The organism is Burkholderia sp. KBS0801, from assembly GCF_005937855.2.
GTDB classification, from domain to species: Bacteria; Pseudomonadota; Gammaproteobacteria; order Burkholderiales; family Burkholderiaceae; genus Burkholderia; species Burkholderia ambifaria.
The window spans coordinates 342688-1262580 of record NZ_CP042178.1 but is presented as its reverse complement, the minus strand read 5'-3'; the positions used below and the strand labels follow the sequence as shown (position 1 = coordinate 1262580).

The window sequence follows — 919893 nt, the reverse complement described above, 5'->3', positions numbered from 1 at the left end:
GGCCTACAAGCGCATCGCGCTGGCGCTCTTCCTGGCCGGCTTTTCCACCTTCTCGCTGCTGTACTGCGTCCAGCCGTTGCTGCCCGCGTTCGCGCGCGAATTCCATATCGGCGCGGCGTCGAGCTCGCTGTCGTTGTCGCTGTCGACCGGGCTGCTGGCGGTCTCGATCCTGTGCGCCGGCGCGCTGTCCGAACGCGTCGGGCGGCGCGGGCTGATGTTCGCGTCGATGACGCTGGCCGCGCTGTTCAACGTACTGGCGGCGATTTCGCCGAACTGGAACCTCCTGCTGATCTGGCGCGCGCTCGAGGGTTTCGCGCTCGGCGGCGTCCCGGCCGTGGCGATGGCCTATCTTGCCGAGGAAATCGCGCCCGACGGGCTCGGGCTGTCGATGGGGCTCTATGTCGGCGGGACCGCGTTCGGCGGCATGGTCGGGCGGATCGGGATGAGCGCGCTCGAAGAGTATTTCTCGTGGCGCACCGCGATGCTGACGATCGGCGTCGTCGACCTCGTCGCGGCGATCGCGTTCGTGATGCTGCTGCCGCAATCGCGGCGCTTCGTGAAGCGAACCGACCTGACGCTGCGCCATCACCTGCGGCTATGGAACGTGCAACTGCATCACGCGCGGCTTCCGTTCGTGTTCGCGATCGGCTTCCTCGTGATGGGCTCGTTCGTGACGGTGTACAACTACGCCGCGTTCCGGCTGACGGCCGCGCCTTTCAACCTGAGCGCGACCGCGTGCGGGCTGATCTTCGGCGCCTACCTGTTCGGGATGGTGTCGTCGTCGAGCGCGGGCGCCCTCGCCGATCGCCTTGGGCGCGCGCCCGTCCTCGTCAGCGGCATTCTCGTGTTCGCGGCCGGCCTCGCGCTGACGCTGTCGCATTCGCTCGTCGCGATCATCGTCGGGATCGTGCTGATCACGATCGGCTTCTTCGTCGCCCATGCGGTTGCGAGCGGCTGGGTCGGGCAACTTGCCGGATCGGCGAAGGGGCACGCAGCGTCGCTGTATCTGCTGGCCTATTACCTCGGGTCGAGCGTGCTGGGCTCGGCCGGCGGCACGGTGTGGCAACACGGCGCGTGGGGTGCGGTGGTCGCGTATGTCGCGGTGTTGCTCGCGTTGAGCCTGGTGGCCGCGCGCCGGATCATTCGCGCGGAACGCGTGCGGTAAGCGACGTCACGTCACGCGCGGGCCGGCCGTCTGCCAGTTGCGGCTCGACGCCGCCATCTGCTGTTCGGCAATCCGCACCCTCTCGCGATCGCGACCGAGGCGATCGCCGACTACCAGGAACGCGTGTCGCTGCCCTGCTTCCAGTGGCGTCACGCGGTCGTTGTGCCGGCCGACCACCCGCTGCTCGCGCCGCAGTCATTCAATCCCCCGCGACCCGATGCGCGATCGCCGACAAGATCCGCAGCGTCGGCGCGAACGCATCGGCCGACGTATTGCCGAACCCGAGCACGAGCCCATTGGCCGCCGACGTCGCGTGGAGCGAAAACCCCGACAGCGGAAACGGCCCGATCCCATGCTCGCGCGCCGCCTCGACGATCGCGCGGTCGCGATAGCGCGCCGGCAGCCGCAGCGCCAGATGCAGCCCGCACGGCCCGCCCTCGACCTGATGCGGCGCGGTGAACGCGTCGTCCAGCGCGGCGAGCAGCGCGCGCCGCCGGTCGCGATACAGCCGGCGCATCCGCCCGAGATGCCGCCCGTACTCGCCCGACTCGATGAAATCGGCGAGCGCAAGCTGCACGTGACGCGTGCCGCCGCGCAGCATCTCCGGCAGCGCCGGCCGCACCGCGGCCAGCAACGCGTCGGGCAGCACGAGAAAACCGATCCGCAGCGCCGGAAACATCGTCTTGCTGAACGAGCCGAGATAGACGACCGGCGAATCGGCCGCGAGCCCCTGCAACGCGCCGATCGGCTCGCCGGTGTGACGAAACTCGCTGTCGTAGTCGTCCTCGATGATCCACGCGCGATGCCGGCGCGCGGCGTCGATCAGCGCGAGCCGGCGCGAGATCGACAGCACCGCGCCGGTCGGAAACTGGTTCGACGGCGTCGTATAGACGAGCCGCGGCGTCCGTTCGCGCCAGTCCGCGTCTTCCGCGCGCAGCCCCTCCGCGTCGACCGGCATCGGCACGACATCGAGATCGGCCGCCTGCATCGCGGTGCGCGCGCCGCGATAGCCGGGCTCCTCGACCCAGACCGTATCGCCGGGATTCGTCAGCAGTTGCGCGCACAGCGCGATCGCGCCCTGTGCGCCTTCGGTGATCACGATCTGCTCGGGATCGCAGCGCACGCCGCGCGTCACGGCCAGGTGGCGCGCGATCGATTCGCGCAGCGCGCGCTCGCCGAGCGGGTCGCCGTACGCGAGCAGGTCGCGGCCGGCGCGGCGCAGCGCGCGGTCGATCGCGTGCCGCCACGCATCGATCGGAAAATGCGACAGCGCGGGCACGCCCGGCCGAAAAGCGTCCGACTCGCCGGTGCCGATCAGGCTCGGACGCATCCGGCCGAGCCGCTGCGCGACGACCGGCGGCGCGGCCCGCCGACGCGGCGGCGCCGGCCGCGACAGGCCCACCACGCGCGTGCCGCGCCGATCGGATTGCAGGAAGCCTTCGGCGACGAGCTGCTCGTAGACGGCCGCCGTCGTGTTGCGCGACACGCCGAGCATTTCGGCCAGCGCGCGCGTGCCGGGCAGCCGCGTGCCGGCCGGCATCGCGCCGCCGAGAATCGCGTCGCGCACGCGGCGCAGCAATTGCCGTTGCAACGAAGGCGCACCGGCCGTGCGCGCGAGCGGCGCGTCGAGCGGCAATAGCGGCGCTGTACCGGATGGAAGGGTTGTCGTCATCAGCGTATAGCGGCGTGGAGGTCTCGGTGCATGGCGCGGCGATCGGTGGCGCGATCACGACACCGTCGCGGACACCGACATGGCGCCACTGCGGCACCTCCGTGGCACCATAAATTCGTCGTCACCTGGCACTTCTCATGGTACCTCGCCGAGACTACGATCGTCTGCATGCCGGCATGTCGCCGGCCGCCAACCGAAGCGAGATCGACCTTGTCCACGCTCACCAACGACTTCCAGCAGCCGATCGGCCGCCCCGTTCCCGACTGGTCCGTGTGCCCACGCCCGGAGCGCATCGTGCTCGAGGGCCGCTACTGCCGCCTCGAACCGCTCGACGCCGACCGCCACGCCGCCGACCTGTACGCCGCGTACGCGCAGGCGCTCGATGGCGCCGACTGGACCTATCTCGCGCACGGTCCGTACGCCGACGAGTCGAGCTACCGCGACTACGCGCGCGGCGCGGCGGCGAGCGCCGATCCGCTGCACTACACGGTGATCGACCGCGCGACGAACCGTGCGGTCGGCACGCTCGCGCTGATGCGCATCGATCCGGCCAACGGCGTGATCGAGGTGGGCTCCGTCACGTTCTCGCCGCTGCTCAAGCGCACGCCGATTTCGACCGAAGCGCAGTACCTGCTGATGAAGTACGCGTTCGACACGCTCGGCTACCGGCGCTATGAATGGAAGTGCGACGACCTGAACGAGCCGTCGCGCAAGGCCGCCGCCCGGCTCGGCTTCCGTTACGAAGGCACGTTCCGGCAGGCGATCATCTACAAGGGCCGCAATCGCGACACCGCCTGGTTCTCGATCGTCGACGGCGAATGGCCGGCCGTGCGCACCGCGTTCGAAGCCTGGCTCGCGCCGGAGAACTTCGACGCCGGCGGCGCGCAGCGCGAGTCGCTCGTCGCGATCCGCCACGCGCAGGCGCGCGCCCGCGACGCGGCCGGCCGTGCGAACGACGCGACGCGCGTCACGGTCCGGCCGCTCGTCGCCGCCGACGAAGCCGCGTGGCGCCCGCTGTGGCAGGGCTATCAGAAGTTCTACGAAACCGCGCTGAGCGAAGCCGTGTTCGCGACGACGTGGGCGCGCCTGATGGATCCCGCCGAACCGATGTTCGTGCTCGGCGCATTCGACGCGTCGGGTGCGTTGATCGGCATCGTGCACGCGATCTACCACCGCTCGTGCTGGACCGAAGGGCCGTACTGCTACCTGCAGGACCTGTTCACGGCGGCCGACGCACGCGGGCAAGGCGCCGGCGGCGCGCTGATCGAGGCCGTGTACGAGCGGGCCCGTGAAGCCGGTGCGAGCCGCGTGTACTGGCTCACGCACGAAACCAATACGGCCGCCCGCGCGCTGTACGACAAGCTCGCGAACAACGCGGGGTTCATCCAGTACCGGAAGGATCTCAAGTAACGCGTGGATGCAACCGGCCGCGTTCAGCCGAGGGCGTCGACCGGGTCCGCCGCCTCGCCGCAGGCCGGCGCAACGTGACGCACGATGCCGGCCGCGTCCAGCACTGACGCAGGGTGGATCATCTCGTCGCCGTTGACCGGCACCGGCCGCCGCACCGGACGGTACACCGGCTCGCCCGGCTCGATCGGCTGCCCCGAGATCGCGCAGCGGCCCGGCTGCGATGCGGCGCGCAAGCGCCAGCGCTGCTCGCCGTAATGACAGCGCCCGCTTTCGCTCCAGCGCACCAGCAAGCCGTTGTCGCCGGCCTCCAGGACCGTGACGAACAGTTGCGGCCGCAACGGTGAAACGCCGGCCGCGACAGGCTTCGGCACCGGTACGCGATCGTCGCTCGCCGACGGTATGACGTCCCTCTCGTCGGCTACCAGCATGTGATACGACACGTATTCGCAGATCAGGCTTTCGATGAAGTTCGGCATGCTTGACGACATTCCGTGAAGATTGAAACGGGCCGCGCACCGCGCGCGATCGGGCTGCCGCAGATCATACAAATTGAAGTTAACTTCAAGTAAAGGAAAACGTACGCAACGATGCGTTTCACTGATCGGCACAATGGGCTCTCATAACGACATGCGAGGGCGTCCGCCGCCGTGCTACCCGTCTCGCGTTTCGTCTCAAACGGCTGAGACGAATGTCCCGGCGTCTCATGCGGACCACGCCATCGCAAACGCAGCAAATTCCGCGAGCGATTCACGCGGCATCGCCGGGTGCCAATGGAAGGCACACCTGCTGCATCGCACACCATCGCCCGCCCCCGCTCGCCACCCGAGCGCCGATTCAAGCTGGCCCCGTTCCTGCATATCGATCGCTCGCGCAATCGCGCGACGGACGCACCGGCCACTTGCCGCGCGTCCCGACGACAACCTGACGGAGACAGCAACGTGAGCACACCGGCATCGAGCACCGTACCCAGCATGAAGGCCGCCGTCTGGCACGGCCGCAACGACATCCGCGTCGAAGAGGTTCCCGTTCCGGCGCACCCGCCGGCCGGCTGGGTCCAGATCCGCGTGCACTGGTGCGGAATCTGCGGCTCCGACCTGCACGAATACGTCGCCGGGCCGGTGTTCATCCCGGTCGACGCGCCGCACCCGCTGACGGGCCTGAAGGGCCAGTGCATCCTCGGCCACGAGTTCAGCGGCGAAATCGCGGCGCTCGGCGCGGGCGTGACGGGTTTCGCCGTCGGCGACCGCGTGACGGCCGACGCGTGCCAGCATTGCGGCACCTGCTGGTATTGCAAGCATGGGCTGTACAACATCTGCGAGAACCTCGCGTTCACCGGGCTGATGAACAACGGCGCGTTCGCCGAATACGTGAACGTGCCGGCCGAGCTGTTGTACAAGCTGCCCGAGAACTTCCCGACCGAGGCTGGCGCGCTGATCGAACCGCTCGCGGTCGGGCTGCACGCGGTGAAGAAGGCCGGCAACATCGTCGGCCAGACCGTCGTCGTGGTCGGCGCCGGCACGATCGGCCTGTGCACGATCATGTGCGCGAAGGCCGCGGGCGCCGGACGCGTGATCGCGCTGGAAATGTCGGCCGCGCGCAAGCAGAAGGCGCTGGAAGTCGGCGCGACGGTCGTGATCGATCCGAAGGCGTCGGACGCGATCGCGGAAATCAAGGCGCTGACGGGCGGCTACGGCGCCGACGTGTCGTTCGAGTGCATCGGGCACACGGCCACCGCGCAGCTCGCGATCGACGTGATCCGCAAGGCCGGCAAGTCGGTGATGGTCGGCATCTTCGAGGAGCCGACGTCGTTCAACTTCTTCGACATCGTGTCGACCGAGAAGGAAGTGATCGGCTCGCTCGCGTACAACGGCGAATTCGCGGACGTGATCCGCTTCATCGCCGACGGCCGCATCGACGTGCAGCCGTTGATCACCGGACGGATCACGCTCGGCGACATCGTCACGCACGGCTTCGAGGAGCTGGTCAACCACAAGGACCGGAACGTGAAGATCATCGTCCAGCCCGCGACGGCCTGACGAACCATGGCCGGGCGACCGGTCAACCGGGCGATGATCGCCGCGTGACGGCCCGAAGCCGCGCCGAGCGGCCCCAGCCAGCCTCGGCGCGGCTCGCCGTCGCCCGACCCGCACATCCGCCCGGATTCGGTGCATGCACAACGGCGCCGGGTGCGGCGCGCGGGGTCCGACTTCGATATACTCGAACCGACCTCACCGCCCCGCGCCACCCGCGCGCGCTTCCGTGAAACCACGAGCCGGCCTGATCCTCGAACTCTTCGTCAACCTGGTGCTGCCCTGGGTCGCCTACCGGGTCGCGCATCCGTATTTCGGCGAAACCGGCGCGCTGTACGCGTCCGCGATTCCGCCCATCGTCTGGTCCATCGTCGAATTCATCCGCTCGCGCCGCGTCGATGCGGTGGCCGCCGTCGTGCTGCTCGGCATCGCGCTGTCGATCGCCGGCATGGCGCTCGGCGGCAGCGCGCGCACGCTGCTGATGCGCGAATCGCTCGCGTCCGGCACGATCGGCGTCGTGTTCCTGCTGTCGCTGTTCCGCGATCGCCCGCTGATCTTCTACCTCACCCGCGCGACGGTCGCCCGCGAGATGGCCGGTGGCGCCGCGCGTTTCGAGACGGTGTGGGCCGAGCAGCCGGGGCTGCGCCAGATGCTTCGGCTGATGACCTTCGTGTGGGGCGCATGCATGACGCTGGAGATGCTGCTGCGCCTGTGGATGGTCGTCGCGTGGCCCGTCGAGCGCGTGCTCGTCGTGTCGCCGATCATGGGTTACACCGTGTTCGGCACGCTGCTGCTGTGGACCTTCTGGTACCGGCGGCGGATGCGTGAGCGCAACAGCGTCGACATCCCGACCCGCGACGGCATCACCGAGATAGCCGGTCGCTGAGCGCCGGCCCCGCCCGGCGGCATGTCACTGTCGCTAGGGGTATGATGCGCGGCGTCTCGTTCGACCCATGCATCGCCCCATGTCTCTTTCTCTTCTCCCGTGTGCCACGATCTGCCTCGCCCTGTTCGCCGCCGCCGCATTCGCGTGGCTGCGTCCGCTGCACGGGCCGAGCATCGCTGTCGCGGTGCTCGGCTATGCCGGCGCGCTGGCGGTCGGCAAGCTCGCTCCGATCGTGCTCGCACCGCTCGCGCTACTCGTGGCCGCCGCCTGGGGTGTCGCCCCAAGCCGCCCGCTCGCGGTGCGGATCGCCGCGCACGTCGTGTTTGCCGCGCTCGCGATCGCGCTGAGCCTGCACCTGATTCCCGGCTTCCATAATCCGCGCGTGATCGAGCCGACGCGCTTCACGCCGGACGCCGTGCCGTTCACGATGTACGTGAATTTCGACAAGCCGCTGGTCGGCCTCTGGCTGCTGTGGGTGCTGCCGTGGGTCATGCCCGACGTCCCGCCGGCGCGCGCGCTGCGCACTGGTGCCGTGGCGTGCATCGTAACGGCCGCGGTCTGCCTCGTCGGCGCGCTCGCGTTCGGGATGGTCGGCTGGGCGCCGAAATGGCCGGCGTCGGGCTGGATGTGGCTCGTCAACAATGTGCTGCTCGTCACGCTCGCCGAGGAAGCACTGTTCCGCGGCTACGTGCAAGGCGGGCTCACGCGCGTGCTCGGCCGCTTCGGCTGGGGGCCGTGGGTCGCGCTCGTGATCGGCGCGCTGCTGTTCGGCGCCGCGCACGCGGCCGCCGGCTGGCAGTGGATCGTGCTCGGCACGGTGGCCGGCATCGGTTACGGCCTGGCATGGCGGCGCGGCGGGCTGCTCGCGTCGGCGGTCGCGCACGCGGGGCTGAACGTGATCCACTTCGGGCTGTTCACGTACCCGATGCTCGCCGCCGCGCGCTGAGCGCCGCGTACGGCGGCGGCGCCCGCCGGTTTCACCCGGGTTGCACTCAGTTGAAACCGGCCACCGCGTGCGGCACGTACGGGCCCTCGAGCGCCGCGATTTCGTCGTCCGTCAGCTTCAGTTCCAATGCACCGAGCGCATCGTCCAGATGATGCGGCTTCGAGATGCCGACGATCGGCGCGGTGATGCCACGCTTGTGCGCGACCCACGCGAGCGCGACCTGCGCACGCGGCACGTTGCGCGCGGCGGCAATCACCGCGACGGCCTCGACGATCGCGCGGTCGGCATCGGCCGTCGCGTCATAGAGACGCTGGCCGACGTCGTCGCTCTGCTGCCGGCCGGACGACTCGTCCCAGTTGCGCGTCAGCCGGCCGCGCGCGAGCGGGCTCCACGGAATCACCGCGATGCCCTCGGCCTCGCACAGCGGCAGCATCTCCCGCTCCTCCTCGCGATACAGCAGGTTCACGTGGTTCTGCATGCTGACGAAGCGGGTCCAGCCGTTCTGTGTCGACGTGTGCAGCGCCTTCGCGAACTGCCACGCGAACATCGACGACGCGCCGATGTAGCGCGCCTTGCCGGCCTTCACGACGTCGTGCAGCGCCTCGAGCGTCTCCTCGATCGGCGTGCCGTAATCCCAGCGGTGGATCTGGTACAGGTCGACGTAGTCGGTGCCGAGCCGCTTCAGGCTCTGGTCGATGTCGGTCATGATCGCCTTGCGCGACAGCCCCGCGCCGTTTGGCCCCGGCCGCATCCGGTAGAACACCTTGGTCGCGATCACGACGTCGTCGCGCTTCGCGAAGTCGCGCAGTGCGCGGCCGACGATCTCTTCCGACGTGCCGTCCGAATACATGTTCGCGGTATCGAAGAAATTGATGCCGGCCTCGATCGCGCGCTGGAGGATCGGGCGGCTTTCCGCTTCCGGCAGTGTCCACGGATGCGTGCCGCGCGACGGCTCGCCGAACGTCATGCAGCCCAGCACCAGCTTCGACACGTCCATCCCGGTCGACCCGAATTTTACGTATTCCATCGCTCGCCTCGTCATTGAAGTAGGGTTGCGGCCGGATGCGCGCCGCGCGTCGGTGCACTGCCCACGGACGCCGGGGCGTGCATCCGCCGGACGTCGCATGGTATCCCGCGGCGCGCAAACGCGTCGCGCCGCGCTCGCGCGCCGCCGGGCGGAACCGGGTCGAACGGACGAAAGACGAACGCAACCCGCGACCCGCACGCATCGCGGGGGGCCGGGCCACCACATCGAAGAACGAACGGATTACTTGATCTGGTCGGCGAGCGGCCGCAGGAACTCGGAGAACCCGGTCAGCATGATCTGCACGCCGATGCACAGCAGCAGGAACGCGGACACGCGCTTCGCGACCTTGGTGCCTTCGATGCCGAGATAGCGCGACAGCAGCGCGGCGCGGCTGTAGGTCAGCCAGATCACGACCGCGACAAGCGCGGACACCGCGATCGACACGATGCTCGACAGCATGAATTCCGACAGCTTGTGCGTGCGGTTCGCGTTCAGCGCGATCGCGGTGGCGATCGAACCGGGGCCGACCGTCAGCGGCACGGTCAGCGGGAAGAACGCGCGGGTCATGATTGCGTTCGCGTCGATCGGCTTGACCGGCGTGTCGCCGCCGCCCGGGCCGTCCGGCTCGTTGAGCATCTGCCAGCCCGCGACGGCGACCGCGAAGCCGCCGCCAATCCGCAGCGCTTCCATCGAGATCCCGAAGAAATGCAGCACCGGCGTGCCGGCGAAGAATGCGACCAGCAACACGATGAATGCGTTGAACGCCACCTTCTTCGCGAGCAGGTTCCGTTCGGGCTCGGTCAGCGCCTCGGTGCGTTCGAGAAACAGGAATGCAATGCCGATCGGATTGATGATGCCGATCAGGCCGGTGAAGCCGAACAGGATCTCGGAGATAAGGCGGTCGACGATCATCGGGGCGAGGAAACGATCAGGGCTGGGGCCGGCGGCGCGCCGGAGGTCACGCATTGTAGAGCAAGCGCCCGCGCCCGAGATGCAATTCGCGACCCGCGCCCCGCGGGCCGCGCCACAGCCTTCGTCGGCCTCAGTCGGTGCCCGGCTCCCACGCGGGCGGCCGCTTCGCGAAGAACGCGGCGAAGCCCTCCTTCGCTTCCGGCGTGGCCCGCACGCGCGAGATCGTCTGCGCGGTGAACGCCGCGCGTTCGTCCGACGGCGGGTACTCGCCGATCTCGTCGAAAAAGCGCTTGATCTCCATCAGCGCATTGGGGCCGTTGCGGCTCAGTTCCGCGAGCGTCTTGTCGAGTGCTGCGTCGAGCGCGTCGAGCGGCACGGCCTGGTGGATCAGCCCGATCGCGACGGCTTCGCCGGCCGCGAGCTGCGTCGCGGTCAGCGCGAGCCGGCGCGCCTGGCGCTGGCCGACCGCTTCGACAAGATACGGCCCGATCACCGACGGCAGGATTCCGAACCGCGCCTCGCTGACCGAAAAGCGCGCATGATCGCTCGCGATCACGATGTCGCAGGCCGCGCACAGGCCGACACCGCCGCCGAACGCGTGGCCCTGCACGCGGGCGACCGTCGGCTTCGGGCACTGCCGGATCGCGCGCATCATCGCGGCGAACCGCTCGGCGTCGCGCAGGTTCGCGGCCGCGTCGTTCGCGCTCGCGCGCTGCATCCACTGCAGGTCGGCGCCCGCGCAGAACGCGCGGCCGTCCGAGCGCAGCACGATCGCGCGCACATCGTCGCGCCGGCCGAGCGTCGTGAACGCGTCGGTCAGCTCGGCGATCATCGTCTCGTCGAACGCGTTGAGCACGTCGCCACGCTGCAGCGCGACGGTCGCGATGCCGCGCGCATCGACGGCAACGGCCAGGGTCTTCAATTCATCCATCGAACAGGTTTCCTCGCGGTAGAACAGGGAACGGCCAGACTCAGGCGGCCTGCCGGCGGTCGATCACGCGCCGGGCCTTGCCGGTCGCGGTCGCGGGAATGCCGCCGGCGGCGAGCACCGTCACGCCGGCCGACACGCCGATCATCGTCTTGATCCGGTGCTGCAGCTCGCGCGCGATCGCCGCGCGCTCGCCGTCGGTCACGCATGCGGCCGCCTCGGAGCGCAGCTCGACCGCGAGGTCGAGCCGGTCCATGTGGCCGTCGCGCGAGATCGTGACCTGGAACTGACCCGACAGCTTCGGCTGCGCGACCACGATTTCCTCGATCTGGCTCGGGAACACGTTCACGCCGCGCACGATCAGCATGTCGTCGGAGCGGCCCGTGATCTTCGCGAGCCGGCGCATCGCGCGCGCGGTCGGCGGCAGCAGTGCGGTGAGGTCGCGCGTGCGATAGCGGATCACCGGCATCGCCTCCTTCGTCAGCGACGTGAACACGAGCTCGCCCTCGCTGCCGTCCGGCAGCACTTCACCGGTCACGGGATCGATGATCTCCGGATAGAAGTGGTCTTCCCAGATCACCGGGCCGTCCTTCGTCTCGACGCATTCGCACGCGACGCCGGGGCCCATCACTTCCGACAGCCCGTAGATGTCGAGCGCGTCGATGCCCACGCGCGTCTCCACTTCCTCGCGCAACGCCTGCGTCCACGGCTCCGCGCCGAAGATGCCGATCTTCAGCGACGACGCGGCCGGGTCCATCCCCTGCCGCACCATCTCGTCGATCAGGTTCAGCATGTACGACGGCGTGACGAGGATGATCTTCGGTTCGAAATCGCGGATCAGCTGCACCTGCTTCTCGGTCTGCCCGCCCGACATCGGCACGACCATGCAGCCGAGCCGCTCCGCGCCGTAGTGAATCCCGAGGCCGCCCGTGAAGAGCCCGTAGCCGAACGCGTTGTGCAGCGTGTCGCCCGGGCGGCCGCCGGCCGCGCGGATCGAGCGCGCGGTCACGTTCGCCCAGGTGTCGATGTCGCGCGCCGTATAGCCGACCACCGTCGGCTTGCCCGTCGTGCCGCTCGACGCATGCACGCGCACGACCTGCTCGCGCGGCACCGCGAACAGCCCGAACGGATAGTTGTCGCGCAGGTCGTTCTTGGTCGAGAACGGGAATTTCGCGAGATCGGCGAGCGTTTTCAGGTCGTCGGGGTGCACGCCCGCAGCGTCGAACGTCCGACGATAGTGCGGGACGTTGTCGTACGCGTGGCGCAGCGACCACTTGAGACGCTCGAGCTGCAGCGCCTGCAGTTCGTCGCGGCTGGCGGTCTCGATCGGATCGAGGGCGGCGGCGGGATGCGTCGGGTGAGTCATCGGGGTGCTCCTCCAGTGGAGTGATGTCGTTATCGTGATCGGGGTGATGGGGCCGCCGTCTAGCGGAACGTGCGACCGGCCGCGTGCAGGGCGGCGAGGCGCGGCGACACGCGATAGCGGTCCTCGCCGTAGCTCGCCGCGAGGTTCGACAGCACGCGATGCACGCGGCCGATGCCGATCGCATCTGCCCACGCGAGCGGGCCGCACGGGTAGTTCACGCCCTTCTCCATCGCGAGATCGAGATCGGCGGGCGAGCACACGCCCTGGTTGACCGTGTCGGCCGCCTCGTTCGCGAGCATCGCGACGGTGCGCATCGCAACCAGGCCCGGCACGTCGGCGACGCCGACGACGCGGAAACCGGCTTGCTGGAACAGGCCGACCGCATCTGCGTAGGCGGCGTCGCCGCACTGGAGCGCGCGCGTCAGCGCGACCAGCCCGGCCTGCGCGTAGTCGCGCGCGAGATCGACGAGTACGAGATCGGCCACGCCGGTTTGCGCGGCGCGCACCGTCGCGGTGCGACCGTCGGTCAGCGCGATCGACGCGCGCCCGGCCACGGCGAGCAGTTCGTCCGCGTGCGCGCCATCGCGCCGCGCGCCCGCGATGCGTTCGGCGAAGCGTGCATGCAGCGCGGCGGCCGGGCCGTCCTGCGCGAAGAGCACGACGTCGGCCGGCGCGTCGCGCGGCGCTTCGAGCTCCGGCGCGGGCGGCGTCGCGCCGTCCGCATACGAATAAAATCCGCGCCCCGACTTGCGCCCGAGGAAGCCCGCATTCACGAGTTCCTGCTGGATCAGCGACGGCGTGTAGCGCGGATCGTTGAAGTACGCGCGGAACACCGACTCGGTCACCGCGAAGTTCACGTCGTGGCCGATCAGGTCCATCAGCTCGAACGGCCCCATGCGGAAGCCGCCGGCTTCGCGCATCACCGCGTCGATCGAGGCCGGCGTGCCGCCCTGCTCGTTCAGCACGCGCAGTGCCTCCGCGTAATACGGCCGCGCGACGCGGTTCACGATGAAGCCCGGTGTCGATTTCGCCATCACGGGCTGCTTGCCCCACGCGGCGGCGGTCGCATAGAGCGCATGCGCGACTTCCGGCGCGGTCGCGAGCCCGCTGACCACCTCGACGAGCGCCATCAGCGGCGCCGGATTGAAGAAGTGCAGGCCGGCCACGCGCTGCGGCGCGCGCAGCCCGGCCGCGATCGACGTGATCGAGATCGACGACGTGTTGGTCGCCAGCACGCAGGTCTCGTCGACATGGCGTTCGAGCGTCGCGAAGATCTCGCGCTTCACGTCGAGACGCTCGGCCGCCGCCTCGACGATCAGCGCGGCGCCGGCGAACTCGGCCAGCGCGCGCACCGCGCGAATCCGGTTGCCGGCCGCGTCGGCCTGCGCCGGCTCCATCCGCCCCTTCTCCGCGAGCCGCGCGAACTGCGCGCGGATGCCGGCGAGCGCCTTGTCGCATGCCGCCTCGTTCAGGTCGTACAGCAGCACGGTATGACCGGCGGCCGCCGCGACCTGCGCGATGCCCGCGCCCATCGCGCCCGCGCCGATCACGCCGACGACCGCCGACGGCGCCAGCGCGCCCGAATTCACCGAATGTGCAGAAGAACCAGCCATCGCTTGCGATCCGTCAATGAAGTGGAAGTGCGAGCGATTATAAACCGACCGGTCGGTAGATTTATGTCGGGGCGAGCCCGAATTTGTCGGGCAATAGAGCGTTACGCAAACTGCAAAAACAAAAGAATCGAACGATCGGGGCACTTTTTGCAAACCGAAAGGTCAATGAAAGGGTTCGAATATGAGATAGCGACCCCCGAACGCCTGATAAAATTCGACAAATCGCCGGATTTCAGGGGAAACCGCGTGTCACGCCGCCGCCCGTCGCCCACCGCCCTTTCGGGGCCGGTTCCGAACCGCAAGGCCTCCAGCCGGCACGCCGACGCGCCCCGCCATCTGCACCCGGTCGCATTGAACCGTTTCATCCAGCGACGGGCTTCGGCCCGCCCGCGCCCTCGCCGCCTGCTGGCGGCGAACCGGAGGCAGCGCCGTTGCGCGCTGCCGCCCATCAGCATCATCGTCCTCGTTCGGCGGATCATCCGGCCGGGCTTCGTCAATCCGTGACGGCGCGTCGCGCGCCGCCACTCGCATAGGAAAACCGTCCATGCCGATCTCGTCCAACCAGCTCCCGCGCTGGACCCTCTGGGCCCCGCTTGCCGCGTGGCTGGTACTCGCGCTGTCGCGCGTCGTGCCGGCCGAAGGCCTCGTCATCGCAGTGTTGGCCGCCGCGCTCGCCGGCGCCGTGTTCGCCGCCGTCCACCACGCCGAAGTCGTCGCGCACCGCGTCGGCGAGCCGTTCGGCACGCTGGTGCTCGCGGTCGCCGTGACCGTCATCGAAGTCGCACTGATCGTGTCGGTGATGCTCGGCGCCGGTCCCGAGAAATCGGGCCTCGCGCGCGACACCGTGTTCGCCGCGGTGATGATCATCTGCAACGGCATCGTCGGCCTCTGCCTGCTGGTCGGTGCGTGGAAGCACGGCGAACAGGACTTCCAGGGGCGCGGGGCGAGCAAGGCGCTCGCGGTGCTCGCGTCGCTGTCGGTGCTGTCGCTCGTGATGCCGAACTACCTGAACGCCGCGCCCGGTCCGTTCTTTTCGAAATCGCAGCTGGCGTTCGCCGGCGTGTCGTCGCTCGTGCTGTACGGCGCATTCGTATTCGTGCAGACCGTGCGTCATCGCGACTACTTCCTCACCGCGCACGACAGTGCGAACGAATCGGTGCATGCCGCGCCGCCGACCGGCCGCACCGCGGTGATCAGTCTCGTGCTGCTGTTCGCGAGCCTCGTCGCGGTCGTGCTGCTCGCGAAGCTGCTGTCGCCGGCCGTCGAGCATGCGGTGATGAAGCTCGGCGCGCCCGACGCGGCGGTCGGCATCGTGATCGCCGCGCTCGTGCTGCTGCCCGAAGGGCTCGCGGCCGTCACCGCCGCGCGCGCGAACCGCCTGCAGACCAGCATGAATCTCGCGCTCGGTTCGGCGCTCGCGAGCATCGGACTCACGATCCCGACCGTCGCGGCCGTGTTCATCTGGGTCGGCCAGCCGCTCACGCTCGGCATCGGCGCGATGGAAACCGTGCTGCTGGCGCTCACGCTGCTCGTCAGCACGCTGACGCTCAGCCAGGGGCGCACGACGGTGCTGCACGGTGTCGTGCACCTGTCGCTGTTCGCCGCCTATCTGTTCCTGTCGATCACTCACTGATGTCCGACAGCGCGCGGCACGACGGATCGTTTCCACCGTGCCGCGCGTCGCTTCATTTTCTCTGCTTCATCTTCCCCGCTTCACACCGCAGTTGGCGGACCGGAATCGCGAGATGCCGGCTGGCCAGGATCAGATTCGGGTTCGCCAGTTCGTTGCGGCGTCAGACTACGGCCTTTGGCTATATGCCGCCACCATCCGCCCCTTCCGTCAGAAACCGCTCGACCATCGCGTTGAACACCGGCAGCGCCGGATTGTCGTTGTCCGCGCGCCAGGCGAGATACAGCTCGGCCGCCACGTCGACGCCCGCGAGCGGCCGGAACACCACGCCGTCGACATGCAGCTCGCGCGCCGACGCCGGCACCAGCGCGGCGCCCAGCCCCGCGCGCACCAGGCCGAGGATCGTATGCGTCTGCCCGACGTAATGCAGGTAGTTCGGCAAGCGGCCGGCGCCGGCGAACATCCCCGAGATCATGTCGTGGAAGTACTTCCCCTCGTTCGGCGAATACGCGATGAACGGCTGGCGGTCGAGCTCGTCCGGCCCGATCCGTTCGTACGCGGCGAGCGCTGAGCCCTGCGCGACCGCGACGAGCATCGGCTCACGCTGCACGAGCCGGTATTCGAGCGGATGGCGCGCGGCGCGCTGGCGCACGAAGCCCGCATCGAGCATGCGCGACGCCAGCGCGTCGATCTGCACGGTCGACACCATTTCGCGCAATTCGACATCGACGTCCGGCAGCGCGTGCGCCGCATGCGCGAGCAGCACCGGAATCATCCGGTACGCGCTGACCGCCGTGAAGCCGAGCGTGATGCGGCCGGCCCCGCCGTGCGCGACGCGCTGCGCGGCCTGTTCGGCCCGCGCGGAAAACTCGAGGATGTGGCGCGCATCGCGCAGAAAGCGCTCGCCGGCCGCGGTCAGCCTGACTTGCCGGCTGCTGCGCTCGAGCAGCGCGATGCCGAGCGCGTGCTCGAGCAACTGGATCTGCCGGCTGAGCGGCGGCTGCGTCATGAACAGCCGCTTGGCCGCGCGCCCGAAATGCAGTTCCTCGGCGACGGCGACGAAGCAGCGAAGCTGGTTCAGTTCAATCATTCAAATCTTGAATCAATCGGTCGTCTTTTGATGTTAGCCCGATATGGATACGATTCCCATACTCGGTTGCCCCGGCTCGAACGCCGTCGTGATCGCGCTGATGACGATCGCTTCTTCGGCAAGGGGCTCGCCGGCCGCTTCGAGCGGATTCGCATCACGCCCGGCCGCGTGACGCGCGGCGCCGCGACGCCCGGCGAACGAACCGACGTCCGGGGCGTCACGCGCGCTGGCGCTTGCCCGGCGTGTGCTCGACCGTGAGCCGGTCGAGTTCGCGCAGGTCGTTCTCCAGCGCGGGCGTGAGCGTCGTGCGCAGATGGTCGAGGAAGGTGCGGATCTTCGCGTCCAGATAGCGGCGCGTCGCATAGACGGCGTACACGCTGACCGTCTGCAGCCGGTACTCGGGCAGCACGCGGATCAGCCGCCCTTCGCGAAGGTCGTCGAGCACCGTGTACAGCGCGACGCACGCGATGCCGCGCCCCGCCCGCACCGCGACGCACAGCGCATCCGGCACGTTGACCTGGAACGGCGCCGGCTGCAGTTCGTAGACGGTCTCCTCGTCGTCGCCGCGCTCGAGCCGCCACTCGCTGGCCGGCGACGCGGGCGTATCGAGGCGCAGGCACACATGGTTCGGCAGGTCGTCCGGCGTCTTCGGCGTGCCGTGCCGCGCGAGGTAGTCGCGCGATGCGACCAGCACGCTGCAGCTCGTGCCGCAGGTCTGCGCGACGTAGCCGGAATCGGGCAACTGCGACGCGGTCACGATCGACACGTCGTAGCCCTCCTCGACGAGGTTCGGCATCCGCTGCGCGAGCGTCAGCTCGACCGACACGTCCGGGTTGTCTTCCTGATAGCGCACGATCGACGACACGACATGACTCTGCCCGAGCCCCGTCATCGCATGAATGCGCATCTTGCCGCTCGGCCGCAGCAGCGCGTTGCGCGCTTCGGCGTTCGCGTAGTCGATTTCGGCGAGGATCGATTTCGCCCGCTCGAAATAGCGCTCGCCGCTTTCGGTGAGACCGAGATGGCGCGTCGTGCGATGCAGCAGGCGTGTCTGCACGTGGGCTTCGAGATTCGAAACCGCGCGCGACACCTGCGCGGTGGTCGCGTCGATTTCTTTCGCGACCGCGGTGAAACTGCCGGCTTCGACAACGCGCACGAACAGGCGCATGTTTTCGAGCATGTCCATTGAATTGGCTTGGGGAGGGTCGGTGGGGAAACGTCGGCGACGCTCGCGTCAGACGGGAATCGACGCGTGCGCGCCAACGCGGCGCAAGCGATCGCCATGCCGGGGAATGGGCGGGAGAGCGGGTATCGCGTGCGTGGCTGTGGCATATCGGGGAATTCGGTGGCCGGAATTGTACGCCGCCGCACGCAAAATTGCGCAATCGCGCAGCCGCCACGCTTTCATCCGATGAAAGGTTCTTGCAAGCCCTGCGCGTCGTGCGCAGGCAACGTGTTGATGCGGCGCGACAATTTGTATCACAACACGATATAATTCCGCTTTTCTTGCGCCGGATCATCCGCGCCGTCCTTTTTACCGCTTACTGTCCATGTCGTCAGGCTCCTCCCCGTCGCGCCGCACGTTCCGCCAATGGCTGCACAGCTTCATTCCCCATCCGATGACGCTCGGCTGGCGCGAGCGCATGCGCTCGTGCGCGGGCGCGCTCGTCGGCATCGCGACGGTCGGCGTCACGATGCGGCTGCTGCCCGGCGTGCCAGGCCTCGTGCCGTTGCTCGTCGCGCCGATGGGCGCGTCGGCCGTGCTGCTGTTCGCGGTGCCCGCGAGCCCGCTCGCGCAGCCGTGGTCGATCATCGGCGGCAATCTGGTGGCGGCGACCGTCGGCGTCGCGTGCGCGCAATGGATCGCCGATCCGATCACGGCCGCCGCGGTCGCGGTTGCCCTCGCGATCGGCGGCATGTTCGCGCTGCGCTGCGTGCATCCGCCGTCGGGCGCGGTCGCGCTGACGGCCGTGCTCGGCGGCCCGGCTATCCACGCGCTCGGCTTCGGCTTCGTGGTCGAGCCGATCGCGTTGCAATCGGGCATCCTGCTGTCGGCCGCGCTCGTGTATCACGCGCTGACGGGCCATCGCTATCCGCACGGCGGCGTGCGTCCCGACGCGAAACCGCAAGCGGGCAGCGCCGCGACTGCGCGCGGCGGCTTCACGCGCGCCGATCTCGACGCGGTGCTCAAGCACCGCAGCGAATGGCTCGACGTCGATCCGGACGACCTAGAAATGCTGCTGCGCGAAACCGAGATGCAGGCGTATACGCGCACGTTCGGCCAGCTCACGTGCGCCGACCTGATGACGAAGAACGCAATCAAAGTCGCGCCGTCCACGTCGGTGGCGGCCGCGCTCACGCTGCTCGAGCGCCATCGCGTGAAGGCGCTGCCCGTCGTCGACGGCGACGCCCGCCTGATCGGCATCGTCACGCGCGCCGACCTCACGCGCCTGGCGCGCCGCCCGACGCCGCTGTGGCAACGGCTGTCCGCGCGGTTGCCGCAGTCGTTCGGCGGCCAGCCGCCGAGCGTCGCCACCGTGATGACCCGCGACGTCGCGTCCGTGCCGCAGACCATGCCGCTTACCGCGCTGGTGCCGCTGTTTACGCACTCGGGCCACCACCACATCCCGGTCGTCGACGCATCGCGCCGGCTCGTCGGGATCATTACGCAGACCGATCTCGTCACCGGCCTGTACCGGCAGACGCAGATGCTGGAAGCCGCGTAACCCGAGCGAACGACGCCGACGCACGGCACAATGCTGGTCATTCCGCCAAAAATCGGCCATTTATATCATGTTGTGATATATTAACCGCTACCCAAACCGCCTGTCCGACCGACTGCAATGACCGATAACCGACGCTCTCTGACCAAAAGCGATTTCCAGCAACTGTCCGAATTCCGCTATCAGATGCGCCGCTTCGAGCGCTTCTCCGAACGCGCCGCGCAAAGTGAAGGCGTGACGCCGCTGCAATACCTGCTGCTGCTGCACATCAAAGGCTACCCGCACCGTGAATGGGCAACCATCGGGGAAATCGCCGAACGCCTGCAGGCGCAGCATCACGGCGTCGTCGCGCTGGTGACGCGCTGCGAAGCGCTCGGGCTCGTGAAGCGCAAGACGAGCGAAGCAGACCGCCGGCAGGTCGAGGTGCACCTCGAAGAGGCCGGCGAAACGCTGCTCGCCCGCCTCGCGGCCATGCATCGCGCCGAGCTGAAATCGCTCAAGGGCGCGTTCCAGGTTCCGCAGATCGATTACTGACCCAGGCTTTACCGACCTTTCCTCACGCCGATGAACGCACCACACAAACGCGATTTCTCGACCAACGAACGCCTGCCCAGGATTGCGTTGCTTGCCGCCGGGATCGGCTTGCTCAGCACGCTGGCGGCGTTCGTGCTGTTGAGCCTGATTCACCTGTTCACGAACCTGTTTTTCTTCCAGCAGTTTTCGTTCACCGAACGTTCGCCCGCGAACCATACGCTCGGTGCATGGGTGATCGTCGTGCCGGTCATCGGCGGGCTGATCGTCGGGCTGATGGCGCGCTTCGGTTCGGAGAAGATCCGCGGCCATGGCATTCCCGAGGCGATCGAGGCGATCCTGTTCGGCAAGAGCCGCATGTCGCCGAAGGTCGCGATCCTCAAGCCGCTGTCGTCGGGCGTCGTGATCGGCAGCGGCGGCCCGTTCGGCGCCGAAGGCCCGATCATCATGACGGGCGGCGCGCTCGGCTCGCTGATCGCGCAATGCGTGCACGTGACTGCCGCCGAGCGCAAGACGCTGCTCGTCGCGGGCGCGGCCGCCGGCATGACCGCCGTGTTCGGCACGCCGGTCGCCGCCGTGCTGCTCGCGGTCGAACTGCTGCTGTTCGAATGGCGTCCGCGCAGTTTCCTGCCGGTCGCGCTCGCCTGTGCGGTCGCCGGTTTCGCACGCGCGGTGTTCTTCGGCGTCGAACCGCTGTTTCCGTTGACCACCGCATCGCCCACGCCCGTCGCGCTGCTGTCGTGCATCGTCGCGGGCCTGCTGTCGGGCATGCTCGCGTGCGGCCTGTCGGCCGCGCTGTACCGCGTCGAGGACACCTTCGCGAAGCTGCCGGTGCACTGGATGTGGTGGCCCGCGCTCGGCGCGGTCGTGATCGGCATCGGCGGCTGGCTCGAGCCGCGCGCGCTCGGCGTCGGCTATGACGTGATCGGCGACCTGCTGCATCAGCACATCGCGCTGAAGATCGCGCTGGCGCTGTTGATCGTGAAAGCCGTGATGTGGGTGATCGCGCTCGGCTCCGGCACGTCCGGCGGTGTGCTCGCCCCGCTGTTGATGCTCGGCGCGGGCTTGGGCACCGTGTTGTCGCCGGTGCTGCCCGGCGGTGACCCGGCGCTGTGGCCGCTCGTCTGCATGGCCGCGACGCTCGGCGCCACGCTCGGCGCACCGCTCACCGCGATCGTGTTCGCGTTCGGCCTCACGCACGACGCAAACGCGCTGCTGCCGCTGCTCGCGGCGACGCTCGTCGCGCACGGCTTCGCGACCATCGTGATGAAGCGCTCGATCATGACGGAAAAGATCGCGCGCCGCGGTTATCACATCTACCGCGAATACGGCGTCGATCCGCTCGAACGTCATGACGTGGCTGAAGTGATGACGTCCGCCGACGCGCTCGTCGCGATCGACGGCGCCACGCCGCTCGACGCCGTCGAGTCGCAATACTTCGGCGCGAAGCAAACGCACCGGGCGTACCCGGTCGTGCAGAACGGCCGCCTGCTCGGACTCGTCGATCGCGCGACGCTGGACGCGCACCGCGCGCAAGCCGGGCCCGACGCATCGATCGCGAGCGCGTTCGCCGGTCGCGCACCGGCCGTCGCGCAGGCACACGAGACCTGCCGCGTCGTCGCATCGCGACTCGCGATGCTCGGCCTCGAACGCCTGCCGGTCGTCGACGATCCGCAATCGCTGCGCGTCACCGGCATCGTGTCGCGCAGCGATCTGATCAAACCCGCGCTCCAGCACTTCGACGACGAACAGAAACGCGAGCGCTTCCGCCCTATCGTGCCCGTCAACCTGCGCGATATCGGCGCCCGCAAGGCCGGCTGATCTTTGCAGCGATGCGCGGCACGCCGGCCGCGCACCGCACTTTTCGCCGTCTCCCGAGGGCCGAAACGGCGCGTCCGACGTTTGAACTTCGTTGACAATTCACCGGACGAAAGTTTGTCATCATGGTGCTCATGCGACGGGGCCACCATTCAGCCATTCCACTTCGCCATCCAATACAGAAGCGTCGCGGCGCGACATGCAGACACATGCAGCACGCCGCGGCCGTCAATCCGCCACACCACAGGGCAGCGAGCCGACCTCACGAAGCATGACATCGTTGCCGCGTCCCCGCCTTCATGCGGGCCGCACGCGACGCATGCCGCGGCGCAGCAGAACACACAGCATCCGGATCGCCGTTTGGCAAGCGCGTTAACAACTTGTTGCGGAATCGCCGGAACCGCATGGGTCCGATGCAATCTCACAGAGACGCAGTTCTGCTGCGCATCCCACTCAATCAATCACGACTCGAGGGAGATAAAACGTGAACATGAAATACTTACCGCTCATCGCATTGACCGTGGCAATTTCTGCTCATGCAGCCGATCCGGCCATGCAGAATGTGGGACAAAGTCAGAAATCCGCTCAGGACGTCTCGGCATGCATCGCCAAGACCTGGGCCGACAAGTCGCAACAGCAGGTCGTCTCGCAGAACGTGCTCGCCAACGGTCTCGCGACCGATGTTTACGTACCGGGCCAGCAACCGCCAAACGGCGCGGCCGCGATGGTTCGCCCGTCGGGGCAGCCGGGCGCGAAGACGTGGGTTGGCATGCGTGGCGACGCCGCTTCCGCCGGCGACATCAACGCCTGCCTGTAAGGCCCGCACCGGACGGCATTGCGCCGTCCGCATGCGACGAGCCCCGCTTAGGCGGGGCTTTTGTTTTGGCGCGTGGACCGCGCGCTTACAGGTAGCTGCAGACGTAGTCGAGCGTCTCGAGCACTTCGATGTCGAAGCGGCTCTTGCCCGGCACCGAGAACGATTCGCCGGCGCCATAGGTTTGCCATTCGCTGCTGCCGTCGAGCTTCACGCGACACTTGCCGGCCTGCACTTCCATCAATTCGGGCGCGTCCGTGCCGAAGTTGAGCGCGCACGGCAGGATCACGCCGAGCGTCTTGCGCGTGCCGTCCGGGAAGAGCACGGTATGCGACACGCACTTGCCGTCGAAGTAGACGTTCGCGCGCTTGACGACCGATACGTTGTCGAATTGGGTTGCACTGGTCATGTGATGCCTCTGATTGCTGGATGCCGGATGGCGTGTTGTCGGAAGCCGGCCGTGGCGGCAGGCCGGCCGCTATGATACCGGCTCGCGGCGAGCGAGCCGCGAGCGGGCCCTGCCGGGAATGCCCGGCAGATAGTCAGGATCACTACTTGATGCGACGCATGCCATCGCCTGCACCGGTCATCCGAGCCCTTTGCGTCGCGCGGAATCGCGCAGGCAGTCGAGCAGCATCGCCGCGGCCGGCGTGAGCGGACTGTCGCGGCGCGTGACGACCTGCACGGATACACCCGGCAGCCGCTCGCGGATCGGCAGCACCGCGAGCTGGTCGCGCGCCCACTCGCCGTGCAGCAGTTGCTCGGGCATCGACGCGATCAGGTCGCAGCGCGTCATCAGGCTGTGCGCGAGCCCGAAGCTCGGGCATTCGACGACCCGCTGCGGCACCGGCAGCCCGTACGCGACGAACGAATTGAACAGCACCTGGGTCGAGCTTTCGGGCGACGGATTCATCAGCCAGTCGGCGTCGACGAGATCGGCGAGCGACGTGGCCGACGCGAGCGGATGCCCCTTGCGCGCAACGATCAGCGATCGGCTCGCATAGAGTTCCGCGTGATCGAACTCGGCCGCGAGCAGTTCGGGCACGACGACGGCGACCGCGAAATCGAGCGAGCCGTCGTGCAGCCGCGGCAGCGCGACGCCCGGAAACCCTTCGATCAGGTTGACGCGCGCGACCGGAAAGCGCCGCCGGAACGCGCGAAACGCATCGGGCAGGATCGTCACCGCCGCCGCCGGCGTGATCGCCGCCGCGACGGAGCCCGTCATCGCGCCTTGCGCCTGCTCGATGTCGTCGCGGGCGCGCTGCATTTCCGCGACGATCAACCGCGCGCGCACCTGCAACTGTTGGCCGAACGCGGTCAGCTGCACGCCCCGCGCGGTGCGCACCACGAGCGATACGCCGAGCGCGATCTCGAGCTCCTTGACCGCCTTCGTCAGCGCCGCCGGCGACACGTTCAGGCGCCGCGCGGCCGCGCGGATGCTCCCTTCTTCCGCGACGGTGACGAACGCTTTCAGCTGATGGTATTTCATGGGGGGCAATGCGTGATCCGTGGAAACCCTGTGCGCCGCGACGCTTGCCGGCCGAGGGTATTCCCGAGCGGCAACCAGTGGTGTGCACCAAAGCAATTTAGCAGCTTCTGGTGCGCAAAAGAAGTTTATATGCTTGCTCGTCATATGCGCGCCAAACGCCCACCGGCCCCACTGGAGACACCATGCTGCAAGCCGTGAACCCCGTCATCCCCGTCATCCCCGGCATCGCCGCGATCGCCCCCGATCTGATCGAAGTACGCCGCCGCATCCACGCACACCCGGAACTCGCGTTCGAGGAAACGCTGACGAGCGACCTCGTCGCCGAGCTGCTCACCGGCTGGGGCTACGAAGTGCATCGCGGCATCGGCAAGACCGGCGTCGTCGGCGTGCTGCGCGAAGGCCAAGGCACGCGCACCGTCGGGCTGCGCGCCGACATGGATGCGTTGCCGATCGCCGAAGCCACCGGCCTGCCGTACACGAGCCGCCATGCGAACAAGATGCACGCGTGCGGCCACGACGGCCACACCGCGATGCTGCTGTGCGCGGCGCGTCACCTGGCAGCCACGCGCCAGTTCTCCGGCACCCTGAACCTGATCTTCCAGCCGGCCGAGGAAAATTTCGGCGGCGCGAAATCGATGATGGACGACGGCCTGTTCGAGCGCTTCCCGTGCGACGCAATCTTCGCGATCCACAACATGCCGGGCCGCGCCGCCGGCGACATGGCGTTCCGCACCGGCGCCGCGATGGCATCGGCCGACCGCGTGACGATCACGCTGCGCGGCGTCGGCGGTCACGGCGCGATGCCGCATTTCGCGCGCGACCCGATGTCGGCCGCGGGCAGCATCATGGTCGCGCTGCAGACCATCGTCGCGCGCGAGGTCGATGCGCAGCATGCGGCCGTGATCACGGTCGGCAGCGTGCAGGCCGGCGAGACCTTCAACATCATTCCGGAAACCGTCATGATGAAGCTGTCGGTGCGGGCGCTGGACGCCGACGTGCGCGCGCTCCTCGCGCGCCGCATCGAAGCGCTCGTGAAGGGCCAGGCGGAAAGCTTCGGCGTCGCAGCCGAAGTGGATTACGACTACGGCTATCCGGTGCTCGTCAACCATCCGGAACCGACCGCGTTCGCCGCCGACATCGCGCGCCAGATGCTCGGCACCGAGCGCGTCGAAACCGACGCCGCGCCGCTGATGGGCAGCGAGGACTTCGCGTTCATGCTCGAGGCACGCCCCGGCTGCTATGCGTTCATCGGCAACGGGATCGGCAGCAAGGGTGGCTGCATGGTGCACAACCCCGGCTACGACTTCAACGACGACATTCTCGCGATCGGCGCGAGTTACTGGGTTCGCGTCGCCGAAGCCTGGCTCGCGGCCTGACGGCCCTTCATCACGCAGTCCCGCGCCTTAGCAGGGGAACCCCATGGAAACGTCCGCCCTTTCGTTCGCCGGCACGCCGGTCGATGCCCGCGCCGCCGCGAAGAAGCGCCGCCTGATCGCGGCCGCCGCGGTCGGCAACGCGCTCGAGTTCTACGACTTCACGGTCTACAGCTTCTTCGCGATCCTGATCGGCAAGCTGTTCTTTCCGGTGCACTCGTCGTTCGGGCAGTTGATGCTCGCGGTCGCGAGCTTCGGCGTCGGCTTCGTCACGCGTCCGCTCGGCGGGCTCGTGATCGGCATGTACGCCGACCGCGCCGGCCGCAAGAAGGCGATGATCCTCACGCTGCTGCTGATGGCGCTCGGCACCGCGACGATCGCGGTCGCGCCGACCTTCGCGCAGATCGGCCTCGCCGCGCCGCTGCTGCTCGTGCTCGCGCGGCTGCTGCAAGGGTTCGCGTCCGGCGGCGAAGTCGGCGCGTCGACCACGCTGCTGCTCGAACAGGCGCCGCAGCACCGCCGCGGCTTCTACGCGTCGTTCCAGTTCTCGAGCCAGGGGCTCGCCGCGCTCGCGGGCGCGCTGACCGGCGTCGCGCTGACGTCGACGCTCAATGCCGCGCAGCTCGAAAGCTGGGGCTGGCGCGTGCCGTTCATCATCGGCACGCTGTTCGTGCCGCTCGGCTACTGGCTGCGCCGCACCGTCGAGGAAGTGCCGCCTGCCGCGCCCGCTGCCGCCGCCACGCACGACGAGCCGGTCGCGTCGCTGCCGCTCGCCGCCGTGCTGCGCCATCACGGCAAGGCCGTGTTCGCGGGCCTCGGCGTGACGATCGGCGGCACGTCGATCCACTACATCATCGTGTTCTACATGGCCATCTACGGCGTGCAGGTGCTGCACCTGCCGACCTGGCTGTCGATGACGGCCGGCTGCGTCGCCGGCGCAATCCTGATGCTCGTGACGCCGATCGGCGGCCACCTGTCCGATGTCTACGGACGCAACCGGATCGTCTGGTGGACGCGCATCGCGTTGATGGCTGCCGTCTATCCGGCGTTCATCGCGCTGAACCGCTGGCCGGGCGCCGCGTCGCTGTTGTCGATCATTGCAGCGCTGTCGATCGTGCACGCGATCAACATCGGCGCGACGGGCGCGATGCTCGGCGAGTTGTTCCCGCGGGCCGTGCGTGCGACCGGCGGTGCGCTGGTGTATAGCGTGGGGGTCGCGATCTTCGGCGGCTTCGCGCAGTTCTTCGTCACGTGGCTGATCGCCGCGACCGGGAATCCGAATGCGCCCGCGTGGTATGCGATCGGCTGCGGCGCGTTCACGCTGCTTGCGATTCGGTGCATGGATGAGAAGGCGGGGAAGGCGCTTGATTGATTGGTGGTGCGTCATTGACGTCGCGCCCGCGCATCAGGCATGATCGTTCAATGCATAACGCCACGATCACCCTTTCGACGACCACGCGCACGACCGCCTTCGGCGGGCCCGTGCGGCGAGTGCGCGCAAGATCGTAGCGTCACCGAATCCCACAGGCCTCGCCGGTTCCGGACGGGGTCTAGTCGTTTCTCCGTCTGCATCGGCCATTCAGGAGAAACACAATGTCCGCAGTCCCTTCCCCCAAACGCGCACTGCTCGTCATCGATATGCAGGTCGGGCTGTTCCATGGCCCCGATCATCCGCATGACGGTGAACGCGTGCTGACCAACATCAACCGGCTGATTCGTCGCGCGCACGAAGCCGGTGCGCCCGTGTTCGCCGTGCGCCACACCGGCCCGGCCGGCTCGCCGATCGCGCCCGGTGCGCCGCTGGCCGCGCTGCTGCCGGAACTCGCGATCGATACGGCACGCGACATCGTGTTCGACAAGACCCGGCCGAGTTGCTTCGCGGGCACGCGGCTCGCCGAGTGGCTGCACGCGGCTGGTATCGGGGAGATCGTGATTGCCGGGATGAAGACGCAGTACTGCGTCGATACCGCGTGCCGCGCGGCCCCCGATCTCGGGTTTCGCGCGGTGCTCGTCGCCGATGCGCACACCTGCATGGACACGCCCGCGCTGCCGGCCGAGCGGATCATCGCGCATCACAATGCGACGCTTGGCGGGCCGTTCGCGGTGCTGACGACGACTGAGGCGTGTGGGTTCTGATGCAACGCGCGAGACGGACCGTAAAACGTGAGGGCACTCGCCTCAGCAAAGCCCGTTCGCGCGCATCGCCTCGATACACGACGATGCGTCGCGAACTGAAACAACCTTCCGCGAGAGCGCCATGTCCTCGGACAGAAATTTGCTGAGACTCTGGTCGAAGTGATATGAAAACTTGATCAGGTCGATGGTGTTCCGGAAGGTTTCCTTGGGCAGCTTGCCCGTCATCGTTGAATGAAGGAAGCGCTTGATCAGGCGGATCGTTCTGAGCCTATCCGAACCTTTGTGTGTGAGGCATAAACTGATGGCCAAGGAGCCACTTTATGCCACGCAAACGCAAGGAAGAAGTGACGATTGAGCCGGGCAAGGGCTTGAACCTGGACCCGGAACTGATCAAGCAACTGGTGCCCGGGACGTTGGACCGCGCAACGATCAACGAGCAGCTCGCTGCGCTCAAGAAGGCGATCTTCGAGCGCGCGCTGGGTGGCGAGTTGACGCACCACCTTGGCTACGAGAAGGGTGAAGCCAAACCGGGCGGCCGCACGAACCATCGCAACGGCACCAGCCGCAAGCGCATCGCGACCGATGACGACCTGCTCGACGTCGAGATTCCGCGCGACCGCGAAGGCACCTTCGACCCGGTGCTGATCGCCAAGGGCGAACGGCGTTTCACCGGCTTCGACGACAAGATCATCGCGATGTACGCACGCGGCATGAGCGTGCGGGAGATTCAGGGCTTCTTGCTGGAGATGTACGGCATTGAGGTGTCGCCGGACTTCATCAGCACCGTCACCGACGCGGTGATCGACGAAGTGCGTGAGTGGCAACAGCGGCCGCTCGAGCCGATGTACCCGGTGGTGTTCTTCGACGCCTTGCGCGTCAAGATCCGCGACGAAGGCGTGGTCCGCAACAAGGCGATCTACTTGGCGCTGGGCGTGCGCCGCGACGGCACACGTGACGTGCTGGGCCTCTGGATCGAGCAGACCGAGGGGGCCAAGTTCTGGCTGCGGGTGGTGAACGACCTGAAGCTGCGTGGCGTGCAGGACATCCTGATTGCCGTGGTCGACGGCCTGAAGGGCTTTCCGGAAGCAATCAACACGGTGTTCCCGGAAACGACGGTCCAGACCTGCATCGTGCATCTGATCCGGAACTCGCTGGACTTCGCCAGTTGGAAAGACCGGAAATCCGTCGCGGCGGCGCTCAAGGAAGTCTATCGGGCACCGTCGGCCGAAGCGGCCGCCGTGGCGCTGGATGCGTTCGATACGAGCCCGTGGGGTACGAAATACCCACCGATTGCCGCCCTCTGGCGACGAGCCTGGGATCAGGTGATTCCGTTCTATGCCTTCGCGCCCGATATCCGGAAAATTGTATATACGACCAACGCCATCGAGTCGCTGCACATGCAGCTTCGAAAGATCATCAAGGCGCGCGGCCACTTCCCGTCGGACGAGGCCGCGCTCAAACTGATCTGGCTAGCGCTGCGCAACGTCGTAGCCAAGTGGACCGGTTCCCGGCACGATTGGAAGAGCGCGATGACCCAGTTTGCGCTGCTTTACCCGGAACGATTCAACATTGGAGTCTGAAACTCAATCCGCCTCACACACGAAATTCCGGATACCTCCATCGTTCTCACGCTAAACGAAACCTCCAACCTCAAGATCAATGAACACTGCGACGAGCAGCGGATACATTCGCTTGTCGTATGCACCTTCGACAAACCAGCTTTCCTGCTCGATGATCTTCTCAATGGCCGCTGCCATCGACGCATCCGAGTTCTTCACGAACTCCGTACCGCTCATGTCCCAGTAGACATGGTCGAATTCGTGCGTGACGACATTGAACTTGCGTGCCAATTGCATGGCGATCGTCGATTTCCCCGCGCCCGACGGGCCTACGATGCACACCTTCATGTTTTAGTCTCGCTTCAATCACGCATCTGCATGCTCGCGCATGAAGTGTTTCAGCATGGGTACGAAGAAATCATGCCCGCCGATCAGCGCGCATTCTGCTTCAAAAATGGGATGCCACTCGAAGTTGAATTCGATGGGTTCACCGCCGGTGCTTGGAGTGGCCTCGAAATGCGTCCAACGCGCCTTCATTGCAATAGCGTCTCTCACCCGGACATGCACGACATGCCTGTGCTGGATCTCGCTTCTTCCGAATTTCGTCATCGAGTAGAAGTAGTTGCCGAGAACACGCACAACTTCGGCATTGTCGATGCCACTTTCCTCGCGTAACTCACGTAGCGCGGCGGCCACTGGCATTTCTCCCGGCTCCAGCGTGCCGGCGACCACCTGCCTTCCGGCTTCCGGAAACCTAGGTTGGGTGAAGGTCAGCAATCCATCTCGCCACGTAAGATAGACAAGTACCTTGTTCTTGGTTTTCAAGATAATTCTTTCGATCAGATCCACCCGCAATGGAACAGATGTTTAACCCTATATTATCCTTACATCCGAAATTTTTGATGCCAGTTTTCGCAACAGTATTGCAAAAAAAGACACGCTAGTAGCGCGACGGACGCGTTTCGACCCGGAGCGGCCGTTCGGACCGCAATGGGTTCTTTCCTTGTCTGCTTCCGGACCCACTACGGTGATGCGAGCCGCTGCGACCTCATTCTCCGTCTCTATTGGCCTTTCGCCGCGCAGCGTCAGCTGTAGCAACTCCCAAGACATCGGCAATTGCGCTAACGTGCCAAACACGCCCCAAGTCGGACTCCGGATTAACTCGTCCCGCGTAAATCCCAAGAAATTCCCAAATCGGATGAGGTGAGACCACGGAAGCCCATTTTTCCCCTTGACGTACGCGATGGTTTCCAACCCGGTAGGCGATTACAGGCGACCCTGATTGACCTTGTCGCGTTCGACAGTCAATCATGAAAGTTGGATGGGCTGGCGTAACCAACGACAATTCCTGTGCCAAAAATCCGGTCGCCCAAACAGGGAATTTTTCTACGGATGTCTGACCAAACGGAAAACCGATTACGCTAACAGGTTCTGCAGGACCGACAACCATATCACAACGATCAAGCGTCGTTTCGAGATAGTACGGCATCTTGCAGACATCACTTCCCCATCGCAAGTTAAGTGCGACGACGTCGGCTTCCTTGCCCAAGAGGCTATGTTCGAACCAGTATGGAGATCCGTCGTCACGGTAGAGTGGAAGGCGAATGGATAGCCATTCGCCGTTATGGTCAACATTCTTATGGAAGTAAATGACAATGTTGTCCGGCACACCACCCGTCTTACTCAAGCATTCGCCAGTTATTTGATGTCTGCCGGTCACGTTATGGCGATTCGTCACTAGCGCACAATGCGATTCTCGATTATTTGCCACAAGGAACGCTGTACCTTTGGCAAGGACGGTTTGTCCAAAACACATTTCGATAAAAAGCGACTTCATGGTCGGGATTTCGACGGCGTAGCCTTGTTGATCGCCACGGGGCGGTTCCGCGACGACTGGGATGTCATTTTCTGATGTGCTCATAGGTTCGCTTCGAAAAGAGATTCTCAAGATTTAGAACGCGGAAATCGTACTTTAACTAGCACTTCTCGATCTATGATTCGAGTGGCGGGGTTTCCGAATAGAGTCGGACGCCTGTGCACCCCACCATGCGGCGCTAATGAACGGCGCTTCCTGGCCGTTCTAAGACACCCCAGTAGCCGCGTGCACCTCAGCACCTTCTCAGCATCGCACACTGCTGAATCAACGGCGGCGTGCAGACACCTGAATTTCCAGCCGGTGAAAACGTCAACGAATGTGAATCTACCAAGCGCGCTTTATCGGTGTATCGGTAGTGGTGCGATACCACACAGCCGGTCATCCGGCCACCAGATCGGCTACAAAACGGCGGACGACCAACCTGCCGCTTCCATACAGTATCAATTTCCCAAGTCCACCCCCTCCCCGTAATCCCGCGTCGCCACCAACGCACACGCACCTCACCACCCCACCAAGCCCCGTAAACGCAAAAAAGCACGAGCCTTTCACCGCCCGTGCCTTCCCCAACGCAACCCTTCCCGCTCAGAACGTATGCATCATCCCCACATACGCCCCCGTCTGCGACTCGCCCGTCATCGGACTCGTCCCCGACGTCGCGTCCCGCGGCGACGCAATCAGCGAGAAGTTCGAATTCCCGCCATTCCGCACATAAGCAACCGTCCCATACAGGAACGTCCGCTTCGACAAGTTATACGTGGTGCCGAGCACATACATGATCGCGTGGCCTGACGGATCGTGCGACGCATCGCCGCCGCCATCGCCCACCTTCACGTAATACCCGCCGCCCGTCACGGCCCATTGCGGAGTGGCCGTATAAGTCGCGCCGAGCCAGTAATGATCGGCGCGATCGGCGACACCCGCCGGGCTGTCCGGCGCCTGGTAATGCGTATACGCGCCCTGGATCTTGAACTTCGACACCTTCACGTTCGCGCCGACGAAATACTCGCGCGACGCGGTGAAGATGTTGCTGAACTTGCCGTTGTTGTCGCGCAGCTCGTCGTAGATGCCGCGCACGTCGAGCACCGGCGAGTGGTACGAGATCATGATCCCGTCCGAGCGGCCGAAGTCGTCGGCCGCGCCGTAGTTGAAGCCGCGCGACTGGTTGCCGAACGCATACTGCGCCTGCACGTCGAAGCCGCCGATCACCGGGCTGTGATATTCGATGTTGTTGCTGCTCTGCTGCCAGTTGCGGCCGCGCACGAGCGACGCGGACGAAAACGCCTGCTGCACGAACGGGTCGAATTCCCACACGCCGTCGCTGTCGATGAACAGGTTGCGGCCGGCCTGCAGCTGGCCCCACGTGTCGCTCTTCAGCCCGACATACGCGCGGCGCGACCACAGGCGTCCACCGCCCGTCGTGCCGTTCATCACCTGGAACGCGGTTTCCAGGTTGAAGACCGTCGACATCCCGCCGCCGAGATCCTCGAAACCCTTCAGCCCGAACATGCTGGTGCCCCAGTCGCCGCCTTCCGCGCTCCAGCGCGTCGAGCTGCCGTTCGGCGTCGCGATGTGGTTCAGGTATTCGACGCCGCCGTCGATACGGCCATACAGCGTCACGCTGGTTTGTGCGAATGCGGCCACCGGTGCGGCGGCCGCGATCAGCCATCCTAGATGTTTGAGTCGCAAAGTCATGCCCCCTCGCAGTCTGGACCGTCCGACACGCGCCCCATGCGCGCGCCGGCGATCCGTTCACCCGCGATCGATCGAAAAACGTCCGGGGCCCGCCGCGCACAGCGCGAGCAAGCCGCCGGAGATCGCGATGTTCTTGTAGAAATGAATCATGTTGTTCATCTGCTCGCCGCCCGTCATCGTCCAGTAGTGGTGGCCGATGAGCGCGGTGCCGATGGTATACAGCGCAAGCAGCAGCGCAAGCGGCCGCGTCTGGAAGCCGATGAGGAGCGCGATGCCGACGAACAGCTCCATCACGACGGCGATCGCCGCCGAGATGATCGGCGCGGGCGCGCCCTCGCTTCCCATGAACGCGATCGTACCGGAGAAGTCGACAATCTTCTTCCAGCCGAACATCACGAACAGGATCACGAGCAGGATTCGGGACAGCAGCAGCAGCACATCGCGCTGGGACGCGAGAAACGGTTGATTCGGTGTCATGGTGTGATCAACGAAAGCGATGCGCAAACCGCACGCACCGGATTGCCAACGAACCAGGACAGGCGGCCGCCAGTGCCGCCCGCCCCGCTCTGCAACAACCGGCATCGGGGCCCGCCCGATGTGCTGTGCTCCTCCTCTTTCACTGTTGCGCTGCCTGGTACGACTTCCTGCCGCTTCGTGCCCGGCCTCAACGCGCCTTCGCGACGTCCTGCTCGGTCACCTTTGCGGCCGGATTGCCGAACTGCCCGGTCAGGTAGTTCGCCAGCGCGGCAATCTGCGCATCAGACAGCTCGTGGCGGAACGCGGGCATCCCGACGTCCTCGCTGCCGGCCTTGCGCTGCACGCCGTTCAGGATAACCTGCACGAGGTTCGTCGGATTCGACGCGCCCACCGTCGAGTTGTGGAACAGCGACGGGTAATAGCCGTCCGGCGTGCCCTTGCCCTGCATCTGGTGACAGCTCGCGCAGTTGCCGAGATACAGCCGCGCCGGATCGATGCCCGACGATGCGAGCGGCACGCCGCGCAGCTTCAGCCCGTCTTCCGCCGGCTTGCCCCACGACGAACGCGACTGCTTCGCGTCGCCGCTGGCCACTGCCGGCACCGTGCGGATGTAGGTTGCGATCGCACCGATGTCGGCGTCGGTCATCTTCGAGAAGCTGTGCTCGACCGCCTCGGCCATCGGACCGGCCGCCTGCGCGACGCCCGGCACGCTGCCGGTACGCAGATACTGGACGAGCTGCTGCTGGGTCCAGCCGCCGATCCCCGAGTGCGGATCCGACGTGATGTTGTAGCCGTCCCAGCCCGCCAGCACCGAGCCCGACAGGAAGCTACCGCCCGTCTCGTCGAGCGACTTCTCCTGCATCGCGATGCCGCGCGGCGTGTGGCACGTGCTGCAGTGCGCGAGGCCCTGCACCAGGTACGCACCGCGGTTCCATTCGGCGCTCTGCGACGGCTTCGGCTGGTACGCACCGTCCTTCAGGAACAGCCAGTTCCAGATCTTCAGCGGCCAGCGCATGCTCAGCAGCGGCGGAATCTCGTTCTTCGGCGGTACCTGCTTGACCGGCTCGACGCCGTGCATGAAGTACGCGTACAACGCCTGCACGTCGTCGTCGTTGATCTTCGCGTACGACACGTACGGCATCGCCGGGTACAGGTTCGCGCCGTTCTTCGACACGCCGTGACGCACCGCGCGCTCGAAGTCTTCGAACGTCCAGTTGCCGATGCCCGTGTCGGGGTCCGGCGTGATGTTGCTCGTATAGATCTTGCCGAGCATCGGCACCGGCATCGGGAGGCCGCCGGCGAACGGCTTGCCGCCCTTCGCGGTGTGACAGGCCATGCAGTCGCCCGCGACCGCGAGATATTCGCCGCGCTTGATCTGCGCGGGATCGGCCGAATCGGCCGCGCGCACGAGCCCCGGCAGCGCGAGGCTGCCGGCGAGGAGGAAGGTGAGAGTAGATTTCCGCACGGTCAGACTTCCTTCTTCAGCGTGTCCGACATCCGCAGCGCCAGCGCCGCGATCGTCAGCGTCACGTTCACCGTACCGACGGTCGGCATCGTCGAGCTGCTCGAGATGAACAGGTTCGGATGGTCGAACGTGCGGCAGTCCTTGTCGACGACCGAGTCGCGCGCATCCGCGCCCATGATCGTCGAGCCCGTGATGTGGTTGTTCGGCGCGAACTCGTCGTTGAACACGACATCGGTACCGCCCAGCACCTTCGCGGCGGTCGCGTAGACCTCGCGCGTATGCACGGCGCCGCGCTTCACGTAGTCGTCGATCGCATACGTGATTTCCGGGCGCGGAATGCCGATCGCGTCGGTGGCGGTCTTGCTCGGCACGATGCGGTTCTCGGGCTGCGGCAGGATTTCGTGGAAGCAGTCGAACTGCACGTAGCGCGCGGAACGATCGCGGATCTGCGCGTCGAGCTCGTCGGACTTCATCAGCTTGCCGGCCTTGAAGATCTTCTGCGTCTCCTGGTTGATGCGCGACATGTTCGACAGGTGGATCTTCTTCGCGGCTTCGGTCGCGCGGAACGGGCCGTCGCGGAAACCGATCAGCGACGTCATCTCCTGCGGGCCGCGGCCCGGCCACAGCTTGTCGCTCGCGTAGAACGACACGCCCGTGCCCGGGTGGTCCATCAGGTTGCGCCCGACCATGTCGGAGCTGTTCGCGACGCCGTTCGGGAAATCGCGGTTCGCCGACATCAGCAGGATCTTCGGCGTCTCGATGCCGTTGGCGGCCACCACGAAGTACTTGCCTTCGACGCGATGGTCGGCGCCCGTCTTGTCCTTGTAGATCGCCGCGACGATGCGCTTGTCCGGACCGGTCTCGAGCTTGTAGACGACGGCGCTGTCGATCAGCTTCGCGCCCGCCTGCTCGGCCTTCTCGACGTGCACGATGCCGTTGTACATCGCGCCGATCGGGCAGATCGGCATGCAATTGTTGTTCCCGCAACAAGTCGGCCGGCCGTCGTACGGGCGGCTGTTGCGCGCGACCGGCTCGGTCACGACGTGGAACTTCGGGTCATAGCCGTTGAGCGCGCTCTTGATCGTCTGCTCGTTGAACGACAACGGCAGCGGCGGCATCGGGTACGCCTGCTTGCGCGGCGAGTACAGGTCTTCCTCGGGACCGGGGCCCCACACGCCGAGCTCTTCCTCGGCGCGCTGGTAGTAATGCTCGAGATCGTCGTACTGGATCGGCCAGTCGCGGCCGACGCCGTACACCGTCTTCATCTTGAAGTCGTTCGGGATGAAGCGCCACGCCGACGCGGCCCAGTGCCACGTCGTGCCGCCCACCGCACGGATGTACTGCGAGTTGAACTTGTGCTCGCCCTTCAGGATCAGGTAGTCGTTCGGCGGGCCGTATTCGGGATGCGGCGCCCACGTGCTCGACGGGTACGGCGCCATGAAGTCCGTCTTGTCCGGCTGATTGCGGAAGCGCTCGACGATCTCGCCGCGCGGCATGCGCGGGCCTGCTTCGAGCAGGATCACCGACTTGCCCGCCATCGCGAGCTGGTGCGCGACGATCGCGCCCGCGACACCGGACCCGACGACCACGACGTCGGCCTTTTGCGTATCGGTATCCGCCATCAGGCTTGCCTCTCGATTGGTTTTTCGGCCCAGAAGCCGGGTTTGTTGGGGCAATACGAAGGAATCACGAGCGTATCGGACACGACGCTGAACATTAATGCTTCTTCGTAAGTAATCACGACGTTGTCGACGATGCCGAGATACCACGCACCGAGAATCGACAGCGCGGCATTTTCCTGATCGGCATCCAATGAGCCGGACGCGAGCGCGCCGGCGAGTTGCGACAGACCGTCGGCCGTCTTGAACGAACCCTTCTGCAGCGCGTGCAGGAAGCGTTCGCCGAGCACGCGGCTCAGCCCTTTCTTGCCTGTCAGTGCTTCGGAGAGCGTCATGAACGTATCGAGCGGCGCGGTGCCGGGATTATCGGCCAGGGCCCGCAACGCCAGCGAGCCGGTGAGGCCGGCCGCCGTCAGCGCCAGTGCGCCCTGCAGCCATTGACGCCGCGTGATGCCGGATACGGTTGCGTCGCTTGCGCGACGCGAGTGGGGGGTGTTGTCGTTGTGCATGTTTCCTTCTCTCGAACACCGGATTCGGGAAAACCACGCTTGATATTTCTCAAACTTTCGCGCGGCCCTGAAATGTACGCGCACAATTCGAATCGGACAATGCTTTTATAGTCGATTAAATGTTCCGCAAGCCGAGACAATCGACATTTCGCGGCATCTTTGTGTCGTCGACGCGACAATTCTGCATCGCGGCGAAGTGTGTCGCAAGCCGACGACACGCGCCGCCCCGTCCCGTCATCCGCTCGCATGCGCGTCGGTTAGAATCCCGTGCAATCAAACAGAAAGCTTCCCTCCGAGGGCATCGAGCGATGAAGCAGCACGATAAACACAACAACACGCATCAATCCAATCACACCACACGGCTGCTCTGGCGCATCGGCGCGATCGCGGCGCTCGGCGCCGCCGCGGCACTGTCGCTGCATGCGCTCGCGGCGCGCACGGTGAGCGTGTCGCCGCAAGGCACGGTCACCGAAGTCCGGCAAAGCGTCGTCAAGTTCGACGAACCGATGGTCGCGTTCGGCTCGGCATCCGCGCCGAACCCCGCCCGCATGACCTGCAACGATTCCACCGCCGCGCGCGGCCAGGGTCACTGGCTCGACGACAAGACGTGGGTCTACGATTTCGAGAACGACCTGCCGCCGGGCGTGCGCTGCTCGGTCGCGCTCAACGACACGCTGCGCTCGGTCGCCGGCAATGCGGTGAGCGGCCCGCGCCGCTTCACGTTCCAGACCGGCGGCCCGTTCCCGGTGACGGTACGCCCCGGCTCGCGCGAGATCGAGGAGCACCAGGTCTTCGTGCTGAAGCTGAACGGCCCGGCCGAGCCGCGTTCCGCGCTCGCGAACATCTGGTGCGAGGCGGCCGGCATCGGCAACCGCATTCCCGTCACGGCCACCGACGACGCTACCCGCAGCGCGCTGCTCGACCACTTCGGGCTGAAGAAGGACGCCGCGCGCGTGCTGACGCTGTCGTGTGCGCAGGCGCTGCCCGCGAGCGCGAAGATGCAGCTCGTCTACGGCAAGGGCGTCGCGAGCCCGAGCGGCATCGCGAACGACACCGAGCGCCGCTTCGACTTCACGGTGCGCGCCCCTTTCACCGCGAGCTTCTCGTGCGAACGCGAGAACGCGAAAGCGCCCTGCACGCCGCTGCGCCCGCTGACGCTGTCGTTCAATGCGCCGATCTCGCGCAAGAACGCCGAGGCGATCAAGCTGCGCGGTCCTGACGGTTCGCTTTCGCCGACCTTCGGAGCCGACGACCACAGCGACGAAGTGACCACCGTCACGTTCAACCCGCCGCTGCCCGCGCAGGCGAACCTGACGATCGAGCTGCCGTCCGGACTGCGCGACGTGACCGACCGCGCGCTCGCGAACGCCGACTTGTTCCCGCTCGCGACGCGCACCGCGCCAATGCCACCGCTCGCGAAATTCTCGTCGGGCACCTTCGGAATCGTCGAGCGTTTCGCCGAACCCGATACGCCCGCGCTCGTGCCCGTCACGCTGCGCAACGTGGAGGCCGACCTGCATATCGCGGGCCTCAACACCCGCGGCGCACAATTCGCGAACCTGAAGGTGGACGACGACACCGCGATCCGCCAATGGATGCGCACCGTCGAGCAGTTCGACAACTGGGCGATGACAGCCGGCACGATCGACGCGCGCATGCCGGGCCTGCTCCGGCGCACGGGCCAGCACCCCGTCTACGTGCCGCTCGAGGCCGGTGAAAAGATGCCCGCACCGCAGAATCGCCGCATCGACGTGCGCTCGCTGTCGCTGCTCACCGGCGAGCCGGGGGCACAGGCGCTCACGCTGCCGAAGGCCGATCCGAAGGCGCTGCGTCCGTTCGAGGTCGTCGGCGTGCCGATCGACAAGCCCGGTTTCTACGTGCTCGAACTCGCGTCGCCCGCGCTCGGCCGCTCGCTGCTCGCGAAGCCGTCGAGCATGTACGTGCGCACCACCGTGCTCGTCACGAACCTCGGCGTGCACCTGAAACAGGGCCGCGAGAACAACCTCGTGTGGGTCACGACGCTCGACAAGGGCAAGCCCGTGCCGAACGCGCAAATCCGCGTGTCGGACTGCAACGGCGACGAGATCGCGACCGGCAAGACCGACGCGCAAGGCCTGCTGAAGATCGACGGTCAATTCGAGCCGAAGCAGGAATGCAACTCGTCGGAAACCTTCGGCGACTACTTCGTGTCGGCGCGCGTCGACGATCCGAAGACGGGCCCCGACATGGCGTTCGTCAGCTCGAACTGGAACCGCGGGATCGAATCGTGGCGCTTCAACGTGCCGACCGACACCAGCAGCGAACCGACCATGCGTGCGCATACCGTGTTCGACCGCACGCTGCTGCGTGCCGGCGAAACCGTGTCGATGAAGCACTTCCTGCGCACCGAGACGCTGCAGACCCTCGCGTTCCCGGCGCAGTACCCGACGCGCGTGAAGATCCGCCATCTCGGCTCCGACCAGACCTACAAGCTGCCGCTCACGTGGTCGGCCGACCACAGCGCGGACACGCAGTTCCCGCTGCCGCCCGCGGCCAAGCTCGGCGAATACAGCGTCACGCTCGAAGGCGGCCCGGACGATGCGCCGACCACCAGCTACTACAGCGGCAGCTTCCGCGTCGAGGCGTTCCGCCTGCCGGTGCTCAAAGGGTCGATCGGCGCGCGCGACGCGCAGAAAAGCCCGCTCGTCGCGGTCAAGGAAGCGCCGCTCGCGGTGCAGATCGACTACGTGTCGGGCGGCGGCGCATCGAACCTGCCCGTGCAGGTGTCGGCGCTGATGAAGTGGGCGTCGCCGCCGTTCGCGGATCGCTTCGAGGACTTCAGCTTCACGCCGTATCGTCCGGAGCGCAGCGACGGCAACGCCGACGAGGATGCGCAGGACGGCGACAACGCATCGGCCGCGAACAACGACCCCGATGCGACCAAGCTGATCGCGGACAAGCTGCCGCTGACGCTCGACCGCAACGGTGCGGGCTCGGTCACGCTCAAGGGCCTGCCCGACGTCGACGCGCCGAAGCGCATCGCGCTCGAAGCGACGTTCGCGGACCCGAACGGCGAAGTGCAGACGATCCGCGGCGACACGATCCTGTGGCCGGCCGCGGTGGTGGCCGGCATCAAGGCCGGCCGCTGGGTGTCGGTCGGCCAGCGCGTGCCGGTGCAGGCGCTCGCGGTGGATCTGCAAGGCAAGCCGCGTGCGTCGGTGTCGATCGAGATCAAGGGCGTCGCGCACGTCACGACGTCGTCGCGCAAGCGGATGGTCGGCGGCTTCTACGCGTACGACAACAAGAGCGACACGCGCGACCTCGGCGTGCTGTGCTCGGGCAAGACCGACGACAAGGGCCGCATGGCCTGCGACGCGACGCTCGAACAGGCCGGCAACGTCCAGCTGATCGCGGTCGCGAAGGACGGCGACGGCCGCACGTCGAACGCGTCGACGTCCGTGTGGGTCACGCGCGAGGACGAACTGTGGTTCGGCGGCGACAACACCGACCGGATCGACGTGATTCCGGAGAAGACGTCCTACGAACCGGGCGAAACGGCCCGCTTCCAGGTGCGCATGCCGTTCCGCTATGCCACGGCGCTGGTCGCGGTCGAGCGCGGCGGCGTGATGGAAACGCACATCGTCGAACTGACCGGCAAGAATCCGACCGTCGACCTGAAGGTCGGCGAATCGTGGGGGCCGAACGTCTACGTGTCGGTGCTCGCACTGCGCGGCCGGATTCGCGAGGTGCCGTGGTACTCGTTCTTCACGTGGGGCTGGAAAGCGCCGGTCGAATGGGCGCGCGCGTTCTGGCGCGAAGGCCGTCACCATGAAGCGCCGACCGCGTTCGTCGACCTGTCGAAACCCGCGTTCCGTTACGGCCTCGGCGAGATCAAGGTCGGCGCCGGCGTGCATCGTCTCGGCGTGACCGTGACGACCGACGCGACGCGTTACACGGTGCGCGGCAAGGCGCAGGCGCACGTGAAGGTCACGCTGCCGAACGGCCAGCCCGCGCCTGCCGGCACGCAGATCGCGGTCGCGGCCGTCGACGAGGCGCTGCTCGAACTGATGCCGAACAACAGCTGGGACCTGCTCGACGCGATGCTGCAGCGACGCGCGTACGGCGTCGAGACGGCCACCGCGCAGATGGAAATCGTCGGCCGCCGCCACTTCGGCCGCAAGGCCGTGCCGGCGGGCGGCGGCGGCGGCAGCGCGCCGACGCGCGAGCTGTTCGACACGCTGCTGCTGTGGAATCCGCGCGTGACGCTCGACGCGAACGGCAGCGCAAACGTCGAGGTGCCGCTGAACGACGCGCTCACGCGCTTCCGGATCGTCGCCGTCGCGGCGGTCGGCCCGGACCGCTTCGGCACCGGCAGCACGTCGATCCGCAGCACGCAGGACCTGCAACTGATCTCCGGCCTGCCGCCGCTCGTACGCGAAGGCGATGCGTTCCGCGCGCAGGTCACGCTGCGCAACACGACCGACCGCGCGATGCAGGTGGTCGTGACGCCGCGCGTGACGGGGCTCGACGTCGCGCCGCAAACCGTGTCGCTCGCGGCCAACGCGGCGACCGAGGTCGCGTGGACGATCACCGTGCCCGAGCAGGCGCTCGACGCGGCCGGCGCGCTGAACTGGCGCATCGAGGCGGCCGAGCAAGGCGGCAAGCGCGCGTCCGATGCGCTGGCCGTCGCGCAGAAGGTCGTGCCCGCACTGCCGGTGACCGTGCAGCAGGCCACGCTCACGCAGGTCGACGGCACGCTGACGGTGCCCGTGTCGGCCCCGGCCGGCGCTGTCAACAACGCGCAAGGCGCGCCGCGCGGCGGCATTGCCGTGTCGCTGCAGTCGAAGCTCGCGGACGGCCTGCCCGGCGTGCGGCGCTGGTTCGAGCGCTATCCGTACCGCTGCCTCGAACAGCAGACGTCGCGCGCGATCGGCCTGCACGACGCCGCGCAATGGCAGGCGCTGGTCGCGCGGATGCCCGTCTACCTCGACAGCGACGGGCTCGCGAGCTATTTCCCGCCGTCGTCCGACGATGCGCACTACGGCAGCCCGACGCTGTCGTCGTACCTGCTCGTGGTCGCCGACGAAGCCGGCCGCCTCGACCCGCGCTTCGCGCTGCCGGAAGACCTGCGCACCCAGCTCGAAGCCGGGCTCGCGCGCTTCATCGATGGCCGCATCGAGCGCAACGCATGGGCGCCGCGCCAGGATCGCGACCTGCGCAAGCTGGCCGCGATCGAGGCGCTGTCGCGTCACGGTGCCGCGCAAGGCCGCATGCTCGGCTCGATCGAGATCGCGCCGAACCAGTGGCCGACGTCGGCGGTGATCGACTATCACGCGATCCTCACGCGCGTGAAGGACATCCCGCAGCGCGACGAGAAACGCGCGCAGGTCGAGCAGATCCTGCGCGCGCGCCTCACGTACCAGGGCACGCAGCTCGTGTTCTCGACCGCGCGCGACGACGACCTGTGGTGGCTGATGACGAGCAACGAGACCAATGCCGCGCGCCTCGCGCTGGAATTCGCGGGCGACCCGGCGTGGAAGGACGAGATGCCGCGCGTGACGGCCGGCCTGCTCGCGCTGCAACGCCAGGGCGCATGGCAGACGACGACGTCGAACGCACTCGGCCAGCTCGCGGTGGAGCGGTTCTCGCGCACGTACGAGAGCGTGCCGGTCGCCGGCACGACGAAGGTCGCCCTCGGCGGCAACGAGCGGGCGATCGCGTGGTCGCACGCAGGCTCGGCCGCGCCCGCCGATACGCCCGCGTCGGCCACGCCCGCGACCCGCGCCGCCGCCGCGCGCAGCGTGCTGATGCCGTGGCCGCGTGCGTCGCAGGCGCCGGCCACGTTGTCCGTCATGCAGGATGGCACCGGCCGCCCGTGGGCAACGGTCGAAAGCCTCGCGGCCGTGCCGCTGCGCGCGCCGTTCGCGGCAGGCTACCGGATCACGAAGACCGTCACGCCCGTGTCGCCCGCCGTCAAGGGCGTGCTGACGCGCGGCGACGTCGTGCGCGTGCATCTCGACATCGACGCGCAGAGCGACATGACGTGGGTCGTCGTCAACGATCCGATTCCGTCCGGCGCGACGATTCTCGGCTCGGGCCTCGGCCGCGACTCCGAAGCCGCGACGCAGGGCGAGAAATCCCCGGACGGCGCATGGCCGGCGTTCATCGAGCGCGACTTCGACGGCTACCGCGCGTATTACGACTATCTGCCGAAGGGCAAACTCTCGGTCGAATACACGGTGCGGCTGAACAACGTCGGCACCTTCGGGCTGCCGCCGACGCGCGTCGAGGCACTGTATGCACCGTCCGTGTACGGCCTCTGGCCGAACCCGCCGATGACGGTAAAGCCGGCCGACGCGGGCAAGTCGTGAGTACGCGATGATCGATCTGGTTTTGCCGCGGCCGGCGCGCTTCGCCGGCCGCGTATTCGTCGCCGTCGTGCTGGCCGCGCCGCTCGTCGCGCACGCGCTGCCCGGCTACGACGACGTGCGCCGCGGCTGGCGCAGTTCCGACTGGGTGCTGCTCGCGCGCGACGGCACACCGCTGCAGCGCACGCGCGTCGATCTCACCGAACGGCGCGGCGACTGGGTGTCGCTCGCCGACGTGTCGCCCGCGTTCCGCGAGGCGATCGTCGTGTCCGAGGACAAGCGTTTCTACGAACATAGCGGCGTCGACTGGCGCGGCATCGCCGGCGCGGCGTGGGGCAATCTGTGGAACGAGCGCACGCGCGGCGCGTCGACCGTGACGATGCAGCTCGCCGGGCTGCTCAGCGATTCGCCGCGCCGCTCGGGCCAGCGCTCGCTGCCGCAGAAGGCCACCCAGGCGATGAACGCGCTGCTGCTCGAGCGCGGCTGGCGCAAGGACCAGATCCTCGAGGCCTACCTGAATCTCGTGCCGTTTCGCGGCGAGACGGTCGGGCTCGCCGCGCTGTCGCAGGTGCTGTTCGGCAAGGCGCCGTCCGGCCTCGACGCACGCGAAGCCGCGATCGCCGCGGCGCTGGTGCGCGCGCCGAACGCGGCGCCCGCGAAGGTCGCCGAGCGGGCCTGCCGGATCCTGCGCGACATGCATGCGGAACAGGCCTGCGCGTCGCTCGACGGCTACGTGCAGCTCGTGATCGCGCGCCCGGCCAACGCCGTGCGGGACGACGGCGCCGCCCTCGCCCCGCACTTCGCGCGCCGCATCGCGGCCGAGGTCCGCCCCGCGGCCGGCACGCAGGTGCGCACGACGCTCGACGCGCCGCTGCAGCGCTTCGCACGCGACACGCTGACGCGCGCACTGACCGAGCTCAACGCGCCCGCGCACCGGCGCAACGTGCAGGACGGCGCGGTCGTAGTGATCGACAACGCGACCGGCGAGATTCGCGCGTGGGTCGGTTCGTCGGGGGCGTTGTCGAGCGCACGTGACGTCGACGCCGTGCTCGCGCCGCGCCAGGCCGGCTCGACGCTCAAGCCGTTCCTCTATGCGCAGGCGATCGACGAGAAGCGGCTGACGGCCGCATCGCTGCTCGATGACGCGCCGATCAACCTCGCCGCCGGCGGCGGCCTCTACATTCCGCAGAACTACGACAAGGATTTCAAGGGCTGGGTGAGCGTGCGCACCGCGCTCGGCGGCTCGCTGAACGTGCCGGCCGTGCGCACGCTCGTGCTCGTCACGCCGCACCGCTTCGCGCGCACGCTGACCGCGCTCGGCCTGCCGCTCGCGCAGGAAGGCGATTACTACGGCTTCAGCCTCGCGCTCGGCAGCGCGGACGTCACGCTGCTGTCGCTGACCAATGCGTATCGCGCGCTCGCGAACGGCGGCGTCGCGCGCAAGGTCGTCGACCTGCCGGCGCCGGCGCCCGCTTCCGGCGCGTCGGCACCCGGCCATGCGGACAACGGCACGCGCGTATTCAGCGAAGCGGCCAGCTTCGTCGTCACCGACATCCTCTCCGACAACAACGCGCGCGTGCGCACGTTCGGCTTCGACAACCCGCTCGCGACGCGCTTCTTCTCGGCGGTCAAGACCGGCACGAGCAAGGACATGCGCGACAACTGGACCGTCGGCTTCACGTCGCGCTATACGGTCGGCGTGTGGGTCGGCAATGCGGACGGCTCGCCGATGTGGGACGTGTCGGGGGTGACGGGCGCGTCGCCGGTGTGGTCGGCCGTCGTCGGCTATCTGCATCGCGACCTGCCGAGCCGTGCGCCGAAAGCGCCGGCCGGCGTCGAAACGCGCCGCATCGCGTTCGAGCGCGACGTCGAGCCGTCGCGCAACGAGTGGTTCGTCGCCGGCACGGCGCTCGACACGATCCGGCTCGCGGCGCCCGTCACGCCGGGCAAGGACGGCGCGCGCGCGCCGCTGGCGATCGGCGCGCCGACCGACGGCACGATCTTCGCGATCGATCCGGACATTCCGCCGAAGAACCAGCGGATCTGGTTCGAGCGGTCGTCCGGGCATGCCGCGCGCTTCGCATGGCGGCTGGACGACAAGGTGATCGGGCACGCCGATCGCATCGCATGGATGCCGTGGCCGGGGCGGCACCGGCTGGAACTCGTCGACGCGCGCGGCAACGTCGCGGATGCGATCGGCTTCGAGGTGCGCGGCGCGTTCGCGAAGCCGGCCGCGCGCAAGCCCTGAGCGGGTGCGCCGGCCGCGTTCGCGTTCGGCGGCCGGGCGGGAAACCGATTGCCGGTGCGCTCGGAAAATTCGCGCGCCTGCGTCAAACGGGCAAGCAACGCGCCAATTCGGCACCTAGAATGTGAGCAGGGCCGTATGCCCTGCGCTCACCGGTTGTCTTCTTCCCCGATCGCCCGCGACCATGAACATTTGCCCGCCGCACTTCACCCGCCCCGCGCTGGGCGCACTTTGCGCCGCCGCGCTCGCGACACTGGCGGGCTGCAACGGCGAGGCCTGCTTCGGCGTCGATGCGTGCTTCAACGACAACAACACGCAGACCGTCGCGCTATCCGGCACGGCCGCCACGGGCGGCGCGCTCGCGAGCGCATCGGTGACGGTGAGTTGCGCGCAGGGGTCGGCGACGACGCTGACCGACGGCGGCGGCAACTACCGCGTGACCGTCAACGCCGTGCTGCCGTGCGTGATCAGCGTCGCGTCGGGCGGCACGAGCCTGCATTCGCTCGCGTACGCGGCCGGCACCTTCAACACGACGCCCGAAACCGAGCTGATGCTCGTCTATCTCGCCGCGCAGCTCGGCACGAACACGGCCGGGCTGACCGGCAATTTCCAGGGAAGTCGGCGCTTCCAGCAGGCGATGGGCGATCCGGGCATCGTGCAGGCCGCGCAGTCGGCCGTCGTGACGAATCTCCAGCAGCGCTACGCGGTCACGCTCGCGACGCCGGCGTTTCTGACCACGCCGTTCGTGGTCGGGCAACCGGGCGTCGACGCCGATCTTGGGACGCTGGCCAAGGCCGGCGCGATCGATTCGAACGGGATGCCGGATCCGGTTGCCGTTTCGCTATTGACGCAGGCCGGCGCCGCGCATCCGCTATAAGCGCAAGGCTCCCGCGCGGTAGTGATTGATGCGGCTTACGCCGCCTCCCCGCTTCCGCAAGCGACGCTCGCGGCTTGCTGCTGGCTCAGGTAGCGCAGCAGCTTCGTCACCATCCACACGACGATGAACGACAGCGCGACGAAGAACACCGCGAGCGGCGTCAGCACCTGCACCGACACGAAGCCGGCCAGCCCCATCATCGCGGACGACACGAGCAGCAGCGCGCACCCGAGAATCGCGCTCGTCAGCCCCGCGATATGCGGAAACAGCGAATTGCCCTTCGCCATCAGCGTCGGATACATCGCACCCGCGCAGAGGCCCATCACGAGCACCGGCGTCGCGAGGGTCCACACGCGCAGGCCGACGGTCAGCGCCAGCGCGAGCATCACGACCGCCGCGACCGCCATCACGCGCGCGCCGATGCGCAGCCGCTGCTCCGCGCTCGGCAGCCCGCGTCCGTGGATCCGGTTCGACAGGCCGCCGAGGAAATACATCAGCCCGATCCCGAGCGCGAGATAGCCGAAGAAGGTCGGCGGCTTGTGCAGCGTGGTCTGCACCATGAACGGCCCGACGATGTTGAACACCAGCAGGATGCTGTAGCACAGCCCCTGGGCGAGGAAGCAGCTCTGGAACACCGGGCTCCCGAGCACCTTGCCCGCGTTCGCGATCAGCGTACGCGGCTCGAGATGCACCGGTTTCGGCAAGGTTTCCCGGTAATGCCACCACAGCGCCCACATCACCAGCGAATACACCAGCAGGAACACGAGGCACGCGCGCCAGCCGAACCATTCTTGCAGGTGCGCGCCGATCACCGGCGCGATGATCGGCGCGAGCCCCCACGCGATCGACATGTACGTGAACGCATGCATCAGCGCCTGACCCGAGAACGAATCGGTGATGATCGCCTTCGCGAGCAGGTTGGTGGTCGCGATCCCGAAGCCTTGCAGGCAGCGCGCCAGTATGAACGTCTCCAGGTTCGGCGCGCCGAGCGACAGCAGGCAGCCGATCGTGTAGATGACGAGCCCGAACGCGAGCACGCGCTTGCGTCCGTACGCATCGGCGACCGGGCCGAAGATCAGCTGGCCGAGCGCATAGGCGGCCATGTAGCCGGACACGCTCGACTGGATCGCCTGCGGCGTGGTCGCGAACGAGCGCGCCATGTCGGGCAGCGCGGGCACGTAGATGTCGATCGCGAGCTGGCCGGCGGACGAGAACAGGCAAATCAGAAACAACAGGAAGCGCGGCGAGTTCGATTCGCGCGCGGGAGTGAGCGAGACGTTCATGACAACCGGGAAGGATTCCGACAGCGGGGACACGCGCCCGCTTGTTCGAATCTCGAACAGCGGTGCGCGGCGAAGCGAAGCGCGTATTGTGCCTGTTGTGGCGCGGCGCAACGGCAATACCATGGCGCGGGCGAGGTTGAAATGCCGATTGCGGCATATCTCGAAACACACAAAATGGGCCATTCGCGGGCGTCGGCGACTCACCCCGGGCGCCCCACCCAGCCTCATTCCGCGGTCCCGCCCCGGTTTTAAGCCAGATTTAAGCCGGCGCTCGCATAGTCCTTCGTGGCTCAGTCCGTGAGCCGCACGATTCGTGCATTGTTGATTCGATCAGTCTCGTTTGATGGAGATCCGAACATGCGATTCCGTTCGTATATGGCGGCGGCCACGCTGGCATTGATGCCCGTGCTCGCCCTGGCCGGGCAGGCCGACGCCGCTCCGGCAGCACAACCGATGTTCGTCAATGTCAATGGGCAGGCCGTGCCCGTGAAAGCCGATACGCGCGTCGTCCAGACGGCGGTCGGCCCGATGCAGGTCCGCACGTGGAGCTGGCACAGCCCGCATGGCGGTGCGCGCTTCGAGATGCAGGCGTCGTCGTCGGGCACCATGCCGCCCGCGGCCGCGTTGCGGCAGATGCTGGTCGCGCAGTATCAGATGCAGGCGGCCCAGGCGCAAATGGTCGCCATGCAGCAGCAGATGATGGCGCTGCAGCACGTGGCGCTCGCCAACGCGTTCGCGATGCCGATGCCGCAACCGGTCGGGTTCGCGATGCCGATGTGGGCCATGCCGCAACCGGTCGTCGTGATCGTGCCGGCGCAACCGTCCACGCGGGCGCTGGCGCCGGCACCGTCGGCTCCGGCCCGGCCGGCCGCACGCGGGCCGGAAATCAAGGCCTGACGCCCGGTTCCGTCGCACGAGCGACCGGGCCGAAAACCGAAACCGCCGGCATGTGCCGGCGGTTTTTCATTGGCGGCGCCGGACGTTCGCCCGCGCCGCCGCGATCGCGCCGCCTCCCCCGACACTCGGTGCTTTCCACCGATTGACACACCTCCCCGCCTTCACCCTATACTCCGCGAAGCGCCAATATATTGTTGAACAATCCAGCATGAAAATTGACGCGTGAGCGGCCACCACAAAGGGCTACAGCTGGATCGCCGCACCTGACAACCTTCCCCGAGAGTACCGCGTCATGTCGAACTATCCTGCCGCCTACCAGGTCACCAAGGGTTCCGTCCTGAATGTCGATAAAGCCTTTTATTCCACGATCGCCCGGCGTCATGACGCGCGCGAACGGATCGCGTCGCACGTCGTGCCGATCCGCAGCGGCTTCGCGTGGACGGTGCCGGCCGGTCACGTGTTCCGGATTGTCACGCTCGAAGGGCCGCAAGTCGCCGACTTCAACATGTGGAACCTGCACAATCCGCGCGAACGCATGTGGGCATCGCGCACGCGCCAGTTGCAGGCCGCCCACGTGACGACGTTCGACCGGCTCTGGTCGACCTTGCCGTACCTCCGTCCGATGGTCACGATCACCGACGACACGCTCGCCGGCTACGGCGTCGACGGCGACGGCGGCCGCGTGCACGACCTGCTCGGCACGCGCTGCGACCCGTACGTGAACAAGCTGCTGACCGGCGAGGATTTTCATTTCCACTGTCATTCGAACCTCGTGCGCGCAGTCGCGCCGTACGGGCTGACCGAATTCGACGTGCACGACGTGCTCAACGTATTCCAGTGCACGGGCCTGAACGACGACGACAAGTACTTCATGAAGGCCTGCCCCGCGCAGCCGGGCGACTACCTCGAGTTCTTCGCGGAAATCGACGTGCTGTGCGCGATGTCGACGTGCCCGGGCGGCGACCTGTCCGTCCCGATGTGGGGGCCCGACGCACGCGACCCGATCGACGTGTGCCGGCCGCTCGGCGTCGAGGTGTACCGGCTCGATCCGAGCTTGCTCGAAGGCTGGGCGTCGCCGCCCGTCGCGCCGTACCGCGGCCTGCACGGGATGCAGCCGCCGCACGCGGATTGGCAGCACGACAAGACGGCGTAACGACGCCCATAGCCCGTAGAATGGCGAAACGCCGCCGGCCGGCCACGCCGGCGGCGCACGATCAGGAGAGGAGCGAACGAAAGGAATGGCAAGCGAAAAAGCGCGAGGACAGTCGGTCGCCGACCGGATCAGCCATCAACTGCGCGAACACATCATCAGCGGCAAGCTGCCGCCCGGCACCGCGCTGATCGAGATGGACCTCGCGGCCGAATACGACACGTCGCGCAACTCGCTTCGCGAAGTCCTGCATCAGCTCGGCCGCGAAGGGCTCGTCACGTTCGTGCGGCACAAGGGCGTGGTCGTGCGCACGCTGAATCGCCAGGACGTGCGCGATCTCTACGTCGCGCGCCGCACGCTCGAACTGCATGCGTTGAACACGGCGGAACTCGCGCAGCCGGCCCTGCTCGAGAAAATGCAGAGCGCGATTCGCGCGGCCGAACGCGAGCTCGCCAAGGAAAACTGGCAGGCCGTCGGCACGCACAGCCTGCGATTCCACCAGCACATCGTCGCGCTGCAGAAGTCGGCGCTGCTCGACGAATTCTTCCGGACCATCTCGGCACAGCTGCGCCTCGTCTTCGCCGCCGATCCCGACGAGAAGCGCGTGCAAACGCCCGACTGGATCCAGCGCGAATACCAGATCTACGACCTGCTCACGCAGAACCGTCGCAGCGAAGCCGTTACCGCGCTCACGCGCTATCTCGACGATTCCGAGCGGATGCTCGTCGACGCGATCAAGCGCAGCCACCGCGAGGCGGCCTGAACCCGAACACCGTGTGGCCATTGCGCCGCCCGAAGCGGCGCGCAACGGCCCGTCACGCTTGCTGTTCCGTCGGCAACGCGTAACTGCCGTCTTCCCGATGTGTCTCGAGCCCAGTCAACGGCGGATTGAACACGCACACCAGGTGCAGGTCGCCGCGCGTCGCGCGCAGGATATGCGGATCGTTCAGGTTCAGCGCATAGATCGTCCCGGGCGTGATCCGGTGCACGTCGCCGGTGGCCGTATCGACGACTTCCCCTTCCCCGGCCACGCAGTAGTTGGTCTCGAAGTGATTCTTGTAATGCAGATGCAGTTCCGCGCCTTCATGCACACGCGTCTCATGGACGGAATAGCCGACGCCGTCCTGCTTCACGATCATGCGCTTGCTGTCCCAGCCCGGGCCTCGCGCGTGGCGTTCGGTATTGGTGATATCGGCCGATTTCACGACGATCATAAGCACCTCTGATTAGTAACGAGTAATGGCGAAAATGGCAAGGCGAGCCCTGCCGCGGGAAACCTGTCATGTGGAATCGGTCAGCGCGCGCTCGACCATCGCCGCGACGTCGAGCAGCCGCGCGTCTTCGTGTCGACGCCCGGTGATCAGCAACCCGACGGGTTGCCGGTTGCGCAGGTCGCCCGGCACGCTGATGCTCGGCAGGTCGAGCCGGTTCGCGAACTCGGTCAGCCGGAACGCACGCGCGTTCTGCTCGAGGTACGCGGCTTCGTCGGCCAGATCGGCCACGCGCGGCGGCAGCATCGGCACCGTCGGCGTCAATACCGCGTCCGCGTCGCCAAGTTCGGCGTGGTACGTGTCGGCCAGTGCAGCCAGACGCAGCAGCGCCGCCGCGTAATCGTGCGCGCGCACCTGCTCGCCCGCGGCGATGCGCGCGCCGACCAGCGGATCGTAACGGTCAGCCGCCGTCGCCAGCCGCGCACGATGCAGCATGAACGCCTCGGCCGCGATGATGCCGCCCGCACGGGCGACCGCGCCGGCCTCGGCCACGCAATCGAGCCGCTTGCGCCGGATGCGCGCGCCGTGCGCGGACAGTCGGGACAGCCACGCGTCGAATGCGTGTGCCACGACCGGATCCACGTCGTCGGTGGCGAATGGTTCGGGCACGACGAACTGCAGATCGCGGATCGTCGCCGGTCGTCGTCGCCGCGCATCGCGGCCGTGCAACGCAACATCGGCCTGCCGGCAAAGCTCGACCGTCGCGGCCAGCAGGCCCGGCACGTCGAAGCTCGTCGACAGGAACTGCATGCCGTCGCTTGCATAGCGCCCACGCGACGGCTTGAATCCGGTCACCCCGCAGAATGCGGCCGGAATGCGCGCCGACCCGCTCGTATCGGAACCCAGCGACAGGTCGGCCGCACCGAGCGCCGCCGACACCGCCGCGCCCGAACTCGATCCGCCGGCCACCCGCTCGCGCCGCGCATCGAGCGGTGTCGTCGGCGTACCGTACGCACGATTCACGCCGAGCGCGCCATACGCGAACTCGGTCATCGCCGTCTGCGCGACCAGCACCGCGCCGGCCCGGCGCAGCATCGACACCATCGCGGCGTCGGTGCGTGCCGGCGGCTCGTCGGCCAGCACACGCGAGCCGGCATGCGTGACCCAGCCTTCGCAATCGAAACAGGCTTTCACCGTCAGCACGGCGCCGGCCAGCGGCGCATCGGCCGCACCGCCGCGCAGCGACGCATCCCATGCACGCGCGTCGGCAAGCGCGGCGGCGTCGCGCCGTGCGAGCCACGCGGTTCCGATGTCGCCGGGATACGCATCGGCACGTGCGAGACACGCGCTCAGCCGCTGCGCACACGAGCGTGCGTTCATGTCGCCCAGCCGAAAGCCCGTCGGGTCCATTCGTGCTCCCGTCCAGTCGTTCGTCATGCGATGTGAACGTGTTTCAGAAAATCCTTCACGCGCGCGTCGCCGCTGGCGCGAATCCGCTCCGGCGGCACGTCGTACAGGATGCGCCCGCTCTCCATGAACACGATCCGGTCGGATACCTTGAACGCGAAGTTCATTTCATGGGTCACGATGATCATCGTCATCCCTTCCTTCGCCAGCGTCTCGACAACCTTCAGCACTTCGCCGACGAGTTCGGGATCGAGCGCGGAGGTCGGCTCGTCGAACAGCATGATCGACGGCCGCGTCGCGAGTGCGCGCGCGATCGCGACACGCTGCTGCTGGCCGCCGGAAAGCTGGTGCGGATACTTGTTCGCATGCTCGAGCATGCCGACCTTCGAGAGCAGCGACAGCGCCTGCAGCCGGATCGCGACTGCATCGGCATGCCGGTGATAGCACGGCGCCATCATCACGTTCTGCAGCGCGGTGCGGTGGGGGAACAGGTTGAAGCTCTGGAACACCATGCCGATATCGAGGATGCGCTCGTGCGACACGCGCGGCGGATGCGAACCCGACGCGCGGATGAACGGCTCGCCGTACAGGTCGATCTCGCCCGCGTTCACCGGCGCGAGCCCGTTGATGGTGCGGATCAGCGACGTCTTGCCCGAGCCGGACGGGCCGATGATCGACACGACCTGCCCCGGCACGACGTCGAGATGAATGTCCTTCAACACTTCGTGGCGGCCGTAGCGCTGCTGCACGCCTTTCAGGCGAAGCGCGAATTCGGCATTCGCCCGCTGCCTCGGCGCGACGGCCGGCGCCGACGGCGGCAGCGCGAGATCGATCTCGTCGGCCTGGATCGGCGTGCGCCGACTGACGTCGAGGTGCCGCTCGAGATAGCCGAGCAGCCGGCTGAACACGGTCACGATCAACACGTAGTAAAACGCCACGGCCAGCATCGTTTCGAACACGAGGAAATTCTGCGTGTACAGCCGCTGTCCGACGAGCAGAATCTCGGCCAGCGAAATCACCGACACCAGCGACGTGAGCTTCACGATCGTGATGAACTCGTTCGCGAGCGCGGGCAGCGCGATGCGGATCGCCTGCGGCATCACGATCAACCGCTGGATGCCGGCGAAGCGGATACCCAGAGCGCGGCCGGCCTCGAGCTGCCCGCGCGGCACCGACAGGATCCCGCCGCGATGGATTTCCGCGAAATACGCGGTCTCGCTCAGCACCATCGCGATCAGGCCGGCCGTGAACGGATCGGACAGCACCGCGCTGGTTGCGGGAAAGACCTGCGGCAGGTTGTAGATGAAGACCAGCAGCACGAGCAGCGGCAGGCTGCGGAAGAACCAGATGTAGACGGCCGCCGCGCGCTTCAGCAGCGGCCGGTGCGACTGTCTCGCGAGCGCCACCGGAAACCCGAGCAACACGCCGAGCAGCCATGCGACGACGCTGAGTTCGACGACCACGACGCAGGCGCGCCAGAAATCCTTGTCCCACAAGAGCTGAAACGCATAGTGCCAATCGAACTGCATCGATGACTCCTCAACCGCGAATGGAGATGCGGCCGCGCTGCGCGCGGTGGTCGGGTCGTGCTTGCTACGTGCTTGCTGCGTGTCTACTTCGCGGTGCCGAGCGCATTGGCGACGTCGGCGGGCGTCGGCTCCTGCAATCCGTATTTCTTCACGAGGCTGCCGTACTCGCCGCTGCGCTTCGCATCGTTCAATGCGCCCTGTAGCGCACCCTGCAGGCCGCTATCGCCCTTCGTCATGCCGAGGCCGATGACGATCGGATACAACAGCGTCGTCGAACTGATGTCGACACGCCCGTTCGTCTGTTTCGGAATCCCCTGCGCGACAGCCGCGTCCTCGATCTGGACATCGACCGCCTTCGACATCAGCGCCGACGTCGCTTCCGGCGACGTCGGGAACTCGAGGATCGCGATCTCGCCGCGCCCGGCCGCCTTGCACGTGTCCTGCGACACCGCACGCAGCTTCGGCGTCCACGACGCACCCTTGATCGAGCCGACCCGCTTGCCGCACAGATCCTGCGGCGTCTTCGGCAGGAACGCGCTGCCCTTCGCGACGAGCAGCGATGCGCCCGTCTTCAGGTACGGCACGAAATCGACCTGCTTCACGCGATCGGGCGTCACGTACAGCGCGGACGCGACGACGTCGAAGCGGCGCGCCTTCATGCCGAGGATCAGGTCCGGAAACCGCGTATCGAGGAACACCGGCTCCAGCTTCAGGTGACGCGCGAGCAGCCGCGCGAACTCGGCGTCGAAGCCGGCGGGCTTGCCGGCTTCCAGGTACGCGTAAGGCGGATACGTGAGGTCGGAGCCCACCAGCAAGGTGCCGGGCCGCACCGTCTGCAGCGGAGCAGCGGCCGCGAGCGAGCACGCGAACGCGAGCGGCACGAGCGCGCCGCGGAGGAAATGTCGAAGCGGGAAACGAGCGGACATGGCGAAGCTCCTGGGTTGTTCGGCTCCGGCGCTGAAACGTCGCAACGCCTCCCGCGGGCCGCCGTATGCGGCTTTCCGGGATTTTCCGCCGAAAATTGTTGAACAATTTCGGCCGATTCTGACCAGTTCAAATTGAAATCTGAATTCGGGTTTACGCGGCAGACGACATCACCGGGCGCGAGCCGGCACGAACGCGCGCACCACGCGCCGGCACGAGCATGCGTTGCGGTAAGGAGGGAAAAGACCGGTGGAGACGGGCCCCGGATCGAGGCCCTTCGAAGTGCGGCACGGCACGCGCGACGCGTGCGGCGAGGGATCAGAGAACGGGTTTTCGGAATCCGGCGCGATGCGCACGGACCCCACTACGGCCGCAGGATGCGCGCCGCGACGCCGGCCCGCAGGCCGGACAGACTCGATCGTGCAGGGCCGATCACGCTACATGTCGGCCCGCACGCTGACTCGACGCCCTGCTCAGTACTGCGCCTGATCCGTCGGATTCCTGAACAGCTGCTTCATCTCCGGCGACAGCGGATAGTTGAGGCTCACGCCCTTCGGCGGAATCGGCTGCATGAACCACTGGTCGTAGAGCTTCTCGGCCGCGCCGGAAGTCTGCAGCTTCGCGATCACGCCGTCGACCACGTGCTTGAACGCAGGATCGTCCTTGCGCATCATGCATGCGTAGTTTTCATGGACGAGCGGCGTGCCTGCCACCGTGTACGCGCCCGGGTTGCGGTCCTTCGCGATCTCGCCGTACAGCAGCGGCTCATCCATCACGAACGCGACCGCGCGCCCCGTCGTGACGTTCATGAACGCTTCGGCGTGGTCCTTCGCGCTGATGATCGTCATGTTCATCCCCTTCTCCTCGTTGAGCTTGCGCAGCAGGCGCTCGTCCGACGTGCCGGCCGTCGTCGCGACCGTCTTGCCGGCCAGGTCCGCGAAGTCCTTCACGCCCGAATCCTTGCGCGTGCTGAAGCGGATCCCGTACAGGAAGATGCTGTTCGAGAATGCGGCCTGCTTCTGCCGCTCCAGCGTGTTGGTCGTCGACCCGCACTCGAAGTCGATCGTGCCGTTCTGCAGCAGCGGAATCCGGTTCTGCGACGTGATCGGGATTTCCTTCACAGTCAGGTTCGGCGCCTTCAGCTCCGCCTTGAGCGCGTCGATGATGCGCGCCGCGATGTCGCGCGAGTAGCCGATGTTCTTCTGCTGGTTGTCCGAATACGAGAACGGCACCGACGATTCGCGGATACCGAGCGATACGATGCCCGTGTCCTTGATCTTCTTCAGCGTGCCGGTGAGCGCCTGCGCATGCGCGGTGCCTGCCAGTGCGCAGGTCAGCGCGACGGCCAGCCAACGGAAGCGGCGATCCATGCTTTTCTCCTGACGAAACGTTGATCGAATCGCGATCGTACGCCCGACAAAATTCGCGTCGCATCAGGGAAAGCGTAAGGAGCTTGCCCGCGCGGCAGCCCCATTTTCCGTGGCGCGCAAACGGGCGCGAATCCTGCCTCGCGCCCGGCCGGCGGCATTCGGTCGCGTCCTGCCTGCCGGCTTCTGGCCATCCGACCCGCAATTGTGCTGCGCCGCAACATCGCAATCGTTTGCGGTAATCCGATTTTTTCTCCTACAACGACTCAAGAAGCGTCCGCAGTAGCCGTTACCCAATCCATGGCGCGTCGCAGCAACCTTGCGGCAGACGTCAGACAAAAACGACATTGTCCGGTGTTCCTCCGGACCAGGCACGACCGCCAGCACGACGGTTATCCACGAGGATCGCTTCACCATGAGAGCCACACGTTTCAATATCGCGCTGGCCCGCTCCGCTCACGCGCGCATGCTTGCCGGCATGTTCTCCGCCGCGGCCCTGCTTCCCCTCGCCGGCTGCGGCGGCGGTGGCGGCGACGGCAGCAATCCGTCTTCCTCCAATGCAGCCCCGGCCCCCGCGCCGTCGCCCGCCCCGACACCGACGCCCCCGACGACCCCGCCCACCACCAGCGGCGGCAACGCCTGCACGACGCAGCAAGCCGCCGCGCAGATGGCCGCCCAGACCACCGCACCGGCCGAGCCGCCGGTCGACCACCTGATCGTCAAGCTGAAGACACTGACGGCGACGCGCGCGATGGCGGCCCTCGACACCGGCACGCGGCTCGACGCGGTGATCCAGCGCTCGATCACGCGCTGGTCGGCACCGACGACGAGCGGCACCGCACGTGCGTATGCCGCCGTGACGGCGTCGCAGGCATCGCTGAACGTGCAGGTCGAGCGGACGCTGTCGGATGGCGCGGCCGTGCTGTCGATCGGCCAGCGTATCGCGTCCGGCGACGCGGCGGCGCTCGCGCAGGCATTCGCGGCCGACGGCGACGTCGACTACGCGGAACCGGATCACCCGATGCGGATCCGCGACACGCCGAGCGACCCCGCGTACAACCAGCAGTGGTATCTGTCCGATGCGAGCGTCGGCATCAACACCCCGCCCGCCTGGACGCGCACCAAGGGTTCGCCGACGGTCGTCACCGCCGTGCTCGACACCGGCTACCGGCCGCACCCCGACCTCGTCGGCAACCTGCTGCCCGGCTACAACTTCATCTCGAACATCAACACGAGCAACAACGGCCAGACGCGGGGCACCGATGCGACCGATCCGGGCGACTGGGTCACGCAACAGGAACTCGACGATGCCAACGGCCCGTACTATCACTGCGCAAGCGAACCGAGCACCAGCAGCTGGCACGGCACACGCGTGATGGGCGTGATCGGCGCGAACGCCAACAACGGTATCGGCGTCGCCGGCGTATCGTGGCTCGGCCGGATCCTGCCGGTGCGCGTGCTCGGCAAGTGCGGCGGCAAGACGAGCGACATCGCGGACGCGATGCGCTGGGCGGCCGGCATTCCGGTCGCCGGCGTGGCGACCAATCCGAATCCCGCGAAGGTCATCAACCTGAGCCTGGGCGGTGTCGGCGCATGTAGCGCGACGTTCCAGCAGGCAATCGACGACGTGAACGCGAAGGGCGTGACCGTCGTCGTCGCCGCCGGCAACGACGGCCTGTCGACCGCGTTCGACCAGCCAGCGAACTGCCGCGGCGTGATCAGCGTCGGCGCGACGGACGCGACCGGCCGCCGCGCCTCGTTCAGCAACTTCGGTTCCGACGTCGCGCTGAGCGCACCGGGCGTCAGCATCCTGTCGACGGCCAACGGCGGCACGACGACGCCGGGCGCGGACACGTACGGCACCGCGAGCGGCACGAGTCTCGCGACGCCGCAGGTATCGGGCATCGTCGGGCTGATGTTGTCGATGAACGGCAACCTCACGCCCGCGCAGATCCAGCAGAAGCTGCAAGGCGGCGCGCGTGCGGCGATGCTGCCGACCAGCACGTCGTGCACCGCGCTGCCGGCGGGCGCCGGCATCGCCGATGCAGGCGCCGCCGTCACGGCTGCTATCCAGTAAGCACCACACTGCGTCGACACGACCGCGCGCATGCATTGCCATGCGCGCGGTTTTTTCATGCGCGCAGCCGATCTCGTCGCGCCAAGTCGCGCTAACGTTCTGCAAGAATTGCCGGAAAATAAAGGGCGGAAAAAAGGTTGACGCTTCGCACGACGAGCCATTACCATCGCCCCGTCTGATTACATGGAGTGTTCTGTGAACACCGATGCGAGTTGTAGTTGGTCCTCGACCAACTTGACTGCTGCCTGAGGAAACCGCGCAGAGCCTCGTCTTCTGCCGCATCCCGGGAAGCAGGATGCGGCGTCCTTCCGGCCTGATTACCGGCCAGAATCCCCCGCCGAATTTTTTCGATATCGCCGAATGCCCGCGCCGCGTCACGGTACGCTGCCGCGCGTGTATTCGTGCTGCGCGCCGCGCGAGCTGCGCGCGTGTTCCGTTCGCGTGCCATCGCGCCGCGCGCCTTCGTGCGTGCGCGGCTGCCGATCGCCCGTGCCCGCTACCCGCAACCGACAGGAGTGCAGATGAACCCGGACGACAGTAGTCGATTATCGCTCGCCGGTGCGCCGCCGCGCATCGATCCTCCGACCGCAACACTCCGCGCGCCGGCGAGCGTTCCCCCCTTCACCGATCCACACCCGATCGCGCCTGACGCGACGCGGCGGGGAGCGCTCGTGCGTCGATAACGTCACGGTCGCTCCCCGCCCGCCGCCTCGTGCGCATGGAGCGACTCATGACACAACGTAAAACCACGCAAAAGAAACAGCGCGGCTTCATCCACGCCGGCCCCGGTCAGCAGAACGAACCACGCATCATGCGCGCCGCGCAGGAAGCGGCCCGCCCGCTCGAAGAAACCTTCAAGTCGCTGCGCACCAGCACGCGCGGCCTGACCTTCGACCAGGCCGCCGATCGTCTTCAGCACCACGGCCCGAACGAAATCGCGCACGACAAGCCGCCGCACTGGGCCCGCCAGCTGCTGCACGCGTTCCACAATCCGTTCGTCTATGTGCTGCTGGTGCTGGCCGCGATCAGCTTCTGCACCGACGTCTACTTCGCGGCGCCCGGCGAGCGCGACTACGTCGGCATGACGATCCTGCTGACGATGGTCACGATCAGCGCGCTGCTGCGCTTCGTGCAGGAATTCCGTTCGCTGCGTGCGGCCGAAAAGCTCAAGGCGATGGTCCGCACGACGGCGACCGTGCAGCGCGCGATGACCGACACGTCCGAGCCGGCGCGCCGCGAGGTGCCGATGCGCGAAGTGGTGGTCGGCGACATCGTGCACCTGTCGGCCGGCGACATGATTCCCGCCGACGTGCGCCTGCTCGCGTCGCGCGACCTGTTCATCAGCCAGGCCGTGCTGACCGGCGAAGCACTGCCGGTCGAGAAGTACGACACGCTCGGCGCGGTCGCCGGCAAGTCGGCGCACACGGGCATGGCGGGCATGGCCGGCACGCCGGGCGTGGCGAACGACGCGTCGACGTCGCTGCTCGATCTCGAAAATGTGTGCTTCATGGGCACCAACGTGGTAAGCGGCACCGCGACGGCCGTCGTCGTCGCGACCGGCGAGGACACCTACTTCGGTTCGCTCGCGCGCAACGTCGTGAGCCACAAGCGGATCGAGACGAGCTTCGATCGCGGCGTCGCGAGCGTGAGCTGGCTGCTGATCAAGTTCATGTTCGTGATGGTGCCGATCGTGTTCATGATCAACGGCCTGACCAAGGGCGACTGGCTGAGCGCGCTCACGTTCGCGCTCGCGGTGGCCGTCGGCCTCACGCCCGAGATGCTGCCGATGATCGTCAGCGCGAACCTCGCGCGCGGCGCGATCGCGATGGCGCGCCGCAAGGTCGTCGTGAAGCGGCTGAACTCCGTGCAGAACTTCGGCGCGATGGACGTGCTGTGCACCGACAAGACCGGCACGCTCACGCAGGACAAGATCATCCTCGAACACCATCTCGACCTGTCCGGCCACAAGAACGAGGACATCCTGCGGCTCGGCTGGCTGAACAGCTTCCATCAGAGCGGCCAGAAGAACCTGATCGACATCGCCGTGGTCGCGCGCGCCGACGAGATCGGCGAGCGCGTGAAGCCGCAGGGCTACAAGAAGATCGACGAGCTGCCGTTCGATTTCGTGCGCCGTCGCCTGTCGGTCGTCGTCGAGGACACGCACGGCACGCACCTGCTGATCTGCAAGGGCGCGGTCGAGGAAATGCTTGCGGTGTCGACCCATGTGCAGGACGAGGACGGCGTGCGCCCGCTCGACTTCGTCGCGCGCAAGCGGCTGCTCGAACAGGCGAACGCATACAACGAGGACGGCTTCCGCGTGCTGGTGCTCGCGACGCGCACGATCCAGCGCGGCGACGAACGCGAGCAGTACCGTACCGCCGACGAGCGCGACCTCGTCGTGCGCGGCTTCCTGACCTTCCTCGATCCGCCGAAGGAATCGGCCGCGCCGGCGCTCGCCGCGCTGCGCGAGAACGGTGTATCGGTGAAGGTGCTGACGGGCGACAACCCGACCGTCACGATGAAGGTCTGCCGCCAGGTCGGCCTCCAGCCGGGCAAGCCGGTGCTCGGCGCCGAAATCGAGGCGCTCGACGACGCGACGCTCGCGCAGGTCGTCGAACGCACGACGGTGTTCGCGAAGCTCACGCCGCTGCAGAAGGCGCGCATCGTGAAGGCACTGCAGGCGAACGGCCACACGGTCGGCTTCCTCGGCGACGGCATCAACGACGCGCCCGCACTGCGCGACGCCGACGTCGGCATCTCGGTTGACAGCGGCGCCGACATCGCGAAGGAAACCGCCGACATCATCCTGCTCGAAAAGAGCCTGATGGTGCTCGAGGAAGGCGTGATCAAGGGCCGCGAGACGTTCGGCAACATCCTGAAGTACCTGAACATGACCGCCAGCTCGAACTTCGGCAACGTGTTCTCGGTGCTCGTCGCCAGCGCGTTCCTGCCGTGGGAGCCGATGCTCGCGACCCAGCTGCTGGTGCTGAACCTGATCTACGACACGTCGCAGATGCTGCTGCCGTGGGACCGGATGGATCCGGAATTCCTGAAGAAGCCGCGCAAGTGGGAAGCCGGCAACATCGGCCGCTTCATGCTGTGGGTCGGGCCGACGTCGTCGGTGTTCGACATCACGACGTACATCCTGATGTGGACCGTGTTCGGCGCGGGCGCGATGTATCACCTGCACGGCGGCACGGGCGGCCAGGTCGTGATGAACTCGGGCTGGTTCATCGAGAGCCTCGTGTCGCAGACGCTCGTCGTGCATCTGCTGCGCACGCAGAAGATCCCGTTCCTGCAGAGCACGGCCGCACTGCCGGTGCTGCTGTCGACGTTCACCGCGATCGCCATCGGCTGCTGGCTGCCGTTCTCGCCGTTCGCGGATTCGCTCGGCTTCATGCACCTGCCGGGCACCTACTGGCTGTGGCTCGCCGCGACGATGGTCGGCTACATCCTGCTCGCGCAGATCGTCAAGACGATCTATGTGCGTCGCTACAAGCAGTGGTTCTGATTTCCTCCGGACGACGGCGTGCCGGCCCGCACGGGGCCGGCCGCCGCCGACGCACCAAGGATGACGTGATGAAAAGAATGCTCCCGCTCGCGGCCGCGAGCGCGCTGCTCGCGCCACTCGACGCCTTTGCCGCCCACCCGCTCGTCAGCGACGACCCGGGCACCCAGGGCAACGCGAACTGGCAGTTCGAGCTCAATGCCGAGGAAACCTCGAAACAGGACGAAAACGGCCGCCATCAGATGTGGAACGCGACGCTCACGCGCGGCTTCGGCGAACGCGTCGATCTCTACGTCAACGCGCCGTACACGCATCTGCAAACGCGCACCGACGAGAGCGGCGCCGGGTTCGGCGATGTCGAGATCGGCATGAAGTGGCGGTTTGTCGAACGCGGGCCGCTGTCGCTCGCGCTGAAGCCGATGGCGACGATGCCAACAGGCAACGACCGGCGCGGGCTCGGCACCGGCCGCGTCGGAACTGGCGCGACGCTGCTCGCGCAAATCGACGTGTCGCGGTTCTCGTTTCTCGCGAATGCGGGCATGACGTACCAACCGAATCGCCAGGGCGACCTGACGGCGATCTGGGCTTTCTCGGGCGCGGCGATCTACAAGGCGACCGACACGCTGCAGATCGTGGCGGACATCGGCACGTCGCGCAACGCGGAACGTGGCGCCGGCGCGAATCCGGCGTTCGTGATCGCCGGTGCGATCTATTCGCCCAAGCCCTGGCTCGATCTCGACATTGGCTACCGGCACGGACTGAACGACCAGACTTACCGTCACTCCGTGATGGGCGGGTTGACGGTGCGGTGGTGATACCACGGTGATGCGGCCGATGCCGCGTGTCGAACCGTCATGCGACGGACCGCTTTCGGGCGGTCCGTTTTTTCATTCGGCGTCGTTCGCGCCGAACAGTTGCGCGCACACGGCGCGCCCCTCTTCGGTCAACGCGGCGCTGCCGGTGCCATCGTCGCTCAGCGTCGTCGCGCTCAGGCCGGCGGCGTCGAGTTGCGTCAGCACGCGACGCAGCGTGCTCATCGGCAATTGCGTGCGCTTCGCGATCTTCGGTAGCGACCAGGTCTTGCCGGACGGATCGGTCGCGGCTTCGTGCAGCGTCGCGAGCGTCGCGACGAGTGCGGGATCGAGCGGGGCGTCGTCGGATTCTGAAGTCATCGGTTCGGATTCGTGAGCCGGCGCCGGGCCGGAATGCAGGAAGGATGCCGTCGCGAGCACTATACGCCGCCGTCACGCGCCCTTGATCGCCGCGCGCATGAACGACACGAAACGCGTGGTCACCGGATCGTCGCGCTCGGACAGCCATGCGAGCCCGACGCGCCATTTCGCATCCCTGCCGTCGAGCGGCAGGACGGTCGCGTCGCGCAGCAGGTACTGCGCGCCCGACGGAATGAACGCGACGCCCACCCCGGCCGCGACCGACGTGAGCACCGATTGCACGTCCTCCGCCTGCTGCGTGACCTGCGGCACGAAGCGCCGCTCGACGCACCACCGGTCGATCTGCGCGGCGAGCCCCGGGCCGCGCGCGCGCTGCAGCGCGATGAAGCCGATCTCGTTGAGCACGTCGAGATCGGCCGGCACGCGCTTGAAGCCGAGATGCGGCGGCACCGCGAGTGCGAGCGCCTCGTCGATCACCTTGAACGACGACAGCCCTTCATCGGACGGCAAACGCAGGAAGCCGGCGTCGAGCTTGCCGGCGCGCAGCCGGCGTGTTTGCTCGGACGACGACAGGTCGCTCAGCGTGACCGCGATACCCGGATTGCGGCGACGGAATTCCGCTACGAGTTTCGGCACGAGCGTCAGCACGGACAGGCAGATGCCAAGCCGCAGATGCCCGCGTTGTCCGCTGGTCGCCTCCCGCGCACGCGCGAGGATTTCGTCGGCATCGCGCACGAGCGCCTGCGCATCGGGCAGGAAGCGTTCGCCGAACGGCGTCAGTTCCGCGCCGTGCCGGCCGCGCTCGAACAGCTTGCCGCCGAGGCTCGCCTCGAGCGCGCCGATCTGCTTGCTCAGCGCCGGCTGGCTCATGTGCAGCGCGTCGGCCGCGCGGCTGAAATGGCTGAGCTCGGTGACCGTCAGGAAGGTGCGCAGCAGTTTCAATTCCATTCTTTAAAGGAATCGTATCGATCGAAACATTCATTTTACTGATCGAACGGGGTGACGTTCAATACGGGCATGCCCTCTTCTGGAGTTCACTTTATGTCCGTTGATCATGCGGCCGAATGCCTGACCGATATTTCGTGCGACACGGTGGTCGCCAACGAAAGCCGTGTCGGGCCCGATGCGCCGACGCCCGAGCGTCGTGCCGAACGTGTCGCACGCGTCGACGGACGCAGCCGCCGCGTCCGCTTCGGCGATGCGCTGGACGACGCACCGCCGCGCGCCATCACGGGTTCGATCGCGATCAGCTTCGCGGTCGTGTCGCGGCGGAACTGGCCGCGCTGAGCCTGCTCGTCGCGCGCCTTCCGTCGGACGGGTATCGTCGATCATCCGCAAAAAAACAGCAGGAATCCGCCCGCATCACGCATCATTGCGTGCACATCGATCGTCATCGCCACGCGATCGACCTTATAATTTCCCGCACCCGCTCACCGCCCACGCATTTCGCGCCGCCGCAACGCGCGTGAAAAGGAGACTTTCGCTTGACCGGCCTCATCGCGCGCCTGCCTCGCGCCCGGACCATCCTGATCCTCGCCATCTCGTTCCTGACACTCGCGTTCGCAACGAATGCGTCCGCGCAGCGCACGCAGCCGCATCGCACCGCGGCGCCCCATGCGCATACGAAAGTCGTCAAGAAAGCGCCCGCCCACCGCAAGCACAAGGCCGTCAAGCACCGCCGCCCGCGCGTCAAGCATTCCTCGGTCAAGCGTCACGCCGCGCCCGCGCCGCAGCACCGGCGCGCGAAACGCGCGAACGCGGTGCGCCCGCGCCCCGCCGCGAAGCCGCGCCTGCTCGCGAGCTGCGGCTACAGCCCGCGCGCGGTGCGCTCGCTCCACTCACGCGCGGCCTACCTGCTCGACGTCGATTCCGGCACGCCGCTGCTGGCCCGCAACGCACGCACCGTGCGGCCGATCGCGTCGATCTCTAAGCTGATGACCGCCGTGGTCGCGCGTGACGCGGACCGGCCGCTGAACGGCGTGCTGCGCGTCACCTCACGCGACCGCGACACGATCAAGTTCACCGGTTCGCGGCTGCCGATCGGCGCCGAACTGTCGCGCCGCCAGATGTTCCATATCGCGCTGATGTCGTCGGAAAATCGGGCGGCCGCCGCGCTGAGCCGCGACTATCCGGGCGGCCGTGCCGCGTTCGTGAAGGCGATGAACCGCGAGGCGCGCCGGCTCGGGATGCGTCATACGCACTTCCGCGAACCGACCGGATTGTCGCCGCACAACGTGTCCACCGCCGAGGATCTCGCGCGGCTCGTCGGCGCGGCCGCGCAGGATCCGCTGATACGCTACTTCTCGACGGACACGTCGACCACCGTGCAGGCCGGCGACGGCGAACTGCTGTACGTGAACTCCGATCCGCTCGTGCGCAACGGCAGCCTGCCGATCCGGCTGCAGAAAACCGGCTTCATCAACGAATCGGGGCACGGCGTGGTGATGCGCATGCGCGTGAAGGGCCGCCGCGAAACGATCGTGCTGCTCGGCGCACCGACGCGCGCCGGCGTGTCGAGCGATGCGGTGAAAATCCATCGCTGGCTGAACTGCTCGATCCAGTAAGCACGACGCGCGCGGCCGGCGCGTACCTTCAAAGGAGCGGCGCCATACAATTCGACAGTCAAACTTGCAAGTTTAACTGTCGTGTTCTATGCTCCACCGCATGACACCACCACGCACACCCGGCGTTTCCGCCGACACCGTCGCAACCGACCTGACCCTCGCAGTCGGCCAGCTGATCCGCCGGCTGCGCTCCGAGATCGACTCCGAAGGGCTCGGCATGTCGCAGACGAGCGCGCTCGCGCGGCTCGAACGACAGGGCCCGATGACGACCGCCGACCTCGCCCGCGCGGAGGCGATGAAGCCGCAGTCGATGAAGGCGATCCTCGCGAGCCTCGAGGAAGACGGGCTCGTCGAACGCCAGCCGCATCCGACCGACGGCCGCCAGATCCTGTTCCTGCTGACCGCGGCCGGCCGCGAAGCGCGGCGCAAGCGCGACACCGCGAAGCACAAGTGGCTCGGCGCCGCGATCGACAAGCTCGACCCTGAAGAGATCCGCACGCTCGCCGCCGCGATTCCGCTGATCCGGCGCATCGGCGAACAATGACCGCCACCTGCGTGCGGCGCGGCATCCGCGTGCACGCGTTCCTTTGCCCAATTCACGGAGCATCAGCACCATGAGCACAACCCGTCTCGACACGAACACGGCGCTCGTCGTCATCGACCTGCAAAAAGGCATCGTCGCGCTGCCCACGTCCCACCCGGTCGCCCCGGTGATCGAGCGCACGCGCGAACTGCTCGACGCATTCCGCGAGCGCGGGCTGCCGGTCGTACTCGTCAACGTCGCCGGCGGCGCGCCGGGCCGCACGCAGCAGCAGGCGCGTCGTGATGCCCTTCCTGCCGACTGGACCGACCTCGTACCCGAACTGAACCGCCAGCCGGGCGACCACGTCGTGACGAAGAAGACCTGGGGCGCGTTCACCGCCACCGACCTCGACGCGTACCTGAAAGCAGCCGGCGTCACGCAGATCGTGCTGACCGGTGTCGCGACCAGCATCGGCGTCGAATCGACGGCACGCCAGGCGCACGAGCTCGGCTACAACGTGACGCTGGCGGTCGACGCAATGACTGACCTCAGCGCGGACGCGCACACGAACAGCGTCGAACGGGTGTTCCCGCGTCTCGGCGAGACCGGTTCGACGCAAGAAATTCTCGCGCTGCTCGACCGGCGCGGCGCATGAACGACACGCGCACTCGGCCGGCGCCGGTTCATGCGTCCGGCCGGCTCGATCCGGCGATCTGGAAAGTCAGCGCGGTCGCGACGCTCGGCGGGCTGCTGTCGCAGCTCGACGCGACGATCGTCAACGTATCGCTGTCGAGCCTCGCGACCGACCTGCACGCGAGCCTGTCGACGATCCAGTGGGTGACGAGCGGCTACCTGCTCGCGCTCACGCTGGTGTTGCCGCTGAACGGTTGGCTCGTCGACCGCATCGGTGCGAAGGCGCTGTACCTGTGGTGTTTCTCCGCGTTCACGCTGACGTCGGCGCTGTGCGGGCTCGCGTGGTCCGCACCGTCGCTGATCGCGTTCCGTGTGCTGCAAGGCATCAGCGGCGGGCTGCTCGCGCCGATGGCGCAGATGATGATCGCGCGCGTGGCCGGCCAGCAGATGGCACGCGTGATCGGTTATGCGGCGGTGCCCGTGCTGATCGCACCGATCCTCGGCCCGGTCGTCGCCGGCGCGATCCTGCAGCACGCGTCGTGGCGCTGGCTCTTTCTCGTGAACCTGCCGGTCGGCGCGCTCGCGCTTGCGCTGGCCGTGTGGTTCCTGCCCGGCGATCGCGACGAAACGCAGCGGCGCGAACTCGACTGGGTCGGCCTCGCGTTGCTGTCGCCCGCGCTCGTGCTGTTCCTGTATGGCGCGGAGCGGATCGACACCGCGCCGGGTATCGCGGCAATCGCGGGTTCGGTGTTGCTGCTCGCGGCGTTCCTGCGCGTCGAGCGCCGCAAAGGCGAGCGTGCGCTGATCGACGTCGCGCTGTTTCGCGCGCGCGTGTTCGGCGCGGCCGCCGCCACGCAGTTTCTGTCGAACGGCGCGATCTACGCAGGCCAGATGCTGATTCCGGTATTCCTGATCCAGGCGTGCGGCCGCTCGCCCGGCGAGATGGGCTGGCTGCTGGCCCCGCTCGGGCTCGGCATGCTCGTCACGTATCCGTTGATGGGCGCGCTGACGAGCCGGTTCGGCGTGCGCCGACTGGCCGCCGCGGGCGCGATGCTCGCGCTCGTCGCGACGCTACCGATCGTGTATCTCGCGCTGACCGGCTACGATCCCTACGTGCTGGTGCCCGCGCTGTTCGTGCGCGGGATGGGCCAGAGCGCGATCGGCATCCCGTCGATGTCCGCCGCGTATGCGTCGGTCGAACGGCGCAATCTGCCGATGGCGACGACGTCGCTCAATATCGTCCAGCGCCTCGGCGGCCCGACGTTCACGACGCTCTGCACGCTGTTTCTCGCATGGCGGCTGCAGGCCGAATCGGTGTCGACGGGCGGCGCGCATGGGGTCGCCTACGCGTGGGCGTTCGGCCTGCTTTGCGCGCTGCATGCGGCGAGCTTCGTGACGACGCTGCGGCTGCCGCGATGGTCGAGCGGCGCGGGCGCACGGCCGACGGGGGTGCGCGGGTCGGTGCGCGCTGAGTGACGGGGCGTGCCGTTACACGGCACGCGGCACTTGCTGTGCCAGCGTCATGCCTGCCGCTTCCAGCGTCTGATCCAGTGTCGGGAAGATGGACGACGCGCCGAAGCACGCGCACGCGATCAGCGGCAGGAACACGGTATAGAGAGAGACCCGTCACGACAGGCATGCCGGCGATGCGCGCATAACCGAGCCTGCGGGATATCCATCGACGCGAGCCCGTCATGCATTCGCCCCATCCGTCCGGAACCCAATGGCACAATCACGGTCCCTTTCATATGCCCTTCATTGGGCGCGCGCCGCATCGCGGCGCAGATTCAACGCACGAGAAAGACCCTGCCTGCCCTTATGACCCTGAACGAATCCTGGTTTGCGCCGCTCGTCGGCCTCCTCATCCTGCTCGCCGCCGCCGGCGCGATCACCGCCGCCGTCCATTTCCTGCTGTTTCGCGTGGTCGCGCGCCTCGCGCGGCTGTCGGCCACGCGCATCGACGACGCGCTGTTCGAGTTCGGCGCATTCAAGTGGCTGAACCGCATCGTGCCGTTCGTCGTGATCAAGCTCGGGCTCGCGGCCGTGCCCGGGATCCCGGCCGCGGCCGCGCAGGCCGCCGACAAGGTGCTGTTCGCGCTGATCGTGTTGCTGGTGTCGATGACGATCAGCGCGACGCTGTCCGCGCTCGAACACACGCATCGCATGAGCCATCGCGACCAGCCGCGCCTGTCGCTGAAAGGCGCAATGCAACTCGTCAAGCTCGTGATGTTCATCACGGCCGCGCTCGTCGTGATCGGCGACGCGACCGGCAAGCAGATCGGCCTGCTGCTGTCGGGCATCGGCGCGATGTCGGCAGTGCTGATGCTGATCTTCAAGGACACGCTGCTCGGCCTCGTGGCCGGCGTGCAGCTGTCGTCGAACGACATGCTGCGGATCGGCGACTGGATCACGATGCCGTCGGCCGGCGCGGACGGCACCGTCATCGACATCACGCTGAACACGGTGAAAGTCGCGAACTTCGATCACACGATCATCACGGTGCCGACATGGAAGCTGATCACCGAGAGCTACCAGAACTGGCGCGGGATGACCGAAGCCGGCGGGCGCCGCATCAAGCGCGCGCTGTTCATCGACGCGACGAGCGTCCGCTTTCTCGACAACGACGAGATCGCACGGCTCGAACGCCTGACACTGCTGAAGGACTACCTGGAAGACAAGGTCGACGCGATCGCGCAATGGAACGGCACGCTCGGCACGGCGGGCGAATGCCCGGCGAACCGCCGCCAGCTGACGAATCTCGGCACGTTCCGCGCGTACGTCGCGAACTACCTGAAGGGTCATCCGCGAATCCGCCGCGACATGACGTGCATGGCGCGCCAGTTGCCGCTCACGGCCGAAGGCATTCCGCTCGAACTGTACTGCTTCACCGACACGACGAGCTGGGTCGACTACGAGACGATCCAGGCCGACCTGTTCGATCACATGATCGCGGTGCTGCCGGAGTTCGGGCTGCGCGTGTACCAGCACCCGTCAGGCTTCGACATGCGCCGGATGGCCGGCGCGGCGCAAGGCGAACTGCAGGCACCGCACGCGCTGTAATGCTTGCCGCGACGGCCCGCAACGGGCCGCCGCTCGCCACCCCGCAGCGCGGCGCGCGGCGCGCCCTGCGCCGCTCACCGCCCCGCGCACTCGGACGCGAGCCGCCCCACCACCTTCAGCGCGTCCTCGATCTGCCGCGACCACGGATAGCTGTAGTTGAGCCGGATGAAATGCCGGTAATCGGCGCTCGCCGAGAACATGTGGCCGGGCCCGATCGTGATGCCCTGCGCGAGCGCGAGCGCATACAGCTTCATCGCGTCGACCCGCGGCGGCAACTCGACCCACAGCACGTACCCACCCTGCGGCTGCGACAGCCGCGTGCCCGCCGGGAAGAAACGCCGCACCATCGCGCTCATCAGGCTCGCCTGCTGCGCATACTGCTTGCGCATCCGCCGCAGGTGGAAATCGTAGCCGTCGTGCTTCAGGTATTCGGCGATCGCGAGCTGCTCGATCGCGGGCGTCGCGAGCGTATTCAGGAATTTCAGCTTCTCGACCTGGTCGCGATAGCGGCCCGGCATCGCCCAACCAATCCGGTAGCGCGGCGACAGGCTCTTCGTGAACGACGCGCAATGCAGCACGAGCCCGTCGCGGTCGTACGACTTCAGCGCGCTCGGCGTCGTGTCGCCGAAATGCAGCTCGTGGTAGACGTCGTTCTCGATCGCGGGCACGCCGTGCTTCGCGAGCAGTTCGACGAGCGCGCGCTTGCGCGCATCGGGCATCTGAAAGCCGAGCGGATTCTGGAAATTCGGCATGACCATGCACGCGGCGATGCGCTCGCGCTCGAGGATCCGTTCGAGCGCGTCGAGATCGATGCCGTCGCCCGGATGCGTCGCAACCTCGAGCGCGCGCATGCCCATCCGCTCGATCGCGTGCAGCATCGCGTAGAACGTCGGCGACTCGACGGCGATCGTATCGCCCGGCCGCGCGACAGCCTGCAGGCACAGGTTGATCGCCTCGGTCGCGCCGATCGTCATCACGATCTCGGCGGGCTCGACCGCGATCCCGCGCTCCGCGTAGCGCCGCGCGATCTGGCGGATCAGTTCCTGGTTGCCGGGCGGCAGGTCGTCGATCACGCCCCAGCGCGTGCGGCGCCGTCCGATCGCCTGCGCGTAGCGCGCAAGACGCTGCACCGGGAACTGCGACGCGTCGGGATACGGCGAGCCGAGCGGCACCGCGTCGTCACGCGCGATCGAGCGCAGCGTCGACAGCACGAGCCGGCTCACGTCCACCGCCGACGGCTCGGCCGCCGGCGCCGACGTGTGCAGCTCGGCCTCGGCCGGCTCCGTGACCCGCGCCCGCACGAAATAACCCGACTGCGGCCGGCTCTCGATCAGGCCGCGGCTCTCCAGCACGAGATACGCGCGCAGCACGGTCGTGACGCTGAGCTGCTGCTGCCTGCTCGCCTGCCGCACCGACGGAATCCGCTCGCCCGGCCGGTATACGCCGCGCTCGATCTGCGTCTGCAGCTCGTCGGCCAGTTGTTCGTAACGCTTCACGCGCCTCCCTTTCAACTTCCCTTCAAAAACACAGTTGCGGCCCGCACCGCCTGGATGGCCGAAACTGTACTCTTTTTTGAAGTCGAAAGGTGTACACACAGCAGCCCCGGCGCCGCGCGTACTCTCGCTGCATCAACCCTGAACACCTGCATCATGAAAAAGAAATCCGCCGCCCCGCGCATCGAACCGTACCACCACCCGGCCGCCGGCTGGGGCGCGCTGAAAGCCGTCGCGATCAACCTGATCAAGGAAAAGGTCACCGGCGGCAACTACCGCACGCTGCTGCGCCAGAACCAGCCGGACGGCTTCGACTGCCCGGGCTGCGCGTGGCCCGACCGCCAGCATGCGTCGACGTTCGAATTCTGCGAAAACGGCGTGAAGGCCGTGGCCGCCGAAGCGACGAGCAAGCGCGTGACGCCCGAATTCTTCGCCGCGCACACGGTCACCGAGCTGCTCGAACAGACGGATTTCGAGCTCGAACAGCACGGCCGCCTGACCGACCCGATGGTGTACGACGCCCGCACCGATCGCTACGTGCCGATCGCGTGGGACGACGCGTTCGAGCTGATCGCGCGCCATCTGCGTGCGCTGCCGGATCCGAACCAGGCCGCGTTCTACACGTCGGGCCGCGCGAGCAACGAGGCGGCATTCCTGTATCAGCTGCTGGTGCGGCGGTACGGCACGAACAACTTCCCGGACTGCTCGAACATGTGCCACGAGGCGACGAGCCGCGGGCTGCCCGATTCGGTCGGCGTCGGCAAGGGCACGGTCACGCTCGACGATTTCGAGCACGCGGACATGCTGCTGATCTTCGGCCAGAACCCGGCGACCAACCATCCGCGGATGATGGGCGAGCTGCGCGAATGCACGAAGCGCGGCGCGACGATCGTGTCGATCAACCCGCTGAAGGAACGCGGGCTCGAGCGCTTCGCCGATCCGCAAAGCCCGCTCGAGATGCTGACGATGTCCGGCACCGCGATCGCGTCGACGTTCATCCAGCCGACGATCGGCGGCGATTTCGCGCTGATCAAGGGGATGGCGAAGCGCGTGCTCGAACTCGACGACGCCGCGCGCGCCGCCGGCGCGCCGCGCGTGCTCGACATCGCGTTCATCGACGAACACACGGCCGGCTTCGACGTGTTCGCCGACGATCTGCGCAACGAAAGCTGGCCGGCGCTGACGGCCGAAAGCGGTGTGTCGTACGAGCAGATCGACGCGCTCGCTCAGCGCTATGCACGCAGCGAGCGCGTAATCGCGACGTGGGGAATGGGCATCACGCAGCACAAGCATTCGGTCGCGACCGTGCAGATGCTGACGAACCTGATGCTGATGCGCGGCAACATCGGCCGCGCCGGCGCCGGCCTGTGTCCGGTCCGCGGTCACTCGAACGTGCAGGGCAACCGCACGGTCGGCATCGAGGAAAAGCCGTCGCAGGCGTTCCTCGACCGGCTCGGCCGCGTGTTCGACTTCGAGCCGCCGCGCCATCACGGCTACGACGTCGTCGAGACGATCGAAGGCATGCTCGAAGGCCGCGTGAAGGTGCTGATCGGCCTCGGCGGCAACTTCGCGATGGCGACGCCCGACACGCCGCGCACGTGGGAAGGCCTGCGCCGCTGCGCGCTCTCCGTGCACATCACGACGAAGCTGAACCGCAGCCACCTGATCCACGGCCGCGACGCGCTGATCCTGCCGACGCTCGGCCGCACCGAGATCGACCTGCAGGACAACGTGCCGCAAGGCGTGACGGTCGAGGACTCGATGAGCATGGTCCACGTGTCGTACGGGATGAACAAGCCGGCTTCCGCGAACCTGATGTCGGAGCCGGCGATCGTCGCGCACATGGGCCATGCGCTGTTCGGCAGCGGCAAGATCGACTGGCTCGCTTACAAGGACGACTACGCGAAGATCCGCGACGCGATCGAAGCGACCTTCGACGACTTCTACGACTACAACGCGCGCATCGCGCGGCCCGGCGGCTTCCACCTGCGCGTCGCGTCGCGCGATCGCGAATGGCTGACGCCGACGGGCAAGGCGAACTTCATCGCGCACGCGCTGCCGACCGACACGCCGATCCAGCGCGCCCGCGCGCTGCACGGCGAGCGCTTGATGACGCTGATGACGACGCGCTCGCACGACCAGTACAACACGACCGTCTACGGGCTCGACGACCGCTATCGCGGCGTGTTCGGCCAGCGCCGCGTGGTGTTCGTCAACCGCGACGACCTCGCGATGCTCGGCCTGAAGGCCGGCGACTGGGTCGACATGGAAACCGTGTGGCACGACGGCATCGAGCGGCGCGCGAACGGCTTCCTGCTCGTCGAATACGACATCCCGCGCGGCTGCATCGGCGCGTACTACCCGGAAACGAACCCGCTGGTGCCGCTCGACAGTGTCGGCGACGTGTGCAACACGCCGACGTCGAAGTCGGTGCCGGTCCTGCTGCATCGCGCGGCCGCGCCGGCGTCGGCTGCCGCCTGACGGAGCGCCGCGATGATCGTTCGGCCGCGCGAGCACTGGCTGCGGATGCTGCTCGTCTGGAACGGATCGGTGCTGCCGACCATCCTGCCGCAGCTCGTGCTGACGCTCGCGATCAGCCTCGTCGCGGTATGGGGCGGCGGCCGCGTGCTCGGCGAGAAGGTTCCGCTGAACCCGACGCCGTTCACGCTGATCGGCCTCACGCTCGCGATCTTCGCGGGGTTTCGCAACAACGCGAGCTACGAGCGCTACCGCGAGGGCCGGCAGCTGTGGGGCGGCGTGCTGACCGCCACGCGCACGCTGGTGTCGCAAGCACTCTGCTACGGCGCGATCGACGCCGACGACGCCGCGCGGCATGCGTTCGTGCGCAAGGTCATCGCGTTCGTCCATGCGCTGAAGCATCAGCTGCGCGGCACCGACCCGGCGTCGGACCTGCGCGCGCTGCTCGATGACGGAACCCATGCGCGCATCGTCGCCGCGCGGTATGCGCCGATCGCGATCGTTCATGAACTGCGCGAGGCATTCGCCGCGCGCGCCGACGCCGGGCATCTCGCCGATACGCGGCTCTGGATGCTCGACGCGCGCCTCGACGATCTCGTGTCGATGGTGAGCGGCTGCGAGCGCATCGCATCGACGCCGATCCCGTTCTCGTACGACGTGCTGCTGCACCGGACCATCTACGCATACTGCGTGCTGCTGCCGTTCGGCCTGGTCGACTCGATCGGCGCGGCGACGCCGTTCGTCACCGTGTTCGTTGCGTATACGCTGATCGCGCTCGACGCGATCGCCCATGCGATCGCCGAACCGTTCGGCGACGGGCCGAACCAGCTCGCGCTCGATGCGATGACGCGGATGATCGAGCGCACGCTGCTCGAACTGAACCGCGAGCCGCTGCCGGCGGAAGCGACGCCCGGCCCGGCGTATCGGCTCACCTGACGGGCCGGGCACCGTCGACGCCCCCGTCGGACGCTGCTCGTTCAGTCGCGGCGGCCGCGCAGGAAGTGGCCGTGCCCGGCAACCGCGTCCGCGATCCGCCTCAGCAACACGATGCCGCGCAGCAGCGCGCGTGCCCCGTCGCTGTCGACATCGGCCACGCGCCGCCGCAGCAACCGCGCGGCCATATCGCAACTGCGCTCGAGCCGGGCGAAATCCGCGAGCGCGGCGCGGCCGCGCACCACGGCAACCGCGCGACGCGCGGCCGGCTCCCGGGCCGCCAGTTCCGCGAGCGCCAGCAGGCTGTCGCCGATGCCCCAGATCGCCAGCAAATCGCGCATGTCGCGCTCGATCAGCGTTTGCGGCAGGCTGCCCGCGAACCCGAGCTCGCGCCCGAGCCGGTCGGCCGTACGACTGAGCCACGCGCTTGCCGACCAGCCGCGCGGGTTGCGCGCGATCGCCGCGAGATCGCGGCGCACCGCGCGATGCAGCCGCCGCCGGCTCGTGCCCGGATCACCCGGAAACACGAGCGCGAACACCAGCACGCCGAACGCGATGCCGAGCAGCGTCGACAGTGCGCTGTTCAGGAACGCCGCATCGCCGATGCGCGCGGTGTTGTCCGGCGACGTGAAATTCCAGAAGAAGATCGCAAACGCGCTGCCGAGCGCGGCGGTGCGCGGATGGCGCATCGCGAGCCCCGTGCCGATCATGAACACGCCGATGATGTACGCGAGCGTCTCGAAGCCCGACACCGCCGGCAGCAGGATGAAGTTGCAGACGATCCCCGCCACCGCCGCGCAGGCCGTGCCCGTGAGGAACCCGATCGCGGCCCGGGCCGAATTCGGCCGGGTGGAGAACAGCGCGCCGACCACGGCCGTGATCGCAACGAAACCGGCGCCCGACGGCCATGCGGTGACGATCCAGATCGCCGACGCGACCAGCACCGCGATGAACGCGCGGATGCCGTTGTGACACGCGAGCACCGCGTCGCGATGAAACGCATAGCGGACCCGCGACGGCGGCGGAACCGGCAGGTCGACCCGCGCCTTGTTGGCGAACGCGTCGTCGAATCCGGCGAGCAGTGTGCTCAGCCGGTCGAGCGTGAGCAGGCGCGAGTCATCCGAGCCGGTCGGCTCGGCGGCCTCGACGTGCAACGCCTGATCCACCCGCGCACGCAGCACCGCCATCTCCGGCCCTGCCTCGCCTGACGCAGCGACGCCGTCGAGCACCCGCGCGGCCTCGGCGACCAGCGGATCCGGCGCGTCGCCGCTGCGCGCCGCATGCGCTTCGATCGCCTGCGCGGCCGCATGCGCGGACAGCACGCCCAGCGCCGCCGCGCGCAAATGGCCGATCGCGTTGCGCACCGGCGGCGCGCCGGCGGCCGCATACTCGGCCGCGGTGTCGAGATCGAGCGCCTCAGCGAACAACCGGTGAACCGCCGCGGCGTTCGGCTCGCGACGCAGCGCGGCCGCGCCGACGGCCACCGCGCGTCCGAGATAGCGCGCAAGCCGCGTGCGGACGTCGCGCAGCGGCGAACCCGGCGCGAACACCGTTTCGAACGCGGCGGCGCACAGGATGCCCACCATCACGTAAAGGAACCGCGCGGCCGCGATATCGAACGCGTGCAGCGGCGCGGACGCCGCATCCATCGCGACGATCGCGGCCGTATAGCCGGCGAGCACCGCCGCGTACGCACGGAAATTCCGCAGGAACGTCGCGACGCCCGCGCACAGGCCGATCCAGGCGGCGAGCGCGGTCAGGAACAGCTCGGGCGTCTGCGCGAACGCGCCGGTCAGCGCGAGCGCGACGGCCGCGCCGATCGCGGTGCCGAGGATCCGGTACTGGCTCTTCGACAGCCCCATTCCGCGTGTGCCCTGTGCGACGATCCACACGGTCGACGCGGCCCATTTCGGGTCGTCGAGGTTCATCCGGAATGCGATGTAAAGCGCGAGCAGCGATGCGGCCGTGTTGCGCAACGCGAACCCGAGCGCGCCGGGCGGCAAGGTGGGCCATGCGTCGCGCAGCGCGGTGCGCACGACCGCGAACGGCGGCAGGCTGGGGAAAGCGAATTTCATGCGACGAGCATACGATCGCGCCACGGCCGCCACTACCGGCCCCACGGGATGCGTTATTGCAGCGGACGGGATAATCGGCATGACCGACATGAAGCCAATCCGCTGGCGACGGTAAGATGCGCGCAGGCCGAACACTGAAACAACCTGTATGGACTTCGACAGCATCCGGATATTCTTGCGCGTGGTGGAACGCGGCAGCTTCACGGCCGCGTCCGTGCAACTCGACATGCCGCTCAGCCGCGTGAGCCGCAAGGTCAAGCAGCTCGAGGACGATCTCGGCGTGCAACTGCTGTACCGGACCACGCGCCGCGTGTCCGTCACCGAAGGCGGGCGCGACTATTACGAGCGCTGCCTGCGCGCGGAGGAAATCCTGCTCGACGCGGACCGCCAGGCCCGCGCGCTGCGCACCGATCCCGAAGGCACGCTGCGCGTGCTGGTGCCCTACTCGATCGGACTGTTCGAACTGGAGCCCGCGCTCGCGGAGTTTCACCGGCGCTACCCGCGCGTGCAGCTCGTGCTGATCTACGACAACAGCCCGCTCGACCTCGTCGAGCATGGCTTCGACGTCGCGCTGCGCGCGGGCATGCTGACCGATTCCGGCTACGTCGCGCGCTCGCTCGGCTGGTCGCACGCGAAGCTCGCCGCGAGCCCCGCGTACCTCGAGCGCGTCGGGCGCCCGCAGACACCGCACGAACTTGCGCAGCACGACATCCTGTACGTGGGGCGCGATGCGCCCGGCCTGACGCTGCGGCTCACCAACGCGGCCGGCGACGTGGCCGACGTGCCGATCCGCCCCGTGCTGATCTCGAACGAATCGATCACCGTGCTGCGCCAGGCCGCGAGCGGCGGCGGCATCGCGCTGATTTCCACGCACTACATCGCGCGGCGGCTCGAGAAGAACGAACTCGAGATCGTGCTGCCCGACTGGCACCGCACCGACGACGTCGAACTGCACGCGCTCTATCCGCGCCGCGCGACGCTCGACAGCAAGGTGCGCATCTTCGTCGAGTTCCTGACGGAAGTGTTCACCGGTTGGCGGAACGCGGCGTAATCGGCATCGCACGACCGGCAATCGACGCGTACCGTCCAGATTATTGCGGCACACGAAAGGAATTAATGAGTAGGCGAGCGTTGATCGCCGCTCGTCGCATCGTTAGCCTGTTGCGATGCAAAACGACACTACACACACCGCACGCCACGGCAGCCATGGGCCGGCTGCGCGCCGACGCGTCACGCGCGTCGCGCCTTCCTGACCGGTACTAGCCCGCCTGCCGGAGCCCGTCACGGCTTCGCGCCTCCAATTCAACGCCTGAACCGCACGCTGCAACGCGTCGCCGCCGTCTGGCCGGCGGCGCGCGGGCAGCGTGTGTCCGTCCGCTTCGTGGTGCCCCCGCGCAGGCGTCGCGCGCGTACGCGTGTGCGACGCGCAGCGCGGACCCCCCTTCATCACGCAGGAACGCCATGTCCTCTTCCTCCCCACCCGGCCCGCTGACGGGCGCCCGGCTCGCGATCGGCACGATCGCGGTATCGCTCGCGATGTTCATGAACGTGCTCGACTCGTCGATCGCGAACGTCGCGATCCCGACGATCTCGGGGGAGCTCGGCGTGTCGGTCGACGAAGGCACGTGGGTGATCACGATCTTCGCGGCCGCAAACGCCGTGTCGATTCCATTGACGGGCTGGCTCACGCAGCGCTTCGGCCAGGTGCGCCTGTTCGTCACGTCGATCCTGCTGTTCGTGTTCGCGTCGTGGCTGTGCGGGATCGCGCCGAACCTGCCGACGCTGCTCGCCGCACGCATCCTGCAGGGTGCGGTCGCCGGGCCGCTCGCGCCGTTGTCGCAGGCGCTGCTGCTCGGCGCATGGCCGCGGCAGAAATCGGCGACGGCGCTCGCGCTGTGGTCGATGACCGCGCTCGTCGGCCCGATCGCGGGGCCGTCGCTCGGCGGCTGGATCACCTACGACTACAACTGGTCGTGGATCTTCTACATCAACATTCCGGTCGGTTTCTTCGCAGCGGCGGTCACGTGGTTCGTGTTCCGCGATCGCGAATCGCCGGTGCGTCGCCTGCCGATCGACACGGTCGGCCTCCTGCTGCTCGTGCTGTGGGTCGCGTCGCTGCAGATCATGCTCGACAAGGGCAAGGATCTCGACTGGTTCAATTCGCCCGTCATCGTCGCACTCGGTATCGTCGCGCTGGTCGGCTTCGCGTTCTTTCTCGTGTGGGAGCTGACCGAGGCCAATCCGATCGTCGACCTGCGACTCTTCACGCAACGCAATTTCGCGGGCGGCACGATCGCGATCTCGGTCGCGTACGGAATGTTCTTCGGCACGCTGGTGCTGCTGCCGCAGTGGATGCAGGGCTATCTCGGCTATCGCGCGATCGACTCCGGGCTCGCCACCGCGCCGCTCGGGATCTTCGCGATCCTGCTGACGCCGGTGATGGGACGCATCCTGCCGCGCACCGATCCGCGCTACCTCGCGACGCTCGCCTTCGTCGGCTTCGCGGTCGTGTTCATGATGCGCACGACGTTCTATTCCGACGTGTCGCACTGGGATCTCGTGCTCCCGACGCTGCTGCAGGGCATTCCGATGGCGATGTTCTTCGTGCCGCTCACGGCCATCATCCTGTCGGGGCTGCCGCCGGAGAAGATTCCCGCGGCCGCCGGCCTGTCGAATTTCGGCCGCACCTTCTGCGGCGCGGTCGGCACGTCGCTGATCAGCAATGCGTGGAACGACCGGACGATCCTGCATCACGTCCGGCTCACCGAACAGGCGAGCCCGGGCAACCCGATCTTCGCGCGGCAGCTCGACAGCGCGCGTTCGCTGCTGCACCTGAGTCCCGATTCCGCGCTCGCGTTCTTCAATACGTCGGTCGATTCGCAGGCGGCCGTGATGGGGCTGAACGACATCTTCTACGTGTCGGCGATCATGTTCATCGCGATCATTCCGCTGATCTGGATCACCCGGCCGTCGCGCTCGGGCGGCGACGATGCGGGCGCGGCGGCGGCGGGCGCTCATTGATCGCGCGCCGTTATCGTTGGCTTGCTCGCCGGCGTCATCGCCGTTCGAGGACGTAATAAAGACTTGCAATCGATACAGGCGGAAACGTCAACAGCCGGGGCCCGCACAGCGTTGTTTCGACAAGCGCCGACAATTCGCGCGCAACGACAGGAGAAAGTCGCACGCCCGGGCCGCGCGCCTGCACCGTGACGACCGCAGGATCCGCCAGGAAGAGCGGGACAGGGCCGCGCAGGTCGCGGCCACATTACGCAGAGCGAAAAGCACGTGCTGAACCGGCAGGACAACGCGGTCAGCCACAAGACCGGCCAGTAACGCCGGCAAGCGTCGATTCGCCATCCTTTGAAACGCCCGCTGCCGCCTCGCGACAGCGGGCGCTTATGTATCGAATCGTTTCAGCATGCCGTATGCGTCAAGTGCCGCGGGTATACTCCGACGTCAGCCGCCGCCCGTATCTCAAAAAAGGCACGATCCCGGCGGTTTCGTCGCGAAGCTCCGCGTTTCGCGTACCCCGCGCCCCAGCCTCGACACGACACACACGACGATTCCGATCATGAAACGATTCCTGCTGCTCCTTCCCGCCGCCCTGCTCGCCGCCTGCGGTTCCGCGCCCTCGTCCGACTCGGCCGCGTCCGGCTCGGCGCCGATGATCTACGTGTCGTCGGCGCGCCCCGCACACGCGATCGCCAACTGCCTCGACAGCCGCCTGTCCGGCACCGAGCAGTCGCAGCACAACGGCGTGACCGACATCACCGTCGGTTCGCGCTCGTACTTCGTCACGCTCACGCCGTCGGGCCGCGGCTCCGTCGTCAAGGTCGTGCGCGGCTCGGGCAACGAGCCGGCCGAGGAAGCGATGCGCTTCGCGATCGCGCGCTGCGTGATCTGAGCGCCGCCGGCGCCGGGCGCCCCGCCCGGCCCGCAAGCCGTACCGCGGGCGCCGTCATGCGTGCCCGTCGAATATTTTCATCCGGGCCGCCGTCGATGAGAGAATCGCACCACGATTCCCTTTCCACGGAGCCCGCATGAAGCATCTGCTGTCCCGGCTGTTCGTCAGCGCCGCGCTCGTCGCGCTTGTTCCGGCGTTGCCGGCGCAGGCCGCGACGCCGCCCGGCATCTTCGTCGTCGCCACCCAGCTCGGCGAATTCACGACCCTCGACCCGAGCGAAATCTACGAGCTCGTGCCGTCCGAGTACGTCGCGAACACCTATGAACGGCTCGTGCGGGTCGACCTGAAGGACCCGACGCGCTTCGACGGGCAGATCGCGCAATCCTGGACGGTCGGCGCCGACGGCGTCACCTACACGTTCAAGCTGCGCCCCGGCCTCACGTTCCATTCCGGCAACCCGGTCACCGCCGACGACGTCGCGTGGTCGCTGCAGCGCACCATCCAGCTCGACAAGGGCCCGGCCGGCGTGCTCGCCGATCTCGGTCTCACGAAGGCGAACGTGATGCAGAAGGTGCGCGCGATCGATCCGCAGACCTTCGTGCTCGAAACCGACCGCAAGTACGCGCCGAGCTTCGTGCTCAACGTGCTGAGCGCGTGCCCGGCGTCGGTGCTCGACAAGAAGCTGCTGATGTCGCACCAGCAGGGCAACGATTTCGGCAGCGGCTGGCTGAAGACCAACGACGCGGGCTCGGGCCCGTACCAGCTCGTCAAGTGGTCGCCGAACGAGAGCATCGTGCTGCAGCGTTTCGACAAGTACCGCGCGCCGTACCCGATGAAACGCGTCGTGCTGCGCCACGTTCCCGAGGCGTCCGCGCAGCGGCTGCTGCTCGAGAACGGCGACGTCGACGCCGCGCGCAACCTGAGCCCCGACAGCCTTGCCGCGCTGACCAAGGCCGGCAAGATCAAGGTCGCGTCGTGGCCCGTGTCCGCGCTGCTGTACCTGAGCCTGAACACGAAGAACGCGAATCTCGCGAAGCCGGACGTGCAGCAGGCGATGAAGTGGCTCGTCGACTACGACGGCATCCAGCGCAACATCGTCAGCACGACCTACAAGGTGCACGAGACCTTCCTGCCCGAAGGTTTCCTCGGCACGCTGAATTCGAACCCATACAAGCTCGACGTCGCGAAGGCGAAGGCGCTGCTCGCGAAGGCCGGCTTGCCGAACGGCTTCGACGTGACGATGGACATGCCGAACGATTACCCGTACATCGAGATCGCGCAGGCGCTGCAGGCGAACTTCGCTCAGGCCGGCATCCGCGTGAAGCTGATCCCGGGCGATGCGAAGCAGGCGATCGGCAAGTACCGCGCGCGCCAGCACGACATCTTCATCGGCGAATGGTCGCCCGACTACATGGACCCGAACAGCAACGCGCGCGGGTTCGCATGGAATCCTGACAATTCCGACCAGTCCAAGACGAAGATGCTCGCGTGGCGCAACAGCTGGGACATCCCGCAGCTGACGAAGGATACCGAGGCCGCGCTCGTCGAGCCGTCGTCCGCGAAGCGCGCGCAGCGCTACGAGGCGCTGCAGAAGTCCGTACTCGCGAACTCGCCATTCATCATCATGTTCGAGAAGGTCGTGCAGGTCGCCACGCGCCCCGGCACGACCGGGCCGGAGATCGGGCCGATCAACGATCTGGTGTCCTACCGGACGTTGAAAAAATAGCTTCACGGCGCTGCCCGCGCGGCCGCTCGGGGCCGCTGCGCGGGCGCGAGCGCCGTCGCCCCACCTGCGCCGCGCGCGGCGTTCAGTTGAACGCCGCCCACACCAGATACGCGTTCAGCCCGACGATCACGACCGTGGCCGTGCCCGCGACGATCCGCAACGGCATCCGCATCGCGTAGCGTCCCATCACGTCGTTGCGCGCCGACAGGATCAGCAGCGCGATCATCGGCATCGGCAGCACGAAGCTCAGCACCACCTGGCTCGCGACCATCGCCCGTGTGACGTCGCAGCCGCACGCGACCACCGCGAACGCGGGCGCGATCGTCACCGCGCGCCGCGTCCAGACCGACAGGCGGCGCCGCATGAAGCCCTGCATCACGACCTGCCCGGCCATCGTGCCGACCACCGAGCTCGACACCCCCGACGTCAGCAGCGCGACGAGAAACAGCACGCCGGCCGCCGGCCCGAGCACGGGGATCAGCGTGTGATAAGCGTCGCCGATATCGGTCATGCCCGGCGCGCTGGCGTGGAACGCTGACGACGCCATCATCACCATCGCGAGATTCACGAAGCCGGCGAGGCCGAGCGCGACGACCACCTCGCGGTTCGAGAACCGCATGAGCCGGCGCCGCTCCATATCGTCGCGCGGCGCGATGCGATCCTGCGTGAGGCCCGAATGCAGATACAGCGTATGCGGCATGATCGTCGCGCCGATGATCCCGACCGCGATCGTCAGCGCCGCACGATCGGGAATCTGCGGGACGACCAGATGGAACGCGGCCGCGTGCCAGTCCTGCGGCGCGATCATCAGCTCGCCGAGATAGCATGCGCCGATCACGCCGACCAGCGCCGCGATCGCGGCTTCCAGCGGCCGGAAGCCGCGCTTCTCGAGCGCGAGGATCGCGCAGGTCGCGAGCGCCGTCGCGATCATCCCCGCGAACAGCGGCAGATGGCACAGCAGCGCGAACGCGAGCGCGCCGCCGAGGAATTCGGCCAGATCGGTCGCCATCGCGGCGATCTCCGACGCGATCCACATGCCCCACACGATCGGCGCGGGAAAATGGTCGCGGCACAGCTCCGCGAGGTTGCGACCGGTCACGATGCCGAGCTTCGCCGACATCGCCTGGAACAGCATCGCGATCGCGTTCGCGGCGAGCACGACCCACAGCAGCCGGTAGCCGTATGCGGCGCCGGCCTGGATGTTGGTCGCGAAGTTGCCGGGATCCATATAGCCGATCGATGCGATCACGGCCGGGCCGACGAACGGCAACAGCGCGGCGATGCCGGTGCGACGCCCTTCCAGCGCGGCGCGCGCCGCGCCCTCGGCGCGATCGGCGCGATCGGTGGACAGATCGGGCAGCGCGAAACCGCTGCTGGATTTGCTCGTGACGGGAATCATGGTCGGGTTTCCGTTCGAATGAGGAAGGCTGGCCCTGGAGCGGGCCGGCGGCCGGCCTGCCGCTTGCCGGCCGCTGCGGCGTTACAGCGGCACGACGTCCGGACGATTGCGCGGAAACCGCGCGAGCACGTCAGGCGCGATATTCAGGTGTGCCTCGACGAGCTTCGGCGGGGTGTGCGCGAGCCAGTCGGACAGCGACACCTCCGCATAGCGGTCGGTCTTGAAGATTTCGAGGAACACGAGATCGGAGTTGCCGGTGTTCTGCACGTAGTGTCCGAGGCTCTTTTTTACGTAACCGACGTCGCCCGCGCGGAAGTCTGCCGTCTGCGCCTTCGGCCCGGTGTCGAACACGGTCATCCGCGCTTCGCCCTGCAGGTAGTACTGCCATTCGTCGGCGTTCGGATGCCAGTGCAGCTCGCGCATGCCGCCCGGATGCACGGTGACGAGCGCCGCCGCAATCGTTTGCGATACGTTGAAGTTCGTGCTGTCGGCGATCCGCACCTCGCCGCCGCGCGTCTTCTTGAACGGCTTCATCGCGCCGAGCGAGAAGATGAACGGATGCGGCGGCGCACCGGCCGAAGACGCGGCCGCACGCTGGGCGTCCGCGAGCGGCCCCGGCTCGTCGCCCTGAAAGATCCACAGGTTGTCGAGCGGAATGTTCTTGAACGCGTCGGCCGGTACGCCGAAGTTGAGCGCGAGCACGTCCGGCGGCGTATGCGCGACCCAGTCGGTCAGCAGCAGCGTGTTGAATTCGGACGCGCGGCCGTTGTCGAAGGCGAGCATGAATTCGGCGCCGTCGGTGCCGATTCCCTGCAGCGAGTGCGGCAGGCCGGGCGGGAAATACCAGAGGTCGCCGGTTTTCACGTCCTGCACCGACGGGCGTCCCAGTTCGTCGAGCACGGTAATCCGGCAGCGGCCGTCGAGCATGATTGCCCATTCGGCCTGCTGGTGCCAATGCATCTCGCGAATGCCGCCGCGCGTCAATCGCATGTTCACGCCGGAAATGGTTTCCGAAATCGCGAAATCGTCCTGCGTGACTTCGCGTGCCCATCCGCCGTTTTGAATACGTTTATGCGCGTTATTGAATGACGCCCAGAATAACGGCATGCCGTTGATATCGGTGGCCGGCGGATCCTGGAAAGACGGGAATTGATTCGCCAATGTGGGATTCTTCGGCCCCGGATCGGTCAATCCCTGCTTGTTGCGCGCGTTTATCGCCCCTTCCGGCGGGCTGTCCGGATTGCCGAACGAAGCCGCCTTGGCCGTTACCGCAATGCCCGCGGCGGCAATCGCGCCGGCTGTACTCGTCAACATCCTGCGTCGAGAAAGATTCGTCATGGTTCCCTCTTCACCATTTCAATTAATCGAATATTCACTACCGACGTTCACCGCTTTTTCGTTTTTCGAAAATCGGCATGCCGTGACGCAAGTTAAATACAAGTCGACTTAAAAATTAAATGAATTATTAACCTGAATTAATGAGTAAAGGTGATCGAGTCGGGGTTTTGTAATTATTGCGGCGCAAGGACGTGAGCTGCGATGTCGGTGCCGACAAGCCAGTTGGTTTGCTGCGCACACGACCGCCGGGGCGCGGCGCAGTCCGATCTCGGCGCAAGCGCACTCGCTAGTACTGCCATCTATTCGCATCGCTTATCAACTGAGCAGACGAGATACTCGCCAACCGACGCGCAAGCATTGCAAGCGCCCCAGCATGCTCGTCCTGCGGTTCAGCTACGGGGGCATGTCGATGAAGCGCAGTGCGGCGAATGTCGGGCCGCTCGGGAGGTTGCAAGCGCCCCATCAATCGGCAAATGGCTGGGCCGGCGCGGGGCGTACGTCCGTGGACAGGCTATTCGCAGCGCCGATCGCATAGCTTTTTTTATCTGGCGTCGCTTTTTTTGGCTCTGTCAGATAGATGACATTCGTTCCGCAAACGACAAAGATCTAACAGTCGATGACCTGCGCCTTCGCCCGTACCGTCGAATCCCGCTTTGCCGAGCTGACGCCGACGGCCAAGCGCATCGCGAGCTACATGCTCGCGAACCTCGACCGGCTGGGGCTCGAGACGGCCGACCAGATCGCGCAGCAGGCCGGCACCAGCGGGATTTCGGTCGGGCGCTTCCTGCGCAGCGTCGGCTACCGCAACCTCGACGACCTGAAACGCGAGTTGCGCGGCGGCGCCGACCGGCCGTGGATGATCACCGACCGCCTCGACGAATACCGCCGCACCAACGGCACCCCCGGCCCCCAGGCGGCCGCCACCAACAGCAGCGACCGCGCGCTCGCGTCGTCGCTCGATCGCGAACTCGACGCGATCCGCCACGTGTACCGGCTCGCCGAGGAACCGGTGTTCGCGCAGGTCGCGGACCGGATCGCGCATGCCGACGCGGTATTCATCCTCGGCATCCAGTCGACCCGCGGCATCAGCAATGCGTTCAGCAGCTATCTCGAGTACCTGCGCCCGCGTGTGTTCTATTCGGACGGTCAGTCGGGCTCGTACGTCGACTCGCTGAATTCCGAGTTCGAGCGGCCGTATTGCATCGTCACCGACGTGCGCGCCTATTCGCGCAGCGCGCGCCGCTATTGCCAGGCGGCCGCCGAGCGCGGCCAGCCGTTCGCGCTGGTCACCGATCTCTATTGCCCGTGGGCACGCGAATGGCCGGCCGACCTGCTGCAGGTAAAGACCGACGTCGGCCAGTTCTGGGATTCGCTCGCGCCGCTCACCTGCCTGTTCAACCTGCTGATCACCGCCGTGGTCGATCGCCTCGGTCCCGCGATCGACCGACGCGTCGCGCGCAACCGCGAACTGCAGCACACGTTCGACCAATTCGAATCCTGAGCACCCGACTGCCGATGAATCCGCCCCGCCTCGTCGAAATCACGCCCGCCACGCATCGCGTCGAGATCGATCTCGTCTACGCGACCGAGCGCAACCTGACCGGCAAGCCGATCTATCGCCGCGCGCACTGTCTCCTGCTCGAACCGGCCGAGGCCGCGCTGCGCCGTGCGGTCGACGTCGCCGCGCAGGCCGGCTTCACGCTGCGCATCTACGACGCGTACCGGCCGCCGCAGGCGCAGCAGGTGCTGTGGGATTTCCTGCCCGATCCGAACTTCATCGCCGATCTCGGCCGCGGCTCGAATCACAGCCGCGGCACCGCGCTCGACCTGACGCTCGTCGGCACGCACGGCGAGCCGCTCGACATGGGCACCGGCTTCGACGAGATGGTGGCCGCATCGGGCCACTTCCACGCGGGCTTGCCCGAGCAGGTGCAACGCAACCGGCTGCTGTTGCTCGGCGTGATGCATGCGGCCGGCTTCGCGCATATCGACAGCGAATGGTGGCACTACGAACTGCCCGGATCGCATGCGCTGCCGCCGATCGACAACGCGGCGAGCGGCCCGTGGCGTCTGATGTGACGACGATGCACGTTCCCCTCACCGTTCACCCTCGACAACTTCGACAACCTCAACGATGTCAACGACAGACGGAGAAGCGCCCATGAAACTCCCGACCTTCCGGCTCGTCGCGGCACTGGCCGCCGCGTCCGTTCTCGCCACCGTTCCGCTTCGCGCCGCGCACGCGGAAACGCCGAAGGACATGTTCGTGATGGCCACGCTGCTCGACGAATTCACGACGCTCGATCCCGGCGAGATCTACGAACTGGTGCCGGAGGAATACGTCGCGAACACCTACGACCGGCTCGTGCGCGTCGACCTGCGCGATCCGTCGAAATTCAACGGCGATGTCGCGCAGTCGTGGACGGTGAGCCCCGACGGGCTGACCTACACGTTCAAGCTGCGCTCGGGCCTCAAGTTCCATTCGGGCAACCCGCTGACGGCCGACGACGTCGCGTGGTCGATCCAGCGCGCGGTGCTGCTCGACAAGGGCCCGGCCGCCGTGCTGACGGGCATCGGCCTCACGAAGGCGAACGTCGCGGCGAACGTGAAGAAGCTCGACGACCAGACGGTATCGATCACGACCGACCACAAATACGCGCCGACCTTCGTGCTGAACGTGCTCGGCTCGTGGCCCGCGTCGGTGGTCGACAGGAAGCTGCTGCTGTCGCACCAGCAGGGCAACGACTTCGGCAACGCATGGCTGAAGACCAACGAGGCCGGCTCCGGCGCCTACAAGCTGGTCAAGTGGAGCGCCGGCGACAGCATCGTGCTGCAGCGCTTCGACGGCTACCGGCTGCCGCTCGCGATGAAGCGCATCGTGCTGCGCCATGTGCCCGAAGCGGCGAGCCAGCGCCTGCTGCTGGAAAACGGCGACGTCGACGCGGCGCGCGACCTGAGCCCCGACGATCTCGCGGCGGTCGTGAAATCCGGCAAGGCGAAGGTCGCGGCATCGCCACAAGCGACGCTGCTGTATCTCGGCCTGAACACGAAGAACCCGACGCTCGCGAAGCCCGACGTACAGGAAGCGCTGAAGTGGCTGGTCGACTATTCCGGCATCCAGGCCAACGTCGTGAAGACGACCTACAAGGTGCACCAGACCTTCCTGCCCGAAGGCTTCCTCGGCACGCTGAAGGCGAACCCGTACAAGCTCGACGTCGCGAAGGCGAAGGCGCTGCTCGCGAAGGCCGGCGTGCCGAACGGCTTCTCCGTGACGATGGACGTGCGCAACGACTATCCGTACACGGAGATCGCGCAGGCCGTGCAGGCGAACTTCGCGCAGGCGGGCGTCAAGGTGCAGCTGATTCCCGGCGACAACAAGCAGACGCTCGCGAAATACCGCGCGCGCCAGCACGACATCTACATCGGCGAATGGTCGGCCGACTACATCGATCCGCACAGCAACGCGCAGGGTTTTGCGTGGAACCCCGACAACTCCGACAAGTCGAGCTATAAAATGCTCGCCTGGCGCAACAGCTGGGACATTCCGCAATTCACGAAGGAGACCGACGCCGCCCTCGCCGAGCCGACCGCCGCGCAACGCGCGCAACGGTATCAGGCGATGCAGAAGGAGATGCTCGCGCGCTCGCCGTTCGTGATCATGTTCGAGAAAGTCGCGCAGGTCGCGACGCGGCCCGGCGTGAGCGGGCTCGAAGTCGGACCGATCAACGATCTCGTGTCGTACCGTAACCTGAAGAAGCCTTAAGATTCGCCGCATGTCGACTCCCGCCTCCTCCCTCGAAGCACTGCGCACGCTGCCCGCGCGGCGCCCGGCCGTGCGCTGGGCGCTGCGCGTGCTGCGCTGGGCGCTCACGCTCGCCGTCACGTTCGCGGGCCTGCTCGCGCTGACGTTCGTGATCGGCCGCAAGGTGCCGATCGATCCCGTGCTCGCGATCCTCGGCGATCGCGCGTCGGCCGAGGCGTACGCGGCCGAGCGCATCGCGCTCGGCCTCGACAAGCCGCTCGTCACGCAATTCCTGATCTACGCGCGCGACGTGCTGCACGGCAATCTCGGCATGTCGCTGCTGACGTCGAACCCGGTGCTCGACGACATCAGGCGCGTCTTCCCCGCCACGCTCGAACTCGCGACGATCGCGACCCTGATCGGCATCGCGCTCGGCGTGCCGCTCGGCGTCGCGGCCGCGGTGCGGCACAACCGGCCGATCGACCACATCGCGCGCTTCGTCGGCCTGATCGGCAATTCCGTGCCGGTGTTCTGGCTCGGGCTGATGGGGCTGCTGCTGTTCTATGCGCGGCTGCACTGGGTAGGCGGCCCCGGCCGGCTCGATCCCGTGTACGACGGCATGGTCGACCCGCGCACCGGCAGCCTGCTGCTCGACTCGGCGCTCGCGGGCGAGTGGGATGTGTTCCGCAATGCGGTGTCGCACATCGCGCTGCCGGCCGCGATCCTCGGCTACTACTCGGTTGCGTACCTGAGCCGGATGACGCGCTCGTTCATGCTCGACCAGCTGAGCCAGGAATACATCGTCACCGCGCGCGCGAAGGGCCTGTCCGAGCGCCGCGTGATCTGGCGGCATGCGTTCGGCAACATCGCGGTGCCGCTGCTCACCGTGATCGCGCTCACATACAGCAACCTGCTCGAAGGCTCGGTGCTGACCGAGATCGTGTTCGCGTGGCCGGGGCTCGGCTCGTACCTGACGGGCGCGCTGCTGAACGCCGACATGAACGCGGTGCTCGGCGCGACGCTCGTGATCGGCGTGATGTTCATCACCGTCAACCTGCTGACCGACGCGCTGTACCGCGTGTTCGATCCGCGTGCGCGCTGAGGGCCGTTTCGACATGACCGCATCCATCCTGCTTCTTTCCCCGTCCATGCCGAAGGTCGTTCGATCATGAATGCCGAGCGTCTCACGCTGCGCGCGTGGCTTCTCTCCGATGCGCCCGCGTCGCGCTCGCAGGCCGCGTTCGGCCTCGCGTACCGCCGCTGGCGCCGCTTCGCGGGCAATCCGCTCAACCTGTTCGGACTGGCGATCCTGGTCGCGCTGATCGTCGTCGCGATCGTCGGCCCGCTGATCATGCCGCACGATCCGCTGCGCCAGGTGCTGTCCGACCGCCTGCTGCCGCCCGGCTCGGCATCGCACTGGCTCGGCACCGACCAGCTCGGCCGCGACATCCTCTCGCGGCTGATCGGCGGCTCGCGCCTCACGCTCGGCATCGCGCTGCTCGTCGTCGTGATCGTCGTGCCGATCGGCCTGATGATCGGCACGACGGCCGGCTATTGCGGCGGCTTCACCGACAGCGTGCTGATGCGCATCACCGACATCGCGCTCGCGTTCCCGAAGATCGTGCTGGCACTCGCGTTCGCGGCCGCGCTCGGGCCGGGCGTGATCAACGCGGTCGTCGCGATCTCGATCACCGCGTGGCCCGCATATGCGCGGCTCGCGCGCGCGGAAACGATCCGCATCGCGCAGGCCGACTACATCCATGCGGCGCGACTGCAAGGCGCATCGGGCCCGCGGATTCTGCTGCGCTACATCGTGCCGTTGTGCATGTCGTCGGTGATCGTGCGCGCGACGCTCGACATGGCCGGCATCATCCTGACCGTCGCGGGCTTGGGCTTCCTCGGCCTCGGCGCGCAGCCACCAAGCCCCGAATGGGGGTTCATGGTCGCATCGGGCCGCAACGTGCTGCTCGACGCGTGGTGGGTCGCGACGCTGCCCGGCGCGGCGATCCTGCTCGTCAGCCTCGCGTTCAACCTGCTCGGCGACGGGCTGCGCGACGTCTTCGATCCGCGTCATGGAGCGTGACATGCCATTGAATTCCGCCAACACCGCCACGCCGCTCTGCGAGATCGACGGCCTGAAGATCGGGTTTCGCGGGCACGACGGCGTCGTGTCCGACGCGGTACGCGACCTGTCGCTGACACTCGCGCCGGGCGAACGGCTCGGCATCGTCGGCGAGTCGGGCTCCGGCAAGTCGCTGACGGGCCGCGCGCTGCTCGGCCTGCTGCCCGACGCCGCACGCTGGTCGGCCCGTACGATGCGCTTCGCGGGCCACGACCTGCTCGCGATGTCGGCCAATGAGCGCCGGCGCCTGTGCGGCAGCCAGATGGGGATGATCCTTCAGGATCCGAAGTATTCGCTGAACCCGGTGATGACCGTCGCGAAGCAGATGGGCGAGGCGTTCCGGCGGCACGAGCCGAAGTTGCGCGGCCGCGCGCTGCGCGAGCGGATCGTCGATGCGCTCGCGGCCGTGCAGATTCGCGATCCGGCGCGCGTGGCCGAAGCGTATCCGCACGAGCTGTCGGGCGGCATGGGCCAGCGCGTGATGATCGCGATGATGGTGTCGACCGGCCCGCGCCTGCTGATCGCCGACGAGCCGACGTCCGCGCTCGACGTCGCAGTGTCGATGCAGGTGCTCGCGGTGCTCGACGCGATGATCGCGCGGCATGGCACGGGCCTGATGTTCATCAGCCACGACCTGCCGCTCGTGATGTCGTTCTGCGATCGCGTCGCGGTGATGTATGCGGGCCGCGTGGTCGAAACCTGCGCCGCGCGCGACCTGCGCGATGCGACGCATCCGTACACGCGCGGGCTGCTCGCGGCGAATCCGCCGCTCGCGAACCCGCCCGACGAACTGCCGGTGCTGCGTCGCGATCCGGCGTGGCTCGACGCCGCTGCGCCCGCGCTGACCGCTCACATACCGCAGGATGCCTCACGATGATCGACGTCGATCACGCCTCGATCCGTTTTCCGACCCGCACGGGTCATGTCGACGCCGTGCGCGATGCGAGCTTCGCGGTGCGCGACGGCGAGGTGTTCGGGCTCGTCGGCGAATCGGGATCCGGCAAGTCGACGCTGCTGCGCGCGCTGACGGGCCTCGTGCCGCTCGCGAGCGGCAGCCTGTCGATCGACGGCCGGCCGGTCGGCGGCACGCCCGAACGCGCATTCCGCCGCCAGGTGCAGATGGTGTTCCAGGATCCGTACGCGTCGCTGCATCCGCGCTTCACGGTCGACCAGACGCTGCGCGAGCCGCTGTCGATCCATGGGATCGACGACGCCGATGCACGGATCGCCCGCGCGCTGTCCGAGGTCGGGCTCGGCCCGACGTTCCGCTTCCGCTATCCGCACCAGTTGTCGGGCGGGCAGCGCCAGCGCGTCGCGATCGCGCGCGCGCTGATCGTCGAGCCGCGCGTGCTGCTGCTCGACGAGCCGACGTCCGCGCTCGACGTATCGGTGCAGGCCGAGATCCTCAATCTGCTGCGCCGCCTGCATCGCGAACGCAACCTGACGATGATCCTCGTGAGCCACAACCTCGCGGTGATCGGCTTCCTGTGCCAGCGCGTCGCGGTGATGCAACACGGCGAGATCGTCGAACAGCTGCGGATCGAGGACGTGCGGACCGGACAGGTCGCACGCGACTACACGCGCACGCTGCTGCGCGCGACCGAAGGCTATCGCCGGCTCGACCCGGTCGCCTGACACGTACATGACGCGCGGGCGTGCGATACTCGGCACGCTCGCACGCTCGCATGCCGGCGTGGGGGTGCCGAGCAATGGAACCCTCGTGCGCCGCGCGGGTCCATGTCTTTTCGTCAACAACTCAACAGCATTAGGGAGGCGTTCATGCTGCAATTCATCGAAACCCTGGTGGTCGGGCTCATCGTCGGCCTCCTCGCCCGCGCGCTCAAGCCCGGCGACGACAAGATGGGCATCCTGATGACCGTCGTGCTCGGCGTCGTCGGCTCGCTCGCCGCAGGCTACATCGGCCGCGCCGCCGGCTGGTATGCGCCGGGCCAGGGCGCAGGCTGGATCGCGTCGATCATCGGCGCGATCGTGCTGCTCGTGGTCGTCGGCGCGGTGCGCAAGCGCGCAGGCTGATCGCCACATCTCGCTGCGATGCGATACGGCCGCTCGTCATGAGCGGCCGTTTTCGTTTGGGATCGCGAATCACCGGATCGGCGGCTCGTTGAGTCCTCAACGATCGAGCGGCGGCCTCCGCAGCCATCTCCGCCCTTCCCGCCAGCGTACGCCCCCGGCAATACCCTGCCTTGCGCCCCCACAAATTTGAGATAAATTGATTGGAGGAATACGGCGTCGTTTGCCTATGTCCGTTATTTCCGATTTTTCATTCAAGAGGACCGATGGATTTGCCGTTTACGCATACAGCATCGCAGCGTTGACGGACTGCCATTCGAGCGGCCCGGCTGCGACGCGCTTGCCCTCTGGAGCCCGTCATGAAGCATCGCCCGTTTGCCGCCTCGGTTGTCCTGGCTGTCTCGCTTCTTGCCTCGTCCTCGTCATTTTCCGCCGGCGCGACCGGCATCATCCACTTCACCGGCATGATCGTCGAACCACCGTGCTCGTTCGCACTCGACACGGCCGACGTCGTGCATGCGCATGTGCGCCCCGACTGCCCGCGCCCGGCCACGGGCCAAATCGCGTTCGTCGACGCGGCCAGCCTGCGCACGATCAAGACCACGAACTTTACGCAGGCCTCGCGCGCAATCGTTTTACCTGGCCGTCCGGGCAACGCGCCTGCGCGAATGATCGCGGTCGTCTCCTACCAGTGAGACGTGCTGCCGGAGCGTCGTATCAGTCGCGATGACGGGCGATCCAGTCGCTGAATGCGCGGATCTTCTGCTGGCTGGCGAGGTTCTCCGGATAGACGAAAAAGTAGCGGGCGCCGGTCTCGAGCACAATGTCGAACGGCCGTTCGAGCCGGCGCGCACTGACGTCGTCGTCGACGAGCGTCACGTCGCCGATCGCGACGCCGAAGCCCTGCGTCGCCGCGTTGGTCGCGAGGTCGAGCGTATCGAAGGTCGGCCCGCGCTCCGCATCGACCGCGCGCTCGCCCGCGTAATCGAGCCACGCGCGCCAGTCGCGATGGTCGCGCGTCGGATGCAGCAGCGTATGGCGCGCGAGATCGCCGACCGCATCGAGCGGTGCGGCCTGTCGCAACTCGGGTGCGCACACCGGCGTCAACCGCTCGTCGAACAGCGGCAGCGCGCACACGCCGGCGCCCGGCGACGTGCCGTAGACGACCGCCGCATCGAACGGCTCGGTCGAGAAATCGACGACGTGCTGCCACGCGGTCGTGATCTGCACATGGAGATCGGGATGCTCGCCCTGGAAGCGCATGATCCGCGGCAGCATCCAGCGCATCACGCAGGTCGGCACCTTCAGCGCGAGATCGGTGCGCTGCCGCGTGAGCTTCATCGAGATGTCCTCGATCCGCGAAAAGCTCTCGTCGACCACCGGCAGCAATTGCTCGCCCTCCGCCGTCAGCGTGAGGCCCTTCGCGTGCCGCTTGAACAACGGGAATCCGTAATGCGCTTCGAGCGTCTGGATCTGCCGGCTGACCGCGCCTTGCGTGAGACACAGCTGCTCGGCCGCGCGCGTGAAGCTGCGGTGGCGGGCCACGGTCGAGAAGATCTGCAGCGCGTGCAGGGGCGGAAGTCGGCGCATGACGAGGCGGGTAAACGAAACAACCGCGCCGAAGCACGGCGCGGCAAGGCCGCGCGCCGGCACCGGCGCGCGCTGATCGACACGATAAGCCAAACGCCGGCTTTACGCGAGGTGCGTCGGACGCTCAGGCCGTTGCGGTGAGCGCGCCCGTCGCGATGCGCGCCGCCGACGCGACGACATCCGCGCGTGCCGCCGCGTCGGCACGCGGCTGCGTGAACGACACGGCCAGCACGATAGGCGCGCGCGACGGCGGCCACAGCACGGCGACGTCGGTCGTCGTGCCGTAGCCGCCGGTGCCAGCCTTGTCCGCGACACGCCAGCCGGGCGGCACGCCGGCCGCGATCGCGGTCGCGCCGCGCGCGCCGCCGGTCATCCATTCGGTGAGTTGCGCACGCTGCGCCTCGCGCAGCGTATCGCCGAGCAGCAGCTGCTGCAGCAGGTCGACCATCGCGACCGGCGTCGACGTATCGCGCTCGTCACCGGGCGCGGCCAGGTTCAGTTCGGGTTCCCAGCGGTCGAGCCGGAACACGGTGTCGCCGCTTTCATGCGCGAACGACGTGACGGCCTGCGGGCCGCCGAGCACGCGCATCAGCAGGTTGCCGGCGCCCTTGTCGCCCGACTGCAGCATCGCCGCGCACAGCTGCGCGATCGTCATCCCCGTGTCGACATGACTTTCCGTCACCGGCGAGCCGGCCACGACTTCATAGCGGCGATACAGGATGCGGCGCGGCAGCAGCGATGCGTCGAGCGAACCGCGCGCGAGGATCGCGGCGGCCGCAACGACCGCATAGGTGCCGCACAGCGGGAAGCGCTCGCGCGCGTGATGCGCGATGCGCGTGCCGTTCGACGTATCGAGTACGGCGATACCGAGCCGGCCGTTCGATGCCTTTTCGAGCGCGGCGAGTTCGGCCTGGGCGGCATGGGCGTGCACCTGGTCGGCGACGGGCGCCGACGAGCACGCGGCGACGAATGGCGCGGCGACGGCGGCGAGCAACAGCGAGCGGCGTGTCGGAGAATATTCCATGGATGAGTGGTGTTCTGTCGGAAACGGTGGCACGGAGCAACGTACGCATCGTCGATACGCACGCGTTCACGCCGACGGCCAGCTCGCGACGGCATGGGCCGCGCATCCCCCAAAGACGACCGTCGGCCCCGCGGACGCGGGACTCGCATGAACAAACAGGCCCTAGCGTAGCAGCGAGCGCGGCCGCGTTCCAGCGACGCGGCCCGCTTCAGCCTTGCGACGAAGGCAGGTACGGCATCGGATTGACGGGCTTGCCGTCGCGCCGCACCTCGAACAGCAGCGCGACACGCGAGTTGTCGAGGTCGCCCATTTCGGCGATCTCGTCGCCCTGGCGCACGATGTCGCCGGTCTTCACGAGCAGCTTGCGGTTGTGCGCATAGGCGGTCAGGAAATCGGCGTTGTGCTGGACGATGATCAGGCTGCCGTAATCGTTCAGGCCGGTGCCCGCATACATCACGCGGCCGTCGGCCGCCGCGCGGACCGGGTCGCCCGGGCGGCCGGCGATCTGGATGCCGCGGTTCTGCCCCGGCCGGAACGCGTCGACGATCTTGCCCCGCGCGGGCCACGTGAGCGCCACCCCGCCCGCATGCCGCTTGGTTTCCTTCACGACCTGCCGGTCGCTCGCCGTCGACGCGCTCGCCTGGCCCGCGCCCGTCGAACTATTCGCGGCGACCTGCGTGCCGACGCTCGCCGCCGGCGCCTGCAACGGCTGCGGCCGGACGATGCGCAGCACCTGCCCCATGCGCAGCTTGCCGCGCCCGTCGAGCTTGTTCCAGGTGCGCAAGTCGGCGACGCTGCAATCGTTCGCGGACGCGATCCCCGACAGCGAGTCGCCGCGTTTCACCACGTACTTCTGTGCAACGAGAATCGGCGCAGGCGGCGGCGTCGCAGGCGTGGCCGCGCGCGCGGCGGCAGGCTGGCCCGACGGCGCGCCCGCCAGCGTGTCGCTCGGCGGGACGGGCGGCGCGCTGGCACAACCGGCCATCACGAGCACCGCGGCCAGGCCCGACAGCCACGCCGACGTGCGGCAAATCTCGTGCAGTTTCATGGACGATCGACTCCGGTTTGACAATCTTTCAAGCATCTCAAAAACGGAACGGCCGACGTGTAACCGGATGCAAACAATGATGACAAACGATCACGCGCCGGGCGTCGGCAGACGCTTGTTACCGGTAATACGGTCGAATTCGGAAAAACTTGACGGCTTTGGGCGACCGATGCGGCAAAAATTTCGCATCACGCCATTATTTCGAACGGCTTTCGATGCGCGCGTGGCCGCAGCGGACAGCCGAGCCGCCCCGCGCCGCCCGCCCGATCAGCGCAGCCAGTCGACCAACTCCGCGCACGCCCACGCGACACCGATGCACAGGAACAGCACGTGCAACGCGATCTTGAACGACACGCCCCACGACGAATCGATCCGCATGACAGTCTCCTCCGGTGATATGCGGCCATGATCCGGCTTCGATCCCGCCCCGAAAATGCGGAAGCGGCGAACGGCGCCTCAAGCCCAGCCTGAGACCGGCGCGACGGTTCCTGCTAACGTATCGGCCATTCCAATCGTTACGCGCCCCCTGCTCCCACCATGCGCTTCGACCTGACCGACCTGCGGCTCTTCCTGAACATCTGCGAGGCCGGCACGATCACGGGCGGCGCCGAGCGCACCCACATCACGCTGCAGGCCGCGAGCGAGCGGATCCGCGGGATGGAGGACGAACTCGGCGTGCCGCTGCTGCACCGGGCCAAGTCGGGCACCCAGGTGACCGACGCCGGCCGCGCGCTCGAGCACCACGCGCGCACGGTGCTGCAGCAGATCGACCACATGCGCGGCGAATTGCAGCAATACGGCCAGGGGCTGCGCGGGCATATCCGGCTGCTGTGCAACACGGCGTCGCTGAGCGAATACCTGCCCGACGCGCTCGCCGCGTATCTGCCGCATCATCCGAAACTGTCGATCAGCGTGGAGGAGCGCTCGAGCCAGGAGATCGTCCATGCGATCCGGAACAGGACGGCCGAGGTCGGCATCGTCGCCGATTCGGTCGGGCTCGGCGGGCTCGAACAGAAGCCGTTCCGCGAGGACTGGCTGATCGCGGTCGTGCCGGCCGGGCATCCGCTCGCCGCGCGCGACAAGGTCGCGTTCGACGAGATCGCCGATGCGGATTTCATCGGGCTGACCGACGGCAGCGCGCTGCAGGTCCATCTCGCGGACCAGGCGCGTGCGCTCGGCAAGCGGATTCGCTACCGTGTGCAGTTGAAGAGTTTCGATGCGATCTGCCGCGTAATCGAAAGCGGCGTGGGTATCGGCATCGTGTCGCGCCATGCGGCCGAGCGCGCGATGCAGACGATGGACGTGCGGCTCGTCGAGCTGTCCGACGCGTGGAGCCACCGCAAGCTGACGCTCTGCGCGCGATCGTTCGATGCGCTGCCGAAATACACGCAGGCGTTCGTGTCGTATCTGTCGGGCGAGACACCGCCGCGCTGAACGGCGCGCACCATCACCATCCGGAACCACCGCGCGAAACATGAGGAGGAAACCGCAGCCATGACCGCAACTGACCTCGCGATGCGCTACCGCGCATACATCGACTGCCTGAACCGGCAGGACTGGGCGGCACTCGGCCAGTACGTCGCCGACAACGTGATCCACAACGACCGGCCGCTCGGCCTGGCCGGTTACCGCGCGATGCTGGAGCAGGATTTCCGCGACATTCCGGATCTCCATTTCGAAATCCGGCTGCTCGTGTGCGAACCGCCGCGCGTCGCCTGCCGGCTTCGCTTCGCCTGTGCACCGAAAGGGACCTTCATGGGGCTCGCCGTGGACGGCACGCGCGTCACGTTCGCCGAGAACGTGTTCTACGAATTTCACGATGGCAGGATCCGGCAGGTCTGGTCCGTGATCGACAAGGCCGCGATCGAAGCGCAGCTGTGACGATGCGGGCCGTCCCGATACGGGCCGTCCCGATCCTCACCGCAATCCGGTCACGGCCATGTAAGCACCGAGCGCGATCATCCCGACGAAGAAGCAGCGCTTGAACGCCTGCTCGCTCATCACGCGCCGCGCGTATTGCCCGCCGACCATTCCCGCGAGCGCCGGCACGAGCGCCAGCGCCGATACGCCGAGGTCGACGGTCTGCAGCGCGCCCGTCACGCGCAACTGCAGGCCGAGCGCGATCGTCGACGCGGTAAACGACAGCCCGAGCGCCTGGATCAGCTCGTCCTTCGACAAGCGCAGCGCCTGCAGGTACGGCACGGCCGGCACGACGAACACGCCGGTCGCGGCCGTCACGACGCCCGTCAGGTAGCCGACTGCGGCCGACAGCCACTTCTCGTGACGCCCGGGCGCGGGTAGCCGCGCGGCGGCAAGCCCCCAGCAGCCGTATGCGACCAGTACGATGCCGAGCGCCGCGTGCGTCCACGTACTGCCGGCCGCGAGCGCTGGCAGCCCGCCCGTCAGCGTGCCGATCGTCAGGCCGGCGAGCAGCGGCCACAGACGTCGCAGCAACGGGCCGAACGCCGGGCCGAGCCACAACTGCCACACATTGGTGATGAACGACGGCACGAGCAGCAGGCTCGCGGCGGCCGATGGCGGCATCGCGAGCGTCAGCAGCCCCATCGCGATCGTCGGCAACCCGAGGCCGATCATGCCCTTGACTGCGCCGGCCAGCAGAAAGACCAGCACGATGATCGTCAGCGTATGAATTTGCATGGAAGGCATTCCGTCCGGTCGAATACGGCGCCGATGGTGAACCACCGTGCCACCGCCCGCCATCTGGTTTTGCCTGAGGCTGGCTCGGGCCCGTCCATCCGGGCCCGTTCGCCCTGACCCCGCCATGCGCGCCGCCCGGGCGCTCACGCGCCGTGGGCCGGCCCCCGTCCCTGCTCGCTGTCGAGGTGCGCCATCTGCGAGGCCGGATAACGCTCGCCGGCAGCCGCCCCGGCGGGAACCGCCGCTTCGATGCGAGCGAGATCATCGACCGTTAGTTGCAACTCAGGGGCGCGTACTGCGTCCTGAAGCTGGGTGCGCTTGCGCGCGCCGACCAGCGGCACGATGTCGTCGCCGCGCGACAGCACCCATGCGATCGCGACCTGCGCCGGATTGCTGCCCTTCTCGTTCGCGATCGCGCGCAGTGCGTCGACCAGCGCGAGGTTGTGCGCGAGATTCTCGCCCTGGAAACGCGGGCTGGCCGCGCGGAAATCGCGCTCGCCCTGCCGTGCCGCGCTCCAGCCGCCGCCGAGCAGCCCGCGCGACAACACGCCGTACGCCGTCACGCCGATCCCGAGTTCGCGGCACACAGGCAGGATGTCCGCCTCGATTCCGCGCGACAGCAGCGAGTACTCGATCTGCAGGTCGGCGATCGGCGCGACGGCCGCCGCGCGGCGGATCGTGTCGGCGCCGAGCTCCGACAGGCCGATATGGCGCACATAGCCAGCCTTCACGAGATCGGCGATCGCGCCGACCGTCTCCTCGATCGGCACCGCCGGATCGACGCGCGCCGGCCGGTAGATGTCGATATGGTCGGTGCCGAGCCGCTTCAGCGAATACGCGACGAAGTTCCGGATCGCCTCCGGCCGCGCGTCGTAGCCGGCGAACGCGCCGGCCGGATCGCGCAGCGCGCCGAACTTCACGCTGATCAGCACCTGGTCGCGCGTCCGGCCGCGCAGCGCGTCGCGGATCAGCATCTCGTTGTCGCCCATCCCGTAGAAGTCGCCGGTATCGAGCAACGTGATCCCGCTGTCGAGCGCCGCATGCAGCGTCGCGATGCTTTCGTCGCGATCGGCCGGCCCGTAGAAATCCGACATCCCCATGCAGCCGAGTGCGATCGCCGAAACCCGCGGGCCCGTGCGGCCCAGTTGACGCTTGTCCATGTCCGTTTCCTTGCGGTGGTGAGTGAATGAACCGGATTCTCGGCGCATTGCGGCGCGCGATAAACGCGAAACGCGCAACCAAATCATTCGACGCTGATTAACAATGGAGGCTATTCCCCCTCCGTACCCATCCCGCATGGACCATCTGCATGCAATGCGCATCTTTGCGCGCGTCGCCCACCTCGGCAGCTTCACGAAAGCGGCCGAACAGCTGCAATTGCCACGCCCCACCGTCAGCAATGCCGTCCAGTATCTGGAGAAGCACCTGCGCGTGCGGCTGCTGCAACGGACCACCCGGCGCGTCGCGCTGACCGCCGAGGGCGCCACCTACTACGAGCGCTGTACGCGGCTGCTGGCCGATCTCGACGATGCCGAGACGCTGTTCGACGACGCCGGTGCGGCGCCGCGCGGCGTGATCCGCGTCGACCTGCCCGAACGCTTCGCGCTGAACAAGGTGATTCCTGCGCTGCAGGATTTCCACGCACGCTATCCCGACCTGCGCGTGGTGCTCAGCACGACCGACCGCTTCGTCGACCTCGTCGCCGACGGCATCGACTGCGCGGTGCGGGTCGGCGTGCTGTCGGACACGTCGCTGGTCGCACGGCGCATCGGCGAGCTCTCGCAGATCAATTGCGCGTCGCCCGCGTATCTCGCGCGGTACGGCACGCCACGCTCGCCGGACGATCTGCCCGACCACGTCGCGGTCGGTTATTTCTCGAGCCGCACGGGCCGCGAGCTCGACTGGGAATATGCGGACATGGATACGGGCGCGCCGCAGACCGTGAAGATGCGCAGCGTCGTCGCGGTGAACAGCTCGCAGGCGTATCTCGCGTGCTGTCTCGCGGGACTGGGATTGATCCAGGCGCCGCGCGAGGGGCTCGCGCCGCTGCTCGAGGACGGCTCGCTGGTCGAGGTGCTGCCGGAATGGCATGCCGAGCCGCTGCCGGTGTCGGTCGTGTTCCCGAACAGCCGGCATCTGGCGCCGCGGGTGCGGATCTTCGTCGACTGGCTCGCGGACACGCTCGGCGACATGCACCCGGCCGAATGACCGCAGCCGGCGCCGGGGCGATCAGGCTCCGGCCCGATGTCGCGCGCTCAGAACTTGTGGCGGATCGCGGCGCGCACCGCGAACTGGTTCGACGACGACGACGGGCCGTCCGTCCCGACCACGTAGCCGCCGTCGGCCGCGGTGCCCGTCTTGTCGCCGGCGACTTTCTGCCATGCGCCCTGCAGATAGACGTCGGTACGCTTGGACAGGCTGTAGTCGGCCATCAGCCCGACGGTATGGTATTTCGGCTTGAACGAGCCGGTCGCGGCGTCGAACTTGCCGTCCGTGTACACGTACTGCGCGCCGAGATAGAAATCGGACGTGAGCTGGTACTTGCCGTTGATCTCGAAGTTCTGGAACTTCGTCGCGGTCAGCCCGAGGCCCGAGAACGTCGACGCCGGCAGGTAGACGGTCGACACCGGGTTCTTCACGTCGGTCTTCGTATAGACGAAGCCGACCGTCGCCGGGCCGAACGTATAGTTGATGCCGCCGCCGAAGATGCGCAGGCGGTCGGCGACGAAATTCGCGTCGTCGGCCGCGATCGCGCCCGCGTTGCCGACGCCCGGGCTGTTCGCCTGCAGATACGCGGCCGCGACCTGCAGCCCGGCGAGCGAATACTGCGCACCGAGGCTGTACTGGCGGTTGGTCGCGAAGCCCGTGCTGTTGCTGAAGCTGTAGGTGCCGCCGAACGACAGCCCGTTCCAGTCGGGGCTCGCGTACTTGACCGTGTTGTTGACGCGGAACGAGTTGTCCGTGTTGTCGTTGTCGAACGGGTGCGAGAACAGCGTGCCGCCCCAGTTGCCGTTCGCGGTCAGCGGCGCGAGATAGTCGACGACGGAATCGTACTGGCGGCCGAAGGTGAGCGTGCCGAAACGCGACGCGCTCAGCCCGACGAACGCCTGGCGGCCGAACATCCGGCCGCCCTGGTTGAACCGGCCGTTGTTCACGTCGAAGCCGTTTTCCAGCGTGAAGATCGCCTTCAGGCCCCCGCCCAGTTCCTCGCTGCCCTTCAGGCCCCAGCGGCTGCCCTGCGCATAGCCGCTCGCCAGCTGGTAATCCGTTTTTCCGACTCCATGCACATTCACGTTGTTCGTGTAGTTGAAGCCTTCGTCGATCAGGCCGTACAGCGTCACGCTGTCCTGCGCGAAGGCCGGCGCGGCGAACGCTGCCAGCGCGGCGGCAAAAATGACGTGCTTCTTCATGACGGATTCTCCGGAGCCGTTGCCGGGCAGGCGTTGCGCCCGGCGCTTGTTTCGTCTGTTTTATAGAGGTGGCCCGCAGGGCGGACTGCGCGGTGTGCGGCCGCGAGGACAAAATGGTGTCACGTCGCAAACCACCCGTCCATCGGGGCGTGGGCGCGGCGCACAAAGCGTTGCGCTGGTCCAACTGCCCTGCTCGGCGGACTTCCCGATCAGGCTTGTCGGCAACGGCAGATCGGCCCGCCATCGGCGTAAACCCGGACGGCGTCGCATCGGTGGCACAATGCGCATCCATTCGTCATTTCTTCACGAAGTCATGCTTCACCCCGATTCATGCGCGGCCGGTGCCGGGCGCGCACGCGGCACGCGCCGGCAGGCGGCCCGATGACCGCCGCAGCCCGGGCCGGCCGCTACGCCGAGCTCGATTTCTTCCGCGGCCTCGTGCTGCTCGTGATCGTCGTCGACCACATCGGCGGCAGCATCCTGTCGCGCGTGACCCTGCATGCATACGCGCTGTGCGATGCGGCCGAGGTGTTCGTGTTCCTCGGCGGCTTCGCCACCGCCATCGCGTACAACTCGCTCGCCGAGCGCCACGACGAGGCCGCCGCGCGTCAGCGTTTCATCCGCCGCGCGTTCGAGATCTACCGTGCCTTTCTCGTGACGGCCGGCCTGATGCTGCTGATCACCGCCGTGCTCAACGCGTTCTCGATCGACGGTCCGAACATGCCGACCAACGATCTCGACGGCCTCCTTCACAAGCCGCTCGCCGCGCTGCGCGACATCCTGCTGTTCCGCCGCCAGCCGTATCTCGCGTCGGTGCTGCCGATGTATGCGTTCTTCGCGCTGCTCGTCCCGCTCGCACTGCCGCTCGCGCGCACGCAGCCGTGGTTGATGCTCGCGTTCAGCGGCTCGCTCTGGTACGCGGCGCCGCACGTCGCGCGCTTCCTGCCGACCGTCGAGGGCGCACCGTGGGACTTCAACCCGTTCGCGTGGCAGTTCCTGTTCGTGCTCGGCGTGATCGCGCGCTGCCAGCCCGTCTACCAGACGCTCGCGCCGAAGCCGCAGGGCTGGCTGCTGACGGCCGCGTCGCTCGCGATCGTCGTGGCCGGCGCGTACTACCGGCTGCGCATCGAGCCGTTCCCGACCGATCCGTCGATCAAGCAGAACCTCGGCGCGCTGCGGCTCGCGAACTTTCTCGCGATCGCGTGGCTCGCGGCCAAGCTCGTGCACCTCGGGTGGATGAAGAAGGTCGCGCATGCGATGCCGTGGATCGGCACGATCGGCCGCCAGGGGCTGCTGTGCTTCGTCGCCGGCACCGGCATCTCGCTCGCCGTCGACTCGTTGCTTTACCAGGCGACCGAAGGCTATCTGAACGTGCCGCTCGGCCTGACCGCCGACGTCGTCGCGACAGGGTTGCTGTATCTCGTCGCAAAACTCTACGGGCCGCTGGTGTCGCGGCTGCCGTTCCCGTTCCGTTCGCGGCCATGACGCGCCGCGCCGTCATGCGCCGCTGCTACGATAGCGGGCGCCTTTCCTGAAACGTTTCGCCATGCGCCGACTCGCCCTTCCGTTCGCCGTCGCCCTGCTCGCCGGCTGCCTCGCCACCGCCCACGCCACGCCGGGCGCGCCCGTGGTTTCGCCGGGGTCGTCCGCGCCCCCGGGCGCGATCGTTCCGCCCGCAACCGTCGGGCCGGCCACCCAGGAGCCGCCGCTCAACCCCGGCAGCAGCGTCGTGCTGCGCGCGTTCCGCTCGGCGTCGCTCAAGCGCGACTGGTCGTACACGGTCTATCTGCCGCCCGGCTACAACCCGGAAGGCGCGCGCTATCCGGTCATGTATCTGCTGCACGGCAATGCCGGCAATGCGAACGACTGGATCACGCAGGGCCGGCTGCAGGCCACGGCCGACACGCTGATCGAGCGCCACGAGATCCCGCCCGTCGTGATCGTGATGCCGCAAGGCGGCACCGACTGGTACGTCGACCGCAAGGAGAAGATGCAGAGCGCGTTCCTGAACGACCTGTTGCCGGAAGTCGAAGCGCACTTCGCGGTGTCGAACCAGCGCGCGGGCCGCGCGATCGGCGGCGTGTCGATGGGCGGCTTCGGCGCGCTGCGTTTCTCGCTGCTCGAACCGGGCCTGTTCTGCGGCGCGATGCTGCTGAGCCCCGCGATCTACGCGAACGAGCCGCCGCTCAATTCCGCCGCGCGCTATGTCGGTGTGTTCGGCGACCGGCAGTTCGATCCGCGCGTGTGGCACGAGCTCAATTATCCGGCGCTGATGCGCGGCTATTTCGCGCGCAACTGGCGCGTGCCGATGTTCATCGCGGCCGGCGACGACGATCTGACGATCCAGGCCGAGTCGAGCGTGCTGTACACGCACCTGCGCCGCGCGCAGAATGCGGCCGAGCTGCGCATCGTCGACGGCGGGCATACGTGGGAGGTGTGGCGCGGGTTGCTCGGGCAGGGGTTGAAGTATGCGTTGGAGTGCGTGAAGTAACGGAGGCAGATACCTCTACCGCACCGGATCGTGCAGCGTATGCGTGCGCGCATCCGGCCGCGCGATGTCTCGACATCGAACCGGTCGAGCGCGATGCGGAACGGGCGGCCGACCACGCGTGAGCGCGATACGGGTGACCGGCCCGCACGGGACGCCGAAATTCCCGACGAACGACCGCACAATCGCCATACCAGTCGGTCACCCGACACGAGCGCCAATCGCACCGCGTCTTTCAGCTCAAAGCCACGTACCGCCCTGCCGCTCGTCCGGTTCATCGGCGAGCGCGTCGAAATCGTGAATCCAGTCCAGGTGATGCAGCACGCTGTCGCGCTCGCCGAGACGCGCATTGCGCGCCTGCGCGGCCGGCCCGTCGGGCAGATGCAGCACGTCGGCCGCTGAGATCGACGCGTACTGCACCTTGCGCGTGCGGCCGCGCCGCAGCCGCTCGTACGCTTCCTGCGCCTCGCGCCAGTTGCCGGGCCCGGCCTTCGCCAGTTGCGCGGCCAGCACCATCGCATCCTCGATCGACTGATTCGCGCCCTGACCGTGATGCGGCACGAGCGCGTGCGCGGCATCACCGATCAGCGTCACGCGCCCGCGGCTCCAGCGGCCGAGCGGCGGCCGGTGAAACAGCCCCCAGCGCTGGCTGATCGGCACCGCCGTGATCATCTGCACCACCGCCGGATGCCAGTCCCCGAACAGGCGCAGCTGCTCGCCCTCCTGCGCCGGCATGACCCAGTCGCGTGACGGCCACGGCGACGGATGACGCTCGACCAGCAGGAAGTTCTGGTCGCCGTTGTCGCCGATCGGATAGTGCAGCAGATGCCCGTGCGGCCCGACCCAGAACTGAATGGTCTCGGGATCGGGCAGCAGGTTCATCCGCTCGGCCGGCACCACGCCGCGAAAGCCCGAGCAACCCGAATACAGCACGTCGTCGTAGCCGAGCATCCAGCGCCGCGTGAGCGAACGCGCGCCGTCCGCGCCGATCACGAGATCGGCGTCGACGCGCTCGCCGTTCTCGAAGGTCAGCGTGACGCGATCCGGATGCTGCGCGAGGTCGACCAACCGATGGCCGAGATGAATCTGCTCGACCCCGACCGCCTTCGACAGGATCGCCTGCAGGTCCGCGCGGTGCACGCCCCAGTACGAGCCGCCGAACTGCCGGCGATAGTCGGGCTCGCCGCGATGATGGCCGATCACCGCGCCGCTGCGCCCGTCGCGATAGACGAGACCCGGAATCTCCGCGCACACCGCATCGAAAGCCGGACGCAATCCCATCCGTTCGTAGAAGCGCGTCGCGTTGGCCGACAGCGCGACGGCCGCCCCCACCTCGCGCAGCACGTCGGTCTGCTCGTACAGCTGCGCGTCGATGCCCTGCTCGCGCAACGCGAGCGCCAGTGTCAGGCCGCCGATGCCGGCACCGACGATCGCGATCCTCAAGTTCGCCTGCATGATGAACGTGTCTCCGATATTCAAATGATGAGTGGTCGAGGCCGCGGCGCGCGTGACCTGCCCGGCGCGCCGGTCGAACGCAGGCGCCGTGTCGGTATTTTCAGCAGAGCACCCTTATCCCACAATAAAATGCCGGGAATCTTCTTCATCACTGAACGCAATGATGGGAGGCAACGCCGAACCATGGAGCTGAGCGAGATCGACCTCAACCTGCTGTTGCTGTTTCAGCGGCTGATGCAGGAGCGGCGCGTGTCGACCGTCGCCGAGCAGATGAGCATGAGCCAGCCGGGCGTCAGCAACGCGCTCGCGAAGCTGCGCCGCCGGCTCGGCGATCCGCTGTTCGTGCGCGGGCCGGGCGGCGTGGTCCCGACACCCTTCGCGTTGCGGCTGGCCGAACCGGTTGCGCAGGCGCTGTCGACACTGCATGCCGCGCTCAATCCGGAGACCGGCTTCGATCCGCTGCGCGCGTCGCGCACGATGACGATCGGTATGACCGATATCGGCGAAGTCGTGTTCCTGCCTGCGTTGCTCGAACATCTGGCGCGCACGGCGCCGGGCATCGCGCTCAACACGGTGCGCAATACGAGTATCAACCTCAGCGACGAAATGGCCGACGGCCGCGTCGACCTCGCGATCGGGCTGCTGCCGCAACTGCAGGGCGGGTTCTATCAGCGCCGGCTGTTCGATCAGCGCTACGTGTGCCTGTTCCGGCGCGGGCATCCGCTCGAAGACGCGCCGCTGACGGTCGACGCATGGCGGGATGCCGAGCATCTGGTCGTGGTGTCGACCGGCACCGGTCACGGGCAGGTGGACGACTGGCTGAAGCGGCGCCGCGTGAAGCGCCGCGTGCGGCTGACGGTGCCGCATTTCATGAGTGTCGGCTATATCCTGCAGCGCACCGACCTGATCGCGACCGTGCCGGAACATCTTGCGCTGCAACTGGCCGCTCCGTTTTCGCTTGGCTGGCGGGCGTTGCCGGTCACGCTGCCGGGCGCGCCGATTCACATGCTGTGGCATGCGCGCGTGAACCAGGACGAAGGCAACCGGTGGCTACGGGAGGTCGTGGTCAGCCTGTTCGCGGACACCGGCACGCGCGCGCGAAAGGCCGCGCCGGCCCGCAAAAAATAGCGGCGCGAGCGGCGCAACCCGCAACGCGCGGTACGATGGCGCTTCACCCGGCGCACGATGTCGCCTCTTTTCCTCACCTCAACCCGCAGGAATCAAGCCATGTCTGCCTCGCAGAAGTTCGCCGCCATCACGGGCGCGGGATCCGGCATCGGTCGTGCCGCGGCCATCGCACTCGCGAACGCCGGCTTTACGGTCGCGCTGATCGGACGCAACGAAGCGTCGTTGCGTGAAACGAAGGAGACGATCGCCGCCGGGCATGGCGACGCACATGCGCTGCCGGCCGACGTCACCGACGAAGCGTCGGTCGAACAGGCGTTCTCGCGGATCGCGCACGAGTTCGGCCGGCTGGATGTCCTCTTCAACAACGCCGGCCGCAACGCGCCGGCCGTTCCGCTCGACGAATACGAACTCGACGTGTGGAACGACGTCGTCGCGACGAACCTGACGGGCGTCTTCCTGTGCGCGCGGGCAGCATGGCGCCTGATGAAGACGCAAACGCCGCAGGGTGGCCGGATCATCAACAACGGCTCGATCTCCGCCTATACGCCGCGCCCGAACACGATCGCGTATACGGCCACCAAGCATGCGGTGGCCGGCATCACCAAGTCGCTCGCGCTCGACGGCCGTGCGTACAACATCGCGTGCAGTCAGATCGACATCGGCAACGCGGCGACGTCGCTCACCGACCGGATGACGGACGGCGTGCTGCAGGCCGACGGACGCATGGCGCCCGAGGCGCGCATGGACGTCACGCACGTCGCGAACGCGGTCGTTCAGATGGCAAGCCTTCCGCTGGATACGAACATCCTGAACATGACGATCATGGCGACCACGATGCCGTTCGTCGGACGCGGATAAGTCGGGGCGCCGCGAGCTGTTTCGGCACGCCGGCCTCCGCAGCCCGCCCGCTTCCCGGCGCACCGGCGAAACGTAAAATCGTCCTTGACAAGTTGCGAGGCGCAACTAATATTGCTTGCGACTCGCAACTTTTCGCGGACTGCTCATGGACCTCATCGATATTCCGGCAAAGCCTCGCGACGCCACGATCCTCGAGCTGCGCGATTTTTCCCGCAAGCTGGTTCGCGAACTGGGTTTCATGCGCGCGACATTGGCCGATAGCGATCTGGCGCCCTCCGCGGTTCACGCCGTTCTTGAAATCGGAATGGCACCCGGCATCAGCGCGAAAGATCTGGGCAGCATTCTTCGTCTGGACAAGTCGAATACGAGCAGGCAGCTTTCCCGGCTCGAAACGGCCGGCTTCGTGACGCGCCGCATCTCGCCCGACGATGCGCGTGCGACCGAGTTGTGCCTGACTGCCGACGGGCAAAAGCTTCGCAAGAAGATCGACCAGTTTGCGACGCGTCAGGTGTCGAATGCGTTACGCCGGATGGTGCCGGCGGACCAGCAAACCCTCGTCCGCGCGCTCGCGCTGTATAGCGATGCGCTCGCGCAAGACAACGGTGCCGAGGCACCACCCGCACCGAATCCGGGCGCCGGGCATCCGGGCACCGGGCACATTGTCGACGGCTACCAACCCGGCTGTATCGGCGACATAGCAAGCCTTCACGCGCGGTTCTATTCGGAACACTGGGGATTTGGCGCTTTCTTCGAGAAAAAAGTCGCGACCGAACTCGCGCAATTTGCCGGCACGCTGCCCGCCGAAGGCAAGGCTCTGTGGCTCCATGTCGAAAACGGCCGCGCGCTCGCCTCTGTCGCAATAGACGGGAACAAGGCCACGGGAATCGCACACTTGCGATGGTTCATCGTCGACGACGCATTGCGCGGCGCCGGTATCGGGCGGCAACTGATGACGCGCGCGATGCATTTCGTCGACGAGCAGCAGTTCGGCGAGACTTACCTGTGGACGTTCAAGGGCCTGGATTCGGCACGTCATTTGTACGAATCGTTCGGCTTTACGCTGACCAGCGAATCGGAGGGTGCGCAATGGGGAACCCACGTCATCGAGCAGCGCTTCAGCCGGTGCGGGCCAAGCCGCTAAGGCCGCTAAGCCGATAAGCCGCCGCACGATTCATCGATCGTGATAGATCGCGAGCCAGACCGACGGTTCTTCCGGATGCGTCCACGCGACGCGATGCCGGCAATGCGGTTCGATCAGCACATGGTCGCCGGGGCGCATGTCATGCAGCGTCGCGTCCGCTTCGAATTCGAGCACGGCCGCGCCTGACAGCAGCACGACCCATTCGGCCCGGGGATCGTCATACCAGAATCCGTCGGGACTCGCGTGCCCCATCGACACGATGCGCTCGACGTTCAGGCGCGGCCCCGCGACGAGTATGTCGATCCGTTCGTCGTCGCCGCGCGCCGCTTCGGTGCTGAACAGGTTGCCGGTTTGAAGTTGCATGGTTGGACCCTCTCGTCGCGCGCCGTTCGACTGCGGTTGACGTCAACTGTAGCGCGGCGGCCGCCGTTGCGGCGAACTCGTTTGCCTCCCCAGACGAGACGGACATTCAGGCGGCAATGCTGCGATGCGTCACGCCGGCGGCTGAAACGCGGCGACCTTGTTGCGGCCCGTCGCCTTCGCGTAGTACAACGCCTCGTCGGCGGCCTTGATCACGCTGCCGGCCTCCACGTCGTCGTCGGGCGTCCAGCTCGCGAGACCGATACTGGCGGTCACATGCCCGTGTTCGCTGCCGGCGTGCTCGAGCGCCAGCTCGTCGATCGCCGCGCGAATTCGCTCGGCGATCTGGGCGGCGCCCGTCTCGGGCGTATCGGGGAGCAGCACGACGAATTCCTCCCCGCCGTAGCGGGCCGCGGTATCGGCGGGCCGGCGGATGTTCTCGCCGATGCAGCGCGCAACCGCGGCCAGTGCGTCGTCTCCCGCCTGATGGCCGTAGGTGTCGTTATAGGCCTTGAAGCGATCGACATCGACGAACAACAACGAAAATACCGATCGCGATCGCCGTGCGCGCCGCCATTCGCGATCCAGTACTTCGCCAAAGCTGCGGCGGTTGTTCAACCCGGTGAGACCGTCGGTGCGGGCGAGCAACACGAGTTCCGACTCGGCGCGCATCCGCCGCCGGAGTTGCGTGCCGAGCATGACGGACACCGCGATGAAGGCAGCGCCGAACGTCGCCACCAACCCACCGATCGTCGCGGCCCGGTGCCGCCACGCCGCATAAATGTCCTGCTCCGCTTCAGCGACCATGATCACCAGCGGCAGCTTCGGCAGGTGCCTGAAGTAGTAGAGCCGGCGCACTCCGTCGAGCGACGAGGTTTCCGAGAACACGCCTTCCCGCGCGGTCTGAAACCGCTTGAAGGTCGCGGCGTGGCTGATGTCTCGGCCGATCGTATGGACGTCGTACGGCTGACGCATCACCATGACGCCGTCGCTGCCGATCAGCGAGATCGAACCGTGCTGCCCCAGTGACAGGCCGGCAAACAGATTGTGGAAATACTCGAGGTTGACCGCAATGAGCACGATGCCGCCAAACGAGCCGTCCGGATTCGAGATTCGCCGCGTGAGCCCGATGCTGGGCGCCCCGCCACGCAGGCGCGACGTGAACGGGTCGCTGATAAAGAGTCCGGCATCCGGATTGTCACGATGGACGGTGAAGTATTTACGGTCGGCGAAATTGCCGCGGCGCGGCACGTCGTTGGCCGAATCCAGCACGATATTGCCGCCGGCATCGAGTACCAGCATCGAGCCGAGAAATTCCGCCGTCATCGCATTGTCGAACAGCACCGAGCGCCGCAGGCTCGGAGACGCATTCATCACGTCGGAACGTTTGAGGCCGTTGATGACCGCCTGCAGCGAAAGGTCGTAGAGTTCGAAGTTGCGTTCGATGTCGCGCTCGGCGATGAGGCCGAGATTGCGGGAGGTTTCGCTCGCCCGTTCCCGCGCGTCGTTGCGGCTCTGGAACAGCTGCAGCACGCACAGACCCATCAGCGCGCAGGCGATCACGATACCGACCACGACGATGGTATGGGGAGCCGCCGACCTGGATTGCATGTGTCTCCTCGATGATCAAGCGTGTGCGCGGGCGCACCACATGATTACTTCATACTAAAAAAGGCGCAACGGCATGGCAAGCGGGGGATGCACCGAGCACGGCGCGGCATCGGGGCGTCGGGACGTCGATAGCGGGTCGTTTCGCACCCGGGCGTCACACATCCGGATCCGGAATCCGGGCCGACTGAATCACGACCAGCGTATCGCCCGTCTCGATCCGGCACGGCGGATCCTCGTAGAACGAATGAATCTTCCCGCAGCGATCGAGCCCGACGACGATCGCGCCCGGCACGACGTTCGTCATGCAGCCGATCTCGTGCGGCAACGCCTCGCGCTCGACCAGCGTCGCCCGCCCGCGCGTCGACAACATGTCGTTCACGAACGGCACGATGTAGCGGCTATGCACCGCATCCGCGAGCAGCAGCGCGCCGATCTTCGTCGACGACACGATCACGTCCGCGCCCGCCTGCCGCAACTGCCGCTGATACAGGTTCTCCTGGATCCGCACGACGATCTTCGTCTCGGGCGCGATGCTGCGCACCGACAGCGTCAGCAGGATCGCGGTCGGATCGTCGGTCACCGAGATGATCACGGCCTTCGCCGCCCGCACCTGCGCCTGCTGGAGCAGGTCTTCATGCGCGGGATCGCCGAGCAGCCCCGTCACGCCGAGCGACGTCGCAGCCTCGAGCGCCTGCTGCTGCGCATCGATCACGATGATCGTCGACGGATCGACGCCGCTCTCGAGCAGCTCGCGCACGGCGATCGACCCCGACAGGCCGTAGCCGCACACGACGATGTGATCGGACAGCTGCTTCTGCAGGCGTTTCATGCGGAATTCCTCGATGACGCGCTGGATCACGAACTGATACGCCGTGCCCAGGAAGATGAACCAGATGCCGATACGGATCGGCACGATGAAGAACGCATCGATCAGACGCGCGCGCGCGGTGACCGGCACGATGTCGCCATAGCCGACCGTCGCGACCGTGACCATCGTGAAGTACACGAGATCGGCGACGTTCATCGGCGTGCTCTTGGTCGAATCGCGCAGGCCGTCGCGATCGAGATACAGCACGAGAAACGCGAGCATGCACAGCGCCACGACCGCGCCGAGACGGAACAGCAGCGTGTGGTGCGGTGACGTCGCGGGGCGCGTGAACAGCGTGCGTGCGCGCGGCGCCCGCCACGGATCACGGGTACGACGCAGGCGTGAGCGCAACGGGCGACGTTTGGCGGAAGGCGTTGCCAACGGGGGATTCTCCTGAAGGATGCGGGCTCGATTCTACGACGGGAACACGCGGGCGCGTCCGTAAGCGGCCCTCCGCTACCGGCCGTCCGCTACCGGCCCTCCGCAACGGCCGCTACAGCATGCTGCGCGGCCGGACCATCGTTCCGTCGACGAAACGCCGGGCACGGAACGCAGACAGATCGAGCGACGGCTCACCCGTATCGACCCATTCGGCCAGCAGCCGCCCGACGATCGGTCCCATCGCGAAGCCGTGCCCGCAGAAGCCGGTGGCGATCGCGAGCCCCGACGGCGTGCCCGGCGCGTCGATCACGGGAATCCCGTCGGGCAGCACGTCGATCAGGCCGCCCCATGCCTCGACGATCTGCGCGTCCTTCAGCGCGGGAAAGATCGCCTTGAGCTTCGCGAGCGCGCGCGGCGCATGCGTGCGATTCGGCTGCGGCTGCGGATCGCGCGGCTCGATCGGCCCGGCCGGGCCGCCGATGCGCGCGCGGGCATCGCGCCACGCCGCCGCATTCAGATGCAGCCGGAATTTCTCGCGCTGCGACCAGAACTGCGGCCAGAACAGGCTCAAGCCGCGCAGATGGCCGAGCGTCAGGTCGACGTCGACCTGCATGTCGTCGGCGAGATTGATCGTGCCATTCCTGCGTTGCCGAATGCCGAGGCCGTGGCCCCAGATCGTCGACGCGGACACGTCGGGCAACACGTTGGTACGCATGCAGGTACCGCGCACGGCCTGCTGCGGCAGCCGGATGCCGACGCCGTCGAGCAGTCGGAAGCTGGTCGCGCCGGCCGCGCAGATCACGCGCCGGGTGCGGATCGTGCCGCGCTCGGTCACGACGCCGACGACCGCGCCGCCGGCCGTCTCGATCGCCGTCACGCCGCAGCCTTCGAAGAAGCGCGCGCCGGCTTCGGCCGCGCGCGCCGCGAACGCGGCGGCCACGCGACGCGGCTCGGCCTGCCCGTCGGTCGCGGTATAGAGCCCGCCGAGCGTGCGCGCCTGCGTCGACAGGCCGCGCACGCGCTCGTCGATTTCCGTGCGCGTGAGCGTGCGCGTGTCGAGCCCGTGCTCGCGCGCGACGGCGAGCCACGCCTGGAACGACGCCCAGTCGTCGTCGTTGTCCGCCATGTAGAGGCAACCGCCCTGCCGCCACTCGAGGTCGAAGCCGAGCGCCTGCTCGAGCCCTTCCCAGATCCGCATGCCGGCCATCATCAGCGGCACTTCGGCCGACTCGCGGCCCTGCTGCCGCACGAAGCCCCACGCGCGAGTCGATTGCTGGCCGGCGATGCGCGACTTGTCGAGCACCACGGCCTTCAGGCCGCGCAGGCCGAGGTAGTACGCGGCCGCGCAGCCCATGATGCCGGCGCCGGCGATCACGATGTCGGCTTCGGCCGGAAACGCCGTGTCGGCGTGCGTCAATGCATCGTGCAGCGGATAAGTTGTCGTCATTGTTCTCTGTTGGCGTCGATCCATCCGGCGCATCCATCGACGTTCGCGATGGCGGGCACCGGATCAGGCTGTCGGGTTCCGGAAGGTGGTGGCTGGCGAACGCGCGGGAAGGCCGGTGAGCGGTTCAACCCGCCGGCCGCGGCCCGGCTGCCCGTCTTTGTCGCCGCTCGGCCGTCCCCATTTTTTCGCCTTGACGGCGCTATGTTACCGCGCGATAAACTGTATATCCATACAGTATCGCTGCAACCGAAATGATCCTCCCCCCATTCGATCCCCCGAAGCTGAACGATCTTACCGGGTGGTGGACGAAGTGCACCTATGCAGACGTGCAGCGCCTGATACTCGAAGTGCAGCATCTTCGCCTGACGCTGTGGGAACTGAAGGCTCATGTCGCGGACGCATCGCGCCGGATCCGCGTGCTCGACCCGGGCATGCTCGCGCATGGCTCCGCGCTGCGGCGGCTGACTTACCTGCTCGAAAACGAAATCGCGCGCGCGAATCCGATCGGTCGCTCGCGTGACATGTATGCGCCGTTTTCAGACGAGTGGCGCGCCCGCGAAGCACTGCGCTGCGTATTGCGCGCCGAGCCCGAGCCCGCGGCAGCGGGCACGCTCCCACGCCCGATTCCGGAATTTCAGCGCGTCACGTGGGCCGAGCTTCGCGATCGCTGGCGTCACCTGAGCGACAAGCAATCGAGCCGTCAGAACATCGAGCAACGCATGGTGCTCGAGATCGCGCGTCAGCGATCCGTGATTCTCGCGCGAGCGAGGAAACTGGTGGATGCCGCGATCGCCGAAGCGGCGGCGGAAGGAAAGCAGTTGTTCGCGCTCGATCAACTCCAGCGGCTGCTTTCCGTGGAGCGGGAGGACGGCGAGCCGTTCATGTATATGCCGGCGTAAGGCGATTGAATTCGGCCGCAATGGATCAATGATCGCGATGGAGCGCAATGCGCATCTCATTAGTACTTCACAACATAAAAGATCCGCTGCTCGCCATGTAATCAAGGCCCTTACGTCATTGCCGTCACGAGACGCCGGCCGCAACGTATCGACGATCGCCGACTGCGAATCCAAGCGCGGTCACCGCGTATCGGCTCGCGGACGAAATGCTGAAGGCGCGATAAGCGAGGCTACGTGCGCACGATCGCGCTCGCGCGCAGCAGCCCGTTGCAAATCGCAACCCGAGATCGATACGGAAGGTCGAAATGCGCGGCTCGCGTCGGGGCAGCCCCGCCCCACCGGCATCGGTGTAATCAGTGTGAATAGCGCATTCGTGCGCGCGCCGCGCGATCGAACGGCTGCAGCCGAGCAAGCTGCTCGAGCGACATCGCGACGACTTCCAGCATATGCCGGGCGATTTCGTCGTCCGCCATACCGGCTTTGAGGTACTGTTCGATGCTCATCGTGCGGGGCGGATGGCTGCCCGCTTCGCCATCGACGATGTCGATCCTGGCGGTACGACGCTCCAGCGACAACATGACCCGCACAGTTTTACCGTGAACGACGGTCTGCATGCACAACGTGCTCATTCGCAGTCTCCCATTGCGTTGCCGTCAATCGATCGTCAAACGATACCTCACATTGTGGGGAATGAATCTCCAAACTTCCCCGAATATTGACAACCGTCAGAGATGAATCGAAGACGGTCACGCGCCGCCATCCGCGAACGGCGCGCGTCGTCCACGCCGCGCAATCGGTGGCGTCCGTCGTGGTTTGGCTGTGAATGGGGCCGCCCGCGTGGGGGCCGCGGAACTCAACGCGCAGGCACGCGCCGGTCAGGTCGACGCCCGTCTTGCACGGGCAAATGTCGCGCTACGCGTAGCGGCTCAGCCATTCTTCGGAGAATTTTTTCGCATAGGCGACGGCTTCGGCTTCGGTATCGAATTCGCCCAGCTTGCGGAAGGCCGCCTCGCGGCTGAAACCCAGCTTCGTGACCTCGACCTGGGCGGCGTACTTGCCGTCCTCCGTCACGCGCGGGTCGCAGTTCATCTCGTACCCGCGCATCACAAACTTCTTCTGCATCGCATCAACGCTTTTTTTTGAGACGGCGAAATCGTAGCATGGCGCCCCGCCGCGTTCATGCACGCACGCTCCCGAAAAGGTATCCGCAGGGAGTTCATTAGACTAAACCATCAAACGATCCGCGTATAAGATGCGGTTCCGCCCGACCGCGTGACGCGCCAAGTGATGTAAATATTTGTCGACGGAAAGCGGCCCGATGCCGCGCTCCGGACCGCGAAACGCCCTGCGCTGGTGCATCCCGCCGGCCGCATCGTAAGATTAGGCGCCGCCCTGCGAGGAATCGTGTCCCGGCACCGCGCGATCCGCGCCCGACGGTTGCGAACGGGCCAGCGCCGCGCGATGGAAGCCGGCGGGCCGCCGTAACGTCGTGACACACCTTTCACACAAACGCACCTTTCGCGACATGGAATGGCCGTCGTTTTGCGGTAAAGTTATCTTTTCCGCGCGTGGCCGGTCGGCTCGCCACTGGACGTCGTCAAGACTGTCCGCCGAGACTGCCGCAAGGCGTCGTTCTGAACGTCACGATCCGTTCCCGTAGCATGACCACTGAAGCAATCACCACGGATTCCCTCGCGGTTGCCGAGCGCGTGCGCGAGCTAATGACCCGCAACGGCATCGGCAAGCGCCAGCAGACCACCGAGCTGTGCCGCATCCTCGACCTGAGCTTTTCGCAAGGTCACCGAAAGTTGCGCGGCAGCAGCCCCTGGACGCTCGCGCAAATCAAGAAAGTCGCCGAAGCCTACGGCGAGCCCGCCGCACAACTGTTCGGCGCGCAAACGCTCGACCCCGGCATGGTCGGCGCCTATTCGCAGGAGGCCGTGCTGTACGCCGGCGTCGCCGAAATTCCGTGCACCGCATGGATCGGTGCGCCGCTCGAAGCCGGCGCGCGCCCCGAGTTCGTCGCCTATGAACAGAATGGCCGCTGGCGCGTGCTGCGCCACACGGGCGTGCTGTACCAGAACGCCTACGACGTGCACAAGATCGAGATCTATCCGCGCCGCGCGGAGAGCGACAAGCTCGTCGTCGCGGTGATCGATCCCGATCGCGTCAGCGCGACCGAGCTGTGCCGCTATCTCGAACGGCAGGGTTTCGCGACGGCCGCGTTCGACGGCCTCGCGCCGTTCGTCGATGCGCTGCAGGGCCAGGCGTTCGACGCGGTCGTCACCGAATGGCTCTTCGACGGCAGCACGGCGGCCACCGCGATCAAGGCGGTGCGCACGTCCGACAATCCGGGCGCGCCGATCTTCGTGCTGACGGGCGATCTGCTCACGGGCCGCGCGAGCGAAGCGGACATCAGCGAAGTGATCCGCGCGTTCGACGTCGTCTGCTACGAAAAACCCGCGCGCATGGCGATCCTCAGCGCCGATCTCGCAAAACGGCTCGCACGCGGGTAACGCCCGCCGGCCGCGCCGCCCGCCTTCGCATGGCCGGCGCCCGCGCGGCGCAGCGGTCGCGAACAGGTTCCTCAGTACAATAGCCGGACCCTGTTCACGACCGGCATCCGCCGCCCCTCCATGGCCCGCCTCATTCCCGACGACTGGAAAAGCCTCGCCGCCACCGGCGCGGCCGAACGCGAGCGCGAGACGCTTGCCGCCCTCGAACATGCGCTGCCGGACACCTACACCGTCTATCACGGCGTGCACTGGACGCGTGCCGATCAAGGCTTTTCGGTGTTCGGCGAAGCGGCGTTCGTCGTCGTGAGCCCGGCCGGGCGCGTGCTGCTGATCGAACAGAAGGCCGGCTTCCTGCGCGAAACACCGAAGGGGCTCGTGAAGGTCTACCTGCAGAAGGAGCGCAACGTCCCGATCCAGCTCGCGCGCACGCAGGAGACGCTGCACCGGCGGCTGACCGCCGCGCTCGGTGCGGGCGTCTACGGCGTCGAGGCGCTGCTGTACTGCCCCGACTACTCGATCCGGGAGACGGCAATTGCCGGCGTCGCGGCCGACCGCATCGTCGACGCGTCGCGCAAGACGCAGCTCGCGCAGGTGATCCTGCAGATCCTGCCCGAGCACGACGAAGCGTTGCCGAACGCGGCGAAGCTGCATCATTTCCTCGCGGACGAGCTGGCGCTCACGCCTGACACGAGTGCGCTCGTCGGGCAGGCCGGCACGCTCGTCACGCGGCTGTCGGGCGGGCTCGCCGAATGGGCGCGGCAGCTCGAGTTCACGCCGTTCCGCTTGCGCGTGACGGGCACCGCGGGTTCGGGCAAGACGCAGCTCGCGGTGCAGGCGATGCGCGACGCGGTCGCGGCCGGCAAGCGCGTGCTCTACGTCTGTTTCAACCGGCCGCTCGCTGACTACATCGCACGCATCGCGCCGCCCGGCGCGAAGATCGCGAACTACCATCAGCTGTGCGACTGGGTGGCGCGCGACGGCGGCTATACGCCCGACTTCGACGTGCCGGGTGCATTCGAACGGCTCGAGGCGCGCTTTGCGGAAGCGCCGATTCCGGAACGCTGGCGCTGCGACGTGCTGATCGTCGATGAAGGCCAGGATTTCCACGCGCCGTGGGCGACGGCGCTCGAGCGCCTGCTCGCGCCGGACGGGGCCTGGTGGTGGCTGGAAGACCCGCTGCAGAACCTTTATTTGCGCGAGCCCGTCGCGCTGCCCGGCTGGGTCACGTTGAAGGCGCTGACCAACTACCGCAGCCCGCGCGACCTGCTCGAATTCGTGCGCGACATCGTCGGCCGCGTCGAGCCGCTCGCGGCGGAACTGCGCTCGGGCAGCCCGTTCGACGGTTCCGATCCGTCGGTGTCGTCATACGGTGAAGACGGCGCATCGGGCGACTCGCTCGCCGAAGCCTGCATCGACGCGACCAAGCGCGCGATCACGCACGCGCTGTCGCTCGGTTTTCGCAAGCAGGACATCGCGGTGTTGTCCTATCGCGGCCGCGAAAGCTCGGTGCTCGCGCAGCTCGACCAGCTCGGCCCACACCGCATCAAGCGCTTCACCGGCAAGTACGATCTGTTCGGCAACCCTGAATATCGCGAAGGCGACGTGCTGCTCGATTCGATCTACCGCTTCAAGGGGCAATCCGCACCGTGCGTGATCCTCACCGAGATCGACTTCGACACGCTGGATGCGCGCGCGGCCCGCAAGCTGTTCGTCGGCGCGACGCGCGCGACGATGAAGCTGCTGCTCGTCGCGTCGGCGCGCTCGGCCGCGCAGCTCACGAGCGGTTGATGCCGCGGCACGGCGCGCCCGGCATGACGGCGATCTCGGTCGCGATGCCTGTTGCAACAGTTGGGAACATTTCGTTCTGTCCGGGCCCCTTGTGCGCTCGCGTTTCGTCCTGTTCCGGCCATACCCGATGATTTATCCGCTTGCGGCCTGTCACTACGATGTCAGGTCATTCGTTGCAAGCGGAATATTCGATGGCCGACGTAAAAAAAGCGCCGTACTACAAGCCGCAAAAGGGATGGTGGGGACCAGAACTGAAGGAGTACAAGGGGCGCCACGGATGCGTTCCTCTCGAGACTCAAAAGAGCGTGTCGATCGACAGACATGCCCCGGGGGAAAAGCCACCACCACCCGCTCGTCTCGATGCGATTTCGCAAGCCTCGCAGACGCCGAAGCAACCGGCTGCGCGTCAATCACAGCCCAAGGCTGATCAGGCAACGCCTAAAGCGCCGCCGAAACAAGCGGAATCGGAAGTTTGCGAAAATCCACCGCCTTTCGACCTTCAGGACGTGCCAATTGCGATGGACAATTTGGGTTGGAAGGTTTCAGCCAGACTTGCGCGGATATGGTTTGCGGGTCATGCGCATACATACAATGACGCCCCGACCTCAAGCCAACCATCGAACGAAGTTGACGTCACCCTTGACTGGGTACTGAAATTCGGAAGCGTCAAGAAAAAATATAAAAGGCTTATCGATAGAGATATTTATAGCGAGCGGTCCATCCGCGCAGCCACAGATATCATCGAGCCCTTCGTCAAAAAGCTTTTTCTCGAACGACATTCAACGCTCAACATCAATACGTCGAGACTCACCGGCGATTTGCGAAAACTCCACAACGATTGGCAATTCCAGCTATTACCAATAAGAAATTGGGATACCCTCCATAATCTTACTCCCACGGATCTCACGGGGGCATTGGCCAACTTCAACATCTACGTCGCCATAGGCAACGTAGAAATCTCCTCAAGAGAGAAATATTTCAAATATGAAAAATCGGGAAATTCGTACTACCTCAACGTGACCGGAAAAATCACGCACATTTATCTTTACGTGAAAGATAGTTACTCATTCAACGGAAAGCAATATTTGGGGCACTGGAATAAACGAGGGGTCATTACCGCCCCGGGAGCGTTACTCACGGAATCAAGCTCACCAAAGCGGGATTCCGACATCGATATTTTGGCAAAGAGCATCAACAAGCCAGTGGATACGCGCAGAAGTCTGTTTGGAAAATTCAAAGAATCGGACGTCTACTTTCCAGTCTACAATGCAGACTACAATCGTTGGAGAGAAAGACACCGCCGCGGCATGGACTTCATGATATATTCCAAACCAGTCTATTTGAAGTTAAATAAACCCATTAACTTTGAGCTTGGCGAGATATGCAGACTAGAGCCATCAAATACATTGGCTTAGCCATTATCATTTTCATCAGCGCAGGTTTTATCGTCCATCTCAGCCGCCCTATCTATGGCCGATGCGATTTCTATGATAGGCCAGACACATTGGATGGCGGCACGAAAAATATGAATGGCGTTCAATATCGATTCAAAATGTGCGGTACCGGGGGGAACGATCAAGACGCGACCAATGACGAAATAGTATTGGAAGTTTTCAGTGATAAAGGAGAACTTCTTGCAAGACGATATTTCGCGGTCAACTGGTATCACGGTGCACTTTTTCATCGACCGTTGAATTACGAGGGCAATCGGGTCCGTTATATCGACTTGATCGATGAATCGAGCCCTGAAAAAAAATACCTGTCGATTCCGCCAACCAAGTGGGACTGGCTTCGTGCCCGACTGCCGCTGTTTTGAGCCCCACGAAATAAGACCTCTCGATCATGGCGACATTCTAAATACACGCCATGGATCGAGCCGGTGAACTATGTCGTTGGTGGCGCAAGGCGCAGCCGCGTTGCTGCCCCTTGCGCCCCCTTCGCTCAAGCCACCCGAAACACCCCCACCGCCCGCCGCAACCCGTCGGCCTGCTCCTCGAGCGACGCAGCCGCTGCCGCCGCCTGCTCGACCAGCGCCGCGTTCTGCTGCGACACCTGATCCATCTGCGACACCGCGCGGTTCACCTGCTCGATCCCGTCACGCTGCTCGTTCGACGCAGCCGCGATCTCGGTCATGATGCCCGTCACGCGGCCGATCGCCTGCTGGATGTCCTGCATCGTCGCGCCAGCCACGCCGACCAGCCGCGAACCCGTCGCGACACGCTCGACCGACTCGCCGATCAGCGTGCGGATTTCCTTCGCGGCCGAGGCCGAGCGCTGCGCGAGCGTGCGCACTTCGCCCGCGACCACCGCGAACCCACGGCCCTGCTCGCCCGCGCGCGCGGCTTCGACCGCCGCATTCAGCGCGAGGATGTTGGTCTGGAACGCGATGCCCTCGATCGTGCCGATGATGTCGGCCACCTTCTGCGAACTCTGGTCGATCTCGTTCATCGTGCCGATCACTTCGCCGACGACCGTCGCGCCGCGCGTCGCGATCTCGCTCGCGCTGTCCGCGCAGGCCTGCGCCTCGACCGCGTGATCGGCGTTCTGCTTCACGGTCGCCGTCAGCTGTTCCATGCTCGCGGCCGTCTCCTGCAGCGCGGATGCCTGCTCCTCGGTGCGCTGCGACAGGTCGGTGTTGCCGGCCGCGATCTGGTGCGTCGCGGTCGAGATCGCTTCGGAACCCTGGCTGACCTGGCGCACCGTATCGGCGAGGCTGCGTTGCATGCCCGTCACGCCCTTGACCAGTTCGGCCATCTCGTCGCGCGACGACCAGCGCACTTCCGACGTCAGGTCGCCTTCCGACAGGCGGCGGAAATGCGACAGCAGCCGGTTCACCGGTTGCGTGATCGCGAAATGCAGGCCGACCGCGCAGCCGAAACACGCGGCGAGACCGAACGCAATGCCGGCGAGCGCGCCCGCGCGCATCCAGCCGTAATAGGTCTGGGCCGTGTCGTAGACCTCCTTGCCGCGTGCGGCCTGGTACGCATCGAGCGCATCGGTCGCCTGCGTGAGCGCCACCGACAGCGGCGGCGCGACCGTCATCAGCAGCCGATCGGCGTCGTCGCGACGTCCCTCGCGGATCGCGTCCATCAGCGGCTTCAACGCCTGCCCGATCAGCGCCTGGCGCGCGGCGTCGAGGCGGGTCGCGAGCGGGCCTTCGTCGCCGTCGTGCGGCATGCCCGCGTAGGTGCGCCACGCGGCGTCGGCCTTCGCGAGATAGCTGTCGGCCTTCTTGACGAGATCCGGCACGTCCGGCGCCTCCGGATGCAGCAGCGCGCGGTCGAGCGTGGTACGCACGATCGTCAGGTTCAGGCTCGCGGCGGACAGCGCGGTCTTCGCGGCCAGTTGGCGCGTATAGGCCTCGTCGAGCGCACGGTTCGAGCTCTGCATGCCGGTGAGGCCGATCAGGCCCGACACGACGAGCAGCACGGCGACGAGACCGAGCGTGGAAAAAATCCGCGTACGGATCGAGAAACGGGAAAACAGGGCGTTCAGGTTCATGACGGCACGTGAGCGATGAAAGGTGCCGCGCCATTCGGCGCGCGGCACTCTGGATTACGGTTTGCCTGCAAAAAACTTGAGCCCGGCCCTCTTTCGGGCTGATCGCGATCAAATTTCCGCCCCGCAATCTTCTGTTACCGGTGCAACAAATCGAGCCGGGGCAGAAATTGACCAGTCAATCAATTGTCTCTATATTTCGGTCAATTCCCTGCCATGGCAGATAGCTCCATGAGAACCGATACTCTCCTTGCTCCGCCGGCCGCCGAAGCGGCCCGCCGCGACACGCCGACCGGGCTGGTGATCGCCGCGCTGCTGCTCGTCATGCTGCTGTCCGCGCTGGACCAGACGATCGTGTCGACCGCGCTGCCGACGATCGTCGGCGAGCTCGGCGGCCTCGATCAGCTGTCCTGGGTCGTCACCGCGTACCTGCTGTCGTCGACGGTCGTGCTGCCGCTGTACGGCAAGCTCGGCGACCTGTACGGCCGCAAGATCGTGCTGCAGGCCGCGATCGTGCTGTTTCTCGCCGGCTCCGCGCTGTGCGGCATCGCGCAGGACATGACGCAGCTGATCGTGCTGCGCGCGCTGCAAGGGCTCGGCGGCGGCGGGCTGATGGTCGTGACGATGGCCGCGATCGGCGACCTCGTGCCGCCCGACCGCCGCGCGCGCTACCAGGGGATGTTCGGCGGCGTGTATGGCCTCGCGACGATCGTCGGGCCGCTGCTCGGCGGCTTCCTGGTCGAACATCTGTCGTGGCGCTGGATCTTCACGATCAACCTGCCGCTCGGCGCGCTCGCGCTCGCGGTGATCGGCATCGTGTTCCGGCCACACACCGAGCACGTGAAGCACCGCATCGACTACATGGGCGCCGCGTTCCTCGCGACGGCCCTCACCTGCGTGATCCTGTTCACCAGCGAAGGCGGTTCGCTGCTGCCGTGGTCGTCGCCGCAGCTTTGGATGACGCTCGTGCTCGGGCTGGTCGCACTCGGCGGCTTCGTCTACGAGGAGCGGCTCGCGGCCGAGCCGATCATGCCGCTCGAACTGTTCCGCCAGCGCACCTTCGTGCTGATGAGCCTGATCGGCTTCGTCGTCGGCATCGCGCTGTTCGGTTCGGTCACGTTCATTCCGCTCTATCTGCAGGTCGTGAAGGGCTCGACGCCGTCGCAGGCCGGGATGCAGCTGCTGCCGATGATGGGCGGGATGCTCGCGATGTCGGTCACGAGCGGCCGGCTGATCTCGCGGTTCGGCACGTATCGCCCGTTTCCGATCGCGGGGACGCTGCTCGGCGGCATCGCGATGGCGCTGCTGTCGACGCTGTCGCTCGACACGCCGCTGCACACCATGTACGCATACATGGCGCTGCTCGGGATCGGGCTCGGCATGGTGATGCCGGTGCTGACGCTCGCCGTGCAGAACACGGTCGAATTCCGGCACATGGGTGTCGCGACGTCGGGTGCGACGCTGTTCCGCTCGATCGGCGGGTCGCTCGGCGTCGCCGCGTTCGGCGCGCTGTTCTCGCACGGGTTGCAGTCGCGCCTCGCGCAGGCGCTGCCGGCCGGCACAGAGTTGCCGCCCGCGCTCGGCCCGGCGGCCGTGCACCAGTTGCCGGAGGCGGTGCGCGCTGCGTACCTGCACGCGTTCGCCGGGTCGCTGCATGTGGTGTATCTGTCGGCGGCGGGCGTGATCGCGATCGCCTTCGTGCTCGCGTGGTTCGTCCAGAGTGCGCCGCTGCGCACGCATCACTGATCGGCGGGCGGCGGCGTGGCACCGCCGCCTGCCCGCCGGTCGACATCACGACGCGCCCCTCGTCCCGACTTTCGGCGCCCGCTCGCTCGGCCGTCACGGCACCAGCACCACCGCGCCCGTCGTCTGCCGCGACTCCAGCAACCGATGCGCGTCGGCCGCCCGTTCTAGCGGCAGCCGCGCGCCGATCTCCACGTGCATCCCGTCCGCGAGCCGCTCGAGCGTCGCGCGCGCCGCTTCCCGATACCCCGCGACGTCACGCGCAATGAAGCCGAGCACGCTCGGCCGCGCCAGCGCGATCGAGCGGGCCGGGCCGAGTTCGTCGAGATCGATCGTCTGCCGCGCGCCGATCGCGGCAACCTGCCCGATGCTCGCGACCATCCCGAACGGCCGGACCGCGCCGAGCGTACGCGTCAGCACGTCGCCGCCGATCCCGTCGATCGCATAGTCGACGCCCGCGCCGCCGCCGAACGCGCGGGCCGCCGCGACGAAGTCCTCCTCGCGATAGTCGACCACCGCTTCCGCCCCATGCGCATGCACCAGCGCGGCCTTCGCGGCCGAGCCGACCGTCCCGATCACACGCGCGCCGAGCGCGCGGGCCCACTGCGTCGCCAGCAGCCCGACGCCGCCGGCCGCCGCATGCACGAGCACGGTGTCGCCGACGCCGACCTGCCGGACGCGATGCAGCAGCATGTAGACGGTGATCCCTTTCAGCAGCCCGGCCGCGGCCGCGTCGTCGCTCACGCCGTCGGGCACGGGCACCACCCGCTCGGCGGGCAGCGTGCGCACGCTCGCATAGCTGCCGGTCGGCAGCCCCGCATACGCGACACGCTGGCCCGGAACGAGTGCCGTCACGCCGGGGCCGACCGCGTCGATTACGCCGGCCGCCTCGACACCGAGCGCGTCCGGCAGCGCCGGCAACGGATGCGCGCCGGTCCTGAAATAGATGTCGACGAAATTCACGCCGACGGCGGTCTGGCGAATCCGCACCTCGCCGGCGCCGGGCGGCCCGACGCGCGCATCGACGCGGCGCAGGACCCCGGCGTCGCCGTAGCGGTCGATTCCGATCCGAATGGCGTTGGCAATTTGGGTCATGACGTTTCTCGCTATCGAATGAAGTGACACGATCATCCCATCGTGCATAATCGAGCGGAATTCCCGCTACACGCTCATCTACTGTGCAAAATTCGACCGATCGACCTCCTGCGGGCGCGCCCGTATTGCCGACGAGTTGGGACGACATCCGCTATTTTCTTGCGGTGATGCGCGGCGGCAGCCTCTCGGCTGCCGCGCGGGCACTCCAGGTCCAGCATTCGACTGTCGCGCGGCGCATCGACGCGCTGGAATCCGCGCTCGGCATCCGGCTGTTCGACCGGCTACCGCGCGGCTGGCCGCCGACCGACGAAGGGCTGCACCTCGCCGATCACGCCGCGCGTCTCGAAGCCGACACGCATGCATTCGCGCGCGCCGCCCAGGGCGCCGCGGCGCTGGACGGCGTGGTGCGCGTATCGGCGTCGCCGGTGTTCGCCAGCCATTTCCTCGCGCCGCGCCTTGCACGTGCGCAGCGCGCGTGGCCGGCGTTGAGGATCGATCTGATGGGCGAGATGCATGCGGCGAACCTGTACGCGCGCGAAGCCGATCTTGCGGTACGGCTGTCGCGGCCGAGCGAACCGGGGCTCGCCGCGCGCCGGCTCGGCACGATGCGCTTCGCGCTGTGCGCGTCGCCGGAATGGGCGGACGCGCCGTCCGACACCTGGCCGTTCGTCGGCTACGACGACGCGCTCGCGCAGACGCCGCAGCAGCAATGGCTCGATCGCTTCGCGGCCGGGCGCCGCTTTGCGTTCGTCGCCAACGATCTCGCCGCGCAGCATCGGGCCTGCGCAGCCGGGGCCGGTGTCGCGCTGCTTCCGAGGTTTCTCGTCGACGATCCGGCCGCGCACGCCGGTGCGCCGCTCGTCGAACTTACGGCCGCGCCGCGCTGCGACATCGAACGCGAGATCTGGCTCGTCGTCCATCCGGACGTGCGCCGATCGCCGCGCGTGCAGCGCGTCGCGGACGCGATCGCCGACGCGGTGCGGGCGGCGGACGGGCGGCTCTGACGCCGCGCCCTGCCGCTCAGGACTGCCGGACGGGCGACGCCTGCCGTTCGCCGGCCGAAGCCGAAAGACCGTGATGCGAGGCCGAGCGGCGATGATCGATCAGGCCGACCGCGACGGCCGCCACGAGGGCGGGCAGTCCGATCGCCATGAAGTTCCTTTCCAGCGGCAAATCGATGCCCACCAGCGCACCGATGACGATCGGTGCCAGGATCGCGCCGCTGCGTCCCACGCCCAGCGTCCAGCCGATGCCGGTCGAGCGGATCGCCATCGGATAGAACTGCCCTGCATACGCGCAGTTGACAATCTGGGTGCCGATGGTCGACGCGCCCGCGAGGCCGACCAGTACGAACAGGAGCGCGGTCGGCATCCTGTAGCCGAGCAGCGTGATCGACACCGCGGCGAGCAGATACATCGACACGAGCACCGTCTTGATCGGAAAGCGATCGGCCAGCCAGCCGCCACCGACCGCGCCAATCATCGCGCCGGCATTCAGCACCAGCACGAAGGTCAGCGCGGAGCCGAGGGTGTAGCCGGCGCCCGCCATCAGCCGGGTCAGCCACGAGCTGAGCGCATACACCATGAACAGGCACATGAAGCAGGCGATCCAGAACATGACCGTGCTGAATCCGCGACCGTCGTCGAACAGCCGACGAACCGGCGCGCCGCCCGTCTTGTCCTCTTGCGGGACGACATAACAGTCGCCCGGTTGAGGCCGGTACGTCGGATCGAGCCGGCGTGCGATGCGCGCGAGCTCGTCCGTCCTGCCGCGCCTGATCAGGAACGGCAGCGATTCCGGCATCCATTTCACCAGCAGCGGGACGAGCAGCACGGGCGCACCCGCGGCGGCGAACACGGACTGCCATCCGTACGCCTCGATCATCCCCTTGCCCATCACGGCCGCCAGCATGCCGCCGACCGAATAGCCGCTGAACATGAGCGTCACCAGCGTGCTGCGCATGCGCCGCGGCGCGTATTCGGTCATGTGGGCGATCAAGTTCGGCATCACGCCGCCGATGCCGATGCCCGCCAGGAAGCGGGAAGCTGCGAACAGCACGGGCGACGACGCCAGCCCGGCCGCCGCGGTAAAGACGCTGAACAGCGTCAGGCAGGCCGCGATGGCCCAGCGGCGCCCGATCCGCTCGGCGACGGTCCCGAATACGATGTTGCCGAACATCATGCCGAACAACGCCGAGCTGACCATGAAGCCCGCCTGCGCCGGGTTGATGTCCATCTCCTTCATGATCGCCGGCAGCGCGATGCCGGCCACCGCCAGGTCGTAACCGTCGAACACGATGATCAGCGCGCACCAGAACAGTACGACGCCGTGCAGCGTGCCCAGCCGCGCATCGTCGGAGAGCGCCTGCAGGTTGATTTGACGCATGGGACTTCCTTTTTCCAATGGGAATTCGGGCCCGGCGGAAGCCTCCGCGTCGCACACGTTCGAATCAATACGATCGCCCAGCCAATGGATTTATAGCTGTCCGAAATATCGTCGTACGGTACGCCGCTTCCGTCCGGATGCCGGCGCAGTGTAGGAAGCCACAATGATTCTCACTATCCGGAATTTGCAGCCGGCCACGCGAACTCGATCCGTTTTTTCCGCATGCCGTCCGCTATCCGGATTTTTCCCCGCGAAGAACGGGACTATCCGATTCTTGCAAAACTTTCGACAAGCCTGGCAAAGCTCAATATCATCCGTTCAGGATATCTCGTTCACAAGAGAAACCGATGTGGCACGACGCGCATCCGCAGCCGGCCGGGTGCGCTGCACGGATACCGCCACACAGGAGACGCCCCATGCCCCTCACCCCGAATGCGGAAGTGCTGTCCGTGCTGTATCGGAATTGCCTGTTCCGATCCGGACTGCGCACGGATGCGCACGATCACGTCTCCATGGAACTGGCCGAGCATGCGCTGCGCTGGAAGCAGGGCGTGCCCGATGCAGCGCTGTTCAAGGGGCAACTGAATCAGCTGACCGTCTACGCGCTGCAGTACGGCGCCGAGGTCGAGGTTGCCCCCCGCCCGTTCGACGGCTTTTCGCTCGTCCACACGTCGCTCGCGGGCGGCGCCGAAATCGAGTGCGACGGGCACGTGATGGGCGTGTCCGCGGGGCGCACCGCCGTGCTGGCGCCGACGTCGCGGATTCGCCTGCGCTGGCGGTCCGGCACGCGGCAACTCATCGTCAAGGTGCCCGATTCGCTGATGCGCGCAGTCGGCGACCGTCCACCCGACGACGCGGCGCCCGGCCTCGCGCCGGGATTCCTGTTGCCGACGGCGCTGGCGTCCCAATGGGACCTGATCGCGCAGTCGCTGCTCAACGTGCTCGCCGTTGCCGACGACGGCAGCATCCGGACCGAATGGCGCGACCACTTCGAACGAAGCCTCGCGCTCTTCCTGCTCGTGCATTGCCCGCCGTCGCCCGCCGCTGCGCAGGCCAACGGAGCGCCGTCGGCGCGCGGTGCGCCGGCGGAGTCCGGATCGCGCGGCGGCATCCGGCAAATGGATGCGCTGCACGAATTCATCCACGCGCGGCTTTGCGCGCCGATCTCGCTCGAAGACCTCGCCAAGGCGGCCGGCGTCAGCCTGCGGTCGTTGAACGTGCTGTGCCGGCGCTACCACGGCGCGACCCCGATGGAACTGCTGCGCAACATCAGGCTGGACGCCGCGCGCGCGCAGTTGCTGACCGACCAGACGGCCAGCATCACCGATACGGCGCTGACGTTCGGCTTCGGGCACCTCGGCCGTTTTTCCGCGTACTACTTCGCCCGCTTCAAGGAGTTGCCACGCGACACGCAGAAGGCGCGCACGGCGAACTGAACGCCGCGCCGCCGGCCGCGCGGCGGCCGCTTTACGGATCAGGCGATCGCCCGCATAGTAGCGGCTTCCCCGCATCGCCCCCTGTCGCCCCACCACCATGTCCGCCACGCCAGCCGCCTGCGTCATCCGCGATTCGACCGACGCCGATCTCGCCGCCATTCACGCGATCTATGCGCACCACGTGCGCCACAGCGTCGCGTCGTTCGAGGAGACGCCGCCCGACGTCGGCGAACTGCGCGGGCGCCGCGACGCGGTGCTGCGTCACGGGCTGCCCTATCTCGTCGCGGAATGCGACGGCCACATCGCCGGCTACGCGTATGCGACGCCGTATCGCACGCGCAGCGCATACCGCCACACCATCGAGGACTCGATCTACATCGACGACGCACAGCGCGGCCGCGGCATCGGCCGCGCGTTGCTCGCGACGCTGATCGCGCGGTGCGAGACCGGCCCGTGGCGGCAGATGATCGCAGTGATCGCCGACGGCGGCACCGGCGGCTCGACGTCGCTGCACCGCGCATTTGGTTTCGAGCCGGCGGGCGTGCTGAAGGCGGTCGGTTTCAAGCACGGCCGCTGGATCGATACCGCGCTGATGCAGCGCGCGCTCGGCGACGGCGCACGCACGCTCCCCGCCTCGCCCGAGCCTGTCGCGTCGCGCTAGAATGGCCGCATGTCAAAACAGACTCCCACCATGCCGGACGAGGCCGCCGCGAATTCCCGCAACGAGTACACGGTCGACGAGCTCGCGCGCGTGTCCGACACGACCGTGCGCAACGTTCGTGCGTACCAGGATCGCGGGCTGCTCGCGCCGCCCGAGAAGCGCGGGCGCGTCGGCATCTACGACGACACGCACGTCGCCCGCCTGAAGCTGATCAACCATCTGCTCGCACGCGGCTACACGCTGGCGAACATCCAGGACCTGATCAAGGCGATCGACGAAGGTCACGACCTGCGCTCGATCCTCGGCCTGGAAAACGCGATCGGCGGCCGCTGGTCGCACGAACTGCCGAAAACCTATTCGCTCGCCACCCTCGCGCAGATGTTCGGCCCGCAGACGGCGTCGCAACTGTCGCGCGTGACCGAACTCGGGTTGCTCGAACGGCACGGCCTGTCGTTCGTCGCGAAAAGCCCCGCGCTGCTCGAGGCCGCGGCCGCGATGGCGAAGGAAGGCATCCCGCCGCGCGAACTGCTCGACGTGATCAGCCTCGCGCGGCCGCACTTCGACGCGATCGCGCGGCTGCTCGTCGATCTCGTCGTGAAGCGGCTCGACCGCTACGACGAAGGCACGCTGCCGCCGGTGACCGACGTGCCCGCGCTCGTCGATGCGATCTGGCGCCTGCGCCCGCTCGCGGCCGTGTTCGTCGAAGGCGAGACGAACCGCGCGCTCGAGAACGCGGCAAGCGCCTATCTCGGCGGGCGCGTCGCGACGATCCTCGACAAGAAACTCAGCGACGAGGCGGCGCGGCAATCCGGCGCGACCGATACGTCCGATCCGCCAGGCGACGGCGGCAAAGCATAGGGCCGTCGCCGTCATATTCATATCGGCAATGCTTCGTTTGCGGGCGCGATCGCCCATGCGACGATTCTTCCAACCGGGCGGCACCGGCCGCTCGCCAGAAGATGTTTCGCATGGAGTTCGTTCGATGATTCGTTTCACCCGCTGGATCACCCGCACCGCCGCCGTCGCGCTCGTGGCGCTCGCCGCCACGTCGACCTTCGCGCAGGGCGGCGCCGACAAGGTCGTGCGCATCGGCTACCAGAAGGCCGGCCTGCTGTCGATCATCAAGGCACAAGGCTCGCTCGAAGCACGGCTCAACCCGCTCGGCTATGGCGTGCAGTGGTTCGAATTCCCCGCCGGCCCGCAATTGCTCGAAGCGTTGAACGCGAACAGCATCGACTTAGGCTATACCGGCGCGCCGCCGCCCGTGTTCGCGCAGGCGGCCGGTGTGCGGTTCGTCTATGTCGGCGCGGAGCCGCCGGCCCCGCACAACGAAGCCGTGTTCGTGAAGGCCGATTCGCCGATCCGTTCGGTCGCCGAGCTGCGCGGCAAGAAGGTCGCGCTGCAGAAAGGCTCGAGCGCGAACTACCTGCTGCTCGAAGCGCTGAAGAAGGCCGGCGTGCGCTACGACGAAATCCACCCCGTGTATCTCGCACCGGCCGACGCGCGCGCGGCGTTCGAGAGCGGCAACGTCGACGCGTGGGTCGTATGGGACCCGTACTATGCGGCCGCGCAGAATGCGCTGAAGGTGCGCACGCTGTCCGACTACACGGGGCTCGCGGCGACCAACAACTTCTACGAAGCGACACGCGACTTCGCGCAGCAGCATCCGGACGTGGTCGGCGCGATCCTGAAGCAGGCGCGCGAAACGGGCCAGTGGGTCACCGGGCATCCGGCCGACACGGCCGCGCTGCTCGCGCCGAAGGTCGGCCTGCCGCAACCGCTCGTCGAGACGTGGATCAAGCGCGTGCCGTTCGGCGCGGTGCCGCTCGACGACCGGATCGTCGCGGCGCAGCAGCGGGTTGCCGATGCGTTCCATACGGCGAAGTTGATTCCGCAAAAGCTGAGCGTCGCGGAGAATGCGTGGATCGACACGAACGTCGCGAGTGCGCTCGCGGCGAAGTAACGCCAACGCACTCGAACGAGGCCGACAGACACGCTGCCCGTCGGCCTTTTTTTTCTCGAATTTGCGGGAACCCCGGCCGCTCCTCTCGCGGCTAATCCAGATAGGGCGCCAAGACGCCCTCGATCCAGTCCATGAAGGCCCGCACGCGCGGCGACAGATTGCGCCGATGGGCCACCACGAGCGACGCGGCGAGCGGCTCGGGACGCAGGTCGGGCAGAACCTCGACCAGCGCGCCGCTTTCAATGTGATGCGCGAGCGCCGAATACCCCGCCTGGATCAACCCGATGCCGGCGAGCCCGGCTGCATGATAGGTCTGCACGCTGTTGACCTGCATCGCGCTGGGCAACGGCAGCGACGCATAGCCGTCGCCATCCGGATATTCCCATCCGGGATGCCGGGCGCCGAGCGTCAGCGTGTAGTGGACCATCCGGTGCCCCTGGCTGCGCAGATCGTCGAGCGTGTGCGGTATGCCGTGCCGCGCCAGATAGCTGGGGCTCGCCGCATTCGTCATGCGCAGCTTGCCCAGCGGTCGGGCAATCAGGGTGTCGTCGGTGATCGGGCCCAGCCGGATCACGCAATCGAACCCTTCCTGGACGAGATCGACGCGCCGATCGGTGCTCGACAGTTCCAGTTCGAGCTCGGGATGCGCGGCCATCAGTTGCGGCAGAGCCGGAACCACGACGCTGCGTGCCAGCTCGGTCGGCATGTCGACGCGCAACCGTCCGCGCAGGCGTGTGCCGTTACCCGAGAACATCGATTGCAATTCCTGCACTTCGGCCAGCAGGTCGCGGGCGCGGGAATAGAACGCGCGGCCATCTTCGGTGAGCTGCACGCTCCTCGTGGTCCGATGCAGGAGCGCCACCCCCACGTCGCGCTCGAGCTTGCGGATCACCATCGACACACGTCCTTTCTGGATGCCCAGGCTTTCGGCCGCCCGCGTGAAGCTCGTCATTTCGGCGACACGGGCAAAGATCAGGAGCGCGTCGAGGTTTTGCATTGTTCACCCTGGAAGTAACGGCACGTTCAATCGGTCATCATTTATAACCCGGTTGCGACTCAGTAGAGTGCTTTCCCATGTCGTCACCCGACGACAACCTGAACGAAAGGGAACAATCATGACGCAACACACTTCTTCGGTTAAAGCGGTCGTCGTCTACCACTCCGGCTACGGGCACACCGAACGTATGGCAGCGGCGGTCGCCGAAGGGGCCGGCGCCGAACTCGTCGCCATCGGCGCGGACGGAAATATTGCAGCGCACGCGTGGGACATGCTCGCCGGCGCCGATGCGATCCTGTTCGGCTCGCCGACCTACATGGGCGGCCCGAGCTGGCAGTTCAAGAAATTCGCCGATGCATCGTCGAAGGTCTGGTTCGACGCCGGCTGGCGCGACAAGATCTTTGGCGGCTTTACCAACAGCGCAAGCATCAACGGCGACAAGCTCAATACGCTCGAATACTTCGTTCTGCTCGCCGGCCAGCATGGCGGGATGTGGGCGAGCATGGACATCAAGCCGGCGAACGTGAAGGCCTCGCTGCGTGACGACCTGAATCGCATGGGCTCCTATATCGCGCCGATGGCACAGACGCCGGCCGACGCGTCGCCCGACGAGATGTCGCCGGGCGATCTCGAGACGGCACGCCGGTATGGCGAACGCGTCGCAACGATCGCCGCACAGTTCCGGGCAGGACGCGCTCGGATCGGCTGAAATCCAGGTGGGCGGCGCGCGCCGCCCTGCAGGCCTTGGGGTTGTGCCGCGGTATGATGGCGCCTGCGCACCGCACGGGTCGGCCGCGCAGCCCCGCAGGGTCGCATCGTTTCATCCGCCAAACGGATAACCCAATGAAACAGTTACAACATAACGATTGACGGCGGCACGGGCGGCGCGTAGTGTGTCGCCAGAAGTTCAAGAAGTTCGATTGCTGTTCATCAATTGTCGCTACCCAGCGATATTCGTGGTCCTCTCCCTCCTTGACGCTTCAAACGCTCTCTCGCAGAGCACATCTTTCTATTTTTTTCATCAAGGATTCTTCATGGATACCGGTATCGTCAAGTGGTTCAACGACAGCAAAGGCTTTGGCTTCATCACCCCGGACAACGGCGGCGACGACCTGTTCGCGCATTTCTCGGAAATTCGCGCTGACGGCTTCAAGACGCTGGCTGAAAACCAGAAGGTGAGCTTCGAAACGAAGCAAGGCCCGAAGGGTCTGCAAGCGGCCAACATCAAGCCGCTGTAAAGTTTGAAGGACCCGGCCTCCGGTAACGGACGCCGGGTTGCAGCGACATCCTCGCGGAGCTTCGACTCCCAAAGTTGGCGCGACTGCTCTTAGCTGCATCTGATTGTTCAGCAGCTTGCCGAGCGCCACACGCCTCGTTGCACTTCATCCCCCTCTGGCTGCAAGGCCCCTTTTCTGCTTTTCGACTGCTTCGGATTCAGCTCGCAATGGCTTTGAATCGGCGCACCTGTGCACATTTCGCACGGCACGCGCGCACTCGAACATCATTAAAATTAAAACGCAAATGCAAAACCAACGAATTCAACAGTACAACGGCTATGCCGTTCAACCCTCGGCCCATCGTTTGCCCGACGGTAGTTTCTCATCCAACCTGCTGCTCGAACGCGCCGAAGGCCGTTACCAGTTCTATTCGCTCGACTATTTCGTGAGCGAAGAACAGGCACTGCAGCACTCGAGCCGCTGGGCACGCAACTGGATCGACACGCGCGGCTGATGCCAGCGCCCGGCCATCGTTCCCGCGACGCGCCGGCCGCCTGCGCCGGCCCGCTTTACTTCAACGCACCCGCCACCTTCTTCTGTCGCCACAGACACAGCAGATCGCACGCGACATGCGCGGCCGCGATCGCGGTGATGTCGGCGTGATCGTAGGCCGGTGCCACCTCGACGACATCCGCCCCGATCAGGTTCACCGCACCGAGCCCGCGCACGATCGCGAGCGCCTGCGCTGACGACAACCCGCCCGCGACCGGCGTGCCCGTACCGGGCGCGAACGCCGGATCGAGGCAATCGATGTCGAACGTCAGGTACGCGGGCCGCGCGCCCACGATATCGACGATCCGCTCGACCGCCGCGCGCGAGCCGTGGTCGTGCACCCACGCGGCATCGAGCCGCTCGATCCCGAGAAAGTCGTCGTTCCACGTACGGATCCCAACCTGCACCGACGTCGCGGGATCGATCAGCCCTTCCTTCACGGCCTTGTAGAACATCGTGCCGTGATTGAGGCTGTCCGGTTCGTCGTCGGCCCACGTATCGCAGTGCGCGTCGAAATGAATCAGCGACAGCGGCTCGCCGTAGCGCTCCGCGTGCGCGATCAGTAGCGGATACGTGATGTAGTGGTCGCCGCCGAGCGTCAGCATCTTCGCGCCCGAGCGCAGGATCGTGCGTGCATGCTCGACGATCGCCGGCTTGATCGACAGCGGATTGTGCGCGTCGAACCAGCAGTCGCCATAATCGACGGCCGCGAGATCGTCGAACGGATCGAAGCCCCACGGATACGGATTGAGCTCCGCGACTTGCACGCTCGCCGCGCGGATCGCGGCCGGCCCAAGCCTTGCGCCGGCGCGATAGGTCGTCGCGAGATCGAGCGGCACGCCGGAAATCGCGACGTCGACACCGTCGAGCGCACGCGAATAGTTGCGGCGCATGAACGACAGCACACCCGCATAAGTATTTTCGATCGAGGAGCCATACGGCGTCGTGCGACGGATCGCACCGTCACCGTGGAGAAGTTCGGTCATGGTCGGACCTGTAGTCATGGCGGCCGGGCCGCCCGTGTCGCCTGGCATGGGCGCACGGGCCAGACACGGCATGGATTCATCGGGCACTACCGGCTTGCGCATCGTCGCGCAACCGGACGGGACAACGACATCGACAACGGCAATACCGCGGCGATCATAGCAAGCCGAATGGAAGGCGCTGCCCCGGTTCAGCCGGGGCAACGCGCGGAAAAATCCGGCGGCGGCATCGCCGCCCATCGCCTCCGATCGCTACCGTTTCCTAGAAGGATTCGCCGGTTCTTGCGCCCCCGTTCTTCCGGATAATGGCCGGCAGCCGCGCCCGCGACGGCGCGCCATCCGCCACAAAGACCACAAGCCGGAGACACTCGCCTTGATCGCCACGCTTCCCGCCGCCTATCGCCGGCTCTGGCCGCTCGCCATCGCCGCCGCGCTGTTGTATGGGCTGTCGCTCGCCGCCGCGCCCTATCCGGGTCAGGCCGCCGCGAAAGCCGCGATGGGCCTCCTGCTGCTCGCGGCCGGCAGCACCTGCGGTGCGTCGCGCGAACGTGCGTGGCTGTGCGCGGCGCTCGCGACCGCCGTGCTCGGCGACGTGCTGCTTGCACTGCCCGACTGGCCGCTGTCGTTCGTGTTCGGCCTTGGCGCGTTCCTGCTCACCCACGTGTGTTATTGCGCGATCTTCTTCCGGTGGCGCGCGCGGCCGCACGGCTGGCGCATCGTCGCGCTCGTCGCGCTGTGGATCGCCGCGCCGGCGTTCTACGTGGCGTTCTTCCCGCACCTCGGCGAGTTGCTGGCGCCGGTCGCCGTCTACATGCTCGTGCTGTGCGTAATGGCGAGCTTCGCGCTCGCCGCGCGCACGCGCAGCGCGCTGGTCGCCATCGGCAGCCTGATCTTCGTCGGCTCCGATACGCTGATCGGCGTCGGCCGGTTCCTCGGCGGCTTTCCCGGCATCGACTACTTGATCTGGGGCCTCTACGCGCTCGCGCAGGTCCTCATCGTGGCCGGGGTTTTCCATGAGACGGCCGCCCGCTCGATCCGCCCCTGACACTGTTTCAAACAGACCGCCGCGCATGGGCGGTTTCGTTCATCACCTGGCTCGCCGCGCCGACGGCCCTTTCCGCGCCTCCCGCAATGCGGAAAGGAGGCCGTTCCAAACCCCGCTCAGCCTTTTCCCGTCTGGTTTCCCGCCGTTAGAGCGTCGCTTCTAGCCGCTTGCGGTTTCCGGGCTCACCCACTATCGTTACATCAACCAATGTAACATTAAAAAATGAGCCAAATCGGAGACACCCGGATGAATGCTCGCACGTTGCCTTTCGGCCCGCCCGGCCATGATGGCCCGGACGAAACCATCGACATCGCCATCATCGGCACCGGCTTCGCGGGGCTGGGAATGGCGATCCGCCTGCGGCAAACAGGCGTGACCGACTTCGTCGTCGTCGAGAAGGCCGCGTCGGTCGGCGGCACGTGGCGCGACAACCATTACCCCGGGTGTGCATGCGACGTGCAATCGCACGTCTATTCGTTCTCGTTCGCGCCGAACCCGCGCTGGACGCGCATGTTCGCGCCGCAGCCGGAGATCCGCGCGTATCTGGAAGACTGCGTGCAGCGTTTCGGCGTCGGCCCGCACCTGCGCCTGAATCACGAACTGCGGCGCGCCGAGTACGACGAAACCGCGCAGCGTTGGCGCCTCACGTTCGCGAACGGCAAGCGGCTGTCGGCGCGCGTGCTCGTGTCGGGCATGGGCGGGCTGTCGCGCGCCGCGCTGCCGGCGATCCCCGGCGTCGAAAGTTTTCAGGGCCGCGCATTCCATTCGCAGCAGTGGGATCACGACTACCCGCTCGACGGCAAGCGCGTCGCGGTGATCGGCACCGGCGCGAGCGCGATCCAGTTCGTGCCACGGATCGCGCCGCGCGTAAAGGAACTCGCGCTGTTCCAGCGCACGCCGCCATGGATCATGCCGAAGCCCGACCGCAACCTGACCGGATTCGAGAAATGGCTGTTCCGCACGCTGCCGTTCACGCAGAAGGCCGTACGCAGCGGCATCTACTGGATGCTCGAATCGCGCGTGCTCGGCTTTGCGATCCATCCGTCGCTGATGAAGAACGTGCAGAAGCTCGCGCTGCGTCACATCCGCAAGCAGATCCCCGATCCGGAGTTGCGCAAGGCCGTCACGCCGAACTACACGCTCGGCTGCAAGCGCGTGCTGATCTCGAACGACTACTACCCGGCGCTGTCGCGCAAGAACGTCGACGTGATCACGACCGGCATCGACCACATCGAAGCCGACGCGGTCGTGACGACCGATGGCAAGCGTCATGAAGTCGACTGCCTGATCTACGGCACCGGCTTCCAGGTGGCGGATCCGTTTCCGCGCGGCGCGATCGTCGGCCGCGGCGGCCTCGACATCGTCGACGCGTGGCGCGACGGCGCGCACGCGTACCTCGGCACGACGCTGCCCGGCTACCCGAACTTCTTCATGATCGTCGGCCCGAACACGGGCCTCGGCCACAACTCGATGGTGTTCATGATCGAGTCGCAGATCGAATACATCCTCGGCGCACTGCAGGCGATGCAACGCGAACGCGCGGATGCGATCGAGGTGCGCCCGCTTGTCGAGGCGCAATTCAACAACGACCTGCAGGGCAAGCTCAAGAAGGCGATCTGGTCGACGGGCGGCTGCAAGAGCTGGTATCTCGATCCGCGCACCGGCAAGAACACGACGCTGTGGCCGGGCTTCACGTGGCGCTTCCGCCAGGCGACCGCACGCTTCTCGATCGCCGATTACCACGCGTATGGCGCGCCGCGGCATGACACGACCGCACAGCCCGTCGCCGCGTCCGCCGCTTCCGCTTCAACTTCCCCTTCCGCCGAAGCGGCCTGAACCAGACTAGGAGCCACCGACATGAGAGCTTTCACCAACAAGGTCGCCGCGATCACGGGCGCCGGCTCGGGCATGGGCCGCGCGCTCGCGGTCCAGCTCGCGCGGGCCGGCTGCCACGTGTCGCTCGCCGACAAGAACGGCGTCGGCCTCGCCGAAACCGAGCGGATCGTCCGCGCGATCGCGCCGAACGTACGCGTGTCGACGCGCGTGCTCGACGTCGGCGACCGCGACGCGATGTTCGCGTGGGCCGACGACACCGCGAAGGAGCACGGCAAGGTCAACCTGATCTTCAACAATGCGGGCGTCGCGCTGTCGAGCACGATCGAAGGGATGGAATACAGCGATCTCGAGTGGATCGTGAACATCAACTTCTGGGGCGTCGTGCACGGCACGAAGGCGTTCCTGCCGCACCTGAAGGCATCGGGCGACGGTCACGTGATCAACACGTCGAGCCTGTTCGGGATCTTCGCGCAACCGGGCATGAGCGGCTACAACGCGACGAAGTTCGCGGTGCGCGGTTTCACCGAATCGTTGCGCCAGGAACTCGACATGATGAAGTGCGGCGTGTCGGCAACCTGCGTGCATCCGGGCGGGATCCGCACGAACATCGCGCAGGCGAGCCGAGTCTCGAAGAACATGGTCGGCTTCATGGTCGCGAGCGAGCAGCAAGGCCGCGACACGTTCGAGAAGTTCTTCATCACGACCGCCGACGCCGCCGCGCGCACGATTCTCGCCGGCGTGCGCCGGAACAAGCGGCGCGTGCTGATCGGCCGCGATGCGAAGGCCGGGGACTGGATGGCGCGCATCCTGCCGTCCGTGTATCAGGCGCTCGTCGTGCTCGCGACGCGCCGCGAGGCCGCCAGGGCCCGCCGCGACGCCGCACGCGGCGCGCCGGCGCCCGCCCCGCTGCACGCCACCTACAACAACGCAGGTAATCAGGGAGGAGAACAATCATGACGACCCCGAACATGATGCCCGTGCGGCGCGACATCCGTTTCGCGCTGCCGCCCGAACGCGCGCGCGACTGGCATGTGCAGGGCGTGCCGGTCACGCACTTCATGAACGCGCTGTCGCTGCTGTTCCCGGCCGGCGAGCGCTTCTTCATGGATTCGGTGCGCAACTACCGCGACCGGATCGAGGATCCCGAGCTGAAGAAGCAGGTGCTCGGCTTCATCGGTCAGGAAGCGATGCATACGCGCGAGCACATCGAATACAACGACCTGCTGCAGGCGTCGGGCCTGCCCGCGCACAAGCTCGACAAGCGCCTCTGGGCGATCCTCGGCTGGTTCAAGAAGGTGCTGCCGCATTCGATGCAGCTCGCGATCACGATCGCGCTCGAGCACTACACCGCGATCCTCGCGAACCAACTGCTGTCGGGCCACGAGCACCGGATCGACGGATCGGTCGAAGGCTACCAGCAGATGTGGATGTGGCACGCGATGGAGGAAACCGAGCACAAGGCGGTGTCGTACGACGTATGGACCACCGTGATGAAGCCGGGCCTCGGCAGCTACCTGCTGCGCACGGGCACGATGCTGACGACGACGGTGTTCTTCTGGGCGATCGTGTTCGACTTCCACGTGCGCCTGATGCGCGCGCACCGTCGCGAACACGGCAAGTTCGGCGGCATGTGGCGCCTCGTGAAATACCTGTACGGCCCGAAGCACGGCGTGTTCCCGAGCATCGCTCGCGAATGGCTCGACTACTTCCGTCCGGGCTTCCACCCGTGGGACCACGACAACCACCAGTACCTGCAGGGGCTCGACACGCTGCTCGATAACATCGACGCGACCAATGCGCGCTACGCGGCGCAGGCCGCCCCGCGCCGCGTGCCGCTGCATACGGTTGCGCAGGCATGACGTCATGGCGCGCGAGCACGAGATGCTGACCGTCCAGTCCGGCGACGTGAAACTCGCCGTCTACGTAAGCGGATCGCGTCGCGCGCCGCCGCTGATCCTCGTGCACGGCTATCCCGATTCGGCGGCCGTGTGGGCGCCGATCCGCGCACGGCTCGCGAAGCGTTACCGCGTGATCGCCTACGACGTGCGCGGCGCCGGCGCGTCCGATGCGCCGCGCCGCCGTGCCGACTACACGCTCGCGCGGCTCGCGGAGGACCTGAAGGCCGTCGCAGACGCGACCTGCGGCAACCGGCCGTTCCATCTGGTCGGTCACGACTGGGGGTCGATCCAGTGCTGGGAGGCCGTGACCGATCCCGCGTTCCGCGGCCGGATCGCGTCGTACACGTCGATCTCCGGGCCGTGCCTCGACCACGTGTTCCGCGCGAAGATGCGGGTCAAGCAGAGCCTGAAGTCGTGGTACATCGCGTTCTTCCATCTACCGGTCGTGCCGTCGCTGGTGTGGCGGCTCGGCGGCGCCGCGCTGTGGCCGCGCTGGTTGCAGTTGACCGAGCGCGTGCGGCCCGAGCGCGATCCCGCGCAGTTGAAGAACGCGCTGAACGGCTTGCAGCTTTACCGCGCGAATTTTCTCGCACGGGCGAGACGGCCGCGCGAGCGGTATGCGCAGGCGCCGGTCCAGATCCTCGTGCCAGTGCGCGACCGCTACGTGACGCCCGAGATGTCGGTCGATCTCGAGCGCTGGCTCGGCGAGCATGTGCGCGAGGAAATCGACGGCGCGCACTGGATCGTGGTGCGCGACCCGGAGCTGATCGCGGCGCGGATCGACCGGTTTGCCGCGACGCACGAAAGGCCGGCGGCCGCGGCGCCCCCGGCGGCGGCACCCGCGACGGCGAGCGCCCCGGTTCAGCGCAACGCCGGCAGGCGCTTGAACAGCGTTTCGTAGTCGATCACGAGCCCGTCGGCATCGATGTCCATCTCCGCCGTGAAATTCCGGAAGATTCCTTCGTAGCGGTAGCGCCGGCCGGGCTCGATGCAGGCGTAGGCCTGCTTGACCGGCGCGACGGTCAAATCCGGCGTCGAGATGTACGCGACGTCGATTGGCCGCCGCTCGCCGCGCGCGAGACGGAGGCGGCCGATCGGCAGCGAATTCGTGAATGGCGTCGCCGCGATGTCGATGTCGACGCAGCCATCCAGTTCCGGCAGCGCGCTGCCCGAACCGTCGCGCCAGTGGCCGGCGCCGTCGCCGTGCAGTTCGAGCGTGCCGCCGCCCATCACCTTGAGCACCGCATATCTGACCCGCCACCGCGGATCGCACTCGACCCGGTACGCAAGCCCGTACGCGCGGCCGTACCGCTGGCCGACCACGGCACTTTCGACGACGATGCCGGTTTCAGCACGGTCGAACGTCAGGTGCTCGATTCCATCGCCCTCGAGCGACGCCCAGCGGACTTCTCGCATCATTTCGCTCCTCGCTGCCCAATACCCGGGTGTCGTCCCGCAAATCCCGACTAGCCAGAATGCCGCCGTCGACGAGTCCAGCGCGCATCATCCGTGCTCGATATCGATGTCCGGCCTCTCAAACGCTGATCGGACAGCTTCCACGACTCGCGCCGCTCTATGCTCGTCCTCCAGCTGCGGATATTGCTGTTTGAGCTTGCGGGAGATTTGCCAGCCGTTTTCCCTAACGGAGCGAATGATCCGGTCTGCGTCCAGATTTGGCATCTCCACAACCTCCTTGAGTCGCTCCTGGGCAAGCTGAAAGATAAGCAGCGTTCTGGCCTCATCGGCCATCTCGGTGCGAATCGTGTGCTCGACGACTCGCGCGGTATACAGGACGTGAGCCGTCAGATCTGGATAGCGCCAGACGAAACGTGCATCGTCGTAGCTGTCAAAATCGAAGTTGCTGCGCGTTCCGTCGTCATAGGTCACGAGGTTTCCGAACCGATAGGACGTTGCGTAGCGCCGCATGACAGAGCGAGAAAACACCTCGAGCGTGCGATCGTAGCCGGCACGAAACTCCGTGGAACTCATGATGGTCGCCGAAATCGGCAATATCACGCCATCCGGCACCGCCTTGTCCCGCACCAGTGAGTCATTGATCAGGAAGCGATGAATCCGGCCGTTGCCGTCACGCATGGGGTGGATATAAACGAAGCCGAACGCCAACGTTGCAGCACGTGCCAGCGGCTCGGCGCCTCGGGTCGCTGCCTCGAATTCTTCAAGCCCCGCCAGCATCGGCATCACGTCCTCGAACGCCGGGGCAATGTAATGCACGATGTTTTCGCGCATCGTAGCCTGCCCCACGAAGACGGGTGAACGACGCACTCCCAAACCAAACGCATCGTGGCCCAGAATGGCGGCCTGCAGCGTATGCAGGCTTGGCGCGCTTAGTGGAGCATCGATGCGGCCGCAGTACTGTGCGATGACGTGCGCAAATCGCTGGATGCGGTCCACCTGGTCCGCCTCTTTCTCGATGAGAAAGCTCGCACGCGATTCCTTGAATGTCAGCCAACTGGCTGTCCGCATCAAGATGTCCGCCCCGAAGACGCGATCCAACTCGCTCAACGCCGTGCTCAAATCGAACCGCAGGGCTTCCTGCACCCCCGCAGTTCGGCGAACCAGCGGACAGAACGCAGGGGTGCCGGGCAAGTTGTCGTACAACCGCCAACGACGATTGCGAAGCGGCTGTGTGCGGGTCAGGTATTCAGTTGCAGAAATCGCATTGACATAGCCACCGTTCGCCACATCAGGTACGTCCAGACGCAGGCCGGTCAGCCACTCATACAAAAAACCCGCGCGCCGAGCGTATTGGCCGAACGGAGCGTTCCGGCACCAACTTTCGATTGGTTCTGGTCCGACGACAGCAAACAGGCGGGCAAAAAACTCGAAGTGAAGCTCTTCATACTTCAGGCCGAACTCAAAATGCCCTGCAAAATCATCGGTGGGCCGATAACTGGGGGGGTACTGGTTTTCCACCTGATCGTCGTTTTCCCGGCTCGCGCGTCTGCTGGCGATGCTCGAATCGACGCGCAACGGTTGCGCCAGCGTAATGCCGTAGCGATCAGCCAGCGCCTTGAACCCGACTTGCATGGACGAATCTCCTACCGAAGCTCTAAAAACACTAACGATTCCGCGATTCTGTCCGAAAACGCTAACGACGCAGCCTCCGCGCGAAAATGATAACAGCCGCCCAAATTTACTACCAAACCGGGCACATCGCGCGAAAATGTTAACGGCCGCTACAAATAGGCTGCCGGGCCCCTGTCTCCGCCCCAATTCAGGGCATCCCCCTCAAATCCCGAGTATCCAGAATTCCCTATTCCGGTGCACAGGATAGTGTCCTATGCTCGCGGCTCGTCCTGCTCCACCGCCGCCATGCCTACCGCCCGCCCTGCCTCGCCGTCGATCGATCTGCGCATCCTGCTGCGCAGCATCGGACAGATCGTGCTGCAGGCGAACGCGTTCACCGGCGCGATGCTGGTCGCCGCACTCGCGCTCACCGACCTGCGGCTCGCGTGCGCGGCGCTGGTCGGCGCGGCCGCCGCGAACGTGACCGCAGTGCTGACCCGCGCGGAACGCCGCGCCGTCGAACAGGGTCTGCACGGCTTCAACGGCGCGCTCGCCGCGCTGGTTGCCGTCGTCTTTGCGCCCGCCCCGCTGGCGCTCGTGCTCACACCGCTCGCCGCGATCGGCGCCGCGCTCGTGCAGCGCGCGATGCGCGTCCCGCTCGAGAAATGGCGCCAATGCCCGTATTCGAGTCCGTGCCTTGCAGCCACCGCGCTGTGGCTGCCGTTTGTCACGATGCAGCATGCGAGCGGTGCCGCGACGGACGCGGCGCCGACGCTTTCCTCGGTCGCCGCCGCACTGCTGTCGGGCGTCGCGCAAACCGCCTTCGCACAAGGCGCATGGGCCGGTATGCTGATCGTTGCCGGCATCGCGGTCGCATCGCGTCGCGCGGCCGCGTTCGCCCTCGGCGGCGCGATCGTGTCGACCGTGCTGCTGGTCGCACTCGGCGCAGGCGATACCGGATTCACCGACGGCCTGCTCGGCTTCAACGGCGCGCTCGCCGCGCTTGCGCTGATGTCGCGCGGCACGCGCGCGGCGCTCGCGGCGGCCGCACTGGCCGCGCTGATCCAGTGGCTCGCGATGCACGCGGGCATCCCCGCGCTCACGGCGCCGTTCGCTCTGGCGTCATGGATCACCGTGGCCGTCGCGCGCCGCTTTACCCTCGGAGAACCCGATGTCGTCATTCGCACACCGTCCTGACGTCGTGAAGCCCGGCGGCCCGGTCTCGGACGCCGAGCGCCGGCTGCGCGTCGATCTCGCCGCCGCGTATCGCCTCGTCGCGCTGAACGGCTGGGACGACCTGATCTACACGCATCTTTCCGCGACGGTGCCGGGCGAACCCGGCCATTTCCTGATCAATCCGTTCGGCCTCACGTTCGACGAAGTCCGTGCATCGAATCTCGTGAAGATCGACCTGGCCGGCAACCGGATCGGCGACAGCGAGCATGCGGTCAATCTGACGGGCTTCGCACTGCATGCGGCCGTCCATGCCGCGCGGCCGGACGCCGTGTGCGTGATGCATCTGCACAATACGGCCGGCATCGCCGTGTCGATCCAGCGCGACGGGCTGCTGCCGGCATCGCAGCACGCGCTGCGGTTTCACGGCGACCTCGCGTATCACGACTACGAGGCGCTCGCCTTCTCGCCGGCCGAAGGCGCGCGGCTGACCGCCAGTCTCGGCGCGAAATCAGCGATGCTGCTGCGCAACCACGGCACGCTGACGGTCGGCCGGACCGTCGCCGAAGCATATGTGCTGATGGATACGCTGATCAAGGCGTGCGACATCCAGGTGCGCGCGCAGGCAGGCGGCGGGGCGCTCGTGCTGCCTGCGCCGGCCGTCGCCGCGCGCACCGCCGAGCAACTGCGCGACGGCGGCGCGATCGAGGGCGAACTCGAATGGCCTGCGCTGCTGCGTCGCCTCGACCGCATCGATCCGTCGTATCGCGACTGACGCCGCCGGCGTCCCGACGAACACGAACCGATTCACCCCAACCATCGGAGCATCCAGTCATGCCGACTTTCAATATCCAGTTATTCGAAGGCCGCACGGTCGAGCAGAAACGCGCATTCGTCGAAGCGATCACGCGCGTCACGTGCGAGACGCTCGGCTGCGACCCGGGCTCGGTCGACATCATCCTCGCCGACGTGAAGAAGGAGAACTGGGCGACGGCCGGGAAGCTGTGGAGCGAGCGCGAATAAGCCGCTGCCGCGAACCGTTCGGATCCACCGCTTGAAGGGACGCAACGCGTCCCAGCCCCGCCCGCTCTCCCCGCTTCCCCGCCACATCGGCAAGCCCGTCGGCCTGCCTCCTGCCGTCAAACACCTGCGTCTTATCCCGAAAATTACCCATTGACGTCGATCAAAATCGATTGCAGTGCATGACGGACAATTGCGCTTGAATTTAATTCGTTCGAGCAATACCGAAAAGAGAGAACCGAGGGAAAACGCCGGACCTGCCGCGCACCGCCGCTCAATGGATTCGCGCGATTTTCATTTCGATTTTCCGATGTCCGGTTTGACACCCGATGATCGAAATCGACTCACTTCGGTTTCAAGCAACCACCCTGGAGAAACAATGAGAATGCTCGTCGACAATCTCAATCCGGACACCACGCGGAACGAGCTTCAGGGTTTTCTTCGCAAATACACCGGAGAGACTTTCACGCACATCCTGTTCATCGGGCAAGCGAGCTCGAGGCCGGGTGCGCTGATCAACGTCGAAGGCGCCAACCGCGGTGCGCTCGGGGAAATCCGCAGACGCCTGAACGGCATGTACTGGAAGCGCCGCCGGATTCGCATCTGGACCTTTTCATTCTGGGATCACAGCGACGCCGCCGAAGCCCGGCGTCAACGGGAAAGCCGGAACGAGCCGTCACGCGAAACGCCGGCCATCACGCTGCACCGATAACGGTCGCCCCCAGCAGTAAAACGCATCCCCGCGCCGTACGCACCGCCGTACGCGCGGCGGCCACGTGCGCGCGACGACTTCACGCACACTCGATTACAAGGAAGCCTCATGGCTGAACTGATTCACACCGATACTGCGCGACCCGCCACGCGCAAGCTGCAGCTCGGCGCGCTGACCGCCCTCGTGGTCGGCTCGATGATCGGCGGCGGCATCTTCTCGCTGCCGCAGAACATGGCTGCCGCAGCCGACGCCGGCGCGATCCTGATCGGATGGGGCATCACCGCGGTCGGCATGCTTGCCCTCGCGTTCGTCTTCCAGACACTCGCGAACCGCAAGCCGCTGCTCGACGGCGGTGTCTACGCGTATGCGCAGGCCGGGTTCGGCGATTACATGGGCTTCTCGTCCGCATGGGGCTACTGGATCAGCGCGTGGGTCGGTAACGTCGGCTACTTCGTGCTGTTGTTCTCGACGCTCGGCTACTTCTTCCCGATGTTCGGCGAAGGCAACACGCGCGCCGCGATCGCGGCCGCCTCGGTGCTGCTGTGGGCCGTCCATTTCCTCGTATTGCGCGGCATCCGGGAAGCGGCGTTCGTCAACCTCGTCACGACCGTCGCGAAGATCGTCCCGCTCGTGGTGTTCATCGCGATTGGCTTCTTCGCGTTCCGGCTCGACGTGTTCCGAGCCGACATATGGGGCCACGCGAATCCGTCGCTCGGCTCGGTGACGAACCAGGTCCGCAACATGATGCTCGCCACCGTGTGGGTGTTCATCGGCATCGAGGGCGCCAGCATCTACTCGGCGCGCGCCGAGAAGCGCAGCGACGTCGGCCGTGCGACCGTGATCGGCTTCGCCGGCGTGCTGCTCGCGCTCGTGCTCGTCAATCTGCTGTCGCTCGGCATCATGACGCAGCCGCAGCTCGCGAAGCTTCAGAACCCGTCGATGGCCGCCGTGCTCGAGCATGTGGTCGGACATTGGGGCGCCGTCGTCATCGGCGTCGGCCTCGTGGTGTCGCTCGTCGGCGCGCTGTTGTCGTGGGTGCTGCTCTGCGCGGAGATCCTGTTCTCGGCCGCAAAGGACCGCACGATGCCCGCGTTCCTGCGCAAGGAGAACGCGAACCACGTGCCGGCCAACGCGCTGTGGCTCACGAACGTGATGGTGCAGATTTTCCTCATCATCACGCTGTTCGCCCAGGGCACCTATCTGTCGCTGATCTATCTGTCGACGTCGATGATCCTGATCCCGTACTTCTGGTCGGCCGCCTACGCGCTCCTGCTCGTCGTGCGCGGCGAAACCTATGGAGCCGACGCCCGCGCACGCCGCAAGGACGGCTGCATCGCCGCGCTCGCGGTGACGTACACGATGTGGCTGCTCTACGCGGCAGGCGTCAAGTACCTGCTGCTGTCCGCCCTGCTCTACGTGCCGGGCGCGCTGCTGTTCGCGAAGGCGAAGCGCGAACTCGGCAAGCCGGTGTTCACGACCGCCGAAAAAATCGTTTTTGCGGCGGCCGCCGTCGCGGCCGTTGTCGCGGCCTATGCGCTCCATCGCGGTCTCATCTCCCTTTGATCAAACAGGTAACGAACATGACCCATGTCACGCCTCAAGTCGGTGTCCACTCCGAAGTCGGCAAGCTGCGCAAGGTGATCGTCTGCTCGCCGGGGCTCGCCCATCATCGCCTCACGCCCAGCAATTGCAACGAATTGCTGTTCGACGACGTGATGTGGGTGAACCAGGCCAAGCGCGACCATTTCGACTTCGTATCGAAGATGCGCGAGCGCGGCGTCGAGGTGCTCGAGATGCACAATCTGCTGACCGACACCGTCGCGAACCCGGCCGGACGCACGTGGATTCTCGATCGCAAGATCACGCCCGACACCGTCGGCATCGGTCTCGTCGACGAAGTGCGCGCATGGCTCGACGGCCTTGCACCGCGCACGCTCGCCGAATTCCTGATCGGCGGCGTCGCGGCGAGCGACGTGCCGGGCGGCAGCCAGTCGAAGGCGCTCACGTTGTTTCGCGACTACCTCGGGCGGTCGTCGTTCGTGCTGCCGCCGCTGCCGAACATGATGTTTACGCGCGACACGTCGTGCTGGATCTACGGCGGCGTCACGCTGAATCCGATGCACTGGCCGGCCCGCCGGCAGGAAACGCTGCTCGTCGCCGCGGTCTACCGGTTCCATCCCCAGTTCGCCGACGAGACATTCGACGTGTGGTACGGCGATCCCGACCGCGACCACGGGATGGCGACGCTCGAAGGCGGCGACGTGATGCCGATCGGTCGCGGCGTCGTGCTCGTCGGGATGGGCGAACGCACCACGCACCAGGCGATCGGCCAGCTCGCGCAGTCGCTGTTCGCGAAGGGCGCGGCCGAACGCGTGATCGTCGCGGGCCTGCCGAACTCGCGTGCGTCGATGCATCTCGACACCGTGTTCAGTTTTTGCGATCGCGATCTCGTGACCGTATTCCCCGACGTCGTGAACCGCATCGTCCCGTTCACGTTGCGCCCGCGCGACGACGCGCGCAACGGCATCGACATCGAGCGGGAAGACAAGGCGTTCGTCGACGTCGTCGCGCAGGCGCTGGGTCTGAAATCGCTGCGCGTCGTCGAGACGGGCGGCAACGATTTCGCGGCCGAACGCGAACAATGGGACGACGGCAACAACATGATCTGCCTCGAACCGGGCACCGTCGTCGGCTACGACCGCAATACCTATACAAACACGCAGTTGCGCAAGGCGGGGGTCGAGGTGATCACGATCGGCTCCAGCGAGCTCGGCCGCGGGCGCGGCGGCGGCCATTGCATGACCTGTCCGGTCCTGCGCGATCCGGTCGATTTCTGAAACCGGCGCGCACCGCGACGCACCGCCACCTTTTCACGGAGAAACCCGATGAGCCTCAATCTGCACAACCGCAATCTGCTGAGCCTGATCCACCACAACGCGCGCGAACTGCGCTACCTGCTCGATCTCGCCCGCGACCTGAAGCGTGCGAAGTACAGCGGCACCGAACAGCCGCGCCTGATGCGCAAGAACATCGCGCTGATCTTCGAAAAGACCTCGACCCGCACGCGTTGCGCATTCGAGGTCGCCGCATATGACCAGGGCGCCAACGTGACCTATATCGATCCGACGTCGTCGCAGATCGGCCACAAGGAAAGCATGAAGGACACGGCGCGCGTGCTGGGCCGGATGTACGACGCCATCGAGTATCGCGGTTTCCGCCAGGAGATCGTCGAAGACCTGGCACGCTACGCGGGCGTGCCCGTGTTCAACGGACTCACCGACGAATACCATCCGACGCAGATGCTGGCCGACGTGATGACGATGCGCGAGCACAGCGACAAGGCGTTGCACGACATCAGTTACGCGTATCTCGGCGATGCCCGCAACAACATGGGCAATTCGTTGCTCCTGATCGGCGCGAAGCTCGGGATGGATGTGCGGATCGGCGCACCGAAGTCGCTGTGGCCGGCCGCGGAGCTGATCGCGCAATGCGAGGCGTTCGCGGCCGAAAGCGGCGCGCGGATCCTCTTGACCGAAGATCCGCATGCGGCAGTCGAGGGCGTCGATTTCATTCACACCGACGTGTGGGTGTCGATGGGCGAGCCGGTCGAAGCATGGGACGAGCGGATCGCAGCGCTGCTGCCGTATCAGGTCAATCGCACGCTGCTCGAATCGACGGGCAACGCGCGCACGCGGTTCATGCACTGCCTGCCGGCCTTCCACAACAGCGACACGACAGTCGGCCGGCAGATCGCCGAACGCTATCCGCACCTGAAAGACGGCATCGAGGTTACCGACGAGGTGTTCGAATCGCCGCGCTGCATTGCGTTCGAACAGGCCGAAAACCGCATGCACACGATCAAGGCCGTCCTCGTCTCGACACTCGGCGGCATCTGACGACCCGCACGCGCCACCGGATGGTGCATCGCATCGCACCGTCCGCACTTCAAGGAGAAACACGATGCGCATCGTCATCGCATTGGGCGGCAACGCGCTCTTGCAACGCAATCAGCCGATGTCCGAAGCCCGGCAACGACAGAACGTGAGAATCGCCGCCGCCGAGATCGCCCGGATCGCCCCCGGCAACGAACTCGTGATCGCGCATGGCAACGGCCCTCAGGTCGGGCTCCTCGCGCTGCAGGCTGCCGCCTACGCACCGGTCGAGCCGTACCCGCTCGACGTGCTCGGCGCCCAGACGGAAGGGATGATCGGATATCTGATCGAGCAGGAACTCGGCAACCTGCTGCCCGCCGACATGCCGTTCGCCACGCTGCTGACGCAAGTCGAAGTAGACCCTGCCGACCCGGCGTTCGACCGGCCGACCAAGCCGATCGGCCCGGTCTATTCGCGCGCGGAGGCCGAACGGCTCGCGCACGAAAATGGCTGGCACATCGCGCCCGACGGCGACGCATTTCGCCGGGTCGTGCCAAGCCCCCGACCGCACCGCATCTTCGAGATCCGTCCGATCAAATGGCTGCTGGAAAAAGGCGCGATCGTGATCTGCGCGGGCGGTGGGGGCATCCCGACGCGCTACGATGCGAACGGCAAGCTCGCGGGTGTCGAAGCCGTGATCGACAAGGATCTGTGCGCGTCGCTGCTGGCGCGCGAATTGCAGGCGGACTTGCTGCTGATCGTCACCGACGTCGACGGCGCATACGTGGACTGGCGCCTGCCGACCCAGTCGCTGATCGAAGCCGCCCATCCGGACGCGCTCGATGAGCTCGGCTTCGCGGCCGGCTCGATGGGGCCGAAGGTGCAGGCCGCCATCGAGTTCGTACGACAGACGGGCCGGGACGCGGCCATCGGCTCGCTCGCCGATATCGCCGCGATCGTCGCGGGTCGAGCCGGCACGCGCGTGACGACGAAGGTGAACGGCATCCGTTGCAGGAAACCGCAATAGCGGGGATGTGCGGCGCCGCAATATCCGTGCCGATGCGTTCGGCCGGCGTGCCGTCGATCAGTGCAATGCGTCACGGACACATCAATCGCGCGCGTCACGTGCGAAACGCTCGGCTGCGACCCGGGCTCGGTCGACATGATCCTCGCCGACGTGAACAAGGAGAACTGGGCGACGGCCGGGAAGCTGTGGAGCGCCGCGCTCCGACACCGGCCCGTTCGGCGTCGCCGGAACCTCCCGGGCGATACGCGCTCGAACCGCGGTAACACCCAACCGAATGCGCCGCACGCCGCGGCGCCAGAAGGAGACCGCATGATCGACGACAAACGTATCGCCACCGCACTGAACGACATGATCGTGTCGATGGGTGGGCAACTGGATCAATCGCTGCGGCGGGTCGAAGAGACCTGCCCGCCTCATGAATTCGTCGCCTATCGCGAATTCGTGTCGCAAGTATTGACCACGATGCTGCTCGACTTCATGAACCCGCTCTACGCGCGGCATCCCGACCTGAAGCCGCCGGACCTCGCCTGACCCTCCCGCGCAGCGCCGCCCACGCGCGCTGCGTGCGCCCCTTCCTTCCCTGCTCCCCGTTGTGCGCCCGCACATCGCTCCGTCACGCAATCGGCGCATAATGCCGAACACACAACGCAGCAGCCAATGGCCAGCCGATCAGGAGACCGCCATGGAAGCGAAGAACGAGGAAGTCGTCGCACACCTGCTCTCGGATGTCGTCGAATTCGCGCGCGGGCGCCTGCCCGAAGCCACGTTCCGGATCGTCGAACCGTTCCTGCGTCATTACTACGACTTCGTCGACGCCGACGATCTGCAGGATCGCAGCATCGCCGACCTGTACGGCGCCGCGATGGCGCACTGGCAGACCGCCCAGAAGTTCGTGCCCGGCAGCGAGCGGCTGCGCGTGTACAACCCGATCCTCGAGCAGCACGGCTGGCACTCGGACCACACGGTGATCGAGATCGTCAACGACGACATGCCGTTCCTCGTCGACTCGGTGACGATGGCGGTGAACCGCCTCGGGCTCGCGCTGCACTCCGCGCTGCACCCGGTGTTCCGCATCTGGCGCGGCGGCAACGGCGGGATCGAGCGCGTCGACGCCGGCGGCGCGACGGCCCCCGACGGCCAGTCGCAGCTCGCGTCCTTCATCCATTTCGAAGTCGACCGCTGCGGCGACGCCGCGCTGCTCGACACGCTGCGCGACGACATCGCGCGCGTGCTCGGCGACGTGCGCGCGTCGGTCGAGGACTGGCCGAAGATCGTCGACATCGCGCGCGCGACGATCAAGGACATGAAAGCCCGCGAATCCACCGCGGAAGACATCGAGGCGCGCGCGTTCCTCGAATGGATGGCCGCCGACCACTTCACGTTCCTCGGCCAGCGCGACTACTCGCTGGTATCGGATGCGTCGGGCTTCGGGCTGCGCGGCGTCGAGGGCTCCGGCTTCGGCCTGCTGCGCGAATCGTTGCGGCCGTCCGGCGCGCCGGACGTGACGCCGCTGCCGCCGGCCGCCGCCGAGATCATCACCGGCCCCTGGCCGATCTTCCTGACGAAGGCGAACTCGCGCGCGACCGTGCACCGGCCCGGCTACCTCGACTACGTCGGCGTGAAACTGGTCGGCGCCGACGGCAAGGTGACCGGCGAGCGCCGCTTCATCGGGCTCTACACGTCGACCGCGTACATGGTGTCGAGCGCCGAGATTCCGATCGTGCGCCGCAAGTGCGCGAACATCGTGCGGCGCGCGGGCTTCCTGCCGAAGGGCCATCTCGGCAAGTCGCTGGTGACGGTGCTCGAAACCTATCCGCGCGACGAACTGTTCCAGGCCGACGAAGATCAGCTCTACGACATCGCGCTCGGCATCCTGCGCCTGCAGGAACACCAGCGCACGCGCCTGTTCGTGCGGCGCGACCGCTTCGACCGCTTCGTGTCGTGCCTCGCGTTCGTGCCGCGCGACAAGTACAACACCGACCTGCGCCGCCGCATCGCGAAGCTGCTCGTCGACGCATACAACGGCGTGAACGTCGAATTCACGCCGCTGCTGTCGGAATCGGCGATCGCGCGGATTCATTTCGTCGTCCATGCCGAACCGGGCACGATGCCCGACGTCGACACGCGCGAGCTCGAAGCGCGGCTCGTGCAGGTCGCGCGCCGCTGGCAGGACGATCTCGCGGACGCGCTGCTCGACGCGTTCGGCGAGGAGCAAGGCAACCGGCTGCTGCAGCGCTATGCGGAATCGTTCCCGGCCGGCTATCGCGATGACTATCCGGCGCGCACGGCCGTGCGCGACATCGAGCTGATCGAGCGCGTGAAGGAGTCGGGCCAGCTCGCGATGAACCTGTACCGCCCGATCGAGGCCGGGCCGCGCGCGTTCCGCTTCAAGGTGTATCGCGCGGGCGACCCGATCGCGCTGTCGCGCAGCCTGCCGATGCTGGAACATCTGGGCGTGCGCGTCGACGAGGAGCGGCCGTACCGGATCCAGACGCAGGATGCCGCGCCCGCGTGGGTACACGACTTCGGCCTTGAACTCGCCGACGACACCGAGTTCGACATCGAGCGCGTGAAGGGCCTGTTCGAGGATGCGTTCGACCGGATCTGGAGCGGCCGGATCGAGAACGACGACTTCAACCGCCTGGTGTTGCGCGCCCACCTGAGCGCCCGCGAGGTCACGATCCTGCGTGCGTATGCGAAATACCTGCGGCAGGTCGGCTCGACGTTCAGCGACGCATATATCGAGCGTGCGCTGACCGGCAACCCGGCGATCGCGCGGCAGCTCGTCGAGCTGTTCCTGCTGCGTTTCGACCCGGCCATCGGCGGCACGCGCGACGTGCAGGCCGAACACCTGCTGAAGGCCATCGAGACGGCGCTCGACCAGGTGCCGAACCTCGACGAGGACCGGATCCTGCGCCAATTCCTCGGCGTGATCAACGCGACCGAGCGCACCAACTATTTCCTGCACGACGCGAACGGCGAAGCGAAGCCGTACCTGTCGTTCAAGTTCAATCCGGCGAAGGTGCCCGGCCTGCCCGAGCCGAAACCGATGTTCGAGATCTGGGTGTACTCGCCGCGCGTCGAGGGCGTGCACCTGCGCGGCGGGCGCGTCGCGCGCGGCGGGCTGCGCTGGTCCGACCGCCGCGAGGATTTCCGCACCGAGGTGCTCGGGCTGATGAAGGCGCAGATGGTGAAGAACGTCGTGATCGTGCCGGTCGGCTCGAAAGGCGGCTTCGTCGTGAAGAACCCGCCACCACCGAGCGATCGCGAAGCGTGGATGCGCGAAGGCATCGCGTGCTACCAGACGTTCCTGCGCGGCCTGCTCGACCTGACCGACAATCTCGCCGGCAACACGATCGTGCCGCCGCCCGACGTGGTGCGGCACGATCCCGACGATCCGTATCTCGTCGTCGCGGCCGACAAGGGCACGGCCACCTTCTCCGACTACGCGAACGCGATCTCGCACGAATACGGCTTCTGGCTCGACGATGCGTTCGCGTCCGGCGGCTCGGTCGGCTACGACCACAAGAAAATGGCGATCACCGCGCGCGGCGCATGGGAATCGGTGAAGCGGCACTTCCGCGAGATGGGCGTCGATACGCAGACGACCGACTTCACCGTGGTCGGTGTGGGCGACATGTCGGGCGACGTGTTCGGCAACGGGATGCTGCTGTCGCCGCATATCCGGCTCGTCGCGGCCTTCGATCACCGGCACGTGTTCCTCGATCCGAACCCCGACCCGGCGACGAGCTTCGCGGAGCGCGAGCGGATGTTCGCGCTCGAACGCTCGAGCTGGGCCGACTACGACACCTCCATGATCTCGCAGGGCGGCGGCGTGTATCCGCGCACCGCGAAGACGATCCCGCTGTCGCCGGCCGTGCAGGCCGCGCTCGGCATCGACGCGCATGCGCTGCCGCCGACCGAGCTGATCCGCGCCATCCTGCAGGCGCCGGTCGACCTGCTGTACAACGGCGGCATCGGCACCTACGTGAAGGCCGCGCACGAAACCCACCAGCAGGTCGGCGACCGGGCGAACGACGCAGTGCGCGTGAACGGCGCGGACCTGCGCTGCAAGGTGGTCGGCGAAGGCGGCAACCTCGGCTGCACGCAGTTCGGCCGCATCGAGTTCGCGCAGCGCGGCGGGCGCATCAACACCGATGCGATAGACAACTCGGCCGGCGTCGATTGTTCGGATCACGAAGTCAACATCAAGATCCTGCTCGGCCTCGTCGTCAGCGACGGCGAGATGACCGAGAAGCAGCGCAACGCCCTGCTCGCGGAAATGACCGACGAAGTCGGGCTGCTGGTGCTGCGCGACAACTACTACCAGACGCAGGCGCTGTCGATCGCGGGCCGCTACAGCGTCGAGCTGCTCGACGCCGAGGCGCGGCTGATGCGCTGGCTCGAACGCGCGGGCCGCCTGAACCGCGTGATCGAGTTCCTGCCGACCGACGACGAGATCGCCGAACGGCAAACCGCGAAACAGGGCCTGACGTCGCCGGAGCGCGCGGTGCTGCTCGCGTACAGCAAGATGTGGCTGTACGACGCGCTGCTCGACTCCGACGTACCGGAGGATCCGCTCGTCGCCGCGATGCTCGTCGACTATTTCCCGACGCCGCTGCAACAGCGCTTCAACGAACCGATGCAGCGCCACCCGCTGCGGCGCGAGATTCTCGCGACGCACCTGACCAACGCGCTCGTCAACCGCGTCGGCTGCGCGTTCGTGCACCGGCTGATGGAGGAAACCGACGCGAAGCCGGGCGACATCGTGCGCGCGTGCATCATGGCGCGCGACGTGTTCGATCTCGATGCGGTGTGGCGCGACATCGACGCGCTCGACAACCGCGTCGCCGACGACGTGCAGGCGCGCATGTTCGTCGACGTCGCACGGCTGCTGGAGCGCGCGGCGCTGTGGTTCCTGCGGCAGCTGCAATCGGGCGCGGTCGCCAACGGCGGCGTCGCCGGCTTGATCGCGCGCTGCCGCGACGCGGTGCAGCGCCTCGCGCCGCAATTGCCGTCGCTGCTGCCGACGAGCGATCTCGAAGCATTGTCGGAGCGGCAGCGCGTGTTGGTGGATGCCGGCGTCGACAGCGCGCTCGCCGGGCGCGTCGCGAACGGCGACATCTCGGCCGCGCTGCTCGACATCGCCGAAGTGGCCGCGACCTGCGATCGCAGCCTCGAGCTGGTCGCGGGCGTGTACTTCTCGCTCGGCACGCTGCTGAACTATCGGTGGATCGGCGAACGCGCGGCCACGCTGCCGGCGCCTACTCACTGGGACATGCTGGCGCGCGCGGCCGCGCTCGCGGAAATTGCGCGGCTCAAGCGCACGCTTGCCACCAGCGCGCTCGCGGAATCGGCCGACTCGACGGCGCCTGAGACGATCGTCCACGCGTGGCGCGAACGCCGCGAAGCCGCGCTGGAGCGCTACGAGCACCTGCTCGCCGATCTGCGCGCGTCGGGTGGCGCGAGCCTCGCGGTGCTGCTCGTGATCGTGCGCGAGATGGCCGTGCTGGAACGCGCGTGACGGCTGAGCGCGGCGTTACACCGTCGCGACCAGCAGCTCTTCCGCGTTGTTCGGCGGACGCAGGCCGTCGGTGCGATCGGCGAAGTAGCGGCGCGTAAGCTCCGCGGCCGACACATGCTCGGCCCGCGCGAAGCCGGCGTCCGTCGCGAGCGTTCGGATCTCCGTCGGCATGAAGAAGCTGATGAACGGCGTGCCGCTGGCGGCCGCGCCCTTCGCGGCCATTTCGAGCCCCGGGCGCACGTCCGGATCCGCATGCTCGAGCGGCAGCAGGAAAGTCATCGCGAACGTCGAACCCGGCGCGAGCGACGCGACTTCGCGCAGCGCCGCCGCGTTCGCGTCGCGCGTCAGGTACATGCTGACGCCGGTGGACACCACGACCGCCGGTTTGCCCGCGTCGAAGCCCGCGCCAACGAGCGCGTCGCGCCACGACTGCTTTGCCTCGAAATCGACCGGCACGAACCGTAGCCAGTCCGGCACGCCGAAACCGAGCTCGGTCAGGCGGCGCCGCTTCCACGCCTGCGGCGCGGGCGGATCGACTTCGAAGACGGTCAGGCGCGATGCCATCTCCGGCCGGCGCTGCACGAAGCTGTCGAGCCCCGCGCCGAGGATCACGTACTGGCTCACGCCCTGCGCGGCCTGCTCGACGACGAGATCCTCGATGAAGCGCGCCCGCGCGACGATCGAGGCGCGAAACGGCCCGGTGAACTGGGGATCCATGTCGCCGCGCTGCTGCCAGCCGGGCGCCGGTGCAAGCAGGCGCAGGCCGACTTCATCGGCGAGCACGTGCGGCGGCGCATCGAGTTCGACGTGCAGCGCGCGCCACAGCGCGACGCGGGCGGCGGTGCTGTCGGGGGCGTCCTGATGGTCTTGCTGGTCCTGATGAAGGCCAGTCATCGCCGCGGCCTCACGCAGCCGGCGTGCCCGGCGCCTGCAGGCGCCACACGCGGCCATCGGGGTCTCGCACGGTCATGTCACGCGTGCCCCAGTGCGTATCCTCGAACGGCGTGACCACGTCGACGATCGGCTGCGGCCGGACCGACTGTTCGTCGGGCACCGTCAGCACGACCTGCATGTCCGGCGTCTCGCTCGTCGGCACTTCGGCGATGAACAGATACGGGCCGTCGCCGCGCCTGAACTGGCCCGACGCGTGATCGGTTTCGAATTCCAGCGTGAAGCCCAGCGCCTGGAAGAACTTCGCCGACTTGCCCCAGTTGTGCGTCGTCAGGTACACGGCTTCGATTCGCCCGGATGACATGTCATTCCTCCTTGATGGACGGCCCGGCTCCCGGTGGCGGAGCGGCCAGATACGCGCGCAATGCGTCGGCCACCAGCGCGGACAGTGACTGCTCCGTTTCGATGGCGCGATGCTTGACCTGCCGGATCAGGCTCAGCGGCAGGTACACGTTGAACTGCTTCACTTCTTCGTCGCTCATGAATACTAGTATGCTAGCAAAATAGCAAAAGTCAAACAGGGAACGGAATCGGCGGCGTGGCGTGCGGCGGACGTCGACGCCGGCCATGCCGCCGCTCGCTACGCACTCACGTCATGTTGGCCCGCGCCGCCGCCCGTGCGAACAGCGCGTCGAGATCGAAACCGGTCGTGTCGATGCCGATCGTGTCGCGCAGGCATGCGCCCCACGCCGCCGCGTCGTCGAACGTGACGGTGCGCCCCGCGCCGGTCGCGTCACGCAGCGTCAGCACGGTGTTGAACAGCGCCGCGCGGCCGCCCGGCAGCACGCGGCACGCGATCAGGTCGTTCACGAAGATCGATTCGGGATACGTCGACGTAAACCAGTTCGCGGCCTCGTAATCGATCCACTCGGCCCGCTTCAGCGAGAAGCGATAGGTCGTCTGCCAGCCGTCGGGAATCTCGAACTGCATGTCGAACTCGCCGTCGACCGGCGCGCCGACCACGCGAAACGCGCCGTGCGGCGTCAGTTGCCGCTCTTCGGGCACGAAGCGCAGCGGCGCGGTGAGTGTCGCGCTGCCGAAGCCGATGTCCGCAAGCCACGTCGCGCCGTCGAGATCGATACGCAGCAGCATGTGCGTCTGCGCGGTGACGACCTCGGGCGGCCGCATCCAGCGCACGCGCGCGATCAACGGCGTCACGCGGAAACCGATGTGCGCGAGCGCGGTGTAGAACAGCTTGTTGAGTTCGAAGCAGTAGCCCCCGCGGCGGTGCGCGATCACCTTGTCGACGATCGCCGGCACGTCGAGCGCGACGCGCGCGCCGGTCAGCGGATTGAGGTTTTCGAACGGGATCGCCTGCGGGTGCAGCAGATGCAGCCGGCGCAGCACGTCGAGCGTCGGCTGGGCCGGGCCGTCGTAGCCAATGCGGGCGAAATAGCGCGGGAGGTCGAACGAGTCAGTCATGAACCGGCACCGGAAACGGGGAACACGCACGATAGCATCGAGCGCAATCCCCATGTTGTGCGGGGCCTTCCCGGCGCTGCGCGCGCGGCAGCGGCCCCGACGCGCGCGGCGCCGGCAACGTTACGGCAGCAGCTTCAGCGCGGACGACGCGACCGCCGGCACCGAGATGCCCTGGCTCGTCGCGAACTGCACGGCCTGGCTGAGCGTCGACGCGAGCGACTGCAACTGGCTCGGCGCGCTTTGCGCGATATACGACGCTGCCTGCATGTTCTGCGGATTCAGGCCCGCCTGCAGCAGCGACGCGGCGCTGGTCGAACCGAGACTGCCGAGCCCCGACTGCAGTTGCGAATACTGCGTGAGGCCCTGGCCGAGCGATGCAAGGCCGTTGCTGAACGCCTGCTTGTCGACCGGGCCGTGCGTCGCACCGCCGCTCGCGAACGCCTGGCCGAGCGCCTGCGACACCGACTGCTGCGCACCGCCCATCTGCGACAGCGCGGCCGGTGTCAATGCGTTGCCGCCGCCGAGCAGGCCGGCGGCCTGCTGCGCCTGCCCGGCCGCGCCGGTGAGCCCCATCGCCGACGCGAGCGACGACTGGCCGGCCAACACCTGCTGGTTCGCGCCGACGTACGCCTGCAGCAACTGCGCGACGCCGCCCTGCGACGGCGCGGCCTGCTGCTGCCCGCCGCCGAGCAGCGACGATCCGATCGCCTGGAGGTCGAGTTGCGCATGCGCGCTGCCGTTGACGCCCAGCAGGATGCCGAATGCGATGCCCGCCGATGCCAGGTGCTTGCCCGTCGCGCGAATGTGCTTCATCTGTTTCCCTCGTGCCCGAATTATTGATGCGGATATTGTCGAAGCGCGTCGCGCGCCGCCGCAACGACTGAAACACATCGAAACGAAATCGCGCGCCGCGGCCGCTTGCAATTCCGCCGCCGCTCCGGCTCGCCGCGCGCATTCGTCCGCATTTGCCGCGCGATCTCGAGCGCACATCGGGATTCGTTCCTTGCCTGCATCAATATTGCTGGTCGCGGGCGCCCGGGATCGAAGCCGCCACGTGCATCAAGCAGCCATCCAGGCCGGCAGCCGCCGGCCGACCCAGTCGGCCGCCTGTTCGTAGCCGCGCGCGAGCTGCAGCACCGCGAGATCCGCGCGCGGCCGGCCGATCAGCTGCATCCCCATCGGCAGCCCCGCGTCGTTGAATCCGACCGGCACGCTGATCACCGGGCAGCCGGCCAGCGTCCACGGCACCACCGTTTCCATCCAGCGGTGGTAGGTATCCATCGCGCGGCCCGCGATTTCCTTCGGCCAGCGCTGCTCGACGTCGAACGGGAACACCTGCGCGGTCGGCGCCGCGATGAAGTCGTAGCGATCGAAGAAGCTCAGCACGGCCTGATGCCACGCGGTGCGCTCGATGCTCGCGTCGAACACGTCGGCGCCCTGCATCGCGAGCAGCCCTTCGACCTCGTAGATCGCCTCGGGCTTGAGCAGCGCACGCCGTGCCGGGTCGCGATAGTGCGCGAGCAGCCCGCCGCCGGACAGCAGATGCCGATGCGTGAGCCAGAGGCGCCAGATCCGCTCGGGCGCGAACGCCGGCAGCGCCGCATCGACGTCGCAGCCGATCTCGCGCAGCGTCGCGAGCCCCTTTTCGCACTGCGCGAGCACGCCCGGCTCGGTCGCGAGATAACCGTTCCAGTCGCCGACCCATGCGATGCGCTCGCCGCGCAGGTCCTTGTCGAGCGACTTCGTGAACACCGCGGGATCGTCCGCGAGCGACAGCGGATCGTTCGGGTCGTAGCCGGCCTGGATCGACAGCAGGTGCGCGACGTCGCCGACCGTGCGGCCCATCGGCCCTTCGATGCCGAGCTGCTGCATGAACACGTCGACGGCCGGCCAGCGCGGCACGCGGCCCTGCGACGGACGCAAGCCGTAGATGTTGCAGAACGCGGCCGGATTGCGCAGCGAGCCGCCGAAGTCGCTGCCGTCCGCCACCGGCAGCATGCGCGCGGCGAGCGCCGCCGCCGTGCCGCCGCTGCTGCCGCCCGCGCTCTTCGTCAGGTCGTACGGATTGCGCGTCGCGCCGTGGACTTCGTTGAACGTGTGCGAGCCGAGACCGAACTCCGGCGTGTTCGTCTTGCCGATGAAGATCGCGCCCGCCGCGCGCATCCGCCCGACGCCGACCGAGTCGGCCTGCGGCACGTTATCGCGGAAGATCGGCGAGCCGTAGGTCGTCCGCAACCCTTTCGTCATCGCGAGATCCTTCGGCGCCTGCGGCATCCCGTGCAGCCAGCCGTGATATTCGCCGCGGGCGAGCGCCGCGTCCTTTTCCGCGGCTTCCGCGAGCAGCGTCGCGCGATCGCGCAGCGAGACCAGCGCGTTCACCGCACCGTTCACGCGCTCGATGTGATCGAGATACGCACGCATCGTCTCGACGCAGGAGACCGCCTTGCGGCGAATCGCCGATGCGAGCTCGCCGGCCGACAGGCGCACGATCGGGTCGACGGTGATGGAAGCGGGAGCGAGAAGCTGCGGGGCGCCGTGCGGCATGCGAGGTCTCCTTGAACTGGAAGGGAATGGCGAGCCGCATGGTGGGCCGCACTCCGTCCCGAGCGGCCGGCAATGGGCCTGGAATGGGCAGGAGAGGCCGCGCCGCGACCGATGCCCTACTCTACGCGACGCCCGCTGGCTGACCTTCGATATTTTCCGCCGCGATTCATTGAGGATCCGACTAAATCGGCATGCCGCACGGCGGCAGGACAGGGTTCGCCGACCGGCCGATGAAAACGTTTATGCGCATAAACTTAAATTTCTTATATTTCTAATAGGCGCAACACAACGCGACGGCCGGCGTTGACGGCATTTTTACGTGGCCGCCCGATTTCTTTAGATCGAGCGATCCGGCGGCGCGCTACGCTGGAAACATCTCGACTTCGGAGCATCGTCCATGCTCAAGCTGCTGGTTCCTGTCGGTCATTCGCCCCGTTCGCTGCAGGCGGTCCGCCATGCGACCTTCCTGTATCGCGAACGCTGCGCGTCCGAGATCGTGCTGATCAACGTACAGGCGCCGCTCGAAGCGACGCGGCTCGAGGCGTTTCACCCGCTGTCGCGGCTGCGCTCGATCGAAGACAAGTTCGCGTGCGAGGATCTGGCAATGGCCGAGCGGGTGCTGCGGGAAGCCGGAGTCCGGTACAGCGTCGTGAAGAAGGTCGGGCCGGTGGCCGACACGATCGCGGCCGTCGCGGCCGAGATGGGCTGCGACGAAATCGTCGTCGTCGCGCCGCGGCTCGATCCGGTTCATACGATGCTGTCGATGTTCCGCCGCAGCGTGATGAGCCGGCTCGTGCGGATTTCGAATGTGCCGGTGACGGCGGTACGATAAGCGGCTGATCGCCGCCCCGTCGCCGTCGTGTCGCCGTCGCGTCGTGCGGCCCCGCGCCGTCAAGCTCGACGCGCACCGGCATGACGACGTCGCCATGGACCCGCTCAGGCGGGTCGTTTCATTCGCGTCGATGCAAGGATGCGCAGCACGGCGCAAAGCCGTGGTGTGCCATGTAACGATACTGCGACGCGCACGCGTGCGCCGTCGCGCGGCATCGACCGGCTTACTTGATCGCCTTGCGCCAGAACACGAGATAGGCCGCCGCGGAAGACGCGCCCAGCAGAATGACCCACAACGGCGCCATGCTGATCAGGACCGAAGAGACGTTAAGCATTTGGATTCCTCACTATTTCGATAGCGATGTTCAACACGTACCTGCTGCATTCGGAACCGCCGCGCCCATCGCTTTGCCGCGCATCGCGTTCCGCCAGAACATGCATTCATGCTATCGCTGCGACCGGTCGCGCGACCGACTCGCCCTGCCCGCATCCTGACATTCGTCAAACTCGCATCGATTGCGCGCCGGTCCGGCCGCCTGCCACTCCTTTCCCCGCCACGATGGGCAAAAAGGGACGTCATTACGTCGGCCCATGGGCATTTCAGCAGACGATTACCCGGGGAAGCCCCAATGCTTCGCACAACGTGTCCGCGTTACGCTTGAGCGACGAGGAGACGAATCATGAGACGAGTGGTACACATCGCTTTTTTCGCGCTGCTGGCCTACCTGATCGGCGATCGGGCGCTGCTGCATGCGCAAGGCCGCGACGCCAGTCCGACCGCGTGCTCGCAAGGCGCCGAGCAGGTGAAATACGACGCACTCAGCCGCGGCTTCGGCAACGCGGCAGCCAGCAGCCAGAGCGAAGCATTCATGTCCGGCTGCCTCGTGACCGGACGCGGCCATCAGGATGCCGCGATGGCCGCGCGTTGAGGTCGAACGGGCGCCGCCGTGCCGGCTGCGTCCGTGTCGCGCCGCATGGCCGGGAGCGGTCGCGACCGGCGCTTTCCATCCTTTGTGCTCGGCGCCGCCGGCCCTGAGCTGCCGGTAGCCGGCAATACGCCGTCAATCCCGCGCTCGACGAATCGATGAGCGGTCTGCGCGCCACTTCAAGCAAGTCCTTGCCATAGCGGCCGCGGCGCTTAGTGCTCCGTGGGACCGGCCCTGACCTGCCGTTAGGCCGCAATACGCCGTCAACCCCGCGCGCGACGAATCGATGAGCGCCCTGCGGGCCACTCCACGCAAGTCCATGCCATAGCGGCCGCGGCAAAAAGCGCCGGCCAACGCCCGTCGATGTCCCGATTTGGAGCGGCTTGATTCCCCGGGGCGCCGGCCGTCCAACCTTCCCCTGTCCTCACCTCCCCGCGCGCCGCCCGCAGCGGCTTTCCGCTGCGCTCGACTCCGCAACCGAAGCCCATCGCCCCGCCAATCGCGCCCGGGCATGCCGCTTGCGACTCCGTTGGCCTTCCTAACGGGCCGCCGACATGAACGACAACGAGTCCATCGATTCCGCACAACAACCGCGCCCTCGCGCGACCACGTGGCTCCGCCGCCTCGGGCCGGGGCTCGTCACCGGCGCCGCCGACGACGATCCTTCCGGCATCGGTACCTATTCGCAGGCGGGTGCGCAGTTCGGCTTCGAACTGCTCTGGTCGCTGCTGCTGACCTATCCGCTGATGACGGCCATCCAGCTGATCAGCGCGCGCATCGGCCGCGTGACCGGCAAGGGCCTTGCGTCGAACATGCGCACGCACTATCCGCCGTGGCTGCTCTATTCGACCGTCGCGCTGCTGACCATCGCGAACGTGATCAACATCGCAGCCGACCTGTCGGCGATGGGCGCGGCGGTCAAGTTGCTGCTGCACGGCCCGCAAGAGCTCTATGTCGTCTGCCTGGGCGGCGTGTCGGTCGTGCTGCAGATTTTCGTGCCGTACGACCGCTACGCCCGCCTGCTCAAATGGACCGCGCTGACCCTGCTCGCCTATGTCGCGGTCGCGCTGATCGTGCCCGTCCCGTGGCACGAGGTCGGCCGTGCGATCGTGCTGCCGCATATCCAGTTGAACGCCGCGTACCTGACGACGGTCATCGCCGTGCTCGGCACCACGATCAGCCCTTATCTGTTTTTCTGGCAGGCGTCGCAGGAAGTCGAGGAATTGCGGGCGGCGCCGAACCAGCGACCGCTGCGAATCATGCCTCACCAGGCGCCCGCGCAGTTGCGCCGGATCAGCGTCGACACCTGGGTCGGCATGGGCGTGTCGAACATCATCGCGTTCTTCATCACGCTCACTGCCGCGGCGACGCTCCACATGCATCACATCGACGTGAAGACGTCGGCGGATGCCGCACGGGCACTCGAGCCCGTCGCCGGGCACTTCGCGTACGTGCTGTTCGCGCTCGGGATCATCGGCACCGGCCTGCTGGCGCTGCCGGTTCTCGCGGGATCCGCCGCGTATGCGGCCGCGGGCACCTTCCGCTGGCGCAACAGCCTCGCGTTGCGGCTGGGTGTCGCGCCCGAGTTCTACGGCGTGATCGCATTGGCGACCATTGGCGGCGTCGCGATCACGTTCATGCATTTCGACCCGATCCGGGCGCTTTACTGGAGTGCGGTCATCAACGGCGTGACGGCGGTGCCGATCATGTTCGTGATGATGCTGATGGCAGGAAGCAGACGCATCATGGGCGAATTCGCCGTCAGGGGCGTGCTGGCATGGGGCGGCTGGCTCGCGACGTCCGCGATGGTGATCGCGGCGATGGGCGTGCTCGTGCCGGATTGAATCGCATCGCCGCGCCGCCCTGTCGGCGCTTCGCCTCGCCGGAATAAACCGGCATCGCGCGGTGCACGCGCACCGGGAACGCATGCCGCGGATGGAAGGAGGACGCATCGTGGCCAAGAAAACCGCCGGATCGGCAAAGCTGCCGGCCTGCGACCAGCGCGCGCCCATTCTCGCCAGCCTGCGCAGCCGCAAGATGGCGCGCTCGATCCATACCTATACGCGCGGCAGCGCCGAGCGCTTTTACGCATGGCTGGCGGACCATCGATCCGGCACCGTGCCCGACGGTCCCGCGATATGGATCGGCGGCGATTGCCATCTCGGCAATCTGGGGCCCGTCGCGTCGAAGACGGGTGAAGTCGCCGTGCAGATTCGCGATCTCGACCAGAGCGTGATCGGCAATCCGGTCCACGATGTGCTGCGTCTGGGGTTGTCGCTCGCCACCGCGGCGCGCAGCTCCGATCTGCCCGGCATCATCACGTGGCGGATGATCGAGGCGCTGGTCGACGGATACGAGCAGGCGTTCGACAGCCGGCGCCGCGACGAACTCAGCCACATGCAACGCCCTCACGAGGTGCAGATCGCGATGAAGGCGGCGCTGCATCGCTCGTGGCGCAAACTCGACCGGCAGACGATCCGGAACACCGCGCCGCACATCCCGTTGGGCAAACGCTTCTGGCCGCTGTCGGAACGGGAGCGCGGCGCCATCCTCACCCTGTTCGAAACCGCGCCGGTTTCCACGATCGGCGCTGCGCTCAGCCGCACGGCGCGCTGCGACGCCGGCATGAAGGTGCTCGACGCCGCGTTCTGGGTGAAGGGTTGCAGCTCGCTGGGCCGACGCCGCTACGCGGTGATGCTCGATATCGACGACGCATGTTCCGACGGACATCCGCCCTACCTGATCGACATCAAGGAAGCCACGGCCGCCAAGGCGCCGAAATACCCCGGGGTACGCATGCCGGGCGATGCGGCACAACGGGTGCTCGAAGGCGCGCGGCACGTGTCGCCGATGCTGGGCAGCCGGATGTGCGCGGCGCGCCTCGACGGGCGCGCCGTCGTCATGCGCGAATTGATGCCGCAGGATCTGAAACTGGAAGCGGAACGGCTGTCGGAAGCCGACGCGGTGAACGTCGCCCGCTACCTTGCGCTGGTGATCGGCCGCGCGCATGCCGCCCAGATGGACGACGCGACGCAACGCGCGTGGCGCGCCGAGCTGCGGCGCCAGCGTCCGAAGACCCTCGATGCGCCTTCATGGCTGTGGAAAAGCATCATCGAACTGATGGCCGCGCATGAACAAGCGTATCTCGAGCATTGCCGGCGCCACGTGCTCGGCAAGGCGGTCCGCTGAATCGCCGCAGCCGTCATGCGCTGCGAAGGTTCCGCGCGATCAGCCGGTGTCGGGGCGAATCACCAGCTCGTTGAAACCGGTGCCCGCGTCGGGTTCACGCGAGAAACGATGCGCGGGCAACAGCACGAGCAGTATCTCGGCGGTCGTACGCACCACGCAGCCGCTCGCGACGTGCCCGCCCGATACGCGGCCTTGCGCGTCGGAAACCGACATGTGCAGGTGCGCGCCGTCCGGCGAGACCGACCCGGCCAGCGTCAGGATTTCGAGGTCGCCGCGCAGTTCGGTCGGTGAGTCGACGCCGGCATAGCGCAACTGCGCGACGTTCAGGCTGCCGATGCCCTGGATCACGAATGCCGCGTGTGCGCGAAGCCCGCGCAACGCGTGCTCGATGGCGGCGCGCAGATCGTCGCCGGGGGAAAGACGCAGAGGATGGGCTTGCATGGTCGATCACCTGCTGATGGGCGTGGGTGTCGACAAAGCGTACGTTCGACCAGGCAATCCGGCAAGTCGCCGCCTGCCGGATGGAACGCCGTTGCCGCAGCGCGCGGCGCTCGCGTTACACGGTGAACCGCTCGCTCGCGAACTGCGCGTCCGGCACGCCGGCGGCGATCGCGACTTGCCGCGCACCCTCGACAAGCGGCGGCGGCCCGCAGACATAGACGTCCGGCAGCAACGGCGCGTGCGCCAGCGCCGCGCGCAACGCGTCGACCGGCGTGCCGCGCAGCCCGGTCCATTCCACGCCGGGCCGCCAGACGCACACATCGACCACCAACTGCGGCAGCTCGGCCCGCAAGCGCGCCAGTTCATCGAGCATGAACAGTTCGTTTTCCTCATTGACGCCGAAGAACAGCCGCGCGTCGCCCGTCTCCTGATACTCGGCCATGCGCCGCAGCATCGACAGGATCGGCGCGAGCCCCGTGCCGCCCGCAACGAACCAGCGCGGCCGCAGGCTGTCGGCGAACAGGCCGAACCCGCCCATCGGCACACGCACGGTCAGCCGATCGCCGGGCCGCGCGCGTTCGCGCAGATAGGTCGAGAACCAGCCGCCCGGCCGCAGCCGGATCAGGAACTCCAGCCGGCCATCCCAGTTGCTCGTGTTCGCGAGCGAATAGGGCCGGCGCAGGCCGCTGCCCGGCACCTCCAGTTCCGCGAACTGGCCGGCTTCGAACTCCGCGGCCACGCCGAACGCGTCGTCCGGCTCGATCTGCAGCTCGACGCGCATCGTGTCGCGCTCAATCGCGTCGAGCGCGGCGATCCGCGCCGTGCGCACGGGCACCGGCTGCAGCAGCACCTTGGCGCGGTCGTACGGCGCCGCAACCCGCAGATCGCCGAGCGGCGTCGTTCGGCACAGCAATACCGCGCCGGGCTGGCCGGCCGGCAACGCGTCGGCGCTGTGCGACTGCATCGCGTACGGGCCGTCGACGACGGTCGCCTGGCATGCGCCGCAGCTCCCGCGCCGGCATTGCGACGGCAGCGTGATGTCGGCTTGCGCCGCCGCCGCGAGCAGATCCTGGCCGGGCTCGCAGTCGAAGCCGAACGGCGCGCCGTCGCGCGTCGTGATCTCGATCCGGTAGCTCATCGAACGATCCTGCTCATGCCGCCCGGCGCGCGAGCGCCGCGGCGAGGTCGGCGCCGGCGTCGCCGATCGGCTGGATTCCGAACTGATCGACCAGCACCGCGAGCACGCCCGGCGTGACGAACGCGGGCAGCGTCGGCCCGAGCCGGATATTGCGGATGCCGAGCGCGAGCAGCGTCAGCAGCACGGCCGCTGCCTTCTGTTCGAACCACGAGATGACGAGCGACAGCGGCAGGTCGTTCACGCCGCATTCGAATGCATCGGCGAGCGCGGTCGCGATGCGGATCGCCGAATAGCTGTCGTTGCACTGCCCGATGTCGAGCAGGCGCGGAATGCCGCCGATATCGCCGAACGCGTGCCGGTTGAACCGGTACTTGTTGCAGCCGAGCGTCATCACGACCGTATCGTCGGGCGCCTGCTCCGCGAACTCGGTGTAGTAATTGCGCCCCGGCGCCGCGCCGTCGCAGCCGCCGATCAGGAAGAAGTGGCGGATCTGTCCGGCCTTCACCGCGTCGATCACCTTGTCGGCGACGCCCAGCACCGCATGCCGGCCGAACCCGACGGTGATGGTCTGCTCCGGCGCCGTGGCCTGAAAGCCCGGCAGCGCCTGGGCGGCACGGATCAGCGTCGGGAAATCGTGATGTTCGAGATGGCGCACGCCCGGCCAGCCGACCGGCCCCGTCGTGAAGATGCGCTGCCGGTATTGCGGCAGCGGCTCGATGATGCAGTTGGACGTCATCAGGATCGGCCCGGGGAAACGCGCGAAGTCGCTCTGCTGGTCCTGCCACGCGCCGCCGTAGTTGCCGGCCAGATGCGGGAAAGCCTTGAGCGACGGATACGCGTGAGCCGGCAGCATTTCTCCGTGCGTGTAGACCTGGATGCCGGTGCCCGCCGTCTGTTCGAGCAGCGCGTGCAGATCGCCGAGATCGTGGCCCGACACGAGGATCGCCTTGCCCGCCACCGGCGACACGCGCACGGCGCTCGGCTGTTGCACGCCGAAGCGGCCGGTGTTCGCGTTGTCGAGCAGTTCCATCACCGTCAGGTTCAGCCGGCCGAGATCGAGCGCGTGCGCGAGCAGTGCGTCGACGTCGGCTGGATTGCCCGCGAGGAACGCGAGCGCCGCGTCGACGCCTTCGTAGATGTCGTCGCGCTCGTAGCCGAGCACCTGCGCATGATGCGCATACGCGCACACGCCCTTCAGGCCGTACAGCACCAGCGCGCGCAGCCCGACGATATCCGCGCCCACCGTGTCGAGGCCCGCGTCGATGCCGACGCTCGCAGCCTGCTTCAGCAAGCCCGCCAGATCGTCCGCCGGCTGCCACTCGGCCGGCCCGTGCAGCACCGGCACCGCCGTGCCCGCGGCGCGTGCGTGCGCTTCGCAGGCGGCCTTCACGCGATCGCGCGTCTGCGCGGCTTCACGCAGCAGCGCGACGAAGCGCACCGCATGGAAGTTCACGTTGGTCAGCGTGGTGAACATCGCGTACAGCACGAAGCGCTCGGCTTCGCGGTCGGGCACGCCCATCGTGCGCGCGATCGCGCCGTACTGCGCAATGCCCTTCACCGCATGAACCAGCAGGTCCTGCAGGTCGGCCGTCGTCGAATCCTTGCCGCAATTGCCTTTCGCCGATGCACAGCCCGGCCGCGCGCCGGTCCGGTCGGTCTGTTCGCATTGATAGCAAAACACGGTGTTCTCCTTTGTCGATCATGGGGGCGCGGGTCGGTGCGAAGGGCGGCCGGACGCGTGTTCCGGTCGCCGGGCCGCTCGCCCGCTTCAAGATGCTTCTCTGATGCATCTTTTTCATGATGTTTCGGCACGCGCTTCGCGACCGTGATGCAGATCAACAAACGGAATGCCGGCCGGTGAGGCAACTTGTCGCTAGGATTGCCCGCCGGCTTCAGGCGACGGTGCGGACGGTGCGCCTGCGTCGTCGGCATCCGCGCATGCGATGCCCCAGTCGCCGTATCGATACCAGTCGTCGCCGAGCAGCTCGCTCGGGTGCTGGGTCCGGCTGGAGCCGTTGCCGCATCGCATCGCCTGCGTCGGGCAATAGTTGTCGCATCCCCAGCAGATCCGCTCCGGATGCAGGGGATGCAGCGGAAATTTCTTGGCCATGATGCGTGGTCGTCCCGGTATCGGTTCATTCGCTACCGTTCGACTCTAGTGCACCGGGAAGCGACGTCGATGCGGCATTCGTTCGCACCGCTGCCGGTGTCGCTCCGAAAACGAAAAAAGCCCGGACATCGTCCGGGCTTTCCGTATCAGCGGTTGCAGCCGTATCGGGCCGCCGCGCTTATGCCTCCAGTGCCTCCAGCACCTTGCCCTTCGTCTCGATCCCGACGAAGTGGACGGTCAGCGCCGCAATCAGAGGCACGATGCCGATCAGGTAGAACGCCGGCGCGAGGTTGCCGCCGATGATTGCGTGCGGCACGATCATCGGCGCCGCGAACGATGCGATCTTCAGCCATGCGCTGCCGAGCCCGCAGCCGGACGCGCGAATGCTCGTCGGATACTGCTCCGGCGTATAGACGTAGGCCGTGATGAAGCCCGATGCCATCAGCCCCAGCGACAGCGAGCAGAAGGTCGCGACGACATACACCGACGACGCGTGGTAGACACCCGCCAGCGCCAGCGACAGCGCGCACAGCACGAACGACCAGACGATCACCGGCTTGCGGCCGAGCTTGTCGACGAGCAGCGCCGACGCGAGCGAACCGAGCACGCCCATCACCGAGCCGATCACCGCGAGGTTCAGCGCGAGCTGCAGCGGCGCATGATAGAAGTTCTTGTAGATCGTCGGCAGCCACGTCGACAATCCGTACTGGATGAACCCGCAGGTCGCCCACAGCGTCGCCACCGCGAGCGTGCGCTTGCGATACGCGGCGCTGAACAGGTCGCTCATCCGGCGCTTCGGGTGCTGGCGCACCATCTCGTCGAACGCGGCCGCCTGAGTCGCCGGCGGCAGCTCGCCGCGCACCGACGCTTCGAACACGCCGACCGCACGCCCCGCTTCCGCGAGGCGCCCGCGCGATGCGAGCCAGCGCGGCGATTCCGGCACGAGGCGCGTGAGCACCAGCGCGAGGATCAGCGGCAGCCCGCCGACGAAGTACATGATTTCCCAGCCGAACCGCGGCACGAGCCACGCGCCGAGCGCCATCGACACCAGCAGGCCGATCGGAAACACGATCTCGTACAGCAGCACGAAGCGGCCGCGGCCGTGCGCACGCGTGATCTCGTTGATGTAGGTCGCGGCGACCGGCAGCTCGCCGCCCAGCCCGAGCCCCTGCAGGATCCGCAGCAGCACGAAGATCTCGAACGTCGGCGCGAAGCCGCACGCGATGCTGGTGACGCCGATCACGGCGGAACTCCACGCGATGGCCTTCACGCGGCCATGCTTCTCCGCGAGCGCGGGAAACAGGAACGCGCCGATCAGCTGGCCGATCGCGCCGGACGCGATCAGCATGCCGATCTGCGTCGGCGACAGCCCCCACTTGTGAATCAGCAGCGGCAGCGTCGCCGCGATCGTGATCACGTCGAAGCCGTCGAAGAACGTCGCGGTGCCGATCAGCACGCGCGCGCGGATCTGCATCGCGTTGGCCGGAAGCCGCTCGAGCCGCGCGATGATCGCGCCGGGCGTGGAGGCGGCAGCTTCCATCGTGGCCCTGCCGGCCACGACGTTGTCGAAAGTGCTCATGCGGGGAGTCTCCTGGATCGTTCGCCGGTCAGGCAAGCGCTTTGGTCGTGTCCGCCAGGGCTTCCGTATCCACTGCCCGGCCCTGGTTCATCCACTTGCGTGCGAGCTTCAGCTCGCGTGCGTTGTTGATGGCGATGACACCTCTCACATGCCCATCGCCCAAGAAAAACAGCGTCGCGCGGCGCGCGGCGAGATCGCCGCGCACGACGAGCTGCGCATCGGCCGGCAGATCACCGAGGATCTGCAGGTTCACGTCGTACTGATCGGACCAGAACCACGGAATTTCCGCGTACGGCGCACGCACGCCGAGCACGGCCTTCGCGGCCGCGATCGCCTGGTTCTGCGCGTTCGCCCACGATTCGAGCCGCACGCGCCGCTTCAGCCAGCCGTTGTGATGATTCGCGACGTCGCCGCACGCGAAGATCGCCGGGTCGCTGGTCGCGCCGAATTCGTCGACGACGATGCCGTCGTCGAGCGCCAGCCCCGCGTCGCTCGCCAGCGACGCATTCAGCGCGAGGCCGATGCCGGCCACCGCGAAATCGGCGTCGATCGTCGTGCCGTCGGCAAGCGTCGCGCGCACCTTCGATGCGTCGTCCGGCTGCGCGTCGAGCGACGCGAGCGCCGCGCCGAGGCGCACGTCGACACCGTTCGAACGATGCAGGTCGAGCAGGAAGTCGGACACGATCGGCGGCACCGAACGCCCGCACAGACGCGGCGCGCCTTCGACGACGACGGCCTCGACACCGAGCTTGCGCGCGGTCGCCGCGACCTCGAGGCCGATCCAGCCGCCGCCGATCACGAGCACGCGCCGGCTCGCACGCAGCTTCTCGCCGAGCGCGGCCGCCTCGTCGAGCGTGCGCAGGTAGTGCAGGTTCGACGTGTTGACGAGCGCATCGGGCAAGCGGCGCGACGTGCCGCCGGTCGCGATCACGAGGCGGTCGTATTCGATCTCGCGGCCGCTTTCGGTCTTCACCACGCGGCGCGCACGGTCGATCGACGCCGCGCGTTCCGGCTGCCATGCCTCGACGTTCAGCGTGTCGAATTCGTCCGGGCGCACGACGCGCACGGTCTCGATGTCGGCTTCGCCGGCCAGCACGGCCTTCGACAGCGGCGGACGCTCGTACGGCAGGTGCGGCTCGTCGGCGATCATCACGAGGCGGCCCGCGAACCCTTCCGCGCGCAGCGTCTTCAGCACCCAGCCGGCGGCCTGGCCGCCGCCGATCACGACGACCGTGCGTGGCGCGGGCTGCTCCTGTGTGTTCGCTTCGGTCACGATTTGCGCTCCGTCATGAACTTGCCTTCCGGCGCCTTCGCGTTCTTCTGCCGGCGCGTGTTGCCGTCGAGGCCGCCGTCGACAGCCCATTCGGCGAACACGGTCGGGCCCGGTTCGAACTCGCGCGGCTGCCATTCCGGTGTCAGCACGTCTTCATCCGCGTAGTACTCGATCAGCGCGCCGGCCGGATTCTGGAAGTACCAGAAGTACGCGGACGACACCGGGTGACGCCCCGGGCCGAGCTGCGTTTCCCAGCCGCAACGGTCGATGTGCATGCCGCCGCCGAACACTTCGTGGATGTCGCGCACGGCGAACGCGACGTGGTTCAGGCCGCGCTTGCCATTCGGCAGCGCAAGCAGGAACAGGTCGTGGTGACCGCCGTGCGGTGCGCAGCGCATGAACGCGCCGCGGCCCGGATAGCGGTCCGACGTCTCGAAGCCGAGCAGGTCGTGATAGAACGTTTCCTGCGCGTCGAGGCAGTTCGTGAAGAACACGACGTGCCCGACCTCGACCGGCTCGGCGCGCGCATAGATCGGGCTCGGCTGATCGACGCGCGCCGTCTGGCCCCACACGTTCGACGGCGAGCCGGTGATGTCGAGCGCGCGCTTGCGCGTCACCTCGATGCGGATCGCCATCCCGTTCGGATCGATGCAGCCCACCGCATCGTCCTGTGCGTAATAGCCGGGCTGGCCGGCCAGCTTCGTGCGCAGCGCGTCGAGTTCCTGCCGCGTCGCGACGCCCCACGTGACTTCACGCAGCGTCGGGCCGGCTTCGAACGCGGGCGGCAGCGACGGATCGTCGGCCTTCACGACCAGCACGGTGCAGCCGTTCATCGTCTCGAAACGTGCGCGCGTGTCGTCGTGCGCGACTTCCTTCAACCCCCAGTCGGCGAAAAAGCGCCGGCACGTCGCGAGGTCGTCGACACCGTACGTGATCTGCTCGATACCCAAGATGCTCATTGCGTCATTCCCCTTCGCTCAGTTCGCCCACGGCAGCGGCGCGTCGTTCAAGCCCCAGTAGAGGCTCTTCTGCTGCATGTACTCGCGGATCCCGAGACGCCCCTTCTCGCGGCCCATCCCGCTCTCCTTCCAGCCCGAGAACGGCGTGGAGATCGAAAACAGCTTGTACGTGTTGATCCACACGGTGCCCGTCTCGAGCGCGCGCGCGATGCGCCACGCGCGCTTGTAGTCGCGTGTCCAGATGCCGGCGGCGAGGCCGAACACGCTGTCGTTCGCCTGCGCGATCAGCGACGCTTCGTCGTCGAACGGCATCGCGACGAGCACCGGCCCGAAGATTTCTTCCTGGCAGATGCGTGCGCTGTTCGGCAAGCCTTCGAGAATCGTCGGCTGATAGAAGAAGCCGCGCTCGCGCCCGTCGCCCGACGGCCGCTCGCCGCCGCACAGCAGGCGCCCGCCTTCTTCCAGACCGAGTGCAACATAGCGCTCCACCGATTCGCGATGCTTCGCGCTGATCAGCGGGCCCATCTGCGTGTCGGGCCGCGTCGGGTCGCCCACGCGCAGCTTGCGTGCGCCGGCGACCAGCCGCCGCATGAATTCGTCGTACACCGCGCGCTGCACGAACAGCCGCGAACCCGCGATGCACGCCTCGCCCGACGAGCTGAAGATGCCGTACAGCACGCCGTTGACCGCGTGATCGAGATCCGCGTCGTCGCACACGATCGTCGGCGACTTGCCGCCGAGTTCGAGCGATACGGGCATCAGCTTTTCCGCCGCGATGCGCGCGATGCCGCGGCCCACTTCGGTGCCGCCGGTAAACGACACCTTCTTCACGAGCGGATGACGGACCAGCACGTCGCCGATCACCGAGCCTTTGCCCGGCAGCACGCTCAGCACGCCCTTCGGCACGCCGGCTTCCTCGCAGATGCGGGCCAGCGCGAGCGACACGAGCGGCGTGACTTCGGCCGGCTTGAGCACCACCGCGTTGCCGCCGGCGAGCGCCGGGGCCAGCTTCTGCGCGTCGGACGCGATCGGCGAGTTCCACGGCGTGATCGCCGCGATCACGCCGATCGGCTCGTGCACGCTCATCGTCAGGTAGTCGCCGCGTGACGGCGTCAGTTCCTCGTCGAGCGTCTCGAGGCATGCCGCGAAATAGCGGAACGTGTTGGCCGCGCTCGCGACCAGCACGCGCGTCTCGCCGATCGGCTTGCCGTTGTCGCGGCGCTGCAGGTTCGCGAGCGCCTCGTGACGCTGCATGATCAGCTCGGCGATCCGGTACAGCACCAGCGCGCGCTGGTGCGGCTTGAGTCCGGCCCAGTCGGCGCGACGCCAGGCCGCGTCGGCGGCCACGACGGCGTCGGCCGCGTCGTCCGCGTTCGCCGTCGATACTTCCATGTTCGGCGACTGGTCGGCCGGATAGATGCTCGTGTAAGGCGCGCCGCGGCCGCGCCGCCACTCGCCGCCGATCAGGATGTCGCCGTTGGGTACGAGGCTCGTATCGAATGGAGTCATGTCACAAGTCCCACAAATCTGTCTCTGCCCGCCGCCCGCACCGTGGCGCAGGCGGCCGTTCAATGGCCCGGATGGCCGGAATGGCCGCGTCGTCCGCTCAGATCACGCAGCGGGCCGCGCGGTTGCGCAGCGCGCGGATCGCGCAGTACGCGGTCAACGCGGACGTCTTCGGGTTGTCGGGCAACGGTTTGCCGCTCATTTCGAGCGACATCTCGCCGAATGCGCCGCGTGCGGTGATGCGGTGCACGTTGCGCGTGACGGCCGGATCGGCGATCAGGCGCACGCGCGTCGCGTCGAGGCCGAGGCCCGCGAGCGCGACGGTTGCCGCGACGTTCGCGTTCTTCGGATACAGCCGCGCGGCGTCGCGTGCGGTGCCTTCGAAAATCACCTTCTCCTCGGTCATCGCACGCAGGTCGCACAATTCCTCGGCGGGTGTGCCGAGCCAGCCGAGCGGCGGCTTGCGGCCGACGTACAGCACCTCGTCGAGGCCGCCCTGCCTCGCCGACGCCAGCGCATCGATCCCGCCGATCGCGCCGGACAGCAGCGTCAGCGTCGCGTCGCCTTCGTCGGCGGCCTGCGACAGCACGTCGAGCAGCGCGAGATCGGACAACGCGCCGATCGACGCGACCGCGCAGTCGGTGCCGGCCTTCAGCAGCGGCACGACGTGATCGACGAGCGCGCTGTGACCCGCGCATTCGAGCGCGAACTCGGGACGGCGGGCCAGCGCGTGGACCGACGACACGACTTCCACCGCACCGCCGAGCTCACGCTGCACCGCGTCGCGCTGGTGCTCCGGCACGATCACGTGCGCGACGCGCAACGACGCATCGTGCTCGACCGCGTGATACACGGCCGCACCGATCGCGCCGAAGCCGATCATCGCGACGTCGACGGGCGCATGCCCGTGTGCGTGTCCGTTACGCATATTGCCGCTCCGACGGCTCTTCCTTCTTCACCGGCGGGCCCGCGAAGTTCGATGCGAACGCGCCGACCGACAGCATGTCGACCTCGACCATCACCGGGCCTTCCTTCGCGATCCCTTCGCGCACGATCGCTTCGGCCTGGTCGAGCGACGTGATCCGGTAGTGCGTGAGGCCGAAGCTCGCGCAGAACTGCGCGAAATCGGGCTGGTGCAGCTGCACGAAGCAGCGGCGGCCGCCGTACTGCGCATCCTGGATGTTGCGGATCACGCCGTAGCACTGGTCGTTCATCAGCACGATCATCACGTTCGCGTTTTCCTGCACGGCCGTCACGAGCTCGCCGACGTTGACCATCAGGCCGCCGTCGCCGACCAGGCAGACCGTCTTCGCAGCCGAGCCGGCCAGCGCCGCGCCGATGCCCATCTGGATGCCCTGGCCGATGCCGCCGCCCAGCGCATGCACGCCCGCGCGCGGCTCGAAGATCTTCAGCAGGCGGTTGCCCCACGTGCTGTTCGAGATCGTCACGTCGCGCACCCAGTTGTAGTCGCGGCCGACCGCCCCTTGCAGCGTGTCGACGAGCTTCTTGTAGGGCCCAAGGCCTTCCGCCACGCTGGCGACGGCCTGCTCGCGCGCCGCCGCGAGATCGAGCGCGAACTGCGGATCGACGGACAGCCGGCCTTCGAGGCGATCGGCCAGCTCGGCCAGCACGCGCTTCGAATCGCCATGCACGAACAGCTCGTTGCGATAGCCGCGGTTGTCGGCGAGCGCATCGGCGTCGACGCGGAACAGCGGCTGCGGCAGCGCGAGCTTGTACTTCAGCGTCTCGTTGCCGCGCAGGCGCGAGCCGACCACGACGAGCGCGTCGCAAGTCTTGTAGAACGCCTCGACGGACGCATGCACGTTGAACGCGCCGAGCGTCGCCGGGTGATCTTCCGGCAGCACGCCGCGGCCCTGCACGCTCGTCACGACGCCGAAGCCGAGCTTCACCAGGCGTTCGACTTCCGCCCGCGCATGGCGCGCACCGCCGCCCAGCCACAGCAGCGGACGGCGCTTGGCCGCCAGCGCGTCGGCGAGCTTCGCGACGCGTGCATCGTCGTGCTCGCGCACCGCGACGTGCGCCGGCGCGAGGTCTTCCGGCCATTCGATTTCGGCGGCCTGGATGTCGATCGGAATCTCGACCGACACCGGGCCCGTCGGCGCGGTCTGCGCGATACGCACCGCTTCGCGGATCGTCGGCAGCACGGTTTCGACGGTACGCACGCGGAACGCGGCCTTCGAGATCGCATCGAGCATCGTCAGCTGGTCCGGCGCTTCGTGGATGTAGGCCAGGTCCCGGTCGAGGTACGGCGTCTCGATCTGCCCCGTGATGTGCAGCAGCGCGGTGCCTGCCGTCAGTGCCTCGACCATCGCGCCGGCCGCGTTGCCCGCCGCCGTGCCGGTGCTCGTGAACGCGACGCCGAGGCCGCCCGACACGCGGGCCAGGCCGTCGGCCATGTTCACCGCGCCCGCTTCACCGCGCGCGCCGACATACCGGATGTTGCCGCGCGAGTTGATCGCGTCGAGGATCGGCATGTTGTGGATCGAGATGACACCGAATGCGGTTTTGACGTCGCACTGCTCGAGAAAGGCGGCAATCAGCTCGCCAACCGTGGTTTTTTTAGACATGGCGTGCAAAGCCTCCAGAAACGTCGATATGGCTGCCCGTCGTGTACGACGACAGATGCGTTGCGAGATAAAAAAGTGCCCAGGCTGCCTCGTCGGGCTTGCCGAAGCGGTTCAGCGGAATGTTCTTGTTGCGGGCGAGCGCGCCCGTCCAGTCTTCCCAGCTTTCGCCGGCGTGTGCCTGCGCTTCGTAGCGGCGGCGCCACTGGCCCGACTCGACGATGCCGATCAGGATCGAGTTCACGCGGATGCGCTGCGGCGCCAGCTCGGTCGCGAGCGACTTCACGAGGCTCAGCACGCCCGCACGCGCCGAGGACGTCGCGACCATGTGCGGCTCCGGCTGCAGCGCGAGCAGCGAGTTCACGCAGGTGATCGTCGGCGCCTGCGCGTCGCGCAGCAGCGGCAGGAACGCGCGCGTCGGGCGGATGATGCTGAAGTACTTCAGTTCGAGCTCTTCGCGCCACGCGTCGTCGGTCGTGTCGGCGAAGGTCGACACGCGCCCCTGGCCCGCGTTGTTGACCAGCATGTCGGCGCGGCCGAAGCGCTCGGACACGGCCTGCGCGAACGCGGCCACGTCGGCTTCGTCGAGCACGTTGCAACGCACGGCGAGCAATTGCGCGCCCGGGTATTTCCCGCCGAGCATCGCTTCGGCGCGCGCGAGGCGTTCGCCGTCGCGGCCGCAAATCGCGACCGACGCGCCGGCCCGCAGGAACCGTTCGGCAGTCGCGAGTCCGATGCCGGACGAACCGCCCGTCACCACCGCCACCTGCCCGGTCAGATCGATCTCAATCATCGGAGTCCTAAAGCCTTCAGAAACGTGTGCTCGTCATCCGAGCGGTAGTTGAGCCGCCGCGACAGTTCCGCCGCCGCGCGCTGCACCTTGTCGAACAGGCCGTCGGCGATCAGCGCCTCGTCGATCTCCGGCCGCGGCACCGTCACCGTGATGCACGCGACGATCTTCTGCGTGTCGTTGCGCACCGGCGCCGTGACCACCGAGATACCGCGCTCGAACGACGAATTGCTCACGCCGTAGCCGCGCAGCGCATCCTCGCGGATCACTTCGTAAAGCGCATCGACCGTTTCCGGCGTCGCGCTCGTCATCCGGCTCAGCGTGCCTTCCGGATACAGCGCACGCAGCTCCTTCAGCGACAGGTCGCCCATCAGCACGTGGCCGTGCGTCGTCGCATGCGCGGGCAGCCGCGTGCCGACGTTCACGCGAATCGCGCTGAACACCGGCGACTGGCACTGCGCCTTCGCGACGAACACCACGTCGCGGCCGTCGCGGATCACGATGTGCGTCGTGAAGCCGGTCGCGTCGCGCAGGCTCTCGATCACCGGCAGGCCGAGATCGGTCAACTCCAGCGAGCTCAGGTATTCGAAGCCGAGCCGCAGCACAGCGATGCCGAGCTTGTAGTTGCGATCCTTGTCCGCACGCTCGAGAAAGCCGAGCGATTCGAGCGTCTGCAGCAGACGGAACACCGTCGTGCGCGGAATGCCGAGGCGCTTGGACAGCTCCGGCGCGCCGAGCACCGGCTCGCGCGGCGAGAATTCGGCGAGGATCCGCAGGCCGCGTTCGAGGCCCGGCACCACATAGCCGGCGTCGGCCTTGGTGCTGTCGGATTCTGGTTGTTGCAGCGGTTCGCTCATGCCATGCCTCGCTGCGTGTCGCACTGACGACAGAACGTGTCGATCAGCGATGAATAGACGGCCGGCGCTTCCACGTAGCCGGCATGGCCAGCCTGCGGAATTACCTGCAGCTCGACCTGCGCGGCCGCGGCGATCCGCTCGCACGCGGCGGGCGGCGTGATCGCGTCGTTCGCGCCGACGGCCACGGCCGCGCGGCCGCGAAAGCCGGCGAGATCGGTCGCGAGATCGGCGTTCGCGAGCAGATGCGTGGCCTGCGCATAGCCGGCCGGCACGATGCGCGCCATGTTCCAGCGCACCCACGCACGCGCATCCTCGCTCGCGAAACCCGACAGCATGTTGCCGCTGCGCTGCTCGGCGAGCCCGGCCGGACCGAGTTCGTCAAGCATCGCGAGGCGCGCGTCGCGGCGCGTGTCGCGCGTTTCGACGGGCGCGCGGCCGTAGCCGCCCGCAGGCGAGATCAGCAGCAGGCCGGCGATCCGCGCGGGCATCAGGCGGCACAAGCCACCCGCGATGATCGCGCCGAGCGAATGCCCGACCAGCACGCAGCGTTCGATGCCGAGTGCCTCGAGCCACGCGTTCAGCGACGCCGCGTAATCGGCGGCGGTCGGCGACGCGCCGTGCACGGGGGTCGACACGCCGTAGCCGGGCGCATCCCACGCGAGCACGCGTCGCGACGCGCCGAGCGTGTCGAGCTGGCACACCCACGATGCGGCGCCCGAGCCGATCCCGTGCAGCAGCACGACGGGCAGCGCGTGGCCCGCATGCTGCGCGCCGGCCTCGCCTGCGCCAGCCTCACGGTAACCGATCGTGCCCGCCGCGCCGGCCGCGCAGCGCTGTTCGGGAAACTGCCCGAGCAGCGCGGCGAATGCCGCGGTGCGGTCGCGTTCACGTTTGTCGATGACACTCATTGCTTGGCTCCGCCCCGTCTCAGCGCTTGATCTTCGCGAGCGGCGAATCCGGCGGATAAGTCGGCGTGATGGGCTTCGCCGAACCGAGCATCACGCACATCAGCGCGTCTTCCTCGCCGATGTTGATTTCCGTGCGATACACGCCCGGCGGCACCGAGATCAGGTCGCGCTCGCCGAGGATCGCTTCCCAGGTCTCGCCGTCGCGCTCGCAGATCACCTTCATCTTGCCGCGCAGCACGAAGAAGATTTCCTCGACGTCGGTGTGGATGTGGCTCGGGCCGATGTTGCCGGCCGGGATGACCATCGTCGAAAACGTGAAGTTGCCGGCCGGCACCGTGTTGACGTCCTTCGCGACGCCCGTGCCGCCCGTGCCGACATAGCGCATCTGCGCACGGCGGTACTTCGGGTCGTAGTCGGCCTGGAACTTCAGCGCGTCCCAGTCGTAGCGCCGCGTCGCGTAGCGCGCGACGCGCCCTTCCATCCAGTCGCCGAAGCTTGCGTCTTCCGGCTGGTCCCACGACTTGCGTTCGAGATCTGCGTCCGCCATCGTCCTCTCCTTCATTCAGAGTGAAAACTTCAATTCAAATCAATTCATCACGAAGCCGCCGTTCACCGGCAGCAGCTGACCCGTCACGAAGCGCGCGCCGTCCGACAGCAGGAACAGCACGGGGCCCGTCACGTCGTCGGGCACCTGTGCGCGCGTGAGCGCGCGGCCCTGCATGTAGAACGCATGCCGTTCGGCCGGCACGTAGGCGGTCGCCTCGACTTCGGTGAGCCCCGGCGCGATCGCATTGACCGTCACGCCGTGCGCGCCGAACTCGCGTGCCTGCGCATGCGTCATCGCGATCACCGCGCCCTTGCTGGCGACGTACGCGAGCAGCTTCGGCGCGCCCCACAACGCGGTGTCCGACGCGAGGTTCACGATCGCGCCGCGGCCCGAGCGCGCGAGGTGCGGCAGCGCCGCATTGCTGACGAGCCACACGCCGCGCACGTTCACGTTCATCACGGCATCCCAGGTCGGCACGTCGAGTTCCGTCGACAGCCTGCCGCCCGAGTTCGTGATCGCCGCGTTGTTGATCAGCGCGTCGAGGCCGCCGAGCGCCGCCGCACTCTGCGCGACGAATGCGTCGACGCTCGCCGGATCGCCCAGGTCGAGCGCCAAGAAATGCGCGGTGTGGCCTGCTTGTGTGAGTTCCGCAGCCAGTGCGCGGCCCTCTTCGGCGAGCACGTCGCCGAACGCGACCTGCGCGCCCGCCGCGACCAGCGCCTTCACGAACGCCGCGCCGAGACCGCGGGCGCCGCCTGTGACGAGCACGCGGCGCCCCGGCAGCGACACGACCGGAGCGAACTCAGCCATTCGCGGGCTCCGCCGCGGCGTGCGCCGCACGGTGCGCGTCGAGCGCTGAAAGGTGTTCCTGCGCGCGCTGGCGCAGCATCCGGCGCACGCGCGTGATGCCGACGTCGTGCTGGTACAGGTATTCGTGATCGCGTGCATGCGGCGCGAGGCTTTCGAGGACGTAGCGGTCCTGCTCGAGCACGTCCCAGTGCAGGCCCTCGAGGCGGTTGCGGTACATGAAGCGCCACACGTCGCGCTGCCAGCCGCTGACCTTGCGGGTGCGCCAGAAGTAGACCTGGCAGTTGTCGTCGTCGACCGGCGTCGCGAAGCCGATGATCCCGAAGTTGCCGCCCGGGCCGAACTTCTGCTTGTACGGAATCGCGAGGCGCATCCACAGGCAGCCGGTTTCGCCGAGCTCGACCCAGTCGAAGTTCACGTCGCGCTGGCCGATCTTCTCGAACATCAGGCCCGTTTCCGTCTTGCGCACGCGCATGTCGGCCTGCTTGTCGCCTTCGGCCATCGAGTGCGACGTCGCGTGCAGGTACGCGCCGTGCATCGGGTCCATCACGTTGTCGATCGCGTACTGGTAATTGCACTTCCAGTTCGACACGCACAGGAAGTGGCCGTACTCGGCGTCGACCAGTTCTTCCGGCAGGTTCAGCGGCGCCGGCTCGCCGTGCGCTTCGTCGCCGAACCACAGGAAAATCGCGCCGGCCTTTTCCTCGACCGGATACGACTTCACGCACTTCATCCCTTCGAGCGGACAGTTCGACACGGCCGGCACGCGGTTGACCGTGCCGCCGCCATCGATTTCGACGCCGTGATACCAGCACGCGATGTTGCCGCCGAGGTTCCAGCCGAGCGACAGGCGCGCGCCGCGGTGCGGGCAGCGATCTTCCAGCGCGTGGACCTTGCCCTCGTGATCGCGCCACAGCACGATCTGCTCGGACAGGCGCGTGAGGCCGACGGGCGCGTTCGACACCTGCCAGCTCGGAGCGACGGGATACCAGTAGTTCTTGATGCCGCGGTCGAGGTAGGCGCGGACCGGGTCGTGTTGGACTTCGTGTTGTGCGGGGGACGTCATCAGTGTGCTCCGGATGCGGTTGTCGTCGGGTCGGCGGTCACGCGGCTCGCGCGCTCATTCCGCCAGCGAGGCCATTTCGGCGCGGAAGCGCTCGGGCGTCCACGCCGTGCCGTCGGGCGCACGGAAGCCGATGCGGTTCAGGCCCGCGACGACATCGTCCAGCTCGGTCGCGCCGCTCTCGAACACGCGTTCGAGCGCATCGCCGAGATCGTTCTCGTACTGGGTCGGCGCGGCCTTGCGGTTCTGCCAGACCTGGTTCTCGACCTGGCCGGGGATCTCGATCTGCCCCTTGCCGGCGACGTTGTTCGGCTGCGGCGCCACCCACGGCTTCAGGAAGGGATTGAAGTTGACGGTCGCTTCTTTCATGTCATTCCACCTTGATCTGGATTTCCTCGCCGGCCAGGCGCACCGCGTACTGCTTCAGCGCGCGCCCGCCCGGGCCCTTCAGGCATTCGCCCGTCTTGATGTCGAACACGGCCTCGTGCAGCGGGCATTCGACCGTGCCCTCGTCAACGAAGCCCTGCGTCAGCAGCGCGTACGCATGCGGGCACACGTTCTCGAGCGCATACACCTCGTCGCCGACGCGGTAGATCCCGATTTCGACGCCGTCGGTCCGCTTGAACTCGATCGGCGCGTCTTCCGACAGCGCGCCGGCGTGTCCGGCGCAAATCCATTGTTCAGACATCTCAAACCCTTCCTTCTGATCGACTCTCGGTTCGCTCCGGAATTGTTCCATATCCGGAACAGCAGTTTATGGATGGTGATTATAGAAGCGACTTTCCACGAGCAAAACAAAAAGCTGCATGTCCTAGGGAAAACACTGACCGTTGAGTCGGCGAGTTCCGCCGCAACGCGCGACCACTGTAAATTTTTGTTTGTCGGCGGGTATTTAAGTCTGTTTTTCTGGATTGTCGAACTCGTGTTGCGGATCGCCGCCATCTCCATCCGGCCCGATAAATTTATTTTTGATACGGCGCACGACGCCTCTATACTCCATTCCATCAGAGGCACATTGTTCCTTATATGGAACACAACAGAATGCCCGCCCCGGTGGCGGAAACGCGCGACGGCCGGCCGTCCCCGCGCCCGCCGCCACGGCATGTTTTTCCGTCAGGTTTGGAGAGTCAGGAGATCAAATGGTCAAGCAAGCGGTAGCAGCAGCAGTCATCGGAATGAGCGCCGTGTCCGGCGCGTGGGCGCAGAGCAGCGTGGTGCTGTACGGCAGCATGGACGCGGGCGTCGCGTACGTGAACAACGTCGGCGGCCACGCGAAGTGGGCAATGATCCAGGGCAACACGCAGCCCGACCGGTGGGGCCTGAAAGGCAAGGAAGACCTCGGCGGCGGCCTGTCGGCGATCTTCCAGCTGGAAAACGGCTTCTATACGAACAACGGCCAGTTCGCGACCGCGAACACGATCTGGAACCGCGCGGCGTTCGTCGGGCTCAGTTCGGACCGCTACGGCACGCTGACGCTCGGCCGCCAGACGCCGCTGACGTTCGATTATCTCGATCCGCTCAGTACCGCATATCTCGCGATGAGCTGGTATGCGTTCCATCCCGGCAACATCGACGGGCTCGCCGCGACCGGCAACGTGCCGTACAACAACGCGGTCAAGTACCGTTCGCCGAGCTTCGGCGGCTTCTCGGCCGCGGCGACGATGGCCCTCGGCAACACGACGAACTTCTCGACCGGCAAGTCGGTCGGCGTTGCGCTGAACTATGCGAACGGGCCGTTCAAGGCGTCGGCCGTCTACTCGAACGAGCACGACCGCGCGATCCTCATCGGCCAGACGGGGATCACGTCGTTCCAGGGGCAAAATACCGCGAATGGCTATCTGGCGAACAAGGTCGAGAACATCGGCGCGGGCGCGTCGTACCAGATCGGCGACTTCCTCGTGCATGGCCTCTACACGCGCGTGAAGATGCAGTCGAACGGGTTTTCCGACACGTTCCAGAGCTACGACGCGGGCGTGAACTATCGCAGCAGCGCGTTCAACACGATCGCGGGCGGCGCGGCGACCACGACGCTGGCCGGCCGCCGCTGGACGCAGGTCGAGCTCGGCGACATCTATTCGCTGTCCAAGCGCACGCAGCTCTATGCGAACGTGCTGTTCGAGCACGGCTCGGGCGGTGCGAAGGCGGCGTTCTTCACGGCCGGCACGTCAAGCACCGCGAACCAGGTGATCGTGCTGACCGGCATTCATCACTCGTTCTGAGCGGCGACGGGCGCACGCGCCCGATGGCCAAACGAAAAGAGCAGCCCGTGGGCTGCTCTTTTTTGCTGGCGAAGCCGCGCGACGCGGCCTCCTCGACGGGTCAGAACATCGCGACCCGATGGCGCGCGTGCGCGAACGTCGGATCGCTTTCGAGCGGCCGATAGTTCAGTCGCTGCGACAGGTCGACCGCCGCGCCGCATACCGCTTCGACGAGCCGCTCCTTCTCGCCGGCCTCACCGATTTCCGAGCGCGGCACCGTCGCCGTGATGGCCGAGACGATCGCGCCCGAATGGTCGCGCACGGGTGCCGTCACCGCCGAGATGCCGCTCTCGAACGCGGCTTCGCTCACCGCATAACCGAGCCGCGCGTAATGACGCACGCGCTCGTACAACTCGTCGACGGTGCCCGGCGTGCGCTCGGTGAACTGCTCGAGCCGCTTTTCCGGATACAGCTGACGCAGCGCGTCGCGCGTGAGGTCGCCCATCAGCACATGGCCGTGCACGGTCGCGTGCGCGGGCAGCCGCGTGCCGACGTGCACCTTTACCGAACCGAACATCGACGTGTTGCTCTGGGCCTTCGCGACGAACACGACATCGCGCTGGTCGCGGATTAGCAGGTGCGTCGACAGGCCCGTCGCGTCGCGCAGCCGTTCGAGCACCGGCGCGCCGAGGTCGGTCAGTTCCAGCGAATTCAGGTATTCGAAGCCGAGCCGCATCACGCCGACACCGAGGCGGAAATAGCGGTCGCCGTTCACGCGCTCGAGAAAGCCGAGCGCTTCGAGCGTCTGCAGCAGACGGAAGGTGGTCGTGCGCGGGATGCCGATGCGCTTCGACAGCTCGGGCGCGCCGAGCACCGGCTCGCGCGCGGAGAATTCGGAGAGGATCCGCAGCCCGCGTTCGAGGCCCGGAACCAGATACGACGACGCGCCGCCGGACGATTCGTCGTCGCCCGCGGCCGGCTTCGACGCGTCGTGATCGACGTCGTCGCTGGCTGTCGCGCGCGGCGCGCTTGCCGGCTTCGCCGGCGGTTTCGGTGCACCGCTCATCGTTGGATTGACCCTGTGCACATGGACGGAATGGAAGCGTTCACGAAAGACCCGCAATGCTTGATTATGGATTTTCGACCGAGTCGGATCAACACGATCCGGCGCAGGCGGCCGACGGCCCGGCGCGCGCGATCGGACAGCCGAGTGTCATATAGGCTGATGCGATCGAAAGGATAACAGTGATAGACAGGACTGCCCATCGGAACGTCGTAGGGGTGCGGCGGACGCATGCGAGCGCACCGCGCGCGATGTCGCATACGGATCGATTCGGGGAAGTCGGAAAGGATGGAAAAGGAAAAGGAACAGGAAGACGCGTGAAAACGAACGACCACGCCGATCCGCGAACGCGATCGGCGCGACGGCGTCAGGCCGTCACGGTGTCGTCATACTCGGCGCGCGCGCGCTGGCCGGCGGCATAGGCGTCGGCTTCGCCGCGAAAGCCGTCCGTGCTGAATGCGACGACTTTCACGCCAACGCCGGACGCCCGCTTTACCGTCAGCGCCCATTGCCATCCGCCGTCTTGTTCAAAGACGTGCAGCGACGATTCGAGGGATGAGTCCAGTACGGTCACGGGTTATGCTCCTGCCCTACGCGTCCCATTGGCCCCGCGTCGGGCATGTCGAAAAAATGCGCCGGTTCGCGGCGCGTTTCAGCTATTCGACAGTCTAGTCAAGGAATGTTGCGACGCACCATCAGGGCTTACACTCGCCTATCGGAACCAGACGGTCGATCGAATCCGCCTGAAACCCTTATGGCACGGGCCTCCCCCGCATATTTGCGCCGCCTGCTGCCCCACTCGTGCGGCAACGTGCCGCATGGACGACCGAGGGATCGTATCGGTCGAAAAACGGGTCACGATCGAACGCGACCGCGCAGCCGGGCCCGCATAGCCGGCGACTAACGAGTCGCCGCCGCCGACACCACCCGCCGGAACGTCAGATTGATGCGCTCGCCCTGCACGGCCGGCGCCTTCGGCACGCGATGCTGCCATTCGGCCTGCGTGCGGCCGCGCATCACGAGCAGGCTGCCGTGCGTCAGCCGGTACGCATGCACGACGCCGGTCGCACGATGACGAAGATCGAACACGCGCATCGCACCGAGGCTGACCGACGCGATCACCGGTGCGTCGCCGAGCTCCGGCTCGTTGTCCGCGTGCCAGCCGAGGCTGTCCTGTCCGTTGCGGTAACGATTGAGCAGCACGCTGTTGAAAGTCTCGCCGCACGTGAGCTCGACTGCACGCTTCAGATCGAGCACGGTCGCCGTCCACGGCGCGGGCGCGTTGCGGATTCCCGAATACACGTAGACGGCGTCCGGTTCGCCCTGCCACGCGGTGAGCCGCGGCAGCGGAATGCGGCCGCGCGGCGTGCGGATCGTGTCCTGCTGCCATGCGACTTCATCGATCAGCGCGGCCAGCACGCGATCGGCGTCGGACGGTGCGAGCCAGTCCGGGTACCAGTCCACGTCGGGCGCGGGCGCATCGGCGAAAAGATCGGGCGTCGACATGTCGAAATCAGGCAGAAAATGAACGGTGCAAACGAACCATGTCTGCATGGTAGACAACGGCGACACGCGCCGCCATGCGCTGTCATTCCGCGGCGTGACGGGGCCATCCGTGCGAACCGTGAACCGCGAAGCCGATGCATTTCCGGCGTGTCACGCGATCATCGCGGCGCGCGTCGATTTCGACGCTATCGCGCCCGTCACCCGGTCGCGCGCGTCAACCGGATCAGCGTGATTTCGGACGGCACGCCGAAGCGGTTCGGCGGCCCCCAGTAGCCGGTGCCGCGGCTCGTATAGAGCCACATCGCGCCGAACCGGTTGAGCCCGCCGATCACCGGCTGCTGCAGACGCACGAACGGCGGCCACGGGAGGAACTGGCCGCCATGCGTATGGCCGGACAGCTGCACGGTGAAGCCGGCGCGGCTCGCCGCTTCCGCGCTGCGCGGCTGGTGCGCGAGCAGGATCTTCGTCGCGACGTCGCGCGGCGCGCCCGCCAGCGCCTGCTCGGGGTCGCTGCGATGCGCGGGATCGAACCCGCCCGCCGTGAAATCGGTGACGCCCGCGAGCACCGCGCGCGCACCGTCGTGCTCGATCACCACGTGCTCGTTGAGCAGCACCGTCAACCCGATTCGCCGGAATTCGTCGATCCACGCGTGCGCGCCGGCGTAGTACTCGTGGTTGCCCGTCACGAGGAAGCTGCCGTGCCGCGACTGCATGCGGCCAAGCGGCGCCGTGTGTTCGCGCAGCCGCTTGACCGAGCCGTCGACCACGTCGCCCGTGATGACGACGAGATCCGCATCGAGCGCGTCGACCGCCCGCACGATCCGCTCGATATAAGGCCGCTTGATCGTCGGCCCGACGTGAATGTCCGACAGTTGCACGATCGTCAGCCCGTCGAGCGCGGCCGGCAGCTCGTCGACCGGAATCGACACGCGCTTGACCGCCGCCGTGCGGCGCGCGCCGACGAATCCGATCGCGGTGACCAGCACCGCGGCCACCAGCACGCCGAGCGCCGTGTCGGCGCTCGCGCCGCGCCAGGCGCCGTCATGCCCGAAATGCCGCCATACGACGACGCCGAGCAGCACCAGCTCGCGCAGGAACGTCAGCACCAGCAGCGACGAGAAGAAGCCCATCGCGAGCGCGCCGGCCCAGCCGACGAGCGTCGCGGCCCAGCCTTCGTCGAAGCGGCGCGAGAACATGCCGACCGGGATCAGCACGACGAAGCTCGCCAGGACCAGCGCCGCGATCGTGCGCGCGAGCGGCGACGCGAATGCGCCGGGAATGATCCGTAGCCCGACATACAAATGGAACAGCACGCCGATTGCGATGAACCGGACAAAGAAACTTCGCATGGAACACTCATCCTCGTTGCGCTACCACCGTCGCGCGGCGCGTCGGCCGGGATCGTGACGTCAAGTCTCGTCATGCCCCGCGCCACGCGCCGCGTCCTTCGCACGATGGTACACAGATACCGCCGGCTCGACCGGACACCGATTCGCAACCACTCGCGCAGCAATCCGGCAATCGCTGCTTCGATTCCCGCACATCCGCGAACAAACGTCGGCAGCGGGGTTCCGTCTGACGATCCTTTACAGTCCGTCGGCACCCATGCGAAAGCATCCGCTGGCAGAATCGCGGACCGCGCCACGACCGTACCCGAGCGCCCGCCGGGCGCTCAGACGCGTGCCCCCGGGGCACGCCGCATCGCTGGCGGTCCGCATCGCGCTGATTTATGATCGGCTCCGTATCGCGGAATCGTCGTCGCGGCAACGAACCGCATTGCGCCGCGCCCGGCATCCACCCCCAACGTCGAGCTCGTCACACCATGAGAAAAACAACGCCGCGCGTACCCCTGCGCGCCGCCGCCGTCCTGGTGCCTGCCCTGCCGCTCGCGGGCTGCACGTCGCGCGGCGCACCGTCGTACGTCCTGTTCGGCGCGTATTTCCCGCTCTGGCTCGTCAGCGCGATCGTCGGCATCGTCGGCGCGATCGTCGCGCACCGCGTGTTCGTCGCGACCGGCTGGGCCGCCACGGTGCCCTACCAGCTCGCCGTCTGCACCGCGATCGGGCTCGTGGTCGCCGTGATCGTATGGCTCACCGGCACGGGGCCGTTTGCATGAAGGCCGCCGGCATCACCCGCCCGTCCACGAAAGGCCGCGTGATCGCGCTGGCGATCGTCGCGCTCGGCATCGCCGCGCTCGCGTACGCGTACCACCGCACGTCGGCCTACCCGTCCACCGACGACGCGTCGATCGACGCGGACCTCGTCCACGTCGCGTCGCCCGTCGGCGGCCGCATCGTGCGGCTCGCCGTGCACGAGAACCAGCGCGTCGCGAAAGGCGACCTGCTGTATGAAATCGATCCGGTGCCGTACCGGCTGACGGTCGCGCAGGCGCAGGCCGATGTCGAGCTCGCGCGCGCATCGCTCGACACGCGCCGCCGGTCGCTGATCGGCGAGCATTCGAACGCCGCGGTCGCCGCGGAGCAGGTCAAGCGCGCGACGCAGAATTACGATCTCGCGACGCGCGACGTGAACCGGCTCGCGCCGCTCGCCGCGCAGGGCTACGTGAGCGCGCAGCAGTTCGACCAGGCGAAAGTGCGGCAGCGCGATGCGGCCGTGTCGCTCGCGCAGGCCAAGGAACAGCAGCGATCGTCCGCGCAGACGATCGGCGACGATGCCGACGCGATCGCGACGCTCCATGCGCGCGAAGCCGCCCTCGCCCGCGCGCAGCACGCGCTGGACGATACGGTCGTGCGCGCGCCGCACGACGGGCTCGTGACGGGGCTGACCGTGCTCGCCGGCGAAACCCTCGCGCCGAACCAGTCGATCTTCACGCTGATCGACGCAAGCGAATGGTTCGCGGTCGGCAATTTCCGCGAGACGTCGCTGAATCGCATCGCGGTCGGCGATTGCGCGACCGTCTATTCGATGATCGACCGCAGCCGCGCGCTGACAGGCAAGGTGGTCGGCATCGGCGCGGGCATCGCGGACAGCGATCGCATCAACCTGCCGCGCGCGCTGCCGATCGTGCAGCGTTCGGTGAACTGGGTGCATGTCGCGCAGCGCTTCCCCGTGCGCGTGAAGCTCGACGAACCCGACGGCAAGCTCGTGCGTGTCGGCGCGAGCGCGATCGTCGAGGTCCGGCATGGCTCGGCCTGCCGCTGACGTCCGCGCGCCGGGCCCGCGCGAAATCCTGCGACTGCTCGCGCCGTTTCCGGGGCGCACGTCGATCGCCGTGCGGGTCGCGCTGATCTGCGCGCTAAGCGTGCTCGTGACGAGCGCGTACGGTACGCCCGAAGCCGCGCTGTCCGCCTACGTCGTGTTCTTCATGATCCGCGCCGACCGCGTGACGAGCATCGTGCTCGCGGCGGCGCTGCTGCTGATCGTCACGATCGTGATCGGGTTCGTGCTCGGCATCGCGATCTTCAGCATCGACTATTCGATCCTGCGGGTCGCGTGCATGGCCGTGCTGTCGGTCGGGCTGCTGTACCTGACGTCGGCCAGCAAGCTGCGCCCCGTGGGCGCGATCCTCGCGATGATCGTCGGCTTCGGGCTCGACCAGCTCGGCCTCGCGCCGTTCGGCGAAGCCGCGACCCGCGCGCTACTGTATATCTGGCTGACGATCGCGATTCCCGTCGGCGTTGCGATCGTCGTCAATCTGCTGATCGCGCCGTCGCCGCGCCGGCTCGCGCTCGCGCAGATCGCCAAGCGCCTGCGGCTCGCCGCGCGGCGGCTGCGCGGCGACGACGACGACGACGCGCGCGCAGCATTCGACGCCAGCCTGCGCGAAGGCGACAAGCAGTTGCTGACGTGGCTCAAGCTGTCGAAACTCGAAGGCTCGTCGAGCGCCGCCGACGTTGCGGCACTGCGCCAGGCGATTGCGTCGAGCACGGCGCTGATGGTCGGCGTCGCGCTGGCCGATCGCGAACCCGACGCGCGGCTGCCCGCCGCGTTCGGCGCAGCGATCGCGGCCACGCTCGACGAGATGGCGGCCATTCTCGAGCGCGGCGGCTATCCGGTCGACGTGACGCTCGCACTGCCGCCGGTCGATGCACTGCCGCCGCTCGCGCGCGTCGCCGCGACGGATCTCCATGCGGCGATTACGCGCTTCGCGGAACCGGGCGCGGCGGCCGATCCGACTGCAGCCGCGCCGGCCGCACCTGTCAGCGCGTCCGCTGCCGCTCGCCCCGATTCCGCTGTCGCCTCGCCCGCACCGGCGCCACGCGGCGGCTTCTTCCTGCCGGATGCGGGCAGCAATCCCGATCACATCCGTTATGCGCTGAAGACGACCGCCGCGGCCATCTTCTGCTATCTGCTGTATTCGCAGCTGGACTGGTCGGGCATCCATACGTGCGTCGTCACCTGCTACATCGTGTCGCTCGGCTCGACCGCCGAGACGGTCGAGAAGCTCACGCTGCGGATCGTCGGCTGCATCGTCGGTGCGCTGCTCGGCACCGCGGCGCTCGTGTTCGTCGTTCCGGCGCTGTCGTCGGTCGGTGAGTTGATGGCGCTGGTGTTCGCCGGCGCGTGGCTGTCCGCGTGGGTCGCGTTCGGCTCGCCGCGCATCGGGTACGCGGGCTTCCAGATCGCGTTCGCGTTTTTCCTGTGCGTGATCCAGGGCGCCGGCCCCGGCTTCGACCTGACGATCGCGCGCGATCGCACGATCGGCATCCTGCTCGGCAACGTCGTCGTGTATCTCGTATTCACGCGCATCTGGCCCGTCAGCATCGGCAAGCAGATCGACGTCGCGCTCGCCGCGCTGCTCGAGCAGTGGCGCCGCGTGGTGCAGATCGCGCAGCCGGCCGAACGCCGCACGCTCGCTGCCGAAGCCTTCGCGCGCCATGGCGCGATCGCGCAGGAGCTCGGCCTTGTCCACTACGAACCGTCGTGGGTACGCCCCGCCGCGACGTGGCTCGCCACCCGGCGCCGCGCACTCGCCGAACTCGGCGCGCTCGAAGGCCCGCTGTTCCTGCTCGCGGAGCGCACGCCGGGCGACCCGGCGATCGGCGCGCGCCTCGCGCGCGTGGTCGCGCTGCGTGACGGCGGCCCGGCCGCCGACACTGCTGCGCCGGCGCCGCCGTCGACAGCAAGCGCGGCATCCATGCCGGCCCCGCCGCCGGCCGCCGCGCCCGCCGACCCTGCACGCGACGCGCTGCTGAACCTGATCGACACGCGGCTCGCGCACATCGCCGACGCCGCGCGTCAAGCCACCCCGAAGGAGCCTCTCCCTCATGCGCGTCCCTGAACCGCCGGCCGCGTCGATCGCCGCCGCCGCGCTCGCGACTGCCGTCGCGCTGGCCGGTTGCGCAACGTCGTCGATCGATCTGGCGCCGGACGCACCCGATCGCCCGTGGCAGCCGCAAACGTCGGCCGCGGGCGACATCGTGGCGGCCCCGCCGCTCGCGTCCGCGCAACGCGCACCGCACGACTACACGCTGCCGGCATCGCCCGCGCTCGCATCGGTGTCGCCGCCCGCCGCGCTCGATACCGCGCATCCGTACACGCTGCCCGAGCTGATCGATCTCGCCGAATCGACGAATCCGCTGACCCGCATCGCGTGGAACGACGCGCGCAACGCGGCGCTCGCCGTCGGCATCGCGAAGGCCGCGTACCTGCCGAATTTGTCCGCGACCGCGATGGGCGCGTACCAGACGAGCCACGGCTCGACATCCACGATCCTCGGCGACGCGTCGAGCAATACGACCGTGCACGGCACGATCTCGGCGCTGTCGCTGCAATGGCTGCTGTTCGATTTCGGCGGCCGCGCGGCGCGCGTCGAGGCGGCCGAGCAGGTGTCGGTCGCGTCGAACGTCGCATTCACGGCCGTGCATCAGCAGGTGATCCACGACGTGACGGTCGCGTACTACCGCTACGAAGCCGCCCGCTCGCGCGCGGCCAGCGCGCAGCAGGGCCTGACGAACGCCGACGCGATCCTCGCGGCGTCCCGCGCACGGCTCAAGCAAGGCGTCGGCACCGTCGTCGAACTCGCCCAGTCGACCCAGAACCGCGCGCAGGCGAATCTCGCGCTGGTGCAGGCGAACGGCGCGCAAAGCGACAGCTATCTCGCACTGGTTTCCGCGCTCGGCATCTCGCCGCTGTCGAAGCCGCCGATCGCCGCGCTGCCGAAGCGGCCGCTGCCGCCCGCGCTCGCTTCGTCGGTCGATGCGATCGTGTCGGATGCGATCGCGCGCCGTCCCGACCTGCAGGGCGCATATGCGCTCGAGCAGGCCAACCGCGCGAAGATCAAGGCCGCGGAAGCCGCGTTCATGCCGAAGGTCTTCCTGTCCGCGTCGACATCCTATGCCAGCGGCGGCACGGCGATCACCGCGCTGCCCGCGATCGGCGACCAGGCGCCGACCGTCAACCTGAACGGCAGCCGCTATGGCGGCGGCGTGTTCCTCGGCGTGACGATCCCGCTATACGATGGCGGCCTGCGCTCGGCGGTGCTGATGCAGGCACGCAACGATGCGCAGAGCGCGTCCGCGCGCCTCACGCGGACCAAGGAGGAAGCCGTCCGCCAGGTCGTCGCCGCGCAGAATGCGGTGCAGACGAGCCTCGCGTCCCACGACGCGGCGAAGGCGCTCGTCGATGCCGCGCAGACGAGCTACGACGCGGCGCTGACCGCGTACCGGAACGGCGTGGGCTCGGTCACCGATGCGACGATCGCGCAGAGCCAGTTGCTCGCGGCCCGCAACGCGGAGGTCGACAGCTACGCCGGCGCGCTGTCGGCCGCCGCCGCGCTCGCGCTCGCGACGGGGACGATCGGGTCGTCGCAGTAACCGTCGCACGGAGGGCGCCGGCCGTGCGCGGCCGGCCGCCCGACCGGTTGACGGGTGCGCGGGCGGCCGACTAGAATGCCGCCCATTCTTCCTTCAGGAACCATCGTGGACAGTTGCAGCACTCCGTTGCGTGCGCCGCTTGCCGCCTGAACGCCCGTCCGACGCAGTTCTCCTGCCGCGGCTCGCGTTCCGCGAGCCCGCACGCCTCCCGTTTCACACTGAATGACGCATTCGCGCGGTACAGTGCCGCGCGATGACGGCCATCGTGCCGCGTTCGGCATCGCGCCGACGCGACGCGGGCCGGCATGCGCTCATTGCACGGCAGGACACTCATGACTCTCGATTTCGCACTCCGTCTTTTCGTCGCGTTCGCCTGCGGCGTCGCGATCGGCCTCGAACGCCAGATGCGGCAACGCACGGCGGGCTTGCGCACGATCACGCTCGTCGCGAGCGGCGCGTGCCTGTTCGTCACGCTCGGCGTGCTGACCGGCAACGGCGTGGCCGGCGTCACGCAGATCGCCGCCTACGTCGTGTCGGGCGTCGGCTTTCTCGGCGGCGGCGTGATCATGCGCGACAAGGGGTCGATCCAGGGCATCAACACGGCCGCGACGCTGTGGTGCTCGGCCGCCGTCGGCGTGCTGGCCGGTTCCGGCCACTTCGTGCCGGCGCTGGCCGGCACGGGCGTCGTGCTGCTCACCAACACGGTACTGCGCGGCGTCAGCCAGGCGATCAACGCGACTCCCGTATCGAATGCCGATCTCGTGCGCGAATACCAGATCACCGTGATCTGCCTCACCGCGGACGAAGTGCACATCCGCACGCTGCTGTCGAATTCGATGTATGCGAAACCGCTGTCGTTCCAGAGCCTGACCAGCGAGGACGTGCCCGAGCAGCCGGATCGGCTGAAGGTCACCGCGACGCTGAAGCTGCATCCGAAGGATCAGCAGAAGCTCGAGCAGATCGCGAGCCGGATGAGCATGGAGAAGAGCATTTCCAGCGTGAGCTGGACCGCGAAGGAAGCGGAGCCGCTGATGGAGTGAGCGGCAGCAGCCGTTCATGCGACCGGCGGCAGGACTGCCGCGCCGCCGGTGTCGCGTCAGGGCGTGTCGATGAGTCCGGCCCCGATCGCCTTGACGACTGCCTGAACCTTGTTCGTCGCGCCGAGCTTCTCGAGGATGTTGTTCACGTGGAAGTTGACCGTGCGCTCCGAGATGCTGAGGATCTGGCCGATCTCGCACGCGGTCTTGCCTTCGGCCGTCCAGCACAGCACCTCGCGCTCGCGCGCTGTGAGCGTGACGCTCGACTCCGGCGACAGCTTCGGCACCATGAAGCGGCTCATCAGCGAATGCGACAGGTTCGCGAGCCAGTTCGTCTGCAGCGTCAGCATGTTGATCTCGGCCGGCGTGAGCCGGTCCGCATGACGGGCGATGCTCAGCAGCCCGAACGCGCCGCGCGCCGCCCAGCTCGACTGTGCGACGCCCACCGACAGCCCGTAGTCGCGCGCGTCCTGCCACAACGGGCACGGATCGATCCGGTCGACGTCCGGCCACACGATCATGTTGGTGCTCAGCGCGCCGTCGCGGACCGTCGAATCGATCTCGATGTAGTTCTGCGCCTGGTAGCGCGCCATCCAGCCGTCCGGATAGGTATTGAAGATCGCGACGGCCGGCTTCGATACGGGCAGCGGCACGCGAATGCCGTAACAGCAATATTCGAAGCCGAGGCGTTTAGAATAGGCAGCGATCCGCTGGAAGAGCTGCTGCTCGTCTTCCGCGGCACTGAATTGTTGGTAGGCATCCTGCCAGCGTAATTCCATTATTTCTCCGACAACGTCACGCTGTCATACCTGTCAGGTGCCAGCGCCGGTTCGGGGCTGATACATTCCGCGCATGACTTCACCTTTGTTGCACCCGGTCCGCGGCCCGTCTCCGGACGGCTACGTACGGCTGTCCGAAAACGCACTGGCCGCGCTCGCGCTCGACCATGTCGCCAGCGACCTCGATGCATCGCTGCTCGCGGAACTGCGCGACAGCGCCATCGACGCGCGCCTGGCCGGCTACACCGAATGGCACCGCCCGGCCAGTACCGGCGTCGCATACCTGACGGTCGGCTGGGACTGGTATCTCGAACGAGCAACCGGCACGTTCGTGATCGCGGGCGGCGACGTCCGCAGCAACATCATGGCTGTGGACACCAACGGCGCCGACCTCGGCATGTTCCGCACCGCCGCCGCGCTCGTCGCGCGGCTCGCTGGCATCGCTTGGCCCGCCGCCGTCGCATCGGCGCTGCTCGGCCGCAATGCCACCTATGATGCCGGTCCCACGCTCCAGTGACAATCTGCCACGCTTTCCTCTGACATTTCCTCAAGACTGGCGCTCTTTATAAGCAAAAGCCGCCCGTATTTCAATCCCGCAGATCAAGAAACCGTTACCACCGGTCAAATCGCGTCGGCGCGCGTCTACCTGTAAGAGTTACCAGTTACCGCCTCCTCGGGACGCGCGCTGTAATGCGTGCATACAAAGATCAATCCGAGGACACCATGCGAACCTTCGTTCACGAGGAAGGGCGGTTGCCGCACGAACTTGCAGCGGATCTAGGGCGCTATCGGCGCCGTGTATTCGTCGAACAGCTCGGTTGGGCGCTTCCGTCGGCGAACGAGAGTTTCGAGCGCGATCAGTTCGATCGCGACGATACCGTCTACGTGTTTGCGAGAAACGCCGGCGGCGACGTGTGCGGATGTGCACGCCTGTTGCCGACCACCCGCCCGTATCTGCTGAAGTCGCTGTTCGCCGACCTGGTCGCCGAAGACGTCCCGCTGCCGCAATCGGCTGCCGTCTGGGAGCTGTCACGGTTCGCGGCGTCCGGCGACGAAGGCGGTCCGGGCAATGCCGAGTGGGCCGTCCGCCCGATGCTCGCGGCGGTCGTCGAATGCGCGGCGCAGCTGGGCGCGCGGCAGCTGATCGGCGTGACGTTCGCGAGCATGGAGCGGCTGTTCCGCCGCATCGGCGTGCACGCGCACCGGGCAGGGCCGCCGAAGCAGGTGGACGGTCGTCTGGTTGTCGCGTGCTGGATCGACATCGATCCGCAAACGTTTGCTGCACTTGGAATCGAGCCGGGACGGGCCGCCCGGCAAGCCATCGCCGCCTGAGCCGGAACGCGCGTAGTCCGGCCGCGGCATCGTAACGAAGGAGAACCACCTTGGACCAGTCTCAGGTCTTTCGCGCGATGATGCCCGGCTTGACGGGTGCCGGCGGCGCCCGCATCGCAGTCGCCTACCCGTCGTTCCCGCGGCCGCTGCCGCTCGTGCGGCTCGATCGCCGCGGCCTCGTGTTCCGGGCAGCCGGCGCCGCGCCGCTCGTGTGCGGGCTGCCGCGTGCGGCGACGCTGCTGGTCGCCGACGAGCCGCTCTGCTCGCTGCGCCTCGTGATCCGCGACATCGCCGCTGCAGGCGACGGCCGGCACGACCTCACGATGCAGCCGTCGGGTGCCGCCGGCGACGAACTGCTGTGGCACGCGCTACGCGAGCGCGAACCGTACCGGCAGATCCGGCAGCCGCTCGCACCCGTCGACGCGGCCATCGCACCGAACGGCGAGCCGCAGGTCGCCGGGGACACCGCGCAACGTCCGTCGCGCAGCGCGGCGTTCCGTCTGAGCAGCCACAGCGATGCGCTGTTCTTCGCCGACTGGCTCGAATATCACTTCGACGAGCTGCGCGCGCTGTCGCAGCGGCATGGGCCGCAACTGCAGCTCAACCAGTTGCAGCGGCAGGTCGCCGACGACGAAGTCGGCGTGCGCTTCCTCTACGACATCGATGGACATGCGACGCGGCACGCGCTGACCGACTGCGCGCGCGAGGCCTGCGCGTGGATCGAGATGGAAATGCGCGATAAGTACGCGGTGCCGGTTGCGCAGGAGCGGTTTGGTGCATTTGCTGCGAACGCGCGGGCTGGCGGGATGTGAACATGTGAGAATGACCGCGGCCCGGTGGATACACGGCGGCCGGTGGGTCGCATGGCAAATGTTCCGTGGCAGGACATTGCGTAATGTCGGATTGCGGGAAGGTCCGCGATACGCCGTGCTCTGCTCTTGCCGGGAAAAACAGTTCGCGCTGCGTTGCACAATTACAACTAGGGCTTGCCATCCCTCGGGTTTTCCCTTAAAGTTGCATCTGTCTCCTCCATGTCTCCAAACATGGATTCAGCCCGCTCCCAGGAGCGGGCTTTTTCTTGCCTGCGTGGTTTAGCGGGGACATATCAAAAATCGGAGCCTCCGGCACATTCACCGTGGCCCGGCGGCTTATCATCGGCGAACCGTCACGCCGAGCCGACGTCGTTATGCACGCCCATCTGCGCATCGCCCGCCCCGTCGCCGATCTCGCCCGAATCGAGCGCATGTACCGCGACGCGTTCGAATTGTCGGTACTCGCGCGCTTCGACGATCACGACGGCTTCTCCGGCGTCATGCTCGGACGCGAAGGGCTCGACGACCACTTCGAGTTCACGCACTTCCCGGCGCATCCGGTCGCACCCTCACCCACGCCCGAAGACCTGATCGTCTTCTATCTACCCGACCACGGTGCCTGGGAAGCCGCATGCGCACGCGCCGCCGCGCACGGCTTCATGCGCGTGACGTCGTTCAATCCATATTGGGATGCCTCCGAAAGACATTCGAGGACCCCGATGGCTACCGGATCGTCCTGCAGAACGCGGAATGGCGTTGACGGGCAAGCATGCCCGAATCGTTATGCGCTGAGATCGGCGGCGGGGCGAACGGTCATCGCGTGCGCGACAAACAACATGTGCCGTCGCAGCGCATGTCCTTGCGGCTACGCAGGATGTGCGTCGGATTGCGCTTCGAAGCGTGCGATGGTTGCCCGTGCATCGGCAGGCAACCCACATCGGCCACGCGCGAGCCATGCGGTCACGGCGGGATCTGCGCGCATCGCCACCAGCGCGCCTGCATCGTCCGGGCGCCGACGACGCAACGTCAAACGTTCGGTGTCGATCTTCGATGGCACGGTCAACCGTGATCGGGATGTACAGGGAGCGCGGGATGCGTCAGCCCGCCCGTGTGCACTTTCGATAGCGCAGTAACGAGCCCGAACGCAAAGCGAAGGAGTGACGCAATCGCGATCGTTGCCTGAACCGGCAAGAAGCGTCGACGGCCACCAGCACCGACGACGAGAATTGAATGCAGCGGAACGCATCGCCCCGCCCGGCGCTCGCAGAATGCACGCGGCGCCCATTCGGGCACCCGCGCGTCGAATGCGCTTACTCGTTTTCTTCGAAGTAATGCCCGAACTTCACCTGCTTGGTCCGGATATAGCGCTCGTTTTCCTCGCGCATCGGCACCGCAAGCGCCACGCGTTCGCAGACGGGAATGCCATGCTTCACGAGCGTGTCGAACTTCTTCGGGTTGTTGCTCATCAGGCGCACCGACGTCACGCCGAGGATCCGCAGGATCGCGGCGGCCGAATCGTATTCGCGGGCGTCGTCGGGCAGGCCGAGGTCGAGATTGGCTTCGACGGTATCGCGCCCCTGCTCCTGCAGCGCATATGCGCGGATCTTGTTGCTCAGGCCGATGCCCCGCCCTTCGTGGCCACGCAGATACAGCAGCACGCCGCGGTCTTCCGCCGCGATGTAGCGCAGCGCGAGATCGAGCTGCTCGCCGCAATCGCAGCGGTAGGAGCCGAACACGTCGCCCGTCAGGCACTCGGAATGCAGCCGCGCAAGCACGGACTGCTCGCCGGTGACGTCACCCATCACGAGCGCGAGATGTTCGGCATCGCTGCCCGATACGCGGAAAGCGTACGACGTGAACGTACCGTAGCGCGTGGGCAGCGACGCGGTGGCGACGAGCGTCACGCACTCGTCGGCCTGGCCATTGCCCGGCGTGGGCGATTGGGGACGCGAAGACATCATGAATTGAGTCGAAACGATCAGGAATGTAGGAGTTGTGTGGATAGTGCGTGACCGGAGTTTACCGCTAATCTGGAAACGTCACGCGACTGCCTCGGTCGGCCCGGCTATACTGGGCCCATCGGGTGCCGCGCATCACGCCCTGCCTTCCCTGCATCGTCCCGCACACGGAGAAAGCAAATGAGCACGACTGTCGCGCAAATTCTCAAGGCCAAGCCGGATTCGGGCCGCACGATCTACACCGTCACGAAAAACGATTTCGTCTACGACGCCATCAAGCTGATGGCCGAAAAGGGAATCGGCGCGCTACTGGTCGTCGACGGTGACGACATCGCCGGCATCGTCACCGAGCGCGACTACGCGCGCAAGGTCGTGCTGCAGGAGCGTTCGTCGAAAGCCACCCGCGTCGAGGAAATCATGACGGCCAAGGTGCGCTACGTCGAACCATCGCAATCCACCGACGAGTGCATGGCGCTGATGACCGAACACCGGATGCGCCATCTGCCCGTCCTCGACGGCGGCAAGCTGATCGGCCTGATCTCGATCGGCGACCTGGTGAAGAGCGTGATTGCCGACCAGCAATTCACGATCAGCCAGCTGGAACACTATATCCATGGCACCCCGTCGGTCACGTCCGTCTGATCCACCCCAGCGAAAAAGGCCCAAACGCGCGAGCGTCTGGGCGGGAAAGCCGCCGGAATGCGGCGACGGAGGTTCTGCTCTGCTGACGCCGACGCGCGCTAGCGGCGCGCGTCCCGTCGGTCACATGCTGTGCTCGGGCAGACCCGGGATATTCAGTTGCCGAAGTAGACGGAGTTCACGGGATTCGGGGCTTCACGCGTGACGCGGCGGCCCGACTGGCCTGCGCTCATCGCCGCCGCACCGTAGCCGCTCGTATCGGCTTGGGCGAGCATCGGCTGGCTCGGCTGAATCCGTTGTTCCGCGGCCTGGATATCCTGCGGATATTGCGAATCGCTCGCGACCGGCTTGTAGCCGTTCTGTTCGAGTTGCACGAGATCGGCCCGGACCTGCTCACGGGTCAACCCCTGCTCGGACTGTGCGAACGATGCGATCGGGGTGGCAAGGACGGATGCAGCGATCGCTGCGTAGATGATCGACTTCATGATGGACCTCCGAAATATGTTCTCTTTTGGCGTCGCTCCCGGCTGGACTGTCTGAAGCGATGGAAACAAGTGTAGTGCTCGCGATACCAAGGGGAAACCCTTGGTTTGAACATACAGCGTTGCGTTTTTGGAAAAAATCCATCGCCGTCGCGTCACTGCATCATCATCACTTAAAGCATTTCCACAACAATGCCTGACGGAAGGCCGACAACCGAATCGCCGATCCGGAAGGTTGTGTTGTAGAATCGTAAGGCTTTATTCACCCGTTGGTACCCTATCCACCATGCACGCGCCCACGCCTCTTTCGGTTTTGCCGTCCGGCCCCGCCGGCGTGTGCATGCGCGCCGGTCATCCGGCGCCCACCTGCGTTCGACGCACGGCCCAGGCGCCGCTCGCCCCTGCCCGGCGCCTGATCTGACGGCACGGTCTCCTCCCGGAGCCAGGTCAGACAGGCTCCGGGCGATCCTCATAGGCATGCCACGCCTGCCCCCGCCGATCATTTGGAGAACTGCCATGAAACAACGCCTTTACCAGCTGAGCGAAGTCGACGTCGCTCGCCTCGAGAAGCACGCCGAACACAACCCGCGCTTCCAGGCGATGCTCGACACGCTGCTCGAGCGCGCGGACATCGTCCAGCCCGACGCCATCAAGGCGAACGTCGTCACGATGAACTCGCAGATCACGCTGCTCGACGAAGCATCCCAGGAACAGACCACCTGGACGATTGTTTATCCGGATGCCGCCAATCTCGAACTCGGGCGCCTGAACGTGTTCTCGCCGGTCGGCATGGCGCTGCTGGGCACGCAACGCGGTCAATTGGTGAAGGTGCTGCAGCCGAGCGGCGCCGAAAAGCTGATGAAGGTCGCGGCGATCGTGTTCCAGCCGGAAGCCAACGGCGAATACACGCGCTGACGCCGCTGCGGGCCGGCAGCGTACCTCGGCCAGCCCAAAACAAAAAGCGAGGCCCTGAGCCTCGTTTTTTTGCGTCCGGACGAGACGCACCGTCGTCGCGACCCGCGTCGTCGTATTCGACAGGCGAAAAAAAGGCGCCCGAAGGCGCCTTTTCGATACTGCGAAGCGGGTTACCCCGCTTGTCACGCTTAGAAGCGGTGACGCAGACCAACCGTTGCTGCGGTTTGGTTGATCGACGAGCTCGGCAGGTTGTTGCTGAAGCTGTCGCCGTTGTAGATCGACGCGCCGATGCCGTTCTTCGCTGCACGCTGGTACACAGCTTGTGCGTAGACGTCCGTGCGCTTCGACAGCGAGTAGTCAGCTTGCAGGCCGAACTGGTTCCAGTGCGTGCTGCCGTTGTTGATCTTCGCGTTCGTGTACGTGTAAGCAGCACCCAGGCCGAGAGCCGGCGTCAGGTTGTACTTCGCGTTGACTTCGTAGTTGTCCGTACGCAGCGTGCCCAGACCAACTGCGTTGTTGTCGAGACGTGCTTGCGTCCATGCAGCGCCGACTTGTGCCGGGCCGAATGCGTAACCAGCAGCAGCACCGTACGTGCGGACGCGGCCTTGGCTAGCGATGCCACCGATTGCCGACGACGTCGCGCCGTTTGCGTTCGTACCGTCACCCAGGTTCGCTTGCGAGTATGCACCCGCCAGCTTCAGGCCTTGGAACTGGTATGCAACGCCTGCGCTGTACGCACGGTTGTTACCGAAGTTCGTGTTGTTCGAGAACGAGTACGTGCCGCCGAATTGCAGGCCAGCGTAGTTCGCGCTCGTGAACTTGATGGTGTTGTTCGCTGCGACGTCACCGGTCGTGCTCAGACGGTCGAGGTTCAGCGGGTGCGCGAAGTACGTGCCGCCCCACGAGCCCGTTGCCGTCAGCGGCGCCAGGTAGTCTTGCGTTGCGTCATACTGCTTACCCAGCGTGACCGTGCCGTACTGGCTCGACAGACCGACAAATGCTTGACGGTTGAACATGCCGCCGTTGTTGCCCAGCTTGCCGTTACCGATGCCGAAGCCGCTTTCCAACGTGAAGATTGCCTTCAGGCCGCCACCCAGGTCTTCCGAGCCACGCAGGCCGAAACGGCTCTGGTCAATGCCCGAACCCATCGCCCAACGCGACTTGCCAGCTTGGCCGAGTGCCGGCTGGACGTTGCTCGTGTAGGTGATGCCTGCGTCCAGCACGCCGTACAGCGTGACGCTGCTTTGCGCGTGAGCGACGGTAGCGAACGATGCTGCAGCTGCTGCAACGATCAGAGTCTTGTTCATTCGTGGAGCTCCCTTCTAAAAAGAGGCAGGTCTCGCGACCTTGTTCATAAACGGTCTCAACCGCCCGGGAGCGCCATCGATCCTGCTGGCGGCGCCCGGATAGTTGCCCGTTTGGGAACCGTGAGTTTAGGGGTGTACCCTAGGGGCGCGATCTGCAAATAAAGAAATAACCTTTTCCAGAACTAGAAATAATGAAAGTGGGGACGAGTTATAAGTATTTGTTTTGACGTCTTTTTTTGACTTCTTGACGACTGTTTTTTGGACACTTCTATCCCACCATTCCTTCGTGTCAGCGTCTTGACGGTTGCATAGAAACAACAAGCGGAATCGGCAAATCGCCCAAAATCGGTAACTTTTACCCAAGCAAATCTCAAATACCGAGCCGCGCCGCCTAAAAACCAAGCGGCCAAGCGGTAAACACACACCCGCGCGGCCGTTGCTGGCGCCTGCTCCGTCGGCGCCGGGCTGCAACGGGAGGTCGGCCCGCTCCACCGGACGACCGGCGGGCCCTCGTGACATGCAGTAACAGCCTTAACGGCCTGCGTAACCCGGCCACGAGACCGGGAAGCTAATGTACGGCAGACCCGCTTACATATAAGAGGACCCGCGATGAATCGACGCTCGTTGTTGCGCGCCATCGGACTGACCGCCGCCGTCGCTGCCACCGGCGGCTGGCTGCGTACCGCCTCGGCTCAGCCCGCCCCGCCGGGATACCGGCCGCCCGGACCGCACCACGGGCCCGGCAGGCCGCCTTATCCCGATCGCCCGGGCTTCGCGCCGCCGGCACCGCGGCACGATCGCCGTCCGCCGCCGCCGCGGCCGCACGGCTATGTCTGGACCGACGGCTACTGGCGCTGGCAGCGCGGCCACTATATATGGGTGTCCGGCCGCTGGGTCGCGCGGCGCCCGGGGCGTCGGTGGGTGCCCGGCTACTGGCGGCGCCAGGGGCCGGTGTGGATCTACGTCGACGGCACCTGGCGATAGGCAGTCGCCCGCGCCGGCTTTCGGTGGGCGCAACGCCGTACGGCGGACGGCCCGGCGGCGGTGGACGGTAGAAGGACCACGCGCCGGCGTGCGAGGCGACTAATCGGCACCCGAATCGGCCCCGGACGGCCACCGATCGCAACTGCCCCCGATCACGGCGGACCGCTCGCCTCAAGCCGCGATCGTCCCGCATACGTTGCGCCCTTCGCAACAACGCGTACGAGCAGCACGCTCGAAACATTCGGATAACGAAGTCATCCGATGCCGCCGAGGCACATACATACAGCCGTGGCCCAGCGCGGGGTAACGCGCGGGTCACCCCTCCCTTCTCCTCCCGCTTTCCGGCCTTCACCTCTCCCGCACGCATCGTCGCTGCGCCGTACGACATCCGGCACATTCCGGAGACCGCAGCTCATCCGTTTGGACGGCACGCAGCGCCCGCTTTGTTGCCATCATGGCCGTCATTCATCGCGCGCCACGTCCCGCACCGAACGACGCCGCGCGCATTCGCGCACCCCGCCACGAAGTGAACGAAGGCACCGGCATGCGCGCCATGATCGCGCTTGGCATCACCCAAGCGCGCGCATGGGACCGCGCCGATCCGGTCCGCATCATCGACACATCGGCCGCCGCCCCTTCACTCAAAGGAGCAAACACGATGAAACGACTCGAAGGCAAAGTGGCGTTGATCACGGGCGGCGCCCGCGGCCAGGGCGAGGCGGAGGCGCGCCGGTTCGTCGCCGAAGGTGCACGCGTGGTGATCGCCGACGTGCTGGACGACGCCGGCCGCCGCGTCGCGGCCGAACTTGGCGACGCCGCGCGCTACCAGCATCTCGACGTGACGAACGAAGACGATTGGCACACCGCCGTGCTTGCAACGCTCGCGCATTTCGGGCGGCTCGACATCCTCGTGAACAACGCGGCGATCCTGAAGCTCGTGCCGATCGAGTCCTGTTCGCTCGACGACTATCGCAAGGTGATCGACGTGAACCAGGTCGGCTGCTGGCTCGGCATGAAATCGGCGCTGGCCGCGCTGAAGGATGCGGGCGGCGGCTCGATCGCCAACGTGTCGTCGACGGCCGGGATGGAAGGCGTGGCCGGCGGCAGCGCGTATGTGTCGAGCAAGTTCGCGGTGCGCGGGATGACGAAGGCCGCCGCGCTCGAGTTCGGCCGCTACGGAATCCGCGTGAATTCGGTCCACCCAGGCGGCATCGACACCGTGATGGCGCGCCCGCCGGAATACGCGGACTTCGACCCGTCGTCGATCTATAGCGGGCTGCCGATCGCACGCATCGGCAAACCCGACGAAGTCGCGAGCCTCGTGCTGTTCCTCGCATCCGACGAATCCGCGTACTGCACGGGCTCGGAATTCATCGTCAACGGCGGAATGCTCGCGGGCAGTACGTTCCACTGATCCGCACCGCAGCCGACACGCGACGCGGCGTTCAGTACCCTTCGGCTGGATCACCGGGGTGCCGAGACCGCTCGCCGCCCGCTTGCCACCGCGCACAACGAAGCGGCCGCGCAGACCGTACATGCCTTCCGCTTCCGGATATACCTCAGGAGCACGAAATGCAGCAGTCCGACGAACGCCGGCAGCAGTACGCAGGCCGCGCCGAAAGGCGACGTCCTGCGTAGGGATAAGGGAAGCATGACGCCTCGCGACGGGTTAAACTGCCGCGCAGCATAAAAGTTGAAGTTAACTTCAAGTCAAGCTTTTCCGGAGGGCGCATGGGTATCGATGAAACTCCGCAATGGCCGCTGATGTCGATCCGCGAAGTGGCCGCGCGCAGTGGCGTGCCGGCGTCCACGCTGCGCTTCTACGAGATGCGCGGGCTGATCAAGTCGCACCGTAACGGCTCGAGCCATCGCCACTATTCGCGCGCGGTGCTGCGGCTGATCGCGTTCATCGTGTTCGCGCAGAAGATCGGCTATTCACTCGACGAGATCGCGGAGCAGCTCGTGAGCCTGCCGGAAGACACCGCGCCGACCAACAAGGATTGGCAGCGGCTGTCGCGCGGCTGGAAGCAGCGCGTCGCGAACCGGATCGAGGAGCTGCAGCGGCTCTACATCAACCTCGACGAATGCATCGGCTGCGGCTGCCTGTCGCTGAAGCGCTGCAAGTTGACCAATCCCCAGGATCGCGCGGGGCGCAACGGCCCCGGCGCGCGGCGCTGGCTCGGCGATACGCCGCCCGATCTCGACTGACGCATGCGGCTGGCGCGACGCCCCGCGCCGCCTTTGCGCGTCACCCGACCCGCCAGCCGCCGTTCACCGCGATCGTCGCGCCGGTGACGAATGCCGCGCGCGGCCCGGCGAGCCACGCGACCGCGTCCGCGATGTCGTCCGGATGGCCGGCGCGGCCGACCGGCGTCTGCTCGCGGATCGTCATCGCGATGGCCGGTGCGACGCCGGCATCGCCGAACAAACGCGTATCGGCGATATAGCCGGGCGCGACCGTATTGACCGTGACGCCGCGCGGCCCGAGCTCGCGCGCCAGCGCGACGGTGAACCCTTCGACGCCCGCCTTCGCCGCCGCATACGCGAGGCCGCCCGGCAGGAGGCTGCCGGCGCGCGCCGCGATCGACCCGATGTTCACGATTCGCGCCGCGCGCTCGGCCAGGTGCGGCAGCACGGCCAGCGTCGTGATGAACGTGCTTTTGAGGTTCGCAGCGAGGACGGCATCCCATACGGTTTCGGCGTCGCCCGCCTCGGTGTCCGCGCCCACCCGCCCCGTCAGCCCCGCGTTGTTGACCAGCACGTCGATGCGCGGCCACCGCGCGACGATCGCCGCGACCGCCGATGCCGCGTCGCGCCGCACGCTCAGATCGGCCGCCTGCCCGATCGCCGCGGTGCCGAGCCGCGCGACGGCCGCGTCCAGCCGCCCCGCATCGCGCCCGATGATCGCGACGCGATACCCGTCCCCCACCAGCCGGCTTGCGATCGCGAAGCCGATTCCGCTCGACCCGCCCGTGACGATCGCGGTACGTTGCCGTTCGCTGCCTGTCATGTGCTGCCCTCCTTTCCTCGGTGTTGACGATTGATGACATTGGCAGTCTGGACAACGCATGGCGATAGGTAAAATACGAATTCGATGACCATCCGATACGCGAAAGGTATCGCAATGATCGATTTGCGCCAGTTCCGGCAGTTCATTGCCGTCGCCGAAACGCTCAGCTTCCGGCGCGCCGCCGAGCGCCTGCACATGGCGCAGCCGCCGCTCAGCGCGGCCATCCGCAAGCTCGAGGAACAGTTGGGCGTCGCGCTGTTCGAACGCGACAACCGCGGCGCGACGCTCACGCCGGCCGGCGATGCCTTCCTGCTCGAAGCGCGCCGCGCGCTCGAGCAGGCCGAGCGGGCGGTGGCCGTGGCGCGACGCGCGGGCGCCGGCCTGGGCGGCACGCTGCGGCTGCGGTTCGTCGACAGCACGGTCAACGCGCTGCTGCCGCTGATCCTCCGCGCGTTCCAGGAACGGCATCCGGACGTCGATTTCCAGCTGGAAGAAGGCACGACCGCCGAGCAGGTGCTCGCGCTGCGGCAGGACCGCACGGACGTCGGCCTCGTCGTGCTGCCGGTGGCCGATGCCGGCGACGTGCACGTCGAGCCGCTGCTGCGCGACCGGATGGTCGCCGCGCTGCCCGACGGCCACCAGCTTGCGCGCCGCCGCCGCATCGCGCTGGCCGAGCTGGCGGACGAACCATGGGTGCTGTTTGCCGCGCATCATGGGCCCGGCATGCATGCGCGGATCGTGACGGCGTGCGCGCAGGCCGGCTTCGCGCCGCGCGTGGTCCAGCAGCCGCGCCAGATGCAGACGACGGCCGGACTCGTCGCGGGCGGCATCGGTGTCGCGCTGATGCCGCGGCTATTCGTGCCGATGCAGCCGCAAGGCATTACGTTCTGCGAACTGACGGGCGCGGGCAGCCCGCTCGCGTACGAACTGGCAATCGCGTACCGGACGCCGTCGTCGCTCGTCGACGCGCTGCGCGACACCGCGCGGCACGCGGTTGGCACGCTGGGGCTGGTGACCGCGACGTGACCGCGACGTGACCGCGACGTGACGGCGACGAGATCGCGCGCGTCGCGCGCACGGCGCTCAGTCGAGCAGGAAGTTGAGCGCGACGTCGAGCACGGCCTGCCGGAACGCATCCTGCCGCGTGGGCAACGACGTGAACTCCAGAATCAGGTGGCTATACGACACCGTCGTGCCGACCGCGCTCGCGATCATGAAGAACAGCACATCGGGATCGACCGGGCGGATCGCGCCGGCGTCGACAGCCTCCGCCAGCAGCGGAAACATCGCGTCGTGATACGGCCGCACGAGCCGCTCCCGCAGCCGGTCGAGCCGCGCGCCCTCCTCGGTCGCAGCGGTCGAGAAGAACATGCCGATGTCCGGCTCGTCGAATTCGTGATCGACACACAGCTCGATCGCGCGCCGCATGCGCTCGCGATGCGGCAATGACGACGTGCGCAGCGCGCGCAACGCATCGAACATCGGCTCGGCCAGCTCGGCGATCTGCTCGACGACCGCCAGCCACAGCGTTTCCTTCGTGCCGAAATGATGGGCGATCAGCGCCGCGTCGATGCCCAGCTCGCGCGCGACCTCACGCACGCTCGTCGCATCATAGCCGCGCTTCGCGAACGTGCGGCGCGCGGCTCGCAATATCACGTCCGGACCGACGGACGCGTCCGCCAGCGGCCGCCCGCGCGTGCGCCGCTTCGACGGCGCGCACTCAGTGACTTCAGCCACGTATTCCTGCTCCTGTTGATTGATTCGAACGCCCGTGTTCGTGCCCCGGTTTCGCGTCGCCCGGGCCGGGCCGCCTGCCCACTCCGTTGACACGCGAAGCCGGGAAGCGCTAGGATCATACCTTATTCATCACGTGATGATTTATCCATGACAACCCTTACTCGCCCTGCCCGCATCGTCATCGTCGGCGGCGGAATCGCCGGCTTGCAGCTCGCGACCCGCCTCGGCGAACGCCTTGGCCGTAGCGGGCGCGCGCAGGTCACCGTCGTCGACCGCAGCCCGACCCACGTGTGGAAGCCAATGCTGCATACGATCGCGGCCGGCACGCGCGACGTGCAGCAACAGCAGGTGATCTTCCTCGCCCACGCGCGCGACCACGGCTACACGTATCAGCCCGGCGAACTGAAAGGACTCGATCGCGCGCGCCGCCGCGTACAGCTCCGCGAGATCCGCTCGCCGGACGGCGAACTCCTGATCGACGCGCGCGAGCTCGAATACGACGTGCTGATCCTCGCGCTCGGCAGCCAGGCCAATGATTTCGGCGTGCCGGGCGTGCGCGAGCACTGCTACTTCATCGACAGCCAGCAGCAGGCCGAAACCTTCAACGAAGCGCTGCGGATGCGCGTGTTCCGCAGCATCGCGCGCGACGAGCCGTTTCGCGTCGCGATCGTCGGTGCGGGCGCGACGGGCGTGGAGCTGGCAGCGGAGCTGAGCCGGCTGCTGGAAATCGCGCAGGCGTATGGTGATGAGACGGTGCGCGAGCGGCTGCAGCTGACGCTGCTCGAAAGCGGCCCGCGCATCCTCGCCGCGTTTCCGCCGAGGATTTCCGCTTCCGCGCAGCGCCGGCTCGAACAGATCGGCATTCACGTGCTGACGTCGACGCGCGTCACGGCGGCCGATGCGAACGGCTTCCACTATGGAGACGGTTCGTTTGCCGAGGCGGATTTGATGGTGTGGGCGGCCGGCGTGAAGGCGTCCGATTTCATGCAGGCGCTGGGCGGGCTCGATACGAACCGTGCGAACCAGATCATGGTCGGGCCCACGTTGCAGGCCACGGCCGACGAACACGTGTTCGCGATCGGCGATTGCGCGAGCCTGCAACCCGACGGCCAGCAGCGGCCGCTGCCGCCGACCGCGCAGGTGGCGACCCAGCAGGCCGAGCATCTCGCGAAACACCTGCCCGCATGGCTCGACGGCAAGCCGTTGCCGCCGTTCGCGTTCCACGATTTCGGCGCGCTCGTGTCGATCAGCGACTACGACGCATTCGGCACGCTCGGGCAATTCGGGTTCTTCCGCGGCGGCTTCATCCAGGGGCGTTTCGCCCAGTTCAGCCATCTGATGCTGTACCGGCGGCACCAGCAGGCGCTGCACGGATTCTCCAAGGCGACGCTGCTGTGGATCGCCGAACGGATCAACGGCTGCGTGCAGCCGCGCATCCGCCTGTCTTGACACATTGCGTAACGTTTCGAGGAAAGCAGACATGAGCAACAGTGCAGCCGCCTGGCTCAGGACCGTCGCCGCGATCGGCAGCTTCGACATGCCGTCCGTCTCATGGGCCGCGCCGCGCAGGCGCAGCGTCACGCGCGACCGCTTGCCGTCGTGGGACGCGACGAGCCAGCCGACCATCAGCGTGCTGGAGCGGCCCACCGCCGACACCGTGATGATTTCGTGGCGCGACGCGTGCACCGGCCACTACGGTTATCAGAAGTGGCGGCTGTTCACGACGCGCAAGCGCGGCGTCTGCGCGCTGTCGGGGCGGCCGATCGCGCCCGGCGACAGCGTCTATGCGCCGCAGCTGCTCGGCTCGGCGCCGGGCAACGCCGCCGCGATGGTGCTGGCGGCGTCCCTCGACGAGGCCTGCGCCGCTTAAGCGGACGTCGCCCGACCGGCGCCATAGGCCGGATCGCCGTTCTGCCGTTCCAGTTCCGCGTCGAGATGCGCGGCATGCGCCTTCGCTTCGGACTCCGACATCAACTCGCCTTCCCACTTCGCGACCACCGCGCTGGCGATCGAATTGCCCACTGCATTGGTGGCCGAGCGCCCCATGTCGAGGAACGTGTCGACGCCGAGGATCAGCAGCAGCCCCGCTTCCGGAATGTCGAACTGGTGCAGCGTCGCCGCGATCACGACGAGCGATGCACGCGGCACGCCGGCCATCCCCTTCGACGTCAGCATCAGCACCAGCAGCATCGTGATCTGCGTGCCGAGCGACAGATGGATGTTGTAAGCCTGCGCGATGAACAGCGACGCGAACGTGCAGTACATCATCGAGCCGTCGAGGTTGAACGAATAGCCCATCGGCATCACGAAGCTCGAGATCTTGCGCCGCACGCCGAACCGGTCGAGCGCGTCGAGGATCTTCGGGTACGCGGCTTCGGAGCTGGCAGTCGCGAACGACAGCATGAACGCTTCCTTGATCAGCGCCAGCAGCTTGAACACACGACGTCCGAGGAACAGCAGGCCGGCGGCCACGAGCGTGCTCCACAGCAGGAACAGGCTCACGTAGAAGTCGCCCATGAACACCGCGAACTTCAGCAGGATCGACAGTCCGTTGATCGCGACGGTCGACGCCATCGCGGCCAGCACCGCGAGCGGCGCGAGCTTCATCACGTAGCCGGTGATCTTGAGCATCACGTGCGCCAGCTGGTCGATCGCGGCCACGAGGATCTTGCCGCGCTCGCCGAGCGCCGACAGCGCGACGCCGAAGAACATCGAGAACACGACGATCTGCAGGATCTCGTTGTTCGCCATCGCCTCGGCGATCGACTTCGGCACCATGTGACTGACGAAATCCTTCAACGTGAACTTGGACGTCGCCAGATGCGCCGATGCGCCAACGTCCGGCAGCGGCAGGCCGAGGTTTTCCCCCGGGTGCAGCAGGTTCGCCATCAGCAGCCCGAGCAGCAGCGAAATCAGCGATGCGGTGACGAACCAGGCGAACGCCTTCACGAACACGCGCCCCACCGACGATGCGTCGCCCATGTGCGCGATGCCGACGACGAGCGTCGAGAACACCAGCGGGCCGATCACCATCTTGATCAGGCGCAGGAACACGTCGGACACCAGCGAGATGTAGCCGGCGATTTCCGTCGCGGACTGCTTGTCCGGAAACTGCGTATAGATCATGTAGCCGATGAAGATGCCGGCCGCCATTGCGAGCAGGATCCAGACTGCCGCGGACATTCGTTTGTTCATAACGGTACTCGACGCACGGTGCAGGAATGGAAGAAAACGCCGCGCCGGTGCCGTGCCACGGTGCGCGTTGCGGGCCGGTCGTGCGCCCTGTCGCTGCTCCGGCGCTCGCGCGATGGCGAACGCCGGTTGCAACGGTTCAGCATGATGCGATCAAATCGGATCAGGTCAGTACCGGTCAGTAACCGATCGCCGATCCGGCCGGGCGACGCGGATCGTTGACGCCGTAGATGTAGCCGACGCGTACATTGCCGGATACCGACGAGTCGTTACCGGAACTCTGGTGGCTCGCCGCTTCGGTGCCGGGCAGGCCGACCATGATCAGCTCGGCGGCGCCCCACGGCGTCTGCTCGACCATCTTGTAGCCCATCTTGTGCAGGATCGCGAGCGTGTCGGGCGACAGGCCGCGGGTCTCGTAATAGACCTCGTCCGGCAGCCATTGATGATGGACGCGCGGCGCACCGACCGCATCCTGCGGCGTCATCCCGTAGTCGATCACGTTCAGCACGGTCTGCAGCGTGATCGTGATGATGCGCGAGCCGCCCGGCGAACCGACCACCATGAACACCTTGCCGTCCTTCTTCACGATCGTCGGCGCCATCGACGACAGCGGGCGCTTGCCCGGTGCGATCGAGTTGCGCGTGCCCTGCACGAGGCCGAACAGGTTCTGCGCGCCGACCTTCACGGTGAAGTCGTCCATCTCGTCGTTCAGGAAGAGGCCCGTGCCCGGCGCGATCACCACGGCGCCGAAGCGGCCGTTGACGGTGTACGTCGTCGACACCGCGTTGCCGTCGTGGTCGACGATCGAATAGTGCGTCGTCTCCGGCTTCTCGTGCACGCCGACGCCCGGCTGCACGTCGACCGACGCCGTTGCCGTCTCGCCGCTGATCTGCTTGCGGATCTCGGCCGCATACGCCTTGCTCGTCAGCTTCGCGACGGGATTGTCGATGAAGTTCGGGTCGCCCAGCAGCGTGTTGCGATCCTCGTAGGCATGGCGCATCGCCTCGGTCATGTAGTGGACCACCGACGCCGACTGATAGCCCATCTTGCGCAAGTCATAGCCTTCGAGGACGTTCAGCGTCTCGCACATCGTCACGCCGCCCGAGCTCGGCGGCGGCGCCGACACGAACTCGTAGCCGCGATACGTACAGGTCAGCGGCGCGACGTCCTGCGCGCGATACGACGCGAAATCGGCTGCCGTGATCAGGCCGCCGCCGCGCTTCGCGGCCGCTTCGACGATCTTCGGGATCTCGCCGTGATAGAACGCTTCGGGGCCGTGCTCCGCGATGCGCTCGAGCGTGCGCGCCAGGTCCTTCTGCACCAGGCGGTCTCCCGGCTGCAGCGGCGTGCCGTCCGGGCGCAGGAAGATGCGCGCGGCTTCCGGATCCTTCTTGAAGCGCTCGATCGTCGTGTCGAGGATGTCCGTGTCGCCGCGCGTCAGCACGAAGCCGTCGCGCGCGAGCCGGATCGCCGGCTCCATCACCTGCTTGCGCGTCAGCTTGCCGTACTTGCGCTGCGCGAGGTCGAGACCGGCGACCGTGCCCGGCACGCCGACCGCGCGATAGCCGTACAGGCTGTCGTCCGGAATGACGTTGCCCTTCGCATCGAGATACATGTTCGCCGATGCCGCGGCTGGCGCCGTCTCGCGGAAGTTGATGAACCGGTCGCGGCCGTCGGCCAGATGCACGGTCATGAAGCCGCCGCCGCCGATGTTGCCGCAGCACGGATTGGTCACCGCCTGCGCGTAGCCGACCGCCACGGCGGCGTCCACCGCGTTGCCGCCCTTCTTCAGGATGTCGACGCCGATCTGCGACGCGAAATGCTGCGACGACACGACCATGCCGTTCTTCGCTTCCACCGCGGGTTCCGAAGCGGCGAGCACGCACGCGCTCATGGCAGACAACAGGGTGAGTACTACGAGCCGCCTCATGACGGAATCCTCCTGACGAATAAACCGGCAACGCCGTGATGCGATCCGACATGTAATGAACAGTACATTCCGGCGAGGCCGCGATCATATCATCGAGGTTTTTGTTCAAAAACCTAGGGTTATCACTGAACTATTCCGCTATGCCTGATGGATTTGCAGTCGCTTTGAATGTTTGTTTTATTACACATGTGAATGATTGGAGTGGAGGCGATGCGACCCTCTAATCTCGAGCCGTACACGGCCCGCGGGCCGTCGATCGGCTAACATGCGTGGAGTCGCCGGCAGACATATGTCTGCCGTTTGTCATTCAGATACGAGCAAGCCGGAGTGCCCGATGGGGACAAGCATCAGGGCGTTGCTGCTATCCCAGATGGATAGCTTCACGCCGTCGGAACAGAAGGTCGCGCATGCGCTGCTGGATCGCTATCCGAGCCTCGGTCTCGGGCCGATCGCGAGCTTTGCGAAGCAAGCCGAAGTCAGCGACCCGACCGTGTTTCGCTTCGTCGTGCGGATCGGCTTTCCGAACTACTCGTCGTTCCAGCAGGCGTTGCACGACGAGATCGATACCGCGATGAATTCGCCGCTCGCGCGGATGGATGCGTTCCACTCGGAATCGGGGATGCGCGACAGTCATTCGGCGATCTTCCAGCGGCTCTCGCAAGCGCTCGCCACGACGATCGACGAGCTCGACGCGGCGGCGTTCGACGAAGCGGTGACGCTGCTGGCCGATCCGGGCCTTCGCGTGTTCTGCGGCGGCGGTCGTTACACCGCGCCGCTCGCGTCGCTGTTTTCCTTCACGCTCGCGTATGCGCGTCCGCATGTGCAGTACGTCGAGCCGAACGTGAATCTCGCGTCGGTCACGCTGACGGACATGGGGCCCGCCGACGTGCTGGTCATTTTCGATTTTCGCCGCTATCAGAAGGACAGCATCCGGTTCGCGCAGGCTGCGCATCAGCTCGGCGTCAAGGTGCTGCTGATTACCGACGAATGGCGCTCGCCGATCAGCGCATTCGCCGAGATCGTGCTGCGGATTCAGGGACGCCCGTTCGCGATGCTGCAGACGAACGTGCCCGCGCTCGCGCTCGCCGAAGCGCTGGTGATCGGCGTGACGAACCGGCTTCCCGAGCTGGCGCGGCAGCGGATGGAGAAGATCGAGCGGCTGAGTACGGGTGGGGTCGAGCGGGATGCGAATCAGTGGGATTTGCCGGAGTAGCGGTGATCGTCATTCGGGCATGAGCTTTCAGCTATCGACGTCGCGGGGCTTGCGACTTGAATCGAAAAACAACATCCAGACGTTCAATGTGCGGCTCCGGCCATCGTCGCGCTACCGTGCTCATGGCATCAGTTCCCTCCGGTTGCCGGTCACGATCAGCTTGACGGGATCCGTCTTCTTCCAATGCGACTTCGGAATCACGAGTTGCCACTCGGCACCGCCCTGATCACGAAAGAACCCCGCGACACCCACTGCTTGCACACGTCGTCCGGCATTGGCGCGGACAGCTTCATCGGCAGCGCTGCCGGCAGTGCGGCAGGCGCCGATCGCGACATCGATGGCAGATAAATATCGACCCGTACGTGTCTACTTGCACGCTTCACGACTCCACATCCTCAAGACTGAATACTTCCGTCTTGTCGTTATACGAAAATACTTCGCCGTAACGCCCCCAATCGATCACCGCATCGAGCGTTTCCTCGGCCGCGCCGTCCGACAGAAAATCCTCCAGCTCCTGCTCGAAGCGCACGCGCGGCGCGCGATGGCCCGGGCGCTCGTTCAGCACCTTCTTGATCCGCGCGGCGAGCGGCACGTGCTTGAGCAGATGATCCGCGAACATCAGCTTGCGCTCCTGCGTGCCGAACTCCGCGAACACGCGCGCCGACGGCGTCAGGAACACGTCCCCTTCCCGCACGTCGGCAAAACCGAGGTACTGCAGCACTTCGGCGATCGGGAACAGGTCGTCCACTTCCAGATGCAGCGTGCGCGCGATTTCCGGCATGTCCGCGCGGCCGTGGTACGGCGCCATCGCGAGCGTCTCGATCAGGCCGGCCATCAGGTTGGTCGACACCTGCGGCAGCCAGCTGCCCAGCTCCAGCCCCTTTTTCGTCGCCTCGCCGGTCTGGCGCGCCGTCATCTTTGCGTAGATGTCGTCGACCAGCTTGCGGAAGGCGGGATCGAGGCGGTTGCGCGGATGCTTGAACGGCACCTTGATCTCGGCGATCACGCGGCCCGGGTTGGACGACAGCACCAGGATCCGGTCGCACATGAACACCGCTTCCTCGATGTTGTGCGTGACGATCAGCACCGACTTGATCGGCATCCGGCCTTGCGTCCACAGGTCCAGCAGGTCGGTACGCAGCGTTTCGGCCGTCAGCACGTCGAGTGCGGAGAACGGCTCGTCCATCAGCAGGATCGTCGGATCGACGACGAGCGCGCGCGCGAAGCCCACGCGCTGGCGCATGCCGCCCGACAACTCGCGCGGATACGCGTTCTCGAAACCGTCGAGACCGATCAGGTCGATCGCGGCGAGCGCGCGCTCGCGCCGCTCGCGTGCGCCGACGCCCAGCGCTTCCAGCCCGGCTTCCACGTTCTGCAACACGGTCAGCCACGGGAACAGCGCGAAGGTCTGGAACACCATCGCGACGCCTTCGGCCGGGCCGCGCAGCGGCTTGCCGAGATACGTCACTTCACCGCCGGTCGGCTCGATCAGCCCGGCGATGATCCGCAGCAGCGTCGACTTGCCCGACCCCGAACGGCCGAGCAGCCCGACGATCTCGCCTTCGCGCAGCGACAGGTTCGCGTCGTCGAGCACGAGCAATTCGCCCTGCGTCTTGTTGAAGCCGCGGCAGACGTGATCGACACGCAGGATTTCCTCGCCGAGGCGCGGCGGCTGCAGCGGCTGGGACGTCTTGACGGGGGCGTTGATAACGGTCGAATTTTGCATCGCGCTTACTCTCAATCGAGACGGAGCCGGGATTCCGCATAGGCGTACATCGGACGCCACAGCAGACGGTTGAACAAGGTAACGAACAGGGACATCACGGCGATGCCCAGGATGATCTTCGGGAAGTCGCCGGCGGCGGTGGTCTGCGCGATGTAGGAGCCGAGGCCGTGCGCGACGACCTTCGTGTCGCCCCACTGCACGAACTCGGACACGATGCTCGCGTTCCACGCGCCGCCCGACGCGGTGATCGCGCCGGTCACGTAGTACGGGAAGATGCCGGGCAGGATCGCCTGGCGCCACCACTGCCAGCCGCGGATGCGAAAATTCTTCGTCGCTTCCTTGTAGTCGTTCGGATAGGACATCGCGCCGGCGATCACGTTGAACAGGATGTACCACTGCGTGCCGAGCACAATCAGCGGCGACAACCAGATGTCCGCGTTCAGGTGGAAGTGGACGATGACGATCACAAACACCGGGAACAGCAGATTGGCGGGGAACGCGGCGAGGAACTGCGCGAGCGGCTGGATCTTCTCGGCGAGGGCGGGGCGCAACCCGATCAGCACGCCGAGCGGCACCCAGATCACCGACGCGATCGCGATCAGCACCAGCACGCGCAGCAGCGTGATGAGACCGAGCACGAGCACGTGGCCGACGTCACCCATCGTCACGCCGGTCGCGACGAAGCCGACGACGCGCCATCCGACGTACACGGTGATCAGGATCACGAACGTTCCCCACACGATATCGCCGAGGCGCGACGATCCACGCGCCGACGCAGCGCGCGAGGGAGCGCCGTTCCGCGACGGCGCGCGCAACGGAATCCGCGCGGCCTGCGACAGCAGCCAGCCGGCAGGCACCAGCAACTGATGGATCAGGTGCGTGCGGCGCATCATGTCGAGCAGCCACGATTGCGGCGCATCGCCCGACGCGGTGTTCTCCATCCGGAACTTGTCGGCCCATGCAACGAGCGGACGGAACAGGAACTGGTCATACGCGAGGATTACGACGGACATCGCGACGATCACCCAGCCCACCGCGCCGAGGTTCTTGTCCGAGATCGCCTGCGCGAGATATGCGCCGATTCCCGGCAGCGTGATCGTCTGGTTGCCGACGGTGATCGCCTCCGACGCGACGACGAAGAACCAGCCGCCCGACATCGACATCATCATGTTCCAGATCAGCCCGGGCATCGAGAACGGCACCTCGAGCTTCCAGAAGCGCTGCCACGACGTCAGGTGGAAGCCGCGCGACACTTCGCTCAGGTCGCGCGGCACCGTGCGCAGCGACTGGTAGAAGCTGAACGTCATGTTCCACGCCTGGCTCGTGAAGATCGCGAAGATCGCGGCCAGCTCGGCGCCGAGCACGCGGCCGGGGAACAGCGCGAGGAAGAACGTGACCGTAAACGAGATGTAGCCGAGCACCGGCACCGACTGCAGGATGTCGAGGATCGGGATCAACACCATGCCTACACGGCGGCTCTTCGCGGCCAGCGTGCCGTAGACCAGCGTGAACACGAGCGAGGCCGCCATCGCGGCGAGCATGCGCAGCGTCGTGCGCAGCGCGTATTCGGGCAGGTTCGACGGATCGAGCGAGATCTTCTGGGCCTGCAGGGTCGCGATCGGCGCCAGCGTCTGATGGAAGCCGACGATCGCCATCGCGAGGATGCCGATGATCAACGGAAACGCGACCGCGTCCCAGCGATTGGGGAGCACGCGCCACGCGGATGCGTTGGCGGTGCGATTCGGGTCGAAGAAACGGATATCCATCGGTAGCGTCTTGGTCGAATTGAAAATCGATGGGATGGCCGATCGCCGCGTCAGCGGGTGCGGCCCGGAACAAATTCCCAGGCGTCGGGCGGACGATGGCCGGCAGCCTGACAAGGCAGCGCCAGGCTGATGATGTGCGTCCGATGACTGGCCGCACCGCTGGCTTCCGTTGCCGCGAGATTCAGCATGAGGGGCTCCGGAGAAGGTGATTCGGTGTCGCAGGCTATCGGGCGCGGATGACGCAACTGTGACGTGTCACTTACAGGACATTGACACGTCATGCGCCTGCGCTTCGTCCTCGCGCCGCAAGCCGCGAGCAGCGGTGCCCAACCTCGTAACACGCGGGAATAAATCCGTCGCCGCGCCGGTATGGCATGCGAATGCGCCGGCTTATTCCTGGACGATCCGGCCGTCCGGTTACGTCATACGATTGCGAGGCTCCCATGTCTTCATCGACCCCTACTCGTCCGTCGCGCCGCAAGGCCCTGCAATGCATGGCGTTCGGCGGCCTCGGCACGCTGTTTACGCTATCGGGCGGCATCCTGACGCCGTTCGATCTCGCGCTCGCGCAAAGCGGCGCCGCCGTCCCCGCGAAGGCGGGCCGGCCGTTGTTCGTCCAGATTAGCGACACGCACATTGGTTTCAACAAGGACGCGAATCCCGACGTCGCGGCCACGCTGCGGCAAACCATCGATCTGGTCAACGGGATGTCCACCGCGCCCGCGCTCGCGATCCATACCGGCGACATCACGCACTTATCCAAACCGGAGGAATTCGACCACGCGTCGCAGCTGCTGTCCGGGCTACGCGTGCCGGAACTGCACACGGTACCCGGCGAACACGACGTGACCGACGGTTCCGGCGCCGAATACTTCAGCCGGTTCGGCAAGGCGTCGGACAACCGCGGCTACTACAGCTTCGATCACGCGGGCGTTCACTTCGTCGCGCTCGTCAACGTGATGCACTTCAAGCCGAACGGGCTCGGCAGCTTCGGCGACGATCAGCTCGCATGGCTCGCGCAGGACCTGAAGGGGCAGTCGTCGAGCACGCCGATCGTCGTGTTCTCGCACATGCCGATGTGGACCATCTACGAGCCGTGGGGCTGGGGCACCGGCGATGCGCCGCAGACGATGGCGCTGCTGCGCCGCTTCGGCTCGGTCACCGTGCTGAACGGACACATCCACCAGATCGTGTCGAAGGTCGAGGGCAACGTGACGTTTCATACCGCGCGCTCCACCGCGTTTCCGCAGCCGACCGCCGGCAACGGCCCAGGCCCCGTGCCGCTCACTGTGCCGCGCGACCGGCTGCCCGCGATGCTCGGCGTGACGACCGTCGATTTCGCCGGCCATCCCACGACAGCATCACTGCGCGACACGACGCTCGCCTGATCCGGATACGCAAGGAGACCGACATGACCTTCTTCAAGCCCTCGATGCTGCCGGCCGCGCTGATCCTGTGCGCGGCCGCCGCCGGCACGCCGCTCGCCGCGTTCGCGCAAACTCCAGCCGGCCCGCTCGTGACGATCCGCAATTTCATGTTTTCGCCGATGTCGACCACGATCAAGGCCGGCACGACGATCACGTGGAAGAACCTCGACGCGGAACCGCACACCGTCGTCAACGACGCGGGCATCTTCCATTCGAAAGCGCTCGACCAGGACGAGACCTACTCGTTCCGCTTCGACAAGCCGGGGGTCTACAAGGTGTTCTGCGGAATTCATCCGTACATGAAGGAGACCATCACCGTGGAATGACACGACCCCGGGGGAGACGCGCAACGATCCGGCATGACGGACGGTGCGCGTCGATCGCCTACACTGGTTCCATTCGGCCGGAACCCGCCGGCCGTCACCGACTGCGAGGAAAGCGATGACGGCAAGTCAACCCGCACATCCGAAACTGCCGGGCCAGGTCGTGCTCGTGCTTCAGGGCGGCGGCGCGCTGGGTGCATACCAGCTCGGCGTATTCGAGGCTCTGGACGCGTCGGGCATTCAGCCCGACTGGGTCATCGGCACGTCGATCGGCGCGATCAACGCGGCGCTGATCGCCGGCAACGCACCCGGACACCGCGCGCAGCGGATGGCCGAATTCTGGCGCCATGTGACCGAACGGCCCGCCGTGAACGTGCCGGGCTTCCCGACCACCTGGGACAAGATCGGCGCCGAGCTCGCAGTCATCGGCGCCGGGATCCCGGGATTCTTCCGGCCGAATCCCGCCGCATGGCTCGGGCCGCTCGCGCGCGTCGGCGTCGAGCACGCGTCCTACTATCTGGTCGAGCCGCTGCGCGACACGCTCGCGTCTCTGGTCGATCTCGACCTGCTGAACGCGCGCCGGCCACGGCTGACCGTCGGCGCGGTCAACGCGTGCACCGGCACGATGCGCTATTTCGATTCACGCGACCGGCCGCTCGACCTCGACCACGTGATGAGCTCGGGCGCGCTGCCGCCCGCGTTCCCGGCCGTGCGGGTCGACGGCGCGCCCTACTGGGACGGCGGCATCTATTCGAATACGCCGGTCGAGGTCGTGCTGGACGACGCGCCGCGCCGCAGCTCGATCATCTTCTCGGTGCAGATGTGGAATCCGGTCGGGCCCGAGCCGCAAAGCATCTGGCAGGTGTCGGAGCGGCAGAAGGACATCCAGTATGCGAGCCGCACGGACAGCAACATCGCGCGGCAACAGCAGATTCACGGGCTGCGCCACGTGATCAAGGAACTGGTCATGCGGCTGCCGGAGGCCGAGCGCAAGTCGCCCGACGTGCAGGCGCTCGCCGCGTGGGGCTGCCAGACCACGATGCACGTGATCAAGCTCGCGGCGCCGCGCCTCGACGGCGACGATCAGTGGAAGGACATCGATTTCACGCCGGACGGCATCGCGGCGCGCCGCCAGGCCGGGTTCGACGCGACGATGCAGGCGATCGCCGCGCGCCCGTGGGAGCTGCCGCTGGACCCGACGGAAGGGCTCAGCGTCTGGAGTCCGGAAGAGAACAGGATCGGCGAACGGCACAACTGATGCCGCGGGCGGACCGCCAGCGCGCACATCGTCCTGCCGTGGATCCGGCTTACAGCGCGCGCACGATGCCGCCGTCGACCCGAATGTTCTGCCCGGTGATGTAGCCGGCGCCGTCCGACAGCAGGAACCTCACGGTCTGCGCGATCTCCTGCGTCTTGCCGAAACGGCCGACCGGAATGCGAGCAACGATCTCGGGCGTCTCCGGCCAGCTGTCGATGAAGCCCGGCAGCACCGAATTGATGCGAATGTTGTCCTTCGCATACCGATCGGCGTACAGGCGCGTGACCGAACTCAGCGCCGCGCGCAGCGCGGACGACACCGGCATCGCCTGCTCAGGCGCGTCCGCCGCGAAGCTCGAAATATTGACCACCGCGCCGCCGCCCTGCTTCAGGAAGACGGGCGTCACGCGGCGCAGCACGCGAACGACGTTGAGCACGATCAGGTCGAGCCCTTCGTGCCACTTGTCGTCCTCGATGGCGAGCAAGTCGCCCTTCGGCGGATGTCCGGTGTTGTTGACGACCGCGTCGATACGGCCGTACTTCGCGAGCGTCTCGTTCACGAAACGCTCGATGTCGGCGTCTTCGGTAACGGAGCCTGCAACGCCGAAACCACCCAGTTCCTGCGCCAGCTCGACCGCGCTGCCGGACGGCGACATCAGCGCGACGCGATAACCGTTGTTCGCGAGGTCGCGCGCGATTGCGGCGCCCATGCCCTTGCCCGCCGCCGTCACCAAAGCCACTTTCTCTACAGTCATTCCACTCTCCCGGAGGTCGGCTCAGCGCCGCGATCGTCGATCCAAAGCGCCACTGTAGGACTCTATAATCGGCTTGTCGAACGATGATTTCTCCATCCACTCTGTAGAATTTCTACTGAATGAATTCTCTGTTGCGTACCCGCCGGTTCCCGCCGCTCAATGCGCTTCGCGCGTTCGAGGCGGCGGCACGTCACCTCAATTTCCGGCTGGCCGCCGACGAACTCGGCGTGACCCAGGGTGCGGTCGCGCAGCAGGTCAGGCATCTGGAGGACGTCGTGGCGGTTCAGCTGTTTCGACGCTTGCCCAGGGGGCTTGCGCTGACGCGCGAAGGGCTCGAGTATTTTTCGTCGGTCCAGCGCGCGCTGCAGATCATCTCCGACGCCACGGACGCCCTTGGCCAGCGCCCCACGGTTCTGGCGGTCAGCACGACGCCGTCGTTCGCGTCGAAGTGGCTGATTCCGCGTCTGGCGGACTTCGGCCGGCTGCATCCCGACATCGAGGTTCGCGTCATCGCCGACGAAAGGCTCGCGTCGTTTCGGGCCGACGGCGTCGACATCGCGATTCGACTCAGCAAGCCGCCATTCCCGGCCGGCCTGGCTGCGGAGTTGCTGGCTCCGCTCGACATCTTCGCCGTCGCCAGCCCGAAGCTGCTCGACAGCGGCCCGCCGATCCGCACGCCCGCGGACTTGTCGATGCATGCGCTGTTGCACGACGCGCACGATCTGTGGCCCGAATTCCTGGAGAAGCTCGGCGGAACGGGTCACGCCGATCCGACGAAAGGGCCGAGATTCAGCCAGTCGCTGCTTGCGATCGACGCCGCGGTCGCGGGTCAAGGCATCGCGCTGACCAGCGAGCCGCTCGTCGAGCGCGACATCGCGGAAGGCAGGCTGCGCCGCGTGTTCGATTTTTCGTTTCCGATGTCGCTCGGGTTTTACGTCGTCTTCCCGCAGGCCAATGCGCATTCGGAAGCGTTGCAGGCCATGCGGCGCTGGCTGTTTGCGCAGTATGGGAAAGCGTGATCGCCCGGCACCCGCAGCGATTGACGAACGACAAGGAAGCATCGCATGCGATCGTGCCGATCCGGCGCCTGCCGGCCGCGACCCTGCATCAGCCGCTGTTCAGCAGCGCCGCAAACTTGTCGGCCAGTGTCGGACGCGAACGATGCGGCCAGATCGCGCTGAGTTCGAAGAGCGGCAGCGCGTCGCCTTCGCGCACTTCGCACACGCGCACGCCCGCGAACTGGATCGCCTTGACGGATCGCGGCGACCCGGTGAACCGCTGGCTGCCGCCGCGCATCGCGCGCGCTGGCTGCCGCCGGCATCGACTCGCTCGCGGACCTGCTGGTGCGGATGGCCCACCGCCCTGGCTGGTGGCGGCCAATCCCGAATCTGGGGCGCCAGGGTGCGCACCACGTCGAAACCTTTGTCGCGGCGTACCCGGACCTGAGCCGGCGGGCCGCCTCGCTGGCTCCTTACGAGGCAGTGACGGCTCAGTCGGTCCCGCGATGGTCCCTAGATGCGCTGCCCGCCGACCTCGACGGTTCGCGGGGCCGCTTCCGCGCCCCGCGCGATGGCTGCGGCCTCGCCGCGACCAACGATTACCAGGCGATCGAGGCATGGCTCGCGCTGCACGAGTCACCCCACACCGCCCGCGCGTACCGGCGCGAGGCCGAACGGCTGTTGCTGTGGGCCATTGTCGAGCGCCGCCAGCCCCTCTCGTCACTGACCACCGACGATGCGATCGCCTATCGCGCCTTTCTGCGGCATCCAACGCCCCACGCCCGCTGGACCGGGCCGCCGCGCCCGCGTACCACATCCGCCTGGCGTCCGTTCGCAGGACCTATGACGGCGCGGTCAACCGCCTATGCGCTGGCAGTCCTGCGCGCGCTGTTCGGGTGGCTCATAAACCAGCACTATGTCGTGCTCAATCCCTTTGCTGGGGTAACGGTGCGCGGCGGCGCCACGCGCATGCCGTTCGATGTCGCCGGGCGCTGACCGATCGTGAGTGGAACATCGTGAGGGCCGTAGCCGACCGGCTCGAGCGGACCGGCTGGACCGCCCAGGCCGCGGAACGGCTGCGTTTTGTATTGGACTTCGGCGTCGCAACCGGGCTGCGGGCGCAGGAGCTGGTGGCCGCGACACTGGGCGACATCGCGGCCGATGCCCGGGGCATGTTGTGGCTCGAGGTGACCGGCAAAGGCGCGAAGCCCGGACGCGTAGCGCTGCCGCCGCTCGCGCGCGATGCATTGCGGCGCGCGCTGAAGGCGCGGGGTCTGCCGGTCAGGCGTACCCGCTGGCATCCGGCCACGCCGTTGGTGGCGGCCCTCGACACCGAACGAAGCGCAGCCCAGCCAGCCGGAGCCGGCATCAGCGCGGCACGCCTGCGGCAGGTGCTCGGGGGATTTTTCCAGGCGGCGGCGGAGAGCGTGGACGCGCGCCATCCAACCCTCGCCGCGAAGCTACGGCACGCCAGCCCCCACTGGCTACGTCACACACATGCAACCCACGCGCTGGACGCCGGCGTCGAACTGGTCGTCGTGTGTGACAACTTGCGCAACGCGTCAGTGGCCACCACCTCGACCTATCTCCATGGGGAAGAGGCGAAACGCGCGCGACAAGTCGGCGCAGCCTTCCGGCGTCCGCAGCGTGGATCGTGTCGCCAGTACCTTCCCCGCCCGGCCCGGTAGTCGTATGAGCCCTCTAGCACGCCAGCAGTTAAAAACACGACACCTGTAAATAGCCAGATCGCGACATTAGGATACGGCTGCACATATTTGTCTAGGCCAGATTCAAATGTCCGCTTCCCAGCTAAGTTGAAATGTCCGGGTTTGCGGGCTTGAGGTGTGTTTCTCTTGGGTTACAGATCACGCAGTGTCGAAGAGTGGATCCTGAACGGGCAGGGTGCTTACGCTTGCGTCGCTGTCCCTTGCAGACCGACGGCCAGGTTTGCGTGCGGGCTGTTGGTTCTGTCTGCGTTCAGCGAGATCCACGATCACTTTCTCGACGTCGGCCTGCGTGAACTCACGCTGCTTCTTTTTGTTCGGCTGAGAGGTGTTGCGGTTCGTCTTGGTCGAGTCGCCTCGATGCGTTCTGGATGGAGCTTTACCGATCCTGCTGTTATCGCGTTGCGCCTGGATCGCCTGAGCAACCTGGAGCACATGACTCAGGCGCTTGTGTTCGATAACAGCGGCTTGATCGATCTCGGCCAGCCGGTCGTACTGCCTGCAGAACAACACGCGACCCTCTGTTCGGAGTTCGATGCGCCCGTCCGGGTACTCCCAAACCTCAATCGTTCGATCGATCAGCTTCCGATTCTCCGGCGTATCGTCCAGCAAATACATCACTCGGTCGTACTGCACCGTCAGCGACTTCGTGACTTTCCGCGGCTCGCGCCACGTCAGCACCAAGTCGAGATTCTCATCGGCGCGCAGCGGCCGGTGTGCATTGAAGTCGCTCTTCGGCGGCTTTGCGAAGCGCGCGTTGTAAGCAGCCATGAAGGAGGGCGCGTAAGCGTTAGCGTCGGCCACCGTGTTGATCCCGCGTAGTCGCATCTCCTTGACCAAGCGATCCTGTAACGTCAGATGTGCTCGCTCGACTCGCCCCTTGGCCGGACTACTGTTTGCGCAAAACGTGTCGATGTTCAGCTCGTACATCGCTCGACCGAAATGCGTCACCCGATTACCAGTCTTGCCCGGCGTTGTATTGCGGAACACGCTGTACTTGTCGCTATAGAACGCACTCGGCTTGCCGTGGCGCTCGATGTACGCACGCGTCGCCTCGAAGTAGCTGAACGTCGATTCGGTCTGCGTGAAGTGCAGCCCCATCAGCCGGCTCGTCGCGTCGTCCACATACACCAGCAGCGTGCAGGCCGGCGCCCGTTCCTCGAACCACCGATGATCGCAGCCGTCGATCTGGATCAGTTCGCCCAGGCACGCGCGTCGTGCTCGCGGCTGATAGACCTTGGGCGGGCGTTGCCGGCGCGGCACCCATAGGCCAGCGTCGGTCATCAGCTTGCGAACCGTTTCCTTGGCCAGCCGAATGTCGTGGCATTCGTACAGCTTCTCGCAGGCCAACGTCGGTCCGAAATCGGCGTAGCGATCCCGGATGATCGACAGCACCCGATCAGTCATCATGCTATCCAGTCGGTTGTTGCTGGGCTTCGTGCGCCGTTGCGACACGAGACCTTGCGGCCCGTGCTCACGCAATCGGCCGACCAGTCGCCGGATCTGCCGCGTCGTCAACCCGAGTCGTTCGGCCGCGCGCCACGGCTGGAGCTTACCGTCCGCCACGTCCTGAATGACCTTGAACCTGTCCAGCTCGCACATCGTCATCGTGATCCGTTCCGTTGCAGCCATCGAAGCCTCCAGCGCTGGATTCCCAGCGGCCGGTCAGCTTACGATGGGTCGAAAAGCGGACATTTGAACTTAGCCAGAAGCGGACATTACAACTTAGCCGCTACAATATTAAAAAGCGTCAGTGGTAATTATGTAAAGTCAATGCGCGGTTGACCTCGCAATGCGTTACTACACAGGACGATTGCCACTGTTGACCGAGCGGATAGCGCACGTGTCGTCTGCCGTGTCCCACAGGACGAGCTACGTATCGCCACCCAGCGGCTGGCCCTTAGCTGGGCGCGGTCAGCAGCTTGTACTTTGTATCGGTACGTCACCGAAAAATCGCCGTGAACCTCGAACTGGCGTGCCGAGGCGAGACGAACCGCTAAACCATTCGAGGTCGTGGTGCAGTTGGCGGAAACGTCGAATACCGGCCCCCCCCAGTTCATCGGACGGGAGAGGCCATGATGTTACCGTGCACGCTCCAGCCGTAATCTGCGTACAGATCTTGACGTTGAAGCGCAGCGAAGTAGCCCACGCTGTCGATCAAGGCGTCACACTGGTCAAGGTTCGGCACTCGCGTCAGCGTCGCGGAAACTACCCAATGGCGCGCACCTCCGGAATCATCGCTGCCTGACCGCAGTGATTCCCGGCGGAATCGGTGAGTTGCCACACCGTCGCGTGATCGATCCAGAAGCGTGTGCCCGATTTCGTGATGCGTATCCCGCGATATCCCGACACGAAGCCGTCTCGCGCGACTTTCTCGAGAAACGACTGGCGTTCACTCCGCTCCATCGGCTCCGCCGAGAACCGTGAAGGCAGTGCGGTCAGTTCATCCCAGTCATATCCGAAAATGGCCTGCGCGCGCTTGTTGCCGTAGACGAACACGGGATCTACCGCTACACCGTGCGCGAGAATCCCGAAAGGCGCTTCCTCGTACAGCCATGTCGCGGCTTCGGACGTACTCATCCCGGCGGGAACGAGCGACTTGTCGAGCAATCGCTGATAGCTGTCCGCAAGGACGCGGAAGAAGTGAACGTCGACGGGCGATGACATTGCAGAAAGCTCCGGAGAAGAATGCCGAACGCTAATGGTATGACGATTTCACGCGCACCATCATATTGCCCGCGACCCGTCGCCGTCGTCCGATCAGGATGCCCTCTGCCGGTTCCGGCGACTTGTTTCGCTCTAAAATGTGGCGCTATATGGCCGGGGTGCCAGATTGTTAAGCAAAAGCATCAATCAAGTGCAATTCCTATGGATCTCAGTGGCGGAGCGGTGATGACGGACCTGAATGGTGATACGACGGACCCGGTCGTCTTTGTCATAGATGACGATAGCGCCGTGCGTGAAGCGGTCGAAACGTTGCTCGATTCCGTCGGCTTGCATGTCGTTTCGTTCGACAGTGCGCACGCGTTCCTCGCCGCCAGCTTGCCGGACCGACCGAGTTGCGTTGTCCTCGATGTTCGCTTGAAGGGGCACAGCGGACTCGCCGTGCAGGAGCACATCGTACGGAACATGCGCTTGCCCGTGATCCTGATGACGGCGCACGGAGATATCCCCATGTCGGTTCAGGCGATGAAGGCCGGTGCGCTCGACTTTCTTCCGAAGCCGTTTCGCGGACAGGACATGATCGACGCCGTGACACACGCGTTGGAGTCGGATCGCAAGCGCCGCACGTCCGATCGATCGATGGCGATATTGCGTGCGTCCTATGACACATTGACGCCGCGAGAACGAACCATCATGACGATGGTCGCCAACGGGCTGCTGAACAAGCAAATCGCGACCGAACTGGGGTTGAGCGATATCACGGTCAAACTGCACCGCGGGCAAGCAATGAAGAAAATGAAGTCGCCGTCGATTGCCGATTTCGTTCTGAAAGCGGAAGCGCTGGGTTTGATCAGCCGCGACGAGCGTCTGGCCGCACAGGCCTGAGCGCGCAACGATAAACGAGCCGCGGCGATCGTGACGGCGCCGCGTCAGGTCGCCAAGGGTTGCCGATCGTCATGACGACTCCGTCAGCTATATCTCTCCCGGAACAGCGATCACCGGCATGACCGATACCGCCCCCTCCGTCATCCCTAAAGACGACGGCATCTCTCACTCCCGCGCATGCATCACGAACGCCGAAGGGCGGCGCATCCCGGTCGTCGTCGCCCGGCCGCGACGCGGCGCATCCAGCACGATCGCCGTCGAACATCTACTGAACGAATACCGGATGCGCGACCAGCTGGACGGCGCGTGGGCGTTGCGCCCGCTCGAATTGCAGCGACAAGGCGACAGCGTCGCGCTCATTCTTGAGAACGCCGCCGGCGTCAGCCTCGCGCAGCTATTGAGCGAGCCGCTGGACATCCGACGCTTTCTGAATATCGCTCTTCAGAGCGTCGTCTCCGTCGGCCATATGCACGCCGCCAAGATCGTTCACCGCGATCTCAAACCCTCTCACCTGTACGTTGACGAACCCGGCGGCCGTGTGCGGCTCACCGGCTTCGGGATCGCGCTTGGCGGCCAGGATCGTCTCGAGATGGCAGATCACCCGGAAATCATTGCCGGTACGATGGCCTACATGGCGCCTGAGCAAACGGGCCGCATGAATTGGCAGATCGACACGCGCAGCGATTTGTACAGCATGGGTGTCGTGTTTTATCGCATGTTGACCGGGCAACTGCCATTTTCCGCAACCGCTCCGATGGAGTGGATACACAGTCACACGTCGCGCACGCCCGTCGCGCCCCATCTGCGCCACGGACTCGTCGATCCCCAGTTGTCGGCGATCGTCATGAAATTGCTCGAGAAATGCCCCGACGAACGCTATCAAAGCGCGGCAGGACTGGAGCGGGACCTGCGTCGATGCATGGCGGAGTGGTCAGCGAGCGCGACGATATCTCGGTTCGACTTGGGCGTCGCCGATCTGCCTGAGCGACTTTCCGGACCGGTCAAGTTGTACGGTCGGGACCAGGAACTGGCGCGACTGACCGGCGCATTTTCACGGGCCATGCTGGGGGGATCCACCGAGCTGGTGCTGATTTCCGGTTATGCCGGTATCGGCAAATCGTGTCTCGCGCGCGAGCTGCAAACTGCGGTCGGCACGTTTCAAGGGACTTTCGCCAGCGGAAAGTGCGACCAGTACAACAGCGACGTACCGTATGCCGCGGTGGCGCTTGCGCTGAAAGGCATGATCAAGTCCGTGTTCGCCAGAGGCGAAGACGATGTACGCCGATGGCGCGGCGCGATTCTCGATGCACTTGGGCAGAACGGAAGCCTCGTCACGGACCTCGTGCCGGATCTCGAACTGCTGATCGGCGAGCAACCCAGCGTACCGGAGTTGCCGCTGCAACAGGCACAGGTCCGTTTCCAAGGGGTGTTGCGGGACCTCATGCAGGTGTTCGCGACGCTGAGCCCTCCCCTGGCGCTCTTTATCGACGATCTTCAATGGGCAGACGCCGCAACGCTCGATCTCATTGAACATATCGCGCACCATTCCGACATCCGGCACCTGCTGCTGATCGGTGCGTATCGCCACAATGCAGTCGATGCCAATCATCCACTGAGGCGAAAGATCTCCACCGCCAAAGCAGCGGGAATCGCCGTTCATGAAATTGACCTGCTGCCATTGACTGCCAAGGATGTCGCGCCCATTCTTCGCGACATCCTGCACTCCACCGACAAGTTGGTCGAGCCGCTTGCGAGAGTCGTATATTCGAAGACGGCAGGCAACCCGTTCTTCGTCGTTCAGTTCCTGCATGCACTCGCGGAAGAGAACGTGCTCATCATCGATCCGGCCGCCGGACGCTGGTCATGGAACGTTCAAGACGTCCGGAGCGCCCGCTATACGGACAACGTCGCGGACCTGATGGCTATCCGGCTCGGCCGGCTTCCACCAAACTGCAAGGACGCGCTCCGCGACCTTGCGTGCCTGGGCAGCGCTGCGACGACCTGCAATCTGGCGATCGTGCGGAACACCAGCGAAGAAGCGTTGCACGGCGAGCTTCAGGCCGCCATCCGTCAACAGCTCGTCGAACGCGTCGGAAATATCTATCGATTCGCTCACGACCGGATTCACGAGGCAGCATATTCGCTCATCCCTGCTTGCTCGCGCGCGGAAATACACCTGATGGCTGCGCGGCACCTGTTGCCGCATCTCGTAGAAGGGGCCGACGAAGGGCTGTTGTTTGAAATCGTCGGCCAATTCAATCGCGCCGGAGACGAACTCATCTTGCCGGAAGAACGGCACGAAGTCGCCATGCTCAATTTGCGAGCCGGCATTCGAGCGAAGCGTTCCGCCGCGTACGATACCGCGCTTCGCTACTTCAATGCCGGCGCGGCGCTACTAAGCGCTACACCAACCAACGACCCAGCCGGTATCCATTTCGAGTTCGAACTCGAATTTGCCGAATGTGAATTCCTGACCGGACAACTCGAGCTGGCGGAACGGCGCCTGGCCGCATTGCCGACACAAGAGATGGACCCGGTCGAACTCGGTCGCGTCACGGTACAACGGATGGACGTGTACACGGCTCTCGACCAAAGCGACGATGCGATCGCCGTCGCGCTCGAATATCTACGTTGTGTCGGTATCACGTCGTCGGCACATCCGTCCGATCAGGACGTGCAAGACGAATATGCGCAACTCCACCGGCGTGCAGCCAACCTGACAGTCGACGACATCGCCGGATTGCCGGCCATGGTCGACCCGCTGGCGTTGACTACGCTTGAGGTACTGACACGCCTGCTTTCCGCGGCATGCTTCACCGATTTCAATCTGAACTCCCAGATTACGTGCAAGGCCATCAACCTCAGCCTGACCAGCGGAAACTGTGACGCATCTTGCGTTGCGTTCGGCACGCTTAGCCGGACTGCGGGCCCGCGTTTTGGCGATTTCGACCTGGGCATCCGCTTCAGCCACGCGGGCTATCGCATTGCCGAACGCAATGCACAGCACCGCTTCCATGCCAGCACGTCCATGGTGTTCGCGATCTTCACGAGGTGCTGGGCCGAACATGTTCGCGCGTCCGAGGACACACTGCGCTATGCGTTTTCCGCAGCCAACAAGACCGGGGACCTGTTGTACGCATCGTATTCTCTGAATTGTCTGAATACGGTATTGCTGTTCGCGGGCGATCCGCTTTCCGCCGTCCACAATGAAGCGGAACGCGGCCTTGCGTTTGCCCGGAACGCTCAACATGGTCTGGTCGTCGACATCATCTCGACACAGCTCGCGCTCATCGACAGCCTGCGAGGGCGGACGAGAAAGCTCGGGACGTTCGACAGCGAGCGCTTCAATGAACAGGCATTCGAATTCCGGCTTTCGAATCGTCCCGGGCTTGCCATCGCGGAGTGCTGGTACTGGACGCGAAAGATGCAAGCGCGTTATCTGGCAGGCGACCACGACACCGCTCTCGCGTCGCTGCTCCGTGCCGAGCCGTTGATATGGACCTCTTCGATGTTCCTGGAAGAGGCCGAATTTCATTTCTACGCCGCGCTCACGTTGGCCTCGACGCTGGAGCGGGTTACGCCTGCGATGCGGGCCGGCCAGCTGGAGCGACTCACCCGGCACCAGGCGAAGCTGAATGTGCTGGCGAGCAACTTTCCGCAGAATTTCGACAATCGCGCGGCGCTCGTGAATGCCGAAATCGCGCGCATCGAATCGCGCATACTCGATGCGGAGCGGCTTTATGAACAGGCGATCAATTCCGCACGGGCGAGCGACTTTCCGCATCAGGAAGCGATTGCGAGCGAACTGGCTGCGCGTTTTTACCAGTCCCGAGGCTTTTCGATCATCAGCGATGCCTACTTGCGCAATGCGCGTTACGGGTACCTGCGTTGGGAGGCGCCGGGAAAAGTCCGGCAACTCGACGACGCATACCCGCATCTGAACGCCGACCCACGTGGCAGCAACGCGCACGAGACGATGCGGTCGACGGCCGGCGAGATCGACTACTGGATGCTGATCGACGTTTCGCAGCGGGTGTCGTCCGAGATCGTTCTCGAGAATGTCGTCGATACGTTCATGAGAGCTGCGCTGACTCACTCCGGCGCGGATCGCGCCATTCTCATTCTCACCGCGGACGATGGTGCCGCGAAGATCCAGGCCGAGGCGACGGTTCGCGGCGAGGCGGTATGCATTCAGCAGGAAAGCTCGCCGCTCGACCCGGACCGGGTCCCGACGGCGACGATCAATTACGTGATGCGGACTCGGGAAGTGCTGTCGATACCCGATGCATCAAAGGATCCGATATGTGCGACCGATGCCTACACGGTCACACATCGAGTGCGCTCGATCCTGTGCATTCCTCTCGTTCGTCGACACACATTGGTCGGCACGCTTTACCTGGAAAACAGGCTTTCCACCGGCGTATTCGCGCCTGCCCGCCTGGCCTCGCTCGGCGTTCTCGTTTCGCAGGTCGCCATTACGCTGGAGAACGCGCGCCTGTATCGGGAGCTGTCCGACCGCGAAGCGCGGATTCGACGCCTCGTGGACGCGAACATCATCGGCATCTTCATATACGCGCTGGATGGCACGATATTGGACGCGAATGCCGCCTTTCTCGAGTTGCTCGGCTACAGTCGCGACGAGCTCGACCATCGCCAGCTGAACTGGAGGGACATCACGCCACCGGAATGGATTCAGGTCGACTTCCAGATCCACGAACCGGTACTTCGCGCGACCGGCGTGCTTGCACCGATCGAGAAAGAGTATTTTCGCAAGGACGGGAGCCGCGCGCCTGTCCTTGTCGGGGCCGCGATGTTCTCGCCGACGGGCGATCAAGGGGTCGCATTCGTTCTCGATCTGAGCGAAAGCAAGCGCGCGGACGCACGTGCGCGAGACAGCGAAATCCGGTTCAGCGAAATGCAGCAGGAACTCGCGCACGCGAACCGGGTATCGACCGTCGGACAGTTGACGGCCATGATCAGCCACGAGGTGAAACAGCCGATCGCCGCGATGTCCGCGAATGCCGACGCCGCGCTACGGTGGCTATCTGCTCGCCCGGCAAACGTCGACCGCGCAGCCAGAGCGCTCGAACTTATCGTGCGCGATACCTTGCGGACCGGTGACATCATCGACCGCATCAGGAACCTCGTGCGCAAATCTCCGGTGCGAAAGGAGCAGGTGGACCTCAACGAGGCGATCCTCGAAGTCCTGTTCATGACACGGCGAGACGCGGAGAAAAACGGCATCAGCATCGAAACGACGCTTGCCGCCCCGCCTCCGACCGTGACCGGCGATCGGGTACAGCTTCAGCAAGTCGTGCTCAACCTCGTCGCCAATGCGATCGAGGCGATGCACGCCGTCAACGAAGGACGCCGGCTACTGTCGATCTCCACATCGCGCAGCGGCGAGGGCACGGTGGACATAAAGGTGAAGGACTCGGGCCCCGGTATGTCGGCCGCACATATGGAACGGCTTTTCGAGCCATTCTTCACAACCAAGGATACGGGAATGGGCATCGGCCTCTCGGTCGCTCATTCGATCGTTCAGGCCCACGACGGACAACTGCGGGCAACCCTCCACGAACCGTCCGGCACGACATTTCACATCATGCTTCCATCGTCGGCATCGTAGCCACATCGCGGCATCGATTGCCGGCATGGCAACGCATGACTTGACGCAAGCGCTTCTTCCAACGGGCGAAAGGACCCCGCGGCTACTTCATGCGATTTGGCAAAAGCCGTGCCGCAATAGAACTCGCCACGGTCCGTCTCTCCTAATCTGCGACGACGCTTCACCGCGTAGACCCGTCAACTCAGGAAGGAGACGATGAATGGCGAAAGTTCTCTGTGTGCTCTACCCGGATCCGACGTCCGGCTATCCGCCCCGGTACGTACGTGATGGAATCCCGGCGATCGCGGCATATCCCGGCGGACAGCGCTTGCCTTCCCCGCAAGGTACGCTGGGTTTCGCGCCGGGCGAACTCGTCGGGTGCGTGTCGGGGGAGCTCGGCCTGCGGCCCTATCTGGAAGCAAACGGTCACGAACTAATCGTGACGAGCGACAAGGACGGACCCGATTCCGCGTTCGAGCGGCACCTGCCCGACGCGGACGTGGTGATTTCGCAACCGTTCTGGCCGGCCTATCTGACGAGGGAGCGAATCGCGAAAGCACGCAAGCTCAAACTCGCGCTCACCGCCGGAATCGGTTCGGACCACGTCGATCTCCAGGCTGCGGCGGAGCGCGGCATTACCGTCGCGGAAGAAACGTTTTCGAACAGCATCAGCGTCGCGGAACACGTGGTCATGACGGTGCTGGCGCTGGTCCGGAATTTCGTTCCCGCTCATCAGTTCGCGACCAACAACGGCTGGAACATCGCCGATTGCGTGAGCCGAAGCTACGATCTCGAAGGCATGCATTTCGGAACGATCGGGGCAGGTCGCATCGGGCTGGCCGTGCTGCGGCGGCTGAAACCGTTTGACGTACATCTTCATTACCACAGTCGTCATCGCCTGTCGGCCGACCTCGAACGCGAACTCGGCCTCTCTTACCACGCCACCGCCAGATCTCTCGTCGAGGTCAGCGATGTGATAAACCTGCAATGCCCGCTTTATCCGTCCACCGAACATATATTCGACGACGAAATGTTCAGCCACGTGAAGCCCGGCGCCTATCTCATCAATACCGCGCGCGGCAAGCTGTGCGATAGAGACGCGGTCGTGCGAGCGCTCGAATCCGGTCGCCTGGCAGGCTATGGCGGCGACGTGTGGTTTCCGCAACCCGCGCCGCCGGACCATCCGTGGCGCCACATGTCGAGCGAAGCAATGACGCCGCATATCTCGGGCACGTCGCTGTCCGCGCAGGCTCGCTATGCGGCAGGCACCCTCGAGATCCTGCAGTGCCATCTCGAGGGTCGGCCGATTCGTCCCGAGTACCTTATCGTCGACGCCGGAAAACTCGCCGGGGTCGGTGCCGCGTCGTACAAGTTGAGCTGATGCGCGTAACGCGCCGATTCGCGGGGCCGAGACGTCGTGCATTCGGCGTAGTCCCGGCCGCAACCGTCGTCGTCCGGGAACGCGAATCGGATGAGCGGCCGAACGTCCCGACTCATCGGGCTTCGACGCCCGCTAGCTGCGCTGCATTCTGGCTGCCGCAGGCGCCTGCGCCGGCCGGTCGACACCCAGCGCCTCCGCCTTCTTCACGAAGTCGGCCAACGAACGCGCCTCCATTTTCTTCATCGCCTGTCCGCGGTGAATCTTCACGGTGATTTCACTCAGATTCATTTCTGCCGCGATCTGCTTGTTCATCAGCCCGCTCGCCACGAATGCCATGACCTCGCGCTCGCGCGCGGACAGCGTTGCATAGCGCGCACGCAGGTCGACGAGCGAACGATGCTCGCTTCTCCAGCGCGCGTCGCGCTCGAGTGCCGTCGTGACCGCATCGAGCATGTCCTGCTCCCGAAATGGCTTCGGAAGAAAATCCATCGCACCGGCCTTCATCGCCTTCACCGACATCGCAATATCGCCGTACGCCGTCATGAAGATGATCGGCAGATGCAGGTCGGCGGCCGCGATCTGCTCCTGAACCGCGAGCCCGCTCTGGCCTTTCAGGCGAACGTCGAGAATCAGGCAACTCGCCACGTCGGGTTTGTCAAAGGCGAGAAACTCCTGCGCCGATGCGAACGCTTCGACGCGGAACCCTACCGAACGAAGCAGCATGTCGACCGCCGTTCGCATCGACTCGTCGTCGTCGACGACATAAACGATTGATTGCTGGGCGGGGTCTTGCGTATCAGTGTTCATTACACATTTCCTCATCCAGTGGCAATACGAACTGTATGACCATTCCGGCCCGCTCCGGGATCTCGGCCCAGATACGGCCGCCATGCGCTTCCACTATCGACCGGCAAATCGACAACCCCATACCCATCCCATTCTGTTTCGTCGTGAAGAATACGCTGAACAATCTGTCGAAGTCTTCGTTGCTCACCCCCGCTCCCTGGTCCTCCACCATCATGTGAGCATGACCGTCCCGCGCCCGGGTGCGAAGCAGCAAGCGTCGCGTGCCGGGGGCGAGCCCCGACATCGCTTGTATCGCGTTCATCACCAGATTGATGACGACTTGCTGCAACTGGACGCGGTCGCCGCACACACGCTGTGGCGACGCGGAATAGTCGGCCTCTACGTCCACCCGGTGAGTTTCCAGCTCGCGCGCGACGAGTTCGAGCGATTCTCGCACAACGTCGTTCAGGTCGAGCGGCACCTGCTCGGGCGCGCGCTTTCTCGCCATCGCCCGGATCTGTCGGATGATGTCGGAGGCGCGCTTGGCGTCGCGGATCATCTGGGCGACGGATTGCTGTACCTCGCCCAGATCGGGCTCCGGACGGTCGATCCAGCGCAATGCAGCGTCACCCGCAGTGACGATTGCGGCAAGCGGCTGCGTGACTTCATGCGCAATCGATGCGGCCAGTTCGCCCAGCATCGTTACCCGCGTCGCGTGTGCCAGTTCGGCATTCGATCGATCCAGCGCTTCCTGCGCGACGACGCGCTCGGTGATGTCCATCAATGCGCCGACGTATTCCGTTTCCTTTTGATGTCGGATCGGATGCGCGACGTAATGGACGTGTTTGACGCGGGCATCGGTCATCAGCAGTCGAAACTTGATGTCCGGATCCGACGCGCCTGCGATCTGGCGATGCCAGGCATCGCGGACAAGCGATACGTCGTCGGGGTGGACGCGCGACGCAATCGATTCGAAATCCGGCACTCTGTGGCGATCGAGTTCGAAGATGCGATACGTCTCGTCGGACCACCACATCGTACAGTCGGGAAGCCTCATCGCAATACTGCCGGTATGACTCAGCCGCTGCGCGCCCGATAAAAATGCCTCGCCGCGGCGCCACGCCTGTTCGGCCTGCTTGCGTGCCTCGATGTCGGTATTCACGCCATACCAGCGAACGACACGCCCGCTCTCGTCGCGAAGCGGCGCCGCGCGGATATGCACCCACCGGTAAACGCCGTCCTCGCGCCTGATCCGAACGGTGCTCTCGAACCGTGACTCGTTGCCCACGGCGCGCTCCCACGCGTGCTGCATCGTATCGAAGTCGTCGGGATGGACGACGGCACGCCAGATATCTTCTTCGCGCTTGGCCATGTACACACCGAACTCCGTCCACCGCTGGTTCACGTAGTCGATCTTGCCGTTACTGTCCGAGCTCCACACCATTGCGGGAATTGCGTCGATCATCGCGCGCAACTCGTCCTGCTGCCGCCGCATTTCGCCTTCCAGGCGCTTGCGGTCGGTAATGTCATTGTTGGTCGCGAGTATCGCAACCGGCTTTCCGCCGGCATCGCGCCACAGCGCGAGTCGACTCGAAATCATCACCTTTTTGCCGTCCTTGCGGACACGCTGCAGTTCGCCCTGCCACTGTCCGCATTCGAGTACGGCACGGTGAATGTCGTCGAGCGGCACCGACGCGACGGTCTGCGTCAGCATATGGACCGGCTGGCCGAGCGCCTGTTCGGCCGTCCAGCCGTAAAGCGCCTCCGCGCCTTGATTCCAGAATGCGATCCGGTCCTGCAAGTCGTAAACGACGATCGCGTCATGAGTCAGATCGAGCAACTGAAGCCGCTCGCGCAGAATGCCGGTGTTGGCGAGATTGCGTAGCGACAACACTGCGGTCGTCACGATCGCGAGCAGGCTTACGCCGCAGCGGGCGAGCGCACCGCCGGAATATCGTGCGTCATGCGACAGCGCAAGCGCGAGCAACGTCAGTCCCACGCATCCGAATGCGGCGACATACGTCGCCCGACGCGAGCCGGCTGACGCGGCCAGCAGCACCACCGCCACGTAAAGCACGGCAATCGCGGTATCGAGCGGCGTCACGTCGATAATGAAAATAAGCGCCGTCAGTGCACCGGCCAACGTGTACAACACACGCGCGTCTTCTCGCCATGGCTTGCCTATTGTCCGATTGCTCATCGTCGTCGTGTTTTGCAGTGCCCGAAGGAAATGAAATGTAGGGAATTGCCAGTCGGTATCTCCCGTTCCCACGGCGGCGCGTTGACGTTACGAGCGGCGATACCCGGCTTCATGAATGCGCTTACGAAGCCGGGTTCCCCCGACCTTCCTTCACGGATGCCAGATCACGGGCGACTTGTACGGCATCCACGGGTTTCCTCAACACGCTGATCGCCCCCATACCGACCGCCTGGCGCCGGACGGCCTCGGACACGAATGCCGAAATGAAGATGATCGGCACCGTGACGCCGCTGTCCACCAGCTGTCGATACATCTCCAGACCTGAAATGCCGGGCATCTGGACGTCTGAAATGATGCACGAGACTTCCCGAACGTCGTCGGACGCCAGAAACTGCTCCGCCGATGCATAAAGTTTCGCGCTCCACCCCAGAGAGCGAACCAGACTGGACGTGGCGACACGGACGGATTCGTCATCGTCAACAATCGAAACGATTGGAAAATTGTGCAAACCCGGGCCCTCGGACGGAATTCCATTTCGGGCGACCCGACATTGGCCGCCCTGTCGAACCCAATATTAGAGAAATCGACAACCCGCGGAAATCATCTATACGTATAGTTTCGCGCCATCCCGCCCGACGACGCGACGCGCGGCCGGAACGTCATGCGCGGATGAACGCGAGCAGATCCGCGTTCACCTGATCGGCATGCGTGGTGCACAAGCCGTGCGGCGCGCCGGGATAGATCGTCAGCCGCGCCCCGCGAACGATCTCTGCCGACAGCCGGCCGGAATCGTCCAGCGGGACGATCTGATCGGCATCGCCTTGCAGGATCAGCGTCGGAACGTCGATGCTGCGCAAATCGGCGGTGAAGTCGGTTTCCGAGAACGCCTTGATGCAGTCGTACGCGCTCTTGATCGAACATTGCATACCCGCGTACCAGAAGGCATCCACCGTCCCGTCCGACGCCTTTGCGTGGTCGCGGTTGAAGCCGTAAAACGGCACCGCCAGGTCCTTGAAGAACTGCGAGCGGTTCGCGAGGACGCCCTTTCGGATGTCGTCGAACACCGACAACGGCAAGCCGCCGGGATTGGCGTCGGTCTTCAGCATCAGCGGCGGCACCGCGGCGATCAATACGGCCTTCGCGACACGACCGGTGCCGTGCCGGCCGATATAACGGGCAACCTCGCCACCTCCGGTCGAATGACCGACGAGCACCGCGTCCTTCAGATCGAGATATTCGATCAGTTCGGCGAGATCGTCCGCGTAACGCGACATCTCGTTTCCGCCCCAGGGTTGACTGGAGCGGCCGTGCCCACGCCGGTCGTGCGCGATCACACGATAGCCTCGCTCGGCGAGATACATCATCTGTGCATCCCATGCATCGGCATTCAACGGCCATCCATGCGAGAACACCACCGGCTGGCCTGAGCCCCAGTCCTTGTAGAACAGTTCGGTCCCGTCTTTCAATACGAGCGTTGCCATCTTCGTTCTCTCCTTGACGATGCCGCTTCCATCCGGTCCTCCGGTAGAAGCGACGTTACGCGTCGCCCTGCGGCCGCGGCTCGCGGCCGCAAAACTCACGCACTGCCACGATTATCGAAACGACCATGCCCGGCTCTTTTTGACAGGGACCGGGATTTTCGGCTCCGCACGGTCGTCCGCGGCGTTCACGGTTCCGATGCAGCAGGCCAATGTGCATCGCCGCCGCGACGATCGTTTTCCTGCCGTGCGAATTCTTGCGTGCGAATTCGAAACTCGCGCCGTCGCGGTGCAATGCCGCCGCGCATGCGCGCATCAAGATCGAACCGAATCGATGGAGGAACCCGACATGGCCGAGAAAAAGACCGTTCGAATCTATAGCGAACCCGCGGGCGGCTGGGGCGCGCTGAAAGCGACGGGAGCGGCGCTCGCGGTACAGGGCATTGCCGTGTCCGGCGCGAAGACGCTGCTGCGGATGAATCAACCGGAGGGATTCGACTGCCCGGGTTGTGCGTGGCCGGACCCGAAACATACGTCATCGTTCGAATTTTGCGAGAACGGTGCGAAAGCGGTGGCATGGGAGGCAACGTCGAAGCGCTGCACGCCCGAGTTTTTCGCCGCGCACCGCGTGTCCGAGCTTTCGACATGGGATGACTACGATCTCGAGATGGCAGGACGTCTCACTCACCCGATGACCTATGACCGCGTGTCGGATCGCTACATCCCGATCACCTGGGAGGCCGCCTTCTCGACGATCGCGACTGCCCTGAACGCCCTCGATCATCCCGATCAGGCGGATTTCTATACGTCGGGGCGCGCATCGAACGAAGCGGCGTTCCTCTATCAGCTGTTCGTACGCGAATTCGGCACGAACAATTTCCCCGATTGCTCGAACATGTGCCATGAAGCCACCAGCGTCGGGCTGCCCCAGTCGATCGGCGTCGGCAAAGGGACCGTGCTGCTCGAGGACTTCGAGCAGGCCGACGCGATCTTCATCTTCGGTCAGAACCCCGGCACCAACAGCCCCCGGATGATGACCGACCTGCACGCGGCATCGCGCCGCGGGGCGAAGATCGTCTCGTTCAACCCGTTTCGCGAACGTGCGCTCGAGCGCTTCACCGCGCCGCAGGATCCGCTCGAAATGGCAACGCTCGGTTCGACGCCGATCAGCACGTTTCTCTACCAGGTGCGCATCGGCGGCGACGCGGCCGTGCTCAAGGGGATGATGAAGGCCATCGTCGAGGCCGACGACGCGGCCGTCGCGGCCGACCAACCCCGAATCCTCGACGTGACGTTCATCGCCGGCCATACGCACGGCATCGATGAGCTCGTCGCGGACCTGCGCGCCGCGTCGTGGGACGCCATCGAGCGCGTATCGGGGCTCGCGCGCGCCGACATCGAAAATGCCGCGCGCATCTACATGGCGGCGAACAACGTGATCCTGGTGTACGGCATGGGGCTCACTCAGCACCGCCGCGGGACGGAAAACGTGCAGCAGATCGCAAATCTCGCGCTGCTGCGGGGCAACGTCGGCCGGCCGGGGGCCGGCATCTGTCCGGTGCGCGGACACTCGAACGTACAAGGCAACCGGACGGTCGGCATCACCGAGAAGCCGAGCGCTGCGCTGCTCGACGGCATCGAGCGCGCGTTCGGCTTTCGTCCGCCCGCCGCACACGGTCATGACGTGCTTGCCACCATCGACGCGATGATGCGCGGCCACGCACGGGTGTTTATCGCGCTGGGCGGAAATTTCGCCGCAGCCATACCGGACTGGGTCCGCGTGCAGCCGGCGATAAGCCGGCTCGACCTGACCGTGCATATCGCAACGAAGCTCAATCGCAGCCATCTGGTACACGGCAAGGCCGCATTGATTCTGCCTTGCCTCGGACGCACCGAAATCGATATCCAGGCGGACGGACCGCAATCGATTACCGTGGAAGATTCAATGTCGATGGTCCATGCGTCGGCTGGCCGCAACGCACCGGCGTCGGAGCACCTGCTCAGCGAACCGGCGATCGTCGCCAGTATCGCCCGTGCAACGCTCGGCAGTGCATCGCGCGTGCCATGGGAACATCTCGTCGCGAATTACGACCGGATTCGCGACGCGATCGAAGTGGTATTCCCGATCTTCCAGGCGTACAACCAGCGCATTCGCATACCCGGCGGCTTTCATCTCGCGTCGACTGCTCGCGAAAGGGTGTGGGCGACTTCGACCGGCCGCGCGAATTTCCTCGTCTTCGCCGGTCTCGACGAAGACTTCGATCATGGCGACCCGGAAGCGCTGATGCTCACGACGATGCGCAGCCACGATCAGTACAACACCACGCTCTATTCTCATTCGGACAGATATCGGGGTGTATTCGGGCAGCGCGACGTGCTGTTCATGAATCCGCGCGAACTCGCCAGGCGCAACCTGCATCCGGGCGAGCGCGTGGATATCGTCGCGCTCTGGACGGACGGCATCGAACGTATCGTGCGCGGCTTCAAGATCGTCGACTACTCGCTACCGGACGGCTGCTGTGGCGCCTACTACCCCGAAGCGAATCCGCTCGTGCCGCTCGATGCGTTCGATGCGCAAAGCCGCACACCCGCGTACAAGTCCGTCCCCGTGAAGGTGATGCGTGCGGCCACGGTAGGCCCGGATTCCGCGGCATTCGCCGTTGCGCGCGCGATCGGCGGGTAAGGCGCTCAGTATGGCCGACCGGCGAGGCATACGAAAAAGGCATGCCGGCGATGATGAATTTGAATATTACGGGCGCGCCGGGGCTACTTATACTGGCTCCCGCCCTCACCACCGATTTCGACAACATCAATTGCAGATCGATCATCCGTTGACGTCGTGCACCCGAATGTTTTCCCGTCATGAAGGACACCTTACGGGTTCGCGCGGATATTCCATTCACCGAGGAGCTTTGTCGAAATGAACTTCACGATTGGCACGCTGCTCGCGTTGTCGTTTCTGATCTCCGTGCTCGGACTGTTCCTGTTCCTTTGGGCGCAAATGAACGGCCTGATGCGGGCCGGCCCCGATGCAGCCGAGGTCATCTTCGCCGCGGGGGAAGTCGGGCAGACCGAAGAGCCGGCCCTGTCCGCATCGCAACGCGAGCGCCTCCAACAAGCCGCCGCGCATGCGGCGCCCGGCACACGTTCCGGCGCATCGGGCGACTCGCCGGCACTCGGCCGGGAACTCGCGGAACGCGCGCGGCTGGACGCGTCGAGCCGCGGGCCGACCTTCGTCTTTCTGAGCTCCTCGGTGTTCTGGCTACTGCTGGGTTCCGTCGCGGGCCTCGTCGCGTCGCAGAAGCTGACCGCCCCCGACTTTCTCACGCAGTCGGCCTGGCTCACGTTCGGCCGCGTGCGCACCGCGCATCTGAACATGGTGGTATACGGATGGGCGTCGATGGCAGGCATCGGCATTTCCCTCTGGATGCTGCCGCGTCTGCTCAAGACGCAGCTGGCGGGCGGCCGCTTCGCCATCGCCGGCGCGTGGCTCTGGAATGCCGGCCTCTCCGCGGGCATCGCCGCCATTCTGTCGGGATGGACCGACGGCCTGCAATGGCTCGAGATTCCGTGGCAAATCGGCATCCTGCTCGCGGCGGGCGGTGCGCTCGCTGCGGTGCCGCTCCTCATGACCATCGCACGGCGCACCACGCGCCATCTGTACGTGTCGGTGTGGTATCTCGCCGCCGCGCTGCTGTGGTTCCCCATCCTCTACATCGTCGCCAAGGTGCCGGGCGTGCACTTCGGCGTCGAGCAGGCCATCGTCAACTGGTGGTTCGCGCACAACGTGCTCGGGCTGTGGCTCACGCCGATCGGGCTGGCAGCAGCCTACTACTTCATCGCGAAGGTGCTCGGGCGGCCCATCTATTCGTACGCGCTCTCGCTCGTCGGCTTCTGGGCCCTGGCCATGTTCTACAGCCAGGCCGGCATTCACCACCTGCTGGGCGGCCCCGTTCCGCAATGGCTGCAGAGCGTGTCGGTCGTCCAGAGCGTGATGATGATCGTCCCGGTGCTTGCCGTCGGAGTGAACCACCATATGACGGTGGCCGGCCACTTCGGCGCGCTGAAACACTCGCCTACGCTGCGCTTCGTCGTGCTGGGCGCCGTGCTGTACACGCTCGTGTCGCTGCAGGGGTCGCTCGAGGCGCTGCCGTTCTTCAACCGGCTCGTGCATTTCACGCAGTACAAGGTGGCCCATGCCCATCTCGGCCTGTACGGCTTCTTTTCGATGATCATGTTCGGCTCGATCTACTTCACGATGCCACGCGTGCTCGAACGCGAATGGCCGTACCCGAAGCTCGTCTGGCTCCACTTCTGGCTCGCCGCCGTCGGCTTTGCCATCTACTTCGTCTCGCTCACGATCGGCGGCGTTCTGCAAGGCATCGCACTGCTCGATCCCGCGCGGCCGTTCATGGCATCCGTTGAAGTCCTTACGCCATATCTGCAAGCACGCACGCTCGGCGGCGCACTCATGACGATCGGCCATTTCGTATTCGCGTATCACTTCTTCGCGCTCGTCTTCGGTCGGCAGGGCGCGCGCTCAGACGCGGCGCCGGCGCGCCACGCGATCTCGCTGGGGGCATGACATGAACCGCGTCCTGACCGTCGTAATCGGCTCGCTGATCATGCTCGCGATGGCGACGCTCGTCCTCGTCGCCCTTCCGTATCGGCAATTACGCGGCGAAGCGCCGCCCGAGCCGCTGAAGCCCTATACCGTCGCGCAGCTGCGCGGACGTGCGACCTACGTGAACATGGGTTGCGTCTACTGCCATTCACAACAGCCGCACGCGCCGTCGCTCGGCCCGGATCAACTGCGCGGATGGGGACGCCCGTCCGTGCCCGCGGACTACGTTTACGACTATCCGCACCTGCTCGGCGTATCGCGCACGGGGCCCGACCTGTTCAACATCGGCGCCCGGCAGCCGAGCGACGCATGGCACCTCGCGCATCTCTATCAGCCGCGCGCGGTGACGCCAGGCAGCGTGATGCCGGCCTATCCGTTCCTGTTCAGGGTGGTCGATCACGCGAAGCCGGGTGACGTCGTCGTGCAGTTGCCGCCGAAGTACGCACCGGCCGACGGCAAACAGGTGATCGCGTCGCAAGACGCGCTCGATCTCGTCGCCTATCTCACGGCCCTCAATCACACCTATCCGGCACCGGCCGATCCGTCGGGAACAATGAAATGAGCGAACAAGACAACGCGCGTGCCGTCCGCGCGCGCGAACACGCGGAACCGATCGAGCGCAGCAACCCGGTGCCCTGGCTGCTCGGCCTCGTGGCCGCCGCGCTGGCGGTCTGGGGCGTGAGCTACTTCCTCCTCAATCCCGCACTCGGTCCGAACTCGGACGCGAAATCCCAAGCCGCGCCGGGCGGCACCGACGCCGTTGCCGCGGCGCCGGCGGCGGCCGACGGCGCCCTGCTCTTCGCGAGCCGCTGCGCGTCGTGCCACCAGGCTACCGGCGCGGGTCTGCCGGGCGTCTTCCCGCCGCTCGCCGGCTCGGAGTGGGTCAACGGCGATCCGAAGCTCGTCGCGCGCATCCTCCTGCTGGGCGTCACGGGCAAGATCACGGTGGCAGGCAGCACGTTCAACGGGTCGATGCCGGCGTTCGGCACGACGCTGACCGACAACGAGATTGCCGCCGTCGCCTCGCACGTCCGGTCGAGCTTCGGCAATCACTCGCCGGCGTTGACGGCCGACGTCGTGAAGGCCGAACGCGCGGCCATCGGCAACCGCACGGCGCCGTGGGCCGGCGAAGACGAGCTGAAGCGCCCATGAGCGAGGCCGCTGTAATGGCATCGGGCACGCCCGACAGCGCGACGCTCGACGTGCGCGGCATGTGGTGCACGAGCTGTGCGAATGCGCTCGAACGCGTGCTGCAGCGCCAGCCCGGCGCGCTCGACGCGCGGGTGAGCTTCGCGTCGGAATCCGCGACCGTCGAGTGGGATCCGCGCCGCACCTCCCTCGACCATCTGCTCGCTGCTGCGGCGAAACTCGGCTACGAATGCGCGCCCGAAAACGAGACGCCCGATCGTCGCGCGCATACGGCCGCGCTGCTCGACGACCTGACGCTGCGGCTCGTCATCGCCGCCTTCTGCTCGATGTGGGTGATGACGGCGCAAACGACGCTGTACTTCACGACGGCCGCCACGGTGCCGGAGCCCGTTCGCCATGGGCTCGCCGTGCTGGCCGGCATCGCCACGCTGCCTGTCGTCGGTTATTGCGCGCAACCGTTCTTCAAGGCCGCGTGGCGAACGTTGCGTGCACGCGTGCCCGGGATGGACTGCCTCGTCGCAATGGGTACGAGCGCGTCGTTCCTGCTTTCCCTGTGGCGGGTCGCGTACGGCGAATCGACGGTCTATTTCGATTCGGCGGCCATGATCGTCACGTTCCTGCTGGCGGGCCGCTGGCTCGAACTGCGCGTGCGCAGCCGCATGTCGGACGCCGTGCGCGCGCTGCTCGATTTGCCCGCGCAAACCGCGCGCGTGCTCGCAAGTGACGGCGCGCAGACGGTCGTGCTCGCCAAGCGCGTCGCAACCGGCAGCATCATTCGCGTGCTGCCGGGCGAACGTCTGCCGCTCGACGGTGTCGTCACGGACGGCCGGTCGTCGCTCGATCGTTCGCTGCTGACGGGCGAAAGCGAGCTCGTCGGCGTGGAGCGCGGCAGCTTCGTCGAGGCCGGCGCCTTCAATGCCGACGGCGAGTTGCTGGTGTGCGTGAAATACGGATGGGGCGAGCGCCGCGTGGATTCGATCGCGGCGAGCGTGCGCGCGATGCTCGCGCGCAAGACGGCGTCGCAGGCCATCGCCGAGCGCTTCACGCGCCGCCTCGTCCCGGCCATCGCGATGGTCGCGCTGCTGGTGTTCGTCGGCGGCGGCCTGCTGGGCATGGGATGGGCGGATGCGCTGGAGCGTGCCGTCGCGGTGCTCGTCGTCACCTGCCCGTGCGCGCTCGGCATGGCCGTGCCGCTCGCGCTGAGCGCCGGCGTCGGACGCGCGGCCCGCGAAGGCATTCTCTTTCGCGACGTCGAGGCCATCGAGAAGGCCGGCAAACTTCGCATGTTCTTCCTGGACAAAACCGGCACGCTGACCGAGGGCAAGCCACGGCTTGTCAGCGCACGCGCGGCAAGCGGCGTGCGCGAAGCCGAACTCATCGAGGAAGCGGCGCGGGCCGAACGCGGCAGCGAGCATCCGATCGCGGCCGCCATTCGCGCGCTCGTCGCGCCCGACCGGCTCGCCGGTGCGGTGGACGCCCCGCGCGGCACGTCGCGCGCGGTGCCGGGCGCCGGCGTGGCATGGGAAGGCGCCGATGGCGAATGCATTCTCGCCGGCACCGCCGCATTCCTGCGCAGCCACGACGTTCAGGTACCCGACATCGACGATGCGAACACCGCCGTCCATGTCGCCCGCAACGGCTGCTGGCGCGGCATGCTGGGCTTCGCCGACCGCCCGCGCGAGGGCGCAACGGACGCCGTGGCTTCGCTGCGCGCGCACGGCGCAACGGTGACCATGCTGACCGGCGACCGGCCGATCGTCGCGCGCGCCATCGCGCAGGCCGTGGGCCTGGCCGATGACTCCATCCTCGCGGCGCAGTCTCCCGAACGAAAGGCAGCACACATCGTTCACGCACAGGCCGCGGGTCGCGGCGCGGTCGCGTTCGTGGGCGACGGGCTCAACGACACGCCGGCCCTGGCCGCGGCCGATGTCGGCATCGCGGTCGGCAGCGCGTCGCCCGCGTCGATGGCCGCCGCATCCATCGTGCTCGTCGATGCGGGCATTGAAAAGCTCGACCTCGCGTTGCGGCTCGCGCGCCGCACCGCGCGCGTCATGCACCAGAACCTCGCCGCCGCGGTCGTCTACAACGCGCTCGCGATTCCCGCGGCCGTGTTCGGCTGCGTGTCGCCCGCCACCGCTGCCGCGCTGATGGTCGCGAGCTCGATGTCCGTCACGCTGAACGCCGGCCGACTCGCGGTCCGCACTGATAGGCCGCCGGCCCCCACCGGCACGTCGCGCCCCGCGCGCGCTTTGTCCACCGAACAGACCTGGAGCCCCTCATGAGCCAACACGATTACGATCCCGTCTCGCTGCACCGGCGCCGCCTGTTGGCCGGCCTCGGCGCGCTGGGTGCGGCGGCATTCATGATGCCCACGCTCGCGCGCGGCACGCAGAGTGGCACCATCGAGCTGCCGTTCGAGAACGGCAGCCGGCCGCTCACGTCGGACCTGCCGCAAAAATCCAATGTGATCCTGCAGCGCACGCGTCCACCGCTGCTCGAAACACCGTTCGATGTCTTCGACCAAGGCGTGTTCACGCCGAACGACCGCTTCTACGTGCGCTGGCACCTCGCCAACATTCCGAACTCCATCGATCCGGCCACGTACCGCGTTGCTGTTCACGGCGCCGTCAAGCGGACGCTGAATCTTTCGCTCGACGACCTGATGCGCAGGTTCCCGCGCTACGAGATCGCCGCGGTCAATCAATGCTCGGGCAACTCGCGCGGCTTCTTCAGCCCGCGTGTGCCGGGCGGCCAGTGGGGCAACGGCGCGATGGGCAATGCGCTATGGAAAGGCGTTCGCCTGAAGGACGTGCTCGACCATGCGGGCGTGCGCGCCAATGCCGTTTGCGTTCGCTTCAACGGGCTCGATTCAGGCGTGATTCCGCAAACGCCGAAGTTCCTCAAGTCCGTGGAGATCGACCATGCCCGCGACGGCGAGGTCATGCTCGCGTACGCGATGAACGGCGAGCCGCTCCCGCTGCTCAACGGGTATCCGCTGCGGCTCGTCGTACCGGGCTGGTATGCGACGTACTGGGTGAAGATGGTGACCGACATCGAAGTGCTGGACACACCCGACGACAACTTCTGGACCGCCAAGGCATACAAGGTGCCGGCCAATCACTTCGCCAACGTGCGGCCCGGTGAGACCGACGTGCCGCAGGTTCCCATCAACCGGATGCTGCCGCGCTCGTTCTTCACCAACATGAGCACCGGCGACAAAGTGGGCGCCGGTCAACCGGTGCTCGTCCGCGGTATTGCGTTCGGCGGCATCAACGCACTGGCGCGCGTGGAGTTGTCGACAGATGGCGGTCGAAGCTGGGCCGATACGCAACTAGGACACGACTACGGCAAATACAGCTTCCGCCAGTGGCAGACGAACGTGCGCTTCGCTCAACGCGGCCCGCAGATGCTGATGGTGCGCGCCATCGACGCGACCGGGCAGGCCCAGCCGGCCACACCGAATTGGAACGGTGCAGGTTTCATGCGCAACGTCATCGAATCGATTCAGCTCGACGTGGCTTGACAAGGAGCGACAACATGAACGCAAGACTGAAGCGCATGGCGGTGATGTTGATGGTCCCCGTTTCCGTTGGTGCGTTGCTTGGCCTCGTGGGCCGGCACTACCTTCCCGAGTCCATTGCGGCGCAGGCGGCGCGCCAGGACGCCATCGCGCCGCCGGTGCACTTGAGCGCGCTCAACGTGACGTTGCCGCCCGGCCATTCGGTGTTTCCGCCCGGGCCCGGTGCGGACATCGCCAACGCGAATTGCGTGATGTGCCACTCCACGGGCATGGTGCTGCGGCAACCGCCGCTCACCACCAGCGAATGGAAGGTCGAGATCACGAAGATGCGCAGTGCGTTCGGCGCACCCATTTCACCGGACCAGATCGACGCACTGGCGCATTACCTGAACGCCATCGATGGCCGCAAGCCTCAGGCGGGCCCGTCCGGCGTCGACAATCAGGCGAGCTGAAAGCCATAACCGCGGTGTATGGCACGCATCGAAACAATGCATTTTTCGTGAGCGAGGTGCGCCGATATCCTTGTTTCATCGACTCGCAATCCATCGCGAGGCCGCCGAAACCCGGCAAAGGCAAACGCTGCTGGACAACGGCGGGATCGATCGACAGTGAAAGATGTGTCGCCTTCAATTCAACTCAACTCAAGGAGCTTCATCATGAAAACGCTCGCATGCATCGCCCTCGTCCTCGGCACCCTCGCCGCGCCCGCGCTCAGCTTCGCGCAAAGCAACACGCCGCTCACGCGCGCGCAAGTACGCGCCGATCTGGTCCGCGTCGAGCGCGCTGGCTATAATCCGGCGACCGGAAACGATCCGCAGTATCCGGCGGACATTCAAGCAGCCGAAGCAAAGGTCGCGGCCGAGCAGGCAGCGAGCGGTTTCGGCGGCGCACCGACGGACGGCACCTCGGCAAGCGGCAATCGCGCTCACGTGGCCACGCACGCAGCCGCATCGTGCGTCGGCCCGGCCAGCTTCTGCAATCCCTATTTCGGCAGTTGACCGCTGATGCGCCGCGCACTGTTCAGCCGAGCCCGCCCGCTCGGCAGTTCAGCCGGGTATGCGTAGCGCGCAGCACCCATCGCCTCTCCCCCGCCCCATGAACTTCACTCATCTTCTCGCCTTTTATGAAGTCGCACGCGCCGGCAGCATCAGTGCCGGCGCGGAGCGTTTACACGTCAGTCAGCCGGCCGTCACCCGGGAGGTCCGCGAGCTCGAGGATCGCCTCGGCATCGTGCTGTTCGATCGGCTGCCGCGCGGCGTGGCACTGACGGAAGGCGGCAAGCTGCTCTACGAGTATGCAAGCCGCATCTTTACGCTCGCGGATACTGCCGAGAAAGAGCTCGCGGAGCTTGCGGGCCTCGGCTCGGGTCATATGAAGATCGGTGCGAGCGGCACACTGGGCGTTTTCTTCGTGCCGGAAGCAATCGCGGCGTTCAATGCACGCCATCCCCGTGTCGCCATCGATCTTACGGTCACGAACACCGAGCGCGTGGAAGCGGGTTTGCACGACTTGAGCTTCACGATCGGCTTCATCGAGGGCCCTTTTGACGACTCCATTCTCCATGCTCGACGCATCGGCTCCGACGAGATCACCGTCGTCGCGGCGGCGGGCCACCCGCTTGCGGGGACGAAAGTACGTGCACGGGATCTGGTGGACCGGACCGTGATCATGCGCGAGCCGGGGTCCGGCACGCGCGCGATCATCGAAGAATCGTATCGTCGCGCCGGGCTGGAGATCGAGCCGCTGATGTCGGTAAGCCATACCGAAGCAATCAAGCGGATGCTGCTGTCCCAGCACGCGCTGGCCTACATCTCGACGCTCAGCGTAGCGGACGAGTTGCGACGCGGCGAACTGGCCATTGTCGAGGTCGAGGACATGCGGATCGTGCGGCCGCTACACATGGTCTGGGCGAAAGGGCGATCGCTGTCGCCCAGCAGCCGGGCATTGTTCGACCTGGTGGCGAGCGGCGCGCTGAACACTGCGATCGCAGTGGGCGCAGACTAGCGCGCGGCTCGCCGCTTGCCGCATCGTCGCCGAGGTCAGCGATCGGCTTCCACTTCGCGCAGCACCGACTCGAGAATCATCGCTCCGGCATTGAGCGGCCTCGGACGCCCACGGGGCTGATAGACGGTGTCGCCAGTCCGGACGGGCCGACCACTGATTGCGCACGTCCCGCCTGTGCGGGCGCGCGTCACATGCCAGGTCTGGTCGCCATACGAGCAGTGCGTCGAGTCGCGCCATGCGATCGTCACCGCTGTCGAGCTCACACGATCGACGAAACTCACGGAAACGGCGCGGCGCCCCGCACCGGCCGTTCTCGGCCGCGCATGAGGCGCCGTCCCGCGATCATGCAGCGGCTCCATCGCAGGCGCCACCGGCCGCACATCGTTTCGGCACAATTGGGAGAGCAGGCTCAGCGTCTGCTGCCATGGATCCATCGCCATTACGTCGGTCGAGAAGCTCATCATCGTCCTCGTTGCGTCATAGGTTTCACCGTTTCGACAAGCGTGCGCCGCAAGCGGCGCCGGCGCCGCGGCTATCGGGGCCCGCCTGGCTCGTCACATCGGAGAGCCTGCTCCGCCATCTCGCGGGCGTCATTCGACGAGCGCGCGCCGGCGCCCCTACAACCCGGCAACACATGCGGGACATGAAAGACCGCGTCGCGGCCGTCGCGCAGGTAAGCGCCACGAAGAAATCCCTCACTAATGGCAAGGAAAACCGGTACCCGTTCATCGATCGACATTTGCCTTCGCCCTCCAGCAAAAAGGCGTCTCTCCGACGAAGCGTTTGAACACCGTCGTGAAATGGGCTTGCGAACGGAAGCCGCAACCCAGTGCGACATCGAGCAAGCCATGGCGTGATTCGAGCAGGAGCTGCTGGGCGCGCTCGATGCGCCGCCGCATCAGATATTCGTGAGGCCGCAATCCGGTGGCCCGGCGGAACTGCGCAGCAAAGTGCATCCGCGTCAGCCCGACACTGTGTGCCATATCGGCGAGCCCGATCGATTCCGCAAGGTGCGCTTCGACATAGTCGACCACGCGGCGCATGCGCCACGACGGCAGTGCAGCCGCACCGCGCACTTCGCTCCTGTTCGTCGCGAAGTGGCGAGCCACGATACGCGACACGATCGCGAGGCTGACGCTGTCGGCGAAAACCTTGCCCAATGCCGCGTCCTGCGTGTGGGACACCGCGAGCGCCTGACCGAGCCGCTCGAGCGCCGGATCCCGCATGAGGCGCGGATCGTCGATGACGATGCCGCCGGCATGGGCGCGACCGAAAAGGTCGGCGTAGCATTCGGCCAATACCGTTTGGGATGCAAACAAATGCAGCACGTCGCTGGGCGCGTCGAACACGGCGCGACACGCGATGCCCGGCGCGGTGATTTGCGCGGCACCCGCCGTCAACCGGCCCTGCACAAGCGTGCGGCCCGCGTGCGAGAAGGTCAGCAACGTACATTTGAGGTTGATGCCGATGCAGTGCCAGTTCTCGCTGCAGTCGTTCGTTACCTCGAGCGTCTCGGTACCATTCCGGGTCCAGCGCGAAAGCGCGATGTCGATATCGCGGCCGGCGCCCGGGTCGCGCCACGCGTGTTCGGCAGCAATCGGGCTGGACGCGCGCACACCGGCAAACGCGTCGAAATCGGTGGCTGTCTTGGAAGGACTCGATGACAAAAGAATCATGGCTAGCTACCTGGGAACATGAAGCGTTGCGCACGACCAGTGCGGTGAATACACGGTATCGAAACGAAGCACGGTGCACCAGCCGTACAAAGGAGTTGCGCGAACTTGTCGATGGGTGGGGCCGGTCATATCGAGGTTTAATCCACGAATCGCGGCAGCGCAGCCGTCGGCGCGTTCCGTCGACATGGCGGCAGCTGATCCCCATCCCGCTGCAAGCCGGCGCGAGGGCAATCGGTCGACTCGACGGAAGCCTTCCGGCCGGCGCTGCGGCACCATCGCCGGCGCGTTCCGCGGCTACGAACCGATGGCCCGACCTATACCAAGGTATGAGAAAGGATGCGAAACCGGTCGGCCTTTCGCGCCGTCACCGCTTGGCCGTTGCCCGGTGCACCCATTTCGACGATCGGGCCTTGACGCCGGTCGAACATCCGGACGACAGAACCGAAATCGGCAACGCGCTATACGCGAGGATGAGTCGAAAGTGCCTATCGGGTACCTGCGTATCCCAACGTACGATGGTGCGCAACGGAGCGTCCCGCTATCTTTTGATCTCGTGACAGCATTCCGAAGCGCGCGATCGTCGATCCCGTCTCCTGCTGTCGGACAGTCGAGATTCCTGGACACGACGAGGTATTCATGGACACGCTACTGAGCATGCGGATCTTCTCGCATGTGGTGGAAACGGGCAGTTTCAGTGCGACTGCCGACCATATGGAGTTCAGCAAGGCATGCGTGTCGCGGGCGGTCTCCACGCTCGAGAACCGGTTGCGCGCGAGACTGCTGAACCGCACGACACGCAGCCTGTCGTTGACGGAGTCCGGGCAGCGCTATTACGCCAGATGCAAGCAGATTCTTGCCGATCTGGACGATGCCGAAGCGCAGGCCGGCGGCGCCTATACCGTGCCGCACGGCACCCTGCACGTCCATTGTTCGCCCGAACTCGGACTCCGGCGCTTCACGCAATGCCTCGTCGAATATCAACGCCAGCATCCGGGCGTCAAGCTTCATGTGACGTTCATACCCGGCGCCGCACATCTGATCAACGACCGCGTCGATGTGTCGATCGTGCCCACGGCGTCACTGCCCGATTCCGGGAACGTGAGCCGGATGGTCGGTCAGATCGAGCATGTGCTGGTTGCCGAACCGAAGTATCTTCAGGCCTGCCGAATCGACACATTCGAGCAGATAGCCCCGCACGCGCTGACGCCCATACCCGCGCGCGTTGCGACGCCGAAGCGCCACGCCAGGCTCACCATCGTCAAGCCGGCATCGGCGAACAACGACGGACCGTTCGTCATCGACGACGTCGACGCCACGCGCTTCGCCGTTCTTGCGGGCGCGGGCGTCGCCGCGCTGCCGCTGCACTGCGTGATCGACGACATTCGACAAGGCGCGCTCGTGCGGCTGTTCCCCGACCATCGCCTGGAGCGCACGCCCGTGTTCGTTCTTTACGCGTCGCGGCGTCACGTCGACGCGAAGATCCGAACGTTCGTCGATTTCATGGCGGCGCGCCTGATTGACGTGCTTCAGGCGCCGTCGTGCCCCACTGCCGCAGGTACGTCGGACCCCGCCGCTTGCCTGGACCATCCCGCGCGCGTGGGCTGACCTGCGCGCGGGGCAGAAAGCGGGACGACACCTTCGCGACCTCACGCCGAAGGCGTCCGAACCCGATCAGGCAAAACCGCCGTTGGCATAAAGAATCTGACCGTTGATCCACTGGCCGTCCTCGCCGACGAGAAACGCTACCGTTCCCGCAATATCGTCCGGCTGGCCGAGCCGCTCGAGCGGTGCAAGGTGCGCAAGCCGTTCGATCTGCTCGTCCGTCTTTCCTTTCAGGAACAACTCCGTCGCGACCGGCCCGGGTGCGACCGCGTTAACCGTAATCCGCCGCCCCCGCATCTCGTTGGCCAGCACTCTCACCAGCCCGTCGCCGCCGGCCTTCGACGCGATGTAGGCGCCGTAGCCGGGGAACGACTTGGCGACGACGCTGCTGGAGCAGACGACGATACGGCCGCCGTCGCGCAGATGCGACGCGGCATGCGCCATGACGAGGTAGCTGCCGCGCAGATTGACCTGAATCGTCCTGTCGAATACGTCCAGACCGTCCGGGCCGACAGGTGCGAGCGGCATGATGCCCGCGCAATGGACGACCACATCGAGCCGGCCGAATGCATCCAGCGCACGGTCATAGAGCGCGGCGACATCGTCCGCCGCGCTGATATCGCCCTTGACCGCGATAGCCCGCCCGCCTCGGGCGGTGATGTCCGACACGAGGGCGTCCATCCCGGCGCCGTTTCCGGCGTAGTGGCCCACGATCGCAAATCCGTCCGTCGCGAGTCGCAGCGCGACTGCCTTGCCGATGCCGCCCGACGCGCCGGTGACGAGCGCAACTTTCACCCTATCCGACATATTGGCTCCTTGCAGTTGATGTGACGCACCGGCACAGTCCGATGCTCGCGTCACTATGCAGTGGCCGCCGATGCGGTTTTTTTCGATTCGCACGTTTGTTGAGCCGGAGCAGGCGCCAAGCAGATGAAATACGAGAAGGTTCGCGACGCGCGGTCAGCCACGTCGTATCGTGCCGACATGCCGAATGCCTTGTTCGCAGGACATTATGGTTTTGTATAATCGCCGCACTTTTCCCGAGACGCCTTCGTCCACGACATACAGCGATGCTCGACCTCACTTCGCACGTATTCGAACTCGCCCCATGAACGGACCCAACGGCAAGTCGCCGAGCTTATCGACACGGAAACCGTCAGGCCCGGCGGGGGAATCCGCGGCGGAAGCGCGCGTCGAAACCGACTCGGTGTTTCGCGACGCGCCCATACCGATCCTCATAGAGGACTGGTCCGGCATCAAGGCGTGGGTCGACTCGCTCAAGGCATGCGGCGTGACGGATCTGGATGCCTACATCGACGACCATCCGCACGTGATCGACAAGCTGCGCGAGCGACACGCGTTCATCGACGCAAACGGCGCCGCGCTCGCCCTGTTCGACGCAGAATCGAAGGCGCTGTTTTTCGAACAGTCGCGCAGGTTGCTTCCGGCGAATCGCATCAGCAACTCGCAGGTATTGCGTGCGATGTTCGACGGGCACGCGTTCTGCCAGGGCGAACGCCTGCTATCGACCCTCACCGGCAGAAAAGTACCCATCGTGTGGCGGTGCTCGCTGCCGACCGAGCCGGCGCAATATCGTCGTCTGCACTTCTATGCGTTCGACGTGACCGAGCACAAGGAAAACAGCGAGCGCCTGGAGGCGTTACGCGCGCAGATGGCACGAACGGCCCGAGTATCGATGGTCGGGCAACTTGTCGCGTCGATTACGCACGAAATCGGCCAGCCGCTCGGTGCGGTCCGTACCGCGCTCGACGCAGCCGCCCGCTGGATGGACCGCGCCGAGCCGAATATCGGCGAAGCATTGGCCGCGTTCCGGTACGCGGCACGGTGGACCGACGATATTGCGGCCATCTGCCAGCGTTTGCGCGGGTTCCTCGTCGGCGCGCCGGTCGAGGCGGTCGAAGTCGACTGTGCCGAAATCGTGCAATCCGCGATGCTGCTGGTCGCGTCGGAGGCGAATGCGCATGCAATCGCCGTCTCGATGAATATCGAGCCGGGCATACGCGCGCATGCCGACCGCATTCAGCTTCAGCAGGTGTTGACCAACCTGCTGATCAACGGCATTCATGCGATTTCCGCCGTCGAGCTCAAGGATCGCGCGCCGCAACTGACCGTGAGCGTGCGCCGCCACGACACCATGCAGATACTTTTCGAAGTCTGCGATTCGGGATGCGGCATCATGGCTGCTCAACCGGACTCGGTCTTTCAACCCCTTTCCAGCACGAAGAGCAACGGAATGGGGATGGGTCTGCCGATCTCGAAGTCGATCGTCGAAGCGCACGGCGGTGCGATATGGATCGAGCAAACCGGCCCACGAGGAACGACTTTCTGCTTCACCGTGCCGAGCTTTCCCGATGCGTTCGCCACCGGTAAGCCGCAAGCGTCCGCACCTCGAGGCGACCAGGCCGCATGAGACGATCCTGGAACGATGCCGACGCAGCGTCTGCACACAGGCTCACGGCGGGCACCCTCGCCACGATTGTGCTTGCCAACGCTGTCGAGTTCTTCGACTACTTCTGCTATACGGTCTTCGCCGCGTTCATCGCCCATGCTTTTTTCCCGCACGCATCGGCCGCATACGGCCGGATGTTGTCGCTTGGCACTTTTGCGGCCGGATTCCTGTCCCGCCCGATCGGCGCGCTGGCGATCGGCCTCCACGCGGACACTGCCGGACGCAAGCCGGCGTTACTGCTCAGCGCGGCGCTCGTCACCGCAGGTTCGGTCGGTGTCGCGGTGACGCCGGACTACGCGACGCTGGGCATCGGCGCACCGATAGCCGTGCTCATCTGCCGGATCCTGCAGGGCTTGGCAGTCGGCGGGGAAATGGGATCGTCGGGCGCATTGTTGATCGAGCGTTGTCCGCCCGCGCGCAAGAGCTTTTATGCGGGATGGCTGATGGCGGGACAGGGACTCGCGCTGATCGCCGCCGGCAGTTGCGGTATTGCGATTTTCAACCTGCTCACGACCACGCAAATTCAGCACTGGGGCTGGCGCATACCGTTCGCGCTAGCGGGCATGCTCATACCCGTCCAGCTCTATTTGCGCCGCAAGATCGACGAGACGTGGCGGGTGCCGCGCGACGGACACGCGGTGCGCAACATGCTCGTCGGGTATCGGTCGCAGTGGCTGCTCGCGATCGCATTGATCTTCGGCGGCACCGTACCGACCTATGTCGCGACCTACGCGACCACGGCCGGCGTCGCCGGTCCGCCACCGACTGCATACGCGGCCTTTGTGACGACGGTGGCGGTCGGCGCGGTCACGCTGGCGCTGTCGTTGGCAGGCGGCTGGCTCGCGGATCGAATCGGCCGACTGCGGACCATCGGCCTGTCGCGCGCCGTCACCATGCTGGCCGTGCTGCCGGCGTTCCATTACGCGGCGACGCATCCGCAACCCGTCGTATTGCTCTGCGTGGTCGCGCTGTTCGCCGGCTTGTCCGCCATCGCCGGCGCACCGAGCATCGTCGTCATCCTCGAGATGTTCCCGATGCGGGGCCGCGCCGTCGCGATGTCGGTCGTGTATGCGACCGGTGTCGCGCTGTTTGGCGGCACGACCCCGTTCGTGGTTGCATCGGTGGACGCATGGACGGGCCTGCACACCGCCGCCGGCTGGTATGTCTGCGTGTCCGCCGCGATTACGCTGATTGCGGTTCTCCAGGTTCGCACCGTGCGCAGCGCGAACGCATAACGTCCAGCCGCCGGTCCGCACGCCTGCGCAGCCGTCGGCACACGTGCATGGTATCGATGCCGTGCAAATCGGAAACGGCACTGCCTTTCCTGACAGCGCCCGTTCGCCTGGCGCGCCACACTCCTTTCCGTCATCCAGCGCGATGCATCGCGGCCGGTGTCCACGACACCGCGCCGCCGCCATCCTCATTGATCTTACGGAAAGGATCGAACCATGTCGCACCATCTCGACTCCCCGCTCGCCCGGCAGGACATCCGTCTCGACATCACCGACCTGTACTGCTTTCGAGGCGAGACCGGCACCGTATTCGTCATCAACGTTTGCCATTCGATTGCCGGCGACGTGCCGACCCCCGGCTACCACCCCGAGGGGTTCTATGAATTCAAGATCGACCTCGATCAGGACGCAGTCGAGGATGTGACCTATCGCATCACGTTCGACGAGCGGGACGCCGGCGGCAAGCAGCATTTCGTCGTGCGCCGCATCGTCGGCGCCGCGGCTACGGATCCGCATGCAGCCGGCGACGTCGTTGCGCAAGGCGACACCGACGAGACGATTACGGCGCCGTCCGGCCTGCGCGTGTGGGCAGGACGCGCAGGAGATCCGTTCTGGATCGAGCCTGACGTCCTTCACGCAGTCGGCCACGCGTTCCAGGACGGACAGCCGCTCGATCTCGGTACGTGGCAGCCCGGCGACGCGCGCAATCTGTTCGCCGGTCACACCGTGTATTCGATCGTTCTGGAAGTGCCTGACGCCGAGTTGCTCGCCACAGCGAACGGCAACCGGAGAATCGGCGTGTGGGCGGTCGCGACCCTCGCGACCGACAGCGGCGGCTGGCGACCGATCAATCGTGTCGGTCTCCCGATGATTCATCCGCTCTTCACCCAGTACAACGAGGACCTCGGCGACCGGCTGAACGGCGGCCGCCCCGCCGACGACTTCGAAACGTACGGCGCAACGCTCATCCAGTCGATCGCCGGCGCGGTGCGAGCCAACGGAACGGCCGAAGACCCGGACGGCTATGCAGCAGCCGTCGCACACCGCCTGCTTCCGAACGTTCTGCCGTACACGGTCGGGACGCCGGCCGTATTCGGCTTCGCGCAATGGAATGGGCGATCCATGACCGACAACGCACCGGATGTGATGTTCTCGATCGCCGCAAATACGCCGATCAGTCTCGGGATCGGGAAAGAATCGGTCACGTCGAAACCGACGTCGACGTTCCCGTACGTGCCCAGGGCCTGAAGCAAGTCGGCGGCGCGCGGCGCCGCCGACTTTCCCTACGGCAGATGACGGCGCTGCGTCGGCCGACCCGTTTCTCCCGATCTTTTTGACGAGATTTCCATGTCTGCAAGCCATGACATTCGTCGTTTTTCCCATCACCGGTCGGCAACCGTTTCACTGGCCGCAGTCGCCATGTTCATCGTCGTTCTGCACGTCGTCGGCTGGGGTACGTTGCTTGCGTTCATCGTTCCGCACCATCTCAGTGTCGGCTCCCGAGCCTTTGGCATCGGCGCCGGCGTGACGGCGTACTCGCTGGGCATGCGGCATGCGTTTGACGCCGACCACATCGCGGCGATCGACAATACCACGCGCAAACTGCTCGGTGAAGGCCAGCGGGCGTCGAGCGTCGGATTCTGGTTCTCGTTCGGTCATTCGAGCGTCGTGTTCGGGCTCGCCATCTTCATCGCGCTCGGCATGCATTCCCTGTCGGCGCATGTACTCGACGCCGGCTCGCCGCTGCGCATGCTGACAAGCACCGTTGGCGCGATCGTCTCCAGCGTGTTCCTTTATTCGATAGCGATACTGAACATCGCCGCGTTTTACGATCTTTGCACGGCATTTCGGCGCATGCGGAGCGGCCGGCTCGACGAAGCGCAGCTCGAACGATGCCTCCAATCGCGCGGCCTGATCAGCCGTTTTCTCGCGCCGCTGATGCGTATCGTGCGCAAGCCCGGCCAGATGTACTTCGTCGGCGTCCTGTTCGGACTCGGCTTCGATACTGCAACGGAAATCGCACTGCTGGTGCTGACCGGCGCAGGAGCCGCGTCGGGCCTGCCGTGGTACGCGATTCTCTGTCTGCCCGTGCTGTTCGCCGCCGGTATGCTGCTGTTCGACACGATCGACGGCTCGTTCATGACGCTTGCGTACCGATGGGCACTCGCACAACCCATCCGCAAGATCTACTACAACCTCGTCGTCACCGGTCTCTCCATCGGCTTCGCGCTCATCATCGGAACGATCGAGATGCTCGGCCTGCTCGGCAATGCTTTCCACACGCACCGCACGTCAGGTGCGTGGCTGCCGGCACTCGACCTCAACCACATGGGGTTCGCGATCGTCGGCCTGTTCGTCGCGACATGGGCGGTGTCCGCCGCGATATGGAAGTTCGGACGAATCGAACGACGCTGGGCACGCGGTGGAGACGCATGATTCTTCACCGGTTTGACGTTCACTCACCACCAAGGAAACCCATCATGAGCAAGGTCATACTCATCACCGGCGCGTCGAGCGGCTTCGGCAGGCTCACGGCAGAAGCACTCGCACATGCCGGTCACATCGTCTACGCGTCAATGCGCGATACGGCCGGGCGTAACGCAGCGGTAACCGGGCAAATGAGCGCACTCGCGCGCGAGCCAAGCATCGACCTGCGCACGCTCGAACTCGACGTGCAGTCGGACGCGTCGGTCGCGCGCGCGGTCACCACGGTTCTGGAGCAGGCCGGCGGCATCGACGTGCTGATCCACAATGCCGGGCACATGGCATTCGGCCCGGCCGAAGCGTTTACGCCCGAGCAGTATGCGCAGTTGTACGACATCAACGTAGTGAGTACCCAACGGGTGAACCGGGCGGTCCTCCCTCACTTCCGTGAACGGCAGCAAGGCTTGCTGGTGTGGGTATCGAGCAGCAGCGCCGCGGGCGGCACACCGCCCTATCTCGCGCCGTACTTCGGTGCGAAGGCGGCGATGGATGCGATTGCCGTGTTGTACGCGCGCGAATTGTCGCGCTGGGGAATCGAGACGTCGATCATCGTCCCGGGCGCGTTCACGCAGGGCACCAATCATTTCGCTCATGCCGGGCTCCCGGCTGACACCGCCCGCGCCGCCGAATACGACGCAGGCCCTTACGCGAACTTCGGCCGCGAAGTCCAGGAGGCATTCGCCGCGATCGTCCCACCCGACGCCCGCGCGGATCTCGTCGCCGACGCGATCGTGGACGTAGTCGCGAAGCCGGCTGGCAAACGCCCGTTCCGCGTGCATGTCGATCCGACCGAAGACGGCGCGAACGTCGGTTTCGCCGTGCTCGACCGGCTGCGCGCCGAGATGCTGCATCGCGTCGGACTGTCCGACCTTCTCGCGCCGCGCCTCCGCCCGTCATCGTGAGCCGGCACACCAGATCGATTTGACGGCGCAGCCGTAGCGGCGTACCGACGCGTCGTTTCGATACCGATATCTTTCACCACCGTCCGGGCACGCCGTACGACGAACATTCGTTCACGGCTGCCCGGCACATCGCAGGAGCATGACATGATCCAAACTTCCGAAAAGGTTGCCCTGGTTACCGGTTCCTCGCGCGGCATCGGCGCCGATATCGCGGTTCGCCTCGCGCGCGATGGCTTCAAGGTCGTCGTGAACTATGCCAGCAACGCGACGCCGGCCGAGGAAGTCGCCGCAACGATTCGCGAGAACGGCGGCGACGCGTTGCTCGTCAAGGCCGACATCGCCGATCCGGCCGCGACCATCGCCATGTTTGACGCGACGGAGAAGGCCTATGGCGGCGTCGACGTCGTCGTCAACAGCGCAGGCGTCATGAACCAGGCAAAGATCGCGGATTTCGACGATGCAACGTTCGATCGCACGGTCGCCATCAACTTCAAGGGCGCGTTCAACGTGTCGCGCGAAGCCGCGCGCCGCGTTCGCGACGGCGGCCGGATCATGAACCTGACGACGAGCGTGACCGGCGTGCGCTTGCCGACGTATGCCGTCTATATCGCGACGAAGTGCGCGGTCGAGGGACTGACTCAGGTGCTCGCCCAGGAGCTCCGCGGACGCGGCATCAGCGTCAACGCCGTGGCGCCGGGCCCCGTTGCCACCGAGCTGTTCCTCGCCGGCAAGAGCGCCGAGCTCATCGATCGGATGGCGAAGATGAATCCGCTCGAACGGTTGGGGCAGCCGTCGGACATTTCAGCCGTCGTCGCGTTTCTCGCCAGCCCCGAAGGCGCGTGGATCAACGGCCAGATCGTACGTGCGAACGGCGGCATGTGCTGAATCGCGCGGCCGGAACGGCATCCGTCGCGGACGCCGTACGGATGCCGTTCCAGGTCGCGCATTGCAACGGGCGCTTTCTTCCGAAAGCGCCCGCACCCGGCCGGCTCGTTCTGATGGATGACCACCGAGGGTCGGCCGTTCCGCTCCGTCATGCACTCAGCGCACCCATCCCTCGGTCTTCATGATTGCGGCTCCGCGATCGCTGTTCAGGAAATCGAGGAACTGCGTTGCCTCAGGATCGGCATCCGGAGCGAGCGCAACATTGACGTCTCTCCAGATCGCTCTGTTCGCGGGCAGGCTGACGTAATCGGCTTTGTCGGCATGCGTGATCGGCCAGTCGGGCCACGTGACCCAGGCATCCGCGTCCTTGTCGACGAACATCCGGAAGCTCGGCCCGCTGCCCTTGCCGAATCCGACGATGTTCCGGCGGAACCGCCTGACGTCGTCAAGACGCCCCATGCGGCCGGCGATGTCTTCCCACGTGCCCGTGCCCGACGTATTCGCCACGCCCGCGCCTTCCGTGACGACGATACGCACGCCATCCGCGAGCAGATCGTCGAAGCCGCGGATGTGTTTCGGATTGCCTTTCTTCACGGCGATGACGGCCGGCCGGATATAGATCGGCGTCACGTCGCTCCATCGAAACACCTGGTAGGTTTCGAGGAGGCCGGCCATATCTTCTTCCGACGTCCCCCACAGAATATCGGCATCGGCTTGCGCCTTTCGGCTCCACGTCGGCTCCGGTCCGCCGGTCACCTCCACCCTGATGCCCGTTTCGTCAGTGAAGACCTTCGCGACTTTCGCGAATGCGGTATCCGGGCCGCCTGCGCCGTACAAACGCACGATGCCGTCTCGCGCATCGCGCCGTATCGTCGGATCGGGCGTCTCATGCGCGAACGCGCCGCACGAAAACGTGAGGATTGCCAATGATACGACTGTCTTCTTTCTCAAGGTGCTGAACACGATGTGGCCCTTTAAGTGAGTTGCTTCGGGAATTGATCGGTTTCGATCCGATTCGGATCGTCCTACGGCGCAAGAATCGCTCGCACGGCCTGCATTTCGTCCATCAGTTCCGCAACCGATGCATCGATGCGGGCGCGCGCGAACGCGTCGATCTCCAGATCCGGCACGACACGATAGCGGCCGTCGCTGCAGATCGTCGGCATCCCGAACATCAGGCCGCGCGGAATGCCGTACTCGCCGTCCGACACGATGCTCATCGACACCCACCGGCCGTCGCTTCCGCGAATCCAGTCGCGCATCTGGTCGATCGCCGCATTGGCCGCCGACGCCGCGGACGATGCGCCGCGCGCTTCGATAATCGCGGTGCCGCGGCGTGCGACTTCCGGAATGAACGTGTCGAGATACCAGCGCTCGTCGCCGACCCGCATTGGCGCGGGCTGCTGGTCGATCAGCGCATGACGATAGTCGGGAAACATGGTCGGCGAATGATTACCCCACACAACCATGCGGGTGACGGCGTCCACCGCTACGCCGCATCGGGCGGCCAGCTTCGACACGGCGCGATTGTGGTCGAGACGGATCATCGCGGTAATTGCGTCCGCCGGCAGGTCGGGCGCGTAGTAGCGTGCCACCCACGCGTTGGTATTGGCCGGGTTGCCGACGACGAGCACCTTGACCTGCCTGCTCGCCACTTCGTTGAGCGCATAGCCCTGGGCACGAAAGATGGCGGCGTTCGCAGCCAGCAGATCGCGCCGCTCCATGCCTTTGCCGCGCGGGCGCGAGCCGACGAGCATCGCGTAATCGGCGTCGCGAAACGCCACGCGCGGATCGTCGCTGATTTCGATCGACTGCAGAAGCGGGAATGCGCAGTCTTCCAGTTCCATCACTACGCCACGCAGCGCTTGCAACGCGTGCGGCAGTTCCAGGAGCTGAAGGATGACGGGCTGATCGTCGCCGAGCAAATCGCCGCGGGCGATTCGGAACAGCAACGAATAGGCAATTTGACCGGCCGCCCCGGTCACGGCCACACGGCGGGCGGGTTTGGACATGCTGGATCTCCTTCGAAGGTTCGATGACGGACATGGACATCGCTCAACTCCGACCGACCGCGTGGTGCACGTGCGGCCGGCCGGAGCGGGTTCGACGATTCGTTCAGCCGAGTGCGGATCGTGCCCGGCCGACGAGGCAGGGGGCGTGGAACAGTTCGCCTCGGGCGAGGCCGCGCAGCGTGCGGGACAGCACGACCAACCACAGTCCGCCGAGCAGCGCCGCCAGCGCCATTCCCAGTGCGGCAAACGCGATAAAGTCCGTGGTCCGATAGAGGCTGAGCGTCACGACGGTGTAGACGCCGAGCGGAAACGTGAATCCCCACCATCCCAGATTGAACGGCAGCCCGTCGCGGGAATACCGCAGCGTGAACAGCATCGCCATGGCCAGCCACCACAAGCCCACACCCCAAAGCAGCAAGCCGCCGATCAAGCCGATGTCGCGCGCGACGATCGCAGTCGCCTCGAACGACGTGCCGGCAAACGCATCCGGTGCAACGTGGCCGAGTGCGAGCAAGCCCAGCGCGCCGGTTCCGATCGGCCCCAGCGTCAACCAGCTGGACGGGCCGAGATCGCGATGCGGCAGCTTGTGGATCACCAGCCGGAAGAACACGACCGTGAGCACGGTAAAGGCGAGCGACACCGACACGGCCCACAGCACGTAACCGGCGGCCACCAGAAAGCGCGCGGTCTGTGCGTCGACATGCGGCGCGAGTACGGCGGCGCTCGACGCGGCCACTTCAGGCGCGACGATGGGCAGCAGCAACACGGCCGTGATGCGCTCGAGCGCGTGGTCCTGCGCGGTGAACATCATGTAGGGCACACCGACGGCGACGGCGAGTGCCAGTACCGCATCGACGCACCACAAGCCGTAGGCCAGCTGGCTCACTGCTTCGCTCGCATGCGGGCCGGCGAATATCACCAGGCCGTTGATGACGGGTGCGAGCCCCATCGGCACCGCGCCGAGAAACATCGACTGCAGCGGGTGATGCAACATCGGGCGGATCGTTTCCGGATAGAAGATCCAGCGCGCCAGCAGCATGCCGGCGAACACGATGTAAAGCACGCTATCGGCCACCCACAGCGTGTGCGCCAACGTCATCTGCGCTGCAAAGTGCCATGGCAATGCGGCAATGACGAGAAACACGATTCCGTTGCCCATCGTCATCGCGAACCAGTTCGGCGTGAATTGCCGAATCTTCTCGGCGAGCTTTTGTCGGCTATGAGCCACCGTCGTGCCAGGCGTTGTCGTTTTCATCGCTGTTCTCTCGGAACGGATTGAATATCGACAATGTAGGTAGGTGCGATCCATACGAAAAATACATACTTCGCATACGTCACATACCTTCGACTTATGGCTCCGTCGCTCATGACGCTTCCGCGCAAGCGCCCTCGGGAGCGCGCTTGCGCCGGCAAGCACGATCGCCGGGGCCGTGATTCGAAGGCCGCCCCCGCGCACGAACCCAGCTCGGCACTATCGGCCGCCGGCCATGCTCTCGAAGACGCCGTCGCGCCGGATCCATGCGTGCAAGAGCGCAGCAGCGAGATGGCCGACGATCAACAGGAAAAATGCATAAGCGAGCAGCCCGTGCAAGCGGCGCAGCTGACCGTAGACGACGATGTCGTGCGGCAAGATCGGAAACAGCTCGACACCTTTCCACATCGAGATCGGATAGCCGCCTGCGGACTGCATCGCCCAACCGATCAGCGGCATAGCAATCATCAAGCCGTAAAGCAGGTAATGCGATAGCTTCGCGACAGTAGCCTGCAACGGCGGAATGCCCGACGGCAAAGGCGGCGGCCGGTGCGTCACACGCACGCCAAGCCGGATCAGCGCCAGCAGCAGGATCGCGATGCCGAGCGGCCGATGCAGCGCCAGCAATTGCGGGTATCGCGCGCTGACTGTCGATACCATGCCTGCTCCGACGAACAGCATGGCAATGATCAGCATGGCCATCAGCCAGTGCAGGACACGGGCCGGCACGGAAAAGCTCGGGTTCTGGCTCGTCATTTCGCAGCTCCATGGTCGTGTTCGAGCGTAATGGCATCCGGGCGCGGACCTTCCGCCGCACGTCGATTGAACGATACCGAGTAGGCCGCGGAGCGCGCAGGCAATAGCGGATCGTCGGATGGTGCGATGCCTTTCGGCAATATCAGCGGATCGTAATTGAAGTCCCGGCAATGTCCGTCCGCTTCCGTCGCGATTGCATCGAACACGAGCGTGCCCGCGTCGATGCGTCGATGCGGCCCGCTCCACGCAATCGTTGCGTTGTCGGTGCGATCCGCGGGATTGGCCTCCACGAGCACGAGATGCCACTTCACCGGCCCTTCATGGACACGCTCGAGCAGATCGTCGAACAGGAAGTTTGTGGGCAGCGTGCCTGCCGTGCGCTTGTCCAGTGCAGCGAACGGCTGCTTCGGCTCGAATTGCCAGCGCACAAACCGTGCGACGCCACGCGCGTCGATGAAGCGAAACGCGTTGATGCTGTAATACGTGCCGTTTGCAAAGCCGGAGGGCATTGGCGTCTTCTCCAGATAATCGAAGAAGCGTTGCGTCTCGGGATGCGTGGAAAGAAAAGCCTTCATCCGGCCGGGATCGGGCTGTCCGGTAGCGCGATCAGGTGTCGATGCGACCTGTAGCGCGACGAAATCGGCTGGATTCGATACGACGAAGATGGGCGTTTGATCGAGCGCCATGCGCCACTCTTCACCGTCTGCCAGCGCGAATCGCATGCCGAGCCCACGAAATATCTGATCGCTGTCCGCGCCGGTCGGCACGCTTCCGCCGGTATTGAAGCGACCGGTTACCGGCACTGAACCGGTGCGGAACAGCGCCGCCGTGGACAGCGCTCTACCCGCGCCGTTCGAATCGAAGTGGCCTGCGACACAAATGCCCTTCGTATGGGCGCGTCGAAACCCGGGGAACACCTTGCCCGTATTGGACTGAAGTGAATCGATCAGCACGGCGCCGCTCAGCCGGGCGGGCACGAGCCAGCCGCCTGTCCATGCGAATGCCGATGCGAACGATAGAACGATGAGCACAATGGCCGCTATCGCGAGAAATGGGCGGCGGGAAGGGCCGGGAGACACCATTGGATATGCTCCTGAGACGATCGAGTAGATGGCCGCGACGCGCAACGGCGCCTCGACACCGCAACTGCAAAGGTTGCGCAGCAGGCGGAGCGACTATGTCAGGAAATATCCGGAATCCGTTTGGTGTTCGCACGGCCGATTGCAGATCGACACGCGCAGTTCGCCCATGCCTGCCTGACGTACCGGAACGCATGCATCTGGAACACATGAGCGTGCGTTTCCGAAGCACCGCGCGCCATTGCGCAACGTCGTGCAGTGAATTCGAGGCAAGCTTCGTCAACCGTGCTCATGCGCCGTACGTAGCTGCTCAACCGAGTTCGGCGTCCATCTGCGCAAACAACCAGGGAGCGAGTCCGATGAAATCGATGAACGCGATCCAGATTCGCGTAGCCTGCGTGGCTGCCCTGCTCGCGTGCGCGACTGGCTTCGGCCATGCGGCACAGTCCCCGCGCTTTTCAGATGCGATGACCGAGGTTGAAACGGATCTGGTCACGCCATTGGAACGGATCTCGACCGATGGTCGACTCGTGTGCACGATCGCAGGCAATGCCGATTCGAAGGATCGGAGGACCGTTATGGAGCCATCGAGCCCCTCACGAGTTGCTTCGTCACGAAGGCCGAAACGCGTCGTCACTCGCCGACAGGAACCGCTCCACCATTCTCCCTGTTACCCGACGAGTGTTGACGACGCAAAGGACTGGACGTAGGTACCATCCGAATGGGCAAATCGGTCGATCTCCGCACGAGCATCGAGGTCGGGGTAGGAGCTACATCGTTATCCCGAACGTCGGCCCTTGGCCATGCGAGATTCGAATACGTCGGACGCTCCCCTAATGATCCCGGCCGGAGCAAGTAGCACATCGTTCGAATTCGGAAGATATGTCGCAAGCAAGGCCGAGAGTACAAAGCCGGATGGGATCCCCGACAACAGGCGACGACGCAGATAGCTGACATGCATCCTTCGATGCCCGCTCTTTGCCGAGCACGGTCAGGCGTAATCGCTCATCGTCCCGAAGCTTGGATGCGATGAATGCAAAAGCGCCTATTGCACCTCCAAGCATACCATTGGCGACGTCGAGATATTTTCAGAGAAACACTAGCGTTATGATTTAGTGGTTATTTAAAAGAGTCGTGCGAATACGAAAATGTCTGTCCCGGGTTCGGGTAGACTAATCCTGAGCACAACACAAAAACGCGTTGATGCTCGCGGTCGCAATTTACTTGCAATATTCATGCCTGATTAACCACCAATTATTGGAGAGCGACTCATGTTCAACACCAAGGCCAAATTGATTATCTCCTCTCTCTTGGCTGCATCGGCTGTAGCAGCTTTGTCATTTTCCCAAGCGGCCAACGCTTGCATTGGCTATTGCACTGGCGGTTGGTGATCGGTAATTTAGAAATACTACCAGTGATATTTTTCCTTGTCGGTGGTAATAGGCTGAAGGTGCCGTAACCGTCAAGTGCTGGACACCCCCCATGTATCCCACTGCATGGGGGCTAATTTGTTGTGACCTGCCCCCTACAAACAGGGCCAGCCGGAGTCTAGTAAAGTTCGTTTTCGGAGAAGAAGACGAACATGAAGAAGCGCTTTACGGAACAGCAAATCATCGGGTTTCTGAAGGAAGCGGAAGCCGGCATGCCGGTCAAGGAACTGTGCAGGAGGCACGGGTTCAGTGACGCGTCGTTCTACACGTGGCGCGCAAAGTTCGGCGGCATGGAAGTCTCGGAAGCCCGCCGGCTCAAGGACCTCGAGGTGGAGAATGCCCGGCTGAAGAAACTGCTGGCCGAAGCAATGCTCGACATGGAAGCGTTGAAGGTCGTCGTCAAGGGAAAGCCCTGAGCCCGCAAGCCAAACGCGAAGCAGTGTCGGCGATTCGGGAGAAGGTCAACATCTCCGAGCGCCGCGCCTGCCGGCTTGTCGGGCTATCTCGCAGCGTGCTGCATTACGACGCAAAGCCGGACCACGAGAATGAGGTGCTAGCGGCGCGTCTGGTGGAGTTGGCGCACGAACGTCGTCGATTCGGCTACCGCCGACTGCACGCCCTGGTGGAACGCGAAGGCACGCACGCCAATCACAAGCGCATCTATTGCCTGTACCGTGAGGCAGGGCTGGCTGTGCGGCGCCGTCGCAAGCGCCAGGGCGTCATGATTGAGCGCGAGCAACTGGCATTGCCGGGCGCGCCCAACGAGGTGTGGTCAATCGATTTCGTGATGGACGCGCTTTCCAACGGCCGGCGCGTGAAGTGCCTGACCGTCGTCGACGACTTCACGAAAGAGGCTGTCGACATCGTCGTCGACCATGGCATCTCAGGTTTGTATGTCGCTCGGGCATTGGACCGTGCAGCTCGCTTCCGTGGCTATCCCAAGGCAGTGCGAACAGACCAGGGCCCCGAATTTACGAGCCGCGCGCTTGACCAGTGGGCGTATGCGAACGGCGTCACACTGAAGTTGATTCAGGCGGGCAAGCCAACGCAGAATGCGTACATCGAATCGTTCAACGGCAAGTTCCGCGACGAATGCCTTAATGAGCACTGGTTCACGACGCTCGCGCACGCTCGGGCTGTCATCGCGGCATGGCGTCAGGACTACAACGAGCAAAGGCCGCACAGCGCACTGAACTACCTTGCGCCGTCAGAGTTTGCGGCGAAACATCGGGCAACCGCGGATGCTCCTGCCGCTTTCCAGGAGTTGGTTTAAAGGGACTTTGCTAGAAGCCCATTGGCCCTATTGAAGGGGGCAGGTCAGCAATGCCTTATCTCGCGGGGCCGGGGCCGTGTCTTACATTAGCGTAATCTATGGACACGATTAGCAGTTTTTAAGGGCTTCAACAACAGCAGATCACAACGCAGCCTTTTCGGCAGCCTACGCTTATAGAGCGGTTGGAGCAGCGCCTCACACTCCCGCAATAGCCCCTTCGTCGTCCGGGCGAATCCCGTCCTTGTGATGTCCGCCGGCATCATCGACCGAAACATCCGCGGACGACGGCGCGAGCACGTTTTCCCATTTCGCGACGGCGGCCGAGGCGACCGCATTACCCAGCACATTGGTCGCCGTGCGCCCCATGTCCAGGAAATGATCAACGCCGATGATAAGGAGCAGCCCGGCCTCGGGGATATTGAACTGGCCCAGTGTCGCGGCGATGACGACCAAGGAGGCGCGCGGCACCCCGGCCATGCCTTTGCTGGTCAGCATCAGGATGGCAAGCATCGACAACTGCTGCACGAACGACAGATGAACGCCATACGCCTGCGCAATGAACAGCGTGGCAAATGTGCAGTACATCATCGTGCCGTCGAGATTGAACGAATAGCCGATCGGCAAAACGAAGCTCGCGATACGTTCGGGGACACCGAAACGGACCAGTTGTTCCAGCATCTTCGGATAAACGGACTCGCTGCTGGCCGTACTGAAGCCGATCAGCATCGGCACACGCATGAAACGCACAAGCGAAAATACCCTGCGCCCGAACAACACGCCACCGGCCAATACCATCAGAAGCCATAGCACGATCAGGCTTCCGTAGAATTCGCCCATGAACCGGCCAAAGGTTATGAGAACCGACACGCCGCGCGTCGTCACGACGTTCGCGATCGCACCGAACACCGCGAACGGCGCGAGCGCCATCACATAGCCGGTCACTTTCAGCATGACGTGAGCGACCTGGTCGAGCATGCGAACGACGAGTTGCGCCTTGTCGCCCAGCGTCGTAAGCCCGACGCTGAAGAAGGCGGCGAACACCACGATCTGCAGGATTTCGTTGTTCGCCATCGCCCCCACAATGCTGCTGGGCACTAGATGCACCACGAATTCCTTGGGCGACAGCCCGCTCGTGCTCAACCCGGTCGAGGCGTTGATCACGGGCAACGGCAGGTTGAGCGCGCTGCCGGGCTTCAACCAGTTGGCGATCAGCGCGCCCAGCGCGAGCGAGATGAACGACGCGAAGAGAAACCAGCCCAGCGTCCTGATCCCGATGCGGCCCACCGCGCGCACATCGCCGATCTTCGTCACACCGATGACGAGTGAGCAGAACACGAGCGGCGCGATGATCATCTTGACCAGGCGCAGAAACACGTCGGCGAGAAGCGAGAAATAGCCGCCGACCTGGTTGGCTGCATCCGCGTTGGGCAGCATCGCGTGACAGGCAACGCCGGTTGCGATGCCGAGCACCATCCCGACAACAATGCGTGCAGCAAGAGGAAATTTCATGAGTGACTCCAAGCGTATCTTTGACAAACGACATTGACGAGAGGCGTCACGCGCCAAGCCGCAGGTAAGCCATATGCGCGACGGCCGCGTCCTGCAGGGCGATGCCGACTGCCTTGTAGATCACGATGTCGGGGGCGTCCCGTGCGCGCTGCTCGTCGGCGCCGATGACGGTCGAAAGGTCCACCATCGTCCTGCTGTCGATCACAGCACGTGACGGGCGCAGCAGGTCACCCGTTTCGAACGGCGTCTGCTGCATCCAGTCCACGACGATGCGCGAGGCCGCGAGCAACGACGCGTCGTCGAGTTCGCGTTGATCGGGACGCGTCGCGCCGATACTCGCGACGAATGCACCCGGTCGTAGCCATTCGCCGCGTATGACCGGTTCGGATGCACGCGTTGCGACGACAACGATGTCGGCGGCGGCGCACGCTTCGGCATCGACCACCGATACGTTGAGACCGAACCGATGCCCGAGGCTGTCGGCAAGTGCATGCGCGGATACGGCATCGCGGCTGTGAATCATCACTTCGCGCAATCCGGCTCGTCCGGCCAAGGCCTCGGCATGAGCCCGCGCCTGCACGCCACTGCCGAACAGTCCGAGGCGTCGGCTCCCAGGACGCGCCAGATGTCGGGCCGCAAGCGCGGTGGTCGCGGCCGTGCGCACGCCCGTGATCGCATCGCCCTCGAGCATCGCGAGGAGCCCGCCATCGACGAGCGAAAACAGCGCGATGTAAAAGCGGAACTGGCCGTCGATCGTCGTGTACATCTTTATCGCCGCGACCTTGGCCAGGCCCAGCATTGCGCTCATTGCGCTGAACTTCACGTCGGACAAGCCGATGCGTGCGCGAGGCTGAACGGCCGCTGTGCCGTTCTGCAGGTCGAGATAGGCATCGCGAATGGCGTCCGATGCGAGGCGCACGTCGAGCACTGCCGCGATCTGGTCGTTGGTAAAGATCTTCATTGCTGCGGCTCCAGCATCATGCTTTCGACTGCGCCGCTGATCCAGCAGCCCGCGTCGGCGTTGTCGGGGTCTCGCATTTCGACCCGGATGCTGGACGGCTTGCCCATCGCGTACCCTTGATGCACGGTCATGCCCGACGCGCCGTGCGCGAGCAGGCCGTAGTGCAACGCACCGTAGAGGGTCGCGGCCGCGGCGATACCCGTCGCCGCATCTTCCGGATACCCGGACGAGCGCGGAAACTGGCGCGCGTGCACCTCGAGAGGTTGTCTACGCTCGACCGCAAACGGATAAAGGCCCGTCGATTCGAGCTGGTCACATAGCGCCTGCACCTTTTCGAAGGACAGCGTCAGTGCATGAAGTCGCTGCACCGAGCGAATCGGTATCAGCGTCTTGGTCCGGCTCGTCGTGGCGTTGACGATGCCGAGAGCATCCAGATCGTCAGCATCGATGCGCAGCACATCGCATATCGCGACGTGCTGCCGCGCGTCTCCGATCGATTGCACGATGCCTTTGGGCTGGCTCACTTCGATGGATTGCGTGCTTTCGTCAAAGCGAGCGTCGACGATGCCGCTCAACGTCTCGAGCGTCGCGACGCGGGATGTCCAGCGGCCAAGCCGCCGCAGAAGCCACAATGCGCCGAGCGTCGCATGACCGCACATCTCCATCTCGTGCCGGGGGACGAAGAAGCGCAGACGATACGTGCTGCCCGTATCACGCGGTGCGCACACGAATGCGCTTTCGTGACCGTAGCGCGCGGCGATCGCCATCATCTCGTCCACCGACAGCGAATCCGCATCCAGTACGACGGGCGCGGGGTTGCCGCCGCCCTGCCCTGCGGGAAAGACGCGCACGAAATGCATGCCACCGTACGGGGGTAACCGGGATGTGGCATTGGGGGAATGAGGCAACAAGGACGGGACATTCTCGACCGACATGAACTGGCTCCAGCGTGTAAGTGACGCCAGCATGCCGAACGGGAACCAAAGTTTCGCCGCCTGTTGGGCCACGACAAGCACACAACTGGGCCAATCGGGCGTCCGGCCCACCGCGCGGGAGTCCGCGCACACCCGTGTTTTCCCTGAGAACCGGGCTTGGCTGGCTGCGTGAGTGCCCGGCTACGTGCACGGAAGGTTGTACCGCTATACTGGGACATCCCATTGATACGGCGGTCCACAAGGCCCGCTATGGCCAGTCGCTACCCACCGCATGGAGCGCCCAAGGGTAAATTCGTGAAGCACTATCCGACCGCCAATACCCACTTGTCCGAAAATCGCATTGCCGATGTTCGGCAGGTTTCGATCGGCGATTACCGCACGCAGCCCCACGAACATGACGAGTACATGTTCTTGCTGCCGCGCACCGGCCAACTGATCCTGAACGTCGAATCGAACGCCTCGCCCTTGCGCCTGGCGCCCAAGTCGTTTGTCGTGGTGCCGCCGCAGCGCCTGCACGATACGCACGGCTATCGGAAGGAGCAGGAACACGTCGCCGTCTATGTGGCGAGTGATTTCGTCGCGTTCTGCGAGCGCAAGGCGCAAAGAAGCCTGTCGTGCGCGAAGATTGCCATCCGGTCCGCGCCGTTGGCGCTGCTCAACGCGGTGCGTCTCGCCACCGACACCGGTCAGCACGACGTCGGCGAACTCGCGGCCTATCGGCGGGAACTGACTAACAAGACGTTGGCGGCCACGTGCATCGAAGCGGGACTGATCGCGGGCCATCTGCCGTTGACACCCATCGACGCGCGCCGTGAACTCGTGAAAGACATTCGGGGATTTCTCGACGCGACACTCGATCAATCGATGGGGCTCGATCGCATTGCCTACGAGTTCGGTCTGTCACGGCGCACGTTGACGCGCCTGTTTCGCGACGTCACTGGCGAATCCATCGTCGACTATCAATCGCGGCAGCGTGTGCATCACGCCACGCAGCTATTGCAATCACCCGGCATGACGGTCGTTATGGCGGCGGCAGCGGTAGGTCTCGATTCACCGTCCTATCTCGCGCGCCTGTTCCGGAAGCACGGATTGGCGCTACCGCGATCCTTCAAGGCGTAACCTCGAAGTGCACGTGCCCGAAGCGCCGATGGCGACGCGGCATCCCCGGATCTTCTGAAGGCTGAAATGTGCCAGCCTCAGTACTCGGGCGCGAGGAGGACGTATCGTCAGTCTAGAATTTGCCATCTATTTCCCTGACCTGCCTGATTTCTTCGGGCCATTTCAATCTTGGATAACGGCCCCGGTTGAATCCGAGTTTGAATTCGCAATCGTTCTGTCGTGGTAAGGTTCCCTATCTCGCTGGCGCGTTCATCCCGGCGTCAGGATTGGCACGCGACCGCGAATGGCGGTTCTGGGGCGACGCGAACGACTCTGAACGACGCTGGATTCAACCGGTCGCCGTTCTGCACCGCACGACCACCGCAGAGCGAACCGTTGCCTATGCACAAGCCGATTACAGCGTAACGGCAGGTGTGAGACAACAACGGCCCCCTCTCACTCTTGGCACCCGGCATGTCATAGGCCGACCCTGTCATTCGTTCTACTTTGCATCGGCTCCGGCAACGATGTTTGCCTTTCTTCGGGTGCTAGCCTATCTGCGTGCTCGGAAGCGTCAGTTGGCAGTATCAACTGCCACCCTATACAAGGATGAGCGGGAAGCTCCGATTGCGGTCGTCCAGTGCAAAGTGAAGGGGGAACCAGTGAGAGCTCTGGGCGGCGTCACGCATTCGAAAAAGGTGAAGCACGGCGTCTTTTGGTCACTAAGATGGGGCTGCTGCCGCTTGAGCTTTCCGGACCCATTCTAGAGCAGCTCAAATCCAGCAGGAATCATCGATCTGACTGTCCGGATATGCGCGGGCATCTCCGCATGCGGATGCCTGGCATCATCGATATCGTTCAAGCGTTCCACGAATCTCGATGGAGCCAGGCTGATTGAATCTGGTCCTCACACGTTCACGAGCATCGACTCGGCATTCATGTCATCCGACCGCGTTAATGACCTTCGTTTCCAGGTAATCCTCGAAACCGAACGCTCCCCACTCGCGCCCGTTCCCCGACTGCTTATAGCCGCCAAACGGTGCATCGAAAGACTGATCGGCGCCGTTGAGGCTCACCATACCGGCACGCAGCTCGCTTGCGACGGACCGTGCCAATTCCGCATCGCCCTGCAGATATGCCGCAAGTCCGTACGGCGTGTCATTCGCGATGGAGACCGCTTCGTCGAGACTCCGGTACGGGATCATCGTCAAAACGGGGCCGAAGATCTCCTCGCGCGCGATACGCATATCGTTATGCACATCCGCGAACACCGTCGGCTTGACATAGTAGCCGCGCTCGAGACCCGCCGGCGCATCCGGACCGCCGGCGACGAGCGTGGCGCCCTCATCGATCCCCGCCTGGATGAGCGCACGGACCTTTTCGAACTGAACGTGCGACGCGACAGGGCCGATATGGCTGCCGTGCTGCTCGGGACGTCCAACATGAATGCCGTTGGTCACCTCACGAGCGATTTCGACAGCCGCCGCGTATTCGTTCTCGGGCACGAGCATGCGTGTCGGCGCATTGCAGGACTGTCCGCTATTAGCCATGCAATGGCGCACGCCTCTCTCCACGGCCTGGCGCAGATCAGCGCCTTCGAGAATGATGTTCGGCGATTTGCCGCCCAGTTCCTGGGTTACCCGTTTGATCATTTGCGCACCCACCGCGCCGATCGCGCTGCCCGCGCGGGTCGAACCCGTAAACGAAATCATATCGATGTCAGGGTGCGCCACAAGCGCCGCGCCCGCAGTCGCACCGTCGCCGTTGATCATGTTGAACACGCCAGGCGGCAAATCGAGTTCATCGATCATTTCGGCCCACAAAAGCGCACTCAGCGGCGTCACCTCGCTCGGCTTGAGCACCATCGTGCACCCGGTTGCGAGGGCAGGCACCACCTTGCACGCGATCTGGTTGATGGGCCAGTTCCACGGCGTAATCAATGCGCACACGCCAATGGGTTCGCGAACCACAGTCCCGCCAGAGACTGCGTGCTGGAAGCGAAACGTCCGCAGGGCATGGATCCCGGCCTCAATGTGCCCTTGCCCCGTGCGGGCCTGTGCAGCTACAGCGAAATCGATCGGCGCACCCATCTCGAGCGAGATCACGCGCGCCATCTCGTCGTAGCGCCGATTGTAGATCGACAGTAGTTTGACGAGCCATCGCTCCCGCTGTTCGACGGTGGTCCGTGAAAATTCGCCGAACGCAGCTTTTGCAGCCGCTACCGCGCGACCGACGTCCGACGCGGTAGCAGCGGCAATCGTCTCGATAATCGACTCGTCAGCCGGGTTTTCCACTTCGATCTGCGCGCTCGACTCAGGCGCTTGCCATTTTCCCGCAATGTAAAACCGCTTCGCATTGGTCATTCGAGTCTCCAATTGTTGAATTTAAAAAGGGGATTCAGCCTTGCCGTCATCGTCACCGCATCTGCTGCATCTGCTGCATCGCATCGAGAAATGCCCGTAGCTTTCCTCCTCCACCGCCACGATCGACCCGGACGCTTGTGCCCATCCGCATACGGGCATATGATGCATCATATATTTTATTTCCACAGGAGGAAAGTCCATGACGAAAGTTGCTGTAGTAACGGGGGGCGGCACCGGCATCGGTCGCGCGATCGCCGAAGAATTCTTGCGTGCGGGCCTGCGCCCCGTGTCCGTCGGAAAGGACGCCGACGAGGATCTCGATCCGGCGATCGCGTTCCGGCGAGTCGACGTGACGTCAGCCGCTGAAGTTCGCGACGCATTCGGCGATCTTGCGCAGATTCACGTGCTCGTCAACGCCGCCGGAATCATCCTCCACGACCGCGCGGAGTTCGATTCAGCGGGCTTTCGAAAAGTGGTCGACGTCAATCTGAACGCCTGCCAGCTCACGACCGAAGTCGCGCTCGACAAGCTGTCCGCGGTGCGCGGCTGCGTCGTCAATATCGCATCGATGTGGAGCTTTTTCGGCTCGGCCCGCAATCCTGCCTATACGGCAAGCAAGGCCGGCCTCGTTGGCTTGACGCGCGCGCACGCCGCTGCGTTCGCGGATCGCGGGGTGCGCGTCAATGCAGTGGCGCCCGGCTGGATCGAAACGCGACTGTCTGCCGGAGCGCTGAACAACCCCGAGCGCAGCGGTTCGATTCGCGCACGTCTGCCGCTCGGGCGCTGGGGGCAGCCTTCGGATGTCGCCAGGGGCGTGAAATTCCTTTGCTCGGCCGATGCGGACTACATCACGGGAGTCGTCCTTCCGATCGACGGCGGATTCAGCATCGCGTGACGAAGAAGTAAGGATAGGCGGCGGCGATGCGCCGCCGCATGCATGTGCTACCCGCGTGGGTAGCATCGCAATCGGATCGGGTGATCGGCTACTTACGTAGCGGCGACTTCGCCATGCTCCCGCTCGGCCATCCATTCGAGCAGCACGCGCTGGCCCCATTCGATATCTTCCTGGATCGCTCGCGATGCCCCTTCTGGATCACCCTTGCGCAGCGCGGCCAGCACGCGATAGTGAGGGTGCGAACGATTCGATATCTCGCGCCGTGGCAGATGCGAATGAAACGTGTGCAGCAGCGGCCCCATCCGGACCCACATGGTTTCCACGGTGGCGCTGAGCGTGGGCATCCTGGCTGCCGCCATCAATTCGAAATGGAAGTCGCGATTGCGCTCCGCAGCCTCTGAAGGGCTCGCGGCAACGGCCTCGATGAACTCGTCGTGCGTCAGGCTCAGATGGCGGATTTCCTTTGGGGTAATGCGCTGCGCCGCCTGTTCGGCCGCCGCACCCTCGAGAAGGCGCCGCATGAGCTGAATCTCCGCAACGGTATCGGCGTCGAGCACCGGCACCACGATCGAGGTTGCCGCAGTCATTTCCAGGGCCTGTTCACTGACCAGGCGGAAAATCGCTTCGCGCACCGGCGTGATGCTCGTGCCGAGCTTTTCGGCAAGGTCGTTGATACGCAGTCGGTCGCCAGGCGCGTACTGACCGTTCATTAATCGGGAGCGGATCTCTTCGTAGATGCGTGACGAGAGATTGCTCTTTTCGACACGGGCGAGTGGCTTCATTCTGATAACGGGACGAAAAATGTTTTCATGCATGATACATCACGCTCCATCGTCGCAACAGGCGGTGCCGATGCCGATAACCCGGCGGCGGCTCAGTCGACTACGGCGACGGGCCGGCCGTGCCCGGTATGGGCTTTCAACGATTCCAATGCTTCTGGCAAGCGCGACAGCGGCATCGGCTCGATCGGCAGCGGCGCCAGTGCGCGATACAGCACGTCAGTGAGCAGACGCTCTCCCGCATCGACCAGCGTGCGCCAATGCGCGGCCGAGCCGTGTGTGTGTAGCGCATTCAGGGCCACTTCATGCAACGAGATGGCCGTCGTAAACGGCGCGACCGGGGATGTCTCCAGACGGTCCTGGATGCAGACGAGATGGCCGTTCACGGCGACGAAACGCGCAAGTCGGGCGGCATGCTGGCCGCTCACCGTGTCAAACACGACGTCGAACGGCCGATGCGATGAAAAGGCGCTGCTTCCGATGTCCGGCAACAGACACGTCGAAGCGCCAAGACGCGCCATGCGCTCGAAATGACGTGAGTTGCACATCACCGACACTCGCCAGCGTGCCCGTACTGCGAGCTGGACCAACAGCGTGCCGACCGCACCGCCGGCACCCATTACCAGTGCCTCGAGGCCGGCCCGGTGCGGCACTTTCTGCATGGCTTGCCACGCCGTCAGCATGGGGCACGGCAACGCCGCCGCCTCGGCAAAACCGAGGCCCGGCGGCAAGCGCAACAGTGCGCGCGCCGGCACTGCGGTGTACTCTGCGAAACTGCCGTCGCGCGTGAGCGACTGGTGGTAGGCCACGCGCACGCCGAGCCATTCCTGTTGGATGCCCGCGCCTACCGAGACCACCTCTCCCGCCCCGTCAACCCCTGGTATGTGGTCCGGCCGCCATGCCGGCGAGCCCCATTCGATGAATTTCCAGTCAACGGGATTCAGACCCGCGGCGCGGTTGCGCACGAGCACTTCTCCTGGCCCCGGCACCGGTCTCGCCGCACGCCGCCATGCGAGCGCGGAAGGCGCGCCGGCGATCTGCCAGGTCCAGGCGCCCATCGTGTCCGTCGTGTTGTTCGTGCCGATCGTCACGCTATCTTCCAGCATCGCTACACCACCGCGTCAAGTGCTGCGCCGCTCAGGGCCGTCTTGCCGAGCACGTAGTCCGCGCCCTTCTCGCCGATCATGATGGAAGCGGCGTTCGTATTGCCCGACACGAGATTCGGCATGATCGATGCATCGATCACGCGCAATCCATCGATGCCGCGCACGCGCAATTCGGGATCCACCACTGCGTGCCCGTCCACGCCCATCCTGCACGTGCCGACCGGGTGATAGACGGTTTTCGCGCGCTTGCGAATGTAGTCCATCAGCGCGGCGTCGGTTGCGACGCCCGCGCCCGGCAGCGCCTCCTCGCTCGTATAGGTGCGCAGAGCCGGTTGTGCGAGAATCTCGCGCGCCTTTTTCAGGCCGGCTACAGCGACGCGTCGATCCTCGGCATGCTGGAAGTATTTCGGGTCGATCCACAGCGCGGCGCCCGGATCCGCGCTGCGCAGACGAATCTCGCCACGGCTTTGCGGACGAAGCACGCAAGGATTGATTGTCGCGCCTGCCGACTTCACGTGATCCTGATCAAGGTCGAGAAACACGATCGGCACGAAGTGCATCTGGATATTGGGACGCTCTTGCGGCGCGTCGACGTTCACGAACGCGCAGGCTTCGGTCACGTTCGATGTGACGGGTCCGCTCTTGAACAGCAAATATTGCAGCCCGTTCTTCAGCGTGTTGGTGAAGCTGTCCTGGCCGTAGTAACCGTAGTTTCCCGTACAGTAGGACACCGCCGGAAACTCGATATGGTCCTGCAGGTTCGCACCGACACCCGGCAGATCCTGCACGGCCTCGATGCCATGCCGAGCGAGTTCCTCCGTCGCGCCGATTCCGGAAAGCAACAGCAGGCGCGGCGACTGCAAGGCTCCTGCCGACAGGATCACCTCCTTGCAGCCCTTCTCGCGTACGACCTGGCCGTTGCTGACGTATTCCACACCGATCGCGCGACCCGCCTCGATCAAGATGCGGTCCACGCGCACACCGGTACGGATCGTCAAACGCCCGCTCGCCTCGGCGTTGCGCAGATAAGCTACGGCTGCGCTGCAACGCCTCTTGTCGCGTGTCGTGATCTGATTGAAGCCGACGCCATTCTGCCGCGCGCCGTTGAAATCGTGCGTGAAAGGAATGCCGGCTTGCTGCGCGGCGCGCACGAACGCCGTCGACAATTCGCAGCGTTGCGAGAGATCCGACACGCCAAGCGGCCCGCCGACGCCGTGATAGCGATCGTCGAGCCGCTCGTTGTCCTCCGCGCGCTTGAAATACGGCAACACCTCGTCGTAAGACCATCCCGAGTTGCCCAGGCGAGCCCATTCGTCGTAGTCCTCCTGTTGCCCCCGGATATAGATGAGCGCGTTCACGGAACTGCCACCGCCCAGCACACGGCCTTGCGGCACGATGCGCGGCCGGGAGTCGAGCCCGGTCTGCGGCTCGGTTTCGTAGTGATACAGCAGATCCGTCGAGAGCAGTCGCGTGAAACCGGCAGGGATATGCACGAGCGGATTCCTGTCGCGCGGCCCCGCCTCCAGCAACAGGACGCTTGCGCCAGCTTCGATCAGTCGGCCGGTGACCGCGCTGCCTGCCGAACCGCCTCCGATCACGATGTAGTCGTATGTCAAGGGTGTCTCCAGTGTCTGCTTCTGGTCGATTGAACGGGCGCGACTTCTTTTGCACTACACATCGCTGCACTGCACATCGCTACATCCCGCCGACCAATGATATATGATGCATCTCAATTGAACAACAACGACCGTGTCCGTATGGCTTCGCAGCGCCTAGGGGAAATACCCATCTAAGTCACGTCATCTTGAATATATGATGCATCATCCATCTTCACTCGTCGCAAGATGACACGCGTTCACTTAGGGGCAGCGATGAACACCGCCCGAGGCAAACAGGATTACAGAGGAGACGATGAGCAACCATTTGATCATGCGCAACATCAGCAAGCACTTCGGCGGCGTCCAGGCACTACGCAACGTCAGCCTGGAAGCGCACGGCGGTCAGGTGCACGCGCTGATGGGCGAAAACGGTGCGGGCAAATCGACGCTCATGAAAATACTGGCGGGTGCGCACACGCCTGACGAAGGCGAGATCCTGCTGGACGGTCGCCCCCTTCCGATCGACAGCCCGCACGCCGCGCAGGCGCACGGAATCTCCGTCATTCATCAGGAGTTCTCGCTCGCAAAGCATTTGTCCGTCGCGGAAAATATCTTTCTGCACGACCTCGGCGCGGGAACATCGATCATCCGCTGGTCGAAACTGAAGGCGCGCGCCCGCGAACAACTGGATGCGCTCGGCTTCGGTGAGTTGGACGTGTCGCGGCCCGTATCAACGCTGTCGGTCGCCGAGCAGCAGATCGTCGAGATCTGCAAGGCGCTCTCGCGCACGTCGCGTGTCCTCGTATTCGACGAACCGACGGCCGTGCTCACCGCGCGCGAAACGACGCGTCTGTTCGCCCTGCTCGAGCGGCTCAAGCGCGATGGCGTATGCGTCATTTACATCTCGCACCGGCTGGAAGAAATCTTCCGGCTGTGCGACAGCGCCACCGTGCTCAAGGACGGCGCCTTCGTCAGCACGGTGCGCATTGCCGACATCGACGAAAGCCGCCTCGTTCAGTTGATGGTCGGCCGCGAGCTGCAGGATCTCTTTCCGAAGCGCGACGCGTGCATCGGCGATACTCGGCTGGAAATACGCGACCTTTGCGCAGGCGAACGCGTGCGCGACGTCTCGTTTCACGTGCGCGCGGGCGAGGTGCTGGGCTTCAGCGGCCTCGTCGGCGCAGGCCGAACGGAGACGATGCGCGCGATCTTCGGTGCGGATCGCAGGAGCAGCGGCGAAATACGGGTCGACGGCCGTCCGGTCGCAAAGCTGAAGCGTCCCCGCCACGGCATCGAGAGCGGCATCGGGATGCTGCCCGAGGACCGCAAACAGCAAGGCGTGCTCCTGAACATGCCGATCCGCGCAAACGCGATGATGACACCGCGCAACACGCTCGCGCGCCTGCGCTGCATTCTCGATCATCGCGCCGAGCGCGTGCGCACGCGCGAACTGATCAAACAGCTGCGGGTGAAGGCGCGCGATACCGAGGTCGACGTATCGACGCTCTCGGGCGGCAATCAGCAGAAAGTCGCGCTGATGAAGTGGCTCTCGAACGGCTGCCGGGTACTGATCCTTGACGAGCCGACGCGGGGCGTCGATATCGGAGCCAAGATCGAGATCTATCACGTCATCAACGATCTCGCACGCGCCGGCGTCGCCGTCATCGTGGTCTCCTCCGACATGCCGGAGATCATCGGCCTGTGCGACCGCGTACTCGTCATGCGTGCAGGCCGTATTGCGGGCGAACTCAGCGGCCCCGCCATCAACGAAAAGTCGCTGATATCGCTGGCCATGGGAGTCAAGTAATGGAAGGAATCATGCAAACGCAGCGCACCGATGTTCCGCTGCTCCGCGGTCTGTTGCGCCATAACGCGTTGATCATGCTGATCGTGCTGTTCGTCGTATCGAGCGTCATGTCACCCGCGTTTCTGAGCCAGGAAAACCTCTATAACCTGCTACGGCAATTGACACCCCTGCTGTTCGTCAGCCTCGGCATGTTACTCGTGATCAATACGGGCGGCATCGACCTGTCGGTGGGGTCGATTGCAGCAGCGGGCGGCCTGCTGGTAGCCATGCTGGTCCCGGTGATGCCGTTCGGCGGCTCGTCCGGGCTCCTTATCGCGGTCGTGCTGGCCGTGATGCTCGGTGCGCTTTTCGGGGCGTTCAACGGTGTACTGGTGACCGCCTTCGGGCTCGCGCCATTCATCGTCACGCTTGCCATGATGACCATCGCACGCGGAATCACATACATGATGTCGAATGGCCAGCCGACGATGCTGCCGCTCGATCTGCCGGCGGCGGAATTGCTCAATGAATTCGGCAGCGGCAGCGTTCCCTGGATCAACGTGCCATGGCCGGTCGTGCTCGGCGTGGTCGTCGCGCTGCTGTTCTACTTCCTGATGACCTACACCACGTTTGGACGCATGGTCGTCGCCACGGGCAGCAATGAGACGGCCGTGCGGCTGGCAGGTATTTCCGAGCGCGGTTACAAGTTCTGCGTCTACGTGATTTCCGGTGCGCTGAGCGCCGTCGCCGGCATCGTTTTCACGGCACGCACGGGTGTTGGCACGCCGATCACCGGCGTCGGCCTGGAACTCGACGGCATCGCGACGTGCGTGATCGGTGGCGCGTTGCTCTCGGGTGGGAAAGGCTCAGTTCTCAACACGGTGATCGGCGTGCTCGTGCTGGGCCTGATCGGCAATGTGATGAATCTCCTGAGCGTGCCTGTTTATCCGCAACAGATCATCAAAGGCGCCATCATCGTTCTTGCCGTGCTGGTTCAACGCATCGGCCAACGCTAAACCACTTCTCCATCCACCCGGGCCGCCACGCGGCCCTTCCGCCTCCCTTTTTTCATCCAATAATATTATTCAGGATACTGAAATGAAAGTTGCTCGCAGAGCACTCGCCGTTGCCACCGTGCTGGCGTTCGGCATCACCGCCCCTGTCCACAGCCAGGCCAAGGCAAAGATCTACACGCTGCTGCCGAATACGGCACTGTCGGGTGTGGTGGATCCAGCCCTGCCCGATCGAACGGCGGTCCGCAAGGCATGGCCGAAGCAGCCGGCCAATCCGAACCAGCTAAAAATAGGCTGGACCGACATCACGCTGGGCAATCCGTGGTTCGTCGAGCTCATCAAGGGGGCACGGCAGAGTGCGGCGAAATACGGTTACTCGATCGACGTGCAGGTGGCCGACGGCGACCTGCAGCGCCAATGCGCGCAGATCGACAACTTCGTCACGCGCAAAATGGACGTCATTGTGGTCGATCCGACCGATACGCTGGGCGTGTCCGCATGCATCAATCGCGCCGTCGATGCCGGCATTCCAGTCGTCACCGTCGGCACCACGCCGGACGCGAGCGCCCGAGTGCTCACCACACTGCTTGGCAACCCCTATGCAAGCGGTTTCGAGGTAGGCCGGTACGTGGCGAAGGAGGCAGGCAAAGACACGCCGATCGACGCAGCCGTCGTCATCGGCGTGCTCGGAAACTCGACGTCGGAAAGCCGCATCAACGGACTGATCGCGGGCATCGTCGATCAGCGCATGCGCGAGCGCAACACAAGCGCGAGCCGAGAGGACGCCATGTTGCGCGGCTTCGAACTGTTCCAGACCTTGAAGAAAACCGGCAAGCTGAGCGCCCCGGACATCAAGTTCAACGTACTCGCGCTGGGCGTAGGCAAGTGGACCGAGGAAGGCAGCCTCGCAGCAACGGAAGATATTCTCTCCGCGCACGGCAGCAAGCTGAATTTCATCCTCTCCGAGAACGACTTCATGGGGCTCGGCGCATTGCGCGCCGTACGAAACATGGGCAAGCAGGGGAAGATACGCATCGCCGATGCAGCCGGTGGTTACCGTGGAGAGCTCGATCAGATCAAGAAGGGCAACATCCTCGTGTCCGGCGAAAACTCCGGCGAGCAGACCGGTGTGGCTGCCATCGAATTCATCCACAACGCGTTCACGCGGCGCGTCGACGCGAACAATCTGCCCATGGGCTCCGGTTTCCCGCCGGCAATCATCACGCAAGGCAACGTCGACCAGAAGATCGATCCGAATCCGGCGAACCTCTTCTACAAGTACACGATTCCGCCCGTCCGGTCGATTTCGGAGATTCGGGCGCAAGGCGCAAGCAACTGATTCGTTTCGCTTTGTTCCGCCTGCAATGCAAAGGCGTGCACTGCCTTGGTCCGCACGCCGCGTGCTTTCACTGGAGATTCACTTCATGAGCTTTGACACCGACAGTTTTCGCGACAACCTTTTTGCAGGACGGCACGTGCTCGTTTCCGGCGCGACGAGCGGCATCGGGCTTGCCATCGCGCGGGCGTTCCACCGACTCGGCGCGCATACCATCGCCACGGGCTCGTCCGCAACGAAGCTCGACGCGCTACGCAACGAGGCGTCGCTGACCGGCCTGCGTTTTGCCGCGCTGGACGTGCGCAACCATGGCGAAATCGACGCATTCTTCGGCAGCCTCGGACGCCTTGACGTGCTCGTCAATGCGGCGGGCGTCGCTCGCCCGCGCGACGAATACGCGGACGATGTGTTCGGCGATGTACTCGACGTCAACCTGCGTAGCGTAATGCGCGTGTCGCAGGCCGCACGCCCGCTCCTCGAACAGTCGCGCGGCTCGATCGTCAATATCGCGTCCATGCTCAGCTACCTCGCCGACGCCGATGTACCGGCCTACTGCGCCAGCAAGACCGGCGTGGTCGGTCTGACTCGCTCGCTGGCCCATGAATACGGGCCGCGCCGCGTGCGCGTGAATGCGATCGCTCCCGGTTATCACCGAACCGACATGACGCGGATATTCTGGGAATCGGAAGAGTTGTCGCGCAAGATCGTGTCGCGTTCCGCTCTCGGTCGCTGGGGCGAAGCAGGGGATCTCGCGGGCGCAGCGGTGTTTCTCGCGTCGCCCGCCGCGGCCTTCGTGACCGGCGTGACACTGCCCGTCGACGGAGGATATGTGTCCGGCTTCTAGGCCGATTCGATACGGCGTTCGAAGCCGATCAGCCAAAAATGGCCGCCATTGGCGGCCGTTTCCTTTTCCGCACGGCCGGCGATCAGGCGATGCCGCCAAAGCACAGGTACTTGATCTCGAGATAGTCGTCGAGGCCGTAACGCGATCCTTCTCTGCCGAGGCCGCTTTCCTTGACGCCGCCGAACGGCGCGACTTCGGTCGACACGATACCGTCGTTGATGCCGACCATTCCGTATTCGAGCGCCTCCGCGACACGCCACACCCGCGCGATATCGCGCCCGTAGAAATACGAAGCAAGCCCGAACGGCGTATCGTTTGCGAGCGCGATGGCTTCCGATTCCGTCGTGAACCGGAAGATCGGCGCGACCGGGCCGAACGTCTCTTCGTCAAAGATGCGCATGTCGCGCGTGGCGTCGGCCAGGATAGTCGGCTCGAAGAAATTCGTACCCTGCGCGGCGCGCTTGCCGCCGGCCACGACGCGTGCGCCCTTCGCGAGCGCATCCTGCACATGCTCTTCGACCTTCGAAACGGCAGCGGCATCGATCAGCGGCCCGATCGTGACGCGTTCGTCCAGGCCGTTGCCGACCACCAGCTTGCCGACGGCCTCCGCGAGTCGCGCGACGAAGCGGTCGTAAATGCCATCCTGCACGAGCAGGCGGTTGGCGCACACGCAGGTCTGGCCGGCATTGCGATATTTCGACGCGATCGCACCGCGCACTGCCGCATCGAGGTCGGCATCGTCGAACACGATGAACGGTGCGTTACCGCCCAGTTCCATCGACGTCTTCTTGACCGTTGCGGCGCACTGGGCCAGCAGTTGCTTGCCGATTTCCGTCGAGCCGGTAAACGACAATTTGCGCACGAGTGGATTCGACGTGAGTTCCGCACCGATCTGATTCGCTTTGCCCGTCACGCACGAAATCACGCCGTACGGAATACCGGCGCGTGCGGCGAGCACGCACAGCGCCAACGCGCTGAACGGGGTTTGACTCGCGGGCTTGAGTACCATCGTACAGCCGGCGGCCAGCGCCGGTGCGAGTTTTCGCGTGAGCATCGCGGCCGGGAAGTTCCATGGCGTGATGGCCGCGCAGACACCGATGGGTTGCTTCAGTACGACGATTCGCTTGTCGCCGGCCGGCGACGGAATCGTGTCGCCATAAACCCGTTTGCCCTCTTCGGCGAACCACTCGACAAACGACGCCGCGTAGTCGATTTCGCCGCGGCTCTCGTTCAGCGGCTTGCCCTGTTCGAGCGTCATGATTTTCGCCAGGTCGTCGCGATGTTCGAGCATCAGCTCATACCATCGGCGCAGCAACGCGGCGCGCTCCTTTGCCGTTTTCGCACGCCAATGCGGCAGCGCCTGCGCAGCCGCATCGATCGCCCGGCGTGTCTCGACCGTGCCCATCCGCGGGACCGTGCCAAGCAACGCGCCGGTTGCCGGATTGAACACGTCAATGGTCGTGCCGTCATCGGCTGTGACCCACTCGCTGCCGATCAGGCACGCGTCTCTCAACAGATCCATATCGCGCAGCTCCGCGCCGCGCCAGCCATCGTCATTCAACATCGTTACTCCCGTTTATCAGAACTGGCGCGAAGTGGTGGCGCCCGAGCTCCGATGTCGGGAGATGGCTTCGCGAGCCAGCGCGTCGCTGCCACCCTTCGCGTACCGTAAACACCTCGATTACCGTGTGCCGCCCGCGAGACGCTGAGCTGTTTCGCGGGCGGCTGGCACGTCAGCTCGCCTTCGCGAGCGCGGCTCGCGCAACGCGGGTGATCCCGGGGCCGTCGAGTTCGTAGTGCGCATACAGATGCGTCGGCGGTGCGATCAGGCTGTACTCGTCGTAGATTCCGTGCCGCACGAGTCGCACGCCGAGCCCCTCGTCGGCCAGGACCTCGGCCACCGCCGCGCCCAGCCCGCCAATCACGTTGTGCTCCTCGACCGTGACGAGCACCTTCGACTGTCGCGCCGCCGCGATAATGGCGTCGCGGTCGAGCGGCTTGATGGTCGGCATGTCGATCACGCCCGCCGAAATGCCTTCCGCCCTCAGATTGTCAGCCGCTTCGAGTGCACCGGCGACCGGCAATCCGCAGCCGATGATGGTGACATCGCGTCCCACCGAATGAACGATGGCTTTGCCGATCGTGAACTCGACACCATCCTCGTAGACTTTCGGATCCCGCCCGCGTCCGATGCGGAAGTAGATCGGGTCGGGCCACGTGGCCGACGCGCGGATCGCGGCGGCGAGCTGCGCGCCGTCGGCGGGCGAAATGACGGTCAGGTTCGCAATCGCGCGCATCGTCGAGATGTCTTCCGTTGCATGGTGCGAGGTACCGTAGAAGCCGAGCGAGATGCCGGTATGGTGACCCACGAGCCGCACCGGCAGCTTGCAGTACGCGACATCCATGCGGATCTGCTCACAGCACAGCAGGCCGAGAAACGATGCGAAGGTCGCGACGAACGGCATGAGGCCCGTGGTCGCCATGCCGGCGGCGGCGGAAACCATGTTCTGCTCCGAGATGCCGAATTGCACGTAGCGCTCCGGGAATTCGCCGGCGAACTTGTTCAAGCCGTTCGAATACTGGAGATCGGCGGAGCCGGCGACGACGGGATGACCTTCGCGCGCGAGATCGATGAGCGCATCGGACAGATAGTCGAGGCCGGGATTGCGCGCGTTGAGCGCGCGGTACTGCCACGAATCGGGATTTTGCGGAGTAGACATGCTTAGATCACCTTGCTCTTGATTTCTTCGCTCGCCCGTTGCGCGTCGTCGGGGGCCAGATAGCCGAGATGCCAGCCGGGTTCGGTTTCCATGTACGACACGCCCTTGCCCTTGACCGTCTTCGCGATGATGCAGACCGGCTTGCTGCGCACCGGGTCGGCCTTCACACGACGCAGCAGCGGCACGAGGGCAGTCAGATCGTGGCCGTCTACTTCATGCGTCTCCCAGCCGAAGGCGCGCCACTTCTCCGCAAGCGATTCGATGCCGATGACGTCGTCGACCTTGCCGTCGAGTTGATAGCCGTTGCGATCGACAATCGCGATGAGGTTCGAGAGGCGGTGATGCGCGGCGAACAGCGCGGCTTCCCATACCTGCCCTTCCTGCATTTCGCCGTCACCCAGCAACGTGAAAACCTTGAAGGGGCTGCCTGCCATCTGCGCCGCCTTGGCCATGCCGGCACCGTTCGACAGCGCGTGGCCGATCGACCCCGAGCTGAAATCGATGCCCGGAACCTTGGTCATGTCCGGATGATCGCCGAGCGGATTGCCGAGACGGGTGTAGCCATCGAGCGTCTCCCGGTCGATGAAACCGTAGTCCGCAAGAATGGGAAAAAGTCCGACGGCCGCGTGCCCCTTGCCCATCGTGAACCGGTCGCGATCCTTCCATTGCGGATTGCCGGCACGCAGCGCCATGACGTCGTAGTAAAGCGCAGCAAAGATTTCGGCTGCGGAAAACACCGACGTGTAGTGTCCCGTCTTCGCGATTTCTATCAGACGAATCGTCTCGAGGCGGACGAATTGCGCCTTCTCGCGCAACTGCGCGAGAGTCTCCCTGGAAAGCGCCTGATCGCTCTCCTGCAATGCTGTCGACATAGAGTCTCCTGTTGGAACCTGAAGGGAACGAGGCGAGCGCGGCAAGATCCGGCATCTCGCCTTCGTTTCACGCATGATGCATCATATATCTTATTGGCGCAATGATCGACGCGCCCCGGCGTCTTCTGTCGCTGTGTACGCGTGGCATTTCGGCCATCATGAATCGCGGTCCGCAAATTGACCTTGCCGTATCGCCATCACGTGATGCATCATATATTTTCAAACAACGCGGAGACACGCATGCTGACCACTCCACCCTCCTCGCCCGCGGTCAATGGCGAAACACAGGTAATTGTCTTGATGGCGTGGCCGGCCGCTCACGTCCGGACGCCCACCCTGTTCAATGCCCTTTGCGCCAGGAAGAACATCAACGCGATCATGGTTCCGTGGGCCGTGCGTCCCGAGCATCTGACGCAGGCGTGGGACGGATTGCGGCACATCGCCAATCTGGCCGGTGTCGTGCTCACCATTCCGCACAAACAGGCGGCGGCAGAACTGTGTGACGAGCTCGAAGGCGACGCATCGTTGCTCGGCGTCGTGAACGCGGTCCGCCGCAACGCGAGCGGCAGTTATACGGGGCGAATGTATGACGGTTCCGGTTTTGTCGCCGGCATGCTGCGCGAGGGCATCGCGCTCGCGGGCAAGCACGTGCTTCTGCTAGGCGCCGGCGGAGCGGCGACTGCCCTTGCGTTGGCACTGGCGCGCGCGGGCATTGCACGGCTGACGATCGCCAACCGCAGTCCGGAAAAAGCACACGACCTGGCGGCACTCGTCGGAAAGGCGGTGCCGAACTGTGAGGTAAGAGCCGGCAGCGACGAACCGGGCAATCACGACATCGTGATCAACGCAACGTCGCTCGGGCTAAAACTTGACGACGCGCTGCCGTGCGACACGTCGAAGCTGACGCCTGCAATGGTCGTCGCCGAGGTGGTCATGCAGCCCGCGGTCACGCGGCTTCTGACAGAAGCCGAAGCGCGTGGCGCTCGCACTCACCGTGGCGAACACATGGTTACGTCGCAACTCGATCACTTTGTCGAATTCCTGCTCCCCAACGTGAATCCGCAGGCCTGAGGCCGGCATCTTTGTCACCCAACGTCTCAGCGAGCTCGCTGCCCGAACACGCGGCCCGTGCCAGCAGATCGACCGGTGACGCGGGCGCGCGTATTTCATCCCGATCACTGACGCATCGGACGTGATGTATCTGTTCAAGACCCCGTACCGAACGTTCTCCACCTGTCACTCGAAATCATGACTGCACTTATCTTTGGCTCTCCGGGCCGCTACATCCAGGGCGATGGACTCCTTGGCGATATCGGTCAATACATTCGCGACTGCTCGGAGCGCGCGCTTGTCCTTTGCGACAGCTTCGTGAAAGAGCAGTTCGGCTCGCGAATCGCGGCCTCGTGCGCCGCGCACGAAATCGACGTGCGCTGGCTGGCGTTCAGCGGTGAACTCACGGATCGCAAAGTCCGCGAGCTCGAGCATGCCGCGCAATCGTTCGACTATGGCGTCGTTGTTGCGATCGGAGGCGGCAAGACGCTCGACGCCGGCAAGGCGCTCGTCGATGCTGCTCATTGCGCGTTGATCACCGTGCCCACCGTTGCATCGAACGACTCCCCCACGTCAAAAAACTATGTGGTGTACGACGACGATCATCAACTCGCGGCGGTCAGGCACTTGCCGCGCAGCGCCACGTATGTGCTGGTCGACACCACGTTGATCGCCCAGGCGCCGACGCATTTCCTGCTTGCCGGGATCGGTGACGCGATCAGCAAATACTTCGAAGCAGAGCAGTGCCTGCAAAGCGGCGGCAAAAACATGTTCGGCGCGAGGCCGTCCTATTCGGCGTACGTGCTCGCGCGCGAGTGCTTTTCGATCATCCAGGCCCATGCGGAGACGGCGCTGGCCGAGCTCCAGCACGGCCGCACTGCTCCGGCATTCGACCGGCTCGTCGAAGCCGTCATTCTGATGAGCGGCCTGGGCTTCGAAAGCGCGGGGCTCTCGATCGCTCATTCGATGACGCGTGGCCTGTCCCGGCTCGAAACGTCGGCGCGGGCACCACACGGCTTGCAGGTCGCGTACGCGCTGCTAGTTCAACTCCATCTCGAACGTCGAGCCCCCGATTTCATGCGCGACATGATCGGCCTCTATGCGCGCATTGGCCTGCCGGTCCGCTTGAGCGACCTGGGCGCTGGCGTCGTCACTCGGGAGCACTACGAGACAGTCGCCCGCTTCACGTTACAAGCCCCCTATTCGGCACATTTCGAGCGCACGCTCGGCATCGAGGACATCGTCGCGGCGATGGAAGCCATCGACCACGCTATTGCCTGAGCCCTCAGGTTGCGCGAACCGGGCGCGAAAGCATGTCCCGCGACAAAAAATCGGAGACTTCATGACTTACCTTTCTCATCTTTCCTCGTCGTCGCGACGTGCCGCGTCGCAACCTTCATCTCATCGGCGATCCCTGATCGCGTCCAGTCTCGGCAATTTGCTCGAATGGTTCGACTGGACGGTCTATACGGTTGCATCGGTCTATATTGCCGGCGCGCTGTTCGACAATACGAACAAGACATCGTCGCTGCTCGGTACGCTGGCCGTATTCGCTGCAGGCTTCTTCGCCCGCCCGTTGGGTGGCATAGTATTCGGCGCGATCGCCAACCGCATCGGACGCCGCTCGGTACTCCTGAGTACGATGCTCCTCATGGCGTTTGCGAGCCTTCTGATCGCGATCATCCCGCCATATGACGCAATCGGCAGCTGGGCCTCGGCCGCATTGCTGGTGGCGCGCCTCGTGCAGGGTGCGGCGCACGGCGGCGAAACAACGGCGTCCTATGCCTACGTTGCCGAAATCGCTCCGCCCGCGCAGCGTGGTTTGTGGTCGAGTGCCGTGTTCATGTCGGTCGGCGCCGGCTCGCTGATTGCCACTTTTTTTCTTGCGTCGCTCACGGCGTTCCTTTCACCGGACGCCATGCAGAACTGGGGATGGCGGGTGCCGTTCGCGTCGGGCGGGTTTCTCGCGATATTCGCGCTATGGCTGCGCCGCAATATGGTGGAAAGCGTCATCGTTGACGCCTCGACCCAGGCTCGTCACAAGCCGTGGCCGCGGGCCAAGGTCGTGCGCGAAGGCTTGAAGCTGTTCGTGTACGAGGCCGGTTCGACGCTTACCTACTATACGTGGGTAACGTCCGCAGCCATCTACGCAATCAGTGTCAAGCACATGGATGCGCACCGCGCGTTCACAATGAGTTGCATTGCCCAGGTAATCTATCTGATCGCGCTTCCGCTCATTGGTCGCCTTTCCGATTTCACCGGACGCAAGGTTACGACGCTCATCTCGCTGCTCGGCATCTCGATCACCATCTTTCCGCTCTGGAGCCTGATTTCCAGCGAGCCGTGGACGTTGCTCGTCACGCAGTCGGTCGGGCTCGTGCTCGTTGCATTTATCACCGGGAGCAAGCCTGCGGCCATTTCGGAACAAGTGCCGACACGCTACCGCACCCGTCTCTTCGGCTTTTTCATTTCACTGGCGGTCGCATTCTTCGGCGGCACCGCCTCATATCTGAATGCATGGCTGTATTCCTTCGACAAGGGGCAGCTATTCAATGTCTATCTCATCGTGGTGGCGGTAGTCGCGAGTTGCGCCGTGCTGACATGGAAGAACAACACCGGAGTAAAGCTGGACGATATTGAATGAGCCTGGATGCGGTTCCAAACGGCCAGTCGATTAAACAAGGCACTGCCTAAAAATCCAGGGAGGCACATGTGAAACCTGATGCCCGACTCATGACATAAGATCAAAAGTCAATTTGTCGATCTGCCGTTTTTCATCGACGGCACCCGCCCTATATTGGCATCACCGCAGCGACAACAAGGTCGCTGCGGCCCTCTCAACCAATACAGGTTCCTGTCATGAAATCGTTCCGCTCTCGTACCATTGCCTCGCTGATTCTTTTCGTCCCGGCCCTCGCTTTCGCGCAACAGGCCGACCGTCAACCAACCCGTGCGGAAGTGAAGGCCGAACTAGCGCAACTCGTCGCCGCCGGCTATCGTCCGGCGATGGATCACAACCAGGATCCGGCGGCGATCCTCGCCGCGGAAAAGCGTGTCCGCGAAAACACCGTCGCGCAGGATGCGCCGCACACCACACCGGCCGCCGCGACGACCGGCTACGGCAGCGAAGGCCGCTCCACCAGCGAATCCGGCCGCGCGGTGATGATCAACGGCCGCGACTCGATCTATCGCGGCCATTGATTCGCATCGACGCGCAAGAGAGCCGGCCTCTCGACACGCGCATACGCTTGCCCCGTCCCTCCGTATTGCCGGCCCGAACCGCCTGAACAGGCATTCGGGCCGCGCGTCGTCACCGAACCTCCCGCCTGTCCCGCCATCCTGCACAACCGGCTCGCGCATCGTCGCCCCGCGCGGCGATTCGTGACTGCGCAGTACAAGTTCTTATGCCGCTTCATCTGTTTATCCGCCGTGCGCCGCGCACGATACTGCGCACCATCCGGCGCGATGCGCCTCACTCGATATTTCGCACGCACATGAACCGCAATCCAGGATTGAAGCGCATCGCGCTACCGGCCGTGCTGGCCGCCGTTCCGCTGGCCGCGCTGCTCGCGTTATCCGGCTGCAAGTCGGACGACACCGCACCGGCCGCGACGCCGAGCGTGATCGTCAGCCCGCCCGTCGCCCGCGACGTCAACGATGTCGACGTCTATACGGGCCGCTTCGAAGCCGTCGACACGGTCGACGTGCGCCCGCGCGTGAGCGGCTATCTCGACAAGATCGCATTCCAGGACGGCGCGACCGTCCGCAAAGGCGACTTGCTGTTCGTCATCGATCCGCGCCCGTACCAGGCGGCCGTCACCGCTGCACAGGGCGCGCTCGAACGCGCGCAGTCGCAACTGAAGCTGAGCCGGCAGGATTTCGAGCGCGCGAGCATCCTGATCAAGACCGACACCATCGCGCAGAGCCTCTACGACCAGCGCAGACAGGCCGTGCAAAGCGCACAGGCCGAGGTGACGAGCGCGCAAGGCGCGCTCGAACGCGCGCGGCTCGACCTGTCGTTCACGCGCATCGTCGCGCCGATGTCCGGCCGCATCAGCCGCAAGCTCGTGAGCGAGGGCAATCTCGTGAAAGGCGGCGACAGCGATGCGACCGTGCTGACGACGATCGTGTCGCAGGATCCGATCGACATCTACTTCGACGTCGACGAGGAAAGCTACCTGCGCTATACGCGCGAATCGCAGAAAAGCGGCGGCAACGCGTCGTCGCGGCAGGTTGCGATCGCGCTGCCGGGCGATACGCAGCCATCGCTGACGGGCACGATGGATTTCGTCGACAACCGCCTCGACAACTCGACGGGCACGTTGCGGCAGCGCGCGCGCGTCGCGAATCCTGACCGGCGCCTGAGCCCCGGTCAGTTCGGCCGCGTGTCTCTGTCGAGCCGCGTCGCGCATCACGCGCTGCTTGTTCCCGATTCGGCCGTCGCAACCGACGCGACACGCCGCGTGCTGTATTTCGTCGACGCGAACAGCGTCGTCGCGATCCGCCCGGTGACGCCCGGCCGCCTGTACGGCAACCTGCGCGAGATCGACGCGGGGCTGAATGCGGGCGACCGCGTGATCGTCGACGGCTTCCAGCGCGTGCAGGCCGGCGACAAGGTCAAGGTCGTTCCGCGCGCGATCGCGACGGCCGATGCCGCCGGCCCTGCAACCGTTACGACAGGGAGCGCGCAATGAACCTCGGCCGCTTGTCCGTGCAGCAGCCGGTGCTCGCGATCGTCCTGTCGATCGTGCTGACGATCGCCGGCGCGTTGGCCTATTTCTCGCTCGCGGTGTCCGAGTATCCGGACATTGCGCCGCCCACTGTCGTGATTCAGGCGACCTATCCGGGCGCCTCCGCGGAAACGGTATCCCAGACGGTGTCGACGCCGATCGAACTGGAAGTCAATGGCGTGGAAGACATGCTGTACATGTACAGCCAGGCGACGTCGGACGGCAGCCTGAACATCACCGTGACGTTCAAGCCGGGCACCGATGTCGACAAAGCCCAGGTGCTGGTGCAGAACCGCGTCGCGCTCGCGACGCCGCGCCTGCCCGAGCCCGTGCAGCGCAGCGGCGTGTCCGTGCGCAAATCGTCGCCGACGCAGCTCGGCACGATCTTCCTGTACTCGCCCGACCAGCGTTACGACCCACTGTACGTATCGAACTACGCGATCCGCAACGTCGCGGACGTGCTCAAGCGGATCGAAGGCGTCGGCGACATCAACCCGCTCGGCGCGCGCGAATACTCGATGCGCATCTGGCTCGATCCCGAGCGCGTCGCGTCGTTCGGCCTGAGCCCGAGCGACCTGATCGCCGCGGTGCGCGCGCAAAACACGCAGCTCGCGGGCGGCGTGGTCGCGCAGGCGCCTATCACGAACCAGGCCTTCCAGCCGAACCTGATCTTCGAAGGGCGGCTCAAGCGCCCTGAGGATTTCAGCGACATCGTCGTGAAGCAGGGCAAGGACGGGCGGCTCGTGCGGCTGAAGGATGTCGCGCGCATCGAAGTGGGCGCACTCGCCTATGCGACCGACAGCTACATGCTGCGCCACCCGACGATCGCGCTGCAGGTGCTGCAGCAGCCCGGCGCCAATGCGGTCGCGACGATGGCTGCGGTCGAGAAGAAGATGGCCGAGCTGAGCCAGGATTTCCCGAGGGGCATCGTCTACAACATCGGCTACAACCCGACCGCGTTCATCGGCGACAGCATCCACGAACTCGTCAAGACCATCTACGAGGCGGTCGTGCTCGTCGTGTTCGTCGTGCTGCTGTTCCTGCAGGGCTGGCGGCCGTCGATCATCCCGATCCTGTCGATTCCGGTGTCGCTCGTCGGCACGTTCGCGGCGATGGCCGTGCTCGGATACTCGATCAACAACCTGACGCTGTTCGGCCTCGTGCTCGCGGTGGGGATCGTCGTCGACAATGCGATCGTCGTGGTCGAGAACGTCGAGCGGCACTTGTCGACCGGTGCAGGGCCGCGCGACGCGACATTGTTGACGATGAAGGAAGTCGGCGGCGCGCTGTTCGCGATTACGCTCGTGCTTTGCGCGGTGTTCGTGCCGACTTCGTTCATTCCGGGCATCTCGGGCCAGTTCTTCCGCCAGTTCGGCGTGACGATCGCCGTGTCGACCGCGATTTCGTTCTTCACGTCGGTGACGCTCGCGCCCGCGCTGTCGGCGATGATCCTGAAAGCGCATGCCGACGAACCCGATGCCGCCGCGCCCGTGTCGCGGGTTGCCGCGTTGTTCGCGCCTGCGATGCGTGTCGTGCAGCGCTTCGCGAACGCATTCAACCGCGTGTTCCAGCGCCTGTCCGACGCGTATGGCAGGCTGGTCCGGAAAGTTGTGCGGATTATCCCCGCGATGGCCGCAATGTACGTCGTGCTGATCGCCGCGACCGGCTATCTGCTCGTATCGAGCCCAAAGGGCTTCATTCCGGCGCAGGATCGCGGCTACCTCGTTGTACTCGTGCGGATGCCTGACGGCGCGACGCTCGAACGCACGAGCGCGGTCGCGCGCAAGATCGAGGACATCGCGCTGTCGGTGCCCGGTGTCGCCCGCGTGCCGGTGTTTTCCGGCGTCAATGCGGCGACCGGTACGAATTCGGCGAACAGCGCCGGCCTGTTCCCGGTGTTCAAGCCGTGGCCGGAGCGCAAGAAGCAGGGCCTGACGATCGAGAAGATTGCAGCCGAGATGCGTCAACGGCTGGCGAGCGTCACGGAAGCGTCGATCGTCGTCGCGATGCCACCGCCGGTGCAAGGCCTCGGCAGCACGGGCGGCTTCGCGATGCGGCTGGAAGACCGCAACGGCCTCGGCACCGCCGCGCTCGCGAAGGCGACGCGGGATCTGGTGGCCGCCGCAAACCGCACGCCCGGCATGGTCGGCGTCTATACGCCCTACTCCGCGACGAGCCCGCAGGTGCATGTCGAACTCGACCGCGAGAAGGCCGAGATGCTCGGCGTGCCCAGCCAGGAAATCAACGATGCGGTCGAAACGTACTTCGGCTCGACCTACATCAACGACTTCAACATCGTCGGGCGCACCTACCGCGTGACCGCGCAGGCCGACCTGCCGTTCCGCGTCGAAGCGTCCGATCTCGCGCGGCTGAAGGTACGCAACCGCGACGGCGAAATGGTGCCGATCGGCAGCGTCACGCGCATCGACGACACGCTCGGCGTCGATCGCGCACCGCGCTACAACCTGTATCCGGCCACCGAAATCAACGGCGACACCGCGCCGGGCCTGGGCTCCGGCTTCGCGATCAAGACGATGGAAACGCTCGCGAAGCAGGTGCTGCCGCCCGGCATCTCGTTCGAATGGACCGATCTCTCGTACCAGCAGACCACCGCCGGCAACACGGGGCTGCTCGTATTCCCGCTGTGCGTGCTGCTCGTGTATCTGGTGCTCGCCGCGCAGTACGGCAGCTGGAGCCTGCCCGTCTCGATCCTGCTGATCGTGCCGATGTGCCTGCTCGCCGCATCGCTCGGCGTGCGCGCACTCGGCCAGGACGTGAACATCCTCACGCAGATCGGCTTCATCGTGCTGGTCGGGCTCGCCGCGAAGAACGCGATCCTGATCGTCGAGGTCGCGCGACAGTTGGAGGCCGACGGCATCGATCTGGTCGAGGCCGTCGTCGAAGCGTGCGTGCAGCGGCTGCGCCCGATCGTGATGACGTCGCTTGCGTTCATTCTCGGCGTGCTGCCGCTCGTGATTTCCGAGGGCGCCGGCGCGGAAATGCGCCAGGCGGTCGGTGCGGCCGTGTTCTTCGGGATGATCGGCGTGACGTTCTTCGGGCTGCTGTTTACGCCCGTCTTCTACGTGATGGTTCGCCGGCTCGCGATGCGCAAGACCGCTGTCGCGGCCGTCGCGACGGAGGTGGTGCAATGAAATTCGTTCGACTCGTGGCCGCGCTGTCCGCGGCGGCCGTCCTGACTGCGTGCACGAGCGCCCCGGTCGCCACCGTTTCGCCGCCGCCGCTGGCCGCGACCTATGCGAATGCCGACCTCGCGGCCAGCGGCCCGGCCGCCGACACCGGTGCGTGGTGGCACGGCTTTCACGATCCGATTCTCGACCGGCTGGTCGACACGGCACTCGCGAACAACCTTGACCTGAAGGCCGCAGTCGCGCGCATCGACGCGGCACGCGCGGTGCGGATCGGCGCGGCGTCGCAGTGGTTCCCGTCGCTCGACCTGAATGCGAGCGCCGGCCGCCAGCGGCTGTCCGCGTCGCAGGCGTTCCCGACCGATACGCCGACGACGGGCAACGCGTTCGACCTGAACGCGAGCCTCGCATGGGAAATCGACATCTTCGGCCGCATCCGCCAGGGCGTCTCGGCTGCCGACGCGGACATGGCGTCCGCACAAAACGATGCGGCGGCCGTGCGGATCGCAACGATCGACGAAACCGTGCGCACCTATGTGACGGTACGCGGACTCGAACAGCGGCTCGCACTGGTCGAGGCCAACGCTTTGAGCCAGCGCGGCACCGAGGAATCGACGCGGCGTCTGTTCGATGCGGGTGTCGTGCCGGTCGCCGACGTTGACCGCGCCGCCGCGCAGACGGAGACGACGCTGGCCGAACTGCCCGCGCTGCAACTGCAGCGGCAGACCGCGATTCATCGGCTGTCGATCATCACCGCGTCGACGCCGCAGGACATCTACGCGCAACTCGACCCGCCCGCGCCAGGGCCGGTGTGGACGGCCTCCACTCCGGGCATCGGCACGCCGGCCGACCTGCTGCGCCGACGGCCGGACGTCCGCGCCGCCGAGGCACGCGTCGTCGCGGCCTATGCGCGAATCGGCGTGGCCGAGGCCGACCTGAAGCCGCACCTGCAACTGATCGGCGTGATCGGCGCGGCGATCGACGGCTTCTCCGGTGCCACACTCGCGCGGTCGCTGGCGTGGATGGCAGGCGCCGGCGCGAGCGCACCGCTGTTCGACGGCGGGCGGCGGCGCAGCGTCGTCGCGTTACGCAGTGCGCAGGCGGATCAGGCGCTCGCTGCATATCGTGCGACAGTGCTGACGGCGGTCAGCGATGTCGAGACGTCGGTAGCGGCGACTGCCCGCGATCACAGTCGCACCGAGCGCCTCGAACGCGCGGTGGCGAATGCGCGCGGCGCCTATACGCAGATCAACCAGTCGTGGCACAGCGGCGAATCGGCGTTCATCGATACGCTGGAAGTGCAGCGTTCGCTGCTCGCGGCCGAAGACTCACTCGCGCAGGCACGGACCGACGAAGTGCTCAGCCACGTCAGGCTGATGAGTGCGCTGGGGCAGTAGACACCGCTCCCAGAATTCGATCGAGGCGGCGGATCGGTCGATGGAAAAAAGGGCGGCCTGTCCGATACCGATCGAACAGGCCGCCCTTACGCTGCGGCATGACCCGCCGTTCACCGACTTCGCTCAGTCGATGTCGCCGCTTTCCTTCAACTGTGCACCGACGTAGTCAAGAAAGCTGACGATGCGTGACGACAGCGTCGCGTTGCGATAGTAGACCGCATGAATCGGCTGGCGAAATTCTGTGGTGTCGTCAACGAGTAGTTCGACCAGACTGCCGTCGCGGCGATGCGTACCCGTCATGAAATCCGCCAGGCACACGATGCCGGCGCCATTGAGCGCGAGCGTCAGCAGCGTCTCGCCGCTCGACGCCTGCAGCGCAGGCTGTACCCGGTACCCATCGCCAGCCGCAGTACGCAACGGCCAGTGGTTCAGCGTCTCCGGCTGGACGAAGCCGAGCAGCGTATGGGTCGCAAGATCGTCCACGCTCTCGGGTATCCCGGCCCTCTCCAGATAGGCCGGGCTGGCAAGAATACGTAGCCTGCTGCTGCCGAGCTTGCGCGCGTGCAGTGTCGAGTCGCGCAACTCACCGATCCGGATCGCGACATCGGTGCGTTGTTCGAGCAAGTCGATGATCTCGTCGCTCGTATGAAGCTCGGCCTCGATCGCCGGATAGGCTTCGCGAAACCCCGGCATCATCGGCGCGATCACGTGCTGCATGAACGGCATCGCAGCGTTGATCCGCAGACGGCCCGCCGGCGTTTCGCGCTGCCGGGCGATCTGGTCTTCGGCAAACTCGACCGACGCAATAATGTCTCGCGCATAGTCGAGGAAGACGTTGCCCTCTTCCGTGAGTTCCAGCCGGCGTGTCGTGCGCCTGATCAGCGTTGTGTCGAGTTTATCTTCCAGCCGCCGCAGGATTCGGCTCATCACGGAGGTCGGCTGATGCAACCGGTCCGCCGCACCCGTCAGCGAACCCGTGTCTGCGATCGTTACGAACGCGAGCATTTCGTCTAGTGTGGTCTTCATGAGAAGAGAGTCGAGCACCAATCGTAAGCCGCTACGATAGTGTGACTTCGTTCCGTTGATAACCATAAGTCGGAACGAATCATTTTTGATTTCCGATCAATAATCGGACTAATCTCAACACGTGCGGATGTCGACCCGGTCGAACCGGTGTGGACGGCCGATCCGCCACAAGTTGTAACGCTCGCCGCCACGCTCCACAATGCCCGCAACGTGTTCGCTTAGAGATGTTGTAGGCGTTCACAATTAGCGCTAGCCGTGTTCACAGGCTGAGCTTGAGGCAGAGAGCGCCCCGTCTGCACTCAGCGTCTCGACCGGCCGTGCGCTGCCTCGGAAAATCGGTCTAGAAATCAGGGCGTTACCGCCGCAACACGAGGATTCTGGAGTGACGCAACTATTTTGCTCTAAGCCCGAAAAAGGCCACATGCGGCTATGCCGTCGGCTTGAGCCACGTGGTCGTGAAGCCAAGCTCTCTCAACATTGTGAATGTGTTGCAGACAGAAACACCATTGTCCCGGCACACGTCCGGCACGCGGCGATTTGCCCGTTTTTTGGCTGGCGCAGATACCTCGATCGACACGACGACACGGTGACCCGGGTCGGTTACCGCGTACGCGATCAGGAATGGGTCCCTCCCGACTTCTTCGAGCTCCGTTTCGTCGAGGTCGGGAGCGTAGCCCTTCGCTAAGACAGAAGCCACGATTTCCGGGTCGGCCTCTTCTTGCAAAACAAGCGTCTCGTACCCAAGGAGCACTTTTGCGTTGATCGGACTCACGGTCAGCGCAGTCAAAAACAAAAATATCTCGTTTATAAACATACACATATAAACACAATCTCACGATACGAAATATAAAGTACCAACTATTTTGTGCGCAAAATGTATCGCCTCAAAAGTGCGATCATTTTTGAATGCCGACAATAAACAACCCCACTCGCGACAGTGCCTTCGTACATATCGTCTTTTCCCGATATATGATTCGCCCATCGACGATACCCGCTTGCGCCGGCGCTCCGACAGAACGCCGGAATGAATACCACGCCCCTTCCATGCCGACCGAACTCGACATCGACGCGATCCTTAAAGCGCTTTCGAACCCCCTGCGCCGGGAAATTCTCGTCTGGCTGAAAACGCCGGGCGCGCATTTCCCCGACCAGACGCTGCCGTACGACCACGGCGTCTGCGCCGGGCAGATCGACGCGCGCTGCGGGCTGTCGCAGTCGACCGTCTCCGCGCACCTCGCGACGCTGCAGCGCGCGGGGCTCGTGACATCGACGCGGATCGGCCAGTGGGCGTTCTTCCGGCGCAACGAGGCCGTCATCGACGCATTTCTCGACGCTCTGCGCCGCGAACTCTGACCCAGGCCATGCGGGCCACCCGCCGCGCACGACGCGACGGTCATCCCGCCTTTCGTGAAGAGGTTATCTGCCATGCCCACTCTGTTCGACCCCGTTACCCTCGGCGATCTAACGCTGCCGAACCGCATCGTGATGGCACCGCTCACCCGCTCCCGCGCGGGCGCGACGCGCGTGCCGAACGACCTGATGGCCCGCTATTACGCCGAGCGTGCATCGGCCGGCCTGATCATCAGCGAAGCGACCTCGGTCACGCCGCAGGGCGTCGGCTATGCGGACACCCCCGGCATCTGGTCCGACGAGCAGGTCGAAGGCTGGAAGCGCGTGACGCAGGCCGTGCACGCGGCCGGCGGCCGCATGGTGCTGCAGCTGTGGCACGTCGGCCGGATCTCCGACCCGATGTTCCTGAACGGCGACCTGCCGGTCGCGCCGAGCGCGATCGCCGCGGGCGGCCACGTCAGCCTCGTGCGCCCGCAGCGTCCGTACGTGACGCCGCGCGCGCTCGAACTCGATGAAATTCCGGGCATCGTCGCCGCATACCGCAAGGGCGCGGAGAACGCGAAGAAGGCCGGTTTCGACGGCGTCGAGATCCACGGCGCGAACGGCTACCTGCTCGACCAGTTCCTGCAGGACAGCACCAATCACCGCACCGACGCGTACGGCGGCCCGATCGAGAATCGCGCGCGCCTGTTGCTCGAAGTGGTCGACGCGGCGATCGACGTGTGGGGCGCGGGCCGTGTCGGCGTGCACCTCGCACCGCGCGGCGATGCGCACACGATGGGCGACTCCGATCCGGCCGCGACGTTCGGCTATGTCGCGCGCGAACTCGGCCGCCGCAAGATCGCGTTCATCTTCACGCGCGAGTCGTATTCGGGCGACCACCTGAGCCCGCGCCTGAAGGAAGCGTTCGGCGGCCCGCTGATCGCGAACGAGCAGTTCACGCTCGAATCCGCGCAGGACACGCTCGCGAGCGGCAACGCCGATGCGATCGCGTGGGGCAAGCTGTTCATCGCGAACCCGGACCTGCCGCGCCGTCTCGAACTCGGCGCACCGCTGAACAAGCCGGTACCGGAGACGTTCTACGCCGAAGGCGAAACGGGTTACACCGACTACCCGGCGCTCAGCGACGCGGCCTGACGGCCGGCGACACGTTCATGCGCGCACGTCGGCGCGCATGAACACGCGCTGCGTCTCGTCGAGGCCGCGCGCAACGTGATGCGCGCGGATCGCGTGGAGTGCGTGGTCAAGCGATGCGTCGTCGACGATGTGGAAACCGAGGCGCGCGTAGTACGGCGCATTCCACGGTGCATCGCGGAACGTCGACAGCACGACCTCGGCAATGCCGTCTTGCGCGGCGCGCGTCATGATCCGCTCGATCAGGCGCGCGCCGATCCGCTGCCCCGCATGCGACGGCGCGACATCCAGTTCCTCCAGATACAGCCGCCGCGCATCGAGCAGCCGGTAGAACGCGAAGCCGACGCACGCTCCCTCATCATCCGTCGCGACATACGCTCGACCGTCGTCGATGCGCACGAGCACGTCGGCCGCATCGGTCGGTTCGCCTTCGGCAACGTCGACCATGCCGATGGCGCGAAAGCGCTGGGCGGCGGCCACTTCCACGGCGGCCATGGCGGCCGCGTCTTCCCGCGTGGCGGGACGAATCCGGATCGATGCTGTCATCACGACGAGATAAGCGGGCTGGAACGGCCGTCACTATAATCGAAACCTCATACCTTTCGAACGTCCCTGCCCACGAGGTTCGTCATGACGCTGTCCGCGCTTGCCGTGTTCGCCATCGCCCTGCTCGTCACCGCCGGCACGCCCGGCCCGAGCGTCGCCGCGCTCGTCGCGCGCGTGCTGACGAACGGCGTGCGCGACGTGCTGCCGTTCCTCGCCGCGATGTGGATCGGCGAGGCGCTGTGGCTCACGCTGGCCGTCGCCGGGCTGTCCGCGTTCGCGCGCACGTTCGCGACGGGCCTGCTCGTGCTGAAGCTGCTCGGCGTCGCGTATCTGCTGTTCCTCGCGTGGAAGATGTGGACCGCGCCGACCGACGCGCAGGCCGACGACCTGCCGCGCGGCCAGTCGCCGTGGCGCATGTTCGTCGCTGGCACCCTTGTGACCCTTGGTAATCCGAAGATCATGCTGTTCTATCTGGCTCTGCTGCCGACGATCGTCGACCTGACGCATGTCGGGGTCGTCGCGTGGGCCGAGCTCGTCGGCACGATGCTCGCGATCCTGATCCTCGCCGATTGCTTCTGGTCGCTGCTCGCTTCACGTGCGCGCGCGTTCCTCACTTCGGCACGCGCGAAGCGGATCGCGAACCGCACGAGCGCGACCGCGATGGCGGGTGCGGCGGTGGCGATCGCGACGCGTTGAATACGGCATCGACGCGCCCGCGATATCCCGCGCGCTGACCCGCGCGCACCTAACAACCGCTCAGCCTGCGACTACCACCCGGCTCGCGCACATGCTCATTGCATTCGACCAGCGCCCGCACCAACGCCCAGTCATCGTCGTCGCAAAAATCGAGCAGCACCGCGCCACACGGGCCACGCAGCTCGCGCAACCGCTCCGCGAGCCGAGCCTGAATCCCCTGCACCCTGCCATCGCCGCGCGCGACCACCGAAGGGTTCGCACCCATCCCCGTACCGCTGCAGAAATTGATCGCCCAGCGGCCGCTCTCCGGCGACGGCATGCCGGTCAGCAGCGCGTCGATCACGCGCCACTTGTAGTGGATCGACCCGGCGACGGGCACACGGTATTCATCCTGTATCACGAACGCCGCACCGGGATGATCGATCGTGAAGGTCGCGTTGTCGGGCCACGCGGTCAGGTCGATGCCGAGCGGTCGGCGGCTGCGAAACCGCCGCAACAACACTACCGCGCCGCGCACGTCGCCGAGCGCTGGCAGCGCGCCGCCCGCGTGCCAGCGCAGCCGCGAATGCCGCGCGCAATGCGCATCGAACGTCGCCTCGAAACCGCGCGTGCATGCGTGCGCGGGCCACTCGTCCTTTACCGACATCACGATGCATTCGCGCGGATGCGCATCGAGAAAGCGCGTGCAATCCGCGAGCACGTCGTCGAACGACATGCCGAGCGCGATCCCGCCGTGATGAATGTCGAACGTATCGCACCGATGCCGGCACCGGATGTCGAGCAGGCGCACGCCGTGCGCGAGCTGTGCGTCAAGCGGCGCGCGCTGGGTGCGCACGAGCGGATCGTCGACGGTATACGCACAGCTGTCATGGCTGCCCGGTAGGGTCAGCGTAGGCAGCGGCCGCGCGTCGTCGAGCGCCGACATCCAGTCGGCCAGCGGCGTGGGGGCTTCGAGTCGCGAAGGGATCATGAATCGATGACTGACAAGGAAAGAAAAACGTGGGTGACGGCGTCGGATGTCGCCGTGCGGGCCGGCGTGTCGCGCTCCGCGGTGTCGCGCGCGTTCTCGCCGACGGCAAGCATCGCGCCCGAAACGCGCGAACGCGTGATGGTGGCCGCGCGCGCGCTCGGCTACCAGGTCAACCTGATCGCGCGCGACATGATCACGCAGCGCAGCAGCATGATCGGCGTCGTGACGGCCGGGTTCGAGAATCCGTTCCGTGCGCGGCTGCTGTCGGACCTGATGGCCGCGCTCGGCCAGCGCGCGTTCACACCGCTCGTGACCAACGCCGACGACCCGCATCAGGTCCGGCAATCGCTCGAACGTTTGCTCAGCTACCGGATCGCGGGCCTCGTGATGACGTCCGCATCGCCGCCGCTGTCGGTCGCGCGGCAGTATCTCGACCACCGGATTCCCGTCGTGATGATCAATCGCGAAGCGAACCTGCCGGGCGCGGATGTCGTCGTCAGCGACAACGCGGCGGGGGCCGCCCACGCCGCGCAACGGCTCGTGCGGGCCGGCGCGCGTCGGCTCGCGTTCATCGGGCCGTGTACCGCGAGCTACAGCGCGCGCTCGCGCGCGGATGCGTTCGAGCAGGGGTTGCAACGCGGTGACGCATTCGATGCGGCGCTCGTCCGCGTGATCGATACGCGCTCCGACACGCATGCTTGCGGCATCGATGCCGCGCGGCAACTGTTCGCATCTGGCGAGCGCCCGGACGGCGTGTTCTGCTCGTCCGACCTGCTCGCGCTCGGCGTGATCGACGCCGCACGCGACGCATTCGGCCTGCGCGTGCCCGACGATCTGCGCGTGATCGGCTTCGACGACATCCCCGCCGCCGCATACGACGCCTATCGGCTCACGACATTGCGCCAGTATACGCAAGGCCTCGCGCACGCGGCCGTCGACCTGCTCGCCGACCGGATCCGGACGTTCGACGGTGCGTCGCGCACGCGCGTCGTCCCGGTTACGCACGTGGTCCGGCATAGCTGCGCGTAACGCGTCGGGTCACTTCAGTCCGCCCGCGAAGCCGCGCAGCAAATAGCGCTGCACGTAGCCGGCCACGGCGAGCGTCGGCAGCGACGCCAGCAGCCCCGCGCTCATCAGGTCGCCCCAGTCGATGCCGTTCTCCGTCACGTAGCCGGCAATCGCGAGCGGCAGCGTGAAGCGGCTCGGCGTCGATACGAACAGCAGCGCGATCAGGAACTCGTTCCACGCGGCGATGAACACGAAGATCGCGGTCGCGATCAGCCCCGGCGCGCACAGCGGCAGCACGATCTGCACGAGCCGCCGCGTGAGCCCCGCGCCGTCGATGCACGCGGCTTCCTCGTATTCGACCGGCACGTCGCGCACGAACGCGAGCAGCATCCAGATCGCCATCGGCAGCGCATAGATCTGGTAAGCGAGCATCAGGCCGAGCGTCGAATCGAGCAGGTGCAGCCGCTTCGCGAGCGCGAACAGCGGAACCGCGATCGTGATCGGCGGCATCAGCTTCAACGCGAGTACCAGCACCAGGAACAGCAGGTCGAGCCGTGCCGGAAACCGCAGCCGCACGAGTGCATACGCAGCCGGAAAAGCGAGCGCCAGCGCGAGCAGCGTCGTGCCGAATCCGACCAGCAGCGAATTGAAGAGCGGCGCGCCAATGCCGTTGGACCACACCGACGCGAAATGCTCGAAGGTCGGCGCGGCCGGCCAGATCCGCAACGGATGATCGAGGCGCTCGAGTGTCGGCATGAAGGCCGCGCCGGCCATCCACAGGCACGGTAACAGCAACAGCGCGAGCGCGGCGACACGCAGCGCCCACGGCACCGCGCGATCGAATGCGGCGCCCGTTCGCGTGCGTGAGATGCCCGAGGGTTGCGCCGTCATGCGCGCCGCTTGCGAACCGTCTGCCATACGTACCCCGAAACCAGCAGCGAGGACGCCGCGAGCATCAGCACCGACGCGGCACTCGCCGGTCCGACGTTGAAGAAGCGGAAGCCCGTGTCGTAGATATAGGTCGACAGCGTCTGCGTCGCATTGCCGGGGCCGCCGCCCGTCAGCGCATAGACCTTGTCGAACAGCTTGAACGTGTCGATCGAGCGCAGCAGCAGCGCGAGACCGATCTGCGGCGCCGCAAGCGGCAGCGTGATGTCGCGCAGGCACTGCCATTCGCTCGCGCCGTCGGTGCGCGCGGCTTCGTACAGTTCCTGCGGGATCGATTGCAGCCCGGCAAGCACGATCAGGAACGCCATCGGCGTCCACTGCCACACGTCGACGAGCACGAGCGACCACAGCGCGAGATGCGGATCGGACAGCCAGCGCACGCCTTCGATGCCGAACGCGGCGAGCAGCGCGTTCAGGAAGCCGTCGAAGTTGAGCCAGTTGCGCCAGATCGCCGAGCACACGAGCGTGGACAGCATCATCGGCAGGATCGCGAGCGGCAGCGCGATGCGCCGCCCCGGAAACGCGCGCACGAACAGCAGCGCGAGACCGAAGCCGAGCACGACTTCGGCGAGCGAGGCCACGATCGTGAAGCGCAGCGTGTTGCCGAAGCCGGCTGTGAACGCATCGTCACCGAGCACCGCGCGATAGTTCGCGAGCCCGGCGAACGTGCGCCGGCCGGCCGCATAGTCGACCTGGCAGAACGAGTCGACCAGCACCTGCGCGACCGGGTACAGCGCGAGCGCGGCCAGCACCAGCAGCGCCGGGCCGAGCAGCGCGACGAACGGCAGGCTGCGACCGAGGGCTTTCATGCGCGGATTCCGGGCGATGCGTGACGGCGGGCCGTCACTTGCCGGCCGCGGCCATCGCCTGAGCGATCTTCTGCTGCGCCTGACGCAGCGCGGCGTCGGGTGCAGCCTGGCCGGTCAGCGCGAGCTGCAGCTGGTCGCCGAGAATGCTCTCGACCTGCTGCCAGTCCTTCACGCGCGGCCGCGCACGACCGGCTTCGAGCGCCTTCAGCTGATCGGGATACCAACGGTACTGGCGCACCAGCGCAGGATCGGCGAACACGCTGCGGCGCGTCGGCGGAATGCCGATCCCGGCGAGGCGCGTCTGCGTGTCGCGCGAACTCAGGTAGATCAGGAAATCCTGCGCGAGCTTCGCGTGCGGCGCATCCTTCGGAATGCCCATCTGCCAGATGCCGAGCATCGGTGCGGGGCCTGCCGTCTGCCCGGGCGGCGGCTGCAGCGCGATCTGCCCGACCACGCGCGACTGCTTCGGATCGTCGAGCGCCGGAATCCACGCCGGCCACACTTCGATCGACTGCGCGGCGGTGCCGCGCTGCAGCGCGTCGCGCACTTCGGCGGCGCCGTACACGTCGACGTCCTTCGGCGCGGACGGCTTCAGCGCGAGGAAGGTCTTCAGCGCGGCCTGCGACTCGCGCGAATCGATCGTCACGTTGCCGGCACGGTCGAACACGTCGCCGCCGTAGGCCCACAGGATCGGCAGGAAACCCGTCACGACCGGGTTGCCCTTCGTGCCGCGAAACACGACGCCCGACACGCTCTTGTCCGCACCGCCGACGGTCTGCGCGATCTTCAGCACGTCGTCCCAGTTGCGCGGCGGCTGCAGCTTGTACTTCGCGAGCAGATCCTTCCGGTAAGCGAACATCTCGACGTTGCCGACGATCGGCAGCGCGTACAGTGCGCCCGCCGCGTTGCGGCCGAGCGCGACCGCGGACGGCACGAGATCGGCATCGGCGAGCGACGCGGGCAGCGGCTTCAGCCAGCCGTTGCCGATGAATTCGGGCGCCCACGTGTCGTCCATCATCACGAGGTCGTACGTGCCGGTGCCTTCGCGCATCGACAGCTTCAGCTTCTGGTACAGGTTCGCGTTCGGCAGCTTGAGCAGTTCGATGTCGGTACCCGGATGCAGTTTGGTGAAGCCGGCGACGGCGTCGGCCAGCCCCTTGCCGTAGATGTCGTCGCGGCCCGCGATGACGAGATCCGCCGCGAAGGCGTGCGAGGCGGCAAAGGACAGCGCAACGACGGCGGACAGCGCGCGCAGGCGGCTCAACAGGGTCATGAGGTCTCTCTCGATCGGCGTGGTGGCGGGTCGGCGTCGCGTTGCACACGTGTGCAACGCGGGCGACGCTTCGGGCGGCCTGAAGCGAACGCCATTGTTCACGTCGATCGTTAAGAATTTGTGGCACACGGCGGAAGGGGCCGCCGGCACAGCCGGCCGCCCCCGCCCGGGCCGGCGCGCGCGCCGTCAGAAGTTCACGCGGATCCCGGCCATCACCGCGAGCTGGCGGCTCGAATTGCTGTTCGCGAGCACCGGGATCTGCGCGTAGTTCGCCGCGTTTCCGTTCGCGTCGGTGCCGAGCCCCGCGCCGCTCGCGATCTGGCCGATCGCGACCGCGTACAGCGCGGTGCGCTTCGACAGGCTGTAGTTCGTGCCGACGTTCACCTGATGGAAGCGCGTCGTGCCGCGCCCGTCGGTGTGCGCGGCGTTGAAGATGTACGCGACGCCTCCTTGCAGCGCCGGCGTAAACATGTACGTGACGTTCAGCTCGCCAATGTCGAACGTGAACGCCTGCGTGCGCGGCTGTGCGGCAGTCGAGAAATAGCGGCTGTCGCCGAGGCGCGTGTGCGTGTACGTGAGTGCGACCGTCGCCGCGCCGAACGTCACCGAGCCGCCCGCGCCGAACGCGCGCATCGAGCCGGCGTCCTGCAGCAGGCAATACATCGCGCCCGGATTGCTGCACGCGAAATCGCCGATATAGCCGCTCGCGCCGCCGAGCGCCGCATCGAGCGGCTGGTGCAGGTCGAGATAGCCGACGGAGAACGCGATCGGCGCGCGGGTATAGGTCGCCGCGACCGCATAGCCGCGCTTCGCGGAAAAGTCGCCGGCCTGCCCGCCGAAGCTGAACGTGCCGCCGACCGTCAGGCCGTGGAAGTCCGCGCTGGTGAACTTCACCGCGTTGTTGAAGTTGAACGCGGCATTCAGGTTGTCGACGTCGCCGAGATGCGAGCCGTACGGCGTCGCCCAGTTGTTGCTCGAGACATACGCGCCGAGCATGTCCGTGTACGAGTCGTATTGCCGGCCGAGGCCGAGCGTGCCGATTCCATCCTCGCGCAGCCCGACCCACGCCTGCCGGCTGAACGCGGTGCCGCCCTGCAGCGCCTGCCCGTTCGCGGACAGGAACTGCTGCTCGAGCGAAAACACCGCATCGAGCCCGCCGCCGAGCGGTTCGGCACCCTGGAAGCCGAAGCGGGACGGCACCAGGTTGCCGCCGCCCATCTGCCACGCATGGCCGCCGCCCGTGCTGCCGTCGGCGCGCGTGAACTGCTGGTTTGTCGAATAGATGATGCCGGTGTCCACGGTGCCGTACAGCGTCACGCTGCCGGAAGTCTGCGCGTGTGCGTGCATGCAACCCAGCGTGGCCGCGGCCACGGCCAGTCGTCGTGCGATCTTCATGTCCCGCCCCTCTGTTGTCATCGATTCGCAGTGCAGATCGATGGAGTTGTCGATATGGGTGACAGGACTCTATCCAGCGAAAATTCGGAACCTCTATCCCAAATCAGCAAACGGTGAAGCGATCGGGTAACACACGAGGGCGCGCGGCGTCACCGTCACGGCACGAAGAAGTCATTCGGGACGCAAGGTCTGCGACGGCAGCTCGCCGAACAGGTCGCGATACTCTCGCGCGAAATAGCCCAGATGCGTGAAGCCCCAGCTCGCGGCGGCCTCGCCCACGCCGAGCTGGTGCGCGCCAGTGGTGCGCAGCAGGCGCCGCACCGCGTTCAGCCGGATCGTGCGCAGATAGCCGACGGGCGTGACGTCGGCGACGCGCTGGAAGCTCGTCTGCAGCGTACGGCGGCTGCAGCGCAGCGCGCGGCACAGTTCGAGCACGGTCGCGGGTTCCTCGGGCCGGTCGCGCAGATGCTTCTCGCAACGGCTGACGATATCGCTGTAGGTAGCGTGCGTGATGTCGCGGCGCTCGACGCCGATGCCTTGGTCGAGCGCATCGAGGAACATGCCGAGCATCGCGTCGCGGAACATCTTGCGGGTGGCCGCGTATTCGAGGCAGCCGGGATTGCGCTGCGCGTCGTCGATCAGCGACGACAGCCGCGCGCCGAGCGCGACGCCCTGCTCGTCAGACAGCCGCGTGACGTGCCGCAGCTTGCGCGCGCCGGCCGCGCCGAACTCGGCTTCGCATAGCTCGTCGATCATGTCCGATGCGGCGCTGATCCCGACCAGCCCCATCCCTTCCGGCGTATGGAATTCGAAATCCTCGCCGGCGCGCAGCGCGAGCAGCGCATAGCCGTCGACCGGCTGGCCCTGGAACGTGCCCGCGAGCGGCACCGACAACGGCACCGCGAGCGACGTGCGCCGGGCCGGCGCGAGGCCGGTTTGCGCGACTCGCCGGTTGGTCGTCTCGCGGAAGAAATGGAAGTCGTCGTACAGCACCTGCGTGACGGTGCCCCTGAACCGGCCCGGCGTCATCTGGCGATAGACCTGATGCCAACCGGCGATCGCGAGCCCGTGGTCATGCACGTCCTCGTGTGAGCGTGACTGGAACAGCATCGGCGTCTCCGGTAAAACCCTGAATCCACGTTGCGGCCGCGCGGCTCGCAACGCCACAGCTTACCCCCGCAAAATTCCGCGCAGTGCGGTTTCGAAGGCAAGACAGGCCGCCGACAGCGCGGCGGCCTGCTCGCCGGTCAGGCGCACATAGCGGCGAAACGACGGCATCCGGTTCACGGTCTCGCTGCCGCCGAACGGCACGACGGCCAGCGTCCAGCGCCCGTCGTGCGCGGCGATCGTGCAGTCAGTCAGGTGCAGCGGGCGCAGCGCGTCGGCCAGCGATGGCTGCGCGACGAGTGCGGCCACGGTGCGCGCAAACCCGGGGTCGCATCCCCGCTCGGCTTCGGCCGCGACGCCGGTGCGTCGCAGCCAGCCGGTCTGCAGCACGCGTGCGCGGCCGTCCCCGGCCGGACCGGGCACGGTGACCGTCACCTGCACGCTGACCGTATGCATCAGGAACTGACGCTCGACGCGCTCGTCGACGCGCACGCGCACGCCGTTCGGCAGCCGGGCCATCGTGTCGGCCGCAGCGCCGGTCGCATCGCACACCGCCCCGAGATCGGCCAGCACGCGCGCCGCGATCCCGCCGGCCCGGTGGCCGGGCGGCGGAGTGTCGGGCGCCGCGCGCCACCGGTTAAAGGCGAGCTTCACGACGCGACGTGCTCGCGGCGCAGCACTTCCTCGACCGGCACCGGCTTGAACGGATGCCGGCGCTGCACGACGACCGTCCAGAACAGCGCATACAGCGCGGTGAGCCCGAGCATCGCGCCGAACGGCACGTAGATGTCGCGCGCGTTCATGCCGGGCGGCGTGATGTACCAGATCGCGAGCACGATGCCGACGCTCGACACGATCTGCGGCAGCGGGAACAGCGGCGAACGGTACGGGCGCGGCAGGTCGGGACGGCGAATGCGCAGCATCACGACCGACGCGGTGACGAGCAGGTACGCGGTACCCCATGCGCAGGTCGCGGCGAGCACGAGGTGCAGGATGCTGTCGAGGTTGCCGTGGATCAGCCACGCGTGGGCGATCGGCACGATCGCCGCCGCGACGATGCCGACCACCGGCGTCTTGAAGCGCGGATGCAGATACGCGAAGCAGCGCGGCAGCGCGCCGTCGATCGCCATCCCGTACAGGATGCGCGGCAGCCCGGCCATCAGCGTGTTGATCGTCGCGGCGCCCGCGCACAGGAACGCGATGCCGAACCACACGCGGCCGAACGGCCCAAGCACCTGCAGCGCGAACGCGGGAATCGCGCCCGGCGTGTCGAGCAGGTGCGTCAGGCCGTCGGGGCTGACCGGCACGTTCGCGACCTGGCGGCGGATCGCCGCGCCATACAGGAACATGCAGATCGCGACGCCGACGAGGCCGAGCGCCATCGCACGCGGAATCGTGCGGCCCGGCGCCTTCATTTCCGGCGCGAGCGGCGTGACGAACTCGCAGCCGACGAACATGAACATCGCCATCCCGACCAGCGACAGCACGGCCGGCACCGACGTGCCGACTGCCGAGCCGCCGAACCAGCCGTCGAGATGCACGGCGGGCGCCGCGGCGAGGCCGAGAATCCCGAAGATCATCAGCGACAGCCACATGCCGGCCGTCAGCACGATCTCGAGCTTGCTGAACACCTTGATGCCGATGATGTTGGTGATCGCGAACGTGACCACCAGGCCGACGCCGACGAGCCACGAGCTGTTGTGCTTCTCGAGCGCGGCGTTCAGCGACTCGAAGTTCACGAGCGCCATGATGCCGCTCAGGATCGTCTCCGCCGTGCCGGCGAACACGTGGACGAGGAAATACGCGGAAATCGTGCCGGTGATCGCCCAGAAGCGGCCGAGCCCGCACGACAGGTAATCGTAAACCGAGCCGGCCGTCGGCAGCATCGCGGCGGCTTCGGAGAACGTCGTCGCCTGCGCCTGCATCATCACGAATGCGATGATCATCGCGACCGCGAACGCCCAGCCGCCCATCCCGAAGCCCGAGGTCGCGGTGAGGATCACCGGGCTCGCCATGATGAGGCCGACGGCGCTCGCCAGCGCGGTCGGAAAACCGACCGCACCCGCCGTCAACACCGTGCCGCCGCCCGCTTCAGCCGGCGCACCGGCGGGCGTTTCGCCCGCGGCGCCCGTCACTCCAGACCATCCCGACATCGTCGTCTCCTTCCTGTTTCGGACGGCGCCGCCACTGCGGCGCCCGTTCCGTGCTTCGCGGCCGGCCCGGGGCAGCGCGTCAGCGCTTCGACCCCGGACCACTGTCGATCAAACTCGATCCGATGTCGAAAAAATACGCAGGCAAAATAATTCGGTCATAGCGCAAATCGGCAAAACGGCGGTGGGGAGCGGGTTATCCCGCCCTCCACCGCCGGTTCGTCGTCACGCGCTCACGCGCTCACGCGGTTACGACATCACGCCCTTACGCCCTCACGCGAACGGCACGGCCTCGAAGCCCGCCGCGAGCGCGTCGACGATCCGGTCGAGCGGCTCGCGCTGGATTACGAGCGGCGGCGACAGGATGATCTTCGTGCCGACCGGACGCACCAGCACGCCGTGCTCGCGCGCCACTTCGGCGACCGCGTTCGCATAGCCGGACAGCGGGTCGATCGGCTCGCGGGTCTGCTTGTCCGCGACGAGATCGAGCGCGAGCATCAGCCCCTTGCCGCGCACCTCGCCCACCGCCGCGAAGCGTTCCGGAAACGACCGCAGCGCTTCGAGCAGATACGCGCCCTGCTTCGCCGCGTTCGCCGGCAGGTCCTCCTTCACGACGATGTCGAGGCTCGCGATCGCGGCCGCGCACGCAACCGGGTGCCCGGCGTACGTGTAGCCGTGCATGATCGCGCCGCCGAAGTCCGCGTTCGCGGAGAATGCGTCCTCGATCCGCGCGTTCACGGCCGTCGCGCCGAGCGGCACGTAACCGGACGAGATCCCCTTCGCGAGACACATGATGTCAGGACGCACGCCCCAGCCGCGGCTGCCGAACATGCTGCCGCTGCGGCCGAAGCCCGTCACGACTTCGTCGGCGATCAGCAGCACACCGTAGCGGTCGCACACCTCGCGCACGAGCGGCCAGTAGTTGGCCGGCGGCACGATCACGCCGCCCGCGCCCTGCACCGGTTCGGCGATGAACGCGGCAACCGTGTCGGGGCTCTGGAACTGGATCTCGCGCTCCAGCATTTCCGCGCAGATCCGGCCGAGTTCCTCCGGATCCTGCGTGAACGGGTTGCGGTACAGCCACGGCGTCTCGACGTGGAAGCAGCCGGGCAGGTTCGGCTCGTAGTTGCGGCGGAACACCGTATTGCCGTTCACCGACGCGCCGCCGAAGTGCGTGCCGTGATAACCCTGCTTCAGCGAGATGAACTTCGTGCGGTCGGCCTGGCCGCGCACCTTCCAGTACTGGCGCGCGATCTTCAGCGCGGTCTCGATCGAGTCGGAGCCGCCCGAGCTGTACAGCACGCGGCGCATCCCTTCGGGTTCGAGCATGTCGATCAGCTTCTTCGACAGCTCTTCCGCGCGCGGATGCGAGATGCCGTCGAACAGCTGGAAATATTCAAGTTCGTCGAGCTGACGCACGATCGCGTCCTTCACTTCCTGGCGGTTGTGCCCGACATTCACGTTCCACAGGCCCGCGACGCCGTCGACGAGTTGCCGGCCGGTTTCGTCGAACACGTAGCAGCCGTCGCCGCGCACGATGCGGATCGGCTTGCGCTGTTTCATTTCGTTCGGGTGCAGCATCGGGTGCCAGAACTTCGCTTCGTTGTAGCTCATTGCAATCTCCACTTTCGGATCGGTTGAACCTCGATCGCCCGGGTTCGAGGTTGTCGGCGTCGGCGCCGCGCGTCAGTGCGCGATGCAGACGGATTTGGTTTCGGTGAAGCCTTCGATCGCGTACTGGCCGAACTCGCGGCCGATGCCCGACTGCTTGTAGCCGCCGAACGGCATCGACGGATCGAGCGGAATGTGACAGTTCACCCACACGGTACCGGCCTCGATCTGCGGTACGAGGTTCATCACGCGCTTCAGGTCGTTGCTCCAGATGCTCGCGGCGAGGCCGTACGGCGACGCGTTCGCGAGCCGCACCGCGTCGGCCGCGTCGTCGAACGGCACGACGACGATCACCGGGCCGAACACCTCGTCGCGCACGATCGCGCTGTCCGGATGCGGATCGGCGATCACGGCCGGCTTCACGTAGTAGCCGGGCAGATCGTCGGCCGGCGTGCCGCCCGCGAGGAACGTGAGGCCCGCGCGGCGCGCGCCTTCGATGTGCGCGACGACCTTGTCGCGATGGTGCGCGGAGACGAGCGGGTTGATCTGCGCGGTCGTGTCGAGGCCCGCGCCGAGCTTCATCGACTGCGCGACGCCGGCGAGGCCGTCCGCGAGCTGCGCGAACTTGCTGCGGTGCACGTAGATGCGCGACGCGGCCGCGCACACCTGCCCCTGGTTGAAGAACGCGCCGGCGGCGACGCCGTCGAGCGCCTGCGCGACGTCGACGTCGTCGAGCATCACGATCGGATTCTTGCCGCCGAGTTCGAGCGAGAAGCGCGTCATGTTCTGCACGGCCGCCGCGCCGACCAGCTTGCCGGTCGCGGTCGAGCCGGTGAACGAGATTTTCGCGATCGACGGGTGGCTCGACAGCGCGGCGCCGCATGTGCGGCCGCCGGTGACGACGTTGAACGCGCCGGGCGGCACACCGGCCTCGCGGGCGAGTTCGGCGAGGCGCAGCGCGGTGAGCGGCGTTTCCGGCGACGGCTTCAGCACGATCGTGCAGCCGGCCGCGAGCGCTGGAATCAGCTTCCACACCGCGATCATCAGCGGGAAATTCCACGGCACGATCGCGGCGACCACGCCGACGGGCTCCTTGCGCGTATAGGCCGTATAGCGCGCGCCGGGCGGGAACGGGATCGACACGTCGAGCGTCTGGCCGGTGATCTTGGTCGCCCAGCCGGCCATGTAGCGCACGTATTCGACGCTCGCGCCGACCTCGATCGCGCGCGACACGTGGATCGACTTGCCCTGGTTCAGCGTTTCGAGCTGCGCGAGCGTCTCGGCGTCGGCTTCGATCAGGTCGGCGAGCCTCAGCAGGATGCGCTCGCGCTCAGCCGGGCGCAGCCCGCTCCATACGCGGGTGTCGAACGCGTGTTTCGCGCTCGCGACCGCGCGATCGACGTCGTGCGCGTCGGCATCCGCGACCGTCGCGAGCCGCTCGCCGGTGGCCGGGTCGTACACGTCGAGCCGCGCGGCCGAGTGCGCGGGCTGCATCGCGCCGTCGATGAAAAGGCCGAAGTCGCGTGCGACAAAGGTGCGCACGGTGTCGCTGACGGCGACGAAGTTCGTGGTGCTCATGGGCGTCTTCTCGATGTTTATCGTGGCTGGGCCGCGTGCGCGGGCACGCGGGCGTCGAACCACTGTATCGACGGGGGATCGCGCCCGGTGAGCGCAAATTGGCAGCGCGTGGGGGATCGACACGCGGGGGACTCGGGAACGTGGAAGCGCTGCGTGCGAATGGCGCGCTATCGTCGGATGAATGGCGCGGCGTGAAGGCGTGAAGGCGTGAAGGCGTGAAGGCGGAAGGCGGAAGGCGGAAGGCGGAAGGTGGAAGGCGGAGGCGGAGGCGGAGGCGGAGGCGCAAAATTACGAGCCTATCCGAACCTTTGTGTGTGAGGCATAAACTGATGGCCAAGGAGCCACTTTATGCCACGCAAACGCAAGGAAGAAGTGACGATTGAGCCGGGCAAGGGCTTGAACCTGGACCCGGAACTGATCAAGCAACTGGTGCCCGGGACGTTGGACCGCGCAACGATCAACGAGCAGCTCGCTGCGCTCAAGAAGGCGATCTTCGAGCGCGCGCTGGGTGGCGAGTTGACGCACCACCTTGGCTACGAGAAGGGTGAAGCCAAACCGGGCGGCCGCACGAACCATCGCAACGGCACCAGCCGCAAGCGCATCGCGACCGATGACGACCTGCTCGACGTCGAGATTCCGCGCGACCGCGAAGGCACCTTCGACCCGGTGCTGATCGCCAAGGGCGAACGGCGTTTCACCGGCTTCGACGACAAGATCATCGCGATGTACGCACGCGGCATGAGCGTGCGGGAGATTCAGGGCTTCTTGCTGGAGATGTACGGCATTGAGGTGTCGCCGGACTTCATCAGCACCGTCACCGACGCGGTGATCGACGAAGTGCGTGAGTGGCAACAGCGGCCGCTCGAGCCGATGTACCCGGTGGTGTTCTTCGACGCCTTGCGCGTCAAGATCCGCGACGAAGGCGTGGTCCGCAACAAGGCGATCTACTTGGCGCTGGGCGTGCGCCGCGACGGCACACGTGACGTGCTGGGCCTCTGGATCGAGCAGACCGAGGGGGCCAAGTTCTGGCTGCGGGTGGTGAACGACCTGAAGCTGCGTGGCGTGCAGGACATCCTGATTGCCGTGGTCGACGGCCTGAAGGGCTTTCCGGAAGCAATCAACACGGTGTTCCCGGAAACGACGGTCCAGACCTGCATCGTGCATCTGATCCGGAACTCGCTGGACTTCGCCAGTTGGAAAGACCGGAAATCCGTCGCGGCGGCGCTCAAGGAAGTCTATCGGGCACCGTCGGCCGAAGCGGCCGCCGTGGCGCTGGATGCGTTCGATACGAGCCCGTGGGGTACGAAATACCCACCGATTGCCGCCCTCTGGCGACGAGCCTGGGATCAGGTGATTCCGTTCTATGCCTTCGCGCCCGATATCCGGAAAATTGTATATACGACCAACGCCATCGAGTCGCTGCACATGCAGCTTCGAAAGATCATCAAGGCGCGCGGCCACTTCCCGTCGGACGAGGCCGCGCTCAAACTGATCTGGCTAGCGCTGCGCAACGTCGTAGCCAAGTGGACCGGTTCCCGGCACGATTGGAAGAGCGCGATGACCCAGTTTGCGCTGCTTTACCCGGAACGATTCAACATTGGAGTCTGAAACTCAATCCGCCTCACACACGAAATTCCGGATACCTCCAAAATTACAGGAACAACGCGCCGACCAGCTCCGTGCGGTTCGACACGCCGAGCTTCCGGTACATGCGCATCAAGTGCGTCTTGATGGTCGGCTGCCCGAGCGCGAGATCGCGTGCGATCTCCTTGTTCGAGCGACCGTCGCGCACGAGGCGTGCGATCTGCTCCTCGCGGTAGGTCAACCGCTCCTCGCAGTCGATCCGGCAGATCCCGCGCCGCGCACGCAGCAGCGGCACCAGCGCCGCTTCGGCGACCGGCTGCACCCGCGCCAGCGCGTCGACCTCGCCCGGCGCGAACCGGCCCGCCGTGCTGGTGCCTTCCGCATCGCCTTTCCCGAAGCGCAGCAGCGAAAACGCGCCGACCGTGCGGCCCGCGTCGTCGCGCAGCCAGATCTCGACGACATCGGCGACTTCGTGCCGCCGCAGGAAACGAGTCCAGTATGCGGACGCGGCGCGTCTTTCGTCAGGCAATTGGGAAGCGAGTGTAACGACCGCGCGCACGCCCGCAGCACAGCGCGACGGATGCAGCGGATCGAGCATCCGGTAACGCGCGAGGTACGTGCGATGCATCGACTCCGGCATCCCGAACAACTCGAAATCGGCCGGCTCGCCGTTCAGGTCGAGCCGGTAGAACACGATCGCGGACGGGCTCGCGAATGCATCGAACGCCGCGACGCACGCGCGCAGCGCGCGCTGCCAGTCGGCGGCTTCGTGGTCGGCGGAAACGGATGGGGTCGGCATGATGGAAGCGGCCGGCGGCCGAACGCGTCGAAGTTCGGGCCAGCCTACCGGCGCCGAAAAGCGCCGGTGAGCACAAATCGGCAAATCGTCCCGGTTCGGCTGGTTCAGCCGATTCGACCGGGGGACGATGCGCTCGCGCGACGGGGGGCGCGCGCCGACTTTCAGTGCGCGTTCGCGGCAAACGTGTCGCAGGCGCTCACTTCACCGGCTTCCATCCCGCGCCGCAGCCAGTACATGCGCTGTTCGCTCGTGCCGTGCGTGAAGCTTTCCGGCACGACGTAGCCCTGGCCTTGCTGCTGCAGCCGATCGTCGCCGATCGCGGCCGCCGCCTTCAGCCCCTCCTCGAAATCGCCGGGTTCCATCAGCCGCTGGTTCGCGCGCTCCGCGTTGTTCGCCCATACGCCGGCGAAGCAGTCGGCCTGCAGTTCCATCCGCACCGACAGCGCGTTCGAGCGCGCCTGGCTCGAACGGCGGCGCGCGGCATCGACCTTGTCGGAAATGCCGATCAGGTTCTGCACGTGATGGCCGACTTCATGCGCGATCACGTAGGCCTGCGCGAAATCGCCGCCCGCGCCGAACCGCTTGCGCAATTCGTCATAGAAACCGAGATCGATATACACCTTGTGGTCGGCCGGACAGTAGAACGGCCCCATCGCGGTCTGGCCGGTGCCGCATGCGGTCGGCGTCGAGTTCGTGAACATCACGAGCTTCGGCGCCTCGTACTGCGCATGCAACTGGGTGTTGAACACGCCCGTCCACGTGCGCTCGATGTTGCCGAGCACCTTGCGCGTGAACACCGCGCCGGGATCGTTCGCCGGCGCGCCCTGGTGCTGCGTGGGTGCGGGCTGCGCCTGCTGCTGGCGGCCCTGCAGCGCCGACGCGCCTTCGAGCACGACGCGCGGGTCGATCCCGAAGAAATACGATGCGGCCAGCGCCACCACGATCGTGCCGATGCCGATCGTCGCGCGCCCGCCGAACCCGCCGCCACCGCGTCGATCCTCGACGTTCGCGCTTTCTGTTTCGTCGTCCAGCCTCATTGCCGGCTCCTCCCTGCTCTTGTCGACGGTCCGGCCGCGATGCGCAACCGGGCGATCCGCCGCCGCACCACGCACGATCGGCGGACGCGCTGGATTCGTATCTGGCGCACGCTCACGCCGGTTGCCCCCGGCCGTTCCGCTTGCACGACGGAATCGGCCAGCGCGGCGCGCCGGTGCGCGGGCTCGCCCGCGCTACGCCCGTACTATTTTGCCGGGCTTTTGCGACTTATCGCAAAAATACGGAGGATAGAGCGATTCGGCGCCGACGATCGTCAGCCTTTGCAAAATGGCCGGGATCCTGCGGCTGGCCCGGTGTGCCGCGCGCAACCGTCGGCCGTGCGGCCGGTGCAGGTTCATCCTTTCGGCGGATACCGGCGTGCGTCGACGCCGCCTAAAGTGACCGGAAACGACATCCTTCCGGAGAATGACATGACGCACCCGCAACCCCGAACGATCGCGATCACCGGCGCAGGCACCGGCATCGGCGCCGCGTGCGCGCGCCGCTTCGCCGCCCGCGGCGAGCGCGTCGTGTTGATCGGACGACGCCGGCCACCGCTCGACGCGCTCGCCGCCGAGACGGGCGGCCTCGCCCTCGCCGGCGACGCCGCGAGCACGGCCGAGTGGGCCCGCCTCCTGCCGGAGATCGCCGGACGGTTCGGCCCGGTCGACGCGCTCGTCGCGTGCGCGGGCGGCCACGGCATCGGCCGCGCGGATGAAACCGACGACGCGCAATGGCGCGACGCGATGCACGCGAATCTCGACACCGCATTCGTCAGCGCACGCGCGTGCCTGCCCGACCTGATCGCGCAGCGCGGCAGCATCGTGCTGGTCGCATCGATCGCCGCGCTCGCGGCTGGGCCGGGCGTGTGCGGCTATACGGTCGGCAAGCATGCGCTGCTCGGGCTCGCGCGTTCGCTCGCACGCGACTACGGGCCGCACGGCGTGCGTGCAAACGCGGTGTGCCCGGGCTGGGTCCGCACGCCGATGGCCGATGCGGAAATGGCGCCGCTGATGTCCGCGTATGGCGACACGCTCGACGGCGCGTATGCCCGTGTGAGCGCCGACGTGCCGCTGCGGCGCGCGGCCGATCCGGACGAAATCGCGGCCGTGTGCGCATTCCTCGCATCGCCCGACGCGTCGTTCGTGACGGGCGCGACGCTCGTCGCCGACGGCGGCGCGATGGTCGTCGATGTGCCGACGCTCGCGTTCGACAAGCTTTGACTTCGAGGGGCAAAGCGTCCGCACGATGCGTTCCCGAATGCGAGCGCGACGTGCCCGTGCCGCATACGTCGTTTGGCACGGCCTCGCCCGCGCCCGGCCCCGCGCACGCCCCGCGTACGCCCCGCGCACGCCCCGCTCGTTTCCCGCCCCGGAAATCCGCTAACATCGACCGATCCCGCCGCCTTCGTGCGGCACCGCCTCACCGTTCGGAATTCGATGAACATCCGGTTTCTTGAAACCTTCGTCTGGCTCGCGAAGCTGGAGAACTTCCGGCTCACGGCCGAGAAACTGCACACGACGCAGGCGGCCGTGTCGAGCCGCATCGCGTCGCTCGAAGAGGCGTTCGACGTGCGGCTGTTCGACCGCAACACGCGCTCGGCCACGCTCACGCCCGCGGGCCGGCGCATGCTCGCGTACGCGGAGCGGATCGTGCGGCTCGACGGCGAGATGCGGCGCGACATCGACGCGGCGAGCGACGCGGGCCTGATCCGGATCGGCGTGATCGAGTCGATCGTGCACAGCTGGTTTCCGGCGCTGATGGCGCAATTGCGCGAGCGCTATCCGCGCCTCGACGTCGAGATCACGAGCGACACGACGCTGCACCTGATCCGCCTGCTCAGCACCGACGGCGTCGACCTGATCCTGCAGACCGACCCGGTGCCCGGCCCCGACTTCACGAACCTGCCGCTGTGCGAATTCCCGGTGCGCTGGGCGGCGAGCCCGCGTCTCGGGCTCGGCGGCGAACGGCTCGACGTCGCGCGGCTTGCCGCGTATCCGATCATCAGCTTCTCGCGCCACTCGGGGCCGCACGCGACGATCGAGCGGCTGTTCGCCGCCGTCGAGCGGCCGGCCAGCATCAACTGCATCACGTCGGTCGCCGCGATGATCCGGCTCGTCGCCGACGGTTTCGGCGTGGCCGCGCTGCCGCCCGCGATCATCGGGCGCGAACTGCAGGAAGGCGCGCTCGAACTGCTCGACGTGGAACCCGAATTCCCCGCGCTGCCACTCGTCGCGTCGCATCGCACGCAGGGCCTGCCGGTCGCCGCGCGCATCGCGGAGTTGGCGAGCGAAGTCGCGCGCGCGATGCCGGCCGCAGCGAGTCAGCCGAAGGCGGTCGCATCGGCAAAGGCCGCAGCCGATTCCATCGCCAAGGCCGCTACCCGGCCGGCGACAAAGACCGGAACCGCGGCGGCAAAACGCACGCCGAAATCCGCGCAGCCCGCCGCCGCCGCGGCGAAACGCCGTCCGCGCCGCTCATAAGAAAACCTGTTCACCGCGAATTTGTTTTCTTGTTGGACGGGCGCGGCCCGTCTTCGGGACACTGCGGTTCCTGACACACCCCGTCACGAGGAACCCGCAATGACCCGCCTTTCCCTTCCGCACGGCCAGCTCTGCGTCTGGACGGATATCGACCCCGCGCACGAAGCCGATTTCAACGCGTGGTACGACCGCGAGCACATGCAGGAGCGTGTCGCGATTCCCGGCTTCACGCATGCGCGGCGGTTTCGCGCGACCGACGGCGGCCCGCGCAAGTATCTCGCGCTGTACGTGACGGACACGCTCGACGTGTTCCGGAGCGACGTTTATCGGCGCGCGTTCACGCAGCAGACCGCATGGTCGCTCGCGAACTTCGAGCGCATGACAGGCACGCAGCGGCGGGTCGGCGACCTGACGATCGAGGCCGGCGATGGCGAAGGCATGCATCTCGCGCTGTTCGTGCTGCCGCCCGAACGCATCGACGTGCCGCACCTGCGCGAGCGCTTCGACGCGGCGCTGCGCGAACCCGGCATCCATGCGGCACGGCTGTTCCGCACCGCGCCGAACCTGTCCGCGCCGATCGGCGCCGATGCGGCCGCGCGTCCGGCCGCCGACGCGCTCGTCCTGATCGAAGGCAGCGACGCCACAGCCACGCGCCGGGTCGCCGCCGCCATCGCAGGTCACGACGACGTGCGCACCTTCGACCTGATGTGGCGCGCCGCCGCGCCGCTGCCGGTGGCAAACACGGAAACGCAGCCGGCCGCCGCCCTGCCGGCCTGAACGCCGGCTCCGTCACCGGCCGCGGCGTCCGTCATCCGCACGCGGCCGGCGCATCGGCCCCGCGCGTCCCCACTCATCCTTCACGACATGCCCGACACCATGAGCACTCTCGCCCAGCCCGCCGCCCACGCGCCCCGCCGTGTCCGCAACAGCCGACTCGCGTCCGCGAGCATGATCGGCACGTCGCTCGAGTGGTACGACTTCACGATCTACAACACGCTCGCCGCGCTCGTCTTCAACCATCTGTTCTTTCCGTCGGTCGATCCGCTGGCCGGCACGATCCTCGCGTTCTCGACCTATGCGGTCGGCTACGTGTCGCGCCCGCTCGGCGGATTCGTGTTCGGCAACCTCGGCGACCGCATCGGCCGCCGCGCGGTGCTGATGCTCACGCTCGTGCTGATGGGGGTCACGACCGCGCTGATGGGCGCGCTGCCGACCTATGCGCAGGCGGGCATCCTGAGCCCGATCCTGCTCGTCGCGCTGCGCTTCGTGCAGGGCGTCGCGCTCGGCGGCGAATGGGCCGGCGCGGTGCTGCTGTCGGTCGAGCATGGCGACCAGAAGCGACGTGGGCTGTCCGCGTCTTGGACGCAGATGGGCCCGTCGTTCGGCACGCTGCTCGGCACCGGCTGCATCGCGCTCGTGACGCTGTCCACCACGTCCGACACCTTCCTGTCGTGGGGGTGGCGCGTGCCGTTCGCGGCCAGCGCGCTGCTCGTCGTGTTCGGTTTCTGGCTGCGCCGCGGCGTCGACGAAACGCCGCAATTCGAGCAGCTCGCCGAGTCGCACGCGACCGCCGAAGTGCCCGTCGCCGAAGTGCTGAAATGCCATTGGCGGCGCCTGCTGATCGCCGGCGGCTCGCGCATCGGCTCCGACGTGCTGTATGCGTTGATCGTCGTGTTCACGCTGACCTACGTGACGACCGTGCTGCACCTGTCGCGCCCCGTCGCGCTGACGGCAGTGATGGTCGGCACGGCCTGCAACGCGCTCGCGGTGCCGTTCTTCGGCGCGCTGTCGGACCGCTTCGGACGCCGTCCGGTGTACCTCGCCGGCGCGATCGCCGGCATCGTGTGGGCGTTCGTGTTCTTCACGATGCTCGACACCGCGCGGCCGGGCGCGATCGTCGCGGCCGTCGCGATCGGCCTCGTGATCCATGCGGTGATGTACGGCCCGCAAGGCGCGTTCGTCACCGAGCAGTTCCCGACGCGCGTCCGTTATGCGGGCTCGTCACTGGCGTACACGCTCGCCGGCATCGTCGGCGGCGGCTTCGCGCCGCTCGTGATTGCGACGCTGTTCCGCCAGACGGGCACGACCACGGCCGTGTCGCTGTACGTGACCGCGGCGCTCGTCGTGACCTCGATCGCGCTGCTCGCCGCGCGCGAGACCGCCCACCGTCCGCTCGCGGACTGAACGTCCCGCCCGACCGCCTCATTCGCTTCATTCATTCGCACTTCAAACGGATACCCGCATGCAAGCCCTGTCGTTCAACGTGATGTCCCTGCAAGGTGTGTCGGCACAGGTCGACGTCGAGATCGAACGCGTCGTGATCGCCGGCTGGGCAGGCCGCGATCCGGAAGCGATCCGCGCGCACATCGACGAACTCGCGGCGCTCGGCGTCGCGCCACCGTCGACCACGCCGTGTTTCTATCGCGTAACGTCCGCGCTGCTCACGCAGGCGCCGTCGATCGGCGTGCTCGGTGCGCGCTCGGGCGGCGAGATCGAGTGCGTGCTGATCGACAGCCCGGCCGGCACGCTGGTGACGGTCGGTTCCGATCATACGGATCGGGAAGTCGAGGCTTACGGCGTCGCGGTGTCGAAACAGGTATGCGCGAAGCCGCTCGGCCGCGATGCGTGGCGCCATGCGGACATCGCCGATCACTGGGACGCGATCGAAATGCGTTCGTGGCTGGTCGTGCCCGGCGGCAAACGCGTCGCGTATCAGCATGGCGCGCTCAGCACGCTGCTCGCGCCGGAGGTGCTGTGGCAGCGCTTCGACGACCGGCGCACGATGCCTGCACGCAGCGCGATGTTTGGTGGCACCGTCGCCGTGCACGGCACGATCGCGGCGATGGGCGACGGTGACGCGTTCGAGATGGAACTGCACGATCCGGTGCTCGGACGCAGCCTGCGGCACCGGTATGCGGTCGAGGCGTTGCCGGTCGTGGCGTGACGAAGGGTGGCGAGTGCGCCGGCAATGAAAGGCATCAACCGCATGCGGGCCTGCCACTCGCCGTCGCCGCCCACCGTCATCGCAAGCACCCGAGCCCCGTCAGCGCCGCCTCCACCGCCGTATCGAGCGGCGTCACCGGCTCGCGGCCGAGGACCGCCGTCACCCGCGCGTTGTCCATCCGGAGCGGCTCGCGCCACAGATAACGCATCTCGATCATCTCGCGCATCGTCGTGACGAACGGCGCGGCCGCCCACACGAGCCACCACGGGAAACGCCGCACCGTCGGCCGCATCCCGTGCCGCTGCGCGACGCGGCGCACGGCCTGCGCCATCTGCGTGCCGTCCGCGTCCCAGTGACCGCCGAGATGAAAGCGCGCGAACGGCTCCAGCGTGTCGCGCCGCTCGATCAACTCGACCATCGTGCGCGCGACGTCCGGCACGTACGCCCATTGATGGCCGACGCCCGGCCGGCCCGGCACGCTGATGGCCGCAACCGGCCGCCCCGCCTTGACGAGTCCCTGCCCGAACCAGTTGTTGCCCGCGTGCGCGCCGAAGAAATCGCCGGCCCGCACGATGATCGTGCGGACGCCCTGCGCGGTCGCCGCCTGCAACCGCCGCTCCAGCTCGACGCGGATCGCGCCCTTGCGCGTCGTCGGATGCTGCGGGGCCTCTTCGCGCAATACCGGAAACGCGTCGGGACCGTAGTTGTAGAGAGTCCCCGGCAGCACGACGGTCGCCTGCGCCGCTGTCGCCGCCGCGATCGTGTTGTCGATCATCGGCAGCACCTGCCCGCTCCAGTTCCGGTAGCCGGGCGGGTTCACCGCATGCACGATCACGCTGCAGCCGCGCGCCGCGCGGACCACCGTCTCGCGGTCGAGCGCATCGCCGCGCATCCATGCGATCCCGTCGCGCTCCACCGTCGCGACGTCGAGCCCGCGCTTGAGCGCGCGCACCTGCCAGCCGGCATCGCGCAACTGACACGCGACCTCGCCGCCGATGCCTCCGCTCGCGCCGAGCACGAGTGCCTGTCGTTGCGTCACGCCTGCGTTCGCCGTCATTGCCGTTCTCCGTGTATGAACCGTTGACAGCACGCATTCTGGCGCTCGGCCACCTAATATGGAATTGCCGAACCCGATGGATCGGCTATACATTTATGCATGACCATCGATCTGAACTGGGAACGCTACCGCACCTTCCTCGCCGTGCTGACGGAAGGCTCGCTGTCGGGCGCGGCGCGCGCGCTCGGCATCACGCAGCCGACGGCCGGCCGCCACGTCGCGGCGCTCGAGGCCGCATTCGGCCAGACGCTGTTCACGCGCTCGCCATCGGGGCTGCTGCCGACCGACGCGGCGCTCGCGCTGCGCGGCCATGCCGAGGCGCTGCGCAGCGCGGCGGCCGCGTTCGAGCGGGCAGCGGCGAGCCACGGCGCGGGCGTGCGCGGCACCGTGCGGATCTCGGCCAGCGACGTGATCGCGGTCGAGGTGCTGCCGCCGATGCTCGCGCAATTGCGGCGCGACCATCCGGGCCTCGTGATCGAGCTGGTGCCGACCGACCGCATCCAGGACGTACTGAACCGGGAGGCCGACATCGCGGTGCGGATGGCACCGCCCGCGCAGGACGCGCTCGTCGCGCGGCGCGTCGGCGAGATCGACATCGGGCTGTTTGCACGCGACGACTACCTGGCGCGCAACGGCACACCATCGACCACCGGCGAACTCGCCCATCACGCGCTGATCGGTTTCGATACGGTCACGCCGTTCATCCGCTCGGCCGGGCGCGGGATGCCGTCGTGGAAGCGCGATGCGTTCGCGCTGCGCACCGACAGCAATCTCGCGCAACTCGCGATGATTCGCGCGGGCTACGGGATCGGTTTCTGCCAGAACGGGCTCGCGAAACGCGATGCGCGGCTCGTGCGCGTGCTGCCGGACGGGCCCACGATGAAACTGGAAACCTGGGTGGTCATGCACGAGGATCTGCGCACGAGCCCGCGTTGCCGGGCCGTGTTCGATGCGCTGGCGAACGGGCTGCGCGCGTATGCCGACGGGACGGCCGACTAGGCCGCTCAAACCCGCCGCGCACGGCCCGCTTCACGCTTCACATCAGCAACTGCCGCGACAGCACCTCGCGCGCCTGCGTGACCGTCTCGCGCTCGCCCGGCATCGGCGGCGTCAGCGAGAACACCGCGTCGGGGAGCGCCGGCAGCCGGTATTTCCCGCCGAGCCGCACGAGGCCCTCGCCGATCGCCGACGCGCACAGGCAGCCGACACCGAGCCCCGCCGCGAGCATCGACTGCAATCCCGCGACGCCCGACGCGCTGTGCACGAGCACGTACGGCGCGTGCTGCTCGTCGAGCGAGCGCACCGCGATCTGATGCATCATGCAGTCGTCCGGCAGCAGCACTAACGGCAACGGCTCGGGCAACTGTTCGGCGAGCGCCGGCGACGTGACCCACGACAGCGGCTCGCGCCGCAGCACCCAACGCGTATCGGCCGACGCGGGCCGGAACGGGCCGCTCGACAGGTTCATCACGACGCCGAGATCGATCTGCCCGCGCGCATGGGCGGCTTCGATCTCCGCGCTCTTCATCGCGCTCACGTGCAGGCTCAGTTGCGGGTAGCACTCGCGCAGCCGCGCGAGCAGGCCCGCGACTTCATGCGTGCGGTAGTAGTCGGTGATCGCGACGCGCAACTCGCCCTTGATCGCCTGCCCGCGCAGTTCGTCGAACGCGGCCTCGTTCAGCGCGACGATGCGCCGTGCATGCTGCAGCAGGCGCGCGCCGGCTGGCGTCGGCTCGACGCCGCGCTTGCTGCGCACGAACAGCGGCACGCCGGCGCGCGATTCGAGTTTGCGCACCTGCTCGCTGACCGTCGACTGCGACAGGTGCAGCCGCGGCGCGGCCGCCGTCAGGCTGCCGGCGTCCGCCACCGCCGCGAATGTGCGTAACTGATCCAGATCGAAACCGCGCATCGCCCTCTCCATCCATCGGATAACGCGATGGATACTACCACCAATTCCCGCTTTTCCGAACCATTGGCGGTGGCCAGAATATCGGTTCACCGGCGCGTCTGAACACCCGTTTCGACCGGATTCAGCATGCGGCCCTCATTCTTTTCGGACTTGCGTTCATGACCGATAACACCCTCGCCCCTTGCACCCCGGCCGGGGCGGCCGCAGCGGCATCGCCGCGCAACCATCACGGCTGGGCGCTCGTGGTCCTGCTGATCGGCGCCATTCTGCCGCCGCTCGACTACTTCATCGTGAACCTCGCGCTGCCGGCCATCCGCGACGGCATCGGTGCGCGCCCGGCCGAGCTGCAGCTCGTCGTGTCGGCCTACGCGTGCGCGAACGCGGTCGTGCAGATCACCGGCGGGCGGCTGGGCGACCTGTACGGCCGCAAGCGGATGTTCATGGTCGGGATGGCCGGCTTCGTCGTCGCATCGGCGCTGTGCGGGCTCGCCGGCAGCGGCGCGGTGCTGGTCGGCGGCCGCGTGCTGCAGGGCCTGTTCGCCGCGATTCTCGCGCCGCAGGTGCTCGCGACGATCCGCAGCGTGTTCAGCCCGCAGGAGCAGGTGCGCGTGATGGGCTTCTACGGTTTCGTGTTCGGCCTCGCGGCCGTGATCGGCCAGCTCGGCGGCGGCGCACTGATCAGCCTGCATCCGTTCGGGCTCGGCTGGCGCGCGATCTTCCTGGTGAATGTGCCGATAGGCGTCCTCGCGCTGCTCGGCAGCTGGCGCTTTATCCCCGAGAGCCGGCCGCCGCGCGGCCAGCGCATCGACGTGCCCGGCACGGTACTGCTGTCGCTGTTCCTGCTGATGCTCGTCTATCCGCTCACGCACGGGCGCGAGGCGGGCTGGCCGCTGTGGATGGTCGCGTGCATCGTTGGCGCGCTGCCGATGCTCGGCGCGCTGCTCGCGGTCGAAGTGCGCCGGCTCGCCGGCGGCCGCGATGCGCTGCTCGACGTGCGCCTGCTGCGCAACCCGGTCGTCGCGCTCGGGCTCACGCTCGCGTTCCTGTTCTACATGCTGAGCGCGTTCTTCCTGAGCTACGGAATCTATCTGCAGGGCTGCCTGAACTGGTCGCCGCTCGCGTCGGGGCTCGCGATCCTGCCGCTCGGCATCGGCTTTCTCGCCAGCCCGTTGCTGATGCCGCGCCTCGTCGCCCGGTTCGGCGGCTATCGCGTGCTCACGCTCGGCTTCGCGCTGCTCGCGGCCGGCGTCGCGACCACCGCCGCGCTGGCCGGCGAACATGCGCCCGGCGCGGGCTTCTATGCGGGCATCGCGGCGATCGGCGTCGGCCAAGGGCTCGTGCTGCCGTCGGTCGTGCGGATCGTGCTCGCGGAAGTCGACCCGGCGCGCGCCGGGGTCGCCTCTGGCATGGTCACCGCGATGCTGCAGATCGGCGCGGCCGTCGGTGCGGCGACGCTCGGCGGGTTGTTCCTCGCGCGGCTCGGCGCGCAGCCGGGGGCGCTCGACTACGTGCAGGGATTCAGGACGGCGATGTGGGCGCTGACGGTCGTGCTGCTCGTGTGCGTCGCGCTGTCGGCCGCGCTGGGGCCGATGCATCGGCGGGCGCAGGCCGGCGCGTGACGGCGGCGGGCGCGTCGCACATCGCCAGCGGCGACACCGAATCGGTGCATGCGCGACCGTTCGCCGGCGGCGGGCTTACTCGTGATGCTTGAGCGGCGCGTGGCGCGCTTCCCATTCGGCCAGTTCGACGCGATAGCGCGCCAGCGCTTCGTCGTACAGGTCGAAAACGCACGGCGAGCAGCCGCTGTTGCAGCAGTCTTCCAGTTCAGGTTGTTCGGGCGGGGTGGGACGCGGATCGTCGTCCGGCGTATCCGCGGAGGCAGGCTTGGTCACGTCTTCATTCGATCACATGATGCTGAACGAACAGTATACGGTGATGGACTGCGACATGCAGGCACCCCGCCCGCGCGGGGCCATGCGTTCGCGCGTCGACGACCGACCAACAGGAGCCGCGTCATGGCCGAAGCAGTGAATCCGCCGGAACTCTGGGCGCCGTTCGGCGCGTTCTCGATGGCCGTGGTCCAGGGCGACGGCCGGATCGTCCATCTGAAGGGACAGGTCGCACTCGATAAGGACGGACACGTCGTCGGTGCCGCCGACATGCGCGCGCAGGTCCGGCAAACGCTCGGCAACATTCGCGACGTGCTCGCCGCGATGGGCGGGCAGATGCAGGATGTGATCTCGCTGGTTCACTACGCGACCGATATCGACGCGTTCATGCAGGCCGGCGACATCCGCGAGACGTTCTTCGCCGAACCCTATCCGGTGACGACGACCGTCCAGGTCGAACGTCTCTACCGCCCCGAACTGCTGATCGAAATCGCGGCGATCGCGGAAATTCCGCGCGCGCGATTCCGCATGCGTTGATGTCGTGCCCGGGCGCGATAGCGCGCCACCCGCTACGCCACGCGCCCGCTCACCGGAATCGATGCGCCCGTGATCGCCTGCGCATCGGTCGACAGCAGAAACCCGATCGTCGCCGCGAGCTGTTCGGGCCGGACCCAGCGCGAGAAGTCCGCGTCGGGCATGTCCGCGCGGTTCGGCGGCGTGTCGATGATGCTCGGCAGCAGCGCGTTCACGGTCACGCCGCGATCGAGCAACTCCGCCGCCAATGCCTCGGTGAGCCGAGCGACGCCCGCCTTCGCCGCCGCATACGCGCCCATTCCCGCGCCGGCCTTGAACGCCGCGCCGGCCCCGATGTTGACGATTCGGCCGGCCGGACTCGCCACCAGATACGGCAGCGCGGCCTTCGACGCGTTCAGCGCCGTCTTCACGTTCAGTTCGTACATGCGGTCCCACGTGGCTGCATCGCCGTCGGCGATCGTCTGCCATGTGAACGCACCCGCGATGTTCAGCAGCGCGTCGACCCGGCCGAATTCGCGATTCACGGTGTCGAGCGCGCGCGCGGCCGCCGGCGGATCAACGAGGTCGACGCCGCCGATGCGCAGCGCATCGGCCGGCACGCCGGGCAACGCCTGCGCGTCCGGCGCCGCGCCCCGGCCGATCAGCGCGACGCGGGCGCCGCGTTGGCCGAGCCATGCGGCCGTGGCGACGCCGAGATGACCGAATCCGCCGGTGATCGCGACTGCCTTGCCTTTCAGGTCGTGTTCCATCGATGTGCTCTCCTTGGGTCCAGGGGTGTTTGATGATGCGTAGTTAGGGGGCAATGCCGGCCGCGACGCGGACGCGCCCGGCTGGCGTGTCGACAGCGTAGCGCCGTTCACGCATGCGTGGGGCACTACGACGCATGCGTGGATACCGGCCACGCCGGCACTGCATGCGTGCGCCGCGCTCGGGCGGCATAATGCCCGATCACGGTGCGCCGCGCGATGGATCATGATCGCGCCGGCCCGTTGAACAGCCTGCGCCGTTTCCGTATCGAAACCCGAACCTCAACCCGTCTATCCCATGCAAGTAATCGTCGTTGGCACCGGCAAGCTGGCAACCGAATTGCTCGGCTCGCACCGGCTCGATCCGTCAACCTGTCACGTGATGGCCTGGTCCGAACATGCGCGCACCGAGGTGCAACGTAGCGATGACGCCCGACGTAGCGACGCCCGACGTAGCGACGCCCGATCGATCGTCGTGCACGCCGGGTCTGGCCGCGAATTGCCCGCCGCGATCGCATTCTGCCAGGCAACCGGTTCGCCGCTCGTCGAGCTGTCCACCGGCTCCGACCTCGAAACCGGATCGTACGACTTCCCCATCGTGCTCTGTCCGAATACGAACATCCTGATGCTCAAGTTCATGAGCATGCTGGAAACCAGCGGCCACCTGTTTCGTGACTGCCGCATCAGCGTGACGGAGTCGCACCAGGCCAGCAAGGCATCCGTGCCCGGCACCGCCGTCGGCATCGGTCAATCGCTCGGCATTCCAGCGAATGAGATCCGCTCGGTACGCGACCCGAACGAGCAGCGCGACGCATTGCAGATCCCCGACGATCAGCTCGGCCGCCATGCGTTCCACCGGATTCGCATCGAGGATGACGCGTGCACCCTGCAGTTCGAATCCCGCGTGTACGGCGCGGCGCCTTACGCCGACGGCGTGTCGCGGATCGTCGAGGCCGTCCGGCAGCACGCGCTCGAACCTCGCCGGTATTCGATCGTCGAGTTCATTCACAACGGCTGGCTGTAAACGCAGCACACGCGACGATGTGCAGGCCGACCGTCGCCGCGCCTGCCGGCCCGCGCGACGGCCGCAATCGCGCCATCGTCGACGCTCGCGTTACGCGTCCCCCAGTACGACCCCGCTCTCGGGCAACGTCGCGCCGCCATCGACGACGATCGTCTGCCCGGTGATGTACGCCGCGTCGGCCGACGCGAGAAACAGCATCGCGTTCGCGATGTCCTCCGGCTCGCCCATCCGCGCAAGCGGAATGTCGCGCGCGATCTGCGCGGCGACTGACGCATCGCCGAGATTGCCGGCCGCCGGCGTGCGGATCATCCCTGGCTCGACGCCGTTGACCGTCACGTTGCGGCGCGCGAGCTCGAGCGCCGCCGCGCGGATGAAGCCGTTCACGCCGGCCTTCGACGCCGCGTAGTGCGCGAGCCCCGGATAGACGACGCGTGGCCCCGTCACCGACGACGTGACGAGCAGCCGCCCCGCCCCCGCGCGCTCGAATGCCGGCAGCGCGGCCTGCGCGAGCCAGAACAGCGCCGACAGGTTGACAGACAGCGTCCGCGCGAGCGTCGGCTCGTCGATCTGCGCAAACGGCGTCCGTGGAAAATACGCGGCGTTGTGGACGACGACGTCGAGCCGGCCGCCATCGCGTTCGACCGCCGCGACGAGTGCGCAGAGTTCATCGCGACTCGCGGCGTCGACGCGATACGCGCGCGCCTTGCCGCCCGCGCAGACGAGCGCGTCCGCCTGCGCGGCAGCCGCATCGACATTGAGATCGGCGAGCGCGACGAACGCACCGGATTGCGCGAAACGACGCGCGATCGCGGCACCGATCCCCTGCGCGGCGCCCGTGACTAGCACGACGCGTCCGCTGAAATCAGCACGCAGGCGGCCGCTGCCCGGCACGGCGTTCATCGCTGCGCCTCGCCGCCGAGCGGATGCACGGTTTCGTTCAGAACCTGCGCATGCGCGCCGATCGGGAAGTTCGACAGCGTGCCGAAATCGCCGCCCTGATAGCCGAAGATCTTGCCGTCGGTCTTGCGTTGCGCGAGGTCGATCAGCACGACGCCGAGCGTCGGCACCACCTTCTCGCGCCACACGAACAGATACAGCTCATCGGCGATCCTGAAGTAATGGCAGCGGTCCACGTCGGCGAGCCCGCCTTCGACGCCTTGCAGGCATTGCCATGCGTAGAAGTTTTCGTTCAGGTAGATGTGCTCGTAGCATTCGGTCGGGCTGTAGCGATACATCGTCCGCTTGCCGATCAGTTCGCGCGTGGGGCCGTGCAGCGGGCCCGGCTGCGCGTGGCCGCCGAGCGTGCCGTGCCGGAACGCCGCGTCGACGCCCGTCAGCGGCAGCCCGCGGGCGACCCGCGTGAACGCGTCGATATGCGTGTCGGCCTCGGTCGGCAGCGTGCCGATCACCGACGTCCACACGCCGTTGCCGACGTCGATCACGAGGCTGACCGACGTCGCGCGTGCTGCCGGATCGATGTAGTCGACGAAGTACAGCGCGTCGCGCAACCGCGTCACGCGGCACGGTGCGCGGCCGCCCGTATCGGTCGCCGCGTGGCGCCACTGAAGCGCACCCGCCTCGAACGTATAGACGCGCCATGCACCGGCTGCGTCGCCGAGGGCCAGCGAGCGCCCGGCGAGTGCGTTCACGGGTGCGAGGACGTGTGCATCCGGCGCGAAACCGTCCGCGAGCGCGCCAACCTGAATGAATACCGGATCCTGTCGTTCCACCTGCTGTCTCCCGCGCAGCTTCAGGCCCGGCGGGCCATGTACGCTGCTGATGTGCACATGGTGCGGGCTGCGCGCGCCGCGCGGTATCGGCCAAAAGGATGAAGGGCGCGCGGCGCCGGAACGCGCTAGAGTGCACGTGATCCGCACCGCTGCCGGCGCAAGGAGCGCACATGCATCGCATCACCCATTACCGACGGACCGACGAAGGAATCGAGGCGATCAGCCTCGAGTCCGATCGCGCGTTTCCGCGGCACGCGCATGACGAATTCGGGGTCGGCGTGATCGTCAGCGGCGCGCACCGGTCGTGGAGCGGCCGCGGGCACGTCGACGCGCTGGCCGGCGACGCGATCATGGTCAATCCGGGCGAAATGCACGACGGGATGCCGATCGATGCGGGCACGGGCCGGCGCTGGCGGATGCTGTACCTTGCGCCCGCGCTGGTCGCGGGCGTCGCGACGGAAGAAGGCCTCGAGGGCGTCGAGCTCACGCATCCGGCCGTGCGCGACGCACGGCTCGCCGCCGCCTTCGGCCGGTTGCATGCGCGGATCGTCGCGGGGGAAACACTGCCGCTCGCCCGCGACGAGGCCCTCGTGACGCTCGTCGCCGGGCTGCTCGCGCGGCATTCGAACCGCGCGCTGCCGGCCGCCGGCGTCGCGCCGGCGATCCGCATGGCCCGCGAGCGACTCGATGGGGCGCCCGCCGCACCCGTTTTGCTTGCCGAACTGGCCAGCCTGAGCGGCGTGAGCCGCTTCCAGCTGCTGCGCGGGTTCGCGCGCGAGCTCGGCATCACGCCGCACGCGTATCTGCTGCAATCGCGCACGCGACTGGCTCGTGCGCTGCTTGCAAGCGGCCGGCCGATCGCGGATGCCGCGGCCGAAGCCGGGTTCGCCGACCAGAGCCACCTGACGCGCGCATTCGCGCGCCAGTTCGGCATCACGCCGGGACGATTCATGCAGGCCGGCTGACGGGCTTGCTTGTCCCTACGGAACGGTTACGGGGCGATGCTGGCTGCGGCACCGCGCGGCGCGGCGCGGCGCGACACGGCACGACGCGGCGCGGATCGCTCCCATTCTGCAGCATTCCGCAGCGGCAGCGCCCGATGCCTGCGTGACCGCCCACCCCGCGACCGTGGACGCAGCACCCCACCCCGCGCCCTCCCCCTCGCCGGCCTCGCTGCAATTTCGTTCAAGACGCTCGCGCCACCGCACGGCACGATGCGGCGCATGAAGACACGACTGATCGGCTATCTCTATCTCGGCGCCGCGATGGCGGGCGTCGGCAGCACCGTCGTCGCGAGCCGTCTCGCGGCCGGCGGCCTGCCGCCGTTCGCGGCCACCGCGCTGCGCTTCCTGATCGCAACGCCGCTGCTGTACGCGCTGATGCGGGCGCAGCGGATGCGATGGCCGCGTATCCGCGCACGCGACGCTGCCCTGCTGGTCGTCCAGGCCGCGGCGGGCGGGGTTGGCTATACCGTGTTGCTGATCAGCGGCACGAAGCTGTCGTCGCCGATCGATGCCGGCGTGATGCTCGGCACGTTGCCGGCGATGTCGACGCTGATCGCGGCACTTGTGCTGCGCGAGCGGCAGACGCCGCGCGACTGGGGCGCGGCCGTGCTCGCCACCGCCGGCGTGCTGTTCGTCACGTTCGCGCCCGGCCAGGCCCTTCCGTCGCTGCGGACGCTCGCCGGCGACGCGCTGGTGCTGGCCGCCGTCGCATGCGAAGCCGTGTTCATCCTGCTCAACCGGCGACTGTCGACGCCGTTGCCGCCGCTCGCGCTGTCGACGGCGATGTCGGGCCTCGGCTTCATGCTCGCGCTGGTACCGGCCGCGTTCGAATGGCACGCGCTGGCGACTGGCTGGACAGCCGGCGCGGTATCGGCGATCGTGTACTACGCGCTGGTCCCGACCGTGCTCGGCTATCTCTGCTGGTATGCGGGCTCGGCCCGCACGAGCGGCACCGAAGCCGCGCTGTTCACGGCGGTCGCGCCGGTCTCTGCCGTGCTGTTCGCCGTCGCGATGTTCGGCGAGACGCTCGGCGGCACGCGGCTGTTCGGCATCGCGCTCGTCGTCACGGGGATGCTGGTGGGCGCGACGCGGCGACGTGAACCGCCACCACGCGAAACGGACACACGGCCGACGTTGCCGACGGGGCCGGCGGCATCCACGTCGACCGCCAGCGATTGATCCGCCCGAGCGACGACTGTAGGAATGTGTCCGCGCGCGGCAAAACCGTTGCGCACCGTCGCGCAAGATGCAATATTCGCGGGGCCGTGCCATTTGACAACCACCGAACAATAATTCGCATCGCCATGAACAAGAAGGAAGCCAGAACGAGAATCGCGGCGCTGCTGTCCGCGGGCGCAAGAAAGGCCGACGTGCTGGCCGAGCTGGCCGGACAGGGCCTCAAGGATCAAGTACTCGCGCGCTTGATCGCGTCGCGGCCCGACCCCGAGCTGTGCAGAAAGAACAAGGTGCACACCTGGATCCTGATCGGGCTCGGCATCGCGCAGTTGCTGATCAGCCTCGCACTCGGCTATCTCATCGCGGCCGCCGCCAGCGATTCCGGCAGCACCGGCATGCTCGGCAACGGCCTTGCGGTGCTGTTCCTCGCGCTGACCGTGCCGCTGTCGCTGCTGTTCATCTGGGGCTTCGCGACCCATCGCGTGGGCGCATATCACGCGTTCATCGCTCTTTCGCTGCTGCAACTGCCGAAGACCATCGCCGATCTCGCACACGATCCGTCGTCGGCGCTGCCGAGCCTCGGGGTGACGGTCATCCTGCTGGGCTACGTCTGGTTCGTCCGCAACCGGATGTTCCCCGACTTCGGCTGGTTCACGCCCCGCAAGGTCGACGGCCGTTACGCATTCGTTGAAAGCGCCTGACGCCGCGTCCGCCCGCATCGCAAACCATGAAAAAAGGCGCCGGGCCGCCCCGCAATCGCAGGACGGCCCGGCGCCTTCTGCATTCCGGAACCCGGTGGCTTACTTCGCCTTTTCAGCCGAGTCGCTGATCGCCTGGCCACCCTTCGAAATGTCCTGCCCCACGCCCGCAACGGTATTGCAACCGGCAAGCGCGGCAGTCACCACCAGCAGCACTGCAGCAATCGTACGCGTCATTCTCATTCTCCTTCGAATCAACAAGCCCGACCGGGCGAATCGTATGCGGCATGGCGCCCTGCACCGCGCAGGACACGGGGCCTGACCTGATTATACGGAGACGGCCGCCGCACGCCAGTAGCCGCTCCAGCCGCTGTCATGCGGGCCACACAGCGGTAGCGCGCAGATTTTCCTTGACTTCGCCCGCTCGCAAACTAATATACGCACCGCGTACATTTTCCATCAGGTGCTGCCGATGACCGTTCCCCAGCAAGCCTTCCTGCGCGACGCGATGCGCCGCCTCAACATGACCCGCGAAGCGTTCGCGAATCGCATCGGCGTAAGCCGTCGCGCGCTCGATACGTGGCTATTGCCCGATGACTCGCAGGAATCGCGCGGAATGCCCGAGATCGTCGAGCGCTTCGTGTCGGAAATCGTCGAACGCTCGGCCCCGGACGGCGGCGACTATACGCAAAGCGTAGATAAACAAGGACTCTCGAGGCAATTCCTGTTCGAAGGCAAGCCGCAGCTGATCTCGGTGGACCAGTTCTCGCGGGATTCGGTCGAGGCGCTGTTCCGTGTGGCCGACGTGATGCAGCCGATCGCGCGCCGCCACAAGATTTCGCGCGTGCTCGAAGGCGCCGTGCTCGGCAACCTGTTCTTCGAAGCCAGCACGCGCACCCGCGTGTCGTTCGGCGCGGCCTTCTGCCGGCTCGGCGGCTCGGTATGCGACACGACCGGCTTCACGTTCTCGTCGATGGCCAAGGGCGAATCGATCTACGACACGAGCCGCGTGATGGCCGGCTATGTCGACGCGCTCGTGATCCGCCACCCGGAGAAAGGCTCGGTTGCCGAATTCGCCCGCGCGACCAACCTGCCGGTGATCAACGGCGGCGACGGCCCGGGCGAACACCCGAGCCAGGCGCTGCTCGACCTCTATACGATCCAGCGCGAATTCTCGCGACTTGGCAAGATCGTCGACGGCGCGCACATCGCGCTCGTCGGTGACCTGAAATACGGTCGCACCGTGCATTCGCTCGTCAAGCTGCTCGCGCTGTACCGCGGGCTGAAGTTCACGCTCGTATCGCCGCCGACGCTCGAAATGCCCGCGTACATCATCGAGCAGATCGCGACGAACGGCCACGCGATCGAGCAGACCAACGACCTCGCGGCCGGGCTGCGCGGCGCGGATGTCGTCTACGCGACGCGGATCCAGAAGGAGCGCTTCACTGACGAGTCGTTCGAAGGCTACACGCCGGATTTCCAGATCAACCAGGCACTCGTCGATTCCGTCTGCAAACCCGACACGCTGATCATGCACCCGCTGCCGCGCGACAGCCGGCCCGGCGCGAACGACCTGTCGGTCGACCTGAACCGCGACCCGCGTCTCGCGATTTTCCGGCAGACCGACAACGGCATTCCGGTGCGGATGGCGATCTTCGCGGTGCTGCTCGGCGTCGAGAATCTCGTCCAGCACTCGATGCGCGACGCGACATGGCGCCCGCCGGCGTACCTCGGGCCGGAGGATGCGGTGTTTCACGGGATCGATTGAACCGCATCCGGTGCCGCGCGGCCGCCCTTGATTGCTTCAGTTCAGGGGCCGCGCGCCGACATGACGCACGACGCGCCGCCTCGCACGGCGCGTTTTCATTTTCGGCGCGGGAAACGCGGAAGCGGCCGGCACCGCGTTACCGGGCCCACGGGTCGATCACGCGCAAGCCCGCCGCTTCGAACGGCGCGACGTCACGCGTCGCCACGATCAACCCGTTCGCCGCGGCCGTTGCAGCGATAAATCCATCGGCAGACGCCATCGCGTTGCCGGTGGCACGAGCCTTCGCACAAAGGCTCGCATAGGCTTTACTGGCCGCATCGTCGAACGGCAGGATCCGACCGCGAAACAGCGGCACGACGCGCTGCTCGATGCTTTGGTGCAGCCAGTCCCGCCTTCTCCCTTCCGGCAACGCGGCCACGCCGAAACGCATTTCCGCGAGACTGATCGCGGCAAGAAACAGCGTCTCGACATTCTGCGCATCGAGCCATTCGATCACGGCCGCACTCGGCTCGCGCCGCAGCGGCTCGGAAATAACGTTGGTATCGACGAGGATCATTCGAAGCTCATCGGATCGGTTGGCGAGCTCACATGCGGAATCTCGAAATCGATACCACCCGCCTCCCGCCCGATATCAGCCAGCAGCGTCCCCAGCTTCGCCCGGCCGGTGGGCCGAACGGCTTCCTCGAGGATGGCGCGCACCTCCGCTTCGGTGCTCCGACCATGTTGCGCCGCACGGATGCGAAGCGCGCGATGCACCTCGTCGGGCAAATTTCGAACGGTAATAACCGGCATGATGCACCCCGCCACAATTGCTTTCAATGCATTCATATTATCACCTTGCTGTCACGATGGACGAACGAAAAAATGCAACCACTGTAGCCCGGTCGACATGCCCTGCACATTCGGCCATTCGGCCATCTTCCCCGCCCAGCAAGCCCTGCCGGCCTCCGTGACATTCGTCAACGTTCTTCCGACAAATGCGAACAAGAACGCTTCTCATTAACTAAAAAATTACATAGAATGCCCGGCTGAAAACAAATCGTAATAATTCCGGGCGGCATGCACGTTTGCGTAACGCGCCGTTCCCGGGCCACACCGCGAGGTCGAAGCGCACCATGAAGTCCCGTCCTGACGAGCTGAAGCTCGGCAAATTCACCACCCTGTGCAGCGTGCTCGCCGCGAGCCCCGCGTTCGCCGACGGCACGCCGTCGCCCGCTCCGGTCAGCACCGAAGGCCATCTCGCGCCGATCGAGATCCAGGGCAAGACCGAGCACAGCTACAAGGCCGACTTTTCCGCCTCCGCGAAATTCACCGCGCCGCTCGTCGACACGCCGAAGTCGGTGACCGTGATCCCGCAGGAACTGATCCAGAACAGCGGTGCGGCGACGCTGACCGAAGCGCTGCGCACCGTGCCCGGCATCACGTTCGGCGCGGGCGAAGGCGGCAACCCGCTCGGCGATCGTCCGTTCATCCGCGGCTACGACTCGCAAGGCAGCATGTTCGTCGACGGGATGCGCGACACGGGCGCGACCACCCGCGAGATCTTCAACACCGAGCGCGTCGAGATCACCAAGGGTTCCGACGGCGCGTACGGCGGCCGCGGCGGCGCGGGCGGCAGCATCAACCTGATCACCAAGGCTCCGCACCTCGGCACGACGGCCGCCGCGAGCGCGGGCCTCGGCACCGACCGCTATCGCCGCTTCACGGCCGACGGCAACTGGCAGTTCGCCGATCACGCCGCGTTCCGCCTGAACCTGATGAGCCACAACAACGACGTCGCCGGCCGCGACGTCGTCAACAACGAGCGCTGGGGCGTCGCGCCGTCGATCGCGTTCGGTCTCGGCACGCCGACGCGCGTGACCGCGAGCTACTACCACCTGTCGACCGACGACATGCCCGACGGCGGCATTCCGTACTTCTACACGACGTCGAACAAGCCCGCGAACGTCGACTCGATCTATCCGGCGCCCGTCGATCGCCACAACTTCTACGGCCTGATCGACCGCGACTTCCGCAAGACCACGTCCGACATCAGCACGATCCGGATCGAGCACGACATCACGCCGGGGCTGACGGTGCGCAACACCACGCGCTATACGGAATCGACGCAGGACTACATCTGGACGCAGCCCGACGACAGCCAGGGCAACGTGGTGAACGGCAAGGTCTGGCGCCGCAACAACAACCGCGACAGCTCGATCAACAGCCTCGCGAACCTGACCGAATTGTTCGGCGAATTCCGTACCGGCCCGTTCAAGCACAGTTTCACGACCGGCATCGAACTGTCGCGCGAATGGGGCAAGCGCGATTCGTACAAGGTGGCGACCGACACCGGCAAGATCTGCCAGAAGGGCATCGGCGCCGCATCGGGCTACAACTGCACGAGCCTGTGGTCGCCGAACCCGAGCGATCCGTGGGCCGGCTCGGTCACGCGCAACAACGATTACGCGCATGCGCGCACCACGACGAAGTCGATCTACGGCTTCGACACGATCGAGATCACGCCGCGCTGGCAAGTGAACGCCGGCATGCGCGTCGACGACTACTCGACCCGCTTCACCGACACCAAGGCCAACGGCGGCAAGACCTACACGCGCGACGACACGCTCTTCAACTGGCAGGCCGGCCTCGTGTTCAAGCCCGCGCAAAACGGCAGCATCTACGCGTCGTATGCGACGTCGTCGACGCCGGCCGGCATGCTGCTCGGCGAAGGCAGCGAAACGCAGTCGCTCACGCCGGGCCGCGGCGGCGTCGGGCCGAACGCCGACCAGATGGCGCCGGAAAAGAACCGCAGCATCGAGCTCGGCACGAAATGGAACGTGCTGAACGACCAGCTCGCGCTCACCGCCGCGCTGTTCCAGATCGATACGACGAATGCGCGCGTGACGCTGCCGAACAACCAGTACGCGATGGTCGGCAACAAGCGCGTGCAGGGTCTCGAGCTTGGCGTCGCCGGCCAGATCACGAAGCAATGGCAGGTGTTCGGCGGCTACACGTACATGAAGAGCGAGCTGCGCGACAACGGCAAGGACGCCGCGAACAACGGCCACCGCTTCCCGAACACGCCGAAGCACAGCCTGACGATGTGGTCGAACTACGACGTGACGCCGAAGTTCACCGTCGGCGGCGGCGCGTTCTACATGTCGGAAGTGTTCGGCGATCCGGCGAACTTGCGGGCGGTGCCGTCGTACTGGCGCTTCGACGCGATGGCGCAGTACCGGATCAACAAGAAGCTCGACCTGCAGTTGAACGTGAACAACCTGTTCAACCGCACGTACTTCGATCAGGCGTATCCGGCGCACTACGCGTCGATTGCGCCGGGCCGCTCGGCGTTCATCACGCTGAATGCGCGCTACTGATCGATGGAAGTCGTCTCGCTGAAGGCGCTCGCGTCGGTGTCGCCGCGCGCGTTCGCCGACATCCTGGCCGGGCCGCCCGAGCGCGCCGCCGCGTGGGTCGCGGCGGCGGCCGATCATGGGATCGTCGACGCGCAGGCCGTCTACGGGCAGTATCTGCTCGATGGACACGGCGTCGCGCGCGATCCGGCCGCCGCGTTCGGCTGGTTCGGGCATGCGGCGCGGGCCGGCCATCCGATGGCGATGAACATGCTCGGGCGCTGCTACGAGTTCGGCTGGGGCACGGCCGCGTGCGCGCCGGTGGCCGTGTACTGGTACCGGCTCGCCGCGCAGGCTGGCCTCGACTGGGGCATGTACAACTACGCGACGGCGCTCGCGCTCGGCAACGGCGTCGACGAGAACCGCGCCGACGCGCTCGACTGGTTTCGCCGCGCGGCCGCGCTTGGACACGCGAAGTCGATCAACCTGATCGGCGGATTCTACGAGGACGGCTGGGTCGTGCCCGCCGATGTCGACACCGCGTTCGATCACTATCGCCGCGCCGCCGAGGCCGGCGACTTCCGCGGCCAGTTCAACTATGCGCGGCTGCTCGTCGAGCGCGGGCGCATCGACGAAGCACTCGTCTGGCTCGCGCGCGTGCCGGCCACCGCTACGCCGGCGTTCGTCGCGAAGATGCGTGCGTATCTTGCGTCGTCGCCGCTCGCTGCGTTGCGCGCGGCGGCGCTACGGCTGCCGTCTCACGGCATGGAATTCGAATCATGATGCTTCATATCCCCGGCGTGCTGACCAACGCGCAGGTCGCGCAATGCCGCGAGCTGCTCGATGCTGCCGATTGGGTCGACGGCAATGCGACGTCCGGCTCGCAGTCGGCGCTCGCGAAACGCAATCGGCAGTTGCCGGAAGGATCGCCCGTCGCGCGCGCGGTCGGCGACGCGATCCAGGATGCGCTGGCGCGTCATGCGCTGTTCTTTTCGGCAGCGCTGCCATTGAAGGTGTTTCCGCCGCTCTTCAATCGCTATGCAGGCGGCGAGACGTTCGGCACGCACGTGGACAACGCGATCCGGCTGCTGCGCGGCACGGATTTCCGCGTGCGCAGCGATCTGTCGGCGACACTGTTTCTCGCGGAGCCCGATGCGTACGACGGCGGCGAGCTGTGCGTGGAAGATACGTACGGCGTGCATCGCGCGAAGCTGCCGGCCGGCGATCTCGTGCTGTATCCGGCGTCGAGCCTGCATCACGTGACGCCCGTTACCCGTGGCGAACGCGTTGCGTCGTTCTTCTGGATTCAGAGCATGGTGCGCGACGATGGGGACCGCACGCTGCTGTTTCAGCTCGATACGCAGATTCAGGCGCTGTCGGCGGAAAAAGGCGCGAAGGATCCGATGGTCATTTCATTGACGGGGATTTATCACAACCTGTTGAGGAAGTGGGCGGATGCGTAGGGTGGCTTTTCGGTAGAAATTAATGCGCGTGCACGCGAGTAGCCCCCGAGCGTTGGCAGCGTAATCGATTACATATCTGAAGTTACAAAATCGAGATAGCACGCCCTCCGAATCTGAGCTATGTTCTTATGGTATGACTATTAAATATCAAGAACTAGCGCCAGTCAGGGGAAATTGCATGACGCCGAAATCCTGCCTGGCAATTTCAGCGCATCCCTTTTTATGGAGACGATTATGCATACGGACGTGATCGACGTTTTGGTGGCAATCGATACGGAGTCAATCGCAAACTCGGTTGGATTCAACAATAGCGCTTCCAATCCTTCTACCGTGGATCCCTCGCATGTTTCCATTGCCGGAAGTGGCCAGAGTGCCAAGGATAACAACCTTTTATTCAACTTAATGGATCCGGTCTATTGGCGGGCCTCTGCGATGGGGCTTGGTGACCCATGTGAAATTTATGATTTCGTCGGCACCGGCGAAGTAATCACGCAGCCACGATTAGAGTCGCTTAACGGAACAACTCTCACCCCAAACCCAGATAACCCGAGTGAGCCAACCGTGAATAACAATGTAAAAATGTGGCGCTGGCAATCCACCGCGGCCAATAAGGGACAAGTCACATGCGGGATTCGCTTCGTAATAGTTGGGCGCGAAGGCCGACAGACCGGTTACTACCAGTGCAATATATCAATCACGACGAGTTGACGGACTACAGTTCATTCCGTGGCGCTCATTCTTCACCGCGGAGAGGGAGCGCCACTCATTGCGATCCATTCACTAATTCGTTCCAACTTGCCTGAACAATCGCGCGAAGTTCCGCCATTTCCGCTATCGCACGTCGGCTTCGGGTGAGCATCGCGATAGCGGCGTCAGAATTCCTGGCGTTCGCCATGATTCACCGTATCCAGGTCGGCCAGCGCCTTGTTCTGACGGGCTCTGCTTGCCACGTCGAGCGCGTCCCGATCGCGCCGCATCTCCGAGAACCGTGCGCATGCAACCGGGACAATCATGCATTGCGTTGCCGCTCGCACGACCGACCGCTTGCGGCATCACCCGTCGGCGATCTCCGGTAAGGCCGTGCCATCACGAAAAACGTCGGCCGAGACCGTCCCGCTCGTCGCTTGCATCATGTCCCCACGCCGATCTAAAATGACCATCGTCAAATGACCATGCTCATATCATGATGCCCCACGCTCCCGTATCGAAATCCGAATTCAAGGCTCGCGCACTCGAATACTTCCGGCTCGTCGAGGCGTCGGGCGAAAGCCTCATCGTCACCGACCACGGCAAGCCGACGCTGGAAATCCGGCCGTACCACGCGCGCGAAGCCCAGCCATTGGACATATTGCGCGGCTCGGTCATGCGCTACGACAATCCTCTCGATCCGATTGCGGAAGATGATTGGGAGGCGTCGCGGTGATCGTGCTGGATACGCATGCATTGGTGTGGTGGGTGGCGGGCGATCCGTCGCTCAGCAAGAAGGCCCGCAGCGCGATCGATCGCGCGCGCGGCGAAGGTGCGCTCGCCGCGTCCGCGATCTCCGCATGGGAAATCGCGATGCTGGTGCGCAACGAACGCCTCGTGCTGACGATGGACGTCGATGCGTGGCTCGCGACGGTCGCGCAAATCGACGGCATGCGCTTCGTGCCCGTCGATGCCGACATCGCCGCGAAGTCCACCGCCCTGCCCGGCACGTTCCATAAGGATCCGGCCGATCGCATGATCGTCGCCACCGCGCGGCGGCTCGGCGCGCCGCTCGTCACCCGTGACGAAAAGATTCGGGCGTATGCCCATGTGAAGACGCTTTGGTGATCGTCATCGACGCATCGACCGAATCACGACACCGACAAAGCCGGATGCCAGTCGACGCGCGATTCGTCTGACCTAACCGAGCGCGACGGTCGATACCGTCAATTACCGAGCAACGCGCCATCCCATACCGGTTTCACGCATTACCCGCCCGAAAGGACGTGTTGGCAACCTGCAACCGCCGCACGACGATCGCGCGAAACCGTCAACGACCCAGCAACGCGCCGCCCCATACCGTTTTCACGCATTACCGGTGCGAATGGTGGCATTGGCAGTCCCGCGACCGCCATTGCGTCGTGATGCAAAGCGAATCGCTCGCCCTATCCAGCCCTGTCGCGCAAACTCCGCTCAACGAAGCAGCCCGCGGACATTCTTTCCGGCGGCAATGCGCACGTTGTCGGTAACATCGGCACTTGCCGATCCCCGCCCACTCCCGCACAATCGGCCCACCTGCCTTCCTCCCCCCGCGCCGATGTCCTATGCGTCACTCGCCACCGGCGTCCTGCTCGCCGGCGGTCTCGGTCAACGCTTCGACCCAAGCGGTCTGCACAGCAAGCTGCTCGCGCTGCTTCCCGACGGCACGCCGGTTGCGGTCGCGGCCGCCCGTCGTCTCGCCGCAGCCACGGCGGACGTGATCGCCGTCGTGCGCCCCGGCGCCGAAAAACTCGCGATTCTGCTGAACGAAGCCGGCTGCCAGGTCGTCTACGCACCCGACGCGATCCGCGGCATGGGCGCGAGCCTCGCGGTCGGTGTCCGCACGACGCCCGAAGCGACCGGCTGGCTGGTCGCGCTCGCCGATATGCCGTGGATCGCGGCGTCCACCTACGAAACGCTCACGCGCGCGCTCGACGCCGACGACGCGTCGATCGTCGCCCCCATGCATCGCGGCATGCGCGGCCATCCGGTCGGTTTTGCCGCGCACCATTACGATGCACTCGCCGCACTCGACGGCGATACGGGCGCCCGCGCGCTGTTCGCCAGCGCGCCGGTGAAACTGCTCGACGTCGACGATCCCGGCATCCTGCGCGACGTCGATACGCCGGCGGATCTGCGCTGATACCGGCGCGCGCCGGCCGCGTAGCGCATTGCCCATACGGGCCACCGCGAGATCCGGCGCGATACCTGCAGACACTCGACTATCGCCGGGGATCCGGATGCCGCCGCGAGAATCCCGCTGCAAACGCTCGCCCGATTGCCTATAACGAAGACGAGGCGCGCCCTCTGCGCCACCGTCGTCACGCAATGCACGAGCGCTCCATGGACCACACGACCCCGATGCCCGAGCCCCCGGCCGATCCGAACCGCGATCCGGAAGACGACCCGCTGTCGCCACCGCCGCCGGGACATCCGCACGACAACCCGCAGCAGCCCGACGGGCCGCCGAGCAAGGATCCTGTGTAGGCGGCATCGACCCGCGCAGCGCATTCGGCCGCATCATGCGGCCTGTGCCGGCATGCGGGACGACGTGCGACGACATCGCGACGACGAACGGCAACCCCGCTGTCGCCCGTCGTCGCCCGATCGCCCGCTACCGCGCCGTATACCCGCCATCGATCGCCAGCGACGCCCCGCTGATCATCGACGCCGCATCGCTCAGCAGGAACAGGATCGGCTCGACCACCTCGTCCGGCTCCGCGAAGCGCCCGAGCGGAATCGCCGCGAGCATCGGCGCGCGCTTTTCCGGTTCGCTCCACGCGAATTGCGCCATCGGCGTGAGCGTGACGGTCGGGTTCACGCTGTTCACACGAATCCCGTGCGCGCCAAGTTCGATGCACAGCACACGCGTAATCGCGTCGAGCGCCGCCTTCGACGCGCAATAGCTCAGATGCTCGGGCAAGCCGACCAGCGCGGCCTGGCTCGATACGTTGACGATGCTGCCCCGCGCACGCACGGCGCCACGCCCGTCGCGTGCGATCATCTTCCGCGCGACGGCCCGTGCGACGAGCGCAGCGCCCCGCGCATTGACGGCCATCACGCGATCGAAATGATCGGCGCTGACCTCGAGCGCCGGCTCGAGCGACGCGATGCCCGCGCAATTGACGAGCGCATCGAACGCGTCGTACGCGGCAAGCGCCGCATCGATCGCCTGTTCATCGCCGCCGATATCGACGCGCAAGGTCTCGCAGGCAATTTCGCCGGCCAGCACGTCGAGCGCGGCCGCATCGCGCCCCGCCGCGACGACCCGTGCGCCCGCATGCGCCAGCGCAACCGCGCATGCACGCCCGATCCCGCTCGACGCGCCGGTGACGAGCACCCTTGAACCGCTGAAATCGAATCGCGTCTTCATGATGACGTGCGCAGTGCGTGCATGGTCGGTTTGAGTGCCGGATACAGCGCCGTATAGAGCGCGAAGCGCGCCGCATACGCATTCGCGCGCGCCGCATCGGGCCGTGCGCGTTCGACGAGCGTGACCCAGCCGCCCTGCGCGTCGTCGTGCGACACGAGCCCCACCCCGACGCCCGCGAGCAGCGCGGCGCCCATCGCGGCTTCGACGTCCTGCTCGATCGTCCACACGGGAAAACCCGTCACGTCCGCAATGATCTGCATCCACAGCGCCGAATGCGCGGCACCGCCGACGACGATCAACCGGTCGTCCAGCGCCACCGTGCCGCGCCGGCCGGCCTCGATGTTGTGCCGCAGGGCGAACGCGACACCTTCGAGCACGGCGCGATACAGGTGCGCACGCGTATGCGCGAGACTCAGCCCGACGAACGCGCCGCTCGCCTGCGCATCCCACACGGGGCTGCGTTCGCCCATCAGGTACGGCAGGAACAGCACGCCATCCGCGCCGGGCGGCACGCTCTCGGCCGCTTCCTCGAGCAGCACGTGCGGATCGACGTGCGGCAGCAACCTCGCCGCATCGATCTCCGCATGGCAGAACTGGTCGCGAAACCAGGCGACCGACGCGCCGGCCGTGATCGCCCCACCGAACACGTACAGGTCGCGCTGCCCGTTGAACACGTGCGGCATGCTGACGAGCCCGTGCCGAGCATCGACGTGCTGGTTCACATAGCCCCAGCACATGCTTGTACCGATCATCGCGACATGCTGCCCGCCGCGCGTCGCGCCGGCCGCGAAGGTCGCGACGGCCGCGTCGACACCGCCCGCGACGACCGGGGTGCCGGCCGGCAAGCCGAGCTGCTCCGTCCATTGCGACAGCAGCCCGCCGACGATATCGGTCGACTGGACCAGCCGCTCGGGCATCATCGTCGCGGGGATGCCGAGCATGTCGAGCGCGTCGTCGGACCACTCGCGGCGCGCGACGTCATACACGCCGCCGATGTTGCCGGCCGAACTGTGATCGACCGCGACCTCGCCGGTCAGCAGGTAGATCACGTAGGCATTCGGCGGAAGGAAGTAGCGCACGTTCGCCCAGACCTCCGGGCGCCGTTCGCGCAGCCACAGCATCTTGGTGAACCCGTAGTAGCTGTCGACGCCGTTACCCGTGATCACGCGCAGCCGCTCGACGTTCACGTTGGCGTTCACCCAGTCGACTTCCGCGGTCGCGCGCCGGTCCATCCAAATCAGGCACGGATGGAGCGGCCGCATGTCGCTGTCGACCGGAATGCCGGAGCCGCCATACAGGCTGCTCACGCACACCGCGCGGATCGCATCGGCCGGCGCGCCCTTCGCGCGCGCGTCGCTCACGCAGCCCGCGATGCAGTCGAGCACCGCGTCGAACCACACCTGCGGCCACTGCTCGGCCCACAGCGGGCGCGGCGTATCGGGCTGGTAGCCGGCCGAGCGCCGCGCGACGATCGTGCCGTGCCGGTCGACGAGCAGCGCCTTGGTGCTCTGCGTGCCGATGTCGACGCCTATGACGTATTCCATGATGTCTCCGGTGAGGCGCACGCGCCGGCGTTCAACGGGCCGGCTTGAGCAGCACCTTGATCGATTCGGGAGATTTCGCGACGCGGATCGCGTCGTCCCAGTCCTCCAGCGCGAAGCCGTGCGTGACGATGCCCTTCGACGTGACGAGCCCGCGCGCGAGCAGGTCGATCGCGATCGGATAACAGTACGGCCCCAGGTGCGCGCCGCGCACGTCGAGCTCCTTGCGATCGCCGATGATCGACCAGTCGACGGTCGCGTCCTCGCCGAACACGCTGAATTCGACGAAGCGGCCGAGCTTGCGGATCAGTTCCAGCCCCTGGTTCACGCCGACCGGCGCACCGGTCGTCTCGATGTATACGTCGCATCCGTAGCCGTCGGTCAGCGCGCGGACGATCTCGCGCGCATCGTCGCGCGTCGGGTTGATCGTCACGTCGGCCCCGTACTGCCGCGCGAGGTCGAGCCGCTCGTCGAGCAGATCGATCACGACGAGCTTCTTCGGCGTCTTCAGGTGCGCGACCTGCGTCATCATCAGCCCGAGCGGGCCTGCGCCGGCGATCACGACGACATCGTCGAGCTGGAGGTCGCCGCGATTCACGGTATGAATCGCGCACGACAGCGGCTCGATGATCGCCGCATCCTCGAGCGACACGCCGAGCGGAATCTTGTGGACGATCGCGGTCGGTGGAATGCGCATGTACTCGGCCATCCCGCCGTCGGCGACTTCGCGCTGGAAACCGAAGATGTTGTGCACCTCGCACATCCAGTACTGGCCCGACTTGCAGTAGCGGCACTTGCCGCACGGCACGATCTGCTCGGCGATCACGCGGTCGCCCGGCGCGACGCCGAAATGCTCCGCCGCGCCGTCGCCGAGCGCTTCCACGTAGCCGAAGAATTCATGGCCGGGAATCACGGGCGCCTTCACCCAAGGATTCGGGCCGCCCCAGAACATCTTCGCGCCGGTATAGCACTTGCAGTCGCTCGCGCAGATCCCGCACGCGGCGATGCGGATCACGAGTTCGTTCGCGCCCGCGTGCGGCTTCGCGACCTGTTCGACGCGGTAATCCTCGGGGCCGTGGCAAACCACCGCGGTCATGCGCGGCTGGGCTTCGGGTGTCGTCATGAGTTGTCTCTTCCGTTAGTGATGATTCGGATTTCTGATGAACAGCCGGTTACCGCGATCTTTCTCGGCTGATGTAGATCGCGAGCAGGATGATTCCGCCCTTGATCACGTTCTGCACATACGGGTTCACGCCGATCATGTTCAGTCCGTTGTTGAGCACGCCGAGCAGCAGCGCGCCCACCAGCGTGCCGAGAATCGCGCCGCGCCCGCCCGAGATCGACGTGCCGCCCATCACGACGGCCGCGATTGCATCGAGCTCGAAGCCCACGCCCGCGTTCGGCTGTCCGCTCATCAGGCGCCCGGTCAGCACGATCGCGGCAAGTGCGGACGTGAGCCCGGCCAGCGTATAGACGATCAGCTTCACGCGCGCGACGCGCACGCCGGTCAGCCGCGTCGCCTGCTCGTTGCCGCCGATCGCATACACATAGCGGCCGAACGGCATGCGATCGAGCAGCAGCCACGCGATCGCATAGACGATCAGCATGATCAGCACGGGCGCCTGGATGCCGAGCACCTTGCCGCTGCCGAAGAACGCGACCCAGTCGGGCAGCCCGTCGATCGGATAGCCGCCCGTATAGATGAGCGCGAGGCCGCGCGCGATGCCCATCGTCGCGAGCGTGACGATGATCGGCGGCATCCCCGCGAACGCGACAAACACGCCGTTCAGGAAGCCGAATCCGAAGCCCACCGCGATGCCGATCGCGAGCGCGGCGACGGCGTTGACACCGGCCACCATCAGCCCGGCCGCGAGCGTCCCGGACAACGCCATCACCGAGCCGACCGACAAGTCGATCCCGCCCGTGAGGATCACGCAGGTCATGCCGACGGCGATGATCGCGTTGATCGACACCTGGCGCAGCACGTTTTCCAGATTTGCCGCCGACAGGAAGCTCGGGCTCGCGATCATCATCGCGATGCACACGACGATCAGCCCGACGAGCGGATAGAACAGCGTCGAGCGCCGCAACTGCGTCCACATCGCGCGCGGCGGCGGCGCATCGACGGCAGCCGCCGCAAGCGTCGTGGAAGGCGTGGAAGAAGATTCAGGCAGATTCATGGGTCGCTCCTCGCGTGCCGGCCGTGGCATGGGTCATGACCGTGTCGGGATCGATCTCGTCGCCTTCGAGCGTCGCCTCGATGCGGCCCTGCCGGAACACGGCGACGCGATCGCACATGCCGACGATCTCCGGCAGTTCGGACGAGATCATGATGATGGCGTAGCCGCGCGCGGTGAGTTCGCGCATCAGCCCGTAGATTTCGGCTTTGGCGCCGACGTCGATGCCGCGCGTCGGCTCGTCGAAGATCAGCACGCTCGCGTGATGGTTCAGCCAGCGCGCGATCACGACCTTCTGCTGGTTGCCGCCGGACAGCGTGGCCACCTCGGTATGGATCGACGGCGCCTTCACGCCGACGCGCCGCATCACGTCGTGCGTCGTGCGGGCCTCGCCGCGGCGGTCGATCAACCAGCGCATCGACCGGTACTTGCCGAGGTTGTTCAGCGAGATGTTGTCGCGGATCGAAAACGACGTGACAAGCCCTTCCGTCTTGCGGCTTTCCGGCAGGATGCCGATGCCCGCACGCAGCGCGTCGGCCGGATCGGCAAGCTTCGCCGGCGTGCCGCGCACGCGCACCGTCTTGCGATGCGCGCGCGTCGCACCGATCACCGCGAGCGCGGTCTCGGTGCGGCCCGAGCCGACTAAGCCGGCGAAGCCGAGGATCTCGCCCGCATGCAGCGCGAAGCGGTTCACGGGGCCATCGCGTTCGAGCTGCAGCGCGTCGACTTCGAGCACGGCCGGCGCATCGGCAGCCCGCACCGGCTTCGGCGGAAAGCTGCTCTCGAGCCGGCGGCCGACCATCATCCGGACCAGCTGCTCGACGTCCGTGCGCGCGACGTCGGTCGTCGCGACATACTGGCCATCGCGCAACACGGTGATGCGATCGCACACGGCGAAGATTTCGTCGAGATGATGCGAGATGAAGATCATCGCCACACCTTGCCGCTTCAGCTCGCGCATGATCGCGAACAGGTGTTCGGCCTCGGCCGGCGTGAGCGTGGCGGTCGGCTCGTCGAGGATCAGGATGCGCGCATCGAGCGACAGCGCCTTGCCGATCTCGACGAATTGCTGCTGCGCGACCGACAGCGTGCGCAGCGGCGCATCGAGATCGATCGACACGCCGAGCCGCGCGAAGATGCCGGCCGCCGCGCGGCGCATCCGCGGGCGGTCGCGCACGCCCCAGCGCGTACGCAGCTCACGGCCGAGGAACAGGTTGTCGACGGCATCGAGGTGCGGAATCAGGCTGAATTCCTGGAACACGATACCGACACCGGCCGCGACCGCGTCGTGATAACTCGTGAAATGCCGCGCGGTGCCGTCGATCTCGATCGTGCCCGTGTCCGGTTGATGGATCCCGCAGAGGATCTTCATCAGCGTCGACTTGCCGGCGCCGTTCTCGCCGAGCAACGCATGAATCTCGCCGCGCGCGATCTCGAGATGAATGTCCGACAGCGCCTTCACGCCCGGAAAGCTTTTCGTGATGTGGCTGAGCCTGAGTATCGTGTCCATCGGCTTCTCCGTACGAAAGGCGCCGGCCGCGCCGTCGCCCTTCGCGTCGCGTCGCACGTCGCTCACCAGCTGAACCCCTTCGCGTTGCCGCGATCGACGACCTTCACGTCGACCGGAATCGCCTTCGGCACCGTCGCGCCCCACTTGCGCGCGATCGCGATGCCGAGCGCGATGCGCACCTGGTCGGCCGGAAACTGCGCGGTCGTCTCGATGAACTTCGAGTTCGGCTTCTGGATCGCCGCGATCGCCTCGGGCGCGCCGTCGACGCTCGTCAGCCTGATGTCCTTACCGGAACCCTCGATCGCGGCGAGCGCGCCCATCGAGCCGCCGTCGTTCACGCTGAAGATGCCCTTCAGGTTCGGATGCGCGGAGATCATGTTTTCGGTCACCGACAGCGCGGTCGCGCGCTCCTGCTTGCCGTTCTGCGTGTCGACCAGCTTCACGTTCGGGAATTTCGCGAGCCCGGCCTTGCAGCCGCGCACGCGCTCGAGAATCGGCACGACCGGAATGCCGTCGAGGATCGCCACCTCGCCGCTGCCGCCGATCGCTTTCGCGAGGTATTCGCAGGACATCACGCCGGCGTCGTAGTTCTTCGAGCCGACGAACGAATCGACGGGGCCGTTCGCGTTCGCATCGACGGCCACGACCACCGCGCCGGCCTTCTTCGCCTGCGTGATCGCGGACTGGATGCCGGTCGAGTCGGTCGGGTTCACGAGCAGGATGTCGATCTTCTTCTGCAGCATGTCCTCGACGTCGCTCACCTGCTTGCTGACGTCGTGATGCGCGTCGGTGACGACGACCTGCGCGCCGATCGATGCGGCCGCGTCATTGAGCGCCTTCTGCATCGTTACGAAATACGGGTTGTTCAGCTCCTGGAACGTCATGCCGATGCGCAGCGGCGTGGCGTGCGCGACGGCCGGCAGCACGGCCGCGACGGCAAGCGTGGCGAGCGCCGCAAGGCGGTGGCGGCCGCGCGGGAAGGAATCGGGAGATGCGGTGGGCGATGCGTGCGTCATGACGGTGTCTCCGGTTGTGTGTGCGGCTTTTTCGTGGGTAAGCGAGCCCCTCGCGACGCGAACGGCGCGATTGGCTGGGTAAAACGGCGAGAAAAGGTCGGGCGAATGCCCGGCGATCATCCGGGCTGCGGTACGAGACCGGGCGCGGCGGGCGTGACCACGCGCGGCGGCATCGGGTTGCCGGTGGGCGCCGCGTGCAGCGCGAGCTCGCGGCTGCGCGCGTTCAGGCGCTGGAGCGCGCGAAACTCGGACGGCGCCATCCCCTTCACCGCGCGGAACTGGCGGTTGAAGTTGGACACGTTGTTGAAGCCGGCCTGGAAGCAGATGTCGGTGATGTTCGCGTCGTCGGCGAGCAGCATCTGGCACGCGGATTCGATGCGCAGGCGGTTCACGTACTGGACGAACGGCATGCCCGTATGGCGGTGAAACGCGCGCGAGAACGCGCTGACGCTCTGCCCGGTCAGTTGCGCGAGATCCGATTCGCGCAGCTCCGACGCGAGGTTCTTGCCGATGTACGACAGCGCGTGGCTGAGCCGCGTGGGCGTCACGTGCGCCTGGTCGTAGGCGGGGCTCGCGAGCAGCGTGCGTTGCGCCGCGCCGCACAGCCGCTCGAGGATCGTCATGAACAGCGCGATGCGGCGCATGCCGCGCGCGCCCAGCAGCTCGTCGAACAGCGGCGCGATCGCCGCGCTCGTGGCGTCATCGAAGCCGACGCCGCGCCGCGCGTCGTCGAGCAACGCCTGCGCGTCGCGGCATTCTGGAAACGCGTCCATGCAGCGCCGCACGAACGACGGATCGAACTGGATCACCAGATTGCGGCGCTCGACGGTTTCGCCTTCCGCCATGTCGCTGACCCAGTTGTGCGGCAGGTTCGGGCCGAGCAGCACGAGATGGCCCGGGCCGAACGAGCCGATATGGTCGCCGACGAAATACTTGCCGCGCGTCGCGACGATCAGATGCAGTTCGAATTCGGGATGAAAATGCCAGCGGATCGTGCGATACGGATAGCCGTGCGACCAGACCTTGAACGACTCGTCGCGTCGCACTTCGACCACTTCCAGATCGGGGTGCATCATCCTGGCGTCTCCATTCCCATGTGTCGCTGGCCGGGCCGTTCTGCATCGCGACCGGTCGCATGGAAAGCAATGTAGGTCGATCGCGCGCGCGGCTCCACCAACTTTACGCCTGATTTTCGATACTTTTTTGCGGTTTGTGGATGGAAACTACGCCGGATAGCAAAATTGTGCAGCGCGGAATGCGGGCCGGCCGCCCGGCGGCAACGAACGGCCGCCGTGCGGATCCGGCAATGAGGCTCGACGCCGGCGGCTACCGCGACGACGCAGCCGCGCTTTCCCGTGCGACGCGCACCTCGTACGTCTTCAGGTGGTTGTAGGCGATGCGCAGCAGCGACAACGCATCCGCCGCCTGCGGGTCGCGGCGCGCGAGCAGGTCGCCGATCACGTGGTCGGCTTCGACCCGCGCGCGGTTCTCGACATCGCGCAGCATCGACGCGGTCAGCGGCGATGGCGTGAGCACCATTCGCTGCATCCGCTCGATCGCGGCCGGATCGGGCCGGTAACCGTTGTGCGCGGCGATCGCGCTGCATTCGTCGAGCATCGTCTCGAGCAGACGGCGGCCGTCCGGCGCGGCGAGAATGTCGCCGACCGAACCGCGAAACAGCGACGTGCTCGCCGCGAGCGTCGCGAGAAACACCCACTTGTCCCACATCCGTGCGGCGATGTCGTCGCTGAGCGTCGCATCGAAGCCCGCGCCGCCGAGCACGTCGGCCAGCGCGCGCACACGCGCCGATTCGCCGCCGGCGAGTTCGCCGAACGACAGCCCGTGCGTATCGTTCAGGTGCACGATCCGCTGCTCGCGATCGAGCGTCGCCGCGATCACGCACAGGCCGCCCAGCACCTGCGCGGCGCCGAACCGGTCGCGCAGCACGTCGAGATGGCGCATCCCGTTGAGCATCGGCAGGATCAGCGTCGACGGCCCGACGAACGGCGCGAACGACGCGATCGCATCGTCGAGGCTGTAGGCCTTGCAGCTCAGCAGCACCAGGTCGAACGGCGCGGCCGCATCGCCCGCGCGCACCGTCTGCACGTTCGGGAGCGTCAGGTCGCCGCGCGGGCTGCGGATCACGAGCCCGTCGCGCGCGAGCGCGGCCGCGCGGCCGTCGCGCACCAGGAACGTCACGTCGCGCCCCGCCGCCGCGAGCCGGCCGCCGAAGTATCCGCCGACCGCGCCGGCTCCCACTACCAGAATTCGCATCCGTTGCCTCCTTTCAGGTTCGTTCGACGCCGCCGCTTCGCCCGACCATCGGGCACGACACGCCACCGTCATCGCCCGACAGTATAGCGACGGTGAATATGTATATGCATAGATGACCGCACCGCACTCGCTGGTATCGAGCGGCTGCCGTTTCTAAGGGATTTCCCGCCTACGGTCATGCGCGTGGCGTGCCGTCAAAGACTTATCCCGTCACGCCGTTACGGCGCGCTTGTTCGACCGACCGACCTCACTTACCCATGCGCACCCTTTCCCTGAATCAGAAACTCGCCTCGATGATCGTCGTTCTGTGGCTCGGCCTGCTCGTGATCGCCGGCATCGGCGCGTGGCAGACGCGCGCGTCGATGATCACGGACCGCCGCGACCAGCTGGCGTCGCTGGTCGCGCAGGCCACGAGCGTGACCGACCACTACTACAAGCTTTCGCAACAGAACGCGTTGCCGGAGGCCGACGCGAAGCAGAAGGCGCTCGAGGCGATCGCCGCGATGCGCCACGGCACCGACGGCTATATCTCGGTCAACGATTCGAAGCCGGTGATCGTGATGCATCCGATCAAGGCCGAACTCAACGGCAAGGACGTGTCGAATTTCGCGGATCCGAACGGCAAGCACCTGTTCGTGGAGATCGTGAAGGCCGGCAACGCGGAAGGCGGCAAGGGCTTCGTCGAGTATCTGTGGCCGAAGCCGGGCGCCGACAAGCCGCAGGACAAGACCAGCGCGGTGCAGCGCTTCGCGCCGTGGGACTGGTATCTCGTGACCGGCATGTACATGGACGACGTGCGTTCGGCGGTGCTCGCGAGCGTCGGCCGCTGGCTCGCGATGACGGCCGTGCTCGGCGCGATCGCGACCGTCGTGATGGTGATGGTGCTGAAAAGCGTGCGCGCGAACCTCGGCGGCGAGCTCGAGGTCGCGCTCGATGCCGCGCAGCGTATCGCACAGGGCGACCTGACCGCGCGCGTGCACGTCAAACGTGACGATCGCGGCAGCCTGATGCATGCACTGCATACGATGCAGGGCGGGTTGATCGACATGGTGTCGCGCGTGCGGATGGGCACGGAAAACATCAACGTCGGCGCCGGCGAGATCGCATCGGGCAATACCGACCTGTCGCAGCGCACCGAGGAGCAGGCAGCCGCGCTCGTGCAGACCGCGTCGAGCATGGACCAGATGACCGCGAACGTGAAGCAGAACGCGGACAGCGCCGCCCAGGCCGCGACGCTTGCCGACCAGGCCGCGCAGGTCGCGTCGCGCGGCAGCGAGGTGGTCGACAATGTCGTGCGCACGATGAACGAGATTACCGACCGCTCGCACAAGATCGGCGACATCATCGGCGTGATCGACGGGATCGCGTTCCAGACCAACATCCTCGCGCTGAACGCGGCCGTCGAGGCGGCGCGCGCCGGCGAACAGGGCCGCGGCTTCGCAGTGGTCGCCGCCGAGGTGCGCTCGCTCGCGCAACGCTCGGCGACGGCCGCGAAGGAGATCAAGTCGCTGATCGTGTCGTCGAACGAAACCGTCGAGCACGGCGCGACGCTCGTCACGCACGCGGGCGAGACGATGGCCGAGATCGTGCAGTCGGTGCGGCGCGTGAACGAAATCCTCGACGAGATCAGCCATGCGTCGCGCGAGCAGAGCGCCGGGATCGAGCAGGTCAACCGCGCGGTGGGCGAGATGGATCAGGTCACGCAGCAGAACGCGGCGCTCGTCGAGCAAGCCGCGGCCGCCGCGCATTCGCTCCGTGACCAGGCCGAAGCGCTGCGCGACGCGGTCACGCGATTCGCATTGCCGGCCTGAGGGGGGCGGAATCGGGCGGTTCGGGCGGTTCGGGCGGGTTCGGGCGGTTCCGTCGATTCCCGTCGATTCCAGCGATTTCCGGCGATTGCCGGTTCCCCCTGACGGGCCGGCGCCCACGCGGTGCCGGCCCCTGCCCGGCCCGCGCTGCTTTCGCGCTTACCCCGCGCCGACCGGCTGGCTCGCGCCCCCGCCGCCGCCAAAGCCCAGCCCGGCCGCCCGCTGGACCAGCTCGATGTCGTTGGTCACGCCGAGTTTCTTCATCGCGCTGATCTTCTGCGCGCTGACCGTCTGCTTCCCCTTGTTCAGCCGCTGCGCGATCGTCTTGATCGGCACGCCGGCCAGATAGAGGCGAATCACCTCGATTTCGCGCGTCGACAGCTTCACCGGTGGCTGGTCGTGTTCGGCGAGCGCCTCGAGTGCGCGCCGGACGAGCGGCGACAGGTAGCGCCCGCCGCTGTAGCTCGAATGGATCGCGGTGACGATGTGGCCAACATCGTCGAATTTGCTGACGAGGCTCGCGCCGCCTTGCGCGAGGATCGAGCGGAAGATCACCGGATTCTCGTTGCCGACCAGCGCGACGATGCCGACGTTCGGGCGCGAACGGCGCAGCCAGTCGAACAGCGCGAGGCCGTCCATCCGCGCGTCCTGGCCGATCGCATAGTCGACCAGCACGATGTCGCAGTCGATGCGGCCGAGCGCTTCGACCAGTTCGTCCGGGGTCCGGGAGACGCCGACGAGATCGATCGCGCACGCGTCGCCGGCAATGTGTTCCATGCCCGCGAGTGTCAGCGGCGAATCGTACGCGAAAACAGTGCGAATACTGAATTTCCCCATGCGCAGTTCCAGAAGGTTCGCCGGGCCGCGCGACGCGGAATGCGTGCGCGGCCGGATCGGCGTTGAATAACGTTCGAGATATTTTTATCTCTGACGTCATTCTAGGAAGCGACGCACGGTCGGGATATCGGACTGTGTATAGATTGGCCCGCGGGGACGTAATACGAGTTTGATATTTGCGTCGGTCCGGCCATTCGGCGGCAGGCTGAGTCGGCCGAATGGCCGACATTGCGGGCGGCGCGGGCCGCACGAACGGCCCGCAGGGTAAAATTGCGGCCTTTGCATGCCACTCCGGGCGACCGGCCGCGGGCAGCGCGCCGCTCCCGGCCGCGCGCCCGCCCGTTCGCCGCGCTTCCTCCATGACCGAATCCGATCTGCAATCCGACGACACCGCCATCCACCAGGACGGCCTCTGGCACGACAACGGCTGGACCGCCCGCATCATCAAGAACGAGGACGACGACGGCTGGGCCGTCGAGATGATCAAGGACGGCGAAGCCGAGCCCGCGCTGGTTGGCCCGTGGACGATGGGCCGCGACAAGAAGAACCCGAAGCCAATGGACGCGAACGCGTTCCGCACGCTGGTGAAGACCGCGACCGAGGTGCTGATGCGTCACGAGCAGCAGCGCCGCGCGATGCTGCACAAGGAAGTGACGGTCCAGGACGACGACGGGCAGGATGTATCGGTGACGCTCGACATCGTGCCGGACGAGTTCGAGCCGTATGCGCAACTGAAGGCGTTCGACCCGTACGGCGAGCTGCTGGCCGACGCGAAGGTGTCGGCCGGGTTCAAGCTCAACAAGGCCAGCGCTGGGCGCTGGGTCGAATCGGGCTTCGAACGGCCGGCTTGATGCGCATGGGTGGGCGCTGAGGGGCTGAGGGGCTGAGGGGCTGAGGGGCTGAGGGGCTGACGGGCTGCCTGCTGCGGGCGGGCCGACGGGCTTCGCGGGCCGACGTGCTAGCGCGCCGATGAGGTAGCGGGCCGATAAGCTACAGAGCCGACGGCCGCGCGAGGCCGCGCCGCGGCGAGCCCAATTCGCATCAACCGTGCAGACTATGCAGCCCGTGCGCGATCATCAGGCGGTACAGCGTCGCGCGCGAAATCCCGAGTTCCGCCGCGACGTCGGCATGCTGGTGCCGATGCCGCAGCAGCGTCTCCTCGATCGTGCGGCGCTCGGCCTGCCGGCGCGCCTCGGCGAGCGTCGGCGGTCGATGCGACGTGTACTGGCTCAGATCGAGATCGACGGCCGAGATCAGCGGGCCATTCGTCATCACGACCGCGAAGCGGATCCGGTTGATCAGTTCGCGCACGTTGCCCGGCCACGCATAATTGTGGATCGCCTCGATCGCACACGGCGTGAAGCCTCGAATCCGGTGCGCACCATCGTCGCGATAGCGCCGCAGCACGTGATCGGCGAGCAGCATGATGTCGCGGCCGCGCGCGCGCAGCGGCGGTTCGTCGATGCGCAGCACGCACACGCGGTAATACAGGTCCGCTCGGAACCGCCCCGCCTGCACCGCGGCCTCGAGATCGACATGGGTCGCGGACACGATCCGCACGTCCACCGGAATCGACACGCGCCCGCCGAGCCGCTCGATCTTGCCCTCCTGCAGGAACCGCAGCAGGCTCGTCTGGCTTTCGAACGGCATGTCGCCGATTTCGTCGAGAAACAGCGTGCCGCCGTGCGCGGCCTCGATGCGGCCGATCTTGCGCTGGTGCGCGCCGGTGAACGCGCCGCGTTCATGGCCGAACAGCTCGGCGTGCAGCAGCGTCGACGGGATGGCCGCGCAATTCACGGCGACGAACGGCGCATCGGCGCGCGACGAATGCTGGTGGATCGCCGCCGCGGTCAACTCCTTGCCGGTCCCGGATTCGCCGGCGATGAACACGGATGCGTCGGTGTTCGCGACCTTGCGGATGGTCGCGAACAGCCGGCGCATCGCGCCGCATGCGCCGATCATCGCCCCGCCGGGCGGCGCGGCATCGACGGCCGGTTTTTCGCTGTCCACGAGTTTCAGCATCCCGTACGCATGGCCGACGAGATAGCCGATCGTCCTGCAGGCCGTCGCATTGCACACGTAGTCGAAGCAGCACTGGCGGATCAGCCGTGCGACGGTGGCGTCGCGCAGCCGCTCGTCGTCGGCGAGCGCGACCCAGCCGATACGCGGATCGCGCAGCAGCGCCTCGAACGACGCGACGTCGGGTGACGCGAAGCCGTCGAAATCGACGATGCCCGCGTGCAGGCGGTTCGCCTTCACGAGATTGAGTGCGTCCGCAACGGATTTCGCCCGCCACACGTTCCAGCCGCGCGATGCGAGACAGTCGACGAGCCACGCATCGGGATGCTGCGACAGATAGACGAGCGGGCGCGTGAGCGCGGCAGGGCGACGCCGGCCCGGGACGAACGGCGGCATGCATGCGGCCCGTTCACCGTCGTGCGGGCCGGACAGTCTGATCGGGCAGTAATGGTTCACGGCACTCGCCTTCCCGGGTCAATCGTTTTCGACATTCACTCCCGTGGCATGCCGGCACACGGCATCCGCTTCAACGACTGAAAATGCTCGAATGGACGGGCGTTCGAGCTAGTCCAGCCAACGCCGGTATGTGTCCGGCGCAATCGATACGGCCCTGCACGACCGAAGCGGGATCGGCGTCAAGCTGACCGGCACGAACAGCGTGGCCCATCCGGATGAAGGGGCCCACTGCGGTCCACAGGTCGTCGTGCGGAAAGACAGGCGTTCCAGCACGCGCAACGCGCGGATGCCGGGAAAACGGTGGCGACGAACCCGCGACGCACGCACTGCATCGCGAGTCGTACGACATGCGGTCCGGCTACTCCAAGGATGCGCAAGGAATGCGCGGATCAAGTCATGGCTTCTGGTCTTCATCATCGTGTCCCCGAGTGCTTATTGACGAGTTGGCCACGCGCCATCCTGGTTGCGTCGGATCGACCGCTCGCCGGTACATCCAATATCGCAAGCGGCATGCCATGCGTGATTCCATCGACGGTTGCGCGTCGCATACCGTGCGCAAAGCCCGACCTATCGTCGGGAATCGCCTGTTTTGTTTCAGGAATGTATCGCGGCAACCGTCGGCAGCTTGCGCCTCGGCGCCGGCAAACCGTCTGCATATCGAAAAGGCGACGGCGCGTTATACGTGCGAGGAACATTCCCGAAGTGATATCGGTCGCGCATCCCGTCGCCGAAAACCTATCCGTGCCACGCGAGATCTACGCCGAAGGTCCGTCATTGCGCGATTTTTTTGCTCGACTTGAGCGGTCGGTCTGCATCTGGCCCGTATCCGGCCGGCAATTGCCACATCTGTCCGGTCCGCCCGCGTGGGGGATACACGCGTGAAACCGAAGTTCATGCTCGGCCCGCGGGGACTAGGGCTCATCACAACCGCAATGACCGGCGCCGCCGGCTACGTGCCGAGCAACTCCGTCTTGCGCAGATGCACGACGTCGCGCATCGGCGGTGCGCCGAACAGCCGGCTGTATTCGCGGCTGAACTGCGACGCGCTTTCGTAGCCGACTGCCGCGGCCACCGAACCGACGTCGCCACCCTGTCGCAGCAACAGCCGCCGCGCCTCGTGCAGCCGCAACTGCTTCTGGTACTGCAGCGGGCTCAGCGTGGTCACGTGCTTGAAATGATGGTGCAGCGACGACACGCTCATGTTGACCGCCTGCGCGAGCGTGTCGACGCGCATCGGCTCCGCGTAGTGATCGCGGATCCACTCGATCGCGCGCGCGATCCGGTGCGTCTGGCTGCCCGCGACGGCCATGTGCCGCAGCCGCGTGCCCTGCCCGCTCGTCATCAGCCGGTACAGCAGCTCCTTTTCGATCAGCGGCGCGACCACCGGAATATCGGCCGGCGTATCGAGCAGCCGCAACAGCCGCAGCGCAGCATCGAGCAGCGGCGGCGTCAGCTCGGCGAGCGCGATGCCCTCGCCTTCGGGGCCCGCCTCGGGCTCCGGCAACCGCATCTCGGCCGCGAGTTCGACGATGCGCTGCAGATCGAGCGTCAGCGACAGGCACAGGTACGGCGCGTCCGGCGATGCCCGCGTGACGCGCGAGAGAATCGGCAAGTCGATCGACGTAATCAGGCAGTTCTGCGTGTCGTATTCGTAAGTCTGGCCGGCCACGATCACGCGCTTCGCGCCCTGCGCGGCGATCACGAGCGCGGCGCGCGACACGCCGCAGCCGAGATCGACCGGATGCGCATGCCGGTGCAGCATCAGCGCGGGCACCGCGGTCGTGTGGGAGCCGTCCGCCGGCGCGAAACGGCCGATCAGCGACGCCAGTTCGCGCCGTCCGGATTCGCGCGACGGCGCGATATCGGTCATGTCCATGACGGATTCCTCGCTTCATTTCCCTGGATCGCGGGAGCATAGCGAATCGCTTGCCGCCGTGCCGGGGATTTGCAGGATTGTTCAATAAATTTGCAGGATTGGGTAGACGTAAAAACCGACCGTTCGCGCACACTGCCACCTGATCCGGCTCATGCCGGGTTTTCCCCACGGAGACAAAAATATGCCCACCACGTTTGTCCTGAACGGCAAGAGTGTCACGCTCGATGCCGATCCGTCGATGCCCGTCCTCTGGGCGATCCGCGAGCATGCGGGGCTGACCGGCACGAAGTTCGGCTGCGGCATGGCGCAATGCGGCGCCTGCACGGTCCACCTGGAAGGCCAGGCCGTGCGCTCGTGCGTGCTGCCGCTCGCCGGCGTCGCGGGCAAGCACGTCACGACGATCGAAGGCGTGCAGAGCAAGCCCGCGCAGGCCGTGCAGGCCGCCTGGGTGAAGCTGCAGGTGCCGCAGTGCGGCTATTGCCAGTCCGGCCAGATCATGTCGGCCACCGCGCTGCTCGAACAGAATCCGAAGCCGACCGACGCGGACATCGACGCCGCGATGAACGGCAACCTCTGCCGCTGTGCGACCTACGCCCGCATCCGGGCCGCGATCCACGACGCCGCAGCGACGCTGGGAGCCTGACCATGACGATCGAACTCGACAACCCCGATTCGGTGCGCCCGTCGCGCCGCACCTTCCTGAAGGCCGCGGGCGCCGCGGCCGCCGTCAGCCTGACGATCGGCTTCGAATGGGCCGGCCTCGGCCGCCGCGCGCTCGCCGCGACGGCGCCCGCCGCCGACTTCGCGCCGAACGCATTCCTGCGCATCACGCCCGACGGCAAGGTCACCGTGATCGCCAAGCATGTCGAAATGGGCCAGGGCGCGTATACGGGCATCGCGACGATCGTCGCCGAGGAGCTCGACGCCGACTGGTCGAGCGTGCGCGTCGAAAGCGCGCCGGCCGATGCGAAGCGCTATGCGAACCTCGCGTTCGGCACGATGCAGGGCACGGGCGGCAGCTCGGCCATGTCGAACTCGTGGCAGCAGTTGCGCGAAGCGGGCGGCAAGGCGCGCGCCATGCTCGTGTCGGCCGCCGCGGCCCGCTGGAAGGTGCCGGCCGGCGAGCTGACCACCGCCAACGGCGTCGTCACGCATGCGAAGAGCGGCAAGACGGCGGCCTACGGCACGCTGGTCGCCGATGCATCGAAACTGCCGGTGCCCGACAAGGTCACGCTGAAGCAGCCGGCCGACTTCAAGCTGATCGGCCATCGCATTCCGCGCGTCGACGGGTCGGCCAAATCGAACGGCACCGCGCAATTCACGCTCGACACCACCTTCCCCGGCATGCGCGTCGCGCTGCTGCAGCGCCCGCCGCGCTTCGGCGCGACCGTCAAGTCGTTCGACGCGACGGCCGCGAAGGCCGTGCCGGGCGTGGTCTCGGTCGTGCAGGTGCCGGGCGGCGTCGCGGTCGTCGCGACCGGCTTCTGGGCCGCGAAACAGGGCCGCGACGCGCTGAAGGTCGAATGGGACGAAGCGAACGCCGAGAAGCGCGGCTCGGACGAGATCATGCGCGAATACCGGCAGCTCGCCGCGAAGCCCGGCACGTCGGCACGCAAGGACGGCGATGCCGACGCGGCGATCGCGGGCGCCGCGCGCAAGATCAGCGCGACCTACGAGTTTCCGTATCTTGCCCATGCACCGATGGAGCCGCTCGATGCGGTCGTCAAGCTGACGGCGAACAGCTGCGAGATCTGGGCCGGCGACCAGTTCCAGACGGTCGACCAGGGCAACGCCGCCAAAGTCGCGGGCCTGAAGCCCGAGCAGGTGCGGATCCACACGCTGTACGCGGGCGGCAGCTTCGGCCGGCGCGCGAACGCGTGGTCGGACTATGTGGTCGAGGCCGTGTCGATCGCGAAGGCGCTCGGTGCGGACGGCAAGCCGGTCAAGCTGCAGTGGACGCGCGAGGACGACATCCAGGGCGGCTTCTATCGCCCGATGTACTTCCACAAGCTCGACGCAGGGCTGACGGCGGACGGCAAGCTGGTCGGCTGGCGCCACCGGATCGTCGGCCAGTCGATCCTCGCCGGTACGCCGTTCGAGGCGTTCATGGTGAAGAACGGGATCGACGCGACGTCGGTCGAGGGCGCGGCGAACCTGCCGTACGCGGTGCCGAACGTGTCGGTCGAGCTCACCACCACCAAGGTCGGCCTGCCGGTGCTGTGGTGGCGCGTGGTCGGCAGCTCGCACACCGCGTATGCGGTCGAGGCATTCGTGGATGAAGCCGCGCACGCGGCGGGCAAGGATCCGTACCTGTTCCGGCGCGACCTGCTCGCGAAGGAGCCGCGGATGCGCGCCGTGCTCGAGCTGGCCGCGCAGAAGGCCGGCTGGGATCCGGCGAAACCGCTGCCGAAGGGCCGCGGTCGCGGGATCGCGGTGGCCGAGGCGTTCAAGAGCTATGTCGCGCAGGTGGCCGAGGTGTCGGTGGACGCCGACGGCAAGGTGAAGGTCGAGCGCGTGGTGTGTGCGGTCGACTGCGGCATCGCGATCAACCCGGATATCGTCGCCGCGCAGATGGAAGGCGGCATCGGCTTCGGGCTCGGCGCGGCGCTGCACAGCGCGATCACGCTGAAGGACGGCCACGTCGAGCAGCGCAACTTCGACGGCTACCACGTGCTGCGGATGGCGGAGATGCCGAAGGTCGAGGTGCATATCGTGCCGTCGGCGGAGGCGCCGACCGGCGTCGGGGAGCCGGGTGTCGCGCCGATCGGGCCGGCGGTCGCCAACGCGATCTTCGCGGCGACCGGCAAGCGGCATTATGTGCTGCCGTTCGAGTCGGGCGATAGCGCGAAGGCTTGACGGGCGGGTGAGAAAACCGGCCGTGCGACGGGAACGTCGTGCGGCCGGGAGATTTCCCGATCAGAGTTGGGTTTAATGTAGGGTTCCGTGTCGTGTTTATCTTGCCCGATCTTGAGCAGCGCCACACTGCACTGCGGTGACCTCGTCATCGGCTCGTCCCCACGTTACGCCACCCGTAACGCCCGTAACGTTCCCGAGCGATGCTACGTAACAATCCTTCAATATTGGCCGGGCCCTTCCCGACCCCGCCGCGCGTCCCGCGTTAAAAATTCTTTTAGATTCAATGCCGGCGGGCCGCCCGCCCCGCTCCCCCCGGCCGTCACTGGCCCACACGCCCTCCCTGGCCCGGAAGTTGCGGTACATGACCCGCAAACACTCCTTTACGGACATGCGAGGGCCACCATGGATTGCAAATACCTGTACATCGACAACATAAAAATCAACTTCGTGCGCCGCACGATCGAAATCGACAACAAAATCGTCGACGTCACGCCGCGCGAATTCGATGTCGTCGAATTCCTGCTCGACAACATGAACAAGATCGTGCCGCGGCAGGCGATCCAGGAAGCGGTCTGGGGCCGCGAGCTCGGCGTGTCGTCGCGCACGCTCGACACCCATATCTCGCGCATCCGTTCGAAGCTGCAGCTCGATCACGACAAGAACCTGCGGATCATCCCGATCTATGCGGTCGGCTATCGGCTGGTGCTGTTCGGCGCGGCCATGACGCACGTCGAGCGCCACGACGCGGGGCCGATCCTGCGCGCCGCGCCGCAGTCGGCGCTGGCCGCCGATTACGCGTAACGCATAGCGGCTCACCCGCGCGCCGCCATCGCGCGGCGCGCCGGCCGTTGCGTGCCGCGCGTGCGACATGCAGCGCCCTGCGGGCCGGCACGCGTCCCTCGCCGCAAAACGAAACGAAACAACACGACCGCCGCCTCCGGGCGGCGGCCGCATTTTGCGCGGGCGACACAGCGCACGGCCACGCCGCCGCGCAACACGCTTCGTAGCACGCCGCCGCCCGCGCGGCCACCGCACACGTGCGACTACGGATTCCGGCACGGCACACGCCCGGCGCCGTCCCTACAATCGACGCAGCAGCCGCGCGCCCCGGCGCCGCCGGCCACAACAACCCGTCGAACCAACGCCGAATCCGCCCCGATCCCGCCGTGCCTGCGCTGTCCCTGACGAATGCCGACGCCGGCGACGCCGCGAACCGGGCTACGCCCGCCGCCGCCACCCCGGCCGCCGCCGCGGTCGCGCTCGACGCGTCGCCCTATCTGCCGCGCCTGTCCGCCGCCGCCGCGCGCGGGCTGTCGCACGCGTACGGCGCGACGGCTGCGGTTCCGGTCACGCTCGGCGAACACGCGTACGAGGTGCGCTGGCGCGTCGATGCCGAACCGGCCGCCGACGCGCATGCGTACCGCTTCGTCATCGGCCCGGCCGCCGGCACGCTATGGATCGATCCGCTCGCGGAACACGAGTGGCTCGGCGACGCAGCCGACCCGGCCGTGCCGGCCGTGATCCGCGCGGCGCTGCTCGCCGATCTCGCCGCGCCGCTCACCGCCGCGCTGCAGGCTGCGACGCGGCAGCGCGTGGAATTGCTGCCACCGCCCGCGAGCGTGCCCGCATGGCGCACCGCGCCGGCCGCACTGCGCTTCGAGCTGCGTCGCGCCGACGGCGCGTGGCGCTGCCATGGCGCGCTGCTGTTCGATGCGCCGGACGCGCTCGCGGTGTTCTTCGCGACGCCGGCGGCCACGCGAGCCGATACGCGCGCCGCGTACGCGGGCCTGCCGGTGCCGCTGGTGTTCGAGATCGGCCGGACCGAGCTGACGATGGCCGAGCTGGCCGACGTCGTCGGCGGCGACATCATCGCGATCGAGCACTGGCGCGCGCACGAGCAGAACCTGCTGTGCGTCGCACGGGTGCCGGCCGCGCCGGCGTGGGAAATCACCGGACGGCCGTCGGGCAACCGGCTGACCGTCGAACGAATCAGGGAGATGCCTTTGGAACCGACCCGCACCGATACCCCGTCCGCGACCACGCACGACGCGTCGGCCGACGATGCGCCGCGCTCGCTCGACAGCCTCGCGGTCGACCTGCGTTTCGAGTTGCCGCCCACGTCGATCCCGCTTGGCGAGCTCGGCACGCTGCAGCCCGGCGCGGTGATCGAACTGCAGCAAGGGATCAACCAGAGCGTGATCCATCTCGTCGCGAACGGGATGCTGATCGGCACCGGCCAGCTGATCGCGGTCGGCCAGAAGCTCGGCGTGCGCGTCGTCACGCTGACGCAGCCCGCGCCGCGCGAGCGCTGAACGATGGGCAACCTGCCGAATCCGGTCGCGCTGATCGCGGTGATCGCCGCGCTCGGCATCGCGCCGTTCGCGGCGTTGATGGTGACGAGCTATACGAAGCTCGTGGTCGTGCTCGGCCTGCTGCGCTCCGCGCTCGGCATCCAGCAGGTGCCGCCGAACCTCGTTCTGAACGGCATCGCGCTGATCCTGTCGCTGTTCATCATGGCGCCGGTCGGGATGTCGATCCGCGATGCGCTGCAGTCGCGCCACTTCGATGCATCGGGGCAACTGTCGACTTCCGATATCGGCGTGCTCGCCGATGCCGCGCTGCCGCCGATCAAGGATTTCCTGGTGTCGCATACGCGGCAGCGCGACCGCGAATTCTTCGTGCGCACCGCGACGTCGGTCTGGCCGAAAAATCGCGCGGACGGCATCAAGGACGACGACCTGCTCGTGCTGGTGCCGAGCTTCACGCTCGCCGAGTTGACCAAGGCGTTCCAGATCGGCTTCGTGATCTATATCGTGTTCATCGTCGTCGACCTGCTGGTCGCGAACATCCTGCTCGCGCTCGGGATGCAGATGATCTCGCCGACGACGATCTCGGTGCCGTTCAAGCTGCTGCTGTTCGTCGCGCTCGACGGCTGGTCGCTGCTGGTGCACGGGCTCGTGCTGTCGTACCGCGTGGCGGGGGCGGGATGAACCCGCGCGGCCCGCGCTCCGCCGTAGCGAGCCTGTGCGCGCTGGTCACGACGCTCGCACTGGCGCTCGCGTGCGCGGGCCTGCAGCCGCGCAGCGCGCACGCGGCCGGCAGCGCCGCGGGCTTCGCTCAACTCGCGCGCGCCTGTGCGCCGAACATCGATCCCGACACGCTCGCCGCGCTGGTGCGCACCGAATCCGGTTTCAATCCGTATGCGATCGGCGTGGTCGGCGGCCATCTGACGCGCCAGCCCGCGTCGCTCGACGAAGCGCGCGCGACCGCGAGCGAGCTGGCCGCGCGCGGCTTCAGCTACAGCGTCGGCCTCGCGCAGGTGAACGAGCGCAATTTCGCGAAATACGGCCTCGACGACACGACGATGTTCGAGCCGTGCCGCAACCTGCGGGCGGGCGGCGCAATCCTGACCGAATGCTTCGCGCGCTCGTCGAACACCGGCCGCCCCGCGCAGGCCGCGTTGCGCGCGGCGCTGTCGTGCTACTACAGCGGCAACTTCACGACCGGGTTCTCGAGCGGCTATGTGAGCCGGGTCGTCGCGAGCGCGCAGCGCAATGCGCGCGAAGGCGGCGTCGAGCCGATTCCGGTGGTGCGCGACGTGCCGCCGCCGGCGCGGCAGCGACGCATGGACGCGGCCGCCACCACGCCGCCCGAACGCGCGCGCCGGCTCGCGTCGCCCGCGGCATCGGCCGACGCGCCGTCGTGCCATGCGCGCCCGGTCGTGATGATGTGCCGCGGGTTGTCGGCAAGCCAGGCGAAGCGGCTGTGCGTGCGGTGTCTCGATCAGTGACCGGCGACACGACACCGGCATGACACCGGCGTGACGCGCAGGGGACATGACGCGGCACGCCGCGTCATCGCGCATCATGCGGCGCGCTGGGCCTCCAGCCACGCCTGAAACATCAGCACGGTCCACAGCTGGTGCTGCCAGTTCATCCGGCCCGACTGGTGCTGCCGCCACAGCCGCTCGACCGCCTGCGCATCGAAGAAGCCCTCGTCGCGCAGCCGCGACGGCTGCAGCAGCGCGTCGGCCCAGTCGCGCAATGCGCCGCGCAGCCAGTGATCGACGGGCGCGCAGAAGCCCTGCTTCGGCCGGTCGATCAGCGACGACGGCACGTACTGGTCCAGCAGCCGGCGCAGCAGCGCCTTCGACTGTCCTTCCGGCAAGCGCACCGACGCGGGCACGCGCCACGCGAATTCGACGACGTGATGATCGAGGAACGGCATGCGCGTCTCGAGGCTCACGGCCATCGCCGCGCGGTCGACCTTCGCGAGGATGTCGGTCGGCAGGTACGTGAGCGTGTCGATCGCCATCGCCTGCTCGGCGAAGCTCAGGTGCGCGGGCCATGCGGAAACGGTATCGAGCGGCGTCGGCGGCTCCTTCCCGGCGAGCGCGATGCGCTCCGGATGATGCACCGACGACATCAGCAGCCGGTATAGCCCGATGCGGCTCTCGGCCGTCATCACATGGCCGAGCTTGTGCAGCCGGTCGCCGATACGGGACGCCGATTCACGCGCTTCCACGCCGCTCCATGCGCCCTGTGCGACTGCCGCGAGCTGGTCCGCATGATCGGGGCGCAGCGCATGCAGCGCGGCGGCAATCCGCGCGCGCACGGCCGCCGGCACGCGATGCAGCTTGCGCCACAGGCGCGGCGTCAGGAAGTAGCGCGTGTAGCCGCCGAACAGCTCGTCGCCGCCGTCGCCGGACAGGCTCACCTTCACGTGCCGGCGCGTCAGCTCCGACACGAGGAAGGTCGGGATCTGCGACGCATCGGCGAACGGCTCGTCGTAGATCGTCGGCAGTTTCGGCACGACGCCGAGCGCATGGTCGGCCGTCACGTAGAGTTCGGTATGCCGCGTGCCGAGATGGCGCGCGACCGCCTTCGCATAGCCGGCCTCGTCGTAGCCGGCCTCGTGAAAGCCGATCGTGAACGTGTCGACGGGGTTCGTCGACTGCGCCTGCATCAGCGCGACGATCGCCGACGAATCGATCCCGCCCGACAGGAACGCGCCGAGCGGCACGTCGGCTTCCATCTGCCGCGCGACGGCCTGACGCAGGATCGCGTCGAGCTGCCCGACGGCCTCGTCGGCGCTGCCTTCGAACGGCCGCTCGCGGCCCGCCTCGATCGCCTGCTCGAGCGACCAGTACGCGCGCACGGGCGGCGTGTCGCGCGCATGCTCGAACTGGATGAAGGTGCCTGGCGGCAGCTTGCTGATGCCGCGATAGATCGTATGCGGTGCGGGCACGCTCGACTGGCGCAGGTACAGGCACAGCGCGTCGCGATCGATCGTGCCGTCGAAGCCCGGATAGCCGCGCAGCGCCTTCAGCTCCGACGCGAACACCAGCGCGTCGCCGATCCGGCCGTAGTAGAGCGGCTTCTCGCCGATGCGGTCGCGCGCGAGCGTCAGCACCCGCGACGCGCGATTCCACAGCGCGAACGCGAACATGCCGGTCGCGCGCCGCAGCGTCGCCTCGACGCCCCACGCGACGATCGCCGCGATCAGCACCTCGCTGTCGGAGTGGCCGCGCCACGCCGGTGCGCGACCCGCGCGCTCGAGCTCCGCGCGCAACTCGCGATGGTTGTAGATTTCGCCGTTGAAGACCATGACGTAGCGGCCGCACGCGGATGCCATCGGCTGCCGGCCATGGACCGACAGATCGACGATCGCCAGCCGCCGGTGGCCGAGCGCGATACCGGCTTCCGGGTCGACCCAGAGGCCCTGCCCGTCCGGCCCGCGATGCGCGAGGCTCGTCGTCATTCGCGCGAGCGTGCCGCGCGCTGTCTCCTCATCGAAGGCGACGCTATTCAAAAAGCCGTCGATTCCGCACATTTGATTTGTCTGCCCCTGTTGACCTGTCCCGTCAGCGGCGGCGCGACTTCGCGGCCCGCCGTCCCACTGACGGTCGAGCCATATTACGAAGAAATAAATCAGCAATAATTCATGGGTGAATGTGAGACGAGCCTGGAAAAAAAACGGCGTCAAGCGCGGCGGGCGCGACCGGCTGGCCGAGAAGCAGGACCACATCGCAGCGAAGCGCGCAGGCCGGCGCTCCGGCCCCGATACCTGGCCCGCGTCAGGCAGCGCCTGTCGCCCACTTCAGCAACTGCGCGACCTCGCGGAAATGCTGCTGCTGGATCGTGCCCTTTTCAGGCGTGCTGTCGTATAGCGCATGCGCGAGGCCGGCGTTCGCGAGCGTCGGGCGCAGCGCGTCGCGCGCGAGCCGCACGATCCGTTCGGCCGCCTCGCCCTCGCCGCGCGCGAGCACCCACGGCAGCGTGCCGATCCCGCCGTAGTAGAGCGCGACCGCGACGCTCGACGAATAGACGACCACCGACGCGAAGCCGATCCGGTCCTGCAGCGACGAGAACTGCGCTTCGCGCGCGAGCTGCCGGCGCTTCGCCTCGATATGCGGGTCGCCTTCGTCTTCCTTGTGCTCGCGCCGCACTTCCTCGATCGACATCTTCATCTTCTGATTGAACTCGTGCCGCTGGTGCACGATGTCGATCAGCGCCATCACGATATAGATCAGCGCGGCCCAGCCGAACAGCAGCATCAGCAGCTTCACGATCAGCGCGAGAATCGACATCGGCCGCGTGAAGCCGGACTGCACCGACGGATCGAGCGACTCGACGATCAGCCAGCCGAGCGTCGCCGCCAGCAGCACGGTCTTCAGCAGCATCTTCGCGAGGTTCACGAGGTTGCGCATCGACCACATGTTCTTCAGCCCCTCGGCCGGGTTGAGCCGCGACAGCTGCGGCACGAGCCGGCTCCACGCCATCACGCCGCCCACCTGCACGAAGCCCGCGAGCAGGCCGGCCAGCAACCCGGCCGCGACGATCTGCGCGGACAGCATGGCCCAGTCGCGCGCGGCGCCGTCGATCAGCGCCGCGAGCCGCGCGGACGGGTCGGCCGCGCCGGCCGCGTCGAACACCAGCCGGAACAGCGCCTGCAGCCGCGCGAACAGCGTGCCGAGCCCCACCGCGAGCGCGACGCACACGCCGACGAAGAACGCCGACGAGATCGTCTCCGCGCTCTTCGGCACATCGCCTTTCTGGCGTGCCTCGCGCAAGCGCTTCGCGGTCGGCTTCTGGTCCTTTTCGGCCATGGTCGCTCCGGCTCCGGCGGCCCGTCACGCGCCGCCGTGCGCGGCGAACAGCGCACGCAGCAGCGCCATCAACCCGCTGTCGGGGCTCAGCAGCGCATGCAGCGACGCGTACACCACCGGCAGGAACAGCACCATCATCAGCACCGCGAGCGCGCTCTTCACCGGCTGCGCGAACACGAAGATGTTCAGCTGCGGCACCGCGCGGCCGACCAGGCCGATGCCTAGCTCGACGAGCACCAGCACGATGATCACCGGTGCGGCGAGCTTCACCATCCATTCGAAGATCGTGTCGGTCTGCCGCACGACGAAGGTCTCCAGCATCGACGAGAAGTCCGGGCCGAGCGAGCCGATCGGCCACCACGCATACGACTGCGCGAACAGCTGCACGAGCACCTGCAGGCCGCCCGCCGTCACGAACAGCGCGATCGCGACGAAATTGAGGAATCCCGACGTCGGGCCGCCTTCGTGCCCGCCCATCGGATCGAAGAACGCGGCGCTGCCGCTGCCGGTCTGGAAATCGATCAGGTAGCCGACGCCCTGGATCGCGAACAGCACCGCGCTGAACGCACCCGCGAGCAGCATGCCGACCACCGCCTCCTTCGCGACAAGCAGGCACCACATCAGGAACGGCAGCGCGGCGACCTGCGCCGGGTCGATCACCGGCGCGACGAACGCCGCGATCACGACCGCGATCCCGTTGCGCACGAGGCCCGTGATGATCTGCTCGTTGAACACCGGCACGACGAACATGATCGGCAGCAGGCGCGGCATCACGTAGAGCAACGGGCGCAGCGTGCCGGCGATGTCGTTGAAGTTCGCCGCGTGGTCTAGCATCGGCGCTCCGCGGCCGTGGGGGCGGTGTCGTCGGCGGGGGCGGCAGAGTCGGCCGAATCGACCGAATCGCTCGCCTCGGCCGCGTCGGTTGCCTCTGCCTCCGCATCCGCCGGTCGCGACCTCATCTGCGCATCGAACACGGCGGCCATGTCCGGCTGCCCCGCCGCGTGGCTCTCCGCGTCGCCCGCCCACACGCCGGCCGTCGCGAAGCGCCGCACCGCGTGCGCATCCGCGACTTCGTCGGCATCGCGCTCGACCCGCGCCGCGCGGGCCTGCAGCGCCTTCTCGCCAGCCTTGTCGAGCTTGTCCTCGGCGGCCTTCGCCTTGCGCGCGGCGCGCTGCAGGTCGGCGAGCGTCGCCTCGTGATCGCGATGCACGTGCGTGGCCTCGCTGACCGACGCGTTCGCGACGCCGATATGACGGTCGAACGTGCGCGTGTCGGCCGCCGCGTTCTGCAGCGCGCGCGCCTCGCGCACGTCGTCGGCGAGCCGGGTCTGGATCGCGGCCTTCGCGGCGACCTGCTGCGCGAGCTGGGCCTGCGCGGCGTCGAGCGCGCGACGGCTCTGCGCGGCGATGCCCTGCTGGCGCGCGGCCGCGACGCGCGCGATCTGGCTACGCATCTCGCGCACGCGCTTCAGGCGTGCGAGCGTCGCGAGCACGAGGCGGTCGTCGGCTTCAGACATGGTCGTTCGCGAGTTTCGTCAGCTTTGCGAGCAGCGCGTCGAAGCGCACATCCTCGTGCGAACCCTGCGCGCAGAACGCACCGATCGCATCGCGCGCGCGCAGCGCCAGATCGCCGAGCCGGTCGCTGCCTTCGCGATACTCGCCGATCTGCACGAGCAGCTCGATTTCCTGATACTTGGCGATCAACTCGCGCACACGCGCGGCCGACTGCTGATGCGCGCGGCTCGCGACGAGCGGCATCACGCGCGACAGGCTCGCGAGCACGTCGATCGCCGGATAGCGGTTCGCGAGCGCGATCTTGCGCGACAGCACGATGTGGCCGTCGAGGATCGAGCGCACTTCCTCGGCGATCGGATCGGATTCCTCATCGCCTTCGACGAGCACCGTGTACAGCGCGGTGATCGAACCCGTCGCGCCCTGCCCCGCGCGTTCGAGCAGGCGCGGCAGCACGGCGAACGTCGACGGCGGAAAGCTGCGCCGTGTTGGCGGCTCGCCGCTCGCCAGGCCGACCTCGCGCTGCGCGCGCGCGAAGCGCGTGAGCGAGTCGACCAGCAGCAGCACGCGCTTGCCCGCATCGCGGAAATGCTCGGCGATCGCGGTCGCGACCAGCGCGGATTTCACACGCTCCATCGCCGGACGATCGGACGTGGACACGACGACGATCGAGCGCGCGCGCACCTCGGGCGACAGGCTGTGCTCGATGAACTCGCGCACTTCGCGGCCGCGTTCGCCGACCAGCGCGATCACGTTCACGTCGGCCTGCGCGCCGCGCGCGATCATTCCGAGCAGCGTGCTCTTGCCGACGCCCGACGGCGCGAAGATGCCGACGCGCTGGCCGATGCCGAGCGTCATCAGGCCGTCGATCACGCGCACGCCGGTCGGAAACGGCGTGTCGATCATCTTGCGCGCGAGTGGATTGGGCGGGTCCTGCTGCGTCGAGACCCACGCGGCGCCCGTCACCGGCCCGCGATCGTCGAGCGGCCGGCCGAGCCCGTCGAGCACGCGGCCGAACAGCGCTTCGCCGACCGGAAACACATGCTCGCGGCCCGACGGCACGACGGTCGTCTCCGGAGACAGGCCGGCCACGTCGCCGAGCGGCGTGAGCAAGGTGGTCTGCCGCGAGAAACCGACCACTTCGGCGAGCAGCGTCGGCTGGTTCGGCGTGCGCAGCTCGCAGATCTCGCCGAGCCGCGCGCGGATGCCGGTCGCGTTGAGGATCTGTCCGACCGCATGATTGACGCGGCCCTGCACCGACACCGGCGAGAAGAACGCGAGCCCCGCATCGAAGTCGCCGACGAGGCGGCCGCGATCGAACGGCGCCGCATCGTCGTCACCATCGCCACCGAACGGCTGCGGATCGTCGAGCGGCCCATTCATCGCGTCGTGCCCTTCAGCGCGTCGCGGCGGATCGCCTGGCGCAGCGCGTCGATCTGCAGGTCGAGGCTCGCGTCGATGCGTCCGGACGGCGTCTCGACCGTGCACGCGTGACGTTCGAGCTGCGCATCCTCGACGATGCGGATCCGTTGCCGGTTCGACTGGCCGGCGAACGCGCGCTCGAGCGCGTCGCGCATCTCGTCCTGCCGGCCTGGCGCGACCCGCACGATCAGGAATGCTTCGTCGCGCACGAGCGGCGCGATCCGCGCGAGCGCGGCCTCGTACAGCTTCTGCGTGGGCATCTCGCCGACGATCGCGCGCACGGCCTTCACGACGATATCGGCCATCGAATCCTTCATCGACTCCATCGTGCGCGCGGCGGCCAGCGCCTGCGTATAGGTCTGCGCCGCATGCTCGCGCTGCGCGCGGCGCATGCCTTCGTCGTAGCCGGCCGCCTGGCGCTTGTCGAACTCGCGCTGCGCGTCGGCGACGATGCGCGCGGCTTCGTCGCGCGCGGTCGCGATCACCGCGGATGCATCGAGCAGCGCCGCGTATTCGCGCTCCTTGAGCACCTTGCGCTCCGACAGCAGCTGCAGGTTGTCGCTCGTGATCAGAAAAGCCAGTCCCATGACGCAAGCCTCTCGGGAATCAGAAACAGGAACAGCAATTCGCCGAACTGGTCGCGCTGCGCGCGGTTCAGCCAGTACGGCGCCTCGTCATCGATCGCGCGGTTGAATTTCAGGCGCACGCGCCGCGCGACCGCGTCGCCGGCCACGCCGATGAAATCCGCGAGCAACCGGCCGCCGCGCGCCCGGATCACGACCGGCAGCACGGCCGGATCGGCACGCCACGGTTCGAGCGTTTCCGCGAGCGCGCCGAATTCCGGCGCGCGCTCGAGCGCGAGCTCCAGCGCATCGCCGCCGAGCTTCGCCGCGACCTCCGCGCGGATGCGGCGCACGGTCAGCGCGTCGCGCAGCCAGTCGCGATGCAGCAGCAGCCCCGCATACGACGCGAGCTGCTCGAGCGCCGCACCGGGCAGCAGCGCGAGCCGCGCGCACGGATTGGCGACGTCGAAGTCGTGGTGCGCGGCCACGCCGTTCGCGTCGAGCAGGTGGCGGGCAAGCAGCTTGCGGCCGGCCGGGCCGAACGCGTCGGGCGAGCGATAGCGCGCGGGCCACTCGGCCGGCACGCGCGTCACGTGCAGATAGCGGTCGGGCCGCAGGTTGAATTCGCAGACGAGCGCGTGAAACGCCGCGCGCCGCCCGGCAGGCGGCGGCGCGATCGGGTGCAGCCACGGCAGCGACGCGGCGTCGGGCGTGACGCCCGGCGGCAACGCCTGAGGCTCGCTCATGCGCCGTCGCGCGCGCCGTCCGGCGTGCGCAGGCTGCCGCCGCCCGACTGCGCGGCCCCGCCGCCGGCCCCGTTCGCGCCGCGCGGCGTGCCGACCAGCCCGGCCAGCCGGGCGCCGAACATTCCGCGCCGCGCGGCCGACAGCGCGATCACCGCGCAGGTCAGCAGGATCAGCGCGAACACCAGCCAGCCCAGCGGCGAGCGCAGCCGCAGGATGTCCGATACCGCGCTGCCGATGCCGTCCACGCGCGTCGTGCGCGCGGCGGCCGGCTGCAGGAACAGCGATACGTTGTCGTACTGCAGCCCCTCGATGCTGTGCGCGACGAGATCCTTGACCATCGGCGCCATCGCGCGAAGGTCCACGCCGGGCCGGTAGCGGATGTACACGGCCGCCGACGACGGCTTGATCTTGTCCGCGAGCGGATCGTTCTCCGGAATCACGACCTGCACGCGTGCGACCACCACGCCCTCGATGTCCTGCAACGTGCGCGACAGATCCTGCGACACGCCGTACAGATAGCGCACGCGCTCCTCGGCCGGCGTCGAGACGAGCCCCTGCTTCTGGAACAGCTCGCCGAGGCTCGCATAGCTCGGCTTCGGCAGCCCGTTCGCCTGCAGCACGGTCAGCGCCGACTGCATGTCGCCGTCCGCGACGCTCACGAGCCACGCGTTGCGATCCGACGTGTCACGCGCGTCGTTATCCTTCGACGCGCTGATGCCCGCGTCGCCGAGCACGGCGACCATCTGGTTCGCGTCGCGCTCCGACAGGCCGGAGTAAAGCTCCTTCTGGCAGCCGGCCAGCAGCGCGAGCAGCCCCGCGAGCAGCGCACGCGCCGCCCGGCTGCGCCACGCATGCATGCGCGGCGTCGAATCGATCGTCGTCATCGTTTGTCCACTTCAGGGCGCGCGGCCCGTTTCAGGCACACGCACCTCAGGATCGTCCCATGCCTCGCGCCCGGCCCGTCCGGCGGCCGGCGCAAGCCCGTCACGAGCAGGAACGGATCCCGGTCACTCCTGCGTCTTCAGCACCGTGTGCGTGAAGCCGTTCGCCGCCTGCGCGACCGACAGGCTCAACTGGTATTCGGAAATCGTGGTGGTCGCCGTCCACTGGAAATCCATCGCCTGCACCATCGTCATCAACGGATCGCGGCGGTTGTCCGCCATCGACGTCAGCATCTCGGTGCGATGCTTGTCGATGTTCGCGTACCGCGTGTCGAGATCGTTGCCATACGTGCGCAACCGCTCGACGAGCGACGAATGGTTCGCCTGCGCGGGCGTCGCGGGCGTCATCTGCACCGCCGGCGCCGCATCGGCCGATACGCGCGACATCGCGACGCCCGATGCCGACGGCGACGCCGCGGCCGCGCCCGGCTGCATCAACGTATCGAACTGGCGCACCTGCGCCGGATCGGACGCCGTGCCCGCCTGCTGAACGGCCCCCGCCAGCGCGGCCGCGCCCGGCGGCGCCGCGCCTACGCCTGTTACCGACATGATCGTGTCCTCCTTGACCGGCAGAGCCGGCAATAAGCCGGCCGGCACGCACCCACGCCCCACCGGGCGCCCGACACGGGCGGCCCCGGCATGTGGCGTCGCGCGGCACGGCCGGCGACCGGCGTCATGCGCGGCCGGCGGAACTCAGGTGTTGCGCAACCTGGGCGTTCGCCGTCCCTTCCTGCGCGGTCACTGCGTTGCTGGTTTCGAACGTCGCGGTCGACTGCTGAACCTGGAAGTTGATCTTCGTCAGTTCGAGCTGCGTCTTGGTCAGGTCGTCCGCCTGTTGCTGGACTTGCTGCGTGTTGTCTGCACCACCCGTACTACCCGCTGCCGAGGCACCCATGATTCGCTCCTTTACGTGATGAACATCACCCACTTTCCGACGCGGCCCCATGCCCCGCCGGCACCGTGACGCGCCGCTCGTGTGCGGCGCGTCGCGTCCTGCGCGCACCGCGCGATACGCGATGCGCCTGTCATGTCCCGTCGCGGCGCTAGTGCGCCGCCCCTTTCAATGCGCCGGCGGCCGCGACGGACGCGCCTGCCGGTGCCGCCGGCGCATCCGGCAACAGCGTCGGCCCCGGCACCGGCTGCGCGACCCCGGCCGCCGCACCGCTCGCGAGCGGCGGCACGGGCGGCGCCGGCGCCTGCGCGGGCGCGCTCGCGGACGAGCCGCCGAGCGGCATCGTGATGCGCTGCCCGTTGCGCTCGAACACCACTTCGTCGGGCCCGATCGACACGACCGTCGGCCCTTCCTTCAGCCGCGCGCCTTCGAAATAGCGGCTGCCGTCGACGGTCTCGATATAACGCTGGTCGCCGTCACCCGCGAAGACCGTCGTGATCTCCGGAATCCCGGCGACACCGCCGAGCGTCGTCGCGGTGCGCGGCGCGGCCGCATCGGCGTCGCGCACGTGGTCGACCACCTCCAGCGCCGGGCGTGCATCCTTCATGTAGTTGCGGATGCGCGGCTCGATCTGCGCGCGCTCGGCCGCCCCCGTCAATTCGATCCGGCCGCGGCCGAGATAGGTGACCGTCAGCGCCGTGTCGCTGAAATACGTCTGCGCGGTCGCGACGAGATCGCTCACGACGTAGATGTTGCCGAGCGCCGCGTTGTCGACGCCCGCGACGATCTGCGCGACGCGCTCGCGCGCGGCCGCATCGCTCACGTAGCCCGACACGATCACGCCGTCGTCGCGCGGCGCGACGGCGAGTTCCGGATACGCATGCAGCTGCTGCTGCAGCCGGTGCGTGCGCGCGAGCACCGATTCGTGCTGCCACGGCAGGCGCCCCGACCACGCGACGAAGCCGTAGCCGAGCGCGCCGAGCAACACGCCGATCCACAACGCGACGAGCGCGATCACGAGCCGCCGGCTGCCAAGGCGGCGCAGGCCACCGGTGAGCCAGCCGAGCCATGCGGCCTCGCGCGCGGCGTCCGGCGCGTCGGCCTCGTCGGGCACCGCGACGCTCGCCTGCGCGTGACGCGCGATGCCGAGCTTGATGGAACCGACCGTCACGACGTCCTGCGGCGTCATCGAGCGGCGGCCGGCGCCGAGCGGCTCGTCGTTGAACAGCACCGGCGCGCCGCCGTCGCCGCCGTGGTTCTGCACGGTCACCGCAAGCGCGCCGACCTGCAGGCATACCTGTTTCGCGCCGATCTCGCGATCGGGCAGGATCACTTCGCAATCGGCCGCGGTGCCGACCCAGTTCGCGCCGCGCGCGAGCGACATCGTGCGGCCGTACATCGGCCCGCTGAGAAAGCACAGGTTCCACGGCGACGCGAGTGCGGCCGCCCCGCCCGCCGCGCCGCCGGGCACCGTGCCGTCGCCGTGCGGCTCAATGATGGTCGTCGACATGGGTAGGCGCTCCTGCGGTCGTCGCCACGGGCCGCGACACCGCATCCGACGGCGGCGGCAGCGCGGGCGGGCCGAACTTCGTACCGGGCAGCGGCGCGGGCGTCAGCGGCACCGCGATGTCGTTGTCCGGCGGGCGATACATCGACGCGCCGCTCGGATCGGCCGGCCCGTCCGCGCCCGGGTTCACGGGCGAGCCGTCCGGCGCGTACATCGACGCGGTCGTCACCACGCGCGGCGTCAGCAGGTAGAACCGCTCCATGTGGTTGCCCGACTTGTCGGTGTACTTGAACAGGTTGCCGATCAGCGGAATGTCCGACAGCCACGGTACGCCGCTCTTGTTCAGCCGCACCTCGTCGTCGTTGAAGCCCGCGATCAGCAGGCTCTTGCCTTCGTCGATCATCGTCTTGGTGACGATGTTGCGCTGCTGGATCACCGGCACGTTCGACACCGCCTGCCCCGGCACGATGTTGCCGTCCTGGATGTCGATCGACATCATCACGCTCTGCGGATTACCCGACACGGCCGCCGCATTGCGGATCGCCTCGTCGACGATCATCGGCGTCACCTTGATGCTGGTGCCGGTCGTCACGCTGTACAGCGACGAATCCTGGTAGCCCTGCACCTGCACGTAGAACTGCGTGAGGTTCTCGAGAATGGCCTCGGTGTTGTCGAGCGCGAGCACCTTCGGCTTCGAGCGCAGCTGCGCCTGCCCTTTCTGGGCGAGCGCGTTCACGCGCGTGAGCAGGTAGTTGCGCAGCGAGCCGCCGATCGATGCGGTGAGCGCGATGCCGGTCGGCAGGAAGGCGCCGGTCTGCCCGGTTTCGGAGGTGCCAATGCCGAACGTCAGCGGCGGGTTGCCGGCGCCGTTGTACTGCGTGTTGCCGTTCAGCGGGTTCTGGCCGTTGCCGATCTGCACATCGCCGTGCGTCGTGTGCAGGCGCCAGTCGATCCCGAGGCTGTCGAGCGAATCCTCGTTGATGTCGATGATCGTCACGTTGATCTCGACGATGCGCGGCCGCTCGTCGAGCTGGTTGATCAGCGACTGGTAGCGGTACATGTTCTCCGGCAGGTCGCGCACGATCACCGCGTTGATCGCCGGATCGGCGACGATCTGCGGCAGCGTGTCGCCGCCCGCGTTCGAGAACGGCGAGAAGCCGCCGGCCGCGCCGTCGGCGCCGCCATAGCTGCCCTGGCGCGCGCCGCCGGAAATGTCCGGGAAGTCGAGCCGCGGCACCGCGATCGTCAGCCCCGAGCCGAGCTTCACCTGGCGCGCGGCCTGCCCGAGCGGCGTGCTCGACGGCGGCTCGTTCGTGCCGCCGCCCTTGCCGAACAGCCGGCGCAGGATCGTCGCGACGCCCGGCACCGTCACTTCCTTGCCCGAGCGGTTGATCGTGAAATCGGACGCCCAGCCGTACCTGAGCCGGAACGCGCGGATGTCCGCATGCGCGCCGTTCGCCGACGGATCGCCGACCGAGCCGACCGCCTGGCGCACGAGTTCGACATAGCGGCGCGGGCCGGCCACGTACACGCTGTTCGCGCGGTCGTTGATCACGAGCGTGTAGCGCTTGTCGGGAATCTGCATCGCCTGCAGCGAGCGGCCGATCTCGCCGGCCGCGTTCGGCGGGATCGGAATCATCTGCGTCTGCGACTGGTCGGCCGGATCGACGTACAGGAACGAGCCGTCGTAGTACCACGTGAGCCCGTAGGTCGAGCAGATCGTATCGAGCGTCTGCTGCGGCGTGCCCGAGAAGCGGCCGCTGATGACACCGTCCACCTTCGGGTCGACCACGGCCGTCACGCCCTGCGACGACGCGAGCTCGCGAATGAAGTCGCCGATCTTCTTGCCGTTCGCGACGATCGTGAACGGCTTGTTGCGCCAGCGCAGGTCGGCCGCGCGCGCCGGCTGCGCGATCGTCATGCACAGCGACGCCGTGAGCAGCGCGGTCGCGCACATGGCGAGCGCAACCCGTTGCAGGCGGCGCGGTTGAAACCGGATCGGGGCGACGCGTTGACGCATCAAAGCACTCCTGTGGAAGAAACGAACATGCGTTCAAGCGCCTGCTGCGCGAAGCGCAGCACCTCGCTGCCGAGCCAGCCCGACAGCAGCACCAGCGCGACCATCACGGCGATCAGCCGCACCGCGATGCCGATGTTGGCGTCCTGCACCTGCGTGACCGCCTGCAGGATCGCGACGACGAGGCCGGTAACGGTCGCGATCAGCACGATCGGCAGCGACAGCAGCAGCACCAGCATCAGCGCCTGCCGCGTCAGGTCGAGGATCGTCGAGCTCGTCATTGCACGACTCCGGGCGCGCGCACGCCGGCGCCCGCGCCGAGCGTGCCGTCGTCGGGCGGGTTCTTCACCCAGCCGACCGTATGGAGCTGCACGTCTTCCTCGACCTCCTGGTACGACAGCACCGCGAGATCGGGCAGCACCGGCTGGAGGATCGTCTTCACGTAGCGGCGCGCGCCGAGCGCGACCATCACCGCGAGCCGCGGCGCACCCTGCGGGTTGCCGTGGCCGCCGGCGCCGCTCGCCTGCGCGGCCTGCACGATCGCGCGCACCTGCTCGCCGATGTCCTGCTTGATCGCGCTCGACAGCGCGAGGAAATTGCCTTGCTTGGTGCGCATCACCGCGTTCTCGATCCGCTCCTGCAGGTTCTGCTCGAACAGCACGACGCGCAGCTGGCGCGCCGAGCCCGCATGGCGATCGGTAATCATCCGGCGCAGGTCGACGCGCACCAGCTCGACCAGCGCGATCACGTCGTCCGGTTCGTTCGGCGCCCACGTGATCAGGCTCTCGAAGATCACGCGCAGGTTGCGGATCGGCACCTGTTCGGCGAGCAGCCGGCGCAGCACCTCGGTCACGCGCTGCAGCGGCACGAGCCGCGTCAGTTCGCCGACCAGTTCGGGGTGCTCGCGGCGCACCAGGTGCACGAGCGCCTGCGTCTCCTGGATGCCGAGCAGCTCGTCCGCGTGCTGGCGCACGATCTGCTCGACGTGCGCGGCGAGCGCGCCTTCGCTCGTCAGCCACTTGCCGTCCGGCGCCGGGCCGTCGGGCTTGATCCACAGCGCGGTCGCGAACGGGCCGAAGGCCTCGGCCGGCTGGCGCTCCGCGCGCTCCGGCAGCGGCGCGACGCCGTCCCACAGCAGCCAGCCCGGCTTCAGCGCGCCATGCGCGGCGAGCACGTCCTGAAGATAGATCCGGTAGGTACTGGCCGGCGCGCCCTCGTCGTCGTTCAGCGTGATGCGCGGAAACACCGTGCCGATGTCCGCATCGACGCGCGCCTTCGCGCTCGACAGCGCGGTCTGCAGCTGCGCGAGATTCAGCGTCGTGCGCAGGTCGTCCGACAGCGACACCGCGATCAGCGACGTGACGCCCGCCGCATGCGACACCTTCGCGGGCTGGCCATCGTCGGTCGCGCCGATGCGTCCGGCGATATGAATCAGGTTGAAGCTCGGCGCGGTCGTCTTGCGCTTCAACTGCGTGACGGCGAACGCGCCGAGGCCGAGCGCGATCAACGCGAACGACCATTTCGGGAAACCGGGTACGACGAGAAAGCCCGCGAGCACGAGCGCCGCGATCAGCAGCGCACGCGGATGCGCGCCGAGCTGCTCGCCCAGCTGTTCGCCGAGCTGGCGCTGGCGCGTGTCGCGCGTCGCGACGCGCGTCGTCACGATGCCGGCCGCGATCGACACCAGCAGCGACGGAATCTGCGACGCCATCCCGTCGCCGACCGTCAGGATCGCGTAACGCTGCAGCGCCTCGCCGATATCCATGCCGTGCATCAGCGTGCCAACCGCGATCCCCGCGACGATGTTGATGAACGCGATCACGAGGCCGGCGATCGCGTCGCCCTTCACGAACTTCATCGCGCCGTCCATCGCGCCGTGCATCTGCGATTCCTGCTCGAGCTTCTCGCGGCGCTCGCGCGCTTCGTCTGCACTGATGATGCCCGCGCGCAGGTCGGCATCGATGCTCATCTGCTTGCCCGGCATCGCGTCGAGCGAGAAGCGCGCGCCGACTTCGGCGACCCGTTCGGAGCCCTTCGCGATCACGATGAACTGCACGACGGCGATCACGAGGAACACCACGCCGCCCACCACGACGTTGTTGCCGACCACGAGCCGCCCGAACGCGTCGATCACGTGGCCCGCGTTCGCGTGCAGCAGGATCAGCTTGCACGACGCGATGTTCAGCGCGAGCCGGAACAGCGTGGTGAACAGCAGCAGCGCGGGAAACGACGAAAAGCTGACCGCCGACGGCACGTAGGTCGACACCGTCAGCAGCACGACGCTCGCCGCGAGGTTCAGCGAGATCATCCCGTCGAGCGCGGCCTGCGGCAGCGGCAGGATGAACAGCGCGACCACCGACACGATGAAGCCGGCGAGAAACAGGTCGGCGCGCGGCGACGCCCCGAGGCGCCGCCCGGACACGCTGCGGCCGGCGGAAAAGATCCGCTGCCAGTCGCGAGGGAGCGCCTTCGGTTCTGCCATCGTGCCGTCGTCCTGTCGTTGTTGCCGGCGGGCGCGGGCCGTCATGCCCCGCGTCGCTCGGACCGTTGAATGGGACGAGTGTAGCGACGGGAAACCGCGTGAAAAGGGACGCGCCTCGTAGCGTCGCGGCGGTTTTCCGGCAACGATCGGATCGGACTACGAAACCCGGTGGCGCGTGCGGTGGCCCGTCGTCGGAACCGCTTCCATCGCGCGGCGGGCGCCGCGCGCACGGAAGGGGTCAGGACTGCAGACGGCGCGCGGCGAGGTACGCGAGCTGCGCGCGGTTCTGGACGTTGAAGAGTTTTTCGAGTGAGCGGATATGGTGACCGACCTTGTGCAGCGACGTGCGCAACGCGCTGGCGATCTCCTGGTCGGACAGCCCGTGCACGAGGCGCTCGAGCACCTGCTGCTGCTCGTCGCCGAGCGCGAAGCCGCGCATGCGCGCGATGCGCGCCTCGAGAAACGGCAGCGCGATGCGGTGCACGGCAAGACTCACCGACAGCGCGCCGCCGATCACGCGATCGTCGATCCACTCGGTGCCGTGGGCTTCCGACGTGACGTTCACCGCGACGCGCAGGTCGAGCCGCGGCGCCGACAGGCTGAAGATCACGCCGCTGTTCATTGCGTGCGCACGCAAATGGCCGGCCAGCGCGAGCACCTTGCGGTCGCCACTGCCCTGCGCGGCCGACTCGATCTCGTCGAGCCGCCACGCGACCGGAAAGCCGCTCTGCCGCACCTCGGCGAAACGCGGGTCGCTCTCGTAGAGCATGCCGTCGATATACGGCTGCATGAACGTCGCGGGCGCGAGGTCGCGCAGCAGATGCGCGCACAGGATGCGCCGCCCGATCATCTCGTAGGCGCCGTAGCCGAGCGTGCTGAAACCGATTTGCCGCAATCGCGCATGGCATTGGGCGAAGTCGACGAGACTCAGGTCGGACTTACCGGGCGCGATTTGAATACCGGTAAAAACGTCGCGCTCGAATGCATGAATTTCTTTCGAATAAGCGGCAGCGGCCGCGATATCGGCTTGCGAAAACCACTCGACGCGTGGCGCGTCGTCAGCATATGTCATGAGCAGCCCACCCCTTCCCAATATGTGAACGTGCCCCGTCACTACCTGGTCTTTTCTTTATGATTTTCTGGTTGTCTCTATACGGGTGCGGATATGAACCTTTCGTCCGCATTAGTATTACGGCATATTACGCGCACACAGGCATTTTTGTACAATGCCCCCGCGTTTCGTCTGGATGACGATCGGCGCATATCATAAAGATGCTCGATCGCACCGTCGCGAGCGCCGTGCACGACACGGCCGCCGCAACGCGATGCGCGTCGATTCCGAGGGATGGCTCATGTCCGATATTGCATTGCAAGAAGAAGCGGTCGCCCCAACCGTACCCCGTTCGCCCCGGCGGACGGTGGCCTGCGCCGACGCGTCGAGAGAGCGCCCGGTGCAGGTCGTCTGGTGCGATGACTTGAAGCGCGGCGACATCACGCAGCCGCATGCGCCGAAGCTCGGCGTCGCCGATACGCTCGCGAACGCGCAGAGCACGGCGGAACGCAACCGGATCGTCGCCAGCCTGCTGCACCTGACGGGCTTCTCGACGTTCGCGTACTTCGCGCTCGAATTCTCGCGCGAGCGCGTCGAAAGTCTCTACCTGCACGAGGCGTTCACGCCGAACACCTACCGTGGCGACTACGTGCGGCACAACCACCACGACATCGATCCGCGCACGCTCGACGCGCGCGTGTGCAACATGCCGATCGTGTGGGACCTGCAGCAGCTGCGCCGCGAACACCGAGAGCGCGACAGCGGCCCGTGCGTGACGCCCGCCGCGCTCGACGGTTTCCTGCAGACGATGCAGGACGACGGGATGTGCAGCGGCATCATGTATTCGATGGCCGTGCCCGGCACGCGGCTGCACGCGTTCATGAGCTTCACCGCACCGCGCCGCACGCGCGAGTGGATCACGCCGGCGACGATCGAGCAGGCGCTGTCGATCGGACTGTCGGTGCACAAGTTCGCGTCGCCGCAACTGATCGCGACGTCGCGCGAGCGCGCGGTCAACGGGCTCACGCCGTTCGAGCAGGAACTGCTGCTGGGTATCGCGGAAGGCGCATCCGACAAGGAGATCGGCCGGCGCCTCGACACCAGCGCGCACAACGTCGACTATCACCTGCGCAAGCTGCGCAAGCGCTTCGGCGTCGCAAACCGGATCCAGCTCACGTACCTCACGTCGAAGCTCGAGCTGATCTGACGCGCTGCCCGCACATGCAACATGCCGGCCTCGCGGGCCGGCATGTTGCATGTGCTGAAGCGAGGATGACGCGCGCCGCTACTTCATCAGCGTCATCTGCACGACCTTGACGATCACGAGACCGACCGCGACCACCAGATAGCCGCGCAGCACGGCCATCCACACACGCGTCGCGACCGTCATCTTCTGCGGCTCGAGCGAGTCGAGCGGCGGCATGCGCCACGTGTCGCGCGCCGCACGATCGATGCCCGGCTCGACGACGCGCTTGTTGCGGCGGATCAGCACCGTCGCGAGATAGCCGGCGATCGCGAGCACCGTGCCGCCGACCAGCACGTCGACGATCGCTTCGCCGCTGATGTCCGGATACATCACCGACGCGGTCAGGATGATCGACAGCAGCACGAGCACCCAGATCACCGCGCCCGTAAACACGTTGAGCTTCGTCGAGTTGACCCACGGGCCGAGGACCTGGCGGTCGTTGCAGAGCACGAGCAGGAACACCGTCGCGCTCGGCAGCAGCACGCCCGCGAGCGTCTGCACCGCTTCGGTCAACAGGCCGAGCGGGCTGCCCGGGATCAGCACGAGCGCGGCAGCAGCCGCGACGATCCCGAAGTAGACGAGATAGAAGCCCTTCGCATCGGACACGCCGCGATGCAGCGAATGACGGATCTTGAACACGTCGCCGATCGCGTATGCCGTCGACAGCGACACCGCCGCCGCGCCGATGATGCACGCGTCGAGCAGCGCGACCGCGAACAGCGTCGCGCCCGTGCGGCCCGCATACTTCTCGAGGCCCGCGATCACGCCGCCCGCGTCGGTGAAATTGCCGGCTTCCGGATGGCCGCCGAACAGCGCGGCGCTGAAGCCGATCATCGCGACCGCGCCGATCAGCACGAACGCGATGCCGATCCACAGGTCGACCTTCTCGTACTTCATGAAGCGCGGCGTGATGCGCTTGTCGATCACGTAGCTCTGCTGAAAGAACAGCTGCCACGGCGCGACCGTCGTGCCGACGATGCCGATCACGAGCAGCATCACGTCGGACAGCTTCGCGTGCGCGGGCCAGGTCGGCACGAAGAAGTCGCGCGACATCTGCGACACCGGCGGGTGGATCGACACGAGCACCGGCACGAGCAGCAGGCTCAGCACGCACAGCACGATCGCGAACCGCTCGAAGCGCCGGAAGTCGCCGGTACTCACCGCGGCCATCGTCAGCGCGGCCGCCACGCACACGCCCGCAACCTTCGGGAGCCCGAAGAAAGCCAGCACGAACGTGATGCCGATGAACTCGGTGACGATCGTCAGCGCATTGAGCAGGAACAGGTCGATCACGCTGAACGCACCCCAGAACCGGCCGAAGCGCTCGAAGATCAGGCGCGCATGGCCGACGCGCGTGACCGCGCCGAGGCGCAGCACCATTTCCTGGTTCACGTACAGCACGGGCACCAGCAGCAGCAGCGTCCACAGCAGCGTCGTGCCGTAGTTCTGGCCGGCCTGCGTGTAGGTGCCGAATGCGCCCGCGTCGTTGTCGCCGACCATCACGATCAGGCCGGGGCCGATGATCGCGAGCAGCGTGCGCAGCCGCGCCCACCACGTGCGCCGCGCGGCGGTGTCGTGATGCGCGATCGTGCCGAGGGCACCGCGGATGTCGCCCAGATGGGCTTCGTCGAGCACGGCGCTGCGCTCGACGGCGATCGGTGGAGAGACGTTGGATGGCGTGGACATGATGAATTCCGTACGGCTGGTTTTTTATCCGGCCAAGCGTGTGGCCTTGGCATACGCGCGCGGAACGGCCCACGTGCGCATGCCGAGACGCGCTCGGTGCGTCAGTGGAACAACGACTTGAGTTGGTTCAACAACCGGGAGAACACCCGCGGACGGGCGTCGAACGTCAGCATCGCGTCGTAGTGCGAACGCGATTGCGTGACTTGCGGAAGATTCGACAGCAGAAGGCCGAAGTTCATGGTCTGGCTCCGGGCGGCGACGGCATGCGTGCCGGCCGCGTGGTGGGCGCGGGGCCAGTCCGGGGCCTGAACGACGTGTCAGGCTAGTCGGCCGGCATGTCCCTGCGACCCGGGTTCAAAAGGGTCTGTTGACGCAACGGGCATAAGGGACAACTGTCACTGTCGTTCATGGCGGCTCCTGTGCGGTGTTCCGGAAAACACGGTTGACCGCCGTCCGACGCGCCGACCGCGGTTCGGCTGCATGCGAAACGCATGCGCGAACGCGGCCGCGCACCAGGCGGCGGCGAATCCGGATCGCGCATGCGCAAAGGCATCACGCTGACCGGCGCGAATCAGGGTGCACGTAGGGGGTTACTGCGAAATACTGCTGCGCGCACCGTTTGCCTGGGGGACAAACGGCGGCTTCGATGAGGCGCGGACGTCGGTCGCTCAGGCGGAAATTTCGTTCGAAGATCGACTACTGCAGGCGTCCAAGGCGGCGGCCCCAAGAGTGAAGATGCCGGATTCTATGGACCGGCCGAAACGGAAGTCAACCCTCTGCCATCCCGTTCGGGGAATATTTTTTCCGGCACCGGACGCTGAAAGATTTGCGCCCGGAATGGCGCGCCGCAACCTTTCAACGCACGGGCCGGCGCGTGCCTCCGATGCGTGCGAGCAACAGTCCCCACAAGCGGGCGGCGGGCGGCTGTAGCGCGCGCCGCCCGGGCCGCACCCGCCGCTGCGACACTGCGGCGATGTGCGTAAAGCCGACGTTTTTTGCTTGCACCGCACCAAAACGCGCGACTACAATCCGCTCCGGATCATCAAGGGAGTCCCTCCGTGGACACATGCTCTAGTTGTAGTTCGATGCCGGCTCAGGCCGGCCAAGCCATCGCGAGATAGCAGCCGGACGCATGTCCTTCGCCGCTAGCTCGCTTCGTCGGGTTAGCGCGCTTCCTCCCGGACCGGCCTCGCCGGTTCGTCAGTCGCACGCTCCGTTACGTTCCAACCGCCGATCGCAGGCCGCGTCGTGCCTGCGCTCGATCACGTCGTCCGGTATGCTCCGGACCGGACGGAGGTACGCCATGTTCTTTCAATCGCTCGCCGCAAAACTCAAGCGGCGCCTGCACGTCACGTGCGATCGCCTGTCGGTTTCACCGCTTGCCGAAGCGCTTGCCGAAGCGCTCGGCAACCGGCGCGGCAGCGCGCTCGCGCATAGGCCGGCGGCCCCGCGCCCGCTCGACTGCATGCTGGCCGGCGCGATGGCGGCCGCCGTCGCGCTCGTCGTGTTGCTCTGCACGGCCGCGTCGCGCCTCGGCTTCACCCAGGCATGGCGTATCGGCGGCTGGCTGCCGTAATGGGCAGCGCGGCGCTGCGCGGCCGTGTGCCCATGCGCCGCCCGCACACATGCGATCGCCTCACGCCGCCCTCTGTCCAGCCCGACCCAGCACTCGAATAACGGAACACACTTGACGTCCTCACCCGCCTAAAGGCGGGTGATTCCCACACCTGGCGATGCACGTCCGCATCGGAGAATGTTCAGCGCAGCGTTGGTATCTCGATCATGCACGACACCACATCCACTGCAGGCCCACTCTCTTATTCGCAGTCCCGCGATACCTTTCGGCCGCGTCGTGCTGTCTTTCGATCCGCACGACGAACAGGACTGGGTAGAACCGCTTTCGTCGACTTCCTCGAACGTGGCCCCGTGCGCGATCGCCTTGTAACGGAGCTTGTTTCGGAAGGACGACCAGGACGCGTCGTAGACGCTCTTCGCCATCCTGGTTCTGGCGAGCTTCGCGGCCGACACGTTGCCGACCGCGATGTAATCGAAACGCCGCACCAGATCGAGCGCGAGCTTATGCTGGAAATCGGCACGGGCATTCGCGACCTTGGCGTGCAGCTTCGCGATATGCCGCTTGTGCTTTCGCGCCCGTTGCGCTTTCGCCAGCTTTTCCGTCGCGCGTCGACCGAACTGGTCATTGGGCAGCTTCTCGCCGGTCGAAAGTGTGGCGAAGTCTTTCAGGCCGAGATCGATGCCGACACCGGAACGGATCGGGCGGACCTGAACATCGGGCATCTCGATCACGATGTTGAGAAACCAGTTGCCACGCGCATCCTGCGCAAAGTTGGTCCCATCCTTGATCTTGCCTTCGGGAAGCGCCCGGCTGTTGAACACGCGGAAGGTGTTGCCGGCGAAACGGAACGCGTCACCCTCGCGCTTCAGGTCACGCCCCTTCAGCGGCACCCAGCCCAGCGATTTCCTGCCGCGATAGCGCAGGTAGGGCCGACGGTGCTGACTGCGCGACTTCGCATATTGCTCGCACGTCGCGTTGATCGTGCCGGAGTGGATGCCGAGCGCCTTGCTGCTCCCCGTCGTCAGCACGTTCAGATCGAATCCCGTCGGCCACTTCTTGCTCCACTTAAGCGCGTGCTTCTGCGTGTCGTTGCAGAAGTTCCAGACGTAGTTCACCGCACGGCTCTGCTTGTTGAGCAGTCCGTTGAGCGACTTCACGCGGTAGCGGTAGACAAGAATCATGCCGGTGATCCTAACCCGTGGAAGAAGCTGCCTGTCAACAGCACTCCTTTCCCTCCCGCCATCCGCCCCGAAGGAAGTCCCCTTGGGGGAAATGGCGGGATTTCTCGGAGCAAATTCTGATGAAGAATCGTTTCGAACCCGCGCGCACGCGCCGTCTCGATGCGCTCACGGCGCTGCTCCTGTCGCTCGCCGCCGCACCCGCGTTCGCGCAATCGGCGTCGCCAGCCGCTGCCGAATCGACGGCCGGCGCCACCGCCAGCGACACCGCCCCCGCCCAGCCCGCCGATGCCGCCACGCCCGCCCCCACCGGCTTCTGGGACCGTTCGAACCTGTTCGGCAACATGGGCGGCCTGCGCGACGTGCTCGGCGACCACGGCGTCACGCTGAGCCTGCAGGAAACCAGCGAATACCTGTACAACACCGCGGGCGGCACGAATCGCGGCGGCGCGTACCAGGGCGTCACGCAATTCGGCTTCAACGTCGATACGGAGAAGGCGATCGGGCTGCCGGGCGGCACGTTCAACGTGTCGGGGCTGCAGATCCACGGCACCAACCTCACGCAGCGCTACCTGCAGACGCTGCAGACCGCGACCGGCATCGAGGCGAATTCGACCACGCGGCTGTGGGAGCTCTGGTACCAGCAGGCGTTTCTCGACGGCAAGGCCGACGTGAAGGTCGGCCAGCAGAGCGTCGACCAGGAGTTCATGGTGAGCCAGTACGCGGCGACGTTCATGAACGCGACGTTCGGCTGGCCCGTTCTGCCGGCGACCGACCTGCCGGCCGGCGGCCCCGCGTATCCGCTGTCGTCGCTCGGCGTGCGGCTGCGCGTGAAACCGGCCGACGCGTGGACCGCGATGGTCGGCGTGTTCGACGGCAACCCGGCCGGCCGCAGCGACGGCGACGCCCAGTCGCTGAACGCGCACGGCACCAACTTCAACCTGCGCAGCGGCGCGTTCGTGATCGGCGAACTCCAGTACGCGCTGAACGCGCCGCCCGCGGATCCGAAGGCGCCGCAACCGGCCGGCCTGCCTGGCACGTACAAGCTCGGCTTCTGGTATCAGTCGCAGCACGCGAACGATCCGCGCTTCGGCACCGACGGGCTGTCGCTCGCGAATCCCGACAGCAAGGGGATCGCCGCCACGCATCGCGGCAACTACGGCTTCTATGCGGTCGCGGATCAGATGGTGTGGCGGCCGTCGGCCGACAGCCCCCGCTCGGTCGGCGTGTTCGCGCGTGTGATGGGCTCGCCGGGCGATCGCAACGTCGTCGATTTCGCGGCGAATGCCGGCATCACGCTGAAGGCGCCGTTCGCCGGACGCGACAACGATACGGCCGGCATCGCGATCGGCTACGCGAAGATCGGCTCGCACGCGCGTGGGCTCGACGGCGACACCGGCGCCTACACGACGCCCGGCTATCCGGTGCGCCGCGCGGAAACGGTGATCGAGGCGACCTATCAGTACCAGGTCACGCCGTGGTGGCAGTTGCAGGCCGACCTGCAGCACTTCTTCCGGCCGGGCGGCGGCATCCCGAACCCGAACGCGGCCGGCGCGCGCATCGGCGACGAAACGGTGGTCGGCGTGCGCACGACGATCACGTTCTGACGCACCGTGCATGCGACACGGGCCGGACTGCCGCTTGCGCGGCGCTCCGGCCCGCTGTGCATTCAACTGCTGGCGCGCGACGCGCGCGCGCCGTCACTCGCCATACAGCCCGAGCAGTTTCAGCGTGACGCCGTTGGTCCAGCCGAAGCCGTCCTGCAGCGGATATTCGCCGCCCCCGCCGCCGCCCGCGCCCGTCCCCTCGACCACGTACTTCTCGACGAGCTTGCCTTCGGTCGCATACACATGCTTCACGTCGGTCAGGAAGCGCGTGCCGATGTCCTTCGCGAGCGCCGGGTCGCCGTAACGGCGCAGCCCTTCGATCGCGATCCACTGGAGCGGCGCCCAGCCGTTCGGCGCATCCCACTGCTGGCCGGTGTTCACGGTCGTCGTCGCGAGGCCGCCCGGCTGCAGCAGCGTCTTGCGCACCTCGCGCGCGGTCGCCTTCGCGCGCTCGGGCCACGCGACACTCGTGAACAGCGGATACAGCGCGGCGGCCGTCATGCCGTCGCGCGGCTTGCGCAACTGCCAGTCGTAGTCGCCGTAATAGCCGTGACGATTCCACAGATAGTGGTTGATCGCGGCCGCGCGGCGGCCCGCCCGTGCGGAAAAGTCCGCGACGCACGCGATGTCGTGCGTGACCGCGCAGCCCTTCACGATCGTCGTCTCGAGATGGAACATCAGGCTGTTCAGGTCGACCGGCACGATCGACGTCGTGCGGATCGTCGCGAGCGTCTTGCCGTCGCCGAACCAGCGCGAGCTGTAGTCCCAGCCGCTTTCGGCGCCCGCGCGCAGGTCGCGGTACACCTCGTTCGCGGGGCGGTCCGGCACGGCCTTCGCGGTCGTCACGTCCTCGAAATACGACTCGTCGCGCGGCGTGTCGCTCGCGTCCCAGTAGCGGTTCAGCACCGCGCCGTCCGGCATCGCGACCACGTGGCGCGCAGCCTGCCCGCGCGGCGTCGTGGTCTCGCCCTGCATCCAGTACGCATACTCCTTGCGCAGCGCCGGCAGGTATTTCTGGTAGACCTTGTCGCCTTCGGCCTGCGCGGCGAGCGTGACCATGTACGCGAAGAACGGCGGCTGCGAGCGGCTCGCGTAGTACGTGCGGTTGCCGTTCGGGATGTGGCCGATCGTGTCGATCAGATGCGCGAAGTTGTCGAGCATGTCGTCGACGAGATCCTCGCGCCCCGACACCTGCAGCCCGAGCATCGTGAAATAGGTATCCCAGTAGTAGCCCTCGCGGAAGCGGCCGCCCGGCACCACGTACGGCTTCGGCATCGGGATCAGCGAACTGTACGGCGGCACCGTCGTGCTGGTGCGCGTGAGCTGCGGCCACAGCCAGTCGATGTGCTGGCGCAGCGTCTGGTTCGCGGGCGGCGTGACGCCGCCTGACGGCGGCGGCGTGAAGTGCTGGTCGACGAACGCCTTCAGCGAGAAGCCCGGCTGCGACTTCTGTTGCTGATACAACTGCATGATCGTCGCGGGATCGGTATCGGGCGTCGCATCGACGAAGGTCTTCTGGTCGGGATAGAGCTGCGCGGTCTGCACCGTGACGAACAGGTCGCCGTAGAGCTGGCTCGGCGGCGGCAGCAGCGAGCTGCCGGAGGCCGGACTCGCGAGCGCCGCCGAGGCTGGCACGGCCGGCTGCGTGGCTGCGTGGTTTGCGCTGTCGGCTTGCGCCGCACACCCGGCCACGGCCAGGTACGCGACGGCCAGGACGGCGGCCCAACGCATGCGCGGCACGGGCGCGGGCGCGGGCGCGAACGAGTGCGAGTGCGAGTGCGAGTGCGAGTGCGAGTGCGAGTGCGAGTGCGAGTGCGAGTGCGAGTGCGAGTGCGAGTGCGAAGCAGGATGCGATGCGATCGATGCGGCACGACGTGACGTCATGACGTGTCCCCTCCTTTCTATGATGAGTGGATCGGCAGGGGTCTCGTTCGCGCGGGCGCTCGTCTCGATGGCCGTCGATCGATGCGCGTCGTTGTATGTCGCAGATGAGTTCCGACTGTCGCACGAAACGCGCATCGCACGCAAGTTTCGCTGCCGGGGCCGCACACGCGCGTCATCGGTGACGTCATGCGCCGCAGTCGTCTCTTTTGCCGGACACGGTAACAGGAACGACTGTTGCAACATGCGAAACAGGCGTTGCCTGACGTGACGCAACGACCACATTGTGGGCATAATGGCGTCTTTACCGCGCGCCCTGCTCATGTCGCCCGTCTTTCTAGCACCGCTCATCGTTGCCTGTGCGTTGTTCATGGAAAGCGTCGACGCGAACATCATCGTCACCGCACTCCCCGCGATGGCGAGAGACTTCGGGCACAATCCCGTCACACTGAACATTGCGATCACGGCCTACGTGGTCGGCCTCGGCGTCTTCATCCCGATCTGCGGATGGCTCGCCGACCGCTTCAGCGCGCGCTCCGTATTCCGCACCGCGATCGGCATCTTCGTCGTCGGCTCGCTGATGTGCGCGGCCTCCAACTCCCTCGGCGTGCTCACGTTCGCGCGCTTCGTGCAGGGCGTCGGCGGCGCGATGATGGTGCCGGTCGGCCGGATCATCATCTTCCGCGCGGTGCCGCGCTCCGATCTCGTGCGCGCGATGAACTACCTCGCGATTCCCGCGCTGTTCGGGCCCACGCTCGGGCCGCTCGTCGGCGGCTTCATCACGACCTACCTGCACTGGCGGATGATCTTCTTCATCAACGTGCCGATCGGAATCTACGGGATCTACGTCGCGAGCAAGCACATCGCGAACACGCACGAGCCCGACCCGGGCCCGCTCGACTGGTTCGGCTTCCTGCTGTCGGCCAGCGGCGCCGCGCTGCTGCTGATGGGCCTCACGCTGATCGACGGCTCGCTCACGTCGCGCGGCAACGCGCTCATGATGTGCGCGGCCGGCGCGGTGATGCTCGCGCTCTACGTGCCGTACGCGCGCCGCAAGGAGCGGCCGGTGCTCGACCTCAGTTTCCTGAAGATTCCGACCTATCACGCGAGCGTGGTCGGCGGATCGCTGTTCCGCATCGGCCTCGGCGCGGTGCCGTTCCTGTTGCCGCTCGCGCTGCAGGAAGGCCTCGGCATGAGCGCGTTCCACTCCGGGCTGATCACCTGCGCATCCGCGCTCGGCGGCGCGGTGAGCCGCTCGACGGCCACCCATACGCTGCGCCGCTTCGGCTTTCGCACGGTGCTGATCTACAACGCCGCGTTCGCGGGCCTCGCGATCGCCGCATACGGCGTGTTCCATCCGGGCATGGCCACCTGGGCGATCTGGATGATCGTGCTGGTCGGCGGCATCTTCCCCGCGCTGCAGTTCACGAGCCTGAATTCGATGATCTACGCGGATATCTCGCAGGCCGACGCGGGCCGCGCGACGAGCCTCGGCAGCGTGGTGCAGCAGATGTCGCTCGGGCTCGGCGTGACCGTCGCCGGCCTCGTGCTGCACGTGTCGCACTGGCTGCAGGGCCATCAGACGATGGTGTGGTCGGATTTCTGGCCCGCGTTCGTCGTGGTCGGGCTGTGTTCGTTCGCATCGATTCCGATCACGCGGCGGCTGCCGCCGGGCGCCGGCGACGAAGTCGCGCGCGGCAAGCGGCAATGAACGGGCAAGGCGGGCGGGAACGGGCAGGCGGCTAAAGAAACCGGAAAACCAAAAAAATCAGCGGACATCCACACGGGGCCGGTGCATGGCCGTATGGATGTCCGCTCAGGGCTCCGGGTCTCTCGTTGGGGATTGAGAATCCCGGATCTGCTTCCTGCGTGCCATGGACATATGTGCGTCGGAAGCGGAATCGTTGCGCGCATCATTCGTCGCGCCATGTCCGCACTATAAGGAATGTCGCGCCGCGCATCTGTCAAGCATTGTCAGACGCCGGGCGCGGGCGGGCCGCACACGTGCGCCGCTTTCGCGCTAAAGTGGTGCCCGACCGTCACCCTCAGCCGCCGCTCCGATGCTTACGCTTTCGCCTGCCGCCGCCCGCACGCTGCATCTCGCCGCGCAGGGCCTGCTGACCCCGCCCCGCCGCAAGGCCACCAAGGCCGACGTGCTCGACACGATCCGCCGGATGGCGCAGCTACAGATCGATACCATTCACGTCGTCGCGCGCAGCCCGTATCTCGTGCTGTTCAGCCGACTCGGCGACTTTGCCCCGCAATGGCTCGACGAACATCTCGCCGAGGCGCGCCTGTTCGAATACTGGTCGCACGAAGCGTGCTTCCTGCCGATCGAGCAATTCGGGCTGATGCGCTACAAGATGCTCGATCCGTCGGGGATGGGCTGGAAATACGCGGCCGAATGGCACGAACAGAACCGCGCCGACATCGAACGGCTGCTCGCGCGGATTCGCGACGAAGGCCCGGTTCGGTCGGCGGATTTCATTCGCGAGGACGGCGTGAAGGGCAACGGATGGTGGGACCGCAAGCCGGAGAAGAAACATCTGGAAGTGCTGTTCACGACCGGCGAGCTGATGGTGTCAGAACGCCGTAATTTCCAGCGCATCTACGACGTGCGCGAGCGCGTGCTGCCCGGCTGGGACGATGCGCGCGACCTGCCGCCGCGCGACGCGGTGCTGCCCGCGCTGCTCGACTACACGTGCCGCGCGCTCGGCGTCGTGCGCGCGGACTGGGTGGCCGATTACTACCGGCTGCCGCGCCGTTCGTACCGCGCGGAGCTCGAGCACCTCGCTGGCGCGGGCGAGTTGATTCCGGTGGAGATCGCCGGCTGGAAGGAGCCGGCCTACGTGCATCGCTCGCTCGAAGCGCTGCTGCCGGCGGCCGCGGCCGACACGCTGCGCTCGACGGTCACGACGCTGCTGTCGCCGTTCGATCCGGTGGTGTGGGACCGCCGGCGTGCGTCGACGCTGTTCGGGTTCGACTACACGATCGAGTGCTATACGCCGGCGCACAAGCGGCGTTATGGCTATTTCTGCCTGCCGGTGCTGCATCGCGGCCGGCTGATCGGGCGCGTCGACGCGAAAGCGCATCGCATGCTCGGCACGTTCGAGTTGAAGGCCGTGCATGTCGAGCCGGGCGTGCGGTTCGGCACGGGAATCGCTGCCGACGTCGCGAAGGCCGTGAAGCGACTGGCGGCGTGGCATGGCACGCCGGACGTGACGGTCGCGCACGCGCCGCCCGAATTGACGAAGGCGCTGGCCGGCGCTTGAGGCCGGCGGATTCACGCTGAGCGCCGAGCGTCGGTGATGCGCGTGGGGTTTGCCGCTTGCCGCTTCCGCGTGTGCGGCGACGCGCTCGTTGCCAGCCGCCTACCGCTCAGTCGCGCAGCTTGCGAAAACGCGGGGTGCCATCCGGCAGGTTCTCGTTGAACATCGCTTCCGGGCGTACCCACAGGCCGCGCGCGTGCGGCCACAGATGCTCGTACACGACCACCGATTCCTCGGTTTCGGAGTGACGGGCGACGCCGATGTAGCGATACAGCCCGCCCTTGTAGTGACGATGCGTGGCGAGCTGTTCGGCTTCCTGTTCGGTCATGATCTGCTTTCCTTCGGCAAAAACGAAAGCGCGTATTGTATGCGCTCGCCGCGCGTCAGCGCTTCGCGTAGATGTCGGTGCGGCGGATCTCCATCAGCCGCTCGGGATTCGCGGGCGGCCCGAACCCGACCGGCCGGTACAGCTCATGCGCATCGGTCGTCGCGAGCATGATGCGGCGCAGGCCTTGCACCATCGGCTGCGCGAACACGTGATCGATCAGCGCGCGGCCGTAGCCGTTGCCGCGCTCGGCCGGCAACACGAATACGTCGCAGAGGTACGCAAACGTCGCGTGATCGGTCACGAGCCGCGCGAACCCGACGAGCCGGTCGCCGACATACGCGCCGAAGCACAGCGAGCCGTCGATCGCACGCTCGACGACGTCGCGCGGAATACCCTGCGACCAGTACGCGTCGCGATGCAGGAAATCGAAGATCGCATCGATGTCGAGTTCGCGCTTGTCGGTGGAAAATCTCAGCGTGGCGGTTGGGGCTGCGGGCACGTCGGCTCTCCGGTCGGGTCGGGGTGGAGCAGCAACGATAGCGCGGCGCGGGGTACGCGACAAGCGAGGCCTAACTCGACATGTACACCATTCTGTACAGTAAACTCGCCCGTGCTATACTTGTACGGTTTAGAGTACAAGTGGAGTCAATCATGCGCACGATTCACTTTTCGGATGCCCGCGGCAATCTCAAGACGGTCATCGACCAGGTCGTCGACGACGCGGATGTGACGCTCATCACACGTCGCGACGCGCCGAACGCCGTCATCATGTCGCAGGAATACTACGACAGCCTGATGGAGACGGTTCACCTGCTCCGCTCGCCGGCCAACGTCGCCCACCTCGAACGCTCGATCGCGCAATTGCGCAAGGGCAAGGCGAAAGAGCACAAGCTGGCGGAGGACGATGAATGAGCGTACGCCGCGTGCTCTTTACTTCCGACGCGTGGGACGACTACGTTTATTGGCAAGGGCAAGATCGCAAGACGCTCAAGCGCATCAACCAGCTCATTCGCGAAGCCCAACGGACGCCGTTCGAAGGCATCGGCAAACCCGAACCGCTGAAGGCCAATCTGTCCGGTTTCTGGTCACGCCGCATCGACGATACGAACCGTCTCGTCTACGAAGCGGACGATCTTCAGATCAGCATCGTGTCCTGCCGCTATCACTACGCGTAGCGTCAATCGCCCCACCTTCCTGCTGCCGATCACCCGCATCATGCGCGACCCGTCGTGCAGGCAACGAAGCTGAATTCAGTGATATCGTCGGCGGCTCGACGAACCTGCCGCATCACTTCATGCCCTATCGACTCATCGCGTTCGACTTCGACGGCACCCTCGCCGATTCGCTCGACTGCTTTCTCGCGGCGCTCACCGAAGCGTCGCGCATGCACGGCTTTCGCGACGCGACGCCCGAGTTGCGCCCCGCGCTGCGCGGCATGTCGGCGCGCGAAATCATCCGCGCGCTCGAGGTGCCGATGTGGAAAGTGCCGCGCGTGACGATCGACATGCGCCGGCTGATGCGGCCGCGCATCGCGCATGTGAAGCTGTTCCCGGGCGTCGACGCGACCTTCGATGCACTCGCCGCGCGCGGCATCCGCATCGCGATCGCGACGTCGAACACCGAGGACATCGTGCGCGACCGGCTCGGCCCGCACGCGAGCCGATGCGTCGATACGTTCGCCTGCGGCATTCCGCTGTTCGGCAAGGCGCGCCGGCTGCGTGCGCTCGTGCGCGAAGCGGGCATGCAGCCCGACGACGTGCTGTATGTCGGCGATGAAATCCGCGATGCCGAAGCGGCGCGTCGTGCGCGCATCGCATTCCAGGGCGTCGCATGGGGTTACACGGCCCCCGACGCGTTGCAGGCGCATTGCGCAACGCCATTGCTGCCGCGTCTCGACGCACTGCTCGATCGCGTTTGACGGTGTGGTGCGAATGGCGCGCTCTGATTCGACGCATCGCGACGCACCCACCCGATCCCCTGCCCGCAAGACGATGAAACACCGATCGATGAAACGCCGATGACACGTGCGCACATCGCATCCATTGCATGCGCGTCGCGCACGCAAAAATTGCCGCCACGATGCGCTCGACAGGTACGCCCTACCTGTCCGCGCGCACACCCCTCGATTGGTCTTACCAACCGTTACACAAACCACAGCGCGGTTGCACCTGCTACGGGAGCGCTCTCCTAGAATCAGTCGGGCCGGGAAACACTTCGAACGCCGCCGCGGCAGAGCGGCGAACGAGTCCGGCCCGGGCGCGCCCGGTCTCTCGCACAGCCGCGGATCACGCGATCCGCCCATTAATCAGAGCCCCGATCGACAGGAGGTCCCATGAACCGCTTTCCCCAAATCTCGCGCCTTGCATTGTCTGCCGCTGGCCTGCTTCTCGTCGCCGTGACGGCGACCGCGCAAACCGCGCAACCGGCGCCGGCCGCACCGACCGCCGCCACGCAAACGCGTATCCACGAAGCCGACCAGACCTTCATCACGGACGGCACGAAAACCGTGTCGACGCAGCGCGACGCCGCACGCATCGCCGATTCGCGCACGTCGGACAGCCAGGTGAAGGCGTTCGCGCAACGCGTGTCGACCGACGACGCGAAGATCATCCAGTCGATGCGCGCGGCCAGCCCGCGCGGCATCGACGTGCCGGCCAACGACCCCGACACGACCGTGCTGGACAGCATCAAGACGCTGCGCGGCGCGGAATTCGACAAGGCGTACATCGAGCAGGTCGCGCTCGCCGGCCAGCAGAAAACGATCTCGGCATTCCAGGCCGAAATCGCATCGGGCCGCGACACGAAGCTGAAGGAAGTCGCACGCCAGTCGCTGCCGATCCTGCAGGCCCACTACGCGGAAGCGCAGAAGCTCGCGCAGCGTCATCACCTCGCATCGGCGCAGTAACGCCGGTCACGCGAGTCACGCGATAACCGCCGCGCAACCTGCGCGGCACTCCGCTTCCCGCTCGTCGCGTCGCCGTTCCCCTCTCCGGCGGCGCGACGCCTGCGGCACCCGCTTCGCGTTACGTCGCGAGCTTCGCCCGCAACCGCTCGCTCACCTCGGGCCATTCGTCATCGATGATGCTGAAGCGCACCGAATTGCGCTTGCGGCCGTCGGGCATGATCCGTTCGTGACGCACGATCCCTTCCTGCTTCGCGCCGAGCCGCAGAATCGCCGCGCGTGACTTCTCGTTCAGTTCGTCGGTCGTGAACTGCACGCGCACGCAGTGCAGCGTGTCGAACGCATACGCGAGCAACAACCATTTCGCTTCGGTATTCGCGTGCGTGCGCTGCGCCGATTCGCGCAGCCACGTATGGCCGATCTCGAGCTTGCGATTGTTGCGGTCGATCTTCCAGAAACGCGTGCTGCCAATCGCGCGGCCCGACGCACGCTCAACGATCAGGAACGGCATCACCGTGCCGGCCGCGCGGCCTTGCAGCGCGGTGTCGATATAGGCGTCGACCGTGTCCTGGCCCGGCACGACCGTGACCTTCAGATTCCATAGTTCACCGTCCGCTGCAGCGTCGAGCAGCGCCTGCCGGTCGGTTGCCTCGAGCGGCCGCAACACGATGCGCTCGCCGATAAGCGTCGGTTGTTCGAGAGAATACGAAGCGTCGGTCATGACGGGTTCCGTTGCCGTGAAGGTGACGAGGAGGAGGACGCCGTGCGCGGCAAATCGCACATCGAACGCACATCGAAACGCCCATCATACGGCCGGCGTCAGCCGGGCAGCGCGGCGAGCCGTTCGCGAATCGCCTTCGCTTCGCCGCGCAGCGCATCGGCGAAGGCGTCGACGAGCAGGCTCTTCGGCCGGTGCTCGGGCACGATCACGCTGACGCGATACGGAAACGAGCGCGTGAGCGGCCGCACGTGCAGGTCGCGCCCGACGAAATCGAGCGCGGTCAGCGGATTGACGATCGCGGCGCCGAGCCCCTGCCGCACGAACGCGCACACCGACACGGCCGACGGCGTCTCGACCACCGAACGCGGCGCGACGCCGAGCTGCGCGAACGCCTCGTCGATCAGGATCCGGTACGGGTCGTTCAGCGACAGGCTCACGAACGGACGATCGGCGAGATCCGCGAGATCGATCGCGCGCCGCGCGAGCAGCGGATGGCCGTCGGGCAGCACGCACACCTCGTCGACTTCGAGCAGCGGCGTAAGCACGGTGCCGGCCGGCGCGACGTCGTGTTCAGTCAGCCCGAGATCGTAGCGCTGCGCGGTCAGCCACTCTTCGAGCACCGGCGACTCCTGCGTCGCGACCGACACGCTGACGCCCGCATGCGCGTCATGAAAGCGCCGGCAGGCGCCGGGCAGGATCGCGTGCGAAAACGCCGGCAACGCGATCACCGATAGCTGCCCGTCGCGAAACTCGCGCAGCCGCGCGGCCGTCGCCGCGACACGCTCGAGCCCCACATACGCGAGCCGCACGTCGTCGAACAGCGTGAGCGCGGCCATCGTCGGCCGCAGCCGGCCATGCGAGCGCTCGAACAGCGCGAAGCCGATCACCTGCTCCATCCGCGCGAGCTCGCGGCTGATCGTGGGCTGCGACGTATAGAGCATCTCGGCCGCACGCGTCGTGCTGCCGGTGACCATCAGCGCGCGGAAAACCTCGATGTGCCGGTGTGTAAGCATGGCCGTCTATATCATAAATGAATCGAATATCGATAATCAGGCATTTTACTGGATAGACGAACAGGCGCATCATTCAGGCTGTTCGTTCATTCGCTCCGGTTCCTCCGCCATGTCCCTCGATTCCCGCCAGCTCGCGACGCTCGCCCAGCAATACGGCACCCCGCTGTGGGTGTACGACGCCGACGTCATTCGCGACCGCATCGCCCAACTGCGTCAGTTCGACGTGATCCGCTACGCGCAGAAAGCGAACTCGAACCTGCATATCCTGAAGCTGATGCGCGATGAACGCGTGTGCGTCGACGCCGTGTCGCTCGGCGAGATCGAGCGCAGCCTCGCGGCGGGGTTCAGTCCGGCAGGCGGTCCTGCTTCCGGCGATCCGGAAGGCGTCGTGTTCACGGCCGACCTGATCGACCGTCCGACGCTCGCCGCCGTGCTGAAGCACGGCGTGACCGTGAACGCCGGCTCGCTCGACATGCTGGCACGCGTCGGCGAGCATGCGCCCGGCCATCGCGTGTGGCTGCGCGTGAATCCCGGCTTCGGCCACGGCCATAGCAACAAGACCAATACCGGCGGCCCCCAAAGCAAGCACGGGATCTGGATCGACGACGTGCCGCGCGCGATCGAGATCGTGCGCCAGTACGGGCTGAAGCTGGTCGGCATCCACATGCATATCGGCTCGGGCGTCGACTATGGCCACCTGTCGCAGGTGTGCGACGCGATGGTCGACCTCGTCACGTCGCTCGGCCACGACATCGAAGCGATTTCCGCCGGCGGCGGGCTGTCGATTCCGTATCGCGACGGCGAGCCGCGCGTGGACGTCGGCCACTACTTCAGCCAGTGGGATGCGGCGCGCAAGCGGATCGAACGGCATCTCGGCCATGCGGTGCGCATCGAGATCGAGCCGGGCCGCTTCCTCGTCGCCGAGGCCGGCACGCTCGTCACCGAAGTGCAGGCCGTGAACCATCGGCCGAAGCACGACTTCGTGCTGATCGATGCGGGCTTCAACGACCTGATGCGTCCGTCGATGTACGGCAGCTACCACGCGGTGTCCGTACATGCGCCGGACGGCGCGCTGCCGGCCGGCCGGCCGCTCGTCGACATCGCGATCGCGGGGCCGCTGTGCGAATCCGGCGACGTGTTCACGCAGGACGCGGGCGGCGTAGTCACGCACCGCAAGCTCGCGCAACCGCAGATCGGCGACCTGCTGTTCCTGCACGATGCGGGCGCATACGGCGCATCGATGTCCTCGAACTACAACAGCCGGCCGCTCGCGCCTGAAGTGCTGGTCGATCGCGGCACGCCGCGGCTGATCCGCCGCCGGCAAACGATCGGCGAACTGCTCGCGCTCGAAACGTTCGAGTAACACGCACGCGCCTTCGCGCCGCGTTCGACTGACCGGACGCCAACGGCCAGGCTTGCCGCTACCGGCATGCCTGGCCGTTTTGCTTTTCGGCGATGAGTGCTCGGAGCAACCGCTCGAGCACGGCGTAGCACCTGATGCTGCGCATCCCGTGCAACCGCAGCAGATCGCCTGCACCGTGTTCGATGCACGGAGAAAAACATTCCACGCCGCGTGGAAAGTCCGTGCATTTTTGGAAGCACTTTCCTTTTTGACAAATCTAAGATTGCCCTCAGTCGTTCAGCATTTGCGTCACCGGATACGCATCGACGATGCCGCCGGTCTACCCCACTCGCAAGCCGCACGGGCACTCATGAACACGATGCTTGAACTCCTCGCCGCGCACCGTTACGCCACCGTGCGCGAACGCATGCCGTAACGCATCGCGGCAAACGGCTCGCGCCGTCTCTCGCCGCACCTCTCCCGCGCCGCCTTCCACTGCGGCCTGCTGCCCAACGGCGACACCGCCCGTCGCCGCGGATACGTACGCCCAAAAATTTCGACAACGACGTTTCGACAACACCCGGAGACAACCATGAAACCCTTCACCCCGACGCTCAAGCACGGCCTCGCCGCCGCCCTCCTCTGCGTGGCGGCCACGGCGTCGCACGCGGCGGATCTGCTCGACACCGTCAAGCAGGCCGGCGTGCTGAAGATCGCACTCGAAGGCACCTACCCGCCGTTCGACTACCGCAATGCAGAAGGACAACTCGAAGGATTCGACGTCGACGTCGCGAAGGCGGTCGCCGCGCGGCTCGGCGTGAAGCCGCAGTTCGTCACGACCGAATGGAGCGGGATTCTCGCCGGGCTGCAGGCCGGCAAGTTCGACGTGATCGTGAACCAGGTCGCAATCACGCCGTCGCGCCAGCAGGCGCTCGACTTCAGCATGCCGTACGTGTTTTCGTCCGCGCAGCTGCTGCAACGCCGGAACGACACGCGTGCGTTCAAGTCGCTCGACGAGCTGAAGGGCAAGAAGGTCGGCGTGACGATGGGCAGCAACTACGTCGATCTCGTGAAGACGGTGCCCGCAATCGATCTGCAGGTCTATCCGGGCACGCCGGAAAACCTGCGCGACCTCGCGGCGGGACGCATCGACGCGGCGGTCAACGACCGCCTGATGCTGAGCTACCTGATCAAGAACTCGCACCTGCCGCTGCGGCCCGGCTCCGTGCTCGCCGGCGGCGAGGACCGGATGGGCATCCCGTTCCGCAAGGGCAATCCGAAGTTCGCGAAGGCGATCGACGACGCAGTCGCGTCGCTGCAGCAGGACGGCACGCTGAAGAAGATCTCGATGCAGTGGTTCGGCACGGACACGACGCGGCCGGTCGCGCAATAACGCAGCCGTCACGCGCCCGTGCGCCCGAACGCGCGGGCCCGGCCCCTCGGCGGCACACGACACACAATCAGGAGACACGCGATGGAAGCATTCGATCTGGTCATTCATACCCTGCCCGTGATGGTGAAGGGCGCGCTGCTCACGCTGAAGTTCGCGGTGGCGTCGATGGCGCTCGGCCTCGTCGTCGGGCTCGTGGTCGCGATCATGCGCATCGGCAGCAACCGGCTCGCATCCCGTCTCGCGCAGGGCTACGTCAGCCTGATGCGCGGCACGCCGCTGCTCGTGCAGATGTTCGTCGTCTACTACGGGCTGCCCGATCTCGGCATCACGCTCGATCCGACGACGGCCGGCATCTTCACGCTGACGCTCAACGCCGGCGCGTACCTGTCGGAAAGCATGCGCGGCGCGATCCTCGGCATCGGCCGCGGGCAATGGGCGGCCGCGCACAGCCTCGGCCTCACGCACGTGCAGACGCTGCGCTACATCGTCTGCCCGCAAGCGCTGCGCCTCGCGGTGCCGAGCCTCGGCAACACGCTGATCAGCCTGATCAAGGACACGTCGCTCGTGTCGGTGATCACCGTCACCGAGCTGCTGCGCTCGACGCAGGAAGTCATCGCCGCGACGTTCCAGCCGCTGCCGCTGTACCTCGCCGCCGCCGCGCTCTACTGGGTGCTGAGCACGCTGCTCACGCGGCTGCAGGGCCGCGTCGAAACGCGCCTGTCGCTGCCGTCCGCGCATTGAGCCTGCGCATCTCATTCAACCCGAACCTCCACCACGGACAACCCATGATCACGCTCGACAACGTTTCCAAGTGGTATGGCAAGCATCAGGTCCTTTCCGCATGCAGCGCGGCGGTATCGAAAGGCGAAGTAGTCGTCGTCTGCGGGCCGTCGGGCTCCGGCAAGTCGACGCTGATCAAGACGATCAACGGCCTCGAGCCGTTCCAGAAAGGCAGCATCGTCGTCGACGGCACGCGGCTCGGCGATCCCGCCGCGAAACTCGCGCAACTGCGCGCGCGGGTCGGCATGGTGTTCCAGCATTTCGAGCTGTTCCCGCACCTGTCGATCACCGACAACCTGACGCTCGCGCAGGTCAAGGTGCTCGGCCGCCGCAAGGACGAAGCGCTCGACAACGCGATGAAGCTGCTCGATCGCGTCGGCCTGAAGGCGCATGCGAACAAGTATCCGGGGCAATTGTCCGGCGGGCAGCAGCAACGCGTCGCGATTGCACGCGCGCTGTCGATGAACCCCGTCGCGATGCTGTTCGACGAGCCGACTTCCGCGCTCGACCCCGAGATGATCAACGAAGTGCTCGACGTGATGGTCGAGCTCGCGCGCGACGGCATGACGATGGTGTGCGTCACGCACGAGATGGGCTTCGCGAGAAAGGTCGCGCATCGCGTGATCTTCATGGACCAGGGCGCGGTGGTCGAGGATGCGGCGAGCGATGCGTTCTTCGCCGCGCCGCGCTCCGAACGCGCACGCGACTTCCTCGACAAGATCCTGCACTGACCGCGCGACGGCCTCGCTCCGATTCCACCGAACTTCAAAGGACGCCATCTTGACCTCCCTCCATTCGCCCGACACCCTGCTCGCTCACGAAGGCCGCTCGCACGGCCAGCCCGGCTCGCCGGTGAACCCGCCCGTGTACCGCCAGTCGACGCTGCTCTTTCACGGCACCGACGCGCTCGATGCCGTGCGCGGCACGCCGCTCGCATATGGACGCCACGGCAGCCCGACCACGCGGGCGCTCGAAAAGGCGCTGGCACGCCTCGAGGGCGCACATGCCGCGCTGCTGACGCCGAGCGGGCTCAGCGCGATCACGACCGCGCTGCTCGCGGTGCTGAATCCCGGCGATCACCTGCTGATGGCCGATTCGGTGTACGACCCGACCCGCTCGTTCTGCGACGAAACGCTCGCCCGCCTCGGCATCGAGACGACCTACTACGATCCGTCGATCGGCGCCGGCATCGCGGCGCTGATGCGGCCGAACACGCGCGCGGTATTTACCGAATCGCCGGGCTCGCTGACGTTCGAGGTGCAGGACATCCCCGCGATCTGCCGCGTCGCTCACCGGCACGGCGCGGTCGTGCTGCTCGACAACACGTGGGGCACGCCGCTGAATTTCCGCTCGTTCTCGCACGGCGTCGACGTGTCGATCCACGCGGCGACCAAATACATCGCCGGACACTCCGACGTGCTGATGGGCGTGATCCTGACGACCGAGGCGCTCGCGCAGCAGGTGACGCGCTGCTACCGGCAGCTCGGGATGACCGTCAGCGGCGACGATGCGTATCTCGCGCTGCGCGGGCTGCGCACGCTGTCGGTGCGCCTCGAACGTCACCAGCGCAATGCGCAGGTGCTGACCGACTGGCTCGCGCGGCAGCCGGAAGTCGCGCATATCCTGTATCCGGCGCGGCCGGGCGACGCCGGCCACGCGCTGTGGCAGCGCGATTTCACGGGTGCGTGCGGGTTGTTCGGCCTGGTGCTGCATCCGCAGCCCGGCGATGCGGTGCGCGCGCTGCTCGACGGCATGACGTGCTTCGGCATGGGCTACAGCTGGGGCGGCTTCGAAAGCCTGATCATCCCGTCGAATCCGTCGCGCCAGCGCACTGCGACGCAATGGAACGCGGCCGGCCCGCTGCTGCGCATTCACGCGGGGCTCGAGCATCCGGACGACATGATCGCCGACCTCGACGCCGGCTTCGCGAGAATGCGCGCCGCCGCGGCCGCCGCCGCGCTCGCGGAAGCCTGAATTCTGACGACGCCACGTGCGCCACCTGCTTCACCGCGCACGACCCTTTTACTTCAACGTTCAACCACCACCGATAGCGAGATCATCATGAAAGACACGCTGTTCATTCTCCGTCCCGGCTTTTTCAAGGACTCCGAAGGTCCTTTCTACTGCGGCGACTCGGTCGCCGTCGAAGGGCTGCTGAGCTTCTATCCGCAGCTGCGCGACGCCGTCGCGATCGAGTATATCGACGCGCCGCGGCCGCGCCAGCCGATCGTCGCGCTGATCGGCGAGGACAACCAGTCGGCGCCGGTGCTCGTGCTCGGCGACGGGCGCACGCCGAAGGACGACGCAGTCGCGATTCGCGAACACGACGGCCGCCGCTTCATCGATTCGCCGGCCGACATCCGGCGCTATCTGTCGTCGCAATACGGCGTCGCGCACGTCGCGTAAGCACGCCGCGGCTGATTCACCGCCGGCAGGCGATCGGTACCCTGATCGCACTCGACACATTCGAGCAACACGCGTTCGGCGGCAGCAACGCCAACGGCCAGGCTTGCCGCTGCCGGCAAGCCTGGCCGTTGTGTTTTTCGGCGCGGCGCAGGCGTGCTGCTCGACGACGCATGAAGCACGCCGTCGAAGTTGCCAAGCCTTCATGCGCAGTCACACGACGCATGCGCGTCGCGTGACGCCGCCGCACATCCTGCGCCGCCTGCGTCGGCCGCATCCGGTGCCTGATTCCCGGGTGTTCGGTCACACCGATGGCCATGACTTCCGCCGCATTGTTCACCCGCCGCGCGCCGCGCACAGTGGCCACACGGCTGCGCGTCCGCTTCGATCCGCGCGCCGTCTCGACGGCCGAGCGACGCCGGGTTATCGACAGGAGTGGACATCGTGCAACTTCGACTCACCACCGGCAGTGACTACCAGGACGATCTCGCGGCGCTCCGCGACACGATCCGTCGGAACGGCACGCGCGCGACGCGGCATGCCGTCGACCTCGTGATCGATGACGACGCCGGCGCGCCGCGCGTGTCGCTGCTGCTGAACCTCGCATGGCAAGCCGCGAAGGACGGCCCCGCCGTCGACGCGTCGCTGTACACACTCGGCTTCGTCGGCCAGAGCGGCATGGCCTTCGTGTTCGACATCCGGCCGTTTCCGGGCGGCACGCCGACCGGCGCGACGGCGCTCGGCGGCGACGGTTCGTACGGCTGGCTCGGCTACGCGACCGATCCGTTGCCGGCGATCAATCCGAGCAACCTCCATCAGGCCGTGTGGACGCTGTCGAAGGTCCGGCCGGCAGACGCATCGAAGTTCGCGCCGTTCAAGCCCGATCTCACGCGGCTCGTGATCGCGTTGTCCGAGGCGCTGCGCTTCGCGCGCACCGCGCACGCGATCGCCGGCCTGCTCGACGGCACGCTCGCGACCTACGCGCCGAACGACGACCGCACGGCCTGCTTCAACAATTGGGCGGCCAAGGGCTTCCCGCTCGGCGATCCGGCCTGATGCCGACGACGGAGCACGCCATGTCAAGCCTCGACTTCAATGCGTCGCTGCGGTGGGAAACGTTCGTGCTGAGCCTGATCGCGAATGCCGGCGATACGCCGCGCGCGGGCAAGCAGCAGACCGGCTGTACGCTGCCGATGTACGTGATTCCGTTCGGTCGGCTCGACGCACCGCCCGAGCTGCGGGCGCTGATTTCCGAAATCGCTACGTCCGCGCGCGTCGTCGATCGCGGTCCGCCCGGGCGCCATATCGGCAGCGACGTGCTTGGGGCGATGCGGCAGATCCACCAGAACGCGCCGCGCTACCTGCCGACGTTCGGATACGGCACGTCGACGGACCCATTCGACGGGCTCACCGAGCGCGCGAAGCTGTACGAACGCTACGCGCGCACGTTCAAGGCGAATTCGAACGGACGCGGCGGCGACACGCAAACGACCGGCTACGTCGAATACACGGCCGGCACGAACACGCTGTTCCGCGGCGGCAATCGCGCGCGCATCGCGTTCGACTATGTGTTCGGCCGCCTGTATTTCTCGCCGATCCACTACGAAACCTGGGTGCCCGGCACGCTCGATCCGGGCCCCGGGCAAACCGTCGCGAAGGTCGTCGACGGGCCGTACGCGAACCCGTGGTTCTGGATCACCGACATCACGTCCACCTGAAGCCGCGGCGGCGTGGCCCCGCCGCGCCGCCGCCATGAAGAAAGAGGAAACCGATCATGAAACAGCCTGTCCGAGTCGTTTCCGTGCGCTATGCGTGCGACAGCAAACCCAAGCGTGCGCCCGACGAAGATCTCGAAGCTTATGCGGCGCGCGTGCAGCAGGTCGCGCTCGATCACCTGAGCGGCGCGCTGTCGAGCGCGTTCGAAGCCGTGCGTCGCGACGCGCAAGACGGCGATGCGCCGCCCGTCACGTTCGTGACCGCGCCCGAGTTCTACTGGAACGTGCGGTGGGACGAGCTGCGCGACGTCGACGAACTCCACGCGCTCGTCGACCTGCAGCTCGATCCGGTGCGGCGCGCGATCGGCGCGATCGCAGATCGCTTTCCGGTGCAACAGTACGGGCCGATCGTGTTCCTGCCCGGCACCGTCGCGATGCTCGTGAAGCACGAGGCGGCGGCCGACGTGCCCGATAACGGCATGCTCGTCGGCCCATACGTATCGCTCAATTTCACGTTCGCGACGACCAATTTCCTGCCGCCGCTCGCGCACGACGACGGCGACGGCGACGCGCCGCGCCGCGCCGCGCTCTGGCCGAAGCGGCATACATCGTGGATCGACTACGGCAAATCGGTCGATGCGCCCGACACGCCGCTCGCCCACACGTTCCGGCTCGACGACGGCACGCTCGTGACGGTGCTGAAGACGAGCGACGTGTCACCGCAAAGCGCGACGGCCGAGCCGCCGCCATCGTCGCCGTACCAGGGCCCGCGCCTGTCGGACAGCTTCGACAACCGGCTCGGTGACGCGCCGCCGTTCGGCATCGACATCTGCCTCGACTTCCTGAAATGGCGCCGGCATCCGGGCAACGACGTCAAGCCGCCGCATCTCGACGACGGCGCACTCGTGCTCGACTTCGTGCTGTCGTACGGCGTGAATCCGACCGATCGCGCGTTCGACGTGCCCGACTCGCTGCAATACATCGCGCACAACGACGGCCGCAGCCGGAAGGAAGTCGTCGTGTTCGCGGTCGACCGCACGCGAACGCGCTGGCAGCGCATCGCCGAAGCGCCGTGCGTGCGTCACCTGTCGAGCTCGGATCGCGAACGCGTCGCAATCCACGCGTTCGACGTGGACGTGCCGGGCGCGGACGGCACACCGTGACATGGGCGCCTCGCGCTTCGGCCGCTGGCGCGCACGGCAGGCGATGCCGGCGGCGCCACGCGCACCAGACGATCTCGCCGCGCAGCTGTGCGACGAATGCGAGGCGATGGCGCGCTATGCGCTCCATCACGGGCTGCCGATCGAGCCCGAACTCGTCGCGCGGCTCGCGGCGCTGATCGCGGCCGCCTGTTCGGCGGGCGCATCGGCCGGCGCATCGGCCGCCACGCCGCTGGCGCCCGCGCAGCAGCACGCGCTCGCCGCGATCCACCGCAAGCTCGCGACGCTCGTCGCGCCCGCGACGCCACAAGCGGTCACGCTGCTCGACATGCACCGGCGCCAGGCGCACCCGTTCGCGTGGCTCGGCCCGGTCCCGCTGATCCGGCTGCTGACTGGCTCGGCGCTCGGCTTCCTGCTCGCGGTCGTGCTGACGAGCCTGTCGCCGCAGGTGTCGGGCGAGAACATCGAGCGCGGCTTCCTGCAATCCAACGGCATGCAGCTGCTGTGGAACACGACGTTCCTGCTGTGCTGCGCAGGCCTCGGCGCCTCGTTCGCGACGCTGTTCCAGGCGCACCACTATGTCGCCGCGTCAACCTACGATCCGAAGTACGACGCATCGTACGGTGCACGGCTGATTCTCGGCGTGATCGCCGGCCTGATCCTCGTCGAGATGCTGCCGGCGCAACTGTTCGCGCAGGGCAGCATGCACAGCTTCGGGCGGCCGGCGCTCGCGATGCTCGGCGGCTTCTCGGCGACGGCCGTGCACCGCGTGCTGCAGCGGCTCGTCGAAACGCTCGAGACGCTCGTGCAGGGCGATCGCTCGGCCGAGGTCGGCGCGACACTCGCCGCGAATCGCGCGCGCGCGGCCGGCGAACGCGCGCAATGGCAGGGCGAACTGGCGGCGAGGCTGCTCGACCTGCAGCAATCGCTCGACGGCGCGGCGTCCGCCGACGTCGTCCGGGCGCGCCTCGCCGAGTTCACGCGCGCGATGCTCGCGGCCCATCCCGTCCCCTCGGCCGCGGACGATCCGCTCCCGCCCGAGGCGCCCCGGCCGTAGCGCGACGCCGAACTCGCGCGCCGGCCCGGCCGGTGCGCCCGTCACACGCATCAGCCGGGCGCATGGCAGGCCGGCGCAAATGGGAAGCCGGATGAATCGGACGACACGTGGCGCGCGAGCCACAACGCGGCCTCGGTCCGGTTGCTCACGCCGATCTGGCGAAACAGCGCATACAGATGATTCTTGATCGTGCCCTCCGCGACGTTCAGCACGCGGCAGATCTGCTTGTTCGACTTGCCTTCGGCCAACAGGCGCAGCACGTCGCGCTGGCGCGGCGTGAGGCGCTCGAACGCACGATCGTCGCCGGCCGGCAGGCCGCCCGGGCGCGCCTGCGTCGCGCCGCCGTCGTTCGGCGGCACGTAGATCGCGCCGGCCGCCACCCGGCCTAGCGCATCCGCGAACTCGTCGGCGCTCGCGTGCCGGTCGATGATGCCGGCGGCCCCCGCCAGCAGCGCATCGGCAATCGTGCGGCGGCACACGGCCGTCGCCACGCACAGCCACGGCGCACCGGCGAACGTCTCGTGCAGCACGTTCGGCCAGCTCGGCCGCGCGGCGTGCTCGTCGCATTCGATCGTGATTGCCTCCACCGTCTCGGGCAGCAACGCATCGCGCAGGCGCAAGACGTCCTCGGGACAGCGAGCCGACCACACATGCCAGTTGACATCGCGTTTACACAGTACGTCCGCCACACCCGCGACGAATAACGGCGGGCTATCGATCATTAGAACGTTCATTGCGCGGTTTCCTCGAAATCGGGCTGCTCGGTTTGTTTTTTTTACTTCCCTACCCGGCGTTTTTTTACCGCTGTTTCACGCACCGCGCACTAGGCTCGTCGCTCCGTGACGAATGGCCTAATCCGTCCGCGCCGGGCCCCCGCCACGCGCGCCGATGCCCGTCGCGGGCCGGCCCGGGCCGCCGGCCGTGACGGACGTCATATTGGGTAACCGTTTTTAATTTCCTAACGTGAATAACGACAACGAATTTCCGTTGTCTTCGACACGAAGAGGAGTTTATTCATGGACGCGAATTTCATCGGCTCGGTCATTAACGCTTTACCCATGGACCAAATGATCGCCGGCCCGTTAAAGGCGATGATCAGCGCGCAGACGCAGGCCGCGAAGAGCTACGCGGATTTCCTGATGCAGGTCTGCATCCAGGGCGGCAAGGCCGTGGCCGTCCAGTTCGACTACGACGAGACGCTGGTGGACGAAAGCGGCGTGTCGAAAGGCGTCGTGCAGAAGACCATGCGCATCCCGCTGCTCGCGGCGATCGTCCACCCGATCATCGCGATCGAGGAAGGCACGATCGACTTCGAGATGGAGATCACGCAGTCGGAGAAGTCGTCGTCGTCGACCGAGGCCGGCGGCGAATTCCAGGCGAAGTTCGGCTGGGGGCCGATCAGCGTGAGCGTGTCGGGGCGCGTGTCGCACAAGGCGGAGCAGACGCGCAGCACCGACACGCGCGCGAAATACTCGATCCATACGCAGGTGAAGCGCCAGTCGCCGCCCGAAGCGCTGATGCGCGTGATCGACTTCCTGACCGAAGCCGCGACCAAGCCGGTGGTCACCGAAGGCAACGCGAAGGACGTGAAGCCGCTGCCGGCGACGCCGACCGACGGCAAGCTGGTCGGCGACGCGTCCGGATCCGGCGGCGGCGCGGCCGCGCCGGCCGCCGCCGGTGCGGATGCCCGGCAGCCGGCGCACGCGTAAGCGCGCGGGCCGGCCATGTTCAGGCTCTTCAGACGGTCGCGCCGCGCGGAAGGCGGCACGCACGACGACGGGAATCCGCGTCCGGGCGGCGGCAGCGTCCGGCAGGAACCCGACGGGCCGGTCCCGCCGGCGGCCGCGCCGGCAGCGGACCATGCCGACGCGGGCGCGGGTGCCGCCGCACCGGCGGCGATAGGCGCCGATCCTACGCGCCACGTGCCGCCCGATGGCGCCGGCTGGCCGGCCGGCGCCGCAGCGGGCACGCATGACCCAGCGGCCACCACGCCCGACGCGTCCGCCGGCAGCCTGCCGCCTGCCCCGCCAGCGCCACCCGCCCCTCCGCCCGGCATGCCGGCCGACGACGCGCGCCCGCCGCCGCGCGGCATCGCGCTCGACGAGATCGCGCGCGGGATGCAGCACGCCGCCGCCGCCGCGAACCAGTTGCTCGCGCACCAGTACACGGCCGTGCTCGACCAGTTCTTCGACCTGCGCGACGACGGCCTGCTCGCGCCGCGCGAGGTCACGGTCGCGCTCGACGCGGAGCACACGATGCCGGTGCCGCTCGTCGCGCTCGCCACGCCGCGCGGGCTCGCGCTCGACCGGATGGTCGTGCACCTGACCGTGCGCGGCGACTTCACCGAGGCGCTGCCGGCCGGCGGCGTCGCGGGCAACGACGACCAGCGCAGCCGCTTCTACGTGACGTTCGCGCCGCGTTCGGCGAAAAAGGACGCGCAGGGCAACGCGCGGCAGCGCGACACCGAGCATATCGACATCGAAATGCAGTTCGTGGCGCTCGCGCCGCCCGAAGCGATCATGCGCGTGATCGACGAATACACGCATCGCCTGGTGCCGCGCGCACGGCCGGGCAGCAAGGAGAACGACGATGGCGAACCAGCCTGAACGCACCGGTGCGCAGGGCATCGCGCTGATCAAGCAGTTCGAGGGACTGCGCCTCGCGCGCTATCTCGACGCGGTCGGCAAGCCGACGATCGGCTACGGGCACCTGATCCTGCCGAACGAGCGCTTCACGCGCCCGCTCACGCCCGCCGAAGCGGAGGCGCTGCTGCGCCGCGACCTGCGCGGCGCCGAGCTGAACCTGCGCAAGCTGCTGCACGTGCCGGTCACGCAGCAGCAGTTCGACGCGCTGATGTCGTTCGTCTTCAATCTCGGCGCGGGACGGTTGCGCTCGTCGACGCTGCTGCGCTACCTGAACGCCGGCGCGCGCGCGCGCGCGGCCGACCAGTTCCTCGTGTGGAACAAGGCCGGCGGCAAGCCGCTCGCGGGGCTCACGAAGCGCCGCCAGGCCGAGCGCGCGCTGTTTCTGTCCTGAGCGCCGTGACGCCGCACCGGCCGAACGTCACGGGTCGCCGCGCATGCCGTTCGCGCCATTTCGCCAGTCGTCGCGTACCCGTAAGCTGAAACCGTCGCTGAAGTCCGGTCTTGCCGCACCCGATCCGTTACAACGATTCGTCATCCGCCATTCGCCACGACAACAGGAGCCTCGCATGAACATCACCCGCTCGCCCGGCCGCACGATGCCGCCCCGCTTCGCCGTTTCGCTCGCCATGCGCCGCACGCTGCGCACCGTCGGCGTCGCGTTCGCCGCCGCAGCCGCGGTGGCTTCCGGCGCACCGTACGCCGTCGCCGCTTCCGCCGATCCGTTGCCCGCCTATGCGGCCGACCTGCAGCGCACGTCGGTGTCGGGGCTGTCGTCCGGCGGCTTCATGGCCGCGCAGTTCGACGTCGCGTTCTCGAGCCGGCTGATCGGCGCGGGCATCGTCGCGGGTGGGCCGTTCTATTGCGCGGGCGTGAACCCGCTGATCCCGCCGGCGGTGGCCGCGACCACGCTGTGCATGCAGCCGATCGGCCCCGCGCCGTCCGCGGCCGATGCGTGGCGCGCCGCACGCACCTTCGCGCAGCGTGGCGAGATCGACGATCCGGCCGCGCTGCGCGGCCAGCGCGTCTACGTGTTCAGCGGCGCGAAGGATACGGTGGTGTCGACGCGCGTCGTCGACCAGACCGCGCGCTTCTACACGCTCGCGCAGGTGCCGGCCGCGAACCTCCAGTACCGCGCATCGCCGGACGCCGGGCATGCGTTCATCACGAACCGCCCCGAGGACAACGCGTGCAGCGCGAACGCGAGCCCGTATATCGACAACTGCGGCTTCGAACAGGCGCACGACATCGTGCGCTGGATCTACGGCACGCCCGACAAGCCGCTCAATCCGCCGGCCGCGCAGGCAGGCGGCAAGCTGCTGGCGTTCGACCAGCGCGCGTTCGATCCGCGGCGCGCGGCGTCGCTCGGCGATACCGGCTATGCGTACGTGCCGGCCGATTGCGAGCGCGTGACCTGCGCGGTGCACGTGGTGTTCCACGGCTGCGTGCAGAACGTCGCGACGGTCGGCGAGAGGATGATTCGCGGCGTCGGCTACAACGAGATCGCCGATACGAACCGGCTGATCGTGCTCTATCCGCAGGTCGAGAAATCGGCCGTCAATCCGCTCGGTTGCTGGGATTTCTGGGGCTATACGAGCGCCGATCCGCTCAACCCGGGCTTCTACCGCCGCGACGCGCCGCAGATGGCCGCCGTGATGCGGATGGTGCAGCGCCTCGGCGCCGCGCGTCAGTAATCGCGTCCCGGCCGCCATCGCGCCGTCATTGCTCCTTCATCGCGCCTTCATCACGAGGAATCGCCATGTTCTCCACGTTCATCGCCCAATGGGAACGCGCGCACGCCGACGCGCTCCAGCTGTTCGGCAAGCTCGCCGCGCAGACGACCAGCCCCGGCGGCACGCCCGGCGGCCCCGCGTGGCGCGCCTTCGCGCACACCGCGCTGCTCGCCGGCCACCGCTACTCGGATGCCTGCCAGGCCGCGACCGACGCGTTGTGGCGCGGCCAGCTCGAACGGCTCGGGCTCGGCGGTTCGGCTGCCGCGGTCAAGGAGCTGGCGGCGCTGAATGCGGATCTCGCCACGCGCTTCACGCAGAGCCACCTGCAGCATGCGGGCGCGATGGCGGATGCCGCCGCGCAATACCTCGACGATCTCGGCCGCACGCGCGGGCCGGCCGATGCCGCGATGGCGCTCGGCCGCTTCGCCGGCGACCTGCAGGCCCAGGCGCGCGCGCATGCGCTGCACGTCGCGTCGCTCGCGAACGGCGTGCCGCCCGCGCTTGCGCAGTGGGCCGACCGCACGCTGCGCGACGAACGCGGCACGCCCGATCAGGAGCAAGCGCCATGAACATCAAGCTGCGCTTCATCAATCGCTCGAACGACCGCGGCAACAGCGAAGTCGTGCTGTTCCAGCGCGACGTGATTCCCGATCTCGACGCCTTCGCGATCGCGTGGAAGGTGATTCGCTACTGCGGACGCGACTGCTTTCACCCGTTCGACTACTCGACCGACATCGACGTCGCGCTCGGCGACGAGCACGGCAACTTCTCGCCGCGCGTCACCGCGCCCGCCGGCGTGCGCTTCGTCGTGGACCCGCAGCCGACCGGACGCGGCCGGCTCGTGCCCGACCCTGCCGACGCAGCGGGGGGCGACATCGAGGTCGTCAACCGGATGCGGCGCGGCGCGGTGAACGTCAACGCGTTCAGCGCGGGCCGGCTGATCGCGGTGAAGGAAGCGGTCGCGCCCGGGCAGAAGGCCGTGTTCCGCTTCACGCCGACGCTGTGGATCGGCGTGGCGTCGCAGGTGCAGGAAAGCCGCGCGCTGCACGCGGCGGTGATGTCGAGCGTGAACACGCAGCTGCCGCTCGCGGGCGTGGCCGCGGCGGACATCGTGATGACGGGCGGCGGCACCGGCGCCGACGCGCAGCCGTTCGCGTTCGCGCTCGAGCACATCGTGCGCGCGTAGCGCCGCCCGATACCGTTTGGACCGGCTTGACGGCACGGCCTCGCGGCCGGGCCGGCGGGAAAGGTGTGCGGCAGACCGACTGCCGTTTTTTCAAACTCAAGGAGCAACGACGTGGATATCCAACTGAACCTGATCAACCGCTCGAACGACGCGAACAACTCGAGCGTCGTGATCTTCCAGAAGAACGTGGCGACCGACTTCGACGAACTCGCGATCGCGTGGAAGGTGATCCGCAACTGCGGCCAGGGCGACAACCATCCGTTCAAGTTCCCGATGACGATGAGCGTGAGCGCGAGCGACAGCTGGGGCAACTACATGCCGCAGCAGACCGCGAACAACGGCCAGGTGTTCCAGGTCGTGCGCTCCAGCTCGGGCGACGTGCTGCAGCTCGGCGGCGATCCGGGCGCGAGCGCCGAGGTGCAGGTGCGCAACGACCTGCCGGCCGGCGCGATCAACGCGACGATCTACAAGGACGGCAGCGCGCTCGCGCGCAAGACGTCCGTCGCGCCGGGCCAGAAGGCCGTGTTCCAGTTCAAGCCGACGATCTGGATCGGCGTCGCGTCGCAGATCGAACAGGGCGCGCTGATGAATTCCGCCGTGATCTCCGACATCAACACGGAACTGTCGCTGCTCGGCATCGCGAGCGCCGACATCGTGATGACCGGCGGCGGCCCGGGCCCGCGCTCGCTGCCGTTCACGTTCCGGCTGGAAAACGTGGTGATGGCGTAACGGTTCGTGCGCCGGCAACGCATGGCCGGCGCCTTATCAATCAGTTATCCGAATCGAATCAAGGTGACTCATGGACATCAATCTCAACTTCGTCAACCTGTCGAACGACGTCAACAACAGCCAGATCGTGATCTTCCAGAAGAACGTGTCGACGGACTTCGACGAGCTCGCGATCGCGTGGAAGGTCATCACCAACTGCGGACGCGGCGACAACCATCCGTTCGTGTTCCCGATGCTGACGACCGTCTCCGCGAGCGATGCCGACGGGAACTACATGCCGCAAAAGCGCGCGGACAACGGACAGCTCTTCAACGTGTCGCGCTCGACGTCGGGCAACGTGCTCGCGCTGGCCGGCCCGGCGCCGACGTCGCGCGAGATCCAGCTGCGCAACGACCTGAGCCAGGGGGCGATCACCGCGTCGGTCTTCAAGGACAACCGGCTGCTCGCGCACAAGACCGGTATCGTGCCGGGCCAGAAGGCCGTATTCGAGTTCAAGCCGACGCTGTGGATCGGCACCGCGTCGCAGATCGAACAGGGCGCGGTGATGAATTCGGCCGTGCTGTCCGACATCAACACCGAACTGTCGCTGCTCGGGATCAAGCGCGCCGACATCGTGATGACGGGCGGCGGTGGCGGCACGACTGCGACCGCGTATCAGTTCCGGCTCGCGAACGTGGTGATGGGGTAAGCCGCGCATGCACGCGACAGCGAACGGGCGGCACCCGTCACGTCGTCGCGCGCACGCGCGTCAGCCCGCGCGCTGCACGGGCGCCATCTTCGAGAAATATTTCGCACCGGCCACGCAGGCGACGACCACGACCGTCACGACGAGCATCGACGGCGGCACCGTCTCGTGCAGCAGCCCGGCCGCGAGCAGGAAGCCGAAGAACGGCTGCAGCAGCTGCAACTGGCCGACGCCCGCGATCCCGCCGAGCGCGAGGCCGCGATACCAGAACACGAAGCCGATCAGCATGCTGAACAACGACACGTACGCGAGCCCCCACAGCGCGGCAGCGTCGACGCCGTCGAACGTCGCGGGCCACGTGAACCACGTGAGCGGCAGCATCACCGGCAGCGACAGCACGAGCGCCCACGAGATCACCTGCCAGCCGCCGAGCTGGCGCGACAGGCGCGCGCCTTCCGCATAGCCGAGCCCGCACGCGACGATCGCGGCCAGCATCAGCGCATCGCCCACCACCGACGCGCTGCCGCCGTTGCGCAGCGCGAACGCGGCCACCGCGCCGCTGCCGACCAGCGAGAAGATCCAGAACGGCAGCCGCGGCCGTTCGCCGCCGCGCCAGACGCCGAACAGCGCGGTCGCGAGCGGCAGCAGCCCGACGAACACGATCGCATGCGCGGACGTCACATGCTTGAGCGCGAGCGCGGTCAGCAACGGAAAACCGACCACGACCCCGAGCGCGACGATGACGAGCGACACGGTCTCGGCGCGCGTCGGCCGTTTCTGCTTCAGCGCGACGAGCAGGAGCAGGCCGAGTACGCCGGCGATCGTCGCGCGCGCGAACGTGAGGAACAGCGGGTCGAGCCCCTGCACCGCGATGCGCGTCGCCGGCAGCGAGCCACTGAAGATGATCACGCCCAGCAGGCCGCTGAGCCATCCGTCGGTCGTCTTTTGCACGGGAAATCCTGGTCGAAAAATGGGTGGATGACCGATGATCCGCCGTCGGCGAAAAGCGCGTAAGCTACAGCCCAATACAATTCCGACAAACTGTACTGGACAACCCACCGTACAGTTCCTTCCCGCCATGAGCCGCTCCGTACCAAGCCCTGCTCCGCCCGCGCCGTCGCGCACGCGCGTGGAAACCGTGATGGACACGCTGCGCGCGCGGATCGCGAGCCGCGCGCTGATGCCCGGCGCGCGCGTACCGTCGATCCGGATGATGGCCGACGGGCTGCACGTGTCGAAATCGACCGTCGTCGATGCGTACGAGCGGCTCGCGAGCGAAGGCGTGCTGGTCGCGCGGCGCGGCTCCGGCTTCTACGTGTCCGGTCATGCGCCGCCGCTCGCGCTCGCCGAGCTCGGCCCGCGCCTCGATCGCGAGCTCGATCCGCTGTGGCTGTCGCGCCAGTCGCTCGAGGCGGCGCCGAACTCCGTGAAGCCCGGCTGCGGCTGGCTGCCGTCGTCGTGGCTGCCGGACGAGAGCCTGCGCCGCGCGCTGCGCGCGGTATCGCGCGACGAACCCGACGCGCTGACCGACTACGCGACGCCGCTCGGGCTGCCCGCGTTGCGCCAGCAGCTCGCGTGGCGGCTCGCACAGCACGGCGTCCAGGCGGAGCCCGCCCAGATCATGCTGACCGACGGCGGCACGCATGCGCTCGATCTCGTGTGCCGGCTGCTGCTGGAGCCGGGCGACACCGTCGTGCTCGACGACCCGTGCTACTTCAACTTCCAGGCGCTGCTGCGCGCGCATCGCGCGCGGATCGTCAGCGTGCCGTACACACCGAACGGCCCCGATCTCGCGCGCTTCGAACAGGTGCTCGCCGAGCACCGGCCGCGCCTGTACATCACCAACTCGGCACTGCACAACCCGACCGGCGCGACGCTCGCGCCGCCGGTCGCGCACCGGCTGCTGACGCTGGCGGCCGAACACGGCCTGCTGATCGTCGAGGACGACATCTTCGCGGATTTCGAAAGCACGCCCGCACCGCGCCTCGCGGCGTTCGACGGGCTGTCGCGCGTCGTGTCGATCGGCAGTTTCTCGAAAACGCTGTCGGCCGCGATCCGCTGCGGCTATGTCGCCGCACGCCCCGAGTGGATCGACGCGCTCGTCGACCTGAAGCTCGCGACGTCGTTCGGCAATGCGCAGATCGGCGCGAACGTCGTGCACCGGCTGCTGGTCGACGGCACGTACCGGCGCCATCTCGACAGCCTGCGTGCGCAACTGGCCGATGCGATGGGCGAAACGATCCGGCGGCTCGCGCGCGCCGGGCTCGGGATCTGGACGGAGCCGCGCGGCGGCCTGTTCGTGTGGGCGGAGCTGCCGGACGGGCTCGATGCGGCGCGCGTCGCGCGTCATGCGCTCGACCATGACGTCGTGCTCGCGCCAGGCGATGTGTTCAGCGCGTCGCACAGCGCGACGTCGTTCATGCGCTTCAACGTGTCGCGCTGCAAGGGGCCGGCGGTATTCGATGCGCTGGCGCGGGCGATGGACGCGGCGCGGGCGGCGCAACGCAGCGGCCGCACGCTGGCCGACCAACGATGAACACCGAAGGCGGGGCGAATGACCGCCCCGCCGCCGCTCTCATCGCTCCGCCGCGTGCGCCCTCGCCCGCACCTCGGCGAACGTCGTATCGACCAGCATCCTCCCCGTGTCGAACACCGTTTCGAGCGCGTCGTCCCAGTCGCCTTCCAGCGCACGATCGTCCCACGCAACCGGCAGCGCGACCGTCCGGTACTCGCCCGTGCGCCGATTGCGCAGCAACGTGAGCCGCCCCTTCTTCGAGCGCTTGCCCTGATCGGTGACCGGATCCTTGCGGACGTCGTGCCAGACGCCGTCGCGCCGGATCGCCGAGCACTTCATCGCGAAGCGCTGCGTATCGCGATTCACCTGCTGCAGCAGCGCGCCGCCCATCCCGAACACGACGTTGCCGGCCGCGTAGCCCGCATCGTCGAGCGCGGCGAGGATCGCGCCGATCGACAGCTCGTCGACGCCGTCGCCCTGGATCACGCGCACGTGGTTCAGCACGCGGCGTCCCTTGCCGTTCACGGTCGAGCCGAACGATGCGTCGAGTGCACGCACGGTCTGCAGCACGATCGTCACCGGGTCGCCCGAATCGGGACGCACGACGAGCGTCGCGCCCGAATCGACCACCGCCTGGCGCAGCGGACCGCCCCACATTTCAAGCGCGGCGAACAGATCGTAGGAGTCCGACACGACCGACACGATCGCGCCGGGCAGACCGAAACGGCTGATCATGTTGCGGTACGCATCGGCTTCGTGCTCACGCCCCCACGACGTGATCGTGCTGTGCTCGGCCGCCGGCACCGAGTACGCGGCCATCGGCTCGCGATAGAAGCGGTTCGCGGCCAGCACGCCGAGCACCGTGTCCGAACCCATGAAGCTCACGAGGTGCGCTGCGCCGCCGATCGCGGCCGATTCCGCGCTCGATACGCCGCGCGCGCCGAAGTCGTGCAGCTTGAACGGCAACTGCGCGAGATCGTCGTCGGTCTTCTCGAGAAAGTGGCGGATCGTCTGCCGCAGGTGCCAGCTGCGCGTCGCGACCGTCACCGGGTACCACACGCGCAGCAGCATCGTCTCGAGATACGACGCGAGCCAGAACACCTTCGGGTCATCGCATTCGACGGTCATCAGCACGTTGTGCACCGGAACGATCGAACCCTCCGGCACCGCGCGAATCCTTACGGGCAGATAGCCGTCGTAGTGGTCGACGACATGACGCCAGCCGTCCTCGTTGAACGGCTCGCCGTGCACCGCGAAGAAGTCGCGCGCGTCGTCGATCATCGCGTGCGTGACGGGCCGGCACAGATATTCCTTCAGCAGCATCTGCAGACCGAAGAACAGCGTGCGGTCGTAGCGGCCGCCGCGCGATTCGATGTACGAGAACATCGCCTGCGCGTCGGGCGGATATTGCAGGAAGTGGGAAGCCTTGTACGAATCCGTGTTGAGGATCGGATTGGCGAGAACCGCGGCAAAGCCGCCGGGATCGTTTTGCATGGCTAGAGCTCCTCTAGGCCGTTGAAGTGCCGCCGCGTCTGTCGCAGCGGACCGGTATCCGGGGAATCAGCGGATCACAGCTTCCCCAGGAAGTGATACGCGATCTCGAAGTGATCCTCGAACATCACGTTGCGCATCTGCGCGAATTCGTTGAGCGGCACCCAGCGCGCCTTGTCGGCGTCGTCGCTGCCCTTCACGCGCGGCAGCTCGCCGGTCGGGAAGTTGAACAGGCACGCGTGCGTGATCGTGCGGCCGCGCAGCGAGCGGGTCGGATGATCGAACACCTGGCGGTCCTTGATCGAGCCGCGCAGCACGGGCTCCGGCAGCTTCAGGCCGGTTTCCTCGCGCAGCTCGCGGATGCATGCCGCGTCGAGCCGTTCGTCCTGCTCCACGAAGCCGCCCGGCAGCGCCCACAGGCCGCGGCCCGGTTCGCTGCGCCGGCGCACGAGCAGGATATGGCCCGAGTGCACGACCACCGCGTCGACCGTCACGAACGTGACCGGATACGGTGCGGCCGCCCATGCCTTGCGATACGCGGCGATGAACTCGGCCTCGGCCTTCAGCTGCGCGAATTCCGGCTGCGTGCGGAAACGCTCGAGCCAGCCGAACACGGGTTCCGGCACTGCCCATTGCACGAAGCTGTTGGTGCGTTCGGCGAAATACTGGTCGCGGATTTCGGTGGCGGAAATGTCTTCGGTCGCATCGACGTCGACGAGCTCCCATTGCGGGAACATCCGCAGGTAATACGACGTGGCGTCCTTCTCGTGACCGATCAGCCCGACCTTGCGTTGCGCGATGCTGCCGAGTGCGTCGGCCACGGCATCCTGCACCCAGCGTACCCAGTCGCCGTCGTTGTACGTCGAATCCTGCACGGGCGCGATCGTCACGCGCTCGCGTTCGGACGCATCGAGCAGCGAGGCCAGCATCTGGCGGCGCTCGTCGAACGAGAACGGATCCTTGATGGTGCGGGGCTTGTCGGTCGAGCCGATCAGCACGCACACGCGCTCGGCCCGGCTCAGTGCCGACTTCAGCACGTTCAGGTGACCACGATGCGGAGGCTGGAAACGACCAATGAAAACGAGCGCGTCGAAGCGCCGGTTCTGTTGCGTACTCATGAGGCTCCCTCAAGAGATTGAAACGCTTCGGGTCTTTCCCGAAGGCATGGATTCGATCGTAGGGGAATTCCCGGAGAAGGTCAATCGAGCACCCACTCGACTTGACGAAGTCTGACGAAATGCGCGGTTTTGGCGCGTTACACTCGATTTCATCCTAATCCGCGCCGGTGCGCCCGCCATCCATCATGAGGATTTCAGTGAGTCGGATCGTCGGCGTCGATCGCAGGCGCCTGTTCACGTGGTCGCAGGACTACGCGCGGCGGCTCGTGTGGGACAGCTTTCTCACCGACGCCTATCTGCCCGACGGAATGACGGCCGACGTCGGCGTCGACGCATTCTGTCGCAGCCAGTCGGGTGCGACGATGGTGTCGCGCTACATCTCGTACCGTCCGCCGCAGGTCGCGGCCGTCGAGATGATCGACGGGCCGAAGGTGCTCGAACGCTTCAGCGGCAGCTGGAACTTCACCGAGCGCACCCCGGGCACGACGGAAGTGAAGTTCACGTACCACTTCCGCGCGCAGCCGGCGTGGCTGCGCTGGCTGCTCGAACCGCTGATCGGCGCGTTCTATCTCGTGCACACGCGCCGGCGTCTCGACTCGTTCAAGCGCTGGGCCGAGGCCGAGGCCGAAGCGCTGCCGCGCTGAGCGCCGCTTACGCGACGCCGCGCGCGACCTGCTGCCGGACCTGCGCGTGCGTGCCGAGCGCGGCGGCGATCGCGTCGACTGCATCGGCCGCGCGCGCCGCACCGCACATGAACGCGTCGACGGCCGCGAAGCCATGCTCGGGCCACGTATGAATCGTGATGTGCGACTCCGCGAGCAGCACGACACCCGTCACCCCGTGCTCGCCGCCGAAATGATGGAAGTGCGCGCCGATCACGCGCGCGCCGGCCCGCTGCGCGGCGTCGGCAAGAATCGCTTCGAGCCGCGCGGCATCGCGCAGCAGCGCCGCGTCGATGCCGGCGAGATCGGCCAGCACGTGCGAGCCGAGCGTCGCGCGCGGCGGGGCGATGCACTCGCGCGCCGTCATTTGTGCGACCCGTACGACGAGTAGCCGCTGCGCGCCGACGAACTGCCCCACCCGCTGCCGACCGAGCTCACGCCTCCCGAACCGCTGCCGCCCAGCGACGTGCAGCTGAACAACGTGACGACGATCAGCCCGTAGAGCCCATAGAGGATATGACGCATCAGGTGTTGCCCCCATCCGATGCGAAGCCCTTCCACAGCCATTCAGGCAGCCACAGCACGAGCAGGCCGACCAGCACGAAGACGGAGCGGCCGCTGAACGAGAACAGCGAGCCGATGTTGAAGATCACGAGCAACGCGCTGAACACGAACGGCAGCGGCGCGAAGCTGTGCGGGTACTTTTCATCCCACAAGCCCGTCGACTTCCCGGCCGAACCCGTTGCGGGCACAACGGCCGTCGTCTTGAGCGCCGGCGTGGCGAAGCGTTCGGCCAGCGCGCTGGCCGACAGCGGGCGCGCGCGCGACCACACGATCTCGGCGGCGCTGCGCTCGCGCGTGAGCTTGTCCTTCTGCCAGCCGTAGTCGGCGATCGACGTGCGGTCGCCGACCTGTACGCGCCAGTTGAACGCGCCGACCACGTACACGACTTCCGAGTCGTACGTGTCGCGCAGTCGATAGGTCTTGCCGTCGTCGGTCACGTCGGACTCGCCGCCGATCGTCGGCCAGTGATCGAGCACCTGCACGCGCTCCCAGCGCCCTTCGCTCTGCACGAGCCAGAGGAAGCCGCGCTTCGGGTTCAGCAGCAGGTATTCGTCCCACGTCTCGTCGTCGCCCGGCACGCGGCAACGCATCATGCCGATCACCGTGTACTTCACGCCGTCGAACATGCCGGTCGCACCGAGCTCCAGCGCGCCCTTCACCGCATCGAGCGTGCGCTGCGCGGCGAAGACGGTCTGCTGCTCGGCCGTGCATTGCACGCCCGCGTGGCAGCTGCCGCACACGACGTAGTCGGCGAGGTTCGGCGCATACGACAGCGGCGCGCCGCAGCTCGGGCACGCGAACGGCACCATCGCCGCGCCGCGTTTCTCGCGCGTATCGGTTTCTGCATCGCGCAGCCCGGTGAACGCGAGCGCGTCGAACGCCAGTGCCTCGCCCGTATAGACGGCGGGGCGCCCGCCGTTCGCATCGGCGTCGGAATAGTCGTAGGTCGCGAACGCGTTGCCGGTGCGCAGGTCGACGACGCGCGCCTCCCAGCCCGCATCGACACGGAACGGCAACTCGCCGTCGCCGCCCGTACAGCGTGCGGTGCGCACGTCGGACACGAGATAGGCGCGCCCGCCGTGATCGATCCGCATGCCGGGTTCGAGCGTGCCGAACGCAGGCCACGCGCCGCCGGACGCATCGTCGGGCTCGCGCACCGTGATCGCATACTGGCCGGATGCATCCGACAGCCAGCCGAATGCGCCGTCGTCGAACACGACGTACCACTCGCTCCACGTGCCGGCGTCGTAGGTCATCTGGATCCGGCCGAGCACGGTGAACGCGCGCTTGCCGTAACGTCCGGCCGTGCCGATCTGGATCGGCGACGCGTCGTCGAGCACCGTGGCGAGTTCGCCGATGCGTTCGACGTCGGCGCCGCGCTTGAGCAGCGTGCTGCGACAGAACGCGCAGACGGCCATCACCGCCGCCGCCGAGCGAAACTCGACCGGCGCGCCGCACTGGGGGCACGAAGTACTGAACATGCGTGACGCTTACCGGGTGAGCTTCGCGAGGATTTCCGCCTTCGCGCGCGAATAGTCTTCTTCGGTCACGAGACCCTTGTCGAGCAGGGCCTTCAACTGCTCGAGGCGCTGCACGTAGTCGGTCCCTTCGGTCGATGCTGTCGGGGCGGCCGGTGCGGCCGGCTGCGCAGCCGCAACCGGTGCCGCGGCGGGCGTGGGCGGCGCCGCGTGCGCGGCGCCCGCGATCTGGCCGGCCATCGCCTGGCCGATCACCGCGCCGGCCGCGAGCCCCGCGCCGACTCCCGCGATGCCGCCCGGGTTCTGCGCGGCCAGCGGGATCGCCTGCGCGGTCTGGTATTGCGTCGCGCGGCCGAGATCCCCGGCCATCCCCGCGCCGATCCGCAGGTCGAGCGCCTTCTGCAGCTCGGCCGGCAGCGACACGCTTTCGACCGCGAACGCATCGAGCGCGAGGCCGTAGCGCGTGAACACCGGCACCAGCGCCTCGGCGACGCGTTGCGACAGCAGCGTCTGGTTCGCGGCCATGTCGACGAACGGCACGTCGGCCGAACCGAACGTCGTGCTCATCGCGGTGACGACCAGGTTGCGCAGCTGCTGTTCGAGATCGTCGACCGTGTACTGCGCGCGCGTGCCGCTCACCTCGCGGTGGAACGCGGCCGCATCGACGATCCGGTACGAGTAGATGCCGAACGCGCGCAGCTGCACGAAGCCGAATTCGCGATCGCGGATCGTCACCGGCTGCGCGGTGCCCCAGCGCCGGCCGAGCTGCAGCCGGGTGCTGAAGAAGTAGACGTCCGACTTGAAAGGCGACTGAAAGAACTTGTCCCAGTTCTTCAGGTACGTGAGCACCGGCAGCGTGCGCGTTTCCAGCTTGTACAGCCCGGGCTGGAACACGTCGGCGACCTTGCCTTCGTTGACGAAGATCGCGACCTGCGTTTCGCGCACGGTCAGCTGGCCGCCGTACTGGATCTCCTGGTCTTCCATCGGATAGCGCCAGGCCAGCACGCCGTCGGTGTCTTCCGTCCATTGCAGGACGTCGATGAACTGCTTGCGGATAAACGAACCCAGACTCATGTCGGTCTCCTCGAACGCGTGGCGCGTCAGGTCAGGCAGGCGGCATTGATGATGCCGACGACGAGCGATGCGGTGCCCATCAGGCCGCCCATCGCGACGTTGCGATCCTCGATCGCGTGGTTCATGCCGGCAATCAGGCGGGTCAGCACCGCATAGGTGACGAGCTGCACGGCCATCGCGCCGATGGCCCACAGCACGACTTCGCCGAGTGTCGAATTGTGCGCGATGCTGGAGGCGAGCGTCAGGCAGAAGCCGATCAGCGCGCCGCCGAACGACAGCGTCGCGGCCGGGTTGCCGGCGCGGATCAGTGCCAGTTCGTCGAACGGGGTGACCTTCAGGTACACTGCCGCGAACACAAAAAGCAGCACGAACGCCGACAGTAAATGGACCGCATAAAGATAGGCACTATTCATTCTTTTCCTCGGATTTTGTGCTCGCTTCGCCGCCCCCTCTCCGGTCGGCCCATGGAGCGCCGCCCCGCGCCCGGCCGCCCCACGGATGGCCGCGCCAGTATATCCACATTGACGAACACTGCACAACGGACGCGCCATGCTGCATAAGCGCGCGCTCGTCCTGTCGATCCTCGTGCTCGCGTCGTGCGGGCTCGGCTACGAACTGATCAGCAGCGCGCTGGCGAGCTACCTGCTCGGCGATTCGATCCTGCAGTTCTCGTCGGTGATCGGTTGCTACCTGTTCGCGATGGGGATCGGCTCGTGGCTCGCGAAGTTCGTCGAGGACGACGACGTGCTCGACCGCTTCGTCGACATCGAGCTGCTCGTCGGCCTGCTCGGCGGCGTGTCGGCCGCGCTGCTGTTCGCGGTGTTCGGCTGGCTGGCCGCGCCGTTTCGCGCGGCGCTCTACGCGCTCGTGCTCGCGCTCGGCCTGCTGATCGGGATGGAGATCCCGCTCGTGATGCGTGCGTTCCAGCAGCGCCGCCAGGCGTTCCGCCATACCGTCAGCGAGGTGCTGACCTTCGACTATCTCGGCTCGCTCGCCGTGTCGCTGATCTTCCCGCTCGTGCTCGCGCCGCGTCTCGGCCTGTTGCGCACGAGCTTCCTGTTCGGGCTGCTCAACGCGTTCGTCGCGCTGTGGACCACGCACCTGTTCCGCGACGAGATCCGCAACGTGCGCGGCAAGCTGATGCGCGCGTCGCTCGTGATCGGGCTGCTCGTCGCCGGCTTCGCGCTGTCGGAGCGCATCACGCACTGGGCCGAACACGGCGTGTACGGCGACGAGACAGTCTATTCGGAAACCACACCCTATCAGCGCATCGTGCTCACGCAATGGCACGACGACATGCGGCTGTACCTGAACGGCAACCTGCAGTTCTCGTCGCGCGACGAGCATCGCTATCACGAGGCGCTGATCCATCCGACGATCGAAGCGCTGCCGTGGGCGAAGCGCGTGCTCGTGCTCGGCGGCGGCGACGGCCTCGCGGTGCGCGAGCTGCTCAAGCACCGCAACCTCGAACAGATCACGCTCGTCGATCTCGATCCGGCGATGACGAAGCTGTTCTCCACCTCCGTGCCGCTCGTGAAGCTGAACCAGGGTTCGCTGAAGGACCCGCGCGTGCAGGTGATCAACGCCGACGCGGTGCGCTGGCTCGAAGCGAGCACCGACGTGTACGACGCGATCGTCGTCGACTTCCCCGACCCGACCAACTTCGGGCTCGGCCGGCTGTATTCGGTGCCGGTGTTCCGGCTGCTCGCGCGCCACCTGTCGGAAAACGGCTATGCGGTGATCCAGTCGACGTCGCCGTATTTCGCGCCGCACGCATACTGGACGATCGTCGCGACGCTGCACGAAGCGGGGCTCAACACGTGGCCGTACCACTGCTACGTGCCGTCGTTCGGCGACTGGGGTTTCGTGATCGCCGGCAAGCGCCGCGACTTCACCGTGCCGACGCACTATTCGGTGCCGACGCGCTGGCTCGACGCGCAGACGGCCGTCGAGATGTTCCACTTCCCGGCCGACATGCCGGCGCGGCCGATGTCGCCGAACGAACTCAACGACCAGCCGCTCGTGCGCCGCTTCGACGACGACTGGAAGCACGTGCTGCGCTGATGGATCGCCGCACCTTCATCGTCGCGTCCGCCGCCGCGTCGCTCGCCGCGTGCGGCCGCACCGGCTGGATCGAGACGACGCCGCGCGTCGGCTACCCCGGCATGCGCGAAGGCCATGCGCTGCGCGACCACGCGGCGCTGCCGCCGCCGTCCGGCACGATCGAGACCGACGTCGCGATCCTCGGCGCCGGCGCGGCCGGCCTGTCGTGCGCGTGGCAGCTCGCGCGCGCCGGTCATACGCGCTTCGTCGTGCTCGCGGGCCCCGAATTCGGCGGCAACGCGGCCGGCGGCCGCTTCGGCGAGCTCGGCTATCCGAAAGGCGCGCACTACCTGCCGCTGCCGTCGCTCGAATCCGCGCATCTGCGCGACATGCTCGCCGATCTCGGCGTGATCGAGTCGGCGCCGTTCTCCGCGCAACCCGTGTACGACGAACGCGTGCTCGTGCACGCGCCCGACGAACGGCTGTTCATCCGCGGCGAGTGGCAGGACGGCATCGTGCCGGCGACCGGCCTCGACGCCGACGCCCTCGCGCAGCAAACGCGCTTTTTCGCGTACACGGACGACCTGCGCACCGCGCGCGGCGCGGACGGCCGCAAGGTGTTCTGCATCCCGATCGCGGAATCGTCACGCGACGCGCGCTGGCGTGCGCTCGACCGGCGCTCGTTCAAGCAGTGGCTGCTCGACGAGGGTTACACCGCGAGCGCGCTGCACTGGTATCTGAACTACTGCTGCCGCGACGACTATGGCGCGGGCTACGAGCATGTATCGGCGTGGGCCGGCCTCCACTATTTCTCGGCACGCGGCGGCCATGCGCGCAACGCGAGCGACGGCGCGGTGCTGACCTGGCCCGACGGGCTGCATGCGATGGTGACGAAGCTGAGCGATTCGATCACCGCGCGCACCGGTTCGAATGCGTGGTCGCGGGACGGCTTCGCCGTTCGCGCGACCGAGCGCGCGGGCGGCGTCGACGTGCTGTGCGCACGCGTCGCCGACGACGGCACGCTGTCGACGTTCACGCTGAAGGCGCGACGCGTCGTCAGCGCGATGCCGCTGTTCGTCGCGACGCGCGTGTTTCCGCAGTTGCACGCGTACGGCTTCGATCCCGCGCGCGACCTGCCACCGCGCGCGCCGTGGCTCGTGTCGAACTTCCTGCTCGACGGGATGCCGGCCGAGGAAGCCGGCGTGCCGCTCGCGTGGGACAACGTCGTCTACGACGGCGCGGGGCTCGGCTATGTCGTGTCGACGCACCAGCTGATCCGGATGTCGCCGCCGACGCGCTCGGTGTTCTCCGCGTACCAGGCGTTGAGCACGCGCACGCCGGACGACACGCGCCGCTGGCTCGCGCAGGCGAAACCCGACGCGCTGCGCGAACAGGCGGCGATCGACCTGCAGGCCGTGTACGGACGCGAGCTGTGGAAGCATGCGAGCGCGCTCGATATCACCGTGCGCGGTCATGCGATGGCGACACCCGATGTCGGCTTCCTGAGCCGGCCGGGGCTGCTCGCGCTGCGCGAGGCCGACGGCCCCGTCGTGTTCGCGCATGCGGATCTGTCCGGGCTGTCGCTGTTCGAGGAAGCGTCGTACTGGGGCGTACTCGCGGCCCGGCGCGTGCTCGCCTGAGCGCCGGCCGCCGGCGCACGCGGCGGCGCGCATTCCGTCATTGCGGCGCCGCCGGCAACCGCTATAATCGCGCGACATTCCGACTGCATTGAGCAGGCCGACGGTGGCGGGCCATTCGCCGCACCGCCCCCTCCTCGACAACAACAATGACACACCGAACCGTTCGACGCCTTCGCCCGTTCGCTCGCGCCGCCGCGCGCCTGCTCGCGTGCGCCCCGCTGCTGGCCGCGCCGCCGGCGCTGCATGCGGCCGATGCCGCCAGCCCGGACGCGCAGCCCGCGTCCGGCCGCTACATCGTCGTCGACACCGGCCATACGCCGGCCCGCCCGGGTGCAACCGGTGCGAGCGGCCGCGTCGAATACCGGTACAACCTCGACCTGTCCACCTCCGTCGCCGAGAAGCTCGCCGCGCATGGCGATCGCGTGCTGCGCACGTCAGCCGACGGCCGCGAGATCACGCTCGATCAGCGTTCGACGCAGGCGCCCGACGCGAACCTGTTCGTGTCGATCCATCACGATTCGATGCAGCAGCAGTTCATCGACGCGGGGCGGCAACGCGAATTCCGCGGTTTCGCCGTGTTCGTGTCGGAACGCAATCCGCACTATGCGGAAAGCCTGCGTTGCGCGAAGTCGATCGCCGAACGAATGATCTCGGCCGGCGAACGGCCGTCGCTGTATCACGCGCAGCCGATCAAGGGCGAGAACCGTCCGCTGATCGATCCGCAACTCGGCATCCACCGCTTCGACGATCTCGTCGTGCTGCGCACCGCGCCGATTCCGGCCGTGCTGGTGGAGGCCGGCGTGATCGTCAATCCCGACGAGGAAAAGCGTCTCGCGCAGCGCGAGACGATCCAGCGTCTCGCCACCGCGATCGCGGGCGGGATCGATGCGTGTGCGGCGGCCAGGTAGCAGCTGGCGCCGGCGGTTTCAACGGTTTTCACCCAGTGAGGAGCACCACCATGAAGAAAAAGAATCTGCTTGCATCCTTTGCGCTGCTCGCGCTTGCCGTTCCGTTCGCCGCGCACGCAGCCGGCTGCGGGAAACCGCGCAGCGCGTTCGATCAGGTGTACTGCAGCAGCAACGAGTTCTCGCAGCTCGACCGCGAACTGAACGACCAGTACGGCCGCGTGCGCAAGCACCTGAGCGGCGACCAGCAGGCGAAGCTGAAGACGAGCCAGCTCGCGTGGATGAAGCAGCGCGACGACCGCTGCAGCGAAACGCGCGACGACGGCTACCTCGTGAACCTCCAGTGCGCGATCGACGCGACGCAATCACGCCTGTCGTTCCTGCGCGAACGCGAGCGTGAATGCTCGAGCACCGGGTGCGTGACGGCGAAGCTCGGGGAGTAAGCGCTGCTTGGGTGTCGTGCCGTGAATCGCTTCGCGGCGCGGCACCCGCTTTCCCGCCATATTCGTTGCGGAGTACGCATGGCACCGAATACGACGATCAACATCCGCGCCGCCACGTCCGCCGATGCGCCGATCATCGCCGACATCCACGTCGCATCGTGGCAAGCGACCTACCCGGGCATCATGCCTGCGTCATTCCTCGCCGCGCTGTCCGTCGAACAGCGCACCGCCGCGTGGCGCAATGCGCTCGATGCGGGGCGGCCGCGTGTCGCGCTCGCCTTCACGCAAGACAAGCCATCGGGCTGGATCGCCTATGGCCCGACACGCGACGCCGACAAGGACGTGACCTGGGGCGAGGTCGAAGCGATCTACCTGCATCCGTCGCATTGCGGACAGGGAATCGGCGCCGCGCTGATCGCTCACGCATGCCGATTGCTGCATGACGCCGGCCACGAATGGGTGTCGCTGTGGGTTCTCGTCGAGAATCGTCGCGCGAAGGCGTTCTACGAACGCGAGGGCTTCGTCGCCGAGCGCGACATCAAGACGTTCGAGATCGACGGCGTGCCGATCGAAGAGGTCCGCTTTTGGCGCGCGCTACCGTAGCCGGGCCATTCCGCCCGTGCCGCCCTCCCCATAACGCCCCGCATACCTTCGGTCCATTTCTCCCCGCGTTCGACGCCGATATCGTGCTCGTGTCCACTCCCATCGCGGACACATCCAGACCGATCCATATCGAACCGGAGGCGCATCATGCAATACGCATATCGTGGTGAAGACAACGCCCGTGCGGGCAAACCCGGCCGCACGCCGGCGCAGGTCAAGGCAGCGGGCGGCTTCACGCCGTGGCTGGCGAAGACCGTCGACGAAGCGAGAAGCAACCTCGTGACGCTCGTCGCGAACGGCACGCTCGCGGAACAGGCGCAAAGCTGGTGCATGTACAAGAACAAGGAGAATGGCTGGTTCTTCAGCACCGGCACCGACGTGCAAACGGCCTACGACCACTACGACTTCTTCTATCGTCTCGCGATCGACGGCCTGAACAAGGTCGACTGGAGCGTGATGAAGGCCAACGTCAAGGGCATGAGCCTCTACCTGAACGGAACGTCGGTCGACGACTCGACGCTGATCGCCGTCGTCTGGTCGGTACGCCCGACCGAACTGCTGATCATGACGCCGGTCGCGACGCCGGCCATCGACGTGAAAGACGGCGATCGCTGGATCCCGCTGTCCGAGTATTGAGCGCATTCGATCGCGACGACCCATGCCGATCGCGCGTGACCCGCAGCGGGGTCACGCGTCATGCGCTCACAGAAACCACCGATACTCGCGCGCACCGATCTCGTTGCGAAAATCCAGCTCCTCCTGCCGCTTGTTCTCGCAATACACCATCACGAACTCGCTGCCGAGCCCGTCGCGCACGGCCGCGTGATCCTGCATCGCCGCGACGGCCGACAGCATCTCCTTCGGAAAATCGATCCCGCTGCCGCGATCGTCGTTGAGCGACGCGATCGGCTCGAGCCGCGCATCGAGCCCGTGCTCCATCCCGGCCAGGATCGCCGCGAGCACCAGATACGGATTTGCGTCCGCGCTCGCGAGCCGATGCTCGATGCGCAGATTGCGCGCATCCGAATCCGGAATCCTGATGCACGCGTCGCGATCCTCGAAGCCCCAGCTTGCACGGCTCGCCGCGTTCACCATCGATCCGTAGCGGCGAAACGCATTGTGATTCGGCGCGAACACCGGCATGCAGTGCGGCAGCAGCGCGAGGCAGCCGGCCACTGCATGCCGCAGCGGCCGCTGCCCGTCCGCCGCGAGCAGGTTGCGGCCCGCCTCGTCGTACAGGCTAACGTGCACATGCATCCCGCTGCCCGGCGCATGCAGGTACGGCTTGCCCATGAAGCTCGCGCGATAGCCGTGCCGCAACGCGACGCCGCGCGTGCTGCGGCAGAACAGCGCCGACCAGTCGGCCGCGCGCAACGCATCGTCGGTATGGCCGAAGTTGATCTCGAACTGGCCGGGCCCGAGCTCGGCCGTGATCACCGTCGCGTCGACACCCTGCTCGCGCGCGGCCTCCACCATCTCGTGCAGCACGTCGGAAAACCGCGACAGGCGTTCGATGTGCATGTTCGGCTGATCGTCGCGGTCGTCGCTCAGGCGGTCGCGCGGATACTGCGGCATCCCGTCCGCGAGCTGCGCGGCAAACAGATAGAACTCGAGTTCGAACGCGACGACCGGCCGGATACCGCGCGCCGCGAATCGCCGCAGCACGCGCGCAAGCACTTCACGCGGCTCGAACTCGATCGGCGCATCCGTGCCGTCGGAGCTGATCAGCATCTGCGCGAGCGGCTGCCGCTCCCAGCGCACCGGCTTCAGCGTGCCGGGGATCAGACGGCGCGGCGCGTCGGGGTCGCCGTCGTTGAAGCAGTAATCGCCGATCTTGTAGAGGCCGCCCTGCGTGCCGAGCAGCACGCAGTTCTGCGGCAGCTTCAGCAGCGCACCGGACGCGACCTTCTCGAGCGCATCGATCGGATAGCGCTTGCCGTAGAAGTGGCCCGGCAGGTCGAGACAGATCAGGTCGACATAACGGATCTCGGGATGCGCCTGCCGGAATGCGCGGACTTCATCGACCAGCACGGGAACGACGTCAGCCATGTCTCATCCTTTCCATGTCTCGTATGACGGTGCCGCATCGCGGCGAACCGGACACATCGGCATGCGGCACGTCACATGCGCGATGTCGATCAGTACTGCAAACCGGCGGCGCGGCGTAACGGCCCGGCAGACCGCCGCGCCAGCGACTCAGGTGAACACCCAGATCACGCGCGTCGGCGTGTCGCCCAGGTTCGCGTAACGAAACCGCTGGTGCGCGGGCAACTGGAACGCGTCGTTCTGGCCAAGCGTGACGGGCGTGTCGTCGCCGTCGATCCAGATCGTCAGCTCGCCTTCGAGCACGAAGCCGCCTTGCTCGTCGCTGTCGTCGACGGAGCGCTCGCCGCTGCTTGCGCCGGGCGCGAGATGGCTCTCGAGGATCGAGAAGCGCGAGCGCATGTTCGGCGACACGAGGATGTCCGTGATGCCGGCCGCGTAATACACGGTGCGCCGCTCGTCGGGCCGCGTGACCCACGGCACGCTGCGCGGCTTGCTCAGGCTGTAGAAATACGTGGTCGGCACGCCGAGCGCCTCGCCGATCGCGGTGAGATCGGCCACCGTCGGGCGCGACAGCCCGCGCTCGACCTGCGACAGAAAGCCGACCGAGCGGCCGATCCGTTCCGCGAGATCGTTGAGCGTGACCTTGCGATGCTTGCGCAGGTCGCGGATCAGGATCGCCAGACTTTCTATCTCTTCCTGTTCGTTCATGTGGGATTCCGGTGCGTCAAACGGTATCGCGCAGACGGTACCAAACCTTGCCGATCGCCTCCAGCGGCGCGGCGAGGCGGTCGCCGCCGGGAAAGCGCGGATTGCGGATGCGCTGGTACTGCGCGAGCAGACGATCGTCGCCGAGCACGGCATCGGCGACCGCGCGGGCACCGGCGAGTGTCGGCAGCACGCCGTGTCCGGAGAAGCCCTGCAGCCAGAAGCGCTGGCCGCGGCGGCCGATGTCCGGCGTGCGTCGCATGCTGATGTCGATGTGGCCGCCCCACGCGTAGTCGAGCGGCACGCCGCCCAGTTGCGGAAACACGCGTTCGAGGTGCGGGCGGGTCGCCGCCGCGATGTCGGCAGGTATGCCGCCGAGGTACGTGCAGCCGCCCCCGAGCAGCAGGCGATTGTCGGGGCTCAGGCGGAAGTAGTCGGGCACGAACTGGTTGTCGATCACACAACTGTTCCGCGGCAGCAGCGAGCGTGCGAGGTCCGGCGCGAGCGGCGCGGTCGCGACCTGATAGGTGCCGACCGGCAGCAGCCGGCGCGACAGCTCCGGATCGAGCCGGTCGACGTACGCGTTGCATGCGAGCACGAGCACGTCCGCGCGCACTTCGCCGTGCGCGGTGCGAGCGACGTGGCCGCCGGCCGTCTCGCGACAATCGAGCACGCGGCTTTGCTCGAAGATGCGGCCGCCGGCCCGCTCGATCGTCTGCGCGAGACCGAGCGCGAGCTTCAGCGGATTCAGATGGCCGGCCTCGGGATCGTAAAGAGCGGCGAGATAGCGCGCGCTGCCGATCCACTCCGGTATCTCGTCCTGCCCGATCACGCGCAGCCGGTCGTAGCCCCAGCGCTGCGCCGCTTCGTCGCGGGCCTGCGCGAGCATCGCGACGCGACGCGGGCGCAGCGCGGCCCACAGGCTGCCGGGCCGGTAGTCGATGTCGAAGCCGTGACGGGCGGGCAGTTCGCGCACTTCGGCCGCGGCCCAGCGCATGCTGTCCCACAGCACGCGCGCGCCGTCGCGGCCGAGCGAATCCTCGAGCGGCTGCATGTCGCACGACCAGCCGAGCAACGCCTGACCGCCGTTGCGGCCCGAGGCGGCCCACGCGACGCGACTCGCCTCGAGCACGACCACGCGCTTGCCCGCGAGCGCGATGCGCAACGCCGTGTGCAGCCCGCTGAAGCCCGCGCCGACGACCAGCACGTCGGCGTCGATACGTTCGTCCAGTTCGGGACGCCGCGGGATCGGCGACGGATAAGTACCGGCGTAGTAGCTTGCGACGTGACGGTCGGACTGCACGAACATGCGGGCTCCCGTGAAATTTTCGCCGGTTAATTTCATGAAAAATTAGCACGGCAATTTCACGGAAGCAAGGGGGGATCGTGCGGCGGGTCGTCGGGGTAATAGTCCGACGAACTAAAGTTGCGCTCTTTTCAGGGGGGGCGGTGCGATTTAACAATTCGCACGAATCGAGCAACTTCGGCTGCCAAACTCGACCTCGCAAGAAAGCTAGGATTCGCCGCGCACCGTCCCGACTATGTGTTTGGCTCAACTGCGTGCGGCGGCAGGGTGTGAACCTAAAATCACACTCACTTCCCTGCGAGACACCCCTTCCATTGAGGCAGGAACGCTCGAATAACGCGTCCTACCGCCGAAGATTACACACGGCACTGGCGCCGGTATTTTCCGCAAAACTACAGCCTGGCGTCTGCACACTGACGCCAGCCCGATGGAGAAATTCGCGATGTCATTGCACCTATTTGTGGACACCGAGTTCACGGATTTTCTGAACTGCGACCTCATCAGCATTGCAATCGTTGCCGCAGACGGCCGTGAATTCTATGGGGAGCGGTCGGATTTCGATCAGGGAAGCTGCAGCGAATTTGTACGGGCAGCGATCCTGCCTCAGCTTGGACAGTACCCGGGGCGGGTATTTACACGCGAGGAATTGCGTACCGCATTGCTGTCCTGGTTAGACCAGTTTGCCATCGAGGACAAGCCGCGAATGCTATGTTTCGACTATGGCGGTGACTGGGAATTGCTGGTCGATTTGCTCGGTGACGTACCGTCGGGCTGGCAGGCATGCTATCTCGGTGACGACACATTGGACCACCAACAAATGGAAGCTTATTTCAAAGAGCATGGCGGGCGGCATCACGCGCTGCATGACGCGCGTGCGAATTGTTACGCAGCGCGTCATCGAATCTAACGTCCCTTTCCCAAGGATGCTAGCGACTTCGATTGCGAGTTCTACCGCGGATGATCCAGCATCGTGTCCCAGTCGATTAGTTTTAGAGACAACGGGCAAGAGCAGCCCGCTCGCCTTACGATTCCAAGGCGTCTCACGAACTAATCTCCCCTCAGAATCCGCGTCGGAATGCGCGAACAGACTACCGCTTAAAGTCAACCATGCTGAACGCCTGATCGAACTGCTTGGCTCGCTGCACCTCGTCGCTATGCAGATAAGTTGACGTCGTCGAGATTGACGCGTGGCGCAGGTTATCGCGGACCATGAGCAACTCAGCCCCACGCGCCAGCGCGTGCGACGCGTGCGTGTGCCGCATCCAATGGGGACTCGCGCGGCGCAACTTATCGGCCGTCGCCGGGCGCTCGTCTTGGATCGCGTCGGCGACCAGCACGAAGAATCGCCGCAGCACACGCCAAAGCCTCGTGCTTTCGATGTTCTCGCACGCTGTGGCAGTTGCGTGCTCGAGCAGCGTGTGGACTGTTGGCTGCATCAGGCCGGCGCTTCCGGATTCCAGCGCCCGGCCTAAGCAATCGGGGGTACATCGCTTGACAGGGAACTGGCACGCTTGCCGACCTTGAGATTCCCTATAGTTACCACAGACTTTCTGGCGCGAGTGTTAATTATGCCAAGTTAGAAATTTAGCCGAAGATATCTCGGCGGCGATACAGTGATACCGTCCGTTCTGCCACCGCGAACACGTCGCCGATTAGGCGCACTGCTGCATGATGGCCAGGCTACAGCTCAGTCATATCCAAAGTCGATTTAGCGACGACGATTCCGGCGTCGCCAATCTTCACGGCAGGAACGAAACTGACGGCAAATGTTCCGCTAACCACTCATTTCGTACCCCGCGCAAGCGGTAAGGCACCGCCTGTCGTGCCGGTGCGCGATCGGAGGCAATCTCAGGAGTTAGCGGGACGCCGCCACAGCAGGCGAGAACCCTCCGCTCAACTCACCCCGTAGATACTCCACCAACGCGCGCACTGCACTAGGCACGACTGGACTGTAAGGACGAATCGCGAAGATATAGTCTCCGAATGCGCCCGACGGACGCCACGTGCCGAGCAGCGGCACCAGATGGCCCTCGTCGATGTCGCGCTGTGCGCTGAAATCCGGCAGCAACGCGATGCCGAGGCCGCCGAGCGCCGCCTCCCGCATCGCTTCACTGTTGTTCGCTGCGAAACAGCCGCGGACTGGCACACTCACGCGCGCGCGCCGCCGATCGCGCGGCTCGAAGCTCCATGCGGTCGGCTCGTTACCGCGCAAATAACACAGGCAATCGTGATCGACGAGTGCGTTCGGATGCTCGGGCGTGCCGCGTCGCGCCAGATACTCGCGGCTCGCGACGAGCAGCGATCGCGTCTCGCAGAGCTTCCACGCCACGTGCGTCTGCGGCGCGGTGGTTGTATGACGAATCGCAAGGTCGAAACCTTCCTGCGACAATGAAAACAACCGGTCCGACAATTCCAGCTCGATACGCACCCCCGGATACTGCTCGATGAAGGCCGGGAACAGCGGCACGATCTGCTGCCGGCCGAGCGCAACAGGCATTGTCACGCGTACGAGGCCGCGCGGCTCGCCGGCCAGATCCTTCACACGCGCGAAATTCATTTCGATTGTCTCGTATGCCTCGCGCGTAGTGTCGACGAGCGTCTGCCCCGCCTCCGTGAGCCGCACGCTGCGCGTTGTGCGCCGCACAAGCGGCACTCCGGCTGCCCCTTCGAGATCGGCGATGCGCTGACTCATTGCCGCCTTGCTGATACCGAGCCGCTGCGCTGCAGCAGTGAAACTCCCGGTCACGGCGAGCACCGTCAGCGAATGGATGTGCGGCCAAAGGGCCTGGGCATTTTCAGAATTCATCGCTCGATTATTCAATATTCTGAACAGTGAATCAATTGTAGTGGTCTTCTCCAGCCGCCGCCATTTGCCTAGACTGAGGCCTTCTCTATCAGGACCACAGATCAGGAGACGACTTGATGACCACCGTTCCCGCCTTCACCTCGTCCGACGACGTCGGCCACTACATCAACGGCGCCCGAGTGTTGGGCGCAAGCGGCCGCTTCCAGGACGTATTCAATCCGGCAGCCGGCAAGGCCGCCCGCCGTGTCGCGCTTGCCGATGACAACGAGGTCGCCCAGGCGGTCGCCGCCGCACAAGCCGCCTTCCCGGCGTGGTCCGAGACGCCGCCGATCCGCCGCGCGCGCGTGATGCACCGCTTCCTGCAACTGATGAACGAACATCGCGACACGCTCGCCGCGATCATTACCGCCGAACACGGCAAGGTGTTCTCCGACGCGCAGGGCGAAGTCGCGCGCGGCATCGACATCATCGAATTCGCTGCCGGCGTGCCGCAACTGCTCAAGGGCGACTTCACCGATCAGGTCAGCACCGGCATCGACAACTGGACGATGCGCCAGCCGCTCGGCGTCGTCGCGGGCATCACGCCGTTCAACTTCCCGTGCATGGTGCCGTGCTGGATGTTCCCGGTCGCACTCGCAACGGGCAACACGTTCGTGCTGAAGCCGAGCGAGCGCGATCCGTCGGCAGCGCTGTTCATCGCCGATTTGCTGACCGAGGCGGGCCTGCCCAAGGGCGCATTCAACGTCGTGCAAGGCGGCAAGAACGCGGTCGACGCGCTCATCGATCATCCGGACGTGCAAGCGGTCAGCTTCGTTGGCTCGACGCCGATCGCGCACTACGTCCATCAGCGCGCATCGCAAAACGGCAAGCGCGCGCAGGCGCTCGGCGGTGCGAAGAACCATATGGTCGTGATGCCCGACGCGAACCTCGATCAAGCGGTCGACGGGCTGATCGGCGCCGCCTATGGCTCGGCCGGCGAGCGCTGCATGGCGATCAGCGTCGCAGTGCTGGTCGGCGACATCGGCGATCGCATCGTCGCGAAGCTCGCCGAGCGCGCGCAAACCCTCGTCATCGGTGACGGCATGTCGCCGGAAGTCGAAATGGGCCCGATCGTCACGGGCGAGGCGCTGAAGCGGATCGAAGGCTACATCGACATCGGCGTGCAGGAAGGCGCGAAGCTCGTCGTCGACGGTCGCGGCCTGAAGGTGCCGGGCCGCGAGGAAGGCTTCTTCACCGGCGGCACGCTGTTCGACAACGTAACGACCGACATGCGCATCTACAAGGAAGAAATCTTCGGGCCGGTGCTCGCGTGCGTGCGCGTGAAGGATTTTGCCGAAGCCGTGAACCTGATCAATGCGCACGAGTTTGGCAACGGCGTCGCGTGCTACACGAGCGACGGCGGCATCGCGCGCGAATTTGCACGCCGCATCCAGGTCGGCATGGTCGGCATCAACGTGCCGATTCCGGTGCCGATGGCGTGGCACGGGTTCGGCGGCTGGAAGAAGAGCCTGTTCGGCGACATGCACGCATACGGCGAAGAAGGCGTGCGCTTCTACACGAAGCAGAAGTCGATCATGCAGCGCTGGTCGTCGAGCATCGGCAAGGGTGCGGAATTCGCAATGCCGACCGCGAAATAAGTGCAGTGTATTTGCTGGTTGGTCGAGCCAGCAATGTCAGGCCCCGTAACAGCGGGCCCTACTCGTCTTCCTGAGTGGGCTCCGTCGCGAGAGCTTGGGTTTGGTGCGGCATCCGGAAGGATGTCGCACTTTTTGAATTACCCGTCGTGGTAGCACGCGATGGACTGCCGCAAACTCTCGTCGAGCAGTCTGAGGGGGCGAGAGCGAAAGTACGTTAGTAGCATCCCGAGCTAGAAATTCGCAGACAAGATCGCTTGATACTGGCTCAGACGTCACCGGGCTCGTCACGTCACTCGGTTCGCGACGCTGCCTGCGATCAAATCGGCAGAGCATGATCGCCCCGGACGTTCCACTTAAGAATCTCAGAATACTGTCCGAACAAGCAGGGCCACCTCTCTACTCCCGAGCAGCGCCAGCAGCCCCTATCGCGCGTTGTACGAAATCAGAGTTTGAGCAGGCGATCGTACCGTAGTGGTAGAAGATCAACTCAGCGTCTTTGTCAGCCATAGGTGCCCACCTCCCCAATCGGTGGACACCTATGCTCCTCGGTCAGAGCGCCGTGCGGTAGACGTCGAGAATGGATCCCTTACGGTCGATCAACCTCAATTGCTATAGATCAGACCGCGAGCGGCGCCATTGACGTAAATCCTGCCATACGTGTTCCAGTCGCCGGCCATCACGCCGGAGTCGCCGAATTGGTGCGCGTCATCGTTGAAGCGCGCCCACGTTGCACCCCCGTCATCGGAATGGTAAATGCCCCAGACGCCGTTCAATGTGCCTTCCACGTAGACCGCGGCCGAGTACGACGAACCGGTCGGTGCCCTGCCCAAGGTGATCACGGTGGCGCCCGGTGTGTCGTTAGTCGACGCAAAGGCGCCGAGCTTCGCCCAGGTCGCCCCCGAGTCCACCGAGTGGTACACGGCCGTGCCGTCGGCCAGCCAGAGGTCGCCCTCGGCGTTCGGATTGACCGCCATCGACGTATCCCGCCACGAATTCCAGGCCAGGTTCGCGTTCACGGAGCCCTGGCTCAGCGCGAACGTGTGGCCGCCGTCGTTCGAGACGTAGATCTTGCCGCGCTGCCAGCTCCACGATGCGCCGCCGGAGTCGTAGGCATAGACCTTGTTCGGGTTCTTGCGGTCCGCGGCCAGGCGGTAGGCACGCGGGAAACCGTTCCATGTGGCACTGAACGCCGGCAGGTTGGTCGCCGTCCAGCTGGCGCCATTGTTGGTCGTGTACGACGGCACCGAGTCCGGCGGTGCCCAGGTCACGTTGTTGCGGGACGGGACGACCAGGTTGCCCACGTTGCTCTGGCTTGCCGCTGCGCCGTTGGGCAGCGACGCGAACGTCGACCAGCTGTTGCCGCTGTCGCCGGACCAGAAGCCCTTGGTCGCATGGCCGTTGGCGTTGTCGACGCCTGCGGCGGCGATGTACGCCGGATCGGACCACGACATGTCGGCCGAATTGCCGCTGCTCCACGTGTTCAACGGGCCTTTCGTCGGCCTCGTCGAGAGGTCCGTATTGACCCACGTGCCGATGTCGCCGGCGCTGTTGATGAAGTTGTACGACGCACCGGGCGGCGCCGTGACGAGGGCCAGCGTCACGGTTTCCTCGAGGTTGTCGACCTTGGCGCTCCAGGTTGGCGTGGGCGACGAGGCGTTCATGGTTTCACAGATGCCGCCGCCGTGGACGTGCATGACGTGATCGCGGTTGGCCGGGTCGATGGTAACGCCCTCGACCCAGCCGGCGCAGCCACCCGAGGCAGTGCCGGTATGCGGCATACCGGCCTCGATTTCGCGCCACGTACTGCCGCCGTCGTCGGATAGCTGGATGGTCTTGCTGGTGTCGCTCCAGCCCGTCATGCCCAGTGCGATGCGGGCGGACGCGCCCAGACCGGAGACGGACAGGCCGCCAAAGCCGTTGCTGTTGGAGCTGTTGAGCAGCGTCCAGTTGCCGTTGTTACTTCCGCCGAACTTGTAGAGATAGCTCGGTCCGCCGATGCCCTGGCCGACGCCCGCGTTGAACACCACGTAGAAGTTGCCGTCGGACGTGCGCACGACGTGCGGGATGTAGTAGCCGGACACCGTCGGCGGGACGGGCACCGGCGTCCACGAGAAGCCGCCGTTGGTGGACTTGTACAGGGTCGACGTCAGGCCCGCCGCGTTGGCGTAATCCGGGGCGACGGTGGCCCACATGATCCAGGTCGGCTGGCCGCCGCCCGTGCCCGACGTGTCGAAGATCACCTGTTCGACGCCGATCGGGGAACTGCCGCCGCTGATCGTGGTGGAGGACAGACCCGTGACCTGCGTCCAGGTGCGGCCCGAATCGGCACTCTTCCACAGGCCAGCCGTGCGCGATCCGTAGAACAGCGTCGACGGATTGTTGGGGTCGACCTGCAGGCGCTCGCCCGTGGCGCGGCCGTTGTCGTTGCCGCCCACCGGGAACGGCAGATCGTAGTGCGTCCAGGTGTCGCCGCGGTTGCTCGAGATGTAGATGCGGCCGTTGTGACCCTGCGTCACGGTAATGCCGGTCATTATGTAGACGAGCTGATCGTTGTTCGGGTCGAGCGCGAGGCTTTCGACGCCGTGGAAATCGCCCTCGCCTGAGCCGAAACCGATGCCGTCGGTGATGGGCGTCCACGTCGAGTTGGTCGCGTTCCAGCGGTACGCGCCGCCGACGTCGGTGCGTGCGTACAGCAGGCTCGCGTTGGCTGGATGGTAGATCAGGCCGGTGACGTAGCCGCCGCCGCCCCACTTGACGCTGGTCCAGCTGGCCGCCGGCAGGTTGCTGCCGCTGCCATTTCCGCCGATCTGGCCGCGATTGGCGGCTAGATTGGCCCCCACATTGGTCACGCCTGTCGCGCTATCGGATCCGTCACCACAGCCCCATAACGCACACGCCATCGCCGCAGCGGCAATCCATCGTCGAGAAAACACGGTCATCGGAGAAATCCTGAAAGGAAGAGGTTCATCGCAGGGCCCGCCACCGGGCCCCGCGCAATCAATTCGCCATGAGCGATGCAATCTGCGCAGCGCTGAGCGCACCGCGATAGATGCGGAAATCGTCGATCAGGCCGTGGAACGTGGCGTCGGCACTGTATTGCGATTTGCCCAGCCAGTTCTGCGTGGTACTGCCAAGGCGGAACGGCGCCTGGAACATCGCCGTGTTGGTACTGACGGGCGTGCCGTCCACGTATATCGTGCCGGTCGAACCCGATAGCGTGACGGCCACATGCACCCATCGCTTGCTCGGCAGCTCGGTGGGGGCGTCGATGATCTGTTCCGGAGGGCCGTCACCGGGGCCGTTGGCCGTCATGGCGAAGCGCATGCCGGCCCAGCCGTTGCGCAACTGCCCGCGCGGCGTGAACATCATGTAGCGGTGGAAGCCCGTGCCGAAGTCGAACAGGCGTGCCCACGTTTGCGCGCCGTTCCAGAACACCCAGCTGGCGATGGTGAAGTCCGACACATCGGCCAGCAGATCGTCGGGCAGCGCCACATACGCGCCCGAGCCGTTGAGCGAGACCGCGTTGCCGCTGTGCCCCGCCGCCCACGTTGCGCCGTTGAGCGTGCCATTGCGCCCGTTGCCCGAGCTATCGGCGGCCGTGATGCCGCTGCCTTCATCAAACGTGAGGTGCGCAAGCAGCTGCTGCGCCGTGATCACTTTCACTTCGTTGGAGAGCGCCGATTCGCCCGCAATCGTTTGCGCGGTCACGACATAAAAATACGTGCCGGCACCGGCGGGCATATCGGTATAGGTCAGCAGATCGGTGATACCGCTCTGGATGGTGCTGTACGGTCCGCCGGCAATGGTGGCGCGCTTGACGTTGTAGCTGACGGCGTTGCTGCTGCCCCACCACGACAGCACCACCTTGCCCGCGCCGGCGTAGCCGGTCAGGCCGGTCGGCGTTGCTGCAGGGGTGCCGGGGTCGAGCGTGCAGGTGAGCGTGCCGTAGCCAAGCTGGTCGAAGCCGCCACTGTTGGGGCCGTAGTTGCCGCCGCCGCCTTCTGGTGCCACAAGCTCGGCAGCGCGCTTGGTGTAAGGCGCCGCCAGACCTTTGCGGTTGATGTAATGGTTGGCCACCAGCGCCCAGCAAGGCCGCCCCAGGGCGCCGCCTTGCCCGCCGGCGGCGAACTGCGTCTGGATGACGCCGGCGCTGTTCTGGTACGTGACGAAAGGCACCGTGTAGAACGCGCCATCTGCCTGCTTCAGGTTGGCCTTGGCCACGTATTCCGCGCCCGCCAGAAAGCGATTGTTGTCATAGCCGTACAGATCGATGCCCTGATTCCACGCCATCTCGCAAATGGCGCCCGTCAATGCAATGCCGAGCGTGCTGTGGCCCTGGTCCCGGCCGGCTTCCTGCCATTGGCCGAGGTTGCCGGGGTGCATGTAGTACACGGCTTGCCGGATACAGCCATTACTGCCACCGGTCTTGAAATGAGTGACGGCCTCGTTGACGAGCTCGGCATCGTCGCACAGCACCCCAATGGCCAGGACACAAGCGATGTTGGCAAGGCCCCAGTTGGCCCAGTAGTGCGTGTCCATCGCGGTGTCGATACGGGTCAGGAAAGCGTGACTGACCGGGTAGAAGACGTTGCGCATCATTGCCTGGAACGCGGCGAGCCCGGCCGGACTCCAGCCGCTGTAGCCGCGCATGATTTCGGCTGCGTTGGCGAATTCGTAGCCGTAGATGCCGGCGGCGAGCGCCACGTCGCTGCCGCCAAGCGTCGTCAGCGTCGCGGCCCATTGGTCCAGATACTCCACGGCCTTGTCGGCATAGCGTTTGTCGTCCGACACCTTCCAGCGCAGCGCGTCGCCATAGGCGGCGGCGATGTCGTTGTAGAGCGCGCCGTAGTTCTGACCGTGCGTGGGATCATTGCCGCGATAGATGCCGACCTGCGGGTTCGGCTTGTTCGTCAGGCGCGTGTGACCGTTGGCGACGAGCACGTTCCAGCTGTCGATCCACGGGGAAGCGTGGGCCCCGACTTTAGCGCGCATGCGTTCGAAATCCGCCTCGGTATGCAGCAAGCCGGGATGCGTGAAGGCGCGGGTCTGGGCAATGCCTGCCGACGTCGCCCCTGCGTCGATACCGCCCGAAGCTGGAGCCACTCCGGACGCCTGGCCGGTGCCGTTTGCCGTTGGTCGCTCACCGCCTGTAACCGCGTTGCTTCCGTCGCCGCCGCATCCGGCCAGAAGCGTTGCACCGAGCCCCATCACGAAATGGCGTCGTGCAATATTTTCGATGTCGCCGAGTGGGACGATTTCCTCGGGTAGCATCGTCGGTGCTCCGTTGTCTCGCATGTCTGGATCCCCAGTTTTTTAGCTATGGTCGAAGCGACAAAAATGTACGAACCGTTCCGTATTCGTCAGGAACGCGTAGCATTCTATCCAGTGCGGTAGGGATGTAATCAAGCGAAAAAAAACATATTCACAAATGACACGCACTTGTCACATCGGTGATGCAGGGATTTGGGCGGTTCGTGCCGTACGACTTCCCGTGGCAGACTGGGATCGAGTGGTTTGCCGTGACCGCGCTTCTTGCGCGTTTGCGCGGCGATGGTCGTTTCCGGGATGTATTCCTGAGCGGGCGTCGCTTTCGCGCCGAGTGCATCGGCTTCGTTGAACAGACTGAGCTGGTCAGAGTCTCGCGCCTCGCTCTTTGGGACAGTTCGCGGCGGTATGCCCGCAGCCACTCTGATGAATCGATACATGGCCGTGCACGACGCAGACAATGATGAGAAAAGCGTAGCCTGCGCCAGATTGTTCAGTTTTTCTGATGCCAGGGGTTTGAGGTCGAGCATACTCCGGCGATCAGGCCGTCGCGACGGTGGCGCCCAGAATGCCGTGCTCGACCAGAGTGTGCGACACGAAGCCGAACTCGATCGCTTTCACGACAAATTCATTCAGTAGGCGAAATGCGGCCGGTCTGCCCTTGGGTGTTCCCATCGCCTGCTCGATGACCATGAATTGGCCGGGAAGCATTCGCAAACCGGACAACCTGTTTGCATCGAATTCGAGTTGCTGCCTGACGCCAGCCGCGACTTCGCACCCTTGCGCCAGCATCGTATCGACGACTGCCGGCGAGGTCGCCGCTCTCACGAGCATCGCATTATGAAGCACGCGCGTGAGGTAGAGATCGTACGCGCTACCGTTGCCAACGACGACACGGGTGCCGATTGCGTCTACCTCGTCATTCGACCGGATAGGAGAGACCTCGGGCACGAGATAGGCACCCTCGATCAGGACGTAAGGGCGGGTCTGGTCTATTGCTTTGCCACGCACGGGGTCGCGAGCGACGAACGCAACGTCGTCCTGCAACTCGCGACAGCCATCCCTGGACTGATTCTCGCGCCCGTCATTCGACGCATGCCGGATCAGCGGCCGGCCGCTGTGTCGGTCAGCTTGATATCGGCCGCGTCGCTGCTCGGGCTGATCTGCTTGCCGGGCCTGGCTGTGGTTTGGGCTGCGCTGCTGGGCTTCGGAAGTGGGGCAAGCATGATTCTCGGCCTGACCTTCGTCGGCCTGGGCACCCGCTCCGCCGAGGTGGCGGGGGCGCTTTCCGGCATGGCGCAATGCATCGGTTATCTGATGGCGGCGGCTGGCCCGATGGTCGTCGGTGCAATCCACGACTGGCAACGAGGCTGGTCGGTTGCGCTACTCATGGCAGCAGGCGTCGCGCTCCTCGGGGCATGGGCCGGGCTGCTCGCGGGCAGGAAAGTACGCGTCGAGGCCTGACTTCCCGCAAACAGGCTCGTAACGACGAGCGACATCCCCCCAAAATCACAAAGGAACAACCTCCCCGTAAGTCACGGTGTCGCCGACTAGATACACGATCTCGTTCTGGATACGCGGTTGGGCGAACAACTCTGCCTTGTACAGGCCGTTGAGCAATCTGTTTCGAGTGATAGACTTGGATGAGAGGGCGTCACTCGACCGTGCCCCTGCTCACTACACGGGTACTCGATGAAAAGACTGCCACCGCTGAACTGGTTGCGCGCATTTGAATCTTCCGCACGGCATTTGAGTTTCACGCACGCAGCAAACGAACTGAATCTCACGCAGGCCGCCGTGAGCCAGCAGGTCAAAGGCCTCGAATCGCAACTCGGCGCCGCCCTGTTTCGTCGGCTCCCCCGCGGCATCGAAATGACGGAAGCGGGTCTGGCCTATCTCCCAGTCGTTCACGAAGCGATCGAGCGCCTCGCTATCGCGACGGACGAAATCTTCGGTCAAGTTAATCTGCGCGTACTGACAGTACGCGTCAGCCTGGTGTTCTACACACAATGGCTGGCGTCGAGAATGCCCGAATTCCGTCGGCTGCGCCCGGACATCAATCTGCGGATCACGAGCAACATCTGGGGAGGCGACAGCTGCGTGACGGATGTCGAAGCCGATCTGGAAATTCGCCACGGCCACGGCAAATGGGCCGGGCTACGCGCCGAGCGACTCACGTACGACAAGCTCGTGCCCGTCTGTTCGCCGAATCTACCCTCCGCATCGCAACCGCTCGAACGCCCAAGAGATCTCGCCGGTCACGAACTTCTGCACGTACTCGGTTACGAGGAAGGTTGGGGTTATTGGCTACGCAAGGCCGGCGCAGCCAAGGTCGACTCATCGCGCGGCATCTACTTCGACACGCTGATTTCGGCCCTCAAGGCTGCCGAACTCGGTCAGGGCGTCGCGCTCGCCCGCTCGTCCCTGGTCGAGCAAATGCTTGCAAATGGCCAACTGATCGCGCCGCTCCTGCCGCACCTTCCAACCCAGGAAGCCTTCTGGCTCGTCTATTCCCCACACGCGATCGTTAACCCTAATGCGAAGGCGTTTGTCGACTGGCTCGTTGCCGCAGCAACCGACAGTCCGTCTTGACGCCGCCGCAGCCATAAAAAAAAACGCCCCATCGCCGCTTTTTTTATCGCTTTACCGCCTTCCCGCCTTGATCGACAGTTCGCTCTGGGAACGTTATCCGCGTCGGCGATGCGGATGACGCGATGAAGGAACGCGATAAAAAATGCAGACGGCCGCGCGCCGCTGCGCTGGAGGCGAGACAGCATGAAAGCAGCACAAGACAAACGACCACTCCATGGTGTGAACGTCATCGACTTCGGTCAGTACATCGCGGGACCGGCGGTCGCCATGATCCTCGCCGATCTCGGTGCGAAGGTCATTCACATCGATCCACCGAACGGCCCGCTTTGGGACAGCCCTGCCAATGCGGTGCTGAACCGGAACAAGCTCACCGTCAAACTGGACCTCAAAACAGCCGACGGCGTCGAGCACGCGCTCACGATGATCGAGCACGCCGACATCGTAATCGAGAATTTCCGGCCCGGCGTACTCGCTCGCCTGGGCATCGATTTCACCGCGCTGCGAGCTGCACGACCAGAACTCATCACGCTGTCGTTGCCGGGCTTTGCGAGCAACGACGAACTGCGGCGCGAATGGCGAGCATTCGAACCCATCATTGCGTCGGCTTCCGGTGTCTTTACCGACATGGGCCAGAACCGCGTGCTGATGGGCATCAACCCGAGTTTCTCGCCCCTGCCGCTCGCTTCGTCGTACGGCACCATGCTTGGCGTCTCGTCGGTCGTGCTCGCGCTTCAGGCGCGCGAGCGCACCGGCCATGGCGATCAGATCGAAGTGCCGCTGTCGTCGGCCGTGCTCGAAGGGCTGTCCTACAACTCCATCAAGATCGACGGCTATCCGGAGCGCTACAAAACGCTTCGCGAGAAGGAGGTGGAACGCCGGCGGGCCAGCGGGCAATCCATGGATCTGTCGTACGAAGCGCTACAGGAATATCTCGACCCGTTCTATCGCACGTACGACTGCGCCGATGGCCGCAAATTCTACGCCGTGTGTCCGTCGCACAATGCCCATGCGAAACGCTGCCTGCAGGCGATGGGCATTTACGATGAAATGGTCGCGGCTGGACTGCCAGCCGTTGCCGATTGCTATCGTCCCGTCGATGAATGGGAAGCCGATGCCTCGCTCGGTGTGTATCCGCTGCCGGCCCATTGGGCCAGCCGTATTTCGGCGCGCATGAAAGAGGTGTTCCTGACGAAGACGGCCGCCGAATGGGAGCGCATCTTCGGTGAAGGCGGCTTCCCCGGCGCGCCCCATCGCACCACCAAGGAATGGCTGCACGACGAGCATGCGAATGCCTCCGGACTGGTGGTGACTGCCTACGATCCGGAATTCGGCTCGATGAAGCAGCCGGGCCCCATCGCGTGGCTGGAGGACAGCGTCGACGAGATGCTGCCCCCCACACCGCGTTGCGCGGTCATGGCGAGCGAGGCCATCGCTATGCTCGCCGCGTCGCCACGCGCAAAACCCGCCGCTGCTGCCGGCGAACCTGGCCAGGGATGGCTGGAAGGCGTGAAGATTCTCGACCTGACGAACGTCATCGCCGGTCCGCATTCCACCTCGTTTCTCGGACGCTTCGGCGCCGACGTGATCAAACTCGACCCGGTGGCGCCGAATTACGACCCTTGGAACACGGTGGTGTTCGGGATGTCGTCCGGTCGGGGAAAACGAAGCATCCTCGTCGATCTGAACAACGACGACGGCAAGGGGGTGTTCCGTCAGCTCGCGCGCTCGGTCGACGTGATCGTCATGAACGCCCCCGATCGGCAGCTCGCTCCACTCGGCCTCGACGAGGCCAGCCTGAGGGAACTCAACCCGGGCGTCGTGTTCTGTCAGCTCGATTGCTTCGGTGGTCCCCGACGCGGCCCCCGGACCGACTATCTGGGCTACGACGACTTGATCCAGGCCTGCACGGGCATCATGGTCAGGTTCGGCGGCGGCATGGCGACGCCAGAAGAACACGCGCATGTCGGCACCATCGATGTGATGTGCGGCTTTGCTGCCGCGCTCGGCGTTGCTGCCGCACTGTACCGCAAGGCGCGGACTGGCCAGGGTGGACGCGCACGCACGTCCCTGGCGGCGCTCGGTAACCTCGTGCAGATTCCATATTGCTACGACTACTCGGGCCGCGCACCGTTCGACGAGCCCTCGGGCCGCGACGCGACCGGGTTCGGCCCGCTGTCCCGCTTCTTCCGCGCTGCCGATGGGTGGCTTTACATCCATACCGGGCCGGACGAGTTCGGCAAGCTCGATCACGTTGAGGGACTGCGCGGCATTGCAGCTTCCGAGACCCCGGTTGCGTTTCTCACACGCGCCATTGCGTCTGCTCCCGCCGCGCTGTGGCAGACCCGTCTGCAAGCGGCGAATGTGGCCGCGGCCGTGCCGGACAACCTCGAGAACATTCGCCGCGAGGCCAGCCGCCCTGCCGACGGTCGCCCCGGCATCGATCTGGGCAGCTTCGCGTTCAGCGTGTTCGATTCGCATCCCAGCGGCCATCGAGTCACGCAACTCGATCCCATCGCGGTGCGGCCCGCTTCTGCGGCTATCCGCGCACTGTCACCCGCCGAAAAGTTCGGTGCCTCGACGCGCGCCGTCATGCGTTCGCTCGGCTACGCGGAAGGCCGCATCGACTCGCTGATAGACCAGCGCGCGATTGGCGTCAGCTGGTCCGACGACTACCTGCCGCGGTGACAGACGGCGATCTTTCTAGCTCTGTATCACGGATTCAAATTACTCAGTCATGCGAAATGAGATGACGCATCATCGCAAGTCCATCGGAACATTCGATTACATCGTGATAGGCGCTGGCACGGCAGGATGCGCGCTGGCCAGCCGACTCAGCGAGGACCCTCGAACATCGGTGCTCCTGCTGGAGGCAGGTGGCAAGGATGACTATCACTGGATTCACGTGCCGGTCGGCTACCTCTACTGCATCGACAACCCGCGCACGGACTGGCGTTTCCGCACGGAACGCGAAGCGGGGCTGAACGGCCGCGCCCTCGGTTACCCGCGTGGTCGCGTGCTGGGAGGTTGTTCGTCGATCAACGGCATGATCTACATGCGCGGCCAACGGGAAGACTACGATGAATGGGCCCGTCTTACCGACGATGCGGGCTGGCAGTGGAATTCGGTGTTGCCTCTGTTCCGGCGCAGCGAAGACTACCACGGCGGCGCAAGCGATCTGCACGGAAGCGGGGGGCCATGGCGGGTCGAAAAACAGCGTCTGAACTGGCCGATTCTCGAGATTTTCTCTCAGGCCGCACAACAGATCGGCATCCCGGCAACGCAGGACTTCAATGGCGGCGACAACAACGGTGTCGGCTACTTCGATGTGAACCAGCGACGCGGCGTTCGCTGGAACGCAGCCAAGGCGTTTCTGAGACCCGCCGCCGCTCGCCGCAACTTGACCATCGTCACCCTCGCGCAGACCGAGCGCCTTCGATTCGACGGAACGCGATGTGTCGGAGTCGACGTGCGGGTCGGCGACGAACCCATGCTTGCCACGGCGAATCGGGAGGTCATCTCGTGTGCCGGCGCGGTCAACTCACCGAAGCTGCTCGAGCTGTCCGGCATCGGCGATCCGGATCGCCTGGGCGCGCTCGGCATCCCTGTGCGGGTCGCGCGTCGAGGCGTTGGAGAAAATCTCCAGGATCATCTGCAACTCCGCATGGTGTTTCGCATCGACGGTGCGAAGACACTCAATACGCTCAGTGCGTCCTGGTGGGGAAAGCTGCGGATCGGCATGGAGTACGCGGCGAAGCGCAGCGGCCCGATGGCGATGGCTCCGTCGCAGCTCGGCATTTTCACCTCGGTGGATCCGAACCACGCGAAGATCCGGCCAGATGTTCAGTACCACGTGCAGCCGCTGTCGCTCGACCGCTTCGGCGAGCCCCTGCACAAGTTCGACGCGATCACGGCCTCGGTATGCCAGTTGCGGCCCACCTCCCGAGGCACCATTCACGCGGTATCCGCGGACCCGTTCGCACCGCCCCGCATCGCTCCGAACTATCTGTCGACCGAATTGGACCGCGCGGTTGCGGCCAATGCCTTACGCCTCACGCGACGTATCGTGGCGGCACCCGCCATGGCGCCGTTCAAGCCGCGCGAAATCCTGCCCGGTATCGCGTTCCAGAGCGAGGACGAACTCCGTCAAGCAGCAGGCGACATCGGCACGACGATCTTCCATCCGGTCGGAACCTGTCGGATGGGGCGCCTGGACGACGCGGATGCCGTTGTCGATTCGCGACTGCGCGTGATCGGCGTACCGGGCCTTCGCATCGCCGATGCGTCGATCATGCCCACCATCACGTCCGGCAACACGAACTCGCCGACCTTGATGATTGCCGAACACGCGAGCGACCTGATCCGAGAGGATTGGGCCCGGCCGCAATCCCGAAACGGTCCGCCATGAGCACGCGGCCAGCGAGTAGCAAGCGCACAGGATCGATGCGTCACGCCTGACCGGACGACGCGTCGGAAGTACCGGTCACAACGAAAAAATCAGGAGACAACGATGCAGCAGAGAACGATGCAACAAAGCAGTGCGTCCGTCGTCGCGGAGCAGACCAAGTCTCGCTTTGGCGTCGAGCGTCGCTCGATCGACTACGTTCCGCATGAGGAGCGCCACGGCAAGATTTGGCAACTCGGTACGATCTGGTTCTCGGGATCCACCCAGATCGCGACATTGGCGGTCGGTGCGCTCGGCGGCGCGATGGGCGCGAATTTGCTGTGGACAGCGATCGCAGCCGTCCTGGGCGCGGCATTCGGCACCTTCTTCATGGCGTTTCATTCGACACAGGGGCCCCAGCTCGGGCTCCCTCAGATGATTCAGTCGCGCCCGCAGTTCGGGTACATGGGCGCGTTGCTGGTATGGGTCGTCGCCCTGGTCACCTACGTCGGTTACAACGCGTTCAACCAGGTTCTTGCCGGTGACTCGGTCCACCAGTTGCTGCATGTCGATGCCAAGGCGGGCTTGATCGCATTTACGGTGCTGTCGCTCGCCGTCGCCTTCTTGGGCCATGACTGGATTCATCAGGCACAACAGTGGCTTGCCGTGATGATGACTATCGTGTTGTCGGTCCTGTCGGTTGGCATCGTCCTCACGGTTCACTTCGACGCAACGCAGTTTAGTGTTCACGAATTCCGCGCGGTGCCTTTCTTCATGCAATTCTTCGCGGCCGCGGCTTACCAGTTGAGCTGGGCGATCTACGTCTCCGACTACTCACGCTACATGCCAGCCAACGTCCGGGTGCGTACGTCGTTCTGGTGGACATACCTCGGTGCGTTCATCGGTGGCGCATGGATGATGCTGATTGGCACGGCGGCCGCTGCGGTTCATTCGAAGGTCGATATTGGTGCAGCTGTCAAGATGATCGGCGATTCGATCTTTCCGGGGCTTGGTGCCCTGACGCTTGTGTTGTCGCTCGCCACCCTGGTCACTATGACGAGCTTGAACTTCTACGGTGCATCGCTGACGCTGCTCAGCATCGCGGATTCGTTGAAACCGTCGAAACCGACCGTTCGAGCCCGCTTCATCAGCCTCGCATTCGTCGCGATCGTCGCCACCGGCATTGCATTGGCCGCGTCGGGCAACTTCATGACGAGGTTCGGTGATTTCCTCGGCATCCTGCTCTATCTCTTCACCCCCTGGACCGCGATTAATCTCGTCGACTTTTATTTCGTTCGCAAGACCGAGTATTCCGTCCGTGAGATTTTCAATCCGCGCGGCATGTACGGACGCTGGAACTGGCGCGGCTTGAGCGCGTATTTCATCGGTTTCGCCGCAATGCTGCCGTTCTCCTCGACGGGCTTCTACGTCGGGCCCTTCGCAAGGTTGTTGGGCAACATCGACATCGGCATGGTGATCGGGCTGATCGTATCGTCCGTTGTGTACTGGATGGCCTGCAGATCACTCGACTGTGATGCAGACCGCCGTCGTGCTCGCGAAGCCGACATCGGCCTGGAGTCCAGCGTCTAATCAGCTTCGGAATACTGCCAACCGCATGAACGGCCGACAACCTCGTCGGCCGCGTCGCTGCCCCCCCCGACCCCACTTGTTTTGGCCTTGATGAAAAGGCGCGCGTCTGAAGCGATGTGCCGTCGTCCGGCAGCGGCTTTCCCCTCAAGGAACTGCTGCCAGTCAATGGCACCCACGTTCTCCTATTAAGACGCTTTTCTTCTATGCACTGAGTTTTCGGTGCGATTCAATTGAGGTAACCGAAAGCGTGGACGTGCTAGATATCGTCAAAATGCCCTGCAACTCATGGTGCGCCGACCGCTTCCGCACACCGAACTCTTTTCTCAACACATCAAGTCACAACGAGCACGCGTCATGGATGCACCTGTTACACGTCTCAGTCCGACGGACGGCAGTTTGACTGCCGCAAAGGTGATCTTCGCAGGCATCTGCGCGATCATCCTGACCATCGGAATCGCGCGCTTTGCGTACACGCCACTACTGCCGGTCATGAGAGAGCACGCTGGCCTGAGCGGTGTGGCTGCCGGTTGGCTGGCATCGATCAATTTCGTCGGCTATCTCGGCGGCGCGTTGGTCGCATCGCGTATTCCCACGCTGCATCAAAAGTATGTGCTGTATCGTGCCGGCCTGATCACAGCGGTTCTATCCACCATCGCGATGGGGCTCACCGATAACCTCTGGACCTGGCTCGTGCTCCGCCTGCTTGCAGGCTGGGCGAGCACTGCCGGTATGTTGCTGTCCACTGGCATTGTTCTGAATTGGCTGATTCGTCAAGGCCATCGCGCGGAACTCGGCATTCATTTTTCGGGATTCGGCCTTGGTATGTTGCTATCGGGTACGACCGTCGCGTTGATCGCGAGTCGGCTTTCGTGGAGCCAGCAGTGGATTTTGCTCGGCGTTATTGGGGTGATTTTCCTAATTCCCGCGTGGCACTGGATGCCTCGCCCTCCTAAAGCATCGCCGGCCAGCCACGCCTCGACGGATAGGGCGCCGCCGTCGAAATGGATGATGATTTTCTACGCAGCCTATTTTTGCGGAGGCATCGACTACGTGATCACCTCGACGTTCATCGTCGATATCGTGCATGGAGTGCGAGCGGTCCAGATTCCTGCGAACGCAGTCTGGATCGTAATGGGTTGCATCGCAGTTCCATCCTGTTTTCTCTGGGATCGCATCGCATCCATCGTCGGAGAACTGAAGGCGCTCTTCTTCGCGTATAGCGTCCAGGCACTCTCGATCGGCTTGAGTATCTCCGCCAGTCACCCTGCACTCCTGGTAGCGGGCGCGCTTCTGTTTGGCAGCACCATAATTGGGACCGTCAGCCTGACGTTGTCGATCGTTGGACGTATTTTCCCCGCCAATCCCGCAAAAGCGATGGCGCGGCTCACGCTTGGCTTCGGCGTAGCCCAGATCATTGGGCCGTTGATCGCAGGGTATCTGCTCCATGCCAGTGGCAGCTATCAGCTAGCGCTGGTCTTTGCAACCATAGTAGGCGTGGTGGGATCGCTTCTGACCTTCGCGCTCAATATGGTGAGGAGGGGTTAAGACAATGCTGAACAAGCGGCTCTTTTCATGATGTCGTCGAGAGTTCGAAGCGTCGTGCTGTCGTACAGCGCTTCCTGCAGGCAAGATCCGCCAGGTTGAATCAGTGCTGAACGAAGCGGATTCGCAACATGCGCTCCAGCCCGATCGGCGGCCGACCGTTACCGCGTTTCGGGGTCGTGCGGCTCCACCAGCGCACACAACTCAGCCCACGGCACGATCGGCTCCATCGTGTCCAGAAACTCGTCGCGCCGCGTGCGTTTGCGCTTCATTTCGAAGCCCGCGCCTTCAGCGGCTGCCACCGCCAGCGCCTGCTGCTTCATCGTCGCTTGCCTTTCTCAGATCATGTCCACCGATCCATAACGCTTGGATCTCGCCGGTGGTGGACTTAATCAGCATTGCCTCAACGAGATGACCCAGTCCAAAAAACTCCGCCGTCCACTTTCGGGCCGCCGAGTGTCCGGCGCCGGAGGCTACGATGGTTGAAACTGAACGGATCACGATGACGAGTTTCGCACTGGAACTTACTCGCGCTCGAGCGCATGCGTGACAAGCGCGTCGATAGTACCGTCGTTCCGAAATCCCGCCTCGATGGCACGGCGATCGGTCAGCGGCGGTTGTCGTCCGAAAAACCGCTCGATCCGCTCCACCGGAGCGTAGTCGATGTCGAACGAGCCGAACCGCCGGACCAGCGCATCGACGATCTCTTGAACCGACAGATGCAGCACTGGGGGCGTCCAGACTCGGCCAACGTGCAACCCCTCTGCGGACATGCGTCCGGCGTGCAGCAGGTTGTCGACACAGCATCTGCGGGACATCCACCACACGGTGGCCGAAGGCAAAACGGGACACGTATAAGACTGTCCGCTCTGCGCCGCGCGGAAGATCTGGCTCATGAAAGCGGATCCATGTCCCGCAGAAAGCGCCGGACGAGCCACGATGCCCGGCAGGCGTAACGCACGGCCATCCAGCTTGCCGCGTCGCGTCCAGTCGGCAAGGATCAGCTCGCCAACCAGCTTGTGCACGCCGTAGCTCATCGTCGGGCGCGGCAGGGTGTGCTCGTCCACGGACGGGGGTAACGACTCGCCCAACGCCGCAACACTGCTGGCATAAACGACGCGCGCCGCACGCCCCTGCTCCGTCGTTTGCTTCGCCAGGCGTTCGAACAGCGCCAGCATCCCCGACAGATTTACCCGGTCGCCTTCAGCCGGTTCGGCTTCCGCCTGCGAGCCGGGCATGCTCGCCAGATGAAAGACGACGTCGACAGGTTTCGACAGCTGCGGCTCAAGAATCTCCGGGCTGCTGAAATCGCCGACCAGTGCCGTGATTCGCGCATCGTCGTACGGCCACTCCGCTTGCCGGTCGACCAACAACAATTCCGACACATCGCCAGGCTCCACGATGCCGTCGCGCAGCAGCCGTTCGACCAACGCCATTCCGACAAATCCGCCCGCCCCGGTCACCAGCACTCTCATGGCCGAGCCTCCTCGTCGTCGGCGCGCGGCGCGCGCACAACCCGTTGATCGATCGTACCGAACGGTGCGTTGCCGGCGTCATCGCGCGCCGTCATCCTGACCCGGTCGCCAAAGCGCATGAACCTCGTGCGCGCGGCCCCTTCGTCGATCATTTCGATCACGCGGCGTTCGGCGAGGCACGCCGAGCCCGCGTTGCGATCGGCATTCGACACCGTGCCGGACCCGACGATCGTCCCCGCCGACAGGCGGCGCGTGCGGGCCGCATGCGCGACAAGTTCACCGAAGCCGAAGTTCATCTCGCGTCCATGCGGATGACCAAACCAGCGGTCGTTCCATTCGACGTGCAGGCTCAGATGCACGCGGCCGTCGCGCCAGTGCTCGCCGAGTTCGTCGGGCGTGACGGCAACCGGTGCAAAGCTCGTAGAGGGCTTGGCCTGCAGGAAACCAAAGCCCGTCTTCATTTCGCGCGGGCCGAACGCCCGCAGGCTCCAGTCGTTGAGCTGTACGATCAGGCGGATGCAGCGCAGCGCACCGGCGGCCGATACGCCCATCGGCACGTGCCCCACCACCACACCGAATTCGCCTTCGAAGTCGATGCAGTCGGCCTCTTCAGGCAAGGGCACGTCGCTGGCCGGGCCGAGGAAGTCGTCGCTGGCGCCCTGGTACATGACCGGCACCGTATCGAACATGGGAATCGGCGGAGTATTGAACGCCTGCTCCATCAGGCGGCCGTGATTCAGAAACGCCGAACCGTCGCACCACTGCGGACTGCGCGGCAAGGGCGCAGCGCATGCGGCCGGATGGAATGGATACGCCTCGGGCACGCTACCGGCATTCAACGCGTCGTAACGCGCCTGCAGGCCGGGCGCGAGCGCGTCCCAGCGATCAAGTACATCAACCAGCGTCGTTGCGATCGGCGTGGCCTCGACGGCATGGCGCAGGTCGCGCGACACGAGCAGCAAGCGGCCATCGGCGCCGCCATCGGGCAAGGTGGCGAATTTCATCGTGCGCCTCCGCGTGCGGGTGTGTCGAGCATGGCGGCCACCGCCGGATCGTAGGCACCGTCGACCAGAACGAACAGCATCCGGCACGGACGGCCCGAGCGATTCGCCCAAGCATGGTTGGTCCCCCGCTGAATCACCACGCTCCCCGGCGCCAGTGCGACTTCAGCATCGTCAAGGATCAGGGTCATTTCGCCTTCGATCACCACGCCGTAGTCGATCGACTCGGTGCGATGCATCAGCGGATGCGGCGAGCCGGCCTTCACCGTCGAAGCAGCGGCGTCGCCGATCTGGCTGAACGCGTCGTGCATTTTCCTCGCACCATGTGCGAGAAATTCCGGCGTATCGGGCGGAATGTCGACGAAGCGCATACGGGTGCCTTGCGTTGGCGGCGGTAGCATGAGCACGCCAACCGTGGGATCGGCGCCATTGTCGACCATGGCGGGGCTCGACGACGTGCTCCACACTTCGTGGAATACGGTGCCGGAAATCGCGGCGATTTCCACCACGGTCGGCAGAGGACCGTCGGATGCGACGACTGCGCGACCGTCGCTATCGTGTCCGGTCACCACGCGACGAATCGCTGGAAAGCTCATGCTGCTGCCTCCACGTCGGTGTCATCGAAAATCGCGACGGCGCGCGTCCACCCTGCCGACGCTCCGCGAATCTTGTGCGGGAAGCAACTGATCGTGAAGCCGGTCGGCGGCAAGGCCGTGAGGTTGTGCAGCTTCTCCAGATGGCAATAGCCGATATCGCGCCCCGCCTTGTGCCCTTCCCAAATCAGCGACGTATCACCCGTTTCCGCGATCTTCCTGGCGGTGTAGGAGAACGGTGCATCCCAGCTCCATGCATCGGTGCCGGTCAAGCGCACGCCACGCTCCAACAGGTACATGGTCGCTTCGTAGCCCATGCCGCAGCCCGCATTGACGTAGTCGTCGTGCCCGTAGCGCGATCCGGCCCGCGTGTTCACGACGGCGATATCGAGCGGCTGCAGTTCATGGCCGATGCGCGCAAGTTCGGCCTCGACGTCGGCCGCCGTCGCGACGTAGCCGTCCGGAAAGTGCCGGAAATCGAGCTTCACGCCCGGCTGGAAGCACCATTCCAGCGGCACCTGATCGATCGTGATAGACGGTCGGGCCTCACCCAGGCTCGCATCCATCGTCGAGTGGAAATGCCAGGGCGCGTCAAGGTGCGTGCCACTGTGGGTCGTCAACGTGACCCACTCCGCGGCGGCAGCTTCACCATCGGGATAGTCCTCGGGTTTTGTACCCGGCAGCATCGCCATGAATTCGGGCAGCGTGTCGCCGTGCTTCTGATAGCTGATCCTCGGCGCGAGCGGCGGCGGATCGGAGAGAACGTCGTTCTCGAGATAGATGGAGAGATCGACGAACCGTCGAACGGGTTTCATGTTCAGACTCCTTGGGATGGGGAACGGCGATCGAGCCGCGAGAAGCAGATCGCCGCAGCGGCAGCGATCAGCACTGCCGCGAACCCGAGGCTGCCGTAGCCAGACTGCTTGACGAGCGTGCCGCCGAGCACCGGGCCGATGGCGGCGCCCGTCATCAGCATCGCTGGCGTCGCGGCAACGGCGCGGCCGGTGCGGTCGATGCGCGCCAGCATGCCGAACGCGAAGGTGTGGGTGAAGATCATCACGGCGGCAAAGACCGAAGTGGCCGCCGCGTACGGCACGAACGCCGCGCTTTGCGTGATGACCAGTGCCAGCGCGGCCTGCACAACGGGGCCCGCCTGCACGACCTTGCGGCCCGGCACGCGCGTTTCGAGCAGTCCCGCGACGGGAGCGGGAAACAGGTTGACGATGCCGAGCGCGATCAGCGTCGCGATCACGGCACTCAAACCGAATCCGCGATCGAGGCCGATACGCTGGACAAAACTGAACAGCATCGACTGCGTCAGCGCCATGCAGCCGACGCCCGCCATGCCGAACCAGACGACGCGCTCGAAGCGAGGCTCGTCGCCGGCTGCCGCGCTGCGGCGCGCTTGAATCGACGGAAACGCGAGCGCGCATGCGATCGCGGCAACGCCCATCACGCTCGCAAAAACGTGAAACAGCATCGGGCCGCCATGCGTTGCGATCAGTCCCGGCACGATGCCGAGAAACGCGATCGCGAAGATGCCGAGCGCGAGGCCGGAGATCGCGAACAGGCGATGCGGATTGCCGCTGCGCCCGACGGTGCCGTGCGTGAAGCTCAGGCCGCATCCGACAGCGATGCCCGCGACGGCATGCAGGGTCGCCAACATCAGATAGCGATCAACCGGCACGGACGTGATGCAGACGAACGCGCCCGCCGCGATGCCGAAGCCGACGGTCGACATCGCGCGCGCCGGCAGGCGATTCAAGCGCGGCGAGAAAAAGACGCTGCTCAGAACGGCACCCGCCAGGAACAGCGTGGCGAGCAGGCCCGCCTTCTGGGGATCTAGCCGATACGCACCGATCAACGTGCCGACCCAGACTGGCAAGGCCACCAGATCGACCATGCCGGCGCAATGCGCAACCATCAACGCAACGGTGCCGAACGCGCCAAGCCGCGTCGTGTCGGTCGATATCGACAGGTCGGCACTTGCCGGCGTCGTGGGGGAAAGGTTCGTCTCCATCGTGCCTCCGCTTGCGTCAGATAGGCCGCGCGAGACTCATATGCGTCTCGTGCATGATGCGCCGGTGTTCCTCTTTGTCGCCACCGCCAATCTCGATCTCGCCAAGACGCCCGGAGTTTTCCACCACCATGCGGCAGCGCTCCCAGCGGCGCGCCTGGAATGCCTGCAAGGCAGCTTCCACCGTCACACCGCGCCCCAGCTCTTCGGCAAGCACGATCGCATCCTCGATGCCAATGCCCGCGCCCGCCGCCATGTGCGGCGTGGTCGCGTGCACCGCATCACCGACGAGCACCACCCGTGAGCTGAACCAGGGCGCCGGCAGCAGCAGGCTTTCCAGCGGACGGTAGTTGACGCGCGATTCGGCGCCGATCTGCGCGCGGATGGACTGGATCAGCGGCACGTCGAAGATGGCCAGCAACTCGGACAGCATGCGCGGCCATTCGGCGGGATCGATGTAGTCGTTGGTCGGCCTGTCCTCGGTGACGAAGACGTACATTTCCTCCCGGGAAACCGGATTGACACCCGCCTTGATCCGGTGCCCCAGCCACATCGTCGCGCAAGCGATCTCCGCCGGTCGCGGCACCACGGCGCGCCACACGCCCTGGCCGGTATAGCGCGGCTTCGGCGCATCGGGAAACGCAGCGGCGCGCACTTTCGAGTAGAGGCCGTCCGCTCCCACCACGAGATCGTAGGTACCGTGCGTGCCGTCCGTGAACGCCACGTCCACTTGTTCACCGCGCGGCTCGATCCGAGCGAAGGTACAGCCGAGCTTCACGCGCACGCCGGCGGCGCGTGTCGCCTTGGCGAGAATATCGGCCAGCGCCGGGCGCATGATCGCACCGCCGCCTGGAACGTCCTCGCCAGCCACTCGCGGAGTCGGCAGCACGCCGATCGACTGGCCGCCGGCCGTGTACAGATTCACGCCGTCGCCGCCGTGGCCGCGTTCGAAGAAGGCGTCGAGCACGCCGATCGTGCGCAGCGCGCGCAACGTGGGGCCGCCAATGCTAATGCCGGCGCCGTACGAGCGCCAGCCCTGGTCGATCTCGACGAGGTCGACAGTGAGGCCGAGCTTCGCGCACTGGATCGCCGTCGCCATACCGGAAAAACCGCCGCCTATGACGAGGACGTGTTGCAGAGGGGCTGCCATCTGGGTGTCTCCTAGTTATGTCTGGTGTGGGTGTGTCATGTCGCGATCAGCACGATGGTGCCGTCGCCCGTCACGTCGATCTCGACGGGCGTCAGCCGCTGACCGAGGCACGGGCCGAGTACGCACTCGCCGCTTGCAATGTCGAACTGCGCACCGTGCGCGTGGCAGACGATGCGGGTGCCGTCGCCGTTCAGGTATGCGTCCTTGCGCCAGGCCATCTGCGTTTCGCCGAAAAAGTGCGGGCACGCGTCGCGATAGGCACGCACCTGCGCGCCGTACCGCACGACAAAAAGCGTGTCGTGCCCGTGCCCGTCGGGATCGAAGCCGCGCGCGCCGGGATCGGGCAGATCGTCGACGCTTGCGAGACGAATGCGATCGGGATATGTCTCGGACATGACGGAACGATTCTCGCCGTCAATCCGACTTCGCCGCCGCCCCCGGCGGAGGACCGCCCGGTGCCCACTTGTCGCGATGCTGGAACAGGAACAGTTGCGACGCGTCAGCGCCCATTGGCGCCTCGCGCGCGTTCCATGCGTCGTCGTGCAGATCCATGTCTGCGTCGTACTCGACGTGACAGCCGAGCGGGCTGTTGAAATACCAGAACCAGTTCGAGCCGAACCGATGACGCCCCGGCCCCCAGAACGACTGGTAGCCCTTCGCGACGAAACGCGTGCCCGCCTGCAGCACTTCGGTCGGTCCGCCCATATGGAACGTGAAATGCTCGCAACCCTTCATGAAAGGCGGCGTCTGAATCATGAACAGCGTGTGATGGTCGAGCGTGCCGGCCGGCTGCAGGAACGGCCCGACGCCCGTGAATCGATCGGTACAGCGAAAGCCGAGACGCTCCACATAGAACGCTTCGGCCTTCGCGGCATCCGGCACGAAGTAGACGACATGCGAAAGCGTGCGCGGAGTCAAGACCGCATCGTCGCTCACGGCCACGACGTTCGGCGCGCGCTGTGCAGGCGCGCCAGGCGCATTCACGGGTTCGGCGGGCAAGGCAAGCGAACGGCGCGTAGTGACCTGGAAGCCGATCGCGAAACCCATGTCGTCGAGCGATTCGATCGATCCGTCGGCGAGGGTGCTCACGTCGCGGTCGCGGCACAGTTCCGCCGCGATAGCGTCGATCGTCGCGGTATCGGCAACGCCGTAAATCGTCTTGCGCAGCATGCTTGCCGTCCCGAGCGCAGGCGGCAACGCCGGATCGGCGCGGCGCGCGATATCAATGCCCGTTCCGTCGAGTGCCTCGAAGCGGCCGCCGGTTTCGTCGCTGCGCATCGGCAGCAGCCCGTAGTCAAGCAAATATTGGTTGCAGGCGGTGACGTCGTCCACGCCGAAGACCAGCGTTTCGAGTCCGATGATGTTCATGAGGTGTGCGTGCTTGAGATGGGTGAAAGTGTCAGAGCGAGGTGCGTCCGCCGAGCGTTTCGGCGACCCAGTCGGCGATGAAGTGCCCGGCGTTGATCGAGTTGTCGAAGCTCGAATGCTGGACGCCACCTTCGCGCTCGGTGAAGATCTTGAGTTCGCGCTTGGGGCTGTTCACGAGTTGCTCGTAGGTGCGGTGAGCCCAGGCGACCGGGATCTGCGAGTCCTGCGAGCCATGCGTGACGAGAAACGGCACCTTGATACGATCGAGCACACCGTCGAGATGTACGTTTTCGGCGATGCGCATGAAGTCGTCGACATCCTTCGCGCCCCAGACCCAGCAGACGTGCTTCCAGTAGTGCGGCACCGGGAAGTTGCCTTCGCGCTGCTGGCGCTTTTTCTGGACGTCGCGCCAGTCGTGGTTGGCGCCCCACACCACACCGCAGGCGAAGCGCGGCTCGAACGCGACTGCGCGCGGGCAGTAGTAGCCGCCGAGCGACACGCCCTCCATGCCGATCCGCTTCGGATCGACGTCGTCCCGGCCCTCGAGCCAGTCGACGACCTTGCTTGCCCAGACCTCCGAGTTGTATACCGCATTCAGGCCGTGCAGCCGCAACGCTTCGCCGGTACCGGGCTGGTCGACGATCAACGACGATACGCCGCGCGCGGCCAGCCATGCCGGCAAGCCCACGAAGTACTTCATTTCCTTGGTCGAATCGAGTCCGTTGACCTGCACGAGCAGCGGACTGCGCGCGTCGGCGTTCTTCGCTTTCACAAGGAGTCCGGACAGATGCTGGTCGCCGTACGGAATGGCGACGTGCTCGCAGTTCTCGCCGGAGAGCGCGATGCCCTTGTCGAACGTATCGAGCGAGCGTCGGTAGAGTTCGAGACGGCCTGGGGCGTCGTGCGCGAGCATACGCTCGGCCGTGATCAGATAGATCACGGCACGCTTGTACTTCTCGCCCGCCGACAGCCGCCGCCCCAGTGCCTCGTCGTCCTGCGCGAGATCGCAAAGGCGATCGGCCTTCTCGACCCACGCTTCGCGAAACGCACGCGTGCCGTCAGCGTCCGGCTGCCTGGCCGCTTCCTGGAGCGGCCCGCACATATCCTCGATTTCGCCGATGCGCGCGCCCATTTCGATGGCGAGATTGACAGATAGATTCCAGACATAGTTGGTAGGAAAGTATCGGAACATGCTGATTGCCTTGATTGAAATTGCGTATTGCCTGACGACGGTGCTGATGACCGGTTCTCGCGTGCAGTCCGGCGCGCGACACGGTGCTCAGCCCTTGCGCCCGAAGCCGGCCCACAACGGGATGGCGATGTTCAGCCAAACGCTGCTGCTCTTGGCCGTATTTGCGGCATAGATGCCTTGCTGATAATTGAGATTGACGTTCCAGCTTCCCGCGTCGTACACGATCGACGGGCCGATGCCGAAAGTCCGCATGCGATTGCCCACGCTCACGCCGCCGGCCTTGTCGTCGCTGAACTGGTTCAGGTACGCGCCGACCACGCCGAGCTTCCACGGACCGAAGTTCCAGCCGGCGTCGAACTCGGCGACGTAACCGTCGCCCGAGCTGTAGTTCGTCGCGCCGTTCTTCAGATTGAGCAGGAAGCGGTTCGCGAGCGCGACGTCGATTCCGTTGGGAACGTTGTAGCGAATCGAGATCACCGGCTGCACCGAGGTGTAGCCCACCGCGACGCTCGACTTGACCGGGCTATAGGAGCCCGTCTCGAATGCAACGTCGATGCCCGACGCAATCGCCAGATTCGGCGAGAGATTCCATTGCAGCAACACAGGCGTCAGCGTGATGTTGGAGAGGCCGTTCTGCGTGCTCGACTGCCCGAACACGGTGCTATGCAATGACACAACGGGAATGACCAGCTGCGTATAGACGTTTGCGCCGAGTAGGTGGAACGGATACGCGGCCAGCAGACGCGTGGTTTCCGAAAACACCGACAAATGGAACGGAATCGGCAGTTTCTTGCCGTCGTTGCCATAGAGGCCGTTCGCAAAGCTGTAGTTGAACTGTTCGAGTGCAAACAGGCCGGGGATCGGCGGCAGGTTCGCGATGTTCGTCCCCACCGCGCCGGCCGGATACGGTGAAACGCCGCCTTCGAACGCCTGTGCATCTTTCATCGAACCCGTCGCCAACACGGCGCAACCGACAACGGCTGCGATCAGTTTCGTGGACATGCTGTCTCCTCCTCGGGGGCGCGTTTGCGCCGCCGGTCATCTCTTTTAATAATGGAAAGCGGGGTGCATACGGCCGAGGTGCAGCGGTACGTTCGATCCGAAAATGCCCTGACGCCAGCCTCCCGACGCGATGCGTCGGCTGCCGTCGCGTCGAGATGTGGCTAGGTTAAGATAGGCCGACGTATCCTAAAAATGGATTCGATCCATTGCCGATATCGACGGCGTCAATACTTTCAGGTTAAACCCTGATATTGCATAGGGCGAGTCCCGCGGTAGCGAAGAGGAAAACGGAGACAGCACGCATGAGGTTCAACAAGCTCGACCTCAACTTGCTCGTGGCGCTCGACGCGCTCCTGAGCGAACAGAACATCAGCCGGGCGGCCGAAAAGATCCATCTGAGCCAGTCGGCGATGAGCAACGCGCTTTCGCGGCTGCGGGAATTCTTCAACGACGAACTCCTCGTGCAGGTCGGTCGCAAGATGGAGCCGACGCCGCGCGCCGAGGCGCTCAAAGACGCCGTGCGCGACATCCTTGTGCGCATCGACGCGACGGTGGCGGCTCAGCCCGAATTCGTGCCGGAGCACGCGAACCGGCTGTTCCGTCTATTCGTTTCGGACTACACGATGACGACGCTCATGCCGCACCTGTTGGCGCTCGCTTACAAGGCAGCACCCGGCATCCGATTCGAGCTGCGCCCGCAAATCGCGTATCCCCACCGCGTGCTGGAACGCGGTGAAGCGGATCTGCTGATCATCCCCAAGGAGTATTGCTCGACCGAGCATCCAGCCGAGGTATTGCTCGAGGAAACCTACTGCTGTGTGATGTGGAGCCATAGCCCCCTCTCGCAAGGCGAGATGACGAACGAGCGCTACATGGCGGCCGGGCATGTCGTCGTGCAGGTCGGCGACGCACAGACGGCGCTCGAAGACTGGTTCATGCAGCGGCTCGGCGTTGTGAGACGCGTCGAGGCGAGCACATACAGCTTCGTGTCGCCGGCCCACCTGCTGGTCGGCACGAACCGGATCGCCACCATGCACCGGCGGCTCGCCGAAGATGCCGCTCGCAGCCTGCCGATCGTGCTGCGCGAGGTACCGGTGCCGGTCCCGACGTTGGAGCAGGCGATGCAATGGCACAAGCACCGGACCTCCGACCCCGGGCTCACCTGGTTGCGCGGGCTGCTGAAAGAGGCTGTCGCGAAGATGGACGAAGGGCGCCATGACGCTCGCTGAGCCGGCTCACGTAGACCAAAGGAACGTTGTCACCGTTTGCGAAGTAAAGATGTCACTTCGCCGGTTCGCAGCCATCCGAGAGCCGCGAAACCTCGTGAATTCAAGGATTGGGGAGCCGCGCATTAAAGTTGTCGCCGAGCGCGGTGCCGCCAAGACCGGTGTCGACTCCCGCGCGACGTCGTTGCAGCACCGGTAGTCGCGGTCACACGTTGTTCGAGGCCCGAGCTTGAACCGGCAATCGTGCCATCACAATAACAAGGCCTTTCTCGCTGACGCGTCCATCCTGGTATCAGAATTGGCACACGACCGCGAATGGCGGTTCCGCAGCGCCGCGAACGACGGTCAACGACCCTAGCCTGTCATCCAATCCTCAGCGCCGTCAGCGACCGGCGACAAGCAACTTCCGCCAGTTGCCACATTGCTTTCACACGCCGACTTCGCCGAGCAGAATTCGGCTGAAGTCAGTACGGAATACAGAGGCCCGCACCCATCGGCCGGGGTCGGCTTTGTGCTCGGGGGAACGGTCCTCGATACGGTTTGCCTGGATGGCTGGATTCACGATTACTTGCCGCGGCCCGAAACAAGGTTTGCATTGATCCACGATGCCACGTCGGTGACCGGAATGGCGTGGCGTTGATTGAACGTCCCACGCTTGTCCCATGCGACACCTCGCCCTTGAGCAAAAGCCGCACGATACTTGCGCATCATATTGTTCGGGTCGCGCGCCAGCTCATCCAGCAAATACTGCTCGCTCCACACCGAACGGCTGAACGGTCGGCCGAGGCCCGCTTGCAGCTTGTCGGCAACCTCCGCGTAAGTCACGGTGTCGCCGGCGAGATACACGATCTCGTTCCGGATACGGGGCTGCGCGAACACGATCGCGGCGGTCAACGCACCGATATCATCGGGCGTCGTCAGCGTCACGGCGGTGTCGAGGCTGCCCAGCGCGTGGACGGCGTCGTTTTGCAGGTCGACGACGCCGAAGTCCGGCTCGAACAGGTAGCTCATGAACATGCCGGTCGAGATGATGACCCACTCGGTCTCGTGCTGACTGCGCAGCAACTCGCGCACGTCCAGCTGTGCGTCGAAGATGTCCTGCGGACTGCCGCGGCCGATCACGTCGAAATCGACCCCGAACTGCCATGGAAAGTACCGCGGGATGCGCGCCTGCAATGCAGCGCGCGCCAGCTTCATCGGCGTGTCGATTCCGGCTGCATAGCCCGCGCAACCGATTACCGTGTCATATCGCGCGAATACGACGGCGAGCTCATCGATGGAGCTCTTCACGAGATCGCCTACGACGATCTCGATCCCGAGATCTCGAATCTCTGCGATATCATGCCGCTTGGCTGGGGCGCTGGACTCGACGGCGCTGGCGCGCAGCAGCACGCTGATCTTCGCGCCTGCGATGTCCTTCGCTCGACGCGCAAGATTGCGTAGCACCGGGAGGCCGAGTTCGCCGGCACCGAGCACGAGAATGTTTTGAGACGTAGCGTTAAGATCTGTCTGGTTCATCGTCTAGCCTGCTGAGGAATGTGTTGCACGCAGTCTAGCGGGGCATGGACGTGTATGAAAGAAGGTACATGCGTGATACTGGGAGCCAGATAGTTGGATCGAGACGAACTTCTCCAATATTCGCAGACCGTGTGCGACGGCCTGCGAGATGATGATGACGGGCTGCGGCGGGAGGTGCTCGCACACGCCGGAAGTCGTTGGTCGCTCGGTGTCGTCCACACGCTCGGCGTGTACGGCAGGCTGCGTCATGCCGAAATTGGCAAGCGCATGCACGGGGTGACTCAGCGCATGTTGACGCGTACGTTACGACAACTCGAACGTGACGGCCTGGTGCTCCGTCACGATTTCGAAGAAGTGCCCCCTAGAGTCGAATACGAGTTATCCGATACGGGCATGGACCTGCTCGTTCGCATGGTCCCGCTGTGGACCTGGATCGTCGAGAATGCGGACCGCTTCCGGGAAGCGAGGCGGAGTTTCGACAGCCAGCACCGCCACGCGAACTCGTAGCTTGCCGGTTGTTGATTTGCATTCCCTACTTCCCTGACGGGGAGAAGGATTGGTGCCTCCGAGTGAGCGGCTTATGGCGACCGCGTCGCCATCTCGACGCCCACGCTCGGCGCACTCGTCAATACCGTGCGGCTTTACACGGAAATTGCGCCCTGGACCTTTGGCGTGCGCGCCCTGTACGCCAACCTGGTCACATGCGGCCTGCTCGGCGCCTGAAGCGGCGAGACTCGACGGGCAGTGAGTCGACGGCAAGCTCGCTGCCCCGCAACGTCGGTGCACGATGCCCGGTTGTGATCGGCTCGCGCCGTATTGATGGCAGGCGGCGTCGGTCAGTCTTCATCCACGGCGCCGGGCCGTCACCGCTTATGAACGACCGAGTCAAGCACGAAGCTGGTCGTCATGTTCTGCACGCCGTCCAATGCGCTGATCGTCGCCCAGATGTCGCTGATGCGCTCATGCGTGGCCGCCTCTATCTGCACCAGCAAATCGACCTCGCCGCTGAGGACCGCGCAGTCGCGCACCTCGGCGATCCGCCCGAGTGCGGCAAGCACGTCCGCGCCGCGCATCCGGTCCTTGCGATACACGAGCATCACGGCGCGCACCGGCACGACATCGTCGGGCACTGCGAGCCGCACCGTATAACCTGCAATGATGTTCAGCGCTTCGAGCCGGTCGATCCGGTTCCGGACCGCCTGCCTGGACAGGCCGATCCTGTCGGCCAATACCGCGAGCGGAATCCGCGCATCGGCACACAACGCGTCGATTATCTTCTGGTCCAGGCCGTCGATCTTCATTGTCCGAATCCGGTGTACCCGGCGCCGCGCGCATCGACCGCGTCGCGCAATGCCGCGATGTGGCTGGGGCCGATTCCGCAACACCCGCCGACGATCCGCGCGCCCAGCGCAAGCCACTGCTCTGCCCATCCTGCATAGCCGGGCGGATCGATGTCGCCGCGCAGGCCGTCGAGCTCCTCGTTCGCGCGCGCATCGGCGCGCTGAGGCGGAAACGCGTTCGCATAGGCGCCGATCGCGAGCGACGTTCCCGCTCTCGCGAGCGTGCGCTGCGCCGTCTCGATCGCCGCACCCATCACTTCCGGCTGGCTGCAGTTGAACAGCAGCGCGGTCGCGCGCGCGGACACGGCGGCGTCGATCGCTTCGTCGAGCGTCTGTCCCGATCGCAGTACCGGCGTGGCGCCTGCGTCGACGTCGTCGCGCAGCGTGAACGAGACCCAAAGCGGCTTCGGATTCGCATCGAGCGCACGCCGGACCGCGCCGATCTCGTCCGTCAGGCTCTGCGTCTCGGCCAGCCACAGGTCGACGTATGGATCGAGCCCATCGACGAGCGTCGCCAGGATCGCATCCGCGCGCGCTGCGTCGAACAGGTCGGGTCGGTAGGAACCGCCGGTCGGTGGAAGCGATCCTGCGACGCGCACGGGCCGCCCTGCGCGGTCCGCCGCTTGCCGCGCGAGTTGCCCAGCAAGTGCCGCGAGCGCGACACCGTCGCGACGAAACCGCTCCTCGCCGATATGGAACGGCACGACCGCATAGCTGTTCGCGGTGATCACGTCAGCGCCCGCCGCGATGAATGCGTCGTGCGCAAGGCCGACGTAATCCGGCGCTTCCATCAGCGCGAGCGCCGACCATTCCGGCTGTCTGAACGGCGCGCCCATCCGCGCCAGTTCGCGGCCCATGCCGCCGTCGAGTACCGTGATGTCATGCATAGTCCGTGCTCCGTCGTTGCAATCCGCGCATCTCGTGCGCGAATCGATTCAAAGGTCGGCGCGACGCGCGTCGGGCTTCGATCGAACGTGCGCGCGGGTCCGTGTCAGATCTGCTCCAATGCCTGCGCGATATCGCTTTTCAGGTCGTCGATGTGCTCGATGCCAACCGAATAGCGGATGAAATTGAGCGGGATGTCGGCAGCGCGCATCTGCTCCGCCGACATCGTGCCCGCCCACATGGATGCCGTATGGATCGCGAGCGAATCGACGCCGCCGAGATTGCCTGCATTCAGCGGCAAGCGCAGCGCCTCGACAAAGCGCTGCGCTTCGCCGTAGCTTCCCCGCACACCGAACGCAACCACGCCGCCGAAACCGCGCATCTGCCGGCATGCGAGCCCATGCTGCGGATGGCTGCGCAGGCCCGGATAGAACACGCGCTCGATCTTCTCGTGCGCTTCGAGGAATTCGGCGAGCGCCTGAGCGTTCGCGTTGATCCGCTCGACGCGCATCGGCAGCGTGCGCAGCCCGCGCAGCAGCAGCCACGCGTCCATCGGCGACAGCACCGCCCCGAGCGTGATGTGCGTATGCCAGATCTGCTCGGCGAGCACGCGGCTCGTGCAGATCACGCCGCCAGTCAGGTCGTGATGGCCGCCCAGATACTTGGTCGCGCTGTGTACGACGATGTCGACACCGAGCCGGTGCGGTTGCTGATTGATCGGTGACGCGAACGTGTTGTCCGCAAGCGTGAGGATGCCGCGGGCTCTTGCGATTTCGGTCACCGCGGCGATGTCGGTCACGAGCAGCAGCGGATTGACCGGCGACTCGAGCACGATCAGCCGTGTGTTCGGCCGGATCGCGCGATCGAACGCGGCCACGTCCGTCTGGTCGACGAACGTCACCTCGACGCCGAACCGGCGCAGCATGTCGTCGAGTAGCTTCGTGGTGCTCATGTAATGACGCGTCTGGCCGACGACGTGATCGCCGGCCTTCACGACACTGAGGATCGCGGTTGCGATCGCACCCATTCCGGATGCCGTGACGAGCGCGGTCTCGGTGCCCTCGAGCTCCGCCATGATCGCCTTCACGCGCTCGTGAACCGGATTGCCGTAGCGGGTGTAGTTGCGCGGATGCTGCGGCACGCTCGACATCTCCGCGAATTCCTCGCTGCCGGCTGCCTTGAATACCGCCGAATAGTGGATCGCCGGCGCGACCGACTTCTCGTCGGTCACGTCGCGGTCAGCGGCGAGCGCCAGCGTTTCAAGCTTGTATCCCATGTCGTCCTCGGATCGTTCGTTGTGTCGCGTTCATGCGGCGCCCGTCAGGCACGCATGCTGCCCAGATGGCGATTCAGCAGACCTTCGACGCGTTTGAGCGCGGTCGAAAGCACAGCCGTGATACCGACGTACACGATGCCGGCCAGCATCAGCGCGTCGGTCGTATAGGTTTCGATGGAGATGCGTCGCGCGACACCGGTCAGGTCGAGCACGGTGATCGTGCTGGCAAGCGCGGTCGACTTCAGCTGCAGCACGATCTCGTTGCCGAGCGTCGGTGCGACGATGCCGATCGCGCGCGGCACGATCACGAACCAGGTGAGCATGAAGCGGCTCATCCCGAATGCGAGCGCGGCTTCCTTCTCGCCGACGGGGACGCCGGCGATCCCGCCACGGATGTCCTCCGCCATGTAGGCCGCGAGATTGAGCGTCAGCGCGCACAATGCACACGAGAACGATCCGCCGACCAGCAGCCACAGAGGCGACGCACGCACGATCGAGAACTGCGCGAGCCCGTAATACAGCACGAAAATCTGCACCAGCAGCGGCGTGCCGCGAAACACCGACATGAACAGGCGGCTCGGTATCGACAACCACCGGCACGCCGACGTGCGCGCGACAGCCAGCGGCACCGCGAGCGCGAACGCAAGGGTGCATGACAGCACCAGCAGCTCGAGCGTGATCCATATGCCGCGCGCGACGTCCGGGCCGGACTGCTCGATGAGGGAAAGAAAGTCGTTCATCACATGGCCCTCTTCAGGTGCGTTTTGCGTAACCGCGGCCCGCGATGCGCTCGAGCCACGCGAACACGGGGTTGGATGCGGCGAGAAAGCCGAAATAGACGAGTCCGACCGTCACGTAAAAGACGAACGGCTGCTTGGTGAACTGCGCGGCGATGTTGGCCTTGCGCAACATGTCCTCGAGCCCAACGATCGACACCAGCGACGTGTCCTTCAGCAGGTTCTGCCACATGTTGTTCAGGCTCGGCAGACAGATGCGCCACGCCTGCGGCAGCCGCACGTACCACAGTGTCTGCAGGCGTGTCATCCCGTACGCGCGCGCGGCCTCGATCTGTCCGGCCGGCACCGCGATGAACGCGCCGCGGAACATCTCCGACGAGTAGGCGCCGAACACCACGGCGAGCGCGATCACGCCGGCGGAGAACGGACTGATGACAATGGCGCCATCGAATTGCGCGTTGAGCAGATGCGACAGCCCGAAGTAGCAGATCAACAGGATCAGGAACTCGGGAATGCCGCGCAGGAAATTGGTCAGCGCATAGGTCGCATGCCTGAGCCACCCCAGGCTCGACAGTTTTGCCGACGCACCGGCGATGCCGAGCAGCATGCCGACGCACAGCGCGGCGACCGCAAGCTCCAGCGTGACGAGCGCGCCAGCCGCGATCTGCGCGCCGTAGTTCATCAAGATGTCCATCGTCATATCGCTCCGTGTAAGACGCGGATCGCGCAGGCCGCCGTCCGGCGCCCGCGCGGTGCCGATGCGCGGTTATTGCGGCGCGATGCTGAACGGGAAATAGCGCTTGTTGGCCGCGGCGAACGTGCCGTCCGCCTGCACCTGCGCGATGCCCTTGTCGAACAGCGCCTTCAACGGCGCGTCGCCCTTGCGTACCGCGATCGCGGTGCCGTCGCCGAAGATCTCCGCATCGGCGATCGGCTTGCCGACGAAGTCGAAGCCCTCCTTCCTGCCGGCCTTCGTCAACCAGTCGTACGCAACCGTGTTGTCGGCAAACACCGCATCGACGCGTCCGGCCTCGAGATCGAGCCAGGCTTCGTCGAGCGTCTGATAGACCTTCACGTTGATTCCCGACTTGCTCGCCGGCAGGCGGCGGCGCAGATAGGATTCGTGCGTCGATGCCGTCTGAACGCCGATCGTCTTGCCGCGCAGCGTGGCGGCGTTGTCCGTGATGCCCGAGCCCTGCTTCGCGACGAGCTGCACGGGCGCCGTCGTGAAAATGCGCGTGAAGTCCACCGACTGCTCACGCTCCGGCGTCTTCGACATTTGCGCGAGCACCGCATCGATCTGCTTCGCCTTGAGTGCCGGAATCAGCGCGTCGAAATCCATCGTCACCCACTGGCACTTGACCTTCATCGTGTCGCACATCTTCTTGCCGATGTCGATCTCCATGCCCTGCAGCTTGCCGGATGCATCCTTGTATTCGAACGGCGCGTAATCGGCGAGCGTGCCGACCCGCACGACCTGCTCGGCATGCGCGACCGAACCGAGCAATGCCGCGCCCACGCACAGCGACTGAAGCAGCTTTTTCATGATTTCCCCCTCCGGTTGACATTGAATCCGCATCAGATGATGCTGGACAGAAACTTCTGGAAACGCGGCGATTTCTGGCTCGCGAACACCTCGTCTGGACTGCCGTCTTCCTCGATTCGTCCCTGGTGGACGAACACGACGCGGTTCGCGACTTCGCGCGCAAATCCCATCTCGTGCGTGACGACGAGCATCGTGCGCCCCTCGTCCGCCAGCGAGCGCATCACCTTCAATACTTCGCCGACGAGCTCCGGATCGAGCGCCGATGTCGGCTCGTCGAACAGCATCACGTCGGGGTCGGTCGCGAGCGCTCGTGCAATCGCGACGCGCTGCTGCTGGCCGCCCGACAGCTGGTTCGGATAGTGTTCGCACTTGCCGGCGAGCCCGACCCGTTCGAGCATCGCGATCGCCTTGTCGCGGGCGTCGCGCTTCGGCACGCCGAGCACGCGCACCGGAACGAACATCACGTTCTGCAGCACGGTCATGTGCGCCCAGAGGTTGAACTGCTGGAACACCATCGCGAGCTTGCGGCGCACGCGCATCACCTGCCGCGCGTCGGCCGCGACGAGCACGCCGTCGCGGCCTGCCCGTTTCAGCGCGAGCGTTTCGCCATTCACGCAGATCCGGCCACGGTCGGGCATTTCCAGCAAGTTGATGCACCTGAGGAACGTACTTTTTCCCGACCCGCTGCTGCCGAGGATCGACACGACCTCATGATTCTTCGCGGTCAGCGAGATGCCCTTCAGCACCTCGACACCGCCGAACGACTTGTGAATATCCTCGACCACCAGCGCGTCCGCCGCCGGTTTGCATGCAGGAATTGCTGCTGGCATCCTCGACTCCTTCTTCGATACGTTGCTCACACCGCTCCGGTTCGCGCCGCGCCGGCCCGCGAGGGGCCCGCGCTTGCGCATCAGCTCGACAGCCGCCGGTTGCGCCTGAAGCAGACCACCTTCGGCTGCGTCATTTCCGTCATCGCGAATCGAACGCCTTCGCGACCCAGCGACCCATGCTTGAATCCGCCGAACGGCATGCCGTCGAAGCGGTAATCGGACGAATCGTTGATCATCACGCCGCCCGCCTGCAGGCGCTCGGCCGCGCCGAGCGCCACCTCCAGGCGGTTGGTGAACACGCCTGCATGCAGGCAGCTCTCCGACGCGTTGGCCGCGTCGAGCGCCTGCTGCAGGTCGGTGAATTTCTCGATGGTCACGACCGGCGCGAATACCTCGTCGGTCCATACACGCGCGTCGTGCGGCACATCCGCGAGCACCGTCGGTTCATACAGCGCCCCGCGCCGCCGATGGCCGGTCAGCACCGTCGCACCGCCCGCGACCGCTTCGTCGACCCAGCGCGCGATGCGCATCGCCTGCTCCTCGCCGATCATCGGCCCCATGTCGGTCGCATCGTCCAGCGGATCGCCGACGACCATCCTGCCGGTCAGTTCCACGAAATACCGCACGAACGGCTCGTACGCGGCCTCGGCGACGAAGATCCGCTGCGTGCCGATGCAGTTCTGTCCCGCCGCCCAGAACGCGCCCGACACGCACGATTCGGCGGCATCCTTCAGGTCGCAGTCGGCCATGACGATCACCGGCGCATTTCCGCCCAGGTCCATCGCGATCTTCTTGAGCCCCGCATCGCGCGTGATAGCCTCGCCGGTCTGCGGGCCACCGGTAAAGGTCACCATCCGGATCCGCCGGTCGCGCACCAGAGCGGACGCGATATCCGCGCCGCCGTGCACGATCTGCAGCGCGGCGCGCGGCGCACCGGCATCCCACAGAACCTCGACGAGCGCCTGTGCGGACAGCGGTGCGAGCAACGAGGGCTTCAGGATGACCGCATTGCCGGTCGCGATCGCCGGCCCGAGCTTGTGTGCGACGAGGTTCAACGGGTCGTTGAAGGGCGTGATCGCGAGAATCACGCCCAGCGGCTCCAGCGTGTAGTAGCCGCTGCGATCCTCCGAGCCGGGATACCCGTCGAACGGGATCGTCTCGCCGTTGAGTCGTTTCGCTTCCTCGCCCGACAGGCGCAGCGTGTTCACGCAGCGCGCGACTTCCTTGCGGGCCTGCCGCAGCGGCTTGCCCGCTTCGAGCGCGATCGTGCGTGCGAACGTCTCCGCTTGTGCCTCGACGCTCACGGCTGCGCGAAACAGGATGTCGGCCCGCTGGCTGCGCGGCATGGTTGCGGCCGCGCGCGCGCCGTCGAGCGCGCGCTCGACGAGGACCGGCGCCGCATCGGCTCGCGACAGACGAACCTGGCCGACGATCGAGCCGTCATACGGCGACCGAACATCGGCTACGCCGGCTGCCGTGCAGTCGCTCATCACCGCATCGCGCGCGCTCATGCCGCCACCTCGTGCGAGGCTGCGCCAATCCTGTCCGCCAGTTCGATCAGGTCGGAGAGGATCGCGAACGCCGTTTCCTCGCGGCCGGCACCCGGCCCGCTGATCGTCACGCCGCCGAGCACGTCGGTGTCGAACGTGATCGCATTCGTCACGCCGCTCGCGGCAAGCAGCGGATGGCCGGCCGGCAGCTTGCGCGGTTCGACGCTCGCGGTAACGGTGCCGTCCGGATGGCGGATGGCGGATCCGATCAACCGCCAGGACGTGCGCTCCGCCGCCGCTGCGCGCACGTCGTGCTCCGTCAGTTCCACGATGCCGCGACACGTCACGTCGCCACGCTTGAGGCCGGCATTCCACAGTGCGTTCGCCAGAATGACGACCTTCAGCTGTACGTCCGAACCGTTGACGTCGGCCGCCGGGTTCGCCTCCGCATAGCCGCGCTGCTGCGCATCCCGGATCGCCGCATCGAAGCTCGCGCCGGCTTCGACCTCACCGAGCACGTAATTCGACGTGCCGTTCAGGATGCCGGCGAAGCCGTGGATGTCGCAGCCGCGCAGCGAGGTCGCGAGTTGCCGCAGCACCGGCGTGCCGCTCATCACCGTGCCCTCGTACATCACACAAGCACCCGATTGCGCGGCGATCCGCGCCAGTGCCGGCTGCGCGAGCGCGATCGGCCCCTTGTTGGTCGTGATCACGTGCTTGCAGCATTCGAGCGCGGTACGGCAATGCGACAGCGCGGGCTCACCGGTGTTCGGATCGGTGAAGGTCGCCTCGATGACGACATCCACGTGTTCCGACGCGATGGCCTTCAGCACGGCGCCAAGGCCGACGTCCGGCGACACCAGCGTGCCGGGATCGCGACGCAGCGCTTCGGCATCGACGCCCCGCCGAGCGGTTTCGTCGAGGACGTCCAGCGCGATACCGCGAGGATTCGTCGCGATCCCGAGCCGCAGGTCGGCGACCATCGTCACCGATACGTCCAGTCCCGCCGCACCCAGCATCGCACGCTTCTTTTTGAGCAAATCGACCAGTCCCTGATTGACTCCGCCGAAACCGACCAGTGCCAGTTTGAGTTCCATCGTGATCTTCTCCTGTTCATTGACGACACGACACAGGTTAGTTATGCGAATCGATTTTCAAATTAGGCGTTTCGCCCGATTCAAGTCATCATCCGTTGCGGTTTGTCGTGCGGGACGGACGGATCGCCCGTCCCGCGCGAAACAAGTACGTCAGGTGGCCGGCGGTTCGTCGTCGCCGTCCTTGTCGACCGGCACGAACAGCCCGACCTTGACCGCGCTCAGCACGACATTCGTGTTGATCCGGCGGATCATCGGATTGCTCTGCATGATCCGCGCGGACAGCCGGTCGTACGCCTCGACGTCGTGCGCGGTGATGATCGCGATCAGGTCGACGGAGCCGGTAACGTAGTAGATCTGCTGGATTTCGTCATGCGCCTTCGACCACTCGCGGAACCGGGCGACCGTCTCGTAGTTTTCGCGTTCGATCTCGATTGCCGCGATGAACGTCATCGGCCTGCCGACCGCCGCGCGATCGACCACCGCGATTTCCGCCGAAATGATCTTTTCGGTGCGCATGCGCTTCAGCCGCTTTTGCACGGCCGACGTGGACAGGCCGATTCGTTCGGCAATGGCATCCGCAGTTGCGGTGCAATCGCGCTGGACGATATTCAGGATCTTGCGGTCGAAGGAGTCGAGTGCGTCGGTCATGGCGTGGCCTGCCGGAGAACGGGTGCTTGCGTCAAAGATAGAAAGGGCGGGCCGATCTGAGCCCGACCAGATGCCGGACACGGTCGAACGCGGTGACGAGCGTTTCGCGCCACTGCGCCGCCGGCCCGCAGATACGTACCGGTGCGAAATGGATCGTATCCACACCCGCAGGAATTCGGAACGGACGCTCGATGCCATCGTCCGATTCGGTCACGAGTGCGGTGCCGTCGACTTCGGTCAGGCTCATCATCAGATGGACGGATGCAGTCGCACCGAGCAAGTCGCGCAGAGGCGGCTCGTTCGCGGACAACTGTTCGAGCAGAGGCAACTCGTACGCGCCGGGCCACCAGGTGTCGTGCTCGTCGAGCCACGGGCCGACGCCCGGCATTCCGACCATCTCGAGGATCCGGTCCGCACCGAGATGCGCATAGGCGCGACATCGGCCGGCCCCGTCTGTCGAAGCGCGCGCCAGCCAGCCGCCGGCGGTCGGGACAGGGTCCGTCAACACGACGTTCGCAGGCTTCAGTCGGCCGAGCACTTCAGCCGCGCTTGCAGCGGACCTGCGCCCTTCGCGGGACTGCTGCGCGTGCTCCGGGACGATCCTGCACACCCACTTGGGACCATCCTGCAAGGCGGCCGGAACGTCGCCGGCCCGGACTTGAGCGGTTCGCCGGCGGGCGTGTTCAACAATGACGATTGGCGTGTCCGGCATACAACTCTCTCGTGCTTGAGGGGCCGCGTCGTAGGGATGCTGGCGCACTTCGTGGATTGGCTGAGATGTTCGGGTCTGAGAAAATAATATCTCGGTGATGCGACCGAAAAAATCTCAACATCCGTAAATTTCGATGAAAAGCGTCAAAAAAGCCGTGCAGCCGGCTGTTTGGCATCCAACCCGGTTTCGCCAGCTCCGGTGGCGGGTACGGGCTGGAAGATGACGACATCCGGGGCGCAGGCCAACACGCTCGGCGGCCGCCCGATGGCGTGCGACGAATCTGCTATCGGCCACGGGTGACTCAAACCATGAAGCCATCCCAACGAGTACGGTGATTGCCTGAGCATCGGGTCGCCGAGGCAGCCCGCAATCATGAAGGGAACGCGCCGCTTGCGCCGCCACGCTCAGTCGGGTATCGGGTGATAGAGGGCTCACAGCAGGCCATCCATCGAGCATGCGTGTCGGCAATGAGTTGATACCTTATTCCGCTTACATCGATACGCTGAGCTAGATGCCTTCCTGCAGTTGCAAACCCACGATGCCCACGACGACGAGAGCAATGCAGAACAGCCGCCCGAGCAGGACGGGCTCATGGAACCAGACGATGCCGACCAACGCCGTTCCCGCCGCACCAATTCCTGCCCATACGGCGTAAGCGTCTCCCAGTGGGAGAATTTTTAATGTGAGACTCATTAGCCACACGCTCAGTACGGCCGCCACGATCGATATCCCGCCAGGCAGTGCTTTTGAGTAGCTGTCAGAGAGCTTCATCGTCACGGAGAAGACAACTTCCAATAAACCGGAAGCGACAACGATCGACCAGGCAGCAAGCGGACTAGAGACGACAAACATGGGTTCTGCCTTCAGGTTGGAGGTTGTCGCCAGAGGGTATCAAAGTATTTCCTTTCACGAACAACCAAGCGCGGCGATAGACGCCTTTCCGCCTCGCGATCCTTGATCCGCATCGACGACAGCGCGACGCCGCATCCCCCATTCCCCATTCCCCGCCATTACCAATAGCGCCTATGTGCTCCGTCACAGCGTGGGCGCGCTCGAGCCATCGCAGAAAATGGTCGGCGTGGTGGGCCGGGCAACCACCCGGATGCAGACGATGCTCGACGATCTGCTCGTGTTCACGCAATCCCGCTTGAGCGACACCTTGCCGCTGCGGCGCGAGCCGGCCGACCTGCGCACGCTTTTGAGCGACGCAACCGACGAGCTTCGAGCCGCATTTCCGGGTGTTGAGATGGATCTGCAGCTCGACGGTGCGCTCACCGGCTCCTGGGATCGCCGGCGGGTGCTGCAGTTGCTGGTAAACCTGCTGGTCAATGCGACCCGCTATGGCGACGGCCGGATTGTGTTCAACGCCCACGAGGCCGGCGACCAGGTCACGCCGAGCGTGTTCAACGAGGGCACGCCGATTCCACCGGAACTACTGCCCACCTTGTTCGACCCGTTGACGCGAGGCCGGTTGCCCAATCGAGCTGGCCATGCGGCTGGGATCGGCCTCGGCCTGTACATCTGCCAGAGCATCACGCACGCCCATGGGGGCGAGGTCCGGGTTGCGTCGTCGCGGCAGGGAACCACGTTTACCGTGACGCTGCCGACTGCGCAGTAAGGACGGCGACGGCCCGCTCCTCGGCCGTTCTCCGATTGGACGGCTGGCGTGGGACCCGAGACACAACATTTGTTGAAACATAGCCACAACTTTAGGCAGTACGACTTTCCGTGGGGCGGAGGCTGGCCTGGAGTGGCGCATTCAACGCAGGTTCGCATCGCTGCCAGAGCCGCACGGATGAGGCCGAAGCCGCACCCCGGTGATTTCCACCACGGAGGCCAGCATGAGAAACGATAGCACGCTATACGTCGGACTGGATGTGCACAAGGAATCGATCACGGTTGCGTATGCGGTCGACGCTGGCGAGTTCGAATCACTCGGCAAGATCGGCACGACGAAGACGGAAATCGATCGGTTGTGCAAGCGGCTGCAGTCGAAGGCTCCGCACGTGCAAATCGTCTACGAAGCCGGCCCGTGCGGCTATGGACTGTACCGGCAGCTCGTGGAACGAGGCTTCGAATGCATGGTCTGCGCGCCGTCACTGATTCCCCAGAAACCCGGCGATCGCGTCAAGACGGACCGGCGCGATGCGGTGAAGCTCGCGTGTGCGTTGCGCGCCGGCGATCTGTCGGCAGCGCACCCCTTCATTTCGTGCGATTCAACGCCGCGGTATGGCACTGGAACATAGGTTCGGAGACAACTGCAATTGTGCAAACTTTCTGCGACGCAAGCCACTTACCGGACCGGCTCGCGGCCGCGAATACTTGCTGCGTACAACATCCTAGGTGGTTGAGTACGCAACTCAGACCGATGGCGCAATCCACGGCGATGAGTTGGATCGCAGTGAATGTCGCAATTTGTGACGGTAACGAGCTATAGCACTGTCTCTTGCGCTGCAAGTATTCGGGGCACATCTGCAAGATCCAAAACTGTCAACGGTCTCCCATATGCCGCCCCGGTATCAACGTTGATGACATTGGCGCGTGCAGTCGGCCGTTGAACCGGTGTATGCCCGACAACGACCGCGACCACACCGTGAACCCACTGATACGCGCGCAAGACGTTCGCGCGCTGCTGCGATGACAGCGTGGGATGAGATGCCATGGCGCCTCCAATGGTCAGGAACCGATGCGTCTGCAATGCACACGTTATCCAACTTTAGTTGACGCTACGGCTTTATTTCTTCTTTGTTCTACAATGTCGGAGCAAAGTCTGCTCCGTGAATAATTCGAATCAACGCGATCCGCAATTGCCGCCAATTCGCCTTTATGGACCTCCCTGTGATGCGGAAAACGCATCAACTGGAGAAAAGCGAAACGTCGTTAGTGGAGCAGACAAGGTGGCCAGACCGCTGCTATGACGAAGGGAAACTGAAATATCCCGCCTGCATTCCTGAGGGCTTAGCTTCGAGATTGATCTTTTGGGCCGCAAAGTCCGCACAGCCTCAGCGGCATCGATATCGCCCGCCGCTACCTCCAAGTCAATTCCGCGAGTCGCGCCGCAACGGTCAACTAGACCAATGTCAGTAGTCAGATGGCCCTGACTGACTCGTTTCGTCGCAAGACGTTGCGCCCACTAATCAGACAAATAGGATGTTCCCAATCCAACTACCAAAGGACCGTTCACCGAATGTGAATGCGTTGCCGGTGTCCTCAACTGATACATGTCGTCACACAAGACAATCCAGTTCTCGCCAAACACATTCGCCTGCATGGCAGAAATCGCGCAACTTTAGTTCACGCATCAACTTTGTCCAAACTTTAGTTCCGAAATTTTGGAACTAAAGTTGCGCTTTCAGGAAGTGTGCGGCACCGGCGAAGCTTGATACGCCGGCCTTCCTCAGCATTCCAAAATAGGGCAACTTTAGTTCGTCGGCCTATGTTCGGCGCGCTTACGGGGCCTCGGTTGTCGACGAACTGGAGGCAGGCGTCGACCGGCCGGCTTTTGCCCGAACCGAGTCACACGATCTGACGCTGTCCGGCGCCGGCAATGGCGCCGTCATCGCCGTGATGGAACAACGACTGGTGTTCGAAACGCTCCGTTGTCTCGAGCCCCGCATGCCGGAGATTCTCTGGCTCGGCGTGCGCCAGCATCAGCTGCGATGGCGGGTTCTGGTGTTTGAAGTCAAACGAAACGAACGGAATAAATGCATCGGCCGCTCCGTTTACTAACGTCCCAATCGTGTTCGGAGCCCAGTCATGAAACAGGTCCATACAACGCTCGGCGCTGCGATGATCGCATTCGTGCTGACCAGCGTCGTAGCGTGCGGCAATTCATCCCATGTCAGTCAGTACAAGGTCGATGTACTGGTTTCCGACGGTGCCCTGCCCGCTGCTCACGTGGATACAAACCTGAAGAATCCGTGGGGCGTTGCATTCAATCCCAAGGGTTTTGTGTGGGTCGCGGATAACGGGACGCAGCGCGCAACGCTCTATGACGGCAATGGCGTACCGCAATCGCTCGTCGTGACGATCCCCGCCGGCTCGCAAGGCGACGCCTCTCCCACGGGCATCGTATTCAATGGCACGTCGGACTTCATGGTGACCCAGGGCACAAAATCGGGGCCGGCATCCTTCATTTTCGTCGGCGAGGGCGGAACGATCACGGCGTGGTCGCCAGCCGTCAATCCGACCTCGGCCGTCACCGTGTTCGACAGCGGCGGCAGCGCCGTCTACAAAGGGCTCGCCATGGCCAGCAACAACGGCGCGAACTTCCTATACGCAACGGACTTCCACAACAACAGGATCGATGTTTTCGACAGGACCTTCACAAAGGTGACGACGACCGGTGCATTTCAAGATCCCGCTTTGCCGGCCGGGTTTGCTCCGTTTGGAATTCAGGCCATCAACTCGAAACTTTACGTTGCTTATGCGAAGCAGGATGCGGCAGCACACGACGACGTCGCTGGTGCAGGATTGGGTTTGATCGACGTGTTCAGCCCATCGGGACAATTCATTCAACGCTTCGCCTCCGGCGAACCGTTGAATGCACCGTGGGGCATGGCGCCTGCACCCGCGAATTTCGGCCGCTTCAGCAACACCGTTCTGATCGGCAACTTCGGTGACGGCATGATCCACGCGTTCGATGCGACGTCAGGCATGCTGCGCGGGACGCTGCAGCAACCCGACGGCAAGGCGATCGTCGAGCCGGGGCTCTGGGGCATCGCATTCGGCAACGGCCTCAACAATCAACCTGTCAATACGCTGTTTTTTGCTGCCGGCCCCAACGACGAAGCCGACGGTGTCTATGGCCGCATCGACGTCGGCCCGTGAGCGTTCTCGCCGGGATTGCTTGCGGCAATCGCTCGACGCCGGATAGGCGCGTCGTTTCGATGCAAAGGAGGCCCCCATGGACGCCACTCACAGAATCGCCGTCGTCGCCAGTGTGACTGCCCTCGGCATGACATCGCATCCCGGCTGGGCGGAGCAAACCGTCAACGCGACGTTGCATTCGAACTCGATCCAGCTCGACACACACAACATGAAAGCGGGTCGCGTCACGTTCGATGTCAAAAATGCCGTGGACAACAACATGGAGCACGAACTCGTCTTGCTCAGGACCAATCTCTCGGATGATGCACTTCCTGTCCGCAAAGGGCAGGTGCTGGAGCACAGGTTGAGAAAGGTCGGCGAAGTCGAAGACATTGCCCCGGGAACGAGCAAGCGCGCGTCATTCAAGCTCATGCCCGGCCACTACGTGCTGATCTGCAACAAGCGGGGACATTATGTTGCGGGCATGCACACGGCGCTTGTCGTGACGCCGTAAGTCACTTCGGCGGTCCGAAAGACGGCCCGGGAGCGCCGCCGTGCGATCGGAACAGCAGACTTCGCCGCGCGGCGCGGCCCGGCATGTGCGCCGCCGACCTCGGCTCCTGTTCGGTTCGTCCGTCGCGCAGCGCCGCTCGGCGTCACGCCGACAGATGCGCTTGTGCTGCTGCCCGCAACCCCTTTTCAACGTGTCGTTTGAGCCGCCGGTCTATTAGCACGCTCGGCCGCGGTACTCATCGCTTCCTTCGCGCCCATACCGGAACTTCTCAAGGAGGCGTAGATTGAATTGAGCAGCCCCGGCGAAGCTTGATACGCTGGCTTTCCCAGCATTCCAAAAGAGCGCAACCTTAGTTCGTCGGCCTGCGGCCGCGTCGCTTCTTCCCCATCCGGTCCCGACGCATAATGAACCCCTGCACGCGTTGCCGTCGCGGTCCGGGGCAAAACCGCGCTGCAACCGCAAGCGAACACGCCATCGAAAGGAGGCTTCCCGCATGACGCATCCATTCAGACTGGGCGACCACGTCCGCTGGAATTCCGAAGCCGGTTACGTGACGGGCACGATCATTGCGATCCACACGCAGGATTTCGACTACAAAGGGCATCGCCATCGCGCGTCGCCCGACGATCCGCAATACGAGATCAAGAGCGACCGGACCGACCACATCGCCGCGCATCGCGGCCGCGTGCTCGAACGCATGGCGGGCAAGGACGACGCATGACGCTCCCGTTCTACACGATCGGCCATTCGAACCGCACGCTCGACGAGTTCGTCGAGATGCTCGACGCGGCCGATATCGCGTTGCTTGCCGATATCCGGAAGATGACGCGCTCGCGCACGAATCCGCAGTTCAACGAAGCGACGCTGCCCGACGCGCTGGCCGCCGTCGATATCGCGTACGAGCACATCGCGGAGCTCGGCGGCCTGCGTGGCAAGTCGCGCGACGTGCCCGACGAGGTCAACGACTTCTGGACCAACCGCAGCTTCCATCGCTATGCCGACTACGCGCTGTCGCCCGAGTTTCGAGCCGGCCTCGACCGCTTGATCGAACACGGGCACCAGCAACGCTGCGCGATCATGTGTTCGGAAGCCGTATGGTGGCGGTGTCACCGGCGCATCGTGTCCGACTATCTGATCGCGCGCGGCGAAACGGTGCTGCACATCATGGGCCGCAATCGCGTCGAGCCCGCGCGTCTCACGGCCGGCGCGGTGATCCGGGACGACGGCACGATCGTCTATCCGGACGTCGACAGCGATGCGGCCGACGACGGCACCTCCGGGCAACCGAACGAGTAACGCGGCGCGAGTCGTGCTCGTGCGCATGGCGGCGATGACCTGACGCGCGGCACAACGGCAGCGCTCCCCATCGGTCAGCCTCCGCCCCTGTGCCCCCACCACGCCGCGCGCTCGCCACGGTTTGCGCCGCCGCGATCCTGCATTACCATCGGGCGATCATCGCGCGCGCCTGCTTCCGGCCCGCGCGCCCCGCCACCTCCGCGCTCCATCACCGATGCTCGCTCTCATCATCATCGCCGGCCTGTGGGCCGGCCTGCAGAATGCCCTCGCGGGCGGCGGTTCGTTCGTCACGCTGCCCGCGCTGATCCTGTCGGGCATGTCGCCGCTCGCGGCGAACATCACGTCGACGGTCGCGCTGTTCCCCGGCCAGGTCACGACAGGCTGGGCGAGCCGAAACATGGTGCGCGGCGCGGGCAAGCTGCCGTTTCGCGCGCTGTTCGCGATCAGCGTTGCCGGCGGTGCACTCGGCGGGCTGCTGCTGCTGAAAACCCCGTCGTCGATCTTCTCGCACCTCGTGCCGTGGCTCGTGCTGTTCGCGACGGTCGTGTTCGCGTGGGGCAGCTTCTTCCGCAAGCCCGGCGCGGACACGCAGCATCTCGGCCCCGTGACGGCCGCGATCGCGCAGTTCCTGATCGCGATCTACGGCGGCTACTTCGGCGGCGGCATCGGCTTCCTGATGATGGCGGCACTGACGATGGCCGGCCTGTCGCCGCGTCACGCGATGGCGACCAAGAACGCGCTCGCGGGCGTGATGAATGCATCGGCGGTCGTGCTGTTCCTGACGTCGCCGCACCTGCACTGGCAGGCGGCGATCGCGCTCGGCGGCGGCGCGATCGTCGGCGGCCTGCTCGGCGCGTGGGCGCTGCACCGCGTGAACGAGCGCGTGCTGCGGATCGCGATCGTCTGCATCGGCATCGCGCTGACCATCGGGCTGTTCGTCAAGCCGATCTGACGCACGCTCGAAGGGAAAGTGGGTAGCGGGGAATGCGCCCGCGTCGATGTCGCGGGCGCCCCGGGGCGGCTCATGCGCCCCGCTCGTCAATCGTTGCAGGCGCGCACATTCAACCGAACGGCCGCACGCCGATCAGCGGCCCGTGCAGGAACAGCGCGAAAACGGCCCATACGACGAGCCCGGCCGCGATCGTCACGGCATCGCCCGACAGCCTGCCGGCCGGATAGCGGACGCCGTCGCGGCGATCGCGCGCGCGCCACACGACGAAATCGACCAGCGACCACACGAAAAATGCGCCGAACAGCACGACCGCATGCAGCGTGCCGTTCGCGAGCAGGTGCGCGACCGCCCACACCATCACGCCGGCCACCATCGGATGGCCGACGAGCGTCTTGATGCGGTTGCGCGGCACGTAGGCCGCGGCGATCAGCACGAATGCGATCGCGGTCAGCATGCCGGTGAGGTGGCGCACGCCGACGGGTGACACCCACAGCAGCGTCCCGTTCTGGCGTGCGATCCCGTAACCCCAGACGATCAGCACGAAGCCGACGATCGACGCGATCGCATAGGGGCCCTTCCAGCGTTTCTCGCCGATCCGCTCGATGGTTGCGGCGCGCCAGCCATCCGCGACGATCCGGATCGAATGCACGCCGAGAAAGATCGCTAAACCGAGAATCAGGACGAGCATCGGTTATCTCCGTCTGGAACGATGAGTGGGGGGAAGCATTCGCGCGGCTTTCGATGCGCCGTTCGCGAGGCCGGCGGCGACACCGGCTCGGGTTGCGCCGGGCACGGACGCAACCGCGCCGATCATAAACGCCGGGGCCGCCGTTGTGAAGCCGGCGAACCATGCGGTGCGTCAAGCCCGGCGCTTGCACGTACCCGCCGCGGCTCGAAAGAAAGGACAAGAAAGGAAAAAGCGCCGTCTTACGGCCGACGCTGCGTGCGCTTGCGCGTCGCCTCCGGCTTCGGTTTCGGCGCCGGCTTCGGCCGTGCGTTGCGCTTCGGCGCCCCGGCCAGCAGTGCCGCGCGATACGCGCCGCGACACCAGTCGAACAGCGCGCCGGCGTCCTCGAGCACGTCGGCCGGCGTTTCGTAATAGCCCTCGAGCGCAACGGTGCGCGTGGGTCGCTCGTACGAGAACGGCCCCATCCCGGCCGCCACGAACGCCGGACGGTTCACGTCGTCGACGCGCAGGAACAGCGACCCGCGCGACATGAAGCCGAACATCACGCCATCGAGCCGCATCGCGGCGCCGCTGAAGAACCGCACGACCTCCACCTTGCCGAGCGGCGCGAGCTGGTACGCGATCTCCTCGCCGTGCGCCTTCTCCGCCTGCCAGCTCATGCGGCCTCCGTGCAGCGCTGCGTCCACACGTCGAGTTCGGCGTCGTCGAAGCCGACGGCCGCCGCGCTCTCGCGGATCTGCCGCCACGTCGCACGATCGACCGGGATGCCATCCGCGCCGCGCGCCGCGCGGCTCGCCTCCTCCGGCTCGCCGGGCATCCGCACCGGCGCATCGCCCGCCTGCGGCGACGCCTTCGCCCAGGCAACGAACGCATCGGCTTCACGCTCCGCGTCGGCCGCATCGAACGCGTTCGGATCGATCAGCACCGACAGCATCCCGTTGACGATCGCGCTCGTCTTTTGCAGTGTGTCGCCGTAGGTCGTATGCCCGCCGACCAGCGCGCCGCCGAAGATCTCGCACATCGCGGCCAGCGCATAACCCTTGTGCAGCCCGAACGGCAGCAACGAACCGAACGGCTGCTCGTGCATGACAGCCGGATCGTCGGTCGGCTGGCCGCGATGATCGATCAGCGCCCCGGCCGGCACGCGCTTGCGCTGGTTGTACGCGACCCGCGTCTTGCCGTACGCGATCGCGCTCGTCGCGAAATCGAGCAGCAGCGGCGGGCGGCCCGCGCGCGGATACGCGGCGCAGAACGGATTCGTGCCGAAGCGCGGGTCGGTGCCGTGGAGCGGCGCGACGAGCAGGTCGCCCGGCACGTTGACGAAATGGAACGACACGAGGCCCGAGCGCGCGCACTGCTCGGCCCAGTGCCCGATGCGGCCGAGGTGGTGGACGTCGCGCAGCCCGATCGCGCAGATGCCCATGCGCCGGGCCCGCTCGATCCCTTCGACCATCGCCTCGAACGCGATCACCTGGCCGAAGCCGCGCCCGCCGTCGATCGTCAGCACCGCGCCGCCGTCGCGAACGATCGACGCGTGCCCGTTCAGTTGCAGCTGCCCTTCCCGCCACGATGCGACGTAGTTCGGGATCATCCCGATCCCGTGCGAATCGTGCCCCGCCAGATTCGCGCCGACCAGATGATCGGCGACGAGCCGCGCCTCGCGCTCGCTGCTGCCGGCCCGCTCCCAGAGCGCCGCGACGAATGCATGCAGCGGTTCGGCGCGCATGCGCAGCGGGTCGGTGGCGGGGGTCGGCAGCGCGGTCATCGGCAAGGCTCCGTTAGGTCAGGCGGGATCCGGTCGGCTCGAATCGGGTCGAATCGGGACAGGCAGCGCGAACGCTCAGCGCGCGGTCGCGATCACGTCCGCGACCGCCGCGGTCAGCTTCTTCGCGTACGGCACGTGCAGGAACTCGTTCGGCCCGTGCGCGTTCGACTTCGGCCCGAGCACGCCGCACACCATGAACTGCGCGGACGGGAAGCCTTCCTGCAGCACGTTCATCAGCGGGATCGTGCCGCCGAGGCCCATGTACGCGCAGTCCGCGCCGAAGTGGCGGCGCGACGCGGCGTCGAGCGACGACGCGAGCCACGGCGCGAGATCCGGCGCGCTCCAGCCGGTCGCGGCGCCCGCGTCGGGCTTGAACGTGACCTTCGCGTTGTACGGCGGATCGAGTTCGAGCAATTCCTTCAGCTGCTGCACGGCCTGCGCGGCGTCGACGAGCGGCGGCAGGCGCAGCGACAGCTTGAACGCAGTGCGCGGACGCAGCACGTTGCCCGCGTCGGAAAGCGCCGGCAGGCCGGCCGCGCCCGTCACCGACAGCGACGGACGCCACGTCGAATTCAGCAGCGCCTCGCGCGGATCGGTCGTGGTCGGCAGCACCGGTTTGCCGTCCATCCCGCACGCCCACGGCAGCCCCTTCCACACGGTGTCGCCGAGAATCGCGGCGGCCGCGTCGGCTTCGCGCACGCGGCTGTCGGGAATCTCGCAATGGAACACGCCCGGCAGCAGGTTGCCGTTCTTCGCATCTTCGAGGCGTTCGAACAGCTGACGCATCACGCGGAAGCTCGACGGCGCGATGCCGCCGAAGACGCCCGAGTGAACGCCTTCCTCAAGCACCTCGACCTGCAGGTCGCCGGACACCAGCCCGCGCAGCGACGTCGTGAGCCACATCTGGTCGTAGTTGCCGGCGCCCGAATCGAGGCACACGACGAGCGACACCTGGCCGAGCCGGTCGCGCAGCGCGTCGACGTACGGCAGCAGGTCGTAGCTGCCCGACTCCTCGCAGGTTTCGATCAGGCCGACGCAGCGCGGCCGTTCGACGCCCTGCTCGTCGAGCGCGCCGAGCGCCGCGAGGCTCGCGTAGATCGCGTAGCCGTCGTCCGCACCGCCGCGGCCGTACAGCTTGCCGTTCTCGAACTTCGGCGTCCACGGCCCGAGGTCCGCGCGCCAGCCGTCGAATTCGGGCTGCTTGTCGAGGTGTCCGTACAGCAGGATCGTGTCGGTGCTGCCCGCGCGCGTCGCGGGTGTTTCGAAGAAGATCACCGGCGTGCGGCCGGGCAGGCGCACGATCTCGAGCTTCAGGCCTTTCACCGGCTGGCGTTCGGCCCACTGCGCGGCATCGGTGACGACGCGTTCGAGATACCCGCGCTGCGCCCAGTCGGGGTCGAACGCGGGACTCTTCGCGGGGATCGCGATGTAGTCGGTCAGGGCATGGAGGATTTCATCGTTCCACTTGCGCTCGACGAAGGTAACGAGCTTGTCATGGTCGAGGACGGGGGTAGTGTCGACGGAGGTCATGATGGGTGCCTGGATCGGGCTGATGAAAAAACGGATGATACGCCGATGGGCCCGCCCCGGGGCCTTTCCGCGGCTCTTTCCGCTGCCGGCTTCGGGCTTGCCTTCCGCCCCCTTCCGGCATCCGTTTCCGCGTCCGCTTCCGCGCCCGTTCAGTCGCCCGGCGGGAACGTGTCGCGCAGCCCCGCCGCGCACGCCAGCGCGTCGTCCCACAGTCGTCGCGTCAGCACCCCGGCATCCTCTTCACTCGCGAGCGCCGCGGCCTCGCCCGACCACAGCAGCGAGAAATCGTCGCGGCCCTGCCGTTCGAATGCGCCGCGCAGCGGATCGACCGCGGCCGTCGCGAGCGGGAACGCGGGCGCGAGCGCGCTCATCGGCCCCTGCTCGCGCATGAAGCGCGTCAGCAGGCCGCGCGCCGGCCGACCCGTGTACAGGTTGGTCATGCGGGTGCCGTCATCGCGCGCCGCCCGCACCGCCGCGCGGTGCTGCGCGGAGCGGCCCGCCTGCGGCGTGAGCAGGTAGCCGGTGCCGATCTGCACCGCACGGGCGCCGAGCGCGAAAGCGGCCGCGATGCCGCGGCCGTCGGCGATCGCGCCCGCCGCGATCACGGGCGCGCGCACCGCGTCGACGATCTGCGGCAACAGCGCGAACAGCCCCGGCTGCGCGTGAATGTCGTCGGTCAGGAACATCCCGCGATGGCCGCCGGCCTCCGCGCCCTGCGCGACGATCGCATCGACGTCGCGCGCATCGAGCCAGCGCGCCTCCTCGACGGTCGTCGCGGACGACACGATCCACGCGCCGGTACGACGCACGCGCGCCAGCAACGCATCGTCCGGCAATCCGAAATGAAAGCTCACGACGGCCGGCCGCATCTCCTCGACGACCGCGCACATCGCGTCGTCGAACGGTGCGCGGCCGGCGCCGCCCTTCACACCGACCGGATCGAGCCCGGCTTCCGCGTAGTAGCCGGCCAGCGCCGCGCGCCAGCGCGCGTCGACCTCGGCGTCCGGCGCGGGCGGCGTATGGCAGAAGAAGTTCACGTTGAACGGGGCCTGCGTGCGTGCGCGGATCGCCGTGATCTCGTCACGCAGTTGCTGCGGGCCGAGCGCCGCGCACGCGAGCGAGCCGAGCCCGCCCGCTTCGCAGACTGCGATTGCAAGCGCGCTCAGCGAACCGACCATCGGGGCCTGAATCAGCGGCAAACGGGAAGGCAGCATCGGCATCATCCTTCGAAAGGAAAAATCGTCATGCGCACCGGCGGCGCGCTTGCATGGCTCATATATTCAACGCACCAGATAATAGCCGACAAAATCGCGCCCGAAAGATCGAACATTTACGTCGAGAAATGTTCAATCCAATTCGGCAAAAAAAACGGATTGCCCATCGCTGCCGACCCGCCCGAACTCAACTTTCCCCGCCCACTACCGCCGAATCCTGCGAAATCTGCTGTATCGCGCCCCGCCCCGTGCCCCAACGCCAGCCAACACATTTCAATGACATCGATCAACATTTAACTCATTAAATGTCAGCGTTTACCATTAAAAAATCGACTAGCGATATACCATGACGTCGTTTAATAAAACGGCGATCCATTCCGGAATCGTCGACCGGCGCCGGGCCGCGCCACCTCAACCGCATCAAGTCCATTCAAGGAGCCCCGCATGTCCGATGCCAGCTCGTCCTCCTCCCGCTCCGCCGCCGCGCCGGCCGCGATATCCGCGCCGAAAATCGGCGTCGTCCCCGCCACGCTGATGGTCGCGGGCAACATGATGGGCTCCGGCGTCTTCATGCTGCCCGCGAACCTCGCCGCCACCGGCGGCATCGCGATCTTCGGCTGGCTGATCACCGTGGTCGGCGCCGTGTCGCTCGCGCTGGTGTTCGCGAAGCTCGCGGCGATCGACCCGGCCGCCGGCGGCCCGTACGCGTACGCGCGCAAATCGTTCGGCCCGTACATCGGCTACCAGACCAACCTGATCTACTGGCTCGCGAACGTGCTCGGCAACGTCGGCCTCGCGGTCGCCGGCCTCGGTTATCTGACGCACTTCTTCCCCGTGCTGCGCGACCCGCTCGTGTTCGCGCTCGCACAGATCTTCGTGATCTGGCTGTTCACCTACGCAAACATCCTCGGGCCGAATGTCATCGGCCGCGTGCAGTCGGTCACGACGATCTTCGCGCTCGTGCCGATCCTCGGGATGGCCGTGTTCGGCTGGTTCTGGTTCAGCAAGGACGTGTATTTCGCCGGCTGGAACGTGTCGGGCGCGAGCAGCTTCAGCGCGATCGGCGCGACGCTGAACTTCACGCTGTGGGCATTCATCGGCGTCGAGAGCGCGTCGGTGTCGGCCGGCGTCGTCGAGAATCCGTCGCGCAACGTGCCGATCGCAACCGTCGGCGGCGTCGTGCTCGCGGCAGTGTGCTACGTGCTCAGCTCGACCGTGATCATGGGGATGATCCCGAACAAGGCGCTGCTCGCGTCGAGCGCGCCGTTCGCGGATGCCGCGCGCCTCGCGCTCGGCGACACCGCCGCGAACGCGGTCGCGATCTGCGCGGCGCTCGGCTGCCTCGGCTCGCTCGCCGGCTGGACGCTGCTGGTCGGCCAGACCGCGAAGGCCGCGGCCGACGACGGCCTGTTCGCCGGCGTGTTCGCCCGCGTCAACTCGAAGAACGTGCCGTCGGCCGGCCTCGCGATCGTCGCGGTGATCATGTCCGTGCAGGTGCTCGCGACGATGTCGCCGAGCGCGAGCGAGCAGTTCGGCAAGATCGCGTCGATCGCCGTGATCATGACGCTGTTGCCGTACATCTACTCGTGCATCGCGATCAAGGTGCTCGGCTACGGCAAGATGCCGTCGCACCAGTTCACCTTCTACACGATCGTCGGCCTGATCGGCGCCGTCTACGCGCTGTGGGCGATGGTCGGCTCCGACGGCCAGCAGACGCGCTGGTCGCTGATCTTCGTGATCGCGACGATCGTCTTCTACGAGCTGTCGATCAACCGCCAGCGCGAAATCGAGGAAACCCATGTGCATCCGGGCGGCCGTTCGCCGCGCTGGGTGCGCTATCTCGCGCTCGGCGTGACCATCGTCGCGCTCGTCGCCACCTTCTGGATCTCGGTAGGCCGACACGAAGCCGACATTCTTCACGCCCGCTCGCCGGCCGCGGGCGTCCAGGCAACCCAGCAAACGGGGGAATAACCATGACCGCTACCTTGACCCAACCGGCGTTTCGCCGCCTCGGCATGAAGGCGCTGCTCGTGCAGCACGACATCGATGAACGCACGGCCACCGGGCGCGCGGCCACCGCCCTCGCCGAAGAATTGCGCGCACGGCTGGTCGACGTCGTGATCGCGACGTCCGCCGAAGACGCGCGCGCGGTGGTCGACGCCGATCCCGCGATCCAGTGCCTGCTGCTCAACTGGGAGCTCGGCAACGATCCCGAGCATGCGCCCGCGCGGGCCGTGCTCGACGCGATGCGCGCGCGCAATGCGACGGTGCCGGTGTTCCTGCTCGCGAGCCGCGCGAGCGCGGCCGCGATTCCCGTCGACGCGATGCGCAAGGCCGACGACTTCATCTGGATGCTGGAGGACACCACCGCGTTCATCGGCGGGCGGATCGTCGCCGCGATCGAACGCTATCGCGAGACCGTGCTGCCGCCGATGTTCCGCGCGCTCGCGCAGTTCTCGCGCGTGTACGAATACTCGTGGCACACGCCGGGCCACACGGGCGGCACCGCGTTCCTGAAATCGCCGGTCGGCCGCGCGTACTTCGAATTCTTCGGCGAAGCGCTGTTCCGCTCGGACCTGTCGATCTCGGTCGGTGAACTCGGCTCGCTGCTCGACCACTCGGGCCCGATCGGCGAAAGCGAACGCTACGCAGCGCGCGTGTTCGGCGCGCACCGCACGTATCACGTGACGAACGGCTCGTCGATGTCGAATCGCGTGATCCTGATGGCGAGCGTCACGCGCAATCAGGTCGCGCTGTGCGACCGCAACTGCCACAAGTCGGCCGAGCACGCGATGACGATGTCGGGCGCGATTCCGACCTACCTGATCCCGTCGCGCAACCATTACGGGATCATCGGGCCGATCATGCCGGAACGGCTCACGGCCGCCGCCGTGCGCCTCGCGGTCGACGCGAATCCCCTCGTGCGCGGCCGCGACGGCATCGATCCGACGCCCGTGCATGCGCTGATCACGAACTCGACCTACGACGGCCTCTGCTACAACGTCGCGCGCGTCGAGGAATTGCTCGGCCAGAGCGTCGACCGGCTGCATTTCGACGAAGCCTGGTACGGCTATGCGCGCTTCAACCCGATCTACCGCGACCGTCACGCGATGCACGGCGATCCGTCGCAGCACGACGCGAGCAAGCCGACCGTGTTCGCGACGCAATCGACGCACAAGCTGCTCGCCGCGCTGTCGCAGGCATCGTTCATCCATGTCCGCAACGGCCGCAACCCGATCGAGCATGCACGTTTCAACGAGGCGTACATGATGCACGCGTCGACGTCGCCGAACTACGCGATCATCGCGTCGAACGACGTGAGCGCCGCGATGATGGACGGCCCCGGCGGCGAGGCGCTGACGACCGACGCGATCCGCGAGGCCGTGTCGTTTCGCCGGATGCTCGCGCGGCTGCACGCGGAATGCGAGGAGAACAACGACTGGTTCTTCAACGGCTGGCAGCCGGACACCGTGGTTGATCGCAAGACAGGCCGGCGCGTGCGCTTCCATGAAGCGGACGAAACGCTGCTCGCCACCGATCCGTCATGCTGGGTGCTGCATCCGGGCGACACCTGGCACGGCTTCGGCGAGATCGAGGACGACTACTGCATGCTGGACCCGATCAAGGTATCGATCGTCACGCCGGGCGTCGCGCCGCACGGCGGCCTGATGCCGGTCGGCATTCCGGCGTCGGTCGTCACGGCGTATCTCGACCGGCACGGGATCGTCGTCGAGAAGACGACCGACTTCACGATCCTGTTCCTGTTCTCGCTCGGCGTGACGAAGGGCAAGTGGGGCACGCTCGTCAACACGCTGCTCGACTTCAAGCGCGACTACGACGCGAACGCGCCGCTCGAACAGGCGCTGCCGGACCTCGTCGCGCGTTATCCGGACCGCTACGGCAAGCTCGGCCTGCGCGAGCTGTGCGACCTGATGTTCAGCGCAATGAGCGACCTGAAGACGACCGAGATGATGTCGCGCGGCTTCTCGACGCTGCCGCAGCCCGACTTCAGCCCGGCCGAGGCGTTCGAGCATCTCGTGCACAACGACATCGAGATGCTGGAGCTGTCGGAGATGGCGGGCCGCACCGTCGCGACGGGCGTCGTGCCCTATCCGCCCGGCATTCCGCTGCTGATGCCCGGCGAGAACGCGGGGCCGGCCGGCGGGCCGCTGCTCGGCTACCTGCGGGCGCTCGAGCAATTCGACCTGCGCTTCCCCGGCTTCACGCACGATACGCACGGCGTCGAAGTCGAGGACGGCGTGTACCGGATCGCCTGCATCCGGCAAGTCGATCGCAAGACCAACACGCGCTGAGCGCGTGCGTCGCGACGCCGTGCCGGCAACCCGCGGCCGGCATCGCGACGCAGGGTGAGCCGCCAGTTATGCCGGCAGCCGCCCGACCCATGCGGCAAGCTGCGCTTCGCCGTCTTCATCGAGCTTGCCCTTCAGTTCGCCGTACCACGGCCCAATCGCGTCGGCCGGCTGCGTGGCCTTCAGGATCTCGAAACTGTTCTCGAGGAATGAAGAAAAGAACGGAATGCCGCGCAGGTGGAGGAAGGTCGAGTCGGTGATGTGCACGTGGCCGTACACGTCGCGCACCCAGGCGAGATGCGGCAGCGCCTCGCGCAGGTGGCCGCTTTGCATCAGCGCGGAGATGAAGTTCACGCGCGCGGCGACATCCGACTGCTCGTGCGTGTCGTGATTGACCTCGGCGGCCTTCTGCAGCCACGCTTCGCCGCGCTCCACTTCGTCGCACATCACGGATGTCGTCGCGAGCTGCACCGCGTTGTGCGCGCTCGGCTCGTGGTCGAACAACGCGAGCCAGTACGGAAACGCGTCCGGGTAACGCTTCATCGCCGAGTACGACAGCGCGCACAGGCGCGCCGCATCGGCGAGCTGCTCCGCATGCGGCGCGGCGGCCGCGATCGCGGCTTCGTGCCGCCCGGCCTGGAATGCCTTCAGCGCGGGCGCAAGCTCCGGTGCGATGTCGGGGGCGTCCTGCCCGGCCGCGTCGGGCGCTTCCGGCGCGTCTGGCGCTTGCGCCGAAGTCGCGGGCGATGCCGCTTCGTCACGCGGTTTCTTTCCGAACAGCTTTCCCAGCAGGCCCATGGTGTTGTCCTTGTCGTTGTGAGGGGTCGATGGCGGCTTCCTGCAGCGGCGCGGAATGCGCGGCATGCGTGGATCGCCGCACGGCGACCGCCATCTTACGCGCGCCCGGAGCCGGCAAGAAGTGCCCGATGGCCGGGCGCCGCTGTGAGCACGCCGCACACCATGAACTGCGCGGCGGCGAAGCCGGCCCGCGGTATGTTCATCGCCGGATCGTGTCACCATTCCGCACGGCAATATTGAGAATTCTTTGAGATTATGTGACGCGCATTCAGTCACGCCTTATTGTGCTGCGGCGGCCGGGGCCAGTCGCCCACATCGGGGTTGGCTTCGTGCGGATTCTGATCGACGCATGTCAACCGGCCACGACAAACAACATCATTTGAAGCATACCCAACCGTGAAAATTGAAGGGCATTTCAGAAAGATGGCGCCGCTCATGATCGCCCTCGCATTAGTGGGATGCGGCAACGATACGTCCGTTTCGTCCGCTCAGCCGACACAGGAACAAACTGCGCTCGCGGACTTGAACGAAGCGACCTCCGGCAAACTGGACGCGCTACTGGCACTCCGCGCCGCGCATCCGGACAGCGGCACCGAACAGCTCATCGAGACGTTGTCGCGCGAATTTCTCGGCACCCCTTATCGAGACGGCATGCTCAAGGGGACCGCGACCACGCCGGAACAACTCGTGATCGACTTCAGCGGACTCGATTGCTTCACTTATCTCGACTATGTCGAAGCAGCGAGAAAGGCCGCGACAAAAGTCGACTACGCCGATCGTCTCGTCCGGACGCGCTACGTGAACGGCGACATCGACTTCCAGCACCGCCGCCATTTCTTCACGGACTGGGCCAACCGGCCGGTGGTGCTGGCCGATGACGTGACAACCGCGCTCAGCGCCCGCGCCGTCACGGTCACGAAGCAACTCAACAGGAAAGCCGACGGCGGCACGTACGTGCCTGGACTGCCGGTCGTCCGGCGGGACGTCGCTCATATCCCGAGCGAATTCGTCGACGACTATGTCGTCAGCCGGCTTCGGACCGGCGATTACATCGGCATCTACGCGAAGGCGGACGGCCTCGACGTCACGCACGTCGGCTTCTTCGTCGCGACAAGCGACGGGCCGATGCTGCGCAACGCGTCGTCGAAGAAGGCCAACATGAAGGTCGTCGATTCGCCGTTTCTCGAGTATGTGAAGAACACGCCGGGCATCGTGGTGCTGAGGCCGCGCGCCTGAGCGACACGGCGCCCCGCGCTCAAGCCCCCGGCGCGCGATCGCCGCGATCCATTCCGCGCCGATACGCGGCGGGGCTCGTCGCCGCGACACGCCGGAAATGCCGGCGTAGCGACTCCTCCGAACCGAAGCCCGAGCGCGCGGCAATCTGCGCGAGCGACAGCGCGGGATGCGTTTCGAGCATGTCCTTCGCGAGATTCACGCGCTCGCGGATCAGCCACATGAGCGGCGACATCCCCGTCGCATCCGCGAACTGCCGCTGCAGCGTGCGCGTGCTCATCGCGGCCTGCGCGGCCAGCGACGCGAGCGTGTGCGGTTCGGCCGCATGCGCGCGCATCCAGTCGATCAGCTTCGCGAGCCGGTCGCTGCCGCCCGGCGCGACCGGGCGCGGCACGAACTGCGCCTGGCCGCCATCGCGATGCGGCGGCAGCACGAGGCGCTGCGCGACGCGGTTCGCGATCGCGCCGCCATGATCGCGGCGCACGAGATGCAGCAGCATGTCGAGCCCCGCGGCCGAGCCGGCCGACGTGACGATCTGCCCTTCGTCGACGTACAGCGCGTCGGGATTCACGCGCAGCGCCGGATAGCGCGCCTGCAGGCGCTCGGCGTAACGCCAGTGCGTCGTCACGGTCATCCCGTCGAGGACGCCTGCCGCCGCGAGCACGAACACGCCCGAGCAGATCGAACAGAGCCGCGCGCCGCGGCGATGCGCGGCCCGCAGCTTCTTCAGCAACGGTTCCGGCGGCCGTTCGTCCGGATCGCGCCAGCCGGGAATCACGATGGTGTCCGCGCGGTCGAGTGTCGCAAGCCGGTACGGCGCGGCGACCGTGATGCCGCCCGCCGCGCGCACGGGCCCCGGCTCGCTCGCGCACACCGCGAAGCGATACCAGTCGACACCGAGTTCCGGGCGCTCCAGCGCGAACAGTTCGACCACGCAGCCGAATTCGAAGGTGCAGAGGCGATCGTAGGCGAGCGCGACGACGAGATGATTATGCATGGCGCGATGTTACCGGAACTTGTCGATCGCGCCACTGCCGGAAAAGCCGGCGAACCGCGATACTGCCCTTCATTGCGGCGCATTCCGCGCCGTCCTATGGAGCGCCTTTCATGTCATACGTAACCGACGTACCCGCCGCCGACAGCGCCGCCGTCCTTGCGCACTTCGAAGCGTCGTTGGGCTTCGAGACCGATTGCTGGGACGTGCACGACGCGCTCGCGTCCGGCGCGCCCGATTTCGTGCTGCTCGACGTGCGGAGCCAGGAACTGTTTTCCGCCGGTCACGTGCCCGGCGCACGCAACCTGCCGCACCGCAAGATCGTCGCCGGCAAGCTCGCCGAGCATCCGGCCGACACGCTGTTCGTCGTGTACTGCGCGGGCCCGCACTGCAACGGCGCCGCGCGCGCGGCGATCCGGCTCGCGCGCCTCGGCCGCCCCGTGAAGCTGATGATCGGCGGCATCACCGGCTGGCTCGACGAAGGTTTCGCGCTGAGCAACGATGCGGAACCAAAGGAGTTCGCCGCGCGCTGATCGTCACTAAAAACGCAACAATCAATTGCCAGCACACAACCGGAAAAAGCGCGACAATCAGCCTCATTGCAGTTCGGATGGAGCAGCAACATGCAACACGCAGTCCTGATTCAGGTGGCCGGTTCGGTCGCAGCGATCGCGCTCTATTTTCTCCCGGCCGTCATCGCCGACCGGCGCGGCCGGCACGACAAGCTGATGATCGCGATGTTCAACGCCCTGTTCGCGTGGACGGGCATCGGCTGGCTGATGACGCTGTACTGGGCCTGCCAGCCGAACCCGCGGACCGACGTCGCGCAAGCCATCCTCGCGAAGCGCCGCGGCGTCAGCATGCGGACCTTCTCGACCGGTCTGGTCGAACGCGTGCAGCGCCGCGTCGCCGCGCAGGAGCAATGGGCCGAGAAGCAAGGTTGCCGTTAAGTCCCGCCATTCCGCTTATCTCGCCGGGCCGAACTTCGGCATCCTGACATTGGTCGAGCCCCGGTAGTCCCACACCAGCCTGTCGCGCGGCGCCTCCCCGTCGCGCAACCATGCCCCGAATGCTCCGGCCGTGACCGCCCGCGCGATTCGCTCGCCCGGGCAGCCGTGCGGCCCCGTGCCGAAGCCGAAGTTCGGCGCCGATGCGCGGCCCGGCAGCAGCCGATGCGGCTCGCGATGCACGGCCGGATCGCGGTTCGCGGCCGCCAGCACGACCAGGATCGCTGCGCCGGCATCGACGGTTACTCCCTCGATCGTCGTGCGCGACGCGACGAAGCGGCGCGTGTTCTGCACCGGCGCATCGAATCGGCCAACCTCGGCGACGAATGCTTCGAGCGCGGCTGTGTCCGGCATCGCGCGTTCACCATCGGCCGCATCATCCGTCGTACCGTCCCACGCAACCAGTACATTGCCGAGCCATGCGGCCGTCGCCTCGCACGTCTGCGACAGCAGCCCGACGAGATTCGCGACGAGCGCACCGCTCGCGTGCCAGCCGGCGGCAGCGGCCGCCTGCTGAATCGCCGCGACCCACGAGCCGTCCTGCGCACGGGTGCGCGCGACGCGCTCCGTCATCCGGTCGAGCAGTTGCCGCGCGGCGTCGCTCGCGCGGGCCAGCGCCGCGTCGTCGGACAGCGGCGACAGCGCGGCGACGAAGTCGACCACCAGCGCGGCGATGTCGTCGAGCTGCATCTCGTCGAAACCGAGCAGATCGGCAACCGCGCAAACGGGCACCGAAAGACACCACGCGTTCAACGCATCCGCGTCATCCGGCGCGCGCAACCGGCTGCCGGCCAGCTGGGCGGCACGCTCGCGCAACGCGCCTGCGTCGATCGGCGCGCACGCCGCGCGCAGCGCCTGCTTCGGCACGTCGTGCCGCAATGCGCCGTCGTTCATGCGCACCAGCTCGCCAAACAGCGCGCCGGCCGTCGTGCCGCGCAACGCGGGTGGCACCGGCGCATCGAGCGGCCTGACGCGGCACGCCGGATGGCCGAGCACGGCGCTCACGCTCGCCGCCCGGCTCGCGACCCACAGGCCAAGCGTGGCGTCGAACGCGAGCGGCGGGCCGTCGACGAGCGTCGCGTAATAGGGATAGGGATCGCGGTGCGTCACCGCGGCAATCGGATCGGTCGGGTTCATACGTGAAGTATCGGCGCGCGGGGCCGCCGCATGTTTCCGGATGACGTGAAATGTCGAGGTTGCCGCGATATGGCTGGCAGCGCGGCCGCCGCTGCACGGCGACAGGCGGGCGGCGCCGCGACGTAATGGATGCGGCGGGATACGGCGGGATACGGCTGGCTATGGCGTCAGGCCGCCGACCGGTAGCGGTACGCCTGCATGCGCATGCGGACGCGCCCGGCCGAAATCGCGCGCGGCTCGGCCACCACCGTGTCGTGGTGAAACATTTCCTGCCGGAAGTGGCCGGTCTCGTCGAACCACTGGCAGATCAGCCACTCGGCATCGTCGAACACGACCGGCCCGGCATAGGTGACGGTCATGCGTGGGCCGCCGGTTTTCAGCGTCACGACATCGCCAACGCGAAAGCCGCGGTGATTTTCTCGGATTGTCATCGCTCTCTCGATTTTTTATATATTCATTTTCCAGCGGCCTGCCGACCGCTGCCTCGGATATGCCGCAGATTACCAATGCTAAAAATAACCGGCAACTCCCGAAGCCAAAAAATTATCGGTCTGAAAATCGCAACAATACCGGGCATCGGTACATCCGACAGGCATCTGGCACCCATAACCGACGCGGCTTGCGCGCCTTCGGTCGACCAGTCGAATGCGGAGAATAAACGATGTATTTCTCGACGTCATCGCGACGTTAAATCAGTCGCGATTTCGGTTGATTACAGTCAATCGATTTTCAGCTGGAAACGTTCCCACGTTTTATCGGCGTTCATAGTAAAAATTGAACATGTGAATTATCTGGCGCCGAAAACCAGCGATCGAGGTCTCGCCCCGACACCGCCGCCTGCGCGAACGTAAATGTGCCGTCGCGCGCCATTTCCGTCGCGGCGCGCAGGAACGCGCCAAGCGCGGCCCGCGCCAGTGCGCCGCCGACGCTGACACGCTTCACGCCGAGCGCCGCCAGCGCATCGACGCTCAGCAATTCGCCCTGCAGCCCCATCACCACATTGACCGGTGCGCCGACCGCGCGCGCGACCGCCGCAATGTCGTCGGCGCCGCTCAGGCCCGGCGCGTACAGCACGTCGGCACCCGCGTCGCGGTACGCGACCAGCCGCGCGATCGTATCGGCGAGATCGCGCCGGCCGTGCAGGTAGTTCTCGCAGCGCGCGGTCAACGTGAACGGAAACGGCAGCGCGCGCGCCGCGTCGCCCGCCGCCGCGATGCGCTCGACCGCCGCGTCGTGCGGGTAGATCGGCGCGTCGGCGCGGCCGGTCGCATCCTCGATCGAGCCGCCCACCGCGCCGGCGCCGGCCGCGAGGCGGATGGTCTCGGCGACCGTGTCGGGCGCGTCGCCGAAGCCGTTCTCGAGATCGGCGCTGACCGGCAGGCCGCCCGCCGCGACGATCTCGGCGATGTGGCCGAGCATCTCGTCACGGCCGATCGCGTTGTCGGGCCGCCCTCTCGAATAGGCAAAACCGGCGCTCGTGGTGGCGAGCGCGTCGAAGCCGGCCATCGCGAGCAACCGGGCCGAACCTGCATCCCACGGGTTCGGGATGATGAAGGCGCCGGCGCGCGTATGCAGCGCGCGGAAGGTTTCGGCGTTGCGGAACTGCACGTTGGAATCGGACATCGCTGTCTCCTTGGAACGGGAGATACCAGCATAGGCGCGCGCGGTACCGCGACGGTTCGCGCCGCGGTGAAATGTCGATGTGGATGTCAGAAGCTCACGTGTGTGGTCCGCCGCCGGTCACGCCACGCCGCCGTTCAGGAACCGCGTTTCTTCGTCAGGAAAATGCGCGACTGCGCGGCCGGACAATCCGGCAGTCCGGCAGTTCGCCGAAGGGGACATTAGCGCCCGCCTCGCAGAACGGCCACGCCTGAACGCCAGACGTGTCGAGCCGCTCGCCGTGACAGCCGCGCCCCCAGCTACACGACATACGCGCCCTTCGCATGCAGTTCCGCTTCGGTGCGCTCGAGCGCCGCGACCGCATCGCTGCCTTCGAGCGCGAGCAACTGTGCGACCAGCGCTTCGGTCATCGCATGCGCGGCGACCAGCGACGGAAAGAACGACGGGCTGTCGTGGGTGAAGATCAATTGCGCGTCCGCGTGCAGCGCGATCGGCGACACCGCGCTGTCGGTGATCGCGACGATCTTGCTGCCCTGCGCCTTCGCCGCCTGCGCCACGCGCGTCGCTTCCGCCGAATACGGCGCGAAACTGACGATCACGGTCACGCTCTGCTTCGCTATCGTGCGCAACTCCATTTCGAGCGAGCCGGCGACGCCGTTGAGCAGGGACACGGTAGGCCGGAACAGCCGGTAGCCGTACACGAAACCGAACGCGACCGGATAGCACGACCGGAATCCGGCGACGTGCACGTGCGATGCCTTGCGGATCAGCTTCGCCGCGTCGGCGAGCGCATGCTCGTTCTGCGCGGCGGTGGCGGCGAGATTGTGTTGCTGGGCAGCGAGCAGGTCATGCGCGAGCGACGCCTTCGCGTCGGGCCGCACGAGCGAACGCGCACGCTGCGTGAGCGGCTCGGGACGCGTGCGCACGCGCGCGACGCACAGGTCGCGCAGCTCGTTCCAGCCGGGGAAACCGAATTGCTGCGCGAGCCGCACGAGCGACGCGGGTTGAACCTGCGCGCGCTGCGCGACCTTGCGCATCGACGAGGTGGCGACCTCGTCGGGATGATCGAGCAAAAATGCAGCGCCCGCCTGGAATTGCGGGCTCAGTTCGGAAAATTGCGCCCGGATACGGGACGCGAGTTCATCGAAATTGGCAGCCATCTGGGTGAGAACGGGAACCGGACGTCCATGGTATCACCGGCCCCGCGCGCACCGGTCAGCGCAGCACTTCGACGTGGTCGGCATCGACCTTCACACGGCCCGACCATTTGCGCTCGAACTCGCCGGTCACTTTCACTTCGTTCTTGTCGCTGACGGGCTGGCCGGCCGCCCATAGCTTGTGGTCGATCTCGACGCGGATCGTGCCGGTCGAGTCGGCGAACTCGTAGTCCTCGCCGCCGACGTGCTTGACGATCCGCCCTTGCAGTTGCACGTGCTGATCGTCCTTGCCGTTCGCGAGGAGTTCCTTCACGGTGGTCGTCGTCAGCGCGGACGGCCCCGTGTATTGCGCATAAACGGCAGCCGGCAGCACCGCGAGCGCGACCGCCAGGATACTGGTCAGATGTTTCATGATTGCGATCCTCTTGCTTGATGGAACGCCGCGCCCCGTGAACGCGACGGGCCAAGATTACGGACCGTAAGATTAAGCGAGCCTGAAGGCCGTGCCGACGCGACACGGGGCCGCATAAGACGCGTACGAAAGCGCGGCCGCCACCGCCGTTTAAGCTCGGCCTAAGACACCTGCGCTTATGATGGACACCCCGGGGCACCCGTGCCCGCCAACAGACACGAATCCATGCGCGTACTGCTCGTCGAGGACGATCCGCTGATCGGCAGCGGTCTCGAACAGGGTCTCAAACAGGAAGGCTTCGCGGTCGACTGGGTCAAGGACGGCGACGCCGCGTCGCTCGCGCTGCGCTCGACCGCGTATGGCCTCCTGCTGCTCGACCTCGGGCTGCCGAACCGTGACGGCCTGTCGGTGCTCGCGTCGCTGCGCCGCCGCGACGAAACCCTGCCCGCAATCATCATCACCGCGCGCGATGGCGTGCCGGACCGCATCGCCGGCCTCGACAGCGGCGCCGACGACTACCTCGTCAAGCCGTTCGTGCTCGAGGAGCTGCTCGCCCGCATCCGCGCAGTCAACCGCCGCCATGCGGGGCGCGCGCAAACGACCCTCGCGATCGGTCCGCTGCGGCTCGATCCGGTCAAGCATCTGGTCTGGCTCAACGACGACGAAGTCACGCTGTCGCCGAAGGAATTCGTGCTGCTGCACGAGCTGATGCGCGACCCCGGCGCGGTGATCTCGCGCGAACAGTTCGAGGAACGGCTGTACAGCTGGGGCGAGGAAATCGAGAGCAACGCGGTGCAGGTGCACATCCACAACCTGCGCAAGAAACTCGGCCACGACATGATCCGCACGGTGCGCGGCGTCGGCTATCGGATCGGTGACGGCGCATGACGTGCGTGCGACACGCGATCGAGCGCTGGCGCAGTGCGTCGTTGCGGCGGCGCCTGTTGATGTGGCTGCTGCCCGCCGCTTGCGTGATCGGCCTGGTCGCGAGCGCGGGCACCTACTGGGGCGCGCTGCGCGAACTCGACGATCTCCTCGACGACCAGATGCGCAGCATGTCGAAGCAGATCGTCGTCGGCCCGAACGGCGAGCTGTCGTTTCGCGACCATGGCGACGGCAAGCACGACTTCGAGGCCAGCGATCCCGACGCCGTGCTGCTGCAGGTCTGGCGCAACGGCACACTGGTCTACTCGACCGATCGCGAATCCGCGCTGCCGCCGCCCGCGCAGACGGGCGTCGGCACCGTCGACGTCGGCGGCCAGCCGTGGCGCACCTATGTGACCCAACGCGGCGGCACGACGATCCGGCTCGCGCAAGCGCGCCACGCACGCTGGGAAGCGATCGCGGGCATCGCGGTGCATTTGCTGTGGCCGGTGTTCTCGATGCTGCCGGTGCTCGCGATCGGGCTGTGGTTCGGCATCGGCGCGGGGCTGCGGCCGCTGCGCACGATCGCATCGGGCCTGAAGCGCAGGAATGCGAACAATCTGGAACCGGTCGATGTCGCGTCGATGCCGAATGAGGTGCGGCCGCTCGCCGAAGCGATCAACGACCTGCTCGCGCGGCTCGACCGTTCGTTCACGCTGCAGCGCCACTTCATCGCCGATGCCGCGCACGAGCTGCGCACGCCGATCATGGGGCTGTCGATCCAGTCGCAATTGCTGCGGCGCGCGGCGAGCTCCGACGAACGTGAACAGATCCTCGCGCAGATCCATGCGGGCACGACACGCCTTGGCCACCTTGCCGAGCAGCTACTGACGCTCGCGCGTCTCGAACCCGATGCGCAGGCGGGCGCGTCCGCGTCCACGCCCGTCGATCTCGCCGCGCTGTGCCGCTCGGTGGTCGCCGACCGCACGCGCGTCGCCGATGCGCACCGGATCGACCTCGGCGCGATCGTGTCGTCGCCGGTGATGGCCGCCGGCAATATCGATACGTTGCGCGTACTGCTGAATAACCTCGTCGACAACGCGATCCGCTACGCGGGCGACGGCGCACGCGTCGACGTATCCGCGCGCATCGACGGCGCCACGCCCGTGCTCGAAGTCGCCGACGACGGCCCCGGCATCCCGGAAGCCGAGCGCACGGAAGTCTGGGAGCGCTTCTATCGCGGCGAGGGCGCGCAGGCCGTCACGGCGTCGGGCAGCGGACTCGGGCTGTCGATCGTCAAGCGGATCGCCGAACAGCACCGCGCGACGGTCGCGCTCGGCACGACGCCGGGCGGGCGCGGGCTGACCGTGACGGTGCGCTTTCCCGTGCCGGCCTGACGCACGGCCCGATCCGCAGCTTGTCCACAGATTGTGTTGGCAAGCTTGTGGACAACCTGCCGCTAACGGCAGCAAGCCATTGATACGAAAGAACTTGACGGTCGTGCGCAGCGAATGCGCCAGCCGCGGCGAACTTGCAGCCCAATTTGACAACCAGTTGTCCATTACGTAAAGTAGTTGTCAATTCATCACGTATCCCGACCATGACGAAACCCGCCAAGTTGACCGCCGTCGCGCTGTCCGTGTTCCGGCTGAACGGCCTGCTGATCGAATGGGGCAATGCCTTTGCCGCGCCGCACGGCCTGACCAGCGCGCGCTGGCAAGTGCTGGGCGCCATCTCGATGGCGCCGGACGCCCCCAACATCCCGCAGATCGCCGACGCGATGGGCATCACGCGGCAGGCCGTGCTGAAGCAGGTCAACGTGCTGACCGAAGAAGGACTCGTGCAACCGCTGCCGAACCCGACGCACAAGCGCTCGCCGCTGTATGCGCTGACCCCGCGCGGTGCCGCGGCCTATCAGGCGGTGGTCGAGCACTGGCAACAGCATGTCCGCGGCATCGCCGGCCAGTTCAGTTCGACGGATCTCGATGCGGCGATTCGCGTTCTATCGACGATGTCCGCCGCTCATGCGCCCGATGGGCATGCGTGATCGCATCGTTGGCTCACCACCTTCAGGAAGGCGTGCCCATGTCACATTTCAAACCGACGGATCCGGGCTTTCCGATCCAGCAACAGCTCGTCATCGACGCCGAACCCGTCGTCCTCCTCAACGTCTTCACGCTGGATCCGGCCGATGAAGCCGACTTCCTGGCCGTGTGGAAGGACGACGCCGCGTTCATGAAACGGCAGCCGGGATTCATTTCGACGCAGCTGCATCGCGCGCTCGGCGACAGCCCGACCTACTTCAACCAGGCGATCTGGGAGTCGACCGCCGCGTTCCGCGCGGCCTTCACGCATCCCGAGTTCGTCGCGAAGCTGTCGGCCTATCCGTCGTCCGCCGTCGCGAGCCCGCATTTGTTTCAGAAGGTCGCCGTGGCGGGCATTTGTACTGCGTGAGCCGGCGCGCCGACTACGGTTGGCACGCTGCGCGGTGCGCCCCGATCGCGATCGCGAAGTTCTCCACAGAAAATGTTGGCAAGCTTGTGGATATCCTGCGCACCACAACGCTAAGCCCTTGATCCGACGGACTTTGGCACGCGTGATGCAGACGCGGCACGCAATGGGCCGTCAGATGCGCCGGTTCGCCGCACATCGCGTCACGATGCCACGTCGGCGCGCCGGCGATGCGCGACGCGCGACGCGTGTCGTCCGTCACTTACCCACAGATTTTGTTGGCAAGCATGTGGATAGCCTGCGCATAGCGCGATCAAGCGCTTGATCCGAAAGGCTTTGTCCGCGCCGCTTCGAATGCGGCACACGGCGGGCGAAAGGCGACCGTCGACCAGCAAAACCCCGCTCGCGTGTCGTCACGTGATGCTAAGCGCCTCCTCTCACGCGCGCCACGCCGCTTGTCCACAGATTTTGTTGGCAAGCGTGTGGATAGCCTGCGCATACCATGCACAAGCGCTTGATCCGAAAGGTTTTGTCCGCGCCGCTTCGAACCGTGCAGGCAGGCCGGCACAACGCCCGCCGCATGCGATCACGGCCGTCGGCGCGCGATGAACACGACCGATGGCGCGCTTGTCCACAATTTTTGTTGGCAAGCATGTGGATATCCTGAGCATGCGTGATCTAAGTCGTTGATCGCGCAACGTTTCGCCATGCCGATCACGACTGCGGCACGGCGCGCGCCTCCGTCGCGTCATTCATTCATCCATCGATCGATCACGCATGCCGCGCCGCCCGCTGCTCAAGCGAGCGTCGCGACCGCGATCCGTGCGGCGGCCGCGATCACGTCGTCCTTCGGCTTCGCATCGGCACGCGTCTGCGTGTAGTACACGGCGAGCACGATCGGCGCGCGCGACGGCAGCCAGATCACGCCCGCATCGTTCGTCGTCCCGTAGTCGCCGGTGCCGGTCTTGTCGCCCACCTGCGAGCCGGCCGGCACGCCCGCGCGAATCCGCTTGTCGCCGACCTTGTTGCCGCGCAGCCATGCAACGAACTGCGCACGCTGCGCGGACGGCAGCGCGTCGCCGAGCGTGAGCACGCGCATGCTCGCGGCCATCGCGGCCGGCGTCGTCGTGTCGCGCGGGTCGCCCGGCAACGCCGTATTCAGTTCGGTCTCCCAGCGATCGAGCCGGAACGCGTCGTCGCCGATCGAGCGCGCATACGCGGTCACCGCCGACGGGCCGCCGATCAGCTTCATCGCGAGATTCGCGGCCGAGTTGTCGCTGTACTGGATCGCCGCCTCGCACAACTCGGCGACGGTCATCCCCGTGCCGACATGCTTGCCCGACACCGGCGAGTAGTTGACGAGATCGGACGGCCCGTAGCTCACGCGCTGCTGCAGCAACCCCGGACGATCGACGCTGTGCGCGAGCACCGCCGCGCCCAGCATCGCCTTGAACGTGCTGCAGAACGGGAAGCGCTCGTCCGCGCGATGCTGCGCGCGCCGGCCGCTCGCAGAGTCGATCGCGCACACGCCGAGACGGCCGCCGGCCGCGTGCTCGAGCGCGGCGAACGACGTCGCGGACGAAACGTCCTGCCCGGCGGCCGGCGACGACGCACATGCGGTGACGGTCAGGACGAGCGGCGCCGTCGCGGCGGCCAGCAACAAAGTTCGACGTTGCGATGAGTAGGTCATGTCAGGTCTCTCGTGGTGGAATGGATGCAAAACGGCCGGCCGGCGAGACAGCACTATCGTGACTTTACGGTTGCCTGACAAGCAACGATAATTGAGCGCTGCCAAAAGAAATTCTTATGACTAAGCTCCGCCCTCACCTTCCACTGAATGCGTTGCGCGCGTTCGAATCGTCGGCGCGCCACCTGAATTTCACGCGCGCCGGCCTCGAGCTGAGCGTGACGCAGGCGGCCGTGAGCCAGCAGGTGCGCTCGCTGGAGGAGCGGCTCGGCTGCGCGCTGTTCACCCGGCTGCCGCGCGGCCTCGGGCTCACCGACGAAGGACGCGCGCTGCTGCCGGTGCTCAGCGACGCATTCAGCCGGATCGAAACCGTGCTCAAGCAGTTCGACGGCGGGCGCTTCCACGAGGTGCTGACACTCGGCGCGGTCGGCACCTTTGCCATAGGCTGGCTAATGCCACGGTTGAAGCGCTTCGGCGACACGCACCCGTTCGTCGAGCTGCGGCTGCGGACCAACAACAACGTCGTCGACCTCGCGGCCGAGGGCCTCGATTTCGCGATCCGCTTCGGTGAAGGCAACTGGCCGGCGACGCGCAACGAGCGGCTGCTCGACGCGCCGCTCACCGCGCTGTGCGCGCCGGAGATCGCGCGGCGCCTCGCGGCGCCGGCCGATCTCGCAAACGAAACGCTGCTGCGCTCGTACCGCACCGACGAATGGCTCGGCTGGTTCGACGCCGCGCAGCTCGAACCGTGGTCGGTCAACGGGCCGGTGTTCGATTCGTCGCGGCTGATGGTCGAGGCGGCGATGCAAGGCGCGGGCATCGCGCTCGCGCCGGCCTGCATGTTCGCGCGCGAACTGCAGCTGGGCCTGCTCGCGCGGCCGCTCGACATCGACGTGCGCGCGGGCGGCTACTGGCTCACGTCGCTGAAGTCGAAGCCGCTCACGCCGGCGATGACGCTGTTTCGCGACTGGATCGTCGCGGAAGCGGCCGGCGCGGCACCGGTCGGATGACGGGCCGGGCTTGTCCACAGATTTTGTTGGCAAGGATGTGGATATCCTGGGTACCCGGGGCCTAACTCGTTGATCGTGCACGATTTACGGCATCGATGCACACATCGGGCAGCCCGTGCGCATGGGGTTCGACGCACCGGCCGCCGCACGCGGGATCGTCAACCATCAGGAAGCAATCAGGTGAGACTTATCCACAGATTTTGTTGGCAAGCCTGTGGATATTCCCCCGATGTGACACGTAACATCCTGATACAAAAGGGGATTCAGTAGATCGGGCCCGGCAGGTCAACGACGCGGCATCGTTTGCGATCTCGCCGCGTGTGCTGCGCGTCCGGATCGGGGCTGGCCGGGTTCTCCACAGATTGTGTTGGCAAGCTTGTGGATATCCTGCGCACCAGATGGCTAACTCATTGAGCGCACGGGGTTTTGTGCGCGCCGCGCAGGATTGGGCAGCACCGGCGCGGGAGCGGCCGGCGCCGGTGCTGCCGGTTCGTCAGTGCCGGTCGAGCCCGCTGCGCAATTCGCTCGCCTTGTCGCGCAGCGCCTCGTAGCCCGAGCGCGCATGTTCGGGCAGGTCGGGATCGCCGATCAGCGCGCCGAGCGTTTCGATCAGGCTGAACAGAATGCCCTTCGCCGCCCCCGCCGCGATGCTCTGCGACTCGATCGACTTGTGCAGGTGGTCGACCGCCGCTTCCAGATTCTCGAGCTTCTGCTCGCCGTCGTCGGGCCGATTGTCGGTCGTCATCGTCATTGCCTCCGCCATCGTTCAAGGGTCATGTCACGATTCTATGCCGCTGCGCGCGAACGTGGCGCGACATCGCGCAACCTTCGCGCGCGCCAGCGCTACAGCAGCGCGACCACCTTCACGCGACCCGGCTGCGCCGCCGCGACCACCTGGCCGTCGACGCGACGGAACGTCAGCGAGACGGTTTCGTCGCCGACGCGCAGATCGTCGATGCGCAGCCAGTCGACGCCTTCGGGCAGCGTCGGGCGCTCGACCCGCACCTCGTGGCGCGCCGCGTCGACGCTCACACCCAGACACGCCTGCAGCATCATGAACGGCGCACCGGCCGCCCACGCCTGCGGCAGGCACGCGACCGGATAGGCCGTCGGCGGTTCGCCGCGCCGGCGCGGGAACCCGCAGAACAGCTCCGGCAGCCGCATCTCGAAGCTGACGGCCGCCTCGAACAACGCGCGCAGCAGGTTCACCGCGGCCGTCTTGTCGCCGTAGCGCGCGAGCCCGCGCGCGATCAGCGCATTGTCGTGCGGCCACACCGACCCGTTGTGATAAGCCATCGGGTTGAAGCGCGGCTGGCCGGCCGCGAGCGTCCGGATGCCCCAGCCCGTCTGGAACAGCGTCGAGCCGAGCACGCTCGCGACCGCCGCGCCGCGCTGCGCGTCGGGCAGCCCGAACGCGAGCAGCTGGCCCGCGTTCGACGCGAGCACGCGGCACAGATCGCCGTGACCGTCGAGCGCGATCCCGTAGAACTGGTTGTCCGGCATCCAGAACAGCGCGTCGACCTGGTCGCGCAGCGCCCTCGCGCGCAGCGCATAGCGCGTCGCATCGGCCGCGTGGCCGCGCCGGCGCGAGCACATCGACATCGCCTCGAGCGCCGCGCACGCATACGCCTGCACTTCGACGAGCGCGATCGGGCCGTCCGGGAAGCGGCCGTCCGCGTGGAACACCGAGTCGTGACTGTCCTTCCAGCCCTGGTTCGCGAGGCCGCGCTCCGACGTGCGCTGGTAGTCGAGCAGCCCGTACGGATTGCGGTCGCACTTGTCGATCACCCATTGCGCGGCACGCTCGAGCGCGGGCCACAGCTCGTCGATCAGCGCATCGTCGCCGGTGTGTTCGACGTACGCGCCCGCGAGCACGATGAACAGCGGGGTCGTGTCGACGCCGCCGTAATACAGCGCGAACGGCACCTCGCCCGTCGCGGCCATCTCGCTGCGGCGGAACTCGTGCATGATCTTGCCGGGCTCGGCGTCGCGGAACGCGGAGGTCTCGCGCGCCTGATGCGCGGCGAGAAAGCGCAGCACGCCGCGCGCGAGCGACGGTTGCAGCCACAGCATCTGCAGCGACGTGATCACCGCGTCGCGGCCGAACGGGGTCGAGAACCACGGAATGCCCGCATACGGATACGGCCCGGTGTCGAGCTGCGTCGTGAGCAGCCCGAGATCCGCGAGCGACCGGTCGAGCCACGCGTCGAACAGCGGATTGCCGGTGTGCACGCGCGCCATCGACTCGCGTCGCGAACGCATCTCGCGATGCACGCCGACGAGCGCGGTGCGCAGCGCGACACGCCCGCATCCCGGGTCCGCGCCGTGGTGCGCCGGATCGAGCGTCGCATCGACGGTCAGGTAGATCGACACGCATGCCTGCGCGGCGATCGTCAGCGTGTAGTCGGCACGATCGACCGACAGCGCGTCGGGCGCCGGCGAGAAATGCACGGTCACGTTGCGCTCGACTTTGTCGAGGCCGTCGTAGCGCAGCCGCACCGCACCTGCGTCGACGCGCGGCGCGGCCACCGTGCCGCGCTTCGGGCGCTGCGTGCCGCGCACTTCGAACATGTCCTTGAAATCCGCCGCGAACGACAGCGACAGCGGCACTTCGGCCTCGCTCGCGCCGTAGTTCGTCAGCGTCAGCGCTTCGTACAGCACGTCGCCCGCGAGCACGCGCGTGCGTTCGATGTGGATCACGCCTTCGGGCGTCTCCTTGCCGCCGAGCGGCGGCAGCGGGCGGTTCGTCAGGTGCGCGGTAAACGACGCGTTGTCCGCGCTCGTCGCGCCCGACAGCAGCGACGGCGCGCGGCCGCCGAAGGTCAGGCGCCAGGTCGACAGCACGCGCATGTCGTCGACGTACAGGCCGTCGTCGCGCCCGCTGATGTCGCCGAGCGCGTCGCCGACCACGAACGCGTCGCCGGATTTGAGCACGTACTGGTTGTTGCGCGCGAGCGCCTGCGGATCGGCTTCGGGCGCGATGAATGCGGGGCCGGACGCTTGGGTCGGAGGAAGCGGCGCGACTTGCGGCGCCTGCGTCGTGGTGGCTTCGGCGTGATTCGGCATCGATGCTCCTGTGTCGAGGCGCAACGCGCGGCGCGCGTCGCGTGTTTCGCACAGGATAGGCCAGAACGGGGAAAGCGCGCAGCGACGAAAAAGACGCGGCGCCATGCGACGTTACCGTCGCCGCATGGCGTCGCGCACAGGCATGTCACGCGCCGGTCAGAACTTCCACAGAATGTTGCCGAGCACCGCGTTGTCGCGCACGCCGCTGCCGTACTGGCCGCTGAACGTGAGGCCGAGCGTCAGGCGCTTCGTGATGTTCGCGTCGATGCCGGCCTCGAGCACCGCGCTGTCGCGAGCAATCGGCACGCCCGACACCTGGAACGACGTGCCGCCGTTCGCGAACGTGAACGCCGACGACGGCCGCACGTTGCCGAACGCATGCCGCCAGCCGACCGTGCCGCGTGCGGTGAACGTGCCGCTCGCGATCGAGCCGAGCTGCGACGCGGCGCGCAGGCCGAGCGTCGAGAACCCGATGTGGGTCGTCTGGCCGCCGGCCTGCAGCGCCGCTGCACCGCCGCTTTCGGTATAGCCGTCGGTATGCAGGTTCACGTAGGCCAGACCCGCGAACGGTTCGAGCGCGACCGGCCCGAGCGGCAGCGCGTAGCCGACTTCGCCGAACACCTGCGCCGAATGCGCGTTGTAGCCGGCCGAATCGTGATCCGAGAAGCCCGCGAAGCCCGGATAGCGGTCGGTGTTGATCCGGTACCACGTGTACGACGCGCCGCCGCGCACGCCGAGCGCGCCGTACTGCGCACCGCCGTACAGCGACAGGTAGTAGCTGTTGACCGCCGCCGACGAACTCTGGTCGTTGTCGAGCGAGCTGTGCGTGACGCCCGCGGCCAGACCGGCACGCCACTTGTCGTTGAGCGCCATGTCGGCACCGGCGATGAAGCCGGTCATGCTGCGGTTGATCGTCGACGCGTTGCCGTCGCCCGCGAGCCGGCTGCGGCCGCCGAACGCCTGCCCCCAGACCACCGGCTGGTAAGGCGTGCCGCCATAGCAGCCCTCGCGCGAGCCGATCCGGCGCTCCGGCGCGAGCGTCGGATCGGTCACGCCGGCCGTGTTGTCGCCGCACAGCGCGGCCCCGCCGGACGACAGCGCCGCGAGCGGCCCCGATCCGGGCGCGAGGCCCTGGCGCACGCGATCGGTCACGGCATCGCGCACGTAACGACTGTCGAGCAGCAGCATGCTCTTCAGGCTCGCCTGCAGTTCGCCGTCCAGCACCGAGTAGGCCTGGCGCGCGGTGGCCGCATCGGTCGTCAGCACCTTGTCGTACAGCGTGTTGCCCGCGCCGAGCGCACCGATCGCGGTCGCGACCGAGCGCTGGTTCGGCGTCGTCGCGACATCGGGCAGCGCCGTGCCGTTCGTCACGAGCCGCAGGTACACGTGGTTCGGATCGTAGCTGAGCGTCGGCATCAGGAACGCGTAGTTCGAATTCACCTGGCTGAACGCGCCCTGCACGCCCGACGATGCGCTGAGGATCGTGTACGTCGTGCTCGGCTGGAAGCTGGCCTGGTTCGCGAGCACCTGCACGGTGCCGCCGTTCAGCGTCGCCGTGCCGCCCGCGGCAATGCTGCCGCTTTGCTGCGGCGTGACCGCGACCTGCAGCGTCGAGCCCGGCTGGAACGTGACGTTGCCGGCGACGTTCAGCGCGGCGCCCGGTTGCGACGCGGCCGCGATCCCGCCGCTCTGGACCACGACGCCGCCGACCGTGCCGGTGCCCGTCAGCGTCGCGCCGTTCTGCACGGTCACGGCCGACTGGGCGAGCGAACCGGCGACGTCGAGCGTGCCGGCGGCGACGGTCGTCGGGCCGCTCAGCGTGTTGGTGCCCGTCAGCGTCAGAGCTCCGCTGCCGGCCTGGGTCAGCGAACCGGTGCCGGACAGCACGTTCGCGAGCGTCACGCTGCCGGACTGGTTGACGATCAGCGCGCCGTTGTCGACGACATTGCCGACCACGCTGCCCGACGTGCCGCCGTTGCCGAGCTGCAGCGTGCCGCCCGACGCGATCGTCGTGCCGCCCGTGTACGTGTTGCTGCCGGCCAGCGTCTGGACGCCGGTGCCCGCGACCGTCACGCCGCCCGTGCCGCCGATGACGCCGTCGAACGTGCCGTTGGTGCTGCCGTTCAGCGCCAGCGCGTTCGCGCCGAGGTTCACGGTGCTGCCGGCCGCCCCGAACAGCGTGCCGATCGTCTGCGTGCCCGCTGCGCCGCTCACGTCGAACGTCGCGCCGGTGCCGGCGAGGTTCACGGCGCCCGTCGACGCGAGGCTGCCGCCCGAACCGAGCGCGAGCGTGCTGCTGCCGTTGATCGTCGTGCCGCCGGTGTACGTGTTCGCGCCCGTCAGCGTCTGCGTGCCGGTGCCCGCGACCGTCACGGCGCCGGTGCCGCCGATGACCCCGCCGAACGTGCTGGCGCCGCTGCCGTTCAGCGTCAGCGCGTTCGCGCCGAGGTTCACGTTCGTGCCGGCCACGCCCGACAGCGCGCCGATCGTCTCGGCGCCCGCTGCGCCGCTCACGTCGAACGTCGCGCCCGAGCCGGCGAGATTCACCGAGCCGGTCGATGCGAGACTGCCGCCAGAACCCACCGCAAGCGTGCTGCCGCCGTTGATCGTCGTGCCGCCGGTGTACGTGTTCGCGCCTGTGAGCGTCTGCGTGCCGGTGCCCGCGAGCATCAGGCCGCCGGTGCCGCCGATCGCGCCGCCGAACGTGCCGTTGCCGCTGCCGTTCAGCGTCAGCGCGTTCGCGCCGAGGTTCACGTTCGAGCCGGCCGTGCCGGTCAGCGTGCCGAGCGTCTGCGTGCCCGACGCACCGCTCAGATCGAACGTCGCGCCGGTGCCGGCGAGGTTCACCGTGCTGCCCGATGCGAGGCTGCCGCCCGAACCGAGCGCAAGCGTGCTGCCGCCGTTGATCGTCGTGCCGCCGGTGTACGTGTTCGCGCCCGTGAGCGTCTGTGTGCCGGTGCCCGCGACCGTCACGGCGCCGGTGCCGCCGATCGTCCCGCCGAACGTACTGGCGCCGCTGCCGTTCAGCGTCAGCGCATTCGCGCCGAGATTCACCGTCGTGCCGGCCGCGCCCGACAGCGCGCCGATCGTCTCGGCGCCCGCCGCACCGCTCACGTCGAATGTCGCGCCCGTGCCGGCCAAATTCACCGAGCCGGTCGATGCAAGGCTGCCGCCCGAAACGAGCGCAAGCGTGCTGCCGCCATTGATCGTCGTGCCGCCGGTATAGGTGTTCGCGCCTGTGAGCGTCTGCGTGCCGGCGCCGGCCAGCGTCAGACTGCCGGTGCCGCCGATCGCGCCGCCGAACGTGTTGTTGCCGCTGCCGCTCAGCGTCAGCGCATTCGCGCCGAGGTTCACGGTCGAGCCGGTCGCGCCGGTCAGCGCGCCGATCGTCTGCGCGCCCGACGCACCGCCCAGGTCGAACGTCGCGCCCGCGCCAGCCAGATTCACCGTGCCCGTCGACGCGAGACTGCCGCCCGCGCCGAGCGCGAGCGTGCTGCCGCCGCTGATCGTCGTGCCGCCCGTGTAGGTGTTCGCGCCGGACAGCGTTTGCGTACCGGTGCCCGCGAGCGTCAGGCTGCCGCTGCCGCCGATCGTGCCGCCGAACGTGCCGCTCGCGGTGCCGCCCAGCGTCAACGCATTCGCACCCAGGCTCACATTGGTGCCGGCCACGCCCGACAGCGCACCGAACGTCTGCCCGCCCGACGCGCCGCTCAGGTCGAGGGTCGCGCCTGCACCCGCGAGATTCATCGTGCCGGTCGCAGCGAGGCTGCCGCCCGCGCCGACCGCGAGCGTGCCCGCGTTGATCGTGGTGCCGCCGGTATAGGTATTCGTCCCCGTCAGCGTGGTCGTCGCCGTGCCGTCCTTCACGAGCGCGCCGGACCCGGAGATCACACCGCTCAGCCCGAGTGCGTTGGTGCCGCCGAGCGTGAGCGTCGCGCCCGTGCCGATATCGATCGCGTTGGCGACCGACAGGCTCGCGTTCGTATCGAGCATCGCCGCGCCGCCGACATTCAATGCGCCGGTGCCGAGCGCCGCGTTGTTGCCGAGCACGAGGCCGCCGCTGATCAGGTTCGTGCCGCCCGAATAGGTGCTCGCGCCGTTCAGCGTCTGCGTGCCGGTGCCGGCCAGCGTCAGGCTGCCGGTGCCGCCGATCGCGCCGCCGAAGGTGCCGCTTGCGGTCCCGCCCAGCGTCAGCGCGTTGCCGCCCAGATCGATGTTCGTCCCCGCGACGCCGGACAGCGCGCCGAGCGACTGCCCACCGGACGCACCGCTCAAATCGAGCGTCGCGCCCGCGCTCGCGAGATTCATCGTGCCGGTCGATGCGAAGCTGCCGCCCGCGCCGACCGCGAGCGTGCCCGCGTTGATCGTGGTGCCGCCGGTATAGGTATTCGTCCCCGTCAGCGTGGTCGTCGCCGTGCCGTCCTTCACGAGCGCGCCGGACCCGGAGATCACACCGCTCAGCCCGAGTGCGTTGCTGCCGCCAAGCGTCAGCGTCGCGCCCGTGCCGATATCGATCGCGTTGGCGACCGACAGGCTCGCGTTCGTATCGAGCGTCGCCGCGCCGCCGACATTCAACGCGCCAGTGCCGAGCGCCGCGTTGTTGCCGAGCACGAGGCTGCCGCTGTCCAGGTTCGTGCCCCCTGTATAGGTATTCACGCCGTTTAGCGTCTGCGTGCCGGTGCCGCCCAGCGTCAGGCTGCCGGTGCCGCCGATCGTGCCGCCGAACGTGCCGCTCGCGGTCCCGCCCAGCGTCAGCGCGTTTGCGCCCAGGCTCACACTCGTGCCGGCCACGCCCGACAGCGCGCCGATCGACTGTGCGCCGCCCGCGGCGATGTCGAATGCGGCGCCCGCATTGGCCAGGTTCACCGTACCTGTGGACGACAGGCTGCCGCCCGCGCCGATCGCCAGTGTGCCGGCGTTGATCGTCGTGCCGCCCGTGTAGGTGTTCGTGCCCGTCAGCGTCGTGGTCGCCGCGCCGTCCTTCACGAGCGCGCCCGCGCCTGTGATCGCGCCGCTCAGCCCGAGTGCGTTGCTGCCGCCGAGCGTCAGTGTCGCGCTGGTGCCGATGTCGATCGCGTTGGCGACCGACAGGCTCGTGGTCGTATCGAGCGTCGCCGCGCCACCGACGCTCAGCGCGCCGCTGCCCAGCGCCGCGTCGTTGCCGAGCACGAGGCCGCCGGCGTTCAGCGTCGTGCCGCCCGTGTAACTGTTCGCGCCCGTCAGCGTCAGCGCCGCCGCACCGTTCTTCACGAGCCCGCCCGCGCCGGCGATCGTGCCGCTCAGCCCGAGATCGGTGCTGCCGCCGACCGTGAGCGTCGTGCCGGTGGCGAGGTTGACGCCGTTCGCCAGCGACACGTTGGTGGTCGCATCGAGCGTCGACGAGCCGTTGACGTTGACCGCGCCGAAGCCCAGCGCCGTGTTGCTGCCGACGACGACGTTGCCGCCGTTCAGGTTCGTGTCGCCCGTATAGACGTTCGCGCCGGTCAGCGCCTGCGTGCCGGTGCCCGACAGCGTCAAGCCGCCCGTGCCGGCGATCGTGCCGGCGTAGGTCGTATTCGCGCTGCCGTCGAGCGTCAGCGAATTGCCGCCGAGGTTCACGTTCGTGCCGGCCGCCCCGGCGAGCGAACCGATCGTCTGCGCGCCCGTCGCCCCGGCCAGGTCGAACGTCGCACCCGCGCCGGTGAGGTTGACCGTGCCCGTGGACGCGAGGCTGCCGCCCGCGCCGAGCGCCAGCGTGCCGCTGTTGATCGTCGTGTCGCCGGTATACGTGTTCGCACCGGTCAGCGTCGTCGTCGCCGTGCCGTTCTTCACGAGCCCGCCCGCGCCGCTGATCGTGCCGGCCAGGCCGAGATCGTTGCTGCCGCCGAGCGCCAGCGTCGCGCCCGTCGCGAGATTGACCGCGTTGCCGAGCGTCACGTTCGTGCTCGTGTCGAGCGACGCCGACGCGTTGACGTTCAGCGCACCGCTGCCGAGCGCGTCGTTGTTGCCGACCACGAGGCCGCCGGCGTTCAGGTTCGTGCCGCCCGTGTAGCTGTTCGCGCCCGACAGCGTCAGGATGCCGCCGTCGTTCTTCGTCAGCGCGCCCGCGCCCGACACCGTGCCCGACAGCGAAAGCCCCGTCGCGCCCTGCACCGTCAGCCCGCCCGCGCCGAGATTCACGTTGTTGCTGACGTCGAGCCCGGCGGTGCCGGCCTGCAGCGCGCCGCCGGTGGCCGTGATCGTGCCCGTGCCGAGCGACGCGTTGTCGCCGATGATCGCGACGCCGCCCGCGAGCGTCGCGTCCTGCGCGGTCGACGCGCCGTTGATCGTCCAGTTGCCGCTCGTGACGTCGAGATGATTGAAGTTGATGTAGTTGTTGACCGCGATGGTGCCGTTGGCCGACACGCCTTGCTGCAGCACCAGCGTGTTGTCGCCGCCGGCGCCGCCGTCGACGGTGCCGGTCGCCGCGACGCCGAGCGTGACCGGCCCGACCGTGATGTTGAACGCGCCGCCCGTGCCGCCTGCCGTGTTGACCGACGAGCCCGTCACGGCATTGAACGTGTTGGTGCTGTTCGCGCCCATCGACACGCTGCCGTTGATCGTGCCCGAGTTTGTAAACGTATTGCCCAGCCCGGGCGTGCCGTTCGATCCGAGCGACACGCGGCCGGTGATCGTCCCGCTGTTCGTCATGTTGACCGTGCCGCCGCCGTACGCGGCGACTACGGGCGCATCCGCACCGATGAGCGTCGCGCCGGCCAGCGCGGTCGTGCCCATCGTGCCGGTGTTGGTGATCGTCGACGTGCCGCCCGTGCCGTTCTGCACCGACAACGCCATGCCCGTCACGCCGCTGACCGCGACACCGGTCGAGCCGTTCATCGTGCCGTTGTTGGTCACGGTCGTGGTGCTCGCCGCCGCATTGCCGACCACCGCGCCGCTCGACAGCACGCCGAGGCCCGAGCCGAGCAGGGACGGATCGATCGTGCCGTTGTTGGTCAGCGTGTTGTTGCTGCCGGTCAGCGACATTGCAGTGCCACCCACGCCCAGCAGCACGCCGACGCTCGCGCCGGGGTTCACCGTGACGTTCAGGTTGTTCGCGCTGTTCGAATAGCTCGGCGCCAGCGGATTCGCGACACCCGAACAGGTCACCGTCGTGCCTGCCGTCGAGCAGGTCGCATAGGCGGAAACGATGCCCGCACCCGACAAGGCGAGGAAAACGCCGGTCGGCAACAGGAATCTCGGAAACGACTCGCCGCTCTTTTTCGAATGCGCAATATTCATGCTTCCCCTCGGCATCAGCTTGACCGCTGAATCGGCCCGGCCACGGCGGAATATCCGGGACGAAAGCGTCCCCGCCGGCAGTCGCGGAACGACGTCGGTTTATTCGTGGATGAACTGCTGGTTAATCGATTCTCGTTTGCGAATGCAAAACTAGCCGAATGACATGACCCGTGCCCCCTGTTTTTATGCAGCGACTTTCTGGTTGATTTGATTACCGCCTCGCTTTTGTCAGACAAGGCTATATCAAACAAAAAGGGTTTTCCAGTCGATGTTTTAATATTTGATCAAGATCAATCGAATATGTACTTTTTACTGGCGCTGGCGAGCCGAGAATAGAACTACTGAAGCGTTCCGGTAATTCCGCGCAAAGGCGTGGCAAGGAGTTCCGGGCCGCGCACTCAGTGGAAACACCGATACGCGACTCGAGAATTTGGAATGGAATTTGCGCTGGGGATATATCCGCGCTCACGCCGATGGGCCGGAAAAATCGCCGAGCGCGTTGATCCGCCGAACCAAAAGCGAATTTTCAACATCCTGCAAATCGCTTTCGAATCCAGCGCCGCTTGAATTCCGCGACCCGATCGCCATTAATCATTCGGCGACGGCGGTACCGATTCCATCAATGGGATAGCGCACCGGATTCGGCGTGAATCGGCGTGATTAGCGAGAAAATCAGAAACGAAAAAGGCGACCGTGCTGAAAATCGAAACGCGGCACACGCGCGGCAGACACCGCGCGGGGCCGTGTTACGAAAACAGGCTCATCAGATAAAGCATCGGCCGGAACGATACGGGCCGTGCATCGGGATTGAGCCACAGACGCAGCACATAGACCGCATATGCCGGCACTTCCCGCCAGCTCGAATAGATATCGCGCAACTGGAAGTGGTGCGGATATGCGGCGGAGATGTTCGCGCCGGCGATGCCGACCCGCTCGAACGCAAGGCGCGCCCGCGCGAGGTGGTAGTACTGACTGATGATCAGCACGCGCGACAGCCGGTGCGCCTGCAGGTACGCGCGGGTGTGCTGCGCGGTCGCGAGCGTGTTGTCGCCTTGATCGTCGACGGCGATCCGGTCGGCCGGCACGCCGCGCGCGACCAGATAGTCGCGCATCGCGGTCGCCTCGTTCAGCCCCGGGCCGTCGATCGCGCCGCTGACCAGGAACGCCGGGCATTGCCCTTCGCGATAGCAGCGCACGCCGACGTCGAGCCGCGCGGCAAGCACGGGTTTCGGCGCGCCGCGATCATCCAGTGCATTGCCGAAGATCACCGCGACATCCGCCGGCTCGCTCGGCATCCGCATCCCCGCGCCGACGAGCACGACGGCCGCGACGATCCACAGGCACGTGAACGCTGCCAGCACACGGCCGATCCGGGCCATGCAGCCCCGCTTGAGTCGCTGCTTCAATGGTGTCGAACTCCTGGAGAAACGCGCCGCCGGCTTGTCCGGCACGCGGCCCGGCATACTGCCACGCCGCGCTCGCGCATGTCCAGGTCACGCGGCCGGCATGACGTATCGAACGTGTCCGGAGAAACCGGACGACGTGCGGCATGCTGGCGCTTCGGGGTTCGAAAGACTTTCAGGAAACGTCAACGAGCGTGCCCGGCCGGCGTCAATCCACCGGACACATCGCAAGCCGCCCCATCGCCTCGCCCGCGCCACGCACCGCGCAGGTGGCCGGATCGTCGGCGATCCGGGCGACGAGGCCCGTCTCGTCGCGCAGCAGGCGCTCGAGATCCGCGAGCAGCGCGCCGCCGCCGGTCAGCACCACGCCGCGATGCGCGATGTCGGTCACGAGTTCGGCCGGCGCGTTTTCCAGCACCGACTTCACCGCGCCGATCACCTGCTTGAGCGGTGCGGCCAGCGCGTCCGCCACATCGTGGTTGGACAGCTCGATCGAGCGCGGCAGGCCGTCCTCGATGCCGCGCCCGATCGCGCGGGTCGACGCGCGCGGCACGGCGCTCGTGGCCGAGCCGATCGTGTTCTTCACGCGCTCGGCCGTCTGCTCGCCGAGCAGCACGCCGTACACGTTGCGCACGTAGTTGATGATCGCCGCGTCGAACTGGTTGCCGCCGACGCGGATCGCCTCGCGGTAGACGATGCCGCCGAGCGCGATCACCGCGACTTCGGTCGTCCCGGCGCCGATGTCGATGACCATCGAGCCGACTGGTTCGGTCACCGGGAGGCCCGCGCCGAGGCCGGCCGCGAGCGCTTCCTCGATCAGTTCGACCTCCGACACACCGGCCGCGAACGCGGCCTCGCGGATCGCGCGGCGCTCGACCGCCGTCGCATCCGACGGCACGCACAGCGTGACCTCGACACGGCGGCTGAAGCGCGAACGCGTGCGCGACATGTCGATGAAGCGGCGGATCATCTGCACGGCGGCGTGCGCATCGGCGATCACGCCGTGCCGCATCGGCCGCACGGCCTCCAGATGCCCTGGCTCGCGGCCGAGCAGCGCCTTCGCGAGCTCGCCGACCGCTTCGAGCGTCGGCCGCGCATCGGACGCCCCGCCCTTGCGAAAGCAGACGACCGACGGCTGGTTCAGCACCACGCCGCGCTCATGCGTATAAATCCGCGTACTCGCCGTTCCAGGGTCGATTGCAACGGGTTGCGCAAACAACTTTCCGAACAGCGGTGTCGACATATCAAGCCTTTATTGAACAAACCAGCCGCATCCGCGCGGCGCGCCTTTACCGCCCCATCCCGGACTTAGCGGCAAATCGTTCCGATACTTTAGACACTTCCGATGATTTTTTCGCGACTAAATTGCCGAAAACGCGTTTCGGCAGGCCTGCGCCTACGCATCGGCCGCTCGCGTTGCGCTTGTGAAACACGGTAATCTCTCGGTCTTGCCTGCTCCCGGCAGGCGTTTCACGCCCGATCACGCCAGGTATTCCACCATGACAGCGACCGCTACTCTCCGCTGGCTCGGGGTGCGCCGGATCGGCGCAACGCTCGTTGCGCTCTGGTGCTGCACCGTTGCCGCGCAGCCCTTGCCGGCCGCCGACACCGCCACCCGCACCGCGCCGGTGGCCGCTGCCGCCGCACCCAACGCCACGCCCGCGCCAACCTGCAACGCCGACGGCGGCCCGGCGGGCCGGGCGCCGGTCGGCCTCGTGCTGTCCGGCGGCGGCGCGCGCGGCTACGCGCACCTCGGCGTGCTGAAGGTGCTCGAGGAGAACCGCATCCCGATCGACTGCATCGCCGGCACCAGCATGGGCGCCGTGGTCGGCGGCCTGTATGCGAGCGGCATGGCCGCCGACGAGATGCAACAGCGGCTGTCCGAGGTGAACCTCGCCGACATCGCCTTCGACGTGACCGACCGCGCGGACCTGCCGCAAACCAGCCGCGAGGACGAGCGCCTGTATATCAACAGCCTGACGCTCGGCTTCGGCAAGAAAGGCGTGAAGGCGCCGGTCGGCCTCGTCCAGGGCAACCGGCTGCAGGCGCTGCTCGCGAACTGGACGGCCGCCGTGCCGACCAACCAGCCGTTCGACCAGTTGCCGATCCCGTATCGCGCGGTCGCGACCGACCTGCAGACGGGCCAGATGGTGGTGCTGGACCACGGCTCGCTGCCGCTCGCGATCCGCGCGAGCATGGCGATGCCCGGCCTGTTCGCGCCGGCCGAGATCAACGGCCGCGCGCTCGTCGACGGCGGGCTCGTCAGCAACCTGCCCGTCGACACCGCGCGGCGCATGGGTGCGAAGGTCGTGATCGCGGTCGACATCGGCTCGCCGCTGCGCCCGCTCGACGCGCTCGCGTCGCCGGCCGACGTGATGCAGCAGATGGTCGGCATCCTGATCCGCCAGAACGTGACGTCGCAGCGCCAGCAGCTCGCCGCGCAGGACGTGCTGCTCACGCCCGACCTCGGCGCGCTCGCGTTCACCGATTTCCAGAACGCGAAGCAGGCGATCGCCGCCGGCGCGGCCGCCGCGACCGCGGCGCTGCCGCGGCTCAGGCGCTTCGCGCTCACGCCGGAACAGTACGCGGCCTACCGGTCCGCCCATGCGCAGCCGCTGCCGCCGCCGATCCGCATCACGCGCATCGAGATCAAGACGAGCGGCGGCATCCCGAAGCGGGTCGTCAGCGACGCGCTGCACGTGAAACCGGGCGACACCTACGATCCGGCGACCGTCAGCCAGGACCTGCTCGGGCTGACGACCGGCGGCAATTTCGAGAGCGTGACGCAGCAGATCGTGAGCCACGGCGACGAGAACGTGCTCGTGGTCGATGCGCGCGAGAAATACTGGGGGCCGAACTTCCTGCTGTTCGGCGTCGGGATGTCGAGCAGCTCGACCGACGAAGGCGGCTTCCGCCTGCACGTGGGCTACCGGCGGCCGTGGCTCACCGAATCGGGGCTCGAATTCCGCGCGGATACGACGATCGGCAGCGACCTGGTGTCGGCGCGCGTCGAATTGCGCCAGCCGTTGCCGGCCGCGTACGGTTTCTACATTTCGCCCTATGCGGAATATCAGCGTCGCTACGTGAACCTGTACGACGACAGCGGCGAGGTGAAACTGAACCAGTATCTGATGCAGACGGCACGCACCGGGATCGACTTCGGGCTGCCGATCGGCCGGCTCGGCGACCTCCGGATGGGCATCGGCTACGCGACCGGGCACGGCTCGCCGAACTACAACCTGCCGTTCCCGCTGGATGACGGCAGCTCGACGCTGATCTGGCCGAGCTTCACGTCGCAGGCGCTGACCGCGCGCGCGCGGCTCGTCATCGATCAGCTCGACGACCCGATGTTCCCGCGCCGGGGCTACTACAGCGAATTCCGCGTCGAACGCTCGCTGTGGTCGCACAACAGCCAGTCCGCGTCGGACCTCGCCGATACGTCGAACACGCCCTACACCGAGATCTACGGCAAGGCGATGATCGCGCAGCAGTTCGGCCGGCACAGTGTCAGCGCGACGATCGAGGGCGGCAAGAGCATCGGCGGGACCAACCTGATCAACGCGTTCAACTTCACGCTCGGCGGGTTCCAGCATCTGGCCGCGTATGCGGCCGACCAGTTGACCGGCAACGAACTCGCATACGGAAACGTGACTTACATGAACCAGCTCGCGACGTTCAACGCGTCGCCGATCAAGGCGCTGTCGGTGGGCGCCAGCGCGGAAGTCGGCAACGTGTGGTCGAGCGGGGTGCAGGTCGGCGGTGGCGCGCTCAAGCAGAGCTATACGTTCTTCACGAGCCTGTCGACCGCGTTCGGTCCGCTGTACATGGGCGTCGCGCTCGCGCCGGGCGGGCGACGCAACATCTACCTGCAGCTCGGCCGCACGTATTGACCGGGGCGTGCGGCGGGCGCCGCCGAGGCACCTGCGGCGGCGCGGCGCCCCCATTGGCCGGCCACGGCGGCCGGGCCGTCAGATCGGCCAGCTGATCTCGAAGCGCGCGCCGCCGAGTTCGACCGGATCGACCACCGCGATCCGGCCGTTGTGCGCGTGCAGCACCTGCCGCGTGATCGCGAGGCCAAGCCCGTAGCCGCCGGTGCGGCGGTCGAGGCGCACGAACGCGTCGAAGATCCGCTCGCGTTCGTCTTCCGGCACGCCCGGGCCGTCGTCCTCGACGAAGATCGCGATGTTGCCGTGCTCGACCGAGATGCCGACCACGATCCGCGCGTTCGCATACTTGCTCGCATTGCGCAGCAGGTTGCGCATCGCATACGACATCAGCCGCCGGTCCATCTTCACGCGCAGGTCCGACGCGATCGCGATGCGCGACTCGATCGCGCGCTCCGGATACAGCAGCTGCGCATCGCTGACCTGGTGCTCGAACCACGCCACCGGCGCGGTCAGTTCGAGGTTCGACTGCAGCGAGCTGTATTCGAGCCGTGCATACGTGAGGCTCATGTCGATCAGCTCCTCGAGCTCGGTCACGTCCTGCGCGATGCTCTCCAGCGCACCGTGATATTCGGCGGCGGAGCCCGGTTCGCGCAGCATCTCGAGCGCGAAGCGCACGCGCGCGAGCGGCGTGCGCAGCTCGTGCGAGATCCCGTTCGTCAGGTCGCGCTGCGCGGCGATCAGCCGTTCCATGCGCATCGCGAGCGCATTCAGCGTGCGCGCGAGCGGGCCGATGATCACGCTGTGCGATTCCCGCGCGCGCGTGTTGAAGCGCCCGCCGGTGAAGTCGATCGCACGCTCGCGCACCATCACCAGATCCGACCACACCGGCCGCATCCACCGGTACGCGGCGAGCGCGGGCGCGGCGAATATGAACGCGAGCACGATCCAGATGTCGCCCGGCAGCGCGTCGAACGCGTGCCACACGACTTCCGGCGACAACACCACGCCCAGCGCGAGCGCCGGCACGAGCGCGGTCAGCAGCACGAGGCCGAGCAGATGCAGGTAGGTGCGCACGTACAGGCGCGACCAGCTCGGAATGCGGTCCGCGCGCGTGTCGGTCCACGCGCGGCGGAAATGCAGCCAGCGCCATTTGACATAGCGCAGCATCGAGAGCGGCGGTGCATCGGGGTGCGAAGGCGTGCGTCGGATCATCGCGGCTTCCGGCTATCGTGCGAGGTGGGGATACTGCGGCCGGCGGCGTCGCGCCGGAGCGGCGTCATTCCCACGCATGCTTGCTGAACTGGTAACCCTTGCTGCGGATCGTCTTGATCCGCTGCGGGTTGCCCGCATCGTCGTGCAGCTTGCGGCGCAGCTTCGAGATGCGCCCGTCGATCGTGCGGTCGAGGCCGTCGAACTCGACACCGCGCAGCTGCAGCATCAGGTCGTCGCGGCTGACGACTTCTCCCGCATGGCACACCAGCACCCACAGCAGGTCGAACTCGGCCGACGTGAGATCGGGCGAGCCGCCGCCGGGCAGCACGACCGAGCGGTCGGTGCGGTCGATCGAGAACTGGCCGAACGTGTAGCGCTCCGGCTGCGCCGCGGGGCCCTCGGCGGCGCGCGCGGGGGCGCGGCGCAACTGCGCCTTGATCCGCGCGAGCAGGATGCGCGGCTCGACCGGCTTGTGCACGTAGTCGTCGGCGCCGAATTCGAGGCCGAGCAGTTCGTCGAACGGCTCGTCGCGCGCCGTCACCATGATGATCACGCCGTCGTACTCCTTGCGCGCTTCGCGGCAGATCTCGAAGCCGTCCTTGCCCGGCAGGTTCACGTCGAGAATGACGAGATCCGGGCGCATGGACAGGATCGCCGGCACCGCGGCGTCACCATGCAGCACAGTGTCGACTTCGTAGTCGTTCTTGCGCAGGTAGCCGGCGATCAGCGTGGACAGGCGGGTGTCGTCTTCGACGAGCAGGATGCGAAAAGACATGGGCAACGGTCGGATCATACGGGGGGACCGCGGCGGCAACAGGCTTGCGCCCGCTGCCGGCCAGCGGCCGAAACGTACCGCATGATACTGCGCCCGCCGCTTGCCCGTTTGGAGATCTGACAAATAAGGGTGCGATGGCTGCGGCGCTTGACGAACCGGCGCCGAAACGGTTCCATACGGGCTCCCTGGAAACCGGGCCCCGCGCCCGCCCTGCCTCACGTGATGAACTACCAGCCGATCCTCCAACGCATCCATACCGAACTCGCCCCCTGGATCGGGCAAGGGCGGGTCGCCGACTACATTCCCGAGCTCGCGAAGGTGCCGGCCGACAAGTTCGGGATGGCCGTCGTGACGCTCGACGGAAACGTTTACACGATCGGCGACGCGCACGAGCGCTTCTCGATCCAGAGCATCTCGAAGCTGTTCGCGTGCACGCTCGCGTTCCAGCTGCTCGGCGACGCGCTGTGGGAACGGGTCGGCCGCGAGCCGTCCGGCACCGCGTTCAATTCGCTCGTCCAGCTCGAGAGCGAGCGCGGCAAGCCGCGCAACCCGTTCATCAACGCCGGCGCGCTGGTCGTCACCGACGTGCTGTGCCGCCGCTTCGTGCGCGCCGAGACGGCGCTCGTTGAATTCGTCCGACGGCTGATCGGCAACAACGATATCGATTACGATTCGCGCGTCGCGCTGTCGGAGCTCCAGCACGCGGAACGCAATCGCGCGATGGCGCATTTCATGGCGAGCTTCGGCAACATGCAGATGCCGCCGGAAACGGTGGTCGACGCGTACTGCCGCCAATGCGCGATCACGATGAACTGCGTCGAGCTCGCGCAAGCCGCGCTGTTTCTCGCGAACGGCGGCGTCGCGCCCGTCACCGGCGAGCGGATTCTCGATGCGAGTTCGGCGAAGCGGCTGTCGGCGCTGATGCTGACCTGCGGCACCTACGACGCGGCGGGCGACTTCGTCTATCGCGTGGGGCTGCCCGCGAAAAGCGGCGTCGGCGGCGGGATCGTCGCGGTGCTGCCGGGCGAAATGGCCGTGTGCGTGTGGGCGCCGGGGCTCGACGCGAACGGGAACTCGCTGGCGGGGACGCTGGCGCTGGAGTGGTTGACGACGTATTCGGGACGGTCGATTTTTTGAGGTCGCGAGATCAAGCGCGATTCGGAACAGTGTCGTCGCGGCTGCATAATGGCGCCCCCTCGCGGCCACTGACCCACGCGGCCGAGCATGGTCGCGAGCCTGACCTCTTCCAATTTGCGCCCCCGCCACTGCGCCGAAGATCAGCGGCCCTTCTAAAAGGTAATCGTTTTGAAGTTGTCGTTTGAAGTTCTGGAGGCGCTCGATGCCATAGACCGCGCGGGAACGTTCGCGGAAGCAGCCGTGCTGATTCATCGCGTACCGTCCGCACTGTCCTACCTCGTGCAAAAGGCAGAGAGCGATCTCGGCGTCATCCTGTTCGATCGCAGCGGGCGGCGTGCGCAGCTAACGGAGGCGGGACGACTGCTCGTAGAGGAGGGGCGTCGCCTGCTCCAGGCGGGGCGGGAGCTGGAAAACAAAGTCCGGGGTGTCCACGCGGGTTGGGAGGCCGAACTCAGACTATGCCTCGACGAGATCCTCCCGCTCCCGTCGTTGTGGCCGCACGTGCGCGCCTTCTATGACATGAAGCTGACCACGCGGCTGCGTCTATCGACCGAAGTGCTCGGCGGCGTATGGGATGCGCTCGTGACGGGGCGCGCGGATATCGCGATCGGTGCCGCGGGAGAGCCGCCGCACGCGCCGAACCTCGCGGCAAGGCCGATCGGCCTGTTGCGCCATGTTTTCGTCGTGGCGCCGCATCACCCGCTCGCCGCGGTCGAACAACCGCTCGACAGCGATACCATTTCAAGCCATCGCGGCGTCGTCATCAGCGACACGTCGCGCGCCCTCGAGCCGCGATCGGTGGCGATTCATGACGGACAACCGGTCATCATCGTGCCGACGCTGGCCGCCAAACTCGACCTCCTTTGCGAAGGCATGGCCGTCGGCATGCTGCCCGCGCCCGTCGTCGAGGAAGCGATCCGTCAGGGAAAGCTCGTCGAGCGGCGCGTAATCGGCGTGCGGGACCATACAACCTGCTACCTCGGCTGGCGTGAGGACAAGACAGGACGCGCACTGAAATGGTGGATTGACCGACTGGATCAGATCGATCTGATATCCACGCTGTTCCGCACGCGCAGCGGCGCGACCTGACGCAAATGTCCGTACTCGGGACGCCATGCGACGAGCCCGTTTCTTGCCGGCCCACTAGAATGGTCGACGATATCCACGCAGCGGCCGATTTTCCGAATCCACCGAAGTGACTTTTGGGAGAGCATCAGTCATGCAACCGGAACACGCTTCAGATCGCGCAGCCACTGACCACGCAGGCACGGACACCCACACGCACGCGCCGATTCCACCGATCGTGCCGGCGCAAACCGCGCTGGTCGTCATGCACTACCAGACCGACATCCTCGGGCTTTTTCCGTCGGTCGCGCCTACCCTGCTCGCCAACACGCGCAAGCTGTGCGACGCGGCGCGGGCCGGCGGCGTCCACGTCTGCTTCGCCAATCTCCGTTTCAGCCCCGGCTATCCGGAAGTCAGTGCGCGCAACAAGAACGGCCAGGGGATCAAGCAGCTCGGCCTGTTCGTCGACGACGGCCCGTGCCCGGAGCTCGGCCGGCTGGACAGCGAGCCGCTGATCGCCGCGCATCGCGCGAGCGTGTTCTTCTGCACGGACCTGCAGGCGCGGCTCGTCGCGCAGGGTATCGATACGCTGATCCTGGTCGGGATTGCGTCGACCGGCGTCGTGCTGTCGTCGGTTGCGCACGCAAGCGATGCAGATTTCCGGCTGTATACGGTGAAGGACTGCTGCTACGACCCGGATCAGGTCGTGCACGAGCATCTGTTCGCGACGGCGTTCGACACGCGCACAACGGTGCTGTCGCTCGACGATGCGTTGCACTTGCTCGCGTAGACGCGCAACGCATGCGCCGCGCGCGCCGGCCGGAATGCTCCGGGCCGGCGCATCCTGCGTGACTTCGTGCGTTAGTACTTCGTGCGTTTACTTCGCGATATACACGCCCGACGTCGGGCACGTGCCCTGCGTATTGCCGTCCGTCACGAGCGATGCCGAGCTCGGAAACTGCGAAGTCGCGGTCGTCTTCACCGCGATCCACGCTTCCGTGAAATAGCTGACGCCGTTGGCCTTCGTGCACTTCAGCGACACCGCGCTGCGCGTGTTGCTGCCGAACGCGCCCTCGAACGCGGACAGCAACTGATTGCGCGTCACCACCTTGCCCGCATTCGCCTGCAGGAACGTGTTGAACGACGTGTTGCCGAGCCGGCTGATCATGCCGGTCGCCTGGTTCCAGTAAGCATCCGGCGTGGCCGAATTCGAGCAGGTGCCGTGCTTGAACCATTCGTGCTTGTCGAGGCACGACGCCACGCCCGGCATGTAGGTCGACAGCGTATTGCGGGTCGCGCTGCTCACCGGATACGCATCCATGCTGCACCACTGGTGCGCGTTGTCGAGATCGATGTCGCTCTGCGGCACGCCGCAGTAGAACGGCTGGTTGCCGTCATACCGGTTCGGCCACAGGCCATGCAGCGACAGGCTCGTCGCCGCATACGTGCCGGCGAGGTTCGTACATTCCGGCGTATCGTGCGACGCGCAGAAGCCGGGCTCCCACGAAGCGGCGAGCAACAGGTAGTCGTAGCTGGTCTGCGCGGTGGCATGCAGCGAAGCGGATGCGACGGCGAGTGCGGCCGCGGCGCGGGCAAGCGTCTTGAGCATGGCGTTTCCTCGGAAAAGGCTTGCGGTCGCGGGATGCGCCGCAAGATTGTCGAATGTCTGCCCGCGATTGTTGCCGACGCAACATGGCATCAATATGAACGTGGACCAAGGAATTCGTGACGTGGCGCAGTGCCGATACGCCGATCGATGCCTCAGTGCGGCGCCACGCGATCATTTCGTCGACGCGGCTTCCGATCCGCCCGGCGACAGCGCCGCGCTGTCCTGCTCGCGCCACGCGCGGCGCGACGCGATGATCGCCGTCACGGCCGAGCGCGCGACCTTCCACCACGCGAACGGCCGCGGATCGGCGAGCATGCTGAGCGCGCGCGCATAGTCGAGCGTGAGCCCGGGCGTCCAGGCCATCGTCACCGCGCGCTTGCGGATCTGCGCGGCGACCCACAGCTCGGGCGTGAGCAACAACCTGACGAACGCGCCCCACCCTGCCCGCTCGCCCTTGAGCCGCCACACCGCGCCGTCGAGTGCCGCTTCGAGCGCGTTCGACACGGTGCTTGAGCAGTTGCGGTGCGTGAGGTTGTACGTCACGGTCTGCCGGTACGACGACCAGAAGGCGTCCAGCTTCGCCGGATCGTAGTTGCGGATCCGCACGCGCACGGTCGACGGACACCACGCCTTCGATTCCGTCGCATAGTCGGGCTGGAACAATCCGGGCACGTCGTTCTCGCGCGTCGCGCGCAGCAGCCGCGTGAATTCGTCCGGAGAACGATCGATCTCGACGGCCGGATACAGGCTGATGTAGATGCCCTCGGGCGACTCGAGCGCCGCATGGCCGGTCGAGATCACGCCGTTGACGTCCACCGCCGCGATGTAGCGGTCGATCACCGGGTAGCGCTGCGCTTCGGCCTTCGACGTGCCGGTGGGCGTCCACACGTGCACGGTGAGCGCGCGCTCGTGATCGGCCGGCGGGCCGTCCCATTCGGATTGCGCGAAGCGCGGCACGTCGGGCGCCGTGTCGATGTCGGGCACGATCGCGGGCGCCGGCGACGTCACGAACGCGGGGTTGCGCGTGAGCCGCCGCACGCGCGCGGCGAGGCTCAGCATGTGCATCCCGCCGAACATCAGCAGCAGACCGAGGCAGTACGGCACGGTGCCGACATAGTGGGTCGGATACGGCTGATAGAAGAAGATCGCGAGCAGGATCTCGACGACGCCCCATGCGAATGCGACGTTCCAGCGCCGGTAACGCACCATCCATGCGGACGTGCACTGCAGCAGCCCGTCGACGAGGAACAGCGTGCCGAAGATCATCGACAGCAGGAAGTGGCCGTGATGATGGCCCGCGAACACGAGCCCGGCGGCCACCACGACCGCGATGCCCTTCACGTAGCGCAGGATGCGCTGCCCGCCGACGCCGCTGCCGGCAACCGCGAGCGTCGCGAGCCCCTCGATCAGGAACAGCCACGCGAACAGTTCGATCGGAAAATGCAGCGCGCCGTCGAGCGCGTCGATGAAGATGCCGACGCCCGCGACGACCCACAGCCAGCCCAGCACGGTCAGCCCGCGCCAGCGCGTTCGCAGATATTCGATGCCCAGCAGCAGCAAGACCAGTCGTACCATTGCGCCCTCGCATCATTTTTTCGGGATACTCGCTGGCCACGCGTCTCCTGTCGTTCCGACCGCGCGCCGTGCGAGGCGCAAGCCGGAAGGCGGGGAATGCTGGCCGCCGCGTCATGCGTCGACATGACCGATGGCGGCTGGCGCGCGCCGCTCTGGCCGAATAATAAGATATGACGGAGCCGGTTGAAAGCCTGCCGAAAACGTTTCCGGCTGCTTCGGACGCCACGGCATGCTGCAAGACACGGCACGATCGGCGGCGTTGCCGCAGCAGATTTCCCGTTCGACAACGCGCGCCGGATACGCGAGAATCGCCGCTCCGAGGGCGAAAGCCACCTTAAACCGCAAAGACGGAACAACAAGAAATGCGCATTTCGATCACGCGCCGGCGCCTGCTGGCCGCCGGCATGGCTGCGGCCAGCCTCCCGCTGTCCGGCTGCTTCACGCCGAAGCTGTACAAGGAGAGCGCGTACCACGAACAAGTGTCCGCGTTCATGATCACCGAAGACGGCAAGAAACTCGTCGTCCTCGGCCGGGATTACCATTACATCTTCGATCTGCCTGCCTCCCTGCGGCCCGTGCTGCAGTCCGGCTACCGAAAGTCGCTGCACACCCAGTTCACCGACTTTCGTGGGAACGGCAGCGGCGTGACCGGCCACTACCGGATTCTGTTGCCGAAGAACGCATCGGCGGACGATCAACAGGCCGCGACCGCCGACGGCTTCACCGCTGCGCAGGCCGGGCTCGTGCTCGAAGGCGACATCGGCGGCAAGCGCTACTCGACCGAAGGTTTCGCCGACAAGGCCAAGGACAAGGAAAAGGCGGCACAAGCGTTCAACCACCCGTACAACGTGTACGTCAGGGAATCGCCGTCCGTGGTCGGCATGGGCTTGCGGATCCTCGCGACGCCGGTCACGGTCGCCGCCGACGGCGTGCTCGTGCTGGGCGGCATCGTGCTCTTGCCGATCGCGGTCATCGCGATCGAGGCGAACGGCGGCCTGCGGATCATGTAACGGCCACGGCGACGGTGACGCTCGCCTGCCATGCACACGCTCGCACCACGAACGCAAACCGGAGCATCGACATGACGACCTCGCCGCTTCACACCCCGCCGCTCGGCCCGCAACTCAAGCGCTGGCGCGCGCTGCGCCGCGTGAAGCAGAGCCATGCGGCCGAGCTGTTCGGCGTCGCGCAATCGACGATCTCGCGCTGGGAAGCCGGCATCCAGCAGATGTCGCCCGACGAGCGCGCGACGGCCGAGCGGCTGCTTGCCGCGCGTCTCGATTCGGCCGGCGACCACGCGCTCGCGCGGCTGATCGCCAGCAGCACGGCCCGCATGCATCTCGTGTGCGACCTCACGCATCGGCTGCTCGCCTGCTCGCCGTCGCGGGCGGCGGAGTTCTCGCGGCCGCTGCCGGCGTTGCTCGGTACCTCGCTATGGCGCTATGCGTCGCCGGAAATTGTCCGCATGGAAGCCGCGCTCGACCCGCTCGGCTGGCACGATCGCGCTGGGCCGCCGAGCGTCGAGTTCGCGACCGGCACCAATGCGTCGCGCGTCGTGCCGATCCGCGGCAGTACCTGCCGGTGGACGCGCATGACGCTGTCGGACGGCTCGGCCGCGCGGCTCGTCGAAACGCTGTAGCACGTGCGCAAGTCGCCGGGCCCCGGCGCGCCACGCATATTTCATGCGTGGACGCAGCGCGTGCGCTCGGCGTACGCTTGACAGCTCCATTCAAGTATTGCGCCGACGATGAACCTCGACACGATCCACGCGCGGCTCGATTTCCTGCGCGAAGCCGAACGCCTGAAAGACGTGCTGCGCAGCGGCCATACGTCGACGGGCCGCCGCGAAAGCACCGCCGAGCACAGCTGGCGTCTCTGCCTGATGGCGCTCGTGTTCGCCGATGCGCTGCCCGACGTCGACACGACGAAGCTGCTGAAACTGTGCGTCGTCCACGATCTCGGCGAAGCGCTGCACGGCGACATCCCCGCGATCGAGCAGGCCGCGCATCCGGACAAGAGCACGCACGAACGCGACGACCTGCTGACGCTGACGGCCGGGCTCGATCGCGCGCTGCGCGACGAGATCGTCGCGCTGTGGGATGAATACGAGGCGGCCGAATCGCGGGAAGCGCGCGCCGCGAAGGCGCTCGACAAGCTCGAGACGATCCTGCAGCACAACCAGGGCAGCAATCCGCCCGACTTCGACTACGCGTTCAATCTCGGCTACGGCCGGCGCTACACCGACGCGACGCCGCTGTTCGGCGCGATCCGCGCGATCGTCGACGCGGACACGCAACGCCGGATCGACGCACGCGGCGACGGCGCGTAAGTTCGCGGAATCGGCGGCGCGGGCGGCTCGTGTTCTCGATCGAGCTTCCGATCTACACGGCGCATCGCGCAGCGCGCGTCATTCACACACCGCCCCCCTCCGCCCCACCGGCGCGAACGCCACCGCGCTCGCGGTCGCGAGCACGGCCACGCCGGCCGCGCCGTACACCATCACCCAGCCGAACCCGTGCACGAGCGCCGCGTGCAGCGCCGTGCCGGTGGGGTCGGCCTGCGCGAGCGCCGGCGCAATCGCCTGCAGCCCGTCGGTGCGGCCCGACGCGATCTGCTGCGCCAGCGCGCGCAACGCCCCCGCATCGACCGCCTCCGCCACCCCCGTCTTCAGGCTCGCGACAATCCCCGCGACCAGCACGAAGCCCATCGCCGCGATATTCAGCGCGAGCGAGATCATCCGCGCGCTCATGTCGATGCCGGACGCCATCCCGGCCCGCGAACCCGGCACCGCGCCCGTCGTCGTGTTCGTGACCGGCGTGTTGGTCAGCCCGAGCCCGATGCCGGCGATCACGCAGCCGGGCAGCATCGTGAGCCAGCTTGCATGGTCGACGCCGCTGCCGATCCGCATCAGCGCGAAACCAGCCGAGATCGTGAACAGGCCGCCCGGAATGACGACACCGGGCCCGTAGCGCAGCGCGAGCCGCTCGCCGAACGGCGGCGCGACCAGCGTCGGCAGCGTGTACGCGAGCAGCGCGAGGCCGGCCGTCACGCTGTCGTACCCAAGCGCGACCTGGAACCAGATCGGCAGGTAGATCATGAACGGCCAGAAACTGAAGTTCATCCCCATCGAGCCGAAGATCGCGCCGGTGAACGCGCGAATCCGGAACACGGAGAAGTCGAACATCGGCCGCGCGCTCACGCGCTCCGCGACGACGAAGCCCGCCAGCGCAAGCACGGTCGCGCCGAGCACGCCGAGGCCGGCCGCGCTCGTGAGCCCCAGCTCCGCGCCCTGCGTGATAGTGAACGCGAGCCCGAGCACAGCGAGCGACAGCGTGACGATACCGGCGACATCGAGCGTGCCCGCATGCGGATCGCGCGATTCCCGCACCGCACCGCCGATCAGCACGAGCGCGACGGCCGCGAGCGGCGCGTGGACGAGAAACACCCACGGCCAGCTCGCCAGCGCGACGATCGCGCCGCCAACGATCGGCCCGAAGCCGAGACCGATCCCGAACACGATTCCCCAGATCCCGAACGCGCGGCCGCGCTCGCGCCCTTCGCGGAACTGATGCGACAGCACCGCGATCTGGCAGATCAGCATCGCGCCGCCACTCGCGCCCTGCAGCAGCCGGCCCGCGACCAGCACCGGCACGTTCGGCGCGAGCCCGCACAGCAACGACGTCGCGCCAAACAGCACGGTGCCGATCACGTACACGCGCTTGCGGCCGAAGCGGTCGGCGAGCGTGCCGGCCGCCATCAGCACCGTCGTACACGCGATCGTGTACGCATTCATGATCCACTGCATGCCGTTGAAGTCGCCGTGCAGCACATGTTCGAGCGTCGGCAGGATCACCGGCACGCTCGAGATCTCGAGGCCGAACATCAACGACGTGAGACAGACGGCCGCGAGCGCGACCGCATTCCTGCGGGTGTCGGATAGCGTCATGCGTATTGCGCGACGACCCGCAACAGGCCGCGCGCCTCCAGGTGAGAAGGATTCGCCGCGTGCGGCCGGCAACGCACGCTGGACGGGAATCGGTACTATAGTGAGAATTCCCGTCCCCATTGACGCGTCCTTTTCTCCAGACTGGGGAACTACAGGACTCAATCCGCGTAACCCGCCATGACCGACAGACTCGACGGCGTCACCACCTTTGTCCAGGTAGTGGAATCCGGCAGCTTCGCGCTTGCCGCGGAACGGCTCGACATGACGCGCTCGGCGGTCGGCAAGGCGATCGCGCGGCTCGAGCAGCGGCTCGGCGCGCGACTGCTGCAGCGCACGACGCGCAGCCAGAGCCTGACCGACGACGGCCAGGCGTACTACGACCGCTGCGTGCGCGCGCTGTCGGAACTCGAAGCGGCGGAAGCCGATCTCGATTGCGGCCGCAACGAAGCGCGCGGCAAGCTGCGGCTGAGCGTGCCGCTCGCGTTCGGGCATCACTGCGTGACGCCGATCGTGCTCGATCTCGCACGCACGTATCCGCACCTGCGAATCGACGTGTCGATCACCGACCGTTTCGTCGATCTGGTCGAGGAAGGAATCGATCTCGCGGTGCGGATCGGCACGCTGGCGGACAGCACGAGCCTCGCGGTGCGGCGGCTCGGCACGCAGTACGGCAGCCTCGGTGCGTCGCCGTCGTATCTCGCGCGCTACGGGATGCCGCAATCGCTCGACGACCTGCGGAATCACCGGACGATCGCGTATTCGCGCTCGGGCGTCGCGCAGCCGTGGGACCTGCGCGCGCCGGACGGCTCGACCGTGCGCGTCGACATGCAGCACCAGCTCAGCTTCGACGACGTGCAGGCGATCGCGGCGGCCGGTGCGGCCGGGTTCGGGATCGCGTGGCTGCCGAGCTGGCTGCTCGATCATTACGTGAAGCGCGGCGAGATGGTCGTCGTACTCGACCGCTGCTTCGTCTGCGAAGGCGACATCCACGCGATCTGGCCGAAAACGCGCTATCTGCCGCGCAAGACGCGCTGCGTGATCGACGCGCTCGTGCAGGCGGTGCCGCCGATGATCGAGCGCCCGGAGCCCGCAAACCACAAGAAGGCCGGTTGAAGCCAACGCGCCGCACGGGCGCGTCGGACCATCACGCGGCGATCACGCCGCGCCGAGATCGGCGAGCGGATGCGCGAACAGCTTCCACGGCGAGGTCAGGAAATGCCGCACGCGCTCGGCGCGCAGCTCGACGAGCGACGCCGGCGCCCAGCGCGGCTTGCGATCCTTGTCGACGAGATGCGCGCGCACGCCTTCGCAGAAGTCGCCCTCCTCGATCGCGCGCGCCACGATGCCGAGCTCCATCCGGAACGACTCGGCCAGCGTCATCTGGCGGCCGCGCAGCAGCGCTTCGCGCGTCACGCACAGCATCGTCGGCGAATGGCCGGCGAGCGCGTCGAGCGTCGCCTGCAGCCATTGACGATGCTCACGCGACAACTCTTCGCGCGCGAGATCCTGCTTCAGCGTCGCGACGATCCGCTCGACGGTCGAGCGCTTGTCGAAGTGCCGGACGATCCACGCCATCTGCGTGTCGAGCACCGCGTGCGGCACGACGTTGCAGGGCGGCTCGAACACCTTGCGCAGCGCCGGAAGCACGTCGCCGTCCCACTTGACGCTCTCGATGCGCGTCTCGAACGTATCGAGCCACGACGACGGCACGCACAGGTCCGCGAGCTTCGCGCTCAGCGCGTCGGCGCCCGACAGCATCGCGCCCGTCAGCCCCACGTACAGTTCGAGCTCGACCGGCATGCGCGACAGGAAATGCGTCGCGCCGACGTCGGGCACGAGGCCGATGCGCGTCTCCGGCATCGCGATCTTGCTGCGCTCGGTCGCGACACGCAGCGCCGCGCCTTGCGCAAGCCCCATCCCGCCGCCCATCGTCACGCCGTCCATCAGCGCGACCACCGGTTTCGGAAACGTGTGGATCGCATGGTCGAGCCGGTATTCGTCGACGAAGAACGGCAGCCAGGTCTCGCGCTGCGCGACCATCCTGTACAGCGCACGCACGTCGCCGCCCGCGCAGAAGCCTTTCTCGCCCGCGCCGCGCAGCACGACCGCGACGATCTGGTCGTCGGTGCGGCAACGCTCGAGCAGAGCGGCGAGTTCGCCGATCATCGGATAGGACAACGCATTGAGTGCGGCCGGCCGGTTCAGCGTGATCAGCGCCACGCGGTTCACCACGCGGAACAGCACCTCCGGCGCGGATTGCGCGACGCGCTCGTGAGTCGTGACCGGCGTGCTCATGGTTGCGCCTCCCCATCGGTGTGCCATTGCGGCGCGCGCTTGCCGAGAAACGCGGCCACGCCTTCGCGCGGATCGTTCGTGTCGAACAGGTCGACGAAGCGCTCGCGCTCGACCGCGAGCGCCGCGCTGCGCGGCACGCCGCGGCGTGCGAGGCCGATCAGCTCCTTGCTGTACGCAACCGCATGCGGGCTCTGCCGCGCGACGTTGCGCGCGAGCGCCAGCGCCGCCTCGCGTGCCGTGCCACGCTCGACCACGTCCTCGACGAGGCCGATCCTGAGCGCCGTCGCCGCATCGACGCGCGTGCCGGCCAGGATGATCTTCTTCGCCCAGCCTTCGCCGACGAGCCAGGGCAGCGTCTGCGTGCCGAGCCCGCACGGCAGCAAGCCGACCGACGGTTCGGGCAGCGCCATCTGCGCGTGCGTCTCGGCGATCCGCAGGTCGCACGCGAGCGCGCATTCGAGGCCGCCGCCCATCGCATAGCCGTTGATGGCCGCGATCGTCACGACCCGCGCGTCATGCAGCGCCTCGAACGCCGCACCGAAGCGCGCGGCCATCGCGCGCGCGACCGCGCGGTCGCCATCGGCGAACGTGTTCAGGTCGGCGCCGGCGCTGAAGAACTTCGGGCCGTCGCCGGTGATCACCAGCGCACGCACGCGCGGGTTCGCGTTCAGCTCAGCGACGGTTTCCTGCAGCTGCCGCAGCCCGTCGGCGGTAAAGGCGTTCGCGGGCGGACGCTTGAGCGTCGCGCACGCGATCGCGCCGTCGTCGACGTAGTCCAGTTCGATCATGAGGCGTCCTTCTTCGTGGCCGGTTGGTACAGGCGGATCACCGCCGAGAAATCGAGTTGCCCGTCGCCGCGGCTGCTCATCGCCTGGTACAGCTGCTGCGCGAGCGCGCCGAGATAGACGGGCTGGCGCGCCTGCTTCGCGGCGTCGTTCGCGAGGCCGAGATCCTTCAGCATCAGGTCGGTGCCGAAGCCGCCGCTGTAGCCGCGCGACGACGGCGCGGTGGCGATCACACCCGGATACGGGTTGTAGGTGTCCGAGCTCCAGCAGCGGCCCGTCGACGTGTTGACGATGCCGGCCAGCACCTTCGGGTCGATGCCGAGCGCGACGCCGAGCGACATCGCCTCCGATACGGCCGCCATCGAGATGCCGAGCACGAGGTTGTTGCAGACCTTCGCGACCTGCCCCATCCCGGTTGGGCCGCAGTGGACGATGTTCTTGCCCATGCCGGCCAGCACGGGCTTCACGCGCCCGAAATCGGCGTCGCTGCCGCCTACCATGAAGGTCAGCGTGCCGGCCGCCGCGCCGCCGGTGCCGCCCGACACCGGCGCATCGACGAACGCGCCGCCGTGCTCGCGCACGAGCGCGCCGAACGCCTGCGCGCTCGCCGGGTCGATCGTGCTTGAATCAATCACGGTCGCGCCGGCGTCGAGGCCGGCCAGCACGCCGTTTTCACCGGCGAGCACGGAGCGCACGTGCGGCGCGGCCGGCAGCATCGTGATCATGAACGTCGCGCCCGAGGCCGCATCGCGCGGCGAGGCGGCCGCCTGCGCGCCGGCGTCCTGCAGCGCGCGCAATGCATCGGCGCTCAGGTCGAACGCATGCACTTCATGGCCAGCCTTGAGCAGGTTCAGCGCCATCGGCGCACCCATGTGGCCCAGTCCGATAAAACCGATCTTCATGTTCGTCTCCTCCGCCGCTCAGTGCAGCCGGATCGTCGTGTTCACCGGGCCGGCCGTCGTGTCGTCGTCGAACCAGCGCGCGGTGACCGTCTTCGTCTGCGTGTAGAACTGCACGACCTGCTTGCCGTACGGGCCGAGATCGCCGAGCTTCGAGCCTCGCGAGCCGGTGAAGCTGAAGAACGGCACCGGCACCGGGATCGGGATGTTGATGCCGACCTGGCCGACGTCGATCTCGCTCTGGAACTTGCGCGCGGCTGCGCCGCTCTGCGTGAAGATGCCCACGCCGTTGCCCATCGGGTTTGCGTTGACGAGCGCGATCGCCTCGTCGAGCGTGTCGACTTCCATCACGACCAGCACCGGCCCGAAGATTTCATGGGTGTAGACCGTCATCTCCGGCGTCACGCCCGAGAAGATCGTCGGCCCGATGAAGTTGCCTTCCTCGAAGCCGGCGACCTTCACGTCGCGGCCGTCGAGCTCGAGCTTCGCGCCTTCCTTGATGCCCGCGTCGATCAACGACAGGATGCGTGCCTTGGCGCCGCGCGACACGACCGGCCCGACGTCCGTGCCCGCTTGGGAGCCCGCGTTGACCTTCAGCGTCTGCGCTTTCGCGACGATGTCCGGCAGCCAGTCGCGCGCGCGGCCGACCAGCACCGCGACGGAGGTCGCCATGCAGCGCTGGCCCGCCGCGCCGAAGCCCGCGCCGACCAGCGCGTTGATCGCCTGCTCGCGGTTCGCGTCGGGCAGCAGGATCGCGTGGTTCTTCGCGCCCATCATCGCCTGCACGCGCTTGCCGTGCTGGCTGCCGAGGTTGTACACGTGCGTGCCGACGGCCGTCGAACCGACGAACGAGATCGCCTTCACGAGCGGATGCGTGCAGATCGCGTCGACCACTTCCTTGCCGCCGTGCACGACGTTCAGCACGCCCTTCGGCACGCCGGCCTCGATCGCGAGCTCGACGAGCTCCATCGTCGACATCGGGTCCTGCTCGGATGGTTTCAGCACGAACGTGTTGCCGCACACGATCGCCATCGGGAACATCCACAGCGGGATCATCGCGGGGAAGTTGAACGGCGTGATGCCCGCGCATACGCCGAGCGGCTGGCGCAGCGTGTAGGTGTCGACGCCGCCCGCGACGTTTTCGGCGAACTCGCCGAGCTGCAGCGTGCCGATCGAGCACGCGTGCTCGACCACCTCGAGGCCGCGGAAGATGTCGCCTTCGGCGTCGGGCAGCGTCTTGCCCTGCTCGGCGGTCAGCGTCTTCGCGATGCGCTGCAGGTTCGCGCGCACGAGATCCTGGAACTTCAGCATGATGCGCATGCGCGCGGCGATCGGCGTGTTCTTCCACGTCGCATACGCCTCCTGCGCGGCCTGCACGGCCGCGTCGACTTCCGCGACGGTCGCGAACGGCACGCGGGCGAGCACCTGCTGGGTCGCCGGGTTGACGATGTCGCGCCACTCGCTCGTGGTGGACTCGAGGAAAGCGCCGTCGATCAGCAGCTTGACCGTCGGCACGTCTTGCCCCGTGCGGGGCGTCGGATTCGCGTTCATCGATGCAATCTCCTTGCTGTGGACCGCGCGGCGCCGATGCCGCGCGGCCGGTTCAATCCAGCTGCGGGCGGCCGCCGCGGGATGCGGCGCGCGCGGCCCGCGGCCGGTCATTTCAGTTCGGCGGCGAAATCTTCTTCCCAGTATTCGCCGGGCATGCGCGTCGTCGCATCGTCGCCGCGCTCGATCTCGCGGCGGCGCAACTCGACGCGGCGGATCTTCCCCGAGATGGTCTTCGGCAGCTCGGCGAACTGCAGGCGGCGAATGCGCTTGTACGGCGCGAGCTTCTCGCGCGAGAAGCGGAAGATCTCCAGCGCGAGCGCCGGGCTTTCCTCGTAGCCCTGGCGCAGCGTGATGTAGGTCTTCGGCACCGACAGCCGCAGCGGGTCCGGGCTCGGCACGACGGCCGCCTCCGCGATCGCCGGATGCTCGATCAGCACGCTTTCCAGCTCGAACGGGCTCAGCCGGTAGTCGGACGACTTGAACACGTCGTCCGCGCGGCCGATGTACACGTAGTAGCCGTCGTCGCCGCGCATCGCGATGTCCGACGTGCGGTAATGGCCGTCGCGCATCGCATGGGCCGTCGCGTCGGGATTGTTCGCGTAGCCGTTCATCAGCCCGACCGGGCGCGATGCGCCCGCGCCGATCGGCAGCGCGACCTCGCCTTCGCTGACGGGCGCGCCGTCCGGGTCGAGCAGCGCGATCCGGTAGCCCGGCAGCGGCCGCCCCATCGAGCCGGCGACGACCGGCTGGCCCGGCGTGTTGCCGATCAGGCAGGTCGTCTCGGTCTGGCCGTAGCCGTCGCGAATCGTGATGCCCCACGCCTTCTTCACGCGCTCGATGATCTCGGGATTGAGCGGCTCGCCCGCGCCGACGATCTCGCGCAGCTTCACGTCGAACGACGCGAGCGGCTGCTGCACGAGCATCCGCCACACGGTCGGCGGCGCGCACAGCGTGGTCACCCGGTATTTGACGAGCGCATCGAGCACGACCTTCGGCTCGAAGCGCGCGTAGTTGAACGCGAACACGCACGCCTGCGCATTCCACGGCGCGAAGAAGCAGCTCCACGCATGCTTCGCCCAGCCCGGCGAGCTGATGTTCCAGTGGATGTCGCCGGGCTGCAGGCCGACCCAGTACATCGTCGACAGGTGCCCGACCGGATAGGTGCGGTGCGTATGCTCGACGAGCTTCGGCTTCGACGTCGTGCCCGACGTGAAGTACAGCAGCATCGTTTCGTTCGACTGCGTGACGGCGTCGGGGGTGAATACGTCGCTCGCCGCGTAGCCGTCGTTCATCGCAAGCCAGCCGTCGCGTGGCGCGCCGGCGACGATCTTGCGCCTCAGGCCGAGATCGGCCTGTTCGAACTTCGCGGTTTCGTTCTCGTCGACGATCGCGTATGTGGCGCCGCCGATTTGCACGCGGTCGCGCACGTCGTCGGCCGACAGCTGGGTAGTGGCGGGCAGCACGATCGCGCCGAGCTTCATCGCGGCGAGCATCGCGTCCCACAGCTCGACACGGTTCGGCAGCATCAGCAGGATCCGGTCGCCGCGCACGACGCCGATGCCGCGCAGCCAGTTCGCGATCCGCGACGAGCGCTCGGACATCTGCGCGAACGAATACGGGTCGCCCGTCCCGGTTGCCGCGTCGACGATCCACAGCGCGGGCTGGTCGTTGCCGCGCGCCATCGGGTCGAAGTAGTCGAGCGCCCAGTTGAACGCATCGAGCACCGGCCATTCGAAATCGCGGTAAGCGGTGTCGTAGTCGGTGCGATGGCGCAGCAGAAAGTCGCGTGCGTCCAGGAATGCCTGTACTGTCATCGTGTCGTCTCCAGTCTCCATGCCCAGCGGTCGACCGGCGCAGGCGCTGCAGCGCCCGTCCGGTTCCCTGTTGCGCCGCGCACGGTCACGTCGTTGCGTGCCGCGTTTGCCGCGCTGCCCTCGTGCCCTGCCTGTTTGCCTGCTTGTCGGTTCGCGTGGTGTTCGATGGAGCGCGCGCCGCGACTCAAAGCTGGCGCGCGATCACCATCCGCTGCACTTCGCTGGTGCCTTCGTAGATCTGCGTGATGCGCGCGTCGCGATAATGACGCTCGACTTCGTAATCGACGAGGTAGCCGTAGCCGCCGTGGATCTGGATCGCGTCGGAACACACGCGCTCGGCCATCTCGGACGCGAACAGCTTCGCCTGCGACGCCTCCGACAGGCACGGCAGCCCGGCCGTACGCAGCTTCGCCGCGTGATGCACGAGCAGGCGCGCCGCGTTGATCTGGGTGGCCATGTCGGCGAGCTTCTGCTGGATCGCCTGGTGCTCGGCGATCGGCTTGCCGAACTGCACGCGCTCGCCCGCATAGCGGCGCGCCTTGTCGAACGCGGCCCGCGCGATGCCGAGCGCCTGCGCGGCGATGCCGATTCGGCCGCCTTCGAGGTTCGACAGCGCGATCTTCAGCCCTTCGCCGCGATTGCCGAGCAGGTTTTCTTCCGGAATCGCGCAGTTCTCGAACGTGATCGCGCACGTGTCGGACGCGCGGATGCCCATCTTCTTCTCGGGTTTGCCGACGATGAAGCCCGGCGTGTCGGTCGGCACCAGGAACGCGGAAATGCCGCGCTTGCCGGCTTCCGGGTCGGTCATGGCAAAAACGATCGCGACGCCGGCGCGCTGGCCGTTGGTCACGAACTGCTTCGCGCCGTTCAGCACCCACTTGCCGTCGCGCAGTTCCGCCCGCGTGCGCAGGTTGTGCGCCTCGGAGCCGGCCTGCGGCTCGGTCAGGCAGAACGCGCCGATGATGCGGCCCGCCGCCATCTCGGCCAGCCAGCGATCCTTCTGCGCGGGCGTGCCGAAGCCGAGGATCGGCCCGCAGCCGACCGAGTTGTGCACGCTCATCATCGTCGCGCACGCGGCGTCGCCGGCAGCGATCTCCTCCATCGCCAGCGCGTAGGCGACGTAATCCGTATACGCGCCGCCCAGTTCCTGCGGCACGATCATCCCGAGCAGGCCGAGTTCGCCGAGCTGAGCGACGACGGCGTCCGGCAGGTGCGCGTCGTGGTCCCACTGCGCGGCGTTCGGGGCCAGCACCTCCGTGGCAAACGCGCGCGCGGCGTCGCGGATCATCCGCTGGTCTTCGGTGTAAAGCTCGTCCATGGCGCTGCTGTCTCCCGCGGCCGCGTGCGGCGACCGACCTTCCGTTTCGATGCAACAAGTGTAGGCAAGCACGCGCGACTGTTCGATGCTCGCCCCGCTCATTTACACTGAGCGTTTTTGCCATACCGGCGGCTTCGATGAAGCAGGAAGACAAGGGCACCGTCGCGATCAGCCTCGTCGCTTACAGCGTCGCGCTCGCAACCCGGCGCGGCGTCGCGGCCGAGCCGCTGCTCGCGCAGGCCGGCATCGCGCCCGCGCTGCTCGACCAGCCGCGCGCGCGGGTGTCCGCGCAGCAATACGGCGCGTTGTGGAACGCGATCGCGCGCGCGCTCGACGACGAGTTTTTCGGGCAGGACCGCCACCCGATGCGCAGCGGCAGCTTCATCGCGATGAGCCAGGCCGCGCTGTCCGCGCAAGACGGACTGCACGCGATGGCGCGCGCGGTGAATTTCCTGCACTGCGTGCTCGACGACCTGCACGCGGAGCTCGACGCCAATCCGCAGCGCGTGCGGCTGCGCTTCGTGCACCGCAACAGCGCCGCGGCGCCCGCGATGTTCACGTACGCGACCTATTTCATCATCGTGTACGGGCTCACCTGCTGGCTGATCGGGCGGCGCATCCCGGTGCTGCACGCGAGCTTCCGCTGCGACACGCCGCCGGCCGACCACGAATACCCGTCGATGCTGTGCGACGACATGCGGTTCAATCAACCCGATTCGTATGTCGATTTCGATCCCGAATTCGCGACGCTGCCGGTCGTGCAGAACGCGAAGACGCTGAAGACGTTCCTGCGCAACGCGCCGGCCAGCTTCATCGTCAAGTACCGCAACCCGAACGCGCTCGCGCAGCGCGTGCGCACGGTGCTGCGCGGGATGCCGCCTGCCGCGTGGCCCGGCGCGGGCGGGATGGCCGCGCGGCTGCACGTGGCCGAGGCGACGCTGCGCCGCAAGCTGCACCAGGAGGGCCACGCGTACCAGTCGATCAAGGACACGCTGCGGCGCGATCTCGCGTTCGAGGCGCTGGCCGATCCGTCGCGGACCATCGCCGACGTCGCGGCTGCTACCGGTTTCGCAGAACCGAGCGCGTTCTACCGCGCGTTTCGCAAATGGAGCGGGCGCAGCCCGGCCGAATACCGCGAAGAAGCGCTCGCGCGGGGCAACGGCGCCGGCTGAGTGCGCGGCCGGCTGCCCCGCCTTCGCGCTTTGCCCCGAAACCGCCTAATCTTCAAGCATCGGGCCAACGCCCTTTTCCGCGAGCCGGACGGCGTGCGGCCGCGCGCCGCCCGGACGCCCCGATGCCCATTCATCGTCATGGGCCGCCGTCATCGGCATCGCCCGACGGCCGCCCCCGTCACCCGCTGGTCGCGCGGGTCGCGCGCGCCGCGCTGTTCGCGGCGCTGCTCGTCGTATGCGCGGCGGTTGCGGCCCCGCCCCCCGCCAGCTCGCCCGCCGCCGCGCCACCGGTCATCGTGATTCCGGTCAACGGCGCGATCGGGCCGGCCAGCGCCGACTTCATCGTCCGATCGATCGAGCGCGCGGCGCACGACCACGCGCCGCTCGCGATCCTGCAGCTCGACACGCCCGGCGGGCTCGACACGTCGATGCGGCAGATCATCAAGGCAATCCTCGGCTCACCGGTGCCGGTGGCCGCGTTCGTCGCGCCCGGCGGCGCACGGGCCGCGAGCGCGGGCACTTATATCGTCTACGCGAGCCACGTCGCCGCGATGGCGCCCGGCACCAATCTCGGCGCGGCCTCGCCGGTGCAGTTCGGCATCGGCGGCGGCACGCCGGGTACGCCGGGTACGCCGGGTACGCCGGGTACGCCGGGTACACCGGGTACACCGGGCACGCCGCGGCCGTCGCCGGCCGGGACATCGGGCGCCGGCGGCGCCTCCGGCGCCTCGTCCACGCCCGTCGCGCTGCCGAACGACACACAGTCGACCGAGATCCGCAAGGCGACCCAGGACGCCGCCGCCTACATCCGCGGCCTCGCGCAGCTGCGCGGACGCAATGCCGAATGGGCCGAGCGCGCGGTGCGCGAAGCCGTGAGCCTGTCGGCGAACGAGGCGCGCGCGCAGCATGTCGTCGACCTGATCGCGCAGGATCCGGCCGACCTCGCGCGCCAGCTCGACGGCCGCACCGTGACGACCAGCGCCGGCACGCTGCACCTCGCGACCGCGCATGCGCCGCTCGTCGTGCTCGCACCCGACTGGCGCAGCCGCTTCCTGTCGATCATCGCCGATCCGAACGTCGCGCTGATCCTGCTCACGATCGGCATCTACGGACTGTTCTTCGAATTCGCGAACCCCGGCTTCGTGCTGCCGGGCCTCGCCGGCACCATCTGCCTGCTGGTCGGGCTGTTCGCGATGCAATTGCTGCCGGTCAGCTATGCGGGCCTGGGGCTCGTGCTGCTCGGTCTCGGCTGCCTCGTCGCCGAGGCGTTCCTGCCGACTTTCGGCGTGCTCGGTTTCGGCGGGATCGTGTCGTTCACGATCGGCGCGCTGATGCTGATCGACACCGACGTGCCCGGCTACGGGATTCCGTGGCCCGTGATCGCGAGCCTGGCGCTCGGCGGCGCGCTGTTCGTCGCCGTCGTATCGAGCGTCGCGCTGCGCGCGCGGCGGCGCCCGGTCGTGACGGGCGCCGAGGCGATGCTCGGCAGCATCGGCGAAGTGCTCGACGATGGGCTGCACCCGGATCAACCGATGGGCGCCAGCGGCGTCGCGCCGTCGGCCGCCGGCTGGGCGCGCGTGCACGGCGAGCGCTGGCGGGTCGCGAGCAGCGTGCCGCTCGCCGCCGGCTGTCACGTGCGCGTGACCGGCCGCCAGGGGCTGACGCTGACCGTCACGCCGCTCTACGACGTGCCCGGGCAGGCACAACCCCAAGGAGAACCTTCATGATCGGTTATACGTTCGGCTTCAGCAGCGTCCTGATCGTCTTCGTCGTGGTGCTCGTCGCGTCGTCGATCCGCATCTTCCGCGAGTACGAGCGCGGCGTCGTGTTCATGCTCGGCCGGTTCTGGAAAGTGAAGGGGCCGGGGCTCGTGCTGATCATCCCGATCGTCCAGCAGGTCGTGCGGATCGACCTGCGCACCGTCGTGTTCGACGTGCCGCCGCAGGACGTGATCACGCGCGACAACGTGTCGGTGAAGGTCAATGCGGTCGTGTATTTCCGCGTGGTCGATCCGGAAAAGGCCGTGATCCAGGTCGCGCGCTTCTTCGACGCGACCAGCCAGCTCTCGCAGACGACGCTGCGTTCGGTGCTCGGCAAGCACGAGCTCGACGCGCTGCTCGCCGAGCGCGAGCAGCTGAACGCCGACATCCAGAAGACGCTCGACGCGCAGACCGATGCGTGGGGGATCAAGGTATCGACGGTCGAGATCAAGCACGTCGACCTGAACGAGACGATGGTGCGCGCGATCGCGCGGCAGGCCGAGGCCGAGCGCGAGCGGCGCGCGAAGGTGATTCATGCGGAAGGCGAACTGCAGGCGTCGGAGAAGCTGCTGCAGGCCGCGCAGCGGCTCGCGCTGCAGCCGCAGGCGATGCAGCTGCGCTACCTGCAGACGCTGACGACGATCGCGGCCGACAAGAACTCGACGATCGTGTTTCCGCTGCCGATCGATCTGCTGGGGTCGCTGCTGGATCGGTTGGGGGTGAAGCGGGAGCCTTGAGACGCGCGTGTGCCGGCTCGCACGAGGCCACGGCCGATGCGGATGGACGCGGGGCCGCGGCGGCCCGGCGCCCGGCCCGCGTCAGGCCAGCAGCTTGCGCTCGGTCTTGCCGTACTTGATCGACTTCTCGTCCGGGATCATCAGGCCCGTGTGCTCGTCGCGACCCTGCAGCAGGAAGCGCGCGTTCGGCTTGCCGATCTGTTCGGCCGCGAGCGTGCTGTCCGCGCCAATCTCGCCCTTCTTCATCCGGTTGACGATCACGCCGGCCGCGGTGTCCTTGAAATCGCGCAGCATCCACGCGTCGCCGTCACTGTCGCCGAACACCAGCAGCGGGCCGTAACCCTTCTTCGACGCGAGGACGTTGCGGATGCCCACCGTCTTGCCGGGCCCCCAGTTGAAATGCCAACCGGCCGGATAGGTGCTCGTGTACCTGCCGTCCTGCATGTCGAGACGCAGGCCGATCACGTTCTCGGGCGCCACGCCGTAGCCATAGTTCGGATTGCCGGCGAACACGCGCACGACGTCGTCGAGCGACGCGGTGCTCACGTACACGTCGATGCCGTTCGCACGCAGCGTATGCATCACCGCGCGGATTTCCTCGTGAATGCGGATGCCGTGGAAATGGGTATCGGCCACCACGCCGGCCTTGCCCGGCAGCGCCTTCGGGCTTTCGTAGCGAACCTTGCGCAGCGCGTCGCCGATACCGTAGTTGTTCGACGCTTCCGCCATCGCCTGCAGCTCGGCGGTCGTCATGTTCTTGTAGAAGTAGATGATCCACTTGTAGCCGACTTCGAGCGGATGCGTGTCGCAGATCGCGTCGTACATGAAGTACAGCTTCGCGCGAAAATCCTTGAACTGGTCGGTCTCGCGAATCTCGTCGAGGCTCTTGTCGCCGCCGAAGCCCTTGTAGTTCGCATGGAGCCAGCGGTAGTCGGACTCGACGTCGGCGGCGAGGTCCTCCATCGTCACCGGCTTGCCGTCGACGGTCGTGTAGTCCTTCATGAACGTGCCCTTCGGCACGTCCTTCCACATCACGGCGACGAACTCGTCCGGCGTCAGCTTGTACTGCAGATGGTTGATCTGGTACATCAGCAACGCCTCTTCGCAGTCGTTCATGATGCACGTGTTGTCCCAGTCGAACACCGCATACGGGCGGCGCTTTCCATCGTAGCGCGCGCTCGCGACGCCATGCTGGTCGAGCACCGCCTGCAGGCGCGCGGCGTTGAACGGCGACCAGCGGCCCGGATCCAGCGTGTCCGGCGCGATTGCGCTCTTCGCGCCGGCGATGCCGGCCTTGAGCATGAGCGGCGTCGCGGCGGTCGCCGCGGCAAGGGTGTTCATGAACCGGCGGCGTTGCATGGTCTCTCTCTCCGTTGAAATGCCGAATCGGCTTCGGTCGCTGCCCCGCGCGACGCGCGGCACACCGGCCCGGCGAAGCCGCAAAGGCTTCGAATAGGGGCGGATGATGTGACGAAATTATTTCGGCAATTTGACAGCGTCGCGCCGCGACACGACGGAGAGTTGATCCGGCGCGACATGCCTGGCCCGCGCCGGAACCTCGCGTGGTGCTCCCGGCCGGCTCCTCCGCTCGGGACGCGGGCGCAGCAGCGGGCCGGCCGGCCCGACCGACCGACCGACCGACGGAAACCTAGAGCTTCTCCTCCATTTCGGCGCTCCCTTAGGAGAAGTCCTCATCTCCGGGGGGCTGGCACGCGACGTCGAACCGGCTATGATCGTTACATCAATCAATGGCACATTAAATGCTGACTGAATAATTCGCCCAAGATCGCTGGCGGATGCGTTCCGGATCAGCGCCCCAGCCTTGCACAGGACTCGCGTCGCGCCGACACGCAAACGCGGGCCGACACATGGAGACGCATCATGGCCGATCACCCGCTGCCGGAAGTCCACCTCGACGAGCTGCCGCAATTCCGAGCGGTCCAGCAGCTTGCCTACCGCTGCGTCGAGACCGTCGGCGCGATGCTCTATCCCGGCATCACCGAGAAGGAAGCCGCACGCCTGCTGACCGAATGGCTGCAGGACCACGGCGTGCACGACTGGCTGCACAAGCCGTTCGCGTGGTTCGGCGAGCGCACCGCGTTCGAGGGCTTCTCCGGCCTCAAGCACATGGGCGGCTTCAACCTCGCGTTCTTCCCGAGCCACCGCCAGCTCGAAACCGACATGCCGGTGATCCTCGATGTCGCGCCCGTGCTCGACGGGGTCGTCGCGGACGTCGGCTACGCGCACTGCCTCGGTCGCAACCCGATCCTCGACCAGCTGCAGGACGACCTGATGGACCATCGCGACATGATCGTGCGGCTCGTGAAGGCGCGCCGCCCGATGGCCGAGGTCGCGCAGGCGGTCGACGCGCTGTGCCGCCGCCAGGGCGTCGAGCCGCGCCACAAGGCGTATCCGTTCAAGGTGCTCGCGCATCGCGTCGCGAAGATCCACAAGCCGTCGAAACCGCGCTTCGTCGCGCGCTTCGGGCTGAACGCGACGCGCAACCTGCTGCTCGACCAGGGCCGCGCGGCGAAGCAGCAGGGTTGGTCGCCGCTGTGGTCGATCGACCGCCGCTCCGAACATGCGCCCGTGCCGGGCCTGTGGGCCGTCGAGCCGCATCTCGGCTTCGCCGGCGTCGGCGCGAAATTCGAGGAACTGCTGGTGATCACCGACGACGACGCGTACTGGCTCGACGACGACCTGCCGCACGTGCGCCGCCGGCAGCGCCGCCAGGCCGAACGCGCGCAGGCGGTCGCGGCTGTGCCGGCCGCTGCGTGACGCATCCGCGTCGCACCTTCCTGCGAATCCCCGAAGCCCCGAATCCCTGAACGACGGACTCACGATGCAGCCTCTTTCCGACGAAGCGCCGCTGGCCCTGTTCGAATTGCTTCACAGCGAGACGGCCGTCGCCTCCGGCGACCTGACGCTCGCGGTCAGGACCTGGGGCGACCCGCCCCGCTCGCCGGTCGTGCTCGTGCACGGCTATCCCGACGACAGCAGCGTCTGGCAGCAGGTCGCGCCGCTGCTCGCCCGCAAGCACTACGTGATCGCCTACGACGTGCGCGGCGCGGGCCTGTCCGGCGTGCCGAAGCGCACGGCCGACTACCACCTCGCGAAGCTGACCGACGACTTCATCGCGGTGATCGACACGCTCTGCCCCGGCCGCGCGGTGCACCTGATCGCGCACGACTGGGGCTCGATCCAGGGCTGGGAATTCGTCACGGATCCGCGGCTCGCCGGCCGCATTGCGTCATACACGTCATGCTCGGGGCCGTGCCTCGACCACGTCGGCTTCTGGCTGCGCGAACGCGTGCTGCGGCCGACCCCCGCATCGTTGGCCAAGCTCGGCGGCCAGCTCGTGCGCTCGTGGTACGTGGCCCTGTTCCACCTGCCGTTCATCCCCGAGCTGAGCTGGCGGCTGTGGCTCGGCCGCGCATGGCCGGGCCTGCTGCGCCGGGTCGAGAAAACGCCGATCGCCCCGCGCGCGACGCAGGCCGACGACGGCGCGCACGGCGTGCGCCTCTATCGCGCGAACTTCATCCGCTGCCTGTTCGCGCCGCGCGAGCGCTACGCGCACGCTCCCGTGCAGACGATCGTGCCGCTCGACGACAAGTATGTGAGTCCGGCGCTGTCGGAAAACCTGTCGCGCTGGGTGCCGCAGTATTACCGGCGCGAAGTGGCGGCCGGCCACTGGCTGCCGCTCGCCGATCCCGCGCGCTTCGCGGGGCTCGCCGAGCAGCTGATCGACGCGGTCGAATCGGGCGAAGAGCCGCCTGCGCTCGCGAACGCACGCCGGCGCGCCACCAGCGGCCGCTTCAGCGGCAAGGTCGTGGTCGTCACCGGCGCGGGCAGCGGCATCGGCCGCTGCGCGGCGCTCGCGTTCGCCCGCGAAGGCGCGACCGTCGTCGCGTGCGATATCGAGCTCGCGAGCGCCGAGCGCACCGCGCTGCTGCTCGGGCTGATCGGCGCGCAGGCCTACGCGAAATGCGTGGACGTCGGGTCCGCCGACGAGATGGAAGCGCTCGCGACATGGGTCGGCAGCGAACTCGGCGGCGCGGACGTCGTGATCAACAACGCGGGCATCGGCATGGCCGGCGGCATTCTCGACACCACCGCCCACCACTGGGAGCGCATCCTGCACGTGAACCTGTGGGGCGTGATCCACGGCTCGCGGCTGTTCGCCCGGCAGATGGCCGCGCGCGGCACCGGCGGCCACATCGTCAACACCGCGTCGGCCGCCGCGTTCGGGCCGTCGCGCGACCTGCCCGCATACGCGACGACGAAAGCCGCCGTGCTGATGCTCAGCGAATGCATGCGCGCGGAACTCGCGGAGAAAAGCATTGGCGTGACGGCCGTGTGCCCGGGCTTCGCGGAAACCGGAATCATGGCGTCGACGCAATACGCGGGCGCCAACGCTCAGGACGAGGCACGGCTGCGCAAACGCGCGACGAAGCTGTACCAGATGCGCGGCCTGAAGCCCGAGACCGTCGCGCAGGCAATCGTCGACGGCGTGCTGCGCAACCGGCCGGTCGTGGCGGTGGGCGCCGAGGCGCATGCGCTGCGCGTCGTCGGCCGCTTCATGCCGTGGCTCGGCCGGATGCTCGCCCGCATCGGCATGGCATCGCATTGACGGCGCAGGCCACCGCACAGAAACGGAGACACAGATGACCGCCACCGCCGACTATCACCCGATCAAGGCCCGGCACGTGAAGTTCGACTTCAGCGACACGCCGATCACGTGGGTGCCGAACGATCCGTGCAGCACGCATATCATCAACACGCTGAACCTGCTGTTCCCGGAAGGCGAGCTGTGGTTCTGCCGCGTGTACAACAAGGCGCTGCCGCACATCACCGATGCACGCCTGCGCGAGGAAGCCGAAGGCTTCCTGCGCCAGGAAGCCGTGCATTCGCGCTCGCACGGCGGCGTGCTCAAGCATTACTACGACCGGCACGGGATCGACACGAAGCCGTTCACGCGGAAGCTGAACTGGCTGTTCACGCGCGCGCTCGGCGAAGCGCCGTTCGGGCTGAAGATCGGCCACACGCGCTTCTGGCTGCGGCAACAACTCGCGGTGATCGCGTCGCTCGAACATTTCTTCGGCTATCTCGGCAACTGGGTGCTCAATGCGCACGGGCTGGAAGAAGGCGGCGCCGATCCGACGATGGTCGACCTGCTGCGCTGGCACGGCGCAGAGGAAGTCGAGCACCGCACCGTCGCGTTCGACATCTACAACCACGTGGGCGGCAATTACCCGGAGCGCTGCCTGCACATGGCGTTCGTGATCGCGCTGCTGCTCTACTTCATCACGAGCGGCGCAAGGTTCATGTACCGGCGCGACCCGGCCGCGGGCCGCTATCCGGGTTTCGTGCTGTCGTGGTGGAAGGGTTCGCGGCGCGGCCACCTGCCGTCGTTCTGGAAAGTGATCGGCGCGGCGCTGCGCTATTTCAAGCCGGGCTATACGCCGCACCATGAAGGCTCGACCGAGCAGGCACTCGCGTATCTGGCCCGCTCGCCCGCCGCGCAGGCGGCCGCGCACGGCGGCAACTGGGGCACGACGAAGGGCCCGTGAACGGATGCCCGAGCGAGGCCGGCGGCGGCTTTGTCACGACCTCGGCGGGCGGCGCCCGCCGAAAGTGCGTACAATCGCGGCTTCATTTCCCGGAGGTGCCGCGATGGCCATGAAGAAAACCGATCTAGAAAAGAACAAGGCGCTCAAGCTGACGCAAGCGATGAAGCAGTCGAACACCGCGCGCTTCGGCAAGGGTGCCGAGGAAGCGCCGAAGCTCGATCGCCGCGCGCAGCGCAAGCTCGACCAGGAACAGGGGCTCGTGCCGTTCGCGTGCAAGCTCAACGCCGATCTCGTCGAACAGCTGAAGGCGCGCGCCGCCACGCACCCGGAAGGGATGACGGGCCTGCTGTCCGAACTGCTCGTGAACGGCCTCGCCCAACGCGACGCGTGATCGCCACGCATCTCGAAAATAGTCGTTGACAACGCAGGACGACATCGACAAACTCGTTCGCATGCCTACGTTCAAGCACATCGCCATCGCGAAACATTGCTCGATGAACATTCGAAAGAATGGGTCACGGGAGGCGCTTGTGCGTTAGCATCCGAGCAGTACCGCATGTCACACAAGGCCTCACCGGAAACGGATGAGGCCTTTTTGTTCTGGTGCGCGTCATCCGTCCGGCTCAACGAATGGAGCAGACGATGGACCAGGCAAGCCCGTTGTTCGACCGTCCCGATACGCGCCGCAGTGGCGCGATCACGTTACCGACCGTCGTGATCCGCTTCGCGGTCGCGCCGCGCACGACCCTGACCTGGCGCGCGCCGAGCGATGCGGAAATTCGTGCGCACGGCGCGCCGCTGTGGATCACGCGGCCGCCGAGCGTCGACGATTACTGGGTACAACCCGGCGACGTGCTGCGCATCGCGCGCGGCGATCGCATCTGGCTCGGCACCGATGACGGCCGCGCGGCCGAAGCGTCGATCACGACGGCGTACGTGCGGCGCGGCGAACGGCTCAGACGCACGCTCGCGCAAGTGCAACGTTTGCTCGTCGGACGATGGCGAAGAAGGGATTGACGATGCGTGCTGACGCGCGCAACGAGGCACCGGCGCGCGCGAAATTACCGCATCCGGAAACGGACGCACCGGCGGCGCACTGCGTCGCCGGTGCGCATCGAATCACGCGGCACGCCAATGCATGCCGCGCGCGATCGCGCGCCGTGCGCAACAACCGTCACCTGCATTGCATGCATCAGGTTCAGGTGCTGGCGGCGAGACGCGGGCCCGTGCCACGGGGAGCGGAATCAAGATCGGGGCGTTGCGCGGCATGCGAGGTCACCCACGGGTCGATGCCTTGTTTTTGCACTTCCTCGAGAAATGACACGCGTGTACGCCAGTAATCCGCCTGTAATTTCGCATCGATGACGCGCTGTTCGGCTGCGAACAGTTCCATGCGCGCCGTCACGAGCATCGACGCAGCGGTTTTTTCCGGCGTGGGGGCGTGCCGCATCGCCCAACGGCTGATCCAGTTCAACATGCTGACCTCCGTGAATACGGACGAACCCGCATCGGGCAATCGCAACCGGTCGCGCCTGCCCGAATGCGCAGCGACCGTCACCACACTTCACCGCCTGGCCTGCACGGACTGCGACTCCCCCGCGTCGGCAATAACCGGCCGGCGTGTGTGCGCGGTGTATCTATCCTAGAAAGACTTGCCGGTTTACGCGATGACCTCTTGCAATCTTTTACACAGAAACCACAGTCGCGCCGGCATCGAGAAATGACAGTTGCGGACGGGACGGCTTCGGAGCAGGATAGCCCGATATCTGCAACCGCCCGGACCGACGAACGGCCGCCGAACGCCTCTGCGCGAACGCGCCGGCCACGCGCGCGCGTTCGCGTATGCGGTGCGCCGGCCCCGCGTTCGTCCAGCATGCGGGCGCTCCATGGCAGTCGCATGTCATCGTGCGGCGTCCGCTCGCCCCTCATGCCGTTGCGCCCGCATCGGCCGACACGGCCCGCCCGCCATCGAATCGTTTCCATCCGTTCTACCTGCCCGCTTCGTCCAAACCGGTAAAATGCGCGCCTTCCACGCGCGGCCGGCCTGTCCGACCGTTCGCGCGAACGCAGCCGATCGTGCCCCGCAACTATATCGTCCGAGCTATCCGCGCTATTACAATCCGCCGATAGCGCGGCAATAGTGGCTGGTTACAGTACGCCGGCCGCGCGCTGCCGTTACAACAATTCGGCACAAACAACAAGCAACACGACAACCCGACCGGAGAAACGCCTTCATGGAATCCATCAAGCGGTATTTCGGCTTCGCTGAAGCCGGCACCGACTTCCGCACCGAAATACTCGCGGGCGTCACCACGTTCCTGACGATGGCCTACATCATCTTCGTCAACCCGGCGATCCTCGGCGACGCCGGCATGCCGAAGGAATCCGTGTTCGTCGCGACCTGCCTCGTCGCGGCGCTGGCGTCGCTCATCATGGGGCTGTACGCGAACTACCCGATCGCCTGCGCGCCGGGCATGGGCCTGAACGCGTATTTCGCATACACGGTCGTCAAGGGGATGGGCTTCACGTGGCAAGCCGCGCTCGGCGCGGTGTTCATCTCCGGCTGCCTGTTCCTGCTCGTCACGCTGTTCCGCGTGCGCGAGGCGATCGTCAACGGCATTCCGAAATCGCTGCGCATCTCGATCACCGCCGGCATCGGCCTGTTCCTCGGCATCATCTCGCTGAAGACCTCCGGCGTGATCGTCGGCAACCCGGCCACGCTCGTCACGCTCGGCGACCTGCACAAGCACGACACGATCCTCGCGATCGTCGGCTTCTTCACGATCGTCACGCTCGACCATCTGCGCGTACGCGGCGCGATCCTGATCGGCATCATCGGCGTGACGATCCTGTCGTTCTTCTTCGGCGGCAACCAGTTCCACGGCGTGTTCTCCGCACCGCCGTCGATCGACGCGACGCTGTTCAAGCTCGACATCGGCGCCGCACTGTCGACCGGCATCATCAACGTGATCCTCGTGTTCTTCCTCGTCGAGCTGTTCGACGCGACCGGCACGCTGATGGGCGTCGCGAACCGCGCGGGCCTGCTCGTCGAAGGCAAGATGAACCGCCTGAACAAGGCGCTGCTCGCCGACAGCACCGCGATCGTCGCGGGCTCGGTACTCGGCACATCGTCGACCACCGCGTATATCGAAAGCGCGTCGGGCGTGCAGGCCGGCGGCCGCACGGGCGTGACGGCGATCACCGTCGCGGTGCTGTTCCTCGCGTGCCTGTTCATCGCGCCGCTCGCCGGCGTCGTGCCGGCCTACGCGACCGCGCCTGCGTTGCTGTACGTGTCGTGCCTGATGCTGCGCGAGATGGTGGACGTGCCGTGGGACGATGCGACCGAAGCCGTGCCGGCCGCCCTGACCGCGCTGCTGATGCCGTTCACGTACTCGATCGCGAATGGCGTCGCGTTCGGCTTCATCTCGTATGGCGGCCTGAAGCTGCTGACGGGCCAGGCCCGCACGGTCAAGCCGGTCGGGTGGATCATCGCGGCCGTGTTCCTGTTCCGCTTCTTCTATCTCGGCAGCGAGTGACGCACGCGCATCGGTGCGATGCGCGATGAAACCACGCCACCTTCGGGTGGCGTTTTTGTTGGGGCTACGCGCATCACGCGTCCGCCTGCCGCAGTACCCAGTGCGCGAAGGTCTGCAGCGGACCGTCGCCCAGTTCCAGCGCGTCGGGCAACACGAGACAGAAGCGCTTGACCACGCCCCGACCGTCGGGCCAGGGCGCCGCGAGCAATCCTTGCGCGATCTCGGCGTCGACATAGAGCCGCGGCACCAGCGCGACGCCGAGCCCGGCCAGCGCCGCCGCGATCAGCATCGAGTACAGATCGTAGCGCGCGCCGGCGGCCGGATTGTTCACCGGCAACCTCGTCTCCTGCACGTACGCCGACCACGCATCAGGTGTCTGGCGCTTGTGCAGGCGCGGCAGCGTGCCCAGCAACGCATCCGGATCCCCGCCCGCGAGCAGCGACGGATGGCAAACCGGCACCAGCACCTCCTCGCACAGCCGGTATGTATGCATGCCGGCCCAGGCCGGATGCTCGAAATGAATCGCCGCATCGAATCCGCTGCCGGCCAGCACGAACGGCTCGGCGCGATCGGCGAAATGCACGGTGACGTTCGGATGCCGCGTCTGGAAATCCTTCAGCCGTGGAATCAGCCAGCGCGTCGCAAACGTCGGCGTCACGGCGATATCCACGCTGCCGCCGTCGCCGGGCTGCCCCATCATGTACTGGCTGTCGCGCTCGAGCCGATCCAGCACTTCGCTAACCTGCGCCGCGTAGCGCGCGCCGTTCGGCGCGACCCGAACGCGGTTGCCGACCCGCTCGAACAGCGACACGCCCAGAAACATCTCCAGCCGGCCGATCTGCCGGCTGATCGCGCCTTCGGTCAGCGCCAACTCGTCGGCAGCACGCGCGAAGCTCCCATGCCGCGCCGCGGCCTCGAATGCCATCAATGCCGAATTGCTCGGAATCCTGCGTCGCGTCACGATTGCTCCCGGTTCGACCCGTGTCGGTCATAGCTTGATCAAATGTCATTGAACGGTGATGAATCATCGTTTTTCGCCTGCTCATCGGCTGATTATCATGACAAAAATTCAACCAGTCGAGCGGCGCCCCACCCCGAAGGCCGCTTGCTACCCGTGGAGGTGTGATGATCTATGCCGTTGAATGCAGCATCGCCGAGCCCGCCGTCGAAGCCGAGTGGAACGACTTCTACAGCCGCGTCAAACTGCCGGCGCTGATTTCCGTGCCCGGCTTTCTCACGTCGCAACGCTTTCGTGCAGTCGGTGGCGACGGCCCCGTCTACCTTGCGCTGCACACGATCGAGAGCGCCGACGTGCTGACCTCGGCCGAGTACCGCGACAACGGCGGCGGCAATTTCGCGCGCTGGCAGCCGCACATCGTCGAGTGGCGCCGCAACGTATACGACAGCGCCGCACCGGCGCCGGCCGTCTCCGGCAATCAATGGCTGGCCGTTTGCGACAACGCTGCCCCGTTCGCACAAGCGGGAATCGCCGCCACGGCCCTGCATGCGATCGCGCTGGATTGCCTGCCGGCCGCTCGCTGGCTGGCCGTGCTGGATCCGGATCAGGCGCGGCTCGCGTCCGGTACCGCGATCAGGCTTTATGCACCGATGGGCGACCGGCTCGTCAGCGCGCGGGCGTCGGCAACGGCACACTGACGGGAGGCCCGCCATGCCCAGCGTCACGATTTTCATTCCCGAGGCGAACATGCCGGCGAACGCGGCGCTCGACGGACTGTCGTCGGCCTGCGAGACGCTCTGCACCGACGTGCTGAGAGCCGCGCCCGGCGCGATTCACGTCGCCTATGTGCCGATCCGGCACGGCCGCGGACATCCGGTCAGCGCGGAGATTCGCTTTCGCATCGCATCGTTTCGCACCACTGAATTGATGGATCGGTTCATGGCCGAACTGGATCGCGAGATTCTCCGCCACACCGGATGCGTCGCACGCATCCGCTGCTTCGGCTACGACACCGCCCACCTTCACGCGCGACATTGACCCATGAACACCCCCATTCCCCGCCTTCTGTTTCCGCGTCGTCAGGTCGGCGATTTCTCCGTGACCGCGATCAGCGACGGCACGCTGACGGCCGGCCTCGACCTGCTGTCGAACATCGACGTGGACGATGCGGCCGGCATCATGCATCGCGCCGGCATCCTCGCGCCGTCGGACGTCAACATCAACTGCTACGTGATACGCGGAAACGGCCGCACCGTGCTCGTCGACACCGGTGCCGGCGGCATCCGGAACTGGGGCGGCCATTTGCGTGCGTCGCTGACGCACGCCGGTATCGATGCAAGCGACATCGACACGATCCTGCTGACGCACGCGCATCCCGACCACATCGGCGGTCTGCTCGACGCGGACGGACAGCCGGCCTTTGCGCAAGCGGCGGTGCTCATTCATGAACGGGAACGCGCGTTCTGGCTGGACGACGACGCGTACGAGCGGGCAAGTGAACGCGCACGCGTCAATTTCCGGATCGCACGGCGGACCTTCGACGCTTACCGCCCGCAACTTCGTACAATCGACGCGGGCGACGTACTGCCCGGCATCGTCGCGGTGCCGCTACCGGGGCACACGCCCGGCCACACCGGCTATCGCGTTGAATCGCACGGCGAGCGCCTGCTGATCTGGGGCGATCTCGTCCATTTCGCGCCGATCCAGGTCGCCCGGCCCGACGTGTCGATCGCGTTCGACCAGGATCCGTCGCAGGCGTCCGCGACGCGCGCGGCCACGCTCGCCGAAGTCGCTTCGGACACCATGTTGATTGCGGGCATGCACCTCGCCGACACGGGCTTCGCACGCATCGCGCGCGCGGATGGCGCAACCGACGGCGCGTATGCGCTCATCGGGGCGGATTGACGGAAACGGCACGCAGGCAGGGCATCGTGCCATCCGGCCTAAGCGGGACTGCGGACCAGCATGCGCCGATACGACACGGGCGCCGGTATCCGGCGCCCGCTCCGTCGCTGCCCGGTCGTCCGGTTCAGCGCCAGTTCGCCTCGTAGAAGCGCACGTAGCCGCTGCGCAGCGTCAGGCATTGCGCGCGCGTTTCGGACAGCAGCCGCCGCGCGGCCGCCTCGATCCGCTCGCGGTGCTGATCGTACGCACCGACCATGTCCTCGAAGCGCGGCGACGCCGCACCGAAATGATCCTCCAGCGCCTCGGCGGTGATCTGACATTGGACGCGCTCGCCATTGACCAACGCCGTGAATCCAAGCATCAGGTCGCGCCCCGAATATTCGGGCTTCTCATTCGTGAAATGAATTTGCATGGGAGCCGCCTATCGGCCGGTAGAAAGCAAATGACCGCGTCCGTCGTCCGCTACCGGCCGGACGAAAACTGTACGCGGGCTCGCCGGCGGATGCACCATCCACGGAGGGTATGGCGCGGACAATGCATGCCGGTTGCATTCCACTTTAGACGGTTTCGCGCAGGAGGCAACATTTACGACGCGCGTCGTTTCGACGCGCATTTCCTCTGACCAGCGCAACATCCGACACCGTTTTCCGAACGGCGTCAGTGAGGGTCGGTGGGCCAGATGTTCAGCGAGATCGCGGCGGTCGTGGCGCCTACCGCAATGGCGGCGGCCCCGTATTGCACCGCGTCGCTCAAGTCGAACAGCAAACCGTGGATCGCCACGGCGATGCCGCCCAGCATGATGAAGGTGGCGATGGCCGCCAGCACGACTCTCAGTTCCGTCCGAACCATGATGCGTCTCCCGAACGGATGCATGTCACGTCGCATGCATGTTGCGATGCGGAACACGGCGCGTGCGTGCTCCGCTTTCATCATTGCAGGCGGGTGCTTAAAAGCAAGGGGTTTTTGTACTCAGTCGCACAACGCGCGCCGCGCTTGTATGATGAGGCGATATCGATGGCGGCGGCCCCGGTGACGGATGGTGCGGTGCAAGGCGGCTAGGTGGGGCGGTTGCGATGCAGGGCCCAAACAAGCGCTGAAGTGCCGGGCTGGGTCGACTGCGAAGCATAGGGCCCCAAGTGAGCGCTGAAGTGCCAAGCTGGGACGACCGCGAAGCATGGGACCAGAGCAAGTGTTGAAGCGCCAACTTGGGCCGACCGCGAAGCATGAGACCAGCGTAAGCGCTAAAGCGCTAACTCTGGCCGACCGCGAAGCATGGGGCCCAAGTAAGCGCTGAAGCGCTAACTTGGGCCGACAGGAGACAAGACATGCCTCAACCTTTCGTGCTGCCCGCCACCGCGGGCCGCAACGACCTGCTCGCGCAGGCGCATGCCCGTTCGACCGCGGTCGGCCTGCGCGCCAACGAGCGCCCCGATTTCTCGCCGCTGTCGCGCCTCGCGCTGCGCGAACTGCTCGACACGAACCACGCCCTGTTCGCGCACGCGCGCCCCGTGATGGAGAACCTGCACGCGCAGATCGCCGACACGCAAAGCCTCGTCCTGCTCACCGATGCCGACGGCGTGATCCTGCACAGCATCGGTGACGCGGACTTCATCGAGAAAGCCAACCGCGTCGCGCTGTGCACCGGCGTTTCGTGGGCCGAAGGCGCGCGCGGCACCAACGCGATCGGCACCGCGCTCGCGTCGGGCCAGGCGCTCGCCGTGCATGGGTCCGAACACTTCCTGCGCGCGAACCATATCCTCACCTGCTCGTGCGCGCCGATCATCGACCCGTTCGGCCGCACGCTCGGCACGCTCGACGTGAGCGGCGACCCGCGCGGCTTCAGCCCCCATACGCTCGCGCTCGTGCGGATGTCCGCGCAGCTGATCGAGAACCACCTGTTCGCGAACCAGTGCGCGGAAGCGCTGCGGCTGCGCTTCCATGCACACGAGGATTGCGTCGACTCGCTGTTTGCCGGGCTCGTCGCGTTTGGCCCCGATGGCGGGCTGATCGCCGCGAATCGCAGCGCGCAATTCCAGCTCGGCGCCACGTTCGATGCGTTGCAGCATCACGGCTGCGACGCCCTGTTCGGCATGCACTTCGGCCAGCTCGCGCAGCAGGCGGCCCGCGCCGCCGGCGCCCCGTTCCGCCTCACGCTGTCGACCGGCGTGCGCGTGCTCGCGCGCTGCGAATTCGCGGAAGCGCACAAGACGGCGATCGCCGTCTCGCCGCCAGCCCCCGCCGTGCGCATGCGCGCGCCGGACCCCGACGCCATCACGTTCGCGACGCTCGACACCGGCGATGCGCGGATGGCCGCCGTGCTCGAACGCGTCGCGAAGATCCGCGGGCGCGACCTGCCGCTGCTGATCCTCGGCCAGACCGGCACCGGCAAGGAATGGCTCGCGCGTGCGCTGCATCAGGCGTCGCCGCGCGCGGACGGCCCGTTCGTCGCGGTCAACTGCGCGGCGCTGCCGGACTCGCTGATCGAGGCCGAACTGTTCGGCTACGAGGACGGCGCGTTCACCGGCGCGCGCAAGCGCGGCAGCCCCGGCAAGATCGCGCAGGCCGACGGCGGCACGCTGTTTCTCGACGAAATCGGCGACATGCCGCTCGCGCAGCAGGTCAGACTGATGCGCGTGCTGCAGGAGCGCGCGGTGATGCCGCTCGGCGGCGCACGCGCGGTGCCGGTCGACGTGCGTGTGGTCTGCGCGACCCACCGCGACCTGCGCGCGATGATAGCGGAGGGCACGTTCCGCGAAGACTTGTTCTACCGGATCAACGGACTCGCAGTCACGCTGCCGGCGCTCGCCGCACGCACCGACCTGCCCGCACTGGTCGAGCGGATCCTCGCGCGGCTCGCCCGCAGCGAACCGATGCCGGGCCGCGTCGCGGCCGACGTGCTCGAGGCGTTCATGCGGCACCGCTGGCCCGGCAATCTGCGGCAAATGACCAACGTGCTGCGTACGGCCGGCATGCTCGCCGAGGACGAACCCGAAATCACGCTCGCGCACTTGCCCGACGATTTCTGGCTCGACTGCGACGACTCGCCCGCGGCGAAAGCCGCACCGGCCGATACGCGCGCAACGACGACGCTGCAGAGCCATCAGGCCGCGGTGATCGACGCGGTGCTCGCGCGGCATGGCGGCAACGTATCGGCCGCCGCGCGTGAGCTCGGGCTCGCGCGCAATACCGTGTACCGTTACCTGCGGCGACACTGACGTCGGGGCCGGCCGCGGGCGGCTTCGGGTATGCTTGGCGCTTGCCTTGCCTTGTTGCCGCCGCGCCGCCCGCTTCGACCCATGACCGATCCCGCCTCCCCGCCTCTCGTGCGCATCGAGCCGCTCGGCGCGACGTTCGACGCCCCCGATTCGCTGACGCTGCTCGAGGCCGCCGCATTCGCGCACGTCCGCCTGCCGCGCTCGTGCCGCAACGGCACGTGTCGAAGTTGCCTGTGCAGGATCGTCAGCGGAAGCGTACGCTACACGATCGAATGGCCGGGGCTCTCCCGCGAGGAAAAGGCCGACGGCTATACGCTGCCGTGCGTGGCCGTCGCGACCTCCGATGTCGTGCTCGACGTGCCCGATGCACAGATGATCGACTGAATGCGGCGCGTGGCCGCGCGCCGTCCTGCAACGATGATGCCTGTCTGGAGAACGTGATGACCCAGCCAACCGATCGCATCGAGAAACAAACCCTGCTTGCCGCGCCGCTGGCGCGCGTGTGGGAAGCCGTCAGCAATGCCGGGGAATTCGGCACCTGGTTCGGCGTGACGTTCGACGGGCCGTTCGCGGCTGGCCAGTCGATGTTCGGCCGCATCACGCCCACGCTCGTCGACGACGACGTCGCCAAGGCACAGGAGCCATACGCGGGCACGGTATTCGAAATCGTCGTCGATCGCATCGAGCCGAAGCAACTGTTCTCCTTTCGCTGGCATCCGTTCGCGATCGATCCGAACTTCGACTACGCGTCCGAGCCGATGACGCTCGTCACCTTCACGCTCGCGGAAACCAACGGCGGCACGCTGCTGACGGTCACCGAAACGGGTTTCGATCAATTGATCGAAGCGCGCCGTGCGAAGGCGCGCGAGATGAACGACCAGGGCTGGGCCGCACAGATGATGCTGATCACGAAATATCTGGCGAAGCATGCCTAGCGCGCCACCACGCCGCACGCCCCGGCCGACATGCGCATCGACGTGCGTGGCATAATCCGCTCCATCGTCGCCCTTACGCCGCCGCGCACCGCATGCTGAGTCGTCGACTCCGGAAGATCGTCAGTCTGATCGGGATGCTCGCCATCCTGATGACCGCGCTCGCGCCGACGATCTCGCAGGCGCTGACCACGCACGAGCGCGTCGACGCGCTGCTTGCCGGTTACTGCACGGCCGGCCCGGCTGGCGGCGACCACGCCGGCGATGCGTCGTCGAAGCGCCTGCAGGCCCATCTGCAGGCTTGCGGCTACTGCAACCTGCTGGCCCATACGCCTGCCCTGCCCGTGCCCGAACTCACGTTCGCCGCCCACGTCCACCCCCTCCAGCATCGCGCGGCCACCCGCTTCGAAAGCCTGCGCCGCGCGCTGCCGCTCACGGCCGCGCAACCGCGCGCCCCGCCGCTCGCGTCCTGATTCGTCGTCACCGCGCGTGATGCCGTAGCGCATCGCGCCGTCCGCACGCACGTTGCGCGTGCATGCCGTGCACGTTTCGAAGGACGCTCATGTTCGACCCTATTGCTCGCGCCGACGTGCCGTGCACGCGCTCGCCCGCTTTCGGCGTTCGCGCATGCACGAACCCGCCGCCGCACGTCGAACGCATCGTTCTCCTTGTCATTTCCAACAGGATCATCCCGTCATGAAAACCACTGCATTCCTGCGCGGCGCACTCGTCGCACTCGGCTTCGTCATCGCACAGGCCGCTCATGCGCACGCGCACCCGAAAACCATGGAACCGGCCGCCGACGCCACGTTGTCGAGCGCGCCGCACGAGGTCGCGATCGACTTCAGCGAAACGCTCGAGCCTGCATTCAGTTCGATCGCGGTCACCGACAGCCACGGCCAGTCGGTCGCCGACGGGAAATCTGCGGTCGCCGACGGGAAATCTGCGGTCGACGCCGGCAACCGGAAGCGGATGCATGTCGCGTTGACCAATCTTTCGGCCGGCACGTATACGGTCGCGTGGGTCGCGGTGGCGAGCGACGGCCATCGCACGCAGGGCCGCTATACGTTCACGCTGAAGTAACGCATACGCGCCTCGCGCGGCACGCTTCCCTACCCGATCAGGAACACACTCGATGAAACGCTCGATTCCGACCAGCCTGCTGTTCGCACTGCTCGCGCTGCAGGCGCCCGCCACGTTCGCCGCGTCGACCGTACAGGCCGATGCGTGCTGGATCCGCACGATGCCGGCGACGGTGCCGTCGTCCGGCTACTTCACGCTGAAGAACGACGGCGACAAGCCCGCCACCCTCACGAGCATCGATACGCCCGCATTCGGGATGGCGATGATCCACGAAACGCAGACGGCCGGCAGTACCGCGAAGATGGTTCACGTCGACGCGGTCGACGTGCCCGCGCACGGCACGGTCACATTCAAGCCGAAGAGCTATCACGTGATGCTGGAAGAGCCGCGCCAGCCGGTCGCGCCCGGCGCGAAGGTGCCGTTCCGGCTGCATTTCGCCGGCGGCTCGACGGTGTCCGTAACCTGCGACGCGAAGGCGCCGTCCTACGCCGGCCAGTAACGCCGTATACGCAACGACCGAGGGGAAACGCACATGAGCAAAGAACGCTTGCCGCTGGCTGACTTGATCGTCCGCTATCGGACGCCGCTGAATATCGCCGTGTTGATCGTCTGCGGGTTATGGGCGGCGTGGATCGCGTGGATCACGCGGCCGGCCGCGATCGATACGCCGTCGTCGATCGCTGCGTACTGCGTGCGCGGCGGGAGCTGATCGCCGGCGCCGCAACGCAACGCCGTCAGGCCGTCGACGCAGCCAATACGGCCGACACCTCGCCGAACGAAGGCCGCGCATCGATATCCTCGTTCAGGCAGGCGGCCGCCAGCGCGTCGAGTGCGTGCGAACCTTCCCGTGCACGCGGCTCGCAGCGCGCCAGCAGCTCGCCGAGCAGATAACCGAACGCCCTGACTTCCAGCCGTTCGAGCCGCGCCGCGCGCGCGCGATCGTTCACGTCGTAGACCGACGCCGCGCCGAAATCGCCGAGCAACGCACCGCCTGCGCCGTCGTGCAGGATGTTGTGCGCGTACAGGTCGCCGTGCATGATGCCGCGCGCATGCAGATGCGCGGCGACCGACGCGATGCCAAGCGCGATCCGCGCTGCCGCGGCAGGCTCGAATCGCGCGTCGGCCGCATACACGTCGCGCGTACAGGACACGAAGCTCGGCGGCCCGGCGAGGTTCGTCAGCGCCGGATCGACCAGTTCCATCACGAGCCCGTGCGTGCCGTCCGGATGACCGCGTACCTTGCCGATCACCGGAATCATGTTCGGGTGGCGCCCGGCGTGCAGGCAGGCGGCCATTTCGCAGTCGGGCAGGCCGTCGCTCGTCACCGCGCCTTTGAACAGCTTCACCGCGACCGCTCGCGGCGCGTGGCGGTCCGGGCGCCACTGCGCGCGGTAGATGACGCCCGATGCGCCTTCCCCGAGCTTCTGGTCGCAGGTGAGTGACGTCCAGTCGATGTCCGCGACGCCCGGCTCGGCCGACGCGGCGGCCTCCGGCGCGGCACCGAACGGGTTACCCGCGGACGCGAGCCATGCGAGGCGCGGCAGACGCAGCAGCCAGTCCGGCAGCGCGTCGAGCCGGTTCGCGGACAGCCGGACCAGTTCGAGCGAACGGCACGCGGCCATTTCGGCGGGCAATGCACGCAGCCGGTTGCCCGCGAGCATCAGCTTCTGCAAGCGCGAACAATCGCCGATCTCGGCGGGCAGTGCGTCGATTCCGTTATCGGTCAGGATCAGCCAGCGCAGCGCGCGCGGCAGCGAACCGCGCGGCACCGTGCGGATCCGGTTCGCCTTGAAGCCGATCATGTCGAGCTGCGCACACGTGCCGAGGACTTCGGGGAATTCGGTGAAGCCGTTGCCGGACGCGAACAGGATGCGCAGGCGATGCAGCCGCGACAGGTCGTCCGGCAGCGTGGACAGCGCATTGCCGGAAAGGTCGAGCACTTCGAGCGTGTGGGCCAGATCAAAGATCTCGCGCGGAAATTCGGTCAGCCCGCACGCGAGCTTGAGTTGCCGGGCGCCCGCCAGCTGGCCGGTCTGAAGTTGTTCGAGGGTCGTCGTCACGGGGAGAAAAACGGTTTGCGGTTGCGATGATCGTCGGATCGATCCGACGAATTTTACCGGGATCGCAATCGCCTCCTCGCGATCGTGTCACACCCCCTTCACAAATGCGCAATGTGACGCTAGAATTGCGCCCCTGCAGTGCCGACGTGGTGAAATTGGTAGACACGCTATCTTGAGGGGGTAGTGGCGAAAGCTGTGCGAGTTCGAGTCTCGCCGTCGGCACCAAACATGGTTTCTCCGTGTTTCGGGCATGTGCAAAAAACCGCGACAGCGCAACGCTTCGCGGTTTTTTTGTTTCCAGGACGTTGCCCAGGCCGTTATCCGACCCACGATCTGATATTCGCGCGCATCGCGCCGACCGAGATCCCATAGCGCTCGTGCAGCGTCGGCAACGCGCCCGCGGCGAGATACGCATCCGGGAGCGCGATCTGGCGGAATGGTGCGGCAACGCCGGCGCCGAGCAATGCAGTCGCCACCGCTTCGCCGAGCCCGCCGATCACCGTATGGTTCTCCGCGACGATCACCATGCGTCCCTTGCGCGATGCCTCGCGAACGATGGTCGCCGTATCGAGCGGCTTGATCGTCGGCACGTGCAGCACGGCCACATCGACGCGATCCGCCTCAAGCGCCTTCGCAACCTCGAGCGCGCGCATCGTCATGATCCCGGACGAGATCAGCAGCACGTCGTTGCCGTCGCGCAGCAGCTTGGCCTTGCCGAGTTCGAAACGGTAATCGTATTCGTCGAGCACGACCGGCACGTTCCCACGCAGCAGGCGCGCGTATACCGGCCCGTTGTGCGCGGCAATCGCCGGCACCATCTGCTCGATGTCGAGCGCGTCGCACGGATCGATCACCGTCATGTTCGGCATCGCACGCATCAGCGCGAGGTCCTCTGCCGCTTGATGACTCGGCCCGTAGCCGGTCGTGAGTCCCGGCAACGCACACACCAGCTTCACATCGAGATTGTCCTCGGCAATCGCCTGGTGAATGAAGTCGTATGCCCGGCGTGTCGCGAACACCGCATAGGTCGTGACGAACGGCTGCGCACCTTCGTGCGCGAACCCGGCGGCGGCGCCCATCAGCAATTGCTCCGCCATGCCCATCTGGTAGTAACGCTCCGGAAATTCCTTCGCGAAAATGTGCAGGTCGGTGTACTTGCCAAGATCGGCCGTCATACCGATCACGTTGCCGTTCGCGCGTGCAAGACTCGCCAGCGCATGGCCGAACGGGGCGGAGCGCGTCGCCTGCCCGTCGGCCGCGATCGACGCGATCATCGCGGAAGTCTTCAGGCGTGGCTTGTTGTCGACGGTACTCATGCGTGTCTCCCTGCTTCGAGTGCGTCGAGCGCGAGCTTCCACTCGTGTGCGTCGACGCGAATGAAATGGCTCTTCTCGCGTGCTTCGAGGAACGGCACGCCGCACCCCATCTTCGTGTCGCAGACGACGATGCGCGGCTGCGGCTTGGCATGCCCGCGCGCATTGTCGAACGCGCGCTTCACCGCATCGATGTCGTTGCCGTCGACGCGTTGCACGTACCAGCCGAACGCCTCGAGCTTGTCGACCAGCGGCTCGAACGCCATGACTTGCGTCGACGGGCCATCGGCCTGCTGGTTGTTCACGTCGACGATCGCGATCAGGTTGTCGAGCTTCCAGTGCGCGGCCGACATGAGCCCCTCCCAGATCGCGCCTTCGTCGAGTTCGCCGTCCGAAAACAGCGTGTAGACGAACGCATCCGAGCCCTTGCGCTTGAGACCGAGACAACGGCCGACCGCAATCGTCAGGCCCTGCCCGAGCGAACCGCCGGACATCTCCATCCCGGGCGTGTAGCTCGCCATTCCGGACATCGGCAAGCGACTGTCGTCGCTGCCGTAGGTTTCGAGTTCGTCGGCAGGCAGGATGCCGGCTTCGAACAGCGCCGCGTACAGCGCGATCGCATAGTGGCCGTTCGACAGCAGGAAGCGGTCGCGCCCTTCCCACTCGGGATCGTCGGGGCGATAACGCATCGCGCCGAAATACGCGACGGCCAGCACGTCGGCGATGTCGAGCGCCTGGCCGACATAGCCCTGGCCCTGGACTTCGCCCATCAGCACGGCGTTTCTTCGGATGCGGTATGCGCGCTCGGCGAGCGTGACCGCTTCATGGACAGTTTCGGTATCCATCGATAACTCCAGTGTTGGTTCGGAAGGAATGCAGGTGAATCAGCGGTTGACGGATCTGGGCACCAGGAACACCAGCAGTGCGCCGACCGTGATCGCGGCGGAGATGAAGAGCAGCCCCGCGGTGGACTTGCCGGTCAGATCGTTCAGCCAGCCGACGATCGCCGGGGAAAAGAAGCCCGCGAGGTTCGCGAAGCAGTTGACCGCGGCGATCCCGGCGGCTGCCGACATCCCGCCCAGCAGCGCCGTCGGCAGCGACCAGAACTGCGACGACGACGCGAGGATGCCGGCGGACGCAATGCTCAGGCACACGATCGACGCACCGACGCTGCCGAGCAGCGGCAACGTCGCGAAGCCCGCCGCGGCGATCAGCATCGGCGCCGCCAGATGGAAGCGGCGCTCACGGCGGCGATCCGCACTCATGCCGATCAGCGGCAGCGCGACGATTGCACATGCATACGGAACCGCGGTGAACAGGCCGACCCACAGCGGATCGGCTACGCCGGCCTTGCGAATGATCGTGGGCAGCCAGAACGTGAGCCCGTACTGCCCGAGCACGACGCAGAAATAGATTGCGGCCATCAACCACAGGCGGCGGTCGGCGACGAATGCACGAATCGACAGGTGGGCGGTCGTGTGCTCGGCATCCGCCGACACGTTGCGCGTCAGCAAGGCCTTTTCGGCGTCGGTCAGCCATTTCGCGCCGGCGATGCCGTCGTCGAGATACAGCAGGATCGCGAAGCCGAGCACCAACGAAGGCAGCGCCTCGAGCAGGAACAGCCACTTCCAGCCCGCCATCGACATCGCGCCGTGCAGCGAGTGCATGATCGCGCCCGACAGCGGGCCGCCGATGATCCCGGCGAGCGGAATCGCCATGAAGAACATCGACAGCGCCTTCGCGCGACGCGCCGACGGAAACCAGTACGTGAGGTACAGGATCACGCCCGGCGCAAAACCCGCCTCGGCGACGCCGAGCAAGAACCGCAGCGCATAGAATGCGCCGGGCGACTTGACGAACACGAAGCTGGCGGAAATCACGGCCCACGTCAGCATGATGCGCGCGAGCCAGCGGCGTGCGCCGACGCGATGCAGGATCAGGTTGCTCGGGACTTCGAACAGAAAGTAGCCGAGAAAGAAGATGCCTGCGCCCATCCCGTATACCGTCTCGCTGAAGCGCAGGTCGTTGAGCATCTGCAGTTTCGCGAATCCGACGTTGACGCGGTCGAGATACGCGCCCAGGTAGCACAACATCAGGAACGGGATCAGCCGGCGCGCGACCTTCGCATAAGTGGCCGCCTCGAAGGTCCGTGCATCGTCCCGTTGCAGCATCTCGCCCTGAACCGGCGATGCGGGGTACTTTGCTCTCATCTTTGTCTCCTGCCATGGCCCCGGGTTGTCCCGGGTGCATGATGGTCGGCGCCGCGCGCTTCGCGGCGCCGTTCTCAGTGAATCAGCATCCCGCCATTGACGTCGAGCGTGATGCCCGTCAGGTAGCTCGACAGGTCGCTCAGCAGGAACAGGCACGCATTGGCGACATCGGCGGCATCGCCGAGGCGGCCGAGCGGAATGCCCTTGATGATCTCCTCGCGCATTTCCGGTGTCAGCTTGTCCCCGGTGATGTCGGTCTGGATCAGGCCCGGCGTGATCGAATTGATACGGATATGGTCGGCGCCGAATTCACGTGCCATCGCCTTCGCGAGGCCTAGCACGCCGGCCTTGGCGGCGCTGTAGTGCGGCCCGCCGAAGATGCCGCCGCCGCGCTGCGCGGACACCGACGACATGCAGACGATGCTGCCGCCCCGCTGCTCCTTCATCGCGGGCAGCACCGCTTGCGACATGTACAGCGTGCCGCGCAGGTTCACGTCGACGATCGCATCGAAGTCGCGCCCGGAGATGTCCAGCGTGCGCACGGGCTGCGTGATGCCGGCGTTGTTCACGAGGCCGTCGATGCGCCCATAGCGCTCCAGCGTCGCGCGGGCCGCGGCCACGCACGCATCGCGATCGGTCACGTCGCAAGCCAGCCCGAGATGGTTCGTCCCGAGTTCGGCGGCAGCCGCCTCGGCGTCTTCGCGACGAAGGTCGAGAATCGCAATGCGCGCGCCGTGGGCGGCGAGCGCGCGGGCAGTGGCCTTGCCGATGCCGCGCGGCGACGCCGCGCCGGTCACGATGATGGTCTTGTTGTCGAGCAACATCGTTCGTCTCCTGTGTTGATGTATGTCCAGAGTGTCGGCTCGCCCGACACCCGCATCAACGCGGAAACGCTCAGCCATAGTTGAGAAAATTTCAGATGACGCCGCGTAGCCCGTCGCGGCGTGCTGCAAAGCAATATTGCGGCCAGACCGGAGGCGCTTCGCTCAGCTCGCCCGCCCGTGGCCCGCGACCTCCCGCTCGATCCACGCGAGGAAGCGCTTCACCCGCGGCAGTTCCGCGTTCTGCCGCGGGTAAACGAGATGATGCGCGCCGACTTCGACCGCATGGGTTGCGTCGAACACCGGCATCAGCAGCCCTTCGCGAATCTTCACCGACGCAAGCATCAGGCTTTCGAGCGCGATGCCGAGGCCCAGTGCCGCGGTTTCGAGCGACATGTACGAGCGGTCGAAGGAAAAATCGAAGGTCTTCTGAGCGGCAAGCGATACGCCGGCCCGGCCGAACCACTGCTTCCACTGCACCAGCGGCGTTTCGGAATAGATCAGCCGATGCGCGAGCAGGTCTTCCGGCGCCTTCACCGGATGCCGCTCGAGGTAGTGCGGCGACGCGAGCGGCGCAATGAACTCGCCGCGCACCGTCCGGACCTCGAGGTTGTCCCAGTTGCCGTAGCCGTGCCGGACGTCGATATCGTAAAAGCCGTTGGAGAACGATACGTTTTCGTAAGAGCACGCCAGATTCAGCTGGATATCGCCGTTCGCCTCCTGAAACGACGACAGCCGCGGCAGCAGCCACATCAACCCGAAGCTCGGGCTCGAATGCACGCGCAGAATGTCCACTTCCGTACGGCTCGACGCACGCTCGGTTGCGCGGCTCAAGTCGGCGAGCGACCCGGTGACGTCCGTCAGGTAGCGCTCGCCGGTCGGCGTGAGGACGAGGCCACGCCCGGAGCGCTGGAACAACGGCTGACCGATCTGCGATTCGAGGTTGCTGAGCTGGTGGCTCACGGCGGACGCGGTCAGGCCGAGCTCTTCCGCCGCGCGATTGACGCTTTTGGTCCGGGCGACACTTTCGAACGCGATGATGGCCTTGAGCGGCGGGATGCGCATGTTGGAATCCGTTGAAGAGAGCAGTTCGCCCGCCGAGCCGGTGTCGGCGTCGCGGCATCGGGCGGGTAAAGGCGATTCGGTCGTCCGCGCGTCAATTCTAGAACGCCGGTCGCGAAGTGGTCGTTCCTCGCGCGCTTCCCAGCCGGCAAAAAGTGCCGGCCACGGACGGGCGGCTTTCACGTGCGTTCGATCGCGGATACCCTTTCATCTTCGCATTCGCATCGCCGCTCATCCGGTAGAGGCTCCTCAATGAAACCCCGAATCAGCGTGCTGACCCTCGGCGTCGACAATCTCGACGCCGCCGTGACGTTCTATCGCGACGGGCTGGGTTTGCCGACGCAAGGCATCATCGGCACCGTGTCCAGAGCGAATGCTTCCCATCACAGCACCGGCAACACCGCCCGGATATGCTCCGCAAACGCGGCCGTCAGATGCGACGGCCGCTTCCGGTCGAAGCGCAGCGTAATTCCCACCGCCGGCAGCGGCGGCAGCCCGCGATCGCCGGCGAGGATCGCCAGATCGGCAGGCACCGCCGTCTGCGTCATCACCGCGAACGCCTGCCCCGAACGCACGAGCGCGATCAGCCCGGCAAGGCTGCTGCTCGCATACGCGACGCGATAGTCGCGGCCGGCGCGGTTCAGCGTGTCGCAGGCCGCGATGTGATCGAGCGTATCGGGATCGGAAAGCGCGAGCGGCAGCGGATCGAACTGCGCGGCATCGAGCCCCGGATAACCAATCCAGACCAGTTGCTCGCGACGGATGATGTCGTCCGTCGCGCCGTCGTCCCGCACGGAAATCATCGCCAGATCGACCGCGCGCTTCTCCAACTGCTCGACGAGCCGCGGTGTCGGCCCGCACACGACTTCGACGATCGCCTGCGGATGCTGGTTCGAGAACTGCCGCAGCAGCGACGGCAGCCACACTTGCGCGTAATCGTCCGGACAGCCGAACCGGATCGTCCCCGACAACCCCGTGCCGCACAGATCAGCCATCGCCTCGTCATGCTGCCGCAGGATGCGCTGCGCATGCACGAGCAGCCGCTCGCCGGGATGCGTGAGCACCACGCCGCGGCCGGTGCGCTGGAACAGCGGCTGGTCGACGCTTTCCTCCAGCCGGCGCATCTGCTGGCTGAGCGCGGACTGCGTGCGGCCGACCCGCGCCGCCGCGCGGCTGAGCGAGCGCACCTCGGCGATGACGACGAACGAGCGCAGCAGGTCGATTTCGAGCGAGCGTCCCAAGGTATTAGCTCCCTTTCTACCTTGCATAAGAACTATTCGTTTCCATAAAACCAGACCCACGCCTAGACTGCAAGCGATCCTTGGCCCTGTCCGGAGAAGCCCGATGTCCCTGAACGACGACGCAACCTTCTGGCGCAACGCCAGGCAGCACCTGATCCGCTACGGCGGCACGTTCGAGCCGATGATCATCGAGCGCGCGCAAGGCAGCTTCGTCTACGACGCCGACGGCCGCGCGATTCTCGATTTCACGTCGGGCCAGATGAGCGCGGTGCTCGGCCACAGCCATCCGGAGATCGTCTCCGTCATCAGCGAATACGCGGGCAAGCTGGATCACCTGTTCAGCGGGATGCTGTCGCGCCCGGTCGTCGATCTCGCGACGCGCCTCGCCGACATCACGCCGCCCGGGCTCGATCGCGCGCTGCTGCTGAGCACCGGCGCGGAATCGAACGAAGCGGCGATCCGGATGGCGAAGCTCGTCACCGGCAAGTACGAGATCGTCGGCTTCGCGCAGTCGTGGCACGGGATGACGGGCGCGGCGGCGTCCGCCACGTACAGCGCCGGCCGCAGGGGTGTCGGCCCGGCCGCCGTCGGCTCGTTCGCGATTCCGGCGCCGTTCACGTACCGGCCGCGCTTCGAGCGCGGCGGCACGTACGACCCGCTCGCCGAACTCGACTACGCGTTCGACCTGATCGATCGCCAGTCGAGCGGCAACCTTGCTGCATTCATCGCGGAGCCGATCCTCAGCTCCGGCGGCATCATCGAATTGCCGGAAGGCTACATGGCGGCGCTCAAGCGCAAGTGCGAGGCGCGCGGGATGCTGCTAATCCTCGACGAAGCGCAAACCGGCGTCGGACGCACGGGCACGATGTTCGCGTGCCAGCGCGACGGCGTGACGCCCGACATCCTCACGCTGTCGAAGACGCTCGGCGCGGGGCTGCCGCTCGCGGCCGTCGTCACGTCCGCACAGATCGAGGAGCGCGCGCACGAACTGGGCTACCTGTTCTATACGACGCACGTGTCGGATCCGCTGCCGGCCGCCGTCGGCCTGCGCGTGCTCGATGTGGTGCAGCGCGACGGCCTCGTGCAGCGGGCGAACGTGATGGGCGACCGGCTGCGGCGCGGGCTGCTCGACCTGATGGAGCGCTTCGACTGCATCGGCGACGTGCGCGGACGCGGGCTGCTGCTCGGCGTCGAGATCGTCCAGGATCGCCGGACGAAGGAGCCCGCGGACGGGCTCGGCGCGAAGATCACGCGCGAATGCATGAAGCTCGGGCTCAGCATGAACATCGTGCAGTTGCCCGGCATGGGCGGCGTGTTCCGGATCGCGCCGCCGCTGACCGTCAGCGACGAAGAGATCGATCTCGGCCTGTCGCTGCTGGAGCAGGCGATCGCACGCGTGCTGTAACGCCCCGCCCTACCTCGCACGCGCCGCCGCGCCGATTCGAACGGCCGGCGCGGCGGCTCGTGGTGTGCGGTCGATCAATGCGCTTCGGCCGCCCACGCTTCGGCATCGGCGCCGGCCGGGATGCGCATCGGGCACGACGGATCGGTCGCCGCCCGCCATACGGCTTCGGCGACGTCCCGCGCATGGGTAATCGGCGCGGATTCGTCGACCATGCGCTTGAAGGCCGCCGCGGCAAACTCCGCATAAGCCTCGTGCTCGAAGCCGTGCATGTGCGCGCGCGCGTTGTCGGCGAAACGCGTGTCCGGTGCACGGCCCGGCAGCACGAGACGCGCGTGCACGCCGAACGGTTCGAGTTCGAGCGCCATCGATTCGGTGTACGCATTGATCGCCGCCTTGCTGGCGCGATAGGCGGCGACCAGCGGCAGCACCTTCAGCGTGACGCTCGACGTGACGTTCACGACGACGCCGGCCCCGCGCCGGCGCAACTGCGGCAGCACGGCTTCCGTCACCGCGATCGTGCCGATCGTGTTGGTCTCGAACAGCGCGCGCACGGTGTCGAGCGGCATCAGCTCGGCCGGCGCGGCCGCGCCGAAACCCGCATTGTTGACGAGTACGTCGATCGGGCCGGCAGCGTCGATCGCTGCGCGGATGCTGTCGGGGTTCGTGACATCGAGCGCCAGCACGCGCAGGTGCTCCGAAGGCGGCAGGACGTCGTCGCGCGGCGTGCGCATCGTCGCGACGACCTGCCAGTCGCGGGCCAGGAAATGACGGGCGATCTCGAGGCCGAAGCCGGAGGAACAGCCGGTGATCAATACGGTCTTCATGCGAACTCACTCCTGTGACGTGTTGGGCATGTGTCCGTACGATAGATGGCGGCATCCGTATTCGCTACAATCGAAAATCCGATTTTCTTTTGCGAGAGTCCGGCGATGATCGATCCGCTAGCCGAGGTCGTGACGCTGCTGCAGCCGAGCACGCGGTATTCCAAACTCGTTCACGGCGCGAGCCCGTGGCGCATCAGCCGGACGGTCGCCGGCGAGCCGTTCTATTGCGTGGTCCTGGAGGGCGGATGCCGGGTCGCGATCGACGGGCATCCGCCGATCGAGTTGCTGCCCGGCGATTTCGTGCTGATTCCGGCGGCCTACGGCGTCGCGATATCCAGTCTCGAACTACCGCCGCCGGGCGTCGAAACGGCCGCGCCGGTCGTGCTCGACAACGGCGAATACCGGATCGGCGACGCGAGCCGCCCGGTCGACACGCGCCTGATGGCCGGCCACTGCAGCTTCAGTTCGCCCGATGCGGCACTGCTGGTGTCGCTGCTGCCGCAATACGTGCACGTGCGCGGCGAACCGCGCCTCACCACGCTCGTGCAACTGGTGCGCGACGAATCGCGTGCGCAGCGGCCGGCGCGCGAACTCGTGCTGTCGCGCCTCGTGGAAGTGCTGCTGATCGAGGCATTGCGGTTTTCGGCAGACACGGGCGCATCGCCCGGCCTCGTGCGCGGGCTCGCCGACAGCCGTCTCGCCGCCGCGATCCGCGCAATGCACGAACGCCCCGCGCACCCGTGGACGGTCGTCGAGCTCGCGAAGGAAGCGGCGCTGTCGCGTTCGACCTTCTTCGAACGCTTCAGCCGCGCGGTCGGCGTCGCGCCGATGGAATATCTGCTCACCTGGCGCATGGCGCTCGCGAAAAACCTGCTGCGCCGCGACGAGGGGCGCATCGCGGAGATCGCCGGGCGCGTCGGCTACAGTTCCGCGAGCACCTTCAGCGTCGCGTTCACGCGGCACGTGGGCCGGCCGCCCGCGCAATATGCGCGCGACGAACGCGCGGCGGCGAGCGACGCATGACCGGCACCCGCAACCGCCATCCCGCGACCTGCGTACACTACCGTTCATGCAACGACGACGCGCGAGGCAGGCGATGACGACAGCGGCAAACAATCCCGACACGCGCGACCACTGGCTCGTCGCGCGGCGCGATGCGGAAACCGGCATCGAAAGCCTGCACGCGCATTTCAACGGCCATGCATACGATGCGCACGATCACGACGACATGCTGGTCGGCTTCACCGAACAGGGCGTGCAGCGTTTCCAGTGCCACCGTTCGCTGCATACGAGCGTGCCGGGCCGCGCGATCCTGATCGAACCCGGCGCGATGCACGACGGCCATGCGCCCGAAGCGGGCGGCTTCACCTACGGGATGCTGTACCTGCCGCAAGCATGGGTCGAACGCGCGGCGCGCCGGCTGGACCTGCCGGGCCTCGGCAGCGTCGAAGCCGCATTCGGCCATACGCTCGTCGACGACCGCGGCCTCGTCGATGCGATCCGGCATGCATTTCTCGCGATCCATGGCAACGAAGGCCGGCTCGCGCGCGACCAGACGCTCGACCGTCTGCTGACGCGGCTCGGCGGCGAACTGCGGCGCGCCCCGCTCGCGCTGGAAAGCAGCGTCGTGCCGCCGGCGATCGCACGCGTGCGCGATCTGCTGCATGCGCACATGGATGGCAATCTCGGCCTCGACGAGCTGGCCGGCGCCGCCGGGATCGACCGGTTCCGCTTGACGCGGCTGTTCCAGCGCGCGTATGGCACCTCGCCGCACGCGTACCTGGTGCGCTTGCGGCTGCGCGCCGCGCGCCGGCTGCTGGCGGCCGGCCGCACGCCCGCCGAGGCGGCCGCGGACGTCGGCTTCGCCGACCAGAGCCACCTGGGCCGCTGGTTCCGCCGCGCGTACCGGATCACGCCGGCCGCGTACCGGCAACTGTGCACAAACGTTCCAGACTGAGCGCGCGCGACATCCGATCATGCGTGCTTCAACGAGGAGCAATCATGATCGATACCAAGGTGGCGCTGATCGTGCGCGACGATCTCGCGGCATGGCAGAAACTCAATGTCGTCGCGTTTCTCGCGACGGGCGTCGCGGCCGAAGCACCTGACGCGCTCGGCGAGCCTTACGAGGACGCGGCGGGCCGCCGCTACGGACGCATGCTGGGCCAGCCGATGCTGGTGTTCGCGTCCGACTTGAACGGGCTGCAGGCCGCCCACCGGCAGGCGCTGTCGCGCGAGCTGACGATCGTGCCGTACGTGCATGCGATGTTTTCGACCGGGCACGACGCGGCCAACCGCGAAGTGTTTCGCGCCGGGGATGCGGAGAATCTGGATCTGGTCGGGCTGGCGCTGCACGGACCGAAGAAGGCCGTGGACAAGGCCGTGAAGGGGCTGGCGTTGCATGCGTGACGCACCATCGTTTCGAGCCGGCGATTCCACACTGTAACGGCTACTGCGCGCCCACCAACTCCGGCTTGTTCCCGTCCAACCACGCCTTTACATCAATCAGGAGCGCTTGCGGCAGATGTAGCCTATTTGACTACGATCGGAGCTGATTTAACTACACATTAACTCCGATCGGCATGTGCCTCGTCGAGCGCGATCGCGTGTCCGGCAACCTGACGAGCCACGTCGCCGGGGTCGTGCTGCCCGATCTGCCGCCGCACCTGATCACCGTCCTGACGGACGACAGCAATCGCGCCGCGCTGCATCTGCGCGACGTACTGAAAAGCACGTTCAGGATCGGATAGGAAAGACAAGGCCGGGGACCGGCCTTGCATGCGAAAGCAATACGGCAGGCAACAACGCCGCCGGCCCGTTGCAGGCCGGCGGCGTTCCCCATCAACCGCCGAGATACGCCTGCTTGATCCGGTCGTTCGCGAGCAGGTTCGCGCCCGTGTCGGCCAGCACCACGCGCCCCGTTTCGAGCACGTAGCCGCGATCGGCCACACCGAGCGCCTTGTTCGCGTTCTGCTCGACCAGGAACACCGTGACGCCTTCGTCGCGGATCGTCCGGATGATGTCGAAGATCTGCGCGATCACGAGCGGCGCGAGGCCGAGCGTCGGCTCGTCGAGCAGCAGCAAGCGCGGCTTGCTCATCAGCGCGCGGCCGATCGCCAGCATCTGCTGCTCGCCGCCCGACATCGTGCCGGCCCGCTGCGTCGCGCGCTCCTTCAGGCGCGGAAACAGCTTGAACACGTGCTCGATGCCGTCGTCGATCTCGTGACGGCTCGCGAAGAAGCCGCCCATCTTCAGGTTCTCGAGCACCGTCAGGCTCGGGAACACGCGCCGCCCTTCCGGCGAGATCGCCATCCCCTGCCGCATGATCTGGTGCGTCGACATCGCGGTGATGTCGTTGCCCTCGAACAGTACGCGGCCCGACGATGCGCGCGGCGTGCCGCACACGGTCATCATCAGCGTCGTCTTGCCGGCGCCGTTGCTGCCGATCAGCGTGACGATCTCGCCCTTCTTCACCTCGATCGACACGCCCGCGAGCGCCTCGACCGCGCCGTAGTGCGTATGGACCTGTTCCAGCTTCAGCATCACTCTTCCCCCAGATACGCCTTGATCACGCGCGGGTCGTTGCGCACCGCTTCCGGCGTGCCGATCACGATCGGCCGGCCGTGCTCCATCACGAGGATGCGGTCCGACACGCCCATCACGAGGCTCATGTCGTGTTCGATCAGCAGCACCGACACGCCGAACTCATGGCGCAGCTTGTCGATCAGGTGCTGCAGCTCGATCTTTTCCTGCGGGTTGAGGCCAGCCGCCGGCTCGTCGAGCATCAGCAGACGCGGCTCGGTGATCATGCAGCGCGCGATCTCCAGACGCCGCTGGTGCCCGTACGACAGCGTGCCGGCCGCCCGGTTGGCGACCGACCTCAGCCCCATCCGGTCGAGCCACACGGCCGCGCGTTCGAGCGCTTCCTTCTCGGCGCGACGATACGCGGGCGTCGAGAACAGGCCCGGCAGCAGCCCGGCCTTCACCTTGCGATGCTGCGCGACGAGCAGGTTCTCGACGACCGTCAGCGACTTGAACAGGCGGATGTTCTGGAACGTGCGCACCAGGCCCTTCAACGCGATCTTGTGGCTCGGCAGCCCGCCGATCGCGTGACCGTCGAGCACGACGTCGCCGCCGGTCGGCTTGTAGAAGCCGCCGACGCAGTTGAACACGGTGGTCTTGCCCGCACCGTTCGGCCCGATGATCGCGAACACCTCATTGCGGCGCACGTCGAAATCGATGCCGTCCACCGCGAGCAACCCGCCGAAGCGCATCTGCAGCCCGGCGACCTTCAACAGTTCTGCATTCGCGCTCATTGCGGCAGCTCCACGTGGGGACGGCTCGCGGGCAGCAGGCCCTGCGGACGCCACATCATCATCAACACCATCACCAGACCGAAGATCAGCATCCGGTACTCGGCGAACCCGCGCGCGACTTCCGGCAGCACGGTCAGCAGGATTGCCGCGAGAATCACGCCGAGCTGCGAGCCCATCCCGCCGAGCACGACGATCGCGAGGATCAGCGCCGATTCGATGAAGGTGAACGACTCAGGATTCACGAGGCCCTGACGCGCCGCGAAGAACGCGCCGCCGATGCCCGCGAACGCCGCGCCGAGCGTGAACGCCGACAACTTGATGCGCGTCGGGTTCAGGCCCAGCGAACGGCACGCGATCTCGTCGTCGCGCAGCGCTTCCCACGCGCGGCCCATCGGCATGCGGATCAGGCGGCTCGTCACGAACAGCGTGAAGCCGACCAGCACCAGCGCGATCAGGTACAGGAAGATCACCATGTGCTCGCCGCTGTATTCCAGCCCGATCAGCTCATGGAAGGTCTTCGCGCCTTCGACGCTCGCCGAGCGCGCCATCTCGAAGCCGAACACCGTCGGCTTCGGAATGCTCGAGATACCGTCCGGGCCGCCCGTGAGGCTCGTCAGGTTGTTCGCGAGCAGGCGGATGATTTCGCCGAAGCCGAGCGTGACGATCGCGAGATAGTCGCCGCGCAGCCGCAGCACCGGGAAGCCGAGCAGGAAGCCGAACGTCGCCGCGGCGACTGCCGCGATCGGCAGGCACTCCCAGAACGACAGCCCGAAATACTGGTTCAGCATCGCATACGTATAGCCGCCGACCGCGTAGAACCCGACATAGCCGAGGTCCAGCAGGCCCGCGAAACCGACCACGATGTTCAGCCCGAGGCCGAGGATCACGTAGATCAGCGCGAGCGTCGCGACGTCCACCGCGCCGCGCGAGCCGAAGAACGGCCACACGAGCCCGACCGCGAGCAGCACCCAGATGACCACGCGCTGCTGCTGCGCGCCCATCGCGGGCAGCGCCGGCAGCTTCACCGCCGATTTCGCGCGCACGAGCCACGGCTTGAACAGCTGGAACAGGAACACGGCCGCGACCGCGATCCACACCGGGCGCCAGTGCGGAGTCAGCACCACCTGATAGCCGTCGAGCTTCAACTGCAGCCCGAGCACCGGAATCGTGAGGATCGCCGTCAGGAACGCGGCGGCCACGGCATTTTTCAGCGCCTGGCTGACCGAAGCGTCGGCGGCCGGACGGCGAACGGAAATGACTTGACTCATCTGCGTCTCCCTTAGACCTTTTCGATGTCCGACTTGCCGAGCAGGCCGGTCGGGCGGAAGAGCAGGATCAGCACGAGCAGGCCGAACGCCACCACGTCCTTGTACTCGGCCGGCATGTAGCCTGCTGCGAAGGTTTCAGCGAGGCCCAGCAGCACGCCGCCGAGCATCGCGCCCGGGATGCTGCCGATCCCGCCGAGCACCGCGGCGGTGAACGCCTTGATGCCCGCGACGAAGCCGATGTACGGATTCAGCTTGCCGATCGTCAGCCCGATCAGCACGCCGCCGACGGCCGCCAGCATCGCGCCGAGCACGAACGTGAACGAGATCACGCGGTTCGTGTCGATGCCGAGCAGGTTCGCCATCTTCATGTCCTCGGCGCACGCGCGACACGCACGGCCCATCCGCGAATGCGAGATGAACAGCGTGAGCGCGATCATCAGCACGAGCGTCACGCAGACGATCAACAGACGCGCATACGGAATCGTCACGTCGAAGTCGCCGCCGAGATGGATGTCGAATGCGCCGGAGATCAGCACCGGCACGGACACGTCACGCGCGCCCTGACCGATCTGCACGTAGTTCTGCAGGAAGATCGACATGCCGATCGCCGAGATCAGCGGCACGAGGCGCGGGCCGCCGCGCAGCGGGCGATACGCGACGCGCTCGACCGCGAAGCCGTACAGACCCGTGACGATCACCGACACGATCAGTGCGGCGCCGAGCACGAGCGGCAACGGATAGCCGGCGGAGATGCCGATCGCGGTAAGGGTCACGAGGCCCACGTACGCGCCGATCATGTAGATCTCGCCGTGGGCGAAGTTGATCATGCCGATGATGCCGTAGACCATCGAATAGCCGATGGCGATCAGCGCATAGATCGCACCCAGCGTCAGGCCGTTGACCAGTTGCTGGGCGAATTGAGGAAAGAAGTCAGTCATGTGCGGGAAGCTCCCGTTGGCGCTGCGTCGCATGCCGTCGCCGGATCACGGCGTTCGGCCGCGCGCAACGCACGGTGTCGTCTCGGGCCGCCCCTTGGCCGCGCAACGGCCAAATGCGCACCGCCCTGCCCGGGTGACGGGCAGAGCGGTGCGCGGGGCGGGTACTCCGTATTACCGGGCGGCGGTCTTCGTCGCGTCCTTGTGCCACGTGTAGACGACGAACTTGAACGACTTCAGGTCGCCCTGTGCGTCATACGCGACCTTGCCGATCGGCGTGTCGAACGTCGTCTTGTGCATGTACGCGGCGACCTTCGTCGGGTCCGTCGTCTTCGCTCCCGCGATCGAGTCGGCGATGATCTTCACCGCTGCGTACGACGGCATCTGGAACGGGCCGTTCGCGTCGCGCTTCTTGTCCGCGAACGCCTTCACGAGGCCTGCGTTGGCCGGGTCGGCCGAGAAGTCGGCCGGCAGCGTGACCAGCATGCCTTCCGACGCCGGGCCGGCGATCGCCGTCACGTCCTTGTTGCCCACGCCTTCAGGCCCCATGAACGTTGCCTTCACGCCCTGCTCGCGCGCCTGGCGCATCAGCAGGCCCATTTCCGGGTGATAGCCGCCGAAGTAGACGAAGTCGACGCCTTGCGACTTCAGCTTCGTGATGATCGCCGAGTAGTCCGAATCGCCGGCGTTGACGCCTTCGAACAGGACCACCGGAATCTTCGCGCCTTCGAGGTCCTTCTTCACCGACGACGCGATGCCCTGGCCGTACGACTGCTTGTCGTGCAGGATCGCGACCTTCTTCGGTTTCACGTTGTTGATGATGTAGTGCGCGGCGGCCGGGCCTTGCTGGTCGTCACGGCCGATCGTGCGGAAGATGAAGTGGCGCTTCTTGCCTTCCGTCAGCTGCGGCGCGGTGGCCGACGGCGTGACCATCACGATGCCTTCGTTTTCGTAGATGTCGGATGCGGGGATCGTCGAACCCGAGCACACGTGGCCGATCACGTACTTGATCTTCTGGCTGACGATCTTGTTGGCGACGGCGACGGCCTGCTTCGGTTCGCAGGCGTCGTCCATCATCACCACTTCAAACTTGTTGCCGCCCGCACCGCCTGCCGCGTTGATCTGTTCGATCGCGGTCAGCGCGCCGGCCTTCACCATGTCGCCGTATTGGGCGACCGAACCGCTCATCGGACCAGCGATGGCGATCTTCACGGTTTCCGCTTGCGCGGCGGCGGCGCCGGCGGCGAACAGCACGGCGGCGGCGGAAATGGACGTAAGACGGGACAGCGTCATCAGGAGCTCCTCGATGTTGTTAGTCATACGGGCAAAGGCGGCATGACTTGCGCAATCGAACAGCACCCGGGGCGAGGACATGGGATACGCCCGAGACACATGAAGACGGACCTGCGGATGGATGATGCGTAGCGGGGCCCGGCTCTTGCAGTCCCCGAAGGGGACGTCTGGTTCGGAAAGACATCGTGATGCGTCTTGCATTGCGCAAGCGTTTCGCCTGCCCCGCTTGCCAAAGTGCTCGTTCGGAGGGATGGTCCGACAGCCATTGGCAAGGCAGCCGAAATTATATGGGCGTTTTTAAATCGTCTGTCAAAAATGCCGGTGTTATGAGGGAAAACACGGAGAAACTTGCCGGGCGGTGGGTGGCGATGGGGGCGCAACTTGGTGGGAGCGGTAACGTTTGCGGTGGGTGCAATTGGGTTGCGATTTTGGATGGGGAGGTGGGGTGGAGGCTTGCTGGGTGGGGTTCATGGTGAGTTTCGGGTGCGCCGCGTACGATCTTTGGCTTTATAGGGTCTGATTTGTCGGAATCAATCGACTGATGATTTGGTTGGCGTGCACCGATGCGGGGCGTTGGGGCGGGGCGACTAATCTTTCTGTTTGCCGACGAATCCGGATCATGCGAAAGATGATTGTTATTTTTATGAAATAATGCGGACTCGCCTCTGCAATCCAGCCAGCCGTCCTGCGTGTCGCGTCCACCGCGCCTCGTAGTCGCTTCAGGGCCGCTTCGACGGCCTTCCGTTGCCCAGCCGCCAGCCAGTGATCTGCTGTTTCTTCTCATCGCAAATCACCTGGTTCGGATCGCCAATGAATCATCCTCTCCGTTTTTCTTCCGCTGCCGCGCTTGCTTGTGCGCTTTCCGTTTCTACTGTTGATGCTTCCGGCCGCGATTCGCTGGTCGATCGGGCCGGCGGCGCCAATGTGTTCCGTTCGGAACGTCGGGTTCTGGCTCGGGATGACGCGCGCGCGGCGCGGACGACGCAGCGCGTGAAGTACGCTGCGCCAGTCGAACGTGGTCCGTTCGATACGCCTGATACGCGGCCGTTGCGGGTTTCGGGCGATACGCTTGCGCCGCAGTCTCCGGATGAACACGGATCCGGCGATTCGGTGTGGCCTTCGAATCGCGTCGCGCTCGGTTCGGGTGGGAGCGACAGCTTCGGGCGCGCGTTGCCCAGGCACGAACAGCGTGAACTGAACTGGAATGAATATCTGCGGGCCAGTGGGTCACACGCTCCGGGCGGTGGCAAACCGTATGCGCCGGCGCGACCTTTCGATGCCGCTCGTGGGCCACGCGGTGCGCCGAATCCGTACGATCCGTCAGTGCCGCAACCGGAGACGCGAACGTTCTATGACAACGGCGCGGGTTCGCATTGCACAGCTACGGGTGGTGCTGGGACGGCGCGGTCTTCTTGCAATATCGCTTGGTGATGTTTGATGGTGGTGGCTGCCCTGCTCCCCTCGCAGTGCGGGTTTGCGCGGCACAGTCACACGCTGCGCCGGGATTCGCATTTGCGCGAATTGAAATTCGACTAGGCCGCGCTGTGCTGTCTGCGCGCCTTTTCTATCGCCGGTTCAGCAGCGATCACGGTCCGGAAGCAGTTGTTCGCGCCACACTAGCCGATGGGCCGACTTGCCTCCAGATGAATCATCGCGGCGATATGCGGCGCGCGGCTGCCGGCTCGACCGCTATCCGTACCTTTTTGCCTGGCTCAAAACCCACGTCATTGATGGGTCACATTCCACCGATCTTCATGTACGGATAGAACGTCTTGGGCCTGACGCTGTTGTTTCGGGAAACCCAGATTTCCCGCACCAATGACAGCAATCGCCTGCGGATTCAACCCATCGATGCAACACACTTGAGGCAGCATCCAACGATGCTCATCGGATCGACTATAAACCTCGTCGATGAATGCGATGTCAGTCCCCTCTGGAAATATCAAGTCAAACTCATCGTCCGTCGCTGCGAAAAATGTCATAAACACAATTTTCTGCGTCGTCAATGATCTGAATATTTTTCATTTCTTAATCCGACCTCCAAGCACATCTGACCCGCCAGATACAACACCATTATGCGCGGCCGCGCCAAAGCATGGACTTGAACGACCGCTTTTGGCCGGTTGCCGACGTATCTCCTTGATAGATGCCGACATTCCCCGCTGTTACCGCTCCAAGAGTGGGCCCGGCGCCAGCTCTCAGTGTGCACCAGCCATTCAGCGCCTCGGGCCGCGGACTCTCTTATCGGGCTAACCCCTAGCCATTAACCTGTAGAATCGCTGCTGAGAGAGCCTGCGCCATCTCGGCAACAGGCACACAAAAAGTAATAAAAAGGGATCAGGATGAGTGTGCAAGATATCGTGACGGCGATTCAAGGCGGGCTGATCCAGCAGGGCCGCCTACTGAAACTCGACACCCCGCTCGGCGACAACGAATTGCTGCCGCAGCGCGCCGTGGGCCATTCCAGGATTGGTCGGCATTTCGATTTCACGCTTGATGTCGTGTCGACACGCAGCGACCTCAAGCTGAAAGAGCTGATCGGCAAGCCCGTGACCCTCTGGATCCAACAAATCCAACACTCCTACGTTCCCCGGCACGGCTACGTCTACGCAGTGCGACGACTGGGATCGGAAGGCGGCCTGACCAGCTATCAGATCAGCTTCGCCTCATGGATGCATTTCCTGAAATTTCGCCGCGATCAGCGTATCTGGCAAGACAAACCTGTCGATGAAATTCTCCGGGATGTATTCAACGCATATTCGCAAGCCAGAGGCCGGTTCGACTTTGCGCTATCGAAGCCGCTGCCGCCTCGGTCGTATTGCACTCAGTACGAAAACGACTGGAACTTCGCCCATCGCTTGATGGAGGAGGAAGGCCTGTTCACGATCTGGAAGCAGGCCGAGGACGGGAAATCCCATACCCTGACTATTACTGACCGGCTCGATACGTGCGAGCCGCTCACAGCACAATCGGTGCAATTTTCCCGCGACGGAACGAACAGCGAGGTCGACGCGCTGATTCACTGGTCCGCCGAGCGAACCCTCCATAGTGCCGCGCTGGCCACGCGCACCTACGACTACAAGAATCCATCGCCGCTTGCCAATCCGAAAGGCACTCACATCCCGACGGTATCGCACGAATTGCCGGCACAGCTTGAGATGTATGAATACACCGGCTCGTACACGTATCTGGAGCAGGAGCGCGGCGATCACCTGTCCAAAATCCACATGGAAGAGTGGGAGTCCCGCGCCAAGCGATTCTATGGCACAGGCGGTCTCCGCGAAGCCGATGCAGGACGGTCGTTTTCGCTCGTCGGTCATCCGGAGCACGATCGCGACGCCGCCGACCGCAACGTGTTCGCCATTGTCGAAGTGGTTTGGCTGATCGAGAACAATTTCCCGGCGTCAGACCATCACGCAAACCTTCCGGGAAGTTTGCAAAGCCAGCTGGCCGAAGCGTCTGCAAATCAGGACGGAGGACGCCCATCGCGCGTGGCGCATCACGATGGCTCCGAAGGCTTCTTTTTGATTGAGCTAGAGGCGCAACGCAAATCCGTCCCCTATCGTAGTCCCTTCGAGCATCACAAGCCGGTCATGCAAATGCAAACCGCCACGGTGGTCGGCCCGAAAGAGCAAAGCATTTATACCGACGAGTTGGGCCGGATCAAAATTCAATTCCACTGGGATCGCATCGGGCAACGCGACACGCGTAGCTCGTGCTGGGTACGTGTGAGCCAGCCGTGGGCGAGTCAGGGGTTCGGCATGATTCACCTCCCGCGAATTGGTGACGAAGTAGTTGTGTCGTTTCTGGACGGATGTCCGGATCGCCCTCTCGTCACTGGCCGTGTACCGAACGGCGTCAACTTTGTGCAGTGGAAACTGCCGGATAACCATGCTCTTTCGGGGCTGCGTTCACGCGATCTGGCCAGCACGATGGCAAACCAGATCGTGGCCGACGACACGCCGGGTAAGCTTCAGGTACAGATCGCAAGCGACCATCAACAATCCCGGCTTGTCGTCGGCTACAACACTCGAATTGATGGCCATGCAGGACGTGCGGAAGCGCGCGGAATCGGCTGGGAGCTCGCAACCGATTCGTGGGGCGTGCTGCGGGCGAACCAAGGGATGTTGGTCACGACCGAGACACGCTCGGGCGCGACGGCGACAGTCAAAGACATGGGCGAAACCGTGCAGCGCTTGGTGCAGGCACGGGATCTACATGACACACTTGCCAACGCTGCGATTCAGGCACAGGCACAAGACGGCCAGGACCAGCCCGAAGTCGTCAAGGCGCTTCAGAAGCAGAGTGCTGAAATCAGGGGTTCAGGCGGGACACAAGGAGCAGAGCCGTTTCCCGAACTGGCGAAACCCCATCTGGTTTTCGCCTCTCCGGTCGGGATCGAAGCGACGACGGCAGGCACTACCCATCTCGCGAGCGGAGAACATACGGCGCTCACGAGTGGCGCACATCTCAGCATGAGTAGTGGCAGCAGCCTGTTGGCTACTGCACGAAACGCAATCCGTCTGTTTGCATACAAGCTCGGCATCCGGATGGTGTCCTACGCGGGAGACATTGACATCAAGGCTCTTCAGAAAAACCTCAACCTGCTTGCCAAACTCGAGATCACCCAGACGGCAAACCGCATTACGATCAAGGCAACCGAAGAAGTGATGCTGCACGGCGGAGACAGTTATATCAGCCTGAAGACTGGAAAAATCACGGTGGGCGGCAGTATGTATGAGGTCAACGCGCAGGTAAGCAACATGCCACCCAAGCCGATGGGTGTGGCGCCGAACGGTACGCCTGCCGTCGAGGCAAACGATCAGACGTTCAGGATGCTGACGCCGTCAGGGAGATCGCTGCCAGGAGTCGCCTACCGAATGACGACCGACTCTGGAGAGCATGTGTTCCAGACCAACTATCTGGGCCGTTCAGCGACCCTGAATACCAAACAGGAAGAGAACGTAAAGTTTGGCATTCACTGGGACGAACTCTTCACGGACGCAGAAAAATAAGGGCTCGGCAATGGCTAATCTTGCAGAAAGCACTACCAACCCGCAAAGCAACACGTGTATCGATGCGAATTGCGATTGCAAAATTATCTGGTCGCTCGCCCATCAATATGCGATGGCGCAGTTGGACACCCGTACGCCTATCCTGAAAGACGGAACGCCCGACTATCGATTCAGCTCGCACAGTATTTCCGAAACCAAGATCGAGCCCGGCGATGCGTCGTTTGTCGGGAAGAATTATGGAGCGCGAGCCCGCCGAGTAGCCTCGAGCTACGCGCGTATGTTCCTCGAAGATTTTCACCTGGGGGAAAAGGACAAGGTTGGCCGGTTCTATTGGACCGGGCTGGGGGCGTTCGCCGCCAAGCAGGTTTCGGCTAACCTGGAAAGCTGGCAGGTGGACAAGGTGCCCGGCATGGGTATCGTCCACGAGGGACTCGGCAAAGGCAATCTGTGGATTTACAACGACCTACTGACCTGGTGCTACGGATATGCGGCGGATCCGGCTGCGTTCCAGGCGTGTGCCAAGCAGCGTGATAGCCGGCAGTACCATCCCACGGTGCAGAAGAACTTGATGCGCCAGCAGTGGGCAAGCGACGTCGTTCCCAAGTGCCCGGTGATCAATGAAGCCAGCGCATCAATGGATGACGCAGGATCCGGAAAATTCCTTGGTCCCGACGCCGAGAATCCGGGCTACTTCAAATGGACTCCGCGCGTGTCCATGGGGTTCGATCTTGTCAAGCAATGGGAAGAGACCGCAAACGAAAAGAAGAAAGCTGCCTTTGCGTTCAACCATCTGTGGGTCATGGCACAGCATGAACAGGGCGAAGTGTTGCAAGGGTTGATCTATAACGACAAGGCCTTTATCAGCAAGCTCAAATTCCAAAGAACCATGGACGACGCAACCAGTTCGGATAAGTGGTGGGCCGCGCCAGCACGTGCATTTCACGCTCTGATTCCACCTCTGCAGCTAAGCTTCACGGCGCAGGATGAAACGTCCGACATGCAATATCGTTCGAACGCGCCGAAGGAGCTGATTCTCGAGGATTATGCTCAACGAATGGCATGGATCAAAGACACCGGAAAATTATTCCACTTTCTAATGCAGAAGCAGCGTGCCTACATGCAGAGTGAACTGAAGGCCATTGCCGCCATGGGCGGTCTGACATGATTGATTTTTTCATATAAAGGCGACTATGCCGATATTGGTTAAACGCAAATCAATGAGAATCTGGTGGTGGACTTTGGCAGCAATTTCTTTGTGCGCTGCAATTTACGCATCCACAACCGCCCAAGACAAAAAGGACAAAGCAATGTCGTCTCAAGTTGTCACCATTAAATTCGGAGTAGACGGAAAATCGAATGCCGTAGCCCAAGGATTTTCCACAATGAATCACCCATCTGGCGTTTATGCGTATCAGATGCACTGGAACGACCCAAAGAAGCTTGGACTAGTGAAATATAGCCAAGGACAGCACTCGTTCGACCTCGACAATGTCACGATCGTGACAGGTCTGGGGGACAAAGACAGCCCAGAAAGCGGAGTTGATAATTGGGATGTCCATTTCAACATCTCGCCTTCTGGCACAACCTCGTATGAAGAGGCTCGCGACAAGATCGCAGCCCTGCTAGCCAAATTGAGAGCCGCGGGATGGAAGAGGTATATTGAAACCTCCGATCCGCGGCTCGTCGGTAAAGAGGCAACGGCCTATGCCTTGTCAAAACCAGGCGCTCTTTATTCGATCGACTCGACCTACATACCGACCGTAGAGGAATGGAAAAACTTAATTGTGTCCGAGCCAAGATGGCTTTTTTATACTGACGGCATATTTTTGACACTATCTCTGTCGTATCAATCCTCGTCGACTCCCGACACGGGGTATTACTTGACCGACATTCAGGTGAGCACTGCATCTGACAATTACACACCATATTTTACTGATAGTGTCGAACGCCGGAGGCAGTGGAAGAAATACCTGTCCGACGAATTAACGCCGGCAAGGGCAGAACGAGCGAAACATGAAACGGAATTGAAGGCTCAGGGCTACACAATCGATACGACATATCTGCCGCCGCCGTATGAGGCCCCCGACTTTTCGGCCAAAGCTGGCGACACTCATTGATCTTGGAGAGCTAGGCGATGCAACGAGCGAACTTGCACGGACGAGCGCAGATCGTGGTCGGCGATACGACAAGCCACGGCGGCAAGGTGATTTCGGGCAGCCCATCCTCCACTTGGAGCCAGGCCAAGGTTCCCATTGCACGCAAAGGCGATCAGGTGACGTGCCCGCTTTGCGCGCCACATCTCTTTGAAATCTCTGAGGGGCTCGAGGGATGCGAAGATTTCGGGCAGCCGATGGCTTTGGAGGGACATAAAACAACGTGCGGAGCTATTCTCATTGCGCAGCCTGCTCCTGGCGATTGATTGACCATGTTCGTTTTTCGGACGGCTCTCTCCGGAGGCGGTCCGAGTATCCAGCGCCATCATCGCGCCCTGACCGCCCCCCTCACCGCGGCGAAACCACAATCGCCGCCCGCCGATTCTGCGCGCGCCCGGTTGGCGTCCGGTTATCGCCCACCGGATCGCTCTTCCCCTTCCCTATGACCGCAACCCGCTTCCCGTCCAGCCCCACATCCACCAGCTCGATCGCCACCACTTCCGCCCGCCGCCGCGACAGCTCCCGATCGTAGGCCACCGTCCCCTCGTCATCGGAGTACCCATAAACCCTCACCCCATTGATTCCAGCCGACCTCAACGTCCTCCCGATCCGCTCGACGATCCGCCTCACGTCCGGCTTCAGGTTATACCGGTCGAAATCGAACAAAATCGGCCCGCTCGACCCGAACTCGAACCCTTGCCCCGTCTCCTGAAACCCGGCCGACTTCAGCGCCGTGACCTGCGTATGCGTGAGCCCCCGATGCAGCGGCGGCGTCTTGCACCCGCCAAGCAACAGACACAGCAGCACCGCGCTTCCGACGCACAGCCTCCCAATGCTCACCGGCAACGAGCTTTTCATCATCGTCCCCTTCGTATGCGCCCGCGCCGCGTGCGCTTCTTATCCCGCCGCCGCGGCCTCGTCCGCGGCGCGAAACGATAGACATCAAACCCGCCCGGCAACGCCTTCCGCCCACTGCCACGTCCCCGGCCGCGTGCGCTTGGCGCGGTACATCGCGGCATCCGCCGCCCGCAGCAAGCCGTTCGCGTCCGACGCGTGATCGGGATACAGCGCCACGCCGGCACTCATCATGGTGGCCACCATGCGTCCGTCGGGCAGCTCGATCGACGGCACCATGCCGGACAAAATCTCGTCGGCGATCCGGCACACGCTTTCCACTTCGCGCACAGTGCCCAGCATCACCGCAAATTCGTCGCCGCCCAGGCGCGCGACCAGATCGGTCTCGCGCACCTGCGTGCGCAGCCGCCCCGCGACACCGACCAGCACCGCATCGCCGGCATCGTGGCCCAGGCAGTCGTTGATCTCCTTGAAGCGGTCGCAGTCGAGATACAGGATGGCGACCCGCTGCCCCGTCACCACGGCATCGCAAAGCGCCACCGACAGACGCGACTCGAACTGCGCACGGTTGGGCAGCCCGGTGAGCGCATCGTGCGTCGCCTTGTGTTCGAGCGATGCGTTTTCGTCGCGCAACGTGTTCTGCCAGTCTTCGAATTCGTCGAGCAGCGCGTTGAAGTCGTCGCCGAGCTGGTTGAGCTCAGCGATCGCCGCGGGCTCGACGCGCCGCCCGAACGCACGCTCGCGCCGCACGGCATGCGCGACGCCGGCGAGCGCGCGCAGCGGCGCAACGATGTTGCGCAGTAGACGCTTCGAGCTGACATACGCGCCGAGCACGCTGACGACCAGGCAGCCGAGAATGCCGCCGATGCCACCGAGCAGGAATCCGAAAAACTGATGCCCGCGGCCACGCACGGTGACCTGACCGACGACGATGCCGTCGTGCATCACCGGAATGGTCACGGGCCCGGGCAGCGCGAGATCGGCGACACCGCGCTCAAGCCGGGCGATCCGGCCTTCGGCGGGCAGCTTCCAGGTGGCGAACAACTGTCCCCTGGCATTGGTGACGACCACCTGCGCGACGTCCTCGTCGTTGGCAATGGTTGCAATTGCCTCGTTTGCCGCGACGCGGTCGCCGAACACGAGCGCCGCCTCGACCGTATAGCCGAGCGAACGGGCCAGCAGGTTCAGGTTGTTGCCGGCATACGCGCGCAACGCGATCACGGCGACGACGATCAGCGATACGGCGGCCATCGCAACCGCGACGAAGGCGAGGCGCAAATGCGCGCGACGCAGCACGCTTTGCAGCGTCGGGCGCGGCACGCGTGAAGACGAAATGGGGGGCGCGGAGCGTGTCATGGCGTCAGCGGCCGTCGCGCGAGATTGAGCACGTTCGGATGCACGCGCACGCCGCTGCGCGCGACGGCGTCGAGATTGATGTCGAACGTCACGCGTTCGCCATCGACGGCGAGGCAGAACATGGCACCCGCGGTGCAGGACTCGTCGTGTTCGGCGATCGTCAGCACCGGGCGGCCCGCCAGCGCGGCTCTCACCCGCGCTCGCTGATCGTCGCCCAGGGTGCCGAGATAGACGACGTCGCATGCGAGGCCGAGCGCGGGATCGTCGAAGCGCACGCGCTGCACGTCGAGCACGGTCGAGCCGGCCTGCAACGTGTCGGTCAGGCCAGCCGCGTAGTCGGGGCGACCGGTCACGCACAAATGCAGACGAACGGGTGTCGACGGCCAGCGCGTGAAACTGACGATGCCGAGCACGACCTGGCGCACGGTGGAGTCGTGTGAGGAAATCGCGGGACTGGCAGGACTGGCGGCCGGCGCGGGAGCGGCGATTCGCACGGTTTCGCCCGGCTCTTCCGTATCGGCGGACGCCCCGGCGAGGACGGCCGGCGCCCCGCTCAGAACGCAAACGATTGCGACGAACGCGCGGCGTAACGTGGCGACTCGGCCCGGTCGGCCGGACGCCGTATGCGCAGCGATTGCCGCCGCGCGCACTGGCGTCGATACGGCTGCATGACTCGCAGCCGCCGCGCACACACTCGCATCCATGATGGAAACATCTGCTGCAGTCGTTCCCGGCGCTACCGCTTACCTGCATGCGCATGCAAGCACCGTATCACGCGCACGAATGCTTCCATCTTAGGTAAAAATTCGTATCCAAAACCAGTGGGATACACCCGCGAATAACATCGGAAAGTATGTTGAATCGCGGCTCTACGCATCGATACGAGCGAACGCGCTAGCCGACGTCGATCCAGTCACGACGCCAACACATTGATCAGTGGATTGGACGTCCGGCGCGTCAGGTTATCGATCGCGGCAAGCTTTTGAGGACCTCGTCTGCGTCAGGCGTCGTGATCAGCAATGCGTGTACGCTCGACGGCCATACGGGGCAATATGGCAGGCCATGAATCAGCCTCGCCGAAAATGACTACGCGTGCGTCCTGCCGCCACCCGCCGGAATGCCGGAGTCGACCCGAACATTGGAGCGTCATGAAAATAGAAAACTCGGAACTCGAAGCGTTCGTCGCCGTCGCGGAACTCGGCACGTTTCATCGCGCGGCGGAAAAGCTGCACCTGACGCAGCCGGGGCTGTCGCGCCGGATCCAGAAGCTCGAACAAACGCTTGGCGTCGAGTTGTTCCAGCGCACCACTCGCAGCGTGACATTAACGGGCGTCGGTCGTCAGTTCCTGCCGATGGCACGCGAGCAGATCGCACAGCTCGGGATGATGCTGTCGTCGATCCAGGAAATCGCGCAAAAGCGCTACGGCAAGGTGCGGCTGTCATCGATCCCGACCGTCGTCGCGCAAACGCTGCCCGATGTACTGCGTCACTACTCGGACAAGTATCCGCAGGTCGCCGTGCAGATCCTCGACGGCAATCACGACTTCGTACTGTCGCAGGTGCGCGCGGGCATCGCTGAGTTCGGCGTGAGCCTGCACCCGGGCGACGACGACGATCTGTTGTTCGAACCGCTATTCACAGACCGCTACGTGCTGGCGGTCCACGAGGACGATCCGCTGGCACGCGCGGATGCCATCACGCTCGGCGAATTGCGGCACGCGAAGCTGATCATCGGCGGCCGCGACAGCGGCAACCGTCTGCTGCTCGAAATGCTGATGGGCCAGGAGGCGGTGCGAACCCGGTGGTTCTATGAGGTCGAGCACATCTCATGCGTCGCCGCGCTCGTGGCAGCCGGTGTCGGATGCGCGATCCTGCCCGAGAGCGCATTGCGTGCGTACGGCTCGCCCGCGGTACGCACGGTGCCGATCGCGAGCCCGACGATCGACCGCACGGTCGGCATCGTGCGGCATCGCACCATCTCGATGTCCAGCTTCGCGAGCGACCTCCATGCGCTGGTGAAGGCAGCGTTCGCATAACGCTGCTGGCCGCGTGGCGTCGCCGCATTGATGCCGGTTTCGCATGAATCGTGAGCCGAACGGCATTGGACGCCCGAAAAATGGCTGGTGACGATGGTGGCGAACATGAACAACGGAACCGGGCTGATTCTGGAGGAGCCACCATGCATTTCGACGTGATCCTGCGCCGCGGCGAACTGATCGACGGTACGGGAGCCGCGCGCTTCGAGGCCGATCTCGGCGTGACCGGCGAGCGCATCGTCGCGATCGGCGACCTGAGCGGCGCAACCGCCGTGCACACGCTCGATGCGAACGGCCTGGTCGTCGCGCCGGGCTTCATCGACAGCCACACGCACGACGATGCGTTCGTGCTGACCGACCCCGACGTCGAGCCGAAAGTTGCGCAAGGCGTGACCACGGTGATCGCCGGCAATTGCGGGATCAGTCTCGCGCCGCTGCTCGCGGAACGCGACGTGCCGCAACCGCTCGACCTGCTGGGCGCATGGCAGTCGTTTCGCTTTCCGTCCTTTCGCGCCTATCTCGACGCGCTCGACGCAACGCCCGCCGCCGTCAACACGGCGGCCCTGATCGGCCACTCGACGCTGCGCGTGCGGCACATGGCCGATCTCGGACGCGCAGCCGACGCGGCGGAGATCGCGGCGATGGCGGCCGACGTGCGCGAGGCGATGACGGCCGGCGCATTCGGCGTCTCGACGGGCACCTTTTACCCGCCCGCGGCGGCCGCGACGACCGACGAGCTGATCGACGTGTGCGCCCCGCTGCGCGAGACGGGCGGCGTGTTCGCGACGCATCTGCGCGACGAAACCGATGCGATCATTGCGTCGCTCGACGAAGCGTTCACGATCGGTCTTGCGCTCGACGTGCGCGTCGTGCTGTCGCATCACAAGGTGGCCGGCAAGGCGAACCACGGCCGCTCGGTCGAAACGCTCGCGCATATCGATGCGCAGCGCGCACGGCAACCGCTGTGCCTCGACTGCCACCCGTATCCCGCCACGTCGACGATGCTGCGCGCGGATCGCATCCGCCAGTCGTCCCGCGTGCTCCTCGCATGGTCGAAGCCGCATCCCGAGCTCGCGGGCCGTGAATTCGCCGAACTGCTGCCACTGTTCGGCGATTCCATCGACGCCGCGATCGATGCGCTGCGCCCTGCTGGCGCGATCTACTTCGTGATGGACGAAGCGGACGTCGAGCGCATCATGCGCCACGAACTGACGACGGTCGGCTCCGACGGCCTGCCCAACGACATGCGCCCGCACCCGCGGCTGTGGGGTACGTTCCCGCGCGTGCTCGGCGAATTCTCCCGCGAGCGCGGCCTGTTCCCGCTCGAAACCGCCGTGCGCAAGATGACAGGCCTCACTGCCGAACAATTCGGAATCGCGAAGCGCGGGCGCCTCTCGGTCGGTCACTACGCCGATTTGGTCGTGTTCGATCCGGCGCGCGTGATCGACCGTGCGACGTTCGCTCACCCGACGCTACGCCCTGAAGGCATCGAGCACGTGTTCGTCAACGGCCGAGCCGTGCTCGAACACGGCCGGCACACCGGCACGCGCCCCGGCCGGGCGCTACGCCGCGCAAGCTAGGATCGGCCGGCCCATGGCGCGCCTTTGCGCTGCCGCGGAAGCCGCCGCTCGCGCGGCCGCCGCGCTGGAGTCAACCTGCACGGAGTCACCATGACGAATTCCAACGGCATCCCCACGCCGCGCGGCATGCAAACCGGCTCGGACCCGCATGCGGATGCCACCGCGCCCGGCATCGACGCGCTGTATACGCGCGTGAGCCGACGCATCATTCCGCTGATCCTTGTTTGCTACTTCTTCGGCTATCTCGACCGCGTCAACGTCGGCTTCGCGAAGCTGCAGATGGTGACGGACTTGCATCTCACGGACGCTGCCTACGGCGTCGGCGCCGGTCTGTTCTTCGTCGGCTACCTGCTGCTGCAGGTGCCGGCCGGCTGGCTCGTGCGACGGATCGGCGTGAAGCGTTGTCTCGCCGGCTCGATGCTGACGTGGGGCATCGTGTCGGTCGCCACGCTCGCAACCCGGGACACCGCGAGCTTCTATGTACTGCGCTTCCTGCTCGGCGTAACGGAAGCGAGCTTCTTTCCGGCCGTGATCGCCTACTTCAGCGTGTGGTTTCCGTCGCACCGGCTCGCCAAGGTGATGGCCTTCCTGTTTCTCGCCATGCCGCTGGGCGTGATCGTCGGCGGGCCGCTGTCGGGCTGGATCATGGACGCGACGCATGGCGGCTTCGGGCTGCGCGGCTGGCAGTGGATGTTCCTGATCGAAGGCCTGCCGGCCATCATGCTCGGCATGGTCCTGCTCGTGCGTGTAACGGAGCGGATCGACGATGCAGCGTGGCTGACCGACGCCGAAAAACGGATGATTCGCGCGGAGATGGCCCAGGAAGCGACAGGCAAGCGCACCCGCCTCGGCGCCGCGCTGCGCGAACCGACGCTATGGCTGCTGTTCGCGACATCGTTCCTCTACAACGTCGGCAACTATGGGCTGGTGTTCTGGATGCCGACGATGATCAAGGCACTCGGGTCGCTGAGCAACCTCGGAATCGGCCTCGTCAGCGCCATTCCGTATCTGGTCGCGTCGGTCGCGATGGTCGCGAACGCGCAGCATTCGGTACGAACCGGCGAGCGCCGCTGGCATACGGCGCTGCCCGTCGCGATCGGCGGCGTCGCGCTGCTCGCGAGCCTCGGCATGCGCACGCATCCGGTGCTCGCCGTCATGTGCCTGACCGCAGGCGTGGCGGGCATCATGAGCACGCTCGCGATGTTCTGGAGCTTGCCGTCGCGGATTCTCGCCGGCGAGGCCGCCGCGGGCGGCGCCGGGCTCGTCAACATCGGCGCGGCCGTCGCCGGGTTCGTCGGACCGACGCTGATGGGCTACGCGACGGGATGGACCGGCAGCACTGAACTCGGCGTCGCGCTGCTCGCTTTCACGCTCTTCGCCGCCGCCGCGCTGATCCTGTCGATTCCGCGCCAGCTCATGGTGCGCACGTGAGGGCGGTGCCTTCGATGCGCGGCGCGCTCGCGCTGGCGGCCGAGGTTCGCGCGGGGCGCGTGAGTGCAGTGTCGCTCGTGCAAACCGTGCTCGCCGATATCACCGCGCGCGACGGCACCATCCATGCTTGCGTACAAACCTTCGGCGCGCGCGCACAGCGCGACGCACAGCGGATTGACGGCCTCGTGCGCGACGGGCGTGACCCCGGCCCGTTGGCGGGCGTGCCGTTTCTCGTGAAGTGGAATTTCGACGTAACGGGCTACACGGCGGTCGCGGGATCGCCGGCGCGCGCCGCATTGCCGGCCGCCGCCACCGATGCATCAGCGGTCGCCCGACTGTGCTCGGCCGGCGCGGTGCCGGTCGGCGCAACGCATATGGACGAACTCGCGTGCGGCGCCACCGGCGTGAATCCGCACTATGGCGCGGTGCGCCTGCCGGCTGACCCGGCACGCATGACGGGCGGTTCGTCGAGCGGCTCGGCTGCCGCCATCGCCGCCGGATACGTACCGCTCGCGCTCGGCAGCGACACGAACGGCTCGATCCGCGCACCGGCGGCGCTGTGCGGCGTGTGGGGGTTTCGCCCAAGCGACGGGCGGCTGTCGCGAGCCGGTTGCCTGCCCTATGCCGCATCGCTCGACACGGTCGGCGGATTCGCGAACGATATCGACGATCTGGCGGCGCTCTATGACACGCTATGCGACGCGAATTCATTGCGCGCGCAACCGATTCGCGATCCGGCCGCCCCTCTTCGCGTCGCCGTGCTGACGGGCGATTTCGACAGACTTGCCGATGCGGATGCGCAACGCGCCGTCCGGCGCGCGGCGCTCTGTCTGCGTGCGTGGGAATCCGTGACGATCGACAGCGACGAAGTCGCACGCGTGCGTGACGCGGCGACCGCGGTCTCGAATGTAGAGCTGGCGCACACCCATCGCGGGCTGCTCGACGCGCCGGTGGCGCTCGTCTCCGAACGCCTGCGCTCACGCATCGCAATCGGCCTCGCAACCCCCGACGCCGCCTATCGGGACGCGCTTGCCTGCCGTGACGCCTGGCGCGCGCGCATCGAAGCGCTGTTCGCGCGCTACGACGTGCTGCTCGCGGCCGCGACGCCCTGTGCCGCACCGCGCGTCACCGACGCGACCGTCGATGTCGACGGCGTCGCGCTCGAACCCGCGAAGACGCTCGGCCTGCTCACGCAGCCGATTTCGTTCGCGGGGCTGCCGGTCGTCAGCGCGCCGTGCTTCATGTCAGGTGAATTGCCGGTCGGGGTGCAGTTGATCGGTGCACCGCAAGCCGATGCGGTTTGCTTCGACGCCGCGCGGCAATTCGCTGTCGCCTGGAGCGGCCTGCGCCGCTAACGACGCCCCCCTTGGTGCCCCGCGCCTCCGCGAGTATCCTTGCGGTTCGAGCAACTCCAATCAGGGCGCACACCGCACCGCGGCCAGGCGCCCCCGCTAACGGCCAATACACGATGGATTTCGACGTAATCGTTCTGGGTGCGGGCATCGTCGGCGTCTCCGCCGCGCTGCACCTGCAGGATCGCGGCCGCAAGGTCGCCCTCGTCGACCGCGGCGCGCCCGGCGAAGGCACGAGCTTCGGCAACGCAGGGCTGATCGAGCGCTCGTCGATCGAACCGTATCCGTTTCCGCGCAGCCCGTTCACGCTGATGCGCTATGCGCTGAACCGCTCCACCGATCTCTACTGGCACAGCACGTCGCTGCCCGCGTTCGCGCCGTGGCTCGCGCGTTTCTGGTGGGAATCGGCGCCGATGCGTCACGCAGCCGCGTCGCGCGACATGCTGCCGCTGATCGAGCGCTGCATCGTCGAGCACGACGCGCTGATCGCGCGTGCCGGCGCCGGGGAACTGGTGCGTGCAAGCGGCTGGATGGAAGCGTTCCGCACGCCCGCCGCATTCGAACGCGCGGTCGCCGATGCAGGGCTCACCGCGCGCCGCCACGGGCTCGGCATCACGCCGCTCGATGCCGCGGCACTTCGTGATCAGGAACCGAGCCTCGCGGCCGGCTTCTGCGGTGCACTCCACTGGCTCGATCCGAAAAGCGTCGTCGATCCGTCCGCGCTCGTCAAAACCTACGCACAACTCTTCGTGCAGGGCGGCGGCACGCTGCTCAACGGCGATGCCGCGAGCCTCGACGCCTTGTCGCCGGGCTGGCAGGTCACGACGGAACAAGGCAAGATCGCCGCGCCGGCCGTGGTCGTCGCGCTCGGCCCGTGGTCCGACACGGTGTTCGGCAAGTTCGGCTACAAGATTCCGCTGCGCGAGAAGCGCGGCTATCACATGCACTACGCGCCTTCCGAACGCGGCGCGCCGTCGGCACCGATCGTCGATCGCGAATACGGCTACGTAATCGCGCCGATGCGGCGCGGATTGCGGCTCACCACCGGCGTCGAGATCGCGCGACGCGGCCTGCCGCCGACCGGCGTGCAGCTCGACCGCGCGGAACGCGTCGCGCGCCCGGTGTTCGGCTTCGGCGAACGGCTCGACCCGCAACCGTGGCTCGGCTTCCGGCCGTGCACGCCGGACATGCGGCCGGTGATCGGCCCCGCGCCCGCACATCGCGGGCTGTGGTTCTCGTTCGGGCACAACCATCACGGGCTCACGCTCGGGCCCGTCTCCGGCCGCCTGCTGGCCGAGATGATGACGGGCGAAGCACCGTTCACCGATCCGACACCCTACCGCGCCGACCGCTTTTAAGCGCGCACTCAGTCGAGCGCGCGTCCGAAGATCCGGATGACTTCGTCGAGATGCTCGGCCATCGCGCGGCGCGCGGCCTCGGGGTCGCGTGCGCGGATCGCGTCGAGGATCGCGCGGTGTTCCAGCTCCGACCGGTGCGGCATGTCGCTGGGCATGTACAACGACTGCAGGCGCTGGAACATCAGGTCGTACTTGTGCGCGAGCAACTGCTTGATCATCAGCGCATAAGCCGGGTTGTCGCTCGCTTCCGCGATACGGATGTGGAACAGCCGGTCGCCCGGATGCGTGCGCGAGCCGCTGCGGTTGTCCTCCTGGTTGCGCAGGAACGCGTCGTGAATCCCTTCGATCTGCTCGTCCGAGCCGTGATTCGCCGCGAGCGATGCGGCTTCCGGCTCGATCAGCCGGCGCGCCTGCAACAGCGCGAACGGCGGGATTTCGGTATCGAGGTCGAGCGCGATGCCGAGCTCGGGATCGATCTCGACGATCGAAAACGGCGCAACCTTCGTCTCGTGCCGCGCTTGCGGCGCGGCTGCCGCCTCGGGTTGGCGCACCTTCACGCCGTCGCCGACACGCACGCTGACGAGCCCGCTCACTTCAAGCGCGATCAGCGCCTCGCGCACCGACGTGCGCGACACGCCGAACTGCTCGGCCAGTTCGCGCTCGGGCGGCAGATAGCTGCCCGGCGGAAAATCGCCGGACCCGATCATCGCACTGAGCTTGTCGGCGATCTGCTGGTAGAGGCGGCGGTTCTGAATCGGCTGGATGGACATACGTTGATACAGGTAAGCGGTTGCGTTGCGGACGGCCGGACGAATGACGCATCGTGCCGTTCGCGCCTATTTTATATGCCGCGCTTCGGATCGCCCGGCACCGCATAGCAACGTGCCGCCGTGCCGCCCCACAACGCGTTGCGCTCGGCCGCCGACAACCGCGCTTCGGCCCAGCGCTCCACCAGCGACGTCACTTCGTCATACGACGCCGCGAGCAGGCACACGGGCCAGTCCGAGCCGAACATCAACCGCTGCGGACCGAACGCGTCGAGCGCCGCATCGAGGCATTGCTCGATGTGCCGGATGTCCTGCCCGCGCAGGCCGCGCCGCCAGTCTGTCTCGGTCACGAGCCCCGACAGCTTGCACACGACATGCGGCAGCGCGCCCAGCTCGCGCAATGCGGCACGCCAGCGTGCGAGCGCGGTGCCGTCGCGGTCGAACTCGGCGAGCGCGGGCTTGCCCGCATGATCGAGCACGAGCCAGTGCGCGTCGTGCCGTGCGCAGAACGCGCGCACGTCGGGCAACTGGCGTTCGTACACGAGCACGTCGTACACGTAACCGTTCGCCTGCAGCCACGCGACGCCGCGATTGAACGCGGGATCCGCGACGAACGCGCCGACGTCGGCTTCGTCCTGCACCTGGTGACGAAAGCCGCGCAGCTTCGGGCTGCGCCATTCGGCGATGCGGTCGGCGAGCGCCGGCGCACCGAGATCCTCCCAACCGACCACCGCCGCGATGCGCGCGTCGTCGCGGGCGAGATCGAGCAGGAACGCCGTCTCGTCGCGTCCGGCGCGCGCCTGCACCACGATCGACGCGCCGAGCGCCTGCGCATGCATCTGCGGCCACAGCGTGTCGGGCAGGTAATCGCGGGCGAGCACGCCCATGCCGGGGCCGATCCACGGATAGTCGGCCGCGCGGTAACGCCAGAAGTGCTGATGGGAATCGATACGCACTGCGCCCATGGTGTCCTCGTGGTTCGCGCTCGAACGCGGCATCACGTCACGCTCAGTCGTACAGCACCGCCGAGATCTTCGGGTCGTCGATATTGGTCTTGTCATACCAGTAGAAACCGGTATCGATGACCTTCGGCAGCTTCTCGCCCTTGATCGCCTTCACGGCCGCCTCGACGGTCTTGTAGCCGATCCCGATCGGATTCTGCGTGATCGCGCCGGCCATCAGTCCGCTGCGGATGGCGTCCTTCTGCTGCTTGCCCGAATCGTAGCCGACGATCACGATCTTGCGCTTCATCTCGCGCACGCCATTCACCACGCCGATCGCCGAGCCTTCGTTGGTGCCGAACAGGCCCTTGAGCTTCGGATACGCCTGCAGAATCGACTTCGTCACCTCGGTCGACTTCAGCTGGTCGCCTTCGCCATACTGCACGGTCACGACCCGCACCTTCGGATGCGCCGACTTCATCCTTTCGAGAAAGCCGTCGCGGCGGTCGATGCCGGTGCGGCTCGTCTGGTCGTGCGCGACCACGGCGACCTCGCCTTCGTCGCCGATCAGCGCGGCGAGCTTGTCCGCGGCGAGCGAGGCGGCAGCCTTGTTGTTGGTCGCGGCCGTCGTCACCGGGATGTCGCTGTCGACGCCCGAGTCGAACGCGATCACGGGGATCTTCTCGGCCTGCGCCTTCTTCAACAGCGGCAGCGCGGCCTTGCTGTCGAGCGCGGCGAAGCCGAGCGCGGCGGGCTTCTTCGCGATCGCGGCGGACAGCATGTCGATCTGCTTGTCGACCATCGCCTCGGTTTCGGGACCTTCGAACGTCACCTTCACCTTGTAGTCCTTCGCGGCCTGCATCGCGCCCGCTTTCACGGCCTGCCAGAACTGATGCTGGAAGCCCTTCGAGATCAGCGGGATATAGGCTTCCTGCGCCTGCGCGCCGGCCGTCACGCCGACGGCGAACGTCAGCCCGACGATCGCGTTCAACACCTTGCTCCTGATCACTTCGCGTCTCCTTGGTTGGTATCGACTGAAATGCCGGCCGGGCCGGCGGTGAAGCAGATGCATAGCACGGACGTGCGTCAGCGGCGGCGCCGGCGCAGGATGTCGACGTAGACGGCGAGGATGATGATCACGCCCGTCACGACCGTCTGCCATTCCTGCGCGACCGACATGATGCGCAGGCCGTTGGTCAGCACGCTCATGATGAACGCGCCGATGATGGTGCCGACGATGCTGCCCGCGCCGCCCGACAGCGACGTGCCGCCGATCACGACGGCCGCGATCGCATCGAGCTCGTAACCCTGCCCGAGCGCCGGCTGCGCGGAATTCAGCCGCGACGCGATCAAGAGCCCGGCGATTCCGCACACCGCGCCGCTGAACGTGTAGACGGCGATCTTCCACGCATCGACGTTCACGCCGGACAGCCGCAGCGCTTCCTCGTTGCTGCCGAGCGCGAACGTGTAGCGGCCGAAGATCGTGCGGTTCAGCACGATCGATGCACCGATCGCGACGAGGAACAGGATCAGCACCGCGTTCGGAATCGGCAGCACGGGAATCAGGCTGCCGATCAGCGAATCCTGCGCGATCGACGTGAAGCCCGGCGTGTCGTTGAAGTAGATCGGCCGCGTGCCCGAGATCACGAGCGACAGCCCCTTCAACAGCATCATCATGCCGAGCGTCGCGATGAACGGCGGCACCTTCATCTTCGCGATCACGAAGCCCGACACGCTGCCCGACAGCGCGCCGAAGCTCAGCGCGGCCAGGATCCCGAGCGGCAGCGGCATCCCCCACTTCGTCAGCACGACGCCGGCCATCACCGCGCAGAACGTCATCAGCGTGCCGACCGACAGGTCGATGCCCGACGTGATGATCACGTAGGTGCAAGCGACCGCCAGCACGCCGTTCACCGCGGTGGCCTGCAGGATCGACACGAGGTTGTCGACGTCGAGGAAGTTCGGCGACGCGAAGCTGAAGAATGCGATCAGCAGCACGAGGCTCGCGAACGCGAGGAGCTTCTGCCGCGCGGCCGGGTTGAAGAAGCGGGCCTTCAGGCCGGCTGCGCCGGCAGGCGTGTCGCCGGTGGCCAGAGGCGGAACGGGATGCGTATCGTTGGGCATGATCGTAGGGGCTAATTCAGGACAATACGGTCGACTCGCGCTGCGTCGCGAGCTGCATGATCTTTTCCTGCGTGGCGTCGGCCGCGCGCAATTCGCCGGTCACGCGCCCTTCGCACATCACGAGAATCCGGTGGCTCATGCGCAGCACCTCGGGCAACTCCGACGAGATCATCACGATCGCCTTGCCGTCGGCGGCGAGCGCGTCGAGCAGCTTGTAGATCTCGCTTTTCGCGCCGACGTCGATGCCGCGCGTCGGCTCGTCGAAGAACAGGATGTCGCAATCGCGCAGCAGCCACTTCGCGATCACGATCTTCTGCTGGTTGCCGCCCGACAGCAGCCGCGCGGGCTGCGCGACCGACGGCGTGCGGATCGCGAGCTGCCGCACGTACGACTGCGCGGTGTCGCGCATCGCGCGCGCATCGAGGAACAGGCCGCGCCGCACGAAGCGGCGCATGCTCGACAGCGCGATGTTGTTCTGCACGTCCATCCCGACCGCGAGCCCGAAGTGCTTGCGGTCTTCCGACAGATAACCGATCCCGTGCGCGACCGCGTCGGCCGGCGTGCGGATCGTCACGGTCTTGCCATGCACGCGGATCTCGCCGGCGTCGACGGGGTCCGCGCCGAATACCGCGCGCGCGACCTCGGTGCGGCCCGCGCCCATCAGCCCCGCGAAGCCGAGGATCTCGCCGCGCCGCAGCGTGAAGCCGACGTCGCGGATCGCACGCCCGCGCGACAGCCCGCGCACTTCGAGCGCGACGTCGTTCGCGGACGTATCGGGCGGCGTGCGGAATTCGGTATCGAGCTGGCGGCCGACCATCATCGCGATGATCGCGTCCATCGACGTGCCGGCCATCGGCACGGTCGCGACATACTTGCCGTCGCGCATCACCGTCACGCGGTCGGCGATCTGGCGCAGTTCGTCCATCTTGTGCGAGATATAGACGATGCCGACACCGTGTGCGCGCAGCTCGCCGATGATGCGGAACAGCTCGGCGATCTCCGCGTTGTTCAGCGCGGCGGTCGGCTCGTCCATGATGAGCACGCGCGAGTCGAACGACAGCGCCTTCGCGATCTCGACCATCTGCTGCTTCGCGACCGTCAGCCGGCCAATCGGCGTGCGCGGGTCGAGATCGAGCCGCATCCGCGCGAAGATCGCGGCCGCGTCGCGGTTCAGTTTGTCCTCGTCGACGAACACGCCGAAGCGGCCGCGCGGCTCGCGGCCGATGAAGATGTTCTGCGCGACGCTCAGGTGGTTCATCAGGTTCAGTTCCTGATGGATGATGCCGATCCCCAGCGCCTGCGCGGCGCGCGGATCGTCGATCTCCACCGCGCGGCCGTCCATCCGGATTTCACCGCCGTCCTTCTGATACACGCCGGCGAGGATCTTCATCAGCGTCGACTTGCCGGCGCCGTTCTCGCCCATCAGCGCGTGCACTTCGCCGGCGCGCAGGTCGAACCGGCAATCGTCGAGCGCCTGCACGCCCGGAAAACGCTTGCTGACGCCGGTCAGCTCGATCAGCACGGCGGATGCGGCGGCAGGGTTCGGATCAGGTTGCATGGCTCGCCGTCCTCAGCCGATCGCGCGATCGAGATGCGTATAGCCGCCGTCGACGAACAGCCACTGCCCCGTCGTGTGCGACGCGCGTTCCGACAGCAGGAACACGGCCGTGTCGGCAATCTCGTCGGCAGTCGTGAAGCGCTTGCCGAGCGGCACCTTGCCGGCGATCTCCGCCAGCTTCGCATCCGGGTCGTCGAAGCCGGCGATCCAGTTCTGGTAGAGCGGCGTCATCACCTCCGCCGGGATCACGGCGTTCACGCGCACGCCGTCGTTGCGCAACGCGACCGCCCATTCGCGCGTCAGCGCGAGCTGCGCGCCCTTCGATGCGCAATAGCCGCTCGTGTTGCCCTGCCCGGTGACGGCCGTCTTTGACGAAATGTTGACGATCGCGCCGCGCGTGGCCTTCAGGTGCGGTACGCAGTGATGCGCCATCGCGTAGTAGTGGATCAGGTTGCGTTCGAGCGATGCGACGAACGCGTCGCGACCGGCATCGAGGCCGATGCTGTCGTTGATGCCCGCGTTGTTGACGAGGCCGTCGATGCGGCCGAAACGCGCGATGGTCTGCGCGACGCCGTCGCGGCACTGCGCGTCGTCCTGCAGTTCGACGTGCACGCGCGCGGCGCGCGGCTGCGTCTGCGTGAGTTCGCGCCAGAAGCCGTCGTCCGGTGCGTGGCGTGCGAACACGACCGGAATCGCGCCTTCGCCGGCAAGCCGCATCGAGATCGCGGCGCCGATGCCCGACGCGCCGCCTGTCACGATCACGACCTTGTCTTGCAGATTCAAATCCACTTCGCGTCTCCGTCGTTCATGTTGTGGCCGCGCGCGACGCGCGGCGCCGTGCTTCAGCCGCGGAATCGATACTGTTCCAACGATGCCGGCTTCATCTCGATCGAGAAGCCGGGCGCCGTCGGCGGCATGTACGCCGCGCCGCGCACGACGCACGGCTCGACGAAATGCTCGTGCAGGTGATCGACGTATTCGGTCACGCGCCCTTCCTTCGTGCCGGAAATGCACACGTAGTCGATCATCGACAAATGCTGCACGTATTCGCACAGCCCGACGCCGCCCGCATGCGGACACACCGGCAGCCCGTACTTCGCGGCCAGCAGCATCACCGCGAGAATCTCGTTCACGCCGCCGAGCCGGCACGCGTCGATCTGCACGACGTCGATCGCGCCGCGAGCGATGAACTGCTTGAACAGCACGCGGTTCTGGCACATCTCGCCGGTCGCGACCTGCACGGGCGCGATCGCCTCGCGGATCTTGCGATGCCCTTCGACGTCGTCGGGGCTCGTCGGCTCCTCGATGAACCACGGCTTCGCGAACGCCAGCTCGCGCACCCAGTCGATCGCCTCGTCGACCTCCCACACCTGGTTCGCATCGATCATCAGCTTGCGCTCGGGGCCGATCACCTCGCGCGCGATCGTCACGCGGCGGATGTCGTCCTCCAGGTTCGCGCCGACCTTCAGCTTCACGTAGTCGAAACCGGCGTCGACCGCCTCGCGGCACAGCCGGCGCAGCTTGTCGTCGCTGTAACCGAGCCAGCCCGCCGACGTCGTGTAGCACGGGTAGCCGTCGCGCTCGAGCGTCGCGATCCGCGCGGCCTTGCCCGGCGCCTGGCGGCGCAGCAGCGCGAGCGCTTCTTCCTGCGTCAGGCAGTCGGTCAGGTAGCGGAAGTCGATCGCGCGCACGATTTCCTCGGGGCTCATGTCGGCGACGAGCCGCCACAGCGGCTTGCCCGCAGCCTTCGCCCACAGATCCCACACCGCATTGACGACGGCGCCCGTCGCCAGGTGGATCGCGCCCTTGTCGGGGCCGATCCAGCGCAACTGGCTGTCCGACGTCACGTGCCGCCAGAAGCGGCCCATGTCCTCGCGGATCCAGTCGAGGTCGAGGCCGACGACGAGGTGACGCATCGCGTCGATCGCCGCGCAGCAGATTTCGTTGCCGCGCCCGATGGTGAACGTGAGCCCGTGGCCCTCGAGCCCGTCGTGGTCGGTCTCGAGCACGACGTACGCAGCCGAATAATCGGGGTCCGGATTCATTGCATCGGAGCCGTCGAGCTGGCGCGAGGTCGGGAAGCGCACGTCGAGGACGCGCATCGATCGAATGATAGGCATGGCGAACGGTCCGTTAAAGGAAATCAGGCCTGCACGGTGCGCTGGCGCTGCTCGCCGAGCCCGTCGATGCCGAGCGTCATCACCTGCCCGGCGCGCAGATAGACGGGCGGCTTCTGGCCGAGCCCGACGCCCGGCGGCGTGCCGGTCGAGATCACGTCGCCCGGCTGCAGGCTCATGAAGCGGCTCAGGTAGCTGATCAGGTGCGGCACGCGGAACACCATCGTCGCGGTCGTGCCGTTCTGGTAGCGATGGCCGTCCACCTCCAGCCACAGCCGCAGCGCGTGCGGATCGGGCACTTCGTCGGCCGTCACGAGCCACGGGCCGAGCGGGCCGAACGTGTCGTTGCCCTTGCCCTTGTCCCACGTGCCGCCGCGCTCGAGCTGGTATTCGCGCTCCGACACGTCGTTCACCACGCAGTAGCCGGCGACGTGCGACAGCGCGTCGGCTTCGTCGATATAGCGGCCGCCCTGGCCGATCACGACACCGAGCTCGACTTCCCAGTCGGTCTTCTCCGAGCCGCGCGGAATCTCGACGTCGTCGTTCGGCCCGGAAATCGCGCTCGTCCATTTGCCGAACACGACCGGCTCCTTCGGGACGTCCATGCCCGATTCGGCCGCGTGGTCCGAATAATTGAGCCCGATGCAGATGAACTTGCCGACGCGGCCGACGCATGCGCCGAGCCGCGGCGTGCCTTCGACGCGCGGCAACGACGACGGGTCGATGTCGCGCAGCCGCGCGAGCGACGCGGGTGTCAGTGCGTCGCCGGCGATATCGTCGATCACGCCCGACAGGTCGCGGATCGTTCCCTGCGCATCGAGCAGGCCCGGTTTCTCATGGTGTTTGTCGCCAAATCTCAGCAGTTTCATGTCGTCTGAACGGAATCGGAAAGAGAATGGGGAGCGCGGTCAGTTCGACCAGCCGCCATCGATCAGGTGAATCGCGCCGGTCGTGAACGACGCTTCGTCGGACGCCAGATACAGCGCGAGCGCGGCGACTTCATCCGCGGTGCCGATACGGCCCATCGGCTGCCGCGCGACGAACGCCTGGCGCACCGTGTCGGTCGACACCTGGCGCGTGCGCGCCTGTTCGGCGATGCGCTGCTCCAGCGACGGCGACTCGATCGTGCCCGGGCAGATCGCGTTGCAGCGAATGCGCTGCTCGACGAAATCGGCGGCAACCGACTTGGTCAGGCCGATCACGGCCGCCTTGGTCGTGCCGTAGACGAAGCGGTTCGGCACACCCTTCACGCTCGACGCGGCCGACGCCATGTTGATGATCGATGCGCCGCCCGCTTCCAGCATCGCCGGCAACAGCGCGCGGATCAGCCGGTACATCGACGTGACGTTCAGGTTCAGCGAGAACGCCCATGCGACGTCGTCGCAGTCGAGGATCGAGCCGTGATGCACGTAGCCGGCGCAGTTGAACAGCACGTCGAACGCGCGCTCCTGCTCGGCGAGTGCCGCGACCTCCCCAGCATCGGTCACGTCGAGCCGCCGCGTCGCCAGGCGGCCGCCCGCGCGTTCGGCGTCGGCCGCGAGTTGCGCGAGCGCGGCTTCGTTGATGTCGGTCGCCAGCACGTCGGCGCCCTCGCTTGCGAACCGCAGCGCGGTCGCGCGGCCGATACCCTGCCCGGCCGCCGTCACCAGCGCACGCTTGCCCTGCAATCTCATGAGCACTTCTCCTGTCGATCGATTGGCACAAAGGACTAAAGGTCCAACCAATCATAGGAACAGTTTCGGGTTTTGTCACGAACGCGCGATTCAGTATTTTCCCGAGCGGGAGAATCGGGGGCGAAGGAAGTAAAGCCGGCGGTGCGGCGGCTTTTTTGGGATGCCGGCGGTCGGCTGCTCGTCGCGCAAAGCCAATACCGGCGCGGGTTTGCGGCGAGAGCCGAGGCCCGCACCGCGCGCCGACCGGGCGAAACTGACAAGAAAGTCATGTTCACGTCAGGGTTCTAACCGGGTGCGCGCGCGATCATGGTGTTGCCGGACCGCGCTTCCCGGTACACCGCCCCCGCCCGTCGCAGATCCCTGACGGGCACCTCCGTCCTCCGCGGTGTCCACGTGACTGAGCGAGCAGCCACGGTGGCGCGGCCCGATTTTTCGCCCCGGACGTTCGCGTCCGGGGCGCTTTTGTCGCTGCTTTTTCAAGAAAATGTGCGTCGATTGTTTCTGATTCGGCAAAAGGTAATTTGAGCCAGACAGGATGTTTTTTCCGGTCACAGACGCTTACATTTACCGCACCACTCATGGAAACCGCTACGGATGCGCCCGCGGGTAGTGACATCCACTGCCACGGCCGAACCGCACGAGTTTTAGGAAACGGCAAAATGAAGGCCTCGAAATCCCTGCCTGCGCTCGATCCCGCCGACGTCCACGTCGAAATTCTCGAACGTTCCGATACGCTGCTCGTCGTGCGCTGGGTCGAACCCGGCCGCTGTCATTACGGCGAACAGCGCTGGCGGCGCCGCTTCGCGCAGCGCACCGGCACTTGCGCACTATCGCGCCAGGTCATCCAGCGCGGCGACGAAGTATTCCGCCCGGCCGAGCGCCCGGCTCCCGCGAACGCCGCCGCGATGATCTCCGCCGCGGAAGTACTGGCGCTGGCGGGCACCCTCTGAGGTCCGTCCGCTGCGTGCAAGGGCTGGCTGCGTGATGCGCAGGCCCGCCCTAGAAGCGCCGGTCTAATCACCCGCTTGTCTGCCCCGCCTGCGCGGACTATCGTTACACCACTCAATGTAACGATTACGCGTCGTGGCGCACCGGCCGCGCCGATGGAGGCAGACATGCATGCATGGAGCGCGCGCCACGTCCCGGCGCAAGGCGGCAAGGTCGCGGTCGTGACGGGCGCCAACAGCGGCCTCGGCTGGCAGATCGCTGAAACGCTGGCCGCCAAGGGCGCGACCGTCGTGATGGGCTGCCGCGATGCCGCGCGCGCCGCGCAAGCGGCGGACGCGATCCGCCGGATCCATCCTGCCGCACGGGTCGAAATCGATCCGCTCGACCTCGCGGATCTCGCGTCGATCCGGGGCTTCGCCACCGACATCTCCGCGCGCCACGGCCGCGTCGACATCCTCTGCAACAACGCCGGCGTGATGTTCCTGCCGCTGCGGCACACGCACGACGGCTTCGAGATGCAGTTCGGCACCAACCACCTCGGCCATTTCGCGCTGACCGGCCATCTGCTGCCGGCACTGTCCGCCGCACCGCGGCCGCGCGTCGTGACGATGTCGAGCGGCTTCAACCGCGGCGGCCGGATCCGCGTCGACGACCTGCGGGCCGAGCACCGCTACAACCGTTATCTCGCGTACTGCGACAGCAAGCTCGCGAACCTCGTGTTCGCGATCGAGCTGCAGCGCCGCTTCCAGCGCGCGGCGTTCGCGGGAATCAGCGTCGCCGCGCATCCCGGCTACGCGGCGACCAACCTGCAGTTCGCGGGCCCCGCGATGGACGGTTCGCCCATCCGCGCCGCGCTGATGCGCGCGGCAAACCGTTATCTCGCGCAACCGGCCAATCAGGGCGCGTTGCCCGCGATCCATGCAGCGACGTCGCCCGAGCTCACCGGCGGCGCGTACATCGGGCCGTCCGGCTGGTTCGAGTCGCGCGGCCTGCCGGCGCGCGCGAGCGTGCCGCGCGCGGCCCGCGACGTGGCCGTGGCGGCACTGCTGTGGGAAGCGTCGGAGGCCGCGACCGGCGTGCGTTTCCTGAGCTCCGGCGCGCCTGCCGGCCGGCCGCCGGGCGCGCCGTTCGACGCGACGGCCGAAGTGCGCTGAATCGCGCATTTCCTGTCGCTATTCTTCATACTTATTACACTTACAGAAACGAAAGGCCGATGAAAGCCTGATTCGACACGCCACTGTTACCAGCCAGGAAACAATTTATCGTCAAAATCAGCGTTTACCCTGAACCACCCGGTGACTAAGATTTAGTCAATCGCTGAAGACATGGTGTCGACAGCGAACCCAATAAAACACCGGAGGTCATCATGAAATCGCTCGTTTCCGCAGTCGTTGCCGCTGTCGCCCTGTCCGCTTCGTTCAGCGCTTTCGCACAAAGCACCGTGACGCGCGCACAAGTGCGCAACGAACTCGTCCAGCTCGAACAAGCCGGCTACAAGCCGGGCGTGTCGAGCCCGTACTACCCGAACGACATCCAGTCGGCGGAAGCGCGTGTTCATGGTGCCGATGCCAGCGGCTACGGCGCACAACCGGCTCCGGTCGTCCACTCGGGCGTCCCGGCTACCGCAGCGTCGTCGAACGCTCGCGACTCGGTGTTCTTCGGCCAGTAAGCCGACGCGCCCCCGGCGGGCGCACCGCGCACCGCGCGATGAAGCTGGATCCGGACGAGCCCGTGTTGCGGGCTCGTCTTTTTTTGTGAAACGCATACCTCCGCCGCCCGGCAGCGGGTGGCTTCGCCCGGGCGCGTTGCGTCCGGGCGCTTTTTCCTTGGCGAGGTACGCGGAACGAAGCGGTATGCGCCGGTCAGCGCGCCGCGGCTGCCGCAGGCACCGTGCGCGACAACACTCGCCACCGCGACAGCAGTTCGTCGCGATCGACGTAACATCCCTGCAGATGGCGGCGGCCCGTCGACGGATCGAACTCGGTGCGTGAGTGCAGCACGCGCCGGTTGTCGAACGCCCACATGTCGCCGGCCCGCAGCCGGCGTTGCACACGAAAGCGCGGCTCGCGCGCAAGCGTGAGGAAACGCCGATAGGCACGATAGACAGCCGCCACCGCATCGGCCGGCGCATCGAGCGGCCCGCGCAGGAAATTCGCGACGCGCACCTCGGTCACGTTGCCGCGCGCATCGAGCCCGATCACGGGCGCCGAACAGCGGTAGTCACTGTCCGCACTCTTGTTCCAGAACTCGAACGGTGTCGACGCTAGGTGCCCGAAATCGGTCGGATATTCGCGCCGCAGCGCATCCGCGAGCGCGAAGCCGTCGAGGAAGACGCTGTCTCCGCCCGTTGCGTCGTTCGCGAGGCAATGCAGGAACTGCACGCCCGGCTGCAATTCACGCGTCGGCAGGTCGGTGTGCGGCGGCAGGTTGAGCGACGTATAGGCGTTGCTGTCCGGGCGTGGCTTCGATTCGACGTCGAACAGCACGCCGAAATTGCTTTCACGAATCAGGCCGATACGACGCGCGATCTGGTCGACCCGGCCGCGTTCGGCCGGCAAACCCTCGACGAGCGTCAGCCCCGTGCGCTGCAACGCGGCGAGCCACGCAAGCAACGCGCCGTCGTCCTCCATCACGTCACGCCATGCGAATACGCCGATCGCCGTCGCGTCGTCGCCGGCCCACACGTGCCGCCCGTGCGCGGCCTGACGCTCGGCGCGCGACGCATCGTCGTATGCATGCGCGCGCAACCATCCCGGCGACCAGGTACTGCGATGCCCGTCGTTCCACTCGACGTGCAGCGCGCCGTCGGTGTCGACATGCACGACAAGTGCCGACAGATCCTCGCCCGCGTCGGCGATCTCGAACACCTGTTCGCGCGTGAGCGCATGCACGCACGCGGAACACGCGCAGTTGTCGCGCAACCAGTCGAAGTGAAACGGCGATCGTCGCGTGTCGCTCCACTCGACGTCCACCGCGCCATCGCCGATCGTCGCCGTCGCGATGGCCGCGTCGACGGAGAAAGTCCGCCAGTCCTCGATACGGTGTTGCGCTGCCTGCATCGTTGCCTCCCGGAAACGCCTGCTACGCATGTGGTGCGAGCAGAAACTCGCCGACCATCCGGTGCATCCGCGCCGCCTGCGGGCTCGTTCCGAGCGCGCGCCAGCAGCCGTGCACCAGCCCCTTCCCCATCCAGTAACGCGCGGCGCCCCCGGCCGCGTGAATCCGTTCGACATAGATACGCGCATCGTCGCGCAGCGGATCGTGTTCCGCGCCGATCGCGAGCACCGGCGGCAGCCCGTCGAAACGCGATGCCGCGAGCGGCACCGATGCACGCAGCAGCGGATCGTCATCGCCCGGCGCAATGTGTTGTTCCTCGCCCCAGTACAACACGCGATAGCGATGGACGTCGTCGAGCGTCAGCATCGGCGCGTGCGCTTGCGTTTCGCGTGCCGGCGATTGCGGTTCGATGCCGAGCATCGGATACACGAGTGCGATCCCGTCGATGCCGCCTTCACCTGCATCGCGCAGCGCGGTTGCGACGGCGGCCGCGAGATTGCCGCCCGCGCTGTCGCCCGCGAGCGTCAGTGGTCGCGCGCACGAGCCGAACGACCAGCATGCATCGCGCGCGGCTCGCGTGACGGCCAGGCAATCCTCGAGCGCGGCCGGCGCGCGATGCTCGGGCGCGAGCCGGTAATCGACCGCGATCACGGCCAGCCCCGTGTCGGCCGCCAGTTGCGCGGTGATCAGCGCGTGACTGTCGAGCGAGCCGACGACGAACCCGCCGCCATGAAAGAACAGCACGGTGCCGCGCGGTTCGCCGTGAGCCGGCGCGTAGCGCCGCAGCGCGATCGCATGTTCGTGCGGTGCGTGCCACACCGCATCGTGCTGCACGATGCCGGCCGGCAGTTCGGCGGGCGTCCATGCGGCCGCGAAACGATCGTAGAGACGGCGTTGCTCATCGGGCGAGCGCGCCGCCGCGCCGGCCGGATACGCCGCGTCGACAGCCGACACGAACGCCGCGATTTCCGGTTCGAGCATCGTGCGCGCCCCGTCGTCGCCGGCGCTAGCGGCGCGGCGGCAGGCCGATCACGCGGCCCGCATACGCGGGCGCCGCGCAATCGCGCTGCAGCGCATGCAGTTCGGTCACGCGCGCGGCGACGTCGTCGTCGAACGGCGCCGATTTCGCGCCGCCGCGCGTGTCGACGTGCAGCAGCATCTGCTCGCTCGCCGACACCGCGCCGTCGTGCCCGTCCGCGAACAGTTCGAGATACAGGTGCAGCCGCTTCGCGTCGTGCGCGAACACCCGCGCATCGACGCGCACGCGCGCGCCTTCCTTGATCTCCTGCAGATAGTTCACGTGCGCTTCGAGCGTATAGACCGAGCGGCCCCGCTCGCGACGCGCGGCATCGTCAAGACCGATGCGCTCCAGCAGCGCATCCGTCGCGAAACTGAAGATCAGCAGATAGAACGCGTCGCGCAGATGGCCGTTGTAGTCGACCCACTCGGGCCGCACGACGTCGCGGTATATCGTCAGCGGGGTATCGCCGGTCATGTTCGTTCAGTCCTCGAATCGCATTCCGTGCCGCGCCTTCACAGTGGCGATCGCCTTCAGCACCTCGGTAATGCACTCGTCGCGATAGCGTTCGAGCTCCTTGATGCTGCGCGTGCCCTGCTGCTCGCTCGTGCCTGCGACGACGCTGTCGATCAGTTCATCGGTCAGCGTCGGCGCGACCAGCTTCGTCCACGGCAGTTCGAGCGCGGGGCCGAACTGCTGCATGAAGTGTCGCATGCCCGCGTCGCCGCCGGCCAGCGTATAGGTCAGGAACGTGCCCATGAACGACCAGCGGATGCCCGCGCCGAAGCGGATCGCATCGTCAATCTCGCCGGTCGTCGCGACGCCTTCGTTGACGAGATGCAGCGCCTCGCGCCACAGCGCCTCGAGCAGCCGGTCCGCGATGAAGCCCGGCACTTCCTTGCGCACGTGCAGCGGCCGCATGCCGAGCTTGCGATAGATCGCCATTGCCGCGTCGACCGCTTCCGGCGACGTGCGCGCGCCGCCGAGCACCTCGACGAGCGGCAGCAGGTAGACCGGATTGAACGGATGGCCGACCACGCAGCGCTCCGGATGCGTCGCACGTGCGTAGAAGTCGGTAGGCAGCAGCCCCGACGTCGACGATGCGATGATCGCGTCGGGCTTCGCCGCGCGGCTGATCTGTTCGTGCAGTTCGAGTTTCAGCGCCTCGCGCTCGGGCGCGCTTTCCTGGATGAAGTCCGCGTCGGCAACGCAGGCTTCGATTGTCTCCGCAAAGCGCAGCCGGGCGGGATCCGCGCCCGGCGCGAGGCCGACGCGTTCGAGCGCGGGCCATGCATTCGCGACGGTCGCGCGCAGCCGCTCTTGCGCGCCCGGCGCCGGGTCCCACACGACCACGTCGAGACCGTGCGCGAGCGCACGGCAAATCCATCCGCCGCCGATCACGCCGGTGCCGATCGCGGCGAACGTCTTGATGTCGGTCTTCACAGCCATGTCCACGCATCCTTCAAATCGAGGGGAATCGGGCGGCGGCCGCTCTCGTGCGTGCCGCCGCAATGCATCACTGAATCAGCCGTCAAGCTCACGCGAATTCGGTCGCCGCGCGGCGTTCGAGCAGGCGCTCGCCGCGCGCGGGCAGGCCGAGCTTGCGACGCCCTTCGGCCGGCGTCAGCACGCGGGCGCCGAGCCGCTCGATGATTTCGCGTGCGCGCTCGACGAGCGTGCCGTTGGTCGCATGCACGCCGCGATCGAGCCAGATGTTGTCTTCGAGGCCGACGCGCACGTGGCCGCCGAGCAGCATCGCCTGCGCGACCATCGGCATCTGCATGCGGCCGATCCCGAAGCCAGCCCAGTGCGCGCCCGGCGGCAGGTTGTCGACCATTGCCTTCATCGTGCCGGTGTCGGCCGGTGCGCCCCACGGAATGCCGAGGCACAGCTGGAACAGCGGCGGATCGTCGAGCAGCCCTTCCTTCAGCAATTGCTTCGCGAACCACAGATGGCCCGTATCGAAGATTTCCAGCTCCGGCTTCACGCCGAGTTCCTGGATGCGCTTGGCACCCGCGCGCAGTTGCGCGGGCGTCGACACGTAGATGTAGTCGCCGTCGCCGAAATTCAGCGTGCCGCAATCCAGCGTGCAGATCTCCGGCAGCAGTTCCTCGACGTGCGCGAGGCGCGTGAGGCCGCCGACGAGGTCGGTGCCCTTGCCGAAGCGCATCGGGTCCTCGCCCGGGCCGATTTCCAGATCGCCGCCCATGCCGGCCGTCAGGTTGATGATCACGTCGACGTCGGCCGAGCGGATCCGGTCGACCACTTCGCGGTACAGGTTCGGATCGCGGCTGCCGCGGCCCGTCTGCGGATCGCGGACATGGCAGTGCGCCACCGTCGCGCCGGCCTTCGCGGCTTCGATCGCGGCGGACGCGATTTCCTTCGGCGTGACCGGAATCGCCGGATGCTTGCCGACCGTATCGCCTGCTCCGGTGACCGCGCAGGTGATGATGACTTCGTGGTTCATGCTGACTACCCTCGCTTGATTCGAATTGTGTCGCTCGATTTGTGTCGTACTGCAGATGATTTATCGCTGCGCGCCGCATGCATCGGGCGCGCGGGCCGTTACAGGCCGAGATAGGCCTTCACGGCAGGCAGGCCGTCCTTGCCGTCGAACGTCTTGACGCCGGCGAGCCAGGCATCGAGCACCTGCGGATTCTTTTTCAGGTACGCCTTCGCGGCGTCGGCCGGCTTCGTCTTGTTCATCACCGACTGCATCAGCTGGTTCTCGAGTTGCGTCGAAAAGCGCAGGTTCTCGACGAGCTTGCCCGCGTTGGGGCAGCGCGAGATGAAGTCGGGCGCCGTCAGCGTGTACACGCGTGCTTCGCCATAGTTCGGGCCGAACGACGCATCGCCGCCGGACAGGTAGTTCATGCTGATCTGGATGTTCATCGGATGCGGTTCCCATCCCAAGAAGACAACCCACTTCTTCTCGCGGATCGCGCGCTCGACCGTGACGAGCATCCCCGCCTCGCTCGATTCGACCAGCTTGAAGCCGCCGAGGCCGTACTGGTTCGTGTCGATCATCTTCTGGATCGTCGCGTTCGCGCTGCTGCCCGGCTCGATCCCATAGATCTTGCCGTCGAGCTCGGCGCGGTGCTTCGCGATGTCGTCGAAGGTCTTCAGGCCGGCCTGGTATGCATAGCTCGGCACCGCGAGCGTCGCCTTCGCGCCCGACAGGTTCGGCGGCTCGACCACGTTGATCGACTTGTTGTCGAGGAACGGCTGGAGCTGCTTTTGCTGCACCGGCCACCAGTAGCCGAGCGACACGTCGAGCTGCTTGCTCTTCAGGCCGGCGAACGAGATCGGCACCGATGCAATCGTCGTCGTCGGCTTGTAGCCGAGCCCCTCGAACACCGTCGACGCGAGCGCCGTCGTGGACGTGATGTCGGTCCAGCCGATATCCGCGAAGCGTACGGTGCGGCAGGTCGCGGCATCCGTTTCGGCCTGCGCCGCGGTCGCGAACGCGCCGGTCGCCAGCATGGCCGCGACGAACGCGGCGATCTTTGTCGACTTCATGGTTTCTCTCTCCCGATTGGACCGATGTCCGACGGGTTCGCGGTGTGCGTCCCGGCCTGCATCGTGGGAGTAAAAGTAACGAGCCATATTGGTCGCGGGAAGACCGGCGGCGACCTGTTCTTGACTGTTTGCGACTATGAGTGGAAACCACTAGGCGCGGGCAGGCGCTTGTACTGCGGGGGTTTCGGGCGAATCCCGGCGAACGGGGGTTTGTCCGGATGCGGCGTGGAGCCGTGCGTTGGCGGCGGCGCTTGGGCGGCGACGTGACGCGGTTTCCCCTCCTGCGAGCAGGAACCGCCTCCCGAAGCGCTATCGCGGCACTTCGACGTAGGTTTCCCGGCAGATCTCGCGCAATGCCTGAACCAGCAGATCCCGCGTCGGCGCATGCGATTCGCCCGCGCGGGTGAACAGCGCGATGGGCGGCAGCGTCCAGACCAGCGAGTAAGGCACGATCGCGACGCCGGCGATGCGCACCATTTCTTCCGCGATATCGGCCGGCACGATCGACACCGCGTCGTCGCTCGACGCGATCATTTCGCCGATCAGCTTCGACGAGTAGCTTTCGACGATCGGCACGGGCGGCGCGATGCCCGCCGACAGGAACAGGTCGGTCACCTGCTCCCGCATCGGCGTATGCGGCGCGCCGAGGATCCAGTCCAGCGCGTGCAGCTTCTGCCAGTCGAGCTTCGTGCGGGCCAGTTTCGCGGCAAGACGCCGGCTCGCGATCATCCGCGGCTGCTGCTGGTACAGCACTTCAAAGGACACCTGCCCCAGATCGATCGCCGACGATGCGCGCCCGATCACGAGGTCGACGCTGTGGTCCTTGAGTTGCAGCAGCAACTGGTCGCTGGTGCCTTCGTGGATCGTCACGGTCAGGCGCCGCTCCATCCGGGATTGCAGACGCTTGAGCGCGGCCGACAGCATCTGTCCCGAAATAAACGGAATCACGCCGATATGCAGGTGCGCCGCATGGCCGGCCGCGACCGCCTCCATCTCGCGGGCGAGATGGTCGAGATCCTTCAGCATCGCCCGGGCCCGCTCGAGCACGACCGAACCGAGCGCGGTCGGGCGCATCCCGCGTGACGTGCGCTCGAACAGCGGCGTGCCGAACATGCTTTCCAGCTCGGACAGCGCGTTCGTCACGGCGGGCTGGCTGCTGGCCATGTGCTCGGCGACGCGTGTCAGCGACCCGTGCTGCTGGATCTGCAGCAACAGCATCAGGTGCCGCATCTTCAGGCGCGCGCCAAGCCGCCTGACCACGTCGTTCGCGTCGAATGTCATCGCCCCGCCACGTACCCATCATGAAAAAGTGATGGACCGATATTAAAACAGAATCATCTCCTTATGGCCGATCCCTAGAATCCTCCTTGGATCGCGTCGGGACTGGCCTGGCGCGCACGCCCGGACCCAAAAAACATGAAACAGACAGAGACCCAGCAGCAGGCCGCGTACGACTATCACGAGTTTCCTACCCCGGGGAAGGTCTCGGTCGTCGCCAGCAAGCCGCTCGTGACGCAGCGCGATCTCGCGCTGGCCTACACGCCGGGCGTCGCCAGCGTGTGCGAGGCGATCGCCGCCGATCCGCTGCAGGCGCGCCGCTTCACGAGCCGCGGGAATCTGGTGGGCGTGATCACCAACGGCACCGCCGTGCTGGGTCTGGGCAACATCGGCGCGCTCGCGTCGAAGCCGGTCATGGAAGGCAAGGCCGTGCTGTTCAAGAAGTTCGCGGGCATCGACGTGTTCGACATCGAGATCAACGAGACCGATCCGGACAAGCTCGTCGACATCATCGCGGGCCTGGAGCCCACGTTCGGCGGGATCAACCTCGAGGACATCAAGGCGCCGGAGTGCTTCACGGTCGAGCGCAAGCTGCGCGAGCGCATGAAGATTCCCGTCTTCCACGACGACCAGCATGGCACCGCCATCACTGTCGCCGCCGCGTTCATCAACGGGCTGAAGGTGGTCGGGAAGTCGATTTCGGCGGTGAAGGTCGTGACGTCGGGCGCCGGCGCCGCGGCGCTGGCCTGTCTGGACCTGCTGGTCGACCTCGGGCTGCCGGTCGAGAACATCTGGGCGACGGATATCGAGGGCGTCGTCTATCGCGGCCGCACCACGCTGATGGATCCGGCCAAGGAACGCTTCGCGCAGCCAACCGACGCGCGCACGCTGGCTGAAGTGATCGGCGGCGCGGACGTGTTCCTCGGGCTGTCGGTCGGCGGCATCCTCAGCGCGGACATGCTGAAGGCGATGGCCGCGCGCCCGTTGATTCTCGCGCTGGCCAATCCGACGCCGGAAATCTTCCCGGAACTGGCGCACGCCACGCGCGACGACGTCGTGATCGCGACGGGCCGTTCGGATTTCCCGAACCAGGTCAACAACGTCCTGTGCTTCCCGTATATTTTCCGCGGCGCACTGGATGTGGGCGCAACGACCATCACCCGCGAAATGGAAATTGCCGCTGTTCACGCGATCGCGGGCCTCGCGGAAGAAGAGCAGAACGACGTCGTCGCGGCGGCCTATGGTGGCGACGAAGTGTCGTTCGGCCCGCAATACCTGATTCCGAAGCCGTTCGATCCGCGCCTGATCGTTCGCATCGCACCGGCCGTGGCCAAGGCGGCGATCGAAGGCGGCGTGGCGACGCGTCCGCTCGAGGATCTCGACGCGTATGTCGAGCAGCTGCAGCAGTTCGTCTACCACTCGGGCGCGTTCATGAAGCCGCTGTTCGCGGCCGCGCGTCAGCTCGTGCGTGACGGCGGCAAGGCGCGCATCGTGTTCACCGAAGGCGAGGACGAGCGCGTGCTGCGCGCGGTGCAGGTCATCGTCGACGAGAAGCTCGCGCGGCCGATCCTGGTCGGCCGTCCGGAGGTGCTGCTGGCGCGTATCGAGCGGTTCGGCCTGCGCCTGCGACTCGGTCAGGATGTCGAGGTGACCAATCCGGAATATGACGAGCGCTTCCCGCAATACTGGACGACGTACTGGGAACTGCGCTGCCGCGACGGCATTTCGAAGGAAATGGCGCGCGTCGAAATGCGGCGTCGGCTGACGCTGATCGGCGCGATGATGGTTCGGCTCGGCGATGCGGACGGGATGATCTGCGGGACGGTCGGCGAATATCACAATCACCTGCGGTTCGTGGACGAAGTGATCGGCAGGAAGCCCGATGCGTCGACCTACGCGGCGATGAATATCCTGCTGCTCAATCAGCGGACGGTCGCGCTGGTGGATACGCACGTCAACGACAACCCCGATGCGGAGCAGATCGCGGAATTCACGATCGCCGCGGCGCGGCAGATGGAGTGGCTGAATCTGACGCCGAAGGTGGCGCTGCTGTCGCGGTCGAACTTCGGCTCGGGGAGCGCGGCTTCGGGCGTGAAGATGCGGCAGGCGCTGGAGATCATTCGCGCGCAGGCGCCGGATATCGAGGCCGATGGCGAGATGCATGGCGACTGCGCGCTCGATGAAGGGCTGCGGGCGCGGCTGCTGCCGATGTCGCCGCTGAAGGGCGCGGCGAACCTGCTGGTGTGTCCGAACGTCGATGCGGGGAATATTGCCTATAACCTGCTCAAGACCGAAGCCGGCAGCAACGTTGCCGTGGGACCGTTCCTGCTCGGGGTCAATGCACCGGTGAACATTCTCACGTCGAGCGCGACGGTGCGGCGGATCGTGAACATGACGGCGTTGACGGTGATCGAAGCGAATCGGAACGTGGCTGCTTGATTGCTGTTGATGTAATCGCTTGATGGGGGTCGGCTGTGGCCGACCCCGTCGGGCAGCGCGTGGGAATCATCACCGGAAACGATCGGCAAGCCAACGCGATTGAATCAACGCGCTACACAACCCGCTCCAACGCACTGGCAAACCTCGCAACCGCCGCATCGACATCATGCAGCTTGTCGAGACCGAACAAGCCGATACGGAAGGTCTTGAAATCCGCCGGCTCGTCGCATTGAAGCGGCACGCCGGCCGCGATCTGCACACCGACATCGGCGAATTTCTTGCCCGAGCGGATATCGTCATCGTCCGTATAACTGACCACGACGCCGGGCGCCTCGAAGCCTGCGGCGGCAACGCTCCTGAACCCCTTCTCGGCCAGTAACGCACGAATCCGCGTGCCGAGTTCGAGCTGCTCCGCCCTCACCTTATCGAAGCCGTATGTTTCGGTTTCCTTGATGACGTCGCGCAGCGTCGCGAGGCTGTCGGTGGGCATTGTCGTGTGATACGCGAAGCCGCCGTTCTCGTAGGCTTCCATGATCTGCAGCCACTTGCGCAGATCGCACGCAAAACTGGTGCTGGTCGTCGCATCGATGCGCTCGCGGGCGAGCGGGCCGAGCATGACCAGCGCGCAACCCGGCGACGCGCTCCAGCCCTTTTGCGGCGCGCTGATCAGCACATCGACGCCGCTCTTCTCCATGTCGACCCAGATCGTGCCGGACGCGATGCAATCCAGTACGAACATGCCGCCGACCGCATGCACGGCGTCGGCCACCGCGCGCAGATACGCATCGGGCAACATCATCCCGGATGCGGTTTCGACGTGCGCGGCGAAGACCAGATCCGGCTTGTGCTCGCGAATCGCGGCGACGACTTCGTCGATCGGAGCCGGTGCAAAGGCGGCTTGCCTGCCCACTTCGACCGGGCGCGCTTTCAACACGATCTCTTCGGACGGAATGCCGCCCATGTCGAAAATCTGCGACCAGCGGTAACTGAACCAGCCGTTGCGGATGACCACGCACTTCTTGTTCGTCGCGAACTGCCGTGCCACGGCTTCCATGCCGAACGTCCCGCTGCCGGGGACGATGACGGCCGCCTTCGCGTTGTAGACTTTCTTCAGCGCGGCGGAAATATCGCGCATGACGCCCTGGAAGCGCTGCGACATGTGATTGATCGACCGGTCGGTGTATACCACCGAATATTCGAGGAGCCCGTCGCGGTCGACATCGGGAAGTAATCCTGGCACGTTCGCCTCCGGTAAAGGATGAGCCATGTGGTGAGAGCGAGCGGTATTGGTGACGCGATGCCTCCACGCCTGTGCAAATCCGCGTTTTTGATTCGACGACGACCGATTCTAACGAAAGCCGTCTGATGCTTGGGATTTTGGTGTGTTGTGGTGCGTCATGAGCACGGCACGCGATTGACCGCCGGCTCGTCCGCCGATTGGCGCTCACGTAAGGCCCGCGCATCGAAACGCAACATCGTGAAAACCGCGCTTGCTCTCCGACGATACCGGAACCTAATCTTCAATGGCACAGGCGGAGGTGGCGAACGATTCCGCCCGGGTTTCCTGACACGCCGCGATGAACATGAAAAGCCGTGCCCGCCCACATTCGGTTCAATCGACTCGCCAGCCCTCTGCCGGCCCGCTGCGGTGGATCACCGGCTTCGCCGCGGTGCGCGGCTATCAATGGTCGTGGCTGCCGCACGATCTGCTTGCCGGTGTCACGCTCAGCGCCGTGCTCGTGCCTGCCGGCATGGCGTACGCGAACGCAGCGGGGCTGCCCGCCGTCAGCGGCCTGTATGCATCGTTCGCCGCGATGCTCGTGTATGCGCTCTTCGGCCCGAGCCGCATCCTCGTTCTGGGCCCCGACTCCGCGCTGGTCGCATTGATCGCCGCAAGCATCGTGCCGCTTGCTCACGGCGATGCCACGCGCGGGCTGGCCCTTGCCGGGGCGCTTGCGATACTCGCGGGCGCGATCTGCATCGCGGTCGGCGCGCTCAGGCTCGGATTCGTCACCGAGCTGCTGTCGCTGCCCATCCGGCACGGTTTCCTGAACGGCATCATGCTGACGATCAGCATCGGACAGTTGCCGAAGCTGCTGGGATACAAAGGCCACGGCGAATCGTTCGTCGGGCAGGTGCGCGACGTGGTCGAGGGCATCGCGGCATCGAGGGTGAACGCGGCATCGTTCGCGCTCGGCGTCGCCGCGCTCGTGCTGATACTCGTCTTCAAACGGCTCTGGCCCAAAGTGCCGGGCGTGCTGCTCGCCGTGGCGGGCGCGACGGTGGTAGTGATGTGGTTCGATCTGTCCCGGCGCGCGGGCGTGGCGACCGTCGGCGCGGTCCCGCAAGGTCTGCCCGTACCGCGCATCCCGAACGTGACGCTCGACGACTGGCTGCACCTCGCGGGTAGCGCGGCGGCAATCGCGCTCGTTTCGTTGACGGATATCAGCGTGCTGTCACGCACCTACGAACTGCGCAACGACACCAGCGTGGACCGGAATCACGAATGCGTCGCGCTCGGGCTGTCGAACATCGCCGCCGGTCTGGTGCAGGGGTTCGCGGTGAGCGCGAGCGGCTCGCGCACCCCGGTCGCGGAGGCGGCGGGCGCCAAGACGCAGGCGACGGGCGTGGTGGCGGCCGCCGTCGTCGCCGCGCTGCTCCTGTTCGCGCCACGCGCGCTGTCGCATACGCCGCAATCCGCGCTGGCTGCCGTCGTGATTGCCGCATGCGTGAACATGATCGAGGTGCGGGGCATCATGCGGCTTTATCGTCTGCGCAAGAGCGAGTTCGTGCTGGCGTTGGTGTGCTTCGTCGGCGTTGCGGTTCTTGGTGTCGTGAACGGCATCGCACTGGCGCTGCTGCTCACCGTGCTGTCGTTCCTCTGGCGTGCGTGGCGGCCTTACGAAGCCGTGCTCGGGCGCGTCGACGGCATGAAGGGCTATCACGACGTGTCGCGCCATCCGGACGCGAGGCGCGTGCCCGGGCTCGTGCTGCTGCGCTGGGATGCGCCGCTTTTTTTCGCGAACGGAGAGATCTTTCGCGAGCGCGTGCTCCGCGCCGTCGACGAATCGCCGCAGCCGGCGCGCTGGATCGTCATCGCGGCGGAGCCCGTGACCGATATCGACCTGACCGCCGCCGATGTGCTCGAACGGCTGCATGGCGAACTGGCGGCGCGGCAGGTCAAGCTGGTCTTCGCGGAGCTGAAAGGCCCCGTGAAAGACAGCCTCAAGCATTACGGCTTGTTTGGCATGTTCGGCGAAAGCAACTTCTTTCCGACGGTTGGGGAGGCGGTCAATGGCTATCTGAAAACGCATCGGGTGGAGTGGCACGACTGGGAAGACGAAGCATCGGGTTGAAAACGGATCGGCCGGCCGGAGCGCCGTATCTGGGCCTCCGCCAGTGACAGCAAACGCTTAAAACGCAAAAAGGACGATTCAGAGCGGGAACTCGCGTGCGCTGCGGTGTAGTCTGATAGTCAGGGCCACATCTGAGGGCGATATGGAACGGGAGTTGAAGCTACGGGTTTCCGTCAAGGATCTCGACAAGTTGCGCCGCGCGCCATTGCTCGCGCAGTCCAACGGCGCCCACGCGCCTCAACTGCTGAAGAGCACGTACTTCGATACGTCAGCGTTGTCATTTCACGGGTGCGGGGCTTCTCTGCGGGTACGCGCGGTCGGCAAAGAGCGAATTCAGACATTGAAGCTGGAAGGATCTGTGCAGGCCGGCTTGTTCGACCGCGATGAGTTCGAGATGCCCGTCGACGGCGACCTCCCCGATCTGGCGCGGCTGCGGGATCGAGTGCCCGCTGACAGCGACTGCGGCAGGCTGATTCGCGACGTAGCCACGGCGGCCCGGCTCCAGCCCGTATTCGTCACGCGAATCAAGCGTTCGGTTTTACCGCTGCACTTGCCGTCCGGCGGCGAAGTCGAGGTGGCGCTCGACAAGGGGACCGTGGAGGCGGAGCCGAATTCCGTCCCGATCGCCGCTGTCGAACTGGAGCTGAAACGGGGCCGGCCTGAAAGCCTGTACGGCGTCGCACTGGAATTGCTGGAGATCGTACCGTTGCGCATCGATCGCGAGAGCAAGGCCGATATGGGCTACGGACTGCTGGTGGCCGAGCACCGTCCGCCCGTCAAGGCGCAACCGTTACAACTGAAGAAAAGCAATTCGATCGAAGACGCCTTCTGCCAAATCGCGCATAACTGTCTGGATCAGGTCCACGCCAACGAGCGTGGCGTCGAATCGGGCCACGATCCGTCGTGCGTCCATCAGATGCGCGTGGGGCTTCGCCGTTTACGCTCGGCGCTCGACCTGTTCGCGAAAGTAATTCCCGCGTACCCCGGCCTCGACGACGAGCTGCGCTGGATCGCCGCCGAACTCGGCGCCGCGCGTGACTGGGAGGTGCTGGCGGGAACGACGCTCGACCATGCCGGTACGAACGGCATCCCGGATGAGATGCATTCGGTACGCGAAGCGTGCGAGCACATTGCCGTCGAGAACCGGCAGCGCGCGGCCGCGGCGGTCGGGTCGGTTCGCTACACGCGGCTCGCGTTGCAGCTCGCGTCGTGGTTGAGCCGAAAGGGCTGGCGAGATGAGATGTCCGACGAACAGCGCGCTGCGATCATGCAGGCCGCGAAGCCGTTTGCCGCTGATGTTCTGCGTCGTCGGCACAGGAAACTGATCAAACGTGGCAAGCGGCTGGCCGATCTGGACGATCATCGTCGCCACCGTGCCCGCATCGCGGCGAAGAAGGTCCGATACGCGACCGAATTCTTCGCGTCGCTGTACCGCAAGCGGGCCGTCCGATCGTATGTCGATGCGCTGACCGCGCTTCAGGACGATCTGGGCTGGCGCAACGATGCCGTTGTCGCGGACAAGCTTCTGAAGGCACTCCCCGATACGTCGCCTGACGCCGCGCCGGGCGCAGGCTTCGCGCGCGGCTTTCTGGCCGCGCGCGCCGCGGCCGATCATCAGACCTTGAAGAAGCTGTGGAGCCGCTTCAAACGTCTGCCGCCACCGCACTGAATCGGCATGACACTATCGCCACGCACAATCAGTACCGGTCGGACACACCGTCGATCCCGCGCGCCTGCAGCGCGCGAACCAGCCCGGCACGCACCGTCGCGACGTCGGAAAACGCCGGCCGTCGATGCGCGGCCACTTCGGCTGCCGTATAAGGCTTGAAATCGCGCGGCAGCGCGTCGCGGTTCATCGTCGTGAGCACCCAGTTGAGCACGTCGGCGAGATCCTGGTCCGACAGCGCCGAATTCGACGCACCCGGCACGCGCATCACGTACTCGCGCCCCGCCGGCAGATGCGTGAAATAACCGAGCGAGTTCGCAAGCGGCGGCACCTTGCCCGGAATGCCGCCGCCCGTCGCCGTGTGGCAGCCCATGCAGTTGAGCACCCAGTGCTGTCGCGCGAGCGTCGCGTCGGCCGCGCCGTCGGCATGTGCGGGTACGGCAATCGCACACGCAGTGGCGGCGACCACCGCCGGCAACGAAAGAAGACGCCGTGCGATGAACGCCCCGATCCGCCACGCCGCCGCACGCGGGCCGCCACGCACCACCGCGCCACGCCACCGAATGCACCGGGCATTCACAGCCCCAGCCCCTTCGTCACGACGGCACGTTGCGCGTGAACGGCCGTGCCGTCCATCTCCTTCGCGCGCGCCGCGCGAATGTCGGCCGCCGTGAACGGCTTCGCGTCGCCGTGCTTGTCGTTGAGATCGAATACGACGTAGTTGAGCACGTTCGCGATGTCGTCATCGCTCGCGCTCGCGAACGACGGCATCTTGAAGTTGTAGCGCTTGTCGTGCACCGTGATCTCGCCGAACATCCCGTGCAACAGCGTCGCGACGAGTTGCGCGCGGCCCGCGTCGGCCGTCGCGTACTTGCCCGGATACTCGGTCAGCGGCGGCGCGAGGCCGTCCTGCCCCTTGCCGCCGGCCTGGTGGCACACCGCGCACTGCGCGTCGAACACGCTCTTGCCCGCCGGGTAATGGATGGCCTGCTGCGCACCGGCAAAACCCGGCAATGCCGCACCCGCAACAGCCGCCACGCACGCGACCACGATCTTTCCCGCTTGCATCACGTTCATTGTTTTGCCGCTCCCAGCAGGACCGAAACCGAACAGTGGTAATTCGAATTGCCGTTCGCCATGCACCAGTTGATGTCGTTGTTCAGCGACAGCTTGTACAGCGGCTTCTCGCGCTCGTTGCGGTTGCAGAAGCACTTGCCGCACGACGTCTTGCCGCAGCAGTCGTTGTACGACACGATGTAGTCCGAACCGTCGTGCGGATTGCGGCACGTGCCGATCCACGTGATCGGCGACGGCGTCGTGCCCGGCGGGCAGCTGCTCGACGTGCCGCCGCAGCAGCTGCACAGCCAGCCGTCGATCGCGCAGTACTTCCAGTAATCGCAGCTCATCGGATCGTCGCTCGCGCCCGACGCAGCGGCACCGGAATCCGCCGACGCGCCCGACGCCGCGTCGGCCGCATACGCGGTGCGATCGACTGGAAGGAGCGGCAGCATCGCCGAGCCCACCAGCACCTTGCCGAGCCTCGCCATCGCGCTGCGCCGCGAACTGTGCTGTGCGACGCCGCGCGCCGACCGTTCGAACCATGAATCAAACAGGCCCATGGGGTTGTTCTCCGTTGACGTTGAAAGAGGGTCGGCCGATCACGCGTGCTGCGCGTGCTCTTCGTGACCGCCGTGATCGTGATCGCCATGCACGAACTGCTGCAGCGATGCGACGCCCCGCTCCTTCGCTTCGAACAGGCTCTCGAGATGCTCGCGCGTGTTGACGAGCCCCTTCGCACGCACGGTGCCGGTGTCGTCGAGCAGCACCGCGTACGGCAGCTTGCCGATCTGATACGCGAGGCCGAGCTCCTGCGACAGCACGTACGGGAAGCGCGCGAGGTCGTGCTTCTGCGCGAAGCGCGTGTGTTCGTCGAGCTCGCCGTCGCTCGCGAGCACGATGTTCACCGGCGTCGATTCACTCGCCTGCAGCGACGGCAACAGCGGCAGCAGCTTCTTGCAGACCGGGCACGTCGGCGACAGGAAGAACAGCAGCGTGGCCTTGCCCGCCGCATCGATGCCGCCGACCTTGACCCGCGAGCCGCGAATGTCGGTCAGCTCGAACGTCGGCGCGATCGCGCCGACCGCCGGGCCCTTGTCGATCATCAATGCGCCGGCCGGCATGATGCGTTCGTACAGGATGCCGATCTGGCGCACGAGCGCGAGGCAGATCGCGCCGAGCGCGAGGACGGCGATCCACAGCAACGCGGTGGAAACGGTGAGAGCGGTTTGCATCACGAATTCCTCATATGTGAAAGGCGCGGGATGTTGGCGAGCAGCACGTCGACGGTGAGCAGCGCGCAGACGATCAGCAGCACGGAAGAGAACAGCGTCAGGTAGTCGAACCACACGACCACGCGGCCGCCCGGCTCGACGAGCGCGGTCGCGGCCAGCGCGACGAGCAGCAGCACGCGCGCAACATGCAGCCAGCCGATGCCGCGCGGCGCATCCGCGCGCGCGGCGGCAAAGCCGGAACACCCGCAATCGATGTCGGTGTGGCCGCGCACGATGTTGATCGTCATGCCGGCCGCGAACACCAGCAGCAACGCGATCAGGCCGAGCGCGCCGGTCATGCGCGTATCGGGAAACAGCAGCGCCGCGGCACAGGCGGCTTCCGCGAATGGAATCGCGAATGCAGCGGGCGCGGTGAGCGCATCGGGCAGCAGGCGATAGCCGGCGAGCGCTTGCCGGAACGCCGCGGGTCGGCGCATCTTCGCGAAGGCGCCGAGCAGCACGACGACGGCCGCGCCGGCTTGCGCGCTGGTGGCGAGTACGGGATCAAGCGTCATCGCGGCCTCACGGGTTCACGAGCAGCGTCGACGTACTGCCGATCTGCTTCTCGACGTGCTGCCGCTTGCCGGTGCGCGCGTCCATCACGACGAGGTCGGACGTGCCCGTCAGCCCGTAGAACAGCGGCTTGTCGTCCTCGCTGACCTGGATCGACACGAGCGGATCGACCTTCTGCTGCGCGAGATCCCAGCGCGCGACGCGCCGTTTCGTCTTCAGGTCGTAGACCCACACCTGCGTGCCGGGATCCTTGTGCGTGCCGTCGCCGCCCTTGTGCATCAGCACGTAGTAGCGGTGCTGCTTCACCTGCACGGCGGTCTGCTGCATGCCGCCCGGGCGCCAGCCTTCGGCGCGCTCGGCGTCGGTCAGCAACGACCATGGCTTGCCGAACGCCGGCTTGTCGCCGCTGAAATCGGCGCTGCGCACGTTGCCGTGATACGTCGTGAACAGATAGCCGCCGTTGTAGCGCGACGCGTTGATGAAGGCCGGATCGTTGTCGACGTCGATGAACGCGTCGGACATCGTGCGCTTCACCTCCTTGCCGTTCGCGTCGAGCGTGACGGTCAGCGCCTTGCCGCTTTCGCACAGCGCGGTGAAGCGGTCGTTCCCCGACGGATACGCGAGCACGCAGGCCGCGGTGTCGATCTCCGACAGCACCTTCTTCGACACGGCGTCGATCACCGTCACCGACGCGGCCGGCGTGATGTTCGCGACGTACAGCCGCTTGCCGTCTGTGCTGAACGCCGTGTTGTACGGCGACGGCACGTGCTGCCCGTGCTTGGCCGGAATCACGATCTCGCCCCTGTGATCGAGCGTCGTGTTGTCGGTCATCTCGACGACGTCGGTGCGCGTGCCGTGCGAGCCGCGCGAGAAATAGGTCGTCGCGATGAAGCTCGTCTTGTGGTCGGGCGAGATCGCGAGGCCGGGCGCGAAGCCGCCGTCGATCTGGCCGAGCAGCTTCTTCGCGTCGGCGTCGTACACGTAGATGCGCCCGTCGGTCATCGTCGGCATCGCGATGTCGACGACGTACACCTCGTGCGGATGCCACGGCGGCATCTTCTGCACGACGAGTTCCTCGGGCTTTTCCGTCGCGTTCGCGCTGCCGGCCCACGCCGCCGCGAACGCCAGCGTCGCCGCGCAAACCGCGGTGCGTCGCCTTGCTCTCATGTCGCCTCCAGTTGGAATTCACGTTATGTGGGGCGACTGTAGTTCGACAATAAACCGGTTCAGCACCCGGACCGGCAACGCGTGCGTGCCGATTCGGGATATTGGAAAACCGCCTGAAAGGCACCGCGGGTCGCCCACCTCCCCCCCCCTCGAAAACCCCCGCCGGAATAGCGCTCTTCCGTATTGCGCCGACCATTTGGCCGGTTTAATCTTGCGCGGTCCGAACGACCACCGGAGGCGCCGTGCGCGTGTTTCATCAGATGTTCGACGACGCAGACCGGCATGCCGAGGCGCTGCGTGGCTGGGATCAGCGTTACGACCAGATCGGCTCCGGTTCGTATCGCAGTGCGGTCAAGCACGCGGTGCTCGACGGCGTGCAGCTGTTCCAGGAAACGGCGAACGTGCGCATCATCCAGCGCGGGCGCCTGCCGCCCGGTCACACGGTGTTCGGGATGCCGCTCACCGGTTCGGGCAACTTTGCATTCGGCGATGCGCGCATGGAGCGCGGCACGATCGTGATGGCGCGCGGCGGCGCGCCTTTCGAACTCCATTCACCGGACGACATGTCGCTGATCGGCGTGGTCCTCGATGCCACGCTGATGCAGCAGATCGAGGATGCGGCCGATGTCCGGCTCGACGAGCGCGCGCTGCGGCGCGGCGTCGTCGATGTGCCGGTCACCGCGCGCGAACGTGCGAGCGTCCAGCTCGCGACGCTGCTCGAGCGCGTGCTGTCGGCACCCGATACGTTCGACGCGGCGCGTGCGCAGTCCGAATTGCGCGGCGAAGTCGGTAACGTGCTCGTCGATCTCCTCACGTATCGAATGCCCGGGCCGCCGAACCGTCTCACGCATGCGTGCCACGCCGACATCGTGCGCCGCGTGCACGACTACGTGATCGAGCACCCGGAGGCACCCGTCGACATCCTGAGCCTGTGCACGCAACTGCGCGTGAGCCGGCGCACGATGCAGAACAGCTTCCAGTCGGTCGTGCAAACCGGCCCGCTGAACTACACGCGCGCGCTGCGCCTCGCGCAGGTGCGGCGCCTGCTGCTCGACACGCGGCAGTCCGACCTGCCGATCAGCGAAGCGGCCGCACGCTGGGGATTCATCCACCTCGGGCACTTTGCGAACGCCTACAAGGCCCAGTTCGGCGAACTGCCGTCGACGACGGCGCGCCGGACGGTGTGCGGCGCAAAAACGCGCTGACGGCCCGCAAAACCCGCGATAATCCGGTGTTGAACGTTCGGCTCCCGCGGGCCGGGCGCGGCGCGCTGCCCCGCCGCTCGCCGCACCGTGCCGCGCGGTGCGCGACGCCCACCCGATTCCACCCCACGCCCCGATGCCAGAGGATTTCCACTTCCTGTTGCTGCCCGGCTTCTCCGCGCTCGGCTTCATGTCCGCGGTCGAACCGTTGCGCGTCGCGAACCGGTTTCGCACCGAGCTGTACCGCTGGCACGTGATCAGCGCGGACGGCGCGCCCGTCGCCGCAAGCAACGGCATCCCGGTCGCGGCCGAAGCCGCGTGCGCGGACGTCGCGCAGGTCGACACGGTGTTCGTGGTAGCCGGCTTCGATCCGCTCGTGTGCTACGACCGCGCGCTCGCCGACTGGCTGCGCCGCCAGAATCGCCATGGCGCGACGCTCGGCGGCATCGATACCGGCAGCTTCGTGCTCGCGGAAGCCGGGCTGTTCGACGCATCGCAAACGCTCACGCTGCACTGGGAAGCGCTTGCCGCGTTCCGCGAACGCTACCCGGGGCTGAACGTGACGCAGGAGCTGTTCGAGATCGGCGAGCGGCGCATCACCTGCGCGGGCGGCACCGCGTCGATCGACATGATGCTCGACCTGATCGGCCGACGGCATGGCGCGGAGCTCGCGGCGGCGATCTCCGAGCAGTTCGTCGTCAGCCGCATCCGGCAGCGTTCGGACAGCCAGCGGCTCGAGATCGCCGCGCGCTACGGCGTGCACAACCGCAAGCTGATCCAGGTGATCGGCACGATGCAGCGGCACATGGAGAACCCGCTCGGCTCCGACGCACTCGCGCAGGAGATATCGGTCACGCGGCGCCAGCTCGAACGGCTGTTCAGCGCGACGCTGAACGACACGCCGACGCACTTCTACCTGAACCTGCGCCTCGACCGTGCGCGCGAGCTGTTGCAGCAGACCGACATGAGCATCACGTCGGTGTGCGTCGCGTGCGGCTTCGAATCGCCGTCGCATTTCTCGCGCACGTACCGCTCGCGGTTCGGCGTGAGCCCGCGCAGCGACCGCCGCGCGACGCGCTGAGCGGCGCCGCTTTTGCGTACAATCCGGCGCGCTATTGCGCGCGCCGGCTGCGTTTGCCGCCATTCGCTGAACAATGCCGGCGAATGATCGACGGACCGAAGCAGCCTTCGAAAATAATTTGCAATGTCGCCGAAAATGTTCTGTAACATACCTCGCAATTAGATAGGCAGCCCTAAGGAGATGAGAGCCCGGGGTCGCGCACGCCGCGCCACGCAGGCTGCCAAACCGATATCAATGCCGATCCGAGGGGTATGACATGACGATGCTCGCTTCGCCGTCGCCGCACCTGCCTTCCGTTCGCTTCCCCGCCTCCGTTCCTTCCCGATTCGTTTCGACCTGACGCTTAGTCCTCCTTAGTCAGTCGACGCTCCCAGCACCGCTACGCCGCACCGGTTCCATCGAGCCGGCGCGCGGGCCGTGTCGTGCCTGCTCGCCACGAGCGCGCGGGCGTGTCCAACCGTTGAGATGAGGATCACGTATGCAGACATCACGCAAAGTATTGCCGATCGCCCTGGGTCTCGCGCTCGGTTTCGGCATCGTCGGCGGCAGCGCGGCCGATTCCAAGGTCGGGAACCCGCAGGCGTCGAGCCTGCGAGAAAGCCTGACACGCGGCGTCGCATCGGCGCCGGCCGCGGCCAGGACCGATACGGCCGCCGGGCAGTTCCGAGCCGACGGCGTCGCCGTCACGCTGTACAACCCCGCGTACCACGCGAAGAAGGCGGCCGCCACGCCCGCCGCCACCGCGCGCGACTTCGTCGCGTCGCAGGCGACGCAGCTCGGGCTCGACGCGGCCGCGCTGGCGAGCCTCGCGGTGACGTCGGAGCGCAACGACATCGACTTCACCGTCGTGCGCTTCCAGCAGCAGGCGGCCGGGCTGCCCGTGTACGGCAGCGAGATCGCGGTGACCGTCGCGAAGGACGGCCGCATCCTGTACGTCGCGAGCAACACGATCAGCGGCGTGATCGCCACCGCGCGCAAGGCGCAGGCGGTCGACCAGCAGCAGGCGTTCGACCGTGCGCGCGCGTATCTCGGCGTAAACGGCTTCACGCACCTCGATGCGCAACTCGTCGCGTTCGTCGACAAGGCCGGCACGCATACCGCGTGGAAGGTGCGCGGCCGCCCGCAGGACGGCCCCAAGGGCGACTGGGAACTGCTGATCGACGCGGACAGCGGCGAAGTGCTGCGCGCCGAGGACAAGGCGTTCTATGCGACCGACGGCACCGGTTTCGTGTTCCGGCCGGATCCGCTGTCTTCGACGAAAAGCAGCTACGGCAGCACGGGCTACAAGGACAGCAACGACGTCGATTCCACGCAGCTCACGGCCGCGCGCGTGCGCGTGACGCTGAAGGATCTCGCGCTGTCGGGCTCACGCTACACGCTGTCGGGACCGTATGCGTCGTGCGTCGATTTCGATGCGCCGCGCGACGGCGCGTGCCCGGCGCAGGCGACGCCGGCGTTCGAATTCACGCGCGGCAACCTGTATTTCGAAGCGGTTAACGTGTATTACCACATCGACACGTTCCTGCGCTACGTGAACCAGACGCTCGGCATCAAGGCGCTGCCGTACCAATACACGGGCGGCGTGCAGTACGACCCGCACGGCGAATCGGGCGACGACAACTCGTCGTACTCGTCGAGCAGCGGCCGGCTGACCTTCGGTCAGGGTGGCGTCGACGACGCGGAAGATGCGGACGTCGTGATCCACGAGCTCGGCCACGGCATCCACGACTGGGTGACCAACGGCGGCCTGTCGCAACAGGAAGGCCTGTCGGAAGGCACCGGCGATTATCTCGCCGCCGCATACAGCCGCGACTTCAATCAGTGGAGCCCGTCGGACACGCAGTATCAGTGGGTCTACAACTGGGACGGCCACAACGAATACTGGGGCGGCCGCGTGACGAACTGGAACGTCGGGCGCACCTACGCGCAGGCGCGCGGCGCGGAGATCCACACGGCCGGCCAGTACTGGGCTTCGTGCAACCTCGTCGCGCGCGACGCGATCGGCGCGCAGGCGATGGACAAGGCGTTCCTGAAGGGGCTGTCGATGACCAACAGCTCGACCAACCAGAAAGCCGCCGCGCAGGCGGTGCTGACCGCCGCGGCCGCGCTCGGCTACAGCAGCGCGCAGCTCACGGCGATCGGCGACGCGTACAACAAGAGCTGCACGTACGGCGTGACCGTGCCGCAGAAGTCGTAATTCCGCAGCAGGCGGGGGCGCCGCACGGCCTGCGGCGCGCCCTTTCCTCGACATCGCTACCCTCACGAGATCGAACATGCCTACTCTGACATTGACCCGCCTGAGCGCCGCGCTGGGCGGCATGCTGCTGACCGCCGCCGCGCAGGCCGCGCCCGTGTGGATCACGCTCGGCGACACCGCGTTCCGGCAGCTTCAACGCATCGATGCAAGCGCAACCGCGCAATACAGCACGGCGCTCGACGCCGGCCGTGCGGCCGACGGCGCCGTGCGCCGCGAAACCGTGCATATCGTCGAGATCGACGATTCCCGCCTCGGCGAGCTGGCCCACGCGGTACACCATGCGCGCGGCCACGGGCCCGGCTACATCGTGCACGACTCGTTCGACGACGCGCGCCAGGCCTTGCAGCCGGTATCGGCGGCAGTCGCGAAGCAGGCCGCCCTGCCCACCTACACGGTGTCGAACGCACCGCGGATCGGAACGTGGATCCAGCAACTGCAGGCCAGCAACATCGTCGGCACGATCACGTCGCTGTCCGGCTTCACGAACCGCTATTACACGACATCGCATGGCGTTGCCGCGTCGGACTGGCTCGCGCTGCAGTGGAAGCAACTGGCGGGCTCACGCGCCGACATCACCGTCGAACAGTTCGCGCATAGCAGTTTTCCGCAAAAGTCCGTGATCCTGACGATCCGCGGCAGCGATCCAACCGCGGGCACGGTCGTGCTGGGCGGCCACCTCGATTCGACGGTCGGCCGCACGACGGAAAACACGCGCTCGCCCGGCGCGGACGACGATGCGTCGGGCATCGCAAGCCTGACCGAAGCGCTGCGCGTGCTGCTCGCGAACGACTATCGGCCGAAGCGGACGATCAAGTTCGTCGGCTACGCGGCAGAGGAAGCCGGCCTGCTCGGCTCGAAGGCGATCGCGAAGCAGTTCCGCGCGCAGAATGCGAACGTGGTCGGCGTGCTGCAGCTCGACATGACGAACTACAAGGGCGATCCGAAAGACATTTACCTGATCACCGACTATACGAACGCCGCGCAGAACACCTACCTGACGAACCTCGCGAAGACCTACCTGCCGGAACTTGCGATCGGCACGTCGCAGTGCGGGTATGCGTGCTCGGATCACGCGTCGTGGAATGCTCAGGGCTATCCGGCGTCGTTCCCGTTCGAGGCCGACCAGAATGACAGTCCGTACATCCATACCGTGAACGACACGCTGGAGAATTCGGATCGGCAGGCGAACCACGCGCTGAAGTTCGGCAAGCTGGCGCTCGCGTATGCGGTCGATCTCGGCGGCGACGGCAGCGCGGCCGTCAAACCCTGACCGCGCGTCGGCCGGCTCGGGCCGCACCGGGCGCGCGTGGCATGCGCGCCCGTTCGAGCGCGTTTCCGGTTCCGGATAGAATCGCCGTTCGATCACTTCCGCACCACGGTGCCCCGCCATGACCGATTTCTCCCGTTCACTCGGCGATCTCACGCCCGAGCGCGTCACGACCGCGTTCGATCTGGCCGGCCATACGACGGCGCGCTCGCTCGGCGTCGCACAGGGCATCGTCGTGCGTTCGCGCTCGATCGTCGGCTCGTTCGGTGCGGCGCTGCAGACCATCTTCGGCGGCAACATCACGCTCTATACGTCGCTGTGCGAGAAGGCGCGCCAGCAGGCATTCGACAAGATGCTCGCCGATGCGCGCAAGCTCGGCGCGAATGCGATCGTCGCGATGCGCTACGATTCGACCGAGATCGGATCGGGCATCACGGAAGTCATCTGCTACGGCACGGCCGTGCAGGTCGCGCGCGACGCCGGCGCCTGAGCGTCAATCGGGCGTCACCCGTTACGCACCAGCCGCCCACACGATCGCGACGATCGAGCCGATCACGAGCACCACGCCGATCGTCTTGCGCTTGTTCAGTTCGGTCCACAACAGCACGCCCGTCAGCGACAGCAGAATCAACGCGCCCGCGAGCGTGTCGACGAGCAGCACCCAGCCGATGCTCGTCCCGACGCCCTTGTGCAGGTTCGTCAGCCACGCGAGCGTGGCATTGTCGGTGCGCTTGAGCGTCATCGTGTCGCTGCCGACCCAGTAGTCGACGGCGACGCTTTCACGCGGCGACGCGAACACGAGCTGCCAGTGCTCGGGCTGCACGGTCTCGTGCTCGCCCCATGCAACCGGATGCTCGGGTTCCTTCTGCACGCGCCCCATCCGTTCCGGCAAATGCAGATCCGGTTGCCCGCGCAACCATTTCGCGAGCGCGAGCGGCGAATCGGGTTCCGGGTCGGGCACGTCGAGCCGCAACGTCTCCACACGCGGCGCACCGGTCTGGATCCGCAGCGGCGGCGCACGATGATTCAGCAGGAACCCCGTCGCGCCGAACAGCAGGCCGAGCGCGGCGCCCCACAGGCCGACCCAGCCGTGCACCTTGCGCAGCCACTTGATGAACGTACCGCGGCGCGATCGCGTGCGGCCGGCGCGGGCCACACGCGCGCGCGGCGCAACGCGTGACGCGGGCGACACGGGCGCCGCGTCGATTTCGACGGGATCGGCAACGCTCACGTTTCGCTCCAGATTCTCAAAAGATTGTGATAACAGCCGACCAGGCTGCGGCATGCCTCGGTATCGGCACCGCTCGCGTTGAGCCGCTGGATCGCGGTGTCCATGTCGAACAGCAGCGCGCGCTGCGCATCGCTGCGCACGAGGCTTTGCACCCAGAAGAAGCTCGCGACGCGCACGCCGCGCGTGACCGGCGTGACCTGGTGCAGGCTCGTCGCCGGATAGACGATCATGTCGCCGGCCGGCAGCTTGACCTGCTGCACGCCGTACGCGTCCTCGATCACGAGTTCGCCGCCGTCGTATTCGTCGGGCGCGGACAGGAACAGCGTGACGGACACGTCAGTGCGCAGCTTCACACCGTTCGGCAACACGCGCACCGCGCCGTCGACGTGACTGCCGAACGTCATCCCGTCTTCGTAGCGGTTGAACAGTGGCGGATAGACCTGGTTCGGCAGCGCCGCGCTGATGAACAGCGGATTGCGCTCGAGCGCGGCGAGAATCACGTCGCCGAGTTCGCGCGCGACCGGCGAATGCTCGGCGATCTGCTGGTTGCGCTTGACCGGCGCGCCCGTATAGCCGGCCGTCGCGCGGCCGTCGACCCACGCGTCGCCCGCGCGGTCGAGCCGGTCGCGCAGCATGCTCACCTGCTCGGGCGTCAGCACGTTCGGGATGTGTACAAGCATCGTTTCCCCTCCTTCATCGAATGGCGCGGCGGCGCACGTGTCGCTCAGAACCGGTAGTCGAGCGTCGCGAGGAACGTGCGCCCGACGCCCGGCACCGCACGTCCGCCGTCCGACTGGATCAGCGCATCGTAATAGAACTTGTTGGTCAGGTTCAGCAGGTTCAGGCGCAGGTCCCACTGCTTCGCGTGATACGCGGCCGTCGCATCCCAGCGCGTGTAGCCGCCAACCTGCACGTAGTCCGTGTTCGCCGCGTAGCGTCCCGACATGTACGTCGGGCCGCCGCCGATCTCCCAGTGCGGCGTGAACGTATACGTGGTCCACAGCGTGAAGGTGTTGCGCGGCGTGTTCGCGAGCGTCTTGCCCTGCGTGCCGTCGCGCGCGCTCAGGATCACGCCGTTCATGTACGTGTAGCTGCCGAACACCTGCCACTTCGGCGTGATGTGGCCCGTCACGCTCGCCTGGAAGCCGCGCACGCGAACGTCGCCTTCGAGCAGGTATTCACCCGTCGACGTCTGCGTGCGCGCGTTGCTCTTCTCCTGCTGGAACAGCGCCGACGTGACCGACAGGTTGTCGTTGAGCAGATCCCACTTGCCGCCGACCTCGTACGACTTCGTGTGTTCGGGCGACAGGTTCTGCGTGTTGTTCGTGACCGTCAGCGTCTCGAGCGACGGGTTGAATGACGTCCCGTACGAGAAGTAGTACGACTGCGATTCGGTCGGCTGGTAGATCACGCCGGCCCGCACGCTCGTGAAATAGTTCGTCTGCGACGCGTAGCGGGGCGCGCTCACCGTGTTCGCGAGATGCGCCTGGAAGCGATCCCAGCGCAGCCCGCCGACGAATTTCCAGTCGCGGCCGATCGACACCGTGTCGTTCAGGTACGCCGCGAGCGTGGTCGCGCCCGATTCGGCGTGGTTGGCCGGCGTCTGCGTCGCGTTGGTCGGCGTCGACGCCAGGTAGGCCGGGTTGATCAGCGACAGGATCGGCAGACCGCTGCGCGTGTACGCCTGGTTCGTGTAGCTGTCGTGGCCGACCTCGACACCGGCGATCAGGTCGTGCTTCACGAAGCCCGTGTCGAACTTGAAATGCGCCATCGTGTCGTTGTCGACCGAATGGTTTTCGATCACGCGGTCGTGGCTCGCGAGCCTCACGTACAGCGCGGACATCGGCAACGACGTGTAGTTGCCGTTCGTCAGCGCGGCGCTCGACGACAGCGGCCCGGTCAGCACCGCGTTCGCCGCCGTCTCCCGCGCATCGGTCATCGAGTGCGAGAACGACGTGCGGTTGCTGATGGTCAGCGCATCGTTGACGCGATGATCGATGCGTGCGGACACGGTCTGCACGTCCTGGATCGTGCGATCGTCGGTGAGGCCATAGAAGGTGTTCTTCGGTACCGGCGCCGGATGGCCGTTGACCGCGAGCACGCCGTAGTCGGGCATGTCGTAGTTGTGCTGGATCAGCGCGGACAGCGTCACCTCGGTCGGCGTGCCGATCCCGAAGCGCAGTTCCGGTGCGATCCCGTAGTCCTTGTTCTTCATCACGTCGCGCGTCGAGCCGAGCGACTGGCCGAATGCGTTGATGCGGAACGCCGACGTCGCGCCGAGCCGCCGGTTCAGGTCGACGCTCGTGCGGTAGCGGTCGTTGGTGCCGATCGTCGTCGACACCTCGGCCGACGGCTTCAGGTTCGCCTTCTTCGATACCTGGTTGATCACGCCGCCCGTCGAACCGCGCCCGAACAGCATCGACGACGGGCCGTACAGCACCTCGACGGAATCGAGGTCGAACGTGTCGCGGTAGTACTGGTTGCGGTCGCGAAAGCCGTCGAGATAGATGTCGTTCTGCGCGGTGAAGCCGCGCAGGTTGATGTTGTTGCCGATCTGCCCGCCTTCCGCGCCGCCGATCGTGATGCCCGGCGCATTGCGCAGCGCGTCCTGGAACGACGTGAGTCCTTGCGACTCCATCAGCGCCTTGTTGATCACCGTGACCGACTGCGGAATGTCGCGCAACGCGGTCGGGGTTTTCGCGCCGACGCTCGAGCGCTCGGCCTGGAAGTCCTGTTGCACGGCCTGCCCCGACACGCTGATCGTCGGCAGCGTATCGCGCGCGGCAGTGGCAGTGGCGGCGGCGGCGGTCGGCGGCGCGTCGCCCGGTTTCGCGGTGGCGGCCGGCGACGGTTCGGCGCTCGTGTTCTGAGCGAGTGCGGGCGAAGCGATAGGCAAAGCAAAGGCCAGCGCGAGCGCGCTCGCGAACGGGGTCCTGTTCAGCATGGAAATCCAGTCGGAATGAAACCGCCCCGCGTGGACACGCGCCGAGGCGCGCGCACGAGGCACGGATACGATGGCTTGCGGGCCACCGGCGATCAGGCCGACGGCACTAGCTGGCTAGAGTTGACGAGTCACCGGCGGCAGTTGCCGCGCCGGTCACGGAAATGAGAATCGGTATCATTCCATGTATTTCTTTTTGTTTCAATTGATAACCGCTTCGTCGTACGAAAGCATAATGTTTCAGAAAATTACGGAAAGTTATATGTAATTTTTAGAATGGCTCCCGTAATTTAAATCCGCTATTTCATCGGACGAATGCCGCCTGAGGCCTTGTGCGGCAAGGTATTGACGGAAGAGTCCCTTTTTCGTTTTCCGGCCTCGTCGAACTGGCTGACGCTTCGGTCCAATCGAAAAGACGGTGGGCCGACCAAATTAATCAGACGATTATCCGACCCGAATTCCGTTTGGCATTTGATTGAAACAAGAAAGCATTTTGAAATAACTTGCAGTGAAATGAACGCGGTTGCTCAATGATCGCGCTCCAGCGACGTCATGTTCCGCAACGTCGGAAACAGGCGCATCCACGTGAGCGCCACGGCGATCGTCGCCGCGCCGCCGACCACGATCGCCGCCGGCGCGCCCCACCATGCCGCCGTCACCCCCGATTCGAACTCGCCGAGCTGGTTCGACGTGCCGATGAACAACGAGTTGACCGCGCTCACGCGCCCGAGCATGTCGTCGGGCGTACGCAGCTGAACGAGCGACAGGCGCACGACGACGCTCACCACGTCCGACGCGCCCAACGCCGCCAGCGCGATGAGCGACACCGCGAAATGCGTCGACAGCCCGAACACGATCGTCGCGATACCGAATGCGATCACGCCGCCGAACATCGCGCGGCCCGGCCGCCCCTTCAGCGGAAAACGCGTGAGCCACAGCGTCCCCGCGAGCGCACCGACCGCCGGCGCCGCGCGCAACGCGCCGAGCCCCCACGGTCCGACCTGCAGGATGTCGCGTGCGTAGATCGGCAGCAGCGCGGTCGCGCCGCCGAACAGCACCGCGAACAGGTCGAGCGACAGCGCGCCGAGGATCGCCGGTTCGCGCCGGATGAACGCGATGCCCGAGAACACCGAACGCAGCGTGACCGGCTCGCGTGCCGGCGGCGCGCTGCGCAGCGGAATCGTGCCGCTCAGCACGGCCGCGATCGCGAATGCGACCACGCTCGTGCCGAACGCGGCGGGCGCACCGATGCCATACAGCAGCCCGCCGAACGCGGGCCCGAGAATCTGCGCTGCCTGGTTCGCGGACGTCGACAGCGCGGTCGCGCGCGGCAGGTCGCTGCGCGGCACGACGGCCGGCAGCAACGACGACACCGACGGCGATTCGAACGCACGCGCGGTGCCGACGATCGCCGCGAGCGCATACACGGCCGGCTCGGTGAGCCCGCCTTTCGCCGCGCCGAACAGGAACACGCCGGCGGCCAGCGCCTCGACGCTCTGGCAGATCGTCGCGATGCGTCGGCGGTCGTAGCGGTCGGCCACCTGCCCGACGACGAGCGTCAGCGCGAACATCGGCACGAACTGCGCGAGGCCGACGAGGCCGAGCGCGAACGCGCTGTGCGTGAGCGTATAGACATACCAGCCGATCGCGACCGACAGGATCTGGAACGCCAGCGACGACATCACGCGCGTGCCCCAGAAGCGCTGGAACGGTGCGTGGCGAAACAGGTTGGCGGGTAACGCGGATGCAGTGCTGGCGTCGGGTAACGGGGTGGTCATCGAAGAGGCGTCATCGGAGGGGAGCCGGCGATCGGCGATGCGCGATGCGGCCAAACCGCGATGATATCGCCAACCGCCCCACCCCTGCCGCACGCCCGCCCGGCGCCGCGCCGGCAATACCGGCGCACCCTGCACGACTACAACGCCCGACAAAAAAAAGCGCGAACCGTGGTTCGCGCCAAAGAGAGACCTCGCTGAAGACGTCGAAAGATCTACCTCACCCCACTCAGAAAGAATGCCGCATGCCGATCCGCACGTCGGCCTGCGTCTGCGTGGTCGACGGCGTGAAGCTGTAGCCGACCACCGCATCGACACCGTGCGACGCGCGCAGGTAATCGCCGGAGATGTACACGTCGGTGCGCTTCGACAGCAGGTAGTGGAGGCCGGCCGTGCCCTGGTTCCAGTGGTGGCCTTCGAAGCGCGTGTGCTGGTAGCCCGCGATGAAGCTCAGCGCCGGCGTGAACTGATACAGGCCGCCGCCTTCGTACACCTGCATGTGCGACGACTGGCCGAAGCCCTTGATCGTCGTATACGAGTAGTTCGCGTCGAGCGTCAGCTTGCCGATCGTGTAGCTCGTGCCGACGCCGAACGTGCCCTGGCTGTCGACGTCCATCGCGGTATTCGCGAACAGGTCGGTGCGCGCGCCGGTCGCCGGATCGACGGTGACGGTCTGCTGGCCGAGGAACGTATGCGTGCCGATCATCGCGTACGGGTCGAACGCGTAGATGCCGTTCGGGTTGTTCAGGCGCGTGTACGCGGCGCCGATCGAGAAGTCGCCCTTCGTGTAGCTCGCGCCCGCGCTCCATGCGCTGTTGCGGTGGAAGTTGCCGGCGACGTTGCCGAACGAGTACATCGCGCCGAACTTGAAGCCGCTCAGGTCGTTCGACAGGAATTTGACCGAGTTCGGCAGGCGGTCGCCGTTGAAGCGGTCGAAGTCGCCCTGGTGGATCGCATAGCCGCTGCCCCACGCGGAAATGTTGTAGATCGACACCAGTTCGTTGGTGATGTCGAGCTGGTTGCCGAACGACAGCGTGCCCCAGTCGTTCTGCAGACCGACATAAGCCTGCCGACCGAACTCCGACCCGCCGAAGCCGAGCTGCCCGTTGCCGAGGTGGAAACCGCTCTCGAGCACGAACACGGCCTTCAGGCCGCCGCCGAGATCTTCCGTGCCTTTCAGGCCGAAACGGTTCCCGTATGCGACGCCGTCGTCGAACTTGACCACGTGCGAGCCGCCCGTGTTGTTCACGTAGGTGATGCCCGCGTCGAGAATCCCGTACAGCGTCACGCTGCTCTGTGCATGGCCGATGGCCGGAATACAGGCCGCGCATGCAAGCGCAGCGGCTACGGCAACTTTCTTTTGCTTCATTATCGACCACCCTCCCTGAACCGTTCGATGGAACGAACCGTGGCCTGGCGCGCGCCGCAATACGCCGGCTGATTCGAATTCGGTACGTCTGCTGGCTGCGGTATTTCGTTTTCCGCAATAACGTAGCCATTGGCGAAAAATACAAACCCATATTTCGGGTCACCCGTCTGAAGGCGACACCAAATGGTCTCGATGCGACTGGTCGGGAAAACACGGAGACGGGCGACGCGGCAAAAACCGGCCGCCCGGAGGCAGGTCAGCGGGCATCGAGCGCCGCGCGCACGGCCGGCAGGGCCGGTGTGCCGGATGCGGTCGTCACGCCGTCCAGCCAGCCCTCGACGAGCGCCGGGTCGGCCTTCAGCACGTGCTGCGCCGCGAGCGCGGGCGAGGTCTTGTGGTCGAGCATGTCGGCGATGATCCGGTTCTCGACGTCGACGGAGAACGTCATCTGCCGGAACAGGCGCGCGAGGTTCGCGCACTGGCCGGCAAAGCCCGGACGCGTCACCGTGTTGACCGTCGCACCGCCGTAGTTCGGACCGAAATACGCATCGCCGCCCGACAGGTAGGTCAGGTGGAACTTGGTGTTCATCAGGTGCGGCTCCCAGGCCAAAAAGACGATCCAGCGCTTGTCGCGCACCGCCCGCTCGACCTGCGTGAGCATCCCCGTCTCGCTCGATTCGACGAGCGACCAGTTCGCCGGGCCGAGCGCATGGTCGGACAGCATCCGCTTGATGTTCTGGTTCGCCGGCGCGCCGGGCTCGATCCCGTAGATCTTGTCGCCGAAGCGGTCGGCATAGCGCGCGAGATCGGCGAACGTGTGCACGCCCGCGGCCGCGACGTAGTCGGGCACGGCCAGCGTGAACTTCGCGCCGCTCAGGTTCGCGTGCAGCACGTCGATCGACTTCTCGTCGACGAACGGCTTCACGAGCGGCGCCTGCGCGGGCATCCAGTTGCCGAGGAACACGTCGACCTGCCCTTTCTTCAAGCCCTGGTACGTGATCGGCACCGACAGGTTCGCGACGTCCTGCCGGTAGCCGAGCGCCTTCAGCACGACGCCGGCCATCGCGTTCGTCGCGTCGATGTCCGTCCAGCCGGGCGCCGCCATCTTCACGTCGCGACACGTCTGCGGATCGGCCGCGTTCGCGGGCTGCGTCGCCAGTACGCATGCGGCCGCGGCGAGTGCCGTGCCGAGCCCGCGGATTGCTGCATGGGATTGCCGTTTCATGGTGCGTCTCCTTCGTCGTTCGTCAATGATCGTGTGCGGATCGTTCAGCGCCCGACGCGCGGAAAGCGCGCCATCGCTTCGAGCGTATCGAGTTCGATGTGATTGCGCATGTAGCGCTGGCTCGCATCGGTGAACGGCTGCCAGTCCCACGCCTGGATGCGGCCCTGCGTCGTCGCCGCGTAATGGAAGCGGCGCCGCCGCTGGCTCGCGCGCACCTGCGCGTCGAGTTCCGGCAGGTTCCAGCGCTGCGCGGCCTCCGCACGGAAGGCGGCGAGCACGTCGGCGGCTTCCGGCAGGCCGGCCAGGTTCGTGCGCTCGCGCGGATCGTCGGCGAGATGATAGAGCTGGTCGGGATCGGCCGGGCAATGCACGTACTTCCAGTCGCCGCGGCGGATCATCACGACCGGCGCGACCGCCCCTTCCGCGAGGTATTCGCCCAGCGCGACGTCGTGCGCGGGCGCGCCTTGCAGATGCGGCACGAGGCTCGCGCCGTCGACCGGGTCCGGCCAGCCGCCGGCGGGCGCCGCACCGGTCAGGTCGACGAGCGTCGGCAGCAGGTCGAGGTGCGACACGGGCCCGCGCACGCGCGCGGCGTCGAAGCGGCCCGGCGCGTGGACGATCAGCGGCACGCGGCAGCCGCCTTCGAAGAACGTCATCTTGTACCAGAGCCCGCGCTCGCCGAGCATGTCGCCGTGGTCGGACGTGACGATCACGATCGTGTCGTCGGCGAACCCGCATTGCTCGAGCGCGGCCAGCACGCTGCCGAACTGCGCGTCGACGTACGACGTCGCGCCGTAGTAAGCGCGGCGCGCGGCGCGGATCTGCGCGTCGGTCGGCGGCGTGCGGTCGTTTTCGCAGACGAAGCGCAGCCGCTGCGAATGCGGATCGCTCTGCTCGGCATCGAGCCGCAAGGCCGGCATGTCGATCTCGTCGTCGCTGTACAGATCCCAGTATTCGCGCGTGATCGCATACGGATCGTGCGGATGGGTCAGCGACACGACCATGCAGAACGGCCGCGCGTCGTGCCCGGCCGCGCGCTCGCGCGCGACGTCGTACAGCTTCTGCCTGGCCGCGAACGTCACCTCGTCGTCGAAGTCGAGCTGGTTCGTGCGTACGCACGGGCCGGCCTCGAGCACCGAGCTCATGTTGTGATACCAGCTCGGCCGCTCGGTGGGGTGATCCCAGTCGGGCACCCAGCCGAAGTCGGCCGGATAGATGTCGGTCGTGAGCCGCTCCTCGAAACCGTGCAGCTGGTCGGGTCCGCAGAAATGCATCTTGCCGGACAGCATCGTGCGGTAGCCGCCCGCGCGCAGGTAATGCGCGAACGTCAGCGTTTGCGCCGGCAATTCGGCGGCGTTATCGTAGGCGCCGATACCCGACGGCAGCTTGCCGGTCAGCAGCGAGAAGCGCGACGGCGCGCACAGCGGGCTCGCGCAATACGCGGCGTCGAACACCACGCCTTGAGCGGCGAGACGATCGAGCGTCGGCGTGCGCGCGACGCGGTTGCCGTAGGCCGGCAGCGCGAACGGCGTCAGCTGGTCGGCCATCAGGATCAGGATGTTGGGAGTCGGGTTCGTCATCGCGGTCGTGGGGAAATCGGTGTTCGAACGGAACGGCGCGACGCTCGTGCGGCGACGCAGCCGGCATGACGGACGCGGCTTGCAGAAAGTCCCGCGCGCACCGGCCGCGACTGGCTAGAATCGCGGAAGGACCGGCGCGGCGCCGTGCCGTCCAGAGCACTATCCCCCGCCCGAATTCGGGCGGGAAGGTGGCCGGCCCTTATGGGGCCATTAGAGAGACTTATGTCGAAATCCGAAGCGTTACCGTCGATGCAGGCGCTGCGCGCGTTCGAATCGGCCGCCCGTCTCCAGAGCTTCACGGCCGCCGCGCGCGAGCTCGGCTCGACGCAGCCGGCCGTGAGCCAGCAGGTGTTCCAGCTCGAGGCGGAGCTCGGCGTGCCGCTGTTCGAGCGCAGCCCGCGCGGCGTCACGCTGACGAGCGACGGCCAGTGCCTGTACGAAGCCGTACGGGTGAGTCTCGACACGCTGCGCGGCGCCACCGCGACGCTGCGCGCGCGCCGCGAGCACGGCGCGCTCACGATCGTCACGGATTTCGGCTTCGCGACCTACTGGCTGATGCCGCGCCTCGCGGGGCTGAAGCACGTGATGCCGGACGTCGACGTGCGGGTCGTCACGTCACAGGATTACGACGCGCAGCGCGACCACGCCGACATCGCGATCCTGTTCGGCGACGGCCACTGGCCGTCGTGCACGGCCGCACGGCTCTTTCCCGAATCCGTCACGCCCGTCTGCTCGCCCGGATTCCGCGCCGCGCACCCGGATGTCGCGCGGCCCGACCATCTGCATGCGCTGCCGCTGCTGCACGTGCAGCCGACCCGCCCCGAGCGCTGGCTGTCGTGGGCCGGCTGGTTCGACGCGCACGGCCTCGACGCGCCGGCCGCCGCGCGCGGCGTGACCTTCAACAGCTACGCGCTGGTGATCCATGCGGCGCTCCTCGGCGAGGGCGTCGCGCTCGGCTGGTCGCCGCTCGTCGACGAGCTCGTCGCGTCCGGGCAGCTCGTGAAGCTCGTCGACGCGCCCGTCGTGACGTCGCGCGGCTATTTCCTGGTGCGGCCGCCGCAGCGGCCCGAGCCGGACGCGACCCACGTGTTCCGGCGCTGGCTGCTCGACGCGTGCGCGTGACGGGCTGCCTGCCGCCCGTCAACCATCCCGTCCACCAGCCGTCAACCGCCCCGCCTGACCGCCCGCCCCGTCCGGCCGCGCTGGCGTGCCGATACCAGCCACACGGCGGGTTGGTTCTATCCGCGCCCAAATCGTCCTGATTTACTTGAGTCTCCCGCTACCCGCTAGCGTGGCGCCCGGTGCGCCGCCGCGCGGGTTCGCGCCCCAAGACATCCGAGGAACCTCATGACCGCCGACTCACGCCCCGATCAATTCGTCCTGACGCTGTCGTGCCCGAGCGCGGCCGGCCAGGTCGCCGCCGTCGTCGGCTTTCTCGAGCGCCATCGCTGCTATGTCGATGCGTTGAACGTGTTCGACGACGATCTCAGCAACCACTTCTTCGTGCGCTGCGTGTTTCATCCGACGGATGAGACGCTGCAGATCGACGCGCTGCGCCAGGAGTTCGGGCCGATCGCGGCCGAGCTCGGCGGCCGCGACGGCGACACGCAGTGGGCGATCCACGACGTGAACGCGCGCCCGAAGGTGCTGATCATGGTGTCGAAGCTCGAGCACTGCCTCGCGGACCTGCTGTTCCGCTGGCGGATGGGCGAACTGAAAATGGACATCGTCGGCATCGTGTCGAACCATCCCGACTTCGAGCCGCTCGCCGCGCAGCACGGCCTGCCGTTCCGCCACTTTCCGATCACGCCCGACACCAAGGCGCAGCAGGAGGCGCAGTGGCTTGACTTCCTCGAGTCGAGCGGCGCGGAACTGGTGATCCTCGCGCGCTACATGCAGGTGCTGTCGCAGGAAACGAGCGCGAAGCTCGCGAACCGCGCGATCAACATCCACCACTCGTTCCTGCCCGGCTTCAAGGGCGCGAAGCCGTATCACCAGGCGCATGCGCGTGGCGTGAAGCTGATCGGCGCGACCGCGCACTTCGTGACCGACGATCTCGACGAAGGCCCGATCATCGAGCAGGTGGTCGAACGTGTCGATCACGCGCTGCGCCCCGAACAGTTGCTGGCGGTCGGTCGCGACGTCGAATGCATCACGCTCGCGCGTGCGGTGAAGGCGTTCATCGAGCGCCGCGTGTTCCTGAACGGCGATCGGACGGTGGTGTTTCCGTAAGGGCGTCGCGGGCCCGGCGCCGCATTCGTCGCGCGGCGAACAAACAAAAAAACCGACCGGCACTGCCGGTCGGTTTTTTGTCGCGTGGCGTTCGACGCTTCGCGCGACGGCCCCGGTACGGTAGCCGGATTCGCCGCGCGGCGCGTGCCCGTCACGCGCTTACTTCACCCACGCGAAGTAATACGACAGCCAGATCGTGAGCCCCGCGCCGATCAGCGCCGCATACGGCATCAGGCTCAGCCATATCGCACGCTTCGGCACTTCGAGTTCCATGTCGCGCTGCATCTGCGCGGGGAAGCGGCCGCGATCCTGCCAGTAGTGGCGGAACAGGAACACCGGCACGATCAGCAGCATCGCGATCAGCCCGTTGCGCAGCGTGCCTTCGCCCTGCAGGTTCGCGCCCGCGCCGACATAGACGAGGTTCGCGTAGCCGCAAATCGAACCGGCGACGAGCAGCCAGGTCGGGCAGCGGAACGGCCGATCCCAGTTGCCGCGATCCATCCGGTGGATCCAGCCCGACTGAAGGTTCAGGAATACGAACAGCATGTAGCAGACGTTCGAGATCGACAGCACCGTCATGTAGTCCGACATCATCAGCAACACGAGGTTGAAGCCGAGATCGGTCCACATCGCGCGCGTGGGCGAGCCGTGCTCGTTCACGTGCGACAGGTACTTCGGCAGCCAGCCGTCGACCGATGCCTGGTACAGCGTGCGCGACGAGCCCATCATCGACGTCATCACGATCAGCAGGATCGACAGCATCAGCATCACGACGACCGCATTCGCGACCCATGCCCCGCCGCCGACGATCCGCGCCATCGCGGCCGCGACACCGGTGCCGTCGCCGATCGCCGGATCGAGCATCGCCTGCGTGCCGAGCGCACCCTGGAACGCCATCGGCACGAGCGTCATCACGACGAGACACAGTGCGCCCGACCAGAAGATCGCCTTCGCGGTGTCGCGACGCGGATCGCGGAATTCGCGCGTGTAGCAGACGGCCGTCTCGAAGCCGTACGACGCCCAGCCGGCCATGAACATCGCGCCGAGCGCCATCGTGACGCCCTGCCCGTTCCACGAGCCGAACGTCGCGGTCGTGAGGTTGCCGTTCGCGTCGTGACCGAGCGGCAGCAGCGGGAGCAGGTTCGACATCGGCACGTCGCCGGTGACGAACGGCACGATGCCGACGATCAGCAGCGGCGTGAGCGATGCGATGCCAAGAATGCGCTGCGTGCGCGCAGCCTTCGACGCGCCGCTGTGCTGAAGCTTGAACGTGATGAGAAGCAGAATCGTCGCGATGATGAACGTCGCGTTGATTCGCAGCGAAAGACCCGGCTTGATGAAACCGAGATCCGCGATCCTGAGCTGCCAGTGCAGCACCGCCGCATCGGCGGGAAAGAGACTCGTGAGCGCATAGCTCGCCGCGAGGCCGCAGCCGAGCGCGAGCATCGGCGACCACGCGAGCCAGTTGCACCACACGGAAACGGGGGCAATCAGCTTGCTGTAACGGACCCAGCCGATCGCGCCATACACGGACGCGCCGCCCGATTTATGGGGAAATAGCCCGGATATTTCCGCATAAGTCGCGCTTTGAATCAGCCCCATCGTGATCGCGGCGATCCAGATCGCCCACGCGGGCTGGCCGATCGTCGCGCATACGCCGCCGATCGTGAACAGCACGCCTGCCGGCACGCCGCTCGTTACCCAGAATGCGTCTTTCCAAGTCAGGCCACGATGCAGCGTGTGGCCCGTCGAATCATGTGAGATGGTTGCCTCAACGTCACTGGTGCGATTAGCACGCAGTCCTGCCTGACTCATCCATTGCCTCCTGAGATGACTCCGCACAAGGGCCGTAGTGTAACAACTTACGCCCTTTCTTGCAGAATCAGAAAAAGAATTCCGGGATATGGCCGCAGGGAATCACGATTGTTTCGGATTCCTGCGGGCCATTCCCGGCGTATTTTTTATAGCGATGCGCGCGATGAAGCGTCGCGTGTTACTGGGTGCCTTCGGTCCACGAATTCACGCGGTCCGCATGGGCTGCGATCCACGCATCGGCGGCCGCTTCCGGCTTCGAGCCGTTCTGGATCGCGAGCATCACGCTGTCGATCTCGCCCGGTTTCCACTGGAATTTCTTCAGGAACGCGACGACCGGCTTGGCCTTCGTTTCGAGCTGCGGATTCACGACGCTGTCGACGTGCTCCGCGCCCCCGAACACCTTCTTCGGATCCTCGAGGAAGCGCAGCTTCCACTTCGCGAACATCCAGTGCGGCGCCCAGCCGGTCACGATCACCGGCTTGTTCGCACTGACGGAGCGCGACAGCTCAGCCGTCATCGCGCTGCCCGAACTCGGCATCAGCGTGTAGCTGAGGCCATAGCTCTTGATCGCTTCGTCGGTCTTGCGCATCACGCCCGCACCGGCATCGATGCCGACGATCCGGCCGCCGAAGCTGCTCTTCTCCGCGTTCAGATCGTCGATGCTCTTCGCCTTCACGTAATCCGGGACAATCAGGCCGATCTTCGCGTCGGGAAAGTTCGCGCCGACGTCGACGACCTTGCTCTTGTATTCGCTCCAGTACGAGCCGTGCGTGACCGGCAGCCAGGCCGACAGCGTCGCGTCGAGATCGCCGCGCGCCACGCCCTGCCACATGATCCCGGCCGCGACCGGCACGAGCTTCACCTCGTAGCCGAGCTTCTTCTCGATCACGCGGGCCGCGACGTTCGACGTCGCGACGCTGTCGTCCCAGCCTTCGACGTAGCCGATTTTCAGTGTCGGCTTCGTATCCGCAAGTGCTGACGCGCTTAGCGCCACCATGGCCGACACCGCGCCCGTCCACAACAGTTTTCCGAACAGCTTCATGGTCGATCTCCTTGATATGCGCTCACCGCGCGTTGCCTCTCTAGGTTCTTCAACCACAAATCCGCGGTATCGTTCTTTTCCGACGGATGCTTGTCCGGACGCGACGCGCCCGGACAGCCGATGGCTTGTTTGCTTATTTGTCGATCACGAGATCCGACAGCGGCTTGCTGCAGCACAGCAGCACCATCCCCTGGTCGATCTCGCGCTGGCGGATGCCGCCGTTGTGCTTCATCTCCACCTGCCCCGACACGAGCTTCACCTTGCAGGTGCCGCACATGCCCTGCGTGCACGACGCCGGAAGCCGCACGCCCGACTGGCGTGCCGCGTCGAGCACGTGCTGCCCGGAGCCGCACGAGATTTCGCGGTTGCTCTTCGCGAAGCTGACCGTGTACTGCTTAGTCGCGACGTCGCCGCCGTCGGCCGCCGGCACGAGTTCGGCGAGCACCTCGTCGCTCGCGGTCTGCGCGAGCGTTTCGAACGAGAAGCTTTCCTCGTGATACTGCTTGCGGTCGAAGCCGGCTTCGTCGAGCAGGTCGCGCACGGCCTTCATGTACGGCGCGGGGCCGCACGTGAAGATCTCGCGCTCCATGAAGTCCGGTGCGATCAGCTTCAGCAGCGGCAACGTCAGGAAGCCCGTGACGCCCGGCCAGTTGGTGCGTGCGCCGACGCGCTCGACGACGAACGACGTGCGGAAGTTCGTATGGTTCGACGCGATCAGGTCGAGTTCGCGCGCGAAGATGATGTCGTCCGGCGTGCGTGCGCTGTGCACGAACAGGATGTCGCGATCCTCGGCGAGATCATGGTGCGCGCGGCTCATCGACATCAGCGGCGTGACGCCCGAGCCGGCCGACAGGAACAGGTACTTGCGCGCCGGATGCCGTGCGCACGTGAATTCGCCGGCCGGGCCGAGCACGCGAACCGACGCGCCCGGGCGCAGGTTGTCGTGCAGCCAGTTCGACACCTTGCCGCCCGGCACGCGCTTGACCGTGATCGAGATCGTGTGCGGACGCGCCGGCGACGACGAGATCGTATAGCAGCGGTTGATCGTCTCGCCTTCGATGTCGAGCTCGAGCGTGATGAACTGCCCCGGCTCGAACGAAAACGCACGGCCTTGCGGCGAACGGAAGAAGAAGCTCTTCACGTCATGGGTTTCCTGCCGAACCTGGCAGCACACCAGCGTTTCCTCGACGTCGCTCGTCCAGCGCTCCGGCAGCGCGGTCCAGAATGCCGGGTGCGTCACCCGGCTTTCCGCCGGCTCGAAATTGGCTGCATCTCGCATCATGCCAACCTCCGCCGGGCCGCCCCAAGGAGGTTGACCGCCCCCTCGGGGGGCAGCGAGCAAAGTGAGCGTTGGGGTTGTTTCATCATTGACTCCGCTTGCTGTCCGCTGACTACTACGCGCCGGTTTTTTCGGCGAGCCGGCCGATGTACCAGGCCGAGAATTTTTCGACGAGACCTTCCGTGAACGGCGAATACGGGCCCGGCTCGTACGCGCTGCTGGTCGCGCCACGCTGCGAGAATTCGACGAGCGCGCGATCCTGGTCGTTGGTCGCGTTCCACACGGCCGTCAGGTTCTTCACGTCGTAGTCGATGCCTTCCTTCGCATCCTTGTGCACGAGCCACTTGGTGCGCACGAGCGTCTTGCCGGCCGACAGCGGAATCACCGAGAACGTCACGATGTGATCGCTCATGAAGTGGTGCCACGAGTTCGGCTGCGTCCAGAACGACAGGCCGCCGAGGTCGGCCTGCTCGAACTTGCCGAGCAGCTTCTTCGACGCGACCTTCGCGTCGAGCGTCTGCGATTCGCCGTGGCGGTCGAGCGGCAGGCGCTGCGTGCGGAAGCCCGTCACGTCGCTCAGCTTTTCGATTTCGGCGGACGGCAGGCCCATCTCGGCCCACTCCTTGCCGCGGCGCACGCAGGTTTCAGCGAATGCGTCCATGCCTTCGGCGTTCGCGTCGGAGCGCTGGTAGCCGAAGCCGTATTCGTACAGCGAGATCGTCAGCTCCGGATGGTTCGCGACGCAGTGATAGCACTCGCGGTTGTTCTCCATCGTGAGCTTCCAGTTGCCTTCCTCGATGATGTCGACCTGGGCGGCGATCTTCGTGTTCGGCAGATCGTGCGGCAGCAGGTACGGCTCCATCTCGGCGCGCAGCTGCGCGAAATCGACCGGCGGCTCCTCGGCGAGGCAGACGAAAATCAGCCCCGCGAGGTTCTGCACGTGCACCGACTTCAGGCTGTGCTTGCAGCGGTCGAACTTCTCGCCCATGTGCTCGGCGAACATCAGCTGGCCGGTCAGGTTGTAGGTCCAGCTGTGGTACGGGCACACGATGTTGCCGACCGAACCCTTGTCTTCGTTGCACAGACGCGCGCCGCGGTGACGACACACGTTGTGGAACGCGCGAATTTCCATGTCGTCGTCGCGCACGATCAGGATCGAGTCGCTGCCCAGTTCCACGGTCACGTAGTCGCCCGGCTCCGGAATGTCCGGTTCGACCGCTACGTGGATCCAGTGCTGGCGGAAAATCGCCTCCATGTCGAGGGCGAAGATTTCCTCGCTCGTATAGAACGGCGCCTCGAGGCTGTGGCCTTCCTTGCGTCGCGCGATCAGTGCACGAATGTCTGCCGATACTTTCATCGTTTGCTCCGGATTCCTTGCATCCCTGGGGTTCTTGCCGACAGGCACCAAATTCAGTAGTCGATGAGCTGATGCTCGCGCAAATACGCGAGTATCACTTGTGCTTTTTCGACTGAACTCCCTTCATTTACGACGTTGCCGCCGCGGCTTTCGGTCGTCGTCGCGGACAGCATCCGCGCATGCCCGGAGCGCTTCTCGGCGGCGACCAGTTTTACGGGTTTACGCTCGATCGCGCCGACCTTCCACGCGGCCGCTTCGGCGTCCGCGCCGGTCGCCGTGAGCAGCGGGCGGATCGCGCCGGCCCGCAGCCGCGCATACGCGTAGCGCGGCTCCACGTTGGCAAGCGGATGCACCGCGACGACGGCCGGCAGCGCCGCGTCGACGCGCCGCCGCAGCCCTTTCGGCAAGAATTGCCGGACCGCCGCGCGGCCGCCGTCGACCGTCACGTCGACGGCCGAGCCGACGAGCGGATAGCCGAGCGTCGCGGCGACGCGATACGGCAGCATGCCGGTGTCGTACGCGCCTTCCGCACGGGTGCCGGTCAGCACGAGGTCGTACCCTTCGACGCGGGCGGCCAGCGCATGCGCGGCATCGTCGCCGTCACGACAGGCCAGCACCTCGACCTGCCGCGCGCCGAGCGCGAGGTATTCGGCAAGCGCTTCATTGGCGGGGTCGCCCGCATGGATCACGTCGAGCTGGGCCCGATGTTTCTCGGCGAGCTGGCGGCCGACCTCGAGCGCGGCCGCGTCGTTGCGGCTGTAGCGCGCGGTACCGCTGACCGGGTGCCGGCCCACGGATACGAGCACCGCGATGCGTTGCAACTGGCGAGGGGCGTTCATGCTGCGACTCCTTCGGATTCACGGGCGCCGACCGCGGTCGGCGATTGTCCGCGCGACGCACGCGCGGCCTGCACCTCGTCGATCAGCGCGGCGATGGTCGCCTGCGCGTCGCCCACCACCGTCAGGTTCGCGCGCTTGGCGATCGGCGCACTGCCGTCGAGGTTGACCGCGATCACGTGACGGCAGTCCTTGATCCCTTGCAAGTGCTGCACCGCGCCCGAGATGCCGAAAGCGATGTACACGCTGGCCTCGACCGTCTTGCCGGTCGCGCCCACCTGCTTGTCGCGCGTGAAGTGGCCGTTGTCGACCGCGACGCGGCTCGCGCCGATCGCCGCGCCGAACGCGCCGGCGAGCCGCTCGAACGCGCCGATGTCGGACACGCCGTTACCAGCCGACACGATGAAGTCGGCTTCCTCCAGCGCGACCTGCGCCGCGTCGATCTCCTCGAGGCCGAGATCGCGGTACGGCTGCGCCGCGTCGCCGGCCGGGCGGATGAAGTCGGCGGCCAGCCGATCGCCCGCGCCGACGAACGGCAGCTTCGCCTCGACCGCGTTCTGCGCGAGCAGGATCACGTCGGGCAAGCCGCGCGTCGCGAACGCACGGCCGGCCTGCGCATACGCGCCCACATGCTTCGCGTCGATCTCGACCACGTGGGTCGCGACGCTCGCGCCGGCAGCGGCCGCGTAACGCCGGCCGAGATCGCCGTCGCCGGTCGCGTTGTCGGGCACGAACACGTGCTTCGGCGCGAGCGCCGCGGCACAGGCCTGCAATGCTTGCAATTCGCTTTCGGGCGCGAATGCGCGGCGGTCGAAGTCGGGCAGCTCGATCAGCTTGTCGACACCGAGTTCCGCGGCGTCATCCTTCAGTTCGCCGAACGCCAGCAGCGCGACTTCCGTCTGGGCGTCGGCCAGCACCGCGGCGGCGGCGATCGCCTGGCGCGAATGGTCGTCGAGCGCGCCGCGCTCGGTGTGCGCCACCACCAGCATCACGTGCTTCGGGTCCTGCACCGCGCGGCGCGGCTTCGCGGCCGCGGCGCCATGACCGTGCACGGACCACTGCGCGGCGCTCGCATCGGCGCTGCCTTCCTGGCCGAGCGTGATGCGCTTCAGGCCCGCGGCCGTGATGATGAACGGCCGGCGCGGATCGATTCGTTTGATCGTGTTCATCGATTCACTCCAGCGAGGCGGCAACGAGTTCGGCCACGTCGAGCACGTCGGGGCGCGGGCCCACGACGCCTTCGAGCATCGCCGTGCAGTTCGGGCAACCGACCGCGACCACGTCCGCGCCGATGGCGCGCGCGTCGGCGATGCGGATATCGGGAATACGCTGCTTGCCGGGGATGTCGGTCAGCGGCGCACCGCCGCCACCGCCGCAGCAACGCCCGCGCATGCCGTTGCGCTCCATCTCGACGACCTGGATGCCGATCGTCTTCAGCAGCTTGCGCGGCGATTCCGTCTCGCCGTTGTAGCGGCCGAGGTAGCACGGATCGTGATACGTGGTGCGCTTCTCGCGCAGCGCCTCGACGGCCTTCGGCGCGATCTTGCCGCTCTCGGCCAGCTCTGCCAGGTAGGTCGTGTGATGCTTGACCGTCACGCGCAGCCCGAGCGCGCGGTATTCGTTGCGCAGGCTGTGCATCACGTGCGGGTCGGCCGTCACGATCTGCTTGTACGACAGCGTGCCGAGCGTACCGATCAGGCGCTTCGCCATCCGCTGGAACGTCGCTTCGTCGCCGAGACGCCGCGCGACGTCGCCGGTATCGGTCTCGGTCCCGCCGAGCACCGCGTAGTCGACGCCTGCCTTGTTCAGCACCTTCACGAACGCGCGCAGCGTGCGCTGGTAGCGCATGTCGAACGCGCCTTCACCCGCGACGAACAGCACGTCGACCGGCTTGCCCGGTTGCGCGACGGGTGCGCTCAGGTCGACCGACCAGTCGTAGCGCGCGGCCGCGTCGTAACCGCCCATCGTGCCGGTCTCGCGCAGGTTCGCGAGCACTTCCTGGCCCTTGCCCGGCACCGTGCCGTGCACCAGCGTGCGGTTGCGGCGCATGTCGACGATCGCGTCGACGTGCTCGATCAGCATCGGGCATTCCTGCACGCATGCGCGGCAGGTCGTGCACGACCACAGTGTCTGCTCCTCGATCAGGCCGGACACGATCGGGCCGTTCGGCTCGCCGCGATGCTGGCCGACCGCGAGGCCCGGCGTCGGGCTGCCCGCGTAGGCCGCATCGGTGCCGCCCGCCATCCCGACGACGAGATCCTGGATCAGCTTCTTCGGGTTCAGCGGCTGGCCAGCGGCGAACGCGGGGCACGCGGCCTCGCACTTGCCGCACTGCACGCACGCGTCGAAGCTCAGCAGCTGGTTCCAGCGGAATTCGACCGGCTTCGCGACGCCGTATTCCTCGTGCTCGATGTCCGGCAGCTTCAGCGCGGTCGGCGGCGTTGCCGTGCCGTTGCCCGTGAACGAATCGCGGGTAGCCGCGAAACGCTCCTGGCGCGGGTGGAACGCGAGGTGCAGCAGGCCGGCGATCGCATGCTTCATCGGGCCGCCCTTCGCGGCGCCGATGGTCATCGTGAATGCGCCGGCGCCGATCAGCAGCGCGCAGAGCACCGCGAACGCCCCCGACATCGCGCCGGTCGGCACGACCATGAACAGCACGAGGCCGAGCGCGAACGAGCCGAGCAGCCAGGGCAGCGCGTTCCACGGGCCGCGCGACAGGCGGGCGGGCACGTCCTTGGCCGCGCGGCGGCGCCAGACGAACACCACGCCGACGAGCATCGCGAGCGCCGCGAGGAAGATCAGCTTGTCGAGCCACGGCGAGTAGATCGCGAGGCCGTAGTTGACGAACACCAGCGCGAGCGCACCGATCGCGCCGCCGGCGGTGGCGACGTGGGTCTTCGCGATGTACGGGTCGCGGGCGACCACGTGGTGCAGGTCGACGAAGTAGCGCTTCGGGATCGCGAACAGGTTCGCGACGCCGAACGAGCCGGGCGCCGTGGCCCGGCCGAGGCGCCAGTAGGACGAGCGCTTCGCGACGGCGAACGCGAGCCCCGCCACCGACAGCCACAACAGTGCGGTAATGAGGAAGGACGGATTCATTTTCAGAAATCCTTCACGAGACGCAGCGAGTCATAGATCGCGCCGTGGACGTTGTGCATCGAGATGCAGTCGCCGACACGGAACAGCAGGAAGCGGCCGTTGCCGAGTTCTTCCGACAGGCACGGCTGCGGCTCGGCCGCGAACAGCGTGTGCGGATCGATCTGGCCGCGGTTCACCGACTCCGGCTTGAGCTTCCAGTACAGCTCGTCATTCGGCGACGAACCGTTCTCGATCACCACCTGGTCGACCGCGCGCTCTTCCAGTTCTTCGGTGTACTCGTTGCGCAGCACGGCGATCTTCTTGCCGTCCTCCTCGTACACGCGATCGAGCATGGTGTTCGGCGTCGGGATCACGCCGAGCGCATACAGGCGGCGATAGAAGATCGGGAACGTCGTGCCGCCGCAATCGTCGGCCACCTTCACGTCGGGCGTGACGACCTCGACCTTCGAGCCGCGGCTCGCCATGAAATCGGCGACGCCCGCGCCCGCATGGGTGCTCACGCCGTCGAACAGCAGCACGTTCTCCTTCGGCTCGACCTTGCCGGTCAGGATGTCCCACGAGCTGACGGCCAGGCCCTCGGCCACGCCCCACGCCGGCACCTGCCACGTGAAGCTCGAGCCGCCCGTGGCGAGCACGACGATGTCCGGCTTCTCGGCCATGATCATCTTCTCGTCGGCGGCGACGCCGAGGCGGCGATCGACGCCCAGGCGCTTGGTTTCCATGTCGAACCAGCGGATGATCCCCGACATCTGTTCGCGCTGCGGCGCCTTCGCGGCGATCATCACCTGGCCGCCCACTTCGGCATTCTTCTCGAACAGCACCACGTCGTGGCCGCGCAGCTTCGCGACACGTGCGGCCTCGAGCCCCGCGGGGCCCGCGCCGACCACCACCACCTTGCGCTTCGGGCCGCGCGACTTCTCGATGATGTGCGGCATCGTCGCTTCGCGCGACGTCGCGGCGTTCTGGATGCACAGCACGTCGAGGCCGTTGTACTGGCGGTCGATGCAGTAGTTCGCGCCGACGCACTGCTTGATTTCGTCTTCGCGGCCGTCGCGGATCTTGATCACCATGTGCGGATCGGCGATCTGCGCGCGCGTCATGCCGACCAGGTCGATCATGCCGTTCGCGAGCAGGCGTTCGGCCTGACCCGCGTCGCGGATGCTCTGCGCGTGCATCACGGGGATCTTCACCACCGACTTGATGCCGGCGGCGAGGTGCACGAACGGCTCCGGCGGCAGCGCCATCGGCGGCATGCAGTTGGCGATCGTGTTGTGCGTGTCGCCGCCCGAGCCGACCACGCTCAGGTAGTCGATCAGGCCCGTCTCCGACATCGCCTGCGCGATTTCCTTCAGCGCTTCGTGATCGAGGCCGTCCTCGTGGAATTCGTCGCCGCACATCCGCAGGCCGACGCAGAAGTCCTTGCCCACTGCCTCGCGCACGGCCGTCAGCACTTCGATGCCGAAGCGCAGGCGGTTCTCGAGGCTGCCGCCCCATTCATCGGTGCGATGGTTCGAACGCTGGCTCCAGAACTGGTCGATCAGGTGCTGGTGCGCGGCGGAGATTTCGATGCCGTCCATGCCGGCCGCCTTCACGCGCTTTGCCGCCGCCGCGAAGTCGCCGATGATGCGGCGGATTTCCTCGATCTCGATGATCTTCGCGTTGCCGCGGTGCACCGGCTCGCGCACGCCCGACGGCGACATCAGGTGCGGCCAGTGCTCGCCGTGGAACGACGAGCGGCGGCCCATGTGCGTCGCCTGGATCATGATCTTCGCGCCATGCTTGTGCATGGTGTCGGCCAGGCGCGTGAGCGGGTCGATGATCTTGTCGTTCGACAGGTTCACCGACTTCCACCAGCCCTGCGGGCTGTCGATCGACACGGGGCTCGAGCCGCCGCAGATCGCGAGGCCGACGCCACCCTTCGCCTTCTCTTCGTAGTAGCGGATGTAGCGGTCGCCCGGCAGGCCGCCCGGCTCGGCATACACCTCCGCGTGGGCGGTGCTGACGATCCGGTTGCGCAGCGTCAACTGGTTCAGCTGCATGGGTTTGAACAGGTGGGGATAACGCATCGCAGGCGACCTCTGGCGTTCGAATGTCTCGTGTTGCGGGTGTTGTTGTGTTGCTGTGTCGGATCGTCAGCGCGTCAGTGCGCGAGCGGCGACACTTCGAAGACGCAGTGGTCGTGATGCTCGGCCGCACACTGCACTTCCTTCGACTGCGCACGCGGCGCGCCCTTGCCTTCCGGCGTCGTGTCGTTGACCCAGTCCATCGCGCCGGCGAACCAGCCCGCGAACATGTAGCAGAGCTTGCCTTCCTTGCCCGGCTGCTGGAGCACGAACGACGAGTGGCGCAGTTCGATCTTCGCGCGCGCGCTGGCCGGATCGGCCTCGATGATCGAGAACAGGCCCCAGCCGCGTTGCGACAGGCGCTTCAGGTAGTGCTCGAACACGGCCATGCCGGTCAGCCCGTGCAGCTTCGCTTCCTTGTCGCACCAGTGGTATGCGGACTTGTAGCCGGCCTTGTAGAGGATCTCGGCATACGCGTCGACGCCGAGCGCTTCCTCGACGGCGACGTGATTGTTCGTGAAGAAGTGGCGCGGCACGTACAGCATCGGCAGCGCGTCGGTGGTCCAGACGCCGGTATCGGGATCGACGTTGATCGGCAGTTGCGGTTGCATCGTGGTGACTCCGTGAGGAAAATTGGCCGCGCGGCTCAGGCGCGACATCGTCCGCGTGCCCGCGCGAATTGCACGGGCACGTCCCGATTTTTCTTGTGTTGAATCGCGGGTGGCGGTTCGGGCGGGCGGACGCTTACGCGCCCCACACGTCCTTGAACACGCGCACCCAGTTCTCGCCCATGATCTTGCGGATGCGCGACTCCTTCCAGCCGTGGCGTTCCATCGCCGCGGTCAGGTTCGGGAATTCGCCGATCGTGCGGATGCCGTCCGGGTTGATCACCTTGCCGAAGTTCGTCAGCTGGCGATAGCGGCCCTTGTCATGCGTCAGCATGTCGAAGAATTCCTTCGCGAAATCCTGCGTGAAGTCCGTGCCGATGCCGACCGCGTCTTCGCCGATCAGGTTCACGACGTAGTCGATCGCCTCGATGTAGTCGTCGATGTTCGCCTCGATCCCGCGCTTCAGGAACGGCGCGAACATCGTCACGCCGACGAAGCCGCCGGCGTCGGCGATTTCCTTCAGCTGCGCGTCGCTCTTGTTGCGCGGATGTTCCTTCAGGCCCGACGGCAGGCAGTGCGAGTAGCACACCGGCTTCTTCGAGAACGCGATCGCTTCCGACGACGTATTGCCGCCCACATGCGACAGGTCGACCATGATGCCGACGCGGTTCATCTCGGTGATCACTTCGCGGCCGAAGTCCGACAGGCCGCCGTCACGCTCGTAGCAGCCGGTGCCGACCAGGTTCTGCGTGTTGTAGCAAAGCTGCACGACGCGCACGCCCATGTCGGCGAACGCCTCGATGTAGCCGAGGTTGTCCTCGAACGCGTGCGCGTTCTGGAAGCCGAGAATGATCCCGGTCTTGCCTTCCTTCTTCGCGCGGAAGATGTCGTCCGTGGTACGCACGAGCGTCAGCAGCTCGCTGTTCTCGCGGATCTTCTGCTTCATCACGCCGATGTTGTCGACGGTCTTGGTGAAGTTCTCCCACACCGACACCGTGCAGTTCGCGGCCGTGATGCCGCCACGGCGCATGTCTTCGAACACCGGCTTCTCGAACTTCGAGATGTTCAGTCCGTCGATGATGATGCTGTCCTGATGCAGCGTGCTCATATCTGCCTCTCGCTCCAGTCTCTGCTTTTGTGGGGGTCGTCGATCAGTAAATCGGGAAGCGCTCGCAAAGCGCGAAAATCTCGCGGCGCACGCGCTGTTCGGTCGCGGGGTCGCCTTCCGGGTTCGCGCGCAACGCGTCGAACACTTCGAGAATCAGGCGGCCGATCTCGCGGAACTCCGCGACGCCGAAGCCGCGCGTCGTGCCGGCCGGCGTGCCGAGGCGGATGCCCGACGTGACGGTCGGCTTCTCGGTGTCGAACGGAATGCCGTTCTTGTTGCAGGTGATGCCCGCGCGCTCCAGCGCCTGCTCGACCGGCGCGCCCTTCAGGCCCTTCGGGCGCAGGTCGACCAGCAGCAGGTGGTTGTCGGTGCCGCCGGTGACGAGATCCACGCCGCCCGCCTTCAGCACTTCGCCGAGCGCCTGCGCGTTCGCGAGCACGTTGTCGATGTAGGTCTTGAAGTCCGCGTGCAGCACTTCGCCGAACGCGACGGCCTTGCCGGCGATCACGTGCATCAGCGGGCCGCCCTGCAGGCCGGGGAACACCGCCGAGTTGATCTTTTTTGCAATCTCTTCGTCGTTGGTCAGCACGAAGCCGCCGCGCGGGCCGCGCAGCGTCTTGTGCGTGGTCGACGTGACGACGTGCGCGTGCTCGACCGGGTTCGCATGGCGGCCGGCGGCGATCACGCCCGCGATGTGCGCCATGTCGACCATCAGCTTCGCGCCGACGCTGTCGGCGATCGCGCGAAAGCGAGCGAAGTCCAGTGCGCGCGGATACGCCGAGAAGCCGGCGATGATCAGGTTCGGCTTGTGCTGGTGCGCGAGTTCTTCGACCTGGTCGTAGTCGATCCGCATCGTGTCGCGATTCACGCCGTACTGCACCGCGTTGAACCACTTGCCCGACAGCGCCGGCTTCGCGCCGTGCGTCAGGTGGCCGCCTGCGTCCAGCGACATGCCGAGCACCGTGTCGCCCGGCTTCGCCAGCGCGAGCATCACCGAGCCGTTCGCCTGCGCGCCCGAGTGCGGCTGCACGTTCGCGTAGCCGGCGTTGAAGATCTGCTTCACGCGCTCGATCGCCAGCGCCTCGACTTCGTCCGCGAATTCGCAGCCGCCGTAGTAACGCTTGCCCGGATAGCCTTCCGCATACTTGTTGGTCAGCACCGAACCTTGCGCCTCCAGCACCGCGCGCGACACGATGTTTTCCGACGCGATGAGCTCGACCTGCGACTGCTGGCGCTCGAGCTCCTTCAGGATGGCGCTGCGCACCGGCGCGTCGCGCTCGGCAAGGGGCTGCGAGAAGAAAGGCTGGGTGTTCGACATAGTGCGTCCGTGACGAAGAATAAAGGGCGTGAAACCGAAGCTCGAGGCCCGCCAAACCTGGGTTTCCAGCGCATCCAGTGCAAGGCTGCCGACGGCTCTATTCTTGTCGTTCGGATTTTCGGCGGATTGATGAATTTAGACGCGTTCTTTGCCTTTTCCGCCATGCGCGTCCGTTTTGTACAAGTGACCGGTCGTGCTTTTCGGCATGGGCGATCACACCGCCGTTTGTCGTTCGCCCCGCACAAGCACTTCGGCGGTGCCTGCGCTGTGCGTCCGGGGTGCAGCGCGGCCCGCTTACGGTGCAGTGCAGCATGGACGCCAAGCCCATACAACGTATGGAGCTAGGGTTTAGCCGTATGGCACGCTTGTTGCGCTCGCTCACACAATACGGCAGCCCGATCCGTGCCCTTCGGGCGAAAAGCTATTAGAGATTCAAGGAACGCCCCCATGTCCCCCGACCGCACAGCGTCGCTGTCCCACTTCGCGTTCATGCCTTTGCCGAATTTCACGATGATCGCGTTCACCAATGCGATCGAGGTGCTTCGGATGGCGAACTACCTGAGCGGCCAACCGCTCTACCGCTGGTCGGTGATCAGCCCGGAAGGCGGACCGGTCACGGCGAGCAACGGACTCACGGTCGACACGGGGCCGGCCGAGTGCGTGGGGCAGCCGGACATCGTCTTCGTGTGCGGCGGCGTGGACGTGCAGCGCGCGACGACGCCCGCCCATCTGTCGACGCTGCGCCGCTTCGCGCGCATGGGGCTGCCGCTCGGCAGCCTGTGCACGGGCACCTATGCACTCGCGAAGTCGGGGCTGCTCGCGGGGTACGCGTGCGCGATCCATTGGGAAAACATGTCGGCGCTGAAGGAAGAGTTTCCGGACACGCGCTTCCTGAAGGAACTGTTCGTGGTCGACCGCGACCGCATCACGTGCACGGGCGGCGTCGCGCCGCTCGACATGATGCTGAACCTGATCGCCGCGCGCGTGGGCACCGCGCGCGTCACGCAGATCGCCGAGCAGTTCATCGTCGAACACGTGCGCGATACCAGCGCGCAACAGCGGATGCCGCTGGTCGCGCGGCTCGGCTCGGCGAACAAGTCGCTGTTCGAAGTGATCTCGCTGATGGAGAACAACATCGAGGAGCCGCTGTCGCGCGAGGAACTCGCGCGGCTTGCGAACATGTCGCAGCGTCAGCTGCAGCGGCTGTTCCGCGAGCACCTCGGGATGACGCCCACGCACTATTACCTGACGCTGCGGCTGCGCCGCGCGCGCGAGCTGCTGCTGCAGACCGACATGTCGATCATGCACATCACGATGGCGTGCGGCTTCCAGTCGGCATGCCACTTCAGCAAGAGCTATCGCGACGCGTTCGGCGTCGCGCCGACGCGCGAACGCCGCAAGCAGGTCGCGCCGCTCGCGCAGGGTGTGACGGGCGGGGCGGCGGCGTTTCCGGCCCATCTGCTTCATGTGTGAAGCGGGCGTGGCGCGAATAAAAAAAAGCGGCCTTCAAGGCCGCTTTTCATTTTCGCTTACGATCCCCACACCTGCATTTCATCGAGCGAATAACCCCACTGCGTTGCCCGCTTCGTACCGATCATCCGCACGTAGCGCCCCTGCCCATTGAGGTTCGGCAGCGTAACGTGACCGTACGACACGCCGTTGTTCGTCGAATAAACCGTCGTCCAGTTCGCGTTGTCGTTCGACGTCTGGATCTGGTAGACGAGCGCACCTGCATCCCAGTAAAGATCGACGCTGCTGACCTTCTTCACCGCGCCGAGATCGACGGAGATCCATTCCGTGCCGACACCCGCGCCTTCCGGCGAATCCCAGCGCGTGCTCGTCGTGTTGCCGTCGAATGCCTTGTCCGGCGTCAGCGACGCGTTGTAGCTCGCCGACGCGGCGGCCGGACGCCCTTGCGACAGCAGCGTCGGCTGCGCGGCCGCCGGGCCGCCGTAGTAGCTCGCGCCAAGCTTCGCTTTGGTCGTATCCGCGTTCACGCCGAATTGCGACAGGCTCCAGCGCTGGCCGGTCGTCACGTCACCCACGTAGAGCTGGTAGCCGCCCGCCGTCGTCGACGAGAAGAACACGTAGTTCGTGCCGCTCACCGGTGCCGGGTCCGAATTGTTGCTCATGCAGTCGTTGATCGGCAGCGCGCTCGGCGTCGACGCCGGGTCCGCGGTCTTCGCGTAGATCTGGTCCGCACCGCCGCTGTCCTTCCAGCGTGCGTAGAACACCATGCCATCGCGGCGCACGATCGGGTAGTAGGTCTGCAGCCCGGCCGGATGATCGAATACCGCCGTAGCGCCGGTCGCGATCGTGCGCTTCATCAGCCCCATGTTCGAGCCGGTGCCCGTCGCGTAGTACACGGCGCTCGCGTCCGGCGCGAGGAACGGCATCGAGTATTCGCTGCCTGCCGGCGCGTTCGTCAGGCTCACGACCGACGTGAACACCGGGCCCGCGCTCGTGTACGACAGCGTGCCCTGCTTCACGTCGCCGTTCTGCTTGAACACGAGCGTCTTGCCGTCGGCCGCGAACTTCGGATCCTCGTTGCGCGTAGCGCCAGTGCTGTTCGTCAGGTTGACGGGCGGCGTGCCGGCGCCAAGCTGCAGCATGAACACGTTCCACGCGCCGTTGCTGATCCCCATGAACGCGAGCCACTTGCCGTCGGGGCTGAACACGCCATTCATCGGATCGGTGATGCCCCAGCTGCTCTTGCTCAGTTGCGTGAGCGTGCGGGCGGAAAAGTCGTACAAAAACAGTTGGCTCGTGCCGTCGCCGTACTTGACGTAGCTGTGATAGACGAGCTTGCCGGTCAGTGCGCCGGGGAACGACGCGTTCGACTGAGCCGGCGGATTGTTGACGCAGGCGGCCGCGGCGGCGCCGCTGAACAGGTCGAGGGCGATGCCGGCCACGAGGCCCGCGACGAGGAACTTCGATTTCACGCTGAATGCTTCCGGATAAGGGTGAGGACGCCGTAGACAGGTCCCGCTCGCGGTGCGCGGGGGTCACGGATCCGCCCTTCGGCAGTGAACTCCGTATCGACCAGGCTTCGGGAACAAAGATTGCGCAGAATGCCCGTTCACAGGTCTGAAGAAAAGGATCAGAGTCGGTCGAAAACGTGCGGATCAGCAATATGCGGATCGACGAGTGGGGCGGGATTGAACGCGGCGGATGGCGTGCTACTCTTTTTTTCATCGACGGCCGCGGTCGGCCGGAGGGCGGGCATGAAGCGATATGCGGCGCTCGCGCAGACGATTGCGGACTCGATCAGGCGTGGCGACCTCGCGGCCGGCGCCCGGATCCCGACCGTGCGCTCGGCGTGCCGCGCCTATCGTGTGAGTCCTTCCACCGTGTTTCGCGCGTACTACACGCTCGAAAGCGAGGGCCTCATCGTCGCGCGCGCGCGTTCCGGGTATTTCGTCGCGGACCTCGACGACAAGCGCGTGCGTACCAGCCAGGACACGCCACGCAAGCCGGGCGCGTCGCCGACCGGCGACGACACGCTGTTCCGCTTGATCGACTCGCTCAAGCGCGACGACATCGTGCCGCTGGGTTCGGCATTCGCCAGCTATTCACTGTTTCCGATGAGCAGCCTGTGGCGCTACGCGGCGACGGCGGCCCGCAACATGGACCGTGCGCAACTGCTGGCGGGACTGCCGCCCGGCCACGAAGCGCTGCGCCGCCAGATCGCAATGCGCTACCTGAACGCGGGCGCCGCATTGCCGATGGAAGAGATCGTCATCACGACCGGCGCGGCCGAAGCGCTGACGCTGAGCCTGCAGGCGCTCACGCGCCCCGGCGATATCGTCGCGATCGAACGCCCGGCTTTCCCCGCGGTGTTGCAGGCCGTGCAGCGGCTGCATCTGAAGACCGTCGAAATCCCGGTCGACCCGCGCACCGGCCTCGATCTCGACGCACTCGCCGATGCGCTGGACACGCATCCGGTGCGCGCGTGCTGGTTCATGACCTCGCTTCACAACCCGACCGGCGCGACGCTGTCCGACGAGCGCAAGCGCGCACTGATCGACCTGCTCGCGTCGCACGAGGTGCCGCTGATCGAGGACGACGTGTTCGGCGAACTGCATTTCGGGCCGTTGCCCACGCGCCCCGCGAAACTGTACGACGATAGCGGGCTGGTGCTGCATTGCGGATCGTTCTCGAAGTGCCTCGCTCCCGGTTTCCGGGTCGGCTGGGTCGCGGCCGGACGCTATGTCGAACAGATCAGCCACGTGAAGAACGAAAGCGCGCCGGCCGCCGACGTGCCCGCGCAGATGGCCGTATCGAGCTACCTGCGCGACGGCGCGTACGACCGCTTCCTGCGCCGGCTCCGGCGCAACCTGGCCGCGCACCAGACGCAGATGCTGGCCGCCGTTCGCGCGTACTTTCCGCCCGACACGGAGGTGTACGCACCGCGCGGCGGGTATTTTCTGTGGATCGAATTGCCGCCGCACGTGGACGCGATGCAGTTGTTCGACGACGCGATGGACAACGGCGTCAGCCTCGCGCCCGGGCCGATCTTTTCCGTGACGGGCGCATTTCACCGTTATGTCCGGCTGAACTATGGCCGGCCCTGGACCCCTGCCGTCGAGGACGCGATGCGGACCATCGGGACGCTCGCCGGGCGGCAACGACAGACGAGGTAGCAACACCATGCAAGTCCTGCTCAACCGGAATGTGCGGCCCCGCGACACGCTGCGCGGCGCACTGAACCTGCGTGCCGAGCCGCACGGTGCCGTCAGCCAGCGCTGCCGGGAATGCGGCTTCCTGGCGTTTCGCGCCAGCGAGCAGTGCCCCGTCTGCGGTGTAGGGGACTGGCCGTTCACGCCGCTGCGCGACCGGCGCGGCGACGCACATGCCGGGCAGGCCGCGTCCCCGCCCGACACGCAGCGGCCTGTACCGGCGTGGTCGTCGCGCGTCGCGGCCGCGGTGCGCAGCGCCGCGATCCGGCGGCCGCGCCCGTCCAGCGCGCCGCTGCTGAGCATCCTCACCCTCGTGCTGATGGTCGGCGGCTATGTGACGTTCGACCGGACGTGCCGGGCGGATCCCGTCTGTCGCGGCCCGGCTGCGCCCGGTGCGACAACGATCGATGCCGGCGCGCACGGCGCCGACGCGCCGACGTTGCCGGTCGTGCCCGTGCCCGTCTATGCGTTTCATCGTGCAGACGATAAGCCGGCCGCCGCACACGAGACGCCGGTCGCGGCCGACGACACGCAGATCGCGGCCGAGCCGCCGCGCGCGACCGCACGCTCCACCGCACGCGCGACCACGACGCTCGCGCGGCATGCGCCACCGGTTCGCGAGCCGCAGCACGCGCGCAACGGCGTCCGCGTCGCCGACTGGAAAGGCGGCGTCCCGGCCCGGCGCACGCATGCGATTCATCGCGTGAGTGTGCATACACGCCACGGGCGCCGCGCCGCGGCGACCGAAATCCAATTGGCCGGGGTCTATCGCGGACACTAAGCGCGCCGCGCGCCCACAGCGACAACGGGCGGCACCGTCTCCGGTGCCGCCCGCTTCATGCGCTTCCTGGTTCGTGCGTCAGGCCGCCAGCAAACCGTGCGGATCGATCACGAATTTGCGCGGCGCGCCGCCGTCGAACTTCTTGTAGCCTTCCGGCGCCTGATCGAGCGAGATCACCTCGACGTTGACGATCTTCGCGATCGGCAGACGGTCGAACAGGATTGCCTGCATCAGGTTGCGGTTGTACTTCAGCACCGGCGTCTGGCCCGTGAAGAACGAGTGCGACTTCGCCCAGCCGAGGCCGAAGCGAATGCTCAGGCTGCCGTGCTGCGCGGCCTTGTCCTTCGCGCCCGGATCGTCCGTCACGTACAGGCCGGGGATACCGATCGCGCCGGCCGGACGCGTGATTTCCATCAGCGAGTTCAGCACCGTCGCGGGCGCTTCCTCGGAATGGCCCGACGAACCGTGGCCGTGCGCCTCGAAGCCGACGCAGTCGACCGCGCAGTCGATTTCCGGCACGCCGAGAATCTGCTCGATCTGCTCGCCGAGCGATGCGTCCTTCGACAGGTCGACCGTCTCGAAGCCCATCGCCCGCGCATGCGCGAGGCGTTCCTCGTTCATGTCGCCGACGATGGTCACCGCCGCGCCCAGCAGGCGCGCCGATGCAGCCGCCGCCATCCCGACCGGGCCCGCGCCCGCGATATAGACCGTCGAGCCCGGCTTCACGCCCGCGCTCACCGCGCCGTGATAACCGGTCGGCAGAATGTCGGACAGGCAGGTCAGGTCGCGAATCTTCGCCATCGCCTGATCGCGGTCCGGGAATTTCAGCAGGTTGAAGTCCGCGTACGGCACGAGCACGTACTCGGCCTGGCCGCCGATCCAGCCGCCCATGTCGACGTAGCCGTATGCGCCGCCGGCTCGCGACGGGTTCACGTTCAGGCACACGCCCGTATGCGTGTCCTTGCACATCGCGCAGCGTCCGCACGCGACGTTGAACGGCACCGACACGAGATCGCCGAGCTTCAGCGTCTCGACGTCGCGGCCCACCTCGACCACTTCGCCGGTGATCTCGTGACCGAGCACGAGGCCGACCGGGGCGGTCGTGCGGCCGCGCACCATGTGCTGGTCGGAACCGCAGATGTTCGTGCTCACCACTTTCAGGATCACACCGTGGCCGATCGCGCGGCCGGTCGGGTCGACCATTTTCGGATAATCGATCTTCTGTACTTCGACCTTGCCCGGCCCAAGATAGACGACACCTCGATTGCTGCTCATCGTATTGTCTCCATGTCTCGTTGGATGGCGCTGCGGCACGCCGGCGGGTGCGGCGCTTACGCAACGTGCTGTTCGAGAGTAGTCCCGGAGGCGGGGGCGCCGATGTCTCAAACCCGACATGCGTTTGATCGGTGCCGACATCGATGGCGCAAACGCGAAAGTCGGGCCGGAAAGCGGTCGGAAGGCAGTACCAAGGAAGACGCGGAGCGCGCGGGCCGCAAAGGCCGGCCGGTTCAAGTGATCAGGGCGATCCGCCCCGCCGGCCGGGCGCGCGTTATCCGCCCTGATTCTCGCGGATGATCGCGGCGGCAGCCGCCTGCGCGTCGCTCGCGACGCCGTCGTGCATGCGCGTGCTGACGGCCGGTGTCGGCGGCTCGCTGTCGAGCGCGTGGCCGTCGCGGTTGCGCGTATCGACCGTCGCGCGCATCGACAACCCGACCCTGAGCGGATGTGCGGCCAGGTCGCGGGGATCGATCGCGATCACGACCGGCACCCGCTGCACGACCTTGATCCAGTTGCCGGCCGCGTTCTGCGACGGCAGCATCGAGAACGCGCTGCCGGTGCCTGCCGAGAAGCCCTGCACGCGGCCGCGATAGACGACCCGCGAGCCGTACAGGTCCGACACCACGTCGACCGGCTGACCGGTGCGCATGTGGCGGATCTGCCCTTCCTTGAAGTTCGCTTCGATCCACAGCCGGTTCAGCTGCACGATCGACATCAGCGGCACGCCGGGCCCGACCTGCTGGCCGACCTGCACCGAACGCTGGCCGACCGTGCCGTCGACCGGCGCGACGATCATCGTGCGCTTCAGGTTCCGGTACGCGAGCCTGAACTGCGCGGCCGCCTGCACGACGGCCGGGCTTTCGTCGACCGGCAGCTTGCTGCCGAGCGCCCGCGCCGCTTCGAGCTGCGCCTGCGCGGCCGCGAGGTTCGCCTGGGCGCCGGCGACCGCCGCGCGGGCGCGCGCCAGTTCCTCCGGCGCGACGATCTCGACCGATGCGCCCGAACGCGCGGCGAGCGCGCGCTGCGCGAGCGACAGGTCGGCCTGGCGCGCGTTCACGGCTTCCACGTACATCGTGTTCGAGATCTTCGCGTTCGCGACCTGCCGCACGGCCTGCACGAGCTGCGCCTTCGCCTGCGCGAACGCGACGGACGCTTCGGTGTCGTCGAGCCGCACGAGCGGCTGCCCGGCGCGCACGGCCTGCGTATCGGCGACCAGCACGTCGGTCACCGCGCCCGGGATCTGCGCGGCGACCTGCACGATGCTGCCCGCGACGTACGCGTCGTCGGTGTCCTCGACATAGCGGTCGTGCAGCAGCCAGAACGCGATCCACACGAGCGCGGCCAGCAGCACGACCGCGAAGAACCACGTGAAGCGCTTGCGGCGGGTCGCCCGGCGCGCGTCGAGTGCCGGGTCGTTCAGTGCGGCCGGCTGCGCGGCGGTATGAAGGTTGTCGTGGTGCATCAGTCGCTTTGCGTAACGATCAGGCGGTCATGCTGGAACTGCGGGATCGCGCTCACGCGCGGGTCGGCCGAGACGATGGGTACCGCGCCGCGCGTGCCGGTGCTCACGCTCGCGCTATCGGCCGCCGCGCTGCGCGGTGTCACGAGCGCCGCCGGCGGGTCGATTGGCGCGGCGCCATTGGCGGCGGTCGCCGCGCGACGCGCTTCCGTGCCGGCGGTCGTCGCGTTGCGAGCGGCCGCGTTCGCCATCGCACCGCGCTTCGGCCGCGGGCCTTGCGCGGTACGTGTCGCGACCGGTGACGTCGATGTCGATGCCGACGCCATCGCCGCACCGGCATCGAACCCGCCGCCGAGCGCGCCGACCAACCCGACGCGCAGCGTCCGCTGCCGCCCGAGCAGCGCGATCAGCTGCGCGCGTTCATCGATCAGCGTGAGGTCCGCGACATCGACGTCCTTCTGCATCAGCACGCCGCGCCGATGGCGGTCGGCCGCGATCTGCACGATCTTCTGCGCGGCGGCGACGGCGTCCCGCTGCTGCGCGACGAGCGTCTGCGCGGTTTGCAACGACGTGACGATCTGTGCGACCTGACCGAGCGCGTCGTCGACGGTCTTGTTGTACAGCCCGATCGCGACGTCGGCCTGCGCGACGTCCGCGCCGAGCTTCGCCTTCAGCCGGCCGCGATCGAACACCGGCAGCGAGATCGCCGGGCCGACGGAGCCGGCGAGTGCGTCGCGCGAGAACAGCGACGCGGGTGTCAGCGCGAACACGCCGCCGAGCGCGACGAGGTTCACGTCCGGATAGAACTGCGCGCGCGTGGAGTCGGCATTCGCGAACGCCGCTTCGACGCGCAGGCGCGCGGCGACGATGTCGGGCCGGCGGCCGAGCAGGTCGGCCGGCAGCCGCGCGGGCAGCGCGCCGCCGGGGAAAGCGCCGACGCGCGGCCGCTGCAGCGAGAGCCCACGCTCGGGCCCGCGACCGGACAGCACGCCGAGCTGCAATTGCGCGAGCTTGATCTGCTCGTCGTTCAGCGCCATCTGTTCGAGCAGGCGGGTGCGCTTGATCGACGCGTCGCTCGCGTCGTACGCGTTGTCGAGGCCGCGCGCGGTGCGCTCGCGCAGCACGGCCGTCACGCGCTGGCTGATCTTCAGCTTCTGCTGCAGCAGGTCGCGCACCGCGTACGCCTGGTCGAGCTGGCAATACACGGAGACGATCGCGACCGCTAGCGTGAGCCGAACCTGCTCGGCCTCGACGCCGGCCGCGTCGCGCAGCGACATCAGGCTCTTCGTCGCCGCGCGGTTCCTTCCCCACAGGTCGAGCTGGTAGGTCAGCCCGACGAATACCGACGACGGCGACACGACCGGATCGCCGAAGATCTCGACCGGCACGCGATAGCCGCCGACGGACACGTCGGCGACGTCGCCCGGCTTCGGCATCCGCGCGCGGCTGACCGTCGCGCCGGCCGTGCCGGTCAACCCCGTCAGCGAATCGAATTGCCGAAGCTGCGCCTGCGCGATCCGCAGCCGCGCCTGCGCGACCTGCAGGTCGGGATTGTTCCGCGACGCCTCCGCCACCAGTTCGTCGAGCTGCGGATCCTGCAGTTGCTTGACCCAGTCGGGGGCGGGCCACGCCCCGTCCACGCCGGGGCCCGCGGTATGCGCGAGCGCATCGCCGGCCGGTGCGCGCAGCGACAGCGACGGCAGGAATCCCGACGGCACGCAACCGCCCAGCGCCAGCAGCACGGCCGCCGCGAGCATCGTCCAGGCACCCTGCCCGCCGCGCGCCGGTTGCTCCGATTTCATGACGCGTTCCATCGTTTCCCTCAACCCTGCTAGACGCGCTGCGCGCGTGCGGCCAGACGCGGCCGCGCGCGCTCGAGCGGCCCGAGCCGGCCGAGCAGGCCGTCCGCGATGCCGAACAGGATGCCGGCGAGCTTGGCGCGCTTGTCGCGCTCGACGAGCGCGATCTGCACGACCTGCCACACGGTCAGCAGATTCGGCACCATCGCCACCGGAAAGCGCAACCCGTACTGCATCCCTAGCTGCACCGCATTACGTGCGCTGTAGTAGCGCCGTTGCCACGAGTGATTCATCGACGTCATTTCGAAAGGGCCGAATGCATGCCGCTGCTTCGCGCCGATCCGGTGCTTCAGCACCAGCGACGGCACGACATAGAGCGGCACGTTGCGCGCGAGCGCGCGGAAGCTGTACTCGGTGTCGACGTGATCGATGAACAGCGTCTCGTCGAAGCGGCCGAGCACATCGAACGCGGCGCGCGACACGACGCAGCCCGACGAGATCAGGAACGCGCAGCGCTGCGGCTGCGCGTCGGGCGCGAGGTGCAGCCGGCGCACCGCGATTCCGTTCGTCGCGAGTTCGGGCAGGAAGCTGCGCGCGTTCTCGTCGAAGATGCGCGGGCCGGCGAGGAAGGCGCGCCCCGCGAGCCGCGCGCACGCGTCGCGCATCGTCGCGAAGTAACCGGCCGGCACCGACGAATCCTGATCGAACAGCGCAACGGCATCGACGTTCCGCCGAAACAGCGCCGCGAGCCCCGCGTTGTACGCGCCGGCGACGCCGCCGTGGTTGCCGTGATGCAGCAGCGCGATGCCGTCGCGCGCGCACAGCGCGCGGGCGCGCGCATCGGGCTGCGGCGTGTTGTCGACGACGAGCAGCGCGTCGCACGCGTGCCGCCACGCGCCGAGCGCCGCGAGCTGCGCGTCGGTCGGGTGATACAGGATCACGAGTGCGCCGAGCGTCGTCATGCCCCTCTCCTCAATGTCCCATCGAAACCGCGGCGCCGCGCTTCGGCCGCGTCAGCCACATCATCGCGGCGAGCACGACGCAGGTCATGCTCGCCATCCAGAACATGTCGCCCGTCGCCATCATGTACGCCTGCTGCATCACGACCTGGTGCAGCGTGGAGAGCTCGCGCATGCCATCCACGCCCATCGCGTTCAGCGTGTGCACGAAGCGCTGCGTGTTCGTCGATGCGTGCGTGACCGATTGCGACACGACGTCGTAGTGATAGGTCGCGCGGTTGTCCCACAGTGTCACGCTCATCGCGGTGCCGAACGCGGCGGACAGCGTGCGCAGGAAGTTCGACAGGCTCGACGCGGCCGCGAGCCTGTCGTCCGGAATGCGCGACAGCGTCGCGGCCGTCAGCGGAATGAAGAAGCACGGCAGTCCGATCCCCTGGATCAGCCCGGGCGCGGCGATCTGCGCGAACGTCATCTTCAGCGTGAAATGCGCGTCCCACGCGAGCACGGTCGCGAACACGAGGAAGCCGAACGTCGCGAGCACGCGTGCATCGAAGCGGTGCGCATGCAGGCCGACGAGAATCGAGAACACCAGCGCGAGCACGCCGAGCGATGCGGTGGCGAGGCCCGCGTGAAACGCGTTGTAGCCCATCACCGCCTGCATCCACAGCGGAAACACGACGCCCACCACCGAGAAGCTCATCATCCCGAGCGAGATGATCAGCACGCAGAACGAAAACGTGCGGTCGCGAAACAGGCTGAGGTCGACGACCGGATGCGTTTCGCCCGCCTCCCAGATCAGCAGCGACACGATCGCGAGACCGGCGACCACCGCGAGCGTGACGATCAGCGGCGAATCGAACCAACCCTTGTCGTGACCGAGATCGAGCATCGCCTGCAGCGAGCCGACGCCGATCACGAGCAGCACGATGCCCGGCACGTCGATCGGGCCGGCCGCGCCGCGCTGCGCGTCGGGGCGCAGCATCGCGGTGCACACGGCGAACGAGAACAGCCCGATCGGAAGGTTGATCAGGAAGATCCACGGCCACGAGAAGCTGTCGACGATCCAGCCACCGACCACCGGCCCGAAGATCGGCGCGAGCAGCACCGTCATCGCCCACAGCGCGAGCGCGACGGTGCGCTTGTCCGGCGGAAAGGTGCGCAGCAGGATCGTCTGCGACAGCGGCACCATCGGCCCCGAGCACAGCCCCTGCAATGCGCGGCAGACCACCAGCACGTTCAGGTCGCGTGCGAGCCCGCACAGCAGCGACGTCAGCGTGAACAGCAGCACCGCGCCGATGAACAGCCGCCGCTCGCCGACGCGGCGCGCGAGCCAGCCGGTCAGCGGCACCGCGATCGCGGCCGCGACCGAATACGAGCTGATCACCCACGTGCCCTGGCTGTTCGACACGCCGAGACTGCCGGAGATCGCCGGCACCGCGACGTTCGTCACGGTCGAGTCGAGCACTTCGATGAAGGTCGCGAGCGACAGCGCGAACGTGAGGAGCGCGAGCCGGGCGCCGCGCACCGGTGGCGCGGCAGCCGCGGCGGACGCGGCGGCGTCCCGAAGCGGCGATGCCGTGCTCATGCGCCCGCCATCGCGACCGCGACCGGCGAGATCGCGCGGCCGCGTTTCGGTGCAACGCGCTCGATGAAATCGGCGGCCGTCGCGCAGCCGTCCGGCGCGGCATTGATCAGCGCCCGTGCGCGTTCCGCATACACCGCGAATTCGGGCTCGCTCAGTACGCGCATGAGCGCCGCACCGAGCCGCGCGCCGTCGACCGGCGCGTCGATGCGTACGCCGGCACCGCTCGTCGCGACACGCTGCGCATTGTCGAACTGGTCGTGCGCGAACGGCGTCACGACCTGCGGAATTCCGGCTTCGAACGCGAGCGCCGCGGTACCGATGCCGCCGTGATGCACGAGTGCGCGGCAACGCGGCAGCAGCGTGCGCATCGGCACGAAGCGGCGCACCAGCAGCCGGTCGCTGTCCGGTGCCGCATCGTGCGGGCTCAGCAGGATGCCGCGCGCGCCGGTCGCGCGCATCGCGTCGGCGACCGCACGCGCATACGCGGCGTGATCGACGCGCGTCGAGCCGGCCGTGAACACCACGGGCGGCTCGCCGGCCGCGAGAAACGCGTCGAGCGCGGGATCGTCGTCGGGCGTCGCGACGTCGTTGAACAGCGGAAAGCCGCTTTGCAGAAGACGGGCCGGCCAGTCGCGCTGCGCCGGCGCGAACCAGTCGGGAAACAGGCACAGCACGCCATCGGTCGAATGCAGCCAGCGGCCCAGCACGCGCCGCGCGGGCGCCAGCCCGAGGTCGCGGCGCACTGCATCGAGCGCCGGCCCGCACACGCGGTCGAGCACCAGCCGCTCGATCAGCGTCATCAGCGCCGCCTTCACCGGCAGCGGCCAGCGCGCGGGAATCGTCAGGCGCGGATGCGTCGGCGGCACGTGCGCGGACAGCAGCGTCGACGGCGACACCTGCACCGACACGTACGGCGTGCCGTGCCGCTCCTGCATGAAGCGCGCGGAAAACGCCCACAGCGTGCCGACCAGCACGGTGTCGCGATCGGTCAGCGCGCACAGCGCGTCGTAATGCGGGCGCAGCACGGGGGCGATCACCTGCCACAGCGTGCGAAACGACGTGCGCGGATCCCACAGCGCAGGGTTCGCCATCGCGGCCTCGTACTCGGCCGCGGTGCCGACCGGCACGAACGCGAACCCGCAGCGGCGCACGGTCGCCTCGAACGGCGGATGCGTGCAGAACACGACATCGTGGCCGCGCATCGCGAGCGCGCGCGCGACGCCGAGCAGCGGATGCACGTCGCCCGCCGAGCCGATCGCGGTCACGATCATCTTCGCCATCGCGCGCCTCGCGGAAAGATCAGTAGAAACCGGGGATCAGCGCCGCGACTTCGCGACGGTACTGCGCGTATGCCGGCCCGAAATGGCCGGTCAGCCAGCTCTCCTCGACGCGCACCTTGTATGCAAGCGACGCGAACACCAGCGCGACACCGAATGCACCGCGCCACTCGCCGCCGATCAGTGCGGCACCCACCAGCGCGATAAGACAGCCGGTGTAGATCGGATGACGCACGAGGCCATACGGGCCGGTGCGGACGAGTTCGTGGTTCTCCTTCAGCGTGACGGACACGCTCCAGTTCGTGCCGAGATGCAGCCGCGCCCACACCGAGAACAACAGCCCCGCGACCAGCACCGCGAGCCCGCACTGGGCCTGCAGGCCGAAGCGGTGCCAGTCCGGCACCAACGCGCGCAGGGTCAGGTCGGGCAGGATGATCAGCGCACCGCCGACGATCAGCGGAATCGACTGCAGCGTGCGCGAGCGCGACGCCTCCTTGCGCACGGTCGTCTTCACGGCCTGCGACGTCATGATCCAGTAGGCGAGCCACGCGGCCCACGGAACGACGATGGCGATGGTCTGAACGATATTCACGGCTGGCCTGCCTTGTGTGGATGAGAATTCGGATGCGCGCGGCGTGCGCGGTGCGTGCCGCGTCACGACGACATGGCCGGCATCGGCGCGGACACGCACGCGTGAGCGGCGCCGAGCCCGACGCCCGCGGCTACGGGCGGCGCGTCGCAGAAGAAACCGAGCAGCGCGGCACGCGTGGCCTCGCGCTGCGCGCGGCCTTCGATGTCGAGAAAATGACCGGCGTCGGGAATCGTCGCGAAGCGCGCACGCGGCACGTGCGCGGCGAGCTGACGGACGTCGGCCGGCGTCGTGTATTCGTCGCGCTCGCCGTTCACGAACAGCAGCTCGGCGCCGATGTTCGTGAACTCGCTCAGGTAGCGCTCCGGCTGCAGCGACAGGATCTGATCGACGTGGAACGCGACCTGATCCTGCTCGTCGCGCGGCAGGCGCGTCAGGTAGCGGTAGTTGTACAACTTCATGATGCGCGGCAGGTAGCGGCCGACCGTGTCGTTCAGCAGCTGCGCGGCCTTCAGGTTCTCGCCGGCCGCGATGTGGTCGCGGGCACGCGTCACGTAGTCGACCATCGCGCCGTTCAGGAACGGCGAGAACGAACAGATCGCCGCGCGCCGCACGCTCGGGCAGCCGCGCGCGAGCGCGAACAGCGACGCGACGCCGCCCCACGACACCGACACGAGGAACGCGGGCGCGAAGTGCTCGACCAGATGCTGGAGAATCGCGGCCTCGTCGTCCTTCGTCAGGATGAAGCAGCCGGGGTTGTGCTGGCGCGACTGCCCCGCGTACGGCAGGTCGAAGCAGATCGTGTTCATCCGCTCGCCGAGATACTGGACGGTCTGGCCGAACGACGCGGTCGTCGCGAGCGCGCCGTTGACGAGCATCGCCGTGTCGAAGGACGGATCGAACACGTTCCGTTCGACGTAGACCTTCAGACCATTCGGCAGCGGGACCACGTGTTTTTCGGTCGGCATCGTCGTTCTCCGGTGGATGCGGCGTCTCGGCGTCGCGGCATGCTGCAGGTGCGCAATGGCGGGCGGCGACCGTGTTCCGCCGTTGACCGCGCCCATTGCCGACGCACCGCGGAAAATACCCGCGGCGCCGATTCATTCCTTGGGATGCGGCGCCATCCTAATACGGGCAATATTACTTACTCAAGTCACCCCAACGATTCCCTCTACTCCACCCGGGAATACAAGCGATTCAAATTTTTTCAGCATTTTTTATGGTAGGAGGAATCGGACGAAAGGAGATCGCAATCGTTTGCGAGTGCGCCACGAAACGGGCCACACGGCGTCCAATATTCTTTAAATTCAATCACATAACTCGATTCAATCGCCTGATTGAAACGAATTTTCGGAAAATGCAGGCCTCGTCATCGGCAATTCCAATTTCCGGATCCAAAACCATTCTCACATAGCTCGACATTCTTTCGACGTGTAATAAATCGGATTCAGAAACGGCCGAAACCATTGCATCAGATTTTCCCGATCCGTTTTAAACAAACTTAAAATTATTTAACCTCCTTTCAATTCGTTTTTCCGCATCCGCACAATCGCGGCGACGCCGTCGGTTTCCATCCTCCGACACCCGATCCACCTTCCGACCCCGCTTTTTTATTGATTGAACGATCAATAAAAAACCGCTAAGCTTTGGACTTCCAGGAACGGGCCCGTCCGGGCGAAAGGAGAGTGCGCGATGCCGAAAGTCGGAATGCGGGAGATACGCCGCGCACAGTTGATCGACGCCACGCTGCGCTCGATCGACGAAGCCGGCCTGCCCGGCACGACGCTCGCATCGGTCGCGCAGCGCGCGAACATCTCGACGGGCATCGTCAGCCACTACTTCGGCGACAAGGACGGCCTGCTCGAAGCCACGATGCGGCACGTGCTGCGCGATCTGTGGGCCGCCACCACGCAACGTCGCGTCGCCGCGCGCAAGGATCCGCGTTCGCGGCTGCGCGCGATCGTCGCCGCGAACTTCGACGACACGCAGGTCAGCGCGCCCGTGATGAAGACCTGGCTCGCGTTCTGGTCGCAGAGCATGCACGACGCGATGCTCAAGCGCCTGCAGCATGTCAACACGCGGCGCCTCCATTCGAACCTGTGCGCGGAATTCGCGAAGGCGCTGCCGCGCGCGAAAGCACGGCAAGCCGCCAGCGGCCTCGCCGCGCTGATCGACGGCCTGTGGCTGCGCGGCGCCCTCGCCGGCGGCCCGATCGACACCCGGGCTGCATTGAAGCTCGCCCACGATTACATCGACCTGCTGCTCGCGTCCGACTGACGCGTCACGCAGTCGCCCTCAAGGAGATCCTCATGTCCGTATACGGTTTGCAGCGCCTCTACATCGGCGGCGGTTACGTCGACGCCACCAGCGGCAAGACTTTCGACACCTTCGATCCCGCCACCGGCGAACTGCTCGCGCAGGTGCAGCAGGCGAGCGCGGCCGACGTCGACCGCGCGGTCGCGTCGGCCCGGGAAGGCCAGCGCGAATGGGCCGCGATGACCGCGATGCAGCGCTCGCGGATCCTGCGCCGCGCGGTCGACCTGCTGCGCGAACGCAACGACGAGCTCGCGGCCATCGAGACGCGCGACACCGGCAAGCCGATCGGCGAGACGCTCGCGGTCGACATCGTCACCGGCGCGGACGTGATCGAGTACTACGCGGGCCTCGCGACCGCGATCGAAGGGCTGCAGGTCCCGCTGCGCGCCGAGTCGTTCGTCTATACGCGCCGCGAGCCGCTCGGCGTGTGCGCGGGCATCGGCGCCTGGAACTACCCGATCCAGATCGCATGCTGGAAGACGGCGCCCGCGCTCGCGGCCGGCAACGCGATGGTGTTCAAGCCGAGCGAGGTCACGCCGCTCACCGCGCTGAAGCTCGCCGAAATCTATACGGAAGCCGGCGTGCCGGCCGGCGTGTTCAACGTCGTACAGGGCGACGGCTCGGTCGGCGCGCTGCTCACCGGTCACCCGGACATCGCGAAGGTGTCGTTCACCGGTGGCGTCGAGACCGGCAAGAAGGTGATGTCGCTGGCCGGCGCGTCGTCGCTGAAGGAAGTGACGATGGAGCTCGGCGGCAAGTCGCCGCTGATCGTGTTCGAGGATGCCGATCTCGACCGCGCGGCCGACATCGCGGTGACCGCCAACTTCTTCAGCTCGGGCCAGGTCTGCACGAACGGCACGCGCGTGTTCGTGCATCGCTCGGTCAAGGACGCGTTCACGCAGCGCGTGCTCGAACGCGTGAAGCGGATTCGCGTCGGCAAGCCGACCGATGCCGATACCAACTTCGGCCCGCTCGTGTCGGCCGCGCAGCTCGACAAGGTGCTCGGCTTCATCGACAGCGGCAAGGCCGAAGGCGCGAAGCTGCTCGCCGGCGGCACGCGCCTGACCGACGGCCACTTCGGCAGCGGCCAGTACGTCGCGCCGACCGTGTTCGGCGACTGCCGCGACGACATGAAGATCGTGCGCGAAGAGATTTTCGGGCCGGTGATGAGCATCCTCGATTTCGAATCGGAGGACGAAGTAATCGCCCGCGCGAACGACACGCACTACGGCCTCGCGGCCGGCGTCGTAACCGAGAACCTGTCGCGCGCGCACCGCACGATCCATCGTCTCGAAGCCGGCATCTGCTGGATCAACACGTGGGGCGAATCGCCGGCCGAGATGCCGGTTGGCGGATACAAGCAATCCGGTGTCGGACGCGAGAACGGCATCACGACGCTCGAACACTACACTCGAATCAAGTCGGTACAGGTCGAGCTCGGCCGCTACAACCCGGTGTTTTGAGAACGATAGGAGATACCCCGTCATGACGACACGCGAATACGACTACATCATCTGCGGCGCCGGTTCCGCGGGCAACGTGCTCGCGACGCGCCTGACGGAAGATCCGAACGTCACGGTGCTGCTGCTCGAAGCGGGCGGCCCCGACTACCGCTTCGACTTCCGCACGCAGATGCCGGCAGCGCTCGCCTATCCGCTGCAGGGCCGTCGCTACAACTGGGCCTACGAGACCGACCCCGAGCCGCACATGGACAACCGCCGGATGGAATGCGGCCGCGGCAAGGGGCTCGGCGGCTCGTCGCTGATCAACGGGATGTGCTACATCCGCGGCAACGCGCTCGACTACGACAACTGGTCGACGCACAAGGGGCTCGAGAACTGGACGTATCTCGACTGCCTGCCGTACTTCAAGAAAGCCGAGACGCGCGACGTCGGCCCGAACGACTATCACGGCGGCGACGGCCCCGTGTCGGTCACGACCAGCAAGCCGGGCGTGAACCCGCTGTTCGAGGCGATGGTCGATGCGGGCGTGCAGGCCGGCTATCCGCGCACCGACGACCTGAACGGCTATCAGCAGGAAGGCTTCGGCCCGATGGACCGCACCGTCACGCCGAAGGGCCGCCGCGCCAGCACCGCGCGTGGCTACCTCGACCAGGCGAAGGGCCGGCCGAACCTCGAGATCGTCACGCACGCGCTCGCCGACCGCATCCTGTTCGACGGCAAGCGCGCGTCGGGCGTCACGTACCTGCGCGGCAGCGAGCGCGCGAATGCGCACGCGCGCCGCGAGGTACTCGTGTGCAGTGGCGCGATCGCGTCGCCGCAGTTGCTGCAACGCTCGGGCGTCGGCCCCGGCGCATGGCTGAAGGAACTCGACATCCCGATCGTGCTCGACCTGCCCGGCGTCGGCCAGAACCTGCAGGATCACCTGGAGATGTACATCCAGTACGAGTGCAAGGAGCCGGTGTCGCTGTATCCGGCGCTCAAGTGGTGGAACCAGCCGAAGATCGGCCTCGAATGGATGCTGAACGGCACGGGCCTCGGCGCGAGCAACCACTTCGAGGCGGGCGGCTTCATCCGCACGCGCGACGACGATCCCTGGCCGAACATCCAGTATCACTTCCTGCCCGTTGCGATCAACTACAACGGCTCGAACGCGATCGAGATGCACGGCTTCCAGGCGCACGTCGGGTCGATGCGTTCGCCGAGCCGCGGCCGCGTGAAGCTGCGCTCGCGCGATCCGAACGCGCATCCGAGCATCCTGTTCAACTACATGGCCGAAGCGCTCGACTGGCGCGAGTTCCGCGATGCGATCCGCGCGACGCGCGAGATCATGCGGCAGCCCGCGCTCGACCGCTATCGCGGCCGCGAGCTGAACCCGGGCGCCGACTGCAAGTCCGACAAGGAGCTCGACACGTTCGTGCGGGCCCGCGCGGAAACCGCGTTCCATCCGTCGTGCTCGTGCAAGATGGGCTACGACGACATGGCCGTGGTCGACGAGGAAGGTCGCGTGCACGGGCTGGAAGGGCTGCGCGTCGTCGATGCGTCGATCATGCCGATCATCACGACCGGCAACCTGAACGCGCCGACGATCATGATCGCGGAGAAGATCGCCGACAAGATCCGCGGCCGCCAGCCGCTTGCGCGTGTCGACGTGCCCTACTTCGTCGCGAACGGAGCGATGGCGCGCAATGTCGCGAAGGCGGTGCGGCAGCCGGAGACGGTGTAATCGCACCAGCACCCCGCCCCGCGCACGCGGTAGCGGCAGCAACATGCACGGCTCGCGGCGTTCTCGCCGCGAGCCGTTTTTCATTGGGCGCGCCCGGCGCCCGTCCTGAACCGTGTGATGGCCGCCCGCCTCGGCCGCACGCGTTTCGCGCGCACGATCGGATTCGCGCGCGACGTCAGGCTCATCGCGCCGCGCAAATGCTCGAACGCGACCTCCTCCTTCCGCCCGAAGCGGCCGAGCGCCGGCCACGCCAGCGTTTCATCGAGCCACGTCTGCCACGCGTCGCCGTGGAAGCGGCGCGCGAATTCGCGCACCGTGTCCGGCGCCGCGATCACGATGCCCGCCAGCAGGTAATACGCCCAGAAGCTGCCCGCGCCGACGAGCCGGTCGAGCCGGCACGCGGACACCGCCGCGAGCAGACCGTCCACCGACGCAAGATCGCCGCGGCGTTCGCGAATCGCGCGCGCGACGAGATTGTGCTGACCGCCGTACGCGGCAAAGGAAATCCCTTTGCCGGCGGCCAGCTCCGCGCAGAACATCGCGAGCGCGGCCATCTCGTCGATGCGCGCGGCATCGTCGCGTGGCCCGCACACGCGCAGCACGATCGCATCGATGACGTCCCCCGGTCGGGCCGACGGCTCGACGCACGCCGCCGCGACGGCCGCGTGCCGTTCTCTCAGGTTCTTCGCGGGCGGCGCTTCGCTGTTCGCGGGTCGGGCGCGTGCGTCACGCTCGTCGGCATCGTCGCTGCCTCGATCCACGCCGCGGGCAATCCGTTCAAGCGCGGCCCAGCCGTCGTCGGGATCGTCGAAGGTCCACGCATCGACGAAGCCATGCGCGGCTTCGAATACCGCGCGCGATCCCGGGCAGCATCGCTCCGCGTTCGCGAGCTGCCGCGCGTCGGGCACGTGCATGCATGCACCGGGCGGATCGCTCGCATCGCATGCGCAACCGCCGCCGTCCGTTGCCATCCACGGCGCGAGCGCATGCAGGACGGCGATCGCTTCGTGCGACAGGTTCAATCCCGCTCGGCCGCGTGCCGGGGGCGACGATGGCGGCACGTCCGTTGCGCCGTCGTCGTCGGCCGCCGCCACGCGAGCCGCTTTGGACAAGTGTTCGATCAGGTACTGCAGCCACGCGGCCGTGCGCAGCCGGTCAGGCGTCGCACCGCGGGCAGCGCCATACTTCGCTGGGTCGGTGAGCATGTGGCGAATCGGAATGGTTGTGTTGATTCGGGTTTGGTCGAAGCAGGCAGCACGGTGCGTCGCACCGGCCCCTGGTATGGCCGCCCACGTCGGATCGCGACGCAGGCAGCCAGCCGGTCGCCGCGCCGATACGCGCGACGACACGAACTCAGCTCGAAACCGGAATGCCCGCCGCGCATCCTTGCACGGCCCTCGTCGATGGCGGACGCCCGGCCTCGATCACGCGATGCCTACTGCACGTGGAACTTCGGCGACGTGACGACCGTGCCGCCAACCGTACAGTCCGGCGTCAGCACGGCATTGTTGAACGTCAGCGACGAGTTCGGATCGTTCCACGTCGTCACGACCTTGCTCGGCCCGCACGTGCCGAGCAGCGTGACGTTCACCTTCACGTTGTTGATCGACAGCTGCGTCGTACTGTCGGCCTGCCCGGTCCACGGCGACGCGCTGGTCGCGCTGCCGCTGATCAGGCCGCACGTCGCGCCGCCCGTGAAGGTCGTCGACGTGATGTTGACGATGCCCGTCGACGAGATCGTGCCGTTGAACGTCGCGTTGCAGGTCGCGTTGATCGACCCCTTGGCCAGGGCCGTGAGGCCCGTCGCGGAGAACGGCTCCCCGTTCGGGTTCATGGCCTGACCGTCGGCGCGCGACACGGTGACGGCGAAAGCAGGCGCGGCCGAAACCGCGGTGAATGCCACTGCAGCAACAAGCGATGCGATTTTGCGAATGCTCATTTGAACTGCCCCCTCTCTCTTCACAAATGGCGGCATGCCGCCAGGAACGCGACGTCGCGGCCGGATCGCTCCGGCCGCTCGGTCGCAGGAAGCCGCCGGCACGCGTGACGTGTGCCGCACGGCTCAGAACTTGTAGGAAATGCCGACGAACGTGATCAGCGGATCGGCCTTCAGCCGCGTGCGCGTGGTCGCGAGCGTCGATCCGTCGGCCGCCTTGATCACGAGCGACGAGTAGGTCTTCAGCGGCATGTAGGTCAGCGTCGCCGTGAGCCCCCAGTGCTTGTCGATCGCATAGCTCGCGCCGACGTTGTAGACCGGCGTGAACGACGACGACGCCTTGCCCTCCACCGACGTCGGCCCCGGCTTGCCGGCGCCGGCCGCGAGCACGCTGCCGAGGTTCTCGTTGATGTCCTTCGCGAAGTTGCCGTTCAGTTCGATGTTGCTGAACCAGCTGTAGGCGACGCCGATGCCGACGAACGGACGGAACTTCGCGGTCGGCGCATTGAAGTAGTACTGCAGAATGATCGTCGGGCTCCACTGCCGCGCATTCTTCACGGCCGGCTGGTTCGACGTCTTGTCCATGTCGACGCTGCCGAGCGAGCCGGCCGGGCCCGGCGGCCGGATCACGCCGTGCCCGGTCAACGTGAACTCGGGCGGCACGCCGAGCACCGACGTCACGGCGATGTGGTCGGTGAAGAAGTGCGTGAGCGTGAGGCCGACCGTATCGGCGTTGTTGACCGTCAGGCTCGTGCCCGGCGACGTGAACGAACCGGGCAACCGCAGCGGCCCGTTGATCGGCATGTTCGCGAGATTCGTCGTCAGGCCGTTGGTCGAATCCTGCGGCATGATGTGCAGCCAGCCCAGCGTCGCGACGTTGTCGCCCGCCTGCTGGGCCGATGCGAGCGTCGACACGCCTGCGACGACACCCGCGACAATCAGCTTCTTCATGAAACCTCTCCCCTCGTTCTGTCCGGGCGCCGCGCATCCGCGCGCGGCGCCGCCGTGTCTCCATCCGCGCGTGGTCACTGCACGAACGCGCCGACCGTGAAGTACGGATTGTTCGTATCGGCCATGTCGAGGAACCCGAACACGCCGCCGGTGAACACGAACTTGCCGGTCGCCGGCCCCGACGCCGCGTCCGCATGCACCGTCGTCACGACGCCCGGCACCTTCTGCGTGTAGTCGAGGTTCAGCGCGCGTGTGAGCACCGCCTGCGACGCGTTGAACGGATCGAGCAGCGTCGCCTGCGCGCCGACGAGCGCGGTCGCGCGGTAGTTGAACGCACTGTCGACGCCCGTGTACTCGCCGTTCTGCGAGCCCGGCGGGACCGCCGCCTGCGGGCTCAGGAACGAGATGCCCGATTCGTCGTCCGCGCTCGGCGGGCCCTGCGTGAGGTCCGCGTTCGCGGCGCCGGTGCGGATGAACACCGGTACGAGCTGGTTGCGCAGCTTGCCGACGATCAGGATCCCCTTGCCGGCCTTCGCCGGATCGAGCGCGGCGAGCGTCGGCAGCACCTGCGGCTGGTAGTTCAGCGACTGGAACGCCGGCGCATCGGCGCGCAGCGTAAACGGCTGGTTCACGGTCGCGCTCGACGCGAGCGGCTGCCCGCCGTTCTTCTTGCCGAAGTTGTCCGTTTCGACGTAGCTGCCGTCCGCGTTGATCGTCACCTGCTGGTCGAGCGCCACCGGCTGGAAGTTCTGCGACGGCACCTGGTGGTAGCCGAGCTGGTTGTACGCGCCGGCGATCTTCGACAGATCGGTTTCGAGCGACGAGAAGCTGATGAACGGGTAGTACGGGAACGTCGTTTTCGTGATCTTGCCGACGCCGATCACGCCGTCGAACTGGATCGTCGCACCCGGAATCGCGCCGCCCAGCACGCCTTCGCCGAGGAACAGGCGGGCCGGCCGGCTCGGGTCGAGGCTCGCGTTCTGCATCCGGAACGTGCACTGGTTCAGCTTCACGGTCGGCAGGCCGGTCTCGTCGGCCAGCGTGCCGTCGACGACGTTGGCCGGCGCCGTGTCGCGCGTCGGCTGCACGGTGCCGGTGGTGGTCGGCACAGGCGACGCGAGGTAGGTCATCCGGTACGTCATCTTCGTGGTGTCGAGCTGCACCTTCACGAGTTCGCCCGAACCGGACCCGCCGATGAACACCGTGTTGTAGTCGATGGACTGCGGGCACAGCCGCACCACCGGCGCGGGCGGCGGGTCGCCGTCGCCGCCGCAGGCGGCCAGCACGGGCGCGAGCGACGCCGCGGCCATCCAATGCTTCACATTCATAGGAATCCTCTTGAATTTCGATTCGCCGGCGGCGACGCATGCGCCGCCGGTATTCCGTGTTCGTTACGCCATTACTGGACGAACGCGCCGACCGTGAAGAACGGGTTGATCTTGTTGTTGTTGACGACCATCGCGTAGACGTTCCCGGCCGTCACGAGCCAGCCCGTGTCGCCCTTGCTGAAGATCGCCACGTTGCCGTTCGCACCCTTCGCGTTGAAGTCCTGCGACGCCGTGACCTTGATCTTGCCGGGCGTGGCCTGCGTGTAGTCGAGCGCGAACTGCGAACTCACGGACGACGTCTGCGGGTCGATGAATGCCGCGGTATTGCCCTGGAACAGCGTGGACGTGTAGTTGGCGGAAATCGTCGACACGGCGCTGCCGTCCGTGCAGTTGCCGGCCTCGGGCATGAAGAACGTGCCGTTGAACGTGCCGGGCAGGTCCGGATGCGGCACGAGGCTGTCGAAGCTCGGCCCCGAAATCCCCGGTGCCCCATACACGCCGTTGGACGTCACGACGCCGCACGCGGACGCGCTCGTCGCCCCGATGAAACCGCCCTTCAGCACATTCGTCGCGACGGCCTGCGCGGGCGACAGCATCGAGATGCCGACTTCCGCGTCGGCGACCGACGCCAGCAGGTTGCTCGCATCGGCGTGCGAGTAGCCGACGCGAATCACGATCGGTATCAGCGCGCCGTTCAGCTTGCCGACGATCATCACGCCATGCGCCTGGGTCGGCGACAGCAGCACGAGCGGCTGCTCCTGGCCGGCCGACGGATACGGCAAGCCCGGTTTCGCGCTGCTGACGAACACGTTGTCGGCACTGCCGTCCGCGTTCTTGCGCAGCGTCCACGGCGTACCGGTCGTCTGGCACGAGTAGTCGCTGCCCGGCGTGATCGTGCACGTGCCGTCCGCGCCGAGCGTCTGGTTCCAGTTCACGACATCCGGCTGCCAGCCCTGCGGGGTGGCAGTCTGATAGCTGCTGCCGGTCGGCGACAGATGAATGCCGACTTCGTTGTACACGCCGGCCACCTTGGCGAAATCCGTCTCGGTGTCGGTAAAGCCGATGAACGGATAGAAATCGAACGTGCGCGACGGCACGGTGCCGATATAGAGACCCGGCGCGAGCGGAATGCCGTCGAATTGAATCGTCGCGCCCGGAATCCCGCCGCCGACCACCCCGTTCCCGACGAACAGCATCGGCGGATCGGTGCGCTTGATCGTCACCGAATACGCGCCGTCGCTCGTCGCGCCGCTGTCGAGCACGAACGCGCAGCGGTTCTGCTCGGCCGTCGGCAGGTTGGTCGGATGATGGAACGCGCCGTTGATCGTCAGCCCCGCGCGCGTGTCGTTGACCTGCCCCGCCGACGTCGGCACCGACGATTCGATGAACTGCATCTGATAGGTCAGCCTGGTCGTGTCGAACTTCACCTTCACGTATTCGCCGCTGCCGGCGCCGCCCGTGTAGGTCGTCGTGTAGTCGAGCGAATCCGGACACAGCTTCGTCACGACGGGCGGCGTCGTTTCGGCGCCGCTCGGCCCGCATGCGCTGCCCGAGCACTGCGGCACGTTGATCGGGCCCGGATCGTCGCCGCCGCCGCAACCGGCGACGAACGGCAGCGCCAGCACGGCGCATGACAGGATCGCCTTCCGCCATTCAGGAATGCAAAGCATCAACCCCTCCTTTTCAGATACGACAGGTCTCGTGCGGACGGGCTGCGTGGCCCGCCGGTTGGTATTGCGCCGCCGCGAGCGCGCGGCGCATGACGATGCGCGCAATGCGCGCCGCGCGGCCGGATCGCGAGTTGCGATCAGGACCGCCGCGGCAGGCAAGCGCAGTCCGGCGGCGCCGTCGTCCGGCACGGCGCCAGCGGGACAATCGAAACGGAATGTGGTGCGTCGCTACAGCGGCAACGCGATGCGATGACGCGGGCACACGGCTCGCGTCGTGCCCGCATCCAGCAGCGAAAAGGGCGGACATGGCAGTCCGGCCGGGCCCTCGGATAGGCGTCTCATGTATTGGTCTCCGTACGTACGCTCGAGTCGTTATCGTGATGCGTCGTTGGTCGAGACTATGATCGGACGATCCGCACAAGTAAATGGATGCAGAGTTCCAAACGTGCCCGAACCGCGCAATCCTAGTGTGTTCAAGGTGCTTGACAGTTTTTCAAACGGCCTTCAATTTATTTGCTCAGACAAATACCCGCGCGGGGCAACGCGCATGGGACGACAGCGGTCGACTCGCGCACCGGTCGAGCTAAAACGACGCGCATTGTTCGCCCGATTTAAATAAAGCATCCCTTTATTGAATGACGCATGTGCAATTCCCGCAAATCCCGCGCCGGCATCGCATGGCCTTTCCATCGACATGCATTTCCATCTGCCGATTGCTAATATGGCGGTCCTGCGATCCCGCACCCCAACGCCGTTCGACATGACGCCCGTTCGCCATGCCGCCCCCGACCCCGCCCGCCTCGCGGCGGCGCCGCCGGGCACGTGCGGCGCGCGGCGTCGGACCGACCGGCCGTGCCATCCGTGAGCATGCAACCGATCCTTTCCGTCTCCGACCTTTCCAAGACCTACGCGTCCGGCTTCCAGGCGCTGAAGCACGTGACCCTCGACATCCGCCCGGGCGAGATCTTCGCGCTGCTCGGGCCGAACGGCGCGGGCAAGACCACGCTGATCGGCTCGATCTGCGGCATCGTCACGCCAACCGAGGGCCGCGTGACGGTCGGCGGCCACGACATCCGCGACGCGTATCGCGCGGCGCGCGAAATGATCGGCCTCGTGCCGCAGGAGCTGACGACCGACGCGTTCGAAACCGTTTGGGCGACCGTGTCGTTCAGCCGCGGCCTGTTCGGCAAGGCGCCCGATCCCGCGCACATCGAGAAGACGCTGAAGGCGCTGTCGCTGTGGGACAAGCGCGACAACAAGCTGATGACGCTGTCGGGCGGCATGAAGCGCCGCGTGATGATCGCGAAGGCGCTCGCGCACGAGCCGCGCATCCTGTTCCTCGACGAGCCGACTGCAGGCGTCGACGTCGAGCTGCGCCGCGACATGTGGAAGCTCGTCGATTCGCTGCGCGACAGCGGCGTGACGATCCTGCTGACCACGCACTACATCGAGGAAGCCGAGGAAATGGCCGACCGGATCGGCATCATCCTCGGCGGCGAACTCGTGCTCGTCGAAGAGAAGCGCGAGCTGATGCGCAAGCTCGGCAAGAAGCAGCTGACCGTGCAGCTCGAACACCCGCTCGCGGACGTGCCGGCCGAACTCGCCACGTTCGGGCTCGAACGCGCGGACGACGGCGCCGCGCTCGTCTATACGTACGACTCGCAGCGCGACGACGCGAGCATCGCGAAGCTGATCAACGCGCTCGGCTCGGCCGGCATCGGCTTTCGCGACCTGCATACGACGCAGAGCTCGCTCGAGGATATTTTCGTCAGCCTGATCGACAACCGCCGCAACGGCGCACAAGGGGCGTAACGCACATGGCGAACTGGAATTTCCACGGCATCCGCGCGATCTATCGCGCCGAAATGGCCCGCACGCGCCGCACGCTGATGCAGAGCATCATCGCGCCGGTGATCTCGACGTCGCTGTACTTCGTCGTGTTCGGTTCGGCGATCGGCTCGCGCATCAGCGACGTGAACGGAATCGGCTACGGGTCGTTCATCGTGCCGGGCCTCGTGATGCTGTCGCTGCTGTCGCAGAGCATCTCGAACGCGTCGTTCGGCATCTACTTCCCGCGCTTCACCGGCACGATCTACGAGATATTGTCCGCGCCCGTGTCGTACTGGGAGATCGTGATCGCGTATGTGGGCGCGGCCGCGTCGAAGTCGCTGCTGCTCGGGGTGATCATCCTCGCGACGGCCGGGCTGTTCGTGCCGCTGCACATCCTGCATCCGTTCTGGATGGTGCTGTTCCTCGTGCTGACGTCGATCACCTTCAGCCTGTTCGGCTTCGTGATCGGCATCTGGGCCGACAGCTTCGAGAAGCTGCAGCTCGTGCCGCTCCTGATCATCACGCCGCTCACGTTCCTCGGCGGCAGCTTCTATTCGGTCGACATGCTGCCGCCCGCGTGGCGCATCGTCACGCTGTTCAACCCGATCGTCTACCTGATCAGCGGCTTCCGCTGGTCGTTCTACGGGCTGGCCGACGTGCACGTGGGGATCAGCCTCGCGGCGACCACGCTGTTCCTCGCGATCCTGCTCGCGATCGTCGCGTGGATGTTCCGCACCGGCTACAAGCTGAAGAACTGACGCAGCGCGTGCTGCCGTGCACGCGGCACGGCAGCTGCAATCGCCGGTTCGCGCATCGGGAGCGGCGCTGCTAGACTGGATCGGAAGATCGACTGCTGCCGCCTGCCGCACCGCAACCAGCGAGGCACGGGCGGCGCGGCTCCCGCCCCATTCCCTGCGCGAGGACCCCGATGAGCGCCTCCCGAATCGACGCCGTTCGCGACGGCCTGTTTCGCGCGACGACCTACGTCGACACGCTGAACCTGTGCTTCAGCCAGTTCTTCGTACGATCGCCGCACGGCGACGTGCTGTGCGTCGAAACAGGCACCCGGTCCAATTTCACGCAGCTGAGCGCGGCGCTCGACGGCGTCGGCATCGCGCCGTCGATGGTCAGCAGCGTGATCGTCCCGCACTTCGAGGCCGACGAAATGGGCGCGCTGCCCGATTTCCTCGCGGCCAACCCGGCGCTCGTCGCGTACGGACATCCGATGTGTACATGGGGGCTCGCCGACGTATTCGGCGTGCGCGCGATTCCGCTGAAGGATGGGGAGCCGACGACGCTGTCGGGCACCGGCGTCGTGCCGGTCTTCACGACACACGTGCATCAGTGGGATGCGCTCGTCGTGTATCTGCCGGCGTACAAGGCGCTGCTGTCGTCGGACATTTTGATGCGCTTCGGCCGGGAGGACGCCGACGATCCTCTGCCCGAGATCCTCGATGCAATCACGCGCTCCGACTACCTGCCGTCGCTCGCACACCTGGCGCGCGCGCTGCGCCGCATCCAGGCGCTCGATCTCGACATCATCCTGCCGATGCACGGCCCGGCGATCACGCACGACATTCCGCGCGTAATCGCCGGTGTCATCGCCCACTGCGAGGCGGCCGCGGCGGCGTAGCGCGCGCGGCGCCGTGCGGCCGGCCGTGGCCGCTCAGGCGCCGGTCACGACGAATTCGGCGGCCGCCTTGCTCTGGACCGCGGCCATTACCGCGAGCTCACGTTTGCTGTGCGGCTCGCCGGAGGCGACGCCCGTCGCATGCCGGGCCTTCGCGCCGACTGGAAAGAACACGAACGACGCGCCGGCCGGCGCATCGGGCTCGGCCCGCAGGCGTTTGTTCAGGATCTTGAGGTATTTTTTCTTCGAGACTTCCTTCGTTGCCATGGCGCCCTCCACATGAACGTGATGCTGGTCAGCATACCAGTTTTGACAGGCGTTTCCGGAGCCCCGCCGCGCGATCGATCTGCACTAGAATGAATCGGCTCACGCGACTCGCCGCGCCAGGCCGCGGCCGCCATGTCATTAACGGAGCGTTTCCATGCATGCCGAATTATTCGCGCAGCATCATGATTGCCCGGGCTGGGAAGGCGAAATGGCCCGGCGCGTCGCCGCCTTCGACTGGTCGTCCACCGGCCTCGGCCCGCTCGACGGCTGGTCGGCGAGCCTCGTCGCTGCCGTGCGCACCGTGCTCGCGTCGCCGCTGCCGCTGGTGATGCTGTGGGGCCGGCCCGGCTACATGATCTACAACGACGCGTATGCCGGGTTCGCCGGCGGGCGCCACCCCTATCTGCTCGGCCAGCCGGTCGAGCTCGGCTGGCCCGAGGTCGCCGAGTTCAACCGCAACGTGATGAACACCTGCCTCGCGGGCGGCACGCTGTCGTATCGCGACAAGGAGCTCGTGCTGCTGCGCAGCGGGCGCCCCGAAGACGTATGGATGGATCTGCATTACAGCCCGCTGCCCGACGACGATGGCGCACCGGGCGGCGTGCTCGCCGTCGTGATCGAGACGACTGAACGCGTGCTCGCCACGCGTCATCGCGAACAGGCGGAAGCGGCGCTGCAGTCGTCCAACGATGCGCTGCGCCGCCTGACCGAAACGCTCGAGCAACGCGTGGCCGATGCGATCGCCGAGCGCGCGGCCGTCGAGGAGCAGTTGCGTCACTCACAGAAGATGGAAGCGATCGGCAGCCTGACCGGCGGCATCGCGCACGACTTCAACAACGTGCTGCAGGTGATCAGCGGCAACCTGCAGATTCTGGCCGTGGAGCTCGGCGAGCGCGCGAGCGCGCAGCCGCGAATCGAAAGCGCGAACAACGCGGTGCGGCGCGGCGCGCAACTGGCGTCGCACCTGCTGGCCTTCGCGCGGCGCCAGCCGTTGTCGGCGACGGTGCTCAATCCGCACCAGCTGATCCACGGGATGAGCGAGATGCTGCACCGCGCGCTCGGCGAAACCGTGCGGATCGTCACCGCGCTGGCGCCCGATGTCGGCAACGTGCTCGCCGACCGGCACCAGCTCGAGAACGCGTTGCTCAATCTTGCGATCAATGCGCGCGATGCGATGGGCGGCGACGGCACGCTGACGATTGCCGCGTACAACGACGCGCATCCCGCGCAGGCCGGCGGCGCACGGCGCTCGCCATTGCCGGCCGGCGAATACGTGACGTTCGAGATCAGCGATACGGGTGCCGGCATGACGGCCGACGTGCTCGAGCGCGTGTTCGAACCGTTCTTCACGACCAAGCCGGACGGCGAAGGCACCGGGCTCGGGCTCAGCATGGTGTTCGGTTTCGTCAAGCAAAGCGGCGGCCATACGTCGATCGAAAGCACGCCGGGCCAGGGCACGACCGTGCGGCTCACGTTTCCGCGCTGTCACGATGACTGCGCCGAAGAGCCTGCCCGCGTACCGCAGCACGATGCCGCGCGCGGTCGCGAAACCATCCTGGTCGTCGAGGACGACGCGGAGGTCCGGCTGACCGTGGTCGACATGCTCACGCAGCTCGGCTACAAGGTGGTCACCGCGTCCGACGGCGAAGCCGCGCTGCAGATACTCGACTGCGACACGCATATCGACCTGCTGTTTACCGACGTCATCATGCCGGGCCGCATCAAGGGCGGCGAACTCGCGCGCCGTGCGGCGCAGCGCACGCCGCCGTTGCCCGTGCTGTTCACGTCCGGCTACACGCGCGACGAGATCTTCCACTCCGGGCGGCTCGACCCCGGCGTCATGCTGCTCGGCAAGCCGTACCGCCGCGACGAACTCGCGGCCCGGATCCGCGACATGCTCGACGCGCATCCAAAGGCGGCGTGAGCGGGTGACGTGTCGGCATGCGTGCGGCGGATGCGGGCCACGGCGTCGGTCGTCGAGCCCGCGAACCTTTCCGGTACCCGTTGCCGCTCGGACGACGCAGAATGCGTCGCGGCGCTTCACCGGTCACCGGAATTTTTTGTGCGCGATGTCGATTCGCGCGAACGTCGCGCGTCGTAGTGTCGTAACCGATCGATTTGCCGGCCCCCACGGCCGGCCGATAGCGGATTCCCCCTTTCACGTTCAAGGAGCAACGACAATGCGCGTCATGGTGATCGTCAAGGCAACGGCCTCTTCCGAAGCGGGCGCGATGCCCGATACCGAACTGCTGGCCGCGATGGGCCGGTACAACGAGGAACTGGTGAAAGCCGGCGTGATGCTCGCCGGCGAAGGCCTCCATCCGAGTTCGCGCGGCAAGCGCGTGCATTTCTCCGGCAAGGACCGAACGGTCGTCGACGGCCCGTTCGCCGAGACCAAGGAACTGATCGCCGGCTACTGGCTGTGGCAGGTGAATTCGATGGAAGAAGCCGTTGAATGGGTCAAGCGTTGCCCGAATCCGATGCCGACCGAGTCGGACATCGAGATCCGGCCGATCTTCTCGCCCGAGGACTTCGGCGAAGCATTCACGCCGGAGCTTCAGGAACAGGAAGCGCGGCTGCGCGCGGAGATGGATCGCAAGCACGACGCATGAGCCGGGCCGGGCGCCGGTGCGGGTGGGGTGCGGGTGTGCCGGCCGGATTCTCCGAATAAACGGGTCGACGGCGATTGACGGCATCCCACCCAGTAACGTATCGTTTTGTCACGTTACTAGGCGAGGCCCTATCGTCGTGCATTCCCGTTTCGACCGTTTTCGCGCGACGCCGCTGGGCGCGCAGCTCGAAGCGCTGATTGCGCAGCCCGAGCGCTATGTCGAATTCGCGGCGCTGTCGCGTGTCGGCGTCGCCGCGATCGGCGCGATCCAGCACGAGATCGCGCGCAAATTCCCCGAAATCGAAGCCGACACGACGGCCCGGCAGTTTTGCGGCGCGATGGTCGCCGACGTGATGCGCCGCCACGGGCACGACGTCGTACAGCCGCGCGGCCGGCTTGGCGGCGCGCTGTTCAGCTACGGCGCGGTATTCAGCGCATATCCGCAGGCGCGCCCGTTCGCGGACGTCGTCGCCGCGCTGGCCACGATGCCTGCCCGAGTCGCCGCGTATGCCGCGCACGTTCCCGCCGCGCTCGTCACGCGCCGCCCGGCCGGCATGGGATTCTCACTGGTCGAACATGCGTGCCACCTGCGCGACCTCGACGCGGTGTTCGCCGAACGCATCGATGCCGTGCGCACGCACGCGCTGCCGGTGATCGCGTCCGTCGACGGCACTGCGCTCGCCGCGCAGCGCGACTACCTCGCTCAGCGGCTCGACGACGCGCTCGCCGCGTTCCGCGCCGGACGCGCCGCGCTGTGCGCGACGGCGGCCGCGCTGCAACCGGCGGAACTCGCACGCTGCGGGCTGCGTGACGGCATGCGCCGGATGTCGCTCGACGAGCTCGTGCGCGAACTATTCGACCACGACCTCACGCACGTGCTCGAACTCGACGAACTGCTCGCCGAACTCGAATTGCCACCCCTTACCTCCTCGGCCGCCGAATGAGCGCCCCCACCCCGCCCGTCGTCTTCGTCCACGGTTTCATCGGTACGTTCGACGTGCCCGAATGGCCCGGCCCGCATCTCGCCCCCGACCTGCTCGGGTACGGTATCCACCGCGCCGCGCCGTTCGACGCGATCACGCTCGCCGCGCAGGTCGAGCACGTGCGGCAGGCCGTCGACTCGCACTACGGCGCGCAGCCGGTGGACCTCGTCGGTCACTCGGTGGGCGGCGCGATCGCGATGCTGTTCGCGCATGCGCATCCGGCACGCGTGCGCCGCATCGCCAACGTCGAAGGCAACTTCACGCTCGACGATGCGTTCTGGTCGGCGTCGGTCGGCCGCATGTCGCCCGCGCAAGCCGACGCGATGCTCGACGCACTGCGCGGCGACCCGCTCGGCTGGCTGCGCGGCGCGATCGACGATCCGTCGCCGCGCCAGCTCGACGACGCGCGCCGTTGGCTAGCGCATCAGCCGGCAGCAACGCTGCGCGCGATGGGCCGCTCGGTCGTCGGGACGACCGGCGAATCCGGTTATCTGCAGGCGCTTGCGGAAGTATTCGAGCGCCATGCGGTGTGGCTCGTCGCCGGCGAACGCTCGCGTGCGAGCTGGCATGTGCCGGACTGGGCGCTCGCACGCTGTGCCGGCTTCGAAACGATCGCCAACTGCGGGCACCTGATACCGGCCGAGCGGCCGGCCGCGTTGCGGGAGACGCTCGCGCGCTGTTTCGGCTGATGCGCGCGGCTGCCCCCCCACCTGACAACCCGTAGGTTTCGCCGAAATATGGTTGAAAGGCGCGGTTGCTAGAGTCGCCGTACAGGGTTTTCCCGATGCGAGGCGCAATGAACCTGATACGCGCGTTGTGGCTAGTGCTGCTGCTCGCCGTCGCGGGCCCGGCCATCGCCTTCCAGGCGCGGGTCGTCGCGATTCCGAGTGCCGCGATGAACGAGACGCTGAAGGCGACCGTCGTGCTGCCCGACGACTACGCACGCCTGCGCCACGGCCCGGAACGCGGCGTCGAACGCTTTCCGGTCGTCTACCTGCTGCACGGCTCCGGCGGCGACCATACCGACTGGACCGCCAACACCCGCATCGCCGCGTTGGCCGATCGCTACCGCGTGATCCTCGTGATGCCCGACGGCGGCCACGAAAGCTGGTACATCGACAGCCCGTTCGACTCGGGCAGCCGCTACGAAACCTTCGTCGGTGACGAAGTCGTGTCCTATATCGACATGCACTTCCGGACGATCTCGACCAAGCGCGCGCGCGCGATCACCGGTCTCAGCATGGGCGGCTTCGGCGCGCTGCGCATCGCGCTCGACCGGCCCGACACGTTCGGCGCGGTCGGCAGCATCAGCGGCGCGGTCGATCCGCGCTGCTGCGAGGACGAACCCGGCATCGACCACGTATTCGGCGACCCCGGCCGCCATGCGTCGTTCTGGAACCGCAACGCGATCGTCGAAAGCGCGCGCGCGTTCGTCCGCGCGCATCTGGACCTGACGATCGACTGCGGCCGCGACGACGCATTGGTCAGCTCGAACCGCACGCTGCACGAACGGCTCGTCGCGCTCGGCGTGCCGCACGACTATGCGGAGCGTCCGGGCGGCCATACGTGGGACTACTGGGCGCATGCGATCGGCTACCAGATGCGGTTCTTCGCGACGTCGTTCCAGCACGGCGGCTATGCGTAGGATCCGCACACCCGCATCGCGAGCCATCCAGCGCTCATGACGCAGGCCGGCTGACGCACGCGGCAGCGTTGCCGCGTTGCCGAGCCCTCGCGCCGGCGCATCGCTCGGCAGCCCCGATGGTAGGATGCGCAGGCATCGACCATCCGACTTCCTCCATGCCGCGCGACAACTTTGCCGACCTGCTCGCCTTCATCGCCGTCGCGCGCGAGCGCAGCTTCACGCGCGCCGCCGCCCGGCTCGGCGTGTCGCAATCCGCACTCAGCCATACGATCCGTGCGCTCGAGACGCGCCTCGGCGTGCGGCTGCTCACGCGCACGACACGCAGCGTGGCGCCGACTGAAGCCGGCGAGCGCCTGCTGCAGAATCTCGCGCCGCGCTTCGACGAAATCGAGGACGAACTGTCGGCGCTCGCCGAGCTGCGCGACAAGCCGGCCGGCACCGTGCGCATCAACGCGACCGACTACGTGATCCGCACGCTGCTGTGGCCGAGGCTGTCGCCGATCCTGCGCGACTACCGCGACCTGAAGGTCGAGTTCGTGACCGACTACGGGCTGTCCGACATCGTCGCGCAACGCTTCGACATCGGCGTGCGGCTCGGCGACCAGGTCGCAAAGGACATGATCGCGGTCCGCATCTCGCCCGACCTCAAGATGGCGATCGTCGGCGCGCCCGCGTATTTCGCGGAACGCGAGCCGCCCGCGACGCCGCAGGATCTCGTCGCGCACGACTGCATCAACCTGCGCCTGCCGACGCACGGCGCGCTGTACGCGTGGGAACTCGCGCGCGGCGACGACACGCTGCAGGTGCGCGTCGACGGCCAGGTCACGTTCAACGGCACCTATGAAATGCTCGACGCCGCGCTCGCCGGCTACGGCCTCGCCTACGTGCCGGCCGAACTCGCCGCACCGCACGTCGAAGCCGACCGGCTCGTCAGCGTGCTCGACGACTGGTGTCCGACGTTTCCGGGCCATCACCTGTACTACGCGAGCCGGCGGCAATCGTCCCGCGCATTCGCGCTGATCGTCGATGCGCTGCGCCACCCCGGCCATTCATGAAGCGGCTCGATAAGTGCATGCACATTACCGGGGATTATCGACAAGCACGCCGGTGGCTACCATCGTCGATGTCTAACCAACACGGGCGCTCGCCCGCATGGAGCCTCTTGCATGGATTACCGCTATCTCGGGCGCAGCGCGCTGAAGGTGTCGCCGCTGTGTCTCGGCACGATGATGTTCGGCGGCGAAACCGATGAAGCGACGTCGGCGCGCATCATCGACAAGGCGTTCGACCAGGGCGTCAACTTCATCGACACGGCCGACGTCTACCACGCCGGACGCTCGGAAGAAATCGTCGGCCGCGCGATCGCGCGGCATCGCGACAGCTGGGTCGTCGCGACGAAGTTCGGCTATCCGGCCGCGCCGGATGCCGGGCCGAACCGTCAGGGCCAGTCGCGTAAATGGATCTACGAATCGGTCGACGCGAGCCTGAAGCGGCTCGCCACCGATTACATCGACATCCTGTATTTCCATCGCACGCTGACCGATGCGCCGCTCGAAGAAGGGATGCGCGCGGTGGCCGACCTGATCCGGCAAGGCAAGGTGCGCTACGTCGGGCTGTCGAATTTCAAGGGCTGGCGCATCGCCGAAATCGTGCGCATCGCCGACCAGCTCGGCATCGATCGTCCGGTGGCGAGCGAACCGCTGTACAACCTGGTCGATCGCACGGCCGAGGTCGAACAGCTGCCGGCGGCCGCGCATTACGGCATCGGCGTCGTTCCGTACAGCCCGCTCGCGCGCGGCGTGCTCACCGGCAAATACGCGCCGGACACGCAACCGCCCGCCGATTCGCGTGCGGGCCGCGGCGATCGGCGCATCCAGCAGACGGAATGGCGGCCCGAGTCGCTGCACATCGCACAGCAGGTGGCCGCGCATGCCGCGGCGCGCGGCACGACGTCCGTCGCGTTCGCGCTCGCGTGGGTGATGAAGAACCGGATCGTCAGCTCGACGATCGCCGGGCCGCGCACCGAGGCGCACTGGGACAGCTATATCGATGCGCTGACGCTCGAGCTCGGTCCCGACGACGAACGCTTCGTCGATTCGCTGGTGCCGCCGGGGCATGCGTCGACGCACGGTTATACGGATCCCGGCTATCCGGTCGAAGGGCGAAAGGTGTGAGGTGCGTCTGCTGACGCGGTGGCGCGTCGGCACGCCGGGCGTGGCGCGACGCGGTAAACAAACGAAAACGAAAAACGGAAAGCGACGGCGATGAAAGCGGAAGCAGAAACCGCGAATTCAGTTGCCGTGCGCCGCGTCGGCGTTCACCACACGATCGAAGAATTCCTGCGCACGCGCCAGTTCGTCCAGCGCGCGATCGAGACGCGACATCGCGCGTGCATATTCGCCGGACGAGATGTCGTCGTCGCTTTCGCCGCGCACCGCGCGAAACGCCTGATCGACGTTGCGCGTCGCTTCGACGAAGCGCTGGGCGGCCCGTGCTTCCCGCGAACAGATGTGGGTCGACATCGACACTTCTCCCTCAGGTTGCTGTGTGAAGCAAGCCGACGCTCAGTGTGCGTGTTGCGCATGTCGGCGGCGTGAACGACGGCAGGCAGGCTGTGGACGCACGTCCGCCGTGCGGCGTGCTTCGGTCGCGATTGTCGCGCGACGCTCGCCAATCCGCTACGGCGAGATTGCAACAAATTCTTGCGCGCGCCGAAATGGCGGCCACACAGGCACGGGTCGTTGCGCGTGCATCAGTTTTCCTTCCCGCATCGCGCGCCGCCCATGAGCGGCGCCAACATCACGCGCGCCCGATGCGCGGATGCGCGAGACCGCCGAACGCGGCCGCTTCAGACGACAGATCGAACAGATCACCAGTGAGCTCGCGCGGATGCTCGACCGCCGGCCGGCTGCGCAGCCGGCCGGCATGCGTGGGCGCGACGTAGGCGGCGGCCGTTTCGATCGGCGGCACGTCGAACAGGTCGCGCGTGACGCCGCGCACGGCATCCGTCGGCGACCGGCCGCGCAAGCGCGCGACCAGTTCGACGAAGCGATCGAAATCGCCGGCCCGCGTCGCCTTGTTCACGTCGGCGAGATCGCGCGCCTTCAGTACGCACGGCTGCGCGAGCCGCACGAAATACGGCGCTTCGAGTTCGACCGACAGCGCGAGCGGATAGCTCTTGCCGGTTTGCTCCTTCGCACGCCCGATGCAGTCGACCACGGCCGCGCCCTGCGCGACGCCGAGCGGCTTGCCGGTGCTCACGCTGCGCAGATGATCGGGGAACACGCGCAACTGCGTGCCGACCGTCAGCGCGGTGGACGATACGCAGACGAGCGCGTAGTGCTGTTCGCGGCGCCGGCCCGACGGCAGCGTCGAGCGGCTCGCGATGAACGTGTGCGGCGGCAGCGGCCGCACCTGGCCGCTCGCATCGACCCATGCATTCCACAGCAGCGCGTCCTCGCGCCTGCGCTCGCCCGAACGCGTGCGCGCCGCGACCGGCGAAAACAGCGCGAGCAGCGAGCCCGTGCGATGCGCGGCGACTTGCGCGCTGCTGCCGAGCGGCTGGTTGATGCCCCACAGAAAACGCCCGCCCCCGAGCCGGCGCTCCCATTCCTTGCGGAGCACGACGGTCGGCAGTTCCTCGCCGGACTCGGTACCGATCTTCGTCCAGCAGAACGTGGGAGGGAGATGTTTCAGTGTCATCGACTTTCTCGGGATACAGCCTCGCTGGTGACAGCAAGCCCATTCAACAACCGTAACTGTATAGGTATAATGCATCGCATGGAAGCCCCGGACCACGATTTTCCTGTACAAGACCTGTTACGCCGTCTGATGGCGGACACGCGCTCGTCCAGCGAAATTGCGCGACTTTCCGGGGTCAGCCAGCCGACCGTCTCGCGCCTTCGGTTGTCGAACGGGCATCGGCTGCGCCGCAGCGGGCCATTCAACAAGCTATGCAGTTTCTACGGCGTCGATACCGGCCCGGTGCGCCGCCGTTACAACGATCTGCTGCGCGACGCGATCGTCGACGCATGGGACGGCTCCGACGAGCACGGGCGCGCGCTGCTGGTCGTGATACAGGGATTGAAGGATCTGCAGGCGAAGGCCGACGAACGGTGACGGCGCGCATGCGTTCATGACGGCGTGACTGGAAGGAAGGCTGACGGCACGTAACGGGCGGGCGGTGGCGAATACGATTCGTCATCGCCCGTTTTGCATCGGGCGATGCGACATGGAGCAAGCGCAAGCACGTCGCCGTACATGCGCATCGCAATCGCACCACACGTCCCCGTCGGCCACCCGCTGAAACTTTATTTACCGGCGGTTAAAAAAGTTTGACACGACGATTTCACTGAGATAAGTTTTGCGCAAGCTTCCGGAAAGCAAACGCGAACCGGCAAGCCATCACGATGCGCGGCGCGGCCGAAACCGCCGATCCGTTTCATTCCGTCGCCGCACGCGCGTCGCGTCGTGTTTCCGCAGCGCAGCACCGCAGCTCGCAACATCCCCGTTTCATCGAATGATGTCGTTCCGTTTCAGCTGGAAGGACGCGCGGCATGCTTCGTGCATTTGATTCGCAGTCCTGCGTGACGCGCATGCGTGGCGCTGCCGCTTTCCCGATGGTGCAGTTTCCTCTTCGTTGCAGGCAGTAATCGGCCCGGCCCGCAGGGGGTGTATCGCGGACCGGTCGTCCACACACAATCACAAGAACGAGGTCGGCAATGCAATTTCATTTCAGAGGATCGCGTCGCGCGTGGCTACCCGCGCTCGTCGCAGCGGCGACACTCGCCGCATGCGGCGGTGACGACGGCGGCAGCGTGGCGGGCGTATCCGCACTCGCGCAGAGTCAAGGTCAGGATCAACAGGGTGACAGCTCTGCCTCGGCAGACAACGCATCGGGGCGCGTGTCGCCTTCCGGCGTTCCGTATGCGAATCCTGCCAGCGGCGGACGCTACCGGCCGGTGATCAGCAACGGCCAGGTACAACCGTCGCTGTCCGGCGGCACGATCGAGGAGAACGCGTGGGTCGACACGCCGGTCGATTCCGACGGCGACGGTACGCGCGACCGCATTCACGTGCGCATCGTGCGTCCGTCCGAAACCGCAAACGGCGCGCGCACGCCGGTCATCGTGCTCGCGAGCCCGTACTACGCCGGGCTCGCCGACAGCCCCAACCACGACGTCGACGTCGAACTCGACGGCACGCCGCATCCCGCCGCGGCGGCAGCCGCGCCCGGCGGCGCGTCCGCGCGGATCATGGCCGCCGCGCCGCAAGTCCGGATGCTGCAGCAGCTCGAAGCGGCCGCGGCCGGCCGCTCATGGATCGAAGGGTATTTCGTGCAGCGCGGCTTCACGATCGTCTATGCGGATTCGCTCGGCACCGCCGGTTCCGACGGCTGCCCGACGATCCTCACGCGCGACGAATCCGTCGCGATGGCGTCGGTGATCCGCTGGCTCGGCCGCGATGCGACCGCGAAGGATGCGAACGGCAAGCCGGTCGTCGCGAACTGGTCGACGGGCCACGTCGGCATGTACGGCGTGTCGTACGACGGCACGCTGCCGAAGATGGTCGCGAGCCTGCGCACGCGCGGGCTCGACGCGATCGTGCCGGTCGCCGGGCTGTCGAACATGTACGGCTACTACCGCTCGGGCGGGCTCGTGCGCGCGCCGGAGGGCTATCAGGGCGAGGACGTCGACGTCTATATCAAGGCGCTGCTGACGAATGCGCATCCGGAGCGCTGCACGCACCTGATCGACGAGGCGCTGCAGCAGGAAGACCGCAAGACCGGCAACTACTCGCCGTTCTGGGCCGCGCGCGACATTCCGACCGCGTACGCGGTCGCGCCCGCACTCGTCGCGCAAGGGCTGACCGACGACAACGTGCGCACCGACCAGTCGACGTCGTGGTATCTGGCGATGCGGCGTCAGGGCGTGCCGACGCAGCTGTGGCTGCATCGGCTGAAGCATACCGACCCGACCCGCGTGCCGGCGATGGCCGATGCGTGGACCGCGGAGGTGAACCGCTGGTTCACGCGCTACCTGATCGGCGTCGACAACGGCGTGGATCGCGATCCGCGCGCGGTGGTCGAGCAGGCCGACGGCACGCTGCTGAAAGAAGCGGACTGGGCCGCGCGGCATGCCACGCCGGTCGCGTATTTCGCGGGCGGCGACGGCGCCGGCACCGGCACGCTGCTGCGGATGCCGAGCGGCGGGCCGCTCGCGCGCTTCACCGACGATGCGTCGATCCCCGCGCTCACGCTGGCGAACGCCACGACCGGCGAGCATCGCGGCCGCTTCGAGACGGCCCCGTTCACGGCCGCGACGCGTCTGTCCGGCACCGCGACCGCACGCGTGCGGCTGACCTTCACGGGCGTCGCGAACGTGACGGCGCTGCTGGTCGACCGCGCGCCGGACGGCACGGCGACGATCGTCACGCGCGCATGGACCGATCCGCGCAATCGCTTGTCGGACTGGTTCTCGGAGCCCGTGCTGCCGGGGATGCCGTATGACCTGAAGCTGACGTTCATGCCGCGCGACTACAAGCTCGAAGCGGGTCACAAGCTCGGCCTCGTCGTGCTGTCGAGCGACAACGAGGCGACGCTGCGGCCGACACCGGGCACGGGTCTCGCGCTCGATCCGGCGGGCACGTCGGTCACGGTGCCGCTGGTGTCGTCCTGACGCTGTAATGTGGCCGCGCACCCCGTGCTTCGCTCGCGCGTTGCCCGGCGGTGCGCGGCTCATCGGTTCAGCCGAGCAACGCGTTGTTGCTCCGGCGCCGTGACGGCGTGCCGTTCCAGATCTCATTGTTCGTGCCGATTCTTGTTTCAGTACTGAACCTGCGCGATGAGGTCGAGATGCCGGCCGCGCACGCGCCGGTAGCGCATGTCCGATTAGGCGACGCCGATGCGCGTCGCCAGCGGATTCACATGGCCGCTTGCCGCCGTTCTGCAAAGCCCGGATCGACCGCGGCCTGACCACAGAACGGCACGCTCACAACGGTGTCAGCACCGCCTGCCCGGCAAAATGCCGGGCGGCATTGTCGAGAAACTGCTGGACCGACCGGTCAAGCGCCTCGGGCGACCAACCGCCCATATGCGGCGTCAGCACGATGTTGTCGAGACCGGTCAGCGCGCGCGGCGGCTCCGGCTCGCCTTCGTACACGTCGAGCCCCGCGCCCGCGATGCGTTTCTCGCGCAGCGCGTCCGCCAAAGCAGCGGTATCGACAACACTGCCGCGCGACACGTTGACGAGAAAGCCGCCGGGGCCGAGCGCGTCGAGCACCGCGCGATCGACCAGGTGCCGGGTGCCCGCGCCGCCCGGCGTCGCGACGATCAGGAAATCGGCCCACTGCGCGAGTGCGTCGAGCCGGTCGAAATAGCGGTATGGCGCAGCGTCCTTCGGCGAACGGCTGTGATAGCCGACCTCGATGTCGAAGCCGGCCGCACGGCGCGCGCACTTCTCGCCGATCTTGCCGAGCCCGACGATGCCAAGCTTCTTGCCCGATACGTTCGGCGGCATCGGCAGCCCTTCACGCCACACGCCCGCGCGCGTTTTCGCATCGAGCCGCACGACATCGCGCACCGTCGCGAGCAACAGCGCGAACGCGTGGTCGGCGACGCAATCGTCGTTGGTGCCGGCGCCCGTGACGACCGTGATGCCGCGCGCCTTCGCATGCGCGACGTCGATATGCTCGTAACCCGCGCCGAGCGCGCTCACGAACGTGAGCCGCGGAAGGCGGTCGATGTCGGCAGCGGCGAGGCCCGTGCTGCCGTTGGTCAGTACCGCGCGAATCGTGCCGCCGTGTTCGGCGATCGCGCGTTCGCGTTCGTCGGCGGTGGGGGCATGGCGCACGTCGAACGACGCGGCGATCTCGCGATGCGCTTCGCCGCGCAATGCGATGAGGACCAGCAGTTCTGGCTTCATGTCAGCAAGTGTCCGCAGGCGGGAACGGATTTCAGTGTAACAAGCCCGCATGACCGATGCGGGTAATCCCCACACGGGCTGTGGGCACGCCGCCGCATGCGGTTTGCCAAAGCCGGCTCAGTCAAGTAACTTTCGGCGTACGCCCCCGTCCTGGAGATTGGCCTTGATGAAACTCGCCCTGCCCGCCCGGATCCTGGGCCTCGCACTCGCCGCCGTCGTCGCGCCCGGTGCGCATGCCGACACGCCCGTCGTGGTGTCCTCGAAGATCGATACCGAAGGCAACCTGCTCGGCAACGTCATCGCGCAGGTGCTGAAGGCCCACGGCATCCCCGTCACCGAAAAGATCGCCCTCGGCACGACGCCGATCGTACGCAAGGCGCTGACGAGCGGCGAGATCGACATCTACCCCGAATACACGGGCAACGCCGCGTTCTTCTTCAACAAGGCCGACGATCCCGCGTGGAAGAACGCAAGCCAGGGCTACGACACCGCGAAGAAGCTCGACTACGCGGCGAACCATCTCGTCTGGCTCACACCGGCGCCCGCGAACAATACGTGGGGCGTCGCCGTGCTCGCGCCCGTCGCGCAATCTCAGCACCTGAAGACCCTCTCCGATTTCGGCAAGTGGACCGTGGGCGGCGGCAAGGTGAAGCTTGCCGCGTCGGCCGAATTCGTGAACAGCCCATCCGCGCTGCCGTCATTCGAGAAGGCATACGGCTTCAAGCTGAAACCCGACCAGCTCGTCGTGCTGTCCGGCGGCGACACCGCGGCGACGATCAAGGCCGCCGCAAACCAGACCGACGGCGTGAACGCCGCGATGGTGTACGGCACCGATGGCGGCATCGCGTCGAGCGGCCTCATCGTGCTCGACGACGACAAGCACGTGCAGCCCGTCTATGCGCCCACGCCGGTGATTCGCGAAGCCGCGCTGAAGGCGCATCCGCAGATCGCCGACTACCTGAAGCCCGTGTTCGCGAGCCTCGACCTGAAGACGCTGCAGACGCTGAACGCGCGCATCCAGATCAATGGCGAACCGGCGGCCGGCGTGGCCAAGAGCTATCTGAAGTCGAAGGGCTTCGTCAAGTGACGGGTCGCGCCGTGGCGTCCGCGCGGCGCATCACGCTCGACAAGGTCGGCATTCTGATCGGTGTCCTGACGATCGTCGCGGTGGTCGGCATGCCGTTCATGGTACTGCGGCCGAACCGCATCGCGGCCGGCACGGGGCTGTCGGTATTCGCCGCATTGCCGTCCGCGCAGGGTGCCGCGCTCGCTGCACTGTGGATCGTCGGCGCGCTGTGGGCGATGACGGCGAGCCGTCCCGCATGGCGGCTCGCGGCCGGCTCGACGTGGCTCGCGACGCTCGCGTATGCGGTCGGCGCGGCCGCGGCGCATGTCGTCGCGCCCGACGACATGCTCGCGCGCGTGTCGCCCGCGGCAGGCGTCTGGCTGCTGCTGTTCGCGTGGGCCGTGCTCGTTGCGGACGCGCTCGCGCGGCTCGCATTCGGCCCGTGGCGGCGCCTCGTCGCGCTCGCGGTCGTAATCGCGGCGATATCGGTGCCGCTCGCGAGCGGCTGGTGGGACGGCCTTTCCGTGATGCGCGAATACGCGGTGCGCAGCGACGACTTCTGGCGCGAGGCCACCCGGCACGTGTCGCTCGCGGGCGGCTCGGTCGCGGCCGCGCTCGTCGCGGGCGTGCCGCTCGGCATCGCATGCGCGCGGATCGCACCGGTACGCACCGTCGTGATGCCGGTGCTCAATGTCGTGCAGACGATCCCGAGCATTGCGATGTACGGGCTGATGATGGCGCCGCTCGGCCTGCTCGCCGCGCACGTGCCGCTCGCGGCCGCGCTCGGCATCCGCGGGATCGGCGTCGCGCCGGCCGTGCTCGCGCTGTTTCTCTACTCGTTGCTGCCGATCGCGTCGAGCGTCGTGGTCGGACTCGAGCAGGTGCCGCCGCATGTGACCGAAGCGGCACGCGCGATGGGCATGACGCGCGTGCAGCGGCTGCTCGGTGTCGACCTCGTGCTCGCGCTGCCGGTGATCCTGAGCGGCGTGCGCATCGTGCTCGTGCAGAACATCGGCCTGACCGCGGTCGCCGCGCTGATCGGCGGCGGCGGATTCGGCACCTTCATCTTCCAGGGGATCGGGCAATCGGCCGCCGATCTCGTGCTGCTCGGCGCGATCCCGACGATCGCCCTCGCGCTGGCAGCCGCCGTCGTGTTCGAAGCCGCGACCACGCTCGCGAAGGGACGTACCGCATGATCGAGATCGAACGCCTCGGCAAACGCTTCGGCGACGTCGTCGCCGTCGACGACGTGTCGCTGACGATGAAGCAAGGCACGATCACCGCGCTCGTCGGCGCATCGGGCAGCGGCAAGTCGACGCTGCTGCGGATGATCAACCGGCTGATCGCGCCGACCAGCGGCACGATCCGCATCGACGGCGTCGACACCGCGAGCGTTCCGCCCGAGCAGCTGCGGCGGCGCATCGGCTACGTGATCCAGGGGCACGGTCTATTCCCGCACTGGAGCGTCGCGCGCAATATCGCGACCGTGCCGCGCCTGCTCGGCTGGCCGGCTGCGCGCATCGACGCGCGCGTGCGCGAACTGCTCGAACTGTTTCACCTCGCGCCGTCCGAATTCGCGGACAAGCTGCCGCATGAACTGTCGGGCGGCCAGCAGCAGCGTGTCGGCGTCGCGCGCGCGCTCGCGGCCGAGCCCGCGATGCTGCTGATGGACGAGCCGTTCGGCGCGCTCGATCCGATCATCCGCAACAAGGCGCAGGACGACCTGTACGCGCTGCAGCGCCGCCTCGGCATCACGGTCGTGATCGTCACGCACGATATCGAGGAAGCGCTGAAGCTCGGCGACACGATCGCCGTGATGGACGGCGGCCGGCTGCTGCAAGTCGCGTCGCCGGCGGAGATTCTCGGCAAGCCGGCGGCAGGTGTGGTCGAACAGCTCGTCGCGGGCGTCGACCGGCCGCTGCGCCTGCTCGCGCTGACGCCGATCGATGCGGTGGCCGAATCCGGTCACGCCGACGGCGAACCGATCGCCGCGACGCGCACGCTGCGCGATGCGGTGTCCGAGCTGCTGTGGCGCGGCGTCGACGCATTGCCGGTCGACGACGGCAACGGGCGCGATGCACGCCGCATCACGCTCGGCGCGATCCGCGCGCACGCGAGGAAGCCCGCATGACGACGCGGCCCGCGCGTTCACCCCTGCCGCGGCGGCTGCCCGCGTATGTCGCGCGCGCGGCCGCGCTCGCGCTGCTGCTCGTGCTGCTGTTGCGTCCCGCGTGGCTGCAGGGCGTGTTCGCGCCGTTCGCGGACAACGGCGCGCCGGTCATCTACGATCGCGCGAGCCTGCTCGACCTCACGCTCGCGCACCTCGGCACCGTCGCGCTGTCGAGCCTGATCGGCATGCTGATCGCGATCGCGGCCGGCATCGCGGTCACGCGCCCCGCTGGCGCGGATTTCCTGCCGGTCGCGCGCAGCGTCGTCGACATCGGCCAGACCTTTCCGCCGGTCGCCGTGCTCGCGCTGGCCGTGCCGGCCGTCGGCTTCGGGTTGAAACCCGTGCTGATCGCGCTCGTTCTGTACGGGCTCCTGCCGATTTTCGAGAGCACGATCGCGGGGCTCGAGGACGTGCCGCGCGACGTCGTCGACGCCGCGCGCGGGATGGGGATGAGCGGCTGGCAGCAACTGGTTTCCGTCGAGCTGCCGCTCGCGTTTCCGGTGATCGTGAACGGCATCCGGCTCGCGGTCGTCATCAATCTCGGGACCGCGACGATCGGGTCGACGGTGGCCGCGCGCGGGCTCGGCGACGTCATCATCGCGGGCCTGCAGACCTCGAACACGGCTTTCGTGCTGCAAGGCGGCGTGATCGTCGGGCTGCTCGCCGTGCTGGTCAGCGATGCGATCGGCGCGCTGGCACGGGTGGCGAGTGCGCGGCGGCCGTAGCACGCACCTGGCGTCACGGCTCTGCCCGCGAAAAAGACGGCGCGACAAAAAATCGGGGCGGGCTTGATCCGGACTCCGATGCGTGTACGTGCAACGATCCCGTCTGCGGACGGCGTGCGGCGATACAAGCCTACAGCATGCTTTCATTCGAGCCCGTGCTCAAACGCGTCAGACGATTGGCCGATATACTGTGCGCCTCCCATTTCCCCGCACTACACCATGCGACGACGGTTTTTCTGGCTGATCGTGCTTTCGCTCGGCATTGCGCAACAGGCTTCGGCGCAGCAGGCGCCTGCGCTGCCTGCGTCCGCGCCCGAAGCGGCCGCATCCGCACCGGTCGCGGCATCTGCGCCGCTCGCCAACGCCAACGATCAGCCGAACGAAGCAAACCGTCGCATCACCTCGTACCTGACGAAGAAATTCGGCCTCGCGAAGGAGCGCGCCGCGCGGCTCGCTGATATCGTGAGCGTCACTGCGACGAAATATTCGCTGCCTCCCGCACTCGTTTACGCGATTATCTCGATCGAATCGCGTTTCCAGGAAAAGGCGCGCGGCCAGCATGGCGCGACCGGGCTGATGCAGGTCGTGCCGGCCGCCCACCGCGGCCTGCTGCGCAACGTGAAGGATCTGACCGAGCCGAATGCGAACGTCGAGGCCGGCTCCAGGATCCTGTCGGGCTATGTGCGGGCAGCCGGCGGCAATGTGCAGGCCGGGCTCAAGAGCTACGGCGGATCGAATGCGTATGCGGCGAAGGTGATGCAGCGAGTCGACGCGTTCCGCTTCGTGCTCGAACCCGAAGACGATGCGAGCGCCGACAAAAACCCGACAGCCCCGAACGATACGAAGGGCCGCATGGTGCCGGTCAGCGAGGCGTCGAACCCGGCGTCGGCCCGCAACCGCCAGTAAGCGCACCGCGCCCCTTCGCCCGACGGTCCTGCCATGCGCCACGCCATCCGCTTCCTTGCTGTCGCCGCGCTGGCGATCGGCCCCGCCTGCGCCATCGCCGCTGTCGATTGCGAGCATCAAGGCCCGACAATGGACAACGTGCGGGCCTGCGTGGTCGACCGCAACCAGCAGGAAGTCGACAGCGCGTACCGGTCGCTCGAGCGCACGCTCAAACGGCGCAACCCCGACGCCGCCGGCGCACTCGCGAAGTCTCAGGCCAGCTGGACCCGCTTCGCCGGCGACACCTGCAACTATGTGAAAGCCGCCAATCCGCAGCAGATGATCCCGAGCGACGCGTGGATGAACTGCTGGGTCGACTTCAGCCAGGCACGCGTGGGCATCCTGAAGAAATGGGAAGCGCTGGAGAACGCGCCGCAACCGGCGCAGAAGTGATCGACGATTGGACGCCTGTGCATGCCGCCCGTCATGCCTGCGCGAAATGCGCGCGCAGAAACTCGATGAAATGCTGCGTTTCCGCGGGCAGCAGGCGCGTTTCCGTCATCACATAGGCGGGAATCGGCTCCCCTTTGGTGCTCGCCAATCCGGATTTCGTGACGCGGGTGAAGATCGGCGCACCGCTGAACGACGCGCAGCGCGAGACGTTCTTCGGCGGCGATGCGCGCGGGTATGTCGACTATCCGGCGCTAAGCGGCGCGGCTGCGGCGTAACGAAGCCGTTTTTGGGCGATAGCCGCGACACGCAGGATCGGTGTCGCGGCAATTGCCGGCCGAAAGCCCAATTATTCCGATATTTCAGGAATTAAAACGAACGCGGCGACGCTTCCGCGCCGCCGCCTCGAATTGACCGCATCGCCCGCGAGCGGGCATCACTCGCTCACAACTGCCCCGCCGCCCCCGTCCACCGCAGGTAATCCCCGCGCGTCCAGTCGAGCGACACGCCGACGCGCTTCGTCCCCGGCCGGATCTTCGGCTTGTACATCGACAGCGTCAGCGACTCCAGCGCGGGCCATTCGCGAAACGACAGCACCGCGAGATCGGCGACGAGCGTTTCGAGCAGCCGCGTATGCGGCTTGTGCGACAGGAACGACGCGACACGCGCGCAGTAGCCGTCGTAGTCGATCCACTCGCCCTGCTCGCTCGGCTCGCAGCGATACCCGAGCCGCGCATCGATCACGATCGGCTGCGGCGCCTCGTGCTCGTGCGCGTGGATGCCGATTCGCGCGGGCACCTTCAGTTCGTCGACGAACACGCTCCACCCGCGCCCGCGCAGGCGCGGCGCGTCGATCGCCACGAACGGTTCGTCGAACGGCTTCATGATGCGAGCGGCGCCGCGGCGTCGAGCATGATCCGCACGAAATAGTCGGCGAAGCTGCGACGCAGGACGATCTCGAACGTATCGTCGCCGGTCGGGATCAGCGTGATCGGCGACTTGAAGTAGTGCGACTGCGCGCACTGGCCCGGCTTGAGCACGCGCGGATGCAGATCGAGCGGGCAGCCGCGCGCGATCACGTCGCGCACGCGTTCGCCGCTGACCTCGACGACCGTGTAGCCGCTGCCGACATCGACGGCCGCCGCATACGAACCCTGCACGGCCTCCGCGAGCTGCGCCTCGAGCACGCCCGCCTGGACGGGCCCGTTCGAGCGCACGAGCCACTCGTCGGGACCGAGCCAGAGCACGTCGTACTCGGCGGCGCGCGCCACCGTGTTCGGCGCCGACGGCGGCCGGCAGCCGACCACGCGCTCGAACGCGCCGACGAATGCCGGGTCGCTCAGCTCGCCGCGCACGTTCACGAGATCGAGGAACGGCCGCTCGCGCAGCGTGAACTTCTTCGATGCGCGCGCCTGGTGCGGCTTCAGCACATCGGCCGAGCCGACGAGCGGCGATTCAAGCGTCACGCCCGCGCCTGCCACCGGCGTCTGGTTTCTCGTTTCATTCCACATGCTGGCGCACCCCTTCGGTATCGTAGAAAACCGGGCTCGAGATCTTCGCGGTGATACGGCGGCCGTTGGCCAGCGGAATCACGACGCTCTCGCCCATCTTGTTCAGGCCGCCCTTCACCACCGCCAGCGCAATCGAGCGCTTCAGGATCGGGCTGTAATAACTCGACGTCACGTGGCCGATCATCGGCGTCGGATCGACCGTCGACACCTGCGTGTCCTTCGCGATGATCTGCGCGCCTTCCGGCAGCACGAACTGTTCGTCTTCCGTCAGCAGGCCGACGAACTGCTTGCGGCCTTCCTTCGACGTATCCGAGCGCGACAGCGAGCGCTTGCCGAGGAAGTCCTTCGACTTCGCGACGAGCCCGCCCATCCCGAGGTCGTACGGCGTGACCGAGCCGTCGGTGTCCTGGCCGACGATGATGTAGCCCTTCTCCGCGCGCAGCACGTGCATCGTCTCGGTGCCGTACGGCGTGATGTCGAACTCGGCACCGGCCGCCATCAGCGCTTCCCACACCGCGCGGCCCGCATTGGCCGGCACGTTCACTTCATACGCGAGCTCGCCGGAGAAGCTGATCCGCATCACGCGCGCCTTCGCGCCCGCGACGGTGCCGTTCCGGTAGCTCATGAACGGGAACGCCTCGTTGCCGAAGTCGATGTCCTGGCACACCTTCTGCACGACCTTTCGGCTCTTCGGGCCGACCACCGCGAACGTCGCCCAGTGATCGGTGACGGACGCGAGCCGCACCTTCATGTCGGGCCATTCGGTCTGCAGCCAGCGCTCGAGCCACGTGAGCACGCGCGCCGCGCCGCCGGTGGTCGTCGTCATCATGAAATGCTGGTCGGCGAGGCGCACCGTCACGCCGTCGTCGAACACCATCCCGTTTTCGTCGAGCATCAGCCCATAGCGGCACTTGCCGATCTCGAGCTTGTTCCACGGGTTCGTGTACATCCAGTTCAGCAGCTTCACCGCGTCCGGACCCTGGATGTCGATCTTGCCGAGCGTCGACGCGTCGAGGATGCCGACACCGTTGCGCACTGCGAGGCATTCGCGCTTCACGGCCGCATGCAGATCCTCGCCGTTCTTCGGGAAATACCACGGCCGCTTCCAGTTGCCGACGTCCTCGAACAGCGCGCCGTGCTCGACGTGCCATTCATGCACGGCCGTCTTGCGGATCGGGTCGAGGAAATCGCCGGTCTCGCGGCCCGCGAACGTACCGAACGACACCGGCGTGTAGTTCGGGCGGAACGTCGTCGTGCCCGTTTCGGGAATCGTCTTGCCGAGCGCTTGCGCCAGGATCGCCATCCCGTTGATGTTGCCGAGCTTGCCCTGGTCGGTGCCGAAGCCCATCGCGGTGTAGCGCTTCACGTGCTCGACCGACTCGAAGCCTTCGCGTGCGGCCAGCAGGATGTCGGCGGCCGCCACGTCGTTCTGGAAGTCGACGAACTGCTTCGGCCCGCGTGCGGCGTCCTCGCGGCTGCCGACGAGCCACAACGGCTGCAGCGCGCCTTCGACGGTTTCGGCGACCTGCGGCGCGGCCACGCGCTGCGCAGCCGCGAAGCCGGCGGCCTTCGCCGCTTCGACGCCCGCGTCGAGTGCGAGCCGCAGCGCACGTGCGAGACCGAACTCGCCCGCCGCCGCACCGACGCTCGCCTCGGCCTGCACGGGCTTGCCCGGCAGGAAGCACGCCTTCTCGTCGTTCCAGCACGCCTTGCCGCCGGACTGCGCGAACAGGTGCAGCACCGGGCTGAAGCCGCCCGACATCGCGACGAGGTCGCACGGCAGCGACTGCAACTTGCTGCCCGTCTGGCCGTTCGTGTAGGACGCGACGTCGACCGACGATACGCGCCACTTGCCCGAAGCGGCCGTCACCACGGCACCGCTCATCACCGTCACACCCTGCCGCTTCGCGGCGGCAGGCAGCGCGCCGTTCGACGACGCACGCGAATCGACGACCGTCACCTTCGCACCGCACGCCTTCAGGTCGAGGGCGGTCTGGTACGCACGATCGTTGTTCGTGAACACGACCACGTTGCGGCCCGGCATCACGCCGTAGCGATGCACGTAGGTGGACACCGCGCCGGCGAGCATCACGCCCGGCAGGTCGTTGTTGCCGAACACGATCGGACGCTCGTGCGCGCCGGTCGCGAGGATCACGCGCTTCGCGCGGACCTTCCACAGCAGCTCGCGCGTACCCTTGCGCATCGACACCGGCTGGTGATCGGTCAGGCGCTGCGTGATCGTCACGAGGTTGTGGTCCTGGTAACCAAACGCGGTGCTGCGCGACAGGATCGTCACGTCGGGCAGCTTGCGCAGCTCGGCCTCGATCTTCTCGACCCATTGCTGCGCCGGCTTCCCGTCGATTTCCGCGCGGCACGACAGCAGGCTGCCGCCGAGCTCGCGCTGGTCGTCGACGAGGATCACGCGCGCGCCGGCCGTCGCGGCCGCATGCGCGGCGGCGAGGCCCGACGGGCCACCGCCGACCACGAGCACGTCGCAGTGCGCGTAGCACTTGTCGTAGCGATCGGCGTCGAGCATTTCGGGCGCCTTGCCGAGGCCGGCGGCCTCGCGGATCTTCTCTTCGTACTTCGGCCACATGTTGCGCGGCCACATGAAGGTCTTGTAGTAGAACCCGGCCGGCATGAAGCGCGAGAACTTCTGGTTGATCGCGTACTTGTCGTTCTCGAGCGACGGCTCGGCGTTCACGCTCGTCGCGACGAGGCCCTGGTACAGCTCGATCTCGGTCGCGCGCGCGTTCGGCACCGTGTACGGGCCGGACTCGAGCTGCACGACGGCATTCGGTTCCGCGACGTCCGCCGTCACGATCCCGCGCGGACGGTGGTACTTGAAGCTGCGCGCGACGAAGTGCACGCCGTTCGCGAGCAGCGCGGACGCGAGCGTGTCGCCCTGGAAGCCCTGATACGTGCGGCCGTTGAACGTGAACGTCAGCGGAATCGCGCGATTGATGCGGCCCCCGGTGCCGAGGCGGTCTTTCTGGCTCATTTGCTCGTGCCCTCTTCGTGTGCGTTGCCGGCAGCGGCGCCGTTGGCAGCCCCGCCGAACTTTTCGTAGCCCTTGATATCGTAGGTCACCGTGTCGCGCGTGACCTTGAACCAGCGGCGGCAGCCCTGCGTGTGCAGCCACTGCTCGCGGTGCAGCCCGCGCTTGTTCTCGCGCATGAACACGTATTCGCCCCATTCGCGGTCGGTCATGTTCTCGTTCGCCACCGGGCGCACGATGTCGGCTTCACCGCCGCACGTGAACTCGGATTCGGCGCGCGGCCCGCACCACGGACATTCGATCAGCAACATGTTTCTTTCTCCTTCAGTGCGGGGATTAGTGCGCGACGGCGGCAGCGCCGTGCTCGTCGATCAGGTGGCCGGTGTAGAAGCGGTCGAGTGCAAACGGTGCGTTCAGCGGATGCGGTTCGTCGCGGGCGATCGTGTGCGCGAACACCCAGCCCGAGCCCGGAGTCGCCTTGAAGCCGCCGGTGCCCCAACCGCAGTTGAAATACAGGCCCTTCACGTCGGTCTTGGTGATGATCGGGCATGCGTCCGGCGACACGTCGACGATGCCGCCCCACTGGCGGTTCATCCGCACGCGCGAGAACACCGGGAACATCTCGACGATCGCCTGCAGCGTGCTTTCGATGATGTGGAAGCTGCCGCGCTGACCGAAGCCCGTGTACTGGTCGATACCCGCGCCGATCACGAGGTCGCCCTTGTCGGACTGGCTGATGTACGCGTGCACCGCGTTCGACATGATCACCGAGTTGACCACCGGCTTGATCGGCTCGGACACCAGCGCCTGCAGCGGGTGGCTTTCGATCGGCAGGCGCACGCCGGCCATGTCGGCGAGCGTCGTCGTGTTGCCGGCCGCCACCACCGCGACCTTCTTCGCCTTGATGAAGCCCTTCACCGTATCGACGCCGACCACCGCGCCGCCTTCGCGGCGAATGCCCGTCACCTGGCAGTTCTGGATGATGTCGACGCCGGCGCGGTCCGCGCCGCGCGCGAAGCCCCAGGCCACCGCGTCGTGGCGTGCAACGCCCGCACGGCGCTGGATCGATGCGCCGAGCACCGGGTAGCGGCTGTTCAGGTTGATCGTCGGCTCGATTTCCTTGATCTGCGCGGGCGTCAGGAATTCGGCGTCGACGCCGTTCAGCCGGTTCGCATTCACGCGGCGCTCGGTGTCACGCACGTCCTGCAACGTGTGCGCGAGGTTCATCACGCCACGCTGGCTGAACATCACGTTGTAGTTCAGGTCCTGCGACAGCCCTTCCCACAGCTTCATCGCCTTCTCGTACAGCGCGGCCGATTCGTCCCACAGGTAGTTCGAGCGCACGATCGTCGTGTTGCGCGCGGTGTTGCCGCCGCCGATCCAGCCCTTCTCGAGGATCGCGACGTTCGTGATGCCGTGCTCCTTCGCGAGGTAGTAGGCGGTCGCGAGGCCGTGGCCGCCGCCGCCGACGATCACGACGTCGTATTCCTTCTTCGGTTCCGGGCTCTTCCACTGCTTTTCCCAGTTCTCGTGATACGAGAGGCCGTTGCGGAACAGGCTGAATATCGAGTAGCGGCTCATGTTAGTGATCCTTCGTTAGCATTCGATGACGTTCACGGCAAGACCGCCGCGCGACGTTTCCTTGTATTTCGTCTTCATGTCGGCACCCGTCTCGCGCATCGTCTTGATCACCGAATCAAGCGACACGTAGTGCTGGCCGTTACCCTTGAGCGCCATCCGCGACGCGTTCAGCGCCTTGATCGCGCCCATCGCGTTGCGTTCGATGCACGGGATCTGCACGAGCCCGCCGACCGGGTCGCAGGTCATGCCGAGGTTGTGCTCCATGCCGATCTCGGCCGCGTTCTCGACTTGATCCGGCGTGCCGCCCATCACCGCGGCGAGCGCGGCCGCGGCCATCGAGCACGCGACGCCCACTTCGCCCTGGCAACCGACTTCCGCGCCGGAAATCGACGCCGTTTCCTTGTAGATGATCCCGATCGCCGCGGCCGTCAGCAGGAATTCGACGATGCCGGCTTCGTTCGAGCCCGGCACGAATTTCACGTAGTAGTGCAGCACCGCGGGAATCACGCCGGCCGCGCCGTTGGTGGGCGCGGTGACGACGCGGCCGCCCGCCGCGTTCTCCTCGTTGACGGCCATCGCATACAGGTTGACCCAGTCGAGCATCGACAGCGGGTCGCGCAGCGACTCCTCCGAACGCGCACGCAGGTGCCCGTTCATCTCGGCCGCACGGCGCTTCACGCGCATCGGGCCCGGCAGTTCGCCCTCGACCTTGCAGCCGCGCTCGACGCATGCAGCCATCGTGCGCCAGATCGCGAGCAGCCCGGCGCGCACTTCGTCCTCGGGACGCAGCGCGCATTCGTTGCGCAGCATCACCTCGGCGATCGACAGCCCGTGTTCGCGGCACTGGCGCATCAGGTCGTCGCCGGTACGGAACGGATACGGCACTTCGACCGCCGCGCGCACGCCGTTCACGCGATCGCCGTCGCGATTGACGACGAAGCCGCCGCCGACCGAGTAATACTCTTTCTCGACGAGCAGCTGGCCGTGCTCGTCGAACGCCTGGAAGCGCATCCCGTTCGGGTGCACGATGCTCGTGCCGCTCATCAGCTTGCGATAGAAGCCGATGTTCTCCTTCTCGTCGAAGCGGATCGTCTGCTTGCCGAGCAGCGTCAGCGACTTCTCCGCGCGGATCCCGGCGAGCCGCGGCTCGATCAGGTCTGGATCGATCGTGTCCGGCAGATGGCCCTCGAGACCGAGCAGCACCGCCTTGTCGGTGCCGTGGCCCTTGCCCGTTGCACCGAGCGAGCCGTATAGTTCGACCCGCACGCGGCGCACGAAGCCGAGCAGGTTCGCGTCCTCGATGTGCGATGCGAAGCGGCACGCGGCGATCATCGGGCCGACCGTGTGCGAACTGGACGGGCCGATGCCGATCTTGAACAGGTCGAACGCGCTGACGTTCATCTGGCTTCCTCTGGGTGGGCGTACGTGAAATGTCGTTGGCATCAGTACATCAAAGCGTAAAATTGGCAGATAGAACAAAAACGGCATCGGCGTGGGATAGCGCCGCCAAGCCCCGCGCGGGACGGCCGGAAAGTGCGTTTTGGCGATGGTTCGCGACGCAAAAGCACAAGTCGGCCGGCGCCTGCACCGCCCGGCAGACGTACCCCGCAACCGAGTGAAACGAGTGAGACCTGCCTTACCGGCGTGACGAGATTGACCGCGATGACACCCGACGTACCCGCTTCCCCCCTCGCCGAACCGGCGCCGCAGCGCATCCGCTTCGGCATCGTGCTGCTGCCGAACTTCACGCTCACGGCCTTCTCGGGTTTCGTCGACATGCTGCGGCTGTCGGCCGACGACGGCGACTACAGCAAGCCCGTGCGCTGCGCGTGGAGCGTGATCGGCGAAACGCTGGCGCCGGTGCGCGCGAGCTGCGGGATCCAGATCACGCCGTGGGAAACCTTCGAGGGGGCCGAACCATTCGACTACGTGGTCGTGGTCGGCGGGCTGCTGCACTCCGGGCCGCAAGCCGGCCCCGAAACGCTCGAGTTCATCCGCCGCGCGGCGACGGCCGGCGCTACGGTCGTCGGAATCTGTACGGGCGTGTTTACGCTGATGCGCGCGAAGGTGCTCGACGGCTATCGCACCTGCGTGAGCTGGTTCCACTACTGGGATTTCATCGAACGCTTCCCGAGCGCCGATCCCGACCTGCTGATCGCCGACCGCCTGTTCGTGATCGACCAGCGCCGCATCACCTGCTCGGGCGGCCGCGCGTCGATCGACGTCGCCGCCGCGATCCTGCTGCGTCATTTCGACCACGCGACCGTGCAGAAGGCGCTGCGCATCCTGCTCGTCGGCGAGATGCAGAAAGGCAATGCGCCGCAGCCGCATCCGCCGGGCCTCGAGCCGGCCACGCACCCGAAGGTCAAGCGCGCGATTCTTCTGATGGAACAGCATGTCGGGCGCTCGCTGCCGCTCGAGGAACTCGCGTGCAAGCTCGACATGTCGACGCGCCAGCTCGAGCGGCTGTTCAAGGCCGAGACGGGCAGGAGCCCGCAGGCGTTCGCGAAGCAGGTGCGGCTGCGCACGGCCGCGTGGCTGCTGACCAGCTCCGACCGCACCGTCGCCGATATCGCGTCGAGCTGCGGGTTCGCCGATGCGTCGCACCTCGGCCGGGAGTTCCGCAAGCAGTTCGGCGTGCCGCCGGCCACCTATCGCGAGCGCGGCGGAGAAGTCGCGGAAGTCGCGGTGCCGGTTGCAACAGATGCCGATCCCGTCGAAGACATCGCCGACTGACGATCGCGCGCCGTCGCCGGCGCGCTCCCTTTCCTCCTCCGGCCGCGCATCGAACCGCGCACGATCGCCGCACGTTCCCCTCCAATTGGAACCGGTTCCAATCAGCTTGGCCGATGTTCTCCCACGTTGATTGAGGGTTATTCCGGATGCTGACGCTCGTCCAAATTTGTATGATGACCACATCACCTTACAAGCTAGAGCGCCATGTTCGAGAAAATTCCCGCCCGTGCGATGAGCGACCACGTCGCGCAGCAGCTGCTCAAGCAGATCGAAGCCGGCAGCTTCTCGGCGAGCGGCAAGTTGCCGACGGAAGCCGTGCTCGCGCAGGAATTCGGCGTGAGCCGCACCGTGATCCGCGAGGCGATTTCGCGGCTGAAGAACGAAGGCGTGGTCGAACCGCGCCAGGGCAGCGGCGTGTACGTGAACCAGCACGGCGCGATCCGGCCGCTGCGGATCGACTACGCGGAAGCCGTCGAGGCCAGCTCGCTGCCGCACCTGCTCGCGGTGCGCCGCGCGATCGAGGCTGAAGTCGCGGCCGAAGCCGCGCTGCACCACACCGCCGACGACATGGCCGACATCGACGACGCGCTGCGCAAGATCGACGCCGCGGCGGCCGAAGGGCGCGACGGCGTCGCGGAAGACGTCGCGTTCCACCGCACGATCGCGGCCGTCACCGGCAACCCGTATTTCCTGAAGACGCTGCAGTTCCTGAACCAGTACCTCGAGGCCGGCGTGAAGGTCACGCGGCGCAACGAAGCGACGCGCGAGGATTTCTCGCGGCAGGTGCGCGAGGAACACGCGGCGATCGCCGACGCGATCCGCGCGCGAGACCCGATGGCGGCGCGCAACGCGGCACGCACGCACATGTACAACGCCGCGCGCCGTCTCGCGGAAGCCGGCATCTGCTGAAGCCGGCAGCGGTGCCCGACCGGGCACCGCCACCGTCCCGAACCTCTTCCCGAATCGATCAAGGTTGACCATGTCACGAAATGTTGGAGTCATCGGCCTCGGCGCAATGGGCCTGGGCGTCGCCCGCTCGCTGCTGCGCGCGGGCTTCCGCGTGCACGCATGCGACGTGCGCGACACCGTGCTGCAGGCGTTCGCGGCCGAAGGCGGCGTGGCCTGCGCGAGCCCGGCCGAACTCGGCGCGCAGTGCGACGTCGTCGTCACGCTCGTCGTCAATGCCGCGCAGACTGAAACGGTGCTGTTCGGTGAGCACGGCGCGGTCGCGGCGATGAAGCCGGGCGGCGTGGTGATCGCGAGCGCGACCGTCGCGCCCGACTTCGCGGTTGCGCTCGGCGCGCGCATCGAGGCCGCGGGCCTGCAGATGCTCGACGCCCCGGTGTCCGGCGGCGCCGCGCGCGCGGCGTCGGGCGAGATGACGATGATGACGTCGGGCCCGGCCGCCGCGTATGCGGGTTGCGACGACGTGCTCGCCGCGATGGCCGCCAAGGTGTATCGCCTCGGCGACGCGCACGGCATCGGCTCGAAGGTGAAGATCATCAACCAGCTGCTGGCCGGCGTGCATATCGCGGCGGCCGCCGAGGCGATGGCGCTCGGCTTGCGCGAAGGCGTCGACGCCGACGCGCTGTACGACGTGATCACGCACAGCGCCGGCAATTCGTGGATGTTCGAGAACCGCGTGCCGCACATCCTGAACGGCGACTACACGCCGCTGTCGGCCGTCGACATCTTCGTGAAGGATCTCGGCCTCGTGCTCGATACCGCGCGCCGCAGCAAGTTCCCGCTGCCGATGTCGGCCACCGCGCACCAGATGTTCATGAGCGCGTCGAGCGCCGGCCACGGCGGCGAGGACGATTCCGCCGTGATCAAGACTTTCCCCGGCATCACGCTGCCGCCCGCCCGCTGATTCGAACGACGCTCCCGCCATGACCGCTTCCGCTTCCCGTCCCCTGCTCGGCTGCATCGCCGACGATTTCACCGGCGCGACCGATCTCGCGAACATGCTCGTCAAGAGCGGCATGCGTACCGTGCAGACGATCGGCGTGCCCGCCGACGGCGCCGCGCTCGACACCATGATCGACGCCGATGCGATCGTCGTCGCGCTGAAGTCGCGCACGATTGCCGCCGCCGACGCCGTCGCGCAATCGCTCGCCGCTTACGAGTGGCTGCGCGCACAGGGCTGCCGACAATTCTTCTTCAAGTACTGCTCGACGTTCGACTCGACCGACGCGGGCAACATCGGGCCCGTCGCCGACGCGCTGCTCGATGCAGCCGGCGGCGATTTCGCGATCGCTTGCCCGGCGTTCCCCGAGAACAGCCGCACGATCTTTCGCGGCCACCTGTTCGTCGGCGACGTGCCGCTGAACGAATCGGGCATGGAGCACCACCCGCTCACGCCGATGAAGGACGCGAACCTCGTGCGCGTGCTGCAGCGGCAGACGACGGCGAAGGTCGGCCTGATCCGCTACGACACGATCGCGCAGGGCGCGGCCGCCGTGCGTGCGCGCGTCGACGCGCTGCGCGCGGACGGCACGCGTTTCGCGATCGCCGACGCACTGTCGAACCACGACCTCCACGTGCTCGGAGAAGCGTGCGCGAACCTGCCGCTCGTCACGGGCGGCTCGGGCGTCGCGCTCGGTCTGCCGGAGAATTTCCGCCGCGCGGGGCTGCTGCCCGAGCGCGACAACGCGGCGTCGCTGCCGCGCATCGACGGGTTGTCGGCCGTGCTCGCCGGCAGCGCGTCGAAGGCGACCAACGCGCAGGTCGCCGCGTGGCGCGAAAGCCGTCCGAGCTTCCGGATCGATCCGCTCGCGGCATCGCGCGGCGAACCCGTCGTCGACGACGCCCTCGCATTCGCACGCTCGCACCTGCCGCAACCCGTGCTGATCTATGCGACCACGTCGCCCGACGAAGTGAAGGCCGTCCAGCAGGCGCTCGGCGTCGAAGCGGCCGGCCATCTCGTCGAAAGCACGCTCGCGGCGATCGCCCGCGGCCTGCGCGAGCTCGGCGTGCGCAAGTTCGTCGTCGCCGGCGGCGAGACGTCCGGCGCGGTCGTGCAGGCGCTCGACGTGAAGTCGCTGCAGATCGGCGCGCAGATCGACCCCGGCGTGCCGGCCACCGCCACCATCGACGCGCAGCCGCTCGGCCTCGCGCTGAAGTCCGGCAACTTCGGCACGGTGGACTTTTTCGACAAGGCGCTGCGCGCGCTCGACGGAGCCGCATGATGCGCGACGAAGCGAAACTGCGCGAAGAGATCTGCGTCGTCGGCGCGAGCCTGTACGCGCGCGGCCATGCGGTCGGCAGCGCCGGCAACATCAGCGCGCGGCTTGCCGACGGCTGGCTGATCACGCCGACCGATGCGTGCCTCGGCCGGCTCGACCCGAACGACATCGCGAAGGTCGGCCTCGACGGCCAGCCGCTTTCGGGCGGCAAGCCGTCGAAGACGCTCGCGCTGCATCGCGGTATCTACGCGCGCAATACCGAAGCCAACGGCATCGTCCACACGCATTCGACGCATCTCGTCGCGCTGACGCTCGCGGGCGTATGGCGCGACACCGACGTGCTGCCGCCGATCACGCCGTACTACGTGATGAAGGTCGGCCACATTCCGCTGATCCGCTATCGCCGCCCCGGCGATCCGGCCGTCGCGGCCGAAGTCGCGACGCTCGCCGACCAGGTGCGCGGCGTGCTGCTCGAGCGCCTCGGCCCGGTGATGTGGGGACAGTCGGTGTCGCACGCGTCGTTTGCGCTCGAGGAACTCGAGGAAACCGCGCGGCTGTGGCTGATGACAGAGCCGAAGCCCGAGCCGCTGTCCGACGCCGCACTCGACGAACTGCGCCAGGCCTTCGGCGCGCGCTGGTAGCGCGACGCATCGCGCACAGTCCGCGCGCAAACGACGTACCGATTCCCATGCCCGCCGTGTGCGCGGGCCCTTGCCTCAGCACACACACATGATCCGGCGGCGTACGCGCCGCCGGCACACAACATCGATGGAGACGACGATGACTGCTCTCGACGCGGCCGCAAGCCGCTCGCCCGCCGCGCCCGCCCAATCGGCCGAGCTCGACCGCACCTACAAGAAAGTGTTCTGGCGCATCGTGCCGTTCCTGATGCTCTGCTACGTGGTCGCGTATCTCGACCGCGTGAACGTCGGCTTCGCGAAGCTGCAGATGTCGCAGGACCTCGCGTTCAGCGAAACCGTGTTCGGCCTTGGCGCCGGCATCTTCTTCCTCGGCTACTTCGTGTTCGAGTTGCCGAGCAATCTGCTGATGCACCGCCTCGGCGCGCGCATCTGGATCGCGCGGATCATGATCACGTGGGGCCTGCTGTCTGCCGTGTTCGCATTCGTCAGGACACCGACGCAGTTCTACGTGCTGCGCTTTCTGCTCGGTCTCGCGGAAGCCGGCTTCTATCCGGGCGTGATCCTGTACCTCACGTACTGGTTCCCGTCGCATCGCCGCGCGAAGATCATCGCGGTGTTCATGTCGGCGATTCCGGTGTCGGGCATCTTCGGCAACCCGCTGTCGGGCTGGATCATGGAACGCTTTCACGGCGGCTCCGGCTTTCACGGCTGGCAGTGGATGTTCATGATCGAGGCCGTGCCGGCCGTGCTCGTCGGCATCGCGACGATCCTGTATCTCGACAACAGCATCCGCGGCGCGAAGTGGCTCGACGAGCGCGAGAAGCAGCTGCTCGAGGATGAAATCGCCGCGCAGCCGCAGGAACAGCAGAAGCACGGCCATTCGCTGAAGGCCGTGTTCGCCGACCCGCGCATGTGGTGGATGTCGCTGATCTACTTCGCGTTCGTCACCGGCCAGTACGGCCTCACGTTCTGGATGCCGACGCTCGTCAAGTCGACCGGCATCACCGATACGTTGCAGATCGGCCTGCTGTCGGCGATTCCGTTCGTCGTCGCGATCATCGTGATGAACCTGTTCGGCCACAGCGCGGACAAGCACCGCGAACGCCGCTGGCACCTGATCGTGCCGGCGCTGATGGGCGCCGTCGGGTTTGCGGTCGCCGCGTCGTACTCGCACAATACGGCGGTGTCGATCGTGTTCCTGTCGCTCGCGGCGGGCGGCGTGCTGACCTGCGCCCCGCTGTTCTGGTCGCTGCCGACCGCGTTCCTCGCCGGCTCGGCCGCTGCCGCCGGGATCGCGATCATCAACTCGGTCGGCAACCTCGCCGGATTCGCGAGCCCGTACGTGATCGGCTACCTGAAGGACCTCACGCACAGCACGTCGTCCGGCATGTACGTGCTCGCGTCGATGCTCGTGATCGGTGCGATCGCCGTGTGGCTCACGCCCGCGAAACTCGTGAACCGCTGAGCCTGCCGCCATTCGACGCGGGGCGCCGTGCGCCCCGCCCCATTCATTCACAGGAACCGCTGCCATGCCCCGCTTCGCCGCCAACCTCTCGATGATGTATACCGAGCACGCGTTCCTCGAACGCTTTGCCGCTGCCGCCTCCGACGGCTTCAAGGCCGTCGAGTACCTGTTCCCGTACGACTTCGCCGCCGAGGACATCCGCGCGCGGCTCGACGCGCACAACCTCGAGCAGGCGCTGTTCAACGCGCCGCCCGGCGACTGGGCCGCCGGCGAGCGCGGGATCGCGTCGCTGCCGGGCCGCGAGGACGAGTTCCGGCGCGGCATCGACCAGGCGCTCGACTATGCGCGCGTGCTCGGCAACAAGAAGCTGCACGTGATGGCCGGGATGGTCGCGCCGGGCGAGCGCGCGCGCCATCGCGACACCTACCTGGAGAACCTGCGGCATGCGGCGCAGGCCGCGTTCGCGCACGGCATCACGATCCTGATCGAGCCGATCAACCAGCGCGACATGCCCGGCTATTTCCTGAGCCGCCAGGACGACGCGCACGAGATCTGCGCGGAAGTCGGCGCGCCGAACCTGAAGGTGCAGTTCGACTGCTATCACTGCCAGATCGTCGAGGGCGACCTCGCGATGAAGCTCAAGCGCGATTTCGCGGGCATCGGCCACATCCAGATCGCCGGCGCGCCCGAGCGCCACGAGCCGGATATCGGCGAGCTCAACTACCCATACCTGTTCGCGCTGATCGACGCGCTCGGCTACGACGGCTGGATCGGCTGCGAGTATCGCCCGAAGGCCGGCACGTCCGAAGGCCTCGGCTGGCTCAAGTCGTACCTGTAATTCAAGCATTCCAAGAGGGCAACGAACATGAAAGTACTGATCACCGGCGGCGCCGGCTTTCTCGGCCAGCGTCTCGCGCGCAAGCTGCTCGAGCGCGGCGAGCTGACCGGCCCCGACGGCCGGACCGGCAAGATCGACGAGCTGGTGCTGCTCGACGTCGTCGAAGGCAGCGATTTCGGCGATGCGCGCGTGACGTCGATCGTCGGCGACATCGCCGATCGCGCGGTGCTCGAAAGCGCGATCGATACGCGCACGGGCGCGATCTTCCATCTCGCGGCGATCGTCAGCGGGCAGGCCGAAGCCGATTTCGATCTCGGCATGCGGATCAACCTCGACGCGTCGCGCACGCTGCTCGAGGTGTGCCGCGCGCGCGGACATCGTCCGCGCGTCGTTTTCACGAGCTCGGTGGCCGTCTACGGCGGTGTGCTGCCCGACATCGTGCAGGACGACACCGCGCTGAATCCGCAATCGTCATACGGCGCGGAGAAGGCGATCGCCGAGCTGCTGCTGTGCGACTATGCGCGGCGCGGCTTCGTCGACGGCCGCGTGCTGCGGCTGCCGACCATCAGCGTGCGACCGGGCCGCCCGAATGCGGCCGCGTCGTCGTTCGCGAGCGGCATCATCCGCGAGCCGCTGAACGGCGAGGAAAGCGTGTGCCCGGTGCCGGGTTCGACGCGGCTGTGGCTGCTGTCGCCGCGCGGCGCGATCGACGCACTCGTCGCCGGTTGCGAAATCGACAGCGAGAAGCTCGGCAACAAGCGCGTGATCAACCTGCCCGGCCTGTCGGTGTCGGTCGACGAGATGATCGCGGCGCTGCGCGAAGTCGCGGGCGACGACGTCGTAAAGCTGATCCGCCATGTGCCGGACGAGCGCGTCGAGAAGATCGTCGGCAGCTGGCCGGGCCGCTGGGACACGACGCGCGCGGAAGCGCTCGGGCTGAAGGGCGACACGTCGTTCGCGGACGTGATCCGCAGCCATATCGCCGACGAGCGGCGTTGACGGCCACGCCGCCGGGCGGGCAAGCGGCCGCCCGCGCGGCAGGCACCGTCGGGTCGCATCAGCGCGGCCCGGCGGATTCCCCGACACGCATCGATGCGCGCTTCGCCCCGCCCGGCGGGCGCGCCGCGCCGGCCGCGTGCTGCCACGCCAGCAAGCCCGGCAGATAGAACAGCAGATCGCGCACGCGCCGCGCGCCGGCCAGCGCCAGACAGGTCGGCGCGTCGAAGCCGAGCAGTCCGCCGATCAGCACGAACCCGCCCTCCTGTACGCCCAGCCCCCCCGGCATCATGAACGCGATGCTGCTCAGGAGCTGGATCAGCGCCTCGATCGCGAGCGCCTGCGCGAACGTCGGATCGGCGCCGAGGAAGCGCAGCGCGACCCAGAGTTCCAGCGCATGTCCGGCGAACTGCAGCGTCTGCCAGATCGCGAGATATCGCACGACGATGCCGGTCTTGCGCCAGATCATCCGGATCGACTGATCGGTGCGCGCCGATTCGCCGACCAGCGCCACCACCTTCCCGCTCGTGATGCGGTTGAGCGCGCGCATCGCCCGCTCGAACGGCCGCGCATGCTGCACCAGCGCGAACAGCAGCAGCACCGGCACCATCGCCGCCATCCCGATGGCGAGCTGCGCGGCCACCCGCGCGGCATCGGACGAGCCGCGGTCGAGCACGTAGCCGATCGCGACCAGCGCGAACACCAGTTGGCTGATCAGCGTCAACTGCATGTCGGCGACGAGGCTCGCCACGATGGTCGCCGGGCGCACGCCCGCGTGCCGCAGCAAGCTGAACGACACGAGTTCGCCGCCGATCCGCGCGACCGGCAAAAGTCCGTTGATCGATTCGCGAATCCAGACCAGCTTCAGCATCGTCGCGAAGGACGGCCGGCGCCGGCCGCGGATCAGCATCCGCCAATCCCATGCATTCGCGAGCATCGGCAGCACGTGAACCAGCGCGGCGAGCAGCAACCCGGCGCCTGCGGCCTGCAGCCGGTGCAGGACCGTCAATGGATGCTCGCGCCAGATCAGCCATACGGCGATGGCCAGCCCGGCGAGTGCGGCGATGCGTCCCGCATGCCGGAGCCGCGCGTCGCGATAGGTGGACAGCCGGCTCGCGCCTTCATCGTCGGAATGCGTGTCGTGCGTCATGGTTTCCCCGCCGGCGACAGCAAACCCTCGCGGTCGACGCGAAAGCGCGTGCCGCGCCAGATGACATGCGACGAGAAGAAGCTCGACACGAAGATCAGGAACTGCACCAGATCGACGAACGGCAACCAGCGCGCGCCGCGCAGGCTCGCGCCGATCGCGCGCGCCGTTCTCACCATCAGCAGCGCCCGTGCGACAAGCGCGGCCACCGTCAGCGCGCACGCGGCCGCCGTACCGCCGGACAGCAGCAGCGCCAGCAGTGCGAGCGGCACCGGATGCATCAGCACCGAACCGGCATGACCGCCCCGGTCCGCCGCCCGGATCGTGCAACTCCAGCGCAATTCGTGCGCGTACAGGTTGGCGAACGTGTCGTCGACACACGCATGCCCGACGACGAACGGCGGAATCACGACCCGCGCCCCGACCTGCCGCACCGCTTCGCCGAGCGCGTGATCCTCGGCGAGGTGATGCGCGAAACGCGCGAGGCCGCCGATGCGTTCGAGCGTCGCGCGCGTGATCGCGATCGTCTGGCCGAAACACGGACGCGCGCGACCGATGAAGAGCCCGGTGATCACGCCCGGCAGGAAATGGTAGTTCGTCATCGCGACCGCAACGCCGGGCCAGAAACCCGGCGACGCGACGCCGCGATACACGCTCGTCACGATGCCGACCTCCGGCTCCTGTAGCGCGCCGACGATGCCCCGCAAATAATCGCGCTCAACCACCACGTCGCTGTCGGCAAGGCAGAGCACCGAATGCTCCGCGTGTTCCAGCATGTTCACGAGATTGGCGACCTTGCGGTTCGGGCCGTACAGCCGTGCATCGGCGACGACCGTGATGTTGGCGTCCGGATGGCGCGCACGCAGCGCCTCGACGGCCGCGAGCGCGGCGTCGCCTGCGTCATGCACGCCGAACAGGTGCTGAACCGGCCCCGGATAATCCTGGACAAAGAAGCTTTCGAGATGCTGACCAAGATGCCATTCGTCGCCGTGCAACGGCTTCGCGACGGTGACACCCGGAAAATCGCGCGGCATCGCCGCCACGCGGGAAAAGAACCGGCCGACCAGCACGCTGGCCGCGATCGTATAGGCAATGCCCAGCAGCACGCCGAACCCGCAAACGAGCGATATCGCCCGGGCCAGCGCGTGCACCACCTGCAGCCACTCCATGCCTCTCTCCCGAGGTTTTCCGTGCGACTGCAATGCCGGTATTGGCCTCGCGCGCACGGTTTCATCCATGCACGCAGCCGGATCGATTGCTATCGAGCCGGATGCCGGATGTGAAGGATGACCAACAGACGGTACGCGCAATCAGATGACATGACTATCGCGCCGGCAACCTTACGATCCGACAGGATCGCAGTCGCGACGACGCCCCATTCATCGAACGTCATCGTGGTGAAAGATGCCTTGGGTACAATCTGCGGGCCCGCGCGGCGATCGGCAAAGGGGCGCGCCATCGCTCGCTCGACCGGATACTTTCGATGTGCGGCCGCACACTTAAAGTTTCGTTAAGCATTCGGCCGTAGAATCCGCCAGAAGATACCGCCACCCCGCTTGCCAGGAGCCTTCATGCCCACGCCCGCCCGATATGACGCAGTCGCCCGCGTTCTTCACTGGCTCATCGTCGTTCTGCTCGTCGCGCAGTATGCGATCGGCTGGACGATGCCCGACGTGCATCGCGACACACGCCCGGTCGGGCTGATCGCCGCTCACTTGATCGTGGGCACTGCGCTGCTCGCCGCGATGGCTTGTCGCGTGCTCTGGCGCGCGACGCATCGTCCACCCGCCGACCAACTGTCGCCCACGATGCGCGCGTTGTCCGGCGCAACGCATGTCGCACTCTATGCGCTGCTGATCGCGGTGCCGTTGCTCGGCTGGATCAATGCGTCATCGCGCGCGTGGGCCGTGACGCTGTTCGGCATCGTGCCGTTGCCGGCACTGTCGGCAGCCGGGTCGGGATTCGGGCACGCGATGGGCGACGTGCACGGCATCCTTGCGTGGGTGTTGTTCGGCGGTGTGTGCCTTCACGTCGCAGCCGCGATCGCGCATCGGTTCGTCCTGCGCGACCAGGTCATGCAGCGGATGATGCCCTGGTAATCTCGTCGCTCACGTCCCAGCCCATTCCTCGATCGACCCGTGCACTCATCGCAATCGCGTGACGAGATGATCGCGGCGCCGCGCGAAGCGGCGCGCAATCGACGGCATGGCCGTGCGTGCGGTTCGATCAGGTCGCGTGCCGCGCACCGCATGCGTAGTGCCGTGACGCGAACACGACGGCCTGAAGATGCACACGTACATGTCGACACCTAGTTGTCGAGCTGCGCCGGCATGACGGAGGCCGGCGCATCCGCGGCGGCCGCAGCCGCCATCCTCGCGCGATCCTGCTCGGCGAGCTTCGCCTGCGCGGCCTGAATGTCCGCGGGATATTCGCCGTCGTCGCCCTTCGACGGGTCGTAACCCGCCGCTTCCAGACGAATCAGCTCGTCGCGAACCTGTGCACGCGTGAGCGGCGCATTCGATTGCGCGAATGCAGACTGACCGGAAATCGCGCCGATCATCATCAGTAGTGCGATACAAGTTTTCATCATGAACTCCTTCAATGTTTCGTGCCGATCAAGCGTGGTGAATGTCGAACCCGGCGCAGCGGGCCTTCAGGTCAGCTGCCGAAATACGGCGTGCAGAAGCTCTCGGGCCCCACGCACGCGGCTGGGCGCGGACGGGGCGGCAGCGCCGCCGGCCTTCCCGCATCGGAAGCCGCAGCCGGATCGCTGCCGATCGCGCTCTCGGCCTGATGTTGCGGTATCTGTTCGGCCTGCTGCTGGAACAGCGGGCTCACCGCCGGATACGACGTGTCGGTCACGAAGCGCAACCCGTTGTTTTCGGCGTCGATCAGTTCTTGCCTGACCTGCGCGCGCGTCAGTTCCTGGGCCGACGCGGGCGCCGCGACACTCGCGACGGAAATCGCCGCCACCGTGGCGGCCACCAGCCAATGCGTGTTCATGCTCCACTCCTTCGAAAGTCAACGAGACGACGTGCTACATCCCGTATGACGACGGCCGGTGCGCGTTTATTCCCGGAATTCCGCGGAGCTTGCGCCGGACGCTCACCGAACTGTCATTCTTTCGTCAGCCGGCGTAACCTGACGTAATGCGGCCCCACCGCGCGTGGGGCAGACTGACGACACCTTGTGGATCGGTCCTCGATCATGTCCGTTGCCTACGACTACGCGGCCGGCCTGCTTCGCACGCTGTACGACCACCATATCGATAGTGGCGCGGTGCTCGACACGGCCGCGTTCCCCGATGCCGAGCGCTTCATCCACGCGTGGCCGGCGATACGCGCGGAAGCGCTCGACGTCGCGCGCGACCTGCCGCGCATCCCGCGCTTTCACGAGATCATGCGCGAGCAGCACGACATCTCGGCCAACGATGCGCGCGACTGGCGGATGTTCATCATGCAGGCGTACGGCCAGCCGTTCCCGCGCAACCTGTCGCGCTGCCCGACCGTCGAATCGATCATCGCGGCGTCGCCCGACGTGCTGTCCGCGTCGCTGTCGTTCCTCGCGCCGGGCAAGCACATCCCGCCGCACCGCGGGCCGTTCCGCGGCATCCTGCGCGGCTATCTGGTGCTGTCGATGCCGAAGCGCGCGGACGGCACGCCGGCCGCCGTGCTGAAGGTCGACGGCCACGAATACCGGCTCGACGAAGGCCGCTTCCTGCTGTGGGACGACACGTTCGTGCATGAAGTGTGGAACGACAGCGACGAAGTCCGGATCGTGCTGCTGCTCGATATCCGCCGGCGCGGCATGCCGCGCTTGCTGACGTGGCTGTCGAATGCGGTGATCGGCATCGTGCGGATCGGTATCCGCATACGCGGGCGATCGATTCCGGTCTAGCAAGACACCCGGCGCACGCGCGTTGCGATCAATCCTCGCGCGCAAGACGCGTCATGACCTCCGTGAGCGCCTGAATCGCCGGTTGCGCGGCGCGTTGCACCGGGTACACGAGGTAGTAGCCCAGGCCGTTGCGCACCACCTCCGAAAACGGAGCGACCAGCGTTCCGGCTGCCAGCCGATCCGCCGCCATGCGCGGATCGCCGATCGCGACGCCGTGCGCCTGGGCCGCGGCCGTCAGTGTCAGTTCGAGCGTATCGAATACGAGCCCCGCGCGCGGGTCGATCTGTGTGGCGCCCACGGCGTCGAGCCAGCATCGCCATTCATCGCGATTGCGCGCGGGATGCAGCAGCGTCGCCTGCGCGAGATCGGCTGCCGACTGCAACGACGCGCCCACCTCGCGCGTACACATCGGCGTCAGGTATTCGTCGAATAGCGGGACCGCCACCATGCCCGCCCAGCTGCCGGTGCCACGCACGACGATCGCATCGAAATCGGCGTCGGTGAAATCCGGTGTGTCGTCCGCCGACGTGTGAATGCGCAATTCGGTCCGCGGCAGCGCGTGATTGAGCGCCGACAGCCGCGGCAGCAGCCAGCGAATCGCGAACGTGGAAGGCAGCCGCAACGTCAGCGTCGATGCGGCATGCGCATGGGCGTGAGCATGTCGCGCCAGTTGCGCGAGGACGTCGACGGCCACCGTCAGCAGCGCGCTGCCTTCCGTGGTCAACGTCAATCCCGACGGATGACGGACGAACAACGCACACCGGTAGTGCGCTTCCAGTTGCTGCACCTGACGGCTCACCGCGCCCTGGGTCCGGCACAGATGCTCGGCGGCCCGGTTGAAGCTGCCCAGTTCGGCGGCGGCGACAAACGCCTGGAACGCCGTCAGCGGCGGCAGCGCGCGCGTCAGATCCGCGAGCGGGTATGCGTGGGCGGCATGCCCGGGTTGCGGATTTTTCGTTTGTTCGGTCATCGCGGCATCGCTATCGTGGTTGCACCGGCGCGACGGCTGTCGCGGACGGCTCGTCAACAATCAGCGGAGAAATATCATGGTTTCGTCGTCCGACGCACTTTACACGCGACAGGTCGATACCTACCTGAAGACACTCGAGCGCGGCGACGTCGCCGCGATCTGTGCATTGTTCACGCCGGACGCGCGGATATTCTCGCCGTTTCTCGGCTGGATGGCGCCGCAACCCTTCTTCGAAAAAGTCGCGGCGGCATCCGGACAAAGCCGGATCACACCGATCGACATCTGCGTCAGCACGACGGGCGCACGTCGGGCCACCGGCTATTTCACCTACGACTGGGGACTGAAAGACGGCTCCGCGGTGCAATTCGAGTGCGTCGACGTATTCGAATTCGACGACGACGCGCGCATCGAGCGCATGATCATCGTCTATGACACGCATCCGATACGAAGCACGGTCGGCGACAAGTACGCGTAGCCGGGCGAGCGCGGGCACGTGCCATTGCGCGGCGCAGCAACGGCTGCCTGAGCCGCCGGCCGCAGGGCGATGTCGCTGCCGGCCCGATCGATCGCCTAAACTACAGACCGTCCCCCCTGCGCGGCTCCTGCCAGCCCCTGCCATGGCTCACCTCTTCTTCGCGGCGTCGATCCAGCGGCATATCGACACGCCCGAGCGCGACATCGACGCACGGACGCTCGGCGAAGCGCTTGAAACCGTCTTCGGCGAACAGCCGCGGCTGCGCGGCTACATCGTCGACGACCAGGGTGCGCTGAGAAAGCACCTGTCGGTATTCATCGACGGCCAGCCGGTGCGCGACCGGCAACACCTGTCCGACGCGCTCGGCGACGCGAGCCGCGTCTATGTCGTTCAGGCGTTGTCCGGCGGATAAAGGGACGCATCTCAATGAAGCAAGCGCCCGATCGCGCGCACAGGAGACACCCGACATGAACGATCGACTGCTCGTCGCGACCCGCAAGGGCCTGTTCGTGCTGCAAGCCGACGGCAACGGCGGCTGGTCGCTCGACGAGCCGCACTTCATCGGCGAACCGGTCAGCATGGCGCTGGCCGACCCGCGCGACGGCACGCTGTATGCGGCGCTCAATCTCGGTCATTTCGGCGTCAAGCTGCATCGCCGCCGCGCAGGGGCAGCCGACTGGGAAGAGTGCGCGGTTCCCGTGTATCCGCCGCAGCCCGCCGACGCGCTGCGCGCCAACGTCGGCGCACATGCCGGCGACGCCGACGCGGGCGACGAAGCGCCCACCCCGCCTCGGCCGCCCTGGACACTTCAGCAGATCTGGTCGCTCGAAGCCGGCGGCGCCGACGAGCCGGGCGTTCTGTGGGCCGGCACGATACCTGGCGGGCTGTTCCGCTCCGGCGACGGCGGCGATTCGTGGGAGCTCAACCGCGCATTGTGGGACCGTCCGGAGCGCCCCGAGTGGTTCGGCGGCGGCTACGACGCGCCGGGCATTCATTCGGTGATGGTCGATCCGCGCGACAGCCGGCACGTGACGATCGGCATCTCGTGCGGCGGCGTGTGGCAGACGTTCGACGGCGGCGCGAGCTGGCGCGTCAGCGCCGACGGGATGGAAGCCGATTACATGCCGCCCGAGCGGCGCGGCGAGCCCAACGTGCAGGACCCGCATCGCGTCGTGCAGTGCGCGGCCAATCCCGATGTGCTGTGGACCCAGCATCATTGCGCGATCTTCCGCTCGACCGACGGCGCCGCGCACTGGCAGCGCATCGAAGCGCAGCCGTCGAGCTTCGGCTTCGCGGTCGCCGTGCATCCGGCGGATCCCGACACCGCGTGGTTCGTACCGGCCGTGAAGGATGCGTGCCGGATTCCGGTGAACGGCCGGTTCGTCGTCACGCGCACGCGCGACGGCGGCCGCAGTTTCGAGAGCCTGTCGAACGGGTTGCCACCTGCGCCGGCCTACGACCTCGTGTATCGGCACGGGCTCGCGGTGGATGACACCGGCACGCGTCTCGCGATGGCGTCGACGACGGGCGGGTTATGGACTTCCGGTGACGCCGGCGAGAACTGGCGGCAGGTTTCCGCGCATTTGCCGCCGGTGTATTGCGTGCGTTTCGGGTAACGACGCGGCTCAAGCGGCCGGGCCGTGGAAGCAGCCCTCTCGCGACCGGCATCGAGACGACACTGCCTCGATGCCGGTGCGGGACGTCGATGCCCTGCCGCTCAATGCACGCCGAGATAAGCCTTCACCGCCGGCAGGCCCGGCTTGCCGTCGAGCGTCGTCACGCCGGCCAGCCACTTCTCGAGCGATTGCGGATTCGCCTTCAGCCACGCGGCCGCGGCCTTGTTCGGGTCTTCCTTGTTCATGATCGGCACCATCACGTGGTTCTCGATCGCCGTCGTGAACTGCAGGTTCGACACGAACTTCGCGACGTTCGGGCAGCGCTGCGCGTAGTCGGGCGGCGTGGCCGTCAGCACTTTCGCTTCGCCATAGTTCGGGCCGAACACGTCGTCGCCGCCCGTCAGGTAATCGATCTTCATCTGCACGTTCATCGGATGCGGTTCCCAGCCGAGGAACACGATCCACTGTTTGTCGCGGGCCGCGCGGTTCACCTCGATCAGCATCCCGGCCTCGCTCGACTCGACCAGCTTGAACTTGCCGAGCCCGAACTGATTCGTGTCGATCATCTTCTTGATCAGCGCATTGCCGTCGTTGCCCGGCTCGATCCCGTAGATCTTGCCGTTGAGCTTGTCCGCGTACTTCTGGATGTCGGCGAACGACTTCAGGCCGCCCTGGTACACGTAGTCGGGCACCGCGAGCGTGTATTTCGCACCGGTCAGGTTGGGCGTGGCGAGCACCTTGATCGTGCCGGCCTTCGTGAACGGCTGGATGATCGGGTCCATCGTCGGCGACCAGTAGCCGAGGAACACGTCGATCTGCTTGCTCTTGATGCCGGCGAACGTGATCGGCACCGACGCGATCGTCTTGGTAGGCGAGTAGCCGAGCCCCTGCAGCATCGTCGACGCGAGGCCGGTGGTGGCCGCGATGTCGGACCAGCCGACGTCCGCGAAGCGCACGTTCTTGCACACGGGCGGGTCGGCCGCATACACCGCCGACATCGGCGCGGCGATCCCGATCCCGCATACCGTTGCGATCAATAAGCGCTTCATCTGTCTTCTCCTCAAGGTGACGTCGTTTTTCATGGTTGCGGGATCGATGGTTGAAGCCGCACGCCGCGATCCCGGCGGCGTCGCGGACCGAACGGATCGCGCGGGCCGAGTCAACGCCCCGGCAGCCGCCGTTCGTAACTCGGTGCGTGACCGAACTGCGCGCGATACGCCTTGCTGAAGTGACACGGCGAATGGAATCCGCACGTCGTCGTCACGCGCGCGATCGACGCGTCGGTCGTGCGCAGCAGGTCGCGCGCGCGCTTGAGCCGCAGCGTCAGGTAATAGTGGGTCGGCGAGACGTTCAGGTACACCTTGAACATCCGCTGCAGGTGCCGCTGCGACAGCCGCACGAGCCGCGCGAGCTCCTCGAGCGACAGCGGCTCCTCGATGTTCGCCTCCATCAGGCGCACGACCTCGATCAACTCCGCGCGCGAGAAGCCGACGCGCGCATCGACCGGAATCGGTTGCGTGTCGGTCGAGCTGCGGATGCGCTCGAGGATGAACTGCTCGGACACCTGCGCGGCGAGCTGCTGGCCGAAGCGCATGCCGACGAGGTTCAGCATCAGGTCGAGCGGCGCGGTGCCGCCGGTGCAGGTGAGCCGGTCGCGATCGACGACGAACAGCTCGTCGGCGAACCCCACCTGCGGAAACTCCGCATGCAGCGCGGACAGGTTCTCCCAGTGCACGGTGCAGCGATAGCCGTCGAGCAGCCCGCCGGACATCAATGCATACGCGCCGGTGCAGATGCCGCCGAGCGGCAGCCCGCGTTCGGCGAGCGCCGCGAGCGTGTCGCGCGCGCCATCGTCGACCACGTCGCGGATGCGAATCCCGCCGCACACGATCATCACGTCGGGCAGGTTCGTGTAGTCGAGCGCCTGGGTCGGCCGCACCGCGATGCCGTTGCTGGCATGCACGGGGGCGCCGTCGAGCGAATAGATCGACCACTGGTAATGGTCGGCACGCCCGACGTAGTTCGCCATCCGAAGCACTTCGACCGCGCTCGAGAACGCGATCATCGAGAAATTCGGCAGCGTAAGAAAGCCGAAATGGGCGAGGGACGAAACCGGTGAAACGCAAGCGGCGGGCACGGCGGCAGCGGCGGACGTCACATCGGGCTCCTGGCGAACGGTTGAGCAGGTTGCAGGACGCCAGTTCCGCGGCGCACGCCGCGGAAAACCGGTGTCGAATCGGAGAAGGCGGCCGGAAGACGCACCGGCCGCCGGTGGCTCAGGCTTGAGCGGGCGCGCCCTTCGCGCGGAATACCTGCTTCAGGCCCGAGAACAACGGTGCTTTCACGGTGCCCGGCGCGCGCCCGAAGCTTTCGGTGATGCGGTCGAGAATGATCGCGAGCAGCACGACCGACAGACCGCTTTCGAACCCGAGGCCGATGTCGAGGCGCTGGATACTCGCGAGCACGTCGTTGCCGAGGCCGCCCGCGCCGACCATCGATGCGATGATGACCATCGACAGCGCCATCATGATCGTCTGGTTCACGCCCTGCATGATCGACGGCAGCGCATTCGGGAACTGCACCTTGTACAGCAGCTGCCACGGCGTGCAGCCGAATGCCTGGCCGGCTTCGACGATCTCGCGGTTCACGTGACGGATGCCGAGGCTCGTCAGGCGCACGGCCGGCGGCATCGCGAAGATCACCGTCGACAGGATCCCCGGCACGCGGCCGAGACCGAACAGCATCGCGGCCGGAATCAGGTAGACGAATGCGGGCATCGTCTGCATCAGGTCGAGGATCGGACGCACGATCGCGGCGACCAGCTTGCTCTTCGCGGCCCAGATGCCGAGCGGAATGCCGAGCACGAGGCTGATGATCGTCGACGACAGCGTGAGACCGAGCGTGATGACCGTCTGGTCCCAGAAGCCCGTCGCGAAGATCAGCAGCAGCGACAAGGTGGTGAACAGCGCGAAGCGCCAGCCCACGCGCCACAGTCCGACGCCGATGAAGATCGCCATCATCAGCCACATCGGGATCGCCTGCAGTCCGTGCTCGACGAACGCGGCGAGGCCCTCGATCGCGCGGCCGATCGCATCGAACGTTGCCGCGTCATGGTCGAGCAGGTAGTGAACGGACCGGTCGACCCAGGTACCGAGCGGAATCATTTCAGACATGGGAACCTCGCGAACGCGTGATGGCTTTCAGGATGAGTGCGCGGTCGACCGAACCGCAGTAACAGCCGTCGTCGTCGACGACGGGCAGTGCATTCGGGCTTGCGACCACGCGCGCGACGACATGATCGAGCGTCGCGTCGCGTCGGATGCTTTCGATCGGCCGCACGGACGGCGTGGCCTGACCGAGCGCATCGCGCGTGACGAAGCCGCGGATCTTGCGTGCGGCGTCGAGCACGAACGCGTATTCGGCGCTGCCGTTCAGCGTCGCCGCGACGTTCGCCGCATCGAACTTCGACATGGTCGGCACGGCGCCCGTCTGCATCAGGTCGCCGGCGGTGAGGTAGCGGCTGGTGTCGATGCCGTCGAAGAATGCGCGCACGTAGTCGTCGGCCGGGTTCGCGATGATGTCCTGCGGCGTGCCGACCTGTACGAGCCGGCCGCCTTCCATGATCGCGATGCGGTTGCCGATGCGCAGCGCCTCTTCCAGATCGTGCGACACGAACATGATCGTGCGGCGCTGTTCCTTCTGCAGTTGCAGCAGCACGTCCTGCATCTCGCGGCGCTTGAGCGGATCGAGCGCGGAGAACGCCTCGTCCATGATCATCAGCGACGGGTTCACGGCGAGCGCGCGGGCCAGGCCGACGCGCTGCTGCATCCCGCCCGACAGCTCGGACGGCAGCTTGTGCGCGAACGGTGCGAGACCGACCTGCTCGAGCACGTCCATTGCCCGGCGTTCGCGCTCCTTCTTGCCGACGCCGCCGACCTCGAGGCCGAACGCGGCGTTCGACACCACGGTGCGATGCGGCATCAGCGCGAACGACTGGAACACCATGCTCATGTCCTTGCGGCGCAGCGCGGTCAGCTCCGAGCGGCGTGCCGACGCAACGTCGAGCCCGTCGATCAGCACCTTGCCGGCGCTGGGATCGACCAGCCGGTTCACGAGGCGGATCAACGTGGATTTGCCGGAGCCGGACAGGCCCATCAGCACGAATATTTCGCCTTCCTGCACGTCGAACGATACGTTGTGCACGCCGACGACCTGACCGGTACGCTTGAGCACATCGTCTTTCGTTGCACCGGCGGCGAGCATGTCGAGCGCCTGCTGCGGGTTACTTCCAAATACCTTGCACAGACCTTCGACCACGACCTTGGGGGCATCCATTGAAACCTTCTCCTCGTGTAGCGGGGACTAACGCGTCGCATAGCGTGCCTACATAGTTGCCAGAAAAAACCCCGACCTGCCGACGAATTACGACAAACGCTTGCGCAAATACGACACGGCCTCCAGCCCCGCCCGGCGGGCCGCAGCGCGCGGCGGCATCCGTTTGCGGCAACGCAATACGCGCACAGCCAGCACTGGCGGGCATCGGGTGTCGGACTTGTGCGCAGCAGCGCGGTGCGCATCGCATGGCGTTTTGCGCCAATTCGCGTCGAGGGCCGCGTCGCTTTACGACAATTTCACGTCCGTTCCGGGGCCGCTCTGCTCAGACGAAAGAAAACACTGCTTTCACCCGAAAAAGCATGACCGTGCAAAAGGCCGCGCGGCGACACCGAACGGCGCACGCCGTGATACCGCGCCAACCCTGAAAATCCGCGACGAGCGCTGTGATACATTCCCCGCAAACACGCTGATCGCGACGTTGCCGCAGGCCTTTTACTGATGGTACGCCGATGGCGCGCGCGTGCCGGTTCGCCTGCCGGCCATACCGAAACAGCCTCGATCAGGCCGCGCGATGATCGAAGGACGATAACGAAATGAGAGAGGGAGCAAGGCGATGAATTGGGCCTTTGCCGCAATCGGCTTCATCGCGGGTGGTATCGCCGCATTATTCGGGGATTTCTCGGTCGCCAACGGCACGCTGCTGGGTGCGGCGGCCGGGTTCTGCATCGGCCACGCGCTGCGGCAACGCAGGCGCAACGACGGTGACACGCCGCCCGGCGCGTCCGCGATGTCCGCACCGCCTGCAACCCCGCAATCCCCACCCGTTCTGCTCGCCGATCGCGTCGCGCGCCTCGAAGCGACGGTCGAGACGCTGACGCGCGAAGTCGCGTCGCTGCGCGGCCAGCTCGCCGGCGCGAAAGCCGGTGCCGCCGCGACCGGCAGCGCCACACCCGCCACCATCCCGCCGCCAGCCCCGCTTCCGCCGCGGCCCTCCGTGCGGCCCGCCGTCGCGAGCGCCGGCACGCCAGCGTCGACGTCCATGCCGACTCCCGCACCGATTCCCACACCGGCAATCGCCGCGCGGACGAGCGACGCGCCGGCCGCCGCCGGTGCACCGACGAATGCACCCGCAGCCGCAGCCCGCCCGATCCCGCCCGCTCCGCCCCCGCCCCGCGAACCCGGCATCGCCGACCGCGCATTCCGCGCCGCGCGCGACTGGCTCCTCGGCGGCAACACGGTCGTGCGCGTCGGGATCATCGTGCTGTTCTTCGGCGTCGCGTTCCTGCTCAAGTACGCGGCCGACAACAGCATGCTGCCGATCGAATTCCGTCTCGCCGGCACGGCGCTCGCCGCGGCCGCGCTGCTCGCGGTCGGCTGGCGCGTGCGTGCGCGCCGCGCCGCGTACGGCCTCGTTCTGCAGGGAGGCGGCATCGGCATCCTGTACCTGACGATCTTCGCCGCGACCAAGCTCTACGCGCTGCTGCCCGTCGGCGCCGCGTTCCCGCTGATGGTCGCGGTGTGCGCGCTGAGCGCGTTCCTCGCGGTGAAGCAGAACGCGCTGCCGCTCGCGTTCATGGGCAGCGCGGGCGGTTTTCTCGCGCCGGTGCTGCTGTCGACGGGCCAGGGCAACCATGTCGCGCTGTTCAGCTACTACGCATTACTGAATGCAGGCATCTTCGCGATCGCGTGGTTCAAGGCCTGGCGTCCGCTGAACCTGCTCGGCTTCGTGTTCACGTTCACGATCGGGTCGGCGTGGGGCGTGACGGCCTACCGCCCCGCGCTGTTCGCGAGCACCGAGCCGTTCCTGATCCTGTTCTTCCTGATGTATGTCGGCATCGCGCTGCTGTATGCGGTGAAACGCGAGCTGGCGTTGCGGCACTACGTGGACGGCACGCTCGTGTTCGGCACGCCGATCGTCGCGACCGCGCTGCAGGCGGCGCTCGTGAAGGACATTCCGTTCGGGCTCGCGTGGAGCGCCGTCGCGCTGTCGGCGTTCTACGTCGCGCTCGCCGCGTGGCTCGCGCGGCGCCGCGAGCGCCTCGCGCTGCTGTTCGAATCCACGCTCGCGCTCGCGGTGATCTTCGCGACGCTCGCGGTGCCGCTCGCGTTCTCGGGCCCGACGACCAGCGCCGCATGGGCGATCGAGGGCGCGGCCGTCGTCTGGCTCGGCGTGCGCGAGAAACGCCTGCTGCGGTTCGGCTTCGGGCTGCTGATGCAGGTGGCCGCGGCCGGCGCATTCTTCACGAGCCTGCTCGGGCCGGCCGACACCACCGCACTGCCCGTGCTCAACGGCCCGACCATCGCGATGCTGCTGATCGCGCTCGCCGGCCTGTTCACCGGCTGGTGGCTGCACGGGCGCGACGAAGCGCGCGCGTGGCACGCATGGATGCCGGAAGTCGGCGCCGCGGCCGCGGCGTGGGGGCTGCTGTGGTGGGTCGGCGGCGGGCTGCACGAAATCCTCGTCTACGCGAGCCGTCACGTCGATCTGCATGCGGACCGCTTCGTCGTCGACGCCACCGCGCTGTTCGCGGCCGGCACCGCGTGGCTCGCACACGTCGCGCGCCGCAAACTCGCGTGGCCGATCGCCGAATGGCCGGCGCTCGCGCTGACGCCGGTGCTCGCGCTGCTCGCATGGCGCGCGTTCGATTCGCACGAGGCGCCGCTGTCGGGCATGGGCGCGTTCGCGTGGCCGATCGCCGTCGTCGCGTGCTATGCGCTGCTGCTGCGTCAGTCGCGCGGCACGACGGCCGCGGGCGCAGCAGCGGAGACGGACAGGTCGGCCGTGGCAGCCATCCCCGCCCCCGTGCTCGCGCCGCTGCACACGCTGATGTTCTGGACGTTGTGCGGGCTGTTCTCGCTCGAAGGCTTCTGGCGCCTGCGCGCGTACGTACCCGAAGGCGCATGGAGCTGGAGCGCGTGGGCCTATGGCTTCGGCGCGCTGCTCCTGCTGGTGGCGGGCCCCGGCTCGCGCCTGCGCTGGCCGGTTGCCGCGTTCCCGCGTGCGTACCAGGTATGGGGTGCCGCGCCGCTCGCCGCGCTGCTGGGGTTGTGGAGCATCGCCAGCGTGACGAGCGACGGCGACGCGTCGCCGCTCTTCTGGCTGCCGCTGCTCAATCCGCTCGACGTCGCGCAACTGCTGATCTTCGTCGCGTTCGCCACCTGGCTGCGGCGATTGAAGACGCTCGGCATCACGTGGCATCCGCTTGCGGCCGACCTCGCGGCGCTCGCGACCGTGTTCCTGTGGTTCAACGCGCTGCTGCTGCGCACGCTGCATCACCGTTTCCACCTGGCCTACGACATCGATACCGTGCTGTCGTCGTTCGGCATCCAGCAGGTGTTCATGGTCGGCTGGAGCCTGTTCGCGTTCGCCGGCATGTGGCTCACGCGCCGTGACGGCATCGCGCGCGTGTGCGCGCTCGCGTCGCTGCCGCTGATCGTCGTGATGTGGGTCTGGACCTTCTATGCGAACTTCACGCAGGACGGCGGTAGCTGGGCGCGCATCCCGCTGCTCAATCCGCTCGATCTCGTGCTCGTGGTGGTCTATGCGCTCGCCGCGTCGTGGTTCGTGCGCGCGCGCAAGCTTGGCTGGTCGTTCGATAACTATCGCGTCGAGCTGCTGAGCGGAGCGGGCGCGACCGCATTCCTGTGGCTGAACGCGATCCTGCTGCGCACCTTGCATCACTGGGCCGGCGTGCCGTACGAATTCGGCGCGATGGCCGAATCGACGCTCGTTCAGGCTTCGGTGTCCGTGTACTGGACGCTCTGCGCCCTCGCGATCACGATCTGGGCCACGCGCCGCGGGCTGCGTCCGCTGTGGTTCGTCGGCGCCGCGCTGCTCGCGCTCACGGTGATCAAGCTGTTCCTGTTCGACCTGTCGCACGTGACCGGCATCGAGCGCATCGTGTCGTTCATCGGCATCGGCGTGCTGCTGCTGTTGATCGGCTATTTCTCGCCGCTGCCGCCGAAGGCCGCGCTCCAACCGGACGACGCACGATGAAGCGAATCGCAGCCCTGCTCGGACTGAGCCTGCTGACGTCGTTCGCGGCGGCCGACGCCACGCCGGGCGCCGAACACGTCGCCCGACGCTTCGCGCTCGATCTCGACGGCAGCGCCGCGTATTACCAGCTCACCGTGCCGCAAGCCGTGTACGCGGCGAGCCGGCGCGACGATCTCGGCGACGTGCGCATCTTCAACGGCGCCGGCGAGCCCGTGCCGTATTCGCTCGATGCCCCCGCGGCGGCGGCCGTGCCGCCGTCGCGCACGCCAGTGCACTGGTTCCCGCTGCCGCCGTCCCGCACCGACGACGGCAGCGCGCCGCTCGGCGTGTCGGTCGGGCCGGACGGCTCGCTGCGCGCGGCCGTTACCGCACAGGCCCGCGTAAAGCACGCGGCGGATCTCGTCGACCTATCGCATGCCGACGGCGAGGTCGACGCGGTGCTCGTGCACGTGAGCGACGACAGCTATCAGGGACGCGTCGCCGTCGAAGCGAGCGACGACCTGCGCAGCTGGCGCTCGCTCGGCAGCACGCAACTGCTGAAGGTCGGCCGCGGCGACGACATGCTGGTGCAGGAGCGCATCGCGCTGGAAGGCGCGGGGTCGCGCTACCTGCGGCTCGACTGGCTCGACGGTGCGCCCGCGATCGGGTCGATCGAGATCGAAACGCAACCGCACGATGCACGCACCGCGGACGCCGCGGCCGTGCCGCGCCAATGGCGCGACGCCGTGCATGTGCGGGCCGGCGGCGCGCCCGGCGAGTATCTGTTCGACACCGACGGCGCGTATCCGGTCGACCGCGTGCGCATCGACCTGCCGCAGCCGAATACGGTTGCGCGCGCAACGTTGCAGAGTCGCCCGGACGCACAGGCGCCGTGGCGCGACGTCGCCGGCGGCGTGCTGTTCCGGCTGCAGGGCAAAGGCGCCGAACAGCGCAACCCGCCGCTGGCGTTCGCGCCGAATCCGGATCGCGCGTGGCGGATCGTCGTCGACATGCGCAACGGCGGCCTCGGCGGCGGTCAGCCGGCCGTCGCGGTCGGCTGGCACCCGGCCGCACTGACCTTCGTCGCGCGCGGCACGCCGCCGTTTACGCTCCGCGTCGGCAATGCGTCGCTGCCGTCGTCGGCCGTGAGCCGCGATGCGCTGCTGGTCGGCATGGCGCCGGAAGTACGGCCCGCGCGCGTCGGCGCGGCGTTGCCGGCCCCGGCGGTCGAGTCTGAGCTGGCCGCCGATACGGATGCGACGCGCCGTTACGTGCTGTGGGGCGCGCTGGTCGTCGCTGTCGGCGTGCTCGGTACGATCGCATGGCGCCTCGCGAAAGGCGGCCGCGACCAGTAATCTCGACACGCATTCGTGTCCTTCTCGATGCGCTATCTACCGCACGTGCCTGGTTTTATCGACAATCGCAACGCGCGATCGCGTACGGTCGTCGCGTCGAGAACGCATGAACGAACGCCGATCGTTGTTCGCGCAAGCAATGTCGCGCGTGCGTCGTTGACACGTGCGACGACTCCATCCAGACTCGCTGCTCCCCCACCGTACCGAGCGCGCTCATGGTCACCTGCTTCCTTCGCTACGTCATCGATCCGTACAAGCTCGAGCAGTTCGAAACCTACGGCAAGATGTGGATTCCGCTCGTCGAGCAATTCGGCGGCACGCATCACGGCTACTTCCTGCCATCCGAAGGCGCGAGCAACATCGCGCTCGCGATGTTCTCGTTCCCGAGCCTCGCCGAGTACGAGCGCTACCGCGAACGCTCGAAGGACGATCCGGCCTGCCAGGCCGCGTTCCGCTACGCGGAGGAAACGCGCTGCATCGTCAGCTACGAGCGCAGCTTCTTCCGGCCGGTGTTCGAGTAACATGCATCGCGCCCCCTTTCCGGCGGCAGACGAAAAAAAGCCCCGCCAGCATCCGCGCGGCGGGGCCAACCCATGTCAGTAGAGACATCATGGAGGAGACGGGCCCATCTTATCGAGAGCCGCACGCCGTCCCAACCAAGCATTTCTGCTATCCATCTGCGTCGCCGCGCGCACGCTCGACCCGCGTGCAACGCATATCGATAGAACGAAAAGTCGTTTTCAGAGTGGCGGCGGGGTCGTTACCATCTGGTTTTAAGCCTGTGCTTAGCCGGGCAAGCCATCCCAAGGAGCGCCCCTTGACTGCATTCGATCAACACCGCCGCCCGTTCGTGGTCGGCATCGGCGGCACCACCCGGGCCGCGTCGTCGACCGAGCGCGCGCTGTCGTTCGCGCTGCGCGGCGCACAAGCCGCCGGCGCACGCACGCGCCTGTTCGACGGCCCGTTCCTGCATACGCTGCCGCACTACGCCCCCGAACACAAAACGCTGACCGACGCGCAGCGCGAGCTGATCGACACCGTGCGCGAAGCCGATGCGATCGTCATCGCGACGCCCGGCTATCACGGCGGCGTGTCCGGCCTCGTCAAGAACGCGCTCGACACGCTCGAGGAACTGCGCGCCGACGAGCGCCCGTATCTCGACGGCCGCGCGGTCGGCCTGATCGTCACCGCCTACGGCTGGCAGGCCGCCGGCACCGTGCTGACGTCGCTGCGTTCGATCGTCCATGCGCTGCGCGGCTGGCCGACGCCGTTCGGCGCGACCGTCAACACGCTTGAAACGCGCTTCGACAGCGCCGACAGTTGCTCGGATCCGAAGGTCGTCGCACAGCTCGAGACCGTCGGCTCGCAAGCAGCGGAATTCGCGCTCGCGTTCGCGTCGCATCGCGCAGCCTCGCATGCCGCATCGGTCGACGTGCTCGCCCCCGTGCTGAAGATCGCCAATCACTGACCGCAGTCTCCCGCCGGCCGCGCCCGGCCGACAACGTTCGCCGCGCGCGGGCGATGCGCATCCGAAGCGCCGGCCGTACCGCGCCGGCGCCCCTGCTCCGTGCCGACTCCACCGCCCCGATAATGATTCGGCCCGCCACGTGATTTGCATTGGCCGAAAGATTGGTTCACGCGGGCGGCGGGTTTTCGTACGCTGAAAGCCCGAATCCTCCCTGCGTACGCCATGAACCGCACGATCCGCTACAAGGGTTACGAAGTCGCCCCCGCCGCCGCCCGGCTGCCGAACGGGCTGTTCGCCGCGAACCTGACGATCGAGAAGGCAAGCGGCGGCCCGTCGCCGCGCGCCGTGTCGTTCGACGCGATCGATTTCTTCTTCGAAGAGGAACACGCGCTCGCATATGCGTCCCGCTGGGGACGCCTCTGGGTCGACACGCAGGCCTGAACGCAGCGCCCCGCAGCGAGGGTTCGCACGAAAATACGCGATGACGGAAGCTATGCAAGAATCTTTCGTCTTGTAATCGCATAACAACAGCCATGTCCGACACGCTGCAGGACGAGCATGTAGCGGCAGATTACGCCATGCGCAACTGGACCTTCGAGCGTCAAGGTCCGGTCAGGATCGGTTCCGATGCGCACCGGCAGATGTTCTGCCACATGCTGCTCGATACACACAACCCATACAAACCGGCCGTCATCGACTGGCCCCCGCTCAAGCCCGACGAACTGAAGCGGCTCACATCGCTGCCGATCTGGGACATCGCCGTCCAAACCGAGGGCCGCGCGTCGATCCGCGTGGCGACCTACGCCGCGACGGTCGACGATCCGCTGCTGCGCCGCGCGCTCGAGATGGACGGCGGCGAGGAGGCACGGCACAAGGTCGTGCTGTCGAAGCTCGTCGAGGCATACGGCATCCGGCTCGCGCCGGAGCCGCCCTACCCGGCGCCGAAGGATCCCGAGTGGTCATGGATGATGACGGGCTTCAGCGAATGCATCGACAGCTTCTTCGCGTTCGGCCTGTTCCGCTCCGCGCAGCGCTCCGGTTATTTTCCCCCCGAACTCGTCGACACCTTCGAGCCCGTGATCCAGGAAGAAGGTCGCCACATCCTGTTCTTCGTGAACTGGTACGCGTGGTACTGGCGCAATTTGCCGTGGTGGCGCCGGCCGTGGTTCTTCACGCGCGTCGCGGCCGTGTGGGTGCATCTGGTCCGCGACCGCATCGGCATCGCACGCGGGATCGACGCCGACGGCGTCGCGCGCGATGCGAACTTCCCGGCGACGGGCACCGCCGACATCGGCGAAACGCTGAACCCGCGCGAGTTGATCGAGCTGTGCCTGAGCGAGAACGACCGGCGGATGGCCGGGTACGACAAGCGACTGCTGCGCCCGATGTTCGTCCCGCGCATGGCGCGCCTCGCGCTGCGGTTTCTGCGGAAGTAACGCCGCGGCGCACGGCGGCGGGTTGCTGGCGGCGCGGATCGGCGCGCGCGGTCGCCTGCCGGCGCTTTCTCCTGCACGGTGTGCCGCGGCGGCCAGACCGGGCGGTGCAATCCGACTCGCCGGGTCGCGGTTGCCGGCCGCGCGCCTGCTTCCCCCTATGGACGAAAATGAACAGCCGGTGGTCCGGATTCGTTGCGCCACGCGCGACGTGACGTTGGCCACCTCGCGCCGTCCCGCGTGTCGGCGCGCATCGGACGCGTTTGCACGTCACCTCTCCTCCCGCGGGACGCCTTCCCCGGACGCAGGATCAAGTCGTTGTGGCGACGATCCGACATTTCCCGCTCGCTGAATCTCGTCATCCAACGACTGCGGTTCCAAGCCCCCTGGATGAGCAATCTGACACCCGTCCAATCGGCCCCTCAATAGAACAAATTCGAAACGACGTTTCAATTACCGGGCGCCGGGTGTCCGTAGCACTTTTTTACAACTTTGTGACACCGACCGCCGTGGAATGCCCGTCCCACGGGCCCGCGCGGCCGGAGCGATGCGCAAATCAGCATATGCGCAGGCCCCTGTTTTTATGTTTTCCCGAATTTAAAGATACTGAATTAATGCAATTTAAAATCAAAACAAAACCTTGAATTAATAAATTAATAAGCCACAAAGATGCACGCGAGTTAGCATTCATCACAACATTACAAACCAGAAATAATTACCTCAATCGCAAACGTTTGCGGTTTCATTCTTGTTACACATTGACTCGGACGAAGTGTTACCTGCCGCACGAATCACTCCTATCCTGTTGATTTTTATACGATATTTCATATTCGCCGGATTCGGCAACAGTCATGCACAAAGCATTCCAAGAACTTTCAAATACATTACTTTGCAATACATCAAAACACGATCCATTAACTATCTTTTAACTTTTCAAACGCCCCATTTTTCACTGTTTGTCAATCTCCAAATATCACCTCAAATAAACTCCGCCCATCAATTTTGAGATCTCGCGCGATCGCACGGCATATTCATCTAACGAAAGAAACCGGTGTGTGGCGTGATTATTTGGAGGTAGCAGGGAATGAACCGCACATACCGCTCGATCTGGAACGAAGCTCTTGGCGCCTGGGTCGCGGCATCCGAACACGATTCGGCACGGGGTAAGCCGAACAAGTCGGCCGTTGTGGTCGCCGCCGTCGCGGCACTGACGATCGGGCTGCCCGGCTTCGCCGAAGCCAATACGCTCAACACACAGCAGACCTGCTTTACGGGCAGCAACAGCGCGGTCGGCCGCGTGAACCCGGGCGGCACGCAAAACCAGGCCGGCGATGGCTCCGGCACGTATTCGGTCGTGGCCGGGTGTAACTCCAACGGCAACGGCTGGACCGGCGTCACGGTTTATGGCTCGTTCGCACAGGCGACCGGCAACGGCGCGGTCGCCACCGGCATGCAGTCGTCGGCGGGCCTGTGGGGCGTCGCGGCCGGCCTCGAAACCACCGCCAGCGGCACCGGTGCGACCGCCCTCGGCTTCGGCTCGACGGCGAGCGCGCTGAACTCGGTTGCGATCGGCGGCGCGGGCGGCAACGGTACGACGCCGCTCTCGCAGGCAAACTCGACGCTCGCGTCGGGCGCAGGCTCGATCGCAATCGGCAGCAACGCAACGAAGGGCGCGCAGTCGGCCGCCGCGGACGGCATCGCGATCGGCGGACAGTCGTCCGTCGCATCGACCGCCACGTCGGGTATCGCAATCGGCCGCGGCGCGACCGTCAATGGGGCGTATGGCATCGCACAAGGCGACGGCGTCATCTCGGGCGCGACGGGCCAGAACGTGGCGATCGGTTCGTCCGGCACCACCGCGAACAGCGCCACGGCTACCGGCGGCGCGGTCGCTATCGGCAGAGGCCAGGTTGCAAGCGGCGACGGCGCCGTTGCGATCGGCGATCCGAACAGCGCGACCGGCACGGGCGCACTGGCGATCGGCGCGAACAACACGTCGAGCGGTTCGGGCGCCCTCGCGCTCGGCAATGGCAACTCGGCGAGCGGCACGGGTGCCGTCGCGCTGGGCAACAGCAGCACGGCGACCAACAGCTCGGTTGCCATCGGCAACGCCGCGACCGCGAACGTCGCGAATTCGGTCGCCCTCGGCGGCGGTTCGGTGACGACCAGCGCCGCATCGGCGACGACGGGCGGCACGACGACCGTCAGCAACACAACGATCGGTGGCCAGACGTTCGGCAACTACGCTGGCGCGGGCTCGGCAGGCGGCGTCGTCAGCGTCGGTCAGCCGAATGCGGAACGCCGGATCCAGAACGTCGCGGCGGGCCTCGTCAGCGCGACGAGCACCGACGCGATCAACGGCAGCCAGCTCTTCGCCGTGGCAAGCACCACGACGTCGAGCATCACGAGCCTGTCGACTTCTACTTCGACTGGTATTAACTCGTTGTCTACAGGTCTGAGCTCGACCAATAGTTCGGTTACGTCGCTTTCGTCGTCCACGTCGACTGGGTTGTCGTCGGCTAGCAGCTCGATCGGTTCGCTCTCGACCTCAACTTCGACCGGCATCAACTCGTTGTCCACAGGTCTGAGCTCGACCAATAGCTCAGTTACGTCGCTTTCGTCGTCCACGTCGACCGGTCTCTCGTCGGCTAATAGCTCGATCGGCTCGCTCTCCACGTCGACCTCGACCGGCATCAACTCGCTGTCGACCGGCCTCAGCTCCACCAACAGCTCGGTTACGTCGCTCTCGTCGTCCACGTCCACCGGACTCTCGTCGGCTAATAGCTCGATCGGCTCGCTCTCCACGTCGACCTCGACCGGCATCAACTCGCTGTCGACCGGCCTCAGCTCCACCAGTAGCTCGGTTACGTCGCTCTCGTCGTCCACGTCCACCGGACTCTCGTCGGCTAATAGCTCGATCGGCTCGCTCTCCACGTCGACCTCGACAGGCATCAACTCGCTCTCGACCGGCCTCAGCTCGACCAATAGCTCGGTTACGTCGCTTTCGTCGTCCACGTCGACCGGACTCTCGTCGGCTAATAGCTCGATCGGCTCGCTCTCGACCGGTCTGAGCTCGACCAACAGCTCCGTTACTTCGCTCTCGTCGTCGACCTCGACGGGTCTTTCGTCGACAAACAGTTCGATCGGCTCGCTCTCGACTTCCACTTCGACAGGTCTCAGTTCGACAAACAGCTCCGTTTCTTCACTGTCGACTTCCACCTCGACCGGCATCAATTCCTTGTCCACGGGCCTGAGCTCCACCAACAGCTCCGTCGTTTCGCTGTCGACCTCCACCTCGACCGGCCTCTCGTCGGCAAACAGCTCGATCGGTTCGCTGTCCACCGGCCTCAGCACGGTCACGACCAAAACCGACAATCTCGGCAACAGCACTGCAGCAGCCCTCGGCGGCGGCGCAAGCTACAACCCGGCGACCGGCTCGGTTTCCGCTCCGTCGTACACCACGTACAACGCGAACGGTACGACGTCGACCGCCAACAGCGTCGGCTCGGCGATCGACAGCATCAACAATCAGGGCATCAAGTACTTCCACGCGAATTCGACGGGCACGGACAGCCAAGCGCTCGGCACCGACTCCGTCGCGATCGGTCCGAACGCCATCGCCAACAACAGCGGCGACGTCGCGCTCGGCAGCGGCTCCGTCACCGGCACCCCGAACGCAACGCCGACCGGTACCGTCGGCGGCGTGACGAGCACGTTCGCGGGCGGCAATCCGACCAGCGTCGTGAGCGTCGGCGACGCGAGCACGGGCACCACGCGTCAGATCACCAATGTCGCGGCAGGTCAAATCACGGCGACCAGCACCGACGCGATCAACGGCTCCCAGCTCTTCGCGACCAATTCGGCGGTGAATTCGCTGTCGACGACAGTGTCGTCGTCCAGCAACGCAATCTCGTCGCTGTCGACCGGCATCACTTCGTTGTCGACAGGCCTCAGCTCGACTAACAGCTCGGTTACCTCGCTCTCGTCGTCCACGTCGACCGGTCTCTCGTCGGCAAATAGCTCGATCACGTCGCTGTCCACTTCGACTTCGACGGGTATCAACTCGTTGTCCACGGGTCTGAGCTCCACGGATAGCTCGGTCACTTCGTTGTCGACCTCGACGTCCACCGGCCTCTCGTCGGCGAATAGCTCGATCACGTCGCTCTCCACCTCGACCTCGACGGGCATCAACTCGTTGTCGACGGGTCTGAGCTCCACGGATAGCTCGGTCACTTCGTTGTCGACCTCGACGTCGACCGGCCTCTCGTCGGCGAATAGCTCGATCGGTTCGCTGTCTACGTCAACCTCGACGGGTATCAACTCGCTGTCCACGGGCCTCAGCTCGACCGATAGCTCGGTGGCTTCGCTTTCGACTTCCACGTCGACGGGTCTGTCGTCGGCAACCAGTTCGATCGGTTCGCTGTCTACGTCGACCTCGACGGGTATCAACTCCTTGTCCACTGGCTTGAGCTCGACCGATAGCTCGGTGGCTTCGCTGTCGACTTCCACGTCGACGGGTCTGTCGTCGGCAACCAGCTCAATCGGTTCGCTGTCCACGTCGACTTCGACCGGTATCAGCTCGCTGTCCACCGGCCTCAGCTCGACCGACAGCTCCGTCGCTTCGTTGTCGACCTCCACGTCGACCGGCCTCTCGTCGGCGACGAGCTCGATCGGTTCGCTGTCCACGGGTCTGAGCTCGACCAACAGCTCGGTTACGTCACTGTCTACTTCCACATCGACGGGTCTGTCGTCGGCCACCAGCTCGATCGGTTCGCTGTCTACGTCGACCTCGACGGGTATCAACTCGCTGTCCACGGGCCTCAGCTCAACCGACAGCTCGGTTGCTTCGCTGTCGACCTCCACGTCGACCGGGCTGTCGTCGGCAACCAGCTCGATCGGTTCGCTGTCAACGTCGACTTCTACCGGCATCAACTCGTTGTCGACTGGCCTGAGCTCCACCGGCAGCTCGGTCGCTTCGCTGTCGACTTCCACGTCGACCGGGCTGTCGTCGGCCACCAGCTCGATCGGTTCGCTGTCTACGTCGACCTCGACGGGTATCAACTCGCTGTCCACGGGTCTTAGCTCGACCGACAGCTCCGTCGCTTCGCTGTCGACTTCCACGTCGACCGGCCTGTCGTCGGCGACGAGCTCGATCGGTTCGCTGTCTACGTCGACTTCGACCGGCATCAACTCCCTGTCCACTGGCCTCAGCGCGACCGACAGCTCCGTCGCTTCGCTGTCGACTTCCACGTCGACGGGCCTCTCGTCGGCAACCAGCTCGATCGGTTCGCTGTCCACCTCGACTTCAACCGGCATCAACTCCCTGTCCACTGGCCTCAGCGCGACCGACAGCTCCGTCGCTTCGCTGTCGACCTCCACGTCGACGGGCCTGTCGTCGGCAACCAGCTCGATCGGTTCGCTGTCCACCTCGACTTCGACGGGTATCAACTCCTTGTCCACTGGCCTGAGCTCGACCGATAGTTCGGTTGCTTCGCTCTCGACTTCCACGTCGACGGGCCTGTCGTCGGCCACCAGCTCGATCGGCTCGCTGTCCACGTCGACCTCGACGGGCATCAATTCGCTGTCGACGGGCCTGAGTGCGACCGACAGCTCCGTGGCTTCGCTCTCGACCTCAACGTCGACCGGCCTCTCGTCGGCGACGAGCTCGATCGGTTCGCTGTCCACGTCGACTTCTACCGGCATCAACTCGTTGTCCACGGGCCTCAGCTCGACCAACAGCTCGGTCGCTTCGCTCTCGACTTCCACGTCGACGGGCCTGTCGTCGGCCACAAGCTCGATCGGCTCGCTGTCCACGTCGACCTCGACGGGCATCAACTCGCTGTCGACGGGCCTCAGTGCGACCGACAGCTCCGTGGCTTCGCTCTCGACTTCCACGTCGACGGGCCTGTCGTCGGCCACAAGCTCGATCGGCTCGCTGTCCACGTCGACCTCGACGGGCATCAATTCGCTGTCGACGGGCCTGAGTGCGACCGACAGCTCCGTGGCTTCGCTCTCGACCTCAACGTCGACCGGCCTCTCGTCGGCGACCAGCTCGATCAGCTCGCTGTCCACTGGCCTCAGCTCGACCGACAGCACGGTAACGTCGCTCTCGACCTCCACGTCGACGGGCCTCTCATCGGCCACCAGCTCGATCAGCTCACTGTCGACATCAACCTCGACCGGCCTTTCGTCCGCCACCAGCTCGATCGGTTCGCTGTCCACTGGCCTCAGCTCGACCAACAGCTCGCTCACGTCGTTGTCCACGTCGACCTCCACCGGGATCAACTCCCTGTCGACGGGCCTGAGCTCCACGAACAGCTCGGTCGCATCGCTGTCGACCTCGACGTCGACGGGCCTCTCATCGGCCACCAGCTCGATCAGCTCGCTGTCAACCTCGACCTCGACCGGCCTGTCGTCCGCAACCAGCTCGATCGGTTCGCTGTCCACCGGCCTGAGCTCGACCGACAGCACGGTAACATCGCTGTCGACCTCCACGTCGACGGGTCTGTCGACGGCCACCAGCTCGATTACGTCGCTGTCGACATCGACGTCGACCGCGATCGACGCCGCGAAGACGCACTACTACAGCGTCAACGACAACGGCACACAGCAAACCAACTACGCCAACGACGGCGCAACGGGCATCAACTCGCTCGCAGCCGGCGTGAACGCCAGCGCCGCAGGCACCAGCAGCGTCGCGGTCGGCGACGGCTCGAACGCGCAGTCGGCGGGTGCAGTCGCGATCGGCCAGAACGCGTCGGCGACCGGCGGCAAGGCGGTGTCGATCGGCTCCGGCAACACCGCGAGTGGCGACGGCGCGGTCGCGATCGGCGACCCGAGCGTCGCAACGGGCACCGGCGCAGTGGCAATGGGCGCGAACGACACGGCGACCGGCAGCGGCGCAGTGGCGCTCGGCAACGCGAACACCGCAACCGGCAACAGCGCGCTCGCCCTCGGCAGCTCGAGCCAGGCCACAGCGGACAACACGATCGCGCTCGGCAACACGGCAGTCGCAAGCGCCATCGGTGCCCAGGCCTATGGCTCGGGAGCATCGGCCACCGCGGCGGATGCGCTCGCCTTCGGCACGAACGCCACGGCGAACGTCTCGAACTCGATCGCTCTCGGCGCGAACTCGGTCACGAGCGCGGCAGTCGGCACCTCGAGCGCCACGATCGGCGGCGTCTCGTACCTCTTCGCGGGCAGCTCGCCGGTGGGCGTGGTGAGCGTCGGCCAGCCGGGGCAGGAACGCCAGATCACGAACGTCGCGGCAGGCCGGATCTCGCCCACCAGCACGGACGCGATCAACGGCAGCCAGCTCAACGCGACGAACCAGGCAGTCAGCAGCCTGTCCACGTCGACCGCGTCGAACATCTCGTCGCTGTCGACCGGCATCGGCTCGCTGTCCACGGGTCTCAGCTCGACGAACAGCTCGGTGACGTCGCTGTCCACGTCGACCTCGACGGCGATCAGCTCGCTGTCGACGGGCCTCAGCTCGACGAACAGCAACCTGACGTCGCTGTCCACGTCGACCTCGACCGGCATCGGCTCGCTGTCGACCGGCCTGAGCACGACGAACAGCACGGTGGCGTCGCTGTCGACGGGCGTGACGAACCTCGGCGATCAGGTGTCGCAACTGTCGACGACGATCAACAACAACACGACGCGCTCGTTGAGCAACAACGGCATCGCGGTCGACATGAACGGCACCGGCAACGACCGGCCGACCGTCACCGCCGGCACGAACTCGGTGGCGATCGGCGCGAATTCGAATGACGGCGGTCGTTCGAACGTGGTGTCGGTCGGCAGCGACACGCAGCAACGCCAGATCACGAACGTCGCGCCGGGCACGCAAGGCACCGACGCGGTGAACGTGAACCAGCTGACGCAGGTGCAGACGACGCTGTCGACGGCACTGTCGGGCCAGCAGACGCAGATCAACTCGCTGGGTTCGCAACTGCAGCAGACCGACCAGATGGCGAAGCAGGGTATCGCGGCCGTCGGCGCGATGGCGTCGATCCCGCAGCTCGATCGCGACGCCAACTTCGGGATGGGTGTGGGCACATCGACCTTCCTCGGCCAGAAAGCGATGGCGGTCAACATGCAGGCCCGGATCACCGAGAACCTGAAGGCATCGATCAACGGCGGCTTCAGCGGCGGTCAGAAGGTGATCGGCGCCGGCATGTTGTATCAGTGGAAGTAACGCGTCGCGCCGCCACGCCGCCGGCTCACGAGCCCGACGGCGCGCGGCGGCCGCGACGGCACGACGAGCCCGCCGCGCAACCCGCGGCGGGCCTCGGTCAACCCAAGCTTTGAGGACGTAACCGTGAACAAACTCGCTCTTGCGCTCGCACTTTCCACGATGGCTCTCGCCGCGTGCTCGACCGCATCCGGCCCGACCTTCAGCGCATCCGAACTGCAGCCGCGCGATGGCGTGCGTACTTTCCAGGTGGACTGCCACGGCCTGCTGTCGGGCCCGCAGACCTGCATGAAGGCCGCCCGCAAGATCTGCGGCGACCAGCCGGTGCGCCCCGTCGACTCGGCCCGCGCGCTGCGCGACGGCTCGGATCCCGCGACGCTGGTATTCCAGTGCGGCGCCGCGCCGGCCGAAGCGGCGTCGGCAGCCGAGCCCACACCCGCGCCCGCCGCGGTCGAACACGTGAACCTCGCGGGCGACGCACTGTTCGCGACGGGCCTGGCCACGCTCACGCCGGCCGCGCGCGCATCGCTCGACAAGTTGTTGAGCGAGCGCGAAGACCGTACGTATACACAGGTCACGGTCACCGGCCATACGGATTCGGTCGGCAACGACGCCGCCAATCTCGCACTGTCGAAGCGCCGCGCGGAAACCGTCGCGGGCTACCTGAAGGCGCACGGGCTGAACGCGCAAACCGTGTCGGTCTCGGGCCGCGGCAGCGCGGATCCGGTCGCGTCCAACGCGACGGCCGAAGGCCGCGCGAGCAACCGCCGCGTCGACATCTCGCTGCAACGCTGAGCCGCCGGCCGTCGCGCCCTCACGTGACGGCCCTGACCGGCAGCGCCCACCGCGCCGACAGCCCTTGATCAAGGCGCCGGCGGCTATGTCAAAGTTCGTCAGCCCCTCCACAAACCGCTGACTTCCGTGCCACAATCGCCGCAGACAGCTGCCGGGGCGTTCCGCCCGCGTCGCGCGCCGTGCCAGTCCCGCGCGACGACCCACCGGAATCCGCCGGCCGCCCCGCGATCCGCGTCGCTCGACTCGTTGTCGAGTGCGCGCCGACGCGAACGCAACCACGACAATCCACGGCGCGCCGTTACGCGGCCAGGCGCTCGACGCCACGGCCGAACGCACGACGCCGCAGAGGAAACCAACCGGTGACGGACATCAATCAAGCCGCCTCGCGCGGCACCCGCAAGCAACGGCCAGCCGTCGGCATCTCGCTGTTTGCGCGGGACGGCCAGGCGATCTGGGAAAACGGCATTCACCAGAACATCGCGTACCTCGCGATGATGCTGAAGCGCTCGGACCGCGTCGGCCCCGTCTATTTCCTGAACGGCGGCGACGCGAACGCACTGCCGCTCGGCCTCGAACTCGATGGCCTCGACGTGCCGCTCGTGAAGCCCGCCGACGTCACGCACGAGCTCGACGTCGTGATCGAGATGGGCGCACAACTGCCGCTCGAATGGCTCAGGCACGTGAAGGCGCTCGGCACGAAGCTCGTCGCGTGCTACGTCGGCCACACCTACAGCGGCCTCGCCGAAACGCCGATCTTCGACAAACCATCGGGGCACATCTTCAACGGCACGCAGTTCGACGAAGTGTGGGTGCTCGAGAAGTCGCAGAAGATCGACGTGCCGCTCTTGCGCACGCTCACGCGCGCGCCGGTTCATACGATTCCGCATCTGTGGTCGCCGTACTTCCTCGATCGCCGCATCGCCGCGCTGGCGAGCGAAGGCGTCACGTTCGGCTATCGGCCCGGCCGCCGTCCGTGGCATCTCGCCACGCTCGAGCCGAACATCTCGGTCGTGAAGTCCTGCCATTACCCGATGCTCGTATGCGACGAGTTCTACCGCGCGCATCCGGATGCCGTGCAGCATCTGTTCGTCGTCAACGCGATGCACATGAAGGCGCATCGGACCTTCGTGCACTTCGCGAACAGTCTCGACCTCGTGCGCCAGCACAAGGCGACGTTCGAGCCGCGCATCGACCTGCCCGGCTTCATGGCGCGTCATGCGGATGCCGTCGTGTCGCACCACTGGGAAAATCCGCAGAACTATCTGTACTACGACGTGCTGTACGGCGGCTATCCGCTGATCCACAACTCGACGCTGCTCGGCGACGCCGGCTATTACTACCCGGACTTCGATTCGGTCGCGGGCAGCCACGCGCTGCGCGATGCATGGCTGCATCACGACGAGCGGCTCGACGACTATCGTGCGAAAGCCGACCGGCTGCTGCAGTCGGTCTCAATCGACAACCCCGCGAACCTGGACGCGTTCGTCGCGCGCCTGGTCGCCTGAACCGGAGCATACGCATGTCGGACTCCAATGCCCGTCAAGCGCCCGGCGACGGCAAGCGTCTCGTCGTCGGCGTGTCGCTGTTCGTGCGCGGCGCCGGCCAGTCGCTGTGGGAAAACGGCATCTTCCAGAACTGCCTGCTGCTGATCCTGCTGCTGCGTCAGTCGCCGCACGTCGCTCAGGCCGTGATGGTGAACGGCGGCGAACAGCTCGCCGATCCGCAGTTGATGCTCGGCGAATGGGACGTGCCGCTACTGTCGATGGACGAAGCGCTGCAGCGCTGCGACGTGCTGATCGAAATGAGCGCGCAGTTCAGCGCCGATTACCTGCGCGCGTTCCGCGACCGCGGCGGCAAGGTCATCACGATGCGGGTCGGCAACGACTACGTGATCGACATCGAGCGCGCGATGTTCGACAAGCCGTCGGGCTTCCTGTTCTCGGGCGCGCCGTACGACGCGGTGTGGACGATTCCGGAATTCGAGCGCTCGTGCCTGCACTATTACCAGACGGGCCTGCGCGCGCCGGTGACGATCGTCCCGCACATCTGGCATCCGATGCTGTTCGACAAGGCGCGTGCGACGCTCGGCGCCGGCCTGTCGTTCGGTTATCAGCCCGGCAAACCCCGCTGGCGCGTGACGATGTTCGAGCCGAACATCTGCATGGTGAAGACGAGCATCATCCCGATGCTGGTGACCGAGGAGGCGTATCGCGCGAAGCCCGAATTCCTCGAGTTCGTGCGCGTGTGCAACACGCTGCACCTGAAGGAACATGCAACGTTCGTCCACTTCGCGAAGAGCCTCGACATCGTGAACCACGGGATCACGACGTTCGAAAGCCGCTACGCGGTGTATGAGTTCATGGCGGCCTACGGCGACGCGGTGGTGTCACACACGTGGGAAAACGCGCAGAACTACCTGTACTACGAACTGCTGTACGGCGACTATCCGCTGATCCACAACTCGCCATTCCTCGGCAAGGCCGGGTATTTCTATCCGGACTTCGATTGCCAGGCCGGCGGCCGCGCGCTGCTGCAGGCGTTCGACGAACACGACGCAAACCTGGAAGCGTATCGCGAGCAATCGAAGCACGTGCTCGATTCGGTCAGCATCTACAACCCCGACAACGTCGCCGCGTATTCCGACGCGATCGCATCACTCTATCGCGACGCATGACGCGCCGCCCTCTTCCCTCTTCGGACTCCGACATGAACGCACACCGCCCTCTCTCCCGCGCGAAATGGCTGATCGGCTGCGCCGCCGCGTCGCTCGCGATCGGCGCGCACGCGCAATCCGGCGGCGAATCGGCCGACGCACTGCTGCGCGACGCCGACGCGGTGTTCAAGCAGCTCGACGCCGGCCAGTACGGCGCGGTATGGACCGATTCCGCCGCGTTCGTGAAGGCACGCATCAAGCAGGACCAGTTCGCGGCGGACATGCAGCGCGCGCGCCAGTCGGTCGGCACGGTCCGCCATCGCGGCTGGGCGCAGGTCACGCGCATCCGCTACACGAACGCACCGGCAACGCCCGACGGGCTTTACGCGAACGTCGACTACGCGACGACGCTCACGACCGGCACGACCGTGTACGAAAAGCTGAGCTTTCGACTCGACGACGACGGCCGCTGGCACCTGACCGGCTATGTGCCGCGCCAAGGGCAGGATTTCACGCCGTAAGCTGCACTGCGTCCGAAGCCGGCGATGACAATCATCGTCGCGATTGCGATCATCGTGCGGCGCGACGCTGCGCAGTCGCGGATGATGGGCGTGTTCATCGAACCGTCGCGAACGATAGGCGACGCGCGCCGGGAATCCTGAGGTTTCGTTAACAACTGACGGTGCGGTTGCCGGGCAAGCGCATGCCTGCGATCAGTAAGCGTCAAGCGGGCGCGACGCTTGCACGCCGCCGTCTGCGCGCCATGCGGCAAACGCGCGGCCATGCCGGCGTCCGATCCGCGCGAGCCTCGTGAAACATCGGAGTGCGGCGCCGCTGACCTGGCCGGCGCGCCTCGCGAGGCTGCCCGATACACCGCAGGCGATCGCCGAATCCTCGCCGCAAGCGCCCGCAAATACGCCGGCGTAGTAGTGCCGTGCCGCGAGTTCGCGACCGTCGGCGTCGAGCGGCTTCATCCGGTGAATGCGGTGCGCGACGGCCTGCAGGCCGTCGAGATACGGCGCGACGTCGATCGGCGTATCGGTCGATTCCGCGCCGAGCTGCCACACCATGTCGGCCAGTTCGGCGATCGCGACGAGTTCGCGCGCATCGGCTGCCTGCGTGCCCGTTCCGTGCCCGATCTTGTTCGTCGCCGCCATGCCCACGCCCCTTTGCGATCCATCGTTACCCGATACCTGCGCCCGGCGCCCGCGCCGCTGCGTCATGCGGCGGCCGGCGACCGCCAGGTGAAGCGAATGCCCTGCGCCCACGCGACGCCGGAATCCAGGATGATCTGCCGATCGATCTCGTTCTCCACGCCTTCGACGACGACGTGCCGCGCGCTTTCATGCGCAAACGCGATCAGCCGGCGAAACTGGTAGCGCCCGATCGCGTTGCGCTTGATCAGCGACAGCACCGACTTGTCGAGCTTCACGATATCGGGGTTGCCGACCACCAGGTTGTTCAGCGCGCTGAAGCCGACGCCGAAATCGTCGATCGCGACGCGGCATCCTGCCTGGCGGAACCGATTCACGAACGAACGGCCCGCGACGGGGTTCAGCGGCCCCGTCTCGGTGATCTCGACGACCAGCCGCGCCGCGACCGACGGCTCGCGCTCGAGCCGCCTGAAGATGGCCAGCCACGCGTCGTCCACCGCCGCGCTCGCCGCCGCGACGTTGCAGCCATACACGGCCTGCGGATCGGCACGCAGCGCGTCGATCGTCCGGCTCACCACGAGCCGGTCGAACCACCGCATCAGCCCGAGCGACTCGAGGCGCGGCAGGAACGCGAGCGGCGGCAACGCGTCGCGCGAGCCCCAGCGCAACCGCGCGAGACATTCGTGATACAGCACGCCGCCCGACAGGTCGGCGCGGCAAACCGGCTCGCGCACGAACCCGAGCCGGCTTTCGACGAAACTGCGTACCGACGCAAGGTCGGGGTGATCGTCAGGCGCGCCGAACACGAGATCGATTTCGTCCCGATTCGCTACGCTGTTCGCCTCCAGGCGAGGTTCGACCGCATTCATCCGGCGCTCCGGCAATTGTCGGGCCGCCGATGACGGCCCGCGCTCTCGATACATGTGGCGCGCGCCGACCACGACACGCGCCACCGCCTATCCGGCCCATCCTCTTGTTTCGATCTTTTCAGGGAGCGTACTTTTCATTTCGGCGCGCCGTCAAATCCGATATTGTCAACGATATTCAAATACCGAAAATACACCATGCATGCACGTCGCCGACAGTGCGGCAGGCCACACAAAACCATCGGCGATATTGCGTGCTCACACGCACGCCTTTGGCAAAAATAGATTTATCGAGGGTCTCGCTTCAAAATCAGGCGGCCGTTATTTCGTATGATTAATATTCGGTAGCGAAACCGCATCCGGACATGTCGCCCGCATTCGCCGCGAGGCCCTGCTGGCGCGTCACCAGCGGGCTCCCATCGGGCATTCGGCCCCCGGAGAATTCAATTTCGCCGTTTCAAACGATATTGAAAATGACAAAACAATAGTCCACCCAAATAAAATGACAATATCGGGCCGAACTATACGGCATTAGTCAATTGAAAGATCTTTAACAATCTTTCCGATTTGTTAACCTATAAAATGATTTCTGACGGACTTCCCTCGGAGCCGTCAATTTAGTGCCTTCAAAAACCGTCGAATCTTCCCCGGTTCGGCGGTTTCTTTTTTACGGCGGGATTTTCATCAGACATTAACGCGGGTCCACCGGCTGCGGCAGGCGTCACGCAATCAAGCTCAAGCAGCCGTCGCGCCGATCAGATTTGCGAGCAGCGCGTCGTATTCGGCGACGAGCGCAGGGTTGGCCGACGTATAGCGGCCGAGGATCTCGCGCTGGCGCCGCGTGTACCCCTGCCAGTCGTCGTCGTGCGTGTGCAGCGCGTGCAGCAGCGCCTGCGCGCCCTGCTGCACGTCGTTGTCCGGATAGTAGTAGCCGAGATCAGGCGCGAGGCTCGCGTTGTGCACGAGCGGATAGCCCTGCCAGCACACGTCGAAATAGAAGTAGTTGAGCGGGTTCGACCATTGATGCGACACGACGATGTCGGTGAGATCGGCCAGGAACAGCGGCGTGTCGAAGCGTCCGACGAAGCTCGCCTTGCCCGCGCGCACGATGTCCAGATAGTTCATCAGCATCACGAACTCGGGGCTGTCGTGTGCGAGACGGTCGGCGTTCGTCACGTGCGTGAAGCAGATCGCATCGGGGTCGCTGCGATACGCTTCGTCGATGATCAGCATCGGGTACACGCAGAACTTCACGACGTTGTGGTTCGGCTCCATCACCGTGAGCCGCTTGCCCAGCTCGCCGCGCGGCCGGTATTCGCCGTGCTCGGGCAGCGATGCCGCACGCGCGCTCAGGAACATCGGATCCCATACGAACGGCACGACGCGCCCCGGGCAGCGACGCAGCGACTGCAGGAACGGCAGCGATGACGGTGCGATCTGCGGAATCGCCCACACCTCGTCGTAGCCGCGGTTGATGAACAGTGAGTCCCACAGCCGGCGGCCGAACAGCATCGACTCCATCGCGTTGATGTACTCGACGCCGCAGCAATAGCTGACGATCTTCGCGCCGCGCGCCTTCAGGTAGTCCGTCTGCGCGGCGTCGATCTGGCCACCGAGCTCGATCACCACGTCGAGCGCATCCTTCATGTCGGCGAATGCGCGCGTGTCGAATACGGTGCGATCCCACGGCAGCGCGTCGGTGAGCGGTACGTCGGTCGTGTTGACCAGCGTCACGCGATAGCCATGCGGCGACGCCATCAACAGCTTCGCGAGAAACAGCGCGTTCTGCTTGATGCCATTGATCCACAGGCTTTCGTCGGGGGCGCGCAGACCGATCGTGATACCGATGCGCAGGCCGTTCAGGACAGGAGACGTCATCGTCGGCGGGACGGGAAATTGAATGGACGCGATGTGGCGCGCATGGCGGCGCACCCCGGGAACAACGCGTCATTCTAGCGGACTGCCGGCCGCAGGACTGTCATGGATGGTCAGCGATGGACGGGTTACGGCGCGCCCGTTGCCGAGCTGTCACATCTCCCATCGTCCGGCTTCGATTGCCGCCTCCATCATCCGGATGGTCAGCGGACGCTCCAGGATTTTGTCCCTGGCGCCGCTGCTGAACGGCGACTTGAACACTTCCACCAGAAATCGACCGAAACCCAATTTTCTGGAGGGGTAGTAATAATCCACATCGAAAGCAGAAATATCGACACCGAACGATTCCGAAAATCTCCGCATCAATCTCAACATGGCTCTGTCGGAAAGCTCAAGATCAATGCAGAGATCCGTTTCCGGGGTAATTTCAAGCTCACCCCACAACGGCGAATCAGCCTCCTCCCGCACCATCTCGATCAGACGAGCGTCCATCAAAAACGATCCTCCGGCTTGACCAGGCGATTGTACGTGACTGCAGAGCGATACATTATGATCGATACGTCGGCAGCTGTAATGATCCATCCGGCCACCGGCACCGCCCGTCCGACAAATACGCCGAGCTCCCTGGTAAATTTCACCTTGAGAAGCACGAGACTCTTGAATGAAGTTACCGTTGGAAGAATTTTGTGCTTGATTTCATAGGGGAGCAACCTCCGTGAAACCCTTGATGCGACCGATGTCCCCTTGACCGCTCCGTGGAATTTTCCTCGGGTAGGCACAAATCTTTGCCCCAATAAAATCATTGCGATCCCGACAGCATCATCGATGCCCAATTCATCACAGGCGACGTCGATCACGATCAGGCAAAACAATTCCGGCGGCGTCAGATCTCCGTGGCCCCCGTAATCATATTTGTTCGCCATTTTTATTTTCTCTCCACTCGCTCTTTTGATCATTGCGCAATGCACCGGACTGCGCATCCCGATCGTCACGGTAGCGCTGCCCATCGAGCGTGAGCAGAAAGATGTGATGGCTTCGCTCATCCAGCGTGACATCCGGAAAGCGATCGCTGTCATTCCGTGCCTTGCTCCACGGGGGATCAGGCGAATTCGCGTTGCCGATGAAGCGGAGGAGAAGCCGTTTTCGATCTGTTAACGAGTGTTGCAACAGCCGAATCGACGAGAAACGGCGCATGTTGCGCCGCTGATCAACGGCCGGGATCGGTTGATGGCCCAGAAACCATGAAAACGTTGCACGCGCATCTTTTACTTTTTGTATGCGATCGACGATTCGCGAGCGGACGCCCGCGCTATCCGTGAGGGCCGGCAAGGGCCCTCACGCACACGCCGCGATCAGTCTTCCGCCATCACCAGCAACTGCGCGCCATCCGCGACCTGATCGCCGACGCCGTACAGCACTTCCGCGACGACACCCGTGCCCGGCGCGCCGATCGTGTGCTCCATCTTCATCGCTTCCATCACGATCAGCGGCGTGCCGGCCTCGACCTTCTGGCCCGGCTCGACCAGCACCGCGATCACCTTGCCGGGCATCGGCGCGGTCAGGCGGCCGCCGCCATGCTCGGCATCGCCCGCGTGCGCGAGCACGTTGCGCCATTCGAACGTCTCGGCGACACCCTGCGTGAACACGTGGAAACTGTCGCCGTCCGCATATACGCGGCCGCTGCTGCGCACGCCGTCGAGCGTCACGTCGAAGTCGAGCGGCGTCGCGCCGCGCGTCCACGCGAACGGCTGCGCGGCCGCGTCGCCGGTGGCGAGGCTCGCGTGGCCGCCATTGTCGTCGTAGGTGACCGTCACGTCCGCTTCGCGATCGGGGGCATGCCATTCGAGCGTGCGGCGATAGCCGCCGTTCAGCCGCCAGTCCGGCAGCGCATGCCACGGCGACACGCCCTGCTGCGCGGCCGCCCCGCGCTCGCGCGCGAGCAGCGCCGCGCAGGCCAGCGCCAGCGTCGTACGCGGCGACTGTTGCGGCGCGAACAGCGCATCGTGGTTGCGCTCGATCAGGCCGGTGTCGAGATTGGCGGTCGCGAACGGCTCGCTCGCGACGATCCGCTGCAGAAACGCGGCGTTCGTGTGCAGGCCGACCACCTCGCAAGCCCGCAGCGCGCGCAGCATCGTGCCGAGCGCTTCCGCGCGGTCCGCGCCGTGCACGATCAGCTTCGCGATCATCGGATCGTAGAACGGCGTGATCGCGTCGCCTTCGCGCACGCCGCTGTCGATGCGCACCGGCGCGCCGATCGCGAACTCGACGCCTTCCGGCAGCCGCAGGTGCTTCAGTGTGCCGGTGGACGGCAGGAAGCCGCGCGCCGGGTTTTCCGCGTAGAGCCGTGCCTCGATCGCATGGCCCTGCACGCGTAGTTGGTCCTGCGTCAGCGGCAGCGGCTCGCCCGCCGCGACGCGCAGTTGCCACTCGACGAGATCGAGCCCGGTGACCATCTCGGTGACCGGATGCTCGACCTGCAGGCGCGTGTTCATTTCCATGAAGTAGAACGCGTCGGCCGTCATGATGAATTCGACGGTGCCCGCCCCGACGTAATGCACCGCGCGCGCGGCCGCGACGGCCGCCTCGCCCATCGCGCGACGCAGGTCGTCGGGCAGGCCCGGCGCCGGCGCTTCCTCGAGCACCTTCTGGTGACGGCGCTGCACCGAGCAGTCGCGATCGAAGAGGTAGACGGTGTTGCCGTGCGTGTCGCCGAACACCTGCACTTCGACGTGACGCGGGCGCGTCAGGTATTTCTCGATCAGCACCCGGGCGTTGCCGAAGCTGCTCGCGGCCTCGCGCTGGCACGACGCGAGCGCCGCCCGGAAGTCCTCGGAGCGCTCGACCACGCGCATCCCCTTGCCGCCGCCACCCGCGCTCGCCTTCAGCAGCACCGGGTAGCCGATCTCGTCGGCTTCGCGATGCAGATTGGCCGTATCCTGGTCGTCGCCGTGATAGCCGGGCACGAGCGGCACCGCGGCCGCGTGCATCAGCGCCTTCGCGGCCGCCTTCGAGCCCATCGCCGCGATCGCGTCGACCGGCGGCCCGATGAACACGATGCCGGCCGCTTCGCATGCGTGTGCGAAATCCTCGTTCTCCGACAGGAAGCCGTAGCCGGGGTGGATGGCCTGCGCGCCGGTCGCGCGCGCGGCCTCGATGATGCGCAAGCCGCGCAGGTAGCTGTCCGCGGCCGCCGCGCCGCCGATATGCACGGCTTCGTCGCATGCGGCGACGTGCTTCGCGTTCGCGTCCGCGTCGGAATAGACGGCGACGCTCGCGATCCCGAGACGTTTGCACGTCGCGGCGACGCGGCAGGCGATTTCGCCGCGGTTGGCGATCAGAATCTTGTCGAACATGGCTTCGGTGTCGTCCGGAAAGTTATTGGCACGCCGTCATTCACGCCACGAAGGCGTGCGCTTCTCGAGGAACGACGCGATCCCTTCGCGCGCTTCCGCGCCGGCGCGGGTGCGCGCGATCCAGTCGGCGGTCTGCTCGATCAGCGTCGCGTCGAGCGGCCGCCCGGCCACGTCGGCGACGAGCCGCTTGCACGCCCGCACCGCGTCGGGACCGTTCGCGACGAGCGCCGCGGCCAGCTTCGCGACCGTTTCGTCGAGCGCGTCGGCCGGCACTGCATCGTGAATGAAGCCGAGCGACGCGGCGCGCGCGCTGTCGAACACTTCGGCCGTCGTGAAGTAGCGGCGCGCCGCGCGCTCGCCCATCGCGCGCACGACGTACGGCGCGATCGTCGCGGGAATCAGCCCGAGCCGCGCTTCGGACAGACAGAACTTCGCGCCGTCGGCGGCGATCGCGATGTCGGCCGCCGCGACGAGGCCCACGCCGCCTGCATACGCGTCGCCGTGCACGCGCGCGATCACCGGTTTGCCGCAGCGATGAATCGCCTCGAGCATCCGCGCGAGCTTGCGCGCATCGGCACGGTTCTCGTCGTCCGAGTAACCGGCCATCTTCTTCATCCAGTTCAGGTCCGCGCCCGCGCAGAACGCGGCGCCTTCCGCCGCGAGCACGATCGCGCGCACGCCCTCGTGCGCGTCGAGCCACTCGAACGCGGTGGTCAGCTCGGCGATCGTCGTCTCGTCGAACGCGTTGCGCACGGCCGGGCGCGCGAGCGTGACGGTCGCCACGCGGTCGGCCTCGTGTACCTTGATCGTTTCGTATCGCATCGGTCAGCCCTCCCGGCCGTTACATGCGGAACACGCCGAAGCGCGTGTCGTCGATCGGCGCGTTCATCGACGCGGCGAGGCCGAGCCCCAGCACGTCGCGCGTCTGCGCGGGGTCGATCACGCCGTCGTCCCACAGCCGCGCGCTCGCGTAGTACGGATGCCCCTGGCGCTCGTACTGGTCGCGGATCGGCTGCTTGAACGCATCCTCCTCCTCGGCCGACCACGCGCCGCCCTTCGCCTCGATGCTGTCGCGGCGCACGGTCGCGAGTACCGACGCGGCCTGCTCGCCGCCCATCACCGAAATGCGCGCGTTCGGCCACATCCACAGGAAGCGCGGGCCGAACGCGCGGCCGCACATCCCGTAGTTGCCCGCGCCGAACGAGCCGCCGATGATCACCGTGAACTTCGGCACCTTCGCATTCGACACGGCCGTCACCATCTTCGCGCCGTGGCGCGCGATGCCTTCGTTCTCGTACTTGCGGCCGACCATGAAGCCCGTGATGTTCTGCAGGAACACGAGCGGGATCTTGCGCTGGCAGCACAGCTCGATGAAATGCGCGCCCTTCACGGCCGATTCGGAAAACAGGATGCCGTTGTTCGCGATGATCCCGACCGGATGGCCCCAGATGTGCGCGAAGCCCGTAACCAGCGTCGTGCCGAAGCGCGCCTTGAATTCGTCGAACTCAGAATCGTCGACGATGCGCGCGATCACCTCGCGCACGTCGAACGGCTTGCGCGTGTCGACCGGAATCACGCCGTACAGGCTCTTCGCGTCGTAGCGCGGCGGCTTCGGTTCGCGCAGCGCGAGCGGCGACGCGATCTTCGGCGCGAGATGACCGACGATGTTGCGCGCGATCGACAGCGCATGCGCGTCGTTCTGCGCGAGATGGTCGGCCACGCCCGACAGGCGCGTGTGCACGTCGCCGCCGCCGAGATCCTCGGCGCTCACTTCCTCGCCGGTCGCGGCCTTCACGAGCGGCGGCCCGCCGAGGAAAATCGTGCCCTGGTTCTTCACGATGATCGACTCGTCGCTCATCGCCGGCACATACGCGCCGCCCGCCGTGCACGAGCCCATCACGACCGCGATCTGCGCGATCCCCGCGGCGGACATCGTCGCCTGGTTGAAGAAGATGCGCCCGAAATGGTCGCGATCGGGAAACACGTCGTCCTGGTTCGGCAGGTTCGCGCCGCCCGAGTCGACGAGGTACACGCACGGCAGCCGGTTTTCCGCGGCGATTTCCTGTGCGCGCACGTGCTTCTTCACGGTGATCGGATAGTAGGTGCCGCCCTTGACCGTTGCGTCGTTGCACACGATCACGCACTCGCGGCCCGCGATCCGGCCGATGCCGGTGATCACGCCCGCTCCGGGCGCGTCGTCGTTGTACATGCCATTCGCCGCGAGCTGCGAGAACTCGAGGAACGGCGCGCCGGGATCGAGCAGTTGCGCGATCCGGTCGCGCGGCAGCAGCTTGCCGCGTGACAGGTGCTTGTCGCGCGCGGCCTGGCCGCCGCCTTGCGCGAGCTGTTCGATCTTCGCGCGCAGGTCGGCGACGACCGCCTCCAGCGCCGCGGCGTTCGTGCGGAATTCTTCCGAACGCGGGTTCAGTTTCGATTCGATGATCGGCATCGACGGGGCTCCGTTCGCGTGACGTGGGGCGTTACATCGTTTCCGCGAACAGCTCGCGGCCGATCAGCATCCGGCGGATCTCGCTCGTGCCGGCGCCGATCTCGTACAGCTTCGCATCGCGCCACAGACGACCGACCGGGTATTCGTTGATGTAGCCGTTGCCACCGAGGATCTGGATCGCCTCGCCGGCCATCCACGTGGCCTTCTCGGCCGTATAGAGGATCACGCCCGCGCAGTCCTTGCGCACCTGGCGAATATGGTCGCTGCCCGCCGAGTCGAGATGGCGGCCGACCGCGTACAGGTAGGCGCGGCACGCCTGGAACGTCGTGTACATGTCGGCGACCTTGCCCTGGATCAGCTGGAACTCGCCGATCGACTGGCCGAACTGCTTGCGGTCGTGGATATACGGAACCACCGCGTCGAGACACGCGGCCATGATGCCCGTCGGGCCGCCCGACAGCACCGCGCGCTCGTAGTCGAGGCCGCTCATCAGCACCTTCACGCCGCCGTTGAGCTGGCCGAGGATGTTCTCCTCCGGCACCTCGACGTCCTGGAACACGAGCTCGCCCGTGTGCGACCCGCGCATGCCGAGCTTGTCGAGTTTCTGCGCGACCGAGAAGCCCTTCATCCCCTTCTCGACGATGAACGCGGTGATGCCGCGCGAGCCGGCGTCGAGGTCCGTCTTCGCGTAGACGACGAGCGTGTCGCAATCGGGGCCATTGGTGATCCACATCTTCGTGCCGTTGAGCACGTAATGGTCGCCGCGCTTGTCGGCGCGCAGCTTCATGCTGACGACGTCGGAGCCCGCGTTCGGCTCGCTCATCGCGAGCGCGCCGATGTGTTCGCCCGACACGAGCTTCGGCAGGTACTTCTGCTTTTGCGCGTCGGTGCCGTTGCGGTGGATCTGGTTCACGCACAGGTTCGAGTGCGCGCCGTACGACAGGCCGATCGACGCCGATGCGCGCGAGATCTCCTCCATCGCGACCATGTGCGCGGTGTAGCCCATGTTCGCGCCGCCGTATTCCTCGGCCACCGTCATGCCGAGCACGCCGAGATCGCCGAACTTCTTCCACAGATCCATCGGAAACTGGTCGGTGCGGTCGACCTCCGCCGCGCGCGGCGTGATTTCCTTCGCCGCAAACGTCGCGACGGCGTCGCGCAGCATCTCGATGTCTTCACCGAGCATGAATTGCACGCCGGGCAGGTTGATCATGTCTCCTCCGTCTCCAGAAAGTGGGTCGCACGCGCCGATTTCTGAGTTTCGCTCAAATCGGATCAATGCGTCGATTCATTAAGCCAATACAGCGGAAATTTTGCACAGTTTCGCGCCTCGTCCGGCTTGGCGTCAATAGTTTTTTGAGTGATACTCAGATATCATCGCAGCATGACAGCCGCTCCCGCCGACACCATGACCGCAACTGCCAGACCCGACCGCGCCGAGCCATCGCGCGCACCTGCCGGGCGCAAATCCCAGCAGCGCGTGCAGGACATCCTGCGCGCCGGTCGTGAAGTGTTCGCCGAAAAGGGTTACGAGCATGCGACGGCCGCCGAGATCGCGCAGCGCGTCGGCGTGTCGGAGGCGACGGTGTTCAGCTATTTCCGCGGCAAGCGCGAGCTGTGCGCACGCGTGATCGCCGACTGGTATGACGAAATCATTGCCGCGTTCGAGCACGGGATGCCGGTGGAGGCATCGGTGCAGCAGCAGTTCGCGTTCATCGTGCGCACCCACCTGCGGCTGATGCTGGTGAACGGCACGGGGCTGTGCGCGCTGGTGCTGTCGGAGGGTCGTGCGAAGCAGCATGCGCTGAGCGACGAGCTCACCGCGCTGCAGCGCCGCTACACGGCGCCGCTGATGGACGTGCTCGCGCGCGGCCAGGCGGCCGGGCAGGTGCGCCGCGACATGCCGCTGAGCCTGCTGCGCTCGATGGTGTTCGGGCCGATCGAGCACGTGCTGTGGGATGCGATCCTCGGGCACCGCAAGCTCGATACGGAAACGACGGCCACGCAGCTGGTCGACATGCTGTGGGCGGCCGTGCAGCCGCCCGCGCCGGAGCAGGCGGCGTTGGTGCGCTTCAGGAACGAGGTCGCGGAAGCGGTGCGGCGGCTGGAAGGGCACGCGTCACGCGCGTGACGCTGGCGGGTTTCGCCTGCCTTCACCTGCCCCCGCCGCTTCTACTTCATCTCGCGAAAACCGCCCGCTACGAATCCTCGCTCACCCGCAGCGGCGCGCGGCTCTGCTCGTTGTTCAGATGGACGAACTTGCGCAACAGCCGCATCAGTTCCTCCGAATCGTCCTCTCCCATCCCGTCGAACAGGCCGGCACGCAGCTCCTTCACCGACGGAATCAGGTGCGTGAGCAGTTCCACGCCCGCCGGCGTCAGCAGCAGGCGCCGCTGACGCCGCGGCAGCACTTCGCGGACGATCAATCCTTTCGCTTCGAGCCGGACCGCGAGATCCGCGGTGGTCGACGTGTCGAGCGCCACCCGCTGCGCGAGCGTCACCTGGTCGAGCCCCGGGCATTCGTAGAGCATCCGCAGGACCGCGTACTGCACCGGCGTCACGTCCCGGCCCAGCTTTTCGTAGAACATCGCAACCGCGATCTGGTGCGCGCGCCGGATCAGGTGCCCGGGTTCGTCGTACAGATCGAGCGGGAATGCCGGCGCGTCGGCGGGATTGGTTTTTTCCATGGATGAGTCGATGACATAGGCGGCGCACGCCGTTGCGTGCACCGACGGCATGACGCTGCCTCGCGCCATTTCCCGGGAAAACCAGTATACCGCCCGCCTTGCTCCAGCCAATCTCAATGCGTACACTGAATCTCATTCAGTACACGGAATGAAGACGTGCCGCGTATCGGCGGCACCGCCCTGAAGGAGACGATGAACGTGTTTCTCAAGAACGCTTGGTACGTAGCCTGCACGCCCGATGAAATCGACGGCAAGCCGCTGGGCCGCAAGATCTGCAACGAGCCGATGGTGTTTTACCGCGCGGCGGACGGCCAGGTCGCCGCACTCGAGGACTTCTGCCCGCACCGCGGCGCGCCGCTGTCGCTGGGGTTCGTGCGCGACGGCGTGCTCGTGTGCGGCTATCACGGGCTGGAAATGGGCTGCAACGGCAAGGCGACCGGCATGCCGGGCCAGCGGGTCGGCGGCTTCCCGCCGATTCGCAGCTTCCCCGTCGTCGAACGGTACGGCTTCATCTGGGTGTGGCCGGGCGATGCGTCCGAAGCCGATCCCGCCCGGCTGCCCGCGCTGTCGTGGGCCGAGGATCCGGCCTGGGCGCACGGCGGCGGCCTGTATCACATCCGCTGCGACTACCGGCTGATGATCGACAACCTGATGGACCTCACGCACGAAACGTACGTGCATGCGACGAGCATCGGCCAGAAGGAAATCGACGAAGCGCCGCCGAAGACGACCGCCAACGGCGACGAAGTCGTCACGAGCCGCTTCATGCAGAACGTGATGCCTCCGCCGTTCTGGCGGATGGCGCTGCGCGGCAACGGGCTGGCCGACGACGTGCCGGTCGACCGCTGGCAGATCTGCCGCTTCACGCCGCCGAGCCACGTGATGATCGAAGTGGGCGTCGCGCATGCGGGCCACGGCGGCTACGACGCGCCGGCCGAGCTGAAGGCCTCGTCGATCGTGGTCGACTTCATCACGCCCGAGACGGACACCTCGATCTGGTACTTCTGGGGGATGGCGCGCAACTTCCGGCCCGACGATCACGCGCTGACCGCCGAGATCCGCGAGGGCCAGGGCAAGATCTTCGCCGAGGATCTCGAGATGCTCGAGCGCCAGCAGCTCAACCTCGAGCAGTGGCCCGACCGCAAGCTGCTCAAGCTGAACATCGACGCCGGCGGCGTGCTGTCGCGCAAGGTGATCGAGCGGCTGCTCGCCGCCGAACAGGCGTCGAGCCCGCAGCGCCCCGTGATTCCGGTCGCGCAGGTCAAGGAGGCGTCATGAACGCCGAGACGCTGACGGTCCGGGTCGCCCGCAAGTGGCAGGAAGCGCGCGACATCTGCGGCTTCGAATTCGTCAGCGACGACGGTTCGCCGTTGCCGCGCTTCGACGCCGGCGCCCATATCGACGTGCATTTGCCGGGCGGCCTCGTGCGCCAGTACTCGCTGTGCAATCACCCGGAGCACGGCGACCGCTATCAGATCGCGGTGCTGCGCGATGCCGACGGCCGCGGCGGGTCGCGCGCCATTCACGACGAAGTGCGGCAAGGCGATACCGTGCGGATCGGCCTCCCGCGCAATCAATTCCCGCTCGCGCCCGACGCACCGCACCACCTGTTGCTCGCCGGCGGGATCGGCGTCACGCCGATTCTCTGCATGGCGGAACGCCTGTTTTCGTCCGGCATGTCATTCGACATGCACTACTGTGCGCGCTCGGCCGACCGCATGGCGTTCGTCGAGCGGATCAACGCAGCCGGGTTTCATGACCGCACCCGCTTCCACGTCGACGACGGCGACCCCGCACAACGCCTCGACCTGGCCTCCGTGCTCACCGCGGCGCCCGACGGCACGCACCTGTACGTATGCGGCCCGCGCGGCTTTATGGATGCGGTGCTGAACGCAGCGCGCCGGCGCAACTGGGCCGACGAGCGGCTGCACTACGAGTTCTTCGGCGGCGCGGCGGCGACGTCCGGCGCGGATCGCGCGTTCCAGGTGCGGATCGCCAGCAGCGGCAAGGTGATCGACGTGCCGGCCGAATGCACGGTCGTCGCGGCGCTGGCGGCCAACGGCATCGACGTGCTGACGTCGTGCGAGCAAGGCGTATGCGGCACCTGCGTGACGCGCGTGCTCGAAGGCGAACCCGACCATCGCGATTCGTATCTGACGGAAGCGGAACAAGCGGCCGGCGACCAGTTCATGCCGTGCTGTTCGCGATCGCGAACCGACCTGCTGGTACTCGATCTGTAGACGGACCGCGCGGCACGCGGCGGAAAACCACAATACTGGAGACGATCAATGGCGCATCATGCCGCACCACCAATCAATACTACTAAGTTTCCTATCGACCGATGGTGGGTCGCCGCGCTGTCATCCGAACTGACGGACAAACCCGTCGCGCGCACCCTGCTCGGCCGCCCGGTCGTGCTGTTCCGCTTGCCGTCCGGGGAAGTCGGTGCGCTGGAGGATCGCTGCTGCCACAAGTCGCTGCCGCTGTCGTGCGGCTCGCTCGAAGCGCGCGGCCTGCGCTGCGGCTATCACGGCCTGCTGTTCGACCGCGGCGGCGCCTGCGTGGAGATTCCCGGCCAGGACCGGATTCCGGCGAAGGCATGCGTGGCGTCGTATCCGGTGCGGGAACAGGACGCCATCGTGTGGATCTGGATCGGCGCCGACGCGCACGCTGAACCGACCTGCGCGCCGCCGCGCTATCCGTTCCACGCGGATCCGCACTACCGGTTCGGCGGCGGCCACTACCATTACGACGCGCCGTATCAGCTGATTCACGACAACCTGATGGACCTGAGCCACCTCGGCTATGTCCATCTGAAAACGATCGGCGGCAACGCGTCGCTGCACATGGGCGCGGAAACCCGCGTCAGCACCGACGGCGACACGGTCACACTGGTCCGCCGCATGCCCAATTCAGAGCCGCCGCCGACCTACACGGCGGCATGGCCGTTCGCGGGGCGCGTCGATCGCTGGCAGGAAATCGAGTTCCACGTGTCGCACATCCGGATCTGGACCGGCGCGATGGACGCCGGCACCGGCGACCTGCACGATCCGGCGCGCGGCGGCTTTCACATGCGCGGCTTCCACGGCATCACGCCCGAGACGGAAACGACCACGCACTACTTCTGGACCGTCGCGACCAATCCGCGGCACGACATCGAACGCGTCGCGCGAACGGTCATCGAGCAATCCGCGGCGACGTTCGACGAGGACAAGACCGTGATCGAAGCGCAATACCGGAATCAACTGCGGTTCCCGGACGGCCGCCAGATCGACATTCATGTCGACGCGGGCCCCAATCGCGCGCGGCGCGTGATCGAGCGGCTGCTGCAACCCGAACCCGCGTAGCCAGCGCGCCGGCGCGCGTAACCCGGGCTGCCCGTCAGCCCGCGCATTCGCTTTCGTCCCATTCGCTACGGCAGTGCGTCGATTTCATCCCCATCAATTAGTCATACTATTCTTACGAAGGATCTTTGACGTGATCGCAAATATCCGCAATACGATCGACGAATCCCCGATGAGCGCGTTCCAGACGATGGCGGTCACGGCCTGCGTCGTGCTGAACATGCTCGATGGCTTCGACGTGCTGGCCATCGCGTTTGCCGCGCCGCATCTGGCAGCCGAATGGAAACTGAGCGGCAAGGAAATCGGCCTGCTGCTGAGCGCCGGGCTGGCCGGCATGGGCATCGGCTCGGTGCTGATCGCGCCGCTGGCCGACCGCGTCGGCCGCCGCCGGATCATCCTGCTGTGCCTCGGCGTGATCTCGACCGGGATGCTCGCCTGCGCGGCCACCCACAGCACGCTGCAACTTGCGGCCGCGCGTGCGTACACGGGGCTCGGCATCGGCGGCATGCTGGCGAGCCTGACCGTCATCAGCGGCGAGTATGCATCGAACAAATGGCGCAGCGCCGCGATCGGCATGCAGTCGACCGGCTACGCGATCGGCGCCACCGCCGGCGGCGTGATCGCCGGTTACCTGCTGTCGACGTGGGGATGGCGCAGCGTGTTCGCGTTCGGCGGCATCCTGACGTTGATGTCGATCCCGATGGTGCTCGCGCTGCTGCCGGAATCGCTCGACTTCCTGCTCGCGCGGCGTCCGGACGACGCGCTGCCGAAAATCAACCGCATCCTCGCGAGAATGAAGCGCGCGCCGATCGACACGCTGCCGGCCGCGACCGCTTCCGTCGGCACGGCGAACCCCGCGTCGAGCTGGACGGCCGTGCTGCGCGCGCCGCTCACGCGCCGCACGATCGCGCTGTGGATCGCGTTCTTTCTCGTGATGGGCAGCTTCTATTTCGTCGTGAGCTGGACGCCGAAACTGCTGGTCCAGGCCGGCATGTCGGCATCGCAGGGCGTGACCGGCGGCGTGCTGCTCAATCTCGGCGGCATCGCGGGCGCGTCGCTCTTCAGCCTGCTGTCGACGCGGTTCGGGCTGCGCAACCTGCTGGGCGCGACGCTGCTGCTGGGCGGCGCGCTGATGGTCGTGTTCGGCGCGAACACCGGCTCGCTCGGCATCGGCATGACGGTCGCGGTGTTCCTCGGCGCGGTGATCAATGCGTGCGTGGCCGGCATGTATGCGCTGTCGCCGACGCCGTATCCGGCCGAGATCCGCACGACCGGCATCGGTCTCGCGGTCGGCATCGGCCGCCTCGGCGCGATCCTGTCGCCGATGACGGTCGGCGCGCTGCTGGACGACGGCTGGTCCGTGTCCCATCTCTATCTCGCGTTCCTCGTGCCGCTGGCCGGCGCGGCGATCGCCGTCGCCGTGGCGGGCGCGCGCGCCGCGGCACCGCGCCGGCAACGCGATCCGGCGCTGTCGTAACGCACGACACCCGCAGGCTCGACCGATACCCGTCGGTACCCCGGGCAAGTCCGGGGCAATCAAAAAAACGATAAGTAGATCTACATACTGTTTGGAGACAGCCATGAAAACGAAACTGGGCGTCGCGCTCGCGACGGCGATGGCGCTGGCCGGACCGGCCTGCGCGCAAAGCAGCGTCACGCTGTACGGGATCATCGATACCGGTGTGTCCTACTACAACAACGCCGCGCACGGCGGGTCGTTCACCGGGATGCCGACGCTGACCGGCGAGGTTCCGTCACGCTGGGGCGTCAGAGGCACGGAGGATCTCGGCGGCGGCTACCAGGCCTTCTTCGTGCTCGAAAACGGCTTCCAGCCCGGCACTGGCGCATTGAACTATGGCGGCCGCCTGTTCGGGCGGCAGGCGAACGTGGGCGTGAACAGTCCGTTCGGCGCGCTGACCCTCGGCCGCCAGATGAACATGACAATGATCGTGCTGACCAATGCCGACGTGATCGGCCCGTCGATTCATTCGATGGCGGATTTCGACTCCTACCTGCCGAACTCGCGCAGCGACAATGCGATCGGCTACAAGGGCACGTTCCACGGCGTGACGCTCGGCGCGACCTACAGCTTCGGCCGCGACGCGGCCGGCCCGGCGGGACCGTCGGCGACGGGCTGCGCCGGTCAGGTGCCCGGCGACATCGTCGCCTGCCGGCAATACACGGCGATGCTCGCCTATGACGCGAGCAATTTCGGGCTGGCCGCCTCGCACGACGTGATGCGCGGCGGCGGCGGCGCGCTCGCGCCGCTGAACAATCCGGCGTACACCGACACGCGCGACATCGTCGCCGGCTACGTGAAGATCGGCCCGGCGAAACTCGGAGCCGGCTGGATCCGCCGCAATCTCGCGGCGGCCGCACACCTGCAGGCCGACATCGTGTTCGCGGGCGGCACGTATTACGCAACGCCGTACCTCGCGCTCGACCTGCAGGGCGTGCGCTACCTGCAGCGTCGCGAAAACAGCCAAGGCGGCACGAACGCCACGCTGCTCGTCGGCCGCGCGAACTATTTCCTGTCCAAGCGGACGACCCTCTATACGTCGGTGGGCTACATGTTCAACAGCGCCACCGCCGCCAATGCGGTGGCCGCGGGCGGAACCGTCGCGACAGGCAGCAACCAGTTGGGCGTCATGGCCGGGATTCAGCAGAAATTCTGACGGCACGGGCAGCGCCGTTGCGGCGGCTCGCCGCCGCTCGCGATCCCCGCGTGCCGGACGTCATCCCTCCAGCCGGCAATGCACGAGCTTCAGCCCCGGCAACACGGGCGCATCGATATAGCCTTCGTTCACGCAGCTGAAGCGGAAATTCGCGGACGCCGTGAACGGCTTGATCTCGCCGCCGGGGAATTTCGGTTTCAGCGCAGCCTGATCGGCCACGTCGAAGTGCGTGTCGAACTGTTCGCCGTCGGTCGTCAACGCGCCGAAGTACGTGCCGCCCGGGTCGCTGCCCATCCGGATCACGGCGCCGACGAACACGAGGCGCTTGCCGTCGTACTTCGTCTTCGCGGCGGCCATGTCCCGCGTGTAGGCCTCGATCACTGCGCCGTAATGCGCGTCGATCGCGGGCTCGGCGGCCGAAGCCGCGCAAGCGGTCTGCTGAATGCCCGCCAACAGCGCGCAGGACGCAAGCGTCACCGCCGCGAACGGCGCGGAAATCTTGTTCATGGGTGGTCTCCCCTCTAGCGTGGTGATTGAAGTGATTGAAGCCCGGCGCTACGCCGGATGAATTCGCTTCCGTTGCTTTATGCGTTCGAATGGCGGAACACGGCTGCGATCACTTCATCACCCGCGTGGTCGAACGCGGCGCATGAGCGCGCTCGCGCTGTGATGGGAAGATGACATGGTGCGGCCCCCGGCTCTCATTGGATTTCACTGCGTCTGATTTTGGCCGCTACGGTAGCAGACGGCCGACGGCCCCGCAATCGCGGTTCACGGTCCTCATCAGCCCCATTACAATTGCAAACGATTCTCATTACATATATCATGCGCATCCTGCCGCAGCGGCGCAGTGAAGCGCTGCGGCCTGTGCCTCCGTCCTTAGCACTCCGTCACTCATCGATTCATGCCATCCCGTCGAACGCCCCGCCGCGCGCGGACCTTGCGCCCGTGGCGCGCGAGCCTGCCTGCCCTGATCACCCTTTGCGTCGCCAGCGGCGCGCATGCCGATGCGGAGCCCGCCCAGGCGGCATCCGCTTCCGCGCCGGCATCCGTATCGCCGCCCGAACGCGAACTGCCGACGATCAGCGTCAACGCATCGGCGGTCGCCGATCCGACCGTCGGCTATCAGCCGCGCACCAGCAGCATCGCCGGCGGCGACGAGCGCCCGCTCAAGGAGATCCCGCAATCGGTCGCCGTGGTCAGCAGCAGCGTGATGCAGGATCAGCAGGCGCGCTCGCTCGACGACGTGCTCGGCAACATCAGCGGCGTCACGCAGACCAACACGCTCGGCGGTACGCGCGACGCATTCATCAAGCGCGGTTTCGGTTCGAACAACGACGGCTCCGTGCTGGTCGACGGGGTCCGCACGCCGGTGCTGCACAGCTATCTCGCGACGATCGATCGCGTCGAAGTGCTGAAGGGCCCGGCTTCGCTGCTGTACGGGATGCAGGACCCGGGCGGCGTGATCAACCTCGTCACGCGCAAGCCGGAGGACACGTTCGGCGGCTCGATCTCCGCATCGCGCACGAGCCACGGCGGCAGCAGCGCGCAGTTCGACCTCACGGGCCCGCTCGGCAAGCCGGGGCAGGTCGCGGGCGGCACGCTCGCGTTCCGGCTCACCGGCGAATACGACACGAGCCGCTACTGGCGCAGCTTCGGCCGCGAACGCAACGCGCTGATCGCGCCCGCGCTGTCGTGGCACGACGCGAACACGTCGATCGACGTCAGCTACCAGTACGTCGACTACACGATGCCGTTCGATCGCGGCACCGTGCTCGTGAACGGCAGCCCCGACGACGCGCTGCGCTATCGCCGCTACGAGGAAGCCTGGGCACAAAGCAGCGGGATCCAGGAAACGCTACGCGCGCGCGTCGAGCACCGCTTCTCCGACGCGTGGCGCGTGCGCGCGACGTACGGCTGGGGCCGCGACCGCTACGATCAGTACATCGCCCGCGGCACCGCCTTCAACAGCGCGACCGGCGCGATGACGCGCACGTCCGACGCGAACCTCGGGCGCAACGACTCCGACCAGATCGCGACGCTCGGCCTGCTCGGCAACCTGACGCTCGCGGGGATGAATCACGCGCTCTACATCGGTGGCGAATACGAACGGCAGCGCAGCTTCCGCGGCGACACGATCCGCGGCAAGGCGATCAAGGGTTTCGATCTCTACGATCCCGTCTACGGCCTGCTCGCGCCGGGCGGCACGCCGAACGCGAAGTCGAGCGATTCGCGGTCATTGGTCCACACGTATTCGATGATCGTGCAGGACTCCGTGAAGATCACCGACCGGCTCACCGCGGTCGGCGGGCTGCGCTGGGAGGACTGGCAGCAGGAATCGGGGATGGGGCGGCCGTTCGCGTTCGCCGACCGCTCGCACGGCAACGTGTGGCTGCCGCAGTTCGGGCTCGCGTATGCGCTCACGCCGTCGCTGACCGCGTATGCGAACGTGAGCCGCTCGTTCAAGCCGAACGTCGCGTCGAATGTCACGTCACCGCTCGCGCCGGAATTCGGCCGCGTGCTGGAAGCCGGCCTGAAGTTCGACCTGAAGCCGGGCATCACCGGCACGCTCGCGGCCTACCAGATCGACAAGCGCAACGTCGCGGTAACAGTGGACGACATCACGTCGACGATCGGCACCGCGCGCTCGCGCGGGATCGAACTCGACGTCGCGGGGCAGATCACGCGGCACCTGAGCCTGATCGGCAGCTATGCGTATACGAACGCGAACGATCGCGACAGCAACACGTCGCTCGTCAACGTCGCGCGCCACACCGGCAGCCTGTTCGCCGTGTATGACACGGCGATCGCGAACCTGCCCGGCCGCTGGCGCTTCGGCGGCGGCGCGCGGCTCGTCGGCGCACGGCCCGGCGACACCGCGAACAGCTTCACGCTGCCCGGCTACGTGACCGTCGATGCGTTCGCGGCCTACGAGACGACGATCGGCAAGTTCCCGACGCGCATCCAGCTCAACGTGAAGAACCTGCTCGACAAGACCTACTATCCGTCGAGCAACAGCAACCTGATCGTCGCGGTCGGCGAGCCGCGGCTCGTCACGCTGACGACGACGGTGTCGTTCTGACACACCGTCGCTCCGGCCGGCCGAGGCGCGCAACACGCGCGACGCGCTCCGGCCGGCGACACGAACCGGTATGAACTGAACGCCCGATCAGCCGCCCGCGAAATCGAGCAGGATCTTGCAGCTTTCCGCGGGATTGCGCTCGGCCATCTCGAACGCCTGCGCGACGTCGCGAAAGCCGACCTTGTGCGTGACGATGTGCTCCGGCTGGATTAGCCCGCGCGCAATCCAGTCGATCACCTGCGGGAACATCGCGCAGTTGAGCCGCGATGCGGCGAGCGTGAGCTCCTTCTTCGTCAGCTCGGCCTGCACGATCGCCGACGGCTCCGACGAAAACCCGAGCACGCCGATCCGGCCGGCCGGCGCGGCGATCGTCACGGCCTCCTCGAGAATCGACGGATGGCAGACCGCATCGAAGATCAGCGTCGGGCCGCCGTCGACGCCGCGCTTTTCCAGCGCGTCGGGCAGCGACTCGACGCTCGTGTTGATGATCTCGTCCTGCGCCGCGCCGCACTTGCGCGCGAGCTGCAGCCGCGCGTCGAGCCGGTCGGTGATGAACGCGCGAATGCCGTACACGCGCTTGAGCACCTGCAGGATCGTCAGCCCGACGGTGCCGGCGCCGTAGATCAGCGCGACATCGCCCGGCAGCACGCCGGTGCGCGACGTCGCGTTCGCGGCCACCGCGAACGGCTCGACGATCGCCGCGCAGGTGTCGGCGATCGCCTCCGGAATCCGGTACGCATTGCCGGCCGGCACGCACGTGTACTGGCTGAAGCCGCCGTCGCGATGCACGCCCAGCACGGTCAGATGCCGGCACACGTTGCGCCGGCCGATCGTGCACGCGTGGCAATGCCCGCAGCTGATCACCGGATCGACCGCGACGGTCTCGCCGAGCCGCGCGGCATCGACGCCCGCGCCGACCGATTCGATCGTGCCGACGAATTCATGGCCGATGATGCGCGGGTACGACACGAACGGGTTCTTGCCGTGAAAGATGTGCAGGTCCGACCCGCAGATGCCCGCATAGCGCACCTTCACGCGCACCTCGCCGGCGGCGGGCACGGGCAGCGGCACTTCAAGCACGCCCATGCTGTTCGGACGATCGACAACGACGCTCAACATTTCGGTTCTCTCCTTCGGATCTTCACCGCTCACCAGTTCCACATCGAGCCGTCGCGCAGCCGCGCGACCGGCAGGTACGCGCGCTCGTACGGATACTTCGCGGCCAGCGTCTCGTCGATGTCGACGCCGAGGCCCGGCACGTCGTCCATCACGAGATAGCCGTCCTCCAAGCGGTAGTTGTGCGGAAACACTTCGTCGGTCAGCGCGCTGTGCGGCATCAGTTCCTGAATGCCGAAGTTCGGCGCCCACAGCCCGAAGTTCACGGCCGCCGCCATGCAGACGGGCGACAGGTCCGTCGCGCCGTGGAAGCCGGTGCGCACCTGGTACATCGCCGCGTAATCGGCGATGCGCCGCACGTGCGTGATGCCGCCCGCATGCACGATCGTCGCGCGGATGTAGTCGATCAGCTGGTCGCGGATCAGGTCCTTGCAATCCCAGATCGAGTTGAACACCTCGCCCACCGCGAGCGGCGTCGTCGTGTGCTGGCGGATCAGGCGGAATGCATCCTGGTTCTCCGCGGGCGTCGCGTCCTCCAGCCAGAACAGCCGATGCGGCTCGAGGTCGCGGCCCAGCCGCGCGGCCTCGATCGGCGTGAGCCGGTGATGCGCGTCGTGCAGCAGGTGCGGCGCATCGCCGACCGCGTCGCGCACCTTGCGGAACAGTTCCGGCGTGTGGCGCAGATAGAGCGCGGTGTCCCACGGCTCCTCGGGCGGCAGCCCCTTCTCGGCCGGCTCGTACGCGCCGGCCGTCTTGCCGACGCCGTACACCTTGTCGAGCCCCGGCACGCCCGACTGCACGCGGACCGCGCGATAGCCGGCCTCGATGTGCGCGCGCACCGCGTCGACCGCTTCCTCGTGATCGCGCCCGTTCGCGTGCCCGTACACCATCAGGCCGTCGCGGCTCTTGCCGCCGAGCAGCCGGTAGACCGGCATGCCCGCGAGCTTGCCCAGAATGTCCCACAGCGCCATGTCGATCGCGGCGATCGCCGTCATCGTCACGGGCCCGCGCCGCCAGTACGCGCCGCGATACAGGTATTGCCAGATGTCCTCGATGTTGCGCGGGTCGCGGCCGACGAGGCACGGGAACACGTGGTCTTCCAGGTACGCGCGCACCGCGAGCTCGCGCCCGTTGAGCGTCGCGTCGCCGAGGCCGTGGACGCCCTCGTCGGTCACGATCTTCACCGTCACGAAGTTCCGGCCCGGACACGTGACGATGGTCTGCAAGCGTTCGATTTTCACTGCGCTCCTCCAGCGGGCGATTCAGATGTCAGTCGACAAAGTAATGGGGCGCGCGGCTGCGCACGTCCGGCAGGTGCGAGCCGATCCGGTCGACGTGCGCCGCGACCGACGCGCCGAGCAGCGCCATGTTGCGCGACGCGATGTGCGCGAGGATCTGTTCGTGTTCCTGCAGCGCGCGGCGCGCGTGATCCTCGACGCGCTCGAGCAGCAGCCAGCGCACGCGGTCGAACTGACGCTTCATCGGCTGCAGCATTTCCCACACGTGCGGCCGGCCCGCGAACGCGAACATCCGGCCGTGCATCGCCTCGTCGAGATCGAAGAACGCTTCGACATCGCCCGCGGCCACCGCGTCACGCTGCGCGTCGATGATCCGCGACAGCTCCGCGAGCTGCGCCGGCGTGATCTTCTGCGCGAGCTCGACGTGGTTCGCGCATTCGAGCGTGCTGCGCGCGAAGCGCCCTTCCTCGAGGATCGACACCGGAATCGGCGCGACCAGCGTGCCGACCTTGCGGATGATCTGCACGAGCCGCTCGTCGGCGAGCTGCGCGAACGCCTCGCGCACCGGCGTGCGGCTGACCTTGATCGTCGTGGAGATCACCGCTTCGGACAGCGCCGTGCGCGGCGGCAGCGCGCCGCGCACGATCGCGTGGCGCAGCAGCGCGTGCACCTGCTCCGTATATGACCGGCTCTCGTCCAGCGAGAACCCCTGCAACGCCGTGACGACGACGTCCGCTTCTTCCAGTACTGCCGTTTCGCTCATGGTGCGATTGATCCGACTCGATATCGATAACTACCATGGTACATAACCGGCCGAATTCCGGCGATCTAGCGTTTACACCGATAACTTCGCGAAGAAACTCGAAATAACCTGCACGCATTCGACCATCTACCATGGTACGCACCATCCCTGATCGCCATGCCATCCACCCCCGATTTCCTACGCACCGCGCCGCCCGGCACGCGCCGCCCCCGTTATGACCGGCGGGCGGTCCGCACCGGCATCGTCCATCTCGGCCTCGGCGCATTCCATCGCGCGCACCAGGCGCTTCATACGGAAACGGTGCTGGAACAGGGCGATCTGCGCTGGGGGATCGTCGGCGTCGAGCTGCGCCGGCGCCATACCGTCGACCTGCTCGCCGCGCAGGATCACCTGTACTCGGTGACCGAACGCGACGGCCACGTCGCACGCACGCGCATCGTCGGCGCGGTGCACCGCGCGCTGTTCGCGCCCGAATCGCTGCCCGCGCTGCTGACGCTGATCGCCGACCCGGCCGTGTCGATCGTGAGCCTGACCGTGACCGAGAAAGGCTATTGCCGCCGCCCCGGCGGCGGTCTCGACGCCGACGATCCCGCGATTCGCCAGGATCTCGCGACGCCCGACGCGCCGCGCACCGCGCTCGGCGTGATCGCGGCCGGCCTGCGCGGGCGGCCCGCCCATGCGCCGCTGACCGTCGTGTGCTGCGACAACATGACGTCGAACGGCGACACGCTGCGCGCGCTGCTGATCGACTACGCGGAACGCATCGACGGCGCGCTCGCGCGGCGCATCCGCGACGACGTCGCGTTCCCGAACAGCATGGTCGACCGGATCGTGCCGGCCGCGACGCCCGAATCGCTCGACTGGGCGCACGCGCATCTCGGCGCGCGCGACGCGGCCGCGATCGTCTGCGAGCCGTTCTCGCAATGGGTGATCGAGGATCGCTTCGCCGGCCCGCGCCCGCGCTGGGAAGACGCCGGCGCGCATCTGGTCGGCGACGTGCGGCCCTATGAAACGATGAAGCTGCGGTTGCTGAACGGCTCGCATTCGGCGATCGCGTATGCGGGGCAGCTGCGCGGCCGCGCGACCGTGTCCGACGCGATGGCCGATCCGGCGATCGCGGCGCTCGTCGATGGCCTGATGACGCGCGACCTGCTCGCGACCGTCGACGTGCCGTCCGGTTACGACGCGCATGGCTATTGCACGACGCTCGTGCAGCGCTTTCGCAATCCGACGCTCGCGCATCGCACCGAACAGATCGCGATGGACGGCACGCAGAAGGTGCCGCTGCGCTGGCTGCCGGCGCTCGCCGAAAGCGCGGCGGCCGGTATCGAGCGTCCGTATCTGGAACGCGCGCTGGCGCTGTGGCTGCACTACGTCGCCACCGCGCGCGACGAGTCGGGCCGGCCGCTCACGATCAGCGATCCGGGCGCGGCCGCGCTCGGCGCGACGCTGTCGGCGGCCGGCGATGCAAGCGGCGCGGTTCGCGCCGCACTCGGCAGCAGCGCGCTCGCCGGCTCGACCGTGTGGCCCGATGCGTTGATCGCGCGCGTCGGCGCGCATTTGTCGACGCTGCGCACGCACGGCACCGACGCGCTGCTCGCGCCGTTGCACGCACCGTTGCACACGCGCTGAACGAACGCGCGTCACGGTTCGCCGCGATCGAAGCGAACCGCGCAACACCCCTGCCCGCCGACGGCGATACCGGCGCGGCGAACGATCGACACGACATGACGGCCGGCCCACCGGCACGAAGGAGACAGACAATGAAGCAGAAGTCGCAGGCGTGGTTCACGGTGTTCCTGCTGTTCCTGGTGTACGGGATCAACTATCTCGACCGTGTGGCGCTGTCGATCGTCGCGCCGATCGTGCAGACCGATCTCGGCATCGATGCCGCGCAGATGGGCCTCGTGTTCAGCACGTTCTTCATCGGCTACGCGTTGTTCAATTTCATCGGCGGGCTCGCGTCCGACCGGCTCGGGCCGAAGCTCGTGTACGTGCTGTCGGTCGGACTGTGGTCGGTGTTCTGCGGGATGACCGCGCTCACCGTCGGCTTCGTGAGCCTGCTGATCGTGCGACTGCTGTTCGGCATGGCCGAAGGGCCGCTGTGCTCGGCCGCGAACAAGATGGTCAACAACTGGCTGCCGCGCGACGGCGCCGCGACCGCGATGGGCCTGCTCAGCGCCGGCTCGCCGCTCGGCGGCGCGATCGCCGGGCCGATCGTCGGCCTGCTGGCCGCGCAGTTCGGCTGGCGTCCCGCCTTCTGGATCGTGTGCGCGATCGGGCTCGCGTGGGTCGTCGTGTGGATGATGTCGACGTCGGACCGCCCGGCCACGCCGGCCGGCGAGGCATCGGATGCGCGTGCAGCGACGCGTGCGGCATCGCCCGCCCACGCGCCTGCGGCCGCCGCCGCAACGCCGGCGCACACGCTGTCGCACTACGTGCGCCAGCCGCGCATCATCGCGACGGCCGCCGCATTCTTCAGCTACAACTACGTGCTGTTCTTCTTCCTGAGCTGGTTCCCGAGCTACCTCGTGCGTGCGCACCATCTGAACATCAAGGAGATGAGTGTCGCCACCGTCGTGCCCTGGCTCGTCGGCACGGTCGGCCTCGCGTGCGGCGGCGCGATCTCGGATGCGCTGTACCGGCTCACCGGCAACCTGCTGCTGTCGCGCCGGATCGTGCTCGTCACCTGCCTGCTCGGCGCGGGTGCATGCGTGGCCGTCGCGGGCGCCGTGCAGTCGACGCAGGGCGCGGTCGCACTGATGTCGGTGTCGCTGTTCTTCCTGTACGTGACGGGCGCGATCTACTGGGCGATCGTGCAGGACGTCGTGCATCCGGCCCGCGTGGGCGGCGTCAGCGGCTTCCTGCATTGCATGGGCAGCCTGTCGGGCGTGATCGGGCCGGCCGTGACCGGCTTCATCGTCGAGCGCAGCGGCTCGTTCGCGTCCGCGTTCGTGCTGGCCGGCGCGATTGCGCTGGCGGGCGCGGTGCTGGCCGGCGTGTTCGTGCGCAACGTGCGGCCGTCGAACGTGCTGCGCGAACGCACCGTGCACTGACTTTTCACGGCTGACGAAGGCCGCGCGGCGCCGCATGAACCGGCGCCGCGCGGCCTTGTCGTTTGCGCCAATCATCGGAGCCTCGAATATCTACGATCCGATATCGCGATTTCCAGTATCGATCGCGCGCCCGTGGACTGGCTACGCGATGGCGCTTCACCGGCGCGGTGCAGGCCACGCGCGCGAAATTCCACGACACGCCCGACTCGATGTACGGGCGCGACGTGAACGGCCGCGTGCTCGGCGCGCCGTGACGTGCGCGCGCCGCGGCCTGCGTGATCACGGACGCCAGCGATACACGACGAGGCTCGACCCGTTGTAGTTGTCCTTCGTGATCACGTATTCGCCGGTCGAGCGCCGGTACGCGCGGATGCCGTACATCGAGTCGACGTCGTTGCCGACGTCCATCGCGGACGTGTTCGAGTTCGTCAGCGTCGTGACGAGGCTGCCGGTGTTCAGGTCGAACACGTCGACGTTCGGCACCGTGTGCACGTAGCCGACGAACAGGTAGTGGCCGGCCGCCGCCATCGATTTCGGGTTCGCGCTCGTCAGGTCGATCGCCACGTTCGGCGTGGTCGTGTTGCCGGCCTTCCAGCCGCGATAGACCTCGATGTGCCCGTTCATCGCGGTCCAGTCCCAGCTGCCCGAGATGCCCTGCGCGAGGATCATCGTGTCGCTGTCGGCCTGGTAGATGATCCGCGTGAGCGGCAGCACCGTGCGCGGAATCTGGATCTGCACCGGCGTGCCCCAGGTCGGCTTGCCGGTCGCATCGAAGCCCGTCATCGGATAGTGCGAGATGTTGTTGGTGCGATCGAGCCCGGCCCATACGTCGCCGTTGTCGTCGAGCGAGAAACCGGCCGTCACCTGCAGGGTCGTGTTGAACGGCTTGCCGGGGATCGAGCCGTCCGGAATCGCGATATAGCCGCTCGCGCTGTTGAAGTGATAGATGTTGTAGTTCCCCGGGTTCTGCCCGGTCGCGACGAGCATCCGGGTGCCCTTCACCAGCGCGAGCTGGCCGAAATGCTGGCCGCGCTGGTAGTCCTTCATGTCGAGGCGCGGGTCCTTCGGATAGGTGAACGGATCGATCGTGTTCGCGACGAACGTGCCGCCCGCCGTACCGGTATAGACGTTGTTGCCGCTGTAGAAGAACGCGCCGTCGGTCGCCGGGTCGGGCGCGGCGGCGCCCTCGAAGTTCAGCGCCTGCAGCTTCCATTGCAGCACGCCCGTCGGGCTGTACGAATGGAGGTCGGTGCTGCCGTTGCGCCCGAGATCCCAGCCGCCGCCCCACGCGTTGTTCAGCACGTACAGGTTGCCGGCCGCGTCCTTGCCGATGCCCGCGACGCGCGTGAAGCGCTTGTCGCCGACTTGCCCCTTGATGCCCGACGTCGTGTCGAGATAGCCGCCAAGCACGCCAAACGTGCCGACCTGCAAGGGTAGCCCGGCGAGCGTGTAGACCTTGATGTTCATGTCGGGGCCTTCGTCGCCCACCAGCATCTGCCCGCTCGGCGCATCGAAATACAGCGACGCGGGCCGCGCGCGCGCCGCCATCTGGATCGTGTTCATCGCCGTGCCGGTCGGGCTGAACTGCGCGACGACGCCCGCGCTCTTGCGCGCGACCCACAGGTTGCCGCCCGCGTCGAGCGCCAGCGCGCCGGGCCCCGATACGCCGATGTCGCGCTGCCACACGCCGTCCGTCGTATACACACGCACGCGGTTGCCGTAGAAGTCGCTCACGTACAGCAGGTTGCCCGTCGTCGCGAGGCCGGTGATCACGTCCGCGTACTGGATGCCCGTCCACGTGCTGACGGGGATGCGCAGGTCGCGCTGGTTCGTGCTGCGGTTGTAGCGGCCGACCGAGCCGCTGCCGAACGTGCGGTTGTAGCCGAGCGCGACGAACAGCGAGTTCGCGTTGCCGGTGATCGCACCGCCCTGGAATTCGTCGTGGATGCCGATCGTGCCGAGCGTCTGCCCGTTCTGATAGATCGCGACGCCGCCCGCATTCTCGTCCCAGCGCGACGCCGTATAGATCACGCCTTCGGGTGCGACCCACAGCGAGCGAGCGCCGTTGCCGACGTGCGCGGCCAGCGTGCCGAACGTGTTCGCGAGCCAGTCCGTCGTGTATTGCGCTTGTGCGTGACTGACCGGCGCCAGCACGGCCATGCACAACCCAAGCAATGCCGTGCGAATTTGTTTCGATAACATGAACGATGCTCCCGGGCGATCACTACTCGATACTCTAGTTCGGCGCGTATGAAATATTGGTGATTTCTGCAAAAATCCGGTCATTTCCACCACGAATTGCTCATTACGTTTTTTAACCGGGATCGCCCCGCGGTTCCCCGCCTGATAGCGCTGTGGCGACTCATCATCACCGGCATTTTGTTCCGAATTTCACGCAGCATATGTGTCATTTTTTCTGATACACGCGCATTGAATTTCCATTGCCGGCAAATCGACTCGATGATTACAAATCGAAATTAAAATGAAAGAGAAAAAATATTATCCGGCTGCATGCCGCATTGCCGGGCAAATCGTGAAGAAGTGAAATAAGGCCGGGCGCGGCGGACTGCGGTTGCCGATGAAGAGGGAGAGAGGGAGACGAAGATGTGCCGCCCGCGGGAACGAAGCGTGACGCGGGCCGTGTTGAACGAGGAAGGCCGTACGAAGGCCGGGCGCGCAACCGGCGGCCCGCAACGCGCGGGCGGCCGGGCGCGCGCGTGGCGTCAGAACTTCTGGCGCAGGCCGAGGCTGACGATCGCCTGCGAACGCGAATCGGACGAGTGGCCGTTCGCCTTGTCCGACACCGCCGCGGTCGCGGCCACCGGCCGGCCGAGTGCGTCGAGCGTCGTGCCGGACGCACGCTGGTACGCGCCGAGCAGGTACACGCTGGTGCGCTTCGACAGGTCGTAGACCGCGCCGAGCGTGACGTTGTGATATTGCGCGCGGTCGTCGATGCCGTCGACGTCGCTGCCGCGCGTGTAGCTGTAGCCGGCGAACAGCTGGGTCTGCGGCTGCACGTTCCAGCGCGTGAACACGCCCGCGACGTTGAACGTCGCATGACCGCTGAACAGCGACTGCGCGCCGCTGCGATACTGAATGTTGCTGTAGTTCACGCCGACGACGGCCGGGCCGAAGTTGTACGTCGCGCCGGTCGCGATCACCTGCTGCGACTGCGCGCTCGCATAGCCTTCGTTGATCGACGAGTTGAACAGCCCGTCGTCGGTGCTCTGCCATTTGCCGGCCGTCGGATCGGTCGCGCCCGTCTTGCTGTTGTCCGAGCGCTCGTAGCCGATGCCCACGCGCAGCGGCCCCGCCGCGTATGCGGCGCCGACGCTCCACGTGTTGCGCTGCTTCATGCTGCCCGGCTGGCTGCCGAAGCCATACAGCGCGCCGAACGTGAAGCCCGCGTAGTTCGCGCTCGTGTACTTGATCGAGCTGTCCACACGCGCGGTCTGGTCGAGATCGTCGATGTCGCCCGGATGCGCGCCGAACCCGCCGATGAACGACGACGGAGCGACCGGGCTCACGAAGTCGTTGAGCGACGTGTACTGGCGGCCGAGCGTGACCGTGCCGTAGCGAATGCTGCCGATGCCGACGAACGCCTGGCGGCCGAACTGACGGCCGCCCTGCCCCGACGTGCCGTTGGTCACGTCGAAACCGTTCTCGAGCACGAACAGCGCGCGCATTCCGCCGCCGAGATCCTCGGAACCCTTGATGCCCCAGCGGCTGCCCGACAGGTTGCCGGTGGTCAGGCCAACTTCCGAATGCCCGGTGTAGGCGCCCGGCGAGCCGACCCGCTCGTTGCTGCGATAGGTCACGCCTGCGTCGACGATGCCGTACAGCGTGACGGAGCTTTGCGCGGAGGCAATGCCCGCGAGCGAGAGCAGCAGCGGTGCTGCGATCAGTTGCTTGTTCATGGTTTTTAGCGTCTCCGGGTGGTCTACCCGTTGTTCTATGCGAGTAACGCGTGCGGCCGGCGAGATACGCCTGCATGCGAGACCGACGGCGTCGCACGCGGGAACGCGCGCGTGCGATACGCGCGCGGCACGTCGCGGCGAGCATGCCCGCCGTGGCCGCCATGGTAGTTGGAACCGGTTTCGTTCGAAAGCGCAATAATGAAAACAGCTTCTTGCCGAGATCGAGATAATTGGTTGCGCGGGCAACGTCGCTGTACGGCGCGGGGCCGCGCGCCCGATAATCGAGCGCATCGCTGCGATCGGGAGTCTCTGTCATGCCTGAAACGACCCTGCTGATCTTCGCCGCAGGCGCATGCGCCGGGATCGCGGCAGCCGGCCCGACCGTGCGGCTCTCGCTGGCCGTTCGCTTGCGCTGTCTCGGCGTCATGCTGCGCAGGGGCGTCGGCATGCGCACCGCATCGTTCGCGACGAGCGCGCGATGAGAATCGACGCGCCGCCCCGCTCCGGCTTCGACGGCCTGTCGCTCCGGCAACTCGAACGCACGGATCTCGACGCGTGGTACGCGTACCTGTCGAACCCCGAGGTCATCCGCCACACGAGCTGGAACCTGCATTCGCGCAACGACCTGCTGCCGCTGTTCGACGGCATCGATTCGGCCCAACCGGATTCGATCCGCCGGCTCGCGATCGTCGATGATGCATCGGGCGCGCTCGCCGGGACGATCGGGCTGCATACGGTGTCCACCGCGAACCGCTCGGCCGAGATCGCGTACGACCTCGCGCCGTCGCACTGGGGGCGCGGCATCGCGAGCGCGGTGTGCGCGAGCGTGACCGCGTAGGCGTTCGCCGAAGGCGGCTTCATGCGCATCCAGGGTGTCGTGCTGACCGGCAACGCCGGCTCCGCGCGCGTGCTGCAGAAATGCGGCTACCGGTACGAGGGATTGCTGCGCGCCTACCGGATGGTGCGCGGCGTGCCAGGCGATTTCGCGATGTACGCGCGCATCGCGACCGACTGACACGCCGGCCAAGCGATGGCCGACGCTCGACGCGCGGATCCGCTCGCCGTCGGCGCGATTGGACGCGCCACGCCGAATTGGCGACAATCGCTGCTCCCCGCACCGCCTTCTTCGCCATGAAAATCGCCGCGCTGTCCGACATCCACGGCAACCTCGCCGCGCTCGACGCGGTGCTCGACGACGTGCGCCGCCGCGGCGCCGACCTGATCGTCAACCTCGGCGACATCGTGTCGGGCGCGCTCCATCCGGCCGAAACTGCCGATCGCCTGATCGCGCTCGACCTGCCGACCATCAAGGGCAATCACGAACGGCAACTGCTGAGCGGCGATCGCGAAACGATGGGGCTTTCCGATCGCTGGGCGCACGACACGCTGCGCGATGACCATCGCGCGTGGATCGCCGCATTGCCCGAACGCCTGACGCTCGACGACGACGTGCTGATGGTGCACGGCACGCCCGCCAGCGACCTCGTCTATTTCCTCGAAACGGTGACGCCCGACGGCTGCCGCGCGGCGACGCCCGATGAAATCGCACAGCGCGCGGGCGACGAGCCGGCGTCGCTGATCCTGTGCGGCCATACGCATGTCCCGCGGATCGCGAAGCTCGACGACGGCCGGCTGATCGTCAATCCGGGCAGCGTCGGGCTGCAGGCGTACACGGACGATCACCCGTATCCGCACCGGATCGAAACGGGCTCGCCGCATGCGCGCTACGCGATGGTGTCTCGCACGCCGGCCGGCTGGCAGGCCGAATTCCACGCGGTCGAATATGACTGGCACACGGCCGCCGACACCGCGGCAGCGCGCGGTCGCGACGACTGGACCGTCGCGCTGCGCACCGGTCGGTGCTGACGGATCGTCGCCGTTCCATCCCACTTCGTTCACCGGAAAACCGATCCGTCGTGCCTGCTGGCGTCAGGCAGCACCAAGCGTGCTGACAACCGCTCGCGAGCCGCCTCGCGCGGCATCGCATCACGCATCACGCAGCATTCGCCAGCGTCAGCCGCGCTTCGAGCCCGCCGCCATCCGTCCGGTTGCGCAACGTGAGCGTGCCGCCCATCGCGAGCGCAAGCTGCCGCGCGATCGCAAGACCGAGCCCCGTGCCGCCCGTCTCGCGATTGCGTGACGTCTCCACGCGCCGGAACGGTTCGAACACCGCGTCGAGCTGATCGTCCGGAATGCCGGGCCCGCGATCGCGCACCGCAATGACCGCGCCGCCGCCCGACGCCGCCTGCACGTCGATCTCGGCCGCACCGGCGAACTTCAGCGCGTTGTCGACGAGGTTGCCGACGATCCGGCGCAGCGCCTTCGGTCGCGTGACGAGCGCGAGCGGGCCGCCGCTGTGCAGCGCGACGTCCTGCCCCGCATCCGTGTAGTCGCAGACGATGCTGTCGAGCAGCGCATCGAGATCGATGCGGCGCGCGGCTTCATCCGTGCCGTGCAGCGTGCGCGCATAGGCGACGCCCTCCTTCACCAGATGCTCCATCTCGATCAGGTCCTGGCGCAGCTTCGCGCCCTGCGCGTCGTCGTCCATCACGTCGACGCGCAATCGCATGCGCGTGATCGGCGTCTGCAGGTCGTGCGAGATCGACGCGAGGATCTGCATGCGCTCGGCCATGTACTGCGCGATGCGGTCCTGCATCGCGTTGAACGCCCGCGCGGCACGCGCGACCTCCGACGGCCCGCTCTCGTTCAGGCGTTCGCCCTTCAGGTCGGGGCCGAGCGCGTCGGCCGCCCGCGCGAGCTGGTTCAGCGGCCGCGTCGCGAGCCGCACCGCGAGCCAGCAGCACGCGGCCAGCACCGCGAGCTGCAGCGCGAGCACCACCGGCAGCCAGCCCGACAGCGGCACGGTCGACATCGGGTGGATGTCGATCGTCAACGGCGAGCCGTCGGTCAGGCGCAGATGCACCTGCAGATGCTCGCGATCGCCGGGAATCGCGTTCGCCGTCAGCGGGTAGTCGCCGCCGATGCCGTCCGAGATCGACCGCTCGACGCGCGCCGACAGCCGCGCCTCGGACGGCGTGCCCGTCTCGCCGGGCCCGAGGATGAACGCGTAGCTGCGCCGCGCGAGCCGCGGCAACCACGCGGCGCGCTCGGCGGCCGGCAGGTGGTCGAGCAGCGCGACCGAGCTCGCGACCTCGCGCTCGATGTAGCCCATCATCAGGTTGGTGGTCGCCTGGTCGCGCTCCGTCATCGTGAGCCAGAACGACAGCGTCTGCGCGAGCGCGAGGCCCACGCACAGGATCAGCGCGAGCCGCGCGAACAGCGAGCGCGGCCAGTGCCGCAAGGTGCGCGCGCTCATGCGTCGCCTTCGACCGTGGTCACCGCCGACGAGAACACGTAGCCCTCGTTGCGCAGCGTCTTGATGTAGCGCGGCTCGCGCGCGCCGTCGCGCAGCCGCTGGCGCAGCCGGCTCACCAGCAGGTCGATCGACCGGTCGAACGGATCGGACTGGCGGCCCTGCGTGAGGTTGAGCAACTGGTCGCGCGTCAGCACGCGCTGCGGATTGTCGAGGAACACGCGCAGCAGCCGGTATTCGGCGCCGCTCAGCGCCACCAGCGTGCCTTCGGCGTCGAGCAGGTGGCGCCCCGTCGTGTCGAGCCGCCATTCGCCGAACGCGAGCATCTCGGCCGTCTCCGTCACCTGCATGCCGGGCGGCAGCATGCGCGCGCGGCGCAGCACCGAGCGGATCCGCGCCAGCAGCTCGCGCACCGCGAACGGCTTCGCGAGATAGTCGTCGGCGCCCATCTCGAGACCGATGATGCGGTCGGTTTCCTCGCCGCGCGCGGTCAGCATCAGCACCGGCACCGTGCGGAACTTGCCGGCGCGCAGATCGCGGCACAGCGTGAGGCCGTCCTCGCCGGGCAGCATCAGATCGAGCACGATCAGGTCGGGCGCGCCGTCCTCGAGCACGTTGCGCATCTCGCGGCCGTTCGCGGCGAGCGACACGCGCATGCCGTTCTTCTCGAGGTAGTCGGCGATCAGTTCGCGGATCGCGCGATCGTCGTCGACGATCAGTACGTGGTCGATCTTGTCCATGAGTCGGGGTCGTGAGGTTGCGGCTGGCGATGTCCGCCTTTATACCGCACCGCGGGCACGCATTTGTATCCCAATGTATCGCGCCGCCGCGACGACACACAACATTGCACGCACGCGGCTCGCCGGACACATCGCAGATACGTCGGCGCGGCCCAATGAGGGCTGTCGAAACCACTCCGGCCGACGCGATCGCGCGGCGGCCGGCCGAACCGGAGAACCGCCATGCTGCCCAGACTCAAGACTGCCGCCCTCGTGATCGCGATCGCCGCCACGGCCGGGCTCGCCGCGTTCGCCGGCACCCGCGACGACGCGGGCATGACGGCCTCGCTCGCCGGCACGCCGGCGCCCGACTTCACCGGCATCGAGCGCTGGCAGAACAGCGCGCCGCTCAAGCTCGCGCAGCTGCGCGGCAAGGTCGTGCTGGTCGATTTCTGGACCTACTCGTGCATCAACTGCATTCACACGATTCCGTACGTGAACGACTGGTACCGGAAGTATCGCGACCAGGGGCTGGTCGTGGTCGGCGTGCATACGCCCGAATATCCGTTCGAACGCGATCCGAAGAACGTCGCCGATGCGCTCAAGCGCTTCGACATCCAGTATCCGGTCGCGCAGGACAACCGCTACGACACGTGGCGCGCGTACGGCAACCAGTACTGGCCCGCGCTGTACCTGATCGACGCGAACGGGAAGATCGTCTATACGCGCTATGGCGAGGGCGGGTACGACAAGACCGAGGCGGCGATTCGCGAGGCGCTGGTGCAGGCGCAAGCCCAGGCGGGCGAAGGCACGAAGGGCGCGATGCGTACGCAGTAACGGGCGCCGGCCGGAGGCGCGGCAGGCGCCCCGGGCGATTCGCCGCCGCTCACTTGAGCTTCGCGTCCGCCTCCGCCAGCATCGCCTCGCCGATCGCGAGCTGCCCGCCCGCGATCAGCGCGTCACCCGCGCCGCGGATATCGTCGACCGCCTTGTTCTGCCCGAGCTTGCGCTTGCCGACGAGCCGCGTGATCTCGATCTGCAGCCCGACGATCGACTGCAGCATCGTGTCGAGATAGTCCTTCGGCGCGTCGGCCATCTTCCACGGCGCCGGCTGCGATGCCTCGTGCGTGCGGGTCAGCCGCGCGACCACGCCGCGCACGAACTTCTCGTCGTCGCGCACCGTGATGCGGCCGTGCGCATGCACGACCACGTAGTTCCACGTCGGCACCTGCCGGTGCGCGACGTGCTTGCTCGGGTACCAGTTCGGCGAGATGTACGCATCGCCGGCACGGAAGATCACGAGCACCTCGTCGCCGTTCACGACCTCCTGCCAGACCGGATTCGCGCGCGCGACGTGCGCATGCAGCTCGCCGAGGCCGCCGTCGCCCGGCAGCAGTTCGAACGGAATGTGGTTCGCGTCGAGCCCGCTCTTGCCGTGCGTGACGAGGCTGCCGAACGGATGCTGGACGATCAGTTCGCGCAGCGCGTCGGGGCGGGATTCGGCGAAATCGGCGGGGACATACATGGCGGCTCCACGGTCGGACGGGGTTCAGGAAGGAACGCGCCCGAAACGGGCGCGTGATGGCCCGATTGTGAGCGCTAACTGGTTTATTCTGTAGAGCCGCTTTCGAACAATTTCAGCAGACCAGAATCATGGCCAGGACCGCCCGGATCGTCGAAATCCCGTCGCTCGGCGCGCTCGACCGCGCGGCCGGCGACCTGAGCCGCCAGCTCGCGCAGGCGTTGCGGGACGCGGTGCGCCGCGGCGACGTGCGGCCCGGCGACACGTTGCCGTCCACGCGGCTGCTCGCGGCATCGCTCGAGGTGGCACGCGGCACCGTCGTCGACGCGTATGCGCAGCTCGTCGCCGAAGGCTTCCTGGAGTCGCGCGGCGGCGCCGGCACGCGGGTCGCGAACGCGCTGGCCGAGCCGCCGGCGGCCGGCGAACCACCGGCCGCGCACCCGCGCGCCGCGCACGCCGGCCTGCCCGAGCCGGCCGCGACGTTCGCGCGGATCGCCCGCGAATTCCGACCACTGCCGGCCGCGCCGTTCGCGATCTCGGTGCCGGTCGGGCTCACCGCGCCCGACGACATCTGGCGCCGGCTCGGCAACCGGCTGCGCGCACGCGGCGCCGGTGCGCCGTCCGGCTATGCGGATCCACAAGGCGCGTTGCCGCTGCGTGAAGCGATCGCCGACTACGTGCGCCGCTCGCGCTCGGTGCGCTGCAGCGCCGATCAGGTCGTGATCACGAGCGGCACGCAACAGGGGCTGCATCTCGCGAGCCAGGTGCTGCTCGGCGCGCACGATCGCGCGTGGGTCGAGAATCCCGCCTATCGCGGCATCACCGCGCTACTCGAGAGCACCGGGCGCCGCGACGCGATGGTGCGCGTGCCGGTCGACGCGGATGGCATCGACGTCGAGGCCGGCATCCGCGTCGCACCGGACGCACGCGCGGCATTCGTCACGCCGTCGCACCAGTACCCGCTGGGGATGCCGATGAGCATGGCGCGGCGCAACGCGCTGCTGGGCTGGGCGCGCACGCATCAAGCGTGGGTGGTCGAGGACGATTACGACAGCGAGCTGCGCTACGAAGGCTATCCGTTTCCGTCGCTGCAGGGGCTCGACCCCGAGCGCGTCGTCTATCTCGGCACCTTCAGCAAGATCCTGTTTCCATCGCTGCGGCTCGGCTACGTGATCGCGCCCGACGATCTGGTGCCGGCCTTCTGTGGCGCGCGCGTGCTGATGGATCGCCACGCGCCGACCGCGGATCAGCACGTGCTCGCCGCGTTCATCGCGGAGGGCCATCTCGACCGCCACATTCGCCGCGTACGCGGCGTCTACGCGGAACAGCGCGCGCTGCTGATCGAGACGCTTGGCGCGCGGCTGCCGCGCGAGCGCGCGTGGGTGCAGCCCGGCGATCAGGGCATGCACGTGGTGCTGTGGCTCGCGGCCGGGATCGACGATCTCGACGTAGTGGCGCGCGCCGCGCAGGCGGGCGTCGCGGTGCGTGCGGTATCGCCGATGTTCGCGCCGGGCACCGAGCGTCCGGGCCTCGTGCTCGGTTTCGGCGGGTTCGATCGCGCGCGGATGGAAGCGGCCGCCCAGCGGCTCGCGGATGTGGTGGGCGATGCGGCCGGCGTCGATTCATCGGACGAATCGCGACGACGCACGCGATCAAAGGTTGTGCGCGGGCAACAAACGTAATCGTCTGTAAATCCGGCGAGAAAACCGGCATTTTGGCAACAGCCGACGTTGCGCGGTTTGCTAGGATCGCGCCTTTCCGACCGCGCTCCCGCCGCCGTGAATCGCTTCCTGCTGTTTCTCCGCAATCTGTGGCTTCGCTGCCGTGACGGTGCCCGCGCGCTGGGTGCCGCCGCGTGGCGACGCCTGCGCCATCCGACGCGCCGCGGCGTCGCGCTGACGCTCGCCGCGATACCTGTGCTCGGCCTGCTGGTCCTGCTCGCGTTCGTGCCGTTCACGCCGAGCATCGGCGACATCCGCAAGGCGCGCATCGACCGCCCCGCGCGCGTGCTGTCGGCCGACGGCCAGCTGATCGCCGAATTCCGGCCCGTCAACCGCGAATGGGTGCCGCTCAAGCAGATCTCGCCGCACATGGTCGATGCGCTGATCGCGACCGAGGACCACCGCTTCTACGCGCATCACGGCATCGACTGGCGCCGCACGCTCGCGGCCGGCCTGCATACGTTCTCGGGCAGCCGCCAGGGCGGCTCGACGATCACGCAGCAGCTCGCGCGCAACCTGTATCCGGATGAAGTCGGCCGCGCGCCGACGCTCATGCGCAAGATGAAGGAGCTGATTACCGCGTTCAAGATCGAGACGGTGTACAGCAAGGACGAGATTCTGGAGACCTATCTCAACACCGTGCCGTTCCTGTACAACGCGTTCGGCGTCGAGATGGCCGCGCGCACCTATTTCGGCAAATCGGCGGACCAGCTCGACATCGTCGAAAGCGCGACACTCGTCGGGATGCTGAAGGGCAACAGCTACTACAACCCGGTGCTGAACCCGGAGCGTGCGGTCCAGCGCCGCAACATCGTGCTCGCGCGGATGGCGGCGATGGGCATGCTGTCGCCGCAGCAGCTCGCGCGATTGCAGCGCCGGCCGCTGCGCGTCGACTTCGAGCCGCAGACGGCACAGCCCGGCCCGGCCCCGCACTTCGCGGTGCAGCTGCGCAAGTGGCTGATCGCGTGGGCCGACCGGAACAACTACGACCTCTACTCGGACGGCCTCGTCGTGCGCACGACGCTCGATGCACGGCTGCAGGACATGGCGACGCAAGCGCTGACCCGGCAGACCGAACGGCTGCAGGCGGTCGCCGACGGCGCGTGGCGCGGCCCGTCCGGCTGCGGGCTGCGCAACGACCTGTTCCGCGGCTTCATCCGGCAGACATCGGACTACCGCGACGCGCGCGATGCAGGGCTCGCCGATGCGGCGGCACTGAAGCAGCTCGCCTCGAATCGCGCGTTCATGCAGGCGTTGTGCGAGCGCAAGACGCAGGTGCAGGCCGGTTTCGTCGCGATCGATCCGCGCAACGGCGCGATCCGCGCGTGGGTCGGCAGCCCCGATTTCGGCAGCGAGCCGTTCGATCACGTGATGCAGGCGCGGCGCCAGCCGGGCTCGACATTCAAGCCGTTCGTCTACGGCGCCGCGTTCGCGGACGGGATGCGCCCGGGCGATACGTTCGTCGACCGCCCCGTCGCGATCCCGATCGACGCGCACACCGTGTGGCATCCGACCGACGCGGAACCGCCGACCGACGCGCCAATGACGCTGCGCGACGCGCTCGCCCTGTCGCGCAATCGCATCACCGCGCAGGTGATGCAGCGCGAAGGCGCGGCCAGGGTCGCGCAGCTCGCGCGCGCGATGGGCGTGCGCGACAGCCCGCTCGACGCGGTGCCGTCGCTCGCGCTCGGCACGAGTCCCGTCACGCTGAAGGAGATGGTGTCCGCGTACGGGACGATCGCGAACCGCGGCGTGTACGTCGTGCCGCAGATGATCACGCGCATCGAGGATCGCGACGGCAAGGTGCTCGCCGCATTCGGCAGCGCGCCGCCCGAACGCGCGCTGCCGGTGGCCGCGGCGCAGACGCTGGTCGACGTGATGCGCGGCGTCGTCGATTACGGGACCGGTGCCGACATTCGCTCGCGCTACGGGATTCGCATCGACGTCGCGGGCAAGACCGGCACGACGCAGGACAACACGGACGGCTGGTTCATCCTGATGCATCCGCAACTGGTGGCCGGCGCGTGGGTCGGCTTCGACGACGGCAGCGTGACGCTGCGCAGCGACTACTGGGGTGCGGGTGCGCACAGCGCGCTGCCGATCGTCGGTTCGTTCTACGACGCGGCGCTGCGGGCACGGGCGATCGACCCGCATGTGCAGTTCTCGCCCGACTTCCGGCCGCGCAGCGCACCGGCGCCGGCACCGAAGCGGCGTCCGCATCCCGGGCTGTTCGACTGGTTGAAGATTTTCCGCTGATCGCGACGCCGCAACGGCACGGCCGGTCCGTCGACGCGGCCTGCGTGATCGCCTGAACGATTCGCCGGCCGGCTATTACGGCAGAAAGCTCAGCCCGCGGCGAGCGTTGCGGCCAGCGCATCGAACTCCGGCACCCAAGCCGCGCGCCATGCGGCCTTCGTGTCGTCGTCGACCCACGCGCCGTCGATCCCGTTCAGCACGAACTGCTTCAGGTCGGCGATCGTGAAGCCGAAATGGCTGAACATCAGCTCCCACGCCTCCGACGGATTCACCTTGTGCAGCGTCGGATCGTCGGTGTTCGGATGGATCTTCAGCCCGAGGCCCGGCATCTTGCGCATCGGATGCCGCTCCGCCCATTGGTCCGGCGGCAGCGTGCGCAGGTAGTACGAATTGGTCGGCACGACCGTGAAGACGATCCCGCGTTCCGCATAGCGCGCGCAGAGCTCGGGGTTGTCGACGATCGTATAGCCGTGATCGACACGATCGACGTGCAGCAGATCGACCGCCGTCTCGACGTTGCGCCACGGCATCCCGAACTCGCCCGCATGCGCGGTCGTGCGGAAGCCGGCTGCACGCGCGTCGCGATACGCCTTCCAGAACAGCTCGGGCGGCCGGTCGTTCTCGCGATAGTCGATTCCGAGCCCCGCGACTTCGTCCGCGCGATTCGCCTTCATCCAGTCGACGATCGCGACCGCTTCGTCCGGGTCCTGCTCGCGATCGATGCTCGGAATCAGGCGCGCGCCGATCCCGAAATCGCGCGCGGCATCGCGCATCCCCGTCACGATCGCGGCCTGCGCGTCCGCATACGCCATGCCCGACACGCGCACCGTACCCGTCGGATTCCAGAAGAATTCCGCATGCCGGACGTTGTGCGCGGCCGCATCCTCGAGATACTCGTATGCGATCCGCCGCAGATCGTCGGGCCGCGTGAGCAGGTATCGGTCGAGCGCGCGCAGCACGTGCAGCACGCCTACCGGCTTCTCGCCGCGCGCATAGAACGCGTCGATCTCCGCGCGCTCGATCGGTGCGCCGCTGCGCTGCGCGAGCGCGACGAACGTGTCGTGCCGCACCGCGCCGAGCAGGTGGCAATGCAGCTCCACCTTCGGCAGCGCGTGGAAGAAGGCCCGATGAGCGGCCGTGATCTCGATGCCCGTGCGCGCGGCCGGGACGTTGCCTGGTGTTCCCTTCATGTCTGTCTCGTTTGCGGTAGTGCCAATGCGTCGTGAAAACCGTCTCTCAGTGCGGCTTCACGACGGTCCAGAAGTAGTAGCCGAGCGGCAGCGCGAGCACGACGAGCCCCCACGACACGTCGCGCCAGCGGCCGGCCAGCAGCTTGACGAGCACGTAGCACAGCAGCCCGCCCGCGATGCCGGTGCCGAAGCTGTTCGACATCAGCGTGAGCAGCACCATCGACATCACGGGCAGTGCATCGGTGAAGTCGTCGAAGTGCGTATGGCGGATCGTCGCGAACATCGACAGCCCGATCAGGATCAGCGCCGGCGCGGTCGCCTCCTTCGGAATCGCGAGCGCGACCGGCACGAACAGCAGCATCGCGGCGAACAGCACGGCCGCCGCCAGCGACGACAGCCCGCTGCGGCCGCCGGCCTCGACGCCCGCCGCCGATTCGATCAGCGCGGTCAGCGCGGGAATGCCGAACACGGGGCCGAACGTGGCGGCGAGCGAGTCGACCAGGAACGGCCGGTTGATGTTCGGCAGGTTCCCTTGCCCGTCGAGCAGGTTCGCCTTCGCGCCGACCGCGAGCGCGGTGCCGAGCGTCGAGAAGAATTCCGCCGCGAAGAACGCGAACAGGTACGGCGCGGCCGCCAGCGTCAACGCGCCGCGGAGGTCGAGCTTGAACGCGATCGGCGCGATGCTGTGCGGCAGCGACACGAACGACGCGGGCAGATGCGTGACGCCGAGCGGCACGCCGGCAGCGGCCGCGGCGAGAATCGCGATCAGGATCGCGCCGGGCACCTTGCGCGCCTGCAGCACGATCGCGACCGCGAGACCGATCAGCGCGACGAGCGCACCCGGCCGCGAGAAGTCGCCGAGCGCGAACGCGTTGGTCTTCGCGTTCGCGACGACCATCCCTGCATTACGCAGCCCGAGCATCGTCACGAACAGGCCGATCGATGCGCCGAGTCCGAGCTTGATCTGCACCGGAATCAGCCGCATCACGACACCGCGCGCGCCGAAGATCGTCAGCAGGAAGAACAGCACGCCCGACACGCACGCAATGCCGAGGCCCGTCTGCCAGCCGACGTGTTCCGTCGTCGCGAGCGTCACGCCGATGATCACCGAGCCGCCGATGCCGGGTCCGACGAGGAACGGCAGGTTCGCGTAGAAGCCCATCAGCGTCGTGAACAGCACGAACACGATGATCGTCGCGGTCGTCGCCGCGCCGCGCTCCATCCCGCCCGTCGCGAGCAGCGACGGGATCACGACGAGCAGGTACGCGGCCGCGAGAAACGACGTGATGCCGGCGAGCGTCTCGGTGCGCACGCTCGTGCCGCGCGCCGCGAGCGCGAAGCGCCGTTCGAGCCAGTTGGCCGGCGTACGCGCCGGCATCGTGTCAGTCGCTGACATGGTGGTTCTCCTGTGATTCCGATTATTGTCCTGTGTCGGTCCGCGCGGCGCGGCCCTATACTGCCTCGTACCGCATCCGACCGTTATTGCCCGATGTCGTCCGACCGCTCGTCGCTGTTACCCGCACTCACGCTGCGGCAGGTCCAGCACTTCGTCGTCCTCGCGCATGCGCGCAGCTTCACGCAGGCCGCGCAGGCGCTGTCGCTCACGCAGCCCGCGCTCACCGCGTCGATCCGCCAGATCGAATTCCTGCTCGGCGGACGCCTGTTCGCGCGCACCGCCCACCGGCTCACGCTGACCTCCGCCGGCGAGGCCGTGCTGCCGCTCGCCGAGCGGCTGCTGAACCAGGCGCGCGGCACCTTCGACGACATGACGCGGCTCATCGGCGAACGCATCCAAACCGTGCGGATCGCGTTCATCCCGTCGGTCGCCGGCCGCCTGCTGCCCGCGCTCAACGCACTGCGCGGCACGCATCCGGCGCTGCGCTTCACGCTCACCGATCTGCCGAACAGCGCACTCGTCGAAGCCGTGCGCGACGGCGTCGCGGATCTCGGCATCGGCGTGCGCGAACCCGACAGCGACGACGGCACGCTGCACTACCAGCAGCTCTTCGAGGACGAGATCGTGATCGTCGTGCGGCACGACGATCCGCTCGCGGGCGCGAAGAGCATCACGTGGGCGAAGCTCGTGGACCGCGAGCTGGCCGTGTTCGTGCGCGGCAGCGTCAGCGAGTCGCTGCATCGCACCGGCGGCGCCGCGAAGCTGCGCCTGAACGTCGCGTACCGGATGGAATACACGGAGCCGCTGTATGCGCTCGCGCGCAACGGCCTCGCGACCGCCGTGCTGCCGAGCCTCTACACGATGCATCTGCACGATCCCGAACTCGTCGCGCTGCGTGTGGAGAAACCGCGCGTCACGCGTGCGATCTCGCTGATCTCGCTCGCCGCCGACGATCGCGGCCCGCACGTGCGCACCTGCCGCGAGTGGATTGCGAAGCACATCTGATTCGGTTCGGTGCGCGGCACGTCACGTTGCGTCGCGTTCAGGGCAGCTTCGCGATGCGCTCGGCGAGCGTCGCGTAGAAGCGGTCCGCGTCGACCTCGTTGATCCACGTCGCGTTCGGCGCGTGGCCGCTGCGCCCGTTCCAGTCGATCACCGTCTCGCCGAGCGTCCACTGCCCGGCCGTCTCGACGACGACGTTCACCTTGCGTCCGTTGAACAGCGTCGGATCGACGAGATAGCCGACCGCGGTCGGGTCATACATCGGCCCGTCGTCGACGCCGCGCCGCTTCCTGTTGTACGCGAGCTCGGCGTCCATGATGTCCGCGACGATCGCGCCGCAGCGGTTGCCGAGCGCGCGGAACGGCGCGACGCGCGCCGGTGTGATCGCCGCCTTCACCGCGACGTCGCGCGGCAGCACGACGATCGGCACCCCGCTGCCGAATACGATTTCGGCTGCCTGCGGATCGACGTAGATGTTGAACTCCGCGGCCGGCGTGATGTTGCCGCGCTCGAAAAACGCGCCGCCCATCAGCACGATCTCGCGCAACGCGCCGCGGATCAGCGGCGCTTCGACCAGCGCGGTCGCGATGTTCGTCAGCGGGCCGAGCGCGCACAGCGTCACGCTGTTCGGCGCCGCGCGGCTCAGCGTATCGACGAGGTACGACACCGCATGCCCGGCCGCGAGCGGCGCGCGCGGTTCGTGCAGCGCGACACCTTCGAGGCCCGTCTTGCCGTGCACGTTCGCGGCCGTCACGAGTTCGCGCACGAGCGGGCGCGGGCAACCCGCGAACACCGGCAGCGTCTGCGTGCGGCCGGCCCAGTCGCGGATGATCCGCGCATTGCGTTCGGTCAGCTCGAGCGGCACGTTGCCGGCCACGGCGGTCAGCGCGCGCACGTCGAGGCGGTCCTGCGCGCCCAGCGCGAACAGGATCGCGATGGCGTCGTCCTGCCCCGGGTCGGTATCGATGATCACCGTGCGGCGCGCGGCGTCGCCGCCGGCCGCGAACGCGCCCGTTTCGGGCAGCAGCGCGGTGCCGGCCAGCGCGGCGGACAGTTTCAGGAAGGTGCGGCGGGATGCGATCGGATGGGTCATGGTCGGGCTCTCAGAATACGTGCCGCACGCCCAGCGTCGCCATCATCTGGCGCGTGCCGGTCGAGCGTGCGTACGCGAAGATCTGCGCGTGCTGCGCGTCGCCGGCCGCCTGCTGCGCGATCACCGTCAGCGCGACGTCGGTGCGTTTCGACAGGAAGTAGTCGGCCTGCAGGTTCACCTGATGCCATTTCGGCCGCTTGTCGATCACGTCGTACTTGCCGTTCGTGAACGCATACGCGGCACCGAGAAAGAGCTGCGGCGTCATCGTATAGACGATGTTCACGCCGACGTTCTGCAGGTGCAGATGCGAATTGTCGAGGTAATCGTAGCGCACGTCGGTAAACAGCGCCGCGAACTGCGCGCGGCCGATCGTGTAGAAGCCGCCCGTGCCCACGATGCGCTGCCGGCTCGCGAATACCGCCGGCGACATCGCGCTCTTCGCGAAGATCAGGAGCGGCGAACCATAGTCGTTCGCGATCGCGCCGTCGGGATTCGTGCTGCTGTATGGATGGTTGTACTGCGCGTAGACCACGCTCCAGCGCAGCGGGCCGCGCTCGTAGCCGAGACCGAAGCTGTACGCGCTGTTGTTCGCGAAGCCCGTCGCGTTGCTGAAGCCGTACAGCGCGGTGAATTTCAGGCCGTAGTACACGGAGCTCACGTACTTCACCGAGTTCTGCACGCGGATGTCGTTGTAGCCGTTGTCGTTGTCGCCGATGTTCACGCCGTTGCTCGCGATGATCACGGGCCCGATGTAGTCGTGGATCGCGTCGTACTGGCGGCCGAACGTCAGCGACCCGTAGGTGCGGTCGGCAAGGCCCACGTATGCCATGCGCCCGAACTCGCGGCCGTTCTGCGCGGCCGTGCCCGTCATCACGTTGAAGCCGTTCTCGAGCTGGAAGATCGCCGACAGCCCCTGCCCGAGATCCTCCTTGCCCTTCAGCCCCCAGCGCGGGTTCTGATTCGTGCCGGACAGCGCCTGCCAGGCGTTCTTGCCGCCCTGGTTGGTCGCGTACCCGACGCCGGCCGAGATGAGACCGTACAGCGTGATGCTGCTTTGCGCACCGGCATGGGTCGCGAAGGCGCCGAGCATCGCGAGCGGAGCGAGCTTGTAGAGAGTTTTCATGCGGGTCGTATGGTCGGTGAGGGTCCGGGCGCGGCGGGGTTTCCGCGAAACCGGACTCGACTATACGAATCGCGATCGGATAATAAAAGTTTGCTTTTCTTATGTGTCGATAAAACAGATTTATTCTTATCCGACCGCCTCCCCAGCGGCGGACCGGCTGCCGTCAGTCCGCCGTGTCGCCGTTCTTCGGCAACTTCGACCACGCGTTGCGCCCCGGCGCCGGCGACCATGCCGGACGCGTCTTGCGCGCACTGTCGATCACGACCAGGTAGCGGCCGGCGATCGGCGTGATGTCGCGGTCGTGGCGCAGCACCCACAGCGACTTGCCGGCTTCGACGCGCGCCTGATAGTCGTCGTCGAGAATGCCGTGCCGGTCGAGGAACGTGTTCAGCGACGCGGGAATCCGCACACAGCCTTTCGAGTGGCGAATGCCCAGCAGCGCCTCGAGACGGTCGGGGTCGGTCGCGTGCATCTGGAAACGCATCGGCGACTTGCCGCCCTTGCCCCACCCGCGCTCGCCGTCCACCCAGCCGAAGTCGTAGATACGCATGTCGCGCTGGCCGTAGCCGCGAATGCCGTTGTCGTTCGTCGTGCCTTCCGCGCGGAAGTCCATGTTGTCGGGCGTGTGATGGAACACGCCGAGCGGCGTCAGGAAGTGATCGTACTTGCCGGGCCAGCCGGTGCCGACCGGCGACGCGCCGATCATCAGCCACGCATTGGTCGGCGTCGCGCGGAAGTAGATGAACAGCGCCTGCACGTTCGGCGCGCGGTCGACCATCACGATGTACTCGCCGGCGAGGTCGCCGAGGTTCGCATCGGCGAGGGCTTTCTGAAGGCGCACGCCGTACGCGCGCTGCTCGCTCGCGGGCACGTTCAGGCGCCGCGTGACTTCCTGCGTGAATTCCTTGCGCATGTCGATCGCACGCGCGGTTGCGTTCTTCGCTTCGTCGGCCGACAGCGGCGGGTGCCGGCGCGGCGGCGTCGGCGCGGGAGCCTCGGCTTCGCTCGCCGGGGTGCCGGAAGCGGCCGAGGCGGGCGATGCGGTGGACGCCGCGGACGCCGGCGATGCGGTGGACGCGGAGGATGCCGCTGATGCCGCGCTGGCGGATGCAGCATGATTCACAACGGATGCCGCTGATGCCGCACTGGCCGGCGCAGCATGATGCACGGCGGATGCCGCGGACGACCCGTTGGTCGGCGCAGCATGATTCACGGAGGATGCCGCTGATGCCCCGCTGGCCGGCGAAGCACGATGCACGGCGGATGCCGCCGACGCCCCGTTGGCCGACGAAGCACGATGCACGGCAGATGCAGCAGACGACGGCATTGCCGCCGACGATGCAGACGCCCCCGAAGCCGGATGCGCGGCCGATGCAGTTGATGAGGATGACGTAGCACCGGACGACGGCACGTCGGACGCGGCAAACGCTGACCGCTCGACAAGCACGGAGATCGGGAGCGCGGCCGCGAGCCACACGGACGCGGCGACGGCGAGAGTACGGCAACGCGACTTGGGCAACCGTCGCGTCAGGTCGGAAAGCATCATACGATCGAGGCCATCGGCCGATACGGCCGCCGCATAGGGCGAACGGCGCGTCTTCCGCGCGAGCCATCGACACGCCGCAGGCATTGCATGCCTCGGCGCCGACGCCTCTTCGCGGTGGGCCGTTCGCAGTGCAACGCGTTCGGCACGATGGCAGCTAATGAGTCGTCAGGTCTTTCATTTTACCCGCGCGGATGCCGATCCGCAGGGCCGAACCCCCGGTTTGACGGCAGTTTTGCGCTTCGTCACGCTTTGTTTCAACTCGTTGCCGATTGCTTCGCGGCGGCATGGCAGGCTGTTACGTTGCATGTTTGGACAACATGAAACTGCGAGCACCGCGCGCTCGCGTGCCGTACCCAACACACGAGCGCCCCACCCGCCTCTCTACTTCGAAATCGCTTCGAGCGCGATGCCTTTGGTGCGCGGCCCCATGAGCCCGATCGCGGCCATCACGATCACCATCGCGCCGGCGATGAACGCGAACACGCCGAACGTGCCGAAGCCTTTCAGCACGGCCGCGATCACGAACGACGAGAAGATCGCCGAGAAGCGGCTCCACGAGTAGACGAAGCCCACCGCGCGTGCGCGGATCGACGTCGGGAACAGTTCGGCCTGATACGCGTGGAAGCTGTACGACATGATGTTGCTCGCGAGCGTGAGGCCGATGCCGAGCACGATCAGGAACGCGCCCACCGTCGTCTGGCTGAACATCAGCCCGCAGACGACGATCGCCGCGGCCATCGCGACGATCACCGACTTGCGCTCGAAACGGTCGGCGATCACGAGGCCGATCAGCGGACCGAGCGGCGCCGCGAGCGCGATCACGCTCGAATACATGAGGCTCGACGTGATCGTGATGCCCTGCTTGATCAGCAGCGTCGGCACCCAGTTCGCGAAGCCATAGAAACCGACCGTCTGGAACACGTTGAAGATCGTCATCATGATCGTGCGGCTGCGATACGGCGGCACCCACATGTCGCGGAAGCTGCCGCGCGGCGGCACCGGCTCGGCCGGCGCGGGCGGCGGCAGCGGCCGGCCGTATTCGGCTTCGACCTTCGCCTCGAGCGCGCGCATGATGCGGTCGGCTTCGTCGATGCGGCCCTGCTGCGCGAGCCAGCGCGGGCTTTCCGGCAACGCGCGGCGAATCCACCACACGAACAGCGCGCCGTGCGCGCCGATCAGCACGACCCAGCGCCAGCCGTCGAGACCGAACGGCGCGTGCGGCACGAGCAGGTACGCGAGGAACGCGACCACCGGCACCGCGACGAACCCGACCGCCTGTTCGCACGCGAATGCGCGGCCGCGGATCTGCTTCGGCACGAGTTCGGAGATATACGTGCCGATCGTGACCATCTCGACGCCGAGGCCGAGGCCGACGACGAAGCGCCAGAAGTTCAATCCGGCCGCGGTGTCCTGGAACGCCATCACGACGTTGGCGGCCGTGTACCACAGCAGCGACCACGTGAAGATCGCCCGGCGGCCGAAGCGGTCCGCGAGGAAGCCGCACGCGATCGTGCCGATGAAGAGACCGGAGAACAACGCGGCGATGAAGCTCGCGACACCCGTGGTGCCGAACAGGCCGTGCGTCGTCGCGGACAGGATTCCACTTTTCACGAGGCCCGGCGCAATGTAGCCGCTGTACAGCAGGTCGTAGAGTTCGAAGAAGAAGCCGAGGCTCAGCAGCACGACGAGCTTCCAGACGCTGCGGGTCGGCGGCAGGCGGTCGAGGCGGGCTGAAATCGAGCCGGCGTCGATGGGGGCGGTTCGAAAGCTGTGCGCTACGGAAGCGGGATCAGGCACGGTCGATGCCATGGTGGCGAGTCTCCGGATTATTGATTGTCTTGGCGCTAGCAGAGGGCATTGGCAAGCGGCTTTGCGCATTTTAGCGAGGCGAGCGACCGAGCACATCAATCGTTGAAACACGGTCGCCGGCGACAACGCGCCGGAATCGACGACCGCCCCGCGCACTCGATCCCCGTTTATGCACGCCATACGGCCGCAGCAGTATGTAACTTTCGTAACCATCGATCCGGCTGATCGAGCGCGCCGAATCGTCGAAACACCGCTTCCCGGCTTCGGCAAAATCGGCGTTCGCCCTGCTGGCACGGGCGCGAGCGGCCGTTTCGGGTGCCGCCGCCCACGCCACGCCGGCTGGATTCGCGCGTATCTGTTCGAATTTCGTTCGAGCCGCACCCCGGTAACATGCTACCGGGCCAAACTCCCGGCTTCCGGGCGCCTTTTCGGCGCCCGACATTGTCGGCAAAACGTAAGCATTCCATGTCCATACAACGACTCTCCACGTACGCACGCCGGATCGCGCTGTTCGCGTTGCTGCAGTTCGCTGCGCTCGCGACCGCGTCGGCGTTTCCCGGCGCCGCATCCGCGCCGAGCGCGAGCGGCGTCGGCGTCCCCGTGCCGACCATCTCGCTGAGCGACGCGGTTGCGCAGCTCAAGCAGATGCAGGTGCAACAGGACCGCATCAAGCAGCAGACGTCGAACGCGACCAACAGCAAGGAGCTCGACGGGCTCGGCGAAGCGACGCAGGAACTGAGCGCCGATGTCGAGAAGCTGCAGAGCGAGCTCGCGCCGCAGCGCACGCAGATCCAGGCTCAGCTCGACGTGCTCGGCCCGCCGCCGGCGCCGGGCGCGTCGCCCGAAACGCCCGCGGTCGCGCAGCAGCGGGCGACGCTGAACGCGCGCAAGACGCAAATCGAAGCGGCGCTGAAGCAGGCGGCCGACCAGAAGGCCAACCTGGCGAACCTGAACGACCAGTTCGCGAAACTGCACCGCAGCCTGCTGCGCAACCAGCTCGCGTTCCGTTCGGGCAGCATCTTCGGTGCGCAATTCTGGCTGCCGCTGTTCCATCTGTCGCCGGACGATGTCCAGCGCCTCGAGGACTTCAACGACGAACTGCGCGACATGCTGCGCTCGTCGTGGACACCCGGCCAGCGCGCCATCACCACGCTGCTGCTGATCGCCGCGCTCGCGGTCTGGCTCGGCGGCCGCCGCCTCGTCGAGCGCGGGCTCGCGTGGTTCTGCCTGAACCGTCTGCCGCCCACCCGGTTGCGCCGCAGCGCACTGGCGCTGGCGACGGCATTCTCGACGCTGCTGGCGACCGCGGTCGCCGTGCAGGTGCTCTATCTCGCGCTCGCCCGCCACTACGAGCTCACGCCGTCGATGAGCGATCTGTGGGACCAGTTCGCGAAGCTCGCCGTGACCTGCGCGCTGATCGCCGGCCTCGGCCGCGCGCTGCTCTGCACGAAGCATCCGTCGTGGCGCCTGCCGGCGCTCGCCGATCCCGTCGCGCTCGCGATGCGGCCGTTCCCCGGCGTGCTGGCCGCGCTGCTGCTGATGTCCGGCACGCTCGAATCGATCAACCGGATCGTCGATACCAGCCTGTCCGTCACGCTGCTCGGCCGCGGCATCGTATCGCTCGTCGTCGCGCTGACCGTCGGCGCGTCGATCCTGCGCGCGAACCGCGTACGCACCGCGCTCGCGGCATCCGGCGAGGCGCCCGAGGAGCGTTCGACGCTCGCGGGGCTGATCCATGCGGGCGTCACGCTGGCGATCGTCGTGTCGCTCGTTGCGCTGCTGATCGGCTACATCACGGTCGCGCGCTTCATCACGTACGAGCTCGTGTGGTTCGAGATCGTGCTGTGCAGCGTCTACATCCTGACGCAGCTCACGCGCGACGCGAGCGAAAGCCTGTTCTCCGCGAACCTGTCGAGCGGCAAGCAGATCAAGCACCTGTTCGCGCTCGACGACCGGCATCTCGAGCAGGCGCACACCGTCGTGTCCGGGCTCGGCACGAGCCTGCTGATGCTGGTCGCGGCCATCGCGCTGGTGACGGGCGGCTTCGGCACGACGCCGAGCGACCTGCTCGACAGCGCGATCGCGATGATCGGCGGCCAGCGGCTGCAGAGCCTGAACATCATGCCCGACCGGATCCTGAACGCCGTCATCGGGTTCGCGATCGGCTTCTACCTGCTGCGCTCGGTGCGCCGCTGGCTCGACAACGAATTCATGCCGGCGCTCGGCATGGACGCGGGCATGCGCGTGTCGCTGGTCACGCTGTTCACCAACGTCGGCTACGTGCTGCTCGTGCTGATGACGCTGGGGCTGCTCGGTGTCAGGTGGAGCAACCTCGCGTGGATCGTCAGCGCGCTGTCGGTCGGTATCGGTTTCGGCCTGCAGGAGATCGTGAAGAACTTCGTGTCGGGGCTGATCCTGCTGACCGAGCGGCCGGTGAAGGTCGGCGACATGGTCAGTATCGCGGGCGTCGAAGGCGACATCCGCCGCATCAACGTGCGCGCGACCGAGATCCAGCTCAGCGATCGTTCGACCGTGATCGTGCCGAACTCGCAGCTGATCTCGCAGAACGTGCGCAACGTGACGATGGGCAACAGCACGCAAGGCGTCGCGACGCTGATGCTGACGTTTCCGCTGAACACCGATCCCGAGCAGGTGCGCGACCTGCTGCTCGATGCGTATCGCGAACACCCGGCGATTCTCGACAAGCCGGCGCCGTCGGTCACGTTCAGCCAGCTGGCGCCGGACGGGATCACGCTGAGCGTGACGGGATACGTGTCGAGTCCGCGGATCGCGGCCTCGACCAAAAGCGACCTGCTGTTCGAGATCCTGAAGCAGTTGCGCGCGGCGCAGATCACGCTGTCGACGCCGCAGATGCTTGTCGTGCAGAACATGCCGGCGCTGGAGAAGTGAACAAAGACGGCCGGGCGCAGACTGTGGCTGTCGAGACGGCCGTCTCCCGTACTACCGAAATGCCCATCGTCCGATGACGCCAGCGCTGGCAAACAGGCGCAGCCGTGCCGCTTCCCACTCGGCCAGCGTTCGCACCCGTTCCTGGCGGGCATCGGCAAGCGCCGCTTGTGCCGACAGCAGTTCCAGAATATCTCCTGCGCCGAACGCGTAACGATTGCGCGCCGATGTCAGCGCCGCTTCCGCCGCAGCCAGCAAGCGTGCAGACGCATCCAGGCTATCCGCCGTCGTCTCCGCGTCGGCATGGGCCTTCAGCACGTCACGCAGAATCTGCTGCTGCGTATCGAGAAGCTGTGCCTGTGCCAGTTCGGCCTGAGCCTGCGCGCCGCGAATCCGATACGTGCGAGAAAAGCCGTCAAAGAACGGAATCGTCAAAGTCAGGCCGATGCTGGTTTGCGTCGCCCGCACTGACTGCAACCCCTGATTCGGGTAGCCGTTCCGCGACAGCGTGCCGCTTAGATCGACGGTCGGCATGCCTTCTGACCGTGTGGTCGTCACCTTCGCTTCCGCAGCCTTCCATTTAGCACGTGCAGCCCGGATTTCCGGGTGAGCTTCCTCTGCGGTGCGAAGCCAGTCGCTCAACTGGCGTTCCGCATCCGACGCTACCGGTACGATTGCCGACTCGACCTCGATTCGCGTGCCCGCAGGCAGCCCCGCCGCAAAGACCAGTTCCGCACGCGCACGCGCCACATCCCCGTCCGCTCGCCGTGCGGCCAATATCGCCTTGGCCCATGCCGCCTCAGCCTGCAATACGTCTGCTCGGGACGCGACGCCCCTGACCAACCGCTGACGCGACGCACGCAACGTGGACTCGGCCAACTCCGCGGACTCGGTACGCGCTATACGCGCCGCTTGCGCATTCTGGACATCGAAATAGCTTCCTATGACATCCACGACCGCCTTTTGCATCGAGGCATCGTGACCAGCCAACGCGGCCGTCAGCAGCTGTTGCGCCGCGGCGCGGTTCGCAGCCCGCCCGCCAAAGTCGAGCAATCTCCAGTTGAGGCTGGCATTCATTGTCCTGCCGACGCCGTGCGTATTCATCGTTCGCGCATCCTGATATCGGTTGTAGGTTGCCAGTTGGCTGATCGACCCATTGACGGTGGGAAGCCATGCCGCGCTGGCTTCGCCCAGCGCGGCAGCCTGGATCTTGATCGATGCCCACGCCACCTGAACGCGCGGGTTGTGGCACAGCGCGAGGTCAACCGCATCGCCGATCGTCAGCGGTTTCGTCAGGTCCGTGGATGAAGAACACGCAACCGGCATGTCGTCGCCAGGTAATCTGGGCTCCGCATCCAATACTGGCGGACGAGTCGACAACGGATCGACGAAGCCGTCCGGCAAGCCGCGCGTTTCAGCGTCGCATGCAAACGAAACGAAGAACATCAGAGCGTAGATCCAGCGACGCATTCCACCCGCTTTCTTGCCGTTATCGCTCACGCAAACTCTCCCGCGTATGCTGCAGCAACGGCGACAGCACATATTCGATCACCCGCCGCGTACCGGTTCTGATCTCGGCACTACCCGACATACCCGGCGACAGTGCGATCTCGCGACCGTCTACTACCAGCGTCGAACGATCAAGCATGATCCTGACCGAATAGACGAGTCCCTTCTTTTCGTCGTCTATCGCATCGCGTGAGACATGACGCACGGTCGCCGACAACGTGCCGTATTTCGTGTACTCGAATGCGTCAATCTTCACGCTGGCGGCCTGCCCTTCCTTGACGAAGCCGATATCCCTGTTGTCGACGAACGCTTCCATTTCGACCGCCCCCTCGCGCGGCACGATCTGCATCAGCGGCTGCGCAGCCGGTACCGCTGTGCCGATCGTGTGGACTGCAAGCTGCTGGACGGTTCCGTCGATCGGCGCGGTCAGGCGCAGCAATTCCCCGTGCGCCTCCGCACGCCGCATGTCGCCCGACGACGCGTCCACGATACGCTGCGCATCGTTCAACGCATCCTGGGCATTCCTTCGCGTCTCTGCCACGAGCGCTGCGCGTTGGTGACGAGCATCCGCAAGCTGTCCCGCCGTATCGATACGCTGCTGCTCGGCCTCGATCCACGCGTGCTCCGCAACGTCACGGGTCTTCATCAACTTGGCGTAATCGTCCGCACGACGCGCCGCAAGCGGAGCCGCCTGACCGTATCTGTGGATTTCGCTGTCGAGACGGTCCCGCCGTGCAACGAAATCGCGCCATTGATCCAGCAGGTGTCGCTCGACCTCGCGCCGTCGCTCGGGCGACACGCCCTCCACATCCGCCAGTCTAGGTTGGCGCCCCGTGTCGATCGCGTCGATCAGCGCCCGTGCACGCTCGACTTGCAGTACCGCATTCAGCCGGTCGCCGTCCGCCCGTTGACGTTCGGCGTCGATCACGCGTGTGTCGAGATCGATCAGCGCATCGCCAGTCTTCACGATCTGCCCGTCGCGCACGTGCAGCGCCCTGACGCTCGCCACTTCGACCGCCGCCAATGTCTTGGTCCGGGAAGATGGAATGATCTTGCCGCCGCCGTCGACAACAATGTCGATTTTCCCGAAATACGACCAGACGATCGCCGTCATCACGAGCAGGATGAGAATGCGCGCGACCCACCGGCCTGCCGGCGAGACAGGTGCAGCCTGGACGGACAGCGCCGCCGGCAGAAATTCGGCCTCGTTTGCGCTGAATGCCGGCAGCGTCATCCGATGACGCCGCTTCCAGCAGTGACGCCAGACATCGCGATAACGCCCGACCAGTTCACGCCAGGCCTCTGCCTGCTGTCGCATGCTCATATCCGCGCCTCCGCTACGTCGCGACTGCCCTGTTGCAGCGAATACAAGTGTGCGTAGATGCCGTTCTGTATGCGCAGCAGTTTGTCGTGCGTACCGATTTCCACGATCTGCCCGCGGTCCATCACAAGAATCCGGTCGGCATCGCGCACCGCCGAGAGCCGATGCGCAATGATCAATACCGTGCGGCGCGCGCAGATGTCCCGCATGTTGGCGTGTACGATCGCTTCGGATTCGTAGTCGAGCGCGCTGGTCGCCTCGTCGAATATCAGGATGCGTGGATCGGTCATCAATGCGCGAGCAATGGCGATGCGCTGCCGCTGGCCGCCCGAGAGCCCTGTGCCATGCTCGCCGACGAGCGTGTCGTATCCTTCCGGAAGCTCGCAGATGAACTCGTGTGCGCCGGCCAGCCTCGCTGCATCGATCACGGCGTCGATGGGCGCGGTGGGGCGAGCCAACGCAATGTTGTCCCGTACCGAACGATTGAACAGCGTGTTTTCCTGCAAAACGACGCCAATCTGCTGGCGAAGACTCGCCGTATCGATCACGGCGATATCCTGCCCGTCGACCAGCACTCGCCCCCGATCCGGCACGTATAGCCGTTGAGCGAGCTTGGTCAGCGTGCTTTTGCCCGACCCGGAGCGGCCGACGATTCCGATGACCTCGCCCGCCGCGATCCTGACGGAGATCTGCCGGATGACATCGCTCGCGTCCGGCCGGTAGCGAAACGATACCTGGTCGAATTCGATCGCACCGGCGAGACGGGGTACTCGCGTCTTTTTCGCTGCGGTTTCGGGCGCCGCGTTCAGGATATCCCCGAGGCGCCCCATCGAAATCCCCACCTGTTGAAAGTCGTTCCACAGCTGCGCGAGACGCAGTATCGGACTGGATACCTGCCCGGCCAGCATGTTGAACGCGACGAGCTCGCCGACAGTCAACTTTCCGTCGATCACCAGCGTGGCGCCCAGCCACATGATCGCCGCGGTGACCAGCTTGCTGATCAACGTCACGCCACCGCTTGCAATCGTGGCAACGTTGGTCGCCGACAGGCCCGAACTCACATAAGCAGCCAATTGACGGTCCCATCGGTCCGTCCAGCGCGGTTCGAGTGCCATCGCCTTGACCGTATCGATTCCGCTGATGGTTTCAACGAGGAACGACTGATTCTCGGCGCCCTTGTTGAATTTCTCGTTCAGGCGCCGCCGAATGATCGGCGTAAACACGACCGACAACAGCACGTAGAGCGGAATCGAAACGACGACGATCAACGTGAGCCACGCGCTGTACCAGAGCATCACACCGAGGAAAACGAACGAAAACGCGAGGTCCATCACCAGCGTCACGGCGTTGCCGGTGAGGAACGCGCGAATGTTCTCCAGCTCGCGAATACGGGCGACGGAATCGCCTACACGGCGCGCCTGAAACCATGCCAGCGGCAATGCCAGAAGATGACGGAAGAGCCGCGCGCCGAGTTCGACGTCGATCTTGCTGCTGGTATGCGCGAAGACCCACGTTCGTATCCCCGAAAGCGCCGCTTCGAACAGCGTCGCGCAAATCAACCCCACGGCGATCACGTTCAACGTCTTCATCGCGTGATTGACCAGCACCTTGTCCATCACCACCTGGAAGAAGAGCGGCGTGGCAAGCGCGATCAACTGCAACACGAGAGAAATCACGAGGACTTCGCCCAGCAGTTTTCGATATGTGACGATTGCCGGAATGAACCAGCTGAAATCGAAGCGCGCCAAGGTGCCCGCAATGCTGCTCTTGCTCGTGAAGTAGATGAGCTCACCCGTCCAGATTTCCAGAAGACGCTCGCGCGTCATCACGATTGGCGCCTCGCCCGGAAACTGGACAAGCGTTCGAGGCGCGCGCGTTCCATCCCCGGCTTGATACTGCGCGACCACGAAATAGCCACCTTCGCCCTTCATCTGTGCGACCGCGGGCAAAGGCGCCCGATCCAGTCGTTCGAAGTTCTGTTGAACGGCCCGGGCCGTCATGCCAAGTGAGCGCGCGGCTCGCAGGATTGTTTGAGTATCGAAATGGCCGAAGCCGAATTCATGTCGCAACGCGGCTTCGTCGGCCGCGATGCCGTGCAGGCTGGCCATCGTCAGAACGACGGCGAGACCGGAGTCGACATCCTGCGCCGGAGACGACGCCGGAGGCCGGAGAGTGGAACTGTCCATGAACGGAACACAAGGCGAGGAGGGAAATGCGACACGGCCGGCAGCAGGCCGTCCGCTCGCACGCAATGTGCAACCGGACGGGCCGACCTTCGACAACCGGGAATTAACGCCAGCTCGTCGCCAGCGTCGGCGCAAGCGCGGCCTGATGCCCGGGAGACAGCGTGACCGACCCGGCACCCGGCGGCGACCATGCCGCCATGGCCTGCACCAGCTTCTCGACATCGGCGTTGACGAGCGTCCGACCGTCGTCCAGGCGGATCTGCTCGATCTGATAGCGCGATCCCGAGTACCAGTCCCGAACCGTCGCGGTATCGCTGGAGCCGAGGATACTAATCTCGAGATCGTTGCCGACGTGACGGAACCACAATTGATCCGCGGATACACCAGCCCCGATGCTGATGACATCGTTGTTGCCGAGCGTTTCGTCGTCGTCCTGGATCGTGTCGTGGCCGGACCCGCGGCCAAATCGATAGGTATCGTTGCCCAAGCCGCCGACCAGGATGTCGTTGCCGGCACCACCATCCAGCACGTTGTTGCCGCGATTGCCGATGATCGTGTTGTCGAGTGCGTTACCCGTGCCGTCTATGTCCTCGTTCCACAGTTTCAGCGCTTCGGCCGTGTAAATCGCATACGAGTTCGGTACGTTAGCCGCCGACCTGAACTCCTGAAGGCTCACGTAACGGGTCATGTCGCTGACGCGTTGACGCCCCGAATCGGCAATGTAGAAGCCTTTGAGCGCACCGTCTGCCTCGCCATATACCGCGCCGGTCACCGTAACGACGTGATTGACGCCGCCGCTGTCGAGATACGCACCATCTCCCCAGAGCCGACCGGCGTTCAGCGCGAGAATCACACCCCGACCGCTTCGAACCAGATTCGCGACCGCATGCTCGTCGTATCCCGCGAGCAGATTGTTCGTAATGCCGTAGCTTTTCAGGAGCGCCTGTTGCTGGACGTAGTTCGATCCGCCTCGCTGATAGTCGGTCGCGGCCGGGCTGGTGATCGCCCATTGGTTGTTGATCGCGCGCCTGACCACCTCCCCCTCCGTGGTCGGCGTCCCGATCTGTGTAAGCAGATTGGCGATCGACGTCAGCGCGCACGTTCCCTGGAACGTCGGAACCGCGTCGCCCTGCATGTAATCCAGTTCGTTCGCCTTCGGGTAACCGTATACCAGTACGGACGCGCCATCGACGAGACCCTTTTCCGGTTTGCCGAAATCGAGCAGATTCAGGTTCTCGACATGGTCGCCCAGCGCGTAGCTGATTTTGCTCTGAACCGTATCGATCCCTTCGCCCGCCCGTTCCACCACACGATCGCCAACGTTGTCGACGTAGTAGGTGTCATTGCCCTTGCCGCCGATCATCGTGTCGGCGCCCGTCACACCGTCCAGGATGTTGTCCGCGCTGTTGCCTACGATCACGTTATCGAGCGCATTCCCCGTGCCGTTGATGTCGAATCCTTCGACGAGGCGCAATTCCTCGATGTTGGCATTGAGGATGTAGTTCGCGCTGCTGATCACCGTGTCGTAACCTTCATTCGCGTACTCGAGAATCACGTCGTTGACGCTGTTGACGATATAGGTGTCGTTACCCTGCCCGCCTTCCATGTGATCCGCACCAGCGCCGCCATCGAGATAGTCGTTCCCGAGACCGCCGAGCAGCGTATCCCTGCCGTCTCCGCCGTAGAGATAGTCGTCGTCCGTCTCGCCCGGAGCCAGCGTCCTCTTCTCCTCGTTGTCGCCGGTGAAGCCTACCAGCAGATCGTCGCCCGCGCCGCCATACAGGATGTCGTTGCCGACTTGACCGAACAGGCGATCGTTGCCGTCTCCGCCGTACAGCCGATCGTGGCCGGCTCCGCCTTGAATTTCGTCGTTGCCTGCCTCGCCATAGAGCAGATCGTTGCCGAGGCCGCCGAGAATCAGGTCGTTGCCGGCGCCACCGTAGATCGTGTCGTCGTCGGTTTCCCATGCGGCGAGAGACTGCTTCGCATCATTGGTGGCGGTGAAGCCGACGAGAATGTCGTCACCATCACCGCCCCAGATCGTGTCATTGCCCGCGCCGCCGAAAATCTTGTCGTTGCCGGTTTCCCCCGACAGGACGTCGTTGCCGTTACCGCCATTCAACTCGTCGCTGCCGGCGCCGCCAAAGAGCGTGTCGTCGCCTTCTCCGCCGTCGAGGAAGTCGTCGTCGTTGCCGCCATCGAGGTAGTCGTTGCCAAGACCGCCATACAATGCATCGTTTCCGTTGCCGCCGTATAGCGCGTCGTTGTCGGTCTCGCCCCACGACAACGTTTGCTTCGCATCGTTGTCGGCGGTAAAGCCGACCAGTACGTCGTCACCATCGCCGCCCCAGATCACGTCGTCGCCCGCTTCACCGAATATCCGGTCGTGACCGGCTTCGCCGAGAAGTCGGTCGTTGCCTTCGTCGCCGTGCAATTCGTCGTTGCCGGTACCACCGAATATCGTGTCGTTTCCGTGACCGCCTCTGACGAGATCTGCACCGTCGCCACCGTCCATGTAGTCGTTGCCGAGGCCGCCCCACATCCGATCGTTGCCCGCACCACCGTACATGACGTCGTCGTCCGTTTCTCCCGGTGCGAGTGCCTGCTTCGCTTCGTTGGATGCGGTGAAGCCCATCATGATGTCGTCGCCATCGCCGCCGTTCATGATGTCGTTGCCGGCCTGGCCAAACAGCGAATCGTTTCCGGAGCCCCCATCGAGCACGTCGTTGCCTGCACCACCCTGCAACTCGTCGTCGCCTTCTTCGCCGTACAACCGATCGTCGCCGTCGTAGCCGAATAGCGTGTCGTTGCCGGTGCCGCCCCACAGATTGTCGTTGCGCCAGCTGCCGCCCATTACATCGTCACCGCCGCCGGCGAGGAAGTTTACGAGCAAACCGCTGTTGATCCAGTGGCCGTACGCGGCGTAGTAGTTCGCGTCGAATACGTCGTTTCCGTCGGTTCCGATGAGATAGGTTCGATTGCCGTTGTTGATCTTGATCTGACGCGCACCGAAGTGGATGAACTGACTGGAATTGATCCAGTACGTGTTGTCGGTGTCGCGCAGCGCACGGTAATTGGAGAAGGGAACAGCCGGGGCGAGATAGATGCGCCCTGGCTGGCCCGCGACCTCGCTGCCCTTGAGCGGCGCGGTGGCTGGGCCGTTCGCATATCGGCTGTTGCCACGAGTCACGATGTCGAAATCGACGGCACGAATTTCGGAAATACCTGCGTGATGGAGCGCGCGGAATTCGCCGGCATCCGCGATGCCGTCCTCGTTCATATCGACCCAGACCTGCAGGCCATTGAGTTCCGCACCGGACAATTTGCCGTCGCGGTTGGTATCGAGCGAGCGCAGTGTTTCAGCACTCAAACCTTGTCGCTGTGCATTGAGCAATACCGGAGTCTTGTTCGCGATCGACGCCGCGGTGTCGAGTTCGAGGCTTTTCGCTTCGTAGAACGCGCCGATCGGGTTGTACCAGCCGGATGGCATCGTGAAGCCGTAATCATTCTTCCCGCCGTAGGTCAGCGTCCGGGAAATGACCTGGCTCAGATCCAGATAGCTCGTGCCGCTCAGTAGTCCGGAGGCACGATAGCGCGACAGCAGGCTGTCGGCAAAGGCGGCATCGCGGACGTTGGACAAGTCGTAACGCTGGCCGCCGTTCACGATGAAATTGCGGTCCGCAACGCCATCGCCGTTGGTGTCCTCGCGGATTACGCTGGCGCCGTCGGCGAGGCGGGTTTCCTTCTTGACATAGGTGAACACACCGTCGCCGTTCGTATCGGTTTTCGTGACCGTACCGGACTGCCCAATGTACTGAACAGTATGACCGTTCTTTCCGCTGGGTGTGGTGATCTGAATTGAATATCCTTCCCATTGACTCCCGACTGCAACGTATCCTGGCTCAAAACCCGGACGGTAATCTTTGAGCGATAGGGTAGACATTTTTATCTCGACACCATTACTGTACGTCGTGATCTTCCAGTCTCCGTCATTGCGAATACTCGCCACGGTCACGCCAGACGACGACATTCCCATCATATGGTCAATGGTGCGTGACACTTCATCACGGAAAAGCGGGCTGTTGTCAGCGGTCAGGCCAAGGACGTTCGGCGCAATATATTCCTCCCAAGCGCCTTTAGCCAAGGCTCCCAAAAACATACCGCCCCCCACAGTGGCAACGCCCACGGCAAAGCCAGAAATGGAGGCAGGTAGTAATGCAGTGACCACGGCCCCGCCAACAATGCCGCCCAATATTCCAACTGCGGTGTCAATTACCTCATAAGAGGATGCGTTTGGGTTCTTGACAACCCACAGCAATTGAACGGCAGAAATAATACCGCCCAGCTGCGCCCCAATCGCAGTCATCCGTTTCGCAGATGTGCCAGCTTCCTGAGCAATTTCTGCAAATGAGTGCATCTTGCCCAATTCTGCTCGCATAGCTTCGACTCGCGAAATTACTTGAGCATCAAGCAGACTACGATCTACGCTATCGAGCGCCTTAATCGCCCCCACACTGAGCGCGTCAATGTTTTTCCACATCATTCGCGCATATTCAGCGCGCGCGGCAGCGTCAGTGGATAGTTTTGCGGAACTGTCTGATATTTTCTCTAGTTGAGCAGCGATATTTTGCAAGGCCACCCTCATTCCCTCTCCCGATGCACCCAACGCATCCCACTCATCGAGCTCATACCAAGCCATATTTCACCTCCAATTATCATAAAACATGCAGTACAGCAAAGAAATAATCGCAACGCTCGCCGCAATAAAGCAAATAATCAGATACCCACCAGCAAACAATGGCCCGACCATTCCAAGCCAGAATCTCGACTTTCCGACAGACATAAAATTCCAGTCAAAATATTGACCATGAAAAATCAAAAGAAACACACTCCCATATAAAAACAAGATCGCAACCAGAAATGCAAAAATCTTTCTTTTCCACGAGTAGTCGCAGTACCCAGCAACTATTCCCTTCCTCTCTGCATAGCAAAGGCGAAAGCCTTCAAATATTCTGATAGGTACCGCGGCCAACATCAGTGCGAAATAGAGCGCGGTGACGTCCGGAAACAGAGATTTCTCGATTGCCTTAGGCAGCAATGGAAATACTTCTCCGATTGCTGTCACCGCTGGCTTCAGCACAGGCCAACGCTTCAGCGCGTCATCAGGTGCGAACCACGCGATCAGCGCGCCCGCGAAATGCAAAGCCATGAGTGCAGGACTTCGACGATAAAACTCGATCAAGAAGGAAAGGACATTTCGTGGCCCTGCGCCTCCCCCCTCCGCAATCAATAGTGGCCGACGGCGTGCTCCCTCTTCGCGCCCGTTAGCACATGCATGATCTCTCGATTCTCGCCACCATTTCATACGGATACCTAATCAATGTGTCTAAACGTTACCAAACAAAATCCACAAGTCACACTAACCGCCAGCGATATGCAACGCCATGAAGATATAGAAAGAATTGAAAGAAAACAAGAAATCCACTTATTTTCATACGCATACGAAATATTGAAAATAATTCCAAAACCCCGTACTTGTACGATTTCTTATCTCCGACACGCTATCGGCGATTTCACGCAAGCGAAAGCGCCCCCAAACCAGCCATAAAATCAATCGTCGCACCAGAAAACAAAAAAGCCGGCCCATGGCCGGCTTTCCCGCTTGAAACGATTACGACGCTATATCAGTCACCGGATGAAATCAGCGCGAGCAACACGCCAGTCCCACCCGACATCAGACATCAAACTTCACCCCCTGCGCCAGCGGCAGCTGACGGCTGTAGTTGATCGTATTCGTCGCGCGACGCATATACGCCTTCCACGCATCCGAACCCGACTCACGCCCGCCGCCCGTTTCCTTCTCGCCACCGAACGCGCCGCCGATCTCCGCGCCGCTCGTGCCGATGTTCACGTTGACGATCCCGCAATCGCTGCCCGCTGCCGACATGAACTGCTCGGCCTCGCGCATGTCGTTCGTGAAAATCGCCGACGACAGGCCTTGCGGCACCGCGTTGTGCAGTTCGATCGCATCGTCGAAGTTGTCGTAGATCATCACGTACAGGATCGGCGCGAACGTTTCGCGCTCGACAACCGCCGATTGCTTCGGCATCCGCACGATGGCCGGACGCACGTAGTACGCATCCGCGTGACCGATGTCCACGCGCTCGCCGCCCTTCACTTCGCCGCCCTGCTCGCGTGCATCGGCCAGCGCCTTCTGCATCGCGTCGAACGACGCGCGGTCGACCAGCGGGCCGACGAGCGTGCCTTCCTCGAGCGGATTGCCGACCTTCACCGACGCATAGGCCTTCTCGATGCGCGGCAGCAGTTGCTCGACCAGGCTGCGATGCACGATCAGGCGGCGCAGCGTCGTGCAGCGCTGGCCGGCCGTGCCGACCGCCGCGAACGTGACCGCGCGCACCACGAGGTCGAGGTCGGCGCTCGGCGCGACGATCATCCCGTTGTTGCCACCGAGCTCGAGGATGCCGCGCGCGAGACGCTGGCTCAGCACCTTCGCGACTTCCTGGCCCATCCGCACGCTGCCCGTCGCGCTGACGACCGGCACCTTCTTCGACGACGTCAGCACCTCGCCGACATCACGCATGCCGAGCACCAGCTGGCTCAGGCCCTGCGGCGCGACGCCCGGATGGGTCTTCTCGAATTCGCGGATCGCCTTCTCGAGCAGCACGTGGCACGCAATCGCGGTGAGCGGCGTCTTCTCCGACGGCTTCCACACGACCGAATCGCCGCACACGAACGCGAGCGCCGCATTCCACGCCCATACCGCGACCGGGAAGTTGAACGCCGAGATTACGCCGCACACGCCGATCGGGTGCCACGTTTCCATCATCCGGTGACCCGGGCGCTCCGACGCGATGGTCAGGCCGTAGAGCTGGCGCGACAGACCGACCGCGAAATCGCAGATGTCGATCATTTCCTGCACTTCGCCGAGGCCTTCCGACGTGATCTTGCCGGCTTCGAGCGTGACGAGGCGGCCCAGCTCGGCCTTGTGCTCGCGCAGCACGTTGCCGAACACGCGCACGAACTCGCCGCGCACCGGTGCCGGCACCGTGCGCCACTTGAGGAATGCGTCGTGCGCGGCGTCGATCTTGCGCTCCGCGTCGGCGGGCGAGTCGACCGCCAGCGTCGCCAGCGTCGCGCCGTCGAGCGGCGAACGCGCGGTCAGCGCAGTGCCTTTCCACCGGGCGAGATCGATGTCGAGCGCAGCAAGAATGTCGTTGAATTGCATCACTTCCTCTTCAGGGACAGATTGATCGGTGCGGCGGCAGCGCCGCCCGCGTGATTCGATTGGAGCGCGTTCGCGCGCCTTGTGCAAGCGGATGCGCGCCCCGGCCGGCCCGATGCGCCGCCCGGCGCATCGCCCGCGCGCCGCCGCCGCAACCCCGGTCGACCGGCACGCCGTCGCCTCGCGACGCGCGATCCATAAGACACATTGTCGGTGGCCACAAGTCGGCCCGCTATTGATATTAACTCACGACTTCATTCCGAAAACGCAACACCCTGGCGGGACGAATCCCCCGCTTTCCTTCACCGCATGAGACTTGTCCAAAGCCCGTGACCGGGCGGGCCGCCGCGTTGCCGCCGGCCGCGACTTGATGACTATCCGGCATTACCCTGTGCGGAAATATCGTTTGCCGCGCGTGCTGCGGCCTCGCGGTCGAAGGCCGCGAGGCCGAGGCTGTTCGCGAAGCTGTCGCCGGGCGGCGTGCCGCGCAATGCGCTGTACGCGACCACCGCCGTCGGCGCGCTCTGCTTCCTCACGTCGCTGTACGGCGACAAGACGGTGTACCTGTGGCTGCTGAATACGTCGGGCATGGCCGGCTTCATCACGTGGCTCGGCATCGCGATCAGCCACTATCGCTTCCGCAAGGGTCTGCTGAAGCAGGGCTACCGCCTCGACCAGCTGCCGTATCGGTCGAAGTGGTTCCCGTTCGGCCCGATCTTCGCGTTCGTGCTGTGCGCGGTCGTCGCACTGGGGCAGGACTACCAGGCGTTCATGGGCAGCAAGATCGACTGGGCGAGCGTGGCCGCGACCTATATCGGCGTGCCGTTCTTCCTCGCGATCTGGCTCGGCTACGCGCTGGTGCGCAAATGCCGCCTCGTGCGCTGCGAGAACATGGAGATCGCGCCGTGGATTGAGCGCAACGCAACGCCCGACACCACGCAGAAGCCCGACGCCGGCTATCCGGCCTTCGTCGCCAGCCCGGCCAACCCGACGCCGGGCGCCTGACGTCCGGTAAGCCCGGCGAGCCCGGTCATTCCGGTAACGCAACGGCCGCCGCCCGAGCGCGACGGCCGCTGCGCAGAAAACCCCATTCGACGCGGCGCGCGCGTTCAGGCAAGATCGACGCGCGCCGCCTGTTTTTCCGCCGTCAAGAGTCACCGAAACCGCATGCAGAACTTCTACGAAGCCACCGTTACCCGCCAGCCCTACCCGCAACTGACCGGCCCGATCGATACGCAGGTGTGCATCGTCGGCGGCGGCCTCGCCGGCCTGTGCACCGCGCTCGGTCTGGTCGAGCGCGGCGTGCAGGATGTCGTCGTGCTCGACGGCGAACGGGTCGGCTTCGGCGCGTCGGGCCGCAACGGCGGCTTCGTGTTCGGCGGCTACAGCCTCGACAACGCGGACCTGCTGCGCGCGCTCGGCCGCGACGAAGGCCGTCGCCTGTACCGGCTCACCGTCGATGCGGTCGAGCTGATCCGCGCGCGGATCGCCCGCTACGGCATCGACTGCGACATCGTCGACGAGGGCGTAATGCTCGCGAACTGGTTCGACGATCCGTCGCGGCTCGAAAGCGTGCGCACGCTGATGAAGCAGGAATTCAACGTCGACTGGGAACCCGTCGCGACGGACGCGCTGCGCGCGCGGCTGAAGACGCAGCGCTATCACGGCGGCCTGTTCGAGCCGAACGCGTTCCACTTCCATCCGCTCAAGTACGTGCTCGGCGTCGCGGCGGCCGCGTCGCGCGGCGGCGCGCGCGTGTACGAACGCTCGGCCGCGCTCGGCATCGCGCGCGAAGGCGCCGGCTACGTCGTGCGCACGGCGCAGGGCACGGTGCGCGCGAAGGACGTCGTGTTCGCCGGCGGCGGCTATGCGCGCGGCGTGTCGCCGCGCATCGAGCGCGCGGTACTGCCGATCGCGACCTACGTGATCGCGACCGAACCGCTCGGCACGCGGCTGCCGGACGCGATCGATGCGCCGTACGCGATCTACGACACGCGTTTCGCGTTCGACTACTACCGTCCGCTGAAGGACACGCGGATCCTGTGGGGCGGCCGGATCTCGGTGCTCGACCGCGGCCCCGACGCGATCGCGCGACTGCTGCGGCGCGACCTGCTGCGCGTGTATCCGCAGCTCGACGGCGTGAAGGTTGAATACGCGTGGGGCGGGCTGATGAGCTACGCGCGGCACAAGATGCCGCAGATCGGGCGCGACGCGGACGGCGTGTGGCACGCGATCGCGTTCGGCGGCCACGGGATGGCGCCCACCACCGTCGCCGGCGAAGCGCTCGCCGCCGCGCTGGCCGGCGAGCGGCCGGTGCCGGAGGGCTTCGCCGCGTTCGGGCTCACGCGCACGTTCGGGCTCGCGGGCCTCGCCGCCGCGCAGCTCACGTACACCGCGTACCAGGCCCGCGACGCACTCGCGTCGTGCCGGCGCTGAACCGCCGCGGCGGCGGCCCAAACCGCGCCGTCGATTAGAGCGGCGAGTCGGCAGGATGGCGATTTCCTGCATGCTAGAATGATTTTTTCATGCCGCCGCGAACGCACAACAAAGTCACATGAAAGCTGCAAGCAAGGCCGCCACGTCCGAAAGCCGCGCGCTTGCGACCGATGCGCGGCGCAAATACGATCCCGAGCAAACCAAGCGCAACATCCTCGACGTCGCCACGCAGGAGTTCTCCGCGATGGGCCTCGCCGGTGCGCGCGTCGACGCGATCGCCGAGCGTACGAACACGACGAAGCGCATGCTCTACTACTACTTCGAAAGCAAGGAAGGCCTGTACGAGGCCGTGCTGGAGAAGGTGTACGGCGACATCCGCGCGCTTGAGCAGGAACTGCACGTCGGCGACATGGAGCCGCGCGAAGGCATGCGCCGGCTCGTCGAATTCACGTTCGACTATCACGACAAGCATCGCGATTTCGTGCGCCTCGTGTCGATCGAGAACATCCACGGCGCGAAGTATCTCGAACAGCTGAAGTCGTTCAAGAACCGCAACGTCAGCATCATCAAGACGCTCGAGGAACTGCTCGAGCGCGGCGCGGCGAGCGGCGCGTTCCGCAAGGACATCGACGCGTTCGACCTGCACCTGCTGATCAGCTCGTTCTGCTTCCACCGCGTGTCGAACCGCTATACGTTCGGCGCCGCGTTCGGCCGCGATCCGTCGGCGCCGCGGCTGCGCGCGCGGCATCGCGAGACGATCGCCGACTCGGTGCTGCGCTACGTCGCCGCGTAGTTCGCACCGCGCGCTTCTGCGCGATTCCACCCGAAAGCCGAACGACAGCACGACGCGTGCAACCGGCATGAGCCGGAAGCACGTCGTGCTTCCGGCCGAGCGCAGGCGTCTTGCGTCATGCACCACGCGTCAGTCCGTCGGCGCGGTCGACGCCAGCGCGATCCGCGCCTTCTCTTCCGGGCTCCCCGCCACGTAATACTTCTTCGCCCAGCTCGAATCCGGTGCGAGCGCGAGCTGCCGATGCGAACCGGCGCCGTGCCGTTTCGTCTCGATCGCCAGTGCCCGCGCGCGATAGTGCTCGTAGAGCCGCAGGAATTCCGCGAGATAGATCGCGGCGATCCGCGTGTCGCGAATCTCGAGCAGGTTCTCGTCGTTGTACTGCTCGGAATTGCGGCTCATGTTTGCCGAGCCCGTATAGACGATCGGGTTCGCGCCTTCCGCATCGATCACGATGAATTTGTGGTGGATCACGACCGGCGGATAGGCCGGCGCCGGCTCGCCCGGAAAGAGGCGCAGCTCCGGCTCGAAACCGTGCGGCACCGTCGCCGGCGAGAAATACGCGGCATCGATCACGTCGCGACGATCGCGCTGGCGATGGTAAAGCTCGAGGTTCGCGAGCGTCGCCGCATCGAGCGACTGGCCGTCGTGCTGCGCGGCATCGGCCTTCGTCGCGCTGGCGGCGCTGATGCGGTTCACCAGGCCGAACATCATCAGGCCGCGGTCGCCGGCTGCGAAGCATGCGTCGCGCAGCGCCGCGTCGGTCGGCATGAACAGGCAGAACGACACCGAATGCTTCGCGGCCGCGATCGCGGCGACGATCGTATCGATCTCGGTGCGCTGCCCCGCCGGCTCCGGCGAAAACGCGACGCGCACCTGCGCGCTACCCACCGTCAACGGCGCGGACCAGCCCGACGACAGCCGCGCCGTCTCCGCGATCGACGGATTCGCGGCCAGCGCATGCGCGCGCTCGTTGTACAGCGCGGCGAGCGCCGGCGAATCGAACGCGTGCAGCACGTTGGCCTGTTCCGTCAGCCCTTCGGTCGTGAAGTTCGCGGAGCCGGTCAGCACGCGCGCGGGCGTCGCATTCCCCGGCGCGTCGGTCACGATGAACTTGTCGTGCATGATGTGCGTGCGATCGCGCGGCGCCAGCGTCGCGAGGCCCTGCAGCGCGTCGACGGCCGGCTGGTTCGGCGACGGCAGCGCCGGCTTGCCCTTGCGCGCGGTCGTGTGTGCGTCGTAGACGATCGCGAGCGACGCTTCGCCGTGCCGGCGTCCGAACGCCTCGAACGCGGGCAGCGCCCACAGCGGGTCCGTCAGGTGATAGACGGCAGACACCGCGCGCGACGCGGGGTCGAGCATCTCCGCGAACACCTGCTCCATGTCGTTCGCGAGCCACGTGCGCAACTTCAGCGCCTGCGCGTCACTCGGCGCGGCGCCCGGCGCGAGACCCAGCGCCGCGACCTGCTTCGCGAACGCCTGCGAGCTCACCACGGCGCGGTTGAACCAGGTGCCGATCCCGTCGACGCTATGCGCGGGCAGCACGACATCGCACACGCCGGCTTCCGCATCGAGCACCTGCAGGTTCGCCGGCGTGCCGACGACGGGAAACACGTCATAGCGGAACGACGCATCGCGATCCGGCGGATCGATGCGCGCATCCCACCACATGAATTTCTGGATCGGCGCCTGGTCGGTCGGCGCGTCGCCCTGCGTGTCGGCGGCCGGCCCGTCGAACGTCAGCCGGTTCGGCAGCCAGCTGTTCGGCGCCCGCGTCTTGCCGTCGGCCGACCAGAAGCCCGGCGTGCGCCGGATCGCGAAGCCGAGGAAATCGGCGCGCGACGCCGCGTCGGGCCAGTCGAAGGCCAGCAGGACCAGGGTGGGGGAAAGATAGCTGCGGACGCTGACGGTCATTCGTGCTCCTGGCGTTTCGGCCGAAAGAGATGAATGGGTCAGTGTTGACGGCGGTTCTTCCCGGGCGATGACCGTTCGATGAACCTTGTATGTCGGGCCCGCGTCAATCGCACACGAGCAGCTCGATGCCGCGTGCGGCCAGCGCGCGGCGCACGGCCTTGTCGGGCATGCGCTCGGTGACGAGGTAGCGCGCGGCCGCCGTGCCGTTGATCCGCACCGGCGTCACGCGGCCGAACTTCGAATGATCGGCGACGATGATCGCCGTGCCGGCCGCCGCGATCATCCGGCTGCGCACTTCGGCGGCGAGCCGCGAGTAGTCGGTGCAGTCGCCGTCGGCCGTGATGCCGCCGGCGCCGACGAACGCGAAATCGACGTGGTATTGCGCGAGCTGCTGGATCGTGTCGAGCCCGAACGTCGCGTCCTCGTCGTCGGACAGCTCGCCGCCGAGCAGCGTCACGCGATTGCCGTTGCGGCGCGCGAGCACGAACGCGGTGCGCCAGTCGTTCGTGTAGATCGACAGCCGGTGCCGGTCGGCCAGCGCGAGCGCCACCGCATGCGGCGTGCTGCCCGAGTCGATCAGCACCGAGGCATCGTCGGGCACGAATTCGGCCGCGCGTCGGCCGATCGTGCGCTTCGCTTCGGCGTTCGCCGCTTCGCGCTCGGACAGGCTCGGCTCGCGGCGGTCCGCCGCCAGCGCGCCGCCGTGCGTCATCACGAGCAGGCCGCGCGCCGCGAGCGCGTTCAGGTCGCGCCGCACGGTCTCGCGCGACACGTCGAGCGAGCGCACGAGTTCGGCAACCGACAGCGCGCCCGAGCGGCCGAGCTCCGACAGAATGTATTGATGACGTTGTTCCGCCAGCATCGCAATGCGCCCGAGGCGACTGGTAATGGGTAAGCCAGCCATTGTATTACGGCCGTTTGACTGTCATTTGACGGCGCCGCGTCCGGCAGCGGCCGCGTTTCACGCCAGCGAAATTCTGTATTGCCGGATGCGCGCGAATCGGCGCTGCAAGTGATTGCTACACTTTGCGCTTCGCCTAACGACAGACCATCAAGGGGCTTGCGCAATGTATCGCAAAGGCAGTGTGCTCGAAATCCAGTTTTCGCCGGAACGACTCAACGACGGGGCCGGCGATCCGTACTGGATCGACCTGACGCTCGACGAAGCGCGCCGGCTGTACGAACAACTCGCCGCGCGCTTCGCGACCGACGCGCGCGCCAACCAGCCACTCGACACGTTCTCGCTCGACTGACCTCCGTTTCTTTGCCCGCGCCACGGGGCGCCTTCGTGGCGCGGCCCTTTCGCCCGGCCAGGTAATAACCGGACGGCCGGCTCGACGGATCTCTGTTCCTTTGCCCGCGCCACGGCACGCCTTCATGCGGCGGGCCTTTCAGCCGGCCGGCCGCTGACCGAACGGCCGGCACGCTAGCGCGCGGCGCATGCCGCTGCATGCATCCCGCACGCGCGACGACCGAGTGCAGAATCCGACAAGACGGCGGCACCGCTTCATCCGATACTGACCGACTTCACGATTCGTCCGGCCGTATCGCGGCCCGCCACGCATGTTTACCTCGCTCGTCGCCGCGGCTTTCGTCGCGCTGTGGTCCACCGGCTTCATCGTCGCCCGGGCAATCAAGCCCTACGCCGATCCGAACCTGTTCCTGCTCGCGCGTTTCGCCGGCACCGCCGTGCTGTTCGGCGCGGTCGCACTCGTCGCGCGCGCGCCGTGGCCGGCCCGCCGCGAATGGCCGCGCCACCTGATCGCCGGCGCGCTGCTGCAGGGCGTCTATCTCGGCGCCAGCTACTGGGCCGTCGCGCAAGGGCTGAATGCGGGCGTGATGGCGCTGCTCGGCGCGCTGCAGCCGCTCGCCACCGCCGTGCTCGCCGTGCCGCTGTTCAACGAGCGACTGCCCGCGCGCGGCTGGCTCGGGATGGCGCTCGGGCTTGCCGGCGTGGCGCTCGTGCTCGCGCCGAAGGTCGCGGGCGGCGTCGCGCCGCCGCCGGGCGCCGCGCCCGCATGGTTCGTCGTGACCGTATCGATCCTGGCGGTCGGCTCGATCACCGCCGGCTCGCTGTACCAGAAGGGCAAGCTCGCGCAGAACGACCTGCGCACGGCCGTCGCCGTGCAGAACCTCGGCGCGGCGATCGTCGCGGCCGTCTTCGTCGTGCTGCTGCATGAAACGCGCTGGATCGGCGCGCCGGCGCTGTGGATCTCGCTCGTGTGGGGCGTCGTGTTCCTGTCCGGCGGCGCGGTCACGATGCTGATGTGGATGCTGCGGCGGGGCAACGCGGCGCGCGCGACGTCGTTGCTGTTCCTCGCGCCGCCGCTCGCCGCGTTGCAGGGATATCTGCTGTTCGGCGAAACGCTCGCGACCGTCCAGCTCGCCGGCTTCGCACTTGCGCTGGTGGGTGTGGTGCTCGCCCGGCGCTGACGCAGGCGGTCAGGCGATCCTACGATAGGAAGCGCCCGTCACTGCCGCCTCACCCTGCATCGAAACGAAGCATCCGCCGGCACGCCCGGGTGCGCCGCCGCGCGCGCTGCACCATGACGATGCACCGCGTCTCGCCGATGCAACGCGAAGCCGCCGGATCGCATGCCCGGCGCGGCGCCGCGCCTCGATTGCGCTTATGATGGGCGCCTCGCATTTCGTTCCGGAACCACCCCCATGACATCCGCCGATTACGCCAGCCGCCAACGCGCGATCATTGCCGAACTGAACGTCGCCCCGCACTTCGACGTCGACGCCGAGATCGCCCGGCGCGTCGATTTCCTCGCGCAGTACCTTCGTTCGAGCGGCCTGCGGACTTACGTGCTCGGCATCAGCGGCGGCGTCGATTCGTCGACGGCCGGGCGGCTCGCGCAGCTGGCGGTCGAACAATTGCGCGCCGGCGGCTACGATGCCCGCTTCATCGCGATGCGCTTGCCCAACGGCGTGCAGAACGACGAAGCCGATGCGCAGCGCGCGCTCGCCTTCGTGCGCGCGGACGAGACGTTCACGGTCGACGTGAAGCCCGCCGCCGACGCGATGCTCGCATCGCTGGTCGCGTCCGGCCACGCGTTCGAAACCCCGGCGCAGCAGGACTTCGTGCACGGCAACATCAAGGCACGCGAGCGCATGATCGCGCAGTACGCGGTCGCCGGCGCGCGGCGCGGCATCGTGATCGGCACCGACCACGCGGCCGAATCGCTGATGGGCTTCTTCACGAAATTCGGCGATGGCGGCGCGGACGTGCTTCCGCTTGCCGGCCTGAGCAAGCGCCGCGTGCGTGCGGTCGCCCGCGCGCTCGGCGGCGACGAACTGATCGTGATGAAGGTGCCCACCGCCGACCTCGAGGAACTGCGTCCGCTGCGCCCCGACGAGCACGCATACGGCGTCACCTACGACGAAATCGACGATTTCCTCGAAGGCAAGACCGTCTCGGACACGGTGTACGAGACGGTGCTGCGCTTCTACGACGGTTCGCGCCACAAGCGCGCGCTGCCGTATACGCCGTTCGACTGGCCGACCGCTTGAGTCGACCACGTAAGTCGAACCGCGCCGCGCGAACCGTAACGGTCGCGCGCGGCACGTGCACGACGGGCTACGCTACGCGTGCCCGTCCGCCTTCTTCGCCTGCAGCGCGCGAATCCGCAGCCGCGCGCCCGTATCGCTGACCGTCGCGTCGTACATCATCGCGAGATCGCGCTTGAGCGCGGTGCGCGACCCGCCGTCGAGATACACCATGTGCCCCGACGGATAGAAGCGTGCAGACAGGTTCTGCCGCACCTTCTGATCCTCGAGCGGCATCTGCTGCAGGTCGATCACGGTCTGGTAGAACGGCGTGACGAAATCGTACAAGCCGTTCGCCGACAGCACCTTCAGGTCGACGTTAAGCGCCATCACCGCGGCGAGGTCGCCCGCCGTGTAGAGGATCACGTTCCCCTTCGCGTCGATACCCTGCTGCTCGCCGGTCGGATCGATATGGCCGAAGTCCCAGTTCTGGAACGCCTGGTCGTTCAGGTCCGTGAACGCCGAGTTGGACGTGAACTTCAACTGCTCGTTCAGGTAGCTGTTCCACATCGCCGTGTAGACGCCCGTCACGGCCGTCATCGTCGGATCGTTGCCGCCCGAGTTCGGATCGATCTTGCCGGCGATACCGGTCGAGATCGCCGTCACGCGGCCGTCGTACGAACCGAGCGCGAGCCCCTGCGCCTGCAGCAGCGTCGTCAGGAACAGCGAATTGCCGCGCGCGTTGTAACCGGCGATGTCGAGCCCCCACGTCTGCAGCGTCGCCGTGTCGATGCCCGTGTAGTCCGACAGCTTCCGCACGGCGGCCGGGTCGGCATGCGGCACGTTGCGCAATGCCTTCAGGTAATCGGTGCGCGCGAATTGCGCGACTTCCTCGATGAACGCGCCGAGATCGGTCGGCGCCGGCTTGACGCCAAGCTTCTTGTGATACCAGGCGTCGGCCGCCGCCGTCGGCAGCGCGCCGACCGGGTTGCCGGCCTGCCGGTAGTCGAGGATCGACGACTGCAGCGTGACGCCGTTCAGGTCGACACCGTCCTCGTGCAGCTTGTACGCGAGCACGCAGCTGCGCGCGGTGCCATACGACTCGCCGAACAGGTATTTCGGCGAATTCCAGCGGTTGTTCTTCGTCAGGTAGCGCTTGATGAACTGCTTCAGCGAATCCGCATCCTGGTCGACGCCCCAGAAATTACGGTTCTTGTTCGGCGCGACGGCCGCCGAATAGCCGGTGCCGACCGGATTGATGAACACCAGGTCGCTGTGGTCGATCATGCTGTCCGGGTTGTCTTCGATCTGGTACGGCGCGGGCGGCGTGAACCCCGGCATCGACGTCTTGATGCGCTTCGGCGCGAACGAGCCGAGCAGCACGAACACCGACGACGAACCGGGCCCGCCGTTGTAGAAGAACGTGACGGGCCGCGTCTCCTCCTTCGCGCCGTCGGCCGTGAAGGCGACGTAGAAGATCTTCGCGGCCGGCTGCGAACTGCTCGGGTCGACCGTCACGAGATGGCCGACCGTTGCCGTATACGCGATCCGCTTGCCGCCGATCAGGATCGTGTGGTGCGTGATCGCGGCCGCTTCGGTCGTGTCGGTCACCGAGTCGTCGGGGCCGTTGCCGTACGCGACCGGATCGAAGAACGGCTGGTCGCGGCCGTGGCTCAGCGCGACGGGATTGACGGTCGGCGGCACGCTATGCGAATTGTGGTCGCCGTGATGCAGCGGATACACGCCGCCGGAAGATGCGGAATCGATGCCCATCGTGCTGCTCCTGGAGGTGAAAAAAGACGCGGGCAAGGAACCCGCGTCACATGGAAAGGCCTGTGCCTGCGCGTCAGCGCGATGGCTTGCGCGCGAGGATCGCCGCGAGTTTCGCGCCGTCGGGGCTGCCGAGGCCCGTGCACGCGTCCCAGCCGGACGCTGCCGCATACGTGCCGTTCGAGCCTTTCGTGATGTCGCGCAGCGCGCCCGGATGCTTGTACAGCACGGGATTGATCCAGCCGGCCGATGCGCCGGCCGCCGCACTCGCCGCCGCGTTGATCCGGGCGATCAGCGCGGCCCACAGCGGCGCGACCGCGCTCGTGCCGCCCATCACCGCGGGTGTTCCCGCGATCGACACTTCGTAGCCCGTTTGCGGCGACGCATCGCCGGCGACGTCCGGCACGCCGCGCTTCGCGAGCGGCCTGCTGCTGCCGTCGGCGAGCGCGACGGTCAGCCCCTTCTGCCAGGCCGGCACGTCGAACATCGTGCTGACGCCGCCGCCGCCCGCGCCGCCACCGCCCGCCTCGTCGTTCCACGTGACCTCGCTGCGAATGCCCTGCCCCGGCAGCGCATCGAGCTGCGTGCCGCCGCAGCCGAGCACGTACGGGCTCGACGCCGGGAAGTCGACGTGATCGGCACCGTCCTGCAGCCCGTCGCCCGAGCCGCTGTCGCCCGACGCCGCGCACACCGTGATCCCCTGCGCGGCCGCCGCCTGCAGCACGCGGTTGAACGCATGGGCCGACTGCGCCTGCCAGATCGCTTCCGGGCCGCCCCAACTGATCGAGATCACGGACGGCCGGTTGGTCTTGTCGGTGACGGCCGCGTTGACGGCCTGAATGAAGCCCGCGTCGCTGTTCGGCGCGAAGTAGACCGCGATCTTCGCGGCCGGCGCGATCGCACCGGCGATCTCGATATCGAGCGCGACTTCGCCGTCCGGGCCGTTCGCATCGCCGGTCGGCGTGTTGCGGCCGGTGCCGACGTTCACGTCGACGACCGTCGGCGGCTTGTCGATCCCGAGCCCGCGGAAATACTGCTGGATGTCGGTCGCGCGATAGCCGCCGCCGAGTTCGACGATCGCGATGCATTGCCCGGCGCCATCGCCGGCCGGAAAGCCGTACAGCGACGCGAGCTGGGGCGGCGTGAACGTGACCGAGGTGGCGCCGCGCGCGGGCCTGAACGGCGGACGCAGCCGGAAGTGCGGCCGCGCCTGCGGCCGGCTGTCGAGCCCGAGCACGGCCGTGACGACGTCGCCGAGCTCGTCCGGCAGCGCGATCGGGCCCGAGCGGCCGCGATACTGGCCGATCGCGCGATGCTCGAAACGCTCGAGCTTCACGCTGAATGCCGCCTCGAACTGCTGGATCGTGCCGGACAGCACGACGACGCTTTCGACCGGATCGACGCGATCGACCGTCAGCTGGTGACGGTGGGCGAAGTCCTCGGTCTTGCGAATATCGTCGGGATTGGCGGAGAAACGCTGCGCGAAGGCGTCGCGCGACAGCGGTTTTGCGTCGGTGTCGCCAGCGGCGAGCTGATTGACCAATGCGTCGAGTTGCCCTTCTTCCTGCCGCCGCAACATCATCGTGACGTGGATGCGTTCCGCCGGATCGCACTGACCGAGGCACTTGGACTCGGCGACGATACGGGGTTCACGGTCGGCTTGAAGATGCCTTGCCATGTTCAGACCCTCCTTGGTACCGCGTTGCACAGGCGTTGCACGGAACAGCCAGGAAATCGGACAGGGTCGGCGGCGGACGGTTCCGTCCGGTCGTCGGTTCGCGGCAGCGCGAAGTCAAAGGAAGTTTAGAACAGTCAGATGATTTGCGCGCGCCCTGGGCGTGGCGGGCACGTGCGCGAAGGCCGGCATTGTCGCGCGGCGTTCGTTGCTGCACTGCACCGCACGGCCTGTCAACCTGCGCGGTGCAGTGCGATGGTGCGGCTCAGTCCATCGACAGGCGCAGCGCGAAGCCGATCAGCGCCGCCGAGAAGGTCCAGCGCTGCACCGTCTGCGCGAGCGGATGCGCGCGCATCCACGCGGCGATGCGCGACGCGCCGAACACGCATGCGAGGTCGAAACACACGCCGGTCGCGACGAGCATCGCGCCGAGTTCGAACATCTGCCACACGACAGGCCCGGCCTCGGGCCGCACGAATTGCGGCAGCAATACCGAGCAGAACAGCAGCGCCTTCGGGTTCAGCAGGTTCGTCAGCAGCCCCTTGAAGAACGACTGACGCAGCTCGCCCGCGGCGGCCGCGTCGCCGTCGCCGAGTGCGAACACCGGCGAGCGGAACACCTGGATCGCGACATACGCGAGATACAGCGCGCCGCCGTAGCGGATCGCTTCATACAGCCACGGCGCGCTGCGGATCAACGCCGCGACGCCGCACGCGGACAGCGTCACGTGCGCGGTGCGCGACAGCGACAGGCCGGCCGCCGCCGCCATCCCCGGGCGCACGCCTCGACCGATGCTGGTCTGCAGCACGAGCGCCATGTCGGGGCCCGGCACCGCGTAGATGGCCGCCAGCGCGGCGAGATAAATCAACAGCAAATGCGTGGAAATCATGGTCTGCCCCCGTCCTTCAATGACGATATGTTGCCGCTGAAGGTAGAGGGAATATTGGCCTTATAGGGGCATGAATTGGCGATCCGTAGCGGAATCCGCCACAATCCCGAGACCACAACACGGATTCCGCCAAGATGACCGAACTCGACAAAACCGATCGCGCGATTCTCGCCGCGGTGCAGCGCGACGGCCGGCTACCGATCGCGCGCCTCGCCGATTCCGTCGGCCTGTCCGAGACGCCATGCGCACGGCGCCTGAAACGTCTCGAAAACGACGGCTACATCGAGCGCTACCGCGCGCAGCTGTCGCGCCAGGCGCTCGGCTACGGCGTCGTCGCGTTCGTGCTCGTGCGGTTCGCGACGCACGACCGCAAGGTCGCCGATCGATTCGAACGGGAAGTGCTGGCCATCGAGCGGATCCTCGCGTGCCACAACGTCGCGGGCACGGCCGACTATCTGCTGCAGGTGGTCGCGCGCGATCTCGACGACTACGGCACGTTCATTCGCGATTCGCTGCGGATGCTGCCCGGCGTGACGTCGATCGAATCCGCGCTTTCGCTGCGGGAGGTGAAGCACGACGCGGGGTTGCCGGTGCCGTGATGCGGCGGCCCAACGGCGGCAAGCGGTACGTTACCGCACGCGCCCCGTCACTTCGACGCGCATCGATGTGGGCGATTGGCCGCCCGCCACGTAACACGTGTTTCACCTGTTTGACGCCACCGGCCCTCACACGGCGTCGGGCGCCTGGTGCGCGTGCTCGAGATCCTCGAGAAAGGCTTCCACGAGCGGATTGCCGCGCCCGTCGCGCGCGACGACCATATGGAACGTGACGTCGTAGCGCAGCTGCTCGGGATTGAGCGGCGCGAGCAGCCCCTGCGCGACGTACGGCGCCGCGAAGTGCTGCGGCAGATAACCGAGGTGATGGCCCGACAGGATCAGCAGCGCGACGGCTTCCATGTTGTCGGCGGTCGCGGTCACGCGGTCGGGCGTCGTCGACATCTGCGCCTCCGGTAGCGGATACGAGCGCCACGCCCACTCGAATCCCGCGACGTCGGCCGGCGTCAGCGCGCCGGCCGCGTCGAATAGCGGATGGCCGCGCCCGCAATATGCGATCTGCCGCTCGATGAACAGCGGCGTGTAATGCAGCGACGGCACGCGATGCCAGAAATAGCCGACGGCAATCTGGATCTCGTCGCTCAGCAGCTTCTCCTCGAGATCGCCCGGCGGGCGCACCGAGATCGAGAAGCGCACGGCCTGGTCGCGCGTGCGGAACGCGGCGATCGCCTCGGCGATACGCGCGTTCTGGCTGATCGGCGTATGGCCGATCAGGCCGATGTTCAGCGTGCCGACCAGCTGGCGGTCCATGTGCCGCGCCGCCATCCCGAATTCGTCGAGCGCCGCGAGCAGCTTGCGGCTCATCGCATGGAACCGCTCGCCCTTCGGCGTGAGCCGGAAGCCGCTGCGGCCGCGCTCGCAGAGCCGGTAGCCGAGCCGTGTCTCGAGCGACGACAATTGCGCGCTGATCGTCGACTGGCCGACGTTCAGCATCGCCTGCGCGGCCGACACGCCGCCCGCGTCCGTGACCGCGAGAAACACGCGGATCAACCGCAGATCGAGGGTCGACAGATTCCCCAGCACGCTATTCCCCTTCCATACATCGATGAAGATCGATGTTTACGTCGATATCTTCGCATTCTTCTTTGCGGTCGGACGCGTAAGACTATGCGCCAGACCGCGTCGCATGATACGGCAACCCCACATCGGAAGAGACACCATGAACGACCACACCCATTTCCAGCCGCTCGGCGGCAATGAAATGCCGCGCTGCGGCGGCATCGCGACGATGATGCGCCTGCCGCACGTGGCGAGCGCCGCGGGCCTCGACGCATGCTTCGTCGGCGTCCCGTTCGATCTCGGCACCTCCAACCGCACCGGCGCACGCTTCGGCCCGCGCCAGATCCGCACCGAATCCGTGCTGCTGCGCCCGTACAACATGGCCACGCGCGCCGCGCCGTTCGATTCGCTGCAGATCGCCGACATCGGCGACGTCGCGATCAACCCGTACAACCTGCACGATTCCATCGCGCGCATCGAGGCCGCATACGACGCGATCCTCGAGCACGACTGCAAGCCGATCACGCTCGGCGGCGACCATACGATCGCGCTGCCGATCCTGCGCGCGATCCACCGCAAGCATGGCAAGGTTGCATTGATTCACGTCGATGCGCACGCCGACGTGAACGATACGATGATGGGCGAAAAGATCGCGCACGGCACGCCGTTCCGCCGCGCGGTCGAGGAAGGCCTGCTGCACGGCGACAAGGTCACGCAGATCGGCCTGCGCGGCACCGGCTACGCGGCGGAGGATTTCGACTGGTGCCGCGAGCAGGGTTTCCGCGTGGTCCAGGCCGAGGAATGCTGGAACAAGTCGCTCGCGCCGCTGATGGAAGAAGTGCGCGCGCGCATCGGCGACACGCCCGTCTACATCAGCTTCGACATCGACGGCATCGACCCGGCCTATGCGCCCGGCACCGGCACGCCGGAAATCGCCGGTCTCACCGTGCCGCAGGCGCTCGAGATCATCCGCGGCGCGAAGGGGCTGAACATCGTCGGCTGCGATCTCGTCGAAGTCGCGCCGCCGTACGACCCGTTCGGCACCACGGCGCTGCTCGGCGCGAACCTCGCCTACGAGCTGCTGTGCGTGCTGCCCGGCGTCGCATACCGCGACTGACCCGGCCGCACGACCTATTCCAAATCAGAGGATTCCAGAGGAGCACAAGACAGATGGGGACTTCCGTCAAACAACCGAAGCGGGCGGCGCTCGCATCGTTCGTCGGCACCACGATCGAGTGGTACGACTTCTACAGCTACGCGACCGCCGCCGCCATCGTGTTCGGGCCGCTGTTCTTTCCCGGTGAAAACCGCTTCGTCAGCCTGCTCGCGTCGTTCGGTTCGTTCGCGGTCGGCTTCTTCGCGCGGCCGCTCGGCGGCGTGATGTTCGGCTATCTCGGCGACCGCTTCGGCCGCAAGCGTTCGCTGCTCGCGACGCTGATGCTGATGGCCGTGTCGACGGTCGCGATCGGCCTGCTGCCGACCCACGCGCAGGCCGGCGTGATCGCACCGATCCTGCTCGTGCTGATGCGCGTGCTGCAAGGCATCGCGGTCGGCGGCGAATGGGGCGGCGCGGTGCTGCTCGCCGGCGAGCATGCGCCCGAAGGCAAGCGCACGTTCTTCGCGTCGTTCGCGCAGCTCGGCAGCGCGAGCGGCCTGATCCTGTCGATGCTCGCGTTCGGCGCGATCAGCACGCTGTCCAGGGACGACATGATGAGCTGGGGCTGGCGCGTGCCGTTCCTCGCGAGTTCCGTGCTGCTGGTGGTCGGCTTCGTGATCCGCGCGAGCGTGTCGGAGTCGCCCGAGTTCGAGGAAGTCAGGAAGAGCGGCAACACCGCCCAAAACCCGGTGCGCGAAGCGCTCAAGTACTGGCCGCTGCTGCTGCTCGCGATCGGCGCGAACGTGTACGGGATCGCCGGCGTGTATTTCAGCAACATCTTCATGATCAGCTACGCGACGCAGTTCCTGTCGCTCGACCGGTCGATGGTGCTGCATTGCATGACCATTGTCGCCGTGCTGCAGTTCGTCGTGCAGCTCGCCGCCGCGTTCCTCGCGCAGCGCTTCGGCACGACGCGCGTGCTGCTGATCACCGGCGCCTGGGCCGCGATCGTGCCGTTCGTGATGCTGCCGCTCGTGCACATGGGCACGCCGCTGTCGATCACGGTCGGCGTCGGCCTCGCGACGCTCGCGGAATCGGGCTACTACTCGGTGGTCGCCGGTTTCGTCAGCGGCATCTTCATCGCGCGCATCCGCTACACGGCGATCTCGATCGCATACCAGGTGTGCGGCGCGCTCGCCGGCGGCCTGACGCCGCTCGTCGCGACGCTGATCGCGCAGAACGTCGCGCCGCAATGGTGGCCGCTCGCGATCCAGTACACGAGTGCCGCCGTGCTGTCGTCGCTGTGCGTGTGGCTGATCTCGCGGCGCGTCAGCATCGATGATGCGGGCGCGACCGGCAAGCAAGGCCAGGCGCTGCCGCGCGGCGCACGCACCGTGTAACGCACACTAGCAAGCAAGGATGACGAACGGCGGCCCGCTCCTGCGGGCCGCCTTTTTTTTCGCCTGCTGCCCGATCATCGATCGCGACGGCGGGCGCGCGGCGGGCTGCCCGTCATTGCACCTGATTGCGCAGCGTCTTCGCGGCGGCGACCATGTTCGTCAGCGCCGGAATCACTTCCGCCCACTGGCGCGTCTTCAGCCCGCAGTCCGGGTTCACCCACAGGCGTTCCGCCGGAATCCGCTCGGCCGCTTTCTTCATCAGGCCGACGATGTGATCCTGCGTCGGGATGTTCGGCGAATGGATGTCGTACACGCCCGGCCCGATCTCGTTCGGATACCTGAAGCTGTCGAACGCGTCGAGCAGCTCCATGTCCGAGCGCGACGTCTCGATCGTGATCACGTCCGCGTCCATGTCGGCGATCGACGCGATGATGTCGTTGAACTCCGAATAGCACATGTGGGTGTGAATCTGCGTGTCGTCCTGCACGCCGTTCGCGGTGATGCGGAACGCCTCGACCGCCCACTTCAGGTACTCGCCCCATTGCGCGCGGCGCAGCGGCAGCCCTTCACGCAGCGCGGCCTCGTCGATCTGGATCACGCGCACGCCGGCCTTCTCGAGATCGAGCACTTCGTCGCGGATCGCGAGCGCGAGCTGGTAGCACGACACCGAGCGCGGCTGGTCGTCGCGCACGAACGACCAGTTCAGGATCGTCACCGGGCCGGTCAGCATGCCCTTCATCGGCTTGTTCGTCAGCGACTGCGCGTACGTGATCCATTCGACCGTCATCGCCTTCGGGCGGCTGATGTCGCCGAACAGGATCGGCGGCTTCACGCAGCGCGAACCATACGACTGCACCCAGCCGAACTGGCTGAATGCGTAGCCGTCGAGCTGCTCGCCGAAGTATTCGACCATGTCGTTGCGCTCGGCTTCGCCATGCACGAGCACGTCGAGTTCGAGCGATTCCTGTTCGCGCACGCTGCGCTCGATCTCGGCCTGCATCGCCGCGCGGTAGCCGGCTTCATCCAGCGCGCCGGACTTGAACTGGCTGCGCGCCTGTCGGATGTCGGCGGTCTGCGGGAACGAGCCGATCGTCGTCGTCGGGAAGGCCGGCAGGTTCAGGCGTGCCGATTGCTTCGGCGCGCGCTGCGTATAGGGGCTCGCGCGATTGCCGAGCTGCGCGTCGATGCGCGCGAGCGCGGCCTTCACCGCCGGGTTGTTCACGCGCGGCGAACGGCGGCGCGAGTCGATCGCGGCGGCGTTGGCGGCGAGCGCGTCGGCCACCTTGTCGCGGCCTTCATTCAGCGCCGTCGCGAGCACGTTCAGTTCGTCGAGCTTCTGCAGCGCAAACGCGAGCCACGAACGGATCTCCGGGTCGAGCTTCTGTTCGCTCGCGAGATCGACCGGCACGTGCAGCAACGAGCACGACGGCGCGATCCACAGGCGCTCGCCCAGTTGCTTCGCGAGCGGCTCGAGCCAGTCGAGCGTCGCGTTCAGGTCGGTCTTCCAGATGTTGCGGCCGTTGATCGCACCCACCGACAACACGCGGTCGGCCGGCAGTTCGCGCACAAGTGCGTCGACTTCGTCGCGGGCGTTGATCGCGTCGACATGCAGGCCGTCGACCGGCAGCGACGCCGCGAGCGTCAGGTTGTCCCCAAGCGCGCCGAAGTACGTGGCGAGCAGCACCTTGATACGGCGCGTTTCCAGCGCCGCATACGCGGTGCGCAATGCCTGCCGCCATTCGGCGTCGAGCTCGGTGACGAGGATCGGTTCGTCGATCTGCACCCATTCGACGCCCTGCGCGGTCAGCGTGTCGAGCAGCGCGCCGTACACGGGCAGGAGCTTCGGCAGCAGCGCGAGGCGATCCGAATCGTCCTTCGCCTTGCCGAGCCACAGGTACGTGACGGGGCCGAGGATCACCGGCTTCCCGGCGACGCCCAGCGCCCGGGCTTCGGCCAGTTGCTGGAGCAGGCACGACGGATCGAGCGAAAAGTTCGTGTCCGCGTGAAATTCGGGGACGATGTAGTGATAGTTCGTGTCGAACCACTTCGTCATTTCGCCGGCGGAAACGCCGCCGCAGCATGCTGTATGCTCGTCCGCCCCTTGCGCCGAACGGCCGCGCGCGACGCGGAAATAGTTGTCGAGCACGTCGCCATGGAAGCCCTGCACGCGCTTCGGCAGGTTGCCGAGCGTGAAGCTCATGTCGAGCACCTGGTCGTAGAACGAGAAATCGCCGATCGGCGCGAGATCGAGGTCGCGCTGGTCGTTCCAGTGGCGCTCGCGCAGCTCGGCGCCGAGTGCCTTCAGCTCGTCGCGCGACGATTCGCCCTTCCAGTAGCGTTCGAGACCGAACTTGAGTTCGCGCTGCGCGCCGATGCGCGGAAAACCGAGATTGTGTGTCGTAACCATGAAGCTGCCGTCCAGAGAGAAATTGAAGATCCGGCAGCCATCATAGGGATTTCATCCCATGAAATAAAATGGCATTATTTCATTCATCCATTAAATTTATTCATGTGTTTGCAGGGTGAGCGATATCCATGCTGGAACGATTCCATCTCGTCGTGATCCGTGAAGTCGAGCGCCAGGGCTCGTTGACCGCAGCCGCCAACGCGCTGCACCTCACGCAATCGGCGCTCAGCCATACCGTCCGGAAGATCGAGCAGCAGCTCGGCACGCCGATCTGGGATCGGGAGGGCCGCGGCCTGCGGCTGACGCAGGGCGGGCAATATCTGCTGAAGCTGGCGAACCGGCTGCTGCCGCAGTTCGAGCTCGCCGAGGAGCGGATGAAGCAGTATGCAAAGGGCGAGCGCGGCACGCTGCGCATCGGGATGGAATGCCATCCGTGCTACCAGTGGCTGCTGAAGGTTGTGTCGCCATACCTGTCGCGTTGGCCGGACGTCGACGTGGACGTGAAGCAGCGCTTCCAGTTCGGCGGCATCGGCGCGCTGTTCGGCCATGACATCGACGTACTTGTGACGCCCGACCCGCTGAACAAGCCGGGGCTGCGCTTCGATCCCGTGTTCGATTACGAGCAGGTGCTGGTGGTCGCGGATGCGCACCGGTTCGCGAACGCCGACTACGTGACGCCCGAGCAGCTGACCGACGAGGTGCTGATCACCTACCCGGTCGAAAACGACCGGCTCGACATCTACAACCAGTTCCTGACGCCGGCCGGCATCGTGCCGCGGCGCCACAAGTCGATCGAGACGACCGACATCATGCTGCAGATGGTGGCGAGCGGGCGCGGCGTGGCCGCGCTGCCGAGATGGCTTGCCGATGAATACGCGGACCGGATGCCGGTCGTGCCGGTCAAGCTCGGCAAGAACGGCATCGCGAAACAGATCTTTCTCGGCATCCGCGACGCGGACGCGTCGATCGACTATCTCGCCGCATTCGTCGCACTGGCGCGCGAATCGACGTGGAGCGCGCCGCGCATGCTGCGCTAGGCGCGCCCCGATACCATGCGCGTCAGGCGGCGCGCATGCCGGTGCGTTCGCCGCGTTCGACCCATGCACCGAACAGCAGGCCGATCGTCGTCCACATGATCGCCTGCATGCCGATCGCGGCAACGCGGAACTTCCACAGCACCGCGGCCGGGAATTCGGCCGGCACTTCATCGATCGACGGCAGCCCGATCTGCACGGCCGCGATGATCGCGACGAACGCGAGGCCCGCGACGATCGATGCGTTCCACGGGCCGAGCTTCGCCAGCAGATGACGACGCACGCTGACCGAGAACGCCATCGTCGCGACCGAGATCGCGATCATCAGGAAGAACAGGCCCGTGCGATAGCCGATCGTGTCGTGGTCGCCGACCGCCGGCGGATTGGCCGGGTATTTGATGCTCGGCACGATCACGAGCGCGACGAACGCCGCCGCCGCGAGCCATGCTGCGAGCGGCCGCGCCGGGAGGCGGCTGCCTCGCCCGTATGCGAACGCGAAGACCAGCGAGAACAGCCCGCCGAATGCCGCGCCGTAGGTCACGACGCCCGTCAGCAGGCCGACGCCGGCCTGCGTGTGGCGGCTGACCAGTTCGGGCTCCGGCGCTTCGCCGTCGGCGGCATCGACTTTTTCTCCGAAGGAGATCGCCTGATCGACTTGCGGTTCGCCGACGATTCTGGCGAAACCGAACGTGAGGAGGCCCGCGACGATGCCTGCGAGCATCCCGCGCATGAGCAGCTTTCCGACCATCGTGTACTCCGCGTCAGTGGCAGGGAAAGCCGAGCAGATGGCGGCCGTCGTGGACGAACTCGTGCACGTACATGCCCGGGACGAGCGACGTTGCTCCCTGTTCCGCACCGACGAAATAGAGCGCGAGCAACAGGATCAGGCCGACGAAGATGGCCCACGGCAACAGCTCGCGAACGGGAATGGGCGCCGGCACGACGACCGGCTTCAGCACTGCTTCGCTCATGGATGCACCTCAGGGGAATCGCGCCCCGACAAATGTTGGATGGAATACGAAGGCAGGTCTGGCTTCCGGGATTGAAGATCCGCGGTTACAGTGGCGCGACCGCGCCGGGCTTGCACCGGCTTCCGCCCTTCGTATCGGGCGAATTGTACGCGCGAACGTTCGCGTGTTGAAGGCCCGCGCATCACGGGCGCGGCCGTTCCGAACCCTCCGGCCATCGACATGACCCAACCTGCCTCGCTGCGCCTGATCGCGCACGCGCCGACCCGCGCGATGCGCACCGGCGCGTTTCCCGCCGACGATCCGCTCGATACGCCCGGGCTCGCGGAGGCTGCCGCGCTGCGCGAGCGGTTCGCAGGCGCCCCCGGCGCGATCGTGCTGTGCAGCCCCGCACGGTGCGCGCGGCAGACCGCCGACGCGCTCGGGCTGCACGCGGCCATTGACGATGCGCTGCGCGATGTCGACTACGGACACTGGCACGGCAAGCGGCTGCACGACCTCGCGCGCGACGTGCCGGACGAACTCGGCGCGTGGCTCGACGATCCGGCCGCGTCGCCGCACGGCGGTGAATCGTTCGAAGACGTCGCGCGCCGCGTCGGCGCATGGCTGAGCGCATTGCCATGTAACCGAGATATCGTCGCGATCACGCATGCGGCGATCGTGCGTGCGGCCATCGCGCACGGGCGCCGGATGGACGCGAAGGCGGCGACCCGCATCGACGTCGCACCGCTGTCGTGCACGGTATTCGCCGCGTCGGGAGAGGGCTGGACGTCGATCACGGACGACGTTCGACGCGATGCCGATGCGTAAGCCCGCCTGCTCACTATATGAAGAATGACGGCGCACTTTCTTTGCATCTCTGCAAGAAAACGGTTCGTCCTCCCGACTGTCATCAAACTGACTGGTAGCAAAAGCTAGGATCGGCTGCGGTTACCTTACGAGATGCCGCCATGAATCAGCCTGCTTCGTCCGCCGCGAATAACGCCGGCTCCGCCGAACGTACCCGACAGGTCGGCTATGCCGTCTTTCTGCTGGTACTCGCGGCCGGCGCCGTCTATATCGCCACCCACCTGATCGCCGATCTGTCGCCCATGCGCGAGGGGTCGCTGTTCCCGTACCTGATGCTCGGCGCCGCGCTGGCGATCGCGCTCGGCTTCGAATTCGTCAACGGTTTCCACGACACCGCGAATGCGGTCGCGACCGTGATCTACACCCACTCGCTGACGCCGAACGTCGCGGTGATCTGGTCCGGCATGTGGAACTTCCTCGGCGTGATGGTTTCCAGCGGGGCCGTCGCCTTCGGCATCCTGCAACTGCTGCCGGTCGAGCTGATCCTGCAGGTCGGCAGCGGGTCGGGTTTCGCGATGGTGTTCGCGCTGCTGATCGCCGCGATCGTCTGGAACCTCGCAACGTGGTACTTCGGGTTGCCGTCGTCGAGCTCGCATACGCTGATCGGATCGATCATCGGCGTCGGGCTGATGAACCAGCTGATGCACGGACCGTCGGGCACGAGCGGCGTCGACTGGGGCCAGGCGCTCGGCGTAGGCAAGTCGCTGCTGTTGTCGCCGATCGTCGGCTTCCTGTGCGCGTCGCTGCTGCTGCTCGTGCTGAAGGCCGTCGTGCGGATTCCGGAACTGTACAAGGAACCGCCGAAGGATCAGCCGCCGCCGTTCTGGATCCGCTGCCTGCTGATCCTCACGTGTACCGGCGTGTCGTTCGCGCACGGGTCGAACGACGGGCAGAAGGGGATGGGCCTCATCATGCTGATCCTGATCGGCACGATGCCGACTGCGTATGCGCTGAACAAGGCGGTCACGACGGCCGAATCGCAGACCTTCGTCGCCGTCGCGAACCAGGCCGCCGCGACCTTCGCGAAATATTCGAACGGCGTCGCGCCGTCCGCGAATCCGCGCGCCGACGTCGAGCACTTCGTGCAGCACCGCGAGATGACGCCTGCCGTGCTGCCGGCCGTGCAGCAACTGTCCACGTCGCTCGCGACCTCGGTCGGCTCGTCGGGCTCGATGGCGGCCGTGCCGCAGGGCGACGTCGACAACGTGCGCAACACGATGTATCTGGTATCCGAAGCGATTCGCCTGATCGAGAAGGCGGGTCAGCCCGCGTTCGCCGCCGATGACAAGCTCGCGATCGACAACTACCGCAAGCAGCTCGACCATGCGACCAAGTTCATTCCGACCTGGGTGAAAGTGGCCGTTGCGATCGCGCTGGGTCTCGGCACGATGGTCGGCTGGAAGCGGATCGTCGTGACCGTCGGCGAGAAAATCGGCAAGCAGCATCTGACGTACGGACAGGGCGCGTCGGCGGAACTCGTCGCGATGCTGACGATCGGCGCGGCCGACGTGTACGGGCTGCCCGTGTCGACGACGCACGTGCTGTCGTCGGGCGTCGCGGGCACGATGGCGGCGAACGGGTCCGGATTGCAGTGGAGCACGGTGCGCAGCCTCGTGCTCGCGTGGGTGCTGACGCTGCCGGCGTCGATCGCACTCGCGGCTGGGCTTTACTGGCTGTTCAGGTCGATCGCCTGAGCGGATGGGCGGCGAGCGGCCGGGGAGTTGGTCGCTCGCCGTGGAGGATTTGATTCGGGTGCTACGTCTGTTCGCCTCACCCCGCCTGTCGGTGCTTCCGGGCTTCCTCGCCTCACAAGCCCGGTCAGCGTTTGCGGTCGCGCACACTACGCTGAGCTTATTCCGGTCAGTCGCGCACCGGTATCGCACTGAATCGTCGTTGCGCCCGACCGCTCGTGCCGTGATCTGCCCCTTTCTTCCGAATTGAAGCGCAAGATCTGGAGCGCGCCGTCGCACCGGCGACATTAGACTGAGTTCATCGACTTTCATCGGGGACACGGTCGTGCTCGCAACGCTGCCCGACATCGCGTCGCCGACCATCCCGCTGCGACCGCCCGCACATATTCCGGCGCGCGCGACATGCCCGCACGACTCCGTATCCCCATCGCTGACGAACGAGGTACACCCGTGAACATTGCCGATCTGCAACCCGCCCTCGAATCTGCCGACCTCGTACAACGCGTGAGCGCAGTGGATTGGACCGGCGTCGGTACCGAACTCGACCGCTATGGGTGCGCTCGCGTACCGGGCCTTCTCCGCGCCGACGAATGCACGGCGCTGGCGTCGCTCTATCCGCGCGATGCGCTTTACCGTTCGCGCGTCGTCATGGCGCGGCATGGCTTCGGCCGCGGCGAATACCGGTATTTCGCCTATCCGCTGCCGGCGGTCGTCGACACGTTGCGAACCGCGATCTACCCGCATCTCGCACCGATCGCGAATCGCTGGAACCAGGCGCTCGGGATCGACGTCCGCTACCCGGCCGACCACGCGTCATTCCTCGAGCGCTGCCATGCGGCGGGACAAACGCGACCGACGCCGCTGATCCTGCAGTACGGCCCGGACGACTACAACTGCCTCCATCAGGACCTGTATGGCGAGCACGTCTTTCCGCTGCAGGTCGCGATCCTGCTGTCGGCGCCCGGCGGGGATTTCACGGGTGGGGAGTTCGTGCTGACGGAACAGCGGCCGCGGATGCAGTCGCGTGCGGAAGTGGTGCCGCTGACACAAGGCGACGCCGTGATCTTCGCCGTCCACGGCCGGCCCGTGCAGGGAACGCGCGGCGTCTATCGCGTCAACCTGCGTCACGGCGTGAGCCGTATCCGGACCGGGCACCGCCATACGGTCGGCATCATCTTTCATGATGCTCAGTAACGGCAGGCGCGAGCGCGGTGGCGTCGGGCGGCGTCGGATGGCGACGGCGGCGGGCGGCGGTGGCGACGGAGATGCGCGGTGGCGATGGGCGATGGGCAGCGGGCAGCGGGCAGCGGGCAGCGGGCAGCGGGCAGCGGGCAGCGGGCAGCGCATCATGCCCGAGGTCGTGCGTGCGCGGCACGGCGGCTGAGCATCGCCGGCAACACAGCAGTGAGTTCATGAAATGCATGCGCGAAAATTCATCGCGCCCGTGACGAATCGAACCGTCAAGTGAGCGGAGCAACGAGCGCGACCATATGCCGACGTCGCGATTCACGCCCGACCGGCCGTTCAACCTATCCTCGCGCGGCACTCGCCCGAAGTCGATCGCCCGCGTCGGAGGCGAGCCGCGCATAACCCGGCAACGTCAGCAGCGCGAGTACGCCCGCGGCAACGAACGCCCAGCGAAAATCGTCGAGCACGTAGTGAATCCCGGCCGCATCGCCGCGCATCAGCGCGGCGAGCCGCAATGCCAGCGCGCCGAATGCGATCCCCATCCCGATCGTCATCTGCTGCGCGGCGCTCCACAGCGTGCTCGCGGCGCTCGTCTGGTGCGACGGAACATCGGCATAGGCGAGGGTCGCCAGCGTCGTGAACTGCATCGAGCGCGTCAGCCCGTAGACGAATACGACCAGCAGCGTGATCGCGAGCGGCGTCGACGCGGTCAGCCAGCCGCATGCGATCGTGAAGAAGCCGACGATCGTCACGTCGACGAGCGCGACGCGGCGAAACCCGAAACGATCGAGGATCCACGACGTGCCCGCCTTCATGCCCAGATTGCCGAGCGCGCTCGAGAGCAACAGCAAACCGGACTGGAACGGCGACAGCCCGAAACCAATCTGGAACAGCAGTGGCAGCAGATAGGGCACCGCATTGACCGCAATCCGCGTGACCGATCCGGTGAGCACCGTGACCGAGAAGGTCGGCACCTTCAGTGTCGTGAAATCGAGCAGCGGGTGCGCGCAACGCCGCGCGTGCAGCCACGCGGCGATGCCGAACAATACGCTGGCCCCGACCAGCACGGCCGCGCGCGTGAAGTGCGCATCCTGCTGACCGGCCGTTTCGGTACCGAGCAGCAGACAGGTCAGCGCCCCGCCCGCCAGCACGAACCCGACCCAATCGAGCGGCCGCTGTTCGTCCGCACGCGTATTCCGCACGATCAAGCACGTACAGACCAGCGCGGCGAGGCCAAGCGGCACGTTCAACAGGAAGATCCATCGCCATGACGCATAGGTCGTGATGAAGCCGCCGATCGGCGGCCCAACGACCGGCGCAACGATACCCGGCCACGTGATCGTCGCGATCGCGCGCATCAGCCGTGCTTTCTCCGTGCTGCGCACGACGATCATCCGCCCGACCGGCACCATCATCGCCCCGCCGACGCCCTGCAGCACCCGTACGGCCGTAAACGTCACAACGCCGTTGGACAGCCCGCACAGAATCGATGCCCCGGTAAAAATCACGATCGCGCTGCCGAACACCGTGCGGGAACCGTATCGGTCTGCGATCCAGCCGCTGATCGGGATGAATACCGCGAGCGCGAGCATGTAGGCCGTCATCCCGAGACTCAGCGCATTCGGTCCGACGCCGAAGGAATGCGCCATCTGCGGCAGCGCGGTCGCGATCACGGTCGTGTCGAGATACTCCATGAAGAAGGTCGCGGCGACGAGATACGGCAAGAAGTCGGTCGTCCGATCACCCTGAGCAGAGCTGGAAGTCATGAACGATGCAGTTGCGGAAGGCGGAACACACCGGCAATCACACGCGGAAGCCGGACGAGTGGCGATATTACCCTGAAGTGTCCGCACGCCGCGCTGCCGATACATGGTGCCGAAACCACTTTATGCGCATAGATTCGACGTGGCTCGGCAGGCGGCCATACATGCCACCGATGTCAATAAAGCGCGTATTTGAGCCAATTTCGCAGAAGATTCGCGACGTTACTCGCCCATCAGGCCATCCTGGCGAATTCTGTAGTGCTCGCCTCGACACGCACTGCTCCAGCCATATCGTCCCTGGTCATCGGTTGTCCCTTGATAGACCACGGCGCCATCCGACACCCGGATCAGGGAAAATTTCATATTGGCGAACGGGCCCACATCGCCGTCTGCATCTTGGAATTTTGCGTGAAATGGCGCATGGACGCAGTCAGCATGAGACTGTGCAGCTCATGTGATGTGACCGATCTAGCTGACCCACCGGCCCTACGGATGCGACCTGTGTGAGGATCCTGCCCGGCCAGCTCGCTTGCACGTCGGCGCCAAGGGCCCCACCTCGCTGTCATCGCTTTTTCGCCGCGCAAATGCAAAAACCCCCGCCTTTTGGGCGGGGGTTCTTGGCTTAGGGAGCCTGACGATTACCTACTTTCACACGGGAATCCGCACTATCATCGGCGTAGAGTCGTTTCACGGTCCTGTTCGGGATGGGAAGGGGTGGGACCGACTCGCTATGGTCATCAGGCAAAGAGGGTTGTCGCGCTGCTTCGCAACGCGACCAATCTGGGAAGAAGCAGTAATTTTGAGTTGTGTGTATCACACACGAGAATCCAACTTGTCGCTTGGGATCGCGGCCAGTGCTTGCGCACGGCGCCGATCTACAAGGCAGACTTGTTATAGGATCAAGCCTTACGGGCAATTAGTATCAGTTAGCTGAACGCATTACTGCGCTTACACACCTGACCTATCAACGTCCTGGTCTCGAACGACCCTTCAAGGGGATCTAGTCCCCAGGGATATCTCATCTTAAGGCGAGTTTCCCGCTTAGATGCTTTCAGCGGTTATCTCTTCCGAACATAGCTACCCGGCGATGCCACTGGCGTGACAACCGGTACACCAGAGGTTCGTCCACTCCGGTCCTCTCGTACTAGGAGCAGCCCCCTTCAAATATCCAACGCCCACGGCAGATAGGGACCAAACTGTCTCACGACGTTTTAAACCCAGCTCACGTACCTCTTTAAATGGCGAACAGCCATACCCTTGGGACCGGCTACAGCCCCAGGATGAGATGAGCCGACATCGAGGTGCCAAACACCGCCGTCGATATGAACTCTTGGGCGGTATCAGCCTGTTATCCCCAGAGTACCTTTTATCCGTTGAGCGATGGCCCTTCCATACAGAACCACCGGATCACTATGACCTGCTTTCGCACCTGCTCGACTTGTCGGTCTCGCAGTTAAGCACGCTTATGCCATTGCACTATCAGCACGATTTCCGACCGTACCTAGCGTACCTTCGTACTCCTCCGTTACGCTTTGGGAGGAGACCGCCCCAGTCAAACTGCCTACCATGCACTGTCCCCGACCCGGATCACGGGCCAAGGTTAGAACCTCAAACAAACCAGGGTGGTATTTCAAGGACGGCTCCACCGAAACTAGCGTTCCGGTTTCATAGCCTCCCACCTATCCTACACAGATCGGTTCAAAGTCCAATGCAAAGCTACAGTAAAGGTTCATGGGGTCTTTCCGTCTAGCCGCGGGTAGATTGCATCATCACAAACACTTCAACTTCGCTGAGTCTCGGGAGGAGACAGTGTGGCCATCGTTACGCCATTCGTGCAGGTCGGAACTTACCCGACAAGGAATTTCGCTACCTTAGGACCGTTATAGTTACGGCCGCCGTTTACCGGGACTTCAATCAAGAGCTTGCACCCCATCATTTAATCTTCCGGCACCGGGCAGGCGTCACACCCTATACGTCCACTTTCGTGTTTGCAGAGTGCTGTGTTTTTATTAAACAGTCGCAGCCACCAGTTTATTGCAACCCCTTCACCCTCTGCGCGCAGGCGCATCAAGCTACAAGGGCGTACCTTATCCCGAAGTTACGGTACCAATTTGCCGAGTTCCTTCTCCCGAGTTCTCTCAAGCGCCTTAGAATACTCATCTCGCCCACCTGTGTCGGTTTGCGGTACGGTCATCGTTAGACTGAAGCTTAGAGGCTTTTCTTGGAACCACTTCCAATTGCTTCGCTCCCGAGGGAGCTCGCGCCACACCCTTGAATTGCGCACCCGGATTTGCCTAAGTGCCTTCTCCAATGCAGCGACCGGGACTTCCAACACCCGGACAACCTTCCGCGATCCGTCCCCCCATCGCATCTAACAATGGTGCAGGAATATTGACCTGCTTCCCATCAGCTACGCATTTCTGCCTCGCCTTAGGGGCCGACTCACCCTACGCCGATGAACGTTGCGTAGGAAACCTTGGGCTTACGGCGAGGGGGCCTTTCACCCCCTTTATCGCTACTCATGTCAGCATTCGCACTTCCGATACCTCCAGCACGCTTTTCAACGCACCTTCGCAGGCTTACGGAACGCTCTCCTACCATGCGTGCAAAGCACGCATCCGCAGCTTCGGTATATAGCTTAGCCCCGTTACATCTTCCGCGCAGGACGACTCGATCAGTGAGCTATTACGCTTTCTTTAAAGGGTGGCTGCTTCTAAGCCAACCTCCTGACTGTTTTAGCCTTCCCACTTCGTTTCCCACTTAGCTATATTTGGGGACCTTAGCTGGCGGTCTGGGTTGTTTCCCTCTTGACACCGGACGTTAGCACCCGATGTCTGTCTCCCGTGATTGCACTCTTCGGTATTCGGAGTTTGCTATGGCGGGGTAATCTGCAATAGACCCCCCAACCATGACAGTGCTCTACCCCCGAAGGTGAGACACGAGGCACTACCTAAATAGTTTTCGGAGAGAACCAGCTATTTCCAAGTTTGTTTAGCCTTTCACCCCTATCCACAGCTCATCCCCTAACTTTTCAACGTTAGTGGGTTCGGACCTCCAGTACGTGTTACCGCACCTTCATCCTGGCCATGGATAGATCACTTGGTTTCGGGTCTACGCCCAGCAACTGAACGCCCTATTCGGACTCGCTTTCGCTACGCCTGCCCTATACGGTTAAGCTTGCTACTGAACGTAAGTCGCTGACCCATTATACAAAAGGTACGCCGTCACCCCTTACGAGGCTCCGACTGTTTGTATGCATGCGGTTTCAGGATCTATTTCACTCCCCTCCCGGGGTTCTTTTCGCCTTTCCCTCACGGTACTGGTTCACTATCGGTCGATCACGAGTATTTAGCCTTGGAGGATGGTCCCCCCATCTTCAGACAGGATTTCACGTGTCCCGCCCTACTTGTCGTACACCTAGTTCTTTCATACTGTTTTCGCCTACAGGGCTATCACCTGCTATGGCCGCACTTTCCAGAGCGTTCGGCTAACAATACAAATAAAGAGTACAAGGCTCATCCCATTTCGCTCGCCACTACTTTGGGAATCTCGGTTGATTTCTTTTCCTGCGGTTACTTAGATGTTTCAGTTCACCGCGTTCGCTTCGCATGGCCTATGTATTCAGCCATGGATACTCCAAAAGGAGTGGGTTTCCCCATTCGGACATCTACGGATCAAAGCTCGTTTGCCAGCTCCCCGTAGCTTTTCGCAGGCTACCGCGTCCTTCATCGCCTGTGATCGCCAAGGCATCCACCACATGCACTTGTTCGCTTGACCCTATAACGAGTCTGTCTCATCTTTCGACGCGACAGTCGCTACAGGTTGAGTTCTCGCGTTGTGCCGTATTCCAATTGAGTCGAACATAGAGTTCGAATCATCTTGAGATACATCGATACAATCACAACCCGGATAACTTTCACGTCCATCTCAAGACGCTTCCGCTATCCAAATTACTTACTTCTTCCAGATTGTTAAAGAACGACAGCCGATATCTGTTGATACCACTCTGACTGGCTCAATCGCCAATGACAAAGATTCGACGACGTCGAACGCTTGTCATTGAGGATTGGTGGAGGCAGACGGGATCGAACCGACGACCCCCTGCTTGCAAAGCAGGTGCTCTCCCAGCTGAGCTATGCCCCCATGAGTACAGATTTCCTCAGGTACCTACCGCCTCTCGGCATGGGCTGCTCGTAAGCGCTAAAGCGCTAACGATCACCGACACGCCAGACAAGACAATGGTGGGTCTGGTTGGATTCGAACCAACGACCCCCGCCTTATCAAGACGGTGCTCTAACCGACTGAGCTACAGACCCCTGAGTCTGTCTTTAATTTACAGCCGATAAGCGTGAGCGCTCAACTTTGCGAGAAGCTCTGGAAAGGAGGTGATCCAGCCGCACCTTCCGATACGGCTACCTTGTTACGACTTCACCCCAGTCATGAATCCTACCGTGGTGACCGTCCTCCTTGCGGTTAGACTAGCCACTTCTGGTAAAACCCACTCCCATGGTGTGACGGGCGGTGTGTACAAGACCCGGGAACGTATTCACCGCGGCATGCTGATCCGCGATTACTAGCGATTCCAGCTTCATGCACTCGAGTTGCAGAGTGCAATCCGGACTACGATCGGTTTTCTGGGATTAGCTCCCCCTCGCGGGTTGGCAACCCTCTGTTCCGACCATTGTATGACGTGTGAAGCCCTACCCATAAGGGCCATGAGGACTTGACGTCATCCCCACCTTCCTCCGGTTTGTCACCGGCAGTCTCCTTAGAGTGCTCTTGCGTAGCAACTAAGGACAAGGGTTGCGCTCGTTGCGGGACTTAACCCAACATCTCACGACACGAGCTGACGACAGCCATGCAGCACCTGTGCGCCGGTTCTCTTTCGAGCACTCCCGCCTCTCAGCAGGATTCCGACCATGTCAAGGGTAGGTAAGGTTTTTCGCGTTGCATCGAATTAATCCACATCATCCACCGCTTGTGCGGGTCCCCGTCAATTCCTTTGAGTTTTAATCTTGCGACCGTACTCCCCAGGCGGTCAACTTCACGCGTTAGCTACGTTACTAAGGAAATGAATCCCCAACAACTAGTTGACATCGTTTAGGGCGTGGACTACCAGGGTATCTAATCCTGTTTGCTCCCCACGCTTTCGTGCATGAGCGTCAGTATTGGCCCAGGGGGCTGCCTTCGCCATCGGTATTCCTCCACATCTCTACGCATTTCACTGCTACACGTGGAATTCTACCCCCCTCTGCCATACTCTAGCCTGCCAGTCACCAATGCAGTTCCCAGGTTGAGCCCGGGGATTTCACATCGGTCTTAGCAAACCGCCTGCGCACGCTTTACGCCCAGTAATTCCGATTAACGCTCGCACCCTACGTATTACCGCGGCTGCTGGCACGTAGTTAGCCGGTGCTTATTCTTCCGGTACCGTCATCCCCCGGCTGTATTAGAACCAAGGATTTCTTTCCGGACAAAAGTGCTTTACAACCCGAAGGCCTTCTTCACACACGCGGCATTGCTGGATCAGGCTTTCGCCCATTGTCCAAAATTCCCCACTGCTGCCTCCCGTAGGAGTCTGGGCCGTGTCTCAGTCCCAGTGTGGCTGGTCGTCCTCTCAGACCAGCTACTGATCGTCGCCTTGGTAGGCCTTTACCCCACCAACTAGCTAATCAGCCATCGGCCAACCCTATAGCGCGAGGCCCGAAGGTCCCCCGCTTTCATCCGTAGATCGTATGCGGTATTAATCCGGCTTTCGCCGGGCTATCCCCCACTACAGGACATGTTCCGATGTATTACTCACCCGTTCGCCACTCGCCACCAGGTGCAAGCACCCGTGCTGCCGTTCGACTTGCATGTGTAAGGCATGCCGCCAGCGTTCAATCTGAGCCAGGATCAAACTCTTCAGTTTAAACCTGTTACTGTTTTCGGTTCGGTTAAGAACCGGTCGCTCACTCAAAGCTGACAGGAATATGAATCACTTCATAAACCTGACTTACTTTAGTGTGAGACTCTTGATACTTTCGCTATCTGATCCGAGGATCAGCTCGCTGCCATCAAGCGCCCACACTTATCGGCTGTTAATTTTTAAAGAGCATTTCTGCGAGAAACCTTCCGTTTCCCAGCAGCGCTGCGTTTTCAGCAGCAGAGAAGCGAGATTATGAACCGTCTTTCTTCGCTCGTCAACAACTTTCTGAACTGCTTCGTTGCGACCGCGAGGGGTTCAACTTCGTGTGCGCCGGGGCCGTTACAGCAACCTTCGTCAGCACCGCTTCCCTTCCTCCCGCGCCGCGTTTCCGTTAGCGCGAAAGAGGCGTGATTGTAGGCACCCTCCTCGAACTGCGCAAGGGGTTTCTCGAAAAAATATAAGGCCCCGCACGCTACCGCGCGCGGGGCCTTCCTTATATGGACGCAACCGGGCCGTCAGGTCACACGCACCTGGCGCACCACTATCTCCATATAGTGATCGAGGTTCGGCGTCACCTTGCCCGCTTCCTTCGCCGTATCGTCCCAGCGGCGCAGACGCAGCGCATCCTCCGCGAACGGGCGTTGCAGGAACGCCGCCGTCTCCTCTTCACTGAAGATGCCGCCCTGCAGTGCGAGACTGCGCACCGAATCCGGCGACAGGCTCTCGAAGTAGCCGGCGTCCGTCCGGCACAGGCAACGCTTCGCGTCGACGTGCAGCCGGATCGGCTCCAGCACCGCGTCGTCGAACAGCGGCCGCAGGAACGGCAGCACGTAATACTGATGAAGATCGTCGATTCCGCGTGCGCTCGGCGTCTCGCCCTGGCGATTCAGCAAATGACCGAGGTCATGCAGAAATGCCGCCGCGACCAGCGCGTCGTCGGCGCCCGCCTCCTCCGCCAGCAAGCCGCTCTGCAACGCATGCTCCAGCTGCGTGACCGGTTCGCCGCTATAGGCGACATGGCCATGCTCGCGATACAGCCCGTGGATCTCTTCCACCGTCAGTGCCATCCGCTTACTCCCAAGGCAGCGAAAACGTCTTCAGGTTCGTGAAGCTCTTCATCGCTTCCTGAACGCCTTCCTTATAGCCAAGCCCCGAATCCTTGACGCCCCCGAACGGCGACAGCTCGATCCGGTATCCGGGCACTTCCCAGACGTTCACCGTCCCGACGTTCAGCTCGTTCACGAACCGAACGACCGCGGCCGTACTGTCCGTGCAGACCCCCGACGACAGCCCGAATGCCGTGCCGTTGCTGATCCGGATCGCATCGTCGATCGTGTCGAACGTCATGACGGGCGATACGGGGCCGAAAGTCTCTTCGCGCACGATCGTCATCGACGGATCGACGTTGTCGAGCACCGTCGGCGAATACAGCGCACCGCGCCGCACGTTGCCGGTCAGCAGGCGCGCGCCCTGCGCGAGCGCCTCGCCGACTCGCGCCTCGAACAGCCGCGCCGCCGCGTCGTCGATCACCGTGCCCATTTCGTTCGCGGGATCGAACGGATCGCCGTAATTCCATGCGCGCGTCTTCTCGACGAGCAGCTCGGTGAACGCCGGCGCGATCGAGCGCTGCACCAGGATCCGCTTGACGGCCGTGCAGCGCTGCCCCGAATTGCGGTACGAACCGAGCACGGCCAGCGATGCCGCACGTTCCAGATCGGCATCGTCGAGCACGATCAGCGGATCGTTGCCGCCCAGCTCCAGCACGATGCGCCGGTAGCCGGCCCGCACGGCGATCGCCTTGCCGATCGACACGCCGCCCGTGAAGGTAATCAGCGATGCATGCGGATGCGTGACGAGTTCGTCCGCGATCTCGCGGGGATCGCCGGTCAGCACCTGCAGCATCGGCTCGGGCAAGCCGGCCTCGTAGAGCAGGTCCGCCAGATAGAACGCCGACAGCGGCACCTTCTCCGACGGCTTCACGATCACGCGGTTGTTGGTCGCGATCGCCGGCGCGATCTTGTGCGCGACCTGATTCATCGGGTGATTGAACGGCGTGATCGCGACGATCACGCCGTCGAGCGGCTGCCGTTGCGAGAACACGCGTCGCGCCTTGCCGTGGGGTGTCAGGTCGCACGAGAAGCTCTGCGCGTCGTCGCGCAACGCCTCGACCGACGCGAACTTCAGCACGTCGGCGACGCGGCCGATCTCGTAGCGGGAATCCCGTTTCGACAATCCCGATTCGAGCGTGATCAGGTCGGATGCCGCCTCGGTACGCTCGCGCAGCAGCGCAGCCGCACGCTCGAGGATCTGCGAACGCTCGTAACGCGTCAGCGCGGGCCGGTATGCCATCGCGTAGTCGAACGCGGCACGCACGTCGTCGACGCTCGCCAGCGGCGCCGTACCGACGCGCGTGCCGGTGTACGGATCGGTGACGTCGAAAACACGGTCGCGCGTCGCCCGCGTGCCGCACCAGCGCAGCGCCTCGGCGCGAAACGCGGGGTGATCCTGTCGGGGATGAACCATCATGACGCGACCCGGTTCAGCACGAAATCGAACACGTCGAAGTTGCGCGGCCGACGTGCCGGATCGTCCCGCTCGATCCGACGGTTGAACAGCAATGGCACCTCCTGCTCGGACACGCCGCCGTGCGAACGCAGCGGCACGGTCAGGCCCGACAGGTCGTGTTCGCGCTCGCGCGTGCCGAGCGTCATGTCGCGCCGCGCGATCACGACGAGATCGCCGATCCGGTCGGGCGGCAGCTCGAAGCGGGCGGCGGCTTCCGCGTTGTCGAGCACGAGCTCGACGCCGTCGAGCCCGCCGACGCGCCACATCGCATCGGTCCGGTCGACACCCGGCGCCAGATACACGGTCGCGAACGAGCCGAGCGCGCCGTGGTGCACGACGTACGGATCGGTGATCGGCAGGATCACGCGCGCGGCCCGCGCACCGAACCAGCCGTCGAACGCGTCCTGCAGATAGATCACGTTCGGGCGGCCCGTGGCCGGATCGTGCTTCGCGTTCATCCCGTGGTCGGCCGTGAGCCCGATCGCCCAGCCGAGCGCGTCGAGCTGCGCGAGATAGCCGTCCATCATTGCGTAGAACGCGTTCGCGCCCGCACTGCCCGGCTCGCACTTGTGCTGCACGTAGTCGGTGGTCGACAGATACATCAGGTCGACCTGGCGCGTCTGCGCGAGCCGCACGCCGGCCGCGAACACGAATTCGGACAGCGCCGCGCTGTATACGTCGGGCGACGGCAGGCCGACCCAGTCGAGCACGTCGGCGATGCCGTTTTCCGCGAGATTCGCCTGCGCGGCCTTCTCCGCGGAAAAACAGATGCCGTTCATCTGCCAGCCGAGCAGCCGGCGCAGCTTGTCCTTCGCCGTGACGACGGCCACCCGCGCGCCGGCGTCGGACGCCACCGCGAGCAACGTGCCGGCCCGCAGGTAGGCCGGGTCGTTCATCATCACTTCGGCGCCGCGCCCGCCGTCGGCGGCCGGATCCCAGAAGTAGTTGCCGCAGATCCCGTGGACCGACGGCGGCACGCCGCAGACGATCGACAGGTTGTTCGGGTTGGTGAAGGTCGGCACGACGCAGTCGGCACGCCACGCGGTGCCGGCCGCGATCATCCGGCCGATGAACGGCGCGACGCCCGCCTCCACCGCACGCTCGAGATAGTCGTACTCGCAGCCGTCGACGCAGACGACGACGGTCGGTTCGGCCGGCAGCCGGTAGCGCCGGCCGTTCACGTCGACGGAACGACCCGCGAGATCCGTCGATACCTTGCCCGCGGCCGCTTGCTCGCCGGGCAGCCGCAACGCGAACGCGGCGTTCATGATGCGGCCCGCGTACCGCGCGGCACGCGCGCGGCGATCAGCAGCAGCGCCGCGAGCGACGCCCCGAGCATCAACAGCGACAGCGCCGATGCCGGCAGGTAGTAACCCCGCTCCACCTGGCCGATCACGACGATCGGCACGGTCGCGAAACCCGGCGGGTAGACGGTCAGCGTCGCGCCGAGTTCGCCGAGCGACAGCGCGAAGCCGAGCGCGAGACTCGCACGCAGCGCCGGCACGAGCTGCGGCAGCAGCACGCGGCGCAGCACCATCGCGGGCGGCGCACCGAGGCTCGCCGCCGCTTCGCGCAGCACGGTCAGTTCCGGCCGCAGCGCGGCGGCCGCGCAGCGATAGCAGAACGGCAGAATCAGCGCGAGCTGCACGAGCACGACGATCGCCGCGGAGCTCGACAGGTCGAGCGGCTTCTGGTGATACGCGATCAGCACCGCGAGCCCGAGCACGACGCTCGGCACGCCGTTCGGCACCATCACGAGCGCGTCGACGAGCGCGCCGAGGCCGCGCCGGTCGCGCCCTTCGAGCGCGAGCGCGAGCCACAGCCCGAGGATCGTGCCGAGCGCCGACACGCCGAAGCCGATTTCGAGGCTCGTCAGCAGCGCGTCGTATTCCGGCGACGCGAGCCGCTCGAACCAGCGCAGGCTGTAACCGGCCGGCAGAATCGTGCCCGACCACTGCGTCGACACGCTCGACAGCGCGACGACGACGACCGGCAGCACGAACAGCCAGAAGCAGGCGAACGCGGCCAGCGCGAGCGCGGCGCGCGACGCATGCTTGAGCAGCGTGTCGCCCCGGCCGATCCGGTGGCGCGGCACGGCTGGCCCGATACGGAATTCAGCGGACATCGTTTCCTCCCGTCGCACGCCGGTTCACCCGGCGATAAACCGCATAGAGCGCCAGCGACAGCGCGAGCATCACGACCGCGCCGGCCGAGGCGGTCGGCAGGTCGAGGTCGACGGTCGCGCTGCTGTAGATCGCGACCGGCAGCGTCACGAGCCGCGCACTGCCGAGCACGAGCAGGATCCCGAACTCGTTCAGCGTCAGCAGGAAGCACAGCACGGTGCCGGCGGCGATGCCCGGCCACGCGATCGGCAGCACGACGCGGCGCGCGAGCATCCAGCCGGACGCGCCGAGACTGCGCGCCGCTTCGATCAGGCGCAGGTCGAGCGTCGCGAACGACGCGAGCGTCGGCCGCACGACGAACGGCGTATAGAACACGGTCTGCGCGAGAATCACGCCGCCGATGCCGAACAGGAAGTCGAGCGGCGGGCTCTCGAGATGGAACAGTTGCTGCAGCGCGATGCTGATCGAGCCTTGCGAGCCGTACAGGAAGATCAGCGTGAACGCGACGAGGAACGACGGGAACGCGACGTACAGTTCCAGGAAACGCGTGACGAGCGATGCGCCCGGGAACGGCCTGAAGAACAGCAGCGCGGCCAGCAGCACGCCGAGCACCGACGCGGTGCCGGCGCTCGCGAACAGCACGCCGACGCTCGTCAGCAGCACGCCGCGCGTATCGGGGTTGCCGAAGAACGTCCGGTACGCGGCGAAGCTGAGCCCGTGATCGCCGGACACGCTCAGCAGCACGAGCCGCACCAGCGGATAGACGACGAGCGGGCCCAGCACGACGAGCGCAAGCGCGGCGAGGTGCAGGTCGCCCATGCGCTTGCGGCGCCGCGCGGCGGCGGCATGCGCGGCGGCCGACGCGAGCGCCTGCGGCGGCAGGCCGGCTTCAGGGCTCGATAAGGACGACATCGTCTGCCTCGCAATGCAGGGAAACGCGCGCACCGCGCTCGGGAGCCGTGCCGCGGCCGCGTTGCATCGTGACGCGCACGGGCTGGTCGGGCGCCGCGTCGATCACGACCGCGATCGACAGGTCCGCGCCCTGCCATTCGACGGACGACACCGTGCCGTGCAGGCCGCCCGCCGCGAGCGGCATCACGGTCAGGCGCTCGGGGCGCACGCAGGCGACCTTGTCGCGCACGTCGTGGCGCGGGTCGCCGAGCGGGAAGATCACGTGCGGGGGCAGCAGGTTCGCGGGGCCGAGATAGCGCGCGACGTAGCCGTCCCGCGGCGTGTCGTACAGCTGCTGCGGCGTGCCGAGCTGCGCGATGTGGCCATCGCGCATCAGCAGCGCGCGGTCGGACAACACGAGCGCGTCGTCGCGGTCATGCGTCACGCAGACCACGGTCAGGTTCGGCAGGCGCTCGTGCAGCGCCTTCAGTTCGCTGCGCACCGATGCGCGCAGGTTGGCGTCGAGCGCCGACAGCGGCTCGTCGAGCAGCAGCACGTCCGGTTCGATCACGAGCGCACGCGCCAGTGCGACGCGCTGCTGCATCCCGCCCGACAGTTGCGCGGGCAGATGATGGCCCGCATCGCCGAGCTGCACGAGCTTCAGCGCGTCGGCGACGCGGCGTGTCACTTCCGACGAGGCCATCCCGCGGGCGCGCAGCCCGAATGCGACGTTCTCGAACACCGACAGGTGCGGGAACAGCGCGTAATTCTGGAACAGCAGACCGAGGTTGCGCTTGTGCGGCGGCGCATAGGTCAGGTCGCGTCCGGCCACGGTCAGCGTGCCGGTCAGGCCGTCGGCCTTCACGAACCCGGCGATGAAGCGCAGCAGCGTGGTCTTGCCGCAGCCGCTCTTGCCGAGCACGGTCAGAAATTCGCCGGCGCCGATCGACAGCGACAGATCTTCCAGCACCGTGCGTGCGCCGTAGCGCACGCTCAGGTGCTCGATCCGCACGCCGCCCGGCGCGCCGGACCGCAGCGTCGCTTGCGGTTCGGCGGCGCCGAATGCGCCGGGATGGGTCAGGGTGGTTTCCACCGGGTTCATCCTCTCGCTCACTAATACAGGCGGCGGGCGCCGATCACTTCGGCTTGACGACGTCGAGCTGCTTGCCCGAGCTGCCGATCACGTCCTTCTTCCAGCGCTCGATCCACACCGGCTTCTTCGCCATCACCTGGCTCCAGTCGACCGGAATCAGCTTCACGCCCGCGATCGCCTTCTTGACCGCCTCACCGTTCTTGCCGGCCAGCGGAACGTCGGTGCGGCCCGGGATGCCGTACATGTCCGGCACCTTCGACTGCACTTCCGTCGACATCAGGTAGTCGATCAGCTTCTTGCCGACGTCCTGGTTCGGGCCGCTCTTGATCAGACCGATGCCGTACGGCAGCTGGAACGTGGTCGGCTGGTCGCCGTCCTTCGCGGCCAGGAAGATCGGCTTGACGGACAGCGCGCCGTGCTCGGCGTCGTCGAGGTCCATCTGCAGGTCGCCGTTCGCGACGCTGATCTCGTTGCGCGACAGCAGCACGTTCAGGTAGCCGGTGCCCTTCGTGTGGAACTTCACGCTCTGCGACAGTTTCGCGAGGTAGTCGAACGCCTTGTCCTCGCCCATCAGCGAGGTCGTCAGGATCAGCACGGCCATCCCGTCGCCGGCGGTCGCCGGGTTCGAGTACGCCACCTTGCCGGCATAGCTCGGCGACAGCAGGTCGGCGAACGTCTTCGGCTGGTTCTTCACGACGTCCGGGTTGATCGCGAACGAGAAGTAGTTGTTCACGAAGGTCGCCCACGTACCGTCTTCCGCCTTCGCGATCGCCGGCACGTTCTTGTAGTTCACGCTCTGGTACGGCTGCAGCAGGCCCATCTGGCCGGCTTGCTGGATGAACGGCGGCAGCGTGACGATCACGTCCGCCTTCGGCGAGTTCTTCTCGATGTTCGCGCGGTTGACGACCTCGCCGCTACCCGCCGTCACGATGTTGACCTTGACGCCTTCCTTCTTCTCGAAGGCCGGCAGCACATCGCGATAGAGGTTCTCGAGACCGTCCGCCGTATACAGCACGACCGCGTTCGCCGCATGCGCGGGCAATGCGGCGCCCATCAGGCCGGCGGCGCCGGCAGCCAGCGCGAGCTTGCGGAACGCGCCGGCAGCGGCGCGCGAGGAATTCTGCAGTGTCATCTCACTTCTCCGTAGGCGGAACACCAGGCGGCCGGGGCACGATCCGGCTCGTTTCAGTCGGGGCAGACCGACAACCGGCCGGCCGCGCTGCCGCGCTGCAGGTGGTTTCGCGCGGCAACCGAAGGATCACAGCGTTCGATGACAAAGCCGTGACGCACGCCACAATTTCCACAAAATGACACATTTTGCCAATATCATGCAAGTCGTTCAGAACTGCCACTCCCCACGTTTCGCCCGACCTTTGCTGGAGAAAACCATGCCCGATCCGATTCTGCTCACGCCCGGCCCGCTCACCACATCCGCCACAACACGCCACGCAATGCAACATGACTGGGGCTCGTGGGACGCCGCTTTCAATCAGTTGACGGCCAGCGTCTGCGCGGACCTCGTCGCGATCGCGCGCGGCGGCGACGAGTACGTGTGCGTGCCGATGCAAGGCAGCGGCACCTTTTCGGTCGAGGCCGCGCTCGGCACGCTGGTGTCGCGCGACGGCGTCGTGCTGGTGCCCGACAACGGCGCGTATTGCGCGCGCATCCTGAAGATCCTCGGCCGGCTCGGCATCGAAGCGATCACGTTGCCGTTCGGCGAGGACGCAGCGGTCGACCCGGCGGCGGTGGAAGCCGCGTTCGCGCGCGAGCCGCGCATCACGCATGTCGCGCTGGTGCACCTGGAAACGAGCGCCGGCATCCTGAATCCGCTCGACGCGATCGCGGCCATGTGCCGGCAGCACGGCAAGCGGCTGATCGTCGACGCGATGAGTTCGTTCGGCGCGCTGCCGATCGCGCTGGCGGACAGCGGGATCGACGCACTGGTGTCGGCGAGCGGCAAATGCCTGGAAGGCGTGCCGGGGATGGGGTTCGCGATCGTGCGGCGCGACGCGCTCGATGCATGCGAAGGCAACTCGCCGTCGCTCGCGCTCGACCTCCAGGATCAGCACGCGTACCTGCGCAAGACTGGCCAGTGGCGCTTCACGCCGCCGACCCACGTGATCGCCGCACTGCGCGCCGCGCTCGACCAGTATCTCGCCGAAGGCGGCCAGCCCGCACGTGGCGCACGCTATGCGGAGAATTGCCGGACGCTGGTCGAATCGATGCGCGCGCTCGGCTTCGCGCCGTTCCTCGACGCCAGCGTGCAGGCGCCCGTGATCGTCACGTTCCATGCGCCCGACCATCCCGCATACGATTTCCGCCGCTTTTACGACGCGGTGCGCGACGCGGGCTTCATCCTGTATCCGGGCAAGCTGACGAAAGTGGAGACGTTCCGCGTCGGCTGCATCGGCGCGATCGATGCCGGCGACATCCGGCGCGCGGTCGCGGCGATCGCGCAGGCACTCGAATCGCTCGGGATTGCCATGCAGCGCGCGTGAGCGCGGATGCGTGAACCGGCCCGCAATCCGGCGGCAGAAATAAAAACGCCCGGCGACCCAAGGTCGCCGGGCGAATGCACCGAACGTGCGTGGAGCCGGTACTTACAATTCGATCCGTTTGATGTCGCCCACGACGAAGATGTACGACAGCGCACCGATCAGCGCGATCACGCCGATGAACACCAGCGCGCCGACGAACGAACCGGTCGACGCGACGATGAAGCCGACGACGAGCGGCGTGACGATCCCCGCGAGGTTCGCCGCGAAGTTGAAGATGCCGCCCGTCACGCCGAGCAGGCCGTCCGGCGCGATGTCGGACACGAGCGTCCAGCCCAGCGCGGCCATCCCCTGCGCGAAGAAGGCGATCGACATGATCGCGATCACGGCTTCGTTGCTCTTCACGTAGTTCGCGAGAATGATCGTCGACGCGAGCAGCAGGCCGGCGATGATCGGCAGCTTGCGCGCGAGGTTCGCCGACTTGCCGCGACGCAGCAGCCAGTCGGAGAAGATCCCGCCGAACATCACGCCGACCGACGCGGCGATGAACGGCATCACCGCGAAGAAGCCGATCTTCAGCCAGCCCATGTGGCGCTCGGTGGCCAGATAGGTCGGGAACCAGGTCAGGAAGAACACGAGCGTCGAGTTGCCGGCGAACTGGCCGAGGCAGATGCCCGCGAGCTGGCGCTTCTTCAACAGCTTGCCGGCCATCGCCCAGCTGAACTTCTTCTGTTCGCCCTTGACGCCCTTGGCGCCGTTGCCACCGTTCTCGCCCTTGCGCACGCCGTGCACGAGACCGCCGCCCGCCTCGATGTACGCGAGTTCCTCCGAGTTCGCGGCCGGATGATCACGCGGCTCGTGATAGAACTTCCACCAGATCAGGCCGAACGCGATACCGACCGCGCCGACGACCCAGAACAGCGAGCGCCAGCCGAACGCGCCCATCAACGCGAACAGCACCGGACTGAAGAACGCAAGGCCGATGTATTCGCCGACGGTATACGTACCGGTCGCCATCGCGCGCTCGCTCTGCGGGAACCAGGTCGCAACCACGCGGCTGTTGGTCGGGAAGCACGGCGCCTCCGTCACGCCGAGGCCGAGCCGGCACGCGAGCAGCGTCGCGATGCCCGGCACGAAGCCCTGCAGGAACGTGCACAGCGACCACAGCGTCATCGACCAGTAATAGGTGACCTTGCTGCCGAAGCGGTCGAGGAACAGGCCGCCGGGCACCTGCATCGCGACGTACGTCCACGAGAACGCGGAGAACATGATGCCCATCACCGCCGCGTTGATGCCGAGCTCCTTGGTGAGCTGCGGCGCAGCCACCCCCAGCACGGTACGGTCGAGATAGTTGATCATCGTGCCGATCGCGAGCAGCGCGAGAATCTTGTAGCGCGCCGACGTGCGCCGGACCGTGCCGGCCGCCTGCGCTGGCGCGGCGTTCGTGTGGGTGGTGTGCTGCATGGTTGTCTCCTGGTTTCTCTTTTGGATCGAAGGATCAGCGCGCGACGAGCGACTGAAAGTGCTCGAACATCCGCTCGTCGTCCGGCGTACGTCCGGTGAAGATCTCGAACGCGTCGACTGCCTGGTACACGGCCATTCCGCCGCCCGGCAGCGTCGCGCAGCCGGCCGCGCGTGCCGCGCGAATCAGTTCGGTTTCGAGCGGGAAATACACGATGTCGGCCACCCACATTCCCGCATGGAGCAGTTCGGCCGGCAGCGGCAGCCCCGGATGCTTGGTCATGCCGGTCGGCGTTGCATGGATCAGGCCCGTCGCGGCGCGCATCGCGGCCGCGCGATCGCTGCCCGGCGTGACCCGGGCGACCGGGAAGCGCTGCTGCAGTTCGCTCGCGAGCGTGTCGGCACGCGTGCCGTCGACGTCGAAAATCGTCAATTCGGCGGCGCCCATCTGCAGCGCCGCATGTGCGACGGCCGCGCCGGCCCCACCCGCACCGAGCTGGACGACGCGCTCGAGCGACGCGTCGGGAAGCCCGCGGCGGAACGACTTCGCGAAACCTGACCAGTCGGTGTTGTGGCCGATCCGCTTGCCGTCCTTGAACAGCACGGTGTTCACCGCGCCGAGCGCGCGCGCGTCGTCCGACAGCGCGTCGAGGTGCTCGATCACGCGCTGCTTGCACGGGTGCGTGATGTTCAGCCCGTTGTAGCCCATCCGCTGCGCGGCCTCGAGCAGTTGCGGCAGCGCGTCGACGGTCAGGCCTAGCGCGTCGAGATCGATGCGCCGGTATACGTAGCCGAATCCCTGGCGGAATCCTTCTTCCTCATGCATCGCGGGCGACAGCGAACCGGCGATGCCCTGGCCGATCAGGCCGATCAGAAAAGACGGGCGGCTCATCGTGCGGCTCCCTGCGCAAAAAGGGTGGACAGGCGCTGCAACGCGAATACGTAGCCTTCGGTGCCGCAGCCGCAGATCACGGCCTCGGCCACCGCCGATACATACGAGTGGTGACGGAACGCCTCGCGGCGATGCACGTTGGAGATATGCACCTCGATCACCGGTTTCGCGATCGCGGAAAGCGCGTCGGCCAGCGCGACCGACGTGTGCGTATAGGCAGCCGGGTTGATGACGATGCCGTGCGTGTCGTGACGCGCGGCATGCAGCCAGTCGATCAGCTGGTGCTCGGCATTCGACTGGCGGAAGTCGATCTCGAGCCCGAGCCCCTCGGCCGCCGTGCGGCAACGCTGCTCGAGATCGGCGAGGGTTTCCGCGCCATAGATATGGGGCTCGCGGGTACCCAGGAGATTCAGGTTCGGGCCGTTCAGTACCAGCACCTTGTGCTTGCTCATGACGATTTCTGCTCTTAAAAAAAGGGGGCGGAACGTTGCCCGCTGCGCCCCGTGACATCAGGAAGTTGGCGCTAGTGTGCGCCGGCATGCAAGCGCTGTCTTTTCGGGTTTTCGCTAATTTGTACCACCTAGTTAGTTTGTATAATCGATCCCACTTCCCTAGTAAATTCGGGATATGGCGTTCGCCGCGAATACAACGACTGGTTCATTCGGGTCCGATCGGCCGACGCCACCCCGCTCATCCGCAGGATTCGCCCATGCAGCGCTCGATCGCCACCGTGTCACTGTCCGGCACCCTTGCCGAGAAGCTCGCCGCCGTCCAGGCCGCCGGCTTCGACGGTGTCGAAATCTTCGAGAACGACCTCGTCTACTTCGACGGATCGCCGGCCGACGTGCGGCGCATGGCCGCCGATCTCGGCCTCGACATCGTGCTGTTCCAGCCGTTTCGCGACTTCGAGGGCGTGAGCCCGACCCAGCTCGCCCGCAATCTCGACCGCATCCGGCGCAAGTTCGATGTGATGCACGCGCTCGGCACCGACCGCATCCTGGTGTGCAGCAACGTGTCGCCCGACACGATCGCTGACGACGCGCTGCTGGTCGACCAGCTCGGCGCGCTCGCCGAAGCCGCGCGGCAGGCCGGCGTGGTCGCCGCGTACGAGGCGCTCGCGTGGGGCCGCGTCGTGAAGCGGTACGGCCATGCGTGGCAGCTCGTGAATGCGGTGAACAGCCCGCACCTCGGCCTCGCGCTCGACAGCTTCCATACGCTGTCGCTCGACGATTCGCCGGACGCGATCGCCGACATCCCCGGCGACCGGATCGCGTTCGTGCAGATCGCCGATGCGCCGAAGCTCGCGATGGACGTGCTCGAATGGAGCCGCCACTTCCGCTCGTTCCCCGGCCAGGGCGACTTCGACCTCGCACGCTTCACGGCTCGCGTGATCGAGTCCGGCTATACGGGGCCGCTGTCGCTCGAGATCTTCAACGACGGCTTCCGCGCCGCGCCGACCGCGATCACGGCCGCCGACGGCCACCGCTCGCTGCTCTATCTGGAAGAACTGACGCATGCGCGGCTCGCACAGGACGGCCGTGCGCCGGCTGCCGACCAGCCGCTGTTCGCGCCGCCGGCGCCGCCCGCGCACGTCGGGTTCCAGTTCATCGAGTTCGCGGTCGACGCGCAGGCGGCAGCCACCGTCGGCGCATGGCTCGGCAAGATGCGGTTCCGGCTCGCGGGCCGCCATCGGTCGAAGGACGTAACGCTGTTCCAGCACGGCGCCGCGTCGATCGTGCTGAACGCCGAGCGCGACTCGTTCGCCGATGCATTCTTCCAGCAGCACGGGTTGTCGCTCTGTGCGTCGGCGTTTCGCGTCGACGATGCGAAAGTGGCGTTCGAACGCGCGGCCGGCTTCGGCTATGCGCCGTTTTCCGGGCGCGTCGGCCCGAACGAGCGCGTGCTGCCGAGCGTGCAGGCGCCGGACGGCAGCCTCGAATACTTCGTCGACGAGACGCCGAACGCGCCGACGCTGTATGAATCGGATTTCGTGCTGACCGACATCGACGGCCCCACCGAGGTCGGCCCGCTGACGGGCATCGACCACGTGTGCCTCGCGCTGCCGGCCGACGCGCTCGATACGTGGATCCTGTTCTTCAAGACCGCATTCGGCTTCGAGGCCGAACGCAGCTGGCTCGTGCCCGACCCGTACGGCCTGATGCGCAGCCGGGCGGTGCGCAGCGCGGACGGCTCGGTGCGGATCGCGCTGAATGCGTCGGTCGACCGCCATACGGCCGTCGCCGAATCGCTGGACCGCTATCACGGCACGGGGCTGAATCACGTCGCGTTCCGGACCGACGACATCGTGAAGACGGTCGCCGCGTTCGCAGCCGACGGCGTGCCGTTCCTGCGGATCCCGCCGAACTACTACGACGATCTCGCCGCGCGCTACGCGCTGCCGGACGAATTGATCGACACGCTGAGCGCCCACCATCTGCTGTACGACCGCGACGAAAACGGCGGCGAATTCCTGCATGCGTACACGGAACTGGTCGACAACCGCTTCTCGCTCGAGATCGTCGAGCGGCGCGGCGGCTATGACGGCTACGGTGCGACAAACGCGGCCGTGCGGCTCGCCGCGCAGGCCCAGCGCAGGAAATAAGGAAGCACCGGGAAGTTCGTTCCCGGTCGGAGCACGTGGGAGAACCACGGGCTCCCCGGCGCCAGCCGCTGCGCACGCACCATCGTGGTGAATATCGCGGCGGCGCCCCGCCAGACAAGGTTGACGCGTGCGCATCCGGCACGGCCGGCCGGTGCGAGTTACATCCGGTAATGCTTGCCGTGCCGCAACACCGGCGCGGTGGCTGCAATTTTAAGAATCGCTTAAGTCTTTCTCGGCACCATCCGCAACCAGTACCCGATGGATATCCCGAAAAAGGAGGACAGCGATGAGCGCCGTAGATGCACCCGCGGGCCGCCAGCCCGCCCCCCCTGCGAAAAAGACGATGCTGCGCCGTTTGCTCAGCCATCACGAAATCGCGACGCTGCTCGTGCTGCTGCACGCGCCGATCGGCGCGAATGCCAAACCCGAATTGCCCGCGCTGCAGGAAGCCGGTCTCGTCGAGATGATCAAGCTCGACGCCGACACGTCACCGCGCTTCCGGCTGACCGAAGACGGCACGGCCGTCCTGAAAGGGCTCGGCTACCGCTGAGCCGACGCTTTTCCCGCTCACCGTTCCCGCCTCACCCCGATCATCCCGAACCGCCGGCCCGGCCGGCGCGTTGCTTCACCCCGCCCGATCCTGCAGCATCAGCCGGTATTCCGTCGGCGTCACGCCGACCGTCGCCTTGAACTGGCGCGTGAACGCGCTGTGATCCGTATAACCGCATAGCGCCGCCACGTCGGTCACCTTGTCGTGCGTGACGAGCAATGCCGTGGCCGCGTCGAGCCGCGTCTTCAGCAGCACCTGGCGCGGCGTCAGGTGAAACACCTTGTGGAAGTAGCGTTCGAGCTGCGCGACCGACATCCCGGCCATCTGCGCGAGCTGCTTGAGGTTCAGCGGCTGCACGTAGTGATCCTGGATGTGCTGGACCACGTCGGCGAGCTTGCTGTACGCCGGATGCGAGCCCTCTTGCGCTTTCAGGTCGCGCGAAATGCCCGCGAGGCCGACCACCTTGCCGGCCGCGTCGCGCAGCGGCTCCTTGCAGGTCAGGCACCAGCCCGGCTGACGGCCCGGATACAGATGCAGCTCGAGCTGGTCCATCAATTGCTGGCCGGCGGTGATCGTCGCCATGTCCTGCTCGAAATAGGTGCGGCCGAAGCGGCGCGGAAACACTTCGTCGGTCGTCTTGCCGAGCAGGTCGCGCTTGTCCTTGTAGCCGCAGCGCATGGCCAGCGTGCGGTTGACGAGCGCGTAGCGGCCGTTCGCGTCCTTCACGAAGAACGCGACGTCGGGCAGCGCGTCGAACACCGGCTCGAGCAGGCGGAAATGCGCGAGCATCGCGCCGAGATCGGCGTTGTCGGGCTGGTAGCGCAACGTATCGGACAGGCTCATGGGCGGTGCGGCAAGGAAGGTCGTCATCCCGGCATCTGCGAAGGGAGTGGCTGATGGCGTCGATTATAGGAGTGCGCTCTCGAACGCGTCATGGCGATCGCGGGCAAGCGAGCGGGACGGCGCGGCGCGGCTCGGCTCTCGGCTCTCGGCTCTCGGCTCGGCACACGGTGGCCCGCGCAATGCGCCGCCGATCGGCGGTGATTCAGCGACCGCATACGTCGGCACATCGTACGCCGTGAGGTTGTGCACACAACCACCGCGCCGCTCGCGTGTCCGGCGGAGACGATTTCGCGTCGGCCGGTGCGGGCGGCAACATCCAGCGCACTCCGCCGGCGCCGCGACCACGCATGCCCGAACCCGCCATCCTAGAAATGCCGGCATGTCGCGTCTTGGCGCGTTTGCGCACTCCGCATGACGATTTCAGCATATATCAGGGTTATCGACGATATGCCGAAATCGTCGCCGGCGGCGCACCGAACGCGCAAGACGCGGGTATTTTCGCTACCTAGACTTCGCTCAACGGTTACGAGACGACATCCCGCCGCTACCGCGCACGCCGATTCCGGCATAACCCGCGCGGCGCGCGGCGAGCCGCACCGCCGTCGCATCGGCGTGCCTACCGATACGTCTCGCCCGGTTTACCGCACCGGCCGGCTGGCCGGCGGCGGCCCAACCACGCCATCAAGGGGAAGTGAAAGTGAAGCTGAAGGTATCGCACGTCGCGCTGGCTGCTGCCTGCGCACTGTCGGGCGCACACGCCATCGCCGCCGACGTCGTCAAGATCGGTTTCGCCGCACCGCTGACGGGGCCGCAGTCGAACTACGGCGCGGACATGCAGAAGGGCGTGCAACTCGCGATCGCCGATTTCAACGCAACGCATCCGACGATCGGCGGCAAGCCCGTCACGTTCCAGCTCGACTCGCAGGACGACCAGGCCGACCCGCGCACCGGCACGACCGTCGCGCAGCGGCTGATCGACGACAATGTCCGCGGCGTGATCGGCCACTTCAACTCGGGCACGAGCATTCCGGCGTCCGACCTGTACGATCGCGCGGGGCTGCCGCAGATCTCGATGGCGACGTCGCCGCAATACACGGCGCGCGGCTACAAGACGACCTACCGGCTGCTGACGAGCGACGCGCAGGCCGGCCGCATCGTCGGCACCTATGCGGTGAAGTCGCTGCACTTCAAGCGCATCGCGATCATCGACGACCGCACGGCCTACGGCCAGGGCATCGCCGACGAATTCGCGAAGGCCGTGCAGGCCGCGGGCGGCACGATCGTCAAGCGCGACTTCACGAACGACAAGGCGCTCGACTTCTCCGCGATCCTGACCAATCTGAAGGGCGTCAACCCCGACGCGATCTTCTACGGCGGCGGCGATGCGCAGTCTTCGCCGATGATCCGCAAGATGCGCCAGCTCGGCATGAAGTCGGCATTCGTGACCGGCGAGATGTCGCGCTCGCCGACGTTCCTGAAGGTCGGCGGCGAAGCGGCCGAAGGCGCGATCGTCTACATGGGCGGGCTGCCGAAGGAAAAGATGCCGGGCTTCGCCGGCTACGCATCGCGCTACAAGGCACGCTTCAACGAAGACGTGATCACCTACTCGCCCTACGCGTACGACGGCACGATCGCGCTGCTCACCGCGATGAAGGACGCGAACTCGACCGACCCGAAAGTCTATACGCCGTATCTCGGCAAGGTGTCGGTCAAGGGCGTGTCGGCGCCGAGCATCGCGTACGACGCGAAGGGCGACCTGAAGGATGCGCCGGTGACGATCTACAAGGTCGAGCACGGCGCGTTCAAGCCGGTCGACACGATCGCCGGCAACTGATCGCGGGGCCCATGCCCCGCGCGGCGCGGCAAGCGGCTCACCCCGCCTGCCGCGCCGCTTGCGTTTCGGCTCGACGAAGTCCGGAACATGCGTCGGCGCACCGCCGCGCCCGCGCATTTCGCGCTCCTGTAGAATCCCCCCACCCGCTTTGACGCCTCGTCCGCGTCGCGCCCCATCCCGGTGCGACGGCGCGTGTTTCGTGCCCCATCCGGCACCCGGCACGCTTCGACGATGCAAGCCGCGCCTTGTCAGTCCATGCCGATAGCGGGCCCTGGAGACGCAGCACCGACAACTACATTCGAAAACCGATCGTCCTGACCATGCAAGCTTCCGAATTGAGCGGCGTGCCTCGCGCCGCCGAACGCGCGCTCACGCGCGGCGACTACAAAACCCTTGGCCTTGCCGCACTCGGCGGCGCCCTCGAGTTCTACGACTTCATCATCTTCGTGTTCTTCGCGCCGGCGATCGGGCAGCTGTTCTTCCCGCACGACATTCCCGACTGGCTGCGCCAGTTGCAGACGTTCGGCATCTTCGCGGCCGGCTATCTCGCGCGCCCGCTCGGCGGCGTGATCATGGCGCACTTCGGCGACCTGTTCGGCCGCAAGCGGATGTTTACGCTGAGCGTACTGATGATGTCGGTGCCGACGCTGCTGATGGGCCTGCTGCCGACTTACGACTCGGTTGGCATCCTCGCCCCGGTGTTGCTGCTGCTGTTCCGCGTGCTGCAAGGCGCGGCGGTCGGCGGCGAAGTGCCGGGCGCATGGGTGTTCGTGTCGGAGCACGTGCCGTCGCGCCACATCGGCTATGCGTGCGGCACGCTGACCGCGGGCCTCACGGCCGGCATCCTGCTCGGCTCGCTGGTCGCCGCCGGCATCAACAGCCGTTACTCGGGCGCCGAAGTGACCGCGTTCGCGTGGCGCATTCCGTTCCTGCTCGGCGGCGTGTTCGGCCTGTTCTCCGTATACCTGCGCCGCTGGCTGCACGAGACGCCGGTGTTCGCCGAGATGAAGGCGAAGAAGGCGCTCGCAGCCGAGATTCCGCTGAAGGCCGTGCTGCGCGACCACGGCCGCGCGGTGATCGTGTCGATGCTGCTCACGTGGATGCTGTCGGCGGCGATCGTCGTCGTGATCCTGATGACGCCCGCGCTGCTGCAGAAGCAGTTCCACCTGTCGCCCGCGACCACGCTGTTCGCGAACAGCGTCGCGACGCTGTGCCTGACGGCCGGCTGCGTCACCGCCGGATCGCTCGCGGGCTGGATCGGCGCGAAGCGCGTGCTCGGCATCGGCGGGTTCGTGCTGGCCGCGTGCTACTACCTGCTGTTCGTGCAGGTCGCCGCCGACGCGTCGACGCTGCCGCTGTACTACGGGATCGCCGGCTTCGCGGTCGGCACGATCGGCGCGGTGCCGTTCGTGATGGTCCGCAGCTTCCCGGCCGTCGTGCGCTTCTCGGGCATCTCGTTCTCGTACAACGTCGCGTATGCGATCTTCGGCGGCCTCACGCCGGTGATCGTGTCGCTGATGATGAAGTCGAATCCGCTCGCGCCGGTCGTGTACGTCGCGGCGATCTGCGTGCTCGGCGCGATCGCCGTGCAGTTCTCGAAGGATGCGCCGGATCTGAACGACGCACGCTGAACGCCGGCGCGCACGCGCCCGCTGCATGAACGAAGGGCCGAATCCCGCGGCGTGCGGAATTCGGCCCTTCTGTTTTGCTTCAGTGCGACGACTTGCGCGCGTTGCCCCGTTCAGCTCGAATCAGCGCAGCGCGCCATACGACGAACTCGGCCGGCGCAGCGCGTCGATGCTCGCGCCGCCGGCGCCCGTCACGAACAGCAACAGGAAGCCGCCGGCGATCGCGACGTTCTTCCAGAAGTGGATGACCATGTCGTGCTGGACCGCGGCGTCGGTCGCGTCCCAGAAATTGTGTCCGACCATTGCGGTCGCGATCGTATAGAACGCCAGCAGCAACGCGAGCGGCCTCACCTTGTAGCCGACGATCAGCAGCAGGCCGCCGAGCGCTTCGATCGTGACGACGATCGGGCCCATCACCTGCGAATAGGGCACGTTCAGCGCGTGCAGATAGCCGATGAAATCGCCGTAGCCGAGCAGCTTCATCACGCCGCCCCACAAGAACAACGCCGCCAGCGCCAGGCGCGCGAAAAAAATGACGCCGGAATCGACGGAACGCGTCATGCCTCTCTCCTCGTATGCAATTCGGCCGTCCGCACGGGGCACACCCCGTGCGGTTCGGGGCCGCGCGGCCCTGCGGGGCCCGCGGCAAATGGGCCAGCATAGAGGGACTTTCCGCGGTGTCCAAGAAAAAGGTTGTAGCAAATCTTTACACTGCGGCGGCGGGGCGGGCCCGGCCGCGCCGCGAAAAACGGCGTTCGGCCGTGCCGCGAATAAAAGGAACCGGCCCTAAGCCGCGTCGCTCAGCAGCACGCCTTTCTTGAACAGAAAGCAGCCGTAGCCGCGCAGCTCGCCGGTGACGATCACCGCGTAGGCCTGCTGCGCGCGCTCGTAGAACGCGAAACGATCGAGGCCCGCGAGCGGCACCGCGCGACCTTCCGCGCGATCGATCTCGGCCTGCACCTCGCGCTGCACGGGCGGCACCGCGACCGGATCGCCGACGACTTCCATCCGCCACGCGGGCGTGTCGACGAACGTGTCGAGCGGCAGCACGGACAGCACCGCGCGCGCGACGCGCGCCGAATCGGCACCGTCGATGCGCAGCGCGCGACTGACCACCGTGTGCTCGGCGACGGATTCCGCCGGGAAATTCGCGTCGCAGATCGCGACTTCATCTCCGTGGCCCATCGCGCGCAGCGCGTGCAGGATGTCGGCGTGCAGCAGCGGATCGAGATTCTTCAGCATGTCGGCTTGTCTCCGGGATCAGGAACGAACCGCATAACGTTACCCGATCCCGGACGCTGCCGCGCATGTCGCGGCTCGCGTCACGGCGCCGCGGCCGGCATTTCGTCGATGAAACCCGTGACCGACTTCAGGCGGCCCGATGCGTCGACGGTGCCGAAATCCGAACCCCTCACGATCGCCGCGCCGTCGGGCGACACGAGCGCCCACGAGAAACGCAGGTGCTGGCCGAACCCGTCGACGTCAGTCGTGCGGCGGAAACGGAACGCGGGGAAGCGTTCCTGCACCGCCGCGATCATCGTGTCGATGCCCGTGTGGCCGTCGCCGGCCATCAGCGGATCGCGATAGGCCGCGTCGCTCGCGTAGGTCGCATCGATCAGCGCGCGCCGCCGCGCGGCGTCGGGTTCGTTCCATGCATCGAAGTAGCGGTCGATCAGCTCGGCGTGAGCGGACTGGACGGTTTGGGCGGTGTTCATGCGAGGCTCCTGGTGTGGATGAAGGGAGGACAGCGCCGCGAACCTGTCGGGTTCGCGTGCCGCTATCGTCGCCGGCCCCGCGCAGGCGGTCGATTACGTTCGAGGTAAGGAAATCGCGCCGCCGGCGCACGCGCTAGAATCGGCGTGCCTGGACCTCCGGACGTCATCCGCCATGCAGCAAGCCCTCCTGATCGTCGACATCCAGCCGACGTTCGCACCGCCCGAATGGCTCGTCACCCGCGTGCGCGCGCTCGTCGGGCGCCTGCCGAGCGTCGCGACGGTCGAGCGTCACGACGAAGCGCGCGTGCCGTTCGAGCGGCAGCTCGGCTGGCGTCCGTCCCGCGACGACGACAGCCTGATCGCCGCCGATCGCGTGTTCGTCAAGCACGGCTACGGGCTGCCCGTCGAAGCCGTCGAGCACTTGCGCGCGCTCGCGCCGGAACGCGTGCTCGTCTGCGGGATCCAGACCGACACGTGCGTGCTCGCGGCCGGTTTCGCGCTGTTCGACGCGGGCCTGCACCCGACGCTGCTCGCGGATCTCACGGCCGGTTCGTCGCTCGATCGCAGCGGCGAACTCGGCGTGCGGCTGTGGAAACATCATTTCGGCCGCGTCGAGTACGCGCATGCGTTGTTCGACCTGCCGAACGACCACGCGTAGCGCGCGCCGCCGCAATGAAAACGGGCGCCCGAAGGCGCCCGCATCGTCGGCCATCGCAACCGTGCTTCAGGTCACCGGCGCCGGATTGAACAGCGTCAGCGCATTCGCGAGCTTCCATTGCTCGGCCCACGTGCGGCGCTTGCCGCTCGCGACGTCGAGCATCAGCCGGAACAGCTCCCAGCCCACGTCCTCGATCGACGCCGCGCCGGTCGCGATCTGCCCCGCGTCGAGATCCATCAGGTCGTGCCAGCGGCGCGCGAGATCGCTGCGCGTCGCGACCTTGATCACCGGCACCTGCGCGAGGCCGTACGGCGTGCCGCGGCCCGTCGTGAAAATGTGCAGGTTCATCCCCGCCGCCAACTGCAGCGTGCCGCAGATGAAGTCGCTCGCGGGCGTCGCCGCGTACAGCAGCCCCTTTTGCCGGGCACGATCGCCGGGACGCACGACGCCGGCGATCGGCGCGCTGCCCGACTTCACGATCGAGCCCATCGCCTTCTCGACGATGTTCGACAGGCCGCCCTTCTTGTTGCCGGGTGTGGTGTTCGCGCTGCGGTCGACGCGGCCGCGCTCCAGGTAACGGTCGTACCAGTCCATCTCGCGGATGATCTCGCGCGCGACGTCCTCGTTCGCGGCGCGCGACGTGAGTTGCGCGACGCCATCGCGCACTTCGGTCACTTCCGAGAACATGATCGTCGCGCCGGCACGCACCAGCAGGTCGGCCGCGAAACCGACCGCCGGGTTCGCGGTCAGCCCCGAGAACGCGTCGCTGCCGCCGCACTGCACGCCGACGACGAGATCCGACGCCGGACAGGTTTCGCGGCGACGGCGGTTCAGCCGCTCCAGGTGCGATTCGGCCATCTTCATGATCGAGTCGATCATCGAGTTGAAGCCGACGTGCGCGGCGTCCTGCAGGCACACCACGCCGCCGTTGTCGGCTGCGCCGTCGGCCGTCAGCGGAATCGCGCCGGGCGGCAACAGGCGCTCGGGCTGCAGCTTCTCGCAGCCGAGGCTCACCGTCATCACCTCGCCGCCGAAGTTCGGGTTCAGGCTGATGTTGCGCAGCGTGCGGATCGGAATGTCGGCGTCGGGCGCATCGATCGCGACGCCGCAGCCGTACGTGTGCTCGAGCCCGACCACGTCGTCGACGTTCGGGTAGCGCGGCAGCAGTTCTTCCTTGATCCGCTTCACCGCATGCTCGACGACGCCGGACACGCACTGCACGGTCGTCGTGATCGCGAGGATGTTGCGCGTGCCGACCGAGCCGTCGGCGTTGCGGAAGCCCTCGAACGTATAGCCTTCGAGCGGCGCCAGCGGCGGCGCGGCGCGCGTGGCGAGCGGCAGGTCGTCGAGCCCCGGCGGCTCGGGCATGCGCATCGTGCGCTCGTTGACCCAGCTGCCGCGGCGCAGCTCCGTGAGCGCATAGCCGATCACGACGTTGTAGCGGACGATCGGATCGCCGGCCGCGAGGTCGACCAGCGCGACCTTGTGCCCTTGCGGCACGCCTTCACGCAGCGTCAGGCCGTCGGCGAACGTCGCGCCCTCGGGCAGGCCGCCGTCGTTGACGACGATCGCGACGTTGTCGTCCGGGCGCACGCGGATGTAGAGAGGGGAAGCAGTCATCGGAATTCCTGGGAGGCTACCGGTCAAATCGTTAGTCATCATACGACATTCAACACTAACCGGGATGCTGAGTAAACCCTTATCCGGAAAGACCCTAACCCCCGCCCGCCGGCAAACCGCTTGCGTCACCCCTTCCCTCGTTGTACGATGACATACAACGACATCGCCAATCCGGCTCGGATGCCGTGCCCGACAAACCTGCACTCGCGCTGCGCTCGCGCTAGACGGACGACCCAACCATGACCTCACCGCAAGAACTCAAACAAATCATCTCCCACGGCCTGCTGTCGTTTCCGCTGACGGACTTCGACGCAGACGGTAGCTTCCGCCCGACCACCTATGCGGAGCGCCTGGAATGGCTGGCGCCGTATGGCGCGACCGCGCTGTTCGCGGCCGGCGGCACCGGTGAATTCTTCTCGCTCACGCAACGCGAGTATTCGGACGTGATCCGCGTCGCGACGGAAACCTGCAAGGGCAAGGTGCCGATCCTGGCCGGCGCCGGCGGCGCGACGCGCGTCGCGATCGAATATGCGCAGGAAGCCGAGCGCCTCGGCGCGAGCGGCGTGCTGCTGATGCCGCACTACCTGACCGAAGCCAGCCAGGAAGGCATCGCCGAACACGTCGAGCAGGTGTGCCGCGCGCTGAAGATCGGCGTCGTGGTGTACAACCGCGCGAATTCGAAGCTGAACGCCGACATGCTCGAGCGCCTTGCCGATCGTTGCCCGAACCTGATCGGCTTCAAGGACGGCGTCGGCGAAATCGAGAGCATGGTGACGATCCGCCGCCGCCTCGGCGACCGCTTCGCGTACCTCGGCGGCCTGCCGACGGCCGAAGTCTACGCAGCCGCGTACAAGGCGCTCGGCGTGCCGGTGTACTCGTCGGCCGTGTTCAACTTCATCCCGAAGACGGCGATGGAATTCTACGAAGCGATCGCGAAGGACGACCACGCGACGGTCGGCCGCCTGATCGACGAGTTCTTCCTGCCGTACCTGCAGATCCGCAACCGTCGCGCGGGCTACGCGGTCAGCATCGTGAAGGCGGGCGCGAAGCTCGTCGGCCACGACGCGGGCCCGGTGCGCGCGCCGCTCGTCGACCTCAACGACGCCGAAGTCGCCGAATTGGACGTGCTGATCAAGAAGATGGGCCCGCAGTAAGCGGGGACGGACGGCGCGGTGCGTTCAGCGGCACCGCGGCCGGCTTGTCGTCAGTGTTGCGTCGCGGCCGGCTCTTGCCGGCCGCGGTCGTTTGCAGCGGCGGCAGTGCGCTGCACCCCGCCAACGAAGGCGTGCGGTCACATCTGCGCGATGACGCCGATGATCCGGTGACGCACGTTGCCGAGCTTGATCCGGGTCGTCTCGATTTGTTCCTGCGCGCCCGAACGCACGCGTGCGTTCGACTCGCCGCCGAGAATCTGCCCCAGTACGTCGCGGTCGACAACCGCATCGAAGAACCGGCCGACCGTGATCGTCGCCGACTGCTTCGCGGTCAGCAGCGCGCTGTTGGCCTGCGTCAGCGCGTCGGTACGCAGGTTCTGGTCGCGTTCGTCGATGCCGCGGCGCTGCTCGAGCGCGAACACCAGCGCCTCCATGTCCTGCCTGAAACGGCGCACGGCGAGGCCGAACATGAGCGAATGCGCATCGGAGCCCGTCACGGGCCGCCCCTGGTTGATGGTCACGTCGAATTCGCTGCCGCCGAGGTCGCGCTGGAATTCCAGCAGCGCATTCGCGAGCACGCGCCCTTCGCTGTACTGGCCGATGCGGCTGCGCACGGAATGCGCGACGTCGCCGATCGCCTTCCATAGTCCGGCGGCGAACAGGTGGTCGCCGCGCTTGCTGATGTTCATCGGATGGTTCCTTGTTGGTCTTGTGTCGGTCTCTCAGGCTCGCCAGCGGGCCGAACGGCCCGCAGCCTCGCTACTGTAGGAGAAATTCAGGCGGCGCGGAAGGTGGGGGCCGGCTCGTCGCGCGCTCGGCAGCATGCGCAACCCCGCGGCACGAAACCCCGCCATAAATGAAAACGGCGGACGCCGCCCGTGGGCATCGTCCGCCGCCATCCGTCAACGTACCGAATCGCGCCCCTCCCGGGACGCGGCCTTCAGTCGGTCACGTTCAGCACCTCACTCCGCCTTGCCGTCCCGCAGCCGCGGAATCGCGAGCGGATTGCTTTCCTGCAGTCCTTCGGGCAGCAGATCGTCCGGGAAGTCCTGATAGCACACGGGCCGCAGGAAACGCTCGATCGCGGTTGCGCCGACTGACGTGACGGACGAATTCGACGTCGCCGGGAACGGCCCGCCGTGCACCATCGCGTCGCACACCTCGACGCCGGTCGGATAGCCGTTGACGAGCAGACGCCCGGCCTTGCGTTCGAGGATCGGCAGCAGGCGGCGTGCGAGCGGCTTGTCGTCGGCGTCCATCTGCAGCGTGGCGGTCAGCTGGCCCTCCAGCGCGTCGAGTACGTGCGCGACTTCGTCGAGATCGCGGCAGCGCACGATCAGCGATGCCGGCCCGAACACCTCGTGGCTGAATGCCGGCTCCGCGAGGAACGCCTGCGCGGCGACTTCGTAGAGCGCGCCGCCTGCCTGGCATTCGGTCTGCGCCGTCTCGCCCGCGCCGATTTCACGTACGCCCGGCAGTTCGGCCAGCTTGCCGCGACCGTTGCGATACGCGTCCGCGATGCCGCGCGTGAGCATCACGCCGGCCGGCTTCTTCGCGAGCGCCTGCGCGGCGACCGACTCGAAGCGGTCGAGATCGGGACCGTCGATCGCCAGCACGAGGCCCGGGTTCGTACAGAACTGGCCGACGCCGAGCGTCAGCGAATCGACGAAGCCGGTCGCGATCGCGTCGCCGCGCGCGGCCAGCGCGGCCGGGAACAACACGACCGGGTTGATGCTGCTCATTTCCGCATAGACGGGAATCGGCTGCGGCCGCGCGTTCGCGAGCTGCACGAGGGCCATGCCGCCCTGCCGCGACCCGGTGAAGCCGACGGCCTGGATCGCCGGATGACTGACGAGCGCTGCGCCGGTCACGCGGCCCGGGCCGATCATCAGCGAGAACACGCCGGCCGGCATCCCGCATTTCGCCACCGCCGCGCGGATCGCGCGACCGACCAGCTCGGACGTGCCGAGGTGCGCCTCATGCGCCTTCACGATCACCGGGCAGCCGGCCGCCAGCGCCGACGCGGTATCGCCACCGGCCACGGAGAACGCGAGCGGGAAGTTGCTCGCGCCGAACACGACGACGGGCCCGAGCCCGACCTTCTGCAGCCGCAGGTCCGAACGCGGCAGCGGCGTGCGCTCGGGCTGCGCGGGATCGATCGACGCGGCGAGGAAACGCCCGTCGCGCACGACGCGCGCGAACAAGCGGAGCTGGCCGACGGTGCGGCCGCGCTCGCCCTGCAGCCGTGCGACGGGCAGGCCCGTTTCGGCGTGCGCGCGTTCGATCAGCGCGTCGCCGAGCGCGACGATTTCGTCGGCGATCGCTTCGAGAAACGCCGCGCGGGCCGCGAGCGGCTGGGCGCGGTACGCGTCGAAGGCATCGCGCGCGAGTTCGCACGCGCGCTCGACGTCGGCCTGCGTCGCGACGCCGAAGGCCGGCGCGTCGATCGGCGCGCCATTCGACGGGTCGAACGCGTGCAAGGTACCGGCCGAGCCGGCCACCGCGTCGGCGCCGATCAGCATCTCTCCAGTCAATTGCATGGGGTGTGCTCCGTGGTTCGGGAATGATTCGCTCATTGTAGCTCAACAGATATGATGTCTGCCGACGACATTTCGATATTTGCGGCGCGCATCGGCAGCGCGGCCCCGTGCGCCAACTCCTTGCCCATTCAGGCTAAACACGATTTCCTGACCCTTTCGCGCCACCCGGCAAAGGGAAAACCCGAGGTTTCTGCATGGCGGCGTTGCTCATAAACTGCCGGTCATGTCATACGACGACGTACCTTAACGTGCCCAACAATCAGACCACCTCCCGCGATCTTCCGATCGAACTCGCCGGCAGCGCGCGCCGGACCGCCGTGCGCTACTGGATCCTGGCGATGCTGTTCGTCGTCACGACGCTCAACTATGCGGACCGCGCGACGCTGTCGATCACCGGCACGCCGATCCGCAAGGCCTTCGGCATCGATCCGGTGACGATGGGCTACATCTTCTCGGCGTTCAGCTGGGCGTACGTGCTCGCGCAGTTGCCGAGCGGCTGGCTGCTCGACCGCTTCGGCGCGCGCCGCGTGTATGCGGCGAGCATCTTCCTGTGGTCGGCGTTCACGCTGCTGCAAAGCACGATCGGCCTCGGCGGCAGCGCCGCGTTCGCGGTGACCGCGCTGTTCGTGATGCGCTTCGCGGTCGGCATCGCCGAGGCGCCCGCGTTTCCCGCGAACGCGAAGGTCGTCGCGAGCTGGTTCCCGACCGCCGAGCGCGGCACGGCGTCGGCCATCTTCAACGCCGCGCAGTATTTCGCGGCGGTGGTGTTCTCGCCGCTGATGGCGTGGCTCACGCATGCGTACGGCTGGCACCACGTGTACCTCTGGCTCGGCCTCGCCGGCATCGCGCTCGCGTTCCTGTGGCTGCGCGTGATGAAGGACCCGGTCGACCATCCGGCGGTGAACCGCGCGGAACTCGAGCATATCGAGCAGGGCGGCGGCCTCGTGCGCTCGACGGCCCGGCCGAGCGCGGCGCGCGGCAGCGACGCGGCGTCCACGGCGCCTGAAGGCAGCCGCGTCGCTGGCTGGTACTACGTGCGCCAGCTGCTGTCGAACCGGATGCTGCTCGGCGTCTATCTCGGCCAGTACTGCGTGAACGTGCTCACGTACTTCTTCCTCACGTGGTTCCCGATCTACCTCGTGCAGGCACGCGGGATGTCGCTGCTGAAGGCCGGCTTCATGACGTCGCTGCCGGCGATCTGCGGGTTCCTCGGCGGCGTGCTCGGCGGGATGCTGTCGGACCTGCTGATCCGTCGCGGCGTGTCGCTGACGCTCGCGCGCAAGATCCCGATCGTCAGCGGGATGCTGCTGTCGATGGTCATCATCGGCTGCAACTACGTCGACAGCGAAGTGCTGGTGATCGTGCTGATGGCCGTGTCGTTCTTCGGCAAGGGAATCGGCTCGCTCGGCTGGGCCGTCGTCGCGGATACCGCGCCGAAGGAAGCGATCGGCCTGTCGGGCAGCCTGTTCAACATGTTCGGCAACACGGCCGGCATCGTCGCGCCGATCGCGATCGGCTACCTGGTCGGCGCGAGCGGCTCGTTCAACGGCGCGCTGGTGTTCGTCGGGCTGAACGCGCTCGTCACTGTGTTCAGCTATCTGGTGATCGTGAAGGACATCAAGCGCGTCGAGCTGCGTCATCGCGACGCGTGAGCTTCGGCGGGAATGGAAGGATGATGACGGCGGCCGCGTGCAAGCGGCCGCCGTTTTTTGCGTCACGCCGCCGAATGCGCGACGCGCAGCATGTCGTGCACGCCGGACGTCATCAGCGCGAGAAACGCGACCAGGCCGATGTAGCAGAGCGCGTAGGTCGTCTTCGTCTCGATCGACGTCGCGTAGTACGCGCGGTTCTCCGGCGCGGCGGGATCGTAGCGCCACGCGCGCTTCAACTGCGGCAGCGCGAGGATCGCCATCACGATCAGGAGCGGGCTCGGCCGGTAAACGAACAGCGCGATCAGCACGGGCACGCCCGCGAACCAGATACGCGGCGACAGCACCGCGGTGATGCGCCCGCCGTCGAACGGCGACAGCGGAATCATGTTGAACAGGTTCAGGAAGAAGCCCGTGTACGACACCGCGAGCAGCAGGTTGCTGTCGTAGTGGCGCGCGGCCGCGTAGCAGGCCAGCGCGCCGAGCGTGCCGACGAACGGCCCGGCCAGCCCGACGTACGCCTCGGTTTCGGCATCGTGCGGCATCTCCTTCAGCTGGATCCACGCGCCGACGAACGGAATGAACGTCGGCAGCCCGACGTCGAGCCCGCGCCGCTGCGCGGCCAGATAGTGACCGGCCTCGTGCACGAACAGCAGCGCGACGAAGCCGGCCGCGAAGCGCCAGCCGTAGAACAGCGCGTAGACCGCGATCGACGCGAGCATGGTGCCCGCCGACATGAGCACCTTGCCGAGCTTCAGGCCGCCGAAGATCAGCAGCAGCAGTTTCGTCATTCCTTGCGCTCCGTCTGCGGCGCGCCGGACGCCTCGGCGACGACCGGTACCGCGGCTGCCTTCGGCTTGCGGCCGAAGAAGCGCTTCAGCGCCGCCGCGCCCCCCAGCAGCGCGATCGCGCCGACCTTGAAGAACTTCAGCGCGAACGCACCGATCAGCGCGAGCAGGCCGAGCTTCTTCGCGCCGACGCCGACGATCAGCGCCGCGAGACCGTACTCGGCGACGTGGTCGGTCGACTTGTTGAAATCGGCGTAGCGCTTGCCGTCGTTGAAGCGGATGTTCGCGAGCAGGTCATCGGCCGAGGGCTTGTACTTCGGCAGATCGGCGAGCGTCGACGCCATCGTCAGCGACAGGTAGCCGTCGCGGCCGAGCACGAGCGTGCGGTAGTTCACCCCGTCGTTCTCCGCGTTCGCGGCCGCGCCCTTGTCGCGGATGATCGCGGACCACACGAGCCGGTGCGTGGCCGCGTCGTATGCCGGCGCCTTCGCCCAGCCGACCACCTCGGTTTCCGGCAGGCCGCGCTCCTTGCGCGCGACGTTGCCTTCCTCGGTGCCGGCCTGCAGGCTCTTCAGCAATTCGTCGGGTTTCCAGTCCTTCGCGTCGTCGTCGCGGATATAGCCGCTCGGCTCGAATGACACGACCGAGATCCAGTCGGCGTCCGGATCCTCGGGCAGCACGAGCCCGACCAGCTTCGATTCGTCGATCGAGTTGCCCATCGAGCGCAGGTAGCGGCCGGCTTCGGCGGCCGGCACGAACGATTCGCCCGCCTTCAGCTTCAGCACGGCTTCGTGCTTGATGTCGATATCGGCCGGCCCGCTGACGACGGCCTTGTTGGCGGCCGCGGCGGCGGCCCTCATTTCGACCTGCGCGGCTTCGGTTTGCGCGTGGCCGCGGGTCGCGGCGAATGCGAGCATCGCCACGCAGGCGACACGGACGGCGAGTTTTTTCATTGTTGGATTCCCCTGGACTGCCTTGTTGTGAATGTGCACGGCATCCGGCCCGAGCGTCGTGGTCGCGGGTCCGGCGCCGCCTCTCAGGTGGCACGGCGGCTATGGTAACGCAGCGTCGCCGTGCGTCAGGGGACGAAATGCAGGGGCGGAAGGGATCCACCGAGTGGCAGCCGGTGGAACCGGCGGAATCGGCGACGCTCGCCGTTCCGGAATGCTTACCTGTCGGGTAATGCCCGGCGCGCGCAGGATTGCCTATCATCGTCACCATGAACTCGACCGCCACCGTCCATTCGCTCCCCTCGTCCGCCGGCCGTGCGTCCGGCATCGGCCCGCTGCTGCGTACCTGGCGTCAACGCCGGCGCCTGAGCCAGATGGCGCTCGCGCTCGAGGCGGAGGTGTCCGCGCGACACCTGAGCTTCGTCGAATCGGGCCGCGCGCAGCCGAGCCGCGATATGGTGCTGCATCTCGCGGAGCGCCTCGACGTGCCGCTGCGCGAGCGCAATGCGCTGCTCGTCGCCGCCGGCTATGCGCCGCTGTTTCGCGAGCGGCCGTTCTCCGATCCGCAGCTCGATGCCGCGCGCCACGCGGTCGAGGCCGTGCTGCGCGGCCACGAGCCCTACCCGGCACTCGCGGTGGATCGCCACTGGACGCTGCTCGCCGCGAACCGGATGCTCGGCGCGCTGGTCGCGCAGGCCGATCCGGCGCTGCTGCAGCCGCCCGTCAACGTGTTGCGGCTGAGCCTGCATCCGGACGGCCTCGCGTCGCAGATCGTCAACTGGCACGAGTGGCGCGCGCATATCCTGCACCGGCTGCAACGGCAGATCGACGCGAGCGGCGACCGCGCGCTGCATGCGCTGCGCGACGAACTGGCCGACTATCCGGCGCCGGCCGGCCAGCGCGACGACATGCATGCACGCACCGACTATGCGGACATCGCGGTGCCGCTGCGGCTGCGCACGGCGGCCGGCGAGCTGACGTTCTTCAGCACGACGACGGTGTTCGGCACGCCGGTCGACGTCACGCTGTCGGAGCTCGCGATCGAGGCATTTTTTCCGGCGAATCCGGAGACGGTGGATGCAATGCGGGCACTGGCGGACGCGTTGCCGGCGGAGTGACGCCGCGACAACGCGGCTCGGGAAGTTCCGGCGCACGGATGCCTTCTTCGAGTGGACGGCCTGTAAAGGTCGGTGCCGCCTGTCGCGTGAGCAGATGCACTCCGGCAGCGCCGCCCTCTCGTCGTCACCAGCCGGCGCGTGATCATCGGGCACCCAACTGCCCGGCGCAGGTGATCGCTCACCGTTTCCTCACGCACACCACCCAGCGAATGTCCGCCGAAACATAGCGTTCAGCCGCCGCGGCAAACATGTGCGCGACTCGAACCCATCAAAATGCGTCGTCGCGACCCGAACTTCGGATTCGCGAAGTTTTGACCTGGCCATGACGGAAGCGAGCAAGTAGGCGCAATCCGTGCCCGGCTCCCGTCGTCTCAAGACCGGCAAACGTTCAATTTTGTTAGTACACCTTTCATTTTTACAGATCGAGAAATCGATGCCTGTCACGAAAGAGACACGAACGAATCGATGCGACCGGGATTGCGGGCGACGCCATGCAAGCCACAACACGATTTTTACATCAAGCTTAGGAAAACAAATGAACAAGCATCAACGAGGGTCGGGAAATTCCGTACAACGCGCACCGCGCAAGTCGAAGATCGCGCTTGCCGTTACAGTCAGCGCAGCCATGGTCGCATTCGCCGCTTCCGCGCCCGCGCGCGCCGACTATGTGCAGAACGGCACGTCGACCGAAACGTCGGCGGGCTGCGTCGGCAACATCGCCATTTCGGGCAGCAGCACGTATCCGGCCGCGGCAACCGGCTGCGACAACGTCGCGATCGGCACGGCGGCCGTCGCGAATTCGGGCTCGTCGACCGGCGCCTATAGCGAAACCGTCGCGATCGGCCGCATGGCGGCCGCGACCGGTACGTTCGCAACGGCCGTCGGCGGAAACGCCGTGGCAACCGGCGACCAGGCGACAGCGATCGGGACGGCTTCGGGCGCAGTCGGCACCCAGGCCACGGCGGTCGGTAACGGCGCGATCGCGAATGGCGCCACGGCGTCCGCCTTCGGCCAGGGCGCATTCGCAGTCGACCAGTCGATAGCGGTCGGTCAAGGCGCGAGCGCCACCGCGACGTTCTCGACCGCCGTCGGCAAGGGCAGCATTGCAGCGGGCGGTACGGCCCTCGGCTTCCAGGCAAATGCCGGCGCGGGCGATGCGGTCGCGCTCGGCGTCGACAGCTCGGCATCGGCGACCGGCAGCGTCGCCATTGCCCGTGCGACGGCCTCCGCCGTGAACGCGGTCGCCATCGGCGAAGGGGCGAACGCCGCCGACGCGAATTCCGTCGCGCTGGGCTCGAATGCGACCACGCGCGCCTATACGACCGTCAATAGCGTGGCGCTCAACGGCGTGACCTACAGCGGCTTCGCGGGCACGCCGGTGGGCGTGGTCAGCGTCGGCAGCGCGGGTGCCGAGCGTCAGATCGTGAACGTCGCGGCCGGGGCAATCAGCGCGACCAGCACGGATGCGGTGAACGGCTCGCAGCTCTTCTCGATCGCCAATCAGGTGTCGACGCTGACGACGGACCTGGCCAACCTCACGACGACCGTCGGCAAGATCTCGTCCAGCGTCCCGAGCGGCACGGTGATGGACCCGACGGACACCGCGATCGGCACGAACACGTCGGTCACCGCGACGAACGGCACCGCGGTCGGCAACGGCTCGAACGTCTCGGGCGACAACGGTACGGCTGTCGGCGTCAACTCCACGGTCACCGCAACGAACGGAACGGCCATCGGCACGAATTCGAAAGTCACTGCGGCCAACGGAACGGCGATCGGCACGGGCTCGAATGTGTCCGGCACGGACTCGACCGCCATCGGCACGAACAGCCGGGCCACGGCGAACAACGCGGTGGCGCTGGGCGCGAATTCGGTTGCCGATCGGGACAACACGGTGTCGATCGGTTCGCCCGGTGCCGAGCGTCAGCTGACCAACGTGGCGGACGGCACCGCGCCGACGGATGGCGTGAACGTGCGCCAGTTGAACGGCGCGATCAACTCCGTGCGCGAGGAAATGTCGAAGTACCGCAAGGACGCCAACGCGGGCACGGCGAGCGCGATCGCCATGGCGAACCTGCCGCAAGCCGTGCTGCCTGGCGAGAAGGTCGTCGCGCTCGGCGGCGGCACGTACGGCGGTCAAAGCGCCATGGCGGTCGGCTTGTCCGTCGCGACGGCGAAATGGCTCGTCAAAGGCTCGGTCACGACGGCGGTGTCGGGTCACGGCTCGTTCGGCGCCGGCGCGGGCGTCGGCTACCGCTGGTAATCGGCTGCGACAGCGACGCGTCAGGACGCCGCTCCTGACGCCGGGCGGTCAGTCATGGGCGCCACGGCGCAAATGGCTGACCGCCGTCACGTATAAAGCGACGCCTGCGGCAATTCCCCCGTCAGCGCAAACCGCCCGACGTCGCGCAGCCGATAGTCGAGCGGATCGTGCAGCGTATGCGTGCGCGCGTTGCGCCAGAAGCGGTCGAGGCCGAGCGACGCGGCCGTCGCGCGTGCGCCGCACGCATCGAACAGCGCCTCGCCGTTGTCGAGCGCCGCGCGCTGCGCGACGATCTTCGCCTCCGACACGGCGAGCGCCACTTCGGCACGTTCGTCGGCCGTCAGCGCGTCGCGCCGCGACCATGCGCACTGCAACTCGACTGCCGCGCGATCGGCCAGCGATGCGGCCGCGACCGCCCGAACGCGCATGTCGCCGAAGCGCTGCAGCGTATAAGGATCGTCGCTCGCCTGCGCGACGCCCGAATGTATCCACGGCCGGCCATGCTTCAGCACATAGTCGCGCGCCTCGGCGAGCGCGCCTTCGGCAAGCCCGACGAACAGGTTCGTCAGCACCAGTTGCGACACCAGCGTGCGCAGCGTCGCGCGCGGCGCCGGCGGCGTTTCGGACCGGTGCAGCACGTCGTCCGGCGCGAGCGTCACGCCGTCGAAGCGCACGCTGCCGCTGTCGGTCTGGCGCTGGCCGATCGGATCCCAGTCCTCGTCGACCGTGATCCCGTCACGATCGGTCGGCACCACGCCGAATACGGTGCGGCCCGTTTCCGGATCGTGCGCGGACACGGTCATCCGCTGCGAGCCGCGCGTGCCCGAGCAGAAGCCCTTCACGCCGTCGAGCCGGTAGCCGCCGTCCGGCGTCGCGGTCGCCACCAGCCGCGTGTCGAGCGGGTTGACCGCATTGCCCCACCACCAGCGATGCTCGACCGTGCCGCGCAGATAGCGTTCGCGCTGGGCCGCGCTGCCCCACACGTCGACGCTCACGACCTGCAGGATCTGGAACCCGACCAGATGTGCGAGCGCGCTGTCGACGCGCGCGAGCTGGCGAATCGTGTCGTAGACCGCCGGCCACGCGGCTTCCTGTCCGCCGAATTCGCGCGGCACCGCGAGCGTCAGCAGGCCGGCGTCGGCGAGCCACTGCTTCTCGTCGGCCGCATGACCGCCCGCGCGATCGCGCGCGGCCGCCGTTGCACGCAGCGAGTCGATCGCGCGCGCCAGCGCATCGGCGTCGATCGCGCGTGCATCGGGATCCGGCGCAAACGTCGCCGGGCCGCGAGGATCGTTCATGCGACGGCTTCCCGTGCAACGGGTTCGTGCGCCACGACTTCGCCGGACAGCGGCACGAGCGCGGCGAGCGGGCGGCCGGTCAGCCGCGACAGGATCTCGCGCCGCCAGTCGTCGTAGATCGCGCGGTACTCGTCGATATCCGCACCGAACACATGCGCGGTATGCGCGTATTCGTCATGCAGATAACCGTCGAGCCGCGCCTGCGTTTCCTCGTCGGCCGCGATCACGCGATCGATCAGCGCCTCGCGCTCCGCGGCCGGCAGCGCCTTCAACGTGTCGAACCACCACTGGACGATCTGCACGCGATGCCACTCCTCGTCCGGACGAATCCGGTTTTCGCCGTGCTCGCGCATCGCGCCATCCGCGATGCGGCCGGTCTTGCGCTGGATCCACAGCTTCGCGAGGATGTGCAGCTCGTAATGCCATTCGAACGCGAGGAAGCCCGCGACGTCGCGCACCGCGATATCGCCGATGCGCGCCCAGTGCGCGGCGACGAGCCGCTCGACTTCCGGCAGCGGATCGCGGCCCGTCAGTTCGGTCACGCGCTCGCGGCCGATCACCGCGTGCGCGCCGTCGTCGCCGAGCTGGCGCGACAGGATCAGCTGGAAATGCGGATCGTCGCGGAACAGCGTGTCGATCGCCTTCGCGACGACCTGCACGATGAACAGGTCGTGCGACGCCATCTTCGTGTAGTAGTCGGCGACGGCGGCCAGCTCGTCTTCGCTGCGCGGCTCGCGCGGCGGCGTCGCGAGCTTGTCGGGAAAGCCGGGACGATGGCGTCGCGCGACGTCCAGGAACAGCGCTTCCTCGAATTGTCCGTTCCATTCGCGCGGTGCGCCGATGGGCAAGGTCATGGGTATCGTTCTCTCAGGGTCTGGAAAAATGAAACGAGCCGCGCTCGTGGCGCCGCTCAGGTACGCCGGGTCACGTGTCGGACCAGGCGGTCGCCCGTGATCTGCACGGCCGATACGAGTGCGATCAGGATCACGATCACGGTCGCCATCACGGTGGTGTCGAAACGCTGGTAACCGTAGCGGATCGCGAGGTCGCCGAGCCCGCCCGCGCCGACGGCGCCCGCCATCGCGGTCGAGCCGATCAGCGCGACCACGGTGATGGTGAAGCCGCCGAGCATGCCGGGCAGCGCCTCGGGCAGCAGCACGTGCCACACGATGTGGCGGCGTTTCGCGCCCATCGCGAGCGCGGCCTCGATTAGCCCGCGATCGACTTCGCGCAGGCTCACTTCGGCAATTCGCGCGAAAAACGGAATCGCCGCGATCGACAAGGGCACGACGGCCGCCCACACGCCGATCGTCGTGCCGATCAGCACGCGCGTGAACGGCAGCAGCGCGACGAGCAGGATGATGAACGGCGTCGAGCGGAACACGTTGACGAGCGCGCCGAGCACGGCGTTCACGCCGCGCCGCTCGTAGATGCCGCCGGGCGCGGTCGTCACGAGGATAACCGCGAGCGGGATGCCGATCAGCGCGGCGACGGCGGCCGACGCGGCGACCATCGACAGCGTGTCGCGGATCGCGTCGAGCAGTTCGGGCCACCAGAGTTCAAACATAGCCGAGCACCTCCGCGTGGTTCGCATGGCGGCGCGCGCGCTCCAGCAACGCAGCGACCGCACCGCCGTGTGCCAGCGACTGCCCGGGCGACGCGGCGATCACGAGGCGCCCCTGCGCATGCCCCTGGATCCGCTCGATCCCGCCATGCAGGAAACGCACCGAGCCGCCGAGCGCCGCCGCGAGCGCGCCGACGTCCGGCTCACCGCCGCTTTCGCCCGTATAGCGGACGTCGAGCACGACCTGCGCGCCGTCCGGCAGTGCGGCCTGCTCCGGCAACGGCTGCACACGTGCGGCCAGTTCGGCCGGCAGGTCATGCACGAGCGTGCTGAGCAGCGCGCGCGTCGCGCCGTGGCGCGGATCGCCGAACACTCGCCATACCGGGCCCGTTTCGACCATCTCGCCTTGCTCGATCACCGCGACCGTGTCGCACACCGCGCGGATCACTTCCATCTCGTGCGTGATCAGCACGATCGTCAGCCCGAGGCGGCGATTGATGTCGGCAAGCAGTGCGAGGATCGACTGCGTCGTCTCGGGATCGAGCGCCGACGTCGCCTCGTCGCACAGCAGCACCTCCGGATCGTGCACCAGCGCCCGCGCGATGCCGACGCGCTGCTTCTGGCCGCCCGACAGGCTCGCCGGATACGCGTCGCGCTTCGCGGCGAGCCCGACGAGATCGAGCAACGCATCGACCTTGCGCGTGCGCTCGGCCTTCGGCACGCCGGCGATCTTCAGCGGCAGCGCGACGTTCTCGAACACCGTCTTCGCCGACAGCAGGTTGAAATGCTGGAACACCATCCCGGTGCGGCGGCGCAGCGCGACGAGCCCGTCCTCGTCGAGCGCGCCGACGTCGACGCCCTGCACGCGCACGCTGCCCGAACTCGGACGTTCGAGGCCGTTCACGAGCCGCAGCAGCGTCGACTTGCCGGCGCCGCTGCGGCCGATGATCCCGAACACTTCGCCGCGCCGCACGTCGAGCGTCACGTCGCGCAGCGCGGCGGCGTGGCCGCGCGGCGTCGCGAACACCTTGCCGACGTGGACGAGCGACACGGCGGCGACGTCAGCCCGCATGGCCGCTTCCAGAGGCGCGCCATGCGCGTCGCGTGCCGCCGGGCGGGCCCGCACGGCCGATGCGTCGATGAAACCCAGCGTATCGAACAGTTGCGTCATCGCTTCGCTCCGTCACGTTCAAGCATGCGCGGGATGCGCGGGTTCCGAGGCCGGCGCGGCGGCCGGCCTGTGCTGCGCGCCCGTATGCCAGGCCGGCAGCCGCGCACCGGCGCCGAACAGCTTCTCGCGCAGCGTCGGCGCGGGATCGTAGTCTTCCTTGTAGATGCCGCGGTTCTGCAGCTCCGGCACGACCCAGTCGACGAAATCCTCGAACGACTCGGGCATCACCGTGCGCGTCAGGTTGAAACCGTCGATGCCCGTCTCGTCGATCCACGACTGCAGCTCGTCCGCGACCTGCGACGGCGAACCGACGATCGGCGCGTAGCGGCCGCCGAGCGACATCTGTTCGAGCATCCGGCGCACGGTCCACGTGCCGGTCGTGCTCTTGCGCGAGATCGCGTCGACGGCCGACTGGATCGAATCGGTCTTCACGTACGAGATCGGCTCGTCGAGCCCGTACTTCGCGAAGTCGATGCCGGTCGAACTCGCGAAATGCGCGAGGCCGGCTTCGGGGCTCGCGTAGCGCCGGTATTCGTCGAACTTCTCTCGGGCGAGAAGTTCGGTCTCGGCGGTCACGACGCTCACGCCGGCGAAAATCCTGATCGAGGCCGGGTCGCGGCCCTGCCGTGCGGCGGCCGCGCGGATATCGAGCGCCGCCGCGCGCGCGGCGGCCTTGCTCTGCCCGTTCACGAACACGCACTCCGCATGCCGCCCCGCGAACTCGACGCCGCGCGCGGACGAACCGGCCTGGTACAGCACCGGCGTACGCTGCAGCGACGGCTCGCTCAGGTGGATCGCGTCGACCGAATAGAACGGCCCGTCGTGCTTGACGCGCCGCACCTTGCCCGGCTGCGCGAACACGCGCGCCTGCGCGTCGCGGATCACCGCATCGTCGTCCCAGCTTTGTTCCCACAGCTTGTAGACGACGTCCATGTAGTCGTCCGCGCGTTCGTAGCGGTCGTCGTGGCCGATCTGCTGCGCGAGGCCCATTCCGCGCGCGGCGCTGTCGAGATAGCCGGTCACGATGTTCCAGCCGATGCGCCCCTTCGTCAGGTGGTCGAGCGTCGACATGCGGCGCGCGAACAGGTACGGCGGCTCGTAGGTCAGGTTCGCGGTCACGCCGAAGCCGAGATGCCGCGTGACCTGCGCCATCGCGGGCACGAGCAGCAGCGGATCGTTGACGGGCACCTGCACCGATTCGCGCAGCGCGGCGTCCGGGCCGCCGCCGAACACGTCGTACACGCCGACGATGTCCGCGAGAAAGATGCCGTCGAACTTGCCGCGCTCGAGCGTCCTCGCGAGATCGGCCCAGTAGTCGAGATCGGTGTAGTGCGCGGAGCGGTCGCGCGGATGCGTCCACAGCCCGTGGTTGATGTGCCCGACGCAGTTCATGTTGAACGCGTTGAGCAGGATCTTCTTGCGGTTCGGCGTCGTCATGTTTCCTCCGTCACCACGCGATCGCGTAAAGCGAGCCGAATGCGTTGTCGAGCGCACGGCGCACCGCCGGCGAGTGCTGGTAGATCGCGATGAACTTGCGGATGCGCGGATCGTTCACGCTCTCGGGCCGCACGACCCATTGGATCGCGAAGTTCTTGTTCTCGGTGCCGTCGAACAGCAGCGCGCTGTTCGGATCGGTCGTGCCGGCGAGCTTGATGAAGCTCGGGTAGCCCTGCGCGAGGTCGACGTCGTCGAGCGAGCGCGCGAGCTGCGACGCCTCGAGCGCGATGATCTTCAGGTGCTTCGGGTTGGACACGATGTCGTGCGTCGTCGCCCGGTAGTCGGCGCCCGGCTTCAGCATGATGAGGCCCGCGCGCTGCAGCAGCAACAGCCCGCGCCCGCCGTTGACCGGATCGTTCGCGATCGCGACGCGCGCGCCGTCCTTCAGCTCGGCAAAGCTTTTCACCTTCTTCGAATAGAGGCCGATCTTCATGATCGTGCCCGGCGCGATCGACACGAAGTTGTAGCCGCCCTGCTTCTTCGCGTTCTCGAGAAACGGGATGTGCTGGAAGTAGTTGACGTCGATGTCCTTGTTCGCGAGCGCCGCGTTCGGCGTATTCCAGTCGGTGAACTCGACGATCCGCACGTCGAGGCCCTGCTCCTTCGCCTCCTTCGCGGCAATCTTCAGCGCTTCGATCTGCGGACTCGTCGAGATGCCGACCTTCAGCGGCGCGGTGTCGGCGCGCGCCCCGCCCGGCAGCGCGACGGCGAGCCACGCCGCGAGCAGCGCGGCCGCCGTCAGGCGGGCCGGCAGGACGAGCCGTGCGAGGCGGACGGCGCACGAGCGGGCGGAAAAAACGGCATGCGGCATGGGAACCACTCTCCTGTCCAAGTACGGTATCGACGGATGCGCGACGCCGCGGCGAACGCGCGTGCGTTCTCCGGACAGTCGTCGCATCGGAAAAGGATCAGCCGATGATAGAGAGCGGCAGGAAGGCGGTCTACGAAGCGATTGTGCGAAGAAAATCGCGCGCGGCGATATGGCGCGCGATCGCGGTCGGCCCGGCGCCCGGCCGGCCGACTGGCCGAAATCTCGGCCTGCCCGCCGGACGAATTCCGAAATCTCGGCCGGCAAGCGGCGGCCACCCTTTCCGCAGACGAAACAAATCCCTTGTGAATCAATGCGTTAAAAATATTCCGGCAGGCCGGATTTCTGGCACGGGGGTTGCGTAATAGACGGCACACGATGCCGCGAAGCGATGCAGGCATCCCACAATCAGGAGACACGTCTTGCAGACCTCTATCCATACCCCGTCCCACCCGGAACCGATTGCCGAAGCCGGCGCCGCCACACGCGCACGCTTCTGGCCGGAAGGCTGGTGGAAGCTGATGGAAATCCGCATCGGCATCATCCCGCTGCCGGTGTACGTGATCCTGTTCGCGCTGATCGTCGGTTTCTCGGTCACGGGCAAGGTGCCGGGCGAGATCTCGATGGCGATCGCCGTGCTCGCGTTCTTCGGCTTCACGTGCGCGGAACTCGGCAAGCGCCTGCCGCTCCTGCGCAACATCGGCGCGGCCGCGATCTTCGCGACCTTCGTGCCGTCGGCGCTCACCTACTATCACGTGCTGCCGAAGCCGGTGCTGAACCTGACGGTCGAGTTCACGAAATCGACGAACTTCCTGTACCTGTTCATCGCGTCGATCATCGTCGGCAGCATCCTGAGCATGGACCGGCGCGTGCTGATCCAGGGCTTCGTGAAGATCTTCATCCCGCTCGCCGCCGGTTCGGTCGCAGCCGCGATCGTCGGCACGGCGGTCGGCACCGCGCTCGGCCTGGGCGCGCGCCACACGCTGCTGTACATCGTCGTGCCGATCATGGCGGGCGGTGTCGGCGAAGGCGCGATTCCGCTGTCGATCGGCTATTCGGAACTGATGCACCTGCCGCAGGGCGAGATGTTCGCGATGGTGCTGCCGCCGGTGATGCTCGGCAGCCTGACGGCGATCATCCTGTCGGGTGCGCTCGACATGCTCGGCAAGCGCCTGCCGCACCTGACCGGCAACGGCCGTCTGCAGGTCGGCGAAAGCGGCGACCTGGCGCCGGAAAACGAAGAGATCCGCGGTCACGTCGACGTCACGCACATCGCGGGCGCCGGCATCACGGCGATCACGCTGTATCTCGTGGGCCTGATGGCGCACAAGCTGTTCGGCCTGCCCGCACCGGTCGCGATGCTGTTCCTCGCGGTGCTGGTGAAGCTGGCGCGCGCGGTGTCGCCGCCGCTGCAGGAAGGCGCGTTCGTCGTCTACAAGTTCTTCTCGACCGCCGTCACGTATCCGCTGCTGTTCGCGATCGGCGTCGCGATGACGCCGTGGGACAAGCTGACCGCCGCCTTCACGATCGTCAACGTCGTCACGATCGTGTCGACCGTCGCGACGCTGATGGGCACCGGTTTCGTGGTCGGCCGCCTGCTGAAGATGTACCCTATCGACACCGCAATCGTGAACGCCTGCCACAGCGGACAAGGCGGCACCGGCGACGTCGCGATCCTGACCGCCGCGAACCGGATGCAGCTGATGCCGTTCGCGCAGATCGCGACGCGCATCGGCGGCGCAATCGTCGTCACGGTGACGCTGATCCTGGTCGCGCACTTCGGATAATGCACGGCCGCGCGCACCGTCGCGCAGGCTGCTTCGCACGCGCCGCCGCCGGCTCTGCCGGCGGCGGCGCGCGTCATTGCGGAGGGCCGGTTGCGGACGGCCGGTTGCGGACGGCCGGTTGCGGAGGGGCGGTTGCGAAGGGCCGGTTGCGCGTGACCGGTTGCAGGTTTCGATGAGGGCGAATGTGCAAAAGAGCTTCAAGGGAATCCCGTGGTGGGGTTGGGCGTCGGCCGCCGTGCTGTATGTCGGCGTGGCGGGCGCGGCCGTCGATTTCGCGTGGGAACGCGCGATCGACGCGCTGGAGGAAACCGGCGCGCACCGGCTCGACCTCTATGCGTCGAGCCTGAAGAGCGAACTCGGCCGCTTCGAGATCCTGCCCGGCCTGGTCGCCCGCCAGGACGGCGTGCGCGCGCTGCTGAAGGCCGCGCCGCCAGACCGGCCCGCGCTCGCCCACACGGTGAACACGTACCTCGAAGCCGTGAACCGCGACGCGGGCAGCGGCGCCGTCGACGTGATCGACCTGCGCGGCGAAGTGATCGCCGCCAGCAACTGGAACGAGACGATCAGCTTCGTCGGCACGAACGTGTCGTACCGGCCGTACTTCAAGGACGCCCTCGCGCATGGCAGCGGCCGCTTCTTCGGGATCGGCACCAACACCGGCGTGCCGGGCGTCTACTTCGCGAGCGCGGTGCGCGACGACGGCGTGCCGATCGGCGCGGCGGCCGTGAAAATCAGCGTCGACCCGCTCGAATCCGCGTGGCGCGCGCCGGGCGTCGCGGCGATGGTGGTCGACGGCAACGGCGTGGTCGTGATCTCGACCGAGCCGGCGTGGAAATTCACCGCGCTGCGCCCGATCACCGCGCAGCAGCAGCGCGACATCCAGGCGTCGCGGCAATACGCGGGCCGCACGGTCGACGTGCTGCCGTACCGCCACATCGGCGACCGCAGCGCCGCCGCGTGGTTCGGCACGTTTCCCGATCCGCGTCACGCCGGCCGCAACACGCGCTATCTCGTGATGTCGCGCCCCGCCCCGCAGGCCGGCGATTCGCTGATGGTGCTGCTCGACATGGCGAGCGCGCGGCGCCAACAGGAGACCGCGTTCGTGTTCGTCACCGGCGCGTTCCTGATCGCCGCGCTGCTGGCCGGCTACGCGATCCAGCGTCGCCGGGCGATCGTCGCGCGGCTGAACGCGCAGGACGCGCTGCGCCGCGCGAACGACCGGCTCGAGCTGACCGTCGCGCAACGCACGGCAGCGCTGACGGCCGCGAACGAGCGGATGCAGCGCGAGATCGTCGAACGCGAGCGCACCGAGCAGCGGCTGCGCGATTCGCAGCAGGAAGTCGTGCACGCGGGCAAGCTCGCGGTGCTCGGGCAGATGGCCGCCGGCCTCACGCACGAGCTGAACCAGCCGCTCGTCGCGATCCGCACGCTGTGCGACAACGCGCGCACGTTCTTCGAGCGCGGCCAGCCGGCGCCGGCATACGCGAATCTCGAACGGATCGGCAAGCTGGTCGACAGCATGGCGGTGCTCACCGGCGAGCTGAAGACCTTCGCGCGCAAGCCCGACGTCGAGCGCGTCGCCGTGTCGCTGACCGAGGCCGTCGCGCATGCGCGGCTCATCTACGATGCGCGGATCCGCGACGAAGGCGTGCAGCTCGACGTGAACATCGCGCCCGGCACGACGGTATCGGCCGAATCGAGCCAGCTGCAGCAGGTGATCGTGAACCTGCTCGGCAACGCGCTCGATGCGGTGCACGACGCGCCGGTGCGGCGGATCGTCATCGAAGCCGCCAAAGTGGACGACGAGGACGAAGCCGGCCGCGTGCGCTTCACCGTCGCCGACAGCGGTGCCGGCATCGCGCCCGACGTGCTGCCGCACCTGTTCGAGCCGTTCGTCACCACCAAGCCGCGCGGCCAGGGCCTCGGGCTCGGCCTCGCGATCACGTCGCGCATCGTCGAGGCGTTCGGCGCGAAGATCGCCGCGACGAACCGCGACGCGGGCGGCGCGCAGTTCACCATCGAATTCGCGGCGGCGACGCCGCAGCAAAGGACAGAGCATGGAAGATGAGATTCGCGTGCTGGTCGTCGAGGACGATGAAAACGTCCGGATCGGCGTCGAGCAGGCCGTCGCGCTCGCCGGGTTCCCGGTCGACGCATTCGCGTCGGCCGCCGACGCGCTCGCGCACGTCGCGCCCGGCGCGCCCATCGTGATCGTGTCGGACGTGCGGATGCCCGGCATCGACGGGCTGCAGTTGCTCGAACGCGTGATGGCCGTCGATGCGCAGATCCCCGTCGTGCTGATCAGCGGCCACGCCGACATTTCGACGGCCGTCGGCGCGATGCACGACGGCGCGTACGACTTCATCGAGAAGCCGTTCTCGTCGGACGTGATCGCCGGCCGCGTCGCGCGCGCGGTCGAGAAGCGCCGGCTCACGCTGGAGGTGCAGGGGCTGCGCGCGGCGCTCAACAACTGGCAGGGCATCGAGGCGCTCGTGCTCGGCAAGTCGCCAGCGATGGCCGACGTGCGCAAGAAGATCCTGCGCCTCGCCGATACGTCGGTGTCGGTGCTGATCACCGGCGAGACGGGCACCGGCAAGGAACTGATCGCGCGCAGCCTGCACGACTTCGGCAGCCGGCGCGACGCGCATTTCGTCGCGCTGAACTGCGGCGGCCTGCCCGAGCAGATCTTCGAGAGCGAGCTGTTCGGCCACGAGGCCGGCGCATTCACCGGCGCGATCAAGAAGCGCATCGGCAAGATCGAATGGGCGCACGGCGGCACGCTGTTCCTCGACGAGATCGAGACGATGCCGATTCCGCTGCAGATCAAGATGCTGCGCGTGCTGCAGGAGCGCGTGGTCGAACGGCTCGGCGCGAACGAGCTGATTCCGGTCGACTGCCGCGTCGTCGCCGCATCGAAGGCCGATCTCGCCGAGCTCGCAGCCGACGGGCGCTTTCGCGCGGACTTGCTGTATCGGCTCAACGTCGCGCAGATCGAGCTGCCGCCGCTGCGCGAACGGCGCGAGGACGTACCGCTGCTGTTCGAGCATTTCGTGCTCGCGGCCGCGCGGCGCTTCGGACAGCCGGCGCCCGTCGTCACGGCTGCGCAGGTGTCCGAACTGATGACGCATGCGTGGCCCGGCAACGTGCGCGAACTGCAGAACGTGGCCGACCGCTTCGTGCTCGGCCTGACCGGCGACAGCCTGCTGTCGTCCGGCAGCGCGCCCACGGCGGGCGGCACGCTCGCGGAGCAGCTCGCGTATTTCGAGCGAATGCTGATCGAGGACATGCTGCGGCGTCACAACGGCAACGTTGCGGACGCAAGCGTTGCACTCGGCATGCCGAAGAAGACGCTTTATCACAAGCTGCGCAACCTGCGGATTCCCGCGCGCGGGGACGCGGCGGCCGATGGCGGCGAATGACGCGAACGAGGATACGCATAACGGCATGGATCGCATCGACATTACCGAACGCGGCCGCATCAACGGCCACCTGATCCGCGGCATCACCCGCGCGCAGAAAACCTTCCGCCCGAGCGACTGGCCCGAACGGCTCGCGGGCGTCATCACGCTGTTCGTCGGCGAGCGGCGGCCCGGCTATCCGTGCGCGCTGTCGCGGCTCGCGATGCCGGTCGTCGACGGCGGCGCCAAATGCCTGTTCGTGTCGGACGAATTGCGCATCGTATGTGCCGATGCATTCGACTTCGCGATGCAGTTCGCCGCCGACAACGACCTTCCCGTCGAGCTTCAGACCGCGCCCGCGCTGGCGGTGCGGTGATATGGGGGCGGCGTTCGGCGGCCTTTCCCCTTTTTCCTTTTCCTTCTGCCTCTCCGATGCTCGTCTGCGCAGGCGTTCGCACGCGCGTTCGGCGGCGAAACCAATCGTAAGATGATTGAAGGCTTCGACACGTCCCCACGCTGCGACAAGGGTTTTCAGCCGAGCCATCAATAAAATTGATCGTCGCGATGAAAATTATGCGTTTTGCTTGCAGGTCGCCGTGATGCATAGTTGCGTCGTGTTGACGCACCTTTGAGTCTTTCAGCCATGAACATGCGAATCGAGCCGTCGGTGCTCGCGAACCCGGACCTGCAATTTGCGACGCTTTCGTCGGGCATCAGCCTGCCGTATGTCGAGCGGGGCAGCGGCGCGCCGATGGTGTTCGTGCACGGATCGTTGTGCGACTACCGCTACTGGGATCCGCAACTCGCGTCGCTGTCGGCACACTACCGCTGCATCGCGCCGAGCCTGAGCCACTACTGGCCGGCCGTCGAAGCGGGCATCCAGGACGAGTTCAGCTGGCAGAACCACGTCGACGAGCTCGCCGAATTCATCGACGCACTCGATCTCGGCCCCGTGCATCTGGTCGGCCATTCGCGTGGCGGCAGCGTCGCGTTCAACGTCGCGCGCCAGCACCCGCACCTCGTCGAATCGCTCACGCTCGCCGATCCGGGCGGCCCGCTGCAACAGCCGGGAGTGCGCGAAGCCGCGCTGCCGGCCGCCGCGATCGCGCTGCGCACGAAGGCCGTGAACCTGATCGGTCAAGGTGACGTGGAAGCCGGGCTCGAGATGTTCGTCGACTCGGTGAGCCTGCCGGGCGCATGGAAGAAGAGCACGTCGCGCTTTCGCACGATGGCGATCGACAACGCGAGCACGCTGCCGAAGCAGCTGCGCGATCCGCTGCCCGCGTATTCGCAGCACGCGGCGTCGGATATCGCGTGCCGCACGCTGCTGATCGACGGCCAGCGCAGCCCGAAGATGTTCCGCAACAACGTCGACACGCTGTCGCAGTGGATCGGCGATGCGCAACGGCAGACCGTCGCCGGCGCGTCGCACGGGATGAACGCGGCCAGCCCCGCGGTGTTCAACCGTTTCGTGCACGAGTTCGTCGCCGCGTAACGCGCTCGGGCGGCATTCGTTCCGCCCGCTACTCCTCTTCTCTTTCAACGCGAATCGACGCGGACCGCCCGCGTCGGTTCGTCATCCCATGCGTTACGCGATCGGCTCGGCCTTGCGCGTCACCGCATCCGGCAATCCGAACACGCTGTCGAACGACCAGTTGTACGCGAACGTGAAGATCGGGAAGAACACGATCAGCACCGCGTCGTACAGGAACGCCTGCAGCAGCGACACGTCGAGCCACCACGCGATCAGCGGAATCAGGAACGTCACGAGCGCGATCTGGAATCCGATCGCATGCACGATGCGCCGCCCGACGCTGCGCGTGGTTTCCGCACGCCGCCGCTCCCACGCCTCGAAGCCGAAGTTGTAGACGAAATTGACGGTGACGCCCGTCGTCGAGATCATCACGCCGAGCAGGCCGCTCGTCGTCGCGCTCGCGCCGCTCAGCATGCCGAGTACCGACGACGCGACGAGGATGCCGAGCACCTCGAACATCACGACGTAGACTATGCGTCTCTTCCATCCTTGCATCACCCATCACCTTCGTATCGAACCAGGTGGCGAGACTACAGCGGGCACTTCGCCCGCAAAAGTCAGGTGCTTTCAATTTTTCTGACAGGAGGCCGCACGTGCTGACCAGCGATCACATCGACATGCTGCTGACCGTCATCGACAAAGGCTCGTTCTCGGCAGCCGCGCGTGCGCTCGGTCGCACGCCGTCGGCCGTCAGCATGGCGATCGCGAATCTCGAGGCCGAGCTGGACCTCGTGCTGTTCGATCGCGGCACGCGCGAGCCGACGCCGACCGCCGCGATGGCCGCGCTGCTGCCCGATGCGCGGTCGATCGCCGAACGGCTGCAGGCGCTGCGCGTGCATGCGCAGCATCTGTCGGAAGGCGTCGAGGACACGCTGCGGCTCGGGCTCGCGGCGGAACTCGACGGCGCGCCCGTTGCGCGTGCGCTGAGCGCCGTCGCCGCGAAGTATCCGGCGCTCGCGATCAGCATCGTCACCGCGCCGCAAGATGCGATCGTCGACGCGCTGCATCGCGGCGCCGTCGATCTGTGCGTCGCGTACGGCGGGCTCGATCTTCATCCGCAGGAACAGATCCACGCGCTGTGGACCGAGACGTTGATTGCCGTCGCCGCGCCTGATCATCCGTCGATCGCCGAAGCCGCGCATCCCGAGGCGATCGAACGGTTGTCCGGGTTCCGGCAGATCGTGATCGCCGATCCGGAACGGCCGCTCACCGACGTGCGGCCGGTGATCGGCAATCGCACGTGGAAAGTGACCGACATGGCCACCGCGATCGCGTTGGTCAAGGCCGGCCACGGTTGGGCCAACCTGCCCGAATCGCTGATCGGCCGGTATGTCGCCGCCGGCGAGCTCGCGCCGCTGGTGTTCGCGAACATTCGTAACGGGCTGCCGCTGCCCGTGTATCTGCGGCGGCCCAAGCACACGGGGCTCGGCAGGGCGGCGAGCGAACTGGTACGGGCGTTGCGGGCTGAAGGCCACGCAGCGTGATCGGGGCGTGCGGCGGGACACCGCCGGGCGCCCCCGTTCGGAGGTACTGGATGGGCTCGACCGTTAGTTGCGGTATAAACCGACGCACCATGAAAAAACCCCGGTCACGCAGGCCTGAGCCTGCATGCCGGGGTTCTTCGATTCGCGGCTGACGGGCGACGAATCGCCCGCCGTTCACGCTCAGCGCGCCGCCACCTCCGCCTTGCCCGTCGCCGCATCGCCCACCGCCGTCGGTGCCGGTGTATTCCCCCACCCACCGCCCAGCGCGCGAATCAGGTTGACGGTCGACACGGCCTGCGCACCGGTCAGCTGGTTCGCCTGCAATTGCGACTGCAGCACCGACCGCTCACTGTCGATCACGTCCAGATAGGCGACTTCACCTTCCTGATACTGCGTACGCGACAGCGTCGCCGCACGGCGCGACGCGTTGACGGCCGCATCCTGCGCGCGAATCTGGTCGTCGAGCAGACGCAGATCGGCGAGGTTGTCCTCGACCTCGCGGAACGCGACGAGCACCTGCTGCCGGTAGTTCGCGACCTGCTCGTCGTACTGCGCGCGCGCCTGCTGCACGCCGGCCGCACGCCGCCCGCCGTCGAACAGCGGCAGCGTCAGCGCAGTACCGGCGAACGGCCCGAGCAGGAACGTGCGGCTCGACCACAGGAACAGGTTGCCGAGCGTCGACGCCTCATACCCGAACGCGCCCGTGATATCGAGCTTCGGGAAATACGCCGACTTCGCGAGGCCGATCCGCGCGTTCGCCGCCGCCATCGCGCGCTCGGCCGCCGACACGTCCGGGCGCCGTTCGAGCAGCGCGGACGGCAGTCCCGCCGGAACCTTCACCGCGACCGGCACGATCGGCGTTTCCTTGAACGCGAAGTCCGCGGGCGCCTTGCCGAGCAGGATCGCGAGCGCATGCTCGGACGCCGCACGCCGTCGCGCGACGCCAACCGCATCGGCCTGCGCGGTCGCCAGTTCGTTCTTCGCGCGCGACACGTCGAGCTCGCTGATGTCGCCTTCGTTGAAGCGACGCTGCACGAGCTTCAGCGCCTGGTCGCGCAGCTCGACCGTGCGGCGGTACAGGTCCTGGTCGGAATCGAGCTGGCGCAGTTCGAAGTAGTTCTGCGCGACGTCCGCCTGCAGCGCGAGCTGCACCGAGCGGAACAGCGCTTCGCTCTGCGCCTGGTCGGCGCGCGACGCCTCGACGTTGCGGCTCACGCGGCCGAACAGGTCGGCCTCGTAGGACACCGTGCCCTGTGCGCGCCACAGCGTCGCGTTGGTCGGGCCCGTGCCCTGCGGCTGGAACTGCGACGCCGACGACAGCCCCTCGCGCGTCGGCCCGAATCCGGCGCCGACCTGCGGGAACCACTGCGAGCGCGCGGTGCGGGTCGCCGCACGCGCTTCCTCGACGCGCGCCGCCGCGGCCTTCAGGTTCTGGTTCGCCGCGAGCGCCTGCGCCTCGAGCGAGTCGAGCACCGGATCGCCGAACACCTTCCACCATTCGCCGCGATGCTCGCCGTCCGCCGGTTCGGCGGTCTTCCACGTGCCGGCCTGTTCGCCGGCCGCGAGCGTCGGCGCTTCCTTGAACGCCGCGGGCGTCGACACGTCCGGGCGCTTGTAGTCCGGGCCCACCGCGCACGCGGCGAGCAGCGTCGCGAGCAGGGTGCTCGCGGCCGCCACCTTCGCGAAGCGCATCAGGCCATTCGAGTTGTACATGTTGTCCATCTTGTTGTCCTCAAGCATCCGTAGCCGACGCGCCCGACGGCGACACGCCATAGCCGGCGGAGTCCTTCCCGGCGACGTGGATCTTGCCGCCCGCGAGCGTGCGCAGCACCACGTAGAACACCGGCGTCAGCATCAGCCCGAACAGCGTCACGCCGAGCATCCCGAAGAACACCGCGATACCCATCGCATGCCGCATCTCCGAGCCCGCACCCGTCGACGTGACGAGCGGCACGACGCCCATGATGAATGCGATCGACGTCATCAGGATCGGGCGCAGCCGCAGCCGGCTCGCCTCGATCGCGGCCTCGAGCGGCGTCCTGCCGTCGTGCTCCAGTTCGCGGGCGAATTCGACGATCAGGATCGCGTTCTTCGCCGACAGCCCCACCAGCACCATCAAGCCGATCTGCGTGAAGATGTTGTTGTCGCCCTGCGTGAGCCACACGCCTGTGAGCGCCGACAGAATGCTCATCGGCACGATCAGGATCACCGCGAGCGGCAGCGTCAGGCTTTCATACAGCGCGGCGAGCACCAGGAATACGAGCAGCACGCTGATCGGGAACACCCACATCGCCGAATCGCCCGCAAGAATCTGCTGGTACGTGAGGTCGGTCCACTCGAACCGCACGCCGCGCGGCAGCGTTTCATGCGCGATGCGCTCGACCGCGGCCTGCGCCTGACCCGACGAGAAGCCCGGCGCCGGGCCGCCGTTGATGTCGGCCGCCGTGTAGCCGTTGTAGCGCACGACCATTTCCGGGCCGAACGTCGGCGTCACCGTGACGAGCGACGACAGCGGCACCATCTCGCCCTTGTCGTTACGCGTCTTCAGTTGCAGGATGTCGTCCGCGCGCTGGCGGAACGGCGCATCGGCCTGCACGCGCACCTGGTACACGCGCCCGAAGCGGTTGAAGTCGTTCACGTACAGCGAGCCGAGATACACCTGCATCGTGTTGAACACGTCGGTGACCGGCACGCCGAGCTGCTTCGCCTTCACGCGGTCGAGATCGACGTTGAGCTGCGGCACGTTGATCTGGTAGCTCGTAAACAACGGGCCCAGTTCAGGCGCCTGCTGCGCGCGCTTGATGAAGTCGTTGGTCGCGTCCGACAGCTTCGCGTAGCCAACCGCGCCACGATCCTCGATCTGCATCTTGAACCCGCCGAGCGTGCCGAGGCCGAGCACCGGCGGCGGCGGGAACACCGCGACGAACGAGTCCTTGATCGCGCCGTACTGCTGGTTCAGCGCACCCGCGATCGCGCCGGCCGACAACGCCTTGCCGTGCCGTTCCGAGAACGGCTTCAGCGTGACGAACACGATGCCCGCGCTCGAGCTGTTCGTGAAGCCGTTCACCGACAGCCCCGGGAACGCGACCGCGCTCTCGACGCCCGGCTGCTTCAGCGCGATCGAGCCCATGTCGCGGATCACCTTCTCGGTGCGGTCGAGCGACGCGCCGTTCGGCAGCTGCGCGAACGCAATCAGGTATTCCTTGTCCTGCGCGGGCACGAAACCGCCCGGCACGACCTTCGATACCAGCACGGTCGCGCCCACCAGCACGAGGTACACGCCGAGCATCAGCGTCTTGCGCGACAGCACGCCGCGCACACCGCGGCCGTAGTTCTCCGCGCCGCGATGGAACACCTTGTTGAAGCGCTTGAAGAAACCGCCGAGCACACGGTTCATCACGCGCGTGAGCCAGTCCTCCTTGTCGCCATGCCCCTTCAGCAGGATCGCGGACAACGCCGGCGACAGCGTCAGCGAGTTGAACGCCGAGATCACCGTCGAGATCGCGATCGTCATCGCGAACTGCTTGTAGAACTGGCCGGTCAGGCCCGACATGAACGCGAGCGGCACGAACACGGCGACGAGCGTCAGCGCGATCGCGATGATCGGCCCGCTCACTTCCTGCATCGCCTTGTAGGTCGCCTGCCGCGCGTTCATCCCGCTTTCGATGTTGCGCTCGACGTTCTCGACCACCACGATCGCATCGTCGACCACGATACCGATCGCCAGCACCATCCCGAACAACGACAACGCGTTGATCGAATAGCCGAAGCCGAGCAGCAGCGAGAACGTGCCGATGATCGACACCGGCACCGCGATCAGCGGAATCAGCGACGCGCGCCAGGTCTGCAGGAACACGATCACGACGATCACGACCAGCGCGATCGCCTCGAGCAGCGTATGCACGACGGCCTTGATCGACGAACGCACGAACTGCGTCGGGTCATAGACGATCTTGTAGTCGATACCGGCCGGCATATCCTGCTTCAGCTCGGCCATCGTCTTGCGCACTTCGTCGGAAATCTGCAGCGAGTTCGCGCCCGGCGACTGGTTGATCGCCATCGCGACGGCCGGCTTGTTGTCGAGCAGCGAGCGCAGCCCGTACTCGGACGCGTCGAGCTCGATTCGCGCGATGTCGCGCAGGTGCGTGACGCCGCCGTCCGGCGTCGTCTTCACGACGATGTCGCCGAACTCGTCTTCCGTCTGCAGACGGCCGCGCGCGTTCACCGACAGCTGCAGCGGCGTGCCCGGCAACGACGGCGACGCGCCGATCACGCCGGCCGCGACCTGCACGTTCTGCTCGCGGATCGACTGCACGACGTCCTCGGCGGACAGCCCGCGCTGCGCGACCTTCTGCGGATCGAGCCACACGCGCATCGCGTAGTCGCCCGAACCCCACAGCTGCACCTGGCCGACGCCCTGGATCCGCGACAGGCGATCCTTCACGTTGATCAGCGCGTAGTTGCGCAGGTAGGTCATGTCGTAGCGGTTGTCCGGCGAGATCAGGTGGACCACCATCGTCAGCGTCGGCGAGCTCTTCACCGTGGTGATGCCGAGCCGCTGCACGTCTTCCGGCAGACGCGGCAGCGCCTGGTTGACGCGGTTCTGCACGAGCTGCGTGGCCTTGTCCGGATCGGTGCCGAGCTTGAACGTGACGGTGATCGTCATGTTGCCGTCGCTGTTCGCCTGCGACTGCATGTAGAGCATGTCCTCGACGCCGTTGATCTGCTCTTCCAGCGGCGACGCGACCGTCTCGGCGATCACTTTCGGGTTCGCGCCCGGGTATTGCGCCTTCACGATCACGGAAGGCGGCACGACTTCCGGATACTCCGAAATCGGCAGCAGGAACATCGCGATCACCCCGCCGAGCAGGATGATCACCGATAGGACTCCTGCAAAGATCGGCCGGTCGATAAAGAATTTGGAAATATTCATGGGTTGCTCTGTCTGGTTGAACGCGGAAACGAAGCGGCGGGCCGCTTACGAATCCGCCTTCGCCGGTGCGGCCGCCTTCGCGGTACTCGCGAGCGGCGCGGACGGCGCATCGCCGCCCGTCATCGGGACCATGTGCGGCTTCACCTGCTCGCCGGGTCGTACGCGCTGCGTGCCGTTCACGATCACGCGGTCGCCGGCGGAAAGCCCGCTCACGATGACGCGCCGGTTGCCGTGCTGCATCCCCTGCTGCACTTCGCGATACGACACGCGGCCCTGCTGGTCGACGACGAACACGAACTTCTTGTCCTGGTCCGTGTTGATCGCCGCGTCGTCGACGAGCAGCGCCTGGTGCGGCGCGCTGCCGCCCACCTTCACGCGCGC

796 protein-coding genes, 3 tRNA genes, 3 rRNA genes, 17 pseudogenes and 1 riboswitch (2 of these 820 cut by a window edge) are annotated in these 919893 nt (G+C 66.6%); of the genes and pseudogenes, 401 read left to right on the top strand and 418 right to left on the bottom strand.

What is annotated here, in order from left to right; genetic code table 11:
* Both FFI87_RS22580 and FFI87_RS22575 read left to right on the top strand, forming a co-directional pair.
* Positions 1–1165: the 3' portion of an MFS transporter gene (locus tag FFI87_RS22580; protein WP_138848956.1), read on the top strand. Its footprint begins 89 nt before the window's first position; the window shows 1165 of its 1254 coding nt (coding positions 90–1254); the start codon falls outside the window, past its left edge; it ends in the stop codon at positions 1163–1165.
* An 81-nt stretch (positions 1166–1246) separates the two neighbouring features.
* Positions 1247–1351, top strand: a pseudogene (locus tag FFI87_RS22575) (transcriptional regulator); the annotation flags it as partial.
* Between the two features lie 13 nt (positions 1352–1364).
* Here FFI87_RS22575 and FFI87_RS22570 read toward each other — a convergent pair.
* Positions 1365–2837 carry a PLP-dependent aminotransferase family protein gene (locus tag FFI87_RS22570; protein ID WP_138848957.1) on the bottom strand — a complete coding sequence of 491 codons (1473 nt, stop codon included), beginning with the start codon at positions 2835–2837 and terminating at the stop codon, positions 1365–1367.
* A 210-nt stretch (positions 2838–3047) separates the two neighbouring features.
* Here FFI87_RS22570 and FFI87_RS22565 point away from each other — a divergent pair, with 210 nt between their 5' ends.
* Positions 3048–4247 carry a GNAT family N-acetyltransferase gene (locus tag FFI87_RS22565; RefSeq protein WP_138848958.1) on the top strand — a complete coding sequence of 400 codons (1200 nt, stop codon included), beginning with the start codon at positions 3048–3050 and terminating at the stop codon, positions 4245–4247.
* 23 nt (positions 4248–4270) lie between these two features.
* On the opposite strand, the gene FFI87_RS22560 is transcribed toward FFI87_RS22565, so the two are convergent.
* Positions 4271–4723 carry a DUF3331 domain-containing protein gene (locus tag FFI87_RS22560; RefSeq protein ID WP_138848959.1) on the bottom strand — a complete coding sequence of 151 codons (453 nt, stop codon included), beginning with the start codon at positions 4721–4723 and terminating at the stop codon, positions 4271–4273.
* A 495-nt stretch (positions 4724–5218) separates the two neighbouring features.
* Between FFI87_RS22560 and FFI87_RS22555 the strand changes: the two genes are divergently transcribed.
* From FFI87_RS22555 to FFI87_RS22545, 3 genes are all read left to right on the top strand, one after another.
* On the top strand, positions 5219–6283 hold the full coding sequence (locus tag FFI87_RS22555; protein WP_138850195.1) for a 2,3-butanediol dehydrogenase: 1065 nt from the start codon (positions 5219–5221) through the stop codon (positions 6281–6283).
* A gap of 223 nt (positions 6284–6506) precedes the next feature.
* A complete protein-coding gene (locus tag FFI87_RS22550; protein WP_138848960.1) occupies positions 6507–7163 on the top strand; it encodes a VC0807 family protein in 657 nt (218 codons plus the stop codon).
* 79 nt (positions 7164–7242) lie between these two features.
* Entirely contained in the window at positions 7243–8109 is an 867-nt protein-coding gene (locus FFI87_RS22545; protein WP_138848961.1) for a CPBP family intramembrane glutamic endopeptidase, read from the top strand.
* Positions 8110–8155: 46 nt separating this feature from the next.
* On the opposite strand, the gene FFI87_RS22540 is transcribed toward FFI87_RS22545, so the two are convergent.
* The 5 genes from FFI87_RS22540 to FFI87_RS22520 form a co-directional block, all read right to left on the bottom strand.
* Complete coding sequence (locus FFI87_RS22540) at positions 8156–9136, bottom strand: aldo/keto reductase (protein ID WP_138848962.1); 981 nt, start codon at positions 9134–9136, stop codon at positions 8156–8158.
* A 240-nt stretch (positions 9137–9376) separates the two neighbouring features.
* The gene (locus FFI87_RS22535) at positions 9377–10048 is read right to left on the bottom strand and encodes a MarC family protein (RefSeq protein WP_006754820.1); all 672 of its coding nucleotides are present in this window, start codon (positions 10046–10048) and stop codon (positions 9377–9379) included.
* A 130-nt stretch (positions 10049–10178) separates the two neighbouring features.
* Positions 10179–10979 carry an enoyl-CoA hydratase-related protein gene (locus FFI87_RS22530; RefSeq protein WP_012366186.1) on the bottom strand — a complete coding sequence of 267 codons (801 nt, stop codon included), beginning with the start codon at positions 10977–10979 and terminating at the stop codon, positions 10179–10181.
* Between the two features lie 40 nt (positions 10980–11019).
* Positions 11020–12342 carry a phenylacetate--CoA ligase PaaK gene (gene paaK / locus FFI87_RS22525; protein ID WP_138848963.1) on the bottom strand — a complete coding sequence of 441 codons (1323 nt, stop codon included), beginning with the start codon at positions 12340–12342 and terminating at the stop codon, positions 11020–11022.
* 59 nt (positions 12343–12401) lie between these two features.
* Positions 12402–13955, bottom strand: a complete 1554-nt coding sequence (locus tag FFI87_RS22520; RefSeq protein ID WP_138848964.1) for a 3-hydroxyacyl-CoA dehydrogenase — start codon at positions 13953–13955, stop codon at positions 12402–12404.
* A 165-nt stretch (positions 13956–14120) separates the two neighbouring features.
* Here FFI87_RS22520 and FFI87_RS34570 point away from each other — a divergent pair, with 165 nt between their 5' ends.
* Both FFI87_RS34570 and FFI87_RS22515 read left to right on the top strand, forming a co-directional pair.
* On the top strand, positions 14121–14459 hold the full coding sequence (locus FFI87_RS34570) for a hypothetical protein (RefSeq protein WP_186381760.1): 339 nt from the start codon (positions 14121–14123) through the stop codon (positions 14457–14459).
* 40 nt (positions 14460–14499) lie between these two features.
* Positions 14500–15588: a calcium:proton antiporter gene (locus FFI87_RS22515; RefSeq protein WP_138848965.1), complete on the top strand. Its 1089-nt coding sequence runs from the start codon at positions 14500–14502 to the stop codon at positions 15586–15588.
* A 178-nt stretch (positions 15589–15766) separates the two neighbouring features.
* On the opposite strand, the gene FFI87_RS22510 is transcribed toward FFI87_RS22515, so the two are convergent.
* Both FFI87_RS22510 and FFI87_RS22505 read right to left on the bottom strand, forming a co-directional pair.
* On the bottom strand, positions 15767–16675 hold the full coding sequence (locus FFI87_RS22510) for a LysR substrate-binding domain-containing protein (protein WP_138848966.1): 909 nt from the start codon (positions 16673–16675) through the stop codon (positions 15767–15769).
* Positions 16676–16892: 217 nt separating this feature from the next.
* Positions 16893–17861: a LysR family transcriptional regulator gene (locus tag FFI87_RS22505; RefSeq protein WP_012366191.1), complete on the bottom strand. Its 969-nt coding sequence runs from the start codon at positions 17859–17861 to the stop codon at positions 16893–16895.
* Between the two features lie 364 nt (positions 17862–18225).
* Between FFI87_RS22505 and FFI87_RS22495 the strand changes: the two genes are divergently transcribed.
* The 4 genes from FFI87_RS22495 to FFI87_RS22480 all read left to right on the top strand — a co-directional run bounded on the left by FFI87_RS22495 (position 18226) and on the right by FFI87_RS22480 (position 22564).
* Positions 18226–19401, top strand: a complete 1176-nt coding sequence (locus tag FFI87_RS22495; protein WP_138848968.1) for an HPP family protein — start codon at positions 18226–18228, stop codon at positions 19399–19401.
* Positions 19402–19518: 117 nt separating this feature from the next.
* Complete coding sequence (locus FFI87_RS22490) at positions 19519–19932, top strand: MarR family winged helix-turn-helix transcriptional regulator (protein WP_006754165.1); 414 nt, start codon at positions 19519–19521, stop codon at positions 19930–19932.
* 30 nt (positions 19933–19962) lie between these two features.
* Positions 19963–21750 carry a chloride channel protein gene (locus FFI87_RS22485; RefSeq protein ID WP_012366193.1) on the top strand — a complete coding sequence of 596 codons (1788 nt, stop codon included), beginning with the start codon at positions 19963–19965 and terminating at the stop codon, positions 21748–21750.
* Between the two features lie 487 nt (positions 21751–22237).
* On the top strand, positions 22238–22564 hold the full coding sequence (locus FFI87_RS22480) for a hypothetical protein (protein ID WP_012366194.1): 327 nt from the start codon (positions 22238–22240) through the stop codon (positions 22562–22564).
* Positions 22565–22649: 85 nt separating this feature from the next.
* Here FFI87_RS22480 and FFI87_RS22475 read toward each other — a convergent pair whose 3' ends face one another.
* Complete coding sequence (locus FFI87_RS22475; protein ID WP_006478890.1) at positions 22650–22970, bottom strand: pyrimidine/purine nucleoside phosphorylase; 321 nt, start codon at positions 22968–22970, stop codon at positions 22650–22652.
* A gap of 177 nt (positions 22971–23147) precedes the next feature.
* On the bottom strand, positions 23148–24050 hold the full coding sequence (locus tag FFI87_RS22470) for a LysR substrate-binding domain-containing protein (RefSeq protein ID WP_011658971.1): 903 nt from the start codon (positions 24048–24050) through the stop codon (positions 23148–23150).
* Positions 24051–24232: 182 nt separating this feature from the next.
* Here FFI87_RS22470 and FFI87_RS22465 point away from each other — a divergent pair, with 182 nt between their 5' ends.
* From FFI87_RS22465 to FFI87_RS22455, 3 genes are all read left to right on the top strand, one after another.
* The gene (locus FFI87_RS22465) at positions 24233–25426 is read left to right on the top strand and encodes a M20 aminoacylase family protein (protein WP_138848969.1); all 1194 of its coding nucleotides are present in this window, start codon (positions 24233–24235) and stop codon (positions 25424–25426) included.
* A 43-nt stretch (positions 25427–25469) separates the two neighbouring features.
* The gene (locus tag FFI87_RS22460; RefSeq protein ID WP_138848970.1) at positions 25470–26795 is read left to right on the top strand and encodes an MFS transporter; all 1326 of its coding nucleotides are present in this window, start codon (positions 25470–25472) and stop codon (positions 26793–26795) included.
* 221 nt (positions 26796–27016) lie between these two features.
* The gene (locus FFI87_RS22455; protein WP_138848971.1) at positions 27017–27559 is read left to right on the top strand and encodes a cysteine hydrolase family protein; all 543 of its coding nucleotides are present in this window, start codon (positions 27017–27019) and stop codon (positions 27557–27559) included.
* A 42-nt stretch (positions 27560–27601) separates the two neighbouring features.
* Here FFI87_RS22455 and FFI87_RS22450 read toward each other — a convergent pair whose 3' ends face one another.
* A complete protein-coding gene (locus FFI87_RS22450) occupies positions 27602–27784 on the bottom strand; it encodes a hypothetical protein (RefSeq protein ID WP_261378643.1) in 183 nt (60 codons plus the stop codon).
* 95 nt (positions 27785–27879) lie between these two features.
* On the opposite strand from FFI87_RS22450, the gene FFI87_RS22445 reads away from it, so the two are divergent.
* The gene (locus FFI87_RS22445) at positions 27880–29139 is read left to right on the top strand and encodes an IS256 family transposase (RefSeq protein ID WP_138848321.1); all 1260 of its coding nucleotides are present in this window, start codon (positions 27880–27882) and stop codon (positions 29137–29139) included.
* A 51-nt stretch (positions 29140–29190) separates the two neighbouring features.
* Here the strand turns inward: FFI87_RS22445 and FFI87_RS22440 are convergent, their stop codons facing one another.
* From FFI87_RS22440 to FFI87_RS22405, 8 genes are all read right to left on the bottom strand, one after another.
* Entirely contained in the window at positions 29191–29466 is a 276-nt protein-coding gene (locus tag FFI87_RS22440) for an AAA family ATPase (protein WP_244096997.1), read from the bottom strand.
* An 18-nt stretch (positions 29467–29484) separates the two neighbouring features.
* Positions 29485–29943 carry an NUDIX domain-containing protein gene (locus tag FFI87_RS22435; RefSeq protein ID WP_175710442.1) on the bottom strand — a complete coding sequence of 153 codons (459 nt, stop codon included), beginning with the start codon at positions 29941–29943 and terminating at the stop codon, positions 29485–29487.
* Between the two features lie 223 nt (positions 29944–30166).
* Complete coding sequence (locus FFI87_RS22430; RefSeq protein WP_138848973.1) at positions 30167–31039, bottom strand: trypsin-like serine peptidase; 873 nt, start codon at positions 31037–31039, stop codon at positions 30167–30169.
* Between the two features lie 537 nt (positions 31040–31576).
* Positions 31577–32686: a porin gene (locus FFI87_RS22425; RefSeq protein WP_409995117.1), complete on the bottom strand. Its 1110-nt coding sequence runs from the start codon at positions 32684–32686 to the stop codon at positions 31577–31579.
* Between the two features lie 57 nt (positions 32687–32743).
* Positions 32744–33163, bottom strand: coding sequence for a DoxX family protein (locus FFI87_RS22420; RefSeq protein ID WP_012366203.1), 420 nt, complete (start codon positions 33161–33163; stop codon positions 32744–32746).
* A 187-nt stretch (positions 33164–33350) separates the two neighbouring features.
* Positions 33351–34628 (bottom strand): cytochrome c, encoded by a 1278-nt coding sequence (locus FFI87_RS22415; RefSeq protein ID WP_138848974.1) that lies wholly within the window; start codon positions 34626–34628, stop codon positions 33351–33353.
* A gap of 2 nt (positions 34629–34630) precedes the next feature.
* Entirely contained in the window at positions 34631–36250 is a 1620-nt protein-coding gene (locus FFI87_RS22410; protein WP_138848975.1) for a GMC family oxidoreductase, read from the bottom strand.
* Positions 36250–36756, bottom strand: coding sequence for a sugar dehydrogenase complex small subunit (locus tag FFI87_RS22405; RefSeq protein WP_138848976.1), 507 nt, complete (start codon positions 36754–36756; stop codon positions 36250–36252). The genes FFI87_RS22410 and FFI87_RS22405 overlap by 1 nt, the downstream gene beginning before the upstream one ends.
* Positions 36757–37064: 308 nt before the next feature.
* On the opposite strand from FFI87_RS22405, the gene FFI87_RS22395 reads away from it, so the two are divergent.
* The 3 genes from FFI87_RS22395 to FFI87_RS22385 all read left to right on the top strand — a co-directional run bounded on the left by FFI87_RS22395 (position 37065) and on the right by FFI87_RS22385 (position 46225).
* Complete coding sequence (locus FFI87_RS22395) at positions 37065–43106, top strand: alpha-2-macroglobulin family protein (protein WP_138848977.1); 6042 nt, start codon at positions 37065–37067, stop codon at positions 43104–43106.
* Between the two features lie 7 nt (positions 43107–43113).
* Positions 43114–45351, top strand: a complete 2238-nt coding sequence (pbpC, locus tag FFI87_RS22390) for a penicillin-binding protein 1C (protein WP_012366208.1) — start codon at positions 43114–43116, stop codon at positions 45349–45351.
* 181 nt (positions 45352–45532) lie between these two features.
* Positions 45533–46225 (top strand): hypothetical protein, encoded by a 693-nt coding sequence (locus FFI87_RS22385; RefSeq protein ID WP_138848978.1) that lies wholly within the window; start codon positions 45533–45535, stop codon positions 46223–46225.
* Between the two features lie 35 nt (positions 46226–46260).
* On the opposite strand, the gene FFI87_RS22380 is transcribed toward FFI87_RS22385, so the two are convergent.
* The gene (locus FFI87_RS22380; protein ID WP_138848979.1) at positions 46261–47508 is read right to left on the bottom strand and encodes a multidrug effflux MFS transporter; all 1248 of its coding nucleotides are present in this window, start codon (positions 47506–47508) and stop codon (positions 46261–46263) included.
* 357 nt (positions 47509–47865) lie between these two features.
* On the opposite strand from FFI87_RS22380, the gene FFI87_RS22375 reads away from it, so the two are divergent.
* From FFI87_RS22375 to FFI87_RS22365, 3 genes are all read left to right on the top strand, one after another.
* Complete coding sequence (locus FFI87_RS22375; RefSeq protein ID WP_138848980.1) at positions 47866–48405, top strand: hypothetical protein; 540 nt, start codon at positions 47866–47868, stop codon at positions 48403–48405.
* A 292-nt stretch (positions 48406–48697) separates the two neighbouring features.
* Entirely contained in the window at positions 48698–49558 is an 861-nt protein-coding gene (locus FFI87_RS22370; RefSeq protein ID WP_105787827.1) for an urea carboxylase-associated family protein, read from the top strand.
* Positions 49559–49643: 85 nt separating this feature from the next.
* The gene (locus FFI87_RS22365) at positions 49644–50318 is read left to right on the top strand and encodes a GntR family transcriptional regulator (protein WP_012366213.1); all 675 of its coding nucleotides are present in this window, start codon (positions 49644–49646) and stop codon (positions 50316–50318) included.
* Positions 50319–50370: 52 nt separating this feature from the next.
* Here FFI87_RS22365 and FFI87_RS22360 read toward each other — a convergent pair whose 3' ends face one another.
* From FFI87_RS22360 to FFI87_RS22345, 4 genes are all read right to left on the bottom strand, one after another.
* Complete coding sequence (locus FFI87_RS22360) at positions 50371–50769, bottom strand: ectoine synthase (protein ID WP_138848981.1); 399 nt, start codon at positions 50767–50769, stop codon at positions 50371–50373.
* 66 nt (positions 50770–50835) lie between these two features.
* Positions 50836–52176: an amidase family protein gene (locus FFI87_RS22355; RefSeq protein ID WP_138850197.1), complete on the bottom strand. Its 1341-nt coding sequence runs from the start codon at positions 52174–52176 to the stop codon at positions 50836–50838.
* Positions 52177–52199: 23 nt separating this feature from the next.
* The gene (locus FFI87_RS22350; protein WP_138848982.1) at positions 52200–53702 is read right to left on the bottom strand and encodes an amino acid ABC transporter permease/ATP-binding protein; all 1503 of its coding nucleotides are present in this window, start codon (positions 53700–53702) and stop codon (positions 52200–52202) included.
* Positions 53703–53785: 83 nt separating this feature from the next.
* Positions 53786–54628 carry an ABC transporter substrate-binding protein gene (locus FFI87_RS22345; protein WP_138848983.1) on the bottom strand — a complete coding sequence of 281 codons (843 nt, stop codon included), beginning with the start codon at positions 54626–54628 and terminating at the stop codon, positions 53786–53788.
* On the opposite strand from FFI87_RS22345, the gene FFI87_RS34565 reads away from it, so the two are divergent.
* On the top strand, positions 54627–54764 hold the full coding sequence (locus FFI87_RS34565; RefSeq protein WP_175654651.1) for a hypothetical protein: 138 nt from the start codon (positions 54627–54629) through the stop codon (positions 54762–54764). The two genes, FFI87_RS22345 and FFI87_RS34565, sit on opposite strands and share 2 nt — an antisense overlap.
* Positions 54765–55099: 335 nt before the next feature.
* On the opposite strand, the gene FFI87_RS22340 is transcribed toward FFI87_RS34565, so the two are convergent.
* Positions 55100–55996, bottom strand: coding sequence for a glutamate/aspartate ABC transporter substrate-binding protein (locus FFI87_RS22340; protein WP_105831185.1), 897 nt, complete (start codon positions 55994–55996; stop codon positions 55100–55102).
* A gap of 412 nt (positions 55997–56408) precedes the next feature.
* Here FFI87_RS22340 and FFI87_RS22335 point away from each other — a divergent pair, with 412 nt between their 5' ends.
* The 3 genes from FFI87_RS22335 to FFI87_RS22320 all read left to right on the top strand — a co-directional run bounded on the left by FFI87_RS22335 (position 56409) and on the right by FFI87_RS22320 (position 62393).
* Positions 56409–58070: a S8 family peptidase gene (locus tag FFI87_RS22335; RefSeq protein ID WP_138848984.1), complete on the top strand. Its 1662-nt coding sequence runs from the start codon at positions 56409–56411 to the stop codon at positions 58068–58070.
* 730 nt (positions 58071–58800) lie between these two features.
* On the top strand, positions 58801–61581 hold the full coding sequence (gene mgtA, locus FFI87_RS22325) for a magnesium-translocating P-type ATPase (protein ID WP_138848985.1): 2781 nt from the start codon (positions 58801–58803) through the stop codon (positions 61579–61581).
* 68 nt (positions 61582–61649) lie between these two features.
* On the top strand, positions 61650–62393 hold the full coding sequence (locus FFI87_RS22320; protein WP_138848986.1) for a transporter: 744 nt from the start codon (positions 61650–61652) through the stop codon (positions 62391–62393).
* A gap of 72 nt (positions 62394–62465) precedes the next feature.
* On the opposite strand, the gene FFI87_RS22315 is transcribed toward FFI87_RS22320, so the two are convergent.
* Entirely contained in the window at positions 62466–62750 is a 285-nt protein-coding gene (locus FFI87_RS22315) for a transcriptional regulator (RefSeq protein ID WP_041490183.1), read from the bottom strand.
* A gap of 72 nt (positions 62751–62822) precedes the next feature.
* The gene (locus FFI87_RS22310; RefSeq protein ID WP_012366223.1) at positions 62823–63698 is read right to left on the bottom strand and encodes a LysR family transcriptional regulator; all 876 of its coding nucleotides are present in this window, start codon (positions 63696–63698) and stop codon (positions 62823–62825) included.
* Between the two features lie 93 nt (positions 63699–63791).
* On the opposite strand from FFI87_RS22310, the gene FFI87_RS22305 reads away from it, so the two are divergent.
* The 6 genes from FFI87_RS22305 to FFI87_RS22280 all read left to right on the top strand — a co-directional run bounded on the left by FFI87_RS22305 (position 63792) and on the right by FFI87_RS22280 (position 69530).
* Complete coding sequence (locus FFI87_RS22305) at positions 63792–64037, top strand: hypothetical protein (protein ID WP_138848987.1); 246 nt, start codon at positions 63792–63794, stop codon at positions 64035–64037.
* Between the two features lie 197 nt (positions 64038–64234).
* Positions 64235–65314 carry a serine hydrolase gene (locus tag FFI87_RS22300; protein ID WP_138848988.1) on the top strand — a complete coding sequence of 360 codons (1080 nt, stop codon included), beginning with the start codon at positions 64235–64237 and terminating at the stop codon, positions 65312–65314.
* Positions 65315–65402: 88 nt separating this feature from the next.
* Positions 65403–65858: a MarR family winged helix-turn-helix transcriptional regulator gene (locus tag FFI87_RS22295; protein ID WP_012366226.1), complete on the top strand. Its 456-nt coding sequence runs from the start codon at positions 65403–65405 to the stop codon at positions 65856–65858.
* A 70-nt stretch (positions 65859–65928) separates the two neighbouring features.
* On the top strand, positions 65929–66492 hold the full coding sequence (locus FFI87_RS22290) for an isochorismatase family protein (RefSeq protein ID WP_012366227.1): 564 nt from the start codon (positions 65929–65931) through the stop codon (positions 66490–66492).
* Entirely contained in the window at positions 66489–67946 is a 1458-nt protein-coding gene (locus tag FFI87_RS22285; RefSeq protein WP_012366228.1) for a DHA2 family efflux MFS transporter permease subunit, read from the top strand. Before FFI87_RS22290 ends, FFI87_RS22285 begins: the two co-directional genes overlap by 4 nt.
* A 342-nt stretch (positions 67947–68288) precedes the next feature.
* Entirely contained in the window at positions 68289–69530 is a 1242-nt protein-coding gene (locus FFI87_RS22280) for a mechanosensitive ion channel family protein (RefSeq protein WP_012366229.1), read from the top strand.
* A 74-nt stretch (positions 69531–69604) separates the two neighbouring features.
* Here FFI87_RS22280 and FFI87_RS22275 read toward each other — a convergent pair whose 3' ends face one another.
* Positions 69605–71026: a PLP-dependent aminotransferase family protein gene (locus tag FFI87_RS22275; RefSeq protein ID WP_138848989.1), complete on the bottom strand. Its 1422-nt coding sequence runs from the start codon at positions 71024–71026 to the stop codon at positions 69605–69607.
* 153 nt (positions 71027–71179) lie between these two features.
* On the opposite strand from FFI87_RS22275, the gene FFI87_RS22265 reads away from it, so the two are divergent.
* Positions 71180–73504, top strand: a complete 2325-nt coding sequence (locus tag FFI87_RS22265) for an FdhF/YdeP family oxidoreductase (protein ID WP_138848990.1) — start codon at positions 71180–71182, stop codon at positions 73502–73504.
* Positions 73505–73516: 12 nt separating this feature from the next.
* Positions 73517–74437 (top strand): bestrophin family protein, encoded by a 921-nt coding sequence (locus FFI87_RS22260; protein WP_012366232.1) that lies wholly within the window; start codon positions 73517–73519, stop codon positions 74435–74437.
* Between the two features lie 41 nt (positions 74438–74478).
* On the opposite strand, the gene FFI87_RS22255 is transcribed toward FFI87_RS22260, so the two are convergent.
* Positions 74479–76509, bottom strand: coding sequence for an FUSC family protein (locus FFI87_RS22255; RefSeq protein WP_138850199.1), 2031 nt, complete (start codon positions 76507–76509; stop codon positions 74479–74481).
* Between the two features lie 148 nt (positions 76510–76657).
* Between FFI87_RS22255 and FFI87_RS22250 the strand changes: the two genes are divergently transcribed.
* The 4 genes from FFI87_RS22250 to FFI87_RS22230 all read left to right on the top strand — a co-directional run bounded on the left by FFI87_RS22250 (position 76658) and on the right by FFI87_RS22230 (position 82139).
* On the top strand, positions 76658–77560 hold the full coding sequence (locus FFI87_RS22250) for a LysR family transcriptional regulator (protein WP_138848991.1): 903 nt from the start codon (positions 76658–76660) through the stop codon (positions 77558–77560).
* A 410-nt stretch (positions 77561–77970) separates the two neighbouring features.
* Positions 77971–79530: a DHA2 family efflux MFS transporter permease subunit gene (locus tag FFI87_RS22245; RefSeq protein ID WP_138848992.1), complete on the top strand. Its 1560-nt coding sequence runs from the start codon at positions 77971–77973 to the stop codon at positions 79528–79530.
* 550 nt (positions 79531–80080) lie between these two features.
* Positions 80081–80413 (top strand): sugar ABC transporter ATPase, encoded by a 333-nt coding sequence (locus FFI87_RS22235; RefSeq protein WP_041490185.1) that lies wholly within the window; start codon positions 80081–80083, stop codon positions 80411–80413.
* Positions 80414–80549: 136 nt separating this feature from the next.
* Positions 80550–82139 carry an ABC transporter substrate-binding protein gene (locus tag FFI87_RS22230; protein ID WP_012366237.1) on the top strand — a complete coding sequence of 530 codons (1590 nt, stop codon included), beginning with the start codon at positions 80550–80552 and terminating at the stop codon, positions 82137–82139.
* 82 nt (positions 82140–82221) lie between these two features.
* Here FFI87_RS22230 and FFI87_RS22225 read toward each other — a convergent pair whose 3' ends face one another.
* Both FFI87_RS22225 and FFI87_RS22220 read right to left on the bottom strand, forming a co-directional pair.
* Positions 82222–83538, bottom strand: coding sequence for an Nramp family divalent metal transporter (locus FFI87_RS22225; protein WP_138848993.1), 1317 nt, complete (start codon positions 83536–83538; stop codon positions 82222–82224).
* 81 nt (positions 83539–83619) lie between these two features.
* A complete protein-coding gene (locus FFI87_RS22220; RefSeq protein ID WP_409995119.1) occupies positions 83620–84813 on the bottom strand; it encodes an oxalate decarboxylase family bicupin in 1194 nt (397 codons plus the stop codon).
* Here FFI87_RS22220 and FFI87_RS35375 point away from each other — a divergent pair.
* From FFI87_RS35375 to FFI87_RS22175, 10 genes are all read left to right on the top strand, one after another.
* Positions 84701–84988, top strand: a complete 288-nt coding sequence (locus tag FFI87_RS35375) for a hypothetical protein (protein WP_409995123.1) — start codon at positions 84701–84703, stop codon at positions 84986–84988. The two genes, FFI87_RS22220 and FFI87_RS35375, sit on opposite strands and share 113 nt — an antisense overlap.
* 504 nt (positions 84989–85492) lie before the next feature.
* On the top strand, positions 85493–86377 hold the full coding sequence (sapR, locus tag FFI87_RS22215; protein WP_012366240.1) for a sap1 transcriptional regulator SapR: 885 nt from the start codon (positions 85493–85495) through the stop codon (positions 86375–86377).
* Positions 86378–86391: 14 nt separating this feature from the next.
* The gene (ddpX, locus tag FFI87_RS22210) at positions 86392–86955 is read left to right on the top strand and encodes a D-alanyl-D-alanine dipeptidase (RefSeq protein ID WP_012366241.1); all 564 of its coding nucleotides are present in this window, start codon (positions 86392–86394) and stop codon (positions 86953–86955) included.
* 82 nt (positions 86956–87037) lie between these two features.
* Positions 87038–88639 (top strand): ABC transporter substrate-binding protein, encoded by a 1602-nt coding sequence (locus FFI87_RS22205; RefSeq protein WP_138848995.1) that lies wholly within the window; start codon positions 87038–87040, stop codon positions 88637–88639.
* A 10-nt stretch (positions 88640–88649) separates the two neighbouring features.
* Positions 88650–89720, top strand: coding sequence for an ABC transporter permease (locus FFI87_RS22200; RefSeq protein WP_012366243.1), 1071 nt, complete (start codon positions 88650–88652; stop codon positions 89718–89720).
* Between the two features lie 66 nt (positions 89721–89786).
* Positions 89787–90701 (top strand): nickel transporter permease, encoded by a 915-nt coding sequence (nikC, locus tag FFI87_RS22195; protein ID WP_012366244.1) that lies wholly within the window; start codon positions 89787–89789, stop codon positions 90699–90701.
* A gap of 1 nt (position 90702) precedes the next feature.
* Positions 90703–91617 carry an ABC transporter ATP-binding protein gene (locus FFI87_RS22190; RefSeq protein WP_138848996.1) on the top strand — a complete coding sequence of 305 codons (915 nt, stop codon included), beginning with the start codon at positions 90703–90705 and terminating at the stop codon, positions 91615–91617.
* Positions 91614–92375 carry an ABC transporter ATP-binding protein gene (locus FFI87_RS22185; RefSeq protein ID WP_012366246.1) on the top strand — a complete coding sequence of 254 codons (762 nt, stop codon included), beginning with the start codon at positions 91614–91616 and terminating at the stop codon, positions 92373–92375. Before FFI87_RS22190 ends, FFI87_RS22185 begins: the two co-directional genes overlap by 4 nt.
* Positions 92376–92519: 144 nt before the next feature.
* On the top strand, positions 92520–92774 hold the full coding sequence (locus FFI87_RS22180) for a GlsB/YeaQ/YmgE family stress response membrane protein (protein WP_011659025.1): 255 nt from the start codon (positions 92520–92522) through the stop codon (positions 92772–92774).
* 356 nt (positions 92775–93130) lie between these two features.
* Positions 93131–93466 carry a type 1 fimbrial protein gene (locus FFI87_RS22175; protein ID WP_138848997.1) on the top strand — a complete coding sequence of 112 codons (336 nt, stop codon included), beginning with the start codon at positions 93131–93133 and terminating at the stop codon, positions 93464–93466.
* Positions 93467–93488: 22 nt separating this feature from the next.
* Here FFI87_RS22175 and FFI87_RS22170 read toward each other — a convergent pair whose 3' ends face one another.
* The 3 genes from FFI87_RS22170 to FFI87_RS22160 all read right to left on the bottom strand — a co-directional run bounded on the left by FFI87_RS22170 (position 93489) and on the right by FFI87_RS22160 (position 96433).
* Positions 93489–94361: a LysR substrate-binding domain-containing protein gene (locus FFI87_RS22170; protein WP_138848998.1), complete on the bottom strand. Its 873-nt coding sequence runs from the start codon at positions 94359–94361 to the stop codon at positions 93489–93491.
* A gap of 124 nt (positions 94362–94485) precedes the next feature.
* On the bottom strand, positions 94486–95385 hold the full coding sequence (gene bla / locus FFI87_RS22165) for a class A beta-lactamase (protein ID WP_138848999.1): 900 nt from the start codon (positions 95383–95385) through the stop codon (positions 94486–94488).
* Between the two features lie 208 nt (positions 95386–95593).
* Positions 95594–96433: a peptidoglycan DD-metalloendopeptidase family protein gene (locus tag FFI87_RS22160; protein ID WP_138849000.1), complete on the bottom strand. Its 840-nt coding sequence runs from the start codon at positions 96431–96433 to the stop codon at positions 95594–95596.
* A 537-nt stretch (positions 96434–96970) separates the two neighbouring features.
* Between FFI87_RS22160 and FFI87_RS22155 the strand changes: the two genes are divergently transcribed.
* Both FFI87_RS22155 and FFI87_RS22150 read left to right on the top strand, forming a co-directional pair.
* Entirely contained in the window at positions 96971–97867 is an 897-nt protein-coding gene (locus FFI87_RS22155; RefSeq protein ID WP_012366251.1) for a LysR substrate-binding domain-containing protein, read from the top strand.
* A gap of 60 nt (positions 97868–97927) precedes the next feature.
* Complete coding sequence (locus FFI87_RS22150) at positions 97928–98314, top strand: ester cyclase (RefSeq protein ID WP_012366252.1); 387 nt, start codon at positions 97928–97930, stop codon at positions 98312–98314.
* 36 nt (positions 98315–98350) lie between these two features.
* Here FFI87_RS22150 and FFI87_RS22145 read toward each other — a convergent pair whose 3' ends face one another.
* Together FFI87_RS22145 and FFI87_RS22140 are read right to left on the bottom strand one after the other, a co-directional pair.
* A complete protein-coding gene (locus tag FFI87_RS22145) occupies positions 98351–99091 on the bottom strand; it encodes a sulfite exporter TauE/SafE family protein (RefSeq protein WP_186381759.1) in 741 nt (246 codons plus the stop codon).
* A gap of 143 nt (positions 99092–99234) precedes the next feature.
* Positions 99235–100251: an aldo/keto reductase gene (locus tag FFI87_RS22140; protein ID WP_012366254.1), complete on the bottom strand. Its 1017-nt coding sequence runs from the start codon at positions 100249–100251 to the stop codon at positions 99235–99237.
* Between the two features lie 136 nt (positions 100252–100387).
* On the opposite strand from FFI87_RS22140, the gene FFI87_RS22135 reads away from it, so the two are divergent.
* Positions 100388–101299, top strand: coding sequence for a LysR family transcriptional regulator (locus tag FFI87_RS22135; protein WP_138849002.1), 912 nt, complete (start codon positions 100388–100390; stop codon positions 101297–101299).
* Positions 101300–101346: 47 nt separating this feature from the next.
* On the opposite strand, the gene FFI87_RS22130 is transcribed toward FFI87_RS22135, so the two are convergent.
* Positions 101347–102501, bottom strand: a complete 1155-nt coding sequence (locus FFI87_RS22130) for a porin (RefSeq protein WP_012366256.1) — start codon at positions 102499–102501, stop codon at positions 101347–101349.
* A 381-nt stretch (positions 102502–102882) separates the two neighbouring features.
* Between FFI87_RS22130 and FFI87_RS22125 the strand changes: the two genes are divergently transcribed.
* Positions 102883–103986 (top strand): OpgC domain-containing protein, encoded by a 1104-nt coding sequence (locus tag FFI87_RS22125; RefSeq protein WP_012366257.1) that lies wholly within the window; start codon positions 102883–102885, stop codon positions 103984–103986.
* 61 nt (positions 103987–104047) lie between these two features.
* Positions 104048–104992: an alpha/beta hydrolase gene (locus FFI87_RS22120; RefSeq protein WP_138849003.1), complete on the top strand. Its 945-nt coding sequence runs from the start codon at positions 104048–104050 to the stop codon at positions 104990–104992.
* 237 nt (positions 104993–105229) lie between these two features.
* Here FFI87_RS22120 and FFI87_RS22115 read toward each other — a convergent pair whose 3' ends face one another.
* On the bottom strand, positions 105230–106444 hold the full coding sequence (locus FFI87_RS22115) for an FAD-dependent monooxygenase (RefSeq protein ID WP_138849004.1): 1215 nt from the start codon (positions 106442–106444) through the stop codon (positions 105230–105232).
* A gap of 183 nt (positions 106445–106627) precedes the next feature.
* Here FFI87_RS22115 and FFI87_RS22110 point away from each other — a divergent pair, with 183 nt between their 5' ends.
* The 3 genes from FFI87_RS22110 to FFI87_RS22100 all read left to right on the top strand — a co-directional run bounded on the left by FFI87_RS22110 (position 106628) and on the right by FFI87_RS22100 (position 109571).
* Positions 106628–107572, top strand: coding sequence for a LysR family transcriptional regulator (locus FFI87_RS22110; protein ID WP_138850200.1), 945 nt, complete (start codon positions 106628–106630; stop codon positions 107570–107572).
* Between the two features lie 99 nt (positions 107573–107671).
* Complete coding sequence (locus FFI87_RS22105) at positions 107672–108430, top strand: SDR family oxidoreductase (RefSeq protein WP_138849005.1); 759 nt, start codon at positions 107672–107674, stop codon at positions 108428–108430.
* Positions 108431–108575: 145 nt separating this feature from the next.
* Positions 108576–109571 (top strand): helix-turn-helix domain-containing GNAT family N-acetyltransferase, encoded by a 996-nt coding sequence (locus FFI87_RS22100; RefSeq protein ID WP_138849006.1) that lies wholly within the window; start codon positions 108576–108578, stop codon positions 109569–109571.
* A gap of 30 nt (positions 109572–109601) precedes the next feature.
* Here the strand turns inward: FFI87_RS22100 and FFI87_RS22095 are convergent, their stop codons facing one another.
* The 4 genes from FFI87_RS22095 to FFI87_RS22080 all read right to left on the bottom strand — a co-directional run bounded on the left by FFI87_RS22095 (position 109602) and on the right by FFI87_RS22080 (position 114238).
* Complete coding sequence (locus FFI87_RS22095) at positions 109602–109934, bottom strand: cupin domain-containing protein (protein WP_006753233.1); 333 nt, start codon at positions 109932–109934, stop codon at positions 109602–109604.
* 129 nt (positions 109935–110063) lie between these two features.
* On the bottom strand, positions 110064–111542 hold the full coding sequence (locus tag FFI87_RS22090) for a sensor domain-containing diguanylate cyclase (RefSeq protein WP_138849007.1): 1479 nt from the start codon (positions 111540–111542) through the stop codon (positions 110064–110066).
* A 154-nt stretch (positions 111543–111696) separates the two neighbouring features.
* On the bottom strand, positions 111697–112791 hold the full coding sequence (locus FFI87_RS22085; RefSeq protein ID WP_012366265.1) for a potassium channel family protein: 1095 nt from the start codon (positions 112789–112791) through the stop codon (positions 111697–111699).
* 112 nt (positions 112792–112903) lie between these two features.
* A complete protein-coding gene (locus FFI87_RS22080; RefSeq protein WP_138849008.1) occupies positions 112904–114238 on the bottom strand; it encodes an NAD(P)/FAD-dependent oxidoreductase in 1335 nt (444 codons plus the stop codon).
* Between the two features lie 251 nt (positions 114239–114489).
* Between FFI87_RS22080 and FFI87_RS22070 the strand changes: the two genes are divergently transcribed.
* The gene (locus FFI87_RS22070) at positions 114490–115137 is read left to right on the top strand and encodes a hypothetical protein (protein ID WP_138849010.1); all 648 of its coding nucleotides are present in this window, start codon (positions 114490–114492) and stop codon (positions 115135–115137) included.
* Between the two features lie 353 nt (positions 115138–115490).
* On the opposite strand, the gene FFI87_RS22065 is transcribed toward FFI87_RS22070, so the two are convergent.
* Entirely contained in the window at positions 115491–115766 is a 276-nt protein-coding gene (locus FFI87_RS22065) for a hypothetical protein (RefSeq protein WP_138849011.1), read from the bottom strand.
* Between the two features lie 283 nt (positions 115767–116049).
* Positions 116050–116259: a hypothetical protein gene (locus FFI87_RS22060; RefSeq protein ID WP_041490056.1), complete on the bottom strand. Its 210-nt coding sequence runs from the start codon at positions 116257–116259 to the stop codon at positions 116050–116052.
* 539 nt (positions 116260–116798) lie between these two features.
* Between FFI87_RS22060 and FFI87_RS22055 the strand changes: the two genes are divergently transcribed.
* The 4 genes from FFI87_RS22055 (at position 116799) to FFI87_RS22040 (ending at position 121257) form a co-directional block, all read left to right on the top strand.
* Positions 116799–117653: a helix-turn-helix domain-containing protein gene (locus FFI87_RS22055; protein WP_011659048.1), complete on the top strand. Its 855-nt coding sequence runs from the start codon at positions 116799–116801 to the stop codon at positions 117651–117653.
* Between the two features lie 120 nt (positions 117654–117773).
* Entirely contained in the window at positions 117774–119441 is a 1668-nt protein-coding gene (locus FFI87_RS22050; protein WP_138849012.1) for an ATP-dependent helicase, read from the top strand.
* Between the two features lie 191 nt (positions 119442–119632).
* Positions 119633–120856: a DUF6402 family protein gene (locus FFI87_RS22045; protein WP_186381758.1), complete on the top strand. Its 1224-nt coding sequence runs from the start codon at positions 119633–119635 to the stop codon at positions 120854–120856.
* Positions 120823–121257: a hypothetical protein gene (locus tag FFI87_RS22040; RefSeq protein ID WP_244108098.1), complete on the top strand. Its 435-nt coding sequence runs from the start codon at positions 120823–120825 to the stop codon at positions 121255–121257. The genes FFI87_RS22045 and FFI87_RS22040 overlap by 34 nt, the downstream gene beginning before the upstream one ends.
* A gap of 125 nt (positions 121258–121382) precedes the next feature.
* Here FFI87_RS22040 and FFI87_RS22035 read toward each other — a convergent pair whose 3' ends face one another.
* A complete protein-coding gene (locus FFI87_RS22035) occupies positions 121383–122942 on the bottom strand; it encodes a methyl-accepting chemotaxis protein (protein WP_138849013.1) in 1560 nt (519 codons plus the stop codon).
* Positions 122943–123170: 228 nt separating this feature from the next.
* Between FFI87_RS22035 and FFI87_RS22030 the strand changes: the two genes are divergently transcribed.
* Positions 123171–124685 carry an MDR family MFS transporter gene (locus FFI87_RS22030; protein WP_138849014.1) on the top strand — a complete coding sequence of 505 codons (1515 nt, stop codon included), beginning with the start codon at positions 123171–123173 and terminating at the stop codon, positions 124683–124685.
* Positions 124686–124778: 93 nt separating this feature from the next.
* Here the strand turns inward: FFI87_RS22030 and FFI87_RS22025 are convergent, their stop codons facing one another.
* Positions 124779–125777: a quinone oxidoreductase family protein gene (locus FFI87_RS22025; RefSeq protein ID WP_138849015.1), complete on the bottom strand. Its 999-nt coding sequence runs from the start codon at positions 125775–125777 to the stop codon at positions 124779–124781.
* A gap of 167 nt (positions 125778–125944) precedes the next feature.
* Here FFI87_RS22025 and FFI87_RS22020 point away from each other — a divergent pair, with 167 nt between their 5' ends.
* Positions 125945–126781 (top strand): LysR family transcriptional regulator, encoded by an 837-nt coding sequence (locus FFI87_RS22020; protein WP_229203017.1) that lies wholly within the window; start codon positions 125945–125947, stop codon positions 126779–126781.
* Between the two features lie 16 nt (positions 126782–126797).
* Here the strand turns inward: FFI87_RS22020 and FFI87_RS22015 are convergent, their stop codons facing one another.
* Positions 126798–128162, bottom strand: coding sequence for an MFS transporter (locus FFI87_RS22015; RefSeq protein WP_138849016.1), 1365 nt, complete (start codon positions 128160–128162; stop codon positions 126798–126800).
* Positions 128163–128578: 416 nt separating this feature from the next.
* Here FFI87_RS22015 and FFI87_RS22010 point away from each other — a divergent pair, with 416 nt between their 5' ends.
* From FFI87_RS22010 to FFI87_RS21995, 4 genes are all read left to right on the top strand, one after another.
* Positions 128579–129598 carry an AraC family transcriptional regulator gene (locus FFI87_RS22010; protein ID WP_012366276.1) on the top strand — a complete coding sequence of 340 codons (1020 nt, stop codon included), beginning with the start codon at positions 128579–128581 and terminating at the stop codon, positions 129596–129598.
* A gap of 97 nt (positions 129599–129695) precedes the next feature.
* Entirely contained in the window at positions 129696–130259 is a 564-nt protein-coding gene (locus FFI87_RS22005; RefSeq protein WP_012366277.1) for a GNAT family N-acetyltransferase, read from the top strand.
* Between the two features lie 9 nt (positions 130260–130268).
* Positions 130269–131117, top strand: a complete 849-nt coding sequence (locus FFI87_RS22000; RefSeq protein WP_012366278.1) for a MerR family transcriptional regulator — start codon at positions 130269–130271, stop codon at positions 131115–131117.
* Positions 131118–131241: 124 nt separating this feature from the next.
* Entirely contained in the window at positions 131242–132222 is a 981-nt protein-coding gene (locus FFI87_RS21995) for a sulfonate ABC transporter substrate-binding protein (protein ID WP_138849017.1), read from the top strand.
* A 91-nt stretch (positions 132223–132313) separates the two neighbouring features.
* Here the strand turns inward: FFI87_RS21995 and FFI87_RS21990 are convergent, their stop codons facing one another.
* The gene (locus tag FFI87_RS21990; protein WP_138849018.1) at positions 132314–133219 is read right to left on the bottom strand and encodes a LysR family transcriptional regulator; all 906 of its coding nucleotides are present in this window, start codon (positions 133217–133219) and stop codon (positions 132314–132316) included.
* A gap of 118 nt (positions 133220–133337) precedes the next feature.
* On the opposite strand from FFI87_RS21990, the gene FFI87_RS21985 reads away from it, so the two are divergent.
* The 3 genes from FFI87_RS21985 (at position 133338) to FFI87_RS21975 (ending at position 134950) form a co-directional block, all read left to right on the top strand.
* Complete coding sequence (locus FFI87_RS21985) at positions 133338–133928, top strand: flavodoxin family protein (RefSeq protein ID WP_138849019.1); 591 nt, start codon at positions 133338–133340, stop codon at positions 133926–133928.
* 325 nt (positions 133929–134253) lie between these two features.
* The gene (locus FFI87_RS21980; protein WP_006485974.1) at positions 134254–134457 is read left to right on the top strand and encodes a cold-shock protein; all 204 of its coding nucleotides are present in this window, start codon (positions 134254–134256) and stop codon (positions 134455–134457) included.
* A gap of 283 nt (positions 134458–134740) precedes the next feature.
* Entirely contained in the window at positions 134741–134950 is a 210-nt protein-coding gene (locus tag FFI87_RS21975) for a hypothetical protein (RefSeq protein ID WP_006753082.1), read from the top strand.
* A 55-nt stretch (positions 134951–135005) separates the two neighbouring features.
* On the opposite strand, the gene speB (FFI87_RS21970) is transcribed toward FFI87_RS21975, so the two are convergent.
* The gene (speB, locus tag FFI87_RS21970) at positions 135006–135974 is read right to left on the bottom strand and encodes an agmatinase (protein ID WP_138849020.1); all 969 of its coding nucleotides are present in this window, start codon (positions 135972–135974) and stop codon (positions 135006–135008) included.
* A 370-nt stretch (positions 135975–136344) separates the two neighbouring features.
* Here speB (FFI87_RS21970) and FFI87_RS21965 point away from each other — a divergent pair, with 370 nt between their 5' ends.
* From FFI87_RS21965 to FFI87_RS21945, 5 genes are all read left to right on the top strand, one after another.
* Complete coding sequence (locus tag FFI87_RS21965; RefSeq protein ID WP_012366283.1) at positions 136345–137016, top strand: lysoplasmalogenase; 672 nt, start codon at positions 136345–136347, stop codon at positions 137014–137016.
* Between the two features lie 246 nt (positions 137017–137262).
* Positions 137263–138852 (top strand): flavin-containing monooxygenase, encoded by a 1590-nt coding sequence (locus FFI87_RS21960; protein ID WP_138849022.1) that lies wholly within the window; start codon positions 137263–137265, stop codon positions 138850–138852.
* Positions 138853–138873: 21 nt separating this feature from the next.
* Positions 138874–139809 carry an SDR family NAD(P)-dependent oxidoreductase gene (locus FFI87_RS21955; RefSeq protein WP_138849023.1) on the top strand — a complete coding sequence of 312 codons (936 nt, stop codon included), beginning with the start codon at positions 138874–138876 and terminating at the stop codon, positions 139807–139809.
* Positions 139806–140711: a metal-dependent hydrolase gene (locus tag FFI87_RS21950; RefSeq protein ID WP_138849025.1), complete on the top strand. Its 906-nt coding sequence runs from the start codon at positions 139806–139808 to the stop codon at positions 140709–140711. The genes FFI87_RS21955 and FFI87_RS21950 overlap by 4 nt, the downstream gene beginning before the upstream one ends.
* Positions 140712–140715: 4 nt before the next feature.
* A complete protein-coding gene (locus FFI87_RS21945) occupies positions 140716–141651 on the top strand; it encodes an alpha/beta fold hydrolase (protein ID WP_138849027.1) in 936 nt (311 codons plus the stop codon).
* Here FFI87_RS21945 and FFI87_RS21940 read toward each other — a convergent pair.
* Positions 141612–142166 (bottom strand): putative glycolipid-binding domain-containing protein, encoded by a 555-nt coding sequence (locus FFI87_RS21940; RefSeq protein WP_012366288.1) that lies wholly within the window; start codon positions 142164–142166, stop codon positions 141612–141614. The two genes, FFI87_RS21945 and FFI87_RS21940, sit on opposite strands and share 40 nt — an antisense overlap.
* Before the next feature lie 87 nt (positions 142167–142253).
* Positions 142254–143798, bottom strand: coding sequence for a Fic family protein (locus tag FFI87_RS21935; protein WP_138849029.1), 1545 nt, complete (start codon positions 143796–143798; stop codon positions 142254–142256).
* 285 nt (positions 143799–144083) lie between these two features.
* Between FFI87_RS21935 and FFI87_RS21930 the strand changes: the two genes are divergently transcribed.
* The 11 genes and pseudogenes from FFI87_RS21930 to FFI87_RS21880 all read left to right on the top strand — a co-directional run bounded on the left by FFI87_RS21930 (position 144084) and on the right by FFI87_RS21880 (position 157105).
* Entirely contained in the window at positions 144084–144974 is an 891-nt protein-coding gene (locus FFI87_RS21930) for an urea transporter (protein WP_138849031.1), read from the top strand.
* Entirely contained in the window at positions 144949–145725 is a 777-nt protein-coding gene (locus FFI87_RS21925) for a class II aldolase/adducin family protein (protein WP_012366291.1), read from the top strand. The genes FFI87_RS21930 and FFI87_RS21925 overlap by 26 nt, the downstream gene beginning before the upstream one ends.
* A gap of 59 nt (positions 145726–145784) precedes the next feature.
* Positions 145785–145973, top strand: a complete 189-nt coding sequence (locus FFI87_RS21920) for a 4-oxalocrotonate tautomerase (protein ID WP_012366292.1) — start codon at positions 145785–145787, stop codon at positions 145971–145973.
* Between the two features lie 376 nt (positions 145974–146349).
* Entirely contained in the window at positions 146350–146682 is a 333-nt protein-coding gene (locus FFI87_RS21915) for an RNA recognition motif domain-containing protein (RefSeq protein ID WP_138849033.1), read from the top strand.
* A 108-nt stretch (positions 146683–146790) separates the two neighbouring features.
* Positions 146791–148245: an arginine-ornithine antiporter gene (gene arcD / locus FFI87_RS21910; protein WP_138849034.1), complete on the top strand. Its 1455-nt coding sequence runs from the start codon at positions 146791–146793 to the stop codon at positions 148243–148245.
* Between the two features lie 17 nt (positions 148246–148262).
* Positions 148263–149519 carry an arginine deiminase gene (gene arcA, locus FFI87_RS21905; RefSeq protein WP_138849036.1) on the top strand — a complete coding sequence of 419 codons (1257 nt, stop codon included), beginning with the start codon at positions 148263–148265 and terminating at the stop codon, positions 149517–149519.
* A 48-nt stretch (positions 149520–149567) separates the two neighbouring features.
* Positions 149568–150578, top strand: coding sequence for an ornithine carbamoyltransferase (locus FFI87_RS21900; protein ID WP_126225615.1), 1011 nt, complete (start codon positions 149568–149570; stop codon positions 150576–150578).
* Between the two features lie 64 nt (positions 150579–150642).
* Positions 150643–151581 carry a carbamate kinase gene (arcC, locus tag FFI87_RS21895; protein WP_138849037.1) on the top strand — a complete coding sequence of 313 codons (939 nt, stop codon included), beginning with the start codon at positions 150643–150645 and terminating at the stop codon, positions 151579–151581.
* 81 nt (positions 151582–151662) lie between these two features.
* Positions 151663–151773 (top strand): annotated as a pseudogene (locus FFI87_RS21890) (4-oxalocrotonate tautomerase); the annotation flags it as partial.
* Between the two features lie 117 nt (positions 151774–151890).
* On the top strand, positions 151891–152112 hold the full coding sequence (locus FFI87_RS35245) for a hypothetical protein (protein WP_012366298.1): 222 nt from the start codon (positions 151891–151893) through the stop codon (positions 152110–152112).
* Between the two features lie 151 nt (positions 152113–152263).
* Positions 152264–157105, top strand: coding sequence for an NAD-glutamate dehydrogenase (locus FFI87_RS21880; RefSeq protein ID WP_138849039.1), 4842 nt, complete (start codon positions 152264–152266; stop codon positions 157103–157105).
* Positions 157106–157120: 15 nt separating this feature from the next.
* On the opposite strand, the gene FFI87_RS21875 is transcribed toward FFI87_RS21880, so the two are convergent.
* The 6 genes from FFI87_RS21875 to FFI87_RS21850 form a co-directional block, all read right to left on the bottom strand.
* Positions 157121–157999 carry a class I SAM-dependent methyltransferase gene (locus tag FFI87_RS21875; protein ID WP_138849041.1) on the bottom strand — a complete coding sequence of 293 codons (879 nt, stop codon included), beginning with the start codon at positions 157997–157999 and terminating at the stop codon, positions 157121–157123.
* Between the two features lie 10 nt (positions 158000–158009).
* Complete coding sequence (locus FFI87_RS21870; protein ID WP_138849042.1) at positions 158010–158360, bottom strand: VOC family protein; 351 nt, start codon at positions 158358–158360, stop codon at positions 158010–158012.
* A 1-nt stretch (position 158361) separates the two neighbouring features.
* Positions 158362–158538 (bottom strand): ribbon-helix-helix domain-containing protein, encoded by a 177-nt coding sequence (locus tag FFI87_RS21865; protein WP_041490059.1) that lies wholly within the window; start codon positions 158536–158538, stop codon positions 158362–158364.
* 106 nt (positions 158539–158644) lie between these two features.
* A complete protein-coding gene (locus FFI87_RS21860) occupies positions 158645–159478 on the bottom strand; it encodes an arylamine N-acetyltransferase family protein (RefSeq protein ID WP_138849043.1) in 834 nt (277 codons plus the stop codon).
* A 120-nt stretch (positions 159479–159598) separates the two neighbouring features.
* Positions 159599–160291 (bottom strand): hypothetical protein, encoded by a 693-nt coding sequence (locus FFI87_RS21855; protein ID WP_012366304.1) that lies wholly within the window; start codon positions 160289–160291, stop codon positions 159599–159601.
* 246 nt (positions 160292–160537) lie between these two features.
* The gene (locus FFI87_RS21850; RefSeq protein ID WP_138849045.1) at positions 160538–162022 is read right to left on the bottom strand and encodes an amidase; all 1485 of its coding nucleotides are present in this window, start codon (positions 162020–162022) and stop codon (positions 160538–160540) included.
* A gap of 397 nt (positions 162023–162419) precedes the next feature.
* Here FFI87_RS21850 and FFI87_RS21845 point away from each other — a divergent pair, with 397 nt between their 5' ends.
* From FFI87_RS21845 to FFI87_RS21825, 4 genes are all read left to right on the top strand, one after another.
* Positions 162420–162854, top strand: a complete 435-nt coding sequence (locus tag FFI87_RS21845) for a universal stress protein (protein ID WP_012366306.1) — start codon at positions 162420–162422, stop codon at positions 162852–162854.
* A gap of 679 nt (positions 162855–163533) precedes the next feature.
* Entirely contained in the window at positions 163534–163782 is a 249-nt protein-coding gene (locus tag FFI87_RS21835) for an adhesin (RefSeq protein WP_138849047.1), read from the top strand.
* Positions 163783–164333: 551 nt separating this feature from the next.
* Positions 164334–165623: an NRAMP family divalent metal transporter gene (locus FFI87_RS21830; RefSeq protein ID WP_138849049.1), complete on the top strand. Its 1290-nt coding sequence runs from the start codon at positions 164334–164336 to the stop codon at positions 165621–165623.
* Between the two features lie 82 nt (positions 165624–165705).
* Positions 165706–166968 carry a DUF2252 family protein gene (locus FFI87_RS21825; protein ID WP_138849051.1) on the top strand — a complete coding sequence of 421 codons (1263 nt, stop codon included), beginning with the start codon at positions 165706–165708 and terminating at the stop codon, positions 166966–166968.
* 39 nt (positions 166969–167007) lie between these two features.
* Here FFI87_RS21825 and FFI87_RS21820 read toward each other — a convergent pair whose 3' ends face one another.
* From FFI87_RS21820 to FFI87_RS21735, 18 genes are all read right to left on the bottom strand, one after another.
* A complete protein-coding gene (locus tag FFI87_RS21820) occupies positions 167008–167409 on the bottom strand; it encodes a PPC domain-containing DNA-binding protein (protein ID WP_138849053.1) in 402 nt (133 codons plus the stop codon).
* A gap of 115 nt (positions 167410–167524) precedes the next feature.
* Positions 167525–168547, bottom strand: a complete 1023-nt coding sequence (locus tag FFI87_RS21815) for a 2Fe-2S iron-sulfur cluster-binding protein (protein WP_138849054.1) — start codon at positions 168545–168547, stop codon at positions 167525–167527.
* 13 nt (positions 168548–168560) lie between these two features.
* Positions 168561–170228 (bottom strand): hydroxylamine reductase, encoded by a 1668-nt coding sequence (hcp, locus tag FFI87_RS21810; RefSeq protein ID WP_138849056.1) that lies wholly within the window; start codon positions 170226–170228, stop codon positions 168561–168563.
* Between the two features lie 192 nt (positions 170229–170420).
* Positions 170421–170657, bottom strand: coding sequence for a DUF3079 domain-containing protein (locus tag FFI87_RS21805; protein ID WP_138849058.1), 237 nt, complete (start codon positions 170655–170657; stop codon positions 170421–170423).
* Between the two features lie 178 nt (positions 170658–170835).
* The gene (locus FFI87_RS21800; RefSeq protein ID WP_012366314.1) at positions 170836–172236 is read right to left on the bottom strand and encodes an MFS transporter; all 1401 of its coding nucleotides are present in this window, start codon (positions 172234–172236) and stop codon (positions 170836–170838) included.
* A gap of 28 nt (positions 172237–172264) precedes the next feature.
* Positions 172265–173509, bottom strand: a complete 1245-nt coding sequence (locus FFI87_RS21795) for an NAD(P)/FAD-dependent oxidoreductase (RefSeq protein ID WP_138849060.1) — start codon at positions 173507–173509, stop codon at positions 172265–172267.
* Positions 173506–174468, bottom strand: coding sequence for a VOC family protein (locus FFI87_RS21790; protein ID WP_138849062.1), 963 nt, complete (start codon positions 174466–174468; stop codon positions 173506–173508). Before FFI87_RS21790 ends, FFI87_RS21795 begins: the two co-directional genes overlap by 4 nt.
* Before the next feature lie 18 nt (positions 174469–174486).
* Positions 174487–175977 carry an aldehyde dehydrogenase gene (locus tag FFI87_RS21785; RefSeq protein ID WP_138849063.1) on the bottom strand — a complete coding sequence of 497 codons (1491 nt, stop codon included), beginning with the start codon at positions 175975–175977 and terminating at the stop codon, positions 174487–174489.
* Between the two features lie 97 nt (positions 175978–176074).
* On the bottom strand, positions 176075–176902 hold the full coding sequence (locus FFI87_RS21780; RefSeq protein WP_138849065.1) for an aspartate dehydrogenase: 828 nt from the start codon (positions 176900–176902) through the stop codon (positions 176075–176077).
* Complete coding sequence (locus tag FFI87_RS21775) at positions 176895–178562, bottom strand: thiamine pyrophosphate-binding protein (protein WP_138849067.1); 1668 nt, start codon at positions 178560–178562, stop codon at positions 176895–176897. The genes FFI87_RS21780 and FFI87_RS21775 overlap by 8 nt, the downstream gene beginning before the upstream one ends.
* A complete protein-coding gene (locus FFI87_RS21770) occupies positions 178555–179352 on the bottom strand; it encodes an SDR family oxidoreductase (protein WP_138849069.1) in 798 nt (265 codons plus the stop codon). Before FFI87_RS21770 ends, FFI87_RS21775 begins: the two co-directional genes overlap by 8 nt.
* A complete protein-coding gene (locus FFI87_RS21765) occupies positions 179349–180206 on the bottom strand; it encodes an IclR family transcriptional regulator (protein WP_126225639.1) in 858 nt (285 codons plus the stop codon). The genes FFI87_RS21770 and FFI87_RS21765 overlap by 4 nt, the downstream gene beginning before the upstream one ends.
* Positions 180203–181114 carry an alpha/beta fold hydrolase gene (locus FFI87_RS21760; RefSeq protein WP_138849071.1) on the bottom strand — a complete coding sequence of 304 codons (912 nt, stop codon included), beginning with the start codon at positions 181112–181114 and terminating at the stop codon, positions 180203–180205. Before FFI87_RS21760 ends, FFI87_RS21765 begins: the two co-directional genes overlap by 4 nt.
* Before the next feature lie 19 nt (positions 181115–181133).
* Positions 181134–181661, bottom strand: coding sequence for a cupin domain-containing protein (locus tag FFI87_RS21755; protein WP_012366322.1), 528 nt, complete (start codon positions 181659–181661; stop codon positions 181134–181136).
* A 39-nt stretch (positions 181662–181700) separates the two neighbouring features.
* Complete coding sequence (locus tag FFI87_RS21750) at positions 181701–182471, bottom strand: SDR family oxidoreductase (RefSeq protein ID WP_138849073.1); 771 nt, start codon at positions 182469–182471, stop codon at positions 181701–181703.
* Positions 182464–183534 carry an aromatic ring-hydroxylating oxygenase subunit alpha gene (locus FFI87_RS21745; protein WP_138849074.1) on the bottom strand — a complete coding sequence of 357 codons (1071 nt, stop codon included), beginning with the start codon at positions 183532–183534 and terminating at the stop codon, positions 182464–182466. The genes FFI87_RS21750 and FFI87_RS21745 overlap by 8 nt, the downstream gene beginning before the upstream one ends.
* A gap of 54 nt (positions 183535–183588) precedes the next feature.
* Entirely contained in the window at positions 183589–183900 is a 312-nt protein-coding gene (locus FFI87_RS21740; protein ID WP_006758061.1) for a recombinase-like helix-turn-helix domain-containing protein, read from the bottom strand.
* 1 nt (position 183901) lies between these two features.
* Positions 183902–184219 (bottom strand): non-heme iron oxygenase ferredoxin subunit, encoded by a 318-nt coding sequence (locus FFI87_RS21735; protein WP_006751284.1) that lies wholly within the window; start codon positions 184217–184219, stop codon positions 183902–183904.
* Positions 184220–184670: 451 nt separating this feature from the next.
* On the opposite strand from FFI87_RS21735, the gene FFI87_RS21730 reads away from it, so the two are divergent.
* Entirely contained in the window at positions 184671–185750 is a 1080-nt protein-coding gene (locus FFI87_RS21730) for a porin (protein ID WP_138849076.1), read from the top strand.
* A gap of 100 nt (positions 185751–185850) precedes the next feature.
* On the opposite strand, the gene FFI87_RS21725 is transcribed toward FFI87_RS21730, so the two are convergent.
* The 4 genes from FFI87_RS21725 to FFI87_RS21710 form a co-directional block, all read right to left on the bottom strand.
* The gene (locus FFI87_RS21725; RefSeq protein ID WP_012366327.1) at positions 185851–186795 is read right to left on the bottom strand and encodes an IclR family transcriptional regulator; all 945 of its coding nucleotides are present in this window, start codon (positions 186793–186795) and stop codon (positions 185851–185853) included.
* Positions 186796–187159: 364 nt separating this feature from the next.
* Positions 187160–187366 (bottom strand): hypothetical protein, encoded by a 207-nt coding sequence (locus FFI87_RS21720; protein ID WP_006751287.1) that lies wholly within the window; start codon positions 187364–187366, stop codon positions 187160–187162.
* A 326-nt stretch (positions 187367–187692) separates the two neighbouring features.
* A complete protein-coding gene (locus tag FFI87_RS21715; RefSeq protein WP_138849078.1) occupies positions 187693–188298 on the bottom strand; it encodes an alpha-ketoglutarate-dependent dioxygenase AlkB family protein in 606 nt (201 codons plus the stop codon).
* Positions 188299–188495: 197 nt separating this feature from the next.
* On the bottom strand, positions 188496–189647 hold the full coding sequence (locus FFI87_RS21710) for a metallophosphoesterase (RefSeq protein WP_138849079.1): 1152 nt from the start codon (positions 189645–189647) through the stop codon (positions 188496–188498).
* Positions 189648–190120: 473 nt separating this feature from the next.
* Here FFI87_RS21710 and FFI87_RS21705 point away from each other — a divergent pair, with 473 nt between their 5' ends.
* The 5 genes from FFI87_RS21705 (at position 190121) to FFI87_RS21680 (ending at position 196114) form a co-directional block, all read left to right on the top strand.
* Positions 190121–190414 carry a hypothetical protein gene (locus FFI87_RS21705; RefSeq protein ID WP_041491666.1) on the top strand — a complete coding sequence of 98 codons (294 nt, stop codon included), beginning with the start codon at positions 190121–190123 and terminating at the stop codon, positions 190412–190414.
* Positions 190411–191460 (top strand): multidrug transporter subunit MdtN, encoded by a 1050-nt coding sequence (gene mdtN, locus FFI87_RS21700; protein ID WP_126225647.1) that lies wholly within the window; start codon positions 190411–190413, stop codon positions 191458–191460. The genes FFI87_RS21705 and mdtN overlap by 4 nt, the downstream gene beginning before the upstream one ends.
* Complete coding sequence (locus FFI87_RS21695) at positions 191441–193540, top strand: FUSC family protein (protein ID WP_138849081.1); 2100 nt, start codon at positions 191441–191443, stop codon at positions 193538–193540. The genes mdtN and FFI87_RS21695 overlap by 20 nt, the downstream gene beginning before the upstream one ends.
* Complete coding sequence (locus FFI87_RS21690) at positions 193527–195074, top strand: TolC family protein (protein ID WP_138849083.1); 1548 nt, start codon at positions 193527–193529, stop codon at positions 195072–195074. The genes FFI87_RS21695 and FFI87_RS21690 overlap by 14 nt, the downstream gene beginning before the upstream one ends.
* 332 nt (positions 195075–195406) lie before the next feature.
* The gene (locus FFI87_RS21680) at positions 195407–196114 is read left to right on the top strand and encodes an MgtC/SapB family protein (protein ID WP_011659108.1); all 708 of its coding nucleotides are present in this window, start codon (positions 195407–195409) and stop codon (positions 196112–196114) included.
* Positions 196115–196170: 56 nt separating this feature from the next.
* Here the strand turns inward: FFI87_RS21680 and FFI87_RS21675 are convergent, their stop codons facing one another.
* Complete coding sequence (locus FFI87_RS21675; protein WP_012366334.1) at positions 196171–196890, bottom strand: autoinducer binding domain-containing protein; 720 nt, start codon at positions 196888–196890, stop codon at positions 196171–196173.
* Positions 196891–196963: 73 nt separating this feature from the next.
* Here FFI87_RS21675 and FFI87_RS21670 point away from each other — a divergent pair, with 73 nt between their 5' ends.
* The 4 genes and pseudogenes from FFI87_RS21670 (at position 196964) to FFI87_RS35240 (ending at position 199794) form a co-directional block, all read left to right on the top strand.
* Complete coding sequence (locus FFI87_RS21670; protein ID WP_012366335.1) at positions 196964–197407, top strand: DUF4902 domain-containing protein; 444 nt, start codon at positions 196964–196966, stop codon at positions 197405–197407.
* Positions 197408–197613: 206 nt separating this feature from the next.
* Entirely contained in the window at positions 197614–198222 is a 609-nt protein-coding gene (locus FFI87_RS21665) for an acyl-homoserine-lactone synthase (RefSeq protein WP_012366336.1), read from the top strand.
* Positions 198223–198272: 50 nt separating this feature from the next.
* The gene (locus FFI87_RS21660) at positions 198273–199034 is read left to right on the top strand and encodes a hypothetical protein (protein ID WP_186381757.1); all 762 of its coding nucleotides are present in this window, start codon (positions 198273–198275) and stop codon (positions 199032–199034) included.
* Between the two features lie 374 nt (positions 199035–199408).
* A pseudogene (locus tag FFI87_RS35240) lies at positions 199409–199794 on the top strand (VOC family protein).
* Positions 199795–200344: 550 nt separating this feature from the next.
* On the opposite strand, the gene ribA reads toward FFI87_RS35240, so the two are convergent.
* Positions 200345–200995 carry a GTP cyclohydrolase II gene (gene ribA, locus FFI87_RS21650; RefSeq protein ID WP_006752576.1) on the bottom strand — a complete coding sequence of 217 codons (651 nt, stop codon included), beginning with the start codon at positions 200993–200995 and terminating at the stop codon, positions 200345–200347.
* A 177-nt stretch (positions 200996–201172) separates the two neighbouring features.
* Here ribA and FFI87_RS21645 point away from each other — a divergent pair, with 177 nt between their 5' ends.
* Entirely contained in the window at positions 201173–201634 is a 462-nt protein-coding gene (locus FFI87_RS21645) for a CBS domain-containing protein (RefSeq protein ID WP_012366338.1), read from the top strand.
* A 152-nt stretch (positions 201635–201786) separates the two neighbouring features.
* Here FFI87_RS21645 and FFI87_RS21640 read toward each other — a convergent pair whose 3' ends face one another.
* The gene (locus tag FFI87_RS21640) at positions 201787–202116 is read right to left on the bottom strand and encodes a DUF4148 domain-containing protein (RefSeq protein ID WP_012366339.1); all 330 of its coding nucleotides are present in this window, start codon (positions 202114–202116) and stop codon (positions 201787–201789) included.
* A 513-nt stretch (positions 202117–202629) separates the two neighbouring features.
* Here FFI87_RS21640 and FFI87_RS21635 point away from each other — a divergent pair.
* On the top strand, positions 202630–203028 hold the full coding sequence (locus tag FFI87_RS21635) for a GreA/GreB family elongation factor (protein WP_012366340.1): 399 nt from the start codon (positions 202630–202632) through the stop codon (positions 203026–203028).
* Between the two features lie 188 nt (positions 203029–203216).
* Here FFI87_RS21635 and FFI87_RS21630 read toward each other — a convergent pair whose 3' ends face one another.
* Complete coding sequence (locus tag FFI87_RS21630) at positions 203217–204335, bottom strand: porin (protein WP_012366341.1); 1119 nt, start codon at positions 204333–204335, stop codon at positions 203217–203219.
* Between the two features lie 609 nt (positions 204336–204944).
* Between FFI87_RS21630 and FFI87_RS21620 the strand changes: the two genes are divergently transcribed.
* The 3 genes from FFI87_RS21620 (at position 204945) to soxR (ending at position 207527) form a co-directional block, all read left to right on the top strand.
* Entirely contained in the window at positions 204945–205319 is a 375-nt protein-coding gene (locus FFI87_RS21620; RefSeq protein ID WP_012366342.1) for a YXWGXW repeat-containing protein, read from the top strand.
* A 658-nt stretch (positions 205320–205977) separates the two neighbouring features.
* Positions 205978–206733, top strand: a complete 756-nt coding sequence (locus FFI87_RS21615; RefSeq protein WP_138849087.1) for a glucose 1-dehydrogenase — start codon at positions 205978–205980, stop codon at positions 206731–206733.
* Between the two features lie 317 nt (positions 206734–207050).
* Positions 207051–207527: a redox-sensitive transcriptional activator SoxR gene (gene soxR / locus FFI87_RS21610; protein WP_012366345.1), complete on the top strand. Its 477-nt coding sequence runs from the start codon at positions 207051–207053 to the stop codon at positions 207525–207527.
* A gap of 40 nt (positions 207528–207567) precedes the next feature.
* Here the strand turns inward: soxR and FFI87_RS21605 are convergent, their stop codons facing one another.
* Positions 207568–208329 carry an SDR family NAD(P)-dependent oxidoreductase gene (locus tag FFI87_RS21605; RefSeq protein WP_138849089.1) on the bottom strand — a complete coding sequence of 254 codons (762 nt, stop codon included), beginning with the start codon at positions 208327–208329 and terminating at the stop codon, positions 207568–207570.
* 114 nt (positions 208330–208443) lie between these two features.
* On the opposite strand from FFI87_RS21605, the gene FFI87_RS21600 reads away from it, so the two are divergent.
* Positions 208444–209355, top strand: a complete 912-nt coding sequence (locus tag FFI87_RS21600; RefSeq protein ID WP_138850204.1) for a LysR family transcriptional regulator — start codon at positions 208444–208446, stop codon at positions 209353–209355.
* 57 nt (positions 209356–209412) lie between these two features.
* On the opposite strand, the gene FFI87_RS21595 is transcribed toward FFI87_RS21600, so the two are convergent.
* Complete coding sequence (locus tag FFI87_RS21595; RefSeq protein WP_105787021.1) at positions 209413–210066, bottom strand: TetR/AcrR family transcriptional regulator; 654 nt, start codon at positions 210064–210066, stop codon at positions 209413–209415.
* Positions 210067–210213: 147 nt separating this feature from the next.
* On the opposite strand from FFI87_RS21595, the gene FFI87_RS21590 reads away from it, so the two are divergent.
* Both FFI87_RS21590 and FFI87_RS21585 read left to right on the top strand, forming a co-directional pair.
* Positions 210214–211515: an NAD(P)/FAD-dependent oxidoreductase gene (locus FFI87_RS21590; protein ID WP_138849091.1), complete on the top strand. Its 1302-nt coding sequence runs from the start codon at positions 210214–210216 to the stop codon at positions 211513–211515.
* 31 nt (positions 211516–211546) lie between these two features.
* Complete coding sequence (locus tag FFI87_RS21585) at positions 211547–211936, top strand: DUF3331 domain-containing protein (protein ID WP_006752593.1); 390 nt, start codon at positions 211547–211549, stop codon at positions 211934–211936.
* On the opposite strand, the gene FFI87_RS21580 is transcribed toward FFI87_RS21585, so the two are convergent.
* Positions 211933–213261 carry a dicarboxylate/amino acid:cation symporter gene (locus FFI87_RS21580; RefSeq protein ID WP_138849092.1) on the bottom strand — a complete coding sequence of 443 codons (1329 nt, stop codon included), beginning with the start codon at positions 213259–213261 and terminating at the stop codon, positions 211933–211935. The two genes, FFI87_RS21585 and FFI87_RS21580, sit on opposite strands and share 4 nt — an antisense overlap.
* A gap of 175 nt (positions 213262–213436) precedes the next feature.
* Positions 213437–215188 carry a gamma-glutamyltransferase gene (gene ggt, locus FFI87_RS21575; protein ID WP_138849094.1) on the bottom strand — a complete coding sequence of 584 codons (1752 nt, stop codon included), beginning with the start codon at positions 215186–215188 and terminating at the stop codon, positions 213437–213439.
* 334 nt (positions 215189–215522) lie between these two features.
* Between ggt and FFI87_RS21570 the strand changes: the two genes are divergently transcribed.
* Positions 215523–216401 carry a MurR/RpiR family transcriptional regulator gene (locus tag FFI87_RS21570; protein WP_138849096.1) on the top strand — a complete coding sequence of 293 codons (879 nt, stop codon included), beginning with the start codon at positions 215523–215525 and terminating at the stop codon, positions 216399–216401.
* 379 nt (positions 216402–216780) lie between these two features.
* On the opposite strand, the gene FFI87_RS21560 is transcribed toward FFI87_RS21570, so the two are convergent.
* The 3 genes from FFI87_RS21560 to FFI87_RS34555 are packed head-to-tail and all read right to left on the bottom strand — an operon-like array spanning position 216781 to position 220081.
* Positions 216781–218127 carry an AAA-associated domain-containing protein gene (locus tag FFI87_RS21560; RefSeq protein WP_138849097.1) on the bottom strand — a complete coding sequence of 449 codons (1347 nt, stop codon included), beginning with the start codon at positions 218125–218127 and terminating at the stop codon, positions 216781–216783.
* A gap of 11 nt (positions 218128–218138) precedes the next feature.
* Positions 218139–219893, bottom strand: coding sequence for an ABC transporter permease (locus tag FFI87_RS21555; RefSeq protein WP_138849099.1), 1755 nt, complete (start codon positions 219891–219893; stop codon positions 218139–218141).
* A 50-nt stretch (positions 219894–219943) separates the two neighbouring features.
* The gene (locus FFI87_RS34555) at positions 219944–220081 is read right to left on the bottom strand and encodes a hypothetical protein (protein WP_012366356.1); all 138 of its coding nucleotides are present in this window, start codon (positions 220079–220081) and stop codon (positions 219944–219946) included.
* A gap of 255 nt (positions 220082–220336) precedes the next feature.
* Between FFI87_RS34555 and FFI87_RS21550 the strand changes: the two genes are divergently transcribed.
* The 3 genes from FFI87_RS21550 (at position 220337) to FFI87_RS21540 (ending at position 222901) form a co-directional block, all read left to right on the top strand.
* The gene (locus tag FFI87_RS21550; protein WP_012366357.1) at positions 220337–221281 is read left to right on the top strand and encodes a metallophosphoesterase family protein; all 945 of its coding nucleotides are present in this window, start codon (positions 220337–220339) and stop codon (positions 221279–221281) included.
* A 23-nt stretch (positions 221282–221304) separates the two neighbouring features.
* A complete protein-coding gene (locus FFI87_RS21545) occupies positions 221305–221646 on the top strand; it encodes a cupredoxin family copper-binding protein (RefSeq protein WP_012366358.1) in 342 nt (113 codons plus the stop codon).
* 115 nt (positions 221647–221761) lie between these two features.
* Positions 221762–222901, top strand: coding sequence for a patatin-like phospholipase family protein (locus FFI87_RS21540; protein ID WP_138849101.1), 1140 nt, complete (start codon positions 221762–221764; stop codon positions 222899–222901).
* A 49-nt stretch (positions 222902–222950) separates the two neighbouring features.
* Here the strand turns inward: FFI87_RS21540 and FFI87_RS21535 are convergent, their stop codons facing one another.
* A complete protein-coding gene (locus tag FFI87_RS21535; RefSeq protein ID WP_138849103.1) occupies positions 222951–223655 on the bottom strand; it encodes an SDR family oxidoreductase in 705 nt (234 codons plus the stop codon).
* Positions 223656–223774: 119 nt separating this feature from the next.
* Here FFI87_RS21535 and gcvA point away from each other — a divergent pair, with 119 nt between their 5' ends.
* On the top strand, positions 223775–224674 hold the full coding sequence (gene gcvA / locus FFI87_RS21530) for a transcriptional regulator GcvA (protein ID WP_138849104.1): 900 nt from the start codon (positions 223775–223777) through the stop codon (positions 224672–224674).
* A gap of 88 nt (positions 224675–224762) precedes the next feature.
* Here gcvA and FFI87_RS21525 read toward each other — a convergent pair.
* Positions 224763–224918, bottom strand: a pseudogene (locus FFI87_RS21525) (LysR family transcriptional regulator); the annotation flags it as partial.
* A gap of 1 nt (position 224919) precedes the next feature.
* Between FFI87_RS21525 and FFI87_RS35370 the strand changes: the two are divergent.
* Positions 224920–226341 (top strand): annotated as a pseudogene (locus tag FFI87_RS35370) (phage integrase family protein); the annotation flags it as partial.
* Positions 226342–226518: 177 nt separating this feature from the next.
* Here the strand turns inward: FFI87_RS35370 and FFI87_RS21515 are convergent.
* Together FFI87_RS21515 and FFI87_RS21510 are read right to left on the bottom strand one after the other, a co-directional pair.
* On the bottom strand, positions 226519–228009 hold the full coding sequence (locus FFI87_RS21515; protein ID WP_138847460.1) for an ISNCY family transposase: 1491 nt from the start codon (positions 228007–228009) through the stop codon (positions 226519–226521).
* Between the two features lie 576 nt (positions 228010–228585).
* On the bottom strand, positions 228586–229044 hold the full coding sequence (locus FFI87_RS21510; protein WP_138849106.1) for an MEKHLA domain-containing protein: 459 nt from the start codon (positions 229042–229044) through the stop codon (positions 228586–228588).
* Positions 229045–229269: 225 nt separating this feature from the next.
* Between FFI87_RS21510 and FFI87_RS21505 the strand changes: the two genes are divergently transcribed.
* From FFI87_RS21505 to FFI87_RS21495, 3 genes are all read left to right on the top strand, one after another.
* Positions 229270–229926 carry a response regulator transcription factor gene (locus tag FFI87_RS21505; protein WP_138849108.1) on the top strand — a complete coding sequence of 219 codons (657 nt, stop codon included), beginning with the start codon at positions 229270–229272 and terminating at the stop codon, positions 229924–229926.
* 118 nt (positions 229927–230044) lie between these two features.
* Positions 230045–235555 (top strand): AAA family ATPase, encoded by a 5511-nt coding sequence (locus tag FFI87_RS21500; RefSeq protein ID WP_138849110.1) that lies wholly within the window; start codon positions 230045–230047, stop codon positions 235553–235555.
* A gap of 199 nt (positions 235556–235754) precedes the next feature.
* A complete protein-coding gene (locus tag FFI87_RS21495; RefSeq protein ID WP_012366366.1) occupies positions 235755–236915 on the top strand; it encodes an NAD-dependent formate dehydrogenase in 1161 nt (386 codons plus the stop codon).
* A 132-nt stretch (positions 236916–237047) separates the two neighbouring features.
* Here FFI87_RS21495 and FFI87_RS21490 read toward each other — a convergent pair whose 3' ends face one another.
* The 4 genes from FFI87_RS21490 to FFI87_RS21475 form a co-directional block, all read right to left on the bottom strand.
* Complete coding sequence (locus FFI87_RS21490) at positions 237048–237722, bottom strand: response regulator transcription factor (RefSeq protein ID WP_138850205.1); 675 nt, start codon at positions 237720–237722, stop codon at positions 237048–237050.
* On the bottom strand, positions 237712–239901 hold the full coding sequence (locus FFI87_RS21485; protein ID WP_186381755.1) for a PAS domain S-box protein: 2190 nt from the start codon (positions 239899–239901) through the stop codon (positions 237712–237714). Before FFI87_RS21485 ends, FFI87_RS21490 begins: the two co-directional genes overlap by 11 nt.
* 121 nt (positions 239902–240022) lie before the next feature.
* Positions 240023–240409 carry a response regulator transcription factor gene (locus tag FFI87_RS21480; RefSeq protein WP_012366369.1) on the bottom strand — a complete coding sequence of 129 codons (387 nt, stop codon included), beginning with the start codon at positions 240407–240409 and terminating at the stop codon, positions 240023–240025.
* 151 nt (positions 240410–240560) lie between these two features.
* A complete protein-coding gene (locus FFI87_RS21475; protein ID WP_138850206.1) occupies positions 240561–241382 on the bottom strand; it encodes an alpha/beta fold hydrolase in 822 nt (273 codons plus the stop codon).
* Between the two features lie 346 nt (positions 241383–241728).
* Between FFI87_RS21475 and FFI87_RS21470 the strand changes: the two genes are divergently transcribed.
* The 9 genes from FFI87_RS21470 to FFI87_RS21430 all read left to right on the top strand — a co-directional run bounded on the left by FFI87_RS21470 (position 241729) and on the right by FFI87_RS21430 (position 252676).
* Entirely contained in the window at positions 241729–244062 is a 2334-nt protein-coding gene (locus FFI87_RS21470) for an FdhF/YdeP family oxidoreductase (RefSeq protein ID WP_138849114.1), read from the top strand.
* Positions 244063–244299: 237 nt separating this feature from the next.
* Positions 244300–245964 carry a cbb3-type cytochrome c oxidase subunit I gene (locus tag FFI87_RS21465; protein WP_138849115.1) on the top strand — a complete coding sequence of 555 codons (1665 nt, stop codon included), beginning with the start codon at positions 244300–244302 and terminating at the stop codon, positions 245962–245964.
* Between the two features lies 1 nt (position 245965).
* A complete protein-coding gene (locus FFI87_RS21460; RefSeq protein ID WP_138849117.1) occupies positions 245966–246565 on the top strand; it encodes a cbb3-type cytochrome c oxidase subunit II in 600 nt (199 codons plus the stop codon).
* Positions 246562–247155, top strand: a complete 594-nt coding sequence (locus tag FFI87_RS21455; protein ID WP_138849119.1) for a c-type cytochrome — start codon at positions 246562–246564, stop codon at positions 247153–247155. Before FFI87_RS21460 ends, FFI87_RS21455 begins: the two co-directional genes overlap by 4 nt.
* Complete coding sequence (locus FFI87_RS21450; RefSeq protein ID WP_244108079.1) at positions 247152–249434, top strand: heavy metal translocating P-type ATPase; 2283 nt, start codon at positions 247152–247154, stop codon at positions 249432–249434. Before FFI87_RS21455 ends, FFI87_RS21450 begins: the two co-directional genes overlap by 4 nt.
* The gene (locus FFI87_RS21445; RefSeq protein ID WP_138849121.1) at positions 249431–250675 is read left to right on the top strand and encodes a molybdopterin-dependent oxidoreductase; all 1245 of its coding nucleotides are present in this window, start codon (positions 249431–249433) and stop codon (positions 250673–250675) included. Before FFI87_RS21450 ends, FFI87_RS21445 begins: the two co-directional genes overlap by 4 nt.
* A gap of 14 nt (positions 250676–250689) precedes the next feature.
* The gene (locus tag FFI87_RS21440) at positions 250690–251124 is read left to right on the top strand and encodes a c-type cytochrome (RefSeq protein WP_138849123.1); all 435 of its coding nucleotides are present in this window, start codon (positions 250690–250692) and stop codon (positions 251122–251124) included.
* Positions 251125–251328: 204 nt separating this feature from the next.
* Positions 251329–251670, top strand: a complete 342-nt coding sequence (locus FFI87_RS21435) for a DUF4148 domain-containing protein (RefSeq protein WP_138849125.1) — start codon at positions 251329–251331, stop codon at positions 251668–251670.
* A gap of 97 nt (positions 251671–251767) precedes the next feature.
* Entirely contained in the window at positions 251768–252676 is a 909-nt protein-coding gene (locus tag FFI87_RS21430) for a LysR family transcriptional regulator (RefSeq protein ID WP_138849126.1), read from the top strand.
* 35 nt (positions 252677–252711) lie between these two features.
* Here the strand turns inward: FFI87_RS21430 and FFI87_RS21425 are convergent, their stop codons facing one another.
* Together FFI87_RS21425 and FFI87_RS21420 are read right to left on the bottom strand one after the other, a co-directional pair.
* Positions 252712–253137, bottom strand: a complete 426-nt coding sequence (locus FFI87_RS21425) for a DUF3331 domain-containing protein (protein ID WP_138849128.1) — start codon at positions 253135–253137, stop codon at positions 252712–252714.
* A 264-nt stretch (positions 253138–253401) separates the two neighbouring features.
* Positions 253402–254352, bottom strand: a complete 951-nt coding sequence (locus FFI87_RS21420; protein WP_138849130.1) for a helix-turn-helix domain-containing protein — start codon at positions 254350–254352, stop codon at positions 253402–253404.
* Between the two features lie 636 nt (positions 254353–254988).
* Between FFI87_RS21420 and FFI87_RS21415 the strand changes: the two genes are divergently transcribed.
* Positions 254989–255957: a LysR family transcriptional regulator gene (locus tag FFI87_RS21415; RefSeq protein WP_138849132.1), complete on the top strand. Its 969-nt coding sequence runs from the start codon at positions 254989–254991 to the stop codon at positions 255955–255957.
* Positions 255958–256023: 66 nt separating this feature from the next.
* Here the strand turns inward: FFI87_RS21415 and FFI87_RS21410 are convergent, their stop codons facing one another.
* Positions 256024–256761, bottom strand: a complete 738-nt coding sequence (locus FFI87_RS21410; RefSeq protein ID WP_138849134.1) for an SDR family oxidoreductase — start codon at positions 256759–256761, stop codon at positions 256024–256026.
* 301 nt (positions 256762–257062) lie between these two features.
* Here FFI87_RS21410 and FFI87_RS21405 point away from each other — a divergent pair, with 301 nt between their 5' ends.
* The 6 genes from FFI87_RS21405 (at position 257063) to FFI87_RS21380 (ending at position 263927) form a co-directional block, all read left to right on the top strand.
* Positions 257063–258385 (top strand): sensor histidine kinase, encoded by a 1323-nt coding sequence (locus FFI87_RS21405; RefSeq protein ID WP_138850208.1) that lies wholly within the window; start codon positions 257063–257065, stop codon positions 258383–258385.
* Positions 258382–259659, top strand: a complete 1278-nt coding sequence (locus FFI87_RS21400; RefSeq protein ID WP_138849136.1) for an MFS transporter — start codon at positions 258382–258384, stop codon at positions 259657–259659. Before FFI87_RS21405 ends, FFI87_RS21400 begins: the two co-directional genes overlap by 4 nt.
* 213 nt (positions 259660–259872) lie before the next feature.
* Positions 259873–260904 carry a DUF4331 family protein gene (locus tag FFI87_RS21395; protein WP_138849138.1) on the top strand — a complete coding sequence of 344 codons (1032 nt, stop codon included), beginning with the start codon at positions 259873–259875 and terminating at the stop codon, positions 260902–260904.
* A gap of 99 nt (positions 260905–261003) precedes the next feature.
* The gene (locus FFI87_RS21390) at positions 261004–262092 is read left to right on the top strand and encodes a HoxN/HupN/NixA family nickel/cobalt transporter (RefSeq protein WP_138849140.1); all 1089 of its coding nucleotides are present in this window, start codon (positions 261004–261006) and stop codon (positions 262090–262092) included.
* A 44-nt stretch (positions 262093–262136) separates the two neighbouring features.
* Positions 262137–263042 carry an SDR family oxidoreductase gene (locus FFI87_RS21385; RefSeq protein WP_175710358.1) on the top strand — a complete coding sequence of 302 codons (906 nt, stop codon included), beginning with the start codon at positions 262137–262139 and terminating at the stop codon, positions 263040–263042.
* Positions 263043–263186: 144 nt separating this feature from the next.
* The gene (locus FFI87_RS21380) at positions 263187–263927 is read left to right on the top strand and encodes an SDR family oxidoreductase (protein ID WP_138849141.1); all 741 of its coding nucleotides are present in this window, start codon (positions 263187–263189) and stop codon (positions 263925–263927) included.
* Between the two features lie 156 nt (positions 263928–264083).
* Here FFI87_RS21380 and FFI87_RS21375 read toward each other — a convergent pair whose 3' ends face one another.
* The 5 genes from FFI87_RS21375 to FFI87_RS21355 form a co-directional block, all read right to left on the bottom strand.
* Complete coding sequence (locus FFI87_RS21375; RefSeq protein WP_244108086.1) at positions 264084–264770, bottom strand: substrate-binding domain-containing protein; 687 nt, start codon at positions 264768–264770, stop codon at positions 264084–264086.
* 182 nt (positions 264771–264952) lie between these two features.
* Positions 264953–265939 (bottom strand): malate dehydrogenase, encoded by a 987-nt coding sequence (locus FFI87_RS21370; protein WP_138849143.1) that lies wholly within the window; start codon positions 265937–265939, stop codon positions 264953–264955.
* 103 nt (positions 265940–266042) lie between these two features.
* On the bottom strand, positions 266043–267194 hold the full coding sequence (locus tag FFI87_RS21365) for a TDT family transporter (protein ID WP_138849145.1): 1152 nt from the start codon (positions 267192–267194) through the stop codon (positions 266043–266045).
* Between the two features lie 216 nt (positions 267195–267410).
* Positions 267411–267947: a cytochrome b gene (locus FFI87_RS21360; protein ID WP_138849147.1), complete on the bottom strand. Its 537-nt coding sequence runs from the start codon at positions 267945–267947 to the stop codon at positions 267411–267413.
* A complete protein-coding gene (locus tag FFI87_RS21355) occupies positions 267944–269029 on the bottom strand; it encodes a catalase family peroxidase (RefSeq protein ID WP_138849149.1) in 1086 nt (361 codons plus the stop codon). The genes FFI87_RS21360 and FFI87_RS21355 overlap by 4 nt, the downstream gene beginning before the upstream one ends.
* 1579 nt (positions 269030–270608) lie before the next feature.
* Here FFI87_RS21355 and FFI87_RS21345 point away from each other — a divergent pair.
* A protein-coding gene (locus tag FFI87_RS21345) for an IS3-like element IS407 family transposase (protein ID WP_138849151.1) occupies positions 270609–271729 on the top strand; the annotation gives its coding sequence in 2 pieces (ribosomal slippage) (positions 270609–270867 and positions 270867–271729; 1122 coding nt in all).
* Between the two features lie 195 nt (positions 271730–271924).
* On the opposite strand, the gene FFI87_RS21340 is transcribed toward FFI87_RS21345, so the two are convergent.
* From FFI87_RS21340 to FFI87_RS21330, 3 genes are read right to left on the bottom strand one after another with little or no spacing between them, the layout of a single operon-like run.
* Positions 271925–273238: a dicarboxylate/amino acid:cation symporter gene (locus tag FFI87_RS21340; RefSeq protein WP_138849153.1), complete on the bottom strand. Its 1314-nt coding sequence runs from the start codon at positions 273236–273238 to the stop codon at positions 271925–271927.
* A 46-nt stretch (positions 273239–273284) separates the two neighbouring features.
* Positions 273285–274199, bottom strand: a complete 915-nt coding sequence (locus FFI87_RS21335; RefSeq protein ID WP_012366399.1) for an ornithine cyclodeaminase family protein — start codon at positions 274197–274199, stop codon at positions 273285–273287.
* On the bottom strand, positions 274196–275134 hold the full coding sequence (locus FFI87_RS21330) for a PhzF family phenazine biosynthesis protein (RefSeq protein WP_138849155.1): 939 nt from the start codon (positions 275132–275134) through the stop codon (positions 274196–274198). The genes FFI87_RS21335 and FFI87_RS21330 overlap by 4 nt, the downstream gene beginning before the upstream one ends.
* 294 nt (positions 275135–275428) lie before the next feature.
* Here FFI87_RS21330 and FFI87_RS21325 point away from each other — a divergent pair, with 294 nt between their 5' ends.
* On the top strand, positions 275429–276253 hold the full coding sequence (locus FFI87_RS21325) for a helix-turn-helix domain-containing protein (protein WP_261378629.1): 825 nt from the start codon (positions 275429–275431) through the stop codon (positions 276251–276253).
* A gap of 920 nt (positions 276254–277173) precedes the next feature.
* On the opposite strand, the gene FFI87_RS21315 is transcribed toward FFI87_RS21325, so the two are convergent.
* Entirely contained in the window at positions 277174–278595 is a 1422-nt protein-coding gene (locus FFI87_RS21315) for an aldehyde dehydrogenase family protein (protein WP_138849159.1), read from the bottom strand.
* A 199-nt stretch (positions 278596–278794) separates the two neighbouring features.
* On the opposite strand from FFI87_RS21315, the gene FFI87_RS21310 reads away from it, so the two are divergent.
* Positions 278795–279490: an SDR family NAD(P)-dependent oxidoreductase gene (locus FFI87_RS21310; RefSeq protein WP_012366403.1), complete on the top strand. Its 696-nt coding sequence runs from the start codon at positions 278795–278797 to the stop codon at positions 279488–279490.
* Between the two features lie 92 nt (positions 279491–279582).
* On the opposite strand, the gene FFI87_RS21305 is transcribed toward FFI87_RS21310, so the two are convergent.
* Genes FFI87_RS21305 through FFI87_RS21295 form a run of 3 tightly spaced genes read right to left on the bottom strand, consistent with a single transcriptional unit; the run spans position 279583 to position 282991 of the window.
* Positions 279583–280305 (bottom strand): GntR family transcriptional regulator, encoded by a 723-nt coding sequence (locus FFI87_RS21305; RefSeq protein ID WP_012366404.1) that lies wholly within the window; start codon positions 280303–280305, stop codon positions 279583–279585.
* 59 nt (positions 280306–280364) lie between these two features.
* On the bottom strand, positions 280365–281375 hold the full coding sequence (locus tag FFI87_RS21300; protein ID WP_138849161.1) for a zinc-binding dehydrogenase: 1011 nt from the start codon (positions 281373–281375) through the stop codon (positions 280365–280367).
* A gap of 2 nt (positions 281376–281377) precedes the next feature.
* Entirely contained in the window at positions 281378–282991 is a 1614-nt protein-coding gene (locus FFI87_RS21295; protein ID WP_138849163.1) for a GMC family oxidoreductase, read from the bottom strand.
* Positions 282992–283286: 295 nt separating this feature from the next.
* On the opposite strand from FFI87_RS21295, the gene FFI87_RS21290 reads away from it, so the two are divergent.
* The 4 genes from FFI87_RS21290 to FFI87_RS21275 all read left to right on the top strand — a co-directional run bounded on the left by FFI87_RS21290 (position 283287) and on the right by FFI87_RS21275 (position 287952).
* A complete protein-coding gene (locus FFI87_RS21290; RefSeq protein WP_012366407.1) occupies positions 283287–284780 on the top strand; it encodes a sugar ABC transporter ATP-binding protein in 1494 nt (497 codons plus the stop codon).
* Between the two features lie 11 nt (positions 284781–284791).
* The gene (locus FFI87_RS21285) at positions 284792–285775 is read left to right on the top strand and encodes an ABC transporter permease (protein WP_041490191.1); all 984 of its coding nucleotides are present in this window, start codon (positions 284792–284794) and stop codon (positions 285773–285775) included.
* An 82-nt stretch (positions 285776–285857) separates the two neighbouring features.
* The gene (locus FFI87_RS21280; RefSeq protein WP_012366409.1) at positions 285858–287111 is read left to right on the top strand and encodes a sugar ABC transporter substrate-binding protein; all 1254 of its coding nucleotides are present in this window, start codon (positions 285858–285860) and stop codon (positions 287109–287111) included.
* Positions 287112–287196: 85 nt separating this feature from the next.
* Complete coding sequence (locus FFI87_RS21275; RefSeq protein ID WP_138849165.1) at positions 287197–287952, top strand: SDR family NAD(P)-dependent oxidoreductase; 756 nt, start codon at positions 287197–287199, stop codon at positions 287950–287952.
* 82 nt (positions 287953–288034) lie between these two features.
* On the opposite strand, the gene gabD is transcribed toward FFI87_RS21275, so the two are convergent.
* The 3 genes from gabD to FFI87_RS21260 all read right to left on the bottom strand — a co-directional run bounded on the left by gabD (position 288035) and on the right by FFI87_RS21260 (position 291544).
* A complete protein-coding gene (gabD, locus tag FFI87_RS21270; RefSeq protein ID WP_012366411.1) occupies positions 288035–289516 on the bottom strand; it encodes an NADP-dependent succinate-semialdehyde dehydrogenase in 1482 nt (493 codons plus the stop codon).
* 169 nt (positions 289517–289685) lie between these two features.
* Positions 289686–290672: a transketolase family protein gene (locus FFI87_RS21265; RefSeq protein ID WP_012366412.1), complete on the bottom strand. Its 987-nt coding sequence runs from the start codon at positions 290670–290672 to the stop codon at positions 289686–289688.
* Positions 290673–290674: 2 nt separating this feature from the next.
* Positions 290675–291544, bottom strand: a complete 870-nt coding sequence (locus FFI87_RS21260; RefSeq protein WP_012366413.1) for a transketolase — start codon at positions 291542–291544, stop codon at positions 290675–290677.
* Positions 291545–291784: 240 nt separating this feature from the next.
* On the opposite strand from FFI87_RS21260, the gene FFI87_RS21255 reads away from it, so the two are divergent.
* The 7 genes from FFI87_RS21255 to FFI87_RS21225 all read left to right on the top strand — a co-directional run bounded on the left by FFI87_RS21255 (position 291785) and on the right by FFI87_RS21225 (position 301867).
* Positions 291785–292615, top strand: a complete 831-nt coding sequence (locus FFI87_RS21255) for a shikimate dehydrogenase family protein (RefSeq protein WP_138849167.1) — start codon at positions 291785–291787, stop codon at positions 292613–292615.
* Between the two features lie 177 nt (positions 292616–292792).
* A complete protein-coding gene (locus tag FFI87_RS21250) occupies positions 292793–293875 on the top strand; it encodes a glycerol dehydrogenase (RefSeq protein ID WP_012366415.1) in 1083 nt (360 codons plus the stop codon).
* A 61-nt stretch (positions 293876–293936) separates the two neighbouring features.
* Positions 293937–295238 (top strand): MFS transporter, encoded by a 1302-nt coding sequence (locus FFI87_RS21245; RefSeq protein ID WP_012366416.1) that lies wholly within the window; start codon positions 293937–293939, stop codon positions 295236–295238.
* Between the two features lie 215 nt (positions 295239–295453).
* Positions 295454–295795 (top strand): DUF4148 domain-containing protein, encoded by a 342-nt coding sequence (locus FFI87_RS21240; protein WP_138849169.1) that lies wholly within the window; start codon positions 295454–295456, stop codon positions 295793–295795.
* Positions 295796–296088: 293 nt separating this feature from the next.
* Positions 296089–297288: an efflux RND transporter periplasmic adaptor subunit gene (locus FFI87_RS21235; RefSeq protein WP_012366418.1), complete on the top strand. Its 1200-nt coding sequence runs from the start codon at positions 296089–296091 to the stop codon at positions 297286–297288.
* Positions 297285–300476, top strand: a complete 3192-nt coding sequence (locus FFI87_RS21230) for an efflux RND transporter permease subunit (RefSeq protein WP_138849171.1) — start codon at positions 297285–297287, stop codon at positions 300474–300476. The genes FFI87_RS21235 and FFI87_RS21230 overlap by 4 nt, the downstream gene beginning before the upstream one ends.
* Positions 300473–301867, top strand: a complete 1395-nt coding sequence (locus tag FFI87_RS21225; protein WP_138849173.1) for an efflux transporter outer membrane subunit — start codon at positions 300473–300475, stop codon at positions 301865–301867. The genes FFI87_RS21230 and FFI87_RS21225 overlap by 4 nt, the downstream gene beginning before the upstream one ends.
* Before the next feature lie 123 nt (positions 301868–301990).
* On the opposite strand, the gene FFI87_RS21220 is transcribed toward FFI87_RS21225, so the two are convergent.
* Both FFI87_RS21220 and FFI87_RS21215 read right to left on the bottom strand, forming a co-directional pair.
* Positions 301991–302893, bottom strand: a complete 903-nt coding sequence (locus tag FFI87_RS21220) for a LysR substrate-binding domain-containing protein (protein WP_012366421.1) — start codon at positions 302891–302893, stop codon at positions 301991–301993.
* Positions 302894–303320: 427 nt separating this feature from the next.
* Positions 303321–303680, bottom strand: a complete 360-nt coding sequence (locus tag FFI87_RS21215; RefSeq protein WP_244096981.1) for a DUF4411 family protein — start codon at positions 303678–303680, stop codon at positions 303321–303323.
* Positions 303681–303937: 257 nt separating this feature from the next.
* Here FFI87_RS21215 and FFI87_RS21210 point away from each other — a divergent pair, with 257 nt between their 5' ends.
* Together FFI87_RS21210 and FFI87_RS21205 are read left to right on the top strand one after the other, a co-directional pair.
* Entirely contained in the window at positions 303938–304246 is a 309-nt protein-coding gene (locus tag FFI87_RS21210; protein WP_138849175.1) for an ArsR/SmtB family transcription factor, read from the top strand.
* A 72-nt stretch (positions 304247–304318) separates the two neighbouring features.
* Entirely contained in the window at positions 304319–305380 is a 1062-nt protein-coding gene (locus FFI87_RS21205; RefSeq protein WP_012366424.1) for an alkene reductase, read from the top strand.
* A gap of 15 nt (positions 305381–305395) precedes the next feature.
* On the opposite strand, the gene FFI87_RS21200 is transcribed toward FFI87_RS21205, so the two are convergent.
* On the bottom strand, positions 305396–305923 hold the full coding sequence (locus tag FFI87_RS21200; RefSeq protein WP_138849176.1) for a GNAT family N-acetyltransferase: 528 nt from the start codon (positions 305921–305923) through the stop codon (positions 305396–305398).
* A gap of 84 nt (positions 305924–306007) precedes the next feature.
* On the opposite strand from FFI87_RS21200, the gene FFI87_RS21195 reads away from it, so the two are divergent.
* Positions 306008–306619 carry a LysE family translocator gene (locus tag FFI87_RS21195; protein ID WP_138849178.1) on the top strand — a complete coding sequence of 204 codons (612 nt, stop codon included), beginning with the start codon at positions 306008–306010 and terminating at the stop codon, positions 306617–306619.
* A 49-nt stretch (positions 306620–306668) separates the two neighbouring features.
* Here FFI87_RS21195 and FFI87_RS21190 read toward each other — a convergent pair whose 3' ends face one another.
* Positions 306669–307589: a phosphatidylinositol-specific phospholipase C gene (locus FFI87_RS21190; RefSeq protein WP_186381754.1), complete on the bottom strand. Its 921-nt coding sequence runs from the start codon at positions 307587–307589 to the stop codon at positions 306669–306671.
* Between the two features lie 6 nt (positions 307590–307595).
* On the opposite strand from FFI87_RS21190, the gene FFI87_RS21185 reads away from it, so the two are divergent.
* On the top strand, positions 307596–308618 hold the full coding sequence (locus FFI87_RS21185; RefSeq protein WP_138849180.1) for a LacI family DNA-binding transcriptional regulator: 1023 nt from the start codon (positions 307596–307598) through the stop codon (positions 308616–308618).
* 9 nt (positions 308619–308627) lie between these two features.
* Here the strand turns inward: FFI87_RS21185 and FFI87_RS21180 are convergent, their stop codons facing one another.
* The 9 genes from FFI87_RS21180 to FFI87_RS21140 all read right to left on the bottom strand — a co-directional run bounded on the left by FFI87_RS21180 (position 308628) and on the right by FFI87_RS21140 (position 319468).
* Positions 308628–309488 (bottom strand): carbohydrate ABC transporter permease, encoded by an 861-nt coding sequence (locus FFI87_RS21180; RefSeq protein ID WP_138849182.1) that lies wholly within the window; start codon positions 309486–309488, stop codon positions 308628–308630.
* Positions 309485–310354, bottom strand: coding sequence for a carbohydrate ABC transporter permease (locus FFI87_RS21175; protein WP_138849184.1), 870 nt, complete (start codon positions 310352–310354; stop codon positions 309485–309487). The genes FFI87_RS21180 and FFI87_RS21175 overlap by 4 nt, the downstream gene beginning before the upstream one ends.
* Before the next feature lie 34 nt (positions 310355–310388).
* Positions 310389–311627, bottom strand: coding sequence for an ABC transporter substrate-binding protein (locus FFI87_RS21170; protein ID WP_138849186.1), 1239 nt, complete (start codon positions 311625–311627; stop codon positions 310389–310391).
* Between the two features lie 186 nt (positions 311628–311813).
* Positions 311814–313022 carry a porin gene (locus tag FFI87_RS21165; RefSeq protein ID WP_138849188.1) on the bottom strand — a complete coding sequence of 403 codons (1209 nt, stop codon included), beginning with the start codon at positions 313020–313022 and terminating at the stop codon, positions 311814–311816.
* A 171-nt stretch (positions 313023–313193) separates the two neighbouring features.
* A complete protein-coding gene (locus FFI87_RS21160) occupies positions 313194–314132 on the bottom strand; it encodes a helix-turn-helix domain-containing protein (RefSeq protein WP_138849190.1) in 939 nt (312 codons plus the stop codon).
* A 60-nt stretch (positions 314133–314192) separates the two neighbouring features.
* Complete coding sequence (locus FFI87_RS21155; protein ID WP_138849192.1) at positions 314193–314783, bottom strand: DUF3156 family protein; 591 nt, start codon at positions 314781–314783, stop codon at positions 314193–314195.
* On the bottom strand, positions 314780–316282 hold the full coding sequence (locus FFI87_RS21150) for an APC family permease (RefSeq protein WP_012366434.1): 1503 nt from the start codon (positions 316280–316282) through the stop codon (positions 314780–314782). Before FFI87_RS21150 ends, FFI87_RS21155 begins: the two co-directional genes overlap by 4 nt.
* Positions 316283–316552: 270 nt before the next feature.
* Positions 316553–317893 carry an aspartate aminotransferase family protein gene (locus tag FFI87_RS21145; RefSeq protein WP_012366435.1) on the bottom strand — a complete coding sequence of 447 codons (1341 nt, stop codon included), beginning with the start codon at positions 317891–317893 and terminating at the stop codon, positions 316553–316555.
* A gap of 72 nt (positions 317894–317965) precedes the next feature.
* Positions 317966–319468 carry an aldehyde dehydrogenase family protein gene (locus FFI87_RS21140; protein ID WP_138849194.1) on the bottom strand — a complete coding sequence of 501 codons (1503 nt, stop codon included), beginning with the start codon at positions 319466–319468 and terminating at the stop codon, positions 317966–317968.
* Between the two features lie 348 nt (positions 319469–319816).
* On the opposite strand from FFI87_RS21140, the gene FFI87_RS21130 reads away from it, so the two are divergent.
* Complete coding sequence (locus tag FFI87_RS21130; RefSeq protein ID WP_138848321.1) at positions 319817–321076, top strand: IS256 family transposase; 1260 nt, start codon at positions 319817–319819, stop codon at positions 321074–321076.
* Between the two features lie 43 nt (positions 321077–321119).
* Here FFI87_RS21130 and FFI87_RS21125 read toward each other — a convergent pair whose 3' ends face one another.
* Both FFI87_RS21125 and FFI87_RS21120 read right to left on the bottom strand, forming a co-directional pair.
* Positions 321120–321851 carry a helix-turn-helix transcriptional regulator gene (locus FFI87_RS21125; RefSeq protein WP_138849198.1) on the bottom strand — a complete coding sequence of 244 codons (732 nt, stop codon included), beginning with the start codon at positions 321849–321851 and terminating at the stop codon, positions 321120–321122.
* A gap of 161 nt (positions 321852–322012) precedes the next feature.
* Positions 322013–322888 carry a neutral zinc metallopeptidase gene (locus FFI87_RS21120; protein WP_138849200.1) on the bottom strand — a complete coding sequence of 292 codons (876 nt, stop codon included), beginning with the start codon at positions 322886–322888 and terminating at the stop codon, positions 322013–322015.
* A 429-nt stretch (positions 322889–323317) separates the two neighbouring features.
* Between FFI87_RS21120 and FFI87_RS21115 the strand changes: the two genes are divergently transcribed.
* From FFI87_RS21115 to FFI87_RS21095, 5 genes are all read left to right on the top strand, one after another.
* Positions 323318–324109, top strand: a complete 792-nt coding sequence (locus tag FFI87_RS21115; protein WP_138849202.1) for an SDR family NAD(P)-dependent oxidoreductase — start codon at positions 323318–323320, stop codon at positions 324107–324109.
* 216 nt (positions 324110–324325) lie between these two features.
* On the top strand, positions 324326–325369 hold the full coding sequence (locus tag FFI87_RS21110) for a LysR family transcriptional regulator (RefSeq protein WP_138849204.1): 1044 nt from the start codon (positions 324326–324328) through the stop codon (positions 325367–325369).
* A gap of 99 nt (positions 325370–325468) precedes the next feature.
* Complete coding sequence (locus FFI87_RS21105) at positions 325469–326146, top strand: DUF4286 family protein (protein ID WP_138849206.1); 678 nt, start codon at positions 325469–325471, stop codon at positions 326144–326146.
* 87 nt (positions 326147–326233) lie between these two features.
* Positions 326234–327553 (top strand): MFS transporter, encoded by a 1320-nt coding sequence (locus tag FFI87_RS21100; protein ID WP_012366442.1) that lies wholly within the window; start codon positions 326234–326236, stop codon positions 327551–327553.
* Positions 327554–327611: 58 nt separating this feature from the next.
* Entirely contained in the window at positions 327612–328313 is a 702-nt protein-coding gene (locus FFI87_RS21095; protein WP_138849208.1) for a DUF2848 domain-containing protein, read from the top strand.
* Positions 328314–328389: 76 nt separating this feature from the next.
* On the opposite strand, the gene FFI87_RS21090 is transcribed toward FFI87_RS21095, so the two are convergent.
* Positions 328390–329370 carry an NAD-dependent epimerase/dehydratase family protein gene (locus FFI87_RS21090; RefSeq protein WP_138849210.1) on the bottom strand — a complete coding sequence of 327 codons (981 nt, stop codon included), beginning with the start codon at positions 329368–329370 and terminating at the stop codon, positions 328390–328392.
* A gap of 99 nt (positions 329371–329469) precedes the next feature.
* Between FFI87_RS21090 and FFI87_RS21085 the strand changes: the two genes are divergently transcribed.
* Positions 329470–330369 (top strand): LysR family transcriptional regulator, encoded by a 900-nt coding sequence (locus tag FFI87_RS21085; protein ID WP_138849212.1) that lies wholly within the window; start codon positions 329470–329472, stop codon positions 330367–330369.
* Between the two features lie 37 nt (positions 330370–330406).
* Here FFI87_RS21085 and FFI87_RS21080 read toward each other — a convergent pair whose 3' ends face one another.
* Complete coding sequence (locus FFI87_RS21080) at positions 330407–331279, bottom strand: LysR family transcriptional regulator (protein ID WP_138849214.1); 873 nt, start codon at positions 331277–331279, stop codon at positions 330407–330409.
* Between the two features lie 158 nt (positions 331280–331437).
* Between FFI87_RS21080 and FFI87_RS21075 the strand changes: the two genes are divergently transcribed.
* The gene (locus FFI87_RS21075) at positions 331438–332898 is read left to right on the top strand and encodes an MFS transporter (protein ID WP_138849216.1); all 1461 of its coding nucleotides are present in this window, start codon (positions 331438–331440) and stop codon (positions 332896–332898) included.
* 75 nt (positions 332899–332973) lie between these two features.
* Here FFI87_RS21075 and FFI87_RS21070 read toward each other — a convergent pair whose 3' ends face one another.
* Positions 332974–333171, bottom strand: coding sequence for an oxidoreductase-like domain-containing protein (locus tag FFI87_RS21070; RefSeq protein WP_041490075.1), 198 nt, complete (start codon positions 333169–333171; stop codon positions 332974–332976).
* Positions 333172–333294: 123 nt separating this feature from the next.
* Here FFI87_RS21070 and FFI87_RS21065 point away from each other — a divergent pair, with 123 nt between their 5' ends.
* Positions 333295–333705 (top strand): RidA family protein, encoded by a 411-nt coding sequence (locus tag FFI87_RS21065; RefSeq protein ID WP_012366448.1) that lies wholly within the window; start codon positions 333295–333297, stop codon positions 333703–333705.
* A gap of 32 nt (positions 333706–333737) precedes the next feature.
* On the opposite strand, the gene FFI87_RS21060 is transcribed toward FFI87_RS21065, so the two are convergent.
* Positions 333738–334451 (bottom strand): SDR family NAD(P)-dependent oxidoreductase, encoded by a 714-nt coding sequence (locus FFI87_RS21060; protein WP_138849218.1) that lies wholly within the window; start codon positions 334449–334451, stop codon positions 333738–333740.
* Between the two features lie 295 nt (positions 334452–334746).
* Here FFI87_RS21060 and FFI87_RS21055 point away from each other — a divergent pair, with 295 nt between their 5' ends.
* Positions 334747–335472, top strand: coding sequence for a dihydrodipicolinate reductase C-terminal domain-containing protein (locus FFI87_RS21055; RefSeq protein WP_138849220.1), 726 nt, complete (start codon positions 334747–334749; stop codon positions 335470–335472).
* A 90-nt stretch (positions 335473–335562) separates the two neighbouring features.
* Here FFI87_RS21055 and FFI87_RS21050 read toward each other — a convergent pair whose 3' ends face one another.
* Complete coding sequence (locus tag FFI87_RS21050) at positions 335563–336372, bottom strand: SDR family oxidoreductase (RefSeq protein ID WP_138849222.1); 810 nt, start codon at positions 336370–336372, stop codon at positions 335563–335565.
* Positions 336369–337202, bottom strand: a complete 834-nt coding sequence (locus FFI87_RS21045; protein ID WP_138849224.1) for a molybdenum cofactor biosynthesis F family protein — start codon at positions 337200–337202, stop codon at positions 336369–336371. Before FFI87_RS21045 ends, FFI87_RS21050 begins: the two co-directional genes overlap by 4 nt.
* Positions 337203–337372: 170 nt before the next feature.
* Between FFI87_RS21045 and FFI87_RS21040 the strand changes: the two genes are divergently transcribed.
* The 3 genes from FFI87_RS21040 to FFI87_RS21030 all read left to right on the top strand — a co-directional run bounded on the left by FFI87_RS21040 (position 337373) and on the right by FFI87_RS21030 (position 340083).
* A complete protein-coding gene (locus FFI87_RS21040) occupies positions 337373–338167 on the top strand; it encodes an AraC family transcriptional regulator (protein ID WP_138849227.1) in 795 nt (264 codons plus the stop codon).
* A gap of 258 nt (positions 338168–338425) precedes the next feature.
* Entirely contained in the window at positions 338426–339385 is a 960-nt protein-coding gene (locus FFI87_RS21035; protein ID WP_138849229.1) for a DMT family transporter, read from the top strand.
* Between the two features lie 125 nt (positions 339386–339510).
* Entirely contained in the window at positions 339511–340083 is a 573-nt protein-coding gene (locus FFI87_RS21030) for a permease (protein ID WP_138849231.1), read from the top strand.
* Between the two features lie 99 nt (positions 340084–340182).
* Here FFI87_RS21030 and FFI87_RS21025 read toward each other — a convergent pair whose 3' ends face one another.
* A complete protein-coding gene (locus tag FFI87_RS21025) occupies positions 340183–340317 on the bottom strand; it encodes an entericidin A/B family lipoprotein (protein ID WP_011659177.1) in 135 nt (44 codons plus the stop codon).
* Between the two features lie 235 nt (positions 340318–340552).
* Here FFI87_RS21025 and FFI87_RS21020 point away from each other — a divergent pair, with 235 nt between their 5' ends.
* Positions 340553–341848 (top strand): aspartate carbamoyltransferase, encoded by a 1296-nt coding sequence (locus FFI87_RS21020; RefSeq protein ID WP_012366456.1) that lies wholly within the window; start codon positions 340553–340555, stop codon positions 341846–341848.
* Positions 341849–341984: 136 nt separating this feature from the next.
* Here FFI87_RS21020 and FFI87_RS21015 read toward each other — a convergent pair whose 3' ends face one another.
* Together FFI87_RS21015 and FFI87_RS21010 are read right to left on the bottom strand one after the other, a co-directional pair.
* Positions 341985–342404, bottom strand: coding sequence for a type II toxin-antitoxin system VapC family toxin (locus FFI87_RS21015; RefSeq protein ID WP_012366457.1), 420 nt, complete (start codon positions 342402–342404; stop codon positions 341985–341987).
* A complete protein-coding gene (locus FFI87_RS21010; RefSeq protein ID WP_138850213.1) occupies positions 342401–342640 on the bottom strand; it encodes a FitA-like ribbon-helix-helix domain-containing protein in 240 nt (79 codons plus the stop codon). Before FFI87_RS21010 ends, FFI87_RS21015 begins: the two co-directional genes overlap by 4 nt.
* 323 nt (positions 342641–342963) lie before the next feature.
* Between FFI87_RS21010 and FFI87_RS21005 the strand changes: the two genes are divergently transcribed.
* The 8 genes from FFI87_RS21005 (at position 342964) to FFI87_RS34550 (ending at position 349859) form a co-directional block, all read left to right on the top strand.
* Positions 342964–345207 carry a TonB-dependent receptor gene (locus FFI87_RS21005; protein ID WP_138849233.1) on the top strand — a complete coding sequence of 748 codons (2244 nt, stop codon included), beginning with the start codon at positions 342964–342966 and terminating at the stop codon, positions 345205–345207.
* Positions 345208–345210: 3 nt separating this feature from the next.
* Positions 345211–345966, top strand: a complete 756-nt coding sequence (locus tag FFI87_RS21000; RefSeq protein WP_138849235.1) for a tetratricopeptide repeat protein — start codon at positions 345211–345213, stop codon at positions 345964–345966.
* Complete coding sequence (locus FFI87_RS20995) at positions 345963–346646, top strand: Fe2+-dependent dioxygenase (RefSeq protein ID WP_138849237.1); 684 nt, start codon at positions 345963–345965, stop codon at positions 346644–346646. The genes FFI87_RS21000 and FFI87_RS20995 overlap by 4 nt, the downstream gene beginning before the upstream one ends.
* 234 nt (positions 346647–346880) lie before the next feature.
* A complete protein-coding gene (locus FFI87_RS20990) occupies positions 346881–347354 on the top strand; it encodes an AidA/PixA family protein (RefSeq protein WP_138849239.1) in 474 nt (157 codons plus the stop codon).
* Positions 347355–347829: 475 nt separating this feature from the next.
* Complete coding sequence (locus FFI87_RS20985; RefSeq protein ID WP_011659184.1) at positions 347830–348069, top strand: type II toxin-antitoxin system Phd/YefM family antitoxin; 240 nt, start codon at positions 347830–347832, stop codon at positions 348067–348069.
* Positions 348066–348461: a type II toxin-antitoxin system VapC family toxin gene (locus tag FFI87_RS20980; protein WP_138850214.1), complete on the top strand. Its 396-nt coding sequence runs from the start codon at positions 348066–348068 to the stop codon at positions 348459–348461. Before FFI87_RS20985 ends, FFI87_RS20980 begins: the two co-directional genes overlap by 4 nt.
* Before the next feature lie 469 nt (positions 348462–348930).
* Positions 348931–349515 (top strand): NTP transferase domain-containing protein, encoded by a 585-nt coding sequence (locus tag FFI87_RS20975; RefSeq protein WP_138849241.1) that lies wholly within the window; start codon positions 348931–348933, stop codon positions 349513–349515.
* A gap of 200 nt (positions 349516–349715) precedes the next feature.
* A complete protein-coding gene (locus tag FFI87_RS34550; protein WP_006752960.1) occupies positions 349716–349859 on the top strand; it encodes a hypothetical protein in 144 nt (47 codons plus the stop codon).
* Positions 349860–349986: 127 nt separating this feature from the next.
* Here the strand turns inward: FFI87_RS34550 and FFI87_RS20970 are convergent, their stop codons facing one another.
* From FFI87_RS20970 to panE, 8 genes are all read right to left on the bottom strand, one after another.
* Positions 349987–350745 carry an SDR family oxidoreductase gene (locus tag FFI87_RS20970; RefSeq protein WP_012366466.1) on the bottom strand — a complete coding sequence of 253 codons (759 nt, stop codon included), beginning with the start codon at positions 350743–350745 and terminating at the stop codon, positions 349987–349989.
* Positions 350742–352289, bottom strand: a complete 1548-nt coding sequence (locus FFI87_RS20965) for an FGGY-family carbohydrate kinase (protein ID WP_138849242.1) — start codon at positions 352287–352289, stop codon at positions 350742–350744. The genes FFI87_RS20970 and FFI87_RS20965 overlap by 4 nt, the downstream gene beginning before the upstream one ends.
* A gap of 31 nt (positions 352290–352320) precedes the next feature.
* Complete coding sequence (locus FFI87_RS20960) at positions 352321–353409, bottom strand: alcohol dehydrogenase catalytic domain-containing protein (RefSeq protein WP_138849244.1); 1089 nt, start codon at positions 353407–353409, stop codon at positions 352321–352323.
* 49 nt (positions 353410–353458) lie between these two features.
* The gene (locus FFI87_RS20955) at positions 353459–354466 is read right to left on the bottom strand and encodes an ABC transporter permease (RefSeq protein ID WP_126225709.1); all 1008 of its coding nucleotides are present in this window, start codon (positions 354464–354466) and stop codon (positions 353459–353461) included.
* The gene (locus FFI87_RS20950; RefSeq protein ID WP_138850215.1) at positions 354453–355973 is read right to left on the bottom strand and encodes a sugar ABC transporter ATP-binding protein; all 1521 of its coding nucleotides are present in this window, start codon (positions 355971–355973) and stop codon (positions 354453–354455) included. The genes FFI87_RS20955 and FFI87_RS20950 overlap by 14 nt, the downstream gene beginning before the upstream one ends.
* Before the next feature lie 62 nt (positions 355974–356035).
* Positions 356036–356989: an ABC transporter substrate-binding protein gene (locus tag FFI87_RS20945; RefSeq protein ID WP_138849246.1), complete on the bottom strand. Its 954-nt coding sequence runs from the start codon at positions 356987–356989 to the stop codon at positions 356036–356038.
* A 116-nt stretch (positions 356990–357105) separates the two neighbouring features.
* A complete protein-coding gene (locus tag FFI87_RS20940) occupies positions 357106–358065 on the bottom strand; it encodes an AraC family transcriptional regulator (RefSeq protein WP_012366472.1) in 960 nt (319 codons plus the stop codon).
* 250 nt (positions 358066–358315) lie between these two features.
* A complete protein-coding gene (panE, locus tag FFI87_RS20935) occupies positions 358316–359263 on the bottom strand; it encodes a 2-dehydropantoate 2-reductase (RefSeq protein WP_138849248.1) in 948 nt (315 codons plus the stop codon).
* A 257-nt stretch (positions 359264–359520) separates the two neighbouring features.
* Here panE and FFI87_RS20930 point away from each other — a divergent pair, with 257 nt between their 5' ends.
* Positions 359521–361074 carry a methyl-accepting chemotaxis protein gene (locus tag FFI87_RS20930; RefSeq protein ID WP_138849250.1) on the top strand — a complete coding sequence of 518 codons (1554 nt, stop codon included), beginning with the start codon at positions 359521–359523 and terminating at the stop codon, positions 361072–361074.
* 156 nt (positions 361075–361230) lie between these two features.
* Here the strand turns inward: FFI87_RS20930 and FFI87_RS20925 are convergent, their stop codons facing one another.
* Positions 361231–361908, bottom strand: a complete 678-nt coding sequence (locus FFI87_RS20925) for a response regulator transcription factor (protein WP_138849252.1) — start codon at positions 361906–361908, stop codon at positions 361231–361233.
* Between the two features lie 359 nt (positions 361909–362267).
* Between FFI87_RS20925 and FFI87_RS20920 the strand changes: the two genes are divergently transcribed.
* Positions 362268–362759: a hypothetical protein gene (locus tag FFI87_RS20920; protein WP_138849254.1), complete on the top strand. Its 492-nt coding sequence runs from the start codon at positions 362268–362270 to the stop codon at positions 362757–362759.
* Between the two features lie 190 nt (positions 362760–362949).
* On the opposite strand, the gene FFI87_RS20915 is transcribed toward FFI87_RS20920, so the two are convergent.
* Complete coding sequence (locus FFI87_RS20915; protein WP_138850216.1) at positions 362950–364323, bottom strand: sigma-54 dependent transcriptional regulator; 1374 nt, start codon at positions 364321–364323, stop codon at positions 362950–362952.
* Positions 364324–365332: 1009 nt separating this feature from the next.
* Positions 365333–366259 carry an AraC family transcriptional regulator gene (locus FFI87_RS20905; protein WP_138849256.1) on the bottom strand — a complete coding sequence of 309 codons (927 nt, stop codon included), beginning with the start codon at positions 366257–366259 and terminating at the stop codon, positions 365333–365335.
* Positions 366260–366440: 181 nt separating this feature from the next.
* Between FFI87_RS20905 and FFI87_RS20900 the strand changes: the two genes are divergently transcribed.
* The 6 genes from FFI87_RS20900 to FFI87_RS20875 all read left to right on the top strand — a co-directional run bounded on the left by FFI87_RS20900 (position 366441) and on the right by FFI87_RS20875 (position 372905).
* Positions 366441–366902: a (2Fe-2S)-binding protein gene (locus FFI87_RS20900; protein WP_012366480.1), complete on the top strand. Its 462-nt coding sequence runs from the start codon at positions 366441–366443 to the stop codon at positions 366900–366902.
* 2 nt (positions 366903–366904) lie between these two features.
* Positions 366905–369115: a xanthine dehydrogenase family protein molybdopterin-binding subunit gene (locus FFI87_RS20895; protein ID WP_012366481.1), complete on the top strand. Its 2211-nt coding sequence runs from the start codon at positions 366905–366907 to the stop codon at positions 369113–369115.
* Between the two features lie 402 nt (positions 369116–369517).
* Positions 369518–369916, top strand: a complete 399-nt coding sequence (locus tag FFI87_RS20890; RefSeq protein WP_012366482.1) for a winged helix-turn-helix domain-containing protein — start codon at positions 369518–369520, stop codon at positions 369914–369916.
* Positions 369917–370281: 365 nt separating this feature from the next.
* A complete protein-coding gene (sctQ, locus tag FFI87_RS20885; protein ID WP_138849258.1) occupies positions 370282–371427 on the top strand; it encodes a type III secretion system cytoplasmic ring protein SctQ in 1146 nt (381 codons plus the stop codon).
* A gap of 3 nt (positions 371428–371430) precedes the next feature.
* Positions 371431–372105: a type III secretion system export apparatus subunit SctR gene (sctR, locus tag FFI87_RS20880; protein WP_006755970.1), complete on the top strand. Its 675-nt coding sequence runs from the start codon at positions 371431–371433 to the stop codon at positions 372103–372105.
* The gene (locus FFI87_RS20875) at positions 372102–372905 is read left to right on the top strand and encodes a lytic transglycosylase domain-containing protein (RefSeq protein ID WP_012366484.1); all 804 of its coding nucleotides are present in this window, start codon (positions 372102–372104) and stop codon (positions 372903–372905) included. The genes sctR and FFI87_RS20875 overlap by 4 nt, the downstream gene beginning before the upstream one ends.
* Positions 372906–372979: 74 nt before the next feature.
* Here the strand turns inward: FFI87_RS20875 and asnB are convergent, their stop codons facing one another.
* The 15 genes from asnB to FFI87_RS20800 all read right to left on the bottom strand — a co-directional run bounded on the left by asnB (position 372980) and on the right by FFI87_RS20800 (position 389377).
* Positions 372980–374947: an asparagine synthase (glutamine-hydrolyzing) gene (asnB, locus tag FFI87_RS20870; protein WP_138849260.1), complete on the bottom strand. Its 1968-nt coding sequence runs from the start codon at positions 374945–374947 to the stop codon at positions 372980–372982.
* 244 nt (positions 374948–375191) lie between these two features.
* Complete coding sequence (locus FFI87_RS20865) at positions 375192–376223, bottom strand: EscU/YscU/HrcU family type III secretion system export apparatus switch protein (protein WP_006754500.1); 1032 nt, start codon at positions 376221–376223, stop codon at positions 375192–375194.
* A 24-nt stretch (positions 376224–376247) separates the two neighbouring features.
* Positions 376248–377057 carry a type III secretion system export apparatus subunit SctT gene (gene sctT / locus FFI87_RS20860; protein ID WP_006754499.1) on the bottom strand — a complete coding sequence of 270 codons (810 nt, stop codon included), beginning with the start codon at positions 377055–377057 and terminating at the stop codon, positions 376248–376250.
* Positions 377051–377740, bottom strand: a complete 690-nt coding sequence (locus FFI87_RS20855; protein ID WP_138849262.1) for a hypothetical protein — start codon at positions 377738–377740, stop codon at positions 377051–377053. The genes sctT and FFI87_RS20855 overlap by 7 nt, the downstream gene beginning before the upstream one ends.
* The gene (gene sctN, locus FFI87_RS20850) at positions 377733–379118 is read right to left on the bottom strand and encodes a type III secretion system ATPase SctN (RefSeq protein WP_138849264.1); all 1386 of its coding nucleotides are present in this window, start codon (positions 379116–379118) and stop codon (positions 377733–377735) included. The genes FFI87_RS20855 and sctN overlap by 8 nt, the downstream gene beginning before the upstream one ends.
* Complete coding sequence (gene sctL / locus FFI87_RS20845; protein ID WP_012366489.1) at positions 379115–379744, bottom strand: type III secretion system stator protein SctL; 630 nt, start codon at positions 379742–379744, stop codon at positions 379115–379117. The genes sctN and sctL overlap by 4 nt, the downstream gene beginning before the upstream one ends.
* Positions 379726–380466, bottom strand: coding sequence for a SctK family type III secretion system sorting platform protein (locus FFI87_RS20840; RefSeq protein WP_138849266.1), 741 nt, complete (start codon positions 380464–380466; stop codon positions 379726–379728). Before FFI87_RS20840 ends, sctL begins: the two co-directional genes overlap by 19 nt.
* The gene (gene sctJ / locus FFI87_RS20835) at positions 380463–381350 is read right to left on the bottom strand and encodes a type III secretion system inner membrane ring lipoprotein SctJ (protein ID WP_041491499.1); all 888 of its coding nucleotides are present in this window, start codon (positions 381348–381350) and stop codon (positions 380463–380465) included. Before sctJ ends, FFI87_RS20840 begins: the two co-directional genes overlap by 4 nt.
* Positions 381351–381473: 123 nt before the next feature.
* Entirely contained in the window at positions 381474–381956 is a 483-nt protein-coding gene (locus FFI87_RS20830; RefSeq protein WP_138849268.1) for a hypothetical protein, read from the bottom strand.
* Between the two features lie 124 nt (positions 381957–382080).
* Entirely contained in the window at positions 382081–382302 is a 222-nt protein-coding gene (locus FFI87_RS20825; protein WP_012366493.1) for a hypothetical protein, read from the bottom strand.
* A 148-nt stretch (positions 382303–382450) separates the two neighbouring features.
* Positions 382451–383809 carry a type III secretion system inner membrane ring subunit SctD gene (sctD, locus tag FFI87_RS20820; protein WP_138849270.1) on the bottom strand — a complete coding sequence of 453 codons (1359 nt, stop codon included), beginning with the start codon at positions 383807–383809 and terminating at the stop codon, positions 382451–382453.
* Positions 383790–385826 (bottom strand): type III secretion system outer membrane ring subunit SctC, encoded by a 2037-nt coding sequence (gene sctC, locus FFI87_RS20815; protein ID WP_138849272.1) that lies wholly within the window; start codon positions 385824–385826, stop codon positions 383790–383792. Before sctC ends, sctD begins: the two co-directional genes overlap by 20 nt.
* Positions 385826–386104: a type III secretion system export apparatus subunit SctS gene (sctS, locus tag FFI87_RS20810; protein ID WP_006751731.1), complete on the bottom strand. Its 279-nt coding sequence runs from the start codon at positions 386102–386104 to the stop codon at positions 385826–385828. Before sctS ends, sctC begins: the two co-directional genes overlap by 1 nt.
* Positions 386101–388305 (bottom strand): type III secretion system export apparatus subunit SctV, encoded by a 2205-nt coding sequence (sctV, locus tag FFI87_RS20805; RefSeq protein ID WP_138849274.1) that lies wholly within the window; start codon positions 388303–388305, stop codon positions 386101–386103. Before sctV ends, sctS begins: the two co-directional genes overlap by 4 nt.
* A 238-nt stretch (positions 388306–388543) precedes the next feature.
* Positions 388544–389377 carry a helix-turn-helix transcriptional regulator gene (locus FFI87_RS20800; protein ID WP_012366497.1) on the bottom strand — a complete coding sequence of 278 codons (834 nt, stop codon included), beginning with the start codon at positions 389375–389377 and terminating at the stop codon, positions 388544–388546.
* A gap of 280 nt (positions 389378–389657) precedes the next feature.
* Here FFI87_RS20800 and FFI87_RS20795 point away from each other — a divergent pair, with 280 nt between their 5' ends.
* Positions 389658–390563, top strand: coding sequence for a helix-turn-helix transcriptional regulator (locus tag FFI87_RS20795; protein WP_012366498.1), 906 nt, complete (start codon positions 389658–389660; stop codon positions 390561–390563).
* Between the two features lie 78 nt (positions 390564–390641).
* Here FFI87_RS20795 and FFI87_RS20790 read toward each other — a convergent pair whose 3' ends face one another.
* Together FFI87_RS20790 and FFI87_RS34545 are read right to left on the bottom strand one after the other, a co-directional pair.
* Complete coding sequence (locus tag FFI87_RS20790) at positions 390642–392288, bottom strand: NRAMP family divalent metal transporter (protein WP_138849276.1); 1647 nt, start codon at positions 392286–392288, stop codon at positions 390642–390644.
* A gap of 101 nt (positions 392289–392389) precedes the next feature.
* A complete protein-coding gene (locus tag FFI87_RS34545; protein ID WP_186381752.1) occupies positions 392390–392527 on the bottom strand; it encodes a hypothetical protein in 138 nt (45 codons plus the stop codon).
* Between the two features lie 1064 nt (positions 392528–393591).
* Between FFI87_RS34545 and FFI87_RS20785 the strand changes: the two genes are divergently transcribed.
* Positions 393592–393864: a hypothetical protein gene (locus FFI87_RS20785; protein ID WP_138849278.1), complete on the top strand. Its 273-nt coding sequence runs from the start codon at positions 393592–393594 to the stop codon at positions 393862–393864.
* Positions 393865–393992: 128 nt separating this feature from the next.
* Here FFI87_RS20785 and FFI87_RS20780 read toward each other — a convergent pair whose 3' ends face one another.
* On the bottom strand, positions 393993–395045 hold the full coding sequence (locus tag FFI87_RS20780; RefSeq protein ID WP_138849280.1) for an RNA-guided endonuclease InsQ/TnpB family protein: 1053 nt from the start codon (positions 395043–395045) through the stop codon (positions 393993–393995).
* A 119-nt stretch (positions 395046–395164) separates the two neighbouring features.
* Here FFI87_RS20780 and FFI87_RS20775 point away from each other — a divergent pair, with 119 nt between their 5' ends.
* Positions 395165–396649 carry a carbohydrate porin gene (locus FFI87_RS20775; RefSeq protein WP_138849281.1) on the top strand — a complete coding sequence of 495 codons (1485 nt, stop codon included), beginning with the start codon at positions 395165–395167 and terminating at the stop codon, positions 396647–396649.
* A 93-nt stretch (positions 396650–396742) separates the two neighbouring features.
* Here FFI87_RS20775 and treA read toward each other — a convergent pair whose 3' ends face one another.
* A complete protein-coding gene (gene treA / locus FFI87_RS20770) occupies positions 396743–398533 on the bottom strand; it encodes an alpha,alpha-trehalase TreA (RefSeq protein WP_186381751.1) in 1791 nt (596 codons plus the stop codon).
* Between the two features lie 319 nt (positions 398534–398852).
* Between treA and FFI87_RS20760 the strand changes: the two genes are divergently transcribed.
* A complete protein-coding gene (locus FFI87_RS20760; protein ID WP_012366503.1) occupies positions 398853–400241 on the top strand; it encodes an MFS transporter in 1389 nt (462 codons plus the stop codon).
* 349 nt (positions 400242–400590) lie between these two features.
* Entirely contained in the window at positions 400591–401802 is a 1212-nt protein-coding gene (locus FFI87_RS20755; protein ID WP_138849287.1) for a winged helix-turn-helix domain-containing protein, read from the top strand.
* Positions 401803–401908: 106 nt separating this feature from the next.
* On the opposite strand, the gene FFI87_RS20750 is transcribed toward FFI87_RS20755, so the two are convergent.
* Positions 401909–402127 carry a DUF1653 domain-containing protein gene (locus FFI87_RS20750; RefSeq protein ID WP_006751720.1) on the bottom strand — a complete coding sequence of 73 codons (219 nt, stop codon included), beginning with the start codon at positions 402125–402127 and terminating at the stop codon, positions 401909–401911.
* A gap of 55 nt (positions 402128–402182) precedes the next feature.
* Positions 402183–402626: a GNAT family N-acetyltransferase gene (locus FFI87_RS20745; protein ID WP_138849289.1), complete on the bottom strand. Its 444-nt coding sequence runs from the start codon at positions 402624–402626 to the stop codon at positions 402183–402185.
* Between the two features lie 152 nt (positions 402627–402778).
* Between FFI87_RS20745 and FFI87_RS20740 the strand changes: the two genes are divergently transcribed.
* From FFI87_RS20740 to FFI87_RS20725, 4 genes are all read left to right on the top strand, one after another.
* On the top strand, positions 402779–403039 hold the full coding sequence (locus FFI87_RS20740; RefSeq protein ID WP_012366507.1) for a type II toxin-antitoxin system Phd/YefM family antitoxin: 261 nt from the start codon (positions 402779–402781) through the stop codon (positions 403037–403039).
* Positions 403036–403302 (top strand): Txe/YoeB family addiction module toxin, encoded by a 267-nt coding sequence (locus FFI87_RS20735; RefSeq protein WP_012366508.1) that lies wholly within the window; start codon positions 403036–403038, stop codon positions 403300–403302. Before FFI87_RS20740 ends, FFI87_RS20735 begins: the two co-directional genes overlap by 4 nt.
* 119 nt (positions 403303–403421) lie before the next feature.
* Entirely contained in the window at positions 403422–404045 is a 624-nt protein-coding gene (locus FFI87_RS20730) for an HAD hydrolase-like protein (RefSeq protein ID WP_105830446.1), read from the top strand.
* A 414-nt stretch (positions 404046–404459) separates the two neighbouring features.
* On the top strand, positions 404460–405032 hold the full coding sequence (locus FFI87_RS20725) for a DUF4142 domain-containing protein (protein ID WP_138849291.1): 573 nt from the start codon (positions 404460–404462) through the stop codon (positions 405030–405032).
* 118 nt (positions 405033–405150) lie between these two features.
* Here the strand turns inward: FFI87_RS20725 and FFI87_RS20720 are convergent, their stop codons facing one another.
* Both FFI87_RS20720 and FFI87_RS20715 read right to left on the bottom strand, forming a co-directional pair.
* Positions 405151–405750 (bottom strand): GNAT family N-acetyltransferase, encoded by a 600-nt coding sequence (locus FFI87_RS20720; protein WP_138849293.1) that lies wholly within the window; start codon positions 405748–405750, stop codon positions 405151–405153.
* Positions 405751–405848: 98 nt separating this feature from the next.
* Positions 405849–406763: a LysR family transcriptional regulator gene (locus FFI87_RS20715; protein ID WP_012366512.1), complete on the bottom strand. Its 915-nt coding sequence runs from the start codon at positions 406761–406763 to the stop codon at positions 405849–405851.
* A 109-nt stretch (positions 406764–406872) separates the two neighbouring features.
* Here FFI87_RS20715 and lysA point away from each other — a divergent pair, with 109 nt between their 5' ends.
* The 11 genes from lysA to FFI87_RS20660 all read left to right on the top strand — a co-directional run bounded on the left by lysA (position 406873) and on the right by FFI87_RS20660 (position 416613).
* Complete coding sequence (gene lysA / locus FFI87_RS20710) at positions 406873–408126, top strand: diaminopimelate decarboxylase (protein WP_138849295.1); 1254 nt, start codon at positions 406873–406875, stop codon at positions 408124–408126.
* A 148-nt stretch (positions 408127–408274) separates the two neighbouring features.
* Positions 408275–408541: a hypothetical protein gene (locus FFI87_RS20705; protein ID WP_138849296.1), complete on the top strand. Its 267-nt coding sequence runs from the start codon at positions 408275–408277 to the stop codon at positions 408539–408541.
* A 156-nt stretch (positions 408542–408697) separates the two neighbouring features.
* A complete protein-coding gene (locus tag FFI87_RS20700; protein ID WP_012366514.1) occupies positions 408698–409498 on the top strand; it encodes a transporter substrate-binding domain-containing protein in 801 nt (266 codons plus the stop codon).
* Between the two features lie 81 nt (positions 409499–409579).
* Positions 409580–410239 carry an amino acid ABC transporter permease gene (locus FFI87_RS20695; RefSeq protein ID WP_138849297.1) on the top strand — a complete coding sequence of 220 codons (660 nt, stop codon included), beginning with the start codon at positions 409580–409582 and terminating at the stop codon, positions 410237–410239.
* Between the two features lie 44 nt (positions 410240–410283).
* The gene (locus FFI87_RS20690; protein ID WP_012366516.1) at positions 410284–411009 is read left to right on the top strand and encodes an amino acid ABC transporter ATP-binding protein; all 726 of its coding nucleotides are present in this window, start codon (positions 410284–410286) and stop codon (positions 411007–411009) included.
* A 49-nt stretch (positions 411010–411058) separates the two neighbouring features.
* The gene (gene metC, locus FFI87_RS20685) at positions 411059–412252 is read left to right on the top strand and encodes a cystathionine beta-lyase (RefSeq protein WP_138849298.1); all 1194 of its coding nucleotides are present in this window, start codon (positions 411059–411061) and stop codon (positions 412250–412252) included.
* Between the two features lie 87 nt (positions 412253–412339).
* Positions 412340–412684, top strand: a complete 345-nt coding sequence (locus tag FFI87_RS20680; protein ID WP_138849299.1) for a DUF3088 domain-containing protein — start codon at positions 412340–412342, stop codon at positions 412682–412684.
* 441 nt (positions 412685–413125) lie between these two features.
* The gene (locus FFI87_RS20675) at positions 413126–413737 is read left to right on the top strand and encodes a ribosome-inactivating family protein (protein ID WP_012366519.1); all 612 of its coding nucleotides are present in this window, start codon (positions 413126–413128) and stop codon (positions 413735–413737) included.
* A 20-nt stretch (positions 413738–413757) separates the two neighbouring features.
* Entirely contained in the window at positions 413758–414399 is a 642-nt protein-coding gene (locus FFI87_RS20670) for a hypothetical protein (protein WP_138849300.1), read from the top strand.
* A 56-nt stretch (positions 414400–414455) separates the two neighbouring features.
* Entirely contained in the window at positions 414456–415559 is a 1104-nt protein-coding gene (locus FFI87_RS20665; RefSeq protein ID WP_138849301.1) for a hypothetical protein, read from the top strand.
* 1 nt (position 415560) lies between these two features.
* A complete protein-coding gene (locus tag FFI87_RS20660) occupies positions 415561–416613 on the top strand; it encodes a hypothetical protein (protein WP_138849302.1) in 1053 nt (350 codons plus the stop codon).
* 50 nt (positions 416614–416663) lie between these two features.
* On the opposite strand, the gene FFI87_RS20655 is transcribed toward FFI87_RS20660, so the two are convergent.
* Entirely contained in the window at positions 416664–417347 is a 684-nt protein-coding gene (locus tag FFI87_RS20655; protein WP_012366523.1) for a helix-turn-helix transcriptional regulator, read from the bottom strand.
* A gap of 282 nt (positions 417348–417629) precedes the next feature.
* Here FFI87_RS20655 and FFI87_RS20650 point away from each other — a divergent pair, with 282 nt between their 5' ends.
* The 8 genes from FFI87_RS20650 (at position 417630) to FFI87_RS20615 (ending at position 423591) form a co-directional block, all read left to right on the top strand.
* Positions 417630–418322, top strand: a complete 693-nt coding sequence (locus tag FFI87_RS20650) for a DUF2589 domain-containing protein (protein WP_138849303.1) — start codon at positions 417630–417632, stop codon at positions 418320–418322.
* A 15-nt stretch (positions 418323–418337) separates the two neighbouring features.
* Positions 418338–419219, top strand: coding sequence for a DUF2589 domain-containing protein (locus FFI87_RS34915; RefSeq protein ID WP_261378622.1), 882 nt, complete (start codon positions 418338–418340; stop codon positions 419217–419219).
* Positions 419203–419649, top strand: a complete 447-nt coding sequence (locus FFI87_RS20640; RefSeq protein ID WP_006751360.1) for a lysozyme — start codon at positions 419203–419205, stop codon at positions 419647–419649. Before FFI87_RS34915 ends, FFI87_RS20640 begins: the two co-directional genes overlap by 17 nt.
* A 175-nt stretch (positions 419650–419824) precedes the next feature.
* Positions 419825–420949, top strand: coding sequence for a poly(3-hydroxybutyrate) depolymerase (locus FFI87_RS20635; RefSeq protein WP_138849304.1), 1125 nt, complete (start codon positions 419825–419827; stop codon positions 420947–420949).
* A gap of 65 nt (positions 420950–421014) precedes the next feature.
* Positions 421015–421557 carry a hypothetical protein gene (locus FFI87_RS20630; protein WP_138849305.1) on the top strand — a complete coding sequence of 181 codons (543 nt, stop codon included), beginning with the start codon at positions 421015–421017 and terminating at the stop codon, positions 421555–421557.
* Complete coding sequence (locus FFI87_RS20625; protein ID WP_138849306.1) at positions 421554–422174, top strand: hypothetical protein; 621 nt, start codon at positions 421554–421556, stop codon at positions 422172–422174. Before FFI87_RS20630 ends, FFI87_RS20625 begins: the two co-directional genes overlap by 4 nt.
* A 111-nt stretch (positions 422175–422285) precedes the next feature.
* Positions 422286–422903 carry a hypothetical protein gene (locus FFI87_RS20620; RefSeq protein ID WP_012366529.1) on the top strand — a complete coding sequence of 206 codons (618 nt, stop codon included), beginning with the start codon at positions 422286–422288 and terminating at the stop codon, positions 422901–422903.
* Between the two features lie 70 nt (positions 422904–422973).
* On the top strand, positions 422974–423591 hold the full coding sequence (locus FFI87_RS20615) for a hypothetical protein (RefSeq protein WP_012366530.1): 618 nt from the start codon (positions 422974–422976) through the stop codon (positions 423589–423591).
* A gap of 60 nt (positions 423592–423651) precedes the next feature.
* Here the strand turns inward: FFI87_RS20615 and FFI87_RS20610 are convergent, their stop codons facing one another.
* Positions 423652–424539: a DMT family transporter gene (locus FFI87_RS20610; protein WP_138849307.1), complete on the bottom strand. Its 888-nt coding sequence runs from the start codon at positions 424537–424539 to the stop codon at positions 423652–423654.
* A gap of 127 nt (positions 424540–424666) precedes the next feature.
* Here FFI87_RS20610 and FFI87_RS20605 point away from each other — a divergent pair, with 127 nt between their 5' ends.
* Complete coding sequence (locus FFI87_RS20605) at positions 424667–426124, top strand: PLP-dependent aminotransferase family protein (protein ID WP_138849308.1); 1458 nt, start codon at positions 424667–424669, stop codon at positions 426122–426124.
* A 39-nt stretch (positions 426125–426163) separates the two neighbouring features.
* On the opposite strand, the gene FFI87_RS20600 is transcribed toward FFI87_RS20605, so the two are convergent.
* Positions 426164–427597 carry a nicotinate phosphoribosyltransferase gene (locus FFI87_RS20600; RefSeq protein WP_138849309.1) on the bottom strand — a complete coding sequence of 478 codons (1434 nt, stop codon included), beginning with the start codon at positions 427595–427597 and terminating at the stop codon, positions 426164–426166.
* Between the two features lie 74 nt (positions 427598–427671).
* Positions 427672–428712, bottom strand: coding sequence for a bifunctional nicotinamide-nucleotide adenylyltransferase/Nudix hydroxylase (locus tag FFI87_RS20595; protein WP_105786809.1), 1041 nt, complete (start codon positions 428710–428712; stop codon positions 427672–427674).
* A 185-nt stretch (positions 428713–428897) separates the two neighbouring features.
* Here FFI87_RS20595 and FFI87_RS20590 point away from each other — a divergent pair, with 185 nt between their 5' ends.
* A complete protein-coding gene (locus tag FFI87_RS20590) occupies positions 428898–429356 on the top strand; it encodes a type II toxin-antitoxin system RatA family toxin (RefSeq protein ID WP_138849310.1) in 459 nt (152 codons plus the stop codon).
* A 7-nt stretch (positions 429357–429363) separates the two neighbouring features.
* On the opposite strand, the gene speD is transcribed toward FFI87_RS20590, so the two are convergent.
* From speD to FFI87_RS20570, 5 genes are read right to left on the bottom strand one after another with little or no spacing between them, the layout of a single operon-like run.
* The gene (speD, locus tag FFI87_RS20585) at positions 429364–429741 is read right to left on the bottom strand and encodes an adenosylmethionine decarboxylase (RefSeq protein ID WP_012366536.1); all 378 of its coding nucleotides are present in this window, start codon (positions 429739–429741) and stop codon (positions 429364–429366) included.
* Positions 429738–429899, bottom strand: a complete 162-nt coding sequence (locus tag FFI87_RS34540) for a hypothetical protein (protein ID WP_006751372.1) — start codon at positions 429897–429899, stop codon at positions 429738–429740. The genes speD and FFI87_RS34540 overlap by 4 nt, the downstream gene beginning before the upstream one ends.
* Positions 429899–431419, bottom strand: coding sequence for a DUF4178 domain-containing protein (locus tag FFI87_RS20580; RefSeq protein WP_138849311.1), 1521 nt, complete (start codon positions 431417–431419; stop codon positions 429899–429901). The genes FFI87_RS34540 and FFI87_RS20580 overlap by 1 nt, the downstream gene beginning before the upstream one ends.
* A 9-nt stretch (positions 431420–431428) precedes the next feature.
* Positions 431429–432490: an SPFH domain-containing protein gene (locus tag FFI87_RS20575; protein WP_012366538.1), complete on the bottom strand. Its 1062-nt coding sequence runs from the start codon at positions 432488–432490 to the stop codon at positions 431429–431431.
* 26 nt (positions 432491–432516) lie between these two features.
* Entirely contained in the window at positions 432517–432903 is a 387-nt protein-coding gene (locus FFI87_RS20570; RefSeq protein ID WP_012366539.1) for a DUF350 domain-containing protein, read from the bottom strand.
* 136 nt (positions 432904–433039) lie between these two features.
* Here FFI87_RS20570 and FFI87_RS20565 point away from each other — a divergent pair, with 136 nt between their 5' ends.
* The 6 genes from FFI87_RS20565 (at position 433040) to FFI87_RS20540 (ending at position 438760) form a co-directional block, all read left to right on the top strand.
* Positions 433040–434554, top strand: a complete 1515-nt coding sequence (locus tag FFI87_RS20565; protein WP_012366540.1) for a polyamine aminopropyltransferase — start codon at positions 433040–433042, stop codon at positions 434552–434554.
* Positions 434554–436173: an NAD(P)/FAD-dependent oxidoreductase gene (locus FFI87_RS20560; RefSeq protein WP_138849312.1), complete on the top strand. Its 1620-nt coding sequence runs from the start codon at positions 434554–434556 to the stop codon at positions 436171–436173. The genes FFI87_RS20565 and FFI87_RS20560 overlap by 1 nt, the downstream gene beginning before the upstream one ends.
* Positions 436174–436319: 146 nt before the next feature.
* Positions 436320–437081 carry an N-acetylmuramoyl-L-alanine amidase gene (locus FFI87_RS20555; protein WP_138849313.1) on the top strand — a complete coding sequence of 254 codons (762 nt, stop codon included), beginning with the start codon at positions 436320–436322 and terminating at the stop codon, positions 437079–437081.
* A gap of 50 nt (positions 437082–437131) precedes the next feature.
* Positions 437132–437521 (top strand): lysozyme inhibitor LprI family protein, encoded by a 390-nt coding sequence (locus FFI87_RS20550; protein ID WP_006751380.1) that lies wholly within the window; start codon positions 437132–437134, stop codon positions 437519–437521.
* Positions 437522–437599: 78 nt separating this feature from the next.
* A complete protein-coding gene (locus FFI87_RS20545; RefSeq protein ID WP_138849314.1) occupies positions 437600–438124 on the top strand; it encodes a GNAT family N-acetyltransferase in 525 nt (174 codons plus the stop codon).
* 147 nt (positions 438125–438271) lie between these two features.
* Positions 438272–438760 carry a hypothetical protein gene (locus FFI87_RS20540; protein WP_138849315.1) on the top strand — a complete coding sequence of 163 codons (489 nt, stop codon included), beginning with the start codon at positions 438272–438274 and terminating at the stop codon, positions 438758–438760.
* Positions 438761–438826: 66 nt separating this feature from the next.
* On the opposite strand, the gene FFI87_RS20535 is transcribed toward FFI87_RS20540, so the two are convergent.
* The 3 genes from FFI87_RS20535 to FFI87_RS20525 form a co-directional block, all read right to left on the bottom strand.
* A complete protein-coding gene (locus FFI87_RS20535) occupies positions 438827–440173 on the bottom strand; it encodes a glutamine synthetase family protein (protein ID WP_012366546.1) in 1347 nt (448 codons plus the stop codon).
* 147 nt (positions 440174–440320) lie between these two features.
* Complete coding sequence (locus FFI87_RS20530) at positions 440321–440878, bottom strand: helix-turn-helix domain-containing protein (RefSeq protein WP_012366547.1); 558 nt, start codon at positions 440876–440878, stop codon at positions 440321–440323.
* Between the two features lie 16 nt (positions 440879–440894).
* Positions 440895–442184 carry an NAD(P)/FAD-dependent oxidoreductase gene (locus tag FFI87_RS20525; RefSeq protein WP_138849316.1) on the bottom strand — a complete coding sequence of 430 codons (1290 nt, stop codon included), beginning with the start codon at positions 442182–442184 and terminating at the stop codon, positions 440895–440897.
* Positions 442185–442608: 424 nt separating this feature from the next.
* Between FFI87_RS20525 and FFI87_RS20520 the strand changes: the two genes are divergently transcribed.
* The gene (locus tag FFI87_RS20520; protein ID WP_249185912.1) at positions 442609–443088 is read left to right on the top strand and encodes a 3'-5' exoribonuclease; all 480 of its coding nucleotides are present in this window, start codon (positions 442609–442611) and stop codon (positions 443086–443088) included.
* A 181-nt stretch (positions 443089–443269) separates the two neighbouring features.
* Here FFI87_RS20520 and FFI87_RS20515 read toward each other — a convergent pair.
* Positions 443270–443611: pseudogene (locus tag FFI87_RS20515) on the bottom strand (tyrosine-type recombinase/integrase); the annotation flags it as partial.
* Between the two features lie 425 nt (positions 443612–444036).
* Positions 444037–444987: a LysR family transcriptional regulator gene (locus FFI87_RS20510; RefSeq protein ID WP_012366550.1), complete on the bottom strand. Its 951-nt coding sequence runs from the start codon at positions 444985–444987 to the stop codon at positions 444037–444039.
* A gap of 116 nt (positions 444988–445103) precedes the next feature.
* On the opposite strand from FFI87_RS20510, the gene FFI87_RS20505 reads away from it, so the two are divergent.
* A complete protein-coding gene (locus tag FFI87_RS20505) occupies positions 445104–446624 on the top strand; it encodes a CoA-acylating methylmalonate-semialdehyde dehydrogenase (protein WP_012366551.1) in 1521 nt (506 codons plus the stop codon).
* A gap of 602 nt (positions 446625–447226) precedes the next feature.
* On the opposite strand, the gene FFI87_RS20500 is transcribed toward FFI87_RS20505, so the two are convergent.
* The 4 genes and pseudogenes from FFI87_RS20500 to FFI87_RS35235 all read right to left on the bottom strand — a co-directional run bounded on the left by FFI87_RS20500 (position 447227) and on the right by FFI87_RS35235 (position 452717).
* Positions 447227–449563 (bottom strand): WD40/YVTN/BNR-like repeat-containing protein, encoded by a 2337-nt coding sequence (locus FFI87_RS20500; RefSeq protein WP_138849318.1) that lies wholly within the window; start codon positions 449561–449563, stop codon positions 447227–447229.
* Between the two features lie 58 nt (positions 449564–449621).
* Positions 449622–451895, bottom strand: a complete 2274-nt coding sequence (locus tag FFI87_RS20495) for a LamG-like jellyroll fold domain-containing protein (RefSeq protein ID WP_012366553.1) — start codon at positions 451893–451895, stop codon at positions 449622–449624.
* Between the two features lie 188 nt (positions 451896–452083).
* Positions 452084–452379, bottom strand: a pseudogene (locus FFI87_RS20490) (transposase domain-containing protein); the annotation flags it as partial.
* 50 nt (positions 452380–452429) lie between these two features.
* On the bottom strand, positions 452430–452717 hold the full coding sequence (locus FFI87_RS35235) for a hypothetical protein (RefSeq protein WP_175692134.1): 288 nt from the start codon (positions 452715–452717) through the stop codon (positions 452430–452432).
* A 12-nt stretch (positions 452718–452729) separates the two neighbouring features.
* Between FFI87_RS35235 and FFI87_RS35230 the strand changes: the two genes are divergently transcribed.
* The 6 genes from FFI87_RS35230 (at position 452730) to FFI87_RS20460 (ending at position 461997) form a co-directional block, all read left to right on the top strand.
* Positions 452730–453353, top strand: a complete 624-nt coding sequence (locus tag FFI87_RS35230; protein ID WP_315852913.1) for a hypothetical protein — start codon at positions 452730–452732, stop codon at positions 453351–453353.
* Between the two features lie 228 nt (positions 453354–453581).
* Positions 453582–454481, top strand: coding sequence for a LysR substrate-binding domain-containing protein (locus FFI87_RS20480; RefSeq protein ID WP_012366554.1), 900 nt, complete (start codon positions 453582–453584; stop codon positions 454479–454481).
* Positions 454482–454664: 183 nt separating this feature from the next.
* Positions 454665–457166, top strand: a complete 2502-nt coding sequence (locus FFI87_RS20475; protein ID WP_138849319.1) for a CoA transferase — start codon at positions 454665–454667, stop codon at positions 457164–457166.
* 61 nt (positions 457167–457227) lie between these two features.
* Complete coding sequence (locus FFI87_RS20470) at positions 457228–458886, top strand: GMC family oxidoreductase (protein WP_244100022.1); 1659 nt, start codon at positions 457228–457230, stop codon at positions 458884–458886.
* A 102-nt stretch (positions 458887–458988) separates the two neighbouring features.
* Positions 458989–460452 carry a purine-cytosine permease family protein gene (locus FFI87_RS20465; protein ID WP_012366557.1) on the top strand — a complete coding sequence of 488 codons (1464 nt, stop codon included), beginning with the start codon at positions 458989–458991 and terminating at the stop codon, positions 460450–460452.
* 354 nt (positions 460453–460806) lie between these two features.
* On the top strand, positions 460807–461997 hold the full coding sequence (locus tag FFI87_RS20460; RefSeq protein ID WP_138849321.1) for a YbfB/YjiJ family MFS transporter: 1191 nt from the start codon (positions 460807–460809) through the stop codon (positions 461995–461997).
* Positions 461998–462100: 103 nt separating this feature from the next.
* Here FFI87_RS20460 and FFI87_RS20455 read toward each other — a convergent pair.
* The 11 genes and pseudogenes from FFI87_RS20455 to FFI87_RS20405 all read right to left on the bottom strand — a co-directional run.
* Positions 462101–462317, bottom strand: a pseudogene (locus FFI87_RS20455) (IS5/IS1182 family transposase); the annotation flags it as partial.
* Between the two features lie 201 nt (positions 462318–462518).
* A complete protein-coding gene (locus FFI87_RS20450) occupies positions 462519–463469 on the bottom strand; it encodes an NAD-dependent epimerase/dehydratase family protein (protein ID WP_138849322.1) in 951 nt (316 codons plus the stop codon).
* Positions 463466–464473, bottom strand: coding sequence for a fumarylacetoacetate hydrolase family protein (locus FFI87_RS20445; RefSeq protein WP_012366560.1), 1008 nt, complete (start codon positions 464471–464473; stop codon positions 463466–463468). Before FFI87_RS20445 ends, FFI87_RS20450 begins: the two co-directional genes overlap by 4 nt.
* On the bottom strand, positions 464470–465066 hold the full coding sequence (locus FFI87_RS20440; protein ID WP_138849323.1) for a cupin domain-containing protein: 597 nt from the start codon (positions 465064–465066) through the stop codon (positions 464470–464472). Before FFI87_RS20440 ends, FFI87_RS20445 begins: the two co-directional genes overlap by 4 nt.
* On the bottom strand, positions 465063–465878 hold the full coding sequence (locus tag FFI87_RS20435) for a cyclase family protein (RefSeq protein WP_138849324.1): 816 nt from the start codon (positions 465876–465878) through the stop codon (positions 465063–465065). The genes FFI87_RS20440 and FFI87_RS20435 overlap by 4 nt, the downstream gene beginning before the upstream one ends.
* 2 nt (positions 465879–465880) lie before the next feature.
* Entirely contained in the window at positions 465881–467083 is a 1203-nt protein-coding gene (locus FFI87_RS20430; RefSeq protein WP_138849325.1) for an MFS transporter, read from the bottom strand.
* A gap of 16 nt (positions 467084–467099) precedes the next feature.
* A complete protein-coding gene (locus FFI87_RS20425) occupies positions 467100–468230 on the bottom strand; it encodes an FAD-dependent oxidoreductase (protein ID WP_138849326.1) in 1131 nt (376 codons plus the stop codon).
* Positions 468231–468265: 35 nt separating this feature from the next.
* The gene (locus tag FFI87_RS20420; protein ID WP_138849327.1) at positions 468266–468625 is read right to left on the bottom strand and encodes a Rieske (2Fe-2S) protein; all 360 of its coding nucleotides are present in this window, start codon (positions 468623–468625) and stop codon (positions 468266–468268) included.
* A 19-nt stretch (positions 468626–468644) separates the two neighbouring features.
* Positions 468645–469598 (bottom strand): VOC family protein, encoded by a 954-nt coding sequence (locus tag FFI87_RS20415; protein ID WP_012366566.1) that lies wholly within the window; start codon positions 469596–469598, stop codon positions 468645–468647.
* Between the two features lie 31 nt (positions 469599–469629).
* Entirely contained in the window at positions 469630–470790 is a 1161-nt protein-coding gene (locus FFI87_RS20410) for an alpha/beta hydrolase family protein (protein ID WP_138849328.1), read from the bottom strand.
* Positions 470791–470877: 87 nt separating this feature from the next.
* Positions 470878–471792, bottom strand: a complete 915-nt coding sequence (locus FFI87_RS20405) for a transporter (RefSeq protein ID WP_138849329.1) — start codon at positions 471790–471792, stop codon at positions 470878–470880.
* 302 nt (positions 471793–472094) lie between these two features.
* Here FFI87_RS20405 and FFI87_RS20400 point away from each other — a divergent pair, with 302 nt between their 5' ends.
* On the top strand, positions 472095–473021 hold the full coding sequence (locus FFI87_RS20400) for a LysR family transcriptional regulator (protein ID WP_138849330.1): 927 nt from the start codon (positions 472095–472097) through the stop codon (positions 473019–473021).
* 561 nt (positions 473022–473582) lie between these two features.
* On the opposite strand, the gene FFI87_RS20395 is transcribed toward FFI87_RS20400, so the two are convergent.
* Complete coding sequence (locus FFI87_RS20395; protein ID WP_012366570.1) at positions 473583–474536, bottom strand: aromatic alcohol reductase; 954 nt, start codon at positions 474534–474536, stop codon at positions 473583–473585.
* Between the two features lie 93 nt (positions 474537–474629).
* On the opposite strand from FFI87_RS20395, the gene FFI87_RS20390 reads away from it, so the two are divergent.
* Together FFI87_RS20390 and FFI87_RS34900 are read left to right on the top strand one after the other, a co-directional pair.
* The gene (locus FFI87_RS20390) at positions 474630–475043 is read left to right on the top strand and encodes a winged helix-turn-helix transcriptional regulator (protein WP_138849331.1); all 414 of its coding nucleotides are present in this window, start codon (positions 474630–474632) and stop codon (positions 475041–475043) included.
* A gap of 75 nt (positions 475044–475118) precedes the next feature.
* Positions 475119–475259 (top strand): annotated as a pseudogene (locus tag FFI87_RS34900) (fumarylacetoacetate hydrolase); the annotation flags it as partial.
* A gap of 140 nt (positions 475260–475399) precedes the next feature.
* Here FFI87_RS34900 and FFI87_RS20380 read toward each other — a convergent pair.
* The 12 genes from FFI87_RS20380 to FFI87_RS20325 form a co-directional block, all read right to left on the bottom strand.
* Positions 475400–475837 carry an Lrp/AsnC family transcriptional regulator gene (locus tag FFI87_RS20380; protein ID WP_138849332.1) on the bottom strand — a complete coding sequence of 146 codons (438 nt, stop codon included), beginning with the start codon at positions 475835–475837 and terminating at the stop codon, positions 475400–475402.
* Complete coding sequence (locus tag FFI87_RS20375) at positions 475834–476763, bottom strand: homocysteine S-methyltransferase family protein (RefSeq protein WP_138849333.1); 930 nt, start codon at positions 476761–476763, stop codon at positions 475834–475836. The genes FFI87_RS20380 and FFI87_RS20375 overlap by 4 nt, the downstream gene beginning before the upstream one ends.
* Positions 476764–476867: 104 nt before the next feature.
* The gene (locus FFI87_RS20370; RefSeq protein WP_138849334.1) at positions 476868–478037 is read right to left on the bottom strand and encodes a trans-sulfuration enzyme family protein; all 1170 of its coding nucleotides are present in this window, start codon (positions 478035–478037) and stop codon (positions 476868–476870) included.
* A gap of 44 nt (positions 478038–478081) precedes the next feature.
* Positions 478082–478777, bottom strand: a complete 696-nt coding sequence (locus FFI87_RS20365) for an ABC transporter permease (RefSeq protein ID WP_138849335.1) — start codon at positions 478775–478777, stop codon at positions 478082–478084.
* 13 nt (positions 478778–478790) lie between these two features.
* Positions 478791–479468: an ABC transporter permease gene (locus FFI87_RS20360; protein WP_138849336.1), complete on the bottom strand. Its 678-nt coding sequence runs from the start codon at positions 479466–479468 to the stop codon at positions 478791–478793.
* Between the two features lie 72 nt (positions 479469–479540).
* Positions 479541–480320, bottom strand: coding sequence for a transporter substrate-binding domain-containing protein (locus FFI87_RS20355; RefSeq protein WP_124902588.1), 780 nt, complete (start codon positions 480318–480320; stop codon positions 479541–479543).
* 32 nt (positions 480321–480352) lie between these two features.
* Positions 480353–481150 carry an ABC transporter ATP-binding protein gene (locus tag FFI87_RS20350; protein ID WP_138849337.1) on the bottom strand — a complete coding sequence of 266 codons (798 nt, stop codon included), beginning with the start codon at positions 481148–481150 and terminating at the stop codon, positions 480353–480355.
* An 80-nt stretch (positions 481151–481230) separates the two neighbouring features.
* Positions 481231–482661: an aldehyde dehydrogenase family protein gene (locus FFI87_RS20345; protein WP_138849338.1), complete on the bottom strand. Its 1431-nt coding sequence runs from the start codon at positions 482659–482661 to the stop codon at positions 481231–481233.
* On the bottom strand, positions 482658–483737 hold the full coding sequence (locus tag FFI87_RS20340; RefSeq protein WP_138849339.1) for a homoserine dehydrogenase: 1080 nt from the start codon (positions 483735–483737) through the stop codon (positions 482658–482660). The genes FFI87_RS20345 and FFI87_RS20340 overlap by 4 nt, the downstream gene beginning before the upstream one ends.
* A gap of 150 nt (positions 483738–483887) precedes the next feature.
* The gene (locus FFI87_RS20335) at positions 483888–484466 is read right to left on the bottom strand and encodes an Lrp/AsnC family transcriptional regulator (RefSeq protein ID WP_261378620.1); all 579 of its coding nucleotides are present in this window, start codon (positions 484464–484466) and stop codon (positions 483888–483890) included.
* A complete protein-coding gene (locus FFI87_RS20330) occupies positions 484417–485097 on the bottom strand; it encodes a hypothetical protein (protein WP_138849340.1) in 681 nt (226 codons plus the stop codon). Before FFI87_RS20330 ends, FFI87_RS20335 begins: the two co-directional genes overlap by 50 nt.
* Positions 485098–485604: 507 nt before the next feature.
* Positions 485605–485949, bottom strand: a complete 345-nt coding sequence (locus FFI87_RS20325; protein ID WP_012366583.1) for a DMT family transporter — start codon at positions 485947–485949, stop codon at positions 485605–485607.
* A gap of 259 nt (positions 485950–486208) precedes the next feature.
* Here FFI87_RS20325 and FFI87_RS20320 point away from each other — a divergent pair, with 259 nt between their 5' ends.
* Positions 486209–486715: a sensor histidine kinase gene (locus FFI87_RS20320; RefSeq protein WP_186381750.1), complete on the top strand. Its 507-nt coding sequence runs from the start codon at positions 486209–486211 to the stop codon at positions 486713–486715.
* A 223-nt stretch (positions 486716–486938) separates the two neighbouring features.
* Positions 486939–487295 (top strand): annotated as a pseudogene (locus tag FFI87_RS20315) (transposase); the annotation flags it as partial.
* A 1318-nt stretch (positions 487296–488613) separates the two neighbouring features.
* On the opposite strand, the gene FFI87_RS20310 reads toward FFI87_RS20315, so the two are convergent.
* Positions 488614–488868, bottom strand: a complete 255-nt coding sequence (locus FFI87_RS20310; protein ID WP_138849342.1) for a hypothetical protein — start codon at positions 488866–488868, stop codon at positions 488614–488616.
* On the opposite strand from FFI87_RS20310, the gene FFI87_RS20305 reads away from it, so the two are divergent.
* The 5 genes from FFI87_RS20305 (at position 488854) to FFI87_RS20285 (ending at position 492668) form a co-directional block, all read left to right on the top strand.
* Positions 488854–489927 (top strand): TIGR03118 family protein, encoded by a 1074-nt coding sequence (locus FFI87_RS20305; protein ID WP_138849343.1) that lies wholly within the window; start codon positions 488854–488856, stop codon positions 489925–489927. The genes FFI87_RS20310 and FFI87_RS20305 overlap by 15 nt on opposite strands.
* A gap of 76 nt (positions 489928–490003) precedes the next feature.
* Positions 490004–490420, top strand: a complete 417-nt coding sequence (locus FFI87_RS20300; protein WP_138849344.1) for a hypothetical protein — start codon at positions 490004–490006, stop codon at positions 490418–490420.
* A gap of 493 nt (positions 490421–490913) precedes the next feature.
* Positions 490914–491141, top strand: coding sequence for a DUF2945 domain-containing protein (locus tag FFI87_RS20295; RefSeq protein WP_138849345.1), 228 nt, complete (start codon positions 490914–490916; stop codon positions 491139–491141).
* Positions 491138–491716, top strand: coding sequence for a DUF488 family protein (locus FFI87_RS20290; protein WP_138849346.1), 579 nt, complete (start codon positions 491138–491140; stop codon positions 491714–491716). The genes FFI87_RS20295 and FFI87_RS20290 overlap by 4 nt, the downstream gene beginning before the upstream one ends.
* Positions 491717–491930: 214 nt before the next feature.
* Complete coding sequence (locus FFI87_RS20285; RefSeq protein ID WP_138849347.1) at positions 491931–492668, top strand: sulfite exporter TauE/SafE family protein; 738 nt, start codon at positions 491931–491933, stop codon at positions 492666–492668.
* A gap of 109 nt (positions 492669–492777) precedes the next feature.
* On the opposite strand, the gene FFI87_RS20280 is transcribed toward FFI87_RS20285, so the two are convergent.
* From FFI87_RS20280 to FFI87_RS20260, 5 genes are all read right to left on the bottom strand, one after another.
* Positions 492778–493356 (bottom strand): NnrU family protein, encoded by a 579-nt coding sequence (locus FFI87_RS20280; RefSeq protein WP_138849348.1) that lies wholly within the window; start codon positions 493354–493356, stop codon positions 492778–492780.
* A gap of 239 nt (positions 493357–493595) precedes the next feature.
* Positions 493596–494015: a TfoX/Sxy family protein gene (locus FFI87_RS20275; RefSeq protein ID WP_138849349.1), complete on the bottom strand. Its 420-nt coding sequence runs from the start codon at positions 494013–494015 to the stop codon at positions 493596–493598.
* A complete protein-coding gene (locus FFI87_RS20270; protein WP_138849350.1) occupies positions 494012–495121 on the bottom strand; it encodes a malate/lactate/ureidoglycolate dehydrogenase in 1110 nt (369 codons plus the stop codon). The genes FFI87_RS20275 and FFI87_RS20270 overlap by 4 nt, the downstream gene beginning before the upstream one ends.
* A 75-nt stretch (positions 495122–495196) precedes the next feature.
* Positions 495197–496651 (bottom strand): M20 family metallopeptidase, encoded by a 1455-nt coding sequence (locus tag FFI87_RS20265; protein ID WP_011659327.1) that lies wholly within the window; start codon positions 496649–496651, stop codon positions 495197–495199.
* Between the two features lie 149 nt (positions 496652–496800).
* Positions 496801–497871: an NAD(P)H-dependent flavin oxidoreductase gene (locus FFI87_RS20260; RefSeq protein WP_138850220.1), complete on the bottom strand. Its 1071-nt coding sequence runs from the start codon at positions 497869–497871 to the stop codon at positions 496801–496803.
* Between the two features lie 438 nt (positions 497872–498309).
* Here FFI87_RS20260 and adiC point away from each other — a divergent pair, with 438 nt between their 5' ends.
* Positions 498310–499836, top strand: a complete 1527-nt coding sequence (gene adiC / locus FFI87_RS20255; RefSeq protein WP_012366594.1) for an arginine/agmatine antiporter — start codon at positions 498310–498312, stop codon at positions 499834–499836.
* 2 nt (positions 499837–499838) lie between these two features.
* A complete protein-coding gene (locus FFI87_RS20250; RefSeq protein ID WP_138849351.1) occupies positions 499839–502178 on the top strand; it encodes an Orn/Lys/Arg decarboxylase N-terminal domain-containing protein in 2340 nt (779 codons plus the stop codon).
* Positions 502179–502244: 66 nt separating this feature from the next.
* Here the strand turns inward: FFI87_RS20250 and FFI87_RS20245 are convergent, their stop codons facing one another.
* The gene (locus FFI87_RS20245) at positions 502245–502973 is read right to left on the bottom strand and encodes a DUF3597 domain-containing protein (protein WP_138849352.1); all 729 of its coding nucleotides are present in this window, start codon (positions 502971–502973) and stop codon (positions 502245–502247) included.
* A 396-nt stretch (positions 502974–503369) separates the two neighbouring features.
* On the opposite strand from FFI87_RS20245, the gene FFI87_RS20240 reads away from it, so the two are divergent.
* A complete protein-coding gene (locus FFI87_RS20240; protein ID WP_138849353.1) occupies positions 503370–504209 on the top strand; it encodes a DUF1460 domain-containing protein in 840 nt (279 codons plus the stop codon).
* A gap of 19 nt (positions 504210–504228) precedes the next feature.
* Here the strand turns inward: FFI87_RS20240 and ftrA are convergent, their stop codons facing one another.
* Positions 504229–505203: a transcriptional regulator FtrA gene (gene ftrA, locus FFI87_RS20235; RefSeq protein WP_138849354.1), complete on the bottom strand. Its 975-nt coding sequence runs from the start codon at positions 505201–505203 to the stop codon at positions 504229–504231.
* Between the two features lie 110 nt (positions 505204–505313).
* On the opposite strand from ftrA, the gene FFI87_RS20230 reads away from it, so the two are divergent.
* The gene (locus tag FFI87_RS20230) at positions 505314–505733 is read left to right on the top strand and encodes a rhodanese-like domain-containing protein (RefSeq protein ID WP_138849355.1); all 420 of its coding nucleotides are present in this window, start codon (positions 505314–505316) and stop codon (positions 505731–505733) included.
* A 90-nt stretch (positions 505734–505823) separates the two neighbouring features.
* Positions 505824–506150, top strand: a complete 327-nt coding sequence (locus FFI87_RS20225; RefSeq protein ID WP_138849356.1) for a superinfection immunity protein — start codon at positions 505824–505826, stop codon at positions 506148–506150.
* Between the two features lie 15 nt (positions 506151–506165).
* Here the strand turns inward: FFI87_RS20225 and FFI87_RS20220 are convergent, their stop codons facing one another.
* From FFI87_RS20220 to FFI87_RS20200, 5 genes are all read right to left on the bottom strand, one after another.
* Complete coding sequence (locus FFI87_RS20220; RefSeq protein ID WP_138849357.1) at positions 506166–507344, bottom strand: cytochrome P450; 1179 nt, start codon at positions 507342–507344, stop codon at positions 506166–506168.
* Positions 507345–507511: 167 nt separating this feature from the next.
* A complete protein-coding gene (locus tag FFI87_RS20215) occupies positions 507512–507775 on the bottom strand; it encodes a YodC family protein (RefSeq protein ID WP_012366602.1) in 264 nt (87 codons plus the stop codon).
* A 331-nt stretch (positions 507776–508106) separates the two neighbouring features.
* Positions 508107–508967 (bottom strand): oxaloacetate decarboxylase, encoded by an 861-nt coding sequence (locus tag FFI87_RS20210; protein ID WP_138849358.1) that lies wholly within the window; start codon positions 508965–508967, stop codon positions 508107–508109.
* Positions 508968–509263: 296 nt separating this feature from the next.
* Positions 509264–510124: a MurR/RpiR family transcriptional regulator gene (locus tag FFI87_RS20205; protein ID WP_006753956.1), complete on the bottom strand. Its 861-nt coding sequence runs from the start codon at positions 510122–510124 to the stop codon at positions 509264–509266.
* Between the two features lie 55 nt (positions 510125–510179).
* Positions 510180–510533: a YgiW/YdeI family stress tolerance OB fold protein gene (locus FFI87_RS20200; RefSeq protein WP_012366604.1), complete on the bottom strand. Its 354-nt coding sequence runs from the start codon at positions 510531–510533 to the stop codon at positions 510180–510182.
* A 225-nt stretch (positions 510534–510758) separates the two neighbouring features.
* Between FFI87_RS20200 and FFI87_RS20195 the strand changes: the two genes are divergently transcribed.
* The 4 genes from FFI87_RS20195 to FFI87_RS20180 all read left to right on the top strand — a co-directional run bounded on the left by FFI87_RS20195 (position 510759) and on the right by FFI87_RS20180 (position 513851).
* Positions 510759–511421 (top strand): response regulator, encoded by a 663-nt coding sequence (locus FFI87_RS20195; protein ID WP_006753954.1) that lies wholly within the window; start codon positions 510759–510761, stop codon positions 511419–511421.
* Positions 511418–512794 (top strand): ATP-binding protein, encoded by a 1377-nt coding sequence (locus tag FFI87_RS20190; protein WP_138849359.1) that lies wholly within the window; start codon positions 511418–511420, stop codon positions 512792–512794. Before FFI87_RS20195 ends, FFI87_RS20190 begins: the two co-directional genes overlap by 4 nt.
* 203 nt (positions 512795–512997) lie before the next feature.
* Positions 512998–513444: a MarR family winged helix-turn-helix transcriptional regulator gene (locus FFI87_RS20185; RefSeq protein ID WP_138849360.1), complete on the top strand. Its 447-nt coding sequence runs from the start codon at positions 512998–513000 to the stop codon at positions 513442–513444.
* Between the two features lie 38 nt (positions 513445–513482).
* The gene (locus FFI87_RS20180; protein WP_138849361.1) at positions 513483–513851 is read left to right on the top strand and encodes an antibiotic biosynthesis monooxygenase family protein; all 369 of its coding nucleotides are present in this window, start codon (positions 513483–513485) and stop codon (positions 513849–513851) included.
* Between the two features lie 793 nt (positions 513852–514644).
* Here the strand turns inward: FFI87_RS20180 and blaPEN-bcc are convergent.
* Positions 514645–515538, bottom strand: coding sequence for a PEN family class A beta-lactamase, Bcc-type (gene blaPEN-bcc / locus FFI87_RS20170; RefSeq protein WP_138849363.1), 894 nt, complete (start codon positions 515536–515538; stop codon positions 514645–514647).
* A 116-nt stretch (positions 515539–515654) separates the two neighbouring features.
* Between blaPEN-bcc and penR the strand changes: the two genes are divergently transcribed.
* Positions 515655–516545 (top strand): beta-lactamase transcriptional regulator PenR, encoded by an 891-nt coding sequence (penR, locus tag FFI87_RS20165; protein WP_138849364.1) that lies wholly within the window; start codon positions 515655–515657, stop codon positions 516543–516545.
* A 493-nt stretch (positions 516546–517038) separates the two neighbouring features.
* Here the strand turns inward: penR and FFI87_RS20160 are convergent, their stop codons facing one another.
* From FFI87_RS20160 to FFI87_RS20150, 3 genes are all read right to left on the bottom strand, one after another.
* Positions 517039–517290: a hypothetical protein gene (locus FFI87_RS20160; RefSeq protein ID WP_011659343.1), complete on the bottom strand. Its 252-nt coding sequence runs from the start codon at positions 517288–517290 to the stop codon at positions 517039–517041.
* Positions 517291–517388: 98 nt separating this feature from the next.
* On the bottom strand, positions 517389–519611 hold the full coding sequence (locus FFI87_RS20155; RefSeq protein ID WP_138849365.1) for an amylo-alpha-1,6-glucosidase: 2223 nt from the start codon (positions 519609–519611) through the stop codon (positions 517389–517391).
* 156 nt (positions 519612–519767) lie between these two features.
* A complete protein-coding gene (locus FFI87_RS20150) occupies positions 519768–526868 on the bottom strand; it encodes an autotransporter-associated beta strand repeat-containing protein (protein WP_138849366.1) in 7101 nt (2366 codons plus the stop codon).
* Positions 526869–527303: 435 nt separating this feature from the next.
* Between FFI87_RS20150 and FFI87_RS34895 the strand changes: the two genes are divergently transcribed.
* Positions 527304–527435 (top strand): hypothetical protein, encoded by a 132-nt coding sequence (locus tag FFI87_RS34895; protein ID WP_261378616.1) that lies wholly within the window; start codon positions 527304–527306, stop codon positions 527433–527435.
* A 179-nt stretch (positions 527436–527614) separates the two neighbouring features.
* Here the strand turns inward: FFI87_RS34895 and FFI87_RS20140 are convergent, their stop codons facing one another.
* Together FFI87_RS20140 and FFI87_RS20135 are read right to left on the bottom strand one after the other, a co-directional pair.
* Positions 527615–528274, bottom strand: coding sequence for a YdcF family protein (locus FFI87_RS20140; protein WP_138849368.1), 660 nt, complete (start codon positions 528272–528274; stop codon positions 527615–527617).
* 205 nt (positions 528275–528479) lie between these two features.
* On the bottom strand, positions 528480–529514 hold the full coding sequence (locus FFI87_RS20135) for a rod shape-determining protein (RefSeq protein ID WP_138849369.1): 1035 nt from the start codon (positions 529512–529514) through the stop codon (positions 528480–528482).
* 256 nt (positions 529515–529770) lie between these two features.
* On the opposite strand from FFI87_RS20135, the gene FFI87_RS20130 reads away from it, so the two are divergent.
* Positions 529771–532161, top strand: a complete 2391-nt coding sequence (locus FFI87_RS20130) for a patatin-like phospholipase family protein (protein ID WP_138849370.1) — start codon at positions 529771–529773, stop codon at positions 532159–532161.
* 78 nt (positions 532162–532239) lie between these two features.
* On the opposite strand, the gene FFI87_RS20125 is transcribed toward FFI87_RS20130, so the two are convergent.
* Positions 532240–533370, bottom strand: a complete 1131-nt coding sequence (locus FFI87_RS20125; protein WP_138849371.1) for an ATP-binding protein — start codon at positions 533368–533370, stop codon at positions 532240–532242.
* A 64-nt stretch (positions 533371–533434) separates the two neighbouring features.
* A complete protein-coding gene (locus FFI87_RS20120; protein WP_006752985.1) occupies positions 533435–534145 on the bottom strand; it encodes a response regulator in 711 nt (236 codons plus the stop codon).
* A 222-nt stretch (positions 534146–534367) separates the two neighbouring features.
* On the opposite strand from FFI87_RS20120, the gene FFI87_RS20115 reads away from it, so the two are divergent.
* The 3 genes from FFI87_RS20115 to FFI87_RS20105 all read left to right on the top strand — a co-directional run bounded on the left by FFI87_RS20115 (position 534368) and on the right by FFI87_RS20105 (position 537137).
* Entirely contained in the window at positions 534368–535282 is a 915-nt protein-coding gene (locus FFI87_RS20115) for a glutaminase (RefSeq protein WP_138849372.1), read from the top strand.
* 168 nt (positions 535283–535450) lie between these two features.
* Complete coding sequence (locus FFI87_RS20110; RefSeq protein ID WP_138849373.1) at positions 535451–536371, top strand: LysR family transcriptional regulator; 921 nt, start codon at positions 535451–535453, stop codon at positions 536369–536371.
* A 130-nt stretch (positions 536372–536501) separates the two neighbouring features.
* On the top strand, positions 536502–537137 hold the full coding sequence (locus tag FFI87_RS20105; protein ID WP_138849374.1) for an isochorismatase family cysteine hydrolase: 636 nt from the start codon (positions 536502–536504) through the stop codon (positions 537135–537137).
* 87 nt (positions 537138–537224) lie between these two features.
* Here the strand turns inward: FFI87_RS20105 and FFI87_RS20100 are convergent, their stop codons facing one another.
* Together FFI87_RS20100 and FFI87_RS20095 are read right to left on the bottom strand one after the other, a co-directional pair.
* On the bottom strand, positions 537225–537956 hold the full coding sequence (locus FFI87_RS20100) for a ribonuclease T2 (RefSeq protein WP_138849375.1): 732 nt from the start codon (positions 537954–537956) through the stop codon (positions 537225–537227).
* Between the two features lie 171 nt (positions 537957–538127).
* Positions 538128–539531 carry an HdeD family acid-resistance protein gene (locus FFI87_RS20095; RefSeq protein ID WP_138849376.1) on the bottom strand — a complete coding sequence of 468 codons (1404 nt, stop codon included), beginning with the start codon at positions 539529–539531 and terminating at the stop codon, positions 538128–538130.
* Between the two features lie 362 nt (positions 539532–539893).
* Here FFI87_RS20095 and FFI87_RS20090 point away from each other — a divergent pair, with 362 nt between their 5' ends.
* The 3 genes from FFI87_RS20090 to FFI87_RS20080 all read left to right on the top strand — a co-directional run bounded on the left by FFI87_RS20090 (position 539894) and on the right by FFI87_RS20080 (position 541860).
* Positions 539894–540541, top strand: a complete 648-nt coding sequence (locus FFI87_RS20090) for a hypothetical protein (RefSeq protein WP_138849377.1) — start codon at positions 539894–539896, stop codon at positions 540539–540541.
* A 71-nt stretch (positions 540542–540612) separates the two neighbouring features.
* Complete coding sequence (locus FFI87_RS20085; RefSeq protein WP_012366623.1) at positions 540613–541170, top strand: helix-turn-helix domain-containing protein; 558 nt, start codon at positions 540613–540615, stop codon at positions 541168–541170.
* Positions 541171–541278: 108 nt separating this feature from the next.
* The gene (locus tag FFI87_RS20080; RefSeq protein ID WP_138849378.1) at positions 541279–541860 is read left to right on the top strand and encodes an HD domain-containing protein; all 582 of its coding nucleotides are present in this window, start codon (positions 541279–541281) and stop codon (positions 541858–541860) included.
* Between the two features lie 78 nt (positions 541861–541938).
* Here FFI87_RS20080 and FFI87_RS20075 read toward each other — a convergent pair whose 3' ends face one another.
* The gene (locus FFI87_RS20075; RefSeq protein ID WP_138849379.1) at positions 541939–543477 is read right to left on the bottom strand and encodes an MFS transporter; all 1539 of its coding nucleotides are present in this window, start codon (positions 543475–543477) and stop codon (positions 541939–541941) included.
* 177 nt (positions 543478–543654) lie between these two features.
* Here FFI87_RS20075 and FFI87_RS20070 point away from each other — a divergent pair, with 177 nt between their 5' ends.
* A complete protein-coding gene (locus FFI87_RS20070) occupies positions 543655–544590 on the top strand; it encodes a LysR family transcriptional regulator (RefSeq protein ID WP_138849380.1) in 936 nt (311 codons plus the stop codon).
* Between the two features lie 42 nt (positions 544591–544632).
* Here FFI87_RS20070 and FFI87_RS20065 read toward each other — a convergent pair whose 3' ends face one another.
* From FFI87_RS20065 to FFI87_RS20035, 6 genes are all read right to left on the bottom strand, one after another.
* Positions 544633–545772: an enoyl-CoA hydratase/isomerase family protein gene (locus FFI87_RS20065; RefSeq protein ID WP_138849381.1), complete on the bottom strand. Its 1140-nt coding sequence runs from the start codon at positions 545770–545772 to the stop codon at positions 544633–544635.
* The gene (locus tag FFI87_RS20060) at positions 545769–546560 is read right to left on the bottom strand and encodes an enoyl-CoA hydratase (RefSeq protein ID WP_138849382.1); all 792 of its coding nucleotides are present in this window, start codon (positions 546558–546560) and stop codon (positions 545769–545771) included. The genes FFI87_RS20065 and FFI87_RS20060 overlap by 4 nt, the downstream gene beginning before the upstream one ends.
* On the bottom strand, positions 546557–547459 hold the full coding sequence (gene mmsB, locus FFI87_RS20055; RefSeq protein ID WP_138849383.1) for a 3-hydroxyisobutyrate dehydrogenase: 903 nt from the start codon (positions 547457–547459) through the stop codon (positions 546557–546559). The genes FFI87_RS20060 and mmsB overlap by 4 nt, the downstream gene beginning before the upstream one ends.
* A gap of 18 nt (positions 547460–547477) precedes the next feature.
* Positions 547478–549007 carry a CoA-acylating methylmalonate-semialdehyde dehydrogenase gene (locus FFI87_RS20050; protein WP_138849384.1) on the bottom strand — a complete coding sequence of 510 codons (1530 nt, stop codon included), beginning with the start codon at positions 549005–549007 and terminating at the stop codon, positions 547478–547480.
* Positions 549008–549114: 107 nt separating this feature from the next.
* Complete coding sequence (locus FFI87_RS20045; protein ID WP_012366632.1) at positions 549115–550821, bottom strand: AMP-binding protein; 1707 nt, start codon at positions 550819–550821, stop codon at positions 549115–549117.
* A 184-nt stretch (positions 550822–551005) separates the two neighbouring features.
* On the bottom strand, positions 551006–552139 hold the full coding sequence (locus FFI87_RS20035; RefSeq protein WP_012366633.1) for an acyl-CoA dehydrogenase family protein: 1134 nt from the start codon (positions 552137–552139) through the stop codon (positions 551006–551008).
* A gap of 137 nt (positions 552140–552276) precedes the next feature.
* Here FFI87_RS20035 and FFI87_RS20030 point away from each other — a divergent pair, with 137 nt between their 5' ends.
* The 3 genes from FFI87_RS20030 (at position 552277) to FFI87_RS20020 (ending at position 555808) form a co-directional block, all read left to right on the top strand.
* Positions 552277–553311, top strand: a complete 1035-nt coding sequence (locus FFI87_RS20030; RefSeq protein WP_012366634.1) for an AraC family transcriptional regulator — start codon at positions 552277–552279, stop codon at positions 553309–553311.
* Between the two features lie 122 nt (positions 553312–553433).
* Positions 553434–555038, top strand: coding sequence for an NfeD family protein (locus FFI87_RS20025; RefSeq protein WP_138849385.1), 1605 nt, complete (start codon positions 553434–553436; stop codon positions 555036–555038).
* Positions 555035–555808 carry a slipin family protein gene (locus tag FFI87_RS20020; protein WP_012366636.1) on the top strand — a complete coding sequence of 258 codons (774 nt, stop codon included), beginning with the start codon at positions 555035–555037 and terminating at the stop codon, positions 555806–555808. The genes FFI87_RS20025 and FFI87_RS20020 overlap by 4 nt, the downstream gene beginning before the upstream one ends.
* Before the next feature lie 81 nt (positions 555809–555889).
* Here FFI87_RS20020 and FFI87_RS20015 read toward each other — a convergent pair whose 3' ends face one another.
* Positions 555890–557167 carry a haloacid dehalogenase-like hydrolase gene (locus FFI87_RS20015; RefSeq protein WP_138849386.1) on the bottom strand — a complete coding sequence of 426 codons (1278 nt, stop codon included), beginning with the start codon at positions 557165–557167 and terminating at the stop codon, positions 555890–555892.
* A gap of 522 nt (positions 557168–557689) precedes the next feature.
* Between FFI87_RS20015 and FFI87_RS20010 the strand changes: the two genes are divergently transcribed.
* From FFI87_RS20010 to FFI87_RS19990, 5 genes are all read left to right on the top strand, one after another.
* Entirely contained in the window at positions 557690–558586 is an 897-nt protein-coding gene (locus FFI87_RS20010) for a M24 family metallopeptidase (RefSeq protein ID WP_012366638.1), read from the top strand.
* 64 nt (positions 558587–558650) lie between these two features.
* Positions 558651–560438: an SDR family oxidoreductase gene (locus tag FFI87_RS20005; RefSeq protein ID WP_138849387.1), complete on the top strand. Its 1788-nt coding sequence runs from the start codon at positions 558651–558653 to the stop codon at positions 560436–560438.
* A 34-nt stretch (positions 560439–560472) separates the two neighbouring features.
* Complete coding sequence (locus FFI87_RS20000; protein ID WP_138849388.1) at positions 560473–561378, top strand: metal-dependent hydrolase; 906 nt, start codon at positions 560473–560475, stop codon at positions 561376–561378.
* A 103-nt stretch (positions 561379–561481) separates the two neighbouring features.
* Positions 561482–561769, top strand: a complete 288-nt coding sequence (locus FFI87_RS19995; RefSeq protein ID WP_138849389.1) for a hypothetical protein — start codon at positions 561482–561484, stop codon at positions 561767–561769.
* Between the two features lie 251 nt (positions 561770–562020).
* Positions 562021–562395 carry a DUF2917 domain-containing protein gene (locus FFI87_RS19990; RefSeq protein WP_138849390.1) on the top strand — a complete coding sequence of 125 codons (375 nt, stop codon included), beginning with the start codon at positions 562021–562023 and terminating at the stop codon, positions 562393–562395.
* Positions 562396–562576: 181 nt separating this feature from the next.
* Here the strand turns inward: FFI87_RS19990 and FFI87_RS19985 are convergent, their stop codons facing one another.
* Positions 562577–562855 (bottom strand): hypothetical protein, encoded by a 279-nt coding sequence (locus tag FFI87_RS19985; protein WP_006757698.1) that lies wholly within the window; start codon positions 562853–562855, stop codon positions 562577–562579.
* 757 nt (positions 562856–563612) lie between these two features.
* Here FFI87_RS19985 and FFI87_RS19975 point away from each other — a divergent pair.
* Positions 563613–564914 (top strand): NCS2 family permease, encoded by a 1302-nt coding sequence (locus tag FFI87_RS19975; RefSeq protein ID WP_138849391.1) that lies wholly within the window; start codon positions 563613–563615, stop codon positions 564912–564914.
* A 73-nt stretch (positions 564915–564987) separates the two neighbouring features.
* Here FFI87_RS19975 and FFI87_RS19970 read toward each other — a convergent pair whose 3' ends face one another.
* Positions 564988–565839: a LysR substrate-binding domain-containing protein gene (locus tag FFI87_RS19970; RefSeq protein ID WP_138850221.1), complete on the bottom strand. Its 852-nt coding sequence runs from the start codon at positions 565837–565839 to the stop codon at positions 564988–564990.
* 200 nt (positions 565840–566039) lie between these two features.
* Here FFI87_RS19970 and FFI87_RS19965 point away from each other — a divergent pair, with 200 nt between their 5' ends.
* The 3 genes from FFI87_RS19965 to FFI87_RS19955 are packed head-to-tail and all read left to right on the top strand — an operon-like array spanning position 566040 to position 567777.
* Positions 566040–566570, top strand: coding sequence for a sugar ABC transporter (locus FFI87_RS19965; protein WP_138849392.1), 531 nt, complete (start codon positions 566040–566042; stop codon positions 566568–566570).
* A gap of 13 nt (positions 566571–566583) precedes the next feature.
* On the top strand, positions 566584–566910 hold the full coding sequence (locus FFI87_RS19960) for a hypothetical protein (RefSeq protein ID WP_138849393.1): 327 nt from the start codon (positions 566584–566586) through the stop codon (positions 566908–566910).
* A gap of 3 nt (positions 566911–566913) precedes the next feature.
* Complete coding sequence (locus FFI87_RS19955) at positions 566914–567777, top strand: MBL fold metallo-hydrolase (RefSeq protein ID WP_138849394.1); 864 nt, start codon at positions 566914–566916, stop codon at positions 567775–567777.
* Between the two features lie 124 nt (positions 567778–567901).
* On the opposite strand, the gene FFI87_RS19950 is transcribed toward FFI87_RS19955, so the two are convergent.
* Positions 567902–568189: a DUF1488 domain-containing protein gene (locus tag FFI87_RS19950; protein ID WP_011659381.1), complete on the bottom strand. Its 288-nt coding sequence runs from the start codon at positions 568187–568189 to the stop codon at positions 567902–567904.
* 245 nt (positions 568190–568434) lie between these two features.
* Positions 568435–568626 (bottom strand): DUF2964 family protein, encoded by a 192-nt coding sequence (locus tag FFI87_RS19945; RefSeq protein ID WP_006757700.1) that lies wholly within the window; start codon positions 568624–568626, stop codon positions 568435–568437.
* A gap of 476 nt (positions 568627–569102) precedes the next feature.
* Between FFI87_RS19945 and FFI87_RS19940 the strand changes: the two genes are divergently transcribed.
* The 7 genes from FFI87_RS19940 to FFI87_RS34535 all read left to right on the top strand — a co-directional run bounded on the left by FFI87_RS19940 (position 569103) and on the right by FFI87_RS34535 (position 573716).
* Positions 569103–570992: a sigma-54-dependent Fis family transcriptional regulator gene (locus FFI87_RS19940; protein WP_138849395.1), complete on the top strand. Its 1890-nt coding sequence runs from the start codon at positions 569103–569105 to the stop codon at positions 570990–570992.
* Positions 570993–571073: 81 nt separating this feature from the next.
* The gene (locus tag FFI87_RS19935; protein ID WP_012366648.1) at positions 571074–571376 is read left to right on the top strand and encodes a 2Fe-2S iron-sulfur cluster-binding protein; all 303 of its coding nucleotides are present in this window, start codon (positions 571074–571076) and stop codon (positions 571374–571376) included.
* Between the two features lie 56 nt (positions 571377–571432).
* Positions 571433–571927, top strand: a complete 495-nt coding sequence (locus FFI87_RS19930) for an SRPBCC family protein (protein WP_138849396.1) — start codon at positions 571433–571435, stop codon at positions 571925–571927.
* Positions 571928–572019: 92 nt separating this feature from the next.
* Positions 572020–572397 (top strand): DUF2946 domain-containing protein, encoded by a 378-nt coding sequence (locus tag FFI87_RS19925; protein ID WP_138849397.1) that lies wholly within the window; start codon positions 572020–572022, stop codon positions 572395–572397.
* A gap of 223 nt (positions 572398–572620) precedes the next feature.
* Complete coding sequence (gene copC, locus FFI87_RS19920; protein WP_138849398.1) at positions 572621–573007, top strand: copper homeostasis periplasmic binding protein CopC; 387 nt, start codon at positions 572621–572623, stop codon at positions 573005–573007.
* Positions 573008–573059: 52 nt separating this feature from the next.
* Positions 573060–573506 carry a copper chaperone PCu(A)C gene (locus tag FFI87_RS19915; RefSeq protein WP_138849399.1) on the top strand — a complete coding sequence of 149 codons (447 nt, stop codon included), beginning with the start codon at positions 573060–573062 and terminating at the stop codon, positions 573504–573506.
* Positions 573507–573539: 33 nt separating this feature from the next.
* The gene (locus tag FFI87_RS34535; RefSeq protein ID WP_166488188.1) at positions 573540–573716 is read left to right on the top strand and encodes a hypothetical protein; all 177 of its coding nucleotides are present in this window, start codon (positions 573540–573542) and stop codon (positions 573714–573716) included.
* A gap of 25 nt (positions 573717–573741) precedes the next feature.
* Here FFI87_RS34535 and FFI87_RS19910 read toward each other — a convergent pair whose 3' ends face one another.
* Positions 573742–575067 (bottom strand): leucine-rich repeat-containing protein kinase family protein, encoded by a 1326-nt coding sequence (locus FFI87_RS19910; protein ID WP_138849400.1) that lies wholly within the window; start codon positions 575065–575067, stop codon positions 573742–573744.
* A 140-nt stretch (positions 575068–575207) separates the two neighbouring features.
* Here FFI87_RS19910 and FFI87_RS19905 point away from each other — a divergent pair.
* Positions 575208–575292: transfer RNA gene (locus FFI87_RS19905), tRNA-Leu, on the top strand.
* A gap of 92 nt (positions 575293–575384) precedes the next feature.
* On the opposite strand, the gene FFI87_RS19900 is transcribed toward FFI87_RS19905, so the two are convergent.
* From FFI87_RS19900 to FFI87_RS19880, 5 genes are all read right to left on the bottom strand, one after another.
* A complete protein-coding gene (locus FFI87_RS19900; protein ID WP_138849401.1) occupies positions 575385–576383 on the bottom strand; it encodes a transketolase family protein in 999 nt (332 codons plus the stop codon).
* Positions 576380–577225, bottom strand: a complete 846-nt coding sequence (locus FFI87_RS19895) for a transketolase (protein WP_138849402.1) — start codon at positions 577223–577225, stop codon at positions 576380–576382. Before FFI87_RS19895 ends, FFI87_RS19900 begins: the two co-directional genes overlap by 4 nt.
* 39 nt (positions 577226–577264) lie before the next feature.
* Positions 577265–578590, bottom strand: a complete 1326-nt coding sequence (locus FFI87_RS19890) for an MFS transporter (protein ID WP_012366657.1) — start codon at positions 578588–578590, stop codon at positions 577265–577267.
* Positions 578591–578664: 74 nt separating this feature from the next.
* A complete protein-coding gene (locus tag FFI87_RS19885; protein ID WP_138849403.1) occupies positions 578665–579414 on the bottom strand; it encodes an SDR family NAD(P)-dependent oxidoreductase in 750 nt (249 codons plus the stop codon).
* A gap of 162 nt (positions 579415–579576) precedes the next feature.
* Positions 579577–580476 (bottom strand): LysR substrate-binding domain-containing protein, encoded by a 900-nt coding sequence (locus FFI87_RS19880; RefSeq protein ID WP_138850222.1) that lies wholly within the window; start codon positions 580474–580476, stop codon positions 579577–579579.
* 249 nt (positions 580477–580725) lie between these two features.
* Here FFI87_RS19880 and FFI87_RS34890 point away from each other — a divergent pair.
* Positions 580726–580830 (top strand): annotated as a pseudogene (locus tag FFI87_RS34890) (VOC family protein); the annotation flags it as partial.
* 26 nt (positions 580831–580856) lie between these two features.
* Here the strand turns inward: FFI87_RS34890 and FFI87_RS19870 are convergent.
* Complete coding sequence (locus FFI87_RS19870; protein WP_186381749.1) at positions 580857–581741, bottom strand: LysR family transcriptional regulator; 885 nt, start codon at positions 581739–581741, stop codon at positions 580857–580859.
* Positions 581742–581817: 76 nt separating this feature from the next.
* Between FFI87_RS19870 and FFI87_RS19865 the strand changes: the two genes are divergently transcribed.
* Positions 581818–583119 carry an aspartate aminotransferase family protein gene (locus tag FFI87_RS19865; protein WP_138849405.1) on the top strand — a complete coding sequence of 434 codons (1302 nt, stop codon included), beginning with the start codon at positions 581818–581820 and terminating at the stop codon, positions 583117–583119.
* Positions 583120–583193: 74 nt separating this feature from the next.
* On the opposite strand, the gene FFI87_RS19860 is transcribed toward FFI87_RS19865, so the two are convergent.
* Positions 583194–583943 (bottom strand): SDR family oxidoreductase, encoded by a 750-nt coding sequence (locus FFI87_RS19860; protein ID WP_012366662.1) that lies wholly within the window; start codon positions 583941–583943, stop codon positions 583194–583196.
* A 45-nt stretch (positions 583944–583988) separates the two neighbouring features.
* On the opposite strand from FFI87_RS19860, the gene FFI87_RS19855 reads away from it, so the two are divergent.
* The 4 genes and pseudogenes from FFI87_RS19855 to FFI87_RS19835 form a co-directional block, all read left to right on the top strand.
* Positions 583989–584966 carry an AraC family transcriptional regulator gene (locus FFI87_RS19855; protein WP_138849406.1) on the top strand — a complete coding sequence of 326 codons (978 nt, stop codon included), beginning with the start codon at positions 583989–583991 and terminating at the stop codon, positions 584964–584966.
* A 73-nt stretch (positions 584967–585039) separates the two neighbouring features.
* Positions 585040–585900, top strand: a complete 861-nt coding sequence (locus FFI87_RS19850) for an AraC family transcriptional regulator (RefSeq protein WP_138849407.1) — start codon at positions 585040–585042, stop codon at positions 585898–585900.
* Positions 585901–585944: 44 nt separating this feature from the next.
* Positions 585945–586352 carry a DUF2000 domain-containing protein gene (locus FFI87_RS19845; protein ID WP_138849408.1) on the top strand — a complete coding sequence of 136 codons (408 nt, stop codon included), beginning with the start codon at positions 585945–585947 and terminating at the stop codon, positions 586350–586352.
* A 179-nt stretch (positions 586353–586531) separates the two neighbouring features.
* A pseudogene (locus FFI87_RS19835) lies at positions 586532–586693 on the top strand (LysR family transcriptional regulator); the annotation flags it as partial.
* A gap of 91 nt (positions 586694–586784) precedes the next feature.
* Here FFI87_RS19835 and FFI87_RS19830 read toward each other — a convergent pair.
* From FFI87_RS19830 to FFI87_RS19810, 5 genes are all read right to left on the bottom strand, one after another.
* Entirely contained in the window at positions 586785–587486 is a 702-nt protein-coding gene (locus tag FFI87_RS19830) for an ABC transporter ATP-binding protein (protein WP_011659407.1), read from the bottom strand.
* The gene (livG, locus tag FFI87_RS19825) at positions 587486–588259 is read right to left on the bottom strand and encodes a high-affinity branched-chain amino acid ABC transporter ATP-binding protein LivG (protein ID WP_006749486.1); all 774 of its coding nucleotides are present in this window, start codon (positions 588257–588259) and stop codon (positions 587486–587488) included. Before livG ends, FFI87_RS19830 begins: the two co-directional genes overlap by 1 nt.
* Positions 588256–589527, bottom strand: coding sequence for a high-affinity branched-chain amino acid ABC transporter permease LivM (locus FFI87_RS19820; protein WP_011659409.1), 1272 nt, complete (start codon positions 589525–589527; stop codon positions 588256–588258). The genes livG and FFI87_RS19820 overlap by 4 nt, the downstream gene beginning before the upstream one ends.
* Positions 589528–589538: 11 nt before the next feature.
* On the bottom strand, positions 589539–590465 hold the full coding sequence (livH, locus tag FFI87_RS19815; protein WP_012366668.1) for a high-affinity branched-chain amino acid ABC transporter permease LivH: 927 nt from the start codon (positions 590463–590465) through the stop codon (positions 589539–589541).
* 171 nt (positions 590466–590636) lie between these two features.
* Positions 590637–591755 carry a branched-chain amino acid ABC transporter substrate-binding protein gene (locus FFI87_RS19810; protein ID WP_006760974.1) on the bottom strand — a complete coding sequence of 373 codons (1119 nt, stop codon included), beginning with the start codon at positions 591753–591755 and terminating at the stop codon, positions 590637–590639.
* A gap of 810 nt (positions 591756–592565) precedes the next feature.
* Here FFI87_RS19810 and FFI87_RS19805 point away from each other — a divergent pair.
* From FFI87_RS19805 to FFI87_RS19785, 6 genes are all read left to right on the top strand, one after another.
* Complete coding sequence (locus tag FFI87_RS19805; RefSeq protein ID WP_138849409.1) at positions 592566–593186, top strand: hypothetical protein; 621 nt, start codon at positions 592566–592568, stop codon at positions 593184–593186.
* 341 nt (positions 593187–593527) lie between these two features.
* Positions 593528–593764, top strand: a complete 237-nt coding sequence (locus tag FFI87_RS34530; protein ID WP_186381748.1) for a hypothetical protein — start codon at positions 593528–593530, stop codon at positions 593762–593764.
* A gap of 333 nt (positions 593765–594097) precedes the next feature.
* Positions 594098–596770 carry a type VI secretion system Vgr family protein gene (locus tag FFI87_RS19800; protein ID WP_138849410.1) on the top strand — a complete coding sequence of 891 codons (2673 nt, stop codon included), beginning with the start codon at positions 594098–594100 and terminating at the stop codon, positions 596768–596770.
* A 10-nt stretch (positions 596771–596780) separates the two neighbouring features.
* Positions 596781–597935: a DUF2515 family protein gene (locus FFI87_RS19795; protein WP_138849411.1), complete on the top strand. Its 1155-nt coding sequence runs from the start codon at positions 596781–596783 to the stop codon at positions 597933–597935.
* Positions 597936–597987: 52 nt separating this feature from the next.
* The gene (locus FFI87_RS19790) at positions 597988–598887 is read left to right on the top strand and encodes a hypothetical protein (protein ID WP_138849412.1); all 900 of its coding nucleotides are present in this window, start codon (positions 597988–597990) and stop codon (positions 598885–598887) included.
* A gap of 17 nt (positions 598888–598904) precedes the next feature.
* Complete coding sequence (locus FFI87_RS19785) at positions 598905–599189, top strand: PAAR domain-containing protein (protein WP_138849413.1); 285 nt, start codon at positions 598905–598907, stop codon at positions 599187–599189.
* An 82-nt stretch (positions 599190–599271) separates the two neighbouring features.
* Here the strand turns inward: FFI87_RS19785 and FFI87_RS19780 are convergent, their stop codons facing one another.
* The 3 genes from FFI87_RS19780 to FFI87_RS19770 all read right to left on the bottom strand — a co-directional run bounded on the left by FFI87_RS19780 (position 599272) and on the right by FFI87_RS19770 (position 601838).
* On the bottom strand, positions 599272–599781 hold the full coding sequence (locus tag FFI87_RS19780) for an OmpA family protein (protein ID WP_041490205.1): 510 nt from the start codon (positions 599779–599781) through the stop codon (positions 599272–599274).
* Positions 599782–599865: 84 nt separating this feature from the next.
* A complete protein-coding gene (locus tag FFI87_RS19775) occupies positions 599866–601134 on the bottom strand; it encodes a diguanylate cyclase domain-containing protein (protein WP_138849414.1) in 1269 nt (422 codons plus the stop codon).
* Positions 601131–601838, bottom strand: a complete 708-nt coding sequence (locus tag FFI87_RS19770) for a YfiR family protein (protein ID WP_138849415.1) — start codon at positions 601836–601838, stop codon at positions 601131–601133. Before FFI87_RS19770 ends, FFI87_RS19775 begins: the two co-directional genes overlap by 4 nt.
* Positions 601839–602282: 444 nt before the next feature.
* Between FFI87_RS19770 and FFI87_RS19765 the strand changes: the two genes are divergently transcribed.
* The 5 genes from FFI87_RS19765 (at position 602283) to FFI87_RS19745 (ending at position 608891) form a co-directional block, all read left to right on the top strand.
* Entirely contained in the window at positions 602283–603170 is an 888-nt protein-coding gene (locus tag FFI87_RS19765; RefSeq protein ID WP_012366678.1) for a LysR family transcriptional regulator, read from the top strand.
* 143 nt (positions 603171–603313) lie between these two features.
* Positions 603314–604750 carry an N-acyl-D-amino-acid deacylase family protein gene (locus tag FFI87_RS19760; RefSeq protein WP_138849416.1) on the top strand — a complete coding sequence of 479 codons (1437 nt, stop codon included), beginning with the start codon at positions 603314–603316 and terminating at the stop codon, positions 604748–604750.
* Between the two features lie 90 nt (positions 604751–604840).
* The gene (locus FFI87_RS19755; RefSeq protein ID WP_138849417.1) at positions 604841–606181 is read left to right on the top strand and encodes an MFS transporter; all 1341 of its coding nucleotides are present in this window, start codon (positions 604841–604843) and stop codon (positions 606179–606181) included.
* A 14-nt stretch (positions 606182–606195) separates the two neighbouring features.
* Positions 606196–607536: an amidase family protein gene (locus FFI87_RS19750; protein ID WP_138850223.1), complete on the top strand. Its 1341-nt coding sequence runs from the start codon at positions 606196–606198 to the stop codon at positions 607534–607536.
* A gap of 113 nt (positions 607537–607649) precedes the next feature.
* Entirely contained in the window at positions 607650–608891 is a 1242-nt protein-coding gene (locus FFI87_RS19745; protein WP_138849418.1) for an NAD(P)/FAD-dependent oxidoreductase, read from the top strand.
* An 8-nt stretch (positions 608892–608899) separates the two neighbouring features.
* On the opposite strand, the gene FFI87_RS19740 is transcribed toward FFI87_RS19745, so the two are convergent.
* The 9 genes from FFI87_RS19740 to FFI87_RS19700 form a co-directional block, all read right to left on the bottom strand.
* Positions 608900–609661 (bottom strand): FadR/GntR family transcriptional regulator, encoded by a 762-nt coding sequence (locus FFI87_RS19740; protein ID WP_138849419.1) that lies wholly within the window; start codon positions 609659–609661, stop codon positions 608900–608902.
* Between the two features lie 71 nt (positions 609662–609732).
* Complete coding sequence (locus FFI87_RS19735; RefSeq protein ID WP_138849420.1) at positions 609733–610623, bottom strand: amidohydrolase family protein; 891 nt, start codon at positions 610621–610623, stop codon at positions 609733–609735.
* A gap of 43 nt (positions 610624–610666) precedes the next feature.
* On the bottom strand, positions 610667–611608 hold the full coding sequence (locus FFI87_RS19730; RefSeq protein WP_138849421.1) for an ABC transporter substrate-binding protein: 942 nt from the start codon (positions 611606–611608) through the stop codon (positions 610667–610669).
* Between the two features lie 77 nt (positions 611609–611685).
* On the bottom strand, positions 611686–612723 hold the full coding sequence (locus FFI87_RS19725) for an ABC transporter permease (protein WP_138849422.1): 1038 nt from the start codon (positions 612721–612723) through the stop codon (positions 611686–611688).
* A gap of 16 nt (positions 612724–612739) precedes the next feature.
* On the bottom strand, positions 612740–614281 hold the full coding sequence (locus tag FFI87_RS19720) for a sugar ABC transporter ATP-binding protein (protein ID WP_138849423.1): 1542 nt from the start codon (positions 614279–614281) through the stop codon (positions 612740–612742).
* Positions 614282–614293: 12 nt separating this feature from the next.
* Positions 614294–615070: an SDR family oxidoreductase gene (locus FFI87_RS19715; RefSeq protein ID WP_138849424.1), complete on the bottom strand. Its 777-nt coding sequence runs from the start codon at positions 615068–615070 to the stop codon at positions 614294–614296.
* A 53-nt stretch (positions 615071–615123) separates the two neighbouring features.
* The gene (locus tag FFI87_RS19710) at positions 615124–616401 is read right to left on the bottom strand and encodes an L-fuconate dehydratase (RefSeq protein WP_138849425.1); all 1278 of its coding nucleotides are present in this window, start codon (positions 616399–616401) and stop codon (positions 615124–615126) included.
* 23 nt (positions 616402–616424) lie between these two features.
* Entirely contained in the window at positions 616425–617267 is an 843-nt protein-coding gene (locus FFI87_RS19705) for an ureidoglycolate lyase (protein ID WP_138849426.1), read from the bottom strand.
* 39 nt (positions 617268–617306) lie between these two features.
* Positions 617307–618071 carry an SDR family oxidoreductase gene (locus tag FFI87_RS19700; protein WP_138849427.1) on the bottom strand — a complete coding sequence of 255 codons (765 nt, stop codon included), beginning with the start codon at positions 618069–618071 and terminating at the stop codon, positions 617307–617309.
* 659 nt (positions 618072–618730) lie between these two features.
* Between FFI87_RS19700 and FFI87_RS19695 the strand changes: the two genes are divergently transcribed.
* From FFI87_RS19695 to FFI87_RS19685, 3 genes are all read left to right on the top strand, one after another.
* A complete protein-coding gene (locus tag FFI87_RS19695; protein WP_011659430.1) occupies positions 618731–619021 on the top strand; it encodes a DUF3331 domain-containing protein in 291 nt (96 codons plus the stop codon).
* 165 nt (positions 619022–619186) lie between these two features.
* Complete coding sequence (locus FFI87_RS19690) at positions 619187–620173, top strand: oxidoreductase (protein WP_138849428.1); 987 nt, start codon at positions 619187–619189, stop codon at positions 620171–620173.
* Positions 620174–620385: 212 nt separating this feature from the next.
* Positions 620386–620688: a DUF4148 domain-containing protein gene (locus FFI87_RS19685; protein WP_138849429.1), complete on the top strand. Its 303-nt coding sequence runs from the start codon at positions 620386–620388 to the stop codon at positions 620686–620688.
* A 193-nt stretch (positions 620689–620881) separates the two neighbouring features.
* Here the strand turns inward: FFI87_RS19685 and FFI87_RS19680 are convergent, their stop codons facing one another.
* The 7 genes from FFI87_RS19680 to FFI87_RS19645 form a co-directional block, all read right to left on the bottom strand.
* Positions 620882–622078: a TauD/TfdA family dioxygenase gene (locus FFI87_RS19680; RefSeq protein WP_138849430.1), complete on the bottom strand. Its 1197-nt coding sequence runs from the start codon at positions 622076–622078 to the stop codon at positions 620882–620884.
* Between the two features lie 22 nt (positions 622079–622100).
* Positions 622101–623057 carry an alpha/beta hydrolase gene (locus tag FFI87_RS19675; protein ID WP_138849431.1) on the bottom strand — a complete coding sequence of 319 codons (957 nt, stop codon included), beginning with the start codon at positions 623055–623057 and terminating at the stop codon, positions 622101–622103.
* 25 nt (positions 623058–623082) lie between these two features.
* The gene (locus FFI87_RS19670; protein ID WP_138849432.1) at positions 623083–623571 is read right to left on the bottom strand and encodes a thioesterase family protein; all 489 of its coding nucleotides are present in this window, start codon (positions 623569–623571) and stop codon (positions 623083–623085) included.
* A 6-nt stretch (positions 623572–623577) separates the two neighbouring features.
* Positions 623578–624543 carry an L-carnitine dehydrogenase gene (locus FFI87_RS19665; protein WP_138849433.1) on the bottom strand — a complete coding sequence of 322 codons (966 nt, stop codon included), beginning with the start codon at positions 624541–624543 and terminating at the stop codon, positions 623578–623580.
* Positions 624544–624631: 88 nt separating this feature from the next.
* A complete protein-coding gene (locus FFI87_RS19660; protein ID WP_006749513.1) occupies positions 624632–625561 on the bottom strand; it encodes a 3-keto-5-aminohexanoate cleavage protein in 930 nt (309 codons plus the stop codon).
* 98 nt (positions 625562–625659) lie between these two features.
* Complete coding sequence (locus FFI87_RS19655; protein WP_012366699.1) at positions 625660–626613, bottom strand: choline ABC transporter substrate-binding protein; 954 nt, start codon at positions 626611–626613, stop codon at positions 625660–625662.
* Positions 626614–626922: 309 nt separating this feature from the next.
* The gene (locus FFI87_RS19645) at positions 626923–627894 is read right to left on the bottom strand and encodes a LysR substrate-binding domain-containing protein (RefSeq protein WP_011659437.1); all 972 of its coding nucleotides are present in this window, start codon (positions 627892–627894) and stop codon (positions 626923–626925) included.
* 135 nt (positions 627895–628029) lie between these two features.
* Between FFI87_RS19645 and FFI87_RS19640 the strand changes: the two genes are divergently transcribed.
* Positions 628030–630330: an NADP-dependent malic enzyme gene (locus FFI87_RS19640; RefSeq protein ID WP_138849435.1), complete on the top strand. Its 2301-nt coding sequence runs from the start codon at positions 628030–628032 to the stop codon at positions 630328–630330.
* A 112-nt stretch (positions 630331–630442) separates the two neighbouring features.
* Here FFI87_RS19640 and FFI87_RS19635 read toward each other — a convergent pair whose 3' ends face one another.
* Positions 630443–631570, bottom strand: a complete 1128-nt coding sequence (locus FFI87_RS19635; RefSeq protein WP_138849436.1) for an aminotransferase class V-fold PLP-dependent enzyme — start codon at positions 631568–631570, stop codon at positions 630443–630445.
* Positions 631571–631907: 337 nt separating this feature from the next.
* Between FFI87_RS19635 and FFI87_RS19630 the strand changes: the two genes are divergently transcribed.
* Together FFI87_RS19630 and FFI87_RS19625 are read left to right on the top strand one after the other, a co-directional pair.
* Complete coding sequence (locus FFI87_RS19630) at positions 631908–633686, top strand: SulP family inorganic anion transporter (protein ID WP_138849437.1); 1779 nt, start codon at positions 631908–631910, stop codon at positions 633684–633686.
* Positions 633687–633828: 142 nt separating this feature from the next.
* Positions 633829–635355, top strand: coding sequence for a CYTH and CHAD domain-containing protein (locus FFI87_RS19625; protein ID WP_138849438.1), 1527 nt, complete (start codon positions 633829–633831; stop codon positions 635353–635355).
* A gap of 28 nt (positions 635356–635383) precedes the next feature.
* On the opposite strand, the gene FFI87_RS19620 is transcribed toward FFI87_RS19625, so the two are convergent.
* The 6 genes from FFI87_RS19620 to FFI87_RS19595 all read right to left on the bottom strand — a co-directional run bounded on the left by FFI87_RS19620 (position 635384) and on the right by FFI87_RS19595 (position 639362).
* The gene (locus FFI87_RS19620) at positions 635384–635863 is read right to left on the bottom strand and encodes a c-type cytochrome (RefSeq protein WP_409995118.1); all 480 of its coding nucleotides are present in this window, start codon (positions 635861–635863) and stop codon (positions 635384–635386) included.
* 65 nt (positions 635864–635928) lie between these two features.
* Entirely contained in the window at positions 635929–636429 is a 501-nt protein-coding gene (locus FFI87_RS19615; protein ID WP_138849439.1) for a c-type cytochrome, read from the bottom strand.
* Positions 636426–636971, bottom strand: coding sequence for a methylamine dehydrogenase light chain (locus FFI87_RS19610; protein ID WP_138849440.1), 546 nt, complete (start codon positions 636969–636971; stop codon positions 636426–636428). The genes FFI87_RS19615 and FFI87_RS19610 overlap by 4 nt, the downstream gene beginning before the upstream one ends.
* Before the next feature lie 39 nt (positions 636972–637010).
* Positions 637011–637646: a methylamine dehydrogenase accessory protein MauD gene (mauD, locus tag FFI87_RS19605; RefSeq protein ID WP_138849441.1), complete on the bottom strand. Its 636-nt coding sequence runs from the start codon at positions 637644–637646 to the stop codon at positions 637011–637013.
* Positions 637643–638197 carry a MauE/DoxX family redox-associated membrane protein gene (locus FFI87_RS19600; RefSeq protein WP_138849442.1) on the bottom strand — a complete coding sequence of 185 codons (555 nt, stop codon included), beginning with the start codon at positions 638195–638197 and terminating at the stop codon, positions 637643–637645. The genes mauD and FFI87_RS19600 overlap by 4 nt, the downstream gene beginning before the upstream one ends.
* Positions 638198–638204: 7 nt before the next feature.
* Positions 638205–639362, bottom strand: coding sequence for an amine dehydrogenase large subunit (locus FFI87_RS19595; protein WP_138849443.1), 1158 nt, complete (start codon positions 639360–639362; stop codon positions 638205–638207).
* A gap of 242 nt (positions 639363–639604) precedes the next feature.
* Between FFI87_RS19595 and FFI87_RS19590 the strand changes: the two genes are divergently transcribed.
* From FFI87_RS19590 to FFI87_RS19570, 5 genes are all read left to right on the top strand, one after another.
* The gene (locus tag FFI87_RS19590; RefSeq protein WP_138849444.1) at positions 639605–640567 is read left to right on the top strand and encodes a helix-turn-helix domain-containing protein; all 963 of its coding nucleotides are present in this window, start codon (positions 639605–639607) and stop codon (positions 640565–640567) included.
* Positions 640568–640700: 133 nt separating this feature from the next.
* On the top strand, positions 640701–641645 hold the full coding sequence (locus FFI87_RS19585) for a GlxA family transcriptional regulator (RefSeq protein WP_011659450.1): 945 nt from the start codon (positions 640701–640703) through the stop codon (positions 641643–641645).
* Positions 641646–642123: 478 nt separating this feature from the next.
* On the top strand, positions 642124–643842 hold the full coding sequence (locus FFI87_RS19580; RefSeq protein ID WP_138849445.1) for a M36 family metallopeptidase: 1719 nt from the start codon (positions 642124–642126) through the stop codon (positions 643840–643842).
* Positions 643843–643918: 76 nt separating this feature from the next.
* The gene (locus FFI87_RS19575) at positions 643919–645172 is read left to right on the top strand and encodes a M20/M25/M40 family metallo-hydrolase (protein ID WP_138849446.1); all 1254 of its coding nucleotides are present in this window, start codon (positions 643919–643921) and stop codon (positions 645170–645172) included.
* 118 nt (positions 645173–645290) lie between these two features.
* Positions 645291–645659, top strand: a complete 369-nt coding sequence (locus tag FFI87_RS19570) for a YbjQ family protein (protein ID WP_138849447.1) — start codon at positions 645291–645293, stop codon at positions 645657–645659.
* 21 nt (positions 645660–645680) lie between these two features.
* Here the strand turns inward: FFI87_RS19570 and FFI87_RS19565 are convergent, their stop codons facing one another.
* The 7 genes from FFI87_RS19565 to betC all read right to left on the bottom strand — a co-directional run bounded on the left by FFI87_RS19565 (position 645681) and on the right by betC (position 655290).
* A complete protein-coding gene (locus FFI87_RS19565) occupies positions 645681–646400 on the bottom strand; it encodes a PepSY-associated TM helix domain-containing protein (RefSeq protein ID WP_138849448.1) in 720 nt (239 codons plus the stop codon).
* Positions 646397–647080: a Fe2+-dependent dioxygenase gene (locus FFI87_RS19560; RefSeq protein WP_138849449.1), complete on the bottom strand. Its 684-nt coding sequence runs from the start codon at positions 647078–647080 to the stop codon at positions 646397–646399. The genes FFI87_RS19565 and FFI87_RS19560 overlap by 4 nt, the downstream gene beginning before the upstream one ends.
* A gap of 44 nt (positions 647081–647124) precedes the next feature.
* Complete coding sequence (locus FFI87_RS19555) at positions 647125–649344, bottom strand: TonB-dependent receptor (protein WP_138849450.1); 2220 nt, start codon at positions 649342–649344, stop codon at positions 647125–647127.
* 524 nt (positions 649345–649868) lie between these two features.
* Complete coding sequence (locus FFI87_RS19550; protein WP_138849451.1) at positions 649869–651119, bottom strand: MFS transporter; 1251 nt, start codon at positions 651117–651119, stop codon at positions 649869–649871.
* 226 nt (positions 651120–651345) lie between these two features.
* Positions 651346–652485, bottom strand: a complete 1140-nt coding sequence (locus FFI87_RS19545) for a porin (RefSeq protein ID WP_006749535.1) — start codon at positions 652483–652485, stop codon at positions 651346–651348.
* Between the two features lie 256 nt (positions 652486–652741).
* Positions 652742–653710, bottom strand: a complete 969-nt coding sequence (gene choX, locus FFI87_RS19540) for a choline ABC transporter substrate-binding protein (protein ID WP_012366724.1) — start codon at positions 653708–653710, stop codon at positions 652742–652744.
* Positions 653711–653754: 44 nt separating this feature from the next.
* Positions 653755–655290, bottom strand: a complete 1536-nt coding sequence (betC, locus tag FFI87_RS19535) for a choline-sulfatase (protein ID WP_138849452.1) — start codon at positions 655288–655290, stop codon at positions 653755–653757.
* 201 nt (positions 655291–655491) lie between these two features.
* On the opposite strand from betC, the gene FFI87_RS19525 reads away from it, so the two are divergent.
* Positions 655492–656412, top strand: a complete 921-nt coding sequence (locus FFI87_RS19525) for a choline sulfate utilization transcriptional regulator (RefSeq protein WP_012366726.1) — start codon at positions 655492–655494, stop codon at positions 656410–656412.
* 225 nt (positions 656413–656637) lie between these two features.
* The gene (gene purU / locus FFI87_RS19520; protein ID WP_012366727.1) at positions 656638–657522 is read left to right on the top strand and encodes a formyltetrahydrofolate deformylase; all 885 of its coding nucleotides are present in this window, start codon (positions 656638–656640) and stop codon (positions 657520–657522) included.
* 159 nt (positions 657523–657681) lie between these two features.
* On the opposite strand, the gene FFI87_RS19515 is transcribed toward purU, so the two are convergent.
* The 11 genes from FFI87_RS19515 to FFI87_RS19460 form a co-directional block, all read right to left on the bottom strand.
* A complete protein-coding gene (locus FFI87_RS19515) occupies positions 657682–659337 on the bottom strand; it encodes an APC family permease (RefSeq protein ID WP_012366728.1) in 1656 nt (551 codons plus the stop codon).
* A 178-nt stretch (positions 659338–659515) separates the two neighbouring features.
* Positions 659516–660379: a glycine betaine ABC transporter substrate-binding protein gene (locus tag FFI87_RS19510; protein WP_012366729.1), complete on the bottom strand. Its 864-nt coding sequence runs from the start codon at positions 660377–660379 to the stop codon at positions 659516–659518.
* A 133-nt stretch (positions 660380–660512) separates the two neighbouring features.
* Positions 660513–661661, bottom strand: a complete 1149-nt coding sequence (locus tag FFI87_RS19500) for a hybrid-cluster NAD(P)-dependent oxidoreductase (protein WP_011659462.1) — start codon at positions 661659–661661, stop codon at positions 660513–660515.
* A gap of 112 nt (positions 661662–661773) precedes the next feature.
* Positions 661774–663015, bottom strand: a complete 1242-nt coding sequence (locus FFI87_RS19495) for an aromatic ring-hydroxylating oxygenase subunit alpha (protein WP_138849453.1) — start codon at positions 663013–663015, stop codon at positions 661774–661776.
* Between the two features lie 53 nt (positions 663016–663068).
* Complete coding sequence (locus FFI87_RS19490; RefSeq protein ID WP_138849454.1) at positions 663069–663854, bottom strand: electron transfer flavoprotein subunit beta/FixA family protein; 786 nt, start codon at positions 663852–663854, stop codon at positions 663069–663071.
* Positions 663851–665020, bottom strand: coding sequence for an electron transfer flavoprotein subunit alpha/FixB family protein (locus FFI87_RS19485; protein WP_138849455.1), 1170 nt, complete (start codon positions 665018–665020; stop codon positions 663851–663853). The genes FFI87_RS19490 and FFI87_RS19485 overlap by 4 nt, the downstream gene beginning before the upstream one ends.
* A gap of 4 nt (positions 665021–665024) precedes the next feature.
* Entirely contained in the window at positions 665025–666950 is a 1926-nt protein-coding gene (locus FFI87_RS19480; RefSeq protein WP_012366733.1) for a (Fe-S)-binding protein, read from the bottom strand.
* Between the two features lie 2 nt (positions 666951–666952).
* Positions 666953–669016 (bottom strand): NADH:flavin oxidoreductase, encoded by a 2064-nt coding sequence (locus tag FFI87_RS19475; RefSeq protein WP_012366734.1) that lies wholly within the window; start codon positions 669014–669016, stop codon positions 666953–666955.
* Positions 669017–669090: 74 nt separating this feature from the next.
* Positions 669091–669624 carry a DUF5943 domain-containing protein gene (locus FFI87_RS19470; protein ID WP_011659468.1) on the bottom strand — a complete coding sequence of 178 codons (534 nt, stop codon included), beginning with the start codon at positions 669622–669624 and terminating at the stop codon, positions 669091–669093.
* A 133-nt stretch (positions 669625–669757) separates the two neighbouring features.
* On the bottom strand, positions 669758–670729 hold the full coding sequence (locus FFI87_RS19465; protein WP_006749549.1) for a dipeptidase: 972 nt from the start codon (positions 670727–670729) through the stop codon (positions 669758–669760).
* Between the two features lie 43 nt (positions 670730–670772).
* Complete coding sequence (locus FFI87_RS19460) at positions 670773–672047, bottom strand: serine hydroxymethyltransferase (protein ID WP_012366735.1); 1275 nt, start codon at positions 672045–672047, stop codon at positions 670773–670775.
* A gap of 447 nt (positions 672048–672494) precedes the next feature.
* Between FFI87_RS19460 and FFI87_RS19450 the strand changes: the two genes are divergently transcribed.
* Entirely contained in the window at positions 672495–673520 is a 1026-nt protein-coding gene (locus FFI87_RS19450) for a GlxA family transcriptional regulator (protein ID WP_138849456.1), read from the top strand.
* Positions 673521–673576: 56 nt separating this feature from the next.
* Here the strand turns inward: FFI87_RS19450 and FFI87_RS19445 are convergent, their stop codons facing one another.
* A complete protein-coding gene (locus FFI87_RS19445) occupies positions 673577–674989 on the bottom strand; it encodes a discoidin domain-containing protein (protein ID WP_012366737.1) in 1413 nt (470 codons plus the stop codon).
* A 282-nt stretch (positions 674990–675271) separates the two neighbouring features.
* On the opposite strand from FFI87_RS19445, the gene FFI87_RS19440 reads away from it, so the two are divergent.
* Together FFI87_RS19440 and FFI87_RS19435 are read left to right on the top strand one after the other, a co-directional pair.
* The gene (locus tag FFI87_RS19440; RefSeq protein ID WP_138850225.1) at positions 675272–676690 is read left to right on the top strand and encodes a PLP-dependent aminotransferase family protein; all 1419 of its coding nucleotides are present in this window, start codon (positions 675272–675274) and stop codon (positions 676688–676690) included.
* 7 nt (positions 676691–676697) lie between these two features.
* On the top strand, positions 676698–677507 hold the full coding sequence (locus FFI87_RS19435; protein WP_138849457.1) for an ATP-dependent serine protease: 810 nt from the start codon (positions 676698–676700) through the stop codon (positions 677505–677507).
* Positions 677508–677585: 78 nt separating this feature from the next.
* Here FFI87_RS19435 and fdhA read toward each other — a convergent pair whose 3' ends face one another.
* The 8 genes from fdhA to FFI87_RS19390 all read right to left on the bottom strand — a co-directional run bounded on the left by fdhA (position 677586) and on the right by FFI87_RS19390 (position 687421).
* Positions 677586–678782, bottom strand: a complete 1197-nt coding sequence (gene fdhA / locus FFI87_RS19430) for a formaldehyde dehydrogenase, glutathione-independent (RefSeq protein ID WP_006755768.1) — start codon at positions 678780–678782, stop codon at positions 677586–677588.
* Positions 678783–679056: 274 nt separating this feature from the next.
* Positions 679057–680247 (bottom strand): HlyD family efflux transporter periplasmic adaptor subunit, encoded by a 1191-nt coding sequence (locus tag FFI87_RS19420; RefSeq protein ID WP_138849459.1) that lies wholly within the window; start codon positions 680245–680247, stop codon positions 679057–679059.
* The gene (locus FFI87_RS19415) at positions 680247–682058 is read right to left on the bottom strand and encodes an efflux transporter outer membrane subunit (protein WP_138849460.1); all 1812 of its coding nucleotides are present in this window, start codon (positions 682056–682058) and stop codon (positions 680247–680249) included. Before FFI87_RS19415 ends, FFI87_RS19420 begins: the two co-directional genes overlap by 1 nt.
* A gap of 17 nt (positions 682059–682075) precedes the next feature.
* Positions 682076–683005 carry a glycosyltransferase family 2 protein gene (locus FFI87_RS19410; protein ID WP_138849461.1) on the bottom strand — a complete coding sequence of 310 codons (930 nt, stop codon included), beginning with the start codon at positions 683003–683005 and terminating at the stop codon, positions 682076–682078.
* Positions 683006–683015: 10 nt separating this feature from the next.
* On the bottom strand, positions 683016–684587 hold the full coding sequence (locus tag FFI87_RS19405) for a DHA2 family efflux MFS transporter permease subunit (protein WP_138849462.1): 1572 nt from the start codon (positions 684585–684587) through the stop codon (positions 683016–683018).
* Positions 684584–685867 carry a glycosyltransferase gene (locus tag FFI87_RS19400; protein WP_012366744.1) on the bottom strand — a complete coding sequence of 428 codons (1284 nt, stop codon included), beginning with the start codon at positions 685865–685867 and terminating at the stop codon, positions 684584–684586. The genes FFI87_RS19405 and FFI87_RS19400 overlap by 4 nt, the downstream gene beginning before the upstream one ends.
* 19 nt (positions 685868–685886) lie before the next feature.
* Entirely contained in the window at positions 685887–686456 is a 570-nt protein-coding gene (locus FFI87_RS19395; RefSeq protein ID WP_138849463.1) for a methyltransferase family protein, read from the bottom strand.
* A gap of 62 nt (positions 686457–686518) precedes the next feature.
* A complete protein-coding gene (locus tag FFI87_RS19390; RefSeq protein WP_138849464.1) occupies positions 686519–687421 on the bottom strand; it encodes an alpha/beta fold hydrolase in 903 nt (300 codons plus the stop codon).
* Positions 687422–688145: 724 nt separating this feature from the next.
* On the opposite strand from FFI87_RS19390, the gene betI reads away from it, so the two are divergent.
* The 3 genes from betI to betA are packed head-to-tail and all read left to right on the top strand — an operon-like array spanning position 688146 to position 691955.
* Positions 688146–688730, top strand: coding sequence for a transcriptional regulator BetI (betI, locus tag FFI87_RS19385; protein ID WP_011659481.1), 585 nt, complete (start codon positions 688146–688148; stop codon positions 688728–688730).
* Positions 688731–688762: 32 nt separating this feature from the next.
* Complete coding sequence (betB, locus tag FFI87_RS19380) at positions 688763–690232, top strand: betaine-aldehyde dehydrogenase (RefSeq protein WP_006752712.1); 1470 nt, start codon at positions 688763–688765, stop codon at positions 690230–690232.
* 22 nt (positions 690233–690254) lie between these two features.
* Complete coding sequence (betA, locus tag FFI87_RS19375; RefSeq protein WP_138849465.1) at positions 690255–691955, top strand: choline dehydrogenase; 1701 nt, start codon at positions 690255–690257, stop codon at positions 691953–691955.
* An 80-nt stretch (positions 691956–692035) separates the two neighbouring features.
* Here betA and FFI87_RS19370 read toward each other — a convergent pair whose 3' ends face one another.
* The 5 genes from FFI87_RS19370 to FFI87_RS19350 all read right to left on the bottom strand — a co-directional run bounded on the left by FFI87_RS19370 (position 692036) and on the right by FFI87_RS19350 (position 697840).
* A complete protein-coding gene (locus FFI87_RS19370) occupies positions 692036–693160 on the bottom strand; it encodes a hypothetical protein (protein WP_138849466.1) in 1125 nt (374 codons plus the stop codon).
* 230 nt (positions 693161–693390) lie between these two features.
* Positions 693391–693894, bottom strand: coding sequence for a hypothetical protein (locus FFI87_RS19365; protein WP_012366749.1), 504 nt, complete (start codon positions 693892–693894; stop codon positions 693391–693393).
* A gap of 123 nt (positions 693895–694017) precedes the next feature.
* On the bottom strand, positions 694018–694842 hold the full coding sequence (locus FFI87_RS19360) for an OmpW/AlkL family protein (RefSeq protein WP_011659486.1): 825 nt from the start codon (positions 694840–694842) through the stop codon (positions 694018–694020).
* Between the two features lie 74 nt (positions 694843–694916).
* Positions 694917–696170 (bottom strand): DUF2957 domain-containing protein, encoded by a 1254-nt coding sequence (locus FFI87_RS19355; protein WP_138849467.1) that lies wholly within the window; start codon positions 696168–696170, stop codon positions 694917–694919.
* Between the two features lie 71 nt (positions 696171–696241).
* Positions 696242–697840 carry a DUF2957 domain-containing protein gene (locus FFI87_RS19350; protein WP_138849468.1) on the bottom strand — a complete coding sequence of 533 codons (1599 nt, stop codon included), beginning with the start codon at positions 697838–697840 and terminating at the stop codon, positions 696242–696244.
* Positions 697841–698707: 867 nt separating this feature from the next.
* Here FFI87_RS19350 and FFI87_RS19340 point away from each other — a divergent pair.
* The 3 genes from FFI87_RS19340 (at position 698708) to FFI87_RS19330 (ending at position 701303) form a co-directional block, all read left to right on the top strand.
* On the top strand, positions 698708–699652 hold the full coding sequence (locus FFI87_RS19340; RefSeq protein WP_012366752.1) for an ABC transporter ATP-binding protein: 945 nt from the start codon (positions 698708–698710) through the stop codon (positions 699650–699652).
* A gap of 5 nt (positions 699653–699657) precedes the next feature.
* Positions 699658–700428, top strand: a complete 771-nt coding sequence (locus tag FFI87_RS19335; RefSeq protein ID WP_006752704.1) for an ABC transporter permease — start codon at positions 699658–699660, stop codon at positions 700426–700428.
* Positions 700429–700598: 170 nt separating this feature from the next.
* On the top strand, positions 700599–701303 hold the full coding sequence (locus FFI87_RS19330) for an MBL fold metallo-hydrolase (protein ID WP_011659492.1): 705 nt from the start codon (positions 700599–700601) through the stop codon (positions 701301–701303).
* Between the two features lie 33 nt (positions 701304–701336).
* Here FFI87_RS19330 and FFI87_RS19325 read toward each other — a convergent pair whose 3' ends face one another.
* Positions 701337–701567, bottom strand: coding sequence for a hypothetical protein (locus FFI87_RS19325; RefSeq protein WP_006752702.1), 231 nt, complete (start codon positions 701565–701567; stop codon positions 701337–701339).
* Positions 701568–701721: 154 nt separating this feature from the next.
* Here FFI87_RS19325 and FFI87_RS19320 point away from each other — a divergent pair, with 154 nt between their 5' ends.
* From FFI87_RS19320 to FFI87_RS19290, 7 genes are all read left to right on the top strand, one after another.
* Complete coding sequence (locus FFI87_RS19320; RefSeq protein WP_138849469.1) at positions 701722–703491, top strand: ATP-binding protein; 1770 nt, start codon at positions 701722–701724, stop codon at positions 703489–703491.
* Positions 703492–703747: 256 nt separating this feature from the next.
* Positions 703748–704179: a YciI family protein gene (locus tag FFI87_RS19315; RefSeq protein ID WP_105789082.1), complete on the top strand. Its 432-nt coding sequence runs from the start codon at positions 703748–703750 to the stop codon at positions 704177–704179.
* Positions 704180–704315: 136 nt separating this feature from the next.
* Positions 704316–705122 (top strand): DinB family protein, encoded by an 807-nt coding sequence (locus FFI87_RS19310; protein WP_138849470.1) that lies wholly within the window; start codon positions 704316–704318, stop codon positions 705120–705122.
* Entirely contained in the window at positions 705119–705850 is a 732-nt protein-coding gene (locus FFI87_RS19305) for an alpha/beta fold hydrolase (RefSeq protein ID WP_138849471.1), read from the top strand. The genes FFI87_RS19310 and FFI87_RS19305 overlap by 4 nt, the downstream gene beginning before the upstream one ends.
* Positions 705851–705957: 107 nt before the next feature.
* On the top strand, positions 705958–706806 hold the full coding sequence (locus FFI87_RS19300; RefSeq protein ID WP_175783796.1) for an alpha/beta hydrolase: 849 nt from the start codon (positions 705958–705960) through the stop codon (positions 706804–706806).
* 155 nt (positions 706807–706961) lie between these two features.
* Positions 706962–707861, top strand: a complete 900-nt coding sequence (locus tag FFI87_RS19295; RefSeq protein ID WP_138849473.1) for a LysR family transcriptional regulator — start codon at positions 706962–706964, stop codon at positions 707859–707861.
* Positions 707862–707972: 111 nt separating this feature from the next.
* Complete coding sequence (locus FFI87_RS19290; protein WP_138849474.1) at positions 707973–708980, top strand: aldo/keto reductase; 1008 nt, start codon at positions 707973–707975, stop codon at positions 708978–708980.
* A 117-nt stretch (positions 708981–709097) separates the two neighbouring features.
* Here FFI87_RS19290 and FFI87_RS19285 read toward each other — a convergent pair whose 3' ends face one another.
* Both FFI87_RS19285 and FFI87_RS19280 read right to left on the bottom strand, forming a co-directional pair.
* On the bottom strand, positions 709098–709328 hold the full coding sequence (locus tag FFI87_RS19285) for a hypothetical protein (protein WP_006749871.1): 231 nt from the start codon (positions 709326–709328) through the stop codon (positions 709098–709100).
* Positions 709329–709605: 277 nt separating this feature from the next.
* Positions 709606–710508 carry a hypothetical protein gene (locus tag FFI87_RS19280; protein WP_006757373.1) on the bottom strand — a complete coding sequence of 301 codons (903 nt, stop codon included), beginning with the start codon at positions 710506–710508 and terminating at the stop codon, positions 709606–709608.
* Between the two features lie 78 nt (positions 710509–710586).
* On the opposite strand from FFI87_RS19280, the gene FFI87_RS19275 reads away from it, so the two are divergent.
* The 3 genes from FFI87_RS19275 to FFI87_RS19265 all read left to right on the top strand — a co-directional run bounded on the left by FFI87_RS19275 (position 710587) and on the right by FFI87_RS19265 (position 713779).
* Entirely contained in the window at positions 710587–710925 is a 339-nt protein-coding gene (locus FFI87_RS19275) for a helix-turn-helix domain-containing protein (RefSeq protein ID WP_138850226.1), read from the top strand.
* A gap of 602 nt (positions 710926–711527) precedes the next feature.
* Complete coding sequence (locus FFI87_RS19270; RefSeq protein WP_138849475.1) at positions 711528–713483, top strand: Xaa-Pro dipeptidyl-peptidase; 1956 nt, start codon at positions 711528–711530, stop codon at positions 713481–713483.
* Between the two features lie 107 nt (positions 713484–713590).
* On the top strand, positions 713591–713779 hold the full coding sequence (locus FFI87_RS19265; RefSeq protein ID WP_138849476.1) for a hypothetical protein: 189 nt from the start codon (positions 713591–713593) through the stop codon (positions 713777–713779).
* Positions 713780–713795: 16 nt separating this feature from the next.
* Here FFI87_RS19265 and FFI87_RS19260 read toward each other — a convergent pair whose 3' ends face one another.
* Positions 713796–714728 (bottom strand): 2-hydroxyacid dehydrogenase, encoded by a 933-nt coding sequence (locus FFI87_RS19260; protein WP_138849477.1) that lies wholly within the window; start codon positions 714726–714728, stop codon positions 713796–713798.
* Between the two features lie 166 nt (positions 714729–714894).
* Here FFI87_RS19260 and FFI87_RS19255 point away from each other — a divergent pair, with 166 nt between their 5' ends.
* The 7 genes and pseudogenes from FFI87_RS19255 to FFI87_RS19220 all read left to right on the top strand — a co-directional run.
* A complete protein-coding gene (locus FFI87_RS19255; protein WP_138849478.1) occupies positions 714895–715815 on the top strand; it encodes an ABC transporter substrate-binding protein in 921 nt (306 codons plus the stop codon).
* On the top strand, positions 715812–716990 hold the full coding sequence (locus FFI87_RS19250) for an ABC transporter permease (RefSeq protein WP_138849479.1): 1179 nt from the start codon (positions 715812–715814) through the stop codon (positions 716988–716990). Before FFI87_RS19255 ends, FFI87_RS19250 begins: the two co-directional genes overlap by 4 nt.
* Positions 716987–717925, top strand: coding sequence for an ABC transporter ATP-binding protein (locus FFI87_RS19245; protein ID WP_012366766.1), 939 nt, complete (start codon positions 716987–716989; stop codon positions 717923–717925). Before FFI87_RS19250 ends, FFI87_RS19245 begins: the two co-directional genes overlap by 4 nt.
* The gene (locus FFI87_RS19240; RefSeq protein ID WP_012366767.1) at positions 717922–718689 is read left to right on the top strand and encodes an ABC transporter permease; all 768 of its coding nucleotides are present in this window, start codon (positions 717922–717924) and stop codon (positions 718687–718689) included. Before FFI87_RS19245 ends, FFI87_RS19240 begins: the two co-directional genes overlap by 4 nt.
* 219 nt (positions 718690–718908) lie before the next feature.
* The gene (locus tag FFI87_RS19235) at positions 718909–719595 is read left to right on the top strand and encodes a lytic transglycosylase domain-containing protein (RefSeq protein ID WP_138849480.1); all 687 of its coding nucleotides are present in this window, start codon (positions 718909–718911) and stop codon (positions 719593–719595) included.
* A 33-nt stretch (positions 719596–719628) separates the two neighbouring features.
* On the top strand, positions 719629–720027 hold the full coding sequence (locus FFI87_RS19230) for a lysozyme inhibitor LprI family protein (protein WP_138849481.1): 399 nt from the start codon (positions 719629–719631) through the stop codon (positions 720025–720027).
* Between the two features lie 134 nt (positions 720028–720161).
* A pseudogene (locus FFI87_RS19220) lies at positions 720162–720302 on the top strand (alkene reductase); the annotation flags it as partial.
* Positions 720303–720468: 166 nt separating this feature from the next.
* Here the strand turns inward: FFI87_RS19220 and FFI87_RS19215 are convergent.
* From FFI87_RS19215 to FFI87_RS19190, 6 genes are read right to left on the bottom strand one after another with little or no spacing between them, the layout of a single operon-like run.
* Entirely contained in the window at positions 720469–720909 is a 441-nt protein-coding gene (locus FFI87_RS19215) for a dihydroneopterin aldolase (RefSeq protein WP_006749884.1), read from the bottom strand.
* Positions 720906–721535: a sarcosine oxidase subunit gamma gene (locus tag FFI87_RS19210; RefSeq protein ID WP_138849482.1), complete on the bottom strand. Its 630-nt coding sequence runs from the start codon at positions 721533–721535 to the stop codon at positions 720906–720908. The genes FFI87_RS19215 and FFI87_RS19210 overlap by 4 nt, the downstream gene beginning before the upstream one ends.
* The gene (locus FFI87_RS19205; protein WP_012366770.1) at positions 721525–724536 is read right to left on the bottom strand and encodes a sarcosine oxidase subunit alpha family protein; all 3012 of its coding nucleotides are present in this window, start codon (positions 724534–724536) and stop codon (positions 721525–721527) included. The genes FFI87_RS19210 and FFI87_RS19205 overlap by 11 nt, the downstream gene beginning before the upstream one ends.
* Positions 724533–724844: a sarcosine oxidase subunit delta gene (locus FFI87_RS19200; protein WP_011659514.1), complete on the bottom strand. Its 312-nt coding sequence runs from the start codon at positions 724842–724844 to the stop codon at positions 724533–724535. The genes FFI87_RS19205 and FFI87_RS19200 overlap by 4 nt, the downstream gene beginning before the upstream one ends.
* Positions 724845–724869: 25 nt before the next feature.
* On the bottom strand, positions 724870–726114 hold the full coding sequence (locus FFI87_RS19195; protein WP_006480591.1) for a sarcosine oxidase subunit beta family protein: 1245 nt from the start codon (positions 726112–726114) through the stop codon (positions 724870–724872).
* Positions 726115–726129: 15 nt separating this feature from the next.
* Positions 726130–727515: an L-serine ammonia-lyase gene (locus tag FFI87_RS19190; protein ID WP_006749888.1), complete on the bottom strand. Its 1386-nt coding sequence runs from the start codon at positions 727513–727515 to the stop codon at positions 726130–726132.
* Positions 727516–727776: 261 nt separating this feature from the next.
* Here FFI87_RS19190 and FFI87_RS19185 point away from each other — a divergent pair, with 261 nt between their 5' ends.
* The 8 genes from FFI87_RS19185 (at position 727777) to denD (ending at position 735978) form a co-directional block, all read left to right on the top strand.
* The gene (locus FFI87_RS19185) at positions 727777–728850 is read left to right on the top strand and encodes a GlxA family transcriptional regulator (RefSeq protein ID WP_138849483.1); all 1074 of its coding nucleotides are present in this window, start codon (positions 727777–727779) and stop codon (positions 728848–728850) included.
* Positions 728851–729054: 204 nt separating this feature from the next.
* Entirely contained in the window at positions 729055–729759 is a 705-nt protein-coding gene (locus FFI87_RS19180; RefSeq protein WP_012366772.1) for a FadR/GntR family transcriptional regulator, read from the top strand.
* 70 nt (positions 729760–729829) lie between these two features.
* Positions 729830–730720: an L-threonate dehydrogenase gene (gene ltnD / locus FFI87_RS19175; RefSeq protein WP_138849484.1), complete on the top strand. Its 891-nt coding sequence runs from the start codon at positions 729830–729832 to the stop codon at positions 730718–730720.
* A 19-nt stretch (positions 730721–730739) separates the two neighbouring features.
* On the top strand, positions 730740–732038 hold the full coding sequence (otnK, locus tag FFI87_RS19170) for a 3-oxo-tetronate kinase (RefSeq protein WP_138849485.1): 1299 nt from the start codon (positions 730740–730742) through the stop codon (positions 732036–732038).
* Complete coding sequence (locus FFI87_RS19165) at positions 732038–732676, top strand: aldolase (protein ID WP_138850227.1); 639 nt, start codon at positions 732038–732040, stop codon at positions 732674–732676. The genes otnK and FFI87_RS19165 overlap by 1 nt, the downstream gene beginning before the upstream one ends.
* A 139-nt stretch (positions 732677–732815) precedes the next feature.
* The gene (locus tag FFI87_RS19160) at positions 732816–734141 is read left to right on the top strand and encodes an MFS transporter (RefSeq protein ID WP_138849486.1); all 1326 of its coding nucleotides are present in this window, start codon (positions 732816–732818) and stop codon (positions 734139–734141) included.
* Positions 734142–734205: 64 nt separating this feature from the next.
* On the top strand, positions 734206–734979 hold the full coding sequence (gene otnI, locus FFI87_RS19155; protein ID WP_138849487.1) for a 2-oxo-tetronate isomerase: 774 nt from the start codon (positions 734206–734208) through the stop codon (positions 734977–734979).
* A gap of 27 nt (positions 734980–735006) precedes the next feature.
* Positions 735007–735978 (top strand): D-erythronate dehydrogenase, encoded by a 972-nt coding sequence (gene denD, locus FFI87_RS19150; RefSeq protein ID WP_138849488.1) that lies wholly within the window; start codon positions 735007–735009, stop codon positions 735976–735978.
* Between the two features lie 58 nt (positions 735979–736036).
* Here the strand turns inward: denD and FFI87_RS19145 are convergent, their stop codons facing one another.
* Positions 736037–737125: a lysylphosphatidylglycerol synthase domain-containing protein gene (locus tag FFI87_RS19145; protein ID WP_138849489.1), complete on the bottom strand. Its 1089-nt coding sequence runs from the start codon at positions 737123–737125 to the stop codon at positions 736037–736039.
* Positions 737122–738291, bottom strand: coding sequence for a bacteriohopanetetrol glucosamine biosynthesis glycosyltransferase HpnI (hpnI, locus tag FFI87_RS19140; protein WP_138849490.1), 1170 nt, complete (start codon positions 738289–738291; stop codon positions 737122–737124). Before hpnI ends, FFI87_RS19145 begins: the two co-directional genes overlap by 4 nt.
* Positions 738292–738693: 402 nt before the next feature.
* Here hpnI and FFI87_RS19135 point away from each other — a divergent pair, with 402 nt between their 5' ends.
* A complete protein-coding gene (locus FFI87_RS19135; protein WP_138849491.1) occupies positions 738694–739221 on the top strand; it encodes a cytochrome b in 528 nt (175 codons plus the stop codon).
* 209 nt (positions 739222–739430) lie between these two features.
* On the opposite strand, the gene FFI87_RS19130 is transcribed toward FFI87_RS19135, so the two are convergent.
* Together FFI87_RS19130 and FFI87_RS19125 are read right to left on the bottom strand one after the other, a co-directional pair.
* Positions 739431–739709, bottom strand: coding sequence for a DUF4148 domain-containing protein (locus FFI87_RS19130; RefSeq protein ID WP_012366782.1), 279 nt, complete (start codon positions 739707–739709; stop codon positions 739431–739433).
* Positions 739710–739780: 71 nt separating this feature from the next.
* On the bottom strand, positions 739781–740125 hold the full coding sequence (locus tag FFI87_RS19125) for a DUF4148 domain-containing protein (RefSeq protein ID WP_138849492.1): 345 nt from the start codon (positions 740123–740125) through the stop codon (positions 739781–739783).
* A gap of 204 nt (positions 740126–740329) precedes the next feature.
* Between FFI87_RS19125 and FFI87_RS19120 the strand changes: the two genes are divergently transcribed.
* Positions 740330–741019 carry an aspartyl/asparaginyl beta-hydroxylase domain-containing protein gene (locus FFI87_RS19120; protein ID WP_012366784.1) on the top strand — a complete coding sequence of 230 codons (690 nt, stop codon included), beginning with the start codon at positions 740330–740332 and terminating at the stop codon, positions 741017–741019.
* 28 nt (positions 741020–741047) lie between these two features.
* On the opposite strand, the gene FFI87_RS19115 is transcribed toward FFI87_RS19120, so the two are convergent.
* Positions 741048–741989, bottom strand: coding sequence for a LysR substrate-binding domain-containing protein (locus FFI87_RS19115; protein WP_138849493.1), 942 nt, complete (start codon positions 741987–741989; stop codon positions 741048–741050).
* 76 nt (positions 741990–742065) lie between these two features.
* Here FFI87_RS19115 and FFI87_RS19110 point away from each other — a divergent pair, with 76 nt between their 5' ends.
* The 3 genes from FFI87_RS19110 (at position 742066) to FFI87_RS19100 (ending at position 744080) form a co-directional block, all read left to right on the top strand.
* Positions 742066–742464, top strand: coding sequence for a nuclear transport factor 2 family protein (locus FFI87_RS19110; RefSeq protein WP_012366786.1), 399 nt, complete (start codon positions 742066–742068; stop codon positions 742462–742464).
* A 142-nt stretch (positions 742465–742606) separates the two neighbouring features.
* Entirely contained in the window at positions 742607–742876 is a 270-nt protein-coding gene (locus tag FFI87_RS19105) for a MoaD/ThiS family protein (RefSeq protein ID WP_006749905.1), read from the top strand.
* Positions 742877–742931: 55 nt separating this feature from the next.
* The gene (locus tag FFI87_RS19100) at positions 742932–744080 is read left to right on the top strand and encodes a WD40/YVTN/BNR-like repeat-containing protein (RefSeq protein ID WP_138849494.1); all 1149 of its coding nucleotides are present in this window, start codon (positions 742932–742934) and stop codon (positions 744078–744080) included.
* Positions 744081–744181: 101 nt separating this feature from the next.
* Here the strand turns inward: FFI87_RS19100 and FFI87_RS19095 are convergent, their stop codons facing one another.
* The 4 genes and pseudogenes from FFI87_RS19095 to FFI87_RS19080 form a co-directional block, all read right to left on the bottom strand.
* Positions 744182–745129, bottom strand: a complete 948-nt coding sequence (locus tag FFI87_RS19095; protein WP_138849495.1) for a choline ABC transporter substrate-binding protein — start codon at positions 745127–745129, stop codon at positions 744182–744184.
* 110 nt (positions 745130–745239) lie between these two features.
* The gene (locus FFI87_RS19090) at positions 745240–746238 is read right to left on the bottom strand and encodes a GlxA family transcriptional regulator (protein WP_006749908.1); all 999 of its coding nucleotides are present in this window, start codon (positions 746236–746238) and stop codon (positions 745240–745242) included.
* A 118-nt stretch (positions 746239–746356) separates the two neighbouring features.
* Positions 746357–747253 (bottom strand): choline ABC transporter permease subunit, encoded by an 897-nt coding sequence (gene choW / locus FFI87_RS19085; protein WP_006749909.1) that lies wholly within the window; start codon positions 747251–747253, stop codon positions 746357–746359.
* A pseudogene (locus FFI87_RS19080) lies at positions 747246–748700 on the bottom strand (glycine betaine/L-proline ABC transporter ATP-binding protein); the annotation flags it as partial. The gene choW and the pseudogene FFI87_RS19080, both read right to left, overlap by 8 nt.
* A gap of 328 nt (positions 748701–749028) precedes the next feature.
* On the opposite strand from FFI87_RS19080, the gene FFI87_RS19070 reads away from it, so the two are divergent.
* From FFI87_RS19070 to FFI87_RS19015, 11 genes are all read left to right on the top strand, one after another.
* On the top strand, positions 749029–752412 hold the full coding sequence (locus tag FFI87_RS19070; protein WP_138849496.1) for a DUF2339 domain-containing protein: 3384 nt from the start codon (positions 749029–749031) through the stop codon (positions 752410–752412).
* On the top strand, positions 752409–753746 hold the full coding sequence (locus FFI87_RS19065) for a DUF3999 domain-containing protein (RefSeq protein WP_138849497.1): 1338 nt from the start codon (positions 752409–752411) through the stop codon (positions 753744–753746). The genes FFI87_RS19070 and FFI87_RS19065 overlap by 4 nt, the downstream gene beginning before the upstream one ends.
* A gap of 215 nt (positions 753747–753961) precedes the next feature.
* Positions 753962–754267: an NIPSNAP family protein gene (locus tag FFI87_RS19060; RefSeq protein WP_138849498.1), complete on the top strand. Its 306-nt coding sequence runs from the start codon at positions 753962–753964 to the stop codon at positions 754265–754267.
* A gap of 296 nt (positions 754268–754563) precedes the next feature.
* Positions 754564–755214 carry an NADPH-dependent FMN reductase gene (locus FFI87_RS19055; RefSeq protein ID WP_006749915.1) on the top strand — a complete coding sequence of 217 codons (651 nt, stop codon included), beginning with the start codon at positions 754564–754566 and terminating at the stop codon, positions 755212–755214.
* Positions 755215–755436: 222 nt separating this feature from the next.
* A complete protein-coding gene (locus FFI87_RS19050; RefSeq protein WP_006749916.1) occupies positions 755437–755655 on the top strand; it encodes a hypothetical protein in 219 nt (72 codons plus the stop codon).
* 92 nt (positions 755656–755747) lie between these two features.
* Positions 755748–756650 (top strand): ferritin-like domain-containing protein, encoded by a 903-nt coding sequence (locus tag FFI87_RS19045; RefSeq protein ID WP_138849499.1) that lies wholly within the window; start codon positions 755748–755750, stop codon positions 756648–756650.
* 1081 nt (positions 756651–757731) lie between these two features.
* Positions 757732–764847 (top strand): ESPR-type extended signal peptide-containing protein, encoded by a 7116-nt coding sequence (locus FFI87_RS19040; protein WP_138850229.1) that lies wholly within the window; start codon positions 757732–757734, stop codon positions 764845–764847.
* Between the two features lie 123 nt (positions 764848–764970).
* Entirely contained in the window at positions 764971–765639 is a 669-nt protein-coding gene (locus FFI87_RS19035) for an OmpA family protein (RefSeq protein ID WP_138849500.1), read from the top strand.
* Between the two features lie 359 nt (positions 765640–765998).
* Complete coding sequence (locus FFI87_RS19025; RefSeq protein WP_138849501.1) at positions 765999–767144, top strand: DUF2827 domain-containing protein; 1146 nt, start codon at positions 765999–766001, stop codon at positions 767142–767144.
* Between the two features lie 14 nt (positions 767145–767158).
* Positions 767159–768313 carry a DUF2827 domain-containing protein gene (locus FFI87_RS19020; protein WP_138849502.1) on the top strand — a complete coding sequence of 385 codons (1155 nt, stop codon included), beginning with the start codon at positions 767159–767161 and terminating at the stop codon, positions 768311–768313.
* Positions 768314–768345: 32 nt separating this feature from the next.
* Complete coding sequence (locus tag FFI87_RS19015; RefSeq protein WP_012366804.1) at positions 768346–768813, top strand: DUF4019 domain-containing protein; 468 nt, start codon at positions 768346–768348, stop codon at positions 768811–768813.
* A 192-nt stretch (positions 768814–769005) separates the two neighbouring features.
* Here the strand turns inward: FFI87_RS19015 and FFI87_RS19010 are convergent, their stop codons facing one another.
* From FFI87_RS19010 to FFI87_RS18965, 10 genes are all read right to left on the bottom strand, one after another.
* A complete protein-coding gene (locus FFI87_RS19010) occupies positions 769006–769449 on the bottom strand; it encodes a hypothetical protein (RefSeq protein ID WP_138849503.1) in 444 nt (147 codons plus the stop codon).
* 62 nt (positions 769450–769511) lie between these two features.
* Complete coding sequence (locus FFI87_RS19005; protein ID WP_012366806.1) at positions 769512–770315, bottom strand: EAL domain-containing protein; 804 nt, start codon at positions 770313–770315, stop codon at positions 769512–769514.
* Between the two features lie 732 nt (positions 770316–771047).
* Positions 771048–772190 carry a DUF2827 domain-containing protein gene (locus tag FFI87_RS19000; RefSeq protein WP_138849504.1) on the bottom strand — a complete coding sequence of 381 codons (1143 nt, stop codon included), beginning with the start codon at positions 772188–772190 and terminating at the stop codon, positions 771048–771050.
* 150 nt (positions 772191–772340) lie between these two features.
* Complete coding sequence (locus FFI87_RS18995) at positions 772341–772679, bottom strand: DUF1493 family protein (RefSeq protein WP_012366809.1); 339 nt, start codon at positions 772677–772679, stop codon at positions 772341–772343.
* Positions 772679–773110 (bottom strand): STM2901 family protein, encoded by a 432-nt coding sequence (locus FFI87_RS18990; protein WP_012366810.1) that lies wholly within the window; start codon positions 773108–773110, stop codon positions 772679–772681. The genes FFI87_RS18995 and FFI87_RS18990 overlap by 1 nt, the downstream gene beginning before the upstream one ends.
* Positions 773094–773516, bottom strand: a complete 423-nt coding sequence (locus FFI87_RS18985; RefSeq protein WP_138849506.1) for a hypothetical protein — start codon at positions 773514–773516, stop codon at positions 773094–773096. The genes FFI87_RS18990 and FFI87_RS18985 overlap by 17 nt, the downstream gene beginning before the upstream one ends.
* Before the next feature lie 23 nt (positions 773517–773539).
* A complete protein-coding gene (locus tag FFI87_RS18980) occupies positions 773540–775540 on the bottom strand; it encodes an acetyl/propionyl/methylcrotonyl-CoA carboxylase subunit alpha (protein ID WP_138849507.1) in 2001 nt (666 codons plus the stop codon).
* A 36-nt stretch (positions 775541–775576) separates the two neighbouring features.
* Positions 775577–776362, bottom strand: a complete 786-nt coding sequence (locus FFI87_RS18975) for an enoyl-CoA hydratase/isomerase family protein (RefSeq protein ID WP_138849508.1) — start codon at positions 776360–776362, stop codon at positions 775577–775579.
* A 19-nt stretch (positions 776363–776381) separates the two neighbouring features.
* Positions 776382–777989, bottom strand: a complete 1608-nt coding sequence (locus tag FFI87_RS18970) for a carboxyl transferase domain-containing protein (protein WP_138849509.1) — start codon at positions 777987–777989, stop codon at positions 776382–776384.
* A 31-nt stretch (positions 777990–778020) separates the two neighbouring features.
* Positions 778021–779202 carry an isovaleryl-CoA dehydrogenase gene (locus tag FFI87_RS18965; protein WP_012366814.1) on the bottom strand — a complete coding sequence of 394 codons (1182 nt, stop codon included), beginning with the start codon at positions 779200–779202 and terminating at the stop codon, positions 778021–778023.
* Between the two features lie 171 nt (positions 779203–779373).
* Between FFI87_RS18965 and FFI87_RS18960 the strand changes: the two genes are divergently transcribed.
* Positions 779374–780120: a TetR/AcrR family transcriptional regulator gene (locus FFI87_RS18960; protein WP_041490099.1), complete on the top strand. Its 747-nt coding sequence runs from the start codon at positions 779374–779376 to the stop codon at positions 780118–780120.
* Between the two features lie 67 nt (positions 780121–780187).
* Here FFI87_RS18960 and FFI87_RS18955 read toward each other — a convergent pair whose 3' ends face one another.
* Complete coding sequence (locus FFI87_RS18955; protein ID WP_041490208.1) at positions 780188–780676, bottom strand: MarR family winged helix-turn-helix transcriptional regulator; 489 nt, start codon at positions 780674–780676, stop codon at positions 780188–780190.
* A gap of 198 nt (positions 780677–780874) precedes the next feature.
* Between FFI87_RS18955 and FFI87_RS18950 the strand changes: the two genes are divergently transcribed.
* The 5 genes from FFI87_RS18950 to FFI87_RS18930 all read left to right on the top strand — a co-directional run bounded on the left by FFI87_RS18950 (position 780875) and on the right by FFI87_RS18930 (position 786695).
* Complete coding sequence (locus FFI87_RS18950; protein ID WP_138850230.1) at positions 780875–781954, top strand: aromatic ring-hydroxylating oxygenase subunit alpha; 1080 nt, start codon at positions 780875–780877, stop codon at positions 781952–781954.
* Positions 781951–782916 carry a PDR/VanB family oxidoreductase gene (locus FFI87_RS18945; RefSeq protein ID WP_138849510.1) on the top strand — a complete coding sequence of 322 codons (966 nt, stop codon included), beginning with the start codon at positions 781951–781953 and terminating at the stop codon, positions 782914–782916. Before FFI87_RS18950 ends, FFI87_RS18945 begins: the two co-directional genes overlap by 4 nt.
* Positions 782917–782964: 48 nt before the next feature.
* Complete coding sequence (locus FFI87_RS18940) at positions 782965–784023, top strand: aromatic ring-hydroxylating dioxygenase subunit alpha (RefSeq protein WP_138849511.1); 1059 nt, start codon at positions 782965–782967, stop codon at positions 784021–784023.
* A gap of 130 nt (positions 784024–784153) precedes the next feature.
* Entirely contained in the window at positions 784154–785497 is a 1344-nt protein-coding gene (locus FFI87_RS18935) for an MFS transporter (RefSeq protein ID WP_138849512.1), read from the top strand.
* Between the two features lie 103 nt (positions 785498–785600).
* The gene (locus FFI87_RS18930; RefSeq protein ID WP_138849513.1) at positions 785601–786695 is read left to right on the top strand and encodes a porin; all 1095 of its coding nucleotides are present in this window, start codon (positions 785601–785603) and stop codon (positions 786693–786695) included.
* Positions 786696–786755: 60 nt separating this feature from the next.
* Here FFI87_RS18930 and FFI87_RS18925 read toward each other — a convergent pair whose 3' ends face one another.
* Complete coding sequence (locus FFI87_RS18925) at positions 786756–787202, bottom strand: hypothetical protein (RefSeq protein ID WP_138849514.1); 447 nt, start codon at positions 787200–787202, stop codon at positions 786756–786758.
* A 397-nt stretch (positions 787203–787599) separates the two neighbouring features.
* Between FFI87_RS18925 and FFI87_RS18920 the strand changes: the two genes are divergently transcribed.
* On the top strand, positions 787600–789777 hold the full coding sequence (locus FFI87_RS18920) for a TonB-dependent siderophore receptor (RefSeq protein ID WP_138849515.1): 2178 nt from the start codon (positions 787600–787602) through the stop codon (positions 789775–789777).
* 87 nt (positions 789778–789864) lie between these two features.
* Here the strand turns inward: FFI87_RS18920 and FFI87_RS18915 are convergent, their stop codons facing one another.
* From FFI87_RS18915 to FFI87_RS18905, 3 genes are read right to left on the bottom strand one after another with little or no spacing between them, the layout of a single operon-like run.
* Positions 789865–790896, bottom strand: coding sequence for a Zn-dependent oxidoreductase (locus FFI87_RS18915; protein WP_138849516.1), 1032 nt, complete (start codon positions 790894–790896; stop codon positions 789865–789867).
* A gap of 29 nt (positions 790897–790925) precedes the next feature.
* On the bottom strand, positions 790926–792134 hold the full coding sequence (gene manD, locus FFI87_RS18910; RefSeq protein WP_138849517.1) for a D-mannonate dehydratase ManD: 1209 nt from the start codon (positions 792132–792134) through the stop codon (positions 790926–790928).
* A 28-nt stretch (positions 792135–792162) separates the two neighbouring features.
* Positions 792163–792894, bottom strand: a complete 732-nt coding sequence (locus FFI87_RS18905) for a GntR family transcriptional regulator (RefSeq protein WP_012366826.1) — start codon at positions 792892–792894, stop codon at positions 792163–792165.
* Between the two features lie 156 nt (positions 792895–793050).
* Here FFI87_RS18905 and FFI87_RS18900 point away from each other — a divergent pair, with 156 nt between their 5' ends.
* The 3 genes and pseudogenes from FFI87_RS18900 to FFI87_RS34885 form a co-directional block, all read left to right on the top strand.
* Positions 793051–794526 (top strand): mannitol dehydrogenase family protein, encoded by a 1476-nt coding sequence (locus FFI87_RS18900; RefSeq protein ID WP_138849518.1) that lies wholly within the window; start codon positions 793051–793053, stop codon positions 794524–794526.
* 131 nt (positions 794527–794657) lie between these two features.
* On the top strand, positions 794658–795950 hold the full coding sequence (locus tag FFI87_RS18895) for an MFS transporter (RefSeq protein ID WP_012366828.1): 1293 nt from the start codon (positions 794658–794660) through the stop codon (positions 795948–795950).
* 152 nt (positions 795951–796102) lie between these two features.
* A pseudogene (locus FFI87_RS34885) lies at positions 796103–796204 on the top strand (cytochrome C); the annotation flags it as partial.
* A gap of 25 nt (positions 796205–796229) precedes the next feature.
* Here the strand turns inward: FFI87_RS34885 and FFI87_RS18885 are convergent.
* Both FFI87_RS18885 and FFI87_RS18880 read right to left on the bottom strand, forming a co-directional pair.
* The gene (locus FFI87_RS18885) at positions 796230–798152 is read right to left on the bottom strand and encodes an SMP-30/gluconolactonase/LRE family protein (protein WP_138849519.1); all 1923 of its coding nucleotides are present in this window, start codon (positions 798150–798152) and stop codon (positions 796230–796232) included.
* Between the two features lie 521 nt (positions 798153–798673).
* Positions 798674–799867 (bottom strand): porin, encoded by a 1194-nt coding sequence (locus FFI87_RS18880; protein ID WP_138849520.1) that lies wholly within the window; start codon positions 799865–799867, stop codon positions 798674–798676.
* Positions 799868–800181: 314 nt separating this feature from the next.
* On the opposite strand from FFI87_RS18880, the gene FFI87_RS34520 reads away from it, so the two are divergent.
* The 3 genes and pseudogenes from FFI87_RS34520 to FFI87_RS18870 all read left to right on the top strand — a co-directional run bounded on the left by FFI87_RS34520 (position 800182) and on the right by FFI87_RS18870 (position 801733).
* Positions 800182–800349: a hypothetical protein gene (locus FFI87_RS34520; protein ID WP_175785213.1), complete on the top strand. Its 168-nt coding sequence runs from the start codon at positions 800182–800184 to the stop codon at positions 800347–800349.
* Positions 800346–800882 (top strand): annotated as a pseudogene (locus FFI87_RS18875) (GNAT family N-acetyltransferase). The gene FFI87_RS34520 and the pseudogene FFI87_RS18875 overlap by 4 nt, the downstream one beginning before the upstream one ends.
* A gap of 116 nt (positions 800883–800998) precedes the next feature.
* Complete coding sequence (locus FFI87_RS18870) at positions 800999–801733, top strand: metallophosphoesterase family protein (protein WP_138849521.1); 735 nt, start codon at positions 800999–801001, stop codon at positions 801731–801733.
* 127 nt (positions 801734–801860) lie between these two features.
* On the opposite strand, the gene FFI87_RS18865 is transcribed toward FFI87_RS18870, so the two are convergent.
* Together FFI87_RS18865 and FFI87_RS18860 are read right to left on the bottom strand one after the other, a co-directional pair.
* On the bottom strand, positions 801861–803183 hold the full coding sequence (locus FFI87_RS18865; protein ID WP_012366834.1) for an ATP-binding protein: 1323 nt from the start codon (positions 803181–803183) through the stop codon (positions 801861–801863).
* A complete protein-coding gene (locus tag FFI87_RS18860; RefSeq protein ID WP_006750896.1) occupies positions 803180–803920 on the bottom strand; it encodes a response regulator in 741 nt (246 codons plus the stop codon). Before FFI87_RS18860 ends, FFI87_RS18865 begins: the two co-directional genes overlap by 4 nt.
* Positions 803921–804142: 222 nt before the next feature.
* Between FFI87_RS18860 and FFI87_RS18850 the strand changes: the two genes are divergently transcribed.
* Positions 804143–804736 (top strand): thioredoxin family protein, encoded by a 594-nt coding sequence (locus FFI87_RS18850; RefSeq protein ID WP_012366835.1) that lies wholly within the window; start codon positions 804143–804145, stop codon positions 804734–804736.
* 49 nt (positions 804737–804785) lie between these two features.
* Here FFI87_RS18850 and FFI87_RS18845 read toward each other — a convergent pair whose 3' ends face one another.
* Complete coding sequence (locus FFI87_RS18845; protein WP_138849523.1) at positions 804786–805424, bottom strand: FMN-binding negative transcriptional regulator; 639 nt, start codon at positions 805422–805424, stop codon at positions 804786–804788.
* A gap of 128 nt (positions 805425–805552) precedes the next feature.
* Between FFI87_RS18845 and FFI87_RS18840 the strand changes: the two genes are divergently transcribed.
* A complete protein-coding gene (locus FFI87_RS18840; protein ID WP_138849524.1) occupies positions 805553–807103 on the top strand; it encodes a PLP-dependent aminotransferase family protein in 1551 nt (516 codons plus the stop codon).
* 96 nt (positions 807104–807199) lie between these two features.
* A complete protein-coding gene (locus FFI87_RS18835) occupies positions 807200–809398 on the top strand; it encodes a penicillin-binding protein 1A (RefSeq protein ID WP_138849525.1) in 2199 nt (732 codons plus the stop codon).
* 89 nt (positions 809399–809487) lie between these two features.
* On the opposite strand, the gene add is transcribed toward FFI87_RS18835, so the two are convergent.
* Together add and FFI87_RS18825 are read right to left on the bottom strand one after the other, a co-directional pair.
* Positions 809488–810588 (bottom strand): adenosine deaminase, encoded by a 1101-nt coding sequence (add, locus tag FFI87_RS18830; protein WP_138849526.1) that lies wholly within the window; start codon positions 810586–810588, stop codon positions 809488–809490.
* A 46-nt stretch (positions 810589–810634) separates the two neighbouring features.
* A complete protein-coding gene (locus tag FFI87_RS18825) occupies positions 810635–811984 on the bottom strand; it encodes an NCS2 family permease (protein WP_012366840.1) in 1350 nt (449 codons plus the stop codon).
* A 93-nt stretch (positions 811985–812077) separates the two neighbouring features.
* Here FFI87_RS18825 and FFI87_RS18820 point away from each other — a divergent pair, with 93 nt between their 5' ends.
* On the top strand, positions 812078–812989 hold the full coding sequence (locus FFI87_RS18820; RefSeq protein ID WP_138849527.1) for a LysR family transcriptional regulator: 912 nt from the start codon (positions 812078–812080) through the stop codon (positions 812987–812989).
* 37 nt (positions 812990–813026) lie between these two features.
* Here the strand turns inward: FFI87_RS18820 and FFI87_RS18815 are convergent, their stop codons facing one another.
* From FFI87_RS18815 to FFI87_RS18800, 4 genes are all read right to left on the bottom strand, one after another.
* A complete protein-coding gene (locus FFI87_RS18815) occupies positions 813027–814079 on the bottom strand; it encodes a nucleoside hydrolase (protein WP_138849528.1) in 1053 nt (350 codons plus the stop codon).
* A gap of 10 nt (positions 814080–814089) precedes the next feature.
* A complete protein-coding gene (locus tag FFI87_RS18810) occupies positions 814090–815202 on the bottom strand; it encodes a porin (protein ID WP_012366843.1) in 1113 nt (370 codons plus the stop codon).
* Positions 815203–815365: 163 nt separating this feature from the next.
* Positions 815366–816832 carry a hypothetical protein gene (locus FFI87_RS18805; protein WP_138849529.1) on the bottom strand — a complete coding sequence of 489 codons (1467 nt, stop codon included), beginning with the start codon at positions 816830–816832 and terminating at the stop codon, positions 815366–815368.
* A 297-nt stretch (positions 816833–817129) separates the two neighbouring features.
* Complete coding sequence (locus FFI87_RS18800; protein WP_012366844.1) at positions 817130–818557, bottom strand: MFS transporter; 1428 nt, start codon at positions 818555–818557, stop codon at positions 817130–817132.
* 465 nt (positions 818558–819022) lie between these two features.
* Here FFI87_RS18800 and FFI87_RS18795 point away from each other — a divergent pair, with 465 nt between their 5' ends.
* Positions 819023–821467: a DUF3772 domain-containing protein gene (locus FFI87_RS18795; protein WP_138849530.1), complete on the top strand. Its 2445-nt coding sequence runs from the start codon at positions 819023–819025 to the stop codon at positions 821465–821467.
* A 51-nt stretch (positions 821468–821518) separates the two neighbouring features.
* Here FFI87_RS18795 and FFI87_RS18790 read toward each other — a convergent pair whose 3' ends face one another.
* The 6 genes from FFI87_RS18790 to FFI87_RS18765 form a co-directional block, all read right to left on the bottom strand.
* The gene (locus FFI87_RS18790) at positions 821519–822964 is read right to left on the bottom strand and encodes a TolC family protein (protein WP_012366846.1); all 1446 of its coding nucleotides are present in this window, start codon (positions 822962–822964) and stop codon (positions 821519–821521) included.
* Positions 822954–824297, bottom strand: coding sequence for an HlyD family type I secretion periplasmic adaptor subunit (locus tag FFI87_RS18785; RefSeq protein WP_138849531.1), 1344 nt, complete (start codon positions 824295–824297; stop codon positions 822954–822956). Before FFI87_RS18785 ends, FFI87_RS18790 begins: the two co-directional genes overlap by 11 nt.
* Entirely contained in the window at positions 824294–826480 is a 2187-nt protein-coding gene (locus FFI87_RS18780) for a type I secretion system permease/ATPase (protein WP_138849532.1), read from the bottom strand. The genes FFI87_RS18785 and FFI87_RS18780 overlap by 4 nt, the downstream gene beginning before the upstream one ends.
* A 103-nt stretch (positions 826481–826583) precedes the next feature.
* Complete coding sequence (locus FFI87_RS18775; RefSeq protein ID WP_261378608.1) at positions 826584–831179, bottom strand: calcium-binding protein; 4596 nt, start codon at positions 831177–831179, stop codon at positions 826584–826586.
* Positions 831180–831182: 3 nt separating this feature from the next.
* Positions 831183–831689 carry a hypothetical protein gene (locus tag FFI87_RS18770; protein ID WP_138849533.1) on the bottom strand — a complete coding sequence of 169 codons (507 nt, stop codon included), beginning with the start codon at positions 831687–831689 and terminating at the stop codon, positions 831183–831185.
* A gap of 525 nt (positions 831690–832214) precedes the next feature.
* Positions 832215–833726 carry an aldehyde dehydrogenase family protein gene (locus FFI87_RS18765; protein ID WP_126226063.1) on the bottom strand — a complete coding sequence of 504 codons (1512 nt, stop codon included), beginning with the start codon at positions 833724–833726 and terminating at the stop codon, positions 832215–832217.
* A 407-nt stretch (positions 833727–834133) separates the two neighbouring features.
* On the opposite strand from FFI87_RS18765, the pseudogene FFI87_RS18760 reads away from it, so the two are divergent.
* The 3 genes and pseudogenes from FFI87_RS18760 to FFI87_RS18750 form a co-directional block, all read left to right on the top strand.
* A pseudogene (locus FFI87_RS18760) lies at positions 834134–834728 on the top strand (lysine transporter); the annotation flags it as partial.
* 162 nt (positions 834729–834890) lie between these two features.
* Positions 834891–836159 carry an NAD(P)/FAD-dependent oxidoreductase gene (locus FFI87_RS18755; protein ID WP_138849534.1) on the top strand — a complete coding sequence of 423 codons (1269 nt, stop codon included), beginning with the start codon at positions 834891–834893 and terminating at the stop codon, positions 836157–836159.
* 118 nt (positions 836160–836277) lie between these two features.
* Positions 836278–836952 carry a TetR family transcriptional regulator gene (locus FFI87_RS18750; protein WP_012366853.1) on the top strand — a complete coding sequence of 225 codons (675 nt, stop codon included), beginning with the start codon at positions 836278–836280 and terminating at the stop codon, positions 836950–836952.
* A gap of 129 nt (positions 836953–837081) precedes the next feature.
* Here the strand turns inward: FFI87_RS18750 and FFI87_RS18745 are convergent, their stop codons facing one another.
* Both FFI87_RS18745 and FFI87_RS18740 read right to left on the bottom strand, forming a co-directional pair.
* Positions 837082–838863, bottom strand: coding sequence for a phospholipase D-like domain-containing protein (locus tag FFI87_RS18745; RefSeq protein WP_138849535.1), 1782 nt, complete (start codon positions 838861–838863; stop codon positions 837082–837084).
* Positions 838864–838966: 103 nt separating this feature from the next.
* Entirely contained in the window at positions 838967–839725 is a 759-nt protein-coding gene (locus tag FFI87_RS18740; protein WP_012366855.1) for a DeoR/GlpR family DNA-binding transcription regulator, read from the bottom strand.
* A gap of 205 nt (positions 839726–839930) precedes the next feature.
* Here FFI87_RS18740 and FFI87_RS18735 point away from each other — a divergent pair, with 205 nt between their 5' ends.
* The 3 genes from FFI87_RS18735 (at position 839931) to nadE (ending at position 842379) form a co-directional block, all read left to right on the top strand.
* Positions 839931–840116 (top strand): hypothetical protein, encoded by a 186-nt coding sequence (locus FFI87_RS18735; protein ID WP_006752380.1) that lies wholly within the window; start codon positions 839931–839933, stop codon positions 840114–840116.
* Between the two features lie 310 nt (positions 840117–840426).
* Positions 840427–841296 carry a DMT family transporter gene (locus FFI87_RS18730; protein ID WP_138849536.1) on the top strand — a complete coding sequence of 290 codons (870 nt, stop codon included), beginning with the start codon at positions 840427–840429 and terminating at the stop codon, positions 841294–841296.
* A gap of 234 nt (positions 841297–841530) precedes the next feature.
* Complete coding sequence (gene nadE / locus FFI87_RS18725) at positions 841531–842379, top strand: ammonia-dependent NAD(+) synthetase (RefSeq protein WP_105834846.1); 849 nt, start codon at positions 841531–841533, stop codon at positions 842377–842379.
* Positions 842380–842451: 72 nt separating this feature from the next.
* On the opposite strand, the gene FFI87_RS18720 is transcribed toward nadE, so the two are convergent.
* From FFI87_RS18720 to FFI87_RS18710, 3 genes are all read right to left on the bottom strand, one after another.
* Positions 842452–844128: a S10 family peptidase gene (locus tag FFI87_RS18720; RefSeq protein WP_138849537.1), complete on the bottom strand. Its 1677-nt coding sequence runs from the start codon at positions 844126–844128 to the stop codon at positions 842452–842454.
* Positions 844129–844201: 73 nt separating this feature from the next.
* Entirely contained in the window at positions 844202–845803 is a 1602-nt protein-coding gene (locus FFI87_RS18715) for a protease pro-enzyme activation domain-containing protein (protein ID WP_138849538.1), read from the bottom strand.
* Positions 845804–846065: 262 nt separating this feature from the next.
* Positions 846066–846689 carry a LysE family translocator gene (locus FFI87_RS18710; RefSeq protein ID WP_012366860.1) on the bottom strand — a complete coding sequence of 208 codons (624 nt, stop codon included), beginning with the start codon at positions 846687–846689 and terminating at the stop codon, positions 846066–846068.
* A 134-nt stretch (positions 846690–846823) separates the two neighbouring features.
* Here FFI87_RS18710 and FFI87_RS18705 point away from each other — a divergent pair, with 134 nt between their 5' ends.
* Positions 846824–847288 (top strand): Lrp/AsnC family transcriptional regulator, encoded by a 465-nt coding sequence (locus FFI87_RS18705; protein WP_006752374.1) that lies wholly within the window; start codon positions 846824–846826, stop codon positions 847286–847288.
* 126 nt (positions 847289–847414) lie between these two features.
* Here FFI87_RS18705 and FFI87_RS18700 read toward each other — a convergent pair whose 3' ends face one another.
* Positions 847415–848326: a LysR family transcriptional regulator gene (locus FFI87_RS18700; protein WP_012366861.1), complete on the bottom strand. Its 912-nt coding sequence runs from the start codon at positions 848324–848326 to the stop codon at positions 847415–847417.
* A 136-nt stretch (positions 848327–848462) separates the two neighbouring features.
* Between FFI87_RS18700 and speB (FFI87_RS18695) the strand changes: the two genes are divergently transcribed.
* Both speB (FFI87_RS18695) and FFI87_RS18690 read left to right on the top strand, forming a co-directional pair.
* Positions 848463–849419 carry an agmatinase gene (gene speB / locus FFI87_RS18695; protein WP_012366862.1) on the top strand — a complete coding sequence of 319 codons (957 nt, stop codon included), beginning with the start codon at positions 848463–848465 and terminating at the stop codon, positions 849417–849419.
* Positions 849420–849472: 53 nt separating this feature from the next.
* Complete coding sequence (locus tag FFI87_RS18690) at positions 849473–850798, top strand: MFS transporter (protein WP_138849539.1); 1326 nt, start codon at positions 849473–849475, stop codon at positions 850796–850798.
* Positions 850799–850910: 112 nt separating this feature from the next.
* Here FFI87_RS18690 and metE read toward each other — a convergent pair whose 3' ends face one another.
* Positions 850911–853205 carry a 5-methyltetrahydropteroyltriglutamate--homocysteine S-methyltransferase gene (gene metE / locus FFI87_RS18685; protein WP_138849540.1) on the bottom strand — a complete coding sequence of 765 codons (2295 nt, stop codon included), beginning with the start codon at positions 853203–853205 and terminating at the stop codon, positions 850911–850913.
* Between the two features lie 128 nt (positions 853206–853333).
* Between metE and FFI87_RS18680 the strand changes: the two genes are divergently transcribed.
* The gene (locus tag FFI87_RS18680) at positions 853334–854242 is read left to right on the top strand and encodes a LysR family transcriptional regulator (protein ID WP_012366865.1); all 909 of its coding nucleotides are present in this window, start codon (positions 853334–853336) and stop codon (positions 854240–854242) included.
* A gap of 22 nt (positions 854243–854264) precedes the next feature.
* Here FFI87_RS18680 and FFI87_RS18675 read toward each other — a convergent pair whose 3' ends face one another.
* Together FFI87_RS18675 and FFI87_RS18670 are read right to left on the bottom strand one after the other, a co-directional pair.
* On the bottom strand, positions 854265–854987 hold the full coding sequence (locus FFI87_RS18675; protein ID WP_012366866.1) for a CbtA family protein: 723 nt from the start codon (positions 854985–854987) through the stop codon (positions 854265–854267).
* A 13-nt stretch (positions 854988–855000) separates the two neighbouring features.
* Positions 855001–855210 (bottom strand): CbtB-domain containing protein, encoded by a 210-nt coding sequence (locus tag FFI87_RS18670; protein WP_006752367.1) that lies wholly within the window; start codon positions 855208–855210, stop codon positions 855001–855003.
* A gap of 33 nt (positions 855211–855243) precedes the next feature.
* A riboswitch (cobalamin riboswitch) is annotated at positions 855244–855386 on the bottom strand.
* 43 nt (positions 855387–855429) lie between these two features.
* Here FFI87_RS18670 and FFI87_RS18665 point away from each other — a divergent pair.
* From FFI87_RS18665 to FFI87_RS18655, 3 genes are all read left to right on the top strand, one after another.
* On the top strand, positions 855430–856017 hold the full coding sequence (locus FFI87_RS18665) for a histidine phosphatase family protein (RefSeq protein ID WP_138849541.1): 588 nt from the start codon (positions 855430–855432) through the stop codon (positions 856015–856017).
* A 140-nt stretch (positions 856018–856157) separates the two neighbouring features.
* Complete coding sequence (locus FFI87_RS18660; protein ID WP_138849542.1) at positions 856158–857750, top strand: inorganic phosphate transporter; 1593 nt, start codon at positions 856158–856160, stop codon at positions 857748–857750.
* Between the two features lie 447 nt (positions 857751–858197).
* Positions 858198–858941 (top strand): 2OG-Fe(II) oxygenase, encoded by a 744-nt coding sequence (locus tag FFI87_RS18655; RefSeq protein WP_138849543.1) that lies wholly within the window; start codon positions 858198–858200, stop codon positions 858939–858941.
* A 335-nt stretch (positions 858942–859276) separates the two neighbouring features.
* Here FFI87_RS18655 and FFI87_RS18650 read toward each other — a convergent pair whose 3' ends face one another.
* From FFI87_RS18650 to phnS, 13 genes are all read right to left on the bottom strand, one after another.
* Positions 859277–860701, bottom strand: a complete 1425-nt coding sequence (locus tag FFI87_RS18650) for a DHA2 family efflux MFS transporter permease subunit (protein WP_138849544.1) — start codon at positions 860699–860701, stop codon at positions 859277–859279.
* Positions 860702–861327: 626 nt separating this feature from the next.
* A 5S ribosomal RNA gene (rrf, locus tag FFI87_RS18645) occupies positions 861328–861440 on the bottom strand.
* A gap of 153 nt (positions 861441–861593) precedes the next feature.
* A 23S ribosomal RNA gene (locus FFI87_RS18640) occupies positions 861594–864475 on the bottom strand.
* A gap of 290 nt (positions 864476–864765) precedes the next feature.
* Positions 864766–864841, bottom strand: a tRNA-Ala gene (locus FFI87_RS18630).
* A 96-nt stretch (positions 864842–864937) separates the two neighbouring features.
* Positions 864938–865014 (bottom strand) — tRNA-Ile (locus FFI87_RS18625).
* Between the two features lie 62 nt (positions 865015–865076).
* Positions 865077–866609: ribosomal RNA gene (locus FFI87_RS18620) — 16S ribosomal RNA — on the bottom strand.
* Together the 16S, 23S and 5S rRNA genes with 2 tRNA genes alongside form the textbook arrangement of a ribosomal RNA operon.
* A 512-nt stretch (positions 866610–867121) precedes the next feature.
* Positions 867122–867673 carry a phosphonate degradation HD-domain oxygenase gene (locus FFI87_RS18605; protein ID WP_138849545.1) on the bottom strand — a complete coding sequence of 184 codons (552 nt, stop codon included), beginning with the start codon at positions 867671–867673 and terminating at the stop codon, positions 867122–867124.
* A 4-nt stretch (positions 867674–867677) separates the two neighbouring features.
* Positions 867678–869132, bottom strand: coding sequence for a phosphonoacetaldehyde dehydrogenase (phnY, locus tag FFI87_RS18600; RefSeq protein WP_138849546.1), 1455 nt, complete (start codon positions 869130–869132; stop codon positions 867678–867680).
* The gene (gene phnA / locus FFI87_RS18595; RefSeq protein WP_186381746.1) at positions 869129–870439 is read right to left on the bottom strand and encodes a phosphonoacetate hydrolase; all 1311 of its coding nucleotides are present in this window, start codon (positions 870437–870439) and stop codon (positions 869129–869131) included. Before phnA ends, phnY begins: the two co-directional genes overlap by 4 nt.
* Positions 870436–871296: a 2-aminoethylphosphonate ABC transport system, membrane component PhnV gene (gene phnV, locus FFI87_RS18590; protein WP_138849547.1), complete on the bottom strand. Its 861-nt coding sequence runs from the start codon at positions 871294–871296 to the stop codon at positions 870436–870438. The genes phnA and phnV overlap by 4 nt, the downstream gene beginning before the upstream one ends.
* The gene (phnU, locus tag FFI87_RS18585) at positions 871286–872206 is read right to left on the bottom strand and encodes a 2-aminoethylphosphonate ABC transporter permease subunit (RefSeq protein WP_012366875.1); all 921 of its coding nucleotides are present in this window, start codon (positions 872204–872206) and stop codon (positions 871286–871288) included. The genes phnV and phnU overlap by 11 nt, the downstream gene beginning before the upstream one ends.
* A complete protein-coding gene (phnT, locus tag FFI87_RS18580; RefSeq protein ID WP_138849548.1) occupies positions 872184–873287 on the bottom strand; it encodes a 2-aminoethylphosphonate ABC transport system ATP-binding subunit PhnT in 1104 nt (367 codons plus the stop codon). The genes phnU and phnT overlap by 23 nt, the downstream gene beginning before the upstream one ends.
* Positions 873288–873321: 34 nt before the next feature.
* A complete protein-coding gene (gene phnS, locus FFI87_RS18575) occupies positions 873322–874410 on the bottom strand; it encodes a 2-aminoethylphosphonate ABC transporter substrate-binding protein (RefSeq protein ID WP_012366877.1) in 1089 nt (362 codons plus the stop codon).
* A gap of 256 nt (positions 874411–874666) precedes the next feature.
* Between phnS and FFI87_RS18570 the strand changes: the two genes are divergently transcribed.
* Positions 874667–875776 carry a 2-aminoethylphosphonate--pyruvate transaminase gene (locus tag FFI87_RS18570; protein ID WP_138849549.1) on the top strand — a complete coding sequence of 370 codons (1110 nt, stop codon included), beginning with the start codon at positions 874667–874669 and terminating at the stop codon, positions 875774–875776.
* Between the two features lie 102 nt (positions 875777–875878).
* Here the strand turns inward: FFI87_RS18570 and FFI87_RS18565 are convergent, their stop codons facing one another.
* Genes FFI87_RS18565 through aroQ form a run of 3 tightly spaced genes read right to left on the bottom strand, consistent with a single transcriptional unit; the run spans position 875879 to position 878578 of the window.
* On the bottom strand, positions 875879–877237 hold the full coding sequence (locus FFI87_RS18565; protein WP_138849550.1) for an MFS transporter: 1359 nt from the start codon (positions 877235–877237) through the stop codon (positions 875879–875881).
* Between the two features lie 34 nt (positions 877238–877271).
* Positions 877272–878126 carry a shikimate dehydrogenase gene (locus tag FFI87_RS18560; protein ID WP_138849551.1) on the bottom strand — a complete coding sequence of 285 codons (855 nt, stop codon included), beginning with the start codon at positions 878124–878126 and terminating at the stop codon, positions 877272–877274.
* On the bottom strand, positions 878123–878578 hold the full coding sequence (gene aroQ / locus FFI87_RS18555) for a type II 3-dehydroquinate dehydratase (RefSeq protein ID WP_138849552.1): 456 nt from the start codon (positions 878576–878578) through the stop codon (positions 878123–878125). Before aroQ ends, FFI87_RS18560 begins: the two co-directional genes overlap by 4 nt.
* 257 nt (positions 878579–878835) lie before the next feature.
* On the opposite strand from aroQ, the gene FFI87_RS18550 reads away from it, so the two are divergent.
* Both FFI87_RS18550 and FFI87_RS18545 read left to right on the top strand, forming a co-directional pair.
* Positions 878836–880728 carry a bifunctional sugar phosphate isomerase/epimerase/4-hydroxyphenylpyruvate dioxygenase family protein gene (locus tag FFI87_RS18550; RefSeq protein ID WP_138849553.1) on the top strand — a complete coding sequence of 631 codons (1893 nt, stop codon included), beginning with the start codon at positions 878836–878838 and terminating at the stop codon, positions 880726–880728.
* Between the two features lie 286 nt (positions 880729–881014).
* Positions 881015–881278, top strand: coding sequence for a hypothetical protein (locus FFI87_RS18545; RefSeq protein WP_011659625.1), 264 nt, complete (start codon positions 881015–881017; stop codon positions 881276–881278).
* Between the two features lie 75 nt (positions 881279–881353).
* Here FFI87_RS18545 and FFI87_RS18540 read toward each other — a convergent pair whose 3' ends face one another.
* Positions 881354–882148 carry an AraC family transcriptional regulator gene (locus FFI87_RS18540; RefSeq protein ID WP_011659626.1) on the bottom strand — a complete coding sequence of 265 codons (795 nt, stop codon included), beginning with the start codon at positions 882146–882148 and terminating at the stop codon, positions 881354–881356.
* Between the two features lie 670 nt (positions 882149–882818).
* On the opposite strand from FFI87_RS18540, the gene FFI87_RS18530 reads away from it, so the two are divergent.
* Entirely contained in the window at positions 882819–883955 is a 1137-nt protein-coding gene (locus FFI87_RS18530; RefSeq protein WP_011659627.1) for a branched-chain amino acid ABC transporter substrate-binding protein, read from the top strand.
* Between the two features lie 320 nt (positions 883956–884275).
* Positions 884276–885586 carry an MFS transporter gene (locus tag FFI87_RS18525; RefSeq protein WP_138849555.1) on the top strand — a complete coding sequence of 437 codons (1311 nt, stop codon included), beginning with the start codon at positions 884276–884278 and terminating at the stop codon, positions 885584–885586.
* Between the two features lie 120 nt (positions 885587–885706).
* Here the strand turns inward: FFI87_RS18525 and FFI87_RS18520 are convergent, their stop codons facing one another.
* From FFI87_RS18520 to FFI87_RS18510, 3 genes are all read right to left on the bottom strand, one after another.
* Positions 885707–886144, bottom strand: coding sequence for a DoxX family protein (locus FFI87_RS18520; protein WP_138849556.1), 438 nt, complete (start codon positions 886142–886144; stop codon positions 885707–885709).
* 225 nt (positions 886145–886369) lie between these two features.
* Entirely contained in the window at positions 886370–886825 is a 456-nt protein-coding gene (locus tag FFI87_RS18515; protein ID WP_138849557.1) for an RbsD/FucU family protein, read from the bottom strand.
* A gap of 80 nt (positions 886826–886905) precedes the next feature.
* A complete protein-coding gene (locus tag FFI87_RS18510) occupies positions 886906–887298 on the bottom strand; it encodes a nuclear transport factor 2 family protein (RefSeq protein WP_012366886.1) in 393 nt (130 codons plus the stop codon).
* Between the two features lie 172 nt (positions 887299–887470).
* Here FFI87_RS18510 and FFI87_RS18505 point away from each other — a divergent pair, with 172 nt between their 5' ends.
* Entirely contained in the window at positions 887471–887956 is a 486-nt protein-coding gene (locus tag FFI87_RS18505) for a cysteine hydrolase family protein (RefSeq protein ID WP_012366887.1), read from the top strand.
* A 66-nt stretch (positions 887957–888022) separates the two neighbouring features.
* Here FFI87_RS18505 and garD read toward each other — a convergent pair whose 3' ends face one another.
* Positions 888023–889576: a galactarate dehydratase gene (gene garD / locus FFI87_RS18500; protein WP_138849558.1), complete on the bottom strand. Its 1554-nt coding sequence runs from the start codon at positions 889574–889576 to the stop codon at positions 888023–888025.
* Positions 889577–889815: 239 nt separating this feature from the next.
* Here garD and kdgD point away from each other — a divergent pair, with 239 nt between their 5' ends.
* Entirely contained in the window at positions 889816–890730 is a 915-nt protein-coding gene (kdgD, locus tag FFI87_RS18495) for a 5-dehydro-4-deoxyglucarate dehydratase (RefSeq protein ID WP_006752326.1), read from the top strand.
* 137 nt (positions 890731–890867) lie between these two features.
* On the opposite strand, the gene FFI87_RS18490 is transcribed toward kdgD, so the two are convergent.
* Positions 890868–891419 (bottom strand): hypothetical protein, encoded by a 552-nt coding sequence (locus FFI87_RS18490; protein WP_006752327.1) that lies wholly within the window; start codon positions 891417–891419, stop codon positions 890868–890870.
* Between the two features lie 273 nt (positions 891420–891692).
* Positions 891693–893270: an aldehyde dehydrogenase (NADP(+)) gene (locus tag FFI87_RS18485; RefSeq protein WP_138849559.1), complete on the bottom strand. Its 1578-nt coding sequence runs from the start codon at positions 893268–893270 to the stop codon at positions 891693–891695.
* Positions 893271–893464: 194 nt separating this feature from the next.
* On the opposite strand from FFI87_RS18485, the gene FFI87_RS18480 reads away from it, so the two are divergent.
* On the top strand, positions 893465–894922 hold the full coding sequence (locus FFI87_RS18480; protein WP_012366890.1) for an MFS transporter: 1458 nt from the start codon (positions 893465–893467) through the stop codon (positions 894920–894922).
* Between the two features lie 62 nt (positions 894923–894984).
* On the opposite strand, the gene FFI87_RS18475 is transcribed toward FFI87_RS18480, so the two are convergent.
* Both FFI87_RS18475 and FFI87_RS18470 read right to left on the bottom strand, forming a co-directional pair.
* Positions 894985–895710, bottom strand: a complete 726-nt coding sequence (locus tag FFI87_RS18475) for a site-2 protease family protein (protein WP_011659638.1) — start codon at positions 895708–895710, stop codon at positions 894985–894987.
* Positions 895707–896660, bottom strand: coding sequence for a DUF2167 domain-containing protein (locus tag FFI87_RS18470; protein WP_138849560.1), 954 nt, complete (start codon positions 896658–896660; stop codon positions 895707–895709). The genes FFI87_RS18475 and FFI87_RS18470 overlap by 4 nt, the downstream gene beginning before the upstream one ends.
* 266 nt (positions 896661–896926) lie before the next feature.
* On the opposite strand from FFI87_RS18470, the gene FFI87_RS18465 reads away from it, so the two are divergent.
* Positions 896927–897775, top strand: coding sequence for a helix-turn-helix domain-containing protein (locus tag FFI87_RS18465; RefSeq protein ID WP_012366893.1), 849 nt, complete (start codon positions 896927–896929; stop codon positions 897773–897775).
* A gap of 535 nt (positions 897776–898310) precedes the next feature.
* Positions 898311–900038, top strand: a complete 1728-nt coding sequence (locus FFI87_RS18460; protein ID WP_012366894.1) for a YadA family autotransporter adhesin — start codon at positions 898311–898313, stop codon at positions 900036–900038.
* 86 nt (positions 900039–900124) lie between these two features.
* On the opposite strand, the gene FFI87_RS18455 is transcribed toward FFI87_RS18460, so the two are convergent.
* From FFI87_RS18455 to FFI87_RS18430, 6 genes are read right to left on the bottom strand one after another with little or no spacing between them, the layout of a single operon-like run.
* The gene (locus tag FFI87_RS18455) at positions 900125–901336 is read right to left on the bottom strand and encodes an acyl-CoA dehydrogenase family protein (RefSeq protein ID WP_138849561.1); all 1212 of its coding nucleotides are present in this window, start codon (positions 901334–901336) and stop codon (positions 900125–900127) included.
* Positions 901333–902190 (bottom strand): hypothetical protein, encoded by an 858-nt coding sequence (locus tag FFI87_RS18450; RefSeq protein ID WP_138849562.1) that lies wholly within the window; start codon positions 902188–902190, stop codon positions 901333–901335. The genes FFI87_RS18455 and FFI87_RS18450 overlap by 4 nt, the downstream gene beginning before the upstream one ends.
* 56 nt (positions 902191–902246) lie before the next feature.
* Positions 902247–902903, bottom strand: coding sequence for a methionine ABC transporter permease (locus tag FFI87_RS18445; RefSeq protein WP_006752338.1), 657 nt, complete (start codon positions 902901–902903; stop codon positions 902247–902249).
* Positions 902896–904071, bottom strand: a complete 1176-nt coding sequence (locus tag FFI87_RS18440; protein ID WP_138849563.1) for a methionine ABC transporter ATP-binding protein — start codon at positions 904069–904071, stop codon at positions 902896–902898. Before FFI87_RS18440 ends, FFI87_RS18445 begins: the two co-directional genes overlap by 8 nt.
* 18 nt (positions 904072–904089) lie before the next feature.
* Positions 904090–905508, bottom strand: a complete 1419-nt coding sequence (locus FFI87_RS18435) for an LLM class flavin-dependent oxidoreductase (protein WP_138849564.1) — start codon at positions 905506–905508, stop codon at positions 904090–904092.
* A gap of 10 nt (positions 905509–905518) precedes the next feature.
* Positions 905519–906379: a MetQ/NlpA family ABC transporter substrate-binding protein gene (locus FFI87_RS18430; protein ID WP_138849565.1), complete on the bottom strand. Its 861-nt coding sequence runs from the start codon at positions 906377–906379 to the stop codon at positions 905519–905521.
* A gap of 419 nt (positions 906380–906798) precedes the next feature.
* On the opposite strand from FFI87_RS18430, the gene FFI87_RS18425 reads away from it, so the two are divergent.
* From FFI87_RS18425 to FFI87_RS18405, 5 genes are all read left to right on the top strand, one after another.
* A complete protein-coding gene (locus FFI87_RS18425) occupies positions 906799–908163 on the top strand; it encodes a 2-hydroxycarboxylate transporter family protein (RefSeq protein ID WP_012366900.1) in 1365 nt (454 codons plus the stop codon).
* A 172-nt stretch (positions 908164–908335) separates the two neighbouring features.
* Positions 908336–910231 (top strand): ATP-binding protein, encoded by a 1896-nt coding sequence (locus tag FFI87_RS18420; RefSeq protein ID WP_012366901.1) that lies wholly within the window; start codon positions 908336–908338, stop codon positions 910229–910231.
* Complete coding sequence (locus tag FFI87_RS18415) at positions 910221–911582, top strand: sigma-54-dependent transcriptional regulator (RefSeq protein ID WP_012366902.1); 1362 nt, start codon at positions 910221–910223, stop codon at positions 911580–911582. The genes FFI87_RS18420 and FFI87_RS18415 overlap by 11 nt, the downstream gene beginning before the upstream one ends.
* A gap of 25 nt (positions 911583–911607) precedes the next feature.
* Positions 911608–911937: a DUF3579 domain-containing protein gene (locus FFI87_RS18410; RefSeq protein WP_138849566.1), complete on the top strand. Its 330-nt coding sequence runs from the start codon at positions 911608–911610 to the stop codon at positions 911935–911937.
* Positions 911938–912204: 267 nt separating this feature from the next.
* Entirely contained in the window at positions 912205–913056 is an 852-nt protein-coding gene (locus tag FFI87_RS18405; protein ID WP_138849567.1) for an alpha/beta fold hydrolase, read from the top strand.
* Positions 913057–913149: 93 nt separating this feature from the next.
* Here FFI87_RS18405 and FFI87_RS18400 read toward each other — a convergent pair whose 3' ends face one another.
* On the bottom strand, positions 913150–913590 hold the full coding sequence (locus tag FFI87_RS18400; RefSeq protein WP_138849568.1) for a PACE efflux transporter: 441 nt from the start codon (positions 913588–913590) through the stop codon (positions 913150–913152).
* A gap of 98 nt (positions 913591–913688) precedes the next feature.
* Between FFI87_RS18400 and FFI87_RS18395 the strand changes: the two genes are divergently transcribed.
* The gene (locus FFI87_RS18395; protein ID WP_138849569.1) at positions 913689–914579 is read left to right on the top strand and encodes a LysR family transcriptional regulator; all 891 of its coding nucleotides are present in this window, start codon (positions 913689–913691) and stop codon (positions 914577–914579) included.
* Between the two features lie 180 nt (positions 914580–914759).
* On the opposite strand, the gene opcM is transcribed toward FFI87_RS18395, so the two are convergent.
* The 3 genes in view from opcM to ceoA are tightly spaced (at most 45 nt apart) and all read right to left on the bottom strand, a layout consistent with a single transcriptional unit that may run on beyond the window.
* Complete coding sequence (gene opcM / locus FFI87_RS18390) at positions 914760–916301, bottom strand: multidrug efflux transporter outer membrane subunit OpcM (RefSeq protein ID WP_138849570.1); 1542 nt, start codon at positions 916299–916301, stop codon at positions 914760–914762.
* A 10-nt stretch (positions 916302–916311) separates the two neighbouring features.
* Positions 916312–919512, bottom strand: coding sequence for a multidrug efflux RND transporter permease subunit CeoB (gene ceoB, locus FFI87_RS18385; RefSeq protein ID WP_012366910.1), 3201 nt, complete (start codon positions 919510–919512; stop codon positions 916312–916314).
* A 45-nt stretch (positions 919513–919557) separates the two neighbouring features.
* Positions 919558–919893: the end of a multidrug efflux RND transporter periplasmic adaptor subunit CeoA gene (gene ceoA, locus FFI87_RS18380; protein ID WP_138849571.1), read on the bottom strand. Its footprint extends 882 nt past the window's final position; the window shows 336 of its 1218 coding nt (coding positions 883–1218); its start codon lies beyond the right edge, outside the window — the gene reads right to left on this strand; it ends in the stop codon at positions 919558–919560.

What these genes read in the sequence shown, in the direction of transcription:
- FFI87_RS22570 (WP_138848957.1), bottom strand. Translation starts at nt 2,837, where the DNA reads ATGACGACAACCCTTCCATCCGGTACAGCGCCGCTATTGCCGCTCGAC.
- FFI87_RS22560 (WP_138848959.1), bottom strand. Translation starts at nt 4,723, where the DNA reads ATGCCGAACTTCATCGAAAGCCTGATCTGCGAATACGTGTCGTATCAC.
- FFI87_RS22555 (WP_138850195.1), top strand. Translation starts at nt 5,219, where the DNA reads ATGAAGGCCGCCGTCTGGCACGGCCGCAACGACATCCGCGTCGAAGAG.
- FFI87_RS22545 (WP_138848961.1), top strand. Translation starts at nt 7,243, where the DNA reads ATGTCTCTTTCTCTTCTCCCGTGTGCCACGATCTGCCTCGCCCTGTTC.
- FFI87_RS22540 (WP_138848962.1), bottom strand. Translation starts at nt 9,136, where the DNA reads ATGGAATACGTAAAATTCGGGTCGACCGGGATGGACGTGTCGAAGCTG.
- FFI87_RS22535 (WP_006754820.1), bottom strand. Translation starts at nt 10,048, where the DNA reads ATGATCGTCGACCGCCTTATCTCCGAGATCCTGTTCGGCTTCACCGGC.
- FFI87_RS22530 (WP_012366186.1), bottom strand. Translation starts at nt 10,979, where the DNA reads ATGGATGAATTGAAGACCCTGGCCGTTGCCGTCGATGCGCGCGGCATC.
- paaK (WP_138848963.1), bottom strand. Translation starts at nt 12,342, where the DNA reads ATGACTCACCCGACGCATCCCGCCGCCGCCCTCGATCCGATCGAGACC.
- FFI87_RS22520 (WP_138848964.1), bottom strand. Translation starts at nt 13,955, where the DNA reads ATGGCTGGTTCTTCTGCACATTCGGTGAATTCGGGCGCGCTGGCGCCG.
- FFI87_RS34570 (WP_186381760.1), top strand. Translation starts at nt 14,121, where the DNA reads ATGAAAGGGTTCGAATATGAGATAGCGACCCCCGAACGCCTGATAAAA.
- FFI87_RS22515 (WP_138848965.1), top strand. Translation starts at nt 14,500, where the DNA reads ATGCCGATCTCGTCCAACCAGCTCCCGCGCTGGACCCTCTGGGCCCCG.
- FFI87_RS22510 (WP_138848966.1), bottom strand. Translation starts at nt 16,675, where the DNA reads ATGATTGAACTGAACCAGCTTCGCTGCTTCGTCGCCGTCGCCGAGGAA.
- FFI87_RS22505 (WP_012366191.1), bottom strand. Translation starts at nt 17,861, where the DNA reads ATGGACATGCTCGAAAACATGCGCCTGTTCGTGCGCGTTGTCGAAGCC.
- FFI87_RS22495 (WP_138848968.1), top strand. Translation starts at nt 18,226, where the DNA reads ATGTCGTCAGGCTCCTCCCCGTCGCGCCGCACGTTCCGCCAATGGCTG.
- FFI87_RS22490 (WP_006754165.1), top strand. Translation starts at nt 19,519, where the DNA reads ATGACCGATAACCGACGCTCTCTGACCAAAAGCGATTTCCAGCAACTG.
- FFI87_RS22485 (WP_012366193.1), top strand. Translation starts at nt 19,963, where the DNA reads ATGAACGCACCACACAAACGCGATTTCTCGACCAACGAACGCCTGCCC.
- FFI87_RS22480 (WP_012366194.1), top strand. Translation starts at nt 22,238, where the DNA reads ATGAAATACTTACCGCTCATCGCATTGACCGTGGCAATTTCTGCTCAT.
- FFI87_RS22475 (WP_006478890.1), bottom strand. Translation starts at nt 22,970, where the DNA reads ATGACCAGTGCAACCCAATTCGACAACGTATCGGTCGTCAAGCGCGCG.
- FFI87_RS22470 (WP_011658971.1), bottom strand. Translation starts at nt 24,050, where the DNA reads ATGAAATACCATCAGCTGAAAGCGTTCGTCACCGTCGCGGAAGAAGGG.
- FFI87_RS22465 (WP_138848969.1), top strand. Translation starts at nt 24,233, where the DNA reads ATGCTGCAAGCCGTGAACCCCGTCATCCCCGTCATCCCCGGCATCGCC.
- FFI87_RS22460 (WP_138848970.1), top strand. Translation starts at nt 25,470, where the DNA reads ATGGAAACGTCCGCCCTTTCGTTCGCCGGCACGCCGGTCGATGCCCGC.
- FFI87_RS22455 (WP_138848971.1), top strand. Translation starts at nt 27,017, where the DNA reads ATGTCCGCAGTCCCTTCCCCCAAACGCGCACTGCTCGTCATCGATATG.
- FFI87_RS22450 (WP_261378643.1), bottom strand. Translation starts at nt 27,784, where the DNA reads ATGACGGGCAAGCTGCCCAAGGAAACCTTCCGGAACACCATCGACCTG.
- FFI87_RS22445 (WP_138848321.1), top strand. Translation starts at nt 27,880, where the DNA reads ATGCCACGCAAACGCAAGGAAGAAGTGACGATTGAGCCGGGCAAGGGC.
- FFI87_RS22440 (WP_244096997.1), bottom strand. Translation starts at nt 29,466, where the DNA reads ATGAAGGTGTGCATCGTAGGCCCGTCGGGCGCGGGGAAATCGACGATC.
- FFI87_RS22430 (WP_138848973.1), bottom strand. Translation starts at nt 31,039, where the DNA reads ATGAGCACATCAGAAAATGACATCCCAGTCGTCGCGGAACCGCCCCGT.
- FFI87_RS22425 (WP_409995117.1), bottom strand. Translation starts at nt 32,686, where the DNA reads ATGACTTTGCGACTCAAACATCTAGGATGGCTGATCGCGGCCGCCGCA.
- FFI87_RS22420 (WP_012366203.1), bottom strand. Translation starts at nt 33,163, where the DNA reads ATGACACCGAATCAACCGTTTCTCGCGTCCCAGCGCGATGTGCTGCTG.
- FFI87_RS22410 (WP_138848975.1), bottom strand. Translation starts at nt 36,250, where the DNA reads ATGGCGGATACCGATACGCAAAAGGCCGACGTCGTGGTCGTCGGGTCC.
- FFI87_RS22405 (WP_138848976.1), bottom strand. Translation starts at nt 36,756, where the DNA reads ATGCACAACGACAACACCCCCCACTCGCGTCGCGCAAGCGACGCAACC.
- FFI87_RS22395 (WP_138848977.1), top strand. Translation starts at nt 37,065, where the DNA reads ATGAAGCAGCACGATAAACACAACAACACGCATCAATCCAATCACACC.
- pbpC (WP_012366208.1), top strand. Translation starts at nt 43,114, where the DNA reads ATGATCGATCTGGTTTTGCCGCGGCCGGCGCGCTTCGCCGGCCGCGTA.
- FFI87_RS22385 (WP_138848978.1), top strand. Translation starts at nt 45,533, where the DNA reads ATGAACATTTGCCCGCCGCACTTCACCCGCCCCGCGCTGGGCGCACTT.
- FFI87_RS22380 (WP_138848979.1), bottom strand. Translation starts at nt 47,508, where the DNA reads ATGAACGTCTCGCTCACTCCCGCGCGCGAATCGAACTCGCCGCGCTTC.
- FFI87_RS22375 (WP_138848980.1), top strand. Translation starts at nt 47,866, where the DNA reads ATGCGATTCCGTTCGTATATGGCGGCGGCCACGCTGGCATTGATGCCC.
- FFI87_RS22370 (WP_105787827.1), top strand. Translation starts at nt 48,698, where the DNA reads ATGTCGAACTATCCTGCCGCCTACCAGGTCACCAAGGGTTCCGTCCTG.
- FFI87_RS22365 (WP_012366213.1), top strand. Translation starts at nt 49,644, where the DNA reads ATGGCAAGCGAAAAAGCGCGAGGACAGTCGGTCGCCGACCGGATCAGC.
- FFI87_RS22360 (WP_138848981.1), bottom strand. Translation starts at nt 50,769, where the DNA reads ATGATCGTCGTGAAATCGGCCGATATCACCAATACCGAACGCCACGCG.
- FFI87_RS22355 (WP_138850197.1), bottom strand. Translation starts at nt 52,176, where the DNA reads ATGGACCCGACGGGCTTTCGGCTGGGCGACATGAACGCACGCTCGTGT.
- FFI87_RS22350 (WP_138848982.1), bottom strand. Translation starts at nt 53,702, where the DNA reads ATGCAGTTCGATTGGCACTATGCGTTTCAGCTCTTGTGGGACAAGGAT.
- FFI87_RS34565 (WP_175654651.1), top strand. Translation starts at nt 54,627, where the DNA reads ATGGCGAAGCTCCTGGGTTGTTCGGCTCCGGCGCTGAAACGTCGCAAC.
- FFI87_RS22345 (WP_138848983.1), bottom strand. Translation starts at nt 54,628, where the DNA reads ATGTCCGCTCGTTTCCCGCTTCGACATTTCCTCCGCGGCGCGCTCGTG.
- FFI87_RS22340 (WP_105831185.1), bottom strand. Translation starts at nt 55,996, where the DNA reads ATGGATCGCCGCTTCCGTTGGCTGGCCGTCGCGCTGACCTGCGCACTG.
- FFI87_RS22335 (WP_138848984.1), top strand. Translation starts at nt 56,409, where the DNA reads ATGAGAGCCACACGTTTCAATATCGCGCTGGCCCGCTCCGCTCACGCG.
- mgtA (WP_138848985.1), top strand. Translation starts at nt 58,801, where the DNA reads ATGACACAACGTAAAACCACGCAAAAGAAACAGCGCGGCTTCATCCAC.
- FFI87_RS22320 (WP_138848986.1), top strand. Translation starts at nt 61,650, where the DNA reads ATGAAAAGAATGCTCCCGCTCGCGGCCGCGAGCGCGCTGCTCGCGCCA.
- FFI87_RS22315 (WP_041490183.1), bottom strand. Translation starts at nt 62,750, where the DNA reads ATGACTTCAGAATCCGACGACGCCCCGCTCGATCCCGCACTCGTCGCG.
- FFI87_RS22310 (WP_012366223.1), bottom strand. Translation starts at nt 63,698, where the DNA reads ATGGAATTGAAACTGCTGCGCACCTTCCTGACGGTCACCGAGCTCAGC.
- FFI87_RS22305 (WP_138848987.1), top strand. Translation starts at nt 63,792, where the DNA reads ATGTCCGTTGATCATGCGGCCGAATGCCTGACCGATATTTCGTGCGAC.
- FFI87_RS22295 (WP_012366226.1), top strand. Translation starts at nt 65,403, where the DNA reads ATGCTCCACCGCATGACACCACCACGCACACCCGGCGTTTCCGCCGAC.
- FFI87_RS22290 (WP_012366227.1), top strand. Translation starts at nt 65,929, where the DNA reads ATGAGCACAACCCGTCTCGACACGAACACGGCGCTCGTCGTCATCGAC.
- FFI87_RS22285 (WP_012366228.1), top strand. Translation starts at nt 66,489, where the DNA reads ATGAACGACACGCGCACTCGGCCGGCGCCGGTTCATGCGTCCGGCCGG.
- FFI87_RS22280 (WP_012366229.1), top strand. Translation starts at nt 68,289, where the DNA reads ATGACCCTGAACGAATCCTGGTTTGCGCCGCTCGTCGGCCTCCTCATC.
- FFI87_RS22265 (WP_138848990.1), top strand. Translation starts at nt 71,180, where the DNA reads ATGAAAAAGAAATCCGCCGCCCCGCGCATCGAACCGTACCACCACCCG.
- FFI87_RS22260 (WP_012366232.1), top strand. Translation starts at nt 73,517, where the DNA reads ATGATCGTTCGGCCGCGCGAGCACTGGCTGCGGATGCTGCTCGTCTGG.
- FFI87_RS22255 (WP_138850199.1), bottom strand. Translation starts at nt 76,509, where the DNA reads ATGAAATTCGCTTTCCCCAGCCTGCCGCCGTTCGCGGTCGTGCGCACC.
- FFI87_RS22250 (WP_138848991.1), top strand. Translation starts at nt 76,658, where the DNA reads ATGGACTTCGACAGCATCCGGATATTCTTGCGCGTGGTGGAACGCGGC.
- FFI87_RS22245 (WP_138848992.1), top strand. Translation starts at nt 77,971, where the DNA reads ATGTCCTCTTCCTCCCCACCCGGCCCGCTGACGGGCGCCCGGCTCGCG.
- FFI87_RS22235 (WP_041490185.1), top strand. Translation starts at nt 80,081, where the DNA reads ATGAAACGATTCCTGCTGCTCCTTCCCGCCGCCCTGCTCGCCGCCTGC.
- FFI87_RS22230 (WP_012366237.1), top strand. Translation starts at nt 80,550, where the DNA reads ATGAAGCATCTGCTGTCCCGGCTGTTCGTCAGCGCCGCGCTCGTCGCG.
- FFI87_RS22225 (WP_138848993.1), bottom strand. Translation starts at nt 83,538, where the DNA reads ATGATTCCCGTCACGAGCAAATCCAGCAGCGGTTTCGCGCTGCCCGAT.
- sapR (WP_012366240.1), top strand. Translation starts at nt 85,493, where the DNA reads ATGACCTGCGCCTTCGCCCGTACCGTCGAATCCCGCTTTGCCGAGCTG.
- ddpX (WP_012366241.1), top strand. Translation starts at nt 86,392, where the DNA reads ATGAATCCGCCCCGCCTCGTCGAAATCACGCCCGCCACGCATCGCGTC.
- FFI87_RS22205 (WP_138848995.1), top strand. Translation starts at nt 87,038, where the DNA reads ATGAAACTCCCGACCTTCCGGCTCGTCGCGGCACTGGCCGCCGCGTCC.
- FFI87_RS22200 (WP_012366243.1), top strand. Translation starts at nt 88,650, where the DNA reads ATGTCGACTCCCGCCTCCTCCCTCGAAGCACTGCGCACGCTGCCCGCG.
- nikC (WP_012366244.1), top strand. Translation starts at nt 89,787, where the DNA reads ATGAATGCCGAGCGTCTCACGCTGCGCGCGTGGCTTCTCTCCGATGCG.
- FFI87_RS22190 (WP_138848996.1), top strand. Translation starts at nt 90,703, where the DNA reads ATGCCATTGAATTCCGCCAACACCGCCACGCCGCTCTGCGAGATCGAC.
- FFI87_RS22185 (WP_012366246.1), top strand. Translation starts at nt 91,614, where the DNA reads ATGATCGACGTCGATCACGCCTCGATCCGTTTTCCGACCCGCACGGGT.
- FFI87_RS22180 (WP_011659025.1), top strand. Translation starts at nt 92,520, where the DNA reads ATGCTGCAATTCATCGAAACCCTGGTGGTCGGGCTCATCGTCGGCCTC.
- FFI87_RS22175 (WP_138848997.1), top strand. Translation starts at nt 93,131, where the DNA reads ATGAAGCATCGCCCGTTTGCCGCCTCGGTTGTCCTGGCTGTCTCGCTT.
- FFI87_RS22170 (WP_138848998.1), bottom strand. Translation starts at nt 94,361, where the DNA reads ATGCGCCGACTTCCGCCCCTGCACGCGCTGCAGATCTTCTCGACCGTG.
- bla (WP_138848999.1), bottom strand. Translation starts at nt 95,385, where the DNA reads ATGGAATATTCTCCGACACGCCGCTCGCTGTTGCTCGCCGCCGTCGCC.
- FFI87_RS22160 (WP_138849000.1), bottom strand. Translation starts at nt 96,433, where the DNA reads ATGAAACTGCACGAGATTTGCCGCACGTCGGCGTGGCTGTCGGGCCTG.
- FFI87_RS22155 (WP_012366251.1), top strand. Translation starts at nt 96,971, where the DNA reads ATGCGCTTCGACCTGACCGACCTGCGGCTCTTCCTGAACATCTGCGAG.
- FFI87_RS22150 (WP_012366252.1), top strand. Translation starts at nt 97,928, where the DNA reads ATGACCGCAACTGACCTCGCGATGCGCTACCGCGCATACATCGACTGC.
- FFI87_RS22145 (WP_186381759.1), bottom strand. Translation starts at nt 99,091, where the DNA reads ATGCAAATTCATACGCTGACGATCATCGTGCTGGTCTTTCTGCTGGCC.
- FFI87_RS22140 (WP_012366254.1), bottom strand. Translation starts at nt 100,251, where the DNA reads ATGGACAAGCGTCAACTGGGCCGCACGGGCCCGCGGGTTTCGGCGATC.
- FFI87_RS22135 (WP_138849002.1), top strand. Translation starts at nt 100,388, where the DNA reads ATGGACCATCTGCATGCAATGCGCATCTTTGCGCGCGTCGCCCACCTC.
- FFI87_RS22130 (WP_012366256.1), bottom strand. Translation starts at nt 102,501, where the DNA reads ATGAAGAAGCACGTCATTTTTGCCGCCGCGCTGGCAGCGTTCGCCGCG.
- FFI87_RS22125 (WP_012366257.1), top strand. Translation starts at nt 102,883, where the DNA reads ATGACCGCCGCAGCCCGGGCCGGCCGCTACGCCGAGCTCGATTTCTTC.
- FFI87_RS22120 (WP_138849003.1), top strand. Translation starts at nt 104,048, where the DNA reads ATGCGCCGACTCGCCCTTCCGTTCGCCGTCGCCCTGCTCGCCGGCTGC.
- FFI87_RS22115 (WP_138849004.1), bottom strand. Translation starts at nt 106,444, where the DNA reads ATGCAGGCGAACTTGAGGATCGCGATCGTCGGTGCCGGCATCGGCGGC.
- FFI87_RS22110 (WP_138850200.1), top strand. Translation starts at nt 106,628, where the DNA reads ATGGAGCTGAGCGAGATCGACCTCAACCTGCTGTTGCTGTTTCAGCGG.
- FFI87_RS22105 (WP_138849005.1), top strand. Translation starts at nt 107,672, where the DNA reads ATGTCTGCCTCGCAGAAGTTCGCCGCCATCACGGGCGCGGGATCCGGC.
- FFI87_RS22100 (WP_138849006.1), top strand. Translation starts at nt 108,576, where the DNA reads ATGGACCTCATCGATATTCCGGCAAAGCCTCGCGACGCCACGATCCTC.
- FFI87_RS22095 (WP_006753233.1), bottom strand. Translation starts at nt 109,934, where the DNA reads ATGCAACTTCAAACCGGCAACCTGTTCAGCACCGAAGCGGCGCGCGGC.
- FFI87_RS22090 (WP_138849007.1), bottom strand. Translation starts at nt 111,542, where the DNA reads ATGCAATCCAGGTCGGCGGCTCCCCATACCATCGTCGTGGTCGGTATC.
- FFI87_RS22080 (WP_138849008.1), bottom strand. Translation starts at nt 114,238, where the DNA reads ATGACGACAACTTATCCGCTGCACGATGCATTGACGCACGCCGACACG.
- FFI87_RS22070 (WP_138849010.1), top strand. Translation starts at nt 114,490, where the DNA reads ATGATCCTCCCCCCATTCGATCCCCCGAAGCTGAACGATCTTACCGGG.
- FFI87_RS22065 (WP_138849011.1), bottom strand. Translation starts at nt 115,766, where the DNA reads ATGAGCACGTTGTGCATGCAGACCGTCGTTCACGGTAAAACTGTGCGG.
- FFI87_RS22060 (WP_041490056.1), bottom strand. Translation starts at nt 116,259, where the DNA reads ATGCAGAAGAAGTTTGTGATGCGCGGGTACGAGATGAACTGCGACCCG.
- FFI87_RS22055 (WP_011659048.1), top strand. Translation starts at nt 116,799, where the DNA reads ATGACCACTGAAGCAATCACCACGGATTCCCTCGCGGTTGCCGAGCGC.
- FFI87_RS22050 (WP_138849012.1), top strand. Translation starts at nt 117,774, where the DNA reads ATGGCCCGCCTCATTCCCGACGACTGGAAAAGCCTCGCCGCCACCGGC.
- FFI87_RS22045 (WP_186381758.1), top strand. Translation starts at nt 119,633, where the DNA reads ATGGCCGACGTAAAAAAAGCGCCGTACTACAAGCCGCAAAAGGGATGG.
- FFI87_RS22040 (WP_244108098.1), top strand. Translation starts at nt 120,823, where the DNA reads ATGCAGACTAGAGCCATCAAATACATTGGCTTAGCCATTATCATTTTC.
- FFI87_RS22035 (WP_138849013.1), bottom strand. Translation starts at nt 122,942, where the DNA reads ATGAACCTGAACGCCCTGTTTTCCCGTTTCTCGATCCGTACGCGGATT.
- FFI87_RS22030 (WP_138849014.1), top strand. Translation starts at nt 123,171, where the DNA reads ATGAGAACCGATACTCTCCTTGCTCCGCCGGCCGCCGAAGCGGCCCGC.
- FFI87_RS22025 (WP_138849015.1), bottom strand. Translation starts at nt 125,777, where the DNA reads ATGACCCAAATTGCCAACGCCATTCGGATCGGAATCGACCGCTACGGC.
- FFI87_RS22020 (WP_229203017.1), top strand. Translation starts at nt 125,945, where the DNA reads ATGCGCGGCGGCAGCCTCTCGGCTGCCGCGCGGGCACTCCAGGTCCAG.
- FFI87_RS22015 (WP_138849016.1), bottom strand. Translation starts at nt 128,162, where the DNA reads ATGCGTCAAATCAACCTGCAGGCGCTCTCCGACGATGCGCGGCTGGGC.
- FFI87_RS22010 (WP_012366276.1), top strand. Translation starts at nt 128,579, where the DNA reads ATGCCCCTCACCCCGAATGCGGAAGTGCTGTCCGTGCTGTATCGGAAT.
- FFI87_RS22005 (WP_012366277.1), top strand. Translation starts at nt 129,696, where the DNA reads ATGTCCGCCACGCCAGCCGCCTGCGTCATCCGCGATTCGACCGACGCC.
- FFI87_RS22000 (WP_012366278.1), top strand. Translation starts at nt 130,269, where the DNA reads ATGTCAAAACAGACTCCCACCATGCCGGACGAGGCCGCCGCGAATTCC.
- FFI87_RS21995 (WP_138849017.1), top strand. Translation starts at nt 131,242, where the DNA reads ATGATTCGTTTCACCCGCTGGATCACCCGCACCGCCGCCGTCGCGCTC.
- FFI87_RS21990 (WP_138849018.1), bottom strand. Translation starts at nt 133,219, where the DNA reads ATGCAAAACCTCGACGCGCTCCTGATCTTTGCCCGTGTCGCCGAAATG.
- FFI87_RS21985 (WP_138849019.1), top strand. Translation starts at nt 133,338, where the DNA reads ATGACGCAACACACTTCTTCGGTTAAAGCGGTCGTCGTCTACCACTCC.
- FFI87_RS21980 (WP_006485974.1), top strand. Translation starts at nt 134,254, where the DNA reads ATGGATACCGGTATCGTCAAGTGGTTCAACGACAGCAAAGGCTTTGGC.
- FFI87_RS21975 (WP_006753082.1), top strand. Translation starts at nt 134,741, where the DNA reads ATGCAAAACCAACGAATTCAACAGTACAACGGCTATGCCGTTCAACCC.
- speB (WP_138849020.1), bottom strand. Translation starts at nt 135,974, where the DNA reads ATGACCGAACTTCTCCACGGTGACGGTGCGATCCGTCGCACGACGCCG.
- FFI87_RS21960 (WP_138849022.1), top strand. Translation starts at nt 137,263, where the DNA reads ATGAATGCTCGCACGTTGCCTTTCGGCCCGCCCGGCCATGATGGCCCG.
- FFI87_RS21955 (WP_138849023.1), top strand. Translation starts at nt 138,874, where the DNA reads ATGAGAGCTTTCACCAACAAGGTCGCCGCGATCACGGGCGCCGGCTCG.
- FFI87_RS21950 (WP_138849025.1), top strand. Translation starts at nt 139,806, where the DNA reads ATGACGACCCCGAACATGATGCCCGTGCGGCGCGACATCCGTTTCGCG.
- FFI87_RS21945 (WP_138849027.1), top strand. Translation starts at nt 140,716, where the DNA reads ATGGCGCGCGAGCACGAGATGCTGACCGTCCAGTCCGGCGACGTGAAA.
- FFI87_RS21940 (WP_012366288.1), bottom strand. Translation starts at nt 142,166, where the DNA reads ATGCGAGAAGTCCGCTGGGCGTCGCTCGAGGGCGATGGAATCGAGCAC.
- FFI87_RS21935 (WP_138849029.1), bottom strand. Translation starts at nt 143,798, where the DNA reads ATGCAAGTCGGGTTCAAGGCGCTGGCTGATCGCTACGGCATTACGCTG.
- FFI87_RS21930 (WP_138849031.1), top strand. Translation starts at nt 144,084, where the DNA reads ATGCCTACCGCCCGCCCTGCCTCGCCGTCGATCGATCTGCGCATCCTG.
- FFI87_RS21925 (WP_012366291.1), top strand. Translation starts at nt 144,949, where the DNA reads ATGTCGTCATTCGCACACCGTCCTGACGTCGTGAAGCCCGGCGGCCCG.
- FFI87_RS21920 (WP_012366292.1), top strand. Translation starts at nt 145,785, where the DNA reads ATGCCGACTTTCAATATCCAGTTATTCGAAGGCCGCACGGTCGAGCAG.
- FFI87_RS21915 (WP_138849033.1), top strand. Translation starts at nt 146,350, where the DNA reads ATGAGAATGCTCGTCGACAATCTCAATCCGGACACCACGCGGAACGAG.
- arcD (WP_138849034.1), top strand. Translation starts at nt 146,791, where the DNA reads ATGGCTGAACTGATTCACACCGATACTGCGCGACCCGCCACGCGCAAG.
- arcA (WP_138849036.1), top strand. Translation starts at nt 148,263, where the DNA reads ATGACCCATGTCACGCCTCAAGTCGGTGTCCACTCCGAAGTCGGCAAG.
- FFI87_RS21900 (WP_126225615.1), top strand. Translation starts at nt 149,568, where the DNA reads ATGAGCCTCAATCTGCACAACCGCAATCTGCTGAGCCTGATCCACCAC.
- arcC (WP_138849037.1), top strand. Translation starts at nt 150,643, where the DNA reads ATGCGCATCGTCATCGCATTGGGCGGCAACGCGCTCTTGCAACGCAAT.
- FFI87_RS35245 (WP_012366298.1), top strand. Translation starts at nt 151,891, where the DNA reads ATGATCGACGACAAACGTATCGCCACCGCACTGAACGACATGATCGTG.
- FFI87_RS21880 (WP_138849039.1), top strand. Translation starts at nt 152,264, where the DNA reads ATGGAAGCGAAGAACGAGGAAGTCGTCGCACACCTGCTCTCGGATGTC.
- FFI87_RS21875 (WP_138849041.1), bottom strand. Translation starts at nt 157,999, where the DNA reads ATGACTGGCCTTCATCAGGACCAGCAAGACCATCAGGACGCCCCCGAC.
- FFI87_RS21870 (WP_138849042.1), bottom strand. Translation starts at nt 158,360, where the DNA reads ATGTCATCCGGGCGAATCGAAGCCGTGTACCTGACGACGCACAACTGG.
- FFI87_RS21865 (WP_041490059.1), bottom strand. Translation starts at nt 158,538, where the DNA reads ATGAGCGACGAAGAAGTGAAGCAGTTCAACGTGTACCTGCCGCTGAGC.
- FFI87_RS21860 (WP_138849043.1), bottom strand. Translation starts at nt 159,478, where the DNA reads ATGACTGACTCGTTCGACCTCCCGCGCTATTTCGCCCGCATTGGCTAC.
- FFI87_RS21855 (WP_012366304.1), bottom strand. Translation starts at nt 160,291, where the DNA reads ATGAAGCACATTCGCGCGACGGGCAAGCACCTGGCATCGGCGGGCATC.
- FFI87_RS21850 (WP_138849045.1), bottom strand. Translation starts at nt 162,022, where the DNA reads ATGCCGCACGGCGCCCCGCAGCTTCTCGCTCCCGCTTCCATCACCGTC.
- FFI87_RS21845 (WP_012366306.1), top strand. Translation starts at nt 162,420, where the DNA reads ATGCTCAAGCTGCTGGTTCCTGTCGGTCATTCGCCCCGTTCGCTGCAG.
- FFI87_RS21835 (WP_138849047.1), top strand. Translation starts at nt 163,534, where the DNA reads ATGAGACGAGTGGTACACATCGCTTTTTTCGCGCTGCTGGCCTACCTG.
- FFI87_RS21830 (WP_138849049.1), top strand. Translation starts at nt 164,334, where the DNA reads ATGAACGACAACGAGTCCATCGATTCCGCACAACAACCGCGCCCTCGC.
- FFI87_RS21825 (WP_138849051.1), top strand. Translation starts at nt 165,706, where the DNA reads ATGCCGCGGATGGAAGGAGGACGCATCGTGGCCAAGAAAACCGCCGGA.
- FFI87_RS21820 (WP_138849053.1), bottom strand. Translation starts at nt 167,409, where the DNA reads ATGCAAGCCCATCCTCTGCGTCTTTCCCCCGGCGACGATCTGCGCGCC.
- FFI87_RS21815 (WP_138849054.1), bottom strand. Translation starts at nt 168,547, where the DNA reads ATGAGCTACCGGATCGAGATCACGACGCGCGACGGCGCGCCGTTCGGC.
- FFI87_RS21805 (WP_138849058.1), bottom strand. Translation starts at nt 170,657, where the DNA reads ATGGCCAAGAAATTTCCGCTGCATCCCCTGCATCCGGAGCGGATCTGC.
- FFI87_RS21800 (WP_012366314.1), bottom strand. Translation starts at nt 172,236, where the DNA reads ATGAGCACTTTCGACAACGTCGTGGCCGGCAGGGCCACGATGGAAGCT.
- FFI87_RS21790 (WP_138849062.1), bottom strand. Translation starts at nt 174,468, where the DNA reads ATGAGCATCTTGGGTATCGAGCAGATCACGTACGGTGTCGACGACCTC.
- FFI87_RS21785 (WP_138849063.1), bottom strand. Translation starts at nt 175,977, where the DNA reads ATGACTCCATTCGATACGAGCCTCGTACCCAACGGCGACATCCTGATC.
- FFI87_RS21780 (WP_138849065.1), bottom strand. Translation starts at nt 176,902, where the DNA reads ATGCGTAACGGACACGCACACGGGCATGCGCCCGTCGACGTCGCGATG.
- FFI87_RS21775 (WP_138849067.1), bottom strand. Translation starts at nt 178,562, where the DNA reads ATGTCTAAAAAAACCACGGTTGGCGAGCTGATTGCCGCCTTTCTCGAG.
- FFI87_RS21770 (WP_138849069.1), bottom strand. Translation starts at nt 179,352, where the DNA reads ATGATTGAGATCGATCTGACCGGGCAGGTGGCGGTGGTGACGGGCGGT.
- FFI87_RS21765 (WP_126225639.1), bottom strand. Translation starts at nt 180,206, where the DNA reads ATGAGCGAACCGCTGCAACAACCAGAATCCGACAGCACCAAGGCCGAC.
- FFI87_RS21760 (WP_138849071.1), bottom strand. Translation starts at nt 181,114, where the DNA reads ATGAGTGTCATCGACAAACGTGAACGCGACCGCACCGCGGCATTCGCC.
- FFI87_RS21755 (WP_012366322.1), bottom strand. Translation starts at nt 181,661, where the DNA reads ATGGCGGACGCAGATCTCGAACGCAAGTCGTGGGACCAGCCGGAAGAC.
- FFI87_RS21750 (WP_138849073.1), bottom strand. Translation starts at nt 182,471, where the DNA reads ATGGCTGAGTTCGCTCCGGTCGTGTCGCTGCCGGGGCGCCGCGTGCTC.
- FFI87_RS21745 (WP_138849074.1), bottom strand. Translation starts at nt 183,534, where the DNA reads ATGACGTCCCCCGCACAACACGAAGTCCAACACGACCCGGTCCGCGCC.
- FFI87_RS21740 (WP_006758061.1), bottom strand. Translation starts at nt 183,900, where the DNA reads ATGAAAGAAGCGACCGTCAACTTCAATCCCTTCCTGAAGCCGTGGGTG.
- FFI87_RS21735 (WP_006751284.1), bottom strand. Translation starts at nt 184,219, where the DNA reads ATGTCTGAACAATGGATTTGCGCCGGACACGCCGGCGCGCTGTCGGAA.
- FFI87_RS21730 (WP_138849076.1), top strand. Translation starts at nt 184,671, where the DNA reads ATGGTCAAGCAAGCGGTAGCAGCAGCAGTCATCGGAATGAGCGCCGTG.
- FFI87_RS21725 (WP_012366327.1), bottom strand. Translation starts at nt 186,795, where the DNA reads ATGAGCGGTGCACCGAAACCGCCGGCGAAGCCGGCAAGCGCGCCGCGC.
- FFI87_RS21715 (WP_138849078.1), bottom strand. Translation starts at nt 188,298, where the DNA reads ATGTCGACGCCCGATCTTTTCGCCGATGCGCCCGCGCCCGACGTGGAC.
- FFI87_RS21710 (WP_138849079.1), bottom strand. Translation starts at nt 189,647, where the DNA reads ATGCGAAGTTTCTTTGTCCGGTTCATCGCAATCGGCGTGCTGTTCCAT.
- FFI87_RS21705 (WP_041491666.1), top strand. Translation starts at nt 190,121, where the DNA reads ATGAGAAAAACAACGCCGCGCGTACCCCTGCGCGCCGCCGCCGTCCTG.
- mdtN (WP_126225647.1), top strand. Translation starts at nt 190,411, where the DNA reads ATGAAGGCCGCCGGCATCACCCGCCCGTCCACGAAAGGCCGCGTGATC.
- FFI87_RS21695 (WP_138849081.1), top strand. Translation starts at nt 191,441, where the DNA reads ATGGCTCGGCCTGCCGCTGACGTCCGCGCGCCGGGCCCGCGCGAAATC.
- FFI87_RS21690 (WP_138849083.1), top strand. Translation starts at nt 193,527, where the DNA reads ATGCGCGTCCCTGAACCGCCGGCCGCGTCGATCGCCGCCGCCGCGCTC.
- FFI87_RS21680 (WP_011659108.1), top strand. Translation starts at nt 195,407, where the DNA reads ATGACTCTCGATTTCGCACTCCGTCTTTTCGTCGCGTTCGCCTGCGGC.
- FFI87_RS21675 (WP_012366334.1), bottom strand. Translation starts at nt 196,890, where the DNA reads ATGGAATTACGCTGGCAGGATGCCTACCAACAATTCAGTGCCGCGGAA.
- FFI87_RS21670 (WP_012366335.1), top strand. Translation starts at nt 196,964, where the DNA reads ATGACTTCACCTTTGTTGCACCCGGTCCGCGGCCCGTCTCCGGACGGC.
- FFI87_RS21665 (WP_012366336.1), top strand. Translation starts at nt 197,614, where the DNA reads ATGCGAACCTTCGTTCACGAGGAAGGGCGGTTGCCGCACGAACTTGCA.
- ribA (WP_006752576.1), bottom strand. Translation starts at nt 200,995, where the DNA reads ATGATGTCTTCGCGTCCCCAATCGCCCACGCCGGGCAATGGCCAGGCC.
- FFI87_RS21645 (WP_012366338.1), top strand. Translation starts at nt 201,173, where the DNA reads ATGAGCACGACTGTCGCGCAAATTCTCAAGGCCAAGCCGGATTCGGGC.
- FFI87_RS21640 (WP_012366339.1), bottom strand. Translation starts at nt 202,116, where the DNA reads ATGAAGTCGATCATCTACGCAGCGATCGCTGCATCCGTCCTTGCCACC.
- FFI87_RS21635 (WP_012366340.1), top strand. Translation starts at nt 202,630, where the DNA reads ATGAAACAACGCCTTTACCAGCTGAGCGAAGTCGACGTCGCTCGCCTC.
- FFI87_RS21630 (WP_012366341.1), bottom strand. Translation starts at nt 204,335, where the DNA reads ATGAACAAGACTCTGATCGTTGCAGCAGCTGCAGCATCGTTCGCTACC.
- FFI87_RS21620 (WP_012366342.1), top strand. Translation starts at nt 204,945, where the DNA reads ATGAATCGACGCTCGTTGTTGCGCGCCATCGGACTGACCGCCGCCGTC.
- FFI87_RS21615 (WP_138849087.1), top strand. Translation starts at nt 205,978, where the DNA reads ATGAAACGACTCGAAGGCAAAGTGGCGTTGATCACGGGCGGCGCCCGC.
- soxR (WP_012366345.1), top strand. Translation starts at nt 207,051, where the DNA reads ATGGGTATCGATGAAACTCCGCAATGGCCGCTGATGTCGATCCGCGAA.
- FFI87_RS21605 (WP_138849089.1), bottom strand. Translation starts at nt 208,329, where the DNA reads ATGACAGGCAGCGAACGGCAACGTACCGCGATCGTCACGGGCGGGTCG.
- FFI87_RS21600 (WP_138850204.1), top strand. Translation starts at nt 208,444, where the DNA reads ATGATCGATTTGCGCCAGTTCCGGCAGTTCATTGCCGTCGCCGAAACG.
- FFI87_RS21590 (WP_138849091.1), top strand. Translation starts at nt 210,214, where the DNA reads ATGACAACCCTTACTCGCCCTGCCCGCATCGTCATCGTCGGCGGCGGA.
- FFI87_RS21585 (WP_006752593.1), top strand. Translation starts at nt 211,547, where the DNA reads ATGAGCAACAGTGCAGCCGCCTGGCTCAGGACCGTCGCCGCGATCGGC.
- FFI87_RS21580 (WP_138849092.1), bottom strand. Translation starts at nt 213,261, where the DNA reads ATGAACAAACGAATGTCCGCGGCAGTCTGGATCCTGCTCGCAATGGCG.
- ggt (WP_138849094.1), bottom strand. Translation starts at nt 215,188, where the DNA reads ATGAGGCGGCTCGTAGTACTCACCCTGTTGTCTGCCATGAGCGCGTGC.
- FFI87_RS21570 (WP_138849096.1), top strand. Translation starts at nt 215,523, where the DNA reads ATGGGGACAAGCATCAGGGCGTTGCTGCTATCCCAGATGGATAGCTTC.
- FFI87_RS21560 (WP_138849097.1), bottom strand. Translation starts at nt 218,127, where the DNA reads ATGCAAAATTCGACCGTTATCAACGCCCCCGTCAAGACGTCCCAGCCG.
- FFI87_RS21555 (WP_138849099.1), bottom strand. Translation starts at nt 219,893, where the DNA reads ATGGATATCCGTTTCTTCGACCCGAATCGCACCGCCAACGCATCCGCG.
- FFI87_RS34555 (WP_012366356.1), bottom strand. Translation starts at nt 220,081, where the DNA reads ATGCTGAATCTCGCGGCAACGGAAGCCAGCGGTGCGGCCAGTCATCGG.
- FFI87_RS21550 (WP_012366357.1), top strand. Translation starts at nt 220,337, where the DNA reads ATGTCTTCATCGACCCCTACTCGTCCGTCGCGCCGCAAGGCCCTGCAA.
- FFI87_RS21545 (WP_012366358.1), top strand. Translation starts at nt 221,305, where the DNA reads ATGACCTTCTTCAAGCCCTCGATGCTGCCGGCCGCGCTGATCCTGTGC.
- FFI87_RS21540 (WP_138849101.1), top strand. Translation starts at nt 221,762, where the DNA reads ATGACGGCAAGTCAACCCGCACATCCGAAACTGCCGGGCCAGGTCGTG.
- FFI87_RS21535 (WP_138849103.1), bottom strand. Translation starts at nt 223,655, where the DNA reads ATGACTGTAGAGAAAGTGGCTTTGGTGACGGCGGCGGGCAAGGGCATG.
- gcvA (WP_138849104.1), top strand. Translation starts at nt 223,775, where the DNA reads ATGAATTCTCTGTTGCGTACCCGCCGGTTCCCGCCGCTCAATGCGCTT.
- FFI87_RS21515 (WP_138847460.1), bottom strand. Translation starts at nt 228,009, where the DNA reads ATGGCTGCAACGGAACGGATCACGATGACGATGTGCGAGCTGGACAGG.
- FFI87_RS21510 (WP_138849106.1), bottom strand. Translation starts at nt 229,044, where the DNA reads ATGTCATCGCCCGTCGACGTTCACTTCTTCCGCGTCCTTGCGGACAGC.
- FFI87_RS21505 (WP_138849108.1), top strand. Translation starts at nt 229,270, where the DNA reads ATGACGGACCTGAATGGTGATACGACGGACCCGGTCGTCTTTGTCATA.
- FFI87_RS21500 (WP_138849110.1), top strand. Translation starts at nt 230,045, where the DNA reads ATGACCGATACCGCCCCCTCCGTCATCCCTAAAGACGACGGCATCTCT.
- FFI87_RS21495 (WP_012366366.1), top strand. Translation starts at nt 235,755, where the DNA reads ATGGCGAAAGTTCTCTGTGTGCTCTACCCGGATCCGACGTCCGGCTAT.
- FFI87_RS21490 (WP_138850205.1), bottom strand. Translation starts at nt 237,722, where the DNA reads ATGAACACTGATACGCAAGACCCCGCCCAGCAATCAATCGTTTATGTC.
- FFI87_RS21485 (WP_186381755.1), bottom strand. Translation starts at nt 239,901, where the DNA reads ATGAGCAATCGGACAATAGGCAAGCCATGGCGAGAAGACGCGCGTGTG.
- FFI87_RS21475 (WP_138850206.1), bottom strand. Translation starts at nt 241,382, where the DNA reads ATGGCAACGCTCGTATTGAAAGACGGGACCGAACTGTTCTACAAGGAC.
- FFI87_RS21470 (WP_138849114.1), top strand. Translation starts at nt 241,729, where the DNA reads ATGGCCGAGAAAAAGACCGTTCGAATCTATAGCGAACCCGCGGGCGGC.
- FFI87_RS21465 (WP_138849115.1), top strand. Translation starts at nt 244,300, where the DNA reads ATGAACTTCACGATTGGCACGCTGCTCGCGTTGTCGTTTCTGATCTCC.
- FFI87_RS21460 (WP_138849117.1), top strand. Translation starts at nt 245,966, where the DNA reads ATGAACCGCGTCCTGACCGTCGTAATCGGCTCGCTGATCATGCTCGCG.
- FFI87_RS21455 (WP_138849119.1), top strand. Translation starts at nt 246,562, where the DNA reads ATGAGCGAACAAGACAACGCGCGTGCCGTCCGCGCGCGCGAACACGCG.
- FFI87_RS21450 (WP_244108079.1), top strand. Translation starts at nt 247,152, where the DNA reads ATGAGCGAGGCCGCTGTAATGGCATCGGGCACGCCCGACAGCGCGACG.
- FFI87_RS21445 (WP_138849121.1), top strand. Translation starts at nt 249,431, where the DNA reads ATGAGCCAACACGATTACGATCCCGTCTCGCTGCACCGGCGCCGCCTG.
- FFI87_RS21440 (WP_138849123.1), top strand. Translation starts at nt 250,690, where the DNA reads ATGAACGCAAGACTGAAGCGCATGGCGGTGATGTTGATGGTCCCCGTT.
- FFI87_RS21435 (WP_138849125.1), top strand. Translation starts at nt 251,329, where the DNA reads ATGAAAACGCTCGCATGCATCGCCCTCGTCCTCGGCACCCTCGCCGCG.
- FFI87_RS21430 (WP_138849126.1), top strand. Translation starts at nt 251,768, where the DNA reads ATGAACTTCACTCATCTTCTCGCCTTTTATGAAGTCGCACGCGCCGGC.
- FFI87_RS21425 (WP_138849128.1), bottom strand. Translation starts at nt 253,137, where the DNA reads ATGAGCTTCTCGACCGACGTAATGGCGATGGATCCATGGCAGCAGACG.
- FFI87_RS21420 (WP_138849130.1), bottom strand. Translation starts at nt 254,352, where the DNA reads ATGATTCTTTTGTCATCGAGTCCTTCCAAGACAGCCACCGATTTCGAC.
- FFI87_RS21415 (WP_138849132.1), top strand. Translation starts at nt 254,989, where the DNA reads ATGGACACGCTACTGAGCATGCGGATCTTCTCGCATGTGGTGGAAACG.
- FFI87_RS21410 (WP_138849134.1), bottom strand. Translation starts at nt 256,761, where the DNA reads ATGTCGGATAGGGTGAAAGTTGCGCTCGTCACCGGCGCGTCGGGCGGC.
- FFI87_RS21405 (WP_138850208.1), top strand. Translation starts at nt 257,063, where the DNA reads ATGAACGGACCCAACGGCAAGTCGCCGAGCTTATCGACACGGAAACCG.
- FFI87_RS21400 (WP_138849136.1), top strand. Translation starts at nt 258,382, where the DNA reads ATGAGACGATCCTGGAACGATGCCGACGCAGCGTCTGCACACAGGCTC.
- FFI87_RS21395 (WP_138849138.1), top strand. Translation starts at nt 259,873, where the DNA reads ATGTCGCACCATCTCGACTCCCCGCTCGCCCGGCAGGACATCCGTCTC.
- FFI87_RS21390 (WP_138849140.1), top strand. Translation starts at nt 261,004, where the DNA reads ATGTCTGCAAGCCATGACATTCGTCGTTTTTCCCATCACCGGTCGGCA.
- FFI87_RS21385 (WP_175710358.1), top strand. Translation starts at nt 262,137, where the DNA reads ATGAGCAAGGTCATACTCATCACCGGCGCGTCGAGCGGCTTCGGCAGG.
- FFI87_RS21380 (WP_138849141.1), top strand. Translation starts at nt 263,187, where the DNA reads ATGATCCAAACTTCCGAAAAGGTTGCCCTGGTTACCGGTTCCTCGCGC.
- FFI87_RS21370 (WP_138849143.1), bottom strand. Translation starts at nt 265,939, where the DNA reads ATGTCCAAACCCGCCCGCCGTGTGGCCGTGACCGGGGCGGCCGGTCAA.
- FFI87_RS21365 (WP_138849145.1), bottom strand. Translation starts at nt 267,194, where the DNA reads ATGAAAACGACAACGCCTGGCACGACGGTGGCTCATAGCCGACAAAAG.
- FFI87_RS21360 (WP_138849147.1), bottom strand. Translation starts at nt 267,947, where the DNA reads ATGACGAGCCAGAACCCGAGCTTTTCCGTGCCGGCCCGTGTCCTGCAC.
- FFI87_RS21355 (WP_138849149.1), bottom strand. Translation starts at nt 269,029, where the DNA reads ATGGTGTCTCCCGGCCCTTCCCGCCGCCCATTTCTCGCGATAGCGGCC.
- FFI87_RS21340 (WP_138849153.1), bottom strand. Translation starts at nt 273,238, where the DNA reads ATGAAATTTCCTCTTGCTGCACGCATTGTTGTCGGGATGGTGCTCGGC.
- FFI87_RS21335 (WP_012366399.1), bottom strand. Translation starts at nt 274,199, where the DNA reads ATGAAGATCTTTACCAACGACCAGATCGCGGCAGTGCTCGACGTGCGC.
- FFI87_RS21330 (WP_138849155.1), bottom strand. Translation starts at nt 275,134, where the DNA reads ATGTCGGTCGAGAATGTCCCGTCCTTGTTGCCTCATTCCCCCAATGCC.
- FFI87_RS21315 (WP_138849159.1), bottom strand. Translation starts at nt 278,595, where the DNA reads ATGACCAATGCGAAGCGGTTTTACATTGCGGGAAAATGGCAAGCGCCT.
- FFI87_RS21310 (WP_012366403.1), top strand. Translation starts at nt 278,795, where the DNA reads ATGACGAAAGTTGCTGTAGTAACGGGGGGCGGCACCGGCATCGGTCGC.
- FFI87_RS21305 (WP_012366404.1), bottom strand. Translation starts at nt 280,305, where the DNA reads ATGCATGAAAACATTTTTCGTCCCGTTATCAGAATGAAGCCACTCGCC.
- FFI87_RS21300 (WP_138849161.1), bottom strand. Translation starts at nt 281,375, where the DNA reads ATGCTGGAAGATAGCGTGACGATCGGCACGAACAACACGACGGACACG.
- FFI87_RS21290 (WP_012366407.1), top strand. Translation starts at nt 283,287, where the DNA reads ATGAGCAACCATTTGATCATGCGCAACATCAGCAAGCACTTCGGCGGC.
- FFI87_RS21285 (WP_041490191.1), top strand. Translation starts at nt 284,792, where the DNA reads ATGCAAACGCAGCGCACCGATGTTCCGCTGCTCCGCGGTCTGTTGCGC.
- FFI87_RS21280 (WP_012366409.1), top strand. Translation starts at nt 285,858, where the DNA reads ATGAAAGTTGCTCGCAGAGCACTCGCCGTTGCCACCGTGCTGGCGTTC.
- FFI87_RS21275 (WP_138849165.1), top strand. Translation starts at nt 287,197, where the DNA reads ATGAGCTTTGACACCGACAGTTTTCGCGACAACCTTTTTGCAGGACGG.
- gabD (WP_012366411.1), bottom strand. Translation starts at nt 289,516, where the DNA reads ATGTTGAATGACGATGGCTGGCGCGGCGCGGAGCTGCGCGATATGGAT.
- FFI87_RS21265 (WP_012366412.1), bottom strand. Translation starts at nt 290,672, where the DNA reads ATGTCTACTCCGCAAAATCCCGATTCGTGGCAGTACCGCGCGCTCAAC.
- FFI87_RS21260 (WP_012366413.1), bottom strand. Translation starts at nt 291,544, where the DNA reads ATGTCGACAGCATTGCAGGAGAGCGATCAGGCGCTTTCCAGGGAGACT.
- FFI87_RS21255 (WP_138849167.1), top strand. Translation starts at nt 291,785, where the DNA reads ATGCTGACCACTCCACCCTCCTCGCCCGCGGTCAATGGCGAAACACAG.
- FFI87_RS21250 (WP_012366415.1), top strand. Translation starts at nt 292,793, where the DNA reads ATGACTGCACTTATCTTTGGCTCTCCGGGCCGCTACATCCAGGGCGAT.
- FFI87_RS21245 (WP_012366416.1), top strand. Translation starts at nt 293,937, where the DNA reads ATGACTTACCTTTCTCATCTTTCCTCGTCGTCGCGACGTGCCGCGTCG.
- FFI87_RS21240 (WP_138849169.1), top strand. Translation starts at nt 295,454, where the DNA reads ATGAAATCGTTCCGCTCTCGTACCATTGCCTCGCTGATTCTTTTCGTC.
- FFI87_RS21235 (WP_012366418.1), top strand. Translation starts at nt 296,089, where the DNA reads ATGAACCGCAATCCAGGATTGAAGCGCATCGCGCTACCGGCCGTGCTG.
- FFI87_RS21230 (WP_138849171.1), top strand. Translation starts at nt 297,285, where the DNA reads ATGAACCTCGGCCGCTTGTCCGTGCAGCAGCCGGTGCTCGCGATCGTC.
- FFI87_RS21225 (WP_138849173.1), top strand. Translation starts at nt 300,473, where the DNA reads ATGAAATTCGTTCGACTCGTGGCCGCGCTGTCCGCGGCGGCCGTCCTG.
- FFI87_RS21220 (WP_012366421.1), bottom strand. Translation starts at nt 302,893, where the DNA reads ATGAAGACCACACTAGACGAAATGCTCGCGTTCGTAACGATCGCAGAC.
- FFI87_RS21210 (WP_138849175.1), top strand. Translation starts at nt 303,938, where the DNA reads ATGCCGACCGAACTCGACATCGACGCGATCCTTAAAGCGCTTTCGAAC.
- FFI87_RS21205 (WP_012366424.1), top strand. Translation starts at nt 304,319, where the DNA reads ATGCCCACTCTGTTCGACCCCGTTACCCTCGGCGATCTAACGCTGCCG.
- FFI87_RS21200 (WP_138849176.1), bottom strand. Translation starts at nt 305,923, where the DNA reads ATGACAGCATCGATCCGGATTCGTCCCGCCACGCGGGAAGACGCGGCC.
- FFI87_RS21195 (WP_138849178.1), top strand. Translation starts at nt 306,008, where the DNA reads ATGACGCTGTCCGCGCTTGCCGTGTTCGCCATCGCCCTGCTCGTCACC.
- FFI87_RS21190 (WP_186381754.1), bottom strand. Translation starts at nt 307,589, where the DNA reads ATGATCCCTTCGCGACTCGAAGCCCCCACGCCGCTGGCCGACTGGATG.
- FFI87_RS21185 (WP_138849180.1), top strand. Translation starts at nt 307,596, where the DNA reads ATGACTGACAAGGAAAGAAAAACGTGGGTGACGGCGTCGGATGTCGCC.
- FFI87_RS21180 (WP_138849182.1), bottom strand. Translation starts at nt 309,488, where the DNA reads ATGACGGCGCAACCCTCGGGCATCTCACGCACGCGAACGGGCGCCGCA.
- FFI87_RS21175 (WP_138849184.1), bottom strand. Translation starts at nt 310,354, where the DNA reads ATGAAAGCCCTCGGTCGCAGCCTGCCGTTCGTCGCGCTGCTCGGCCCG.
- FFI87_RS21170 (WP_138849186.1), bottom strand. Translation starts at nt 311,627, where the DNA reads ATGACCCTGTTGAGCCGCCTGCGCGCGCTGTCCGCCGTCGTTGCGCTG.
- FFI87_RS21165 (WP_138849188.1), bottom strand. Translation starts at nt 313,022, where the DNA reads ATGAAGATCGCACGACGACTGGCCGTGGCCGCGGCCACGCTGGGTTGC.
- FFI87_RS21160 (WP_138849190.1), bottom strand. Translation starts at nt 314,132, where the DNA reads ATGCTGTTCCAGTCACGCTCACACGAGGACGTGCATGACCACGGGCTC.
- FFI87_RS21150 (WP_012366434.1), bottom strand. Translation starts at nt 316,282, where the DNA reads ATGTCGGGATGGTCTGGAGTGACGGGCGCCGCGGGCGAAACGCCCGCC.
- FFI87_RS21145 (WP_012366435.1), bottom strand. Translation starts at nt 317,893, where the DNA reads ATGAGCTACAACGAAGCGAAGTTCTGGCACCCGATGCTGCACCCGAAC.
- FFI87_RS21140 (WP_138849194.1), bottom strand. Translation starts at nt 319,468, where the DNA reads ATGAGCACCACGAACTTCGTCGCCGTCAGCGACACCGTGCGCACCTTT.
- FFI87_RS21130 (WP_138848321.1), top strand. Translation starts at nt 319,817, where the DNA reads ATGCCACGCAAACGCAAGGAAGAAGTGACGATTGAGCCGGGCAAGGGC.
- FFI87_RS21125 (WP_138849198.1), bottom strand. Translation starts at nt 321,851, where the DNA reads ATGCCGACCCCATCCGTTTCCGCCGACCACGAAGCCGCCGACTGGCAG.
- FFI87_RS21120 (WP_138849200.1), bottom strand. Translation starts at nt 322,888, where the DNA reads ATGAGGCTGGACGACGAAACAGAAAGCGCGAACGTCGAGGATCGACGC.
- FFI87_RS21115 (WP_138849202.1), top strand. Translation starts at nt 323,318, where the DNA reads ATGACGCACCCGCAACCCCGAACGATCGCGATCACCGGCGCAGGCACC.
- FFI87_RS21110 (WP_138849204.1), top strand. Translation starts at nt 324,326, where the DNA reads ATGAACATCCGGTTTCTTGAAACCTTCGTCTGGCTCGCGAAGCTGGAG.
- FFI87_RS21105 (WP_138849206.1), top strand. Translation starts at nt 325,469, where the DNA reads ATGACCCGCCTTTCCCTTCCGCACGGCCAGCTCTGCGTCTGGACGGAT.
- FFI87_RS21100 (WP_012366442.1), top strand. Translation starts at nt 326,234, where the DNA reads ATGCCCGACACCATGAGCACTCTCGCCCAGCCCGCCGCCCACGCGCCC.
- FFI87_RS21095 (WP_138849208.1), top strand. Translation starts at nt 327,612, where the DNA reads ATGCAAGCCCTGTCGTTCAACGTGATGTCCCTGCAAGGTGTGTCGGCA.
- FFI87_RS21090 (WP_138849210.1), bottom strand. Translation starts at nt 329,370, where the DNA reads ATGACGGCGAACGCAGGCGTGACGCAACGACAGGCACTCGTGCTCGGC.
- FFI87_RS21085 (WP_138849212.1), top strand. Translation starts at nt 329,470, where the DNA reads ATGACCATCGATCTGAACTGGGAACGCTACCGCACCTTCCTCGCCGTG.
- FFI87_RS21080 (WP_138849214.1), bottom strand. Translation starts at nt 331,279, where the DNA reads ATGCGCGGTTTCGATCTGGATCAGTTACGCACATTCGCGGCGGTGGCG.
- FFI87_RS21075 (WP_138849216.1), top strand. Translation starts at nt 331,438, where the DNA reads ATGACCGATAACACCCTCGCCCCTTGCACCCCGGCCGGGGCGGCCGCA.
- FFI87_RS21065 (WP_012366448.1), top strand. Translation starts at nt 333,295, where the DNA reads ATGGCCGAAGCAGTGAATCCGCCGGAACTCTGGGCGCCGTTCGGCGCG.
- FFI87_RS21060 (WP_138849218.1), bottom strand. Translation starts at nt 334,451, where the DNA reads ATGGAACACGACCTGAAAGGCAAGGCAGTCGCGATCACCGGCGGATTC.
- FFI87_RS21055 (WP_138849220.1), top strand. Translation starts at nt 334,747, where the DNA reads ATGCAAGTAATCGTCGTTGGCACCGGCAAGCTGGCAACCGAATTGCTC.
- FFI87_RS21050 (WP_138849222.1), bottom strand. Translation starts at nt 336,372, where the DNA reads ATGAACGCCGTGCCGGGCAGCGGCCGCCTGCGTGCTGATTTCAGCGGA.
- FFI87_RS21040 (WP_138849227.1), top strand. Translation starts at nt 337,373, where the DNA reads ATGCATCGCATCACCCATTACCGACGGACCGACGAAGGAATCGAGGCG.
- FFI87_RS21035 (WP_138849229.1), top strand. Translation starts at nt 338,426, where the DNA reads ATGAAGACACGACTGATCGGCTATCTCTATCTCGGCGCCGCGATGGCG.
- FFI87_RS21030 (WP_138849231.1), top strand. Translation starts at nt 339,511, where the DNA reads ATGAACAAGAAGGAAGCCAGAACGAGAATCGCGGCGCTGCTGTCCGCG.
- FFI87_RS21025 (WP_011659177.1), bottom strand. Translation starts at nt 340,317, where the DNA reads ATGACGCGTACGATTGCTGCAGTGCTGCTGGTGGTGACTGCCGCGCTT.
- FFI87_RS21020 (WP_012366456.1), top strand. Translation starts at nt 340,553, where the DNA reads ATGACCGTTCCCCAGCAAGCCTTCCTGCGCGACGCGATGCGCCGCCTC.
- FFI87_RS21015 (WP_012366457.1), bottom strand. Translation starts at nt 342,404, where the DNA reads ATGATCCTCGTCGATACCAACGTTATTTCCGAGCCGCTGCGGCGCGAG.
- FFI87_RS21010 (WP_138850213.1), bottom strand. Translation starts at nt 342,640, where the DNA reads ATGCCGGTTATTACCGTTCGAAATTTGCCCGACGAGGTGCATCGCGCG.
- FFI87_RS21005 (WP_138849233.1), top strand. Translation starts at nt 342,964, where the DNA reads ATGAAGTCCCGTCCTGACGAGCTGAAGCTCGGCAAATTCACCACCCTG.
- FFI87_RS21000 (WP_138849235.1), top strand. Translation starts at nt 345,211, where the DNA reads ATGGAAGTCGTCTCGCTGAAGGCGCTCGCGTCGGTGTCGCCGCGCGCG.
- FFI87_RS20995 (WP_138849237.1), top strand. Translation starts at nt 345,963, where the DNA reads ATGATGCTTCATATCCCCGGCGTGCTGACCAACGCGCAGGTCGCGCAA.
- FFI87_RS20990 (WP_138849239.1), top strand. Translation starts at nt 346,881, where the DNA reads ATGCATACGGACGTGATCGACGTTTTGGTGGCAATCGATACGGAGTCA.
- FFI87_RS20985 (WP_011659184.1), top strand. Translation starts at nt 347,830, where the DNA reads ATGATGCCCCACGCTCCCGTATCGAAATCCGAATTCAAGGCTCGCGCA.
- FFI87_RS20975 (WP_138849241.1), top strand. Translation starts at nt 348,931, where the DNA reads ATGTCCTATGCGTCACTCGCCACCGGCGTCCTGCTCGCCGGCGGTCTC.
- FFI87_RS34550 (WP_006752960.1), top strand. Translation starts at nt 349,716, where the DNA reads ATGGACCACACGACCCCGATGCCCGAGCCCCCGGCCGATCCGAACCGC.
- FFI87_RS20970 (WP_012366466.1), bottom strand. Translation starts at nt 350,745, where the DNA reads ATGAAGACGCGATTCGATTTCAGCGGTTCAAGGGTGCTCGTCACCGGC.
- FFI87_RS20965 (WP_138849242.1), bottom strand. Translation starts at nt 352,289, where the DNA reads ATGGAATACGTCATAGGCGTCGACATCGGCACGCAGAGCACCAAGGCG.
- FFI87_RS20960 (WP_138849244.1), bottom strand. Translation starts at nt 353,409, where the DNA reads ATGACGACACCCGAAGCCCAGCCGCGCATGACCGCGGTGGTTTGCCAC.
- FFI87_RS20955 (WP_126225709.1), bottom strand. Translation starts at nt 354,466, where the DNA reads ATGAATCTGCCTGAATCTTCTTCCACGCCTTCCACGACGCTTGCGGCG.
- FFI87_RS20950 (WP_138850215.1), bottom strand. Translation starts at nt 355,973, where the DNA reads ATGGACACGATACTCAGGCTCAGCCACATCACGAAAAGCTTTCCGGGC.
- FFI87_RS20945 (WP_138849246.1), bottom strand. Translation starts at nt 356,989, where the DNA reads ATGACGCACGCATCGCCCACCGCATCTCCCGATTCCTTCCCGCGCGGC.
- FFI87_RS20940 (WP_012366472.1), bottom strand. Translation starts at nt 358,065, where the DNA reads ATGATGCACCCCGATCTGGAAGTGGTCGAAGTGCGACGCGACGAGTCG.
- panE (WP_138849248.1), bottom strand. Translation starts at nt 359,263, where the DNA reads ATGCGAATTCTGGTAGTGGGAGCCGGCGCGGTCGGCGGATACTTCGGC.
- FFI87_RS20930 (WP_138849250.1), top strand. Translation starts at nt 359,521, where the DNA reads ATGCGCACCCTTTCCCTGAATCAGAAACTCGCCTCGATGATCGTCGTT.
- FFI87_RS20925 (WP_138849252.1), bottom strand. Translation starts at nt 361,908, where the DNA reads ATGGGGAAATTCAGTATTCGCACTGTTTTCGCGTACGATTCGCCGCTG.
- FFI87_RS20920 (WP_138849254.1), top strand. Translation starts at nt 362,268, where the DNA reads ATGACCGAATCCGATCTGCAATCCGACGACACCGCCATCCACCAGGAC.
- FFI87_RS20915 (WP_138850216.1), bottom strand. Translation starts at nt 364,323, where the DNA reads ATGCCGCCGTTCGTCCCGGGCCGGCGTCGCCCTGCCGCGCTCACGCGC.
- FFI87_RS20905 (WP_138849256.1), bottom strand. Translation starts at nt 366,259, where the DNA reads ATGGACATGACCGATATCGCGCCGTCGCGCGAATCCGGACGGCGCGAA.
- FFI87_RS20900 (WP_012366480.1), top strand. Translation starts at nt 366,441, where the DNA reads ATGCCCACCACGTTTGTCCTGAACGGCAAGAGTGTCACGCTCGATGCC.
- FFI87_RS20895 (WP_012366481.1), top strand. Translation starts at nt 366,905, where the DNA reads ATGACGATCGAACTCGACAACCCCGATTCGGTGCGCCCGTCGCGCCGC.
- FFI87_RS20890 (WP_012366482.1), top strand. Translation starts at nt 369,518, where the DNA reads ATGGATTGCAAATACCTGTACATCGACAACATAAAAATCAACTTCGTG.
- sctR (WP_006755970.1), top strand. Translation starts at nt 371,431, where the DNA reads ATGGGCAACCTGCCGAATCCGGTCGCGCTGATCGCGGTGATCGCCGCG.
- FFI87_RS20875 (WP_012366484.1), top strand. Translation starts at nt 372,102, where the DNA reads ATGAACCCGCGCGGCCCGCGCTCCGCCGTAGCGAGCCTGTGCGCGCTG.
- asnB (WP_138849260.1), bottom strand. Translation starts at nt 374,947, where the DNA reads ATGTGCGGAATCGACGGCTTTTTGAATAGCGTCGCCTTCGATGAGGAG.
- FFI87_RS20865 (WP_006754500.1), bottom strand. Translation starts at nt 376,223, where the DNA reads ATGGCCGAAAAGGACCAGAAGCCGACCGCGAAGCGCTTGCGCGAGGCA.
- sctT (WP_006754499.1), bottom strand. Translation starts at nt 377,057, where the DNA reads ATGCTAGACCACGCGGCGAACTTCAACGACATCGCCGGCACGCTGCGC.
- FFI87_RS20855 (WP_138849262.1), bottom strand. Translation starts at nt 377,740, where the DNA reads ATGTCTGAAGCCGACGACCGCCTCGTGCTCGCGACGCTCGCACGCCTG.
- sctN (WP_138849264.1), bottom strand. Translation starts at nt 379,118, where the DNA reads ATGAATGGGCCGCTCGACGATCCGCAGCCGTTCGGTGGCGATGGTGAC.
- sctL (WP_012366489.1), bottom strand. Translation starts at nt 379,744, where the DNA reads ATGGGACTGGCTTTTCTGATCACGAGCGACAACCTGCAGCTGCTGTCG.
- FFI87_RS20840 (WP_138849266.1), bottom strand. Translation starts at nt 380,466, where the DNA reads ATGAGCGAGCCTCAGGCGTTGCCGCCGGGCGTCACGCCCGACGCCGCG.
- sctJ (WP_041491499.1), bottom strand. Translation starts at nt 381,350, where the DNA reads ATGACGACGATCGATTCGACGCCGCGCATGCATGCGTGGCGCAGCCGG.
- FFI87_RS20830 (WP_138849268.1), bottom strand. Translation starts at nt 381,956, where the DNA reads ATGTCGGTAACAGGCGTAGGCGCGGCGCCGCCGGGCGCGGCCGCGCTG.
- FFI87_RS20825 (WP_012366493.1), bottom strand. Translation starts at nt 382,302, where the DNA reads ATGGGTGCCTCGGCAGCGGGTAGTACGGGTGGTGCAGACAACACGCAG.
- sctD (WP_138849270.1), bottom strand. Translation starts at nt 383,809, where the DNA reads ATGTCGACGACCATCATTGAGCCGCACGGCGACGGCACGGTGCCCGGC.
- sctC (WP_138849272.1), bottom strand. Translation starts at nt 385,826, where the DNA reads ATGCGTCAACGCGTCGCCCCGATCCGGTTTCAACCGCGCCGCCTGCAA.
- sctS (WP_006751731.1), bottom strand. Translation starts at nt 386,104, where the DNA reads ATGACGAGCTCGACGATCCTCGACCTGACGCGGCAGGCGCTGATGCTG.
- sctV (WP_138849274.1), bottom strand. Translation starts at nt 388,305, where the DNA reads ATGGCAGAACCGAAGGCGCTCCCTCGCGACTGGCAGCGGATCTTTTCC.
- FFI87_RS20800 (WP_012366497.1), bottom strand. Translation starts at nt 389,377, where the DNA reads ATGACATATGCTGACGACGCGCCACGCGTCGAGTGGTTTTCGCAAGCC.
- FFI87_RS20795 (WP_012366498.1), top strand. Translation starts at nt 389,658, where the DNA reads ATGTCCGATATTGCATTGCAAGAAGAAGCGGTCGCCCCAACCGTACCC.
- FFI87_RS20790 (WP_138849276.1), bottom strand. Translation starts at nt 392,288, where the DNA reads ATGTCCACGCCATCCAACGTCTCTCCACCGATCGCCGTCGAGCGCAGC.
- FFI87_RS34545 (WP_186381752.1), bottom strand. Translation starts at nt 392,527, where the DNA reads ATGAACTTCGGCCTTCTGCTGTCGAATCTTCCGCAAGTCACGCAATCG.
- FFI87_RS20785 (WP_138849278.1), top strand. Translation starts at nt 393,592, where the DNA reads ATGTTCTTTCAATCGCTCGCCGCAAAACTCAAGCGGCGCCTGCACGTC.
- FFI87_RS20780 (WP_138849280.1), bottom strand. Translation starts at nt 395,045, where the DNA reads ATGATTCTTGTCTACCGCTACCGCGTGAAGTCGCTCAACGGACTGCTC.
- FFI87_RS20775 (WP_138849281.1), top strand. Translation starts at nt 395,165, where the DNA reads ATGAAGAATCGTTTCGAACCCGCGCGCACGCGCCGTCTCGATGCGCTC.
- treA (WP_186381751.1), bottom strand. Translation starts at nt 398,533, where the DNA reads ATGACGTCACGTCGTGCCGCATCGATCGCATCGCATCCTGCTTCGCAC.
- FFI87_RS20760 (WP_012366503.1), top strand. Translation starts at nt 398,853, where the DNA reads ATGTCGCCCGTCTTTCTAGCACCGCTCATCGTTGCCTGTGCGTTGTTC.
- FFI87_RS20755 (WP_138849287.1), top strand. Translation starts at nt 400,591, where the DNA reads ATGCTTACGCTTTCGCCTGCCGCCGCCCGCACGCTGCATCTCGCCGCG.
- FFI87_RS20750 (WP_006751720.1), bottom strand. Translation starts at nt 402,127, where the DNA reads ATGACCGAACAGGAAGCCGAACAGCTCGCCACGCATCGTCACTACAAG.
- FFI87_RS20740 (WP_012366507.1), top strand. Translation starts at nt 402,779, where the DNA reads ATGCGCACGATTCACTTTTCGGATGCCCGCGGCAATCTCAAGACGGTC.
- FFI87_RS20735 (WP_012366508.1), top strand. Translation starts at nt 403,036, where the DNA reads ATGAGCGTACGCCGCGTGCTCTTTACTTCCGACGCGTGGGACGACTAC.
- FFI87_RS20730 (WP_105830446.1), top strand. Translation starts at nt 403,422, where the DNA reads ATGCCCTATCGACTCATCGCGTTCGACTTCGACGGCACCCTCGCCGAT.
- FFI87_RS20725 (WP_138849291.1), top strand. Translation starts at nt 404,460, where the DNA reads ATGAACCGCTTTCCCCAAATCTCGCGCCTTGCATTGTCTGCCGCTGGC.
- FFI87_RS20720 (WP_138849293.1), bottom strand. Translation starts at nt 405,750, where the DNA reads ATGACCGACGCTTCGTATTCTCTCGAACAACCGACGCTTATCGGCGAG.
- FFI87_RS20715 (WP_012366512.1), bottom strand. Translation starts at nt 406,763, where the DNA reads ATGCTTACACACCGGCACATCGAGGTTTTCCGCGCGCTGATGGTCACC.
- lysA (WP_138849295.1), top strand. Translation starts at nt 406,873, where the DNA reads ATGTCCCTCGATTCCCGCCAGCTCGCGACGCTCGCCCAGCAATACGGC.
- FFI87_RS20700 (WP_012366514.1), top strand. Translation starts at nt 408,698, where the DNA reads ATGAAACCCTTCACCCCGACGCTCAAGCACGGCCTCGCCGCCGCCCTC.
- FFI87_RS20695 (WP_138849297.1), top strand. Translation starts at nt 409,580, where the DNA reads ATGGAAGCATTCGATCTGGTCATTCATACCCTGCCCGTGATGGTGAAG.
- FFI87_RS20690 (WP_012366516.1), top strand. Translation starts at nt 410,284, where the DNA reads ATGATCACGCTCGACAACGTTTCCAAGTGGTATGGCAAGCATCAGGTC.
- FFI87_RS20680 (WP_138849299.1), top strand. Translation starts at nt 412,340, where the DNA reads ATGAAAGACACGCTGTTCATTCTCCGTCCCGGCTTTTTCAAGGACTCC.
- FFI87_RS20670 (WP_138849300.1), top strand. Translation starts at nt 413,758, where the DNA reads ATGTCAAGCCTCGACTTCAATGCGTCGCTGCGGTGGGAAACGTTCGTG.
- FFI87_RS20665 (WP_138849301.1), top strand. Translation starts at nt 414,456, where the DNA reads ATGAAACAGCCTGTCCGAGTCGTTTCCGTGCGCTATGCGTGCGACAGC.
- FFI87_RS20660 (WP_138849302.1), top strand. Translation starts at nt 415,561, where the DNA reads ATGGGCGCCTCGCGCTTCGGCCGCTGGCGCGCACGGCAGGCGATGCCG.
- FFI87_RS20655 (WP_012366523.1), bottom strand. Translation starts at nt 417,347, where the DNA reads ATGAACGTTCTAATGATCGATAGCCCGCCGTTATTCGTCGCGGGTGTG.
- FFI87_RS20650 (WP_138849303.1), top strand. Translation starts at nt 417,630, where the DNA reads ATGGACGCGAATTTCATCGGCTCGGTCATTAACGCTTTACCCATGGAC.
- FFI87_RS34915 (WP_261378622.1), top strand. Translation starts at nt 418,338, where the DNA reads ATGTTCAGGCTCTTCAGACGGTCGCGCCGCGCGGAAGGCGGCACGCAC.
- FFI87_RS20640 (WP_006751360.1), top strand. Translation starts at nt 419,203, where the DNA reads ATGGCGAACCAGCCTGAACGCACCGGTGCGCAGGGCATCGCGCTGATC.
- FFI87_RS20635 (WP_138849304.1), top strand. Translation starts at nt 419,825, where the DNA reads ATGAACATCACCCGCTCGCCCGGCCGCACGATGCCGCCCCGCTTCGCC.
- FFI87_RS20630 (WP_138849305.1), top strand. Translation starts at nt 421,015, where the DNA reads ATGTTCTCCACGTTCATCGCCCAATGGGAACGCGCGCACGCCGACGCG.
- FFI87_RS20625 (WP_138849306.1), top strand. Translation starts at nt 421,554, where the DNA reads ATGAACATCAAGCTGCGCTTCATCAATCGCTCGAACGACCGCGGCAAC.
- FFI87_RS20615 (WP_012366530.1), top strand. Translation starts at nt 422,974, where the DNA reads ATGGACATCAATCTCAACTTCGTCAACCTGTCGAACGACGTCAACAAC.
- FFI87_RS20605 (WP_138849308.1), top strand. Translation starts at nt 424,667, where the DNA reads ATGAGCCGCTCCGTACCAAGCCCTGCTCCGCCCGCGCCGTCGCGCACG.
- FFI87_RS20600 (WP_138849309.1), bottom strand. Translation starts at nt 427,597, where the DNA reads ATGCAAAACGATCCCGGCGGCTTTGCCGCGGTTCTCGCCAATCCGATC.
- FFI87_RS20595 (WP_105786809.1), bottom strand. Translation starts at nt 428,712, where the DNA reads ATGAGTACGCAACAGAACCGGCGCTTCGACGCGCTCGTTTTCATTGGT.
- FFI87_RS20590 (WP_138849310.1), top strand. Translation starts at nt 428,898, where the DNA reads ATGAGGATTTCAGTGAGTCGGATCGTCGGCGTCGATCGCAGGCGCCTG.
- speD (WP_012366536.1), bottom strand. Translation starts at nt 429,741, where the DNA reads ATGACGGCGCGCGAGTGCATCGCCCCGCCGCGCGCGACGCTCGGCTCG.
- FFI87_RS34540 (WP_006751372.1), bottom strand. Translation starts at nt 429,899, where the DNA reads ATGCGTCATATCCTCTATGGGCTCTACGGGCTGATCGTCGTCACGTTG.
- FFI87_RS20580 (WP_138849311.1), bottom strand. Translation starts at nt 431,419, where the DNA reads ATGTTCAGTACTTCGTGCCCCCAGTGCGGCGCGCCGGTCGAGTTTCGC.
- FFI87_RS20575 (WP_012366538.1), bottom strand. Translation starts at nt 432,490, where the DNA reads ATGAGTCTGGGTTCGTTTATCCGCAAGCAGTTCATCGACGTCCTGCAA.
- FFI87_RS20570 (WP_012366539.1), bottom strand. Translation starts at nt 432,903, where the DNA reads ATGAATAGTGCCTATCTTTATGCGGTCCATTTACTGTCGGCGTTCGTG.
- FFI87_RS20565 (WP_012366540.1), top strand. Translation starts at nt 433,040, where the DNA reads ATGCTGCATAAGCGCGCGCTCGTCCTGTCGATCCTCGTGCTCGCGTCG.
- FFI87_RS20560 (WP_138849312.1), top strand. Translation starts at nt 434,554, where the DNA reads ATGGATCGCCGCACCTTCATCGTCGCGTCCGCCGCCGCGTCGCTCGCC.
- FFI87_RS20555 (WP_138849313.1), top strand. Translation starts at nt 436,320, where the DNA reads ATGACACACCGAACCGTTCGACGCCTTCGCCCGTTCGCTCGCGCCGCC.
- FFI87_RS20550 (WP_006751380.1), top strand. Translation starts at nt 437,132, where the DNA reads ATGAAGAAAAAGAATCTGCTTGCATCCTTTGCGCTGCTCGCGCTTGCC.
- FFI87_RS20545 (WP_138849314.1), top strand. Translation starts at nt 437,600, where the DNA reads ATGGCACCGAATACGACGATCAACATCCGCGCCGCCACGTCCGCCGAT.
- FFI87_RS20540 (WP_138849315.1), top strand. Translation starts at nt 438,272, where the DNA reads ATGCAATACGCATATCGTGGTGAAGACAACGCCCGTGCGGGCAAACCC.
- FFI87_RS20535 (WP_012366546.1), bottom strand. Translation starts at nt 440,173, where the DNA reads ATGGCTGACGTCGTTCCCGTGCTGGTCGATGAAGTCCGCGCATTCCGG.
- FFI87_RS20530 (WP_012366547.1), bottom strand. Translation starts at nt 440,878, where the DNA reads ATGAACGAACAGGAAGAGATAGAAAGTCTGGCGATCCTGATCCGCGAC.
- FFI87_RS20525 (WP_138849316.1), bottom strand. Translation starts at nt 442,184, where the DNA reads ATGTTCGTGCAGTCCGACCGTCACGTCGCAAGCTACTACGCCGGTACT.
- FFI87_RS20520 (WP_249185912.1), top strand. Translation starts at nt 442,609, where the DNA reads ATGGAGAAATTCGCGATGTCATTGCACCTATTTGTGGACACCGAGTTC.
- FFI87_RS20510 (WP_012366550.1), bottom strand. Translation starts at nt 444,987, where the DNA reads ATGAATTCTGAAAATGCCCAGGCCCTTTGGCCGCACATCCATTCGCTG.
- FFI87_RS20505 (WP_012366551.1), top strand. Translation starts at nt 445,104, where the DNA reads ATGACCACCGTTCCCGCCTTCACCTCGTCCGACGACGTCGGCCACTAC.
- FFI87_RS20500 (WP_138849318.1), bottom strand. Translation starts at nt 449,563, where the DNA reads ATGACCGTGTTTTCTCGACGATGGATTGCCGCTGCGGCGATGGCGTGT.
- FFI87_RS20495 (WP_012366553.1), bottom strand. Translation starts at nt 451,895, where the DNA reads ATGCTACCCGAGGAAATCGTCCCACTCGGCGACATCGAAAATATTGCA.
- FFI87_RS35230 (WP_315852913.1), top strand. Translation starts at nt 452,730, where the DNA reads ATGAAGCACGCGCGTGAGGTAGAGATCGTACGCGCTACCGTTGCCAAC.
- FFI87_RS20480 (WP_012366554.1), top strand. Translation starts at nt 453,582, where the DNA reads ATGAAAAGACTGCCACCGCTGAACTGGTTGCGCGCATTTGAATCTTCC.
- FFI87_RS20475 (WP_138849319.1), top strand. Translation starts at nt 454,665, where the DNA reads ATGAAAGCAGCACAAGACAAACGACCACTCCATGGTGTGAACGTCATC.
- FFI87_RS20470 (WP_244100022.1), top strand. Translation starts at nt 457,228, where the DNA reads ATGACGCATCATCGCAAGTCCATCGGAACATTCGATTACATCGTGATA.
- FFI87_RS20465 (WP_012366557.1), top strand. Translation starts at nt 458,989, where the DNA reads ATGCAGCAGAGAACGATGCAACAAAGCAGTGCGTCCGTCGTCGCGGAG.
- FFI87_RS20460 (WP_138849321.1), top strand. Translation starts at nt 460,807, where the DNA reads ATGGATGCACCTGTTACACGTCTCAGTCCGACGGACGGCAGTTTGACT.
- FFI87_RS20450 (WP_138849322.1), bottom strand. Translation starts at nt 463,469, where the DNA reads ATGAGAGTGCTGGTGACCGGGGCGGGCGGATTTGTCGGAATGGCGTTG.
- FFI87_RS20445 (WP_012366560.1), bottom strand. Translation starts at nt 464,473, where the DNA reads ATGAAATTCGCCACCTTGCCCGATGGCGGCGCCGATGGCCGCTTGCTG.
- FFI87_RS20440 (WP_138849323.1), bottom strand. Translation starts at nt 465,066, where the DNA reads ATGAGCTTTCCAGCGATTCGTCGCGTGGTGACCGGACACGATAGCGAC.
- FFI87_RS20435 (WP_138849324.1), bottom strand. Translation starts at nt 465,878, where the DNA reads ATGAAACCCGTTCGACGGTTCGTCGATCTCTCCATCTATCTCGAGAAC.
- FFI87_RS20430 (WP_138849325.1), bottom strand. Translation starts at nt 467,083, where the DNA reads ATGGAGACGAACCTTTCCCCCACGACGCCGGCAAGTGCCGACCTGTCG.
- FFI87_RS20425 (WP_138849326.1), bottom strand. Translation starts at nt 468,230, where the DNA reads ATGGCAGCCCCTCTGCAACACGTCCTCGTCATAGGCGGCGGTTTTTCC.
- FFI87_RS20420 (WP_138849327.1), bottom strand. Translation starts at nt 468,625, where the DNA reads ATGTCCGAGACATATCCCGATCGCATTCGTCTCGCAAGCGTCGACGAT.
- FFI87_RS20415 (WP_012366566.1), bottom strand. Translation starts at nt 469,598, where the DNA reads ATGAACATCATCGGACTCGAAACGCTGGTCTTCGGCGTGGACGACGTC.
- FFI87_RS20410 (WP_138849328.1), bottom strand. Translation starts at nt 470,790, where the DNA reads ATGTTCCGATACTTTCCTACCAACTATGTCTGGAATCTATCTGTCAAT.
- FFI87_RS20405 (WP_138849329.1), bottom strand. Translation starts at nt 471,792, where the DNA reads ATGTCCACGAAACTGATCGCAGCCGTTGTCGGTTGCGCCGTGTTGGCG.
- FFI87_RS20400 (WP_138849330.1), top strand. Translation starts at nt 472,095, where the DNA reads ATGAGGTTCAACAAGCTCGACCTCAACTTGCTCGTGGCGCTCGACGCG.
- FFI87_RS20395 (WP_012366570.1), bottom strand. Translation starts at nt 474,536, where the DNA reads ATGAACCAGACAGATCTTAACGCTACGTCTCAAAACATTCTCGTGCTC.
- FFI87_RS20380 (WP_138849332.1), bottom strand. Translation starts at nt 475,837, where the DNA reads ATGAAGATCGACGGCCTGGACCAGAAGATAATCGACGCGTTGTGTGCC.
- FFI87_RS20375 (WP_138849333.1), bottom strand. Translation starts at nt 476,763, where the DNA reads ATGCATGACATCACGGTACTCGACGGCGGCATGGGCCGCGAACTGGCG.
- FFI87_RS20370 (WP_138849334.1), bottom strand. Translation starts at nt 478,037, where the DNA reads ATGGGATACAAGCTTGAAACGCTGGCGCTCGCCGCTGACCGCGACGTG.
- FFI87_RS20365 (WP_138849335.1), bottom strand. Translation starts at nt 478,777, where the DNA reads ATGAACGACTTTCTTTCCCTCATCGAGCAGTCCGGCCCGGACGTCGCG.
- FFI87_RS20360 (WP_138849336.1), bottom strand. Translation starts at nt 479,468, where the DNA reads ATGGACATCTTGATGAACTACGGCGCGCAGATCGCGGCTGGCGCGCTC.
- FFI87_RS20355 (WP_124902588.1), bottom strand. Translation starts at nt 480,320, where the DNA reads ATGAAAAAGCTGCTTCAGTCGCTGTGCGTGGGCGCGGCATTGCTCGGT.
- FFI87_RS20350 (WP_138849337.1), bottom strand. Translation starts at nt 481,150, where the DNA reads ATGCCAGCAGCAATTCCTGCATGCAAACCGGCGGCGGACGCGCTGGTG.
- FFI87_RS20345 (WP_138849338.1), bottom strand. Translation starts at nt 482,661, where the DNA reads ATGAGCGCGCGCGATGCGGTGATGAGCGACTGCACGGCAGCCGGCGTA.
- FFI87_RS20340 (WP_138849339.1), bottom strand. Translation starts at nt 483,737, where the DNA reads ATGGAACTCAAACTGGCACTGGTCGGTTTCGGCGGAGTCAATCAGGGA.
- FFI87_RS20330 (WP_138849340.1), bottom strand. Translation starts at nt 485,097, where the DNA reads ATGCCGGACACGCCAATCGTCATTGTTGAACACGCCCGCCGGCGAACC.
- FFI87_RS20325 (WP_012366583.1), bottom strand. Translation starts at nt 485,949, where the DNA reads ATGTTTGTCGTCTCTAGTCCGCTTGCTGCCTGGTCGATCGTTGTCGCT.
- FFI87_RS20320 (WP_186381750.1), top strand. Translation starts at nt 486,209, where the DNA reads ATGCTCGACGATCTGCTCGTGTTCACGCAATCCCGCTTGAGCGACACC.
- FFI87_RS20305 (WP_138849343.1), top strand. Translation starts at nt 488,854, where the DNA reads ATGAAACAGGTCCATACAACGCTCGGCGCTGCGATGATCGCATTCGTG.
- FFI87_RS20310 (WP_138849342.1), bottom strand. Translation starts at nt 488,868, where the DNA reads ATGGACCTGTTTCATGACTGGGCTCCGAACACGATTGGGACGTTAGTA.
- FFI87_RS20300 (WP_138849344.1), top strand. Translation starts at nt 490,004, where the DNA reads ATGGACGCCACTCACAGAATCGCCGTCGTCGCCAGTGTGACTGCCCTC.
- FFI87_RS20295 (WP_138849345.1), top strand. Translation starts at nt 490,914, where the DNA reads ATGACGCATCCATTCAGACTGGGCGACCACGTCCGCTGGAATTCCGAA.
- FFI87_RS20290 (WP_138849346.1), top strand. Translation starts at nt 491,138, where the DNA reads ATGACGCTCCCGTTCTACACGATCGGCCATTCGAACCGCACGCTCGAC.
- FFI87_RS20285 (WP_138849347.1), top strand. Translation starts at nt 491,931, where the DNA reads ATGCTCGCTCTCATCATCATCGCCGGCCTGTGGGCCGGCCTGCAGAAT.
- FFI87_RS20280 (WP_138849348.1), bottom strand. Translation starts at nt 493,356, where the DNA reads ATGCTCGTCCTGATTCTCGGTTTAGCGATCTTTCTCGGCGTGCATTCG.
- FFI87_RS20275 (WP_138849349.1), bottom strand. Translation starts at nt 494,015, where the DNA reads ATGAGCTGGCAGGCGGAGAAGGCGCACGGCGAGGAGATCGCGTACCAG.
- FFI87_RS20270 (WP_138849350.1), bottom strand. Translation starts at nt 495,121, where the DNA reads ATGACCGCGCTGCCGACCCCCGCCACCGACCCGCTGCGCATGCGCGCC.
- FFI87_RS20265 (WP_011659327.1), bottom strand. Translation starts at nt 496,651, where the DNA reads ATGACCTCCGTCGACACTACCCCCGTCCTCGACCATGACAAGCTCGTT.
- FFI87_RS20260 (WP_138850220.1), bottom strand. Translation starts at nt 497,871, where the DNA reads ATGCCGATGCTGCCTTCCCGTTTGCCGCTGATTCAGGCCCCGATGGTC.
- adiC (WP_012366594.1), top strand. Translation starts at nt 498,310, where the DNA reads ATGTCCGATGCCAGCTCGTCCTCCTCCCGCTCCGCCGCCGCGCCGGCC.
- FFI87_RS20250 (WP_138849351.1), top strand. Translation starts at nt 499,839, where the DNA reads ATGACCGCTACCTTGACCCAACCGGCGTTTCGCCGCCTCGGCATGAAG.
- FFI87_RS20245 (WP_138849352.1), bottom strand. Translation starts at nt 502,973, where the DNA reads ATGGGCCTGCTGGGAAAGCTGTTCGGAAAGAAACCGCGTGACGAAGCG.
- ftrA (WP_138849354.1), bottom strand. Translation starts at nt 505,203, where the DNA reads ATGCATAATCATCTCGTCGTCGCGCTCGCCTACGATCGCCTCTGCACC.
- FFI87_RS20230 (WP_138849355.1), top strand. Translation starts at nt 505,314, where the DNA reads ATGTCATACGTAACCGACGTACCCGCCGCCGACAGCGCCGCCGTCCTT.
- FFI87_RS20225 (WP_138849356.1), top strand. Translation starts at nt 505,824, where the DNA reads ATGCAACACGCAGTCCTGATTCAGGTGGCCGGTTCGGTCGCAGCGATC.
- FFI87_RS20220 (WP_138849357.1), bottom strand. Translation starts at nt 507,344, where the DNA reads ATGAACCCGACCGATCCGATTGCCGCGGTGACGCACCGCGATCCCTAT.
- FFI87_RS20215 (WP_012366602.1), bottom strand. Translation starts at nt 507,775, where the DNA reads ATGACAATCCGAGAAAATCACCGCGGCTTTCGCGTTGGCGATGTCGTG.
- FFI87_RS20210 (WP_138849358.1), bottom strand. Translation starts at nt 508,967, where the DNA reads ATGTCCGATTCCAACGTGCAGTTCCGCAACGCCGAAACCTTCCGCGCG.
- FFI87_RS20205 (WP_006753956.1), bottom strand. Translation starts at nt 510,124, where the DNA reads ATGGCTGCCAATTTCGATGAACTCGCGTCCCGTATCCGGGCGCAATTT.
- FFI87_RS20200 (WP_012366604.1), bottom strand. Translation starts at nt 510,533, where the DNA reads ATGAAACATCTGACCAGTATCCTGGCGGTCGCGCTCGCGGTGCTGCCG.
- FFI87_RS20195 (WP_006753954.1), top strand. Translation starts at nt 510,759, where the DNA reads ATGCGCGTACTGCTCGTCGAGGACGATCCGCTGATCGGCAGCGGTCTC.
- FFI87_RS20190 (WP_138849359.1), top strand. Translation starts at nt 511,418, where the DNA reads ATGACGTGCGTGCGACACGCGATCGAGCGCTGGCGCAGTGCGTCGTTG.
- FFI87_RS20185 (WP_138849360.1), top strand. Translation starts at nt 512,998, where the DNA reads ATGACGAAACCCGCCAAGTTGACCGCCGTCGCGCTGTCCGTGTTCCGG.
- FFI87_RS20180 (WP_138849361.1), top strand. Translation starts at nt 513,483, where the DNA reads ATGTCACATTTCAAACCGACGGATCCGGGCTTTCCGATCCAGCAACAG.
- blaPEN-bcc (WP_138849363.1), bottom strand. Translation starts at nt 515,538, where the DNA reads ATGACCTACTCATCGCAACGTCGAACTTTGTTGCTGGCCGCCGCGACG.
- penR (WP_138849364.1), top strand. Translation starts at nt 515,655, where the DNA reads ATGACTAAGCTCCGCCCTCACCTTCCACTGAATGCGTTGCGCGCGTTC.
- FFI87_RS20160 (WP_011659343.1), bottom strand. Translation starts at nt 517,290, where the DNA reads ATGACGACCGACAATCGGCCCGACGACGGCGAGCAGAAGCTCGAGAAT.
- FFI87_RS20155 (WP_138849365.1), bottom strand. Translation starts at nt 519,611, where the DNA reads ATGCCGAATCACGCCGAAGCCACCACGACGCAGGCGCCGCAAGTCGCG.
- FFI87_RS20150 (WP_138849366.1), bottom strand. Translation starts at nt 526,868, where the DNA reads ATGAATATTGCGCATTCGAAAAAGAGCGGCGAGTCGTTTCCGAGATTC.
- FFI87_RS34895 (WP_261378616.1), top strand. Translation starts at nt 527,304, where the DNA reads ATGGAATTTGCGCTGGGGATATATCCGCGCTCACGCCGATGGGCCGGA.
- FFI87_RS20135 (WP_138849369.1), bottom strand. Translation starts at nt 529,514, where the DNA reads ATGTCGACACCGCTGTTCGGAAAGTTGTTTGCGCAACCCGTTGCAATC.
- FFI87_RS20130 (WP_138849370.1), top strand. Translation starts at nt 529,771, where the DNA reads ATGACAGCGACCGCTACTCTCCGCTGGCTCGGGGTGCGCCGGATCGGC.
- FFI87_RS20125 (WP_138849371.1), bottom strand. Translation starts at nt 533,370, where the DNA reads ATGATCCGACGCACGCCTTCGCACCCCGATGCACCGCCGCTCTCGATG.
- FFI87_RS20120 (WP_006752985.1), bottom strand. Translation starts at nt 534,145, where the DNA reads ATGTCTTTTCGCATCCTGCTCGTCGAAGACGACACCCGCCTGTCCACG.
- FFI87_RS20115 (WP_138849372.1), top strand. Translation starts at nt 534,368, where the DNA reads ATGAACTACCAGCCGATCCTCCAACGCATCCATACCGAACTCGCCCCC.
- FFI87_RS20105 (WP_138849374.1), top strand. Translation starts at nt 536,502, where the DNA reads ATGCAACCGGAACACGCTTCAGATCGCGCAGCCACTGACCACGCAGGC.
- FFI87_RS20100 (WP_138849375.1), bottom strand. Translation starts at nt 537,956, where the DNA reads ATGCTCAAGACGCTTGCCCGCGCCGCGGCCGCACTCGCCGTCGCATCC.
- FFI87_RS20095 (WP_138849376.1), bottom strand. Translation starts at nt 539,531, where the DNA reads ATGGTACGACTGGTCTTGCTGCTGCTGGGCATCGAATATCTGCGAACG.
- FFI87_RS20090 (WP_138849377.1), top strand. Translation starts at nt 539,894, where the DNA reads ATGCGCATTTCGATCACGCGCCGGCGCCTGCTGGCCGCCGGCATGGCT.
- FFI87_RS20085 (WP_012366623.1), top strand. Translation starts at nt 540,613, where the DNA reads ATGACGACCTCGCCGCTTCACACCCCGCCGCTCGGCCCGCAACTCAAG.
- FFI87_RS20080 (WP_138849378.1), top strand. Translation starts at nt 541,279, where the DNA reads ATGAACCTCGACACGATCCACGCGCGGCTCGATTTCCTGCGCGAAGCC.
- FFI87_RS20075 (WP_138849379.1), bottom strand. Translation starts at nt 543,477, where the DNA reads ATGACGCTATCCGACACCCGCAGGAATGCGGTCGCGCTCGCGGCCGTC.
- FFI87_RS20070 (WP_138849380.1), top strand. Translation starts at nt 543,655, where the DNA reads ATGACCGACAGACTCGACGGCGTCACCACCTTTGTCCAGGTAGTGGAA.
- FFI87_RS20065 (WP_138849381.1), bottom strand. Translation starts at nt 545,772, where the DNA reads ATGAGCACGCCGGTCACGACTCACGAGCGCGTCGCGCAATCCGCGCCG.
- FFI87_RS20060 (WP_138849382.1), bottom strand. Translation starts at nt 546,560, where the DNA reads ATGATCGAACTGGACTACGTCGACGACGGCGCGATCGCGTGCGCGACG.
- mmsB (WP_138849383.1), bottom strand. Translation starts at nt 547,459, where the DNA reads ATGAAGATCGGTTTTATCGGACTGGGCCACATGGGTGCGCCGATGGCG.
- FFI87_RS20050 (WP_138849384.1), bottom strand. Translation starts at nt 549,007, where the DNA reads ATGAACGCGAATCCGACGCCCCGCACGGGGCAAGACGTGCCGACGGTC.
- FFI87_RS20045 (WP_012366632.1), bottom strand. Translation starts at nt 550,821, where the DNA reads ATGACAGTACAGGCATTCCTGGACGCACGCGACTTTCTGCTGCGCCAT.
- FFI87_RS20035 (WP_012366633.1), bottom strand. Translation starts at nt 552,139, where the DNA reads ATGGACGAGCTTTACACCGAAGACCAGCGGATGATCCGCGACGCCGCG.
- FFI87_RS20030 (WP_012366634.1), top strand. Translation starts at nt 552,277, where the DNA reads ATGAAGCAGGAAGACAAGGGCACCGTCGCGATCAGCCTCGTCGCTTAC.
- FFI87_RS20025 (WP_138849385.1), top strand. Translation starts at nt 553,434, where the DNA reads ATGCCCATTCATCGTCATGGGCCGCCGTCATCGGCATCGCCCGACGGC.
- FFI87_RS20020 (WP_012366636.1), top strand. Translation starts at nt 555,035, where the DNA reads ATGATCGGTTATACGTTCGGCTTCAGCAGCGTCCTGATCGTCTTCGTC.
- FFI87_RS20015 (WP_138849386.1), bottom strand. Translation starts at nt 557,167, where the DNA reads ATGCAACGCCGCCGGTTCATGAACACCCTTGCCGCGGCGACCGCCGCG.
- FFI87_RS20010 (WP_012366638.1), top strand. Translation starts at nt 557,690, where the DNA reads ATGGCCGATCACCCGCTGCCGGAAGTCCACCTCGACGAGCTGCCGCAA.
- FFI87_RS20005 (WP_138849387.1), top strand. Translation starts at nt 558,651, where the DNA reads ATGCAGCCTCTTTCCGACGAAGCGCCGCTGGCCCTGTTCGAATTGCTT.
- FFI87_RS20000 (WP_138849388.1), top strand. Translation starts at nt 560,473, where the DNA reads ATGACCGCCACCGCCGACTATCACCCGATCAAGGCCCGGCACGTGAAG.
- FFI87_RS19995 (WP_138849389.1), top strand. Translation starts at nt 561,482, where the DNA reads ATGGCCATGAAGAAAACCGATCTAGAAAAGAACAAGGCGCTCAAGCTG.
- FFI87_RS19990 (WP_138849390.1), top strand. Translation starts at nt 562,021, where the DNA reads ATGGACCAGGCAAGCCCGTTGTTCGACCGTCCCGATACGCGCCGCAGT.
- FFI87_RS19985 (WP_006757698.1), bottom strand. Translation starts at nt 562,855, where the DNA reads ATGTTGAACTGGATCAGCCGTTGGGCGATGCGGCACGCCCCCACGCCG.
- FFI87_RS19975 (WP_138849391.1), top strand. Translation starts at nt 563,613, where the DNA reads ATGGAATCCATCAAGCGGTATTTCGGCTTCGCTGAAGCCGGCACCGAC.
- FFI87_RS19970 (WP_138850221.1), bottom strand. Translation starts at nt 565,839, where the DNA reads ATGGCATTCGAGGCCGCGGCGCGGCATGGGAGCTTCGCGCGTGCTGCC.
- FFI87_RS19965 (WP_138849392.1), top strand. Translation starts at nt 566,040, where the DNA reads ATGATCTATGCCGTTGAATGCAGCATCGCCGAGCCCGCCGTCGAAGCC.
- FFI87_RS19960 (WP_138849393.1), top strand. Translation starts at nt 566,584, where the DNA reads ATGCCCAGCGTCACGATTTTCATTCCCGAGGCGAACATGCCGGCGAAC.
- FFI87_RS19955 (WP_138849394.1), top strand. Translation starts at nt 566,914, where the DNA reads ATGAACACCCCCATTCCCCGCCTTCTGTTTCCGCGTCGTCAGGTCGGC.
- FFI87_RS19950 (WP_011659381.1), bottom strand. Translation starts at nt 568,189, where the DNA reads ATGCAAATTCATTTCACGAATGAGAAGCCCGAATATTCGGGGCGCGAC.
- FFI87_RS19945 (WP_006757700.1), bottom strand. Translation starts at nt 568,626, where the DNA reads ATGGTTCGGACGGAACTGAGAGTCGTGCTGGCGGCCATCGCCACCTTC.
- FFI87_RS19940 (WP_138849395.1), top strand. Translation starts at nt 569,103, where the DNA reads ATGCCTCAACCTTTCGTGCTGCCCGCCACCGCGGGCCGCAACGACCTG.
- FFI87_RS19935 (WP_012366648.1), top strand. Translation starts at nt 571,074, where the DNA reads ATGACCGATCCCGCCTCCCCGCCTCTCGTGCGCATCGAGCCGCTCGGC.
- FFI87_RS19930 (WP_138849396.1), top strand. Translation starts at nt 571,433, where the DNA reads ATGACCCAGCCAACCGATCGCATCGAGAAACAAACCCTGCTTGCCGCG.
- FFI87_RS19925 (WP_138849397.1), top strand. Translation starts at nt 572,020, where the DNA reads ATGCTGAGTCGTCGACTCCGGAAGATCGTCAGTCTGATCGGGATGCTC.
- copC (WP_138849398.1), top strand. Translation starts at nt 572,621, where the DNA reads ATGAAAACCACTGCATTCCTGCGCGGCGCACTCGTCGCACTCGGCTTC.
- FFI87_RS19915 (WP_138849399.1), top strand. Translation starts at nt 573,060, where the DNA reads ATGAAACGCTCGATTCCGACCAGCCTGCTGTTCGCACTGCTCGCGCTG.
- FFI87_RS34535 (WP_166488188.1), top strand. Translation starts at nt 573,540, where the DNA reads ATGAGCAAAGAACGCTTGCCGCTGGCTGACTTGATCGTCCGCTATCGG.
- FFI87_RS19900 (WP_138849401.1), bottom strand. Translation starts at nt 576,383, where the DNA reads ATGAGTACCGTCGACAACAAGCCACGCCTGAAGACTTCCGCGATGATC.
- FFI87_RS19895 (WP_138849402.1), bottom strand. Translation starts at nt 577,225, where the DNA reads ATGGATACCGAAACTGTCCATGAAGCGGTCACGCTCGCCGAGCGCGCA.
- FFI87_RS19890 (WP_012366657.1), bottom strand. Translation starts at nt 578,590, where the DNA reads ATGAGAGCAAAGTACCCCGCATCGCCGGTTCAGGGCGAGATGCTGCAA.
- FFI87_RS19885 (WP_138849403.1), bottom strand. Translation starts at nt 579,414, where the DNA reads ATGTTGCTCGACAACAAGACCATCATCGTGACCGGCGCGGCGTCGCCG.
- FFI87_RS19880 (WP_138850222.1), bottom strand. Translation starts at nt 580,476, where the DNA reads ATGCGCATCCCGCCGCTCAAGGCCATCATCGCGTTCGAAAGTGTCGCC.
- FFI87_RS19870 (WP_186381749.1), bottom strand. Translation starts at nt 581,741, where the DNA reads ATGCAAGGTAGAAAGGGAGCTAATACCTTGGGACGCTCGCTCGAAATC.
- FFI87_RS19865 (WP_138849405.1), top strand. Translation starts at nt 581,818, where the DNA reads ATGTCCCTGAACGACGACGCAACCTTCTGGCGCAACGCCAGGCAGCAC.
- FFI87_RS19860 (WP_012366662.1), bottom strand. Translation starts at nt 583,943, where the DNA reads ATGAAGACCGTATTGATCACCGGCTGTTCCTCCGGCTTCGGCCTCGAG.
- FFI87_RS19855 (WP_138849406.1), top strand. Translation starts at nt 583,989, where the DNA reads ATGGCGGCATCCGTATTCGCTACAATCGAAAATCCGATTTTCTTTTGC.
- FFI87_RS19850 (WP_138849407.1), top strand. Translation starts at nt 585,040, where the DNA reads ATGACGACAGCGGCAAACAATCCCGACACGCGCGACCACTGGCTCGTC.
- FFI87_RS19845 (WP_138849408.1), top strand. Translation starts at nt 585,945, where the DNA reads ATGATCGATACCAAGGTGGCGCTGATCGTGCGCGACGATCTCGCGGCA.
- FFI87_RS19830 (WP_011659407.1), bottom strand. Translation starts at nt 587,486, where the DNA reads ATGCTGAAGCTGGAACAGGTCCATACGCACTACGGCGCGGTCGAGGCG.
- livG (WP_006749486.1), bottom strand. Translation starts at nt 588,259, where the DNA reads ATGAGCGCGAATGCAGAACTGTTGAAGGTCGCCGGGCTGCAGATGCGC.
- FFI87_RS19820 (WP_011659409.1), bottom strand. Translation starts at nt 589,527, where the DNA reads ATGAGTCAAGTCATTTCCGTTCGCCGTCCGGCCGCCGACGCTTCGGTC.
- livH (WP_012366668.1), bottom strand. Translation starts at nt 590,465, where the DNA reads ATGACTGACTTCTTTCCTCAATTCGCCCAGCAACTGGTCAACGGCCTG.
- FFI87_RS19810 (WP_006760974.1), bottom strand. Translation starts at nt 591,755, where the DNA reads ATGACGCTGTCCCGTCTTACGTCCATTTCCGCCGCCGCCGTGCTGTTC.
- FFI87_RS19805 (WP_138849409.1), top strand. Translation starts at nt 592,566, where the DNA reads ATGAATCATCCTCTCCGTTTTTCTTCCGCTGCCGCGCTTGCTTGTGCG.
- FFI87_RS19800 (WP_138849410.1), top strand. Translation starts at nt 594,098, where the DNA reads ATGAGTGTGCAAGATATCGTGACGGCGATTCAAGGCGGGCTGATCCAG.
- FFI87_RS19795 (WP_138849411.1), top strand. Translation starts at nt 596,781, where the DNA reads ATGGCTAATCTTGCAGAAAGCACTACCAACCCGCAAAGCAACACGTGT.
- FFI87_RS19790 (WP_138849412.1), top strand. Translation starts at nt 597,988, where the DNA reads ATGAGAATCTGGTGGTGGACTTTGGCAGCAATTTCTTTGTGCGCTGCA.
- FFI87_RS19785 (WP_138849413.1), top strand. Translation starts at nt 598,905, where the DNA reads ATGCAACGAGCGAACTTGCACGGACGAGCGCAGATCGTGGTCGGCGAT.
- FFI87_RS19780 (WP_041490205.1), bottom strand. Translation starts at nt 599,781, where the DNA reads ATGAAAAGCTCGTTGCCGGTGAGCATTGGGAGGCTGTGCGTCGGAAGC.
- FFI87_RS19775 (WP_138849414.1), bottom strand. Translation starts at nt 601,134, where the DNA reads ATGACACGCTCCGCGCCCCCCATTTCGTCTTCACGCGTGCCGCGCCCG.
- FFI87_RS19770 (WP_138849415.1), bottom strand. Translation starts at nt 601,838, where the DNA reads ATGGATGCGAGTGTGTGCGCGGCGGCTGCGAGTCATGCAGCCGTATCG.
- FFI87_RS19765 (WP_012366678.1), top strand. Translation starts at nt 602,283, where the DNA reads ATGAAAATAGAAAACTCGGAACTCGAAGCGTTCGTCGCCGTCGCGGAA.
- FFI87_RS19760 (WP_138849416.1), top strand. Translation starts at nt 603,314, where the DNA reads ATGCATTTCGACGTGATCCTGCGCCGCGGCGAACTGATCGACGGTACG.
- FFI87_RS19755 (WP_138849417.1), top strand. Translation starts at nt 604,841, where the DNA reads ATGACGAATTCCAACGGCATCCCCACGCCGCGCGGCATGCAAACCGGC.
- FFI87_RS19750 (WP_138850223.1), top strand. Translation starts at nt 606,196, where the DNA reads ATGCGCGGCGCGCTCGCGCTGGCGGCCGAGGTTCGCGCGGGGCGCGTG.
- FFI87_RS19745 (WP_138849418.1), top strand. Translation starts at nt 607,650, where the DNA reads ATGGATTTCGACGTAATCGTTCTGGGTGCGGGCATCGTCGGCGTCTCC.
- FFI87_RS19740 (WP_138849419.1), bottom strand. Translation starts at nt 609,661, where the DNA reads ATGTCCATCCAGCCGATTCAGAACCGCCGCCTCTACCAGCAGATCGCC.
- FFI87_RS19735 (WP_138849420.1), bottom strand. Translation starts at nt 610,623, where the DNA reads ATGGGCGCAGTGCGTATCGATTCCCATCAGCACTTCTGGCGTTACCGC.
- FFI87_RS19725 (WP_138849422.1), bottom strand. Translation starts at nt 612,723, where the DNA reads ATGCCCAACGATACGCATCCCGTTCCGCCTCTGGCCACCGGCGACACG.
- FFI87_RS19720 (WP_138849423.1), bottom strand. Translation starts at nt 614,281, where the DNA reads ATGCAACCTGATCCGAACCCTGCCGCCGCATCCGCCGTGCTGATCGAG.
- FFI87_RS19710 (WP_138849425.1), bottom strand. Translation starts at nt 616,401, where the DNA reads ATGCCTATCATTCGATCGATGCGCGTCCTCGACGTGCGCTTCCCGACC.
- FFI87_RS19705 (WP_138849426.1), bottom strand. Translation starts at nt 617,267, where the DNA reads ATGAAACTGCTGAGATTTGGCGACAAACACCATGAGAAACCGGGCCTG.
- FFI87_RS19700 (WP_138849427.1), bottom strand. Translation starts at nt 618,071, where the DNA reads ATGAGATTGCAGGGCAAGCGTGCGCTGGTGACGGCGGCCGGGCAGGGT.
- FFI87_RS19695 (WP_011659430.1), top strand. Translation starts at nt 618,731, where the DNA reads ATGAAGGCCTCGAAATCCCTGCCTGCGCTCGATCCCGCCGACGTCCAC.
- FFI87_RS19690 (WP_138849428.1), top strand. Translation starts at nt 619,187, where the DNA reads ATGCATGCATGGAGCGCGCGCCACGTCCCGGCGCAAGGCGGCAAGGTC.
- FFI87_RS19685 (WP_138849429.1), top strand. Translation starts at nt 620,386, where the DNA reads ATGAAATCGCTCGTTTCCGCAGTCGTTGCCGCTGTCGCCCTGTCCGCT.
- FFI87_RS19680 (WP_138849430.1), bottom strand. Translation starts at nt 622,078, where the DNA reads ATGCAGGCAGCGCAACACCGTATCGAGGACTGGCGGACTTTCTCCGTC.
- FFI87_RS19675 (WP_138849431.1), bottom strand. Translation starts at nt 623,057, where the DNA reads ATGCTCGAACCGGAAATCGCGGCGTTCGTGTCGGCTGTCGACGCGGCG.
- FFI87_RS19670 (WP_138849432.1), bottom strand. Translation starts at nt 623,571, where the DNA reads ATGACCGGCGATACCCCGCTGACGATATACCGCGACGTCGTGCGGCCC.
- FFI87_RS19665 (WP_138849433.1), bottom strand. Translation starts at nt 624,543, where the DNA reads ATGGCTGTGAAGACCGACATCAAGACGTTCGCCGCGATCGGCACCGGC.
- FFI87_RS19660 (WP_006749513.1), bottom strand. Translation starts at nt 625,561, where the DNA reads ATGAACCACGAAGTCATCATCACCTGCGCGGTCACCGGAGCAGGCGAT.
- FFI87_RS19655 (WP_012366699.1), bottom strand. Translation starts at nt 626,613, where the DNA reads ATGAAGTCGACAAAGATCGCCGCGTTCGTCGCGGCCATGCTGGCGACC.
- FFI87_RS19645 (WP_011659437.1), bottom strand. Translation starts at nt 627,894, where the DNA reads ATGACATTCGACGCGAACGACGTGGTCAGGCGGCTTGGCGCGCGCCTG.
- FFI87_RS19640 (WP_138849435.1), top strand. Translation starts at nt 628,030, where the DNA reads ATGAAACAGACAGAGACCCAGCAGCAGGCCGCGTACGACTATCACGAG.
- FFI87_RS19630 (WP_138849437.1), top strand. Translation starts at nt 631,908, where the DNA reads ATGAACATGAAAAGCCGTGCCCGCCCACATTCGGTTCAATCGACTCGC.
- FFI87_RS19625 (WP_138849438.1), top strand. Translation starts at nt 633,829, where the DNA reads ATGGAACGGGAGTTGAAGCTACGGGTTTCCGTCAAGGATCTCGACAAG.
- FFI87_RS19615 (WP_138849439.1), bottom strand. Translation starts at nt 636,429, where the DNA reads ATGAACGTGATGCAAGCGGGAAAGATCGTGGTCGCGTGCGTGGCGGCT.
- FFI87_RS19610 (WP_138849440.1), bottom strand. Translation starts at nt 636,971, where the DNA reads ATGGGCCTGTTTGATTCATGGTTCGAACGGTCGGCGCGCGGCGTCGCA.
- FFI87_RS19600 (WP_138849442.1), bottom strand. Translation starts at nt 638,197, where the DNA reads ATGACGCTTGATCCCGTACTCGCCACCAGCGCGCAAGCCGGCGCGGCC.
- FFI87_RS19595 (WP_138849443.1), bottom strand. Translation starts at nt 639,362, where the DNA reads ATGAGAGCAAGGCGACGCACCGCGGTTTGCGCGGCGACGCTGGCGTTC.
- FFI87_RS19585 (WP_011659450.1), top strand. Translation starts at nt 640,701, where the DNA reads ATGCCAGAGGATTTCCACTTCCTGTTGCTGCCCGGCTTCTCCGCGCTC.
- FFI87_RS19580 (WP_138849445.1), top strand. Translation starts at nt 642,124, where the DNA reads ATGCAGACATCACGCAAAGTATTGCCGATCGCCCTGGGTCTCGCGCTC.
- FFI87_RS19575 (WP_138849446.1), top strand. Translation starts at nt 643,919, where the DNA reads ATGCCTACTCTGACATTGACCCGCCTGAGCGCCGCGCTGGGCGGCATG.
- FFI87_RS19570 (WP_138849447.1), top strand. Translation starts at nt 645,291, where the DNA reads ATGACCGATTTCTCCCGTTCACTCGGCGATCTCACGCCCGAGCGCGTC.
- FFI87_RS19560 (WP_138849449.1), bottom strand. Translation starts at nt 647,080, where the DNA reads ATGCTTGTACACATCCCGAACGTGCTGACGCCCGAGCAGGTGAGCATG.
- FFI87_RS19555 (WP_138849450.1), bottom strand. Translation starts at nt 649,344, where the DNA reads ATGCTGAACAGGACCCCGTTCGCGAGCGCGCTCGCGCTGGCCTTTGCT.
- FFI87_RS19550 (WP_138849451.1), bottom strand. Translation starts at nt 651,119, where the DNA reads ATGACCACCCCGTTACCCGACGCCAGCACTGCATCCGCGTTACCCGCC.
- FFI87_RS19545 (WP_006749535.1), bottom strand. Translation starts at nt 652,485, where the DNA reads ATGAAGCAAAAGAAAGTTGCCGTAGCCGCTGCGCTTGCATGCGCGGCC.
- choX (WP_012366724.1), bottom strand. Translation starts at nt 653,710, where the DNA reads ATGAAACGGCAATCCCATGCAGCAATCCGCGGGCTCGGCACGGCACTC.
- betC (WP_138849452.1), bottom strand. Translation starts at nt 655,290, where the DNA reads ATGACGAACCCGACTCCCAACATCCTGATCCTGATGGCCGACCAGCTG.
- FFI87_RS19525 (WP_012366726.1), top strand. Translation starts at nt 655,492, where the DNA reads ATGGGGCCATTAGAGAGACTTATGTCGAAATCCGAAGCGTTACCGTCG.
- purU (WP_012366727.1), top strand. Translation starts at nt 656,638, where the DNA reads ATGACCGCCGACTCACGCCCCGATCAATTCGTCCTGACGCTGTCGTGC.
- FFI87_RS19515 (WP_012366728.1), bottom strand. Translation starts at nt 659,337, where the DNA reads ATGAGTCAGGCAGGACTGCGTGCTAATCGCACCAGTGACGTTGAGGCA.
- FFI87_RS19510 (WP_012366729.1), bottom strand. Translation starts at nt 660,379, where the DNA reads ATGAAGCTGTTCGGAAAACTGTTGTGGACGGGCGCGGTGTCGGCCATG.
- FFI87_RS19500 (WP_011659462.1), bottom strand. Translation starts at nt 661,661, where the DNA reads ATGATGCGAGATGCAGCCAATTTCGAGCCGGCGGAAAGCCGGGTGACG.
- FFI87_RS19495 (WP_138849453.1), bottom strand. Translation starts at nt 663,015, where the DNA reads ATGAAAGTATCGGCAGACATTCGTGCACTGATCGCGCGACGCAAGGAA.
- FFI87_RS19490 (WP_138849454.1), bottom strand. Translation starts at nt 663,854, where the DNA reads ATGAACGCCCCTCGCCAGTTGCAACGCATCGCGGTGCTCGTATCCGTG.
- FFI87_RS19485 (WP_138849455.1), bottom strand. Translation starts at nt 665,020, where the DNA reads ATGAACACGATCAAACGAATCGATCCGCGCCGGCCGTTCATCATCACG.
- FFI87_RS19480 (WP_012366733.1), bottom strand. Translation starts at nt 666,950, where the DNA reads ATGAATCCGTCCTTCCTCATTACCGCACTGTTGTGGCTGTCGGTGGCG.
- FFI87_RS19475 (WP_012366734.1), bottom strand. Translation starts at nt 669,016, where the DNA reads ATGCGTTATCCCCACCTGTTCAAACCCATGCAGCTGAACCAGTTGACG.
- FFI87_RS19470 (WP_011659468.1), bottom strand. Translation starts at nt 669,624, where the DNA reads ATGCAACCGCAACTGCCGATCAACGTCGATCCCGATACCGGCGTCTGG.
- FFI87_RS19465 (WP_006749549.1), bottom strand. Translation starts at nt 670,729, where the DNA reads ATGAGCACGCTGCATCAGGACAGCATCATCATCGACGGACTGAACATC.
- FFI87_RS19460 (WP_012366735.1), bottom strand. Translation starts at nt 672,047, where the DNA reads ATGTCGAACACCCAGCCTTTCTTCTCGCAGCCCCTTGCCGAGCGCGAC.
- FFI87_RS19450 (WP_138849456.1), top strand. Translation starts at nt 672,495, where the DNA reads ATGTCCCCCGACCGCACAGCGTCGCTGTCCCACTTCGCGTTCATGCCT.
- FFI87_RS19440 (WP_138850225.1), top strand. Translation starts at nt 675,272, where the DNA reads ATGAAGCGATATGCGGCGCTCGCGCAGACGATTGCGGACTCGATCAGG.
- FFI87_RS19435 (WP_138849457.1), top strand. Translation starts at nt 676,698, where the DNA reads ATGCAAGTCCTGCTCAACCGGAATGTGCGGCCCCGCGACACGCTGCGC.
- fdhA (WP_006755768.1), bottom strand. Translation starts at nt 678,782, where the DNA reads ATGAGCAGCAATCGAGGTGTCGTCTATCTTGGGCCGGGCAAGGTCGAA.
- FFI87_RS19420 (WP_138849459.1), bottom strand. Translation starts at nt 680,247, where the DNA reads ATGCACCACGACAACCTTCATACCGCCGCGCAGCCGGCCGCACTGAAC.
- FFI87_RS19415 (WP_138849460.1), bottom strand. Translation starts at nt 682,058, where the DNA reads ATGGAACGCGTCATGAAATCGGAGCAACCGGCGCGCGGCGGGCAGGGT.
- FFI87_RS19410 (WP_138849461.1), bottom strand. Translation starts at nt 683,005, where the DNA reads ATGACGACGCTCGGCGCACTCGTGATCCTGTATCACCCGACCGACGCG.
- FFI87_RS19405 (WP_138849462.1), bottom strand. Translation starts at nt 684,587, where the DNA reads ATGAGCACGGCATCGCCGCTTCGGGACGCCGCCGCGTCCGCCGCGGCT.
- FFI87_RS19400 (WP_012366744.1), bottom strand. Translation starts at nt 685,867, where the DNA reads ATGGCGAAGATGATCGTGACCGCGATCGGCTCGGCGGGCGACGTGCAT.
- FFI87_RS19390 (WP_138849464.1), bottom strand. Translation starts at nt 687,421, where the DNA reads ATGCCGACCGAAAAACACGTGGTCCCGCTGCCGAATGGTCTGAAGGTC.
- betI (WP_011659481.1), top strand. Translation starts at nt 688,146, where the DNA reads ATGCCGAAAGTCGGAATGCGGGAGATACGCCGCGCACAGTTGATCGAC.
- betB (WP_006752712.1), top strand. Translation starts at nt 688,763, where the DNA reads ATGTCCGTATACGGTTTGCAGCGCCTCTACATCGGCGGCGGTTACGTC.
- betA (WP_138849465.1), top strand. Translation starts at nt 690,255, where the DNA reads ATGACGACACGCGAATACGACTACATCATCTGCGGCGCCGGTTCCGCG.
- FFI87_RS19370 (WP_138849466.1), bottom strand. Translation starts at nt 693,160, where the DNA reads ATGCTCACCGACCCAGCGAAGTATGGCGCTGCCCGCGGTGCGACGCCT.
- FFI87_RS19365 (WP_012366749.1), bottom strand. Translation starts at nt 693,894, where the DNA reads ATGAGCATTCGCAAAATCGCATCGCTTGTTGCTGCAGTGGCATTCACC.
- FFI87_RS19360 (WP_011659486.1), bottom strand. Translation starts at nt 694,842, where the DNA reads ATGAAGAAGCTGATTGTCGCGGGTGTCGTCGCAGGCGTGTCGACGCTC.
- FFI87_RS19355 (WP_138849467.1), bottom strand. Translation starts at nt 696,170, where the DNA reads ATGAATGTGAAGCATTGGATGGCCGCGGCGTCGCTCGCGCCCGTGCTG.
- FFI87_RS19350 (WP_138849468.1), bottom strand. Translation starts at nt 697,840, where the DNA reads ATGCTTTGCATTCCTGAATGGCGGAAGGCGATCCTGTCATGCGCCGTG.
- FFI87_RS19340 (WP_012366752.1), top strand. Translation starts at nt 698,708, where the DNA reads ATGCAACCGATCCTTTCCGTCTCCGACCTTTCCAAGACCTACGCGTCC.
- FFI87_RS19335 (WP_006752704.1), top strand. Translation starts at nt 699,658, where the DNA reads ATGGCGAACTGGAATTTCCACGGCATCCGCGCGATCTATCGCGCCGAA.
- FFI87_RS19330 (WP_011659492.1), top strand. Translation starts at nt 700,599, where the DNA reads ATGAGCGCCTCCCGAATCGACGCCGTTCGCGACGGCCTGTTTCGCGCG.
- FFI87_RS19325 (WP_006752702.1), bottom strand. Translation starts at nt 701,567, where the DNA reads ATGGCAACGAAGGAAGTCTCGAAGAAAAAATACCTCAAGATCCTGAAC.
- FFI87_RS19320 (WP_138849469.1), top strand. Translation starts at nt 701,722, where the DNA reads ATGCATGCCGAATTATTCGCGCAGCATCATGATTGCCCGGGCTGGGAA.
- FFI87_RS19315 (WP_105789082.1), top strand. Translation starts at nt 703,748, where the DNA reads ATGCGCGTCATGGTGATCGTCAAGGCAACGGCCTCTTCCGAAGCGGGC.
- FFI87_RS19305 (WP_138849471.1), top strand. Translation starts at nt 705,119, where the DNA reads ATGAGCGCCCCCACCCCGCCCGTCGTCTTCGTCCACGGTTTCATCGGT.
- FFI87_RS19300 (WP_175783796.1), top strand. Translation starts at nt 705,958, where the DNA reads ATGAACCTGATACGCGCGTTGTGGCTAGTGCTGCTGCTCGCCGTCGCG.
- FFI87_RS19295 (WP_138849473.1), top strand. Translation starts at nt 706,962, where the DNA reads ATGCCGCGCGACAACTTTGCCGACCTGCTCGCCTTCATCGCCGTCGCG.
- FFI87_RS19290 (WP_138849474.1), top strand. Translation starts at nt 707,973, where the DNA reads ATGGATTACCGCTATCTCGGGCGCAGCGCGCTGAAGGTGTCGCCGCTG.
- FFI87_RS19285 (WP_006749871.1), bottom strand. Translation starts at nt 709,328, where the DNA reads ATGTCGACCCACATCTGTTCGCGGGAAGCACGGGCCGCCCAGCGCTTC.
- FFI87_RS19280 (WP_006757373.1), bottom strand. Translation starts at nt 710,508, where the DNA reads ATGACACTGAAACATCTCCCTCCCACGTTCTGCTGGACGAAGATCGGT.
- FFI87_RS19275 (WP_138850226.1), top strand. Translation starts at nt 710,587, where the DNA reads ATGGAAGCCCCGGACCACGATTTTCCTGTACAAGACCTGTTACGCCGT.
- FFI87_RS19270 (WP_138849475.1), top strand. Translation starts at nt 711,528, where the DNA reads ATGCAATTTCATTTCAGAGGATCGCGTCGCGCGTGGCTACCCGCGCTC.
- FFI87_RS19260 (WP_138849477.1), bottom strand. Translation starts at nt 714,728, where the DNA reads ATGAAGCCAGAACTGCTGGTCCTCATCGCATTGCGCGGCGAAGCGCAT.
- FFI87_RS19255 (WP_138849478.1), top strand. Translation starts at nt 714,895, where the DNA reads ATGAAACTCGCCCTGCCCGCCCGGATCCTGGGCCTCGCACTCGCCGCC.
- FFI87_RS19245 (WP_012366766.1), top strand. Translation starts at nt 716,987, where the DNA reads ATGATCGAGATCGAACGCCTCGGCAAACGCTTCGGCGACGTCGTCGCC.
- FFI87_RS19240 (WP_012366767.1), top strand. Translation starts at nt 717,922, where the DNA reads ATGACGACGCGGCCCGCGCGTTCACCCCTGCCGCGGCGGCTGCCCGCG.
- FFI87_RS19235 (WP_138849480.1), top strand. Translation starts at nt 718,909, where the DNA reads ATGCGACGACGGTTTTTCTGGCTGATCGTGCTTTCGCTCGGCATTGCG.
- FFI87_RS19230 (WP_138849481.1), top strand. Translation starts at nt 719,629, where the DNA reads ATGCGCCACGCCATCCGCTTCCTTGCTGTCGCCGCGCTGGCGATCGGC.
- FFI87_RS19215 (WP_006749884.1), bottom strand. Translation starts at nt 720,909, where the DNA reads ATGAAGCCGTTCGACGAACCGTTCGTGGCGATCGACGCGCCGCGCCTG.
- FFI87_RS19210 (WP_138849482.1), bottom strand. Translation starts at nt 721,535, where the DNA reads ATGTGGAATGAAACGAGAAACCAGACGCCGGTGGCAGGCGCGGGCGTG.
- FFI87_RS19205 (WP_012366770.1), bottom strand. Translation starts at nt 724,536, where the DNA reads ATGAGCCAGAAAGACCGCCTCGGCACCGGGGGCCGCATCAATCGCGCG.
- FFI87_RS19200 (WP_011659514.1), bottom strand. Translation starts at nt 724,844, where the DNA reads ATGTTGCTGATCGAATGTCCGTGGTGCGGGCCGCGCGCCGAATCCGAG.
- FFI87_RS19195 (WP_006480591.1), bottom strand. Translation starts at nt 726,114, where the DNA reads ATGAGCCGCTACTCGATATTCAGCCTGTTCCGCAACGGCCTCTCGTAT.
- FFI87_RS19190 (WP_006749888.1), bottom strand. Translation starts at nt 727,515, where the DNA reads ATGAACGTCAGCGCGTTCGACCTGTTCAAGATCGGCATCGGCCCGTCC.
- FFI87_RS19185 (WP_138849483.1), top strand. Translation starts at nt 727,777, where the DNA reads ATGACACCCGACGTACCCGCTTCCCCCCTCGCCGAACCGGCGCCGCAG.
- FFI87_RS19180 (WP_012366772.1), top strand. Translation starts at nt 729,055, where the DNA reads ATGTTCGAGAAAATTCCCGCCCGTGCGATGAGCGACCACGTCGCGCAG.
- ltnD (WP_138849484.1), top strand. Translation starts at nt 729,830, where the DNA reads ATGTCACGAAATGTTGGAGTCATCGGCCTCGGCGCAATGGGCCTGGGC.
- otnK (WP_138849485.1), top strand. Translation starts at nt 730,740, where the DNA reads ATGACCGCTTCCGCTTCCCGTCCCCTGCTCGGCTGCATCGCCGACGAT.
- FFI87_RS19165 (WP_138850227.1), top strand. Translation starts at nt 732,038, where the DNA reads ATGCGCGACGAAGCGAAACTGCGCGAAGAGATCTGCGTCGTCGGCGCG.
- FFI87_RS19160 (WP_138849486.1), top strand. Translation starts at nt 732,816, where the DNA reads ATGACTGCTCTCGACGCGGCCGCAAGCCGCTCGCCCGCCGCGCCCGCC.
- otnI (WP_138849487.1), top strand. Translation starts at nt 734,206, where the DNA reads ATGCCCCGCTTCGCCGCCAACCTCTCGATGATGTATACCGAGCACGCG.
- denD (WP_138849488.1), top strand. Translation starts at nt 735,007, where the DNA reads ATGAAAGTACTGATCACCGGCGGCGCCGGCTTTCTCGGCCAGCGTCTC.
- FFI87_RS19145 (WP_138849489.1), bottom strand. Translation starts at nt 737,125, where the DNA reads ATGACGCACGACACGCATTCCGACGATGAAGGCGCGAGCCGGCTGTCC.
- hpnI (WP_138849490.1), bottom strand. Translation starts at nt 738,291, where the DNA reads ATGGAGTGGCTGCAGGTGGTGCACGCGCTGGCCCGGGCGATATCGCTC.
- FFI87_RS19135 (WP_138849491.1), top strand. Translation starts at nt 738,694, where the DNA reads ATGCCCACGCCCGCCCGATATGACGCAGTCGCCCGCGTTCTTCACTGG.
- FFI87_RS19130 (WP_012366782.1), bottom strand. Translation starts at nt 739,709, where the DNA reads ATGAAAACTTGTATCGCACTACTGATGATGATCGGCGCGATTTCCGGT.
- FFI87_RS19125 (WP_138849492.1), bottom strand. Translation starts at nt 740,125, where the DNA reads ATGAACACGCATTGGCTGGTGGCCGCCACGGTGGCGGCGATTTCCGTC.
- FFI87_RS19120 (WP_012366784.1), top strand. Translation starts at nt 740,330, where the DNA reads ATGTCCGTTGCCTACGACTACGCGGCCGGCCTGCTTCGCACGCTGTAC.
- FFI87_RS19115 (WP_138849493.1), bottom strand. Translation starts at nt 741,989, where the DNA reads ATGACCGAACAAACGAAAAATCCGCAACCCGGGCATGCCGCCCACGCA.
- FFI87_RS19110 (WP_012366786.1), top strand. Translation starts at nt 742,066, where the DNA reads ATGGTTTCGTCGTCCGACGCACTTTACACGCGACAGGTCGATACCTAC.
- FFI87_RS19105 (WP_006749905.1), top strand. Translation starts at nt 742,607, where the DNA reads ATGGCTCACCTCTTCTTCGCGGCGTCGATCCAGCGGCATATCGACACG.
- FFI87_RS19100 (WP_138849494.1), top strand. Translation starts at nt 742,932, where the DNA reads ATGAACGATCGACTGCTCGTCGCGACCCGCAAGGGCCTGTTCGTGCTG.
- FFI87_RS19095 (WP_138849495.1), bottom strand. Translation starts at nt 745,129, where the DNA reads ATGAAGCGCTTATTGATCGCAACGGTATGCGGGATCGGGATCGCCGCG.
- choW (WP_006749909.1), bottom strand. Translation starts at nt 747,253, where the DNA reads ATGTCTGAAATGATTCCGCTCGGTACCTGGGTCGACCGGTCCGTTCAC.
- FFI87_RS19070 (WP_138849496.1), top strand. Translation starts at nt 749,029, where the DNA reads ATGAATTGGGCCTTTGCCGCAATCGGCTTCATCGCGGGTGGTATCGCC.
- FFI87_RS19065 (WP_138849497.1), top strand. Translation starts at nt 752,409, where the DNA reads ATGAAGCGAATCGCAGCCCTGCTCGGACTGAGCCTGCTGACGTCGTTC.
- FFI87_RS19060 (WP_138849498.1), top strand. Translation starts at nt 753,962, where the DNA reads ATGGTCACCTGCTTCCTTCGCTACGTCATCGATCCGTACAAGCTCGAG.
- FFI87_RS19050 (WP_006749916.1), top strand. Translation starts at nt 755,437, where the DNA reads ATGAACCGCACGATCCGCTACAAGGGTTACGAAGTCGCCCCCGCCGCC.
- FFI87_RS19045 (WP_138849499.1), top strand. Translation starts at nt 755,748, where the DNA reads ATGTCCGACACGCTGCAGGACGAGCATGTAGCGGCAGATTACGCCATG.
- FFI87_RS19040 (WP_138850229.1), top strand. Translation starts at nt 757,732, where the DNA reads ATGAACCGCACATACCGCTCGATCTGGAACGAAGCTCTTGGCGCCTGG.
- FFI87_RS19020 (WP_138849502.1), top strand. Translation starts at nt 767,159, where the DNA reads ATGTCGGACTCCAATGCCCGTCAAGCGCCCGGCGACGGCAAGCGTCTC.
- FFI87_RS19015 (WP_012366804.1), top strand. Translation starts at nt 768,346, where the DNA reads ATGAACGCACACCGCCCTCTCTCCCGCGCGAAATGGCTGATCGGCTGC.
- FFI87_RS19010 (WP_138849503.1), bottom strand. Translation starts at nt 769,449, where the DNA reads ATGGCGGCGACGAACAAGATCGGGCACGGAACGGGCACGCAGGCAGCC.
- FFI87_RS19005 (WP_012366806.1), bottom strand. Translation starts at nt 770,315, where the DNA reads ATGAATGCGGTCGAACCTCGCCTGGAGGCGAACAGCGTAGCGAATCGG.
- FFI87_RS19000 (WP_138849504.1), bottom strand. Translation starts at nt 772,190, where the DNA reads ATGACGTCTCCTGTCCTGAACGGCCTGCGCATCGGTATCACGATCGGT.
- FFI87_RS18995 (WP_012366809.1), bottom strand. Translation starts at nt 772,679, where the DNA reads ATGGACGCTCGTCTGATCGAGATGGTGCGGGAGGAGGCTGATTCGCCG.
- FFI87_RS18990 (WP_012366810.1), bottom strand. Translation starts at nt 773,110, where the DNA reads ATGGCGAACAAATATGATTACGGGGGCCACGGAGATCTGACGCCGCCG.
- FFI87_RS18980 (WP_138849507.1), bottom strand. Translation starts at nt 775,540, where the DNA reads ATGTTCGACAAGATTCTGATCGCCAACCGCGGCGAAATCGCCTGCCGC.
- FFI87_RS18975 (WP_138849508.1), bottom strand. Translation starts at nt 776,362, where the DNA reads ATGCGATACGAAACGATCAAGGTACACGAGGCCGACCGCGTGGCGACC.
- FFI87_RS18970 (WP_138849509.1), bottom strand. Translation starts at nt 777,989, where the DNA reads ATGCCGATCATCGAATCGAAACTGAACCCGCGTTCGGAAGAATTCCGC.
- FFI87_RS18965 (WP_012366814.1), bottom strand. Translation starts at nt 779,202, where the DNA reads ATGATCAACCTGCCCGGCGTGCAATTCATGCTCGGTGAAGACATCGAG.
- FFI87_RS18960 (WP_041490099.1), top strand. Translation starts at nt 779,374, where the DNA reads ATGACAGCCGCTCCCGCCGACACCATGACCGCAACTGCCAGACCCGAC.
- FFI87_RS18955 (WP_041490208.1), bottom strand. Translation starts at nt 780,676, where the DNA reads ATGGAAAAAACCAATCCCGCCGACGCGCCGGCATTCCCGCTCGATCTG.
- FFI87_RS18945 (WP_138849510.1), top strand. Translation starts at nt 781,951, where the DNA reads ATGAACGCCGAGACGCTGACGGTCCGGGTCGCCCGCAAGTGGCAGGAA.
- FFI87_RS18940 (WP_138849511.1), top strand. Translation starts at nt 782,965, where the DNA reads ATGGCGCATCATGCCGCACCACCAATCAATACTACTAAGTTTCCTATC.
- FFI87_RS18930 (WP_138849513.1), top strand. Translation starts at nt 785,601, where the DNA reads ATGAAAACGAAACTGGGCGTCGCGCTCGCGACGGCGATGGCGCTGGCC.
- FFI87_RS18925 (WP_138849514.1), bottom strand. Translation starts at nt 787,202, where the DNA reads ATGAACAAGATTTCCGCGCCGTTCGCGGCGGTGACGCTTGCGTCCTGC.
- FFI87_RS18920 (WP_138849515.1), top strand. Translation starts at nt 787,600, where the DNA reads ATGCCATCCCGTCGAACGCCCCGCCGCGCGCGGACCTTGCGCCCGTGG.
- FFI87_RS18915 (WP_138849516.1), bottom strand. Translation starts at nt 790,896, where the DNA reads ATGTTGAGCGTCGTTGTCGATCGTCCGAACAGCATGGGCGTGCTTGAA.
- FFI87_RS18905 (WP_012366826.1), bottom strand. Translation starts at nt 792,894, where the DNA reads ATGAGCGAAACGGCAGTACTGGAAGAAGCGGACGTCGTCGTCACGGCG.
- FFI87_RS18900 (WP_138849518.1), top strand. Translation starts at nt 793,051, where the DNA reads ATGCCATCCACCCCCGATTTCCTACGCACCGCGCCGCCCGGCACGCGC.
- FFI87_RS18895 (WP_012366828.1), top strand. Translation starts at nt 794,658, where the DNA reads ATGAAGCAGAAGTCGCAGGCGTGGTTCACGGTGTTCCTGCTGTTCCTG.
- FFI87_RS18885 (WP_138849519.1), bottom strand. Translation starts at nt 798,152, where the DNA reads ATGTTATCGAAACAAATTCGCACGGCATTGCTTGGGTTGTGCATGGCC.
- FFI87_RS18880 (WP_138849520.1), bottom strand. Translation starts at nt 799,867, where the DNA reads ATGAACAAGCAACTGATCGCAGCACCGCTGCTGCTCTCGCTCGCGGGC.
- FFI87_RS34520 (WP_175785213.1), top strand. Translation starts at nt 800,182, where the DNA reads ATGCCTGAAACGACCCTGCTGATCTTCGCCGCAGGCGCATGCGCCGGG.
- FFI87_RS18870 (WP_138849521.1), top strand. Translation starts at nt 800,999, where the DNA reads ATGAAAATCGCCGCGCTGTCCGACATCCACGGCAACCTCGCCGCGCTC.
- FFI87_RS18865 (WP_012366834.1), bottom strand. Translation starts at nt 803,183, where the DNA reads ATGAGCGCGCGCACCTTGCGGCACTGGCCGCGCTCGCTGTTCGCGCGG.
- FFI87_RS18860 (WP_006750896.1), bottom strand. Translation starts at nt 803,920, where the DNA reads ATGGACAAGATCGACCACGTACTGATCGTCGACGACGATCGCGCGATC.
- FFI87_RS18850 (WP_012366835.1), top strand. Translation starts at nt 804,143, where the DNA reads ATGCTGCCCAGACTCAAGACTGCCGCCCTCGTGATCGCGATCGCCGCC.
- FFI87_RS18845 (WP_138849523.1), bottom strand. Translation starts at nt 805,424, where the DNA reads ATGTATGTCCCCGCCGATTTCGCCGAATCCCGCCCCGACGCGCTGCGC.
- FFI87_RS18840 (WP_138849524.1), top strand. Translation starts at nt 805,553, where the DNA reads ATGGCCAGGACCGCCCGGATCGTCGAAATCCCGTCGCTCGGCGCGCTC.
- add (WP_138849526.1), bottom strand. Translation starts at nt 810,588, where the DNA reads ATGAAGGGAACACCAGGCAACGTCCCGGCCGCGCGCACGGGCATCGAG.
- FFI87_RS18825 (WP_012366840.1), bottom strand. Translation starts at nt 811,984, where the DNA reads ATGTCAGCGACTGACACGATGCCGGCGCGTACGCCGGCCAACTGGCTC.
- FFI87_RS18820 (WP_138849527.1), top strand. Translation starts at nt 812,078, where the DNA reads ATGTCGTCCGACCGCTCGTCGCTGTTACCCGCACTCACGCTGCGGCAG.
- FFI87_RS18815 (WP_138849528.1), bottom strand. Translation starts at nt 814,079, where the DNA reads ATGACCCATCCGATCGCATCCCGCCGCACCTTCCTGAAACTGTCCGCC.
- FFI87_RS18810 (WP_012366843.1), bottom strand. Translation starts at nt 815,202, where the DNA reads ATGAAAACTCTCTACAAGCTCGCTCCGCTCGCGATGCTCGGCGCCTTC.
- FFI87_RS18805 (WP_138849529.1), bottom strand. Translation starts at nt 816,832, where the DNA reads ATGCCTGCGGCGTGTCGATGGCTCGCGCGGAAGACGCGCCGTTCGCCC.
- FFI87_RS18800 (WP_012366844.1), bottom strand. Translation starts at nt 818,557, where the DNA reads ATGGCATCGACCGTGCCTGATCCCGCTTCCGTAGCGCACAGCTTTCGA.
- FFI87_RS18795 (WP_138849530.1), top strand. Translation starts at nt 819,023, where the DNA reads ATGTCCATACAACGACTCTCCACGTACGCACGCCGGATCGCGCTGTTC.
- FFI87_RS18785 (WP_138849531.1), bottom strand. Translation starts at nt 824,297, where the DNA reads ATGAGCATGCGACAGCAGGCAGAGGCCTGGCGTGAACTGGTCGGGCGT.
- FFI87_RS18780 (WP_138849532.1), bottom strand. Translation starts at nt 826,480, where the DNA reads ATGGACAGTTCCACTCTCCGGCCTCCGGCGTCGTCTCCGGCGCAGGAT.
- FFI87_RS18775 (WP_261378608.1), bottom strand. Translation starts at nt 831,179, where the DNA reads ATGGCTTGGTATGAGCTCGATGAGTGGGATGCGTTGGGTGCATCGGGA.
- FFI87_RS18770 (WP_138849533.1), bottom strand. Translation starts at nt 831,689, where the DNA reads ATGGCTTTGCATTTCGCGGGCGCGCTGATCGCGTGGTTCGCACCTGAT.
- FFI87_RS18765 (WP_126226063.1), bottom strand. Translation starts at nt 833,726, where the DNA reads ATGCAATTCAACGACATTCTTGCTGCGCTCGACATCGATCTCGCCCGG.
- FFI87_RS18755 (WP_138849534.1), top strand. Translation starts at nt 834,891, where the DNA reads ATGCAGAACTTCTACGAAGCCACCGTTACCCGCCAGCCCTACCCGCAA.
- FFI87_RS18750 (WP_012366853.1), top strand. Translation starts at nt 836,278, where the DNA reads ATGAAAGCTGCAAGCAAGGCCGCCACGTCCGAAAGCCGCGCGCTTGCG.
- FFI87_RS18745 (WP_138849535.1), bottom strand. Translation starts at nt 838,863, where the DNA reads ATGACCGTCAGCGTCCGCAGCTATCTTTCCCCCACCCTGGTCCTGCTG.
- FFI87_RS18740 (WP_012366855.1), bottom strand. Translation starts at nt 839,725, where the DNA reads ATGCTGGCGGAACAACGTCATCAATACATTCTGTCGGAGCTCGGCCGC.
- FFI87_RS18735 (WP_006752380.1), top strand. Translation starts at nt 839,931, where the DNA reads ATGTATCGCAAAGGCAGTGTGCTCGAAATCCAGTTTTCGCCGGAACGA.
- FFI87_RS18730 (WP_138849536.1), top strand. Translation starts at nt 840,427, where the DNA reads ATGTTTACCTCGCTCGTCGCCGCGGCTTTCGTCGCGCTGTGGTCCACC.
- nadE (WP_105834846.1), top strand. Translation starts at nt 841,531, where the DNA reads ATGACATCCGCCGATTACGCCAGCCGCCAACGCGCGATCATTGCCGAA.
- FFI87_RS18720 (WP_138849537.1), bottom strand. Translation starts at nt 844,128, where the DNA reads ATGGGCATCGATTCCGCATCTTCCGGCGGCGTGTATCCGCTGCATCAC.
- FFI87_RS18715 (WP_138849538.1), bottom strand. Translation starts at nt 845,803, where the DNA reads ATGGCAAGGCATCTTCAAGCCGACCGTGAACCCCGTATCGTCGCCGAG.
- FFI87_RS18710 (WP_012366860.1), bottom strand. Translation starts at nt 846,689, where the DNA reads ATGATTTCCACGCATTTGCTGTTGATTTATCTCGCCGCGCTGGCGGCC.
- FFI87_RS18705 (WP_006752374.1), top strand. Translation starts at nt 846,824, where the DNA reads ATGACCGAACTCGACAAAACCGATCGCGCGATTCTCGCCGCGGTGCAG.
- speB (WP_012366862.1), top strand. Translation starts at nt 848,463, where the DNA reads ATGAACGACCACACCCATTTCCAGCCGCTCGGCGGCAATGAAATGCCG.
- FFI87_RS18690 (WP_138849539.1), top strand. Translation starts at nt 849,473, where the DNA reads ATGGGGACTTCCGTCAAACAACCGAAGCGGGCGGCGCTCGCATCGTTC.
- metE (WP_138849540.1), bottom strand. Translation starts at nt 853,205, where the DNA reads ATGGTTACGACACACAATCTCGGTTTTCCGCGCATCGGCGCGCAGCGC.
- FFI87_RS18680 (WP_012366865.1), top strand. Translation starts at nt 853,334, where the DNA reads ATGCTGGAACGATTCCATCTCGTCGTGATCCGTGAAGTCGAGCGCCAG.
- FFI87_RS18675 (WP_012366866.1), bottom strand. Translation starts at nt 854,987, where the DNA reads ATGGTCGGAAAGCTGCTCATGCGCGGGATGCTCGCAGGCATCGTCGCG.
- FFI87_RS18670 (WP_006752367.1), bottom strand. Translation starts at nt 855,210, where the DNA reads ATGAGCGAAGCAGTGCTGAAGCCGGTCGTCGTGCCGGCGCCCATTCCC.
- FFI87_RS18665 (WP_138849541.1), top strand. Translation starts at nt 855,430, where the DNA reads ATGACCCAACCTGCCTCGCTGCGCCTGATCGCGCACGCGCCGACCCGC.
- FFI87_RS18660 (WP_138849542.1), top strand. Translation starts at nt 856,158, where the DNA reads ATGAATCAGCCTGCTTCGTCCGCCGCGAATAACGCCGGCTCCGCCGAA.
- FFI87_RS18650 (WP_138849544.1), bottom strand. Translation starts at nt 860,701, where the DNA reads ATGACTTCCAGCTCTGCTCAGGGTGATCGGACGACCGACTTCTTGCCG.
- FFI87_RS18605 (WP_138849545.1), bottom strand. Translation starts at nt 867,673, where the DNA reads ATGGCACTGACGGTGGAAGAGATCCACGGGCTGTATCGCGAGCATGGC.
- phnY (WP_138849546.1), bottom strand. Translation starts at nt 869,132, where the DNA reads ATGATGGTTCATCCCCGACAGGATCACCCCGCGTTTCGCGCCGAGGCG.
- phnA (WP_186381746.1), bottom strand. Translation starts at nt 870,439, where the DNA reads ATGAACGCCGCGTTCGCGTTGCGGCTGCCCGGCGAGCAAGCGGCCGCG.
- phnV (WP_138849547.1), bottom strand. Translation starts at nt 871,296, where the DNA reads ATGTCCGCTGAATTCCGTATCGGGCCAGCCGTGCCGCGCCACCGGATC.
- phnU (WP_012366875.1), bottom strand. Translation starts at nt 872,206, where the DNA reads ATGTCGTCCTTATCGAGCCCTGAAGCCGGCCTGCCGCCGCAGGCGCTC.
- phnT (WP_138849548.1), bottom strand. Translation starts at nt 873,287, where the DNA reads ATGAACCCGGTGGAAACCACCCTGACCCATCCCGGCGCATTCGGCGCC.
- phnS (WP_012366877.1), bottom strand. Translation starts at nt 874,410, where the DNA reads ATGACACTGCAGAATTCCTCGCGCGCCGCTGCCGGCGCGTTCCGCAAG.
- FFI87_RS18570 (WP_138849549.1), top strand. Translation starts at nt 874,667, where the DNA reads ATGCCCGATCCGATTCTGCTCACGCCCGGCCCGCTCACCACATCCGCC.
- FFI87_RS18565 (WP_138849550.1), bottom strand. Translation starts at nt 877,237, where the DNA reads ATGCAGCACACCACCCACACGAACGCCGCGCCAGCGCAGGCGGCCGGC.
- FFI87_RS18560 (WP_138849551.1), bottom strand. Translation starts at nt 878,126, where the DNA reads ATGAGCCGCCCGTCTTTTCTGATCGGCCTGATCGGCCAGGGCATCGCC.
- aroQ (WP_138849552.1), bottom strand. Translation starts at nt 878,578, where the DNA reads ATGAGCAAGCACAAGGTGCTGGTACTGAACGGCCCGAACCTGAATCTC.
- FFI87_RS18550 (WP_138849553.1), top strand. Translation starts at nt 878,836, where the DNA reads ATGCAGCGCTCGATCGCCACCGTGTCACTGTCCGGCACCCTTGCCGAG.
- FFI87_RS18545 (WP_011659625.1), top strand. Translation starts at nt 881,015, where the DNA reads ATGAGCGCCGTAGATGCACCCGCGGGCCGCCAGCCCGCCCCCCCTGCG.
- FFI87_RS18540 (WP_011659626.1), bottom strand. Translation starts at nt 882,148, where the DNA reads ATGACGACCTTCCTTGCCGCACCGCCCATGAGCCTGTCCGATACGTTG.
- FFI87_RS18525 (WP_138849555.1), top strand. Translation starts at nt 884,276, where the DNA reads ATGCAAGCTTCCGAATTGAGCGGCGTGCCTCGCGCCGCCGAACGCGCG.
- FFI87_RS18520 (WP_138849556.1), bottom strand. Translation starts at nt 886,144, where the DNA reads ATGACGCGTTCCGTCGATTCCGGCGTCATTTTTTTCGCGCGCCTGGCG.
- FFI87_RS18515 (WP_138849557.1), bottom strand. Translation starts at nt 886,825, where the DNA reads ATGCTGAAGAATCTCGATCCGCTGCTGCACGCCGACATCCTGCACGCG.
- FFI87_RS18510 (WP_012366886.1), bottom strand. Translation starts at nt 887,298, where the DNA reads ATGAACACCGCCCAAACCGTCCAGTCCGCTCACGCCGAGCTGATCGAC.
- FFI87_RS18505 (WP_012366887.1), top strand. Translation starts at nt 887,471, where the DNA reads ATGCAGCAAGCCCTCCTGATCGTCGACATCCAGCCGACGTTCGCACCG.
- garD (WP_138849558.1), bottom strand. Translation starts at nt 889,576, where the DNA reads ATGACTGCTTCCCCTCTCTACATCCGCGTGCGCCCGGACGACAACGTC.
- kdgD (WP_006752326.1), top strand. Translation starts at nt 889,816, where the DNA reads ATGACCTCACCGCAAGAACTCAAACAAATCATCTCCCACGGCCTGCTG.
- FFI87_RS18490 (WP_006752327.1), bottom strand. Translation starts at nt 891,419, where the DNA reads ATGAACATCAGCAAGCGCGGCGACCACCTGTTCGCCGCCGGACTATGG.
- FFI87_RS18485 (WP_138849559.1), bottom strand. Translation starts at nt 893,270, where the DNA reads ATGCAATTGACTGGAGAGATGCTGATCGGCGCCGACGCGGTGGCCGGC.
- FFI87_RS18480 (WP_012366890.1), top strand. Translation starts at nt 893,465, where the DNA reads ATGGCGGCGTTGCTCATAAACTGCCGGTCATGTCATACGACGACGTAC.
- FFI87_RS18475 (WP_011659638.1), bottom strand. Translation starts at nt 895,710, where the DNA reads ATGACGAAACTGCTGCTGCTGATCTTCGGCGGCCTGAAGCTCGGCAAG.
- FFI87_RS18470 (WP_138849560.1), bottom strand. Translation starts at nt 896,660, where the DNA reads ATGAAAAAACTCGCCGTCCGTGTCGCCTGCGTGGCGATGCTCGCATTC.
- FFI87_RS18465 (WP_012366893.1), top strand. Translation starts at nt 896,927, where the DNA reads ATGAACTCGACCGCCACCGTCCATTCGCTCCCCTCGTCCGCCGGCCGT.
- FFI87_RS18460 (WP_012366894.1), top strand. Translation starts at nt 898,311, where the DNA reads ATGAACAAGCATCAACGAGGGTCGGGAAATTCCGTACAACGCGCACCG.
- FFI87_RS18455 (WP_138849561.1), bottom strand. Translation starts at nt 901,336, where the DNA reads ATGAACGATCCTCGCGGCCCGGCGACGTTTGCGCCGGATCCCGATGCA.
- FFI87_RS18450 (WP_138849562.1), bottom strand. Translation starts at nt 902,190, where the DNA reads ATGACCTTGCCCATCGGCGCACCGCGCGAATGGAACGGACAATTCGAG.
- FFI87_RS18445 (WP_006752338.1), bottom strand. Translation starts at nt 902,903, where the DNA reads ATGTTTGAACTCTGGTGGCCCGAACTGCTCGACGCGATCCGCGACACG.
- FFI87_RS18440 (WP_138849563.1), bottom strand. Translation starts at nt 904,071, where the DNA reads ATGACGCAACTGTTCGATACGCTGGGTTTCATCGACGCATCGGCCGTG.
- FFI87_RS18435 (WP_138849564.1), bottom strand. Translation starts at nt 905,508, where the DNA reads ATGACGACGCCGAACCGCAAGAAGATCCTGCTCAACGCGTTCAACATG.
- FFI87_RS18430 (WP_138849565.1), bottom strand. Translation starts at nt 906,379, where the DNA reads ATGCCGCATGCCGTTTTTTCCGCCCGCTCGTGCGCCGTCCGCCTCGCA.
- FFI87_RS18420 (WP_012366901.1), top strand. Translation starts at nt 908,336, where the DNA reads ATGAGGGCGAATGTGCAAAAGAGCTTCAAGGGAATCCCGTGGTGGGGT.
- FFI87_RS18415 (WP_012366902.1), top strand. Translation starts at nt 910,221, where the DNA reads ATGGAAGATGAGATTCGCGTGCTGGTCGTCGAGGACGATGAAAACGTC.
- FFI87_RS18410 (WP_138849566.1), top strand. Translation starts at nt 911,608, where the DNA reads ATGGATCGCATCGACATTACCGAACGCGGCCGCATCAACGGCCACCTG.
- FFI87_RS18405 (WP_138849567.1), top strand. Translation starts at nt 912,205, where the DNA reads ATGAACATGCGAATCGAGCCGTCGGTGCTCGCGAACCCGGACCTGCAA.
- FFI87_RS18400 (WP_138849568.1), bottom strand. Translation starts at nt 913,590, where the DNA reads ATGCAAGGATGGAAGAGACGCATAGTCTACGTCGTGATGTTCGAGGTG.
- opcM (WP_138849570.1), bottom strand. Translation starts at nt 916,301, where the DNA reads ATGGACAACATGTACAACTCGAATGGCCTGATGCGCTTCGCGAAGGTG.
- ceoB (WP_012366910.1), bottom strand. Translation starts at nt 919,512, where the DNA reads ATGAATATTTCCAAATTCTTTATCGACCGGCCGATCTTTGCAGGAGTC.